This is a genomic window from Bacteroides zhangwenhongii, from assembly GCF_009193325.2.
Taxonomy (GTDB): domain Bacteria; phylum Bacteroidota; class Bacteroidia; order Bacteroidales; family Bacteroidaceae; genus Bacteroides; species Bacteroides zhangwenhongii.
The window spans coordinates 1,382,184-2,304,929 of sequence record NZ_CP059856.1 but is presented as its reverse complement, the minus strand read 5'-3'; the positions used below and the strand labels follow the sequence as shown (position 1 = coordinate 2,304,929).

The 922,746-nt window shown below is 41.8% G+C and carries 737 protein-coding genes, 20 tRNA genes, 3 rRNA genes, 1 other RNA gene, 10 pseudogenes and 2 riboswitches (1 of these 773 cut by a window edge); of the genes and pseudogenes, 469 read left to right on the top strand and 302 right to left on the bottom strand.

What is annotated here, in order from left to right:
- Positions 1-255: 255 nt before the first annotated feature.
- The 4 genes from GD630_RS09350 to GD630_RS09335 all read left to right on the top strand — a co-directional run bounded on the left by GD630_RS09350 (position 256) and on the right by GD630_RS09335 (position 3,567).
- Positions 256-501: a hypothetical protein gene (locus GD630_RS09350; RefSeq protein WP_143866491.1), complete on the top strand. Its 246-nt coding sequence runs from the start codon at positions 256-258 to the stop codon at positions 499-501.
- Between the two features lie 6 nt (positions 502-507).
- Positions 508-987 carry a hypothetical protein gene (locus GD630_RS09345; RefSeq protein WP_143866489.1) on the top strand — a complete coding sequence of 160 codons (480 nt, stop codon included), beginning with the start codon at positions 508-510 and terminating at the stop codon, positions 985-987.
- A gap of 244 nt (positions 988-1,231) precedes the next feature.
- Positions 1,232-2,554 carry a hypothetical protein gene (locus GD630_RS09340; RefSeq protein ID WP_143866487.1) on the top strand — a complete coding sequence of 441 codons (1,323 nt, stop codon included), beginning with the start codon at positions 1,232-1,234 and terminating at the stop codon, positions 2,552-2,554.
- Between the two features lie 386 nt (positions 2,555-2,940).
- Positions 2,941-3,567, top strand: a complete 627-nt coding sequence (locus GD630_RS09335) for a recombinase family protein (protein ID WP_143866485.1) — start codon at positions 2,941-2,943, stop codon at positions 3,565-3,567.
- A 12-nt stretch (positions 3,568-3,579) separates the two neighbouring features.
- Here the strand turns inward: GD630_RS09335 and GD630_RS09330 are convergent, their stop codons facing one another.
- Together GD630_RS09330 and GD630_RS09325 are read right to left on the bottom strand one after the other, a co-directional pair.
- The gene (locus GD630_RS09330; RefSeq protein WP_143866484.1) at positions 3,580-3,798 is read right to left on the bottom strand and encodes a hypothetical protein; all 219 of its coding nucleotides are present in this window, start codon (positions 3,796-3,798) and stop codon (positions 3,580-3,582) included.
- A gap of 56 nt (positions 3,799-3,854) precedes the next feature.
- A complete protein-coding gene (locus GD630_RS09325) occupies positions 3,855-5,477 on the bottom strand; it encodes a site-specific integrase (RefSeq protein WP_143866482.1) in 1,623 nt (540 codons plus the stop codon).
- Positions 5,478-5,648: 171 nt separating this feature from the next.
- Here GD630_RS09325 and GD630_RS09320 point away from each other — a divergent pair, with 171 nt between their 5' ends.
- The 10 genes from GD630_RS09320 to GD630_RS09275 all read left to right on the top strand — a co-directional run bounded on the left by GD630_RS09320 (position 5,649) and on the right by GD630_RS09275 (position 19,010).
- On the top strand, positions 5,649-6,554 hold the full coding sequence (locus GD630_RS09320) for a glucosaminidase domain-containing protein (RefSeq protein WP_143866480.1): 906 nt from the start codon (positions 5,649-5,651) through the stop codon (positions 6,552-6,554).
- Positions 6,555-6,637: 83 nt separating this feature from the next.
- Entirely contained in the window at positions 6,638-7,987 is a 1,350-nt protein-coding gene (locus GD630_RS09315; RefSeq protein ID WP_143866478.1) for an NAD(P)/FAD-dependent oxidoreductase, read from the top strand.
- A gap of 128 nt (positions 7,988-8,115) precedes the next feature.
- A complete protein-coding gene (locus GD630_RS09310) occupies positions 8,116-10,725 on the top strand; it encodes a sensor histidine kinase (RefSeq protein WP_143866476.1) in 2,610 nt (869 codons plus the stop codon).
- Positions 10,726-10,842: 117 nt separating this feature from the next.
- A complete protein-coding gene (locus GD630_RS09305) occupies positions 10,843-13,395 on the top strand; it encodes a DUF5686 and carboxypeptidase-like regulatory domain-containing protein (RefSeq protein ID WP_143866474.1) in 2,553 nt (850 codons plus the stop codon).
- Between the two features lie 108 nt (positions 13,396-13,503).
- Positions 13,504-14,793, top strand: a complete 1,290-nt coding sequence (locus GD630_RS09300) for an inositol-3-phosphate synthase (protein WP_007765839.1) — start codon at positions 13,504-13,506, stop codon at positions 14,791-14,793.
- An 18-nt stretch (positions 14,794-14,811) separates the two neighbouring features.
- A complete protein-coding gene (locus GD630_RS09295) occupies positions 14,812-15,531 on the top strand; it encodes a nucleotidyltransferase family protein (protein WP_143866472.1) in 720 nt (239 codons plus the stop codon).
- The gene (locus tag GD630_RS09290; RefSeq protein ID WP_007749659.1) at positions 15,528-16,400 is read left to right on the top strand and encodes a hypothetical protein; all 873 of its coding nucleotides are present in this window, start codon (positions 15,528-15,530) and stop codon (positions 16,398-16,400) included. Before GD630_RS09295 ends, GD630_RS09290 begins: the two co-directional genes overlap by 4 nt.
- Entirely contained in the window at positions 16,397-17,302 is a 906-nt protein-coding gene (locus GD630_RS09285; protein WP_143866470.1) for a CDP-alcohol phosphatidyltransferase family protein, read from the top strand. Before GD630_RS09290 ends, GD630_RS09285 begins: the two co-directional genes overlap by 4 nt.
- A 5-nt stretch (positions 17,303-17,307) precedes the next feature.
- Positions 17,308-18,297, top strand: a complete 990-nt coding sequence (locus tag GD630_RS09280) for a lysylphosphatidylglycerol synthase transmembrane domain-containing protein (protein ID WP_007749663.1) — start codon at positions 17,308-17,310, stop codon at positions 18,295-18,297.
- Positions 18,294-19,010: an HAD family hydrolase gene (locus tag GD630_RS09275; RefSeq protein WP_143866468.1), complete on the top strand. Its 717-nt coding sequence runs from the start codon at positions 18,294-18,296 to the stop codon at positions 19,008-19,010. The genes GD630_RS09280 and GD630_RS09275 overlap by 4 nt, the downstream gene beginning before the upstream one ends.
- 52 nt (positions 19,011-19,062) lie before the next feature.
- Here the strand turns inward: GD630_RS09275 and GD630_RS09270 are convergent, their stop codons facing one another.
- Together GD630_RS09270 and GD630_RS09265 are read right to left on the bottom strand one after the other, a co-directional pair.
- The gene (locus GD630_RS09270) at positions 19,063-20,637 is read right to left on the bottom strand and encodes an Rne/Rng family ribonuclease (protein ID WP_007749668.1); all 1,575 of its coding nucleotides are present in this window, start codon (positions 20,635-20,637) and stop codon (positions 19,063-19,065) included.
- A gap of 283 nt (positions 20,638-20,920) precedes the next feature.
- Complete coding sequence (locus GD630_RS09265) at positions 20,921-21,196, bottom strand: HU family DNA-binding protein (protein WP_004300646.1); 276 nt, start codon at positions 21,194-21,196, stop codon at positions 20,921-20,923.
- A gap of 170 nt (positions 21,197-21,366) precedes the next feature.
- Here GD630_RS09265 and mutY point away from each other — a divergent pair, with 170 nt between their 5' ends.
- The 4 genes from mutY (at position 21,367) to GD630_RS09245 (ending at position 25,087) form a co-directional block, all read left to right on the top strand.
- Positions 21,367-22,428: an A/G-specific adenine glycosylase gene (mutY, locus tag GD630_RS09260; protein WP_143866603.1), complete on the top strand. Its 1,062-nt coding sequence runs from the start codon at positions 21,367-21,369 to the stop codon at positions 22,426-22,428.
- Positions 22,429-22,515: 87 nt separating this feature from the next.
- Entirely contained in the window at positions 22,516-22,983 is a 468-nt protein-coding gene (locus GD630_RS09255; RefSeq protein WP_143866466.1) for a single-stranded DNA-binding protein, read from the top strand.
- Between the two features lie 77 nt (positions 22,984-23,060).
- A complete protein-coding gene (locus GD630_RS09250; protein ID WP_143866464.1) occupies positions 23,061-24,413 on the top strand; it encodes a gliding motility-associated protein GldE in 1,353 nt (450 codons plus the stop codon).
- 41 nt (positions 24,414-24,454) lie between these two features.
- Complete coding sequence (locus GD630_RS09245; RefSeq protein WP_143866462.1) at positions 24,455-25,087, top strand: 4'-phosphopantetheinyl transferase family protein; 633 nt, start codon at positions 24,455-24,457, stop codon at positions 25,085-25,087.
- Between the two features lie 613 nt (positions 25,088-25,700).
- On the opposite strand, the gene GD630_RS09240 is transcribed toward GD630_RS09245, so the two are convergent.
- From GD630_RS09240 to GD630_RS09195, 10 genes are all read right to left on the bottom strand, one after another.
- Complete coding sequence (locus tag GD630_RS09240) at positions 25,701-25,922, bottom strand: hypothetical protein (protein ID WP_143866460.1); 222 nt, start codon at positions 25,920-25,922, stop codon at positions 25,701-25,703.
- Positions 25,923-26,000: 78 nt separating this feature from the next.
- Positions 26,001-26,441 (bottom strand): hypothetical protein, encoded by a 441-nt coding sequence (locus tag GD630_RS09235; protein ID WP_143866459.1) that lies wholly within the window; start codon positions 26,439-26,441, stop codon positions 26,001-26,003.
- Positions 26,442-26,528: 87 nt separating this feature from the next.
- Entirely contained in the window at positions 26,529-26,804 is a 276-nt protein-coding gene (locus tag GD630_RS09230; protein WP_143866457.1) for a hypothetical protein, read from the bottom strand.
- Between the two features lie 40 nt (positions 26,805-26,844).
- On the bottom strand, positions 26,845-29,847 hold the full coding sequence (locus GD630_RS09225) for an FtsK/SpoIIIE domain-containing protein (RefSeq protein WP_182505744.1): 3,003 nt from the start codon (positions 29,845-29,847) through the stop codon (positions 26,845-26,847).
- 55 nt (positions 29,848-29,902) lie between these two features.
- Complete coding sequence (locus GD630_RS09220) at positions 29,903-32,251, bottom strand: sel1 repeat family protein (RefSeq protein ID WP_143866454.1); 2,349 nt, start codon at positions 32,249-32,251, stop codon at positions 29,903-29,905.
- A gap of 713 nt (positions 32,252-32,964) precedes the next feature.
- A complete protein-coding gene (locus tag GD630_RS09215) occupies positions 32,965-34,275 on the bottom strand; it encodes a DUF5074 domain-containing protein (protein WP_143866452.1) in 1,311 nt (436 codons plus the stop codon).
- 34 nt (positions 34,276-34,309) lie between these two features.
- Positions 34,310-36,328, bottom strand: a complete 2,019-nt coding sequence (locus tag GD630_RS09210) for a YncE family protein (protein WP_394368251.1) — start codon at positions 36,326-36,328, stop codon at positions 34,310-34,312.
- Positions 36,329-36,330: 2 nt separating this feature from the next.
- The gene (locus tag GD630_RS09205) at positions 36,331-38,370 is read right to left on the bottom strand and encodes a TonB-dependent receptor plug domain-containing protein (protein ID WP_143866450.1); all 2,040 of its coding nucleotides are present in this window, start codon (positions 38,368-38,370) and stop codon (positions 36,331-36,333) included.
- 171 nt (positions 38,371-38,541) lie between these two features.
- Positions 38,542-38,745: riboswitch (cobalamin riboswitch) on the bottom strand.
- 86 nt (positions 38,746-38,831) lie between these two features.
- On the bottom strand, positions 38,832-40,613 hold the full coding sequence (locus tag GD630_RS09200; protein ID WP_143866449.1) for an ATP-binding protein: 1,782 nt from the start codon (positions 40,611-40,613) through the stop codon (positions 38,832-38,834).
- 12 nt (positions 40,614-40,625) lie between these two features.
- Positions 40,626-41,312 (bottom strand): response regulator transcription factor, encoded by a 687-nt coding sequence (locus tag GD630_RS09195; RefSeq protein ID WP_007766028.1) that lies wholly within the window; start codon positions 41,310-41,312, stop codon positions 40,626-40,628.
- A gap of 237 nt (positions 41,313-41,549) precedes the next feature.
- On the opposite strand from GD630_RS09195, the gene GD630_RS09190 reads away from it, so the two are divergent.
- The 4 genes from GD630_RS09190 to GD630_RS09175 all read left to right on the top strand — a co-directional run bounded on the left by GD630_RS09190 (position 41,550) and on the right by GD630_RS09175 (position 46,432).
- The gene (locus tag GD630_RS09190; protein ID WP_143866447.1) at positions 41,550-42,743 is read left to right on the top strand and encodes a hypothetical protein; all 1,194 of its coding nucleotides are present in this window, start codon (positions 41,550-41,552) and stop codon (positions 42,741-42,743) included.
- Between the two features lie 37 nt (positions 42,744-42,780).
- Positions 42,781-43,587: a DUF3805 domain-containing protein gene (locus GD630_RS09185; RefSeq protein WP_143866445.1), complete on the top strand. Its 807-nt coding sequence runs from the start codon at positions 42,781-42,783 to the stop codon at positions 43,585-43,587.
- Between the two features lie 32 nt (positions 43,588-43,619).
- On the top strand, positions 43,620-45,488 hold the full coding sequence (locus GD630_RS09180) for an ABC-F family ATP-binding cassette domain-containing protein (RefSeq protein ID WP_143866443.1): 1,869 nt from the start codon (positions 43,620-43,622) through the stop codon (positions 45,486-45,488).
- 68 nt (positions 45,489-45,556) lie between these two features.
- Positions 45,557-46,432 carry a histidinol-phosphatase gene (locus GD630_RS09175; RefSeq protein WP_143866441.1) on the top strand — a complete coding sequence of 292 codons (876 nt, stop codon included), beginning with the start codon at positions 45,557-45,559 and terminating at the stop codon, positions 46,430-46,432.
- 420 nt (positions 46,433-46,852) lie between these two features.
- Here the strand turns inward: GD630_RS09175 and GD630_RS09170 are convergent, their stop codons facing one another.
- Both GD630_RS09170 and GD630_RS09165 read right to left on the bottom strand, forming a co-directional pair.
- On the bottom strand, positions 46,853-47,956 hold the full coding sequence (locus tag GD630_RS09170) for a glycoside hydrolase family protein (RefSeq protein ID WP_143866599.1): 1,104 nt from the start codon (positions 47,954-47,956) through the stop codon (positions 46,853-46,855).
- A gap of 148 nt (positions 47,957-48,104) precedes the next feature.
- Positions 48,105-52,127, bottom strand: coding sequence for a hybrid sensor histidine kinase/response regulator transcription factor (locus GD630_RS09165; protein ID WP_143866597.1), 4,023 nt, complete (start codon positions 52,125-52,127; stop codon positions 48,105-48,107).
- Between the two features lie 252 nt (positions 52,128-52,379).
- On the opposite strand from GD630_RS09165, the gene GD630_RS09160 reads away from it, so the two are divergent.
- Genes GD630_RS09160 through GD630_RS09120 form a run of 9 tightly spaced genes read left to right on the top strand, consistent with a single transcriptional unit; the run spans position 52,380 to position 67,767 of the window.
- Positions 52,380-53,573 (top strand): glycoside hydrolase family 88 protein, encoded by a 1,194-nt coding sequence (locus GD630_RS09160; RefSeq protein WP_394368256.1) that lies wholly within the window; start codon positions 52,380-52,382, stop codon positions 53,571-53,573.
- 20 nt (positions 53,574-53,593) lie between these two features.
- Entirely contained in the window at positions 53,594-56,758 is a 3,165-nt protein-coding gene (locus GD630_RS09155) for a SusC/RagA family TonB-linked outer membrane protein (protein ID WP_143866436.1), read from the top strand.
- 26 nt (positions 56,759-56,784) lie between these two features.
- Positions 56,785-58,410 (top strand): RagB/SusD family nutrient uptake outer membrane protein, encoded by a 1,626-nt coding sequence (locus tag GD630_RS09150; protein ID WP_143866434.1) that lies wholly within the window; start codon positions 56,785-56,787, stop codon positions 58,408-58,410.
- Between the two features lie 26 nt (positions 58,411-58,436).
- Entirely contained in the window at positions 58,437-59,390 is a 954-nt protein-coding gene (locus GD630_RS09145) for a DUF5017 domain-containing protein (protein WP_143866431.1), read from the top strand.
- Positions 59,387-61,831 carry a polysaccharide lyase family 8 super-sandwich domain-containing protein gene (locus GD630_RS09140; protein ID WP_238482978.1) on the top strand — a complete coding sequence of 815 codons (2,445 nt, stop codon included), beginning with the start codon at positions 59,387-59,389 and terminating at the stop codon, positions 61,829-61,831. The genes GD630_RS09145 and GD630_RS09140 overlap by 4 nt, the downstream gene beginning before the upstream one ends.
- A 26-nt stretch (positions 61,832-61,857) precedes the next feature.
- Entirely contained in the window at positions 61,858-63,363 is a 1,506-nt protein-coding gene (locus GD630_RS09135) for a fimbrillin family protein (RefSeq protein WP_182505743.1), read from the top strand.
- 22 nt (positions 63,364-63,385) lie between these two features.
- Positions 63,386-64,207, top strand: a complete 822-nt coding sequence (locus GD630_RS09130) for a fimbrillin family protein (RefSeq protein WP_143866427.1) — start codon at positions 63,386-63,388, stop codon at positions 64,205-64,207.
- 27 nt (positions 64,208-64,234) lie between these two features.
- Complete coding sequence (locus GD630_RS09125; protein WP_182505742.1) at positions 64,235-66,115, top strand: alpha-L-fucosidase; 1,881 nt, start codon at positions 64,235-64,237, stop codon at positions 66,113-66,115.
- 11 nt (positions 66,116-66,126) lie between these two features.
- Positions 66,127-67,767, top strand: a complete 1,641-nt coding sequence (locus GD630_RS09120; RefSeq protein WP_238482977.1) for a DUF4955 domain-containing protein — start codon at positions 66,127-66,129, stop codon at positions 67,765-67,767.
- 87 nt (positions 67,768-67,854) lie between these two features.
- On the opposite strand, the gene GD630_RS09115 is transcribed toward GD630_RS09120, so the two are convergent.
- On the bottom strand, positions 67,855-69,090 hold the full coding sequence (locus GD630_RS09115; RefSeq protein ID WP_143866422.1) for a fucose isomerase: 1,236 nt from the start codon (positions 69,088-69,090) through the stop codon (positions 67,855-67,857).
- Positions 69,091-69,270: 180 nt separating this feature from the next.
- On the opposite strand from GD630_RS09115, the gene GD630_RS09110 reads away from it, so the two are divergent.
- Together GD630_RS09110 and GD630_RS09105 are read left to right on the top strand one after the other, a co-directional pair.
- Entirely contained in the window at positions 69,271-70,470 is a 1,200-nt protein-coding gene (locus tag GD630_RS09110) for a pyridoxal phosphate-dependent aminotransferase (RefSeq protein WP_007757808.1), read from the top strand.
- Between the two features lie 6 nt (positions 70,471-70,476).
- Entirely contained in the window at positions 70,477-71,721 is a 1,245-nt protein-coding gene (locus tag GD630_RS09105) for an ABC transporter permease (protein ID WP_182505741.1), read from the top strand.
- Between the two features lies 1 nt (position 71,722).
- Here GD630_RS09105 and GD630_RS09100 read toward each other — a convergent pair whose 3' ends face one another.
- Positions 71,723-72,895 (bottom strand): glycosyltransferase, encoded by a 1,173-nt coding sequence (locus GD630_RS09100; RefSeq protein WP_143866420.1) that lies wholly within the window; start codon positions 72,893-72,895, stop codon positions 71,723-71,725.
- Positions 72,896-72,971: 76 nt separating this feature from the next.
- Positions 72,972-73,976, bottom strand: coding sequence for an AI-2E family transporter (locus GD630_RS09095; RefSeq protein WP_143866418.1), 1,005 nt, complete (start codon positions 73,974-73,976; stop codon positions 72,972-72,974).
- Positions 73,977-74,312: 336 nt separating this feature from the next.
- Between GD630_RS09095 and GD630_RS09090 the strand changes: the two genes are divergently transcribed.
- Both GD630_RS09090 and GD630_RS09085 read left to right on the top strand, forming a co-directional pair.
- A complete protein-coding gene (locus GD630_RS09090; protein WP_143866416.1) occupies positions 74,313-74,855 on the top strand; it encodes a hypothetical protein in 543 nt (180 codons plus the stop codon).
- A 78-nt stretch (positions 74,856-74,933) separates the two neighbouring features.
- Positions 74,934-75,689, top strand: coding sequence for a potassium channel family protein (locus tag GD630_RS09085; protein ID WP_143866414.1), 756 nt, complete (start codon positions 74,934-74,936; stop codon positions 75,687-75,689).
- An 11-nt stretch (positions 75,690-75,700) separates the two neighbouring features.
- Here the strand turns inward: GD630_RS09085 and GD630_RS09080 are convergent, their stop codons facing one another.
- Positions 75,701-77,203, bottom strand: a complete 1,503-nt coding sequence (locus GD630_RS09080) for an L-lactate permease (RefSeq protein WP_143866412.1) — start codon at positions 77,201-77,203, stop codon at positions 75,701-75,703.
- A 174-nt stretch (positions 77,204-77,377) separates the two neighbouring features.
- On the opposite strand from GD630_RS09080, the pseudogene GD630_RS09075 reads away from it, so the two are divergent.
- Positions 77,378-79,297: pseudogene (locus GD630_RS09075) on the top strand (sensor histidine kinase); the annotation flags it as partial.
- Between the two features lie 46 nt (positions 79,298-79,343).
- Here the strand turns inward: GD630_RS09075 and bioD are convergent.
- The 6 genes from bioD to GD630_RS09045 form a co-directional block, all read right to left on the bottom strand.
- A complete protein-coding gene (gene bioD, locus GD630_RS09070; RefSeq protein WP_143866411.1) occupies positions 79,344-79,991 on the bottom strand; it encodes a dethiobiotin synthase in 648 nt (215 codons plus the stop codon).
- Positions 79,988-80,755 carry a malonyl-ACP O-methyltransferase BioC gene (gene bioC, locus GD630_RS09065; RefSeq protein WP_143866409.1) on the bottom strand — a complete coding sequence of 256 codons (768 nt, stop codon included), beginning with the start codon at positions 80,753-80,755 and terminating at the stop codon, positions 79,988-79,990. Before bioC ends, bioD begins: the two co-directional genes overlap by 4 nt.
- Positions 80,756-80,764: 9 nt before the next feature.
- Positions 80,765-81,424 (bottom strand): DUF452 family protein, encoded by a 660-nt coding sequence (locus tag GD630_RS09060; RefSeq protein ID WP_143866408.1) that lies wholly within the window; start codon positions 81,422-81,424, stop codon positions 80,765-80,767.
- On the bottom strand, positions 81,421-82,572 hold the full coding sequence (locus GD630_RS09055) for an 8-amino-7-oxononanoate synthase (RefSeq protein ID WP_143866406.1): 1,152 nt from the start codon (positions 82,570-82,572) through the stop codon (positions 81,421-81,423). The genes GD630_RS09060 and GD630_RS09055 overlap by 4 nt, the downstream gene beginning before the upstream one ends.
- A 22-nt stretch (positions 82,573-82,594) precedes the next feature.
- Positions 82,595-85,006, bottom strand: a complete 2,412-nt coding sequence (gene bioA, locus GD630_RS09050; protein WP_143866404.1) for an adenosylmethionine--8-amino-7-oxononanoate transaminase — start codon at positions 85,004-85,006, stop codon at positions 82,595-82,597.
- A 77-nt stretch (positions 85,007-85,083) separates the two neighbouring features.
- On the bottom strand, positions 85,084-86,208 hold the full coding sequence (locus GD630_RS09045) for a DUF4421 domain-containing protein (protein WP_143866587.1): 1,125 nt from the start codon (positions 86,206-86,208) through the stop codon (positions 85,084-85,086).
- Between the two features lie 161 nt (positions 86,209-86,369).
- Between GD630_RS09045 and GD630_RS09040 the strand changes: the two genes are divergently transcribed.
- The 3 genes from GD630_RS09040 (at position 86,370) to GD630_RS09030 (ending at position 91,991) form a co-directional block, all read left to right on the top strand.
- A complete protein-coding gene (locus tag GD630_RS09040) occupies positions 86,370-89,498 on the top strand; it encodes a SusC/RagA family TonB-linked outer membrane protein (protein WP_143866402.1) in 3,129 nt (1,042 codons plus the stop codon).
- A 13-nt stretch (positions 89,499-89,511) separates the two neighbouring features.
- Positions 89,512-90,993, top strand: coding sequence for a RagB/SusD family nutrient uptake outer membrane protein (locus GD630_RS09035; RefSeq protein WP_143866400.1), 1,482 nt, complete (start codon positions 89,512-89,514; stop codon positions 90,991-90,993).
- Positions 90,994-91,184: 191 nt separating this feature from the next.
- Positions 91,185-91,991, top strand: a complete 807-nt coding sequence (locus GD630_RS09030; RefSeq protein WP_143866398.1) for a hypothetical protein — start codon at positions 91,185-91,187, stop codon at positions 91,989-91,991.
- Positions 91,992-92,099: 108 nt separating this feature from the next.
- Here the strand turns inward: GD630_RS09030 and GD630_RS09025 are convergent, their stop codons facing one another.
- On the bottom strand, positions 92,100-93,314 hold the full coding sequence (locus GD630_RS09025) for an MFS transporter (RefSeq protein WP_022276561.1): 1,215 nt from the start codon (positions 93,312-93,314) through the stop codon (positions 92,100-92,102).
- 178 nt (positions 93,315-93,492) lie between these two features.
- Here GD630_RS09025 and GD630_RS09020 point away from each other — a divergent pair, with 178 nt between their 5' ends.
- The 5 genes from GD630_RS09020 (at position 93,493) to uxuA (ending at position 97,554) form a co-directional block, all read left to right on the top strand.
- A complete protein-coding gene (locus GD630_RS09020; protein WP_007757769.1) occupies positions 93,493-93,738 on the top strand; it encodes a GlsB/YeaQ/YmgE family stress response membrane protein in 246 nt (81 codons plus the stop codon).
- 47 nt (positions 93,739-93,785) lie between these two features.
- The gene (locus GD630_RS09015; protein ID WP_143866396.1) at positions 93,786-94,073 is read left to right on the top strand and encodes a YtxH domain-containing protein; all 288 of its coding nucleotides are present in this window, start codon (positions 93,786-93,788) and stop codon (positions 94,071-94,073) included.
- 378 nt (positions 94,074-94,451) lie between these two features.
- On the top strand, positions 94,452-95,522 hold the full coding sequence (locus tag GD630_RS09010) for a LacI family DNA-binding transcriptional regulator (protein ID WP_017142435.1): 1,071 nt from the start codon (positions 94,452-94,454) through the stop codon (positions 95,520-95,522).
- A 20-nt stretch (positions 95,523-95,542) separates the two neighbouring features.
- On the top strand, positions 95,543-96,355 hold the full coding sequence (locus GD630_RS09005; RefSeq protein ID WP_007766118.1) for an SDR family oxidoreductase: 813 nt from the start codon (positions 95,543-95,545) through the stop codon (positions 96,353-96,355).
- A gap of 29 nt (positions 96,356-96,384) precedes the next feature.
- Complete coding sequence (gene uxuA, locus GD630_RS09000; protein ID WP_007757757.1) at positions 96,385-97,554, top strand: mannonate dehydratase; 1,170 nt, start codon at positions 96,385-96,387, stop codon at positions 97,552-97,554.
- Between the two features lie 83 nt (positions 97,555-97,637).
- Here the strand turns inward: uxuA and GD630_RS08995 are convergent.
- Positions 97,638-97,721: pseudogene (locus tag GD630_RS08995) on the bottom strand (DNA polymerase III subunit epsilon); the annotation flags it as partial.
- A 156-nt stretch (positions 97,722-97,877) separates the two neighbouring features.
- Between GD630_RS08995 and GD630_RS08990 the strand changes: the two are divergent.
- Positions 97,878-99,071: an ATP-binding protein gene (locus GD630_RS08990; RefSeq protein WP_143866393.1), complete on the top strand. Its 1,194-nt coding sequence runs from the start codon at positions 97,878-97,880 to the stop codon at positions 99,069-99,071.
- A gap of 76 nt (positions 99,072-99,147) precedes the next feature.
- On the opposite strand, the gene GD630_RS08985 is transcribed toward GD630_RS08990, so the two are convergent.
- Positions 99,148-99,750 (bottom strand): 3'-5' exonuclease, encoded by a 603-nt coding sequence (locus GD630_RS08985; protein ID WP_143866391.1) that lies wholly within the window; start codon positions 99,748-99,750, stop codon positions 99,148-99,150.
- 74 nt (positions 99,751-99,824) lie between these two features.
- Between GD630_RS08985 and GD630_RS08980 the strand changes: the two genes are divergently transcribed.
- Both GD630_RS08980 and GD630_RS08975 read left to right on the top strand, forming a co-directional pair.
- On the top strand, positions 99,825-100,649 hold the full coding sequence (locus tag GD630_RS08980; RefSeq protein ID WP_143866389.1) for a helix-turn-helix domain-containing protein: 825 nt from the start codon (positions 99,825-99,827) through the stop codon (positions 100,647-100,649).
- 80 nt (positions 100,650-100,729) lie between these two features.
- Positions 100,730-101,146: a pyridoxamine 5'-phosphate oxidase family protein gene (locus tag GD630_RS08975; protein ID WP_143866387.1), complete on the top strand. Its 417-nt coding sequence runs from the start codon at positions 100,730-100,732 to the stop codon at positions 101,144-101,146.
- A gap of 66 nt (positions 101,147-101,212) precedes the next feature.
- Here GD630_RS08975 and GD630_RS08970 read toward each other — a convergent pair whose 3' ends face one another.
- Positions 101,213-101,488 carry a putative quinol monooxygenase gene (locus GD630_RS08970; RefSeq protein WP_143866385.1) on the bottom strand — a complete coding sequence of 92 codons (276 nt, stop codon included), beginning with the start codon at positions 101,486-101,488 and terminating at the stop codon, positions 101,213-101,215.
- Between the two features lie 110 nt (positions 101,489-101,598).
- The gene (locus GD630_RS08965; protein WP_143866383.1) at positions 101,599-102,033 is read right to left on the bottom strand and encodes a hypothetical protein; all 435 of its coding nucleotides are present in this window, start codon (positions 102,031-102,033) and stop codon (positions 101,599-101,601) included.
- Between the two features lie 533 nt (positions 102,034-102,566).
- Between GD630_RS08965 and GD630_RS08960 the strand changes: the two genes are divergently transcribed.
- From GD630_RS08960 to GD630_RS08925, 9 genes are all read left to right on the top strand, one after another.
- Positions 102,567-103,184, top strand: a complete 618-nt coding sequence (locus GD630_RS08960; protein ID WP_143866381.1) for an HU family DNA-binding protein — start codon at positions 102,567-102,569, stop codon at positions 103,182-103,184.
- Positions 103,185-103,265: 81 nt separating this feature from the next.
- Positions 103,266-104,978, top strand: a complete 1,713-nt coding sequence (locus GD630_RS08955; protein ID WP_143866379.1) for an ATP-binding protein — start codon at positions 103,266-103,268, stop codon at positions 104,976-104,978.
- Between the two features lie 173 nt (positions 104,979-105,151).
- Positions 105,152-105,820: a DUF6268 family outer membrane beta-barrel protein gene (locus GD630_RS08950; protein WP_238482976.1), complete on the top strand. Its 669-nt coding sequence runs from the start codon at positions 105,152-105,154 to the stop codon at positions 105,818-105,820.
- A gap of 35 nt (positions 105,821-105,855) precedes the next feature.
- Complete coding sequence (locus tag GD630_RS21310) at positions 105,856-106,056, top strand: DUF6268 family outer membrane beta-barrel protein (RefSeq protein WP_238482975.1); 201 nt, start codon at positions 105,856-105,858, stop codon at positions 106,054-106,056.
- 119 nt (positions 106,057-106,175) lie between these two features.
- Positions 106,176-106,934 (top strand): LytR/AlgR family response regulator transcription factor, encoded by a 759-nt coding sequence (locus tag GD630_RS08945; RefSeq protein WP_143866377.1) that lies wholly within the window; start codon positions 106,176-106,178, stop codon positions 106,932-106,934.
- A 13-nt stretch (positions 106,935-106,947) separates the two neighbouring features.
- Positions 106,948-107,943: a sensor histidine kinase gene (locus tag GD630_RS08940; protein ID WP_143866375.1), complete on the top strand. Its 996-nt coding sequence runs from the start codon at positions 106,948-106,950 to the stop codon at positions 107,941-107,943.
- Positions 107,944-108,102: 159 nt separating this feature from the next.
- Complete coding sequence (locus GD630_RS08935) at positions 108,103-108,642, top strand: flavodoxin family protein (protein ID WP_143866373.1); 540 nt, start codon at positions 108,103-108,105, stop codon at positions 108,640-108,642.
- 117 nt (positions 108,643-108,759) lie between these two features.
- A complete protein-coding gene (locus tag GD630_RS08930; RefSeq protein WP_143866371.1) occupies positions 108,760-109,563 on the top strand; it encodes an MBL fold metallo-hydrolase in 804 nt (267 codons plus the stop codon).
- 37 nt (positions 109,564-109,600) lie between these two features.
- On the top strand, positions 109,601-112,912 hold the full coding sequence (locus GD630_RS08925; RefSeq protein ID WP_143866370.1) for a S41 family peptidase: 3,312 nt from the start codon (positions 109,601-109,603) through the stop codon (positions 112,910-112,912).
- An 87-nt stretch (positions 112,913-112,999) separates the two neighbouring features.
- Here GD630_RS08925 and GD630_RS08920 read toward each other — a convergent pair whose 3' ends face one another.
- A complete protein-coding gene (locus GD630_RS08920; protein WP_085961819.1) occupies positions 113,000-113,458 on the bottom strand; it encodes a hypothetical protein in 459 nt (152 codons plus the stop codon).
- A gap of 219 nt (positions 113,459-113,677) precedes the next feature.
- On the bottom strand, positions 113,678-115,435 hold the full coding sequence (locus GD630_RS08915; RefSeq protein ID WP_143866368.1) for a 1-deoxy-D-xylulose-5-phosphate synthase: 1,758 nt from the start codon (positions 115,433-115,435) through the stop codon (positions 113,678-113,680).
- A 318-nt stretch (positions 115,436-115,753) separates the two neighbouring features.
- Here GD630_RS08915 and GD630_RS08910 point away from each other — a divergent pair, with 318 nt between their 5' ends.
- The 20 genes from GD630_RS08910 (at position 115,754) to GD630_RS08815 (ending at position 138,044) form a co-directional block, all read left to right on the top strand.
- Positions 115,754-116,887, top strand: coding sequence for an OmpA family protein (locus GD630_RS08910; RefSeq protein ID WP_182505740.1), 1,134 nt, complete (start codon positions 115,754-115,756; stop codon positions 116,885-116,887).
- A 202-nt stretch (positions 116,888-117,089) separates the two neighbouring features.
- Positions 117,090-118,163 (top strand): STM4015 family protein, encoded by a 1,074-nt coding sequence (locus tag GD630_RS08905; RefSeq protein WP_143866365.1) that lies wholly within the window; start codon positions 117,090-117,092, stop codon positions 118,161-118,163.
- Positions 118,164-118,166: 3 nt separating this feature from the next.
- Positions 118,167-119,177: an STM4014 family protein gene (locus GD630_RS08900; protein ID WP_143866363.1), complete on the top strand. Its 1,011-nt coding sequence runs from the start codon at positions 118,167-118,169 to the stop codon at positions 119,175-119,177.
- Positions 119,164-120,018 carry an STM4013/SEN3800 family hydrolase gene (locus GD630_RS08895; RefSeq protein ID WP_004297058.1) on the top strand — a complete coding sequence of 285 codons (855 nt, stop codon included), beginning with the start codon at positions 119,164-119,166 and terminating at the stop codon, positions 120,016-120,018. Before GD630_RS08900 ends, GD630_RS08895 begins: the two co-directional genes overlap by 14 nt.
- Positions 120,015-121,292, top strand: coding sequence for an STM4012 family radical SAM protein (locus GD630_RS08890; protein ID WP_143866361.1), 1,278 nt, complete (start codon positions 120,015-120,017; stop codon positions 121,290-121,292). The genes GD630_RS08895 and GD630_RS08890 overlap by 4 nt, the downstream gene beginning before the upstream one ends.
- An 11-nt stretch (positions 121,293-121,303) precedes the next feature.
- Positions 121,304-122,869 (top strand): STM4011 family radical SAM protein, encoded by a 1,566-nt coding sequence (locus GD630_RS08885; RefSeq protein ID WP_143866360.1) that lies wholly within the window; start codon positions 121,304-121,306, stop codon positions 122,867-122,869.
- A gap of 236 nt (positions 122,870-123,105) precedes the next feature.
- The gene (locus GD630_RS08880) at positions 123,106-124,470 is read left to right on the top strand and encodes an MATE family efflux transporter (protein WP_143866358.1); all 1,365 of its coding nucleotides are present in this window, start codon (positions 123,106-123,108) and stop codon (positions 124,468-124,470) included.
- Between the two features lie 19 nt (positions 124,471-124,489).
- The gene (locus tag GD630_RS08875) at positions 124,490-125,368 is read left to right on the top strand and encodes a helix-turn-helix domain-containing protein (RefSeq protein ID WP_143866356.1); all 879 of its coding nucleotides are present in this window, start codon (positions 124,490-124,492) and stop codon (positions 125,366-125,368) included.
- Between the two features lie 92 nt (positions 125,369-125,460).
- Positions 125,461-125,883 carry a pyridoxamine 5'-phosphate oxidase family protein gene (locus GD630_RS08870; protein WP_182505739.1) on the top strand — a complete coding sequence of 141 codons (423 nt, stop codon included), beginning with the start codon at positions 125,461-125,463 and terminating at the stop codon, positions 125,881-125,883.
- Positions 125,884-126,575: 692 nt separating this feature from the next.
- On the top strand, positions 126,576-126,896 hold the full coding sequence (locus GD630_RS08865; RefSeq protein ID WP_143866354.1) for a helix-turn-helix domain-containing protein: 321 nt from the start codon (positions 126,576-126,578) through the stop codon (positions 126,894-126,896).
- 3 nt (positions 126,897-126,899) lie between these two features.
- A complete protein-coding gene (locus tag GD630_RS08860) occupies positions 126,900-128,162 on the top strand; it encodes a type II toxin-antitoxin system HipA family toxin (protein WP_143866352.1) in 1,263 nt (420 codons plus the stop codon).
- Positions 128,163-128,488: 326 nt separating this feature from the next.
- The gene (locus GD630_RS08855) at positions 128,489-128,707 is read left to right on the top strand and encodes a helix-turn-helix domain-containing protein (protein WP_143866350.1); all 219 of its coding nucleotides are present in this window, start codon (positions 128,489-128,491) and stop codon (positions 128,705-128,707) included.
- 6 nt (positions 128,708-128,713) lie between these two features.
- Complete coding sequence (dndC, locus tag GD630_RS08850) at positions 128,714-130,051, top strand: DNA phosphorothioation system sulfurtransferase DndC (RefSeq protein WP_143866348.1); 1,338 nt, start codon at positions 128,714-128,716, stop codon at positions 130,049-130,051.
- A complete protein-coding gene (locus GD630_RS08845) occupies positions 130,048-132,102 on the top strand; it encodes an AAA family ATPase (protein WP_143866346.1) in 2,055 nt (684 codons plus the stop codon). Before dndC ends, GD630_RS08845 begins: the two co-directional genes overlap by 4 nt.
- 77 nt (positions 132,103-132,179) lie before the next feature.
- A complete protein-coding gene (locus tag GD630_RS08840; protein WP_238482909.1) occupies positions 132,180-133,421 on the top strand; it encodes an IS110 family RNA-guided transposase in 1,242 nt (413 codons plus the stop codon).
- A gap of 367 nt (positions 133,422-133,788) precedes the next feature.
- The gene (locus GD630_RS08835) at positions 133,789-135,369 is read left to right on the top strand and encodes a DndE family protein (RefSeq protein WP_143868551.1); all 1,581 of its coding nucleotides are present in this window, start codon (positions 133,789-133,791) and stop codon (positions 135,367-135,369) included.
- A 6-nt stretch (positions 135,370-135,375) separates the two neighbouring features.
- On the top strand, positions 135,376-136,161 hold the full coding sequence (locus GD630_RS08830; RefSeq protein WP_143868549.1) for a restriction endonuclease: 786 nt from the start codon (positions 135,376-135,378) through the stop codon (positions 136,159-136,161).
- A gap of 100 nt (positions 136,162-136,261) precedes the next feature.
- Positions 136,262-136,519 carry a hypothetical protein gene (locus GD630_RS08825; RefSeq protein ID WP_143868547.1) on the top strand — a complete coding sequence of 86 codons (258 nt, stop codon included), beginning with the start codon at positions 136,262-136,264 and terminating at the stop codon, positions 136,517-136,519.
- A 12-nt stretch (positions 136,520-136,531) separates the two neighbouring features.
- Positions 136,532-136,990, top strand: a complete 459-nt coding sequence (locus GD630_RS08820) for a LapA family protein (protein ID WP_143868545.1) — start codon at positions 136,532-136,534, stop codon at positions 136,988-136,990.
- A gap of 31 nt (positions 136,991-137,021) precedes the next feature.
- Positions 137,022-138,044: a virulence RhuM family protein gene (locus GD630_RS08815; protein ID WP_143868543.1), complete on the top strand. Its 1,023-nt coding sequence runs from the start codon at positions 137,022-137,024 to the stop codon at positions 138,042-138,044.
- Positions 138,045-138,115: 71 nt separating this feature from the next.
- Here GD630_RS08815 and GD630_RS08810 read toward each other — a convergent pair whose 3' ends face one another.
- The 9 genes from GD630_RS08810 to mnmE form a co-directional block, all read right to left on the bottom strand.
- Complete coding sequence (locus GD630_RS08810; RefSeq protein WP_143868541.1) at positions 138,116-138,643, bottom strand: hypothetical protein; 528 nt, start codon at positions 138,641-138,643, stop codon at positions 138,116-138,118.
- A 4-nt stretch (positions 138,644-138,647) separates the two neighbouring features.
- Positions 138,648-139,862, bottom strand: a complete 1,215-nt coding sequence (locus GD630_RS08805) for a relaxase (RefSeq protein ID WP_143868539.1) — start codon at positions 139,860-139,862, stop codon at positions 138,648-138,650.
- Entirely contained in the window at positions 139,859-140,278 is a 420-nt protein-coding gene (locus GD630_RS08800; protein WP_143868537.1) for a plasmid mobilization protein, read from the bottom strand. Before GD630_RS08800 ends, GD630_RS08805 begins: the two co-directional genes overlap by 4 nt.
- A gap of 312 nt (positions 140,279-140,590) precedes the next feature.
- Positions 140,591-141,661 (bottom strand): AAA family ATPase, encoded by a 1,071-nt coding sequence (locus tag GD630_RS08795; RefSeq protein ID WP_143868535.1) that lies wholly within the window; start codon positions 141,659-141,661, stop codon positions 140,591-140,593.
- A 3-nt stretch (positions 141,662-141,664) separates the two neighbouring features.
- Positions 141,665-142,039, bottom strand: coding sequence for a helix-turn-helix domain-containing protein (locus GD630_RS08790; RefSeq protein ID WP_143868533.1), 375 nt, complete (start codon positions 142,037-142,039; stop codon positions 141,665-141,667).
- A 98-nt stretch (positions 142,040-142,137) separates the two neighbouring features.
- Positions 142,138-142,905, bottom strand: a complete 768-nt coding sequence (locus GD630_RS08785) for a hypothetical protein (RefSeq protein WP_143868531.1) — start codon at positions 142,903-142,905, stop codon at positions 142,138-142,140.
- Positions 142,906-143,072: 167 nt separating this feature from the next.
- Positions 143,073-144,188, bottom strand: a complete 1,116-nt coding sequence (locus GD630_RS08780; RefSeq protein WP_143868529.1) for a tyrosine-type recombinase/integrase — start codon at positions 144,186-144,188, stop codon at positions 143,073-143,075.
- Between the two features lie 126 nt (positions 144,189-144,314).
- A complete protein-coding gene (locus GD630_RS08775) occupies positions 144,315-145,193 on the bottom strand; it encodes a helix-turn-helix domain-containing protein (RefSeq protein ID WP_143868527.1) in 879 nt (292 codons plus the stop codon).
- Positions 145,194-145,464: 271 nt separating this feature from the next.
- Entirely contained in the window at positions 145,465-146,862 is a 1,398-nt protein-coding gene (gene mnmE / locus GD630_RS08770; RefSeq protein WP_143868553.1) for a tRNA uridine-5-carboxymethylaminomethyl(34) synthesis GTPase MnmE, read from the bottom strand.
- 130 nt (positions 146,863-146,992) lie between these two features.
- On the opposite strand from mnmE, the gene GD630_RS08765 reads away from it, so the two are divergent.
- Positions 146,993-148,903, top strand: coding sequence for a PAS domain-containing hybrid sensor histidine kinase/response regulator (locus tag GD630_RS08765; RefSeq protein ID WP_143868525.1), 1,911 nt, complete (start codon positions 146,993-146,995; stop codon positions 148,901-148,903).
- 58 nt (positions 148,904-148,961) lie between these two features.
- Here GD630_RS08765 and GD630_RS08760 read toward each other — a convergent pair whose 3' ends face one another.
- The 4 genes from GD630_RS08760 to GD630_RS08745 all read right to left on the bottom strand — a co-directional run bounded on the left by GD630_RS08760 (position 148,962) and on the right by GD630_RS08745 (position 152,951).
- Positions 148,962-149,840: a nucleoside phosphorylase gene (locus GD630_RS08760; protein WP_143868523.1), complete on the bottom strand. Its 879-nt coding sequence runs from the start codon at positions 149,838-149,840 to the stop codon at positions 148,962-148,964.
- Between the two features lie 157 nt (positions 149,841-149,997).
- A complete protein-coding gene (floA, locus tag GD630_RS08755) occupies positions 149,998-150,999 on the bottom strand; it encodes a flotillin-like protein FloA (RefSeq protein ID WP_007748127.1) in 1,002 nt (333 codons plus the stop codon).
- A 43-nt stretch (positions 151,000-151,042) separates the two neighbouring features.
- Positions 151,043-151,513: an NfeD family protein gene (locus GD630_RS08750; RefSeq protein ID WP_022276613.1), complete on the bottom strand. Its 471-nt coding sequence runs from the start codon at positions 151,511-151,513 to the stop codon at positions 151,043-151,045.
- Positions 151,514-151,529: 16 nt separating this feature from the next.
- On the bottom strand, positions 151,530-152,951 hold the full coding sequence (locus GD630_RS08745; protein ID WP_143868521.1) for a tetratricopeptide repeat protein: 1,422 nt from the start codon (positions 152,949-152,951) through the stop codon (positions 151,530-151,532).
- 183 nt (positions 152,952-153,134) lie between these two features.
- On the opposite strand from GD630_RS08745, the gene GD630_RS08740 reads away from it, so the two are divergent.
- Positions 153,135-153,881 carry an ATP-binding protein gene (locus GD630_RS08740; protein ID WP_143868519.1) on the top strand — a complete coding sequence of 249 codons (747 nt, stop codon included), beginning with the start codon at positions 153,135-153,137 and terminating at the stop codon, positions 153,879-153,881.
- A gap of 3 nt (positions 153,882-153,884) precedes the next feature.
- The gene (locus GD630_RS08735; protein ID WP_143868517.1) at positions 153,885-154,256 is read left to right on the top strand and encodes a DMT family protein; all 372 of its coding nucleotides are present in this window, start codon (positions 153,885-153,887) and stop codon (positions 154,254-154,256) included.
- Positions 154,257-154,681: 425 nt separating this feature from the next.
- On the opposite strand, the gene GD630_RS08730 is transcribed toward GD630_RS08735, so the two are convergent.
- Positions 154,682-155,026, bottom strand: coding sequence for a hypothetical protein (locus GD630_RS08730; RefSeq protein WP_143868515.1), 345 nt, complete (start codon positions 155,024-155,026; stop codon positions 154,682-154,684).
- Positions 155,027-155,029: 3 nt separating this feature from the next.
- The gene (locus GD630_RS08725; RefSeq protein ID WP_007766313.1) at positions 155,030-155,329 is read right to left on the bottom strand and encodes an FtsB family cell division protein; all 300 of its coding nucleotides are present in this window, start codon (positions 155,327-155,329) and stop codon (positions 155,030-155,032) included.
- Between the two features lie 158 nt (positions 155,330-155,487).
- On the opposite strand from GD630_RS08725, the gene GD630_RS08720 reads away from it, so the two are divergent.
- The gene (locus GD630_RS08720; protein ID WP_143868513.1) at positions 155,488-157,332 is read left to right on the top strand and encodes a DNA polymerase III subunit gamma/tau; all 1,845 of its coding nucleotides are present in this window, start codon (positions 155,488-155,490) and stop codon (positions 157,330-157,332) included.
- A gap of 77 nt (positions 157,333-157,409) precedes the next feature.
- On the opposite strand, the gene GD630_RS08715 is transcribed toward GD630_RS08720, so the two are convergent.
- Entirely contained in the window at positions 157,410-157,643 is a 234-nt protein-coding gene (locus tag GD630_RS08715; protein WP_143868511.1) for a PspC domain-containing protein, read from the bottom strand.
- Positions 157,644-157,891: 248 nt separating this feature from the next.
- Positions 157,892-158,788: a helix-turn-helix domain-containing protein gene (locus GD630_RS08710; protein ID WP_143868509.1), complete on the bottom strand. Its 897-nt coding sequence runs from the start codon at positions 158,786-158,788 to the stop codon at positions 157,892-157,894.
- 176 nt (positions 158,789-158,964) lie between these two features.
- Between GD630_RS08710 and GD630_RS08705 the strand changes: the two genes are divergently transcribed.
- From GD630_RS08705 to GD630_RS08695, 3 genes are all read left to right on the top strand, one after another.
- A complete protein-coding gene (locus GD630_RS08705) occupies positions 158,965-159,792 on the top strand; it encodes a carboxymuconolactone decarboxylase family protein (protein WP_143868507.1) in 828 nt (275 codons plus the stop codon).
- A 39-nt stretch (positions 159,793-159,831) separates the two neighbouring features.
- Positions 159,832-160,398: a sugar O-acetyltransferase gene (locus GD630_RS08700; protein WP_143868505.1), complete on the top strand. Its 567-nt coding sequence runs from the start codon at positions 159,832-159,834 to the stop codon at positions 160,396-160,398.
- A gap of 76 nt (positions 160,399-160,474) precedes the next feature.
- The gene (locus GD630_RS08695; protein WP_143868503.1) at positions 160,475-161,041 is read left to right on the top strand and encodes a flavodoxin; all 567 of its coding nucleotides are present in this window, start codon (positions 160,475-160,477) and stop codon (positions 161,039-161,041) included.
- A 62-nt stretch (positions 161,042-161,103) separates the two neighbouring features.
- Here the strand turns inward: GD630_RS08695 and GD630_RS08690 are convergent.
- A tRNA-Asp gene (locus GD630_RS08690) sits at positions 161,104-161,177 on the bottom strand.
- A 54-nt stretch (positions 161,178-161,231) separates the two neighbouring features.
- Positions 161,232-161,305 (bottom strand) — tRNA-Asp (locus GD630_RS08685).
- Positions 161,306-161,747: 442 nt separating this feature from the next.
- On the opposite strand from GD630_RS08685, the gene purU reads away from it, so the two are divergent.
- The 9 genes from purU to GD630_RS08640 all read left to right on the top strand — a co-directional run bounded on the left by purU (position 161,748) and on the right by GD630_RS08640 (position 169,486).
- Entirely contained in the window at positions 161,748-162,605 is an 858-nt protein-coding gene (gene purU, locus GD630_RS08680; RefSeq protein WP_007748072.1) for a formyltetrahydrofolate deformylase, read from the top strand.
- On the top strand, positions 162,605-163,201 hold the full coding sequence (hisH, locus tag GD630_RS08675) for an imidazole glycerol phosphate synthase subunit HisH (protein WP_143868501.1): 597 nt from the start codon (positions 162,605-162,607) through the stop codon (positions 163,199-163,201). Before purU ends, hisH begins: the two co-directional genes overlap by 1 nt.
- Positions 163,202-163,281: 80 nt before the next feature.
- Positions 163,282-164,001, top strand: coding sequence for a 1-(5-phosphoribosyl)-5-[(5-phosphoribosylamino)methylideneamino]imidazole-4-carboxamide isomerase (gene hisA / locus GD630_RS08670; RefSeq protein ID WP_007748069.1), 720 nt, complete (start codon positions 163,282-163,284; stop codon positions 163,999-164,001).
- Between the two features lie 135 nt (positions 164,002-164,136).
- Positions 164,137-164,892: an imidazole glycerol phosphate synthase subunit HisF gene (hisF, locus tag GD630_RS08665; RefSeq protein ID WP_143868499.1), complete on the top strand. Its 756-nt coding sequence runs from the start codon at positions 164,137-164,139 to the stop codon at positions 164,890-164,892.
- A 21-nt stretch (positions 164,893-164,913) separates the two neighbouring features.
- Positions 164,914-165,525 carry a bifunctional phosphoribosyl-AMP cyclohydrolase/phosphoribosyl-ATP diphosphatase HisIE gene (gene hisIE, locus GD630_RS08660; RefSeq protein WP_143868497.1) on the top strand — a complete coding sequence of 204 codons (612 nt, stop codon included), beginning with the start codon at positions 164,914-164,916 and terminating at the stop codon, positions 165,523-165,525.
- Positions 165,526-165,566: 41 nt separating this feature from the next.
- Positions 165,567-166,295 (top strand): cell division ATP-binding protein FtsE, encoded by a 729-nt coding sequence (locus GD630_RS08655; protein WP_143868495.1) that lies wholly within the window; start codon positions 165,567-165,569, stop codon positions 166,293-166,295.
- A 13-nt stretch (positions 166,296-166,308) separates the two neighbouring features.
- Positions 166,309-167,628: an aspartate kinase gene (locus GD630_RS08650; protein ID WP_007766339.1), complete on the top strand. Its 1,320-nt coding sequence runs from the start codon at positions 166,309-166,311 to the stop codon at positions 167,626-167,628.
- A gap of 76 nt (positions 167,629-167,704) precedes the next feature.
- Positions 167,705-168,865, top strand: a complete 1,161-nt coding sequence (gene lysA / locus GD630_RS08645; protein ID WP_143868494.1) for a diaminopimelate decarboxylase — start codon at positions 167,705-167,707, stop codon at positions 168,863-168,865.
- Between the two features lie 141 nt (positions 168,866-169,006).
- The gene (locus GD630_RS08640) at positions 169,007-169,486 is read left to right on the top strand and encodes a ferritin (protein ID WP_143868492.1); all 480 of its coding nucleotides are present in this window, start codon (positions 169,007-169,009) and stop codon (positions 169,484-169,486) included.
- A 150-nt stretch (positions 169,487-169,636) separates the two neighbouring features.
- On the opposite strand, the gene GD630_RS08635 is transcribed toward GD630_RS08640, so the two are convergent.
- Together GD630_RS08635 and kbl are read right to left on the bottom strand one after the other, a co-directional pair.
- Positions 169,637-170,050 carry a DUF2721 domain-containing protein gene (locus tag GD630_RS08635; RefSeq protein ID WP_007748058.1) on the bottom strand — a complete coding sequence of 138 codons (414 nt, stop codon included), beginning with the start codon at positions 170,048-170,050 and terminating at the stop codon, positions 169,637-169,639.
- 84 nt (positions 170,051-170,134) lie between these two features.
- The gene (kbl, locus tag GD630_RS08630; RefSeq protein WP_143868490.1) at positions 170,135-171,322 is read right to left on the bottom strand and encodes a glycine C-acetyltransferase; all 1,188 of its coding nucleotides are present in this window, start codon (positions 171,320-171,322) and stop codon (positions 170,135-170,137) included.
- A gap of 136 nt (positions 171,323-171,458) precedes the next feature.
- Between kbl and GD630_RS08625 the strand changes: the two genes are divergently transcribed.
- The 6 genes from GD630_RS08625 (at position 171,459) to GD630_RS08600 (ending at position 176,884) form a co-directional block, all read left to right on the top strand.
- On the top strand, positions 171,459-172,412 hold the full coding sequence (locus GD630_RS08625; RefSeq protein WP_143868488.1) for an NAD-dependent epimerase/dehydratase family protein: 954 nt from the start codon (positions 171,459-171,461) through the stop codon (positions 172,410-172,412).
- Positions 172,412-173,260, top strand: a complete 849-nt coding sequence (locus GD630_RS08620; RefSeq protein WP_143868486.1) for a DUF4348 domain-containing protein — start codon at positions 172,412-172,414, stop codon at positions 173,258-173,260. Before GD630_RS08625 ends, GD630_RS08620 begins: the two co-directional genes overlap by 1 nt.
- 20 nt (positions 173,261-173,280) lie before the next feature.
- On the top strand, positions 173,281-174,270 hold the full coding sequence (gene murB, locus GD630_RS08615; RefSeq protein WP_143868484.1) for a UDP-N-acetylmuramate dehydrogenase: 990 nt from the start codon (positions 173,281-173,283) through the stop codon (positions 174,268-174,270).
- A gap of 6 nt (positions 174,271-174,276) precedes the next feature.
- Positions 174,277-175,035 (top strand): MBL fold metallo-hydrolase, encoded by a 759-nt coding sequence (locus GD630_RS08610; protein WP_007748038.1) that lies wholly within the window; start codon positions 174,277-174,279, stop codon positions 175,033-175,035.
- A gap of 83 nt (positions 175,036-175,118) precedes the next feature.
- On the top strand, positions 175,119-176,699 hold the full coding sequence (locus tag GD630_RS08605) for a DUF3352 domain-containing protein (protein ID WP_143868482.1): 1,581 nt from the start codon (positions 175,119-175,121) through the stop codon (positions 176,697-176,699).
- 26 nt (positions 176,700-176,725) lie between these two features.
- Positions 176,726-176,884, top strand: coding sequence for a hypothetical protein (locus tag GD630_RS08600; protein ID WP_153260241.1), 159 nt, complete (start codon positions 176,726-176,728; stop codon positions 176,882-176,884).
- Between the two features lie 272 nt (positions 176,885-177,156).
- Here the strand turns inward: GD630_RS08600 and GD630_RS08595 are convergent, their stop codons facing one another.
- Positions 177,157-177,531, bottom strand: coding sequence for a DUF3127 domain-containing protein (locus GD630_RS08595; RefSeq protein WP_007766361.1), 375 nt, complete (start codon positions 177,529-177,531; stop codon positions 177,157-177,159).
- Between the two features lie 152 nt (positions 177,532-177,683).
- Here GD630_RS08595 and dnaN point away from each other — a divergent pair, with 152 nt between their 5' ends.
- The 8 genes from dnaN (at position 177,684) to GD630_RS08555 (ending at position 186,621) form a co-directional block, all read left to right on the top strand.
- Complete coding sequence (dnaN, locus tag GD630_RS08590) at positions 177,684-178,808, top strand: DNA polymerase III subunit beta (protein WP_143868480.1); 1,125 nt, start codon at positions 177,684-177,686, stop codon at positions 178,806-178,808.
- Positions 178,809-178,917: 109 nt separating this feature from the next.
- On the top strand, positions 178,918-179,697 hold the full coding sequence (locus tag GD630_RS08585) for a 3'-5' exonuclease (protein WP_007766366.1): 780 nt from the start codon (positions 178,918-178,920) through the stop codon (positions 179,695-179,697).
- Positions 179,697-180,914, top strand: coding sequence for a bifunctional phosphopantothenoylcysteine decarboxylase/phosphopantothenate--cysteine ligase CoaBC (coaBC, locus tag GD630_RS08580; RefSeq protein ID WP_143868478.1), 1,218 nt, complete (start codon positions 179,697-179,699; stop codon positions 180,912-180,914). The genes GD630_RS08585 and coaBC overlap by 1 nt, the downstream gene beginning before the upstream one ends.
- Before the next feature lie 23 nt (positions 180,915-180,937).
- The gene (gene recN, locus GD630_RS08575) at positions 180,938-182,599 is read left to right on the top strand and encodes a DNA repair protein RecN (protein ID WP_143868476.1); all 1,662 of its coding nucleotides are present in this window, start codon (positions 180,938-180,940) and stop codon (positions 182,597-182,599) included.
- A gap of 72 nt (positions 182,600-182,671) precedes the next feature.
- Positions 182,672-183,415 carry a 23S rRNA (guanosine(2251)-2'-O)-methyltransferase RlmB gene (rlmB, locus tag GD630_RS08570; RefSeq protein ID WP_143868474.1) on the top strand — a complete coding sequence of 248 codons (744 nt, stop codon included), beginning with the start codon at positions 182,672-182,674 and terminating at the stop codon, positions 183,413-183,415.
- A 4-nt stretch (positions 183,416-183,419) separates the two neighbouring features.
- A complete protein-coding gene (locus GD630_RS08565) occupies positions 183,420-185,126 on the top strand; it encodes a serine protease (RefSeq protein WP_143868472.1) in 1,707 nt (568 codons plus the stop codon).
- Between the two features lie 407 nt (positions 185,127-185,533).
- A complete protein-coding gene (locus tag GD630_RS08560) occupies positions 185,534-186,031 on the top strand; it encodes a DUF805 domain-containing protein (protein ID WP_007766380.1) in 498 nt (165 codons plus the stop codon).
- A 215-nt stretch (positions 186,032-186,246) separates the two neighbouring features.
- Complete coding sequence (locus tag GD630_RS08555; protein ID WP_143868470.1) at positions 186,247-186,621, top strand: RidA family protein; 375 nt, start codon at positions 186,247-186,249, stop codon at positions 186,619-186,621.
- Here the strand turns inward: GD630_RS08555 and GD630_RS08550 are convergent.
- Entirely contained in the window at positions 186,589-188,079 is a 1,491-nt protein-coding gene (locus GD630_RS08550; protein WP_143868468.1) for a bifunctional folylpolyglutamate synthase/dihydrofolate synthase, read from the bottom strand. The two genes, GD630_RS08555 and GD630_RS08550, sit on opposite strands and share 33 nt — an antisense overlap.
- A 133-nt stretch (positions 188,080-188,212) precedes the next feature.
- On the opposite strand from GD630_RS08550, the gene GD630_RS08545 reads away from it, so the two are divergent.
- Entirely contained in the window at positions 188,213-189,538 is a 1,326-nt protein-coding gene (locus GD630_RS08545) for a PhoH family protein (RefSeq protein ID WP_143868466.1), read from the top strand.
- 122 nt (positions 189,539-189,660) lie between these two features.
- Here GD630_RS08545 and GD630_RS08540 read toward each other — a convergent pair whose 3' ends face one another.
- From GD630_RS08540 to GD630_RS08525, 4 genes are all read right to left on the bottom strand, one after another.
- Positions 189,661-190,638: a dihydroorotate dehydrogenase-like protein gene (locus GD630_RS08540; RefSeq protein ID WP_143868464.1), complete on the bottom strand. Its 978-nt coding sequence runs from the start codon at positions 190,636-190,638 to the stop codon at positions 189,661-189,663.
- 15 nt (positions 190,639-190,653) lie between these two features.
- Positions 190,654-191,328, bottom strand: a complete 675-nt coding sequence (locus tag GD630_RS08535; protein WP_143868462.1) for a YggS family pyridoxal phosphate-dependent enzyme — start codon at positions 191,326-191,328, stop codon at positions 190,654-190,656.
- Positions 191,329-191,334: 6 nt separating this feature from the next.
- The gene (locus tag GD630_RS08530) at positions 191,335-191,814 is read right to left on the bottom strand and encodes a DUF4494 domain-containing protein (RefSeq protein WP_007766393.1); all 480 of its coding nucleotides are present in this window, start codon (positions 191,812-191,814) and stop codon (positions 191,335-191,337) included.
- A gap of 83 nt (positions 191,815-191,897) precedes the next feature.
- Entirely contained in the window at positions 191,898-192,461 is a 564-nt protein-coding gene (locus GD630_RS08525; protein ID WP_007766395.1) for an HdeD family acid-resistance protein, read from the bottom strand.
- A 135-nt stretch (positions 192,462-192,596) separates the two neighbouring features.
- On the opposite strand from GD630_RS08525, the gene tpx reads away from it, so the two are divergent.
- Positions 192,597-193,094, top strand: a complete 498-nt coding sequence (tpx, locus tag GD630_RS08520; RefSeq protein ID WP_143868460.1) for a thiol peroxidase — start codon at positions 192,597-192,599, stop codon at positions 193,092-193,094.
- A gap of 104 nt (positions 193,095-193,198) precedes the next feature.
- Here the strand turns inward: tpx and GD630_RS08515 are convergent, their stop codons facing one another.
- From GD630_RS08515 to GD630_RS08500, 4 genes are read right to left on the bottom strand one after another with little or no spacing between them, the layout of a single operon-like run.
- Positions 193,199-193,837, bottom strand: a complete 639-nt coding sequence (locus GD630_RS08515; RefSeq protein ID WP_143868458.1) for a DedA family protein — start codon at positions 193,835-193,837, stop codon at positions 193,199-193,201.
- 33 nt (positions 193,838-193,870) lie between these two features.
- Complete coding sequence (locus tag GD630_RS08510; protein ID WP_143868456.1) at positions 193,871-195,334, bottom strand: tetratricopeptide repeat protein; 1,464 nt, start codon at positions 195,332-195,334, stop codon at positions 193,871-193,873.
- 11 nt (positions 195,335-195,345) lie between these two features.
- Positions 195,346-197,088, bottom strand: coding sequence for a glutamine--tRNA ligase/YqeY domain fusion protein (locus tag GD630_RS08505; protein WP_143868454.1), 1,743 nt, complete (start codon positions 197,086-197,088; stop codon positions 195,346-195,348).
- A 50-nt stretch (positions 197,089-197,138) separates the two neighbouring features.
- Entirely contained in the window at positions 197,139-197,951 is an 813-nt protein-coding gene (locus GD630_RS08500) for a PstS family phosphate ABC transporter substrate-binding protein (protein WP_143868452.1), read from the bottom strand.
- Between the two features lie 192 nt (positions 197,952-198,143).
- On the opposite strand from GD630_RS08500, the gene pstC reads away from it, so the two are divergent.
- The 7 genes from pstC to GD630_RS08465 all read left to right on the top strand — a co-directional run bounded on the left by pstC (position 198,144) and on the right by GD630_RS08465 (position 204,453).
- Positions 198,144-199,340 (top strand): phosphate ABC transporter permease subunit PstC, encoded by a 1,197-nt coding sequence (pstC, locus tag GD630_RS08495; protein ID WP_017142411.1) that lies wholly within the window; start codon positions 198,144-198,146, stop codon positions 199,338-199,340.
- 1 nt (position 199,341) lies between these two features.
- Entirely contained in the window at positions 199,342-200,217 is an 876-nt protein-coding gene (gene pstA / locus GD630_RS08490; RefSeq protein WP_007766410.1) for a phosphate ABC transporter permease PstA, read from the top strand.
- A 10-nt stretch (positions 200,218-200,227) separates the two neighbouring features.
- The gene (pstB, locus tag GD630_RS08485) at positions 200,228-200,986 is read left to right on the top strand and encodes a phosphate ABC transporter ATP-binding protein PstB (RefSeq protein ID WP_007766411.1); all 759 of its coding nucleotides are present in this window, start codon (positions 200,228-200,230) and stop codon (positions 200,984-200,986) included.
- A 57-nt stretch (positions 200,987-201,043) separates the two neighbouring features.
- On the top strand, positions 201,044-201,733 hold the full coding sequence (phoU, locus tag GD630_RS08480) for a phosphate signaling complex protein PhoU (RefSeq protein ID WP_007758257.1): 690 nt from the start codon (positions 201,044-201,046) through the stop codon (positions 201,731-201,733).
- An 894-nt stretch (positions 201,734-202,627) separates the two neighbouring features.
- Complete coding sequence (locus tag GD630_RS08475; protein ID WP_143868450.1) at positions 202,628-203,095, top strand: lipocalin family protein; 468 nt, start codon at positions 202,628-202,630, stop codon at positions 203,093-203,095.
- A 205-nt stretch (positions 203,096-203,300) separates the two neighbouring features.
- Positions 203,301-203,903: a riboflavin synthase gene (locus GD630_RS08470; protein ID WP_007766430.1), complete on the top strand. Its 603-nt coding sequence runs from the start codon at positions 203,301-203,303 to the stop codon at positions 203,901-203,903.
- A gap of 1 nt (position 203,904) precedes the next feature.
- Entirely contained in the window at positions 203,905-204,453 is a 549-nt protein-coding gene (locus tag GD630_RS08465; RefSeq protein ID WP_143868448.1) for a nitroreductase family protein, read from the top strand.
- 1 nt (position 204,454) lies between these two features.
- Here the strand turns inward: GD630_RS08465 and GD630_RS08460 are convergent, their stop codons facing one another.
- Both GD630_RS08460 and rnpB read right to left on the bottom strand, forming a co-directional pair.
- A complete protein-coding gene (locus tag GD630_RS08460) occupies positions 204,455-205,774 on the bottom strand; it encodes a YihY/virulence factor BrkB family protein (RefSeq protein ID WP_007766437.1) in 1,320 nt (439 codons plus the stop codon).
- Positions 205,775-205,796: 22 nt separating this feature from the next.
- Positions 205,797-206,170: RNase P RNA component class A (gene rnpB, locus GD630_RS08455), an RNA gene on the bottom strand.
- A gap of 98 nt (positions 206,171-206,268) precedes the next feature.
- Here rnpB and GD630_RS08450 point away from each other — a divergent pair.
- The 20 genes from GD630_RS08450 to GD630_RS08355 all read left to right on the top strand — a co-directional run bounded on the left by GD630_RS08450 (position 206,269) and on the right by GD630_RS08355 (position 231,619).
- Positions 206,269-207,252 carry a C40 family peptidase gene (locus GD630_RS08450; protein WP_143868446.1) on the top strand — a complete coding sequence of 328 codons (984 nt, stop codon included), beginning with the start codon at positions 206,269-206,271 and terminating at the stop codon, positions 207,250-207,252.
- A gap of 32 nt (positions 207,253-207,284) precedes the next feature.
- Entirely contained in the window at positions 207,285-208,430 is a 1,146-nt protein-coding gene (locus GD630_RS08445; RefSeq protein WP_143868444.1) for a dipeptide epimerase, read from the top strand.
- A gap of 219 nt (positions 208,431-208,649) precedes the next feature.
- Positions 208,650-210,185 (top strand): trypsin-like peptidase domain-containing protein, encoded by a 1,536-nt coding sequence (locus tag GD630_RS08440; RefSeq protein WP_143868442.1) that lies wholly within the window; start codon positions 208,650-208,652, stop codon positions 210,183-210,185.
- 184 nt (positions 210,186-210,369) lie between these two features.
- Positions 210,370-211,230: a sigma-70 family RNA polymerase sigma factor gene (locus GD630_RS08435; protein WP_002561589.1), complete on the top strand. Its 861-nt coding sequence runs from the start codon at positions 210,370-210,372 to the stop codon at positions 211,228-211,230.
- 122 nt (positions 211,231-211,352) lie between these two features.
- The gene (locus GD630_RS08430) at positions 211,353-211,754 is read left to right on the top strand and encodes a hypothetical protein (protein WP_143868441.1); all 402 of its coding nucleotides are present in this window, start codon (positions 211,353-211,355) and stop codon (positions 211,752-211,754) included.
- A 109-nt stretch (positions 211,755-211,863) separates the two neighbouring features.
- Positions 211,864-213,042 carry a clostripain-related cysteine peptidase gene (locus GD630_RS08425; RefSeq protein ID WP_143868439.1) on the top strand — a complete coding sequence of 393 codons (1,179 nt, stop codon included), beginning with the start codon at positions 211,864-211,866 and terminating at the stop codon, positions 213,040-213,042.
- A gap of 1,093 nt (positions 213,043-214,135) precedes the next feature.
- Positions 214,136-215,662 (top strand): 16S ribosomal RNA (locus GD630_RS08420).
- 249 nt (positions 215,663-215,911) lie between these two features.
- Positions 215,912-215,988: transfer RNA gene (locus tag GD630_RS08415), tRNA-Ile, on the top strand.
- A 35-nt stretch (positions 215,989-216,023) separates the two neighbouring features.
- A tRNA-Ala gene (locus GD630_RS08410) sits at positions 216,024-216,097 on the top strand.
- A 140-nt stretch (positions 216,098-216,237) separates the two neighbouring features.
- Positions 216,238-219,117, top strand: a 23S ribosomal RNA gene (locus GD630_RS08405).
- A gap of 94 nt (positions 219,118-219,211) precedes the next feature.
- Positions 219,212-219,322, top strand: a 5S ribosomal RNA gene (gene rrf / locus GD630_RS08400).
- The 16S, 23S and 5S rRNA genes sit together here with 2 tRNA genes alongside, the layout of an rRNA operon.
- Before the next feature lie 280 nt (positions 219,323-219,602).
- Positions 219,603-220,193 (top strand): V-type ATP synthase subunit E family protein, encoded by a 591-nt coding sequence (locus GD630_RS08395; protein WP_007761839.1) that lies wholly within the window; start codon positions 219,603-219,605, stop codon positions 220,191-220,193.
- Between the two features lie 11 nt (positions 220,194-220,204).
- Positions 220,205-221,047 (top strand): DUF2764 domain-containing protein, encoded by an 843-nt coding sequence (locus GD630_RS08390; protein ID WP_143866980.1) that lies wholly within the window; start codon positions 220,205-220,207, stop codon positions 221,045-221,047.
- A gap of 17 nt (positions 221,048-221,064) precedes the next feature.
- Positions 221,065-222,825 (top strand): V-type ATP synthase subunit A, encoded by a 1,761-nt coding sequence (locus GD630_RS08385; protein ID WP_007751965.1) that lies wholly within the window; start codon positions 221,065-221,067, stop codon positions 222,823-222,825.
- A 30-nt stretch (positions 222,826-222,855) separates the two neighbouring features.
- The gene (locus GD630_RS08380) at positions 222,856-224,181 is read left to right on the top strand and encodes a V-type ATP synthase subunit B (protein WP_007751966.1); all 1,326 of its coding nucleotides are present in this window, start codon (positions 222,856-222,858) and stop codon (positions 224,179-224,181) included.
- Between the two features lie 43 nt (positions 224,182-224,224).
- Complete coding sequence (locus tag GD630_RS08375; RefSeq protein ID WP_007751971.1) at positions 224,225-224,830, top strand: V-type ATP synthase subunit D; 606 nt, start codon at positions 224,225-224,227, stop codon at positions 224,828-224,830.
- A complete protein-coding gene (locus tag GD630_RS08370) occupies positions 224,827-226,644 on the top strand; it encodes a V-type ATP synthase subunit I (protein ID WP_143866978.1) in 1,818 nt (605 codons plus the stop codon). The genes GD630_RS08375 and GD630_RS08370 overlap by 4 nt, the downstream gene beginning before the upstream one ends.
- A gap of 44 nt (positions 226,645-226,688) precedes the next feature.
- Complete coding sequence (locus tag GD630_RS08365; protein ID WP_005675599.1) at positions 226,689-227,150, top strand: V-type ATP synthase subunit K; 462 nt, start codon at positions 226,689-226,691, stop codon at positions 227,148-227,150.
- A gap of 204 nt (positions 227,151-227,354) precedes the next feature.
- Positions 227,355-229,016, top strand: a complete 1,662-nt coding sequence (locus GD630_RS08360; protein ID WP_143866976.1) for a glycogen/starch synthase — start codon at positions 227,355-227,357, stop codon at positions 229,014-229,016.
- A gap of 38 nt (positions 229,017-229,054) precedes the next feature.
- A complete protein-coding gene (locus GD630_RS08355; RefSeq protein WP_143866974.1) occupies positions 229,055-231,619 on the top strand; it encodes a glycosyltransferase family 1 protein in 2,565 nt (854 codons plus the stop codon).
- A 153-nt stretch (positions 231,620-231,772) separates the two neighbouring features.
- On the opposite strand, the gene GD630_RS08350 is transcribed toward GD630_RS08355, so the two are convergent.
- Positions 231,773-232,876 (bottom strand): TlpA disulfide reductase family protein, encoded by a 1,104-nt coding sequence (locus tag GD630_RS08350; protein WP_143866972.1) that lies wholly within the window; start codon positions 232,874-232,876, stop codon positions 231,773-231,775.
- A 138-nt stretch (positions 232,877-233,014) separates the two neighbouring features.
- Between GD630_RS08350 and potA the strand changes: the two genes are divergently transcribed.
- From potA to GD630_RS08330, 4 genes are read left to right on the top strand one after another with little or no spacing between them, the layout of a single operon-like run.
- Positions 233,015-234,406 (top strand): polyamine ABC transporter ATP-binding protein, encoded by a 1,392-nt coding sequence (gene potA, locus GD630_RS08345; RefSeq protein ID WP_143866970.1) that lies wholly within the window; start codon positions 233,015-233,017, stop codon positions 234,404-234,406.
- Between the two features lie 11 nt (positions 234,407-234,417).
- The gene (locus GD630_RS08340) at positions 234,418-235,218 is read left to right on the top strand and encodes an ABC transporter permease (RefSeq protein WP_182505738.1); all 801 of its coding nucleotides are present in this window, start codon (positions 234,418-234,420) and stop codon (positions 235,216-235,218) included.
- Positions 235,212-236,006: an ABC transporter permease gene (locus GD630_RS08335; RefSeq protein ID WP_007752003.1), complete on the top strand. Its 795-nt coding sequence runs from the start codon at positions 235,212-235,214 to the stop codon at positions 236,004-236,006. Before GD630_RS08340 ends, GD630_RS08335 begins: the two co-directional genes overlap by 7 nt.
- Before the next feature lie 32 nt (positions 236,007-236,038).
- Positions 236,039-237,370, top strand: coding sequence for an ABC transporter substrate-binding protein (locus tag GD630_RS08330; protein WP_143866968.1), 1,332 nt, complete (start codon positions 236,039-236,041; stop codon positions 237,368-237,370).
- Between the two features lie 18 nt (positions 237,371-237,388).
- Here the strand turns inward: GD630_RS08330 and GD630_RS08325 are convergent, their stop codons facing one another.
- The 10 genes from GD630_RS08325 to GD630_RS08280 form a co-directional block, all read right to left on the bottom strand.
- Complete coding sequence (locus GD630_RS08325) at positions 237,389-238,081, bottom strand: DNA alkylation repair protein (RefSeq protein WP_143866966.1); 693 nt, start codon at positions 238,079-238,081, stop codon at positions 237,389-237,391.
- A gap of 160 nt (positions 238,082-238,241) precedes the next feature.
- Complete coding sequence (locus GD630_RS08320) at positions 238,242-239,936, bottom strand: helix-turn-helix domain-containing protein (protein ID WP_143866964.1); 1,695 nt, start codon at positions 239,934-239,936, stop codon at positions 238,242-238,244.
- Between the two features lie 959 nt (positions 239,937-240,895).
- Positions 240,896-241,744 carry an Rpn family recombination-promoting nuclease/putative transposase gene (locus tag GD630_RS08315; RefSeq protein ID WP_143866962.1) on the bottom strand — a complete coding sequence of 283 codons (849 nt, stop codon included), beginning with the start codon at positions 241,742-241,744 and terminating at the stop codon, positions 240,896-240,898.
- 250 nt (positions 241,745-241,994) lie between these two features.
- Positions 241,995-243,311 carry an L-fucose:H+ symporter permease gene (gene fucP / locus GD630_RS08310; RefSeq protein WP_143866960.1) on the bottom strand — a complete coding sequence of 439 codons (1,317 nt, stop codon included), beginning with the start codon at positions 243,309-243,311 and terminating at the stop codon, positions 241,995-241,997.
- A 13-nt stretch (positions 243,312-243,324) separates the two neighbouring features.
- The gene (locus GD630_RS08305; RefSeq protein WP_143866958.1) at positions 243,325-244,755 is read right to left on the bottom strand and encodes a rhamnulokinase; all 1,431 of its coding nucleotides are present in this window, start codon (positions 244,753-244,755) and stop codon (positions 243,325-243,327) included.
- A gap of 18 nt (positions 244,756-244,773) precedes the next feature.
- Complete coding sequence (locus GD630_RS08300; protein ID WP_022275243.1) at positions 244,774-245,412, bottom strand: class II aldolase/adducin family protein; 639 nt, start codon at positions 245,410-245,412, stop codon at positions 244,774-244,776.
- Between the two features lie 16 nt (positions 245,413-245,428).
- A complete protein-coding gene (gene fucI / locus GD630_RS08295; protein ID WP_143866955.1) occupies positions 245,429-247,204 on the bottom strand; it encodes an L-fucose isomerase in 1,776 nt (591 codons plus the stop codon).
- A 66-nt stretch (positions 247,205-247,270) separates the two neighbouring features.
- Positions 247,271-248,266, bottom strand: coding sequence for a GntR family transcriptional regulator (locus GD630_RS08290; RefSeq protein WP_143866953.1), 996 nt, complete (start codon positions 248,264-248,266; stop codon positions 247,271-247,273).
- 176 nt (positions 248,267-248,442) lie between these two features.
- A complete protein-coding gene (locus GD630_RS08285; protein WP_143866951.1) occupies positions 248,443-248,994 on the bottom strand; it encodes a 30S ribosomal protein S16 in 552 nt (183 codons plus the stop codon).
- Between the two features lie 106 nt (positions 248,995-249,100).
- On the bottom strand, positions 249,101-250,402 hold the full coding sequence (locus tag GD630_RS08280; RefSeq protein WP_007761784.1) for a Na+/H+ antiporter NhaC family protein: 1,302 nt from the start codon (positions 250,400-250,402) through the stop codon (positions 249,101-249,103).
- 196 nt (positions 250,403-250,598) lie between these two features.
- Between GD630_RS08280 and GD630_RS08275 the strand changes: the two genes are divergently transcribed.
- Genes GD630_RS08275 through GD630_RS08255 form a run of 5 tightly spaced genes read left to right on the top strand, consistent with a single transcriptional unit; the run spans position 250,599 to position 257,880 of the window.
- Positions 250,599-251,663, top strand: a complete 1,065-nt coding sequence (locus GD630_RS08275; RefSeq protein ID WP_143866949.1) for an efflux RND transporter periplasmic adaptor subunit — start codon at positions 250,599-250,601, stop codon at positions 251,661-251,663.
- Positions 251,664-251,672: 9 nt separating this feature from the next.
- Positions 251,673-254,705, top strand: a complete 3,033-nt coding sequence (locus tag GD630_RS08270) for an efflux RND transporter permease subunit (protein ID WP_143866947.1) — start codon at positions 251,673-251,675, stop codon at positions 254,703-254,705.
- 2 nt (positions 254,706-254,707) lie between these two features.
- Positions 254,708-256,012 (top strand): TolC family protein, encoded by a 1,305-nt coding sequence (locus GD630_RS08265; protein ID WP_143866944.1) that lies wholly within the window; start codon positions 254,708-254,710, stop codon positions 256,010-256,012.
- A 16-nt stretch (positions 256,013-256,028) separates the two neighbouring features.
- Positions 256,029-257,087, top strand: coding sequence for a sensor histidine kinase (locus GD630_RS08260; protein WP_143866942.1), 1,059 nt, complete (start codon positions 256,029-256,031; stop codon positions 257,085-257,087).
- On the top strand, positions 257,080-257,880 hold the full coding sequence (locus tag GD630_RS08255) for a LytR/AlgR family response regulator transcription factor (protein ID WP_143866939.1): 801 nt from the start codon (positions 257,080-257,082) through the stop codon (positions 257,878-257,880). The genes GD630_RS08260 and GD630_RS08255 overlap by 8 nt, the downstream gene beginning before the upstream one ends.
- A 9-nt stretch (positions 257,881-257,889) precedes the next feature.
- Here GD630_RS08255 and GD630_RS08250 read toward each other — a convergent pair whose 3' ends face one another.
- Positions 257,890-261,012, bottom strand: a complete 3,123-nt coding sequence (locus GD630_RS08250; protein WP_143866937.1) for an ATP-binding protein — start codon at positions 261,010-261,012, stop codon at positions 257,890-257,892.
- Positions 261,013-261,192: 180 nt separating this feature from the next.
- The gene (locus GD630_RS08245; protein ID WP_143866936.1) at positions 261,193-261,720 is read right to left on the bottom strand and encodes a DJ-1/PfpI family protein; all 528 of its coding nucleotides are present in this window, start codon (positions 261,718-261,720) and stop codon (positions 261,193-261,195) included.
- A 166-nt stretch (positions 261,721-261,886) separates the two neighbouring features.
- Between GD630_RS08245 and GD630_RS08240 the strand changes: the two genes are divergently transcribed.
- Both GD630_RS08240 and GD630_RS08235 read left to right on the top strand, forming a co-directional pair.
- Positions 261,887-262,246, top strand: a complete 360-nt coding sequence (locus GD630_RS08240; protein WP_143866934.1) for a winged helix-turn-helix transcriptional regulator — start codon at positions 261,887-261,889, stop codon at positions 262,244-262,246.
- Positions 262,247-262,293: 47 nt separating this feature from the next.
- Complete coding sequence (locus tag GD630_RS08235; RefSeq protein ID WP_143866932.1) at positions 262,294-262,737, top strand: GNAT family N-acetyltransferase; 444 nt, start codon at positions 262,294-262,296, stop codon at positions 262,735-262,737.
- A gap of 452 nt (positions 262,738-263,189) precedes the next feature.
- On the opposite strand, the gene creD is transcribed toward GD630_RS08235, so the two are convergent.
- The 5 genes from creD to GD630_RS08210 form a co-directional block, all read right to left on the bottom strand.
- Complete coding sequence (gene creD / locus GD630_RS08230) at positions 263,190-264,542, bottom strand: cell envelope integrity protein CreD (protein WP_143866930.1); 1,353 nt, start codon at positions 264,540-264,542, stop codon at positions 263,190-263,192.
- 26 nt (positions 264,543-264,568) lie between these two features.
- Positions 264,569-264,865 (bottom strand): winged helix-turn-helix domain-containing protein, encoded by a 297-nt coding sequence (locus GD630_RS08225; protein ID WP_004313179.1) that lies wholly within the window; start codon positions 264,863-264,865, stop codon positions 264,569-264,571.
- Entirely contained in the window at positions 264,866-265,465 is a 600-nt protein-coding gene (locus GD630_RS08220; RefSeq protein ID WP_182505737.1) for a hypothetical protein, read from the bottom strand.
- 233 nt (positions 265,466-265,698) lie between these two features.
- A complete protein-coding gene (locus GD630_RS08215; RefSeq protein WP_143866928.1) occupies positions 265,699-267,189 on the bottom strand; it encodes a UxaA family hydrolase in 1,491 nt (496 codons plus the stop codon).
- Positions 267,190-267,217: 28 nt separating this feature from the next.
- The gene (locus tag GD630_RS08210) at positions 267,218-268,282 is read right to left on the bottom strand and encodes a LacI family DNA-binding transcriptional regulator (protein WP_143866926.1); all 1,065 of its coding nucleotides are present in this window, start codon (positions 268,280-268,282) and stop codon (positions 267,218-267,220) included.
- 275 nt (positions 268,283-268,557) lie between these two features.
- Here GD630_RS08210 and GD630_RS08205 point away from each other — a divergent pair, with 275 nt between their 5' ends.
- Entirely contained in the window at positions 268,558-269,583 is a 1,026-nt protein-coding gene (locus GD630_RS08205) for a sugar kinase (protein WP_007752090.1), read from the top strand.
- 70 nt (positions 269,584-269,653) lie between these two features.
- Positions 269,654-270,322, top strand: coding sequence for a bifunctional 4-hydroxy-2-oxoglutarate aldolase/2-dehydro-3-deoxy-phosphogluconate aldolase (locus GD630_RS08200; protein WP_007752093.1), 669 nt, complete (start codon positions 269,654-269,656; stop codon positions 270,320-270,322).
- Between the two features lie 178 nt (positions 270,323-270,500).
- Here the strand turns inward: GD630_RS08200 and GD630_RS08195 are convergent, their stop codons facing one another.
- Genes GD630_RS08195 through GD630_RS08170 form a run of 6 tightly spaced genes read right to left on the bottom strand, consistent with a single transcriptional unit; the run spans position 270,501 to position 279,150 of the window.
- Entirely contained in the window at positions 270,501-270,839 is a 339-nt protein-coding gene (locus tag GD630_RS08195; RefSeq protein WP_004300151.1) for a DUF2149 domain-containing protein, read from the bottom strand.
- On the bottom strand, positions 270,826-271,434 hold the full coding sequence (locus GD630_RS08190; protein WP_007761763.1) for a MotA/TolQ/ExbB proton channel family protein: 609 nt from the start codon (positions 271,432-271,434) through the stop codon (positions 270,826-270,828). Before GD630_RS08190 ends, GD630_RS08195 begins: the two co-directional genes overlap by 14 nt.
- A 10-nt stretch (positions 271,435-271,444) precedes the next feature.
- The gene (locus GD630_RS08185) at positions 271,445-272,158 is read right to left on the bottom strand and encodes a hypothetical protein (RefSeq protein ID WP_074560311.1); all 714 of its coding nucleotides are present in this window, start codon (positions 272,156-272,158) and stop codon (positions 271,445-271,447) included.
- A gap of 6 nt (positions 272,159-272,164) precedes the next feature.
- Positions 272,165-276,247, bottom strand: coding sequence for a cobaltochelatase subunit CobN (locus GD630_RS08180; protein ID WP_143866924.1), 4,083 nt, complete (start codon positions 276,245-276,247; stop codon positions 272,165-272,167).
- A gap of 38 nt (positions 276,248-276,285) precedes the next feature.
- Positions 276,286-278,547, bottom strand: coding sequence for a TonB-dependent receptor (locus tag GD630_RS08175; RefSeq protein ID WP_238482974.1), 2,262 nt, complete (start codon positions 278,545-278,547; stop codon positions 276,286-276,288).
- Positions 278,548-278,553: 6 nt separating this feature from the next.
- Positions 278,554-279,150, bottom strand: a complete 597-nt coding sequence (locus GD630_RS08170) for an HmuY family protein (RefSeq protein ID WP_143866922.1) — start codon at positions 279,148-279,150, stop codon at positions 278,554-278,556.
- Between the two features lie 218 nt (positions 279,151-279,368).
- Here GD630_RS08170 and GD630_RS08165 point away from each other — a divergent pair, with 218 nt between their 5' ends.
- The 10 genes from GD630_RS08165 (at position 279,369) to GD630_RS08120 (ending at position 291,800) form a co-directional block, all read left to right on the top strand.
- Positions 279,369-280,967, top strand: coding sequence for an aspartate:alanine exchanger family transporter (locus GD630_RS08165; RefSeq protein ID WP_143866920.1), 1,599 nt, complete (start codon positions 279,369-279,371; stop codon positions 280,965-280,967).
- Positions 280,968-281,037: 70 nt separating this feature from the next.
- Positions 281,038-281,394 carry a hypothetical protein gene (locus tag GD630_RS08160; protein WP_143866918.1) on the top strand — a complete coding sequence of 119 codons (357 nt, stop codon included), beginning with the start codon at positions 281,038-281,040 and terminating at the stop codon, positions 281,392-281,394.
- 84 nt (positions 281,395-281,478) lie between these two features.
- Positions 281,479-283,800, top strand: coding sequence for a TonB-dependent receptor (locus tag GD630_RS08155; RefSeq protein ID WP_143866916.1), 2,322 nt, complete (start codon positions 281,479-281,481; stop codon positions 283,798-283,800).
- Positions 283,801-284,378: 578 nt separating this feature from the next.
- Complete coding sequence (locus GD630_RS08150) at positions 284,379-285,392, top strand: site-specific integrase (RefSeq protein ID WP_143866912.1); 1,014 nt, start codon at positions 284,379-284,381, stop codon at positions 285,390-285,392.
- A 389-nt stretch (positions 285,393-285,781) separates the two neighbouring features.
- Positions 285,782-286,843, top strand: a complete 1,062-nt coding sequence (locus tag GD630_RS08145) for a DUF3575 domain-containing protein (protein ID WP_143866910.1) — start codon at positions 285,782-285,784, stop codon at positions 286,841-286,843.
- The gene (locus GD630_RS08140; RefSeq protein WP_229118724.1) at positions 286,825-287,712 is read left to right on the top strand and encodes a FimB/Mfa2 family fimbrial subunit; all 888 of its coding nucleotides are present in this window, start codon (positions 286,825-286,827) and stop codon (positions 287,710-287,712) included. Before GD630_RS08145 ends, GD630_RS08140 begins: the two co-directional genes overlap by 19 nt.
- Positions 287,713-287,756: 44 nt before the next feature.
- Entirely contained in the window at positions 287,757-288,695 is a 939-nt protein-coding gene (locus GD630_RS08135) for a fimbrillin family protein (protein ID WP_143866909.1), read from the top strand.
- A 42-nt stretch (positions 288,696-288,737) separates the two neighbouring features.
- Positions 288,738-289,742 carry a fimbrillin family protein gene (locus tag GD630_RS08130; RefSeq protein WP_143866907.1) on the top strand — a complete coding sequence of 335 codons (1,005 nt, stop codon included), beginning with the start codon at positions 288,738-288,740 and terminating at the stop codon, positions 289,740-289,742.
- Positions 289,743-289,940: 198 nt separating this feature from the next.
- Complete coding sequence (locus tag GD630_RS08125) at positions 289,941-291,161, top strand: AAA family ATPase (protein WP_143866905.1); 1,221 nt, start codon at positions 289,941-289,943, stop codon at positions 291,159-291,161.
- A 3-nt stretch (positions 291,162-291,164) separates the two neighbouring features.
- Positions 291,165-291,800, top strand: a complete 636-nt coding sequence (locus GD630_RS08120) for an RloB family protein (RefSeq protein WP_143866903.1) — start codon at positions 291,165-291,167, stop codon at positions 291,798-291,800.
- Between the two features lie 20 nt (positions 291,801-291,820).
- Here GD630_RS08120 and GD630_RS08115 read toward each other — a convergent pair whose 3' ends face one another.
- Positions 291,821-292,735: a cation diffusion facilitator family transporter gene (locus GD630_RS08115; RefSeq protein ID WP_143866901.1), complete on the bottom strand. Its 915-nt coding sequence runs from the start codon at positions 292,733-292,735 to the stop codon at positions 291,821-291,823.
- A 183-nt stretch (positions 292,736-292,918) separates the two neighbouring features.
- Between GD630_RS08115 and GD630_RS08110 the strand changes: the two genes are divergently transcribed.
- The 4 genes from GD630_RS08110 (at position 292,919) to GD630_RS08095 (ending at position 299,666) form a co-directional block, all read left to right on the top strand.
- The gene (locus tag GD630_RS08110) at positions 292,919-295,225 is read left to right on the top strand and encodes a family 20 glycosylhydrolase (RefSeq protein ID WP_143866899.1); all 2,307 of its coding nucleotides are present in this window, start codon (positions 292,919-292,921) and stop codon (positions 295,223-295,225) included.
- A gap of 313 nt (positions 295,226-295,538) precedes the next feature.
- Positions 295,539-297,311: an ABC transporter ATP-binding protein gene (locus GD630_RS08105; RefSeq protein WP_143866897.1), complete on the top strand. Its 1,773-nt coding sequence runs from the start codon at positions 295,539-295,541 to the stop codon at positions 297,309-297,311.
- Positions 297,304-299,043 (top strand): ABC transporter ATP-binding protein, encoded by a 1,740-nt coding sequence (locus GD630_RS08100; RefSeq protein WP_143866895.1) that lies wholly within the window; start codon positions 297,304-297,306, stop codon positions 299,041-299,043. The genes GD630_RS08105 and GD630_RS08100 overlap by 8 nt, the downstream gene beginning before the upstream one ends.
- A gap of 14 nt (positions 299,044-299,057) precedes the next feature.
- Positions 299,058-299,666, top strand: a complete 609-nt coding sequence (locus tag GD630_RS08095) for a TetR/AcrR family transcriptional regulator (RefSeq protein WP_004300131.1) — start codon at positions 299,058-299,060, stop codon at positions 299,664-299,666.
- 318 nt (positions 299,667-299,984) lie between these two features.
- Here the strand turns inward: GD630_RS08095 and ccsA are convergent, their stop codons facing one another.
- The 10 genes from ccsA to GD630_RS08045 all read right to left on the bottom strand — a co-directional run bounded on the left by ccsA (position 299,985) and on the right by GD630_RS08045 (position 311,925).
- Positions 299,985-302,084 carry a cytochrome c biogenesis protein CcsA gene (gene ccsA / locus GD630_RS08090; protein WP_143866893.1) on the bottom strand — a complete coding sequence of 700 codons (2,100 nt, stop codon included), beginning with the start codon at positions 302,082-302,084 and terminating at the stop codon, positions 299,985-299,987.
- A 20-nt stretch (positions 302,085-302,104) separates the two neighbouring features.
- Positions 302,105-303,259, bottom strand: a complete 1,155-nt coding sequence (locus GD630_RS08085) for a Rid family hydrolase (RefSeq protein ID WP_143866891.1) — start codon at positions 303,257-303,259, stop codon at positions 302,105-302,107.
- A gap of 21 nt (positions 303,260-303,280) precedes the next feature.
- The gene (locus tag GD630_RS08080; RefSeq protein ID WP_117935773.1) at positions 303,281-303,994 is read right to left on the bottom strand and encodes a hypothetical protein; all 714 of its coding nucleotides are present in this window, start codon (positions 303,992-303,994) and stop codon (positions 303,281-303,283) included.
- A 23-nt stretch (positions 303,995-304,017) separates the two neighbouring features.
- Complete coding sequence (locus GD630_RS08075) at positions 304,018-305,232, bottom strand: porin (RefSeq protein ID WP_004303732.1); 1,215 nt, start codon at positions 305,230-305,232, stop codon at positions 304,018-304,020.
- Between the two features lie 27 nt (positions 305,233-305,259).
- Entirely contained in the window at positions 305,260-306,690 is a 1,431-nt protein-coding gene (locus GD630_RS08070; protein WP_004303731.1) for a di-heme oxidoredictase family protein, read from the bottom strand.
- Positions 306,691-306,800: 110 nt separating this feature from the next.
- A complete protein-coding gene (locus GD630_RS08065) occupies positions 306,801-307,955 on the bottom strand; it encodes an imelysin family protein (protein ID WP_143866890.1) in 1,155 nt (384 codons plus the stop codon).
- A 26-nt stretch (positions 307,956-307,981) separates the two neighbouring features.
- A complete protein-coding gene (locus GD630_RS08060; protein WP_008999703.1) occupies positions 307,982-309,322 on the bottom strand; it encodes a hypothetical protein in 1,341 nt (446 codons plus the stop codon).
- A 389-nt stretch (positions 309,323-309,711) separates the two neighbouring features.
- On the bottom strand, positions 309,712-310,074 hold the full coding sequence (locus GD630_RS08055) for a DUF2023 family protein (RefSeq protein WP_004300123.1): 363 nt from the start codon (positions 310,072-310,074) through the stop codon (positions 309,712-309,714).
- 33 nt (positions 310,075-310,107) lie between these two features.
- Positions 310,108-310,614, bottom strand: coding sequence for a flavodoxin FldA (fldA, locus tag GD630_RS08050; RefSeq protein ID WP_004311873.1), 507 nt, complete (start codon positions 310,612-310,614; stop codon positions 310,108-310,110).
- Positions 310,615-310,749: 135 nt separating this feature from the next.
- Complete coding sequence (locus GD630_RS08045; protein WP_004303728.1) at positions 310,750-311,925, bottom strand: phosphoribosylaminoimidazolecarboxamide formyltransferase; 1,176 nt, start codon at positions 311,923-311,925, stop codon at positions 310,750-310,752.
- 206 nt (positions 311,926-312,131) lie between these two features.
- Between GD630_RS08045 and GD630_RS08040 the strand changes: the two genes are divergently transcribed.
- The 3 genes from GD630_RS08040 to GD630_RS08030 all read left to right on the top strand — a co-directional run bounded on the left by GD630_RS08040 (position 312,132) and on the right by GD630_RS08030 (position 313,900).
- Positions 312,132-312,836 (top strand): hemerythrin domain-containing protein, encoded by a 705-nt coding sequence (locus GD630_RS08040; protein WP_007761709.1) that lies wholly within the window; start codon positions 312,132-312,134, stop codon positions 312,834-312,836.
- Positions 312,826-313,437, top strand: coding sequence for a response regulator transcription factor (locus tag GD630_RS08035; RefSeq protein ID WP_143866888.1), 612 nt, complete (start codon positions 312,826-312,828; stop codon positions 313,435-313,437). The genes GD630_RS08040 and GD630_RS08035 overlap by 11 nt, the downstream gene beginning before the upstream one ends.
- 256 nt (positions 313,438-313,693) lie before the next feature.
- Positions 313,694-313,900, top strand: coding sequence for a hypothetical protein (locus GD630_RS08030; protein WP_143866886.1), 207 nt, complete (start codon positions 313,694-313,696; stop codon positions 313,898-313,900).
- Positions 313,901-313,990: 90 nt separating this feature from the next.
- On the opposite strand, the gene GD630_RS08025 is transcribed toward GD630_RS08030, so the two are convergent.
- The 12 genes from GD630_RS08025 to trpB form a co-directional block, all read right to left on the bottom strand.
- Positions 313,991-314,638 (bottom strand): acyltransferase, encoded by a 648-nt coding sequence (locus tag GD630_RS08025; protein WP_143866884.1) that lies wholly within the window; start codon positions 314,636-314,638, stop codon positions 313,991-313,993.
- Positions 314,590-315,540 (bottom strand): glycosyltransferase family 2 protein, encoded by a 951-nt coding sequence (locus GD630_RS08020; RefSeq protein ID WP_182505736.1) that lies wholly within the window; start codon positions 315,538-315,540, stop codon positions 314,590-314,592. Before GD630_RS08020 ends, GD630_RS08025 begins: the two co-directional genes overlap by 49 nt.
- A gap of 10 nt (positions 315,541-315,550) precedes the next feature.
- On the bottom strand, positions 315,551-316,717 hold the full coding sequence (locus GD630_RS08015) for a sugar transferase (RefSeq protein ID WP_143866882.1): 1,167 nt from the start codon (positions 316,715-316,717) through the stop codon (positions 315,551-315,553).
- A 14-nt stretch (positions 316,718-316,731) separates the two neighbouring features.
- Positions 316,732-317,097, bottom strand: a complete 366-nt coding sequence (locus tag GD630_RS08010; protein WP_007761685.1) for a response regulator — start codon at positions 317,095-317,097, stop codon at positions 316,732-316,734.
- A 157-nt stretch (positions 317,098-317,254) separates the two neighbouring features.
- A complete protein-coding gene (locus GD630_RS08005; protein WP_007761683.1) occupies positions 317,255-318,295 on the bottom strand; it encodes an asparaginase in 1,041 nt (346 codons plus the stop codon).
- A 235-nt stretch (positions 318,296-318,530) separates the two neighbouring features.
- On the bottom strand, positions 318,531-319,301 hold the full coding sequence (gene trpA, locus GD630_RS08000) for a tryptophan synthase subunit alpha (RefSeq protein ID WP_143866880.1): 771 nt from the start codon (positions 319,299-319,301) through the stop codon (positions 318,531-318,533).
- A gap of 18 nt (positions 319,302-319,319) precedes the next feature.
- Positions 319,320-319,943: a phosphoribosylanthranilate isomerase gene (locus GD630_RS07995; protein WP_143866878.1), complete on the bottom strand. Its 624-nt coding sequence runs from the start codon at positions 319,941-319,943 to the stop codon at positions 319,320-319,322.
- Between the two features lie 26 nt (positions 319,944-319,969).
- Entirely contained in the window at positions 319,970-320,752 is a 783-nt protein-coding gene (gene trpC / locus GD630_RS07990) for an indole-3-glycerol phosphate synthase TrpC (RefSeq protein WP_143866876.1), read from the bottom strand.
- 111 nt (positions 320,753-320,863) lie between these two features.
- Positions 320,864-321,859 (bottom strand): anthranilate phosphoribosyltransferase, encoded by a 996-nt coding sequence (gene trpD, locus GD630_RS07985; protein ID WP_143866874.1) that lies wholly within the window; start codon positions 321,857-321,859, stop codon positions 320,864-320,866.
- Between the two features lie 4 nt (positions 321,860-321,863).
- Positions 321,864-322,430, bottom strand: a complete 567-nt coding sequence (locus tag GD630_RS07980; RefSeq protein ID WP_008651733.1) for an anthranilate synthase component II — start codon at positions 322,428-322,430, stop codon at positions 321,864-321,866.
- A 70-nt stretch (positions 322,431-322,500) separates the two neighbouring features.
- A complete protein-coding gene (locus GD630_RS07975) occupies positions 322,501-323,907 on the bottom strand; it encodes an anthranilate synthase component I family protein (protein ID WP_143866872.1) in 1,407 nt (468 codons plus the stop codon).
- A 48-nt stretch (positions 323,908-323,955) separates the two neighbouring features.
- A complete protein-coding gene (gene trpB, locus GD630_RS07970; protein WP_143866870.1) occupies positions 323,956-325,143 on the bottom strand; it encodes a tryptophan synthase subunit beta in 1,188 nt (395 codons plus the stop codon).
- Positions 325,144-325,503: 360 nt separating this feature from the next.
- Between trpB and GD630_RS07965 the strand changes: the two genes are divergently transcribed.
- The 5 genes and pseudogenes from GD630_RS07965 to GD630_RS07945 all read left to right on the top strand — a co-directional run bounded on the left by GD630_RS07965 (position 325,504) and on the right by GD630_RS07945 (position 330,688).
- Positions 325,504-325,644: a hypothetical protein gene (locus GD630_RS07965; RefSeq protein WP_167511910.1), complete on the top strand. Its 141-nt coding sequence runs from the start codon at positions 325,504-325,506 to the stop codon at positions 325,642-325,644.
- A gap of 79 nt (positions 325,645-325,723) precedes the next feature.
- Entirely contained in the window at positions 325,724-326,869 is a 1,146-nt protein-coding gene (locus tag GD630_RS07960; RefSeq protein ID WP_143866868.1) for an iron-containing alcohol dehydrogenase, read from the top strand.
- A 98-nt stretch (positions 326,870-326,967) separates the two neighbouring features.
- A pseudogene (locus tag GD630_RS07955) lies at positions 326,968-327,259 on the top strand (SLC13 family permease); the annotation flags it as partial.
- A gap of 291 nt (positions 327,260-327,550) precedes the next feature.
- The gene (locus GD630_RS07950; protein WP_143866866.1) at positions 327,551-329,890 is read left to right on the top strand and encodes an LruC domain-containing protein; all 2,340 of its coding nucleotides are present in this window, start codon (positions 327,551-327,553) and stop codon (positions 329,888-329,890) included.
- Positions 329,891-330,109: 219 nt separating this feature from the next.
- Entirely contained in the window at positions 330,110-330,688 is a 579-nt protein-coding gene (locus tag GD630_RS07945; protein WP_004303713.1) for an HdeD family acid-resistance protein, read from the top strand.
- A 78-nt stretch (positions 330,689-330,766) separates the two neighbouring features.
- Here GD630_RS07945 and GD630_RS07940 read toward each other — a convergent pair whose 3' ends face one another.
- The 6 genes from GD630_RS07940 to dapF all read right to left on the bottom strand — a co-directional run bounded on the left by GD630_RS07940 (position 330,767) and on the right by dapF (position 337,959).
- Complete coding sequence (locus tag GD630_RS07940) at positions 330,767-332,956, bottom strand: glutamine synthetase III family protein (RefSeq protein WP_143866864.1); 2,190 nt, start codon at positions 332,954-332,956, stop codon at positions 330,767-330,769.
- 53 nt (positions 332,957-333,009) lie between these two features.
- Positions 333,010-334,449: an ammonium transporter gene (locus tag GD630_RS07935; protein ID WP_143866862.1), complete on the bottom strand. Its 1,440-nt coding sequence runs from the start codon at positions 334,447-334,449 to the stop codon at positions 333,010-333,012.
- Between the two features lie 115 nt (positions 334,450-334,564).
- Entirely contained in the window at positions 334,565-334,921 is a 357-nt protein-coding gene (locus GD630_RS07930; protein ID WP_143866860.1) for a P-II family nitrogen regulator, read from the bottom strand.
- A gap of 141 nt (positions 334,922-335,062) precedes the next feature.
- Positions 335,063-335,788: a hypothetical protein gene (locus GD630_RS07925; RefSeq protein ID WP_143866858.1), complete on the bottom strand. Its 726-nt coding sequence runs from the start codon at positions 335,786-335,788 to the stop codon at positions 335,063-335,065.
- A gap of 72 nt (positions 335,789-335,860) precedes the next feature.
- Positions 335,861-337,093, bottom strand: a complete 1,233-nt coding sequence (locus GD630_RS07920; protein WP_143866857.1) for an LL-diaminopimelate aminotransferase — start codon at positions 337,091-337,093, stop codon at positions 335,861-335,863.
- Between the two features lie 50 nt (positions 337,094-337,143).
- Entirely contained in the window at positions 337,144-337,959 is an 816-nt protein-coding gene (dapF, locus tag GD630_RS07915) for a diaminopimelate epimerase (protein WP_143866855.1), read from the bottom strand.
- 414 nt (positions 337,960-338,373) lie between these two features.
- Here dapF and GD630_RS07910 point away from each other — a divergent pair, with 414 nt between their 5' ends.
- Positions 338,374-338,670, top strand: a complete 297-nt coding sequence (locus GD630_RS07910; RefSeq protein WP_143866853.1) for a thioredoxin family protein — start codon at positions 338,374-338,376, stop codon at positions 338,668-338,670.
- Positions 338,671-338,918: 248 nt separating this feature from the next.
- Here GD630_RS07910 and GD630_RS07905 read toward each other — a convergent pair whose 3' ends face one another.
- From GD630_RS07905 to gltB, 4 genes are all read right to left on the bottom strand, one after another.
- Positions 338,919-339,686 carry a glycerophosphodiester phosphodiesterase family protein gene (locus GD630_RS07905; RefSeq protein ID WP_004300081.1) on the bottom strand — a complete coding sequence of 256 codons (768 nt, stop codon included), beginning with the start codon at positions 339,684-339,686 and terminating at the stop codon, positions 338,919-338,921.
- 171 nt (positions 339,687-339,857) lie between these two features.
- A complete protein-coding gene (asnB, locus tag GD630_RS07900) occupies positions 339,858-341,525 on the bottom strand; it encodes an asparagine synthase B (protein WP_143866851.1) in 1,668 nt (555 codons plus the stop codon).
- Positions 341,526-341,739: 214 nt separating this feature from the next.
- Positions 341,740-343,080: a glutamate synthase subunit beta gene (locus GD630_RS07895; RefSeq protein ID WP_004303693.1), complete on the bottom strand. Its 1,341-nt coding sequence runs from the start codon at positions 343,078-343,080 to the stop codon at positions 341,740-341,742.
- Between the two features lie 126 nt (positions 343,081-343,206).
- The gene (gene gltB, locus GD630_RS07890) at positions 343,207-347,814 is read right to left on the bottom strand and encodes a glutamate synthase large subunit (RefSeq protein ID WP_143866849.1); all 4,608 of its coding nucleotides are present in this window, start codon (positions 347,812-347,814) and stop codon (positions 343,207-343,209) included.
- Positions 347,815-348,176: 362 nt separating this feature from the next.
- Between gltB and glmS the strand changes: the two genes are divergently transcribed.
- The 10 genes from glmS (at position 348,177) to GD630_RS07840 (ending at position 363,686) form a co-directional block, all read left to right on the top strand.
- Entirely contained in the window at positions 348,177-350,021 is a 1,845-nt protein-coding gene (glmS, locus tag GD630_RS07885; RefSeq protein ID WP_143866847.1) for a glutamine--fructose-6-phosphate transaminase (isomerizing), read from the top strand.
- Between the two features lie 28 nt (positions 350,022-350,049).
- Positions 350,050-351,933, top strand: coding sequence for an amidophosphoribosyltransferase (locus GD630_RS07880; protein ID WP_004300070.1), 1,884 nt, complete (start codon positions 350,050-350,052; stop codon positions 351,931-351,933).
- Positions 351,934-351,960: 27 nt separating this feature from the next.
- Entirely contained in the window at positions 351,961-353,109 is a 1,149-nt protein-coding gene (gene carA / locus GD630_RS07875; protein WP_143866845.1) for a glutamine-hydrolyzing carbamoyl-phosphate synthase small subunit, read from the top strand.
- Between the two features lie 2 nt (positions 353,110-353,111).
- Positions 353,112-356,375, top strand: coding sequence for a carbamoyl-phosphate synthase (glutamine-hydrolyzing) large subunit (gene carB / locus GD630_RS07870; protein WP_143866844.1), 3,264 nt, complete (start codon positions 353,112-353,114; stop codon positions 356,373-356,375).
- Positions 356,376-356,555: 180 nt separating this feature from the next.
- Positions 356,556-357,602: a mannose-1-phosphate guanylyltransferase gene (locus GD630_RS07865; protein WP_143866842.1), complete on the top strand. Its 1,047-nt coding sequence runs from the start codon at positions 356,556-356,558 to the stop codon at positions 357,600-357,602.
- Positions 357,603-357,711: 109 nt separating this feature from the next.
- A complete protein-coding gene (locus GD630_RS07860) occupies positions 357,712-358,971 on the top strand; it encodes a TolC family protein (RefSeq protein WP_143866840.1) in 1,260 nt (419 codons plus the stop codon).
- A 16-nt stretch (positions 358,972-358,987) separates the two neighbouring features.
- A complete protein-coding gene (locus tag GD630_RS07855) occupies positions 358,988-359,893 on the top strand; it encodes an HlyD family secretion protein (protein ID WP_143866838.1) in 906 nt (301 codons plus the stop codon).
- A gap of 24 nt (positions 359,894-359,917) precedes the next feature.
- On the top strand, positions 359,918-361,387 hold the full coding sequence (locus GD630_RS07850; RefSeq protein WP_143866836.1) for an ATP-binding cassette domain-containing protein: 1,470 nt from the start codon (positions 359,918-359,920) through the stop codon (positions 361,385-361,387).
- Positions 361,388-361,389: 2 nt separating this feature from the next.
- Positions 361,390-362,493, top strand: a complete 1,104-nt coding sequence (locus tag GD630_RS07845) for an ABC transporter permease (protein WP_143866834.1) — start codon at positions 361,390-361,392, stop codon at positions 362,491-362,493.
- Positions 362,494-362,570: 77 nt separating this feature from the next.
- A complete protein-coding gene (locus GD630_RS07840; protein ID WP_143866981.1) occupies positions 362,571-363,686 on the top strand; it encodes an ABC transporter permease in 1,116 nt (371 codons plus the stop codon).
- A 95-nt stretch (positions 363,687-363,781) separates the two neighbouring features.
- Here the strand turns inward: GD630_RS07840 and GD630_RS07835 are convergent, their stop codons facing one another.
- The 3 genes from GD630_RS07835 to GD630_RS07825 form a co-directional block, all read right to left on the bottom strand.
- Complete coding sequence (locus tag GD630_RS07835; protein WP_143866833.1) at positions 363,782-364,588, bottom strand: hypothetical protein; 807 nt, start codon at positions 364,586-364,588, stop codon at positions 363,782-363,784.
- A gap of 211 nt (positions 364,589-364,799) precedes the next feature.
- Complete coding sequence (locus GD630_RS07830; protein ID WP_143866831.1) at positions 364,800-365,228, bottom strand: Hsp20/alpha crystallin family protein; 429 nt, start codon at positions 365,226-365,228, stop codon at positions 364,800-364,802.
- Between the two features lie 271 nt (positions 365,229-365,499).
- On the bottom strand, positions 365,500-365,976 hold the full coding sequence (locus GD630_RS07825; protein ID WP_143866829.1) for an alanyl-tRNA editing protein: 477 nt from the start codon (positions 365,974-365,976) through the stop codon (positions 365,500-365,502).
- Between the two features lie 303 nt (positions 365,977-366,279).
- Between GD630_RS07825 and GD630_RS07820 the strand changes: the two genes are divergently transcribed.
- Positions 366,280-366,984, top strand: a complete 705-nt coding sequence (locus GD630_RS07820; protein WP_182505735.1) for an SGNH/GDSL hydrolase family protein — start codon at positions 366,280-366,282, stop codon at positions 366,982-366,984.
- A gap of 243 nt (positions 366,985-367,227) precedes the next feature.
- Here GD630_RS07820 and uvrB read toward each other — a convergent pair whose 3' ends face one another.
- Positions 367,228-369,261, bottom strand: coding sequence for an excinuclease ABC subunit UvrB (gene uvrB / locus GD630_RS07815; RefSeq protein WP_017143046.1), 2,034 nt, complete (start codon positions 369,259-369,261; stop codon positions 367,228-367,230).
- Positions 369,262-369,448: 187 nt separating this feature from the next.
- Between uvrB and GD630_RS07810 the strand changes: the two genes are divergently transcribed.
- The 5 genes from GD630_RS07810 to GD630_RS07790 all read left to right on the top strand — a co-directional run bounded on the left by GD630_RS07810 (position 369,449) and on the right by GD630_RS07790 (position 373,017).
- Positions 369,449-370,747 (top strand): phenylacetate--CoA ligase family protein, encoded by a 1,299-nt coding sequence (locus tag GD630_RS07810; RefSeq protein ID WP_007761233.1) that lies wholly within the window; start codon positions 369,449-369,451, stop codon positions 370,745-370,747.
- A 25-nt stretch (positions 370,748-370,772) separates the two neighbouring features.
- Entirely contained in the window at positions 370,773-371,198 is a 426-nt protein-coding gene (locus tag GD630_RS07805; protein ID WP_143866825.1) for an amino acid-binding protein, read from the top strand.
- Positions 371,199-371,311: 113 nt separating this feature from the next.
- Positions 371,312-372,115, top strand: coding sequence for an outer membrane protein assembly factor BamD (locus GD630_RS07800; RefSeq protein WP_143866823.1), 804 nt, complete (start codon positions 371,312-371,314; stop codon positions 372,113-372,115).
- 14 nt (positions 372,116-372,129) lie between these two features.
- Entirely contained in the window at positions 372,130-372,465 is a 336-nt protein-coding gene (locus GD630_RS07795) for a DNA-directed RNA polymerase subunit omega (RefSeq protein WP_007752374.1), read from the top strand.
- Between the two features lie 108 nt (positions 372,466-372,573).
- Complete coding sequence (locus GD630_RS07790) at positions 372,574-373,017, top strand: DUF4293 domain-containing protein (RefSeq protein ID WP_143866821.1); 444 nt, start codon at positions 372,574-372,576, stop codon at positions 373,015-373,017.
- Between the two features lie 161 nt (positions 373,018-373,178).
- Here GD630_RS07790 and GD630_RS07785 read toward each other — a convergent pair whose 3' ends face one another.
- On the bottom strand, positions 373,179-373,913 hold the full coding sequence (locus GD630_RS07785; RefSeq protein WP_017143043.1) for a porin family protein: 735 nt from the start codon (positions 373,911-373,913) through the stop codon (positions 373,179-373,181).
- Positions 373,914-373,921: 8 nt separating this feature from the next.
- Complete coding sequence (locus tag GD630_RS07780) at positions 373,922-375,685, bottom strand: LysM peptidoglycan-binding domain-containing protein (RefSeq protein WP_143866819.1); 1,764 nt, start codon at positions 375,683-375,685, stop codon at positions 373,922-373,924.
- A 157-nt stretch (positions 375,686-375,842) separates the two neighbouring features.
- On the opposite strand from GD630_RS07780, the gene uvrA reads away from it, so the two are divergent.
- From uvrA to GD630_RS07765, 3 genes are all read left to right on the top strand, one after another.
- On the top strand, positions 375,843-378,668 hold the full coding sequence (gene uvrA, locus GD630_RS07775) for an excinuclease ABC subunit UvrA (protein ID WP_029425935.1): 2,826 nt from the start codon (positions 375,843-375,845) through the stop codon (positions 378,666-378,668).
- A gap of 56 nt (positions 378,669-378,724) precedes the next feature.
- Entirely contained in the window at positions 378,725-379,204 is a 480-nt protein-coding gene (gene ybaK / locus GD630_RS07770; protein ID WP_007761220.1) for a Cys-tRNA(Pro) deacylase, read from the top strand.
- Positions 379,205-379,302: 98 nt separating this feature from the next.
- Complete coding sequence (locus GD630_RS07765) at positions 379,303-380,862, top strand: peptide MFS transporter (protein ID WP_143866817.1); 1,560 nt, start codon at positions 379,303-379,305, stop codon at positions 380,860-380,862.
- A gap of 73 nt (positions 380,863-380,935) precedes the next feature.
- Here GD630_RS07765 and GD630_RS07760 read toward each other — a convergent pair whose 3' ends face one another.
- The gene (locus tag GD630_RS07760; protein ID WP_143866815.1) at positions 380,936-381,433 is read right to left on the bottom strand and encodes a GNAT family N-acetyltransferase; all 498 of its coding nucleotides are present in this window, start codon (positions 381,431-381,433) and stop codon (positions 380,936-380,938) included.
- Positions 381,434-381,596: 163 nt separating this feature from the next.
- Here GD630_RS07760 and GD630_RS07755 point away from each other — a divergent pair, with 163 nt between their 5' ends.
- Together GD630_RS07755 and GD630_RS07750 are read left to right on the top strand one after the other, a co-directional pair.
- Positions 381,597-381,923, top strand: a complete 327-nt coding sequence (locus tag GD630_RS07755) for a PadR family transcriptional regulator (protein WP_143866813.1) — start codon at positions 381,597-381,599, stop codon at positions 381,921-381,923.
- A 21-nt stretch (positions 381,924-381,944) separates the two neighbouring features.
- Entirely contained in the window at positions 381,945-383,042 is a 1,098-nt protein-coding gene (locus GD630_RS07750) for a PspC domain-containing protein (RefSeq protein ID WP_143866811.1), read from the top strand.
- A gap of 346 nt (positions 383,043-383,388) precedes the next feature.
- Here the strand turns inward: GD630_RS07750 and GD630_RS07745 are convergent, their stop codons facing one another.
- The 9 genes and pseudogenes from GD630_RS07745 to GD630_RS07705 all read right to left on the bottom strand — a co-directional run bounded on the left by GD630_RS07745 (position 383,389) and on the right by GD630_RS07705 (position 393,799).
- Positions 383,389-385,125, bottom strand: coding sequence for a DUF262 domain-containing protein (locus GD630_RS07745; protein WP_143866809.1), 1,737 nt, complete (start codon positions 385,123-385,125; stop codon positions 383,389-383,391).
- A gap of 9 nt (positions 385,126-385,134) precedes the next feature.
- Positions 385,135-385,635: a 3'-5' exonuclease gene (locus GD630_RS07740; RefSeq protein WP_022164119.1), complete on the bottom strand. Its 501-nt coding sequence runs from the start codon at positions 385,633-385,635 to the stop codon at positions 385,135-385,137.
- A gap of 27 nt (positions 385,636-385,662) precedes the next feature.
- The gene (locus GD630_RS07735; RefSeq protein WP_143866807.1) at positions 385,663-387,111 is read right to left on the bottom strand and encodes a hypothetical protein; all 1,449 of its coding nucleotides are present in this window, start codon (positions 387,109-387,111) and stop codon (positions 385,663-385,665) included.
- Between the two features lie 91 nt (positions 387,112-387,202).
- Entirely contained in the window at positions 387,203-387,547 is a 345-nt protein-coding gene (locus GD630_RS07730; protein WP_143866805.1) for a WD40/YVTN/BNR-like repeat-containing protein, read from the bottom strand.
- Positions 387,548-387,870: 323 nt separating this feature from the next.
- Positions 387,871-389,178 (bottom strand): MobV family relaxase, encoded by a 1,308-nt coding sequence (gene mobV / locus GD630_RS07725; RefSeq protein ID WP_143866803.1) that lies wholly within the window; start codon positions 389,176-389,178, stop codon positions 387,871-387,873.
- A 267-nt stretch (positions 389,179-389,445) separates the two neighbouring features.
- A complete protein-coding gene (locus GD630_RS07720; RefSeq protein ID WP_143866801.1) occupies positions 389,446-390,417 on the bottom strand; it encodes a toprim domain-containing protein in 972 nt (323 codons plus the stop codon).
- Positions 390,418-390,668: 251 nt separating this feature from the next.
- Positions 390,669-391,905: pseudogene (locus GD630_RS07715) on the bottom strand (primase-helicase family protein).
- Positions 391,906-392,182: 277 nt separating this feature from the next.
- Complete coding sequence (locus tag GD630_RS07710) at positions 392,183-392,572, bottom strand: hypothetical protein (RefSeq protein WP_149951146.1); 390 nt, start codon at positions 392,570-392,572, stop codon at positions 392,183-392,185.
- Positions 392,573-392,578: 6 nt separating this feature from the next.
- Positions 392,579-393,799, bottom strand: coding sequence for a site-specific integrase (locus GD630_RS07705; protein ID WP_149951144.1), 1,221 nt, complete (start codon positions 393,797-393,799; stop codon positions 392,579-392,581).
- A 297-nt stretch (positions 393,800-394,096) separates the two neighbouring features.
- On the opposite strand from GD630_RS07705, the gene GD630_RS07700 reads away from it, so the two are divergent.
- Both GD630_RS07700 and GD630_RS07695 read left to right on the top strand, forming a co-directional pair.
- The gene (locus tag GD630_RS07700; RefSeq protein ID WP_143865620.1) at positions 394,097-395,095 is read left to right on the top strand and encodes an MBL fold metallo-hydrolase; all 999 of its coding nucleotides are present in this window, start codon (positions 394,097-394,099) and stop codon (positions 395,093-395,095) included.
- Between the two features lie 44 nt (positions 395,096-395,139).
- A complete protein-coding gene (locus GD630_RS07695) occupies positions 395,140-395,646 on the top strand; it encodes a flavin reductase family protein (protein ID WP_143865622.1) in 507 nt (168 codons plus the stop codon).
- Positions 395,647-395,745: 99 nt separating this feature from the next.
- On the opposite strand, the gene GD630_RS07690 is transcribed toward GD630_RS07695, so the two are convergent.
- From GD630_RS07690 to GD630_RS07675, 4 genes are all read right to left on the bottom strand, one after another.
- On the bottom strand, positions 395,746-397,848 hold the full coding sequence (locus GD630_RS07690) for a S9 family peptidase (protein WP_143865623.1): 2,103 nt from the start codon (positions 397,846-397,848) through the stop codon (positions 395,746-395,748).
- 48 nt (positions 397,849-397,896) lie between these two features.
- Complete coding sequence (gene bexA, locus GD630_RS07685) at positions 397,897-399,228, bottom strand: multidrug efflux MATE transporter BexA (protein WP_143865625.1); 1,332 nt, start codon at positions 399,226-399,228, stop codon at positions 397,897-397,899.
- Positions 399,229-399,310: 82 nt separating this feature from the next.
- The gene (gene yidC, locus GD630_RS07680; RefSeq protein ID WP_143865627.1) at positions 399,311-401,164 is read right to left on the bottom strand and encodes a membrane protein insertase YidC; all 1,854 of its coding nucleotides are present in this window, start codon (positions 401,162-401,164) and stop codon (positions 399,311-399,313) included.
- Between the two features lie 25 nt (positions 401,165-401,189).
- Complete coding sequence (locus GD630_RS07675; RefSeq protein WP_007761204.1) at positions 401,190-402,800, bottom strand: CTP synthase; 1,611 nt, start codon at positions 402,798-402,800, stop codon at positions 401,190-401,192.
- A gap of 189 nt (positions 402,801-402,989) precedes the next feature.
- Between GD630_RS07675 and GD630_RS07670 the strand changes: the two genes are divergently transcribed.
- From GD630_RS07670 to GD630_RS07490, 37 genes and pseudogenes are all read left to right on the top strand, one after another.
- Entirely contained in the window at positions 402,990-404,447 is a 1,458-nt protein-coding gene (locus tag GD630_RS07670) for a DUF3078 domain-containing protein (protein ID WP_143865629.1), read from the top strand.
- 129 nt (positions 404,448-404,576) lie between these two features.
- Positions 404,577-405,782 (top strand): tyrosine-type recombinase/integrase, encoded by a 1,206-nt coding sequence (locus tag GD630_RS07665; RefSeq protein WP_143865631.1) that lies wholly within the window; start codon positions 404,577-404,579, stop codon positions 405,780-405,782.
- A gap of 420 nt (positions 405,783-406,202) precedes the next feature.
- Positions 406,203-406,787, top strand: a complete 585-nt coding sequence (locus GD630_RS07660; RefSeq protein ID WP_143865898.1) for a DUF3575 domain-containing protein — start codon at positions 406,203-406,205, stop codon at positions 406,785-406,787.
- A gap of 12 nt (positions 406,788-406,799) precedes the next feature.
- Positions 406,800-408,239: a DUF3868 domain-containing protein gene (locus GD630_RS07655; protein WP_143865633.1), complete on the top strand. Its 1,440-nt coding sequence runs from the start codon at positions 406,800-406,802 to the stop codon at positions 408,237-408,239.
- Positions 408,240-408,250: 11 nt separating this feature from the next.
- Positions 408,251-410,071 carry an Mfa1 family fimbria major subunit gene (locus tag GD630_RS07650; RefSeq protein ID WP_143865634.1) on the top strand — a complete coding sequence of 607 codons (1,821 nt, stop codon included), beginning with the start codon at positions 408,251-408,253 and terminating at the stop codon, positions 410,069-410,071.
- 244 nt (positions 410,072-410,315) lie between these two features.
- The gene (locus GD630_RS07645; protein ID WP_143865636.1) at positions 410,316-411,425 is read left to right on the top strand and encodes a FimB/Mfa2 family fimbrial subunit; all 1,110 of its coding nucleotides are present in this window, start codon (positions 410,316-410,318) and stop codon (positions 411,423-411,425) included.
- Complete coding sequence (locus GD630_RS07640) at positions 411,422-412,597, top strand: hypothetical protein (RefSeq protein WP_143865638.1); 1,176 nt, start codon at positions 411,422-411,424, stop codon at positions 412,595-412,597. The genes GD630_RS07645 and GD630_RS07640 overlap by 4 nt, the downstream gene beginning before the upstream one ends.
- Positions 412,598-412,642: 45 nt before the next feature.
- Positions 412,643-415,690: a DUF4906 domain-containing protein gene (locus GD630_RS07635; protein WP_143865640.1), complete on the top strand. Its 3,048-nt coding sequence runs from the start codon at positions 412,643-412,645 to the stop codon at positions 415,688-415,690.
- A gap of 153 nt (positions 415,691-415,843) precedes the next feature.
- Positions 415,844-416,416: a UpxY family transcription antiterminator gene (locus tag GD630_RS07630; RefSeq protein WP_143865642.1), complete on the top strand. Its 573-nt coding sequence runs from the start codon at positions 415,844-415,846 to the stop codon at positions 416,414-416,416.
- A 16-nt stretch (positions 416,417-416,432) separates the two neighbouring features.
- The gene (locus GD630_RS07625) at positions 416,433-417,230 is read left to right on the top strand and encodes a polysaccharide biosynthesis/export family protein (protein WP_143865644.1); all 798 of its coding nucleotides are present in this window, start codon (positions 416,433-416,435) and stop codon (positions 417,228-417,230) included.
- Between the two features lie 2 nt (positions 417,231-417,232).
- Positions 417,233-419,614 carry a GumC family protein gene (locus GD630_RS07620; protein ID WP_143865646.1) on the top strand — a complete coding sequence of 794 codons (2,382 nt, stop codon included), beginning with the start codon at positions 417,233-417,235 and terminating at the stop codon, positions 419,612-419,614.
- A gap of 23 nt (positions 419,615-419,637) precedes the next feature.
- On the top strand, positions 419,638-421,560 hold the full coding sequence (locus GD630_RS07615) for a polysaccharide biosynthesis protein (RefSeq protein ID WP_143865649.1): 1,923 nt from the start codon (positions 419,638-419,640) through the stop codon (positions 421,558-421,560).
- Between the two features lie 11 nt (positions 421,561-421,571).
- Positions 421,572-422,528, top strand: coding sequence for a glycosyltransferase family 2 protein (locus tag GD630_RS07610; protein ID WP_143865650.1), 957 nt, complete (start codon positions 421,572-421,574; stop codon positions 422,526-422,528).
- Between the two features lie 50 nt (positions 422,529-422,578).
- The gene (locus tag GD630_RS07605; RefSeq protein ID WP_182505734.1) at positions 422,579-423,613 is read left to right on the top strand and encodes an acyltransferase family protein; all 1,035 of its coding nucleotides are present in this window, start codon (positions 422,579-422,581) and stop codon (positions 423,611-423,613) included.
- A complete protein-coding gene (locus GD630_RS07600; protein ID WP_143865655.1) occupies positions 423,568-424,362 on the top strand; it encodes a glycosyltransferase family 32 protein in 795 nt (264 codons plus the stop codon). Before GD630_RS07605 ends, GD630_RS07600 begins: the two co-directional genes overlap by 46 nt.
- The gene (locus GD630_RS07595; protein ID WP_143865667.1) at positions 424,359-425,285 is read left to right on the top strand and encodes an alpha-1,2-fucosyltransferase; all 927 of its coding nucleotides are present in this window, start codon (positions 424,359-424,361) and stop codon (positions 425,283-425,285) included. The genes GD630_RS07600 and GD630_RS07595 overlap by 4 nt, the downstream gene beginning before the upstream one ends.
- Entirely contained in the window at positions 425,285-426,349 is a 1,065-nt protein-coding gene (locus GD630_RS07590; RefSeq protein WP_143865670.1) for a glycosyltransferase, read from the top strand. The genes GD630_RS07595 and GD630_RS07590 overlap by 1 nt, the downstream gene beginning before the upstream one ends.
- The gene (locus GD630_RS07585) at positions 426,349-427,356 is read left to right on the top strand and encodes an acyltransferase (protein WP_143865672.1); all 1,008 of its coding nucleotides are present in this window, start codon (positions 426,349-426,351) and stop codon (positions 427,354-427,356) included. The genes GD630_RS07590 and GD630_RS07585 overlap by 1 nt, the downstream gene beginning before the upstream one ends.
- Entirely contained in the window at positions 427,357-428,580 is a 1,224-nt protein-coding gene (locus GD630_RS07580) for a Coenzyme F420 hydrogenase/dehydrogenase, beta subunit C-terminal domain (RefSeq protein ID WP_143865674.1), read from the top strand. It begins immediately after the preceding gene.
- Complete coding sequence (locus GD630_RS07575; protein ID WP_143865676.1) at positions 428,577-429,728, top strand: polysaccharide pyruvyl transferase family protein; 1,152 nt, start codon at positions 428,577-428,579, stop codon at positions 429,726-429,728. The genes GD630_RS07580 and GD630_RS07575 overlap by 4 nt, the downstream gene beginning before the upstream one ends.
- Positions 429,729-429,768: 40 nt before the next feature.
- Positions 429,769-430,746, top strand: coding sequence for a glycosyltransferase family 10 domain-containing protein (locus GD630_RS07570; RefSeq protein WP_143865678.1), 978 nt, complete (start codon positions 429,769-429,771; stop codon positions 430,744-430,746).
- A gap of 587 nt (positions 430,747-431,333) precedes the next feature.
- Positions 431,334-432,848 (top strand): oligosaccharide flippase family protein, encoded by a 1,515-nt coding sequence (locus tag GD630_RS07565; protein WP_143865679.1) that lies wholly within the window; start codon positions 431,334-431,336, stop codon positions 432,846-432,848.
- Positions 432,849-433,177: 329 nt separating this feature from the next.
- Entirely contained in the window at positions 433,178-434,386 is a 1,209-nt protein-coding gene (locus tag GD630_RS07560) for a glycosyltransferase (protein WP_143865681.1), read from the top strand.
- Positions 434,387-434,388: 2 nt separating this feature from the next.
- Positions 434,389-435,456: an EpsG family protein gene (locus GD630_RS07555; protein WP_143865683.1), complete on the top strand. Its 1,068-nt coding sequence runs from the start codon at positions 434,389-434,391 to the stop codon at positions 435,454-435,456.
- Positions 435,449-436,219: a glycosyltransferase family 32 protein gene (locus GD630_RS07550; RefSeq protein WP_143865685.1), complete on the top strand. Its 771-nt coding sequence runs from the start codon at positions 435,449-435,451 to the stop codon at positions 436,217-436,219. The genes GD630_RS07555 and GD630_RS07550 overlap by 8 nt, the downstream gene beginning before the upstream one ends.
- Positions 436,220-436,223: 4 nt before the next feature.
- Complete coding sequence (locus tag GD630_RS07545; protein ID WP_143865687.1) at positions 436,224-437,018, top strand: glycosyltransferase; 795 nt, start codon at positions 436,224-436,226, stop codon at positions 437,016-437,018.
- A gap of 58 nt (positions 437,019-437,076) precedes the next feature.
- A complete protein-coding gene (locus tag GD630_RS07540; RefSeq protein WP_182505732.1) occupies positions 437,077-438,132 on the top strand; it encodes a polysaccharide pyruvyl transferase family protein in 1,056 nt (351 codons plus the stop codon).
- Entirely contained in the window at positions 438,116-439,234 is a 1,119-nt protein-coding gene (locus GD630_RS07535; protein ID WP_143865691.1) for a Coenzyme F420 hydrogenase/dehydrogenase, beta subunit C-terminal domain, read from the top strand. The genes GD630_RS07540 and GD630_RS07535 overlap by 17 nt, the downstream gene beginning before the upstream one ends.
- 130 nt (positions 439,235-439,364) lie before the next feature.
- Positions 439,365-440,348, top strand: coding sequence for a glycosyltransferase family 2 protein (locus GD630_RS07530; RefSeq protein WP_143865693.1), 984 nt, complete (start codon positions 439,365-439,367; stop codon positions 440,346-440,348).
- Between the two features lie 5 nt (positions 440,349-440,353).
- Positions 440,354-441,484, top strand: a complete 1,131-nt coding sequence (locus tag GD630_RS07525) for a glycosyltransferase family 4 protein (protein ID WP_143865695.1) — start codon at positions 440,354-440,356, stop codon at positions 441,482-441,484.
- Position 441,485: 1 nt separating this feature from the next.
- Positions 441,486-442,094 carry a sugar transferase gene (locus GD630_RS07520; RefSeq protein ID WP_143865900.1) on the top strand — a complete coding sequence of 203 codons (609 nt, stop codon included), beginning with the start codon at positions 441,486-441,488 and terminating at the stop codon, positions 442,092-442,094.
- 138 nt (positions 442,095-442,232) lie between these two features.
- On the top strand, positions 442,233-443,468 hold the full coding sequence (locus GD630_RS07515) for a type III PLP-dependent enzyme domain-containing protein (RefSeq protein WP_143865697.1): 1,236 nt from the start codon (positions 442,233-442,235) through the stop codon (positions 443,466-443,468).
- 3 nt (positions 443,469-443,471) lie between these two features.
- Entirely contained in the window at positions 443,472-444,479 is a 1,008-nt protein-coding gene (locus GD630_RS07510; protein ID WP_143865699.1) for an ATP-grasp domain-containing protein, read from the top strand.
- Between the two features lie 34 nt (positions 444,480-444,513).
- On the top strand, positions 444,514-445,779 hold the full coding sequence (locus GD630_RS07505; protein ID WP_143865701.1) for a DegT/DnrJ/EryC1/StrS family aminotransferase: 1,266 nt from the start codon (positions 444,514-444,516) through the stop codon (positions 445,777-445,779).
- An 89-nt stretch (positions 445,780-445,868) separates the two neighbouring features.
- On the top strand, positions 445,869-446,045 hold the full coding sequence (locus tag GD630_RS21490) for a hypothetical protein (RefSeq protein WP_317168850.1): 177 nt from the start codon (positions 445,869-445,871) through the stop codon (positions 446,043-446,045).
- A 174-nt stretch (positions 446,046-446,219) separates the two neighbouring features.
- A complete protein-coding gene (locus tag GD630_RS07495; RefSeq protein WP_143865702.1) occupies positions 446,220-447,266 on the top strand; it encodes an acyltransferase in 1,047 nt (348 codons plus the stop codon).
- 22 nt (positions 447,267-447,288) lie between these two features.
- Positions 447,289-447,483, top strand: a pseudogene (locus GD630_RS07490) (helix-turn-helix domain-containing protein); the annotation flags it as partial.
- An 84-nt stretch (positions 447,484-447,567) separates the two neighbouring features.
- Here GD630_RS07490 and GD630_RS07485 read toward each other — a convergent pair.
- From GD630_RS07485 to GD630_RS07465, 5 genes are all read right to left on the bottom strand, one after another.
- Complete coding sequence (locus tag GD630_RS07485) at positions 447,568-447,969, bottom strand: hypothetical protein (protein ID WP_143865705.1); 402 nt, start codon at positions 447,967-447,969, stop codon at positions 447,568-447,570.
- Positions 447,966-449,036: an ATP-binding protein gene (locus GD630_RS07480; RefSeq protein WP_143865707.1), complete on the bottom strand. Its 1,071-nt coding sequence runs from the start codon at positions 449,034-449,036 to the stop codon at positions 447,966-447,968. The genes GD630_RS07485 and GD630_RS07480 overlap by 4 nt, the downstream gene beginning before the upstream one ends.
- A 107-nt stretch (positions 449,037-449,143) precedes the next feature.
- A complete protein-coding gene (locus GD630_RS07475; protein WP_143865709.1) occupies positions 449,144-449,557 on the bottom strand; it encodes an N-acetylmuramoyl-L-alanine amidase in 414 nt (137 codons plus the stop codon).
- 4 nt (positions 449,558-449,561) lie between these two features.
- The gene (locus tag GD630_RS07470; protein WP_152276068.1) at positions 449,562-449,669 is read right to left on the bottom strand and encodes a smalltalk protein; all 108 of its coding nucleotides are present in this window, start codon (positions 449,667-449,669) and stop codon (positions 449,562-449,564) included.
- 91 nt (positions 449,670-449,760) lie between these two features.
- Positions 449,761-450,252: an HU family DNA-binding protein gene (locus GD630_RS07465; protein ID WP_143865711.1), complete on the bottom strand. Its 492-nt coding sequence runs from the start codon at positions 450,250-450,252 to the stop codon at positions 449,761-449,763.
- Between the two features lie 220 nt (positions 450,253-450,472).
- Here GD630_RS07465 and GD630_RS07460 point away from each other — a divergent pair, with 220 nt between their 5' ends.
- On the top strand, positions 450,473-450,691 hold the full coding sequence (locus GD630_RS07460) for a DUF4248 domain-containing protein (protein ID WP_143865713.1): 219 nt from the start codon (positions 450,473-450,475) through the stop codon (positions 450,689-450,691).
- Between the two features lie 168 nt (positions 450,692-450,859).
- On the opposite strand, the gene GD630_RS07455 is transcribed toward GD630_RS07460, so the two are convergent.
- Positions 450,860-452,707 (bottom strand): DUF3987 domain-containing protein, encoded by a 1,848-nt coding sequence (locus GD630_RS07455; protein ID WP_143865714.1) that lies wholly within the window; start codon positions 452,705-452,707, stop codon positions 450,860-450,862.
- A 27-nt stretch (positions 452,708-452,734) separates the two neighbouring features.
- The gene (locus GD630_RS07450) at positions 452,735-453,361 is read right to left on the bottom strand and encodes a BT4734/BF3469 family protein (protein WP_182505731.1); all 627 of its coding nucleotides are present in this window, start codon (positions 453,359-453,361) and stop codon (positions 452,735-452,737) included.
- A gap of 166 nt (positions 453,362-453,527) precedes the next feature.
- Between GD630_RS07450 and GD630_RS07445 the strand changes: the two genes are divergently transcribed.
- The 15 genes from GD630_RS07445 (at position 453,528) to galE (ending at position 468,773) form a co-directional block, all read left to right on the top strand.
- Positions 453,528-453,668 (top strand): hypothetical protein, encoded by a 141-nt coding sequence (locus tag GD630_RS07445; RefSeq protein WP_182505730.1) that lies wholly within the window; start codon positions 453,528-453,530, stop codon positions 453,666-453,668.
- Positions 453,669-453,688: 20 nt separating this feature from the next.
- On the top strand, positions 453,689-453,814 hold the full coding sequence (locus GD630_RS21445; protein WP_262890828.1) for a hypothetical protein: 126 nt from the start codon (positions 453,689-453,691) through the stop codon (positions 453,812-453,814).
- Positions 453,815-453,913: 99 nt separating this feature from the next.
- On the top strand, positions 453,914-455,473 hold the full coding sequence (locus tag GD630_RS07440; RefSeq protein WP_143865716.1) for an ATP-binding protein: 1,560 nt from the start codon (positions 453,914-453,916) through the stop codon (positions 455,471-455,473).
- A gap of 31 nt (positions 455,474-455,504) precedes the next feature.
- On the top strand, positions 455,505-457,064 hold the full coding sequence (locus tag GD630_RS07435) for an ATP-binding protein (RefSeq protein ID WP_143865718.1): 1,560 nt from the start codon (positions 455,505-455,507) through the stop codon (positions 457,062-457,064).
- Between the two features lie 31 nt (positions 457,065-457,095).
- Complete coding sequence (locus GD630_RS07430; protein WP_143865720.1) at positions 457,096-458,658, top strand: ATP-binding protein; 1,563 nt, start codon at positions 457,096-457,098, stop codon at positions 458,656-458,658.
- Positions 458,659-458,689: 31 nt separating this feature from the next.
- Positions 458,690-460,249: an ATP-binding protein gene (locus GD630_RS07425; RefSeq protein WP_143865722.1), complete on the top strand. Its 1,560-nt coding sequence runs from the start codon at positions 458,690-458,692 to the stop codon at positions 460,247-460,249.
- Between the two features lie 31 nt (positions 460,250-460,280).
- A complete protein-coding gene (locus tag GD630_RS07420; RefSeq protein ID WP_143865724.1) occupies positions 460,281-461,843 on the top strand; it encodes an ATP-binding protein in 1,563 nt (520 codons plus the stop codon).
- A 153-nt stretch (positions 461,844-461,996) separates the two neighbouring features.
- Positions 461,997-462,422, top strand: a complete 426-nt coding sequence (locus tag GD630_RS07415) for a SoxR reducing system RseC family protein (RefSeq protein WP_007761099.1) — start codon at positions 461,997-461,999, stop codon at positions 462,420-462,422.
- Positions 462,423-462,428: 6 nt separating this feature from the next.
- Positions 462,429-463,331 (top strand): Fe-S cluster domain-containing protein, encoded by a 903-nt coding sequence (locus GD630_RS07410; protein ID WP_143865727.1) that lies wholly within the window; start codon positions 462,429-462,431, stop codon positions 463,329-463,331.
- 24 nt (positions 463,332-463,355) lie between these two features.
- Positions 463,356-464,693 carry an electron transport complex subunit RsxC gene (gene rsxC, locus GD630_RS07405; protein ID WP_143865728.1) on the top strand — a complete coding sequence of 446 codons (1,338 nt, stop codon included), beginning with the start codon at positions 463,356-463,358 and terminating at the stop codon, positions 464,691-464,693.
- A 5-nt stretch (positions 464,694-464,698) separates the two neighbouring features.
- Positions 464,699-465,691, top strand: coding sequence for an RnfABCDGE type electron transport complex subunit D (locus GD630_RS07400; protein WP_143865730.1), 993 nt, complete (start codon positions 464,699-464,701; stop codon positions 465,689-465,691).
- Positions 465,688-466,359: an RnfABCDGE type electron transport complex subunit G gene (locus GD630_RS07395; protein WP_143865732.1), complete on the top strand. Its 672-nt coding sequence runs from the start codon at positions 465,688-465,690 to the stop codon at positions 466,357-466,359. Before GD630_RS07400 ends, GD630_RS07395 begins: the two co-directional genes overlap by 4 nt.
- A gap of 19 nt (positions 466,360-466,378) precedes the next feature.
- A complete protein-coding gene (gene rsxE / locus GD630_RS07390) occupies positions 466,379-466,963 on the top strand; it encodes an electron transport complex subunit RsxE (RefSeq protein WP_007752528.1) in 585 nt (194 codons plus the stop codon).
- Positions 466,964-466,985: 22 nt separating this feature from the next.
- Positions 466,986-467,558, top strand: coding sequence for an electron transport complex subunit RsxA (rsxA, locus tag GD630_RS07385; RefSeq protein WP_007752531.1), 573 nt, complete (start codon positions 466,986-466,988; stop codon positions 467,556-467,558).
- Positions 467,559-467,738: 180 nt separating this feature from the next.
- A complete protein-coding gene (gene galE / locus GD630_RS07380) occupies positions 467,739-468,773 on the top strand; it encodes a UDP-glucose 4-epimerase GalE (protein WP_143865734.1) in 1,035 nt (344 codons plus the stop codon).
- 220 nt (positions 468,774-468,993) lie between these two features.
- On the opposite strand, the gene ispE is transcribed toward galE, so the two are convergent.
- Positions 468,994-469,821 (bottom strand): 4-(cytidine 5'-diphospho)-2-C-methyl-D-erythritol kinase, encoded by an 828-nt coding sequence (gene ispE / locus GD630_RS07375; RefSeq protein WP_143865736.1) that lies wholly within the window; start codon positions 469,819-469,821, stop codon positions 468,994-468,996.
- 189 nt (positions 469,822-470,010) lie between these two features.
- Between ispE and dnaB (GD630_RS07370) the strand changes: the two genes are divergently transcribed.
- The 10 genes from dnaB (GD630_RS07370) to GD630_RS07325 all read left to right on the top strand — a co-directional run bounded on the left by dnaB (GD630_RS07370) (position 470,011) and on the right by GD630_RS07325 (position 481,651).
- Positions 470,011-471,579, top strand: a complete 1,569-nt coding sequence (dnaB, locus tag GD630_RS07370; RefSeq protein WP_143865738.1) for a replicative DNA helicase — start codon at positions 470,011-470,013, stop codon at positions 471,577-471,579.
- A 266-nt stretch (positions 471,580-471,845) separates the two neighbouring features.
- Positions 471,846-474,308 (top strand): phenylalanine--tRNA ligase subunit beta, encoded by a 2,463-nt coding sequence (pheT, locus tag GD630_RS07365; protein WP_143865739.1) that lies wholly within the window; start codon positions 471,846-471,848, stop codon positions 474,306-474,308.
- Positions 474,309-474,339: 31 nt separating this feature from the next.
- Positions 474,340-475,074: a YebC/PmpR family DNA-binding transcriptional regulator gene (locus GD630_RS07360; protein WP_143865741.1), complete on the top strand. Its 735-nt coding sequence runs from the start codon at positions 474,340-474,342 to the stop codon at positions 475,072-475,074.
- A gap of 6 nt (positions 475,075-475,080) precedes the next feature.
- Positions 475,081-475,326, top strand: coding sequence for a TIGR03905 family TSCPD domain-containing protein (locus GD630_RS07355; protein WP_007752551.1), 246 nt, complete (start codon positions 475,081-475,083; stop codon positions 475,324-475,326).
- A 225-nt stretch (positions 475,327-475,551) separates the two neighbouring features.
- A complete protein-coding gene (locus tag GD630_RS07350; protein ID WP_143865743.1) occupies positions 475,552-476,805 on the top strand; it encodes an Nramp family divalent metal transporter in 1,254 nt (417 codons plus the stop codon).
- A 29-nt stretch (positions 476,806-476,834) separates the two neighbouring features.
- Positions 476,835-477,599, top strand: a complete 765-nt coding sequence (locus GD630_RS07345; protein ID WP_143865903.1) for an exodeoxyribonuclease III — start codon at positions 476,835-476,837, stop codon at positions 477,597-477,599.
- A 40-nt stretch (positions 477,600-477,639) separates the two neighbouring features.
- A complete protein-coding gene (locus GD630_RS07340) occupies positions 477,640-478,098 on the top strand; it encodes a C-GCAxxG-C-C family protein (protein ID WP_143865745.1) in 459 nt (152 codons plus the stop codon).
- A gap of 154 nt (positions 478,099-478,252) precedes the next feature.
- Positions 478,253-478,453 carry a winged helix-turn-helix domain-containing protein gene (locus tag GD630_RS07335; protein WP_004295603.1) on the top strand — a complete coding sequence of 67 codons (201 nt, stop codon included), beginning with the start codon at positions 478,253-478,255 and terminating at the stop codon, positions 478,451-478,453.
- A gap of 129 nt (positions 478,454-478,582) precedes the next feature.
- On the top strand, positions 478,583-480,364 hold the full coding sequence (gene lepA / locus GD630_RS07330) for a translation elongation factor 4 (protein ID WP_007761071.1): 1,782 nt from the start codon (positions 478,583-478,585) through the stop codon (positions 480,362-480,364).
- Between the two features lie 87 nt (positions 480,365-480,451).
- The gene (locus tag GD630_RS07325) at positions 480,452-481,651 is read left to right on the top strand and encodes a sodium:proton antiporter (RefSeq protein WP_143865747.1); all 1,200 of its coding nucleotides are present in this window, start codon (positions 480,452-480,454) and stop codon (positions 481,649-481,651) included.
- Positions 481,652-481,703: 52 nt separating this feature from the next.
- Here GD630_RS07325 and GD630_RS07320 read toward each other — a convergent pair whose 3' ends face one another.
- Positions 481,704-482,936 (bottom strand): DNA recombination protein RmuC, encoded by a 1,233-nt coding sequence (locus GD630_RS07320; RefSeq protein WP_007752581.1) that lies wholly within the window; start codon positions 482,934-482,936, stop codon positions 481,704-481,706.
- Positions 482,936-483,790 (bottom strand): type I methionyl aminopeptidase, encoded by an 855-nt coding sequence (gene map, locus GD630_RS07315; protein ID WP_007761064.1) that lies wholly within the window; start codon positions 483,788-483,790, stop codon positions 482,936-482,938. Before map ends, GD630_RS07320 begins: the two co-directional genes overlap by 1 nt.
- A 177-nt stretch (positions 483,791-483,967) precedes the next feature.
- On the opposite strand from map, the gene GD630_RS07310 reads away from it, so the two are divergent.
- From GD630_RS07310 to GD630_RS07295, 4 genes and pseudogenes are all read left to right on the top strand, one after another.
- Positions 483,968-485,122 carry an AAA family ATPase gene (locus GD630_RS07310; RefSeq protein ID WP_143865749.1) on the top strand — a complete coding sequence of 385 codons (1,155 nt, stop codon included), beginning with the start codon at positions 483,968-483,970 and terminating at the stop codon, positions 485,120-485,122.
- A 70-nt stretch (positions 485,123-485,192) separates the two neighbouring features.
- A pseudogene (locus tag GD630_RS07305) lies at positions 485,193-485,494 on the top strand (helix-turn-helix domain-containing protein).
- Between the two features lie 106 nt (positions 485,495-485,600).
- The gene (locus GD630_RS07300) at positions 485,601-487,154 is read left to right on the top strand and encodes an AAA family ATPase (protein ID WP_143865905.1); all 1,554 of its coding nucleotides are present in this window, start codon (positions 485,601-485,603) and stop codon (positions 487,152-487,154) included.
- Positions 487,144-488,589 (top strand): vWA domain-containing protein, encoded by a 1,446-nt coding sequence (locus GD630_RS07295; protein WP_143865750.1) that lies wholly within the window; start codon positions 487,144-487,146, stop codon positions 488,587-488,589. Before GD630_RS07300 ends, GD630_RS07295 begins: the two co-directional genes overlap by 11 nt.
- Here GD630_RS07295 and GD630_RS07290 read toward each other — a convergent pair.
- Complete coding sequence (locus GD630_RS07290) at positions 488,586-490,220, bottom strand: B12-binding domain-containing radical SAM protein (RefSeq protein ID WP_143865752.1); 1,635 nt, start codon at positions 490,218-490,220, stop codon at positions 488,586-488,588. The two genes, GD630_RS07295 and GD630_RS07290, sit on opposite strands and share 4 nt — an antisense overlap.
- Before the next feature lie 119 nt (positions 490,221-490,339).
- On the opposite strand from GD630_RS07290, the gene GD630_RS07285 reads away from it, so the two are divergent.
- Positions 490,340-490,738 (top strand): hypothetical protein, encoded by a 399-nt coding sequence (locus GD630_RS07285; RefSeq protein WP_394368255.1) that lies wholly within the window; start codon positions 490,340-490,342, stop codon positions 490,736-490,738.
- Between the two features lie 137 nt (positions 490,739-490,875).
- Here the strand turns inward: GD630_RS07285 and GD630_RS07280 are convergent, their stop codons facing one another.
- Together GD630_RS07280 and rlmD are read right to left on the bottom strand one after the other, a co-directional pair.
- Positions 490,876-491,796: an RluA family pseudouridine synthase gene (locus GD630_RS07280; RefSeq protein ID WP_007752679.1), complete on the bottom strand. Its 921-nt coding sequence runs from the start codon at positions 491,794-491,796 to the stop codon at positions 490,876-490,878.
- A 115-nt stretch (positions 491,797-491,911) separates the two neighbouring features.
- Positions 491,912-493,282 (bottom strand): 23S rRNA (uracil(1939)-C(5))-methyltransferase RlmD, encoded by a 1,371-nt coding sequence (gene rlmD, locus GD630_RS07275; protein ID WP_262890832.1) that lies wholly within the window; start codon positions 493,280-493,282, stop codon positions 491,912-491,914.
- A gap of 247 nt (positions 493,283-493,529) precedes the next feature.
- Between rlmD and ppdK the strand changes: the two genes are divergently transcribed.
- Entirely contained in the window at positions 493,530-496,250 is a 2,721-nt protein-coding gene (gene ppdK, locus GD630_RS07270) for a pyruvate, phosphate dikinase (RefSeq protein ID WP_143865756.1), read from the top strand.
- 267 nt (positions 496,251-496,517) lie between these two features.
- Positions 496,518-497,030: an outer membrane beta-barrel protein gene (locus tag GD630_RS07265; RefSeq protein WP_007761007.1), complete on the top strand. Its 513-nt coding sequence runs from the start codon at positions 496,518-496,520 to the stop codon at positions 497,028-497,030.
- 129 nt (positions 497,031-497,159) lie between these two features.
- On the opposite strand, the gene GD630_RS07260 is transcribed toward GD630_RS07265, so the two are convergent.
- From GD630_RS07260 to GD630_RS07220, 9 genes are all read right to left on the bottom strand, one after another.
- Positions 497,160-497,768: a thiamine phosphate synthase gene (locus GD630_RS07260; protein WP_007755052.1), complete on the bottom strand. Its 609-nt coding sequence runs from the start codon at positions 497,766-497,768 to the stop codon at positions 497,160-497,162.
- A gap of 63 nt (positions 497,769-497,831) precedes the next feature.
- On the bottom strand, positions 497,832-498,524 hold the full coding sequence (locus tag GD630_RS07255; protein ID WP_143865758.1) for a HesA/MoeB/ThiF family protein: 693 nt from the start codon (positions 498,522-498,524) through the stop codon (positions 497,832-497,834).
- A 4-nt stretch (positions 498,525-498,528) separates the two neighbouring features.
- Positions 498,529-499,653 (bottom strand): 2-iminoacetate synthase ThiH, encoded by a 1,125-nt coding sequence (gene thiH / locus GD630_RS07250; protein ID WP_007760999.1) that lies wholly within the window; start codon positions 499,651-499,653, stop codon positions 498,529-498,531.
- 12 nt (positions 499,654-499,665) lie between these two features.
- Entirely contained in the window at positions 499,666-501,354 is a 1,689-nt protein-coding gene (gene thiC, locus GD630_RS07245) for a phosphomethylpyrimidine synthase ThiC (protein WP_143865760.1), read from the bottom strand.
- 34 nt (positions 501,355-501,388) lie between these two features.
- Complete coding sequence (locus GD630_RS07240) at positions 501,389-502,165, bottom strand: thiazole synthase (protein WP_007760996.1); 777 nt, start codon at positions 502,163-502,165, stop codon at positions 501,389-501,391.
- Between the two features lie 32 nt (positions 502,166-502,197).
- Positions 502,198-502,815: a thiamine phosphate synthase gene (locus tag GD630_RS07235; RefSeq protein ID WP_143865761.1), complete on the bottom strand. Its 618-nt coding sequence runs from the start codon at positions 502,813-502,815 to the stop codon at positions 502,198-502,200.
- Positions 502,816-502,819: 4 nt separating this feature from the next.
- The gene (gene thiS, locus GD630_RS07230; RefSeq protein WP_007755075.1) at positions 502,820-503,020 is read right to left on the bottom strand and encodes a sulfur carrier protein ThiS; all 201 of its coding nucleotides are present in this window, start codon (positions 503,018-503,020) and stop codon (positions 502,820-502,822) included.
- Between the two features lie 60 nt (positions 503,021-503,080).
- A riboswitch (TPP riboswitch) is annotated at positions 503,081-503,174 on the bottom strand.
- 162 nt (positions 503,175-503,336) lie between these two features.
- On the bottom strand, positions 503,337-503,954 hold the full coding sequence (locus GD630_RS07225; protein ID WP_007755077.1) for a superoxide dismutase: 618 nt from the start codon (positions 503,952-503,954) through the stop codon (positions 503,337-503,339).
- A gap of 77 nt (positions 503,955-504,031) precedes the next feature.
- Positions 504,032-505,771: an RHS repeat protein gene (locus GD630_RS07220; protein ID WP_143865763.1), complete on the bottom strand. Its 1,740-nt coding sequence runs from the start codon at positions 505,769-505,771 to the stop codon at positions 504,032-504,034.
- A 145-nt stretch (positions 505,772-505,916) separates the two neighbouring features.
- Here GD630_RS07220 and GD630_RS07215 point away from each other — a divergent pair, with 145 nt between their 5' ends.
- The 18 genes from GD630_RS07215 (at position 505,917) to GD630_RS07130 (ending at position 533,131) form a co-directional block, all read left to right on the top strand.
- Positions 505,917-508,286, top strand: a complete 2,370-nt coding sequence (locus GD630_RS07215) for an ATP-dependent helicase (protein ID WP_143865765.1) — start codon at positions 505,917-505,919, stop codon at positions 508,284-508,286.
- Positions 508,287-508,308: 22 nt separating this feature from the next.
- Positions 508,309-508,992, top strand: coding sequence for a glycine zipper family protein (locus GD630_RS07210; protein ID WP_143865767.1), 684 nt, complete (start codon positions 508,309-508,311; stop codon positions 508,990-508,992).
- Between the two features lie 311 nt (positions 508,993-509,303).
- Positions 509,304-510,866, top strand: a complete 1,563-nt coding sequence (locus GD630_RS07205) for an ATP-binding protein (protein WP_143865769.1) — start codon at positions 509,304-509,306, stop codon at positions 510,864-510,866.
- A gap of 60 nt (positions 510,867-510,926) precedes the next feature.
- On the top strand, positions 510,927-511,826 hold the full coding sequence (locus tag GD630_RS07200) for an Rpn family recombination-promoting nuclease/putative transposase (RefSeq protein ID WP_143865771.1): 900 nt from the start codon (positions 510,927-510,929) through the stop codon (positions 511,824-511,826).
- A gap of 479 nt (positions 511,827-512,305) precedes the next feature.
- Entirely contained in the window at positions 512,306-513,358 is a 1,053-nt protein-coding gene (locus GD630_RS07195; protein ID WP_238482973.1) for a helix-turn-helix domain-containing protein, read from the top strand.
- 159 nt (positions 513,359-513,517) lie between these two features.
- A complete protein-coding gene (locus GD630_RS07190; RefSeq protein WP_143865775.1) occupies positions 513,518-513,748 on the top strand; it encodes an NVEALA domain-containing protein in 231 nt (76 codons plus the stop codon).
- Positions 513,717-514,796 carry a BF3164 family lipoprotein gene (locus GD630_RS07185; RefSeq protein WP_143865777.1) on the top strand — a complete coding sequence of 360 codons (1,080 nt, stop codon included), beginning with the start codon at positions 513,717-513,719 and terminating at the stop codon, positions 514,794-514,796. Before GD630_RS07190 ends, GD630_RS07185 begins: the two co-directional genes overlap by 32 nt.
- A 207-nt stretch (positions 514,797-515,003) precedes the next feature.
- A complete protein-coding gene (locus GD630_RS07180) occupies positions 515,004-515,300 on the top strand; it encodes an NVEALA domain-containing protein (RefSeq protein WP_143865779.1) in 297 nt (98 codons plus the stop codon).
- A gap of 59 nt (positions 515,301-515,359) precedes the next feature.
- A complete protein-coding gene (locus tag GD630_RS07175; protein ID WP_143865780.1) occupies positions 515,360-516,529 on the top strand; it encodes a 6-bladed beta-propeller in 1,170 nt (389 codons plus the stop codon).
- Positions 516,529-517,407 carry a DUF1573 domain-containing protein gene (locus tag GD630_RS07170; protein WP_143865782.1) on the top strand — a complete coding sequence of 293 codons (879 nt, stop codon included), beginning with the start codon at positions 516,529-516,531 and terminating at the stop codon, positions 517,405-517,407. Before GD630_RS07175 ends, GD630_RS07170 begins: the two co-directional genes overlap by 1 nt.
- An 8-nt stretch (positions 517,408-517,415) precedes the next feature.
- Positions 517,416-519,416, top strand: coding sequence for a transglutaminase domain-containing protein (locus tag GD630_RS07165; RefSeq protein WP_143865784.1), 2,001 nt, complete (start codon positions 517,416-517,418; stop codon positions 519,414-519,416).
- Complete coding sequence (locus GD630_RS07160; RefSeq protein WP_143865786.1) at positions 519,407-521,287, top strand: glutaminase domain-containing protein; 1,881 nt, start codon at positions 519,407-519,409, stop codon at positions 521,285-521,287. Before GD630_RS07165 ends, GD630_RS07160 begins: the two co-directional genes overlap by 10 nt.
- Complete coding sequence (gene lepB / locus GD630_RS07155; protein ID WP_143865787.1) at positions 521,284-522,159, top strand: signal peptidase I; 876 nt, start codon at positions 521,284-521,286, stop codon at positions 522,157-522,159. The genes GD630_RS07160 and lepB overlap by 4 nt, the downstream gene beginning before the upstream one ends.
- Positions 522,160-522,486: 327 nt before the next feature.
- Positions 522,487-524,091, top strand: coding sequence for an O-antigen ligase family protein (locus GD630_RS07150; RefSeq protein WP_143865789.1), 1,605 nt, complete (start codon positions 522,487-522,489; stop codon positions 524,089-524,091).
- Between the two features lie 14 nt (positions 524,092-524,105).
- Entirely contained in the window at positions 524,106-525,197 is a 1,092-nt protein-coding gene (locus tag GD630_RS07145) for an efflux RND transporter periplasmic adaptor subunit (protein WP_143865791.1), read from the top strand.
- A gap of 54 nt (positions 525,198-525,251) precedes the next feature.
- Positions 525,252-528,338 (top strand): efflux RND transporter permease subunit, encoded by a 3,087-nt coding sequence (locus GD630_RS07140; protein ID WP_143865793.1) that lies wholly within the window; start codon positions 525,252-525,254, stop codon positions 528,336-528,338.
- Positions 528,339-528,354: 16 nt separating this feature from the next.
- Positions 528,355-529,854 (top strand): TolC family protein, encoded by a 1,500-nt coding sequence (locus tag GD630_RS07135; protein ID WP_143865795.1) that lies wholly within the window; start codon positions 528,355-528,357, stop codon positions 529,852-529,854.
- Between the two features lie 19 nt (positions 529,855-529,873).
- Positions 529,874-533,131 carry an efflux RND transporter permease subunit gene (locus GD630_RS07130; protein ID WP_143865797.1) on the top strand — a complete coding sequence of 1,086 codons (3,258 nt, stop codon included), beginning with the start codon at positions 529,874-529,876 and terminating at the stop codon, positions 533,129-533,131.
- A gap of 48 nt (positions 533,132-533,179) precedes the next feature.
- Here GD630_RS07130 and GD630_RS07125 read toward each other — a convergent pair whose 3' ends face one another.
- On the bottom strand, positions 533,180-533,737 hold the full coding sequence (locus GD630_RS07125) for an NAD(P)H-dependent oxidoreductase (protein WP_143865799.1): 558 nt from the start codon (positions 533,735-533,737) through the stop codon (positions 533,180-533,182).
- A gap of 188 nt (positions 533,738-533,925) precedes the next feature.
- Here GD630_RS07125 and nspC point away from each other — a divergent pair, with 188 nt between their 5' ends.
- The 10 genes from nspC to GD630_RS07075 all read left to right on the top strand — a co-directional run bounded on the left by nspC (position 533,926) and on the right by GD630_RS07075 (position 540,476).
- A complete protein-coding gene (gene nspC, locus GD630_RS07120) occupies positions 533,926-535,065 on the top strand; it encodes a carboxynorspermidine decarboxylase (RefSeq protein ID WP_143865908.1) in 1,140 nt (379 codons plus the stop codon).
- A 118-nt stretch (positions 535,066-535,183) separates the two neighbouring features.
- Positions 535,184-535,256 (top strand) — tRNA-Gly (locus GD630_RS07115).
- A gap of 34 nt (positions 535,257-535,290) precedes the next feature.
- Positions 535,291-535,372: transfer RNA gene (locus GD630_RS07110), tRNA-Leu, on the top strand.
- Between the two features lie 23 nt (positions 535,373-535,395).
- Positions 535,396-535,479, top strand: a tRNA-Leu gene (locus GD630_RS07105).
- Positions 535,480-535,498: 19 nt separating this feature from the next.
- Positions 535,499-535,571 (top strand) — tRNA-Gly (locus GD630_RS07100).
- A 32-nt stretch (positions 535,572-535,603) separates the two neighbouring features.
- Positions 535,604-535,688, top strand: a tRNA-Leu gene (locus GD630_RS07095).
- 34 nt (positions 535,689-535,722) lie between these two features.
- A tRNA-Gly gene (locus GD630_RS07090) sits at positions 535,723-535,798 on the top strand.
- Positions 535,799-535,991: 193 nt separating this feature from the next.
- Complete coding sequence (nagA, locus tag GD630_RS07085; protein WP_007755161.1) at positions 535,992-537,158, top strand: N-acetylglucosamine-6-phosphate deacetylase; 1,167 nt, start codon at positions 535,992-535,994, stop codon at positions 537,156-537,158.
- Positions 537,159-537,178: 20 nt separating this feature from the next.
- A complete protein-coding gene (gene nagA / locus GD630_RS07080) occupies positions 537,179-538,351 on the top strand; it encodes an N-acetylglucosamine-6-phosphate deacetylase (protein ID WP_143865801.1) in 1,173 nt (390 codons plus the stop codon).
- A 115-nt stretch (positions 538,352-538,466) separates the two neighbouring features.
- A complete protein-coding gene (locus GD630_RS07075) occupies positions 538,467-540,476 on the top strand; it encodes a glycoside hydrolase family 97 protein (RefSeq protein WP_143865802.1) in 2,010 nt (669 codons plus the stop codon).
- A 126-nt stretch (positions 540,477-540,602) separates the two neighbouring features.
- On the opposite strand, the gene GD630_RS07070 is transcribed toward GD630_RS07075, so the two are convergent.
- The 7 genes from GD630_RS07070 to GD630_RS07040 all read right to left on the bottom strand — a co-directional run bounded on the left by GD630_RS07070 (position 540,603) and on the right by GD630_RS07040 (position 549,627).
- Positions 540,603-542,267 carry a long-chain fatty acid--CoA ligase gene (locus GD630_RS07070; protein WP_007760871.1) on the bottom strand — a complete coding sequence of 555 codons (1,665 nt, stop codon included), beginning with the start codon at positions 542,265-542,267 and terminating at the stop codon, positions 540,603-540,605.
- 131 nt (positions 542,268-542,398) lie between these two features.
- Positions 542,399-543,862 carry a potassium/proton antiporter gene (locus tag GD630_RS07065; RefSeq protein ID WP_143865804.1) on the bottom strand — a complete coding sequence of 488 codons (1,464 nt, stop codon included), beginning with the start codon at positions 543,860-543,862 and terminating at the stop codon, positions 542,399-542,401.
- 239 nt (positions 543,863-544,101) lie between these two features.
- Positions 544,102-545,733: a hydroxylamine reductase gene (gene hcp, locus GD630_RS07060; protein WP_182505727.1), complete on the bottom strand. Its 1,632-nt coding sequence runs from the start codon at positions 545,731-545,733 to the stop codon at positions 544,102-544,104.
- Between the two features lie 115 nt (positions 545,734-545,848).
- A complete protein-coding gene (locus GD630_RS07055; protein ID WP_143865912.1) occupies positions 545,849-546,517 on the bottom strand; it encodes a Crp/Fnr family transcriptional regulator in 669 nt (222 codons plus the stop codon).
- A gap of 24 nt (positions 546,518-546,541) precedes the next feature.
- On the bottom strand, positions 546,542-547,345 hold the full coding sequence (locus tag GD630_RS07050) for a hypothetical protein (protein WP_143865806.1): 804 nt from the start codon (positions 547,343-547,345) through the stop codon (positions 546,542-546,544).
- Positions 547,326-548,141 carry a metallophosphoesterase family protein gene (locus tag GD630_RS07045; RefSeq protein WP_143865807.1) on the bottom strand — a complete coding sequence of 272 codons (816 nt, stop codon included), beginning with the start codon at positions 548,139-548,141 and terminating at the stop codon, positions 547,326-547,328. The genes GD630_RS07050 and GD630_RS07045 overlap by 20 nt, the downstream gene beginning before the upstream one ends.
- 127 nt (positions 548,142-548,268) lie before the next feature.
- Positions 548,269-549,627, bottom strand: a complete 1,359-nt coding sequence (locus GD630_RS07040; protein ID WP_143865809.1) for an MATE family efflux transporter — start codon at positions 549,625-549,627, stop codon at positions 548,269-548,271.
- A 172-nt stretch (positions 549,628-549,799) separates the two neighbouring features.
- Between GD630_RS07040 and GD630_RS07035 the strand changes: the two genes are divergently transcribed.
- From GD630_RS07035 to GD630_RS07025, 3 genes are all read left to right on the top strand, one after another.
- A complete protein-coding gene (locus GD630_RS07035; RefSeq protein ID WP_143865811.1) occupies positions 549,800-550,450 on the top strand; it encodes an HAD family hydrolase in 651 nt (216 codons plus the stop codon).
- 123 nt (positions 550,451-550,573) lie between these two features.
- A complete protein-coding gene (panB, locus tag GD630_RS07030) occupies positions 550,574-551,395 on the top strand; it encodes a 3-methyl-2-oxobutanoate hydroxymethyltransferase (RefSeq protein WP_007755208.1) in 822 nt (273 codons plus the stop codon).
- Positions 551,396-551,403: 8 nt separating this feature from the next.
- On the top strand, positions 551,404-552,558 hold the full coding sequence (locus tag GD630_RS07025; protein ID WP_143865813.1) for an MFS transporter: 1,155 nt from the start codon (positions 551,404-551,406) through the stop codon (positions 552,556-552,558).
- Positions 552,559-552,729: 171 nt separating this feature from the next.
- Here the strand turns inward: GD630_RS07025 and GD630_RS07020 are convergent, their stop codons facing one another.
- Positions 552,730-554,946: a RelA/SpoT family protein gene (locus GD630_RS07020; RefSeq protein WP_143865815.1), complete on the bottom strand. Its 2,217-nt coding sequence runs from the start codon at positions 554,944-554,946 to the stop codon at positions 552,730-552,732.
- Between the two features lie 106 nt (positions 554,947-555,052).
- On the opposite strand from GD630_RS07020, the gene GD630_RS07015 reads away from it, so the two are divergent.
- From GD630_RS07015 to GD630_RS06995, 5 genes are all read left to right on the top strand, one after another.
- Positions 555,053-556,570 carry a DUF4301 family protein gene (locus tag GD630_RS07015; RefSeq protein WP_143865817.1) on the top strand — a complete coding sequence of 506 codons (1,518 nt, stop codon included), beginning with the start codon at positions 555,053-555,055 and terminating at the stop codon, positions 556,568-556,570.
- A gap of 158 nt (positions 556,571-556,728) precedes the next feature.
- Positions 556,729-557,352, top strand: coding sequence for a chloramphenicol acetyltransferase (locus tag GD630_RS07010; protein WP_143865818.1), 624 nt, complete (start codon positions 556,729-556,731; stop codon positions 557,350-557,352).
- A gap of 33 nt (positions 557,353-557,385) precedes the next feature.
- A complete protein-coding gene (locus GD630_RS07005; protein WP_143865820.1) occupies positions 557,386-558,615 on the top strand; it encodes an acyloxyacyl hydrolase in 1,230 nt (409 codons plus the stop codon).
- Positions 558,616-558,638: 23 nt separating this feature from the next.
- Complete coding sequence (locus GD630_RS07000; protein WP_143865822.1) at positions 558,639-559,202, top strand: Crp/Fnr family transcriptional regulator; 564 nt, start codon at positions 558,639-558,641, stop codon at positions 559,200-559,202.
- A 97-nt stretch (positions 559,203-559,299) separates the two neighbouring features.
- The gene (locus tag GD630_RS06995; protein ID WP_143865823.1) at positions 559,300-560,454 is read left to right on the top strand and encodes an acyltransferase family protein; all 1,155 of its coding nucleotides are present in this window, start codon (positions 559,300-559,302) and stop codon (positions 560,452-560,454) included.
- A gap of 107 nt (positions 560,455-560,561) precedes the next feature.
- Here GD630_RS06995 and purT read toward each other — a convergent pair whose 3' ends face one another.
- Complete coding sequence (purT, locus tag GD630_RS06990; protein WP_007760834.1) at positions 560,562-561,728, bottom strand: formate-dependent phosphoribosylglycinamide formyltransferase; 1,167 nt, start codon at positions 561,726-561,728, stop codon at positions 560,562-560,564.
- A 641-nt stretch (positions 561,729-562,369) separates the two neighbouring features.
- Here purT and atpD point away from each other — a divergent pair.
- The 11 genes from atpD to GD630_RS06935 all read left to right on the top strand — a co-directional run bounded on the left by atpD (position 562,370) and on the right by GD630_RS06935 (position 572,668).
- Positions 562,370-563,887 (top strand): F0F1 ATP synthase subunit beta, encoded by a 1,518-nt coding sequence (gene atpD, locus GD630_RS06985; RefSeq protein ID WP_007760825.1) that lies wholly within the window; start codon positions 562,370-562,372, stop codon positions 563,885-563,887.
- Positions 563,888-563,900: 13 nt separating this feature from the next.
- Positions 563,901-564,146: an ATP synthase F1 subunit epsilon gene (gene atpC / locus GD630_RS06980; RefSeq protein ID WP_143865826.1), complete on the top strand. Its 246-nt coding sequence runs from the start codon at positions 563,901-563,903 to the stop codon at positions 564,144-564,146.
- A gap of 55 nt (positions 564,147-564,201) precedes the next feature.
- Positions 564,202-564,636 (top strand): hypothetical protein, encoded by a 435-nt coding sequence (locus GD630_RS06975; protein ID WP_143865828.1) that lies wholly within the window; start codon positions 564,202-564,204, stop codon positions 564,634-564,636.
- The gene (gene atpB, locus GD630_RS06970) at positions 564,620-565,756 is read left to right on the top strand and encodes a F0F1 ATP synthase subunit A (RefSeq protein WP_143865830.1); all 1,137 of its coding nucleotides are present in this window, start codon (positions 564,620-564,622) and stop codon (positions 565,754-565,756) included. Before GD630_RS06975 ends, atpB begins: the two co-directional genes overlap by 17 nt.
- Before the next feature lie 45 nt (positions 565,757-565,801).
- Positions 565,802-566,059 (top strand): ATP synthase F0 subunit C, encoded by a 258-nt coding sequence (gene atpE / locus GD630_RS06965; RefSeq protein ID WP_004295758.1) that lies wholly within the window; start codon positions 565,802-565,804, stop codon positions 566,057-566,059.
- A 4-nt stretch (positions 566,060-566,063) separates the two neighbouring features.
- Positions 566,064-566,567: a F0F1 ATP synthase subunit B gene (gene atpF / locus GD630_RS06960; RefSeq protein ID WP_007755259.1), complete on the top strand. Its 504-nt coding sequence runs from the start codon at positions 566,064-566,066 to the stop codon at positions 566,565-566,567.
- Positions 566,568-566,572: 5 nt separating this feature from the next.
- Complete coding sequence (locus GD630_RS06955) at positions 566,573-567,133, top strand: F0F1 ATP synthase subunit delta (RefSeq protein ID WP_143865832.1); 561 nt, start codon at positions 566,573-566,575, stop codon at positions 567,131-567,133.
- The gene (gene atpA, locus GD630_RS06950; protein WP_007755263.1) at positions 567,133-568,716 is read left to right on the top strand and encodes a F0F1 ATP synthase subunit alpha; all 1,584 of its coding nucleotides are present in this window, start codon (positions 567,133-567,135) and stop codon (positions 568,714-568,716) included. The genes GD630_RS06955 and atpA overlap by 1 nt, the downstream gene beginning before the upstream one ends.
- Positions 568,717-568,817: 101 nt before the next feature.
- The gene (locus tag GD630_RS06945) at positions 568,818-569,738 is read left to right on the top strand and encodes a F0F1 ATP synthase subunit gamma (protein ID WP_143865834.1); all 921 of its coding nucleotides are present in this window, start codon (positions 568,818-568,820) and stop codon (positions 569,736-569,738) included.
- Positions 569,739-570,248: 510 nt separating this feature from the next.
- On the top strand, positions 570,249-570,458 hold the full coding sequence (locus GD630_RS06940) for a hypothetical protein (RefSeq protein ID WP_143865835.1): 210 nt from the start codon (positions 570,249-570,251) through the stop codon (positions 570,456-570,458).
- A 29-nt stretch (positions 570,459-570,487) separates the two neighbouring features.
- A complete protein-coding gene (locus GD630_RS06935; protein ID WP_143865837.1) occupies positions 570,488-572,668 on the top strand; it encodes an HRDC domain-containing protein in 2,181 nt (726 codons plus the stop codon).
- 99 nt (positions 572,669-572,767) lie between these two features.
- Here GD630_RS06935 and GD630_RS06930 read toward each other — a convergent pair whose 3' ends face one another.
- Complete coding sequence (locus tag GD630_RS06930; RefSeq protein ID WP_143865839.1) at positions 572,768-573,922, bottom strand: acyltransferase family protein; 1,155 nt, start codon at positions 573,920-573,922, stop codon at positions 572,768-572,770.
- A 172-nt stretch (positions 573,923-574,094) separates the two neighbouring features.
- Between GD630_RS06930 and GD630_RS06925 the strand changes: the two genes are divergently transcribed.
- Positions 574,095-574,910 (top strand): AraC family transcriptional regulator, encoded by an 816-nt coding sequence (locus GD630_RS06925; protein ID WP_143865841.1) that lies wholly within the window; start codon positions 574,095-574,097, stop codon positions 574,908-574,910.
- Between the two features lie 248 nt (positions 574,911-575,158).
- On the opposite strand, the gene GD630_RS06920 is transcribed toward GD630_RS06925, so the two are convergent.
- From GD630_RS06920 to aspT, 3 genes are all read right to left on the bottom strand, one after another.
- Positions 575,159-575,695, bottom strand: coding sequence for an occludin (locus tag GD630_RS06920; RefSeq protein WP_143865843.1), 537 nt, complete (start codon positions 575,693-575,695; stop codon positions 575,159-575,161).
- A gap of 153 nt (positions 575,696-575,848) precedes the next feature.
- The gene (gene aspD / locus GD630_RS06915; RefSeq protein WP_143865844.1) at positions 575,849-577,483 is read right to left on the bottom strand and encodes an aspartate 4-decarboxylase; all 1,635 of its coding nucleotides are present in this window, start codon (positions 577,481-577,483) and stop codon (positions 575,849-575,851) included.
- Between the two features lie 61 nt (positions 577,484-577,544).
- Positions 577,545-579,239, bottom strand: coding sequence for an aspartate-alanine antiporter (gene aspT, locus GD630_RS06910; protein ID WP_143865846.1), 1,695 nt, complete (start codon positions 579,237-579,239; stop codon positions 577,545-577,547).
- Between the two features lie 116 nt (positions 579,240-579,355).
- Here aspT and GD630_RS06905 point away from each other — a divergent pair, with 116 nt between their 5' ends.
- Positions 579,356-581,023: a formate--tetrahydrofolate ligase gene (locus GD630_RS06905; protein ID WP_143865848.1), complete on the top strand. Its 1,668-nt coding sequence runs from the start codon at positions 579,356-579,358 to the stop codon at positions 581,021-581,023.
- A gap of 220 nt (positions 581,024-581,243) precedes the next feature.
- On the opposite strand, the gene glyA is transcribed toward GD630_RS06905, so the two are convergent.
- The 5 genes from glyA to pyrB all read right to left on the bottom strand — a co-directional run bounded on the left by glyA (position 581,244) and on the right by pyrB (position 585,427).
- Positions 581,244-582,524, bottom strand: coding sequence for a serine hydroxymethyltransferase (gene glyA / locus GD630_RS06900; protein ID WP_007755307.1), 1,281 nt, complete (start codon positions 582,522-582,524; stop codon positions 581,244-581,246).
- 182 nt (positions 582,525-582,706) lie between these two features.
- Complete coding sequence (locus GD630_RS06895; RefSeq protein WP_143865850.1) at positions 582,707-583,444, bottom strand: porin family protein; 738 nt, start codon at positions 583,442-583,444, stop codon at positions 582,707-582,709.
- Between the two features lie 17 nt (positions 583,445-583,461).
- Positions 583,462-584,031: a flavin reductase family protein gene (locus GD630_RS06890; protein WP_143865852.1), complete on the bottom strand. Its 570-nt coding sequence runs from the start codon at positions 584,029-584,031 to the stop codon at positions 583,462-583,464.
- Positions 584,028-584,489, bottom strand: coding sequence for an aspartate carbamoyltransferase regulatory subunit (pyrI, locus tag GD630_RS06885; RefSeq protein ID WP_007760778.1), 462 nt, complete (start codon positions 584,487-584,489; stop codon positions 584,028-584,030). Before pyrI ends, GD630_RS06890 begins: the two co-directional genes overlap by 4 nt.
- Entirely contained in the window at positions 584,486-585,427 is a 942-nt protein-coding gene (gene pyrB, locus GD630_RS06880; protein ID WP_007760777.1) for an aspartate carbamoyltransferase, read from the bottom strand. The genes pyrI and pyrB overlap by 4 nt, the downstream gene beginning before the upstream one ends.
- Positions 585,428-585,928: 501 nt before the next feature.
- Here pyrB and GD630_RS06875 point away from each other — a divergent pair.
- The 36 genes and pseudogenes from GD630_RS06875 to GD630_RS06700 all read left to right on the top strand — a co-directional run bounded on the left by GD630_RS06875 (position 585,929) and on the right by GD630_RS06700 (position 628,766).
- Positions 585,929-586,876, top strand: coding sequence for a tyrosine-type recombinase/integrase (locus GD630_RS06875; RefSeq protein WP_143865854.1), 948 nt, complete (start codon positions 585,929-585,931; stop codon positions 586,874-586,876).
- A 354-nt stretch (positions 586,877-587,230) separates the two neighbouring features.
- The gene (locus GD630_RS06870; RefSeq protein ID WP_143865856.1) at positions 587,231-587,803 is read left to right on the top strand and encodes a UpxY family transcription antiterminator; all 573 of its coding nucleotides are present in this window, start codon (positions 587,231-587,233) and stop codon (positions 587,801-587,803) included.
- Between the two features lie 8 nt (positions 587,804-587,811).
- Positions 587,812-589,740, top strand: a complete 1,929-nt coding sequence (locus GD630_RS06865; protein ID WP_143865858.1) for a polysaccharide biosynthesis protein — start codon at positions 587,812-587,814, stop codon at positions 589,738-589,740.
- 16 nt (positions 589,741-589,756) lie between these two features.
- The gene (locus GD630_RS06860) at positions 589,757-590,593 is read left to right on the top strand and encodes a polysaccharide biosynthesis/export family protein (RefSeq protein ID WP_143865860.1); all 837 of its coding nucleotides are present in this window, start codon (positions 589,757-589,759) and stop codon (positions 590,591-590,593) included.
- A gap of 9 nt (positions 590,594-590,602) precedes the next feature.
- Entirely contained in the window at positions 590,603-593,026 is a 2,424-nt protein-coding gene (locus GD630_RS06855; protein WP_143865862.1) for a GumC family protein, read from the top strand.
- A gap of 20 nt (positions 593,027-593,046) precedes the next feature.
- Positions 593,047-594,138 (top strand): polysaccharide biosynthesis protein, encoded by a 1,092-nt coding sequence (locus GD630_RS06850; protein ID WP_143865864.1) that lies wholly within the window; start codon positions 593,047-593,049, stop codon positions 594,136-594,138.
- Positions 594,138-595,340, top strand: a complete 1,203-nt coding sequence (locus tag GD630_RS06845; RefSeq protein ID WP_143865866.1) for a capsular polysaccharide biosynthesis protein CapF — start codon at positions 594,138-594,140, stop codon at positions 595,338-595,340. The genes GD630_RS06850 and GD630_RS06845 overlap by 1 nt, the downstream gene beginning before the upstream one ends.
- Positions 595,341-595,348: 8 nt before the next feature.
- Positions 595,349-596,533 carry a UDP-N-acetyl glucosamine 2-epimerase gene (locus tag GD630_RS06840; RefSeq protein ID WP_022276383.1) on the top strand — a complete coding sequence of 395 codons (1,185 nt, stop codon included), beginning with the start codon at positions 595,349-595,351 and terminating at the stop codon, positions 596,531-596,533.
- A 37-nt stretch (positions 596,534-596,570) separates the two neighbouring features.
- The gene (locus GD630_RS06835; RefSeq protein WP_143865868.1) at positions 596,571-598,109 is read left to right on the top strand and encodes an MATE family efflux transporter; all 1,539 of its coding nucleotides are present in this window, start codon (positions 596,571-596,573) and stop codon (positions 598,107-598,109) included.
- Positions 598,106-599,269, top strand: a complete 1,164-nt coding sequence (locus GD630_RS06830) for a Coenzyme F420 hydrogenase/dehydrogenase, beta subunit C-terminal domain (RefSeq protein WP_238482972.1) — start codon at positions 598,106-598,108, stop codon at positions 599,267-599,269. The genes GD630_RS06835 and GD630_RS06830 overlap by 4 nt, the downstream gene beginning before the upstream one ends.
- The gene (locus tag GD630_RS06825) at positions 599,266-600,429 is read left to right on the top strand and encodes a polysaccharide pyruvyl transferase family protein (protein ID WP_143865869.1); all 1,164 of its coding nucleotides are present in this window, start codon (positions 599,266-599,268) and stop codon (positions 600,427-600,429) included. Before GD630_RS06830 ends, GD630_RS06825 begins: the two co-directional genes overlap by 4 nt.
- Before the next feature lie 85 nt (positions 600,430-600,514).
- Positions 600,515-601,156 carry an acyltransferase gene (locus tag GD630_RS06820; protein ID WP_182505726.1) on the top strand — a complete coding sequence of 214 codons (642 nt, stop codon included), beginning with the start codon at positions 600,515-600,517 and terminating at the stop codon, positions 601,154-601,156.
- Positions 601,153-601,719, top strand: a complete 567-nt coding sequence (locus tag GD630_RS06815) for a serine O-acetyltransferase (RefSeq protein ID WP_143865871.1) — start codon at positions 601,153-601,155, stop codon at positions 601,717-601,719. The genes GD630_RS06820 and GD630_RS06815 overlap by 4 nt, the downstream gene beginning before the upstream one ends.
- Positions 601,706-602,698, top strand: a complete 993-nt coding sequence (locus tag GD630_RS06810; protein ID WP_182505725.1) for a glycosyltransferase family 2 protein — start codon at positions 601,706-601,708, stop codon at positions 602,696-602,698. Before GD630_RS06815 ends, GD630_RS06810 begins: the two co-directional genes overlap by 14 nt.
- Entirely contained in the window at positions 602,695-603,864 is a 1,170-nt protein-coding gene (locus GD630_RS06805; RefSeq protein WP_022276376.1) for a glycosyltransferase, read from the top strand. Before GD630_RS06810 ends, GD630_RS06805 begins: the two co-directional genes overlap by 4 nt.
- Entirely contained in the window at positions 603,854-605,035 is a 1,182-nt protein-coding gene (locus GD630_RS06800; RefSeq protein WP_143865875.1) for a glycosyltransferase, read from the top strand. Before GD630_RS06805 ends, GD630_RS06800 begins: the two co-directional genes overlap by 11 nt.
- Positions 605,036-605,059: 24 nt before the next feature.
- Positions 605,060-606,034: an acyltransferase family protein gene (locus tag GD630_RS06795; RefSeq protein WP_143865877.1), complete on the top strand. Its 975-nt coding sequence runs from the start codon at positions 605,060-605,062 to the stop codon at positions 606,032-606,034.
- 20 nt (positions 606,035-606,054) lie between these two features.
- Positions 606,055-607,155, top strand: a complete 1,101-nt coding sequence (locus GD630_RS06790) for a glycosyltransferase (RefSeq protein WP_143865879.1) — start codon at positions 606,055-606,057, stop codon at positions 607,153-607,155.
- Positions 607,156-607,177: 22 nt separating this feature from the next.
- Positions 607,178-608,428, top strand: a complete 1,251-nt coding sequence (locus GD630_RS06785) for an O-antigen ligase family protein (RefSeq protein ID WP_143865881.1) — start codon at positions 607,178-607,180, stop codon at positions 608,426-608,428.
- Positions 608,425-609,558, top strand: coding sequence for a glycosyltransferase family 4 protein (locus GD630_RS06780; protein WP_143865883.1), 1,134 nt, complete (start codon positions 608,425-608,427; stop codon positions 609,556-609,558). Before GD630_RS06785 ends, GD630_RS06780 begins: the two co-directional genes overlap by 4 nt.
- 47 nt (positions 609,559-609,605) lie before the next feature.
- A complete protein-coding gene (locus GD630_RS06775; RefSeq protein WP_143865885.1) occupies positions 609,606-610,121 on the top strand; it encodes an acyltransferase in 516 nt (171 codons plus the stop codon).
- A 2-nt stretch (positions 610,122-610,123) separates the two neighbouring features.
- A complete protein-coding gene (locus tag GD630_RS06770) occupies positions 610,124-611,215 on the top strand; it encodes a glycosyltransferase (protein WP_143865887.1) in 1,092 nt (363 codons plus the stop codon).
- A gap of 29 nt (positions 611,216-611,244) precedes the next feature.
- Positions 611,245-612,135, top strand: a complete 891-nt coding sequence (locus tag GD630_RS06765) for a glycosyltransferase family 2 protein (RefSeq protein ID WP_143865889.1) — start codon at positions 611,245-611,247, stop codon at positions 612,133-612,135.
- The gene (locus GD630_RS06760; RefSeq protein WP_143865891.1) at positions 612,132-613,361 is read left to right on the top strand and encodes a glycosyltransferase family 4 protein; all 1,230 of its coding nucleotides are present in this window, start codon (positions 612,132-612,134) and stop codon (positions 613,359-613,361) included. Before GD630_RS06765 ends, GD630_RS06760 begins: the two co-directional genes overlap by 4 nt.
- On the top strand, positions 613,358-614,296 hold the full coding sequence (locus tag GD630_RS06755) for an NAD-dependent epimerase/dehydratase family protein (RefSeq protein ID WP_143865893.1): 939 nt from the start codon (positions 613,358-613,360) through the stop codon (positions 614,294-614,296). Before GD630_RS06760 ends, GD630_RS06755 begins: the two co-directional genes overlap by 4 nt.
- A 2-nt stretch (positions 614,297-614,298) precedes the next feature.
- The gene (locus tag GD630_RS06750) at positions 614,299-615,276 is read left to right on the top strand and encodes an MraY family glycosyltransferase (RefSeq protein ID WP_143865895.1); all 978 of its coding nucleotides are present in this window, start codon (positions 614,299-614,301) and stop codon (positions 615,274-615,276) included.
- A 2-nt stretch (positions 615,277-615,278) separates the two neighbouring features.
- Positions 615,279-615,674, top strand: coding sequence for a WbuC family cupin fold metalloprotein (locus GD630_RS06745; RefSeq protein ID WP_143865896.1), 396 nt, complete (start codon positions 615,279-615,281; stop codon positions 615,672-615,674).
- A 573-nt stretch (positions 615,675-616,247) separates the two neighbouring features.
- A pseudogene (locus tag GD630_RS06740) lies at positions 616,248-617,805 on the top strand (ATP-binding protein).
- 30 nt (positions 617,806-617,835) lie between these two features.
- A complete protein-coding gene (locus tag GD630_RS06735) occupies positions 617,836-619,398 on the top strand; it encodes an ATP-binding protein (RefSeq protein ID WP_182505724.1) in 1,563 nt (520 codons plus the stop codon).
- A 31-nt stretch (positions 619,399-619,429) separates the two neighbouring features.
- Positions 619,430-620,989, top strand: a complete 1,560-nt coding sequence (locus GD630_RS06730) for an ATP-binding protein (protein ID WP_152276093.1) — start codon at positions 619,430-619,432, stop codon at positions 620,987-620,989.
- 30 nt (positions 620,990-621,019) lie between these two features.
- Positions 621,020-622,594, top strand: coding sequence for an ATP-binding protein (locus tag GD630_RS06725; protein WP_143868690.1), 1,575 nt, complete (start codon positions 621,020-621,022; stop codon positions 622,592-622,594).
- A 161-nt stretch (positions 622,595-622,755) separates the two neighbouring features.
- Positions 622,756-625,077: a transglycosylase domain-containing protein gene (locus GD630_RS06720; RefSeq protein ID WP_143868688.1), complete on the top strand. Its 2,322-nt coding sequence runs from the start codon at positions 622,756-622,758 to the stop codon at positions 625,075-625,077.
- A gap of 4 nt (positions 625,078-625,081) precedes the next feature.
- Positions 625,082-625,468, top strand: a complete 387-nt coding sequence (locus tag GD630_RS06715) for a 2-amino-4-hydroxy-6-hydroxymethyldihydropteridine diphosphokinase (RefSeq protein ID WP_143868686.1) — start codon at positions 625,082-625,084, stop codon at positions 625,466-625,468.
- Positions 625,469-626,221 (top strand): 3-deoxy-manno-octulosonate cytidylyltransferase, encoded by a 753-nt coding sequence (kdsB, locus tag GD630_RS06710; RefSeq protein ID WP_007760700.1) that lies wholly within the window; start codon positions 625,469-625,471, stop codon positions 626,219-626,221. It begins immediately after the preceding gene.
- Between the two features lie 5 nt (positions 626,222-626,226).
- Complete coding sequence (locus tag GD630_RS06705) at positions 626,227-627,510, top strand: M16 family metallopeptidase (protein WP_143868684.1); 1,284 nt, start codon at positions 626,227-626,229, stop codon at positions 627,508-627,510.
- An 86-nt stretch (positions 627,511-627,596) separates the two neighbouring features.
- The gene (locus tag GD630_RS06700) at positions 627,597-628,766 is read left to right on the top strand and encodes an MORN repeat-containing protein (protein WP_143868682.1); all 1,170 of its coding nucleotides are present in this window, start codon (positions 627,597-627,599) and stop codon (positions 628,764-628,766) included.
- Positions 628,767-628,900: 134 nt separating this feature from the next.
- Here the strand turns inward: GD630_RS06700 and GD630_RS06695 are convergent, their stop codons facing one another.
- Entirely contained in the window at positions 628,901-629,839 is a 939-nt protein-coding gene (locus GD630_RS06695; RefSeq protein WP_007755426.1) for a ribose-phosphate pyrophosphokinase, read from the bottom strand.
- A gap of 286 nt (positions 629,840-630,125) precedes the next feature.
- Between GD630_RS06695 and GD630_RS06690 the strand changes: the two genes are divergently transcribed.
- From GD630_RS06690 to GD630_RS06680, 3 genes are read left to right on the top strand one after another with little or no spacing between them, the layout of a single operon-like run.
- On the top strand, positions 630,126-634,370 hold the full coding sequence (locus GD630_RS06690; RefSeq protein ID WP_143868680.1) for a DUF5113 domain-containing protein: 4,245 nt from the start codon (positions 630,126-630,128) through the stop codon (positions 634,368-634,370).
- A 36-nt stretch (positions 634,371-634,406) separates the two neighbouring features.
- Positions 634,407-635,135, top strand: coding sequence for a DUF5932 domain-containing protein (locus tag GD630_RS06685; protein ID WP_143868678.1), 729 nt, complete (start codon positions 634,407-634,409; stop codon positions 635,133-635,135).
- A 37-nt stretch (positions 635,136-635,172) separates the two neighbouring features.
- Complete coding sequence (locus GD630_RS06680) at positions 635,173-636,627, top strand: AbgT family transporter (protein WP_143868676.1); 1,455 nt, start codon at positions 635,173-635,175, stop codon at positions 636,625-636,627.
- 66 nt (positions 636,628-636,693) lie between these two features.
- Here GD630_RS06680 and GD630_RS06675 read toward each other — a convergent pair.
- Positions 636,694-636,767 (bottom strand) — tRNA-Arg (locus tag GD630_RS06675).
- A 287-nt stretch (positions 636,768-637,054) separates the two neighbouring features.
- Here GD630_RS06675 and GD630_RS06670 point away from each other — a divergent pair.
- From GD630_RS06670 to GD630_RS06655, 4 genes are all read left to right on the top strand, one after another.
- Positions 637,055-637,789, top strand: coding sequence for a hypothetical protein (locus GD630_RS06670; protein ID WP_007760655.1), 735 nt, complete (start codon positions 637,055-637,057; stop codon positions 637,787-637,789).
- 369 nt (positions 637,790-638,158) lie between these two features.
- The gene (locus GD630_RS06665) at positions 638,159-638,833 is read left to right on the top strand and encodes a DUF2461 domain-containing protein (RefSeq protein WP_182505723.1); all 675 of its coding nucleotides are present in this window, start codon (positions 638,159-638,161) and stop codon (positions 638,831-638,833) included.
- Positions 638,834-638,867: 34 nt separating this feature from the next.
- Positions 638,868-639,314: a YhcH/YjgK/YiaL family protein gene (locus tag GD630_RS06660; RefSeq protein WP_143868674.1), complete on the top strand. Its 447-nt coding sequence runs from the start codon at positions 638,868-638,870 to the stop codon at positions 639,312-639,314.
- An 18-nt stretch (positions 639,315-639,332) separates the two neighbouring features.
- The gene (locus GD630_RS06655; RefSeq protein WP_143868671.1) at positions 639,333-641,345 is read left to right on the top strand and encodes an alpha amylase C-terminal domain-containing protein; all 2,013 of its coding nucleotides are present in this window, start codon (positions 639,333-639,335) and stop codon (positions 641,343-641,345) included.
- Between the two features lie 72 nt (positions 641,346-641,417).
- Here GD630_RS06655 and GD630_RS06650 read toward each other — a convergent pair whose 3' ends face one another.
- The 3 genes from GD630_RS06650 to GD630_RS06640 form a co-directional block, all read right to left on the bottom strand.
- Positions 641,418-641,906 (bottom strand): PepSY-like domain-containing protein, encoded by a 489-nt coding sequence (locus GD630_RS06650; RefSeq protein WP_143868669.1) that lies wholly within the window; start codon positions 641,904-641,906, stop codon positions 641,418-641,420.
- Between the two features lie 93 nt (positions 641,907-641,999).
- Positions 642,000-643,697, bottom strand: a complete 1,698-nt coding sequence (locus GD630_RS06645) for an alpha-amylase family protein (protein ID WP_143868667.1) — start codon at positions 643,695-643,697, stop codon at positions 642,000-642,002.
- 47 nt (positions 643,698-643,744) lie between these two features.
- On the bottom strand, positions 643,745-644,551 hold the full coding sequence (locus GD630_RS06640; RefSeq protein WP_143868665.1) for a patatin-like phospholipase family protein: 807 nt from the start codon (positions 644,549-644,551) through the stop codon (positions 643,745-643,747).
- Between the two features lie 102 nt (positions 644,552-644,653).
- On the opposite strand from GD630_RS06640, the gene GD630_RS06635 reads away from it, so the two are divergent.
- Complete coding sequence (locus GD630_RS06635; RefSeq protein WP_143868663.1) at positions 644,654-646,156, top strand: glutamine synthetase family protein; 1,503 nt, start codon at positions 644,654-644,656, stop codon at positions 646,154-646,156.
- A gap of 274 nt (positions 646,157-646,430) precedes the next feature.
- A complete protein-coding gene (locus tag GD630_RS06630; RefSeq protein ID WP_007755457.1) occupies positions 646,431-646,676 on the top strand; it encodes an RNA recognition motif domain-containing protein in 246 nt (81 codons plus the stop codon).
- Between the two features lie 78 nt (positions 646,677-646,754).
- Here the strand turns inward: GD630_RS06630 and fabD are convergent, their stop codons facing one another.
- Together fabD and thiD are read right to left on the bottom strand one after the other, a co-directional pair.
- On the bottom strand, positions 646,755-647,642 hold the full coding sequence (gene fabD, locus GD630_RS06625; RefSeq protein WP_143868661.1) for an ACP S-malonyltransferase: 888 nt from the start codon (positions 647,640-647,642) through the stop codon (positions 646,755-646,757).
- Positions 647,643-647,692: 50 nt separating this feature from the next.
- Positions 647,693-648,529 carry a bifunctional hydroxymethylpyrimidine kinase/phosphomethylpyrimidine kinase gene (gene thiD, locus GD630_RS06620; protein WP_143868659.1) on the bottom strand — a complete coding sequence of 279 codons (837 nt, stop codon included), beginning with the start codon at positions 648,527-648,529 and terminating at the stop codon, positions 647,693-647,695.
- 341 nt (positions 648,530-648,870) lie between these two features.
- On the opposite strand from thiD, the gene GD630_RS06615 reads away from it, so the two are divergent.
- From GD630_RS06615 to GD630_RS06575, 9 genes are all read left to right on the top strand, one after another.
- On the top strand, positions 648,871-649,602 hold the full coding sequence (locus GD630_RS06615) for an NUDIX hydrolase (RefSeq protein ID WP_007760623.1): 732 nt from the start codon (positions 648,871-648,873) through the stop codon (positions 649,600-649,602).
- A 122-nt stretch (positions 649,603-649,724) separates the two neighbouring features.
- Complete coding sequence (locus GD630_RS06610) at positions 649,725-651,215, top strand: xylulokinase (protein ID WP_143868657.1); 1,491 nt, start codon at positions 649,725-649,727, stop codon at positions 651,213-651,215.
- A gap of 70 nt (positions 651,216-651,285) precedes the next feature.
- Positions 651,286-652,602, top strand: a complete 1,317-nt coding sequence (gene xylA / locus GD630_RS06605) for a xylose isomerase (protein WP_143868655.1) — start codon at positions 651,286-651,288, stop codon at positions 652,600-652,602.
- Positions 652,603-652,722: 120 nt separating this feature from the next.
- Positions 652,723-654,177: a D-xylose transporter XylE gene (gene xylE, locus GD630_RS06600; protein WP_143868653.1), complete on the top strand. Its 1,455-nt coding sequence runs from the start codon at positions 652,723-652,725 to the stop codon at positions 654,175-654,177.
- 246 nt (positions 654,178-654,423) lie between these two features.
- Positions 654,424-655,320, top strand: coding sequence for an agmatine deiminase family protein (locus GD630_RS06595; protein WP_143868651.1), 897 nt, complete (start codon positions 654,424-654,426; stop codon positions 655,318-655,320).
- A 13-nt stretch (positions 655,321-655,333) separates the two neighbouring features.
- Positions 655,334-655,474 (top strand): hypothetical protein, encoded by a 141-nt coding sequence (locus tag GD630_RS06590; RefSeq protein WP_153260242.1) that lies wholly within the window; start codon positions 655,334-655,336, stop codon positions 655,472-655,474.
- Positions 655,471-655,848 carry a hypothetical protein gene (locus GD630_RS06585; RefSeq protein ID WP_143868648.1) on the top strand — a complete coding sequence of 126 codons (378 nt, stop codon included), beginning with the start codon at positions 655,471-655,473 and terminating at the stop codon, positions 655,846-655,848. Before GD630_RS06590 ends, GD630_RS06585 begins: the two co-directional genes overlap by 4 nt.
- A gap of 7 nt (positions 655,849-655,855) precedes the next feature.
- Positions 655,856-656,326 carry a 5' nucleotidase, NT5C type gene (locus tag GD630_RS06580; protein ID WP_143868646.1) on the top strand — a complete coding sequence of 157 codons (471 nt, stop codon included), beginning with the start codon at positions 655,856-655,858 and terminating at the stop codon, positions 656,324-656,326.
- Positions 656,327-656,410: 84 nt separating this feature from the next.
- A complete protein-coding gene (locus tag GD630_RS06575) occupies positions 656,411-657,148 on the top strand; it encodes a hypothetical protein (protein ID WP_143868644.1) in 738 nt (245 codons plus the stop codon).
- A gap of 47 nt (positions 657,149-657,195) precedes the next feature.
- Here GD630_RS06575 and GD630_RS06570 read toward each other — a convergent pair whose 3' ends face one another.
- On the bottom strand, positions 657,196-658,089 hold the full coding sequence (locus GD630_RS06570) for an AraC family transcriptional regulator (RefSeq protein ID WP_143868642.1): 894 nt from the start codon (positions 658,087-658,089) through the stop codon (positions 657,196-657,198).
- A 602-nt stretch (positions 658,090-658,691) separates the two neighbouring features.
- On the opposite strand from GD630_RS06570, the gene GD630_RS06565 reads away from it, so the two are divergent.
- Together GD630_RS06565 and GD630_RS06560 are read left to right on the top strand one after the other, a co-directional pair.
- Complete coding sequence (locus tag GD630_RS06565) at positions 658,692-658,982, top strand: hypothetical protein (protein WP_143868640.1); 291 nt, start codon at positions 658,692-658,694, stop codon at positions 658,980-658,982.
- A gap of 133 nt (positions 658,983-659,115) precedes the next feature.
- Positions 659,116-660,654 carry a carbon-nitrogen hydrolase family protein gene (locus GD630_RS06560; protein ID WP_143868638.1) on the top strand — a complete coding sequence of 513 codons (1,539 nt, stop codon included), beginning with the start codon at positions 659,116-659,118 and terminating at the stop codon, positions 660,652-660,654.
- Positions 660,655-660,800: 146 nt separating this feature from the next.
- Here GD630_RS06560 and GD630_RS06555 read toward each other — a convergent pair whose 3' ends face one another.
- Positions 660,801-661,853 (bottom strand): DUF2776 domain-containing protein, encoded by a 1,053-nt coding sequence (locus GD630_RS06555; RefSeq protein ID WP_143868636.1) that lies wholly within the window; start codon positions 661,851-661,853, stop codon positions 660,801-660,803.
- Positions 661,854-662,063: 210 nt separating this feature from the next.
- On the opposite strand from GD630_RS06555, the gene ileS reads away from it, so the two are divergent.
- The 5 genes from ileS to GD630_RS06530 all read left to right on the top strand — a co-directional run bounded on the left by ileS (position 662,064) and on the right by GD630_RS06530 (position 668,184).
- Positions 662,064-665,552, top strand: a complete 3,489-nt coding sequence (ileS, locus tag GD630_RS06550) for an isoleucine--tRNA ligase (RefSeq protein WP_143868634.1) — start codon at positions 662,064-662,066, stop codon at positions 665,550-665,552.
- 35 nt (positions 665,553-665,587) lie between these two features.
- On the top strand, positions 665,588-665,968 hold the full coding sequence (locus GD630_RS06545) for a TraR/DksA family transcriptional regulator (protein ID WP_004295883.1): 381 nt from the start codon (positions 665,588-665,590) through the stop codon (positions 665,966-665,968).
- A 98-nt stretch (positions 665,969-666,066) separates the two neighbouring features.
- Positions 666,067-666,720 carry a lipoprotein signal peptidase gene (locus GD630_RS06540; protein WP_143868632.1) on the top strand — a complete coding sequence of 218 codons (654 nt, stop codon included), beginning with the start codon at positions 666,067-666,069 and terminating at the stop codon, positions 666,718-666,720.
- Positions 666,713-667,792 (top strand): DUF4296 domain-containing protein, encoded by a 1,080-nt coding sequence (locus tag GD630_RS06535; protein ID WP_143868630.1) that lies wholly within the window; start codon positions 666,713-666,715, stop codon positions 667,790-667,792. The genes GD630_RS06540 and GD630_RS06535 overlap by 8 nt, the downstream gene beginning before the upstream one ends.
- A gap of 5 nt (positions 667,793-667,797) precedes the next feature.
- Positions 667,798-668,184 (top strand): hypothetical protein, encoded by a 387-nt coding sequence (locus tag GD630_RS06530; protein WP_143868694.1) that lies wholly within the window; start codon positions 667,798-667,800, stop codon positions 668,182-668,184.
- Here GD630_RS06530 and GD630_RS06525 read toward each other — a convergent pair.
- Positions 668,135-668,902 (bottom strand): TrmH family RNA methyltransferase, encoded by a 768-nt coding sequence (locus GD630_RS06525; protein ID WP_143868628.1) that lies wholly within the window; start codon positions 668,900-668,902, stop codon positions 668,135-668,137. The genes GD630_RS06530 and GD630_RS06525 overlap by 50 nt on opposite strands.
- 143 nt (positions 668,903-669,045) lie before the next feature.
- On the opposite strand from GD630_RS06525, the gene tamL reads away from it, so the two are divergent.
- Positions 669,046-671,355, top strand: coding sequence for a translocation and assembly module lipoprotein TamL (gene tamL, locus GD630_RS06520; RefSeq protein WP_007760596.1), 2,310 nt, complete (start codon positions 669,046-669,048; stop codon positions 671,353-671,355).
- On the opposite strand, the gene GD630_RS06515 is transcribed toward tamL, so the two are convergent.
- From GD630_RS06515 to GD630_RS06505, 3 genes are all read right to left on the bottom strand, one after another.
- Positions 671,309-671,761, bottom strand: coding sequence for a hypothetical protein (locus GD630_RS06515; protein WP_143868626.1), 453 nt, complete (start codon positions 671,759-671,761; stop codon positions 671,309-671,311). The genes tamL and GD630_RS06515 overlap by 47 nt on opposite strands.
- A gap of 114 nt (positions 671,762-671,875) precedes the next feature.
- Positions 671,876-672,427 carry a DUF3332 domain-containing protein gene (locus GD630_RS06510; RefSeq protein WP_143868624.1) on the bottom strand — a complete coding sequence of 184 codons (552 nt, stop codon included), beginning with the start codon at positions 672,425-672,427 and terminating at the stop codon, positions 671,876-671,878.
- Positions 672,428-672,527: 100 nt separating this feature from the next.
- Positions 672,528-672,968, bottom strand: coding sequence for a DoxX family protein (locus tag GD630_RS06505; protein ID WP_143868622.1), 441 nt, complete (start codon positions 672,966-672,968; stop codon positions 672,528-672,530).
- A gap of 109 nt (positions 672,969-673,077) precedes the next feature.
- On the opposite strand from GD630_RS06505, the gene GD630_RS06500 reads away from it, so the two are divergent.
- The gene (locus GD630_RS06500) at positions 673,078-673,326 is read left to right on the top strand and encodes a DUF6965 family protein (protein ID WP_007760590.1); all 249 of its coding nucleotides are present in this window, start codon (positions 673,078-673,080) and stop codon (positions 673,324-673,326) included.
- A 190-nt stretch (positions 673,327-673,516) separates the two neighbouring features.
- Here GD630_RS06500 and GD630_RS06495 read toward each other — a convergent pair whose 3' ends face one another.
- Complete coding sequence (locus GD630_RS06495; RefSeq protein ID WP_143868620.1) at positions 673,517-673,936, bottom strand: BT0820 family HAD-type phosphatase; 420 nt, start codon at positions 673,934-673,936, stop codon at positions 673,517-673,519.
- A gap of 96 nt (positions 673,937-674,032) precedes the next feature.
- On the opposite strand from GD630_RS06495, the pseudogene GD630_RS06490 reads away from it, so the two are divergent.
- The 4 genes and pseudogenes from GD630_RS06490 to GD630_RS06475 all read left to right on the top strand — a co-directional run bounded on the left by GD630_RS06490 (position 674,033) and on the right by GD630_RS06475 (position 676,570).
- Positions 674,033-675,419, top strand: a pseudogene (locus GD630_RS06490) (peptide MFS transporter).
- Positions 675,420-675,501: 82 nt separating this feature from the next.
- Positions 675,502-676,305 (top strand): MBL fold metallo-hydrolase, encoded by an 804-nt coding sequence (locus GD630_RS06485; protein WP_143868618.1) that lies wholly within the window; start codon positions 675,502-675,504, stop codon positions 676,303-676,305.
- Between the two features lie 89 nt (positions 676,306-676,394).
- Positions 676,395-676,467: transfer RNA gene (locus GD630_RS06480), tRNA-Lys, on the top strand.
- A 30-nt stretch (positions 676,468-676,497) separates the two neighbouring features.
- Positions 676,498-676,570, top strand: a tRNA-Lys gene (locus GD630_RS06475).
- Between the two features lie 133 nt (positions 676,571-676,703).
- Here GD630_RS06475 and uxaC read toward each other — a convergent pair.
- Positions 676,704-678,110 (bottom strand): glucuronate isomerase, encoded by a 1,407-nt coding sequence (gene uxaC, locus GD630_RS06470; protein ID WP_007760573.1) that lies wholly within the window; start codon positions 678,108-678,110, stop codon positions 676,704-676,706.
- A 198-nt stretch (positions 678,111-678,308) separates the two neighbouring features.
- Here uxaC and GD630_RS06465 point away from each other — a divergent pair, with 198 nt between their 5' ends.
- The 5 genes from GD630_RS06465 (at position 678,309) to GD630_RS06445 (ending at position 682,579) form a co-directional block, all read left to right on the top strand.
- Positions 678,309-679,376: a LacI family DNA-binding transcriptional regulator gene (locus tag GD630_RS06465; RefSeq protein WP_143868616.1), complete on the top strand. Its 1,068-nt coding sequence runs from the start codon at positions 678,309-678,311 to the stop codon at positions 679,374-679,376.
- 26 nt (positions 679,377-679,402) lie between these two features.
- Positions 679,403-680,842 (top strand): tagaturonate reductase, encoded by a 1,440-nt coding sequence (locus tag GD630_RS06460; protein ID WP_143868614.1) that lies wholly within the window; start codon positions 679,403-679,405, stop codon positions 680,840-680,842.
- 167 nt (positions 680,843-681,009) lie between these two features.
- Positions 681,010-681,261: a DUF4160 domain-containing protein gene (locus tag GD630_RS06455; RefSeq protein WP_143868612.1), complete on the top strand. Its 252-nt coding sequence runs from the start codon at positions 681,010-681,012 to the stop codon at positions 681,259-681,261.
- Positions 681,262-681,273: 12 nt separating this feature from the next.
- The gene (locus GD630_RS06450; RefSeq protein ID WP_143868610.1) at positions 681,274-681,504 is read left to right on the top strand and encodes a DUF2442 domain-containing protein; all 231 of its coding nucleotides are present in this window, start codon (positions 681,274-681,276) and stop codon (positions 681,502-681,504) included.
- A 604-nt stretch (positions 681,505-682,108) separates the two neighbouring features.
- Entirely contained in the window at positions 682,109-682,579 is a 471-nt protein-coding gene (locus GD630_RS06445) for an HU family DNA-binding protein (protein WP_143868608.1), read from the top strand.
- 668 nt (positions 682,580-683,247) lie between these two features.
- Here GD630_RS06445 and GD630_RS06440 read toward each other — a convergent pair.
- Positions 683,248-684,489 carry an IS110 family RNA-guided transposase gene (locus GD630_RS06440; RefSeq protein ID WP_238482909.1) on the bottom strand — a complete coding sequence of 414 codons (1,242 nt, stop codon included), beginning with the start codon at positions 684,487-684,489 and terminating at the stop codon, positions 683,248-683,250.
- A 727-nt stretch (positions 684,490-685,216) separates the two neighbouring features.
- Here GD630_RS06440 and GD630_RS06435 point away from each other — a divergent pair.
- The 3 genes from GD630_RS06435 to GD630_RS06425 are packed head-to-tail and all read left to right on the top strand — an operon-like array spanning position 685,217 to position 690,538.
- Entirely contained in the window at positions 685,217-686,965 is a 1,749-nt protein-coding gene (locus GD630_RS06435; protein WP_143866107.1) for a leucine-rich repeat protein, read from the top strand.
- Positions 686,966-686,970: 5 nt separating this feature from the next.
- Complete coding sequence (locus GD630_RS06430) at positions 686,971-689,835, top strand: leucine-rich repeat protein (RefSeq protein ID WP_182505722.1); 2,865 nt, start codon at positions 686,971-686,973, stop codon at positions 689,833-689,835.
- 19 nt (positions 689,836-689,854) lie between these two features.
- Positions 689,855-690,538, top strand: a complete 684-nt coding sequence (locus GD630_RS06425) for a RipA family octameric membrane protein (protein WP_143866104.1) — start codon at positions 689,855-689,857, stop codon at positions 690,536-690,538.
- 227 nt (positions 690,539-690,765) lie between these two features.
- On the opposite strand, the gene GD630_RS06420 is transcribed toward GD630_RS06425, so the two are convergent.
- Both GD630_RS06420 and GD630_RS06415 read right to left on the bottom strand, forming a co-directional pair.
- A complete protein-coding gene (locus GD630_RS06420; protein WP_143866102.1) occupies positions 690,766-691,293 on the bottom strand; it encodes an FHA domain-containing protein in 528 nt (175 codons plus the stop codon).
- An 18-nt stretch (positions 691,294-691,311) separates the two neighbouring features.
- Positions 691,312-692,340 (bottom strand): HU domain-containing protein, encoded by a 1,029-nt coding sequence (locus GD630_RS06415; RefSeq protein ID WP_143866099.1) that lies wholly within the window; start codon positions 692,338-692,340, stop codon positions 691,312-691,314.
- A 90-nt stretch (positions 692,341-692,430) separates the two neighbouring features.
- On the opposite strand from GD630_RS06415, the gene rfbC reads away from it, so the two are divergent.
- The 3 genes from rfbC to GD630_RS06400 are packed head-to-tail and all read left to right on the top strand — an operon-like array spanning position 692,431 to position 695,152.
- Positions 692,431-692,979, top strand: coding sequence for a dTDP-4-dehydrorhamnose 3,5-epimerase (rfbC, locus tag GD630_RS06410; RefSeq protein ID WP_007760533.1), 549 nt, complete (start codon positions 692,431-692,433; stop codon positions 692,977-692,979).
- Positions 692,980-693,005: 26 nt separating this feature from the next.
- Positions 693,006-694,319 carry a UDP-glucose dehydrogenase family protein gene (locus GD630_RS06405; RefSeq protein WP_143866097.1) on the top strand — a complete coding sequence of 438 codons (1,314 nt, stop codon included), beginning with the start codon at positions 693,006-693,008 and terminating at the stop codon, positions 694,317-694,319.
- Positions 694,320-694,354: 35 nt separating this feature from the next.
- Positions 694,355-695,152, top strand: a complete 798-nt coding sequence (locus GD630_RS06400) for a DUF4738 domain-containing protein (RefSeq protein WP_143866095.1) — start codon at positions 694,355-694,357, stop codon at positions 695,150-695,152.
- Between the two features lie 11 nt (positions 695,153-695,163).
- On the opposite strand, the gene GD630_RS06395 is transcribed toward GD630_RS06400, so the two are convergent.
- Together GD630_RS06395 and serB are read right to left on the bottom strand one after the other, a co-directional pair.
- Complete coding sequence (locus GD630_RS06395; protein ID WP_143866093.1) at positions 695,164-696,429, bottom strand: DEAD/DEAH box helicase; 1,266 nt, start codon at positions 696,427-696,429, stop codon at positions 695,164-695,166.
- A gap of 46 nt (positions 696,430-696,475) precedes the next feature.
- Positions 696,476-697,705, bottom strand: a complete 1,230-nt coding sequence (gene serB / locus GD630_RS06390) for a phosphoserine phosphatase SerB (RefSeq protein ID WP_007760509.1) — start codon at positions 697,703-697,705, stop codon at positions 696,476-696,478.
- Positions 697,706-697,971: 266 nt separating this feature from the next.
- Between serB and GD630_RS06385 the strand changes: the two genes are divergently transcribed.
- Positions 697,972-698,475, top strand: coding sequence for a thioredoxin-like domain-containing protein (locus GD630_RS06385; RefSeq protein WP_143866091.1), 504 nt, complete (start codon positions 697,972-697,974; stop codon positions 698,473-698,475).
- A 106-nt stretch (positions 698,476-698,581) separates the two neighbouring features.
- Here the strand turns inward: GD630_RS06385 and GD630_RS06380 are convergent, their stop codons facing one another.
- From GD630_RS06380 to lon, 3 genes are read right to left on the bottom strand one after another with little or no spacing between them, the layout of a single operon-like run.
- On the bottom strand, positions 698,582-699,679 hold the full coding sequence (locus GD630_RS06380) for an LptF/LptG family permease (RefSeq protein ID WP_007753357.1): 1,098 nt from the start codon (positions 699,677-699,679) through the stop codon (positions 698,582-698,584).
- A gap of 3 nt (positions 699,680-699,682) precedes the next feature.
- Positions 699,683-700,813, bottom strand: coding sequence for a tRNA guanosine(34) transglycosylase Tgt (gene tgt, locus GD630_RS06375; RefSeq protein ID WP_143866089.1), 1,131 nt, complete (start codon positions 700,811-700,813; stop codon positions 699,683-699,685).
- The gene (lon, locus tag GD630_RS06370) at positions 700,810-703,275 is read right to left on the bottom strand and encodes an endopeptidase La (protein WP_007760506.1); all 2,466 of its coding nucleotides are present in this window, start codon (positions 703,273-703,275) and stop codon (positions 700,810-700,812) included. The genes tgt and lon overlap by 4 nt, the downstream gene beginning before the upstream one ends.
- 216 nt (positions 703,276-703,491) lie before the next feature.
- Here lon and GD630_RS06365 point away from each other — a divergent pair, with 216 nt between their 5' ends.
- Positions 703,492-704,202, top strand: a complete 711-nt coding sequence (locus GD630_RS06365) for a tRNA1(Val) (adenine(37)-N6)-methyltransferase (protein WP_143866087.1) — start codon at positions 703,492-703,494, stop codon at positions 704,200-704,202.
- 63 nt (positions 704,203-704,265) lie between these two features.
- Here GD630_RS06365 and GD630_RS06360 read toward each other — a convergent pair.
- Both GD630_RS06360 and GD630_RS06355 read right to left on the bottom strand, forming a co-directional pair.
- Positions 704,266-704,340, bottom strand: a tRNA-Pro gene (locus GD630_RS06360).
- A gap of 35 nt (positions 704,341-704,375) precedes the next feature.
- Positions 704,376-704,450, bottom strand: a tRNA-Pro gene (locus GD630_RS06355).
- 247 nt (positions 704,451-704,697) lie between these two features.
- Between GD630_RS06355 and GD630_RS06350 the strand changes: the two genes are divergently transcribed.
- Positions 704,698-704,892, top strand: coding sequence for a hypothetical protein (locus GD630_RS06350; protein WP_143866085.1), 195 nt, complete (start codon positions 704,698-704,700; stop codon positions 704,890-704,892).
- Between the two features lie 39 nt (positions 704,893-704,931).
- Here the strand turns inward: GD630_RS06350 and spt are convergent, their stop codons facing one another.
- Complete coding sequence (spt, locus tag GD630_RS06345; protein ID WP_143866133.1) at positions 704,932-706,116, bottom strand: serine palmitoyltransferase; 1,185 nt, start codon at positions 706,114-706,116, stop codon at positions 704,932-704,934.
- Positions 706,117-706,336: 220 nt separating this feature from the next.
- Here spt and GD630_RS06340 point away from each other — a divergent pair, with 220 nt between their 5' ends.
- The 3 genes from GD630_RS06340 to GD630_RS06330 all read left to right on the top strand — a co-directional run bounded on the left by GD630_RS06340 (position 706,337) and on the right by GD630_RS06330 (position 709,634).
- Entirely contained in the window at positions 706,337-707,362 is a 1,026-nt protein-coding gene (locus tag GD630_RS06340) for a diacylglycerol/lipid kinase family protein (RefSeq protein ID WP_182505721.1), read from the top strand.
- 110 nt (positions 707,363-707,472) lie between these two features.
- Positions 707,473-709,230, top strand: coding sequence for an aspartate--tRNA ligase (gene aspS / locus GD630_RS06335; protein ID WP_007753377.1), 1,758 nt, complete (start codon positions 707,473-707,475; stop codon positions 709,228-709,230).
- Between the two features lie 14 nt (positions 709,231-709,244).
- Positions 709,245-709,634, top strand: a complete 390-nt coding sequence (locus GD630_RS06330; protein WP_029425870.1) for a GtrA family protein — start codon at positions 709,245-709,247, stop codon at positions 709,632-709,634.
- On the opposite strand, the gene GD630_RS06325 is transcribed toward GD630_RS06330, so the two are convergent.
- From GD630_RS06325 to GD630_RS06315, 3 genes are read right to left on the bottom strand one after another with little or no spacing between them, the layout of a single operon-like run.
- Positions 709,628-710,509 (bottom strand): carbon-nitrogen hydrolase, encoded by an 882-nt coding sequence (locus GD630_RS06325; RefSeq protein ID WP_007753383.1) that lies wholly within the window; start codon positions 710,507-710,509, stop codon positions 709,628-709,630. The two genes, GD630_RS06330 and GD630_RS06325, sit on opposite strands and share 7 nt — an antisense overlap.
- Positions 710,510-710,522: 13 nt before the next feature.
- Positions 710,523-711,638, bottom strand: a complete 1,116-nt coding sequence (locus tag GD630_RS06320; protein WP_143866082.1) for an agmatine deiminase family protein — start codon at positions 711,636-711,638, stop codon at positions 710,523-710,525.
- A 52-nt stretch (positions 711,639-711,690) separates the two neighbouring features.
- On the bottom strand, positions 711,691-712,233 hold the full coding sequence (locus tag GD630_RS06315; protein WP_143866080.1) for a ferredoxin domain-containing protein: 543 nt from the start codon (positions 712,231-712,233) through the stop codon (positions 711,691-711,693).
- A 1,082-nt stretch (positions 712,234-713,315) separates the two neighbouring features.
- On the opposite strand from GD630_RS06315, the gene GD630_RS06310 reads away from it, so the two are divergent.
- From GD630_RS06310 to GD630_RS06250, 13 genes are all read left to right on the top strand, one after another.
- Positions 713,316-713,849, top strand: coding sequence for a hypothetical protein (locus GD630_RS06310; RefSeq protein ID WP_143866078.1), 534 nt, complete (start codon positions 713,316-713,318; stop codon positions 713,847-713,849).
- Between the two features lie 56 nt (positions 713,850-713,905).
- The gene (locus GD630_RS06305) at positions 713,906-714,307 is read left to right on the top strand and encodes a hypothetical protein (protein ID WP_143866076.1); all 402 of its coding nucleotides are present in this window, start codon (positions 713,906-713,908) and stop codon (positions 714,305-714,307) included.
- Positions 714,304-714,711, top strand: coding sequence for a hypothetical protein (locus tag GD630_RS06300; RefSeq protein WP_143866074.1), 408 nt, complete (start codon positions 714,304-714,306; stop codon positions 714,709-714,711). Before GD630_RS06305 ends, GD630_RS06300 begins: the two co-directional genes overlap by 4 nt.
- A 12-nt stretch (positions 714,712-714,723) precedes the next feature.
- Positions 714,724-714,918, top strand: a complete 195-nt coding sequence (locus GD630_RS06295; protein WP_143866072.1) for a hypothetical protein — start codon at positions 714,724-714,726, stop codon at positions 714,916-714,918.
- Positions 714,918-715,106, top strand: coding sequence for a hypothetical protein (locus tag GD630_RS06290; protein WP_143866070.1), 189 nt, complete (start codon positions 714,918-714,920; stop codon positions 715,104-715,106). The genes GD630_RS06295 and GD630_RS06290 overlap by 1 nt, the downstream gene beginning before the upstream one ends.
- A gap of 152 nt (positions 715,107-715,258) precedes the next feature.
- Positions 715,259-716,809, top strand: a complete 1,551-nt coding sequence (locus tag GD630_RS06285; protein ID WP_143866069.1) for an ATP-binding protein — start codon at positions 715,259-715,261, stop codon at positions 716,807-716,809.
- Positions 716,810-716,867: 58 nt separating this feature from the next.
- On the top strand, positions 716,868-717,488 hold the full coding sequence (locus GD630_RS06280) for an ABC transporter ATP-binding protein (protein ID WP_143866067.1): 621 nt from the start codon (positions 716,868-716,870) through the stop codon (positions 717,486-717,488).
- Between the two features lie 31 nt (positions 717,489-717,519).
- Positions 717,520-718,314 (top strand): ABC transporter permease, encoded by a 795-nt coding sequence (locus tag GD630_RS06275; RefSeq protein WP_007760493.1) that lies wholly within the window; start codon positions 717,520-717,522, stop codon positions 718,312-718,314.
- Positions 718,315-718,396: 82 nt separating this feature from the next.
- Positions 718,397-719,194: a Nif3-like dinuclear metal center hexameric protein gene (locus tag GD630_RS06270; protein WP_143866066.1), complete on the top strand. Its 798-nt coding sequence runs from the start codon at positions 718,397-718,399 to the stop codon at positions 719,192-719,194.
- Between the two features lie 5 nt (positions 719,195-719,199).
- Entirely contained in the window at positions 719,200-720,030 is an 831-nt protein-coding gene (locus GD630_RS06265) for a zinc ribbon domain-containing protein (protein ID WP_007760483.1), read from the top strand.
- A 136-nt stretch (positions 720,031-720,166) separates the two neighbouring features.
- Positions 720,167-721,564 carry an efflux transporter outer membrane subunit gene (locus GD630_RS06260; RefSeq protein ID WP_143866064.1) on the top strand — a complete coding sequence of 466 codons (1,398 nt, stop codon included), beginning with the start codon at positions 720,167-720,169 and terminating at the stop codon, positions 721,562-721,564.
- A gap of 37 nt (positions 721,565-721,601) precedes the next feature.
- Complete coding sequence (locus GD630_RS06255) at positions 721,602-722,711, top strand: efflux RND transporter periplasmic adaptor subunit (protein WP_182505720.1); 1,110 nt, start codon at positions 721,602-721,604, stop codon at positions 722,709-722,711.
- 46 nt (positions 722,712-722,757) lie between these two features.
- Positions 722,758-725,886 carry an efflux RND transporter permease subunit gene (locus tag GD630_RS06250; RefSeq protein ID WP_007760478.1) on the top strand — a complete coding sequence of 1,043 codons (3,129 nt, stop codon included), beginning with the start codon at positions 722,758-722,760 and terminating at the stop codon, positions 725,884-725,886.
- Positions 725,887-725,921: 35 nt separating this feature from the next.
- Here the strand turns inward: GD630_RS06250 and GD630_RS06245 are convergent, their stop codons facing one another.
- Positions 725,922-726,371, bottom strand: coding sequence for a type I restriction enzyme HsdR N-terminal domain-containing protein (locus tag GD630_RS06245; protein WP_007753411.1), 450 nt, complete (start codon positions 726,369-726,371; stop codon positions 725,922-725,924).
- A gap of 62 nt (positions 726,372-726,433) precedes the next feature.
- Between GD630_RS06245 and GD630_RS06240 the strand changes: the two genes are divergently transcribed.
- The 5 genes from GD630_RS06240 (at position 726,434) to GD630_RS06220 (ending at position 731,643) form a co-directional block, all read left to right on the top strand.
- Positions 726,434-727,210 carry an AMP nucleosidase gene (locus GD630_RS06240; protein ID WP_007760475.1) on the top strand — a complete coding sequence of 259 codons (777 nt, stop codon included), beginning with the start codon at positions 726,434-726,436 and terminating at the stop codon, positions 727,208-727,210.
- Positions 727,211-727,231: 21 nt separating this feature from the next.
- Positions 727,232-728,251, top strand: a complete 1,020-nt coding sequence (holA, locus tag GD630_RS06235; protein WP_143866062.1) for a DNA polymerase III subunit delta — start codon at positions 727,232-727,234, stop codon at positions 728,249-728,251.
- Between the two features lie 1,168 nt (positions 728,252-729,419).
- Complete coding sequence (locus GD630_RS06230) at positions 729,420-729,890, top strand: helix-turn-helix domain-containing protein (protein ID WP_143866060.1); 471 nt, start codon at positions 729,420-729,422, stop codon at positions 729,888-729,890.
- A 77-nt stretch (positions 729,891-729,967) separates the two neighbouring features.
- A complete protein-coding gene (locus GD630_RS06225) occupies positions 729,968-730,744 on the top strand; it encodes a dihydroorotate dehydrogenase electron transfer subunit (protein WP_143866058.1) in 777 nt (258 codons plus the stop codon).
- Complete coding sequence (locus GD630_RS06220; RefSeq protein WP_143866056.1) at positions 730,732-731,643, top strand: dihydroorotate dehydrogenase; 912 nt, start codon at positions 730,732-730,734, stop codon at positions 731,641-731,643. The genes GD630_RS06225 and GD630_RS06220 overlap by 13 nt, the downstream gene beginning before the upstream one ends.
- Before the next feature lie 218 nt (positions 731,644-731,861).
- Here the strand turns inward: GD630_RS06220 and trmD are convergent, their stop codons facing one another.
- A complete protein-coding gene (gene trmD, locus GD630_RS06215) occupies positions 731,862-732,539 on the bottom strand; it encodes a tRNA (guanosine(37)-N1)-methyltransferase TrmD (protein ID WP_007753437.1) in 678 nt (225 codons plus the stop codon).
- Positions 732,540-732,613: 74 nt separating this feature from the next.
- Between trmD and ligA the strand changes: the two genes are divergently transcribed.
- Complete coding sequence (ligA, locus tag GD630_RS06210) at positions 732,614-734,614, top strand: NAD-dependent DNA ligase LigA (RefSeq protein WP_143866054.1); 2,001 nt, start codon at positions 732,614-732,616, stop codon at positions 734,612-734,614.
- 59 nt (positions 734,615-734,673) lie between these two features.
- Complete coding sequence (gene dapA, locus GD630_RS06205) at positions 734,674-735,567, top strand: 4-hydroxy-tetrahydrodipicolinate synthase (protein WP_007753443.1); 894 nt, start codon at positions 734,674-734,676, stop codon at positions 735,565-735,567.
- A 161-nt stretch (positions 735,568-735,728) separates the two neighbouring features.
- Here dapA and GD630_RS06200 read toward each other — a convergent pair.
- The 6 genes from GD630_RS06200 to GD630_RS06175 all read right to left on the bottom strand — a co-directional run bounded on the left by GD630_RS06200 (position 735,729) and on the right by GD630_RS06175 (position 743,250).
- Positions 735,729-735,802, bottom strand: a tRNA-Arg gene (locus GD630_RS06200).
- 19 nt (positions 735,803-735,821) lie between these two features.
- A tRNA-Arg gene (locus GD630_RS06195) sits at positions 735,822-735,895 on the bottom strand.
- A gap of 19 nt (positions 735,896-735,914) precedes the next feature.
- Positions 735,915-735,988, bottom strand: a tRNA-Arg gene (locus GD630_RS06190).
- A gap of 79 nt (positions 735,989-736,067) precedes the next feature.
- Positions 736,068-738,368 carry a patatin-like phospholipase family protein gene (locus GD630_RS06185; RefSeq protein WP_182505719.1) on the bottom strand — a complete coding sequence of 767 codons (2,301 nt, stop codon included), beginning with the start codon at positions 738,366-738,368 and terminating at the stop codon, positions 736,068-736,070.
- A 170-nt stretch (positions 738,369-738,538) separates the two neighbouring features.
- Positions 738,539-740,584 carry a molecular chaperone HtpG gene (gene htpG / locus GD630_RS06180; RefSeq protein WP_007758202.1) on the bottom strand — a complete coding sequence of 682 codons (2,046 nt, stop codon included), beginning with the start codon at positions 740,582-740,584 and terminating at the stop codon, positions 738,539-738,541.
- Between the two features lie 137 nt (positions 740,585-740,721).
- Positions 740,722-743,250 carry an ATP-dependent Clp protease ATP-binding subunit gene (locus tag GD630_RS06175; protein ID WP_143866052.1) on the bottom strand — a complete coding sequence of 843 codons (2,529 nt, stop codon included), beginning with the start codon at positions 743,248-743,250 and terminating at the stop codon, positions 740,722-740,724.
- Between the two features lie 358 nt (positions 743,251-743,608).
- Between GD630_RS06175 and gyrA the strand changes: the two genes are divergently transcribed.
- Positions 743,609-746,188, top strand: coding sequence for a DNA gyrase subunit A (gene gyrA, locus GD630_RS06170; RefSeq protein WP_143866050.1), 2,580 nt, complete (start codon positions 743,609-743,611; stop codon positions 746,186-746,188).
- A gap of 32 nt (positions 746,189-746,220) precedes the next feature.
- Positions 746,221-747,435 (top strand): tetratricopeptide repeat protein, encoded by a 1,215-nt coding sequence (locus GD630_RS06165; protein WP_007758206.1) that lies wholly within the window; start codon positions 746,221-746,223, stop codon positions 747,433-747,435.
- Positions 747,436-747,646: 211 nt separating this feature from the next.
- Here the strand turns inward: GD630_RS06165 and GD630_RS06160 are convergent, their stop codons facing one another.
- The 19 genes from GD630_RS06160 to tsaD form a co-directional block, all read right to left on the bottom strand.
- Entirely contained in the window at positions 747,647-748,768 is a 1,122-nt protein-coding gene (locus GD630_RS06160) for a universal stress protein (RefSeq protein ID WP_143866049.1), read from the bottom strand.
- Between the two features lie 75 nt (positions 748,769-748,843).
- Complete coding sequence (locus GD630_RS06155) at positions 748,844-749,134, bottom strand: hypothetical protein (RefSeq protein WP_007758208.1); 291 nt, start codon at positions 749,132-749,134, stop codon at positions 748,844-748,846.
- Between the two features lie 127 nt (positions 749,135-749,261).
- Positions 749,262-750,098, bottom strand: coding sequence for a tetratricopeptide repeat protein (locus GD630_RS06150; RefSeq protein ID WP_143866047.1), 837 nt, complete (start codon positions 750,096-750,098; stop codon positions 749,262-749,264).
- Positions 750,099-750,116: 18 nt separating this feature from the next.
- On the bottom strand, positions 750,117-751,937 hold the full coding sequence (locus tag GD630_RS06145) for a BatD family protein (RefSeq protein WP_143866045.1): 1,821 nt from the start codon (positions 751,935-751,937) through the stop codon (positions 750,117-750,119).
- Between the two features lie 31 nt (positions 751,938-751,968).
- A complete protein-coding gene (locus tag GD630_RS06140) occupies positions 751,969-752,691 on the bottom strand; it encodes a tetratricopeptide repeat protein (RefSeq protein ID WP_182505761.1) in 723 nt (240 codons plus the stop codon).
- Positions 752,692-752,699: 8 nt separating this feature from the next.
- Positions 752,700-753,728, bottom strand: coding sequence for a VWA domain-containing protein (locus GD630_RS06135; RefSeq protein WP_007760416.1), 1,029 nt, complete (start codon positions 753,726-753,728; stop codon positions 752,700-752,702).
- A gap of 43 nt (positions 753,729-753,771) precedes the next feature.
- Positions 753,772-754,755 carry a vWA domain-containing protein gene (locus tag GD630_RS06130; RefSeq protein WP_007758221.1) on the bottom strand — a complete coding sequence of 328 codons (984 nt, stop codon included), beginning with the start codon at positions 754,753-754,755 and terminating at the stop codon, positions 753,772-753,774.
- 49 nt (positions 754,756-754,804) lie between these two features.
- Entirely contained in the window at positions 754,805-755,893 is a 1,089-nt protein-coding gene (locus tag GD630_RS06125; protein ID WP_143866041.1) for a hypothetical protein, read from the bottom strand.
- On the bottom strand, positions 755,893-756,762 hold the full coding sequence (locus GD630_RS06120) for a DUF58 domain-containing protein (RefSeq protein ID WP_007758226.1): 870 nt from the start codon (positions 756,760-756,762) through the stop codon (positions 755,893-755,895). The genes GD630_RS06125 and GD630_RS06120 overlap by 1 nt, the downstream gene beginning before the upstream one ends.
- On the bottom strand, positions 756,763-757,758 hold the full coding sequence (locus GD630_RS06115; protein ID WP_007758227.1) for an AAA family ATPase: 996 nt from the start codon (positions 757,756-757,758) through the stop codon (positions 756,763-756,765).
- Positions 757,759-757,998: 240 nt separating this feature from the next.
- Positions 757,999-759,345 (bottom strand): HU family DNA-binding protein, encoded by a 1,347-nt coding sequence (locus tag GD630_RS06110; RefSeq protein ID WP_143866040.1) that lies wholly within the window; start codon positions 759,343-759,345, stop codon positions 757,999-758,001.
- Between the two features lie 14 nt (positions 759,346-759,359).
- Positions 759,360-759,632 carry an HU family DNA-binding protein gene (locus GD630_RS06105; protein ID WP_007758232.1) on the bottom strand — a complete coding sequence of 91 codons (273 nt, stop codon included), beginning with the start codon at positions 759,630-759,632 and terminating at the stop codon, positions 759,360-759,362.
- On the bottom strand, positions 759,629-760,933 hold the full coding sequence (rimO, locus tag GD630_RS06100) for a 30S ribosomal protein S12 methylthiotransferase RimO (RefSeq protein WP_143866038.1): 1,305 nt from the start codon (positions 760,931-760,933) through the stop codon (positions 759,629-759,631). The genes GD630_RS06105 and rimO overlap by 4 nt, the downstream gene beginning before the upstream one ends.
- A complete protein-coding gene (gene ftsY, locus GD630_RS06095; protein ID WP_007760403.1) occupies positions 760,930-761,889 on the bottom strand; it encodes a signal recognition particle-docking protein FtsY in 960 nt (319 codons plus the stop codon). The genes rimO and ftsY overlap by 4 nt, the downstream gene beginning before the upstream one ends.
- Positions 761,890-762,027: 138 nt before the next feature.
- Complete coding sequence (locus GD630_RS06090; RefSeq protein WP_007758236.1) at positions 762,028-762,186, bottom strand: DUF4295 domain-containing protein; 159 nt, start codon at positions 762,184-762,186, stop codon at positions 762,028-762,030.
- A 16-nt stretch (positions 762,187-762,202) separates the two neighbouring features.
- Positions 762,203-762,391, bottom strand: a complete 189-nt coding sequence (gene rpmG, locus GD630_RS06085; RefSeq protein WP_002560155.1) for a 50S ribosomal protein L33 — start codon at positions 762,389-762,391, stop codon at positions 762,203-762,205.
- A 21-nt stretch (positions 762,392-762,412) separates the two neighbouring features.
- Entirely contained in the window at positions 762,413-762,673 is a 261-nt protein-coding gene (gene rpmB, locus GD630_RS06080) for a 50S ribosomal protein L28 (protein WP_004295983.1), read from the bottom strand.
- Positions 762,674-762,795: 122 nt separating this feature from the next.
- A complete protein-coding gene (locus tag GD630_RS06075; protein ID WP_143866036.1) occupies positions 762,796-764,028 on the bottom strand; it encodes a competence/damage-inducible protein A in 1,233 nt (410 codons plus the stop codon).
- 423 nt (positions 764,029-764,451) lie between these two features.
- The gene (gene tsaD, locus GD630_RS06070; RefSeq protein ID WP_007758239.1) at positions 764,452-765,471 is read right to left on the bottom strand and encodes a tRNA (adenosine(37)-N6)-threonylcarbamoyltransferase complex transferase subunit TsaD; all 1,020 of its coding nucleotides are present in this window, start codon (positions 765,469-765,471) and stop codon (positions 764,452-764,454) included.
- Between the two features lie 201 nt (positions 765,472-765,672).
- Between tsaD and GD630_RS06065 the strand changes: the two genes are divergently transcribed.
- Together GD630_RS06065 and GD630_RS06060 are read left to right on the top strand one after the other, a co-directional pair.
- Positions 765,673-770,130 (top strand): translocation/assembly module TamB domain-containing protein, encoded by a 4,458-nt coding sequence (locus GD630_RS06065; protein WP_143866034.1) that lies wholly within the window; start codon positions 765,673-765,675, stop codon positions 770,128-770,130.
- A gap of 100 nt (positions 770,131-770,230) precedes the next feature.
- Positions 770,231-770,698 carry a hypothetical protein gene (locus GD630_RS06060; protein WP_143866033.1) on the top strand — a complete coding sequence of 156 codons (468 nt, stop codon included), beginning with the start codon at positions 770,231-770,233 and terminating at the stop codon, positions 770,696-770,698.
- A 46-nt stretch (positions 770,699-770,744) separates the two neighbouring features.
- Here GD630_RS06060 and GD630_RS06055 read toward each other — a convergent pair whose 3' ends face one another.
- Genes GD630_RS06055 through GD630_RS06040 form a run of 4 tightly spaced genes read right to left on the bottom strand, consistent with a single transcriptional unit; the run spans position 770,745 to position 775,396 of the window.
- A complete protein-coding gene (locus GD630_RS06055; RefSeq protein ID WP_238482971.1) occupies positions 770,745-773,129 on the bottom strand; it encodes a CHAT domain-containing protein in 2,385 nt (794 codons plus the stop codon).
- Positions 773,120-773,854 carry a hypothetical protein gene (locus GD630_RS06050; RefSeq protein WP_143866031.1) on the bottom strand — a complete coding sequence of 245 codons (735 nt, stop codon included), beginning with the start codon at positions 773,852-773,854 and terminating at the stop codon, positions 773,120-773,122. The genes GD630_RS06055 and GD630_RS06050 overlap by 10 nt, the downstream gene beginning before the upstream one ends.
- Positions 773,855-773,867: 13 nt before the next feature.
- Complete coding sequence (locus GD630_RS06045) at positions 773,868-774,443, bottom strand: RNA polymerase sigma factor (RefSeq protein WP_143866029.1); 576 nt, start codon at positions 774,441-774,443, stop codon at positions 773,868-773,870.
- Positions 774,444-774,445: 2 nt separating this feature from the next.
- Positions 774,446-775,396, bottom strand: a complete 951-nt coding sequence (locus tag GD630_RS06040) for a caspase family protein (protein ID WP_143866027.1) — start codon at positions 775,394-775,396, stop codon at positions 774,446-774,448.
- 223 nt (positions 775,397-775,619) lie between these two features.
- Between GD630_RS06040 and GD630_RS06035 the strand changes: the two genes are divergently transcribed.
- Genes GD630_RS06035 through GD630_RS06015 form a run of 5 tightly spaced genes read left to right on the top strand, consistent with a single transcriptional unit; the run spans position 775,620 to position 779,435 of the window.
- Entirely contained in the window at positions 775,620-776,216 is a 597-nt protein-coding gene (locus tag GD630_RS06035) for a hypothetical protein (RefSeq protein WP_143866025.1), read from the top strand.
- A gap of 38 nt (positions 776,217-776,254) precedes the next feature.
- Positions 776,255-776,488 (top strand): hypothetical protein, encoded by a 234-nt coding sequence (locus tag GD630_RS06030; protein WP_143866023.1) that lies wholly within the window; start codon positions 776,255-776,257, stop codon positions 776,486-776,488.
- A gap of 59 nt (positions 776,489-776,547) precedes the next feature.
- A complete protein-coding gene (locus tag GD630_RS06025; protein ID WP_229118671.1) occupies positions 776,548-777,129 on the top strand; it encodes a hypothetical protein in 582 nt (193 codons plus the stop codon).
- 1 nt (position 777,130) lies between these two features.
- Positions 777,131-778,537, top strand: a complete 1,407-nt coding sequence (locus GD630_RS06020) for a hypothetical protein (RefSeq protein ID WP_143866019.1) — start codon at positions 777,131-777,133, stop codon at positions 778,535-778,537.
- A 19-nt stretch (positions 778,538-778,556) separates the two neighbouring features.
- Complete coding sequence (locus GD630_RS06015) at positions 778,557-779,435, top strand: hypothetical protein (RefSeq protein ID WP_143866017.1); 879 nt, start codon at positions 778,557-778,559, stop codon at positions 779,433-779,435.
- A gap of 138 nt (positions 779,436-779,573) precedes the next feature.
- Here the strand turns inward: GD630_RS06015 and GD630_RS06010 are convergent, their stop codons facing one another.
- Positions 779,574-780,011, bottom strand: coding sequence for a PepSY-like domain-containing protein (locus GD630_RS06010; RefSeq protein ID WP_143866015.1), 438 nt, complete (start codon positions 780,009-780,011; stop codon positions 779,574-779,576).
- Positions 780,012-780,055: 44 nt separating this feature from the next.
- Here GD630_RS06010 and GD630_RS06005 point away from each other — a divergent pair, with 44 nt between their 5' ends.
- The 4 genes from GD630_RS06005 (at position 780,056) to GD630_RS05990 (ending at position 783,121) form a co-directional block, all read left to right on the top strand.
- Positions 780,056-780,193, top strand: a complete 138-nt coding sequence (locus GD630_RS06005) for a hypothetical protein (protein WP_153260234.1) — start codon at positions 780,056-780,058, stop codon at positions 780,191-780,193.
- 80 nt (positions 780,194-780,273) lie between these two features.
- Positions 780,274-781,425: a COG1470 family protein gene (locus tag GD630_RS06000; RefSeq protein ID WP_143866013.1), complete on the top strand. Its 1,152-nt coding sequence runs from the start codon at positions 780,274-780,276 to the stop codon at positions 781,423-781,425.
- Positions 781,426-781,428: 3 nt separating this feature from the next.
- Positions 781,429-782,172: an ABC transporter ATP-binding protein gene (locus GD630_RS05995; protein WP_143866011.1), complete on the top strand. Its 744-nt coding sequence runs from the start codon at positions 781,429-781,431 to the stop codon at positions 782,170-782,172.
- Positions 782,165-783,121, top strand: a complete 957-nt coding sequence (locus GD630_RS05990) for an ABC transporter permease (protein ID WP_004295992.1) — start codon at positions 782,165-782,167, stop codon at positions 783,119-783,121. Before GD630_RS05995 ends, GD630_RS05990 begins: the two co-directional genes overlap by 8 nt.
- A 131-nt stretch (positions 783,122-783,252) precedes the next feature.
- On the opposite strand, the gene GD630_RS05985 is transcribed toward GD630_RS05990, so the two are convergent.
- The 4 genes from GD630_RS05985 to GD630_RS05970 all read right to left on the bottom strand — a co-directional run bounded on the left by GD630_RS05985 (position 783,253) and on the right by GD630_RS05970 (position 787,075).
- The gene (locus GD630_RS05985; protein WP_143866009.1) at positions 783,253-784,527 is read right to left on the bottom strand and encodes a sensor histidine kinase; all 1,275 of its coding nucleotides are present in this window, start codon (positions 784,525-784,527) and stop codon (positions 783,253-783,255) included.
- A gap of 21 nt (positions 784,528-784,548) precedes the next feature.
- Positions 784,549-785,226: a response regulator transcription factor gene (locus tag GD630_RS05980; protein WP_117933771.1), complete on the bottom strand. Its 678-nt coding sequence runs from the start codon at positions 785,224-785,226 to the stop codon at positions 784,549-784,551.
- A 139-nt stretch (positions 785,227-785,365) separates the two neighbouring features.
- Positions 785,366-786,859: a proline--tRNA ligase gene (gene proS / locus GD630_RS05975; protein WP_143866007.1), complete on the bottom strand. Its 1,494-nt coding sequence runs from the start codon at positions 786,857-786,859 to the stop codon at positions 785,366-785,368.
- A 143-nt stretch (positions 786,860-787,002) separates the two neighbouring features.
- Positions 787,003-787,075, bottom strand: a tRNA-Gly gene (locus tag GD630_RS05970).
- Between the two features lie 175 nt (positions 787,076-787,250).
- On the opposite strand from GD630_RS05970, the gene GD630_RS05965 reads away from it, so the two are divergent.
- The 5 genes from GD630_RS05965 (at position 787,251) to GD630_RS05945 (ending at position 796,184) form a co-directional block, all read left to right on the top strand.
- Positions 787,251-788,663, top strand: a complete 1,413-nt coding sequence (locus tag GD630_RS05965) for a TolC family protein (RefSeq protein ID WP_143866005.1) — start codon at positions 787,251-787,253, stop codon at positions 788,661-788,663.
- Positions 788,664-788,669: 6 nt separating this feature from the next.
- Positions 788,670-789,656 (top strand): HlyD family secretion protein, encoded by a 987-nt coding sequence (locus GD630_RS05960; RefSeq protein ID WP_143866003.1) that lies wholly within the window; start codon positions 788,670-788,672, stop codon positions 789,654-789,656.
- A gap of 24 nt (positions 789,657-789,680) precedes the next feature.
- Positions 789,681-790,865, top strand: coding sequence for an ABC transporter permease (locus GD630_RS05955; RefSeq protein WP_143866001.1), 1,185 nt, complete (start codon positions 789,681-789,683; stop codon positions 790,863-790,865).
- Entirely contained in the window at positions 790,849-792,036 is a 1,188-nt protein-coding gene (locus tag GD630_RS05950) for an ABC transporter permease (RefSeq protein ID WP_143865999.1), read from the top strand. The genes GD630_RS05955 and GD630_RS05950 overlap by 17 nt, the downstream gene beginning before the upstream one ends.
- A 134-nt stretch (positions 792,037-792,170) precedes the next feature.
- Positions 792,171-796,184 carry a hybrid sensor histidine kinase/response regulator transcription factor gene (locus GD630_RS05945; RefSeq protein WP_143865997.1) on the top strand — a complete coding sequence of 1,338 codons (4,014 nt, stop codon included), beginning with the start codon at positions 792,171-792,173 and terminating at the stop codon, positions 796,182-796,184.
- Between the two features lies 1 nt (position 796,185).
- Here GD630_RS05945 and GD630_RS05940 read toward each other — a convergent pair whose 3' ends face one another.
- From GD630_RS05940 to GD630_RS05925, 4 genes are read right to left on the bottom strand one after another with little or no spacing between them, the layout of a single operon-like run.
- Positions 796,186-796,698 carry an ECF transporter S component gene (locus tag GD630_RS05940; RefSeq protein WP_143865995.1) on the bottom strand — a complete coding sequence of 171 codons (513 nt, stop codon included), beginning with the start codon at positions 796,696-796,698 and terminating at the stop codon, positions 796,186-796,188.
- A gap of 33 nt (positions 796,699-796,731) precedes the next feature.
- Positions 796,732-797,151 (bottom strand): DUF1893 domain-containing protein, encoded by a 420-nt coding sequence (locus GD630_RS05935; protein ID WP_143865993.1) that lies wholly within the window; start codon positions 797,149-797,151, stop codon positions 796,732-796,734.
- Positions 797,152-797,159: 8 nt separating this feature from the next.
- Positions 797,160-798,563 carry an aldo/keto reductase gene (locus GD630_RS05930; RefSeq protein ID WP_143865991.1) on the bottom strand — a complete coding sequence of 468 codons (1,404 nt, stop codon included), beginning with the start codon at positions 798,561-798,563 and terminating at the stop codon, positions 797,160-797,162.
- 19 nt (positions 798,564-798,582) lie between these two features.
- Positions 798,583-800,091: a 4Fe-4S binding protein gene (locus tag GD630_RS05925; RefSeq protein WP_143865989.1), complete on the bottom strand. Its 1,509-nt coding sequence runs from the start codon at positions 800,089-800,091 to the stop codon at positions 798,583-798,585.
- Between the two features lie 471 nt (positions 800,092-800,562).
- Between GD630_RS05925 and GD630_RS05920 the strand changes: the two genes are divergently transcribed.
- Positions 800,563-801,183, top strand: a complete 621-nt coding sequence (locus GD630_RS05920) for an HAD family hydrolase (protein WP_143865987.1) — start codon at positions 800,563-800,565, stop codon at positions 801,181-801,183.
- Between the two features lie 38 nt (positions 801,184-801,221).
- Positions 801,222-802,031: a 3-ketodihydrosphingosine reductase gene (gene kdsR, locus GD630_RS05915; protein ID WP_143865985.1), complete on the top strand. Its 810-nt coding sequence runs from the start codon at positions 801,222-801,224 to the stop codon at positions 802,029-802,031.
- An 83-nt stretch (positions 802,032-802,114) separates the two neighbouring features.
- Here the strand turns inward: kdsR and GD630_RS05910 are convergent, their stop codons facing one another.
- The 12 genes from GD630_RS05910 to GD630_RS05855 form a co-directional block, all read right to left on the bottom strand.
- On the bottom strand, positions 802,115-802,843 hold the full coding sequence (locus GD630_RS05910) for a DUF6064 family protein (protein ID WP_007760310.1): 729 nt from the start codon (positions 802,841-802,843) through the stop codon (positions 802,115-802,117).
- Positions 802,844-802,853: 10 nt separating this feature from the next.
- Positions 802,854-803,339: a threonine/serine exporter family protein gene (locus tag GD630_RS05905; protein ID WP_007760308.1), complete on the bottom strand. Its 486-nt coding sequence runs from the start codon at positions 803,337-803,339 to the stop codon at positions 802,854-802,856.
- Between the two features lies 1 nt (position 803,340).
- A complete protein-coding gene (locus GD630_RS05900) occupies positions 803,341-804,108 on the bottom strand; it encodes a threonine/serine exporter family protein (protein ID WP_007752854.1) in 768 nt (255 codons plus the stop codon).
- A 60-nt stretch (positions 804,109-804,168) separates the two neighbouring features.
- A complete protein-coding gene (locus GD630_RS05895) occupies positions 804,169-804,420 on the bottom strand; it encodes a hypothetical protein (protein ID WP_143865983.1) in 252 nt (83 codons plus the stop codon).
- Positions 804,421-804,502: 82 nt separating this feature from the next.
- Complete coding sequence (locus GD630_RS05890) at positions 804,503-805,054, bottom strand: RNA polymerase sigma factor (protein WP_029425867.1); 552 nt, start codon at positions 805,052-805,054, stop codon at positions 804,503-804,505.
- Between the two features lie 176 nt (positions 805,055-805,230).
- Positions 805,231-808,326 (bottom strand): DUF6298 domain-containing protein, encoded by a 3,096-nt coding sequence (locus GD630_RS05885; protein ID WP_143865981.1) that lies wholly within the window; start codon positions 808,324-808,326, stop codon positions 805,231-805,233.
- Between the two features lie 30 nt (positions 808,327-808,356).
- Complete coding sequence (locus GD630_RS05880; RefSeq protein WP_143865979.1) at positions 808,357-810,039, bottom strand: polysaccharide lyase; 1,683 nt, start codon at positions 810,037-810,039, stop codon at positions 808,357-808,359.
- Positions 810,040-810,097: 58 nt separating this feature from the next.
- Complete coding sequence (locus GD630_RS05875) at positions 810,098-814,528, bottom strand: hybrid sensor histidine kinase/response regulator transcription factor (RefSeq protein ID WP_143865976.1); 4,431 nt, start codon at positions 814,526-814,528, stop codon at positions 810,098-810,100.
- A 92-nt stretch (positions 814,529-814,620) separates the two neighbouring features.
- Complete coding sequence (locus GD630_RS05870) at positions 814,621-817,260, bottom strand: glycoside hydrolase family 2 protein (RefSeq protein ID WP_143865975.1); 2,640 nt, start codon at positions 817,258-817,260, stop codon at positions 814,621-814,623.
- Between the two features lie 52 nt (positions 817,261-817,312).
- Complete coding sequence (locus GD630_RS05865; RefSeq protein WP_143865973.1) at positions 817,313-819,664, bottom strand: DUF5703 domain-containing protein; 2,352 nt, start codon at positions 819,662-819,664, stop codon at positions 817,313-817,315.
- A 52-nt stretch (positions 819,665-819,716) separates the two neighbouring features.
- Entirely contained in the window at positions 819,717-821,150 is a 1,434-nt protein-coding gene (locus GD630_RS05860) for a sialate O-acetylesterase (protein WP_143866124.1), read from the bottom strand.
- Positions 821,151-821,182: 32 nt separating this feature from the next.
- Positions 821,183-824,461, bottom strand: coding sequence for a glycosyl hydrolase (locus GD630_RS05855; protein WP_143865971.1), 3,279 nt, complete (start codon positions 824,459-824,461; stop codon positions 821,183-821,185).
- 250 nt (positions 824,462-824,711) lie between these two features.
- Here GD630_RS05855 and GD630_RS05850 point away from each other — a divergent pair.
- Positions 824,712-824,979: pseudogene (locus tag GD630_RS05850) on the top strand (DUF3791 domain-containing protein).
- Between the two features lie 71 nt (positions 824,980-825,050).
- Here GD630_RS05850 and GD630_RS05845 read toward each other — a convergent pair.
- From GD630_RS05845 to GD630_RS05805, 9 genes are all read right to left on the bottom strand, one after another.
- Positions 825,051-826,574: a TlpA family protein disulfide reductase gene (locus tag GD630_RS05845; protein WP_143866123.1), complete on the bottom strand. Its 1,524-nt coding sequence runs from the start codon at positions 826,572-826,574 to the stop codon at positions 825,051-825,053.
- A 174-nt stretch (positions 826,575-826,748) separates the two neighbouring features.
- Entirely contained in the window at positions 826,749-829,598 is a 2,850-nt protein-coding gene (locus tag GD630_RS05840) for a glycoside hydrolase family 2 protein (protein WP_143865969.1), read from the bottom strand.
- 30 nt (positions 829,599-829,628) lie between these two features.
- Positions 829,629-832,910 (bottom strand): glycoside hydrolase family 2 TIM barrel-domain containing protein, encoded by a 3,282-nt coding sequence (locus tag GD630_RS05835; protein ID WP_143865968.1) that lies wholly within the window; start codon positions 832,908-832,910, stop codon positions 829,629-829,631.
- Positions 832,911-832,920: 10 nt separating this feature from the next.
- Positions 832,921-837,120 (bottom strand): beta-d-glucuronidase/beta-L-arabinofuranosidase, encoded by a 4,200-nt coding sequence (locus GD630_RS05830; protein WP_143865966.1) that lies wholly within the window; start codon positions 837,118-837,120, stop codon positions 832,921-832,923.
- 224 nt (positions 837,121-837,344) lie between these two features.
- Complete coding sequence (locus GD630_RS05825; RefSeq protein ID WP_182505717.1) at positions 837,345-840,044, bottom strand: alpha-d-galacturonidase; 2,700 nt, start codon at positions 840,042-840,044, stop codon at positions 837,345-837,347.
- A gap of 406 nt (positions 840,045-840,450) precedes the next feature.
- The gene (locus GD630_RS05820) at positions 840,451-842,655 is read right to left on the bottom strand and encodes an alpha-L-rhamnosidase-related protein (protein ID WP_182505716.1); all 2,205 of its coding nucleotides are present in this window, start codon (positions 842,653-842,655) and stop codon (positions 840,451-840,453) included.
- Between the two features lie 162 nt (positions 842,656-842,817).
- On the bottom strand, positions 842,818-844,707 hold the full coding sequence (locus GD630_RS05815) for a right-handed parallel beta-helix repeat-containing protein (RefSeq protein WP_143865964.1): 1,890 nt from the start codon (positions 844,705-844,707) through the stop codon (positions 842,818-842,820).
- A 27-nt stretch (positions 844,708-844,734) separates the two neighbouring features.
- On the bottom strand, positions 844,735-846,837 hold the full coding sequence (locus GD630_RS05810; protein WP_143865962.1) for an aceric acid hydrolase: 2,103 nt from the start codon (positions 846,835-846,837) through the stop codon (positions 844,735-844,737).
- Between the two features lie 215 nt (positions 846,838-847,052).
- Positions 847,053-847,580 carry a methylated-DNA--[protein]-cysteine S-methyltransferase gene (locus GD630_RS05805; protein WP_007752926.1) on the bottom strand — a complete coding sequence of 176 codons (528 nt, stop codon included), beginning with the start codon at positions 847,578-847,580 and terminating at the stop codon, positions 847,053-847,055.
- 154 nt (positions 847,581-847,734) lie between these two features.
- Here GD630_RS05805 and GD630_RS05800 point away from each other — a divergent pair, with 154 nt between their 5' ends.
- From GD630_RS05800 to GD630_RS05775, 6 genes are all read left to right on the top strand, one after another.
- Entirely contained in the window at positions 847,735-848,802 is a 1,068-nt protein-coding gene (locus tag GD630_RS05800; protein ID WP_238482991.1) for a linear amide C-N hydrolase, read from the top strand.
- An 82-nt stretch (positions 848,803-848,884) separates the two neighbouring features.
- Complete coding sequence (locus tag GD630_RS05795) at positions 848,885-851,353, top strand: glycoside hydrolase family 95 protein (RefSeq protein ID WP_182505760.1); 2,469 nt, start codon at positions 848,885-848,887, stop codon at positions 851,351-851,353.
- 12 nt (positions 851,354-851,365) lie between these two features.
- Positions 851,366-852,568, top strand: coding sequence for a glycoside hydrolase family 88/105 protein (locus tag GD630_RS05790; protein WP_143865956.1), 1,203 nt, complete (start codon positions 851,366-851,368; stop codon positions 852,566-852,568).
- Between the two features lie 135 nt (positions 852,569-852,703).
- Positions 852,704-854,176, top strand: a complete 1,473-nt coding sequence (locus GD630_RS05785) for a glycoside hydrolase family 140 protein (RefSeq protein ID WP_143865954.1) — start codon at positions 852,704-852,706, stop codon at positions 854,174-854,176.
- Positions 854,176-858,042, top strand: a complete 3,867-nt coding sequence (locus GD630_RS05780) for a family 78 glycoside hydrolase catalytic domain (RefSeq protein WP_143866117.1) — start codon at positions 854,176-854,178, stop codon at positions 858,040-858,042. Before GD630_RS05785 ends, GD630_RS05780 begins: the two co-directional genes overlap by 1 nt.
- A 178-nt stretch (positions 858,043-858,220) precedes the next feature.
- Entirely contained in the window at positions 858,221-859,108 is an 888-nt protein-coding gene (locus GD630_RS05775) for an SDR family NAD(P)-dependent oxidoreductase (RefSeq protein WP_143865952.1), read from the top strand.
- Between the two features lie 43 nt (positions 859,109-859,151).
- On the opposite strand, the gene GD630_RS05770 is transcribed toward GD630_RS05775, so the two are convergent.
- The 14 genes from GD630_RS05770 to GD630_RS05705 form a co-directional block, all read right to left on the bottom strand.
- Positions 859,152-859,955 (bottom strand): patatin-like phospholipase family protein, encoded by an 804-nt coding sequence (locus GD630_RS05770; RefSeq protein ID WP_143865950.1) that lies wholly within the window; start codon positions 859,953-859,955, stop codon positions 859,152-859,154.
- Between the two features lie 204 nt (positions 859,956-860,159).
- Positions 860,160-862,124, bottom strand: coding sequence for a 6-O-methylesterase (locus tag GD630_RS05765; protein WP_143865949.1), 1,965 nt, complete (start codon positions 862,122-862,124; stop codon positions 860,160-860,162).
- 96 nt (positions 862,125-862,220) lie between these two features.
- On the bottom strand, positions 862,221-863,573 hold the full coding sequence (locus GD630_RS05760) for a glycoside hydrolase family 28 protein (protein WP_143865947.1): 1,353 nt from the start codon (positions 863,571-863,573) through the stop codon (positions 862,221-862,223).
- A 92-nt stretch (positions 863,574-863,665) separates the two neighbouring features.
- The gene (locus tag GD630_RS05755; RefSeq protein ID WP_182505715.1) at positions 863,666-866,485 is read right to left on the bottom strand and encodes a glycoside hydrolase family 78 protein; all 2,820 of its coding nucleotides are present in this window, start codon (positions 866,483-866,485) and stop codon (positions 863,666-863,668) included.
- A gap of 37 nt (positions 866,486-866,522) precedes the next feature.
- Positions 866,523-869,843, bottom strand: a complete 3,321-nt coding sequence (locus tag GD630_RS05750) for an MGH1-like glycoside hydrolase domain-containing protein (protein ID WP_143865945.1) — start codon at positions 869,841-869,843, stop codon at positions 866,523-866,525.
- A gap of 26 nt (positions 869,844-869,869) precedes the next feature.
- Positions 869,870-870,802 carry a glycoside hydrolase family 43 protein gene (locus GD630_RS05745; RefSeq protein WP_182505714.1) on the bottom strand — a complete coding sequence of 311 codons (933 nt, stop codon included), beginning with the start codon at positions 870,800-870,802 and terminating at the stop codon, positions 869,870-869,872.
- A gap of 186 nt (positions 870,803-870,988) precedes the next feature.
- Complete coding sequence (locus GD630_RS05740) at positions 870,989-871,657, bottom strand: DUF3826 domain-containing protein (RefSeq protein ID WP_143865943.1); 669 nt, start codon at positions 871,655-871,657, stop codon at positions 870,989-870,991.
- A 62-nt stretch (positions 871,658-871,719) separates the two neighbouring features.
- Positions 871,720-873,459, bottom strand: a complete 1,740-nt coding sequence (locus tag GD630_RS05735) for a polysaccharide lyase (protein WP_143865942.1) — start codon at positions 873,457-873,459, stop codon at positions 871,720-871,722.
- A gap of 242 nt (positions 873,460-873,701) precedes the next feature.
- Entirely contained in the window at positions 873,702-875,699 is a 1,998-nt protein-coding gene (locus GD630_RS05730; protein WP_143865940.1) for a RagB/SusD family nutrient uptake outer membrane protein, read from the bottom strand.
- Positions 875,700-875,733: 34 nt separating this feature from the next.
- Positions 875,734-879,192 (bottom strand): SusC/RagA family TonB-linked outer membrane protein, encoded by a 3,459-nt coding sequence (locus GD630_RS05725; protein WP_143865937.1) that lies wholly within the window; start codon positions 879,190-879,192, stop codon positions 875,734-875,736.
- 159 nt (positions 879,193-879,351) lie between these two features.
- Positions 879,352-880,242 carry a sugar phosphate isomerase/epimerase family protein gene (locus GD630_RS05720; RefSeq protein ID WP_182505713.1) on the bottom strand — a complete coding sequence of 297 codons (891 nt, stop codon included), beginning with the start codon at positions 880,240-880,242 and terminating at the stop codon, positions 879,352-879,354.
- Between the two features lie 196 nt (positions 880,243-880,438).
- Positions 880,439-882,703, bottom strand: coding sequence for a GH92 family glycosyl hydrolase (locus GD630_RS05715; RefSeq protein WP_143865935.1), 2,265 nt, complete (start codon positions 882,701-882,703; stop codon positions 880,439-880,441).
- Positions 882,704-882,710: 7 nt separating this feature from the next.
- Positions 882,711-883,679 carry a 1,4-beta-mannosyl-N-acetylglucosamine phosphorylase gene (locus GD630_RS05710; protein ID WP_143865933.1) on the bottom strand — a complete coding sequence of 323 codons (969 nt, stop codon included), beginning with the start codon at positions 883,677-883,679 and terminating at the stop codon, positions 882,711-882,713.
- 21 nt (positions 883,680-883,700) lie between these two features.
- Complete coding sequence (locus GD630_RS05705; protein WP_007760096.1) at positions 883,701-885,026, bottom strand: MFS transporter; 1,326 nt, start codon at positions 885,024-885,026, stop codon at positions 883,701-883,703.
- Positions 885,027-885,375: 349 nt separating this feature from the next.
- Between GD630_RS05705 and GD630_RS05700 the strand changes: the two genes are divergently transcribed.
- The 5 genes from GD630_RS05700 to GD630_RS05680 are packed head-to-tail and all read left to right on the top strand — an operon-like array spanning position 885,376 to position 893,659.
- On the top strand, positions 885,376-888,702 hold the full coding sequence (locus tag GD630_RS05700) for a TonB-dependent receptor (RefSeq protein ID WP_143865931.1): 3,327 nt from the start codon (positions 885,376-885,378) through the stop codon (positions 888,700-888,702).
- A gap of 17 nt (positions 888,703-888,719) precedes the next feature.
- Entirely contained in the window at positions 888,720-890,285 is a 1,566-nt protein-coding gene (locus GD630_RS05695; protein WP_143865929.1) for a SusD/RagB family nutrient-binding outer membrane lipoprotein, read from the top strand.
- A gap of 33 nt (positions 890,286-890,318) precedes the next feature.
- Positions 890,319-891,401 carry a glycoside hydrolase family 18 gene (locus tag GD630_RS05690; protein ID WP_143865928.1) on the top strand — a complete coding sequence of 361 codons (1,083 nt, stop codon included), beginning with the start codon at positions 890,319-890,321 and terminating at the stop codon, positions 891,399-891,401.
- 17 nt (positions 891,402-891,418) lie between these two features.
- Positions 891,419-892,609 (top strand): DUF1735 and LamG domain-containing protein, encoded by a 1,191-nt coding sequence (locus GD630_RS05685; protein WP_143865926.1) that lies wholly within the window; start codon positions 891,419-891,421, stop codon positions 892,607-892,609.
- 15 nt (positions 892,610-892,624) lie between these two features.
- Positions 892,625-893,659, top strand: coding sequence for a BT_3987 domain-containing protein (locus GD630_RS05680; protein WP_143865924.1), 1,035 nt, complete (start codon positions 892,625-892,627; stop codon positions 893,657-893,659).
- 134 nt (positions 893,660-893,793) lie between these two features.
- Here GD630_RS05680 and GD630_RS05675 read toward each other — a convergent pair whose 3' ends face one another.
- On the bottom strand, positions 893,794-893,949 hold the full coding sequence (locus tag GD630_RS05675) for a hypothetical protein (protein ID WP_153260235.1): 156 nt from the start codon (positions 893,947-893,949) through the stop codon (positions 893,794-893,796).
- A gap of 39 nt (positions 893,950-893,988) precedes the next feature.
- Positions 893,989-894,981 (bottom strand): FecR family protein, encoded by a 993-nt coding sequence (locus GD630_RS05670; RefSeq protein ID WP_143865922.1) that lies wholly within the window; start codon positions 894,979-894,981, stop codon positions 893,989-893,991.
- Positions 894,982-895,143: 162 nt separating this feature from the next.
- On the opposite strand from GD630_RS05670, the gene GD630_RS05665 reads away from it, so the two are divergent.
- Genes GD630_RS05665 through GD630_RS05650 form a run of 4 tightly spaced genes read left to right on the top strand, consistent with a single transcriptional unit; the run spans position 895,144 to position 902,652 of the window.
- Positions 895,144-895,755, top strand: a complete 612-nt coding sequence (locus tag GD630_RS05665) for an RNA polymerase sigma-70 factor (protein WP_143866110.1) — start codon at positions 895,144-895,146, stop codon at positions 895,753-895,755.
- 16 nt (positions 895,756-895,771) lie between these two features.
- Entirely contained in the window at positions 895,772-898,942 is a 3,171-nt protein-coding gene (locus GD630_RS05660; RefSeq protein ID WP_143865920.1) for a UvrD-helicase domain-containing protein, read from the top strand.
- Between the two features lie 22 nt (positions 898,943-898,964).
- The gene (locus GD630_RS05655) at positions 898,965-899,768 is read left to right on the top strand and encodes a KilA-N domain-containing protein (RefSeq protein WP_143865918.1); all 804 of its coding nucleotides are present in this window, start codon (positions 898,965-898,967) and stop codon (positions 899,766-899,768) included.
- A 31-nt stretch (positions 899,769-899,799) separates the two neighbouring features.
- Positions 899,800-902,652, top strand: a complete 2,853-nt coding sequence (locus tag GD630_RS05650; protein WP_143865916.1) for a PD-(D/E)XK nuclease family protein — start codon at positions 899,800-899,802, stop codon at positions 902,650-902,652.
- Positions 902,653-902,843: 191 nt separating this feature from the next.
- Here GD630_RS05650 and GD630_RS05645 read toward each other — a convergent pair whose 3' ends face one another.
- The 6 genes from GD630_RS05645 to GD630_RS05620 all read right to left on the bottom strand — a co-directional run bounded on the left by GD630_RS05645 (position 902,844) and on the right by GD630_RS05620 (position 907,851).
- Positions 902,844-903,971, bottom strand: a complete 1,128-nt coding sequence (locus GD630_RS05645; protein ID WP_152276060.1) for a hybrid sensor histidine kinase/response regulator — start codon at positions 903,969-903,971, stop codon at positions 902,844-902,846.
- Between the two features lie 10 nt (positions 903,972-903,981).
- Positions 903,982-904,923 (bottom strand): UDP-glucuronic acid decarboxylase family protein, encoded by a 942-nt coding sequence (locus GD630_RS05640; protein WP_143869288.1) that lies wholly within the window; start codon positions 904,921-904,923, stop codon positions 903,982-903,984.
- 152 nt (positions 904,924-905,075) lie between these two features.
- Complete coding sequence (locus GD630_RS05635) at positions 905,076-905,618, bottom strand: IbrB-like domain-containing protein (protein ID WP_007753026.1); 543 nt, start codon at positions 905,616-905,618, stop codon at positions 905,076-905,078.
- Positions 905,615-906,916, bottom strand: coding sequence for a DUF3440 domain-containing protein (locus GD630_RS05630; protein WP_143869286.1), 1,302 nt, complete (start codon positions 906,914-906,916; stop codon positions 905,615-905,617). Before GD630_RS05630 ends, GD630_RS05635 begins: the two co-directional genes overlap by 4 nt.
- Before the next feature lie 7 nt (positions 906,917-906,923).
- The gene (locus GD630_RS05625) at positions 906,924-907,331 is read right to left on the bottom strand and encodes a hypothetical protein (protein WP_143869284.1); all 408 of its coding nucleotides are present in this window, start codon (positions 907,329-907,331) and stop codon (positions 906,924-906,926) included.
- Between the two features lie 115 nt (positions 907,332-907,446).
- The gene (locus tag GD630_RS05620; protein ID WP_143869282.1) at positions 907,447-907,851 is read right to left on the bottom strand and encodes a hypothetical protein; all 405 of its coding nucleotides are present in this window, start codon (positions 907,849-907,851) and stop codon (positions 907,447-907,449) included.
- A 233-nt stretch (positions 907,852-908,084) separates the two neighbouring features.
- On the opposite strand from GD630_RS05620, the gene GD630_RS05615 reads away from it, so the two are divergent.
- The 3 genes from GD630_RS05615 (at position 908,085) to dnaB (GD630_RS05605) (ending at position 910,679) form a co-directional block, all read left to right on the top strand.
- A complete protein-coding gene (locus GD630_RS05615; protein ID WP_007753036.1) occupies positions 908,085-908,387 on the top strand; it encodes a DUF4248 domain-containing protein in 303 nt (100 codons plus the stop codon).
- Between the two features lie 286 nt (positions 908,388-908,673).
- A complete protein-coding gene (locus GD630_RS05610; RefSeq protein WP_007753038.1) occupies positions 908,674-909,291 on the top strand; it encodes a hypothetical protein in 618 nt (205 codons plus the stop codon).
- Between the two features lie 8 nt (positions 909,292-909,299).
- A complete protein-coding gene (gene dnaB, locus GD630_RS05605) occupies positions 909,300-910,679 on the top strand; it encodes a replicative DNA helicase (RefSeq protein ID WP_143869280.1) in 1,380 nt (459 codons plus the stop codon).
- A gap of 195 nt (positions 910,680-910,874) precedes the next feature.
- Here dnaB (GD630_RS05605) and GD630_RS05600 read toward each other — a convergent pair whose 3' ends face one another.
- Positions 910,875-911,138, bottom strand: a complete 264-nt coding sequence (locus tag GD630_RS05600; protein ID WP_007760017.1) for a DUF4248 domain-containing protein — start codon at positions 911,136-911,138, stop codon at positions 910,875-910,877.
- Positions 911,139-911,331: 193 nt separating this feature from the next.
- Between GD630_RS05600 and GD630_RS05595 the strand changes: the two genes are divergently transcribed.
- From GD630_RS05595 to GD630_RS21570, 5 genes are read left to right on the top strand one after another with little or no spacing between them, the layout of a single operon-like run.
- Positions 911,332-911,838, top strand: a complete 507-nt coding sequence (locus tag GD630_RS05595) for an HU family DNA-binding protein (protein WP_143869278.1) — start codon at positions 911,332-911,334, stop codon at positions 911,836-911,838.
- A 43-nt stretch (positions 911,839-911,881) separates the two neighbouring features.
- Entirely contained in the window at positions 911,882-911,983 is a 102-nt protein-coding gene (locus GD630_RS05590; protein WP_007760013.1) for a smalltalk protein, read from the top strand.
- A gap of 13 nt (positions 911,984-911,996) precedes the next feature.
- A complete protein-coding gene (locus GD630_RS05585) occupies positions 911,997-912,473 on the top strand; it encodes an N-acetylmuramoyl-L-alanine amidase (RefSeq protein WP_143869276.1) in 477 nt (158 codons plus the stop codon).
- A gap of 35 nt (positions 912,474-912,508) precedes the next feature.
- Positions 912,509-912,928 (top strand): Fic family protein, encoded by a 420-nt coding sequence (locus GD630_RS21575; RefSeq protein WP_394368250.1) that lies wholly within the window; start codon positions 912,509-912,511, stop codon positions 912,926-912,928.
- Positions 912,915-913,082 carry a hypothetical protein gene (locus tag GD630_RS21570; protein WP_394368249.1) on the top strand — a complete coding sequence of 56 codons (168 nt, stop codon included), beginning with the start codon at positions 912,915-912,917 and terminating at the stop codon, positions 913,080-913,082. Before GD630_RS21575 ends, GD630_RS21570 begins: the two co-directional genes overlap by 14 nt.
- 50 nt (positions 913,083-913,132) lie before the next feature.
- Here GD630_RS21570 and GD630_RS05575 read toward each other — a convergent pair whose 3' ends face one another.
- Positions 913,133-913,273, bottom strand: coding sequence for a hypothetical protein (locus GD630_RS05575; RefSeq protein WP_229118668.1), 141 nt, complete (start codon positions 913,271-913,273; stop codon positions 913,133-913,135).
- Positions 913,274-913,303: 30 nt separating this feature from the next.
- Here GD630_RS05575 and GD630_RS05570 point away from each other — a divergent pair.
- Positions 913,304-913,600, top strand: a pseudogene (locus GD630_RS05570) (3-oxoacyl-[acyl-carrier-protein] synthase III C-terminal domain-containing protein); the annotation flags it as partial.
- A 77-nt stretch (positions 913,601-913,677) separates the two neighbouring features.
- On the opposite strand, the gene GD630_RS05565 reads toward GD630_RS05570, so the two are convergent.
- Positions 913,678-913,751 (bottom strand) — tRNA-Asp (locus GD630_RS05565).
- A gap of 157 nt (positions 913,752-913,908) precedes the next feature.
- Here GD630_RS05565 and GD630_RS05560 point away from each other — a divergent pair.
- Complete coding sequence (locus GD630_RS05560) at positions 913,909-915,225, top strand: pyridoxal phosphate-dependent aminotransferase (RefSeq protein WP_143869274.1); 1,317 nt, start codon at positions 913,909-913,911, stop codon at positions 915,223-915,225.
- A gap of 94 nt (positions 915,226-915,319) precedes the next feature.
- Positions 915,320-915,910 (top strand): YqgE/AlgH family protein, encoded by a 591-nt coding sequence (locus GD630_RS05555; RefSeq protein ID WP_143869273.1) that lies wholly within the window; start codon positions 915,320-915,322, stop codon positions 915,908-915,910.
- Between the two features lie 37 nt (positions 915,911-915,947).
- Here GD630_RS05555 and GD630_RS05550 read toward each other — a convergent pair whose 3' ends face one another.
- The 3 genes from GD630_RS05550 to recR are packed head-to-tail and all read right to left on the bottom strand — an operon-like array spanning position 915,948 to position 917,584.
- Positions 915,948-916,484, bottom strand: coding sequence for a GNAT family N-acetyltransferase (locus GD630_RS05550; RefSeq protein WP_007759923.1), 537 nt, complete (start codon positions 916,482-916,484; stop codon positions 915,948-915,950).
- A gap of 5 nt (positions 916,485-916,489) precedes the next feature.
- Complete coding sequence (locus GD630_RS05545) at positions 916,490-916,939, bottom strand: hypothetical protein (protein ID WP_007759922.1); 450 nt, start codon at positions 916,937-916,939, stop codon at positions 916,490-916,492.
- Between the two features lie 27 nt (positions 916,940-916,966).
- Positions 916,967-917,584 carry a recombination mediator RecR gene (recR, locus tag GD630_RS05540; protein ID WP_007759921.1) on the bottom strand — a complete coding sequence of 206 codons (618 nt, stop codon included), beginning with the start codon at positions 917,582-917,584 and terminating at the stop codon, positions 916,967-916,969.
- A 90-nt stretch (positions 917,585-917,674) separates the two neighbouring features.
- On the opposite strand from recR, the gene GD630_RS05535 reads away from it, so the two are divergent.
- From GD630_RS05535 to GD630_RS05515, 5 genes are all read left to right on the top strand, one after another.
- Complete coding sequence (locus tag GD630_RS05535; RefSeq protein ID WP_143869271.1) at positions 917,675-919,129, top strand: sodium:solute symporter; 1,455 nt, start codon at positions 917,675-917,677, stop codon at positions 919,127-919,129.
- A complete protein-coding gene (yihA, locus tag GD630_RS05530) occupies positions 919,120-919,725 on the top strand; it encodes a ribosome biogenesis GTP-binding protein YihA/YsxC (protein ID WP_143869269.1) in 606 nt (201 codons plus the stop codon). The genes GD630_RS05535 and yihA overlap by 10 nt, the downstream gene beginning before the upstream one ends.
- A 2-nt stretch (positions 919,726-919,727) precedes the next feature.
- Entirely contained in the window at positions 919,728-920,327 is a 600-nt protein-coding gene (locus GD630_RS05525) for a DUF4923 family protein (RefSeq protein ID WP_143869267.1), read from the top strand.
- A 99-nt stretch (positions 920,328-920,426) separates the two neighbouring features.
- Positions 920,427-920,822 carry a DUF1573 domain-containing protein gene (locus GD630_RS05520; protein ID WP_007759913.1) on the top strand — a complete coding sequence of 132 codons (396 nt, stop codon included), beginning with the start codon at positions 920,427-920,429 and terminating at the stop codon, positions 920,820-920,822.
- Between the two features lie 104 nt (positions 920,823-920,926).
- Positions 920,927-922,746, top strand: the 5' portion of a protein-coding gene (locus GD630_RS05515; protein WP_007759912.1) for an OPT family oligopeptide transporter. Its footprint extends 169 nt past the window's final position; 1,820 of the gene's 1,989 nt are visible here — the first part of the coding sequence; the start codon lies at positions 920,927-920,929; its stop codon lies off the right edge, out of view.

The window sequence follows — 922,746 nt, the reverse complement described above, 5'->3', positions numbered from 1 at the left end:
TGTTATCTTTGTCTCGACATTTTAGATAACGTAAAGAGCGTTTAGTATATCCTTGTATCGGAAATCGCCAATTTCAAAACATCACGAGGATAGCAACTAAATGCTCACGCTCCTTATATGAAGCGTGGGCTATTGTTGTGTTTATTGTGATGTGAGCGTTTGGCGATGCTTCGATACAGATAAACTAACAAGCCTGCGCTCTTTCTTTTTTATTATTTCGATTAGGCTTGGCGAGTTATTAAAATCTTTATTATCATGAAAAAATTATTATTTGCATTTGCTGCAATGTTTTTGCTCCTTGCTGCCTGTAATGATGAGGCTAAAATTACATTAAACCCTCAAAAAGATGCGCAGACCTATTTTAAGTTTTTTAAAGTTGATGATATGGAAGGTGGACAGGCTTATTTGGAAGCTGCTATTGTAAAATATAAGCAAGCTGGTAAAGATGGGGATTTGAATACAATGCTACAGATAGCTGGCGACCTGATGGACGGTAAATAAATCATTATGGAGGACTATTTTGAAAGAGGATTTCGGGATGGCGGTAGTGAAGTTATAACTTCCAATTTGACAAAAGGGAAATTTTTATCTTTGTCACATAATGTCTTTAACAAGGTTATGCCATGTGAAAGAGATGGAAATGCTTTTAGCTTTGATACTTCCTCTCATAACAATTTTTGGACTAGAAAAATAATACATTGCTTAATTGATAATAATAAAGATAAGTTTAAGGTTTCATTTTATTATGTAGCACTACCTTCTACTGCTTGGTTCGTTATCGTTGCTATTATAGTTTTGCTGTGTATATTAGTGTGTGTGCTTTCTGTTGAAATGCCTATATATATGCAAGGAATACCAGGTGTAATTATAGCAATTATTATAATTTATATGTTTAAACGACCTGTTAAAATAGCAAGTCAAGAAGCTGCTAGTCTCTGTAATTTATTACTAAAAGAAATTGTGCAGCAAAATGAGATGCAAAAGTAATGATTGAACAATAAATCTATTGGCTTAAAAGCTCTACTGAAAGGTAGAGCTTTTTTGTTTTAATGGCAAATCTTTTGCTGTTAATTTTGGATTTTAATATTTTTCTATATACATTTGAAGATGAAGAAAAATAGCTATTTTCCTCTTTTTGCTATTAGAATAAAAAATAAGAAGGCTTCCTATTATCACTTCTTGTTCTCTAATAGTTGTCTGAATAAGAAGTAGGAGCAATCAATAAATTTAAATGATAAAAAATGAAAATAAGAGAATAAGTGTCTCTTTTAGTACTATTAACTATGATGAAAAGCCTCAACACTGGTACAAAGTAAATTATAATAAACCTATTGATGTATTAATTGATGAATTTATAGAATATATAAAATGTGGATATTGCTTTATTAATCATTTTAAGTCTGATACGGAGTTTATAACACAGAAAGATAAAAAGATTGAAAATCTACTTTCTGCAAGTTTTATTAGCATTGATGTTGATGATTTTGAAATTAATATTCATGATTTTTGGGATAAAATAGAATTGAAACCTTCATTTATTTATTCTACATTTTCTAATATATTAGATAAAAATAATAGATATAGATTAATATATGTGTTTGATGATATAATACCTGATAATTCTTTGTATAGAAAGATTGCTTTAGGGATTATGGGGTATATAAAGAAAGTATTTGAATTTGAATTAAAAGATAAAAGTTGCCTAAATTCATCTCAACAAATGGCTGGAAATAGTAAAGATAATATTATATATTATGTTAGTTATAATATTTTTAGTTTAAATGATTTTGATGAATATTTGAAATATTCCAATTCAGAATCTATAAAAAAAGAGAAGAAGGAGTACATTATAAAATCTGATTTGGAATTTGTGGATAAAGAGTTTATGACTGATTTTTGGAAATGTAGAAATAATAATGATTTTGAGAAGATTATAGCTAAATATTCAGATAGATATGTTGCTTTTAATACAACCCCACTTCCTACTGTTAATGATGATATTGCATTTATTAGGTTGCCTAGTAATTATACACAGATTAAACGTTATTGGATAAATGAAAAAGTAATATTGGATAATGGTAGGGAAACATATATTTCTAAACCATTAAAAATAAGAAAAGGAAAGAGAAGTAAAATTTTATTTAATAATGCGCTAATTAGAAAATATATGCTTTCTGATATTAGTATTGAACACTTACTTTATTGTTTAATTCATGAGGTCGTATATTATATATATAATTATGATAATGAAATAACTTGTAATGTATTATTTAAAATAGCATATAATGCTTATTTTAATACAAGATATGAGATAAAAATAGAAAGAGACAAAAGAAGATATATTGTTAACCCAGCCTATTGTTTAAAGCATGGAATCTCTAAAAATAGTGCGAAGAATATTGCAAAAAAACAGATGTTATATGAGGATTTAGGCCAATTTTATGATTTTAATTTGTCAGTTATTGATAATATATCTAATTTAAGGGAAAATGGAATATTCGTAGGAAAATCAACTTTATATAAATTTATTAAGGAGTTTAGTTTTACTGCTTAAAATTTTATATAGAATTTGTTGAGGCCACAGTTGGCCGTTTTTATTATAACGGCCAGGCCTTTTAGAGATAAAAGTTACATAGAAACGTCTTTTTTACCGAGCGTGTTTTATTTTTGGATATTATTCGGATTATGATTTCTATTATTGATTCTATTAGAGAATGTTAGCTTTGGATTTTTTTTAAATAAAATAATAATAATAGATGAAAGATACGCTTGTTTTTATAGTTTATTATCTGCTCTGTATTCAGAAAATTATTGTATTCAAATAAATCTATATTGTACATTGAATACGTTTTGTTTATGTATTCAAAATAATCTTTGAATTATTTGGCTATATTAGATGTAAATACTACATTTGCAATGTATTAAAATAAATGTTACTATATGAAGGCTATAATTTACGCTCGTGTTAGTTCAACTACAGATAGACAAAATTCTGATAGGCAAATTTCAGATTTAATGAATTATGCTAGATATGAAAATTTAGATGTTATTAAAATATTTGAAGAACGTATTTCAGGTGCAAAGAAAAATTGTGATAGACAAATATTAATGGATGCATTGGAATTTTCTTCTAAAGAAAGGATAGATATAATCCTTGTTAGTGAACTTAGTCGTTTAGGACGCAATGCTTTTGAAGTTTTAGAAACAGTAAAATTATTGGTTGATAAAAAAATAAATTTATATATTCAAAAAGAAAGATTTTTGTTATTAGATGAAAAAAATAATCCTACAATGTTTGCTCCTGTTATGCTTGCTACGTTATCAACGTGTGCGCAATTGGAGAGAGAAAATATTCAATATCGTCTAAATAGTGGTAGGAAATTGTATATTGAACGTGGTGGAGTTTTAGGAAGAAAAAAAGGAAGTTGTAAATCTACAGAACAGAAAAAAGAAGAGTATAAAGAAGTTATTAGAATGCTAAAACAACAATATTCACTTCGTAATATTGCAAAACTGACAGGCTATTCTTTATCAACAATTCAGAGAATAAAAAAGGAATTTGTATAAAAAGAGGAGATTTTATTTCTCCTCTTCTTTTTTTATTTCACTTTTATCGTAGTCCTCTATTATTTTTTTTATCTTTTTTATTATGGTATTAGAATCTTTTCCTTTCTTGTATTTTTCTAGCTCTTCTTGACTATTTTTTAATTCTTCCCACAACTTTTTAATAGGAACATCTTCTAGTTTGATTTTATTTTCCTTAATTTTAGTGTAATAAGTTTCTGTTACTCTTGCCATAATATTTTAATTTTAAATGTTTCGACAAAGATATAAAAATATATTATATAATGAGATTATTTTGTTTTATTAATTGCCTCATTATATAATTTTTGTATAGCCTCTGCTTTTTCATATAATGTTTTTTCTCGTGTATTATATATTCCTTTTATAGTTTCTATAGGGATTCCAACATTGAGTAGCTTGGATTCATATTTATAGCTCATCAATCTGTGTAATGCTTCAATATCATATATATCTTGAAATTCATAACTTTGCGCTCCTAGCATGGTTAGTACTTCTTTTGCTTCATTTATTGTATTTTGAATAAACTTTTCTTTTGCTTCATTTATTAGTTTATCAATGATTGTTGAATCAAATTCTACATTAGACGATTTTCCTTTTTCTTCTTCTATTTCTCTATCTATCCTTTTTTCAATGAAAGAAATATCTTTGTCCTTAATATATTTATTGAGACTGTTTTCCGTACTATGCCCACTCTGTCTTTGGGTATCAATTCTGCTTTTTCCTTGGGCTATAGAATGGGTTATAAAACTTCTTCTACTAGTATGTGTTCCTATTAACTCCCAACGTTCCTTCTCTGATTCTTTTATTTCATATCCTCTTTGTTCTGATATTATTTCTTTTCCCTTAATTCCTGCTTCTTTTGCTATAGACTTTATATCTCTATCGCATTTGTATATATTGATTTGAGGTAATTTATAATTGTATTTTTCGAGAATATCTATAGCTCTTTGATGCAGTATTATTTCTGCCAATTTACCTGTTTTCTTTTGTTTTAAAATACAATATTTTTTTCCTTTATATTCTTGTATTCTGTCTTTTGTTATTTGTTCAATATCACTATATCGCTGTCCTATATAGTATTGAAAAATGAATAAATCTCGTACTTTTTCTTTATCTCCTGTTAATTCGACTTCTAATATGGCTTTTATTTCGTCTTCTTTTAATACAATTTGGTTATTGTTGCCTCTTAAGTCTTTTTCAAATTCATATAGTGAAATTCGACTTTTTTTTAAATCTATGAGTTCTTCCTTTTCGGCAAGTTTTGCATATTCTATAATTTTTTTTATTTTTTGATTGCGAGTACTAACTTCATCAAGTTTACCTTGCCTATTTGTTCTTGTTTTGAGGTATTCTCTATAGTTTATCAATAAATCTAAATTTAATTTATCCCAATTGTCAAGATTAATATTGCTATTGTTAAGGTATTCTTGGAATGATTTTAGTATTCTATATTCTGTTGTTTTTGAACTTTCTTTTATAGTTTTTTCCCTTAATTTTCTGAATATCCAATGGAAGGGGGGCTCTGTTCTTTTTTTACTCATAGTAACTTTGTAAATGTATTTTTTTATAATATCGATTTTTTGATTTAACGCTGTTGTATTTTGGCAAAGGTAATCTTTTGCCTGATTAAAAGCAATAATGCATTCGTTTAATTTACTATTGACAATAGTATTGTTGTGATTGTCGAGTTCAGTTAAGCGATGGCTTATAATAGCTTTATATTGTTTATAATTCCATTGACTAGGATAAACTTTTACATTGGTGCTTATTTTAGTTTTCATACCATTGGCACTAATAACAATATAGATAATAGTTGGCCTCTCTAATTTGCTCTGTCGTAAATTAAAATACATTTTTATAGCCTCATCAAAAAAAAATTGTTGGTTCTCCATTTTTGTTCTCTGGTTAAGTTCTCCCTTTTGGTTCTTTTTGTTCTACAGAGATGGCGGGAAAGAAGAGTGGTATTCTCTTAAATACCTGTTAACCAATATTCGTGAAAAATCTTTTTTACTTTCAATTATTTTTCGGATTTTTGTGTCCTTATAATACATATCTGAATTAAAATGGAGAACAAACTGTATAGACTTGTCTTTTTAACCGTAGTTTTCTTCTTTGCCATAGGGATGCAAGCGCAGAGGCGGAATGCCCGCTATGTAGAATATATAAACAAGTATAGCGAGCTGGCTGTTGAACAAATGAAACTTTATAAGATTCCCGCCAGTATCACGTTGGCGCAAGGATTGCTGGAAAGTGGTGCCGGGTATAGTCAATTGGCGCGAAAGAGCAATAACCATTTTGGTATCAAATGTGGCGGCAGTTGGCGGGGACGCAGCGTCCGTCATGATGACGATGCGCGCAATGAATGTTTTCGTGCTTATAAGCACCCGCGTGATTCTTACGAAGACCATTCCGATTTTCTTCGAAGAGGAGCCCGTTATGCCTTCCTTTTCAAACTCGATATTACCGATTATAAAGGATGGGCGCGCGGATTGAAGAAGGCGGGATACGCAACTGATCCTTCCTATGCTAACCGCTTGATTACGATTATCGAAGATTACGATCTCTACAAATATGACCGCAAAGGTGTTTATTCGGAACGTAAGTTACGCAAAAATCCTTGGCTGATGAATCCTCATCAGGTATATATTGCCAATGATATTGCCTATATCGTTGCCCGTAACGGCGATACCTTTAAAGATTTAGGTAAGGAGTTTGATATTAGTTGGAAGAAGCTTGTGAAATACAATGATCTGCAACGTGATTATACGTTAGTAGAAGGAGATATTATCTATTTGAAGAGCAAGAAGAAAAAGGCTTCCAAACCTTATACCGTATATATTGTAAAAGATGGAGATTCCATGCATGGCATCTCTCAAAAATACGGTATCCGCCTTAAGAATCTGTATAAGATGAATCGTAAGGATGGCGAATATGTCCCCGAAGTAGGAGACCGTTTGCGTCTGCGGTAGGTTACTGTTAGATAAAAAAGAATTTTTGCTAAAACTTATTGACTCATTCATCTGTTATTATTTGGATAAAACATGATTGGAATATGAGTCTTAACATAGCAAAAAACAATAAGAAACGGGTCGTCATAGTGGGCGGCGGTTTCGGTGGTCTGAAGTTGGCAAACAAGTTGAAAAAGTCGGGCTTTCAAGTCGTGTTGATAGATAAGAACAACTATCACCAGTTTCCTCCTTTAATTTATCAGGTAGCTTCGGCGGGTATGGAACCGACTTCCATCTCCTTCCCTTTTCGCAAAATTTTTCAGCACCGGAAAGATTTCTACTTCCGTATGGCGGAGGTGCGTGCCATTTTTCCCGAAAAGAACATGATACAGACTTCCATCGGGAAAGCCGAATATGATTATTTGGTTTTGGCGGCGGGTACAACCACCAATTTCTTTGGCAATAAACACATTGAAGAGGAAGCAATGCCGATGAAAAACGTGTCGGAGGCTATGGGGTTGAGAAATGCTCTTCTGGCTAATTTAGAGCGGGCTCTCACTTGTTCTACCAAGCAGGAACAACAGGAATTATTGAACATTGTCATCGTTGGAGGCGGAGCGACGGGAATAGAAGTGGCCGGAATACTTTCAGAGATGAAGAGGTTCGTATTGCCGAATGACTATCCGGATATGCCTAGCAGCCTGATGCACATATATTTGATAGAAGCGGGATCGAGATTACTTGCCGGGATGTCGGAGGATTCGTCATTGCACGCGGAAAAATTTCTTCGTGAGATGGGAGTGAATATTTTGCTGAATAAACGAGTGATAGACTATCGCGACCATAAAGTTATACTCGAAGATGGAACAGAAATCGCTACACGTACTTTTATTTGGGTAAGTGGTGTTACCGGAGTAACTATCGGTAACATGAACCCATCGTTGATAGGTCGTGGCGGACGTATTAAAGTAGATCAATTTAACCGTGTAGAAGGAATGGATAATGTGTTCGCTATCGGTGATCAATGCATTCAATCTACTGATGAAAGTTATCCGAACGGGCATCCGCAATTGGCACAAGTCGCTATCCAGCAAGGCGAACTGTTGGCAAAGAACCTGATACGTCTTGAAAAAGGACAGGAGATGAAACCTTTCCATTATCGTAATTTGGGCTCTATGGCGACAGTAGGACGTAACCGTGCTGTTGCGGAATTTAGTAAAGTGAAGATGCAAGGCTGGTTGGCTTGGGTTATGTGGTTGGTAGTCCATCTGCGTTCCATTCTTGGAGTGCGTAACAAGGTGGTCGTACTTCTTAACTGGATATGGAATTATTTCACTTATGATCAATCTATGCGTATGATTGTCTATGCGCGAAAAGCAAAAGAAATTCGTGATCGGGAAAAGGTGGAGGCAACTACTCATTTAGGGCAGGATTTGCTGTCGGAAGATCAGTAGCCTTTCCATTATACATAACCGGATACAGCTTTGTGGAAGGAATAAAAATATAGGGCTATTTGCATTGTTTTCAATATAATAACTTATCTTTGTGCGCATAATATTGAAAACAACGCTGGCTTTTGCTTATGAATCGACGATATTGCTGTTTGTTTGTAGTTCTCTTTTGGGCTGTTCTTATTCAGGCGGCAGCTACGGAACGTACATTCAATATACTTTTCCTACAATCTTATACAGCGCAGACTCCTTGGCATAGCAGCCTGAACCAAGGATTGGCAAAAGGATTCAGAGAGAGTGGGATAAAGGTGAATATTACAACAGAATATCTGGATGCCGATTTTTGGACATTCCGGTCGGAGAAGGTAATCATGCGCCGCTTTTGTGAACGTGCCCGTGAAAGGAAGACCGATTTGATTGTTACGGCAAGTGATGAGGCCTTTTACACGCTTTTTGCCTGTGGCGATTCGTTGCCCTTGCAGATTCCGGTAGTGTTTTTCGATATTAAATATCCTGATGAAAAATTGATTGCTGCCCATCCTAATGTTTGCGGGTTTGTTGCCAATCCTGACTTTGATGTGATTCTCCGCCAGGCTCAGAAAATATTTCCTTTACGGAAAGAAGTGCTTTGTGTGATAGACAATAGTTTTCTGAGTGCAAGGGGGCTTAATGACTTTCAAGAGGAGTGGGACATCTTTCAGAAAGATCATCCGGATTATGATATGAAAATCTATAATACCCAGAATCATACGACCAGTCATATTATTGCAGCTATTTGTTATCCGCGTAACAGTCACGGGCGTCTTGTCATAGCTCCTAAATGGTCTCCTTTTCTCTCATTTGTCGGGAAGAACTCTAAAGCTCCTGTGTTTGCAAGCCAGAATGTGGGGCTGACTAATGGTGTATTCTGTGCCTATGACAGTGATGCTTATACTTCGGCATTATTGGCCGGGCAAAAGGCTTCTCAAGTATTGAAGGGGACATCTCCACAAGAAATAGGAGTAACGGAAAGCAAGCAGGGATTTATATATGATTATAAGCAATTGGATTTCTTCTACGTTGATCCTGATAAGGTAGCCTCAAGTGGAATAATTGTCAATGAACCTTATTGGGAGAAGTATAAATTCCTATTTATTCTTCTTTATCCGTCTATTTTGGCATTGTTGGTTGTTTCCGTCGTATGGCTGATGAGGGTTAACCGGCGCGAATCTAAACGGCGGATTCAAGCACAAACCCGTTTATTGGTGCAGAATAAGTTGGTAGAACAGCGTAATGAGTTTGATAATATTTTCCATTCTATCCGCGATGGGGTGATAACGTATGATACTGATTTGCATATTCATTTTACGAATAGTTCTCTGCTGAAAATGCTCCATTTGCCTAGCGAGGCGGGAGGACGTGTTTATGAAGGGATGATGGCAGGCAGTATTTTCAATATATATAATGAGGGGCAGGATATTCTTCATAAGATGTTGAAACAAGTGGCCGGCACAGGGGAGAGCGTGCAGATACCTCAAGGTTCTTTTATGAAAGAGGTGCATAGCGATAAGTATTTCCCGGTGTCTGGAGAAATTGTACCTATCCGTTCAAGGGGTATGATTACCGGTATGGCGTTTTCCGCCCGGAATATCTCGGATGAAGAAATGCAAAAACGTTTTTTTGATATGGCGATGGATGAAAGTTCCATTTATCCGTGGCAATTCGATGTGGAAACAAATTGTTTCATCTTTCCTCAGGGCTTTTTGACACGTCTGGGATATGAAGAATCGGTTACGATAATTTCACGTGAGGATATGGAGCGGACGGTTCATCCGGACGATTTGAAGGAAGTGAAACTGTTATTTGACAGGGCGCTGACCGGAGAAGATACGAATACGCGCCTGAACTTCCGTCAACGTAACGCCGATGGTGAATACGAGTGGTGGGAATACCGTTCTTCCGTTATCACAGGATTGACGCAAGACTCGCTGTATAATATATTAGGTGTCTGTCAAAGTATTCAGCGATATAAGACGGCCGAACAGGAAATGAGGGAAGCGCGTGATAAAGCTCTTCAGACTGATAAACTGAAATCAGCCTTCCTTGCCAATATGAGCCATGAGATTCGTACTCCATTGAATGCTATTGTTGGTTTCTCCGATTTGCTGAGTGATACAAGTGGGTTTACAACAGAAGAAGTTGCTCAGTTTATTGCGACTATTAATAAAAATTGTGGTTTGCTGTTGGCATTGATTAATGATATTCTTGACTTGTCCCGTATAGAGTCAGGTACGATGGAATTTATCTTTGCGGAACATAACTTACCTCTGCTGTTGAAGACTGTTCACGATTCACAGCGGTTGAATATGCCTCCGGGAGTGGAACTGCTGCTACGTATGCCCGAAGGGGATAAAAAGTACCTTCAGACAGATAACGTACGCCTGCAACAGGTAGTGAATAATCTGATTAATAATGCGGCTAAGTTTACATTCAGCGGTTCTATCACTTTCGGTTATGAAGAAGAGGAAGAGCCCGGATATACCCGTATCTTTGTAGAAGATACCGGAGTCGGCATTTCGGAAGAAGGTATCCGGCACATCTTTGAACGGTTCTATAAAGTTGATAATTTCACACAAGGGGCAGGATTGGGATTGAGTATCTGTCAAACAATTGTCGAGCGTTTAAAAGGGACTATTTCTGTAACTTCCGAAGTGGGTAAGGGAACCCGTTTCACTGTGCGCCTTCCCGATTATTGCGAATAAATCGGACTGTTCTTCTTTGATTGTGTCAAATAAGAACACTTCTTCCGCCAAACAGACCTTTTTTTGTCCTTAAATACCCGTACCTTTGCCCCGCTCAATTCAATAGGATTTTAAGGTATGAGACTAATCGTAAAAGGTACACTGACGCTCTTTCTTTTATTGTTAATCAGTATTCCTCTAAGCGCACAGTATGTAGTGCAAGGAGTGGTGACTGATTCTCTGACAAAAGAACCTCTACCTTATGCATCTGTACGTCTGAAAGACACGACTGAGGGAACTACGACCGGCAGTGACGGACGCTTTTATTTCAAGACCAACCGTTCCGAAGCAATTCTTGTGATATCGGTCATCGGCTATAACGAGAATAGTCGGAGGATTTATCCGGCCCGTAATTTATCCTACAAAGTAGCGCTTGCGCCTACTGCTTATGACCTTTCTGAAGTTGTGGTAAAGCCCAAACGGGAGCGTTACCGGAAAAAAGATAATCCGGCAGTGGAATTTGTTCGTCGGATGATTGAGAGTCGTGATAATCATTCTCCAAATGAAAAAGATTTTTGGCAACGCGAACGTTATGAGAAGACTACTTTCGCGCTGAATAATTTTGATGAAGAGAAGCAGAAGAAATGGTTATATCGTAAATTTGATTTTCTTACCGAGTATATAGATACTTCTGCCGTCACCGGTAAACCTATTCTTACCGTATCAGCCCGAGAGTTGCTTGCTACGGACTATTATCGGAAATCTCCCCGCTCCGAGAAACAATGGGTGAAAGGACGCAAACAGGCGGGTGTTGATGAGTTCCTTTCCAAACAAGGGATGCAGGCTGCTATCAACGAAGTTTTCAAGGATGTGGATATTTACGAAAATAACATTTCCCTGTTTACCAATAAGTTTGTCAGTCCACTGTCCCGCATCGGTACGGGATTCTATAAGTATTATCTGATGGATACATTGCAGATAGCCGGTGAACCTTGTGTAGATCTGGCTTTCACCCCATTTAACTCCGAGTCTTTCGGATTCAACGGACATCTGTATGTAGTGCTCGACTCTACTTATTTTGTCAAACGTGCCGTATTCAACTTTCCCAAAAAGATAAACCTGAATTTTGTAGACTATATGTTGCTCGAACAGGAATTCAAACGTGCCGAAGACGGTACGCGCCTGCTTGATCATGAAAGCATTACGGTTGAATTTAAGTTGACCGAAGGGCAGGATGGGATCTTTGCCCGTCGTGTGGCGGATTATAGCAATTATACATTTGCACCGACTGCAGAAGCCGACAAGGCTTTCACCAAGCCGGAACGTATCATTGAAGAAACGGAGGCTTTGGCGCGTTCCGAATCTTTTTGGGCGGAGAATCGCCCGGAAGCCGCTATCTCGCAACAAGAAAATTCGGTAGATCACTTGATGGCACAGTTGCGCAGTTATCCGGTCTATTATTGGACAGAAAAGGTACTTTCTATCCTCTTTACCGGATATATCCCGACCTCTAAGGAAGCACCTCTTTTCTATATTGGCCCGATGAACGCCACTATTAGCGGTAATACACTCGAAGGTCCCCGTATTCGTGCCGGAGGGATGACAACTGCCTGGCTCAATCCTCATCTGTTTGCAAAAGGGTACATTGCGTACGGTTTTAAGGATGAGCGTGTGAAAGGATTGGCGGAACTGGAATATTCGTTCAAAAAGAAAAAAGAATATGCTAACGAATTTCCTATTCACTCTTTGAAGTTACGTTACGAGTCTGATGTCAACCAATACGGGCAAAACTACCTGTATACGAGTAAAGATAATGTGTTTCTGGCTTTGAAACGTGAAAAGGATGACCGTATCGGTTATTTCAAACAGGCGGAAATGACCTATACCAATGAATTCTATTCGGGCTTTTCTTTCCAATTGACAGCCCGCAGGCGGACGGATGAGTCTTCGTATCTGATTCCTTTCCTGCGAAAAGAGGGCGGCGTTTATACTCCGGTCAAGGATTTTTCTACCAGCGCAGCAGAGTTGAAGTTGCGTTATGCCCCTAATGAGAAGTTTTTCCAAACTCAATGGAACCGTTTTCCCGTTTCGTTGGATGCACCTGTCTTTACCTTGTCGCATACTATTGCCGGTAAGGGTATTTTAGGTAGCGATTATACATATAACCATACTGAGGCCGGTATCCAGAAGCGGTTCTGGTTTTCTGCTTTCGGCTATACGGATATTATTCTGAAAGCGGGTAAAGTGTGGGACAAAGTTCCTTTCCCCTTGTTAATCATGCCCAATGCCAACCTTTCTTATACCATTCAGCCCGAATCTTATTCATTGATGAATGCGATGGAATTTATGAATGACGAATATTTCTCATGGGATGTTACCTATTTCCTCAACGGTTGGTTATTCAATCGTATTCCATTGTTAAAGAAGCTAAAATGGAGGGAGGTTGTCTCATGTCGCGGGTTGTATGGGCATTTAAGTGATAAGAACAATCCGGCCTTGAGTGATGGCTTGTTCGCTTTTCCGATAGCGAACACACAGTCAATGGGGAAAACACCATACGTGGAGGCGGGGATAGGTATTGAAAATATTCTCAAGGTATTACGCTTGGACTATGTGTGGAGGCTTACATACCGTGATGCACCCGGAATTGACAAATCAGGCTTGAGGATAAGTCTCCACATGACCTTCTAAAAGTTAAATCCTGCTAATTGCCATGTTTATATGACAAATAAAGCTCGTTTTAGTAATTAATTAATCTTATTTTTGCAACAATTTTAGTTTAATTTTAATAGAATAGAAATGAAACAAGAAATTAAGCCCGCTACCGGACGTCTCGGCGTGTTGGTAGTTGGAGTGGGTGGAGCAGTTGCTACCACAATGATTACGGGTACACTAGCCTCTCGCAAGGGACTGGCAAAACCGATAGGATCTATTTCACAGTTGGCTACTATGCGCATGGAAAACAATGAGGAAAAACTTATCAAAGATGTTGTACCTTTGACAGATTTGAATGACATTGTTTTCGGAGGTTGGGATATTTTCCCGGATAACGCATACGAGGCTGCTATGTATGCAGAAGTCTTGAAAGAAAAAGACCTGAACGGAGTAAAAGACGAATTGGAAGCCATCAAGCCAATGCCGGCAGCTTTCGATCACAATTTTGCTAAACGTCTGAATGGTACTTATATCAAGAATGCTGCTACCCGTTGGGACATGGTAGAACAACTCCGTCAGGATATCCGTGACTTTAAGGCTGCTAACAACTGCGACCGCATCGTTGTTCTTTGGGCTGCCAGCACAGAAATCTACGTTCCGTTGTCTGACGAACATCAGTCACTCGCCGCTTTGGAAAAAGCAATGAAGGAGAATAATACGGAAGTTATTTCTCCGAGTATGTGTTACGCTTATGCTGCTATTGCAGAAGGTGCTCCGTTTATTATGGGTGCTCCTAACTTGTGCGTAGATACTCCGGCTATGTGGGAATTCTCTAAGAAGATGAATGTGCCTATCTCAGGAAAGGACTTCAAGAGTGGTCAGACTTTGATGAAGACTGTATTGGCTCCGATGTTCAAGACTCGTATGTTGGGTGTGAGCGGTTGGTTCTCTACCAATATATTGGGTAATCGTGACGGTGAAGTTCTTGATCAGCCGGAAAACTTCAAAACAAAAGAAGTCAGCAAGCTGTCTGTAATCGATACTATCTTCGAACCTGAAAAATTCCCCGATCTTTACGGAGATGTTTATCATAAGGTACGTATCAACTACTATCCTCCTCGCAAAGACAACAAAGAAGCATGGGATAACATTGACATCTTCGGATGGATGGGCTATCCGATGGAAATCAAGGTAAACTTCCTTTGCCGCGACTCTATCCTTGCTGCTCCTATCGCGCTCGACCTTGTATTGTTCAGTGATTTGGCAATGCGTGCAGGTATGTGTGGCATCCAGACTTGGTTGTCATTCTTCTGCAAGAGCCCGATGCATGATTTTGAACACCAACCGGAACACGACTTGTTCACTCAATGGAGAATGGTAAAACAGACATTGCGTAACATGATTGGTGAAAAAGAACCTGATTATTTGGCTTAAATAGGAAGATATAATAGAATGAAATATGCGTTAATAGCCGCAGGGCAAGGTTCTCGCCTTGTTTCTGAAGGGGTGAAGGTTCCTAAACCGCTTGTACAAGTGGGGGGTACTCCTCTATTAAGCCGATTATTTCGCATTTTCCTTGATAATGATGCAGAGTCTATCTGCATCATTATTAATGAAGAAATGTCCGAAGTTCGTTGTTTTTTGGAACAACAACAGCGACAACTACCCATACCTCTGAATGTGATTGTAAAATCCACTCCCGATTCTTTCCATAGTTTTTATGAACTCATGCCTTATCTGCAAGGCGAAGGAAAATTCTGTCTGACAACGGTAGACCCGATCTTTCGTGAAGCAGAGTTTGCTGATTATATTCGTACTTTTCGTGCTGATGAATCTGCTGATGCTTTGATGGCTGTTACGGATTATATTGACGACGAACGTCCTCTTTATGTCAAGGCAGCGGATGATTTGCGGATTACGGGATATGCCAGTGAGGCTTATGACGGCTTGCGTTATATATCGGGAGGAATTTATTGTATGAATCAGCGTGCTTTGGCACAGTTGCCTTTAGCGATGGAGGCAGGAGTTTCCCGTATGCGCGGTTTCCAGCAATATCTGGTTGATGCCGGTTTGCAGTTGCGGGCTTACCCATTCTCAAAAGTAATAGACATAGATCATGCGGCGGATGTGAAGAAAGCCGAACTTTTTTTAGATGAACAACTGATTAAATGAGATCCTTGATTTTTGCGGGAATACAGCGATATTCTCTTTTTTCACCCAATCATGTCGGCAATGATGCCGCCATCTTTTCGGCTGTTGCCCAGTATTTGAAAGAAAATGGTCATCAGGTGAATATGTATACGGAACAGGAATTCCTGACTAATTCGTTGAAAGGCGAGAAGTATATATTTACCATGATGCGTAGTAAGGCTTCTGTGCGGAAGTTGCAGAAGCTGGAAGAAAAAGAGGATTGCTTTGCGGTCAATTCCGGACATGGTATCGAGAATTGTACACGTGAGCGAATGACTACTCTGCTGCTTGAAAATCAGATTTCTCACCCTCGAAGTTTGATATGGGATACGAATGATGGTGTTCCCGAAGCATTGATAAAACCTGTATTTGAGCCTTGTTGGTTGAAACGTGCGGACTTTCATGCCATTCATCGTGAAGATGTAACGTTTGTACGTACTTCTGCCGAATTGCAGGAGGTCATTGCGGAATATGCCTTGCGTGGTATCGAGCGTGTGGTGATTAATGAGCATTTGAAAGGTGATTTGGTTAAATTCTATGGAGTAGCCGGTACTGATTTCTTCTATTGGTTTTATCCGCAGGAGGGTAATCATAGCAAATTTGGCCTTGAAGAGATTAATGGTGCTCCGTCCGGCATTCCTTTCTCGGAAGAGGGGTTGCACCAACTTTGCAGTGATGCGGCGAAAGTGCTGGATGTGACGGTATATGGTGGCGACTGTATCGTAGCGCCGGATGGAACGATTCGTATTATTGATTTTAACGATTGGCCTAGTTTTGCTCCCTGCCGTCAGGAAGCGGCGAAGGCGATTGGTGGAATTATCATAAGAAAAGTAGAGAACGTAGGATTATGAATAATGAAGTAAGTGCAAAGGGGCTGGAGGCAACCTTGAAGTCTGCTGATACGGAAGAATGGATCGATTTGTTGTTCTACCGTCCTATCGGTTATCGTTGGGCTCTTCTGTTTCGTCATTTGGGAGTTACTCCTAACGCTATCACCATAGCTTCTATTTTTCTGGGGATAGCTGCCGGTATATTGTTTTATTATAATGACCTGCTGATAAATATAATAGGTATGTGTTTGCTTGTTTGGGCGAATATGTATGACAGTGCTGACGGACAGTTAGCACGTATGACTGGGCAAAAGTCTGAAATTGGTCGTATTCTGGATGGAGTATCCGGTGATTTTTGGTTTATTTCTATTTATGTAGCTATCTGTTTACGACTGACACCGGAATGGGGGTATTGGATTTGGCTATTGGCTGCGGTAGCAGGATTTTCGCATAGTAAGCAGGCGGCTATGGCGGATTATTACCGGAATGTGCATCTTTTCTTCTTGAAAGGGAAATCCGGCAGTGAGTTGGATAATTCCGTGCAACAACGCGAGTTGTATCTTTCGTTGTCATGGAAGAAAGACCTGGTGCGGAAAACATTCCTTTGGTTTTATACGGGTTATACGCATTCGCAGGAACAATTCTCTCCGGCTTTCCAGCGTTTTTTTGCGGCGTTACGTGCGAAATATGGCGAAGTATATCCGCAAGAGGTTAGAAACCGTTTTCGTGAAGGTAGTCTTCCATTAATGAAATACACCAATATTCTTTCATTCAATACACGTGTTATCGTGTTGTTTATTTCGTTATTGGTCAATCTGCCTTGGATTTATTTTGTCTTTGAACTGACCGTACTTAACGGATTACTGATATATATGATATGTCAGCACGAGCGGTTGTGTAGACAAATGTACCAAAACTTATAATATTTATGAAGAGTCGTTTTAGAAACATTTTCCTTGTGTTTGGCATTGTAGCTGTTGTTATCATGCTTTTCACTTTTGATGTATCTTATGAGGAGTTGTTGAACAATCTGAAGCGTGCGGGGATTTACTTGCCGTTGGTGTTGTTGCTGTGGCTGGTTATCTATGCCATTAACGCTCTTTCCTGGTATATTATTGTGCGTAGCGGGGGAAAAGTATCTTCATTGACTTTCTCTAAGTTATATAAATTTACGGTCTCCGGATTTGCAATCAACTATGTTACTCCGGTGGGACTGATGGGAGGGGAGCCTTACCGTATCATGGAACTTACTCCCTACGTAGGAGTGGAACGTGCTACTTCGTCGGTCATCCTTTATGTGATGATGCACATTTTCTCGCATTTCTGTTTATGGTTGAGCGCTGTCGTAATTTATGCGGTGTTCTATCCCGTCAGTTGGGAAATGGGGATTGTACTGGGACTGGTAACGGTTTTCTGTTTGTTGTTGAGTATTCTGTTTGTGAAGGGATACCGTCATGGGATGGCAGTGGCTTGTGTTCATTTGGGAAGTAAAATACCGTTTCTGAAGAAATGGGTTATCCGTTTCTCGGAGACTCATAAGGCGAAACTGGAAAATATAGATAGCCAGATTGCCTTGTTGCATCGTCAAAAGAAAAGTACATTTTATAGTGCGTTGTTTTTGGAATATCTCGCACGTGTTGTTAGTTGTATGGAAGTATGGCTTATATTGAATGTGCTTACTACTAATGTCAGTTTTGTGAGTTGTGTTTTGATTTTGGCATTCTCTTCCTTACTGGCCAATTTATTGTTTTTCTTGCCTATGCAGTTAGGAGGCCGTGAAGGCGGATTTGCTTTGGCGGTAGGTGGCTTGTCCCTGTCGGGAGCCTATGGCGTATATACAGCACTGATCACCCGTGTTCGCGAATTATTCTGGATTGTGATAGGTCTTGCATTAATGAAGATAGGAAATAAAAAATGATAGATAAAGATAAGATAAAAGCGGTTGCTTTTGATTTTGGCGGAACGCTTGACTCGCCTTTTTTGCATTGGATGGATATTTACATTCATCTTTATACGACGAAGTTGAATCTTCCTTTGACAAAAGAAAATTTTCGAGATTCGTATGTATATGCGGAGCGGATGATGGAGCAATTGCAACTAGTAAAGCCCGAACATTCCCTGCTTGAGACGCAGGCATTTAAGACCGACTTACAGTTTAAAAGTCTGATAGAACGTGGCGTTTTGCCGGATACACTGGAGAATAGGAAGGGGTTGCCTTTAAAAGCAGCCCGCCTTGTGACGGATTATTCATCGGATTATGTGGTCGCATCCCGTACTGTACTTGATGAGTTACATCGCTCATACACCCTGTTGCTTGTTTCCAATTATTATGGAAATCTTAAGAAGATTGTAACGGATTTGGGAATTGTATCTTATTTTCACTCTATCACAGATTCGATGCTTGAAGGTGTCCGTAAGCCTGATCCTTCCTTGTGGAAACGGGCAATTGACCGTGCCGGATTTGCCTATGAAGAAGTGCTGGTTGTCGGTGACTCGATGAAAAATGACATCCAACCGGGATTGTCTCTTGGTTGTCAGGTTGTTCAAGGTTGTCCGGAAGGCAGAACAGGAGAAGCCGGTATACCTTTTATTACCCGTTTATCGGAGCTTCCGGCATTGCTTTCTATATAGTTCCAATAACAGAGAAACGGCGTCTCGTTGCAACGAGACGCCGTTTCTCTGTCTATTTGATTTCGATTTCTTCCTTCATATCGATTTCCTCTCCATGTGTATCGTAGAATACATATTGTAGGAAAGCGAGTTTCTGACTTGGAATAACCTTAATACCGAATCCGTATTTCATCTGCCATTTCCGTTTCAGAGAAACGAGTCCCTGATTGATATAGGCGGCAACATACGGATGGACATGTAACGAGAATTTCTTAACCTTCAGTTTGTTGACCAGGTAGTCAATTTTACTCTCCAAAGTGTCCGTAAAGAGAATGGACGATTTGATAGTGCCCTTGCCGAAGCAAGTAGGACAAGTTTCGGTCGTGTTGACATCCATTGCCGGACGCACACGTTGGCGTGTAATCTGCATCAGCCCGAATTTGCTGAGCGGCAGAATATTATGCCGTGCCCTGTCTTTTTGCATATTGGCACACATACGTTCATAAAGCTTCTGACGGTTTTCGGCTTCATTCATGTCAATGAAGTCGACGACAATGATACCACCCATATCTCTTAATCTCAATTGGCGTGCCAGCTCATCGGCGGCTCCAAGATTTACTTCGAGTGCGTTACCTTCCTGCCCGTTGGCATTCTTGGTGCGGTTGCCGCTGTTCACGTCTACTACGTGAAGCGCCTCAGTGTGCTCAATAATCAGATAGGCACCACTCTTGTAAGAGATTGTTTTACCAAACGATGATTTAATCTGTTTGGTGATACCGAAATTGTCGTAAATGGGAAGTTGGCCTTTGTACAGTTTTACGATATTGGCCCGGTCGGGCGCAATTAATGTTACGTAATCTTTAATTTCATTGTACACGGCCTCGTCGTTGACGTGGATGTTCTCAAAAGAAGGGTTGAAGAGGTCACGCAACAAACCTACAGCGCGGCTGGTTTCTTCATAAATCAACGTCGGATACTTGGTGGCTTTCTGTACTTTCACCATTGCATCTTCCCAATGTTTGATCAGGACTCTAAGCTCTCCGTCGAGTTCGGCTACGCGTTTTCCTTCTGCTACGGTACGGACGATGACACCGAAGTTTTTCGGCTTGATACTCATCAGCAGTTGTTTCAGACGGGCGCGTTCTTCGCTCGATTTAATTTTTTGTGATACGGAAACCTTGTCATTGAAAGGGATGAGTACGAGATAGCGCCCAGCAAACGAAATTTCGGACGTCAGTCGCGGTCCCTTGGTGGAGATCGGTTCCTTTACGATTTGCACCACTACTTCTTGTCCCACCTTGAGTGTGTTGGATACAGTCCCATCCTTGTCGAGGTCGGGAAGCAGGGTTGCCTTGCTGATGGAGTTCAGCTTCTTTTTGTCGCTTAAAGTCTGCTTTACAAACTTTTCGAGTGAGTTAAATTGAGGACCCAAATCTAAATAATGGAGGAAAGCGTCTTTCTCGTAACCAACGTCCACAAAGCATGCATTCAGTCCGGGCATCAATTTCTTGATACGTCCTAAATACATATTGCCCACAGAAAAGGAAATATTTCTTCCTTCGCTTTGAAGTTCCACCAAGCTCTTATCTTCGAGAAGAGCGATGGAAACCTCTTTAGGCTGTACGTCAACTACTAGTTCACTTGTCACTGTTTTGTTTCCTTATTATTGATTGAATCTCATTTGTATGAACAACTATTTTAACAAATTGTTCATTTTGAGTTAACTACTTAAACAAAGAACAAACTTGAAAGACATTAGCTTCGCAAGTTTGTTCTTTATTTCTGTGTGATCCAGACCTAAAAATTATTTTTTGCTTTTATGTCTGTTCTTTCTTAATCTTTTTTTACGCTTGTGCGTAGACATTTTATGTCTTTTCTTCTTTTTTCCGCTTGGCATAGCTTCACATTTTATGGGTTAATACTCTTGTTTATTATTTCTTTACTGAAATTGTAAATGTCTTAGCCGGTTTGAAAGCCGGAATGTTGTGCTCAGGGATAATGATAGTAGTATTCTTTGAAATATTACGAGCAGTTTTCTGTGCTCTTTTTTTCACTACGAAACTACCAAATCCACGTAAATACACATTTTCATCGTTAGACAAAGAATCTTTTACAGCATCCATGAAGGCTTCTACTGTAGTAAGAACTGTCTGCTTGTCAATCCCAGTTTTCTTTGTAATCTCGTTTACAATATCTGCTTTAGTCATTTTTCCTTAAAAAAAATATTATTACTATGTTATTGCTAATTTTTTGGACTGCAAATATATAGCTTTTTAAGCTCCTAAAAAAATATATTCTACACATTTTTCTAAAAAAATGGTTGCATAGAGATTTCTTAGAACCAAAAGAGTTACTTTTGTCGGAAAAAGATATACTGATGTGCCAATATGCTAATATGTTTACGGAAACGATTATAGAATGGTATAAAGAAAATAAACGTGATTTGCCGTGGCGTGATTCTTCTGATCCTTATTTGATATGGATTTCGGAAATTATTCTTCAACAGACGCGTGTAGCTCAAGGATATGATTATTTCCTTCGTTTTATCGGACGCTTTCCCGATGTATCTACATTGGCGGATGCGGAGGAGGACGAGGTGATGAAGTATTGGCAGGGGTTGGGATATTATTCCCGTGCCCGCAATCTTCATGCGGCGGCAAAAAGCATGAATGGTGTTTTCCCGAAAACGTATCCGGAGGTACTGGCTTTGAAAGGAGTAGGGGAATATACGGCGGCTGCCATCTGTTCGTTTGCATATAATATGCCTTATGCGGTGGTGGACGGGAATGTGTATCGTGTACTTTCGCGCTATTTTGGTATTGAAACGCCGATTGACTCGACAGCAGGGAAGAAACTGTTTACAGAATTGGCGAACGAGATGTTGGACAAGAAACAGCCTGCCCTGTATAATCAGGGAATTATGGATTTCGGGGCGATTCAATGTACACCGCAGTCACCCGACTGTCTGTTTTGTCCGTTATCTGCCGGCTGTTCGGCTTTATCGAAAGGTCTGGTTACCGTGCTTCCGGTGAAACAGCATAAGACGAAGACAACGAATCGTTACTTCAATTATATCTATGTACGTGCGGGCGCGCATACCTTTATTAATAAACGGACGGATAATGATATCTGGAAGAATCTGTTTGAACTGCCTTTAATAGAGACTTCATCCTCTTTGCCGGAAGAAGAGTTTTTGGCTTTGCCGGAATTTCAGACGTTGTTTGCACCCGGAGAGCAACCTGTGGTGCGTTCGGTATGCAGAGAGGTAAAACATGTATTGTCGCATCGGGTGATTTATGCTAATTTTTATGAAGTGATATTGCCCGAAGGAACTGCTTCTTTCGGTAAATTCCAAAAAATAAAAACTGAGGAATTGGAGCGATACGCTGTTTCCCGCTTGGTGCACGCTTTCATTGAGAAGTATATCGGTCTGAAATAAAAGTTATAACAATTCTTGCATTCTATTGTTATTCTGTTTAATTTTGGCAGCAGATTTGAATTTAAGAATCATAAACTTGATACGTATATGTCAGTAAATAAAGTGATATTGTTAGGAAACGTGGGTCAGGATCCACGTGTAAAATACTTCGATGCAGGCTCGGCTGTAGCTACTTTTCCGTTGGCAACAACAGAACGCGGTTATACGTTAGCAAATGGGACTCAGATTCCCGACAGGACAGAGTGGCATAATATCGTTGCATCCAACCGTTTGGCTGAGATTGTAGACAAATACGTACACAAAGGTGACAAGTTGTATCTGGAAGGAAAGATTAGAACCCGTTCGTACACAGACCAGGCTGGTGCTACCCGTTATACTACAGAAATTTATGTAGATAATATGGAAATGCTGACTCCGAAAGGAACTAACCCCAGTGCGGGAGCTACAGCTTCCACGCAGCAACCCGTTGCCACTCCGGTACAGCAGCCGCAACAGTCACAGCAATCGCAGGCTCAATCAATACAAGATAATTCGGCGGATGATTTGCCGTTCTAGATAATATGGTAGTGTGCCGACTGGTTTTCGCAAACTTATAGGCACATTATCTTTTGTTTAACTAAAATATAGAATCTTTGGACTCAGATGGTTATTTAAGCCAGTTAGCTGGCATTTTCGACGGTATTACCGTACTTACTCCTTCTATCTCTGCTATTATCGCCATAGTATTGGCTGGTGTGCTCCTGCTTGCTTCCGGTTTTGCTTCGGCTTCTGAAATAGCTTTTTTCTCGCTTTCCCCTTCGGACCGGAATGATATTGACGAACGCAATCATCCTTCCGATGAAAAAATAAGTGCACTTCTTGGTGATTCCGAACGCCTTCTGGCGACGATACTGATCACTAATAACTTTGTGAACGTGACTATTATCATGCTCTGCAATTTCTTTTTCATGAATGTGTTTATCTTCCATTCTCCATTGGCAGAGTTTCTTATACTGACTGTAATACTTACTTTTCTGTTATTGTTGTTCGGTGAAATAATGCCGAAGATCTATTCAGCACAGAAAACTTTGGCTTTTTGCCGTTTCTCCGCACCGGGAATTTATTATCTAGAGAAGATATTCCGTCCGGTGGCTACTGTCTTGGTACGTTCAACGGCTTTTCTTAATAAGCATTTCGCCAAAAAGAGTCATAATATCTCTGTTGACGAGTTGTCGCACGCATTGGAACTGACAGATAAGGCGGAACTGTCTGAGGAGAATAATATCTTGGAAGGTATTATCCGTTTTGGCGGAGAAACAGTGAAGGAGGTGATGACATCACGTCTGGATATGGTCGATTTGGATATCCGTACACCTTTCAAGGAGGTGATGCAATGTATCATTGAGAATGCTTATTCGCGTATTCCTATCTATTCCGGTTCGCGGGATAATATCAAGGGAGTGTTGTATATCAAGGATCTTCTGCCTCATGTGAACAAAGGAGATAACTTTCGTTGGCAATCGTTGATTCGTCCGGCTTATTTTGTGCCGGAGACGAAGATGATCGATGACTTGTTGCGTGATTTTCAGGCGAATAAGATTCATATAGCCATTGTTGTTGATGAATTCGGAGGAACGTCCGGATTGGTGACGATGGAAGATATTATTGAAGAAATTGTGGGTGAGATTCATGATGAATATGACGATGAAGAACGTACATACGTTGTATTGAACGACCATACTTGGATTTTTGAAGCGAAGACACAATTGACCGATTTCTATAAGATTGTAAAAGTAGACGAAGATGAGTTTGAGAAGGTGATAGGGGATGCGGATACTTTGGCTGGTATGTTGCTTGAGATAAAGGGGGAATTTCCTGCCTTACACGAGAAGGTGACTTATCATAATTATGAATTTGAAGTATTGGAGATGGACAGTCGCCGTATCTTGAAAGTGAAGTTTACGATTTTGCCAAAGGAATCGGAGATAGGAGAAGAGAAAGAGTGATGGAAGACATACTTACGAAAGCATAATCGGGCAAACGGAGAATGGCGTTATTTCTGCAACATAAGACGGATGACAGGCAGTGGGCTGTGTGGAAGATGGAAGAATCTTTGGATGTGCTGTTGGCTCTTTTACCTTCTACACGGAAGTTGTCTTGCGAAAAGGAATTGCTACGTTTTGCTTCCGAACAGAGGAAGAGGGAGTGGTTGTCTGTCCGTGTTTTGTTATATGCGATGCTGCAGGAGGATAAAGAGATTGTTTACTCTTCCGAAGGCAAACCTTTTCTTTCCGATCATTCTTTCTATATTAGTATTTCTCATACGAAAGGATATGTGGCGGTGATATTGTGTGACGTGGCTCCTGTGGGGATTGATATTGAGCGATACGGTATTCGTGTGCAGAGGGTTTTTGAACGTTTTACTCGTGAAGATGAACAGGTAGAGTCTTATCTGGGGGATAAGACGTGGAGTATGTTATTGCATTGGTCGGCCAAAGAAACCATTTTCAAACGTATGAACGATGCGGATGCCGACTTGCGTAAACTCCGTCTGTCGCATTTTGTTCCTTTGGAAGAGGGCGAATTTCAAGTTCAGGAGTTGGTGACGGAGCAGCGGACGGTTTATACCGTAGGCTATCGCATCCATCCTGATTTTGTATTGACGTGGATGCTTGATTGAGGTATTTCGTAGTCTGATATAATTGTGTCCGTATGGTTGCTCGGTGCCGCTGGGCAAGGCTGGAAGTCGTTTCCACTTATCTTTTAAATCAGTTTTCACCGGTTTCACCTCGAAAAATTTGTTTTGGGGCTATTCATACTTGAGACGATAGATGTTAACACTTAAGATGATGAGTATTAATACTTGAGATGATGGGTGTTAATATCTGAGACGGTGGATATATATGGCTATCACGTATATATACTCACCATGGATATTAATGGCTGAAATAAAGTTGCATAATGAAAGATATAAAGCTATGCTTTTCTCTATTCTGCCTCTCTTTTCTTCGGAATACTGTTGGAATGTTTTTTTCTGCCTAAAGTGAAACCGATGAAAGCAAAATTTTCTTGTTTTTTAGGTTTGGTTTCATTGTAATGTGCAATGATACAGTAGATTGATATGATAGTGAAACAGGTGAACCTTAATTAAAAAGTGGGGGCAAGCAGAATTAGAATATATATTTATTCAAGTTCCACAAATTCAATTTGTCAATTTCAATTTATAAATATCACAAATATGGTTCATCTCATCCGTCATGGTAATCATCTGTTAATTCAACTTTCAGGACTATTCACTCAAGGTTCTCCAGCTCGCATTGAGCTACATGGAGTTCTTGTATGAGTGTTTCTACCCGACTTATCTCTTGATATAAGAGATTCTCCGCCTCCTGCACGTAGTGCTGGCAGAAGTAATCAAACTGTTGGTCGTTCCACACACCATTCAGAGCGTTCGCCGCCCGCGTGAGGTCGCCTTTCATGCGGGTCAATTCTTCGATAGGTATTACTTCGTACATAACTGTAGCATATTATTCATTCAATCAATTTAGTAAGGAAGGAGAGCACAACCAAGAATCCGCCAAAGGGTAATGCTACTATCGCTGGCTTTGTGCCTGCTGCAAGTAGCTGATATACTTACGTATAAACTCCGTAGAGCGGTTCACCATAGCGGGTAGCATTCCTTGAAGATTAGTCAAGTGGTTTCCCACGTCTATCCAAATGGCTTCCACTCGATTTTGCAGAACGCGAGCCTGGCGTAGGTCATCTTGTCGTAGGCGAAGACGTTCGCGTACCTCGGCTAGTTCAACTCGTTCATCACTTAGCTCCTGCTGCAAGTAAGCTCGTTCGCTGCCATCAGGGTCGGATTCGGCGTCGAGGTCTCGCAATTGAGACCTAAGGTCGTTAATACACTCATCTATTCCCATTTTTTCCTCATCGATTTCCTCTATTTCAGCCTCAATAGTAGCCACTGTAGCCCGTGCATTGTCGCGTGTGAACTGTATGCGCTGACTTATCACCAAGGCAATTTGTTGCACAGAAGAAACTAATGTATCCGCTCGGCTAATGTAGGAATAGAGGGCGGAAATGTCATGTACCGATACGTCACTCATAGAATTACGGTGTTATCTTACGTTTCGTGCAGCCTCGATGGCAGCGGCATAGCGACGGATGTAGGCGCTATATTCATCCATCATGCCGGCAATATTGTGTATGGCGGCAGTAGCTTGACGAAACTGATTCATGAAGCGTGCATTCTGTTCATCGTGCCATCCTTCGTTCACACGATCCATCTCGGCATTGGCTTGCGAAAAACTGGTGATGAGTCCTTGACTCAGATTGGTGAGGCCACTTGCAAAGTGAAGTAGTTCCTCTTGCGATTGTACGTTAATGTCTGACATATGGCTATACAATTAAATTAGGGGTTATGAATGGCTTTACTTATATAACATAAGGAGAAAGTGTGACGCCACTGTTGGTCATGGCATTATATAGGTAGAGGCGAAGGCGCTCAGGGTCGTCGCCTAACTCTTCGAGGTGAATATCGTCGAAGTTGAACTTGGCTCCAGTGTCGCGGTCGTTACGCAGCAGAGCTAGGTAGAGAAAATGCTTGAAGACCTCGGAAGCATAGATCGAACCGTTATCAAAGAACAAGTTACTTAATTTCTGGAGTTGCCATACGGTATAGATATTACACTCAGGACCATTGATAAGCAGTTCTTTCCACACCGAGCGTAGCGGTATCTTTCCGACTGCTGCGGCATGCGACTGAGCTGTGAAACTCAGGTCTCCCCCGAAAAAGAGATTACTTTCCGTCTGACGTTGCTGGGCATCCTCCTCGCTACTTGATGCTGATGATTGGGTAGAGAGAGTCACCTCAGCGTTTTGACGCAACTCCACGTATCCGTCTTGATTGGTTACAATGACAAAGGTGGGTCTGTTGTTATCTGCTTTGAGCAGGGTATACAGTTCCTCCACCCGCGTGAGTCGTTTGCGTTGGTTGTCGCAGATTTCCACACCACGCTTCGCCAATGCATAGACGTAATCCTCCAGATCGGGATAGTCGATGAGATCATCGTTGAGGAAGAGGATGAAACGTGCATCCACTCCCGTCTGTTCGCTGTAGTGCATCAGCGAGAGAAGCGATACCAAAGCTACACGCAAACTCTGGAAGCGGTCGTTGGCTCCCAAGATGAGGAGGTTCTGTGCCAGGTCGTTACGCAAGCGAATGGATACGTTGTGCGAACGCACCTCCAGACTCTTGCCCAAGGAGAGTTCGGGATGTCGGCGATAAGTAAGTTCTGAGAGACCTTCCTCCAAGCTATACTTTTGCGTACCGGTAAAATAGAAAGGAGTGAAGTCTAATTTAGCTCCTTGGTTCTTATGCAAAATAGCTTCTAAATATTGGTCCATAAGGGGCTCTATGAAGTCGGGTAAGAAGCATTCCTGCTGTTCCGTCTGCTTGTTGAAGTGAGCCACACAATGCGGTTTCAGCTGATTTACGATGCCTTGTGCTCCCTCTACAAAACGCAGTGCATCTACCGGATCGCACTTTAAGAGATAAGGGTCAGTGATTTGTCCGATGATGTCGCGTGGCAGGGTGCATCCCGTGAGGGTCTGCGTGGCAAAAATAATGTGTACACCTTGGCTACGTCCTTGTTTGGCGATGCGGGTCACGATGTCATCCATCTCGGTTTGTATTTTGTGTCGTCCCTCGCGGAAGAGCTCATGGCATTCGTCAACCAATAGCACAATACGTGGAAGGGGTTGTGCAGGATGGGCGGCGTTATAGCTCTTTAGATTATTGCAACCCGCATTCCGCATCAGTTCACCCCGTTCTTGCATCAATGTGGTGATGTCGCGCAGAATTTCGAGGGTGATGTGAGGGTCGCTCTCATCGACCAGCAAGGCACGGACGTGAGGGTATTGGTGATAGCGGTTCAACTCCACACCTCCCGTTTTGAAGTCCATCAGATAGAATTGCAGACTTTTAGGTGAATACTTGAGCATGGCATTGCCCAGCAAAGTGTGCAGAAACACGCTCTTACCTGAACCTGTCTGTCCCAGCACGAAAGCATGTACATGATGTTCCTCATCGAGCGTAAAGTTCACACGCTGTTCAGTGTCAGAGTCAGTACCTATTTCTATGCTGAATTCCAGGCTGGCATCGAGTGCATCGGCCTCAAAGAGTTGTTTCTGTTGATGTTTCAACTGTTGCTGTTTTTGTTCTTCTTGTTTGCGTTCGTGCAGACTTACCTGATTAGTTAACAAGCTGAACAGCTTGCGAGTGAGTTCATCAGAAAGAGTGGGTATTATCTTGCAGACAGCACCTTGTGGTGTGCGGGGCAATTCCAGGAAACGGTTGGCAGGCCATTTGGTTGGCAGCGTCCCGATGAAGAGGAAGTAGATACCGGCATTGGTGCCGTCGGCCATCAACTTGGTGAGCTGCTCCATGCAGATAGCCGGACACGTATCGGAAGCCACTCCATGGATGATACAGAGTTCATAGCCATGTTCCATACGCCCCATTTTAGTATTGCGCGCTACGACATCGCCATATTGGGCAAAGGTATCACGTAGGTATTGCGTCTTGGAGCGTGTCCATGCAGTCAGTTCGTCGGCTGTGAGCACGAGGTCACCTAAATAGGCTTCATCCAAGCACGAACGTAGGTTTGTGAGGCCGGTAGAGAATCCTAAGTCAATGAATGATACTTTCAGTTTTCCGGTAGGAAAGGCTAAAAGAAGAGTAAGTAGCAATTGTCGGATCACCTCTTGATTGGAATCAATGGAAGTAGCATTGAAATGTGGACACCCCCACTTGGACTGCCAAGGGGTGAGTTGAGGCACCCAGAGCGTCTGCTCCCGTCCCATGAGGGGTACCTTGTAAGGATTGTAGGTCAAAGGAATGTGGTCGAGGGTGACACGGGTTTGTGCCTCAGTTGTCACGGCGCTAAACCATGACTCCTCCTTTAACGGCAAACCATAGGTCATATGCAGTCCCATATGGCTTATCTTCTGAGTGAATTCTTTCTGCAGGGTAGACACACTCGCCGAAGCCGCGTTCTGTTTACGTTCGAGGTAAAGACCTAATTCTTTTTTGAATGCCTCAGTTTGCTCTATCATGCAAGGCATGGCAGAAGGGGTGAAATCTTGATAGATGCTTTCTACCAGCGTAGCTTCTGTACGTCGACCGTGACCGGTCATTTGTTCCACCCATTGCTTCATAGCCTTGCGGAAGATTCCATCACTCAGCGATTTAAGGTCAACGTGCCAAGTCTTTCCCTTCCGTGTCTGATCGAGTCCGCACACAAAATAGTATTCGCAATAGAGAGCGTGCCACGTCCGCATAAAGTTACATAGATCGTCTGCCACGGGGGTGAGCAAGTCGGTGCGATTCAAGTCGCGGTTGTATCGTTCGATGTCTTCTATAATAGGATTTTTCATTGTCTCGTTTCCGTTCATGTAAAAATTTTACTTCACTTTCGTTCTCGCCCATTCATCATTTGAATAGTTTTTTCAATCCTCCTGCCAAAGGATGATTGATATCGAATACCACTTTATCGAGTCGATCACGCAGAGCAGTATCTTTGTCCAGTACACGTTTGCCGTCTGAACGACTTTTTAACGATTGGTAATATAATGCCATATGTTTGAGTCTATCCTTGAGTACACGCTTGTATTCCGGTATTTCTGCCAGGCGTGGTATAATCCAGTCTATGGCTTTGGCAGCCATATAGGGCATAGGAACGCATTTGTATTCCTTACTTTGACCGGATTCAGATGTATAGTAATGATGAGAGAACCAGACATTTGAACAATAATCCATCTTGATAAACTCCTCCATCTTAAATATAGCATAGTATCGATGATAATTACTTGAAGATTTATAAGCTTCGGTGGCATAATAGTAACGCGCATTTTGAGCATTGAGTGTAAAGTCTTTCGTCTCAATAGGATTCTCATAACGCTCAGTCATTTCCCATAATAGGCGAAGCCGTTCGTTGGATTCCATATATCCAAAAGCTGCTATGATATAGATGGCATCGCGATGACCATTTATATGGGCCATCCTCAGATACTCAGTAGCCTTCTTAGTATCTTTACGGGCTAGGTAGCATAGGCCAAGATAATACATGGCCTCCACCGATTTATTTTCTTCGATAGCCATTTGGGCGTAGCGAGAGGTGTCTTCATCCCAGTAGTCATGTCCATTGTAGCCATTGCGATCTCTGAGTAATAGAAACAAGTCTTTAGCTCCACGCTTGAAACCTAACTCTATCCCTTCCTTGTAGGCTGCAACGGCCATGCGAATGCGGTAACGTCCCTTGTCTTCAGTAGTCACGATGGTTATCTTGTTATAATGATAGAGATAACCGACCATGTAGGCACTGTATCCGCTTTTCTCCTGATTGGCAGACAATTCATAAAAATGCTTTGCAAAGTTATATTGTTTCAGGTTGTAGTAACAGTCGCCCAACATTTCATAGAGGGCAGGCATCAGCTTGTAAGCCAGTGTGGAATTGTTTACCTTTTGAGCCAGTGAGTCGGCCTTGAGGAGAAGGTCGGCGGCTTTGGAGTATACTTTGTCCGAATGAAAGACGATACTGCCTAGCTTATAGTAGAGAGCCGTGGACAGAATGGAGTTTGGATATTCGGTGATATAACGTTCCAAATAGCGTCGTTGCTCTTTTTCATCAGCAGAAAATTTCATAGCCATGTCGTAGAGTGCTTCCTGATAAAGTTCGGGACGGGGCGTGACAGCCGCATCAACGCCTCGACGTGTCAAGTTGATGGCCTCTGTTCGATTTTCTGCGATTCCCCAGCCACAGAGGGTAAATTGCGCTAAAGCCAACATAGAGAAGTTGTCGCCCGCATTAGCGCCTGCTTGGAAAACTTTCACCGCATCTTGGGGCTTCAAGACACCTGTACCACGCTTCACGGTTGTGCCCGAAAAAGCTCCAGGCAACGTAACGTGGTGGAAATAAATTTCTGAAAGCAAGGGAAATTTGAGCTTATGATCGCACAACGTGAGCCACCGTACGGCTTGTGACACTTGTTGCTCGGTACGCGTATCTTTATCGGTCAGTGGTGAGTTATTTTTGTCATATCCATAGTACCAGCAATACCCCAAATAATAGTAACGGCTTTTGTCGCCTCCTACGGCAGCCTTAAGTAGATAGGGAAATGCTTCGTGGTATTTTTTTTGTTCCGTGAGGCTCACGCATACATTGTGCAGCATATCAGCATCATCGCCCTTCAGCTCCAAGGCACGCTTGAAGTAAAGATTGGCCACGATTACATCGTGCGTGTTGAAGTAGGCTGCACCCAAATCGTTCAGAAAAAGATCTGGGTTATAAGGAGTTTGTTTTAAATCATTCTCTACGGCAGCCATACCTTTTGCTCCCTTAATGCGACATGAGGCAGTAGCCAGATTAATGCCCTGTACAGAATCGTTCTTACCATCTATGCCACGCAAACAGCATATAGCCAGTGCTATACGGCAACAAATACTCTTGTCTTGATAGCATTCTAACAACAAACGTGTACCTGCCATTACTTTCTTCTCATCGGTGTTGATTTGGTGTATAGCCATGAGCAGGGCTGCCGTTTGTGGAGCATAAGGAGTGAGTTTCTCTATGCTATAGGATAGATCGGGATTCTTCCAAATTTGTAACTCAAATAATTTGTCACCCACTTGCAAGGTGCAAGGTTTCTTGCTCATGAGTTGCTCTATGGTTGCAATACGCAAAAGATTATGAGCTGTTGTATTTGGAGTACCAGCAGGTCGTGTAACCTTGGAAAGTTGGTCAATAGTATCGTATAGTGAGCTGATGACAATATTCTCCATATTAATTTTCTTACCCTTAATTCCGCAGCATATTTATTTGTGAAAAGTACAAGTGTTTGATATATAAATATAAACACTTTTCCATGTCGGAAAATTTACCTATCTTAGTGCTGCGAAACTGCTAACATATTAAATTAACTGACATGGCAAATATAAACAAAATATCTCAGACTGCTGTATGTCAACAAAAAAAGTTTCTCACTGCTGATAAATATGCATAATATGGGCATCCAACTGCTAATAATCATTATTCTATGCGAGTGGGGAAAATATATAAAGAGTGTATATTTGAGGCGATAGATGTTAACACTTGAGATGATGGGGTATGTTCCATCTCAAGGTGTCGCTAATAACCGGCAAGACAAAAAACTAATGGTGTCAAGAGTTTCTACGGCTTTCTCGACATTATTGATAAGCAAATCCCTCTCTTTGAGAATCTCAATTTGCCTCTCAGTTGTTATGACTTGATACTTAACTCCCATAAATAAAAATGTCCCGCTGGGTACGCTAATCTTACGGGAAGCGAGCGGGATTTGTTGCTGTAAAGATAATGAAATATTTTTAATTCACAAGTAATTGCCATAGAGAAAAAGTCAGCCCCTTTTGGTTATCTTTGAGTTACCACACCAAAAGTATAACCATGGTTAAAGGTGCACATTTTCTCGGACAGCAATAATTGTTTTATTATCCTTGAATTTCTTTCTGATATTTTATTATTCAAAACTGTTGGTGAAATAGACACCTCCGGGGAAGCTTGTATAACCTTTTAGATTGTGGAGTAATGGATCTGTATTATATTCGAAATTGAAAATACTGATATTATTGGTTGTGTAGTCACTATAACCTTTAATTGTGTTTATATAGACATCACCATTATTAGGATTGATAGCAACTGAACCATATGTTATATTAGCATTTTCTATGTTTTCTCCTACATTATAAAGCATTTTAGTTTCTCCAATGGTGAAATTATGTCTATATATTTTGGTATCAAAGTTACTGTTAAAATAGAGCATATTACCTTTGGCTGAAATTGCTGGTGTACCATAGGATTTTAGTTGATAACTTTCTAGCTGGTTTGTTCTGATAATAGAATAATCTATGGAAGATAGTTTACTGATACTATGTTCCGTTGATACCCATATATTCCCATCATCAGCCTTAAGAACTCCTGTCGGTGTGCTATTGAATTCTTTTGTATTAATAACTTTTTGTCCTTGAATTACTACGATAGAAGTACCTTTTGCTATAAATACCTTTCCTTTAGATACTGCCATTCTTGTTTTAAGTGCACCTTCTGTACCTTCAATGAGCACAACACTCTTTGTAGAAGGGTTGAATAAATGAATTCCTTCACTGTCTCGGATGTATAGATTATCTTCATCGGTGACAGCAATATGTGTAGGAGAATTTAGATCACTTAATTCATCATGGTAGAATATAATTTTTTTAAGTGTTTCAGCATTCGCTACAATGACTCCCATCGTTGATTTGTTATTAAATGCTCCTTGACTGACAATATAAATTTTCCCGTTATTTATGTACAGGTCTTGACTAACATCCCCTAGATGGCTATTGTTTACTTCAAAATAAGCTTCTTTTGTTATTTCATAATTGGGGGAAATAAATATTAAATGGCTATTTGTTCTTCCGGCACTCCCTTCATTTAATATAAATGTTCCTTTTTTGTATTTACCATATACATTAATTTTTAGGGTTGCGCTTTCTTCAGTTTCGTTTGTGAAAACAGTAAGTGTGATTATGTGTTCTCCCAACTTTTCACTAGAGAAGTTGAATGTAGCTTCGTTTGATTTTACTTCATTATCAACTTTCCATTCAATTTTGGGAGTTATATTACACTCGTATTGGGCAACAAGTGTTAATATACCATTCTGTACTATTTCAGTTATTTCTTGTTCATTTGCAATGCTTACACTGGATAAACTTACTTTTGTGTCATCATCAGAACAAGCAGCGAAACCTAGTGATAAGGTTATTAGCATTAATACAAAATACTTTTTCATTCTTCTTTTAATTAAATAATTTATACATAATTGTTTATTGTTTCCCAAAATGTAAATCTTCAATAGCTTGTATTTCGGTTGAAATTTCTCCCATCCACCCTGTATTTTGATTGACAGCTGTGTAAATTCTAACGAAATCAATGCCATCTAATTGAACGGGATGTCCGTTTTTGTCTACTGCCCAGTCTATTTGAAATTTACTTTTTTCTGTGTTATTAGGGTGATTGTCTGCATATCCGTATGGATAGCAGTATCCTACCCAATGTTCTGGCATATCTTCACGAGGTTCATTCACAGCGTTATCTTTCAAACGGCTACCATGGAATGTCATCTCGTTCTCTTCTATCCATAATGGATAATATGAATTGGTAGTATAGAAATCATTTCTGTTTACATATCCCTCGTTTCCTTGATTATCTGTCCATTTAACTTTATCCAATATTGATGTGGGACGGTGATAAGTAATAGTATAATTTTTTATAGTTGCGGAAGACGTATATTCGCTGCCGGCAAGCTCATACCATTCATCATCAGGTAACTGGTTACCATTAACATCTTTCGAAACTAATACAATGCCTGGCTCTGAGCTTCCACCAAGCTTTCCGGTTAATGTCCCGAATGCGTCATAGTACGCGTTGCCATATATTTTGAAATCATATTGTCCGGGAACGTTAGGTACTGTATGATCAAATCCTACCGTGATATAACCTCCGTATGCTCCAAGACTAAGAAGACATAGGTCTGGATCTTTGAGTAGCTCTTCTGCGTATTTTCTCACATCTTCAGATGTATAGTTTTCTTTATAAGCAGTTGTGGATGTATTCATAAATTGGCAGGGAGCCGGTCTGTATTCCAATACTCTATTGGCAAATGCAGAGGGGGCATTCGGATCCGAGTCCTCTTCACTGCTGTCTCCTGATGATACTTTGTTGCTGAACACAACGGTATTAGGGTTCAGTCCGACACGGTTGATTCTGAATTGCAACTGTCCGTTCTGATTGAAGCAAAGTATGTCACCGGTTATGGTGTAACTATATGCTTCCGTTATGTAGATATTATCACTGTATGGATTGATATTAATACCGTAAGGGGTGTTGATCCGGGTTCCGTCTGTGATAAAGTTGTTGCGTATAGTCTGTCCGGTCTTTAGATTGAAAACCTTGATAGAAGATGATTCTGTATTGTAGTTGTAATTATATAAATAAGCGATATTGCCACTGATTGCAAAATTCATGACTTTTTCGTCATAAATATGTGCTACTTCATCTGTTCTGCAGTCTATCTTTACAAAGTGGAAGTCACCATCTGCTATGTTATTTCCATGAGTAGCTACATAAACTGTTTCGTCTGGTCCTGGTATAATACATCCGGGATTGGGACCGACTGTTATTTTCTTTATTTCTGTAAAGGAAGTGATGTCGATCACGGAAACTGTATTGTCTACACCTAAACCAGCCGAATAATCTAGACCACCGGAATTGGATACATATAGTTTGTCATTTTGTATACAGATATTTTCCGGGTTTCTTCCGGCTTTTGTCAAGGCATCTATTTCTAAGGAAGTAGTGTCGATCCGTGCAACGGTACCATCGTATGAACATACGTATGCCTTGTCTTTATGAAACGTGATATGGCGTGGCTGTCGTGAACTGCCGTTTTTTGCCAGCATAGGGATTTGTTTGATAGAAACTCCTGTTTGGAAGTCTATTACTTCAATGGTGCTGGATACATTGACTACAATGTATAATTTGCCACCATATAATGCCATATCATTGGCTGTATCACCCAACCCTCGTTTGTTTAGGTCCTTGAAGTAATTTTTAGTAAGCTTTCCTTTTTTGAACGAATAACGAGCCAAAGAACTGTTATTCAAGTTAAACAATCCTTCGCTTAATATATATAGCTCTGCAGTTCCGGTTTCGGAGATATTACTGCCATCAATGTTGGAGATAGATGGCTTGTCCTCCATATCATCACAGGCAATGAATAACAGTAAGAGCATCCATAACCATGTCTGCAATATATATTTTCTATTTATGGTTATTTGTTTCATAGTTAATATTTGATACTGAACGTTGCTCTAACAGAACGTCCGGGCATTGGAAAGTTCTTGATAATCTCATAATTGTTATTGGCTATATTTAATACTTCTATATGAATAGAAGTATTAATCTTCCGTATAGTTAACTCCTTCCCCACAGAGATACTATGGTCACTATAACTCTCCATTCTATTCTCTGTGATATTTTCTCCTTGTGTATATCGTTTTCCTGAGAACAGGAATGAGTAAGATAAATTAACCCAAGACGTCTCGATACCTACCTGTCCCGAACCGGAAACACGGGGGGTATAAGCTATCTGATGTTTGTAAGTTCTCCCTTCTTCGGAAGCAGGGTCGGAGTTGGTTACGTCCAAAGCCCGTTGGTATGTATAATTCCCCGAAAAATTGATACGGAGCTTTTCACAAGGCTGGAGGGACACGTTGCCTGTGACATCAATGCCTTTGATTTCTACACTGCCGAGATTTCTCATACTCCAGACAGCAAGGTTCTTGGTAGGATAGGCAATGATTTTATCCGTTATCTTGTTGTAATACGCATCAACAGTTGCCGAGAGATAAGGCAGGAACGGGCATACATCCTTACTGTATGTCAGACCGATATTATACTGCCGTGCATTCTCCGGTTTCAGCTTGTTGTTTCCAGTTTCACCGTAGTATAAATCGTTGAAGCTTGGCAGGCGAAAGATATCTTTGTAGAAAATTCTGATACGGAATTCTTCCTTGTCGAAAGGCTTGAACGAAGCGCTGACATACGGAGAAAGTTTACGGTGATTACCTGCACTTCCCCCTTTATCGGCCTGCTCGTAGATGACGGTTGCCAAAGCGGATGCAGAGAGAGTAAGCCAATTGTTTACATATTTTCCCGCAAAAGCTGTCAGCCACGAATAGCGCGTAGGATGGGCAAAGTCATTCAGATTGGCATTCATCGTGTTGATACTTCCGTCAGAAGAAAGCGAAAAAGACAAATTATTCAATAACCTGTAAAGCACGGACCCCGAAAGGTAATACTCCTGCTGGTAATAACTGTTCTCTATTTCTCCGGTAGAACCTTTGTAATCGGGATCTAAATAACGTTGATAGCTCCAATTCCACTTGGCAGAAGTCTGGAACACCCATTGCCGGTTAAATTCTTTCTTATATTGACTTTGAATAAATGTGTTCTTGTCCCAAAGACGTTGTGAAGAATGAGTATAATAGAAAGTTGTGGCATTGGGCAATCCGCGGGAAGATTGGAAATAATAGGCTTTTAGCCTCCATTGTTCTTTGTCGGAGAAGTTTCCGTAAAGCCCGGCTTCTGCACGAAATGTCTGTACATCCGTGTTCTTTCGCTTTTCCCGTGAACTCAGATCCCCTTCTTCATTTCCGTAATATAAGGTATATGGATAATGCCCGTCCGATGACATCCATTCGCCGTTGGCAGATACAGTCCATTTCCGACTGATCCGTTGTTCCAATAACAGACTGGGATTGACCAATCCCCATGAACCGGTCTTGAAAGACGCACTTATATTCGTGTGCTTTCCGTCCTCAAATCGGGGAGTGAGTGTTTGTATATTCAGTATTCCTGCTGAAGCAAAAAAACGGGCAGGCTGGAAGATGTTGTCGCTTTGACCGTTACTCAACGACAGTTGGTCGACATTATCGAGAGAGAAGCGTCCAAGGTCGATTTGTCCCGTTTGACAGTCAGTCAGTGTGATTCCGTCGTAACCTACAGCAGTATGTTGCGCACCCAGACTTCGTATGGATATCGTTTTCAGTCCGCCGATTCCCCCGTAATCTTTCACAGTTACTCCTGCAAAATGTTTCACGGCATCGGAAACCTGCAGGGCATTCAGATTCTTTAAAGCGTCTTTGGAAAATATCTGTAATGGGGCGGTAGAGCGAATCTCACGGGTCTGATAAATATCGGAAACGGTTATTTCGGGGATGTAATAGGTACGTGCGGTATCCACCCTTTGCTGTTGTGCAAAAAGTGAAGTCGATAAAAACAGGTTGCAGCTTACTGCAAAGATTGCTAAAGTCCTCTTTTCCATTTCCTCTTTTTTAGGTTTAAAAGTGTCCGGGCGAAATCCCTTCGACCGGACACGCATAAATAAACTTTTGGCAGAGTTTATTACAACATACTTTCTCTGAATCAGAATGATGAATGAAATGATAGACGGAATTGTCCGGTTCATTAGATTCAACGCTTTTTCCTCGAAAGCAGTGAAATTGGTTGCATGGCAGGTCTTCTGACTTGTTCCTGTTGCGAGCGCCTTCCCGGAAATTCTTCTTCCAGTGGCTAAAAGTAGGTTGCTTGCAACATAATATAGAACTTACAGCAGCGGGACTGTTCAGGATTTACACCTGATTCCCTTTTAATCGCTTTCCTCGTGTGAGGTCTGCGAACCAATGCGCGACAAAGATAGGTAGTTTATTTGTTTTTTGCAAGGAGTTATGGATGTAATAACAGATATTCTTCAACAGCTTGTGCGGTAATGGCTTTTTAAGTGGTTTATCTCTCTTTTGCCAATGTAAATACAAATTCCAGTCCGCCTCCCTGATTATTTTTCGCAGAGATACTTCCCCCGTGAATGATAACCGCATTCTTTACAATGGCCAATCCCAATCCTGTCCCGCCCAATTTCCGTGACCGCCCTTTGTCTACCCGGTAGAAGCGTTCAAAGAGTCGGTTCAGATGTTCGGGTGACACACCCACACCGGTATCGGCAAAGCTGAAATAGTAGAAACCTTCATCTTCGCGGAAACAGTTTATATTGATTTGGATATTTGTTCCGGCGTATGCAATGGCATTATCCATCAGATTGCGGAATATGGAATAAATCAGCGAATAATTTCCTTTGATTTGTATGCTCTTCTTTAAGGAATTGACAACCGTGATATGCTTCTCGTCCAGTTCCAGTGCAACCTCATTGATGATGTTGCCCACCAATAAGCTGATGTCCACCCGTTCCATATCAATCATGTTGGCAGCTTCGTCCATGCGGGTTAGTACGGATATATCCCTTAGCAACCGGCTCAGTCGGTTACTTTGGGCATAGCAGCGTTCCAGAAAAACATTAATTTTCTCACGCGGGATATTCTCGTTGCTGACAATCGTCTCCAGATACCCTTGAATACTGCTGACAGGAGTTTTCAATTCGTGGGCAATGTTCTGTGTCAATTGCCGTTTCAAGTTTATCTGTTCTTCTTCCTGAGTGACATCATTGATCGAAATCTCAAAGCTGGCATCTTGAAAGATGATACATTCCACGATAAAGGTTCGTCCGTTTTTATTGATTGTGACAGACATTCTCTTTTCGTCTTTTCCTCCTGAGCGCTGTCTTTGGTTCTTGTTGATGAAGTGGATGATCTCTTTCAGTTCGCTGATAGCAAAGACTTCTTCCGTAGTTTCCAGGTTGGAGTCTGAAATCAGATTACTGTATTGGGTAAAGAGGTTGTTGACCAGAATCTCCTTTTTGTCTTTCGTAAATACTCCCAGTCCTTCATGCGAAATCTGGAGGTGAGTGATCAATTTCTCACGTTCGATGTAAAGTGCCTCTTTGGTCTCGTGCAGCCGCTTGTATATTTGTATGATATGTTGCGATATTTCCCCCAGCTCGTTATGCGGGAAAGCTGATTGCATAGCCATTTCGATAGGCTCGTTCCGGTCGGCACGCATGGCGAACTCGCGAAGCTGGTTGATGGAAGTTCCCAATTTATTCGTGAACTTATAGAAAATAATCATCAGCAACAGAGTCACAATGACCGTAAACCATAAATAATGCGGGTCGGCTTTCAGATTGTTGATGAGGCTGACATTATAAGGTAGAGCCGAACGGACAATATAGTCTTTGTAACGTGTAGCCGAATAAAAATAGGGGACACCGGTCGTCTCGGAAGTACGCCGTACGTCATATCCATTTCCCTGTTTCAGCGCCTTTTGTACTTCCGGACGGTCTAAATGGTTCTCCATCTGCCCGTTGTGGTTCGAATAACTGTCGTAAAGCACATTTCCGTCTATATCAATAAGAGTTACACGCAAATCTTCCAGAATATGGTTGTTGATATAACCGGTAATAATTGAACTGTCCGGCGATTGCCTGCTCAACTGTTCATAGAGCCGGCTGTTGTAATCCTGTAATTTTGTGTTCAGCAATTCCACCTTATATTCCCGCTCACGTTGATACTGATACGCGATAAAGCAAACGGCAAATACCAGAAACAGTGAAATGACCGAGAGAAAAAGCTTTCGGCTGAAAGAGAGGAAATGTTTTTGAGTTACAGGCAGATTCATAGGGAGTAGTTATTACGCTTCAAAACAGTATCCATATCCGAGACGAGTGACGATGCACTTGCCGTATATTCCTATCTTCTTGCGCAGGCGGGTGATATTTACGTCAATAGTACGGTCGAGTACATATACCTCGTCGCTCCATATACGTGCCAGAATATCTTCACGTGAAAATACCCGTCCTTTATTCTGTACCAACAGAAGCAATATTTCAAATTCTTTTTTAGTCAACGGCACTTCTTCTTCGTCGATACTTACCTTCTTTTTCGTGATATCAATGACGAGCGTCTGGTAAGTAAGCCGTTCGGGAACTCTTTCTGTTTCCGCTGCAGCCGTGCGTCTCAATACAGCTTTTACACGGGCAATGACCTCCCGCAGCGAAAATGGCTTCGAGATATAATCATCCGCGCCTAGATTGAAGCCGGTCACGGTGTCGTTCTCGGTATCTTTGGCTGTGATAAAGATGATAGGCACTTTTGCCGTTTTCTTGTCCTTTTTCAGCATGTTCGCCATTTTGAATCCGGAGATTTCCCCCATCATCACATCGAGAAGAATTAGCTGATAACTACAAATATCCATCTTCAAAGCCTCTTCGGCGGAGTTTGCGGTATCCACCTCGTAACCTTCATTTTCAAGATTGAATTTCAGAATCTCGCAGAGGTCTTCTTCATCGTCGACAACTAGAATACGGGTTTCATTCATAAGCTATATGTATTAATATGACAAAGTTACGTTTTTATTTTATTTGATGCAAAGATGAGGATACTTTGTTACGGTCAGATGAAACAGATATTACAATCTTGTTACATTCCTCCCAATCCTGCGGATAGAATAAAATATCGAAGTTTTTGCGGGTTATAAGAGGAAAAAACGTTTGCTATTTGTTATCTTTGTTAGCGAGAAAAGATAGAGATGTTTGATTAATAGATACTACAAACGATGATAAAAGTTGACTTGAAACGACATAGACGCGAAGTAATTGGTGCGGTTATCGTGTTGCTGCTTCTGCTTGGCGGAGTGTCCGTCTTTAAATATACCACGTTCAATCCCGGTTTTGAGATTGTTGATGATTTGGGAGGAAATATCTTTCCTTCGGCTATTCTTTCCGTAGCCACAACCGATGCGCAAGTCATTATCCCGTCGGATTCCACCAGTCTGGGAAATCCGAAATCCTGCATTGCCATTCGGGTAAAGTCGCGGGCGGCATATAGCCGGGTAAGGATTGAGGTGGCTGAAACTCCTTTCTTCTCCCGCTCCGTCTCAGAGTTTATCCTGAACAAACCACGAACGGAATATACGATTTATCCGGATATAATCTGGAATTATGAAGCATTGAAGAACAACCTTCAGGCGGAACCCGTGAGCGTTGCCGTGACAGTGGAGATGAACGGAAAGGAATTGGGACAGCGGGTGCGTACATTTTCCGTGCGCAGTATCAATGAATGTCTGTTGGGCTATGTGGCGAACGGTACCAAGTTTCATGATACCGGTATTTTCTTTGCCGCCTACGTCAACGAAGAGAATCCGATGATCGATCAGTTGCTCCGTGAGGCGTTGAATACCCGCATTGTGAATCGCTTTCTCGGTTATCAAAGCAAGGCTAAAGGAGCCGTAGACAAGCAGGTGTATGCGCTTTGGAATATATTGCAGAAGCGGAATTTCCGTTACAGTTCGGTTTCCAATACCAGTCTTTCGAGCAATGTCGTGTTCTCTCAGCGTGTCCGTACGTTCGATGATGCGCTGGAATCTTCACAGATTAACTGTGTGGACGGCAGCGTGCTGTTTGCCTCCTTGCTTCGTGCCATCAATATCGATCCTATCCTGGTGCGTACGCCGGGACATATGTTTGTAGGCTATTATACCGACAATTCGCATACCGATATGAACTTCCTGGAAACGACGATGATCGGTGATGTCGATCTGGATGATTTCTTTCCCGATGAACAACTGGATTCTACGATGGTAGGTAAATCACAGAACGAGATGTCATTGCTGACTTTCGAGAAATCAAAGCAATATGCCAATAAAAAGTATAAGGAGAACGAAGAAGGTATTCATTCCGGAAAGTTGAACTATATGTTTTTGGAAATCTCCAAAGAAGTACGCAGGAAAATACAGCCGATAGGAAAATAATTCGTATTTTTGCCAAGTAATCAAATGTAGAAAAAGAATGCAAGGCAAGAAATTTATCTCTCCCGGAGCATGGTTTTCGATGAACTATCCTTCGGACTGGAACGAGTTTGAGGATGGCGAAGGCTCTTTTCTCTTCTATAATCCCGATGTGTGGTCGGGTAATTTTCGTATTTCCGCATTCAAAGGTAAAGCCGGTTATGGCAAAGAAGCCATCCGGCAGGAACTGAAAGAGAACGATTCGGCTTCGTTGGTGAAGGTCGGGGCGTTGGAGTGTGCGTATAGCAAAGAGATGTTCCAGGAAGAAGGAACTTACTATACATCCCATGTATGGATTACAGGCATTGACGATATTGCTTTCGAATGCTCGTTTACCGTACCCAAAGGTGGAACGGTGAAAGAAGCCGAAGAAGTCATTGCCACGTTGGAGATACGTAAGGAAGGACAGAAGTATCCGGCCGAGTTGATCCCCGTTCGCCTTTCCGAAATCTATCAGATTAATGAAGGATATGAATGGACGGTATCTACCGTGAAGCAGGAATTGAAGAAAGATTTTCAAGGAACGGAAGATGACCTCGAAAAACTCCAGCAGATGATTGACAGCGGTAAGATCGGTCCGAAGAAAAAAGACGAGTGGCTGGCTATCGGTATTACGATCTGCACGATCCTTGCCAATGAAGTGGACGGTATGGAATGGAAGACATTGATTGACGGCAACCGGGAAGCGCCGGTTCTTCAATATAAGAACGGCATTATCGACCCGATGAAACTGACATGGAGCAGAATAAAGGCCGGAGAATCTTGCAACGTCATAGAAACTTATAAGTCTGCGCTTACTGCCGACTAACCTTAATCGCTAACTCCTAATCACTTACTTACGTGACAGTACCTTATTTACAGATAGATAACCTGACCAAGTCCTTCGGTGACTTGGTCCTTTTTGAAAATATATCTTTTGGCATTGCTGAGGGGCAGCGTGTCGGATTAATAGCAAAGAACGGCAGCGGAAAGACTACGCTGCTGAATATCATCGCCGGAAAAGAGGGCTATGATAGTGGAAGCATTGTTTTCAGACGCGACCTTCGGGTGGATTATCTGGAGCAGGACCCGCAGTATCCCGAAGAATTAACCGTGCTGGAAGCCTGTTTCCATCATGGCAACAGTACCGTTGAGCTGATAAAAGAATACGAGCGTTGTATGGAAACGGAAGGACATCCGGGACTGGAGGATCTTCTGGTTCGTATGGACCATGAGAAAGCGTGGGAGTATGAGCAGAAAGCGAAGCAAATCCTTTCGCAACTTAAGATTCGTAACTTTGACCAAAAGGTGAAGCAGCTTTCCGGTGGGCAATTGAAGCGTGTAGCTTTGGCAAATGCACTGATTACCGAACCGGAGCTGTTGATTCTTGACGAGCCTACCAACCATTTGGATCTGGATATGACCGAATGGCTCGAAGATTATCTTCGCCGTACCAATCTCAGTCTGCTGATGGTGACTCACGACCGTTATTTCCTCGACCGTGTCTGTTCGGAAATTATCGAAATAGATAATCGGCAAGTGTATCAATATAAAGGAAATTACAGCTATTACCTCGAAAAGCGACAGGAACGGATGGACGCTAAAAGTGTGGAAATAGAACGAGCCAACAACCTTTATCGTACGGAACTCGACTGGATGCGCCGAATGCCGCAAGCGCGCGGACACAAAGCCCGTTACCGTGAGGAGGCTTTCTACGAATTGGAGAAAGTGGCGAAGCAACGGCTCCGCAACGATAACGTAAAGCTGGAAGTGAAAGCGTCGTATATAGGAAGTAAGATATTCGAAGCCGACCATTTGTTCAAGAGTTTCGGGGATTTAAAGATTCTGGATGATTTCTCCTATATCTTTTCCCGTTATGAGAAGATGGGGATTGTGGGAAACAACGGAACCGGCAAATCGACTTTCATCAAAATATTGATGGGACAGGTACAGCCTGATAGCGGTACGGTGGATATTGGTGAAACGGTTCGTTTCGGTTATTACTCGCAGGACGGACTCCAGTTTGACGAGCAAATGAAAGTGATTGACGTGATACAGGATATTGCCGAAGTCATAGAGCTGGGAAATGGGAAAAAACTGACCGCTTCGCAATTTCTGCAACATTTCCTGTTCACTCCCGAGACCCAGCACAGCTATGTCTATAAACTGAGTGGGGGCGAACGCCGCCGCCTGTATTTGTGCACTGTCCTGATGCGCAATCCTAATTTCCTTGTGCTGGATGAACCGACCAACGATCTTGATATTATTACGTTGAATGTGCTCGAAGAGTATCTTCAGAACTTCAAAGGTTGTGTGATTGTGGTTTCCCACGACCGTTATTTTATGGATAAGGTCGTAGACCACTTGATGGTTTTCAACGGACAGGGAGATATTCGCGATTTTCCCGGCAATTATAGTGATTACCGTGATTGGAAAGAAGCGAAAGCGCAAAAGGAGAAAGAAGCCGAAAAGCCGCAAGAGGAAAAGACTGCCCGTGTCCGTCTGAACGACAAGCGTAAGATGAGTTTCAAGGAGAAGCGCGAATTTGAACAATTAGAGAAAGATATAGCCGAACTGGAATCCGAAAAGGCGCAGATTGAGGAGCTTCTTTGTAGTGGTACCCTCTCTGTTGACGAACTGACGGAGAAATCGAAACGTTTGCCCGAAGTGAATGATCTGATCGACGAGAAAACAATGCGTTGGCTGGAACTCAGTGAGATAGAAAGCTAAGCAATGTCGATAGTAAGAAAAATGAATAAACCGGTATAACTCGAATAACCCTTGAATAAACCGAAGAGATGACAAACTTGACTAATTATCATAGCCATTGTCTGTATTGCGACGGACGAGCCAATATGGAAGATTTCATTCGTTTTGCCATTAGTGAAGGTTTTTCTTCATACGGCATTTCCTCTCATGCTCCGCTTCCATTCTCTACTGCATGGACGATGGAGTGGGATCGGATGGATGATTATCTTTCCGAATTTTCCCGGCTTAAAGCAAAGTATGCTGATGAGATAGAATTGGCTGTCGGCCTTGAAATAGACTATCTGAATGAGGAAAGTAATCCTTCGTTGTCTCGTTTCCAAGAATTGCCTCTTGACTATCGCATCGGTTCCGTCCACATGCTGTACTCTCCGGAAGGAAAGGTGGTAGATATTGATACTCCGGCAGATCATTTTCGTGAATTGGTTGATGCGCATTTTGGTGGCGATCTTGATTTCGTTGTCCGCCTATATTATAAGAATCTGCTCCGTATGGTGGAGCTGGGTGGTTTCGACATCGTAGGTCATGCCGATAAAATGCACTATAACGCTTCCTGCTATCGTCCGGGTTTGCTTGATGAAGCATGGTATGATACGTTGGTCCGCGATTACTTTGCGGCGATTGCCGAACGCGGTTATATTGTGGAAATCAATACCAAGTCTTATCACGAACTGGGTACGTTCTATCCGAATGAACGTTATTTCTCTTTCCTAAAGGAACTGGGTATTCGGGTGCAGGTAAATAGTGATGCGCACTATCCTGAAAGAATAAATAATGCCCGCTTCGAAGGATTGTCCGCTCTGAAGAAAGCTGGCTTTACTTCTGTGGTGGAGTGGCATGGGGGGAAATGGGAAGATGTGTTATTGGTATTGGAAAGCGCAAAGACGGTTATCGGGAGTCATAGTTAACTCTCCCACAACTTGTTTGTGATATGTTACTGTTAGCTTATTTATTAATCTCATTACGTCCTCGCTTCCTGTTTTTATTTCGGTTGATAGTATCTAGCTCTTCCATAGTATTATAGAGTGGCTCTGCTAATAAATTTTTAATTGATTTAGAGTATCCCAACGCTTTTGCCAGTGCTACGTACGAAGCCAAACTAGAGTTTCTGCTACTTGAAACTAAGGTTTCTGTTGCTTGAAACTAAAGTTTCTTACGCTTGAAACTGAAGTTTCAGTGTGGGGAAACCAAATTGAAACCGACAGGTGACAGGTGATAGGTGACAGGTGTGGTGATAGGTTCTGCATAACCTGTCACCGTGCATGAAAGTGCGATGAATAAGTACTTTCGGGACTTACGGTGATAGGTGATAGAGGAAAGTGAGAAATTTATTGGATGGGAATCACCATATTCCATGATTTATTTGCATTCTCGAATCCACCGGGACCATCCATCGTTGCAAAAAAAGCATGGGTCATTTTTCCGTTTTCATCGAATAGTAGGAAAGGACGTTCCAATTGCCCCTGCTTTTCCACTTTCCCATCTTCCCATTCTACGGTGAGAGAATAGGCTTTAGGATCCTTATCGACTGTCCAATGAATGCCGTCTTTGGAGTGAGCCATCACTCCGCCACCTCTTTCTCCGGTGAATTTTGCCACATGGTCTTTGAATATGGCATGATAACCTCTTTTGTCTTTCCATAAAAACGGATCTTCCGCTTCCCCTTGACCGTCTACCTGGAAAATAGGCTGGTCATTGTTGAGTACGGTATACGGCCCTTCGATAGAAGGAGCGTATGCAATACCTAAAGACATATCGGAGTGTTTACCGTTGGGAGTATAGGCACGTCCTTTGAAAATCATCATTACCGAACCGTCCTCCTGAAGGACCGGAGAAGGATTGGAAGTCAGAAAACTATAGAACGTATTGGGTTTTGTTTTCAGTATCGGTTCATCAAAACGTTTCCAAGGACCGTATGGACTGTCGGAAACAGCCAGACCGATTCGTTTATTGGCACGTCCTACGGTGCACCAAGGGCTACTTAGAGTCAACTCGGCGTATGTAGGTTCGGCGAAAGGATGGGTAGACCCCATATAGATAAGATAATATTTACCTTTATATTTCAGTATGCGTGGGTTGTGCGTAGAACGTCCGTCCCAATATTGTGCACCGCGTGCCGGTAATGCCACATCACTGAATCTATATGGTCCTTGAGGAGTATCAGATATTGCATGTACAATTTCCGAAGCTACCATCCATCCGGGATGAAAGGGCAGGGATTTGGGAAAGCGGGATACAAACATATGATATTTTCCATCCTCGCCTTTTACGACGGAGCTTCCCCATACCCAATATCCTTCGGATTCAAAAGCCGGTGTGTGAGGAGCCTTCTTCAATTTGTGGAACAATTCGTTTTTCGATTGTTGCTTGAGTGCTACCAGATTATCTATTTTCTGTGCGAAAACTATACTAGTGGAAACAAGGGTACACATGAAACAACTGATGAAATATAAAAAACTTTTTTTCATGGCTTTTCTTTTTTCTGTGAGTGACATATCTGTTTTTCATCTGCAAATAACGGTTGTTTTTACCGGAATGAGGTGTATTATACGTACATGAATAGTACTTTCTGCGTACACTTTATTCTTCTTCGTTATCTGCATTTTCTCCTTTTCTGTATGTCTGTGGCACAACACGATACTTTTCCTTGAAACATTTACTAAACTGTCGGGGAGAGGAGAACCCTAGCCGGTCGGAAATCTCGGAAATATTGAGTTCCAGGTTTTCTTTGAGCATGATAGCAGCCCGTTTTAAGCGGATAGTTAGAATAAATTCATAGGGTGTTTGTCCGGTAATTGCTTTCAACTTGGTAAATAGTTTGGTACGGGCAATACCGGTTTCACGCGCTAGGATATCCACGTTGAACTCCACATTGTCAATATGACTTTCGATTACTTTCATAGCTCTATCAACTAACTCTTTATCCATAGCATTAGTGGCTAGTATCTGTGGAGTAGCCTGTGGTTGTTTGCTGAATTTCTCTTGTAGTATGATACGATTGTTTACCAGATTATTGCAGCGGGAAAGCAGGATATTGATATTAAACGGCTTGGTGATATAGTCATCGGCTCCCAAACGTAAACCCTCTAGGTTGTGTTCTATTGCTGTTCGTGCGGTGAGCAATACCACAGGGATATGGCAGGTTTCTATGTTTTCTTTGATTAGTTTACAAAGTTCCGTTCCCGACATTTCCGGCATTACAACATCGCTTAACACAATAGCGGGCTGTTCAGATTGTATTTTTTCCCATCCTTCACGTCCGTTGGCGGCTATGCTGACAACATAAAACGACTCGAATATCTTAACGAGCATTTCCCGTAGAGAATCGTTGTCTTCTACAATGAGTATGCGGGCCTCTTTGCTTCTCTCAATGTTTTCGTTGCTCATGACCTCCTGCTCGTTCAACAACTGTTCTTGGAGTTCCTGAAGAGGAATATTATTTTCTAAAGCCAGTTGCGATTCTTCTTGTCGTTTGCTGAACTGTTCAGGTGTAAAGTGTTCATTTCCGGTTTTGATATGAACGCTGAAAGTCGTTTCTTCTCCCGGTTCACTGTATACGTCGATAGTACCATGATGTAATTCAACAATGCCCTTAGTCAAGGATAAGCCTATCCCCGTGCCTGTGTACGATAATGACTCTATTTGATCGGTTTGATAAAAACGATTGAATACCTTATTGATATCTTCCGCAGCAATACCGGTACCGTTATCTGTTACTTCGATAATAACCTCCCGGTTACCTTTACGTACTGAAACGCTGATTTCACCTCCTTCTTTGGTGTGTTTGAATGCGTTTGATATCAAATTGTTCATAACCTTTTGTAGCTGTTTGGCGTCATACCATACATTGATGGAATCATTTGTTTTTCGGAAGTTGAAAGAAATCTGGCGTTGCAAGGCGTATTCTTGAAAAAGGAGGTAGTTTTCATAAAGGAAATCTACAATATTGTGTTCACTCACTTTAATTGTCATATACCCTTGTTCTTGTTTACGGAAGTCAAGAAGTTCGGTGATTAATTCCCGCAATTGCAGGCTGTTTTTATAAGCACCCAGTATTTTGTTGTAGACTGTCGGTGCAAATGAACGGACTTGCAGCAACATTTCCATCTGGCCGATAATCAATGTCAATGGAGTACGGAATTCATGTGAGATATTAGTGAAAAAGCGTAGCTTTGCCTGATTAAGCCGCTCTATATCCTCGGTGCGTTTTTTTTCGTATTTTAAGGATTCTTGTAGCTTGATGCGGTTGTTGTAGGTGCGGATCAGGTAATAGAGTACACCGACAATAATAATAAAATAGAACAGATATGCCCAAATGGTCAGGTAGAATGGAGGAAGTATTACAATTTCCAGCCGACTTTCCGGTATTTGTGACTGGTTGTTTTTGATACGTACCAATAGAGTGTACTTCCCGGGACTCAGATTGGTATAAGTAATGGTATTTTGCCCCCGGGTGGTAGTCCATGTCTCAGAAAAACCTTCCAAAAAATATTCCATCTCATTTTTAGCGGCGGGGATATAATTTGAAATTGCATATTCGATGCTGAACATGGATTGGCTGGATTTGAGTACAAGTTTTCGGGTTATACTCAAGTCTTCCTTTAAAATGCCGCTATCATCATCTACATTTACATCTTGCCCGTTGACAATAAGACGAAACGGAGCAATGGTATAGCCTTTAGGAATATAATTGATATCTTTTTCCTTGAAAGAAATCATGCCGTCGATTCCTCCTATAAAGATTTCTCCTTGTTGTGATTTATATAATGAACGTTCATTGATGGCAGATAGCGGAACGCCGTTTTCATGATCGTAATTTTTGAATCTCTGTGTCTGATAATCTAAGATGGAAAAACCGACATCCGTAGTAAAAAGAAGTTTGCCGGGTGATAATTCACATACATCATTCACGCAGTCGCTTGCCAGTTCATTCTTTTCTCTATCAAAGTTTATAAAGTCGTCCGTGTCATATCGGTAAAGGTCTATACCGCTTTCATTGCTGCATAGCCATAGTCTGTGCTGGCTGTCTTCGTAAATCCGGTTGATACTATTGCTGCTAAGGCCATGTTCCAGTGCATGATTATGTTTGTAGTTTGTTATCTTCTGGTTGTCAAATTGATAAGAATATACACCATTGCCACCTCCGCAAATCCATAATGTTCCGCGATGGTCGATAAATATTCCAGCGGCATACGTTATTTTATAAGGTAATGTCTGGAATAATCGTTTTACTTTGCCGGTTTCCGGATTGAAAATGCAAACTCCCGCATGGCTGGCGATTATTAACTGCTCCTTATAGGGAATAATATCTCTGATGATATTGGAAGGAAGTGACTCCGGATCATTTTCATTATGGAAATATTGAGTGAATTTCTTTGTTTTCAGATCCATCTTATTTAGTCCGCCCAGATGAGTTCCTATCCAGATAACTTCACGTAGCGGATCATAATAAAGTGCTTTCACATTGTTGTGTGAGAGACTGCCGGGTAGCTTGCTGTATCTGAACCATTCGAATTTTCTGCTTTTCGGGTCGTACTTATTTAATCCTCCGCCTTCGGTCCCTATCCATAGGTTGTGCTGACTGTCTTCCGTGATACGCCCCACGATAGGAGAGCTCAATCCTTCACTCTCTGTTTTTGCTGCTTGATATTGATGATAGATCTGACTTTCCGGATTGAAGTAATTTACTCCGCCAAAATAAGTCCCTACCCATATACTTCCTTGATGGTCACAGAGAATGCTCCAGACGGACGAATGGCTCAAGCCGTTCTCACGTTTCTGGTAACGTGTGAATGTCTGGCTGGAAGGGTGGAACATATTAAGGCCATTAAAGGTTCCTATCCATAAATTACCCTGTTTGTCTTCACTGCAACAACGGATAAAATTGGAACTGATGCTGGACGGGTTTTGCTCTTCGTGCCGGAAATTGCTGATTGTTTCTCCATTCATCATGAAAAGACCTTCTTCCCAGCTTCCGATCCAGTATTTTCCGGACGAGTCTTGAAAAATGGTTGAGATATTCCCCTTGGAAATGGGATGAGATAATTGGTGGTGGCGGTCCAAACTGAACAAACCCTGATTTTCCGTGCCGATCAAGATTTGATTGTCGTTGACGTGCAGTGCTGTAATTTTGCTTTTCTGAGGCAATTCATAATAAAGGCTGAATTGTTTGCCATCGTATATATAGATACTGTTACTGTGGGCTGCATATAATTGTTCATGATAGAACATAGCCCGTATTTCTTTTTGTATTAATGTTGTAAATGTGTCTTTTCTGATATTGAGAGCGGATATTCCTTTGGGCGTCATGAAGTAAACTTCCCCCTTTTTATTTCCGGTAATATGATTGATATTATTGTAAATTAAACTATTGGAACTGTTCTTTCGGAATTTATATACTTTAAATTCATTTCCGTTATAGAGATTGGCTCCATTTCTAGTTCCGATCCATATAAATCTCCGTTCGTCTTGGTACATCGTCATGACCGCATTATTGGAAAGTCCTTCATTGGTGGTCAGATGACCGAAGGTAATATCTTGAGCTTGTCCTTTTATGATGCAGACAATAAGAAAACAGATAAAAAGGAGGTGTCTTTTGATTATCATAGATATCAGGATACTAAAATTCGTAACGCAAATATACGTTTTTCTATTGAAATATAACTGTAGTATGAGTACATAATATATGAGCTGTAAGTACATTGCCGGTTTCTTGTGTTGTTGTACGTACAATGTATATATCTTGTATGTATGGCTCGGTAACTATTGGACAACCGCCTTTATATTTGCATCATCATTAAAAAATAAATAGAAAACGAACCGTATATGAAAGGCTCCTTTTTAACTTTTATGGGAATGATTGTCCTGATGATGACAGGATGCACTTCGAAGAACACGACTGTTGGTGATATAGTCGCTGATAACATAACGAATGCGGTATCGCAATACTCGTTAATGACAGATCAGATAGAAAAGAGCGGCCATATCTTAAATCCGAGAACATTGGATGAAAATGGTGAGGTGGTTTATGTCCCTTATGATGATTGGACAAGTGGATTTTTCCCAGGTAGTTTGTGGTATATGTATCAATTGACAGGAGATGATAAATGGGAGAAACTGGCGGAGAAGTATACTGAGGCCTTAGACTCTGTACAATATCTTACCTGGCATCATGATGTAGGATTTATGGCAGGATGCAGCTACCTTAACGGAATGCGTTTTGCAGATAAGGATTATCGTTCCGTAATCATGCAGTCGGCGCAATCGCTTTCTACTCGTTTTCGTCCGAACGCAGGTGTTATCCAGTCGTGGGATGCGGACAAAGGCTGGCAAGCGGAAAGGGGATGGAAATGTCCGGTGATTGTAGATAATATGATGAATCTGGAGTTGCTTTTTGAGGCTACACGTTTGTCCGGTGATTCTACCTATTATAATATAGCGGTCAGCCATGCCGACCGGACATTAAAAAATCACTTTCGTGCAGACTATAGTAGTTATCATGTGGTAGATTATGATCCGGAAACCGGTATGGTACGTGGCAAACAGACCGCACAAGGTTATGCGGATGAATCGGCATGGGCACGTGGACAGGCATGGGCTATTTATGGATACACCGTTTGTTATCGTTATACGAGAAAACCGGAATATTGGGAACAGGCTTCCAACATTTATGATTTCATTTTTACTAATAAGAATATGCCGTCGGACTTGATTCCGTTTTGGGATTATGATGCATTGAATATTCCTAATGAACCCCGGGATGTTTCGGCGGCCGCCATAACGGCTTCGGCTCTTTATGAATTGAGCACTTATCTGCCTAATCCTAAATATAAGAAGACTGCCGATAAGATACTTGCCGCGTTAACTACATCTGCTTATCGGGCAAAAGTAGGAGAGAACGGTCATTTTATTTTGATGCATTCCGTAGGAAGTATCCCGCATGAAGCGGAAATAGATGTTCCGTTGAATTATACGGATTATTATTTTCTGGAGGCTTTGAGCCGTAAACGTGATTTAGAGAAGAATACCAATTCAGAAACAGTTAATTAATAATTTAATCAAGTTATATTATGAAAAATGGACAATTATCGAAGCGTATTAGCTTATTGTTGCTAATGCTTTGCTCGTTCACCTTTAGCTATGCACAGATATCTGTTAGCGGCAAGGTGATAGATGAGGCTAATGAGCCTGTCATTGGAGCAAATGTGATGTTAAAAGGAGGGAAGACGGGAACGATTACAGATGTGAACGGTATGTTTAAAATCTCTGTTCCGAAACAATCTTCCGTACTTGTAGTTTCGTTTATCGGTTATGCGACTAAGGAAGTAACCGTAGGAAACAAGAAAACACTGAATATCGTATTGAAGGAAGATGGGATTACTTTGGATGAAGTGGTGGCTGTAGGATATGCTACAGTGAAAAAAAGTGATCTGACGGGATCTGTTGCCAAAGTGGATATGGGTGAACTGAACAAAAGCCAGGTTTTGTCTTTTGACCAGGCTTTAGGAGGTCGGGTAGCCGGTGTGCAAGTGGTTACCAGTGACGGACAGCCGGGCGCGGAAGCGAACATTGTGATTCGAGGTAGTAATACGATCTCTGACACGTCGGATGGTACTCCTTTGTACGTAATTGACGGATTTGCTACCGAAGACGCCAATCCGGCTGCATTGAATCCCAATGATATAGAGTCGATAGATGTATTGAAGGATGCATCCGCCACTGCTATTTATGGTGCGCGTGGAGCAAACGGAGTGATTATTATCACAACTAAACGGGGTATGGAAAGTGCTCCACGTGTTACTTATGACGGCTATATTACATATCAGGCAAAACCGGATTTCCTGAATTTGCTGGGAGGACAGGAGTTTGTCGCTTTACAGCAGGAAATACTGAGCTCTTCGGAGATGGCAAAGACTTATTACAGATATGATGAGGCATTGGGACGTAACCGGGTATTGGGAGACTATGCAAATCTTCCTTCAACTGATTGGCAAGATGAAGTGTTCCGTGCTGCTCCGATGACCAACCATCATTTGTCACTGGTAGGAGGAACGAAAAATACCAAATATAGTTCCAGCATTTCTTACTATAATCAGCAGGGAATTATAGTTAACTCGTCTTATGAGAGTTTGAAAGCACGCATGACACTTGACCAGCAGATATCTAAGAAAGTAAAGGCTGGGGTCACGTTTAATTTCTCTAATAATACCTCCAAGGGATCTGCTCCTTCGCAAGGAGGGGGAGGTTCAACTCAGTACTTCCTATATCAGGTGTTGGCCTATCGCCCTATTTTTTATTCGGATTCAGAAGATGCGGAGGATAAATTGTTGCAGGACAATCCGAATTATCCATATAATCCGGTCAAGACTATTGAGAATACCTACTCAAAAACACGTAGCCGTCAGTTGAGTATGAATGCTTATTTGAATTGGGATATTGCTAAGAACCTGACTTTCAGGGCAACGTTTGCTTATAATTGGCGTACGGACCGCAGTGAGACTTTTAATAATGCGGATACTTATTGGGGAGATCCGCGTTATTCAGCCAAACATTCAAACGGTAACTTTAGTTATCGGGAATGGGACGGTTGGTCTAATGAATATACTTTGACTTATCGGAAGAAGTTCCGGGGACATAATATTACTGCCTTGCTGGGAGGTTCATTGAACAGCCGTACGACTTCCGTGTTGGGAGCCAGTTCTTCTATGGTACCTTGGGATGCGCTTGGCTTTTGGGGAATTTCTAACGGTACGCCTGATAAGCTGAACTCTACTAACTTTGATGATAAGATGGCCTCTTATTTTGCGCGTTTCAACTATGACTGGAAATCACGTTACTTGTTGACTGCCACTATCCGTGCCGACGGAACATCTCGTTTCCCTTATCATAAGTGGGGCTATTTCCCTTCCGGTTCGTTCGGATGGCGTATTTCAGAAGAAGCATTTATGGAGCCGACTCGTAAATGGTTGTCTAACTTGAAACTGAGAGCCGGATGGGGAGCTACCGGTAATTGTAATACTTATCGTAATTATCCGTCACAGTTATTATATTCGGGAGACCAAAATTATGCGTTTAATAACTCGATAGAGAATCCGGCTATATATATTTCTCAAATGCCGAATAAAGAAATGAAATGGGAGACAACTTACCAGACAAATATAGGGCTTGATTTTGGCTTGTTCAATAATCGTATCAGTGGTGAGATTGACATTTATAATAAAGAGACTAAGGATTTGCTTCTGAATGCGGATGTTCCTTTGTCCATTGGTTTTGATAAAATACAGCAAAACATAGGAAGTATCCGTAACCGTGGGTTGGAAATATCTCTTAATACTGTAAACTTTGCCGGAGAAAGAGGACGTTTTAAATGGACTACCAATTTCAATATATCTTTCAATAAGAGCAAGATTACGGGGCTTTCAGGAGATCAGGATTTTCTGGTATCGGGCATTCAATATCCTACTATTGATAATTTGTATATTGCCCGTGTGGGACATCCGCTCTCGGAAATGTATGGTTATGTGTATGATGGCGTTTATCAGTATGAAGATTTCAATGAAGTGTCTCCGGGAGTCTTTGTTTTGAAAAATGGTATCCCTAATAATACACAGGAACGTAATACGATACAGCCGGGAGATATGAAGCTGCGTGATATTAATGGAGATGGTAAGGTGACGGCGGAAGACCAGACTGTGATCGGACATGGTTTGCCTATCCATACCGGAGGTTTTACAAATAACTTCTCTTATAAGGGATTTGATTTAAGCATATTCTTTCAATGGTCGTACGGTAATGATGTGATTAACTATAACCGTGCCAAACTGGAGGATTTGCGCGGACAGCATACTAATCAACTGGCTTCGGCTATGAATCACTGGACGCCTAGAGTGGATAATGGTGATGGAACATATACGGAGGGTAATTATACCAATTATTTGTGTGCGGTCAATCGTAATCTTACCAATCTGAATACTAGCCGGGTGGTGGAAGATGCGTCTTTCCTACGCCTGAAGAATGTACAATTGGGGTATAATTTTCCGGTGAAACTGATCAAACGTATAGGAATTAGCTCATTACGGTTATATGTCAGTGGGCAGAATCTATGGACTTGGACTAAATACACCGGATATGATCCGGAAGTATCTACTCGTAACTCTGCTTTGACGCGTGGGTTTGATTATTCTGCTTATCCGAAAACTACGTCTTATACGTTCGGCATAAAGCTTGGTTTGTAAAATAATAGATAGTAAAAATGAACATTATGAAAAATATAATTTATATAGCCGGTTTGGCAATGTTGACCTTTTCATCCTGTGATTTTCTGGAAACGGATATATACGGTAGTTTGGATGAGAAGAACCTTTACCATGATGAAGTCAGTTGTATGGCAGGACTGACAGGTATTTACGATAAACTCGGTGCGGAAGGAACTTATGCCTGCAATCTTTGGGGAGACCTGGACGCCGGAACGGATATATTGGTCTACAACCGTGAGTATGGCAAGGATTACATACAAGTGTCCAATTATAATTTTAATAATACCGATTCTAAAATAGAGCGTGCATGGCAGGATTTATATGAAGGAATCAATCGTGCCAACGATTATATTGCCGCTATTTCTATTCGTACGGATGAAGAGTGTGGTGGAGAGCAAATGAAGTCTATGTTTATTGGTGAAGCAAAAGCATTGAGAGCTCTTTTCTATATGAATCTGGTCGCTTTTTGGGGAGATGTGCCGTTGCGGCTTGAAGTTGTGCGTGATTTATCTCATCAGCAACTGAAAAAGTCTTCGCAAACGGAAATTTATAAGCAAATCATTCAAGATTTGCTGGATGCGGAGAAGGTATGCCGTCCTGCTGATGAATTGAATGCTCCGGGACGTATCTCGAAGACTACCGTACAAGCTTTATTGGCACGTGCTTATATGTGGCAGGCCGGTTATCCGGTAGAAGCTGATACTTGGGAGGAGGCTTTGACATGGGCACGTGAGGTAAAGAAAAGCAATTTGCATCAACTTTATAAGGAGGAAGATGGTGTGAACGGTTACCGGGCTATGTTTATCAATATGTGTTCGAATAAGTATGATTTGACTTACCGGGAAAGTATGTTTGAAGTGGAATTCTATGGCAACGGGCTGGATAAAACGAACGAAACCGGACGTGTCGGTTTGTATTTGGGAATCAGTCAGGGGAATCTGACCGATCCGGACTATCCTTTTGCTTATGCCTGGTATGATGGTACACGAATCCTTTTCAAGATGTATGAAGAGAAGGATACGCGTAAATGGTGGAATTTCGGTGATTATAAATATGAAACGGTAAATAATAAGGTAAGGAAAGTGATGTACACTGAACAAGAAAAGAAGAATAAGACAGATGGTAATCCGGGAAAATGGAGGGCGGAATATGATCCTATCCGTCCGTGGGCACGTAATTGTTCTTCCATCAATTTTCCTATCATGCGTTATGCGGATGTCTTATTGATGATTGCCGAGTGTGCCAATGAATTTGAAGGAGGACCTACACAAGAGGCTATTGATGCAGTGAATGAGGTGCGTAGTCGTGCCGGAGTGGATAAAGTCAGTTTAAGTGATTTCTCAGGACAAGAAGAGTTCAGGGAGTTCATTCGCGAGGAGCGTACTAGAGAGCTTTGTTTTGAAGTACCACGCCACATGGAGTTGCGCCGATGGGGAAAACAGTATTATCTTGACCGTATCCGGATGTTGAAAGATCAGTCTATAGATGAGCATGGGAGTACAATCGGTTATAGTCTGTCCAGTGTGAAGGCGGTGCCGGGTATCAATATTGCGGACAAACATTTGTATCTGCCTATACCGCAGGCTGAATTGAATACAAATCCCACTTGTGGGCAGAATGAAAACTGGTAATATAAACTTTGTAACAGAATGAAACTATGAATAAGAGATTTTTATATTCGTTGTTATTAATGGCAGGGGGACTGTTCGTCTCCTGTGATCCCGATAAGGTGGATGATATTGATTTTGATGTGAATCTTCGTAATAATGCACAGGAAGTATATGTTGGAGATGAAGTAGTCTTTGATTTTAGTGGAAATCCGGATTATATTGTTTTCTATTCGGGTGAAGATGGGAAAAAATATGCCAATAAAGATCGTTTGAAGGTGGAAGTGGAATCTATGAAACTGTCTTATACCATTAAACAGCAATATACCGAGCCTCCATATCAAAACAGGGCTAGTATACATATTTATATTTCTGAGAATTTTAATGGAGCTTATACAGCCGATGGAATTAATAAAGCTACTTGGGTAGAATTGTCTGGTACGGAAGAAGGACAGTTGAAAGTGCCTACATGTACCGGCAGCAATGTACGTACTGAAACCGTTTCGGATGAGGCTGATTTTTCTACTTATAAAGATAAAAAGTTTTTTCTGGCATTCCGTTATGAAACTCCGGAAGCTCCTGAACTGAATAAAGACCAGCCCCGTATAGATGTTCAGCCTCTGACTTTGGTAAAGGAAGTGGAAGGTAGCATTATTACAATGACGAATCCTTCTAAAGAGTTTGGTTTCAATTATGTTTATTTGAAGGGGAAGACACAGAAGAATTATGGTGCGGATGACTCAAAGCTATTGTTCCAACCCAAAGAAACGCAAAATGAAGAGATTGACGTGTGGGCTATTAGTCAGCAGATGGATGCGGCATCAGTTGCTCCCGACCAAGGCGAACCGATTAAAGCTTTGGATATGAAATCGCCTTCTTATAGTTATACATATAAGTCTCCGGGTGAGTATACGGTTACGTTTGTGGCTTCGAACACGAATATGTGGAATTCTGAGAGTGCTGTAAAAGAGATGAAAATAACAGTAAAGGAAAGAGTGAAATGATGAAAAAGAGATGTTTATATGTCATCGTGTCTTTTTGGATTGCATTGTCTGCTTCCGCGCAGAATGCCGAAAGAATTTGGGCATTCGACAATTATCATCGTTATTATGAGGAAGGACAGCAGATTAAAGACAGCAAGAAAGAAAAGGCCATAAAGGAATATCGTGAATATTATTCCGGACATGGATACCGGGCTTATTCATTGCCCAAGAACCTGTTGGTTTCTGAAATTCTGAATAAATGGGAGGATAACGGGATATTTACAGATTTGGCGGAAACGGAAAAGGGGATCATGGAGAGTAAAAACCAGGAAAAGATAGGCCTTTTTCTTACGGAAGCATTCAATCGTATATGGAAAATTGCAGAAGAATTCCGCGCAGACCGTATGGGAGTTTCTTTGGATAAAGAAGTTTTCAAAAAATGTCAGAAAGCCATATTGTATTATGGGAATTTGGAAGTGAGCCGAAGTAACCGCGTACATCGTTTCCATGCGTCTTGTTTTGCCATTCCTACTGCCGCTGTAAATACTTATTTCTGTTTCTTTAAGCAAATGGAGGCTGTGGAAAAAGGAAAAAGTAAGGATGCAGAGTTGATAGCGGCCTGTGATATGTTGAAAGTATTAGGACTACAAGCATGGACACAGCCGTTACGAGATGATGAGACGGATAAGAATGTGGTTAGTATCAATCGTTTCCGTAATCATGTGTGGTGGGTAGGTGGAAATGCGCTGGCTTATCGTTCTTTACTTCCTGTTGCAGTAATGTATAAATCTATTCCGATGATTGATGTTTTGGGTGAGGTGGCACAGAGAGGAATCGACTACACATCTCAGAATACATATAAGGATGCATTTTGGACTGAAGGTTGTACGGCGGATGGTGCCGGATGGGGGCATGGTATGCAGTGTCTCGTTTGGGGGTATCCGATTGATGGAAATATTTATGCGCTTGACGTGCTCACAGCGTTGAAAAATACTCCGTGGGAGCGTAAGTTGAGTAAACAGAATGTGGAGACCTTATTTAATTTCTTCCGTGGAAGCAGTTGGTTCTACTATAAAGGCTATACATTACCTTATTTGGATCGTGCTACAGCACAATATAATCCGGTGGGCAAAGATATACGTACTTTATTGATGGTCCGTAAGTTATTGAAGGATTGGCTTGATTCCTTTGACAGTAAGCAACGTGAGGAACTGAGAAATTTTCAAAAGGATGCGGAAAAACATCAATTGAAAATGAATGGATATGCAGATGGATTGTATAATGGTACCCGTTGGTTTTTTAATAATGACAAGTTGATAAAGAAGAACGAACGCTATCATATTCTGGTGAATATGGCTTCTGTCCGTTGTGACGGTTTGGAGAGTGCAATCAACTTCGCTGATGAATATAATTTTTATCCGACGGATGGTATGACTCTATTTCAGAGGAAAGGAAATGAATATACAACGGTTATAGGGGCATGGGATGTGACGGCAACTCCCGGAGTCACAGCTCGTGAAGGCATGGACAAACTTGTGCCGACAACTAACTGGCGTGGATATTGTAGCAAGCATAACTTTGCCGGGGCGGCTACTAGTGGTGGTGTGAATGCTGTGGCGGGGTATCTTTTTGAAAAGATGAATGCTGCAGAAAAAGAAGGGGTCAATGATAAGGGAAGTTCTGCGAAGAATGAGGTTCTTTATGGTGTGAAAGCTTATAAATCATATTTCATGTTTGGTGATTATATGTTGGCACTGGGAGCCGGTATCACTAATCAACATCCTCAATTGGAAGGAAATATTCGTACTACAATTGATCAGACTTTGCATGAGAGCCAGGTAGTGGCTATGCAAAACGGAAAGCAGATTCCGGTAGGTAAGGGGAAATGGTCGTTTTTTGTCGGAGGCAAGTCGGTATGGGTAATGCAGCAAGGTAAGTTTGCTTATACGGTGTTGCCGGAGTATACCAAGAATGCCTCTTTTATGTATGAGACAAAAAAGACGGAATGGGCGAAACGCAACCGTTCGAACAGTAATAAAAAGGATTTGCCGACACAAGTGAATATTCTTCATTTATGGGTAGATCATTCCCAAACTCCGGTTGATGATACTTATGGTTATGTAGTCTATGCCGGTGATGGAGTGCCTGCTACGGAATTACCATTTGAGGTTCTTCGCAATGATACATTGGTTCAGGCTGCCGGAACTAAAGACGGTAATACGCTAGGAACTGTTTTTTATCAGGCAGGGGCAACTTTGAAAGTAAATGATGCGGAACTTATGGTGTCTGCCCCATGTACGGTATTGATTGAGAAGGATGGGGTAGGAGGACGGATTTCCGTAACTGACGCTACAATGAATCCGGATTTGAAAGAAATAATAGTGACTTACAATGGTAAACGTATTCCGATACAAATGCCTCAAGGGGCTTTCTGTGGGAAGACAGTGACTGTGAATTTATAAATTAACGAAAATAAATGAGATACAATATGAAAAACTATTTGTTTAATGTCGTAATGCTATCAACAATGGCATTAGTACTCGGTGCCTGTAGCGATGATAATTCAGGAGACGAACAAGTATCACAAACACCGATAGTATTAATGGGAAAAGCATATTCTTTCAATCCGGAAGATGCCGGAGAACAGTGGAAATCGGGAAAAACAGTCGGTATTTATATGTTGAAAGAGAATACGGTAGAGTGTATTGAACCCTATTGTAATGTGAAATATCAGACAACAGTAATGCCGGAAGGATATTTCACTCCGGCTGTTATGGAGGATGTGATATATTATCCGGAAGATGGCAGTAAAGTGGATATTATTGCTTATTATCCACGTAAAGACAATTTGACGGATAATCTTTATCCGATGAATGTTGCTAACCAGAAGACCAGTTCCAATTTCAGTTTTCTTTATGCAGGTAATGGTAAAGGATTAAGTAAGGATAACAAAAAGACAACGTTACAGCTTCGCCCCGTTTTATCTCAGATTGTGTTTCAATTAAAAGCTGGAGATGGGGTAAAAGATGAGTATTTGACTGAATCTGTCATTAAGGTATCAGGGATGAAAACGAAAGCGGAATTCAATCTGTTGTCCGGGACATTTGAACCGGCAACAGAAGTGAAGACGATAGAGTTTGTGACTTTGACGGATGAGAATGGAGCGTCTGCACAAGTGCTTCCTGCTGCTTCTACCGAAGGATATGAAGCGGAAATTAAATTGCCTAATATGAACCGTACGTTTAACTGGAATCTATCGGAAGGTACAGACTTATTAAAACAGGGAATGCGGTATATTTGTACGGTGAGGGTTGATTTGGATAAAATAGAAGTGAAGACGGAAAGTGAACCGATAGAAGATTGGGAATCGGGAAGTACGAATGAAGGAAGTGCGGCTGAAAATTGGATACAAAATTCTATTGAAGAATTGCCGGTGGGAGACGTTGGAAAAAGTGCTGACCCGATGAAAGAAGCTGAAGGAACGTGGTGGTTTCAGACTAAAGGAGGAGGGACTGCTGTCGTTGAATATGATGAAATAAAGGGTAGGAACGTAATTCATGGAAATAGTTTTGGCGCAGGTGCAGGAAGCTGGTATGGGCAGGTGGTAACTTATCGTATGAAGAATGCTAACCCCCAAGTATATTCATTGCAATTTAATGCAAAAGGTACAAAGGGCAAAAAAGTGAGATGCTACATTAAGACTAATGATGCTACGACTGGAGGACGTACTCCTAATGTTTTTATGGCAAATGATAAAATTCCAGGAGATAAACCTTATGCCGGATATGTTGAGTTTACTCTTTCTGATATTTATGGAGCTTATTCATTAGATTTTAATTTTTCTAAACTATTAAAAGACCCTTACTCTTATACAGAGGAACATATCTATGAATCAACTCCGAAAGCTTTAGCTGATTTTTACATAGGATTTTACCCGACAACTGGGGGCGTTGAATTCTATTTGGATGATGTTGTGCTTAAAAAGAAAAACTAACCATAATTAAAACAATGCCAATATGAAAAAACAATATATATTAATGGGAGCGACCATGGTGTTCGCTGCTTTATTCGCTTCTTGTAGTCAGGAGAATATCATGGATGAAGCGTTCTCTCAGTCGGAAAAAGAAATTATATTTGATTTGGGTATTTCTCAAACCCGTACGGTAACAATAGATAAGAAAACATCTTTTGAGGATGGTGATCATGTTGGAATCTATGGATTGAAGCGTGGGGCTACAGAAGTCTTACATGATAATCTTGATTATCATTATACTGCAGATAATGGAAAATGGGTTGCTGAATATTCTATCACTTTTCCGATTGATGGCAGTGAGTTGAATTTTTATGCTTATTACCCATATAATGCTGATTTGGAAGGAACAAGTTTTGATTTTTCCGTATCTCAAGACCAATCGAAAGATGGCTATAACCAAAGCGATCTTTTATTGGCAAAGAACGAAATTGCCAGTGTAGACGATGAATCGATAACTTTATCATTTGTGCATAAATTAGCATTGGTAGAAGCTGAAGTGATTTTGCCGGAAGGAGAAGTTATTAAAAATGTAGATATTTGTGCAAAAAGAACAGCTACAGTGAATTTGACCGAACAAACGGCTATAGTAAAGGCTTCTGAGGCAGCGGAATATATTACCATGCAACCTGTTGAAGGAAATGTGTTCCGTGCAGTAGTGCCTGCGCAAAGTATGAGTAAAGGGAAGGTCTTTAGGATTACGGCAGAGGATGGAGCAATTTATTGGTATAAGACAACTGAAAGTATGGAATTGGTAGAGAATAAAATATCAGCTTTCTCTATTGATTGTACGGGCTCATCATTGTAAAATCAAAGATTCTAGTCTATGTTGTCTATGAAATCGATAATGAACAGTATAGCTGCCTTTTTGTGTGCAGGTAGCTTACTGTTCTCTTTTCCATCTACCCTTGTGGCACAGAAATGTTATCCTATTCCCACTTTGGAGTCGTTGATTCCCCAAAAGGAAGAGTTGGATCAAAGAATGAAATGGTTTGATGAAGTGCGTTTTGGGATGTTTATTCATTGGGGTGTTTATTCTTCTCTGAGTGGTACTTGGAATGGCATACGCTATCAAGGATATGGCGAACATATTCAGCGTATGGCAAAAATACCGATTGCGGAATATCGGGAAAAAGTGGCGGGTACTTTTAATCCACAGCAATTTAGTGCGAAAGAATGGGTAAAGTTGGCAAAGGATGCTGGAATGGGGTATTTGGTGATCACAGCCAAACATCATGATGGTTTTGCCATGTATGATTCGGAGGTAAGTGATTATAATATAGTCAAGGCGACTCCGTTTGGCAGAGATCCAATACGTGAATTGGAAAGAGAGTGCCGGAAAGCAGGATTAAAGTTTGGTTTGTATTATTCTCAGGCCTTTGATTGGGGAGAAAAAGATGCACCGGGTAATGATTGGGATTATAGGAATCCCGGTGGGGATCTGTTATTGAATGGCAGAGACTGGTGGAAGAAAGATTCTCTATTTCTGAAAGAGCATGCCCGAAAATATGTGTGTGGTAAAGCAATACCTCAGTTGGAGGAACTTATTAGGAAATACCACCCGGATTTGATCTGGTTTGATACTCCGCATAAATTACCGGAAGAGGAAAACTTGCGTATTGTTGCGGCTGTACGTCGGTTAGCTCCTAATGTGGTGATTAATGGAAGGGCTGTTGAGGCTTGTGCGGATTATGCGAGTACTTCCGACAGACCGGCTGAGTTTCATGTAATGCCTCGTTATTGGGAAGGAATCCCTACTACGAATAACTCATTTGCCTATAATGCTAACGATACAGTCTATAAATCCGATGCTCACTTCGTACGTTTATTGGTAAAAGCTGCAGCTCGTGGCGGAAATATTCTAATGAATGTGGGACCTAAAGGGAATGGTGGTATCGATGTGCCGGACAGACGAATTTTGCAAGGAATTGCCCGGTGGTGGAAAATTAATGGCGAAGAGTCAATTCGGGGAACACAACGGACACCGTTGACGGTACAATCTTGGGGAGAGTCGACTTGTAAAGGTGACACGCTTTATTTGCATATATTTCAATGGCCGCATGAGGGCCGGTTGTTAGTCGGCGGATTGAAAAATCCGGTGAAAAAGGCTTGGTTGCTGTCGGATCCTTCAAAAGAACTTTCGTGGGAGAGTAAGGGAAAAGATGTGTGTTTGGCAGTTCCTCGTGAATGTCCGGATAGTATAGATACGGTCATTGCAGTAGTCTGTGACGGAGAGCCGATGGTGGATGATCGTCGTTTATTGAACGGAGATATGACTGAAACATTACGCACGTTCGATGCACAGTTGGAAGGAGGGCTACGGTATGGCAGTGAGGCGGAGCGTTTCTCTTATGTGCAGAACTGGAGAGAACTCAAAGACGCCGTGCTTTGGAAAGCTCGTTTAGCGAAAGAAACCGTTTATGATGTGTATGTGTGTTATGCTGCTCCTGAACGTAAAAAGAGTGAACTGATAGAGGGTGATGCCGGTAAGGAATTAAAAAAAGAAACTTTAGGAGGAGCCGGAGAATATGAAATACATTTTGCAAATCAGAAAATGACTCATGTTGTTTCGCAGGGAGACTTTATTCGTGAACATATCGGACAAATTACATTACCTGCCGGAGATTTGGATATTCGTGTAAAGGCTGGTGATATCAAAGGAGATGAACTTTTCCGTTTGCGTTCCTTGATATTGGCTCCTGTTAACTCTAAATAAATGATGGCCCTATGAATGTAAAATATTTGCTCTTCTTTTTATTGATGGGGGGAATGATATCTTGCCAATCGTCCGACGAATATAGTGAAGAGACACAAGAACCGGAGAAAGAACAAGAGGAAGAAAGTGCTTGCCAGGCTTGGCAGGATTTTGTATCTCGAAGTGAGCGGAATGTGTTATTGGATTTTTCATACGCCGGATACAAACGTGGAGAAATGGCTCCGCCGGATATTTGGACTCTAGGTTATAAAAAATATGATATAACGAAATATGGGGCTGTTCCCGATGATGGCAAATCGGATCGGGCGGCTTTTATGAGAGTATTGGAGGAAATTGGAATTAATCATAATCCGAATGCCAGGGCGATTATTTATTTTCCGGAAGGTGAGTTTGTTTTGTATGATGAAAATGATAAAGTTGACGGAAAGTCGGAAACAATGCAAATCAGGGCTGGAAATCTGGTTCTGAAAGGAGCCGGAAGGGCTAAAACCTCTATCGTGATGAAAGCACCTTATCAGCCTTTGGAGGGACTGGACTATGCGGGACCAATGATTGAATTTAAACATTGGAGTGGGTTTACTCCGGAATTGTCTGACATCGTCGGGGATGCGGTTAAAGGAAGTTTCTCGATAGAAGTGGCTTCTGCCAGTGGACTTTCTGCCGGTGATTGGGTATGTTTGAAATTGGAAGATAACTCACCGGAACTGATAGCACAGGGGTTAAAACCGTATGCGGTATCTGCGCAAATGACACAACTTAGAAATAAGGGGGTGCAAGTGTATGATATTCATCAGGTAAAGTCTGTTCGGGGGAATAAGGTCACTTTCTTTGAACCACTCTTATACGGAGTGGAGAAAAAGTGGAAATGGAAACTCTGCCGTTATAACTATTATGAAAATATTGGTATAGAAGATATGAGTTTTTATGGAAATGCTCCTAAAGAATTCATTCATGACCAGTGGGCTATAAATTCTGCCTATAAACCGATAAACTTTCATCGTATAGCTAATTCATGGGTACGTAGAGTCGATTTTTATAGTGTGAGTGAATCTGTAACATTTACGGAATGTGCCAATGTATCTGCCTATGATATTCGCATAGGGGGGAATCGTGGACATTGCGCTGTGCATACGTCAGGATCTTCCCGTGTGTTAATAGCGGATGTGGTGGATGAGGGAGAATCTTCTACAATGAAGGATGCCGGACAATGGCACGCAGTCGGGGTCAGTAAGCATTCCTTAGGTACGGTTATCAAGAATTGCGTTTGGGGAAGGGATACTAATTTCGAATCTCATGCCACGCAGCCACGTGCTACCTTGATTGACGGTTGTTCGGGAGGATTCATACAATTTCATCAGGGAGGGGCTACCGATCAGTTACCCAACCATTTGGATGATCTTACTCTTTGGAACTTTAAAGCTACTTATGTACTTCCGGGAGAGGCTGTTGAATGGAAGTGGTGGAATGAAGAACGTGATTGGAAATTTCTTCCGCCTACGATTGTAGGTTTTCATGGGGCGGATGTACAGTTTATTGCTTCTCAAGTTAAAATAGATCAAGATCATGGAAAAGCTGTAACTCCGTGGTCTCTTTACGAAGCGCAATTACAACGTAGGCTAGGATATTTGCCTGATATCAGTTATTTGAAATGAAAGTTTTATATTTAAGATTAGATATAACCTTGCTAAGTCTCTTTAAATGCGACGGACTATGTAGTCCGTCGTTTTTTATAAATGCCTTTATTCCGTCCTCTTGCAAGCATTTGCCTGAAAGAACTCATTCAATGTATCCTCAAAGTTCCCATGAATGAGAATATGATGATTTCCCAACGGATTTTTTAAGAAATACTCGGCAGGAGTATTCATCCGTATGCGTACCTGTGTGCGGCACATATTGATATAATTTGTGTTTTCGGATAACGTTCCCGTAGACAGATAATATTCGTCGAGGCATTCGCCACCGCATTTGACGATAGTCACGTCTCCGGTGGGAAGCAGCCCTTGAATGGCGATCCCCTTTTCCGTTTCAAAATGGTTGCGGATGATATATCTTTCCGCCTGTTTGAGACCGACGGTGCAATGAGCTAAAATAAGTTCGTTGGTGCGTGAATTGATCATAGAGGGATTTGCCATGAATCCATCCTTTTTGGTGAGCGCTTTAACAGCCAGCAAGGTGAAGATAGACTGCAAGTCGCCTTCGCAACCCGCCATGATTCCATCATCATTAAGTAAGGATAATGCCAGGCAGCCGGTAGTGTCGATTTGTTCAATCAGTTTGAAGCAACTTAAAGTCAATGCTTCCAACCGTTCCTCCTCGCATACCTTCTTGATAGCCCGGTATAATCGCATCGCTTTGATTAAATCTTCGGGAGTGCCTTCACGACAGGCAAGAGCCTGTGAAGCGACTGCGGCGCAGGAGGCGCCTACTTCATCATCCGTTATTTGTTGGAAATGTTCATAAATCCGTTCCAATGGAATATCCATATATTCAATACCCCAGCGACGTTTTGCCAAAAGATAGTCAACATTGCTGGCAACCAGCCACGAAGAAGGAGTTCCGATGACTCCGATACGCTTGCCGAATAAAGAACGTTGTGCCTGGAAATTATTGTAAAGTGTATGGATACGCTGGATGATGACCGGTAATTCCCCGTGCAGGATTTCACTTTTCATGCCGCGTCCCCGTAACCATGTGGAGATTTCCAAAGCCGCAGCCAGCGAGTTCTGCATACCGTCTGCCAGTAAAATAGCGGGGCGGGGAAGGCTTTCGAAGTGTTGGATGACCAGCCGTTCCACTCCGCCGGTAGCGATAAAAATAATCTTGAAATCATCACTGCTTAGTTTATTCATATCTTGATAATCGATGAATTTTACAGTGTAGTATTTTTCAAGTTCACTCAAAATCGCTTCGTGTGAACTACGCAATGAGACTTGTTTATGAAGCAGTGACGCGAATGAGATAAGGTGTATGGTCATTATGGTATTGTTTTAAGTTTTCTGTATGACAAATGTATAGCTTTCTTTTCAAAATTCCATAACGATTTTAACCTTGCTAAGGTTTTTAAAGTTTTTATGTCTCTGTATTCAAATTATTGCGTACATTTGCAACTTCAAGTAGAAAAAGTAAATAGTAATTAGTAATTTGTAGTTAAAATTATGCCAACCATATCCATTCGCGGAAACGAGATGCCTGCATCTCCTATCAGAAAACTGGCTCCTTTGGCAGACGCTGCCAAGCAACGGGGAGTCCATGTGTTTCACCTGAATATCGGACAGCCTGACCTGCCCACTCCTCAGGCCGCGATTGACGCGATACGCAATATTGACCGTAAAGTGCTGGAGTATAGTCCTAGTGCAGGTTATCGTAGTTATCGCGAGAAACTAGTGGGATATTATGCCAAGTTCAATATCAATCTTACAGCAGACGATATAATCATTACCTCAGGAGGTTCGGAAGCGGTGCTTTTCTCTTTCCTTTCCTGTCTGAATCCGGGTGATGAGATTATCGTTCCGGAGCCGGCATATGCTAACTATATGGCGTTTGCTATTTCTGCAGGCGCGAAGATTCGTACGATTGCCACAACCATCGAAGAAGGTTTCTCACTTCCCAAAGTCGAGAAGTTCGAAGAGTTGATAAATGAACGTACGAAAGCAATCCTGATTTGTAATCCGAACAACCCGACCGGATATCTCTATACACGTCGTGAAATGAATCAGATTCGTGATTTGGTGAAGAAATATGACTTATTCCTTTTCTCCGATGAGGTATATCGCGAATTCATATACACCGGTTCTCCTTATATCTCCGCTTGCCATCTGGAAGGTATCGAGAATAATGTGGTACTGATTGACTCCGTATCAAAGCGTTATTCGGAATGCGGTATCCGTATCGGTGCGCTGATTACCAAAAATAAAGAGATACGTGATGCTGTCATGAAGTTCTGTCAGGCTCGTCTGAGTCCTCCGTTGATTGGTCAGATTGCCGCTGAGGCTTCTTTGGATGCTCCCGAAGAATACTCACGCGAGACGTATGACGAGTATGTGGAACGTCGTAAATGTCTGATTGACGGGTTGAACCGTATTCCGGGTGTTTATTCGCCCATCCCGATGGGGGCTTTCTATACAGTGGCAAAACTTCCGGTGGATGATTCCGACAAGTTCTGCGCATGGTGCCTTTCCGATTTCGAATACGAAGGTCAGACGGTATTCATGGCTCCGGCTTCCGGTTTCTACACAACTCCGGGTTCGGGTATCAATGAAGTGCGTATTGCATACGTATTAAAGAAAGAAGATTTAACCCGTGCGCTTTTTGTCCTCCAGAAGGCTTTGGAAGCGTATCCGGGAAGAACGGAATAAAAGTCTATGTCCTTATCACTTTTCATAGCTCGGCGCATCTACCGCGAAAGCGATGGCGGAAAACAGGTGTCACGTCCTGCAGTGCTCATCGCAATGGCGGGTATTGCTATCGGACTGGCTGTTATGATTATAGCAGTGGCGGTCGTTATCGGCTTTAAGAGTGAAGTGAGAAATAAAGTCATTGGATTCGGATCGCATATCCAGATAACTAATCTGGACGCGGTCAGTTCTTACGAAACCCATCCGATTGTAGTGGGAGATAGTATGATGTCGGCGCTTGCCGGTTATCCGGAGATAAGCCATGTACAGCGTTTTTCTACCAAACCGGGTATGATAAAGACGGACGATGCCTTTCAAGGAATGGTACTGAAAGGGGTAGGTCCGGAGTTTGACCCCCGTTTTCTGCAAGAATATCTGGTGGAAGGAGAGATTCCTGTTTTCAGTGATTCGGTTTCCAGCAACCGTGTACTTATCTCCAAGTCTTTGGCTACAAAGATGAAGTTGAAGTTGGGGGATAAGATATATACCTATTATATTCAGGATGATGTCCGTGCGCGCAGGTTGACTATTGCCGGAATTTATCAGACAAATTTCTCCGAATACGATAATCTTTTTTTATTGACCGACCTCAGTTTGGTGAATCGGTTGAACGGTTGGCAGCCGGAGCAGGTTACAGGGGTGGAGCTTCAGCTGAAAGACTATGATAAGCTGGAAGATACGACGTATGAAATCGCAATCGATACCGATAACCGGAAAGACGAATATGGAGGTACGTATTATGTGCGCAGTATCGAACAGTTGAATCCACAGATATTTGCATGGCTTGACTTGTTGGATCTGAATGTGTGGGTGATTTTGTTTCTGATGATAGGCGTTGCCGGTTTTACCATGATTTCCGGTTTGCTGATTATCATTATCGAACGTACGAATATGATTGGTATCCTAAAAGCTTTGGGTGCCACTAATTTTACAATCCGCAAAACTTTCCTTTGGTTTGCTGTTTTCCTGATAGGCAAAGGTATGCTTTGGGGGAATGTTATCGGTCTGGCGTTCTGCATTCTTCAGTCCCGGTTCGGCATTTTCAAACTCGATCCGGAGACTTATTACGTAGACACGGTTCCGGTATCTTTCAATATCATCCTTTTCCTGCTGATTAATATCGGCACACTGCTGGCTGCTGTCCTGATGCTGATAGGTCCTTCATATCTGATAACCAAGATCAACCCTGCCAACTCTATGAGATATGAGTAGTCTATCTTCTCATGAAATCTCCTTTACCCCGCAATAGACGACAGAGCTTGAATTTCAACGACTGCAACGGTTGCAGGATATCGAATACCGGCAATGAGAAATAATATTTCCGGTTGCCGCCCATTTCTTTGGCTGTTTGGTTAATGACAATGGCTTGCACCGTGTAGCGAATCAGCCATAGTAATAATGCGATACCTGCTACCAACCAGTGGAAATCGAGAATGCCGAATACGATACCTGCAATGCAAGTGGCGTAAAATAACAGGCGTGATAGGGTTTCAAAGCCTAATAGGTAGCGTTGTGCCCCATGATAAAAGCGTGCGGTGGCCATATAACTGACCTTTTCTTCTTTCCAGTCTTTGTAACGGTAGACAGGCTGTATCCGCATGGTTGCGTTGAAATCCGTTTCTACACGGGTGTTGCTGCTGTTGGCTATTTGATTGATGAACAGGTCATCTTCTCCGCGTTGAAGGTTCAGGTAGCTTGAAAATCCTTTTTGCTTGAAGAATAATTCTTTCCGGTAGGCAAGATTACGTCCGATGCCCATATATGGCTTTCCGGCCAGGGCAAGACCTAAGTAACGCAATGACTGGAAGAGTGTGTCGAAAGCGACACGTTTGTGCAGCCATCCTTTTGTCCGGTCATACCCGCTATATCCTAACACAATCTGTGTCTGTGATGTAAAATTGCGTGCCATTAGCTTTAACCAATCCTTGCTTGCCGGTATACAGTTTGTTTCCGTGAATACGAGCCAATCATATTTGCTGGCTTTGATTCCTAATGTCAGCGCTAATTTCTTATGACTGATATAACGTGCGCTGTCGGGAGTAAAACTATGGTAAAGATGAGGGTATTTTTCCTCCATGAATCCCAATACATCCTCTGTCTCGTCGGTGGAAGCGTCATTGATTACAATGACTTCGAACTGGGGATAGTCCTGTTCCAGAATGGCAGGAAGGACTTTACGCAGATTGTCGGCTTCGTTGCGTGCGCAAAGAATGACGGAAAGAGGCGGCAATTCCCGCGTGAAATGAGTTTCTTCCTTGCGTACAGCTTTGTTATGCGAATGTATCCGGTTGTATAAACCGAGATAATAAATAACTTGGATGATAAAGAGAACTCCTGCCGCTGACAATAATATCAGCTCGGCAGTATTGAATGTAAATGCTTCCATTGAATTTTAGTGTCGTTTTACGACTGCAAAAGTACGCAAATTTTCGGTAGTTTCGTCATCCGGAAGGTAGGTTATTTTATGAATCCAGGTATTCTTTCTTGAACATATTGACGAACAGAAAGAATAACGAGAGTAATAACGGACCGAAGATGATTCCCATAAATCCGAATAACGGCAGACCGATCACAACTCCGAAGATTGTAATCAACGGATGTGTATCCGCCATCTTCTTTTGAAGGATGAAGCGAATCAGGTTGTCGGACTGCGATACGACAATGGCTCCGTAGGCGAAAAGTCCGATTGCATGAAACCAGTCTCCGCTGATAGCCAGATAAGCGGCGACGGGAAACCATACTAATGCGGTGCCTACCATCGGGATGATGGTAGCGAAGCAGGTGAGGAAACCTAGTAGTAAGACGCTGGGGGCTCCGAAAATGAGATAGCCTATCATGGCAATGCCTCCCTGAATAATGGCCAGCAGTGGAATACCGATCGCATTGGAGCGCACGATCATGTTGATTTCATGAATAACTTCCCGTGTGTTCGTTTCATTGAACGGGAGAATATCATTGATGTATGCTTCCATCTTTTTACCTCCTATCAGCATGAAGTAAAGAACAAATATCATGACGAACAGATTGACGGCGAGACTGCTGATACTTGACATAATCAGTTGTCCGATTCGTGGAAGGATGGAGACTATGAACGACAACGTATCTTTCCCTAATACATCGTATCCTGTCTTTTCTTTGATAAATCCTGCTACTTGCTGGATGGGCTCTACGAATGTCTGCGGAGCCAGATTGATGTCTTGAAGTTTGTTTACTATCATCCAGATGGTCAGTCCGAGAGGCACAAGGAATACAAAAATGGTTTCTGCCGTGATCAGTAATGCGCTGATACTGCGTTTCATTTTCTTCTTTTCCGTCAGATGATGCATCTGCGTGCGTACTAATATGTAAATGGTAAATGCTCCCAGCAGCCCTCCCAAAAAAGGAGTGATTTGCCGGAAGATGATAACTCCCATAAACAGAATGATGACAATGAGGGAATATTTCCAGTATTGTTCTTTGAGATTCATATTGTGTAAGTAATTCGTTTATATAATAAACACAAAAAATCCCGGAAAGGTTTGCTGCCCTATGCTATATATCTGAGTCACGCTATCGGGCATTCGTTAATATCCGATAGATTTATGTTAAATGTTAACGAATCTACTATTTCTATTAAACCATGTTATAAGACACGTTGCTTTTTCCGGAAAATTTGGAGATATGCAGAAAGTCCGTATATTTGCAATGTGTTTTTCATAGTATTAGATTTAAGGTTAACAAAAGATTGGCTGTCTGGGATAGATAGCCTTTTTTTATGCTAAAAAAGTAACAACGAAATTTACACATAACACAAAGGTCATATTATGAATACTTTCTTTGTTAAGACGCTCCGTATTATGATGCTTTTCCTCTTTATTATTTCATTAGCATTAGGCTATGTGATATATGAGGATACATTAGCAGTATGGTGGATTCCTGTTGGCGTGGCGCTTTTGATCGCTCTTGCCACTTTGCCTTTTTATAGAAAATGGTCTTGGCTGACTACAACAGAGGGTAAAGTGATGAATGTCCTATGTCATATTGGTTGCGTGGGCGCTATTAGTTATGCCTTGTTTCTTAGTGGCAATTATTGGCTGGCCGATACTGCTTCCATATATGAAGAAACGGTTATGGTGCAGAAAAAATATATAGAGACCCATAAGAAAACCCGCAGGGTCGGCAAACATCGTTATGTATCGAATGGAGTGCGTAAAGAATACTATTTGCAGGTTGCTTTTGAAAATGGGAATGTGGAAACGTTGCATGTATCCTCTGCTGTTTATAACAAGACGCGGCAAGGGAAGGAGAAAGTACTGACTTTGCAAAAGGGCTTCTTTGGCTTGCCGGTGGTTACGAAAGGACTTTGATTCAATACACGGTGATTCGTTCAAACATTCGTGATATGTTACTTGTTAAGAGTTTCAATTCTAAAAAAATGATTGATTATGAAAATGGCTCTTTACGACTTCGTATTACGGAAAAAAGGAATCTATGGCATTTTGCACATTGTTATTCTTCTGCTTTCTCTTTTTCTGATCATAAGTATCTCTATTGATACTTTCAAAGGTATTCCTTTCTATACGCAGAGTGTGTACATGAAAGTACAGCTATGGATCTGTGTACTGTTTCTGGTTGACTTCGTTCTCGAATTTATTCTGGCGGATAATAAGAAACGTTATTTCACTACTCACTTTATATTCCTGCTGGTTGCCATCCCCTATCAGAATATCATAGCTTATATGGGGTGGACGTTCTCACCCGAAGTTACTTATATGTTACGTTTTATCCCTCTGGTACGTGGCGGATATGCGCTGGCTATTGTAGTGGGGTGGTTTACTTACAACAGGGCTTCAGGGCTTTTTGTATCTTATTTGACGATGTTGCTGGCTACCGTCTATTTTGCCAGTCTCGCTTTTTTCATTACTGAACATACGGCCAATCCTTTGGTCACTAAATATACAGACGCTTTGTGGTGGGCATTTATGGATGTTACTACAGTCGGCTCGAATATTATAGCCGTGACCACTACCGGGCGGGTACTTTCGGTTGTACTGGCGGCTTTGGGGATGATGATGTTCCCTATCTTCACTGTCTATATAACCAGTATTATTGAACGGAGAAATAAGGAGAAACAGGAATATTATGAAGAGAAAGGAGAGTCGGCACATAAGCAACAGGCAAATACTGCCGCCCCTCAATAAATCTTGTAGATTCAGGAACTGAAAATATAGACGATGAGTCCGGTTATCGCCACATACACCAAAGCATACGGGATGGCCGCTTTTAGTATCTCACCTTCCTTACCCTGTTGGTTTCCGGCAGAGGTAGCGATGGCAATGCTCTGCGGAGAGATGATTTTTCCTCCGGTAGCGCCTACTGTATTGGCTGCCGACAGCCAATCCGGACTGACATGAATTTGTCCTGCCACACTTGCCTGTAACTTTCCGAAGAGAATATTGGATGACGTATCACTTCCCGTGATGAACGTTCCCAGACAACCAATCACCGGAGCGAATAACGGATATAGACTTCCTGTAGCCGTAGCCAGTGCGGTAGCAATCACGGCAATCATTCCGGAGGTATCCATAATGGTAGATAATCCAACAAGGCATATCACTGTGATAAATGTTTTCTTTAGCTGCTTCACCGTATTCCAAAGAACGGTAAACAACTCTTTTACTTTAGCTCCTTGTATTAATCCGCCGACAAAAGTGCCGATAAAGAGCAGCACTCCGGCATGAGTCAGCCAGGAAATCGTATAGTTGGCTGTAGAGGAATTAATGGGCAGACTGATTCTGGTGACCCAGTTATTTTCCAAAGTATGGCGTAATCCTGGAAAAAGAGGGCTGGTAAGTATAATCAGAAATAAGATCAGTAGATAGATACTCCATGCGTTCATTATATCTTTCACCTTCAGATGGCTTTTCCGCGCTTTTTCTTCTTTGGATGCGGTCAGCTTTCCATACAAGACAATCACAATAATGGAAAGAATGCTTCCGATGATAGCCGGAGATTCGGCTCCCATATATTTGGCTGCCATATATTGGCTGATTAGCGAAACGCTTCCTACCAGCAAGGCAAGGAAGATGTTCTTTGGTAGTGATTTGATTTTGGAGTCGGTAAGAAAAAGCAATATCAATGGAATAAGGAACATCAAGACCGACAATTGTAATACGACATTGGTACTGAGATGCAACACATCCAGATTGGTTTCTTTGGCTAATACCAGTACAGGAGTTCCGATCGCTCCGAAAGCGGTGGCCACACTATTGGCTATCAGACTTACTGTAGCCGAGAATATAGGTTTGAATCCCAGACTGATAAGAATCGCTGCCGGTATGGCGACTGCTGTTCCGAATCCCGCCATTGCTTCCAATAACCCGCCGAATCCCCATGTCAGCAGTAAGACCTGTATACTTTTATCGGTAGAGATAGAAGCGAATTGCTGTTTGATAATCTCCATCTTCTCTGTTTTCAGTAATACATTGTAGCTGAAGATAGCCATCAGGATAATGATTAAAATAGGGGAGACGGCTTTCAGTGCTCCATATATAAAGGAATAGAACAGATTGTCCGCAGAAAAAGAGAAGCCGAAGAGGGCAATCAGCATTGTTACGATCAGAGAAATGATACTGCTTTTGTCGCCCGGCATTTTGAAGAATGCCATTAATACAATTAATAGTAATACCGGAATAATAGCAAGGACTAAGGTCATAATCATATCAGGTTTTAAAAGGTGAAACGTCCGTTGGTTAGTTGTATAACAAATGAAGCTCTCACTTGGGTCGGTGAGGGAAATAGATTTTTCGAAAATAAATAGGATTTTACGTCTTTATCTGCAATAAAATATTTACTTTTGGCAGATAAGTACATTTTATTCCACTATGTTATGGACAGTGAACGGACAGTAAAAACAACGGCTGAACAATTAGAGGCGCTTACTAAAGAAAATGAGCGGCTCAAACAAGAACTTTCAGCTCTTAGGCAAGAGAAAGAAAAAGCCAATCCTATTAGTTTTAAAGAAAGGTATGCTGTAAAGATCTTGAATTCTTTGCCGGATATGTTGACTGTTTTCGATCATAACGAGATAGGCATCGAAGTGGTATCCAATGAAGAAACGAATCATGTCGGAGTGACAAACGAGGATTTTGTTGGGATGCATATGCGTAATATGGTTCCTCCGGAAGCCTATCAGAACATACATTCCAATATGCAGCACGCAGTCGCAACGGGGACTGTCTCTGCTGCGCATCACGAATTGGATTTCAACGGTAAGCGTCACTATTACGAAAACCGCATTTTCCCGTTGGACGAAAAATATGTACTGATCATGTGCCGTGACATATCGGAGAGAGTGGCTACTCAACGGCAATTGGAAGTTTTTAAGAGTGTACTTGATAAAGTGAGCGATAGTATTCTTGCCGTGTCGAAGGATGGGACATTGGTGTATGCCAACAAACAATTCATAGAAGAATACGGAGTGACTAAGGAACTGGGGACTCAGAAGGTATATGATTTGCCTGTTTCCATGACCACGAAAGAGGCTTGGGAAAAACGACTTCAGGAAATACGGGATAATGATGGCAGTTTTGCCTACCGTGCCGCTTACGTACGTATGGGAGAGACGAAGAAGCGGGTGCACCAGGTGTCTTCTTTTCTGACACATGAGAATGAACAGGAGCTGATCTGGTTCTTTACGCAGGATATTACCGATGTCATAAAGAAACGGGATGAACTTCGTGAGCTGAATCAGTTGTTGGACGGCATTCTGAATAATATTCCGGTCTATCTGTTTGTGAAAGATCCGGCAGATGAGTTCAAGTATTTGTATTGGAACAAAGCATTTGCCGAACATTCCGGTATCCCTGCTTCCAAAGCGATAGGGCATACGGATTACGAGATTTTCCAGTCTGAGGAAGCTGAGAAGTTCCGTAAGGATGACCTGGAATTGCTTCGTACCCACCAAAGGATTGATATACAGGAAACGTATCTGACGGCTAACGGTGAAGCGCGTATTGTGCAGACGCTTAAAGCGCTTGTTCCGATGGAAGACCGTGAACCGTTGCTGATCGGTATTTCTTGGGATACCACGAATCTCCAGAATATAGAACAGGAATTGATTAAAGCCAGAATCAAAGCAGAGCAGTCTGACAGGTTGAAGAGTGCTTTTTTGGCGAATATGAGTCATGAAATCAGGACACCGCTCAATGCGATTGTCGGGTTTTCGCAGTTGTTGCCTACTGCGGATACCCCCGAAGAACAGAAACTTTATTCGGATATTATCAACCAGAATTCGGACATTCTGTTGCAGCTTATTAATGATATATTGGATTTGTCGAAGATAGAAGCGGGCACGTTGGAATATGTGAAACGTCCGATGAATCTGGGGGAAGTCTGCAGGACAATCTATGCTGTTCACAAGGAACGTATAAAAGGAGGTGTGGACTTCATCTTTAATAATGGAGAAGAGGACTTGCAGATGGAGGGCGATCCGAATCGTATTATGCAGGTCATTACGAATTTTATCACCAACGCTACCAAGTTTACCCATACGGGAGAGATACGTTTCGGATTTGAACGGGAAGGGGAGAATGTCCGTGTATATGTGAAAGATACGGGAATAGGAATAGAAAAAGAAAAGGTGGGACATATTTTTGAACGCTTTGTCAAACTGAACAGCTTTGTGCAGGGCACAGGCTTGGGGCTTTCCATTTGTCGGATGATTATAGAGAAGATCGGCGGAGAAATAGGGGTGACTTCCGAACTGGGTAAAGGTTCGACTTTTTATTTCATAATACCGTGTACGGAAGTTGATTGAACCTCCGCACATATACAGTTAGTTGCAGTCTGACAGTTTAGAACTTTATTTCAGGAACCAATATGAACTTTGTCTCCGGGAAGTGTTTCTCCAACCATGTCCGGATGAAGTTCATCGTGTCGTTCTGAATCGTCTTGTCTTCTACCGTAGGATACATATTATAGAGAACGGTATCCAGCACAATCCCCCTTTTTTGTATGGCTTCAAGGCTAAGCAAGGTGTGATTGATACTCCCCAGTTTGCCGGAAGTGACAAAGATAAGCGGATATTTCTCTTGGGCAATGTAGTCTATCGTCAGCAGTCCGGTGGTTAGCGGGACCATGAGGCCGCCTGCTCCTTCAAGTAAAACATAGTCGTATCGTTCGCTCAGTTTCTCAGTTGCCCGTTTGATTTTATTGAAGTCGATAGGGCGGTTGTCCAGTTGCGAGGCAAGGTGGGGGGAAGCGGGATAAGAGAAAATCTCCGGCATAGTCAGTCCTTCTTCATCTTCTTTGGTGAAGGGGATTCCCATAATGCGACGATGCAGGTCGATATCTTCGGAATGGCCTACATTTCCCGTTTGAATAAATTTCTGGGTGATGGTACGTTGTCCGTTCTTGTTCCATTCACGGGCTAGAAAGCCGGTGGCATAACTTTTTCCGGCATCGGTGTCGATACCGGAAACGAAAAATACATTCTGTTTCATGCTTCTTTCTTTTTTGCGATGATATAAATAGGGTGATAGGTCAGAGACACGGAAGTGCCCCGTGTGAATTCTTGGGTATAACGCTCGCTGAATCGCTGTAAATCACGACGGGTCCGCAGTTGCCCGGAAGATTGTCCGGATATTCCGGTTACTCCCGTTTGCTTCAAGTGATAAAGAACTTTTATGGGATTGTCGAACGAAAGAGGAATCAGTTCTTCTTCCGAATGGAGGATGTCAAAGTCGGCCGACAAGGCGGTTACGAGTTCTTCTCGTGAGCGGTAGGGAAGACCGTTACCTGTTAGTCGACGTATCTCTTTCATATTCTTTTTGCCAAAGGTGCTGAAAGCGAAATAGCCTTGTTTGTTGAGCAACGCGTTACATCTCTTGAAAAAGTTTTCGGGAGATTCGAACCATTGTAAGGCGGAACAGGAAGTTATCAGGGTACTTTCGGCAGGAAAGGGCGCTGTTTCCGCATCTCCCGGCAGGAAAGACACTTGCTCTTTCTTTAGCAAATCCTCGCAACAATATTTCATCTCCGGGCAGAGATCGTTCAATAAGAGCATTTCCGGACGAAGAGTCTGAAACAACATACGGGAATAGATTCCCGTGCCGCAACCGAACTCAATCACTTTCGGGCAGGGAGAAGGTAGATGTTCCGTAAGCAGGTGAATCATTTTGTCCGCTATTTGTCTTTGTACGTTTGCTTCTTGCGGATAAGTGGCGATGGCTTTGGTGAAACGTTCTGCGATTAGTTGTTTGTTCATAATCGGTATTTATTTGGTTTGTAGGATTACGCTCTCAAAGAGTTCCTGTTGGTAATGGGCAGCTTCTGAGTATTCAAGAATATCTGCCTTGTTTTTCCATGCAAGCCGTTGATTGTCCGGTAGGAAGATACGGTCATTCTTTCCTATGATGGCTTTTTGCCATACGAAGTCAGAAGGCGGTAATGACAAGTATTGTTGTTGTATGGCGGCTAGTTCTTCCTTGAGTTCATCGGCCGGACGTTGCGGAGCTACTGTTTGAAATACTTTGTATTCGGCTGCCGAACCGCACATCCTTCTTTGAAACTTTTGCAGTGTTTGTTCGGTCAATCCTTGCAGTGTTCCTTCGAATATAGCGGGTTCAATCCCTTTCGTTTCGTGTATGGGATAGGGAGTTCCATTGATAGCGATACTATGCGAGATGGGCAGAGACGGGTATTGTTTCATGAGTTGAGAAGCTACCCATATCCCCATCGACCATGCGATGAGACGGATTTCGGAATACTCTTGTAATAAGTCGGTATCGAACTCCAAAGAACGATAGTCATAACAAACCATCCAATCAGTATCTGTCGGGCGGATTTGCAGGAAAGGAGTTTCATCCATTCCCCAGCCTGCGAAGAAAAGCAAGAGGCGCTTGGAGTTATTCTTTATGATAAAATGTTGTTTCATCCGTTAATCAAGGCTATAAGTTGGTCGATTTCATGTTCTGTGATGTCCGCTGTCAATGAGAAGCGGATACGGGAAGTTCCTTCGGGCACGGTAGGCGGACGGACAGGCAATGCGTAGAATCCTTTACGTTGGAGTTCTTCCGCTTGCAGTATGGCATCTTCGCTCGCTCCTATAATCATGGGGACAATGTGGCTTACTGAAGGGCAATGGTATCCTTTGTCGGTAAGTGCTTTTAGTTTCTCACTGATGCGCAGGAGGTGGGTTCGCTTATATTGAAGAGCGGAGAGATGTTGCAATACCCATGCTGTCCATTGAATATTGACAGGTGGAAGGGCAGTGGTGAATATAAAGGTACGCATCTTGTTAATCAGGTATTCCCGAATAACCTGGCGGCAGACAATGTAAGCCCCTGCTGAGGCGATTGCCTTTCCGAACGTGCCTACCAGGAAATCTATATCGTTGATACAGTCTTGTTCTTCGGCACATCCTAATCCTTTTTCTCCTCGTACACCGAAGGCATGAGCTTCGTCTACATAAAGAAGAACATTGGAATAGCTCTTTTTCAATCGGACGAGAGCGCGAAGATCGGCTTCATCTCCATCCATACTGAAAATACTTTCGGTAACAATGATGATTTGTGCATAAAGATTGTGATTCTCGGAAACCAAACGTTGCAGTTGGGAGGCGTCATTGTGGCGATAACGGATACATTTGGCGGACGACAATCTGATTCCGTCTATCAGGCTGGCGTGCACCAGCTTATCGGCAAGAATCAGTGTTTGCGCATTGCTGACGGCAGGAAGAATCCCTGTATTGGCATGATAACCACTGTTGAATATGAGTGCGCTTTCTGTTCCGAACATAGTTGCCAGCTGTTGTTCCAATGCTTGATAATCGGAAAAGTTACCTGTCAGCAACCGGGAAGAAGAGGAAGTAGGCAGAAAAGTTCCGGGAGTCATCGTCTTTAAGAATTCCTCTCTTAATGATACATCATTAGCCAGTCCGAGATAATCATTGGAGGACAGATTCAACATCCGTTGTCCATTCAGAATAACCTCCCGTCCATCGTGAATCAATGGCGGGAGAGAACGGTAGTTTTTCTTTTCTTTGAGAACAAGCAGTTCTTGGTTGATAGAGTTTAATATCATTATTTATGATTTTGGGTAACTACTAATTTTGAATAACGTTGAGTAATCCGGAGGTCAGTTTACTTAGTTGTTCGGGAGTAATGATGAAAGGTGGCATCAGATAAACCAATTTACCGAATGGACGTACCCAAATACCCTCTTCTACAAATCGCTGTTGCAGGTATGCCATATTCACCGGACGCTGCATCTCAATTACTCCGATAGCGCCCAATACCCGTACATCGGCTACTTGCGGGAACTCCCGTGCAGGAGCCAGCTCTTCTTTGAGTTGGCTTTCGATTCGTTGCACATTCTTCTGCCAGCCGGATTCGAGCAGCAGGCGAACGGATGCGCAAGCCACCGCACAGGCAAGCGGATTACCCATGAAAGTGGGACCGTGCATGAAAGCTCCCGGTGCATGATTGGAAATGGTGTCTGCCACCCGATTGCTTGCCAGGACTGCGGAAAGTGTCATATATCCGCCGGTCAACGCTTTACCGATACACATAATATCGGGCTCTACTCCGGCGTGTTCCCAAGCAAAAAGTTTACCGGTACGTCCGAATCCTGTCGCTATCTCATCGAAAATCAGAAGAAGGCCATGCTTCCGGCAGAGTTTTTCCGCTTCACGCAAGTATTGCGGATGGTAGAACCACATACCGCCTGCCCCTTGCACGATCGGTTCAAGAATCAGTGCCGCCAACTCTCTGGAATGTTTTTCAATGGTTTCCCGTAAAGGGATGATATCTTCCGGATTCCATTCTCCATCAAAACGGGAAGCGGGGGACGGGACAAAATAACGTACAGGCAATGCCGAACCGAAAAGACTGTGCATCCCCGTCACCGGATCGCAAACGGACATGGCATTCCATGTATCTCCGTGATAACCGGAACGGATGGTCACGAAATTATTCTTTTCGGGCTGTCCTGCTGCATACCAATATTGTACGGCCATCTTCAAGGCCACTTCTACGGCTACCGAGCCGGAGTCCGCATAGAATATCTTTTGCATGGACGGAGGTACTAAAGGTAACAGCAATTTTCCCAGTTCGATGGCGGGGTCGTGTGTCAGACCACCGAACATGACATGGGACATCTTGTCTAATTGTTCCTTTGCCGCTTGGTTCAGTACGGGATGGTTGTATCCGTGTACGGCGCACCACCATGAAGACATTCCTTCAATCAACACCCGTCCGTTTTCGAGAGTGATGGTTGCGCCGTTCGCCCGTTTTACTTTGTAAACAGGGAGCGGATCGGTTGTGGAAGTATATGGATGCCAAAGATGTTCACGGTCAAATTGGGAGCTGGCAAAATGATAACCTTCTTCTTGAATCATTTTCTTGTCCTCCGATACTTTAGAACCGAGTGTGGTAAGCAAGTCGCCTACGATAGCCGAGTTGATACCGATATGCAGTGCCTTGTGCATAGCTTCGGGAGAGAGTTGCGAGCGTCCGCCGGCAAAACGGAGAAAAGCCGTCGGATTGATGAAACGGAACAGGGCGATTGTCCGGAGAATTTCTTCTTCGCTCAAAGGCCTTTCGTTTTCCAATGGTGTTCCGGGAATCGGGCTTAGCAGATTTATGGGGATGGATTGGACATTCAGTTCCTTCAGAATAAAAGCGAATTCAATCCGTTGTTCCATCGTTTCTCCCATGCCGATGATGCCTCCGCAGCAGATATCCATTCCTACACGGCGGGCGGCGGCAAGTGTGGCAAGTTTTTGCTCTTGTGTGTGGGTGGAACAAAGTTGAGGAAAATAAGAAGGAGCAGTTTCCAGATTGCAATGATAACGGGTAATTCCCGCTTCGTGCAGGGAATGCAGTTCTTCTTCATTAAGTAGTCCCAATGAGGCGCAAAGTTGGATAGACGAATGTTGCCGCATATGGCGGACTGTGTTGCAAAGTTGGGTAATCTGTTTGGGAGAGGGTTTCCGTCCGCTGGTGACGAGGGAGAAACGGTTGATGTCCTGGGCTTCATTATACTGTGCCTGTCGGAGACATTCTTCAGCGGGGAGGAGGTCATAAACTTCGGCTTGCGTCTTGTAGTGGGAGGATTGTGCGCACCATTTACAATTTTCAGGGCATCTGCCAGATTTAGCGTTGATGATGGAACACAGGTCGAACTCGTGCGAAGCACGCGCGACGGTAATCTCATGTGCGGCGGCGTAAAGCGCCTCGCTGTCGGCCATGTTGGCCAGCCAAGCGGCTTGCTCGGGCGATATATCAATGCCTGCCAGCACTTGGTCTTTAATTTCTTGAAGTGTCATAAATGTATGATAAGGGATAGTTTGTGCAGCATTCTGCTTACGAAGGGCAACATCGACTACATTGGTATGCAGATGCCCGATACATACTTCGCGTCCTAAGCTCGCAAAAGCGGCATAGTTCTTTCTTCCCCAATAGCGGAAACGGGAAAGAAGGGCACGTGTGGTCTGTATGTGGCGTTGTTGCTTCATTGATTTTTTATTTTTGTTCTTTTAAAACGGGGCAAATGTACAAAGATTCTTTGGATAAGCAAGCAAGTTGCCTATTTCTAATACTCCCGCTTTGTTTTCTTTTTCCTGTATTCTTTGCGCAGGTGGAAGTTGAAACCGGCATATACCTGGAGAGTGCCGAACCCATTGTCCAAGGAGAAATTGTTGCGATGATAGTTATAGTTCTTTCCGACGAATGAAGTGCCGACGAAATATTTTCCATTATTATAGACAACGCCTGCCCGGAGCAGGAAATCCAGATTGAACTTACTATACCATGCTTTCCCTTCCTGCGTTTCCGCGTCCACATCGGAGGCCTTGTAAGCAATGGCGGGAGTGAGCGACAGACAAGCCAGACAGTTGCGTGCGAATACCCAGTTGTAAGCATAGCCGAAACTGATGTTGGCGTTGGTGTATTTTATCTTGTTGACTTTCATGCCGGGATTCATTCTCTCCTGAATATATGCCGGAAGTTGCTGGTAGTCAAAGTCGAGATTGTGCTTTGAGATGGAGAACCCGGCTATGAATGTTCCTGCATTGCGCCGTTGGTTGGTGGACTGGCTGAACGCGGCCGGATAAGAAAACTTCCGGTTGTTGAATATATAGTATAAGTTCAGTCCTTTGATGTCTACTTTCAAGCCGCTGAAATCTTCGGAGTAGTCGGAAGGTATTTCATCATAGAAACCTCTGATCTTGTGAATTTTATAATTGTTTCCCGTGCGGCGGTAGAAGATGTCCACGCCTAATTTGGAACTATACAGGCTCAAATCAAACTCTGTCCCTTTGTTTTTCCGGTTTGTTTTGCGGTAAATATCATCAATGTCGACAGACCATCCTAAGAAGATCCATCTCCAACCGAAATACAATCCTATCTTGTTGTGGGGATTGGGAGAGAAGCTAAGTTTCTGCGGTTGAGGAAATTCACTGGTGACCGAGTAATACTCAAAGTTGCTGAAATGCGTAGCCATCAATGCGTAGTTATAGCGGTTGGGGCTGATGTAGAGCGTGTCGAAATCACTGAAATTCATAAATTTCTTAATCGCTCTCTTGAAGGCACTTGGCTTGGGGGTGGTGACAGAATCTTCCTGTATGCTGTCGTTTACGATTATACCCGCCTTTTCAGACTGTGCCTGCAAGGAGAACGACACTAACAAAGAGATATATAAAACAAGCTGTCTTACCATACGGTTCCTTATAACTGTTGGGAATGTCTTTTGTTTCACGAATGTACGACCTTTCATTGATTTATGCTAGTAATCTTCTAAAAAATGTTTTGTTTCCTAAACAATAAACTTCTATGTACTGTTAGTATAACTCGCAAATATATTTAAAGTCACAGAAAATTATGAGAATCTATTTACGTTTATTAGCAGTGTTTCTTTTGCTTTTTGCAGGAAACATATTGTATGCGGAAGCGCAACAGGAAAAACGCGTGACGGGTACGGTCATCTCTGAGGGGGAACCTCTGCCCGGTGTCTCTGTACAATTGAAAGGAGCTTCCTCCGGAACTATTACCGATATTGATGGAAACTATTCTATTGAGGCTCCCGGTTCCGGAACTTTGGTGTTCCGTTTTGTAGGAATGCGCACGGTGGAACAACCGGTCAACAACCGGAGTGTGATTAATATTACGCTGGAGGCGGAAAGTAAGGAGTTGGATGAGGTTATGGTAGTCGCTTACGCTACCGCAAAGAAATATAGCTTTACCGGAGCTGCTTCGACCATGAAAGCAGGGGAAATTGAGAAGTTGCAGACTTCCAGTGTATCCCGTGTATTGGAAGGTACGGTGTCCGGTGTGCAGGCAAGTGCGGCAAGCGGTCAGCCGGGAACGGATGCGGAAATCCGTATTCGTGGTATCGGCTCTATCAATGCCTCCAGTGCTCCGCTTTATGTGGTGGACGGTGTGCCGTTTGACGGTAGCGTCAATGCTATCAACCCGGACGATATCGCTTCGATGACTGTGTTGAAAGATGCGGCTTCGGCTGCTCTGTATGGTTCACGTGGTGCTAATGGAGTGATTATCATCACTACCAAGCAAGGAGAACAGAACTCGAAAGCAACGGTGAAAGTGAAGGCTTCGTTAGGAGGTTCCAATCGAGCCGTTCGTGATTATGATCGTGTCAGTACCAATCAATATTTTGAATTGTATTGGGAAGCACTCCGTAACCGGTATGCCGGAAGTCCGGATTATACTCCGGCGACCGCCGCAGCGCAGGCTTCCAAAGATTTGGTTACCAAATTGATGGGAGGCGGTCCCAACCCTTATGGTCCGCAATATGCGCAACCGGTGGGCACGGATGGCAAATTGGTGGAGGGCGCACGTCCGTTATGGGATTCCGATTGGAGCGATGCTATGGAGCAACAGGCACTCCGTACGGAACTGAACCTGAGTGTTTCCGGTGGTGGTAAAGCCAATCAGTATTTCTTCTCTGCCGGCTATCTGAATGATAAAGGAATTGCGCTTGAATCCGGCTATCAGCGTTTCAATATCCGCTCCAACGTTACCAGTGAAATGACTTCCTGGTTGAAAGGGGGTGTCAATCTGAGTTTTGCCCATTCCATGCAGAATTATCCGGTTTCTTCCGACTCTAAAGTCAGTAACGTGATAACTGCCGGACGTACCATGCCGGGTTTTTATCCGATTTATGAGATGAATACCGACGGCAGTTATAAATTGGATGAGAACGGAGACCGTATCTATGATTTCGGCTCTTACCGTCCTTCCGGTTCGATGGCGAACTGGAACTTGCCTGCTACGCTGCCTTTGGATAAGTCGGAGCGTATGAAAGATGAAATTTCCGGCCGTACCTTTCTGGAAGCTACGATTATCGAGGGATTGAAGTTTAAGACAAGTTTCAATTTCGATTTGATAAACTATAATACTTTGGATTATACGAATCCCAAGATCGGTCCGGCTAAGGAGAACGGGGGAAGTGTCAGTCGGATGAATACCCGTACTTTCTCTTGGACGTGGAATAATATTGCTACGTATGACAAGACGATTGGGGAACATCATTTCAATGTTCTTGCCGGTATTGAGGCGTATTCGTATCGTTACGATGAACTGACTGCGTCACGTTCAAAGATGGCGCAACCTGATATGCCGGAACTGGTAGTCGGCTCTCAGTTGACAGGAGGATCGGGATATCGCATTGATTATGCATTGGTAGGGTATCTCACGCAATTGTTATATGATTATCGGAACAAATACTTCTTCTCGGCTTCTTACCGCCGTGACGGTTCTTCACGCTTTGCACCGGAAACCCGTTGGGGTAATTTCTGGTCGTTGGGTACTTCCTGGCGTGTAGACCGGGAAGAGTTTATGGCAAGTACTTCCGACTGGCTTTCCGCACTGACTTTGAAAATGAGCTACGGTGCGCAGGGAAATGATAACTTGGGTACGTATTACGCAAGTAAGGGACTTTATTCCATCGTTTCCAATTTGGGAGAGAATGCGTTGGTATCCGACCGTATGGCAACCCCTAATCTGAAATGGGAAACGAATCTGAACTTTAATTTGGGAATGGATTTCTCACTGTTCAATAACCGTTTCTCCGGTTCGTTCGATTTCTTTACACGCCGTTCAAAAGATTTGCTTTATTCCCGTCCGATCGCTCCCTCTTTGGGATATGGTTTTATTGACGAGAATGTGGGAGCTTTAAAGAATACAGGTATCGAATTGGTGCTTAACGGAACGGTTATCAATCAGAACGGCTGGGTTTGGAAGCTGGGTATGAACCTGACTCACTATAAGAATAAGGTAACGGAACTTCCATTGAAAGATATGCCGCAGAGTGGAGTAAACAAACTTCAGGTAGGTCGCTCGGTATATGATTTCTATATGAAAGAGTGGGCGGGCGTAGATCCGGACAATGGAAAGCCGTTGTGGTATGCAGATGAACTGGACGCTGATGATAATCCGACGGGCAAACGTGTGACAACGAGTGATTATGCTTCAGCCGATTATTATTATGTCAATAAATCCTCGCTTCCTAAAGTGTATGGCGGGTTCAATACGTCGCTTTCCTGGAAAGGGTTCGACTTGTCTGCTATTTTTGCTTATAGTATCGGAGGGTATATCTACAATCGTGATATAACGATGATTCTACATAACGGTAGCCTGGAAGGACGTGCCTGGTCGACTGAAATCCTAAGACGTTGGACACCGGACAACCGCTACACGGACGTGCCTGCTCTAAGTACGACTTCCAATAACTGGAACTCGGCGTCCACTCGGTTCTTGCAGAATAATTCTTATATGCGGCTGAAAAACCTGACGCTCTCTTACAACCTGCCCAAACCGTGGATCAGTAAGCTGGCATTGAGCAGTGTGCAGGTGTATGTGCAAGGAGATAATTTATTTACCATTCACAAGAATCAAGGATTGGACCCCGAACAGGGAATTACCGGAATTACCTATTATCGTTATCCGGCTATGCGGACTATCTCCGGAGGTATTAACATTGCTTTCTAAATCAGACTAAATTATGAGAAAAATAAAAATACAATCTATTTTGGCAGCCATTGCCGGACTTCTTCTGGCAACGAGTTGCAGTAGCAGTTTCCTGGATACAGATCCCACAGATGCGGTGAGTTCCGAGAAAGTGCCTGTGCCCGAAAATGCGGAGGCGCTTGTGAACGGTGCCTGGTATAATCTGTTTGACTATTCGAGTACTTATGCCAATATCGGTTATCGTGCGCTTCAGTGTTTGGATGACATGATGGCAAGTGATGTCGTTTCCCGTCCGAAATACGGTTTCAATTCTTCGTATCAGTTCGATGACATTGCTATATCTTCAAACAGCAGAACGGAATTTGCCTGGTATCTGATGTATAAAACGATAGATAACTGCAACACGGCTCTTTCCATTAAAGGGGATTCGGAAGAACTCCGGAAGGCTCAAGGGCAAGCGTTGGCCCTGCGTGCCTTTTGCTATCTGCACTTGGTGCAACATTATCAGTTCACGTATTTGAAAGATAAAGATGCGCCTTGCGTACCTATTTATACTGAGCCGAGCGATAACACTACCGTTCCGAAAGGGAAATCAACGGTAGCTCAAGTCTACCAACGTATTTTCGAGGATTTGGCTTTGGCGCAGGATTATTTGAAGAATTACGTTCGGAGCGGTGATAACCAGAAGTTCAAACCGGATCTGGCTGTGGTAAACGGACTTTTGGCCCGTGCCTATTTGCTGACCGGGCAGTGGGAGGAAGCTGCAAAGGCTGCCGCATCTGCTCGTAAGGACTATTCATTGATGACGACTACTGCCGAATATGAGGGATTCAATAATATCTCCAATCAAGAGTGGATATGGGGATTTCCTCAAATCCCTTCTCAATCGGATGCGAGTTATAATTTTTACTATTTGGATGCGACATACGTCGGAGCTTACAGTAGTTTCATGGCCGATCCTCATTTGAAAGATACTTTTGTTGAAGGTGACATCCGTTTGCCTTTGTTTCAGTGGATGCGCGAAGGATATCTGGGATATAAAAAGTTCCATATGCGTGCGGACGATACAGCTGATTTGGTGTTGATGCGTGCTGCTGAGATGTATCTGATAGAAGCCGAAGCGAATGTCCGCGACGGTATGGAATTATCTCAGGCTGTGATTCCTTTGAATACGTTGCGCAATGCTCGCGGGGTAGTGGATTATGATGTGGCGGGAAAATCACAGGAAGATGTGATTAATGAAATCTTGATGGAACGTCGTCGAGAACTTTGGGGAGAAGGCTTTGGGATTACGGACATACTCCGCACTCAGAAAGCTGTAGAACGTACTGCTTTATCAGAAGAAATGCAGAAAACAGAAGTAGACTGTTGGCAAGAAGGAGGTGGATTCGCCAAACGGAATCCATTGGGACATTGGTTCCTCCGTTTCCCGGACGCTACACCATTTACAGCAAATAGTACTTATTATCTGTATGCCATTCCGCAAAAAGAAATAAATGCTAATCCTAACTTATAAATAGCTCTCTTAATTTTTTGACTTTAACCTTAACTTGTAGACCGGTATACGTCGCGATGATGCATACCGGTCGTTTTTGCATTAATTCTGAAAAAAATGTCTTATCGGGATACTATGTGCGGAATATTTGTACCTTTGTGAACAGATATCTCTTAAAAATAGAATATACATATTAAATAAACTCAGTACGCATGAAAACGAAACACGTAATTACAATATTGATGGTTATCATCTCCGGTTTGGGAATCGTATCTTGTGATGATGATAATGAACGTTTCTTCCTTTATCAGATAGATGAAGTCGTTTTTCCCGATCAAGCTATTAGTAGTACTGCCATAAACATAGTAGGTGGCGGTAGTGTCGGAATCACAGGAGGAAAAGCTCCTTATACAGCTGAAATAGAAGATGAACAAATAGCTACGGTGAAGGTCGATGAGGATAGGGTAAGAATATCTTCCGTAAAACTGGGAACGACTAGTCTTATAGTGAAAGATGCGGATGGGTTGACCGTTAAGATTGGAGTTAAAGTGGTGGAATTTGTACAAAGATTTATGAGTAATGCCGTATACGTGAAGATTGAAGGTGAAAATGTTAATGATGCAAACAAAGAGACATTAGAAGAATTAGAGGCTCAAGTCATTGCCGATGGCTTTTTAAAAGCTACCGGATATGTGAGGTTTGTGTATAACACTAAAGATGGCGGTGAAATGACATTGCTTGCGGAAAATACAGCTGGTGCTAAAATAATAACTGCTCCTTTTGAAAAAGTAATTAAGCGGATAGGTGAAAAATCATATTCTGCATTTTTAGTAAACTATGAAGATAGGACACATGAGTTTTACTTAACTGCTCCCGAAAGGCCGGAACCGGATACCCGTTCATTGGGACCTATGCCATGCTGGTTGGTGGAAGATGTGACGGAAATATATAAAGCACAGTATTCGGAACTAGGTTTGACTTCTGTCCGCCGAGTCTGTATTGGTAGCTTAAGCCGTTAAATATCGGCTATAAAGATTCACATCTTATAAAATAAAGTGCCCCTCAAAAGTTCGGATTATAACTTCTGAGGGGCATTTTATTGGGCTTGTTACAATTTTAAAGAAACACTATGGTTGCCAATCAATTTTCTTTTTCTTCAAATTGGGTAGAAAGAAGGTTACTAATCCCAATAGCGGCATATAAGCACAAATATTATATACGTATTCAATGCTCGTTTTATCTGCTAAATTACCGAGAACGGCAGAGGCTACACCGGCCACTCCGAAAGCAAATCCAAAGAACAGACCTGATATCAGTCCGAGCTTGGTCGGAAGCAATTCCTGTGCATAAAGTAATATAGCCGGAAAAGCGGAAGAAAGCATTAATCCCACGCAGAAACTAAGAATAACAGTCCACATCAGATTGGCGTGCGGCATGAGTAAACTGAATGGGGCGGCTCCCAGAATAGAAGCCCAAATTACATACTTACGACCGATACGGTCACCGACGGGACCTCCGATTAGCGTTCCGATGGCAGTAGCAACTAGAAAAATGAATAGATACAATTGTGATTCCTGTACTGTAACATTGAATTTGTGAATCAGATAAAACGTATAATAACTGGTCAGACTTGCCATATAGATGTATTTCGAGAAGATCAGTATTAATAAGATACCGATAGAAATAGCAGTTTTATCCATAGGTAGGGGAAGAAGAACCGGTTTTCTTACGCTGACGGTTTGTGCCTTCATTCGGTTCAGATAAGATTTATACCATTTGCAGATCGGATACATGACCACGATAGCTGCAACGGCCACAAATGCAAATATGAAAAGATGTTGTCGTCCATAAGGTGCAACCAGCAAAGCTACCAATAACGGCCCTAATGAGCCTCCGAAATTACCGCCTACCTGGAACAGTGATTGTGCGAGTCCGCGTTTTCCGCCGGAAGCAAGGAAGGTGATACGGGAAGCTTCCGGATGAAGTACCGAAGAGCCGATTCCGATTAAGAACACAGATAATAGTATCCAATAGAGATTGTTGGAAAATGCTAAGTTCACTAAACCTACCATTGTGAAACTCATTCCGATAGGCAGCGACCATGCAACGGGATATTTATCGAAAATGATTCCGGTAATTGGCTGGAATACCGAAGCTGAAAGCTGATAGACCAATGTGATAAAACCGATTTGTGCAAAACTCAGTCCTAAATCATCTTTAAATAGCGGATAAGCTGCTGAAACAACAGATTGTAAAAGGTCATTGAGACAATGTGAGAGACTTAATGCTATTAAAATGGAGAACGTAATTTTCCCTACGGGTTGTTCTTGATTTTGTACCATAATACCTATTATCTATTGAAATGTTCCTGAAAAATTGACCGCAAAGGTACATAAACTTTTGCAAAGTAAAGAGAAATATGAGTTTTAAGACTAAGGATTGTAAATTGTGGTTAATTCATTTTTCATTGGCTGAACTATTCTTTGTACCTACTGTTGTTACCTAAAAAAGGAGGATTATATGGGCTTTATTTGGTATATCATTATTGGTATTGTGGCTGGATTTCTTGCTGGTAAAATAATGCGTGGCGGAGGTTTTGGTCTTATCATAAATCTATTGCTTGGTATTCTTGGAGGTGTGTTAGGTGGTTGGGTGTTTGCACTTTTCGGTCTTGCGGCTTCCGGATTGATTGGAAGTCTGATTACTTCCACAGTAGGTGCTGTCCTGGTGTTATGGATTGCTTCGTTGTTCTCGAAATCTCGATGAGTAGTAGTATTTTATATAATTTATTAATCTAAAAAACGAACTTAATTATGGAATGTAGACATGGTAATTTCTGGATTGGACTCGGAATCGGGTCGATTCTAGGTGCGGTAGCTTATCGCCTCTCACGTACCGCAAAAGCAAAACAATTGGAGAATGACATTTATGATGCGATTCATCGTATAGGTCGTGATGCGGAAGCGGCAGCAGCTTGTGCTGAAAAAAAAGCAATGAATTTGGGAGTTAAAGCTGTGGAAACCGGAGCTGACATCGCCAATAAAGTAGCGGAGGAAGCTGATAAGGTAGCTGGTAAGGTAAAGGATAAATGGGAAAAATAAAAAAATCAGAATTGGTAGTCGACTTCATTTTAAGTTGATTACCAATTTTTTATGATGGGCAACTGCTGTCTGTATAAATTGAATATTAGTTGTGTGTCCGTGCACACTTTACACGTTTCATCTTTCTTATCAGTCTTTTCTGAGGGTAAAACTCCCTTTTTTTGATACTTCTCTTTCCTTTGGAATATACTTTTTATTAATTATTCTGTTGTATTTCTTATGTTTAACAACATGAATGTATTTCTTTGTTTCTTGTTAAATGCTTGAATATTAGTGGTATATCTTCTTTGCTGTGTAATAGTGTGTGCGCACACACTATTGCATAATTCAATAATTCATTTTACTTTTGTCAGCGAAAAACAAGATACTTCTTACTATATGGATAAAGAATTCTCAAATATTCGTATTGTAGACATCGCTAAAATGGCTGGTGTCTCTGTCGGTACGGTAGACCGGGTTATTCATAATCGTGGACGGGTATCTGAGGAAAACAGAAAGAAAGTACAAGCTATTTTAGAGATGGTTCACTACCAGCCCAATCTTATGGCGCGGTCATTAGCCTCTAAAAAACAGTATCATTTTGTTGCCATTATTCCGTCTTTTACTCAAGGAGAATACTGGGAAGCTATTTCAGAAGGTATTGACAAAGTAGCTGCGGAAATGGAAACATATAATATAACTATTACCAAGCTTTTTTTCGACCAATATAACAACAAAACTTTTGATGATATCACCCGTAATTTATTGGATGAGAAGGTGGATGGGGTGTTAATAGCCACATTGTTTACTGATTCTGTGATTCGTCTTTCGCAGGAGTTGGACAGAAACGAGATTCCTTATGTTTATGTCGATTCTAATATTGAAGGGCAACATCAATTGGCTTATTTCGGTACGGAATCATACGATGCGGGAGTCATTGCAGCCCGATTGCTGACGGATCGGCTTTCGCCCACCTCAGATATTTTGATGGCACGGATTGTTCATAGTGGTAAGAACGATTCCAATCAGGGTAAGAACCGTAGAGATGGATTTTGTCATTATCTGAAGGAGGTAGGATTCTCCGGAAAGTTGCATGAAGTGGAATTGAAAATCAGTGATTCGGTATATAATTTTGCCAAGCTCAATGAAATATTCGAGTTAAATCCTGGTATAAAAGGGGCTATTATATTCAACTCCACCTGCTACATTTTGGGAAATTACTTGAAGGCGAGAGAGATGCAAGCGGTAAAACTGGTAGGTTACGACCTTATCGAGAGAAATACCCAATTACTCTCCGAAGGTGTTATTACTGCACTGATTGCACAGCGTCCTGAAAGACAGGGGTATGAAGGAATCAAGTCGCTATGCAATTATTTGTTATTCAAGCAAAAATCGGAAAAGGTGAACTTAATGCCGATTGATATTCTCTTGAGAGAGAATCTGAAGTATTATCTGAACAATAAACTATAAACATATAAATTTTTAGAACCATGAATGAATTATTTAACGTAAAAGGCAAAGTAGTTGTAATTACCGGTGGAGCCGGAATCTTAGGTAAAGGTATTGCTGCATATCTTGCAAAAGAAGGTGCAAAAGTAGTGGTACTCGACAGAAGTGAAGAAGCTGGAAAAGCATTGGTAGAAAGTATCAAGGCAGAAGGAAACGAAGCTATGTTCCTTTATACGGATGTAATGGACAAAGAAGTTCTGGAAGGCAACAAAGTGGAAATAATGAAAGCGTATGGACGCATTGATGTTTTGTTGAATGCTGCCGGTGGTAATATGGCAGGTGCTACAATCGCACCGGACAAGACATTCTTTGACTTGCAGATTGACGCATTCAAGAAAGTAGTGGATTTGAATCTGTTCGGTACAGTATTGCCTACAATGGTATTTGCTGAAGTCATGGTTGAACAGAAAAAGGGTTCTATCGTAAACTTCTGTTCTGAATCGGCTCTTCGTCCGTTGACCCGTGTGGTAGGTTACGGTGCAGCGAAAGCAGCGATCGCTAACTTCACCAAATACATGGCTGGTGAACTGGCTTTGAAATTCGGTAATGGTCTGCGTGTAAACGCTATCGCTCCCGGATTCTTCCTGACAGAACAGAACAGAACATTGTTGACGAATCCGGATGGTTCACTGACTGACCGTTCTAAGACTATTCTTGCGCATACTCCGTTCAATCGTTTCGGTGAACCGGAAGACCTTTACGGAACCATTCATTATCTGATTAGTGATGCCTCTAACTTCGTAACAGGTACAGTAGCTGTTATCGATGGTGGATTTGACGCATTCTCAATCTAATTTTAACTTTCAATTTTTTATTTAGCAATATGTATTTATGTGAACAAACTTGGCGCTGGTACGGTCCTAATGATCCGGTGAGCTTATGGGATATTAAGCAAGCAGGCGCTACCGGTATAGTAAATGCCCTTCATCATATTCCGAATGGCGAAGTATGGACTGTAGAAGAAATCATGAAGCGCAAGCAGATGATTGAAGAAGTAGGACTTACATGGTCTGTTGTAGAGAGTGTACCCGTACACGAACATATCAAGACGCAGACCGGCGATTTCATGAAGTATATTGAGAATTACAAGGAAAGTATCCGTAATCTGGCAAAATGTGGAGTAATGGTAGTTACCTACAACTTTATGCCTGTATTGGACTGGACACGTACGGACCTTGCCTATACAATGCCGGACGGCTCTAAAGCACTCCGTTTTGAAAAGGCGGCTTTCATAGCTTTCGATCTTTTCATCTTGAAACGTCCGAATGCGGAAAAAGACTACACTCCGGAAGAAATAGCTAAGGCTAAAGCCCGTTTCGAGCAAATGAGCGAGGATGATAAGAAACTGCTGGTTCGCAATATGATTGCCGGATTGCCCGGTTCGGAAGAAAGTTTCACAGTGGAACAGTTCCAGGAAGCTTTGGACCGTTATAATGATATTGATGCAGAAAAACTTCGTTCCAACTTGATTTTCTTCTTGAAAGAAATTGCCCCTGTTGCCGATGAAGTGGGAGTGAAGCTGGTGATTCATCCGGATGATCCTCCTTATACAATTTTAGGATTGCCGCGTATTCTGAGTACGGAAGAAGATTTCAGAAAACTGATTGAAGCCGTACCTAATGAGTCCAACGGTCTTTGTTTGTGTACAGGCTCTTTCGGTGTGCGTGCCGATAATGACCTTGCAGGTATGATGGAACGTTTTGGCGACCGTGTGAACTTCGTACACTTGCGCAGTACGCAGCGTGATGAGGAAGGCAACTTCTACGAAGCCAACCACTTGGAAGGAAACGTAGATATGTACAACGTAATGAAGGCTTTTATTCTTTTGCAACAGCGTCGTAAATGCTCTATCGCTATGCGTCCCGACCACGGACATCAGATGATTGATGACTTGAAAAAGAAAACAAATCCTGGATATTCATGCTTAGGCCGCCTTCGCGGATTGGCGGAACTTCGTGGCTTGGAAATGGGTATCGCCAAGTCTATCCTCTAATCGAAGTACATAGTTAGCACTTTATTATCAAACACTACGGCTATTATTGACTGAAATAATAGTTGTAGTGTTTTTTATTTGCCTTCTTTCGCTTCTATCGTATCATCATAAGTTAATCCGTGAATAGCCGTTGTCCATTGTGTATAGTAATTGGGAGCAGGATGGATTGATTTTCCGGCTAAGCCATAAAATAGATAAAAAAGCATATGGATTGTTCGTGTAAAAATATTCATTATTAGAGAAAGACCTTACCTTTGTAAGGGATTGAACATTTTTATTTAATGGATTGAACATTTTTGCTCAAGTGAATAAACATTTTATAGATGATGGGATATAAAAGAGAACAATATTCAGAAGTGATGGCACGCATTAATGAACCTCGCGGAAAAATGCAGGTTATTGTTGGGCCACGCCAAGTGGGTAAGTCCACATTGATTGGTCAAGTCCTTGAAGTCTGCAATATGCCTTATGACAGTTATTCGGCTGATGATGTCGTAGGTGCATCTGCAGACTGGCTGGCAGGTGTATGGCAGACAGCTCGTATGCGTATGGACATACGTGGGGAAGGGAAACACCTATTGGTGGTAGACGAAATACAAAAGATAAACAACTGGAGCGAGACTGTAAAGGCTGAATGGGACAGAGATACCCGTGAAAAACGTGAGCTCATAGTCGTATTATTGGGGGCATCACGCATGTTAATCGAAAAGGGACTCACCGAATCATTGGCCGGCAGATATGAGCTAATTCGGTTGACACATTGGACTTTCCCTGAAATGAGAGAATGCTTCGGTTGGAATCTCTATCAATATGTCTATTTTGGTGGGTATCCGGGCGCAGCATCTTATATCACCGATGAGCGTCGTTGGCGAAACTACGTCAAAGACTCTTTGGTTGAACCATCCATCTCGAAGGATGTGCTGATGGATACAAAAATCATGAAGCCACAACTACTCCGCCAACTGTTTGAACTCGGTAGTAGTTATAGTGGCGAGCTACTGTCTCTTACCAAAGTGGCCGCTCAGCTTCAAGATGTAGGCAATGTCACTACGCTGGCTGGTTACCTCCATCTTTTGGATGAATGTGGTTTGCTGTGTGGTTTACAGAAATATGCTGAAGACGATGCTCGCAAATACAACTCAATTCCTAAATTTCAAGTCCATAACAACGCTTTGCGCAACGTGTATGCTGATAAGGACTTCACGGAAATGGCTGAAGATCCTAAAGCTTGGGGGCGTTATGTAGAATCAGCAGTTGGTGCCTATATTGTAAGTCAGGCACAGATTTGTGATTACAAGGCTTATTACTGGCGTGATAGCCACGACGAAGTTGACTTTGTACTTCATAGAAGAGGCAAGACAATCGCCATCGAGGTTAAAAGCGGAAGACGAACCACCAACAATGGCTTGCCTAAATTTGAAAAAGCTTACCATCCGTATAGGGCCTTTGTGGTCGGTTCCGGAGGCTTATCCTTTGAAGAGTTCCTATCAATGGATTTGAATTTACTCTTCAAGTAGGCGTATAACAAAAATTTGCCCATTCAAAAAAAAGAAAGAGACTTACCTGTCATCGGGTAGGTCTCTCGTTTTCCTCCTACTCGATTTTGTTTTTTTTTATCGGTTGGGGAATGAGTGGAGCGAATAAATCTCCCACATATGTATCTTTATCGGCTTTCTTTGCTTTTCTTGCTTTTTTCGGTTCGGGAATGATAAGCAAAGCTATTTGTGCGCAAGCTTCAGCGTCTGCCAATGCGTGGTGATGGTTGGTCAGGTCATATCCGCACCGGGCGGCTACTGTGTGTAATTGATGATTCGGGAGTTCTTTTCCAAACACTTTTCTTGAAGTGCGGCAGGTGCAATAGAATTTATATGGAGGATAAGTCATTCCATATAGTTCATGAACCGCACGGAGGCAACCCTCATCAAAAGGACTGTTGTGAGCTACAAGTGGCAGACCGTCTATCAGCGGTTTGATTTCCGCCCATACTTCTGGAAAATCATCCGCTTCTATCGTGTCATCGTACGTGAGTCCGTGGACAGCTGTCGTCCATTGGGTATAGTAGTTGGGGGCAGGACGAATCAAACGATAGATTTTGTTTATAATCTTTCCTTCCTTTACAATGACAACACCAACACTGCATACGCTAGTACGTTTGCCGTTGGCTGTTTCAAAGTCGATAGCTGCAAAATTCCTCATTTATTTTTTTATTTTGAGATACAAATGTATGAATTAGAATTTATTCTCTCTATATTTGTTTGCAAAATATATCCATGTATACAGAATATCAGCCTTCTCATTTACTTGTTCCCTATATTGATAACTATTGGGAGTTTAAGGGTAATCCGGATTATGGTATGCGCATCCATATTCTGCCGGATGGTTGTACCGATTTTATATTTACGCTGGGAGAGGTGGCTAATGCTGTTGAAGAAGGAAGTCTGATGATGCAACCCTATCGTTCCTATTTTGTAGGACCTATGACAAAATATTCGGAACTCGTCACTTATGCAGAATCGGTTCATATGTTTGGCGTTCGTTTTTTACCTTGCGGGCTCTCTTGTTTTACAAACCTGCCTCTGCATGAGTTTGTGAATAGTAGAATCAATGCCAATGAGATGAAGGCTGTTTTTGATGATACTTTTATTGAAAGATTGTGTGAGCAGAAGCATATTGCAGATCGAATACGAGTAGTGGAGGAATATTTGCTGGCATATTTGGCTCGCCATTATCAGCCTGCCGATTCGCACGTCGCTATGGCAGTGAACATGATTAATCATTCCGGAGGAAAACGTTCAGTTCGCAGCCTGATGGATGACGTCTGTTTGTGTCAGCGTCATTTTGAGAGGAAGTTCAAGCATTATACCGGATTTACTCCTAAAGAATACAGCCGTATTGTCAAATTTAAGAATGCTGTGGAATTATTGAGAACCACGATATCAGCCAACCTGTTGACTACGGCGGTTGATGCAGGATATTATGATTTAGCGCATTTTTCAAAAGAGATTAAGTCGATGTCCGGCAATACTCCTGCGTCTTTTCTTTCCCTTACAGTTCCGCAAGAAACCACACTTACTTATATCGAGCCACAAAGATAGATAGGTAAAAGTCGCTTTTTTACAATAGAATGGGCAGATATGCCGTTACCTTTGCAGGGTTAATAAAAAACAATCAGCTTATGACCACAAAAACAATGAAAGAGAAAGCAACAGAATTGTTGCAGAGATGTGAAGTAGTTACCCTTGCTTCTGTGAATAAAGAAGGTTATCCCCGCCCTGTACCGATGAGCAAAATCCTGGCAGAAGGAATTTCCACTATCTGGATGTCTACCGGAGCAGATTCATTAAAAACAATTGATTTCTTATCGAATCCGAAAGCGGGATTATGTTTTCAGGATAAAGGAGACAGCGTAGCGTTAACGGGGACAGTGGAAGTTGTAACTGACGAAAAGATGAAGCAGGAACTTTGGCAGGACTGGTTTATCGATCATTTTCCCGGTGGCCCCACTGATCCCGGCTATGTCTTGTTGAAATTTGAATCGAATCACGCAACTTATTGGATTGAAGGAACATTCATCCATAAGAAACTCGACTAATTCTACTCGGAAAGATAAGGAATAGCGGATTTAACGAGGCTGTTCTCGAACAGCCTCGTAATTCATTTAGAATTCAAATTTTTCCAATTTCATTTCAGCCAATTTCTGAATGATACCTACATATTGAGCGAAATGAGGAGATTTTTCGTGTGCTGTTAATACTTCGGCATTCTGCCAAGTTTCGCAAATCATGAAAACGTCAGGACGCGTGTTGCTTACGAAAGTATCATAAGCAATACATCCTTCTTCTTTTAAAGAGCAGGCAGTCAGTTCTTTTGCTGCTTTTATCGCTTCTTCGCGGTTGGATTCGTTTACACGAACAAAAACATTTAATCTGATCATAGTTTTTTTTATTAAATAGTTAGAATTTACTTTATCACGTTCTTGTGAATAAATCACGGGCAAAGATAACATTTTTGTGTATTTCCTAATTGTTTGTTCTTCAAAATTTACTACTCTTTGTCTGACGGCAAAGACGATAATAACATATTCCAAGCCTTTATCCCCATGAGATAAGGAAATTCTTGTGTCTGAGTGATTCTGACATTAACTTCCGGCAGTACACAATTGCCGATTCGAATATTAAACAGATGCACAGTGAGACTGTCGTTTACTGCATTCTCCTTTAGTTGCCTTATGGTTTCTTCTCCGCCTATTTCTTCGGTTGTCAGTACTCCCGCTTCATGCCATGCTAATACACCTTGCGGAGAGACAGTGAATTCACTATCTTCATCTGATAGTTGAAAACTGGTTTTACTACCGTTCACTATGACAGATACAAATTTTCCTTTATCAGTAATTTCCATAGGAAGTTCGAGCGTCTTATCTTTTCCCTGAAAGGTATATACAGGGTGTTTATTCGATTCAATAGCCCGTATTTCCGACATAACTTTCGCTGTTTTTATTTTCTCTCGATATTCTCTTATACGTCCGTTACGAGATTTGCATCTGAAGAGTATCAGCAGACATAGAAATAAAATGAATATGAGTACAGAGACTAAGTAATCTTTGCATTTTTTTCGGAGTCTATTTAGAGAGGAAGAAGATTTTCTCATTGTTGTTGCTTTTAAATCACCCGATGCCGCAACACCAGATATGAAAGGCTTATTTCCCATAAGCCTCAACTGTTAGTTCAAGCAAAGATAAATAATATCTCTATTACTAACCATGTTTTTGCTTAAAACTTAATGGTTGTATCGCATAAAGTTATACCTTTGTATGCGATAGATTAATCGTCTGACTATAGTGTACTTTTCGTCTGACTGTAGTTTAATTTTCGTCTAACTATAGTCAGACGAAAAAGTAACTATAGTCAGACGATTAATTTTATGTATAGTTAGGACTAAATCCTCGTATTGAAGAGATTAAATGTTAGTCAAAAGGAGTATAAATACATAAACCTAATAAAACGAAGATACTTATGAGTGCAAAGTATGATTTATATGAGACACCGGACGTTCAGAATACAGGAGAACAACAACCTCTTCATGCCCGCATTGTCCCAAGCGGAACCTACTCGAAAAAAGAGTTTCTGGAACATGTGTCTCACTCTTCCCAAACATTTAATTATAATGTGATAGATGCAGTGGTAGGAATTGTGATCGATGAACTTGCCGAAGCTTTATCAGAAGGATATGTTGTAGAACTTGGCGAACTCGGGCATTTCAGCATCTCTTTGAAATGTACGCATAAAGTAATGGCTAAACGGGAGATTCGTGCCGAATCAATCTGTTTTGATAACGTGCATTTGCGTACTTCCAAAGAGTTCAAAAGGAAGATTAAGCGTGAGATAGAGTTGGAACGTGTGGACAAATCCAAACATTCTTCTCAAAAAGTGGAATTTTCTATGGAGCAACGTCAACAGCTTTTACAGGAATTTCTGAAGAAAAATGGTGGTATTACCCGATTGGAATATAGTCGCCTGACCGGACTTTCCCGGCTGAAAGCAATAGATGATTTGAATACTTTCATTGAGAAAGGGATTCTTCGTAAACGTGGAGCTGGAAGAACCGTGTTTTATGTCTGGCAACAAGAGTAATGACAATCAATTCAAAGATTTCTTCTTGTTATTGCTAACAATTTTGTACCTTTGTTTGTCTATAGAAAAAACAGTTTAATTATGGCAAGAATAACTATTCCTTATGCAGTAGCAGATTTCATAGATTTGCGTGAGCGTGGATACTATTATGTAGATAAGACAGAATACATATTCAGGCTTGAGGATTATAAGGCTCCCATATTTCTGCGCCCCCGTCGCTTTGGAAAAAGTTTATTAGTCTCGACTTTGGCTTGTTATTATGATCGTACCAAAGCGAATCGGTTTGACGAACTGTTTGGAGGAACTTGGATTGGTAATCATCCGACAAAAGAACATAACCGTTATATGATTATTCGCTACGATTTTTCAAAAATGGTGATGGCGGATACTATTGAAGGATTGGCTCAAAATTTTAATGATTTGAACTGTGGTCCGGTAGATGTGATGGTGGAGCATAACAGAGATTTGTTCGGTGACTTTCAGTTTACCACTCGGGGAGACGCTTCTAAAATGTTGGAAGAAGTACTAAGTTATGCCCGTTCTCATGAATTCCCCAAAGTTTATATATTGATTGATGAATATGATAACTTCACTAATCAACTGCTTACAGCTTACAATGACCCGCTTTATGAAAAAGTGACCACGAATGATAGTTTTTTGCGCACTTTCTTCAAGGTGATAAAAGCTGGTATTGGTGAAGGTAGTATCCGTACTTGTTTTTGTACAGGTGTGTTACCCGTCACTATGGATGATTTGACCAGTGGATATAATATTGCAGAGATATTGACTCTTGAGCCTAATTTCCTGAATATGCTTGGGTTTACATACGAAGAAACTGAAACATATCTACGTTATGTGCTTGATAAGTATTCTACGGGACAGGATCGCTTTGACGAAATATGGCAACTAATAGTGAGTAACTATGATGGTTATCGTTTCCGTCCGAATGGAGATCGGTTATTCAATGCCACTATCCTTACTTACTTCTTCAAGAAATTTGCAGCCAATGCCGGTAGTATTCCGGACGAATTGGTAGATGAAAATCTACGTACTGACATTCATTGGATTCGTCGGTTGACTCTTTCGCTGGATAATGCGAAAGCGATGTTGGATGCATTGGTAATTGACGATGAACTGCCTTATAATGTGGCTGATCTTGCCAGTAAATTTAATAAGCAGAAGTTCTTTGATAAAGAATTTTATCCTATCAGCCTGTTCTATTTGGGAATGACAACGTTGAAGGATAAATTTGTGACCACATTGCCTAATATGACGATGCGTAGTGTATACATGGACTACTATAATCAACTGAACAAAATAGAAGGCAATGCACAACGTTATGTTCCTGTGTATCGGCACTATGATTCCAATCGAAGCTTAGAACCACTCGTTCAGAATTATTTCGAACAATATTTGGGACAATTCCCGGCACAAGTTTTTGATAAGATCAATGAAAACTTTATCCGGTGTTCTTTCTACGAACTGGTGTCACGTTATTTAAGTAGTTGTTATACCTTTGCTATCGAACAGAATAATTCAGCAGGCCGATCAGACTTTGAAATGACCGGTATTCCCGGTACGGATTATTATACGGATGATCGCGTGGTCGAATTTAAATATTATCGTATGAAAGAAGCTGAAAAGATGCTTGCACTTTCCGATCCTCTTCCCGAGCACGTGGAACAGGTGAAAAGATACGGTGAAGACACTAAGAAAAAGTTTCCTAATTATAATGTACGGACATATGTGGTGTACATTTGTGCTAATAAGGGATGGAAATGTTGGGAAGTATGAGACTTTTATCGTATAATTAAATATGAGAGTTGGAGCGGTAGAGTGCAAGAAGGTTGATAACAACAAATGATTCATCCATTCTATTTTGTATTTTATCCATCTGGATTGTCGTTCTGTCGGAATAGTATTGGTACAAAATCGTGTGCAGGCTACATTTGCAGAAAAATCGAAAAATGAAACGATTTAATGCAATTTGCATATTATGTGTCTGTATCTGCATTCCGACTCTACTTTTCGGGCAAGGCTATGTGAGTAATGAATACATTTCTTCTTCCTTTTTGAGGGACGAAGCCGGAAATAGATTCGGCTCAGGGGATATGTGGCGTTTTTCTGGACGGTACACGTTGCCTTTTTCCTTGAAGCAGAACGATCGAGGACAGCTTCTCTCATGGTTGGCAACGCTGGATTGTAGCTATGCTTTGCTGCGAAACAATGGGATAGCAGCCGAACTGAATCCCGATCGGATTTTGAATGCCAGTTTGAACGTATCACATCTACGGCCCATTTCTGAACGATGGAGTCTGATCATTTCGTTGGGTTGCGGTGTTTATACCTCTCCGAATCAGATTGCATGGCACAGTATTCTGGCTAATGGGGCCGTTATTTTCGTCTATAAATTACGGGATAATCTAGACATTGGTGTAGGTGCGGGATTGACCAATTCATTCGGAGTACCGATGCTTCTGCCTATGGGGTATTTGAATTGGCGCGCCTCCGGTAAATACGAATTTTGCGTGGATATGTCGAGCGGACTGAAAGTTGCGGTGACCAAATGGCTGAATCGAAAATTCAAATTGGAACTGACTGCTATTGAAATGGATGGTATGGTATCTCTTCCGTGATGCGTGTCGACAGAAAGTCTAAGATTTATTCCTCAATGATGATACGCTCGACCTTGTCGCAGTCGTTCAGTATTACTCCAAAGGCGAATATTTATTGGGGAATAGGTGGAAATTGGTTACGCTCGATAAAAATTTCGGATCGTGATTTCAGAGGATTTCTCGATAGTTTTCGTGAAGACGAACACGATTTTGGTGTATCGTTTCGTGTAACAACCGGATTTAATTGGAATTTTTGAGTTTGATATCGACATCTCTTTTATGACTGTTTATTGTGGCACTTCGGACAGTTTTACATCGCAGAAGTCGTGTAACTGCAGAAATTATCGTAATTTTGAAAACCATAAGCTAAAATACAATGACGAAATATATTATCATAGAGGATGAACGGTTAGCTTACGAAGAAATCCGACGAATGATGCAGCGTCTGCGTCCCGATTATACATTGGTGGGGTGGGCTGCAGGGATTGAACAGGCTATACTGCAACTCACATCGGGAGGTATCGACCTGATGATTGTGGATATTCGGCTCTCCGATGGATTGAGTTTTGAGATTTTCGAACGAACGGAAGTGGATATTCCGGTTATTTTCACTACCGCTTATGATGAATATGCACTACGGGCATTTAAGGTAAACAGTATTGACTACCTGCTCAAACCTGTAGAAGAGCAGACGTTGGAGACTGCTCTTTGCAAGTTCGAACGGAATCGGTTGCCGCGTACCGCTACTCCCGAACTCAAACGGCTCGAAGCGACATATATGACCGGAAGTAAGAAGAACCGCTTTCTTGTCCGGTCGGGAGATACGTTCCAATATGTCGAGACGTCCGATATTGCGTTTTTTTACAGCGAAGATAAATATATTTTTCTATATCTGTTCTCCGGTCGTCGCTACATTGTCGATTATACATTGGAACAGTTGGAGACAATATTGGATGAAATGCACTTCTTTCGGGTAGCACGCAACTGTATCGCTAATATCCGGGCTGTTGGAAAGGTCTCCCGTTATTTCGGTGGTCGTCTGAAGATTTTCTTTTCAACGGAATGTTCCCACGAAGTTGTAGTCAGCCGTGACCGGGTAGGGCGGGTCTTACAATGGCTTGATGATATCCGATAAACACGTCTAGTCTATGAAAAAGAGAACGATTTTATTTTTCATTCTGCTGATTGCCGCATCGTTGCTGCTTTTCATTTATACCTTTTCTATTTTGGCACATACACCGGAAAGGACAGGGACAGCCGGTTTATGGGTTGATTTTTTTATGAATTTGCCGTGTTGCATTCTCATCGGGTATGCGGATTATCAAGTGGCCAAATTGCTCCAGAAACGATTCTTCGAACAGAACGGCATACGGATAATTTTGAGTATCTCACTGACTGCATTGTTGGTAGGAGTACTTGCCGTTGCAATCAATTACATTGTTGCACAGCTTTATTCGTTTCCATTCAGTATTGAAGGCAGTGTGTTCCCCATTGTGCTGTGGAATAGTCTTATCGTGCTTTTCATTGAGTTGTTTTTTTATAATCGCCGGCAGGTCGAACAACAGCGCAAGTTAGCCGTGATGGAGAAAGAAAAAGCGCTTTATCAGTTCGAGGCGCTGAAGAATCAGATTAATCCTCATTTTTTGTTCAACAGTCTTAATGTGTTGGCGGCACTTGCCTATGAAGATGCAGAAAAGACCAATCGTTTCGCCAAGAAACTGTCCGGTGTTTATCGTTATCTGCTCACGACACACGACCGACCTCAGGTTTCGGTAGGCGAAGAATTGGATTTTGTTGATGCTTATCTTTATTTAGAGCGTATTCGCTTCGGAGATGCCTTGCGAGTCGCAATTGTGGATTGCGAGATATGGCACGAAAGGAAAATTGTTCCGGTCAGCGTACAGATGTTGGTGGAAAATGCGTTGAAACATAATATAGCAACATCCGAAATGCCGTTGACCATACATATTATCATCGATTCGGATGGCATCGTTGTAACTAACAATCTGCAGCGGCGTTCTTGTGTTGTGCGGAACGGTATGGGATTGAGGAATCTACAGCACCAATACGCACTTTACAACCGACGAATCGAAATCGAATCTTCGGATACTTCTTTTATAGTAAAGATTCCTTATCTGAACTAACATAGAAGGTCTATTTATTACCAATAGAACAAAAACATGGAATCTGTAATTCGGGTATCTTTCTCTGTAATTTGTCTACATTCTATATACTTTTATTTCTCTATTTTTGCAAAGTGAATCATTGATAAAAGGATTCGGAAAATATAAAATAGTAAAGTTATGGCTAAAAAAGTTCTGATACTTTCGTCCAGTCCACGCAGAGGTGGAAATTCGGACGTACTTTGTGATGAGTTTATGAAAGGTGCTCTTGAAGCAGGTAATGAAGTGGAAAAGATTTTTCTGAAAGATAAGACGGTACATCCTTGTACGGGGTGCAGTGTTTGTAGTATGTACGGAAAACCTTGTCCGCAGAAAGACGATGCGGCTGAGATTGTGGAGAAGATGATTGCCGCCGATGTCATCGTAATGGCAACACCGGTTTATTTTTATACTATGTGCGGACAAATGAAGATAATGATCGATCGCTGCTGCGCACGGTATACGGAAATAAGCAACAAGGAATTTTATTTTATCATTGCGGCGGCTGAAAACAGTAAAGCGATGATGGAACGCACTATTGACGGTTTTCGTGGGTTCCTCGACTGTCTGGAAGCACCACAGGAAAAAGGGGTTGTCTATGGGGTAGGCGCTTGGAAAGTAGGGGAGATTAAAGATACTCCACATATGAAGGAAGCCTACGAAATGGGAAAACGTATTTGACGAAAACCAATTATTTTAGTAGATAATAGTCTGGATTGTTTGTTCTGCTACGGAATTGTTATAATTTTGTAGCAGAACTTTTTGTCATGTGCAATATCTATCTAAAAGTACATTATTATGAATTATAAAATAACCACTCTGGTGGAGAATTGCGTTTATGGGCGCAAGCTACAGGCAGAGCATGGGCTTTCTCTTTATATTGAAACGGCAGAACATAAATTACTCTTTGATACAGGTGCATCGGATTTGTTCATTCGCAATGCCCGTCTGCTTCACATCGACTTGCGGGAAGTAGACTATCTGATACTCTCTCATGGGCATAGTGACCATACGGGAGGTTTGCGCCATTTTCTGGAATTGAATACCATTGCAACAGTTGTGTGCAAGCGTAGCATTTTCTCTCCTAAATTTAAGGATGATCGTGAAAATGGAATCAAGCATACCGAAACGTTCGACTTATCCCGTTTTCGCTTTATTGACCAATGGACGGAATTGCTTCCGGGAGTTGTCTTGTTTCCCTCGATAAAAATCGAAGATAAGGAAGATACTCATTTTGAACGGTTCTTTGTTCAACAGGATGACGGCAATAAAATTCCCGATACTTTTGAGGATGAACTGGCGGTGGCGCTGGTCGGCGATGAAAGTTTCTCTGTACTGAGTGCCTGTTCCCATCGAGGAATCACTAATATATTGCGAACGATACGGAACGCATTTCCCGGTCTCCCTTGTGAGCTGCTTTTGGGCGGCTTTCATATTCATAATGCGGAAGAGCAAAAATATCATGTGATTTCAGATTATCTCCGACGGTATATGCCTCGTCAGATAGGAGTGTGCCATTGTACGGGAGTAGACAAGTACGCTTTTTTCTGTAAGGATTTTGGTGACAGGGTATTTTATAATCACACAGGAAGAGTTATTTAGAAGGACTGTTTTAGACATAAATATAGACTAATTAAATATGAAGAAACTTATCACTTGTTTATCGTTTGCGCTGGCCGCAGTATCCGTCGGCTATGCTGCTGTAACTCCTTTATGGATGCGCGACGCGCGTATTTCGCCCGATGGAAGCGAAATAGTCTTTTGCTATAAGGGCGATATCTACAAAGTATCCGCACAAGGAGGAACTGCCGTCCAATTAACAACACAAGCCTCTTATGAAGCCAATCCGGTCTGGTCGCCCGATGGAAAGCAGATTGCTTTTGCCAGCGACCGCAATGGGAATTTTGACCTTTTTATTATGTCTGCCGATGGAGGCGCTGCCCGGAGACTGACTTATCATTCTGCTTCGGAAATTCCCTCCACCTTTACACCGGATGGGAAGTATGTGCTTTTTTCCGCTTCCATTCAAGATCCGGCAACCAGTGCCCTGTTTCCTACAAGTGCTATGACGGAACTGTATAGAGTGCCTGCCGAAGGGGGAAATACCGAACAAGTCTTGGGTACTCCTGCCGAATGGGTTTGTTTCGACAAGGCCGGGAGGAATTTCCTTTATCAGGACCGTAAAGGGTTTGAAGACGAATGGAGAAAACACCATACGTCATCCATCACAAGAGATATCTGGCTGTACGATACTCAAACAGGAGAACATACCAATCTGACGAACCGTGACGGGGAAGACCGTAATCCGGTTTACGCTCCCGACGGGAAGTCTGTGTATTTTCTGAGCGAACGTAACGGAGGTTCATTCAATGTATATTCTTTCCCATTGAATGCTCCGCAGCAAGTGAAGCCTGTAACGACTTTCCGTACTCACCCGGTGCGTTTTCTCTCTGTCAGTGATAAGGGAACCTTGTGCTATGCATACGATGGGGAACTTTATACGCAACAGCCGAACTCCCGTCCGCAAAAGGTGAAAGTGGAACTTGTCCGTGATGATGACAAGGATATCGCATCATTCAGATTCTCACAGGGAGCTACTTCCGCCTGTGTTTCTCCGGATGGCAAGCAGGTAGCGTTCATCGTTCGTGGCGATGTTTTCGTTACGTCAACCGATTATCCGACCACTAAGCAGATAACCAATACGCCTGCCGGAGAATCGGGCCTTTCGTTTGCTCCGGACAATAGGACATTGGTGTATGCCAGCGAACGGACAGGCAACTGGCAACTGTATATGGCAAAGATTATACGTAAAGAAGATCCTAATTTTCCCAATGCAACTCTTATTGAGGAAGAGGTGTTACTCCCCTCTAAAACAGTGGAACGCAGATATCCGCAATATTCTCCCGATGGGAAGGAGATTGCCTTTATCGAAGACCGCAACCGTCTGATGGTACTCAATCTGGAGACGAAGAAAGTACGTCAGGTGACGGATGGATCTACATGGTACAATACAGGGGGCGGGTTTGATTATGAATGGTCGCCGGACGGTAAATGGTTTACGTTGGAATTTATAGGAAACCGTCATGATCCGTATTCTGATATAGGTATTGTCAGTGCGCAAGGAGGAGCAATCACTAATCTGACAAATAGCGGTTATATGAGCGCTTCTCCGCGTTGGGTACTTGACGGGAACGCTGTTCTTTTCCAAACGGAACGCTACGGGATGCGTGCCCATGCTTCGTGGGGTTCACAGCAGGATGTTATGTTGGTATTCCTGAACCAGGATGCATACGATCGTTATCGGTTGAGCAAGGAGGATTTCGAATTACTCAAAGAGTTTGAAAAGGAACAGAAGAAGGCGAAAGAGAAAGACGAGAAGAAAAAGGATGAAAAGAAAAAGGACACCGGTAAAGATAAAAAGAAAGATGGAGATAAAGATAAAGATGGAGACAACGGCAAGTCCGACAAAGATAAGGAAAGTAAAAAAGAGATTGTCGTAGAGTTGAAAGGTATTGAAGACCGCATTGTCCGCTTGACACCCAATTCTTCGGATTTAGGTAGCGCCATTGTCTCGAAAGACGGAGAGAACCTCTACTATTTTTCTGCTTTTGAAGGTGGCTATGACCTTTGGAAAATGAATCTTCGTGAAAAGGAGACAAAGCGTCTGCATAAGCTCAATACCGGTTGGGTTTCCTTATCTATGGATAAAGATGGAAATATATTCTTGTTGGGCAGTAGGAATATGCAGAAGATGGATGCAAAGTCGGATGCGTTGAAACCGATTAGTTATCAAGCGGAGATGAAGATGGATTTGGCTGCCGAACGGGAAGCTATGTTTGACCATGTATATAAGCAACAGCAGAAACGCTTCTATAACTTGAATATGCACGGGGTGAATTGGGATGAGATGAGTGCGGCTTACCGTAAGTTCCTTCCTCATATCGACAATAACTATGATTTTGCCGAATTGCTGAGTGAGTGGCTGGGCGAGTTGAATGTATCCCATACCGGAGGCCGTTATTTTGCCAACGGTAAGGGGGATGTTACTTCCAATTTGGGGCTTTTGTTCGATTGGGAATATCGGGGAAAAGGCATGAGAATTGCTGAAGTGATAGAGAAAGGTCCATTTGATCATTCCCGTACCAAAGTAAAGGAAGGATGCATTATTGAGAAAATCAATGGACAGGAAATTTCTCAGGAAAATGATATTACTGTTTTGCTGAACAACAAAGCAGGCAAGAAAACATTGATTTCACTATACGATCCGCAGAGTAAAGAGCGTTGGGAAGAGGTGGTTATGCCTATTTCCGGCGGGCGTTTGAACGGACTGTTGTATAACCGTTGGGTAAAACAACGTGCTGCGGAAGTGGAAAAATGGTCGAACGGAAGATTGGGATATGTGCATATACAGTCTATGGGTGACGGAAGTTTCCGTACTGTCTATTCTGATATTCTGGGTAAATATAACAACTGTGAGGGGATTGTCATCGATACTCGTTTCAACGGTGGAGGCCGACTGCATGAAGATATTGAAATTTTGTTCAGCGGGCAGAAATATTTCACGCAGGTAGTACGTGGGCGTGAAGCTTGTGATATGCCGAGCCGTCGTTGGAATAAACCTTCCATTATGTTGCAATGTGAAGCGAATTACTCGAATGCGCACGGTACTCCTTGGGTATATAAACACCGGAACATCGGCAAGCTCGTCGGTATGCCTGTGCCGGGAACGATGACCAGTGTTTCTTGGGAGACTTTGCAGGATCCTTCATTGGTATTCGGTATTCCTATTGTCGGTTATCGTTTGGCTGACGGTAGCTATCTGGAAAATTCTCAGTTGGAGCCTGATATTAAGGTGGCTAATAGTCCGGAAACTGTTGTAAAAGGTGAGGATACACAATTGAAGGCAGCAGTTGACGAATTGTTGAAAGAGATTGATAGTAAAAAGAAATAGATAGATTTGCTATATAAAAGAATAAGGGGTGCGCCATAATTCATTATGACATACCCCTTATTCTTTTATATAGTTAATGGTTCCGGTTTATTCTTCTTCATTCTCTTCTTTATTTTTCTTTCCCAGTCCTAAAAGGCCGAAAATGAAATCTTTCAGGTAGCTTATTATGCCGATGACCACTAAAGCGGCAAATCCATAGAAAAGAATACTACCACCCCATTTGTCCCAAAATGTAGGGGTGGGGATAAGGCTGCTCAATTCTTCCACATTCAAGTCTTTTTTAATGACTTCTGCGTATTCGTCTGAAATTTCATAATAAGTGTCGGGCTTCGATTCTGAGAAGAGTACTAAAGTACGTTTTCCGTCTTCTTCGATGTACCCTAAATCCAAATGAGCGCCTTCATCTGTTTTGTAATAAGAACTATCCGGAAGAGCGGCAACTTTCGGGATACTGTTGTCTACCGGAATTCTGATTTTCATACGTGCTTCGGCATTGCTCACGAAAAGTCCGGCAATGACAGTCAGGATAAATAGAAATTTTTTCATAATCGTAAAATATAAAGATTTAATAATGTGTAGTTGTTAGTCGCAATCACAATTAATCTGTTTTTGTGCTCCAAAGATAAATGAAAAATACGAAAACCAAACAATTGTTTGGTTTTTTATTTGATTGAATAGTTGAAAAATAAGAATAGGTTGATGTATACTGTCTGTTATGACAATTACATCAACCTATAAGAGTATATAGTGAATTGGTAGTATGCTTTATCCGATAAGTGCAGTGATATCTTCTACAATCTGTTCATCCGTCAGGTGATTGGCACGAAGAAATTCCTGTAGATCATAACGGTCTACAAATTCTTTTTTGGCTCCGTAATTGAGAACTTTCATGTCGGAAGTACCATAATAGCGGCTAATCTTTTCACCGAATCCACCATCCAAGACACCATCTTCTAACGTGATTACTAATTCATGGTCGGCTTTCAGCTCATTCATGAGCTCGCTGTCTATTCCGGTGATGTAACGCGGATTGATGAGTGTCGCGTCAATATTTTCTTTTTCTTTCAGGAGTGATGCGACCGACTGTCCTAATCCATAGAATGAGCCTAAAGCTACAATTGCCACTTTCGAACCGCGATGAGTGACTTTATAGCGATTGAGAATGCTGTAATCGGAGTCCACCGGCTCTCCGCAACTAATAACCTCGGTAGCCGGAACACGGATGGCAACCGGGTGTTCATTTTGACGGATGCTCCATTCTAACATGGCAATATATTCTTCTTTGCAAGTCGGTGCCAGATAAACCATATTGGGAATATTGCTGATGACCGGAATATCGAAGAAACAGAGATGTGTCACATCATTCATTCCGGATAATGTACCCCAGAATACGAGCAGGACAGCCGGATTATTGTTGATACAGAGGTCTTGTGAAAGTTGGTCGTAAGAGCGTTGGATAAATGTACTGTAAACTCCATAAACCGGTTTTCCACCGTTGGCTGCAATACCCGAAGCAAGTGCTACCGCGTGTTCTTCAGCAATACCTACATCTACGAATTGTTTGCCTGCTTCTTGCCGACGGTCCGGAGTAAAGCCCAGAACGGCGGGAGTGCCCGAAGTAATTGTTACTACACGCGGGTCTTCTTTCATCTTTTGCAGCAGGTATTGGGCGGTTACTTCGCTATAATCTTCTTCTTCGTCGTTAACTTTGGCTTCTCCGGTCTCCGGATTGAATGGAGTACGCCAATGATAAGTCTCTTTATCTTGCTCGGCACGTGCATAGCCTTTACCTTTGAGAGTATTGATGTGTACTACTATCGGATGTTGGATATCTTTTATCTTAGAGAAAGCTTCGATTAATGCCTGTACATTGTTGCCATCATTTACATACATATAATCCAGTCCCATAGCTTTGAAGAAGTTACACTCACATTGACCGTTGCTGTCACGTAATTCTTTTAGATTCTTGTATAATCCGCCATGATTCTCGGCAATAGACATTTGGTTGTCATTGACGATGATAATCATGTTGGTACCCAGCTCTGCCACATAGTCCAACCCTTCGAATGCTTCACCGCCACTTAAAGAACCGTCGCCTATGACAGCTATGATATTTTCATTACCGCCTGTAAGGTCACGTCCTTTTGCCAGTCCGCTGGCCAGGCTGACGGAAGTAGAGGTATGGCCGATGATAAAGAAATCGTGCTCACTTTCTTGCGGTTCGGTATACCCTGATACATTGTCGTATTTGGCCGGATTGAGGAAAGCGTCTTTACGGCCGGTCAACATCTTGTGTACATAACTCTGGTGCGATACGTCAAATACAATTTTGTCTTTGGGCGAGTTGAATACATAGTGTAGGGCAATTGTCGCTTCTACCATTCCGAAGTTGGGACCGAAATGTCCGCCATGTTCACTTAGCTTTTGCAGAAGTGCGGCACGGATTTCACCGCTTAATTTATTAAGCTCTTCAATCGATAGCTTTTTTACATCTTCAGGCGAATAAATATTTTCTAAATACATACCAAACAGTTTTTATAAATAATCTTTTTACTTATTTCTTTATGACATTGCAAAGATACGGCAGAATTTGTGATTTACTTGTATATGAATTACGGATAAACTTACCCCTATTACTGTTCTTTTTCATTGGAATAGTATCTGGTTCTATCTTTCTAAGAAGATAATAGATGTTAATTAGGTTTTTGCCTTGTGAACTAATATTTGATACAATATGTTGTTTGAAGTAAATAAAGAACTTAATTATGAACTAAAAAATTAGACATGGCTAAACCAAGCATATCTAATGATTTAGCAGGTAAAACATAATATTTTAAACTTATGATTATGAGAAAATCTATTATTCTATTAGCTTTTGTATTGGGTGGATTTACAGCAAATGCCCAATCTGTCGTAGAAGGTACAAAATTAACGGACAACTGGTCTGTAGAACTAAAAGCGGGTGCGGTAACTCCTCTCACCCATAGTGCTTTTTTTAAAGGGATGCGTCCCGCGTTCGGAATTGGAATATCGAAACAGTTAACTCCCATTTTCGGATTAGGGTTTCAGGGTATGGGATATGTTAACACGACCCAAAGTAAAACAGCTTTTGATGCTTCGGATGTCAGTTTATTGGGTAAGGTGAACTTGATGAATCTGTTTGCTGGTTATAACGGTACTCCTCGTCTCTTTGAGGTGGAAGCGGTAGCCGGAATGGGTTGGTTACACTATTACGCAAGTGGTGATGGAGACGAAAACTCTTGGTCTACCCGCTTCGGATTGAACCTGAATTTTAATTTAGGTGAAAGTAAAGCATGGACAGTGGGGCTTAAACCAGCCATCGTATATGATATGCAAGGTGGCTTCCCGGAGTCAAAGAGCCGTTTCAATGCTAACAATGCAGCGTTTGAGTTGACAGCCGGATTGACATACCACTTTAAGACAAGTAACGGAACACATCATTTTGCGAAAGTGAAAGTGTACAATCAAGCGGAAATTGATGGTCTGAACTCTTCAATCAATGCGCTTCGTTCGGAAGTGAATAGCAAAGACGGTGAAATCAATAATGCTACCCAGCGTATCAACGGATTGCAAGAAGAGCTTGAGGCATGCCGCACAAAGGTTGTTCCGGTTGAAACTGTAGTACAAACCGCTCGCGTACCGGAGTCTATCATTACTTTCAGACAAGGCAGGTCATCTGTTGACGCATCACAGCTTCCTAATGTAGAACGTGTAGCGTCTTATATGAAGAAACACGCTGATTCTAAAGTGGTTATTAAGGGATACGCTTCTCCGGAAGGTAGTGTTGAAGTGAATGCCAGAATTGCCGCAGCACGTGCAGAAGCTGTAAAAACGATCTTGGTCAACAAGTATAAAATCAGTGCATCTCGTATCACTGCCGAAGGTCAGGGTGTAGGCGATATGTTTACTGAACCGGATTGGAACCGTGTAAGTATATGTACTATTGAAGATTAAACTGATATATTACAGAAATAGAATAATGAAGGCTGCCCCAAAAAGGCAGCCTTTGTTGCATATCTTGGGTTGTATTTTTGAATACTCTGAAAGTTTAGTAGACAGATTTCTTTGTACATTACATAAAATGGTTATTTTTGCAGGTATTGTTCATGCGCGTTCTGTGTTGAGTGTGCAAATATCAACCATTAAAAACTGTATTATGAAGAGAGTATTCGTTTTTCAAGATTTTAAATCGCAGAAATTCTGGAGTATAGATGTAGTCGGAACAGATGTTACTGTAAATTATGGTAAGTTGGGAACCGACGGACAAACACAAGTGAAAAACTACGCAACGACTGAAGAGGCTGAAAAAGCAGCCGACAAGCTGATTGCTGAAAAGACCAAAAAAGGGTATGTGGAAACTGCTGAAGAAACTGCACGTGAAATGAAAGTGGAAGCCAAGAAATATACTTTGAGTTACGATGAGTATGAAAACAATGTGAATCTTCTGGATAAGATATTGAAAGATAAACATCTCTCTGAATATAAACAAATAACAATCGGTTGTTGGGATTATGAGGGTGACGACTGTTCTGCCTTATTACAGGGAATGATTGAAAATAAGGAGAAGTTCGCACAAATAGAAGGCTTGTTCTGGGGAGATATTGAGCAGGAAGAACAGGAGATTTCATGGATTGAACAAGCTGATATTAGTCCACTGCTCGATGCCATGCCTAAATTGAAGGATCTGAAAATCAAAGGAACCAATAATCTGCGTTTGGGAAAGACTTCACGGCCGGAGTTGCGGTCACTGGAAATTATCAGTGGTGGCCTGCCTACTGAAGTGGTAGAAGATATTCTTGGTTCTGATTTCCCCAATCTGGAAAAACTGATTCTGTATGTTGGTGTGGAAGATTATGGATTTGAAGCTAATATTGAGATATTCCGTCCGTTGTTCTCCAAAGAACGTTTCCCGAAGCTGACTTATTTGGGGATCGTCAACTCTGAAGAACAGGACAAGATTGTAGAAATGTTTCTGGAGTCGGATATTCTTCCCCAACTTGAAACAATGGATGTTTCGGCCGGTACTCTCAAAGATGAAGGTGCCCAATTATTGCTGGATAATATGGATAAGATCGCTCATTTGAAATTTATCAATATGCGCTACAATTATTTGAGCAAGGATATGAAGAAACAGCTGCAGAATCTTCCTATGAAAATAGATATTGCTGAAACTGAAGAGGCGGATGAATATGATGGTGAATTGTGGTATTACCCGATGATTACAGAATAGGAGATGCAGATAATCGTTGTCAGCAACTCTCTGTCCAAACGTATAGAATACTTTATTGAAGCAGGCAAACACTTGCAGACGGAAGTTCGTTTTATGACTTACGGGGAACTTTTTAACCGCTTGCCGCAACTACGGCAGGCAGTTATCAAACTGGAACCTTGTGTAAGCGATGAAACGGATTTCCAGAAATATGCGCTGTTGAATCAGGCATATAAGGAAACACTGCAACGTTTGGGTGAGATGAGGCTATCTGATGACGTGTGCTTTTTGAATACTCCCCATGCTTTGTTACGTGCTCTTGATAAAAAGGAGACTAAAGGAGTGCTGGTGGACAGAGGTTTGAGAGTGACTCCGATGTTACCTTCTCCCCATTCTTTTGATGAGTTGAGAGAGCTTCTTGCCGGTTGTGGTAGAGGATGCTTTTTGAAACCCCGTTACGGTTCGGGGGCGGGAGGCATTATGGCTGTTCGCTATCAACCCAACCGGAATAAATGGGTAGTCTATACTACCTTGCAACAAGTGGATGGAGTCATTCATAACACCAAACGTATCCACCGTTTGACTACGGAAAAAGAGATGATCCCGTTGGCGGAAGCAGTGATGCAAACAGAAGCTATTTTAGAAGAATGGATTCCTAAAGAGCAGTTGCAGGGAGAGAATTATGATCTCCGGGTAGTGTGCCGGGAATCTGAAATTGATTATATCGTTGTGAGATGTAGTAAAGGAAGCATAACCAATCTGCATCTGAACAATAAGGCACATTGGTGGAACGAGTTGTCTTTGCCGGAAGTAGTGCGGCAACAAATCTATTTTCAGTGTCAGGAAGCGGTTCAATCTTTGGATTTGCAGTATGCCGGAGTGGATGTCCTGATGGAGAGAGGAACAGATATTCCTTATATAATAGAAGTCAACGGACAGGGAGATCATGTGTATCAGGATATGTTTGCTCATAATTCTATTTATATTCAACAGATAAAAAACATAAAAAAGAGATATAACCATGCAAATAGATGAACTGCCGGCTGGCGAACAGACCCAAAATCCGGATCTGGATATGAATCAGGTGGTGGGTACTCATGATATATTGATGCTTTGCTTTGATACCTTGCGTTATGATGTCAGCAAGGAGGAAGAAGCGGCAGGAAGAACACCTGTACTGAACAGTCACGGAGGAGAATGGGAAAAAAGACATGCGCCGGGAAATTTTACTTACCCGTCTCATTTTGCCATCTTTGCAGGATTTCTGCCTTCTCCGGCGGAACCTCATTCGCTACGCAGCCGTAAGTGGTTGTTTTTCCCTGTGCAAGCTGGTACGGGACGTATTCCGCCTGCGGGAAGTTATCCGTTTACGGAAGCGACTTTTGTGCAAAGCCTTGCCAATGTAGGTTATGAAACGATTTGTATAGGAGGGGTGAACTTCTTCAGCAAGCGTAATGAACTGGGGCGTGTGTTTCCCGGTTACTTTACTAAAAGTTATTGGCTGCCGACCTTTGGATGCACGGCACCCGATAGTACTGAAAAACAAATTGATTTTGCGTTGAAGAAACTCGAAAACTATCCGGAGGACAAACGGATTTTTATGTATATCAATTTTTCTGCTATTCATTATCCGAACTGTCATTATGTGGAAGGCAAAATGAAGGATGATAAGGAATCACACGCTGCCGCGCTGCAATATGTCGACAGTCAGTTACCCCGTTTATTTCAGGCCTTTCAGAAACGGGGAAATACGCTGGTGATTGCTCTTTCCGATCATGGCACTTGCTATGGAGAGGATGGATATGAATATCATTGCATATCTCACGAAACGGTTTATACAGTCCCTTACAAACACTTTATTTTAACGAAAAAATGAATCAACCGCTACCACGATATGTAGACTATATGTATAGTTACCCACATAAAACTGCTTATCGTTCTTTTCCGTCCCCGGTTTCGCTGGTTCCTTACCTGAAACAGGTGGAAGGACAGAAAGCATCGCTTTATTTCCATATTCCTTTTTGCAGTCATAAATGTGGATATTGCAATCTGTTTTCTCTGCAAACAAATCGTGCGGATTATATCGCAACTTATTTGGAAACTCTTCACAAGCAGGCGCAACAGTTGTCTCCACTCACCGCCGGACTGACATTTGATAGTTTCGCCATTGGAGGAGGCACACCGTTGCTTCTCACTGTTCCTCAACTGGAATACTTACTGGATACGGCTGCCTTATTCGGAGTGCATCCTTCACATACCTTTACTTCCGTAGAAACATCACCGGAATATGCCGATCCTGCCCGTTTGGACTTGTTGAAGCAAGCAGGAGTGGCTCGTGTGAGTATTGGCGTACAGAGTTTCCTCGACGAAGAATTAACAGCTTTAAAAAGACGTCCCCGGCAAGACATGATTAATCAGGCGCTGGAGGCTATCCGGAAGAGGCAATTCCCGTTTTTTAATATTGATTTGATTTACGGAATCAAAGGACAAACTGTAGCCAGTTTTCTTTATTCATTGGAACAGGCTCTTCTGTTTCAGCCTAACGAACTCTTTATCTATCCGCTATATGTACGACCGGGAACGGCTATCACGGAGCGGGAATCCGATGGTGTCTGTTTTCAGATGTATTGTGCCGCTTGTGATTTGTTGAAAGACAGAGGATTTCTACAAACTTCGATGCGGCGTTTTATTCATCATCCGTCTACTGATGCGGAAATCTCATGTGGGGATGAGGTGATGCTGTCGTGTGGCTCCGGCGGACGCAGTTACCTGGGTAATTTGCATTATGCCACCCGGTATACTGTTTGCCAGCGTTGTATTGCCGGAGAGATAGATGATTATATGGGCACTACTGATTTTACAGTGGCTCGTAATGGATTTATTCTTTCGCAGGAAGAACAGCGACAACGTTTCATCATTAAAAATCTGATGTATTACATGGGGCTTGATAAGGCCGAATATAAGCGTCGCTTTGGAGAATCACCGGATAATGTGCCGTTGTTCCGACAGTTAGCTGAACGGCAATGGATAGAAAATACGGATAACGGTCGTATTTGTCTGACTTCCGAAGGAATGGCATACTCCGATTATATTGGTCAGTTGTTCATTACTCCTGAAATAAGAGAACTGATGGAAACTTATTCTTATTGAACGAAATAGAAATGGAAAACGAAGGCTCTTTACTTTCCTTCAGGCGTATATATTATCGCGGCAAATTGAATAGCTGCAACTATACCTGTTCTTATTGCCCTTTCGGCAAGAAGTCGCATCTGGCAGATACGACCCGGGATGAACAGGCATGGAATCGTTTTATAGCAGCTATTGAACAATGGAAAGGGGAGCCGTTGCAGTTATTTATTATTCCTTACGGTGAAGCATTGATCCATCGTTATTATCGGAAAGGAATGATGCATTTGGCAGCATTGCCACAGGTGGCTGGAATTTCCTGTCAGACTAACCTTTCTTTTCCGGCCAAACACTGGCTTGATGAGATTCGTGTGACTCCCACTGTGATAAGTAAGATAAGGCTCTGGGCCAGTTTTCATCCTGAGATGACTTCGGTAGAGAAATTTGCGCATCAGATTCATATACTCCATCATGCGGGAATACAGGTATGTGCCGGAGCGGTAGGAAATCCCTCTGCAAAGGCCGTACTCAATGATTTACGGAATACTCTCTTGCCGGATATTTATTTATTCATTAATGCAATGCAGGGGTTAAGGGCACCATTAAGTCAGGAAGATATTCAGTTTTTCAGTCAACTGGATAATCTTTTTGAGTATGACTTGAAGAATGCTCCGGCACAATGGGAAGTTTGTGCAGGAGGAAGAAACAATTGTTTTATCGATTGGAAAGGGGATATGTATGCTTGTCCCCGAAGCCGGGTGAAGATTGGTAATTTTTATCAAGGTGATGGAGCTGTTCTGCCGCTATCTTGCGAGAGGAAAGTTTGTGATTGCTATCTTGCGTTCAGTAACCTGAACAATCACCCTTTACATCGAATCATGGGAGAAGGGGCGTTCTGGCGAATACCTGACAAGCCACTTATTACGACTGTTTTCTTCGATGTGGATGGAACACTGACTGATTCACAGGGAAAAGTTCCTGAAAGTTATGCTAACGCTTTGCGATATATGGCACAGTCCGTTTCCTTATATCTTGCGACTTCTCTGTCAATGGAGCAGGCGAAGAAAAAGCTGGGAAAGGCTCTTTTCGATTTATTCAGGGGAGGAGTGTTTGCAGATGGAGGTTTATTATCTTATTCGGGCCAGATCAGGTGTTTGCCGGTGAAAGTATATCCGGAGGTATATGGAGAACCGGCAAAAGTCACTATTCATAGTTATGAAGGAGTGGTTTACAAGTATAGTATATTGGTACGTGATAAAGAACAGAGAGAAGCTATTCTTACCCGGTTGAAAGAGAATCCCTGCCAGGTCTTTCATAAAGCTCCGCTGATAACAGTCATTCATCCTGAAGCAAGTAAAAAAGAGGGGGTGCTTCAGTTATGTAAGGCTTTGACTTTATCTTTTGAACATACTTTAGTTGTAGGAAATTCGTTAAAGGACTGGCCGATGATGTCCGTGGTTTCTCATTCTTGTGCCGTAATGAATGCGGAACCCTTATTAAAAGAACGCGCACGTTATACGCTGAATCCGGATCGGTTGGCAGCTTTCTTTCGTTTTTCTAACGGAGATCCTATAGATCAAACCTCGTCTGATAATAGTTGATATATAGCTAGTTACATCTCCATAAGAAAATAAAAACCGGTTAAAACTTGGTAATTATGAAAACAAAGCCCATATTTGCAGCCCTGAAATAGGGACAGGCATAAAAATCCTCATCGGAGGGTGCTATAATAATAATTATAGTGCTGGATAAGATGAATGGTGCAAATCATTCGCTTGTCCGGCACTTTTTTATGTTGTAACAAAATAAGATAAAGAGGAAAAGTATCGAAGAAACTATGAAAGAGTTAGATTTGACACAAGGAAGCGTACCGAAGGTATTGTTGCTGTTTGCAGTACCTTTTTTAATTGCTAATGTGCTCCAAGCACTTTATGGCGGGGCTGACCTCTTCGTTGTCGGACAATATGATGATTCGGCAAGTGTGGCAGCCGTAGCTATTGGTAGTCAGGTGATGCAGACAATAACAGGTATTATTCTGGGTATTACTACCGGAACAACCGTACTGATTGCTATTGCTACCGGAGCCAAAGACAATCGGAAAGTAGCTTTTACAATCGGGTCTTCCGTATGGTTGTTTTCAATAACCGGCGTAGTGCTAACTTTGGTCATGGTACTTTTCCATGGTCAGATAGCAGAACTGATGCATACTCCCGTCGAAGCTATGGCAGATACGAAAAACTATATTTTGGCATGCTCTCTGGGTATTCTGTTTATAGTGGGATATAATGTTGTATGTGGTATTTTGCGTGGATTGGGTGATTCTAAAACACCGCTTTATTTTGTCGGGCTGGCATGTGTGATAAATATAGTGCTCGATTTTATATTGGTCGGTTATTTCCATTGGGGAGCTACAGGAGCGGCTATTGCTACTATATCTGCACAAGGTGTCAGCTTTGGAATAGCACTCTGGTTCTTGTACCGGCACGGATTTTCTTTTGACTTTTCACGGAAAGATATTCGATTGAACCGGAATCTGTCTAAAAAGATCATGGTGTTAGGAGCGCCTATTGCTTTGCAGGATGCTTTAATCAATGTTTCTTTTCTGATTATCACGGTCATTGTCAATCAGATGGGAGTCATTGCATCTGCTTCCCTGGGTGTTGTTGAGAAAATCATCGTGTTTGCTATGCTGCCTCCAATGGCTATATCATCGGCTGTGGCAACCATGACTGCACAGAACTATGGAGCGGGGCTTATCAAGAGAATGAATAAATGTCTGGCTTCGGGGATTGGGATTGCTCTTGTTTTCGGTGTGTCGGTTTGCGTGTATTCGCAATTCCTGCCGGAGACTCTTACTGCTTTCTTTACAAAAGATGCTGCTGTGGTGGCAATGGCGGCAGATTATTTGCGAGGGTATAGCATCGACTGTATCGTGGTTAGTTTCGTGTTCTGCATTAATTCTTATTTCAGCGGACAAGGAAACTCGTTATTCCCGATGATTCACAGTCTGATAGCCACTTTCCTGTTTCGTATACCGTTGTCATACTGGTTCAGCCAGATAGATAGCTCGTCGCTGTTTATCATGGGATTTGCTCCACCCATTTCAACGGTCGTTTCATTATTGATTTGTATCTGGTATTTACGATATACCCAAAGGAAATTATATTTGAGAGGCACAATGATGCCTGCTATGTCGAATTAGGTGTTTTTAAGTGGCTAAAATGAAAAACTCAATACCTCGATATACTTTTTATAAGCATAAGTATGGGAGTGAACTTTTGGTCGATGTAGTAGAACTGAAGTATGTGAAGAAGTTCCTGGCTAAAAGTACTGTCCACACTCTCAACTATTATGATATTACTTTCATAACAGAAGGTAAGGGAGCTTTTGCAGTCGATAACCAAACCTATGAAGCAATTCCATGTGACGTCCTTTTCTCTAAACCGGGGGAAATCCGGAACTGGGATACTCATCATATCATCAATGGGTATGCTCTGATTTTCGAAGAAGAGTTTTTGTCTTCCCTCTTTAAAGATTCTTTGTTTGTACGGCATCTTTCGTTTTTTCAGATAGGAAGTTTTTCATCGCGACTGCATTTGTCTGATGAGCTTTATACACGCATACTTGAAACCTTGCATGATATAAAGATGGAGATTGATTCGTATCAACAGGGCGATGTACACGTTTTGAGAGCATTGCTTTATGAAGTCCTGATGTTGCTGGACCGTGCTTATCTTAAAATGACTTCGATGGAGGAGGGCAGAAACAGGGAAGTTTCCAATAATCATGTAAGTAAATTCATGAATTTGGTTGCGATACATGCAAAAGAGCAACATTCGGTTCAATATTATGCGGATAAGCTCTGCATTACTCCTAACTATCTGAATGAGATGATAACTTCGACCATGGGGGGCAGCGCAAAACAATATATTCAGAACAAGGTGATGGAAGAGGCTAAGAGGCTGCTTGTTTATACGGACTTTCCTATAGCTGATATTGCATTTGAACTCTGTTTTTCAACGGTTTCTTATTTTATCCGTAGCTTCCGGCAGCATACGGGAGAAACTCCGTTATTGTATCGTAAAGCGCATAAACCGTAAAAAGTGCTATTTCTACCTTTCTTTTTATTGCATTGCTTTCCTGGTATTTCTCTACTTTCGCATCAGATAATAAACCAATAATAAAAAGTAAAATGATGAGAGATGCGGAAAAAACAGTAGGCAACATGATTGATAAGCTGAAAACAGCTTTTATCGGTTCGATAGACGGTGAAGGATTTCCTACCATCAAAGCGATGCTGCAACCTAGAAAAAGAAAGGGGATAAAAACGATTTATCTGACAACAAATACTTCGTCCATGCGTGTGGCGCAATACCGGGAGAACAACCATGCATGTATCTACTTCTGTGATACGAGATTCTTTAGAGGGGTCATGCTACGCGGTATGATGGAGGTCTTGACGGATAGTGCCAGTAAAGAGATGATCTGGCAGGAGGGAGATACCATGTATTATCCGGATGGAGTGACGGATCCTGATTACTGTGTATTGAAGTTTACTGCTGTTTCAGGACGTTTCTATAGTAATTTTAAATCGGAAGATTTTGTGGTCGGATAGTGTGTAAGTGCCCTCTTGTTATAGTAGTTCCGAAATGTTCAGAGTTGTTTTGGCTGTTTTACTTGCCGATGCAGCATATTAGACTGATTGACTACCAATAATTTACGACTTAAAAGATAGAAGACTCAAAAATTCACTTGTTTTTTTGCCGAAAATTGAAGATTTAACACTTTTAACCTTAGTTTGTCTTCAAACGGAGAGAAAAAGAGGGAAATCGCCCTTTTAGTCCTTGTAACCCCCGGTTCACAAAGATAAGACATATCGGTGATTATTTCGCCGATTGTGGCAGCAAAATCGTAGATAGGTTCACGATATTTTAGCTTGTTATTACAGCCAAAAGAAGAAGTCGGCAAATATGGTTCGTTTGGGCGTAGCCATCTCTTTTCTTCCCTTTTTTAGCTTTACTTTAATGTGCGTATATACGAATACGGGGATAAAGTAAAGTTATTTTTTCTGTTGTCAAGTAAGATGATATTTCAATATAATATTGCAATGTTGCTTATTTATCTAACGAATAATATTTTATTTGTTGATGGGTTTATATGGCATTTACGAATAATATAATAGCAGTTGGTCTTAGAGGACTGTTGAAAATGGTGTATGTGCATGTATGGTACCTCTATATTTTACCTGTAATATATCATTAAATAAATAAAAATAATTATCTTTGCATATTATATGATGTATTGACTATGGCAAAGAATACAATGGGCACTAAATTACCTCGAAAATTGGAGCAAAAGATGTCGGTAGTGGGAGAGCAGATAAAATTGGCTCGCTTACGTAGGAATCTGAGTGTAGCTCAAGTGGCTGAACGTGCCACCTGTTCTCCATTAACCGTATCCCGAATAGAGAAAGGCGTACCGACAGTTGCAATCGGCATTTACTTGCGTGTTTTGTATGCCTTACAGCTTGACGATGATATTCTGTGGTTAGCCAAAGAAGATAAATTGGGGAAAGCGTTACAGGATTTGAGTTTGAAGACACGGGAACGTGCATCAAAAAAGGAGTAGGCGATGAAGAAGTTATATGTATATGCTGATTTTGACTGGCTGAAAGAGGTTGAACTCATTGGCGAGTTGGGCTACGAATCACTTCGTGGCTCGGATAGCTATTGCTTCACGTTTAGCGATGAATGGTTGAAAAAGCATGGCGATTTGTTTTTGAGTGAGGACCTGAATAATTATCCGGGACAACAATATACACAACCGGAGAAAGATATATTCGGATGTTTTTCAGATGCCTTACCTGATCGATGGGGACGTACTCTATTATTGTGCCGTGAGCAGCTTGCAGCAATGGAAGAAAAACGACCTGTACGACGTTTATCTTCATTCGATTTTTTGACCGGTATTGATGACTTCTCCCGAATGGGAGCTTTCCGCTTCAAGGAAAATCCCGAAGAAGAGTTTATAAACGTGAGTGAGTCGTTGAAAATTCCACCTCTGACGGATATTAGAGAATTGATTGCAGCCAGTGCTGAGATTGAGAAAAGCGAAGATGATAACGTGCTACCTAACAGAAAGTGGATTGTACAACTTGTTCAACCGGGTTCCTCATTGGGCGGTGCAAGACCCAAAGCCAGTGTAATTGATACGGACAAAACACTTTATATAGCAAAGTTCCCTTCACGCAAAGATGATTACGATGCCGGACTGTGGGAACATTTCAGCCATCTTCTTGCTATAAAAGCCGGTGTAAATGCAGCGAAAACAAAAATTATTGCAACGGGCGAAAAATATCACACCTTGCTTTCGGAACGTTTTGACAGAACCAAAGATGGAAAACGGATTCATTTTGCTTCCGCAATGACTTTGTTGGGGTTGAATGACGGAAATAATGCGACTACTGGACATGGCTATTTGGATATAGTTGACTTCATCATTCAGAATTGTACGGATGTCGAGTGGAATTTACAAGAACTCTATCGCCGTGTGGTTTTCAATATCTGCATTGGTAACAGTGATGACCATTTCCGCAATCATGGTTTTCTTTTGACTGCAAAAGGTTGGACACTCTCCCCTGCATACGACATGAATCCCACTCTGAATGAATATCAAAGTCTGCTTATCTCGTCTACTTCTAACAAAGCCGATTTGAACATTTTGCTTGATGCCTATGAAGACTATATGCTTAACCGAAAAACTGCAGAGAAGATTGTTTCAGAGGTGATTGAAGCGGTGAAAGGATGGCGAGAATTGGTTGTACGATTGGGCATGTCTAAGCGGGAGATGGATGTGTTTGCTGGAGTATTGGATGAACGGCATAAGAGGGAGTAGCAATCCAGATGTTCCAAATTGCCAAACGAAAATGCGCCAAATTTCCAAATATGGCAAGGTAAGGATTTGATTTATATGTAATTGTGTGATAAGAAGCGATTGGGGCTTGATATTATGCTGCACGAACATAATGTTTGTACAGCATAATTTTTTGAAAAAGTAAATTCATTGATGGAATAGATAAAACGGCACATGTGTTCTTTTGCATATCTTTATGCTAACTGTAGTTATTCCTTTAAATGATGTTTTTGTTGCTTATCTACTTGGCTATATGGGAAATTAGATGTATCTTTGTTGGCAATATAACGAGTATAATTTGAATACTGATGTCGAACAATCAACAAATAGTAATGAATAGAATTAAGGCGGTACTTGCGGAAAAGCAAAGAACGAATAGATGGTTGGCAGAGCAAATGGGTAAGTCTGAGAATACAATTTCAAGATGGTGTTCCAATAAGTCGCAGCCGTCTATTGCCCAACTACAAGAAATTGCAAACTTGTTAGATGTTGATATTCGTGTACTATTAAAATCACAGAAAGAGTAATATAAAATGTCGAAACGTATTGAATATATAATAGATGAAATTCTTGACCAGTATGCGTATGCTGATGAGTCTACCCGCCCATGGATTATAGGATTCAGTGGAGGAAAAGACTCAACAGTATTATTAATGCTTGTATGGATTGCACTCGAAAAGCTAAAAGAACTACCGGGACCATTTCAACTTCGTAGACCAATATATGTAGTATGTAATGATACAATGGTTGAAAATCCTATAATTGCATCGTATGTTGACCAAGTCCTTGAACAGATAGAAAAAAAAGCGAGAGAAGAAGACTTGCCTATTTTTGTTCGGAAGACTACGCCTCGATTGGAAGATTCTTTTTGGGTGAATGTTATAGGGAAAGGTTATCCTGTCCCAAACACAGCATTTAGATGGTGTACTGAGAAAATGAAGATTAAGCCTACAGCTCGTTTTATAATAGAACAAGTAGACGAGTGTGGGGAAGCTATAATTTTAATTGGAACAAGAAAAGCAGAAAGTGCAACTCGCGCTCGTTCCATCAAGAAACATGAAATTCATGGAAAGCGACTTACTAATCATACTCTGTTGGCAAATACATATGTCTATGCACCAATCAAAGAATTGATGTTGGAAGAAGTCTGGTATATAATAAATACCATTCCATCTCCCTGGGGATTTGATAACAAAATCCTGTTTAACATTTATGTTGATGCGAGTGCGGACGATTACGAATGTCCAACCGTTGTAACAGACAAGAGTCATGGCTCTTGTGGTCAAAGTCGTTTCGGTTGTTGGACTTGCACTGTTGTGAAGGATGATAAGTCCATGCGTTCGCTTATAAAAAATGGCCGAGAATGGATGCAACCGCTTTATGATTTTAGGTTAAAGCTGGATCAAGAACGGAATATCATTGAGAATCGGTTCCCGTTGCGACGGGATGGGAGAAGAGCCGTGAACGATATGGGACCCTACACTTTCACATATAGAGCGAAAATGTTGGAAGGACTGTTAAATGTTCAACATGAATTGCAACAATATAATCCTGAAATAAAGCTCATTACTGATCAAGAATTGATTGCAATTCAAGTGAATTGGTATCGAGATTTTAACTTTGCACATCAAGTATCAGAAATATATAACAAAATCTATAATTCCTCATTAAATATGGAAGAGGGCAAGATAAAAAACAAATTGGAAGCAGATTTGATGAAAGAAATTTGCCAAGAAAACCTTGAAGAAGGTGAATTGATTGAGCAACTTCTTATGCTTCAGAAAAGCAAGTCACTCATGCAGCGACGCCGTGGCTTGAAAACAGAAATTGAGTCTCGTTTAGAGGAATTTGTAAATAAAAAGAAATCATGACGATACGCGAAATTGAACTTAATAATTTCCGAATTTATAAAGGGAAGAATAAGATTGAACTTTTTCCCGATGGGAATAGAAATCTGATTATCGTCAGTGGTAATAATGGTTTCGGTAAAACAACTTTTCTCATGTCATTAGTTTGGTGCCTATATGGTAAGAACATGGGGAAAGTCGATGAACTATATCGTAAAGAAATTGATGAAAAAGGTGGCTATAGCAAATACATTGGTAATAGCCTCAATTTTGCTGCACAGAAAGAAGGCGAAACACGATTCTCTGTGTCCGTAACATTTACGGATGTAGAAATCCCAGATACACCTTGTACCGAAATAACAATAATTCGTTCATACGATAGTGCAACGAATTACGATGACGAATTAGAAATTTTGATTGATGGTCGAAAAAACGATTTGTTTACGGGGTCAAAAGAGGAAATTGCAAAAGAAGAGGAAATATTTATCCGGGATTATATACTTCCAATAGAGATTGCAAAATTCTTTTTCTTTGATGCCGAGAAGATTGTATCATTTGCTCAAATAAACACTCCGGAACAACGAAAAGATTTAAGTCTAGCATACTCACAAGTTCTTGGCATACAGAAATACGAAGATCTCAAAAATGAGTTGGTCAGAATTCAGGATGATTATAGGAAATCATCTGCTAAACCTCAAGAGAAGCGCGAGTTTAATGGGCTAATCGCAGATATCGATTTTAAAGAAGGAGAAATTAACAGATTGACCGAAGAAATATCTAATTTGGAAGAGGACAGAGTGTTTAAACGTCATAATTCTGCCGAACTTCAATCAAAATTGATTCGTGAAGGCGATATGATGTCAGCCGATGAATTGCAAAAATTGAATGATCGAAAGGAGGAACTTGGCATAGTGTTAAGGGAAGCAGATGACAGCCTTAAAGATTTATACAGTCTTATTCCATTTGGCTTGGCTGGAGGTATTATGGCTGAACTTTCAACCCAATTAGAAACAGAAAAAGCATATAAGCAGAACAAGCTTCAGTTGGAAGGGGTTAATGATAAAACTGATGTCATACTCGGCGATATTGAAGAAGCAAAGAAGGAACTTCATTTCTCAATAGATATAAAGACTAGAGACTTCTACGAGCTTCAAATCAGACAACTCATCAAAAAGCATTTTTACAATGTTTCTGATGAAAGTAAGTTTGAGCACTTCAGTACGTTGCATGACTTTAGTCAAGGACAGATTGATGAATTTACGCATATTATTGCGAAAATCAAAGATAGTAAGTCCTCTTTTGAAAATCTAATTAACAAATACACCAAGGCTAAATCAGAATTATACACAATCGAAAAGAACATTCGAGAGGCTGAGAAAAAGGCAGAGAGCGATTATGTTCAAGATTTGAGAACCCGAAAAGAGAATATCGACCGTCAGATAGATTCTATAGGTATTGAAATCGGAAAAAGACAAAGTAAAATAGAATCACTTAAAGAACAAGTGATTGCTCACAAAAAGCAAAAGGAGATTCTCTCTAAAAAAATAAATGTGTCTGATCAGAACCGCGCAGTTGACAATGAGGCTACGCGCCTAATCAATACGATACAAAAATTCCTTATTCGCTTCAAAGATGAAAAGAAAAAGGCTCTTGCGAAGAAACTAGAGGCAAAACTTCAATCATATTTGCACAAGACCAATCTTGTTAAAAAGGTAATTGTTGACATCAATGGCAATGGCGATGATGTTGACATCTGCCTATTTGGATATGACGACAAGAAAATTGACAATAGCATTCTTTCCATGGGTGAACGCCAGATGTTTGCATCTGCGCTGTTAAGTGCTTTGGTTGATGAAACAGAAATTGATTTTCCTGTTTTCATAGATAGTCCTATGCAGAAATTTGACCCACAACATACAAAGAATGTACTCACGAAGTTCTATCCAAATGTTTCAAAACAAGTGATACTCTTTCCCCTTCTTAAAAAAGAATTGACGGAAGAAGAATATCAATATATTCAACTGATTGTAAATAAATCCTATTTGATAAACAATGAAACCCTCATGACAATTTAGAAGTCGCCAAAGTAAATGAAAATGTTCTGTCGCACGTCTTATTAGTATATCTTAGCATATCACTAATAATGACGATTATGGCAGGGATTCATTTCGATCAGGTTGTATCGCGCGGTTGCGGTATGGACATCCACAAGAAGGTGGTGGTAGCGACGGTCCAAGGCGAAGGGATCTGTAAGGAGACCAAGTCTTTTGACACCTTCACGAGTTCTTTGACACAATTGAGAGAATGGTTGGTATCATTAGGAATCACTCACGTTGCGATGGAGAGCACTGGAGTGTATTGGAAACCGATATACAACGTGTTCGAGGATTACATCCGCAACATCTGGATTGTCAATGCCCGTCACATCAAGAATGTTCCGGGTCACAAGACAGACAAGAACGACAGTGAGTGGATATGCCAGTTGCTAATGGCAGGATTGCTCAAGCCCAGTTTTATTCCCCCTCGTGAGCAGCGCGAGCTTAGGGATCTTACTCGTTACCGCCGCAAGCTGATAGAAACGGTGTCGGCCAACAAGAACCGCATCATCCGTACGCTTGAGGACGGCAATGTCAAGTTGTCCAGCGTTCTGAGCGACACGAGCGGCTCAACTGCGACCAAACTGATAGAAATGCTTTGCGATGGCAGGATTCCGACATTGGCAGACATAGAGTCTGTACGACACAAGCGTTGTCTGCATTCCGCGGAGGAAATGCTTGAGGCATGCACGGGTTATATGAACAGCCACAAGATATACATGCTTCAGAAGATACGTTCATGCAACAGACGGCTCACGGAGGAAATCACGGAGATGGACAGGCATATCAAGGAAATCCTCTCTCCCTACGAAGATGTCATTGCAAGGCTGAGCGAGATACCCGGAGTGCAAAACCGCACCTGCGAGGAACTGATAGCCGAGATTGGTCTTGACATGGGCAACTTTCCTACTGCGGCGCATCTTTGTTCCTGGGCAGGAATGTGTCCAGGCAACAACGAAAGTGCTGGCAAGAAGAAGAGCGGAAGGACGAGCCACGGAGACAAGCATGTAAGGGCTACACTCGTTGAAGCCGCATGGGCTGCCTCACGAACAAAAGGGACGTTCTTCATGGAACGCTTCAACCGACTTGCCCCACGCAAGGGCAACAAAAAGGCGTTGATTGCCGTTGGGCACTCCCTTCTCAAGTGCATACACTATGTGTTGTCAACAGACGGAAGATACAAGGAGCTTGGAGACAGTTATGTGCCTGAGAAGAAAGAGAAGCAACGCAAGGAATACCTGAAAGGTGAGTTAAAGAAACTTGGCTACCATGTAGTCCTGACGAAGAAAAAAGATTAGCCTACACAATATAAAACTGGGGACTGAGTTAATCCAAGGCCGAATTTTACTGGAACATCCCGAGTCCGAAAATGAAACTGGTCCCAACTGCTGAGAGGCAAAGTTTGTGACATTATGAGCACGTGTATGAAAATTCAACATCAACTCAGCAGTATAAATATAAATTGCCGAACATGCCAGCCGCGCACTTGCCCAACAGTGAGTGCTCTCTATTTTTGTGTCATTGGCTCAGAGAATACATAAAAACAAAGTAAAAACAGCCGTTATAAACTAAAACGGCACAAATAATTTTCGTATGAAAAAGATGGATCGCACTTTGTTGAAGTGAAACCAGAAAATCTTTTTGAAGAATATAACAATAGCGGATATGCAAATTAACATCAAAACATCTGGCGAAAACCAAGCCATTGTAACCCAATTAACAAAAAAACTTACTGGGGGTACAAAAGAAAATGTGATAGCTCGTATTGCATTAGGCTATTCTTTGTCTACAGGTAAACGTTTTACTCAACAGGAATTTTCTGCATACGATTCACAAGGAAAAGAATACAAGGACCATATCCTATTTGATGGACAGTATAGAGATTTCTATATTGCCTTAATTTGTCAGGCATATGGAATAACTAAAAATGATGAGCTTATTCCCAAATATATAAAGTTGCATATTGACCATGGATTAGAAAAGATAAATTATCTGTTTGAAAACAATCCACAATATACTTTCTTCGATTTCTTAACAGAATACTTCAGAAAAGGAATTGATTTGATTGAGGATACTCCTGAAAGATTTGATTGTGTTGAAAATCGAAATCAACATATCACAAAAACTACCTTTTCAGGACCAATCCAAATAAAAGTGGGCTATAATATCTTGACAAGAGAGAATATATGTTGCTGTTTCAACGATTCCACTCGTTACAATAATCAGCATATTGCTGTTGCCGGAAAGTCTGGTTCCGGTAAGACTCAATTCGCACTTGAGTTTCTTCGTCAACTATATAAGCAGACGCAAGGGCAAGTCAACTTCTTGTTCCTTGATTTTAAGGGATTGAGTGAGGATGACAAAAACAAAATGAGTGACTTTTTTACAGAAACTCATACAGAATGTATAAATGCGCCTCATACACCATTCCCTTTGAATCCCGTTTCATTCATTGACAATGTTAACGAAAAGAACAAACTGGTAGGTATAAATAAGTTTGTTGACATTATTGCTAAATACTCCAATATCGGCAAGAGGCAGCAACAAACACTAAAAGATGCTACCAAAGAAGCGTTTATTCAACATAAAGACGGTAAGCATCCTTCATTGAAGGAAATTTATGATTTGGTAATTGAATCGGTTGGCGATAACCGTGACACTCTTACTGAAATTATGGAACGTCTTAGTGAATATGAACTCTTTGCGTCAAGAGTTAATGATCCAAGTATCTTCCTAAATAACAATTATTATTTTTCTCTATCAGGTGAGCTGGATAGTACGGTTCGATTCACGTCAATCTTCCTCATCATTAACTACATCTTTAATGTGTTCACAAATATGGGTGGCACAGAAGTCATTGATGGTAACCGAAGCATGCGTTATGTGTTAATGATTGATGAAGCTCACGATTTATTCCGAGAAAAAAAGTCTTTGGAGATTTTGGAAGTTTTACTTAGAAAAATTCGCTCATATGGAGTCTCTATAGTTCTTCTCTCTCAAGGTATATCAGAGTATAATCAAGGTAATTTCGATTTTTCACAAGAATGTGAAACTGCATTCCTATTGCCGATAAACGACCTTAACAACACAAAAGCTATAAACAAATTCCTTGGCCTAAGTGAAAAGGATGGATCTCGAACTATGCGGAATCTTGAAAAATTAGATAACGGGCAATGTGTATCTAATATTAAAGAGTTGCAAAAAGGCGATTTGTTTGAAGTTGTACAATATTGGAAAGAAAAGTAGTTGATTATGAAAAAAAGAAGGACAATTATTGAAGCCGCAATAGAGGTCTTAAAACATTCAGATGAGACATTATCTGTTTCTGAAATTTATGCAAAAATAATCGAAAATTCTTTGTATGAGTTTCATGCACAAGATCCGTTGTCAGTCCTAAGAGTTGAACTTAGGGGGCATTCTGTTGGTATTGATTATCCTTCCGCATCTTCAAAGAAATACTTTTTATATGATGAAGGAAGTCGCACTTTCGGGCTTGTTAACGCACAAACAAAACATGATAATACGAAAAAAGAAGCGACTCCATTATCTATACTTAGAGAGCTTCATAATAAGTACACACATGAATTTAAAGCAAAAACTCTTCGTCAACTAAAAGGGTTGAATCCTTATGATTTTGAATTGTTTTGCAAAAATTTATTAGAGAGGTATGGTTTTCACAATCTGATTGTCACTAAAAAAAGTCGCGATGGAGGCATTGATGGTCATGGTAAGCTCAAAATCGGTTTAGCTTATATGAATGTAGCCTTTCAGTGTAAAAGATGGGGTTCCAATAAGATTGGCAGAAAAGAAATTGATGCATTTCGTGGTGCAGTTCAAGGCGAATATGAACAAGGCCTATTTTTTACAACATCTTCATTTTCTAAGGAAGCAGAGGAAAGTTCTATCAAACGAGGTGCAGTACCTATAATTCTCATTGACGGAGATATGATTGTAGACTTCATGATTGATAAGCATTTTGGAATAGAATATGAAGAATTGCCTATTTACATTAACGCGCTAGACAATGTTTTATCCTGAATGGCGGAAGAGAATAGAAAATCTTTTCAGTGATATTAAACCTCCCTTATTCGATGAAATGTAGACTTTTTAATAGTTGGATTTTTATAATGACATAAGCATGAAAACTGAGTATTCCATAAAATTACGCTGTGCCACTTGTGGATGTGATGACCAATTCGAATTCAACGAAGATAAATCGTATGTCAAATGTACTTTCTGTAATAGAGAGTATTTAGGTGGTATTGAGGAGTTGAAAGAGCTAAATGTTGAAACTATTGAAGAAGTCAAAGAACGATTCCGAGAAGATGCTTCAAAATATATTCACGATGAACTTAAAAAGGCATTTAAAGGTAATAAGTATATAAAATTTAAGTAAATGTGTTGTTTAATGGATATAATCAAAAATTGGGGCGGTCATATAATGTCAGTTTTAGGTATACTGGGCGGACTTTGGGCGTATTTTCGTCATGATAGAAAGATTAAGAGTCAAGAAAAGATACTGAATGATTTGCAAATCAAACAGATGGAAAAAGAACTGGTGAAAGAAAGAATGGCAGATATGAAAGCGAGAATAATCTCTGGTTATAGAGGAAATGCCAAAATTAGATTCATCAATGCAGGAAAAGTAGACGCCCAAAATGTAAGGATAGTAATTTTATCTTCAGAGGAAGATATGTCAGGAATTATTCATTCAAATTGGGGGCCTTACAATGTAGTTAGTCCTCAACTGTACAGAGAAGAGAATCTTGCATTATGTGAGGGACATTCGGATGCCATAAATTTGAAAATTATTTGGGACGATGAATATCAAAAGAATCGTTCCGTTTCATTGTCAGTCCCTTTTTAAATATGCCGACAATTGCATAGTTAGATAAGTTATGGCAAAAAATATAGAAATACGAAATAGTACAGCAGAGTTTCTCATCTTCATGCTTGAAGGTCAAGAGGATGGGATTCAGGTGATGTATAAGGATGAGACCATTTGGGCAACGCAAAAGGCGATGGCTCAACTGTTTGATGTGGGTGTGCCAGCAGTGAGCAAGCATCTTAAAAATATTTTTGAGAGTGGAGAGTTGGTTGAAAATTCAGTTATTTCCAAAATGGAAACAACTGCTTCGGATGGGAAAAACTATAACACTACCTATTATAATCTTGATGCCATTATCAGTGTCGGGTATCGCGTCAATTCTGTTCGTGCCACCCAGTTCCGACAGTGGTGTACGTTTGTACTCCGTCAGTTTGCCATCCGTGGATATGTGCTTGATCATAAGCGAATGGAGAACGGGGCTTTCTTAGGTGTAGATTACTTTGAACATTTGCTTGCCGAAATAAGGGAGATAAGGCTGAGTGAGCGTCGTTTTTATCAAAAACTGACTGACATTTATGCTACGGCTATAGACTATAATAAAGATGCTCCGACAACTCGCCTTTTTTTCAAGAAGGTACAAAACAAGATGCACTATGCTATACATGGGCATACAGCTGCGGAGCTGATAGTGGAACGAGCCAATGCGGATAAAGAGCATATGGGACTGACTACTTGGGAAAATGCTCCGAATGGGAAAATTGTCAAAACAGATGTATCTGTTGCAAAAAACTATTTGCGAGAAAATGAATTGGAAGAAATGGGCAGAATAGTCAATGCGTCCCTTGATATGGCAGAAAATATGGCTAAACGTCGCATTCCAATGACAATGGAGGATTGGGCAAAGCGTATTGATAAATTTATTGATGTGGCAGAACTCCCGATATTACAGGATAACGGAAGCGTATCAGCAGAATTTGCCAAAGAGTTCGCGGAAACAGAGTTTGAAAGGTACCGGGTTATTCAAGACAGACTATTCCAATCCGACTTTGACCGATTCAGCGATGGGAATCTACTCCCTTTGGATATAGAATGATATGGAGGTAAAAAGCAACGAGTTTCAATCCTGATTTTCAGGTTTAAGACTCGTTGCTTTGTTGTAATCTGCTATTTGGGCCTGTTCAAAATTTTTAAAAGTAGTATCATTGCAGTAATTCCAGCCACGGCAATCAGAACAGTCCATAAAACGGTCTTCCAAATCAATGCGGAATGTAAAATCTCTGCATTTGCTATTATGATGCTGGCGAAAAAAGAGAATAGTACAACCAATATGATAATCAAGATATAGAATATCCTATGTGGTATGAAAATGTGGCTGTCAATCTTGAAGATCTTTCGTTCAGTTTCATTACATTTGTCTTGAACTTGGTGAAGGAATTTATCAAGGACTGTCTGCCCGAATTTTTCGGCTTGCTCCTGTGTATCTTTGGCGATAGCCAATTTATATTCCTGTAGAAATTTGAGTGAATTTACCAGATTTACACTCATTTCGTGCACATTGTCGTTCAGGCTGGCAAGTTCTTTTATATTCAAGCTAAGCAGCCGATTTTCTTCCTCCAGATATTCGTTCTTGGGATTGGATTTTATGGTTTCCGCTTCATTCATTTCTGCGGTAAAATCAAATTTCTTTTTCATATACTCATCGTTTTAATCCGGTTTTAGGTTTCTTTCCCAATAGGCGACTGGCAGCACGGGTACATCTGCGTGCCCATTGCAAATCGTCTTCGTCTTTATCTCTCCACGGTAAATCGCTTTGCGAACCTCCGCCACCACCCCCAGAGGAAACGTTGGGCGTTTCAAGTAGTCCGACAAAAATAGCTACCGCCATATCGGTAAGTTCCTGACTGTTGGCGACAATTCTGTAGTCAAATTCATCGTTGAAACAGTCAAGCACTTTTTCAGGAATATAGAACTTGTTTTCTTTGCCTTCGTGCTTGAGTGTATAAGGAACTGTATCGGGATGATAAGTATTATATCTGTCATAATCAGCGGATGTTGACAGTTTGAAGTTTTGCCCCGTTTGAGAACCCTTAAACGTATTGTTCAAAGTGCTAACCTGTGGCTTATAATGCAATTTCTCCCATGTTTTAGGAAGTTTCGAGATCATCAGGTTTCTGCCGACTCCTAATTCAGATGCCTTGTATTTGGTGTTCCCATTCACAAGTGCATAGCCTCGGAGAATACCGTTTCCATCTTTTCTTTCATGTACAGCATAACCTTTCTTAACAAGAGCATTTTTGTACGCTTCCCATGACCACGATTGCATTGATTTTAGCGCATCCATGCAGTCATGGTTCACTTGGTGTATATTGGAATTTCTGACTTGCGCTGCCGTCGTCCAGCCTCGTTTCTTTGCCACTCGCTCGGCTGCACGTTGCGCACGGAGATGAATGTTATGGTCGTTGTTGATGTTGCCATCTTCATCCATACGGCAAACCGCAGCATGAAGATGTGGAACCCCTCCTTCGGATTCAGTATGCAGCCAAACCGAATATTTGCTGTTAGCCAAATTGGTCGGACAAGAGCGGACTTTTCCATCCTTGCCGATAATCACTTGTTTGTCAAACTCCGCAACGAAATCCTGCCAAAGCTGTTGCCAGTCTTCGACGTTAAAGAATCGGGTATGTTCAGCGGATGGACTTAACTCAATTCTGATGACAGAGTTTTTTATCGGACGGAAGCGCGATAAAGTCAGTTGCATGGAGTTCCATATACCCATAGCGTCCGGTTGCGGCGGCAGCAGATTGTCCAATATCCGATGGATTTTCTCCGGGTGCTTTTTGTTTTGTGATTCACCGGTAATGTAACGGATGGCGTTTATGCCGTGCGATATTGCTTTAGCTTTTGCAATCATACTTCTTCGGATTTATCGTTTGACGGAATCTTATTCTGTTCTTTTGCGGCATTTAGAAACTGGCAGACGCTTTCGGCTACATTGCCAAGTTCTTTGAGCCAACCGACCATGAACGGAATCTGATTGAACATTGCCACGCGTTGCTTTGTAGACATTCCGTGAAGTGCGGAGGTGTATTTTATAAGGTCAGAACGGCAGTTGTCCAGATTTTGCAACAGTGCCGCTTCTTCTTTCGTAAGCCTTGCTTTGGGTTTATAATTATATGCACGGGCAAGCAAATAATCGCTTACCGTCATACCGCATTGTTCAGCCTGTAATTTTATATACTCCTTTTGACTGGGAGTAACTTTCGCTCCAATGAAGACGCTTCTTGTCTCACTGGGGGTAGTCGATGAATTTTCAATATCTTCTTTCATGCGAATCGTTTTTATAATAGTGAATAGGTGCGAGCTTGCGAGTACCGCACCGGCGAAGTATCTGAGCCGGCAAGAGCGCCAATGTACAACCGCAACACAGTGAGGTTATACCTTGGCATATCTTGCAACAGATACCTGTTGATGCTTCCTGACAAGCCATATCGGGTGTATACACAGACGAGGCAGACGGCTTGGAAACTGCAACTGATATATTCCTCTAAAAGAGGGGAGAGAATGAATACCTTATGCTGCACTCCTGACTACTTTGCTTTATTCCTATATATACGCTCCGACAATAAAGTAAAGCCAATCTCAATAATGATAGTCCGGGTTGAAACGATACTCCTTACCGTCCTTTATTACCAGCCGTTTGTTACCAAGAAAGGTGGCGACTTTGACCGCCTTGTTGTGACCGAGCTTTACGCCCTGCACCCCGTATCCTTTTTTCAGCCGCTCCAGATAGTCTTCATAACTGCCGATATTGCCATCGGCAAAAACGGCATCCAACGCAGCACGATGTACACTCTCCGAAATCTCCTTGTACGGATCGAACGGTTCTTTGGCTGGTCGGCCAACAACCTTTGCTTTGGGCAGGTAGGATTCCACCAGTTCGGGCAAGGCATCTTCATTGATGCGGAAAGCGAATGGTTCAAATTCCCGGTCACGGATATGCACAGCTTCAACCACGCTTATGGCCTTATCATCTTTGTCCACTTCAACCTGCATGATGGTTTCCGCTTTGTTGTTGAGTTCTGTGCCGATGTGGCCTCGTGCGTTTTCATCATTCTTATTTTGGTGGAGGATGGTATGGATATGAATCTGCCTGTCATCCGTCCACTGCATGAGTTTTGAAATAATATCGGTGGATTCGCCGGGCGAATTGATATCATAAAGGAAATCCCGAATGCCATCTATAACCACCAATCCCAAATCGGGAATTGTGCCGATAGCGTGTTCGACTATTGCCAAACGCATTTTAGGAGAATACTTACGCAAAGCCAGCATAATCAGGTTGTCCGGCTCTTTGTCCTCCGGTAAGTCTGCCAAACGCAAAATACGCTTTAACACGTTCTGACAATGATACCGTCCTTGTTCCGTGTCAATGTATAACACCTTTCGTTTGTCCTTTGGGAATATAGACCGATAATGAAGAATGGTACTGTTGGTCAATGCCGATGCGACGATGGCCGAGACATTGAATGTTTTCTTGCTTTTAGCCTTTCCGATGGAAGCACTGAAGTTGCCTAATGTTCCGATTGTGACATCATCTACCATCAGCACCACAGGAGAGTGCCCGTATGCACTTGTTACGTTCACGGCAGACTCCTCCATATACATTGCCAGTTCCTCGGTGGAAGGAATAAGATTGTCTGTCTTTTCCATAGCCTACCAGTTTTTAGGGTTCGGTTTACGGCGATGGGAAGCGAGTGTGGCTTCGTTCTCGTCCTCGAAGCTTTGCGGAGCCGGATTCTTTCGTGAAGATTCCAACCATTTGTCCAATTCATCTCGATAGATATAGAGGTGCTTTCCTTGCTTTATAACCGGAATATCGTCCTTTTTCACCTTGTAATAAAAGGTCGATAACGGCATTTTGAGATAAGCGCAAGCCTCCTGTACGGTCATCGGAACGTGCGTATTCTCTTTGACTTCGTTCTGACGGGAAAGTTTCTCCGTCAGAAGATTTTCCATACTTGCGATTCGGTCGCACAGTTCGCCTACCACAGTCGGCAGGTCATTGAAAGTCAGTTGCTCTTTTTCCATATTAAAACTCTTTTAATCGTTCAACATGCTGCGAACCAACTCAATGAAATCTTGCAGAACAATACAGACCAGATTAATTATTTCGTCTGCATACGTTTTTATTGTGAGTCATCATTGTCTGTATCCAGATGGAAACGAAAATCTCCCTTGTCGGGTACATCAATAGGAATTTGGCTTGTAACAGTGTCCCGTAAATTAAGCCTGAGGTATTCAGTCGTGGCATTTACAAGTTCATGTGGAAACGAAGCCTTTATAAATTCCGCTCTTTTTACCAAGGGCACATTCAAGCGTTCACCGACATTCCATGCCAGATGGCGAAGCCCCGGCGACCTCAGCGGATTGTCTATATTGGAGCGAATTGGCTTATACAGATCTGATTGGTCACAAGCCATATATTCAATATTGGCAATCAGTGTGGCAATAGATTCTTTAGAGAGGTAAGGAGCGGTTTTGATTGTCACATATTCCCGAATGGTATCCATGATTTTTACCTGCCTTTCGGCTTCCTTCTTTTTGACGTTCTCCAACATCGCATCATAATTGTCTAAAACCGATGGTTGTTCAATGGTTTGAATTTCATTTGCACAATCGGTCTTTATCTCGGTATCTGCTTCAAGAACAATTGGAGATTGCCGGGCAAAAGACAAATTGATTGAATACTTCGTCATCCATTTATAGAAAGAGCGTTGTAATGTGCCGCATAATATAATTGTTGCCGCAAGTCCGATTATTACCGGAGTCATTATATTCATGACATCGATGTCGTGATAGGCGGAAAGATAAGTGTCTGTCGCTGTATAGGTGATTACCGACAACGCAAGAACGAAACTTATCCTCTGAATACGAATTTGAGTTTTATTTGTCATATACTGTAAATGTTTGGAATGATTATGCGGCAAAGTTATGTGCCGTATTCCAGACACTTATAATTGGTGATGATAAATCGTTCAATTTTGATGAAAAATAACGGATATAGTATGATTTCGGGCTAAAAATCATACTATATCCGTGTAAATGGTGGCAAAAACCGTTGTCAGCCTTTCCTTATCAGAGTGATTTTATTGCTGGCTTCACGCTTGTTGCTGTCCACGACTTTCATGTAACGCATCGTGGTGGTAATGCTTTTGTGCGCCATTATGCTTTGTATGGTACGGATGTCTGTACCGGCAGCCCCCTGAAGGGTTGCGAATGTTCTCCGATATGAATGGAATGTTATGTTCTTGGTTATTCCGGCAGAACGAATCCACTCTTTCATGGGAGTTTGTGTCCAACTACGCATAAGCCCCTTGAATACCAGACCTTTCTTCTCGGAACTGTATCCTATCAGTCCTAATGCCTCTTCGCTGATGGGAATGATGTCTTCCGTTTTGTTCTTTTGCGTAATGATATGTACGCATTTTCCTCCGGCAGAATAATCTACGATGTCTTCCCAACATAGGGCGAGAATATCACTGATGCGTAAACTGGTCATACAGGAAAACAGCGATGCGATTTTCACGATAGGCTTTTTACACGGTGTTTCTGCTAACTGGTACAATTCTTCGACGGACAAGGCCTCTTTCATGGTGTCTTCTGTCTCAATCTTTTCCAAGAAGTCATTGACATTGGTCTTTATCATCCCATTGCGATAGAGGATTTTCAAGAATCCTCTGAAAGTAGACCAATATCCCGATGCGGAGTTTCGTGTGATACGTCCGTTGCGCCTTAGCTTCTTGGCACTCAGCAGGTATTCCCGAAATTTGTTACATAGGTCGATGTCAATCTCCTCAAAGGTACATTTGCCATGTACGAAGTTGCTGAAATGGAGATAGACGAACTCCCATTTTTGGTCGTGTTTGCGGAGTTGCTTGCGGTAGTACTCCAAGAAATCCGCTTTGAGTTTGTACTTGTCGAAGAAATCATACCGTTCATTGACGACAGATTCAAATCGGCGGCAACGGATAGCCTCGGCTTTCTCGGTCATTGCCTCGTTGAAGTTCTGTTCCCGTTTGTTTCTCGGATTGGCATAGATATATATGCCAAGCGATTCATGACGGATAACTTTCATCGTTTCCTTGTCTCGATACCCCGGATAATAATCCAGATAAAAAGACATCATCCTGCCTTTTAGCGGACGTGTCCTTAATGTTACAGTTTTACATTCATGCATAATACTATATTTTTGATTGTTACTAATTCGCTGGCAAAACTCTATCATATAGTCATGCAGATGATTTTCAGCAGAGATTAATTTTAGAATAATTTACGGATAGCCATAAAATAGTTGCAAATGTGGCTATTTACGGACACCCATCACCCGATCAAACTCCACTTTCAAGAATCTGACGAATCGTCCGTTCTTCTCACGGTTAATCTGATGGAATTGCAGAATGCCGTAGACCGAATCACGGGATAACTTGAATTTCTCCATCGCCTCCTTGACGGTGTAGTATTCCGCCTTGCTCTCCTGTTCGGAACTCTTCGAGAGGTCGAAGTGGAGCTTTGAGTAGAATATCTGCCCATGTTCTTTCTTGGATGGGATATTATTTCGGTACACCTGTGAACGGATGGCAACACGTGTCATTCCGTACTTCTCTTGTATTTCTTCCGGTGTGTACCATTCGGTCAGGTCGGAATCCACCTCGTATTTGGCAAAGGCGGCATCGATATGCTTCTTGCTGTAATAATTGAACTGGCGTATTTTCACCTTTGGCACTTTGTGCTGCCGTGTATAAGTCCATACCCATTTGGCGTTGACCTTATATTTCTCTGCAATCTCTTCGGCTGTGTAATACTCGGAGATGTCGAAATCTTCTTTGGGCATGATACGTTCATAAGGTTTGGTTTTCATCATTAACTCAATATCCGCACGGCGGATAAGCGACTTCTTGCCGCTAATTCTTGAAGCGCGAAGTTTTGATTCCTTTACCAGCTTATAAATGTATTGTCGAGTTACACCCATAAGCTTTGCAGCTTGGGCAAAAGAGAAGAAATCCTGTCCTTCGGCAGCTTGTCGAGGTTGCAGTAATTCTTGCGACCGTTTCAACTGTCGCTTGCGTTCCCGAATACGTTCCTTGTAGCCAAGATTGGAACACTGGTGGCTACAATAACAGGTCGTTGTCTTTTGAGCTATAAATGGCTTCCCACACCATTGACAAATCTTTCTTACTTCCATATTTTCCTTGTTTACATTGGGGCTAATTTCGCCTTATTTCTCCCGAATTTTGTCAACACATGTAAACCATTGTCAACACACGTCAACTAATGCGTCGCTGTGACATTCGGGCTAACCGTGAATTTCCGTCGCGGTAGAAATATGATAGAAAAATATGGATAAAATCCGTTACCTCCAAATACGGACTGGAAAGTGTTAAAACAGAAAAGTCGCTGAATTTCAGCGACTTTATTCTAAATGGTTATGGTTGCTTATGGCTGTTTCCAAGCCGTCACTTTCCGATGCAAAAGTGCTGAAAGATATTTTGCAGTACCATATCATTTGTCACTTCTCCTGCAATATCGGAAATGAAGAAGATACATTCACGTATGTCTTGCGAAAGGAAATCCCCTGAAAGATGTGAGTCAAGCCCATTTTGTACTCTATGAATAGCATCTAAAGCTTTGCTTAAGGCCTCGTAATGTCTTACATTTGTTACGATGACATCATTTTGTGTTATCGTTGGCAAATGCGCAGCATTGATAAGCATTTTCTGTAATTCATTAGTGTTCTCTCTTCGTTTAGCTGAGATGTAAATATGCTCTGTAGATTCTTGTGGGAAATTCTCCAATAAAGTTGATAAATTACTTTTTTGTACATCTTCAATTAAATCAGCCTTATTGAATACTACGATCAAGTGCTTTCCTTCACAACGTGGGATAATCTTTTTTGATAACTGTTCAATTTGAGATGCGGCGTTTACAGAATCCACCATCCAGAGCACAATTTCTGCTTGATCTAACTTTTGGAAAGTACGTTCAATACCTAAACTTTCGACTTTGTCATTAGTTTCCCGGATTCCGGCAGTATCAATAACCCGGAAAGTAACTCCTCCAATATTAATAGTATCCTCAATAACATCGCGTGTTGTCCCATGAATATCACTGACGATGGCCTTATCTTCATTCAATAAAACATTCAATAAAGTAGACTTTCCCGCGTTCGTTTCACCGATAATTGCTACGGGAACACCACTTTTGATAGCATTACCCACATTAAAGGATTGTACTAGACGAGAAATGACTTGTTCTATCTCATCTGCTAACTTTTTTAATGCCGACCGATCTGCAAATTCAACATCCTCCTCGCTGAAATCCAATTCCAGCTCAATCATAGAAGTGAAGTTCAATAGCTTGTTGCGTAAATCAGTTAATTCTTTGCTGAAGCCACCCCTCATCTGACTCATGGCTAGCCGATGGGTAGCGGCAGATGAGGATGCGATTAAATCGGCAACAGCTTCCGCCTGACTTAAATCCATTTTTCCATTGAGAAATGCCCGCTGCGTATATTCTCCCGGTTGAGCCATGCGGCAACCCTTTTTGATCAGCAGTTGCAGCACCTGTTGAAGAATGTAAGAAGAACCATGACAAGTAATTTCCGTGCTATCTTCTCCCGTGTAGGAATGAGGCGTACGAAAAAGGCTGACAAGTACTTCGTCGATAATCTCGTCTCCGTCGTATATACGTCCGAAAGTCAAAGAATATGGCTTTTGTTCACTAAACAATTTGTCCGGTTTTGCCGGTTTGAATATAAGACTGGTGATGGAAATAGCTTCCGGACCGGAAACACGGATGCTTCCGATAGCACCGCCTTGAGCGGTAGCAATAGCACAGATAGTATCTTGGTTCATCATATTTCTTTTTGGAGACTGCAAAGATAATTGTTTCTGAGTAAAAAAGATAAGATTCGGTACAACTTGTACTTTATTTGTTTATATTTGCTGTGTGCAGTGATATGCCAAATGAAATAATATAATGCTTATGGAGCCAGACACAAATTTATATTCCCAAAGTGAGAATAGTGAAATCATACGGGAAAATTCACAGAAAATACTCTCTGTACTTGCTGCACATCAAATTGCTTTGTGGGAATATGATATACCTACAGGAAAGTGTTCCTTCACGGATGACTATTTTCGTACATTAGGCTTGAAAGAAGCTGGAATTGTTTTTAAAGATATCGATGACTTTTATCGCTTTGCCTATCCGGAGGATGTGAAGGCCTATCAAACTGCTTTTTCCAAGATGCTTGCATCGGATTCAAAAATATCACAGATTAAAGTACGTTGTGTAGGCAAGCATGGTGAAGTGATCTGGCTGGAAGATCATTTTCTGTCTTATAAGGGTACTCAGGACGGACGTCCTGCTGATAAATTATTGGCATATACGGTAAACGTCACTTCGCAATGTGAGAAAGAACAGCATATCAATCATCTGGAAGAGCACAATCGTAAGATAATAGAGGCGTTGCCAGAATTCATTTTTATTTTTGATGATAATTTTTTTATTACCGATGTGCTGATGGCACCGGGTACCATTTTGCTTCATCCGGTGGAAGTGTTACGTGGTGCAGATGGGCGAGATATTTATTCTCCCGAAGTCAGTGATCTGTTTCTGTGTAATATTCGGGAGTGCTTGCAAGATGGAAAATTAAAAGAAATAGAATATCCACTTGAAGTAGATGGAATCCGGCATTATTTTCAGGCACGTATCGCCCCTTTCGAAGGGAATAAGGTACTTGCTCTGATACACGATATCGGTGACCGGATTCGTCGTTCGCAAGAGTTGATCGAAGCTAAGCGGCGGGCGGAAGAAGCTGACAAGATGAAGTCTGTCTTTTTGGCAAATATGAGTCATGAGATTCGTACTCCGTTGAATGCTATTGTCGGTTTTTCGGAGATAATTGCAGTGACAGAGAACGAAGAAGAAAAGCTGCAATATTTGGAGATCATTCAAAAGAATAGCAATTTACTGTTACAGTTGATTAATGATATTCTGGACTTGTCACGTATAGAATCCGGAAAATCGGAAATGCACTTCCAGCAGATTGAAATCTCCGGGCTGGTAGAGGAAGTGGAAAAAGTACATCAGTTGAAGATGAAAACAGATGTAGAATTGAAAGTTATCCGCCCAGAAGGAGAATATTGGACATCTACCGATCGTAACCGGGTGATGCAGGTACTTTTCAATTTTTTGTCGAATGCCATAAAGAATACTGAAAAGGGAACCATTACGTTGGGGCTGAAACATGAAGGAAACTGGTTGAAATTGTATGTCAGTGATACCGGATACGGAATAGCTAAAGAGAAACTTCCGCAAATCTTTACCCGTTTTGAGAAGTTGAACGATTTTGTGCAAGGCACAGGATTGGGACTTTCAATTTGTAAGAGTATCGTAGAACGTCTGGGAGGACGTATAGAAGTTGTCTCTGAGCTTGGTAAGGGGAGTACGTTTGCGCTTTATTTGCCTTATCAGGAAATGCCGAAGGAGGTTGTTGAAAGAAGGCTTGTGTCAGGAAAAAGTATTGCTGCGGATAGACGTAAAAAGATATTAGTCGTTGAAGATGTAGAGTCGAATTTCGTTCAACTTAATATTCTTTTGAACAAAGAATACATTATTTCATGGGTACGTAACGGAGAAGAAGCAATCAATAGTTTTGTTCGTGAAAAGCCGGATTTGATTCTGATGGATATCCGTATGCCGGTGATGGACGGTATTCAAGCTACTGAAAAGATACGTACCATTTCCCTTTCCGTACCTATTATTGCGGTTACGGCATACGCTTTTTATACGGAACAGCAACAAGCCATTCAAGCCGGATGCAATGCTGTGATCTCCAAGCCTTATTCTTTGGAAAAACTGAAAGAGACAATCGAATCTTATATCGGATAAACGATAAAAAGTCAGTGTCACCATCATAGCAGAATGGTGGCGCTGACTTTTTATATATTTATATTCTGTCAAGAACAGTCCTAATCAACGTATCAATGGTATTTTTATATCCGGTGTTGGCTTCCTTAATCAGTCGATTGGCAATCACCATACAGACAGTCATTGCTTTATGTCCCATCAGTCGACTGAGACCTGCCAAAGCCGAACTCTCCATTTCGAAATTGGTAATCTTGAATCCTTTATACTCAAATGCCTCGATTTTGTCGTTTTGTTTCGGATCTGCCAAAGGAACACGTAGCTCACGTCCTTGTGGACCGAAGAACCCTCCGGCGGCAATTGTAACGCCACGTACCATATCGTCTTGGGCAATCCGTTCAATCAGTTCCTCGCTTGCATCAATTACATAAGGAGCAGGGGCGCACATATTTCCCGTCCATCCCATATGATTGAGAAAAGCACGCTCGAAAGGCAGATCACATACCTCATTGCGTCCGGCGTAGAAGTTCAATAAACCGTCGAAGCCGATAGACTTCTGTGAACAAACGAATGTACCTACCGGGGTATTGGGTTGCAAACCGCCGCATGTACCGATGCGTACTAATTCCAATTGACGGAACTCATCCTTTTCTTCTCGTGTATTGAAATCAATATTAGCCAGTGCATCCAACTCATTCATGACAATATCGATGTTGTCACAACCTATTCCGGTGGAAACTACGGTGATTCGTTTTCCTTTATACGTACCTGTAACCGTCTTAAACTCGCGGCTTTCCACTTCGCATTCTTTATTTTCAAAGTGAGAAGCTACGAGTGCTACACGTCCCGGATCGCCTACCAAGATTACTTTATCTGCCAACCATTCAGGTTTTACGTGAAGGTGGAATACCGAACCGTCTTCATTGATAATTAATTCAGAGGATGGAAAGTACTTTTTCATGCTATTAAAAGGCTTTAGTTTTACAATATGTTGTTGCTATAAAAATAAAAACACCGGAACCGGATTTAAGTTCAGAAGAAAACTCTTTCTTTCCCGTTAGGAAAGGGGAGTACATCTTGAGACTGAAATGAAATCAGATTCCGGTGTTTGTTGTAACTTATTTGCTCAAAGGCTGATTCCCTGCATTGCCTGCTGCCGGTTTGGCAATCGTTTCACGCATGGAGGTGTCAGCTTCGATATTCTTCATCCGGTAATAATCCATGATACCCAAATTTCCGCTACGGAAAGCTTCTGCCATTGCTTTCGGAACTTCCGCTTCCGCTTCGATTACCTTCGCGCGTGCCTCTTGTGCTTTCGCTTTCATTTCCTGTTCGGAAGCTACAGCCATAGCACGGCGTTCTTCTGCTTTTGCCTGAGCGATATTCTTATCTGCATTAGCCTGGTCAATTTGTAAAGCGGCACCGATATTCTTGCCTATATCGATATCCGCGATATCAATAGATAGAATTTCGAAAGCAGTTCCGGCGTCCAGTCCCTTACGGAGTACAAGCTTGGAGATAGAATCCGGATTTTCGAGTACCGATTTATGATTCTCGGAAGAACCGATAGATGAAACGATACCTTCACCTACACGGGCGAGAATTGTATCTTCTCCGGCACCGCCCACCAATTGACGAATGTTGGCACGTACCGTAACACGAGCTTTGGCAATCAACTGGATACCGTCTTTTGCGACAGCCGTTACCGGAGGAGTATCAATCACTTTCGGGTTAACGGACATCTGTACGGCTTCAAATACGTCACGTCCTGCCAAGTCAATAGCGGTAGCCATCTGAAAGGGCAGCTCAATATTCGCTTTTGATGCGGATACAAGCGCATGGACCACTTTTTCGACATGTCCACCGGCTAGATAGTGTGCTTCCAGTTCATCACGGGTGATGTTTTTCAAACCGGCCTTGTGAGCTTCGATCATGCCCGGTACGATGATATACGGCGGAACATTACGGATGCGCATTAAAAATAATTGTATCAGCGAGATGTGTACCCCCGATACTTTGGCCGACAACCACAGGAAGAACGGCACATAATGGAAAAATATTATCAGGAAGATAATACCTCCGGCTATCAGAAAGATAGGCAAATAGAAAGATGTTTCCATTGATAGTTTGTATTAAGTGAATATTATTTCTGTAAAAGAATAATTATTTTCTGTGTTTCTCAACCATAATTGTTCCGTCACTGATACGGTTGACGATAATCGGAGTCTTTTCGTCCAGAAAACCGTCCATCGACTTTACTTCCACAATGTTACCATTGATTTCCGCATAACCGATTTGTGCGAGGCGGGTAGTACTTATACCTGTATCACCTACTTTTACACTTTGTTCTGCGCTGCGGTCTACTTTCGAATCGATGTCTTTTTTCAAAGCCAGCTTATCCAGCATCTTTGAGCGCATAAACCAGATCAGTGAACCGATACAGGCAATGGCCGATATGCCCAAAGTGATAAATCCTCCCGCCATTCCAATATTTGCAAACGCATAATAGTTGGCATAGATAATGCATCCCAGTGCTGAGATTCCAGCCAGACTAATGCCGGGAATAACGAACAGTTCTACCAGGAACAGTATAACTGCGGTAATAATGAGAACGGCGATAATGAGTATATCCATAGTTCAGGGTTATTAATTATTTTGTTTTTTCTGCATTACGCACATTTATTTCGAGAGCAGCCAATTCCTCTGACATCTGCAATATCCGCTTTTCCAGGTCGAGGATAGCAGGCGCCATTCTCTCTTTTCCCTGTTTATTGCCGGTGGAATACTGTTGTCGCAAGTTGTTCAGTTTTTCTTCCTGTTGCAGATAATCTTTTTCCATTTGTCGGTAACGTAGGAAAAGCTGTTTGGCTTTGGCGGACTTAAAGTCAGTCATCAGGTAATAAGTTGTATTATCGTCAATGACAAATTCAAAATCGACCTTTCGACGTTCTTTGGGCTTATGGCTGATAGCGGCTTCCAGACGTTGCAGGGCTTCTGCAACCGTTTGTTTATCTTTCCAGGTTTCTTTCAAAGAATGGATTTGTGCCAGCCGAATCATCTGCTTCCGATCCATCGCTTCGTAGTTGTAAGTCTGTTTTGAATTATTGGGAATGAATACATAGATACATACCTTTCCTTCCGGCTGGAAACGGTCGGAAGCGAACCAACCTAGATTGTTATATTCGTCAATGACGTACATATAATCATTGTATGGAGAATTGAACGGCATACCCACGTTTTCCGGTACTAAATAAGTATCGGTATTGGTATTGTAACGGGTGACAAAAATATCATAACCTCCCAATCCTTCACCGTCACTGGCATAATAAATAGTCACACCATCTGCCATTACATAAGGATAGTTTGCGTTTCCTGCATCATTGATACTACCCGGCAGTGGTCGTCCGTTGCTCCATTCATTCTGCAACTTGTTTTTGGAAAGTATATCCAGACTACCTCTTTCACCCTTCTCGCTGTAATAGATTTTATTCCCGATTTCAGTTTCGTAGACAGTACCCTCGTGATCTCCTCCTGTTTGGAAGAAGTCGTTGAAAGTAAACAGTTTTCCCGATTCCTCACTAATTTTATAAGCATTCAGAAACGTTGCTTTATCTACAACGAAACTGTCGATAATACAAACATCTTCAACACCTTTCAACATACGGAGATCAGCTTTGCTCTTTTCCAGTAGTTTCTCTGCTTCTTCGGTTGCTCTTTTACGCTTCTTCAAATCAGCGATATACTCTTCAAAACATTCTACTGCCTCTTCGAAACGATATGTTTCGTTATAAGCCTGTCCTAAATAAAGCTGTCCGCTAGCTACACGCTTCTTGACTGCCATTTCGAGAGGTTTCACCGCTTCTTCGGCTTCTCCGGTTTTCAGGCAGCACACGCCATACCAATAGTTGTAGTTTCCGTTGGACGGTTGAGATTTTACGTACCTTTTAAAGACAGGTTTGGCTTTTTCATATTCGCCTTTCGTGAACAAAGCGCGCGCCTGTTCCAATGTTTGCGCAGAAACTTCGCATAAGAAGAGACTACAAAATAGAAATAGAATATATTTTCCTTTCATCGTTTTTAGCATTTATGGGTGGCGGATTATTTAAAAGTATTGTTGCTTTTGGAAATCTGCCAACTAATCAATTGTTCAAAAGTACAAATTTATTAGAAATAAACCCTTTTTCAGAGATTCTATTATGTTAATTCTTCTTTAAATCATTCTTTTCGCTTACTTTTGCAGCCGATTTTTGAAGATATGACACAATTTACCGAAGAAGAGAAAGCTATTCGCCGCATTGAACGGCGGTTTAACAAAGGAGTGGTGCAATATGGGCTGATAGAAGAGGGGGATAGAATACTCATCGGACTGTCGGGCGGGAAAGATTCGTTGGCGCTTGTAGAGTTGCTGGGAAAACGCGCACGTATCTACAAGCCTCGCTTTTCTGTCATTGCAGTTCATGTGGTGATGACGAATATTCCTTATCAGAGTGATACGGAATACCTGAAAGCGCATTGCGAAGCGAATGGAGTGACTTTTGTGCAATATGAAACTTCTTTTGATCCTTCTACAGATACCCGTAAATCTCCTTGCTTTCTTTGTTCTTGGAATCGCCGTAAAGCATTGTTTACGGTGGCCAAAGAACATGGCTGCAATAAGATTGCTTTAGGACATCACATGGATGACATTTTGGAAACTTTATTGATGAATATTACTTATCAAGGGGCATTCAGTACAATGCCGCCCCGATTGGTGATGAATAAATTCGATATGACGATTATCCGTCCGATGTGTCTGGTTCACGAATCGGATTTAATAGAATTGGCAGCTTTGCATCATTATCGGAAGCAAGTGAAGAACTGCCCTTATGAATCGAAATCCAGCCGTAGTGATATGAAAGGCATTTTACGGCAATTGGAAGCGATGAACCCGGAAGCGCGTTATAGCCTTTGGGGAAGTATGGCGAATATACAGGAAGATTTATTACCGAATAAAATTGATTGAGTTATGAAAGGATTCTATACTATTTTGTTACTGATTGTGTCTAATATATTTATGACCTTTGCTTGGTACGGACATCTGAAAATGAGACAGGAATATAATTGGTTTGCCGCTTTGCCCTTGATAGGAGTAATTACATTCAGTTGGGCAATTGCTTTTTTTGAATATTCATGTCAGATTCCGGCGAATCGTATTGGGTTTATAGGTAATGGTGGCCCTTTCTCATTGATGCAATTGAAAGTGATTCAGGAAGTTATCACTTTAATCATCTTCACATTATTTACTACTGTGTTTTTTAAAGGAGAAGCGTTGCATTGGAATCATTTAGCTGCATTTATGTGTCTGATTGCGGCGGTGTATTTCGTATTTATGAAATGAGAATAAGTTTGGTCTATATTTCTTTTATGACCTTTACTTTGTAGTTGAATGAGCGGTCATTTCACTTGCAATAAGGGTATTTGTTACCTTATTCTTCCTACATTCTTGTGATAATACAGCATTGTTCTTTGGTTGGCTATTAGTTATTTCTATGAGCTCACTATTGTGAGCTGAAAGGCTAACAATAGTGGATATATATGTTCATTGATGTTAGCTTATTTGTTCACATTAGTGAGCTCTTGTAAATATCGAGAGCTTTTACAGAGAATATTAAGAAAGTATCTGTGGAATCACTATATATTAAATGATGAGACACCTGAGAGCATAAGTAAAACCTCAGGCTTGCTATCATAACTGAAAAGCCGATGAATAAAGGAATGCAGGTGGTTTATGAGAGTATGAGGGTAAAATGCGCAAAACTTTTTTTAGTTGGCTTTTTCTTTCTCTTCTTCCTGCGGGATGCGGAAAGCTGTGTAAAGTTCGAGTATGGCGGCAATTGTAAGACAAGCAATCCATTCGTTACCACGTGTTGTGAACATGAATGCTCCGGTGAGAATCAGGGCTAATGCTCCGAATATTTGTTGAATGCGTAAACGTTTCAAAGTTTTGCTTTTACCTTTGACGGGTGTGTTTACTTGTGCCAGTGCGATAAAACCGGCACCGACAGTGTATATGTAGGGAGCATACGTCCATCCGGTGATAAATACGGCAGCTCCGGCAAGAGCCATTATAGCACCGACAACGAACAGTGCGGGTATTAATTGTTTCATTCTCTATTCTTCTTCAAAAACGTAAATATCTTCGTTGGGTTTCTTCATCAAGTACTTCTCGCGGGCTATCTGTTCGATTGCATCTGGATTGGTACTTATTTCGTTGAGGCGTTTCGTATTCTCTTCATAATCCGTGCGGTACTTTTCTATTTCTTCTTTTAGCTGACTGATTTCGCGTTCATATCCGAGACGGCGCACCAGACTGTTCTCATCCAGAAAACCTATGATGACAGCGAATGCGACAATGGTAATAAGATACTTCCGTCTGCATATGAAATTCCAAATACTGATTAGTTTACCCATAACCTACCTTTATAAATATCCGCAAAGATAAAACTAATAACTTAAAAACTTATCTCTTCCGCTTCAAAACTTCTTTCTCTATCCCTTATTACTTATCACTTTTTTATGTACTTTTGCACTGAAAGCAAAAAATAAAGAAAAATAGAGGAATCCCGGATATGGAAAACTATATTGTATCAGCCCGTAAATATCGTCCGTCCACCTTTGAATCGGTGGTGGGACAACGGGCGCTGACCACTACGCTGAAAAATGCGATTGCTACTCAGAAACTTGCTCATGCTTATTTGTTCTGCGGACCACGCGGAGTCGGAAAGACTACGTGCGCACGAATCTTTGCCAAAACCATTAACTGCATGACACCTACTGCTGATGGCGAGGCTTGCAATCAGTGTGAGTCTTGTGTGGCTTTTAATGAACAACGGTCGTACAATATCCATGAACTGGATGCTGCTTCCAATAATTCGGTGGACGATATCCGCCAATTGGTGGAGCAGGTGCGTATCCCGCCACAGATCGGTAAATATAAGGTATACATTATCGATGAGGTACATATGCTCTCCGCGTCTGCTTTCAATGCTTTTCTGAAAACGCTGGAAGAGCCTCCCCGTCATGCCATCTTTATTTTGGCTACAACGGAGAAACATAAGATTCTTCCGACCATTCTTTCCCGTTGCCAGATTTATGATTTCAACCGGATTAGCGTGGAAGATACTGTGAATCACCTTTCTTATGTCGCTTCAAAAGAAGGAATTACGGCAGAGCCGGAAGCATTGAATGTGATTGCCATGAAGGCGGACGGTGGTATGCGCGATGCTTTGTCTATTTTCGACCAGGTGGTGAGTTTTACCGGAGGCAACATCACGTACAAGAGTGTAATTGATAATCTGAATGTACTTGATTACGAATATTATTTCCGTCTGACCGATTCTTTTCTTGAAAATAAGGTAAGTGATGCATTGTTGCTTTTCAATGATGTGTTGAACAAAGGTTTTGACGGGAGTCATTTTATAACCGGTTTGTCTTCTCATTTCCGTGATTTGCTGGTAGCTAAAGATGCAGTGACATTGCCTTTGTTGGAGGTCGGAGCGAGCATACGTCAACGCTATCAGGAGCAGGCACAGAAATGTCCGTTGCCTTTTTTGTATCGGGCGATGAAGCTCTGTAATGAGTGTGATTTGAATTATCGTATCAGCAAAAATAAGCGTTTGCTGGTAGAACTGACCTTAATACAGGTTGCGCAGCTTACCATTGAGGGGGATGATGTGAGTGGTGGGCGTAGCCCTAAAAAGACTATAAAACCCGTATTCACCCAACCTGCCGCAGCACAGCAACCGCAGGTGACTCCTGCTACTTCAGCGTCTCAGACTGCTGTTCATCAACAAACGCCTGTTCGTCAGCCGCAGACATCTGTGGCAACGCAAGCGGTATCATCATCTATATCATCTTCTTCGAATTCCACTACTTCCGTTCCGTCTCAAAGTGCGGGAATTGCTCAGGGAGGGCAGGGAGAACGGAAGATTCCTGTCATGAAGATGTCCAGCCTGGGGGTATCTATAAAGAATCCGCAGCGTGATCAGGTTGCTCAGAAAGAAACGATGCCACAGTCTGCTAAAGTACAACAGGCTGTAGAAGAGGATTTTATCTTTAATGACCGTGATTTGAATTTCTATTGGCAGCAGTATGCCGGTCAGTTACCGAAAGAGGAAGATTCTCTTACGAAACGTATGCAGATGCTTCATCCGGTATTGCTCAATAACTCGACGACTTTTGAGGTAGTAGTGGACAATGAGATTGCTGCAAAGGATTTCAGAAATCTGATCCCTGAATTGCAGAATTATCTTCGTGTCCAGTTAAAGAATAGTAAAGTGGTGATGACAGTGCGGGTTAGTGAACCAACAGAAACGGTACGTCCCGTCGGTCGTGTAGAAAAGTTTCAGATGATGGCTCAAAAGAATCAGGCATTAATGCAGTTGAAAGACGAGTTCGGATTGGAATTGTACTAGTCCTTAATGGAGGGGTATAAAAATGAGCCACATTCGATTGATTATTGTTTGATAAGAAATCGGATGGGCTCTTGGTCTTAATGTAATCTGTTGTTCATGCGGTTTTCATATCCGTCTGAAGGTATTTTGTAAGGCATGACAATCCACAAGATAATATAGATGATTACACCAGCGAAAGCTGTGAAGAATGTGGCTAATACGTATACGATTCTTAATAAAGTTGGGTCCCATCCAAAATATTCGGCTATTCCGGCACATACACCTGCAATCATTCGATTGGAAGATCGGGTCAGTTTCTTTTCATTTTCCATATTTATTGTATAATTGTTTAGTATAAGTTTGTTACTTATCAGAGTTTACTTTATCTATTGTTTATGACTTTTATGGGTCTGAGTTCTTTCCATACTCTAATCGATAAAAATGCTTTGCGCAAAGATATAATAATTAGTTGGTATAATTCTATTTCTTATATTTTTCTTCTGTCTGATGCCCTCTATATAAATTCTATAAACATAAATATGGGAGCGAGTTACTCATAGATGTTATTTTCGTATAAAGACTAATTCTGTGAGCGGAATTCATTGGGGGTGCAACCTGTAACCCGCTTGAACATCCGGCTTAGATGCTGCGGATATTGGAATCCCAATCCGTAAGCAATTTCACTTGTAGTCTTGTCTGTTGCCAGCAAAGCTTCTTTAGCGCGTTCGATCAGTTTATGCTGGATATATTCCGAGGCGGTCTGTCCCGTCTGTTTTCTAATCATATCTCCGAAATAGTTGGCTGACAGAAATACTTTGTCGGCAAAGTATTTAACGGTAGGCAATCCCTCTCGTAGCGGAGTCTCGTTGTCGAAATACTCATCCAGCAACCGCTCAAAACGGACGATGATATCTTTGTTCACTTCTTCGCGCGTTGTGAACTGTCGTTCGTAGAAACGCATACAATAATCGAGCAGTAGTCCGATATTGGCACAAATTAGTCGGCGGCTGTGCTTGTCTATGTTGTGTTTCAGTTCTATTTCAATCTTATGCAGGCAATCCATCACAGTCTCCCGTTCCTCCTCTGAAAGGTGTAATGCCTCACGGGTTTCATAGGAAAAGAAAGAATAGTTCTTGATCTCCTGACCGAGTGCCGTGCCACGAATCAGGTCGGGGTGAAACAGGATGCCATGAGCGTTTGGTTGGACATCTTTAATCATCTTTGTCTCTACTATTTGGCCCGGAGCAAAGCTGACAATCGTACCATCCTGATAGTCGTAACTCTGACGCCCATACATGATATTTCCACAGTAGGTATCTTTCAAGTAAAGAGCATATACGCCGTAGTTGATTTTGCAATGTTCCGGCCATTGCGTTGCTTTTGACAGATCAACAACACTAACCAACGGGTGTCGTGTTTCAAGTCCGAAAAGTTTGTTGTATTTATCTACCTCATCAAGTTTAATGACCTCTTCCATAATCCTTTCTTTTATATTCTTTATCGCAAATATAATTCATTTTCTTTGAATTATATATGGCTTTATTACAGAATCGAGGATTTGGGTACAAATATCAGTAAATCATATACAAGCCCACTCGTTTTATCGTAGTAAATTTGCAGTCAGAAGTTTAACAGTGAAAAAACAAAATGATTATGAATAAACTCCTATTGTTTTCAGTATTTAGTATTTTAACACTCAATGTTATGGCACAGGAAAAGATAGTACAGACGGCAGGACGCGACCAGTTAGGAACGTTTGCCACAAAGTTTGCGGAACTCAATGACGATGTTCTCTTTGGAGAAGTTTGGAGCCGCACTGATAAACTCGGTCTGCGTGACCGCAGTTTAGTGACCATTACCTCCCTTATCAGTATGGGAATCACGGACAATTCGCTCGTTTATCATCTTCAGTCGGCGAAGAAGAACGGCATCACCCGCACGGAGATCGCAGAGATTATCACTCATATAGGTTTCTATGCAGGTTGGCCGAAAGCGTGGGCAGCGTTCAATTTGGCAAAAGGAGTATGGTCTGAAGATATTGTTGGTGAGGATGCCAAAACAGCTTTCCAGCGTGAGATGATTTTCCCTATTGGCGAACCCAATACAGCCTATGCACAGTATTTTATTGGTAACAGTTATCTTGCTCCGGTTTCGCGCGAGCAGGTGAATATCTCTAACGTTACTTTTGAACCGCGTTGCCGTAATAACTGGCATATTCACCGTGCAACGAAAGGTGGCGGACAAATGCTTATCGGTGTAGCCGGTCGAGGCTGGTATCAGGAAGAAGGTAAACCGGCGGTAGAGATTCTGCCTGGTACGGTTATCCATATTCCTGCCAATGTGAAACACTGGCACGGAGCTGCTGCCGACAGTTGGTTTGCTCATCTGGCTTTCGAAGTTTCCGGTGAAAACACTTCCAATGAGTGGCTTGAACCGGTTACAGATGACGAGTATAACAAACTCGAACAGACTAAACGATGATTTTTGTTAATCCTGTTTTATCTTTTGAAAGGAAATAATATGACTACCGAGGATTTTAAGGAATATGTAAAGACGCGCAAGGCGCTTAATACAGAAGAAATACATCGTTTGATGGACGATATGAGCAATGAGGCAAGACGTATCACCTTCCAACTGAATACGGTATATCATACACCGGACGAAGTGCGCCGATTACTCTCCGGGTTGTTCGGTTATCAGGTGCCATCGTCGCTTCGGGTCTTTCCACCGTTTTATACGGATTTCGGTAAGAATATTACCGTTGGTGAGGGTGTGTTTATTAATGCCTGCTGTCATTTTCAGGATCATGGTGGTGTGACTATTGGCGATGGTTGCCAGATCGGGCATAATGTCGTTTTTGCTACACTTAATCACGGGTTGGCTCCGCAAGACCGTAAAACGACTTATCCTGCACCTATCGTACTCGGCAAGAATGTATGGATAGGTTCTAATGCGACGATTCTTCAGGGAGTGACTATCGGTGATAATGCTGTTGTAGGTGCCGGAGCTGTAGTGACAAAAGATGTGGCGGCGAATACGGTTGTAGGTGGCATTCCTGCACATTTTATCAAAGTAATAGAAGAATGAAAACGCCTGTGGAGTTACTCCATCGTGATAATGTCTAAACTAATTAGTGATAAGAAATATTTAAAATCAAAATAAAATGAAACAGATTATATTCATATTTATGAGTCTTCTTTGCTTTAGCTGCTCATCAAAAGCGCAGAATCAGATAGCGGATACTAATGTACAGTCCGATAAGAAAATCCTGGTTGCCTATTTCTCTTGTACTGGAACTACAGAAAAAGCTGCCGATGCCATTTCAAAAACGGTTGGCGGAAAACTTTACCGGATAACTCCCGCTACGGCCTATACCTCGGCAGATCTCGACTGGAACAACAAGAGTAGCCGTAGTTCAATTGAAATGACGACTGAAAATTCACGTCCGGAATTGGGTGGAGAAGCGCTTGAACTGAAAGATTACGACGTGGTATTCCTTGGTTACCCGATATGGTGGAATTTATGTCCGCGTCCGGTCAATACATTCCTTGAGAAATATGATTTCTCCGGTAAAACCGTTATTCCATTTGCTACTTCCGGAGGAAGCTCGATAACTAATAGTGTAAAACAACTCAAGAAACTTTATCCAAAAATCGTATGGGGAGAAGGTCAGTTGTTGAACGGAAGCGTTAAGCAAGCCGGAGAGTGGGCGAAACAGGTAATCAGGTAACTGTGTGGAAGAGTGTAGGATTATCAATAAAAAAGGAGAATGATTTTACTCATTCTCCTTTGCGGTGCGTACGGGACTCGAACCCGTGACCCCATGCGTGACAGGCATGTATTCTAACCAACTGAACTAACGCACCAAATTTTAATTGGATTAACTCATTTCTATTCTCTTTGCTTCTTAATGAAAGAAGCGGTGCGTACGGGACTCGAACCCGTGACCCCATGCGTGACAGGCATGTATTCTAACCAACTGAACTAACGCACCAGAATTTCAATTTATTAATCCGCATCTCTCTCGATTGCGGGTGCAAAGGTAGTTGTTTTTTGTAAACCTGCAAGCGTTTTGAGAAAAGATTTTTTCAATAAAAAATGAGAAAAATGCTTAGTGTCTCATTTTGAGTGCTTTTGTAATGAAAAAAAATATTCGTTTTCCTTCAGATCGAATAGTAAGGGGATCCGATCTTTATAGTGATACTATTGCGATGAAATGCCGCCACTATCCGAAGGCAATGATGTCACTATCCTAAAGTTTGTCATTCTTTTCATAGAAAATAGCTCCCGATATCTTTCTATCTGTAAGAAATCACCGTTTTTATATCAACTTTCTGCTTGATTAATTCGTAATTTTGCAATAAATCGTTATTTTTGCGGACTAAAATTAAAAAGGTAGAAAAGATTCTGCCTGGAATCGTTAATTAGTAAAAAGAATGATGACAACAGCCAAACTGTTATTGCACTGTCCCGACAAACCGGGAATCCTTGCGGAAGTGACAGACTTTATTACGGTAAACAAAGGAAATATTATCTATCTGGATCAGTATGTAGATCATGTAGAGAACATCTTCTTCATGCGTATTGAATGGGAACTGAAAGACTTTCTGGTTCCGCAAGAAAAAATTGAAGATTATTTCAGAACACTCTACGGACAAAAATATGAAATGGATTTTCGCCTTTATTTCTCTGATGTAAAACCACGTATGGCTATTTTCGTATCCAAGCTGTCGCACTGCCTTTTCGATATGCTGGCCCGGTATACGGCAGGAGAGTGGAATGTAGAGATACCTCTTATTATAAGTAACCATCCGGATTTGCAGCACGTGGCAGAACGTTTCGGAATTCCTTTCTATCTGTTCCCTATCACCAAGGAGACGAAAGAAGAACAGGAACGCAAAGAGATGGAACTGCTTGCCAAACATAAGATTACATTTATTGTATTGGCACGCTATATGCAGGTGATCTCCGAACAGATGATTAATGCTTATCCGAATAAGATTATCAATATTCATCACTCTTTCCTTCCTGCGTTTGTGGGGGCAAAGCCTTATCACGCAGCTTTCCAGAGAGGAGTGAAAATTATTGGTGCAACTAGTCATTATGTAACGACAGAACTGGATGCCGGACCGATTATTGAACAGGATGTAGTGCGCATCACTCATAAAGATGCTATTGAAGACCTCGTAAATAAAGGAAAGGATTTAGAAAAAATCGTTCTTTCGCGTGCAGTGCAGAAGCACATCGAGCGCAAAGTCTTGACCTACAAAAATAAAACTGTAATATTTAGCTGATGAAAGTAGCAGTTGTAAAATACAATGCCGGCAATATTCGTTCTGTAGATTATGCCTTAAAGCGGTTAGGTGTAGAAGCGGTGATTACTGCTGATAAAGAAGAACTCCAATCGGCTGATAAAGTCATTTTTCCCGGAGTAGGAGAGGCGGAAACTACCATGAACCACTTGAAAGCTACGGGACTGGACGAACTGATAAAGAATCTCCGTCAGCCTGTATTGGGAATTTGTCTCGGTATGCAATTGATGTGCCGGTATTCCGAAGAAGGAGGAGTCGATTGTTTGAATATCTTTGATGTGGATGTGAAACGTTTTGTCCCGCAGAAACATGAAGATAAAGTGCCGCACATGGGATGGAACACCATTGGAAAAACGAATAGCAAATTGTTTGAAGGCTTCACCGAAGAGGAGTTTGTCTATTTTGTGCATAGCTTCTATGTGCCGACCTGCGACTTTACTGCTGCTACAACTGACTATATTCACCCGTTCAGTGCTGCGTTGCATAAAGATAACTTTTATGCTACCCAGTTCCATCCGGAGAAGAGCGGCAAGACAGGAGAGAAGATTTTGACAAATTTCCTGAACCTCTGCCGGTAACAGTATGGATGATGTGTCATGAAAAACATTTCGATGTTTGAAATAAATATTTAGTGAATCGTCAAATAGTAAATAAATAGATGATAGAAATTATTCCAGCCATTGATATTATTGATGGGAAGTGCGTACGCCTTTCCCAGGGAGATTACGATAGTAAAAAGGTATATAATGAGAACCCGGTGGAAGTAGCTAAAGAGTTTGAAGCGAACGGTGTCCGCAGGCTTCATGTGGTAGACTTGGACGGCGCTGCTTCTCATCATGTCGTTAACTATCGGGTGTTGGAACAGATTGCGACACGTACTTCTCTCGTTATAGATTTTGGTGGTGGAGTAAAGAGCGATGAGGATTTGAAAATTGCTTTTGAGAGCGGTGCGCAGATGGTAACCGGAGGAAGCATTGCGGTGAAAGACCCGGAATTATTCTGCCATTGGCTGGAAATATACGGAAGTGAGAAGATCATTTTGGGAGCAGATGTAAAAGATCATAAGATAGCCGTCAATGGTTGGAAAGACGAAAGCGCCTGTGAGCTTTTTCCGTTTCTGGAAAATTATATGGATAAAGGTATACGAAAAGTAATCTGTACGGATATTAGCTGTGATGGAATGCTGAGTGGCCCTTCTATCGATTTGTATAAAGAGATGTTGGCAAAATTCCCCGATCTCTATCTGATGGCCAGTGGCGGGGTAAGCAAGGTGGATGATATTGTCGCTTTGGATGAGGCCGGTGTTCCTGGAGTTATTTTTGGTAAAGCATTGTATGAAGGTCATATCACCTTACAAGATTTGAGAATCTTTTTATAATTCGCATATCAGAATATACCTTATATAATAAGGAGAAGTTATATAAGAGGATTTGATGAAATAAGAAAAATTTAAGAAGCAAGCTTAGGCATATAGATAGGTTGTAAATTGTTGAACAGTAAATAAAATAAGATTGTGTTAGCAAAAAGAATAGTACCTTGTCTGGATATAAAAGACGGACAAACCGTGAAAGGAACGAATTTTGTCAACTTGCGCCAAGCCGGTGATCCGGTGGAGCTGGGCCGTGCTTACAGTGAACAGGGAGCAGATGAACTTGTTTTCCTGGACATTACTGCAAGCCACGAGGGACGTAAGACTTTTACGGAATTGGTAAAACGGATTGCTGCTAATATCAATATCCCGTTTACCGTAGGGGGAGGGATCAATGAATTGAGTGATGTAGACCGTCTGCTGAATGCGGGAGCAGATAAGATTTCCATCAATTCTTCCGCTATCCGTAATCCCCGATTGGTTGATGAGATTGCAAAGAATTTCGGCTCACAGGTCTGTGTATTGGCGGTAGATGCGAAACAGACCGAGAACGGTTGGAAATGTTACTTGAACGGAGGACGCATCGAAACGGATAAAGACCTGTTCGAGTGGACTAAGGAAGCGCAGGAACGCGGAGCGGGAGAGATACTCTTCACGAGTATGAATCATGATGGTGTGAAGACCGGCTATGCGAACGAAGCACTTGCCGCTTTGGCTGGACAGCTTTCTATTCCTATCATTGCATCGGGTGGAGCAGGCAGTAAAGAACACTTCCGTGACGTCTTTTTGCAAGGAAAAGCAGATGCGGCATTGGCAGCCAGCGTTTTTCATTTCGGAGAAATTAAAATTCCCGATTTAAAATCGTATCTTTGCGGCGAAGGTATTATAATGCGTAAATAGTAAATTAAGATATTGAATAAAATGGAATTGGATTTCGAGAAAATGAACGGACTTGTTCCGGCTATCATACAAGACAATGAGACGCGCAAAGTCTTGATGTTGGGCTTCATGAATAAGGAAGCCTATGATAAAACGGTAGAAACCGGAAAAGTGACATTCTTTAGCCGTACAAAGAATCGTCTGTGGACAAAAGGCGAAGAAAGCGGTAATTTCCTTCATGTTGTTTCTATCAAGGCCGATTGCGACAATGATACGTTGCTCATTCAGGTTAATCCGGCAGGTCCTGTGTGCCATACAGGTACAGATACCTGTTGGGGCGAGAAGAATGAAGAACCTGTGATGTTCCTGAAAGCATTGCAAGACTTTATCGACAAACGTCACGAAGAAATGCCCGCAGGCTCTTATACAACCAGCCTGTTTGAGTCCGGAGTCAATAAGATGGCACAGAAAGTAGGTGAAGAAGCAGTCGAGACAGTGATCGAAGCAACCAACGGCACTGACGAACGCCTGATCTACGAAGGAGCCGACCTTATTTATCACATGATTGTATTGCTGACTTCAAAAGGCTATCGCATTGAAGATCTTGCGCGTGAACTGCAGGAAAGACATAGCAGTACATGGAAGAAACATTAATAAGTAAAGATTAGAAATTAACAATTAAAGCGGGAGTCGGTATGGATGACGAGGCGTTGATACGATATAAGAACGTAGAAATCCATCAACAGGAACTCTGTGTGCTGAGTGATGTAAATCTGGAATTGCACAAAGGAGAGTTTGTCTATCTGATCGGAAAAGTAGGCTCGGGAAAGACGAGTCTGCTCAAGACCCTTTATGGCGAACTGGATGTAATTGACGGTGAAGCTAAGGTACTGGATTATAATATGCGGTCTATCAAACGTAAGCATATCCCGCAATTGCGTCGCAAGTTAGGCATTGTATTCCAGGATTTTCAGTTGCTGACAGACCGTACCGTTTACAATAACCTGGAATTTGTACTTCGTGCCACAGGCTGGAAGAACAAACAGGAAATCAAGGAACGTATTGAAGAAGTGCTCAATTTGGTAGGAATGTCCAATAAAGGATACAAACTGCCGAACGAACTTTCCGGTGGCGAACAGCAGCGCATTGTGATTGCACGTGCCGTACTCAATTCTCCGGCCATCATCCTGGCGGATGAACCGACCGGAAACCTGGATACGGAAACGGGGAAATCGATTGTTGAATTGTTACATAATATTTGCAGTTCCGGTTCATCCGTTGTGATGACCACGCACAATCTGCAATTGTTGAAAGAATATCCGGGTCGGGTGTATCGTTGTGCCGACCATCAGATTGTCGATGTGACCGATGAATATATGCCCCGGCAGAGAACAATAGAAATAGATTTAAATATAGATAACTAAAACAGTAACGAAAATGAAAGTTTTAAAGTTTGGAGGAACTTCCGTAGGTTCTGCTCAGCGCATGAAGGAAGTAGCCAAATTGATTACCGATGGTGAACAGAAGATTGTTGTTCTTTCTGCTATGTCGGGAACAACGAACACATTGGTGGAAATTTCGGACTATCTGTATAAGAAGAATCCGGAGGGTGCCAACGAGATTATCAATAAGCTGGAAGCTAAATATAAACAGCACGTTGATGAGCTATTCGCAACTCAGGAATATAAACAGAAAGGTCTCGAAGTCATCAAGTCTCACTTCGACTACATCCGCTCCTATACGAAAGACCTTTTCACTTTGTTTGAAGAGAAAGTGGTTTTGGCGCAAGGAGAGCTGATCTCTACGGCAATGGTGAACTTCTACCTGCAGGAATGTGGTGCGAAGTCCGTACTGCTTCCGGCTTTGGAATTCATGCGTACTGATAAGAACGCGGAGCCGGACCCCGTATATATTAAGGAGAAGTTGCAGGCACAGCTCGAACTTTATCCGGATATGGATATCTACATCACGCAAGGTTTCATCTGCCGCAATGCTTATGGTGAGATAGACAACCTGCAACGTGGCGGTAGCGATTATACGGCTTCTCTGATCGGAGCAGCGGTGAATGCTTCCGAAATTCAGATCTGGACAGACATTGACGGTATGCACAATAACGATCCGCGTATCGTTGACAAGACAGCTCCGGTACGTCAGCTGCATTTCGAAGAAGCAGCCGAATTGGCTTATTTCGGTGCGAAGATTCTGCATCCTACCTGCATCCAGCCGGCTAAATATGCCAATATTCCTGTACGTTTGCTGAATACGATGGATCCGACCGCTCCCGGCACATTGATTTCCAATGATACAGAGAAAGGAAAAATCAAAGCAGTAGCCGCCAAAGATAACATTACTGCTATCAAGATCAAATCCAGCCGTATGTTATTGGCTCACGGTTTCTTGCGTAAGGTGTTCGAAATCTTCGAAAGCTATCAGACATCCATCGATATGATCTGTACTTCGGAGGTCGGTGTTTCTGTAACGATAGATAACACGAAACATCTTAATGAAATTTTAGATGACCTGAAGAAATATGGAACGGTAACCGTTGATAAAGAAATGTGTATCATCTGCGTTGTAGGTGACCTGGAATGGGAAAATGTCGGTTTTGAAGCCAAAGCGCTTGATGCGATGCGCGACATACCGGTGCGAATGATCTCATTCGGAGGAAGCAACTACAACATCTCCTTCCTCATTCGGGAGTGTGACAAGAAGGCGGCTTTACAGTCGTTGAGTGATATGCTTTTCAACGGCAAATAATTCCATCAATAATATGAGCGCTTTTACCGAACTGATAAAAGCGCTTTTTTTAACCAACTAAACAAGTTTTTGAGTTATGAAGGGAATATTTCCAATCGATAAATTCCGCACTTTGCAGACACCTTTCTATTATTACGATACCAAAGTGCTGCGTGATACATTGTCGGCTATTAACCATGAGGTTGCCAAATATCCTAATTATTCAGTACACTATGCTGTCAAAGCGAATGCCAATCCGAAGGTACTTGCCATCATCCGTGAAAGCGGAATGGGAGCCGACTGCGTGAGCGGTGGAGAGATTCGTGCCGCTATCCGTGCAGGATTCCCGGCCAATAAAGTCGTTTTTGCGGGAGTGGGTAAAGCAGACTGGGAAATCAATCTCGGATTAGAATATGGAATCTTCTGTTTTAACGTAGAATCTATTCCCGAGCTTGAAGTAATCAACGAGCTGGCAGCCGCTCAAAACAAAATAGCCAATGTCGCTTTCCGCATCAATCCGGATGTAGGCGCGCATACTCACGCCAATATCACTACCGGTCTTGCCGAAAATAAATTCGGTATCAGTATGCAGGATATGGATAAAGTGATAGACGTGGCTTTGGAAATGAAGAATATCAAGTTTATCGGCCTTCACTTCCACATCGGTTCGCAGATTCTCGATATGGGCGATTTCATCGCTTTGTGCAATCGTGTCAATGAATTACAGGACAAGTTGGAAGCACGTCGGATTCTGGTAGAACATATAAATGTCGGTGGTGGTCTGGGGATAGATTACGGCCATCCCAACCGTCAGGCTATCCCGAACTTCAAAGATTATTTTGCCACCTATGCCGGACAACTGAAACTGCGTCCTTATCAAACACTTCATTTTGAATTGGGGCGTGCCGTCGTGGGGCAGTGTGGTACGTTGATATCCAAAGTGCTGTATGTGAAGCAAGGAGCCAAGAAGAAATTTGCCATCCTCGATGCAGGTATGACCGATTTGATCCGTCCGGCTTTGTATCAGGCATACCATAAGATGGAAAACCTGACTTCCGAAGAACCGATGGAAGCGTACGATGTAGTAGGGCCGATATGTGAGTCGTCCGATGTTTTCGGAAAAGCGATTGATCTGAACAAAGTCAAACGTGGAGACCTGATAGCCCTTCGTTCTGCCGGTGCATACGGTGAAATAATGGCTTCCGGCTATAACTGTCGTGAGCTTCCGAAAGGATATACTTCCGACGAGCTGTTGTAAGTAAAAAATGAACCGCCACAATCAAAGTGTGAATGTAGTTTAAAAATGCGGGGTGCATGGAACAATTTGGACTGAAATCTTGTTATTTTTGTAATGAGTTCAAAAAGAAACTACATTAACAACTTAATAAAAGATACGATTATGATTTCAGAAAAATTACAGAATGCAATTAACGAACAGATTACTGCTGAGATGTGGTCTGCTAACCTGTATTTGGCAATGTCTTTCTATTTCGAGAAAGAAGGTTTCAGTGGTTTTGCCCATTGGATGAAGAAGCAGTCTCAAGAAGAGATGGGTCATGCTTATGCTATGGCAGATTATATTATCAAACGTGGAGGAACCGCTAAAGTTGATAAAATAGATGTTGTTCCTAACGGTTGGGGTAGTCCGTTGGAAGTATTCGAGCACGTTTACAAACATGAATGCCATGTTTCTCAATTGGTAGACAAACTGGTAGACGTAGCTGCTGCTGAGAAGGACAAGGCAACACAAGATTTCTTGTGGGGATTCGTTCGCGAACAAGTAGAAGAAGAAGCTACAGCGCAAGGCATTGTTGACAAAATCAAGAAAGCCGGTGATACCGGAATTTTCTTTGTAGACTCACAATTGGGACAGCGTTAATAAGCTACAAACAGTTAATAAGCTGCAAATAAAAGTTGGGGATATGTCAAAACTCCCCTTTTATCGAAATCACCCTCGTTACAACTTTCTGTGGCGAGGGTGATTTTTAGTTTATGAGAGTTTCGACACACTCTCTTTTTTGTTTACAGGTCATTTCCTGTCTTTATTCTTTCCCTTCTCCATCGTTCCCAGATAAATCTCCAGCGAACGGGTGGAAATCTGTATTTCGCGGAAAGACACGCCCAATGAAGCGATAAGCAACAGCAGAGCCACTCCGAATACATAGGCGGACAGCAGTTGCAGTCCGATATAAATGAAAAACATACTGACCACACAGAGAAACAGGCTCGCAATTCCCAGTCCTTGCATGGTGCGGGTCAGATTCAAACGTTTCCGTAAGTTCTCTATTTGCGCTACCGTGATATCCGTAGGATTCTCCATATAGCGGTCGCGCAACTGCCGCACAAGTTGTGCGTACGATAAGAAACGATTGGTGTAAGCCAATAAAATCAGTGAGACTGCCGAGAAAAGAAGGGCAGGAGTCGTGAGAGTCAGTTCTTCCATATATAAATAAAAAAATCTTCCATTGTTATCTTGTCGGCACTTCTAATGCACCCCAATAATAACAATGGAAGATATGAAAAAGTTTTATTTCAATACGCCGAGTTCTTTACCCACTTTGATAAAGGCAGCGATACATTTGTCGAGATGAGCCTTCTCGTGTCCTGCAGAGATTTGCACACGGATACGCGCCTGTTCCTTCGGAACCACCGGATAATAGAATCCGGTCACGTAAATACCCTCTTCCTGCATACGTGCGGCATAAACCTGAGACAACTTCGCATCATACAGCATCACAGCGCATATCGCACTCTGCGTCGGTTTGATATCAAATCCGGCAGCGGTCATCTTGTCGCGGAAGTAATTCACGTTCTCTACAAGCTTGTCGTGCAGCGCATTGCTTTCTTTCAGCATTTTGAACACCTCAAGGCTGGCGCCGATAATGCCCGGAGCCAATGAATTAGAGAACAGATACGGACGGCTGCGTTGACGCAACAGGTCGATAATCTCTTTGCGGCCTGTCGTAAATCCTCCCAGCGCACCACCGAAAGCTTTGCCCAGCGTTCCGGTGTAAATATCCACGCGGCCGTGTGTCTTATACAATTCGCTGACCCCGTGACCGGTGGCGCCTACCACTCCTGCCGAGTGAGACTCGTCTACCATCACCAGCGCATCATATTTCTCGGCCAGATCGCAAATCTGATCCATCGGAGCCACATTGCCATCCATAGAGAATACACCGTCCGTCACGACAATACGGAAACGTTGCGCCTGCGCTTCTTGCAGACATCTTTCCAAATCCTTCATATCGGCATTGGCATAACGATAGCGTTTCGCTTTACACAGACGCACACCGTCGATGATGGAAGCATGGTTCAGCGAGTCCGAGATAATCGCATCCTCTTCGGTGAAGAGCGGTTCGAATACCCCGCCGTTCGCATCGAAGCAGGCAGCGTATAGAATCGTGTCTTCTGTCTGGAAATAGTCGGAAATAGCCGCTTCCAGTTCTTTATGAATATCCTGTGTCCCACAGATAAAACGGACGGACGACATACCGTATCCGCGACGATTCATCATCTCTTGGGAAGCCTTGATCAATCGGGGGTGATTGGACAGTCCCAAGTAATTGTTGGCACAGAAGTTCAGTACCTCTTTACCTTTTACAGTGATGGCAGCTTGCTGCGCACTCTCAATCAGTCGTTCTTCTTTGTAAAGTCCGGCCTCCTTGATTTCAGCCAATGTCTGGCTGAGGATTTCTTGCATTTTACCGTACATGGTGTTTATGTGATTAAGTTATATTGCAAAGGACACAATTTTTCTTGGAATAACAATGTCTTTTTGATTAAAATCTGAAAAAAAAGTGCTTACTTTGCGCACTATTTAAGCTTATTATTCTAAGTCAGAAGAAAAAATGGAACACATTTTGATTATTGGAGCTACCGGACAGATCGGGTCGGAGCTAACGATGGAGCTACGGAAACGTTATGGAAATGCAAATGTTGTAGCAGGTTATATACCGGGTGCAGAGCCTAAGGGAGAATTGAAAGAGTCCGGTCCTTCGGCGATTGCCGATGTGACGGATGCTCAGGCGGTGGCATCTGTGGTAAAAGAGTATCACATTGATACGATTTATAATTTGGCTGCCCTGTTGTCCGTAGTTGCCGAGTCGAAACCCAAGCTGGCTTGGAAGATAGGTATTGATGGATTATGGAATGTGCTGGAAGTGGCACGTGAACAAGGATGCGCGGTGTTCACTCCCAGTTCTATCGGCTCGTTTGGTGCAAGTACGCCTCACACCAAGACGCCGCAAGACACGATCCAGCGTCCGCGTACCATGTATGGAGTCACGAAAGTAACGACAGAGTTGCTGAGCGACTACTATTTTAATAAATACGGTGTCGATACCCGTGCTGTCCGTTTTCCGGGCATTATTTCGAATGTGACCCCTCCGGGAGGAGGTACGACCGACTATGCTGTCGACATTTACTATTCGGCAGTGAAAGGAGAGAAGTTTGTGTGCCCCATTAAGCAAGGCACTTTGATGGATATGATGTATATGCCGGATGCACTGAACGCGGCGATCACGCTGATGGAAGCCGATCCGACAAGATTGATACACCGCAATGCTTTCAATATCGCTTCCATGAGTTTCGACCCGGAAACGATATATCAGGCAATCAAGAAGCACGTGCCGCAGTTTGAGATGGTTTATGACATAGACCCCTTGAAGCAGCGCATAGCCGATAGCTGGCCCGACAGTCTGGACGACACTTGTGCCCGCGAAGAGTGGGGATGGAAGCCCGCCTACGATTTGGAAAGCATGACGGTGGATATGCTTGAAAAGTTACGAGAGAAATTAAAATAATGAAAAAACTAATTGCAGGGGTCATATTGCTCGGTATACTGAGTTCCTGTGGAAACAAGAAAGCTAAGATTGACCCCTTCGCATCTATTACAAAAGAGGTGGATTCCATCCGGTACAAAACCGATTCAATCCACCAGGAAGAATTGCCGGAAGAGCCGCAACCCATACAGGCCGACGAGTCTTTCGACGATTTTATCTATAATTTTGCCTCCGACGACGTGTTGCAGCGTCAGCGTGTGAAGTTTCCGTTGCCCTACTACAATGGAGACAAGAAGCTGAACATCGACGAACACCATTGGAAGCATGACGACTTATTTACCAAGCAGCATTACTATACGCTCCTGTTTGATAAAGAAGAAGATATGGATTTAGTAGGAGATACTGCGCTTACCTCTGTGCAAGTGGAGTGGATATTCGTGAAGACACGGATGATGAAAAAATATTACTTTGAACGCATCAAAGGAGCGTGGATGCTGGAAGCCATCAATTTGCGTCCTATCGAGCAGGACGACGATGAGGACTTTGTGGAGTTCTTCGGCCGTTTTGCCGTCGACAGCCTTTTCCAGAGCCAGCGCATACGCGAACCGTTGATTTTTGTTACCAGCGATCCGGATGACGACTTCTCCATTTTGGAGACAACGCTCGACCGGGACCAATGGTTTGCCTTCAAGCCGGAACTTCCTTCCGAACGTCTCTCCAATATCAACTACGGACAGAGAAACGACGATAACTCGACAACGAAGATTCTTGCGTTGAAAGGTATCGGCAACGGTTTCTCCAACATCCTGTACTTCCGTCGGAAAGCCGGAGGATGGGAGCTGTATAAGTTTGAAGACACCAGTATATAACCTTTTTAAACTGATAGATTATGTATTCTCTTTTGCCCTACAATACCTTCGGCATTGATGTCAGTGCCTCCCGTTTTCTGGAATACGCCTCAGTAGCGGAACTGAAGGAGTATATTGCGCAAGGTGCCGTTACGACACCTTTTTTGCATATTGGCGGCGGCAGCAATCTGCTGTTTACCAAAGACTACGACGGGCTGATACTGCATTCCCGCATCGGAGGTATCGAAGTGACGGCCGAAGACTCTCAGACCGTATCCCTGCGTGTCGGCGCGGGAGTTGTGTGGGATGATTTTGTAGCCTGTTGCGTGGAGCATGGATGGTATGGAGCGGAGAATCTTTCGTTGATTCCCGGTGAGGTGGGAGCGAGTGCCGTGCAAAATATCGGAGCCTACGGAGTGGAGGTGAAAGACCTGATAACGGCGGTAGAGACAGTGAACATTCAAGGATATGAGCGTGTTTACTCTGTCGAAGAATGCGAATATGCCTATCGCAACAGCATTTTCAAGCGTCCTGAGAACAAATCCGTTTTTGTCAACTATGTCCGCTTCCGCCTTAGTAAAGAAGAACGGTACACGCTGGACTATGGAACGATCCGCCAGGAACTTGCAAAGTATCCTGCACCGACGTTGCCCATTGTCCGTAAAGTGATCATTGAGATTCGCGAAAGCAAACTGCCCGACCCGAAAGTGACGGGAAATGCAGGCAGTTTCTTTATGAACCCCATTGTGGCGAAAGACAAGCTGGAAGCCTTGCAGCGGGATTATCCCCGCATACCTTACTATGAGCTTCCTGACGGGCGTGTGAAAATTCCTGCCGGATGGATGATCGACCAATGCGGATGGAAAGGAAAATCCTTAGGACCCGCCGCCGTCCACGATAAACAAGCATTGGTGTTGGTGAATCGGGGTGGAGCGAAAGGCAGTGACATTATCGCACTCTCAGATGCGGTGCGGGCTTCGGTACGCGATAAATTCGGTATCGATATCCACCCGGAAGTAAACGTAATTTAATGAAGTATGAAGGTAAGAATCATTGGAAGTGGAACATCGACAGGAGTGCCCCAGATTGGTTGCACATGTGCAGTTTGTACTTCTGCCGATCCGAAAGATAACAGGTTGCGTGCCTCTGCCATTGTAGAGACGGAAGATGCGCGCATATTGATAGATTGCGGTCCCGACTTCCGGGAGCAAGTACTGCATCTCCCTTTCGAGAAGATAGACGGAGTGCTCATTACGCATGAGCATTACGATCATGTGGGCGGGCTGGACGATCTTCGCCCGTTCTGCCAGTTTGGTTCAGTTCCTATTTATGCGGAAGAATACGTGGCACGCGGATTGCGTTCGCGTATGCCCTATTGTTTTGTGGAACATTCGTATCCCGGTGTCCCTAATATCCCTTTGCAAGAGATTGTGGCGGGACAACCCTTTTACATAAACCATACCGAAGTGCTTCCCTTGCGTGTGATGCACGGGCGGTTGCCGATTCTCGGATACCGGATCGGAAAACTCGGTTATATCACCGATATGCTGACCATGCCCGAAGAATCCTATGAACAATTGGCAGGCGTGGATGTTCTGATTGTGAATGCACTCCGCATAGCCCCGCATCCTACACATCAGAATCTGGAGGCGGCTTTGGCGGTTGCGCGGCGCATTCAGGCAAAGAAGACATACTTTATACACATGAGTCATGATATGGGCTTGCATGCCGAAGCTGAACGGAGACTTCCGGAGAATATTCACCTGGCATTTGACGGATTGGAAATCCTTCTTTAATTGTCGGTGAATTTTTTAGCAAAAGTTTTGTTTTCTTTGTAGAAATTATTATTTTTGCACCGAGCCGATAAACAGCGAATATTATGAAACTTCGTACGATAGTGAAAATAGCGGTCACTTCTTCTGTTGTACTTCTGTGCGCAGGTTTCGTCATGTACTCTTTTTTCAGGCTGTCGGCGGCTGACGGACAGAGAAATTTCAATCTTTACGAGCTGGTTCCCGCCACTACTTCGGCAGTGTTTGCTACCGATGATGTACTTGAGTTTGTGACTGAAACCGACAATCTGACTTGCAGCAAAGAACGGCAATACCTGTATGTATCCAAGCTGTTTTCCTACTTAAAACATTCCCTGTACGAACTTTCCGAAGATAGTCCTCACGGATTGAGTCGGCAAATGAATCAAATGCTGATAAGTTTCCATGCTCCGGACAGCGAACGCGACCAAGTGCTCTATTGCAGATTGGGAGAAGGAGATAAGGAGCTGATAGACAGATTCGTGCAAAAATATATTTCATCACTCTATCCGCCGAAAACTTTCGATTACAAAGGAGAAAAGATAACAATCTACCCGATGGCGGACGGTGATTTCCTCGCTTGCTATCTCACGTCCGATTTCATGGCGTTGAGCTTCCAGAAAAAACTGATAGAAGAAGTAGTTGACACCTACAAGAAGGGAGATTCTCTGGCGGATGATCCTGCTTTCATGCAGATAAACGCACCGAAGAAAAGCAGAGCGGTCGCTACCATTTATACCCGTGTGAACGGCATGATAGGGTGGACGGAGTTTGACATGAAGATGAAGGACGATTATGTCTATTTTACAGGTGTCAGCCATGATCCGGATACCTGTTTCGCCTTTGTCAACCAGCTTCGGCAACAAGAATCTGTCAAAGGATTTCCGGGCGAAGTGTTGCCTTCCACCACTTTCTATTTTAGCAAACAAAGCGTTACGGACTGGACCTCTCTGCTTGCCTATGGCGACAGTCGTGAATATATACCGGCAGGGGTGGACGATGATAGCGGAATGCAGGAAAGAAACCGTGAAATCTCGCGTTATCTGATGGAAAACACCGGGCATGATTTAGTGACCTGTCTTTTCCAGCGGGAAGATACATTGCGGGGCGCGGCGGCTGTGCTGAGTCTTTCTGTACCCGATGTGACGGAGGCTGAGAGGATGATGCGCTCCCTGACAAATACGGCATCCGCTGTAGAAAGACATAAGAATCCCCGTATAACTTTTTGTTATACTGCGGATAAAGCCTATCCTGTCTACCGGCTGCCTCAGACAACGTTGTTTACGCAACTTTCCAGTTTCGCGGAGCCGACTTCGGAACTGTACGCTGCTTTTTATGCCGGTCGTCTACTATTGGCACCGGACGAAGACAGTCTGTCGGACTATATACTCCGGTTGGATAAAGGCGAAGTGCTTGACGGTGCTGTTACCTATAAAGCGGGGATGAGTAACCTGTTCGATTCTTATCACTTTATGCTGATGGCAGATTTCGAACACCTCTTCCGGCAAGTGGAAAAACAGGTCTGTTTCGTGCCCGATTTCTTTGTGCGCAATGCGGAATTTTTTCGCAATTTCATACTTTTTGCTCAGTTCACTTGTGCTGATGAAGTGGCATATCCCACCATCGTTTTGAAGTATAAAGCCGACTAAAGACAAGCTGGAAAAATCATTTCGGGTTGATTGGAAAAAGATTTCCGAACGAAGAAAAAACGGATTTGAAAAGAGGAAAAACAGGTGAAAAAACTACCTGCGAAAAAACGCTGTTTTTGCAAAAACTAAAAGCGCTGAAACGCCTTCTGGCAGGGCGCAAAAACCCAACCATAACCCAACCATAACCCAAGAGAAGAGAAAAGAAGAGATTAGAAGAGAATAGAAATACTATCAGCGATAGTATTTCTGGGTTTTGGTTGCCGACGTTATTGCTGACCTTTTTTCACCTGTGGGCTTATTTCCCTGAGCCCGTGTCCGGGTGTTGTTCATCTGTGGGCTGAGAGGTGTTTACCTGTGGGCGGAATCTTTACAAAGTGCGGGCATAAAAAAACTCCCGGCAAAAATCAAATTCACCGGGAGTTTTTCAGTGCGTATCGTTACGCCTTGATTTTTTTGTTTAGAAAGGCAGATCGTCTTTCGCGTCGCCCGGAGTAAATTCCGGAGTAGCGGACGGAGCCGGAGGAGGAACGGGAGCACCCGGAGCCATTGGAGCGCCTGCGCCTACACGTTCGACTTTCCATGCACGGATACTGTTGAACCAACGATCCTGCCATTGACGGGCGTCAACATCAAATGATACGGTCAGTTCTTCGCCCATTTGAATATTGAACTGCTCGATTTTGTCTGCGCCGAATACGTCGAAACACATTTTACGCGGATATTGGTCGTGATTTTCGATAACGAACTCTTGTGATTTCCACTCGTTGCCGCTTGTTCTTGATACTCCACCTCTCGGAGGGAGAATAGCGATGATTTTTCCTGTAAATTCCATTGCGATTAATTTAAATTCTGCGGCGAAGTTACGACTTTTTAGGAATATCCCTCACACAAAGACTGTTTTTTCTTTTGTTTTATTGGGTTGCCCGAATCTTTTTTCGTAACTTTGTGCGTTAGAATATTTAAAACTTAAATACACGAAAATATATGAAATTTATCGTTTCAAGTACTGCTCTTTCTAGCCATTTACAGGCTATAAGCCGCGTGATCAATTCGAAAAACGCATTGCCTATCCTCGATTGTTTTCTCTTCGAACTGGAAGATGGAACATTGTCTGTCACCGTATCCGACAGCGAGACAACGATGGTTACTACCGTAGAAGTGAATGAAAGCGATACGAACGGACGTTTTGCCGTAGTGGCGAAAACGTTGCTGGACGCACTGAAAGAGATTCCGGAACAGCCATTGACGTTTGACGTCAATCCGGACAATTATGAAATTACGGTGCAGTATCAGAACGGAAAATATAGTCTGATGGGACAGAATGCGGACGAATTCCCTCAGTCGGCTACATTGGGAGACAATGCAGTTCGCGTGGAGATGGAAGCGGAAGTGCTTCTGGGAGGTATCAACCGCTCGGTATTCGCGACTGCCGACGATGAACTCCGTCCGGTGATGAACGGTATTTATTTTGATATTACGACAGAAGACATCACGATGGTCGCATCGGACGGTCATAAGCTGGTGCGTTGCAAGACATTGGCGGCTAAAGGCAACGAGCGTGCGGCGTTCATCCTGCCGAAGAAACCGGCTACGCTGCTCAAGAATCTTCTGCCGAAAGAACAGGGCATGGTGACAATCGAATTCGACGAACGCAACGCCGTGTTCATGCTCGAAAGCTATCGCATGGTTTGCCGTCTGATCGAAGGGCGTTATCCGAACTACAACTCGGTAATTCCTCAAAACAACCCCCATAAGTTGACCGTAGACCGCCAGCAGTTGATGGGAGCTTTGCGCCGTGTGTCTATCTTTTCCTCGCAGGCAAGCAGCTTGATCAAGCTCCGTATGCAGGAAAACCAGATTGTCATTTCCGCGCAGGACATCGACTTCTCCACCTCTGCCGAAGAAACACAGGTATGCCAATATACGGGAGCTGCCATGAGTATCGGATTCAAATCTACGTTCCTGATCGACATCCTGAACAACATTTCCGCAGACGAAGTTATTATCGAATTGGCCGATCCCTCACGAGCCGGAGTAATCATTCCCGTAGAGCAGGAAGAGAACGAAGACTTGCTGATGTTGCTGATGCCGATGATGTTGAATGATTAATACGTTTCACCACAGATTAACACAGATTCACACAGATATTTTTCTTTAGGAGAAGTAAAATCTGTGTGAATCTGTGTTAATCTGTGGTGACTCAATAAAATAACCAGAAATGAAATTAAATTTGAAAAATCCCATCGTCTTTTTCGATCTTGAGACGACCGGAACCAATATCAACACAGACCGTATTGTTGAAATCTGTTATTTGAAAGTTTATCCGAACGGGAATGAGGAAGCCAAGACTTTGCGTATCAATCCGGAGATGCATATTCCCGAAGCCTCTTCCGCCGTGCATGGCATTTACGATGCGGACGTAGCGGATTGCCCTACTTTCAAGGAAGTGGCAAAGAGCATTGCCCGTGACATTGAAGGATGCGATTTGGCAGGATTCAACTCCAACCGTTTCGACATTCCTGTGCTGGCGGAAGAATTTCTGCGTGCGGGAGTGGATATCGACATGACGAAGCGCAAATTTGTGGACGTGCAGGTGATTTTCCACAAAATGGAGCAACGCACCCTTTCGGCAGCCTACAAATTCTACTGCGAAAAGAATCTGGAGGACGCGCATACGGCGGAGGCGGACACACGTGCCACTTACGAGGTGCTGAAAGCGCAGCTCGACCGCTATGACGAGTTGCAGAACGATATCGCGTTTCTGGCGGACTACTCCAGCTATTCCAAGAATGTAGACTTTGCCGGTCGCATGGTCTATGATGATAATGGAGTGGAAGTGTTCAACTTCGGAAAGTACAAAGGAATGTCTGTAGCTGAGGTCTTGAAGAAAGATCCCGGATATTACAGTTGGATTTTGAACAGTGATTTCACGCTGAATACGAAAGCGGTATTGACAAAAATCCGTCTGCGTGAAATGAGCAATCTGATAACGAAATAATGCTAAAAGGAAAAAAGATAATTCTTGGAATTACCGGCAGTATTGCCGCGTATAAGGCTTGCTACATCATTCGTGGGCTTATCAAGCAGGGAGCGGAAGTGCAGGTCGTGATTACTCCGGCGGGAAAAGAATTTATTACTCCCATCACTCTTTCGGCGTTGACCAGCAAGCCGGTCATCAGCGAGTTTTTCGCACAGCGCGACGGAACGTGGAACAGCCACGTAGACTTGGGGCTGTGGGCGGATGCCATGTTGATTGCTCCCGCCACCGCCTCTACCATCGGCAAGATGGCAAACGGGATAGCCGACAATATGCTGATTACAACCTATCTTTCGGCCAAAGCTCCGGTGTTTGTCGCTCCGGCAATGGATCTCGATATGTATGCGCATCCTTCTACCCAGAAGAATCTGGATATTCTCCGTTCGTTCGGCAATCATATCATCGAGCCGGGCACGGGAGAGCTTGCCAGCCACTTGGTTGGGAAGGGGCGGATGGAAGAACCGGAAAATATCATCCGGGTATTGGACGAGTTTTTTGCCGCAAACGGTGAGCTGAAAGGAAAGAAGGTCATGATTACAGCCGGACCGACGTACGAGAAGATTGATCCCGTCCGTTTCATCGGCAACTATTCTTCCGGGAAAATGGGATTTGCTTTGGCGGAAGAATGCGCCCGTCGTGGTGCGGAGGTGACGTTGATTGCGGGTCCCGTGCAACTGGAAACACGGCACTCCCGTATTCGCCGGATCGATGTGGAATCGGCGGAGGAAATGTATGCGGCTTCGCAAGCGTGTTTCTTCGATTCCGACGCAGCCATACTGTGTGCCGCGGTAGCCGATTTCCGTCCGGAAATGGTGGCTGGCAAGAAGATCAAGCGCGAGAAAGAAGAAGAGCTGACGCTGCATCTTCGGGCAACCAAAGATATTGCCGCCAGTCTGGGGGCTGTCAAAAGAAAAGACCAGTTGTTGGTAGGCTTTGCCCTCGAAACGAACAACGAGCAGCAGAATGCCGAAGGAAAACTCGAACGGAAGAATTTCGATTTTATCGTGCTCAACTCTCTGAACGACGTGGGAGCCGGTTTCCGTCATGATACCAACAAAATCAGTATCATCGACCGGAAAGGCCGTACCGACTATCCGCTCAAGTCGAAGACAAAAGTGGCCGTCGATATTATAGACCGCCTGTCTAATGAATTAAAACACTTAACTCTCAACTCTTAACTCTCAACTCTCAACTTATTCAAATGTTACGTTCACTATACATTCAGAATTACGCATTGATAGAGAAACTGGATATTAGTTTCGACACCGGCTTTTCCGTTATTACAGGTGAGACGGGAGCCGGGAAATCAATTATTCTGGGAGCCATCGGGCTGCTGCTCGGACAGCGTGCCGATGTAAAGTCAATTCGTCGCGGAGCTTCTAAATGTATCATAGAAGCTCGTTTTGATATATCGGCTTATGGGATGCGCCCGTTTTTTGAAGACAATGAGCTGGAATATGATGAAGAGTGCATTTTGCGTCGTGAAGTGCAGGCGTCCGGTAAGAGTCGGGCGTTTATCAATGATACGCCCGCTTCGTTGGCGCAGGTGAAGGAGCTGGGAGAGCAGTTGATTGACGTGCATTCACAACATCAGAATCTGTTGCTCAACAAGGAAGGCTTTCAGTTGAATGTACTTGATATTCTGGCGCATAACGACACTACGTTGGAGAAATACCACACCTGTTATGCCGGATGGAAACAGACGGAACGCGAATTGGCGGAGTTAGTCTCGCTTGCCGAGAAAAGCCGTTCGGACGAAGATTACATCCGTTTCCAATTGGAGCAACTCGAAGAAGCCCGTCTTGTGGAAGGAGAGCAGGAGGAGTTGGAACAGGAAGCCGAAATACTGAGCCATGCGGAGGAAATCAAGGCAGGACTTTACCGGGTGGAGCAGGTGTTCGCCTCAGACGAAGGCGGACTACTTTCTTATCTGAAGGACAATCTGAACACGCTGAACAATCTGCAGAAAGTCTACCAGCCTGCCAAAGAACTGGCGGAACGTATGGAGAGCGCTTATATCGAACTGAAAGATATCGCGCATGAAATCTCTTCGCAGGGTGAATCGGTGGAGTTCAACCCGGCACGGCTGGAGGAAGTGAACGAGCGTCTGAACTTGATTTATTCCTTGCAGCAGAAACATCGGGTACAGACGCTTGATGAGTTGCTGGCTTTGGCGGAAGAATACCGTGTCAAACTGTCCGACATAACTTCATACGATGAACGGATTGCCGAATGGACCGCCCGCAAGGAGGAACAGTTCAAACAGGTGAAGCAGCAGGCTGCCTTGCTGACCAAAGCCCGCGTCAAGGCTGCCCGTGAGGTGGAAAAGCAGTTGGCCACCCGTCTGATTCCGTTGGGAATGCCGAATGTCCGTTTCCAGGTGGAGATGGGATTGAAGAAAGAACCCGGATTGCAGGGAGAAGATACGGTCAGCTTCTTGTTTTCCGCCAACAAGAACGGTACATTGCAGAATATTTCTTCTGTGGCTTCGGGGGGTGAGATAGCCCGTGTCATGCTTTCCATCAAAGCCATGATCGCGGGAGCCGTGAAGTTGCCGACCATCGTGTTTGATGAGATAGATACCGGAGTTTCCGGTGAGATAGCCGACCGCATGGCGGATATGATGCAGGAGATGGGCGAGCAGAACCGTCAGGTGATCAGCATTACCCACCTGCCGCAGATTGCCGCTCGTGGACGGGCGCATTATAAGGTGTACAAGAAAGATAGCGATACGGAAACCAACAGCCATATCCGCCGTCTTACTGATGAGGAGCGGGTGGAGGAGATAGCCCACATGTTGAGTGGCGCTACTTTGACCGAAGCCGCGCTCAGCAACGCCAAGGCGCTGTTGAACAGTGATTAGCGGTGTGGCATTGCCGTTACGGTAATGTATAAATAGTAATTCGTAAATATAGTACAATAGTAAATAAATAAGATGCTTGACAAAAGTGAAATGATTTTCGGCGTTCGTGCCGTGATAGAGGCCATTCAGGCTGGAAAAGAAATAGATAAAATCCTCGTGAAGAAAGATATTCAGAGTGATCTTTCCAAAGAGCTTTTTGCAGCTTTGAAAGGTACGCTGATACCCGTTCAGCGTGTTCCGGTGGAGCGTATCAACCGTATCACCCGGAAGAATCATCAGGGTGTGATCGCTTTCATTTCTTCCGTGACTTATCAGAAGACGGAGGATCTTGTTCCTTTCCTGTTTGAGCAAGGCAAGAATCCGTTTTTTGTAATGTTGGACGGAGTGACTGATGTCCGCAATTTCGGCGCGATTGCCCGTACTTGCGAATGTGCCGCCGTAGATGCGGTGATTATTCCCGCACGTGGCAGCGTGTCGGTAAATGCCGATGCGGTGAAAACATCGGCGGGAGCGTTGCATACGCTTCCCGTATGTCGTGAACAGAGCTTGCGCTCGACGCTTCAGTATCTGAAAGACAGCGGCTTCCGTATTGTGGCGGCTACCGAAAAGGGAGATTACGATTATACGAAAGCTGATTATACGGGACCGTTGTGCATCATTATGGGAGCGGAGGATACAGGGGTGTCATACGATAACCTGGCGCTCTGCGACGAATGGGTGAAGATACCGATGCTGGGCACTATCGAGTCATTGAATGTCTCCGTAGCTGCGGGTATCTTGATTTACGAGGCGGTGAAACAAAGAAACAATGAGTAATATTATGAAGAAGATTTTAATTCTACCTTTGGCGCTTTTCTTTCTGGTGCAGGGAAGCATGGCGCAAACCCCTAAATGGGTAGAGAAGGCGAAACGTGCGGTCTTCTCGGTCGTGACCTACGATAAAAATGATAAAATGCTGAATACCGGTAACGGATTTTTTGTCTCCGAAGACGGACTGGCATTATCCGATTTTTCTCTTTTCAAGGGAGCGGAGCGTGCGGTGGTCGTGACGGCGGACGGTAAGCAAATGCCGGTCAGCCGGATATTGGGAGCGAATGATATGTATGATGTTATAAAGTTCCGTGTAGGAATTACTGAAAAGAAAGTGCCTGCGCTGGTGGTGGCGACTGCTGCTCCGGCAGTGGGAAGTGATGCGTGGATGCTTCCTTATTCCACGCAGAAGAGTATTGCCTGCGTTTCCGGCAAGGTGAAGGAGGTATCCAAAGTGGCGGGAGAGTACCATTATTATACATTGAGTATGCAGATGAAAGACAAGATGGTGAGCTGTCCGGTGATGAACGCGGAAGGACAGGTGTTCGGCATTGCGCAGAAGTCGTCGGGGCTTGACACGATAACCACTTGTTATGCGGCAGGGGCGGCTTTTGCGATGGCGCAGAAGATCAATGCCCTTTCTCTGGGGGATGCGACGTTGAGAAGCATTGGTATCCGGAAGGGATTGCCCGAAACGGAAGACCAGGCATTGGTCTATTTGTTTATGGCTTCCTCTCAGATGTCGGGAGATGACTATGGCAAACTCTTGGATGATTTTATCGCTCAGTTCCCGAACAACGCGGACGGGTATCTCCGCCGTGCGAATTACTATATAGCCAAAGGCAAGGATGACCAGTCTTGGTATGATAAAGCCGTTGACGACTTTAACCGCGCGTTGAAGGTGGCTCAGAAGAAAGACGATGCATATTATAATATAGGTAAGATGATGTATTCTTACCAGCTGTCCAAGCCGGAAAAGACGTATAAGGATTGGACGTATGATACTGCTTTGGAGAATGTCCGTCAGGCGATAGCTATTGATCCGTTGCCTGTTTACATTCAGATGGAAGGCGATATCCTGTTTGCCAAGCAAGACTATGCAGGTGCTTTGGCTGCTTATGAGAAAGTAAACGCCAGCAATCTTGCTTCTCCCGCTACCTTCTTCAGTGCCGCCAAGACAAAGGAATTGATGAAAAGCGACCCGAAAGAGGTTTTGGCCTTGATGGATAGTTGCATTGCCCGTTGTCCGCAGCCGATAACCGCTGAGTTGGCTCCTTATCTGCTGGAACGTGCGCAAATGAATATGGCGGCCGGTCAGGCACGGAATGCCATGCTTGATTATGACGCCTACCATACCGCGGTGAAAGGACAAGTGAATGATGTATTTTATTATTATCGTGAGCAGGCGGCGCTGAAAGCCCGCCAGTATCAGCGTGCGTTGGATGATATCGCTAAGGCTATCGAACTGAATCCTGCCGACTTGACTTATCAGGCGGAACACGCGGTGGTGAATTTGCGCGTAGGCCGTTATGAAGAGGCGGTTCGTATTCTGAATGACATGCTGAAAACAGATCCGAAATATGCCGAAGCCTATCGCTTGTTGGGGCTTTGTCAGATACAGTTGCAGAAGAAGGACGAGGCTTGCGGGAACTTTAAGAAAGCTAAGGAACTGGGAGATCCGAATGTGGATGAGCTGATTCAAAAATACTGCAAATAAAAGGAATGTGTCAAAATGAACTGCACCCCAAAAGTTTTGTGTCTAACTTTTGGGGTGCAGTTCATTTGAGGTGAACCCTCGATTTTGATGAAAGGGGAAAAGGGAAGGTTTCAAACCTTCCCTTTTCATTTGGGGACGTTAATTAAAAAACTCTCTCTTTCTCTTTTAATTTTCCCCTTCTGTTCAAGCTCAGGTTGTAGGTTAATGATACATGGTTTGATTTGCTACTTTTTCTTTGTTTTATAGGTTAAATGCAGGAAAATAGAAAATACTGCACGGGATTCGGTTATTTTTTTATTCTTTTCCTTAAAGAACTTTTTTTATTTTATTTTTTTTATAACTTTGCTTCCATATAATAAATGCACGATGAACAACTCACTTATTTATTAATATAAATTTTATAAATTATGTTCAAAGCTCCTTTTTCTTTTGACGGTCGTATTCGTAGAATCGAATATTTCCTGTCTGGTATTGTTGGTGGTATAGTAACTTGGATCGCTATGCTGTTGGGTGTAGGTACTTTTATTTTTGGTGCTTCCAGCGGTTCTGCCGGTGGCTCCGTATTCGGCTTGCTGATCGGTCTTGCCGCTTTGGTTGCTTCTGTGTGGTTCTCTCTGGCACAGGGTGTGAAGCGTCTGCACGACTTGAATAAATCCGGCTGGTTGATTCTGTTGATGTTCATTCCTATCGTGAATGCTATTTTCGGACTTTATATGTTGTTTGCTGACGGTACTGTAGGTCCTAACCAATATGGTGCTGACCCGAAGAACCGTATGCCTTACCAGGGACAACCTTCTGCTGTCAACGTTACGGTAAACGTATCTAGAGAAGATGTAAAGGTTGAAAAACCGGTTGAAGCTGCTCCTGCACCTGCTGAAACTCCTGCAGAAGAAAAAGCGGAATAATCTTTTCGAATAAATAATAAAAAACCTCCTGTGAGATTCGTTTCACAGGAGGTTTTGTGTTTATGTTTCGTTTTCTGCTATCAATGAGAGAAATCCTCTTATATTGGAAAAGCCAAAATAAAAGAGACGGCTGGATATTAAAAACGATATTTTATAAAAGGGGGATAGAATATTTTTATAACTTTGTATCTTATATAAATGACAATTATAGAAATATGAAGAAAGTAATTTGCAGTGAGAAAGCTCCCGGAGCTATCGGTCCGTACAGCCAGGCGATAGAAGCGGGCGGAATGGTATTTGTGTCGGGACAGTTGCCTATTGACGCCGCTACGGGGCAGATGGCGGAAGGGATAGAAGGACAGACCCGCCAGTCGTTGGAAAATATAAAGCACATTCTTGAAGAGGCGGGATTGACAATGGGCGACATTGTCAAAACCACCGTGTTTCTTCAGGATATGTCCCTTTTCGCGGGGATGAATGGTGTGTATGCCACTTATTTTGACGGAGCTTTCCCGGCACGCTCGGCGATTGCCGTAAAAGCTCTGCCAAAGGACGCGTTAGTAGAGATCGAGTGTATCGCGATTCGCTAACAGATCGGCGACAATGAAACTGCTGCCTCCCACAAAGATGAAGTCTTTCGGGGGGCAGTCTTTTTTTGCCGCCTGCACCGCTTCTACCACAGTGGGGTAAGCGTTGCCTTTCAATCCGGCCTTCCGAGCCAGTTCCTGCAACTCGTTCTCCGGAAGCGCGCGTTTCACGCTGGCTTTGGTGAAATAATAGGTGGCGTCTTTCGGCAATATTTTCAGTACACCGCTGATATCTTTGTCATTGACCATACCGAATACGATATGGATCTTTTTTCCGTCGTTTGCCCGGATAGCTTCGAGCTGCTTGCAGATATACTTGATTCCGTCGACATTGTGTCCGGTGTCGCAGATGATGTCCGGATAGCTGTACACTTTCTGCCAGCGTCCCATCAGTCCGGTGAGTTCGCATACATTGGAAAAGCCCTCGAAATAGTTCTTGGGTGAGATGTGGTATCCCATTTTCACCAGTTCGTCAAGGGCGGTCAGGATAGTAAAGCCGTTCTCGACCTGGTAGAGACCGGTGAGCTCCAGAAAAATACCGTCCTGAAAATGATTATTGCTGAGTTTTATCGCGCTTTTTCTTTTGTCGAGTATCCTGTCCATCGCGCGTAGGGCATTGTCCAGATTGAACGTAGACAGTAACTTCTCCAGAGACTTCTCATTTTTCCGGTGTTTGTCTTGTAGCATTTTGAACATTTCGAGACCTTGCCGCGTCATTTCGTAAAAGCTGTTCCTTTCTTTCTGTAATTCCGGATAGCTATATATAGCGACGTCGTTGCCCGCGGCAGTCTGTTTCGTATACGTGATGGGGGCGTTCATCTCCTCCGCTTTCGCGGAGAATACTTTTTTCACCGCTCCTCTAGCCCTTCCGATAACCACCGGTACGCCTTCCTTGATGATTCCGGCTTTTTCTTCAGCGATCTTTTCGAGTGTACCGCCCAAATACTGGGTATGGTCAAGACCGATGTTGGTGATGACGCATAGGTCCGGACGGATGATGTTGGTGCAGTCCAGACGTCCGCCCATTCCTACTTCGATAACGGCTACATCTACTTTTCTGTCGGCAAAATAACGGAATGCCATAGCGGTGGTAAGCTCGAAAAACGAAGGTTGGAGAGGTTCGAAGAAAGGACGGTGCTTTTCCACAAAGTCAACTACGTATTCTTCGGGCACCATTTCGGCATTGACGCGGATGCGTTCGCGAAAGTCCACCAGGTGCGGGGAGGTGAATAATCCTACCCGGTAGCCTGCCGATTGCAATACGGCGGCGATAGTATGCGAACAGGAACCTTTTCCGTTCGTACCCGCAATGTGTATCGTTTTGAATTGTTGATGAGGATGGCCGAAATATTCGTCTAATTTTTGTGTGGTTTCCAATCCCGGCTTATATGCTTCTTTCCCTACTTGCTGAAACATAGGTACACTTTCATATAAGTACTTTAAAGTGTTCTGATAGTCCATGTTTTATAATATTTAACGCCGGGCAATCTTTATTGCCCGCTAATTTGTTTATCTTTAGAACCGTCAACCGGACTGCGATAAGTGAGGTTGACGAATTGAGATTGCAAATATCAACATTTAAATCTAAGAAATCATGGGAACTAAGAAAAATTTTGTGCTAGACACCAATGTTATTCTTCACGACTATAATTGCTTGAAGAATTTCCAGGAAAATGATATTTATCTTCCCCTTGTCGTGCTTGAGGAGTTGGATAAATTCAAGAAAGGAAACGAGCAGATTAATTTCAATGCCCGTGAGTTTGTGCGTGAGTTGGATACGCTGACGAGTGACGAGATTTTCTCGAAAGGAGTGAAGCTGGGCGAAGGCTTGGGACGCCTGTTTGTGGTGACCGGTCAGGTGGAGGCTCCCGAAGTATGGACTGCTTTTCCGGCGAAGAAGCCCGATCATTTTATTTTGGCGGCAACCGAGTTTCTTGCTTCCAAATATCCGAAAATGAAAACGGTATTGGTGACCAAAGACGTGAACCTGCGTATGAAGGCGCGTTCCATCGGTCTGCTGTGCGAGGATTATATCACGGACAAGGTGGTGAATGTGGATGTCTTTGAGAAATCTAATGAAATCTTTGAAAATATAGATCCGGCATTGATTGACCGTATTTATTCTTCTAAGGAGGGTATCGACTTGAGTGAATTTGATTTTAAGGATCTGATTCATCCTAACGAATGTTTCGTACTGAAGAGTGACCGGAATACGGTGCTGGCACGTTACAATCCTTTTACTCATTCTATCTGCCGGGTAATGAAGGGTAAGAACTACGGAATCGAACCACGCAACGCGGAACAGAGTTTTGCTTTTGAGATTCTGAATGATCCGAATGTGAAGCTGGTAGCGTTGACCGGAAAGGCGGGAACGGGTAAGACGCTGTTGGCATTGGCTGCCGCTTTGGGCAGACTGACCGATTACAAGCAGATTCTGCTGGCACGCCCTGTCGTTGCGCTTTCCAACAAGGATATAGGTTTTCTTCCGGGAGACGCGCAGGAGAAAGTGGCTCCTTATATGCAACCGCTATTCGACAACTTGAACGTGATAAAACGCCAGTTTGCTGCTAACTCTACCGAAGTGAAGCGTATAGAAGATATGCAGAAAAGTGAACAGTTGGTCATTGAGGCTTTGGCATTTATACGTGGCCGCAGCTTGAGCGAGATGTATTGCATCATCGACGAGGCGCAAAACCTGACGCCGAATGAGATAAAGACCATCATTACTCGTGCGGGAGAAGGTACGAAGATGGTGTTTACCGGAGATATCCAACAGATTGACCAGCCGTATCTGGACAGCCAGTCCAATGGTCTGGTATATATGATTGACCGTATGAAAGACCAAAAAATCTTTGCGCACGTGAACTTGGTAAAGGGAGAACGAAGTGAGCTAAGCGAGCTGGCAAGTAACTTGCTGTAGAAGAAATTAAAAATAAAAAGATGAAGAATGAAGAATTTACTATGCAGCATTAGAGCGCAGATAATCCTTCATTCTTCATTCAAAATTTATTCTTCGTTTAAAATAAATTCTTCATTTAATCTTTATTCTTTCTTCCCGAAGTATTTCAAGAACTGTGTACGTTCAAAAGTATTAATCCCTTGAATATCCTTGATATTCAGCTTGCCTTTGAACTGTGCAATGCTGTTGAAGCCTTTGCGTTCCATCCATGCGGAGAGGAAGCGGTTGGCTTCGCTGATGAATGCGTTTGTATTCTGGTAGATCGCGCTGCAAATTTCTACGGCTGAAGCACCGGCAAGAATAGCCTTGACTACTGCTTCTGCATTGGCCACGCCACCGGAAGCTGCATAGTCGATCTTGTCTACTGCGGCAGATGCTATACCGATCCAACGGAGAGGAGTGGCCAGGTCGGCAATAGTGCTGAATACTTCGCCTGAGATATGCTCCATCTTTTCAATGTTGATGTCCGGCTGGTAGAAGCGGTTGAAGAGAACAACAGCCGCCGCACCGTTGGCATACAACTGATCGATCAGTGCTACGGGATTAGTCAGGTTGTCACCCAATTTCATGATGACCGGAATGCTTACCGTTCTTTTGATGTGGCGGAGAATATCAATGTGACGCTGTTCAAAAGAACCGTATGTATATTGTACGTCCGACTGCAAAGCCAGAATATTGATCTCTATCGCATCGGCTCCGGCTTCTTCTATTTGTTTGGCAAAGTCTACCCATTCGGAATCACTGTAACAGTTAATGCTGGCAATGATAGGAATCGGGCATACCTTTTTGCTTTCTTTTATCAAAGTCAGATATTCGGATAGCTTGTGTTCACGAATGTACTCTGCCAGGTAATCACTGCCTTCCGGATAGAAAGCCGGATCTTTCAGTTGTTCTGCTTCCAGCATGATTTGCTCTTCGAACAGTGATTTCAGAACGATAGCACCGGCTCCGTCTTCGGCCAGCTTCTTGTTTTTGCCGACACTGTTGGTCAGTCCCGAGCTACTGATGATAATAGGGTTCCTGAGGGAAAGCCCTGCGAAAGTAGTTTTTAAATCGGTCATGGTGATAATGATTGGTTAAATATTATATTCTCGTTCTCCGAAAATCTTGCTTCCTACCCGTACTAACGTACTTCCGGAGGCAATGGCTTCGTGATAATCGTGCGACATACCCATCGACAATTCCCGGAAAGCGTCCGAGTCGGCGAACCAGTTTGCTTTAATCTCCTTAAAGAGACTGTTCAATAAACGGAATTCACCGTTGATTTGTTCGATATTATCGGTGTTGCTTGCCATTCCCATCAAGCCGCAGATACGCACGTGTGCCAATGCTTTCCACTCTCCGGCATCCAGCATTTCCCTGCATTCTTCGGGGCTGAAACCGAATTTTGTTTCTTCCTGCGCCACGTGTATCTGCAACAGGCAGTTTACGGTACGTCCTGCCTTGCCTGCCTGCTTGTTGACTTCTGCCAGCAATTTATAGGTATCAATGCCATGTATCATCGCTACGTATGGTATCATGTATTTGATTTTGTTACTTTGCAAGTGTCCGATAAAATGCCATTCGATGTCTTTGGGTAAACTTTCGTATTTAGCTGTCATTTCCTGCACCTTGCTCTCTCCAAAAATACGCTGTCCCGCCTGATATGCTTCTTCTATCGCTTCATTGGGATGGAATTTCGAGACAGTAACTAGCCGGACTCCTTGCGGGAGCTCGGCCAGTACTTGCTTTAAATTGTCAGCAATACTCATTGTCATTTATGCTTTTGCGGGGTCAAACTCCGGTTTGTCATTCGGTCCGGCACTGTAAGGGTAGACGTCCATCAACGGAGTCTCGGATACCATTCCGATCTGATAATCGGCCATTGTACCTTTCATTCCCTCGTCCAGCTTCTTCACCGCGTCGCGCAGGTCGGCAGCCTGTACCAGCACTTGAGTGGATGTCTTTTTCTCCGCACCGCTTTTTTCATCCAGCGTGATGAAAATAAGTTTGCATTTGAACCAGCGATCGGCACTTTCTTCGTCACTGGGGAAAAGTTCACTATAGTTGGCACGTTTAATGTCCGAAACGGTAAATTCTCCGGAGATAAACGGAGTCATTTCCTCGATGATTCGTGCCTCTGCTTCTGTAAAGCTGAGTGCGTCAACCAGATAAGGTTCCGTAACTTTCTTCTGCATTCCGTTTTCCATTACTTTCTCATAACGGATCTTGCACTCAAACCATGTATGCATTGCCATAATTTTCTTTCTGTTTAATTAGTTGATTCATGTAAATTGCCTACAAAGATAAACAAAATACCAAAGTAAGTGCCGAAAGATTTTTATTTTCTTTTATGTAAATTCTTTAGTTCAAATGAAAGCATGACACGGAAAAGTCCGATGATGAGGAATGCGAAAGAGATCATGTAGACTGCATAAAGGGCTCCTATGGCTGGTTGCCACAATATCAGCAATGAGCAGAGGATAGCCAGAATGCCGAATGCCATATACCATCCCCAGTCGCGGGTTCCGTAACGTTTCAGGTCGATGGAATAGCCGGTAGAAGAGAAACCGCGGAACATGAGCCAGAAGGCGATGATAAACGGAATGACTTCCATGCTGACCATCGGGTAAGCGATCAGGTAAATGCCTAGGATAAGGTCGATGATTCCTCCTACAACGTACCATCCCCAACTGGGAACACCTTTCTTGTTACTGATGGCGAAAATGATTTCCAAAATTCCGCTGACCAGCATAGATACGCTGAAGATAATACTTAAAGCTATGTAACTGCTTACGGGGGAGAACATGAGCCAAAGGGCTACGATAATATACACGATTCCCAGAAGAAGGGAAGTCCACCAGTTCTTTACTGAATGTTGAATCTCATTGAATACTGTTTCCATACATTTTCTATTTTAAATTGTTACTAGAATAATTTCGTTGTGAGATAACAAATTCAATTTGGAAAAGGTTTTCCGTGAACATATTTTGGGTAATTGTTGTTTCTATATAAAGTAATTTTTAAATAGATATGCATTATGGCAACAACAAATTTCAAAGGACAACCGGTAAAACTGATCGGTGAATTTATACAAGTAGGTAAAGTCGCTCCCGACTTTGAATTGGTAAAAACTGATTTGTCTTCTTTCTCATTGAAAGATCTGAATGACAAGAATGTGATTCTGAATATTTTTCCAAGTCTGGATACCAGTGTTTGTGCTACTTCGGTACGCAAATTCAACAAGATGGCTGCCGGACTGAAAGATACGGTGGTATTGGCTATCTCCAAAGACCTTCCTTTTGCGCACAGCCGTTTCTGTACAACGGAAGGTATTGAGAACGTGATTCCATTGTCTGATTTCCGTTTCTCCGATTTCGACGAAAGCTATGGAGTGCGCATGGCGGACGGTCCGTTGGCAGGGCTGCTGGCTCGTGCGGTGGTAGTGATCGGAAAGGATGGCAAAGTGGCCTATACGGAACTTGTGCCGGAGATTACGCAGGAACCAGATTACGATAAGGCATTGGCTGCATTGTAAAGCAGGGGATTGCTTAGGATTAAACGCAGATAAACGCGGATTAACGCAAAAGATTATTTCTATTTGCGAAAATCCGCGTTTATCTGCGTTTAATTTTTTGAGGTTTATTTCTTCTTCATTCCTTTATAAACCAGGAAGGCAACGATAAACACACCGAGGGCAATGAAGCCATAGCCTATTTCGTGACTGTATTCCGTTACTTTGGCAATCAACTGTTCTTCACTCTCGATGCCCGGCACTTTGGACAAGTGGTAACCGATAATGGCTAGAATGGCATTCCACAACCCTGCTCCTAAAGTGGTGTATAGCAAGAAAGTGGTCAACTTCATCCGTGCCAGCCCGGCAGGTATGGAGATCAATTGGCGGACAGCCGGAATCAGTCGGCCGATAAAAGTGGAAAGCGCGCCATGTTTGTCGAAATAAGTTTCAGCGTTGCGCACTTTGGCTTCATCAATAAGGCACATATGCCCGAAACGGCTGTTGGCGAACTTATAGATGATAGGGCGTCCCAACCACTTTGCCAGAAAATAGTTAATCAATGCTCCGATATTGGCTCCGATGGTAGCGAAAACAACCACTAGATAGATATTAAGCTCGTCGTTGACTGCGGCTTTATATGCTGCCGGCGGGATGACCACTTCCGAAGGGAAAGGGATAAAGGAACTTTCGATAGTCATTAATAAAGTGATAGTCCAATAATTCAAATGATCCAGACACCACTGGATAAAAGCTACTGATTCCATGATTTTTAGGGCTAGGGTTTATTAAATTGATGATTATTTTCCTTTGTTTTTCTTATTCTCCTTATTCTCCTTTTTCTCCTTTTTCATACGTGCCAGTATCTTCTTGAATATTTTCCGTTGTTCTTCGTTCTGACACGCATAATTTATCAAACCCGAAAGGGCTTCCTCTGTGACCGGATGCGCGCAGTCGCTGTTATATTTGAAGAAACCTTCTATGTCACCGTAAGCCAGACTGCAAACGCTCAATTTCTCCGCGACGTCTTCAAATTTCGGATCAAGAGCATATACTTTCTCTAAGTAATATTGACTTTCGATCTCATAGTTGTTCTCCATATAGATACAGGCTATCATGTAATACATATCTATGCTGGAATCTATATCCGATAACTTGATGAAGCAGATTCTGGCTTTTTCAAGTTTCCTTTCCAGCAAGTAGATTTTGCCTTCGGTCAGGAGGATTGTCGCGTCTTTCGGATGGATTTTGCTTATTTTCTTACAAGTCTGATGTGCTTCTTTGTATCTTCCCAATTCGGCTAAGGCATTCGCTTTATTAGTATAAATGTCTATTGATAAAGCAGACTCATTACCGTTGCTTTTTTCTAAAAAATCGATTACTTTGTCATAATACTCATTCGCTTTTTCCCAATCTTCTTTGGCGCTGTAACACAGCCCGATAAACATATAGCCCATATCGGGGGAGACGGCCTTGTATTCCATCGCTTTCTTATAATATTCGATGGACTTGTCGAAGTTGTTCAGTTGGAAAAAGGAATGTGCTTTGGTGGTATATGCTTCTCCGTCAGATTCATCGGCTGCCAATGCGAAATCACAGGCTTCGATAGCCTTGCTCCATTTTGACTGGAAGAAGTAGCATTTTGCCAGTCCTGTCCAATAAGGGGTATTATAAGGCTCTATATCAAGTAATTGATTGTATATCTTGATTGCTGAGTCAAATTGTTGGGTAGCTAATGCGTAATCGGCTTGGAGAGCCATAAACTCTTTTGCCTCAGAGTATGTCTTTTCCCCTTTTTCTATCCATTCTTTTGCCATATCGGGATATCCCATTTCCAGATAGAGATAGACAACCTCGCAGATTCTGCCGAGTTCGTCCGCATCTTCAATGGTAGCTAATAATGACCGGGTTTCTTCGAGTTGCCCTTCATTCAGTAACAATTCGGCCTTCAGCATTTTCACTTCGGGATCATATGCTTCGGTGATGGAATCCAGCACCTGTTTTGCTTTCTGCAGGTTTCGGGTGTCCAGATAAAGGTATGCCTGTTCCACTAGCAGGTCGGTGTTTCCCGGATGTAATTGAAGTCCGTAAGTGACGGCTTCTTGCGCTTCCTCAAATTTACTTCTGGAGGCATACCAATCAGAGATATCAGCCAATTGGTCTCCATCCAAATAGAGTTGTCTGTTTTCGGCTTTTGCAGCCTCGTAGTTTGTGATCAGTTTTTCCAGTTCTTTTTTTTCAGGCGGAATGTTTTTTCTACTCATTATTTTATATTTTATTTATTGATCTTTCCCCACGTGTCTTTTAATCCCACAGTGCGGTTGAAGATCAGATTTTCCGGTGTTGAGTCCTTGTCAATATTGAAATATCCAATCCGTTGGAACTGTAAGTAGGAGAGGGTGGGCAGTGTAGCTGCGAACTTTTCTATATAGCAGTTAGGGAGAATTTTCAATGAGTCCGGGTTAATAATTTCTTTCATGGCTTCCAGTGCCTCGCAATTCTTCGCTTCGCGGATGGCAGCCAGTTCGTCACGCGGATTTTCTACTTTCCACAGACGGTCGTACAAACGCACCTCTGCTTGTATGCAGTGGTTGCAACTCACCCAGTGAAGCGTACCTTTCACTTTGCGGTTTGCGTCCGGCATACCGCTGCGGGTGTTCGGGTCATATTCGCAGTACACTTCCGTGATCACGCCGTTTTCATCTTTCTTGCAGCCGGTACATTTCACGATATAAGCATTCTTGAGACGTACTTCCTGTCCGGGTGTCATGCGGAAATATTTCTTGGGAGCATCTTCCATGAAGTCTTCACGTTCCATCCACAACTCGCGGCTGAACTCAATCAAGTGGCTTCCCGCTTCCGGATCTTCCGGGTTATTGATGGCCTCCAATTCTTCTACTTGTCCTTCCGGATAGTTCGTGATGACGAGTCTCACCGGATTGATTACTGCGGACACGCGGGTAGCGCGGCTGTTCAGGTCTTCGCGGACAGAACTTTCGAGCAGTGCGATGTCATTCAGCGCGTCGTATGTGGTATAACCGATTTTGTCGATAAACTTATGGATGGACTCCGGAGAGTAACCGCGACGGCGGAAACCGCAGATGGTCGGCATACGGGGATCGTCCCATCCGTTCACCAGCCCCTCTTTTACCAGAGTGAGCAGGTTGCGTTTGCTCATCAGCGTATAGCTCAGGTTCAGTTTGTTGAACTCGGTCTGACGGGGACGGTTGTCATTCAGGTCTTTCCCTTCTTTCAGCCAGTCGATGAAGAGGTCGTAGAGCGGGCGGTGTACCACAAACTCAAGCGTACACAGTGAATGGGTCACCCCTTCGAAGAAGTCGCTCTGACCGTGCGCGAAGTCATACATAGGGTAGGCTTTCCATGTAGTGCCGGTACGGTGATGCGGATGTTTCACCACACGATAAATAATCGGGTCGCGGAAGTGCATATTCGGGTTGGCCATATCGATTTTGGCGCGAAGCACCATAGCGCCCTCTTCAATCTCTCCGCTATTCATTTTCTTGAAAAGTTCGAGACTCTCTTCAATCGGACGGTTGCGGTAAGGGCTTTCCACACCCGGTTGGGTAGGAGTGCCTTTTTGCTGCGCGATCTGTTCGGAACTCTGCTCGTCGATATATGCTTTACCTTCCTGAATCAGACGGATGGCGAAGTCCCATAATTGTTGGAAGTAGTCGGAAGCATAATATTCATTTCCCCAACGGTAGCCTAACCATTGGATGTCTTCTTTGATAGCTTCTACATATTCCACATCCTCTTTGGTGGGATTTGTGTCGTCGAAACGAAGGTTGCATACACCGCCATGTTTTTCTGCAATGCCGAAATCGAGGCAAATGGCTTTGGCATGGCCGATGTGAAGGTATCCGTTTGGCTCGGGCGGAAAACGTGTCTGTACTTTTCCACCGTTCTTACCTTCTTTCAAGTCTTTTTCTACTGCCTGTTCTATAAAGTTCAAGCTCTTTTTTTCACTTGCTACTTCTTCGTTTTTAATATCTGTCATAACGTTTTATGCTAATACATGATTCAGGCTACAAAAGTAGGACATTTTTTTTATTTAACCGGAATATAACCGCTCTTTTTTATAATGTCCTGTCCGTCGGGAGAAAGAATGTACTGAATCAAAGGATCGATTTCCGCTTTCTTCTTTACATTGTAATAGTAGTAAAGCGGGCGGACGATGGGATAAGTCTTGTTGGTGGCATTCTCTACCGTGGGGGCTGCATAATGTTTTCCGTCGTAGGATACGGAAAGGGTTTTGACACGTGGGGACACGTAGGCAAGTCCGACATATCCGATGGCTCCTTTGGTCTGGCTGACTGACTGGATAATGGCGCCCGTTGCGGGCATGGAAAGGCTGCTCGCCATGTAGTTTTTGTTTTTGAGTACGCTCTCTTTGAAAAATTCATAAGTGCCGGAAGAGGTCTCGCGGGAGTAAACCACAATTTTGCGGTCGTCACCGCCTACTTGCTTCCAATTGGTGATTTTCCCCCGAAAGATGTCTTCCAGTTGTTGGCGGGTGAGTTGCTTTACCGGGTTGGAAGGATGTGCTACTACGGCAAGGGCGTCATACGCCACAACTATTTCGGCTACATCTTCTCCCGCACTCTTGATTTTCATCTTTTCGCTGAACTTGATAGGGCGGGAAGCCATTGCGATGTCCGTCGTGTTGTCCAGTAGCGCGGAAATTCCTACGCCGGTTCCTCCGCCGGTCACGGTGACACGGGTGTCTGGGTATTGGTTCATAAACCGTTCTGCTGTCTGCTGGGCGACAGGTAGTACCGTATCACTGCCTTTGATGCGTTGCGCGCTGGCACTGATTGACAGTAAGGACAGGGCTATTAATAAATTTCTTCTTACTTTCATAAATCTTCTTTTTTTGTACGGATGCAAATGAATACGGATGCAAATAAAGCAATCGGATGTTACATTTCTATTGCATCCGGCGGGCAAAAGGTGTTTGTAACACAAATGTAACAAGATTGAAATATTTCCTTCAAACGTTAGTCACACCTCCTTAATAAGGAGGCGCTTTCTTTGCATCAGAAATCGACAGGTATGAAGAAATTTTTAGAAAAGATTATAGAAGGTATTCTGACTTGCAGCGGTTTCGTAACAAGTATTACGATTCTGCTGATTGTACTCTTCCTGTTTACGGAGGCTTTCGGGCTATTCAGAAGCAAAGTGATCGAGGAAGGTTATGTGCTGGCGCTGAATAAAAGTAATAAGGTAAGCGTTCTGAGTCCGGCTCAGATAAAGAATGTTTTTGACGGGGAGATAACCAATTGGAAGGAACTCGGTGGGGAAGATCTCCCTATCCGGGTTTTTCGTCTGGAGGATATTACACAATATTATACGGAGGAGGAACTCGGAGCTGCCTATGAGTATGCGGGAGATAAGATAACGGAACTGGTGGAGAAAACACCGGGTATCGTGGCTTTTGTTCCGCAGCAGTTTATCGTTCATCCGGATGCGGTGCATTTTATAGAGGACAACACCATTTCCGTGAAAGATGTCTTTGCGGGAGCCGAATGGTTTCCGACAGCGACTCCGGCCGCACAGTTTGGCTTCCTGCCTTTGATTGGCGGTACGTTGTGGGTGAGCCTGTTTGCCATTCTTTTCGCGCTGCCTTTCGGACTTTCGGTTTCTATCTATATGTCCGAAGTAGCCCATCCGAAAGTACGGAACTGGCTGAAGCCGGTCATTGAATTGTTGAGTGGCATTCCTTCCGTTGTCTATGGCTTTTTCGGTTTGATCGTCATTGTCCCTTTGATTCAGAAATTGTTTGATCTGCCGGTAGGGGAAAGCGGTCTGGCAGGGAGTATCGTGTTGGCTATAATGGCGCTGCCTACTATTATAACAGTGACGGAAGATGCGATGAGGAATTGTCCGCGCGCCATGCGTGAAGCGAGTCTGGCGCTGGGGGCTTCACAGTGGCAGACTATATATAAGGTAGTGATTCCTTATTCCATCTCGGGCATTACGTCCGGCGTGGTGCTGGGTATCGGGCGGGCTATCGGAGAAACGATGGCGGTATTGATGGTGACGGGAAACGCAGCCGTGATTCCGACCACTATTCTGGAGCCATTGCGTACGATTCCTGCCACCATTGCGGCGGAATTGGGAGAAGCGCCAGCGGGAGGTCCGCATTATCAGGCATTGTTCCTGCTGGGTGTCGTGTTGTTCTTCATTACACTGATCATCAACTTTAGTGTGGAATACATTTCTTCTAAAGGACTAAAACGAAGTAAATAATATGGAAATAAGGAGTAATAATAAAGCCAAGCACCGTTCGCAGAAGATCGCTTTCGGCCTGTTCCGATTGTTGAGCCTTTGCATTGTGCTGATATTGTTTGTGATTCTGGGATTTATCATCTATAAAGGAATCGGTGCCATCAGCTGGGAGTTTATCACTTCGTCTCCTACGGATGGAATGACGGGAGGAGGCATCTGGCCGGCTATTGTCGGTACTTTTTATCTGATGGTGGGCAGTGCGCTGTTTGCTTTTCCGGTGGGGGTGATGAGTGGAATCTATATGAACGAGTATGCGCCGAAAGGCAAATTGGTGCGCTTTATCCGGGTGATGACGAACAATCTGAGTGGTATTCCCTCTATTGTGTTCGGTTTGTTCGGTATGGCGCTTTTTGTCAATTATATGGGGTTCGGTGATAGTATTCTGGCCGGTTCTTTGACATTAGGCTTACTTTGTGTACCTTTGGTTATCCGGACGACGGAAGAGGCTTTGAAGGCGATTCCCGACAGTATGCGTGAGGGAAGTCGGGCGCTGGGAGCGACGAAGTTGCAGACGATCTGGCACGTTATTCTTCCGATGGGTATGCCGAATATCATCACCGGGCTGATTCTTGCTTTGGGACGAGTGTCGGGAGAGACGGCGCCGATTCTGTTCACCTGTGCCGCCTATTTCCTTCCGCATCTTCCGGCAAGCATTCTGGATCAGTGTATGGCGTTGCCTTATCATCTGTATGTGATTTCTACAAGTGGAACGGATATGGAGGCGCAGCTGCCATTGGCATACGGTACGGCATTGGTGCTGATTATGATTATTCTGCTGGTGAATTTGCTGGCGAATGCGTTGAGAAAGTATTTTGAGAAAAGGGTAAAAACGAATTGAGTTAGTATATATGGATACAGTGAAAATAGATGCGCGCGACGTGAATTTCTGGTATGGTGATTTCCATGCGTTGAAAGGTATCAGTATGCAGATTGAAGAGAAGTCGGTTGTTGCCTTTATCGGGCCTTCCGGTTGTGGTAAATCTACCTTCCTCCGTCTTTTCAACCGGATGAACGATCTGATTCCCGCCACCCGTCTGGAAGGGGAGATTCGTATCGACGGGCAGAATATCTATTCTAAAAGCGTGGCGGTGGACGAACTGCGCAAGAATGTGGGAATGGTGTTTCAGCGTCCTAATCCTTTTCCGAAAAGCATATTCGAGAATGTGGCTTACGGACTTCGTGTGAATGGAGTGAAAGATAACGCTTTCATCCGCCAGCGTGTGGAGGAAACACTGAAAGGGGCGGCACTTTGGGATGAGGTGAAAGATAAGTTGAAGGAATCGGCTTATGCCTTGTCCGGCGGACAGCAGCAACGTCTTTGTATTGCCCGTGCTATGGCGGTGTCTCCTTCGGTGTTGCTGATGGACGAACCTGCGTCTGCGCTCGACCCTATCTCTACGGCAAAAGTGGAGGAGCTGATTCACGAGCTGAAAAAAGACTATACTATTGTGATTGTGACGCACAATATGCAGCAGGCGGCTCGTGTCAGCGACAAAACGGCTTTCTTTTATATGGGCGAGATGGTGGAATTCGATCAGACCAAGAAGATATTCACAAATCCGGAGAAAGAGGCTACGCAGAATTATATTACAGGTCGTTTCGGATAGAACGGTCCCCCTTGCCTGTGTTAGAAACAGAATATTAATCATTTATATAAGTAGACTATGGTAAAGTTTATAGAATCGGAACTTGTTCTATTGAAGAAGGAAATTGATGAGATGTGGACGTTGGTGTACAACCAGCTCGACCGTGCCGGAGAGGCTGTATTGACTCTTGACAAAGAGTTGGCTCAGCAGGTGATGGTTCGCGAGCGTAGGGTGAATGCCTTTGAACTGAAGATAGACAGTGATGTGGAAGATATTATCGCGTTATATAATCCGGTGGCGATCGACCTGCGTTTTGTGCTGGCTATGCTGAAAATCAATACGAATCTGGAACGCTTGGGAGACTTTGCGGAAGGGATTGCCCGCTTTGTGATTCGTAGCAAAGAACCGGTGTTGGATGCGGAGCTGTTGAATCGTCTTCGGCTGGCGGAGATGCAGGCTGAGGTGTTGTCCATGCTGGAACTGGCGAAACGTGCCTTGAATGAGGAGAGTATTGAACTGGCGGCAGGTGTCTTTGCCAAAGATAATTTGCTGGATGAGATCAATGCCGGGGCAACAGGTATCATTGCGGACTATATTACCGAACATCCGGAAGCGGTACATACGGGTGTGGACTTGGTCAGCGTGTTCCGCAAATTGGAACGTGCCGGAGACCATATCACCAACATTGCTGAGGAAATCGTATTTTTCATTGATGCCAAAGTGTTAAAACATCGTGGAAAAACGGACGAAAATTATCCGGAGAAGTAATTTGGGGCGAATTTTTAAACAGAAATTAGGTCTCCTTAAAAAAATATCTTATATTTGACTCCTGTAACGGGCTAGTTACAGGAGTTTTTGCGTCAAATGATAATAAATCCAAAGATTTTTCAAAAAGATGTTATATGACATGTTTTATAATTTGGATAGTATCGGTAAAAGCCCCTATATTTGCACCGTTATCCTGAAAACAATCTTTTTACCTTAAAAAAAAAACTAATACCTATTGAAAACTGAAGAATGGAGCTTTGTGAAAAGCCCCATTTTTTTTTATGTCCTTATTTAATGTCTACCAATCTACATTTTGATCAGTAATGACGGTATCATAAAAGATTGTGGTAACGTAAATACAGCAAATGAACTGATTCTTGTATTGCATATAGCACCGGCTTATAATTTTTAATGAACAATAGTTCTTGCTAATTAAATAGCTTTTAGTAACTTTGTAGCAATTTCAGACTTCCATGGAGATAGTTCTGAAAGAACATAGTTAACAAAGAGCGTTTAGGATATTATCTTGCATTGGAATCTGGACAATTTCATAAGGTGAAGATAATAGGCAAGAACGCTCACGTCAATGTTATATACCTATCTTATATGGATAGTCTATATATCGTTTGGCGTGGGCTATTGTTTATTATTCACCTTAGGCAGTCCAGAGCCTCAATGCAGTAATATTCAGTAGTTCCCACGCTTTTTGTACGTAGTAGCCAATCATAGGGAACTGGTTGGTATTAAATACAAAATATAAGAACCGGACAGTTTATCTACTTTGCCAATCTGTTTATTAAGAAGTGTGCAACTTTCCATGTTGTGTTCCTCGCACTTGCATCTCAATTATTAATGCTCTCTATTAGGGACGTAGAAGCATAAACAAATTATAAAATGAAAATACTAAGATTTATTGGAATGGCAGTAATTGCCGTGATTATGAGTGTAAACTTTGTTGCTTGTAGCGATGATGATGAAGACATTGATACAGCACAGCTGGAAGGAACTTGGGGATTAACCAACGATGAAGGCTACGAAGTGTATGAAGGGGAAAAAGAAAGCTGGAATGACCAATATGACCCTGCTAATCCAATATCTGATTGTGAAAAGGTGATAATATCTAAGATTGCTGATAATACTTATTCAGTGACTTATTATGATTATTACAACAACCAGTGGCATCAAAACGATATTGAAAAATTTACTTTAGATGGCAACAATCTGATTCCTGTGGATGGAGGAGGTACAGAATTTACTTCTGTCAAATTACTTGTTGTTAATTCCAGTCAATTGGTAGTTGAACAAAAAGAAACTGACGAAGATGGAGACTTTTACCGTAAAATGACATATAAACGTATGTAAATTTCCACCCTTTCGGATTATAAGGCAGCATTTGAGACATTCATCTGCTGCCTTTTTACCATTTCTCTTGTCACAGGTCTGTGTGTAATGTGAATTTTTTATGCTCTTATTTTCTATCCTCCTTGCTTATTCGTATCTTTGACCCTTGCATTAAAGGAGTGCTTTTAAACGTAGAATAGTAAATCATGAAATAATAAGTAGAATTATGTTTTCCGGAATTGTAGAAGAATATGCTACTTTGGTGGCGCTGGTGAAAGACCAGGAGAATATACACTTTACATTGAAGTGTTCGTTTGTGAATGAGTTGAAGATTGATCAGAGTATTTCTCACAATGGTGTATGTCTGACAGTCGTAAGTATGACGGATGACACCTATACGGTGACTGCTATGAAAGAAACGCTGGAACGTTCCAATCTCGGTCTGCTGAAAGTGGGAGACAAGGTGAATGTGGAGCGCAGCATGATGATGAACGGCCGGTTGGACGGTCATATTGTGCAGGGACACGTGGATCAGACCGCCACTTGTGTTGACATAAAGGATGCGGAAGGAAGCTGGTATTTTACATTCCGTTATGCGTTTGATAAGGAAATGGCGAAACGTGGATATATTACTGTGGATAAAGGTTCGGTGACAGTCAACGGTGTCAGTCTGACGGTATGCAATCCCACGGATGATACGTTCCAGGTGGCCATTATTCCTTATACTTACGAGCATACCAATTTCCATACGTTTGCCATTGGCAGTGTGGTGAATATAGAGTTTGACATTATCGGTAAGTATATCAGCCGGATGATTCAATATAAATAAGATGGAATACAGTGATTTTCTGCAATTAGTACTTTCCCGTCAGAGTGACCGGGCGTATGATAAAGAACGTCCGGTGGAGACGGAGAAGTTAGAGCGGATTTTGGAGGCAGGTCGTCTGGCTCCTTCCGCTTGCAATGCCCAACCCTGGAAGTTTGTGGTGATAACCGACCGTGAACTGGCTGTGAAGATTGGCAAGGCTGCAGCAGGACTGGGAATGAATAAATTTGCCAAAGATGCGCCTGTGCATATCTTAGTTGTGGAAGAGTCGGCCAATATTACTTCGATGCTCGGGGGAAAAGTGAAAGATAAACATTTTCCTTTGATTGATATCGGGATTGCTGCCGCCCATATCACCCTTGCTGCTGAAAGTGAAGGACTGGGCTCGTGTATGATAGGCTGGTTTGACGAAAAGGAAATAAAACGGCTGGCAGACATTCCTTCGTCCAAACGTGTATTGCTGGATATCACGATAGGCTATCCGGTGAAGGAGAAAAGAAAGAAGATGAGAAAACCGAAAGAAAAAGTGATTTCCTACAACAGCTATAAATAGGCTACAAATCCTTGAGTAACACTTTGCTTGCCTTCTTATAGTATTCTTCTCTGGATTCGGTCAGCACTTTCCATTCGTCGCTGAACTCTTCATCTTTGTCTATCTTGAAATTCTCTGAGCCGTATGTATCCAAGCGGTCGAGCAGGATGGCTACGTTCAGTTGATTGATGTCCATAGACGGCTGATAACCGATTTCCTCACTTTTTGCATCTGTGACTACCTCATGAATCAAGTCTATTTCCTGTAATTGATAAAGTACTTGATTGGTGAGTCTGATCGGTATTTGATGTTCTTCCGAGATTTGCGCGGCTGTATAAGGCGGCTCGTTTCTCTCAAACCGTTTGGCGATGAGGGACATAATGAGGATGGATATAAAGTCCCGGTAGCGCCTGCTGATATTGCGGGTATCCTGGTCGAAACTGAAACTTTGGATGTTCTGACCTGCATAGGCCAGCTCCGCACCGAACAGACAGATAGTCCAGGATATTTGCAACCAAAGCAGGAATAAAGGTAAAGCGGCAAAACTACCATAGATGGCATTGTATTTTGATACTCCCAACTGGCTGCTGATATATAGATACTGGAAAGCCTGGTAGGCGGTTCCTGCCAAAACACCTGCGATAAGCGCGTGCTTGAATTTCACTTTCGTATTCGGCATGAAGATATAAAGTCCGGTGAACATCAGCCAAGTCAGTACAAAGGGTATAAGACGTATCATGAATTTCATGATAGGGGCCAGCAACACAAAATCATCCATCTGCTTGAGCATGGTGCTCATAAAAATGGAAAGACCGCCGGAGACCACAATCAAGATCGGCATTAACAGGAACATGGAGAAGTAGTCCGTTATTTTACGGTACATAGATCGGGCTTTCTTTACTTCCCAGATACGGTTGAATGTGATTTCGATATTACTGACCAGATTGATGACCGTCCATAGCAACATCACCAGACCGATTCCGATGAATACTCCCCCTTTGGTCTGCGAAAGGTATGAATCGACAAATGAGAGGATAGCTTCTGTTGTTTCTGTGTTTCCTCCGAATCCGTTGCGGAATTGGTGCTCCATCAAATTATTAAATCCAAAACCGCGTGCCACTGCAAATAGGATGGCAAGTATCGGAACAATGGCAAGCAGGGTGCTGTAAGTCAGCGCGGAGGCTTTGTTGGCCATCCGGTCTTTGGTGAATCGGTTGATACAAAGATAGATGGTCTTTATAATATTGTAAAGTGAGAACTTGGTTCGGGTCACTTCATCTTCCGTAATACGCCAGATGTCATACGTGAGGAATTTCCATATATCGGTGAATTTCTTCTTCATGGCTTAGAATTTTAAAAAAAGAAAAAGCAGTCAGCCTATAAGCCGAGTTCTGTACCTTCTATAATTTTACTTATAAAAAGTGCCTGTCATTTATCTGAGTGGCGTGTCACCACGACACTTTAGCGGTCTACCCTCCGACATGGAGCGAGCAACTCTCATAACGCCGGTTTACATGACCTTACAACTCCTAAGACGTACAGCCCGATATGTCACCATACGGCTGGTGGGCTCTTACCCCACCTTCTCACCCTTACCTCTCCCCGAAAGGAGTGGCGGTTATTTTCTTCTACGTTACTCTACCCTTGCGGACAGCTTTCTGTTAGGAAGTAGGATGCTCTGTGTTGCCCGGACTTTCCTCCTGCACGCTGATGTGCACGCGACAGACCGGCCAACTGCTTTAGACTGCAAAAATACGTCATTTATTTTGTTTTAGCTAAAGAAAGTATCACAAATAGAAATATTTTCTAACTTTGCTATCATTAAAACATGATTCAATGAAAAAAAACATTCTCTTTTTCTTTTATTTTCTGGCAATGGCGACACTCAGTCTGAAAGCTCAGGAGATACGCCCCATGCCTGCTGATTCTGCGTATGGGGTAGTGCATATTTCTGTTTGTAATATGCGCGAAGAAGGTAAGTTTACCTCCGGCATGAGCACGCAAGCATTATTGGGTATGCCGGTCAAAGTTCTGCAATACACCGGCTGGTACGAGATTCAGACTCCGGATGACTATACCGGCTGGGTACACCGGATGGTGATTACTCCTATGTCAAAAGAGAAATATGATGAATGGAACCGTGCGGAAAAGATTGTTGTAACTTCACATTACGGATTTGCTTATGAGAAACCGGATGCAACTTCCCAAACCGTGTCTGATGTAGTGGCCGGTAATCGTCTGAAGTGGGAAGGTAGCAAAGGACATTTTTATAAAGTGTCTTATCCGGACGGCAGACAGGCTTATATTCCGAAATCCATCTCACAGCCAGAAAACCGATGGAGAGCTTCGTTGAAACAAGATGTTGAAAGCATTATCGAGACGGCTTATACAATGATGGGAGTTCCTTATTTGTGGGCGGGCACTTCTTCAAAAGGAGTGGATTGCAGCGGTCTGGTCCGGACAGTGCTTTTTATGCATGATATCATCATTCCGAGAGATGCGTCGCAACAGGCGTATGTGGGCGAACGTATCGAAATAGCTTCCGATTTTGCCAATGTGCAGCGGGGAGACTTGGTTTTCTTCGGTCGGAAGGCAACGGGCGAACAAAAAGAGGGAATCTCACACGTGGGGATCTATCTCGGCAACAAGCGTTTTATCCATGCTTTGGGGGATGTGCATATAAGCAGTTTTGAACCTTCGGATAAGAATTATGATGCATTCAATACGGGACGTTTGCTTTTTGCAGTCCGTTTCTTACCTTATATTAATAAGGAGAAAGGCATGAATACTACGGATCGCAATCCCTATTACGGCAATTAAAATGAAGAATTCTTCATTAATTTATTTATTTTATGCAAAACAGAAGAGATTTCTTGAAGACGGCGGCTTTGGCTGCTCTAGGTTCCGGGTTGGTTGTACGTCAGACGTTGGCTGGAGAATCATTACCTTATAATATAAATAAGCTTGGTTTGGGAGGAAAGATGAAAATGAAATTCTTTCCTTATGAGTTGAAGTTAAGACATGTATTTACGGTATCTACCTATTCGCGTACAACGACTCCCGATGTGCAGGTGGAAATAGAATATGAAGGGATAACCGGATACGGAGAAGCTTCCATGCCGCCTTACTTGGGAGAAACGGTGGAGTCCGTTATGAATTTCCTCAAGAAAGTGAATCTGGAACAATTTAATGATCCGTTTCAATTAGATGACATTTTGTCATACGTCGACAGTCTTTCACCGAAAGATACGGCGGCTAAAGCTGCGGTTGATATTGCCCTTCATGATCTGGTAGGAAAACTGTTGGGTGCTCCCTGGTATAAAATATGGGGGTTGAATAAGGAAAAGACGCCTTCCACTACCTTTACGATAGGGATTGATACGCCCGATGTGGTGCGTGAGAAAACAAAAGAGTGCGCAGATCGGTTTAATATATTAAAGGTGAAATTGGGACGGGACAATGATAAGGAAATGATTGAAACCATTCGTTCGGTAACGGACCTTCCTATAGCTGTTGACGCGAATCAAGGGTGGAAGGACCGTCTGTATGCTTTGGATATGATTCATTGGCTGAAAGAAAAAGGGATAGTGATGATAGAGCAACCTATGCCGAAAGAGCAGTTGGATGATATCGCTTGGATCACGCAACAGAGCCCGTTGCCGATATTTGCCGATGAATCTTTGCAACGCCTAGCGGATGTGGCGGCTTTGAAGGGGGCTTTCACGGGAATCAACATCAAACTGATGAAGTGCACCGGTATGCGTGAAGCGTGGAAAATGGTGACTTTGGCCCATGCACTGGGAATGCGTGTTATGGTAGGATGTATGACAGAAACTTCCTGCGCTATATCGGCAGCGTCGCAGTTCTCTCCGTTAGTGGATTTTGCTGATTTGGATGGTAACCTGCTCATCTCTAACGACCGCTTTAAAGGGGTAGAAGTGGTGAAAGGTAGAATCACTCTGAACGATCTGCCCGGTATCGGTGTCGTGAAAATCTGACTTTACTGAATGAATGTCAGAGTGTTAAAGCCATCTGACATACAACGAATGTAAATTTGTCAGTTGTTGCCGTTAAGCGCTGTTAAGCTCCAAATATTCTCTGTTAAAAGTGGACAAAAAAGAGTGACAAGTAGAATAAGTGAACGATATTTGTTATTATTTTAACGTCGTAAAAGTTAAAACAATGTCGAATATTAACATTTTAAAGAATTATAAATCATGAAACAGACAACAAAGAACATTCTGGGAGTAGGAGCAATCGTTCTTCTTAGCTCAGGAGTTGCAGGGTTGACAACTTACAAATTGTTGCAATCTAACAAGGCTGCCACAGAGACATCTTTTAATGAGATGTTCAAGCAGAATCCCAATGTGAAATTGGCTGCTTTTGATGCTGTGAACGCTCAACCGATCGATTTGACCCAGGCTGCGGAAAACTCGCTTCATGCTGTTGTACATATAAGATCTACCCAAGAAGCTAAAACAAGAACTGTTCAGCAAGCGCCGGACATTTTTGATTTCTTCTTCGGTGACGGACGCGGACAGCAACGTCAGGTACAATCTCAACCTCGTGTAGGTTTCGGTTCGGGAGTCATCATTTCAAAAGACGGCTATATCGTAACGAACAATCACGTGATTGAAGGTGCGGATGAAATCAGTGTAAAACTGAATGATAACCGTGAATTTAAAGGACGCGTGATCGGTACTGACCCCAGCACTGACCTTGCATTGGTGAAAATCGAAGGTGATGATTTCCCGACTATTCCGGTTGGTGATTCTGAAGCGTTGAAAGTAGGAGAGTGGGTATTGGCGGTAGGTAACCCGTTCAACTTGAACTCTACCGTAACTGCCGGTATCGTAAGTGCGAAGGCGCGTTCACTGGGAGTCTATAATGGAGGTATCGAATCGTTTATCCAGACGGATGCAGCTATCAATCAAGGTAATAGTGGTGGCGCTTTGGTGAACGCTAAAGGTGAGCTGGTAGGTATCAATTCAGTGCTTTCTTCTCCGACAGGTGCTTATGCCGGATACGGTTTTGCCATTCCGACCAGCATTATGACGAAAGTAATTGCCGACCTGAAACAATACGGGACAGTACAGCGTGCATTGCTTGGTATCCGTGGTGGTTCTATCGGTAGTAGTTTGATGGACGACCGTCAGCCGATTGATAAATCCGGTACTACTTTGGCGGATAAAGCTAAAGAACTGGGTGTAGTAGAAGGCGTTTGGGTTTCTGAAATCGTAGAAAACGGTTCTGCATCGGGAGCTGATATCAAGGTGGACGACGTAATCATCGGTTTGGACAACAAGAAGGTGTCCAACATGGCCGACTTGCAGGAAGCTATCGCTAAACATCGTCCGGGCGATAAAGTGAAAGTGAAACTGATCCGTAACAAGAAGGAAAAGACTGTCGAAGTAACGTTGAAGAACGAACAGGGTACTACCAAGATTGTGAAAGATGCAGGTATGGAAATACTGGGAGCTGCTTTCAAAGAGCTGCCGGACGACCTGAAGAAGCAGTTGAATCTGGGTTATGGTCTGCAAGTGACAGGAGTTTCTTCCGGTAAGATGTCCGACGCGGGAGTTCGCAAAGGATTTATCATCCTGAAGGCAAACGACCAGCCGATGCGTAAGGTCAGCGATTTGGAGGAAGTGATGAAAGCAGCGGTGAAATCTCCGAATCAGGTATTGTTCTTGACAGGAGTATTCCCATCAGGCAAACGCGGATATTTCGCTGTCGATTTGACACAGGAATGAAGATATAAAATAAGGTAAGAAGATTATAGGATAAGCTAATGAAATAGAAAAAGGATGCCGGCTATCAACTTGTCGGCATCTCTTTTTGTTTTATTAGTTGAAAAATATAATGCAAAAGTTGCTTAAATTTGTATGTTAACAAATTATTTGTCGTAACTTTGCACACCAAATCTGTTTTTAAAGAATGAGACAACTAAAGATTACCAAAAGTATCACTAACAGAGAGAGCGCTTCTCTTGACAAGTATTTGCAGGAAATCGGTCGCGAAGACCTGATTACTGTCGAGGAAGAAGTGGAACTCGCTCAACGCATTCGTAAGGGTGACCGTGTGGCATTAGAGAAACTGACACGTGCCAATCTTCGTTTCGTCGTATCTGTGGCCAAACAGTACCAAAACCAGGGTTTGAGTTTGCCGGACTTGATTAATGAAGGCAATTTAGGACTGATTAAGGCTGCCGAAAAGTTTGATGAAACACGTGGATTCAAGTTTATCAGCTACGCTGTATGGTGGATTCGCCAGTCTATTCTGCAAGCATTGGCAGAGCAGTCGCGTATTGTTCGTCTCCCGTTGAATCAGGTAGGTTCGCTGAATAAGATCAGCAAAGCCTTCTCGAAATTCGAACAGGAAAACGAGCGGCGTCCGTCTCCCGAAGAGTTGGCAGACGAACTGGAAATTCCGGTTGACAAGATCTCTGATACGCTGAAGGTATCCGGCCGTCATATTTCGGTGGATGCGCCTTTTGTGGAAGGGGAGGATAACAGCCTGCTGGATGTGTTGGTAAACGATGATTCGCCTATGGCGGACCGCTCTCTGGTTAATGAGTCTCTTGCGAGGGAAATTGATAGAGCTCTTTCTACGTTAACCGATAGGGAAAAAGAAATCATTCAGATGTTTTTCGGTATCGGACAACAGGAAATGACATTGGAAGAAATCGGCGATAAGTTTGGTCTCACACGTGAGCGCGTTCGTCAGATTAAGGAAAAAGCAATTAGAAGACTTAGACAAAGTAATCGTAGTAAATTGCTCAAATCTTACTTGGGATAAGTAAGGAATATCAGTTTCTGAAAGAAAAAAGAATTTGAGTCGCATAAGTAGCACTTTTCATATCGGAGAATGTACTTATGCGACTTTTTTTGTTACCTTTGCCACAATTAAAATTATATGATATGAAATACGTAAAAATACTATTTGCCATTGCACTTGTGTTTACCATGTGCTCCGCTTTTTCTTTGAAAAAAGGTAACTCTAAACCTGTGTATGCTTTTGGAATTTCGGCTTCATTTACTGATTCGGTCGTCTATTTCACGGATATCCAGGTATTGGATAGTGCGAAGATCAGTAAAGACGGTTTCTTGGCGCATCGTGAGTTGTATAGCTATCAGTTGAAAAATTATCTGGAAGATAACGGATTACAACAAAATAGTACCTGTATGATTTATTTTTCGGAAAATAGAAAGAAGCTGGAAAAAGAGGCTACGAAAATTCTGAGTAAATATAAGAGGAGTAATAGAATAATAGTAACACGGGTTGATGCTGAAAAATTCCGCTTTACAAAGCCGGAAGAGTAATGGTAAGTGATATTTACTCATAACAATATTTTAATTGTTAATATGATAAGAGATGCAGACTTGCATCTCTTATTTTTTTATCTTTGTGCCGTTATTAATGAGAAATATTATGAAAAAGATTAAAATACTATTTGTGTTTGTATGTTTGTCAACTTTTTTATCGGCATGTGGTGATGATAATGATACCTCTGTTCCGGTGGCGGTAAAAACAGTCTTGATGTATCTTGTTGGAGATAATAATATCAGTGGTCAGATATACAACAATATAGCATCAGTAGAACGAGGATTGGGTGAAGTTACGTCTCCCGGTACATTTGTAATTTATTGGGATGGTGGCAGTAGAAAAGGTGAATTTCCTGTTCCAACTCTGTTTAAGTATGAAGTGGATGGCAAAGGTTCTGTCAGTAAAAGAGAGGTAATAAAAACTTATAGTAGCCAGAATTCCGTATCGAATGAGGTGGTAATTAATGTTTTGAAAGATGTGGAGACTTATTGTCCAGCTGAAAGGTATAGTCTGATTTTTGGCTCTCACGCTACTGGATGGTTACCAGTAGATGATAGTAAAAGTCGTTCTTTTGGAGATGATAGTGGAGCTAAAATAAATATTCCTGATTTATCGAAGGCTTTGGCGCAATCCGGTATCCATTTTGATTATATATTATTTGATGCTTGTTTAATGTCGCAAGTTGAGGTTGCTTATGAATTAAGGAATGCTGCTGATTATTTAATTCTTTCTCCTGCAGAGGTTATGAGTGCGGGATTTCCTTATTTCAAGATGACGAAATATTTATTGTCTGCGGATAATTCAGAGCAGAGTGCTATAAATATTGCAAAGGATTTTATTGATTACTATAAAAATGAATATAGTTATTCGTGGGGTACTATTGCGGTAATAAAAACGAATGAAATATCGGCATTGGCGGATGTTACTTGCTCAATTATGAAACAGTATCAGGACAATCTGGTTAAGTTTGATAATAGTAAAATAGATTATTTTCAAGCCCATTATGGTTATGGAAGATCTCCTTTGGATCATTCGACATATGATTTTCGAGCTTTTATACGTGAACTGACCGATGGTAATATTCCTTCTGATTTTGAAGAACAATTAGATAGAGTTGTTGTGTATAAGGATTATGTTGATGATGATAAATTAGTGGATATAGATTCAGATATATATTCGGGTATTGGGTGTTATATACCGGATACTAGGTATTTGAAATGGAATGCTTTTTTTAGGACTCTGCAATGGCATTCGGCTGCCGGATGGGATGGAGTAGGCAGGTAAATGTAGGAGGAATATTTTTCAGATGTCAACTAGGTGAGAGTTGCCCCCAAAAAAAAAGTTATGAACAGCCCGGCGGGTACAAAAGGTACAGTAGATGCACCGTATAATTTTCTCACACACACGTGCGCGCGTATAATAGGTATAGAAAGTACCGCTTGAGACCAAGTGGTCTCTATTGACAATATTAAAGATGTTATCATCACCTATCAAAGGAGATTTATTGCCACTGTCGATTTTATAAGACCTTATCTCACCTTGCGAGACCTCTCAGTTGTTCTTGTGTGCCTGTATACTGTTGCTCGTTTTTCCTTCATAAATTGAAATAATACTATACTCATCTGATTGAAACCCCTGATTGAATGCAGAGTGTTTGTCAATGCAGGTGATAAGGGTACTATATAATACGCGTGCGTGTGCGTGTGTAAGAGAGCCCCGAAAAAATGTACCTTCTGTACCCGCCTGTTATTAACAGGGTAGTGGTTTGTTAATGCTAAAGCAGTGCTTTACGAGTGCTAAAGCATAGCTTTATGCTCTCTAAAGCTATGCTTTTTAAAAGTTCTTCCATAGTGCCTGTTATAACCTGACTTAGGTTGACTCTTTAGTGTTATTACTCTTATTTTTTTGTTTATTCCCATCTTCCTCTTTTCGCTGTTGAAAAAATATGTTCTACAACATCGTTGTGATTCAGCGAGTTAGCGTTTTTCTTCCAAAAAACTTCAAAAAAATAGTGGAATATATTTGGATGTTATGTATAAAGTGTCTACTTTTGCACCCGCTTTGCTAGAGAGACAGAGCCTAATGATTGACATTCTGCTAAAGAGTAAGGGTTCAGAAAATAAAAACAAAAAACTTTCGAAAAAGTTTGGAGGTTATCTGAAAAAGTCCTTATCTTTGCATCCGCTTTCGCAAAGAAAGCAGGTACGGCGGAAGCCACGTTAGTTCTTTGAAATATTGATAAACAATACAAGTAGTACAAGTTAAAATAGAACCGTCAATGCTTATATAATATAGGTATAGGTAATAGAGTCAATAAATTGTACGGCATCCTGAACAGAGCAAAACGCTATCCTGAGGGATAGATAAAAATACTTTTACAATGAAGAGTTTGATCCTGGCTCAGGATGAACGCTAGCTACAGGCTTAACACATGCAAGTCGAGGGGCAGCATTTCAGTTTGCTTGCAAACTGAAGATGGCGACCGGCGCACGGGTGAGTAACACGTATCCAACCTGCCGATAACTCCGGGATAGCCTTTCGAAAGAAAGATTAATACCGGATGGCATATGATTATCGCATGATAATCCTATTAAAGAATTTCGGTTATCGATGGGGATGCGTTCCATTAGTTTGTTGGCGGGGTAACGGCCCACCAAGACCGCGATGGATAGGGGTTCTGAGAGGAAGGTCCCCCACATTGGAACTGAGACACGGTCCAAACTCCTACGGGAGGCAGCAGTGAGGAATATTGGTCAATGGGGGAGTCTGAACCAGCCAAGTAGCGTGAAGGATGACTGCCCTATGGGTTGTAAACTTCTTTTATACGGGAATAAAGTTGTCCACGTGTGGATTTTTGTATGTACCGTATGAATAAGGATCGGCTAACTCCGTGCCAGCAGCCGCGGTAATACGGAGGATCCGAGCGTTATCCGGATTTATTGGGTTTAAAGGGAGCGTAGGTGGACAGTTAAGTCAGTTGTGAAAGTTTGCGGCTCAACCGTAAAATTGCAGTTGATACTGGCTGTCTTGAGTACAGTAGAGGTGGGCGGAATTCGTGGTGTAGCGGTGAAATGCTTAGATATCACGAAGAACTCCGATTGCGAAGGCAGCTCACTGGACTGCAACTGACACTGATGCTCGAAAGTGTGGGTATCAAACAGGATTAGATACCCTGGTAGTCCACACAGTAAACGATGAATACTCGCTGTTTGCGATATACAGTAAGCGGCCAAGCGAAAGCGTTAAGTATTCCACCTGGGGAGTACGCCGGCAACGGTGAAACTCAAAGGAATTGACGGGGGCCCGCACAAGCGGAGGAACATGTGGTTTAATTCGATGATACGCGAGGAACCTTACCCGGGCTTAAATTGCATTTGAATGATCAAGAAATTGGTTAGTCGTAAGACAAATGTGAAGGTGCTGCATGGTTGTCGTCAGCTCGTGCCGTGAGGTGTCGGCTTAAGTGCCATAACGAGCGCAACCCTTATCTTCAGTTACTAACAGGTCATGCTGAGGACTCTGGAGAGACTGCCGTCGTAAGATGTGAGGAAGGTGGGGATGACGTCAAATCAGCACGGCCCTTACGTCCGGGGCTACACACGTGTTACAATGGGGGGTACAGAAGGCAGCTACACGGCGACGTGATGCCAATCCCAAAAACCTCTCTCAGTTCGGATCGAAGTCTGCAACCCGACTTCGTGAAGCTGGATTCGCTAGTAATCGCGCATCAGCCATGGCGCGGTGAATACGTTCCCGGGCCTTGTACACACCGCCCGTCAAGCCATGAAAGCCGGGGGTACCTGAAGTACGTAACCGCGAGGAGCGTCCTAGGGTAAAACTGGTAATTGGGGCTAAGTCGTAACAAGGTAGCCGTACCGGAAGGTGCGGCTGGAACACCTCCTTTCTGGAGCGATGCCGTAATAAGTTGAGAGTTGAGAGTTGAGAGTTGAGAGTTGAGAGTTGAGAGTTTTCTCCCATTATTTGGACTTGCTTTCTCACTGAAAAAAAATGATGACTTTAAAGGTTCTGTTTTTGTACTACTGGTACTTGTTTATTTATAGATATAGATCAACCATCTATAGCAATTATAGATAGAGATAAACAAGAGAAAAAAGAAGCCGAGTCTAACTCAACAGGTAGACAAGGTTGAACTAGTCCTATAGCTCAGTTGGTTAGAGCGCTACACTGATAATGTAGAGGTCGGCAGTTCAACTCTGCCTGGGACTACCAAGCTCAAGAACGACAGTAATTCTTGATAACCTCTTGGGGGATTAGCTCAGCTGGCTAGAGCATCTGCCTTGCACGCAGAGGGTCAACGGTTCGAATCCGTTATTCTCCACGATCTCTGAAAAAGAGAAACGATCTTTGACATGATGATACAAAAAGTAAAATTTTAGTAAGAGCTAAAAGTATATATCGAACCGTACGTTTCCGGTATGCGGACTAGCAATAGTTCAATATACAGGGAAGTCAGTTTGAAAGAAAGTAAGCAAGGGCGCATGGCGGATGCCTTGGCTCTCGGAGGCGATGAAGGACGTGATAAGCTGCGATAAGCTTCGGGTAGGTGCAAATAACCCTTGATCCGAAGATTTCCGAATGGGACAACCCGACATTCTGAAGGAATGTCATCCATCCTGGATGGAGGCTAACACAGGGAACTGAAACATCTTAGTACCTGTAGGAAAAGAAAATAATAATGATTCCCCAAGTAGTGGCGAGCGAACGGGGATTAGCCCAAACCATTGTTGTTACGGCAACAATGGGGTTGTAGGACCACGATGTCGCAAGACATTTCATGAGTAGAACTCTCTGGAAAGTGAGACCATAGACGGTGATAGTCCGGTATACGAAGTGAAACGAAGCGTAGTGGTATCCTGAGTAGCGCGGGACACGAGGAATCTTGCGTGAATCTGCCGGGACCATCCGGTAAGGCTAAATACTCCCGAGAGACCGATAGCGAACCAGTACTGTGAAGGAAAGGTGAAAAGCACTTCGAACAGAAGAGTGAAATAGTCCCTGAAACCATGCGCCTACAAGCGGTCGGAGCTGCGTAAGCAGTGACGGCGTGCCTTTTGCATAATGAACCTACGAGTTACTTTTTCCGGCAAGGTTAAGTGTCTGAAGACATGAAGCCGAAGCGAAAGCGAGTCTGAACAGGGCGATTAGTCGGAAGGAGTAGACGCGAAACCAAGTGATCTACCCTTGGTCAGGTTGAAGGTTAGGTAACACTAACTGGAGGACCGAACCGATAAGCGTTGAAAAGCTTCCGGATGAACTGAGGGTGGGGGTGAAAGGCTAATCAAACTTGGAGATAGCTCGTACTCCCCGAAATGCATTTAGGTGCAGCCTTGTGAGTTACTAATGTGAGGTAGAGCGACTGATAAGATGCGAGGGCTTCACCGCCTATCAAGTCTTGATAAACTCCGAATGCGCATTAGTCCTATCACAGGAGTGAGGGCATGGGTGCTAAGGTCCATGTCCTAAAGGAGAAGAATCCGGACCATCAGCTAAGGTCCCCAAATAGATACTAAGTTGAACTAACGAAGTCAGATTGCTAAGACAGCTAGGATGTTGGCTTGGAAGCAGCCATTCATTTAAAGAGTGCGTAACAGCTCACTAGTCGAGGAGTTTGGCGTGGATAATAATCGGGCATTAAGTATCTTACCGAAGCTATGGGATGTGTAAACATCGGTAGGGGAGCATTCCACTCTGCGTCGAAGGTGAGGCGTGAGCCTTGCTGGAGCGTGTGGAAAAGCAAATGTAGGTATAAGTAACGATAAAGGGGGTGAGAAACCCCCTCGCCGAAAGACTAAGGTTTCCTGATCAACGCTAATCGGATCAGGGTTAGTCGGGTCCTAAGGCTCAGCCGAAGGGTGAGGCCGATGGCAGAACAGGTTAATATTCCTGTACTACCTTAAGGAGTGACGTGGAGACGGAGGAGTGACAGCGCCGCGGACTGACGGAATAGTCCGTTGAAGGGTGTAGATGTTGATTATCCCAGGCAAATCCAGGATAAGAGTCGAACCTGATAGTATGGAGCGTTCTTCGGAACAATCCAATAGTGCGTGTAAACATACTCCCGAGAAAATCCGCTAAACTTAATCCTTGAGGTACCCGTACCGCAAACGGACACACGTAGTCGGGTTGAATATACTAAGGCGCTTGAGTGATTCACGGTTAAGGAACTAGGCAAATTGACCCTGTAACTTCGGGATAAAGGGTCCCAACGAGAGTTGGGCGCAGAGAATAGGTCCAGGCAACTGTTTAACAAAAACACAGGGCTGTGCCAAATTGAAAGATTACGTATACAGCCTGACACCTGCCCGGTGCTGGAAGGTTAAGAGGAGATGTCATCGCAAGAGAAGCATTGAATTGAAGCCCCAGTAAACGGCGGCCGTAACTATAACGGTCCTAAGGTAGCGAAATTCCTTGTCGGGTAAGTTCCGACCTGCACGAATGGTGTAATGATCTGGACACTGTCTCAACCGTGAGCTCAGTGAAATTGTAGTATCGGTGAAGATGCCGATTACCCGCGATGGGACGAAAAGACCCCGTGAACCTTTACTATAGCTTAACATTGAATTTGGGTAATTGATGTGTAGGATAGGCCGGAGACTTTGAAGCAGGTACGCCAGTATTTGTGGAGTCGCTGTTGAAATACGGCCCTTTGATTATTTGAGTTCTAACTCCAAAAATGGAGGACACTGTTTGGTGGGTAGTTTGACTGGGGTGGTCGCCTCCAAAAGTGTAACGGAGGCTTCTAAAGGTGCCCTCAGGACGATTGGTAACCGTCCGCAGAGTGTAATGGCATAAGGGCGCTTGACTGGGAGACATACAAGTCGATCAGGTAGGAAACTAGAGCATAGTGATCCGGTGTTTCCGCATGGAAGGGACATCGCTCAAAGGATAAAAGGTACTCCGGGGATAACAGGCTGATCCCTCCCAAGAGCTCATATCGACGGAGGGGTTTGGCACCTCGATGTCGGCTCGTCACATCCTGGGGCTGGAGAAGGTCCCAAGGGTTGGGCTGTTCGCCCATTAAAGTGGCACGCGAGCTGGGTTCAGAACGTCGTGAGACAGTTCGGTCTCTATCTATCGTGGGCGTATGAAATTTGCGTGGCTCTGACACTAGTACGAGAGGACCGTGTTGGACTGACCTCTGGTTTACCAGTTGTGCCGCCAGGTGCATTGCTGGGTATCTAAGTCGGGATTGGATAAGTGCTGAAAGCATCTAAGTACGAAGCCAGCCACAAGATTAGATTTCTTAGGGTCGTCAAAGACGATGACGTTGATAGGATGCAGGTGTACAGGTGGTAACATCATAGCCGAGCATTACTAATTGCCCGTCCACTTTCTTTTGGACTTGTACGGATCGCGATATATACGTTTAGCGGATTACTTCGGAAACGGGTAATACACTGAGATTTTACTTTTCATCATGTCATACCCTTATTCAGGTGGTTATAGCACGAGGGTTCCACCTCTTCCCATTCCGAACAGAGAAGTTAAGCCTCGTCACGCCGATGGTACTGCGTAACAGTGGGAGAGTAGGTAGCCGCCGTTTTTGAAGAAGCCCCTTGATTCAGCAATGAGTCAAGGGGCTTTCTGTTTTCCGCGTTTTTATATATTTGCTTTCTCGTTTGAGAAATCAAGAAATGTGTCATTTCGTTATATGAAAAGGGAAGAAACGGTATAAAATCGGTATATAACTGTGATTTTTTTGCAAGGTTACCTTTTTTCTTTCCATCTTTCTCTTTTTTATCAAATTGATTTTTGTAAATTTGGCGAGAATCTAAGAAAGGTACACAATTAATATAGTAATAATACTAAATACTCCTGTTGATATGGAAAACAAAATTCAAGAGTTGACCGATAAGATTTATCGTGAAGGCGTGGAAAAAGGAAACGAAGAAGCGCAGAGACTTATCGCGAATGCTCAGGAAGAAGCAAAAAAAATTATTGAGGATGCACGCAAAGAGGCAGAATCAATCGTTAATTCCTCTCGTAAATCTGCCGACGAATTGGTGGAAAATACAAAATCAGAGTTAAAACTGTTTGCCGGTCAGGCTGTAAATGCACTCAAATCTGAGGTTGCTACTATGGTAACTGACAAGTTAGTAACTGCTTCCGTGAAGGACTTCGCTCAGGATAAAGATTATCTGAATGCGTTTATCGTTGCATTGGCTTCAAAATGGAGTGTGGATGAACCCATTGTCATTTCCACTGCCGATGCGGAATCACTGAAAAAGTATTTTGCAGCTCACGCAAAAGCATTGTTGGATAAGGGAGTGACTATACAGCAGGTGAACGGTATCAAGACTTTATTTACTGTTTCTCCGGCGGACGGTTCTTATAAAGTGAACTTCGGAGAAGAAGAATTCATGAACTACTTCAAAGCGTTCTTGCGTCCACAGTTAGTAGATATGCTATTTTAAAAAAAGCGACTATGAGTAGTAAGTACTATTACTTAGTAGCAGGTTTGCCGGAGCTTTCGCTGGAAGACAGTAAACTGAGCTACACAGTAGCCGATTTTAAAACTGAAATCTACAACGGATTGTCTGCTTCAGACCGGAAGTTGATCGACTTGTTTTATCTGAAGTTTGATAATGCTAATGTGTTGAAACTTCTCAAAGATAAAGAAGCGGAAATAGACAAACGGGGAAACTATTCTGCCGGAGAACTTATCGAATATATTTCTATTCTAAGGGAAGGCGGAGAAATCAGTCCGAAAGATTTTCCGGCTTATCTTTCTACATTTATCGTTGATTATTTGAATACACCGGCTGAAAGTACGGTATTGCAGGAAGATTATCTGGCTGCATTGTATTACGAATATGCTATGAGATGTGGAAATAAGTTTGTTTCCGCCTGGTTTGAATTCAACCTCAACATCAATAATATTCTTGTTGCATTTACCTGTCGTAAATTCAAGTGGGATATTGCCTCCAATATTGTAGGAAACACGGAGGTATGCGAGGCATTACGTACATCGAGCGCCCGTGATTTCGGACTGTCCGGTGAGGTGGATGTTTTTGAGTCGTTGGTGAAGATCAGTGAGATTACAGAATTGGTGGAACGTGAGAAGAAGCTCGACGCTCTGCGGTGGAACTGGATGGAAGATACTATCTTCTTCGATTATTTCACCATTGAACGTATTTTCGCTTTCTTGTTAAAGCTGGAAATGATTGAACGGTGGATTTCATTGGATAAGGAAAGAGGAAATCAATTGTTCAGGAGTATCATCGAATCACTAAAGAACGAAGTGCAGATTCCTGCAGAATTCAGATAATAAATTATTAAAAATATATGGCAACAAAAGGAACTGTTAGTGGCGTTATTGCCAACATGGTGACCCTCGTCGTTGACGGACCGGTAGCTCAGAATGAGATTTGTTATATCTCGACCGGTGGCGATAAGTTGATGGCGGAGGTGATTAAGGTTGTAGGTTCACATGTATATGTCCAGGTGTTTGAAAGTACACGTGGGCTGAAGGTGGGTGCCGAAGCCGAATTTACAGGACACATGCTCGAAGTGACGTTAGGTCCGGGTATGTTATCGAAAAACTACGACGGTCTGCAAAATGACCTTGACAAAATGGATGGCGTTTTCCTGAAAAGAGGACAATATACATATCCATTGGATAAAGAGCGTGTATGGCACTTCGTACCGTTGGTAAATGCAGGCGATAAAGTGCAGGCTTCCGCATGGCTGGGGCAGGTGGACGAGAACTTTCAGCCGTTGAAGATGATGGCTCCGTTCACGATGAAAGGAACGGCTACCGTGAAAACAATCATGCCGGAAGGTGATTATAAGATAGAAGATACGATTGCAGTCTTGACAGATGAGGAAGGAAACGATATTCCTGTTACTATGATTCAGAGATGGCCGGTGAAACGTGCCATGACGAACTATAAGGAAAAGCCGCGTCCTTTCAAATTGTTGGAGACGGGGGTACGTGTAATCGATACATTGAATCCGATTGTGGAAGGTGGTACAGGCTTTATCCCCGGACCCTTCGGTACAGGTAAGACCGTACTTCAGCATGCCATTTCCAAACAGGCGGAAGCGGATATCGTAATTATTGCAGCTTGTGGTGAGCGTGCCAATGAGGTGGTGGAAATCTTTACGGAGTTCCCGGAACTGGTTGACCCGCATACCGGACGTAAGTTGATGGAACGTACCATTATCATAGCTAATACTTCCAATATGCCGGTGGCTGCCCGCGAGGCTTCCGTATATACAGCAATGACATTGGCGGAATATTATCGTTCAATGGGGCTGAAGGTTCTGTTGATGGCTGACTCTACTTCCCGTTGGGCGCAGGCTCTGCGTGAGATGTCCAACCGTATGGAGGAGTTGCCTGGTCCGGATGCTTTCCCGATGGATATTTCGGCTATCATCTCCAACTTCTACGGTCGTGCGGGATATGTGAAACTGAATAATGACGAAACAGGTTCGATTACTTTCATCGGTACGGTATCTCCTGCCGGTGGTAACTTGAAAGAGCCTGTGACTGAAAATACGAAGAAAGTAGCACGTTGTTTCTATGCTTTGGAACAGGACCGTGCCGATAAGAAACGTTATCCGGCTGTGAATCCGATCGATTCTTATTCTAAATATATCGAATATCCGGAATTTGAAGCATACATCAAAGAGCACATCAACGGTGAATGGATTGGTAAGGTCAATGAACTGAAAACACGTTTGCAGCGTGGTAAAGAGATTGCCGAGCAGATCAATATTCTTGGTGACGACGGTGTACCGGTAGAATATCACGTTATTTTCTGGAAATCGGAATTGATCGACTTTGTTATTCTGCAGCAGGATGCATTCGACGAAATTGATGCGGTAACTCCGATGGAACGTCAGGAAGATATTCTGAACATGGTAATTGACATCTGTCATACGGAGTTTGAATTTGATAACTTCAACGAAGTAATGGATTACTTCAAGAAGATGATTAATATCTGTAAGCAGATGAACTATTCTAAGTTCAAGTCTGAGCAGTATGAAGGATTCCGGCAACAACTGAAGGAACTGATTGCCGAAAGAAGTATCAATTCATAATCTTAAATTTATAATTTTTAATTATCAAAGATGGCAACAAAAGCTTTTCAAAAGATATATACCAAGATTACTCAGATTACCAAAGCTACCTGTTCGCTGAAAGCGACGGGAGTAGGGTATGACGAGCTTGCCACTGTGGATGGTAAACTGGCGCAGGTGGTTAAGATTGCCGGTGACGATGTCACTTTGCAGGTATTTGAGGGTACGGAAGGTATTCCGACCAATGCCGAAGTAGTGTTTCTCGGAAAATCACCGACATTGAAAGTAAGTGAGCAGTTGGCTGGACGTTTCTTCAATGCTTTCGGTGATCCGATCGACGGAGGTCCGGAAATTGAAGGCCAGGAAGTGGAGATTGGCGGACCTTCTGTGAATCCGGTTCGACGTAAACAGCCGTCGGAACTGATTGCAACAGGTATTGCCGGTATCGATTTGAACAATACGTTGGTGTCCGGTCAGAAGATTCCGTTCTTCGCCGACCCGGACCAGCCTTTCAACCAGGTTATGGCAAACGTGGCGTTGCGTGCCGAAACGGATAAGATTATTCTCGGCGGTATGGGTATGACGAATGATGACTATCTGTACTTTAAGAATGTGTTCTCTAATGCTGGTGCGCTCGACCGTATCGTGAGTTTTATGAATACAACCGAGAATCCTCCGGTGGAACGTCTGTTGATTCCGGATATGGCATTGACTGCAGCGGAGTATTTCGCTGTAAATAATAACGAGAAAGTCTTGGTACTGTTGACGGATATGACCAGTTACGCCGATGCGTTGGCTATCGTATCCAACCGTATGGATCAGATTCCTTCGAAAGACTCTATGCCGGGTTCGCTTTATTCGGATTTGGCAAAGATTTACGAAAAAGCGGTGCAGTTCCCTTCCGGTGGTTCAATTACTATTATCGCAGTGACTACGTTGTCCGGTGGAGATATTACACACGCTGTACCTGATAATACGGGTTACATCACCGAAGGTCAGTTGTTCTTGCGTCGTGACAGTGATATCGGTAAGGTTATTGTTGACCCGTTCCGTTCATTGTCTCGTTTGAAACAGTTGGTTACCGGGAAAAAGACGCGTAAAGACCATCCACAGGTGATGAATGCAGCTGTACGTCTGTATGCCGACGCCGCTAACGCCAAGACAAAGATGGAAAACGGTTTCGACTTGACGAACTACGACGAGCGTACGCTGGCTTTTGCAAAAGATTATTCCAATCAGTTGTTGGCTATCGATGTCAATCTGGATACTACTGAAATGCTGGATGTGGCTTGGGGCTTGTTCGGCAAGTACTTCCGTCCGGAAGAAGTAAATATCAAGAAAGACTTGGTGGATCAATACTGGCCAAAAGGCGAATAATAATAAACTTGTAATTAATAATTTATAATTAGTAATTGACAACGTGGCTATAAAGTTTCAATATAACAAGACCTCTCTTCAGCAGCTCGAAAAGCAACTGAAAGTGCGGGTGCGCACGCTTCCTATCATCAAGAATAAGGAAAGCGCCCTCCGCATGGAAGTGAAACGCTGTAAAACGGAAGCTGCCGATCTGGAGGATAGGCTCGAAGAACAGATTCAAGCCTATGAAGCCATGTTCGCCCTTTGGAATGAGTTTGATGCTTCATTAATAAAGGTGAATGATGTTCATCTTGGCGTGAAGAAAATTGCGGGTGTGCGCGTGCCGTTGCTCGAAAATGTAGAGTTCGAGATACGTCCGTACAGTATGTTTAACGCTCCCAAATGGTATGCTGATGGTATACACTTGTTGGAAGAGCTTGCACATACGGCCATTGAACGTGAATTTATGCTCGCCAAGCTGAATTTGTTAGAACATGCAAGGAAAAAGACCACTCAGAAAGTGAATCTTTTTGAGAAGGTACAGATACCGGGCTATCAGGATGCATTGCGAAAGATCAAGCGATTTATGGAAGATGAAGAGAATCTGTCGAAGTCTTCGCAAAAGATCATGAAGTCCCATCAGGAAAAAAGGAAGGAGGTAGAGGCATGATTACGAAAATGAAGAAACTCACATTCCTGGTTTATCACAAGGAGTACGAAGAATTTCTGAACAGTCTGCGTGAACTTGGTGTAGTCCACATTGTGGAAAAACAGCAAGGGGCTGCCGATAACACGGAACTGCAGGAGAATATCCGTCTTTCCAACCGCCTGGCAGCTACAATGAAGTTGCTCCAGAATCAGAAGCATGAGAAGAATGCCGTGATTGCAACGGAAGGTGGAACAGCCGGACGCGGGATGCAAGTGTTGGATGAAGTGGATGCTTTGCAAACGGAACACGGGAAGTTGTCTCAACAGCTACAAAGCTATGCGAAAGAAAAAGAAGCGTTGGAAGCGTGGGGAAACTTTGAGCAGGCAGATATTCAGAAATTGAAAGCTGCTGGTTATGTGATAGGTTTTTATAGCTGCTCGGAAGGAAACTACAAAGAAGAGTGGGAGACGGAATACAATGCGATGATTGTGAACCGTATTTCTTCCAAAGTATTCTTTGTCACGGTAACGAAAGCCGGACAGGAGGTAGACTTGGATGTGGAGCAGGCAAAACTTCCAGCATACTCTTTGGCACGCCTTGAAACGATGTATGATACGACGGAACAGGCGATCGAAGAGAATGAGAAGAAGCTCGTTGCATTGTCTGAGACGGAAATTCCTTCTTTGAAGGCTGCCTTGAAAGAATTGCAGGGACAGATTGAATTCTCTAAAGTCGTGCTGAGTTCCGAACAGGCCGCCGGTGATAAACTGATGTTGATTGAAGGATGGGCTCCTGCATTCAGTCAAGTGGAAATCGAGGCTTACCTGAATGACGCACATGTGTATTATGAAATTACTGATCCGGTTCCGGGCGATAATGTTCCTATCCGATTGAACAACAAAGGATTCTTTGCCTGGTTTGAACCGATTTGTAAATTGTATATGCTTCCGAAATATAATGAGCTGGACTTGACACCGTTCTTTGCTCCGTTCTTTATGATTTTCTTCGGACTTTGTCTGGGAGATTCGGGATATGGTTTATTCCTGTTCTTGGGAGCTACGGCATATCGGTTGATAGCGAAGAAACTGACTCCGTCTACAAAATCAATCTTGTCATTGATACAAGTATTGGCTGTTTCGACCTTCTTCTGCGGTTTGCTGACGGGTACGTTCTTCGGAGCGAATATTTACGATCTGGACTGGCCTATCGTTCAACGCTTGAAACACGCTGTTCTGATGGACAACAATGATATGTTCCAGCTGTCGTTGATTCTGGGTGCTGTCCAGATTTTGTTCGGTATGGTGCTGAAAGCGGTAAATCAGACGATTCAGTTTGGCTTCAAATATGCGGTGGCGACAATAGGATGGATTATTTTGTTGGTTTCGATGGCTGTTTCGGCTCTGTTACCGGAAGTAATGCCGATGGGAGGCACAGTGCACCTTATCATTCTGGGAATTTCGGCTGCTATGATTTTCCTTTACAACAGTCCGGGAAAGAACATTTTCCTGAATATCGGACTGGGGTTGTGGGATTCGTACAATATGGCTACCGGTTTGTTGGGTGATGTCCTGTCATACGTCCGTCTGTTTGCTCTCGGACTTTCCGGAGGTATTCTGGCAGGAGTGTTCAACAGTCTGGCAGTAGGTATGAGTCCGGATAATGTAATAGCAGGCCCTATCGTGATGGTACTGATATTCGTTATCGGTCATGCCATCAATATCTTTATGAATGTACTCGGTGCAATGGTTCACCCGATGCGTCTGACGTTTGTCGAGTTCTTCAAGAATTCCGGATACGAAGGAGGCGGTAAAGAGTACAAACCTTTTAAAAACTAAAAATTAATATTTTAAGAATTAAACAATAAAAATAGAATAAGATTATGGAAATGAATTTGTTTATTGCCTATATTGGCATCGCGGTTATGGTTGGTTTGTCGGGCATTGGTAGTGCTTACGGAGTAACTATTGCAGGTAACGCTGCTATCGGAGCATTGAAAAAGAACGACAGTGCATTCGGTAACTTCCTTGTATTGACAGCCCTTCCGGGTACACAGGGACTTTACGGTTTTGCCGGTTATTTTATGTTCCAGACTATTTTTGGTATTTTAACTCCTGAGATTACGGCTATTCAAGCGTCTGCCGTTTTGGGTGCAGGTATTGCTTTAGGCTTGGTAGCTTTGTTCTCGGCTATCCGTCAAGGACAGGTTTGTGCAAACGGTATCGCTGCTATCGGTCAGGGACACAATGTATTTAGCAACACATTGATTCTTGCTGTATTCCCGGAACTTTATGCTATCGTTGCTCTAGCTGCAACCTTCTTGATCGGTAGTGCATTAGCATAATTTTTTCTGCAGGAATATTCCTAATAAAAAACATTCAATCCCCCTGTATATGGAGCTTTGCATATGCAGGGGGATATTCTTTTTTTACTGGATGCGGTTCTTTCTTTCTTCTTCTTAACTCATATTTTTTGCATAAAGTATTATTTTTCAAAGAATAATGTGTACTTTTGCACCCGCATACTAAAAAGAGTTTTAATATATTATATGGTAAAAGATTTATTAACCCCCGATTATATCTTCGAGTCCAGCTGGGAAGTATGTAATAAAGTAGGAGGGATATATACGGTCTTGTCGACCCGGGCAAATACATTGCAGGAAAAGTTTCGTGACAGAATTTTCTTCATAGGTCCCGATGTGTGGCAAGGAAAGGAAAACCCTCTGTTCATCGAGTCGGATAATCTGTGTGCTGCTTGGAAGAAGCATGCGCTTGAGAAAGATGAACTTTCTGTTCGTGTCGGACGATGGAATATCCCTGGTGAACCCATAGTCATTCTTGTTGATTTCCAACCTTTTTTTGAGAAAAAGAACGATATATACACTGAAATGTGGAATCGTTATCAAGTAGATTCGTTGCACGCTTATGGCGATTACGACGAAGCTTCCATGTTTTCGTACGCTGCGGGAAAAGTGGTAGAGAGTTTCTATCGTTATAACCTGACAGAGACGGATAAGGTGGTATATCAGGCTCACGAATGGATGACCGGAATGGGAGCGCTTTATGTACAGGAAGCTGTGCCTGAGGTGGCTACTATTTTTACAACCCACGCTACTTCTATCGGCCGTTCAATTGCCGGTAACAACAAACCGTTGTATGATTATCTATTTGCTTACAATGGTGACCAGATGGCTCAGGAACTGAATATGCAGTCGAAGCATTCGATTGAAAAGCAGACAGCACATTATGTGGATTGCTTTACGACAGTAAGCGAAATTACCAACAACGAATGTAAGGAATTGCTGGATAAACCGGCAGATGTAATCCTTATGAACGGTTTTGAGGATGACTTTGTGCCGAAAGGAAGTACATTCACCGGAAAGCGTAAACGTGCACGTACCTTGATGTTGAATGTAGCGAACAAATTGTTGGGAACAAATCTGGGTGACGATACGTTAATTGTCGGAACCAGTGGAAGATATGAGTTTAAGAATAAAGGAATCGACGTATTTCTGGAATCGTTGAACCGCCTGAACAGGGATAAGAACTTGCATAAGAATGTGCTGGCGTTTATCAATGTCCCCGGTTGGGTAGGTGATCCGCGTGAAGATTTGCAGGAACGTCTGAAAAGTAAGAAGAATTTTGATACTCCGCTTGAAGTGCCGTTCATTACCCATTGGCTGCATAACATGACGCATGACCAGGTGTTGGATATGCTGAAATATCTTGGAATGGGCAACCGTCCGGAGGATAAAGTGAAGGTGATATTCGTTCCTTGCTACTTGGATGGTCGTGACGGTATCATGAATAAGGATTATTATGATATATTGCTCGGACAGGATTTGAGCGTATATGCTTCTTATTATGAACCGTGGGGGTATACTCCGTTGGAAAGCGTTGCATTCCATGTGCCGACAATCACTACAAATCTGGCCGGATTCGGACTTTGGGTAAATAGCCTGAAGAACCAGCGGGGCATTAACGATGGAGTGGAGGTGCTGCACCGTTCGGACTATAATTATTCGGAAGTGGCGGATGGTATCAAAGATACAATTACACTATTTGCCGATAAGACAGAAAAAGAAGTGAAGGAAATCCGCAAGCGTGCCGCAGAAGTAGCGGAACAGGCTTTGTGGAAACACTTTATACAATATTATTATGAGGCTTATGACATTGCTTTGCGCAATGCAATGAAGCGTCAATTTAGTTAAGAGAAAATTTATTATCAATAAGTTAATTAAAAAACATTATGAAAATCAAAGTTAGTAATGTGAATATTCCCAACTGGAAAGAGGTTACTGTGAAATCACGTATACCGGTAGAGTTGGAGAAGTTGTCTGAAATTGCACGCAACATTTGGTGGGCATGGAATTTTGAAGCGACAGAACTGTTTAGAGATCTAGATCCGGAACTTTGGAAAGAATGTGGTCAGAACCCTGTGCTGTTGTTGGAACGCATGAGCTATGAAAAGCTGGAAGCTTTGACAAAAGACAAGGTGATTCTGAGAAGAATGAATGAGGTTTATACGAAATTCAGAGACTACATGGATGTGAAGCCGGATAGCCAGCGTCCTTCTGTTGCCTATTTCAGTATGGAATATGGTCTGAGCAGTGTCCTGAAAATATATTCCGGTGGTCTGGGTGTATTGGCCGGTGACTATCTGAAAGAAGCTTCCGACAGCAATGTTGATTTGTGTGCGGTAGGTTTCTTGTATCGTTACGGTTACTTTACGCAAACTTTGTCTATGGATGGACAGCAGATTGCTAATTATGAAGCGCAGAACTTCGGACAGCTTCCTATCGACCGTGTGCTCGATGCAGACGGCAAGCCGTTGGTAGTAGACGTTCCTTATCTGGATTATTATGTTCATGCTAACGTGTGGCGTGTAAATGTAGGACGTATCTCTCTGTATCTGCTGGATACGGATAATGAAATGAACAGCGAGTTCGACCGTCCTATCACTCACCAGCTCTATGGTGGAGATTGGGAAAACCGTTTGAAACAGGAAATCCTGCTGGGTATCGGTGGTATCCTGACTTTGAAAGCACTAGGTATCAAGAAAGATATTTATCATTGTAACGAGGGACACGCTGCACTGATCAATGTTCAACGCATCTGTGATTATGTAGCTACCGGATTGACTTTCGATCAAGCTATCGAGTTGGTTCGTGCTTCTTCTCTTTATACGGTTCACACTCCGGTTCCTGCCGGTCACGACTATTTCGATGAAGGTCTGTTTGGTAAATATATGGGTGGTTATCCTGCTAAAATGGGTATCACTTGGGACGACCTGATGGATTTGGGACGTAATAATGCCGGTGACAAGGGCGAACGTTTCTGTATGTCTGTTTTTGCTTGCAATACTTCTCAGGAGGTGAACGGTGTAAGCTGGCTGCACGGCAAAGTGTCTCAGGAAATGTTCTCTTCTATCTGGAAAGGTTATTTTCCGGAAGAAAGCCATGTGGGATATGTGACGAATGGTGTTCACTTCCCGACTTGGAGCGCAACGGAATGGAAGAAATTGTACTTTAAATATTTCAATGAAAACTTCTGGTTCGACCAGTCTAATCCTAAGATTTGGGAAGCTATCTACAATGTGCCTGATGAGGAGATCTGGCAGACTCGTATGACCATGAAGAATAAGTTGGTTGACTACATCCGTAAGTCATTCCGTGATACTTGGCTGAAGAATCAGGGAGATCCTTCACGTATCGTTTCATTGATGGATAAAATCAATCCGAATGCATTGCTGATCGGTTTCGGTCGTCGTTTTGCTACTTACAAGCGTGCGCATCTGTTGTTCACCGATTTGGAACGTCTTTCTAAGATTGTGAACAATCCTGATTATCCGGTTCAGTTCCTGTTTACAGGTAAGGCTCATCCGCACGATGGAGCAGGACAGGGCTTGATCAAACGTATCATCGAGATTTCACGTCGTCCGGAATTTTTGGGTAAGATCATCTTCCTCGAAAACTACGATATGCAGTTGGCTCGTCGTCTGGTTTCCGGAGTTGATATCTGGTTGAATACTCCGACTCGTCCGTTGGAAGCATCCGGTACATCCGGTGAAAAAGCCTTGATGAACGGTGTTGTTAACTTCTCTGTATTAGACGGATGGTGGCTGGAAGGTTACCGTGAAGGTGCAGGTTGGGCGTTGACTGAAAAACGTACTTACCAGAATCAGGAACATCAAGACCAGTTGGATGCTGCTACTATTTACAGTATCCTTGAAACTGAAATCCTGCCGTTGTACTATGCTCGTAACAAGAAGGGATATTCTGAAGGCTGGATTAAGGTTGTGAAGAATTCTATCGCACAAATCGCTCCTCATTATACAATGAAGCGTCAGTTGGACGACTATTATAGCAAATTCTATTGCAAGCAAGCAAAACGTTTCCACGCTTTGGCTGCCAATGACAATGCGAAAGCGAAAGAAATCGCAGCATGGAAAGAGGAAGTGGTTGCTAAATGGGATTCTATTGAAATCGTATCTTGCGATAAGGTAGAAGAACTGAAGAAAGGCGATATCGAAAGCGGAAAAGAATATACAATCACTTATGTAATCGATGAAAAAGGTCTGAATGATGCAGTAGGACTGGAATTGGTTACTACTTATACGACTGCAGACGGTAAACAACATGTTTACTCGGTAGAGCCGTTCAATGTGATAAAGAAAGAAGGCGACTTGTATACATTCCAGGTTAAACATAGCCTGTCGAATGCAGGTAGCTTCAAGGTGTCTTACCGTATGTTCCCGAAAAATCCGGAACTTCCACATCGTCAAGACTTCTGCTATGTTCGCTGGTTTGTTTAATTGAAAATGTAAGGTAGGGGGGAGGATTCTCCCTGCTACTTTATATATAAAAATTAGCCCCTGCAATCTCTGAGGATGCAGGGGCTAAATTTTTTCTGTTTGCTACAAAGAGCTTCAACACAGTCTGTTCCACCACAGATTTATAGTGGTGACTTATTTTACAACTTCTGCTATTTTGGCTTGTAGTTCTTCTCCATGGAGACCACGTGCGATAATAGTACCTTCACCGTCAATCAAAACAGTGTGAGGAATACTGTTTACAGCATAAAGTTGTGCACCTTCACTCTGCCAGAATTTAAGGTCGGACATTTGCGGCCAAGTCATGTTCAGCTTTTTGATGGCATCTTTCCATGCAGCGTCATCCTGGTCGAGAGATACACCTACGATTTCGAAGTTTTTACCTTTATATTTGGCATAAGTTTCTACCAAGTTAGGCATTTCACGACGGCAAGGACCGCACCAGCTTGCCCAGAAGTCAACCAATACCACTTTACCTTTACCTACGTAATCCGATAGTTTTACAGGTTTTCCATCCGGAGTCTTCATCTCGAAATCAATGAATTTCGTACCAACGGCAGTTTTTTTCTGCTTGTCAGTCAGTTCTTTGATTTTTACGATTGCTTCATCGTTCTGAAAGTTAGCCGGGATTTGTTCCAGCAATTCTGTATTTTCGGCAGTGGAGTTGTTGTAGAAAGTCTGTTTGAACAAGAATATTCCTACTGGGTTAGTAATATTCTTTTTTACAGCTTCTTTGATGGCATTGTCATATTGTTCCTCCAATTGAGCGCCTTCTTTCTGTTTCGCTTCTTTTTGTTCGTCACTCAATGTAGTGTCACCCATTGCTTCATAGATGGCATTCATCTTTTTGCTGATATCATTGATCTGTCCTCTGAGTTCCTGGTAAGCGTCATTGTTGGCTGTACCGGTAGCAGAGTCATCATTTTTGCTTAAGGCAATATTGATCTTTCCGTTTTCGAGGAAGAAATCAATCATCAACGGTTCTCCGTTTACTTCGCAAGTGACATAACGGCTTACTACCGAATCTTGTGTCCCTTCGAAAGTAAACGTACCCTTAGAGATCACGGCTGTATCGAGTTTGATCAGATTTCTGCCATTAGCTTCTTGAAGATAAACGGTGTCACCATCGGCTGCACCTTCTACTGTACCTGTAACAACATAGCCGGCTTTGTTTCCACCGGTACAAGCTACCATACCTAAGGCTGCCGTTGCAATGACTAAATAACTTAATTTTTTCATGCTTTTGTAAGATTAGTGAATAAATATTTATGCAAAGATAGATTATTTTTCTATCTGGCCTCGAAAAACACTGTTATATTAGATTAACACGTAGGTGAAAACCGCAGAAATGTGTACCTTTGCAACCCAAACTTTAGTATGAATATGCAAGAAGATAAATCCATCATTGAGGTGAGCCATGTATCGAAGTATTTTGGCGAGAAAACGGCATTGGATGATGTGAGTCTGAACGTGAAGAAGGGCGAGTTTGTCACGATACTTGGACCTTCCGGTTGCGGAAAAACCACATTGTTACGTCTCATAGCCGGTTTCCAGACAGCTTCGGAGGGCGAGATCCGAATTTCGGGTAAGGAAATAACACAGACTCCTCCCCATAAGCGTCCGGTGAACACGGTGTTTCAGAAATATGCCTTGTTTCCGCATTTGAATGTATATGACAATATTGCTTTCGGCTTGAAGCTGAAAAAAACACCGAAACAGACTATTCAGAAGAAAGTAAAAGCTGCTTTGAAGATGGTAGGGATGACGGATTATGAATATCGTGATGTTGATTCTCTTTCCGGTGGCCAGCAACAACGTGTCGCTATTGCCCGTGCCATTGTCAATGAGCCGGAAGTATTACTTTTGGATGAACCTTTGGCGGCACTTGACCTGAAAATGCGTAAGGATATGCAAATGGAACTCAAGGAAATGCATAAATCCTTGGGAATTACGTTTGTGTACGTCACTCACGACCAGGAAGAAGCGCTTACGCTGAGCGACACGATTGTTGTGATGAGCGAAGGAAAGATTCAGCAGATAGGTACGCCGATCGATATTTATAATGAGCCTATCAACTCGTTCGTGGCGGATTTTATCGGAGAAAGTAACATCTTGAATGGTACAATGATTCATGATAAACTCGTTCGTTTCTGTGGCACGGAGTTCGAATGTGTAGACGAGGGGTTTGGTGAGAATGTTCCGGTAGATGTCGTGATCCGTCCCGAAGACTTGTATATTTTCCCGGTATCCGACATGGCACAATTGACCGGAGTGGTGGAGACTTCCATATTCAAAGGTGTACATTATGAAATGACGGTACTTTGTGGTGGTTATGAATTCCTTGTGCAGGATTACCATCATTTTGAAGTAGGAGCGGAAGTGGGGCTACTGGTAAAACCGTTTGATATTCATATCATGAAGAAAGAGCGTGTATGCAATACTTTCGAAGGAAAAATGCTGGATGCTACTCATGTGGAATTTCTTGGCTGTAGCTTTGATTGTACTTTGGTGGAAAACATAGAACCCGACACAAACGTTAAGGTGGAAGTAGACTTTGATAAAGTGATTCTTCAGGATAACGAGGAAGACGGGGCGTTGACAGGTGAGGTGAAGTTTATCCTTTATAAAGGAGATCATTATCATTTGACTGTGTTGTCCGACTGGGACGAGAATGTGTTTGTAGATACGAATGATGTATGGGACGATGGCGACCGCGTAGGTATCACTATCCCCCCGGATGCCATCCGTGTAGTTAAAATAACCGATTAACAGGAAAGGAAGTGAATAAGAGGTTTTTAGTGTTTTTGTCATCACGTAAGAGCTGGGCGCTCCCTTACATTATTTTTTCGGCGATCTTTGTGGTCATACCGTTGTTCTTAATTGTTGTGTATGCATTTACCGATGATAACGGTCATTTGACGCTCGCCAACTTTCAGAAGTTCTTCGAACATCCCGAAGCTATCAATACCTTTGTCTACTCTATCGGTATTGCTATTATCACTACTATTGTTTGTATTTTGTTAGGGTATCCCGCAGCCTGGATATTGAGTAACAGTAAACTGAACCGTTCTAAAACGATGGTGGTTCTGTTTATCCTGCCGATGTGGGTAAATATCCTGGTGCGTACGTTAGCTACTGTTGCCTTATTCGACTTTTTCAGTGTGCCGCTGGGTGAGGGGGCATTGATATTCGGTATGGTCTACAATTTTATCCCTTTCATGATTTATCCTATCTACAACACTTTGCAGAAGATGGATCATAGTTATATTGAGGCTGCGCAAGATTTGGGAGCCAATCCTCTGCAAGTCTTTCTGAAAGCGGTTCTTCCACTTTCTATGCCGGGAGTCATGAGTGGTATCATGATGGTGTTTATGCCGACGATTTCGACTTTTGCCATTGCCGAACTGTTGACAATGAACAATATCAAACTTTTCGGTACAACGATTCAGGAGAATATCAATAATAGTATGTGGAACTACGGAGCGGCGCTTTCGCTTATCATGCTGTTGCTGATTGCAGCTACTTCCTTGTTCAGTACGGATGATAAAGATAACACTAACGAAGGAGGAGGATTATGGTAAAGAAGATACTGGCTCAGGCTTATTTATGGATATTGCTGTTGTTGCTTTATTCTCCTATTGTGATTATCGTCATCTATTCATTTACCGAAGCAAAAGTACTGGGCAACTGGACGGGCTTTTCCACTAAGCTTTATACCTCGCTTTTCACTACGGGCACACATCACTCTTTGATGAATGCCTTGATTAATACGATCACTATCGCTCTGCTTGCCGCAACCGCCTCTACGTTGTTGGGGAGTGTGGCCGCTATCGGTATCTTTAACATGAAATCCCGTTCGCGTAAGGCGATTGGTTTTGTGAATAGTATTCCTATTCTGAATGGAGATATTATTACCGGTATTTCGCTTTTCCTTTTGTTCGTTTCAGTGGGGATTACGCAAGGATATACTACCGTAGTGCTTGCGCATATCACTTTCTGTACGCCGTACGTTGTGTTGAGTGTCTTACCCCGTCTGAAACAGATGAACCCGAATATTTATGAGGCTGCCCTCGATTTGGGAGCTACTCCTATGCAAGCCCTGTGGAAAGTGATTGTTCCTGAGATTCGTCCGGGAATGATTAGTGGATTCATGCTGGCATTGACTCTGTCTATTGATGATTTTGCCGTGACTGTATTTACCATCGGCAATCAAGGATTGGAGACGCTTTCTACCTATATCTATGCCGATGCCCGTAAAGGAGGGCTGACACCGGAACTTCGCCCGCTTTCTGCCATTATTTTTGTTGTAGTGCTGGCATTGCTTATTGCGATTAATTACCGGGCAGGGAAAGCGAAGAAAAAAGATTAACGGATTACTAAATGTATTACTACGTAAATAAGATGAAAAAGATAATTCCTGTTATCCTGTTAGTGTTGAGTTTGGCCGGGTGTTACAACTCCGGCGAGCCCCGTGAGCGGATTCTCAAGATTTATAATTGGGCGGATTATATCGGAGATAGTGTACTCGAAGATTTTCAAGCGTATTATAAGGAGCAGACGGGGGAGAATATCCGTATCGTTTATCAGACATTCGACATCAACGAAATCATGTTGACGAAGATAGAGAAAGGCCATGAGGACTTCGATGTGGTATGCCCTTCGGAATATATTATTGAGCGTATGTTGAAGAAACATTTGCTTTTGCCCATTGATACGAATTTTGCCCATTCTCCTAATTATATGCAGAATGTGGCTCCATTTATCCGTGAGCAAATCAATAAGCTGAGCCAACCGGGAGAGGAAGCGAGCCGTTATGCGGTATGTTATATGTGGGGAACGGCGGGAATCCTGTATAACCGTGCGTATATTCCCGATTCGGTCGCAACCTCATGGGAGTGTCTTTGGAATAGAAAGTATGCCGGAAAAATACTGATGAAAGATAGTTATCGTGATGCATACGGTACTGCTATCATCTATGCTCACGCGAAAGAGTTGGAAGAAGGAACGGTGACGGTGGAGGAACTGATGAACGATTACTCTCCGCGTGCGATGGAGTTGGCGGAGAAATATCTGAAAGAGTTGAAACCGAATATTGCCGGCTGGGAAGCGGACTTCGGCAAGGAGATGATGACGAAAAACAAGGCTTGGCTGAATATGACGTGGAGTGGTGATGCGATATGGGCGATTGAGGAAGCCAATGCGGTAGGAGTGGACTTGGATTATGTGGTTCCTGAAGAGGGGAGTAATATATGGTACGATGGTTGGGTGATTCCTAAATACGCGAAGAATCCGAGAGCAGCCAGCTATTTTATTAATTTCATGTGTCGTCCGGACATTGCTTTGCGCAATATGGATTTCTGCGGCTATGTAAGTTCGGTTGCCACTCCTGAGATTTTGGAAGAAAAGCAAGACACCACTCTCACATATTTTTCCGACTTGAGTTATTTCTTTGGACCGGATGCCGATAGTATACAGATTGATAAGATACAATATCCGGATCGCAAAGTAGTGGAACGTTGTGCCATGATTCGTGATTTTGGTGATAAGACCAAAGAAGTTCTTGATATTTGGTCGCGTATCAAAGGAGATAATCTGGGGGTCGGTATTACTATCCTTATTTTTGTTGTCGTTGCTTTGATGAGTGGTTGGATGATTTATAAAAGATGGCAAAGTTACAGTCGCCGTAAACAACAGAGACGCAGAAGTAGAAGGAAAAAAATAAAGAGGTCATAATGAATAATAAAATGCAGATTAACGCCTTTTCATACTTCGAAGAACATCTTTAGTTTTTTTATCTACGCGGAGAGATTCGATCGTTTTCTGCAATGATTTATTATAGGTCCAGTTATTCAGCTTACTATGTTTCAGATATTCCATTGTCTTTTCGGGGAACTTAACGAAACAGATTGATATCATCCAAGCCATAGCCATACGTGCATAATAAGCGTCATGGCAGAATGAGTCGGCGTATTTCAACAGTAGATCAATATGTCCTTCATCTATATAGTGGAGAAGCATAACAATTCCGAAACGTAGCTCGAATTCTTGGGTGGATTTTAAATAAGGCTGTATAAATTGCCATACTGTTTCTTTTCCTTTTTTTACGGCAGTCTTCAGCTCGCCGCAAAATATGTCACAAACGGCCCAGTTATCGATACGGGGAACAAATCTCTCTACATGTTTCATTTGTTCGTCAAGTGCCGTTTTAGATCGTCCGATAACCATTCCTTGAAGCATAGCTTCTTCATAAAACTTGGTATCGGTTGCCTCGACGAATATACGCCAATCATCTCTTTTGGCTATTTCTTTGGCCATTACTCTCAGTTGTGGAATGCGTACGCCTAGAATATTTTCCGTTCCGGGAACTAAGGCAGAATGGAACTCCTGATATTTGGAATCTACTAACGCCTGTAACTCTTTTCGAATGTTTTCCGTTATAGTCATTTTTACATAACATGGTTATTTCACAAAAGTATAAAAAAAAGAGTATGTCTTCACACTGAAGCATACTCTTTTTTTTGCTTTTTCTTTCAAAGTAAAAGGTTGGCATTTACCTTTTATAATTTCTAATGGTTTGGGTTTTAATTGAAATAAGATATTGGTTTTATTGCTTTTTGGTGATAGATTCACTTGGTGTTATTCCAAAATGCTCTTTGTACTTATGGCGGAAGTTTTTGAGATTCTTTAATCCGATCATTTCAGGAATAACATTGACAGGGTATTTCCCACTCTCCAATAACTCACGTGCCTTTTCCAAACGAATCCGGTAAATAAAATATTTCGGCGCTTCTCCTGTCAATGCTTTCCATTTATTAAAAAAAGCGGTTCTACTCATATACAGTTCGGAAGCAATTTCATCTATTGTCAGATTTTCCTTATCTATATATCTTAGAATAAATTCTTTTACCTGATTGATGAATGTGTAATTGTTTTCATCCAAGACGTCATTGTCTTCCACTTCCAGGAATTGTTTACCAAATACTTTTTGCAGGAATGATCTTCTTAGAAAGTGGTTGTTTCTGATAAGCACAGATATTTCAATCTTCAGGTCTTCTATGTGTAATGGCATATAGAGGAAAGTATCTGCTAACGAGGCTCTTCTTTTATTGTGTTGGTCTATGTCGATATGAGAACCATATAGGATAATGGGGATGATGGCAGTTTCATAAGATGTTTTCAATCTTGATGAAAGTTCGTCTCCGCTCATTTCATGAAGTTCCGTATCGCAAATTACTAAATCTGGATATTCCTCTTTTATGTCTATTAAAGCCTGTGTACCATCGCTAAAACTTTTGATAGTGTATTTTTCGGACAAACATGATTCCAGATATAAGCGAAAATCATCATTACTGTCTACAAGAACTACCACAGGTTTATCTGAATATCTTTTGCAGGAAGTTTTCTGAAATAGAATACCTATCTTTTCATCTTTCGGGTTTTGAATGGTGTATGGCACTCCTGTCTGTTCCAGACTTTCTGCAGATTGCAATGCTAAGGGAAATCGTAATGAGATAGTATGCTCTATTCTGTTTATGATGATTTTTCCGTCGCATAAGTCTAGTAATTTCTTGAATAATATGCTTTTGCTGAAAGTACATTCCATCTCTGTTTTCTTTTTATGAATCCAATATTTATTATTATCATAGATTTCCGCCAGTTTTCCGTTTTCGGTATCTGCTATTTTCATTTCCCAATACTTACTGCCTAGAAAAATGAATACAGTAAGGGTTGTTTTCGGTTCTATATAGTCAATTGCGTCTGAGATGAATTTTTCTATGATCGGAGAGATTTTACTTGTATCGCCCCAAATACTGACATAATTAAATTCCGATTTAATATCTAATTTTATGCATTTACGTTTTGCATGACTTTGCTGTGAGTGAAGTTTCTCTTTTATGAAACTCCCTAATTCATATTCGGTAATATCAAGCTTTAGAGACTGGATATGTAAATGTTTCAATCCCATTAACTCGGTCAGATGTTTATTAAGACATCCAATGTTTCGGAGGCTTACAGATAACTCTTTTTTTATGCTTTCAGGACACATGGCATTACAGATGTTTTGTAAAGGCGTATGTACGAGCGTTATCGGCTTTCGAATATTCTGAAAGGAATCTATGAAATATTGTATTTCTTCTTTCAGAAATAGTTTTTCCTTTTCAGTTGTTGATAAATAGGAGATTGATATGTATAGCGAGATTCCTGTGGATACTAGCAATAAAATTGTATTAATCTCAATTTGGAAGATGATGGCTATTATAATATAGACAATCGGTGACGTTATTATTAAATATCTCATGTTTCTATTTTTTATGGTGACGTCACTTGGCAGAATAGCCTGTTTCCTTGTTTGAGAAAAAATAAAAAACTATACGACAATTGTGATTTTACAATTGTGCATATTTAATAAACTCAAATAATATGATCTTGTTATTGTTAGCTTTTGAAGGTCAATATTCAGAAGAGAGTCTATATAGGCAGAGTTTAAACTCTAGTATGTTGATTTGTATTTGAACAAAGGCATTTTCCTCCAAGTAACAATTAATTTATTTGATTTATTTGTTTTAGGCATAATATAACTAGCCTGATATGTGAATGCCGGAAGGGAGGAGGTCTTATTTTAGAGAATTTGTTATTGAATCGTGCTCCAGTAGTTATTTGTTTGTGTATTATCATGTGTGAATTATCAAGTATTATAAATTGCATCTCTTTGTAATAAAGGAGAATTTGTTTTTATAAAGTAAATGTAATTAATATTCTTAATAAATCAATTGTTTTATGATTTTAAATTATTAATTTGTTATCAAAACGTCAGTAATTGTGTTTGATTGTAATTAGAAGTTGTATAATCAATTCTTATTGTTACATTTGCTACTCAAAGATGAAAAAAGAAAATAGTGACGAGTAATTTGTATAAGAATTGTAAATGTTAAAATATAGTGTGAAGTATTGATAATTTATTGAATGTGCTGATTTAAAATATTATGGGTGGAAACAAAGAAACCGGAATTCCAACCTAATAGATGATTGGAGTTCCGGTTATATTAATTTCCTAATAGCAGGTAGGCTTGTAACATTCAGGCGTTCTATTAGCTATCGTTACAGATAATTTAGTCTGTCGCTGTTGAGCCATAGCGCTTTAGTTTAGAGGACATAAAGCCAAAGCTCAGGCTAAATATTCTTTGAAGAGCCTGCCCTGTGAAACCTAATAGTAAATCAAATGTATTTATATTCTAGTTCTTTTACTTGAATCGTTTTTTATAATAAATCGATTTCTTCTATTGTCAATCCGGTACATTGGGAGATTATTACAACTGATATGCCTTGCTTTTTCATATTGGCTGCTATTAAATGTTGTTCTTCGGCTTTTCCTTTGGCTAACCCTGCTGCCATACCTTTTCTCTCTGCGCTGTTATACAGAGTCTTCTCCACACTGATGATATCCCAGAACTTTTCATACCCTAGTAACTGAGCCTCAGTGAAAGCGGACTCTTCTAAGGCTGTAACAGCTTTCTTTACTTCCGGGTTGGCAAGCAGTTCTGGGGGTACTTCCCGGGTACGTTCGTTTATCTCCGTCAGATATCGTAGCCAGAGTACTTGCATCTTTTTTTCGGAATAGGTATGCGGATTGAACTTGGGAAGTTCCACAAAAATCAGTTCCAAGCCGTTTATCACCTTATCTGTGTTTTCCACATGAATCATCCGGTAATGGTGGTAATAGCCTTCAAGTTCCGGTTCGAATACCTCGTTTACCAAATTCAGCGAATAGACGGGTTGCAGCAGCTCATACTCTTCACCGACGCTTATCTGGCGTACGTATGCCTTGGAAGCATTGAACAATACACGTTGCTTGAATTCGGGTGACCAAATCATCTGCATCTCCACGATAAACTGGCGTCCCTTCTTATCCTTACAACGTACATCAACGATGCTGTTCTTGCGCAAGGGATTATCCGGCACCATCTCAGCGGGAAGGTATTCAATATCAGTAATCTCCTCTTCTTCGGAAATAGGAAGGAGAGCGTTCAACAGACTCATCACTAAGTCGGGATGTTCGCCGAATACTCGCTTGAAAGTCAAGTCTGCTTTTGGGTCTAAGTATCTCATAATCATTCCATGTTTTAGCTGGAACAAAGATACGCTTTATTTGCGGATAGTCTGTAAAAAACGCATTTTTCTTCCTGTAAAAAGTGAAAAGGCAATGAATGATTTTTGTAAACTTTCAGGAGAAAACGGTTTTGAGGGGCAAAGCACTGACTATTAACAATGCTACATTTTTTTACAGGCTCTTAAAAATGAGTAAATAAAATGATGACATCATCTTCTCGAAATGATGTCATCATTTTTTAAGCCTTTTTTACCAGTTTCTTTTCACTGTGCGATATCCGTATCCGATAATCACAAGGAAACAGATAAATGGCAGAATGAATGAAACATTGACAGCCGGAAGCCAACCGATTTCCTTCATGTCAATAATGCTTGCTTGTAGCGGAGGAAGAATGGAACCTCCCAAAATAGCCATGATAAGACCGGCTGCCCCGAATTTGGCATCGTCTCCCATACCTTTCAAGGCAATACCGTAAATGGTTGGGAACATCAGTGACATACAGGCGGAAACTGCTACCAGACAGTAGAGTCCGAAAATGTTTTGAAGGAAGATGGTGCCCAATGTGAAAAGACCTCCGAAGATAGCAAGAATCATCAGTAATTTTCCAGCATTGAGATAACGCAGGATAAAAGTGCAGATAAAACGGCTGACACAGAAAATGACCATTGCTATGATGTTGTATTGCTGGGAAAGTACTTCTGCGCTTTTTTCATCCATACCGAAATCCGGTGACATGAACAGATGTGTTCCGTATTGGATGATAAATGTCCAGCACATAATCTGTGCGCCTACATAGAAGAACTGTGCGATTACACCTTCACGATAACGTGTTTCCATGAAAATACGTTTGAGAGTAGGGAAGAAGTCTATTTTGTGGTTCTGATCTCCGTTTTTAGGCATTTTGACAAGCCGTATGACGATGAGCATAGCCAAGATAATCAGCCCGATAATAAGGTAGGGGGCAATCAAAACTGTAAGGTCGCTTTCTTTGATAGCTTGAAATTCACTATCATTGAGCAGTGACCGTTCTTCGGTACACATCGGGTGTAATTTTGCCTGGATAAACTGCATTGCCACATACATACCCAAAAGGGATCCCATAGGATTAAAAGATTGGGCAAGATTCAAACGTCGTGTGGCTGTTTCCTCAGTTCCCATAGAAAGGATGTAAGGATTACAACTTGTTTCCAGGAAAGAAAGTCCGCAAGTCAGAATGAAGTAGGCGATTAGGAACGGGTAATATTCCCCTGTCATTTTAGCGGGGAAAAACAAGAATGCTCCGAAAGCGTACATTCCGAGCCCTAGCAATACACCTGCTTTGTAGGAGTATTTGCGGATAAATATTGCGGCAGGAAAAGCCATTGCGAAATATCCTCCATAAAAAGCTACTTGTACAAGTGCACCATCAGTAGCGCTCATTCGGAAGATTTTGGAGAATGCCTTTACCATCGGATTGGTAATGTCGTTTGCGAATCCCCATAACGCAAAACACGAGGTAATGAGAATAAAGGGAATAAGATAACTGACGCCATCTTTTGAGATGATGGACTGTTTAGTGTGTTTCATGGTCATTATAATTCTATTTTTTAGGATGATAAACTTGTGGTGTTACGCTATGTCTTACAATCTCTCGCAGTTCGTGAAGATCGGATATTTCTCCTTTTGCCATTGCTTGCGTCAGGATATTTCCTATCGCAGTAGCTTCTACCGGACCGGCATATACGGGAATGCCAAGTGCATCGGCTGTCAACTGATTGAGTAATTTATTTTGTGATCCTCCACCGATAATGTTGAGTTGGCGAATTGGAGAAGGAAGACAACGGTTGAGTTTTTCCACCGCTTGCTTATATTTGAAAGCTAAGGATTGGAGCACGCATTTCACCATTTCCGCTTTGTTCTGTGGAACCGGAAGGTCGTGTCGTCGGCAGTAATCCATAAGAGCGTTTTCCATATTTACCGGATTCATGAATAGTGCATCATCTACAGGGATGATGGAAGCAATCGTTGCTTCGGCAGCTTGTGGAATGAGCGTGTCATAGCTCTGTTCTTCGCCACGTGTTTTCCATTCACTCATCAGACGTTGCAGAATCCATAAACCTGTGATGTTTTGCAGGAACCGGATACGGCCTCCCACGCCACCTTCATTCGTAAACTGAGCCAGCCGCGCTTCCTCTGTCAGTATCGGTTCGTCTACTTCTACTCCCAACAGCGACCAAGTGCCGGAACTTAGAAATGCGATAGGAGATTCCGTAGCGGGAACAGCGGCAACAGCGCTAGCCGTATCGTGTGAACCTACTGCAATTACGTCTACAGATCCTAAGCCTGTTTCTTGGGCAATATCCTCTTTTAAAGTTCCTCTGATAGTACCCGGATAGATGATTTCGCCGAACAAATGTTCGGGAAGTCCGAGTGTACGAATGGTAGATAAAGACCATGTTCGTTGTCGTGCATCGAGTAGTTCGGATGTAGAGGCAATGCAATATTCATTGTTGGCTATTCCTGTCAGAAAGTAGCTGAAAAGGTCGGGCATGAATAAAAGCCGTTGGGCTGCGTCTAATTGCGCATCCTTACTTTTTTTCATGCTGTAAAGCTGGAATAACGTATTGATCGCCATTACTTGTATACCGGTATCGGCATAGTGTTGCTGCTCGTTTAGGAACTTGAACACTTCTGTCGGCATTCCATCCGTTCGTGCATCCCGGTAACAAACTGGATTTCCTAGCAGGTTACCATCCTTGTCAATAAGCCCGAAGTCGACTCCCCAAGTATCGATTCCGATTCCTTTAACGTCGTACCCTCTTTGTGCGGCCTGTTTTAATCCGGTCTTCATATCCTCAAACAAGGCGGGAAAATCCCAATAAACATGATTACCGAGTTTAACCTGACGATTGGGGAAGCGGTGAACTTCCTCCAATTCCAGCTTACCGTGGAGAAGAGAGCCGGCGATAATACGCCCGCTTCCTCCTCCAAAGTCTGCTGCTAAATAAGTGTTTCTATGCGTATCTTTCATGGTATGTGTTTCCGGATACTATTTTGTTTTCTTTCCCAATACATAGATTTCCAGATCTTCTATCTCCGCCGGAGTCAGTACTGAGTAGTCTCCACCGGATTGGACAATGATACGGCAAGCCATTTCAAAGAAAGTAGCCCGTTCGTATACTTGATCGAAATCTTTTCCGCATACCACTTGCCCGTGATTGGTCAACAACACGGAATTATGATTCAACATGGCTTCTACCACTGCTTTGGCCAGTTCCGGCGAACCGGGACGGTAATAGGGAATCACCGGTATTTCCGAACCTACATGGCAAGGAATTTCTGCCGTTACATTGAAGTTGGTCGGCTTGTTTTTCATGCAGGAAACGGCCGTTGCATATTCCGACTGAAAATGGAGGACTACATTTACATCCGGGCGTTCGCGAAGAATGCCCAGATGGAAGGTACTTTCCATTGACGGTTTTACTCCATTGGTAGGAGTGCCACTGGCAATATTGCAGATGGAAACTTTCTCCTTATATAAAGTCGGTACCCAAGACCCCGTACCTGAAATCAATGCTTCTTCACCAATTCGCCAAGAGAGATTGCCGCTACTACATAACATCAACTTGGCAGCTCCATAGCGATGTGCCTGTGATAGAAACTGTTCAATATGTTCGTTGGTAATCATAATCTGCGTTTTAATCTTATTTATAAATAGGACCGTAAGTTGTACAAGCTCTGTAGTCTGCACCCTCTTTGTCCATACCGAAAGCGTTCCATGCGGCTGGGCGGAAGATCTGGTCTTCTTCTACGTTGTGCATACATACAGGGATGCGGAGCATAGAGGCAAGAGTGATTAAGTCCTGTCCGATGTGTCCATAACTGATAGCTCCGTGATTGGCTCCCCAATTGTTCATTACTGAATATACATCTTTGAAAGCTGGTTTATCGCACAGGCGGGGAACAAACCAAGTAGTAGGCCATGTGGGGTCGGTACGCATATTGAGTTTCTGGTGAATTTCCGGGTCAATCTCAACTGTCCATCCTTCTGCGATTTGCAGGACAGGACCAAGACCTTTGACCAGGTTCAGACGCATCATAGTGACAGGCATTCCACCTTTTGACAGGAAGTTGGATGAGAAACCGCCTCCGCGGAAGTAGTCACGGTCCGCCGGATACCAAGTTGTTGCCTTCAGGCAGTTTTCTACATCTGCATCAGTCAGGTTCCAAGGTTCTTTCATCACCGGATTGCCTTCCGCGTCTACCGATTGACCGGAACCGTCGAGCGTAGTGGCACCGGAATTGATAAGATGGATAATACCGTTTGCTGCCAGACCGCTCAACTCTTTGCCGGTCACACGTTTCACGGCTTCGGGGCTCCAATAAGTACGCACATCTGAGAATATTTGAGCGCGATTAGTCAGCAAGTGACCGAACAGCATAGCTACACCGTTGCAGGCATCATTTTCAGTAGCTACTACAAATGCTTCACGGATACCGTTCCAATCGAAGGAAGTATTGAGTAAGGCTTCCGGATAGTCACCGTTCGGATAGAAGTCAGTCCATTGGCGTTGTCCCTGGAAACCGGCTGCGATAGCGTTATGTCCCAAAGCTTCTTCCTTGAATCCCATCTCTTTGAGTTTCGGGTTTCCGGTCATCAAGTCACGCATGATAATCATCATCTTTACGATAAATTCCCAGTCTGCGTCTTTCTGCTCGCGGGTTTTACGTTTTTCGGGACGGTTCTTGAAGTCATTGCCCTCGTTTACCTTGCAATACTTTTCAGTCCATGCCATTGCTTTGGCGTATTCTTCGTGGTCGTAGATGCCCTCTTCCATGCGGCGGATAATCTCTGTCAGGTCGATAGATTCATTGCGCATACCCAAATATTCCTGGAAGAAATCAGGATTGACGATAGAGCCGGCAATACCCATAGATACGCTACCCATTGACAGATAAGATTTGCCTCTCATGGTGGCTACTGCCTGTGCGGCGCGTGCAAAGCGAAGAATCTTTTCCGCTACATCTTCGGGAATTGTATTGTCGTCCAGATCTTGAACATCATGTCCGTAGATTCCGAATGCGGGAAGTCCTTTTTGTGCGTGTCCTGCCAATACTGCTGCCAGATATACAGCTCCCGGACGTTCTGTTCCGTTGAATCCCCAGACTGCTTTCGGGTAATACGGGTTCATATCCATTGTTTCCGCACCATAACACCAACAGGACGTTACAGTGATAGTGGAACCTACACCTTCTCTTTCGAACTTCTCTGCACAAGCTGCACTTTCGGCTACGCGGCCGATGGTACTGTCGGCAATCACGCATTCTACGGGACTTCCGTCACCGTTTTTCAAGTTGCTGCTGATTAATTCGGCTACGGCTTTAGCCAAATTCATTGTTTTTTCTTCAAGGCTTTCACGAACGCCACCCTGGCGACCGTCGATGGTGGGACGAATCCCGATTTTCGGATACTTTTTCATGTTTTTTTATATTATATGGTTAATTGAATTCTGTGCTGAACTGTGCTGAATATGCGGCAAAAAAAATTAGAGGGATTTTCGAAGCCTGACTCCGGTAGGGAGGTACTTCTGTACAGAGGCGTCATTGAGAACGAAGTTTGCCGCTTCGTTCCCCATCATTTCCCAGTCAATAGTCAATGAGGTAATTCCTTCGTCAATCACTTCGTAAGAAGGAATATCATTGTATGCCAGCAGGCCGAAATCTTTTCCACATTTCAGTCCCTCCAATCTTCCTTGTTTGACCACCTTTACAACGTCTTGTTGCTTGATGGCTATATAGGCCGCCCCTTTCTGCACTACCAGATTTTCAATGTCTTCCTGTATCTCGTATGAGAATCCTTGTTCTTCGCAGAAACGGATAAAATATTCTTTGCTGCTTTGCGGATGTTTTAATCCTTTAGAGAACAGGAATACGATCTGACGGTATTTGTGCATTTTGTCTTTCAACGTCAGTAATGCCTGATAGAAAGACTCGTCAAAATCCTGACAGATATAGAAATACTTGCTTTTCTCGAATTTACCGAAGTCCAGAAGAAGCAGTCGTGCAGGATTAATTTTGTTAAGGGCTGTGCTGAATTTCTCGTTGTCGAAATTCATCACTATATATTTGTTGTATTTTCCTACGGATTCGCGAATGATGGTGTTGAACAATCGTTCGTTGTATTGGTGAAACAACAGGTCGACCTTATAATTAATAGGCAGTCGTTTGATGAAACTGTTGTATAAAGCTTCTTTGAAAGGGGTATATTGGTCGAGTAACAATAAGACATTAGTCACCTGGCTGGTCACATAGTAACCTTTTCCGGGAGTGGAGTCAATCAGTCCCCGTTCACGTAAATCAAGAAAAGCCTTGAACACTGTATCACGCGATACTCCATAGTGTGCACTCAACTGATTGATAGAAGGCAAAGAGTCTCCTTCAAGAAATTCTTTCCTGGAAATAGCCTGACTAAGTGTGTCTGCCAATTGTGTGACCTTAGTTGCCTGTTGTCCGAATGTTGCTTTCTTATCAGTTCGTTTCATGCTAATATTATAAGAGTTAACCGTGCTGAACTATGCTGATGCAAAGAAAGGCATTTTATTTTGAAAGAGACTAATTATTTACTATGTTTTATAGCAGAAAATAAAAAAATCCCCTTCGGCGAACCAAAGAGGATTTATTGCTTTTTCCTAATTTCTTATTCGGAACCTGCTGAAAATTATTCAGCAGCAGCTTCTGTTGCAGGAGCTTCTTCAGCCGGAACTGCAGCTTCTTCTGCGGGTGCTTCAGCAGCAGCTTTTTCAGCAGCCTCAGCAGCTTTCTTTTCAGCGAGTGCTTTTGCTTTCACTTCGTTGATTTTCTTTTCTGCTTCCAGACGTGCTTTAGCTTCAGCTTTCTTAGCTTCGTCTTGTTTAGCTTTCAAAGCAGCCAAACCTGACTGTTTGTTGTTTTTCCAAGCTTCGAATTTAGCTTCTGCTTCTGCTTCTCCGAATGCGCCTTTCGCTACACCGCCCAGAAGATGTTTCTTCATGTAAACTCCTTCACGAGAAAGGATATTACGTACAGTGTCGCTTGGTTGTGCACCTTTCAGTACCCATGCCAATGCAGCGTCGAAATTCAAATCTACTGTAGCAGGATTGGTGTTAGGGTTGTAAGTACCAATCTTCTCAATAAATTTACCATCACGTGGTGCTCTGCTGTCTGCAATTACAATTGAATAGAACGCGTAACTTTTACGTCCGTGTCTCTGCAATCTGATTCTAGTTGCCATTTTTAATAATTGTTTTTAATGATTGATTTGAATTATGCCATTATCTCGTAATAGCGGGCACAAAGATACGGCTTTTCTTTTGATTGACAAACATTTCGCTATTTTTTTACGAATATCGTTTAGGGTAGCGGAATAGGATGGCTAGCAATGCGCAGGCTCCCATCGTGAAAGGATAATAGAGATTACCGATGATACTGATAGGGGAAATATTGGCAAGTCCTGCAGCAATCAGCATTTGAGCACCGTATGGAATAATGCCCTGTATCAGGCAGGAGAAGGTGTCGAGAATACTGGCGGTTTTCCTCCGGTCGAGATGGAATTTCCGGGCGATATCTCTTGCTATCGGTCCTGTTGTTATGATGGCAATAGTATTGTTGGCGGTACACAGATTGGCGATACTTACCAAAGCGGCAATGCTTAGTTCCGCACCCCGCTTGCCATTGACGTGGCGGGTAAGTTTCCGGATAATAAAATCAATGCCGCCATTGTAGCGGATTGTTTCCAACATTCCTCCTGCCAGTAGGGTGATGATGATTAATTCTCCCATTCCCGTTATTCCTGTTCCCATAGCTCCGAACCAGTCGAATATTCCGAAACTTCCGGTGGCAATGCCGATAATGCCACTTGTCAGGATACCTATAATTAATACAAGCATCACATTCATTCCGGCAACGGCTGTTCCTAATACTATTATATAAGGTATCACTTTTATCCATTCGATCGTTTGGATCTGAGTGGGAGCGGTGATGGATAATCCTTGAAAGATATAAATGCCCAATACGATGATGGCTGCCGGGACAACGATCATGGAGTTTACCCGGAACTTGTCACGCATGACGCATTCCTGTGTTTTCGTAGATGCGATAGTAGTGTCGGATATAAATGATAGGTTATCTCCGAAGAAAGAGCCGCCGACTACCACTGCTACCATGAAAGGAAGCGCTATTTCCGTTTTTTCTGCCAGCCCTACAGCTACAGGGGTGAGGGCTACGATAGTACCCACGCTGGTTCCGATAGACAGGGAGATAAAACAAGCTGCAATAAATATACCGGCTAGCAACAGGTTGTCAGGAAGTATGTGTAATGTCAGATTGACGGTGGCGTCAATCGCTCCCATCTGTTTGGCACTGTGTGCAAAGGCTCCGGCAAGAATAAATATCCATATCATCAGTAGGATATTCTTATTGGCGGCTCCTACGGAAAACTGGTAAATACGTTGATCGAGCTTCAATCCTTTGGTGATAGCGATTGCATAGCAGGAGGAGACCAGAAAGGCCACTGTAATAGGCACTTTATAAAAGTCGTTGACCAGGATAGATGTTACCAAATAGAGGCATAAGAATACGAGCAAAGGACTTAATGCCCACCAACTTCCCGTCCGGTCTTTATGTATTTTTTCTTCAGTCATAAATTAATATTGCAGTATTTATTTGAGCTGCAAAGATAGTAATGAAACACATAAGTACGATAAAAGGCTCAATATTTCATTTCTTCTTTTTCTGTTTCATCCCTGTCTTTTCCGTCTCGGAAACTTTAAAACGGCTGCTTTCTCTTTTTTCGTCTATTTTCGTGTCGTTGATAACATAATTTATTTTTAGAACAGAATGACAACGACTAGATTCTCATTATGTATTTTTTGCCTTTGCCTGTTTGCTTCCTGTGGAAGAGGAGAACAAAAGGCGGATGAACCGATACGGGTGAAAGTGGCAGAGGCGGAAACTTTGGTTCCTTCTTCGGAACGCGAGTTCCCGTTTATCTCAAAACCTTTTAAAGAGACGGAGCTTTCTTTCAGAGTTGGCGGACCGATTGACCGTTTTGAAGTATATGCCGGAAATTTTTATCATCGTGGAGATATCATTGCAGAAATAGATTCCCGTGATTTCCGTATCCGAAAAGAACGCGCGGAAGCTGTTTACAATCAGGCGAAAGCAGAGTTTGAACGGGTAAAGGTGCTGTACGAAAAAGATAACCTATCGGCCAGTGCTTATGAAAAAGCGCGTGCTGACTACACTTCAGCCAAGACAGCTTTTGAGACGGCGACGAATGAATTGGACGATACCCGGTTGATTGCTCCTTTCGACGGATATGTAGGAGAAGTCTATATCGAGAAGTTTCAGGATGTAAAAGCTACTCAGCCGGTGGTGTCTTTTATTGATATTACCCAACTGAAAATAGAAGCCTATGTCACACAGGACATAGCGCTTCAGGCAGAAAAAATAAAGGAAGTGGGTGTCCGTTTTGATGTCTGTACAGAGGAAGTATATCCGGCAAAAGTAGTGGAGGTTTCCAAAAGCACTACCCGGAATAATCTGTCTTTCTTGCTGACGGCATTGCTACCGAATAAACAGGGAAAATGGCCTGCCGGTATTTCGGGAAAGATGTTGTTGGACTTTCCGGCTTCTTCATCTGTCGCAATGGTGACTGTACCTCAAACTGCCCTTAGTCACCGGCCTACTGAAGGGGATTATGTCTGGACAGTGGACAATGCTACGAGAAAAGTATCAAAGAAGAAGGTGATATTGGGTGCGTTACTCCCGAATGGAAAAGTCGAAGTAAAAGGTGGATTACAGGCGGGAGAAACGGTGGCTGTCAGCAAACTGCGTTTCCTGTCGGAAGGGACTCCGGTAGAAATAATGAACCGGGAAATGCCGGTAACTGCTCAAAAGTAAGAGGAAAGTATGAAACTCGTTAAATATTTCTTGCAGAAGAAGTCGGTGACTATTCTGCTATTGCTACTGGTATTGGGTGGTGGACTGTTCTCCTATGTTAAGATGGGAAAGCTGGAAGATGCTCCGTTTACTATCAAACAAGCATTGGTGCTGACTCCTTATCCGGGGGCTTCGCCTTCCGAAGTTCAATCACAGGTGACGGATGTATTGGAGGAATCTATACAGTCGTTGGGGGAACTGTATTATCTTAAAACTGAAAATCGTGCGGGACTTTCTAAAATAACAGTCTATGTAAAGAAAGAAATCCGTGCGGACGAGATGCAACAGCTTTGGGACAAACTGCGTCGAAAAGTCAATGATGTACAATCTAAATTGCCTGCCGGTGCAGGTCCGTCGGTGGTAAACGATGATTTTGGCGATGTGCTGGGAGTCTTTTACGGGCTGACCGGAGAAGGATACTCATATCGGGAACTCGAAGATCAGGCGAAACTGATTAAAAATGAGGTGCTGAAGGTGAAAGACGTTGCAAAAGTGGAAATCTATGGCGTGCAATCTCCTACGATTGATGTAGTCCTCAGTCCCTCCGTCATGGCGAGAAGTGGTATTACTACGGCTGATATTTCCCGTGCCTTTGAGGCTCAGAACCGGGTGGTGGATGCCGGAGGTATTGACACGGAAGTCAACAGAATACGTATCGAGTCTACCGGAAACTTCTATTCGTTGGATGATATTCGGAATTTAACTATTGTATCCCGTACAGGAGAACATTTCCGATTGGCGGATATTGCTGAAATAAAAGAAAGTTATCAGACTCCGCCTAGCAATAAAATGCGGATTGACGGAAAACCGGCGATAGGAATTGCTATTTCCACTGTACCCACAGGCAATGTAGTCGATATGGCAGATGCGGTCAAAGTGGAGATAGAACAATTTTCGGAGACAATGTCCGAAGGTTTTGAGTTGCAGCCAATTTATGATCAAGGATATGAATCCGCTGTAGCGAATAAGGGATTTATCTTGAATCTGATTGTTTCCGTCGTGACGGTCGTTGCTATCCTGTTGTTCTTTATAGGGGTCAAAAACGGTATTCTGATTGGTAGCGGATTAGTGTTTTCTATCTTTGCCACATTGATAGTCATGCTGATGCAAGGAATAGCTTTGCAGCGTATGTCATTGGCGGCTATCATCATTGCTATGGGAATGTTGGTGGACAATGCTATCGTAGTTTCCGATTCGGCGTTGGTCAATATGCAGCGTGGAATGCGTAAACGGATAGCTATATTGAGAGCTTGTTCTTCGACTGCATTGCCGCTACTGGCAGCTACTGTGATTGCGATTCTGACTTTTTTACCAATATATTATTCGCCGCATATTACCGGCGAGTTATTGTCATCCTTAGTTGTAGTTATCGGCGTTTCGCTGATGTTCAGTTGGGTCTTTGCGCTGACACAAACACCTTTCTTTATTCAGGAGTTTGTCCGTCGGCCAAGGCCCGACGAACTAAAGACGGCACTTTTTTCAGGTAAATATTACGATAAGTTCCGCTCTTCTTTGGGATGGGTAATTCATCACAGGTATGCTACTGTAGGATGTATGGTTATATTGTTGGTGTTGTCCGCCTGGAGTTTTAAATTTATCCCGAAAGTATTTGTGCCGGCATTGGATAAACAATATTTCACGCTTGATATGTGGTTGCCCGAAGGGACACAGATAGAAGAAACGGATAAAATGGCGACAGAGATGGCGGACTTTATTAGCGGACAAGAAGAAGCGGAAATGGTATCTACTTATATAGGGAGGACACCTCCGCGTTATTACTTGTCTAATGTGGCTTTCGGACCTCAATCCAATTATGCGCAGATATTGGTGAAGTGCAAGACTTCGAAACTTTCCCGTCAATTACACGCACGCTTACAAGATTCAATTTCGATCAAGTATCCCGAACCTCTGATTAAAGTGAATAATTTTGAATTGAGTCCATTGACGGAAGCGGTTATTGAAGCTCGTTTTCTCGGACCAGACCCGGCCGTACTCGATTCGTTGGTAGGTCAGGCGATAGAGGTGATGCGACGGAATCCTAAAGTAGCGGATGCGCGAAATGAGTGGGGAAATATGGCAATGGTTATCCGTCCGGTTTATGATCCGGTGAAAGCCGGAGCTTTGGGGATTACGAAAGCGGCTATGATGGAGTCAGTGAAATCTATTAATGACGGCTTGCCTGTAGGCATTTACCGGGATGATGAGAAGAAAGTTCCCGTACTTTTGAAATCGGGTAATGTGAACATCACCGATGTACATTCCTTAGGCGACTTCTCTATCTGGAACGGTGAAAGGTCGGCTCCGCTTTCACAAGTGACGGAACGTATAGAAACGACTTGGGAATTTCCACAGATACGGACTTACAACCGTCAGCTTTCGATGGCTGCCATGTGTGGCGTGAAGCCGGGACATACAATGGCGGAAGTACACGGAGAAATTAGGGAAGAGATTGAGAAAATGCAACTCCCTGAGGGATATACTTTCTTCTGGGATGCGCAATATAAGGATCAGGGAGAAGCGATGCAGGCCATTGCTAAGTATTTCCCGTTGGCATTCCTTGCGCTGGTGCTTATTCTGGTTGCTTTGTTCGGCAATTTCCGCGAACCGATTATTATCATCTGCATCTTGCCGCTGTCGCTCATTGGTATTGCTGTGGGGATGTTGCTGACGGGATTTGACTTCGGTTTCTTTCCGATAGCCGGTTGGCTGGGACTTCTCGGAATGATTATAAAGAATGTGATTGTACTGATTGACGAAATAAATGTGCAACATCGGAGTGGTATTGATCTATATACTTCTATTGTTGAGGCTACGGTTTCCCGAACCCGTCCGGTATTGATGGCGGCTACGACGACGATTTTTGGTATGGTACCGCTGTTGTTTGATGTCGCATTCGGCGGTATGGCTGCCACTATTATCTTCGGACTTACATTTGCTACGGGACTGACCTTGCTTGTCACCCCTGCATTGTATGCTATGTTCTACAAAGTAAAAGGAAAATAAAAATGAAAAAGAGAATATTTTATCCGTTATTCTGCTGTTGCGCTTTTCTGTCTGTACCTCTTATGGCGCAACAAAGTCCCTTGTTGGAGAAATACCGGATGATGGCATTGGATTATAATCATGATTTGAAAGCGGCTGAGAAGAATATCGCCGCCAGTGTGGAGATAGAGAAATCGGCAAAAGCGGATTTGAAACCCAAGCTTTCGGGAGCTGCGAACTTTCAATATACAGGCAATCCGTTGGAGTTGACTTTGGATGTCCCTTCTATCGGATTGTCGAAGACGGTGGAAGGAAAGCAATTGAATTATGGAGGCTCTCTTTCTCTCTTGCAACCGATTTATACGGGCGGACGTGTATTGGAATCTATCCGTATGGCGAAACATCAACAATCATTGGCAAGCAATCAGGCGAAGGTATTGAATGACGCAGTCTGTTATCAGACGGATATGCAATATTGGAGTGCTGTAGCGCGACAGGAGGTTGTATCTGTTGCCGAAGATTTTCGTAATTCGATAGCAGCTTTGGTAAAGACCATCAAAGAAAGGGTGGAAGTGGGGCTTGTAGATCCGCAGGATTTATTAATGGCGGAGGTGAAACTGAATGAAGCGGAGTATCAATTGCTACAGGCGCAAAGTAACTTCGAGACAGGTAGAATGGCACTGAACTCTATGATCGGAGTTCGATTGGAAAATGCAACGGAACTGGATGATCAGATACCGGTGGTCGTTATTGAAGATTCTGTCTGGTTGTCTACAGGTGCGGAACGTCCTGAAATCCGGATGGCCTATGACCGGATCCGTATAGCGGAGAGTACGAAGAAACTGAATGATTCACAGTTTAAGCCGCAGTTTTATGTGGGAATAGATGGTAGCTATTCTTCTCCCGGTTATAATTTCAAGAAAGATTTAGACCCCAATTACGCTGTTTATGCTAAAGTGTCCGTCCCTATCTTCGAATGGGGAAAGCGGAAAAGCGAGAAGCGTGCGTCGTCCTTTCGTGTCGGTATGGCAGAAGATAATCTGAATAAGGTGATGGATCAGGTTGAGCTGGAGATAGGTGTAGCACGGAAAGCTTTGTCGCAAGCTATCGAGCGTGTTCGCTTGAGTGAAAGTTCATTGGCAAAAGCAGAGGAAAATGAAGCGAAAGCTGTGGAACGCTATAATGAGGGTAAGGTGTCTGTGGTGGAAGTAATTGATGCGCAGACTTACCGGCAAACCTCGCAGGTAAACTATGTGCAGGCCAAAGCTGCCGCTCAGGGACATTATTCGGAATTAATAAAAGCTCTTCATGGCTATGATTATCGGTAAAAAACAGTAACTTTGTATGAAAAGAACTGCCAATATAATGAATGTGAAGTTTAATACCTTATTCTATACCGCATTATTTTCAGGATTGGGAGTGTTCTCTTTTCTGTTGCTGATCAATTATGCCGCCTTTCCCGATAAGGTTGCCGACATCCTTCATTCTGTCGGTACATTGGCTTTCTTTGTGCTGGCATTCAACGTGTTGGGGTATGCGACGATGCGGTTGAGTACGTGGGTGGATAATCAGTATGCACTGAATCTGCATCGTCGCTGGAAATTGATATCTGTCTATGTCGTTGTGATGGGGATGTTCTTCCTGTTGAATTACAGTTTGCTGGTAACAGCCAAACTGCTGGCCGGAGCTTCCCATCCGTTCATGTTTCCCAATGGAGGGTGGCGGATTCTGATTACGGTATGGCTGGTGGAACTGGTCATTCTAGGTTTGCTGTTGGCCAATCGTTCCATACGGAATGCCTTGAAACTGCAACAGGAAGCGGCTGCCTTGCAAAAAGAAAACAATACGGCACGTTACACTGCCTTACAAAATCAGTTGAATCCTCATTTTCTGTTTAACAGTCTGAATACATTGATTTCTGAAATTCGTTACAATCCCGTTAATGCGGAATTGTTCACCCAACATCTTTCCGACGTATACCGTTATACGCTCCAATGCCAAAACCAACGTCTGACAACCTTACGGGAGGAGTTGAACTTTTTGAATTCTTATGTCTTTCTGCATCGGGTGCGGTTGGGGGATTGTATTTATATTGATAATCGTATTCCGGAGTCTTGCCTGGAATGTCAGCTTCCACCGCTGACTATACAGCTGCTCGCTGAAAATGTGATAAAACATAATGTTATCCACATGGGAAAGCCGATGACGATTGAACTTGTCTATATGGAAAAGGAAAAAGAGCTGGTTGTTAGAAACCGGATACAGGCGAAAAAAAGTGCAACAGCTTTCGGTACGGGATTGAAAAATCTTTCTGCCCGGTACAAATTGTTGTGCAGTCGTGATATTGTGATAGAAAATGATTCGCAAGAGTTTACTGTAAAAATACCTTTGCTCTATGAATAAGATTAAAGCTGCTATAATAGAGGATGAAATTCCGGCTGCCCGTCTGCTTCGCGACACTTTATTGTCTCTGCGCCCTGATTGGGACGTACTGTTACTTCCGGGTAATATAGAGGAAGCGGTAGAGTGGTTTGCCCAGCATCCCCATCCGGACATTCTTTTTCTGGATATTCAGTTGACGGATGGCAATTCGTTTCTCTTTATTGAACAAGCCCATCCGGAAAGCATGATTGTGTTTACTACTGCCTATGATGAATATGCCGTACGTGCTTTTACGGTCAACAGCATTGATTATCTTCTAAAACCAATTCATGAAGAACGCCTGTTGCAGGCTATCCGGCGTTTTGAGGGACTGACTAAGAAAAATATTCATGATTTCAATTCGGAAAGCCGGATGATGGAAGTTTTGCAGCAGCTTTCTGTTGCACAGGAGTCTTTATCGTCGGCGCATAAAAAGTATCGTACGCGGTTTCTGATTTCCAGTGGAGAGAAACTTCTGACTTTGCAGGTTAGTGACATTGCTTATTTTTATTCGGAGAATAAGTATACCTTTGCGGTGACGCACAAGAACCGGGAGTATCTTATTGATTTGGCTTTGGATAGATTGTGCGAGCAATTGGATCCCGACCTTTTTTTTCGTACGAATCGTCAGACTCTTGTCTGTATTGATGCAATTCAACGCATTGAATCCTATTTTTTAGGGAAAGCAATCGTACACGTATTGCCTCCCTTCAAAGATAAAATTATTGTCAGTAAGGATAAGATGGCTTCTTTCAGGATGTGGCTGAATTATTAGAAGTTTACCTTACAGTAAGATAATGCGTTTCTGCATGATGTCTTTTAGCTGCGCCTTCAATAAGTTGGCATTGATGGGTTTAGGCATATAACCGTCAAAGCCGCTTTCCATTACCCTCTGTTCATCTGAGGCAAAAGCAAAGGCAGTAATGGCGATGATAGGTACTTTGGCCGAATATTTGCGGATCTCTTTCGTTGCTTCATATCCATCCATGACCGGCATATTGATATCCATCAATACGATTTGCGGATTGTACTCCTTGAATAGGTTTACAGCCTCTTGTCCATCCCATGCGTGTATCAAGTGGTAATCGTATTTCAAAATAGACTCAAACAGTTTATAATTGCTTTCGTTATCTTCGGCCACTAGGATAATCAGTTTGTCTTTTTCTATCGCAATGGTCTGGATTTCTTTTTTGGGAGCTTTTTCTATTATGTTGCTTGCTTCTTTATAAGGTAATGTAAACCAGAATGTAGAACCTTTTCCTTCCTCTGATTCTACACCGATTTTACCGCCCATATTGTCTACAAGAGTCCGGCAAATGGAAAGCCCCAACCCTGTGCCTTGAGCGAATGAATTCAGTTTGACAAAGCGACCGAAAATACTGTCCTGTTTATCTTTGGGAATGCCGCAACCCGTATCAGCGACATAAAAATACAATTCATTGTTTTGACGTTTGTACCCGAATCGGATGCTGCCTTCAGTTGTGAATTTGATTGCATTTGTTACAAGATTGATAATCAATTGGGATAATCTGTTTTTCTCTATATGTGCGCAGCAAGGTTGTTCGGGAGCGATGAACTCCAGTTTTACCTTGTCCGATTTTAGTTTCAGTTGGCAGCTGTTTTCTAAATCACTCATTAAATCGTTAATCTCTACATTGGAATAATTAAAGTCCAATGTCCCGGCTTCTATTTTCGATAAGTCCAAAATATCACTTATAAGTTGTAATAACAGGGTGTTATTATTCTCAATGATACTTACGTATTCTTGTTTTTCCTCTTCCTCCTCGGTAGAAGCCAATATGCCGGAAAAGCCGACAATAGCATTGAGTGGAGTACGTATCTCATGACTCATGTTTGCCAGAAAAGCGGACTTCAGACGATTTGATTCTTCGGCACGGTTTTTTGCATTAACCAATTCCTGTTCCATTTTTTTTCGTTCGGTGATGACTAATGAAGAACCTACTAAGGTCAATGGAGTGCCATTCTCATCTCTAGTCTCAACTGCCGCCTGAGCTTCTACCCAATCTATTCTGTGAAGGCCTTTGTGAGGGTTGACGATACGATATTCTTCTTTTACTTTGTCCGAACGGCCTTCTATCAAATCTTTGTAAGCCTGCTCTACCCGTGTACGGTCTTCTTTGAATATTTTGGCGAAATATTGATTGTCGGGTACTGCCAATTGTTCTTCAGCTACATCTTTCCCGGACGCGCTAAGCTCTATCGGTTTGTTTATATCGCATAAAATAGTGTGGCTTTGTAAATCCCATTTCCATGGCACGATATTAGCCACTTCGAGTGACATGGAAAGCTTGTTGTTGATTGTACTTAATTTTTGTTGTGCCTTGTGCAGTTCTGTGCTGTCCAGACAGAATACATCAATAATATTGCTGTGCTGTGTTCCTTTGAGTATTACATCATAGAATGTATTGATTTTTTTGAAATAATAGGGGAATGTTATTGCCTTGTTCTCATCAAGTGCCTTCTTTATAAAGTGCAGGAACTCCGGCATGGATTCCGGAAAAATCTCACTTGCCTTTTTACCTATTACGTCTTCTTTGTATAGGAAGTATTTCTCGAATTGGGCATTTACTTTTCGATAAATCAACTCCACGGGCATACCTTTCTCATCGGTGATTAATTCTTCCTGCATATAGAGAATTGGCATATTGTTCACCAGATTTTTGTAATTCGTCATGGCGTCTATTTCTTTCTGTTGCATTTTTTTTATGATATTCAAGTTGTGAATGCGGTAAAAGAAAAATAGTGCAAGCAGAAAAATAAAAGATAAAGAACCTATAATGAAGTATTTGTTTAGTTCCCAAAACGAAAGCGGTTTGTGTAGGAAAAGTGTATCCGCGGGACACATGGAAGGGGAGAGCCCTTTGCGGAATAATGTGGTATAATTGATGATCGGTGCACCGTCCGACGGCATATAGAAAGGTAAGTCTCGGGCTTGCTTACCTTGAAGTATGTCGGAGATAGTGCGGACTAATTCTTGACTGTATCTTTTTTGGTTGTATGTGTAGCCTCCTATCATACCGCCGTTTTCTTCGGTAATGTCTGTCATGTTAAGAGTAAAGATTGGGGCAGGAGTTGTTACGATAAGCTTGTGGTCATTAGACATTAGCGAAGTGTTTCCGGCAAAAGTTGTTTTGTAAAACCAAGATGCAAATAAAATGCCTGTTGTTTGCGGGTCAACACGATACAATGAGTCTAGCAATTGATTGGTAGTCATCTTTTGCGGTGTTAGAAACTGATATTCTATCTTCGGATATTTCGTTTTTAACTCGTTTTGAATATCTAAGCTTGCACTTAAATTGATTTCTCGCTCATCACCGATAAATATAAACTTTTTAATATTGGATTTAATGTGATTGATTAGTTGTACATTTTCACGGAGATAGAGGTTTGAATATAGGAAAACCATATTGTACGGTTCTGCAAACTGAGCGATCGGAGTACGGTCTTCCGATTTGATTGCTTGTTTTTGTAGATAAGCTTCGTGAGGACCTTGAAATGCCTCCTCAGAACAGAGGATTATGGGTATATCGCCCCATAATTTTCTGTATTCGTCTCGTAATGTGAATGCAGGACTTCCTAACAATACCAATAAGCGAGGATGTGGTTGCGTATACTTCTGAGACAGCATATTTTTGAATTCCTTCAGAATGGAATCATTGTCAATCATGAATGTGTTCATGTGTTCGGCATATAAAGCCAGTTGGGGGTCTTTTTGTACGTATTCTGATATAGTCGAAATCATTCGGGTACTCCATGGCGTTGATTCGGCATAAGAGTTAATACATAGAATATAATTCGGAATATCTATATAGTTTCTTTGTGCTTGGATGGATGGCGCAGATAAGAAACATAAAAAAAAGAGCCATAAGCATTTTTTTATATTCATGGGAAATGTTTGTCCGTGATATTTTAATTGGTTGTTTCCTTTACAGTTACAAAGGTAATGAAAAAACGGATTGAAAAACTATTTCCATGATTTAATTTGCCGGAATACTTATATTATATGAATTCTCTGGCTCTTTTTTATGTTAAACTTGCTTTAAGTGATACGGGACTTGATTAATGTCTATTTTAATGCTTCGATAACTTGCGGCATCATTGTCCAAATGGTATTTTCATCTTGAGCAGTGAAAAAGTTACCATCTATCTCTGATTTCTCATCAGTAGCTGTTCCGTTTTGAATGGCTGGTTTGGCTAATGGGTGAACTGCTACTTTCTTGTCTTTGGTAATTCCTGTAAAGTCAAACATCATTGCGCCGGCACAATGTCCGATCATCATTTTTCCCTTATCTCCGAAAGTTTTAATGACTTGCATTAAATCTACATTGTAGGGCTTATCAGCATTCTGCTGAAATACAGGCACTGCATCGCCACATGAGAAAACGAGTGCGTCGAATTCATCTTCGTGTCCCTTCAAATTGGCGATCACGTCATCTACTGTCAGGCTGATTCCCGAATTTGTTTTAATATCCTTCGTATCCGATACGGCAAATACTTTATATGAAATGCCATTTTCGAAAAATGCTTCCAAATATTGGAATAGTCCACAACCATTTACCGGATTCACTGCTAAAACTGCAACTTTCTTTGCCATAATCATAATTATTTAAATGAAACAATAGTTATTATTAGTAAGTTTATTACTTTTGTGATGCAAATGTATCTTTCTTGTTTGAGAAATGCAAGAACGTACTTGAAAATAAGGAAGTTACATAAAGGTAACTATTGCTGAATTTCAATAAAATACAAAACGTTAAAGAATGAAAAACTTTCATCCGACAGGAAATTGTCCGATAAGAGATGTGCTAAGCCGCTTGGGAGACAAGTGGTCGATGCTGGTGCTTATTACGTTGAATGCCAATGGCACGATGCGTTTTAGTGATATTCATAAAACGATAGAAGATGTTTCTCAAAGAATGTTGACCGTTACGTTACGTACTTTAGAATCAGACGGATTGGTGGAGCGGAAAGTGTATGCCGAAGTACCTCCCCGTGTGGAGTATTGCCTGACAGATACGGGTGGCACTTTGATTCCTCATATTGAAGGACTGGTAGGATGGGCATTGGAGAATATGGATACCGTTTTGGAACATAGGCGAATAAATCAGCAACATGAATGAATTGGCAATGGCAGAAATAAATCAGGTAGAATTCAATAATTAAAAAGATGGGAGTAAAGCTAGTAACTTCGGATAAAAAAGAATTCATCGAATTATTACTCTTGGCTGATGAGCAGGAAAGTATGATTGACCGGTATTTGGAGCGCGGCGATATGTTCGTTCTTTATGATAACGGATTGAAAGCTCTTTGTGTAGTGACTCGTGAGGGGGAAGGTATTTATGAAATCAAGAATATTGCTACCGTTCCTTTCTTTCAACGGCAGGGGTACGGAAAACGTTTAATCGAATTTTTATTTGAATATTATCAGGGAAAGTGTTCTGAAATGTTAGTGGGTACAGGCGATGTACCTTCTTCCAGATCTTTCTATGAACACTGTGGTTTCACGTTTTCTCATCGGATAAAGAATTTCTTTACTGACAACTATGACCATCCGATCTATGAGGATGGCGAGCAACTGGTGGATATGATTTATCTGAAGAAAACTTTTTAGCGTGTAGTGTTGGATATTTAATCATTCGGATGGAATAAAGAATTTTGTTCGTTTATGTTACTGTATGAATGAACGGTTTATTATATCCTTTTATTGGGTGAAAGTGAGTTTCTCTATTTTTACATTCGAAGAAGACATTCTTAATAAACGCAATTTTGGTTTATAATAAACTTTTGGATAGTTTATTATAAACGGTATCAGAGTTTATTAAAAACTATTTTGAGCGTTTTTAGAGATCACAGAAAAAGAAATGTGTATAAATATAAACAAAACAGGGCAATGATCGCTAAATCATTGCCCTGTGATATATCTTCGCTAATCCTAAATTAGATCAGTTTAAAAGCTTTTTATGTATCTATTTTTCTTATTATATTCATACCATTTATAGATTTTGTTTTCTCAAAGATACGAAATAAAAAGCCGTTTGTCAAGTGTTTCAGAAGAAAAGCAGGTTATTCATTGAACCAGTCTATTTTCTTTGAGAAATACATCACTATTGCCAGTATAATAAACAGTCCTAAGCTGCCTGCCAATAATGCGAAAGTCTCTAGTTGGATAAGGACAAATATATAAATATAGAGTATACCCAACAATCCGGACATGATTAATGACGGTTTCTTTTTTTTGGTGATTCCGAACATATATCCGCCTACCAGTGCAATGGTCAGTGCCGAAGATAATAAATAGGCAGGGTTGAATCCGATGTGTTCGGAGAAGGAGAGGAGCAAACTGTAGAATAGACAGAGTGCCAGTCCTACCAATAAATACTGCAAGGCATGAATACGGGTCTTATTCATAATTTCGGTGAAGAAAATCACTCCGAAAGTCAGTAAGATAATCAGGATTGCATATTTTGCAGAACGCATGGACTGTTGGTACTGTTCCACCGGGATTTTGAAGTTAACGCCGAAACTGGAGTTCTCAATGTCCTTGATGTTCGAGTTATTGTAATCAACCATCACCTGTGAGTAATTCCGGTTCAAATTTAAAACCTGCCATTGTGCAGAGAATTCTTTCTCTGTAATGTTGCGGTTATTGGGCAGATAGTTACCGGTAAAGCTAGGTGTATTCCAGTTGGCTTTCAGATCTACACGGGTTGTTTTGCCCAATGGAATAAAGTTGAGTGACTGCGAACCTTTCAGTTTGATTTTTATTTCATAAGGTAGTTTTTTATTCTGTTTCAACTCCGATAAGTTTGCGATCGCATGAACTCCGGTGTTATCTATTCCTCTGTTGTCCATACCCGGTTCGAATATATAAACAGAATCTCCCAAAGTGATGCTGATTTGTTCGCTGATACCCCGCATATCGGTCAGGTTCAGGCAAATAGCCGCCCTGTCAAACTGCAACTGTTCCATATCTATTCTGCTCTTTTTCAATTCTTCCGAACTGAATGATCCTTTCAATGTCAGTTCCGATTGATATACATTGACCTCGTAGATACTTCTTTTCAGAATTTCAGTCTTTAGTTTCCCGCTGACCATAAGCTCATCGGGAAAAAGTATCAGGTCTTTGGTAGAAACCTTCTTCTCGCCGTTATTTTCAATGACGACCGGATACTGGAGATTTAGGTAGGGGCCCGTGATGGTCTGTGCCAGACTCCATTTTTCACTTACCTCGTCAATAGCTTCTTCCTGGGTTCGTCCCCGTTCGGAAATAAGATTTTCAATCATGAACATCGGTATCATCAAGAGAAGAATTAATAACCCGATGATGACAACCTTGATTGTTTTGGAGAAACGGTGGAGACATCCCATAGGTTGCTGCGCCTGTTGCTCATTTGAATTTTCATTGAAACCGTCCATAAGCCAGTAGTGTTTTGATGAATTATTTATTTTGATTTTAGAAATTTCTCTAAGGCTTCAATATGAGATTTGAAAGCTTCTCTGCCTTGCGGGGTTGCTTGAAAAACAGTTCGTGGCTTTCGTCCGACAAAACTTTTGTTGCATACGATATATCCCAGTTCTTCCAGGGCACGGGTATGGCTGGCAAGATTGCCGTCTGTCAGAGAGAGCTGCTCTTTCAGAAAATTGAAGTCGGCTTCCTCATTTACCATCAGAATAGCCATGATACCGAGCCGGACCTTGCTTTCGAATGCTTTATTAATATATTGGAATGCTTCTATCATTTATGATCTCTTTCTTTCGTAGTGTAAATAGAACAATATGCCATAAAGAATATGGAAACCGCCGAAACCGATGGTCCAGAACAGTAGTGAATGACCTTCCCAAAAACAATCTACGACGCCCAGACAAATGAAAGCATATCCTAACCATACTACGCTGGAATAGGTGAACTTGGATACATTGACCAATGCCAGTCCATAGAATAAAAGCATAATGGTTGCCAGAATGTCGTAATATTCGTGCATTAGGATAGAAATACATACAACACCTCCGGTCAGCATTGGAAGAGAAAAGTTCCACAATGCCCGATAAGTAAGTCGGCTAAAGAATTTCTGTCCCGTCTTTTGGGATTTGCAATAGGATAGGATACCGGCTGTGACGGCTGCCGCTGCCAATACGGACATGGCTATTATTGCCATTAATTTCAGAGTGTCGGATAGATACATATCCGATGTGATAACTTGTGTCGCGATATACGCACCAGCCAATGCGTAAATACCTGCAAGGATTGCAGCGAGGCCGCTGACAGAGATAAATTTTGAGGACTTTTCCATCAATTCTTTTATCTCAAAAACTGATTCTAATGCTTTATCTTTATTCATATAAAAAGAACTTTGTAGTGCAAAGTAAAGGAAAAGATTTAAGATTAACAAACTTTCTGCCGGAATATTTCGATCATAAGTGATTGAGTGATAGGATGAGGCTTTGATATGAGAGGATATAAAAAGAGTTGCTAGCCTGTTCAACTTATCGTTGAGTAGAGGGTAGCAACTCTATTATTTTTATCTATGTATCTTTGTCTTCGGTATAAATTGTTGTATTGGCTAAGGACTGTTTACAAAGTTACACCTGTTTTGAAGATTGCAATCTCGCGATAACCTTTCTTTTCGTTATTAACAAACTCACCGCTTGCTACTTTGATAACATAATCAATGAAGCGTTCGCAAGTCTTTTCCATTGGTTCGTTTTCTACAATCACACCGGCATTAAAGTCAATCCATCCCGGTTTGTTTTTGGCTAAAGTAGAATTGGTCGAAATCTTCATAGTCGGAACGAAAGTACCGAAAGGAGTACCGCGTCCGGTGGTGAAAAGCACCATATGACATCCACTTGCTGCAAGAGTAGTAGCCGCAACCAAGTCATTGCCCGGAGCAGAAAGCAGGTTGAGTCCTTTTTTCTGTAATCGTTCGCCATAAGGCAGCACACCGGATACATAACTCTTTCCGCATTTTTGTGTACATCCCAATGCCTTTTCTTCCAGAGTGGAGATACCACCAGCTTTGTTACCCGGAGAAGGATTTTCACCGACAGGTTCTCCGTGTGACAGGAAGTATTCTTTGAAGTCATTAATCAGATGTACTGTCTGTTCAAACAAATCTTTGTTTTCACAGCGGTTCATCAAAATTGTTTCCGCACCGAACATTTCCGGAACCTCTGTCAATACGCTTGTACCTCCCTGTGCAATCAGAAAATCGGAGAACATACCCAATAGTGGGTTGGCAGTAATGCCGGAGAAACCATCGGAACCACCGCATTTCAATCCGACACGAAGTTCGGACAAAGGCACATCAGTACGTTCATCTTTAGAAGCTTTAGCGTACAGATCACGCAGGATTTCCATTCCTTCTTCATATTCATCACCTACCTTTTGAGTAATCATGAATTTGACACGGTCTTCATTATATTCACCTAAAAACTCACGGAATACATCCGGCTGATTATTCTCGCATCCCAAACCTACTACCAGCACAGCACCTGCATTGGGATGGAGTACCATGTCACGAAGAATCTTCTTTGTATTCTCATGGTCGTCGCCAAGTTGCGAACAACCGTAATTGTGTGGGAAAGCGACAATAGCGTCCACGCCTTTGCCTTCAGTCTCACGACGTAATCCTTCAGCCAATTGACCTATAATGCCATTTACACAACCTACGGTCGGAATGATCCAAATCTCATTTCTTATACCTACGTCACCATTTTTGCGACGGTAACCTTTGAAAGTAAGATCTTTGTGTGCGATATCCAAAGAAACCTGAATCGGGTTGTATGTGTAGTCCAGCAATCCGGCAAGATTGGTCTTGATGTTCGTTTCGTTCATCCAGTCTCCTTGCTGCTTAGCCATTAAGGCATGGCCGATAGGATAACCGTACTTGATTACATTTTCACCTTCAACGAAATTCTTCAATGCGAATTTGTGTCCGGCGGGAATGTCTTCGTTCAATGTAATCTCAATGCCATCTACAGAAAGATGCTCTCCTGCCGGGAGGTTAACAATGGCAACGGCAACGTTGTCGGCAGGATTGATTTTTAAATACTTTGTTTCCATGTAATGTACTTGTAAAGTTGTATCTCTTTTATTTGTTATGATAATAATCTATTGTTTCTACCGTCAGCAGGTCAATGGGCATATAATTAATGCAGGTCACTTCTTTTTTGAAAATAAGGTGATCGCAAAGGGCTTTAATTCCATTGGCGCCTTGCAGCTCCGGTTGTTGGGCGATAAGGAAAAAAACACTTCCTTCTTTCAGACAGGCGACATTCCGCTCCAAAAGGTCATAGCCTATCAGGTTGAAATCTTTCTTTCCGTGACTTTGCAGGTATTCGCCGATGATGTAGACTTTGGAATTGAAGGTGATTCCGTTCTTAATAGTCGGGTGGGAACGGAAAAATTCATCCAGCATTTCATTGTCTTCGTCATTGCGTTCGGCGTGCAAGTCGAGCTCCAATATATTACAAGACGGATGATGTTCTTCCATGTACTGTCTAAAACCGATTTCTCTGTTCTCTTGTTGGTTGGAACCCACAATTCCTTCATGTATTTTGCGGAAAATAACGATTTCTTTCTCAACGCGTGCCAGCAACATCATCATCCGTGCGGCAAAATATCCGCTTTGACGTGAGTTCTGACCGAAGAAGGCGAGGGGAGGAACATTCTTGATATTTGAGTCTATATATATATAAGGTATATCTGACGCCTGCAACCGGTCGGTGAACCCTTTGGTGTACTGAGGGGCAGTGGGAGCCATCATGACCCCGTCCGGTTGAAGTGCCAGGATCGCTTCGCTGGCGTTGACAAAAGAATGATAGTCGTATGGATCGTAATAGTTGATTTTTACCGAGGTATTAAAATCCGAATAAGTAGCAATGGCTTCATGGATACCCAGCTCTACGGCTGTCCAATAGTCACCTTCCAAATGCTCCGGCAAAAGACAGATAAACGTATATTTTTTATTGGACGCAAGAGCGCTGGCATACATATTGGGTTGGTAATCAAGCTGCTTCAAGATTTCTTCTACACGTTTTTTGCTTGCTTCCGACACTCCGCTACGCCCGTGAATGACACGGTCTACTGTTCCCACCGATACATCTGCCAAACGGGCGATGTCTTTGATTCTGATCCTTTCGGGCAATTTATTCATACGATAACCTTAATTTATATAGGTATTAACCTCAATTTATATAGGTATTTGTGCTCGCACACAATAATAATCTTAATATTTTCGATACAAATATATAACAATTTTTGTAATTACGAAAATTGTTGTATCTTTGTGCCCGCACACGAAAGATATGTGATGTTGACCTTATAATAGATTAACAGGCAAATAATCAGTGTGTTACTCCTAGAAATAGGCGTAAAATGATAAATTGAAAGTTCATAATATTAATAACTTAGAATTTAAAACATAAGATTATGGGAAAGAAAGTCGTTACATTAGGCGAAATCATGCTTAGATTATCAACTCCGGGTAATACTCGTTTTGTTCAATCTGATTCTTTTGATGTAGTATATGGTGGTGGTGAAGCTAACGTTGCAGTAAGCTGTGCCAACTACGGACATGACGCTTATTTCGTAACCAAATTACCGAAACACGAAATTGGACAGTCTGCTGTTAACGCATTGCGTAAATATGGCGTAAAGACAGACTTTATTGCTCGTGGTGGCGACCGTGTAGGTATCTACTACTTGGAAACAGGTGCTTCTATGCGTCCTAGCAAGGTTATTTATGACCGTGCTCACTCTGCTATTGCTGAAGCTGACGCTGCTGATTTCGACTTTGATGCAATCATGGAAGGTGCTGACTGGTTCCACTGGTCTGGTATCACTCCGGCTATTTCTGACAAGGCTGCCGAGTTGACTCGTCTGGCTTGTGAAGCTGCAAAACGTCACGGTGTAACTGTTTCTGTTGACTTGAATTTCCGTAAGAAACTGTGGACTAAAGAAAAAGCACAGTCTATCATGAAACCGTTGATGCAGTTTGTAGACGTATGTATCGGTAACGAAGAAGATGCAGAACTTTGTCTGGGCTTCAAACCGGATGCTGACGTTGAAGCTGGTCACACAGATGCTGAAGGTTACAAAGGTATCTTCCAGCAAATGATGAAAGAATTCGGATTCAAATATGTAGTTTCTACTTTGCGCGAATCTTTCTCTGCTACTCACAACGGCTGGAAAGCTATGATCTACAACGGTGAAGAATTCTATACTTCAAAACGTTATGATATCGATCCGATCATCGACCGTGTAGGTGGTGGTGACTCTTTCTCCGGTGGTATTATTCATGGTTTGATGACTAAACCTAATCAGGGTGCTGCCCTTGAATTTGCAGTTGCTGCATCTGCTTTGAAACATACTATCAATGGTGACTTCAACCTTGTTTCTGTAGAAGAAGTAGAAGCATTGGCTGGTGGTGACGCAAGCGGTCGCGTACAGAGATAAATAAGTTGAGAGTTGAGAATGGAGAGTTGAGAGTTTGAAAAATCAATTCATTTAAAATAAGAAAATTAAAATGGCAAAATTCGATAAAATAGCCGTATTAAATAAGATCGGCTCTACAGGAATGGTTCCTGTATTCTACCACAAAGATGTGGAAGTTGCAAAAAAAGTAGTAAAGGCTTGTTATGACGGTGGTGTTCGTGCTTTCGAATTCACTAACCGTGGTGACTTTGCACAGGAAGTATTTGCTGAAATCGTTAAGTTCGCAGCAAAAGAATGTCCTGAAATGGCAATTGGTATCGGTTCTATCGTTGATCCGGCTACTGCTGCTATGTACTTGCAGCTGGGTGCTAACTTCGTAGTAGGTCCGTTGTTCAACCCTGAAATAGCTAAGGTATGTAACCGTCGTTCGGTTGCTTACACTCCGGGATGCGGTTCTGTATCGGAAGTTGGTTTTGCACAGGAAGTAGGTTGCGATCTTTGCAAAGTATTCCCGGGTGATGTTTATGGAACTAACTTTGTAAAAGGCTTGATGGCTCCGATGCCATGGTCTAAGCTGATGGTAACAGGTGGGGTAGAACCTACTAAGGAAAACCTGACTGCATGGATCAAAGCCGGTGTGTTCTGTGTAGGTATGGGCTCTAAACTGTTCCCGAAAGATAAGGTGGCAGCGGAAGACTGGGCTTATGTAACTGCCAAATGTGAAGAAGCTCTCGGTTATATCGCCGAAGCTCGTAAATAAGATTAGAGAGCGAGAGCTTATCTATAATAAAAAGAGGTTGATGCGACGGCCTCTTTTAAAATATGCCTCGAGGGTTAGTTAGTTTAGTTAGTATATGAGGCATATTTTCATTTTGTTTAAAGGTGTTTAAAGGGGATAGGCCATCGGAATGAGTTACTCATTTCGATGGCTTGTTTTTTTATTCCGGAACATAAATAATCTCACCGTTATCCAGTTCGTAGGCTATCCCCACTTTTCTTCCTCTTTTTCCTGAATCCTCCTCTTTCTGACCGGAAGGCTTGTAAGTATTGATTTTCTTTCCTTCCTTGGAGATGATTTCCATATTTTCCTTACCAGGGTTCTTCACGATGGTGAAATCTTCCTGTCCGAAAACTTCCGTCATATTCATGTGCATCACCATGGCCACCATCAATGCCACGGCAAATACCATCGCCACGTCGAACAGGTTTACTACTACACTTAGCGGGTCGGTGTCCTCTTCTTTGAGGAATTTGCTGACTCTTCTATTTCTTTTCATTATTGGGTTCTCCGGTTGTTTCGTTTAATACTCTTGATACATAATCGAGGTTGTTGACATCTTTGGCATACCAACGTTGCTTGAACTGCATGGATATCAATCCTACAGCACTAATAACCAGACCCACAACAGTCGTTGCAAATACTACCTGCATATTATATGCCATTCCGGAGATGTCTCCTGTAGAAAGTCCAACAAGTGCCGGACTCATGGAAATCAATGTTCCTATCAATCCGAGAACCGGACCTATCTTAGCCAACATTTTAGAAAGAGACACATCTTTCTCTGCTTCATTCTCGAATTTTGTTATCAGGAAGTCTGAGTAATCTGCACTGGCCGGATGGTAGAGCAGATCGCGGAGATAACCCATATATAGTGAATTGTCTTTGTCGGGTAAAGCTGCTTTCAGATCGTCTATCCGTGCATCTTTAATGAGTTGGTCCAGTGCTTTGTCATTTTTACGTTTGGTCATGTACATGTTGTAGGTGCCTCCGATCAAAATAAGTGAGCGAACGAACAGGCACAGCAAAATAATGATATCGGGTATAAGTAAACTGTTTGCTACCCAAAATAATAATTTAGAAATGAGTTCCATATATATTTTTTTATTGATTGATTTTACTTCTTTTTTTTAATTCTCTACGTTGTAATAAAGGCCATTTCAGCTTGTTCCAGGCGAATCCGATAAGAAACAGGACAACGAACAGACCGATGGACAAGATAATAGCTTTCCAGTTGAGCGCCTCTTCGGTGGCAGCATAGGTCGTTTTCCCATTGACAGTGGTCAGTAGTCCGAGGATACAGATGAATAAGCTGACAAGGAAATGAACTTCCAACCGGAGATCGTCTTCGGGTACAAGATACTTCATCAGCCGGCTTAACAATGGGATGGCGATAACCACTATCCCTGCAAGTGACCAGGCTGTCACTGAAAAGTCTACGCCAGGTAACCGGAAGATAGCTTCTGTGAGATAGTAGAATAATACGGGGAAGAGCAACAAGCTGGGATACCAGCGAAGTAATTCCGCCCACCATAAATTCTTCTTACCATAAAGTCCGCGCAGGAAAGCCACGCAATAGCCGAAGCAGAGTGCTGACTCAAGCGTTATGATAATAGCCATGTTTTGCAATGCTTCCGTGTTCTGCAGATAATCGGCAATCTGTGTTTTTGACTGGAGAATAGCATACTGCCAGGTGCCGGCCACAAAAAGACCGGCAATCAGGCTGTATATTACGGTTTGCCAAAGTTTCCAGAAACTGAGTTTGAAACTGCAGTTAATCACGATAAACAGCATTAATATGTGAATGATTAACTCCATATTACATTACTTTTTCCGTTTCTTTTTAAGTATTAGCAGCATGACAACAAATGCTACCAGAACAATACCTGCGATAAGGCCTCCATTCAAAGAGTTTTGCTCTTCCTGTGCCCCTTGTACGGCATCGCTCGATTGTTTCTTCAATACCATGCCTCCTTTGGTCGCTTCTCCGTCCAGGGTGGCTTGTTTCATTTGTTTCAGTTCTTTGTTGTAGTTGGCTGCGGTTTGCGCATCTACTTGAGAGGCGATGAACTGCTGTAATTTGGCATTGTCTCCGGTAAATCCGCTACCCGAAGGACCGAACTGTCTGACAAGGTCTGTATGCAGCTTGGCAATATTGGAGAGTTGTTCCGGAGAAGCTTTCCAATATCCTTTGCGGGCAGTTTCCATCATCACGGCAGTCACTTCCTGTAAAGCTGCGGGATTTTGTTTTTCAAAGAAGTCTTTTACATTCAGTTTGTATTCGTCTTTGACATATACATCATATATGTTATCCCAAAGTTCCTTGTCGATAGCAGTAGGTTTCATCACATTCCAGCCATACGTATTCGTTACAGTCTGGGCAACCTCGCTTGCAGCAGAAGAACCGCCTTTCATTTTCTCTTTGATATAGGTAGGATTCAGAATTGTTGTACGGCTTTCTACACCGACTGCTTCTTTAAGTTCCTGCATTTTCATGTTGTTGCGGTTCCGGTAGTCGCTAAGATAAGCGTCCGGGTCTTTACCGGTAACATTGCGTACGGCAAGATTCATACCTCCCATAAATTCATATACGTGGTCGAGGCTCAATGCTCCCCAAGTGTTACTTTGACGGGGCTGAACGACAACATCTGTACTGTTCAATGCTGCTTCAAAGGCAAATTTCTGAAAGACTTCCCAGTGTTTTTCGTCACCGTAGAAGGCTCCCATATTGTTGAGGTAAGTATCTGCGATTTCCGATTCACTTTCCCAGCGGTCACCGGATTCCACCATTCCCTGAATTCCTGTACCATACATGCCATTAGCGCCTCCGAACACCCGGAAGGAAGCCATTTCGCGTGCATCTTTCGGGCTGACACCTTTTTCGGTCAACACTCTTTCAGCTTCTACCACACTGGCGGCTACCTGATTTTCAAACTTGTCGTCTTTCGCTGCCGCAGCCATTTCTACTGCACGGTTAATCAGGAAGAGGCGGGAAGCGGCGATATCACGGAGTTGTCCGGAAGTCTGGACTACTACGTCGATACGTGGACGTCCCAGTTCGGCTGAAGGAATCAGTTTTAGATCACTGACACGACCGAATGCGTCACGGACAGGTTCTACACCTAACATATACAGTACTTGAGCAATAGTAGCCCCACCGGTTTCTATAAATTCGGAAGACCAGAGAGTATAACTCACTTTACGTGGGATTGAATCATTGTGACGTTGCTTGTAAGTATCAATCGTTTGTTTGGCTAAAGCGATACCTTTTTCCCAAGCGGATTCTGTAGGAGTTGCTTCGGCATTGATAGCATACATATTACGTCCGGTTGGTAAAGCATTCGGATTAGCAATCGGATCACCTCCGGGAGTAGGAGCGGTGTATCCACCTTTCAATGCATTCATCAGACTGCTTAACTCTTCTTCGGGACTTGTCAGAAGTGCGTTCTTGTAGTTGCCTACATTCTTGATTGTACGCTCTACTTCAGCGATGGCAAGTGCCAGTTCGATTTCTTCTTTACTGTATTCTTTCCGGGCTTTTCCCATAGCCATCATCATTGCCATCATACCTTTCGGAGCATTGCGGTCTGCCTCTATTTGACGAGCCTTGGCTAGTTCCTGTGCGGTGATACCGGCTGTACGACAAATCAGTTCATCTGTGGCCAGCGCAGGATTAGCGATCAGCTTTTCTACCAGATGGCGAGCAGGAGTCAAGTACTGTTGTGTAAAGAGGCTGCGGTGCTTGCTAACGGCGTCTGTCGCTTTACCACGTTGCTTGTCAAGAGCCAGCAGACTGTATGCGATAGGTTCTGTAGCCATTGCATAGACGGAAGAAGTGATCCGTTCCGCTTCATAAGGAACTCCCATTGTGTAGAGTTGTCCGGTGATTTTCTCGGTAGCCAGTTCTTCTGCGAAGTTTTCTACACGGGCGATTTCATCTTCCGTATATGGTTTGTTGGCAATGCTGTCCAAACCTAAATCACGGTGAATTCCCATTTTCACAGTCAGCGTTTTGACAGCTAATGATTCCTGATCTTTATTCTCTTTGTGAGAGTTATTGTAAATCTTGATTTTTTCCATCAGCTCCCGATAAATACCACGCACACTGCTTTCAAGGAAAGGAGGAGTGAGGTACGACTGTATGGTGGCATACGAACGGCGTTTAGCCATCATTCCTTCACCAACATTGCCAATAGAGTAGATATAGAAGTGCGGAACTGCTCCAACCAGGCGATCCGGCCAGTCGTTGCTGCACAATGCTACTTGTTTTCTGGGAGTAAATTCAAGACTTCCGTGTGTACCGAAATGGATCAGTGCGTCAGCCTTGAAACCATGTTGCATCCATAGATAGGAAGCAATATAAGTATGAGGAGGAGCCATATTAGTGCCATGAATCACTTGGAAGGAGTTGTCTCCGCTTCCGGCAGCATTTTGTGGCATTAAGACTACATTCCCGAATTGCAGACGAGCAATACCCAATTTACCGTCGTTAGTCGCCATATAGTTGCCGGGGAATTCGCCGAAAGCATCCACCACTTCCTGATATTTTTCAGGTCGGAGTGACTCTTTCACCCAACTTTCATATTGATCTTTGGTGATAAGTTCGGGATGTCCTTTTTGCATAAAGTCATTAAAGGCTCCCTCTGCGTAAGAGTTGAACACAGCGCCTTGAGCCTGTATCATTTTACCCAGTTCTTCAGCATTTGCAGGCAGACCGGATATGTTGTATCCTTCCTGTTTCATGCGGACCAAAAGATTGTATAGGGAAGGAACCACCTCCATACCGGCAGCGGTCAATGCATTTTGCCCCGGACCTTTATAATAGTAGATAGCTACCTTCTTCTCGCTGTTCGGCTTAGTATTCAGATTCAAATAATTGTTGATTGTGGATACGAAAGTCTTCAAGCGTTCGGGTACTGCATACGAATGGCGCAACCCTTCTTCATCCTCATATTGTGCAAAGAGAGCGAAAGGACGGATGGCACCGTCGATTTCCGGAGTCACGATACTTTGTGACATAAATCCTCCTGCCATTCCCATCGGATCTTTCTCCCATTCGTCTACCAGGCTGTTGATGGTGAGCGGAGCAAACAAGAGGATATTCTTAGCTTTCAGATAATCCACCATTTTGTCTCCCATGCGTCCGTGTGCCATGTTGATGATTGCGTCTGGCTGCACTTCGTCAATAAATGACATGAATTTCGTCATTGACTGAACCGGATAAACATTGTAACCTTCTTTTTCAAGAGCCTCAATAAGTCCGGTGGCATCAGCCATTTGTCCCGTTATCATGATTTTACGTGCTCCTTCTTTATAAAGACGGTTGTCCTTCATGAATTTCTCATAATCTGCCACGGTGAGGAACTCCAGTTCATCATCCGGGTTGGTGAGTCCGGCGTGATAGAGCATGTCGCTGGGTCTTTCTGCCGGGTCTTCCACTTCCGGTATGGAAGAGATTTTACCGTCAATAGCTTTACGGATATAATTCAGCATATTCCGGTAGTTGGTTTTTCCTCCGTTGGTCAGATAACCTCGTATCAGATTCTGTTGTACGCTGTCCAGATTACAAATGTTGTTGGCCGGGTTGGTAGCCATGGAAGTATATACAGGAATACCTTTGTCGGCAGCCTGTTGTATCTGTTGACGTTGTTCCTCGACGATACGCAGACCCATTCCGTTGATGAATACCATGTCGTAACCGATCAGACGGTCGAGGTTGTCGAGCGATACTTCACTGAGTTTGATGGATGAATTGTCGTTGGCTTTCGATATACTTCCCTGCTGTATGGTCTGGAAGTTGATGAAAGCAATCTTTGTAGGACTGAACCAGGTATTCCATACGGACATCCCTATCAGAGCTGCAGCGACGATGCATACACCTAAGATGATTTTACTTTTCTTTTTCATTTCTCTTATTTTTAGCTTTGTATGTAGTTTGACTCTTGTTATAGTCTGAACAAATCGGCAAGGTTGATTGAAACAGTTCCGATGAAGCCGATACCTTGCTGTGGTAACTGGATTCCATAATCGGCAGATTTATCTTTGTAATTGAATAAATTGTCTATACCCAGTCCCACAGAGATACCGTGAGGAAAACTTGCACTAGTGTTCAAGGTGCAAATAGTACGTGGAGAGTAATTATATTCAGTTATGGTATTGTCAACGGAATAATAGGAGTATGTGTGTAATTTGGAACTCCACTGCCCGTTCAGTGAAACGGAAGTATTGACTTTACCGAATTTACGGTTAAAGGATGCATTGAATGTTAAACTATGAGGCCGTGTCATGGATAAATTGTATCCTTTATATTCTTCTTTTTCATGGACGTATGCGTAAGAACCTTGCAACATCAGTCCGCAATCCATTTTTACCCGTGCAATAGCTTCCATACTTATACTTTCAGCATTGTCGGAATTCATGTATTTCATGTCCGGCATACTTTTCCCGTCTTCAATATTATCAAGATAAGCTAATGTGATTTTATTCTTGAATTTATTGTAATAGCCGGATATGGAGGCATAAAAGATGTCTTTGTTAATTTCGGCAGACAGGGAAAACTGCTGGCTGTTCTCTGCTTTCAGATCCTCATCTCCATGAATGGTAAACATCCCCAGACCTCCCATGTCATATTCTTCATACAGTTCTTTTAAAGTCGGTGTCCGGTAGCCTTGTGCATAGCCGGCACGCAGGGTTAACAGTTCTACCGGCCGATACATTACCGATAGTTTAGGAGTCATACGGAAGTGGTATTTGGAATGGTAATCAGTCCGTATGCCCGCTATCAGATTGAACTTCTCGGAGATTTTCCAGTCTTCCTGCACATAGAACACGTATGATTGCTGGTTATAATTGGTACTGTCTTTGAACATATAATGTTTTAAATATTCAAGATTGGCTTCCAGTCCTGCTGTAAATGTATGTTGGTCGTTGAAATTTCCGGTATAGTTCAAACGCGCTGTTTGCACGAAGTTATCGTAGTTCTTTTTGGTATATCCTGCTACAAAATAGTCTATATCCTTTCTATAACTATCGAAGATGTAGGAAAGATCCAACCTATGATTGACATTAAACAAATATTTTAATTTACCATTTACCGAGTAGTTTGAAAATATATCATTGGTTTTTGCATTAGCCGTAGCATTATCGCGTTTATTCCGATAATATGTTCCTTTTATTTCCGCACTAAACTGGTCGGTAAAAGCATAACCGAACTTCTGAGAGGCATCCCAGATCTGATATCCCCGAATGGTACTGCTGTTAGCACTTTTATCGATGGTGATTGAACCGTCCGGATTGATGACTGTTCTTTCTGTTTCTTTGTCATCAGAAATTGTGTATGTATCTCTTCTTCTGTGGGATATGGTAGTGAAAGAAGAAAAACGATTTTGTTTGGTTCCACCTGAAACAGTGTATTTTTGTCCACTGTTATTGCCATAACGTGCGTTTACATTTCCTGTAAAAGGTCTGTTGGCGCTTTTCGTGATGATATTGATCACAGCACCCAAAGCATTTGAAGCATAGAGAGTGGATTGAGCTCCTTTGACGACTTCAATGCGTTCAATATCATCTATATTGAAACGACTGAAATCGGGGTTATGATCCGAGCCTTCACCACTTATACGTTCACCGTCAACCAAGAATAATAAGTATTCGCCACTCATTCCTTGATAAGTGATTTCCGGCAATTTACTCATGGAATTGTAATTGAATTGTATGCCGGGTAGCTCATACTGTAAAAGGGTCTCTATATCCATAGGATTTAAAGCTTGGATTTCCTTTTGCCCGATCACTCTGGTCAGTACCGGGACATCTTTGAGCGGCTTTTCTGTCCGTGTACCTGTAACGACGACCTCTTCCAATGAGCTTTGGGTCGGTTTCAGGCGTATGACAATGTTATTGTGTTCATTGTCTTGAATCTTGTATTCCACAGGAGTATAACCGATGAAACTGGCCCGCAAGATAGGAAACCCTTTATCTCTTAAACTTAATGTAAACTCGCCTTGTGTATTAGTGCCGGCACCGATTGTCGTGCCTATTACAACGATGGACGCTCCGGGCAGGGGAGTGCCGTTTTCATCTAATACAACTCCTTTGAAACGCCGCGTAATAGCGTTATCGTCCTCATTGTTTTCGTAGAGGCGCCCCGTCTCCGCTGTCGTATACAACGTGGACAGGACACCCAATAACATCATAAAGATTCTTTTCATGATTGGTTATTTAACAGGATACTCGTAATTAAACGTGACGTGCCCTTTTACATTGTCCGCATTTGCAAAATCGGTGAACTGGAGTTTTGCATATGTCCCGTCTTTACATTTTAGAACGAACACATTGTTGGTTGTTGCCAATGTTCCGGCCATAGCCGAACCTTCGGTCCATACCATTGCAGTATTACAGTGGCTTTTCACGTAGCAATCAGCTGTTGGCGGCATAGCGAATTTGACGAGTATGTTCTGTTCACTTTCATCTGCGACATATCCGCCTGTCGGAATTGTAGTCAACTTGCTCATATCCGTCATATCTGTTTTTACAACAGAGCCTCCATTGGTTTTTACTTCCGTATAGCGATGTATGGCAATCTGCCAGTCAATGGTAACTGCAGATTCGTCATCACTTCCTTCCATAGTTACGGTTTGGGTTTTGCCGTCTTTAAGATTTACATATACCCATTGATTATAAGCAGTAGCGTCAACGGTCAATGTTTTCATCTCTGTTTCTTCTTTCTTTTCGTCGTCATCGCTGCAAGACGTCAATGTTGTTGAGAGTGACAGTGCCATAAAGGCAACCGTCCAAAAGTTCAAGATTTTCATACTCTGTTAATTTTGATAGATAATGATTGTTTAATTTTCGGTTGCAAAGTTACAGGGAACTATAAGGATGGAAAATACCTAAAAGAAATGAAAAATAACCAAGCTTTAGTTATATGTAGGTATTAAAAGTGAGGAAGTCGCTTCTTCTGAGAAGGAATATTGTATGGCTTAAATAAAATCCGTACCTTCGCGCCCTTAACTAACTAACCTTTATTTTTATGTTTACTGACTTATTGCATTCCTCTTATTTCTCCCTTTTCCTGATAGTCGCGTTGGGGTTTATGCTGGGAAGAATAAAGATCAGAGGATTATCTCTTGATGTGTCGGCAGTTATTTTCATTGCCCTTCTTTTCGGGCATTATGGTGTTATTATTCCTAAAGAATTAGGAAACTTTGGTTTGGTGCTCTTCATATTCACCATCGGTATTCAAGCGGGGCCCGGATTCTTCGATTCTTTCCGTAGTAAAGGAAAGACGCTCATTCTTATTACTATGCTTATTATTTGTTCTGCCTGCTTGACTGCAGTCGGGTTGAAGTACGCATTCGATATTGATACACCGAGCGTTGTCGGTCTGATTGCCGGTGCGCTGACCAGTACTCCGGGTCTGGCGGTTGCTATTGACAGTACCCATTCTCCTTTGGCGTCCATCGCTTACGGTATCGCATATCCGTTTGGAGTGATCGGCGTGATTCTGTTTGTCAAACTGCTGCCTAAGATTATGCGGGTAGATTTGGATAAAGAAGCCCGCCGCTTGGAGATAGAACGTCGTGGACAATTTCCGGAGCTGATTACTTGCATTTATCGGGTTACCAATTCTCATGTGTTCAATCGTACTCTGATGCAGATAAATGCGCGTGCCATGACGGGCGCTGTCATTTCACGTCTGAAACATGATGATGAAATATCCATCCCTACGGCCCATACGGTGCTGCGTGAAGGAGATTATATACAAGCCGTAGGTAGCGAAGAGTCGTTGGACCAGCTTGCCGTGTTGATTGGCAAGCGTGAAGAAGGTGAGTTGCCTTTGGATAAAACGCAGGAAATAGAATCTTTACTATTGACCAAAAAGGACATGATAAATAAGCAGTTGGGTGATTTGAACTTACAGAAAAATTTTGGATGTACAGTGACCCGTGTCCGTCGAAGCGGTATTGATTTGTCTCCATCTCCCGATCTCGCTTTGAAGTTTGGCGATAAATTGATGGTTGTCGGTGAAAAAGAAGGACTTAAAGGAGTAGCCCGTCTGCTGGGTAACAATGCGAAGAAACTGTCTGATACGGATTTCTTCCCCATTGCGATGGGTATTGTACTGGGAGTGCTGTTCGGCAAAATAAATATATCTTTCTCTGACAGTCTGTCATTCTCTCCGGGACTGACCGGTGGAGTGTTGATGGTAGCCCTTGTGTTGAGTGCGATTGGTAAGACGGGCCCCATCATCTGGTCTATGTCCGGACCAGCCAATCAATTGCTGCGCCAGTTAGGTCTGCTTCTTTTTCTTGCCGAAGTAGGAACTTCTGCCGGTAAGAATTTGGTAGCCACTTTCCAGGAAAGCGGATTGCTGATGTTTGGCGTAGGTGCAGCCATCACATTGGTGCCGATGCTTGTTGCCGCCATTGTCGGACGTCTGGTATTTAAAATCAGTCTGCTCGATTTGCTGGGAACGATAACGGGAGGCATGACGAGTACTCCGGGACTTGCTGCTGCCGATTCAATGGTGGACAGCAACATACCTAGCGTAGCTTACGCGACTGTTTATCCGATTGCTATGGTATTTTTGATTCTGTTTATACAAATCATAGCTTCGGTGGTATATTAACAGTATTTTGTCTAATCATTGATTGTGAAATAAATAGTTTGTATCTTTGCCGTCCTAAAGTGAAAATGAGGTGAAACGATTGGTTTTAAATATAACACGCTATTTCTTGCCGATACTTTTTATATCGTATTTGGCAAGTATTACATTCTTTACCCACATTCATGTGGTTAATGGCGTGACAATTGTCCATTCGCACCCGTTTAAGCAAGGGACGGCGCATCAACATTCAACAGTCGAATTGTTGCACATCCATATCCTGTCTCATCTGATAGCGGATAGTGCGACTGTTGTTTTTGCTCTTCCCCTTTTCGTTTCTTTTCTATTGTGTTTGCTGCTCGGACGCTTGCCGCATACACATTTTCATGCTCCTTATCATGGAGTGACAGCACTGCGTGCTCCGCCTGCTATTTGTCTTTTCGCCATTTAAATGATGATACCATGTCTCGTTTGAGGCAGGGAATTATCTGTATGTACATACAAGTATTAAACGAAAACAAATAACAAACGGAAAATGAAGAAATACATCTTTTCGCTTGTCTGCCTGTGCTGCGCATTGTTGCCTGCCCTTGAAGGACAAGCTCATGAATATCCTAATCATCCTGAATTACGTAAATCGGACGCCAATATCATTGGCCATATTCTTGATAAAAACACTAAGGAACACTTACCCTATATAACAGTCGCCTTGAAAGGTACTACTATCGGAACGGTAACCGATGCTACCGGGCATTATTTCTTGAAAAATCTTCCCGAAGGCAATTTTGTGCTCGAAGTTAGTTCGGTGGGGTATAAAACCGTCAGACGGAATGTGACGCTGAAGAAAGGGCGCACATTGGAAGAAGATTTCGAGATAGAAGAAGATGCGGTTGCTTTGGATGGTGTAGTAGTATCTGCCAATCGTAATGAGACTACCCGTCGCCTGGCTCCGACGCTGGTGAATGTGGTGGATCTGAAAATCTTTGAGAATACCAATTCCACGACTTTGGCGCAAGGATTGAGTTTTCAGCCGGGTGTCCGTGTAGAGTCTAATTGTCAGAATTGCGGCTTCCAGCAAGTACGTATCAATGGACTGGATGGTCCTTATACGCAAATCCTGCTCGATTCCCGTCCCATCTTTAGTGCACTGTCCGGTGTGTATGGCATCGAGCAGATTCCTGCCAGCATGATCGAACGTGTGGAAGTGATGCGTGGAGGCGGATCTGCTTTGTTCGGTTCGTCTGCTATTGCCGGAACAATCAATATCATTACCAAAGAACCGATACGCAATTCCGGTATGTTGTCGCATACCATAACAGGAATTGGTGATGGCGATGCTTTCGATAACAGTACAGCATTGAATGCGTCACTTGTGACGGACGATCAGCGTGCCGGTTTGTATATCTTCGGGCAGAACCGCCATCGTTCTGCGTATGACCATGATGGTGACGGATATTCCGAAATACCCAAGTTGCACGGGCAGACAGTCGGGTTCCGTTCATTTTTGAAAACAACGACTTATTCGAAACTGACTTTTGAATATCACCACATGGAAGAGTTCCGTAGGGGAGGAGACCTGTTGAACCGTCCGCCTCACGAAGCGAATGTGGCGGAGCAGACCGAGCACTCTATCAATGGCGGAGGACTGAAATTTGATTATTTCTCTCCTAACGAGAAACATCGTTTCAATGTGTTTGCATCAGCGCAGCATATCAATCGTGACAGCTATTATGGTGGCGGTCAAGACTTGAATGCTTACGGAAACACCACCGACTTGAACTGGATGGCAGGATCGCAATATGTCTATAGTTTCGGAAAATGTATCTTCATGCCGTCCGACCTGACTGCCGGAATAGAGTTCAATCAGGACAAATTGGAAGATAATATGTGGGGATATAATCGTACGGTAGACCAGAAAGTGAATATCGGTAGCGCCTTCCTCCAGAATGAATGGAAGAATGAACATTGGGGATTTCTGATTGGCGGTCGTTTGGCTAAACATAACCTGATTGACCATGTGATATTCAGTCCGCGTGCCAATCTGCGTTATAATCCGACGGAAAACATCAATCTTCGTTTCAGTTACTCATCCGGTTTCCGTGCCCCACAGGCTTTCGATGAAGACTTGCATGTGGAGAATGTAGGCGGTAATGTAGCGATGGTCGAGCTGGCTGATAATTTGAAAGAAGAAAGGTCACAGAGCTTGAGTGCCTCGGCAGATATTTATCATCGTTTTGGTGCGTTTCAAGTTAACTTCCTGGTAGAAGGATTTTATACAAAGTTATCAGATGTATTTGCCCTTACCGACGGAGAGGTCGTGAATGGAATCCTGACACGTACACGATACAATGCACCGGGAGCCCGCGTGATGGGACTGACATTGGAAGGAAAGATGGCATATCTGACTAAATTCCAGGTTCAGGCGGGAGTCACTTTGCAGCAGAGTCATTACAACGAACCGCACGTGTGGAATCCGGACGCTCCGGCTGTGAAGAAAATGATGCGTACGCCGAATACTTACGGTTATTTTACAGCAACCTATACTCCGGTAAAACCATTGTCTATCGCTCTTTCCGGTACATATACCGGTTCGATGCTGGTTCCTCACGAACCAGTTCCGGGATTCCTTGAAAATCCGATAACGGTGAATACGAAGGACTTCTTTGACATAAGCCTGAAGGCTGCATACGACTTTAAACTCTACAAGTCAGTGAATTTGCAAGTGAACGCCGGAGTGCAGAATATTTTCAATGCCTATCAGAATGACTTTGATAAAGGAGCCGACCGCGATTCCGGATATATCTACGGTCCGTCCTTGCCGAGAAGCTTCTTTGCCGGAGTGAAAATCAGTTATTAATTCGGCTGTTCGGTAAGTTATACAACGCTACCCGATAGCTTCTCTTCCGACAGATTTGGTCTTTTTATACCGCCCTTCACCTTTTCGCTATAATACCCTATTCATAGGCGTTAGCGGGTGAAGGGCATATATTTCACCCGCTTTCCTCTTTTTAAGCTATCTATGTATACCGATAATTGGTCTGATGGCGACCGGATATTGTAGATGAACTTCTTTTCTATAGGATCTAAACTTCCTTTCTATAAGAACTAATTTCTTTTTGGTTATAGATAAACTATAAACGAAGGCTTTGATTATAAAAACGAAGCCTTTGTTTTTATAAATGCAAGCTTTGTTTTTATAAACGCAACTTGCGTTTATAGATTGTGATTAGTGAAAAAGAATTTTATATTCGTAAGAAGAGAAGTTTATCTATAATAGAAAAGAAGTTTAGTGTCTATAAAAAAGGAAGTTTGCTGCTAATGAACCGGAGGTGTGTTGCAGGTGAAGATACCGCCCTTCACCCGCTAATGCCTATGAATAACGAGTTACAGCAAAAAGGTGAAGGCTATTAATAATTAATTATAATTATCTCCGTAATGAAAGAAAAGAAAAATTTGACTGAATTTATGCTCTCTTTGGTGCAGACTCTGGAAGATGAACATCGTTTTGGCTCCGCTCATGTCTACCGTAGTACTCTCCACACTTTTACCGCTTATTGGAATAAGCGTAAAGGGAGAAAAATCTTAATGGCAGTACGTAACGTATTTACCGTAAGCGTCTTGCGGGAATTTGAGGAGTATCTGAGAGGCAAGTTGTTGAAGATGAACACTATCTCCACCTATATGCGGATGCTGCGTGCGGTATATCATCGGCTTTTGAAAGACGGTGAAGTAGATTATACGGCCGGTCTTTTTGACAGTGTCTATACAGGTACTTGTGCCGACGTGAAACGTGCGCTTTCACCCGCCGATATGGCGAAGATTTTATCTTTCCCGTTGCCGGACTTAGGTAGCGTGGCGGTTGGCACTTCTGTTTCGTCTTCGTTGGTACAAGATAATTTGCAAGAAGCCCGTTGCTGGTTCTCCTTGCTGTTTCTGCTTCGTGGAATACCTTTTGCCGACCTTGCCCGTTTGCGCAAATGTGATTATAAAGACGGGGTAGTCAGTTATTGCCGTCAAAAGACGGGGCGTCGTCTAACGGTGACTGTACCGAAAGAGGCGGAGTCTCTGATTCGAACCTGTTCTGATACTAATCCTGCTTCTCCTTATCTTCTTTCTATTTTGGATGGAGGAAAAGCGGGTGGTATCGGTAGTCGTGAGGAATATGACCGATACCTGTGTGTTCTTCGCGATTTCAACCGGCGACTGGATCACTTGGCTTACGTTATTGGGGTAAAGTGCAAACTGTCCTCTTATACGCCCCGGCATACTTGGGCTACTCTTGCCTATCGCAAAAAGTGCCCGATTGGTATCATTAGCAATGCCTTAGGACATTCTTCCATAAAAGTGACGGAAACTTATCTTAAACCTTTTGAAACGGAAGAATTGGACAAGGCAAATAGAATGGTAATTGCTTGCGTAAAAGACGGTCTTAGGAACGGGATAAGATAATGATTGGATTTGTATTTGTTTGTTTATGAGTTGATTATGCACCCGTTACTTTGTAGGTAACGGAAAGTGAGATGCGCAACAAAAGTATTGGTATTAATTAAAATATGCAAATAAAAATGGGTTTATTTTCTAATAAAGCATACTAAATAGGAGGTTATACGCATAAAACACCCTATTTTTTACATTTATAGCCATCAGATTGCTAAAATATGCAAAACACTTTTCCCTCTACCATAATTCTAATTAAGCGGAGGTACTAGACTTTTATTATTTATTGAAGTGCTTTTTAATAGAATGTCTTTGTAAGAACGCTGAATAAGTTTTTTTCCGTTACCTACAAAGTAACGGAAAATGAAAAGGACTGAATATTCATTAAAAACTCAACGACAATGCAGATACACAAATTTTATCTTCTGCTTTTGTTCCTGCCGCTCTTGCTACCTGCCGTTTCTATGGCACAGACACCCGACACTCTTTATGTCTTTCGTTTTGTTTCTCATAAGGATATGTTTTATATTCCTTGGAAAGGGAACGGCACGCAATTGGATCATCTGTTATCTCTTGTAGAAAACCACAAAGCCGCTATTTTGAGTGGTGAAGCTCCTTTGCTGGTAGATGGTTATTGTGCTTCGGAACCTACGGTTGCAGAGAATCTGAAACTAGCTAAAATTCGCAGTAATCGTGTGAAATCGGAACTTATCCTGTGCAAAGGAATCAACGAAAACTGCTTCATCACTCGTAACCATGCTGAAACTTATGGGGATTTGCGCCATGTGGTCATCGTTCGTCTTCGTCTACCCAAAGATGAGGCGGCAGCAAATGTAAAAGAGGACTCTGTAATACCTGTAATAAAGGAAAAGGAAATGGAGGATATTTCGGAAAATTCTGAACAGGGGACTTGTCCGGAAACAACATCTGTCGGCGTTTCTTCGGAGAAACTTCTGGCTTCATCTGAAACACATCCGTCTTATCGCCTTGCTTTGCGCGCTAACCTGCTTCGTTGGGCTACGCTGACTCCCGACCTAGGTGTAGAATGGCGTGTAAACCGCCACTTGGGTGTTTTAGTCAACGGCAGTTGGACTTCATGGAGTTGGGATGATAAAAACCGTCGCTACGCTCTTTGGAAGGTTTCTCCTGAAATACGTTACTATCTGGGCGGGAAAAGTCGTGGCTTTCTCGGGGCGATGTATCATACGGGCGAGTTTCACTACAAACTTGGTAATACCGGTCGTCAGGGTGACTATCTGGGTGGGGGATTTACAGGCGGGTATCAGCTAGACCTGAACAGTAATCTTTCGCTCGACTTTCATGCCGGAGTAGGTTATACTTACGCCGATTATGACGAATACACGCTTATCAATAAGGTTCGTGTACGCAAAGATTGTAAGACAAAAAATTATTGGGGTATTAACCAATTAGGAATCACACTGATATGGAAACTATTAAAATAACTTCATGTGCCGCCCTCATTTGCGGTGCTGTTCTTCTGATGTCCTCCTGTGTCAAGGATGATGTATATCGCACTCCTCACCCGACACAAGGAGCATTGCTGGTGACGACAGATTGGAGTGACCGCTCCTCTGAGTCTGTGCAGCCTGTATCCTATCTGCTTCGTGTTTCCGGTCGTTCAGGAATGAGTGACGAGCAATCCGTGAAAGGAAATACCAACCTTTATCATGCCTTGCTTGAACCGGAATCTTACGAGTTGCTGGTATATAATGTACCCGAATCCATTACAGTTTCCGGTGATATAGCTACGGTAACTGCTGCGGGTGGAAACGGCATAGAGGCTCTTCCCGGTTATCTATTCTCTGCGGTGCAAGCATTGGATATGGCGAAAGACGACACACTCTCTGTTACGGTCAAGATGCGGCAACGCATTCGCCAACTGACATTGGTGCTGAAACTAAAAGAGGGCGACCATAAACACATTACCGCAGTGAATGCTACTTTAAGCGGCATTGCTTCCGGTATAAATCTCAGAACCGGAGCTTTGGTCTCTATATCGGACACATTTCTTTCTCCTGTTTTTATGAAAACCGAAGCAAGCGACGGGACTCCTACACTGACCGCAACGATCCGTTTGTTTGGTATTCTTCCGGAAGATGAGCAAGAACTTACCGTAGCTGTGACATTGAACAACGGAACCGTACAGACAATAGAAACTGATCTTACCGAAATATTGCATGAGCATTTTGACGACGGTTCGATGACTCCGTTGGTATTGGGAGCGAACTTTGATTTGCCTTCTCAGACGGACTTCTCAGGGGAAATTAGTAACTGGAGTCCAGTGGACGGCGGACAAGTGGATATTCATTAATCGCATTATGGCGGAATTTGATAACAATAATATACTGAAACGGAATGAAGAATAAGAAATTTGTACTGTATGTCGCACTGGCTGCCTCGTTGGGAGCTTGTAGCAACGATAATGAGCCGCAATCTTCGCCTGTGCCCGACGGACGCACGGCATTGACTGTGCAGGGGGAGATTGGAACGAAAGGAGCTTCGGCAAGTCGTGCCATAGATACGGACTGGGGATATAATGATAAAATCGGCGTTTTTATGGTGTATTCCGGTAACGGTGCGGGGTTGACGCAGGAGAATATTTGTGGTGGAGCGGATAATAAATGCTATGTGACTACGGGAGGAGACGGCAATTTTAAACCCGATGGAGCAGAGACGGAAGGGGATAATACGAATATTATCTATTTCCCCGTTGTCGGTGCGGTGGATTTTTATGCATATTATCCTTTTATCTCTCCGCTGACGGATTATACTTATCCGTTGAATGTGACTGTTCAAAGTAGTCAGGAAGCTATCGACTTCATGTATGCCGGCAAGGTGGAAGGATGCACAAAGGAGAATCCGAAAGTAGGATTCAAATTTGTTCATAAGCTTTCTAAGTTAGTATTGGTAATAAGTCCGGGCGACGGATTGAATACGGCTGACCTGAAAAATCTTAGTATCACAGTTGGCGATCAACCTATAAAAGCGACTTTCAATCTTTCTAACGGTACGCTTGCGTGCGGAGCGGATAAGTCGGATGTCACATTGCTTACAACCGAGTCCGGCACTTTGAGCGAGGCTATTCTATTACCCGATGCAGCTAAGTCACGTGTGCTGACTTTTGATTTGAATAATGGAAATGACGAACCTTTCACCTGGACAATGGATAAGACATTGGATGCAGGCAGCAAGTACATGTATGAAGTGAAACTGCACCGTACGAGAGCGGAAATTATCGGAGCTACCATTAATGATTGGACTAAGGTGAATGGTGGTGAGGTTGATGCACAATAATTGAAATGGAAATAATCAATATACATTTAATAAAATACAGTTATGAAAAAGAACTATTTTTTAGCGGTCTCTTTGTTAATAGCATTTGCTGGGTGTGATAACACTGAGATTGAGAGTATTGCTGATAACGAGCAAGTGGCTGCTGAAGTATCAGCCGGAATTGACGGACTAAAAACACGTGTGACGGATGATAGTGAATGGCAGACCGGTGATGTGATAGGTATCTATGGAACTAGCGGTAAACTTACGTATACAGCTTACCGATACAATCTAATAGAGGGAACTAATAATTTTGAACCTAACAGTTCATTTTCTACTATTTATTATGGAGCCGCTGATGGTGAATTTTCAGCATATTATCCTTATGTAGAGTATAGCAAGCTAACAAATTATAAGACGATTGAAGGCAATATTATCAAACAGCAAAAGACTAATTACTCACCTGTAGGAGTAAGGGGGCAAGATCGAATTGATTTCCTGTATGCCACAGCAAAAGGTACAAAAGAAAGCCCTGAACTGAAATTTCAATTTGCACATAAAATGAGTAAATTGGTTATCCGTCTGAAAGCGGGTAAAGGCTTTACGACTGTTCCATTTGCATCGTGGTACGATCTGACTTTTTCCAGTTCAGCAAATAATCTGCATTCTAAGGTGATTTTCAATCCTAAGGACGGAACTGTTACTCCGGATGGTACAGTAGATAAATTAGCATTTCTGTATACTGCAAATCCTAGAGTTAGCGGAAAAGAGGTTAAAAAGGATGGCGTAATAGAATATGTGGAATTTGTATATATCCTTTGTCCGGGAGAGAGTGTACAAGGTGGATTGAAGTTTGATTTGCATTATGATAATAAGAATGAAGGTACCACTTATACCACTCAATTATATACAGATGAAAGTAAGACGAAGTTTGAGACGAAAGAGGGTACACAGTACATATATACGGTTACTGTGAATAAGACGGAGGCGAAAGTTACTGATACGAGTATTAATGATTGGAATTCAGCCGTGCTGCCGGATAATGGAGAAGTAGATGCTAATTCATAAACACCAGGCTAAATATGTAATGCGAAATCCTGTACGAGAAACGTGCAGGATTTTGTATTTTATCTGATAGAGTCATGGGGCTGATAATCGATTCCTATTCAACTTATCATAAAATAATGTAATTCATCTGTTAAGTGTTTCTATTTTGAATAATAAATGATATATTTGTGATAAATTCTCAAATATGCATATTAAAGTATGGTTATTCAATTTAAAATAGGAAACTTTTTATCCTTCAAAGAACAATCTACATTGTCATTGGTTGCATCGGCTTTGAAAGAAATACAGGTTCCGGCTGAAGATATAATCTTTAGTGTAGGAAATGTCGGATTATCCTTAATGAAGAGTGCGGTTGTTTATGGTGCTAATGCATCCGGGAAATCCAATTTTATTAAGGCGTTTGAATTCTTTAAATGGTATGTGATAAACTCATCGAAGGATATTCAAGCGGGAGAACGGGTTAATATAGAAAGTTTCCGGTTGAATTCGCTCACTGTGAATGAACCAAGTTATTTTGAAGCCATATTCTGTGATGAGGACAATCAATATCGTTATGGTTTTGAGGCTGATAATTCATTGGTACATTCGGAGTGGCTCTATCAAAAGGCTAATAAAAAGAGAGCTAAGGAAGTGGAATTATTCTATCGGGAAAAAGATAATTTTGATATTCATACCAAATTTGTCGTTGGTAAAGAGCTTGCGGGTAAACGAATGGTGAGGGCGAACGCATTGTTACTATCTGTTGCAGCTCAATTTAATGATCCGATAGCGGTGGAGATAATGAAATGGCTGAATGATACCACTATTATTTCAGGCTCTAATGATGAAAAGATATGGAATACTGCAACCATCCAATTGGATGATATTAAAATAAAGCAAAGAGTTGTAGAGTTTTCCCGTTATGCTGATTTAGGCATTGAAAACATTGAGAAAATAGATAATACTATCGTTAGTACGCATACACAGTACGATGAGAAAGGGTATGAAGTGAAGACTGTTACTTTTCCATTCAGAAAAAATGAATCGGAAGGCACAATAAAGTATTTTTCTTTAGCGTATCCTATCATTGATGCCTTGGATAATGGAAAGCGTCTGATTATAGATGAATTTGATTCTAAAATGCATCCACTTCTTACGTGTAGAATTATTGCCTTGTTTAATTCAAAAGAAACAAATCCGAAAAATGCTCAATTGATTTTCACTACTCATGATACCAATTTATTGAGTGCTAATATCTTCCGACGAGACCAGATCTGGTTCACACAGAAAGACCGCTATGGAGCAACTGAGCTTTATTCATTGGCAGAGTATAAAATACGTAATGACGCTTCGTTTGAAAAAGATTATTTATCTGGAAAGTATGGAGCAATTCCAATTGTTGGAGATTTAACCCGTTTGTTCAATATCCAAGAAAATTAACTTATGGCGGCTACAAAAGGGAAAAATATAAATCCGCGTGTCGAAAGAAAGATAACTCGTATCAGTGGTGTGCGTGAAGTGAAACAAACATTTCTGATTATTTGTGAAGGAGTGAATACAGAACCGGATTATTTTAACGCTTTTCGTTTGACTTCAGCCAATGTGAAAGCTGTAGGGCAGGGTATGGGAACATTAACATTAGTGCAGAAGGCTATCAATATAAAAGAACAGGAAAAGCGAAAAGGACGGATATATAACCAGAATTGGGTGGTTTTTGACAAAGATGACTTTCCTGAAAATGATTTCAACTCTGCGATTCTCTTGGCACAACAGAATGGTTTTGAAGTGGCTTATAGCAACCAAGCTTTTGAGTTTTGGTTTTTACTTCATTTCAATTTATATCAAGGAGCTTTACATCGTTCCAGATATGAAAAAATGTTGAGCACTTTACTGGGATTTTCCTATACAAAAAAATCGGGTGTAAGTTCTAAAATGTTCAATGCTTTGTTTTCTAAACAAGAGCAAGCCATAAATCATGCTAAAACTATCATGAAACAATTTGATGGCAATAATCCGGCACAACAGGAATCTTCTACTACTGTTTACTTGTTGGTAGAAGAATTGAATAAATTTCTATAAATAATATATCTATATACCAATCAGACCATACCCTTGTTCACTCCGAATTTCTCATCTGTCTGACATTCTCCGGCAGGCTCTACGTGTACTAAAATATCATATACATTGTCTATGGAGTCTTCTATGCTTTTTTCTACGGCTCCGGCAATTTCGTGTGCCTGTGTGATGGTTATATGAGGATTCACTTCAATGTCGAGAGTGATGATATACCGGTTTCCTATCATTCGTGATCTGACCCGATGCGGATTGCTTGCGCCCGGCACTTTCTCGACGGCTTCGAATATCTTATTGTATACATTGACATCTTTTACACCATCCATAAGCTCTACATTTGAGTCCATGAAAATACCGATGGAAGATTTGATGATAAAGAGACTGATTATCAATCCTGTTATTGAGTCGAGTATGGGTAACTTAAGTAGGAAAGTAAACAGTAATCCTAATAAAACTCCTGCCGAAATAATGACATCATTACGCATATTAATCGCATTTGCCGTCAGCATGGAGCTGTCTATTTTCTTTCCTTGCTTGTATTGATATGAAGCTAATAGTAGCTTACCGATAATAGAGAATATAGTCACATAGATAGCGATGGCTGACGGTATCTCTTTCATTTCATCGCAAAAGATGTTTTGGATGGATGATACCAACATCTGCATACCAGCATAGAATATCACAAGTGACAAGATTTTAGTCGCGATCCCTTCCGCTTTCTCATAACCGAACACATATTTCTTTGAAGGCGGACGATTCATCACTCTTGCCGTAAAAATCATAACGATAGAGATGAGGACGTCGGTTGCCGAGTCGATACCGTCGCCGACTACCGCTAAACTACCGGCAAATAAACCGATTATGATTTTGGATACGGACAGGATTGCATTGCCGATTGTGCTGATCCATGAGGTTTTGATTAGTATTTTCTCTCTTGACATTGAAGTGACCCTTTATAATTGTTTTGTAATGGATTGGGGAGCAAAGATAAACATTAATAGGAGTTTGTGACATGAAGTCGCGAAAAACTTTTTCCGCCTTTTAGTAGTTTATGCGTTTTAGTTGTATTATATATAGATGGTCAATTAAAAACAGGACAAATCATTTATTAAATAGTTAACCGCATGTTCAAAAAATTAAGTAGCTCTTTACTCATTGTGTCAGCTTGTGTCTTTTCTTCTTGTACGTCTACCGTCAAGCAAGAAACTGCAATCCTGCCTACCCCCGTTAGTCTGACCGAGCAGTCGGGCTCGTTTGTTTTAAAAGATGGCATGAAGATCGGAGTTTCCGATCAGTCGTTGTTTCCGGCTACCGGATACCTGCAGGAAATTCTTCGGAATGTCGTATCGTCTTCTGTTGAAGTCACTACCGATAAGAGTCAGGTAGATATGTATTTTCAGTTGAAGGATACTGTTGGAAAGCCCGGCTCTTATAAACTTGAGTCTACGCCGGAGTATATTCGGGTAGAGGCAACTGACTATTCGGGTATTATTTCTGCTATTACTACTATTCGCCAGTTGCTTCCTGCAACGATAGAAGTGCAGGGAGAGAAACAGAATTATTCTATCCCTGTCGTGCAAATAGAAGATGCGCCACGGTTTGAATGGCGTGGATTTATGTTGGATGCTTCCCGCCATTTCTGGAATAAAAAAGAAGTGAAGCATGTATTAGATCTGATGTCTTTGTATAAACTTAATAAGTTCCACTGGCATCTGTCCGACGATCAGGGTTGGCGTATAGAGATCGAGAAGTACCCGTTGCTTACAGAAAAAGGGGCCTGGCGTAAATTCAATACGCAGGATCGTACCTGTATGGCACGTGCGAAAGAAGAAGATAATACCGATTTCCTGATTCCGGAAGATAAGATACGCATTGTGGAAGGAGATACGCTGTATGGAGGTTATTACACTCATGATGATATAAAAGAAATAGTAGCCTATGCTACGCAAAGAGGCATTGATGTCATTCCCGAGATTGATATGCCGGGACATTTCCTGGCAGCTATCGGTCAATATCCGGAATTGGCGTGCGACGGATTAATCGGGTGGGGGGAAACTTTCTCTTCTCCTATCTGTCCGGGCAAAGATACAACGCTGGAGTTCTGTCAGAATGTGTTCAAAGAAGTTTTTGAACTTTTCCCTTATGAATATGTGCACATGGGTGGTGATGAAGTGGAAAAAGCCAACTGGAAGAAATGTCCTCTTTGTCAGAAACGGATTCGTACGGAGAAACTGGGTTCGGTAGAAGAACTTCAGGCATGGTTTGTACGTGACATGGAGAAATTCTTCCTTGCCAATGGAAAGAAACTCATAGGCTGGGATGAAGTGGTATCCGACGGATTATCTTCCGATGCTGCCATTACCTGGTGGAGAAGTTGGGCGAAAGATGCATTGCCTACAGCAACTGCACAAAAGCAGAAAGTGATTGCTTGTCCGAATGAATATTTCTATTTCGATTATGCGCAGGATCAGAATTCAGTAAAGAAAATACTTGCGTATGATCCGTGTGCAGACGAGCGGTTATCGCCGGAACAGAAGAAATATATCTGGGGTGTGCAGGCGAATCTCTGGGCTGAATGGATTCCGACAATGAAGCGCATTGAATATTTGATTGTTCCCCGTATGATAGCGTTGAGTGAAATAGCTTGGGCGGAGCCGACAGCTAAACCGGGTCTCGAAGAATTCTATCGTCAGCTTGTTCCGCAATTTAAGCGGATGGATGTGATGAGGGTAAATTATAGGGTGCCTGACTTGCAGGGATTCTATAAAGTGAATGCATTTATTGATGAAACAACTGTGGAATTGACTTGCCCGTTACCCGGTACTGAAATACGGTATACGACGGACGGCAGTATGCCTACCAAAGAATCAGCTCTTTATAACGGTGCTTTGGAAGTTGGGAAGACTACGGATTTCGCTTTCCGCACTTTCCGTCCGGATGGTTCTCCTTCGGATGTGGTGCGTACCAAGTATGTAAAGGCTCCTTATGCGGAGGCGGTGACTGCTCCGGCTGCTTTGCAGCCCGGCTTGAAAGCAGTATGGCACGATTTCCGTGGTAATCTTTGTGCGGATATGGATGCAGCTCCTGTCAAAGGGGAGTATGTGGTGGAATCGGTATCCATTCCCGAAGAGGTGAAAGGAAATATCGGTCTGGTATTGACCGGCTATCTGGAAGTTCCTGCCGATGGTATCTATACATTTGCCCTTCTCTCGGACGACGGTAGCACATTAATGCTTGACGGTGAATTGTTGGGAGATAATGATGGAGCACATTCGCCGGTAGAGATTATTGTGCAGAAGGCTTTGAAAGCCGGGCTTCATCCGATAGAGGTGCGTTACTTCGATTGTAACGGAGGCGTATTGCAGATGGAACTGGTGAATGAAAAAGGTGAAAAAGAAGTATTGCCAAATACGTGGCTGAAACATGAATAACTATTCTGTTGTTTCAATCATTACTTATTCGTTATAGCTTGAATAGCAAATTTCATTATTTTTAGGTATTGTCCGTCTTGCCGGCGAGCCGTACCTTTGCAGAAAATAATTGAAAACTTATGCGAATCAGTGAGAGACGAGTCGAGATTAATCATATATCAAAGGTGCACATGCACCGGATTGAATGGGATGAAGAGAGCTTATAGAAATATAAGCTCTCTTTTTTTTTGAACGATTTCGAATATTGTTCTTTTTTTGAAAACAAGCGATAAGTTAAATGATTGTCGAACTTAATATAGATTGAACGTACGTTATGAGTACATTGAAAAAACTTCAGAACTACATGGGTAAACGGAAAGTGCTTTTGCCTGCGGCAATGCTGCTGTCTGCCCTAAGTGCCCTGGCGGGCATGTTGCCTTATATCCTTATTTGGCTGATTGTGAGAGAACTGCTTGAACACGGAGAGATAACCTCTTCCGGTAATGTGGTGACGTATGCCTGGTGGGCGGCAGGCATGGCCGTGGCGAGCATCGTCCTTTATTTTGCCGCATTGATGTCTTCGCATCTTGCAGCTTTTCGGGTTGAATCGAATTTGCGCAAAGAAGCCATGCGCCAGATAGTGCGTATGCCTCTCGGCTTCTTTGACATTAATACGAGCGGACGTATTCGCAAGATTATAGATGACAATGCAGGGGTTACCCATAGTTTTCTGGCACATCAGTTGCCTGATCTTGCGGCTACTTTTCTAGTGCCGTTGGTAGCTGCCATACTGATTTTTGTGTTCGATTGGATACTTGGTCTGGCATGTATCGTCCCTGTAATTATTGCCATGCTGGTTATGGGGTTTATGATGAATGCGGAGGGACGGCAGTTTATGAAAAGCTACATGACCTCTCTGGAGGAAATGAATACCGAAGCTGTAGAGTATGTGAGAGGAATTCCCGTAGTGAAGGTTTTCCAGCAGACTATTTACTCTTTCAAGAACTTTCATCGCTGTATCATGAATTATAATAAAATGGTATTCGGCTATACACGAATGTGGGAGAAGCCGATGTCGCTCTATACCGTAATAATCAATGGTTTTGTGTTTTTCCTTGCTCCGTTGGCTATTTTGCTGATCGGTTATTCAGGTAATTATGCATCGGTATTACTTAATTTCTTCCTGTTTGTTCTCATTACTCCTGTATTCTCCCAAAGTATCATGAAGAGTATGTATCTCAATCAGGCTTTGGGGCAGGCGAGTGAAGCTATCGGACGTCTTGAGAATCTGGTTGCTTATGAGCACCTGACTGTTGTAGAGCATCCACAACCGGTAAAGGAATTCAGTATTCAGTTCGAAAAAGTTTCCTTCAGCTATCCGGGAGCTAATCAAAAGGCGGTGGATGATGTTAGTTTCACTATTCCGCAAGGAAACACAGTAGCTCTTGTCGGAGCTTCGGGCGGAGGGAAAACAACGATTGCCCGTCTAGTTCCCCGTTTCTGGGAGGCAACGGAAGGGAAAGTTTTAATAGGTGGCATCAATGTAAGAGAAATCGCTCCCGAAGAACTGATGAAATATATTTCTTTCGTGTTCCAGAATACAAAGCTGTTCAAGACTTCTCTGCTCGAAAATATCAAATATGGTAATCCCGACGCGACAATGGAGGAAGTGGAACGGGCAGTAGATATGGCACAATGCCGGGAAATTATCAATAAACTTCCGCTCGGACTGAATACGAAGATTGGTACGGAGGGAACATATCTCTCCGGCGGGGAACAGCAACGGATCGTATTGGCACGTGCAATCCTGAAAAATGCTCCCATCATTGTACTGGATGAGGCGACTGCTTTTGCCGACCCCGAAAATGAGCATCTCATCCAGCAAGCCTTGAAAGAACTGACAAAAGGAAAAACCGTATTGATGATTGCTCATCGTCTTTCAAGCATCACTGATGCCGACAATATCCTCGTCATTGACAAGGGGAAGATTGCGGAACAAGGTACACATGCCAACCTGCTTGGAAAACAAGGCATCTATTATCGTATGTGGAATGAATACCAGCAATCCGTTCGCTGGACAATAGGAAAGGAGGTTTCTAATGATTGAAGTAATAAAAAGACGTTTTGCCCTTTCAACTAAAGGAGCGAAAGATTTCTGTAAAGGTGTGTTTTTCACTACACTGCTCGATATTGTATTGATGTTGCCGGCGGTATTTGTTTTTCTCTTTCTTGAGGAATATCTTCGTCCTGTGTTTCAGCCTTCGGCTTCGGTGACGCATGGTATTCTCTATTATAGCATACTCGGTATTGTCTTTATGATAGTCATGTATATATTTGCGGTATTGCAATATCGTAGTACCTATACCACCGTTTATGATGAGAGTGCAAACCGGCGTATCTCATTGGCGGAAAAACTTCGCAAGTTGCCTCTGGCTTTCTTTGGCGAAAAGAATCTTTCCGACCTCACCGCCACGATTATGGATGACTGCACTGATCTCGAGCATACTTTCTCGCATGCGGTTCCCCAGTTGTTTGCTTCCATTATCAGCATCCTGTTTATTACCGTCGGCATGGCATTTTATAACTGGCAGTTGACGATTGCTTTGTTCTGGGTAGTGCCGCTTGCCGCCGCAATTCTTCTTTTCTCGAAGAAGGAAATACAGAAAAGCAATGAAAGTAATTATCTGAACAAACGGATGGTGACCGAGCATATCCAGGAAGGACTCGATACCATTCAGGAGATAAAATCCTACAATCAGGAGAGAGACTATCTGGAAAAACTGGATGCGAGCATTGATACCTATGAAAAGGTATTGACTCGTAATGAACTGGTGCTCGGCATGTTGGTAAACGGTTCCCAAAGTGTATTGAAACTCGGACTGGCAAGCGTTATTATCGTTGGTGCCAATCTCTTGGCTTCGGGTACGGTTGATTTGTTTACCTATCTTATATTTATGGTTATCGGGTCGCGTGTGTATGCTCCGGTCAGTGAGGTGATGAATAATATTGCCGCTTTGTTCTATTTGGATGTGCGTATCAATAGAATGAATGAGATGGAAGCATTGCCGGTACAAAACGGGACTACCGAATTCACTCCTCAAGGTTATGATATCGAATTCAGACAGGTAGACTTTGCTTATGAGCAGGGAAAACAAATTCTGAATAACTTGTCTTTTATTGCCCGGCAAGGTGAAAAAACGGCTTTGGTTGGTCCTTCGGGTAGTGGCAAGAGTACGGCGGCCAGGTTGGCGGCACGTTTCTGGGATATCCAGTCGGGAAAGATTACCCTCGGCGGGCAGGATATCAGTCGGATTGATCCTGAAACTTTGTTGAAAAACTATTCCGTTGTCTTTCAGGATGTAGTTCTTTTCAATGCTTCCATTATGGATAATATCCGTATTGGCAAACGGGATGCTACGGATGAGGAAGTCCGGAGAGTTGCCCGCTTGGCACAATGTGATGAGTTTGTCACTAAAATGCCGCAGGGATACCAGACGATTATCGGTGAGAATGGAGAAACATTATCCGGCGGTGAGCGTCAGCGTATTTCCATTGCCCGCGCTTTGTTGAAGGATGCTCCGATCGTTCTGTTGGATGAGGCTACGGCTTCGCTTGATGTTGAGAATGAAACCAAGATACAGGCAGGTATATCTGAATTGGTACGTAACAAAACGGTGCTGATTATTGCGCACCGTATGCGAACCGTTGCCAATGCCGACAAAATTGTAGTATTGGAGAATGGAAGTGTTGCTGAAATGGGAACACCGGAGGAATTGAAAAAGAAAAATGGTATATTTGCCCGGATGGTGAACAGACAGGTTACAAATATGAATGGATAAATAGCAACGATACTATGCAATTTTTGAAAGGAGATATACAAGAGGGAATCTTGAAGGCAGCCGAAGAAGTGTTTCTGGAAAAGGGATACAAGGATGCCTCTATGCGTGAAATAGCTTCGAGGGCAGGGGTGACGGTGAGTAATATCTATCATTATTTCACCAATAAGGATGAGATATTCCGTACGATTCTGAAACCGGTATTGAATGATCTGTATGCTATGATTTATAATCACGATGCAGATCAGATGACGATAGACGTCTTTATGGATTCGGATTATCAGAAAATGTCTGTACGGGAATATATCAGATTGGTCTCTGAACATCGTGACCGTTTGCGGTTGCTGCTTTTTCAGGCACAAGGTTCTGTTTTGGAGAACTTCCGTTCTGAATATACAGATTTGATGACGCGTACGATTTCTGTTTTTTTTCAAGGGATGAAGCAGAAATATCCGCATATCAATATAGCAATAACTAACTTCTTTATTCACCTGAATACGGTATGGTTGTTTGCCCTGCTTGAAGAGCTGGTGTTGCATCCTGTGAAGAAAGAAGAGATGGAGAAGTTTATAGCGGAGTATATCGCTTTTGAAACGGCTGGTTGGAAAGAGCTCATGAATGCATGAGCTCTCTCACTTTATTCTCTTACTGATATAAAAAAACGTCCGGCTTTCACAAGCCGGACGTCCTTGCCTCTTTTAGAATATGTCATCTATTCATATTCCAAAATGAATACATTATATGGTTTTTTCAACTTAACAACCAAATAAAAGAAATGCGGGTGAATCACTTCGGCCGATTTCTATGTATTTTTAATGTGGCTACGTAATATAATTATGACTAATTAATTTAATTCTGATACTGCAAAGATAGGGGCTTTCCGCTTTTCCCGCAATCCCCTAAATTGGGTATTCTTCTATCAATTACTAGCTATATATAGTGGTTCAGGCGTTTGCATAACTATGCATCCCTCCAAGAACATAATTCACCCCGAAATAGGTCATTAAGACGGTCAGGAAAGCAAGAATCATATAGATATGGAAGAATAGGGGCTTGCGGAAAATGCGCAGACTTTGTGAATGGAAGGCTACTCCATATACCAGAAAAGTAATCAGTGCCCATACTTCTTTCGGGTCCCACGCCCAGTATCGTCCCCAGGAAACGTTTGCCCAAACTGCTCCCAGAAAGATGCCTGCTCCTAAAAAGAAGGTGGCAGGGTAGAGCAGCAAGCGGCTGACTAGCGTCAACTGTTCTATCCGGTTGTCTTGTATAGCGTCGTTTCCGGAGACATTGTTTTCCGATTCTTTTTTCCGGAGGCATAATGCCAGTATTCCGTTTAGCATGATGAATGCCAATAGGGCATAAGACATCATAATCAATGAAACATGAATACTTAGCCATGGAGAGACGAGCACCGGCATTAATGGGGTTATCTGGGGATTCATTTGTCCCAGATAGGAGACCAACAAAGCAAAGCCGGAGAGGAGGAATCCGAATGGAAGTATAAATGAGAATCTTCGATGGAGCAGACAAGCTATCAAAAGAATACAAAGAGCCATAAACTGCATGGTTTCGTAACCGTTGCTAAGTGGAATACGACCGCCAATGTACCAGCGCAGGCAATATCCTGCTAAATGGAATATGAAAGCAAGATAGAGTGCAACAGAAAAGAAAGTTCCTGCCATGCGGGAAATCGTTTTGGCTTTGGGCGAGAGGGTATTTCTTTGCAGGCTGTTATGAAGTAGAAGTAGGAAAGACAACACTCCCAATGACAGATTTATCATAAAAAGAATCTTGCTGAACGGAATCCGGTTGTAGAGTAATTCTGCTTTCACTTCCAGTTCGGAGAGAGGTTGCACGCTGCCATCAGTGGGTAATGGATGGATGAATGTTCCTTTTTCCAACATCAGGATCAGGCCTACTTTTTCATCTGTTTCCTGGATTGCTTTGGCGAGTTTGCTTTGTTGTCCTTGTTCACGTTGCCAATGTTCACGGAGACGATAAACAGAACCGTCAAATAAATCAGTTAATCGAGCATAAGGTGTTTGTAAGTTTAATAAATGCTGTAATTCTGTATTTTTGATGTATATCAATGGCTCATTTCTCCACACTTCCGGATAAAGTAACCAGCCACCTATCACTTGTTCAGGTGTCAATCCTTTATATGAAGCTTCTCCTGTCAGTTTCTGAATGAAATCACGGGCTAATGTGTTGAAAGGTACTACCCGGTCGTGATAAATAACCTGTTCCTGTGCTAAACTGTCCGCTTGTGTTCGTTTCAATGCAGGAAGGAGTTTTTTTTGTGCTTGCATGTTACCTGCAAGGCAGAAAATAAACAGTATAAATACACCTCCTTTTTTAAGTAGCGGGTGGTTTAGCAGGCGTCGGAAATCACTACTGCGGGAAAATAGTAGCCAAATCATGGAGAGACCGAGCAGGATATATCCCGCATAAGTCACTCCTGTTCCCCATGGATCATAATTGACAGTCAGCCAGCTCCCTTTTCCGTCATCATCGAAAGATGACTGATAGAAACGGAAACCTTGTGATGTAAATATACGATTCATTGAAATCTGTTCGTGTAATAGAACATTTTTCTGTCCGGGAAGAGAGTAGGTGATATAGCTGATGTAGTCTGCCGGTGCTTCTGTTCCGGGATAGTATGCTATACGGAAACTATCTAGTTGTATTGTGAATGGCAGATCAGCTTTTCTGCCGCTTTCCGATTCCTGGAAACTGTCTATCGTTGCCCCCGGAAGCAAGTGTACGTATCCTTTTTTGCTTCCGATAAACGTAATCATGGCCCCCACCAAGATAACGAGGAGGGAGCCATGAAACAACAATATGGGGAACCGTCGCCATAAAGCGCGTCGGATGAGAGCAACAAGTGCAATGGTGGCAATTATTCCCCACAAACAACAAAAACAGCATGTATGATATATATTTCTTTCTACAAAATCTGTCCCATACGCTTGTTCTACGAAAGTAGTCACAGCGAGTAGTCCCACCAGACAGATATATAAGATAATAAGTAACCTTTTCAACTGTATAATCTTTTATGATATTAAAATGGAGCGTATTCCTTGTTCTTACATTCTTTCACTCCCATACATTCCATCTCAATCAACCATCCGGGACGGCATACCGGAGCATGAACAAATACTTTGGGAGTATGTGGGAAACGTTTGTCATACATTGCTTTAACAACTGTATAGTCGGCTATGTCACGCAGATATACAATTATTTGTCCCAAATCTTCAAACGTGCAGTCCGCTTCTTTCAGCAGGGTTTCCACATTCTCCCACATTCGTTCTGTCTGTTTGCGGATGTTGCCGGGATATACCACTTCGCCTTTGTTGTTGATACTTGCCGTTCCTGAAATAAATACCTGTCGGCGGTCTCCATAATCTACATACGTGCCACGTTCAAAGCTTACTCCATATTCATAAGTTGGGTTCAGATGGGTAGGAGCATAGAGGAAATGAATCTGTTCCGGTTGCAGTCCTGCTACGGCGTAAGTATCCATTTGTACTAGTACTTTCGGGTCGGCATGCCGGCCGTCGATGCCTGTGCTGGAAATATAATGTGTTTTTTCTGTCAGGTTTTGGGTGACGAAAACTTCATTACGTGCTTTCACTACTCCGGCATAATTCACATCTACATTTTGCACGAAAAACCATGTGCGGATACAATTGTCTGCCAGTTTACAACTTTGTTCCATGAGTTGCATCACATAGTCGTTCAATAATAGACGGGTCTGGTATTCCGAATTGGCGGCACGATTGAATGCACTACCGCCCCAGAAGTGGCGATAGGCACTGTGTTTCACCTCAAAAAGCCCGTTATGTAAGACTTGTGTCTGTACATCTGTCAACAGGTAAACCCATAAGGCAATTTTTGTTCCGTCCAGCGGGGGCTGTTCCACAATGGAAAGTGCGCAGTCCGAACCTTCGGTTGTCAATGCCAGTAGTGTATCTGCCTGATTGGCAGCGTCACTAAGGAAATAACGTTTGAGGATGGCAACTGCTCCTTTCAATTCTTGGGTAAGTAAATAGTCGTAGGTGTTTAATACTGCATTCAGCTGTTCTTCGTATGTATCTTCCGGTTTAGTAGAATGAATGATAATATGATACTCTGAAGCTTCTCCTCCTGCATTATATTTAAAAATCTCTGTTAGCGTCTTTTCAGACTTAATATTCTGTTGTTTTTTGTTGTTCATATCAGTTGGGTAAATAACTATTTATTCTTGCGCACCGTTATTGATCCAGTCGTCAATAAGGGTCAAAATCGGGGATGATACTATTTCTTTTGAGTGATCGTATCCCCAGGTTGAACTAATAGTGGTGTTCAATAATGTGTGCAATACGCTTTCTTGCGCACTGCCCGGCTTGACGAGTAACATGCCATCTACTTTCTTCGACGGGCGGTTGACCAGTGCCTCGTAACTTTTGCCTTCTGTCAGATACAGGTTGGCTGCTGCCGAACTACCTCCACCATGACAGTGTGCGCATGTCGTATTAAATACTTTTTCTTGAATGCCATGGTACATACCTACATTTACAGTTCCCACATCCATAAGGATGGTGTCGTCAACTGCTGTAAGGTCGTCCATTGACTGAAAACTGATAACTCGTTTTCTCAATTTATTAATAACGCACAATTCAATAGTGGTTACTTTATCACTGACTCCTGTCATCGTAACCTGGATCTCATCATCTTCGACCGCCGGAATTGTTTTGGTGACAACGGCATACTCGCTCTCATCACTGAAGCCTGCCACTACAACACTATAACCATCGGGCCATTTACTGATACCATTGATCTTACCGCTCATCTTCAGCGTGCGTCCTTCTTCTGATAGGGTCTCTGTCTTTTCGTAAATACGTCCGTCATCGCATGATGTGATGTATGCCAATAACAGTAGACAACCCCCGAAAAGAATGTATTTTTTCATAAACAAATCCTTTCTTGTGCTATTTAGAATGTATACTGAAGTAGAATACTGGCCGAATGTACTGCCAAACCTAAATCGTCGTTATCCCGATCAAGTTGGGTATCATGACCTTTACGGGCAATATACTGGTACATCGCTTGTAACTTCAGATTACAGTTCTTGAAAAAATAGTTCATACCCACGGCTGGCATATTTAGAAAACCATTGGTGTCCATTCCGTTACGGTTGAAGAAATCATAGCGTGCAGCTGCTTGCAGACGGGGGGCAACGAAGTAACCACCTTGTACATAGCCGCCCAAGTAATTATATGACTCGGAAATCTTTTGTCTTTTTGTGAAGCCAACATTCATATAATAGACTTCAGCACCCAGGTAAAGTTTGTTCTTTAGCATTGCAAACTCCAATCCGGCACGATAATCATTGGTACTTTCATTTTCACTTTCTACATTGATAGAGGTAGAAATACCAAACATAATTTTGTCTTCATTCAGCCTGTTCGGATTTCCCTGTGTAGCGGGCATCACTCCTTTAGGCATATAGGTGAAACGTCCGGCGTACAGTAAAGACGGAATGTGCCAGTCATCACTAAATGTTTTTGTTGCTGTATTTACCGCTGCACCCGTACCGTTGAATAAACCGATTTCATACCCGAATTTATCAGCTACCAAACCGTGAATCTCTACACCTAAATCGAATCCGGTGCCAATATTGGGTGTTACCGCATTCAAAGAATAGGGGAGGATAACGGGAGCAGTCAGTGATACTGGCAAACTAGGTAACAATGTTTCTCCCAGTGTTGTCAGGTAGGCATGTGAAAACGGAGTTTTGAATTTACCGACCCGGATGGCAAACTGCTTTTTCAGTTGAACATCAAACCAGGCTTGTTGAAGTAATGCGCCTCCGCTGGCTGCCGCATTTATGGAAAGGTTGAAAGATACTTTATCGAAAGCCTTTCCGGTGAATCCGAGTACGGCGTAAGGAACTGAAAATCCGGAGTTGGCTATGTTATCTTGATTGTATGCTTTATCCAGTCCTTCATCGTCGTACCAATTGAAGTTTGCACTGGTCTGTACGAGCAGATAAGGTTTGAATACAAAATCTCCTTTCTTGGTTTCGATAGTGAATCCTTCTCTTCCAGCTAATGATACTACACCATTTTCTGTATCTTCTTCATGTTGTGCCATAGCGGCCAAAGGCATTATGGCAGTCAGCATGGCAATGATTATAAATCTCTTCATAATTACTTTATATATACTACTTTTAGTTTAAAGTGAATTTAAAAATGCAATCAGCGCATCCCGGTCTTCCTTACTCATATTCTTAAATAAGTTCTTTGATGCTTCTCCTTCTCCGCCATGCCACATGATGGCTTCTGTCAGATTGCGGGCACGTCCGTCATGCAAGAAATAAGTATGTCCGTTGACCTTTTCTTGTAAGCCGATTCCCCAAAGAGGGGTAGTACGCCATTCGTTTCCACGTGCCAGCCCGCTTACATAGTTGTCGTTCAGTCCGACTCCCATAATTTCAGAACCCATATCATGTAATAGATAATCAGAATAAGGGTGAATCGTTTGACCGCCTAACCACGGGAGTTGAGTATTATTTAATAAAACACTACCACGTGTTTTAGTGTGTAAAGTGGTCACATGACAGAGATGACATTTGGCTTTATAGAAGTTCTGTTCCCCTTTGATTACTTGCGGGTCGTTTACATTACGCCGGGCGGGAACACCAAGACTTTGCATATAGAGATCTACGTTTTCCATCTCTTCTGTGCTGACATCCAGTTGGTCGTAAGAAAGCCCCATCATGCTACCTTGGTTTACTTGTATTTGTCCTTCACAGATTTCTTCCGGATAGCGGCTGTTGGTAACGCCCATATCACTGGAGAATCCCAATTCTACAGTTAAATCGGCATGTTGAGCTTTGTTGCCGGACAATCCCAGACTTCTCACTCCGCGTTCGGTGATGTAATTACATCGTCCGCTGATTCCATATTCGGGATAATTACTTTTTGCTGCAAGTGCTTCAATTTCAACAGGATCTAGTGCCATCATTTGCCCCATGCCTACATGGCGTAATGGAATACGTACGGTACAAAACAAATCTTCCGGTTTGATTTCTTCGGCATACCATTCAGATATAGTATAATTGGGTTTGCAAAGCGTGTAGGCTTCTCCATCAGGGAAGGAAAATGTCTCGTAAGTGTATTCCACAGACAGTTTGCCTTCCGGTTGTACTCCATAGATTGCCTGGTCATGAAGCACACGTCCATAATCTTGAAAGAAAGCTCCGTTTTTACGGGATATGTAGACTAGCATGGAAGAGAATCCATAGCTGCCCGATCCACCCTCTGTCCATAAAGAGGGTTTAGTACGTCCCGCATTCCGGTGGCAACTGCCGCACGAATAACCGGCATAAACGGGGCCAAGTCCGCCGCCATGACCGTTGTTACTTGTACGTACATCGTCATATAGCCTGTCACCTCGGGTGAAACGTACATCGTATGCTCCTGTTATCCAATCTGCAGGTGTGTCATAAGCAACAGACGAATTCAAGAAAATAGTTGATGTTCCGGCTGATAGAGCATAGCCCTCCGGAATCTCGATATCCAATATGTCAATTCCGTCATCATCACAGGCAGAGCATGCCAACAGGCAAAAGAAAGAGAATGAATATTTTAGAAAGTGATTCATTGTTTATTGACTTTGTTTCAATAATATGTTTTAAACATACCAAAGAAGTAAAGGTGGATCATTGAATTCCAACCTTTACTTCTCAATAATATCTTAGCTAAGATAAAGCTTTATTGTACTTTACGTGGTTCACCGTTTTTGTAGAGAAGGAATTCCAATGTGTGGAAACCGCGTACATTTTGTGCCGATTCGACAGCAGCTTCATCATCACCTTCACTCCATTCGAGATCACTCCAACTTTGAGAATTCAGTATTTGTACAATAGCATTCTGATCCAAAGGCCAGCTGTCCATGTTAGGATCAAGTCCCATTTCGTCTACCGGACCGAATAAGAAAGCTTCGCTCTTTTCCCATGGTTCACGAGCTGTGATCCAAGCATCACAAGCTGTTTCAAAAGCACTATTTGACGGATTGTCTGCAAGGGCTATTACTGCATTGTAGAGAGCGTCATTTTTTTCTTTCAAACTTTTGTAGGTAGGCACTACTACTGCATCTACATATTGTGTTACTACAGGATTAAGTACTGCGTCCGTATTGATATTGTTGCTATTATTTGCAATATAGGATTTTAAGTCATTCTTCAGTATACTTTCCAGATCTGCACAAGCATCCATAGCTGCTACCGTTTCGTTACTGGGAATATGATTACGGAAAGGTTGCGGAATATCCTGAATGGCTTTTGCCGCTTTTTGGATAGCATTCTTTATCTTGGTATCTAATGATGAATTAGCACCGGCGATAACAGTAGATAAAGAATTAGCATTTATATTACCGTCTAAAGAACCGTAATATGCATTCCGGATGGAATAAATGTTATTGGTATAGTCATCACGAGAATGCCAGCTGTACCAGGATTCCACAGCATATAATGCTTCTTCAGTATTTCCGGCTTTATACAAGTTGTATGGGTCACCAATTTTGGCTGTACCGACTTCATTGGCAATTTCCGCGCATTTATCCACGATTTCTTCCACACAGCTCAAGGCGCTTGCGTAAGGAGAGGCACTATGAGCCTTGAACAGGGAAGCATAGCTTTCACCTCCTTTATAGCTTGAATTCCATGCGTTGTAGAGATTGGTTGCATCTGTTTTTAGAAGTGCTGCTACATTTCTCATGTAGTTATGCCAGCTTGATGCATTTTCAGGAGTGTAATCAATATTAGCAGGATCTACTGTTGGGTTGTCATCATCACTGCTGCAAGAAGTTGTTGTGAATGCTAATCCCAATATTAGGGCTGCGACATAAAAGAATTTTGTTTTCATCATATAAAAATTAAATAATTGATTATTTGTTATTTCTTAATAAACCATCCTATATAGGCAATTCCAATAGAAAATTCGTTTTCACTGTTGTATGACTTTGATACGCCAAAAACTTTATTTGTACCAATCTGGCGGGTTGCATAGTCTGCTTTTATCACTAAGTTTGGCAAAGCGTACCAATTTAATCCCGCTGTCCACATACTTACTTGGCAACGTTTTTCCATCGTTTGCCCTTTTTCCCCTTTCTCTTGTGGGTTGTAGTATTCATAGCGGGCAAATGGATAGATTACCGGAATCTTTTTATTGCCTCCGAAGACCGAGCGGATATTAATACCGGCTTCTGCTGCATAACTTACGGCATTCTTCGCTACCGGAGCCAGACGGCTGTAAGGCGATTTATTGGATAATTTGACATTTGCCTGACTTACTCCTAATGAATTTCCCAAATTTCCATATAAGATATTACCGCGTGCCGTTACATATTTATTGCGATACTGTGCATCTGCGGTGAAGATTCTTATCGGAATTTTTCCATAGCTTGCATAAGTCTGTTCTTTATCAGAGTTGGCTCCTGCATCTGCACAATAATAAAATGATGCACCTACACGTAAATTGGGAACTCCTTTATAGTCTAAACGAAATACATACGCGGGAGAAGTGAAGTTGTCTTCCTCAAAGATTCCCTGTTTGCCACTACCTACCCATGTGTTACGATCGAATCCATTAGGATTCAGGCCTGCTACCACCATAGCTTGATAATCGAAGCTTGCATACCCTTTTCCGAAAGAACCAAAGATTTCCAGACCATTTTCATGCCAGGTAGAAGGCAAAAGGCTTGTTTCACCTTCCGGGCGTGAAGTTCCGAAGAAATTGATCGGTTCATGGTGTGCGTTAGTCAATCCTACCGGAACAATAATATGTCCGGCACGTACATTGAGGGAGCGGTGAATTAAACGTGTGATGTGAAATTGTTCGATAGCTACTTCACCTCCTTTTTCAACTTCTGTTTCGTATTCACCGTTTTCGGTGTTTTCTAATTCGAAAGCTGTACCTGTTCCACCAGATTCAAACTCAATCTCTGCACCGAGTATCCATTTGGAATTGAACTTATAATCAAAAGCTAAAACGAAACGGGGAATTGAAATGGTATTCCTGTTTTTCTTTGGATTACCATCGTTTCCTCCATAGAAACGGTTGATGCCATAATCTTTAAAATTAGCGACCATTTCACCGTATCCTCCAAAACGGAATTTTGTATATTCTTCTGTAGAAGAAGAATTACTACTTTTGGAAATTTCTTTTGTCTCCTGTGCTCGAATTGTAAGAGAAGGTAGGAGACTAAGAATAACGATTGCTGTTATTTTTCTCATCTTTTTAATAATTTTATCGGCTGCAAAGTTAGATGAGGTTAAAAAATGTGGCAATACCTAATATTAGGCATAGTTGTTTCTTAAATTCAGTATATGTAGGTAATTTTAATCTAAAGAGTAAAAAAATATAGTAGTAGATGAAATAAAACAGACAAAGGTGTATTTCAGTATGATAATTTTTACTGATATACACCTTTGTCTGTTGTTAGTGTGTAGAGTTGTCTTTATTATTTCATAGTGTCACCGATTTTGTTTGTAATTGAGCGAATCGTTTCTTCTACAACCAGTTTCCTTGAGTATATCTACCATCAGGAAACTACCTTTTCAGAAACGATTCAACTCAGACAAACTACATACAAACAAAGCTAAACTTATGCTAAGGTTATCGCTTAAACTGCCATCTTTATACCTTCTTTTTTACTGCAATATCGTTTGCATTGCTGGCAAAGGTCATATCCCAGCATAGCTCCTAAAATAAAATCTTCTTCGGCAGTCAGTTGGTTTAAAGGACGGATGATGATGTGCCGCATGGCTTCCATACATTCTGCCTTTCCAAAAAACAGGTTAATTTTATTGGTACCTACTTCCTGTATCATATAACTGATCTTTTGATTTTTCAATCGGCGGATGGCAAATTCTTCGTGCTCTTTACTCATTGTGTAAAGTACCATGTTGCGTACGCCTTTCTTAAACTCATAAATATGATTAAGAAAAATTCGGATTTCGCCGGGGATGATTCTTTCAGTTGCCATGATGCAAAGTATTCTTTTTATGTTAAGGTAAAATTAGCTAATTTCTTGTTTCACTTGTTCGGCCCATGCGCTGATACGTTCGTCTGTTTTGCTATCTTCGTTGACTTCGTCAAGTGGAAGACCTACAAACTTACCGTCTACGACGGCAATGGAAGAATCGAAGGTATAGCCTGCAGTATCTGTTGCTCCACAGAATTTGCAGTGGGTATCTTTCAGATCTTCATAAAGAATACCTATTGCGTCACAGAATGTGTCGCTATACGAGTCAGAGTCGCCGCAACCGAACAGGGCTACAGATTTGTGGGATAAATCACACTTCTTTAAAACTTTTACTCCATCGTACCAGTCGTCTTGAAGTTCGCCTGCTCCCCATGTGGAAGAGCCGAGCACCAATACGTCATATTCATTGACTAATGCCTCTGTTAGCTTGGATACATCAAATACATCTGCCGATGGTACATCTAATTTCTCTGCAATTCGACGGGCAAGGTCTTCTGTTGTTCCGGTTGTGGAACCATAAAATACACCAATTTTATTCATCTTTGATTCGTTTTTAAATGTAACGCTGCAAAGATAGAGGGTCTTAAAGAAATAGGAAATCCCCATTTATAATGGAAGATTTGTCTCCTTCTCATTATAAATGGGGATATATGGAATAAAAAATGATCGATCTTTTTAATGGTGGAACAAGCGGATGCCTGTAAATGCCATTGCCATATTGTATTTGTCGCAAGTTCCAATCACATGATCGTCACGTACTGACCCGCCCGGTTGTGCAATATAGCTGACGCCACTCTTGTGTGCGCGTTCTATATTATCTCCGAATGGGAAGAATGCATCCGATCCTAAAGCTACGCCTGTCATCGTATCCAACCATGCCCGTTTTTCTTCGCGTGTCAGTATTTCAGGCTTTTCAGTGAAGAACTGTTGCCAGATACCGTCTGCCAGTACGTCGTCATAATCTTCCGAAATGTAAACGTCAATCGTGTTATCACGGTCTGCACGACGGATTTTTTCAATCCACGGCAAGTTCATCACTTTCGGGTGTTGGCGTAAATACCAGATATCTGCTTTATTTCCTGCCAGGCGCGTACAGTGAATACGTGACTGTTGGCCTGCGCCAATACCGATTGCCTGTCCGTCTTTGGCATAACATACAGAATTGGATTGTGTATATTTTAAAGTGATTAAGGCAATGATTAAGTCGCGTTTTGCATCAGCCGGGATTTCCTTGTTCTGCGTAGGCATCTCTTTCAAAAGACTTTCATCGATCTTCAATTCGTTTCTTCCTTGTTCGAAAGTTACTCCGAATACATCTTTATGTTCGATAGGAGCCGGGCGGTATGCAGGATCTATCTTTATTACATTATAGGTTCCTTTTCTTTTATTCTTTAGAATCTCCAGTGCTTCGGGAGTGTAGTCAGGAGCAATGACTCCGTCGGATACTTCACGGTTGATGATGCGTGCTGTTTCTTCGTCACAAGTGTCGGACAATGCGATAAAGTCTCCGTAAGACGACATACGGTCTGCTCCACGTGCACGGGCGTATGCTGTAGCCAATGGAGATAGTTTCATGTCATCGACAAAATAAATCTTCTTCAGCGTGTCGCTCATTTCTACCGCAACAGCAGCACCTGCAGGGCTGACATGTTTGAAAGACGCGGCAGCCGGCAGTCCGGTAGCTTCTTTCAGTTCTTTTACAAGTTGCCAACTGTTGAATGCATCCAATAGATTGATATAACCGGGACGTCCATTCAATACTTCGATGGGGAGTTCGCCTTCTTTCATGAAGATACGGGCAGGCTTTTGATTAGGGTTGCAGCCGTATTTCAGTTCGAGTTCGTTTGCCATTTTAATTATAAATTATGAGTTGCTAATTACAAATTGATAGCGACAAAATTACGAAAAAAAGATAAGCTCGCCTAGACTTGTATTGTAAAATAGTAACATGTAATTAGTATTTAGAATATTGTAATGATTCAAAATACCTATAAATGGTGATTGCGATTTCGTGAAATATTCCGTTTCTTTGCACTCGCTAAATATAAATAGGTAAGATGGATAATTTACAAAAATATAAGCCGACTGATAAGATGATTGACCTTATCAGTGACAATTATTCCTTGTTACAGGTAATGAGCCGTTTCGGGCTTTCGTTAGGGTTTGGAGATAAAACGGTAAAGGAGGTTTGCGAGCTGAATGGAGTAGATTGCCGTACTTTCCTGATTGTAGTTAATTTTATGGCTGAGGGTTTTTCTCGGTTAGATGGAGACAAAGATGATATTTCCATCCCTGCATTGATTGATTATCTGCGGCAGGCACACATCTATTTTCTTGATTTTTCTCTTCCCGCCATCCGGCGCAAATTGATTGAAGCCATTGACTGCTCGCAGGACGATGTTGCTTTCCTTATTCTGAAGTTTTTTGATGAATATACCCGTGAAGTGCGTAAACATATGGATTATGAAGAGAAAACCGTATTTAAGTATGTAGATGCGCTTATAGCAGGAAATGCCCCGAAAAACTACCAGATCAGTACATTCTCCAAACATCACGACCAGGTGGGAGAGAAGTTGACCGAACTGAAGAATATCATTATTAAATATTGTCCGGCCAAAGCCAATGAGAATCTTCTGAATGCGGCGCTTTTTGATATTTATGCTTGTGAGGAGGGGCTGGAATCTCATTGCAAGGTAGAGGACTATATTTTTGTTCCTGCTATTCTGAACCTGGAAAGGAGGATGATGGAAAATGAAAAATAATGAAGTTATCCGGATTGCAATTGCTGAGACTTCTGTAATCATCCGTGGCGGACTGACTGCTGCGTTGAAGCGTCTTCCTAATGTGAAAGTGCAACCTATAGAGTTGCTTTCTATCGAGGCTCTGCATGACTGCGTCCGGACGCAGTGTCCTGATATGCTGATTGTCAATCCGGCTTTCGGTGATTATTTCGATGTAGGTAAGTTTCGAGAGGAAACGTCCGGTAAGAAGATACGGGTGATAGCATTGGTCACTTCTTTTGTAGATGCCTCCTTGTTGAGCAAATATGATGAGTCTATTTCTATATTTGATGATTTGGAGAGATTGTCTAAGAAAATCTCCGGTTTGCTGAATGTACCTTCTGAGGAAGAAGAATTGGAAAGTCAGGATGCGCTCAGCCAGCGGGAAAAGGAAATCGTCATCTGTGTGGTAAAAGGAATGACAAATAAAGAAATAGCGGAAAAGTTGTTTTTATCTATTCATACGGTTATCACGCATCGGAGAAATATTAGCAAAAAATTGCAAATACATAGTGCGGCAGGTTTGACTATTTATGCTATTGTAAATAAGCTGGTTACGCTGAATGATGTGAAAGATTTATAGCAAGGGAAAGTGTTATAAAATATAAAACCGTTTGCGCACACGGAAATTATTCGTACCTTTGCAGTGCAATTGGGAAATTGCTGTTAGTTTATAAGGTAAAAGAAAAAATGTAAGGTATTAGATTAAGTAAAGATTTAAGGTATTAAAATTTTTATTCAATAGGAAAGTTTTTATAGTTAGGTAAAAAGGATAACAATAGGTAAAGACGTTTTAGAGGTAAAAAAGAAGATTAGTTTTCAGGAAAAAATGAGGTACTATGGAAAAGCCTTTTGGCTTTTCTGATGCGGTGGCGAGTGATTCTATAAAAAGAATTAGCTCGTTTTTTTATTGCTTGCGAATAAAACGGCAAAATATTGGGGCAGTAGATATTTCGGCTCAGTATAAAAACAAAATCCCGACGAAATCACTTCGGCAGGATCCTATTTCATTTTTACTTAAATGTGGCTACGTAATAAAATTATGACTAATTAATTCAATTCTGATACTGCAAAGATAGTGCATCTCAATATATGTCACAATCCCCTATATAAGGTATATTGCGTAGCTATTCTCATTATTTATGGTTATTGATGGCTGATTTTTCTACTTTTTTCCATTCATTTGTTTCAAAATCATATGATTTGATAACTTTTGCGGGGCAACCGGCACATATCGAATAGGGAGGGACGGAATGAGTGACTATACTTCCGGCAGCTACAACACAATGTTTTCCTAAAGTCACTCCCGGGAGAATGACTGAATTGGCGCCTACCCATACATCATCCTCAATAAGAACCGCTTGTGTGCTGACACCCTGTTCGTCAATTCTCTTTTCCACATTCTCATAATTATGATTGAGTCCTGTGACGGTTACATTCTGAGCAAGGTTGACGTGGTTGCCGATAGCGGCCGGACCAATGATTGTATTTCTTAATCCGATTCGTGTATAATCTCCGATAGTCAGGTCGCCTACTGCATTGTTGAGGCAGGAAAAATCCTCAACAACGGAATATCTTCCTAAAGAAAATCGGTTGAAGGGAGGGAGATCTTTGCGAACGCTTCGATAAATCACGGAGCCTTTACCTCGTTTAAGATATACGTAACCGAAGATACGTATCCACCAGTTAGGACGCGTTTTGACAGGATGCATGATGAATCGGTGAACGGCCTGTTTTAAACCGGAGTTTTCTTTAATTCGCTGCTTAAGTGTTTTTTTCTCCATATTGAGTGTTTTTTCTTCTTTTTGTCTTCTACCAGATAATCCGGAATCGCCAGACTGTATACAATGAATAAACCGAATAATATGCTCCACCAGCCAAATGATGAAGTCCAGTTATATGCTGTCATCAGTAAAGCATAGATACCGACGAAGATGCACAATTTCAGCGGAGAGGGTATTAATAGCTGCATAATCCGATTAAGAAAACTCCAGTTACCTTCTAATAGAGAGGGGAGCAAATAAGAGATCATTTTTCGGGGGCGCTTCCGATAAGGACAGGTCGGATAGGATTCGCAGTAAACAATGGCTTCCGGAAGATAGTCGATATATATGTTCTGTCGAAGTAACTTCCGTTCGATATTGGTTTTGGAACTTTTCAGGTTTTTCTGTAACCATGCCAGATCAATAGCCATATTGGTTCCAAGCAAATTGGATGATAACCCGAATTGCGTATTGCCTGCCCTGTACAGGCTGTTTTTTATTTCATCACGCATCACTCGAAATTTGAAACAAAATCCCTTGCAGCCTTCTACGAGTGTATGTAGCTGGATTGCCTGTATTCCGGCATCATAAGCGTCATAAATCTTGTCCAACAGTTGTGGGGACAGAGTACGGGCGGTATCAGGCAGGATAAGAGCCAAGTCGTAATGTTCTTTGTCTAAACTGTTGATACCTTGATATAGATCGCTGTATGTGATGAATTCGTAGGGTGATTCTTTTCCATATAAATCGGGAAGGGGACTGCTTTCACGAATAAGGATGGCGCAGCGATATTTTTTTTGAGCTTTAGGGTATGTGATATGTTTGAAATGTGAAGCGGTGGATAATACAAAAAGGTATAGAAACAGAATCCCTGTAAGGAAAAATGCCAGATCATCTATTATGTAGATATAAGAGTCCATCACTTAAGGGAAGTTATACGTTCTCTTTTTGAATAAATGCAGTAACTGTCTTTAGAATAATCTTTATATCCAGCCAGAAAGAAAAAGTTTTTGCATAAGTGATATCCAATTGTTTACGTTCTTCAGCGGAAAGTTTGCCTGCTTCACCTCTTTTCTCTACCTGCCATAGACCGGTTAGCCCGGCAGGACCTATGAAGCGGTCGATATGTTCGTCGCTAGTCAGTAATTCGGCTTCATAGAGTGGGAGAGGTCGATTGCCGACTATTGACATATCCCCTTTTAAGATATTAAAAAGCTGCGGTAACTCGTCGATACTGTATTTGCGGATAAAGCGTCCTATCTTTGTTATTCTCGGATCATTTTCCAGTTTAACAAAAGCATTGCTTTTCTCTTTGGATTTTTTGTGAATATAATCTTCTTCGGAGATAACGAAATCATCGGATACTAAAAGAATTTCTTCTTCATCGCCTTCTTCATTCATGTCTGTATCGATGTCTTCTCCCCATATATCGGGCTCCTCCTCTTCTTCCTGCTGGTATTGGTTAAGAGCATTGAAATCTTTCAGATGCTTGTCCGCATCAGTATACATGGAACGAAATTTGAGAAAATCAAATATCTGATAGTTGCTTCCGACTCGTTTGGATTTATAGATGACTGCTCCTTTACTTTCCAAGCGAATGGCTAATGCGGTAAATATCAAAAGAGGGGAAAGACATAATATAGCCATTCCCGAAAATAATATATCAAAGATTCGTTTCCATAAAGGTAACCGGAAAGCTTTGATATTTTGTGCCTTGAGCTGGAGATCTTTTATTTTCTGTTCCTTGCGGCGTTTGAGAAAAGTTGATAAGTCTGTTAAGGCTTCATGAGTCATTTCAAATTTAATGGTATTGTTGATTCCGGCTTTCAGATATTGTGCCGCTTCTTCTTTAGACAACGAATCCATAACAAGTACCATGTAAAGTCCCGGATATTTCTTGCGCATATACCGGATATCTGCAATATCTTTGGAGAGGTCTACTTGTTCAAAAAATAGAGCTATATCATATTTTTCACGTATTTTGTCTACTGCTTTAATAGCTTTGCTACAATTGGGAACAGCATAAAATACCCCTACATTTAATCTGGAAAACAACTCTATCGTCTTGCTATCTCTACCTATATAAATAAAATATTGCATGTAGCAGCCTGGTATTAGTCAATAATCTTTTTGATTCGGACTTTGAGTTCCAATGGGTTGAATGGCTTTAATATGTAGTCTTCCGCTCCTTCTTCCAATAGTCTGATTCTTTCCGTCGTGCTTTCCTCACTGGATAACATGACAATAGGGATTGACTTGAATAATTCATTATTTTTCATGTATCTTAAGAACTCGTCTCCTGTCATGAGAGGCATGCGGATATCCGATATGATAAGATCGGGTATATTGCCCTCGTTCAGCCATTCGATAGCTTTGATAGGATCTTCCCGATAGGTAAAATCATAATCTTTTCCTAAGTATACACCGGCTACTTTTCCAATTGTCGCTTTATCGTCGACTAGTAATATTTTCTTTTTCATACGAATAGACCTTTCTATCGCTTGCTTTGTTATCAGGTTTATAGATAAGTTTGTTGTTACATAAAATTTACAAGCAGTGCAAATATAGATATTATTTTAGAATAACACCTATATTTAAACAAATAAAATCAAATAAGTATGATAATAGGCTCCTATTTCAAACTTTAGTGATTTCTCCTATCAGACAAGAATTCATTTTGTACCGAATGTCTTGGTTGGATAATCCGTGTCCCAGCAGAAACATCAGTTTCGTAATGGCGCATTCGGGGGTACTGTCATATCCGCTGATAACACCGGCTTCCAAAAGATGCATTCCTGTTTCATAACGTCCCATTTCTACAGCTCCGGACGCGCATTGGGTAATGTTGACAATGATGATTCCACGTTCCGTCGCTTCCTTTAGCTGGCGGATAAACCATTCTTTTTGCGGTGCGTTTCCCGATCCGAAAGTCTTCATTACGACAGCCTTTAATCCCGGAACATGAAGGAGGGAGGTCACGATACTTTCTTGAATGCCGGGAAAGAGCGTCAGAATAACGACATTGGTATCAAATAAATAATGTGGCTTTAACGGTTTTGTCGGATCGGGTTTGCGAATCAAGTTAGGCTCATATTTGATATGGATGCCTACCCGTGCTAATGGTGGGTAGTTGAAAGAACGAAATGCGTTGAAGTTTTCCGCATTGATTTTGGTTGTACGGTTGCCACGCATCAAATGATTTTCAAAAAATATGCAGACCTCAGGAACGATGGCTGTTCCGTCCGGGTTCTTGGCGGCAGCGATTTCAATAGCTGTGATAAGGTTTTCTTTTCCATCCGTCCGTAAAGTCCCGATAGGAAGCTGTGAACCTGTGAGGATGACAGGCTTGCTCAGGTTTTCGAGCATAAAACTTAATGCGGAAGCTGTGTAAGCCATAGTGTCCGTTCCGTGAAGAATGACAAAACCATCGAAATAGTCGTAATTATAATTGATAATCTTTACCAGTTTTGCCCAGTAAGCAGGTTCCATATCCGAAGAGTCGAGAGGTGGTTCGAATTGATAGGAAGAGATGCGGTAGTTGAATCTTTTTAATTCGGGTACATGCTTGAGTAGATGATCGAAGTTAAAGTTTTCTAAAGCACCAGTTTCCGGATTTTCTATCATTCCGATCGTTCCACCCGTGTAAATTAACAAAACGGAAGGGGTCTCTGCTCTCATAATTGTTGAATTACTGTTAAAACATTGGCAAAGATATGAAATAATTGTGATTTATGATTGATGAGTTTTCGAATAATTTTGTGGATTCCTCATTTGTATGAATAAGTTGTGGCGGGAAATATAAAAAAGATGGTTGCTTTTTTTAGATTTCCCGCCATCTTTTTATAAAAGATGTAGGCAAAGCGTGAGAGAGGATTTGACGGCTCAGAATAAACCGCTGATCCACATCAATAAATCATTTCAATCCTGCTTTTAATTTGAGTATTGCCTTCTCCGGATCTTTTTCTTCTTCAAGCAAAGTAACGAATCTGCTGCCTATGATTGCTCCGGAGGCGTGTTCGCAAGCAGCTTGAAAAGTCGCTTTATTGGAGATTCCGAACCCTACCATTAACGGATTGTTGAGGTGCATATCCTCTATTTTTTTGAAATAGGCTCGCTTCTGCTCATTGAAATCCTGTTGTGCTCCGGTGGTTGCCGCTGATGAAACCATATAGATAAAACCATCCGTATGCGCATCGATTTCCCGCACGCGTTCTTCGCTGGTCTCCGGGGTAATAAGCATAATCACCTTGATACCATATCGTTCGGCGATGATTCGGTATTGTTCCTGATAGTCACGGAAAGGGAGATCAGGGATAATGACACCGTCGATACCACATTCTACACATCTACGGCAGAAATTCTCAAATCCGAATTGCATGATCGGATTTAAGTATCCCATTAATATCAATGGAATTTTCACATCCTTTCGAATATCCCGTAGTTGTTCAAAAAGAAGTTTTAAAGACATACCGTTGCGTAAAGCTTGAGTAGCGGCATTCTGAATGACAATGCCGTCCGCCATCGGGTCGCTGAAAGGGATTCCGATTTCGATCATGTCGACTCCGTTGTTTTCGAGAGTACGGATTATGTGAGCAGTCCCTTCTAAAGTAGGATCACCGGCGCAGAAATAGATAGAAAGTATGTCTTTCTTATCGCTATTGAAAAGTTGATTGATTCTATTCATGATTATTGAGTTTTTTAATTATGATTTTAATTCATTTAGGAATGTTCGGATCCGGTCTGTATCTTTCTTTCCGGGTTTCACTTCAAAACGACTATTGAGGTCGTATCCGGCAAGGAGGGGATGGCTGAATCCCTTGAGAGAATGGGCGCTGCAGGAATGGATTCCTCCGCTTAATATAAAAGGTACGTGTCCTTTGTATGTATGCAATATATTCCAGTCAAATTGATTCCCCGAACCGCCATATTGTTCGCATTTAGTGTCGAACAGGAAAAAATCGCAAGCTTTCTCATATTCATATACCTTTGTCAAGTCTTTGGGTAGGGCTATCGAAAATGCTTTGATGATTTTCAGTCCCCTCTCTTGTAGTGACCGGCAATATTCCGGTGATTCCGTCCCATGCAGTTGGACATAGTCCAGTCCGAAACGGTCAGCATACATACTGACTGTCGGCTTATCTGCATTTACAAATACTCCGACACGCTTGGCGCGAATAGGAAGGTAAGCGGGAAGTTCATAGATATATCTCGGAGATTTGGGATAAAAAATAAATCCCAGCATATCAATACCTTCGAGTGCTTCTACGTCCCGTATGTTTTCTGCTTCACACATCCCGCAAACTTTGATGATTTTTCCGTTGATCATAGGGTTGTCTGTTTTTAGGCGATTGGTTATTGCATTGCTTGCAGGAAATTCTGTAAGGTTTCTCCCGGATGTTCCGTTTTCATCAATGTCTCGCCGATCAAGAATCCGCGAAATCCGGCTGTCCGAAGACGTTTCACGATTTCAGGATTGGAGATGCCACTTTCTGATACCAATACAGAATCTTGGGGGAGTTGTTCGGCGAGACGGAAAGAGTTTTCCACATCCGTAAAGAAAGTCCCTAAATTACGGTTGTTGACGCCTATCATATCTATTTCCTCATTGATATATGATAGTTCTTCAGTGTTGTGAATTTCCAATAAGACCTCCAAACCCAGTTCATGAGCTTTTTCTGTAAGCTCATTGCATTTGTCCTGTTCAAGTGCGGCTGCGATAAGAAGTATGGCATCTGCACCGACTATTCTCGCTTGATAAAGTTGGTAAGCGTCGATGATGAAGTCTTTCCTAAGAATGGGGATCTCTACCAAAGGGCGTGCAGTGCGGATGTCCTTCAGGCTTCCTCCGAAAAACTTCTCGTCGGTGAGGATGGAAAGGGCAGAAGCTCCTGCTGCTGCATAGGAGGGAACAATCTCTTCCGGGGATGCTTCTTCCTTTATCCATCCTTTGGACGGAGACCGGCGCTTGAATTCAGCGATAATACCCGATGCAGACGAGGCTAATGCCTGCTTCATAGAACGAGAGGTCGGAGCTTCGCTGATACCTTCCTGTAATTGCTCGATGGAGATAGCCTGCTTTTGCAGGTCAACTTCAAATCGTTTGTTTGCTATAATCTCTGATAATATATCTTTCATCAGTTCGTAGGTTTTTATATTTATGATGATTTAGGCACGGATTACATGGATTTTACGGCTTCGGATTAACAAGAACTGTGTAATCCGTGTAATCCGTGCCTAATTTTACATTTAACTATTCAATTCAATGAATTTTTTTAGGGTAGCTAATGCGCGTCCACTTTCCAATGACTCTTTGGCGAGAGCAATACATTCTTCAATAGTCTTCTCCGGACAAATCACATGGATGGCGAAAGCTGAATTGACTACCACTACATTTTTTTGAGCTTCTGTAGCCGTGTTATTCATGATCTGGTCGAAAATCTTCGCTGCATCTTCCGGTGTTTGTCCGCCATCCAGATCAGTTTCCTTATAGCGGGAGAATCCGAGACTCTCGGGAGTGTAAATTTTTTCATGATCGCTGGTTGCCACTTTAAATTCATTTGTCAGAGAGATTTCGTCATATCCGTCGAGGCTATGAACAACGGCAAATTTCGTCTTGCTTTCCTGATAAGTATAGGTATAGAGGCGAAGTAACGGGAGGTTGTAAACTCCTAAAAGCTGATAGGCCGGTAATACCGGATTAACCAATGGACCGAGCATATTAAAGAAAGTGCGCACTGCCAATCCTTTACGAACCGGAGCAACTGCCTTTAATGCCGGATTGAATAAAGGAGCATGCAGATAGGCAAGATTACATTTCTCCATGCTACGGCGCAGTTGATCGACGTCACTGGTGAACTTTACACCGTGTTGCTCCATCACATTACTGGCACCGCTGACTGATGTTGCTCCGTAATTACCATGTTTCACAACCGGGAAACCGGCTCCGGCAACAGTAAAACAAGAAGCTGTAGAAATATTAAATGTATTTTTTCCATCACCTCCGGTTCCTACGATATCTATCGGAGCAAATTCACTTAAATCAACCGGAATACGCATTTCAAGCAATGCATCGCGGAAACCACATAATTCTTCCACAGAGATATTACGCATCAGAAAGACGGTAATTAAAGAGGCTACCTGTACATCATTATATTTTCCTTGTGCGATGTTCTGTAAAATGGTGCGAGCCTCATCGCGTCCCAGATATTGATGTTCGAAAAGTTTGTATAGAATCTGTTTCATAAGTTTAATCGTTTAAGAAGTTTTTAATAATTTCTTTTCCTTGCGGAGTTAATACTGATTCGGGATGGAACTGAATACCATGTACATTGTAGGTCTTATGGCGGATTGCCATGATTTGTCCTTCCTGACTTTCTGCCGTTATTTCCAGGCAATCGGGAAAACCTTCCCGGCTGACTACCCAGGAATGGTATCTTCCAACAGGGATTTCTTTTCCCAGCCCTTCAAAAAGCAGGTCCTGGTGAAGGATGGTAATCGGAGTCTGTACCCCATGGTATACTTCTTTGAGATTTTCCAGGCGTGCTCCGAAAGCTTCGCCGATGGCTTGATGGCCGAGGCAGACACCCAGAATACTTTTGGTCGGAGCATATCTTTTAATAATAGGTAATAACAGGCCGGCTTCTTCGGGTATGCCCGGTCCGGGAGACAGGATGATTTTATCAAACCGGTCTACTTCATCAAGCTCTATCTGGTCATTGCGGACTACTTCTACATCAGTAGCCCCTAATTCTTTCACTGCGTGCAGCAGGTTATAAGTGAAAGAGTCGTAGTTATCTAAAAGTAATATTTTCATTTTTATTGTCATTGTAAAATGGTTGTTCAAATACTGTTTTTCGCTTTTAAAAGCTGACTACTTAGAACGGTTAATTCTTTAATTTGACAGCTAAATCAATCGCCTTTTTCAGTGCTCCGAGTTTGTTGTTCACCTCTTGCAGTTCGTATTCATCCTGACTGCGTGCTACAATACCTCCTCCGGCTTGGAACCAAAGTTCATTGTTGCGGCTTACAAAAGTACGGATAGTGATAGCCTGATTTAATTCGCCGTTCAATCCGATAAAACCGATACAGCCACCATAGGCTCCACGATTATGTGGCTCGATTTCACTGATTAACTGCATAGCGCGTATTTTGGGAGCACCGCTTAATGTGCCGGCAGGAAACGTATCAATAAACGTTTTTATTTTGTCTGCACCCTTATTCAACACACCGCTGACACGGCTTACCAGGTGAATGACATGACTATAATATTGTGGTTCCTTATAGAATAGTACGCGTACATCATGACAATTACGGGAAAGGTCGTTTCTGGCAAGATCAACCAGCATGACATGCTCTGCATTTTCTTTAGGGTCGGCCAATAAAGCTTCTGTCAGTTCCCGGTCTTTTACTACATCTCCGGTACGGCGGGTAGTTCCGGCAATCGGATCGATGTAAGCACGACCATCTTCGATTTTGCAATGTGTTTCCGGTGAAGAACCGAAGATGCGGTATCCTCCGAAATCGAAGTAGAAAAGATAAGGAGAAGGATTGATGCTGCGGAGTGCGCGGTACACTTTGAAATCATCTCCGGCATAAGGTTGGATAAATCTTCTGGAAAGTACGATTTGGAAAACATCTCCACGCATACAGTGCGCAATTCCTTTGCGGACATTGGCTTTATGTTCCTCGTCGGTGATAGGGCTGGTAACGGGATCTGTTACAGAGAAGTTGTAAGAAGCATAATTCCGGTTTTCGATAGCAGCTTCCAGTTCCGGCAATCCGCTTTCTTCTCCTTCGGACAACATTTCAACGAGTGTCAATTCATTTTTGAAGTGATTGAAAACAATGACATACTTATATAATATGTATAGCAAATCCGGAGCGTCATTTTGCTCATCGTGACTTTCTTTCACCGGGATGTGCTCGAAATATTTCACAGCGTTGAACGTCGTGTATCCGTAAAGTCCACATACATTCTTATTATCCCCGGTCACCTGGAATTGATTGATAAACCGGTTCATGGCCTTTTCTACATGGAGGGTTTTTGTCAGGGGTTCTTCCGTGCGGCTGTTATCGGGATAGTTGGCAGTGACAATGCCGCCGTTTATACCGATACTTGCCAGGGGACAGAGGGCTATAAATGACAAGGAATTTTCTCCGGCATGATAGTCGGAACTTTCCATTAATGCAGATTGCGGATACATGTCGCGCACTTTCAGGTAAATGCTGACAGGAGTATGCATATCTCCGAGCACTTGTTTGCTATGAGTTGTATAATTGAATGTTTTCATTTCTATAATTGTTTGATTATTGATTACGAATGATGGTTTACTAATTACTTATTGCTGTTCATTAAACGATAAATAGGTTTCAATATCTTTGTCTCCTCGTCCTGAAACTGTCAATACAACGATATCTTCCGGTTTAAACTTCGATTTTCTCAAAGCTCCTAATGCATGGGCGGATTCCAGTGCAGGGATAATACCTTCGAGTTTAGTCAGTTCGTAAGCGGCTTCTATTGCTTCGTCGTCATTGATTGCCAAAACGTTGGCACGTCTTTGTGCGGCAAGATTGGCGTGTATCGGACCAATGCCCGGATAATCCAGTCCGGCGGAAATCGAGTAAGGCTCTTCAATCTGTCCGTCTTCGTCTTGGATGACGTAAGTACGCGCTCCGTGGATAATTCCCATTTTACCGAGTTGGATGGTGGCGGCGGTCATTCCGGTTTCTATTCCTTTACCTCCGGCTTCTGCCAGGATGATGCCTACCCGTTCATCATTGATATAATGATAAATCGTTCCGGCAGCATTGCTTCCCCCTCCGACGCAGGCTATCAGATAATCCGGATAGTCACGCCCTTCTTTTTCTTGCAGTTGTTTTTTTATTTCTTCGCTGATAACAGATTGCAGGCGTGCCACCATATCAGGATAAGGATGAGGGCCTACGGTAGAGCCGATAATATAATAAGTGTCGGCAGGATGGCAACACCAGTCGCGGATCGCTTCGTTGGTTGCGTCTTTCAAGGTCATGTTTCCGGAAGTAACGGGAATAACGGTAGCTCCCAGCATTTTCATTTTCTCCACATTGATATGTTGGCGTTCTACATCCGTTTTTCCCATATAAACGATACATTCCATATCCATCAATGCACATACGGTAGCTGTTGCTACTCCATGTTGTCCGGCTCCGGTTTCGGCGATGATGCGTTTCTTTCCCATGCGGCGTGCCAGCAAGATTTGTCCGATGGTGTTGTTGATTTTGTGCGCACCGGTATGATTCAGGTCTTCCCGTTTCAGATACAACTTGCAACCATACTTTTCGGAAAGGCGTTTTGCCAGATAGAGTGGGGAAGGGCGTCCTACGTAGTCGCGTAATAACTGCTCAAATTCCTTTTTAAACTCTTCGCTTTCAATTACTTCGAGGTACTTGTTCGTCAGTTCCTCAACACATTTGTGGAGGATTTCCGGTACATAAGCACCACCGAATTCTCCGTAATAGCCATCCTGGTCAACTAAAAAACTTTTCATAATCCTATCTATTTTTTTATGTTATTATCTAAATCTGTTCGAAAATGGGCAAATAAAAAGAGCCCTGCCGCAAGTTGCGACAGGGCTCTTTCAAATCTGTTATATCTTTAATGAGGTATATACATACGAGCACTGCTCCCTTACGACTGTCGGAGTTGTAACGGGTGCCACCACCAATATGTATTTACTAACATTGTTCTCATTGTCTTTTGTAATTTTATGGGGGCAAATATAGACACTTTGTTCGAAACAGCAAACAAAAAATGACTTTTTTTCTCTTTTGCCTTCATTTTTCTGATATAGAACAATTTTAGCCTTCAACTGTTCTTATGAATATTGAATATTTAAACAAAAACAATTATGAAACAGAGAAAAGTTTTAGTAGGTATTGCTATTGCCATTTTCATTATATTATTATTGTATTGGTTATTGGTAGCAGAGGATATGAAACCTTGGTTGTCGGCTATGGTTCCTTCCGTGGTACAACAATTCTTTGCTTGATTCTGACAGGGTTCGGATAAATCATGTATCTTTGCAAGGATAGTGACTAATAACCAAAATAATAACAATAGACTAAGATATGGAAAATTTTATTTTTCAAAATCCCGTGAAACTGATAATGGGAAAAGGGATGATTGCCCGGTTGGCTAAAGAAATACCGTCCGACAAGCGTATTATGATTACTTTTGGCGGCGGAAGCGTGAAGAAAAACGGAGTGTACGATCAGGTAAAGGAAGCATTGAAGAATCATTTTACAGTAGAATTCTGGGGAATCGAACCCAATCCTGCCATTGAAACTCTCCGTAAAGCTATTGCTTTGGGAAAAGAAGAGAAAGTAGATTATCTGCTGGCTGTTGGTGGTGGTTCCGTTATTGACGGTACGAAATTGATTTCCGCAGGAATCCTGTATGATGGTGATGCCTGGGATTTAGTACTTGCCGGACGTCCAGTCACTCATACTGTACCTCTTGCCACTGTATTGACTTTGCCCGCTACCGGTTCGGAGATGAATAACGGGGCAGTTATTTCCCGTCGTGAAACAAAAGAGAAATATCCTTTTTATGCCAACTATCCAATCTTCTCTATTCTTGACCCGGAAGTAACCTTTACCTTGCCTCCTCATCAGGTGGCCTGTGGTTTGGCTGATACCTTTGTTCATGTGATGGAGCAATATATGACTACTCCCGGGCAGAGCCGCATTATGGATCGTTGGGCGGAGGGCATTTTACAAACTTTGGTGGAAATAGCTCCGAAAATCCGTGAAAACCAGCATGATTATCAACTGATGGCTGATTTTATGCTTTCGGCTACAATGGCATTGAATGGATTTATTGCTATGGGAGTGGCGCAAGACTGGGCAACTCACATGATTGGCCATGAAATTACTGCTTTGCACGGATTGACACATGGTCATACGTTAGCCATTGTTCTTCCTGCCACTTTACAGGTGCTTCATGAAGAAAAAGGAGATAAACTTTTGCAGTATGGTGAAAGAGTCTGGGGAATTACTTCCGGTACGCGAGAAGAACGGATTGATGAAGCGATTTGTCATACCGAAGAGTTCTTCCGTTCACTTGGGCTGACTACACGTTTGCATGAGGAGAACATCGGACAGGATACTATTCTGGAAATCGAACGCCGATTCAATGAGCGTGGTGCTAAATATGGAGAGAATGGAAATGTAACGGGTACTGTTGCCCGCAGGATATTAGAGGTTGCACTTTAAGCATACCTAGTTTGTTTTAATGACACTGGAGTATTTTCTATTTTTGTTCACCTGAATAAATTTTGATAGAGTCAAATAGAACAATCATTTAATTACGTATGCTAATAACCATTGTTATTCTCGTTCTTTCGGCTGTCTTTTTCGTGAACGGCAGGGTTCGTTCGGATATTGTGGCACTGTGTGCACTGATAGCCTTACTTATTTTTCAGATATTTTCAAACGGGATTGGCAAAGATGATTAGTTCCCGTATTCTTAAACTTGCGGGAACCAGTGAGATCCGGTTGTTTCTGTTGGTGATGTTGGTGACTTCGGTCATTGGTGCGTTTGTCAGTAACACAGGAACGGTGGCACTGATGCTTCCTATTGATTTTGTAGTGCTCTGTAGTGCTGAATCTTTGTCGTTTAATTGAGAGTTGTATAAAATATGCAACTTTGGTTTTTTTGCTGCATTCTGCAGTGTTTATACTTCTAAGTTTTTTATATTCAATGATGTATCCGCCTATCTTTCAATGGAAATAAATAGATTTTGCCTTTTAAAAGATGTTAACTGTATGTCGAAAATACAACTTTAACAGTCTTTTATCTATAAATACAACTATCTTTGTATGTTCATTACTGATTGTTGATTAGTGGTGATTGGTATTTTGTGTGAATAAAGCAAACTTAAGCATTCAAAGATTATGAAACAGAACATTGCAAAAGTCTTCATTTTTTCGTTGTTGGCGTCCTCCATCAGCTTTATCAGTTGTGTTGATAATGAGAAAAATCTGTTTGATGCAGATCAATTAAAACAAATTTACGAAGAAACCTTTCCTGTAAAGAACATCGATCCTAATGGAGATTGGACCATGTCGCATAAAGTGACGGCACATGTGTCGGTTAATGGAGATTTGGGCACAGATTATAAGATACAGATATTCGATGCTGACCCATTAAACTCGGAAAGTACAGCAAAAATTTTAGCGGAAGGAACTGCCAATCAAAGTACAACCTTGAATGTGGTGATGGACTGTGCAACAGCTCTCAATAAAGTGTTTGTTGCACGTATAGACAATCATGGACATTATATGGTGCAGCCCGTGACTATTGAAAATGGAGAAGTAACCGCGCAACTTGGACATGAAAAGGATGTGCCTACACGCTCTATGTCACGAGCTGTGACGACGACAGGTATACCAACTATGGAAGCTCCTTATACAGCTGATTTTATTAGTAGTAAAAAAGCAATAGCTACTGAAGTTCAAGCTGGTTGGGATTTGGGTGCAGGTTCCGGATGGGTTGAATATGCTAAATTACCTGTATTCAAAGAAAAAGAACGTTGGTTTAAAATTCAGAGTGATACTTTTAATAAAGGATTTACTACTACCGGAACCAGTGGTGGAGCCCAGGCTGTGAAAGTAATCGTTCCTCAAGGAAGTACATGGATTATTGAAAGTAGTTATCAATTTAGCGATATTACAGAAATTATAGTTGAGAATGGTGGGAAAGTAGAGATAGCTAAAAATGCAAGCTTGGTGTTGATAAATAAGTCTTATTTAACAGTAATGCCGGGGGGAAGTATCATAGGTGAGGGAACTATTCAAATTACAAATGGTTCTAGTGGATTTAAAAACTATAATGCGGGCACTATTAATTGCTCTGTATTAGATTTCAACGGTGGTGTAGGAGTCTTTTATAATTATGGATTACTTCAGTTGGAACGTTATGAAGCTTCAACAAATGGAATGGAACTGGTGAATCATGGTACTATGGAGGCTGAAAGCATCAATGGTAACAATAATACCAATATTAAAAATGGTTGTTATTTGAAAACCGGTAAATTCCAATTTGGCACACTTGTTATGGGGAATACTTCTGAAGCTATTTGCGAGGAACTTGGTTATAATGGTAATGACAATGACATTGTAATGGAGGCACAATCCATGCTGACTTGTACAGGTAAGGCCAGCTTATATAGAACGGTTACCGGTCCAACCGTAGGTACTGCCTTATTGAAGATTAATGAGATTGCTAATACTGATGGTTTGGCTCAATCTGCTTCTAAAGTGACGAATAATATTATTTGTGAAATTACGGATCAAACATATAAAGGTGAAGCGCATTATGACTGGTCTCCTTTTGCATGGCTAGTAAATAAAGGATTGCAACAAGGCGCTACTTATTGTAATCCGGGTAAGGCTGACTTTATGCTTCCTGCTGATGGTGAATGTATAAAAGAAGGGTATGGCTCTGATGAAACTCCGGACGATGTAGAGATTCGAAATGCAGTTTATTCTTATGCTTTTGAAGATAACTACCCGAAAGCAGGAGACTATGACTTCAATGATATTGTATTGAATGTAACTTTGCCTGCTGCCGGTAATAATGTGAAAGAATTGAAATACACAGTTGCTCTTCGGGCAGTTGGTGCTGTGAAGCAACTGGGTGCCGGATTGAGAATAAAAGGAATAAATAAGAGCAATGTAGAAGAAGTCAGCTTCGGGACAGGTGCTACTCAACGTAGCAACTCTTTGAGTTCCGGTATGTTTGAAAATGCAGCTTACGAAACAAATGGAAGCGAACTGGTGATCCCTTTATTTGGAGATGCCCATCATATATATGGATTTACAGGAACGCGGCGTCCGATGTTAAATACAGGAAATATGAGTACATCTCTTACAGATATATATACTCTTGAAGTGATAGTTAAACTAAAAAATGCGATATCTATTCCTAGTGCGACGAATGATTTGGATTTCTTTATTGCATATCCAACTACAGGTCAGAAGAGAACGGAAGTTCATTTGAATCGATTTAATTCCGCAACTGCAAATGGTCAGTTGGCGGATAGTTCTGTACTGGATGTGATCAAAGTTGTCAATAATACATGGGCTCTTTGTGTTCCGGATAAATTTGCTTATCCAACGGAAACAACGGTAATAACGAGTGTATATTCTAAATTCGCCGACTGGGCTCAAGATCAAAGTACAAATACTGATTGGTATAATACTGTAAGCAGTGATAAGGTTATAAAGTACTAAGCTATTGATTTTATAAAAAAACAAGGTACCATATATTATATGTACTAAAATGTAAAAAGGTGATTAATACGAGGACTTTTCCAAATATTGATTACCTTTTTTCATATCGTAACATATTACGAACTTATTACAATGTTTGTTTGTTATTTTTATATGTCGATAGAAACACCTATATTCGCAAAAGTATTGGAACAGACTCGGTTAAAAAATATAGAATTTATGAAAACAATGAATTATTCCCTTATTCGCATTCTCTTCGCACTTGTGATTGGATTGGTACTCGTGATTTGGCCCAATGCGGCTGCCAGCTATATTGTCATTACGGTAGGTGTTGCCTTCTTGATTCCCGGTGTTATCAGCCTTTTTGGCTATTTCGGCCGGAAAAGACCGGAAGGTGAAGCAGCTCCCCGTTTTCCGATAGAAGGAATCGGTAGCTTATTATTCGGACTTTGGCTGATTGTGATGCCTGAATTCTTTGCAGACGTCCTGATGTTTTTATTGGGATTTATCCTGATTATGGGAGGAGTGCAACAGATTGCTTCTTTGTCGATGGCTCGTCGGTGGATGCCCGTTCCGGGAGCTTTTTATCTGATTCCTTCGCTGATTCTTATTGCGGGTATCATTGCTTTGTTCAATCCGACAGGAGCGCGTAATACTGCATTTATAATTATTGGTATCAGCAGTTTGGTTTATTCTCTTTCCGAATTGATAAACTGGTTCAAGTTTGCCCGTCGCCGCCCGAAGGCTCCGGTTATGCATGACGATGATGATATTGAAGACGCAAAGATTATCGAATAAAAAAAAGAAGAGGACTGCTTCACAGCACTCCTCCCCGCAAACTTAAAACAACCAACAAAAGAAATAGATAATTTTTTTCTATCTCACAAATAACAGTTCCCTGTATTTTGGAAGCGTCCACATCTGATTGTCAACAATTAGTTCCAACTTGTCGATGTGATAACGGATTTCTTCCAGTGCCGGGACAATCGTGTCGTGGTAGGCAATGGCTTTTTTCCGTTCGCTTTCTATCTTGTTTGCAACCTTACGAGCCTCAATCATTGCATCTACATGCTCCTTGATGAAAGCAGTACGGTCGGCAATCTCTTCAATAAGCTCCAGGTTCTTAGCAGACAATTTCGCTGCCTTTTCTGCCGGGAAAAGAGATTGCATCTTATAGACATTATTAATTAAGTCCGTCTGGTATTGAGTGGCAACCGGAATGATATGATTCATTGCCAAGTCACCCAATACACGTGCCTCAATCTGAATCTTCTTCGTATAAGTTTCCCATTTCACTTCGTTACGGGCTTCCAGTTCTTTCTTGGTCATTACACCGGTAGCTTCGAACATGGCAATTGTTTCCGGTTTCAGGTAATTGTCGAAGATAACAGGAACACTGGTTTCACAATCCAGTCCACGACGGGCAGCTTCTTTCTTCCATTCGTCACTGTAACCGTTACCGTCGAAATGAATGGCTTTACATTCTTTGATATATCCGCGGATGATTTCAAGAATGGCGGAAACTTTGGGTTCTCCCTTTTCAATCAACGCATCCACGTCCTTTTTAAACTTCACCAATTGATTTGCTACGGCCGAGTTCAATGCAATCATGGCAGAAGCACAGTTTGCTTCGGAACCTACGGCACGGAATTCAAAGCGGTTGCCTGTGAAAGCAAATGGAGAAGTACGGTTACGGTCTGTATTATCGATCAGTAATTCAGGAATCTGCGGAATATCCAACTTCATTCCCTGTTTACCGCTAAGGCTGATTAAATCATCTTTCGTACTGTTTTCGATATGATCCAATACCTGCGACAACTGTTTTCCAAGGAAAGAGGAGATAATTGCAGGAGGTGCCTCATTCGCTCCCAGACGGTGGGCGTTGGTAGCACTGGAGATAGAAGCTTTCAGTAGTCCGTTATGATGATAAACTGCCATCAATGTATTGACAACGAATGTAACAAAACGCAGATTGTCTTCCGGAGTCTTGCCCGGTCCCATCAATAAGATACCTGTATCAGTGCCCAAAGACCAGTTGTTGTGTTTACCCGAACCATTGACACCTTTGAATGGCTTTTCATGAAGCAGTACGCGGAAACCGTGGCGACGGCTCACCTTACGCATCAATGACATAATCAGCAAGTTATGGTCGTTGGCCAAGTTACATTCTTCAAAGATGGGAGCCAGCTCAAACTGGTTTGGAGCAACCTCGTTGTGACGGGTCTTGACAGGAATACCCAGTTTCAGAGCTTCAATTTCAAGGTCTTTCATGAAGGCAGCCACACGGGTGGGAATAGCACCGAAGTAGTGGTCTTCCAACTGTTGGTTCTTGGCACTGTCATGTCCCATCAAAGTACGTCCGGTCAGCAATAAGTCCGGACGTGCGGCATATAAACCTTCGTCCACCAGGAAATATTCCTGTTCCCAGCCTAGATAAGCAACCACTTTCTTAACTTCCGGATTGAAATAATGACATACGTCTACGGCTGCTTTATCTACGGCGCGTAAAGCCTTCAATAAAGGCGCTTTATAGTCGAGAGCCTCACCGGTATATGCGATAAACACGGTCGGGATGCAAAGCGTATCATCCACAATAAAAGCAGGTGATGAAGGATCCCAGGCACTGTAACCACGCGCTTCGAATGTATTGCGGATTCCGCCATTCGGGAAAGAAGAAGCATCCGGTTCCTGTTGCACAAGCAGTTTGCCTGTAAATTCTTCCATCATGCCACCTTTACCGTCATGTTCGACGAAAGCATCGTGCTTTTCTGCCGTACCTTCGGTGAGCGGTGCAAACCAGTGTGTGTAGTGAGTGGCCCCCATTTCGATGGCCCATTTCTTCATGCCGGCAGCTACTTCGTCAGCAATACTGCGATCTAGCGGAGCACCATTATCAATTGCGTCAATCAGCGCATTGTATACCTTGCTGGGAAGATATTTGAACATCTTTTCCTTGTTGAACACATATTTGCCGAAGTATTCCGAAGGACGTTCGGCAGGTGTTGCTACCTCAACCGCTTTCTTCTTGAAAGCTGTCTCTACTACTCTGAATCTAAGTTTTGACATAATACCTGATTTGATTTGTTGTTAAATATGTTAGAGTTGATAATCTGTTTCATTTAGTTGTAAGCGGACTCTCCGTGTTCGTAGATATCAAGACCTTCTTCTTCGATACGTGCCGGAACGCGAAGTCCGTGAATCTTGTCAAGTGCTTTAAAGATTATGAATCCCATACCTGCTGCCCAGACACCGACAACCAGTGCTCCGAATAGTTGTGCACAGAGGAATCCGAAACCGTGTCCGTAGAATAAACCTTCGCTGGTAGAGAACAAACCCGTGAGAACTGTTCCGAGAAATCCGCAAACACCATGTACGGAAGATGCGCCCACCGGATCGTCTATCTTTAAAATCTTGTCTATAAAGTCGACAGAGAAAATCATTACAACACCACAGATTGCGCCGATCAGAGCGGCTCCTGCGGGAGATACTGCATCACATCCGGCTGTAATACCGACCAAACCTGCCAGAATACCATTCAATGTCAGTGACAAAGAAGGCTTTCCGTATTTCATCCAGCTGATCGCCAATGCGAAGAAACCACCGGCACAGGCCGCAAGATTTGTAGTCAGGAATACGTGGGAGATTGCATTTGCATCAGTTTCGGTACTTGCTGCCAATTGAGAACCGGGGTTGAACCCAAACCATCCGAACCAGAGAATAAATACACCTAGTGCGGCAATTGTCAGGTTATGTCCCGGAATAGCTCTTGATTTGCCGTCTTTTCCATATTTACCGATACGCGGGCCAAGAATGGCGGCACCTACCAGAGCAATCCATCCACCTACAGAGTGAACAACGGTAGAACCGGCGAAGTCATGGAAGGTTGTTCCAAAAAGATTCATCATGAAAGACCCCTCTTCACCGTTCATCAGCCAACCGCCACCCCAAGTCCAGTGGCCGGATATCGGATATATCAGTACACTGATGAAAATCGTGTAAACCAAATACATGGAGAATTTGGTACGTTCTGCCATTGCTCCTGATACGATTGTGGCTGCCGTTGCACAGAATACGGTCTGGAAAACCAGAAAACCTTCTCTGGGAAGACCGTTGTCCATGAAAGAAAGGTCGAAGAAGTGGGGCATTCCGATGAATTCTCCTGCGCCAAACATAAGCCCGAAACCGATGAACCAATATAATAAAGAACCGAACATGAAATCAACAAAGTTCTTCATCAGAATATTGGCGGTATTCTTTACTCTTGTGAACCCAGCTTCAACAAGTGCAAATCCCGGTTGCATAAAAAATACCAGCATTGCTGCAAGCAACATCCAGACCGTATTCAGTCCTAAGGCCAGTTCACCAATTGTATCAGGGGTTTCTGCGTCAGTCTCGGCAGGAGCTGCTGTAATTTCAGTTGTCGTCTCTACCACCGTTGTAACAGTATCTGCAACAACTGCGTCTTGTGCTAGCGTGCCGGTGGCAAAACAGCATAACATAAACATGGTAGTGGCTATCCACAGCTTTACGAAGCTATGGCTTTTATATTTTGTATCCATAATGAATTATCTTATTAAATGCCTGTTATTAGTAATATTATAATTTCTTTTTCTATATGTCATCAACGTTTAATCCGCATGAAAATCCGACCCCGGCATATTGCTGGTTGCCGGATTAGCGTTCTTGTTCAGCATTGTATAGGGCTATATCGCCACGTTCGGCGGTACGGATGCGGATAGCGTCTTCAATAGGGATGACGAAAATACGTCCGTCTCCGATTTCTCCGGTTTGTGCCGCTTTAATAATGGCTTGTACAGTTTTCTCGGCATTCTTGTCGCGCACGACAATAGAGATTAAGATTCTTTCGATAGTGCTGGTGTCATATACTACACCGCGGTAGATACGTCCTTGCCGTGCTTTCCCAATACCTCTTACGTCATAGTAAGAAAACCATTCGATGTCCGCTTCGAGAAGAGCTTCTTTCACGTCCTCGAATTTTGTTTTACGGATAATAGCTTCAATCTTTTTCATATACCTTAAATATTAGTGTTGACCTGTAAAAGAAAGAGGTACAGGGGGCAGCCATAGCAGGTTACCATACAACAAACCGATAAAATCTAAACTCTAACTACCTGATCCCTATACGCTCTTTGATATTCTAAATTCTCTCTCCTAAAAATTTAATCCGAATGTGAAGTGAGCTCCTTCTGTTCGTGGATTCACTGTAACTTTCGCAAATGCCGGGAGTGAGAAGGAATCTGTGATTTTGATATCCTTGGAAGCTCCGAGACTTACATCTGATACGCAGAAACCACTTGTATAGCCATTGTAGAAAGTTGTCTCCCAAGGAACCATACCTAAATCTACTGTCCAGTCGAGACCTCCCAATTTGAATGGTGCGCTAAGTGCGAGGTAAGAAGAATAAGCTCTTTTGCCATTTTCTTTCACGCCGTCGGCACCTGCAAAATTTGTATACCAGTTGACTGCCAGTGGTCCGAAGTCATATCCGACTTGTGCTTCAAATACATGAGCCGTTGAATGAGCTCCGTATTTAAAATACTTGTTAGTTGCTACTTGGGTATTAAACCAATAATCCGTCACTGAAACGCTAAAACCACCCGTCGAATAACCGAGAGTTAAATCGAACTCTTTCGTATCTGTCGATTCGAACCCTACCGATCCCCATGCTCCGAGTGAGAAACCTTTGTAAGCGATTCCCAATGAAGGCTGAATACTAACTTCGCCTAAATCCTGGCCACGCCAGATGTAACCACTTACCAGATCGGCCCCAACGGAAGCTTCCACTTTATCTTGCGCCAACATTACGGATGGAGCAATCCCTGTCAGTAATAATGCTACTATTATTACTCCCCATTTTTTGTTAATCGTCGTTTTCATCGTCTTTTTACCTTTAAGTTAGAAAAATGTGGATGTACGGTCCATGTATATAGTAGCGCGCGAAATACTATCTTATAGCCAGTTTTTTATTCTTCTCATTGCTTCGATACAGTCGTTACGTTCGCCAAAGGCAGTCAGGCGGATATATCCTTCACCGCTTGGTCCGAAGCCTACACCGGGGGTACCGACCACATTGGCTTCATACAACATCTGTTCGAAGAATCGCCATGACGAAAGCCCGTTCGGAGTTTTCACCCACAAGTAGGGAGCGTTGACTCCTCCATACACTTTCAGTCCTGTGGCTTCCAATCCCTCTTTCATAATTTTGGCGTTGGTCATATAATAGCCGATTGTTTCTTTAATCTGTGCTTTGCCTTCTGCACTGTAAACGGCTTCTGCTGCCCGTTGAGTAATGTAAGAAGTACCGTTGAACTTGGTGCACTGGCGGCGGTTCCACAATCTGTTGAGTGGGATGCGGTCTCCTTCCAATGTGGCGGCAGTAAGCTCTTTCGGAACTACGGTATATCCGCAGCGTACTCCGGTAAATCCTGCCGTTTTTGAAAAACTACGGAATTCGATCGCACACTTTTTAGCTCCCTTAATCTCATAGATAGAGTGGGGGACATTCTCGTCCTGGATATATGCTTCATAAGCAGCATCGAACAGAATCAATGTATCGTTTGCCAATGCATAGTCCACCCATTTCTTCAGTTCCGGTTTGGTCAAGGTCGTTCCTGTCGGGTTGTTCGGATAACAGAGATAAACAATGTCTATCCGTTTGTCCGGAATTTCCGGAATAAAGTTGTTCTCACTTGTGCAAGGCATATAAGTAACATTACTCCATTTGCCCGTCTCTTCTTCCAACACTCCGGCGCGTCCGCACATGACATTGCTGTCTATATAAACCGGATAGATGGGATCTGTAACACCTACGCTATTGTCATGGCGAAGAATATCGCCTATATTTCCGGTATCGCTTTTGGCACCGTCACTGACAAATATCTCGGATGCCGAGAAGTGAATCCCACGTGGAATAAAGTCATTTTTTATAATTGCTTCAATCAGAAAATCATATCCCTGTTCAGGACCATATCCGCGGAATGTATCTTTGCTGGACAGCTCTTCTACCGCTTTGTGCATGGCTTCGATACATGCTTTCGGAAGTGGTTGGGTGACATCACCGATACCCAACCGGATAATATCCTGTTTGGGATGCGTTATCCTGAAAGTATTTACCTTTTTCGCTATATCCGAGAATAAATAGCTTCCCGGTAACTTCAAAAAATGTTCGTTTACTAATGCCATCTTGTTATTGTTTTAAGTTTCTATCAGTATTAATTCTCAACTCTCCATTCTCAACTCTCAACTTCTTCAACAATCTCCCCATCGAAAACTTTGGTTGCCGGTCCGGTCATTAATATATGCCCGGAGATTTCATCCCATTCAATGGTGACTGTCCCTCCATCCATGATTACATCGCTTTTTCTTCCTGTAAGTCCGTTGATGAAGGCGGCTACTGCTGTGGCACAAGCACCTGTTCCGCAAGCTTGAGTGATTCCCGATCCTCTTTCCCATACCCTCATCCGTATGGTGTCTTTGCTGACAATCTGTGCAAACTCCACATTAGTTCTATCGGGAAAAAGAGGATGATTCTCCAGTTCAGGACCGATTTCCGGTAAATTAATCCGGGTGATATCCTCAACAAATGTGACGAGATGCGGATTACCCATTGATACTTTGGTTGACCGGAAAGGATACTTTCCTCCCCACTGAATCTCTTCTGTTTCCAATGGGCTACCCATATCTACGGTGACTGCACTGACTGTTTTTCCCTCTACATGCAGTTTCAGAATTTTTATTCCTGATCGTGTATCCAGCATAATTTCTGTTTTGTCAGTCAAGCCGTATTCATATACATATTTGCCTACACAACGGCTTCCGTTGCCACACATCATAGCTTCCGAACCGTCCGCATTGAAAATACGCATGCTGAAATCCGCTTTATCAGAGACACCAATCAATATAAGTCCATCACTTCCGATTCCTGTATGAAACTTGCTCCATTCGATTGCCTTCTTTGCAGGGTCGGCTATCGGATATTGGGTTGTGTCTACATATATGTAGTCATTTCCCGCTCCATGCATTTTTGTGAACTTAATCTTTATTGTCATTTTGATTGATATTTATTGGTTGTTGTAACCTTTTGTTTTATTACAATGCAAAGGTATGACTTTTTGCTTTATATTTTACTAAAAAGTATATCTAATATCTATTTATTTTCTCCAAACTTATAATCACTTTATATACGGCTGTATTTAGTTATAATTTGAAATTATACCTATTTATATATTAATAAACTGTTATTTGGATGAATTGTTTTGCATATTCTTCCATAATATATGAAGAATATTTAGCCTTGATAATCGGTGAAATCAGCAATAAAAACAAGAAATATATCCTTTTCCTTTTGACGATATGAAAGTGAAAATCCCTATTTATCTATCATATTGCTCGCCGGATATTCTGAAGAACCTTTTTCTGTATTCATTGTTTTAGCACTATCATTAATATAAAAACGTAGAGATATGAATATAGAGAAACAATTAGAAACAGCAGCTAAGACCAACCATTTGGTGTTGGTAGTATTTTATGCCGACTGGTCACCTCATTATGAGTGGATAGGTCCTGTGCTTCGGACTTACGAAAAGAGAACTGTAGAATTGATAAGAGTGAATGCTGAAGAAAATAGAACAATAGCCGATGCGCATAATGTAGAAACAGTGCCCGCCTTTCTTTTATTGCATAAGGGACATGAATTATGGAGACAGGTAGGAGAGCTTACGGTAGGAGAGTTGAAAGAGGTATTAGATGATTTCCAGTAAATCGTTTGTAATCTTTTATTGGCATATATGAAAATGACCTTTTCTTTTTCAAATGAAAAAAAAATGAGTGCTCTTAATATGCTGGTATTTAGATTGTTATGAAAGCTCATTTTTCCTTTTAAAGAAACGGGTGGTTCCTTTAAAAGGAACCACCCGTTCGACACCGAGAAACATCCTGTTTCTTTTAAAGGAACGAGCTGTTTCTTTAAAGACGGATATTAAATAGTTTACTTTGTAATGATTTTATCTTATTGATGTTTTTTCAGTTCTTCTTGTAAGATGACTGGTTCGTTGGTGGTAATGAAATCTACTTTCTGTTCGATCAGCGATTTCATATCTTCCACTTCGTCCACAGTCCACACATTTACTTTCAAGCCGAGCTCATGAGCTTCTTTGATCCATTCGGGGTGTTTCTTAATCACTCCCATGTGATAATCAAGACCGGCAGCACCGAGTTCCTTTAATTCTTTGGGAGACAGTTCCCCGTTAAGGTAAAATACCGGAGTACCGGCAGGAGCCAGGCGGATAAACTCTTTCATGGCATGCAGGGAGAACGTGATATATTCCATGCGGTTTTCCAGTCCCATTTTCTTCACCATGGCAAGGATTCCCTGTACGGCTTTAGTTTCACGTTTCTTATTACTATGTGCTTTCAGTTCGAGAATCAGTCGGGTATTACAGTTTTTCCCAGCTTCCAGATATTGTTCCAGGCTGGGTAAGTTTTCTCCGTTGGATAATTTAAGTCCGGTCAGTGCGTCACCTTTGGAATACTCCATCGGTCTCATCTTGTATACAGGATCATGGTTGACCACCAACTTGTTATCCTTAGCGATCCATACGTCAAATTCTGAACCGTAACAACCGATGGAGTCTGCTTTTAGAAGTGATGAAATACTGTTTTGTGATGATCCCGGAGTTTTCCAGAATCCACGGTGGGCTATCACTTTTGTCTGTGCCTGCATACAGCAAGCAACCATTAGAAGGGCAGAAGCCATCATCATTTTTTTTAAATTCATTTGTTTGGTCTTTTAAAAGTTTGATAGATTTAATTGGGTTTGGCCTCAAAATTATAAAAAAGAAAACGCAAATCAGATAATAATATGCTAATCTGCGTTAATCCTTGGGATTTTAAAATAGAAATGCTACAAAAGAATAACAGAATCTGCTCTTTCCGTTATTTTTATCAGTTAAGTATAGGCCTCTTCGTGTATTCCTCTCACCGCACGTCCGCTAGGCTCATTCAGATTCCTGAAGGCAATATCCCACGCCAGTGCTTCTGCTGTGGAACAGGCCACACTGGGAACACTCGGTACGCTGCGTGCTGCACTTTCACTGGGGAAATGCTCTTCAAAGATACTACGATAATAGTATTCTTCCTTGTTTTGCGGAGTATGGATGGGGAAGCGTTCGGCAGCATGTTCCATTTGCTCATCGCTTACGGCAGCTGCTGTGATTTCTCTTAAAGTATCGATCCATGAATATCCCACGCCGTCACTGAACTGTTCTTTTTGTCTCCACGCCACACTTTCCGGTAACATATCGGCAAAGGCTTCGCGAACAATCCGTTTCTCAATTTCCTTTCCGGGGCACATTTTAGCTTTCGGATTCAGGTTCATGGCTACGTCGAGGAATTCTTTATCAAGGAAAGGAACGCGTCCCTCTACGCCCCATGCTGATAGACTTTTATTGGCACGAAGACAATCGTACATGTGTAACTTTGAAAGTTTACGTACCGTTTCTTCGTGGAATGCCTGTGGAGTGGGAGCTTTGTGGAAGTATAGATACCCTCCGAAAACTTCATCGGCACCTTCACCGCTCAACACCATTTTAATCCCCATCGATTTGATGACACGTGCCAGTAGGTACATGGGAGTGGAAGCGCGTACCGTGGTTACATCGTATGTCTCGATGAAATAAATGACATCACGCAGGGCATCCAGACCTTCCTGAACAGTATAGTTTATTTCGTGATGGACAGTACCGATATATTCAGCCACTTCACGTGCTTTAATCAAATCGGGAGCACCTTTTAATCCGATAGCGAAGGAGTGGAGTTGAGGCCACCACGCATCACTCGCTCCATCTGTTTCTATACGTTTTGCCGCATATTTTTTGGCAATAGCGGAGATAACAGAACTATCCAACCCGCCCGAAAGAAGCACTCCGTACGGAACATCACTCATTAACTGGCGGTGTACAGCCTCTTCCAATGCCACTTTCACATCCTCGGTTTGTGCATCATTCTCTTTGACGGTTTCATATTCTGTCCAGTCGCGCGAATACCAACGTTTCATTTTTCCCTCTTTACTATAGAAATAATGTCCGGGGAGGAATACTTCATATTCGTCACAAAATCCTTCGAGAGCTTTCAACTCACTGCCGAAGTAGATTTTTCCCTCTTTATCTTTTCCTATATATAAAGGAATAACCCCTATCGGATCGCGGGCAATTAGAAATTCATCCTTTTCCTCATCATAAAGCACGAAAGCGAAGATACCGCTGATATCTTCCAAAAAATGGATGCCTTTATCTTTGTAAAGGGCAAGAATTACCTCACAGTCACTTCCGGTCTGAAAGTTATATTTTCCCGCATATTTAGCGCGAATATCACGGTGATTGTAAATCTCACCGTTGACGGCGAGCACTTGTTTACGATCGGGAGAGTATAACGGCTGTCCGCCACTTTGCGGGTCGACAATGGAAAGACGTTCGTGTGCCAGGATGGCACTTCCGCCTACATAGATTCCACTCCAGTCCGGTCCGCGATGACGGATCTTCTGGGCCATTTTCAGTGCTTTATCTCTTAGCTCTTTCGTTTGAACTTTGATGTTGAGTATACCTGCTATTCCACACATAACTTTAATTTTTAGAGGGGGTAATGTAATCTGTTGATTGTTTATTCGCTATTTCTAAGAAGCTGACTAGTTATTCTTAATTCGTTCCATAATTGTTATCGTTTAGTTCCACAACTGTTTTCCTTTAGTTCCATATCTGTTATTCTTTAGTTCTACAGATATGGAACGAACCGATAATAGCAATCGAGCTTCTTGTTGTACACTGTTGCAAACCTTATTGTATTAGATAAGCATCTATTTCCGCAGCAGCCTTTCGTCCTCCTGCCATGGCGCGTACTACTAAGCTGGCACCAGTCTCGGCATCACCGGCAAGAAATACATTCTTTGCAAATTTGGGTTGTTCCGGTTTCAGGAATCCCATCGCCAATAATACCATATCAGCCTCGATGACTTCCTTCTTCCCTGTTGGTTTCATTGTGGGACGTCCGCCATCTGCTGCCGGAATCCATTCTACTTCTTCCACTTCTACACCTGTCACTTTTCCATTCTTTCCGAGGAACTGATTGGAAGCCAGGCACCAGCGGCGTGTACAACCTTCTTCATGGCTGGAAGTCGTTTTGAAGACTGCCGGCCATTGTGGCCAAGGAGTAGCCGGATTGTAGCCGACAGGAGGTTTCGGCATGATTTCGATTTGAGTGACACTGACGGCTCCCTGTCTCACACTGGTTCCGATGCAGTCGGAACCAGTGTCTCCGCCACCTATCACGAGAACCTTTTTGCCTTTGGCATTTACCAACTTGTCTTTCGGGAAAGTCTGTCCTGCCAGAATCCTATTCTGTTGTGCCAGCATTTCGAGTGCGAAATGAATCCCTTTCAGTTCACGTCCCGGAATACTCAAGTCACGTGCAGTGGGGGTTCCGGTACAGATGCAGTAAGCATCGAATCCTTCCGGTAAATGATTAACGTCTATTTCTACTCCCATCTCAAACTGTATTCCTTCTGCAGCCAATATCTTCATCCGTCGGTCAATTACATTTTTATCCAGTTTGAAATTAGGAATACCGAATCGTAATAATCCTCCGGGCGCTTCATCCTTATCGAATAAAGTAACGCTATATCCTTTTAAATTCAGCTGATTAGCCACCACCAATCCAGCAGGACCTGCACCAATCACCGCTACTTTCTTTCCGTTTCTTTCCGGAGTCTTTACCTGTATATATCCTTCACGAAAAGCCGCTTCCACGATTGCCGCCTCATTCTCACGAATGGTTACCGGCTGATCGCAGGAAAGTTTCAACACACACGATTTCTCGCAAAGAGCAGGACAAATACGTCCTGTAAATTCAGGAAAATCGCAAGTAGACGACAATACTTCGTATGCCTCCTTCCATTTTCCCCTGTATAATGCATCCTGCCATTCCGGTTGTTTATTTCCTATCGGGCATGCCCAATGACAGAAAGGTACACCGCAATCCATACAGCGTGACGCCTGCAATTTACGGCTGTTTGTATTCAAAGTCTGTTCTACCTGACTATAGTCAGCGATTCGCTCGTTTACAGGGCGGTATCCCGCCTCTTGTCGAGGTATATTTAGAAATGCTTTAGGATCTCCCATCTTGTTATTTACTATTTGACGATTTACTATTTACTATTTCTAGACTATCTTATCATTTGCTATTTGACTATTTACAGACTATACTATACATTCAAATAGTAAATTGTAAATAGTCAAATTGTAAATCTAATAGTCTCTTTGCATATCTGCAATTTTTTGTTGTAACTTTCTCATTTGTTCTTCCTGCAGTACTTTTTTGTATTCGATGGGCACTACTTGGATGAATTGATCTACGTAATGATTCCAGTTGTCGAGCAGGATGCGTGCCAGTTTCGAGCCTGTGTAGAGGTAATGCTGGCGGATTAGTTCGTGCAACTCTTTCCGGTAGCTGGCTTCTTCGATGAGTGATAGTTCCACCATTTCCATGTTGCAGAAATAATCGAAGTTGCCGTCCTTGTTCCATACATAAGCTACACCGCCACTCATACCAGCTGCAAAGTTACGTCCGGTTTGTCCGAGGACTACCACACGACCTCCGGTCATGTATTCGCAACAATGGTCACCCACGCCTTCTACGACGGCAACTGCGCCGGAGTTACGAACAGCGAAACGTTCTCCTACACGGCCGTTGATATATACTTCACCGCTTGTTGCGCCATAAAGCAAGGTATTACCGGCGATTGTATTTTTTTCGGCTTCGAAGTTGCTGCGGATAGGAGGCAATACGGAGATACGTCCGCCACTCAATCCTTTACCCAGGTAATCATTCGCTTCACCTTCCAGTTTAAAATTAACTCCCGGTACGAGAAAAGCTCCGAAAGACTGACCTGCCGAACCTTTGAATTTTACATTCAGCGTATGTTCCGGCAATCCTTTGGCACCGTATTTCTTGGCGATTACTCCGGAAAGCATAGCACCTATTGCACGGTCTGTATTGGCAATCGTATATTCTAAAGAAATCTCTTTCTCATGTTCGATAGCTTCCTGTGCGGCATCGATGATGGTTACATCCTTTACAGCAGAAATTCCATGATCTTGGTCGATGACATGACGGATAGCCGCACTGTTGTCAACACGTGCCAGCAATTTGGTGAAGTCGATTAAAGCATGTTTCGGATTTGGGTCATTGGCATCGGACTTGCGCTCGATTAAGTCTGTACGCCCGATGATGTCATCCATCCGGGTGAATCCCATTTCAGCCAAATGCTCGCGGACTTCCTGTGCCAGGAATGTGAAAAAGTTTACTAAATATTCACTGCGTCCATGAAAGCGTTTACGTAACTCTTCATTCTGTGTGGCAACTCCCACCGGACAAGTATTCTGATGGCATTTGCGCATCATTACACACCCTAATACAATCAATGCCGAGGTGGCGAAGCCATATTCTTCGGCACCCATTAGTGCCATTAAGATGATGTCACGTCCAGTTTTCAGTTGTCCGTCGGCTTGCAGAACTACTTGGCCACGAAGTCCGTTCAGAACCAGTGTTTGCTGTGTCTCGCTCAATCCTAATTCCGGCGAGATACCCGCATAGCGGATAGAAGAAGCAGGAGAAGCACCCGTTCCCCCTTCGGCGCCAGAGATGACAATCAAATCCGCCTTTGCTTTTGCCACACCGGCGGCAATCGTACCGACACCACTTTCTGCTACCAGTTTTACACTGATTTTGGCCTGTGGATTTACATTTTTCAAATCGAAGATCAGTTGAGCCAAATCCTCAATCGAATAAATATCATGATGGGGCGGGGGAGAAATCAGCGAAATCCCCGGAATGGAATGACGTGTTTTCGCAATCACATCATTTACCTTAAATCCCGGAAGTTGTCCCCCTTCACCCGGTTTGGCTCCCTGCGCTATCTTAATTTGAATTTCGTCCGCATTCACCAGATACTCTGCCGTTACACCGAAACGACCGGAAGCTACCTGCTTGATCGCACTTCGTAAAGAACTGCCATCCGGCAACGGTTGGAAACGCGCGGCATCTTCACCACCTTCACCGGTATTACTGCGTCCGTGGATTTTATTCATAGCAATAGCCATTGCCTCATGGGCTTCTTTGCTGATGGAACCAAAAGACATAGCTCCTGTGACGAAACGATGCAGAATGTTTTCCACCGGTTCCACCTGATCGATAGAAATAGGATTACGACGGAATCCCAGGAAGTCACGAAGGAAAATAGGCTTCTCTTTTTCGTCTACTAGATGGGTGTACTCTTTAAATTTCTTATAACTCCCCAGTCGTGTAGCCAATTGCAGAGTGCTGATTGTTTCCGGATTCCATGCGTGCTTTTCTCCATCTTTACGGAAAGCATACAAACCGTTATTCTTGAGAAGTTGAGAGTTGAAAGTTGAGAGTTGAGAGTGCCCATGCGGAGCCTCACTTTCAACTTTCAACTTTCCACTTTCAACTTCTTGCCCTTCTTTATGGAAAGCAATGGCATCTCTGGCTATTTCTTCCAGGCGGATACCTCCGATCGGTGAACCGAGTCCTCCAAAATAAGCCTTGCTCAATTCTTCACTCAGACCGACAGCTTCGAAAATCTTAGCACCACGATAGGAGCGGATCGTAGAGATACCCATCTTACTCATGATTTTAAACAAGCCTTTACAGATGGATTTGATATAGTTCTTTTCAGCAGTGGTATAATCCAACTGAATATCCTTGTCTTTTACCAGTCGGTCGAGGACAGCGAATGCCATGTAAGGATTCAGGGCACTTGCTCCGAAACCCAACAATAACGCGGCGTGCATCACTTCACGTATTTCACCACTTTCTACGATCAATGCCGTTTGCACCCGTTTACCAACTGAAATCAGGTGATGATGAACAGCGCTTACTGCCAGCAATGATGGAATGGCAGCATGGGTAATATCCACCTCACGGTCCGTCAGGACAATGTAGTTTACACCTTCCGTCACGGATTCTTCCGCCATTTTACAAAGATGAGTCAGGGCTTCCTGCAATCCGACTTTCCCTTTTGCAACCTCAAACAACATGGGTAGTTTGACTGTTTTGAAGCCTTTATACCGGATATTACAAAGAATATCCAGTTGGGTATTGCTTAAAATCGGATGATTCAGGCGTACCATTTTGCAATGACTTTCACTGGGCGTCAGAATATTCATACCGACTGCTCCAATGTATTCCGTCAATGACATCACCAGTTCTTCACGAAGTGGATCGATGGGCGGATTGGTTACCTGTGCAAATTGCTGGCGGAAATAGTTGTAAAGCAACTGTGGTTTATCTGAAAGTACGGCGAGTGGCGTATCGTTACCCATTGAATTGATCGGTTCTGCTCCGGTGCTTGCCATTGGCATAATCAGCCTCTCGATGTCTTCTTTGGAGTAGCCGAAAGTACGAAGCATCCGGTCGTAGTTTTCTACATGATGAGGAACTTTGCGCCCGCTTTTCAGTTCATCCAGTTCGATTCGGTTGGTAGATAGCCAGGTGCGGTAAGGTTTGGCTTCAGCCAACTGTTTTTTTAGTTCGCCGTCATAGTAGATCTCGCCTTTTTCCGTATCCACCAGCAAGATTTTGCCGGGCTGTAAGCGACCTTTTTCTTTGATGTCTCCCGGTTCGAAATCCATAACACCGACTTCCGAAGCCACTACCATCATATCGTTTTTAGTAATCAGATAACGGGCAGGGCGCAGGCCATTGCGGTCGAGCATACCTCCGGCAAATCGTCCGTCGCTGAATAGTAGTGCGGCCGGTCCGTCCCACGGTTCCATCAGGATGGAGTGGTATTCGTAGAATGATTTCAGATCCTCACTGATCGGGTTCTTCTCGTTGAAAGATTCCGGCACGAGCATAGCCATGGCATGTGGCAGGCTCAATCCTGACATCACCAGGAACTCCAGTACATTGTCCAGAGAAGCACTGTCGCTCATGCCCGGTTGTATAATCGGGCGGATTTCTTTTATATCGCCTAAAGTGGGAGTGGAGAGTACACTTTCACGGGCTTCCATCCATCCTCGGTTACCACGGATAGTATTGATTTCACCGTTGTGTGCCAGCAGGCGGAACGGCTGTGCCAATCCCCATGTGGGGAATGTATTGGTACTGAAACGAGAGTGCACCAGTGCCAGTCCGCTGGTAAAATAGCTATTTGTCAGGTCCGGATAGTAGTTGCGCAGCTGTAATGATGAAAGCATACCTTTATATATAATGCTTTTGGTAGAGAGTGATACGACATAAAAATCGTCTTTTGCCGGAATAGATGACAATCTGACTTTATTTTCGATTCTTTTCCGGATCAGGTATAACTTCCGGTCGGCAGTTTCCGTTTCCGTAAATCCGGTAATGAATACTTGTTTGATGTCCGGTTCGTTTGCCAGAGCCGATTCTCCCAGGATTTCGGGGCAGGTGGGCACATTGCGCAAATGCATCAATGTGAGTCCTTCTTTTTCAATTTCTTCAATAATAATACTTAGAATAGCTGCCTGGTCTTTTTCGTTTTTCGGTAAAAACAATAATCCTGTGCCGTACCGTCCTTTTTCGGGGACAGGAATGCCTTGTAATAAAATAAACTCATGCGGAATTTGAAGCATGATACCTGCACCGTCACCGGTCTTGTTATCCGCACCCTCGGCACCGCGATGGCGCATGTTTTCTAATACCTTTAAAGCCGACTCAACAATGTCGTGTGACTTTTCTCCATGAATGTTAACCAGCATACCGACACCGCAGGCATCGTGCTCGTATGCCGCATCGTACAAGCCCATCTTCTGGGGCTGTCGTTGGTAAAGGAATCCTTCTGTTACGTTGTTAAAAAGTTCTTGTTTCTTCATTCTTACTAGCTTTATTGTATGATAATACCTATTTGATGTATCAAATTGTTTGGCAAAGTTAATGTTTTAATTTCAAAATGATAGTAAAATTTAGCTTTTGTGTGACGCGAAATAAGAATAGGAATCTTTATTCTTTTAATTTGTTATTAAAAACAGGAAATTTACTTTTAATTTGTTAGCTTATTTATCCTTATTTGAAGCTGATTGTAATTTGTTTCTTTTTGAGCTAAAAATAATATATTATTTAACTTTTTGATGTGTTTGCAACTTTTTTATGCGTTTCTGTCAAATAAATATGCTTTTTGTTGTCTTTATGTTATTTGTAATGTGTATATTTGCAGGCGAAATAAAAATATCATAATATGTGTGGAATAGTAGGCTATATTGGCAAACGAAAAGCCTACCCTATCCTTATTAAAGGGCTGAAGCGACTGGAGTATCGTGGATATGACAGCGCGGGGGTAGCAATCATTAGTGATGACCAACAGTTAAATGTGTATAAGACGAAAGGAAAAGTCTCTGATCTTGAAAATTTCGTCACACAGAAAGATATTTCCGGTACAATCGGAATTGCCCATACCCGTTGGGCTACTCACGGGGAACCTTGTTCCGCTAACGCCCACCCTCATTACTCTTCTTCCGAAAAGCTCGCTCTCATTCATAACGGTATTATTGAAAACTACGCCGTTCTCAAAGAAAAACTTCAAGCCAAAGGCTATATTTTTAAAAGTAGTACAGATACCGAAGTCCTCGTTCAATTAATAGAATACATGAAAGTCACTAATCAGGTCAGTCTGTTGACGGCTGTTCAGTTGGCGTTAGGGGAGGTGATTGGTGCTTATGCGATTGCGATTCTTGATAAGGAGCATCCTGATGAGATTATTGCTGCCCGTAAGAGCAGTCCGTTGGTAGTGGGAATTGGTGAGAATGAGTTCTTTCTTGCTTCGGATGCTACTCCGATTGTAGAATATACCGACAAGGTGGTCTATCTGGAAGACGGGGAAATTGCTGTCTTGAATCTGGGGAAGGAGTTGAAGGTGGTCAACTTGAGCAATGTCGAAATGATACCTGAAATAAAGAAGGTGGAACTCAACCTCGGTCAGTTGGAAAAAGGGGGATATCCGCACTTTATGTTGAAAGAGATTTTCGAACAGCCCGATTGTATTCATGATTGCATGCGCGGACGTATTAATGTGGAAGCTGACAATGTGGTACTTTCTGCTGTGATAGATCATCGGGAAAAGCTGCTGAATGCCAAACGGTTTATTATTGTTGCTTGCGGAACTTCCTGGCATGCCGGACTGATCGGTAAGCATCTGATTGAGAGTTTCTGCCGCATACCGGTGGAAGTGGAGTATGCTTCCGAATTCCGCTACCGTGATCCGGTGATTGACGGGCAGGATGTGGTGATAGCAATTTCCCAGAGTGGTGAGACGGCAGATACATTGGCTGCTGTGGAATTGGCGAAAAGCCGCGGAGCATTTATATATGGTATTTGCAATGCGATCGGCTCTTCTATTCCCCGTGCCACTCATACCGGTTCATATATTCATGTGGGTCCGGAGATCGGAGTGGCTTCTACCAAAGCATTTACCGGACAGGTCACTGTATTGGCGATGTTGGCATTGACACTTGCCAAAGCGAAAGGAACCATTGACGAACAGTATTATCTTTCAATCGTACAGGAGTTAAATCATATTCCGGAAAAGATGAAAGAGGTGTTGGAATTGAATGATACTTTGGCGGAGTTATCGAAAACTTTCACTTATGCGCATAATTTTATTTACCTGGGACGCGGATATAGTTATCCCGTTGCTCTGGAAGGTGCATTGAAATTGAAAGAAATATCGTATATTCACGCCGAAGGTTATCCGGCTGCGGAGATGAAACACGGACCGATTGCTCTGATTGATGCGGAAATGCCGGTAGTGGTGATTGCTACGCAGAATGGATTGTATGAGAAAGTAGTAAGTAATATTCAGGAGATCAAGGCACGGAAAGGAAAAGTGATTGCGTTTGTGACGAAAGGGGATACCGTTATCAGCAAGATTGCTGACTGTTGTATCGAACTTCCTGAAACAATCGAATGTCTCGATCCGTTAATAACTACGGTACCTCTCCAACTTCTTGCTTACCACATTGCGGTATGCAAAGGGATGGATGTGGATCAGCCGAGAAATCTGGCGAAGTCGGTAACAGTAGAGTAACTTTAAGTAGTAACTAGTATATAGAGAGATGGAACAATTGAAACATGAATGTGGCGTTGCCATGATACGCTTGCTCAAACCGTTAGAGTATTACGAGAAAAAGTACGGGACATGGATGTACGGTCTTAATAAACTCTACCTGTTGATGGAGAAGCAGCATAATCGTGGACAGGAAGGTGCGGGACTGGCGTGTGTGAAACTGGAAGCAAATCCGGGCGAAGAATATATGTTTCGTGAACGTGCTTTAGGTTCCGGAGCCATTACGGAAATCTTTGAAAACGTTCAAAACAATTTTAAGGATCTCACTCCCGAACAGTTGCACGATGCAGCGTATGCCAAACGAACTTTGCCTTTTGCCGGTGAAGTATATATGGGACATCTTCGTTATTCCACGACGGGAAAATCTGGAATCTCTTATGTGCATCCATTTTTAAGAAGAAATAACTGGCGCGCCAAGAATCTGGCTCTCTGCGGAAATTTCAATATGACGAATGTAGATGAGATATTTGCCCGTATCACTGCCATCGGTCAGCATCCGCGTAAATATGCCGATACATATATCATGTTGGAGCAGGTGGGACACCGTCTTGACCGTGAAGTGGAGCGTGTATTCAATCTTGCCGAAGCCGAGGGGCTTACGGGCATGGGAATCACGCATTATATAGAAGAATATATTGATTTGGCAAACGTGTTGCGTACTTCCAGCCGCGAATGGGATGGGGGATACGTGATCTGCGGATTGACCGGAAGCGGCGAGTCCTTCGCCATCCGCGACCCATGGGGAATCCGGCCTGCATTCTGGTATCAGGATGATGAGATAGCTGTTCTTGCTTCCGAGCGTCCGGTGATCCAGACGGCTTTGAATGTTCCGTTTGAGGAAATCAAAGAATTGCAACCGGGGCAAGCATTGTTAATCAGCAAAGAAGGTAAAATCCGTACTTCGCAAATTAACAAGCCGCGCGAAAATCATGCCTGTTCTTTCGAACGTATCTATTTCTCCCGTGGGAGTGATGTCGATATTTATAAGGAAAGGAAACGGTTGGGTGAAAAGTTGGTTCCGAGAATATTGAAAGCTATCAATAATGACATCGATCATACGGTTTTCTCTTTTATTCCCAACACTGCGGAGGTGGCTTTCTACGGAATGTTGCAGGGACTGGACGACTACTTGAATGAGGAGAAAGTGCAGCAAATCGCCGCATTGGGGCATCATCCGGATATGGAGGAACTGGAAGTCATTCTTTCCCGTCGTATCCGTAGCGAAAAGGTGGCGATCAAGGATATCAAGCTCCGTACGTTTATTGCCGAAGGAAACAGTCGTAATGATCTGGCAGCCCATGTGTATGACATTACATACGGAAGTCTGGTGCCCGGTGTCGATAATCTGGTGATTATTGACGACAGCATTGTGCGTGGTACTACGCTGAAACAAAGTATTATCGGTATTCTCGACCGTCTCGGTCCGAAGAAGATTGTGATAGTATCTTCCTCTCCGCAAGTCCGTTATCCTGACTATTACGGTATCGATATGGCAAAGATGAGCGAGTTTATCGCTTTCAGGGCTGCTGTCGAACTTTTAAAGGAGCGGGATATGAAAGATGTGATTGCGGCTGCCTACCGTAAATCGAAAGATCAGGTGGGACTGCCGAAAGAGCAGATGGTAAACTATGTGAAGGATATCTATGCTCCGTTCACCGATGAGGAAATCTCTGCCAAGATGGTGGAACTGCTGACTCCCAAGGGAACAAAGGCGAAAGTGGAAATTGTCTATCAACCGTTGGAGGGATTGCACGAGGCTTGTCCGCATCATAAAGGCGACTGGTATTTTAGCGGTAACTACCCTACACCGGGAGGCGTGAAAATGGTGAACCGGGCGTTCATCGACTATATAGAACAAATGTACCAATTCTAACAACCATACAACGATTCAATAATAAGAATGAGAAATGTGACATTAATCCTTGACGACGGGAGCCGGTTTTCCGGTAAGTCGTTTGGCTACGAGAAGCCGGTGGCAGGCGAAGTAGTTTTTAATACTGCCATGACCGGATATCCGGAGAGCCTCACTGACCCTTCCTATGCCGGACAGTTGATGACGCTTACCTATCCTTTGGTAGGTAACTACGGTGTTCCTCCTTTTACCATCGAACCGAATGGACTTGCCACTTTCATGGAAAGTGAGAAAATCCACGCGGAAGCGATTATCGTAAGTGACTATTCTTATGAATACAGCCATTGGAATGCGGTGGAAAGTCTTGGTGACTGGTTGAAACGTGAGCAGATTCCCGGTATCACAGGCATTGATACGCGCGAACTGACTAAGGTTCTTCGTGAACATGGAGTAATGATGGGAAAAATAGTTTTTGAAGAAGTTGAGAATGGAGAGTTGAGAATTGAGAGTTATGAAGATATTAATTATGTAGACCGGGTAAGCTGCAAAGAAATAATCTCTTATCTTCCCGATGGAACTTCTCACACTTTTCCATTAACTATTCCCATTGCGCAGCTTAACTCTCAACTCTCAACTTTCAATTCTCAACTTAAAAAGGTTGTCCTGGTAGATTGCGGTGTAAAGACAAATATTATTCGTTGTCTGCTGAAACGTAATGTAGAAGTGATTCGTGTACCTTGGGATTATGATTATAACGGACTCGAATTTGACGGGTTATTTATCTCCAACGGACCGGGTGACCCGGATACTTGTGATGCTGCGGTACAGAATATACGTAAGGCGATGGCAAATGAAAAATTGCCTATCTTCGGCATCTGTATGGGTAATCAGTTGCTTTCAAAAGCGGGCGGAGCCAAGATTTATAAATTGAAATACGGACATCGTAGCCACAACCAGCCGGTGCGTATGGTAGGTACAGAACGTTGTTTCATCACTTCACAAAATCACGGTTATGCCGTAGATAATAATACGTTGAGTGCAGATTGGGAACCGTTGTTCATCAATATGAACGATGGATCCAATGAGGGAATCAAACATAAAAAGAATCCTTGGTTCTCTGCGCAATTCCACCCGGAAGCTGCGAGTGGACCTACGGATACGGAATTCCTGTTCGACGAATTTGTAAAACTATTGTAACAATGAAAGAAAATATAAAGAAAGTATTGCTATTGGGTTCAGGTGCCCTGAAAATCGGTGAGGCGGGTGAATTTGACTATTCCGGTTCACAGGCACTTAAAGCCTTGAAAGAAGAGGGGATTGAAACCATTCTTATCAATCCGAATATTGCTACGGTGCAGACTTCCGAAGGAGTGGCAGATCAAATTTACTTTCTTCCGGTGACTCCGTACTTCGTAGAGAAAGTGATCCAGAAAGAAAAACCGGAAGGTATTATGTTGGCGTTCGGTGGTCAGACAGCTCTGAACTGTGGAGTAGCATTGTATAAAGAAGGTATTCTTGAAAAATATAATGTGAAAGTGCTGGGTACTCCGGTACAGGCCATTATGGATACCGAGGACCGTGAACTTTTTGTTCATAAATTGAATGAGATCAATGTAAAAACCATCAAGAGTGAAGCCGTAGAAAATGTGGAAGATGCACGTCGCGCAGCAAAAGAACTGGGTTATCCTGTAATTGTTCGTGCCGCTTATGCGTTAGGAGGCTTGGGGTCCGGTTTCTGTGATAATGAACAGCAACTGGATGTGCTGGTAGAAAAAGCATTCTCTTTCTCCCCACAGGTATTGGTGGAGAAATCACTTCGCGGCTGGAAAGAAGTGGAATATGAAGTGGTACGTGACCGTTTCGATAACTGTATCACCGTTTGTAATATGGAAAACTTCGATCCGCTGGGTATCCATACTGGTGAGTCTATCGTTATTGCTCCTTCACAGACGCTTACCAATAAAGAGTATCATAAACTTCGGGAATTGGCAATACGTATCATCCGCCATATCGGTATCGTGGGTGAATGTAACGTACAATATGCCTTCGATCCCGAATCCGAAGATTACCGGGTGATCGAAGTAAATGCCCGCCTTTCCCGTTCATCGGCTTTGGCATCTAAGGCAACCGGTTATCCGCTGGCTTTCGTTGCTGCCAAATTGGGATTGGGTTATGGACTCTTCGACCTGAAGAACTCTGTAACCAAGACTACTTCCGCTTTCTTCGAACCGGCATTGGATTATGTCGTATGTAAGATTCCTCGTTGGGATTTAGGTAAATTCCACGGTGTAGATAAAGAGTTGGGTTCTTCTATGAAATCTGTGGGTGAAGTGATGGCTATCGGACGCACTTTTGAAGAAGCTATCCAGAAAGGTCTTCGTATGATCGGACAGGGAATGCATGGTTTTGTGGAGAACAAAGAATTGGTTATTTCCGACATTGACAAATCCTTGCGCGAACCGACCGATAAACGTATTTTCGTGATCTCGAAAGCGTTTCGTGCCGGCTACACCATCGATCAGGTGCACGAATTGACTAAGATTGATAAATGGTTCTTGCAGAAGTTAATGAATATCATGAAGACTTCCGAAGAACTTAGAAAGTGGAAAGTTGAAAATGGAGAATTGAAAATGGTTACAGATATTCCGCATGGCAACTCTCAACTCTCAACTTTCAACTCTCAACTTCGTAAAGCTAAGGTTCAAGGTTTCTCCGATTTCCAGATTGCCCGTGCCATCGGTTACGAAGGTGATATGGAAGATGGAATTCTTTATATCCGCAAACACCGTAAAGAGGCAGGCATTCTTCCGGTAGTGAAACAGATCGATACGTTGGCAGCCGAATATCCGGCACAAACCAATTATCTGTATCTTACTTATAGCGGTGTAGCAAATGATGTGCGTTATCTGGGCGACCATAAATCCATCGTCGTATTGGGTTCCGGTGCTTATCGTATCGGTTCTTCCGTAGAATTCGACTGGTGTGGCGTACAGGCTTTGAATACCATTCGCAAAGAGGGATGGCGCAGTGTCATGATTAACTATAATCCTGAAACCGTATCTACGGACTATGATATGTGCGACCGTTTGTACTTTGATGAATTGACTTTTGAACGTGTGATGGATATTCTGGAACTGGAGAATCCGCATGGGGTAATTGTATCTACCGGCGGTCAGATTCCAAATAACCTTGCTTTGCGTCTGGATGCACAGAAGATCAATATTCTAGGTACGAGTGCCAAGAGTATTGATAATGCCGAAGATCGTGAGAAATTCTCTGCCATGCTTGACCGTATCGGTGTGGATCAGCCCCGTTGGCGTGAATTAACTTCTATGGATGACATTCAGGAGTTCGTTGAAGAGGTAGGTTTCCCCGTACTTGTTCGTCCGTCTTATGTGCTTTCGGGAGCTGCGATGAATGTTTGTTCCAACCAGGAAGAATTGGAACGTTTCTTGAAACTGGCAGCTAATGTATCGAAGAAACATCCGGTGGTAGTAAGCCAGTTTATCGAACACGCCAAGGAAGTGGAAATGGATGCGGTGGCGCAGAATGGAGAAATTGTAGCATACGCTATAAGTGAGCATATCGAATTTGCAGGAGTACATTCCGGAGACGCAACGATTCAGTTCCCGCCGCAAAAGCTGTATGTAGAAACTGTTCGCCGTATTAAGCGTATCAGCCGTGAGATTGCTAAGGCTTTGAATATCTCCGGTCCGTTTAATATTCAGTATCTGGCGAAAGACAACGATATCAAGGTGATTGAATGTAATCTGCGTGCCAGTCGTTCTTTCCCGTTTGTCAGCAAAGTGCTGAAGATCAACTTTATCGAGCTGGCAACGAAAGTTATGCTCGGTCTGCCTGTGGAGAAACCGGAAAAAAATCTCTTCGAACTGGATTATGTGGGAATCAAGGCTTCCCAATTCTCCTTCAACCGCTTGCAGAAGGCCGATCCGGTGTTGGGAGTAGATATGGCTTCTACCGGTGAAGTGGGGTGTATCGGAATGGATACTTCCTGTGCCGTACTCAAAGCGATGCTTTCCGTAGGCTATCGTATTCCGAAGAAGAATATTCTGCTGTCTACGGGAACAATGAAACAGAAAGCCGATATGATGGATGCGGCCCGTATGTTGGTGAATAAGGGATACAAACTCTTTGCAACGGGTGGTACACACAAAACGCTTGCAGAGAATGGAATTGAAAGTACTCATGTCTATTGGCCGAGTGAGGAGGGGCATCCGCAAGCATTGGAGATGCTTCATCGCAAGGAAATCGACATGGTAGTCAATATCCCGAAGAATCTGACAGCCGGAGAATTAAGTAATGGGTATAAAATCCGTCGTGCTGCCATTGACTTGAATATACCGTTGATTACGAATGCCCGTCTGGCTAGTGCATTTATCAATGCCTTCTGTACGATGAGTCTGGATGATATAGCTATCAAGAGCTGGGCAGAGTATAAATAAGGGAATCAGTTGTTATGTAATAACTGGAAGGAGCCGTTTCCATATTTTTAGGAGGCGGCTTTTTTAGTTGTATCATTTAAACGTAAATAGAATTTGACTACTTTCTCTCATTTTCCTTGTAGAATTAGACATTTTGGAGTAAATTGCGCAATTATTTAAAAAAACAGGAGAATAACTGGTATGGATAATCATGTTGTAATAATGGCTGGTGGCATAGGGAGTCGCTTTTGGCCGATGAGCACTCCGGAATGTCCTAAACAATTTATTGATGTAATGGGATGTGGCCGGTCGCTGATTCAGTTGACGGCAGATCGTTTCGACGGTGTTTGCCCTAGGGAAAATATGTGGGTCGTAACATCTGAAAAATACATTGATATTGTTCGGGAGCAGTTGCCGGAAATTCCGGAAGGTAATATTTTGGCGGAGCCTTGTGCGCGCAATACTGCACCCTGCATTGCTTTTGCTTGCTGGAAGATCAAGAAAAAACATCCGAATGCTAACATTGTAGTAACTCCTTCGGATGCATTAGTCATTGATACGGGAGAATTCCGTAGAGTGATGGAGAAAGCCCTTCGTTTCACAGATGATGGCAGTGCCATTGTAACGATAGGTATCCGGCCAACTCGTCCGGAAACCGGATACGGATATATTGCTGCTGCCGATCAGCTCCAGACAGATAAAGAAATTTACACTGTAGATGCATTTAAGGAAAAACCGGATAAAGAGACTGCCGAAAAGTATCTGGCAGAAGGCAATTTCTTCTGGAATGCGGGAATCTTTGTATGGAACGTGCGTACTATTACTTCAGTGATGCGTGTATATGCTCCGGGCATCGCACAAATTTTCGATCGCATTTTCCCCGATTTCTATACAGAGAAAGAAAATGAAACGATCAAGAAGTTATTCCCTACTTGCGAAAGCATTTCTATCGACTATGCAGTGATGGAGAAAGCGCAGGAGATTTATGTACTTCCCGCTTCTTTTGGCTGGTCAGATCTGGGTACATGGGGAGCACTTCGCGGTTTGCTTCCACAGGATAAGTCTGGAAATGCAACCGTAGGAACCGATATCCGTTTGTACGAAAGCAAAAATTGTATTGTGCATGCCAGCGAAGAAAAACGAGTAGTTATTCAAGGCTTGGATGGATATATCATTGCAGAGAAAGATAACACATTATTGATCTGCAAGTTGGAAGAAGAGCAAAGAATTAAGGAATTCTCGAAATAATAACTTGAAATATATTATGGAGAAACGGAATAAACTGGTGAGGATTGCCTGGTTTATTCCGTTTTTTTGTATTTTTATCTTTAGTATTATTGATAAATAATAGTTTAGTATGAAAAGAATGTTTTTCAGTTTCTCCTTTTTATTGTTTGTATCGGGAATAAATGCGCAGATAACGTTGGAAGAATGTCAACGGAAGACGCAGGAAAATTATCCGTTGGTACATCAGTATGGTCTGGTGGAGAAAACAAAGGAATATAATCTTGAGAATGCGGCAAAAGGATATTTGCCACAGTTTGCCCTTTCGGCTAAAGCTTCTTATCAGAGTGATGTAACAGAAATTCCGGTGAAGCTTCCCGGAGTGGATTTGAAAGGACTGCCGAAAGATCAATATCAGGTGATGTTGGAGTTACAACAGAAAATCTGGGATGGCGGAGGAATCCGGATGCAGAAGAAACAAACGACTGCGGAAGCGGAGATAGAGAAAGAAAAGCTGAATGTGGATATGTATGCGCTGAATAGTCGTGTAAATGACCTTTATTTTGGAATTCTTTTGTTGGACGAGCAGCTGAAACAGAATGCATTGTTGCAAGATGAACTGGAGAGAAATTATCGCCAGATTACTGCCTACGTAGAAAATGGCATTGCCAATCAGGCCGATTTGGATGCTGTAAAAGTGGAGCAGTTGAACACAAAGCAGAAAAGAGTTGAACTGGTTTCGTCGCGTATGGCATATTTGAAGATGCTTTCACTTCTGGTAGGAGAGAAGTTGTCGCAGGAAACGGTTTTGGAGAAACCTGTTCCTCAAGATGAGATTTCGGCTGTCAGTGAGATTCGTCGTCCGGAATTGTCTTTGTTTAATGCGCAGGGAGTAGGATTACAAGTACAGGAGAAAGCTTTGAATGTGCGTCATCTTCCACAGTTCGGATTGTTTGTGCAGGGAGCCTATGGAAACCCCGGACTGAATATGCTGAAAAATGAATTTTCTCCTTACTATATTGCGGGTGTTCGCCTTTCATGGAATTTCGGTAGTTTGTACACCTTGAAGAATGACCGGAAGGTAATTGAAAATAAACGCCGGCAATTGGATAATAACCGGGATGTATTTCTTTTTAATACAAGATTGGAGATGACGCAACAGGATCAGGCCATCCAATCATTGGAAAAGCAAATGCAGGATGATGATGAGATTATCCGTTTGCGTACCAATATTCGCAAATCGGCAGAAGCCAAAGTGGCGAATGGAACATTGACGGTGACCGAGATGCTTCGGGAATTGACCAATGAGAGTTTGGCACGTCAGTCGAAAGCGTTGCATGAAATTCAACGGTTAATGGGAATTTATCAATTGAAATATACTACGAATGATTAATATAACTTCTTTAGATATGGAACGAATGACAAAGATAGGAATGGTTGGAGTGGCATTGATAATGTTGGCTGCTTGTGGTAAGGGAATACCCAGCTATGATGCAACCGGCACGTTTGAAGCCACAGAAGTGATAGTCTCTGCCGAAGCTGCCGGAAAGTTGTTGCGACTGGAGGTAGAAGAGGGGACAAGACTGAAAGCAGGTGAGGAGATTGGACTGGTGGATACGGTGCAATTGTATTTGAAGAAATTACAACTGGAGGCCAGTATGAAATCAGTGGAAAGCCAACGTCCGGATCTTGCTAAACAGATAGCTGCTACCAAACAGCAAATAGTAACAGCTGAACGTGAAAAGAAACGCGTGGAAAACCTGCTTGCCGCTGGAGCGGCGAATCAGAAACAGTTGGACGACTGGGATGCACAAGTCAAATTGCTTGAAAGGCAGCTTGTCGCACAGGAATCATCATTGCTGAATAGTACAAATAGCCTGATAGAACAAGGAAATTCGGTTGCCATACAGGTTGCACAGATGGAGGATCAGTTAGCTAAATGTCATGTCCAGTCGCCTATCGAAGGTACAGTATTGGCAAAATATGCAGAAGCCGGTGAATTGGCGGCGATAGGTAAACCGCTGTTTAAAGTGGCTGAAGTGGATCGCATGTATTTGAGGGCTTACATTACCTCCGAACAGTTGTCGCAAGTGAAACTGGGAGATGAGGTAACTGTGTATGCCGATTATGGAAACTCGGAGCAGAAAGCTTATCCGGGGGTAGTGACCTGGATTTCCGACCGTTCGGAGTTCACTCCCAAAACTATTTTGACGAAAAACGAACGTGCTAATCTGGTATATGCAGTGAAAATTGCCGTGAAGAATGACGGAGCATTGAAGATTGGTATGTACGGAGGAGTGGCATTGAAAAATTAATGATTAAAAATTGAAGGAGAGGAGATGGAAAAGGGAGAACCCATAGTGGTTGTGAAAGAAGTCGGCAAGAACTATGGAACAGTGGAGGCGCTGAAAGAAGTTTCTTTCGTTGTGGAACGGGGAGAAATCTTTGGTCTGATAGGGCCTGATGGTGCCGGTAAGAGTTCCTTATTCCGTATTCTGACTACTTTGTTGCTGGCGGATAAAGGAACGGCCATGGTTGCCGGGCTGGATGTGGTAACGGATTATAAACAGATTCGTACGAAAGTGGGATATATGCCCGGTCGTTTTTCACTTTACCAGGATCTTTCGGTAGAAGAGAATCTGGAGTTTTTTGCTACCGTGTTCCATACGACAGTTCAGGAGAATTATGATTTAATTAAAGATATCTACCAACAGATAGAACCGTTCAGGAAAAGAAGGGCAGGGGCTTTGTCAGGTGGTATGAAGCAGAAACTGGCATTGAGCTGCGCTTTGATTCATAAACCGGATATTTTATTTCTGGATGAACCCACTACCGGAGTAGATCCCGTGTCGCGTAAGGAATTCTGGCAAATGCTCCGAAACTTACGGGAACAGGGGATTACCATTGTCGTTTCTACTCCCATCATGGATGAGGCCCGGCAATGTGACCGGATTGCTTTCATCAATCATGGACAGATTCATGGCATTGATACTCCCGAACGTATTCTTCATCAATTTGCGTCTATCCTTTGCCCTCCTTCTTTGGAGCGGGAGGAAGTGAAGCATGAAGTAGCTCCGGTCATTGAAGTGGAACAGTTGACAAAGTGTTTTGGAGATTTTACCGCAGTAGATCATATCTCCTTTCAGGTGAACCGGGGCGAGATATTTGGCTTTCTGGGTGCTAATGGAGCAGGAAAGACGACAGCTATGCGTATGCTTTGCGGATTAAGTAAACCGACATCAGGCATCGGAAAGGTGGCAGGGTATGATATTTACCGGGAGGCCGAACAAGTTAAGAAACATATCGGATATATGAGCCAAAAGTTTTCGCTATATGAAGACCTGAAAGTGTGGGAGAATATCCGTCTGTTTGCCGGAATTTATGGTCTGAAGGAACAAGAGATAGAACGGAAGACAGAAGAATTGTTGGATCGTTTGGAGCTTACTGCCGAACGGGATACTCTGGTGAAGAGTCTTCCGGTGGGATGGAAACAGAAATTGGCTTTTTCAGTATCCATATTCCATGAACCGAGAATCGTTTTTCTGGATGAGCCGACTGGCGGAGTAGATCCTGCTACGAGAAGACAGTTCTGGGAATTGATCTATCGGGCAGCCGATCAGGGTATTACCGTGTTTGTCACTACCCATTATATGGATGAAGCGGAATATTGCAACCGGATATCTATCATGGTGGACGGTCAGATAAAAGCACTTGATACACCTGCCCGTCTGAAACAACAATTCGGTGCGGAAACGATGGATGACGTTTTTCAGAAATTAGCCCGCGGTGCGGTGCGCAAAGCAGATTGATTATGAAACAGTTTATAGCTTTTATAAAGAAAGAGTTTTATCATATTTTCCGTGACCGGCGAACCATGCTGATTTTGTTGGGGATGCCTGTCGTGCAAATTATTCTATTCGGTTTTGCTATCAGCACGGAAGTGAAGAATGTTCGGTTGGCGGTGCTCGATCCTTCTAATGATGTGGTAACGCGAAAAATAATTGATCGTTTGGATGCCAGTGAGTATTTCACCGTTACTGCACGTTTTCATTCGCCCCAGGAAATGGAAGCTGCTTTCCTAAAGAATGAAGTTGATATGGCGATTGTCTTTAGCGAACGGTTTGCGGATGATCTCTATACGGGTGATGCTCATGTACAGCTGATAGTAGATGCAACAGATCCCAATATGTCGACTTCGCAAGTTAATTATGCGACAGGAATCGTTTCTATGGTAGGCCAGGAGATGATTCCCCCGAATATGTCGGCTGCCCGCCTGACTCCTGATATCAAATTGCTCTATAACCCGCAGATGAAGAGTGCTTATAACTTTGTTCCGGGAGTGATGGGCTTGATCCTGATGCTGATTTGCGCCATGATGACCTCGATTTCCATTGTTCGTGAGAAAGAAACAGGCACGATGGAAGTATTATTAGTTTCACCTGTGAAGCCGCTATTTATTATTTTGGCAAAGGCTGTACCTTATTTTGTGCTGTCGTTCGTCAATCTGATAACGATCCTTTTGCTTTCGGTCTTTGTGTTGGATGTTCCGGTGGTAGGAAGTTTGTTCTGGTTAATCACGGTATCTTTGCTGTTTATTTTCGTATCCTTGGCATTGGGCTTATTGATCTCATCAGTCACACGTACACAGGTTGCGGCCATGCTGGTTTCCGGATTGATGCTGATGATGCCCACGATGCTTTTATCGGGCATGATTTTCCCTATAGAGAGTATGCCGGTGATACTTCAATGGATCTCGGATATACTTCCGGCACGTTGGTATATACAGGCTGTGCGTAAACTGATGATTGAAGGAGTACCAGTTGCATTGGTGTATAAAGAGATTGGTATCTTGTTATTGATGGCGACGGTACTTATTACGATCAGTATCAAGAAATTTAAGTATAGATTGGAATAATAGGTCGATATGCCAATTGGCTGCATGAATACTATACAGTGTGCTAATGGGCAGATTGATAAATGGAAGAATTATTTATGATAAAGTTCCTGATAGAAAAAGAGTTTAAACAATTGCTTCGCAATTCGTTTCTTCCGAAATTGATTCTTGTATTTCCATGCATGATTATGCTGCTGATGCCTTGGGCGGTAAATCTGGAAATCAAGAATATACAGCTGAATATTGTGGATAATGACCATTCGGCTATTTCACAACGTTTAGTCAATAAGATTGCCGCCTCTACCTATTTCCGTCTGGTGGAAGTGCCGGCTTCGTATGAAGAAGGCTTGCGGAATATTGAAATTGGAACGGCGGATATTGTGATGGAAATTCCGCGGCATCTGGAACGGGATTGGATGAATGGAGAAGATACTCACATACTGATAGCAGCCAATGCTGTGAATGGGACAAAAGGAGGGCTGGGGAGTTCTTACCTATCTTCTATTATTAATGATTATGCAGCCGAGCTGCGTTCGGAATATCCTGCAACTGCTACAGTCTCCGGTGCTTTCCCTTCGATAGGTATTGATACACAGGGGTTGTTTAATCCGAATCTGAACTATAAACTCTATATGATTCCGGCATTGATGGTCATGTTATTAACTTTGATTTGTGGTTTCTTGCCTGCATTGAATATAGTTAGCGAGAAGGAAGTAGGAACGATTGAGCAAATCAATGTGACGCCGGTTCCGAAGTTTATCTTTATTTTGGCAAAGCTCTTGCCTTACTGGTTGATTGGTTTTGTGGTGCTGACTGTATGTTTCATATTAGCCTGGTTAATTTATGGCATAGTGCCAGTCGGTCATTTTCTATTAATTTACTTTTTCGCAGTTCTTTTCGTTCTGGTAATGTCCGGTTTCGGACTTGTTATTTCCAACTACTCGGCAACGATGCAACAATCTATGTTTGTTATGTGGTTTTGTTTGTTGGTTGTAATTTTGATGAGTGGTTTGTTTACACCGATTACTAGTATGCCTGAATGGGCTCAACTAATAACGATATTCAATCCTTTGAGATATTTTATGGAGGTGATGAGAATGGTGTATTTAAAGGGGAGTGGTTTTGTGGACCTATTGCCACAATTGGGTATATTATTATTGTTTGTTGTTGTCTTCAATATTTGGGCGGTGCTTAGTTATCATAAGAATAAGTAATTAGTATTATGCTGCAAAGAGAATACTCTAAAAGAACAAAGGCGGAGCAAAAGACTTTATTCTTTGCCCGCCTTTGTTCTTTTAGTGCTTCTTATTTAGAATGTAATACCAATACGTAATCTAGGTTCGATGTATGTTTTAAAATTCGTTACCCGGTAATTATCGGTTGTTTCTTCATTTATAGAATCTTCGTGAGTAGTAGTTTGACCATTTACGGTGTTTTTAGTGATAGAGGTTGCGTCATATTCCATTTTCAATGTTTTGGCTGACTGACAACCAAGTCCTAATTCTGTTCCGATATAAAGTCCTTTATAAATATAGAATTCTACACCCGCAAAAATAGCAGCGTTGATGTTCAATGTTGCTCTTTGGGCTTGCTCGAATATATTGCCACTATTATCTCCACTGACGATGGCACCGTTCTTTAGTTCTCCTGTTTTTGACGTTTCAATTATTTCTTCTCCATTGTATGTATTGGATATTGTTTTTGAATAGTCTTTAACTTTTGTAGATGCAAAATTCTTTCCAAATCCAATACTACCTCCTACATATGCATCCAATCTTTTCCATAAGTCAAAGTGGCGTTCATAACCGAAGTCGATATTAAAATTTCCCATTTTATATTTGTATTCTTCGTTATAACTACTTTCAGTGTCTTCATCGAACTCATCGTTTGTATATTTTGAATTTATTGATTTGATTCCGATTTTTAATCGAACAGCATCTTTATCACTAAAGAAATAACGTACTTTTAGACCATCTAGACTAAAAGTTTCACCATCCTGATCAAAGGGGTTAATTTGGACTTCTGTGCTCCATGAACCTTTTGTCGGTTTGTTTTGTGCAAATAAATTTCCCGCCATTAATAGAGTGGCAAATAAAATAAATACTAACTTCTTCATAAGTTTTGTTTTAATAGTTTTATTAATATTATCTTAAAAATACTGCAAATGTATTCAATTTTTTAATATAAACCTGATAATTCTTCTCTTTTTCTTTATATTAATTAATAAACGTTGTTCTTGTGTGGGGAGTATATACAAAAACAGCTCTTCTCATTTTTTGAGAAGAGCTGTTTAGATTACTCTACCACCATTTTAGGTGGTATATAGATTACTTTATTTCAATTTGCCGATTGGGCTTCTTCACTTCTTCTTCAGAGAGTTTCGGAAGTTCGATGTTTAAAACACCATGTTCTACGGATGCGGCAATTTTTTCTTTGTCCACATTGTCCGGTAGAATCATTGTTTGCTGGAACTTAGAGTATGAGAATTCGCGACGCAGATAGCGACCGTCTTTCTTTTCCTCCTTGTTTTCAGCCTTCTTCTCCATGCTGATAACGAGGTTGTTGTCTTCATCAATGCGAACATTGAAATCATCCTTCGTCATACCAGGAGCAGCCAATTCCACTTTGTATTCTTTTTCTGTTTCCAAAACATTAATTGCAGGTGCAGTAGCATTTGCTTTTACCATCCAATCGTTATCAAAGAAATCATTAAAGATACTTGGTAACCAACCTTGAGTTCTTCTAACAGGCATCATAATTTTAGTCTCCTATCTTTAAGTTAAACATTCAATTAATAAATTTTGAACCTCGGCGTTTTCACTTCCGATGGTATCGGTTGTCCCGCCTTCCATCGTCCGCTCTCGAACCGTTGTTCGCTTCTATAAATGCAAACCTTATGCCAAGAGCTTTTGGAGACTTAAATTGTCTATTTGTCATTGTAATAATGCCAAATTTGCAATATAGGTGACAAAATGTATTCTGTTTTTATTTATTTTATATAAGATAGATATTAATTTGATAACCTGTTTACTTCTTCTCGATCAGTTTGAACCTTATTCTTAGTGTTTGCCTTTCTTTGTCATAATCATGACTAATGATTTTAAAGGTACCCACTTCAGAAGTATTGGATACATGCAATCCGATGCAGGCGCAGGCATCATAATCTCCAATGCGGACAATGCGAAGAGTTTCACTTGCATCGGCAGGTAGCTTACTTAAATCTACGATGTCTTTGGCCTGTTCATGAGTCATAAACTCAACTGTCACAGGTAGGTTCTGACTGATTGCCTCGTTCACTTTATCTTCAATAGACTGGATTTGTTCCGCTGTCGGACATGACGAAAGTATATAGTCACATTTGCTCTTTTTCCTTTCGATGTGGGCATTGCGAGAACGTGGGCAGCCAAAGGTTTTCACCATGGTGGCATTGAGTAAATGCTCTGCTGTATGCATAGGAGGGTATTCCTGCTTGTTGTGATCGTTGAGTTGAATTTGTTGTTCCATTGGATTTAGTTATTTGAATTGATTGTTTCTATTTTACGATAGATCCTATACGTATAGATATAAAAAAAGGAGCAACGCCTTGCTCCAACCTTTGTTAACCTTAAATCTAATACTATGAAAAACACATTGCAAAGATACGGACTTCTGTGATATTTGCAAATAATCCAAGAAAAAATGTATGTTATATAACATAGATTAAGAAAATGCATTCCTGTCTTAACGGTTATTCGGAATTTTACTGTCTATGTACAGAGATTTTTTTATCTTTGCGTCCAATATCTATTACTAATACCTAATATAAATATGGATAAAAGAAGAATGTATCAATGGTTACTGTTGGCAATTATTTGTTTAAGCTTCTCAATGGGAGAGAGCTATGCACAGAAAAAGGATTTTGCAAATTTAGCTCGTTATTCAAAACAAAATGCTGCGCTTCCGCAAGCGACAAAAAAAGATAAACGGGTTGTTTTTATGGGAAATTCCATCACTGAAGGTTGGGTAAGGACTCATCCGGACTTCTTCAAGACAAATGGATATATTGGTCGCGGAATCAGTGGGCAGACTTCTTATCAATTCTTGTTACGTTTTCGGGAAGATGTGATTAATCTTTCTCCTGCTTTAGTAGTGATTAATGCCGGAACAAATGATATTGCCGAAAATACACAGGCTTATAATGAAGATTATACGTTTGGAAATATCATCTCCATGGTCGAATTGGCTAAAGCGAATAAGATTAAAGTTATTCTGACTTCCGTACTTCCTGCCGCTGCATTCAAGTGGAGAATGGAAATTAAAGATGCTCCTCAGAAGATTAAATCTTTAAATGATCGGATAGAGGCTTATGCAAAAGCAAATAAAATTCCGTATGTGGATTATTATCAAGCATTGGTTGTTTCTGAGAATCAAGCATTGAATCCTCAATATACAAAAGACGGAGTACATCCGAACAGTGAAGGATATGATATCATGGAACCGTTGATAAAGAAAGCGATTGAGAAAGCACTTTGAATACGAAGATAACGTATAGACATAAAAAAAGGAGCAACGCCTTGCTCCAACCTTTGTTAACCTTAAATCTAATACTATGAAAAACACAATGCAAAGATACGGACTTCCGGCAACTTTGCAAATTATCAGTCATTGATAAGTGTTTTTATAACTCTAATTAACGGAATGGATGCCGTGATACAGGTTTGTTAAGATTTTCTATGCTTGGCAATCAAGTTTGTAGTAGGAGAGAAGTGGGGAAATCTATCCCCATTTCTCTTTCATTAAGTCTTCCAATTTTAATAATTCGTCACGGTATTGGGCAGCTTCAATAAATTCAAGCTTTTTGGCTGCTTCCTGCATTAGTTTGCGCGTACGTTCGATACTCTTTTCCATTTGTGCTTTACTCATATACTGTACTACCGGATCTGCCGCAATGTTCGGAGTTGTCGGTTCAATATAGGCTTGTTTTTCTTTCAGCAATTCATTTGTTTCCGAATTAGCGTTGCCGAATACATCCAAGTTTCTCGCTTTCTTGATCTGCTGTGGAGTAATGCCGTTTGCCTCATTGTATGCCAACTGTTTCTCTCGTCGACGATTGGTCTCGTCGATGGTCAGTCTCATGCTGTCCGTAATTTTATCGGCATACATGATTACTTTTCCGTTCACATTACGCGCTGCACGTCCGGCTGTCTGCGTCAACGAACGATGGGAACGAAGGAAGCCTTCCTTGTCTGCATCAAGGATAGCTACAAGAGATACTTCCGGCAAATCGAGACCTTCACGTAGCAGATTGACCCCGATCAGCACATCGTAAATTCCCTGTCGGAGGTCATCCATGATTTTTACACGTTCGAGGGTATCAACGTCGCTATGAATATAATTACACCTTATATTATTGTTGAGGAGATATTCAGTTAGCTCCTCCGCCATGCGCTTGGTAAGAGTAGTGACAAGAACACGCTCTTCTTTCTCAATACGCAGTTGAATTTCTTCCATCAGATCATCGATCTGGTTCAAGCTCGGGCGTACTTCAATAATTGGGTCCAACAATCCGGTAGGACGGATTACCTGTTCCACTACAATCCCTTCGGATTGGATGAGTTCATAGTCTGCCGGTGTAGCGCTGACATAGATCACTTGCTTCGCCATTTCCTGAAATTCTTCAAATTTCAACGGTCGGTTATCCATGGCGGCAGGTAGGCGGAAACCATACTCCACAAGATTGATTTTACGTGCCCTGTCGCCTCCGTACATTGCACGGATCTGAGGAACACTGACATGGCTTTCGTCAATGACAATCAGAAAATCGTCCGGAAAGAAATCCAGCAGACAATAAGGACGGGTACCTGCAGCACGACCGTCGAAATAGCGGGAATAATTCTCAATGCCGGAGCAATGTCCCAATTCCCGAATCATTTCCATATCGTATGTGACACGCTCGTATAGTCTTTTCGCTTCATATTCTTTGCCGATAGACTCAAAGAAAGCGACCTGTTTGGTCAAGTCATCTTCTATCTCATGAATGGCTCGGAGGGTTGCTTCCTTAGTAGTCATGAACAAATTGGCGGGATAAATCTTATAAGCCTCGAAGGGGGCGACAGTGACTCCGCTGACTGGGTCTACCTCCTCTATGCCATCAATCTCGTCTCCCCAAAATGTGACGCGCAACAGGTTGTCCGTATATGCCAGATAAATATCCACAGTATCTCCTTTGACGCGGAAATTACCACGATTAAGGTCGATATCGTTGCGGACATACAGACTGTCTACCAGGCGGCGAAGGAAAACATTGCGGTCAATCATGCGCCCCCGTTCTATTTCAATCACATTTTTATAAAAGTCCGAAGGGTTTCCCATGCCATAGATACAGGAAACGGAAGAGACCACCACTACGTCTTTTCGTCCGGAGAGTAGGGCGGAAGTTGCGGCGAGACGGAGCTTGTCTATCTCGTCATTGATGGCAAGATCCTTTTCTATATAAGTATCGCTGCTAGGCAAATAGGCTTCCGGCTGGTAATAATCGTAGTAAGAAACGTAATATTCCACCGCATTATTCGGAAAGAATCCCTTAAACTCTCCATATAATTGGGCAGCCAGCGTCTTGTTATGACTCAAAATCAATGTCGGCTTATTGATATTAGCGATTACATTGGCAATGGTAAATGTTTTTCCCGATCCTGTGACCCCCAATAAAGTCTGTGCGGGAACTCCTTGAAGTACCCCTTCAGTCAGTTGTGCGATTGCTTCCGGCTGGTCTCCGGTAGGTTTATAAGCTGATGTTAGTTCAAAATTCATAGTTAATTCTAAAATTGGAACAATATTCGGCAAAATAATCGAGATTACAAATCATTTTTCCAAATAAATCCTTTACTTTGCAACAAAATAATTGAAAATTGAGAATTGAAAATTAAAAAGTATTGCAGAAGCAGATAATTCCCTTTCATTCTCGATTCTCTATTTTTTAATTTTAATAATGAAAAGCATGATTTGGAATGAGAGCATTGAGTGTATGGATCGTGAGAGTCTTCGTAAGATTCAAAGCATACGACTCAAGAAAATTGTAGATTACGTTTATCACAACACACCCTTCTATCGGAAGAAGATGCAGGAAATGGGAGTCACTCCCGACGATATCAATAGCATTGATGATATTGTGAAACTGCCGTTTACCACGAAACATGATTTAAGAGATAATTATCCGTTCGGGCTTTGTGCTGTGCCGATGAGTCAGATCGTACGTATCCATGCTTCATCCGGTACGACGGGAAAACCGACGGTTGTCGGCTATACTCGTAAGGATTTGTCTTCATGGGCGGAATGTATTTCTCGTGCCTTTACCGCATACGGGGCAGGCCGATCGGACATTTTTCAAGTATCATACGGATATGGACTTTTCACAGGCGGACTGGGGGCACATGCCGGAGCCGAAAATATCGGAGCTTCTGTGATTCCGATGTCTAGCGGTAACACTGAAAAGCAGATAACGTTGATGCATGACTTCGGTTCGACAGTACTTTGTTGCACACCTTCTTATGCATTGTATCTGGCAGATGCGATTAAGGATTCGGGTTATCCGCGTGAGGAGTTTAAGCTGAAAGTCGGTGCTTTCGGTGCAGAACCTTGGACGGAAAATATGCGCCATGAGATTGAAGAAAAGCTGGGCATTAAGGCATACGATATTTATGGATTGAGTGAAATTGCCGGACCGGGTGTGGGGTACGAGTGTGAATGCCAGCATGGAACCCACTTGAATGAAGACCATTACTTTCCCGAAATTATTGATCCGAATACATTACAGCCGGTAGAACCCGGTCAAACAGGCGAACTGGTGTTTACCCACCTTACAAAGGAAGGTATGCCGCTGCTCCGTTATCGTACGCGCGACCTTACCGCTCTACATTATGACAAATGTTCCTGTGGACGTACATTGGTACGCATGGATCGTATCTTGGGACGCAGTGATGATATGTTGATTATTCGTGGTGTCAATGTATTCCCGACACAAATAGAATCCGTTATTCTTGAAATGGCGGAATTTGAACCGCATTATCTGCTGATAGTGGGACGCGAGAATAATACCGATACGATGGAACTTCAAGTAGAAGTACGACCGGAATTCTATTCTGATGAAATCAATAAGATGTTGGCTCTGAAGAAGAAATTGGGTGCGCGTCTGCAGAGTGTACTCGGATTGGGAGTCAATGTGAAGCTGGTAGAACCACGTAGCATTGAACGCAGTGTGGGTAAAGCGAAACGGGTGATTGATAACAGAAAACTTTAAAACTTAAAATTAATACTCTACGATTATGGTAGCAAAACAACTTTCTATCTTTTTGGAAAACAAGTCAGGCCGTTTGACGGAAGTGACTGAAGTGCTGGCGAAAGAAGGTATCAATCTTTCTGCTTTGTGCATCGCTGAAAATGCTGATTTCGGTATTTTGCGCGGAATTGTGTCCGATCCGGATAGAGCATATAAAGCTTTGAAGGATAATCATTTTGCAGTAAATGTGACCGATGTGGTCGGAATCAGTTGTCCTAATGTGCCGGGAGCTTTGGCAACTGTATTGGGATATTTGTCTGCCGAAGGGGTATTTATCGAATATATGTACTCGTTTGCCAATAATAATGTGGCCAATGTAGTGATTCGTCCTAGCGATCTGGATAAATGTATTGAGGTGTTGAAAGAAAAGAAAGTCGATCTGCTGGCGGCTAGCGATTTGTATAGACTTTAATCGTCTTTTTCTCCCCATTTGTCGATGTTTAACGCCTTTTATGTATTAAAAAACATAGATTAATTGCTAAATTCCCTGCGAATAAGTAACTTTGCGCAATATTTTAAAATAGGATGAAGAAAAATATCATTATAACTTTGCTTGCGGCAGCTACTCTCACTTCATGTGGGGAGTATAATAAATTGCTGAAAAGCACCGATTACGAATACAAGTACGAAGCCGCTAAAAACTATTTTGCAAAAGGACAGTATAACCGTTCGGCTACTTTGTTGAACGAATTGATTACTATTCTTAAAGGAACGGATAAAGCGGAAGAATCTTTGTATATGTTGGGCATGAGTTATTATAATCAAAAAGATTATCAGACTGCGGCTCAGACTTTTATCACCTATTTTAATACATATCCCCGTGGAACTTTTACTGAATTGGCACGTTTCCATGCAGGTAAAGCGTTATTTTTGGATACTCCGGAGCCACGTTTGGATCAGTCAAGTACTTATCAGGCTATCCAACAATTGCAGATGTTCATGGAATATTTCCCGAACAGTAGTAAAAAGCAAGAGGCACAGGATATGATTTTTGCTTTGCAGGATAAGTTGGTGTTGAAAGAACTTTATTCAGCCAAATTATATTATAACTTGGGTAATTATTTGGGCAACAACTATGAGTCTTGTGTCATCACGGCTCAAAATGCACTGAAGGATTATCCTTATACTGATTATCGCGAAGAACTTTCCATCTTGATTCTGCGTGCAAGGCATGAGATGGCTATTTATAGCGTGGAAGATAAGAAAATGGATCGTTATCGTGAGACAATCGATGAATATTATGCTTTTAAGAATGAGTTTCCGGAAAGCAAATATCTGAAAGAGGCTGAGAAAATTTTCAATGAATCACAGAAAGTAATTAAAGACTAAATTTAAATAGATTTATGGACTACAAAAAGACGAATGCTCCTACTACAACGGTAACCCGTGACATGATGGAACTCTGCTCCGATACAGGGAATGTTTATGAAACAGTTGCCATTATTGGTAAGCGTGCTAATCAGATTAGTGTGGAAATCAAGAACGATCTTTCTAAGAAATTGGCAGAGTTTGCTTCTTATACTGACAACATGGAAGAAGTGTTTGAAAATAGAGAGCAAATCGAGATTTCTCGTTATTATGAGAAGTTGCCGAAACCGGACCTGATTGCTACGCAAGAATACATCGAAGGGAAAATATATTATAGAAATCCGGCTAAAGAGAAGGAAAAACTTCAGTAATTTATTTTCTGACGAAAGAATTGATAGTCAAGTAGTAAGTGGGATGACAATCCCTGCTCCTTATTGCTTGGCTATTATTGTTTAACTCAACTACTATTTATACTATTTATGATTCAAAGAATTCAAACAGTTTATTTACTGATTGTTACAGGTTTGCTGATTACAGCAATGTGCTTGCCGATGGGGTATTTTACTGATGCGATGGGAGAGCACTCTTTTAAAGCTCTAGGAATAGAAATAAACGGTGCTTACGAGTCTACATGGGGCTTATTCTGCATCTTATTGCTTAGTACTATTGTTGCCGTAGCTACAATTTTTTTATATAAAAATCGTATGTTGCAGATACGTATGACGATTTTCAACAGCTTATTGCTGGTAGGCTATTACATTGCTTTTCTTGCTTTCTATTTTGCATTGAAGAATGATGCGAATATGTTTCGGGTAGGGTGGGCTTTGTGTTTGCCGCTTGTTTCCATTATTCTGAATATATTGGCTGTTCGTGCTATCGGACGTGATGAAGTGATGGTAAAGGCTGCGGATAGATTAAGATAAAGTTTTCTCTATACTCTCTGAGTAATTCGTTAATAATATAATAGACAAAAAGCATAGCTTTAACTCCTATAAAGCTATGCTTTTTGCTATCTAAAGCTACGCTTTGGCATCTCTAAAACGATGCATTGCAAATGTGGAATTTTTTTTCGTGTAGGAGGATTTTATTTCTTCAAATCGAATAAATAAGTGAGCTTTATTGAAATTGTTCCATGCGCTGCACGGGCAAAATAATCCTTTTTGGTTGTCTTGTAGAAATCGGATAAGGCAAAATAATAACGTCCTTCCACTATAAAACTACCGGCTTTTTTCGTTCTAAGCTCTACACCACCGCCTCCGGTAATGCCATAATCAAATTTATTCTGAATCTTAGTACCGTATACCGCTTTTTGGGTACTTGACAACTCATTCATATCAATTCCTTTTATTGTTTCCGATTCACTGATCAAAAAGCCTATCTGCGGGCCTGCATGAATGAAAAATTGCAATCCTCTGTCTCGTCCGAAAGCTAGGTGGGCAAGAAAAGGAATATCGATATAGGTCATCTTGCGGGTATAAGTTTTACTTGGATCTTTGGAAGTCACTTCATTTCCATTATCGTCTAGTGACACGATTTCAAATAATTGATCCCAACCTCGTTGTGAGAAGTTCAGTTCGACCTGTGCCCCACAAATCATGGCAAAATACTTTTCAGAAATATAACGGGCTGTCAATCCTCCGGTTATTCCCATCAGGCTGTTCTGTTTGATGGTAGGAGTGAAGGATACACTATTTAAGTTGACACCTCCGTTGACACCTACAGAAAAATTGCTTCGTGCCTCTCCGATCTGAGCAGTGGCGGAGAGAGTGAATCCTGTTAGCAGAAGGCCTGCGATCAAAAATGGTTTTATCTTTATCATTTTCCGTATTATTCGAAGTCAAGTTTTACTAATTCAAAGTTTTTAGTGAAACGAATGAAGAACACTTTCTTATTAATAAATCCTCCCCAATTGTTCACACGTTGGAATTTGAAGCCGGTTTGAATAGGAGTCAGATTCATTTTAGACAGATTATTTTCAAGTTCCGAGCCATAACGTGACAATCCCTTCAAGAAAAAGAATCCGGTGTCAAAACCAAGCATTGCATAATTGGGATACTTGCTGATTAAGTCTTTACTGTACCATTTATGGTAAGCGTTGGTAAACTGCACGGCAGCTGGGAATAGTGTGTTCGTATAAAACGAAGAATAGAAATACACGTCCAGTTCAAAGAAACTTTCCAAATGATCTCTCGTGTAAGTCTGCCATTCCGGATAGCCGAACAAATGGATGTTCTGTCCTGCATTATCTCTGACTAACAGCGTCAATTGCGGGAGTACTTTAATAAGCAATACATTTCTTCCTGAGGTAGGAATAAAGATGTTCTCCTTATCATTGCGGAGCGCTGCTTTCAACGTTTCTTTTGTAGCATTCTCATTGACCGTTTGCATGGAGATGCCCTTATTCTTTAGCTCTTGTTTCAAGCCACTGATAAATTCAGCCTTTTCTTTGTCGGCACTGATAGGCTCGATAAAGATAACATGCGCATTGGGAAATTGACGTGTGAAATGCTCGTAAACTTCTGAATATAAATAGGATTGCGGTGTATTGATCTGATAAACAGCCGGATTATTGAATACCTCTTCACCCTTTTGAGAGAAAGGAATCACCAGACGTATATCATTCTTTTTTGCGAAATCAGACAGTGGCTTGATTTGGTTCTGATGCATCGGGCCAAAAATAACATCCATCTTCTTCATCTCGTTCTTTGAAAGAATCGCATTCAAGGTAGAAACCTCTTTTCCACTGTCATATACATATAAATCCAAAGAAGTACCTGTACGTTTCAGACTATCCACTGCCATAAGAAAACCTTCGTAGTATTCCACCATACGTTTGTCTTCCTGGAAAGGCAGTATCAATGCGGCTTTAATGGTCGACATCTTCTTGGGAGTCTCCTTACTTTCGCGGAAAAGTTCGCTGTTACTTGGAGGGATAGCGTATGGATCTTCTTTGGGGGTGGGTTGCGTGGTTGTTGCCGCCGGGTAGGGGATACAAAGTAGTTGTCCTTTTTTCATCCCTTTTTTAAGTTCGGGATTAGCGGCAATCAGCTCCTCTTCACTGATTCCGTATTCGCGGCTTACGCTAAAGATTGTTTCTTTGCGTTTCACTTTATGCATTTCTTTGCATCTGGGAACCACAGGACCTTGAATATTACTTTGCTCAGTCGGTTTTTGGACGGTAACGACCTGTTCCTTCTCCTTTTGCGGGATAAGGATCACCTGTCCGATACGGAAATTCTCAGCGCTCAATCCCGGATTCGCTTCACATATATCCTTAGCGGATATATTGTACATTGTTGTCAGTTTATACAGTGTCTCTCCGGCTTGAATCGTATGGAATGTTTCTCCTTTCTGGCTTTCTTTTCCTTTGGGAATTTTAATGGTTTGTCCGGCATAAATTTTCTCGTCACAACCGGGATTCAAACGGATAATATCCGATGTTGTGACATTGTACATCTTGGATATAGAATATAAACTTTGTCCTTTTTCGATGGTATGCAAGAAATAGGATTGATTCTCCTGTGCATAACTGACGGCGTATGAAACGCTTATAAAAAGCAGAAATAAGAATATTCGGTTTATCGGTTTCATCAAATTATAACTATTGGTTCTTGAAATCAAGGAACAAAGGTACGAATAATGCCCTATATCTTCATAAGATTTGAGTTAAGAAAATAATATTGTGCTTTTTTAGGAGCATATTTCGGGCGGAAACATTAATTTTGCAGCATTTATGAAGGATATGAATATGCAGGAAACAGAATATATTAATGTGTACGGTGCGCGCGTGCACAATTTGAAGGATATTGACGCCGAGATTCCCCGTAACAGTCTGACTGTCATCACCGGATTGAGCGGCAGTGGGAAATCTTCTTTAGCTTTCGATACGATTTTTGCAGAAGGGCAGCGCCGCTATATTGAGACCTTTTCAGCGTATGCCCGCAATTTTCTGGGTAATCTGGAGCGTCCGGATGTCGACAAAATCACAGGTTTGAGCCCAGTGATTTCCATTGAGCAGAAAACGACGAACAAGAATCCCCGTTCTACGGTGGGTACGACGACTGAGATCTATGACTACCTCCGTCTGCTATATGCCCGTGCCGGAGTAGCTTATTCGTATTTGTCCGGCGAGGAAATGGTGAAATACACCGAAGAACAGATTCTGGACTTGATCCTGAAAGACTATAAAGGAAGGAAGATCTATTTGCTTGCCCCGCTGGTTCGTGCACGTAAAGGACATTACAGGGAACTGTTCGAGCAGGTGCGAAAAAAAGGATATTTATATGTCCGGGTGGATGGTGAAGTGCGTGAAGTAACGCATGGAATGAAGCTCGACCGTTATAAGAATCACGATGTGGAAGTGGTGATTGATAAACTGGTGGTGACCGAAAAAGACGACCGGCGGCTGAAACAAAGTGTGGCGACTGCCATGCGTCAGGGAGACGGTTTGATGATGATTTTAGATGCCCAGTCGGAAAGTATCCGTCATTATAGTAAACGTCTTATGTGTCCTGTGACAGGACTTTCTTATCGCGAACCTGCCCCGCATAACTTTTCATTCAACTCCCCGCAGGGAGCATGCCCGAAATGTAAAGGGCTGGGCGTTGTCAATCAGATTGACGTGGATAAGGTGATTCCCGACCGTGAACTTTCCATTTATGAGGGGGCAATCGCACCTTTGGGAAAATATAAAAATGCCATGATTTTCTGGCAAATCAGTGCTTTGCTGGAAAAGTACGATGCGTCATTGAAAACTCCGGTCAAGGAATTGCCGGATGATGCCATCGAAGAAGTTCTCTATGGTTCTGATGAACGGATTAAGATCAAAAGTTCGTTGATTGGTACTTCCTCCGACTATTTTGTTACCTATGAAGGTGTTGTGAAGTACATCCAGATGTTGCAGGAGAAAGACGCATCCGCAACAGCGCAGAAATGGGCGGAACAATTTGCTAAAACCACTGTTTGCCCCGAATGTAAGGGAGCCCGTTTGAATAAGGAGGCATTGCATTTCCGTATCCATGATAAGAATATCAATGAGCTGGCGAATATGGATATCAACGAGTTGTACGACTGGTTGATGAAGGTGGATGAATTTCTTTCCGACAAGCAGAAAAAGATATCAGTGGAGATTTTGAAAGAAATTCGTACACGTTTGAAGTTCCTGTTAGATGTAGGGTTGGACTATCTTGCCTTAAACCGTAGTTCCGTTAGTCTGTCCGGAGGAGAAAGCCAGCGTATCCGTTTGGCCACTCAGATCGGTTCGCAGTTGGTGAATGTGTTGTATATTCTCGACGAGCCGAGTATCGGTCTGCATCAACGTGATAATTTGCGCCTTATCAATTCTTTGAAAGAACTTCGGGACATCGGTAATTCCGTGATCGTGGTAGAGCATGATAAGGATATGATGCTTGCTGCCGATTATGTCATCGATATGGGACCGAAGGCCGGTCGTCTTGGCGGGGAAGTGGTTTTTGCAGGCACTCCACAAGAGATGCTGAAAACCAGTACAATGACTTCGCAATACTTGAACGGACAGATGAAGATAGAAGTTCCAGCCAAACGCCGAAAAGGAAACGGAAAGTCTATCTTGTTGAAAGGAGCGAAAGGAAATAATCTGAAAAATGTAGATGTGGAGTTCCCGTTAGGCAAACTGATTTGCGTAACAGGAGTATCGGGAAGTGGAAAATCCACCTTGATTAATGAAACCTTGCAACCGATTCTTTCACAGAAATTCTACCGTTCTTTGCAAGATCCTTTAGAGTACGATTCTATTGAAGGACTGGAATATATAGATAAGGTGGTGGATGTTGACCAGTCTCCGTTGGGACGTACTCCTCGTTCCAACCCGGCTACTTACACAGGCGTATTTTCGGACATTCGTAATTTGTTCGTTGGATTGCCGGAGGCTAAGATTCGTGGTTACAAGCCGGGACGTTTCTCCTTCAATGTAGCGGGCGGGCGTTGCGAAGCGTGTTCGGGAAACGGTTATAAGACGATTGAAATGAACTTCCTTCCGGATGTATATGTGCCCTGTGAAGTATGTCATGGCAAACGTTACAACCGTGAGACGTTGGAAGTCCGTTTTAAGGGGAAATCCATTGCCGATGTGCTGGATATGACAATCAATCGTGCTGTGGAATTCTTTGAAAATGTTCCGCAGATTCTCAATAAAATTAAAGTTTTGCAAGATGTCGGATTGGGCTATATTAAGTTAGGTCAATCTTCTACCACTCTTTCCGGTGGCGAGAGCCAGCGTGTGAAACTGGCTACGGAACTGTCGAAGAGGGATACGGGCAAAACACTTTATATTTTGGATGAGCCGACTACCGGACTTCATTTTGAGGATATACGGGTGCTGATGGGAGTATTGAACAAACTAGTCGATAAAGGTAATACAGTTATCGTTATCGAGCATAATCTGGACGTTATTAAAATGGCGGATTATATCATCGATATGGGGCCGGAAGGTGGTAAAGGCGGGGGAGAACTCCTTAGTTGCGGGACACCCGAAGAAGTTGCGAAGAGCTCTAAAGGATATACACCTAAGTTTCTTCGCCAAGAATTAGGACTTTGACTTTGCAAAGAATGGTGACCTTGATGATCTGAATAATAAATGCCAATTTATAGAAGATGAAAATCAATAAAACAAATGCTGCCCGCTTGTTGGATAAAGCAAAGATAACATATGAGTTAATCCCATATGAGGTAGATGAGAATGATTTAAGTGCCGTGCATGTGGCAGCCAGTTTGGGTGAGAATATTGAACAAGTATTCAAGACGCTTGTTTTGCACGGTGATAAGAGCGGATATTTTGTATGTGTTATTCCGGGAGAGCACGAAGTCGATTTGAAATTGGCGGCTAAGGCTTCCGGCAATAAGAAATGCGACCTGATACCTATGAAAGAGCTATTGCCGCTTACAGGATATATCCGTGGCGGTTGTTCCCCTATTGGTATGAAGAAGCATTTTCCGACCTATATTCATGAGACTTGCCGGAAATTCCCGTATATTTATGTAAGTGCCGGCACAAGAGGACTTCAAATAAAAATAGCTCCGGACGATTTGATTCGTGAATCCGGAGCGGAAACTTGTCGTTTGTTTGAAGACTAGTTTTACAAATTATTTGTGCAAAAACTCAGGAAAAAGTATATATTTGCAAGAAATATTTATTTAATTCAATCAATTATTAATTCTAAAAACTTATATCTATGTTCAGTAAACACCCTAAAGGTCTGATTGCTGCGGCTTTAGCTAATATGGGAGAGCGTTTTGGCTTCTATATTATGATGGCGATTTTGACGTTATTTATTTCAGCGAAATTCGGATTGTCCGAGACGACTACCGGATACATCTATTCCGCATTTTACGCATCCATTTATATTTTGGCTTTAGCGGGAGGTGTTATTGCTGATAAGACGAAAAATTTCAAAGGCACTATTTTGGTGGGATTAATACTGATGGCTGTCGGTTATTTGATTATTGCCATTCCTACTCCGACTCCGGTTCCTAATATGGCTCTTTATTTGGGGCTGACTTGTTTCGGACTTTTAGTGATTGCTTTTGGTAACGGATTGTTTAAAGGAAACCTGCAAGCCCTGGTAGGTCAGATGTATGATGATCCTAAATATTCAAATCTTCGTGATGCCGGTTTCCAGATATTTTATATGTTTATTAATATCGGTGCTGTTTTTGCACCGTTTATTGCTATCGGTGTGCGTAACTGGTGGTTGAAAGTGAATAACTTTGATTATGATGCCACTTTGCCGGAGTTATGTCATCAATATTTGGAAAAAGGAAAAGATATGGCTCCACAGGCTATGGAAAATCTGACTACGTTAGCTAACAGTGTTGTCTTGGATAAAACTCCTGTAACGGATATGGGCGTATTTGTGAATAATTATCTTGATGTATTTAATCGCGGTTTCCAATATGCCTTTATGGCTGCTATCGGTGCTATGATTATTTCGTTGATTATTTATATGGCAAATAAGAAGCGCTTCCCGGATCCGGCAACGAAAGCAAAAACAGATAAAGGAACTGCAACTGTGAATAAAGAGGAAATCCAGATGAGTGCTACTGAAATCAAACAGCGTATCTATGCTCTGTTTGCAGTATTTGGCGTTGTTATTTTCTTCTGGCTGTCTTTCCATCAGAACGGTTATTCGTTGACTTATTTTGCACGTGATTATGTGGATTTAAGTGTTATTAATATCGATTTGGGCTTTACACAGATCAAAGGTGCTGAGATATTTCAAAGCGTTAATCCGTTCTTTGTTGTATTCCTGACTCCGTTTATCATGTGGATGTTCGGTTCGATGAAGAAGAACGGTAAAGAACCATCTACTCCGATGAAGATCGCTATCGGTATGGGTATTGCTGCATTAGCGTATGTATTCTTGATGGTATTCTCTTTTACATTGCCTTCAAAAGAAGTGTTGGGCACTATGAGTGCTGCTGAAATCAATGCTATCCGTGTTACTCCATGGATTATGATCGGCCTGTATTTCATTCTTACGGTTGCCGAACTGTTTATCTCTCCTCTGGGATTATCATTTGTATCTAAAGTAGCCCCTCCTCATTTGCAAGGATTGATGCAAGGTTGCTGGTTGGCTGCAACAGCTGTGGGTAACTCACTGTTGTTTATCGGTGGTATTCTTTATACAACTGTTCCTATTTGGGCTTGTTGGTTGGTATTTGTAGGAGCAACAGGTGCTTCCATGATTGTAATGCTTTCAATGGTAAAATGGCTGGAACGTGTAGCGAAATAAAATCTTGCCATTAACTAAATAAACAAAATGCCCCGGAACAAGTATCATAAATGTTCCGGGGCATTTTTGTATATCAAATATCCAGTCCCATAATATAATCATTCATATAATACCCGTTACCAATCGGGAAATCACCTTCCCGCAACTTTCTCATTCCCATGTGCTCGTAAAACAGCAAAGCCTTATTATTACGATTTACGTTGAGCTCCATCAAACAAGGTTCCGGGTGTATCTCCTTGATACACTTAATTGCTTCCTTGAATAAAAAACTGCCGCAATGCGTGCCCTGAAAACGGGGGAGGACATATATCTTCTGAAGATGAAATACATCTTTCTCCTGTTGTTGAATGGAAACGTATCCGCATGGTTCATTCTCCTTATAAGCAATGGAGTACACATGTCCTTCTTCCTCCATTTGTTTGCGCACATTGGAAGGAGTATACATCCAGTCCATCATATAATCCAGTTGTTCGGGAGATAAAATTTCCTTGTAGGTGGCGGGGAACACTTCCTTTGCCATCTTATGAATAAGCTCGCAATCGGCTACTGTTGCTTTTCGAATTGTAAACATATCTATTATCCATTCTTGGTTTAATGGGCACAAATATAGCCATTATTTCTTTTTATAATAAGGTGGAAAGTCTCTAATGTTTTAATTATTATTAATTTATAGTACTTTGTAATGCAAGGTACTAAAGTAATGCATATATTTGTGCGTCTAAAAGAAGTACATAATGAAAGTAAACAATGTAAAATCACAGATGAGAAAAGGCATGCTTGAATATTGCATCATGCTTTTGCTACACAAGGAACCCTCTTATGCTTCTGATATCATTCAAAAATTGAAAGAAGCCCAGCTGATCGTGGTGGAAGGTACCTTGTATCCATTGCTTACCCGTCTGAAAAATGACGACCTGTTAAGTTATGAATGGGTAGAATCTACTCAAGGACCTCCCCGTAAATACTATAAATTGACCGAACTGGGAGAAGTCTTTTTGGGTGAACTTGAAATTTCCTGGAAAGAACTCAATGAAACAGTGAATCATATTGCCAATAGATAATCCGAAAAAGAAGAAATAAAAATGAAAAAGACATTGACCATAAATTTAGGAGGAATTGTCTATCATATAGATGATGATGCCTACCGATTGTTAGACAATTATCTGTCTAACCTCAAACATTACTTTCGTAAACAGGAGGGTGCGGAAGAGATCGTAAACGATATTGAGATGCGTATTGCCGAACTGTTTGCCGAGAAAGTAAATGGAGGAAAACAGGTCATCACAGTTTTAGATGTAGAAGAAATCATCGCCCGCGTAGGCAAACCGGAAGACTTTGGAATTGCTGATGAGGATATGGACTCACAGAAAAGAACGGAACAAACATCGTCCGCTAATCAAGGCAGTACACAAGCTTCTGCTCAACGTAGCTGGTTCCGTGATCCGGATAATAAATTGTTGGGAGGTGTAGCGGCAGGATTGGCAGCTTACTTTGGTTGGGACGTTACATTGGTGCGTATACTGATGATTATCCTGGTGTTTGTACCTTATTGCCCGATGATTATACTTTATATTATCGGATGGATTGTTATTCCAGAAGCCCGTACTGCCGCAGAAAAATTGAGTATGCGTGGAGAAGCAGTGACCATTGAAAATATTGGAAAAACAGTGACAGACGGTTTCGAACGCGTAGCGGACGGAGTCAATAACTATATGAATTCCGGTAAACCTCGTACCTTTCTTCAAAAAATAGGTGATGTATTTGTTTCCATTGCTGCTGTTCTCTTTAAAATATTTCTGGTAGCTCTTGTCATTCTCTGCTGCCCTGTTTTGTTCGTACTGGCTGTTGTACTGGTGGTGCTGGTGTTTGCAGCAATTGCCGTGGCAGTTAGCGGAGGAGCACTGCTTTGCGAGATGCTGCCTGCCATCGACTGGATGCCGGTTGCTTCCGTATCTCTAATGATGACACTGCTGGGTACGATTGCCGGAGTTGCCCTCATCGGTATTCCATTAGGGGCTTTCTTATATACTATCTTGCGGCAATTATTCCATTGGTCACCGATGGGAACAGGCTTGAAATGGTCGCTATTGATTCTATGGATATTGGGTGTAGTCATAATGATTATTAATCTTTCAGCTCTTGGCTGGCAACTGCCTTTGTATGGCTTGCACTGCTCTTAACGAAGTCTCATTCTATTAAAAAAGGATAATATTTATTCTTTTATAAGTAAATGTACCCCGATAGTGTGTCCGGGGTACATTTTTTGTTTACTCTAATTCATCGTAAATCGAGAAATTTTTAGTAATTCTGGAAAACTTCTGTTATTGCCTTATACAAAGGGCTTTGGGAGAATTACCCATTTTTTAGGTAATGACTTGGCAACAGTGCTATATACTGCGTTCTGCCTTGATTTGCTATTCAAGCAACTCGTTGGATACAAATGTACGAAAGATATTGGAACAATAATACAAAAAAGAGAAAAAGCTAGTACCCTTTTGTGAGTACCAGCCTTTTTCTTTAAATATTTTAAATATTATCTAAGTTCCAAATTTCTTTAGCTGCTTGAACAATTTTATTAAATCGTTTTTCTATGCTTGTTTTGTCCCAAACAGGATTATCCTTGTCCGCTACAAATTCAATGACTTCTTTCTGCTGGTTCAATAAATTGTCTTTACCATAAACTTGTAATTTCTGTGGGAAAGAACGGTTTCCTAATGAGCTATTTTGACTTCCTGCCATCAACATTAAATTACCTACACAATTTAACCATTCCCCGGAAACAATACCCTCACTTGGATTTTCATTGTCTTCATAGACACCATAGCCATTTTCTAAGGGATTAGGCTGTGTCTGTGGCGCAATATGTTCTATGCTTTCGTTAGATATGACATCTCCAAAAGATATTTTGGGAGTGGGATAATTGTTATTACATAAATACTGTTCATATCTCCACAATAAGTAATTATCTACGCGATTTCCATAAAACCAACCGCTTTTTAAATGATTGTACATTTCTGTATCACTCCAATATCCCCACCACCAGTCATTTTTAAGTTTCCATATAATATTATCAATCATTTTATTAAAACTTGAATTGTCGCTTGCGCTCGGCAACACGTTTTGCAAGCGACTTGTTATATCAGCTCGTCCGCCTCTTATTAATGACCTAAATGTAAGATTTTCCATTAGCCTGATAAGGCGCATGAAAACATCATCATCTACATCCGACAATTTTGCTTTGATGAGTATTGGATAAGCATATGCCATATTGTTTAAGTTCTTCAAATTCGCTGTGTAAAAAGAATTGTCTTGCTCTATTTGTCGAATAAGGCAAAATGCTTTGGATAATCCATTAACAAAATATTTGATTTTTTGAACCTGTTTCTCTTGTGAAACTGCTTTTATCCATGCTTTTACCTCACGAATAACATTTTCGCTATAATAACCTTTTGTACCTACAGCTCTCCAATAATAGTTCAGAACATTATCTTCTTCCACCGTAACAAGAACTATGTTATGATAGATTTCCTCAAAAGCCTTTTCTACATAGACTATATCATCTTCATTATTTTGTGATTGATAAATCTGTAACATGAAATATGCTTTGAGTACCTCTAAATTAGTTAACCTTTTTCCTCGGTCATTTTGATAAGCAAATATCTGTGCAGCTTGTAACTTGTTTTTGACAATATAGGTCGTAATTGACGCATTTTCCAAAGAATAAGCCCATGAAAGAAGCTGTTCTATTGAGGCTTTACTTAGTTTTTCCTCAAAATAAGTCAGAGCATTATAAATCGACTTTTTTGATTTGGAAGTCAAGTCCTCTTGAGAAATATTAATATTGTGGTCTATGATTGTATCCGCAAAGAAATTATTGTCATAAGCTACGGTTATAAATTTTTGCCTTGCATGGCGTATATCTTTCAAATAATAGTCGTCAATGTCATCCATCCAATTTTTGATAGTATCGGCTTCTTTCCCGTTCATCCATTCTGTCTCTCTATGTTTCAATGTATTTATAAAAGCTCTGAAAAAGATGATGCAGGTGGTCAAACGTTGTTGTCCGTCAATTACATAAAGCGTATCCCCATCTTGCTCAAATAAGAAATGCCCCAAGTAATAATCACAAACTTCACATTCCTCCAAATCTTCTATGAACTGGATAAATTGTCTTTTCTCCCAAGCATAAGCCCTTTGGTATGCAGGGATGACGAAGCGAATGTTACGCCTTCCGAATAAGGCTTTAATGGTTGTTGATTCCATATAACAATTTTAAATGTTTAATATTTTTATAGCTATTTGAGCGCAAGCTTCTGCGTCTGCCAGCGCATGATGATGGTTTTCTAAATCATACCCGCAATATTGCGCTACAGTTTGTAATTGATGATTAGGCAGCTTCTCTGCCAAAACTTTTCTTGAAGCCTTACAAGTACAATAAAAACAATAATTTGGATAAGGCATCTTGTAGGCTTGAAAGACTGCCTTTAAGCAACTTTCGTCAAAAGGACTGTTATGTGCCACTAATGGTAAACCCTGTATAAGAGGTTCTACCTCAGACCATACTTCGGGAAAATACAAAGCTTCTTTCGTGTCATCTGCTGTCAGCCCATGTACTTGTGTATTCCAATATGAATAAAAATCAGGTATAGGATGAATAAGCCTATAAAACTTATCCACAACTTGATTGTTCCTTACAATTACAACTCCTACACTACAAACACTTGAACGGTGTTGGTTTGCTGTTTCAAAATCAATAGCTGCAAAATTCTTCATCGCTTTTTTATGTATAGAGTCAGGCAGTCAGTGGCAAATTTTCTCAATCCAATATTTAACCCTCTCTGCCACATCATCTGCTTGAACAGATGGAATTTCCTCCAGTATTACATATCCATCTTCTTGCTGTATTTTATCTTCACACCCCATCCTTTTTAATGTATTGCGCAATTTTTCTGTATCGCATTGTCGGTTGGCAAATTGCACAAGCACCTTTCCGCTTTTCTCTTTCTCTATAATGTCCATATAAGGAATACCTTCCTCTTCATTATCATATTCGCAAGCAAGCATATCCCAATACCAAATGAATGTTTTCCAATGGTCATAAGTTCCAACTTTTTCTTTCCATTCCGCAGTACGATGATGTCGGGTTAATAAATCCTTTAATTGTTCTATGCAATCAATGATATATTGCTGCAACTCTTGATTACGATTAAAGGACTCTGCAAAATCATCTTCGGGGATGCTGAAATAAGGTTCAGGTAAATATTGCCACCATAGTCCCTTACTACGTCTTCCACCTTTTTCCCATTTAATGGGTTTGGAGAAATCAGCATCTCCCAAATAAGTTGCTTGGATGTAATAATGCCCTTCATAAAATCCTAAATCAATAGTCCCCGGATTTCCGTTGTTGCTTGTAATACGCAAACTATTGCTTTGATTTAGCAAATCTTCAACTATCCAATTCTCTGCTTCCCATTTTTTGATGGCTTTTTCCCATAATGCACGATTAGGCATATCAGACGATTCCACAGATTGGGTATCTGCATTTTTTGATTGAATAGATTGATTGTCATCTTTGGTTGTCTGCGCAAAAGGATTTTGGGACAATACATTTAAATCAACAACAAGATGTTGCTTGTTATCTATTTGTTTGACATTCCCCTCTTTGGCGTTTCGATAAGCTTCTGAAAAATTGAGTAATGTTGTTTGTTTATGTTCTGAATCGAATTTAAAATCAGCACCATATAGGTCTTTTCTAAAGGCTTCAACCACGCAAAACAGATTTTCCAATAATGGCTCAGGGGTATTGCTTTTACCTCCTCCGTTGATTTCTTTGGATTCTTCCGAACAAGTGTATTCAATGATTTTCTTTACAGCGGTACTGACGGATGCTATGTAACAGGGGGAACAATGCATCGCTACATAAGAAGTTTGAAATTCCAACTGCATTTTCTCCTCATCTGAAAGACTTCCATCTTTTATAACATCATAAAGCGTTTGTAGATACTCCTGATAAATCCGCAGTTTTTCCTCAAAGACTTTTGAAGCTCTTTCTCGTTCAACATCATTGTCACTTTGTCCTCGAAGTAAAATCATAGTGATAATTGCGGTTATGATTACACCGAGAACGGCAGCAAACATTTCATACCATAGTTCTTTCTGTGTAAACAAGCGCAAATAAATAGCAAAAAAACAAGCCAATATAATCAGAACGGCTGTTATGCCTACAATTCTGTTTTGTGTTAGTTTCATATTACTCATGTGTATAAAGATAATAGAAAACCTGCCTTGAATGGTGGCGTTCGATTCCTTTCAAAGCAGGTATATCTATAATAATAGGTGATTATCGCTTATTCCAACTTCTACCTTCATTAGACGAATAATATAGCCCTTTGCTGGTTGTTGCTAAAAGGTAGCGTCCATCAGTACTCAGTTGTTGAAAAGTTCCAGCAGAAGAACCTGTATAACGAGAGTTCCAACTTCTACCTTCGTTTGTAGAATAATAAATTCCTTTTGAAGTACAAGCTAAGAGTTCACTTCCAAACTGAAACAAATCATAGAAAATTCCAGCAGAAGAACTTGTGTAACGAGAATTCCAACTCCGTCCATCATTAGTAGAATACTCGATTGTGTTTTTCTGAGTGTTAATGCGAAGCATTTCACGTCCATAATTAATTAACTGTGCCATACTATTTCCCAATGTCTACCAATACCCAGAAAAGACTTTTATAAAACCACGAAGCGTGGGTACTGTATATCCACGTCTCTGTGATAAGGTGGTAGGAAAACCTTGGAAAAAGAAATGGGAATAACAGCCCCACGCATATACGTGGAGACCATTACGACCTCTCTTGTTTCCTGTGAATCTAAGTTTCCTGCGCTTTTATCACACAAGTAGAAGACATAACGCCTCGATATTTTCAATATGTAATGGAAAGAGTTGCCTCAATCCAATACAAAAGTATGAAAAATCCGTGATATACCATTCTACTATCACGGATTCTTTTTGATTTACAGTTTCATACTCCTATTCTGTCTTGGTTTCGGTATTCCGATAGCTTCTCTAAACTCATTCATTTTCTTTCTGAACCAGTTCACGTGTGAAACCCCGTCTATCTTGAAATCGAATCTACCGTTTTCGTCCTGTCTGATGGAACAGACGGAGTGTCGGGTATCAAAACTTCGGTTAAATTCGGAAGAATAGAGTTCGCCTTTTATCCCGACTTCCTTGAACTCGCACAGTCTTCTGATTATTCCGTCATTGAATCCCAATCGGTCACGCAGGAAGTTTATTATAGGCATCAGCTTCTCCACATACGGGAAATAGCGTCTGACAAAATCCGTAAACTCCGACAGCTTGCGGTGCTGTTGCTCGTAAGCGTTTCTTATCTCCTGTATCTGTTCGGCTTGTTGCCGTTCCCGTTGTCGGGCTTCGTCTTCAAGTTCAAGGATGCGGTCTTGCAAGTCCTCGTTCCTGCGTTCCAACGATTTCATTCTTCCACTTCCGAAAAGAGAACCCACACTGCATGCAAGGGCGGTTGCCGTATCGGTGGCTGCGCTTTTGAGCTTGTCGGTGCGGATTTCCGCTTTTACCTGTTTCAGTTCCTCCTGTGCCTCGGCTTTCTTCTCCTGTAACAGTCTGGTTTCGGTTTCAAGGGTTTCATTTTTCTTTTTCAAGTCCCGATAATACTGCATGGTGGTAGTGTGCCGTGCTTCCGAGCCCCGTACCCCACGTTGCAATCCGTATTTCGTCATCACCCTTGCGTAATTGTCGTGGTAGGCAATCAGGGTCTGACGGTTGAACAGGTCATCGGCACACAAACGGACGGAATTTGTTTTCTTGCGGTACTTGCGCTTACCGTCCGTCTGTTCTTTCTTGGCTTTGCGCCTTTCACCCGTCACGATAGGAACAACGGCTGCGTGGATGTGCGGAGTCTTCTCGTCCATGTGCAGATGGGCGGCAACCACATTGTCTTTGCCGAATGTGGCTTGCAGCCATTGGATGCTGTCGTTGCACCATTCGTCGAGCTTTCCTTTTTCCTGTATGTTCATCATGTCCTCGTGCGTACCCGACAAGACCACCCGAACGACACGGACTTGGTCGTGTGTAATTTTCCGTCTGATGCCTGCTGTGTTCAGCCTGTGGGCAATCGCTTCATCCCTGCCGTGAACGCCATCGGGGTATTCGACAAGCACCCTGTTCAGGTGTGTCCTTGCCGGGTCTGCGTTTTTAGGTATTATCTTTCTCTCTATATGGTCGGACTGCGTGGTGTCCGATGTACCCTTTGCTTTCTTTATGTCCAATGAAAAATATCCCATATTATTCCTGTTTTTGCGGTTATCATTATGTTTCTTCTTTCTGCCTGTGGCATCGGCTCACAGGGTTTATTATGCAAATGAACCATTGCTGCACTCGGCATAATCCAAACGAGTTTGGCTTCTGCTCTCGTTTGCACAGGGTTTCCAAAGGGATTTCCCTTTGGCTCGATAGGGTGTTTTTAGCGTTACGGAGTAATGCGTGAAGAAAACGCCCTATTGAGCTATGGTATTTCTGTCTAAATACCTTTGGGAAAGCGAACGTGCATATTACAGTTGAAATTCCCCTTTCTTTTTCGGTGGCTGCATCATCCGCCTTGCGGATTGGACTTGCTTCTTCTCCTTTATCGGCTCTGCCGATTGGGACAAGGGCTTACCGCACAGGTAGTCGTTCAAGTCCTTATACTCACGATAGTACATTGACTTGTCAAGCAGCCGTTCCCCAAACTTCTCTTTCAGCTTCTTGCAAGTGTTCCGTCCTGCCGTGTCGTTGTCAAGGAAACAGCCGACTTGGGTGTAGGTCTCCAATATGCTTTCCGCTTTTGCAAGATTGGAAACGGAGTTCAATATGATATAGTCCTGTGTGTCCAATCGCGGGTGTTGCGGATTGTTTTCTACTCGGATGGTAAGGAATGAAAGGTAATCCATGAACCCCTCGAACAGGTAACACATACATCGTTGTCCGCCCTGCTGTCGGATATGGGTGATGTCTTTCGGGGCGACACATCCCTTGAAGTATCTGTTGCGCACTTCATATCCTCCTGCCATGTTCGGAAAGCCGATGGCAAAATAGGGTTTGTCGGCATTCATAAACCGAAGCTCCCTGCATTCCCTTTTGGCAAGTCCGATGTTTATTCCCCTTTCTTGCAGATAGGCTATAAGAGCAGGAGAGGACAACTCACCAACCCTTAATCCCTGATAAGGCTGATTGTCGGAATGCTGTCTGCCAAAAGAGAACGATGCAGGGCGGATGTATGCTGTCCGCTCCTCTATGCGTTTCAGCAGATAGGCTACATCTTCCGAATGGTAGAGTTCCGCTGCCAATGAAATAATATTACCGCCTTTGCCGATGCCGAAGTCGTACCATTTTTCAAGCTCGGTGTTTACCTTGAACGATGCGTCCGTTTCTTCCCGTAGCGGTGATTTATACCACAGGTTCCTGCCTTGTTGCTTTACAGGCATATAGCCCAGACTTTGCAGATAGTCTGCCAGTTTGATTTGTTTTACATCTTGGATTGTCATATTACATACGGTTTTGAAGTTGATGAAAATTTGTTGATTTGATGAACTGTTGATGTAATATGTTTATATACAGACCTGTAAGCTTTCAACATCTTCTCAACAAACCGCTCGCCAAAAGAGAAATCCACAAACGGGTGTCGGTGGTCTCTCAACTTCTCTTTTGGCTTGTTGAGATTTTGTTGAGAATGTATATCGTTTATTGTCATTGTATTTATACACATATTCAACAATTCAACAGAAAAATGATAGTATTACAGGGATTCGAGTTGCTCCCTTGTGACGGTGTAGAAGCGTCCCACCCTCTTTATCGGCTCATAGTGACAACTTCTGTTGTAATTGCCCTGATAGGTGGTGTAGGTAAGCCCGTTTGGTGCAGGTGTTAGTTTCCAGCACTCCTGCACCACCTTACGCACTTGGTGCTTTTCCGCCTTTACCTGCGAGTAGCAGTACGACAAGGTCGTTAAGGCAGAATGAAACGCTATCCACATCCATTGCAACCATAATGTCAAGCAGCAGTTCCGACATCTCTATCTCCAGCCGATTGCGGTTGCTACGGATAATCTTCTGCAAGGCTTCTGTATGCAGCAATGTGGGGTTGAACCACATCCGGCTTTCCTTTTCGGTGGACAGTTTTCTGTGTTGCAGGAAATGGAGAAAGGCGGGTATCTCCGCTTTCAGCTTTTGCAGGAAGTCGGTATCATCGGACAGCAAGCGGTCTATCTTGCGTACCCAATAGCGTGTTTCCCCTGCGTCTATGATTACGGGCAGATGCTCGTTGTTGGAGCACAGCACGAATTTGGCGAAGAACGCAATCTCGTCACGGTCTTTGCCTTTGGCTTCTACCTTGTAGGAAAGTGTGGTGCTGAGGTTCTTCAACCGTTCGCTGTCCTCCCTGCGGTTGAGCAACACCTCATCCACCACGATGAGCAGTTTGCCAGCCCAATCGGAATTGAACCGGCTTCGGAAGTCCTCGTTGGTGTTAAAAGTTACATTGTTCTGAAAGAGGAGTTTCAGAAAGTTCAGGAATGTGCTTTTGCCTGTGTTGCGTTCTTCCGATACCAACAGCAGGATAGGCAACTTCTGAATCGGTTGCAGGTAGAGCAGTTGCAGATAGTCCATCCCCAACTCGTATTGTTCCCCGAAGATGTGCCGTACCAAAGATTGGATATGCGATAAATCGCCCTCCTGCGGTCGGTGGTCTATCGGTTCGTAAAGGTTAAGGAACTTACCGACCACGGAACGGTAGCCGATGTGTTCGGGTACGGTGCAGAAGCCGTCATACTTGGGAACGCTGCCGATGTAATCCTTGCCGTAATCCTGTCGCAGGGTCTCGTTGTTCCATGCGATGCGTTTCTTCACATACCCTCCGTTCAGTCTCGGTTGCTCCACAATCTTGTAGAGCGTTGTCCCGACACGGATAAATTCTTCCTTTGCCATGCCGCCATCCGATGGCGGTCTGTGGCTGTCCTGTTGTTCGATAGCTGACATAATCAAATGGTTTTAAGTTTGAAAATTACCAGCTACAAAAATATAATCAATTATCGGATAGGTTGTTATGCAAAACACGGCAGAATGGTGACAAATAGCCCCCGAAACAAAAACTTTCAATGGTTTGGGGCAGGAAACGGGTTGTGCAAACGGAAAAACTCCCGAAAAGCAAATGTCGGATTACGCTTTTCGGGAGAAAAAATCAGAGCGTCTGTCGTTCTGTCGTACTGACTTAATGAATTACTGACTTACCGAGTGAATAATGTCAGGCATTCAGCTACGAGAAGTATTCGGATTTGGATATACCGTTGGTATTCAGCGAGAAGAAGATGCTTGTTTTCTCTTTTCGCAGGTACAGTCTTTCAAGAACGGCATTGCGTACCCGTTCCGCTCCGAATGTGCCGATATGGAAAGCGAGGGTAACTATCGCTTCAAGGTTGTAAACCTCCATACTGCAATTATCGGATACCCGTATGCTTCGCCTTATCCCGTATTCCCTTAAAACTCCGCTCTTGCAAAGAGCCTTCAGCCCTGCACGGAATGTCGGGGCGGTTACTCCGAACAGGTCGCAAAGTTCCCATTCGCTCATGGCGGTTGCGCTAATGTCGGTCGGCAAGGTGATGTTGCCGTTGCCGTCCGTTGTGATGATGCTTCGTTTCCTGGCTATGCTTGGTTATGGGGTTACACTTCCGAACGATGCGTTCAGCTTGTTGCCGAACGTCGTCAGGTCATTGTCAAGTTTCTGTGTGGTTATCTTCGCATAGATTTGAGTCGTGACAATGTTCGTGTGTCCCAGAACACGGCTCACGCTTTCAATGGGCATCCCCTTGCTAAGAGCCAGTGTTCCAAACGTATGACGTGCGCAATGGTAGGAGATTTGCTTCTCTATACCGCATTCCGCCATTACCTTTTTCAGTTGTTTGCACATCGTCCAATAGTTGATTTTCCCGAAAACCAGCTTGTCTTCCGACAGATACTTGTACCGTTCGATTATCTGCAAGGGAATATCCAGCAACTTCACTTGGAACGGGACATTTGTCTTGTGCCGTTTCGACAATATCCATTTCTCACCGTTCACCTCCACTATTTCATCCGTTGAGAGTTCTTTCATATCCACGAAAGACAAGGCGGTGAAGCAGGCGAAAATGAACAGGTCTCGCACCAATGCGAGGGTGGGGTTGTCAAACTCGTGCGCCATGATTCTTTTGATTTCGTCCTCTGTCAGATACTCCCGTTCCTTAACATTCGGGCTGATATGGAACTGCGCAAACGGATTTCTCGGTATCAGTCCGTTATAGTGCGCACGCATGACCACGCCTTTCAGCCACATGCAGTTCAGCCAGATGGTGGCGTTTTTCAGTCCCCGTTCAGCCGTAAGATAAGCCGCAAACTCCTTGATGAAGTCGGGTGTAAGTTCCAGCATGGACATATCCGTCCGTCTGTAGAATGACTTGATAAAGGCTGCGACATAGTTCCTTGCCCTTACCATGACCTTGTATGTGCCGATGCTGCGATCTTTGCCGACACGTTTCAGGAAGTTGGCGCAATCCTTGTCAAAAGCCTTTATCAGTGTCTCATACTCGCTTCCTACCCCTTGGTAGGCATTGCGCACCATTTCAGCCGTTACGTATGCCTCTCGGTCGGATATGCGCTGATAGTGCTTGATGATTTGCGCCTTGATGTTGTCCAATGCCAGATTGATGTTCCGTGCTTCGGCACTCTTGCCTTTGGCTCGGTTGCCTTTCGCATCCCAAAGGGTTTTCGGGATGGTCTGCTTGCAACTGAACTGCGCCACAGTACCGTTGATTGTCACTCGTCCCATGATGGGGACAATACCGTCTTTCTCCTTGCTGCCGTTCACGTAGAACAGCACTTTGAATGTACTTCTTGCCATACTCGTTTTTTGTTTGCAAAGTTAAATATCAACGAGTTAGACCTTGATACGCAAATCGGTGACAAACGGTGCAATAGCATCTCCCATATGTTAAATCTTACTCTTTCACGGGTAATGATTTGCAAACCATTCTTCTTCTTAAATCCGCTTTTCTTTGCGTTTTCCGATTTTTCGGCTTGTCATCATTTGACACCGTAACAACTCTGATATTAAGTCGTTTAGCGTCATTTCTCCCGTTTTTCGAGGTTATTCCAGAGATTTTTCGTAAGTTTGTAAATACGTATTCAGGAAATAAAAATGGGTGAACATATATGTTTTAGGAGAAACGAACGTTTGGCGACAGTCAACCCTTATTGGAGAGGAAATCCGATGGTGCGCGGGCGTTTTTTTAATCGGCAGCATCGCTTCCGTCCGGGGATGGGGAGTGTGCTGAAATGGCGTCTTTCGCCCAATCCCCAACGCAAGGAGAAGAAAACAGTGAAATGGGATCCGAAAGTTTGTTATCTCCGTTCATTGGATGCGGTGGTAGGAGATTCCCTGATATGGCTCGGACATAATTCTTTCTTTCTGCAATTAGCAGGTAAACGGATCATGTTCGATCCTGTGTTCGGCAGTATTCCTTTTGTGAAGAGACAGAGCGAGTTTCCCGCTAATCCTGACATATTTACGGGGATTGATTATCTACTTGTCAGCCATGACCATTTCGATCATCTGGACAAGCAGAGTATAGCCCGCCTATTGAAGAATAACCCGCAAATGAAACTCTTTTGTGGATTGGGAACCGGTGAACTGATTCAGGGATGGTTTCCTGCAATGAAGGTGATTGAAGCCGGATGGTATCAACAAATAGAAGATGAGGGATTGAAGATTACTTTTCTACCGGCACAACACTGGAGCAAACGTTCCGTACGCGATGGCGGCCAGCGATTGTGGGGAGCCTTCATGCTGCAAGGAGATGGAATTTCCCTTTATTACAGTGGTGACACAGGTTATTCCAGTCACTTTCGTGAGATTCCCGATCTGTTCGGAGCACCGGATTATGCTTTGTTGGGTATCGGGGCATATAAACCTCGCTGGTTTATGCGTCCCAATCATATATCGCCTCACGAGTCTTTGACTGCTGCCGAAGAAATGCATGCAGGACTTACTATTCCCATGCATTATGGCACATTCGATTTGTCTGACGAGCCTTTGCATGATCCCCCGAAAGTCTTTGCAACAGAGGCCAAGAAACGGAAGATTCCGGTGGAAATTCCTTATTTGGGAGAGATCGTGAAATTGAAGAAACAGAAATGATTGGAATAAACAAAAATAAGAAATACTTAGATACGAATAAAGAGATGAAGAAATTAGAAGTAAAAGACCTGAAAGAAAACTTTTTCGAAGCAATCGGAAAAGAGTGGATGCTGGTAACGGCGGGAACAAAAGAGAAGTTTAACACCATGACAGCAAGTTGGGGTGGCATTGGCTGGTTGTGGAATAAACCGGTTGCTTTCGTTTTTATCCGTCCCGAACGGTATACATACGAGTTTGTAGAGGAGAGCGATCACCTGACACTTTCTTTCTTAGGAGAAGAAAATAAGAAGATTCACGCTGTTTGTGGTTCCAAGTCGGGGCGTAATATAGATAAAGTAAAAGAAACCGGATTGAAACCTGTATTTACAGAAAAAGGTAATGTCCTGTTCGAGCAGGCACGTTTGAGTCTGGAATGTAAGAAACTTTATGCTGACGCTATCAAACCGGAATGTTTTCTGGATAAAGAATCAATAGAAAAGTGGTACGGTGGTGCTCATGGAGGTTTCCATAAAATGTATATTGTAGAAATTGAAAATATTTATTCGAGGTAAAAATTAGCGGATTTTGGTTGAATGTAATGGGGAAGGCTCTGAACTCAATTAGATTGAGAACAGAGCCTTCTTTTTACTTTATAGGAATATGCATCGTTTTTATTTGGACGGCGCTTTCTTTACCCATTTATCCAACCATTCAAAGAATGTGCGTTGCCATAACACTCCATTCTGTGGCTTCAATACCCAGTGGTTTTCATCCGGATAAATCAGCAACTCTGCAGGAACACCACGCATCACGGCAGCATCAAAAGCAGCCATTGCCTGATTAGCCAGAATACGGTAGTCTTTTTCTCCATGAATACAGAGAATAGGAGTATCCCATTTCTCTACGAATAGGTGAGGAGAGTTGGCAAACGTACGCTGTGCCACCGGATTCTGTTTTTCCCAGTATGCGCCTCCCATATCCCAGTTGGCAAACCATTTTTCTTCAGTTTCCAGATACTGCATTTCCATGTTGAAGATACCATCATGAGCAATGAATGCTTTGAACCGTTTGTCGTGATGTCCGGCCAACCAATATACGGAGAATCCTCCGAAGCTGGCACCTACGCATCCCAGACGATCTTTGTCCACATACGGCTCTTTTGCCATTTCATCGATAGCAGTGAAGTAATCCTTCATACACTGGCCACCGTAATCGCCGCTAATCTGTTCATTCCATTCCACACCAAATCCCGGCAAACCGCGACGGTTCGGAGCAACGATGATATAATCATTTGCTGCCATAATCTGGAAGTTCCAGCGATAAGACCAGAACTGGCTTACCGGACTCTGCGGACCTCCTTCACAGAACAGCAAAGTCGGATATTTCTTGTTCGGATCAAACTGTGGAGGATAAATCACCCATGTCAACATCTGTTTACCATCTGTTGTTTTCATCCAGCGACCTTCCACTTTACCCATTTCCAGCTGGTCATAGATTTGTTTGTTCTCCTGTGTCAGTTGAGTGGTAGAACCATCCAGTGCCACAGTGTAAATCTCATCACCCATACTCATTGAATGGCGTTTCGCGATCAGCTTATCTCCGAAAAGAGCTACCCCTTCGTAATCGTACATTCCTGAAGTAATAGCCTTTACCGAATCATTTGCCAGGTCAAGCGCATAAATCTGTGACTCTCCATGCCATACACCTGTGAAATAGATCACTTTTGCATCTGCTCCCCAGACAAAAGCATCTACATTCGATTCGAATGCCTTGCTCACAAAACGCTTCTCGCCGGTTTCCAAGTTCATGATGAACAGACGGTTCAGATCCGCTTCGTATCCATCACGTTCCATGCTCTGCCAGGCAATATACTTGCCGTCCGGTGAGTATTGTGGATTGGTATCATATCCTTTGTTTTCTTCAGTAATATTTTCCGTTTTCTTGGTGTTCAGGTCATATACATAAATATCCGAGTTGGTAGAAATCGCATATTCCAGTCCCGTCTTTTTGCGGCAAGTATAAGCCACTTTGTCCGAGGTTGTATTCCAGGCAAGTTGTTCGATACCACCCCAAGGTCTCATCGGACTTTCATACGGTTCGCCGTCCAAAATGTCTATGACATTGGAAATACTATTTCCATCAAAATCTGCAATGAACGGATGCGGTGCCATCGTGACCCATTCATCCCAATGCTTGTACATCAGGTCGGTAACGATGATACCCGTAGCTTTCGGTAAATCCGGATACTTATCTACTGTGCTGTCTTTAGTCTTTACTTGTGAGATAAACAAAAGCTTTTTGCCATCCGGTGAGATGGAAAATCCCTCGATATCTCCGTCGTAGTTAGTCAGTTGTCTGCGTTCGCTACCATCCGGATTCATCTCATAAAGCTGACTACTACCGCTGTCATTGCTTAGGAATGCGAGTTTGCTGCCCCCTTTTATCCAAGTCACCTCATTCTCCTGATAAGGAGTGTGGGTAATTTGTAGGTTATCGCTTCCATCTGCATTCATTACAAATACTTCGCGGTTACTCTTGTTCTCCGGCACACTGTAATACGCTACCGTATACGCAATTTTCTTTCCGTCGGGCGATACAGCGAATCCGCCGATACGTCCCATAGCCCAAAGTGCTTCGGGAGTCATACGCTTCCCTTCGATCTTGATATCCGATTTCTTGATAAGCACCTGATCCGTTTTGCCTGCGTCTTTGGTTCCTCCGCAGGCAGTTAACAACATTGCTGCCGACATCATAAATAAATTAGCTTGTCTCATATATTTTATAAAATGTTTATTTTCTTGCGAAGATAGTGAAAAAAGAATTTAGATTTTCTTTTTCTGCCAGTTTCCTTTCTTCATGTATTGATAACAGAAGAGCAGGATGAAAGTACCATACACGCTTTCCGTTGTCCAAGAGAAGGCGACATCCATTTTCAGATAGAGAATGAAGTACGTGGCATAGGCTACATAAATTGCCAATACGCAAAGCTCCATTGCCAATGCAGTCCGCGTATTTCCTGTACCGGATACCGATTGGAAATAGACATTGGCGGGTACTAACACCAGATAAGCGGAGCACAACACCCATAATGAAGGTACAGAGGCAGCCCTTAGATCCGGCATATCCGTGTAAATACTTAGAATCAGGTCGGGAAACAGACAGAAGAAAACCAAAATCGGCAATACGAATACGTATCCGATACGGATATGTTGTCTGATGGTTCCTCGAACACAATCTTGTTCGCCCGCCCCGATGAGGTTGCTGACCAGCGAACCGCAGGTGGCGGCAAAAGCCATTGCAATCATAAACGGTATTCCCGATACGTTGCGGATAATATTGGCGATAGCCAGTGAGCGTTCTCCCAGATGTTCTACGAACAGGAAGAACATGAACCAGGTAGACAAAGAAACAAAATTCTGAATCATCGTCCACACCGAAACATTGAGAATCCGCTTCAATGTCTTTCTTTGGAATTTGGGTAATATATTCAATGCATATTTTTTGCAGTCAATCCGCTTCCAGGTATAAATGATAAAGAAAATCACCGATACCATTTCCGCCAATGAAGAACCGATAGCGGCACCGGCAATTCCCAGTTGCGGGAAACCGAACTTACCGAAAATCAGGATATAGTTGAATACCACATTCGAAAGCACCATGACAATGGAGTTCAGAGTCAGTGTCTTTGTTTGTGTCGTACCAACAAAGAATGCACGGAACATCACCATGACAAACGAGAAAAAGAAACCATATACACGCCAATGGATATAACTTTCGGCTGCATCATAAATATGTGGTGACGAAATGATATTCCTTAGAATATGTGGTGAAAATACGATGGACAGCGTGAATAGAATGACGGCAACAGCCAGCAGGAAATAGATTCCCTGATAGAAGATCGGTCCTATTTCCTTGTAGTTCCCTTCTCCGTTACGGCGGGCAATTAATATTTGCGCACCGATACTGAATCCGAATGCCATCATGAAAATAGCCAGATAATATACACCGGCAATGGCGGACGCACCCAGTTCAATTTCCCCGACACGTCCCAGAAAAGCAGTGTCCGTCATACCGATCATTTGCTCCATGATCAGACTGATGAGGATAGGGTAGGCTATTGTCCAAATTTGTTTATAAGTATATTTTGTTTTCATCTTATTTCATTTTTAGAGAAAGAAAGCCGGGCAACCCAAGTAGGATGTCCGGCTCTTTCAGAATATAATAGGATTTTCTTCCTTATTTCTTATTCTGTCTTTGCTGCTGCAATAACTCTTGTTGTTTTTGCATTGCCTCCAGGCGGGCAGCAAATCCGGTCTTTTTCATTTGTTTCGGGTCTTTCTTTTTCGCTTCCAGGATAGCCAGCAATTTTGTTTCGTCAGTCGTTTTGCGAAGCAGAATCATGGTACCTACGCTAATCAAGGTCGACACGAAGTAGTAGTAGTTCAAACCTGACGGATAATCGTTCAAGACAAACAGGAACATAATCGGCATCAGATACATCATCCATTTCATAGCCGCCATTTGCGGTTGCGCTCCATTATCCTGCATAGACATTGTGTACTTCGTATTCAGAATATTAGTCACCGTCATCAGCAAGCAGAACAAACTGAGGTGGTTGCCTAAGAACGGGATATGGAACGGAAATGTAATGAATGCATCGTATGTAGAAAGGTCGTCAGCCCATAAGAAGCTCTGTTGGCGTAGTTCGATAGCACTCGGCACGAACATAAACAAAGCCATCAGGATAGGGAACTGCAACAACATCGGCAGACAGCCGCCCATCGGGCTTACCCCGTACTGGCTGTAAAGCCCCATCACCTCCTGTTGCTTCTTCATCGCATCCTCCTGCTTCGGATATTTCTTGTTGATTTCGTCGATTTTCGGTTTCAGTACACGCATCTTGGCAGATGACATATAGGTCTTCCACGTAGCCGGATAAACCACAACCTTCACCATGATGGTCAGAATCAACAGCACGATACCCATGCTCAAGCCCCAGCCCGACAGCCAGTCGAATACGTTAATCGTGATAAACTGATTGATCCAGCGAATTAACGGCCAACCCAAGTATACCAGTCTGTTCAATTCCCATTTTTCGTCACGTCCCTTATCCAATGCTTTCAACGTTTTGAAGTGGTTCGGACCAAAATAGAAATACATCTCTGTCGGCTCTTTACCCGATGGATCGAAGAAAGTATTCATTTCAGCAGAATAATCTTTGATATATCCGCTTCCCTGTTGCTCCATTCTTGATTTCACGGAAACCTTGTCGAAGTCCTGCTCGGCAATGAATACCGAAGAAAAGAACTGGTTCTTGAAAGCTACCCAGTCAATGCGGTTTTCCAATGTCTTGCTGTCGTCTTTGGCTGCCGACAGATTATCCACATCATCTCCTTTGATCTTATAAGTAAGCTCTGCCAAGCGGTTTTCGTAAGTGAATCCTTTTTCCAGTTGGCGGGCACGCTGTGACCAGTCGATATCCACATAATTGGTGTTTGCCAATTTGTCTGTCATACCTGTCGCCTTGATTTCAAAGTTCATCAGATAGCTGTCCGGTTTCAACGTGTAGATAAAGTCTATATAACTTGCGCTATCTGCCGCCAGACGCATGACCACACTGCTATCCGTCTTGTTTGCCACTTCAAAGAAATAATCCTTTGTCTGGATAGCTCCTTCCTTATTATAGAAGTTGAAATTCATCGATGCATCGTCACCGTCAAACAGTACAACCGGTGTCTTCTTGTCCTGTGCCATGTAATCCTTCAGCATGGCCGAATAGACACGTCCGCCTTTGGTTGTGAAAGTGATTTCCGCTACATTGTTTTGGATACTGACTTTAGAGTCTGTTCCCTGCAATGCATTGAAAAACAGGGAGGATGAATCGGCAGCAGATGCCGCCTCTTTCTTGCTGTTAGCCAATGCTGCCTCCGTTTTTGCTTTCAGCGCCTCTTCCTGCTGTTGTACAAGAGCGATAGAATCGTAGTATCTTTTTTGCGCAGCTATCTGTTCCTCACTGGGACGGCTCAGAAAGCTGAATCCTACTAACAATATACCTATTAAAACGAGACCTGTGATGGTATTTTTATCCATTCTTATTTTAATTACAAATTACTAATTACTTTTCGTTTTCGATAGCCGCTTTCACAAACGCCACGAACAACGGGTGCGGGTTCAGTACCGTGCTTCCATATTCCGGATGGAACTGCGTACCTACGAACCATTTCAATGTCGGAATTTCTACGATTTCCACCAGATCCGATTCGGGATTGATACCTACACATTTCATACCGGCAGCTTCGTACTGTTCCTTGTAGTCATTATTGAACTCGTAACGGTGACGGTGACGTTCCTGAATATGTTCCTCTCCGTATGCCTGATATGCTTTAGAGCCTTTCTGCAATACACACTCGTAAGCACCCAAACGCATGGTTCCGCCCATATTGGTGATCGCTTTCTGCTCTTCCATGATATCAATCACATTGTGCGGAGTCTTCTCATCCATTTCGCGTGAGTTGGCGTCTGTATATCCCAATACGTTGCGGGCAAATTCGATGGCGATACATTGCATACCAAGACAGATTCCGAAAGTCGGAATATCATGTGTACGTGTATATTTGATAGCTACAAACTTACCGTCAATACCCCGTTGGCCGAATCCCGGTCCGATCATGACACCCGCCATACCTTTCAAGGCTTCACCCACATTCTCGTCCGTCAGCTTTTCGCTGTTTACGAAATGTACTTCCACTTTGCGGTCGTTGTAAGTACCGGCCTGCGACAATGCTTCACGAATAGATTTGTAAGCATCCTGCAAGTCATATTTTCCGACCAATGCGATGTTGATAGGCTCTTTGGTCTCAGCTGCGTGGCGGCGTTCCAAGAATTTACGCCATGGACCGAGCCCCGGAGTTTCTCCTACCGGCAGTCCCATTTTTTCGAGAATGGTGCTATCCAAGCCTTGTGCCTGCATCAGGATAGGAACCTCGTAGATTGTTTCTGCGTCGATAGATTGCACTACGGCTTTATCATCCACATTACAGAATTGTGCCACTTTCTTGCGCAATCCGTCGCTTAACGGGTGTTCGGCACGCAGTACTAGTACATCCGGCTGGATACCCACACTTTGAAGTTCCTTCACCGAGTGTTGAGTCGGTTTAGTTTTCAATTCTCCGGCGGCAGCAAGATACGGGACATAAGTCAGGTGCACACAAAGAGCATTCTTACCGAGTTCCCACTTCAACTGACGGATACTTTCGAGGTAGGGGAGTGACTCGATATCGCCTACCGTACCACCGATCTCGGTGATGACAAAATCGAATTTGTATTTGTTACCGAGCAATTTCACATTCCGTTTGATCTCATCCGTGATATGCGGAATCACCTGAATCGTTTTACCCAGATAGTCTCCACGACGCTCTTTGTCGATAACGCTTTTGTAGATGCGTCCTGTAGTAATGTTGTTCGCCTTAGTCGTTTGTATGCCCAGAAATCTTTCATAATGTCCCAGGTCGAGGTCGGCTTCGTGTCCGTCTACCGTTACATAGCATTCTCCGTGCTCGTATGGATTCAGTGTTCCCGGGTCGATGTTGATGTACGGGTCAAACTTTTGAATGGTTACATTATAACCTCTTGCTTGCAGCAACTTACCGATGGAAGATGAAATGATACCTTTTCCTAATGAAGAGGCAACACCACCGGTGACGAAAATATACTTTGTTTCTCCCACAGCTATAACTGTTTTTAAAATTGTTTACTTAGTAGTATTCTTATGAACTTAAAAAGCGCAAAATTATAAAAAAAAGAGGAAGAATGCAGACTTTCGTCTCTACAATTTTATTAAAAAATGCAATTTTGAAAGAATCCTATGATTTCTGAACAAAATAATGTAGCTTTGCAGCCTAAACCATAAACAAATATGATGAGAGTTACTACTTTATATTCAGTTTTTATCCTGTTGTTATTTTCGTTATCGCTTTTTGCACAGGAAAATGTCGGCAATTCTTCACTTCCCAAATCTTCAACGGTAGTGGCTAAGGCCAAAGTCGTAAAAGCGGATACACTTTCGGCAGAACTCCAGAAATATTTAATGTTAAAACTCAATATGTCCGGTCCGACACCCCAATTGGATACCGTTTCTTATTTATATAATAAGTACATAGCCCAATTGGATTATCTGAATGATCCGTCTGTACCGCCACGTTATATTCCGTCGGATCCCGACTATTTCCGTCTGTTTACTCCTTTGGCGTATTACTATGCCCCGATGGAACAGTATTCAAGACTGGAATGGAAACCTGTGCAGCCGGACACCACCCCCAAACTGACATCGGAACTTTTACCATACGACACATTGGCGTTTACCAAAACCCGACGTGCCAATACATTAGTCAATAACGCTTTGATGGATCTTTATCTGCAACATCCGAATTTGGTTGTTACTACGGAAGACCGTATCATGAGTCGGGATGTTTTCCGGCATGATGTGAAACCGAAGATCTCCCCCAAAGCCAATGTGATTCATCTGTTTCAACGTGAAGATATGAATGATAATGTAGGAAAGGCCGATATCAAGATCAGCCGCCCCAACTGGTGGGTTGTAGGAGGTAACGGTTCATTACAGATCAGCCAGAACCACCTTTCGGACAACTGGTATAAGGGGGGGGAGAGCAACTTCTCCGGATTAGCTACTTTTCTGATCTTCGCAAACTATAATGACAATGAGAAAGTGCTGTTTGAAAACCAGCTTGAAGCGAAAGCGGGTATGACTTCCACCCCGTCGGACGAATATCATAAGTATCTCTTTACAACCGATCAACTTCGCATCTATAACAAACTGGGATTGAGAGCCTTGAAGAATTGGTATTATACGATCTCCTCTGAGTTCAAAACCCAGTTTTTCAATGGATACAAGGCCAACAGCGAAGATCTGGTTTCAGCTTTCATGTCTCCGGCCGATTTGGCGGTCAGTATCGGTATGGACTATAAGCTGAATAAAAAGAAATTCAACCTTTCTGTCTTTATGGCGCCATTGACTTATAACCTGCGTTATATTGACAACTCGGAAGTGGATGAAACGAAATTCGGTCTGGATAAAGGCAAATGCTCCAAGAATGACTTCGGTTCGCAGTTGCAGTCGACATTTAACTGGAATATCATTTCTGCCGTGTCATTGGAATCCCGTCTCAACTATCTGACTAACTACCATTGGGCTCGTGTAGAATGGGAAAACACATTCAATTTTGTTCTGAACCGTTATCTCTCTACCAAACTTTATGTTCACACCCGTTTTGATGATAGTTCCAAACCCACTGAGGGTGACAGCTATTTCCAGTTAAAGGAATTGCTCAGTTTCGGTATTAACTACAAGTGGTAGATAATTCCGGGTAAACTCTGAAAAAAAACAATATTAAGAGGCTGTTTAACAATAAAAAGTTATTCAGTCTCTTTTTTTTATTTCCATATTTGTTATATCACTAATTGTTTAATTCAAAATATAGCTTATATGGCAACAGTAAAACTCAAATTTCGTCCTTCCTCTATTTTGGATAAAGAGGGGACTTTGTTTTATCAAGTGATTCATGACAGGGTTGTAAGGTGCATAAACACCGGTTACAAGCTTTTTCCCTCAGAATGGGACAAACGGTTGTCGTTAATCATCATTCCTGCTGATGACGCAATACGTGCACATTATTTGGTCACAATGAGAAAATGTATTTTAGAAGATCAGTCCCGACTCAGGGAAATTGTTTTGAGGCTCAAGCGAACTACGGCTACCTTTACCTCAGAAGATGTGGTGAAGTCTTTTCAGGATTCTTTAGCCGGTGGTTTCCTTTCGTTTGGACGGGAACTTGTTATGCAGCTGGAGCAGGTTGGTAAAGAGCGTACTGCTGAAACTTATACGGTGGCCTTGAATAGTTTTGAGCGTTTCATGGGAAGACGTGGAGATATCCTTATTGAAAGTATCGATTCTGTTCTTATGGTCGAGTATGAAACCTATTTGAAATCTGCCGGAGTATGTCCCAACAGCTCTTCCTATTACATGAGAAATTTGCGGGCAATATATAATCGTGCCGTAGATAAAGAGTTGACAGTGCAACGTAACCCGTTCAAATATGTTTATACCGGAATTGACAAGACTATGAAACGCGCTGTGCCCATAAAAGTAATCCGTCAAATAAGGGATCTGGAATTGAAATTTTCTCCATCGATGGATTATGCCCGGGATATCTTTATGTTTTCGTTTTATACCCGTGGGATGTCATTCGTAGATATAGCGTTTCTCAAAAAGAAAGATATCCGGAACGGTATTTTGTCTTATCGGCGTCACAAAACGAATCAGCAGCTTTTTATCAAATGGGAAAAGCCTATGCAGGAGATTATCAATAAGTATGATACGGTAGATACACCTTACCTGCTACCGATAATAAAAGATATTGCAAAAGATGAGAGGCGGCAATATCAAAATGCGGCACATTTAATCAACAGGAAATTGAAAATGATTGGAAAACTGCTGAACTTGAATGTAACGCTGACAACATATGTTGCGCGCCACGCTTGGGCAAGTATAGCCAAAAGTAAAAATATCTCTATTTCAGTGATTTGCGAAGCTATGGGACACGATTCTGAGAATACTACGAAAATTTATCTTGCTTCATTGGATACTTCCGCTATTGATAAGGCTAATAGTCTTATCATCAACTCCTTATAATGATTAAAAAAAGTATGAAAACACGTTGTTAATCTGGTACTTTTCTTATCAAGAAAAGTATTAAACAGTGCAAAATTACAAAAAACAGGGTATATCTTATTATATTAAATAAACTTTTTTATTTTACAACAAATAATATTAGCATTTTTTGTCAAATGTTAATCGGAATGACATATCCATGTAATGCAAATATGTAAATATCAGATATTCAGTATTAGTGGTACTTTTCTTGATAAGAGAAGTATTAGATAAGGCTATAAAAAGGATATGATTGGGGTATGAACATATTTACAAGGAAAACTTAAACAGTTATATTCTTGGATTATCGGCAAAATGTATGTCTGTTTGTAGCTTTGCCTGTTTGGATGATATTTCATAGGAAATAACAACAATATTTTAGCATAAGAATACACATAAATGATGAAACTAGGGATTTTTTTTCTGATAATAGTCATGAATATTGTGGCTCATCCGGTTTGTGCACAAGATGTGGCAGTAAAGACCAATATTTTATCCGATGTTTTTCTAAATATAAATACCAGTTTGGAGGTAGGGCTGGCTCCTCGTTGGACGCTCGACATTTCCGGAGAGGTCAATGCATGGACTTTGTCTCATGATCGCCGGTGGAAGCATTGGGCAGTGCAACCTGGAGCTCGTTATTGGTTTTGCGACCGTTTTGCGGGGCATTTTATCGGAGCCCATCTGCACGGCGGACAATATAATATAGGTGGCATTGATACAGATTTTAGTTTACTGGGCACTGATTTCTCGACGCTTAAAAGCACCCGGTATCAAGGCTGGTTTGTAGGCGCGGGTGTTGCCTATGGGTATGCCTGGATATTGGGGCGGCATTGGAACATCGAGACGGAAATAGGTGTCGGTTATTCCTATACCCGTTATGATCGTTTCAGGTGTGCCGGATGTGGAAAGAAAGTTAGTGAAAATAAACCGCATAACTATTTCGGTCCCACTAAGGTAGCGGTAAATCTAGTCTATTTATTCTAAAAGCGTTTAGTTATGAAACAATTTATTTTTATTATAGCAGCATTGCTGGGAATAGGTTGTATGTTGAATGCCCAGCAAACAGTCGGAGTGACAACTGATAGTCTTAGGATTGAACGGAACGGTGAATATATAGTGGTTGACATGAATATGGGCTTGTCCCCTTTGGAAGTAGATATAAACAGGGCTGTATTGCTTACTCCCCGCTTTGTGTGCGCTACAGATACGCTCGAACTTCCGTCAATAGGAGTTTATGGGCGTCAACGTTATTATTATTATGTGCGTAATGGAGAAAGTATGCTGTCCGGTGCAAAAGAAATGTCATTTAAAGCGCGTTCAAAACCCTCCGATGTGGCATACCATGCCATTATTCCATATTATGGATGGATGAACGGAGCAGCATTGGAATTGTATCGCAGTGATTATGGCTGTTGCAACACGCTATTGGCAGAATGTGTGGAGCCGTTGGGCGGCTATATGGAAGTACTTCCGTTGTCTCCGCAGTTGCTTTATGTCTACCCTCAGGCAGAGGCTGTCAAGAGTCGCTCGCTCTCCGGTTCGGCCTTCATTGACTTCCCGGTCAACAAGACGGTCATTTATCCTGAATATCGTCGGAATACGCATGAACTGGGTAAAATCCAAGCCTCTATAGATTCTGTGCGGAATGATAATGACATCACTATCACTTCCGTATGGCTCAAAGGATATGCGTCGCCCGAGAGTCCGTATTCTCATAATCGAGATCTGGCAATAGGTCGTACGGCAGCTTTGAAGCATTATATCAATCAGTTATATCATTTCAAGGATAGTGTGATAATTACGGACTATGAGCCGGAAGATTGGGCTGGTTTGCGCCGTTATGTCGAAAAAACTAATCTGGCACACCGTACAGAGATACTGGACATGATTGACAGCAATCTGGAACCGGATACTAAAGAAGCGAAGATAAAGCGGACTTATCCGGAGGAATACCGCTTCTTGTTGCAGAATTGTTATCCGGCCTTACGTCATACAGACTATCGTATAGACTACGTCATCCGTAGCTTTAGTGATGTCGAAGAGATAAAGCGCGTCATGAGGGTGCAACCCCAGAAACTTAGTCTCAATGAATTCTATCTTGTGGCACGGACGTACGAACCGGGAAGCGTTGAGTTCAACGACGTGTTTGAAACGGCAGTGAGAATGTATCCTGATGATGAGACTGCCAATCTGAATGCAGCGAATTCCGCAATGCAGCGTAAGGATTTTGAAAGTGCAAAACGCTATCTTTTTAAGGCGGGAGATTCATCACAGGCAGTTTATGCACGTGGAGCATGTGCCTTTCTTATTGAAGATTATGATAATGCGCGAAGGCTCCTCAATGATGCGAAAGCGATGGGAGTAGAACAGGCTGATATAATCCTTATTGAGATAGATAAAATAGAGAAAGCTAAAAATAATTTATTAATCCATTAACATTTAATTTTATGAAGTTATCAAATTTATTTTGGGGCTTGCTTGGAGTAATGGTGTTTAGCGCTTGTTCCAGCGATGAAATTATGCCCGAAACCAACGGTCCGGAATTTGACGGTCAGAGTCGTTTTCTGTCTGTTCGGATTGCTAATCCGGCAGCTATCAGGACACGTGCAGAAACAAATCCCGGAAATCAGGATGGAGATTTGTTTGAAGAAGGGTTGGCGAATGAAAATGAAGTGAAGTCGATACGTTTTTATTTCTTCAAAGCAGATGGTTCTGCTTGTCCGGTAAGACGTGAAGGAAAAAATTATTATGATTATTCACTTGAAGGCAAAGATTTGGGAAGTACTGAAAGCGAGATGCCTAATATTGAGGAAAAAGTGGATGCAGTGCTCGTTATTGAAACGGATAAGGATGACAATGTAGATGGTCTTAAATCTATGGTTGCAGTACTTAACGGTGGAGTAGGTACCAATTGTTTCTTAGGTGATGCTAACAAGTCTTTGAGTCAACTTCGTGATGAGATAGCATCGTCTGGTTCTGCAGATGATGGTTTCTTGATGACAAGTTCTGTTTTTGGTTCCAAGAGTTTCTGTTGTGAGGTTGAGGTAACTGCAGATAAGTTGAAAACTAGACCAGAGGCTGCCACTGAGGATCCGGTAAATATCTATGTAGAACGCGTATGGGCTAAAGCAAGATTGTATACTGCATGGAAAGAAGGAGTCTCTTCCAAAACAGTAACATTAGAAGAAGATGGCGTAGCTAAAGAATATGTAGCCGTTCCGTTGAAAACAGCAAAAGACAGTGACACCAATATAACTGTTGGTGAAGGAGAAGACGCAAAAGTTGTATATGCTATTTTTACTGGATGGGATGTGACGGGTACTGCTGATAAAACATATCTTTTCAAAAAAGTAGATTCTGACTGGAATTTAGGTTGGACTTGGAATATGTCTGCTCTTTATCGTTCTTATTGGGCACAGAACCCGGCAAATATTACACTTGGTTATTTAAGCTATAATGAAATAGCTAAGAAGGTGGGCACTATAGGAGTTGAAAATGGAAATTCTACTTCATATGATGGTCATAATGCATACTGTCTTGAAAATGCGGCAGATAATATTGATGGAACAAAGTCCACTTACGTCTCGGCTGATGCTCTAAGCAATCGTACTCAGGCGATTATTGCAGCCCGATTGGTGACAGTCGATGAGAACAATAAGGCTACTTTTGTTAGTTTGGCTGAATGGGGTGGAACACAGTATACCGAAGCCGGTGCATTGACAGCAATGTTGGGTATTGTAAATACTCAGATTTATACAAAAGAAGAAGATGGCGAGAATGAGAAACTGGTATCAATTAGTAAGGATATGGTGAAACTTGTTTCCGGTATAGATGCAGGTGTCGCTGATAATTCTTCAGAAGACAGTAAGAGATATTTGAGCTATTTGCAGTTGAATGAAGAGACGGCAAAAGATGTGACATTCTATAAAGCGAATGGAGAGGCGTATACTACCCATGATGACGTAAATAAGATACTTGCCAATAAGAATTCGATTGGTGCAAGAATATGGTCATCCGGTAAAACATATTATTATACTGACATTAAGCATGAAGAAAGTGCGGAAGAAACTAAGGGTAAGTTTGGGGTAGTACGTAACCATATTTATGATATTGCCATCACTTCTGTTGCTGGTCTTGGAACTCCGGTTTTGAATCCTGATGAAAAGATTGTTCCGCAACATCCGAAGAATGATGATACTTATCTTGCTGCACGAATCAATATTCTTTCATGGAGAGTTGTAAAACAGAATGTTGATTTGGAATGGTGATTATTCATAGCAAACAGAACCATAAAAACAACCACTAAGTAATCCTGATGGCGGGACCGCTTCCCGTCGGAAGAGAGTTCCGCCATCCTTTTAATGTAAAGAAAGCGCTTGGGCTATCGGCGTAAAGAGAGATGCCGTTTTTGAAATCCTGAAGAAGATTCTGGGTTTCCACTTAATTAGAAATTTCCACTGCGGTTCCACCCGCAGACTATATATATTGGTCATTAATAAGAAATGATAGATAATGAACACACTGTCTTATATCAAATGTTGGGGAATAGCAGCATTGACAGTCGTAGTGCGTGCTTTCCTGTTCGTATCGTGTGATAGTATGATTTATAACGAAGAAGGCGATTGCTCCGTGCGCTACCGTCTGAAATTCCGTTATGATATGAATCTGAAGTTTGCCGATGCTTTTGCTCATGAAGTGAAGTCTGTCAGACTCTACGCGTTCAATCCTGAAGGAGAGCTGGTATGGCAGTCTGCCGAACAAAGCAGTATCCTTGCATCAGGTGATTATACCATGTCTCTTGACCTTGATCCTGGTGATTACCATCTTGTCGCATGGTGCGGACTTGATAACGAAGAATCCTTCACTTTGCCCGACGTATCGCATAGATGCCATCTGGAAGATTTACATTGTAAGTTGAAACGGCAATATGATTTGGAGACAGACGAAGCAACAGGTACTCAAAAACGTATCACTTGTTCTAGAAAAGACTTACATCCATTGTTTCATGGCACTCTCGATGTCAGTCTGCCTGTAAATGATGATGGGGGCGAGTATACATATGTCATGTCCCTGACGAAGGATACGAACGTATTTCGTGTGGTGCTTCAGCATCTTTCCGGAGAAGATATAAACGCTGACGACTTTGTCTTTAGCATTGAAGACCGGAACGGCTGGATGGCACATGATAACTCATTGATCAATGATGAGCCGATTACCTATCGTGCTTGGTCCACCTATTCGGGTGAAGCTGGTGTTGATGTACTAACAAAATCCGGTGTGGATGTAATGCCCGAAGTCGGGAACCGTGCTGTGACAACAGTCAAGGCTGCCGTAGCAGAACTTACGGTAAGCAGGTTGGTGAAAAGAGACTGGAACCTGTACTCACGTCCGATGTTGACGATTCATACTACGGAAGGAAAACTAGTCGTTTCCATTCCCGTTATTGACTACGCTCTGTTGGTAAGAGGCGAATGTAACAGGAATATGTCCGAACAGGAATTTCTCGACCGGGCAGATGAGTATAATATGACATTTTTTCTTGACGAAGACAATAAATGGGTAAGTACAGTGATACAAATCCTTTCATGGAAAGTGGTACGTTCTAATGTGGATATAGAGTGAAAAAAATATCGCGATATACAGTATGGATGGCAGTATTTGCCGGTTGGGCATTACTGTTGGCAGCGTGTAGCAGCGGAGAGAATGGCTGTATGGACGAAGTACAGCCGGATACTTCCACCGCTACACTCATCCTGCATACCGCTCTTCTTGATAAAACCCGTGCGGTTGATATCTCTGCGGATAACTCTGTCGAATATATGTACACGTTACGCATTGTTGTCCTCCATGCGGACGGCAGTGTGGAACATAACGTCTATGTTGATTTCGGTAACTTCCCTCAAACCGAGTGTTTCAGAATATTAGAGGTGACACGGAATGAAACGAAGAAAATATACCTGATAGCTAACGAAGAGAGTGTATCTTCCGAACTTCATGGAAAATTGGAAACATTGACAGTCGGTGATAATACATTCAGGAGCATTGTGGACGAATTGTATTTCACTCCTGATTATAGGAACCCCATTCCTATGAGTTCGGTATATGATGTTCCGGTCAATGCGGAGAGCCTGGTAGAACGGCAGTTCTATTTGGTTCGTGCTGCTACCAAATTCGCATTCCATTTTACGAACGAACGTGAAAATGCTGTCAGTGTGGATGCAATTACTATTTCCGGAATAGTGGGGAAAACCTATCTGATCCCTCATAAAAAGGAAAAGGAGATGTTTTTTGAGGACGAGCAGTTCTTTTGGGTTGATTGGATGAAAAAAGTGGCGGATGAGTCACAAAAGCATCCGGAGGATGTGACGCTGGCGGATAGGAGAGGATGGATACAGGATTACGATATTCCTTCCGGGCAGACTCACGAGGCAGTCATTGTTCGTTCCCCGACTCTTGTTCCCGGTCTTACATATCATGTGAATGAAGCTCCCACTCCCGGTGAAAAAATGTTCCCCGTGTTTTATCTCCCGGAAAGTAAGAACCTCAAAGATGGAACGCAAGAATATGGAGAGCAAGCCTATACGATGACCCTTCATCTGACAGAGAAAAATCTTGAAGGAGAAACCGGGGCCTCAGAAGAGAAAGAAGTATTGTTTACCCGGCTTTTTCCGAATCTGAAAGCCCTTTTCCGCAATACTCATATACTGGTCGACGTCACTTTCTGGGAGGAGGGTGTGAAAGTGGATGTAATACCTTATAGCGAGGTTGTTCTTAACCCGGATTTCGGATTATAAATGAAACGACAGTAACATACTAAGAAAGAACGATAATACGGTAAGATGATGAGACGTGATATATTATATACATTTCTGTTCATACTTGTCCTCAGCATGGCAAGTTGTGTGGACGACTGGTTTGAAAGAACGGAATCACCTGGAGAGGGGCAGAGCACGGTGTCTGCCACCGTAGATTTCCGTCCTATGGCTTCGGGGCTTACGCAGAACACAAGGGCGGCAGGAGATGCGATTAAAGAAATAGAGACACTTTATGTCTTGTTGTATGATGAAAGCGGAAACCTTGTGGAGAATCAAAGCCGTCAGATTCTGGATTTTGAAATCACCGATGAGAAACGTGTGGACGCAGACGCAGACAATAAAATATCTGCAGAGACACAGACTCCACGTGCCACTTTCAAATTAAAAGAAATACCTTTTGGCAGATACTATATTTATGCTGTTGCCAATGTTCCCGATCTTCTAGCCAAGAAGTATTCCGATTATATCAAGACCATAGACGGACTTAAGCGTATTCCGTTAACCTGGCATAATGTTTCCGGTGAAGTTGGCAAAAACAGCCAGATGCTTGGATATTTCACATCGACCAAGAAAGACCAGCCTGAAAACGAACCTCTTACCATCAACAGACCGAGCATCTACCTGCATTCATGGTTGCGCCGGGCTGCTTCGAAGCTTACAATTGCTTATGACGGCAGCCGTCTGAAAGAAGGTGTTTTTGTGTACCTCAGGTCGGTACAGATAAAGGATATTCCGATGCAATGTTATTTGGGGAAGGATAATAATGTAGGTGCCGAGGGATACGGACTGGATAAAACTTTGTTGGACGGTGAGGAACTAAAATACTATAAAGGCAGCTTGCCTACAACTTACGACCATGAATATAACGGCCCGCGTATCACACGGGGAAAACCTTATTATGGTTCCCATCATGAAGACTCCGTTGCTGTATACTTTTATGAGAATATGCAGGGGGAAGGTAAGGACAAGCGGCAGGACGCTGATGGAAAAGACGGGCTTGACGCTCCCGGAATGCCGGGAGATCCCGGTTATAAATTTAAGGATGGTATGCCATATGGTACATATGTAGAAGTAGATGCATATTATGTATCCATTAATTCAGAAAGAATTGGCAATGGTTCTATCAAATACCGGTTCATGCTTGGTCAGGATATTTACAAAGACTATAACGCCAAGCGCAACTGTCATTACAAACTGACGCTCAGATTCAAAAATTTTGCCAATGATGTAGACTGGCATATCGAATATGAGGAACCGGAACCAGGTGTTATAACTCCGGAACCCTATTTCATATCATATTTGTATAATCATTCAATGATGTACCCTATCAAAGTAAATACAGGTGGACGTGAAATTGAATATATCAAGGCGGAAATTACGGATAACCGTTGGGCTCCGTATAATGCCAGTGGCTTGATATATTACTCCCAAATGGACAAAGGGAATGCTAATCAGTGGAATGGTTTCCTCTCATTGCATAAGACTGTAGATCTGGTTATTCGCAAAACGACCACTTCGGTAAACGTGGATTCTAATAAAGAGCATTATGAAAAAGCTCCTAAAAGAGGAGAACGTACATATACAGACATGAGTGTGGGAGAACATACTACAACCGGTTCCGATTCGACAGATACATACCGTGTGGAACAACATCCTACCGAAGCGAATACATACAATATCTTTATACCTATGTATACGCGTGCCAAACAATTGATAAAAGAAACGGCTTATACCGGTAACAATCCTTATGTCGCATATCATCGGAAGGCAGAAGTCAAAATTACTACCAAACTGAAAGGTTTGGAAAAAACATTTGAAAATATGGTAACCATTTATCAAGTGCGCCGTATTGTCAATCCCAAAGGCATATATCGTAGCAGCGGAAAGAGTGAACCGTTTCATGTGGTGTTGAAACGCTTGCCAAAAGAGAATGCAACCGAATTTGAGACATTTGTGTCAGAAGGCCCGTGGAAGGCGTATGTTGTAAGGCATTGCAACAGCGATGGAAGTTCAGTGCGGGTTATCAACCTTGACAAAGGGAGTGGAATGTCGGAATGCATAAAAGATACCGTATATGGGAAAACCGGTTCTGAGATTGATTTTAATGTCAATTTTGACGGGACGTGTGATGCCAATACTTCTCGTTATGCCATCATAAGGGTAGAATACCACAACTATACTTGCTATCACCTTATATTTGTACGGCAGGGGGATAGTCCGGATGACTTGATAGCCGGTGGAACGAGATGGCATGCCAAGAATATGAGGACAAAGACGGAAGAAGCGGAATCTCCGCTGGATGAAGGCTCTCTGTTCGGGCGTGGTAATTGGACCTACCCTATTGATGCGTTGAATAATAAGAATCCCAAGGAATATTGGGTTAATATCGTACCTGAGGATTTTAAAAAGTCATACCCTGAAGATGGCTTCTTTACAATAGCCGGAAGTGGTGAAAAGAAGAAGTGGAGTGATATAACCCGGAATGAAGATTTTACGGAGCCCAAAAACGGCTGGAAGGTTGCCAGTGCCTCGGATTATCAGGCATTGTTTGATAGTGATGATATAAAACAGGGATATGGAGTGTTATATGGAGATGGGGCAGAAGAAACTGCTGATGATCTAAATGACGTGTACGGTTATGATTACACAACCTCAAAGATACGTGGAATGAGAGGATGTTTTGTTTATAACGAACAAACAGGAAAAAATCTATTTTTCCCGATAGGTGCTTCCGGTTATGGTCATAGGAAAGATTCTAGAGGGGAATTAGCGGAAAATCAATATAAGGGAATTTTGCGATATGCATCAAGTAGAAATACATATTTCAAGCCGACTGATGTAAGTGATGCTTATCCTAATGGTGTCAATGACTGCCCATTGTTTTATGACATATATATGCGTCCTGGTGCGATATACTGGTATGATAAGACCGGAGAGAATAAGGTAAATGGTACAACGGAAAACAGTGTAGGATGGGATTTTAATTATTTTACATTCGATTTTTATCCTATGGGTAGTTGGGGTACAAGTGGCGGTAAGGATGCTTGCTTCGTTCGCTGCGTAGAAAAATAATCCTTTTATGTTCGAAACTGTTTTACTCACATATTTTGATTTGTGAGTAAAAAGAAAGTTTTTTCTTGTTTGTTATTTATTATTTTATCTATCTTTGTACCCAAATTCATTCCGTTGTCCAAAAAATAACGGAGAAATGAAGGGTAAATATACATGATCATTAGCAAAAATGACGATCAGAATCTTCTGCCAACAACTGTGATTGGCAGAAGCGTAGCACGCTCAAAACGCTGGCTAGTGGCGGTTGTACGCATATATCACGAGAAAAAAACGAGTGAGCGGCTAACGAAAATGGGGATTGAAAATTTCCTTCCTATTCAACAAGAGGTTCATAAATGGAGTGATCGTCGTAAAGTGGTAGATCGCGTTTTACTTCCGATGATGATTTTTGTCCATGTCGACCCTCAAGAACAAAAAGAGGTGTTGACGCTGTCCGCTATCAGCCGTTATATGGTACTGCGTGGGGAAAGTACTCCGGCTGTTATTCCTGACCAACAAATGTTGCGATTCAAATTTATGCTCGATTATTCGGATGAAACGATCAGTATGAGCACATCGCCGTTGGCACCGGGAGAAAAGGTACGGGTGATAAAAGGACCTTTGGCAGGTTTGGAAGGAGAGTTGGTGAATGTGGACGGCAAGTCTAAAGTTGCTGTCCGGTTAACTATGTTGGGGTGTGCATGTGTGGATATACCGGTGGGATGTGTAGAGCCGGTATCAGAATAATCAAAAAAATATTTTCATGAAAAAAATTCTAGCAAACTCTTTGCTACTCTTGTGTCTTGCAGGAGGGCTGACCTCCTGTGTCTCATCTAAAAAAATGCTTTATCTGCAGGGTGCAAATTCGTTAGACCCGAGTTCACAGAAAGTACTTGATGATTATGAATTGCATATCAAGCCGGATGACCAGCTTTATATTACTATTAATAGCAAGGCACCGGAGTTGTTGACACCTTTTGCCAATAGTCAGGTGTTGGGCTCATCCACCACTAGCGGAGCTTCGCAAGAACTGCAAGGACTTCTGGTGGATAAGAATGGCGATATTGAAGTACCCGTTTTGGGAAAAATACATGTAGCCGGTCTTACACGTTTGGAATTGGCAGGGGTAATCAAGAATAAGTTGATAGAAGGTGAGTATATCAAAGATCCGACGGTAGAAGTCCGTTTTAAGGGAGCGAAAATTTTGCTTTTGGGAGAAGTCAACAGTCCCGGTGTAAAAGAACTTCCTAGCGACAGGGTGACTATCTTGGATGCGATAGGGCTAGGCGGTGATTTGCCGCCAACAGCGAAACGGAATAATATACAGGTGATTCGGGAAGAAAACGGAGAGCGCAAGAGTTATACGGTAGATTTGACTTCCAGTGAAGACATTTTTAATTCTCCGGTTTATTATATGCAACAAAATGACGTGGTTTACGTAGAGCCCAATAAATCAATTAATGTGAAGGGAAGTTCTGCACTGACTTACTTATCTGCCGGTGGTAGTATTATAGGTGTATTGGCTTCCGTACTGTCATTAATCTTTATTCTTGCAAAATAAAAATGGAATATACTCAAGAAAACAAGGAGAAAACGGCTGGAGAGAGTGGTTTTAATATTACTTTACGGGATGTTGTAGAATTGATCATAGCCAATTGGTATTGGTTTGCCATTTCTGTAATTGTCTGTGTGAGTGCTGCTTACTTATATACCCGTACACTGGTCCCTGTTTATCAGCGTCAGGCCGTCATGTTAGTGAAGACCGGTGGAAAAACAGCTAATTCGGATATATCCGCCATGCTGGAACTTCAGGGAGGAGTAACAGGAAGCGGGGTTGAAAATGAAATGTATATCCTTCGCTCACATCAATTGGTACGTGAGGTAGTCAATCGCCTGCATTTGGATGTGTCGTATGAGGAAGACGGCTTTTTTCGTAATACTTCCTTGTTTGCAGAATCTCCGGTTGAAGTGACTTTTTTTGATCCTTATCACTCTTTTGTTTCAATGAATGTCACTCCGCTGGATGTAAAAAACTACACGATTTCCAATCTTGTCGTAGGAGGAAAGAAGCTCTCAATAAATGGTAATCATGCCTATGGAGACACGTTACAGACAGAAGCGGGACGAATGATTGTCAATCTGAAACCAGAGAACCTCTCTACATACATAGGTAAGCCTGTCTTAGTAAAACGTATGAGTCCGGAAGCGGCTACGGCTATTTATAAAGGAGGTATTTCTACTTCTTTGGCAGGTAAAGGTACTACGATGGTACAAATCACCTGTGTTGGCAATAATGTTTCACGTGCCGATGCGATATTGAGTGCTTTGATAAATGTGTATAACGAAACGATTATTGAAGATAAAAATCGTATAGCTGTAAATACGGCTAAATTCATAGACGAACGCATTGCGGTGATCGGCAAGGAACTGGGAGATGTAGAAGAAGAATTGACAGACTTTAAACAGCGCAATCGTATTATAGGTACAGAAGGCAACGGCTCTCAATATCTGGCTGAAAGCAGTCGTGTGAAAGGTGAAACCTTGCAGATGGAAACAGAATTGTCTATTGCACAATCCATTAAGAGTTATTTGATGGATGTAACCCGCAACAATCAACTGATTCCTAATGTTTCCGGAGTAGGGGATGCAAGTGTGCAAAACCAGATTACCGCTTACAATGAACTTATGCTTCAGCGTAACCATCTGTTGGCTGAATCCGGAGAAAAAAATCCGGTAGTCCAGACGGCTGATAAGAATTTGGCGGAGATGCGTACCGTAATTTCCGGTTCAATGGATAATTATATCAAAAATCTTCGTCTACGATTGGATAGGACACGGGCTGTGGAACATCAGATTAATACTGAGATTCAAGCGGTGCCCAAGCAGGAAAAGATGGCGTTGAGTATTATCCGCCAGCAATCCATTAAAGAGGCATTGTATACTTTTCTGTTGAATAAGCGTGAAGAAAATGCGCTTCAGTTAGCTGTAACGGAGGCTAATATTCGTGTTGTGGAGTCTCCATTTGGTTCTAATGCGCCTATTGCCCCTCATTCTACAACTTTTTTGCTGGCTGCTTTAGCAGTGGGATTAGCTATTCCTTTGGGGATACAAGTGTTGTTGATGCTATGGAATACTTCCGTTCGGGGACGTAAGGACATAGAAGATTATACCACCATTCCGGTGTTGGGTGAGATTCCTTCCCGTAAGGAAGAAGTGGCGGATAATTCTATAGTAGTAGATGAACATAAGAATGATCTTATCTCTGAAGCCTTTCGTTTATTGCGTTCAAACATCAATTTTGTAGCAAAGGATGCCCGTGTCATTATGTTTACGTCTACCATGCCCGGTGAAGGAAAGTCTTTTGTGTCTCGTAACTTGGCAGTGGCATTGGCTATAGCCGGAAAGAAAGTAGTATTGGTAGATACTGATTTGCGCAAACGGACTCAAGGTAAATTAGTGGGTGTCAAACATAAGGAAGGGTTGAGTACTTACCTTTCCGGCTTGCATGATGATATAGATAATATACTGGATAAGGGGCTGATTCATCCTGCTGTAGATATGTTGTTGGTTGGCCCTGTACCTCCTAATCCTTCCGAACTTTTGATGAGCGATCGTTTGGAGAAATTGGTAGATGAGTTGAAGAAAAAATACGATTATGTGATTTTGGATAATGTCCCTGCACAGGTGGTAGCGGACGCTACGATTGTAAACCGTGTAGCTGAATTGACTTTATATGTGGTCCGTGATGGAAAACTCGATCGTCGTTATCTTCCGGAGTTGGAACGTTTGCATCAGGAAGGTAAGTTCAAACATCTGTGTATTGTATTAAACGACAGCCATATTGAAAAGAAAAAGTATGGTTATGGCTATGGTTATAGCTACGGTTACGGATATGGCTATGGGGATGGCTACTACTCGGAGACGAATAAAAAAAATAAGAAATAAGGGGAACTTTTTATTATTGGGGGATGAAAGAAAAATTGAATGCTTTTATCCAGTATATAAGTAGAACTTACTTTAGTTACTGGATAATATGGGGAATTGATTTGTTTATTTCAGTATTGTCCACTTGCTTTACTTATTGGTGGATACATTATAACGCTGAGGTGTCTTTAGATAGTGGGGCTATGATTCGGGTTGGAATTTTAGCCGCTATTGCGACTACGATAGCTTCCTATCTTTTCCATACTTATCGTAATACCATTCGTTATTCTCAGTTGCGTTGCTTATGGCCGTTGATCTGTTGCTCATCATTCAAATCGGTATGTATAGCGATTGCCATTTTCTTATGGATTGAACCGTTCGGATTGTCTGCCAATCAGAGATTGATGTTTGTCTTATTTGATGGAATGTTGACTTTAATCGCTTTGTCTACTTTCCGTATGTTGATGGTGATAGTCTACGAGACGTTGATTGAATTGATGAATAAGGAGAATATGCGTATTCTCATTTATGGTACAGACGATAAAAGTGTAGCACTGAAGACCCGTTTACTACATAGTTCTCATTATAAGGTTATCGGATTCTATTGTTATGGAACTATTTACAAGCATCGTCGTTTGGCGGGATTCCCTATTTATTATTTCACCAATGAACAAGATTTCCAGCAGCTTATTCGTAAACGCCGTATTCAAGGTATTTTATTTGCTCATAATGAGTCTACCCGTTTAGAGGAAACTCGTTTGCTTCAATATTGCAAGGATAATCATATCAAGACTTTGATAGCTCCTTCTATCAGCGAAGCGGATGAAAACGGTAACTTTCATCAATGGGTGCGCCCTGTAAAGATTGAAGATTTGTTAGGACGTCCGGAAATTAATATCAATATGAGTGAAGTTGCCAATGAATTTAGCGACAAAGTAGTAATGGTTACGGGAGCAGCCGGTAGTATTGGTAGTGAACTTTGTCGTCAATTGGCACATCTTGGAATCCGTAAACTGATTATGTTTGATTCGGCAGAAACGCCATTACACAATATTCGTTTGGAATGTGAACGCCGATTTCCACATCTTGATTTTGTTCCTGTGATAGGTGATGTGCGTGTTATAGAGCGTTTACGCATGGTGTTTGATACCTATCATCCTCAAATTATTTTTCATGCAGCTGCTTATAAACACGTCCCGTTGATGGAGGAAAATCCATGTGAAGCTGTATTGGTCAATGTGACCGGTACCCGTCAGGTTGCGGATATGGCAGTGAAATATGGAGCTGAAAAGATGATCATGGTTTCCACTGATAAAGCTGTAAATCCTACTAATGTGATGGGTTGCTCCAAACGTTTGGCAGAAATCTATGTACAGAGCTTGAGCTATGCCATTAAAGAAGGCAAGGTAAAAGGATGTACTAAATTTATAACTACCCGCTTTGGAAATGTATTAGGTAGTAATGGTTCAGTTATTCCCCGTTTTAAAGAGCAAATTGAAAATGGCGGTCCCGTTACGGTGACTCATCCCGATATCATACGATATTTCATGACTATTCCGGAGGCGTGTCGTTTGGTAATGGAGGCTGCCACTATGGGGGAAGGCTATGAGATTTTTGTTTTCGAAATGGGAAAACCTGTGAAAATAGTAGATTTGGCTGTTCGTATGATTGAATTGGCGGGATATAAGCCGAATGAAGATATTGAAATACAATTTACAGGATTACGACCGGGTGAAAAACTGTATGAAGAGGTATTGAGTGATGAAGAAAATACGATTCCTACTCATCATAAGAAGATAAAGATAGCAAAAGTACGTCGGTATGAATATGGGGATATTGTGGAAACGTACGATAAATTCGAGAGATTATCCCGTTCTGTACAAATTTGGGAGACGGTAAAATTGATGAAGCAGATAGTACTGGAGTTTAAGTCGAAGAATTCGAGGTTTGAAGAATTGGATAATTAGATATAGCTACTATGTTTCCTAAAATATCTTGTATTATACCAGTTTATAACGCAGAAAAGTATCTTCACCGTTGTTTGGATACTGTATGTAACCAAACATATTCTAATTTGGAAATTATATTGGTGGATGATGGAAGCTCTGACAATAGTGGTAGCCTCTGTGATACTTATGCTGCTAAATATCATAATATAAAGGTCTATCATATTTCTAATAGTGGTGCTTCGTCGGCTAGGAAGATAGGCTTGGATATGTCTACAAGTGAGTATGTGACTTTTGTGGATAGCGATGATTATGTTGAGCAAAACTATGTAAGTGCAATGTATGAGGCTTTGCAGAAGTATGGAACTACGATCGCTGGGTGCGGAACGCAATGTATAAAGTATGGGGATAAAGTTAGGATGATTGACGATCCTCAAATAAAGATATTAAAAGATGATGAGTTGATGACCCGTTTTTTCAACTATGAGTTTTGGGCTTTATGGGGGGGGCTTTATCCAAAGACTGTTTTTACAGGAATACACTTTCCTAAAGCTACTCTCAGCGAGGATTACTTTATCAAATGTCAGATGTTCCTGCGAGACAGTCAGATGGCATATGTGGATGCTCCATTGTATATCTATGAGAAACATGAAGGTTCATTGTCAAATACAAAGTTGTCGGCAAGAGCATTTGAAGAGTTTGAGAATACATTGAATGTGTATGAACTGATAAAAGAACAGATTCCTCAGTATTCGCAATTAGCGCTAAAGAATGCAGTTGAGACAACTATAAAGTTGTTGTTGATGGGCAATGCTGAATTGAGAAATAGTTATAAGGCGCAGTATGTATCTATTCGTCGATTCTTAAATGAACATCTCTCTGAGATATATCATAACCGTTATCTTCTCGGAAATGTCAAGACAATAGCTGTGATGCTGATTTTCTGTCCCTGTATGGATAAAGTGTTAGACAAGATATTACAAAAATGATTTCCCCCCACACCTCCACCACGTCACGGTCGCTTGCAAGAGATTCCAATATGGAATTGTTACGCATAGTAGCGATGATTTTTGTGCTGGTTGTTCACGCATGTGGTGCCTCATTCGGTGCGCCAGCAAAGATGAAAATTGTAGAAGCTCCGCTATCAGTTATAGTAGAACTCTTCACAGAAAGCATTGTGATAGTTTGTGTCAACCTGTTTGTACTGCTGTCTGGGTGGTATGGTATTAAAGCAAAAAAAAATAGTCTGTTGAAATTGTTATTCCAAGTTTTTTTCTTTACAATAGTAGGATTTAGTATATATAAAATTGTGATAACCAGCGGGATACAATATTCTGCTCGTTTAAGTGATTTACCAGTCAGTGCCTTGCTTTTCAATATCCTACTTGTTGATTTTTGGGATTATTGGTTTGTAAAGTCATATCTTCTCCTATTTATCCTTTCGCCAATGCTAAATGCTTTTGTAGAACATGTTGCTAGAGAACAGTTTAAGACATTGCTCATTAACTTCTTTATATTCCAAACTGCTTATGGATGGTTGTTTGAAGGAGTCGATCATATAGCAAAGGGGTATTCAACCATATCATTTATAGGTTTGTATTTGTTGGCTCGTTATGTTAAGATATACCGACCAAGGATTGCCCATTTCAATAAGTATCATGACTTGCTTATATATCTATTCTGTACACTTATGACTACTGGTTTCGCTGTAGTAATGTTGAAGGTGGGTAACAAGGATTGGGCACAGGCTGCTTTTTATTATTGTAGTCCATTGGTGGTCATTGCATCGTTATATTTGGTGCTGTTCTTCTCCAAGATAAAAATACGCAGTCGATTCATCAATACTATTGCTGTATCAGCATTTGCCGTATACCTTTTTCACTGTCAATCTCAGTTGTTTCACTACTATAAAATGTTTATTTCTCAATGGTATAATAATTCAAACATAATTGTGTTTCTCTCGTATACAATTTTATTTATAATTGCAGTGTTTATAGCTTCTGTGCTATTAGATAAAGTGAGAATTATATGTTGGAACGCGCTTTCAAAACACATTGTCAACAAGGTATCATGATACCCAAGATAATACATTATTGTTGGTTCGGTTGCAACCCTATACCCATGAACTTACAGAGCTATATGGATTCGTGGAAAGCGCTGATGCCAGACTGGGAGTGGAAGAGATGGGATGAAGATTCGTTTGATATCTGTAGTATATCCTGGACATCGGAGGCATATGACGCAAAGAAATATGCTTTTGTGTCAGACTATGTGCGTTTGTATGCATTGTATGAGTATGGTGGATTGTACTTTGATACTGATGTGAAATTAAAAAAGAGTTTGGAACCTCTCTGTCAACGGTATGATGCCTTTATGGGTTATGAAAATAATGAAGAACTGACTTCTGCTGTAATAGCTATGCCCGCTCACCATCCGTTAATTGAAAAATTTTTAGTGCATTACAAGGATAAGCACTTCTCACAAGAGATCGTCAGTGGTAATGTGGCTAATGTGCGGATGATGACGGAAATATGCAAGGAGCAAGGTTTGTTGTGCAATGATAAAGAGCAAGACCTTAAGTTGTTTACAGGTACTGCAGACGAGTGCCAGGTGCATATCTATCCGAAGACCTATTTTTGTCCACTAGATTTCTATCATAACGAAAATTTCACCAATAACACCTATGCGATCCATTATTTCGATGCATCATGGTTAGACAAGAAAACAAAAGACCGTATCCTGCAAGAACGCTCTGTATGGTATAAGGCAATGATTGCTGTAAAGGCAGTGCTGAGCAAAATTCTAACACTAATAAAACGATGATACACGTATATATACGAGGAGGTAGATTGGGCAATCAGTTGTTTCAATACGCTTATATAAGGCACCTTCAGAAGCATAATCCAGAACAGAAGGTATGTTATCATTTTGATGAGGTGTACCAAGCAGGTTCCTCTGAAGATGATTTTGTCAACGCTCTTAAGTTCTTTAAGGTGAAGGATGTGGAGGAAAGTGGAACAAATCCGAAGTTGTCTTTGATACAGAAAATATTATTAAGAATTTATTGGCGATTCTTTCCTCATAGGGATAATGAATATGAACGCAATATCTTTCAAAAAAGATGGGTAAGGTTGATGGATGTGTTTAATCTGAAATATTTGGATGTAGGCTATCATAAGTTTAGAGATAAAGTAGAGGGAGATGTTATTGTTTCAGGTTGTTTTGAAAGTGAAAAATATTTTGCAGACATCAAGAACGAGATACTAGAAGAAATCAAGCCGCTTAGGGGGATTTCAGAAAAGAACCAGCTCATGTTGGAACGTATGCGTAACACAAATTCTGTGCTGTTAAGTGTACGCAGAGGCGATTTCGTATATGATACGAAGTTTTCGAGTATGCATGCGGTCTGCACCCCCAAATATTATGAGCGCGCATGGGAATATATGAAAGCCCATGTGGAGAACCCTGTGTTGTTCATTTTTTCAAATGATATTGAGTGGGTGAAACAGAACCTAGACTTTGGTGTGGAGACTCATTACGAGAGTGGTAACGATCCATCGTGGGAAGCATTAGAATTGATGTCGAACTGCAAGCATTTTATTATCTCGAATAGTACTTTTAATTGGTGGGCACAGTATAAGAGCACAAATAATGAAAAGATTGTTTGTGCGCCGGCAAGATGGTGGAATGGTCCACTTAAACCTGATTTGTTTTTAGATAATTGGGCTCTGATATCTGTTGACTAATGAAACCAATATTGAGTATAGTAGTACCTGTTTATAATGCAGAAGCGTTTGTAGCACGGACGATAGAGAATCTTTTGGCAGAGAATGTCAGCAAGGAAATAATTCTTGTGAATGATGGTTCTACTGATAGTAGCCTCGAAATTCTCCAGGCATACGCATCTAAGTATAGTTGTATCAAAATAATTAATCAGGAAAATAGTGGCGTTTCATCAGCTCGTAATGTTGGAATGGACGCTGCTATAGGAGAGTATATTTTTTTTAATGATTGTGATGATATACAAGAAATTGGAACATTGACACGAGCTGTTGACTATTTTGATATGGGGGTAGATGTTGTGATTTTTTCTTATAAAGATGTGGGAGCGAGAGGTAAAATACTAAGTGTGACAAATTATCTTTCAACTGGTTATTATTCTATAGAAAAATGGGCTAGTGATGTGGAAGGTCTTATAAACAGTCATATAGTCAGTTGTAGCGGGACAACTGTTCGTAAATTATCTATATTGAGAGAGTATAATATACGTTATAACGAGTCTTTGAATATTTATGAGGATGTAATATTTGGTTTTGAATATATGTGTTTTGTTAATAAATTATATTATATAAATGAGCCGTGGTATTCTTATGTACACATTAATCCTCATAGTTTGTTTCAGGGCTACCATAATACTCAAGCACAAGCTGTACCATTGCTTCTTAAGACAGTAGAACGCTTTTTTAATAAAGTTATCGATGCAGAATATATTCCATATATTTATAAATATGCCCAAATTATATATAAAGCTGCTGTGCAGAATGAAGCTAAGCATCAACCGTTCTTTTCTTTTGATGCAAAATGTAAATTAAAAACTATAGCAGATTCTCCTTATTTGGAATATTGCAATGTCTCAGATTCTCTTTTACCTAAGATGTATTTTTATTGTTTAAGTCATCATCATTTTACTTTGTTAATGTTTCTTGCAGGTTTATATCCGAAAGTTGTCAGTGCAGGATGGCGAATCGTGATTCCTATTGGTAGGTTTGTGAGACGTAAAATTCTGCATAACATGAAAAAGTTATCTTAATGGAACATATGCTTACGAAACACTGTGTATATTTTGATTTCATAAAAGGGTTGGCTATTATGGGAGTTATTGCAATTCATACTGTAAAACTTAATTTTGATCCAATCTCTGTTATGGGAGTACTGATAGTGGTAATACGAAATTTTTTGGGATGTTGTGTACCGTTGTTTGTTGCGGCAAGTGGATATTTCTTATGGAAGAAGAGCTTCCATACAAAAATAGAATATAAACGGTTTCTTACATCTAGACTACGTATCGTTTATATTCCTATGTTGCTGTGGGGACTTCCATGGTTTCTACTATCGCTAAAAGGAGCAAATATGGTAGGAGCTGCGTATAACACTATTTTATATTTTGCAGGAGGTTTGTCCATTTTTTATTTTATTACTTTGATTTTTGAATGTTATGTTTTTTTACCTATCATCAAGAAGGTAAGATTTGTGGGAGTAGTATTGCTATCTGTAATATCAATAATTATAACTTTCGTTTGGACGATGGTAAATCATACAACTGGTTTACATGTGCCTCTAATAGTTTATTGTAGTTTTCCTACATATATAGGATATTTTGCTTTAGGGTGTTATCTCGGGAGGACTGAGATTAGACCTAATTGTTGGATTGTATGCATAATTACAATTTTGGGATTAATTGGGGCGGTAGCCGAAACATATTATTGGTTTACATATCATGGTACGAATAATGGGATGGGGTTGAAATCTAGTGTGTCTTTTTTCTCATTTGGGGTAATTTTATTGGTGTTTTCAAAGCGGTTTTCAGACAAATATAAAAGTACGAAAATTACAAAATGGATAGAATGGTGTGGAGTTCAGTCTATGCCTATATACTTGTCTCATATGCTTATTCTTTTCATAATAAATTACATGGGTATACAGTTTATGACTTGGTTTATAAATTGGTTGTTATTATTTTCTTTAGACGTTTTTCTAGTTTGTGCGATATATAGGGGGCTACCACAAAAAGTACTTCCTTATTTGGGAATAAGATAAATGATAAATATCACAGATAAATCAAAATGCTGTGGATGTAGTGCTTGTGTGCAGCGTTGTCCTAAACAGTGTATTGTGATGCAAGGAGATGAGGAAGGTTTCCTCTATCCACAAGTTGATGTGTCACTATGCATAGATTGTGGGGCATGTGAGACGGTTTGTCCCGTGATAAATCAGGATGAACCAATTACTCCATTGAAGGTATTTGCTGCGAAGAATAGCGACGACGAACAACGCTTGTGCAGTTCTTCTGGGGGGGTGTTTATACGGTTAGCAGAAAAAACGATATGTGAGGGTGGTGTGGTTTTTGGGGCCCGTTTCGATAAATATTGGGGAGTTGAACATTCCTACGCAGAGACTCTTGAAGAACTTGAGCCTCTCATGCGCAGTAAGTATGTACAAAGTCGTATAGGCAATGCCTATAAAAAAGCAGAGTGTTTCTTACGACAAGGTAGAAAGGTGTTGTTTGTGGGAACTGCGTGTCAGATTGCAGGACTACGAAAGTTTCTGCATAAGGATTATGATAATTTGCTCGCTGCTGATGTGATTTGTCACGGTGTACCAAGTCCTGAAATTTGGCGCACTTATTTGGAACACTTGAAGTATAAGACCAATTGTAAAACCATTACTTCCATTATATTCCGAGGTAAGCAAGATCAGGGTTATGAGTGGAAAAACTATGGTTTTGTGGTAAAAGGTAAAGATAGTGAAGGTAAAGAGCGTACGATATGCTCAGAGGGGTTCATGTTGAATATTTATCTTAAAGGTTTTTTGTACAATCTATACCTTAGACCGAGCTGCCATCAATGTCCTTCAAAGGATGGTAAGAATGGAAGTGATATAACATTAGCGGACTTTTGGGGTATTGAGTCGCTGGATTCTGAATTTGCAGACAACAAAGGTGTTAGTATTGTATTCGTTCAGTCGGAGAAAGCACTAAAAGTATTGAGGAAATTGCAAGGCATCAGTGTGGTGGAATCAACGTTGAAAGATGCTACTGCATGGAATGGACTCTTTTTTACTTCTACGCCTTATGAACCCAATAGTCAAAAGTTCTGGCGATTCTACAAGGAGAGTCATAATATGAAGGAAGCGGTTGAAAAAGCTTTATATGTACCAATTTATAGAATGTGGAGCAACATGGTTAGAAATAATTTTAATCAATATACTATAGGCGTTCTTTACAAAATAACCTATATATTAAAAAGCATGATAAAGAAATGAAGATAGGGGTAGTTACAATGTTCAAACGTACGCCTAACTATGGTGGGGCACTACAAGCTTATGCATTACCTACTTTTTTATGTAAGATGGGGCATGAGGCGGAACAGATCTTTTTTGATGATTCGAGTGTATGCGAACGTGAAAAGTTGCCTTTTCTCAAATCAATAGAGATAGGGACAAAGGTATTTTTATGGAATATGATACAACGTTTGAAGCATCCGCTACATACATTCAAGTACCGGTGTCGCTTTAAAGAGATGATACGATTTGGAATGGATGTGACTCCGCATAGTAAGAAATTTTACTGCTATAATAATATAGTGGAGACAGCCAATCTTTATGATATGTATGTAGTTGGTAGTGATGTAGTATGGACTCCTACGCTCAATTCGCCTATATTGTTGCTCAAGTTTGTACCAGAGGGTAAGCGTAAAATTTCATATGCTGCAAGCTTCGGTACTAACACTTTGACTCCACTACAACAGCAACGTTTTAAAGCTGACCTTGCAAATTATCATGCGGTGAGTGTGCGAGAAAAATCTATGGTATCGGTGCTTGAATCTGCTACGGGTAAAAAGGTGGAGCATTGTTTAGATCCTACGCTTTTACTTGAACACAAAGATTGGGATAAGATTTGTTCCTCTCGTATCATTGGTGAACCTTATGTGTTCAGTTTCTTTCTTGGAAATAACATGAATGCCCGAATAACTGCAATAGAGTTTGCAAAGAAAAAAGGCTTGAAGTTAGTCAATATACCTTATTTGTGGGAGCAATATTCAGATTTTGCTCATTTTGGTGACATCAGATTGTCGAAGGTTTCGCCTAAAGATTTCATTTCGTTAATTAAATATTCAGATTATATTTTTACAGATAGTTTCCATGTGTGCGTATTCTCGCAAGTATATCAGCGTAGTTTTTTTACTTTTCGTCGTAATTCTGCTGATATGCAAAGCATACGCATCACTGATTTTCTTGAACTGACAGGTCTTTTAGATCGATATTGTGGTACAGCGGAGCGTGAAACATATGCTTATTGTGATAGCGTAGAAGAGGTGGACTACAACAAAGCAAGCGAGGCTTTACAAATAATGAGACAACAGTCGATTGAATATCTTATTCGCAATACAAATGTTACCAGCAAATTGTAAATCGACAATTTCGGTAAAGTTAAATTGACATATAAGTTAAATGAAAAAGAAAGTAGCTTTCGTAAATTTTTGGGAAACATTTAAGCCCAAAGACTCTCTATTCTATAAGATTTTGTGTAAGCACTTCGACATAGATCTTGTGGATTTAACACAAGCGGAATATGTATTTTTCTCTGTATGGGGCGATGAGCACCTGTATGCACCAAACAATGCAGTTAAGATATACTTTACTGGTGAGAATCGTACACCAAACTTTAACGAGTGCGATTATGCGATGGGATTTGAACGCCTGTCGTTTAGAGATCGCTATATGCGCTTTCCTTTATACTGTATCTATCCTGAATATCTGTTATTGGAGAAAAAACAAATTGGCATAGACAAAGGTACTCTTAATGCAAAGAAGGGCTTCTGCAGTTTCACTGTAAGCAATGGCACTTGCCAGCCCCGCAATGAGATGTTTCACTTATTGAATAGCTATAAGAGAGTAGATTCAGGAGGCAGGTATCTGAACAATATTGGTGGACGAGTGGAAGATAAATTTGCTTTTGATAAGGAACATAAATTCTCTATTGTGTTTGAGAATTTTAGTTATAATGGTTATTGTAGCGAAAAGATAGTACAAGCGTTTGCAGCACAGACTATTCCTATTTATTGGGGAGATACTTTGTGTGAAGAGACATTCAATACAAAAGCATTCATCAATGTACACAAGTACAAGACCTTTAATGAGGTACTTGAGCGAGTGAAAGAAATAGATAATAACGATGATCTTTACCTTGAAATGCTTAGTAATCCGGCTCTTATTTCAGAACAGGAGGGGTATGAAGGTAAAATATCGCAGTTGGAAGACTTTCTACTGAATATTTTTTCACAGCCACATGAAACTGCACGTAGGCGTACTCGTATGTCATATCACGAGATAGCTAAACGCAGAGAAATGATGGAAGTCTACTACAGAAGTAAAATGTCGATAATAAGCAGATTATATCATTGGGTGAAAGGTAGTAGATTGTGGTAAAAAAACAAATATACAACTCTTACGCATAATTGCCATGTGTATGATAATAGGATTACACTATTGGAATGCTCAAATAGGAGATGGTAAACTTTTGAATACCTGCTTATTCTGTGCTACGCAGTCGTTGTGCGTATGCGGTGTTAATCTGTTCGTCCTAATAACAGGGTGGTTTTCTGCCAAATCCACTATAATTGTATGATATTGCTTGAACAACAATTGAATATAGCGCAACGATGGCATTATGACAGTCTGTTTATTGTGACTGAGGCGCTATTCTTGTTTCTTTTCTTTGTACAGTTGAACTTTAAATCAAAATGGATAAATTTCCTAGCAGCAAATAGTTTCGGTGTTTATCTGATACACACAGAACCTCTGTTCTTCCAGAATGTTTCCTATTACGATATGTTCGCAAAATATAATACAACCGATTTTTTAGCCCAAACTGCAATGTTCGTTTATTTATATCATTTGCTTTGTGTTGGAAGAGTTCAAGAAGGTGGTGTACAGATATAGCTGTGATAAGGTTCTTAATAAGATCCCATTTCTCAAGAAGACAAATATCGAATATATAGACTAATAGTTATAACATGAAAGAACAAAACTCTCAACTCAAAATTGGAATAGTATTGAATTATGTAAATTTGGTATTAGGGGGTGTTGTGCCTTTGCTCTATACGCCAATTATGTTGAAAATATTAGGCATAGAAGAATATGGGCTATATAAGTTGTCTGCAAGTATCACAAGCTATTTAGCCCTTATAGCTTTTGGTTTAGGAGCTGCTATAACTCGATACTTGATAAAAGCTCGAACAGAGAAAGGTGAAGAAGAGGAGAGGGCTGTATTAGCTTTATTTATTGTTATTTTCCGTATAGTTGCAGTTTTGGCATTGATCGGAGGGAGCGTTTTAGCTCTTTGCCTTCCATTATGGTATTCTGAATCAATTTCTGCTGTGGAGTTGACTAGAATGCAGTGGCTAGTTATTTTAATGGCATTCAATACTGCTGTTAATTTCATAGCTTCGCCATATATATCGATAGTAAATTCGCATGAACGGTTTCTTTTTTTGCAAAGTATGGCTATAATTGGTACCATTTTAGCTCCGTGTCTTAATTTGGTAGCACTTTTCTTAGGTTATGCTTCCATAGGATTAGCTGTTTCTTCTATATTATCAACTATATTGTTCCGCCTGTTATTTTGGGTCTATGTAAGGGGTTCAATGAAAATGAAACCATTATATAAGCGAATGTCGAAAGAGTATATTGTAGATGTTGTTTCATTTTCATTTTGGATTTTTGTATCGAATATAGTCAGTCAATTGTATGAAGCAACAGACGCGGCTCTAATTGGTACGGTACCAGCGCTTGCAACAACCGGAGTTGCAATTTATTCAGTTGGTATGATTCTTTGTGGTATGATTAACACAATCAATGCAGGTATATCATCTATGTTGGTGCCCAAGGCTAACAAAATGGTGTTTAATGGAGCTTCTACTGACGAACTTACGGATACTGGCATTAGGGTGGGTAGAATACAGGCGTTAATAATTGCCTTATTTATATTTGGATTCATAACATTTGGTAGAGAATTTATTTATTTCTATGCAGGCGAGGACTATGCAATTTCATATTGGGTAGCTTTGGTATGCATGATACCAATTTCAATACCTTTGGTTCAGAGTTTTTTTCTCAATATAATTATTGCCAGAAATGAAAATCGATTTAGAGCTCTGACATATTTATTTATTGCACTAATTAATGTTGTGGCAACTTGGTACATGATGAAATGGATAGGAGTATTGGGTGCTGCATTAGCTACTTCGATTGCAAATTTTATTGGTCCAGGATTTATAATGAATTGGTTTTATAAGAAACGTATACAGCTACAAATAGGTCGTTTCTGGAAGTCACTATTAAATATATATTTTGTACCATCCATTTTAGCGGTATTATTCCTTGGGCTTGGAAAATATATTAATTATTATCATATTCCATACTTCATTGGAGGTATTTTCGTGTTTTCTATGTTATATGTATCTCTGCAGTGGCTTTTCATTATGACAGATTATGAAAAGAAGTTAGTGAAAGGGTTGATTAACAGATAAATACATCATATGGTATGAAACGATTATTATATTTGGATATAATTCGCTTAATAGCATACTTGATGGTAATCGTGATGCATACACCGATGCCAGGTGTTGTTGCAGAGACATATGGAGCATTTATTATTTGCAGGCTGTTGTGATTGTAGCTCTTACTTTCATTGGTTCTTTGGCTGTTAGTTATGGTATCGTGAGATTACCGCTGGCACAATATATTATCGGTCACCACATTAAGTCTGATTAACAAGGAAAAATAGTTTGTTATCGAATTTAGCTGAATTAAACTTGATTTTTGGATATTCGGTTATTTAAGTGATAAATATAAAAAGATGAAGAAAAGAATATTTATTAATATTCACTATCTTGAGATTGGTGGTGCGGAGCGTGCTTTGTTGGGCTTGCTGTCAGTACTAGACATAGAGAGGGTGGATATAGACCTATTCGTGAATCAGCATACGGGTGAATTTATGCCCTTGATTCCAAAATGTGTGAATCTGTTGCCAGAGATACCTGAATACACTTGCATAGAACGACCTATCAAAAATATAGTGAGAGAGGGACATCTTGGTATTGCGCTACGCAGATTGTGGGCAAAATGGAAACACAAGCAATATGTGAGTTTTTTGGCTGCGGAAGAACGTTTGCACGACGCGAGTGTATTTCAATATATAGCAGATGCTGTAGAGGGGGGCTTAACATCTTTGGAACATCTGGGTGAGTATGATCTTGCCATCAGTTTCCTTTCTCCACATAATATTGTTTTGAATAAAGTGAGGGCGAGAAAAAAGATCTGTTGGATACATACTGACTATTCTACAATTCACGTGAATCATGATAAAGAGCTTCTGGTATGGAATGGCTTTGATTATGTGGCTTCCATTAGTGAGGACTGTACTAAAACTTTCTTACAGACTTTTCCAAAATTAAAGGATAAGATTGTGCTTATAGAAAATATTCTTTCGCCTGTATTTGTGCGTCAACAAGCGACACTAGAGGATGTAAGTGACGAAATACCGCAGAATGAGGGAGAAACGACGATATTGACGATAGGTCGCTTTTCCCCCCCAAAAAAAATAGAAGGTATTCCACACATTTGCGCTGAGATGGAGAGACGTGGTGTAAACTTCAAGTGGTACGTTATCGGTTATGGTCCGGATAAGTTAATTCAGGAGGCGTTGGACAAATATAACATGCGTCACCGCATGATTCTACTTGGCAAAAAAAACAATCCGTATCCATATATCAAGGCTGCGGACATTTATTGTCAGCCCAGCGTCTATGAAGGTAAGAGCGTGACAGTGCGTGAAGCTCAAATACTATATAAACCTGTGGTGATAACGGATTATCCGACCGCTAAGTCGCAGATAACGAGTGGTGTGGATGGTGTGATTGTGCCTTTGAATGAGGTAGAGACTGCAATAGGGATAGTAAATGTAATTCAAAATATAGAGCTTAGGGAGAAAATAGTAGAGTATCTGAGCAGTCACGATTTTGGAAATGAGGCAGAGGTGAATAAGATTTATAACTTAATGGATTGAGTATGATTGATGCTTCTTTTTATCAGGGTGTTTATCTTTTTATTGTTACTCTCTTGACTTTGATTACTGTTTCATATCGCCATAGTCTTACAACCATTGAGCCGATTGTTGGTAGTGTAATATTGTGCATATTCTTAGTGCTTTTTATAGGCTTCAGACCTGTATCATATCTTTTTGTTGATATGATGAACTATAATAGTTGGTGGGGATTGTATGAGTGGGAAGGATTTGATTGGGGCGCACAAAATATACTGTTTGATAATCTTTATGCTTATATGAGTTATATTTTTTCTGATACAACTCTGTTTTTCGTGCTTATGGCAGCTTTGTATTTTATTCCTATGCTTGTTGCATGTAGAAAGTTGTTTCCTTCTAATACTATGCTTGTATTTTTAGTATGTTTAGCTGCATTTTCCACATTTTCTTATGGAACTAATGGTATTAAGGCTGGTGTTGCTAGTTCGTTCTTTCTAGTAGCATTGGCGTACAGAGATAAAATGTGGGTTTCAATACTGTTTTTGTTGTTATCGTGGGGATTTCATCATTCGATGCAAATGCCTGTTGTTGCTTATATTTTAACTTTGATATTTAAAAAGAAAGAATGGTATTTTTATGGATGGCTGTTTTGTTTGGCAATGGCAGTTTTGCATATATCATTCTTCCAGACTCTGTTTGCTGATTTTTCGGATGAGTCAGGAGCTGCTTATTTGACTTCTAATTCTGATAATGCATGGGGAGGTCGTGGGGGCTTTAGAATGGATTTCGTTATATATTCTGCTATGCCAGTTCTCATTGGTTACTATGTGAAGTATAAATATAAGTTGGAGGATAAATTTTATGATATGATGTTAAATATGTATTTGACATGTAATGGCGTATGGATGCTTTGTATGTATGCTGAATTTACCAATCGCATTGCATATCTTTCGTGGTTTATGTATCCGATAATACTTATTTATCCTTGTTATGCAATAGCAGATGAAAAGCATCCATTAGTGCGTATGCGTAAGTATGTTGTGATGGTACATTTGGTGTTTACGTTATTTATGTCATTTGTTTATTATGCATGATATTATACCTAAAATAATTCATTATTGTTGGTTTGGTGGTAATCCATTACCAAAAGATGCTTTAGAATGTATAGCTTCATGGAAAAAATATCTGCCTGATTATGAGATCAAGGAATGGAATGAGAATAATTTTGATGTGAATTGTTGTCCGTATGTTAAGCAAGCTTATGAGGCTAAGAAGTATGCCTTTGTGAGTGATTATGTCCGTTTTTTTGTACTGTTTGAAGAGGGTGGGCTATATTTTGATACTGATGTTGAGATTCTAAAAGATATGAATCATATTATTGCTGTGGGCAACTTTATGGCGTTTGAAAAAAGTTTAGCTACTCAACAGCAGGATAGAGGCGAATTTTGCACAGAGCTTCTTGGGGTAGCTCCAGGACTGGGATTAGGTGTGAGACCGGGTCTCAAGATTATTGGTGAACTTTTGGACTTATATAATGCCAAGGAAAATTTTGCAATTGCTGATGGTACCGTAGTGGATTATACTACGGAGATTTTGAAAAGGCATGGAATGGTTAATGAACATCGGTTTCAGAAAGTAGCGGACGTGAATATCTATCCGGCGGATTATTTTTGTCCTATGGATTCTACAACGGGTATTATAACAATGACAAAAAATACGGTTGCCATTCACCATTATTCGTGCTCCTGGATTGATCACAATACGATGAGTTGGCGTATACATATACTGAAGAATAAGTTGATTGCTATATTGGGTGAAAGGTGGATTCTGAAAATCAGTCAATTGTTAAGAAGATGATATTATGAGAGATTTACCACGTATAACTGTAATTATGGGTATTTATAACTGTGCTGACACTCTTGTGGAGGCATTGAAGTCTTTGGAATCCCAAACATATAAAAATTTCAAGGTTGTTCTGTGTGATGATGGTTCTAAAGATGATACTCTGCAGGTGGCTTTGCGATGGGCGGAAGAGCATCAAAATTATCTGGTTATTCAGAACGAACATAATATTAAGCTTGCTGCAACACTGAATCATTGCCTTGGTTATGTAGATACAGAGTATGTAGCTCGTATGGACGGAGATGATATTTCTTTGCCAACTCGTTTTGAGAAGGAAATAAAATTTTTGGATGCACATCCAGAATTTGCTTTTGTTAGCACTCCTATGGCTCATTTTGATGAACGTGGTATCTGGCGTGAAGGTAAGGCAGTCGAATATCCTCAAAACTGTGATTTTAAGGATTGTGCACCATTCTGTCATGCTCCTTGTATGGTTAGGAAATCAGCGTACGATTTGGTAAATGGATATACAACTGGTGAAAAAGTTGAACGGGCGGAGGATTATTATCTTTGGTATAAAATGTATCGTGCTGGATTAAAGGGATATAATATTCAGGAGATACTTTATATGATGCGTGATGATAAGAATGCTATAGCTCGGCGCAAAGTTAAAGACCGTTTGAGAGGAGCAAAGATGCATTGGGAAATTCTGCGAGGATTGAATATAAAATATCCATATCTTATAATAGCTAAGAGTTTATCCAAAATTTTAGTTCCTCCATTTCTTGTTCCATTTCTTAGAAAAATAATATAAAATGTTAAAGAATAAAACACTAACGATAACATACCACGCATCGCACAACCACGGGTCTATGTTGCAAGCTTATGCGTTGCAGCAAACGTTACTAGGATTGGGCTGTGATAACAAGATTATAAACTTTTCAAGCGCAGAACAACGAAAGATAATGCGGGTTTTCTCATATCGTTTTGCTTTAATCCCTTTTTTAAAAGATTTGTCACATTTGTGTTTCTATCGCGGGTTGAAGAAAAGACATGATTTGTATAATGCATTTAAAAAAAACTATCTAAAACTTACTGAGAAAGAATACACTACGTTAGATGCATTAAAAGAAGGACATTTAGAAGCTGATCTTTTCATTGCTGGTAGTGATCAAATTTGGAATCCGTTACCCAGCGATTTTGATTGGGCTTATTATCTGCCTTTTGTAAAAGGAAAGAAAATATCTTATGCTGCATGTTCCGGTTCTTTCGGCAGTTTGCCTAAGAATACCCTGAACCTTATTGGAGAGTATGCGAAGGATTTTGATTCAATTAGTGTTCGAGATAATGGAACGAAGGAAGCAATAGAAGCAGTAACTGATAGAGAGGTACAAATTAATATTGATCCGGTATTTTTGTTGACATCGTCAGATTGGTTGTCTAAACTTCCAATCGAAATGAACAAAAGGAAATATATCTTTTTCTATACAGTGTTTGCAGATAAGGAGATGATTGAGATGGTGAAAACAGTATCGGCAAAAACGTCACTTCCTGTTGTCGTTTGTAATTTCTCGAATCTATATGATTTGTTTGTTCCTTTCACACGTCAGTTAGCAGCAGGGCCGATCGAATTCTTAAATTTATTGGTTAATGCAGAGTATGTAATATCAAGCTCTTTTCATGGTACTGCATTTGCTATGATATTTCATAAAAAATTGATTTCAATACGTGGACTAAAGGATAATCGTATAAATTATTTGCTAAGGCAAATGAGTATGGAAGATTGTTCTATCAATTCTGTCACAGAGATTGACAACGTGTTGCAAAAGAAAGAAACAAATTGGCAACTAGTGGATGAAGTGATTAATACTGAACGCCAATTTTCATTTGATTATTTAAAAAGATGTATCTATGAATCGGGTGAGTAAGAGTGGGCTTTGTACGGGGTGTGTAGCATGTGCTGCATCGTGTGTGCATCAGGCTATCAGCATGACCGAGCAAGGAGTATATGGTCACTTTATGCCAACGATTGACACAAGTAGGTGTGTGGATTGTGGGATATGTACAAAGGTTTGTCCGCAAAATGTACCTTTGAAATTGGCGACTCCGCAAGCGGCTTTTGCCGCCTGGAGTAAGGATGAAGAAGATTACCATACAAGTACTTCAGGGGGAGCTGCCTCTGTTCTTTCTACTCATGTGATTAATGGGGGAGGAGTAGTGTATGGTTGTGCATCTATTGGTGGGGACATCAAGCATATTCGTGTAGATAAGTTAGAAAATTTATCATTGCTGAAGGGTTCTAAATATGTACAGAGCCAGCTTTCTGTAGATATAATACGTGCAGTGAAAGCTGATTTGCGAGATTACAGAAAGGTGTTATTTGTGGGTACACCCTGCCAAGTTGCTGGTTTGAAGTCTTATCTTCATCGTGGCTATGATAATCTTTATACAGTAGATATTATTTGTCATGGTGTCTCATCTCAAAAAAATTTGTTTGAGAACCTAAGATTTTGTGGTATCGAACGCAAAAACGTGGTGACAATGACCTTTCGAAAGAAAGGTCATTTTCACCTATCTGTGATAGGTGAAAATGGTAGAGAATTGCGAAGCCGTTTGCTTCATCAGGATTTCTATTTTATTGCCTTTTATCGGTCAGCTAATTATAATGAGGTGTGTTATCAATGCCAATACGCTAGGCCGGAACGCATATCGGACATCACAATAGGGGATTTTTGGGGATGTGGACCATTAAAACTTCAGCAGAAGCATGATCAAGGTCTATCGTTAGTATTGATTAATACGGTGCAGGGGCGTGAGCTATTTGATGCTTGCAAGGAGAAGTTCAATAGCGAGGAACGTTCTATTGCGGAGGCGGTGTGTGGTAACAAGCAGCTTCGTCAGCCCAGTGTACTACATCTTAATCATCGTCCTTTTGCTTGGATATATAAGTACTTTGGCTTTAGAATGGCTTCACTCTGCTGTTTGCTTCCAGATAAACTTTTCTATTATTTATTGTCATTAAGGAATTAAAAGAATCTAGTTTCAGCTATGAATGCTAGAGATTAAAAATATGTAGGACATCAAAAAAATTTTGTATTGAACTACTTGGTATTATATTTTTATATTATGGATAACTGGGAATTGAACAAAAATCGATTAAATGGAAAAGGTGCCTAAAGTTACTGTTATAGTTCCTGTTTACAACGTGGAAAAGTATATAAAGAGATGTGCAAAATCTCTTTTTGAACAAACTATTGATAGTTTGGAGATTTTGTTTATTGATGACTGTGGGCTCGATAATTCAGTAGAGATTATCAAGGAAACACTTAAATCATACAAAAATCGAAATTCGCTAACACGAATTATTAACCTGCCTTCTAACGGAGGTCAAGCCTCCGTTAGAAGGCAGGGGATAATTGAAGCTACAGGTCAATATGTCATCCATTGTGATGGCGATGATTGGGTTGACCTTGATTTGTACGAACGAATGTATAACAAAGCTATTAAAGAAAATGCAGATGTAGTAATTTGTGGACTTATAGATGAACGAATTAATGGGAACGTTGTTAGAGATTGTTATCTATCAGTTAACAGTGGTAAGGAAATATTAAAAAATTGGTATAAGAATACTTACCATATGTCTACTTGTAACAAACTAGTACGTCGTTCTATTTATGTAGATAATGATATTCTTCCCTGGATAGGATTGAATATGTGGGAGGATAATGGTTTGTTTACTCGTGTATTTTATTATGCGAATAGAATAGTATATTTGGAGAATGCTTATTATCACTATAATAGAACCAATGAAAATGCTATGACATCTGTCTATGGCATTAAGCAAGTGGAGCAGATGATAGGGATAGCAGAACATCTATCGGAGTTTTTTGAATCAATGATTGATGCAAAAGATTTTGAAAAAACAAAATATGCATTTCAGTTTCTTGCTAAGATCAATCTAATTACTGATAACTATCAGAATCTAAAACGCTACCACAACACATTTAAGGAAGCAAATATAATAATTCCCGAAATTGATCCATTTGCATTTTCCAATAAAGGACGTTTTCGTTATAGAATGGTTCGGTATCATCTTGCTTGGCTTTTTGTGTTAATGTTCAAAGTGAAGAATTTGTTACATTAAATATAATGTCAAAACCTAAAATGATTCGTACTTGTACGGTACCTATGTCGTTGGTATTTGTGACGGGTATGCTTTCTGATTTGCAAAAGAAATATGAAATGGTGCTTCTTTCATCATCAGGGCCTGAATGGGGAAAAATTCGTGAAATATACCCTGATGTAAAAGGTCTAGAGGTGGATATGGAACGGCACATATCTCTTATAAAAGATATGAAATCTTTGTGGAAAATATGGTTTGTGTTTCGTCGCGAAAAACCACAAATAGTTCATTCTATGACTCCGAAAGCAGGTCTGCTTTGCATGATGGCTGCACGATTGGCTGGTGTTCCTGTGCGTGTGCACACCTTTACAGGTCTTGTATTTCCCACTACGGTTGGACTAAAGAGAAAAATTCTGATGATCACTGACTGGCTCACTTGTATCTGTGCTACACATATCATTCCCGAAGGTGAAGGGGTAAAAAATGATCTTGTGAATAATAGGATTACTAAGAAAACGATTAAGGTACTCGGTTATGGTAGTTGTTGTGGTATAGATCTTGAACATTTTGACAGAACGCCAGAAGTCATATCTCAAGCCGAGAAGTTGCATCTGGATGGTGTTGTCACTTTTATCACTGTGGGGCGTTTGGTGAGTGATAAAGGGATAAATGAATTGATAGAGGCTTATGTTAAGTTACACAAGGAATATCCTGATACCCGTTTGATTCTTGTTGGTCCTGAAGAGAAGGAGCTTGATCCTCTGAAATCTGAAACGATGAAGGCTATTGCTGAGTGTCCGTCTATTAATATAGTAGGTAGTCAAAATGATGTGCGTCCTTGGTTTGCTACATCGGATGTTGCCGTACTTGCATCATATCGAGAAGGGGTTCCAAATGTGGTGATAGAGGCTGGTGCTATGGGATTACCTCAAATTGTGACTGATATTAACGGTGCGCGTGAAATTGTTATAGAAGGTGAAAATGGAACTATCGTTCCTCCAAAAAGTACTAATGCCCTTTATGAAGCTATGAAGCGTATGCTTAATACTGATTATCGTAATTCTTTAGCAAAGAACGCCCGTAAGTTGGTAGCTTCGAGATATGAGCAGGGATTTGTGCGTCAGTGTTTATATGATTTTTATGATGAAATATTATAATATGTACAAACACTTTTTTAAAAGGGTTATAGACTTCAGTATTGCCTTTGTTGCTTTGAGTATTCTGTTTATTCCTATGCTAGTTGTAGCCTTATGGTTACATTTTGCTAATAAAGGTGCCGGAGCATTTTTCTTTCAGGAGCGTCCTGGTAAAGATGACAAGATTTTTAAGATTGTCAAGTTTAAAACGATGACTGATGAACGTGATATAAACGGCAATATGTTGCCTGACGAGAAACGTTTGACCAAGGTGGGAAAGTTTGTGCGTTCAACAAGTATTGACGAGTTACCACAGTTTTGGAATGTACTTGTAGGTGATATGTCACTTATCGGTCCACGTCCGCTTCTTGTGCAATATTTACCTCTATATACCAGGGAGCAGGCTCGTCGTCACGAGGTACGTCCAGGAATATCAGGTTGGGCGCAATGTCATGGTCGTAACTCGTTGTCATGGAATGAGAAGTTTATCTTGGATGTGTGGTATGTGGACCATTGTTCTTTTTTGTTGGATGTGAGAATCATTTTTCTTACGTTGAAAAAAGTGTTGATACGTGAGGGGATTAGCTCCGCTACTTCTGCTACAATGGAAGATTTTAATGGACTAAATTGAAAAAATATTACTAATGACTATACCGGATTTAAAAACTCCTTTGTTAGAGGCTGTACAGAAAGGGGATATTGTCAATGTAGAGTTATGAAAACTTCTGTAACAGAGAGATGTATAAAATAAAGAATTGATGTATTTGATATGAACTTTGTACAATTAGACAAAATTGCAAGAAAATATGGTACACCTTACTATTTGATGGATGGTGGCATATTTTTAGCTAATATTAAAGCTTTTCAGGCAGCTTTCAAGCCAAGATATAACAGGTTGGTTGTTGGTTATTCGTTTAAGACTAATTATGTGCCTGCATTATGTAAGATAGCTAAGGAAGCAGGATGTTATGCCGAGGTTGTTTCTGAAATGGAGTATGTACTGGCAAAACGTATAGGTTTTGAGCATATCATATTTAATGGACCGATAAAAAAAGATTCTGTTCTAATTACAGCTTTAAAAGATAAGGCCGTAATAAACCTTGACTCTGCTTATGAATTGGATACAGTGTTGAAATATAAGTCGGAACATCCTGAAGAAGAAGTTTCGGTAGGACTTCGACTTAATATAGATCTGACTGATAAGGATGGAGTATCAAAGCTTCAATGTGGTTTACGTATAGGAAGATTTGGCTTTTCACAGACAATGCTGAAAGGAGTTGTCTCATTATTGCGTGATAATGGTATCAAAATAGTATCGTTACATGGTCACACTTCGTCCTCTGATAGAGCTGTTGCAAACTATAACCTGATAGTGTTGCAAATGCTTCAAGTTTGTGAGTATCTGGAATTAAATGATTTACAATATTTTGATGTTGGTGGTGGCTTCTTTGGTGCGGCAGCTAAAGGGATTGATGTAAGTAACAAGCCAAAGTACGAGAACTATGCCAACTGTATTTTGGATGCTTGTTTATCAAATGAGTGGTTTAAGCAAGTGCAGCCGACTATTGTGATAGAGCCTGGAGTATCTGTGGTAGCGAATGTGTTCAGTTATGTCTCAAAAATCTTTCAGGTGAAAGATATTGCGGGACAAAAGTTCTTGACGACGGATGGAACAGTATTTGATGTTAAGCCTACACTTCATAGTAACAATTTACCTCATATATTCTATACAAAAGAATGTTGTAATGAAACTTATATTGCCAACCTAGTAGGTTCTACATGTATGGAGAAAGATGTGATTCTTAAGGAGGTGGAGGTTCCGGAAAGAATTGAATATGGTGATTATGTGAAGATTGATGGTGTGGGGGCATACACAATTGTACTTGCACCGACTTTCATAAATTTCATATCTCCTATAATAGGTGTCACGGATAATGATGATAAAACCTTTATAGTGCGACGTCGGCAGACAATTGACGATGTTGTAACTTTATATACACTATAGTTTATGAACATACTGTTTACTTGTGCAGGTCGTCGTCGTTACCTGCTAAAATACTTCAAGGAGGTGATTGGAGAGGATGGCAACATTGTTGCTACTGATATGCAGTTAAGTGCTCCCGCATTTACGGTTGCTGATGTTAAGATTCAGGTGCCTCGTGTATATGCAGAAGATTATATACCCAAGACATTGGAGATATGTAAGGAACAAAAAATAGATATTCTTATATCGCTCAATGATTTGGAGTTACCCATTCTGTCAAAATGTAAGGCAGATTTCGAAGCATTGGGAGTGAAGGTTATTGTATCTGACCCTAGTGTGATAGATGTTTGTTTTGATAAATATAAAACTGCACATTTTATTGAAAGTCTTGGGCTAAGGACTCCGAAGACATATGTAGCTTATAACGAAGCGGTGGCTGCTATAAAGGCTGGTGAATTGAAGTTTCCTCTTATTCTTAAGCCTCGTTGGGGATCTGGTTCTATTGGCCTAGAGTTCGTTGATGACTTGGAGGAACTTGAGATGGTATATCAACTTGATCGTAAGAAGGTGATGAAATCTATTTTGGCTACTGCATCGGTAGATGATAACTTTTTGCTAATCCAGGAAGTCATCAAAGGCCCAGAATATGGCTTGGATATTGCAAATGACCTGAAAGGTGAATATCGCGGTGTATCTGTAAAGCAAAAGCTGGCTATGCGTAGTGGTGAAACCGATAAGGCTATCACAGTTGATAATGTCAAGATTCGTGAGATTGGTGCTACAATTGGTAAGGCTTTGAAACATATCGGTAATCTTGATTGTGACGTGCTGGAACGTGATGGTGAGTACTATGTACTAGAACTCAATCCCCGCTTTGGCGGTGGCTATCCTTTTTCACAGGAGGCTGGTGTGAATATGCCTAAGGCTATTGTTGCATGGGTGAAAGGTGAAGATGTTAACAATGAGATCTTTTTCCCAGAATATGGTAAGATGTTTTCAAAGTGTGATATTCTATTGAATGTAGGAGAGTGATTAAAGTTGTAAGGTATAAACACTGTATAAGATTATGAGTTACATTCCTGAAAAAACAATTTACCTCTGCCTTGCTCACATGAGTGAGGAGGGGATTGAACAGAAATATGTAAAAGAAGCATTTGATACCAATTGGGTAGTACCTTTAGGACCAAATGTGAATGCGTTTGAGAATGATCTCAAGAACTTTGTCGGAGGAGAAAATGAAGTTGTGGCTTTGAGTGCCGGTACAGCCGCTGTACACCTTGCTCTTATCGGCTGCGGTGTGCAGCCAGGTGATGAAGTATTAGTGCAGTCCTTCACTTTCTGCGCTTCTTCACATCCTATCACTTATCTTGGTGCAAAGCCGGTATTTGTGGGTTCGGAAAAAGAAACCTGGAATATGGATCCTGTACTACTTGAAGAGGCTATCAAAGAGCGTATTGCAAAAACCGGTAAAAAGCCTAAGGCTATTGTACCTGTGGCTCTTTATGGTATGCCTTATGATTGCGAGCGCATTATGGAGATTGCCAATCGTTATGATATTCCTGTGGTAGAGGATGCAGCTGAGGGATTTGGCTCCAAATTCGGTGGTAAGGTGCTGGGCACTTTCGGTCGTTTCGGTGTACTTTCTTTCAATGGTAACAAGATGATTACTACATCGGGTGGTGGCGCCCTAATCTGCCGGAATGCAGAGGATAAGAATACCATTATGTGGTATGCGACCCAAGCTCGGGATGCTTATCCTTACTATCAGCATACTGCGATCGGTTATAATTACCGCATGAGTAATGTCTGTGCCGGTATAGGTCGCGGTCAGATGACCGTTGCCGATGCTCATATTGCTCATCATAAGCATGTGCAGGCACTTTATGAAGAATTGTTGTCAGATGTGGAGGGCGTGCATATTCACAAGCAACCTGCTGATTCCCGCTATGATTCTAATTTCTGGCTTTGTACTGCTACCATCGATCCGGAAGTGAAGGTGGTAGGGCAGGAGAATGCCTATAAGGAAGTTATCAAGACTGCTGTGGGTGGTGCTGCTGGTGTGATTAAAGCCGTAGATAGTGCTATAACTGACTGTCAGCCGAATGAGAATGTGGAAGCATTACGTATATTCATGCTATCTAAGAGGATAGAATGCAGGCCTGTCTGGAAGCCGATGCATAAGCAGCCGGTTTATGCGGATGCTCCTTTCTATACTAATGGGGTGGAAGAGGATATTTTCAAGGTTGGATTCTGTCTACCTGCGGGTCCTTATGTGACGGATGGTGATGTACGTTATATTGTGGAATCAATCAAAGAAGCGATTGAACTTTAGAATAAATATTTACAAAATTAATCATTAAGAAATATACTCGGATCATTGATTTGATGAGAGATGCGAAAAATTACTAATACCGCTTGAATATGAGCAAGAAAAGTTTTCCGTCTGATATGGTAGCAAATAACCTGCTCCCTGCATACCTCATATATCCAGGAGTAATTCTAAAAAAAGAGCTCGAATATCGAGGTATTTCTCAATGGCAGTGGGCTAAAGATATGGGAATCGCCTATTCCGCTTTGAACGAAATTTTGAATGAATGACGTCCTTTGACAGAAAAAACAGCGTTACTTTTCGAAGCTGCTTTAAATGTGAATGCAGAGCCTTTGTTATGTCTTCAAATGAGATATAATGTGCATATTCAAAAGGAGCATTCTTTCATAGAGCGATTATTCTGATATGAATATAATTACTTATTTTTACAGATCATTTATATTATGCAAACAAAAGTAAAAACGCAGCGCATTGGATATCTTGATAATCTACGAATATTCGCGTGTTTCCTAGTGATTATGACTCACTCTCAGATGCCCTCACTGGATGGCAAAGACGGATTCTGGATGTATCTTATCTCGTTTATCTGTTCACCGTCTAGCGAATTGTTTTTAGCATTATCTGGTGCCATCTTGCTGCCAGTCAGGAATCTTGAATCTGGTGGGGTGAAAAACTTTTATAAAAAACGATTTGTTAAATTGCTTCCACCCGTATTTATTTGGTCAATAATACATATTTTTTGTCTACACTACTATCTGCAAGGTAAACCAATCGAATTATGTCTGAAACAATTATTTCTGATGCCAATACAACCGGCTGAAGGCGTCTATTGGTTTGTGTATGTAATGATTGGACTATATCTGTTTGCGCCTATCATTTCATTTTGGTTACGTTTTGCTTCGCAACGCCAACTTCAGTTTTATCTCTTTATTTGGTTTGTGTGCGTGACACTTCCTGTTTTGCGAATATGGGTTCCATTTAATGGTGGAATAGGCACAGATGAGGGGTCACATTATTTCATGCTAAATGATTTTGGTGGTTTTATGGGATATTGGATACTAGGCTATTACCTACATCGTTATCCGATCCGATTGGGTAGAAACAGCTCTACTCTTTATTTAGGTATAGCTATAATAGCCGTATTGGTTGGTTCATATTTATTGAAGGTGTATATGGGGATTGGAAATGATGGTAACCTGCATATCACGAGTGCAGTGCTGGTGATATGCATCATAACGCTATTTCGTAACTTTCCTTATCATAATGAAGCATTGCAAACTCGTATATCGTCAGTGGCAAAATACTCATTTGGTATTTATCTGTGCCACTTTATTACGATTCGCGCTATCTCGTGGCCTATTATGCACCATTTTCGTATTCATGCCATCATTGACGCGCCACTCACGGCACTATTGACCGTAGTGATGTGCTTTATCATGCTAAAATTTTTGTCATTGCTACCCAAGAGTAAATACATTGTGGGATGCTAGTAGATTGTGAAGATAGAGTTAGTCTTATTGTGTGGGGCAAATGATTAGAGAAGCGCGGGAACAAGAAAAAATGACGCAATCCGAATGGACTGACAAAGTAGGGACTAATAAAAACTATATATCAAGAATCGAGAAAGGATTTATAGAGTTGGAGCTATTTTTTCGTATCATTGATGCGCTTGGACTTAAAATCGAAATCGTAAAAACTATCATGTAAGATGTTAATACCTCACCTCATTATTAATCAAATGATCAACTGATAATGTTTTTCTATGATCAGAGTGGCTGATAAAAATAACTTCTATACCACAAAAGGTAATTTTCGTCTAGCTTGCTCATAAGTCATCACAGTGACATGGGCATTATCCCAAACCTTAGTATATCCTCTTAGAGCTTCCAGACAATTATCCTTGAATGCGCCTATATATCCTTTCGAACTATCCGCTACATTGATTATTGTAATGAAATAGGCTTCCAGGCAAAAACTGTGCAAATCCACATTTTTTTCATTCTCCAGAGTTTGCCCAAAAGTATTTTGATATTTTGCTGCTAGAAACATTTGCATCGTATCAACCACCTTCTTGGTTATATTCCATTTACGGTCTGCTGTATTTGCCGATTCCAAACTCCCTGTTGCTGTATAGTCTTTTAACTCTATAGCGTAGAATTTCTTATCTTCATAATCTATCCAACAAGCGTTCATCTCTTTGTCTTCCTATCAAGGTCAATGTCTTCATCATACATGGCCATACTTTCATTAATAATGGAATTGTCCGGCAAACTCTCTCTCAAATTTCCAAAAAAAGTATTGATAGTTCCTCTGTCGTTTCTGTTTAATGAACAGCACATAATATCCATCGCATTGGAGCGTGCTTCTATATGCAGTTGCTTTAGTGCAAAATAACTGTGAGTTGTAATAAATATTTGTACACCTTTCTTCGCGAGCTCTGAAATGATCTTCATCAATGAGCGGATAGCTCCCGGATGCAGATTATCTTCAGGCTCATCGAGAATAAGTACGGAGTTCTTATTTAGTTGTCCGTTTTGAATTAGTGTGGACAATATACCTATATGTTTAACTCCTTCTGCTGTTAAAGGGAGGGCAAATTCGGTATTGCCTTTCTTGAAGACAAATCGTTCCGTATTTTCCACTTGTTTCAGCTCGCCGGAAAACATTTCGGACATTTTGTTTAATATATCCTGAAATTCGACATTGGCTTCCCCTTGTACCACAGGTATGTCCAACAAATCAATAAGATCCAATGTTGTATCATCATAACCAGGAAAGAAGTACTGACGGGCGATCGCTTTTATCGTATTAAAAGCGGTGATGACTTCCTTTGCGGGAATAAATATGTAATTGGTAATCTCACTGCTATTTCCGTTCGTAATAGTAACATCCGTAATAGTGGTACGGGTATCTACCCCAAAAGAAAAGTTGACTTTCGAATCTTCTTCTTTAAAGTTTAATTCTACAGATAGTTTTTTGGGAGTGCCATTCTTGCGCACAATATCGCTCAGACCTGCCCTTTTAGGGGTGTATACGTCAAAAAGCTTCTTGGATATGATATTCTTGAATGAAATATCCGGATGGTGCACGGTTTGCTTGATATATAATTCTTTGGCTTTGCCAACGGAATAAATCATCTTCAAGAGTGCAGTCTTACAGGTATCATTCTTTCCAAGAATAACAGTCACTTGTGGAAATGGAAACGGATTTTCAAAAGTCTCGAATCCCATTACATTGGACATCTTAAGCTTACTTATCATAATTTTTTCATTATAAGTATGACAAAGATACAGTTTATATCTCAAAAACAAGTAGTCCTCATAAAAGTTTTTTTTGATGGCGCCAAAGGATAAATACCCGTATTGGTCTATACTTGTCCGTATTCTTTCACCGCATCAAAGCATGGACATCCTTTCATGGGATTCAAATCATGATGTCCCACAATCAATGCTTTCGGAAACTGTCTTCTCAACTCTCTCAACAAAGCAAGCAAAGCCCCTTTCTGCTCCAATGTGCGCGTATCCTTCGGCTTTCCGTCCGCATCCAGTCCGCCTTCATAACAAGCACCTATCGAGTGGGCATTGTGATTCCGGCAATGTGCCCCGACCTCTTCAAGCGATCGTCCTCTGTGGATTTCTCCGTCCCGTGTGATATAGAAATGATACCCGATGTCGCGGAACCCACGATGGCGGATATGGTCCAGACGACAGGCTTCCGCCGAAAGGGATTTCCCCTCCGGCGTAGCACTGCAATGAATGATAATCAGTGTGATCGTTCTCATCGGCCTACATACAGCTTTGTATTCCGAACACTCCTCCGATAGCGGTGGCTACAGTGATAATGATTTTGAGAACTAGGCCCCATACGGAGCGGCGTGATGATGAATTGCTCATAAAACTACATTTTTAGTGATAAAATAATAAGAATTTAAAGGTAAGTCCTTCATTATAAAGAAGGACTTACAACATAGATCGTGACAAGAGGTTACTCTGCCGGGTCGGGAGCTTCTCCTCCGTTATCATCCGGGTTTGTATCCGGTGTATTGCCCGAATCGGAACCGCCACCGGAAGCGGTAGGTTTCTGATACTCCGCCTGCTGCTTCAGCTGGCTGTCGAGCTTCAGATTAGTAGTAGACAGATTACCGGTGGCACGGGCTCTGAGGCGCATCCCGGTGATATTCTTCTCCAATGAGAACTCTTCCAGCGTTTCGGCAGCTTTGCTGCGTATGCCCACACCGAAGATGGCAAGGTCATCGATTTTCACACTCTTGCCGTCGAGCAATAACTCCTTGATGCAATCCACCATGTCGGTGAGCACACCTTTGATGACACCACCGGAATACGGAGAATTGTGCTTCGACATGTGTTCGGCAAGTTTGCCGAGGTCATACGTCTCATCGCTTACCGCACGGGCGAACCACTTACCCGCATTCACACCTTTCTTCTGCTGGTTCTGATAAATTTTGTAACGAATCATAAAACAATAAATTAAAGGGTTAAACATTGTGCCGCAGGGATTATTTTCCCTTTTGACGATACAAAGATAACACCTCGAAACTCCGGATAATCAGTAAAGTACGGTTACGGTCATGCTTTGTCTGTTATGTGCAATTATGGTCGGTTATTCAATGGGAAAGCGTTGGCTATGTAGAAATATTTTGTTACTTTTGTGACAGTAAATCAGAAACTTATCCATCATGAAAGAATTCAAGATACGTGCGTATGGCCGTATGGAACTGGCGCAACTTTATTCCCCCGAACTAACCGGCATTGCCGCTTACCGGAAGATGAAGAAATGGATCCTGCGGTGTCCCGGACTTCTGCAACGCCTGTACGATTTAGGTTATCAACCGGAACATCGCTCTTATACACCGCTGGAAGTGCGGGTGATTGTGGATGCTTTGGGAGAGCCTTGATAGAGCAGTGCTTTACATAGGCTAAAGCAGTGCTTTACGACCTCTAAAGCTATGCTTTAGGACTTATAAAGCACTGCGTCTGCCTGACGGTGGGTGTAGCGGGGGTAATGCGCCTATCGGGTGCGGCGGATACGGCGGGTACAACGGGTACACTTTTCCGGGCCTCCCTTACACACGCACACGTGCGCGCGTATAAGTTCCTTTACCGTCCACATTGACAAGCACTCCTCTTTTCGTCAATCGTTTCAACCAGGTGATGGCGGTATTTTCTTTGACTCCCATGTTGACAGCCTGTTCCACCAACTGTGCGCGGGTAAACTCTTCACCCAACTGCTCGAAGAGGAAATCACGGTCGGCATTAGACCGGTGGCTGGTTTCTACGGCAGGAAGGAAAGACAGAATGTGCGTGGCATGACAGTAGAGAGGTTCCGCAAGTGCAAGCACAGCCTTGAAGTCCTCCGGAGTAATGGTGACGTTCCAACGGGGGATGATACCGTCACTGATGTTGTCGGTAGGAATCTCCTTGTCCGGAGTAAAGGTGGAAACGGGGGATGCCTTGAGCTGATAGGGTTTCGGATTTTCGAGGACGCGCAATACGGCTACTTCCGCCATGATACGGCATAGGTTGACAGCCAGGCGGGCTACGAAACTGTACATTTCTTTGCCGTTAGCTATGCTCGAACGGGTGAACAGGTGGGAGAAGAGCGCGTCGAATTCCTCTTTCTGCTCCATCGTGAGCCGGAGTGTGTGAATCCCATGTGCTTTTATGATGTCCAGTTTCTCTTTCCATTCCAATCCCATGACGGTAAATATCTCTTCCAAATCTATCTTGTCCTCTGTAAACTGGCTTACCCATTTCCAGATACCATGCAGGTAGTAGTATATTTGACGGGAGAAAGAACCGTCTTCCGTCGTCGGAATAAATGTCTTGACCTGTGACGGAGTTCCGGAAATCAGGACGGAAAGAAAGCTCTTTTTCACTTCCCGGTATTCCTGCTCCGTACGTCGGTTGTAGGACAGACGGTCGTGGTCGAACGCTTTGCGGAGCGTGTCACTCCAATGGCCGTAATCCGAGCCTATGGCGGTGGAGAGGGTATCCGCTTCGGCTTCACAGATAAGTCCTGTCCCTTCGGAATCCATGATGTTCTGCAGGATACCCGTACCGGTGTTATTGCCGGAAATGAGAAACATCCTGTTGGCGGGCATTTGCGGAGCTTCCGTCTTTGCACGCTCTTTGCCCATCGCTTCGTAAGCCGCTTTCTCTTTTTTATACACTTTCATCTGTGCGGCAACTTCCGCACGGATCTGGTCGTGGAGGGGTTCTACGAGTAGCCGGATATAGGAAAGGATGCTTTTGCCGGAGGCGGAAGGAGCGATGACGAAACATTGCATACAGGGATACTGGTATTTGCCGCCGTAAGAACAACGCACGTGCCGTTCCATACAGGAACCTAAGGCTGTCAATGCTCCCAACAGCATGATGTCATGTTGTGCCGTAGTGTTGCCGTAATTTATGATGCGTTGCAGAAACTCCGGCCAGTCGGCTTCGGGGAAGGTGGGGAGCGGGTGCTGCGGTTCACTGCCGGGCAATAGTTCTTCTTCTTCTCCTCCTTCTCCTTCTCCGGAAGTTCCGTTGTTTTGTACCTTATTACGCGCGCACGTGTGTGTGGAAAAAAGGCGGGGTGCATTTACTGTACCTTTTGTACCTGCGGAGCTGTTCATAACTTCGTCTTTGCGGATGGTTACTCCTGCTGTTTCGGCGAGATGGAATACTGTGCCTAGATGCACGTCCCCGTGTTTCGTGGTGAGCGCGTTGGAGAATACCCGTTCGGCGTGTTCGCGTTGATATTTGGCGGACAACCGGCAGATGCGGTGAAAATACTCCCGTCCGGCTTCACCGCAGTCTGTCGCGATGGCAAAGGCCAGTTGTACATATTCAATGTAAGTGGGGGCAATGTCTGCCCCTGCCGTCTCGACAGCTTCGACAAGACGGTGTAAAGATTCGATTTCATCCATTTTTTTGAGGATTGATTATAAATTATGTTAGATAGTTCTGAACAGTGCTTCCGGGTCGTGGCTCAGGAAACAGGCCCTTACCAGGTCTTTTCCCGAACCGTCTACGCCTTTGGCGGTTGCCGTAGCGGAGTTGTCCGTTTCCGGACCGTACGCCATTTCGACATATTGCATTGCTTTGTCTGTGCTTTCTGTGATATTCCGTACCTCGTCTGTCGGATGTGGCATTCCGGTGGGTATGAAGGCTTTCACACCCCGTCCGCTCGGGCTGATATAGACAAGCACGGGGCGGAGGAAGGGATCGTCAAACAGGGTACGGCGCATTCCGGCGGCTTCTTCATAGGAGTCGAGGTGGTCTACGTCTATCACTATCAGTCGTGAGGGGGATACGAAACACTTGCCGGAGCGACGGGTGAATGTGCCGCAGGGAGTCACGTAGGGCAGGAGTGTGGCTTTTGCCGTCCGTATGTCCGGGGTGTTGCGTACTTGCTCGGTCAGGAGCCTGAGGTTTTCGTTGCAGGTAATCATCTGGAAAACCTGTTCGACGGAGACTTCACAGAAGGGGAGAAGTGTGGCGGGAGTGACTATTCGTCCCTGTTCGTCTCTGAGAGGGGCGATGGGAGGCATGAAATAGGACATTCTGTAATTGTTTGACATATTATATTGTTGTAATGAGTTTTAATATCTACCTTTGCGGAAAAATATAAATGTGCTTTATAATATGGCGTAAAATTAGTAAATACAAAATAAACCTCGTCCCGACATGTCGGGATGAAAGTGAAAATAATTAACTATATCGTTTTATATTTAACATTAAAAAAGAATGAAAAAAGAAGTAGTCAGTTGTGCGGCTTTAGGAACTTGCATTGTAGAGTTGCAGGACCGTGTGGGTTTGAGAAATGTGGATGTATATGAGGAACTAGAAATCGGGCACTCCGTCTATAATGATTTAAAAAAGGGGTAGATCGCAAATCGAGTAATTACATGGAAGTGATCATATTCTTGCTTGATCACCTCAGTATGGAGGAAGCCGAAGCGGCGTGGGATAGAGAGAAGTTGCTGTATCTGAAGTACAGGGAGAAAAAAGAGAGGGAGAGAGGAGAACGATGAAACGATAATGAAGGAAGTAAAGGCAGGCGGGAAAAAGTTTCCTGCCTGCCTGCTTTTTGAACGGATATTTTTTGTAGCTTTGTGAAAAATATGATTGATATGGAAGCTTTGCAAAGATTATATCCTATAGGGATACAGACTTTTTCTGAAATTCGTGAGAAGAATTACCTTTATATCGATAAGACGGAATACGTTTATCGCATGACCCATTTTGCGAAATATGTGTTTCTGAGCCGTCCTCGCCGTTTTGGTAAGTCTTTGCTTGCTTCTACTTTGCATAGCTATTTCTCTGGTCGTAAGGATCTGTTTCAAGGGTTGGCTATGGAAAGGTTGGAGAAAGAGTGGATAGAGTATCCGGTTCTTCATTTCGATATGAGTACGGCCAAGCACGTCGGAAAAGATGAATTAATAAGCGAGTTGGAACGTAAGTTGACAACTTATGAAAGAATCTATGGTCGAAATGAGGAAGATATTTATGTCAATCAGCGGTTGCAAGGTCTGATAGAACGTGCTTATAAGCAGACGGGCCGACAAGTTGTTGTTCTTATAGATGAATATGACGCTCCTTTGCTTGATGTGGTGCATGAAAAGGAAAATCTAGGCGTATTACGTAATATCATGCGTAACTTCTATAGTCCTTTGAAGGCTTGTGATCCTTATCTGAAGTATGTGTTTTTGACGGGTATCACTAAGTTCTCTCAGTTGAGTATCTTTAGTGAATTGAATAATATTAAGAATATCAGCATGGATGAGCCATACGCTGCAATTTGCGGAATAACGGAGGATGAAATGCTAACGCAGATGAAAGAGGATGTGGAGAGATTAGCTGTGAAGCTGAATATTTCCTCTGAAGAAGTCTTGCTGAAGTTGAAGGAGAATTATGACGGTTATCATTTTACTTATCCGTCTCCCGACCTCTATAATCCGTTCAGTCTGTTGAATGCTTTCGCGGACGGTAAATTTGGTTCCTACTGGTTCGGTAGCGGTACTCCTACATACTTGATAAAGATGTTGGAGAAGTTCGGTGTTGAACCTTCTGAGATAGGTAATAACCATGCGGAGGTTTCCGCTTTTGATGCTCCTACTGAAACAATGACTGATATTATTCCATTGTTATATCAGAGTGGTTATATCACTATCAAGGATTATGATGAGAGCATTGACTTGTATACGTTGGATATTCCTAATAAAGAAGTACGGTTGGGGCTAATGAAAAGCCTTTTACCTAATTACGTGGCCAGCAAAACTCGGGAAACGACTACCATGGTGGCTTATCTTTCCCGTGATATCCGTAATGATGATATGGATTCTGCGTTGCGTCGGCTGCAGACTTTCTTGTCCACCATTCCTTATTGTGATAATACGAGGTATGAAGGTCACTATCAGCAGATGTTCTACATCATTTTCAGCTTATTGGGTTCTTTTGTGGATGTTGAGGTCCGTACTCCCCGCGGTCGTGTGGATGTGGTGCTTCGTACGAAAACCACCCTCTATGTGATGGAGTTGAAGCTTGATAAGACTGCCGGTGAAGCTATAGAACAGATCAATCTGAAGAATTATCCTGAACGCTTCGCTTTATGTGGACTTCCGGTCGTGAAAGTGGCGATAAACTTTGATAGTGAACGTTGTACGATAGGAGACTGGATGATTGAAAAATAATAGTGGCTCTAAAGAAAATATAGATATTTATATGGAAACTTTGCAAAGATTATACCCTATAGGGATACAGACTTTTTCTGAAATTCGTGAGAAGAATTACCTTTATATCGATAAGACGGAATACGTTTATCGCATGACTCATTTTGCGAAATATGTGTTTCTGAGTCGTCCTCGTCGTTTTGGTAAGTCTTTGCTTACTTCTACTTTGCATAGTTATTTCTCTGGTCGTAAGGATCTGTTCCAAGGGTTGGCTATGGAGAGGTTGGAGAAGGATTGGATAGAGTATCCGGTGCTCCATTTCGATATGAGTATGGCGAAGCATGTGGATAAGGAGCGTTTGGAACGTTTGCTTGACTTTATGCTTTCAGACTATGAGCGTACCTTCGGCCTCGATCCAACTGCCGGTGATGCTAATCTACGATTAACCCGTCTTATCAAGTGTGCTTATGAAAAGACAGGAAAAAAAGTTGTAGTTCTTATAGATGAATATGATGCTCCTTTGCTTGATGTGGTGCATGAAAAGGAAAATCTAGGTATATTACGTAATATCATGCGTAACTTCTATAGTCCTTTGAAAGCTTGTGATCCTTATTTGAAGTATGTGTTTCTGACGGGTATCACCAAGTTCTCTCAGTTGAGTATCTTTAGCGAATTGAATAATATCAAGAATATCAGCATGGATGAGCCATACGCTGCAATTTGCGGAATAACGGAGGATGAAATGCTAACGCAGATGAAAGAGGATATAGGGATGTTGGCCGCGAAATTGAATATTTCTCCTGAAGAGGTCTTGCTGAAGTTGAAGGAGAATTATGACGGTTATCATTTTACTTATCCGTCTCCCGACATCTATAATCCGTTCAGTCTGTTGAATGCTTTCGCGGATGGTAAGTTTGGTTCCTACTGGTTCGGTAGCGGCACTCCTACATACTTGATAAAGATGTTGGACGAATTTGGTGTAAATCCTTCAGAGATCGGTCCCAAACAAGCGAAAGCTTCCATTTTTGATGCTCCTACCGAGACCATGACGAATATCGCTCCTTTGCTATATCAGAGCGGTTATATCACCATAAAGGATTATAATAAGATTCTGGACCTTTATACGCTTGATATTCCTAACAAAGAAGTTCGTCTGGGTCTTATGGAAAGCCTTCTTCCTAACTATGTGGGCAATGAGACCCCGGAAGCCACCACTATGGTTGCCTATCTTTTTTATGATATTCAGAACGGTGATATGGATTCTGCCTTGCGTCGTTTGCAGACTTTTTTGTCTACCGTTCCTTATTGTGACAATACTAAATATGAGGGGCATTACCAGCAACTTTTTTACGTCATATTCAGTCTGCTGAATTACTATATAGATGTTGAGGTCCGTACTCCCCGTGGTCGTGTGGATGTGGTGCTTCGTACGAAAACCACCCTCTATGTGATGGAGTTGAAACTTGATAAGACTGCCGGTGAAGCTATGGAACAGATCAATCTGAAGAATTATCCTGAACGCTTCGCTTTGTGTGGGCTTCCGGTCGTGAAAGTGGCGATAAACTTTGATAGTGAACGTTGTACGATAGGAGACTGGATGATTGAAAAATAATAGTGGCTCTAAAGAAAATATAGATATTGATATGGAAACTTTGCAAAGATTATACCCTATAGGGATACAGACTTTTTCTAAGATTCGTGAGGGTAATTACCTCTATATAGATAAAACGGAGTATATCTATCAGATGACACATTCTGCATCTAGCTATGTGTTTCTGAGTCGTCCTCGCCGTTTTGGTAAGTCCTTGCTTACTTCTACTTTGCATAGTTATTTCTCTGGTCGTAAGGATCTGTTTCAAGGGTTGGCTATGGAGAGGTTGGAGAAAGAGTGGATAGAGTATCCGGTTCTTCATTTCGATATGAGTACGGCCAAGCATGTGGATAAGGAACAATTGTTGCAAGAGCTGAATCTGAAACTTTCAGAGCATGAAAGTGTTTATGGAAAGGGAGAGGAGGAGATTAATCCTAATCAACGTTTGATGGGGTTGATCAAGCGCGCTTATGAGCAGACGGGCCGACAAGTCGTAGTTCTTATAGACGAATATGACGCTCCTTTGCTTGATGTGGTACATGAAAAGGAAAATCTAGGCGTATTACGTAATATCATGCGTAACTTCTATAGTCCTTTGAAGGCTTGTGATCCTTATCTGAAGTATGTGTTTCTGACTGGTATCACCAAGTTCTCTCAGTTGAGTATCTTTAGCGAGTTGAATAATATCAAGAATATCAGCATGGATGAGCCATACGCTGCAATTTGCGGAATAACGGAGGATGAAATGCTAACGCAGATGAAAGAGGATATGGAGAGATTGGCCGCGAAATTGAATATTTCCTCTGAAGAGGTCTTGTTGAAGTTGAAGGAGAATTATGACGGTTATCATTTTACCTATCCGTCTCCCGATATCTATAATCCTTTCAGTCTGTTGAATGCTTTTGCGGATGGTAAGTTTGGTTCTTATTGGTTCGGTAGCGGTACTCCTACGTACTTGATAAAGATGTTGGAGAAGTTTGGTGTTGAACCTTCGGAAGTCGGAGGAAAAACAGCAGCTGTGGAGGATTTTGACGCACCGACGGAGACGATGTCCAGTATTACTCCATTGTTATATCAGAGCGGTTATATCACCATCAAGGGTTATGATAGCGAGTTGGGACTGTACACATTGGATATTCCTAACAAAGAAGTTAGGGTCGGCTTGATGAGGAGTCTGTTGCCTTATTATGTGTCTACACCTACTGAGAAAACGAATACCATGGTGGCTTATCTTTCGCGTGATATCCGTAATGATGATATGGATTCTGCGTTGCGTCGGCTGCAGACTTTCTTGTCCACCATTCCTTATTGTGACAATACGAGGTATGAAGGTCACTATCAGCAGATGTTCTACATTATTTTCAGCTTATTGGGTTCTTTTGTGGATGTTGAAGTCCGTACCCCTCGTGGTCGAGTGGATGTGGTGCTTCGTACGAAAACCACACTTTATGTGATGGAGTTGAAGCTTGACAAGACTGCCGGTGAAGCTATGGAGCAGATCAACCTGAAGAATTATCCTGAACGCTTCGCTTTGTGTGGGCTTCCGGTCGTGAAAGTGGCGATAAACTTTGATAGTGAACGTTGTACGATAGGAGACTGGATGATTGAAAAATAATAGTAGTTCTAAAGAAAATATAGATATTGATATGGAAGCTTTGCAAAGATTATACCCCATAGGGATACAGACTTTTTCTGAAATTCGTGAGAAGAATTACCTTTATATCGATAAGACGGAATACGTTTATCACATGACTCATTTTGCGAAATATGTGTTTCTGAGTCGTCCTCGCCGTTTTGGTAAGTCTTTGCTTACTTCTACTTTGCATAGTTATTTCTCGGGTCGTAAGGATCTGTTCCAAGGGTTGGCTATGGAAAGATTGGAGAAGGATTGGATAGAGTATCCGGTTCTTCATTTCGATATGAGTACGGCCAAGCATGTGGATAAGGAACAATTGTTGCAAGAGCTGAATCTGAAACTTTCAGAGTATGAAGGTGTTTATGGAAAAGGCCAGGAGGAGATTAATCCTAATCAACGTTTGATGGGGTTGATCAAGCGCGCTTATGGGCAGACGGGCCGACAGGTGGTTGTTCTTATAGACGAATATGACGCTCCTTTGCTTGATGTGGTACATGAAAAGGAAAATCTAGGCGTATTACGTAATATCATGCGTAACTTCTATAGTCCCTTGAAGGCTTGTGATCCTTATCTGAAGTATGTGTTTCTGACTGGTATCACCAAGTTCTCTCAGTTGAGTATCTTTAGTGAATTGAACAATATCACGAATATCAGTATGGATGAGCCATACGCTGCAATTTGCGGAATAACGGAGGATGAAATGCTAACGCAGATGAAAGAGGATGTGAAGAGATTAGCTGTGAAACTGGAAATAACACCGGAAGAAGTCTTGCTGAAGTTGAAGGAGAATTATGACGGTTATCATTTTACTTATCCGTCTCCCGACCTCTATAATCCTTTCAGTCTGTTGAATGCTTTTGCGGACGGTAAGTTTGGTTCTTACTGGTTCGGTAGCGGTACTCCTACATACTTGATAAAGATGTTGGGCAAATTTGGTGTAAATCCTTCTGAGATTGGCCCCAAACAAGCGAAAGCTTCCATTTTTGATGCTCCTACCGAGACCATGACGAATATCACTCCTTTGCTATATCAGAGCGGTTATATCACCATAAAGGATTATAATAAGATTCTGGACCTTTATACGCTTGATATTCCGAATAAGGAAGTCCGTCTGGGTCTTATGGAAAGCCTTCTTCCTAACTATGTGGGCAATGAGACCCCGGAAGCCACCACTATGGTTGCCTATCTTTTTTATGATATTCAGAACGGTGATATGGATTCTGCCTTGCGTCGTTTGCAGACTTTTTTGTCTACCATTCCTTATTGCGACAATACTAAATATGAGGGGCATTACCAGCAACTCTTTTACGTCATATTCAGTCTGCTGAATTATTATGTGGATATTGAAGTCCGTACCCCTCGTGGTCGAGTGGATGCGGTGCTTCGTACGAATACAACGCTTTATGTGATGGAATTGAAGCTTGATAAGACTGCCGGTGAAGCTATGGAACAGATCAACCTGAAGAATTATCCTGAACGCTTCGCTTTGTGTGGACTTCCGGTCGTGAAAGTGGCGATAAACTTTGATAGTGAGCGGGGGACGATAGGAGACTGGATGATTGAAAAATAATAGTAGTTCTAAAGAAAATATAGATATTGATATGGAAACTTTGCAAAGATTATACCCTATAGGGATACAGACTTTCTCTGAAATTCGTGAGAAGAATTATCTTTATATCGATAAGACGGAATACGTTTATCGCATGACTCATTTTGCGAAATATGTGTTTCTGAGCCGTCCTCGCCGTTTTGGTAAATCCTTGCTTACTTCTACTTTGCATAGTTATTTCTCTGGTCGTAAGGATCTGTTTCAAGGGTTGGCTATGGAAAGGTTGGAGAAAGAGTGGATAGAGTATCCGGTTCTTCATTTCGATATGAGTACGGCCAAGCACGTCGGAAAAGATGAATTAATAAGCGAGTTGGAACGTAAGTTGACAACTTATGAAAGAATCTATGGTCGAAATGAGGAAGATATTTATGTCAATCAGCGGTTGCAAGGTCTGATAGAACGTGCTTATAAGCAGACGGGCCGACAAGTTGTTGTTCTTATAGACGAATATGACGCTCCTTTGCTTGATGTGGTGCATGAAAAGGAAAATCTAGGTGTATTACGTAATATCATGCGTAACTTCTATAGTCCTTTGAAGGCTTGTGATCCTTATCTGAAGTATGTGTTTTTGACGGGTATCACCAAGTTCTCTCAGTTGAGTATCTTTAGCGAGTTGAATAATATTAAGAATATCAGCATGGATGAGCCATACGCTGCGATCTGCGGAATAACGGAGGATGAAATGCTAACGCAGATGAAAGAGGATATGGAGATGTTGGCTGCGAAATTGAATATTTCCTCTGAAGAGGTCTTGCTGAAGTTGAAGGAGAATTATGACGGTTATCATTTCACTTATCCTTCTCCCGACATCTATAATCCGTTCAGTCTGTTGAATGCTTTTGCGGATGGTAAGTTTGGTTCCTACTGGTTCGGTAGCGGCACTCCTACATACTTGATAAAGATGTTGGGTAAATTTGGTGTAAATCCTTCAGGGATCGGTCCCAAACAAGCGAAAGCTTCCATTTTTGATGCTCCTACCGAGACCATGACGAATATCACTCCTTTGCTATATCAGAGCGGTTATATCACCATAAAGGATTATAATAAGATTCTGGACCTTTATACGCTTGATATTCCTAACAAAGAAGTTCGTCTGGGTCTTATGGAAAGCCTTCTTCCTAACTATGTGGGCAATGAGACCCCGGAAGCCACCACTATGGTTGCCTATCTTTTTTATGATATTCAGAACGGTGATATGGATTCTGCGTTGCGTCGGTTGCAGACTTTCTTGTCTACCGTTCCTTATTGCGACAATACTAAATATGAGGGGCATTACCAGCAACTCTTTTATGTCATATTCAGTCTGCTGAATTATTATGTGGATATTGAAGTCCGTACTCCCCGTGGTCGAGTGGATGTGGTGCTTCGTACGAAAACAACACTTTATGTGATGGAATTGAAGCTTGATAAGACTGCCGGTGAAGCTATGGAACAGATCAACCTGAAGAATTATCCTGAACGCTTCGCTTTATGCGGACTTCCGGTCGTGAAAGTAGCGATAAACTTTGATAGTGAACGGGGGACAATAGGAGACTGGGAGATTGAGAAAGGCTGATAAAGTGTACAAATCGTAGCCATATCTTTTCCGTGTGCGATAACGCGGACGCAAAAAATAACATTTTATTATGTGTAAAAAAATAGGGAGAATGCTTCGTAGTTCATAAATAATGATTAAATTTGCCGCGATTTGTAATGTTGAGTTTGCAAAATGACGAATAATACTATAAAGCATCTGGGTATTGTGGAAAACATACAGGGTTCTCATCTGTCGGTGAGGATTGTTCAGACATCGGCTTGTGCGGCTTGTAGCGCAAAGGGACACTGTTCCTCAGCGGATAGCAAGGACAAAATCATAGATATTATCGATACGGCGGCCTCTTCCTACCGGGTAGGAGAGAAAGTCATGGTGATTGGCGAAACGTCGATGGGCATGATGGCGGTGGTATTGGCTTTTATAATTCCTTTCGTACTTCTGATATTTTCACTATTCCTTTTTATGGCGTTGATGGAGAATGAACTGTATTCCGCTCTTCTTTCTCTGGCTATACTTATACCCTATTATTTCATTCTCTGGCTCAACAAAACACGACTGAAACAAAAATTTTCATTTACTATAAAACCAATAAATAACTAAAACATTATGAATTTGATTCTGATTGCAGTGATTTCATTGGGAGCGATAGCGCTCGTGCTGGCCGCTATTCTGTATGTGGCTTCCAAGAAATTTGCCGTGTATGAAGACCCGCGGATTGCCCAAGTGGGGGAAGTATTACCCCAGGCTAATTGCGGTGGATGTGGCTACCCCGGTTGTAGCGGATTTGCCGACGCTTGTGTCAAAGCCGGTTCACTGGAAGGTAAGTTCTGCCCTGTAGGCGGACAGCCTGTCATGGCAAAAGTTGCTGATATTCTCGGACTGGCAGCCGGTGAGGCTGAACCGATGGTAGCAGTGGTGAGATGTAACGGAACCTGTGCCAACCGCCCTCGCATCAACCAGTACGATGGTGCCAAGAGCTGCGCTATTGCCGCTTCACTGTATGGTGGTGAGACAGGATGCAGTTACGGTTGTCTGGGATGTGGTGACTGTGTGGCGGCTTGTCAGTTTGACGCCATCCACATGAATCCCGAAACGGGTCTGCCGGAAGTGGACGAGGCTAAATGTACGGCCTGCGGCGCTTGTGTGAAGGCCTGCCCGAAAGCGATTATCGAGATTCGCCCGCAGGGTAAGAAGTCACGCCGCGTATACGTTTCTTGCGTGAACAAAGACAAAGGTGCCGTTGCCCGCAAAGCTTGTACGGTAAGCTGTATCGGCTGTGGCAAGTGTGTGAAGACTTGTCCGTTCGAGGCTATCACATTGGAGAATAATCTGGCTTACATTGATCCGAACAAGTGTAAGTCTTGCCGGAAATGTGTGGAAGTTTGTCCGCAGAATTCCATTATCGAGCTGAATTTCCCTCCTCGCAAACCGAAGGCGGAAGAAGCTGTGGAAGCTCCGAAAGCACCAGTTGCTCCGAAAGCTCCGGCTACTCCGAAAGTAACAGAATAATAACAGAATAAAATACAGAATTGTATGTTAAAGACATTTTCAATTGGTGGAGTTCATCCACACGAAAATAAATTGTCGGCACATCAACCTATCATCACGGCGGAGGTTCCTGCAAAGGCCGTTATTCTGCTGGGGCAGCACATCGGCGCACCTGCAAAACCGATTGTTGCGAAAGGTGATGTGGTAAAGGTGGGCACTAAGATTGCCGAACCGGCCGGCTTTGTTTCGGCAGCAATTCACTCTTCCGTCAGTGGCAAAGTGGCGAAGATTGATACGATAGTCGATGCCAGCGGTTATGCGAAACCAGCTATTTTTATTGATGTGGAAGGTGATGAATGGGAAGAAACGATTGACCGTAGCGCAACCCTGGTGAAAGAATGTGAACTTTCGTCGGAGGAGATTGTGAAAAAGATTGCCGAAGCGGGAATCGTCGGTCTGGGTGGCGCTTGTTTCCCTACTCAGGTGAAACTTTGTCCTCCTCCTTCTTTCAAGGCCGAATGTGTGATTATCAATGCGGTGGAGTGCGAACCTTATCTGACGGCCGATCATCAGCTTATGCTGGAACACGCGGAAGAGATCATGGTAGGTGTTTCTATCCTGATGAAAGCTGTGAAAGTGAACAAGGCGTTTATCGGAATCGAAAATAACAAACCGGACGCTATCGAGCTGATGACGAAAGTGGCTTCCGGTTATGCCGGTATCGAGGTAGTGCCTTTGAAGGTGAAATACCCGCAAGGAGGTGAAAAGCAACTGATCGATGCGATAACCAAACGCCAGGTGGCGAGCGGCGCCCTTCCTATTTCTACCGGAGCGGTCGTTCAGAACGTGGGTACTGCTTTTGCTGTGTATCAAGCCGTTCAGAAGAACAAGCCGTTGTTTGAACGGGTAATCACAGTGACCGGTAAGTCGGTTGCAAAACCTTCCAACTTCCTGGCCCGTATCGGTACGCCGATGAAGCAGCTGATTGATGCTTGCGGCGGTCTGCCGGAAGATACGGGAAAAGTGATCGGCGGTGGTCCGATGATGGGTAAGGCTTTGGTCAATACGGAAGTTCCTACCGCGAAAGGCAGTTCCGGTATTCTGATCATGAATCAGAAGGAAGCCAAGCGTGGTGAGGCACAGAACTGTATCCGTTGCGCGAAGTGTGTAAGCGCTTGTCCGATGGGACTGGAACCGTACTTGCTGGGAGCTTTGTCCGAAAACGGTGATTTTGAAAGAATGGAAAAAGAAAGAATCATGGACTGTATCGAGTGCGGCTCTTGCCAGTTCACTTGTCCTGCCAACCGTCCGTTGCTCGACTATTGTCGTCTCGGTAAAGGCAAAGTGGGAGCTATGATTCGTGCACGTCAAGCTAAAAAATAACGAATATGGAAAATAAATTAATCGTATCACTATCACCCCACGTTCATGGCGGAGACAGCGTACAGAAGAATATGTACTGTGTGCTGATTGCACTCATTCCGGCGTTTCTGGTGTCTCTCTATTTCTTCGGACTGGGTGCTCTGATTGTTACTGCTACTTCCGTTGCGGCCTGTTTATTCTTCGAATGGGCGATCGGAAAATATTTGATGAAGAAACCGACTTCAACGATTTGTGACGGTTCTGCTGTCATCACAGGTGTGTTGCTGGCTTTCAATTTGCCGTCCAACTTACCTGTATGGATTATTATTCTGGGCGCATTGTTCGCTATCGGTGTAGGCAAGATGTCTTTCGGCGGATTAGGCTGCAACCCTTTCAACCCCGCATTGGCAGGACGTGTCTTCCTGTTGCTTTCGTTCCCCGTACAGATGACTAGCTGGCCGGTAGTAGGTCAGTTGACAGCTTATACGGATGCTACTACCGGAGCTACTCCGTTGGCGCTGATGAAACAGGCTATTCACGGTGATATGTCCGCGTTGAGCCAGATCCCAGACGCATTCAGTCTGCTGATCGGTCAGAACGGTGGCTGTATCGGTGAGGTCAGCGCGTTGGCTCTGCTGATCGGATTGAGCTATATGCTTTGGAAGAAAATCATCACTTGGCATATACCTGTGTCTATCCTGGTCACTGTATTTGTTTTTGCCGGTATCATGCATTTGGTTGATCCTGCAAAATATGTATCTCCGGTATTGCAGTTGCTTTCCGGCGGATTGATGTTGGGTGCCGTCTTTATGGCAACCGACTATGTGACTTCTCCGATGAGCAAGAAGGGAATGTTGATTTATGGTGTTTGTATCGGTCTGCTGACGGTTATTATCCGTCTGTTCGGCGCATATCCCGAAGGTATGTCGTTTGCCATCCTGATTATGAATGCGTTCACTCCGCTGATTAACACCTATTGTAAACCTAAACGCTTTGGGGAGGTAGCGAAGAAGAAATGAAAAAGTTAGAATCATCTTTAAAGAATATGTTGCTGGTACTTACGGGGGTGACTGCCATTTCCGTAGCATTGCTGGCTTACGTGAATGAATTGACAAAAGGTCCTATTGCCGAAGCGAATGCGAAGACATTGAACGAGGCCTTGAAACAGGTTCTTCCGGAATTTACTAATAACCCGGTAGGCGAAAGCGACACGATCTTCAGCGAGAAAGACGGAAAGAAAGTGGTGGACTTCATCGTTTATCCGGCAAAAAAAGGAGAGGAATGGGTCGGTTCGGCAGTTGAGTCCAAAGCTATGGGGTTCGGTGGCGAGCTGAAAGTGCTGGTCGGCTTTGACGCTGAGGGCAAGATTTACAATTACTCTTTGCTGGCTCATGCCGAGACTCCGGGACTGGGCTCGAAAGCTGCCGACTGGTTTAAAGAAGGAAACAAGGGAAGCATTAAAGGTATGAGTCCGGGCGAAGGTGAACTGAAAGTCTCTAAGGACGGAGGCCAGGTAGACGCTATTACCGCTTCGACTATCACGTCACGTGCTTTCCTGAACGCTGTCAACAAGGCTTACGAAGCCTATAAGACGGGAGAAATAGATACTGTTTCGGGAGCTTCGCAGAAAAATGAATCTGCCACTGCTCCGGAAACTGAAACGGTGAAGCAAGATTCTATTAATTAAGAAAGGAGGAGATTAAGATATGAATAATTTTAAAGTAATGATGAACGGGATTATCAAAGAGAATCCTACGTTTGTGCTCCTGCTTGGTATGTGTCCTACATTGGGTACAACTTCATCGGCTATCAATGGTATGGGTATGGGACTGGCCACTATGTTTGTGTTGATTTGTTCAAACGTGGTAATTTCTTCCATCAAGAATCTGATTCCGGATATGGTACGTATCCCATCGTTCATTGTAGTCATTGCGTCTTTCGTGACATTGCTCCAGATGGTGATGCAGGCTTACGTGCCGGATTTGTATGCCACACTGGGTCTTTTCATCCCGTTGATCGTGGTAAACTGTATTGTGCTGGGACGTGCTGAAGCATTCGCCGCGAAGAATAACCCGGTGGCTTCCATGTTCGACGGTCTTGGTATGGGACTTGGTTTTACGATAGCCTTGACTCTGCTGGGAGCTGTTCGCGAATTCTTGGGAACAGGCAAGATTTTCAATCTGACAATCATGCCGGAAGAGTACGGAATGTTGGTGTTTGTATTGGCTCCGGGTGCTTTCATCGCTTTAGGATACCTTATTGCGTTGATCAACAGCTTGAAGAAAGCCTAATTCAATTAAATAAGAGAAGAATATGGAATATATATTGATTTTTATTTCGGCAATCTTTGTAAACAACATCGTGTTGTCGCAGTTCTTGGGTATTTGTCCGTTCTTGGGCGTATCTAAGAAAGTGGAAACTGCGATGGGTATGAGCGCTGCGGTTGCTTTTGTGCTGACCATCGCTACCATTGTCACTTTCTTGATTCAGAAATTTGTTCTGGATGTTTTCGATCTGGGATATTTGCAGACAATTACTTTTATTCTGGTGATTGCCGGACTGGTGCAGATGGTGGAAATCATTCTGAAGAAAGTCTCTCCGGCTCTGTATCAGGCGTTGGGTGTATTTTTGCCATTGATCACAACCAACTGCTGTATCTTGGGTGTGGCTATTCTGGTGATTCAGAAAGACTATGATTTGCTGACAGGCGTTGTATACGCGTTCTCAACAGCTCTCGGATTCGGACTGGCTCTGGTGCTTTTTGCAGGATTGCGCGAGCAGATGAGTCTGGTGAAAATTCCGAAGGGAATGCAAGGCACTCCGATCGCATTGATCACCGCCGGTCTGCTGGCTATGGCATTCATGGGATTCTCCGGCGTGGTGTAAGATTTACAGTTGATAATTAAATATGGATTGGGAACTCGGCTGTGTGGAGACATACAGATAATGAGTTCCCAATTCTTTTATAAATAAAATGGTTACGGAATATTGCATTCTCATTTTATTTCCATACATTTGTAGCTCAAACAATAATAGACCGAAGAACTAACCATATAAGTAAAGAATATGAAAGAAAGAATTTTAGTGACAGGGGGAACGGGATATATTGGTTCCCATACTGTTGTAGAGTTGCAAAACAGTGGGTATGAAGTAATCATCATCGATAATTTATCAAATTCCAGTGCTGATGTTGTCGACAATATAGAAAAAGTTTCCGGTATCCGTCCGGCTTTTGAAAAGTTGGATTGTCTTGATTTTGAAGGTCTTGACGCCGTATTCACAAAATATAAAGGAATTAAAGCTATCATCCACTTTGCCGCAAGCAAGGCGGTAGGTGAGTCGGTGGAGAAACCGTTGCTTTATTATCGTAATAATCTGGTTTCTTTGATTAACCTTCTCGAACTGATGCCGAAACACGGAGTGGAAGGTATTGTATTCTCTTCTTCTTGTACGGTGTATGGACAGCCGGATGAATTGCCGGTGACAGAAAAGGCGCCGATTAAGAAAGCGGAATCACCATACGGAAATACAAAACAGATTAATGAAGAGATTATCCGTGATACGGTAGTCTCCGGTGCTCCGATCAATGCAATCATGTTGCGTTATTTCAATCCGATAGGTGCGCATCCTACTGCATTGCTGGGTGAGTTGCCGAACGGTGTTCCCCAGAACCTGATTCCTTATCTGACTCAGACAGCTATCGGCATTCGCGAGAAGCTGAGTGTGTTCGGTGACGATTATGATACGCCCGACGGTTCTTGCATCCGTGACTTTATCAATGTTGTTGACTTGGCTAAGGCACACGTGATTGCTATCCGCCGTATCTTGGAGAAGGCGCAGAAAGAAAAAGTGGAAGTATTCAATATCGGTACGGGACGTGGTGTCTCTGTATTGGAATTGATTCAAGGCTTCGAAAAGGCTACCGGTGTGAAGTTGAACTATCAGATCGTCGGCCGTCGTGCGGGAGATATTGAAAAAGTTTGGGCAAATCCTGATTTCGCTAATTCCGAATTGGGATGGAAAGCTGTGGAAACTTTGGAAGATACTTTGCGCTCTGCCTGGAACTGGCAGTTGAAACTTCGTGAAAGAGGTATTCAATAAAATAGCATTTTTTTGTTTTATCATCTAATAGCTCAAACAAATCAATGTAGATTTGTTTAATTTGATGTGATCGACCTGAAGCTGTTTGCGGGTATGTGAATATACAAGAGCAGTACTTATACTTCTTTGGTATAGACAGGTAGATTGCACAGTAGTTTTGTCGTGTTTTATTTTGTGTTTGTGTTGTGACGGTACTACGACGTGAGTCGTGGTACCGTTTTTATTTAAGTGTTCCTGTGAAGCAGAACGTATCCGTTCCCCAATCAATTTCCGGTAACAGTGCATCGGGTGCGAACAGTCCGAAAACTGAAGAGCCGGAACCGCTCATGGATGCGTAGATCGCTCCGTGATGATAGAGCTCTTTTTTTATATTTCCGATGATGGGATGTTGCGGGAATACGCTGGCTTCGAAATCATTGATCAGGGTATCTTTCCACTCTGTAACCGGACGTCGGATGACCTCTTTGACGGGATATTCCGGATGATGAGGGCGGATGTTTGCAAAAGCTTCCCGAGTGGATACGAACACATCCGGTTTGATAATCATGATTTGGTAGCCGCTTAATGAAAGATCGACCGGAGAAAAGATATTACCGATTCCTTCGGCAAAAGTCGGTCTGTTTTTGATAAAGAAAGCACAGTCTGCTCCCAAAGTGGCAGCGTATACCTCCAATTGTTCTTCAGATACCCCTAACTGATAATGATTATTGAGCAACTTCAGCATGAAAGCTGCATCGGATGATCCTCCACCCAGTCCGGCTCCGGAAGGAATGTGTTTATATAGATGGATCTCTACAGGAGGAAGATGGAATTCCTTATCCATCAACAGATAGGCTTTTACCACCAGATTATCTTCCGGCTTGCCCGCTATTTCCATTCCGTGTTGGTAAAGGGTAAATTTCCGGTCAGTGTCGGGAGAAGTACGGATTTCCAGCGCATCTTCCAAAGCCACCGGATAGAACACTGTTTCCAGATTATGGTATCCGTCCGGGCGTTTTTCCGTAATGGAAAGCCCCAAGTTTATTTTGATATTGGGAAAAGCAATCATATTCATTTAAAGATTAAAAATTAAAGAAAAAGCGACACAGGGGACAAAGTTAGTAAAAACTTCATTTTTCCTTATCTATTCTTCGTGATTATGTTCTATCTTTGTCCTCTCGACCGGAAGAAATCTGTTATGAATGAATATGTCCAGTCGTAACTTTTAGTTTTTAATCTTTAATTTTTAATTGAATTAATGGCCGAACAGAGAAGAAACACCCGCAATACGAAGTCTGCTAAAGTGCAACCGGTAAATGATTATGGACGTATTCAGCCGCAGGCACCTGAGCTGGAAGAAGCGGTATTGGGGGCTTTGATGATTGAGAAGGACGCTTATTCGTTGGTGAGTGAAATTCTTCGTCCCGAATCTTTTTATGAACACCGGCATCAACTGATCTATGCCGCTATCACCGATCTTGCCGTAAATCAGAAGCCGGTGGATATTCTGACTGTAAAGGAACAGCTTAGCAAACGCGGAGAGCTGGAAGAGGTCGGAGGTCCGTTCTATATTACTCAGTTGAGTAGCAAAGTGGCCTCTTCGGCGCATATTGAATATCATGCACGCATCATAGCACAGAAATCATTGGCGCGCGAGTTGATTACTTTTACCAGTAACATTCAGAGTAAGGCGTTTGATGAAACGCTGGATGTGGACGATCTGATGCAGGAAGCCGAAGGAAAGCTTTTTGAGATTTCGCAGCAGAACATGAAGAAGGACTACACGCAGATCAATCCGGTGATTGACGAAGCGTATAAGCTGATTCAGAAGGCAGCGGCACGAACGGACGGATTGAGTGGCCTTGAAAGTGGTTTTACGAAGCTGGACAAGATGACTTCCGGTTGGCAGAACTCCGACCTTATTATTATTGCCGCCCGTCCTGCGATGGGTAAGACAGCTTTCGTCCTTTCTATGGCGAAGAATATAGCCGTCGATTATCGTAACCCGGTAGCGTTGTTTTCTCTTGAAATGAGTAATGTCCAGTTGGTGAATCGTCTGATTACGAATGTCTGCGAGATTCCGAGTGAGAAAATAAAAAGCGGACAGTTGGCGAATTATGAATGGCAGCAATTGGATTATAAACTGAAGGATTTGTTGGATGCACCGCTGTATGTGGATGATACTCCCTCTCTGTCGGTGTTTGAGCTTCGTACGAAAGCCCGTCGTCTGGTGCGTGAACATGGGGTGAAAATCATTATTATTGACTACTTGCAGTTGATGAATGCTAGTGGAATGGCGTTCGGAAGCCGTCAGGAGGAGGTCAGCACTATTTCACGTTCACTGAAGGGATTGGCGAAGGAGCTGAACATCCCGATTGTCGCATTGTCGCAGTTGAATCGTGGTGTGGAGAGCCGTGAAGGAATTGATGGCAAACGTCCGCAGTTGAGCGACCTTCGTGAATCGGGAGCCATCGAGCAGGATGCCGATATGGTATGTTTTATCCACCGTCCGGAATATTACAAAATTTATCAGGATGATCGTGGTAATGACCTTCGCGGTATGGCAGAGATTGTGATAGCCAAGCATCGTAACGGTGCGGTGGGTGAAGTGCTGCTCCGATTCAAAGGTGAGTATACCCGTTTCTCAAATCCGGAGGATGACATGGTGATTCCTATGCCGGGTGAGCCTGCCGGTGCTATGCTGGGGTCTAAGATGAATGCCGGAGGAGCCGGTTCTGTTCCGCCACCGTCGGCACCGGACTTTACTCCGCAGTCGGGTAATCCGTTCGGGGCACCGGTAGGAGGGGATGGACCTTTGCCATTTTAGTTGCGTATTATTTCACCACAGAGGACACTGAGGACACAGAGTTTTTTCTTTTTATTTAAGTACTCATGTTTAATTAGTTTATAAGTTAATTATACACACTTTGCTTATTACGGATTTACACTTATTTTTCATCTTTCCGATATCCTCTGTGTCCTCTGCATCCTCTGTGGTGAAATAACCTGCAATTTTTTATCTAACCTTTTCGGTCAACCGAAAAATCTTATTAACTTTGCGAATCTTTTGAGAAACAATAAAAAATTAACTATATGAATATCTCTTATAACTGGCTGAAAGAGTATGTCAACTTCGATTTGACGCCTGATGAAACGGCGGCTGCGTTGACTTCTATCGGCTTGGAAACAGGTGGTGTGGAAGAAGTGCAGACCATTAAAGGTGGTTTGGAGGGACTTGTGATCGGCGAAGTGCTGACCTGTGTGGAACATCCTAATTCGGACCATCTGCACATTACTACTGTCAATCTGGGAGAAGGCGATCCGGTGCAGATCGTTTGTGGAGCTCCGAACGTGGCTGCCGGACAAAAAGTGGTAGTCGCTACGTTGGGGACAAAACTCTATGACGGGGACGAATGCTTTACCATCAAAAAATCAAAAATCCGCGGTGTAGAATCTACAGGTATGATTTGTGCTGAAGATGAAATCGGTATCGGTACGGATCATGCAGGTATCATCGTTTTGCCGGAAGATGCTGTTCCGGGTACTCTTGCCAAAGATTATTATAATATCAAGAGCGATTATGTGCTTGAAGTGGATATCACGCCTAACCGTGCGGATGCCTGCTCTCACTACGGGGTAGCCCGTGACTTGTATGCTTATCTGATTCAGAATGGTAAGCAGGCAACCCTGCAACGTCCGTCGGTGGACGACTTTAAAGTGGAAAGCCATGATTTGGATATCGAAGTAAAGGTTGAAAACAGTGAAGCGTGTCCGCATTATGCCGGTGTTACCGTGAAAGGAGTGACCGTAAAGGAAAGTCCGGAATGGTTGCAGAATAAATTGCGCCTGATCGGTGTGCGTCCTATTAATAATGTAGTGGATGTCACTAATTACATTGTTCATGCTTTCGGACAACCGTTGCATTGCTTTGATGCCGGTAAGATAAAGGGTAATGAAGTTATCGTAAAGACAATGCCCGAAGGAACTCCGTTCGTTACGCTGGATGAGGTGGAACGTAAGCTGAGTGACCGCGACCTGATGATTTGCAATAAGGAAGAAGCCATGTGCATTGCAGGCGTATTTGGCGGATTGGATTCCGGTTCTACGGAAGCTACAACGGATGTTTTCATCGAAAGTGCTTATTTCCATCCTACATGGGTGCGTAAGACGGCACGCCGTCACGGCTTGAATACCGATGCTTCTTTCCGCTTTGAACGCGGCATCGACCCGAATAGTGTGATTTACTGTCTGAAACTGGCTGCCATAATGGTAAAAGAGTTGGCAGGCGGTACTATCTCTTCTGAAATAAAAGATGTATATACTGCTCCTGCACAGGATTTCATAGTAGACCTGTCTTACGAGAAAGTACATTCGCTGATTGGTAAAGTGATTCCGGTAGAGACAATCAAGAGCATTGTGACGAGCCTGGAAATGAAGATAACCAATGAGACGGCGGAAGGACTGACATTGGCCGTTCCTCCTTATCGTGTGGATGTGCAGCGTGATTGTGACGTGATTGAGGATATTCTCCGCATCTACGGATATAATAATGTGGAAATTCCGACTACGTTGAAATCCAGTCTGACTACTAAAGGCGAGCATGACAAGTCGAATAAATTGCAGAATCTGGTTGCCGAACAATTGGTGGGCTGTGGATTCAATGAAATATTGAACAACTCATTGACCCGTGCGGCTTATTATGACGGTCTGGAAACTTATCCTTCCAATCGCCTGGTTATGCTGTTGAATCCGCTAAGCGCTGATTTGAACGCTATGCGCCAGACTTTGCTGTTCGGCGGATTGGAAAGCATTGCCCATAATGCCAATCGTAAAAATGCGGATCTGAAATTCTTTGAATTTGGTAATTGCTATTATTTCGACGGGGACAAGAAGAACCCGGAAAAAGCGTTGGCTCCTTATTCGGAAGATTATCATTTGGGTCTGTGGGTTACAGGCAAGAAGGTTTCCAACTCATGGGCGCATCCGGATGAGAACAGTTCGGTATATGAGCTGAAAGCATACGTGGAGAATATCTTGAAACGTTTAGGACTGGATTTGCACAATCTGGTGATAGGCAATCTGGCTGATGATATCTTTGCTGCCGCACTGTCTGTCCATACGAAGGGTGGCAAACGCCTTGCTTCTTTTGGTGTAGTTACTAAGAAGCTGCTGAAAGCGTTCGATATAGACAATGAAGTTTATTTCGCTGACTTGAACTGGAAAGAATTGTTGAAAGCGGTCCGTTCGGTTAAGGTCAGCTACAAGGAGCTTTCCAAGTTCCCGGCTGTACGGCGCGATTTGGCTTTGCTGCTCGACAAGAATGTGCAGTTTGCCGAAATCGAGAAGATCGCTTACGAGACAGAGAAGAAGTTGCTGAAAGAAGTGGAACTCTTCGATGTATATGAAGGCAAGAATCTGGAAGCTGGTAAGAAATCGTATGCGGTCAGCTTCTTGCTTCAAGACGAGAGCCAGACATTGAACGATAAGATGATTGATAAGATCATGTCGAAACTGGTGAAAAACCTGGAAGATAAACTGGGAGCCAAACTTAGATAAGTTTAAAATTTCAATCTAAAAATATAAACCAATGGGAAGAGCATTTGAATATAGAAAAGCTACCAAGCTGAAGAGATGGGGCCACATGGCTAAAACATTTACAAGACTGGGTAAACAAATCGCTATTGCTGTAAAGGCAGGTGGTCCGGAACCTGAAAACAACCCGACACTCCGTTCGGTGATCGCTACTTGTAAGCGTGAAAATATGCCGAAGGATAACATCGAGCGTGCCATCAAGAATGCGATGGGTAAAGACCAGAGTGACTATAAGGGCATGACGTATGAGGGATACGGTCCTCACGGAGTAGCTGTATTCGTAGATACACTTACCGACAACCCTACCCGTACCGTAGCGGACGTGCGTTCCGTTTTCAACAAATTCGGCGGGAACTTGGGTACAATGGGTTCTTTGGCATTCCTTTTCGACCATAAGTGTGTTTTCACTTTCAAGAAGAAAGAGGACTTGGATATGGAAGAGCTGATTCTTGACCTGATAGATTATAATGTGGAAGATGAATATGATGAAGATAGGGAAGAAGGAACAATTACGATCTATGGTGATCCTAAGAGCTATGCCGCCATTCAGAAACATTTGGAGGAATGTGGTTTCGAAGATGTCGGTGGAGATTTCACTTATATCCCGAACGATCTGAAAGAGGTTACTCCGGAACAGCGTGAGACATTAGATAAGATGGTGGAACGTTTGGAAGAATTTGACGACGTACAGACCGTTTATACCAATATGCAACCGGAAGGCGAAGAATAACAGCTCATGGAATATGTTTATAAGACGAAAGGCACTTGCAGCACCAACATCGAACTGAATGTGGAAGATGGAGTGGTGAAAGAAGTGGCCTTTTGGGGAGGATGCAACGGCAATCTTCAAGGTCTTTCGCGCCTGGTAAAGGGAATGAAGGTGGAGGACGTGATAAGTAAACTTGAAGGAGTACGCTGTGGCGGCAGACCCACTTCGTGTCCGGACCAGTTATGCCGTGCATTGCATGAGATGGGGTATTGATATCATCCGGTCTCAAGTATAAGATAGGAAACGCGGATTAACGCAAATTATCGCAGATTAAATTTAATCTTTGTGTAAGTTTGCGTTGATCCGCGTTTTTTTATGATACTGCTTTGGGCTTTTGATGTTAGTAGCGTTTTCCTTATTTGTCGGTATTTTGAACCAAAATTGATCTCTACTCGTTATTTATAAGTATATTTGTACTGAATAAACTATTATGCAGCAATGAAGAATCTTTTTCAAGACTTAAAACGCAAAGATCATAAACGCTATCTGGGCGGACTGGATGTTTTCAAATATATTGGTCCGGGACTTCTGGTGACTGTCGGATTTATAGATCCCGGAAACTGGGCTTCTAATTTTGCCGCCGGATCCGAATTCGGCTATTCATTACTGTGGGTGGTTACCTTGTCCACGATTATGCTGATCATCCTTCAACATAATGTTGCTCACTTGGGGATTGTCACCGGACTTTGCCTTTCGGAAGCTGCCACCAAATATACTCCCAAATGGGTATCCCGTCCTATTCTTGGTACGGCGGTGCTGGCTTCCATCTCTACTTCGCTGGCAGAGATTCTGGGTGGAGCCATCGCATTGGAAATGCTGTTCGATATTCCTATTGTATGGGGAGCTGTGCTGACTACGCTTTTTGTGTCCATCATGCTTTTCACCAATTCCTATAAGAAAATAGAACGTTCCATCATTGCCTTTGTGTCTGTCATCGGACTTTCGTTTATTTATGAGCTTTTCTTGGTGCAGATAGACTGGCCGGCTGCAACGGCGGGGTGGGTGACTCCTTCGTTTCCCGAAGGAAGTATGCTGATAATCATGAGCGTGCTGGGAGCGGTGGTAATGCCTCATAACCTGTTTTTGCATTCGGAAGTGATACAGAGTCACGAGTATAACAAGAAAGATGATGCATCTATCAAGAAAGTACTGAAATATGAGTTGTTCGATACGCTGTTCTCAATGATTATCGGTTGGGCGATTAACAGTGCCATGATTCTGCTGGCTGCCGCGACTTTCTTTAAAAGCGGCATTCAAGTGGAGGAACTGCAACAGGCCAAGTCCTTGCTGGAACCGTTGCTGGGCAGCAATGCTGCCATTGTATTTGCTTTGGCATTGCTGATGGCGGGCATTTCGTCCACCATTACAAGCGGGATGGCGGCAGGTTCCATCTTTGCCGGTATTTTCGGCGAGTCTTATCACATCAAAGACAGTCACTCGCAAGTGGGAGTCCTTTTATCGCTAGGAATCGCCTTATTGCTGATTTTCTTTATCGGAGATCCTTTTAAGGGGCTGATTATTTCGCAGATGATACTTAGTATCCAATTGCCTTTCACGGTCTTTCTGCAAGTCGGACTGACATCTTCCCGGAAGGTGATGGGGAATTATGTGAATAGTCGTTGGAGCACATTTGTGCTGTATACTATCGCGATAATTGTATCCGTACTGAATATCATGCTTCTGTTTTCCTAAAATAAACGTGAATCAATAAATATATAATGATGAAGATTATAACTTATAATGTGAACGGCTTGCGTGCTGCTATCTCCAAAGGTTTCCCGGAATGGCTGGCGCAGGAAAACCTGGATATTCTTTGTCTGCAAGAGACAAAACTACAGCCGGATCAATACCCGGCGGAAGTGTTTGAAGCATTGGGCTATAAGTCGTATTTGTATTCGGCACAGAAAAAAGGATATAGCGGAGTGGCCATATTGACCAAGCAAGAACCTGACCACGTGGAATACGGGATGGGAATGGAAGCATACGATAATGAAGGCCGTTTTATCCGTGCGGACTTCGGTGATTTGTCGGTGGTAAGCGTGTACCACCCTTCGGGGACTAGCGGGGACGAACGCCAGGCATTCAAGATGGTGTGGCTGGAGGATTTTCAGAAATACGTGACAGAGCTGCGGAAGACACGTCCGAATCTGATTCTTTGCGGTGATTATAATATATGCCATGAACCGATTGATATTCATGATCCTGTCCGTAATGCGAAGAATAGCGGTTTCCTCCCCGAAGAGCGGGAATGGATGACGCGTTTTCTCTCGGCAGGCTTTATTGATTCTTTCCGTCTGCTTTATCCGGAAAAACAGGAGTATACCTGGTGGAGCTACCGTTTTAATTCGCGTGCCAAAAATAAAGGCTGGCGAATAGATTATTGTATGACCAGCGAGCCGGTACGCCGATGGTTGAAGAGTGCTCGGATTCTGAATGAGGCGGTGCATTCCGATCATTGTCCGATGGTGTTGGAGATTGACCGTTGAGTTTTTAGGGTCGGGATGAATATAATAAAAAGACAATAGTATGGAAGATAGAGTACAAAAAGCAGTAGAGCTTTTTAAAAGCGGATACAATTGTTCACAGTCCGTAGTGGCAGCCTTTGCAGATATGTACGGATTCACGCAGGAACAGGCTCTGCGCATGGGGGCATCCTTTGGTGGAGGAATAGGCCGGATGCGCGAAACTTGTGGCGCTGCTTGCGGTATGTTCCTGGTGGCAGGACTCGAAACCGGAGCTACGGAAGCGACAGACCGCGAGGGAAAGGCAGCGAATTATGCAGTTGTCCAGGAATTGGCTGCCGAGTTCAAAAAACGCAACGGGTCGCTGATTTGTGGCGAATTGTTGGGATTGAAGAAAAAAGAACCGGCCTCAAATGTTCCGGAAGAACGTACTGCTCAATATTATAGCAAACGTCCTTGTGCGAAAATGGTGGAAGAAGCGGCGAGAATTTGGTCTGAATATCTCGAAAACCATCCAAAATAAGGGAAAAAAGCCATTATTCTTACAAAATCAATAAAAAAACCTTCAATAAAGTGTTCTATAACATAAAAATAGCTATCTTTGTCCCCGAAATAAAATCTGAAAGTCTTTCAAGACCGGATGATTTAAAGCATGTCTAACTAAAATTTCAAAGCAAATGTTGAAAGAAAAAGCAGGTGTGATTGCAGGTACTATCTGGAATGCACTGAATGAAACAGAAGGAATGACTGCCAAGCAATTGAAGAAAGCAACTAAATTGGTTGACAAAGATTTGTTCCTCGGACTTGGCTGGTTATTGAGAGAAGACAAAGTCTCTGTGGAAGAAGTTGAAGGTGAACTCTTCATCAAATTGATCTAAGCGAGTAACTCACTTAAGCAATAAAAAAATGCGTTGGTACATTATCATAATGTTATCAACGCATTTTTTTATATTCCGCCATTTACGTATCTTTGCACACCGAAAAAGATAAAATAATAAGAATTCAGAATGAAGAATATTCGAAATTTCTGCATTATAGCCCACATTGATCATGGTAAGTCAACTCTGGCCGACCGTTTGTTGGAGTATACCAACACCATTCAGGTGACTTCAGGGCAGATGCTTGACGACATGGACTTGGAGAAGGAGAGAGGTATCACAATCAAGAGCCATGCCATCCAGATGGAGTATAATTATAAGGGTGAGAAGTATATCCTGAACTTGATTGATACTCCGGGACACGTGGACTTTTCCTATGAGGTGTCCCGTTCTATCGCAGCCTGTGAAGGTGCGTTGCTGATTGTCGATGCATCTCAAGGAGTACAGGCACAGACCATTTCCAACCTGTATATGGCTATCGAGCACGATCTTGAAATTATTCCTGTAATCAATAAATGCGATATGGCAAGCGCCATGCCGGAAGAGGTGGAAGATGAAATTGTCGAATTGCTGGGCTGCAAGCGTGAGGAAATCATACGTGCTTCCGGTAAGACGGGTATGGGGGTGGAAGAGATTCTCGCAGCCGTAATCGAACGTATTCCCCATCCGGTAGGAGATGAGGAAGCACCGCTGCAAGCATTGATCTTCGATTCCGTATTCAACTCTTTCCGTGGTATTATCGCCTATTTCAAGATTGAGAACGGAGTGATTCGGAAAGGGGATAAGGTGAAGTTTTTCAATACGGGCAAAGAATATGACGCTGACGAGGTCGGGGTATTGAAGATGGAGCTGGTTCCTCGCAATGAGCTTCGTACGGGGGATGTAGGGTATATTATTTCCGGTATTAAAACTTCAAAAGAGGTGAAAGTGGGAGATACCATCACTCATGTGGCCCGTCCGTGCGCGCAGGCTATCGCCGGATTTGAGGAAGTGAAGCCGATGGTATTTGCGGGAGTTTATCCGATTGAAGCGGAAGATTTTGAAGATTTGCGCGCTTCGTTGGAAAAATTGCAGTTGAACGACGCTTCTTTGACTTTCCAGCCGGAGTCTTCGTTGGCATTGGGTTTTGGTTTCCGTTGCGGTTTTCTGGGATTGCTCCACATGGAGATCGTGCAGGAACGGCTTGATCGCGAATTCGACATGAATGTGATCACTACCGTGCCCAACGTATCTTATAATATATATGACAAACAGGGAGAGATGAAGGAGGTGCATAATCCCGGTGGTATGCCCGACCCGACATTGATCGATCATATCGAGGAACCCTACATCAAGGCTTCCATCATCACAACTACTGACTATATCGGCCCCATTATGACGCTTTGTCTGGGGAAACGCGGAGAACTCCTTAAACAGGAATATATTTCCGGCAATCGCGTGGAGATCTTTTATAATATGCCTTTGGGGGAAATAGTGATCGACTTCTATGACCGTTTGAAGAGTATTTCGAAAGGGTATGCGTCGTTTGACTATCATCCCAACGGTTTCAGACCTTCCAAGCTGGTGAAACTGGATATTATGCTGAACGGCGAGCCGGTGGACGCTCTGTCTACGTTGATCCATTTCGACAATGCCTATGATATGGGACGCCGGATGTGTGAGAAATTGAAAGAGCTGATTCCCCGCCAACAGTTTGAGATTGCTATCCAGGCGGCTATTGGAGCTAAGATTATAGCGCGTGAAACCATCAAGGCAGTCCGTAAAGACGTAACAGCCAAATGTTACGGTGGCGACGTAAGCCGTAAACGGAAGCTGCTTGAAAAGCAGAAGAGAGGTAAGAAACGAATGAAGCAGATTGGCAACGTGGAGGTTCCTCAGAAGGCCTTCCTTGCCGTACTGAAGTTGGATTAAAACATTGCCGCAAGCAATTTTTCAGAGATATGCGCTGAACAAATTGACTTGCGGTTAGTTTTTAATATACCAGCAACAACTATAAATATGAGAAAAGTACTGTCTTTTTCGGGCTTCCTGATGTTGGGGCTCGTCATTTCACAATTCCTGCCAATGATAGCAGGAGAGGGGTATGGAGTTGTCAAGTCCATTTCTAACGTATTGCTTTATGTATGTCTTAGTTTTATAATGATTAACGTGGGCCGGGAATTCGTTCTTGACAAGTCCCGTTGGAAAAGTTATGCCGAAGATTATTTTATAGCGATGGCGACGGCTGCTCTCCCTTGGTTTATGATTGCTATTTATTATGTGTTCATATTACTTCCGCCCGATTACTGGAATAGCTGGGAGGCATGGAAAGAGAATCTGTTGCTAAGCCGTTTTGCCGCCCCTACCTCTGCGGGTATCTTATTTACAATGCTGGCTGCTATCGGATTGAAATCCAGTTGGATTTATAAGAAAATACAGGTATTGGCTATCTTCGATGATCTGGACACGATTATCCTGATGATTCCTCTTCAGATTATGATGATCGGTTTGCGCTGGCAGTTGATTATTGTAGTGGTGATTGTGTTTCTATTGCTGTCTATCGGTTGGCAGCGATTGAATAAATATGATTGGCGGCAGGATTGGAAGGCTATCCTCTTTTATTCTGTTATTATATTTCTGGCTACTCAGATACTTTATTTGGGCAGCAAGGAACTATACGGAGAAGCGGGAAGCATTCATATCGAAGTGCTTTTGCCGGCATTTGTCCTGGGAATGATCATGAAGCATAAAGAACATGATACACCGGTTGAACGGTCGGTTGCTACGGGAATCTCCTTTCTGTTTATGTTCCTGGTGGGGATGAGTATGCCTCATTTTATCGGAGTGAACTTTGCGGAGACTCATGCCGGTACACATTCGGTGACCGGTTCGCAGGAAATGATGTCGTGGGGAATGATTCTATTCCATGTCGTGATGGTTTCTTTGCTGTCAAATCTGGGAAAACTTTGTCCGATGTTCTTTTATCGCGACCGGAAGTTGAGTGAGCGGTTGGCTCTTTCGATCGGTATGTTTACCCGTGGCGAAGTGGGAGCGGGGATTATTTTCATAGCATTAGGATATAATCTGGGAGGTCCGGCATTGGTGATTTCAGTATTGACTTTGGTCTTGAACCTTATTTTGACAGGAATCTTTGTGCTTTGGGTGAAAAACCTGGCGCTGCGTTCCGTTACGACAAAGGACACAACGATTCGTTCTTGACAAACATATTCTGATGATTATATCCGTAATGCAACTCTGATAGCCTGTGAGATTATTCTTCCTCTTCTTCTATTCCGTCAATAGGTAGAATTTTCCGGCTTTCTTCATGGGGTAACTGTTCCACTTGCCGTAGTTTGCGTTCAATGGCACGTGTCCGTTTCCCCATCACTTCTTCCAGTTGGTCGCCGGCACTTTGGAGGTTCTTTTGTACCTTTTCAAGTAGTCCTCCGAACTTGCCGAATTCTGTCTTGACAGCTCCCAACACAGTCCACACTTCTCCGGTACGCTTTTGGATCGCCAGGGTGCGGAAGCCCATTTGCAGACTGTTGAGGATAGCGCCTAATGTCGTCGGTCCGGTCACTACAATTTTATATTCTTTCTGGAGTGTCTCTACGAGGCTGGTGCGGCGGATAACCTCAGCGTAGATACTTTCGAATGGCAAAAACATGATGGCAAAGTCCGTAGTGAAAGGCGGGTCCACATATTTGTCATGAATATCTTTTGCCATCTTCTTGATCGTATTTTCCAGTTGCTTGCCGGATGACTCCATCAGTGCGGTATCTCCGGCCTCGAATGCATCATAATATTGTTCGTAAATATCTTTGGGGAATTTAGCGTCAATCGGGAGGTAAACAGTGCTGTTGGCGTCATCTTTTCCCGGAAGTTTAATGGCAAACTCGACGAATTCTGTTCCGCTCTTTTTTGTTTTGACATTGGCGTCGTACTGTTCCGGACTCATCATCTGTTCCAATAAAGCACCCAGTTGGACTTCTCCGAATGTGCCCCGCATTTTCACATTACTCAATACCTTTTTCAGTCCGCCTACATCTTGGGCGAGAGATTTCATTTCTCCCAGCCCTTTCTGCACATTCTCCAGTTGCGAACGGACTATCTCGAAGGATTGCCCAATTCGTTCGTTCAGTGTTTTTTGCAGTTTCTCCTCCACCATCAGACGCATATCATCCAAACGTTTCTCGGTGGATTTTATTAACGTTTCCTGCTGGCGGGCCATCATGTCGAACTTTTGCCGTTGCAGTTCTCCGGTAGTCATCATGTTTTTGTGCAGAACGTCTTGAAGTTGCTGCATATTCTGGTTGAGCGTCTGCGTCATTTCCATGCGGAGTTCCCGGATACTGCGGTTCAGTTCCTCCCGGTTCTCTTGCATTTGTTGGCGTAGGGCTATCTGTAATTGTTCCGCTTGCGTTTGATTGTTGCCTTTCGTCAGAGCCAGTACCAGCAGGACTGTCACTAATATGGCAATCGCAATGAGTAGAATCAGTTCCATCAATATGTAAGAATTTCGTTTCCGGTTTCAGTAATCAAAATCATGTTTTCCCATTGGGCGGAAGGCAGTCCGTCGTCCGTGCAGACTGTCCATCCGTCGGCTTCGTCTACGAATACTTCGTAAGTTCCCATGTTGATCATCGGTTCGATGGTAAAAGTCATTCCCGGCACGATCATCATGCCCGTGCCTCGCCGTCCGAAATGTTCTACATCCGGCTCTTCATGGAACTTCATCCCTACGCCATGTCCGCAAAGATCACGTACCACACTGAATCCGTTCTTCTCGGCATGCGCTTGGATAGCTGCGCCTACATCTCCCAATTGCTTCCAGGGTTGTGCGGCCGCAATACCTATTTCCATACATTCTTTGGTCACTTGAACCAATTTGCGCATTTCAGGGCTGACCTCTCCAATCATAAACATCCGGGATGCATCGGAGAAATATCCTTTGTAAATGGTAGAAACGTCTACGTTGATAATATCACCGCTTCTGAGAATCTCGTGCTTGTTGGGTATCCCATGACACACTACATCATTGATACTTGTGCAGACGCTTTTGGGAAATCCTTCATAGTTGAGCGGTGCGGGAATAGCTCCGTGGGCGGTTGTGAAGTCATACACCATCACATCGATCTCTTCTGTGGACATCCCTTCACGGATATTCTCCGAAATATAGTCCAGCAACGCTGTATTGATTTTTGCGCTTTCACGAATCCCTTCCAGTTGCTCGGGGGTACGGAGTACCTTACGTGGCGGAAGTTTGTATCCTTGTTTTCTGTATTTCTGTATTTTCTCTTCTACTGCAGCCGGATAATTGGAGGGAGTAAACCGGAATCCCTTGATAAAGTTCTTCATTATTATATGATATTTAAAATCGACAGCAAAGGTACGAGATTTAATGGAAGATGTAGCTTTTGGGCTTTTAAAACTTTTCAGGCTCGGTGGTGAGAGTCGATTTTATTGAATTTGTATTATACGATTTGTATAATACGAATGTAATAATTATATTTGTGTTCATTAAATATATGAATAATGGAAAACCCTTTTATTATTACCGGTAATATTCCGGAGAAATATTTCTGTGACAGGCGTGAAGAATCGAAAAAAGTCATTCGCACCTTGTCTAATGGTGGAAATCTATGTATGATTTCACCGAGACGTATGGGAAAATCCAAGTTGGTTCGTTTTTGTTATGACAAGCCTGAAATTGCTGATAATTATTATACCTTTTATATAGATATCCTGCATACATCCAGTTTACGTGAATTCACTTACCTTTTCGGGCAAAAAGTTTTTGAAACGTTGAATACTAAAAGTAGGAAGGCATTTATGGCATTGGTGCAGGGATTGAGATCTATTAATGCGAAGTTTGGTTTTGATCCCATCACTGCCACTCCGACTTTTAGCCTGGAGCTGGGGGATATCAGTCATCCGGAATTTACATTGGCCGAGATCTTTACTTCTTTGGAAAAGGCGGACAGACCGTGTATTGTGGCTTTTGACGAATTTCAGCAGATTACTAAGTATCCGGAAGATAATATTGAGGCACTACTTCGTTCGCATATCCAGCATCTTTCCAATGTACATTTTATCTTTGCCGGTAGTGAACGCCATCTTGTTACGGAGATGTTTCTTTCTTCAGCCAGACCTTTTTATAACAGTACGTCGATAATGGAGTTACATCCTATTTCGACAGAAGAATATATACCTTTTGTCTGTAAATGGTTCAGGGCGTATGAACGGGATATCCATGAGAAGGATGTATTGAGGATATACGGACTGTTTGGCGGGAACACTTATTATATGCAGAAGACTTTTCATGAAGCTTTTATAAATACTTCAGCTGGCGGTGTATGTACAATAGATATATTGAGACAAACAATTGATGAGATTTTGGAAGAGGCCGGTGATGGTTATCGCCAGATATTATCCCGAATCCCCGAACGGCAGAAAGAACTTTTGTATGCGATTGCCACAGAAGGAAAAGCCCAAAAAATAATGAGTGCTTCTTTTATTCGTAAATATGCTTTGACATCTAGTAGTGCCGTTCAGGCGGCGAGTCGTAAATTGATGGAATTGGATCTGTTGACAATGGAAGATAGCAGTTATTATATTCCGGATATTCTTTTCCGTATGTATCTTCAAAGATTAAGAGAAAGTGATATTCTTTTCCTGCCACTTGATTGACATTTGCCAACTGACAGATGGAACGGACTTGTATGAAATGCGTGTTTCTGTGTTTAAAAGATTTAGTGTTATGATACAGTTAGATGAAAAAAAATTAGCAAAATTCAAGACAACCAACCAGTTACTTGATGAAAAATACGGGGAACATGGTACACCAACCCGTGACGCTTTCAATGAAAAAATGTTGGCATGGTATTATGGAGATATACTTCGGGATAGACGTAAGGCTCCTAAGTTAACTCAGAAACAGTTAGCGCAAAAAATCGGTAAAGAATAAAGTTATATTGCTCGTGTAGAAAAAGGTGAAGTCGATTACAGTTATCGAGTTTCATTCGCATAGCACGTGCATTAGGTATTGAATTGGATTTTTGAATGAAAGGGCATTAGTTTATTTTATCTGCAATCTGTTTTTCTTTGGCGAATAAGTACTACTTTTGGAGTTTGATTGGAAAATAGAATCGGAATGAAAGATAAAAGGATGGAAATAAAGGAACGTATCAGTCTTTTGCTGGAAGAGATGAATCGGGGTGTATATGAGAAGGAAGTGGAAGTAGGGTTGTCTTTGCTTGCCGCTTTGGCGGGAGAGAGTATCTTACTGTTGGGCCCTCCCGGAGTAGCCAAATCTATGGTGGCTCGGCGGTTGAAGAAAGCTTTTGTAAATGCCCGGGCGTTTGAATATCTGATGTCACGGTTCAGTACTCCTGATGAGATCTTTGGTCCGGTAAGCATTAGCCGTCTGAAAGAATCGGATACGTACGAACGCGTGGTTGACGGTTATCTGCCGACAGCGGATGTTGTATTTCTGGATGAGATATGGAAAGCGGGACCGGCGATACAGAATACACTGCTAACGGTTATTAATGAGAAACTTTTTAGAAATGGAAATACGGAAATCAAGTTGCCGTTGAAACTGCTCGTTGCCGCCAGTAATGAGCTTCCTGCTCAGGGAGAAGGGCTCGACGCTTTGTGGGATCGTTTTCTGATTCGCGTCATCAGTACTTGTGTGAAGCGGGAAGAGACATTTTATCAGATGTTGCTGGATGAAGAAGTGGAAGAAAACGATGAAGTCGGGAAATGGCAGATAACGAATGAAGAATATCGCTTGTGGCAGGAAGAAATAGTCCGGGTGACAGTACCTATGACAATTCTGGCGTGTATAACGGAGATTCGTCAGGGATTGGGAAAAGTGGAAGTACAAGGTTCGGAAGTTCATCGTAATGTCTATGTGAGCGACCGCCGTTGGAAGAATATAGTACGGCTTCTGAAGGCTTCGGCTTTTGTACATGGGCGTACGGAAGTCACTTTGCCGGATTTGTTGCCTGTTTATCATTGCTTGTGGAGTGAGCCGGATGAGCGTACGGACATACGCCAGATAGTAATCCGTAGTTTGTTTGCCTCTTATGTTAAGGAAATTTCATCGATTAGCCGGGCCTTAAAATCGGATTTGAAAGTGAGTCGTGTGCGTGAAGCGTTGGAGAAGGCACGAAAACAAGGCGACCGCAGGGATGATGACCTGTTGATTGTCGATCATTTCTATTACCAGGTTGAAAATCATGGTACGGGAAATACTTATATCTTCATTGTGGATTATCGGAATCTGAAGGAATATAATCCGAAAAATGCACCGGCAACAGGGATGATGTATGCCGATCCTCAGAATCCGAAGCAGACGATTATACGTGTCTTTTCGGGTACTGCCAAGCTGGGAGAGCAAGGAGCTGAAAGGGTGACGCTGTATCGGGATGACAGGAATCTGTATATTAACGGGGTACGTTTCCCGATGCGTCGGCTGCAAAGAGGAGAGCAACAGCAACTCTGGCTGGGGAATGTAACACTTACCGACCGTGATTATGAGCAGGAGTTGGAAACGGTGAATGCTGCCGTCGAAAAACTGTTTAGAGAATTGCAGGGAAATATGTTTATATCCGAAGAGGATAAAACAGAGGTGGGGAAGTATGTGGCTCTGGTGCGTAAGGAGATAGCTTGGGCACGTGTGGATGTACGTAAATTGCGGTACGGCGATGAATCCTAAATATGACGCTTCCTTTTATATCCGGGTGCTGGATCAATATGTGGCAACCGGTGAGTGCAGTGATACAGATGATGAACCTTTGTATGCGTATTTGTTGTCTATCATGAATGATCCGATGATAAAGATACAAGTGCTGACTGATGAAGTGTGTGCCCGTATCTTTTATGACATGATGAGCCTGTTCATTCATTTGAATCTGGAAAAGGAAAAGTATAACCTGCAAAAAAGCCAATCGGAGCAGAATGGAATGAAGCAAACGTTGGAATGGTCGATAGCCAGGCGGAAAGACGGATGGCAGGCTTTGCTTCAGCAAGTATCGGACAAATACGAGACAATGGGTTTTGGTAGTTCCTTTTATAAAAGCCAGTTCGGGAATGAGGAGGAAAAGTATGGCGATGATGAACTTTGGGAACGGATGGTGGAAGATTGGGAGGAGGCTTTCAAACGTAATCTGCAGGAACAGAAAAAGAAGGAGATAGACCAGAGGAAAGAGAGTCTGGAAAATAGGTTGCACGCCAATCTCAAGAATATTCCTGAATATCTTAGACGGCATGAGGTGGAAAAAGATGAATTCTTTCAGGCATGGGGACTGATGAGCGGGATGTGGAATACGGTTGACTTTGAGCGGATCCGTAAAGTGGTGCGTATGCAGAAGGAATATCCGGAGATCATTAAAATAGCAAACTTGATGGGGCGTACTGCCGATGATGAGGGAAGGGAACGACTGCACGTGGGACAAGGGGATGTGTATCGGTTGGAACATTCCTCTAAAAATGATATTCAAGGAGTTACTGTCGGTAATGACTTGAATGCTTTATTGCCTACGGAGATGGTGCATTGTGCTGATGATGATTTGGAGAGTTTGTTTATTTATAAATATGTCACCCGAAAGCTCCAGACGTTCCGCTATAAGTCCGAGATTATGCAGCCTGCCCGTTCGTTGGAAACCAAACCGGCTGTTCATAAAGGGCCGATGATTGTTTGTCTGGATACTTCCGGAAGCATGGTAGGTATTCCGGAGAAAATAGCTTGTTCTTTGTTGGTGAAACTATTGGAAATAGCCGACAGGCAACGCCGTCCTTGTTTCCTGATCGCTTTTTCTGTTTCGATATGTCCGATTGATGTCCGCAAGGAACGGGCCCGTTTGCTTGATTTCTTTTCTACCACCTCTTGCGGGGACACGGATGCCACCCGGATGTTGAAAGCTACTTTCGACTTACTTCAATCGAAGAAAGAGTATATGAATGCGGATGTTTTATGGATTACTGATTTTAAAATACCGCTTCCCTCACCGAAGTTGACTGACCGGATATTGGAATATAGAAAGGCGGATACACATTTTTATGGCTTGCAGCTTGGCATTGCTGAGAATGAATGGATTCCTTTCTTCGATCGAGTTTACAGAGTCGATTATCCGGTTGCCCGTTGTTATTAATTTTTTGCCTTAAATACGGGTTGTATCTTCTGAACCTCCGATTCGAATCCAAACCAATAGCCATGTTCTGCTTCATCAGTGGGGAGGAAACATAGCCGTAAATTCTCACGATAAGTTCCGTATACTATTTCCCATTTCTCGGGTGGGACTTGGCGTTTGGTCCTTACTTTTTCCGCCGGAGCTTTCTTTAATGACATACCGGCCTCTATCCATGCGATACTGACTTGTGTCAGATAACCGGGATAATGCTTTTTACAGAAATCATATAAGATTAATCCTCTTCTTTCCAGACTTAGAGGGGTGTCTATGACGTCTGTCCGAACTAAATGATCAAGTAGCTCATGTAGGAAATGAGGATTCTCTAGAATTAATGTCCGTGTGATTGTCCGCCAGGTGGGAGTATTATAGAATCCATCCAAAAGACGGGACAGATAGTGGGCTGTTTGTAATTCTTCTACTGAGATTTCACGGGTTTGCAATACTTCGTATGGGGGAAGCGGAGAATATTGAATACCCAATTCTCCTGCTCTTCTTCGCATTTCTGTGCCCGGAAGTAACTTTAATGATTCCAGTTGTATTTCCCCTGCGCCATATTCTGCAAGTGTACGGACATCTTCAAATATTTCTGTCAGATGATAGAGGGGGAGACCTGCTATCAGATCGGCATGGGTTTCCATGTTCTTTAACGAACAGAGGTATTTTAATCCTTCAAGGGCGTCGGATAGTTTTCCGATACGGCGGCTTTGTTCCAAAACAGGTTCCCGCAAACTTTGAATGCCAGCTTCCAAATGCAATAAACCATCGGGTAAAGCAGCCAGTTCATTCTTTAACTCTTCGGAAAGGAGTGCCGGGTGAATTTCCAGGTGGAAACGGATATCCGGATATTCACAGAAAAGATTCAAGAGGTCTTTGGCTCTTTTGTTGTTATAATTGAACGTACGGTCGAGTACACGCACGTTTTTGATACCATGCTGATGAATATTATCCAAACGTTCGCGAATGGCTTCCAGTGGGATGGTACGGACAGGCTTTTCGCTGCCACTGACACAGAATGCGCAGGTATTGAAGCAACCTCGTGTCGTTTCCAGTTGGACAAAGGGTTTGCTCCAATTAAAGAAACGGCTTCTCTCCGGGGAAACCAATGCGGAAAAGTTCATGACGCGGGCAATACCGTTGTCTTGATATTCTTCCGATTCGTCAAGATAACAGAGTCCTGTGATTGATTTCCATTCTTTTCTTGGCCGATTCCACACCTTTAACCATAATGGGAATACTTCTTCTCCCTCTCCCCGAAACACTCCGTTGACAAATTTGTTCTTGAATAGAAAGTCTTTGTTGTCTCCTAAAAATTCGGGACCTCCGAGTATGATACAGCATTGTGGAAGCAGGGCTTTGGCGCGTGAGACAATGTGTAACAGTTGCTCATGATTAAATAGCCAATTGGTAGCTGCAATAATATCCGGTTGGTGTTGATAGATCTGTTTGACGATGTTACCAGTGTTTTCATTAATTGTTGCGGAGACCATACACCATTCGACTGTGGTGTCATCTGCTATTTGCGCGTGCAAGGCAGGCAATGCCAAAGATGAATGGGCGTATGAACTATTTAAATCAAGCCAAAGAAGTTTCATGTGAGAATTTTAAATTATTTGGCAAAGGTACGAAAAACTTATGGCTTGTGGTATATAGTAAAATAAAAATGCTAATTTTGTATTTGTAAACGAAATAAACTAGAAAAGATATGAAACTGATTAAGAAATATGCGGGGCTTCTACTTATGCTGACTTTATTGGTCGGCTTTACTTCGTGTGAAGATGATGAAGACTTGGAAGAGCGAATGTTTGGCCGGGTATGGGTAGGTGACGTTGGTATGAGTGCTGGTAACGGTCGAATTTTATATAGTGAGTTTACTTTTGATCCAGACGGTTTTGGTGAAGAGTATCAGTTTTTTCGTAATAGAGAGTTATACGACCATTTCCGCTTTCAGTGGTATTGGGAAGATCGCTATAGCAATAACTTAGTACTGGATTATGGTAGAAATGGAACCTCTTATATGGACAATGTGGATATCTATCGGGGGGTGATGACCGGAATCTTTTATTTGACTGGAGACTCGGAGGGATTTCCATTTACGCTGGAAATGCAATGAGATATAAATTAAATACCGAAAATAAAGCAGTTATACTCACCACAGATTATATGGATTGACACAGATTAAAAATTAAATGGTGTATTTTTAATAGCAATAATCTGTGCGAATCTGTGTAATCTGTGGTGAAAACTTTCTTACTTTTTCAGAAACAATTTCTTGAAGTCTGCCGGATAAGGAGTCTCAAACTCCATCAAATCTCCTGTTATGGGATGATAGAAGCACAGCTTGAAAGCATGAAGTGCCATTCGACCGATAGGGTTAGGAGTATTTTCACCACCATATCTTCCGTCTCCGATAATCGGATGTCCCAGATCTTGCATATGTACACGGATTTGATTCTTACGGCCTGTCTCTAAGTCCAATTCTATCAAAGAATACCCATTGGCACGCTTGATAGTGCGATAGTGAGTGATGGATAACGCGCCGCCATCATCTTGTTGGCTTGAACTGACATAGAGAGTTCTGTCTGTAAGAAACGATTCTACAGTTCCATAATCCTTCTCCATACTTCCCTCTACTACAGCTACATACCGGCGATCGGTCACTATATCATGCCAATTGTCGCGTAGTGTACGTTGCGTCTTTTCATCTTTAGCGAACATCATTAAGCCGGAAGTATCCCTATCCAGCCGATGAACGATATACACGCGGAACTGGCGTCCGGAACGTTGTACATACTCATTCAGTATTGTATATGCGGTACGTTCTTTCTGACGTTCTGTATTGACGGATAGAAGTCCTTGCATCTTCTCGACCACAATAATGTAAGCGTCCTCATATACAATTTTCAGCAGTCTGTTATTAAACTCTTTTTTTCCTTTTTCTTTGCTGATCTGCACCTTCATACCCGGCTGTAACGGGAAGTTGAACTGCGTAGTGATTACATTATCAACGAATACGACCCTTTTACTGAGTAATGATTTCAGTTTGGTACGACTTGCATCCGGCATTTTGGCAGCCAGAAACTCCATAAGTTCCATCGGTTCCTTGACTGCATAGTTGGTATATTGAGCACGTGCCTTTTCAGCGGGAGTTCTTCTCGGTCTTTTTTCCATTTCTTTTTTCTTTTGATTTAATACTCACCACAGATTACACGGATTAACACAGATTATAAAATCCAACAATAAAAAATCCGTGTTAATCCGTGTAATCTGTGGTGAACCGAATTCTTTATCGGAGTTCCAATAACACCACATTTTCCACATGATGAGTATGAGGGAACATATCTACCGGTTGAACGGCTTTCACCTTATATTTCTCATCGAGCAGTTGCAAATCGCGTGCTTGAGTAGCAGGATTGCAACTTACGTAAACAATCCGTTTTGGTTCGGCAAACAGGATAACGTCGATCACATCCTGATGCATACCGGCACGGGGAGGATCTGTAATAATCACATCCGGACGTCCGTGCTGATTGATGAAGTCCTGAGTCAGCATGTCTTTCATATCACCTGCATAGAATAATGCGTTCTTGATATCATTGATTTCTGCATTGACCTTTGCATCCTCGATGGCTTCCGGCACATATTCGATACCTATCACTTGGCGTGCCTGGCGTGATACGAAATTCGCAATTGTTCCTGTTCCCGTATAAAGGTCATATACCAGCTCATTTCCGGTCAGACCGGAAAATTCACGGGCCACCTTATATAGGTTGTACGCTTGTTCCGAATTTGTCTGATAGAAAGATTTCGGACCTACTTTGAAGCGCAATCCTTCCATTTCTTCAAAGATGTGGTCCTTGCCTTTGAATACGTGCACATCCAGATCATTGATAGTGTCGTTGCATTTATTATTAATAATGTATAGCAAGGAAGTGATCTCCGGGAATGAGTCGGCGACAAACTGCAATAACTGCTTGAACAACTCCATCTCATGCTCTTCCGTGATTTTACAAATCACAATTACCATCAGCTCACCGGTTGAAGACGTGCGGACAATCATGTTACGCAACATACCTTCCTGCGTGCGCAGATTGATAAAGGAATAATCATGTTCGTATGCATAGTCGCGTATCGCATTACGGATGCGGTTGGAAATATCATCTTGCAACCAGCATTTCTCAATGGCCAGCACTTTATCGAATGCTCCCGGAATGTGGAAACCTACTGCATTCATCTGGTCATACTTCACGTCTTGACGGACTTCTTCACTAGTCAGCCAGCGTTTGTTTGAGAATGTAAATTCCAGTTTATTCCGATAGAATTCGGTCTTTGCCGAACCAAGAATAGGAGAAATCTCGGGAAGCTCGATCTTTCCGATACGTTTCAGGTTATCTTCTACTTGTTTCTGTTTATATCTGATTTGTTCCGAATAGGGGAGCACTTGCCATTTGCAACCGCCGCATACACCGTAATGTTGGCAGAAAGGAACAGCGCGGTTGGGCGACAGTTCATGAAACTTCACCGCTTCTGCTTCGGCATATTTGTTCTTTTTACGCTTGATCTGAAGGTCTACTACATCGCCCGGTACTACGTATGGTACAAAAATTACCAGGTCATTTACTTTTGCGATGGCTTTCCCTTCGGCAGCCACATCCATGATTGTTACCTTCTCCAATAGGGGAAGCTCTTTTTTCTTTCTTGCCACTTTTACACCAATCTAATAATTACTTTGCAAAAGTAGGTATTTTTTTGGGAAAACTTTCGTGTCTACGGAAATATTCCAGATTGTAATGTCGAAATTGCATTTTGATAGAAAGTTTTTTCGCAAAAAGTTTTCTGGTTTGCGAAATATCCTTAGATTTGCGAACAGAAAAAAGTCATAATGTAACTTTAAACACAATATTATGGATAAAAAAAGAGTTTATACCTTTGGAAATGGTCAGGCAGAAGGAAAGGCTGACATGAGAAACTTGTTAGGTGGTAAAGGCGCCAACCTTGCCGAAATGAATCTTATCGGTGTCCCTGTTCCTCCGGGATTTACAATCACCACAGATGTTTGTACAGAATATTACGAATTAGGAAAAGATAAAGTCGTATCTCTTTTGAAAAGTGAAGTAGAAAGAGCAATCGCCAATATAGAAACTTTGATGAAATCAAAATTCGGTGACGTTGAGAATCCGTTGTTGGTTTCTGTTCGTTCCGGTGCACGTGCTTCCATGCCGGGCATGATGGATACGATTCTGAATCTGGGACTGAATGACGAAGTAGTGGAAGGATTGATCCGCAAAACAGGAAATGCGCGTTTTGCATGGGATTCTTACCGTCGTTTTGTACAGATGTACGGTGACGTGGTATTGGGCATGAAGCCGGTGAATAAGGAAGATGTGGACCCGTTTGAAGAAATCATCGAAGAAGTGAAACATCAGAAAGGTGTGAAACTGGATAATGAGTTGGAAGTGGAAGACTTGAAGGAATTGGTAAAACGATTCAAGGCCGCCGTAAAAGGACAGACCGGACAGGATTTCCCGAAATCAGCTTACGAACAGCTTTGGGGAGCTATCTGTGCCGTATTCAACTCATGGATGAATGAACGTGCTATTCTTTATCGTAAGATGGAAGGAATTCCCGACGAATGGGGAACAGCAGTCAGTGTACAGGCTATGGTATTCGGTAATATGGGCGAAACTTCGGCAACAGGTGTTTGTTTCTCCCGTGACGCTGCCACAGGTGAAGACCTTTTCAATGGTGAGTACCTGATTAACGCGCAGGGCGAGGATGTGGTAGCCGGTATCCGTACTCCGCAACAGATTACTAAGATAGGTTCTCAGCGTTGGGCTCAACTGGCAGGAGTCAGTGAAGAAGAGCGCGTTGCCAAATATCCTTCTATGGAAGAAGCCATGCCCGAAATCTATAAAGAACTGGATGCGCTTCAAACCAAACTGGAAAATCACTATAAGGATATGCAGGATATGGAGTTCACCGTACAAGAAGGTAAACTTTGGTTCCTCCAGACACGTAACGGCAAGCGTACGGGTGCTGCTATGGTGAAGATTGCTATGGATTTGCTCCGTCAGGGCATGATTGACGAAAAGACTGCCTTGATGCGTGTGGAACCGAATAAGTTGGATGAGTTGCTCCACCCTGTATTCGATAAGGACGCTTTGAAGAAAGCTAAAATTCTAACTCGCGGTCTTCCTGCTTCTCCGGGTGCTGCTGCCGGTCAGATTGTATTCTTTGCTGATGATGCAGCCGAATGGCGTGCTGCCGGTAAGCGTGTAGTGATGGTTCGTATCGAGACTTCTCCTGAGGACCTGGCCGGTATGGCAGTTGCCGAAGGTATTCTTACAGCTCGCGGTGGTATGACTTCTCATGCTGCTGTGGTTGCACGTGGTATGGGCAAATGCTGTGTGTCGGGTGCGGGTGCTTTGAATATCGATTATAAAGCTCGTACCGTAGAAATTGACGGTGTGGTATTGAAAGAAGGAGATTATATCTCATTGAACGGAAGTACAGGTATAGTATATAATGGTAAGGTGGAAACGAAGGCTGCCGAACTCTCCGGTGACTTCGCCGAACTGATGGCGCTTGCCGATAAATATACCCGTCTGCAGGTACGTACCAATGCGGATACGCCTCATGATGCGACGGTAGCCCGTAATTTCGGTGCGGTGGGTATCGGTCTTTGCCGTACGGAACATATGTTCTTTGAGGGTGAGAAGATTAAGGCTATGCGTGAAATGATTCTGGCTGAAAATGCAGAAGGCCGTCGTAAGGCATTGGCTAAGATTCTTCCATATCAACAAGCCGACTTTAAAGGTATCTTTAAGGCAATGGCGGGTTGTCCTGTGACTGTACGTCTGCTCGATCCTCCTTTGCATGAGTTCGTTCCTCACGATCTGAAAGGACAGCAGGAAATGGCAGATACTATGGGAGTGAGCCTGCAATATATCCAACAGCGTGTGGAATCATTGTGTGAGCACAATCCGATGTTGGGACACCGTGGCTGTCGTTTGGGAAATACATATCCGGAGATTACACAGATGCAGACACGCGCTATCTTGGGTGCTGCTTTGGAATTGAAGAAAGAAGGAGTGGAGACTCATCCGGAAATTATGGTTCCGTTGACCGGTATTCTGTATGAATTCAAAGAACAGGAAAAGGTGATCCGTGCCGAAGCTAAGAAATTGTTTGAGGAAATGGGAGACAGCATTGATTTCAAAGTTGGTACTATGATCGAAATACCTCGTGCAGCCTTGACTGCCGACCGTATTGCTTCTTCTGCGGAATTCTTCTCATTCGGTACAAATGACTTGACGCAGATGACTTTCGGTTACTCTCGTGATGATATTGCTTCTTTCCTCCCTGTATATTTGGAAAAGAAGATTTTGAAAGTAGACCCGTTCCAGGTTCTCGACCAGAATGGTGTGGGACAGTTGGTTCGTATGGCAACGGAAAAAGGCCGTGCCATCCGTCCGGATTTGAAATGCGGTATTTGTGGTGAACATGGTGGTGAACCTTCTTCTGTGAAGTTCTGCCACAGAGTAGGATTGAACTACGTAAGTTGTTCGCCGTTCCGAGTGCCTATTGCAAGATTGGCAGCGGCGCAGGCAGCTATAGAAGGATAGTCAAATACACTGGTTAGGTACTTAACTATCTGTAATGTAGGCTGTAATCATCTCATAGAGTTGATTGCAGCCTATTTTTTTCAGCCGATTATTTACTATTACTTGTTGCGATGTTTACTCAAAGTTTACACTCGCTCAAGATGTATATTTTATGAAAAACTAACTAAAAAGTTGTTTTAATCAAAAAAGGGTTATACTTTTGTTCCCCGAAAAATTAAGGTATTAGGCTTTTAAGAGGCCTGAATGTTTAACTAAAACAACGATAGAATGAAAAAGATTGTAGTTTTGATTTTTGTAGTGATGGCGGCTTTGTCTGCTAAAGCACAATTTTATGCGGGTGGAAATGTGGCATTGTGGCATAATGACGATGCGGATAATACATCTTTCCTGATTGAACCGGAATTTGGATATAACTTTAGTGAACAATGGGCAGTGGGAGCTACCTTAGGATTTGCTCACAACAGCAAAGAGACAGTAGGTTTTAAAAATGCTTTTAGTTTTGCTCCTTATGTTCGTTATTCATATTACGAAAATAAAGTAGTACGTCTGTTTTTGGATGGAGGTATTGGAGTTTCTTCTGTTAAATATGGTGACAACTCCGAAGGTGGCTTTGAGCTGGGGATCAAACCGGGACTTGCCATTAAATTGAATAATCACTTTAGCCTTGTTGCCAAATGTGGATTCTTGGGATACAGAGATGATTATGCGTATGGTACTGATGGTTACGGATTTTCATTCGGTAGTGAAGACCTTTCATTTGGTTTCCATTACGAGTTCTGATAAAGAACCGTTGTACTACAATAATAAAGGAAAGGGGAATTCTCGAATATTCGGGGATTCCCTTTTCTTTTATATAAAATCTAAATCTAGTGATTGCAATATAAAATACAAGCCCGGCTCTTTATTCGCTCAATCCGATAGCTTTTTCAGTTTCTTGAAATGCTTGATTACAGCCAGATAATCACGATCGGAACAAGCATCGAATTTATTCCAAAGATCCCCCAATATAACGGCACCGCCAAAGCCGAAGTCCTTAATCTCAAGCAGGTTCTCCTCATTGATACCGCCTAACGCCATTACTTTCGAGTCGATGATTTTAGCCTTTTGTGCTTCACGTAATTCTTCGGCGGTATACGTCGAATAATAGTTCACTTTAGAGATACTGTCGTAAATAGGACTCATGAAAACATAGTCATAAAAATGTTTTCTGTTTTTCACTTCCTCCACAGAATGGCATGAACAACTGATATGCCCGTCATAATCATGTGGCTCCTTGGGATTGCGGGCATTCAGATGAATTCCCATCAAATTGAACTCCTCTTTCATATAGAAATGCTCGTGCGTGACAATACGTCGATGATATTTCTCCGGAATAAGAGTCAGCAACCGTTCAGAGTACATGGCCGGAGTTTCCGGTTTTCTAAGATGTAGAATATCCAATCCCTCTTCAAAAAGAGCAGTGATAATCTTGTCTTCTTCAACGAAGAAAGTGGGTGTGGTGACTACAATTAATTTCATTTCCCTTTGTTAAAATTGGATTCTTTAGCAAAGTTACTAATTAACTATATCAGAAACCAACCTTTATAGTGAAAATTTGTTAGATTGCAATGTCCGCAGGTCAATTGTCCATAGTTCACCGGCTAAAACGTCACCGAAACCACAGATTATCTTTAGAACTTCTGTTGCTTCAATACTTCCTACAACGGCAGGCGTAATTCCCATTACTCCTTTGGAGGGAGGAGGCATTCGTTTCATTTCTTCTTCGTCAGGATAAAGATCACGATAACTTTTCTTTCGGTTTCCGTAATTGAAAACCGAGACTTGTCCTTCAAATCCGCAGATAGCGCCATATACATACGGTTTTCCCTGCTCGATGCAGATATCGTTAATCAGATAACGGGTATCGAAATTATCACAGCCGTCCACCACTATATCATATTCTTGGATAATACGGTATGCGTTTTCCGCAGTCAGTCGGGTAGAGTAGTATCTTGTCTCAATCTCACTGTTGAGCGAGGTCAAGCGTTGGGCGGCACATACGGCCTTCGGCTTTCCCAGCTCCTCTTCGGAATAAAGGACCTGTCGTTGCAGATTGCTGATACTTACCGAATCATCGTCTACCAGACCAAGACAGCCTACGCCTGCACCCGCCAGATAAAGAGCGATGGGAGAGCCTAACCCTCCCACACCTACAATCAGCACTTTTGCCTTTTGCAACTTATTCTGTCCCTCTTCCCCAATCTCAGGAAGTATAATTTGTCTGTCGTATCGCATCAGCCTATCTTTTGAAATCGAACGACTGGTCCCAATCCTTCCAAATAGGTTCACGTCCCAGCTTTTTCAAGTCACGTTCCACTTCCACGGCCTTCCGTTCATCGCTGACATGAAACTGCTCCAGTGTTTGGGGATAACTGTAGTATCCTCCCGGTTCGGTCTTACTTTCCGCACTCATGGTCGTTACACCCAGTGTTGCCATGTTGTTGCGTATCTCCGCACTTTCGCGGGTAGAATAAGAGATATCTACATCATGGTCGAAGATACGCATGGCGAATGTGAGTTGGGCGAGTTCGCGGTCGTTCATGATGACATTGGGCTGGAAACCTCCATTCTCCGACGGGCGCATACGCGGGAAGTTCACGCTATATTTCGTTTTCCAATAGTGCTTCTGCAGATAGCGCAGATGATAAGCCATCATCGTAACATCTGTCCGCCACTCTTCCAGACCGATCAATACCCCCATACCGATTTTGTGCACCCCTGCCTGTCCCATACGGTCGAAGCCATTGACACGCCATTCAAATTTGGACTTCATGCCTCTCGGATGGTACGTCTTGTAATTTGCTTTGTTGTAAGTCTCCTGAAAGCAGATTACTCCGTTCAGGCCATGATTGGTCAGCTCCTTGTATTCCTCTGCTTTAAGCGGCATTACCTCAATCTGGAGATTGCTGAAATAAGGTTTGGCTAAGTCCAAAGCGCGGGCGATATAAGGAACACCCGCTGCCGCGGGATTCTCGCCGGTCACTAGCAGGAGATTCTCGAAAGGAGCCAGACGTTTGATAGCCTTGTACTCGTTGATAATCTCTTCCTCTGTCAGTATGGTTCTTTTCATCGGATTACTGATATGGAAACCGCAATACACACAAGAGTTGGTGCAAGAATTAGTCAGATAGAGCGGAACAAACATAGAGATGGTCTTGCCGAACCGTTCCAATGTATATTTCTGGCTGAGGCGTGCCATCACTTCCAGGTAAGGAGCGGCGGCCGGAGAAATCAATGCCATAAAATCGTTGACGTCCAGGTGCTCTTTTTTACCCAATGCACGTCGTACGTCTGCATCCGTTTTGGAATAGATGGCTTTTGTCGTCTCTTCCCAAGATATTTTTTCTAATTCGTCTGAAAACATAATTTTTAGTGATTAGTTTTTGTTCTTCTTTAAATCACGTGACAACCGCATCGCACAGAAATTAGGTCCGCACATCGTACAGTATTCTCCATCGATATGATGTCCGGCACGGAAGTAGCTTTGTGCACGTTCCGGGTCAAGTGATAAATCAAACTGGTCTTTCCAACGGAACTCATACCGGGCTTTGCTCAATGCATTATCACGTACCTGTGCTCCCGGATGTCCTTTGGCGAGGTCGGCGGCATGGGCGGCAATCTTATAAGTGATGACTCCCACACGTACGTCTTCTTTGTCCGGCAGGGCAAGATGTTCCTTAGGAGTGACATAGCAAAGCATTGCCGTTCCCAACCATCCGATTTGTGCCGCACCGATGGCGGAAGTGATATGATCATATCCCGGAGCAATATCCGTTACCAGCGGGCCGAGTGTATAGAACGGCGCATCGTGGCATTTCTCGATCTGGCGTTCCATATTTTCTTTGATCTTGTGCATCGGAACGTGTCCGGGGCCTTCGATGAATGCTTGCACATTCTTATCCCATGCGCGTAACACTAATTCTCCCATTGTATCCAATTCTGCAAACTGCGCTTCGTCATTCGCGTCGTAGATAGAACCTGGACGAAGTCCGTCGCCCAAAGATACTGCCACATCATACTGTGCCAGAATATCGCAGATGTCGTCAAAGTGTTCATATAAGAAACTTTCCCGGTCGTGCACCAGACACCATTTGCTCATGATACTTCCTCCGCGACTGACAATACCGCACAACCGCTTGTCGGCAAGATGGACATTGTGCCGACGGATACCTGCATGGATGGTAAAGTAATCCACTCCTTGTTCGCATTGTTCAATCAAAGTATCCCGGTAAATTTCCCAAGTCAGGTCTTCCACCACACCGTTTACTTTCTCAAGAGCCTGATAGATAGGGACTGTGCCGACGGGTACGGGGCAGTTGCGGATAATCCATTCACGTGTCTCATGAATGTTTTCTCCGGTAGAGAGATCCATCAACGTATCGCCTCCCCATTTGCAACTCCATAATGCTTTTTCTACCTCTTCGTCAATGCTCGAAGTAGTAGCCGAGTTTCCGATATTCGTATTGATTTTTACCAGAAAGTTACGTCCGATAATCATCGGTTCGGCTTCCGGATGATTAATGTTGGCGGGCAGTACGGCACGTCCTTCCGCAATCTCCTGGCGGACAAATTCGGGAGTGATATAAGTCTTGATTCCTAACTCTTCGCAATTCATGTTTTCACGGATGGCCACATACTCCATCTCCGGAGTGACAATTCCCTTTTTGGCGTATGCCATCTGAGTAATAGCCTCTCCTTTTTTTGCCCGATAAGGCAGAGCGATATGCTCAAAACGCAGGTGGTCGAGGCTTTTGTCGTTCCGTCTCATTTGTCCGTATTCGGAAGTGATTTCGGGTAGTTGCTCCACATCACCACGACCGACAATCCATTCTTCACGCATTCGGGGCAAGCCTTTTTTGAGATCAATACTCATTTCCGTATCACTGAACGGTCCGCTGGTGTCATACACATATACTTCCGGATTGGGAGTTACAATCTTTTCTTCGCCTTCAAAACTGACACTGGGCACTTGCTCCACTTTCCGCATGGCAACGCGGATATTCGGATAAAGTTTTCCGGGTAAATATACTTTCTGAGAGCGGGGAAATTTTATTCTTTGTTCCATAATTGTTCTTTTAGCAGTCAGCTACTTATTCATATTATTTATCCAAAAAAGCAGTCAGCGGTGAGCTGGCTTCGGCTATAAAGTTGTCCGCTTGCAGTCCTAATCCCGCTTCGTATGCCTGTCTTCCGGCTTCGGTGGCAGTTTTGAAGGCCTTCGCCATTTCTACCGGGTTTCCGGCAACGGCAATTGCTGTATTTACCAGTACGGCGGAAGCTCCCAGTTCCATTGCTTCAGCGGCATGGCTTGGCGCACCGATACCTGCATCAACGACAACAGGGATACCTGCCTGCTCGATAATAATCTGTAGGAATTCTTTGGTCTGCAATCCTTTATTTGTGCCGATCGGAGCGCCGAGAGGCATAACGGTAGCTGCTCCGGCTTCTTCCAACCGTTTACAAAGCACGGGGTCTGCCTGACAATAAGGCAATACGACGAAACCTAGTTTTACCAACTCTTCCGTAGCTTTCAGTGTCTCGATAGAGTCGGGGAGCAGGTAGCGGGGATCTGGGTGAATCTCTAGTTTCAGCCAGTTTGTTCCGAACGCCTCACGCGCCATCTGTGCGGCAAACACAGCCTCTTCCGCATCGCGTACACCGGAAGTGTTGGGTAATAACTGGATATTCGGATGGATAATATGTTTCAGCATATCGTCCTCTTTGTTGTCCATGTCAATACGTTTCATGGCAACCGTTACCATTTCTGTGCCCGAAGCCAGAATAGATTGCTCCATTATTTCATTGGAGTTGAATTTTCCTGTTCCCAAGAAAAGGCGTGAGCTGAATTCACGTCCTGCAATTACTAACTTTTCCATGTCTTTTGGAATTTAGAATTATAGATGTTGATTTATGAATTACTTAGAATCTTCCGTGTTTCCTCTACCGGATTTTCCGCCCGGAGAATCGTTCCGGACAAGGCGATGCCATTGACTCCTGTGCGGAGGATACCGGGGATATCTTCGTTGGTGATTCCTCCGATAGCTACTACCGGAAGGTTGATATCCGCTTCTTTCATTTGTGAAAGGATGGAAGCGTAACCTTCCAGACCGAGTACGGGACTTAAATTCTTTTTAGTGGTGGTGAAGCGGAAGGGACCGATCCCCAAGTAATCGGCTCCGGCGCGGTAATGTTGTACGACATCCTCGAAGGTATTGGCCGTGCCACCGATGATAAAGGCTTCTCCGAGTATCTGTCGTGCCTGGTCGATGGGCATATCCTTCTTTCCCAGATGTACACCGTCCACTTCCAGTTTCTTGACCAATTCGACATGATCATCGAGAACTAAGATAGCTTCGTGTTCCTTACAGAGTGGCTTCAGTTGCAGCGCCACTTGTTCCACCTCCTCAAGAGGAGCTTCTTTCATGCGTAGTTGGATCCATTTGCACCCTCCTTCGAGTGCCATACGTGCCGATTCGAAATATGAATACCGTTCGGTCTGATGTGTGATAAATTGCAGACTAATCATTTTCTTATCCTCCGCAAGCCGCCTTGATAATTACCAGATTGTCATTCTCATGCAATACGAAACGTTCCCATTCGGTACGGGGAATCATTTTGTTGTTTACCGCGATAGCAATACCTTGAACGGGAAGTTCGAGTTGCGTCGTCAGCTGTGTAAGGGTAGAGTTGGGGATAAGTTCCACCTCTTTGTTGTTCACTTGTACTTTCATTGTCCTATCAGAATAAATAAGTTGAAAGTAAATACAAAGAGCGTGCTTTTACGGAAAGGCGATAAGAAGAAACACAATCCCTACGTCAGTGCTAACTGCATCAGGTTCTTAGGGTATAATCTCAGCCCCTCATGGGGCACCCCTTTGTCTTTACGGGAGCAAAGTAAGTGAAAAAGAAACAGAAAAACACTAAATCGGTTGATTTTTTTTCATTTTTCTGTCGGATATTTGTGTTGGTGGCATCTATATAGCCTAAAAAAGGTCGCTGTGAAAATCACAACGACCTTGTTCAAGTATAGTTTAGTCAGTAAATCCGTTACATTCTGTTTTCCACCACATCCCAGTCGATGATACTCCACAGGGCATTGACATGGTCGGCACGACGGTTCTGGTAATCCAGATAGTAAGAGTGTTCCCACACGTCAAAACCGAGAAGCGGTTTCAATCCGGCACGTACAGGGTTACTGCCGTTTCCTTCTTTGGTGATGTGCAGTTTTCCGTTTTTATCAACGGACAACCAGGCCCATCCTGAACCGAATAATCCTACCGCTGCCGCATTGAATTCTTTCTTGAAGTTTTCAAAGCTGCCGAAGTCACGCTTGATGGCTTCTCCCAGTTTGCCTGTCGGTTCTTTCTTGGCAGGTTTGGGGGCAAATTGCAGGAAATATAGATTGTGGTTCAATACTTGTCCGGCGTTATTGAATATAGCTCCGTCCGGTGCGGTGGCAACGATTTCTTCCACCTTTTTACCTTCATATTCGGTTCCGGGCACGAGGCTGTTCAGATTATTTACATACGTTTGTAGATGTTTCCCGTAATGGAAATCTATCGTTTGCTGACTGATTACAGGTTCCAACGCATTGTTTGCGTAAGGAAGTTTAGGCATTTCGTAAGTCATGGTCATCATAATTAAAGACATTAATATAGTATTCATAATGTTACAAGTTTTAAATGGCTTGTTATACTATAATAACAGAAGCATTTGGTAAAAGGTTCGCAGTATCTTCACTTTTATTTATAAATATACTGTACTCGTTCCACCTCTTGGGGATTTCCGCGATTTGTACGGCAGACCCATTGCCCTGTATTATCATATTCATAATAAGAATTTCCGTCAATCGGATTGCCATATTTATCATACATACAAGTCAGGTAACCGGACGTTTTCTGGTTATTGCCTAAAATACGCAGATAAGCTATCTGAGTCAAATAACCGTATTTATCATATTCATAAGTATCTTTTTGGGAGATAACTTGATCGGCGGAGTTAGCCATAAGCAAGTTCTGATGTTGCGATGCGGTCAATCTGCCTTTTTCATCATACTTGTTCGCTGTGTATGCTTGGAGTTCTCCGTTCTTATTATATTCTTTAGCTTCAGTCAATAAGCCTTGTTTATTGTATGTGCTGATAATCGACCTTCCGTCCATATATTTAAGTGAATCGCTCTCGATGCTCCCGTCGGCACCGATACGGCGTGTCCTTCGGTAAATGTCCGTTTTGGTCTTGGGATTTGTCTGCACTTCAAAAATGCAGTGGCCTTGAGGGTCATACAGTCTGTTTGTTTGCACCTCGTCACTCACCTGACCGTTTTTCATAGTCAGGGATAATATAGAGACAAGCTGCCCCTTGTCATTGTACGAATAAGTGGTTGACACATTCCCAGTGCTGTCGTTGGCGGCAGACTTGATCAGTCGTCCCGCATTGTAATATTTTACGGAAGTGGGAGTGGAGATGATTGTCTGTAGAATGAATGGAGCTCGTAGCGCATTGGCTTGATCACGAAACTCTTTGTACTTATGTGTACTGAGGAATTCCTGCAACAAACCCAAAGATTCGGAATTGGTTATTGCCGGTTTCAAAAGTTCAAAATCAGCTTTCTCGCTAAGATATTCGAGGTCGTCCAGATGGGTACGTGCTGAGGAACTCAGATAAGGGTTGCGTTTATAATCGTCAATAACCTGCCGGAGGGCGGTTGCATTGTTTCCCTCTCGCAGACTGTCGATACAATGGAATAGAAAATCATCATATAAAGCTTGGACTTCTGGCAAAAACGGGCGCGTTTCTTTGTCCGTGAAAAACTTTAGCATTGCCGGATCGTCAAAAAAAGCTTTGAAATTTTCCTGTGACGGGGTATGCTTTACAATCCCGTATAACCGTTTGTTTTCGGCAGCATTGATTTGCGGGATAAATTTCCCGTTCGGATATTCCGCTATATATGTCTGATATGTACTGAGTGCAGGCGCTGTCAGCATACCTTCCAATAAAGCCAATTCGCGGATATTCCGTATCTTCTGTGCAATAACGGAGTCTGCCGTATAACCGCTTGAACGAATACTGTCCAGCAGTGTACGGCTGAAAGGTATCTGTTCTTTCGAAGCCTCCAATATGTGGATAATAGCCTGTTCCGCTCTGTCCTGTACGTTCGGAAGCGGTATTTTCTCTTCCTCACAGATGTTGGAGAAGTAGGCGTTTGCCGCTTTCCCGTAACATCCGAAATAATCGGTTGCGGCTTGTTCGCTTTGTTCGTTCCACAACCCGTTAAGGACATCCAGCAGGGCTAGTTCTTCGGCATAATATGCCTTCGTGTCGTTGTCTACCTTTTCTCGGTTCTTCTGCCATTTTTCCGTATCATTATCGTTCAGATACCTTAGCAGTTTTTCCATACGGCTTTGTTTTTGCGCCATAGCCTGTGGAATGCAGGCGACTAGGCTTAAACTCAAAATAATTGATAACAATATACTTTTTTTCATTGCTTTGGGGGTTAGGTTAAAATAGTTAGTGACGAAAAATCATAAAAATACCGTCATTCTCAAATGAATATTATACTTTTGTATTCAGAACAAATTTGAATGCCGAGAGTTTGTTAAAAAACTACATTGTTTTTATAATGCTGTTATGAATATCAATTATATAAAGGAATTGAATGAGAGTCAGTGCGCGGCGGTGACTTACAATGACGGGCCTTCGCTAGTGATAGCCGGTGCGGGTTCGGGTAAGACACGTGTGCTGACTTATAAAATAGCCTATCTGTTGGAGAACGGTTACAATCCGTGGAATATTCTTGCACTTACCTTTACCAATAAGGCGGCACGTGAGATGAAAGAACGTATTGCCCGACAAGTGGGGGCGGAACGGGCACGTTACTTGTGGATGGGTACATTTCATTCCATCTTCTCCCGTATTCTTCGTGCTGAGGCGCAATATATCGGCTTTACCTCGCAGTTTACAATCTACGACACGGCTGATAGTAAAAGTCTGCTTCGTTCTATTATTAAGGAAATGGGACTGGACGAAAAGACTTATAAACCGGGAACGGTACAAGCCCGTATCTCCAATGCAAAGAATCATTTGGTCACTCCTACGGGATACGCTGCCAATAAAGAAGCATATGAAGGCGATATGGCTGTAAAAATGCCTGCTATTCGTGATATCTATACCCGTTATTGGGAAAGGTGTCGTCAGGCGGGAGCTATGGATTTTGATGATCTGCTGGTATATACTTATATCTTATTTCGTGATTATCCGGAAGTATTGGCACGTTATCAAGACCAATTCCGATATATACTCGTTGATGAGTATCAAGATACTAATTATGCGCAACATAGCATTGTTCTGCAATTGACGAAAGAAAATCAGCATGTTTGTGTTGTTGGCGATGATGCACAAAGCATTTACTCTTTTCGTGGAGCGGATATTGATAATATCCTTTACTTTACGAAGACATATCCGAATACGAAAGTTTTCAAGTTGGAGCAGAACTATCGTTCCACACAGACCATTGTTTGTGCTGCCAACAGCTTGATAGAAAAGAATGAGCGCCAGATACGTAAAGCCGTATTTTCCGAAAAGGAGAAAGGGGAAGCTATCGGTGTATTTCAGGCATATAGTGATGTGGAAGAAGGGGATATCGTTGCTAATAAGGTAGCTGAACTTCGTCGGGAATATCATTACGAGTATGCTGATTTTGCTATTCTATATCGTACGAATGCACAAAGTCGTATTTTTGAGGAAGCTCTTCGGAAGCGGAGTATGCCTTATAAAATTTATGGCGGGCTTTCATTCTACCAACGTAAAGAGATAAAAGATGTGATTGCTTATTTCCGTTTGGTGGTGAATCCGAATGATGAAGAAGCATTCAAACGAATTATTAATTATCCTGCTCGTGGTATCGGAGATACTACGGTCGGTAAAATCATATCGGCGGCAACTGATCACGGAGTCAGTCTGTGGTCAACGCTTTGTGAACCGTTGACCTATGGACTGAACATCAACAAAGGTACTCATACAAAGCTGCAAGGTTTCCGTGCATTGATCGAGGGTTTTATAACCGGTCAGGCGGATAAGAATGCGTATGAGATAGGTGTGGATATTATCCGTCAATCGGGCATTATGAACGATGTGTGTCAGGATACTTCTCCGGAGAACTTGAGCCGTAAGGAAAACATAGAAGAATTGGTGAATGGAATGAATGATTTCTGTGCTTTGCGGCAGGAGGAAGGCAATCCGAATATATCTCTTACCGATTTTCTTTCAGAGATTGCGTTGCTCACCGATCAGGATTCCGACAAAGCGGATGACGGAGAAAAGATAACGTTGATGACAGTTCATTCCGCCAAAGGATTGGAATTTAAGAATGTTTTTGTAGTCGGTCTGGAAGAAAACCTATTTCCAAGTGGGATGGTTGGCGATTCTCCCCGTGCATTGGAGGAAGAACGCCGTTTGTTCTATGTCGCCATTACCCGTGCAGAGGAACATTGCTACTTGTCTTTTGCCAAAACACGCTTCCGTTATGGAAAGATGGAGTTTGGGAGTCCCAGTCGTTTCTTGCGTGATATTGATATCCATTATTTGAAAATGCCGCACGAAGCGGGAATCAGTCGTTCGGTGGATGAAGGCGCAGGACGCTTCCGCAGGGAGATTGAAGGAGGATTCACTCGTTCTGCTTCTCCGTCGCGTACTACACCTTTTGGAAGTGCTTCTTCGGAACGAAAGGAGCGACCGAAGGCTCAGATAATAGCTCCCAGTGTGCCGAGAAATTTGAAAAAGGTAAGTACGGTAAGTGGCGGTTCTCAAGCGATGTCTTCCGGTCCGGTATCGGTTGCAGGATTACAAGCCGGACAGAGAATTGAACATGAACGTTTCGGTTTGGGAGAAGTGATGAAGGTAGAAGGCACGGGAGACAATGCAAAGGCAACTATTCATTTTAAAAATGCGGGAGAGAAACAACTATTATTGCGTTTCGCTCGTTTTAAGGTAATAGAATAAAAATATTAAAATAGAAAGGCTCATGAAGAAACAACTAACAGTATTTTTGCTTTCCGTTTTACTTTTGAGCGGATGTGCATCAGGGCGTATGGGTAATCCGGGAGCTATCGTGGCCGGTGCTTCTATCGGAGGTAGTTTGGGAGGTTCGATAGGTGGATTGATTGGAGATAATAATCGAGGTTGGCGAGGTGGTTATCGTGGCTCTGCTATTGGCAATATTGTAGGGACTATTGCCGGTGCGGCGATAGGCAGTGCGTTGACCGCACCGCGACAAGAGCCGATAGAGGATGACGCATACGTTCCCGAAGTTCGGGAGGTTCGTGTGCAGAAATATAAGAAACAGCCGGTTCAGCAGCCTGTTTCTCAATTGAAACTACGTAGAATCCGTTTTATAGATGATAATCGCAGTCATGTGATTGATGCGGGAGAGAACAGTAAGATTATCTTTGAGATTATGAATGAAGGCCGGAAGCCTGTTTATAACGTAGTTCCGGTGGTGGAAACCGTAGGCAAGGTGAAGCATATCGGCATTTCTCCTTCGGTAATGGTCGAAGAGATTTTGCCGGGCGAAGGCATTCGTTATACGGCTTCCATACATGCCGGTGATCGATTGAAAGACGGCGAAGTAACGTTCCGTGTAGCAGTGGCAGATGAAAATGGGGTGATCTGCGACTCGCAGGAGTTTACTCTGCCTACACAGCGTTGAAATTAGAAAGATAGCCCGAATAATCCGGTTTAAACATAGTGACAGTATATGCCTGGGATGGCGTCACTATCTTAATAGCATTTGATTGCAAAGATATAAAACTTCTCATTATAAATATATAATGCTAAAATTGCTCATTGTGAATGAGTGAAAAATGATAATACTTCTCGTTGATAATGAATAATAGATAGCAACTTTCACTTTCAATGCAATAATGATACGGTTAGAAATAACAAATTCAGCCTCTATCTGTGTAAGATATGCGTAAAAACATTATCTTTGTTCATGTTTCAACAATGCATTAGGTTTATATGAAAGAGATATTTAGAAGATACCCTATCGGGATACAGAATTTCGAGGATTTGCGCAATAATAATTGTGTGTATATTGATAAAACAGCGTTAATTTATCAATTGACTCATACTGATAAAGTTTATTTTCTTAGCCGTCCCCGCCGCTTTGGAAAAAGTCTTCTAGTCTCTACTCTTGAAGCTTATTTTTCCGGAAAGAAAAAGTTGTTCGAAGGATTGGCTATGGAACAGTTGGAGAAAGAATGGACTGTTTATCCTGTGTTGCATATTGATTTCAGCAGAACAAAATATACCACCATCGAAGATTTGCAGGAACAATTGAATCTTTATCTAAGCGAATGGGAGAGGACTTATGGGAAAAATGAGGAAGAAACGAGCTATGCAGCCCGTTTAACCGGTTTGCTTCAACGGATTTATCAACAGACAGGAAAGCAGGCTGTCGTATTGATTGACGAATATGATGCACCTTTATTGGATAGTAATAGTGACTCTGCTTTACAAGGACAATTACGAACTGAAATGCGGAAATTTTTCAGTCCTCTTAAAGCGCAAGGGCAATATCTTCGTTTCTTGTTTCTGACAGGAATCAGCAAGTTCAGTCAAATGAGTATATTTAGTGAGCTAAATAACTTACAGAATATCAGTATGAGCGATGATTATAGTGCTATTTGTGGTATTACAGAGCAAGAGTTGCTAAGTCAGATGCAACCGGATATTGAGAGGATAGCTCAAGCAAATGATGAAACCTATGAAGAAGCTTGTCGGCATTTGAAACGGCAGTATGACGGTTATCATTTCAGCAAGAATTGTGAAGATATTTACAATCCGTTCAGCCTTTTCAATGCCTTTTCGCAAAAAGATTATAAGAGCTTTTGGTTCTCTACCGGTACACCCACTTTCTTGATTGAAATGTTACAACGAATGGATTTCAGTCTTAATCTATTGGAAAAGATGGAAGTGAAAGACGAAGATTTTGATAAAGCGACAGAGGTTATTACCGATCCGATTCCCGTACTATATCAGAGTGGCTATTTGACAATTAAAGGATATGAACCTCTCTTTCGTACATATACATTAGGTTATCCGAACGAAGAAGTTAAAATAGGCTTTATTGAGACGTTGATCCCTTCCTATCTCAATCAACCGACACGAGAAAGTAACTTTTATGTAGTCTCTTTTGTCAGAGATCTGATGAAAGGTGATATTGAGCAGTGTCTTCTTCGTACTCGTTCTTTCTTTTCTTCCATACCTTATGATTTGGAGAACAATCAGGAAAAACACTACCAGACTATTTTCTATTTATTATTCCGTTTAATGGGTCAATACGTAGATGTAGAAGTAAAGAATGCCATTGGCAGGGCTGACGTGGTAATAAAGATGCCTGATACAATTTATGTATTTGAATTTAAAGTAGATGGAACTCCCGAAGAAGCATTGGCTCAAATTGATAGTAAACAATATGCTATTCCTTACGAGATAGATCATCGCAAAGTTGTCAAGGTTGGAGTGAATTTTGATAGTACAACACGGACTTTGGGAGAGTGGGTGATAGAATATTCTTAGTAGAAAGAATTTGAAGCATATATACTTGGAATCAAACATTTTCTGCTTACCTTTGTTAGCATGAAACAAGATAACAAGAAAGGAGACGAACCTATGCCAAGTAATTATATTCGTTTCGATTGGGCTATGAAGGGTTTATTACGCAATAAAGCCAATTTTGCAGTTCTTGAAGGCTTTCTAACCACTCTTCTAAATGAAAAGATAGTCATTCAGAAGCTTTTGGAGAGTGAAAGCAATCAAGAAGATGAGTTTGATAAGTATAATCGTGTAGATATGCTTGCCGAAAACTCGAAAGGTGAACTTATTTTAATTGAAGTTCAGAACAACAATGAGTATGCTTATTTTCAACGTATGCTGTTTGGTACTTCTAAATTAGTAACCGAGTATATCAATCGTGGAGAAGGTTATGATAAAGTACGAAAAGTATACAGTGTCAATATTGTCTATTTCTCTTTAGGTAGCGGGAAAGATACGGTATATCATGGTAAAACGGAATTCCGGGGAATTCATCAGGGAGATGTGCTTGAATTGACCCCTTTCCAGAAACAAACTTTTAAAGTGGATGCAGTGAGTCAACTTTATCCGGAGTACTATATTTTAAAGGTCAATGATTTTAATCAAGTGGCTAAAAGCCCATTGGAAGAATGGATATATTATTTGAATACAGGCGATATTCCTGATAGTGCGACTGCTCCAGGTTTAACGGAGGCTCGTGAACGTCTCAAACTTGATAAGATGACTAAAGCAGAGCTTGAGGCTTACTATCGCCATTTGGATAATATTGTAATATTGAAGGACAATATATTTACGGAACGTGCGGAAGGTAGAGAGGAGGGACGAGAAGAAGGCCGTTTGGAAGTAAAAAGGGAAACTGCAAGCAATATGAAGTCTTTAAATATCCCTCTTGATGTTATTTCACAAGTTACAGGTTTATCCATAGAGGAAATAAAGAGGCTGTAATAAATTGTTTTTATCATATAATTGTTAATATCCTATATCATGTCTAAGATGTGATATAGGATTTTTTATATGCGGAATATTAGAATAAGGAACATTCATAAAAAGAGGATACTTTATGCGTTTCTCCTGCTTGGATTTGGAGCAAGATATGGTGTGCAAGTAAATATGCGAATGATGAAGGATTACAAAGATTTATAATGATTCTGTTTGTGTATTATCATAGTGACTATTGTTTGAAATACATGATTAATGTATATTCTTGCGTTAATTTATGCATTTATTTCTCTTTTTGCTTCAGTTTTGATTTGAACTAAAAGTGGAGAATCTTAAAAATAGAACAGATTTTTTACGATGACTAATAAAGCTCATATTTCATTCTCTAGTGAAACTGAAAGAATCCAGTTTGATATTATCTGGTTTATTCGTCGTTTTGTTTAATTGATGTTATCTTTGTGGTTGAAAAGTCTTTAAAATGAAATATGATGAGAACTAAAAATATTATTCTATTAGCTGTTATTGCTTGTATTGGTGGAGTTGCATTCTTTTTTGCTTGCAAGTACACTTATGAATCTAAGTTATCTGTGCTTAAAAAGACGGCGAAAGAGGCCTTTGTTGAGTCAGTCGGTCAGGTGGTGAAAAGTAGGAATTTAAAAGTTCCTTTTTCTTTTTATTCAGATTCCAAGTTTTTGAATGTTGCAGATGTTCCAGATTCTGTCTTTTGGGAAGATGAGTATGGTAAGCATAGCTATCGTTTGGATCCCCAAAAGCATTATATGAATATAACTAATAATACCCACGTACGTGCTATGCATAGTATTATATTTAGAAAAGACCATCTTTTGCCTGATTCATTAAACGTGATCTGGAAAGAATATTTGTCGAAATCTCAAATCTTTAATGAATCCGCTTTGTATATATATATCACTGATGAACAAGGTAATGCTAGTTGTTTGAATACTATTCAAAATAGATGGTGTAATCCTTCAAACTTAATGTTCACGATTTATATAGGTTATGCTTGTGAAATTGAAGTGAAGGGATATATCCATTGTACAGTATGGAGTCTGATCTATATTGAGATTATACTCTTTTTATTGTTGTGTATTATTGGTGTTTATATAATCTATAAAATATGCATAGTAGTTTCAAAAAAGGTTTCAGCAATGCGGCAAAAGGAAATTGTAGAAGTACCAATTGTAAAACTAGTGAAGGAAGTCAAAGGGACTCCGATACGCTCCTATGTTCTACATGAAAATATAATCTTTAATGCTGAACAAAAAAAGATAGAGAAAAATGGATATACAAAAATAATTGCGGCTCAATCTAGTCATTTGTTGGAATTGTTTTTACAAAAGAAGGAAGAAGAATATATTTTGAATGATAGTGATATTAAGAAAGAATTGTGGCCGGATGGAAGTGGTGATATTTATAGAATCCATAAAGCTATAACTCGCTTGCGTTCTATAATTCATGAATTTGATGTTTCAATAGAAATAATAAGAGGGGTAGAAACTTATCAATTGCTTCTTTAATGGTATTTATTAACAAATAGCTGCTTTCAAAAATGCCGATTTCATCGGTGTTTTTGAAGAAAAAATAGTTGGTCCGATATGGTCCGCTATTTTTTTTTGCTATCTAATCTTTGTCATCTACTTTTGTTCGCATAATTAATCTTAATGAACAAAAGCAGTATGAAAAAATTGGTTATTATTTTATTTGTATGTGCCGTAACAATTGTGGCTATTAAAAATAGGAGTATTCACAAAAAACAAGTAAGTTCATTGCTTTTATATAATATAGAAGCTTTAGCTGCTGATGAAAATATAGGGATTAGGCAATGTTTTGGCATAGGTTCGGTAGATTGTCCTGTATTTCATACCAAAGTTGAATATGTTTTTGGAGGATACAGCCTTGAAGAGTAATATTAGTCTCCTGTTTCTTTTCTTTGTTTTTCTGGCTTGCAGTACAAAGCATAAGGAATATGGAGGAAATGTATTCTTTTATTCAGAGTTTCCACAAAAAAAAGAACTGAAGGGTGAGGTAATAGAGCTTGATACGGCTTTATTACGCTATCCGTTTAGGATACGAATCGAAGGAGATAAGGCTATTGTGATGGATTTACATGGTACTGATCATTACGGACATCTATTTCAATATCCAAGTTTTCAGTATCTGTCTTCTTTTGGGCGGCGTGGAGATTCTCCTATGGAAATGCTTTCAATGGAAAACTTTCGTTTACAGAATCATGGACTCTGGACATTGGATGCCAATAAAAGTGAATTAACTAGGTTAGACTTTTCTTCATCCGGTGATTCACTGCTTCGTGAGGAAGCGGTAACATTGGATGAAGATATACTTCGACCACTTGATTTTGTTGTGTATGATGATACAACATTTGTCATTCCTGACTATTCAGGTGAGAGTCGCTTTTTAAAGGTTAATTGCCAAGGTAAACTTATAGAGAAGATAGGCGCTATACCTACAGCAAATGAGAAAGTTTTGCATGAAGCCCGTCCGGCATTAGCACAGGCATGGCGTAGTTTTTTAGATTATAATCCCCATAATGGCGTTTTAGCTGCTGTCACTCAACTGGGAGAGGTGGTTGAAGTTTATAATTTGAAAGACAGTACTCATGTTGTTCGTATCGGTGAGCACAACGAACCTGAATTCAAAGTTTCCGATGGGTATGGTATACCAACAGGCATTATGGGATTCAGTGATGTTCAAGTAACTGATAGTGCTATTTATGCGGTGTTTCATGGAACGTCCTTTAAAGAGATAGCAAGGCAAAGCGGCAGACTTCCTGACGGTGGAAAATACATTTATGTATTTAGTTTGAAAGGAGAGCCGTTATGTAAATATGTACTTGATCATTATATATATGGCATTTGGGTAGATGAAGCCACTAAAACAATAATGGCGACAGATGTAAATAGTGACCAGCCAATACTAAAATTTAGTTTTGGTTGAATGAGATAATTAACTTGATTAAAGGAGCAGAATGATGAGTTTGTTCATCTTGCCGAATTTGCTTACATATCATCTGCTCCTAAACCTTTAAAAAAAGATTCCAATGCAAACATAAGAATAAAAAGTTAATGTAGCAAACTATTGCTATTCTGTTGAAATGATATATACAGAATAAAAAGGAGAAAGTATAAACTAAAAAAATACAAAATGAAAAAGAAAATAATGGGGCTTATAGCCATTGTTGCTATTGCTGCTGTTGCGGGATATAATATATATACTTCGCAAAATAATGTGAAGCTATCCGCTTTAGCTTTGGCAAATGTTGAGGCATTAGCGAGATATGAATATCCTGATGTAGAAATTACTTGTAATCAATCTAAACATGATTCTCCTGGTAGATGTTGGCATATGTATGGTGAATGTTCTATGGGGTGGTTTATTCGTTATGATGATTGTATATTCAGTGGAAGTACATATGACTCATGTGTGACGCCTTGTGATTGATGTTTTATTCGTTTAGAGGTTGTAATATGATACAACCTCTAATATTAAAAAGAAGTATAATGAAAAAAGTAAGTATAATAATTTTATTGGTTATTGTTTATGCTTGTTCTGGTGGTCATAAAAAACTACCGGAAGAGATTGAAATAATACCGGTTGATGTACATGAGACTATACGGGAGGCTTCGTCTCTCTTTGAAAAAATAGAACTTGTTCCTCTCGAAACGAATGATTCGTCTTTGCTTTTTAGAACCAACAAAGTTATTTATGATGAAGATATTGATATGTTCGCAATTTATACTAGTGATCAGATTGTTTACACTTTTACGGGAAAGGGAAGATACATTGATAATTCAAAAAGAATGAAAGGACAAGGACCTAAAGATTACATTATGGTTTTAGATATAAGTTTTAATCCATATTTGAAAGGTATTGATCTGTTAAATCCATACGGAACAATATATACTTATAGTCCGACATTTGAACTTATATCCAGAAGGCAATTTAAACCGGAATTTCCAGTTGATTATTTGATGGCTTTAGATTCAAATAATTATATTTTTAACCATCCTTTTGTATGGACCGACCAAGAACTTTCTTTTGTTAATTTGGATACAAAACAAGTAGTAAATGCAAATTATAAAGGGACGATCTCCGGAAATAATATGTCTCATCATTGCTTTTATCATATTGATGATAATTTTTATTATGTACCTTTTGGATTGAACTATTATTTTTATCGGATAGATAAAGAAAACAAAAAGTTAGAACCGATGATGTATCTTGACTTGGGAGATGCTGAAGTCAAACTGGAAGGATTGCCCGGATGTGGTCATGGGAAACGAACAGATTCTGATGAGGAGAGAAGAAGGGTTACGCAGGATGCAACTGAAAGATATCAATTCTTGAAAAAGTCGGAGAGTATATTACCTTTAATCAAGTTTTTCAATAATGATTATGTTTATGTTTATTTGGCAAAAACAGATAAAGGTTATGGTAGCCATTTTATTTATAACAGAAAGCAAAAGGAAGGTTATTTATGTAAAGAAGGAGAACCTTTTATCATGTATCCTTGCTTTGGTATAGTAGACAATGTTTTGCTCTCTATTTGTCAGCCGGATTTAGTTAGTAAAGTTGTAGATCGCAATCTTATGTCATCTGAAGAAATTCGTAAAATGGAGACATTAAAAGAAGATGATAATCCTGTAATCTTGAAATATTATTTGAGATAATGACACGTTTAGTTAGTTTGATACTTATTGCTATATTATTATTATCTTGTAAAGAATCAGAACAAGATAGAATAGCCCGTTTTGTTAATGAATGGAATGGGAGGATTATTCAATTTCCTGATAGTATATGTTTAACGTCTTATACGAGTGATACTGTTATGACAAAGTATACAAGAGAACAGTCCTCTTATACTATATTGAACTATGTTGATACAATAGGTTGTATCAGTTGTAGGTTGCAATTGCCAAGATGGAAAGTGATGATGGAAGAATTAGATTCTCTATATCCTAACAGAGTGAATTGTTTAATGGTTTTTAATCCAAAAGGGAAAAGGAAACTGATTAAACATTTAAGGAATAATCAATTTAATTATTTTGTTTACATTGATGAAAAGGATACTTTGAATAGAATGAACAAATTTTTAGATGAGGAGAATTTCACTACCTTTCTTTTAGATAAAAAGGATAAGATCATAGCAATCGGAAATCCGGTCCTCAAACCGAAAATAAGAGATTTGTATTTCAATATAATTTCAGGAAAAACTGTTGTATCATCTGTAGATGAACAAGTCTTGACTGCTATTTCTTTTGACAAAAAGAAAGTTGATTTAGGCGATTTCTCTTGGAATGACGAGAGAAAAACCGAGTTTGTAATTTCAAATGTAGGGAAATCGCCATTAGTGATAAATGATGTAATTACTTCTTGTGGGTGTACTAAAGTAGATTATGCAAAGAAACCTGTTTTACCAGGTGAAAATATTATTTTGAAAATAAAATATAAGGCAGAACAACCTGAACATTTTGATAAAACACTTACAGTCTATTGCAATGCGGAAAATGCTCCATTTAAATTGAATATCAGTGGAAATGCAAAATGAATAAGAATATGATAAAGCACTTACGATATATCCAACTTATAATTATAATTCTATTAGGATGCTATCTTGTCGATACAATAGTATTTAGGGAAGAGCCAATAACTTCTCTAGAGTCTGCGTTACGAGTTGCGAAAGATAATAGGATGGAGTTAGAGAAAGTGCTTTATCGTTATAAAAAAGACTCTAGCGATAGCTTGAAGTATAAAGCAGCTTGTTTTCTGATAGAAAATATGCCTTTTTATAGTTATTCTGATAGTGAGCAATCTGCTAACTACAAGTCTTACTATATATGGTTGAAAAAGAGTAAAGGTAAAACGCCACAACAAGTTGCTGACTCTGTAAAGGCTGTATATGGGGTCATGAAAGAGCCGAATAAGAAACGAGATATTATGGAAATAGACTCTGCCTACCTATGCCATAACATCGATTGGGCATTTAAAGTTTGGCAAGAACAACCTTGGGGAAAGAATATCTCATTTGAAACGTTTTGTGAATACTTACTGCCTTATCGGATAGGTGATGAACCATTATCTTATTGGCGTGAAACGTACTATGAAAAATATAATTCGTTGCTTGATTCATTGCGTATGTCTGATTCATTAGATATCGAAGATCCTGTGGTTGCCGCTAATTATTTAATAAGTAAATTGCCTGATAAGAGTCATTATTATACTTCTGTAACGCCCTATCCATTTGGACATATAGGGCCTGAATATGTACAATATTTGTCAGGAACATGCAGAGAAGTGACTGATTTTGGAGTGTATTTATTTAGAGCTTTGGGTATTCCTTGCGCCATTGACTTTGTTCCTGTACGTAGTTATGTAAATGCCGGGCATTTTTGGTTAACAACGTGGAATAAAGATGGAGAGGAGTACATGACTGACTTTCCGCAAAAGTTACGCCCTGTACGTAAGAATTGGTGGTATCGGTGGGATGATAGTTCTAAAGTGTATAGGTATACTTTTAGTGTGAACAGAAAGTTGTATGAGCAAATGGCAAACTATGGGGAAGACATATATCCATTTTGGCATTTGCCTAAATTTATGGACGTAACTTATGCATATGGATATAACTTTAAGAAAGAGTTGGTTATTCCTCTAGAAAAGCTATATAAAACAAAACGGATCGGGAAAATAGCTTATCTATGTGTCAGTGACCGGGATCGTTGGACTCCTATTGATTGGACTGAATATGATGCTGGCCGTTTATCGTTTCAATATATACGCAATGGCTCGTTTATGAGAGTGGCTACTTATGAGAATGGTACATTATGCTTTTTGACCGATCCTTTTTATGTTGATAAACAGAGTAATGAGATCTGCTATTATCCCGCAGGAAAGGAGAAGAGAGATGTAATATTATACGCTAAGTGTGATATTGGGAGAGAAAATGCGTTCAGAAATCGAATGATAGGAGGTGTTTTTGAAGGGAGCAATCATCCTGATTTTTTGGAAAAAGACACCTTATTTATTATACAGGGCAGACCTACTCGTTTGAATACAACTGTAAAAAGTTGGTCTGATAAAGAATATCGTTATTTAAGATATTTTGGTCCGCCCAAAAGCGCATGTAATATTGCGGAAGTCGCTTTTTATGGGGAGAATGATACCGTAGCTTTATCTGGGGAAATTATAGGGACTCCCGGATGTTACCAACATGACGGAACGCATGAATATACTAATGTCTTTGATGGAAAAACGTGGACTTCCTTTGATTATTTTAAACATACCGGTGGATGGGCGGGACTTGACTTGGGTAGAAAAGTCCGTGTAGACCGTATTGTCTATACTCCGCGCAACAGAGACAACTATGTCCGTCCTGATGATGTATATGAGTTGTTTTATTGTGACAAGGACTGGAAGTCTGCCGGAAAAATTAAGGCAACTGCCGACTCATTGGTATTTCAGGGCATTCCTGTAAATACGGTATTGCTTTTGAGAAATCATACACGTGGATTGGACGAGAGGATATTTATTTATGAAAACGGGGTACAGCTATGGAAATAAGAATGTATATCAGATTTGTTGCAACATGGAGAATGATTATAGCCTCAGGTATTATTTCTCTGATATATGCATGTGCTTGTCCGGATGAGAAGACTCCCCGCCTGTCCGCTATTGTTCCTACTGAACATACATTGTTGGCTGTTACCCCTAGTTTAAGTCTCCAATTAACGGGGGATACCTTAAATAAAAGTTACCCGCAGTTAAGAACCGGAAAAGCGTTTCCGATAACTGGCTTTTTACGTGTAGACGGCATACCTTATCGTTTTATGGGAGGTGATTCTTTACGTATATCTCCTTTAGCGCCTCTTTCGGAGGACACTGTCGGATGGACGGGAAAATATTCTTTCTTGTTTCCGGGAAAAGGATGGGAGCAGAGGATGTATGACGATTCTTGGTGGAGTGATGGTAAAGGGGCTTTTGGTCCGATAAAAGGATATTATTATCCGGCTCATACCCTGTGGGGAGCGGAAAATATTTATGTCCGCAGGCATATCAAGGTCGGTAATAGAAATGTTTTGAAGAATCATAAAGTTTATGTCCGTTATGTATGCGACGATCGGATAAAACTTTTCTGTAATGGGAAACATCTGTTGGAAAGCGGATTTACACATCAAACGAAATGCCAGCGTTTGACTGATGAAGCAATTAATCAAATAGTGGATGGAGATAATATCTTGGCTGCATATTGCCGCAATACAGGTGGAGCTGCCTTATTGGATTTTGGCTTGTATATAGAAAATAAAACTTATGCTGATGCGGAACCTGCAACTTTGAAAAAAATGAATGCGCAAGCTACACAGACTCAATTTATTTTCCAGTGTGGAGAGGTGGAACTTCAGATTGATTTGGTCTCACCTTCCTTATCGGAAAAGTGGGATATGGCAGGGTGGCCTGTCGGTTTTCTTTCCTATCAGGTTCGTACGGAAAACGAAAAAGAGCATACGGTGGAAATTATGTTTGATGTAGATGTGGAATGGATGTTTGGTACGAGGAAAGTTGATAGTTGGGTTGAACATGATTGGCGTTTTGCGAAGTCCGACAGTTTGTATTTGGCTATGATAGCAGGGGAAACAACGTTTTCATGTGAAGATAATCATATCATCTTGTCTCAAAACTTGTGTGCGAGAAATGAGAATAAAGGTGTATTACTTATTGGACATGAAGAAGGTCGGACTTTCCAATATAGCGGTGAGAATTTGCGCCCACTTTGGAATAAGGATGGAACAAGAGAGGTGAAAGAATTAATGATGTCTGTAGGAAACAGATACCAGAAATTTAAAACCGAATGTGATGAATTGGATTATCGGTGGAATATCAAGGCATTTCAAGTAGGAAATGAAGCCTTTGCCGGGTCCATGCTTTCTGCCTATCGTAACTTTATGTCTTCTCACAGGTTTGTGTCATCCTCAGACAATAAGCTTTTTTGTTTTGGTGATACTTTGGGTAATGTCAGAGAAGCTTATAAAAGTTTTCCGGCATTGTTGTTTTTTAATCGCACCGATTGGATGAAAGGGTTGTTGGAGCCCATATTTGCGTATTGTGAAGATATTCATTGGGCAAAGAGGTATCCACCTTACGATATAGGCTTGTATCCCATTGCTAGCAAACAGGTGAAACTAGAAGACTGTGCCATAGAAGCGGCAGCCAATATATTGATGATGACAACTGCTATTATTGAAGCGGAACAGGACTTTGGTTACGCTGATATGCATTGGGAGCAATTGTGTTTATGGGCGGATTATTTGCAGGAAAGAATGAAGAAAATGACTTTTCCATCTGTAGGGTTATTGGAGCATGACGACGAACGTGTGAAATGTGTGTTAGGGCTGATGGCTTATCATAAATTGGTTCAATTAAAAGGAAACCTATGAGCAAAGTGAAGAAAATCTGGAATATATTGGAGAATTTGGCGTTCTTCATATTCTGTATGGTGGTAATTTTATTCTTGATGCAATTGTTCTGCTTCACTTCATTCAGGATACCTTCGGATTCTATGGAACCGACATTGAAGGATGGCGACCGGATATTGGTTAATAAGATGATAAAGGGGGCTCGCCTGTTTGATGTGTTCGCTGTTCTGAATAATGAGGACGTTGTTATCCACCGGACACCCGGATTGGGGAATTTCAAGAGAAATGATATACTGGTTTTTAATTTCCCTTATCAAATGAATCGTTGGGATAGTGTAAGGTTCGATGTAATGCAATATTACGTAAAGCGATGTATTGCTTTGCCAGGAGATACGTTAGAGATTCGGGGCGGATTTTATAAAATACGTGGATGTGACGAACAACTGGGAAATTACAGCGCTCAACACGATCTTGCGAACTTGGATTATCCGGAGCAGTATGGCATTGTGGTCGGTACATTTCCGTATGATAAACAAATTGGATGGACTATCCGTGAGTTCGGACCTTTGCCGATTCCCAAGAAAGAACAGACGGTAATGATGAACCGTACAAACTGTCTTTTGTACAGGCAGTTGATAGGGTGGGAACAGAAGAAGAAACTACGTATAAAAGACGGACAGATATTGCTGGGAGACAGTGCGATTACCCAATATCGCTTTAGAAAGAACTATTATTTTGTATCCGGTGATAATATGGCAAATTCACAGGATTCAAGATACTGGGGGATGTTGCCGGAAGAATATATTGTAGGTAAGGCTACCCGTATCTGGTATTCGGAAGATAAATTTACGGAGAAACCCCGCTGGGATAGAATAATGAAGAAAATAAAATGAAAAATGAGATATAAATTGATAAATACGGATTATGGCCTTCACCCTTCACAACTCTTTATTCATGGGGGATAGCGGGTGAAGGTATAATTGCAATATGTAATTTATAGGTAGAATTTAGCATAAAGGAGCGGTCGTTTACTTGTAAAGGACCGTATAATATAGAAAAAACATACGGTTGATTGATTCAAAAGATACGGTTGTTTAGGGTAAATCATGCGGTTGTTTTACCTAAAACATATAGGAGAGTTAATCAAAAGATATAGAAGAGTCAGACAATTGAAGTGCATGAAAGCAAAATTGAAGTGGATAAGACCTAGAAGGAAAGGTATGGCAGATTTGATAGCGCTCTTGGGAGTGGCTGCAATTTTGAGCGTAGTGGTTTTTGCCACTCCGAGTGACATTCCTATTGGCGAAATGGCCTATCAAAAACTGTGGTTGGGACGCATGATCTTTGTTTTTGTCATTTGCTGTGTATTTTCTCTTTGCCTGAACAGAAAACAATATCTGTCTTTTCCATCCATCGTAACATGGGTATTGATTGTATTGGGAGGTATTGAGGCCATTTGGGGATTGAGACAGATATACGGTCTGGCAGTTTCCAATCATTCCTTGTATGCACTTACGGGGTCTTTCTATAATCCGGGTCCTTATTCGGGATATTTGGCGATGATATTTCCGCTCTGTCTGCATGAGTGGCTAAGCTTGAGAGAAAAAACGGAACGTACATGTCTGGAACAGGGAAAATATTATGTGACATTGGGAGTGATACTGTTGATTCTTTGTGTGCTGCCTGCCGGAATGAGCCGTTCGGCTTGGATTGCTGCCATTATATCGGGCGTATGGGTATATGGGATACACGCCTCATGGAGAATCAGATTAAAGGAGATCAGAACGAGATATAAAAGAAAGGTAGGATTAGCTTGTATCGCAGGTGGTGTTATAATCATAATGATTGGCTACGCACTTTTCCAACTGAAAGCAACTTCTGCCAACGGACGCTTGTTCATGTGGAAAGTCAGTGCTCTTGCTATTGCTGAAAGTCCCATCGTCGGACATGGAACAGGAAGCTTTGTTTCAGCTTATGGCAGAGCGCAGGAAGATTATTTCGCCAACGGTGAATATTCGGAGACAGAAGAATTAGTGGCAGGAAGTCCGGAGTATGCTTTTAATGAGTATTTACAGATAGCGGTGGAATATGGAGTTCCTTTTTTATTGGTGACTGCATTAGTGATTACATTTTGTCTTTGGAGGGGAATTACGGAAAATAGAATTGGCATTTGTGGAGGTGTGATTTCAGTATTGGTATTTGCTTTTTCTTCTTATCCGATGCAGATTCCAGGCTTTGCTGTTGCATTCTATTTATTGTTGGTGGCTTGTGCCATTGGACGTTCGAGGATAATACTGTCACTTTTTCTTTCAATGATGGTACTATTGGGAGCGTATTATTGGAGGAATAACCAATATGATGCGTGCAAAGACTGGCATCGTGTTAAAATGCTTTATAATATAGGAGCTTACCGGTCTGCTGAAAAAGACTACGAGAAGTTATATCCTGAGTTAAAGAATCGTGGGGTATTCCTTTTTGAATATGGTCATTGTCTTCATAAATTAAAAGAATACGAAATGTCAACAAACGTATTGGAGGAAGCGATGATACACAGTAATGACCCGATGATATTGAATGTTATTGGTAAGAATTATCAGGCGACAGGAGATTATGAAAAAGCCGAAAAATTTCTGCTACGTTCTACACATCGACTTCCGGGGCGGATTTATCCATATTATCTGTTGGCGAAGCTTTATGCGGAGCCAAGATATCGGCAACCTGAGAAATTAAAGGATGTTGCTGAAATAGTGTTGACGAAAGAACCAAAGATTCAATCAACAGCTGTCAAAGAAATGAGAGAAGAAGTAAGGAAATTATTGAAATAAAAAAACTAATAAATATGAAGAAACACAATTGTATATGGTTACTGTTATGTTGGGTATTAGGGATAAACACCTCTTGCTCCGACAAGCAAAGTGATACGGAAAAGCAAGAGCTGGGAGTGACCACCGTTCTTCCTGATGCAAAAAATGAGGTTACCGTCCAAGTTCTGAAACGGCAGACTTTTAATCACGAGTTGGTAAGCAATGGCAAGGTGAATGCCCGGAATAAAGCTGATTTGCGTTTTGAGACAAGTGAAGTTATCGCCCGTATCTATGTGAAGAATGGCGACCGTGTGCATAAAGGGCAAAAATTGGCGGAGTTGGACAAATTCCGTCTGGAGCAGAAACTGTCCCAGTCTGAGGATGCCTTGTTGAAAGCTGAGCTGGAGCTGAAGGATATATTGATAGGACAGGGGTATTCTGTTGATGATTTCAGCAACGTTCCGGCGGAGACGATGAAGATTGCCAAAGTAAAAAGCGGATATGACCAGTCGAAATCACAATATGAGTTGGCAAAGAGAGAAACGGGCCATGCCACACTGACCGCTCCTTTTGACGGAGTAGTGGCTAATCTTTTTTCGAAGGCTTTTAACCTGGCTAATACGTCTGAAGTATTCTGTACGGTTCTTGATACCAAAGGTATGGAGGCCGAATTTACTGTATTGGAGAGTGAACTTGCTTTTATAAAGAAGGGTGATAAGGTAATGGTTCTTCCCTATGCCGGAGGAGGCTCGTTTGAAGGCAGCGTGTCGGAAATCAACCCATTGGTGGATATCAACGGGATGGTGAAGGTGAAGGCTGACGTGAACGGAGAAGGCAAGCTGTTTAGCGGCATGAACGTAAGGGTCAGCGTGAGACGTAACTTGGGTGAACAGCTGGTGATTCCCAAGACGGCGGTGGTATTGCGCTCTGGCAAGCAGGTGGTGTTTACCTTGAAGGACGGCAAGTCCATGTGGAACTATGTGCATACGGGAATGGAGAATGCTACGGAATGCATCGTTTCTGATAAATCCCAAAAAGGAGTTGAAGATGGTTTGTTGGAAGGAGATACGGTCATTGTGACCGGAAATCTGAATCTGGCGCATGAAGCGGAAGTAAATGTAAGATAATCAAAAAAGGTACGGAGTCGTCTGTGTGTAGTCCCGTGCCTAAAATCAAGTAGTATGATAAAATTTTTAATCCGGCGTCCTATTGCGGTACTGATGGCTTTTACCGCCTGTTTCATTATCGGGCTGGTGACGTATTCCACCCTGCCGGTTTCATTGCTTCCGGATATTGCCATTCCGGAGATAACGGTTCAGGTATCCGCCGCCAATACATCTGCCCGTGAGTTGGAAAATACGATTGTGAAACCTTTACGCGGACAACTGATTCAGGTTTCGACCCTGAAAGATATCCATAGTGAGTCACGTGACGGGGCGGGAATTATCCGTTTGTCTTTTGATTACGGTACGAATACCGACCTTGCCTTTATCGAGGTGAACGAGAAGATAGACGCTGCGATGAACTTCCTTCCGAAAGAGACGGAACGTCCGAAAGTGATAAAGGCAAGCGCTACGGATATTCCCGTATTTTACCTGAATCTGACATTGAAGAATGACACTGCCGGTTATGGTACGGGAGAAGCTTTCCTGGATTTGTGCGGGTTTGCCGAATCGGTTATCAAACGCCGTATCGAGCAATTGCCGGAAGTCGCTATGGTAGACGTGACCGGAATCGTGGAACGCCAGGTACAAATTGTTCCTGATGAAAATAAGCTGGCGATGATGGGACTTTCCATCGGGGATATTGAATCGGCCCTGTCGTCCAATAATGTGGAACCGGGTAGTATGACGGTGCGTGACGGGTACTATGAATATAACATTAAGTTCTCTACACTGCTGCGCACGGCGGAAGATGTGGAAAATATCTATTTGCGCAAGGGCGACCGCATCGTACAGTTAAAGGATTTCTGCAAAGTTAGTATCGTGCCAGTGAAGGAGAAAGGTGTATCCGTGTCGAACGGCAAACGCGCAGTGACGCTGGCCGTCATCAAGCAGGCGGACGAGAACATGGACAAGATGAGGAATTCCCTTGTAGGCACTATGAACTATTTCCAGCGGGTGTATCCGGATATTGATTTCAGTATCAGCCGTAATCAGACGGAACTGCTGGACTATACGATTTCCAACCTGCAACAGAATCTTTCCTTGGGCTTCCTGTTTATCTGCCTGGTGGCGGTTCTGTTTCTGGGTGATGTGAAATCACCGCTGGTTATCGGACTTAGCATGGTGGTTTCCATCGTCATCAGCTTTGTATTCTTCTACCTTTGTAATATGTCATTGAACATCATTTCCCTTGCAGGGTTGATTCTGGCTCTGGGAATGATGATTGACAGCTCGATTATCGTGACCGAGAATATTTCTCAATATCGTGAACGGGGATATTCCCTGCGGCGTGCCTGTATCACGGGAACGAGCGAAGTGGTGACTCCCATGTTGAGTTCCTCGCTGACTACCATCGCCGTATTCGCTCCCTTGATTTTTATGAGTGGCATTGCCGGAGCCATCTTCTATGACCAGGCTTTCTCTGTCACGGTAGGGCTGATGGTGTCTTATTTTACGGGAATCATGCTTCTTCCCGTTCTTTACCTGCTGGTCTACCGTACAGGCGTCTGTACCCGAAAATGGAAGTGGTTTTCTTTCAGATTCAATAACCCAATAAAAGACCATACGCTGGACCGCTTTTATGATTCGGGAGTGGACTGGGTATTCCGTCATAAAACATTCAGTGTGCTATTCTGCATCGTTTCCATCCCGCTCTGCGTCTTCTTTTTTTTCTTCATAGATAAGCAGCGGATGCCCGATATAGAAGAGAACGAACTGATTGTCCGCATCGAATGGAATGAGAATATCCATGTGGATGAAAACAGGAAGCGTGTGGACGGACTTTTTAAGGAACTGGAGGGGCGGTTCCTTGAACAGACGGCTTCTATCGGCAGGCAGGACTTTATCTTGAACCGGGAAAGGGAACTTTCCTCTTCCGAAGCGGAACTTTATTTCCGGACGGAAACTTCCGATGAGATCGTTCCCTTGGAACAGGAGATATACCGGAGACTGAAAGAACGCTATCCGCTCTCTGTCGTGTCTTTCGCTTCACCGGAAACGGTGTTTGAAAAACTCTTCGTGACGGGTGAGCCGGATGTCGTTGCCGAGTTCTATGCCCGCAACAGGGCGCAGGCACCGGAAGCGGAAACAATTCGTAAAGTGGAGCAGGCACTGGCGAAGGAAACCGGAATCAACCCTACGGGTATCGCTTTCGAGAACCAGCTGGACCTGAGTATCAGCAAGGAAAAGCTCTTGCTCTACCGTGTCTCCTATAATGAGCTTTACCGTGTCTTGAAAACCGCTTTCCGTGAAAACAGCGTGACCATGCTGCATTCCTACCAGCAGTATCTTCCGATAAATATTGCGGGCAATGAGAGGACGGTGAACAGGGTCTTGCAGGAGACATTGATACAGACACAGCCGGACAGTAAAGGGGAGGTGGAATATATCCCGCTTCGGGAACTACTAAAGGTGACTCCCGCCGAAGACTTGAAAAGCATTACTTCCGGACGTAACGGAGAATTTGTGCCCTTCGACTTTTACGGGGTGCGGGATGCGGACAAGCTGATAAAGAATGTAAAGCGGGTAGCGGAGGAAACGGGAGACTGGGACACGGGCTTTTCCGGCAGCTTCTTCTCTAATCGGGAAATGCTGGATGAACTGGTAGTGATACTTATGATTTCACTGTTGCTGATGTATTTTATCCTTGCGGCACAGTTCGAGAGCTTTTTACAGCCTTTGCTTGTCCTGGCGGAGATTCCGATAGACGTGGCCTTTGCACTGTTGTTGCTTTGGCTTTGCGGGCACACACTGAATCTGATGTCCGCCATCGGGCTGATTGTCACCTGTGGCATTGTCATCAATGACTCTATATTGAAACTGGATGCCATCAATGAACTGCGCAAGTCAGGCGTCCCTTTGCTGGAAGCCATCCATGAAGCCGGCCGCAGGCGCCTGCGGCCCATAATCATGACTTCGCTGACTACGATTTTTGCCATGGTCCCGCTGTTGTTCTCTTCGGATATGGGTTCGGAACTGCAAAAGCCGTTGTCCATTGCCATGATAGGAACGATGTCAATAGGTACGGCAGTGAGTCTGTTCATCATACCGTTGCTTTACTGGTTCATTTACCGGAAAAAAGAAGAAATAAGTAATAAAGACTAGTTCAAATATGAGAGTTATGAATTTAAGAATTCCCACCTTTCTCTGTGTCCTTTGTGTCCTCTGTGGTGAATCCTCGTTGTATGCGCAGAAACATCTGGTACTGGACCTGAATCAGACGATTGCTTTGGCGAATGACAGTTCGTTGGAGTCATTCCGCGCACAGAATATGTACCTTTCCGGTTATTGGGAATATCGGACATACCGTGCCAACCGTTTGCCTAGTTTGACGCTGGATCTTACTCCGGCACAATATAACCGGGACATTACGAAGCGTTACGATTCGGGCTCCAACCTGGATGTATACCGTACGCAGCAATCTTATTATGCATACGGAGGACTGAGTGTGAAACAAAACCTGGACTTGACCGGAGGTGCATTCTATCTGGAATCGAATCTTGCTTATATGCGTAACTTCGGTGATAACAGCGCGACGCAACTCACCAGTGTTCCCGTGCGAATCGGATATTCGCAGAGCCTGGTAGGATACAATCCCTTCAAGTGGGAACGTAAGATAGAGCCGTTGAAATACGAGCGCGTAAAGAAGGAATTCCTCTATAATGTGGAGAAAGTCTCGGAAACCGCTACGAATTATTTCTTTTCGCTGGCTATGGCACAGGCGGAATATAATCTGGCTAAGGATAACCTGGCTTCCACGGATACGCTATACCGTATCGGACAGCAACGTCATCGGATAGCCGCCATTTCGCAGGCCGACTTGCTGACACTGAAGCTGGACCGTGTGAACGCGCAGAATACGTTGCAGAACAAGGCGAGTGATCTGAAACGGGCGATGTTCTCTCTGGCGTCTTTTCTTAATCTGGATAAGAATACGCAGATAGACTTGAGGCTTCCTTCCCGTCCCAACCGGATAGAGATTCCGGTGGATGAGGCTTTGAACTATGGAAAGAGTAATAACCCCCAATTGCTGGAATTGAAGCAGAATGTGCTGGAAGCGGAAAGAAATGTGGATAAGACGAGAAAAGAATCACGTTTCAACGCAAGCGTGAATGCGAGTATCGGCTTTAATCAGGTAGCGGATAATTTCGGTGATGTATATCATAAACCGATGCAACAGGATTTGGTGTCGGTCAGCGTTTCTATTCCGTTGGTGGATTGGGGTGTCCGTAAGGGAAAGCATAATATGGCACGGAATAATCTGAATGTGGTGAAAATCTCCGCCCGTCAGGATGAGATAAGCATTGAGGAGGAGGTTATCATGACGGTAAGTGACTTTAATATCCAGCAGCAACTGATAGCGAGTGCGGAAGAGGCGCTTGACTTGTCCATTCTTGCCTATAACGAGACGAAACAGCGTTTTATTATCGGTAAGGCGGACATCAACAGTCTCACTCTTTCACTTAATCGCCAGCAACAGGCGCAACGGAACTATATTTCGGCTTTACAGAATTACTGGCTGAATTATTACAAGATACGTCGTCTCACTCTGTTTGATTTCGCTGCGAATCTTTCCCTTTCCGACCGTTTCGATTTTAACGGAGGGAAACTAATTAAATGAAGAATGAGAAAAGATTGATATGGAATCTGAATTGAAAAGGTCTTTAAAGGCATCCGCTTTTACATTGATTGTCGCATTTGTCTGTGTGGCACTAGTCGGGTTGGCACTTGTTCCGTTGTTACCGGTCAAGCTGAATCCATCGCGGACATTGCCGGGGTTTAGTGTCAGTTTTAGTATGCCCGGCACTTCGGCTCGTGTGGTGGAGATGACGGCTACCAGTAAGTTGGAAGCAATGCTTGCCCGTGTGAAAGGGATTCGGAACATTTCTTCCACTTCGGGAAACGGGTGGGGAAGGATTAATGTAAGTCTGGACAGGCATGCGGATGCATCGGTCGCGCGTTTTGAAGCTTCGACGATTATCCGGCAGACGTGGCCTGAGTTGCCGGACGGGGTGAGTTATCCGTATATACAGATGCATAGTCCGGAGCAACAGAGCCAAGGGCCTTTCATGTCGTTTACGATTAATGCGCCTGCCACTCCCATTCTGATTCAGCAATATGCGGAGGAGCATATCAAGACACGGCTGGCACAGCTTTCGGGAATTTATAAGATAAGTATTAGCGGAGCTACGCCGATGGAATGGAGATTGGAATATGACAGTGAACAGCTACGTACGTTGGGGGTGAGTACGGATGATATTCGTCAGGCGGTCGGGCTGCATTATAAGAAAGAGTTTCTGGGTACTTATGATGTGGAACAGGGGGCTGCGGGCAGGCAATGGATACGCCTGGCGCTGGTTCCCGAACATGACAGCCGGGAGTTTGATGCCAGCCGGATACAGGTGAAGATGAAGGACGGGAGAATGATTGGTCTGGATGAGCTGGTGAAGGTTTCCCGCATGGAACAACAGCCGCAAAGTTATTACCGTATCAATGGACTGAATTCCATTTATCTGTCGATAGTTGCGGAAGAGACGGCTAATCAGTTAGCGTTGAGTAAGGAAGTAAAGGCATATATGGATAATATCCGGCTATTGCTCCCGACGGGATATGAGATTCATACGAGTTATGACGCAACGGAGTTCATCAGAGATGAGCTTGGTAAGATTTATTTGCGTACGGGGGTCACGGTGGCTATCCTGTTGTTGTTTGTATTGCTGATTACATTCAGTCCTAAATATCTGTTTCTGATTGTTGTCAGCCTGTCTGTCAATATAGCGATTGCGGTTATTCTGTATTACGCGTTCGGGCTGGAAATGCAGCTGTATTCTTTGGCGGGTATCACTGTCTCGTTGAATCTTGTGATTGATAATACGATAGTGATGAGCGACCACTATCTGCGTCGTGGCAACCGGAAAGCGTTTATGTCTGTGCTGGCGGCTACATTGACGACGATGGGAGCGCTGGTTATCGTTTTCTTTCTGGATGAGAAGATACGGCTCAATTTGCAGGACTTTGCCGCTGTGGTGATTATCAATTTGGGAGTCTCTTTGTTGGTTGCCTTGTTTTTTGTTCCTTCCCTGATTGATAAAACAGGACTGAAGCGGCGGAAAAGAATTTCTCTTTCGAAACCAAGGCTGAAACTGAAATCGGGACAGAGGATAGGGAACGTGCGTCTCTTAGTGTGGACACGCTCAAGGATGCACCGTTTTCCGGTTTACTTCAGCCGTTTTTATATGTGGCTGATACGGATTCTTTGCCGTTGGAAGGTGGCGGTGTGCATACTGTTATTATTGGGATTCGGATTACCTGTATTCTTGTTGCCGGAAAAGATGAAGGGGGAAGATAAATGGGCGGAAGTTTATAATAAAACGTTGGGTACTTCTACTTATAAGGAAAAGGTGAAACCGATTGTGGATAAGGCGTTGGGCGGAAGCTTGCGGCTGTTCATACAAAAGGTGTATGAGGGGAGCTATTTCTCACGTAATGAAGAAGTGGTGCTCCACGCCAATGCGAATCTACCGAATGGGAGCACGCTTGAGCAGATGAATACACTGATAAAACGGATGGAAACCTATCTGAGTGGATTTAAGGAAATCAAACAGTTTCAAGCGTCCGTAGAGAGTGCCCGTCGGGCATCTATCCATATCTATTTCACCAAAGAACACCAGAAAAGTGGGTTTCCTTATACGTTGAAAGCTAATATGATAAGTAAGGCTCTTCAATTGGGTGGTGGAGATTGGAGTATCTATGGGTTGCAGGATCAGGGATTTAGTAATAGTGTGCGTGAGAATGCGGGTTCTTTCCGGGTGAAGATGTACGGGTACAATTATGACGAACTTTACGATTGGGCGGAGAAACTGAAAGTAAAGCTGTTGGAGCATCGGCGGATCAGGGAAGTGACGATAGGTTCTGGTTTCTCGTGGTGGAAAGATGATTATATGGAGTTTTACTTCAATCTGAACAAACGGCGGATGGTTGAAGAAGGAATTGGAGCCGGAGGGTTGTTTTCCGTTATCCGTCCGATATATGGGCGAAATATGGAAATCGGCTCAGTACTGACGGAGGAAGGAACGGAAAAGATAAGGCTTTCTTCCCGGCAATCGGAAGAAAGGGATGTATGGGCTATGCAGTATTATCCTTTTCAGGCAGGCGGCAGGGAATATAAGATGTCGGAACTGGCCATTGTCGACAAAGGACAGATGCCGCAAGAGGTGGCAAAGGAAAACCAGCAATACCGCTTGTGCCTGCAATACGAGTATATAGGCTCTTCGGAACAGGGGCATAAATTGCTGAAGAAGGATTTGGAGGAGTTTAATGAAGTCCTTCCGATGGGATATACCGCGAAATCAGAAGATAACAACTGGTCGTGGGGTGGAAAGGATAATAAACAATATCGTCTGCTTCTGATCGTAATCGGCATTATATTCTTTATTACGAGTATTCTTTTTAATTCGTTGAAACAGCCGTTGGCTATTATTTTTGTGATTCCGGTATCTTATATCGGCGTATTCCTGACGTTCTATTGGTTCAAACTGAATTTTGACCAGGGAGGTTTTGCCTCCTTTGTCCTGCTTTGTGGCATCACGGTGAATGCAAGCATTTATATATTGAATGAATATAATGCGGTTCGTAAGCGTTTTCCGTGTCTTGCACCGTTACGGGCCTATGTGAAGGCATGGAATACAAAGATAATACCTATCTTCCTCACAGTTGCTTCTACCGTTTTGGGATTTATTCCTTTTATGGTAGGAGCGGAAAAGGAGGGATTCTGGTTTCCGTTGGCGGCAGGCACTATTGGCGGGTTGATAATGTCAGTGGTCGGAGTGTTTGTTTTTTTGCCCGTACTGACACTGAAGAAGAAGCATTGCTTTACCTCCTCTAAAGCTGTGCTTTAGGTATGCTAAAGCGTAGCTTTAGACTGGATAAAGCTACGCTTTTTGTTTTTACCAATTATTTCCCGCATTACTGCTGTTAATAAGCATTTCTACTCTTTGTTTGTACAAGTTCGCTCCTTCGGCAATGTTCTTTCCCGCATCCGCGGTTCCCATTCCATATATCACAATGGGGGTCTGCCATACCATGCCCGAGTGGATTGCACTTCCCTGATAAGGACGCAAAAGTTCGTCCGTAGTGAATCGGTTTCGTCCACCACTGCGATAGGCCTCGTATTCCGAACCGGTAGTTGTCACTACCATCAATGGCTTTCCGGCAACGGCCGGAGTTTTGGATAAGAATGTGAAAACCTCGTCCTGCCATTTTTTTAATAATGACGGTGCGCTCATCCAATAGAAAGGAAACTGGTAGATAACGGCCGAAGCGTCGGAGATGATTTTACTCCATTCGTCGATATTGAAAGCGATATCTTCCGACAATTCGTAAAGGTTGAAAACCGCTACTCCCTCAATGTCACTGACAGCGTCAATTAATGCCTTGTTCGCTTGTGAGGCTTTAATGTTGGGATGTGCCAGCAGAATCACTACTTTTCTTAAATCTTTATTCATATTCAATCAGTTATTTAGGATGATACAACTACTTATAAATAATAAAGGCTTAAAAATAGGAAAAAGTTCTCGAAAAGCAATATCTTAATTAAAAATAAAACAATCTCTCTTTGCTTTTGAATTTGTATTTTTGCATCCGCGTCATTGAGGCGTTACTTTGGAATTTTAGATAAAACTTAAATAGTATGATGATAGACTTTGCACAGTTCCCTTCTCCTTGTTATATTATGGAAGAAGAACTCCTAAGAAAGAACCTTACATTGATCAAGAGCGTAGCCGACAGGGCGGGAGTGGAGATTATCCTTGCTTTCAAGTCGTTTGCCATGTGGCGTTCTTTCCCGATATTCCGTGAATACATACGTCATTCAACAGCCAGTTCGGTGTATGAAGCCCGTTTGGCGCTGGAAGAGTTCGGGAGCAAGGCACATACGTATTCTCCTGCCTATACGGAGCGGGATTTTCCTGAAATCATGCGTTGTAGTAGTCATATCACATTCAATTCGATGGCCCAATTCGAACGTTTCTATTCGATGACGGTTGCCGAAGGAAGCGGTATCTCATGTGGTATTCGTGTAAATCCTGAATATTCGGAGGTAGAGACGGAGCTTTATAATCCATGTGCGCCCGGTACCCGTTTTGGAATAACGGCAGACCTGCTGCCGGAAACATTGCCGCAGGGAATTGAAGGTTTCCACTGCCATTGTCATTGCGAGTCCTCCTCGTATGAGTTGGAACGTACATTGGAACATCTGGAAAGCAAGTTTTCCCGTTGGTTTCCGCAGATTAAATGGTTGAATCTAGGGGGCGGACATCTGATGACACGCAAAGATTATGACACTGAGCATTTGATAAGACTGTTGAAGGAATTGAGAACGCGTTATCCACACTTGCAGATAATCCTGGAGCCCGGATCGGCTTTTACTTGGCAGACGGGAGTGCTGACTTCCGAAGTGGTGGATATTGTGGAAAGTCGTGGAATCAAGACAGCTATTCTGAACGTCAGTTTCACCTGCCATATGCCGGACTGTCTGGAAATGCCATATCAACCTGCCGTGCGTGGCGCAGAGATGGGAAATGAGGGAAAATACATCTATCGTCTTGGAGGAAATTCCTGTTTGAGCGGTGACTATATGGGACTGTGGAGTTTCGATCACGAGTTGCAAATCGGAGAGCGTATCGTGTTTGAGGATATGATTCACTATACGATGGTGAAAACGAATATGTTTAACGGAATTCATCATCCCGCCATTGCCATTTGGACAAAAGAGGGGAAGGCGGAAATATACAAGCAATTTTCTTATGAAGATTATCGTGACCGAATGAGTTGATAATCAAATTGATTGTTTTGCATCGGGTGCAAGGTGAGCAGATTTCTTTGAAAAAAGTGTGCAGAATGTTTGCAGGTTTACGGAAAATGCCTACCTTTGCAACCGCAAACGAAAAAATGCGGAAATAGCTCAGTTGGTAGAGCATAACCTTGCCAAGGTTAGGGTCGCGAGTTCGAGTCTCGTTTTCCGCTCATGTTTCTTTGAAATGTTGGAACAATAATCTTTGCCCAGGTGGCGGAATTGGTAGACGCGCACGTTTCAGGTGCGTGTGTCGAGAGGCATGCAGGTTCGAGTCCTGTTCTGGGCACAAAGGTTAAACTTTAAAATTATGGAGAGGTGGCGGAATTGGTAGACGCGCTACTTTGAGGGGGTAGTGACAGTTATGTCGTGGGAGTTCGAGTCTCCTTCTCTTCACGGTTCGTTAAAGTGAAATGCGGAAATAGCTCAGTTGGTAGAGCATAACCTTGCCAAGGTTAGGGTCGCGAGTTCGAGTCTCGTTTTCCGCTCTTGTTTCTTTGAAATGATGGAACTAAGTTTTGCCCAGGTGGCGGAATTGGTAGACGCGCACGTTTCAGGTGCGTGTGTCGAGAGGCATGCAGGTTCGAGTCCTGTTCTGGGCACCAATCTTTCAGATTTCTGAATGACGAAATTTAGTTTGCGGAAATAGCTCAGTTGGTAGAGCATAACCTTGCCAAGGTTAGGGTCGCGAGTTCGAGTCTCGTTTTCCGCTCCAGATAAATTATAGAGGTTGTCGGTCAATAAGACTGGTAACCTCTTTTTTTTGTACCTTATTGTACGTTTAGCGGACGATTTTATCAATAATTTGGATAGAAAAGCGTAATTTTGCAAGTGAAAAATCGATGTACTTCCCCCCGAAAGAGAGTCATCGGTTTATGTAGACCTATAATTAATTTAATAAAAATGATATGTTAACACAAATCATTAATGCACGCATCCTGACACCACAAGGCTGGCTAAAGGATGGGTCAGTTCTTATTCGCGACAATAAAATTCTGGAAGTAACCAATTGTGACCTTGCCATTATCGGAGCCAAACTGATTGATGCCAAAGGAATGTATATCGTTCCGGGCGGCGTGGAAATCCACGTTCACGGTGGCGGTGGAAGAGACTTTATGGAAGGTACGGAAGACGCTTTCCGTACGGCAATCAAAGCCCATATGCAGCATGGTACTACCAGTATTTTTCCGACTCTTTCTTCTTCTACCATTCCGATGATTCGTGCTGCCGCGGAGACCACTGAGAAAATGATGGCGGAACCGGACAGTCCTGTACTCGGACTTCATCTCGAAGGCCATTATTTCAATATGGCAATGGCGGGCGGACAGATTCCGGAGAATATCAAAGATCCGGACCCGGAAGAATATATTCCCTTGTTGGAGGAAACGCACTGCATCAAGCGTTGGGACGCTGCGCCGGAACTTCCCGGAGCCATGCAGTTCGGCAAATATATCACGGCGAAAGGGGTGCTGGCTTCAGTAGGGCATACGCAGGCTGAGTTTGAAGATATACAGACGGCATACGAAGCCGGATATACCCATGCTACTCATTTCTATAATGCCATGCCGGGATTCCATAAACGGAAAGAGTACAAATATGAAGGTACGGTGGAGAGTATTTATCTGATTGACGATATGACAGTGGAAGTAGTGGCCGATGGTATCCACGTGCCGCCGACGATTCTGCGCCTTGTTTACAAGATCAAGGGGGTGGAGCGTACTTGTTTGATAACGGATGCGTTAGCTTGTGCGGCGAGCGATAGCCAGACGGCTTTTGACCCGCGTGTCATTATCGAGGACGGGGTTTGTAAACTAGCCGACCGTTCCGCTTTGGCGGGAAGTGTGGCGACAATGGATCGTCTGATACGTACGATGGTGCAGAAAGCGGAAATCCCATTGGCGGATGTGATTAGAATGATTTCTGAAACACCTGCCCGTATCATGGGAGTGCTGGATCGTAAGGGCACGCTCGAACGTGGTAAGGATGCCGATATCATTGCTTTGGATAAGGACTTGAATGTAAGAGCCGTGTGGGCAATGGGGCAATTGGTAGAGGGAACCAATAAACTGTTTTAAATCCTATAAATAAGAAGACTATGTTGACTCAGATAATTAACGGACGGATATTGACTCCGCAGGGATGGTTGAAAGACGGTTCCGTATTGATTTGTGATGGAAAAATATTAGAGGTGACCAACAGTGATTTGGCGGTTATCGGTGCAACGGTGATTGATGCTCGTGGGATGACAATCGTACCGGGATTCGTGAGTATGCATGCGCACGGAGGTGGTGGTCATGATTTTACGGAAACGACGGAGGAGGCTTTCCGTACTGCTACTATGGCACACTTGAAACATGGAGCTACCGGTATGTTTCCTACTTTGTCGTCTACTTCCTTCGAAAGGCTTTATCAGGCAGTCGATGTATGCGAGAATCTGATGAAGGAGAAAGACTCTCCGATTCTCGGTCTGCATATCGAGGGGCCTTATCTGAATCCGAAGATGGCGGGAACGCAATATGACGGATTTCTGAAAACACCGGATGAAAATGAATATATTCCTTTGCTGGAACATACGTCTTGCATCAGACGTTGGGATATCAGCCCGGAGTTGCCCAGTGCGCATGATTTTGCCAGATACACCCGTTCAAAGGGGATTATGACGGCGGTGACTCATACCGAAGCCGAATATGATGAGATAAAGGCTGCATATGCAGTGGGATTCTCTCATGCCGCTCATTTCTATAACGCTATGCCGGGTTTTCATAAACGTCGTGAATATAAGTACGAAGGTACGGTAGAAAGTGTATATCTGACAGAAGGAATGACGGTGGAAGTCATTGCGGACGGTATACACTTGCCGGCTACTATCTTGAAATTAGTTTATAAATTGAAAGGGGTAGAAAATACTTGCCTTGTCACGGATGCCCTGGCTTATGCTGCTTGTGACGGTACTGTACCTATTGATCCACGCTACATAATAGAGGATGGAGTGTGTAAGATGGCAGACCATTCAGCACTGGCCGGTAGCTTGGCTACGATGGATATCTTGGTGCGTACTATGGTGAAGAAAGCGAACATACCTTTGGAAGATGCCGTGCGCATGGCTTCCGAAACTCCTGCCCGTTTGATCGGAGTGGGTGATCGGAAAGGGGCGTTGGCAAAGGGGAAGGATGCTGATATTGTGATTCTTGATAAGGAACTGAATGTACGATGTGTATGGTCGATGGGAAAGATTGTTCCGGGAACTGATATTCTGTTGCATAAATAAGAATAGAAATCATACCGAAGAAAGAGATTCTCTTTATTAGAACGAAATTCACCTTGATTATATAAGTGTTTTTCTCTTCTGAATTGTACTATATATAAATAACAGATATAGTGCTATGAAAATAAATTATGCAATCGGAGCTTTTCTGTGTATGCTGGGATGTTATGCGTGTAGCAGTCCGAAAACAGAAGTCAAATCACCGGACGGCCATATTAAGATGTCTTTCACGCTGGATGAGAACGGTACCCCGTTTTATAATGTCTCGGTAGGCGATTCACTATTGATTGAGAACTCTGCAATGGGGTTTACAGAAGAAAATGGAGTTGCTTTAGGAGAAGGTTTTCAGATAAACAGTACGACTTTCGATCATAAGGATGAGATTTGGACACAGGCTTGGGGAGAGAATAAAAAGAACAGGGATCATTATAATGAGATGGCGGTGAGCCTGACCAACAAAGATCAGGTGGAGTTGACACTTCGTTTCCGTGTGTTTGATGATGGAGTAGGGTTCCGTTATGAGTACAGTGTTCCCGCAGTGGATTCGTTGATGATAACCGATGAACTGACAACTTTCCGTTTTCGTCAGGACGGAACTTCATGGTCGATTCCCGCCAGTGCGGAGACTTATGAATTACTATATAAGCAACAGCCTATTTCCGAAGTGGAAACTGCCAATACTCCTTTCACATTCAAAACGGCAGACGGTATTTATGGCAGTATTCATGAAGCGGCTTTGTATGATTTCTCCGAAATGACTTTGAAGCAGACCGGAAGATATGCATTGAAAGCTGAGCTAACTCCTTGGTCGGATGGTATCAAAGTGCGTAAAGGCAATCATTTTACTACTTCCTGGCGTACCATCCAGATTGCTCCGGAAGCTGTCGGGCTGATTAATTCTTCCTTGATTCTGAATCTGAACGAACCTTGTGTACTGGAAACTACCGATTGGATTCGTCCCTTGAAATATGTCGGAGTGTGGTGGGGAATGCATTTGGGTGTGGAGACTTGGAAGATGGACGAACGTCATGGAGCCACTACCGCCAATGCCAAGAAGTATATTGATTTCGCTGCCGCCAATGATATAGAGGGTGTTTTGTTTGAGGGATGGAACGAAGGATGGGAAAGCTGGGGTGGTATGCAGAATTTTGACTTTACGAAACCGTATGCTGATTTTGACATTGACGAGATTGTGCATTATGCGAAAGAGAAAGGCGTTGAAATCATCGGACATCATGAGACTGGAGGCAATATTCCCAACTATGAACGTCAGATGGATCATGCCATGCAATGGTACACAGAACATGGTATTCATATCCTGAAAACCGGTTATGCGGGTGCTTTCCCGAATGGACTTTCGCATCATGGACAGTATGGGGTTAATCATTATCAGAAAGTGGTAGAGACAGCTGCCCGTCACAAAATGACAGTGGATGCACACGAGCCGATTAAAGATACCGGTATTCGCCGTACATGGCCCAACATGATGACTCGTGAAGGTGCAAGAGGTATGGAATGGAATGCATGGAGCGAAGGTAATCCTCCTTCCCATCATGTGATGTTGCCGTTTACCCGCCTGTTATCCGGTCCGATGGATTACACTCCTGGAACTTTTGATATTTTGTTTTTACAGACAAAGGATTCTCCCCGTCGCCGGAAATGGAACGATCAGGATAAGGGAAACAGCCGTGTGAACACTACATTGGCGAAACAGCTTGCTAACTGGGTGATTTTGTATTCCCCTTTGCAAATGGCTTCTGATATGATTGAACATTATGAGGGACATCCGGCTTTCCAGTTCTTCCGCGATTTTGATCCGGATTGCGACGAATCGAAAGCATTGGCAGGAGAACCAGGTGAATTTGTAGCCATCGTGCGTAAAGCAAAAGGTAACTATTTCTTGGGAGCGGCAACGAACGAGAAACCCCGTACACTGGAAATAAAATTGGATTTCCTGGAACCGGGCAAACAGTATAAAGTTGTCATCTATGCGGATGGAGAGAATGCGGATTGGAAATCAAATCCTACGGATTACCGGATAACGGAACAAACGGTTACTTCTGAAAATACGTTGAACATACGAATGGCTGCCGGAGGCGGACAGGCTATTTCATTTATGGCACTTTAATAAAGTTTGTTAGAGGTTAGAAAAAACGGTGGACAGTGTTGAGGCTGTCCACCGTTTTTGTTTGCGAGAATACTTATCTTATTATTTGTTATAAGTATGTACTCTTAATTAGTCAAAGGTTCTTAATTACCCTTTTGCTTCCTGATACATAAAGCGTTTGATTGACTTTTTCGCAGTCTTTTCAAATTCTTCAAAATGGATTTTAATCTTGCTTATTTGGGAATAGTTAGGAAGTTGTTGATTCAATTCAATACGGTTTTGCTCCATTACTTTCTGAATATCCGTCTGCTGCAATCCATGAGCGAAAGCATCGTCGAAATCCGGGTAGATCAAGGCTACCAACTTATCATGTTGCAGGACGATCAGTGATTCGGCAACATACGGCATATTATTCAGCTTGCTTTCAATCTCTTCGGGATAGATATTCTGTCCGCTGGAGGTGAGGAGCAGGTTTTTGCTACGTCCGCGGACGGTTACATTCCCTTCCTCGTCTATAGTGCCGAGATCACCTGTATGCAGCCAGCCATTTACGTCAATGATTTGTGCAGTAGCTTCTTGATTTTTATAATAGCCCAACATAAGGTTGGCTCCTTTACAGATGATTTCTCCTGCATGAGTCTTAGGGTCCGGGGAATCGATTTTTACTTCCATTCGCGTCGTCGCTTTCCCGCACGAAGCAAGTTTCAGGTTTTCCCAGCGGCTGGAGCAAATGATCGGACCACATTCTGTCATACCGTAAGCGATGGTGTAGGGGAAACCTATTTTTTTGAGGAAGGCTTCTACTTCAGCATTGAAAGGAGCGCCACCGATAATGATTTCATCAAAATTACCGCCGAATATCTCCATAGCAGCTTGTCGTGCCAACGATTTGATCTTATCGTTTACAATGGGTACTTTAAGCAGTAGTTTACCGATTTTGCTGTCTACTTTGGGAAGAATATCCTTTTTTATAATTTTTTCTACAATCAATGGTACGCAGGAGATGACTCTGGGCTTTATCTCCGAAAACGATTGGGAGATAATCTTAGGAGACGGCATACGTGTCAGGAAATAGATGTGTGCGCCTGCCGAGAATCCGTATAGGAAGTCGTATACCATTCCAAATACATGTCCCATAGGAAGCATGGAAACGATATGATCTCCCGGTTTGACGGGAAGCATTTCAAAACAGTAGGCAACATTTGACCAGATACTGCGATAGGGGAGCATTACTCCTTTAGAATACCCCGTAGTGCCGGATGTATAATTGATGATTGCCAGTTCTTCCGGTCTGTCTTTTCGGTAACAGATATGTTCAGGACGGAAGTTCTTTGGATAACGTTGTCCGTAAATGGCATTCCGGTGTTCGAAAGCGTATGTGAGCTTTTCGTTGCGCGACACTAAAGAGGAGAAATCTGCCAATGATGCAATACCTTCTAATAAAGGCATTGCATCCTCATTCAGGTTTTCCCAAGCTTGATCGCCTACAAAAAGTAGTTTGGCTTCAGAATGGTTGACGATATTATGAATATTGTCTGCTTTGAATTCATGCAAAATAGGAACAATCACAGCTCCATAAGTGATGGTGGCCAAGAAAGTAACTGCCCAATGAGCACTGTTACGTCCGCAAACCGCTATTTTATCTCCCGGCTGGATTCCGGCACTTTCCAAAACAATGTGAAATTTAGCAATTTTACGTGCTACATCCTTATATTGGAGGGTAATTCCTTTATAGTCGGTCAGGGCATCTCTGTCCCAGTTTTTGATGATACTTTGCTCAATATAATCAATGAACTGATGTTCTTGTTCCATTTTGTTTTTGCACATTTAGTTTAAAACTGCGCAAAATTAATATATCATTAACGTAAACCGAATTTTAAAATCAAGTTTTACGGTTAATTAACGAAGGAATTCTGACATAATTTTACATTTCTTTTCAAATGTTATTCAGAATCAGACTCTTCTTTGGATTTCTCGGAAATAAGCAGCAACTTATCTCCTTCGTGCAATTTCAATGTTCCGTTAGGGATCAGGAATTCATCTTTGCGCTTCACAATCATGACTAGTGTACCTTTTGGCAGGTTCATATCTTTCAATGTATCTGCCTCTTCCAGCATTTCGCGGGTGACAGTCATATCACTGAGATCAGAGTCAATCTCCTCAGGCAGTTCCACCCCGAAATCGTTTCCTGTCTTTGCCAAAGGTTCGGAGAGGTGTAATATGCGGGCTACAAAGGAAATTGTGGTTCCTTGTACGACCAATGAAACGATGGTAATGAAGAATACGATATTGAATATAATATTCGAACCCTCTACTCCTGCCACTACCGGATAAGTAGCAAAGATGATAGGAACTGCGCCGCGTAATCCTACCCAAGATACAAAAACGCGTGACTTCATTGTGATTTTCCGGAATGGGAGCAGGCAGAGGAATACGCTTAACGGGCGACCGATAAGAATCATGAATACACCGATCAGCAGAGCGACAGCGGCTACTTCCAGCATTTCGTGAGGATTGACTAGCAATCCCAGGCAGAGGAACATGATGATCTGGAACAGCCAGGTAAGCCCGTCCATGAACGTATAAATCTCCTTACGGTGCATAATTTTGTTATTACCTACCATCATACCGGCGATGTATACAGCCAGATATCCATTACCTTTCATTAAATCGGTGATGGAGAAAGTGAAGAAAACGAATGCCAATAGCAGGATAGGATATAATGCCTGGTTATCGATATTAAGTTTGTTCAGCATTCGGATAGCCAGTTTCCCGAGTATATATCCTGCAGCAGCACCTACGATAAACTGAATGATAAAAGAAACGGCAATAGCGCCGACTCCCATACCCGCTGATTGGATAAACTGTATCAGAACAATGGTAAGCATATAAGCCATCGGGTCATTACTTCCACTTTCCAACTCCAGCATGGGACGTAAGTTGTGCTTCAGATTCATCTTTTGCGAACGGAGAATAGCGAAGACCGAAGCCGAATCTGTGGAAGACATGGTAGAGGCCAACAATAGGGAAGTGGTGATAGGCAAATAAATGTTCGTCCAACTCATACCGGATAGCCACCAAATGAAGAGCCCCGTAAAAAGAGCTGTGAGCAATACTCCGACAGTGGATAAGACGATACCCGGTCCTAAAATAGGTTTGATTTCTTTGAATTTCGTGTCCATACCTCCTGAGAAAAGGATGATACTCAAGGCAACCATACCGATAAATTGGGCTTCTTTGGCATTATGGAATTGAAGACCGAGTCCGTCACTTCCGAATGCCATTCCTACAACGAGGAACAGTAACAAAGTAGGTACGCCGAAACGGTATCCGGTTTTTCCAACAACAATGCTGACGAAAAGTAAGATAGAACCGATAAGTAAGGTGTTTTCTGCTGTAAATATCATATGCTATATATTATAAAGTTATAAGAATGTCGCATTATTTTTCACCGTGCGAAGTTACATATATTTAGCAACAAATGAAATACCTGTTTTGATGTATTTTTGTCAAAAATGGTAGTTAAATTGTCTAAAAAGGTCAATCTGATACTCGGAAATAGCTAATTGTGAGAATATGAAAACAGGCTCGAATGATGCGATCTGCATGATTCGAGCCTGATTGATGAATATTTAGGATAAAATACTTATGACAAGAACTTCATGATATCTTCGTCTACGGTGCTGATTCCGCCGATACCGAATTGTTCTATCAGTACATTCTTTATGTTTGGTGAAAGGAAGGCGGGAAGAGTCGGTCCTAAATGGATATTCTTCACTCCCAATGCCAATAAAGCTAATAATACAATTACTGCTTTCTGTTCATACCAGGCAATATTGTAGACGATAGGGAGTTTATTGACATCATCCAATCCGAATATTTCCTTTAATTTCAGGGCAATGACTGCTAATGAGTAACTGTCGTTACATTGTCCAGCATCCAATACGCGGGGAATACCGTTAATGTCTCCCAAAGCCAATTTATTGTATCGGTATTTTGCACAGCCGGCGGTCAATATAACCGTGTCGTTCGGCAGTTTTCGGGCAAATTCCGTATAATATTCGCGGCTTTTCATGCGCCCGTCGCAGCCTGCCATTACAAAGAATTTGCGGATAGCTCCGCTTTTTACAGCATTCACTACTTTATCTGCCAAAGCTGTCACTTGTGCATGGGCGAAGCCTCCGATAAGCGTTCCGCTTTCGATGGCTACCGGTGGCTGGCACTGTTTGGCATGGGCGATCAGTGCGGAGAAATCTTTGGGCTTTCCGTCTTTACGTTCAGGAATATAGTGTGCTCCTTCCAGACCACATGCACCTGTAATGTAGATACGGTCTTTGTAGGTGGCGTTCGCACGTGGAGGAACGATACAGTTGCTTGTGAATAAGATAGGACCATTGAAGCTCTCAAATTCTTCTTTCTGTTTCCACCAGGCGTTTCCGTAATTTCCGACCAGATGTTTATATTTCTTCAGTTGAGGGTAGTAGTGTGCGGGGAGCATTTCACTGTGGGTGTATACATCTACTCCGGTACCTTCGGTCTGTTTCAACAATTCTTCGATATCTTTCAGATCGTGTCCGCTAATGAGAATTCCCGGATTGTTATGTACACCGATGTTTACTTCTGTGATTTCGGGGTTACCGTAACTGCTAGTATTGGCTTTATCCAGTTGTGCCATAGCGGATATTCCATGTTTACCTGTTTCCAAAGTCAATTGAACTAATTCTTCTACTGTGATGTCGTTGCGGGTTAATTCGGCTAATGCATATTGCATAAAAGCGAAGATTTCCGGAGATTGATAACCGAGATTATGTGCATGTTCCACGTATGCAGCCATACCTTTTAGTCCATAATGTACCAATTCCTTTAATGAGCGAATATCTTCGTCAGGAGTGCGGAGTACACCTACGGTTTTGGATTTCTCCTCAAATTCCTTCTCACTGCCTTCCCAAAGACATTCATCAGGAGCATTTTTTATAGTTACTTTGCTACCGAGCTCTTTTTTCAGTTTCAGTCCTTCTTTGATTTTCCGGGTGATGGCCTCTTTGTCAAAGTTGGCGTTAGTGATGGTGATGAACAGTGCATCGTAGATAAATTGGTCTGCTTTTTCCGAAGGATGTCCTTCTTTGCGCAGATGTTCGTTGTATACAGCGATTCCCCGTACTACAAAAAGTAGTAAGTCTTGCAGGTTAGCCACTTCGGATGTTTTACCACATACTCCTTTCAAGGTACAACCTGTACCCATTGCTGTCTCTTGACATTGATAACAAAACATACTCATAACTTTTACGTTTTAATTAGTCTTTCAGTTTATTGAACGCAAAAGTAGGGCAAAGGTTTTACGTGATTCTGTAACTAATGTTACAACAATGAATATTTTTTTGTCTGAATACTCATTATTGGATAAGCCGGACTAGTTCTTCTTTCTGTAAAATAGTGATATGTTTACGGTCGGCTATCAATAATCCGTCTTCCTGCATATGTGCCAGTTCACGGGCGAGGGAAGGGCGGGATACTCCGAAGTAATCACTCAATTCCTGTTGTGAACGGTCGAGGATAATGTATGATTGTTGTTGCTGTTTGTAGAGCCGAAGCAGGTAAGAAGCCAGTTTCTGTCGAATCGTTTTGAATGACATAAAGAAAAGTTTATCCGACAAAGTACGGGCATAGTTGGCGGAAAGATTCATATAGTTCTCCAAAAATTGTTCGTTCTTGCGAAAGAGATTCAAAACGCTTGGTTTGGGAAGTTCGATAACCTCGGTCAACTCGTTGGCTGTTACTTCTACCGGATAACGGTTGTCCTCACCGAACAGAAATAAAGGAGCGAGTGCTCTTGGCGCAGCTATATCCTCTACTTTGATAAGCCGTCCCGAGTAATCGATCATTTCTCCGCGCACACTTCCTTTTATCAAGATTATAAGACGATTGCATACGTCTCCTTGCCGTGCCAGGATTTCCCCTTTCTTATATGAACGGGCGTGAAAACTAACTTCTTCCAGGTTGGCAGAGAGTTTTTCCGGAGTAATTCCCCGAAATAGCGGATTGTTGGTGAGGGTATGTATCATCATTATAAGTCATTGTAATTTTGTTTATAACCATTGGAATTTTAGTCCGAAAGACAAGCTGAGATAATCACGAGGACGCAGATAGCTGTTAGTAGCAGCACTGACCACATAAAGATCACAAGTACTGATTTCATAGAAAAATGTTACGGACTTGGCTAGAAACCTACGTTGCGGGTCAATATCGTAAGTCAGGCGTTGTCCCATGAAAATGTGAAAACGTACTTTGCTTGAAAAACCATAATAACCTTTTGGATAGCGTTCCGGTTCATTTACCCAAAACTGATCCCCAAATACGGTATTCATGTATAGGCCACAAGTAAGGAGTTCTGTAGAGAATCCTTTTCCTATATTAATACTCCACGGCATGTAGTTTTGTTTAAGAGTCATGGTTATTTTAGCCTTTTTTGAAGAATACTTCGGAATAAATCCAAGCAATAAATCAGTCTCCCATTGATTATGTTTTCCATAATCCCATCCCGTACCAAAAGAAAGTAATCCCATGTTGCCGGCAAACTGTATCTTAGAGTGGGTAGGAATGATTCGTTCCCAATTTCTGCGGAAACGGTGAACCCGTTTATCGTAACGGGTATGTTTAACTTTTTTCGATGTAGCGGGCAATACGGAGTCTGCTTTGATAATCGTAAATAAAGAATCTCCGGCTTGGAAGGCGATAATTGAGTCAGCCTTGATGATGAAACGCAATGAATCGGCTTTATACGTGTTGATAATTGTATCTGTTCTGTAAGTAGCCGAGACCGGACCGGAGATAGAGAGAAGTATTGATAATACTCCCGTCCATAAAATATATTTAGTATTCAACCAATTCATAATCAGGATTTTCAGAGGTGCTTTCCGGAGTTATAGTGAATACCAGATAAGTACGGTAATCCATACAATCACTGGTTATATAATGTATTCCATCATCAAAGAGTATGTCATCCCGAAAATGATGGGTATGTGCAGCTGTACAAAACTGTAGGCCCTTATACTGAGTGACATAGTGCTGGAAAACTTTTACTACATTGTTATTGAACACGTCTGTATCTGGGCGTGCGTGCATACATACCACACTCTTTTCAAATTCATCACTTCTGTTTGTTATCTCTTCTTCCATAAAGGTGAAGTTTGGAATGGGCTCGGAGTAGTCATATTCTAAAGCGTTCGTATTGAGACAGACGAACTTCACGTTGCCTGCTATAAAAGAGAAGTTGGTAGGGCCGAATACTGCTTTATAAGTTTCTTCTCCTGTTCCCAGACAATCATGATTTCCGATAAGGGCTACATAAGGTACTTTTAACCCGTTCATGATATCCCGTTGCCAGAGAAACTCTTTGGTCACTCCAAAATCACTCATATCTCCTCCATGGATTACAAAGTCAATATCATCCCGTTTATTGATCTCTTTTACGAAGTCCTCCGTTGCGTCATACCAACGTTGTGAATCTCCCATTGCAGCAAAACGGATTGTAGTTTTGCCTTTGCAATTTGCTTCTATCTTTTCCATATTATGTGCATTGACATTTGTCTCGCCACTGATGCGGACGTCATACGGATGATAATCTATCATACCGCATCCTGCGAGAAACAGACACGATAAAAGCCCATATAAATTCTTTCTCAACATAGTTTAATCGTTTGTAGTTTTGAAAACTTTATGCAAATATAGAGTTTTCAATCGGATGGGCAATTGATAAATCCCTAATTAGGACTGATTGAACAATAAAAATGAGAAAATGAACAGTAACTATCCTTTATTCAGCTATCGGCTGTTGTTTCGATACCTTTTTAATATATATCATCAAGCTGATTACTGCTGTGATAAAGGCTAAAGCATCCGACACCGGCATACTGATCCAAATACCTTTCAATCCCCACCAATTCGGGAAAAGCAACAGGCAGGGCAGAAGATAAAGCAACTGTCGCGTCAGGGATAAGAAAATGCTTATTTTCGCTTTCCCGATACTTTGGAAGAAGTTACCGATAACAATCTGTGCTCCTACGAATGGGAACATAAGTACTGCCAAGCGAAGCCCTTCTACTGCCAGATCAATCAATTCGTCACTGTCTGTGAAGAGAGCTGATACGGCATGAGGGAATAGTTCGCAAATCAGAAATCCGCTACTAGTGATAACCACTCCTGAAAGAATTCCCAGTCGTAAAGTCTGTTTGACGCGATTAAGTTTCTGTGCTCCGAAGTTATAGCCGACAATCGGCTGCATTCCCATCGTCAATCCTAATACAATCATTACGTAAAGAGTCAGCAGCCGGTTGATGATACCATACGCGCCGATAGCCATGTCTCCTCCGTGTTCCTGTAGGCTATTATTGATAATAATGACAATAATGCAAGCGCAAACATTCATTAGGAAAGGTGACATGCCGATAGCGAAAATGCTCTCTACGATTCTCCCTTTCATCTTCCAGATTGTTCCTTCGAAGTGCACTGTACTCTCTTTCTGCATGAAGTGATTTACCACCCATACCATGCCGATGAGCTGTGAAATAACCGTTGCCGTAGCAGCTCCCCGCATTCCCCATTCAAAGTGGAAGATAAAGATAGGGGCGAGGATGATATTGGCAACTACCGTCACCATCGAGGTAAGCATTGCTTTCTTCGGATACCCGGTAGCGCGCATCACATTGTTCAATCCTATCATTGTATAAGTAATAGGAGTTCCCAACAAGATTACCTGCATGAAACTGCGTGCGTATGGAAGTGTGTCGTGACTGGCACCGAAAAACAGCAGGATATCATCGAGAAAGATAAAGGACAATATTCCGAAGAAGACAGAATTGGTGATACAAAGCATAAGCGTGTGTGACAGAATTTCCGTAGCACCTTTCAGATCCTTTTGTCCCAATCGAATAGAGGCAAGGGTTGATCCGCCTGCCGATACCAATGTACAGAAAGCGACTACGAGATTCATCAAAGGGAAACTGATAGCCAGTCCTGCAATGGCCATTGCCCCCACACCATGTCCGATGAAGATACTGTCAATAATGTTGTAGATAGAAGTAATCGTCATTCCGATAATGGCAGGAATGGAATATTGTAGCAGTAACTTGCCAATGCTTTCCTTTCCTAAGATATGTGGGTCGTTCTTGCTCATACGTTGGTCGATTCGTTGGATAAATAAAAGTCGATTTGTTGGATAAAAACGTCCGTTACGTTTTTTTTAGCATTGCAAAGGTACAAATTATTTGTCTGATTCGATGATTATTCGGAACTTTGCAGGCATAGATACACAAGGTTTAACGTTTTAGGTAAAAAGAAAGTTTCATATGAATACAACGAAAACAATTGCAGCGCTGTTCGACTTTGACGGTGTTATTATGGATACGGAAACACAGTACACCGTCTTTTGGGACGAGCAGGGACGTAAATATCTGAATGAGGAAGATTTCGGACGCCGTATCAAAGGGCAGACGCTGACGCAAATCTACGAGAAATACTTTTCAGCTCTTCCGGAAGCCCGGCAGAAAATCACGGCAGACCTCAATGTTTTTGAGAAACAGATGTCCTATGAATATATTCCCGGAGTGGAAGCTTTTATCGCCGAACTCCGCCGTCATGGTGTGAAGATAGCCGTAGTAACCAGCTCTAATGGAGAGAAGATGCAGAACGTCTACAATGCTCATCCCGAGTTTCCGGCAATGGTAGACCGTATTCTTACCGGAGAGATGTTTGCCCGTTCCAAACCTGCTCCCGATTGTTTCCTTCTAGGGATGGAAGTATTTGGAGCTACTCCGGAAAACACATACGTCTTTGAAGATTCTTTTCATGGTCTGCAGGCGGGAATGACTTCCGGTGCAACCGTGATCGGTCTTGCTACAACCAATTCCCGCAAAGCCATTACCGGAAAAGCGCATTATATAATGGATGACTTTACCGGAATGAGTTATGAGAAATTGCTGTCTCTGACAAGGGATTGAGAGGATTTTTTGCATTTCCTTCTCTGTTATGAATTAAATGTTATAACTTTGCCCCCGATTTTCGGGTAGCGCCAATGCTGCCCCGATTTTAATTTTTAATTTATAATTTTTAATTAGAAAGAAATGGCTGGTTATATATCAGATGACACAAGAAAGGTGACGACACATCGCTTGGTTGAAATGAAACAGAGAGGCGAAAAGATTTCAATGCTTACTTCCTACGATTACACGATGGCGCAGATTGTGGACGGTGCGGGGATAGATGTAATCCTTGTAGGCGATTCCGCTTCCAATGTAATGGCAGGTAACGTGACTACATTGCCTATCACGCTTGACCAGATGATCTACCATGCAAAATCTGTGGTGCGTGGTGTAAAACGTGCTATGGTGGTGGTGGATATGCCTTTCGGTTCCTATCAAGGCAACGAGATGGAAGGTCTTGCTTCCGCTATCCGCATCATGAAAGAAAGTCATGCTGACGCTTTGAAGATGGAAGGCGGAGAAGAAATCATCGATACGGTGAGACGCATTGTCGGTGCAGGTATTCCGGTGATGGGACATTTGGGACTAATGCCGCAGTCTATCAACAAATACGGAACCTATACCGTGCGCGCCAAAGATGATGCCGAAGCGGAGAAATTGATTCGTGACGCTCATTTGCTGGAAGAAGCAGGTTGTTTCGCGATTGTTCTTGAAAAGATTCCCGCAACTCTTGCAGAACGTGTAGCCGGTGAGTTGACTATACCTATTATTGGTATCGGTGCCGGTGGACATGTAGATGGCCAGGTGTTGGTGATTCAGGATATGTTGGGCATGAATAATGGTTTCCGTCCCCGTTTCTTGCGTCGTTATGCCGATTTGTACACAGTGATGACCGATGCTATCAGTCGTTATGTGTCCGACGTAAAGAACTGCTACTTCCCCAACGAGAAGGAACAATATTAAAGCAATATATGGCAGTTACATTGTGGACAGCACATTTTATACGGATATGTATAGCTAATTTGCTGTTGTTTGTGTCCTTGTATGTGTTATTTCCGGTACTCTCCGTTGAGATGGCAGACCGTCTCGGAGTGCCGGTGGCACAGACAGGAGTAATCTTTCTTTTTTTTACATTGGGAATGTTCCTGATCGGTCCTTTCCATGCCTATTTGGTGGACGCTTACAAACGGAAGCACGTATGTATATATGCTTTCGCTCTTATGGTGGCAGCGACGGTAGGCTATGCGTTTGTGACGAACCTTACGGAACTTATCCTGCTAAGCACTGTACAAGGATTGGCGTTCGGTGTAGCCACTACTGCGGGTATCACGTTGGCTATCGACATCACCAACTCTACGCTCCGTAGCGCAGGGAATGTCAGTTTCTCGTGGGTAGCCCGTTTGGGAATGATTCTAGGTATCGTTCTCGGAGTCTGGCTTTATCAGAGTTATCCAATCCGGAATTTGCTGTACGTATCCGTTATTGCCGGAGTGTTAGGGATTCTTGTCGTATCAGGAATATATGTACCTTTCCGTGCACCTATTGTCACCAGACTCTATTCTTTTGACCGTTTTCTATTGTTGCGTAGTTGGATTCCGGCTATCAATATGATTCTGATTACGTTTGTTCCGGGATTGCTGATGCCTCTTGTACATCCTTTCCTGAATGATTCCATTTTGGGAAATACAGGTGTTTCAGTGCCTTTCTTTGTAGGAGTGGGGGGCGGTTACTTGGTATCTCTCTTGTTTGCTCGTCTCTTTTTCCTGAAAGAAAAAACATTGAGACTGGTAATTATGGGGCTTGGACTAGAGATTCTTGCCATATCATTGTTGAATAGTACTCCGATAGGCGTTTCTTCCATACTTTTGGGACTTGGATTAGGCTTTATCATGCCGGAGTTTCTGATTATGTTCGTGAAGTTATCCCATCATTGTCAACGGGGAACTGCAAATACCACTCATTTATTGGCTAGTGAAATGGGTATTTCTTTAGGTATCGCAGCTGCCTGCTGTATGGAGTTGGATACAGACAGGATGCTTCATATCGGTCAGATAGTAGCTTCGATAGCTTTGATATTCTTTGTTTTGGTGACTTATCCTTATTATAAAAGGAAAAAAGTGCGATAGAATTCTTCACCACAGATTAACACGGATTTTCACAGATTAAAGAAAGAAAAGGCAAAATGCAGGATTGTGCAAATTAATGCAATTTATTTTGAACTCAGTCCTTTCGGAGTGGCTATACTGTACTTGTCTTTTTAATCTGTGAGAATCTGTGTTAATCTGTGGTGAAAAAAACTAGTTCCGGCTCACTTGTTTCACTCCTTTCACTGTTCTTAGCTTTTTGATCAGCGCTTCCAGGCGACCTGTATCTCCAACCATGACCGTTAGTGTACCGGAGAACAGCCCGTCGTTTGAATCGATTCCTATGGAGCGTAGTGTGATTCCATTTTCCTTAGATATGATAGAAGTAATATTCGTCACAATGCCGATATCATCGTGCCCTACGACGCGCAGCGTAATGGGATACTGTGTCCCTTCCGACTTGCCTGCCCAACGGGCTTTCACAATCCGATAACCAAAACGTTCACGCATCTGATTGGCGTTCGGGCAGTCTGCCCGGTGAATCTTTATCCCGCCGCTTACCGTTACGAAACCGAATACATCGTCGCCATAGATAGGGTTACAACATTTCGCCAACTTGAATTCTAATCCTTTTAGATTCTGGTCGATTACGAGCACATCCTCTTTGGAGGTAGTCTCTTCCTGTGCCGCTTGCAGGTTGTACCCTTCAGCACTGCGGTAGACTATTTCGTCGCGCGTGTCGTTGTCCCGTTTCTGCTGCTCCACATATTTGTCCAGAATCTCGTTTACATCCAGCACACCATCAGCGATCTTTTGATAGAACTCCGTCACGTTTTTAAAGCCCAAACGCTTGATGAGGCGCATCATGGTCGCTTCATCATACTCCAGTTTGCGGTTTTTGAATTTTCGTTCAAGTGTTTCTTTTGCAAAGTCATGTTGGCGTGCCACCATTTCTTTGAGCGCCTGCCGTATCTTCGTTCGGGCTTTGGAGGTAGTTACGATGTTCAGCCAATCCTGCTTCGGATTCTGGGTATTTGAAGTCATGATTTCCACCTGGTCGCCACTGTTCAACTTCTGCTTCAGTTGGACATTTTTGCCGTTTACTTTAGCGCCGATACATTTGCATCCCAGTTTGCTATGGATATGAAAGGCAAAGTCGAGTACCGTAGCCCCTTTTGCCAACTTGAACAAATCCCCTTTAGGAGTGAACACGAAAACCTCGTCCTCGTAAAGATCCATCTTGAACTGATCCATCATCTTCATTGAGTCGTTGTCTGCATTCTCCAACGCCTCTCGTACCGAAGTCAGCCATTCGTCCAGGCCCGTTTCTCCTTTGATACCTTTATATCTCCAGTGCGCGGCCAGTCCCCGTTCGGCAATCTCATCCATGCGGCGGGTACGTATCTGCACTTCCACCCATTTCCCTTCCGGTCCCATTACGGTGATATGCAATGACTCGTAACCGTTGCTTTTCGGAATCGACAGCCAGTCACGCAGACGCTTCGGGTTAGGCTGATACATATCTGTCACGATAGAATATACCTGCCAGCATTCCTGCTTTTCTTTTGCCGGGTCAGGTTCCGAATCCAGGATAATGCGGATAGCGAACAGATCATAAATACCCTCAAACGGGGTTTTCTGCTTCTGTATCTTGTTCCATATCGAATGAATGGACTTGGTACGTCCTTTGATGTCGAACTTCAAGCCCGCTTCCGTCACTTTCTTCTTGATCGGTTCGATAAAGGCAGCGATATACTTGTCGCGTGACGCCTTCGTCTCGTTCAACTTATCCTTTATAAAATAATAAGTATCCCGTTGTGTGTATTTCAGCGATAAGTCTTCCAATTCCGATTTCAGCTTATAGAGCCCCAGCTTATGTGCCAACGGAGCATACAGATAAGCAGCCTCGTTGGCCACCTTTATCCGGTCTTCCTCGTTTCCCGTATCCTTGATTTGGCGCATTACATTCACACGGTCAGCTATCATAATCAGGATCACACGCATATCTTCAGCAAAGGATAGCAGGAGGTTACGGAAATTCTCCGACTCTATTGCCGGGCTCTTCGCATACAACTCATTCGTTTTCACCAATCCCTTGATGATACTTGCCACATCCTCTCCGTATTCCACGCTTACCTCGTCGATAGACAGAATATGCGTTTTTACAATCTCGTGCAGCATGATACCGATAAGGCACGAACCTTTCATTCCGATTTCTTCGGCTACGATGACTGCCGTTTGCAGATCTTTGATAACGGGATTCATCCCGAAGTTATTGCGTTGCAGCCCGTTACATTGGGCAGCTTTGATAAGATGATTCTTTAATTTTATACAATCCTTCCAGGAAATACTGTCTCCGGCAGATTGCATCAAGTGCCGATAGAGTGAAAAAAGCTCCTTTTTTTCCTCTGATGTAAAAAAGTCGTCCATATTCAATCTTGTTAATTCGATGTAAAATTACTTTTTTTATTGGTTATTCGGCAAGAAGTAAATAACATTTTGTATTTTTGGGCATCAATTAATAAAATTAGATATTATGATAACGACACAGGACAAAGAGTTGCTTGCCAAGAAAGGCATTACGGAAGCGCAAATAGCAGAGCAACTGGCTTGCTTCCAGACAGGTTTCCCTTATCTGAAACTGGATGCGGCTGCTTCCATTGAAAGAGGTATATTGGCTCCCAATACAGAAGAACAGAAAGCTTATCTGGCAGCGTGGGACGCATATACAAACACGGATAAGACGATTGTAAAGTTCGTACCGGCTTCGGGTGCTGCAAGTCGTATGTTCAAGAACCTATTCGAGTTCCTTTCTGCTGATTATGACAAACCGACAACCAAGTTTGAACAAGCATTCTTTGCCGGTATCAAGGATTTTGCTTTTTATGACGATCTCGATGCAGCTTGCCGACGCATTACCGGGAAGAATATCGCCGGGTTGATGGAAGAAGGCAATTATAAAGCTGTGGTATCCGCATTGCTCGAAACTGCCGGCTTGAATTATGGTGCACTGCCGAAAGGTCTGCTCAAATTCCATAAATATCCCGAAGGTGCACGCACTCCATTAGAGGAACATTTGGCTGAAGGCGCCATGTATGCAGCAGGAAAGAGTGGCAAAGTGAACGTACATTTCACCGTGTCTACCGAACACCGAGAACTTTTCAAGAAACTGGTGGAAGAGAAAGCCGGTGAGTTTGCCAAACGTTATGGAGTAGATTATTATATCACCTTCTCCGAACAGAAGCCGAGTACCGATACGATTGCCGCTGATATGGACAACCAGCCGTTCCGTGATAACGGCAAACTCTTGTTCCGTCCGGGTGGTCATGGAGCATTGATCGAGAATCTGAACGATCTCGATGCGGATGTTATCTTCATCAAGAACATCGACAATGTAGTTCCCGATAAACTGAAAGCGGACACCGTTACTTATAAAAAACTGATTGCCGGTGTACTCGTTACCTTACAAAAACAGGCATTCGAATATCTCGAACTGCTCGATAGCGGAAAATATACGCACGAACAGATGATGGAAATGCTGCAATTCCTGCAAAAGAAACTTTTCTGCAAGAATCCGGAAACGAAAGACCTCGAAGATTCTGTGCTTGCTATTTACCTGAAGAACAAATTGAACCGTCCGATGCGCGTTTGCGGAATGGTGAAGAATGTGGGTGAACCGGGTGGCGGTCCGTTCCTGGCATACAACAGTGACGGAACGATCTCTCTTCAAATTCTTGAGAGCTCGCAGATCGACATGAACGATCCGCAGAAAAAGGAAATGTTCGAGAAGGGTACGCACTTCAATCCGGTGGACTTGGTATGTGCCGTGCGTGATTATAAAGGTCATAAGTTCGATTTGGTGAAATACGTAGACAAGGCGACCGGCTTTATCTCTTACAAGTCGAAAAACGGCAAGGAACTGAAAGCTCTCGAACTTCCTGGTTTGTGGAATGGTGCGATGAGTGATTGGAACACTGTTTTTGTAGAAGTGCCACTTTCCACTTTCAACCCGGTAAAAACTGTGAACGACCTGCTGCGTGAGCAACATCAGTAATTTATTCACCACAGATTACACGGATTAGCACAGATTATCAATATAGAGAATTTCAGTGTTTGCTGGGCTTTTTAAATTTCTCAATCGGGGTTTTAATCCGGAATCAATCTGTGATTATCTGTGTAATCTGTGGTGAAACTTTAAAAAGAGTGTTTAGAATGAATCAGATAGAGAAGATCATCGATATTGCTACTTGGAACAGAAGAGAACATTACGAACATTTCAGTGCTTTTGACGATCCGTTTTTCGGAGTGACCGTTCAGGTAGACTGTACGCGCACGTATCAGGAAGCCAAAGCCAAAGGTATATCTTTTTCCCTGTTAGTCCTCCACCGGATAACGACTGCCGCTGCTGCGGTAGAAGAATTCCGTTACCGCATCGAAGGCGATAAGGTGGTGTGCTATGACAGCCTTCTGCCCGAAGCCACTGTAGGTCGTGCCGACCATACTTTTTCTTTTGCCGCCTTTGAATACGATCCGGACGAACTCGTCTTTATCCGCCGGGCAAAAGCAGAGATGGAACGTTTGCAAGCCACTACGGGACTCAACAAAGGAGGCACTTTCCATCCCAATGCCATACATTATTCGGCAGTGCCGTGGCTCTCATTCACCGACATGAAGCACCCCACCAATATGCGTTCGGGAGACAGTGTTCCCAAAATCTCCACCGGAAAGTACTTCCGCGACGGAGAAAGACTGATGATGCCCGTTTCCGTAACCTGCCATCATGGATTGATGGACGGCTATCATGTGGCACAGTTCATTGAGAAGCTCCATTTGTAACTTCCGTTCTGAAAAGACAAACCAGACTATTATATGAGAGTAAAGATACCCGGATGGGAAATCGTTGTAATCTGTTCCGCCTTGCTTTTCCCCTTCACTTCGCTTTGTGCGCAGGAGGCAGACCAACCTTTCATTCACCGGTTGGGGATAGAGGCGCGGCCGCAATACGTATTCCCCACCAATCCTTTCCTGCAAGGTGAGAACGAACGGTGGAAACCCATCCAGAGTTCATTTGCCGCTCATCTGAAATACTCTTTCAAGTATCGTCCCAACACCTGTGCCGACCGTATCTATGGCGGAGCTTATCAAGGTTTCGGCTTGGCCTTCACCACCTTTGGCGATAAAAAGCAGTTGGGCGATCCGATGACGTTCTACGTCTTTCAAGGTGCACGCATTGCCCGTTTCCATCCCCGCCTTTCGCTCAATTACGAGTGGAATTTCGGAATCTCTGCCGGATGGAAACCTTATGACAACGATTACAACTCCTACAACGGAGCCGTAGGCTCACGGGTGAATGCCTACCTCAACGCAGGTATCTACCTTAACTGGTCGCTTTCCCGTTATTTCGACTTTATCATCGGCGGAGACTTCACGCATTTCTCCAACGGCAACACCAAGTTTCCCAATGCAGGTATCAACACCACCGGAGCGAAAATCGGACTGGTATACAACTTCAACCGAGAAGAAGCCGACCTCACTAAATCATTGGTTCATCCCTACGTTCCCCGTTTTCCGCGACACATCAGTTATGACCTTGTGTTGTTCGGCTCGTGGCGTCGCAAAGGTGTCTATGTAGGTGAAAAACAGATTGCATCACCGGGCAGCTATCCCGTAGCGGGGTTCAACTTTGCTCCGATGTACAATTTCAACTATAAGCTGCGTTTCGGAGTTTCGCTGGATGGTGTCTATGACGGCAGTGCCAATGTGTACACCGAAGATGCGCTGGTGGAGTACGATGCAGGCAGCGGTTCCTCCCGTCGTAAATTTCTTGTGCCGGGCATCCAGCATCAGCTTGCGTTGGGACTTTCCGGACGGGCCGAATACGTGATGCCGTTTTTTACCATCGGTGTCGGCTTGGGAACGAATGTGCTGGGGCGTGGCGATTTACGCGGACTGTATCAGGTCTTTGCGTTGAAGATCAATGTCACCCGGAATTCATTCCTTCACATTGGCTACAATCTCCAGAATTTCCAGACCCCTAATTATCTGATGCTCGGTCTTGGTTTCCGTTTTAATAATAAATATCCTAAAGTACGTCATTAACTCCCAATACACCATTCCCCCAAATGGAAAATATCATTCGTAAAATCAAGCAAATCTATCCGGTTTCCGACGAAGCACTTCAAGCGCTTCAGGCGAATATGGAATTAAGGTATTATCCCAAAGATACCCGTATCGTTCAGTCAGGTGTCACAGACCGTCTGGTTTATTTTATTGAAGAGGGTATCACCCGTTCCGTATTCCACCACAACGGAGAGGATACCACTACGTGGTTCAGTCAGGAGGGCGACGTAACGTTCGGCATGGATTCGCTCTACTATCAGCAACCATCGGTAGAAAGCGTTGAAACGCTTTCCGATTGCAAAATCTACGTCATCCACATCGACAAGCTGAATGTCCTTTACGAAACATATATCGACATAGCCAACTGGGGAAGAATCTTGCATCAGAATGTGAATAAGGAGCTTAGCCATATGTTTGTGGAGCGCCTTCAACTTTCGCCCAAAGAACGTTACGAACAGTTCAACCGCCGCTATCCCGGACTGATAAACCGAGTGAAACTGAAATATGTGGCTGCCTTTCTGGGCATTTCCATCTATACCCTTAGCCGGGTACGTGCTAAAAAATAGCGATTAGCCAGGCTTTTTTGCTTTAGAGCAAAGAAACTTCGTAGCGCAAACCGTATCTTTGCCCTCTGAAAATACTAACTTACTAATAGAAAAACAAATGTCGAACATTTCTGCTTCAGCCTTTTCAGATACCAAGGCTCATTATGAACTTCTTGACGGACTTCGCGGTGTGGCAGCTCTTATGGTGATATGGTATCACGTATTCGAGGGCTTCGCTTTTGCCGGTAATAGTGCTATTGAAACTCTGAATCACGGATATTTAGCCGTGGATTTCTTTTTTATCCTTTCGGGTTTTGTGATCGGTTACGCTTACGACGACCGTTGGGGTAAGAGTCTCACCATGAAAGATTTCTTTAAACGCCGATTGATACGTCTTCATCCTATGGTTGTTCTGGGGGCTGTTCTGGGAGCTATCACGTTCTGCATTCAGGGTTCTGTGCAATGGGATGGAACGCACGTTGCCATATCCATGGTGATGCTGTCTCTTCTTTGCACGATATTTTTCATTCCTGCCATGCCGGGTGCGGGCTATGAGGTTCGTGGCAATGGCGAGATGTTTCCGTTGAATGGTCCGTGCTGGTCGTTGTTTTTCGAGTATATAGGCAATATCCTTTATGCGTTATTCATTCGCCGTCTGTCTAATAAAGCGTTGGCTGTGATGGTGGTATTGCTGGGAGTGGCGTTGACGTTGTTCGCCATCTTCGATGTCTCCACTTATGGAAACATTGGGGTAGGGTGGACGCTGGATGGCGTAAACTTTCTGGGCGGATTATTGAGAATGCTTTTCCCTTTCTCTTTGGGTATGCTTTTATCCCGCAATTTCAAACCTGTGAAAGTGAAAGGTGCTTTCTGGATATGTACCCTTATATTGATTGCCCTGTTTTTCGTTCCTTATTTGGAGGGTGCAGAGCCGGTTTGTACGAACGGTGTGTATGAAGCGTTTTGTATTGTCGTTGCTTTCCCTATCCTTGTGTGGTTGGGTGCGTCGGGAAGTACGACGGATAAGCAGTCAACGCAGATATGTAAGTTCTTGGGAGATATATCTTATCCGATCTACGTGATACACTATCCGTTGATGTATCTGTTCTATGCATGGCTGATTAAGAATCAACTCTATACGCTGGGTGAGACTTGGCAGGTAGCTTTATGTGTTTATGCATTGTGCATTGTACTGGCTTATCTAAGCTTGAAATTCTATGACGAACCTTTACGCAAGTATTTGGCAAAGCGTTTTTTGAGCAAGAAACGATAGGCGGTAGTTTTTTATAGAGAAAATAAAGAGGGTATCCGTGGACACCCTCTTTTTGTTTTCTCTATTATTCTTCTAATTCTCCATGATTCCTTATCTTCCTTCCGGTTTTAATAAACCTCTACTTTCTCGGCAATTCTCTTGGCCTTATCACGCAGGGCATCCAAGTCGGCATTCAGCGGAGCATAGCAAAGCACTACTCCCATGCGGCGGTTGACACGGGTAAACGGTTTGCCGAATATGCGGAGGTAGGTATCTTCTTCTTTCGTCACTTCTTCCATGCCACGATATTGCGGGCGTTCCTGGCTGGCAATCGGGGAAAGGATCACAGCGCTTGCGCCTATCCGTTCTTGTTTGATGCCGGGAATAGGCAGACCGAGTACGGCACGTAAATGTAGCTCGAACTCATTCAGGTTTTGTGTACCCGCCAATGTCACCATACCAGTGTCATGCGGACGAGGAGAAAGTTCGGAGAAATAAACTCCGTTCTCGTGGCTTAGGAAGAACTCAACTCCCCAAAGTCCTGCGCCTGTCAATGCACGGGTTACTTTTTCGGCCATCTCTTCCGCTTCTTTCAAATGGGCGGGATCAATGTGTGCAGGCTGGAAACTTTCACGATAGTCGCCACCTTTCTGCACGTGTCCGATGGGAGGGCAGAAGAGGGTAGGACCATTCTTTTGGGTAACGGTGAGCAGGGTGATTTCGCTGTCGAACTTGATAAATTCTTCAATGATAAGCTCACGGATATCGCCACGGCTGCCACTGCATCCGTATTCCCAGGCGTGTTCGAGTTCGTCGGCACTCTTCACAAGCGATTGTCCTTTGCCGGAAGAAGACATCAACGGTTTAACGACACAAGGGAAACCGATTTTATCGGCAGCTTCTTTCAGTTCTTCCAGGGTTTTGGCATAGAAGTATTTGGCTGTTTTCAGTCCGAGTTCTTGGGCGGCAAGGTCGCGAATGGCTTTACGGTTCATGGTGAAGTTCACGGCACGAGCACTGGGAACTACCTGAATGCCTTCTTTTTCGAAGTCGTATAAACGTTCTGTGCGGATTGCTTCAATCTCCGGAACGATAATGTCCGGACGGTGCTTCTTCACCACGCGTTCCAATTCTTCACCGTTCAACATATCGAATATTTCAAATTCATCGGCCACTTGCATAGCCGGTGCTCCTGCATAGGAGTCGCAAGCAATGATGTGCTGGCCTTTACGTTGAGCTGAAATTACAAATTCTTTTCCTAGTTCGCCGGAACCGAGTAACAGTATTTTCTTCATCATTTTGAGTGTTTTATATTAGTAGTGCAAAATTACAGTAAAAAATGGATAATATACATATTATCGGCGTATTTAAATTTTTGTTTTATAAATATGATGTGAACTTTAGTGCGGAAATGCGGAATATGGAGAAATGGATAGTTGAAAAATAGAGCCCCACCTTTAAACTTTATTAAGGAATATCCAGAAAATGGAATTTATTGTGTTCGAGCACAAAACTAGTTGTTTTTGCCACTATTTTGTAAAATTGCTAATCCGTTGATTTTTAACAAAGAGATAGGAAACTGAATGAGTGTTTTTAGTTTATTGATGAATTATTATCTTCAAGCTTATTTTGGTATTGATTTGTAGCTGAATTTTGTCTAAATTGGTCAATTTGTAGTCATTGTAGGTCTAATAAGTGTTATCGAACAACAAATAATGAAAAAGGAAGAACAATGACACAGAATTGTTTCTACATTTGCGCAGTTGTTTATTTAACTATTTCTAAGGGCAGAAGTTTATCAGATATAGAAAATAGTTGAACAAAAGCTGAACTTAGCTGTTATTATAATAGTGAAACAGGTAAAACGCGAAACGTTCCTTGTCATACTATTTTTTCAATAGGAATAGAGAAGAATAATATAAATAAAAGATTGCTTATGTCACAGATTATCGGACATATCTCGCAGGTGATCGGCCCTGTGGTCGATGTGTACTTTGAAGGTACGGATGCAGAAATGGTGTTACCAAGCATTCATGATGCATTGGAGATAAAGAGGCCAAACGGCAAAATACTGATTGTAGAGGTTCAGCAGCATATCGGTGAAAATACGGTACGTACCGTAGCAATGGACAGTACCGATGGGCTTCAACGCGGCTTAAAGGTATATCCCACCGGAGGTCCTATCACAATGCCGATTGGCGAACAGATTAAAGGACGATTGATGAATGTAGTCGGTGATTCTATTGATGGTATGAAAGGACTCGACCGCAAAGGTGCATATTCCATTCACCGCGACCCCCCTAAGTTTGAAGATTTGACAACTGTGCAGGAAGTACTCTTCACAGGTATCAAGGTAATCGACCTGCTCGAACCGTATGCCAAAGGTGGTAAGATAGGTTTGTTTGGCGGTGCTGGTGTAGGAAAAACTGTATTGATTCAGGAACTTATCAATAACATAGCCAAAAAGCACAACGGCTTTTCTGTATTTGCCGGAGTAGGTGAACGTACCCGTGAAGGTAATGACTTGCTGCGCGAGATGATCGAATCGGGCGTTATCCGTTACGGTGAAGCGTTCAAGGAAGGTATGGAGAAAGGTCACTGGGATCTTTCAAAAGTCGATTATAACGAGTTGGAGAAATCGCAGGTATCTTTGGTATTCGGTCAGATGAATGAACCGCCGGGCGCACGTGCTTCCGTTGCATTGTCCGGACTGACGGTAGCGGAATCATTCCGTGATGCCGGAAAAGAAGGCGAGAAGCGTGATATCCTGTTTTTTATAGATAATATTTTCCGTTTTACGCAGGCCGGTTCGGAAGTATCCGCTCTTTTGGGACGTATGCCTTCCGCCGTTGGTTACCAACCGACATTGGCTACGGAAATGGGTGCCATGCAAGAACGTATCACTTCTACCCGTAAAGGTTCTATTACTTCTGTACAGGCTGTATATGTGCCTGCCGATGACTTGACAGACCCGGCTCCTGCAACTACTTTCAGCCATTTGGACGCGACGACCGTGCTCGACCGTAAGATTACAGAGCTTGGTATTTATCCGGCTGTAGACCCATTGGCTTCTACATCCCGTATCCTCGATCCGCATATTGTCGGTCAGGAACATTACGATGTAGCGCAACGGGTAAAGCAGATTCTCCAGCGTAATAAGGAACTACAGGATATAATCTCCATACTTGGTATGGAAGAACTGTCGGAAGAGGACAAGACGGTCGTGAACCGTGCCCGCCGTGTGCAGCGCTTCTTGTCGCAGCCGTTTGCCGTAGCCGAGCAGTTTACGGGTGTACCGGGCGTAATGGTGACGATCGAAGATACGATTAAAGGCTTTAAGATGATTTTGGATGGCGAGGTTGATTATCTCCCCGAACAGGCATTCTTGAATGTCGGAACAATCGAGGAAGCGATAGAGAAAGGTAAGAAACTGCTGGAACAGGCAAAGAAATAAAAACATAAGAAGGATGAAAGAACTGCATTTGAGTATAGTATCGCCCGAAAAGAGTATATTCGACGGAGATGTGAAGATTGTCACATTGCCGGGTACGCTTGGTTCGTTTTCTATTCTTCCCGGACATGCGCCTATCGTCTCGTCATTGCAAGCGGGTACGTTGAGTTACACGACGATGGAAGGCGAGGAGCGTACGATAGATATTCAGGGTGGTTTTGTCGAACTGAGTGACGGTACGGTTTCCGCTTGCATCTCTTGACAGACGGGTGACAGTCGGCTGACAGAAGACAATATATTAAGAAAAACACAGTGACATGGTGAACATTACGAAAACGAAACGAAATTTTATCGGGTTGCATACGCTGTTTGCAATCATAAGTGCAGGATTGGGAGCGGTTATTTTGCATATAGCTCTGCCGGGACACTACTTCGGAGGATACCCGTTTATTCCGGTCTATTTTTATCTATTCGGTTTGTTTAGTATCTATATGTTCGATGCGTGCCGGCTGCACGCTCCCCAGAAAATGTTACTGTTGTATCTGGCAATAAAGATGGTAAAGATGATTCTTTCTATCATTCTAGTCCTGATTTATTGTATAGCCGTGCGCGAAGAGGCTAAGGCTTTTTTGCTGACGTTTATCTCATTCTATTTGATATATCTGATATTCGAAACCTGGTTCTTTTTCTCTTTTGAGGTGAATCAGAAACGGAAAAAGCAAAATAAGAAGAAAAATGAAACAGTTGCATAACATAATGGCTCCGTTGATATTGTTCTGCCTGATGATGGTGTCCGGTCTGCCCGGCTTTGCACAAGAGCAGGGAGAAGCGACTTCACAGGTGCAGGATGTGATTACTCCGAAAGAGGAACAGGAGAATACGGTGGACGTGAAAGAAATCGTATTCGGACATATCGGAGACTCTTACGAATGGCATATTACCACGTGGGGTAAAACGCACATTACTATACCATTACCTATTATTGTTTATAGTAATAGTACAGGCTGGCATGTGTTCCTTTCTTCTCGTCTCGAAGAGAACGGAGGCACGTATGAGGGGCTTTCGATAGCTCCGGAAGGAAGTAAGTACGAGGGCAAACTGGTGGAATACAATGCGGCGGGCGAACAAGTCCGTCCTTGGGATATATCCATTACGAAAGTTACGTTCGCCTTACTGTTCAATAGCGTATTGTTGCTGGTAATCGTCTTGAGTGTGGCGCACTGGTACAGAAAACGTCCGCAGGGAGCCAAAGCTCCGGGTGGATTTGTCGGATTCATGGAAATGTTCATTATGATGGTGAATGACGACATTATTAAAAGCTGTGTCGGTCCTAATTACCGGAAATTTGCCCCCTATCTGCTGACGGCATTCTTTTTCATCTTTATCAATAATATGATGGGACTGATTCCGTTCTTTCCCGGAGGTGCGAATGTGACGGGAAATATTGCTATCACAATGGTACTTGCCGTATGCACGTTTCTGGCGGTCAACATTTTCGGAACGAAGCATTACTGGAAAGATATATTCTGGCCTGATGTTCCTTGGTGGCTGAAAGTGCCTGTGCCGATGATGCCGTTTATCGAGTTCTTCGGGATCTTTACAAAACCGTTTGCTTTGATGATCCGTCTTTTTGCCAATATGCTGGCGGGACACATGGCAATGTTGGTGCTTACTTGCTTGATATTTATCTCGGCAAGTATGGGACCTGCCTTGAACGGCACGCTGACAGTAGCCTCCGTATTGTTCAACATCTTTATGAATGCGCTTGAATTGTTGGTCGCTTTCATCCAGGCATACGTATTCACCATGTTGTCGGCTGTGTTTATCGGGTTGGCGCAGGAAGGAGCCAAAGTGAAAGCGGAAGAGAAATAAATAATTAAACGAGAGAAAATATAAACCATTTTAAAACTGAAAATTATGTTACTATCAGTATTGTTACAAGCCACTGCAGCAGCAGTAGGAGTAAGTAAATTAGGTGCAGCTATCGGTGCAGGTCTTGCAGTAATCGGAGCTGGTTTGGGTATTGGTAAAATTGGTGGTTCGGCAATGGAAGCTATCGCACGCCAGCCGGAAGCCTCAGGTGACATTCGTATGAATATGATTATCGCCGCCGCTTTGATTGAAGGTGTGGCACTGTTGGCGGTAGTTGTTTGTCTATTGGTATTCTTCCTCTAAGCCTATGTCATTACTATTACCTGATAGTGGCCTGTTGTTCTGGATGTTCCTCTCATTCGGGATTGTGTTCGTGATATTGGCGAAATACGGCTTCCCCGTCATTATAAAAATGGTGGAAGGCCGTAAAACCTATATCGACCAGTCTTTGGAGGTGGCGAGGGAAGCCAATGCACAGTTGTCCAGACTGAAAGAAGAGGGCGACGCGTTGGTGGCTGCTGCCAACAAGGAACAAGGACGCATCTTGAGGGAAGCAATGGAAGAACGTGACAAAATTGTTCACGAGGCCCGTAAGCAAGCCGAGATAGCCGCACAAAAAGAACTTGATGCGGTGAAGCAACAAATCCAGATAGAGAAAGACGAGGCTATCCGCGACATCCGTCGTCAGGTGGCTGTCCTTTCGGTGGACATTGCCGAGAAAGTGCTCCGCAAGAATCTTGCAGATAAGGAAGCACAGATGGGGATGATCGACCGTATGTTGGATGAAGTATTAACCCCGAATAAGAACTAAGGAAAATGGAAGTCGGAATACTCTCAATGCGTTATGCAAAAGCGATGATCGAATACGTGCAGGAAAAAGGAGTGGAAGACAGGGTATATCAGGAATTCCTCACTCTGTCCCACAGCTTTTGTGCACAACCCGGACTGCGTGAGGCACTTGATAATCCGGTCATTGCGACTAAGGAGAAATTAGCGTTGGTTTGTACGGCTGCCGATGGTGAAGGTACATCAACCAGAGAGTTTATCCGTTTTATCACTTTGGTATTAAAAAACAGGCGTGAAGGTTATCTGCAATTTATCAGCCTGATGTACCTGGACCTGTACCGGAAGTTGAAACATATCGGAGTCGGAAAACTGATTACGGCTGTTGACGTTGATAAAACGACATCGGATCGGATTCGTTCTGCGGCAGCGCATATCCTGCATGCGCAGATGGAGTTGGAAACGGTAGTAGACCCGTCCATTGAGGGTGGATTTATTTTCGATATCAACGATTACCGTTTGGATGCGAGCGTTGCTACGCAGTTAAAGCGAGTGAAACAACAATTTATTGATAAGAATAGGAGAATTGTATAATGTCTGAAAATATAAGAGTAAGCGAAGTATCCGATATATTGCGCAAGCAGCTCGAAGGGATTAATGCCAATGTGCAGCTTGACGAAATCGGTACGGTGCTTCAGGTGAGCGACGGTGTAGTCCGTATCTATGGACTGCGGAACGCCGAAGCGAATGAATTGCTGGAGTTCGACAATGGTATCAAAGCAATCGTGATGAATCTCGAAGAGGACAACGTGGGTGCTGTACTACTGGGTCCGACGGACAGAATCAAAGAAGGGTTTATTGTGAAACGTACGAAACGCATCGCCTCCATTCGTGTAGGCGAGGGGATGTTGGGACGTGTCATCGACCCGTTGGGTGAACCGCTCGACGGCAAAGGGCTGGTTGGCGGTGAACTTTATGATATGCCGTTGGAACGGAAAGCTCCGGGAGTAATTTACCGTCAGCCTGTCAATCAGCCATTACAGACCGGATTGAAGGCAGTTGATGCCATGATTCCTATCGGGCGTGGTCAACGTGAGTTGATTATCGGTGACCGTCAGACGGGAAAGACGGCTATTGCGATTGATGCGATCATCAATCAGCGTAGCAATTTTCTGGCAGGTGACCCTGTATACTGCATCTATGTGGCAATCGGGCAGAAAGGTTCTACAGTCGCTTCTATCGTAAATACACTTCGTGAGAATGGAGCGTTGGACTATACGATTGTAGTAGCCGCTACAGCCGGCGACCCGGCCGCGCTACAATACTATGCGCCATTTGCGGGTGCAGCCATAGGTGAGTATTTCCGTGATACCGGCCGTCATGCGCTGGTTGTGTATGATGACCTTTCCAAGCAGGCGGTAGCTTATCGTGAGGTATCTCTGATTCTCCGCCGTCCGTCGGGACGTGAAGCGTATCCGGGTGACATCTTCTATCTGCATTCCCGTTTGTTGGAACGTGCGGCGAAGATTATCAGTCAGGAAGAAGTGGCGCGCGAAATGAATGACTTGCCGGACAGCTTGAAGGATATAGTCAAAGGAGGAGGTTCCCTTACCGCATTGCCTATCATCGAGACACAGGCAGGAGACGTTTCGGCCTATATCCCGACGAATGTGATTTCCATCACTGACGGACAGATCTTCCTCGAAACCGATCTCTTTAATCAGGGTGTCCGTCCGGCTATCAATGTGGGTATCTCCGTATCTCGTGTAGGTGGTAACGCACAGATTAAGGCCATGAAGAAGGTAGCCGGAACATTGAAGATTGACCAAGCCCAATATCGTGAGCTGGAAGCTTTCTCTAAGTTCAGCAGTGATATGGATCCGATTACCGCCTTGACGATCGATAAGGGACGTAAGAACGCCCAACTTTTGATTCAACCTCAATACAGCCCAATGCCCGTAGAACAGCAGATTGCTATTCTCTATTGCGGTACGCACGGACTTCTTCATGATGTCCCATTGGATAAGGTACAGGACTTTGAACGTAGCTTCATCGAATCTCTGCAACTGAATCACCAGCAGGATGTGTTGGATGTCTTAAAGACAGGCGTTATCGACGATAGTGTAACCAATGCCATCGAGGAAACCGCCGCTATGGTTGCCAAACAATACTTATAGAAATATAGAATAAAGAATGAAGAATTCTTATTATTAACTATTTGACTATACTGCATAGTAAATTCTTCATTCTTAATTTTTCATTCTTAATTTAAAAAGTTATGGCTTCACTGAAAGAAGTAAAAACCAGAATAAATTCGGTAAAGAGTACCCGAAAGATCACTTCAGCAATGAAGATGGTGGCTTCTGCCAAATTACATAAGGCACAAGGAGCCATTGAGAATATGTTGCCTTATCAGAAGAAGTTGAACAAGATTCTGACTAACTTTCTGAGTGCGGACCTTCCTATCGAATCTCCCTACGTGAAGGAGCGCGAAGTGAAGCGTGTGGCAATTGTCGCCTTCTCTTCGAATACGTCTCTCTGTGGTGCTTTCAATGCCAATGTGATAAAAATGTTATTGCAAACGGTAGGTGAATATCGCACTCTCGGGCAAGACAATATCTTGATATTTCCAATAGGCAAGAAAGTAGATGAAGCTGTAAAACGCATGGGATTCCAACCGCAGGAAACTTCGCCCACCTTATCTGACAAACCGACTTATCAGGAAGCCGCCGACTTGGCTCATCGTCTGATGGGGATGTTTGTATCCGGCGAAATAGACCGTGTGGAAATTATCTATCATCATTTTAAGTCTATGGGTACGCAAATCCTCCTTCGTGAAACGTATCTTCCCATCGATCTGACACATATCATAGATGAAGAAGAACAAAAGGAGCAGATGAATGAGGAGCAAAAGGACAAAGGGGAGGCGGAAAGACGTGAAGTCGCCAACGACTACATCATCGAACCCAACGCCGAAGAACTGATTGCCAATCTAATCCCCACTGTATTAAGCCAGAAACTATTTACAGCAGCCGTTGACTCGAACACATCGGAACACGCTGCTCGTACGTTAGCTATGCAGGTAGCTACGGATAATGCGAACGAGCTGATTCAGGATTTGACGAAGCAATATAACAAGAGTCGCCAGCAGGCTATTACAAATGAGCTGTTGGATATTGTGGGGGGCTCTATGAAATAATACTCTTATTCTTTCTTTTGCCTTGAAGCAAAAGAAAGAACCAAAGAAAAATTCAAGGCTTACTTTTTTCTCCTACTCGCTTCCTTCACTCCGCTAAAGGGCAGAAACTCGCTTCGCTCAAACAGTCTGCCCTTCTTAACGCTTCGTTACGGGCACTCGCTTAACGGAGAAAAAAGTAGGCCGGAGAAACCATTCGGCATATAGTCCATTCGGTATATAGTCCATTCGGCGTGTAGTCCTTTTGGTATATGACCTTTTCGGTACGTAATCCTTTCTGTATGTAATTCATTCAGAGTGTAATCCATTCAGTATTACAGTTCAGCATATAATTCATTTAATAACAGCCCATTCAGTGTGTACACCACTCAACATATAACCCATTTCGCATATTCCATTCGTTCTGTGAATCTTTATAGCGTGTTTCTGTCTTGTGGTCAGTACAGCGGATGGACCGCACGCCGAAAGAGCTACATACCGAATGAACCATATACCGAAAGGACCCTATGCCGAATGGACTACATACCGAATGGTTTCTCCGGCCTCGTTTTTCTGGCGTTAAGCGCAGGTGTTTTCTTCGGCGTTAAGAAGGGCAGACTGTTTGAGCGAAGCGAGTTTCTGCCCTTTAGCCGGAGAGAACACCGGAGTAGCCAGAAAAGCGCAGCCTTGATTCTTTCTTTTTGGTTCTTTTTCTTTCGTATCAAGACGAAAGAAAAAGAATAATAGTTACCTTTGTTGAAAATTTGAATCCCATGGAAAATAATCCCGAACTGCAACTAGCGTGGCAGTTCATTGAAAATACAGGCACACATTTATTTCTTACCGGAAAGGCCGGAACCGGAAAAACTACATTTCTGAGAAGATTGAAGGAACAGAGTCCTAAACGTATGGTTATCTTGGCGCCGACAGGTATTGCCGCTATCAATGCGGGAGGAGTTACCATTCATTCTTTTTTCCAGTTATCTTTTGCACCTTTTGTTCCGGAGACCACGTTCAACTCTTCCCAGACACACTATCGTTTCAGTAAAGAAAAGCGGAATATCATTCGTAGCATGGACTTGCTGGTCATAGATGAGATCAGTATGGTACGTGCCGATTTGTTGGATGCGATAGATTCGGCTCTGCGGAGATACCGGGATAGGGAAAAGCCTTTCGGTGGAGTCCAATTGCTGATGATTGGAGATTTGCAGCAGTTAGCCCCTGTGGTGAAAGAGAATGAATGGGAAATGTTGAAGAACTATTATGAAACCCCTTACTTCTTTGCCAGCCGTGCTTTGCGTGAGACGGTATATATGACAATTGAACTGAAAACAGTCTATCGTCAGAGTGATACCTTTTTTCTTTCCTTGTTGAATAAGATACGTGAGAATCAGGCGGACGATGAAGTATTGAATGAGTTGAACCGTCGGTATCAGCCGGGCTTTCGTCCTCGCAAGGAAGAAGGCTACATCCGTCTGACAACGCATAATTATCAGGCACAGAAGGTGAACGATAATGAATTGGCCTCTCTGCCCGGGCAGACTTATAGTTTTCGTGCAGAGATAGACGGAACTTTTCCGGAATATTTATATCCGGCAGACGAAGTTCTCACCATAAAAGCGGGGGCACAGATTATGTTCCTTAAAAATGATCCCTCGTCGGAAAAGCGTTATTACAATGGCATGATTGGAGAAGTGGCAGCCGTTAATGATGCGGGGATGATTGTGCGGGGAAAAGATAATGGAAATGAATTTCAGTTATTGCCGGAAGAGTGGGGCAATTATAAATATGTGCTGAATGAAGAAACGAAAGAAATCACCGAAGAGATAGAAGGAACCTTCCGTCAGTATCCTATCCGGTTAGCTTGGGCTATTACGATACATAAGAGTCAGGGACTGACGTTTGAGCGTGCCATTATTGATGCGCGCAATTCCTTTGCGCATGGGCAGACCTACGTAGCCTTAAGCCGTTGCAAAACTTTGGAAGGCATGGTGCTGGAATCCCCTCTGCGCAGAGAAGCTATCATCAGTGATAGTACAGTAGATAACTTCACCAAAGAAGTAGAAAGAAACAAACCGGGCAACCGGCAGTTACACGATATGCAGAAGGCCTATTTCTTTGATTTACTGAGTGATTTATTCAACTTCTATTCGCTCGACCAAGCTTATAAGCGGCTGCTTCGCCTGATAGATGAAGACCTCTATAAACTTTATCCGAAACAACTTGCCGAGTATAAAGAATTGGCTCCTCACATCAAAGAAAAGATAGTGGAAGTGTCCCAACGTTTCCGTAATCAATATACCCGATTGATAAATGGGAGCGATGATTATGCGGCGGACCAGGGATTGCAGGAGCGGGTTCGTTCCGGTGCAGGATACTTTCGTAAGGAACTCGAACCTGTACGCGCGTTGTTTGAAAAGACGAATATGCCCCTCGATAATAAAGAACTTAGGAAGCAGTTGAATGAACGCCTGCAAGCGTTGGACGATGCGTTGTGGATTAAGGAATCTTTATTGGAAGCGATGATGGGGCAACCCTTTACTGTTACGGGATATTTGAAGTTAAAAGCTAAAGTGACGTTAAGCCTTGAAGACGATTCTTCTTCCGGTTCTTCACCCAAAGCTCCGAAAGAGAAGAGAGAACGGAAAGGACGTAAAGAACGTACACGTAGTTCTTCGAAAGCAAAGGTTGAGGTTCCTACAGATATTCTGTACCCGGAGCTTTACCGTACCTTGTCCGAATGGAGAGCGGCAAAAGCACGCGAAGTAAGTCTCCCGGCTTATATCATAATGCAGCAGAAAGCCCTGATGGGGATTGTAAACTTGTTGCCCGATACTCCGGAAGCTTTGGAGGCCATACCCTATTTCGGTGCGAAGGGAGTACAGAAATACGGGCTTGAAATCTTGGGGATTATTCGCAAGTTTGTGAAAGAAAACAAGGTAGAGCGTCGATAACTCAAGTATAAAAATCCTGTATGAATAAAAAATAAACTGCCTATTGTTGATTTGCATCGGATGACAATAGACAGTTTATATTTGAGAGGGTGATTTTAATTATTTCATTAACCAATGTTTCTTTAGCCACTCGCGAACAGGTATATCATAAAGTTTAAGACTGGCGTACGCTAAACCTATGGAGAGGATGAAGGTAGAAACGCTAAGGCAAATAACTGTGCCTAGAGGAGCATCCGGATGGCTGTTTGCCCAAGCTATTTGCATATAGACCAATGGGAAGTGCGTAATATAGAGCGGATATGAAATTTCTCCGAGAAAAGTACAGATAGCTACAGATCTTTTCCCTTTTATATCACTTCCTGCTCCTATGGCTACAATCAATGGACAAATGGCAAGAATGCAGAATGCCTCGTAAGCTCCATTCATCCACATATTTTCCTGGCCGCCAAGACGGGGCATAGCCAACATTACAATAATAAGTATCGAACACCACCAGAATCCTCTTTTGATTTTGATAAGTTTGTTGATTCGGGACAATAATAGTCCCATGAAGAATGGGTAAAGTAACCGACTGATACCTATATATATTTGTGCGGGAGTAATACTCCATCCTCCTATGACTGTGTAGGCTGCATTTCTATTGGCAGAGAATATATTGAATACATCCAAATTCATTGTCAGGTCGATTGTCAGGAATCCGGTTCCTATCACAAAGATAGTCAGGAGTGTTTTGGAAAAATGCCGGATGAACAGTGCATAGAGAATATTTGCGATATATTCCAATGTTAACGACCACGTAGGGCCATTCAATGGGTTTGTTTCTTCCCATCCCCGTATATCCCATGATGTAACTGCCGGAATCATGGTGCAACTCAAAAGAAATAGCAGGAGCAATTTCCACCAAGGTGTTTCACTTATAGACGGGAATGCGGAACAATCACCGAAATAGAATAATAAAGCTCCGATTAATGTACCCATTATTACCATTGGATGAAGGCGTACGAGCCGGCGTTTGAAGAAGTCTTTTAACGTCATTCTGGTCCATCGGTCATCATAAGCATAACCGATAACAAACCCGGAGAGAACAAAAAAGAAATCGACAGCCAGATAACCGTGATTCAATATCTGATGTAAAGGGTCGTGAGAGTAAGTCTCGAAAAGATGATAAGCCACTACCATCATTGAAGCTACACCCCGCAATCCGTCTAAAATTTCATATCGCGGTTTGGAGGCCAGATAATCATTGTGTTGCATAAAGAATAAAAAGTTTTTCTTGTGGTGGTATTACATATTTTATATTAAAGACGGGGCAAAATTACGCCGTAATATGATATAACATTTGCCTTATTGTTTATTAGAATTGTCTTATATTTGCATTTTAGATATAAAAAGAATAATAACGCCTTGTTTTTTTAATATAGTTCAAATGTCACAGACTGAAAACCATTCATACACTTTTGATTGTGTCCATCTTGCGCCCGACGAACAGATCGGTTCGCATCAACATTCTACTTGGGAATTATCTTATGTGATAACCGGTGCCGGAATGCGGACAATAGGAGATATGACAGAACCTTTTAGCAATGGGGAAGTCGTACTTGTACCACCGGGAATATCACATTGCTGGTATTTTGATAACAAAGTTACGGATACCGAAGGTAAAATAGAAAATATTACTTTACTCTTAGATAACACGTTTCTGAATAATTGTGCTGCTTTGGGTAGTGAATTGAGTGAATATGCGGATCGTTTTAAGAAAAATACGAGCGCAGTCAAGTTTACGAAAGAGAAATCCGGTGCGATTATTGGCATATTGAAGAAGATGTGTGGAGAAAATGCTGCAGAGCGTATCGCATCCATTATAAAACTTATTATTTTGATTGGGGAAAGCGGGGGAATGAAGGCTGTCGGTAAATCACAAAAAACTGATAAGGAGAAAGAACGGATGCAACAGATTCAAACATATGTTGTATGTAATGCAAAACGGAATATAACCCTTGATGATGTGGCGCGGCATATAGGAATGAATCGGACATCCTTTTGTATTTTCTTCAAGAGAACAACAGGGCAGACCTTTGTCACATATCTGAATGAACATCGGATAAGACTGGCATGCCAACTTCTAAGACAGAAAAAAATGTCTGTTTCTGAAATCTGCTATGCTGTAGGATTTAATGATGTGCCTTATTTTAATCGTGTATTTAAACGTTGTAATGGGGTTACTCCGAGAAAATATAAATAATGGTAAGTATTATATGAAACGTACAGATATAAAAAAAGGAGCAACGCCTTGCTCCAACCTTTGTTAACCTTAAATCTAATACTATGAAAAACACATTGCAAAGGTACGTACTTTTGTGATATCTGCAAATAATCCAAGAAAAAAAGTATGTTTCATAACATAGATTAAGATTTTGATATTCCAATACCCCTTTTATTAAACACTTTTTTAGTTGGAGATTCTAATATCATCGGGCGAATATCCGGTAATTAGTAGGGGACATTGCGCCCCTGTTGCACTTCAATTCGTATTCCGAAATTACCATTGGCTGATTTTAGTTCGAATGCTCCCCGAAAATTATTCTTTTCCCAAGGCATAGCGCTTCGATTGGGAACCCTCCATCCGTCTTTATCATAATCTCCGTATGTATTGATTTGCATTCCGTTTCTCAGTTTGAAAGATCCCATCTGCATAAACTGCGGTGAAGAGGAAAATCCCCAATTGTATCCGTATCCGAAGCCGGAATATGAAGGAGAGAAGGTGTCTGTGAATCCTTGAGAATAGATAGCATCCGTATTCATGCGGAATAGCTGATTATAGTCCTTGGTTACATTCGGTATACTCAGATATATTTTGGGAAGTTGGGGGGCAGTGATATTCATTATCCCCATATCCAGCAAGAAACCGCCGAACTCTTTTATATTAGCTGACGGGGCACGGCGGATACTGTCGGAAGGTATTTCCGATTGTGCGGATGCGACCCCGGCAGATAATATCAGCGAAAGAAATAGAATCAGTTTTTTCATCTTTGTACAGGTTAATTCATCACAAAGATAGAAAATTTCAGTCTGACTATCTATGAAACAAGCGCAGATTAACGCAGATTTACGCAAAGATTAAATATTATCTGAGATAATTTGCGTTCATCTGTGTTCATCTGCGCTCTAGGAGTTATCTATTTACGACTGCCATACTTTGGCATACTCGTCCAGCACCCGTTTGATACTTTTCCCGATTTTCACATAATCGGCCTCATTCAGATTGGCAAGCGATACACGGACACTCCATTTGGGGCCGGCAAATCCACCGCCATTCAGCAGTACGAGTGAAGTCTCATTGGCGAGACGGAACACCACATCCAGCGGATTATATGTCTTTTGCAGATAAGCGACGAAATCATCCCCATAAAATTTCTTCGCCCACACCAGCATATCGATTTCCGAATAATAACCGGCGCGCAGCGGATCCTCCACCAGTGTAAATCCGGTATTGTCCCATAATGCGTGCAAACGGCGATGGATGATATCCTGCATCTTGATCTTGTAGCGGTCCTCTTTATCCAGAAGAGCGAAAAGAGAGAACAAGCTCATCTGCATTTGCTGAGGGAGAGAGAGACCTGCCGTATGATTCAAAGCGATCTGGCGGCTGTCAGCTACCATACGGTCGATAAACTTCATCTTCTCCGGATGTAGGTCAAGGCTCGAATAACGTTTGTTCAATATTTCTTTCTGCTCCTCCGACAGGCGGGCAATCATTTTGTCGTAGATATTGTCTTCGTGTAAGGCGATCACTGCATTTCTCCATCCCGTAGTTCCGAAATATTTGGAGAAAGAATAGACGCAAAGCGTATTATGTGGCAATTCAGCCATCAATGAACGGAAGTGAGGGATAAATGTCCCGTACACGTCATCCGTAATAATCATCAGATTCGGATTGTCATTCTTTACAATGTTGACAATGCGTGCCGCAGTCTCAGCGCTCAGTGCGTAGCTGGGCGGGTTACTCGGATTGGTGATGAATAAAGCCTTGATTTTCGGGTTCTTTAACTTGTCTATATCCTCATCCTTGTATTGCCAGGTGTGCAGCCCGTCAGCCGTCATCTGGTCGGCGGAAATTTCAGTGACCTCAAATTGGTAACGTCGTAATTGCGGAATCTCAATATAAGGAGTAAACACCGGAATCATCAATGCAATGGCGTCCCCCTGGTTCAATAGGAAATTCTCTTGCAGTGAATCGAACAGATAACACATGGCTGCCGTTCCCCCTTCAGTGGCGAACAGGTCGAAAGTTCCTTTCGGCGGGCGGCGGTCGCACATCTCCTGCGCCAGATAATCCTGTACGATTAGTTCCGTAAAATGCAGAATACGGTCGGGCACGGGATATTGGTCACCGATTACAGCTTCCGCCCATTCATGAACGAGCGTGTCCGGGTCGGCTGCGTGCTCCATCAACATATAGTTATATCCCTTTTTCAGCAGGTCGGCTCCCGGTGTCTTTTCGTTATCTTTCAAGAAAGCTTCGAAACGTGCGGCTATTCCTGTTTTCTGCGGGATACCCGCTATCCCTTCTTCCGACGAGAATACACGGCGGCATTCGCAAAGACCGAATTGTCCTAACAGGAAAAACGCCTCACGGGGTTCGGTAGCAATCCAGTTCGGATTTCCTCTACCGGCATTTAGCATGGTGTGCGCCATTTTCTTGATACTTTCATCCGCCATTTCGATAAGCTTGTTTTTAAGTTCGAAAGGGCTGATGGTTTCCATCTTTTTAGCATAGCTTTTAGTGATAGCCGGGCTATTGTCTTTTTTCTCCATAATGAAATTTATATTTGTTAGACTAGTAAATAATTTGTCTGAAACAGTAAGTACTGCCGGTTTACATCAGCAGTACGATGATCACTCCCCAGATAATCAGCAGCGTATTGCCTACGGCATATGTCACGGTATATCCCAAAGCCGGAGTATCGCTTTCCACTGCATCCTGAATGGCTCCCAGTGCAGCGGTTGTCGTTCGTGCTCCCGCCGTGCAACCCAAAGATAGGGCAGGGTGGAACTTGAACAGATATTTTGCCATCAGTAATCCGCTGATCAATGGAATAGCCGTAGCCAGTGCACCGACAATAAACAGGCTGAAACCTACATCCTTGAATCCGGCTACAAAGCTGGGACCGGCGGCAATGCCCACCACTGCGATAAACATATTCAGTCCTACGTTATTCAATACCCATAACGAAGGTTCGGGGATACCGCCGAAAGTAGGGTGTTTACTGCGCAGCCAGCCGAATACAAGCCCTGCGATTAATGCGCCTCCACTGGTGGATAGACTGATGGGGATACCTCCCAGATGAATGGAAAGAGCTCCGATAAGGCCACCGACCAAGATTCCCAGTCCTACGAAAATCATGTCGGTCTGATTGGTCGGCCGGTCTACATATCCCATTTGTTTGGCGGCGGCTTCCACTTCGTGCTTCATGCCCGTAAGTTCGAGGATATCTCCCGAATCGACTACGGTCTGAGCGAGCACCGGCACGTTGATACCTGCACGCTTGATACTACGGATGCTGACACCGTGCATGAACTTCTGTGATCTGATCGTAGCGACTTTCTCTCCTGCGAAAGTGCGGTGAGTAACCATTACCGGGAGAGTCTCCGCCGGGAAATCGAGCAATTGGGCGTCAATCACTTCCGGACCGATCCAATCTTCTTCACCAATCACAAATTCACGTCGCCCGCTTAGAACGACTTCATCCTCCGGTCGGAGCATCAGATCCGGACTGACCTCTTTTACAATTCCCCGTTGGCGGACCCGCTCTACAAACAGCCGTTTATCTTTTTCCGCCAGATACGTTTCCAGCTCGCTTACCTTTTTCCCTTTTCCGAACCATTCGTTGGTAATTTTATAAGCGCGGAATACAACCGGGCGGAGTGCGGGTGAGAATCCCGGTTCGTCTACTTCCGATGTTCCCATTTGCACTTCCAATGCTTTGCAGTCTGCTTTCACCTTATCCAGCCCTCCTAATATTTTCGGACCGAGAGAAGCCAGAAGCCAGGCCGATCCCGCCGTACCGAAGATATAAGTCACGGCGTATGCTACCGGAATGGCATTGATATACGTAGCTTTCTGTGCTTCGCTGATACCCAACTGATTAATGGTATCACTCGCCACACCGATAACGGCTGAGATTGTTTGTGATCCTGCCAGTAATCCGGCGGCTTCTCCTACGTGATATCCCATGATTTTGGCAAGTATCCACGGGGCTACCAGGCTGACGATACACATCAATACGGCGAATCCTACCTGTGGCAAACCGTCTTTTTTCAATCCCCGAAAGAACTGCGGCCCTACCTTATAGCCAACGGCGAATAAAAATAACAGAAAAAATACGGCCTTCATCGGACCGTCTACGGTGATGTTCAGTTGTCCTACCAATACTCCGACTAGCAGAACACTGGTCACTGTACCTAGAGAGAACTTCCCTATTTTGAGCCTGCCCAACCAGAATCCCGCAAAAAGCGTGAGAAAGATAGCAAGCTCAGGGTGTACCCTTAGTTGATTAATAATCCATTCCATAATTAAGTTGTTGTTTAGGTTATGCTACATACAACAGTTATTATGTGGAAAGAGTTTTGTAGCTTTACATAGATTTGTTACTTTTGCATTTTCAACTAAAACTAATCATATTCTGTATGAAATCAGACATAGAAATAGCTCGCAGCATTGAGCTGAAGAAAGTGAAGCAGGTTGCCGAAAGTATCGGAATCCCTCGTGATGAAGTGGAAAATTACGGTCGCTACATTGCAAAGATACCCGAACAGTTGATTGATGAAGAGAAGGTAAAGAAAAGCAATCTTATACTGGTGACTGCCATTACAGCTACAAAAGCGGGTATCGGCAAAACTACCGTGTCTATCGGTCTTGCATTGGGACTTAATAAAATAGGGAAGAAGGCGATTGTCGCCCTGCGTGAGCCGTCTCTCGGTCCGTGCTTCGGAATGAAAGGGGGAGCTGCCGGAGGAGGATATGCCCAAGTGCTCCCGATGGATAAGATCAATCTTCATTTTACCGGAGACTTTCATGCCATCACTTCGGCTCATAACATGATTTCTGCTTTGTTGGATAACTACCTCTATCAGAATCAGGCAAAAGGTTTCGGGCTCAAAGAAATACTCTGGCGCCGGGTGTTGGATGTGAACGATCGTTCGTTGCGCAGCATTGTCGTGGGGCTCGGTCCGAAGTCAAACGGTATCACCCAAGAGTCCGGGTTTGATATTACACCGGCTTCGGAGATTATGGCTATTCTGTGTCTTGCTCAAGATGTGAATGATTTGCGTCGCCGTATCGAAAATATCCTGCTCGGATTCACTTACGATGACCGGCCTTTTACAGTCAAAGACTTGGGAGTGGCGGGTGCTATTACCGTATTACTGAAAGATGCCATCCATCCTAACCTGGTGCAGACGACCGAAGGAACTGCCGCTTTCGTGCATGGCGGTCCGTTTGCGAATATCGCTCATGGTTGCAACTCCATTCTGGCCACCAAATTAGCGATGACTTTCGGTGACTATGTGATTACGGAAGCAGGGTTCGGTGCCGATCTTGGTGCGGAGAAGTTCTACAATATCAAGTGTCGCAAGAGCGGACTCCAGCCGCGTCTCACTGTTATTGTCGCTACGGCGCAGGGATTGAAGATGCACGGAGGTGTCAGTCTCGACCGCATTAAGGAGCCGAATATGGATGGACTGAAAGAAGGGTTGCGCAATCTGGATAAACACGTACGCAATCTTCGCTCGTTCGGTCAGACGGTTGTCGTAGCTTTCAATAAGTTCGCATCCGACACGGAAGAAGAGATGGAACTGCTGCGTGAGCACTGTGAACAGTTAGGAGTGGGCTTTGCCATCAATAATGCGTTCAGTGAAGGAGGAGAGGGAGCAGTGGATATGGCGCGTCTGGTGGTGGATATGATTGAAAACAATCCTTCTGAACCATTGACCTTTACGTATAAGGAGGAAGATAGTATACAGCAGAAGATCGAAAAAGTGGCTACCCATATTTATGGGGCCAGTGTGATCACGTACAGCAGTATCGCACGCAACCGTATCAAACTGATCGAGAAGATGGGAATCACTCATTATCCGGTTTGTATTGCAAAGACTCAGTATTCGTTCTCCGCCGATCCGAAAATATATGGTGCGGTGAATAACTTCGAGTTCCACATCAAAGATATAGTTATCAATAACGGAGCGGAAATGATTGTAGCCATTGCCGGAGAAATCCTTCGTATGCCGGGACTGCCCAAAGAACCGCAGGCATTGCATATTGATATTGTCGATGGAGAAATAGAAGGACTTAGTTAGTGATTAACGGGCTGAGTAATTATTGACATTAAAGTAAATCCCCGTCTTTCCCGATAATAACTCGAGTGCGGAAAGACGGGGATGATTGTATATAGAGGGGGGAGAAAAGAAAAACGAATTCGGGTGTGGATGGTTCGGAGAAGAACGTTAATAAATAAAAAAAGAGTTTGCCCTTTCATAAAGGACAAACTCTGAATATTATAATATGAAAAGTTCTGATTTAGTATGCGAAAAGAGGATATTTCTTCATCGTTTCGTTCACACGTGCACGGACTTGTGCGATCACCTCTTCATTTTCTACGTTAGACAAAACAGTCTCGATCATTTCAGCAATTTCAAGCATTAAGTCTTCTTTAGCACCACGAGTCGTGATAGCAGGAGTACCCAAACGGATACCGGAAGTCTGGAATGCGGAACGGCTGTCGAACGGAACCATATTCTTGTTAACGGTAATGTCGGCAGAAACCAATGCCTTTTCCGCTACTTTACCTGTCAAATCAGGATATTTGCTACGCAGGTCTACCAGCATGGAGTGATTGTCCGTACCGCCGGAAACAATTGTAAAGCCACGATCGATCAAAGCCTGTGCAAGTACGGCAGCGTTCTTCTGTACCTGTTTTGCATATTCCTTGAACTCAGGTTGCAGGATTTCACCGAAAGCTACTGCTTTGGCAGCAATGACGTGTTCCAATGGTCCGCCCTGAATACCCGGGAAAACGGCAGAATCCAGCAATTGAGACATCATCTTGATTTCTCCCTTCGGAGTTTTTTTACCCCACGGGTTAGGGAAATCTTTACCCATCATGATAACACCGCCGCGAGGTCCGCGAAGTGTCTTATGTGTAGTCGAAGTGACAATGTGTGCATATTTAACCGGATTTTCAAGTATTCCGGCAGCAATCAGACCGGCAGGGTGTGCCATATCGATCATCAGGATAGCGCCTACTTTGTCAGCGATTTCGCGCATACGCTTGTAGTCCCATTCGCGAGAGTAAGCGGAACCGCCACCGATAATCATTTTCGGTTTCTCACGTAAAGCGACTTCTTCCATCTGGTCGTAGTCAACGCGTCCTGTTTCTTTATTCAGATTATATTCGCAAGGAGTATAGATGATACCGGAAGTATTCACCAATGAACCATGAGAGAGATGTCCGCCGTGAGCTAAGTTCAGTCCCATGAATTTGTCACCCGGATTCAGTACAGCCAGGAAAACTGCTGCATTGGCCTGTGCTCCGGAGTGCGGCTGTACGTTTGCCCATTCAGCACCGAAAATCTCTTTCAAGCGGTCGATAGCGATTTGCTCGCTCTGGTCTACTACTTCACAGCCTCCGTAATAGCGTTTGCCCGGATAACCTTCTGCGTACTTGTTGGTCAGGCAAGAACCCATTGCCTGCATTACCTGGTCGCTCACGAAATTTTCTGATGCAATCAGCTCAATACCTTTTAGCTGACGTTGATGCTCTTTTTCGATAATATCGAAAATTAAGTCGTCTCTTTTCATTCTTTTATAAAGTAAGATTAAATTTTTAATTCGAGATACCTATTTTTAAGCACGCAAAGTTAATGAAAACAAAGGATAATTGACAATTGATAATTAACAATTGACAATTTTTAAACATTAGGCGGATTTGCGTTGGCATTCGTCAATCAAAAGTCTTGATTCTTTTGTCAATTCTCCATTGTTTAGAGGATGAATCCGAGCGAAAAGCTCAGCGCACTGTCGCGGCGACGGAAAGTAATGTTGCTCACGCCCGTGCTGCCGTCGGAATTGATATTGTCATAAACAATCGACTTGGATATGTTTCCCACTCCTTGCTCATAGCGGAAATCAAAGAAGATGCGCGAAATATTGACCCCTACACCGATCACCACGCTGACATTGAACGGATAAAGTTCTTCGTGAATCCCTTTTTGGTCGAAGTTGCGGAAAGTGATTTCATTATGTTTCCCCCATAAATAACGAAGTTTGGGCCCTGCGAAAATAGACATCCCGTAAGGTCCTTTTTTCACAACATTATAACCGTATAGAATAGGGAAATCGATACTGTGCAATACAGATTGTACGGATGCATAATCCGGTTCGATAGCAGGGTGTTGTGAACCCAGCTTATCGAAGCTGATCTCACATTTGGTCACATTATAGGATACTTCCGGCTGGATGAAATGTTTCTTCATGTTGATGCGCATGAAGAGGGCGCCAAAATAACCGATTTTATAATTATTCTGCACCTCATCGATAGTCACATCTTTGATTTTTAGTTTGGACACCAGGAACATGGAAGAGTTGAATCCGGCCTTAATACCAAAGTTTATTTTCTTGGTATTGGGACGGTCCACCTTCTCTGCGTTGTAGTTCTGACCGAAAGCCATACAGCCTACGGTCAGCAAACCTAAAAGGAAAATTGTACGCAGCATATTCATGGTCGTATTATCTGGGGTCAGTTTTTCTTTTTCTCTACACTCCAACCAAACTTTCCGATTTTCTCACCAAGCTCATAATATCCGCCGTGTACATATACCAATGGGTTGGTTTCCGCCAACTCCAGTTTTCCGGTCTCCAGATTCAGATTCCGCTCGTCTGCCCGAACGTTCACCACGTCTGCAATAAACATATCATGCGAGCCTAGAGAGACGATTTCTTTCACACGGCATTCAATGCAGAGGGGTGACTCTTCAATCAAGGGAGCGCTGACCACAGTGCAACGTCCCGGAGTCAGCTTCATTTCTTCGAACTTGTGATAGTTGCGCCCCGAACGTACTCCGCACCAGTCTGTGGCGAAAGCCATGTCTTTTGTTGTCAGATTGATAACGAACTCCATGTTCTTTTTAATAATCTCATGGGAGTATCGTTCCGGACGTACGGATATATAGCACATGGGCGGGTTGGTGCAAATCGTGCCCGTCCATGCCACTGTGATAATATTATATTCACTTTCTTCTTTTCCGCAACTGACCAATACAGCCGGTAGCGGATAAATCATCGTTCCAGGTTTCCAATCTTGTTTCATAGGATACTGATCTCTTCACGCTTTTGTTCTTTTTCGCAATAATGACATTTTACGATACAGTTATCTTTGTCTATCACATGAAATAACGTAGCCATCGGTTCATTGTTCGTGATACATTTCGGATTGGCGCATTTTACGATTCCATGAAGCTCATCCGGCATTTTCACTTCCTTCTTTTCCACCACCTCATAATCGCGGATAATATTCAGCTTGACGTGCGGAGCCACCACCGATATACGGTTTATTTCCTCGTCGCAGAAAAACTTGTCTGCAATCTTAATGATACCTTTTTTACCCAGCTTCTTACTGTCGAGGTTGAATCCGATCGTGATATTACTGGTCATTTGTTCCACTCCGAGCAGTTGTACTACGGTAAAGAGCTTTTCGGAAGGGATATGGTCAATCACTGTCCCGTTTTTCAGGGCAGCTACTTGCAATGCTTGTTTATTTTCGCTCATAATAAAATATCGTTTTTAACATCATCTAATGTGATACCTAACACATCGCAAAGAATTGCTTCGCGGGCATACAGACCATTTTGCGCCTGTTGAAAATAGTATGCTTTCGGGTTGTCATCCACATCATACGCAATCTCGTTGACACGGGGCAGCGGATGCAGGATGCGCAGATTGGGACGGGTGTTCTCCAGCATTTTGTTGCGCAGGATATATACGTTCTTTACACGTTCGTATTCCATCAGATCGGTGAAACGCTCCCGTTGTACGCGGGTCATGTACAGAATGTCCGCATCAGCGATAATCTCTTCGGTGAAATCCGTGTGTTCAACATACTTTATCTGGTGAGCCTTGCAATAGAGCTTGTACTCTTCCGGCATTTTCAACTCTTCGGGAGCGATAAAATGGAAAGTAGGGTTGAAGTGGCGCATGGCCATCAGCAGCGAGTGCACGGTACGTCCGTACTTCAAATCTCCTACCAGATAAATATTCAAGTTTTCCAGTGTTCCCTGTGTTTTGTAGATGGAATAGAGGTCGAGCATGGTCTGTGACGGATGTTGGTTGGCTCCGTCTCCTGCATTGACGATAGGCACCGGAGCTACCTCGCTGGCATACCGTGCGGCTCCTTCGAGATAGTGGCGCATGACGATAATGTCCGCGTAATTGCTCACCATCATAATCGTGTCTTTTAGTGTCTCTCCTTTGGAAGAACTGGTCGCTTTCGGGTCGGAAAATCCGATAACACGTGCACCGAGACGGTTGGCGGCTGTTTCAAAACTCAGGCGGGTACGTGTGGAAGGTTCGAAGAACAAGGTTGCTACTACCTTTCCTTGCAATAACCGGCGGTTGGGATTCATTTCAAACTGCTTCGCCATTTCGAGCATGTAGAGGATTTTTTCTTTAGAATGTTCGGCAATGGTTACTAAACTTCTGTTTTCCATTTTGTTATCTTTTATGTGGATAGAACTTGTTTTACCGGAGTGTAAAGGTACGAAGAATTTGTGAGAAGCACAGAATTATTTCGTTTTTTTTAGGTTCAGCCGGATGATTTTTGTTTCAGCCGTTCCTGTTGGATGAAACGACCGTAGCTTTTGATTAATACGACCGCTCGTTTTGAACCGATCGAACGGTCTGATGAGTGTAAACGAGCGGTCGTTTGGTACAAAATATACGGTCGTTTATATTGAATCGACCGCACTTTTGAGCGGCACCCCACGCGGCACCCCTTCAAACCTCCTGAAATGCCCTGTTGGTAGGGGATACGGAAGATACCCAAAATGCGTTCCGGCACCCCATCCGGCAACTAATATATATAATAAATAAAGAATGTATTAAAATACATTATATCTTTTTTCTCTGTAGAGTGCGATCTATCTTCGAAAAGATTCGTTCTTTTGTCGCTTGCCAATAATGGTATAATAATCAAATAACTAATGGTGCAAATGACGAACAAAAAAGGTTTTAGTCGGTGTGGCGAGCTCTACATCGATCGTTTACGTGAAGAAGGCAGATATTCTACAGCGCATGTCTATAAGAATGCTCTTTTTTCTTTCAGTGTGTTTTGTGGTACGTGTAATGTGTCGTTCAGGCAAATCACCCGTGAGAGCCTGCGGCTTTACGGGCAGTATCTTTACGAGAATGGGTTGAAGCTTAATACGATTTCTACGTATATGCGTATGCTTCGTAGCATTTACAATCGTGGGGTGGAAGCGGGTAATGCCCCTTTTGTGCCGCGATTGTTTCATGAGGCTTATACGGGAATCGATGTTTGTCAGAAGAGGGCTTTGACTGCTGCCGAACTGCATAGGCTTTTGTTTGACGATCCCCGATCGGAACGTTTGCGCCGCATTCAGGACATTGCTTCCCTGCTGTTCCAACTTTGTGGAATGTCGTTTGCCGATCTGGCACATTTGGAAAAATCGGCTCTTGAAAATAATATACTTCGCTATAATCGTATCAAGACGAAAACGCCGATGAGTGTAGAAGTGTTGGATAGCGCTATGGTGAAGATCGACCGACTTCGGAGCGTTCGGAAGTCCCAACCCGGTTGTCCGGATTATTTGCTTGATATTCTTTGTGGTGATAAGACAAGGAAGGATGAAAAGGCTTACCGGGAATATCAGTCTGCCCTTCGTCAATTTAACAAAAATCTGAAAGAGCTGGCGAAGGCGTTACATCTGAAATCTCCGGTCACTTCTTACACGATACGCCATTCGTGGGCTACTATTGCCAAGTATCGGGGAGTATCCATTGAGATGATTAGTGAGGCATTGGGGCACAAATCCATAAAAACTACACAAACTTATTTGAAAAGCTTTGGACTGGAAGAACGGACAGAAGTGAATAAAGGAAATTTATCTTACATTAAAAATTACTGCGTGAAAGGATAATTAAAGGTAATAGGTTATAAATCAGTGGTAAATAGTGTCCGTTACTTCTTAGGTAACGGATTTAAAATTTATTGCAAAGATAGCCAAAAACATAGATAGTAAACAAGCAATCTTATATTTTTTTTCGTTTTATGTGATTTTTAGCATAGGAAAAGCCTTTGAACATGAAAATGGTTTTATTTTCATGCTCTATATCTTTGTTGTCTAAATCCAAATTTTTCTTATTGAATATCAAGCAAATTCGTGATTATTCCTCCTTACGCTTGCATTCTTCTCATTTTCATCATAGAGTATGTACCCAATGTATGTTATCCGTTACCTAAGAAGTAACGGATGCATATGGGGTAAAAAAACATGATTTTAACAAACCGAAAATCAGTAAATGCTGGGCCTAGCAATGGGACAGGGGAAGGCGTAGCACACTCTAAACGCTGGTATGTAGCTTTGGTTCGTATGCATCACGAGAAGAAAATTGCCGAGCGTTTGGACAAAATGGGGATTGAAAATTTTGTTCCTGTCCAACAGGAAATTCATCAGTGGAGTGATCGGCGTAAAAAAGTAGAAGCAGTTCTTCTTCCAATGATGGTGTTTGTCCATGCCGATCCGAAGGAACGTATGGAAGTTCTCGGTTTTTCTACAGTTAGTCGCTATATGGTGATGCGAGGTGAGAGCACACCGGCAGTGATTCCCGATGAGCAGATGGCTCGTTTCCGTTTCATGCTTGATTATTCAGAAGAAGCTGTTTGTATGAACAGCTCTCCTTTGGCACGTGGTGAAAAAGTACGTGTCATTAAGGGACCTCTGACCGGATTGGTCGGTGAACTGGTCAATGTGGATGGTAAGACTAAGATTGCCGTTCGACTGAACCTGTTAGGTTGCGCCTGCGTAGATATGCCTATAGGGTATGTGGAATCGATAAATCATTGAGAATACAAATGGAAAAAACATTAAGGGGTGTAGCTCAATATGTTCGTAAGAACTATTTGAGTTATTGGATTATTTTGGGTATTGACACAGTAATATCAGTATTATGCTCATTGTTAGCCTATGCCGTCATTCATTATATGGCACATGTTCCAATGAGCGATTGGACACTTTGTCAGTTTGTAGGTATTTCTTTGGTGGTAAGTATTGCAGGATCCTTGTTGTTCCACACCTATCGTAATACCATCCGCTTCTCTCAAGCACGTGAACTTTGGCGTGTCATGTGCGCTGTATTATTTAAGGTTATATGCCTACTGGTTGTTTCATTTTTGATTATCTCGGAAACGCAACTGCTTGATAAATATAAAGTTTCTTACCTTCTGTTTGACGGTCTGCTGACATTGGTTGCACTGACTGTTTTCCGTGTGTCGCTTATCATTGTTTATGACCTTCTGTTGGATTGGGTAAATAAGAAGAATACCCGCATCCTCATTTATGGTATTGACGAAGAGAGTGTAGCATTGAAATTACGTCTCAGGGACAGTGCGCATTACAAGGTCGCAGGCTTTTATGTTTATGGCAAGAGTAACAGTCGCCGTCGCTTGGCTGACCTTCCTATTTATTACTTTGAAAATGAGTCTGATGTTGACTATATAATACGTAAGCGTGGTATTAAGGGTATTTTGTTTGCCCGTTATGAGGATACCCGCCTGGAGGAAAACCGCCTTCTGGAATATTGCAAGAGCAATGCTCTTAAAACTCTGATTGCCCCTACTATCAGTGAGGCGGATTCTGATGGAAACTTTCATCAGTGGGTACGTCCTATAAAGATAGAGGATTTGCTAGGCCGTGCTGAAATCAATATCAATCTTCGTCAGGTTGCAGCTGAGTTCAGAGGGAAAGTAGTATTGGTGACCGGTGCCGCAGGTAGCATTGGTAGTGAACTTTGCCGTCAGTTGGTACAGATGGGTATTCAGAAACTGATCATGTTTGACTCTGCAGAGACCCCCTTGCATAATGTTCGTTTGGAATTTGAGAAGAACTATCCTGCTATAGACTTTATTCCTGTGATTGGTGATGTGCGTGTGAAGGAACGTGTACGCATGGTATTTGAACTTTATCATCCTCAAGTCGTGTTTCATGCCGCTGCCTACAAACATGTACCCTTGATGGAAGAAAACCCTTGTGAGGCAGTCCTTGTGAATGTGACCGGTTCCCGCCAGGTAGCTGATATGGCAGTAGAATATGGTGCGGAGAAAATGATCATGGTTTCTACGGATAAAGCCGTGAATCCCACCAATGTAATGGGCTGTTCCAAACGTCTGGCTGAAATCTATGTACAAAGTTTAGGCTGTGCTATCCGTGAGGGAAAAGTGAAAGGCCACACTAAATTCATTACGACCCGTTTCGGTAATGTGTTAGGTAGTAACGGTTCTGTCATTCCCCGTTTTAAAGAACAGATAGAAAACGGCGGCCCTGTCACAGTTACTCATCCTGATATTATCCGTTTCTTCATGACTATTCCTGAGGCTTGCCGTCTGGTAATGGAAGCTGCCACGATGGGAGAGGGCAACGAGATCTTTGTCTTTGAAATGGGCAAGGCTGTGAAGATTGTGGACTTGGCTACCCGTATGATTGAATTGGCAGGCTATCGTCCTGGTGAAGATATAAAAATAGAGTTCACGGGTTTACGTCCTGGCGAAAAGCTTTATGAGGAAGTATTGAGTGATAAAGAGAATACTGTTCCGACTGAGAATAAGAAGATTATGATAGCCAAGGTTCGCCGGTATGAATATGCCGATATTCTTGATACTTATGCGCAATTTGAGAAGCTTTCCCGTGCAGTAAAGATCATGGATACGGTGAGACTGATGAAGAAAGTAGTCCCGGAATTCAAATCAAAAAATTCTCCTCGATTTGAGGTTTTGGATAAAGAATAATAAACTAGAATATATTATGAACAATTCATTTTGCATTGCTACAAGTATGCAGAGAAGAGTCGGGGGAATACTTTCCTGCCTGTTTGTACTCTTTCTGCTAGCTTCCTGCCAGTCATACAAGAAAGTTCCCTATCTGCAGGACTCTGAGGTGGTGGGACAGGCTGTTGTCCAACAGGAAACTCTATACGATGCCAGGATAATGCCAAAGGATCAGCTTACTATTATTGTGTCATGTACCAATCCTGAGCTGGCAGCTCCTTTCAATCTGACAGCGACCGGTTCCATGGGCTTGCCTTCTGGAAGTTCTCAGGGTGCTTCTCAATCCTCCCAACAGACTTATCTGGTGGATAATGAAGGTACTATTAATTTCCCCGTATTGGGTACATTGAAAGTGGGAGGACTGACCAAGAAAGAGGTGGAGCAAATGATAGTAGAAAAACTGAAGCCCTATATCAAAGAAACTCCGATTGTTACTGCCCGTATGGTCAACTATAAAATCTCCGTATTGGGTGAAGTAGCTAGTCCAGGTACATTTACTATCAGCAATGAGAAAGTGAATCTGTTGGAGGCTTTGGCTATGGCAGGTGATATGACCATTTATGGGATACGTGATAATGTAAAACTGATTCGTGAGGGTGTTGACGGTAAACAGGAAATCATAACATTGGATCTGAATAAGGCTGAGATCCTTCTTTCTCCTTATTACTGGTTGCAGCAGAATGATATTGTATATGTGACCCCGAACAAGGCGAAAGCCCGTAATTCGGATATCAGTAACAGTACAAGCCTTTGGTTTTCAGCTACCTCTATTTTGGTGTCATTGGCAAGCTTATTAGTAAATATTTTCAGATAATAACATCGTATGGTTGAGGAAATAAAAGAAAGAACGGGGACAAAACCCGAAGAACAGATCAACATTCAGGAAATCCTTTTCCGTTATCTGATTCATTGGCCATGGTTCGTAGTCTCGGTAATAGTCTGTGTTGCTTTAGCATGGGGATATCTACGCCTGACAACACCTATATACAATATTTCTGCCACTGTTCTGATTAAGGATGAGAAGAAAAGTGGAGGTGCGAATATGTCTTCCGAAATGGAGAAGATGGGATTGAACGGTTTTGTCTCTTCATCGAGTAATATAGAGAATGAAATTGAAGTGCTAAAATCCAGAACATTGGCAAGAGAAGTGGTCAGTTCTTTAGGCTTGTTTGTGACTTATATAGACGAAGATAAGTTCCCAAACAAGGAATTGTATCGTACTTCTCCGGTATTGGTAAGTTTGACTCCACAGGAAGCAGATAACCTCCCTCAGATGATGGAGGTGGGTATGTTCTTGCAACCTTCCGGTATGATGGATGTACAAATCCGGGTGGGAAAAAAAGAGTATCAGAAACGTTTTGAGAAATTACCTGCCGTATTTCCGACGGATGAAGGTACGGTTGCTTTTTTTTCCAATAATGATACCCTGTCGTCAGTCCGTCCGGAGGGTGTTACGAAAGAACGCCATATTACGGCTTATATCAACAGACCTTTTTTCGTGGCGAAAGGATACGCCGGTTCCCTGTCAATAACTCCTACTTCAAAAGCTACTTCCGTAGTGACTGTTTCACTTAAAAATTCCAATACTCAGCGTGGCAAGGATTATATAGACAAATTGCTTGAAGTTTATAATATCAATGCCAACAATGCCAAGAATGAGGTGGCCCAGAAAACTGCCGAGTTTATTGACGAACGTATAGGTATCATCTCAAAAGAATTGGGCAGTACGGAGCGGGATTTGGAGAACTTCAAGCGTAGCGCGGGTATCACCGATTTGACGAGTGAAGCCCAAATTGCCTTGACCGGCAATGCTGAATATGAGAAGAAGCGTGTGGAGAATCAGACGCAGATTAATCTTGTTATGGATTTGAAAAAATATTTGCAGGGTAGTGAATACGAAGTGTTGCCTGCGAATGTCGGTTTGCAGGACGCTGGTGTAGCGGGAGCGATTGACCGGTATAACGAGATGGTAGCTGAACGTAACCGTCTGTTGCGTACATCGACGGAAAGTAATCCGGCAATTGTCAATCTTAATGCCAGCATTCGTGCAATGCGTGGTAATATACAGACTACTTTGGATGCGACGCTGAAGGGGTTGGAGATTACCAGAGCGGATTTGGCTCGTGAGGCAAGCCGTTATTCCCGTCGTATAAGTGATGCGCCCACCCAAGAACGCCAGTTTGTTAGTATTGCCCGCCAGCAGGAAATCAAGTCAGGATTATACCTGATGTTGCTTCAGAAGCGTGAGGAGAATGCCATTGTCTTGGCTGCCATAGCCAATAATGCCAAGATCATTGACGAGGCACAGGCAGACGGTGCTCCGATTTCCCCGAAGCGGATGACAATTTATTTGGCGGCTTTGGTATTTGGAATAGGTATTCCGGTAGGCATCATTTATCTGATTGGTCTGACCAAGTTTAAGATAGAAGGCCGTGCAGATGTTGAGAAACTGACTTCGCTCCCTATTATCGGTGATATCCCATTGGCGGATGAAAAGACCGGTTCAATAGCTGTATTTGAGAATCAGAACAATCTGATGAGTGAGACTTTCCGCAATGTTCGTACCAATCTTCAGTTTATGCTTGAAAATGATAAGAATGTCATTTTGGTAACTTCTACTATCAGTGGTGAGGGTAAATCCTTTATATCCGCCAATTTGGCTATCAGTCTTTCTTTGTTAGGCAAGAAAGTTGTGATAGTAGGGCTGGATATCCGCAAACCGGGCTTGAATAAGGTTTTTAATATACCTAAGAAAGAGCATGGTATTACCCAATTTTTGACTAATCCTACTATAAATCTGATGGATTTGGTACAGTCTTCTGATATCAATAGGAACTTATATATTCTTCCTGGTGGAACTGTTCCTCCCAATCCAACAGAGTTGTTGGCCCGTGACGGATTAGAGAAAGCTATTGAAACACTGAAGCAGCATTTTGATTACGTGATATTGGATACTGCACCTGTGGGTATGGTAACTGATACTTTGCTTATAGGACGTGTAGCGGATTTATCGGTTTATGTATGTCGTGCCGATTATACTCGCAAGACTGAGTTTACTTTGATTAACGAACTTGCTGAGAATAATAAATTGCCTAATCTCTGTATTGCCATCAATGGCTTGGATCTTCAGAAAAAAAAATACGGCTATTACTATGGTTATGGTAAATATGGCAAGTATTATGGCTATGGTAAACGTTATGGATACGGCTACGGGTATGGGGAACATAAAGTAAAAAGACAAGGCTAATTAAAAATAAAATCAAAAATATGTCAGTGTTTAAAGACAAAGTCCTGTTAATCACAGGTGGTACAGGCTCATTCGGTAATGCCGTACTCCGTCGTTTTCTCACAAGTGATATAAGGGAAATCCGTATTTTTTCACGTGATGAAAAGAAACAGGATGATATGCGTCACCATCTTCAGGCACAGCATCCTGAACAGGCATCAAAGGTAAAGTTTTATATTGGAAATGTTCGTAACCGTGAGTCTGTTGATGTTGCGATGCGTGGGGTGGACTATGTGTTTGCAGCCGCCGCTTTGAAACAGGTGCCTTCCTGCGAATTCTTCCCTATGGAAGCGGCCATGACCAATGTGATGGGTACAAGCAATGTGCTACTTTCAGCCATTGACCACGGCGTAAAGAATGTAGTCGTTCTTTCTACTGATAAGGCGGCTTATCCCATCAATGCCATGGGGATCTCCAAAGCTTTGATGGAAAAGGTGGCTATTGCGAAGGGACGGGAATTAGGTGAAGGTGCTCAGACGACTATCTGTTGTACTCGTTATGGTAATGTAATGGCATCACGTGGTTCGGTTATTCCTTTGTGGGTGGAACAAATCATGTTGGGTAAATCCATAACCATTACCGATCCCAATATGACCCGTTTCATGATGACTTTGGATGATGCGGTAGATCTCGTAATCTATGCCTTTACCCATGGTCATAATGGTGACCTTTTCGTACAGAAGGCTCCTGCCGCCACATTGGATGTGCTTGCCGAAGCTTTGAAGCAGATTTATTCCAAGATTGATTCCAAATACGGTAAAACCGAAGTTAAGGTCATCGGTACCCGTCACGGTGAAAAACTCTATGAGACTTTGGTTACCCGTGAGGAAATGGCAAAAGCTATTGATTGCGGCAACTACTACCGTATTCCTTGCGACAGTCGTGACCTCAACTATGACAAGTTCTTTGTGGAAGGTAATGAGAAGGTTTCAGCAATTGAGGATTATCACTCTCACAACACCGCACGTCTGGATGTTGAGGGGATGAAGGAACAGCTTATGCGTTTGCGCTTTATTCAGGAGGATCTCGGTTTGATAGAGCGTGCCAAATCAAAAGAAATCCGTTCCGAATAATGAAGATACTTGTAACAGGCGCCAAAGGTTTCGTAGGAAAAAATCTTTGTGCCGAGCTCAACAATATAAAGGAAGGAAAGGCCCGCTGTTATGGCGGCCTTGTTATTGATGCTGTTTATGAATATGATATAGACAGTAATCCGGAGGAATTGGATGTTTACTGTTCTGACTGTGACTTCGTCTTCAACTTGGCAGGTGTAAACCGTCCCAAAGAGAATAGCGAGTTTATGAGCGGCAACTTCGGCTTTGCATCAATATTGCTCGACTGTTTGAAAGCTCATAAGAACACTTGCCCCGTGATGCTGTCAAGTAGTATTCAGGCAACCCTGATCGGCCGTTATGGTACGAGCGATTACGGCAAGAGCAAGTTAGCGGGTGAGGAGCTGTTCTTTGAGTACGGTAGAGAAACAGGTGCTAAAGTATTGGTATATCGTTTTCCGAATCTTTTCGGCAAATGGTGTCGTCCAAATTATAACAGCGCGGTTGCCACATTCTGTAACAACATTGCCAACGACCTTGACATACAGGTGAATGATTCCTGTGTGGAACTTGAACTTCTTTATATCGATGATCTTGTAAAAGAAATGATAAGTGCCTTGCAGGGTAATGAACATCACTGTGAATTTGACGGTGTGAAGACTGTTCTTACCGCCAATGGCCGTTATTGCGCCGTACCTGTTACCCATAAAGCAACTTTGGGTGAAATAGTTTCGTTGCTTGAATCTTTTAAAGCACAGCCCCAGACATTGCTAATGCTCGAGATACCGGAAAATTCATTCGCCAAGAAGCTTTACAGTACTTTTCTTAGCTATTTGCCCAAAGAGAAGGCTGTCTTTCCGTTGAAGATGAACGTAGATGAGCGCGGCAGTTTCACAGAACTGCTGAAGACGGTAAATTGCGGTCAGTTTAGTGTGAATATAAGTAAGCCAGGTGTTACCAAGGGGCAGCATTGGCATCATACGAAATGGGAGTTCTTTATTGTTGTGTCGGGTAAGGCTCTCATTCAGCAACGTAGGATAGATACGGATGAAGTACTGAATTTTGAGGTTAGCGGTGATAAGATAGAGGCTGTACACATGTTGCCCGGCTATACTCACAATATCATAAACCTCTCTGATACTTGCGATTTGGTAACCCTCATGTGGGCGAATGAGGCATTTGATCCCAATTGTCCGGACACTTATTTCTTACCCGTAGAATAAATACAATTATGGCAGATATTAAGACAGATTATAGCGACGTAAAGTTTGCAGATAACGGCAAACTGAAACTTCTTATCATAGTAGGTACAAGGCCTGAGATTATTCGTCTTGCGGCAGTTATTACCAAGTGTCGCAAGTATTTTGATACAGTATTGGCGCATACCGGTCAGAACTATGATTACAATCTCAACGGGGTATTTTTCAAGGATTTGAAATTAGCCGATCCGGAGGTTTATATGGATGCTGTGGGTGATGACCTCGGCTCAACGGTCGGCAATATCATCAACTGCTCCTATAAATTAATGAATGCAATCAAGCCTGATGCATTGCTCATATTAGGTGATACCAACTCTTGCCTGAGTGCCATTGCGGCAAAGCGTTTGCACATCCCTATTTTCCATATGGAGGCAGGAAACCGTTGTAAAGATGAGTGCCTGCCTGAGGAGACCAACCGGCGCATTGTTGATATTATCAGTGACGTAAATCTGGCATATAGCGAGCACGCAAGGAGATACCTTCACGAATGCGGTCTCCCTAAAGAACGTACTTATGTGACCGGTAGTCCCATGGCTGAGGTATTGCATGCCAATCTTGCCGATATAGAGGCTAGCGACATTCACCGTCGTCTTGGTTTGGAGAAGGGAAAGTATATCCTACTTAGTGCTCATCGCGAGGAGAATATTGACACAGAAGAGAATTTCCTTTCCCTGTTTAATGCTATCAATGCCATAGCTGAGAGGTACGATATGCCTATTCTTTACAGTTGTCATCCTCGCTCACGTAACCGAATAGAGAAGAGTGGTTTCCAATTGGATAAGCGTGTAATTCGTCACGAACCTCTCGGTTTCCATGATTACAATTGTCTGCAAATGAATGCAGCCGCTGTAATCAGTGATTCAGGCACTCTGCCTGAGGAAAGCAGCTTCTTTACCAGTGTGGGACATCCTTTCCCGGCAGTCTGTATCCGTACCAGTACCGAGCGTCCCGAATCGTTGGACAAGGCAGGATTTATCCTTGCGGGTATTGATGAGAAGTCGCTTCTTCAAGCTGTTGACACTGCTATTGCCATGAATGCAGAGGGGGATAACGGGATTCCTGTGCCTGTATATGTTGAAGATGTTGCCAATAAAGTGGTGAAGATTATTCAGAGTTATACGGGGGTGGTAAACAAAATGGTGTGGAGAAAAAAGTAAACTGTTTGTTACATTCTAATATGCTTTATTTTTCTTAATGTCAGATATTACAACGAATAATAAACGAATAGCTAAAAATACGATGTTGCTATACATCCGTACATTCATAACGATGGTTGTAGGGTTGTACACTAGTCGGGTAATGCTCAATGCGCTGGGGGTTGATAATTATGGCATTAATAGTGTTGTTGGAGGTATTGTAAGTTTTTCTGCATTAATAACAGGTACCATGGCTGCTTCATCTAGTCGTTATCTCACTTATTCTCTTGGTGAAGGTGTTTTGGAAAAGATGAAAAATGTTTTTGCTACTGTCACGAACATACAGATTGTAATGGGTATTTTAGCTGTTATTATTCTTGAAATAGTAGGTGTGTGGTTTCTTAATACAGCAGCAGATATTCCTGAGGGGCGTATGTATGCTGCAAATTGTGTATTACAGTGTTCCATTGTTTCTACATTCGTTGTATTAGTATCTGTACCTTTCAATTCTTTGATTATAGCCCATGAGCATATGGATATTTATGCTTATATGAGTATTTTGGAAGTAGTGATAAAGCTGGGGGTATGTTTTCTGATACGTAGTTATGAGGGAGACAGACTTATTTTATTTTCAATTCTTTGGGCTAGTGCATCTATACTCATTAATATTATATATGCTGTATTTTGTTTCAGAAAGTTTGCTGAGGTGAAATATCAATGGAGAATAGATGGAAAACTGTTTAAGGAAATGGCGGGTTATTCAGGTTGGAATCTTCTCAGTAATACAACTTGGATGCTAAATACTCAAGGAGTTAATATGCTTATTAACATATTTTTTGGTGTGGCATTTAATGCGACAAGAGGTATTGCTACAACAGTGAATGGAGCCATACAAGGTTTTGTGTCTAATTTTACAACAGCATTTAGTCCCCAAATAACAAAATCTTATGCAGCGGGTAACTATGATTATTGCTATTCAATAGTAAATAAGGGAGCTAAATATACATGGTATCTCATGTTCATTTTTTTAGTGCCTGTTTGTATAGAGACCGATACTTTGTTGCATTTATGGTTAGTTGAAGTACCTCCAATGGTAGTGTTGTTTGTACAACTTTCAATGTTCGAGTCACTTGCGTTGCAATCAAGTAATACTTTATTGAAACTTATACAGGCAACAGGAAATATAAAACGTTATGCCATAGATGTAACAATCTTCACCTCTTTAGTGTTTCCTTTGACATGGGGATGTTATAAATTAGGTTTTCCTGTATGGGTTTCTTATCCAATATTTATAATAACGTATTTTGGTACTATAGTATTTAGATTTAAGGCACTTTCGGCTTTGACAACTTATCAATGGAGAACATTTATAACTGAAGTGCTGATCCCATGTTTAAAAGTTTCAATATTTTCATGGATAGTTCCATTGATAATAGCCCATTTTTGGACTCCTTCATTATTGAGATTCTTTGTGTTGGTTCCGGGAGCTGTTTTTAGTGTCATTCTTTCAATATATATATTTGGATTAAATGATGGAGAACGCATTTGGGTTAAAGGATACATTATGAAGTTCATAAATAAATTTCATAACGCATGAATAAAAAGAATAATATATCAGAGATGCATTCTTGTTATGGATGTGGCGTTTGTTCCAAAGTATGTCCACAGAACATAATAGATATTCGCTTGAATAGAAATGGATTCTATACTCCGTACATAATAGAAATAGATAAATGTACATCATGTGGATTGTGCCTTGACGTATGTGCTTATAATTCCAATGATGTTATTAAGACAAATGAGTTTAAGGTTAAATCGTATGCTGGTTGGAGTCGGAATCCCGAGGTAACACACACATGTTCATCGGGTGGTATAGGTTATGAACTAGCCAAGCATTTGGTGGAAAATGGGTATAAAGCCTGCTGTGCTAGATACAATGCTAAAAAAGGTATAGTAGAACATTATATTGCAAATACAGTTATAGAATTGCAAGAGAGTAAATGCTCTAAGTATCTTCAGAGCTTTACAATTGAGGGATTCCGTTATTTAGATCGTAAATCAAAATATTTTGTAACAGGAACTCCTTGTCAAATAGATTCTATCCGTAGATATATTCGTCGTTTAAGAATTGAGGATAACTTCATTCTTATGGATTTTTTCTGTCATGGAGTGCCATCAAATTTAATGTGGCGTAAGTATCTTAAAGGCATTCAAAGACAAATTGGAAAACCAAGTAATGTCTCTTGGAGAAGTAAAAAATATGGTTGGCACGATTCGTGGGTAATAATGGCCGAGAATATAGAAGCAACAGGCGGTAATATTCCAATTCAATATGAGTCTAATCTTAGTAAAGGGGATCTGTTTTACAAGATGTTTTTACTTAATAATTGTTTGGGGAAGGCTTGTTATTCTCATTGTAAATATAAAATGGCATCCTCAGCATCTGATATTCGTATAGGTGACTTGTGGGGAACAAAATATGAGAAAAATAATACAGGTGTTAATGGAATTCTGGCTTTAACTCCAAAGGGAGATCGAATCCTTAATGAAATGACTTCTATTGAATTAGTTAAAGAACCATATGAGGTGGTAACAGAAGGACAAATGAAGAAATCACCTAAAAAGACCTACCTTTATTATATTGATTTGTTTTTGCTTCGTACCCCATTAAGTATAAAATGTATTGATATGATTAATCGATTGGTCCCTCAATTGCTCATTCCTGTTTTTTATATTAGAACTCTTTTAAAAAAATGAATAAACGAAATATAACTGTTGGTATAATAACAATGCATCGAGTGCTTAATTTTGGCTCGGTCCTACAAACGTATGCTCTTCAGCAAACAGTGAGTAATTTGGGATATAGTTCAGAGATTATAGATTACAAGTTTCCCAATTCTGAACATTTTATGTATTTGGAGAAGAGTGATGAGCAGCCTATTATATTACCTTTAAAGTCACGTATTATTGATGCCATAAAAAGGCGACTGTGTGCTTCCAAACCATCAGATGAAGATATACGTCGTGGAAAGTTTTTACAATTTATAAGTGATCATCTCAAAATTTCAAAAGATAGTTATAGGAATAGGTATCAAATAGACAAACAAATGCCCCTATATGATGTTTATCTCACGGGTAGTGATCAAGTATGGAATCCGTCATATATAGGATATGATACAACGTTTATGTGTGGGTTTGCACGTAATGGAAATCCGCGTATCTCTTTTGCTGCTAGTATGGCAGTAGCCGAAATTCCAGAACAATTTGTTGAGTATTATAGAACAGAACTTGGAAAATATTCCTCAATTTCAGTGAGAGAGCAAACTACTATTGGTTTGCTTTCCAAAATTACAGGAAAAGCAATTTCATTGGTATGTGATCCTACAATGCTTTTAACAAAAGAACAATGGTTAAAGCAATTGAATGTAAGTGACAGTAGTAAGTACTTTATTGTTTACGTACTTGATTATACTTATAATCCATATCCACAAATTTTTGAAATTATTAAAAATTGCCATCATCGGTATGGAGGTAAAATAATAGTTTTGAATGGTAAAATAGACCAATATATGAAGAAAAATGGTGCAACGGTGGTTAATACAGCATCTCCTGTTGATTTTATACGTTATTTTGCCAATGCATCTTTTGTGGTAACATCATCATTTCATGGGACTATATTTTCATTGAATTTCAAAGTTCCATTCATATCTGTTGTTGATGATAGAATAGGGCGGGATTCACGTGTAACTGATTTGTTGGATTTGTTGGGGGCGGAGCGTTTTAAACAAATATATTCTGCGCCTGTGGACGACAATAAAGATCTTTCTTATACTTCTGAAATATCTGATAAGATAGAAAGATTCAGAAATGAATCATTGAAATTTTTAGAAAAAGCTCTTCATAATGCGACTATTTAACAAATTAAAGACCTATGCCATAGTGTTTAGGCGTTTATTGCAAAAACAAGTAGCAATCGAATCCATTAAGCAAAATCCCAAGATAATGATTCGATCATTACGTGAAAAAGGTGTACAGATTGATGATGATGTATTTCTTTTTAGTCCTGAAACATTGAAGATAGATGTTACACGACCTTCATTAGTAACCATTCACGGAGGTGGTACTTTCCTGCATACGAATTTTACTATTCTAACTCATGATTATGCAACTCTTAATTTTCTTAATAAATATAAAGAATTTGTACCTAATTCAGGTAGAGTAGTGATTGGTAATAATGTGTGGTTCGGACAAAATGTGACTGTACTTAGAGGAAGCTATATTGGGGATAACTGTATTATTGGATATGGCAGTGTGGTAATGGGAAAAATACCAGCCAATTCTGTCGCTGCAGGATGTCCATGTAAGGTCATATGTACGCTTGATGAATACTTTGAGAAACGAAAGAAACTTTGCGTAGAAGAGGCTTTTGATTATGCCTGTAGTATTCAAGAACGGTTTGGAAGACGTCCGGTTCTTTCTGATTTTTTTGAAGAATTTCCATTGTTTGTATCTGGAAATGAGGTTGACAAATATCCGGAGATTCCAATAAGGCGGCAGATGAAAGAGGCTTATGACCATTATGTTAAAACTCATAAAGCACAATTCTCATCATTTGATGAGTTTTTAAAAGCAGCAGGCCTATGATAAAGTTAAGATTCATTTTTCATTATATTTTTTATTTTCTCTGTCCTCGGAAGAGACTGATTGAAGAAGATATTGATCATTACAAGGAAGTAACTGGTATTAGTGGTAATTACGTTGGGAGTATGTGCAAACTTTTTGTAGATAGGCCTGAATTTCGTTCTGTATTTTACTATAGATTGGGACGTGCTTATGGGCTGGTTAATATATTAAAGTTTCTGGTTCCACCAATGCCGACACTTTACATATACACCCCTTCTATTGGTGGTGGTTTGTTCATTCAACATGGATTTGCGACAATTATTTGTGCAAAATCTATAGGTAGACATTGCCACATCAATCAACAAGTGACAATAGGATATAAGGGGGCTTTAGCACCGGTTTTGGGTGATAACGTAACAGTAACATGTGGTGCCAAAATACTGGGTGGTGTGAAAGTTGAGGATAATGTTGTTATAGGAGCCAACGCTGTTGTGGTAAAGGATGTTCCTGCCAATACAATAGTTGCAGGAGTTCCGGCATATATTATTAGAAAAAATGGGGAGAAAGTATATGAAAAATTGTAATGTAAAACCTCTTTTAAGTGTAATAGTTCCTGTTTATAATGTGGAGGAGTTTGTAGAGGAGTGTTTAGGGTCTATCGTTAGTCAAGATTATACCAACTTGGAAGTAATAGCGGTAAATGATGGTAGTACTGACAATTCACTTGATGTAATAAGAGCTTTTGCCCGGCAGTACGCTTGTGTGACTATTTATGATAAGCCTAATGGTGGTTTGTCTGATGCACGAAATTATGCACTTGACAGATGTAATGGCGACTATATAACTTTTATTGATTCAGATGATGTATTATTGAACCCGGATATATATAGCAAAATAATAGAGACATTTGAGAGTGATGAAAGGATAGATGCTGTTCAATTTGATTTAGTTTACAAATGGAAGTCTGGGGAGGAATATAAGCGTAACTATCCGTTTAGAGACTATATTGGTAAAGAAGAGTTGTTAACAGGATATCTGAAACAATGGATTCATGTTAGTTGTTGTGACAAAGTCTTCCGTCGCCATGTGTTTGAGAATATACGTTTCCCAAAAGGTGAAATTAGTGAAGATATTGCCATAATACCACAGTTGATTACAGCAATTGGTAAAATGACAGTAACTAATATCGGAGATTATGGTTATCGATATAGGGAGGGATCCATTACAACAACGGTACCAAAAATATCGAAGATTTTTTCTATTTTGAATAGTTATAATAAATATTTGTCGTGTTGCATGGCATTTGCATCTGTAAGGTCGATGGCAATGGATTGTTACACGAGGCAAATATGGAGCTATACTTCAATAATAAGGCAGTATTATGTTGATAACTTGCCTATCTATTTTAAACAACATTTTTTTCAGCAGATTTCTTTTGGAATGTGGTTTAAGTATCACAACAAAAATCTATCTATAAATGATAAATTGAAGTCATTTATAGTGTGTGTTATGGGACCGAAATGGGTAGTTGGATTTCAAGACTTATTTACTCGTAACGAATGAATATCCTCATATATTTTGGTCCGCAGTTAAATCCGCAACGTGGAGGAACTGAGCGCGCTGCATGTATGATTGCTGATTATCTGTCATCTATAGGACACACTGTGAATTATATGGCTTCCATTCCTGTTGAGGATAAATTAAGCCGTAAAAGTGTTTTTTTACCCGATGGAAATGACGCACCTACAACCGATAATATAGCTTTTGTTATAAACTATATTAAAGAGAATAAGATAGATATGATTCTTAACGAAGGCGCTAGTACTGAAGCTGTTTATATCTTTTCGCACGAACATATTCCCGCTACTGTGAAAATAATAAGTCATCTTCATTTTAGCGTAGTAGATGATATTAAAAACTTTTATCATACACTAAACTATCCATTAAAGGGAGTGCCATTGGCGCAGGTCTGTATAAATGTTCTTAAATGGATTAAAGCTCCATATAACAAGTGGAATGCTTTGCATAATAAGCGTCAAAGATATCACTATATGTATGAAAATTCCGATACTGTAGCGGTTCTTACTGAGAAGCAGAAAGTTTCAATGGAAAGGCTTTTGAGAATAAATCCGTCTAAAAAAATAGTTGCTGTACAAAATCCCAATAGGGTAAATGTTTTAGAAACGGACTTCTGTAAAAAGGAGAATTTAATAATTTTTGTTGGACGACTGGATTATTCATCGAAAAGAGTAGACAGGGTATTAACTGTATGGTCATTAATACAGAATGAACTGAAAGACTGGAGAATGGTAATAGTGGGTTCGGGGGACGATGAATCGCGTTTGAAAAAGAAGAGTCAGGATTGGGCATTACAGCGTATAGAATTTGTTGGTCAAACAGATTCAGCTCCCTATTATTCCAGTGCAAGGATTCTTCTTTTAACATCTAATTATGAAGGTACTCCTATGGTAATAACTGAAGCTATGGCAGCAGGCGTAGTGCCGATAGTAATGAATACATTTAAAGATGCAGATCTTAATATAAAGAATGGATATAATGGTTTGCTCACACCACCATTTGATACAAAAGAGATGGCGAAACAAGTTCTTCAACTTGCAAAAGATAAATTTAATTTGCAAAAGATGAGTGGAAATGCAAAGCAAACGGTCAAATGCATGGACAATAATAACCGATTAAAGATATGGAGTGAGTTGACAAATGACAACTAAGAAACATATACTATTATACAATTCTAATGAACCATTACCCCAGCAGGGGGGGATGGAGCGGGTTACAGATTTGCTGGCAAAAGCTTTATTAAATGTCGGTTATGAAGTAACGCTTCTTTGTAAATACTCAAATAGACTTGGGAAAACATACAATTCTCCCACTGATATATTATATTTGCCTGGAAATAAGGATAATAGACGCTTTTTGGAAACGTTGGTTATAGAACGTAATATATATTGCATTATAGATCAAACAGAAGGAGATATAGTAGGTCGATTTGGTATTTTTAGACATAGAGAGGATTTTAAAAGCAAAGTAAAATTGATAGCAGTTCAGCACAATTCTACTCGCGCTATATTAGATAATTATAATTTGGCGTTTGCGAAAGATTTTACGCAGACTAGATGGGGTACATTAAAACAATTCTTTTACGATAATGTATTTTTAAAATTGAAATACTATCACTCTGTATGTTTGACAAAAAGATTATATCGTGATTTAAATACTAATTATGACAGAATAGTGACTTTGTCATCGTCTTTTATTGAAGATTTTTGTTTTTATTGTCCCAAAGCCGATAGAATAAAACTTTTTACAATCCCTAATTTTAATACATTTGAATCCTGTGAGTTAACAACAGCACAGAAGCATGTATTGTTTGTAGGGCGTTTAAGAAACTGTGTAAAGGGAGTTAATAAGTTATTAAGGATATGGAATAAGGTAGAGTCATCGTTTGCCGATTGGCAACTTGATATTGTTGGCGATGGCGAAGATCGTGATGTATTAGAAATGCAGGCTCAGGATTTGGGATTAGAACATGTTACGTTTCATGGTTTTCAAAATCCTGCACCATTTTATCAGCGTTCAAGAATTTTTTGTATGACATCAATCTACGAGGGGTTTGGTATGGTTTTAACAGAGGCTATGCAACATGGTGTTGTTCCTATGGCTTTTAATAGTTATGGTTCGGTAACAGATATAATAGATGATGATATTAATGGCTTCTTGGTAAAACCGTTTGATGAAAAAGAATATGCAGATAAACTTGTTGTCTTAATGAGCAATGAGGATAAATATACGAAAATGTCTCGTGCAGCTATGACAAAATCTGTCACATTTTCAAAAGAGATAATTGTAGAAAAATGGTGTAATCTTGTTGAAAATCTTTAATCATATAGTTATAGAAGTATTATTGTGAAGAATGACATGACGCGCTTATATTCGTTTGATGCCCTTAAGGTATTGTCTATTTATATGGTAATTGTGGGACACGTTCTTTTTTATAGTTTTCACGAAGCCAATAATTTAGTATGGCAGTTTATAGATGTGGTAAATATGCCAATGTTTATGTTTATTAGTGGTTTCTTTTCAGGCATACCTACTGCTAAAGGAGTACTGAAAAGGCTTAGAACACTTATTTTACCAACATTGATGGTTGGTATGCTATATACTTTCTGTAAAGAGATAGAGTTTGAGTCATTTTTTATATCGTCTATGCATAATGGCTATTGGTTTTGTTTTACATTATTTTGTCTTTATATTTTTTATTGGATTTGTAGTCTTTTAGAAAAATGTTTTCAAAGATGTGGATTGGGTAATTATAATGAAGTCATTTTTTTGTCTGTAGGGGTGATTTTAGTGTTAGTGTGTTATAGATTTTTATTTCAGGATAATATATTTACTAACGCATTGTCAATCCCACAATTTTATCGTTATGTTCCATTTTTCGTTTATGGTATTTTTGTTAATAAAATATCTAAGTTAAAGAATTTGTTAGAACAAAGTAACTTATTATTTACCATATCGTTGGTTGGTATTATGGCAGGGGTATATATGGGAATTGGTTATACTGTTTGCCGGTTAGTCATAGCTTTCTCATATATAAACATAATGCTTTATTTTTTTCAATATTGGTTTGCAAACAGGTATAACAGATGGGTTGAATATGTGGCTACAAGAACAATTGATATCTATTTATTTCATTTCTTTTTATTGCCTACATATTTTTTTGTGATTCCTAGTTCCTTTAATCCAAATCATAACATATTACTGTCATTGACAGTAGTCGGTATTATATCAGCTATTGTTTTGTTTGGAACACTTTTATTAACGAAGTTTATTGAAACAAGTAAGGTGCTTTCGATCCTTTTACTTGGTAAAATAAAGTGATTAATTTTTTATATAGGTAAATGAAAATAACATTTATTATTCAAGATCTTTTTCAGCAAGGCGCTCAGTATGTAACAGCGCTTATGGCTAGAGGATTTTACGAAAAGGGCTATGAGGTTGATATTTTGGTTTCAAAGGCTCATGAAGAATTGTTAAATACGGGGCATATACCTTTTGAAGTGCCTTCTGCTGTAAAGTTTCTTGTTATGCCAAGTAGAAGAGCCCGTTATAATATATCTTTCATACATTCATATATAAGAACTGCTACCGTAGATGCTGTTGTAGTAATGAATTCTGCATATTTATGTGCACTTGCATTAGCTTCAATAGGACTAAGGCATAAAACGCGTTACTGTTACGTTGAGCATAATAGCATTTTGCCGGAACTGGCAGATAATATTTCCATAACAAAAAGGATTATCAATAAACTAATAAGGAGTAGATATGATTGTTTTATGAGCGTATCGAAAGGCTCATGTGCTTTGTTAGAGAGATTGATGGGGCTTAATGAAGGAACTGTAAAGGCTGTTTATAATCCGGTTTTGGATACATCTTATTATGATAAACTTACAAAAGAACCATCTTGTGACTGGCTTAGGAATAAAGCTATGCCAACAATGGTTGCGGCCGGAGCTTTTTGTAAGGTTAAGGGACACTATATGATATTTGAAGCCATTCGTCTGGCAAATGAAAAGACACCTGTTCGATTGGTGCTTTTTGGAAAGGGTGCTTTACAACAGGATTATGAAAAGTGGATTGCTGAAAATCATATGCAGGACAGGATAAGGTTGGCGGGGCAGAGTACTAGTTTGCCATCTGAAATAAAATGTGCCGATGCATTCCTTGTATCTTCTGAAATGGAAAGTTTTTCAATTGTTTTGGTAGAGGCGATGGCTGCAGGTATTCCTGTGATTTCAACTAGTTGTCCTTATGGTCCACCAGAATTGCTAAAAAATGGTCAATATGGAGTGCTTGTTCCTGTAAATGATTCTAAGGCAATGGCAGAGGCTATTATTAATCAAGTTGAAAATCCACGTAAACCTGCGCCTCGAGAAGCATGGGAGCCATTTACAGTACAGAAAGTTGTATTTGCTTATGAAAAAGCTATAGGCTTAATATGATTCATAGAAGAATCTTTAAGATATGGGATTGGTAAATATAATAAAAGAAATAGGTCATACAGAAGTTTTTTATGCACCGAAAGCAGGACGCTTTTGTAAGGGACTTGCATTGTTATGGGCTACGATGGCATCGGTGCAGATTATGGGTTTTATATCTGTGGATACATTTCTTCCTTATATAGGATTATGTTTGGTGAGTATTCTTTATTGCTTGTGTGATGGTAGTGTGCAATTTAAAGGTCGATATGTATTTTTGTATTTAGTCTTTTTGTTTAATGTGTTGGTATTGCCTATTGAACCTTGTTTTAACTCAAAGTTACGTTTTGTACAGTTTCTTATAGTAACGTTGGCATGTTCGGCATGTATATCGTCAGCAAGGGCGATTATTTTTAGACGCTATGTATTTAGATATGCATTAATGTATATATGTATATTATCAATAGGCTCTTTTTTTGCTTTTTTCTTGGGAGTGAATTATATGCAGGTAGGGACACAATTAGGTTTAGCTGAATATTCCTCAAATGGAGGTACATTCGGCGGGCTTGTCAATCACTCTATGACATTGGGGCCGATATCTATGATCAGTGCGTTGGCATTCTATGTTATTTATCAAAATAATAACTCAAAGATATTTATTGTATTATTCTTTCTTTCTGCAATGAGTGCAGTAATGGCTGCCAGCCGTTCTGCGCTATTGGGGGGGGCGGTTGCCATACTCTTTTCATTGTTTTTTATGAAAAGTAATGTTAATGGAAATAAGAAAAGGATTATAATTATACTTTGCATATCTGCTTTGGTGGCAATGCCCATTGCTGATAGAGTTTTTGCAGGAGTTTTAAATAAACAAGAACAACGAAAAGAACAAGGTGGAGCTTTAAGTTCTCGGCAAAGTAAATTCGATTGTCGAATAGATGAGTTTATGAAATCACCGTTGTTAGGAGTTGGTTTTGTATCTGTTGATCCAAATGGGAATGACGAATACAATCCTGTCACTGGACAAGTGGAACCTGGAACTTCTCATTTGGCGGTACTCTCTATGACGGGACTGTTGGGAATGTTTGCCTATACCTTATTGCTGCTAAATGCATATAAGACTTCAAAACGAGATAATTCACTCAATGCCCAGTTTGTGATGTTGCTGTTGGTGGCTATGTTTACTCATGCATGGTTTGAGGGGTATGTATTGTCTGCAGGAGGTTTTTTGAGTATGACATATTGGATGATAGTGGGGCAGAATATAGATTGTAAATATATAACAGAACATACACTATGACTCTAGTTTTTGTATCCGTTGTCTTAAATATTCATCAGATAAGTATCGCAGATGAACTGTACCGTCTTACTGGTGGAAATTATTGGTTTATAGAGACTGGCGATTTTAATGGTGATAATAGTAAAGGGGGAGATGATTTTTCTCAGCGGCCTTATCTTATTAGAATTGCTGACGGTGAGGTTGCTTTACACAAAGTCCTTCAAATAATTCGTGATGCTGATGTAATGATATATGGTGCTGCCCCGTTAATGTATTTGCGTGAGCGCATAAGTACAGGGAAGCTCACTTTTATGTACAGTGAACGTTGGCTAAAGAAAGGGCTTTTGAATTTATTCTCACCTCGTTTACTTAAGCAGCAGTGGTTTTATCATGTTCATTGTCATGGTAAACCTTTTTATGTGTTGTGTAGCAGTGCCTATGCTGCCAGGGATTTTAATTTGATGCGTTCTTTTATTGGTAAGTGTTATAAATGGGGATATTATACAGCTGTTCCTGCTCTTGATATAGAAACTATATTACGTGAAAAACGCAATAGTACTATTGTAAAAATACTGTGGGTGGGGCGTTTGATAGCTTGGAAGCATCCTGAAACAATGATAAGATTAGCATTGCAGTTACGACAGGAAAAAATCAATTTTTATATAAACCTGATTGGAGCAGGAGATATGTTTAACCATCTTCAGGTACAGATACAAAAGTTTGGATTAGGAGAGTATGTACATTTATGGGGTTCTATGCCTAATGATAGTGTAAGGCAGGCTATGCTGACGCATCATATCGCCTGTTTCACCAGTGATAGAAATGAAGGCTGGGGAGCAGTTCTTAATGAGGCCATGGGATGTGGCTGTTGTCCTGTAAGTTCTATAGAGACCGGTTCTACGCCATATCTTATAAAAGACAGAGTAAATGGTTTCTCTTTTAATCTTAGAAAAAAGAATAATTTGTTTGAGAAAGTCTTGTGGCTTATTAAGCATCCTGTAGAATGTGAAAGGATGAGCTTAGAGGCTTATAATACAGTCCATAACGTATGGAGTCCAGAAAATGCAGCAACACAACTTTATAAGTTATGTGATGCAATGCTAAAGGGGCAAACATTGGAAATTGCAGAAGGTCCATGTTCTATGGCATAGGATTGTGCGGATTATGAATATTTTAATGGTTGGTAACTGAATATATTATGGCAATAAGTCCTGTAAAGATTCATTTGTTTAATTTGTTTGTAAAGATTTGTCCTCCTTCACGTCTCAATAGCTTTAAAGTACAGTTACTGCGTTGGGCTGGTGCAAAAGTGGGCAAAAACGTCTCGATTTTCTCACCAAGGATACTTGGACAGTTTGAATTTATCATAGGTGATAATTGTTGGATTGGACATGATGCACTTATTTTTGGTGCTGCAGGTAGTAAGATTGAGATGAAACCGTATTCTAAAGTAGCGTCTCGTGCTATAGTTGTAACAGGTTATCACGATTATGGTGTCCAATATGATTGCATAGCCGGTCCAGGGAAGTGTGATGATATTATCATCGGTCCAGGAGCTTTGATTGATACACAGGCAATGGTATGTCCTGGTAAGACAATTGGAGAGAAGTCACATGTGGCAGCATATTCAGTGGTTACTCACGATGTACCATCATTTGTAAGAGTGGCAGGAATCCCTGCAAGAGTAATAAAAAATTTTAAAGAACATGCTTAGTTATGAATATTTTTGTAATAGCCACAACCTTGCAAGCTGGGGGAGGTATAACAATATATAAGCAGTTTTTATCGCATCTGCCAAAGTATATAGGTCAAAACAAATATTGGATATTTATTAATCCCATACTGCCGAAAGTGGCGATAGAGGGAGTGACATATATATCTTTTCCTCTACAATCCAAGTTAAAACGGATTTTGTTTGAAGGTAAATTGCTACAAAATGAAATTGTAAAATTGGGAGTAAAGCCTGATGTTGTGGTTTCACTTCAGAATAATGGATATAAGAAGATCGGGGGAAGTAAGCAGATTGTTTATTTTCATCAGTCGTTGCCGTTATATCCGGGAGCTTACAATCCTTTCAAATGTACAGAAAGAATGCTGTTTAATTATAAGCATATTTTTCCTCGCATAGTAAAGCGTACATGGGTTAAAAATACACAGTTTATTGTACAAACTTCTGTCGTAAAAAAACGCTTCGTATCATACTTTGGTGTTCCAGCAGAGAATGTTCATGTGTGTTTTCCAGATGTTGAGAAGGTGGATGTTACACAGTGCAAAACCTATAATTGGGAAGATAATAGGAAACATTTTATATTTGTTGGTGATGATTCTAAATATCGTAATGGTTGCACTTTGGCAAAAGCCATGGGAATATTAAGTAAACAAAATCCGGTATTGGCAGAGGATATAAAGATTCATATAACAAGTTCTGCAGAAAAAGCCCCTGTAATGTACAATGAAGTACTTAAGAATGGTGTAGGCAAGAACTTTGTGTTTGGAGGTATTATAAAGCATGATAATTTATTGAGTTACTATAAATCTGCTACAGCTTTAGTTTTTCCGAGTTCGATTGAAACAGTCGGATTGCCACTGCTTGAAGCGGCTGCTTTGGGACTTCCTGTTTTGGCGGCTGATGTGGATTATGCTCATGAAGTGTTGAATGGTTATGATGGAGTAGTTTACACTGATGTGCATGATTATGAAGCTTGGGCAAAGCATATAATTGCGTTTAGTATGGAACATAAACGATATAAACCTTTACCACAAGAACGAGAAAGTGATTGGGGCGTTTTTTTTGATTTGATAAAGTAAACATTAAGTTAAAGTAACTTCAAATAAAAATGTTAGACCTTTCTGTAATAATCCTCACGTATAATGAGGAAAGACACATTGCACGAAGTATTGATAATGTTAAACGTATAGCAAAACAGGTATATGTAGTAGATAGTTACTCAACTGATAAAACTTGTGACATTGCGCGTGAGCATGGTGCGGTAGTGTTACAAAACAAGTATGTGAATCAGGCACAGCAATTTATTTGGGCAATGGAGAATTGTCCGATTAAAACAGAGTGGACCATGCGTTTAGATGCTGACGAATACCTAACCAATGAATTGATAGCAGAGTTGGAGGAGAAAGTACCTTTGTTGCCTGCTAATGTTACAGGATGCATGCTTCCCTTAATGGTGAAGTTTCTTGGAAAGCCCTTAAAGCATGGAAAGATTCATAAAATCCAAATTTTACGTTTGTGGCGTACAGGAAAGGCTATGATGGAACAGCGCTGGATGGATGAACGCTGTTATGTGACTGAGGACGAAGTCGTTTCCATGAATAATTATTTTATAGATGAGAACCTGAATGGTATACACGCGTGGACTCAAAAGCACAACAACTATGCCAACCGTGAGATTGTGGCAGCTTATGAAGGTTATTGGAACGATACAGTATCGGGAGGGAATGGATTGGAGAGCCGTAACAGGGAGAAAGGAAAGTATTATAAACTGCCCAAATTCTTGCGTGCATTCATGTATTTCTTCGTTCGCTACATCTGCTTTGGTGGTTTTCTTGATGGCAAGCCCGGTTTTATTTGGGCTACATTGCAGGCATATTGGTACAGGTATCTTATAGATGCCAAGATTGAGGAGATGGAATATTATATAGGAAAGAACCCTACACCGCAAGAGATGCGGACATATTTTAAGGAACGATTTAATATAAACGTTGATAAATGAGCAAGAAAGTCTTAATTCACAGCCTTATCTTCAGCCCAGATGGTGTTTCCACTGCATATCTTTATAACGATATCGCACTTAGATTTCAAAAAGAAGGTTATGAGGTAGTAGTGCTTTCTACAACACCGCACTTTAATGTAGTAGAGGAACAACTGGCAAAGCAACCGCTAAAGTGGAAAATCCCCGGAATTTATAAGGAAAGTGATTTTCATGGTATAAAGGTAATGCATGTGCCACAAAAGAAGTTCAAGAGCACTGCATTGCGTATTCTTGGTTTTGTTTATTGGCACATCATTTCGTTTCTCCTTGGTTTGTGCATACGCAATGTTAGTGTAATAGTGTCGCCCTCGCCACCTCTCAGCATAGGAATGCTTAATCTCATCCTCGGTAAATTAAAAGGCTGCAAAGTTATATATAATGTACAGGAAATTTATCCCGATATCCTAAAGAAGAAAACAGGACCGATAATCGCTTGTTTAAAGAAAGTCGAACGTTGCATTTACAACAAGTCTGCTGCAATCACTACCATTGACGATGTTTTCTATAATACGATTGTGAGTCGTTTTGAAGATCCGAATAAGCTACACATCATTCCCAACTTCGTAGATACTGACCTCTATAACCCGACTAATGTAGAACCTCTTGACGAGAATATCTTTCCTAAAACCGATTCTTTGAAATTGCTTTATGCCGGGAATATAGGACATGCGCAAGACTGGCGTCCGCTGGTGGCATTGGTCGAAAAAACAAAGGATTTGAATGTTGAGTACTTTGTGATAGGTATGGGGGTACAACGTCAATATTTGGAAGAACAGAAAGTTGAGAAGAGATTGGACAAGTTGTATGTGCTCGATTATCAACCTCGTCATCTGATGCCAAGTATATTGGCATACAGTGATGTACAGTTCATTTTCATGGCACCTGAGATGGAGATGATGGGATTCCCGTCTAAGGTTTATACTATTATGGCCTGTGAGAGACCGTTACTTATATGTTCCGGTGACAAAACACCTATTGTAAACTTTACTAAGGATTATAATTGTGCAAAGCTTATTACTGAGAAGGACTTTGATAAGAAGGTAGATGAAATGGCACAATGGTTGGCATCGGTGTCACGTGAAGAGCTTCAGAAAATGGGGCGTAACGGATATGATGTGATACAGCGCTATTACACAAAAGAAAAGGTAACAAAACAATATGTTGATTTGGTAAATAAAATATTATGAAGATACTTATAACCGGAATACACGGCTTTGTCGGAAGTAATATTGTCAAAGCTATGGGACGGAAGCATGAGATTTATGGTCTCGATATTGTTGCACCGGAAAAAGAGGGTGTGGTCAAGACCTTTTCCTGGAATGATTTTGATGAAGATAAGGTGGTACAAGTAGATGCTATTATTCATCTTGCTGGCAAAGCGCATGATTTGAAAAAAACTTCTGGGCCAGAGGTGTATTTTAAGGTAAATACGGGTCTTACCCAAAAAGTGTATGATTGGTTTCTTAAATCATCGGCAAAGAAGTTTATCTTTTTCTCTTCTGTTAAGGCTGCAGCTGATTTTGTTCCGGGCGATATTCTTACTGAGGATATTGTTCCTAATCCTGTAGGGCCTTATGGTGAGTCTAAAATTAAGGCTGAGGAATATATATTATCGCATCCTGTGGCAGACAAGCAGGTGTATATCATGCGTCCTTGCATGATACATGGGCCTGGTAATAAAGGAAATCTCAATCTGCTTTATGGTGTGGTGAAGAGAGGAATACCCTGGCCTTTGGGAGCTTTTGAGAATCACCGTTGCTTTACCTCTATTGATAACCTTTGTTTTGCTATAGAAGGATTGCTTGCTAAAGATGTGGCTTCGGGTATTTATAATATGTGTGACGATGAGGCTTTATCAACTAATGATCTTATTACAGTTATTTGTAAAGCTTTGGGTAAAAAAACGCATATTTGGTATTTACCCAAAGGGCTGATGAACCTTATGAGCAGGATAGGAGATATCTTACATCTGCCGCTAAATTCAGAACGTTTGACTAAACTAACTGAAAATTATGTGGTAAGTAATACTAAGATAAAAAAAGCGTTGGGAGTGGATAAAATGCCTATACGTGCCGAAGAAGGTCTGACGCAAACCATAAAATCATTTGTAAATACGAAATAAGTATGTTTACGTATCTGTTGATAGCAGTATTACTGCTTGTTCTTGAACTAGCATATTTTAAAATTGCCGACAAGTATAATATCATAGACAAACCTAATTTACGTTCATCGCATACTTCTATTGTGTTGCGTGGCGGTGGTATCATTTTCTTGTTTGGAGCCTGGCTTTATGTGGCCTTTTATGGTTTTACTTGTCTTTGGTTCTTATTAGGTCTCACGATGTTAGGTGGTATCAGTTTTGTTGATGATATTCACTCAGTACCCAACAAGTTTCGTCTGATTGTACAGTTTACCGCTATGGTACTTATGTTTTACCAATGGGGTATTTTGTTGCCTGAATATTGGTGGATGATTGTCGTTGCCCTCGTAGTATGTACTGGTATTATCAATGCTTATAACTTTATGGACGGTATCAATGGCATTACCGGTGGTTATTCATTGGCGGTGCTTATTCCGTTATTTATTCTTAATTTGCAGGAGGAGTTTGTCGACCGGAACTTTATTATTGTGACTTTGCTTAGTGTGCTGATATTCTGCTTCTTTAACTTCCGTACTAAGGCAAAATGTTTTGCGGGTGATGTGGGGAGTGTATCTATTGCATTTATTCTGCTTTACTTTTTAGGCTCTTATATATTAAAAAGCGGAAACTACTGGGCTATTCTGCTATTAATGGTATATGGTGTTGATAGTGTGCTTACTATCTTCCATCGAATATTGTTGCATGAAAATATAGGCAAACCTCATCGTAAACATGTTTATCAACTGATGGCCAATGAATTGCACATTAAGCATGTGATAGTGTCGACCGTCTATATGGTTATGCAATTGATAATCTCTTTGGGGGCTATTTATTTGCCAATGAATAAGTATTTATATTTAGTTGTAGTGCTGGTATTACTTTGTATCGTCTATGTCTTGTTCAAGAGAAAATATTATCACCTACACGAAGAATATCTACGTGCAAAAGTTAATGAGAAATAATTATGGAAATAAATGATAAACTACTTGATGAACTGTTAGCTCAGGCGGGAACAAATGAGAGGCGGCGCATTAATCTTGATTTGCGTAACGGTGAAGGTGACACTTCTCAGCGTATGCTTAATGCCTTGCTACCGGGAACGCTTGTTCCTATTCATCGTCATACTAAAACAATTGAGACTGTCATTCTGCTTAGAGGTCATATAACGGAACTTTTTTATGATGAAAAAGGTGTTGAATGTGCTCGGCATGAATTGAATCCTGCATATGGTATTTATGGCGTACAAGTACCTGCCGGAATGTGGCATACTCTTATTGTGCATGAGCCTTCTGTCATTATAGAAATGAAAGATGGAGCTTATGTGCCAATTACTATGGATGATATTTGGCAATATGAATAAGTCACAAAGCTCCCTATATAAATCGAATTTAATATCAGGTATGGGGAAAGAGTATAGATAGCAAAACTATACGTCAAGGTTTGACGTTGACAAAAGGTCGGGAAGAGTACAGTGGTATGTTCCTGACTTATACCCTCATATTAGCATGGAGCTGATATGATTTGTATGTGAGATATATCAACTGTCTGTGAAGATAGTTGATATATTTGTTAGAGCAGTGCTTTACGAAGGCTAAAGCATAGCTTTAGAGGTCGTAAAGCACTGCTTTAGGACTTATAAAGCACTGTGTTTGTTTGACGATGGGTGTGGCGGGTATGATGAGTTTATCAGGTGCGGTGGATATGGCGGGTACAGCAGGTACACTTTTTCGGGGCTCTCTATACACACGCACACGTGCGCGTATTATAAGTACGTGCGTACGTGTGTGTGGAAAAAATGCGGGGTGCATTTACTGTACCTTTTGTACCTGCGGAGCTGTTCATATAAAGTAAAAGGAGCAGGCGGGAAAAAGTTTTCTGCCTGCTTTCTTTTTGAACGGATATTTTTTGTAGCTTTGTGAAAAATATGATTGATATGGAAGCTTTGCAAAGATTATACCCCATAGGAATACAGACTTTTTCTGAAATTCGTGAGAAGAATTACCTTTATATCGATAAGACGGAATACGTTTATCGCATGACTCATTTTGCGAAATATGTGTTTCTGAGCCGTCCTCGCCGTTTTGGTAAGTCTTTGCTTGCTTCTACTTTGCATAGCTATTTCTCTGGTCGTAAGGATCTGTTTCAAGGGTTGGCTATGGAGAGGTTTGAGAAAGAGTGGATAGAGTATCCGGTTCTTCATTTCGATATGAGTACGGCCAAGCATGTGGATAAGGAACAATTGTTGCAAGAGCTGAATCTGAAACTTTCGGAGTATGAGGGTGTTTATGGAAAAGGCCAGGAGGAGATTAATCCTAATCAACGTTTGATGGGGTTGATCAAGCGCGCTTATGAGCAGACGGGCCGACAAGTTGTTGTTCTTATAGACGAATATGATGCCCCTTTGCTTGATGTGGTGCATGAAAAGGAAAATCTAGGCGTATTACGTAATATCATGCGTAACTTCTATAGTCCCTTGAAGGCTTGTGATCCTTATCTGAAGTATGTGTTTTTGACGGGTATCACCAAGTTCTCTCAGTTGAGTATCTTTAGCGAGTTGAATAATATCAAGAATATCAGCATGGATGAGCCATACGCTGCGATCTGCGGAATAACGGAGGATGAAATGCTAACGCAGATGAAAGAGGATATGGAGATGTTGGCTGCGAAATTGAATATTTCCTCTGAAGAAGTCTTGCTGAAGTTGAAGGAGAATTATGACGGTTATCATTTTACTTATCCGTCTCCCGACATCTATAATCCGTTCAGTCTGTTGAATGCTTTTGCGGACGGTAAATTTGGTTCTTACTGGTTCGGTAGCGGTACTCCTACATACTTGATAAAGATGTTGGAAAAGTTCGGTGTTGAACCTTCTGAGATAGGTAATAACCATGCGGAGGTATCCGCTTTTGATGCTCCTACTGAAACAATGACTGATATTATTCCATTATTATATCAGAGTGGTTATATCACCATCAAGGATTATGATGAGAGTATTGACTTGTATACATTGGATATTCCTAACAAAGAAGTACGGTTGGGGCTAATGAAAAGCCTTTTACCTAATTACGTGGCCAGCAAAACTCGGGAAACGACTACCATGGTGGCTTATCTTTCGCGTGATATCCGTAATGATGATATGGATTCTGCGTTGCGTCGGCTGCAGACTTTCTTGTCTACCATTTTATTGTGACAATACGAGGTATGAAGGTCACTATCAGCAGATGTTCTACATCATTTTCAGCTTATTGGGTTCTTTTGTGGATGTTGAGGTCCGTACTCCCCGTGGTCGTGTGGATGCGGTGCTTCGTACGAAAACCACACTTTATGTGATGGAGTTGAAGCTTGATAAGACTGCCGGTGAAGCTATGGAACAGATCAACCTGAAGAATTATCCTGAACGCTTCGCTTTATGTGGACTTCCGGTCGTGAAAGTGGCGATAAACTTTGATAGTGAGCGGGGGACGATAGGAGAATGGATAATTGAAAAATAATAGTGGCTCTAAAGAAAATAAAATATTAGTATGGAAGCTTTGCAAAGATTATACCCAATAGGGATACAGACTTTTTCTAAGATTCGTGAGGGTAATTACCTCTATGTAGATAAAACGGGGTATATCTACCAGATGACACATTCGGCCTCTAGCTATGTGTTTCTGAGTCGTCCTCGCCGTTTTGGTAAGTCCTTGCTTACTTCTACTTTGCATAGTTATTTCTCTGGTCGTAAGGATCTGTTTCAAGGGTTAGCTATGGAGAGATTGGAGAAAGAGTGGATAGAGTATCCGGTGCTTCATTTTGATATGAGTATGGCGAAGCATGTGGATAAGGAGCGTTTGGAACGTTTGCTTGACTTTATGCTTTCAGACTATGAGCGGACCTTCGGCCTCGATACAACTGCCGGTGATGCTAATCTACGATTAACCCGTCTTATCAAGTGTGCTTATGAAAAGACAGGGAAAAAGGTTGTAGTTCTTATAGATGAATATGATGCTCCTTTGCTTGATGTGGTACATGAAAAGGAAAATCTAGGCGTATTACGTAATATCATGCGTAACTTCTATAGTCCCTTGAAGGCTTGTGATCCTTATCTGAAGTATGTGTTTTTGACGGGTATCACCAAGTTCTCTCAGTTGAGTATCTTTAGCGAATTGAATAATATCAAGAATATCAGCATGGATGAGCCATACGCTGCAATTTGCGGAATAACGGAGGATGAAATGCTAACGCAAATGAAAGAGGATATGGGGATGTTGGCTGCGAAACTGGAAATAACACCTGAAGAAGTCTTGCTGATGTTGAAGGAGAATTATGACGGTTATCATTTTACTTATCCGTCTCCCGACATCTATAATCCATTCAGTCTGTTGAATGCTTTTGCGGACGGTAAATTTGGTTCTTACTGGTTCGGTAGCGGTACTCCTACATACTTGATAAAGATGTTGGAAAAGTTCGGTGTTGAACCTTCTGAGATAGGTAATAACCATGCGGAGGTATCCGCTTTTGATGCTCCTACTGAAACAATGACTGATATTATTCCATTATTATATCAGAGTGGTTATATCACCATCAAGGATTATGATGAGAGTATTGACTTGTATACATTGGATATTCCTAACAAAGAAGTACGGTTGGGGCTAATGAAAAGCCTTTTACCTAATTACGTGGCCAGCAAAACTCGGGAAACGACTACCATGGTGGCTTATCTTTCGCGTGATATCCGTAATGATGATATGGATTCTGCGTTGCGTCGGCTGCAGACTTTCTTGTCTACCATTCCTTATTGTGACAATACGAGGTATGAAGGTCACTATCAGCAGATGTTCTACATCATTTTCAGCTTATTGGGTTCTTTTGTGGATGTTGAGGTCCGTACTCCCCGTGGTCGTGTGGATGTGGTGCTTCGTACGAAAACCACACTTTATGTGATGGAGTTGAAGCTTGATAAGACTGCCGGTGAAGCTATGGAACAGATCAACCTGAAGAATTATCCTGAACGCTTCGCTTTATGTGGACTTCCGGTCGTGAAAGTGGCGATAAACTTTGATAGTGAGCGGGGGACGATAGGAGAATGGATAATTGAAAAATAATAGTGGCTCTAAAGAAAATATAGATATTGATATGGAAACTTTGCAAAGATTATACCCTATAGGGATACAGACTTTTTCTGAAATTCGTGAGAAGAATTACCTTTATATCGATAAGACGGAATACGTTTATCGCATGACTCATTTTGCGAAATATGTGTTTCTGAGTCGTCCTCGCCGTTTTGGTAAGTCTTTGCTTACTTCTACTTTGCATAGTTATTTTTCGGGTCGTAAGGATTTGTTCCAAGGGTTGGCTATGGAGAGATTGGAGAAGGATTGGACAGAGTATCCGGTGCTCCATTTCGATATGAGTATGGCGAAGCATGTGGATAAGGGGCGTTTGGAACGTTTGCTTGACTTTATGCTTTCAGACTATGAGCGGACCTTCGGTCTCGATACAACTGCCGGTGATGCTAATCTACGATTAACCCGTCTTATCAAGTGTGCTTATGAAAAGACAGGTAGGCAAGTTGTAGTTCTTATAGACGAATATGACGCTCCTTTGCTTGATGTGGTGCATGAAAAGGAAAATCTAGGCGTATTACGTAATATCATGCGTAACTTCTATAGTCCCTTGAAGGCTTGTGATCCTTATCTGAAGTATGTGTTTTTGACGGGTATCACCAAGTTCTCTCAGTTGAGTATCTTTAGCGAGTTGAATAATATCAAGAATATCAGCATGGATGAGCCATACGCTGCGATCTGCGGAATAACGGAGGATGAAATGCTAACGCAGATGAAAGAGGATATGGAGATGTTGGCCGCGAAATTGAATATTTCCTCTGAAGAAGTCTTGCTGAAGTTGAAGGAGAATTATGACGGTTATCATTTTACCTATCCGTCTCCCGACATCTATAATCCGTTCAGTCTGTTGAATGCTTTTGCGGACGGTAAATTTGGTTCTTACTGGTTTGGTAGCGGTACTCCTACATACTTGATAAAGATGTTGGAGAAGTTTGGTGTTGAACCTTCGGAGATCGGTAATAACCATGCGGAAGTTTCCGCTTTTGATGCTCCTACTGAAACAATGACTGATATTATTCCATTATTATATCAGAGTGGTTATATCACTATCAAGGATTATGATGAGAGTATTGACCTGTATACGTTGGATATTCCTAACAAAGAAGTACGGTTGGGTTTAATGAAAAGCCTTTTACCTAATTACGTGGCCAGCAAAACTCGGGAAACTACTACTATGGTAGCCTATCTTTCCCGTGATATCCGTAATGATGATATGGATTCTGCGTTGCGTCGGCTGCAGACTTTCTTGTCTACCATTCCTTATTGTGATAATACGAGGTATGAAGGTCACTATCAGCAGATGTTCTACATCATTTTCAGCTTATTGGGTTCTTTTGTGGATATTGAAGTCCGTACTCCCCGTGGTCGAGTGGATGTGGTGCTTCGTACGAAAACCACGCTCTATGTGATGGAATTGAAGCTTGATAAGACTGCCGGTGAAGCAATGGAACAGATCAATCTGAAGAATTATCCTGAACGCTTCGCTTTGTGTGGGCTTCCGGTCGTGAAAGTGGCGATCAACTTTGATAGTGAACGCTGCACGATAGGAGACTGGATAATTGAAAAATAATAGTGGCTCTAAAGAAAATAAAATATTAGTATGGAAGCTTTGCAAAGATTATACCCAATAGGGATACAGACTTTTTCTAAGATTCGTGAGGGTAATTACCTCTATGTAGATAAAACGGAGTATATCTACCAGATGACACATTCGGCCTCTAGCTATGTGTTTCTGAGTCGTCCTCGCCGTTTTGGTAAGTCCTTGCTTACTTCTACTTTGCATAGTTATTTCTCTGGTCGTAAGGATCTGTTCCAAGGGTTAGCTATGGAGAGATTGGAGAAAGAGTGGATAGAGTATCCGGTGCTTCATTTTGATATGAGTATGGCGAAGCATGCGGATAAGGGGCGTTTGGAACGTTTGCTTGACTTTATGCTTTCAGACTATGAGCGGACATTCGGCCTCGATCCAACTGCCGGTGATGCTAATCTACGATTAACCCGTCTTATCAAGTGTGCTTATGAAAAGACAGGGAAAAAGGTTGTAGTTCTTATAGACGAATACGATGCTCCTTTGCTTGATGTGGTGCATGAAAAGGAAAATCTAGGCGTATTACGTAATATCATGCGTAACTTCTATAGTCCCTTGAAGGCTTGTGATCCTTATCTGAAGTATGTGTTTCTGACTGGTATCACCAAGTTCTCTCAGTTGAGTATCTTTAGCGAGTTGAATAATATCAAGAATATCAGCATGGATGAGCCATACGCTGCAATTTGCGGAATAACGGAGGATGAAATGCTAACGCAGATGAAAGAGGATATGGAGAGATTGGCCGCGAAATTGAATATTCCTTCTGAAGAGGTCTTGCTGAAGTTGAAGGAGAATTATGACGGTTACCATTTTACCTATCCGTCTCCCGACATCTATAATCCGTTCAGTCTGTTGAATGCTTTCGCGGACGGTAAATTTGGTTCTTACTGGTTCGGTAGCGGCACTCCTACATACTTGATAAAGATGTTGGACAAATTTGGTGTAAATCCTTCAGAGATCGGTCCCAAACAAGCGAAAGCTTCCATTTTTGATGCTCCTACCGAGACCATGACGAATATCGCTCCTTTGCTATATCAGAGCGGTTATATCACCATAAAGGATTATAATAAGATTCTGGACCTTTATACGCTTGATATTCCGAATAAGGAAGTCCGTCTGGGTCTTATGGAAAGCCTTCTTCCTAACTATGTAGGCAATGAGACCCCGGAAGCCACCACTATGGTTGCCTATCTTTTTTATGATATTCAGAACGGTGATATGGATTCTGCCTTGCGTCGTTTGCAGACTTTTTTGTCTACCATTCCTTATTGCGACAATACTAAATATGAGGGGCATTACCAGCAACTTTTTTACGTCATATTCAGTCTGCTGAATTATTATGTAGATATTGAAGTCCGTACTCCCCGTGGTCGAGTGGATGTGGTGCTTCGTACGAAAACCACGCTCTATGTGATGGAGTTGAAGCTTGATAAGACTGCCGGTGAAGCTATGGAGCAGATCAACCTGAAGAATTATCCTGAACGCTTCGCTTTATGCGGGCTTCCGGTCGTGAAAGTGGCGATCAACTTTGATAGTGAACGCTGTACGATAGGAGAATGGAAATTACAGACTATTGATAAATGGTGAGTTACTATACGACTCATTCATAATTGGTAACTCTGAATAGATAGAGTTAGGGTGAATGACAGGCGGGAATAAAAATCCCGCCTGTTTTTGTTTGGTCGGCTACCGGATTTTATCTACCTTTGTAACTTAATTAAGTGCGTTTTTTATAAGCAAGAAAAAACATGATTCGAAAAATAATAAAAGCTCTTTGGATTTTATTGGCAATCGCAGTAGTGGCTGTCGTCATTATTTTTGTTTCTATTTCGAAAGGTTGGATCGGCTATATGCCTCCAGTGGAGGAACTGGAGAATCCAAGTTATAAATTTGCGACGGAGATCTTTTCAGAGGATGAGAAAGTGCTCGGTACTTGGTCTTATAGTAAGGAAAATCGTGTGTATACAGCCTACAAGGACTTGTCACCCAATATTATTAATGCGTTGATTGCGACAGAAGATGTTCGTTTTGCCGAACACTCGGGGATTGACGCTAAGGCATTGTTCCGTGCATTTGTGAAACGTGGTTTGTTATTCCAGAAAAATGCGGGTGGGGGAAGTACTTTGTCACAGCAGCTTGCCAAGCAGTTGTTTACGGAGAATGTGGCGAGAAATACTCTCCAGCGTCTTTTCCAGAAACCGATTGAGTGGGTGATTGCCGTAAAACTCGAGCGTTATTACACCAAAGAGGAAATTCTGAGTATGTACCTCAATAAGTTTGATTTCCTGAATAATGCTGTCGGTATTAAGACGGCTGCGCATACTTATTTTAACCGTGAACCGAAGGACTTGAAAATAGAGGAAGCGGCTACCTTGGTTGGTATGTGTAAAAATCCGTCACTCTATAATCCTGTTCGTTTCAATGAGCGTTCTCGCGGCCGTCGTAATGTGGTGCTTGAACAGATGCGTAAAGCGGGATATATTACTGAATCCGAATGTGATTCTCTGCAAGCGCTTCCTTTGAAATTGTCGTATAATCGTGTTGACCACAAGGAAGGTTTGGCTACTTATTTCCGTGAATACCTGCGTGGTGTGATGACAGCAACCAAGCCGGTGAAGAGTAATTATCGTGGTTGGCAAATGCAGAAATTCTATGAAGACTCCCTTTCTTGGGAAACGAATCCTCTGTATGGCTGGTGCGCGAAGAATAAAAAGAAGGATGGTTCGAATTATAATGTCTACACGGACGGACTGAAGATTTATACGACTCTCAACTCGCGGATGCAACAATATGCGGAGGAGGCGGTAGAAGAACATTTGAGTTATTTGCAACCTTTGTTTTTCAAAGAAAAAGTAGGAAGTAAGAATGCGCCATACGCAAGAGTGCTGCCTGCGAAACGGGTGGAAGAACTGTTGACGAAGGCCATGAAACAGACAGAGCGTTACCGGCTGATGAAAGAGGCGGGGAGTTCTGAACAGGAGATTCGGAAAGCATTCGATACACCGCAGGAAATGACAGTCTTTTCGTGGACGGGAAGCAAGGACACGATTATGACTCCGATGGATTCAATCCGCTATTATAAATCATTCCTTCGTACTGGCTTTATGTCGATGGATCCTATGAACGGGCATGTGAAAGCTTATGTCGGAGGACCTAATTATACATATTTCCAATATGACATGGCGATGGTGGGGCGCCGTCAGGTAGGGTCTACTATCAAACCGTACTTGTATACGCTGGCTATGGAGAATAATTTTTCTCCTTGCGACCAGGTGCGCCACGTAGAGCAGACGTTGATTACAGAAACTGGGGAACCATGGTCGCCACGTAATTCCAATAAGAAGCGTTATGGTGAGATGGTTACTCTAAAATGGGGACTGGCTAATTCGGATAACTGGATTTCGGCTTATCTGATGGGCAAACTGAATCCGTATGAATTGGTGCGGCTGATCCATAGTTTCGGAGTGCGCAACAAGGCCATCGACCCGGTTGTTTCACTTTGTCTGGGACCTTGTGAGATTTCTGTCGGAGAGATGGTAAGTGCATATACTGCTTTTGCTAATAGGGGGATCCGGGTGGCTCCTTTGTTTGTGACCCGGATTGAGGACAGTGAAGGTAATGTGATTTCTACGTTTGCGCCACAAATGGATGAGGTGATCAGTACTTCAAGTGTATATAAAATGCTGGTCATGTTGCGTGCCGTTATAAATGAAGGAACGGGTGGACGTGTCCGACGTTATGGAATTACTGCGGATATGGGCGGAAAGACGGGGACGACAAATGAGAACTCGGATAGTTGGTTTATGGGCTTTACCCCTTCGTTGGTGTCCGGATGTTGGGTTGGAGGTGATGAACGTGATATCCACTTCGGATCGATGACATACGGACAGGGAGCTGCCGCCGCTTTGCCTATTTGGGCAAAATATATGAAGAAGGTATTTGATGACCCGACTTTGGGATACGATCAGCAGGAAACTTTTAAACTTCCGGAAGGATTCGATCCTTGTGCCGGTTCGGAGACTCCGGATGGCGAGGTGGAGGAAATGGGACTGGATGATCTTTTCAACTAAAAAGATGCACAAATACATTGTTTGCATAGGGAGCAACTACAATAGAACGGAGAATCTGGCTTTTGCCAGGCAGAAACTGACGGAACAGTTTTCTCCTATCTACCGGGCATCCGAGTTGGAGACGGAACCTTTGTTCTTCAAAAATCCGGCTTTGTTTTCCAATCAAGTGATTATGTTCTTTTCGGATAAGGATGAGGAACTCGTGAAGAGGATACTGAAAGACATAGAACTGGCTTCCGGTCGTCTGCCGGAGGATAAGAAGGAAGAGAAAGTCTGTTTGGATATTGATATACTTTTGTGTGATGATAAAATAATAAAACCGGAAGATTGGGAGAGGGAATATGTGCAGCAGTCATTATCCGCTCTTTATTCTTCATTATCTATTAAATAAATGAAATTTCTGGGAATTATACCTGCCCGTTATGCCTCTACCCGTTTCCCTGCGAAACCGTTGGCTATCTTGGGCGGAAAAACAGTGATACAGCGTGTGTATGAACAAGTAGCCGGAATTTTGGATGATGCGTATGTGGCTACTGATGACGAACGGATTGAGGAGGCGGTGAAAGCTTTCGGTGGTAAGGTGGTGATGACTTCTGTTCATCATAAAAGCGGTACGGACCGTTGTTATGAGGCTTGCGTCAAGATTGGAGGGGACTTTGATGTGGTAGTCAATATACAAGGGGACGAGCCTTTTATACAACCTTCGCAGTTGAATGCCGTGAAGACTTGTTTTGAAGATCCTACTACACAGATTGCTACATTGGTAAAGCCTTTTACTGCTGATGAGCCGTTTGCCGTACTTGAGAATGTGAACTCTCCCAAAGTGGTAGTCAATGCAAATTGGAATGCCCTGTATTTCAGTCGTTCTATCATCCCTTATCAGCGTAATGCCGAGAAGAAGGATTGGCTGAAAGGACATACCTACTATAAACATATCGGTTTGTATGCTTACCGTACGGAAGTGCTGAGGGAGATAACCGCACTACCGCAATCATCACTTGAGATAGCGGAATCGTTGGAGCAACTGCGCTGGCTGGAAAACGGGTATAAAATAAAAGTGGGGATCAGTGAAGTGGAAACGATTGGAATCGATACTCCACAGGACTTGGCGCGTGCAGAAGAATTTTTGAAAAATAGATTATAACGTTTATGGATCGCACGATACAGCCTGAGATACAACCTCTGAAAAATTTCCATATACAGACTCCTGTCAGGACAACGTTGCCGAATGGTATTCCGTTGACTGTTATTAATGCCGGCGAACAGGAAGTGGTGCGTATGGATGTACTTTTCTCCGGAGGTCGCTGGCAGCAGTCGCGGAAGTTGCAAGCTTTGTTTACGAACCGTATGTTGCGCGAAGGTACGACGAAATATACGGCTGCCACCATTGCGGAGAAATTGGATTATTATGGTTCGTGGCTAGAACTCTCCAGTTCTTCGGAGTATGCTTATATCACTGTTTATTCATTGAATAAGTATTTAGCGAAAACGTTGGAAGTGGTAGAGTCGATGATTAAGGAACCACTGTTTCCACAAAAGGAGCTTCAAACTATTCTGGATACCAATATCCAGCAATATTTGGTCAATACCTCTAAGGTTGATTTTCTTGCACATCGTAGTTTGCTGAAGTCTCTTTACGGTGAACAACATCCATGCGGGAAAATAGTGATGGAGGAGGATTATCATACCATAACTCCAGAAGTGCTTCGTGAGTTTTATGAGCGGTATTACCATTCCGGCAATTGCTCCATTTTCTTATCCGGCAAGGTGACGGATGATATCATCAGCCGTGTAACGGATATTTTCGGGATTCCGTTCGGGCAATATCAATTACAGATGCCGAAGTTGAGTTTCCCATTTGCGGCTATACCTGAGAAGAGGATTTTTACGGAACGTGAAGACGCTATGCAGAGCGCAGTGAAAATGGGATGTACCACCATTACTCGCGAACATCCCGACTATCCGAAGCTGCGTGTGCTGATGACATTGTTCGGAGGTTATTTCGGTAGCCGTCTGATGTCCAACATTCGCGAAGATAAAGGGTATACTTATGGCATATCGGCAGGAGTAGTATTTTATCCGGATAGCGGCTTGCTGATTGTTTCGACGGAGACGGATAATGAATATGTGGAGCCGTTAATACAGGAAGTATATCACGAAATAGATCGGTTGCACCAGGAGCCGGTATCTGCGGAAGAATTAAGGATGGTGCGCAACTATATGTTGGGAGAAATGTGCCGCAGTTATGAATCGCCTTTCTCTCTCTCGGATGCGTGGATATTTATAGCTACTTCCGGTTTGAAGGATGATTACTTCGCACGTTCTTTGCAAGCCGTAAACGAGATTACTCCTGCGGAAATACAGGATTTAGCGCAGCGTTATTTATGCAAAGAGACATTAAAAGAGGTCATTGCAGGTAAAAAGTTGTCATAATTTGCTTTCCGGTAAGGGGCTTTTTGGGAGAGAAATCGTATCTTTGTCCAAATCGTAATTCTAAAAATGAGTAACAACTAAAATAAATGAAGAAATATCTATATACTACACTTTTATTGGCTCTCCTAGCACAAGAGGGGGTAATGGCACAAGAAAATGAAGGGAAAAAGGGCGGATTCTTCGGAAAGATAAAAGATACATTCTCTACAGAAATAAAGATTGGCAACTATACTTTTAAGGATGGCAGTGTCTATACAGGAGAAATGAAAGGACGCAAGCCAAACGGGAAAGGAAAGACGGTCTTTAAAAATGGGGATGTCTACGAGGGTGAATATGTGAAGGGGAAACGTGAAGGGTATGGCATCTATATGTTTCCTGACGGAGAAAAGTACGAAGGACAATGGTATCAGGACCAACAGCACGGAAAAGGTATTTATTATTTTATGAATAACAACCGTTATGACGGTATGTGGTATCAGGACTACCAGCATGGCAAGGGGACGATGTATTATCACAACGGTGACTTGTATGTAGGTGGTTGGGTGAATGATAAGCGTGAGGGTGAAGGTACGTATACTTGGGCGAATGGCGCTAAATATACCGGTCATTGGAAGAATGACAAGAAAAACGGTAAGGGTACTATGAACTGGGATGACGGATGTAAATATGAAGGAGACTGGAAAGATGATGTCCGTCATGGAAAAGGGGTATTTGAATATACTAACGGAGATAAATATGAGGGTGACTGGGCAGATGATATCCAGCATGGAAAGGGTACTTATTTTTTCCATACGGGAGATCGTTACGAAGGTTCTTATCTCTTGGGTGAACGTACGGGTGAGGGAATTTACTATCATGCTAACGGTGATAAGTATGTAGGTAACTTCAAGGATGGTATGCAAGATGGGAAAGGAACTTTTACCTGGTCGAATGGTGCTGTGTATGAAGGTGACTGGAAAAATAACAGACGCGAGGGTAAGGGTATCTACAAATGGAGCAATGGTGATGTGTATGAGGGGGATTGGAAAGATAACCGTCCGAATGGTGAAGGTACTTTAAAGACTGCTGCGGGTATGCAATACAAAGGTGGCTTCGTTGATGGATTGGAAGAAGGACAAGGGGTTCAGATTGATAAAGACGGCAACCGTTTCGATGGTTTCTTCAAACAAGGAAAGAAGAATGGTCCTTTTGTGGAAACTGATAAAGACGGGAAGATAATCAGAAAGGGAACATACAAATTCGGAAGACTTCAATAAAGTTGAAAATTGAGAGTTGGAAGTTGAAAGTTGGCTGCGCAATGGAGACAGCGTTATCAAATAAAAATAATCACAGGTTTAGTTTTTACCTTACCTGCGATTATTTTTTTATTTAGTTGAAAATGAAGTTTCGACTAGATGATGTACTGTGAGCTGATTGACTCGTTATTCATAACTCGTTTGATTGTCTCAGCAAACATATCGGCGATACTTAACTGTTTTACTTTCGCACACTTCTTTGCGTAAGGAATGCTGTCGGTAAATACCATTTCTGTCAGACCGGATTCCTGTACACGGAATGAAGCGGGATCGGACATTACGCAGTGACTGGCGATAGCACGTACAGACTTTGCACCGGCTTCCAACATAATGTTGGCTGCTTTGGTGATTGTTCCGGCTGTGTCTACGATATCGTCGATCAATACTACATTTTTATCTTTCACATCACCGATGATCTGCATGGAAGCAACTTCATTGGCTTTCTCACGCGACTTGTTGCAAAGTACCAACGGTACACCGAGATATTTGGAGAAAGTGCTGGCACGTTTTGAACCTCCTACGTCCGGTGTAGCAATCACCAGATCCTCCAATTTCAATGACTGGATGTAGGGGAGGAATACGGCTGACGCATACAGGTGGTCTACCGGAATATCGAAGAATCCCTGAATCTGGTCTGCGTGCAGGTCCATAGTAATCAGTCGGTCGATACCTGCAACGGAAAGCAGGTCGGCTACTAGTTTAGCTCCGATAGATACACGAGGTTTGTCTTTTCTATCCTGACGAGCCCATCCGAAATAGGGAATTACAGCTACAATGCTCTTTGCTGATGCACGTTTTGCCGCGTCAACCATCAGGAGAAGTTCCATTAAGTTGTCTGAGTTTGGGAATGTGGATTGAACCAAGAATACATGGGCGCCACGAATTGATTCCTCATATGAAACAGCAAATTCGCCATCGGCAAAATGGGTAATGTTCATATTTCCCAGAGGACAATTCAGGCTTGCGCAGATTTTTTCTGCAAGATATCTCGAGTTTGTTCCCGAGAATACCATAAAGGGTGCTTTTTCGCTCATTTTGTAATAGATGTTTTACCTATTTGTTAATTTGCCTGCAAAGGTAGGAATTTCTCTTATTATTTAGAAGGACTTATTGTATAAAAAATCATTTTCTCTCCAACTTATCGGAAATATTTGTAGATTTGCGTAATTAATGGATAGTTGACGATGGATAATGAAAAGGATCTCTTTAAATAATAATGTCCGAAGAATAGGTAATGAGGCACAGCATAGCTCATTATCGATTATTTATTATCCGTTATCTATTCTGATAATTCTTTCTTTGTTCTTCTCGTGCACTGATATGGTGCCGACTAAAGAGGTGCGTTTGATTGATTCGCTTAATGGAACAGCGTATGCTTATCGTTACCGAAACCTGGATTCTTCTTATAAATATGCCGAACAGGCTTATAGTAAGGTGAACTTTTATAAGTCGGGGAAAGCGGAAGCTTTAAATAATCTGGGATTCTGGGCTTTTATGAATATGGATTTTGACCGTGCCGAAGCGTCTCATAAAGAGGTCTATAAACTGACTAAAAACGAACTTGAGCTTTTGATTGCCGATATCGGACTGATGAAAATCTGTCAGAGGACGGCAATGAACAAAGAATTTTATGATTATAGGAACAGTGCGTTGAGACGTATGAAACGTATTCGTGAGGAAAGTGATTTGTTTGCCGACAGGCACGAAAAGCTTCGGTTGGATTATGCTTTTACGGAGTTCTTTATTGTTTCCGCCATTTATTACTATTACCTTCAGCAACGACAGGAAGCGATTGCGTCGCTCAGTCATATTCCGGAAGAGGAAGCATTGGCGGATACTAATCAATTGCTTTACTATCATTATCTTAAAGGGGCCGCTTCTCTGGTTGAAGCAAAGACACCGGAAGAGAGAAAACTACGTGAGTTTGATCATTTATATTATACTTGGCGGACGGCTGTTCAGAGCAATCATCCTTATTTCGAAGGAAATGGTTTGCAAGGTCTTGCCAACTTGATGGCTTCTTCCGATAGTTTCGAGTTTTTCCAGACAAGGAGAGGACATATGCTGGAGCAGTTTGCTTTGCCGGTAGATTCTCTTTTACCTTTGCGCATGGCACAACTCGCGCTTGAAAGGTTCCGCCAATATAATGACTTGTATCAGATTGCCGGAGCGTATGTTTCTATCGGAAAATATCTGAATGCGCACGGACGATATTCGGAAGCGCTGGATACACTCACGAAAGCGTTGGATTGTGTGAATCGCCATCATATACTTTATTATCATCATGAAGCGGATACATTGGATAAGCTGCATACGTTTGCAGAAGGTGATACTACCTATACGGGAGTGCCTTGGATTGCGCAGGAAAATGTGAAGACCGTTCCTGAATGGATTTCAAGGATTCGGGAACAATTGAGTGTATCGTATGCAGGGCTCGGAATGAAATATGCTTCTGATTATAATCGGAATATTTATCTGGATATTTTGAATTTTACCCGCCAGGACAAGGAACTGGAAAGTCGTTATGTGTCATTGGAAGCCGGTTCGCGACAGATGACGCTTGTACTTTCTCTGGTGATTGCCGGATTGGTATTGGTGGTGATTTTCTGGTGGTTCTTTAATAAGCGTTCTAAAATAAGAAACCGGTTGGATGTGGAACGTTTGCAGCAGATTTTAGGACTCTGCCGGGATATTACTTCATCCATCCCAATGAATGTTCCTTTGATTCAGCAGGGGATAGATCAGTTGTTTGGAAAGGGACGTATGAAATTGGAAATATCGGAGGAAGGTAAGGCGACGTTGTGCTCTGGATATCGGCTGAGCCGCGACGAGAAGGCTTTGGTCCACGTATTGGAGCCTTATATTATTTGGGCGGCTGACAATGAGCAGATGGTGGAAGCATTGAGTGACGAGCGGATGCAATTGGAAAAACAGCGGTATATCTATGAGCAGCATATTGCTGGAAATAAACGCCAGAACTTGATAAAAAAAGCCTGTATGGCTATCGTAAATGGTATCAATCCGTATATTGACCGTATTCTGAATGAAGTACATAAGTTGACGGAACGGGGATATATCGATGATGAAAAGATCAAGAAAGAGAAGTACCAGTATATCGACGAATTGGTTACTACGATCAATGAATATAATGATATTCTGGCTCTCTGGATTAAAATGAAGCAAGGAACGCTCAGCTTGAATATTGAGACATTCGGCCTCAATGAGTTATTTGAACTGGTAGGGAAAGGACGGCGTGCTTTTGAGATGAAAAAACAGACTTTGGAGATTGAACCGACCGTTGCCACGGTGAAGGCCGACCGTGCATTGACTCTGTTTATGATTAATACGATGACGGAGAATGCGCGTAAATATACTCCGGAAGGTGGGAACATCAAGGTATACGCGCGTATGACGGATACTTATGTGGAGATTTCCGTAGAAGATAACGGACGAGGTATTTCAACGGAGGATGTGGAGCGTATCATTGGTGAGAAGGTGTATGATTCGCGCGTAATCGGGATGAAGAATGCAGAGGATCCGGAGGAACTGAAAGAAAACAAGGGGAGTGGCTTCGGATTAATGAACTGTAAGGGAATCATTGAGAAATATAAGAAGACGAATGATTTGTTCCGTGTGTGTGCTTTCAATGTGGAAAGTGAATTGGGTAAGGGGAGTCGTTTCTATTTTCGTTTGCCTTTAGGGATACGTAAGATAGTCGGTGTATTGCTTTGCCTGTTGCTTCCGGTAGGGATGGTGTCGTGTGTGCATGATTCTATTTCCCCCATGCTGCAGGAAGGAGATTCGATAGTTGTGGTTACGGATTCGGTATATGAGGATTTGCTGGATGCTGCGTCGGACTATGCAAATGCGGCATATTTTGCTAATGTGGATGAAGAATATGAACTAGCTTTGCAGTATATCGATTCGGCTATGATGTTATTGAACGGGCATTATGAGAAATATGCACGGGCGGAACATCCGCATCGTTATATGAAATTGGTCGGTGAGGGGATACCTGCCGAGATTAGTTGGTGGAATGAGTTGTTTGACTCGGATTATCATGTGATTCTGGACATAAGAAACGAAGCGGCAGTCGCTTTTCTGGCTTTGAAACAACTGGATGCGTACAGTTATAATAATTCGGCATTTACGGATTTGTATAAGTTGCAAGGAGAAGATCAGACGTTGGAGGCATATTGCAAGCAGTTGGAACGTTCGAATACGAACAAGACGGTGGGGATCATTTTATGTTTTGTCCTGTTGGTGGTTTTGTTGGTCGGGTACTATTTTCTGTATATGCGCAAGCGGCTGCAGAACCGACTGAATCTTGAACAGGTGCTCGAGATAAATCAAAAAGTGTTTGCAGCCTCTTTGGTCAGACCACAGGAGCAAGAGGATGCAGAAGCACTCCAACGAGAGGAGAGTACGCTGAAGGAAATCCCGCAACGCATAGTGGATGAAGCATTCGGGTCTGTAAATGAATTGCTTACGATTGACCGGATGGGTATTGCAGCGTATAATGAAACGACGCATAGGCTGGAATACGCTTCATGTCCCGGTCAGGAGATGCCGGAGATGGTACAGCAATGTTTTGATTCCGGTGAGTATCTTGAACGACGGCATTATCTGGCTATTCCATTGAAGGTGGAAGCGGGAGGGGAACACCAGTGTGTCGGTGTGCTTTATCTGGAACGCAGGGAAGGGTCGGAGCAGGAAACAAATCGTCTGTTGTTTGAATTGGTGGCACGCTATGTGGCGATTGTGATATTTAATGCGGTGGTGAAATTGGCTACGAAATATCGGGATATTGAGTCGGCGCATGAAGAGGCACGACGTGCTCTTTGGGAAGACAGTATGTTGCATGTACAAAATATGGTATTGGATAATTGCCTGTCTACGATTAAACATGAAACAATTTATTATCCGAATAAGATCAAACAAATTGTCGGTAGGCTCAATATGCAGAATATTTCAGAGAAGGAAGAACGTGAGGCTGTGGAGACAATGACCGAATTGATTGAATATTATAAAGGAATCTTTACGATTCTAAGTTCGTGCGCTTCCCGTCAGTTGGAAGAGGTTACTTTCCGGCGGGTGGTGATTCCTGTACAGGAACTTTTGGATACTGCCGGAAAATACTTCAGAAAGTCAATGAAGAATCGGACGGAGAGGATAGAACTGGAGATAGGAACGGTGGACGCAAAAGTGATAGGAGATCTGAATCAGTTGCGCTTCCTATTGGAAAACCTGATTGACGAAGCGTTGGCGGTTCACGAAGATGGTCTGTTGCGTTTGCAGGCACGGCAGGATGATGAATATATTCGCTTTCTTTTTGCGGATACAAGACGCGAGAAGAGTATGGAGGAACTGAACCTGTTGTTTTATCCGAATCTGGCACGTATGACTGCCGGTGAAAAAGGGGAGTTGCGTGGTACGGAATATTTGGTCTGTAAACAGATTATCCGCGATCATGATGAGTTTGCAGGACGCAGGGGATGTCGTATTAATGCCGAACCTGCTGCAGATGGAGGATTTACGGTTTATTTTACTGTACCGCGTAGATAAAATAAGGAAAACACATAAAAGTTTTTAGATAAGGAAATGGAAGAACAGAAATTTAAAGTAATTATTGTAGAGGATGTAAAATTGGAGTTGAAAGGCACGGAGGAGATATTCCGTCACGAAATACCGAATGCGGAAGTGATCGGTACCGCCATGACAGAGAATGAATTCTGGCCCTTGATGGAAGCCCAACTTCCTGATTTGGTTTTGCTGGATCTGGGTCTGGGGGGCTCTACCACTATCGGAGTAGATATTTGTCGGAATATATTCAAACGTTATAAGGGGGTTCGTGTGCTGATCTTCACCGGTGAGATCTTGAATGAAAAATTATGGGTGGATGTGCTGAATGCCGGTGCCGACGGAATTATTCTCAAGACAGGAGAGTTGCTTACTAAAACGGATGTACAGGCTGTAATGGATGGAAAGAAGCTAGTGTTCAATTATCCGATTCTAGAAAAGATTGTAGACCGTTTTAAGAAGTCTGTCGCTAATGATGCAAAACGTCAGGAGGCGGTTATCAGTTATGATATTGATGAATATGACGAGCGTTTTCTCCGTCATTTGGCATTAGGATATACGAAGGAGATGATTGCAAATCTGAAAGGTATGCCCTTCGGCGTGAAATCATTGGAAAAACGGCAGAATGACCTTGTCGGACGTCTTTTCCCGAATGGAGAGCGGGTGGGGGTGAATGCTACCCGGTTGGCTGTGCGTGCATTGGAATTGCGCATTATTGATCTGGATAATCTGGAGCCTGATGATGAATAACTAAGGAAAGCTGACGAAGAATAAATCCTGAAAAGCGATGAAGACAAAATGGCGTATGCCCCATCCTGCTACGATGTTTATGCTGTTGACGATGGCAGTGGTTTTTCTTTCATGGATATGCGATATCTATGGGTTAAAGGTGACATTGCCGCAAACCGGTGAAGACATTCGTGTGCAAAGTCTGTTGAGTCCGGAAGGTATTCGCTGGTGGTTGCGCAACGCAATTAAGAATTTTACAGGATTTGCTCCTTTGGGGATGGTAATCATCGCGATGTTCGGACTTGGGGTTGCCCAACATTCCGGGTTTATTAATGCGTGTATCCGTTTGGGGGTGGGGAACAGGAAAGAGAAAAAGAGAATTATTCTTTGGGTAATTGTTCTAGGGTTATTATCGAATGCCATTGGTGACGGTGGGTATATAATTTTGTTGCCTATTGCTGCTATGTTGTTCCAATGGGTAGGTCTCCATCCGATTGCCGGAATTGTAACGGCTTATGTTTCCGTTGCGTGTGGATATAGTGCCAATATTGTATTAAGTACGATGGACCCGTTATTAGCTCATACCACACAAGAGGCTGCTTTAGCGCAGACTGGATATCAAGGGAACACCGAACCTCTTTGCAATTATTTCTTTATGAGTGCTTCTACGGTGGTTATTACTGCTATTGTTTATTGGGTGACTGAGAAATGGCTTATTCCTAAGTTAGGGAATTATGAAGGGGGGATAAAGGTGGAAGCTTACCGGCCTCTGTCCCGCAAAGAACGGCGTGCTATTATGATCTCTATTGTTGTGGCAGCTATTTATGTGGCTCTTATTTTGTGGCTTACTTTTTCTTCTTACGGGATTCTACGTGGGGTAAACGGTGGTTTAATGCATTCACCTTTTATTGCAGGTATTTTGTTTCTTCTTTCATTGGGAGCCGGTATCACAGGAATGGCATACGGCTTCAGCTCCGGTCGTTATCGTACGGATAATGACGTCATAGAAGGGTTAACGCAACCCATGAAACTTCTTGGTGTTTATTTTGTAATTGCTTTTTTTGCAGCACAGATGTTTGCATGTTTCGAGTATTCACATCTGGATAAGTGCCTTGCCATCATGGGAGCGGAACTGCTTTCTTCTTTTGAACCTGCTCCATTGGCTGCTTTGGTATTGTTTATCCTGTTTACAGCAACTGTCAATCTTATTATGGTATCTGCTACCTCTAAATGGGCTTTTATGTCTTTCATATTTATTCCGATGTTTGCGCAAATGGGGATTACTCCGGACATTGTACAATGTGCTTTTCGCATAGGGGATAGCTCGACCAATGCAATCACTCCTTTCTTGTTTTATATGCCTTTGGTATTGACTTATATGCGGCAATATGACAAGCGAATTACGTATGGAGTTTTGCTTAAATATACTTGGAGATATTCACTGGCTATCTTGTTTGCCTGGACATTATTGTTTGTTGTCTGGTATTTGTTGGAGATACCGGTCGGACTGTAAAATGTTTAATATCAGTCATTTAAAAGAAAAATCCGATAACGTTTAACTGTTACCGGATGTTAATAGTGATTCCGTTGCGATTCGAACGCAAGACCCACGCCTTAGAAGGGCGTTGCTCTATCCAGCTGAGCTACGGAACCATCCTTATTTGCGGATGCAAAGGTAGTGCTTTTTGTGGAATATCAAAAACTTTTGGCTGATTTTTTATTTGTATTTTTCTTTTTGGTTATGAATCAGCTATTTATAGAATACAAATATTGGGTGTCTTCTATATATGGTAGGATAATTAAATAGAGGAATGCCCTTTTTACGAAGAATAACGAACGTTATATAGGTTTCAAAAAGCTCAAAAAACTTAAATAGGGTTGTGTTTTTCTATTATAAGGTTTACTTTTGAACGATAAACAACTAAAAAACACATAAAGTTATGAAGAAATTTATTTTTTTATTTGCATTTTGTATTACTGTTACTAACATTTTTGCACAGACCGACCCTAACCAAATTAAAAAAGAAGGAAATGACGCATTCAATGCTAAAAATTATCCCGTAGCGTATGCTAAGTTTAGTGAATACTTGAAGCAAACTAATAATCAAGATTCTGCAACAGCTTATTATTGTGGTATGGCTGCCGATGAGATAAAGAAATATGCCGAAGCTGTTACTTATTTTGATATAGCAATTCAAAAGAAGTTCAATATAGGGAATGCATACGCTCGTAAGGCTGCGGCTTTGGATGCGTTGAAGAAAACTGACGAATATGTGGCTACATTAGAAGAAGGCTTGAAGGTAGATCCTAACAATAAGGTAATGGTGAAAAATTATGGTCTTCACTTTTTGAAAGCGGGGCTTGCCGCTCAGAAAGCAGGTAAGGCAGAAGAAGCAGAAGAAAACTTTAAAAAAGTAATTCCTTTGAATCATAAGACATACAAAACGAATGCGTTGTATAGTTTGGGTGTTTTGTGTTACAATGATGGAGCTAATATTTTAAAGAAAGCTGCTCCTTTGGCAAACTCTGATGCGGATAAATATGCTGCGGAAAAAGAGAAAGCTGATGCCAGATTCAAAGAAGCGGTAGATTATCTGGAAGAAGCTGCTAAAATATCTCCGGAGAATGCAAACGTTAAGAAAATGCTTCCTCAAGTGAAAGCTGCAATGAAGTAAATTAGACTATCATATAAAGAACTAGGAAGGGTTACCGATAGACATTGTCTGGGTAGCCCTTTTTTATAGTTATCTTTCTCTACCGGTTTTATAACTATAATTAACTGAAATATGCAGGTCTGTACTGAACAAAAATCTCATTTGTACTGTTATATTTATGTGTTTTTCATAGTATTAGATATAAGATTAATTAAAGAGATTGTACTCCACTTGTGAAAGCTAAAGTACATCAGAGACAGAAGAGTCTGTTTTTTTGATAAATGTGTTAGAGCATCGGTTTACTAAGCCGATGCTTTTTTTATCTCCTTTTGTGTCCTTTTGTAGTTTATATGAAATAAAATTTGTACGTTTGTAGGGTAATAATAGAAAATGATAAAGATGAACATACCTGTTATCTTTCAGTTTTTAAAAGATCTTTCTGCGAATAATAATCGCGAGTGGTTTAATGAGCATAAAGCGGAATATGAATTGGCTCGTGCTGAGTTTGATAACTTTCTGGCAACAGTGATTGCCCGTATATCTCTGTTTGACGAAACGATTCGGGGAATTCAACCCAAAGACTGTACTTATCGTATTTACCGGGATACCCGCTTTTCTGCTGATAAAACACCCTATAAAATACATTTTGGAGGATATATTAATGCGAAAGGCAAGAAATCAAATCATTGCGGATATTATGTGCATTTGCAACCGAATGGTTCTATGCTTGCCGGAGGAAGTCTCTGTCTACCTTCAAATGTCTTAAAAGCTGTCCGGCAATCTATTTATGATAATATTGAAGAATTTGTTGCTATTGCAGAAGACCCGGAATTTAAGAAATATTTTCCGGTGATAGGGGAGGATTTCTTGAAAACCGCTCCTAAAGGCTTTCCGAAAGATTTCAAGTATATTGACTATTTGAAGTGCAAAGAATACATCTGTTCTTATAATGTCTCTGATAGTTTCTTTACTCAATCTGATGTGTTGGAGCAAATAGACAAGGTGTTCCGGCAATTCAAACGGTTTGCCGATTTTATTAATTACACTATTGATGATTTTGAATAATACCTAAAATATAAACTTTAAAATTGAACTTGATATGGTAGTAGATACTTTAGAAAATCTGGAGAAATATGCGTCTTTGAATCCGTTGTTTGCACAAGCTATTGAGTTTTTAAAATCTCATGATCTTCAGGCTATGGAAATAGGTAAGACGGAGTTGAAAGGAAAAGATTTGTTGGTAAATATAGCACAAACCAAGCCTAAAACTAAGGAAGAAGCCAAGCTGGAGACACATCGTGATTTTATTGATATTCAGATTCCATTGTCAGGAACGGAAATCATGGGATATACCGCTGCAAAAGACTGTATTCCGGTAGATGCGCCTTATAATGCAGAAAAAGATATTACTTTTTTTGAAGGATTAGCTGAAACTTATATCACTGTGAAGCCGGGAATGTTTGCTATTTTCTTTCCTCAAGACGGACATGCCCCCGGCATTACTCCGGAGGGTGTGAAGAAAGTAATAGTAAAAGTAAAAGCATAATCTAAATTCAATTCTGATATGGAAAAGACACTTAATCTTATCAAAAATGACCCATGGCTGGAGCCTTTTGCTGATGCAATCACAGGCCGTCATCAATATGTGCTGAACAAGGAGGCCGAATTAACTAATAAAGGAAAGCAAACTCTTTCGGACTTTGCATCGGGATATCTTTACTTCGGATTGCATCGTACTGCCAAAGGATGGACTTTTCGTGAATGGGCGCCGAATGCTACACATATTTATATGGTAGGTACATTCAATAATTGGGAAGAAAAAGCTACTTACAAGTTGAAGAAACTGAAGAATGGAATTTGGGAAATCAATCTTCCGGAAGATGCTATTCATCATGGAGACTTGTACAAACTGAATATATATTGGGATGGCGGTCAAGGTGAACGTATTCCAGCTTGGGCTACACGGGTGGTTCAGGATGAACAGACAAAAATATTCAGTGCGCAAGTGTGGGCTCCGGAGAAGCCCTATAAATTTAAGAAGAAGGCATTTAAGCCTACCACTAATCCTTTGTTGATTTACGAATGCCATATTGGCATGGCACAACAGGAAGAGAAAGTTGGAAGCTATAATGAATTTCGTGAAAAGATACTTCCGCGTATCGCAAAGGAAGGATACAATTGCATTCAGATCATGGCTATTCAAGAACATCCATACTATGGGAGTTTCGGTTATCATGTATCTAGTTTCTTTGCTGCTTCTTCCCGTTTTGGTACTCCTGACGAATTGAAAGCCTTGATTGATGCGGCACATGAGATGGGAATTGCTGTAATTATGGATATCGTTCATTCTCATGCTGTAAAGAATGAGGTGGAAGGTTTAGGCAATTTTGCTGGTGATCCGAACCAGTATTTCTATCCGAGCGGGCGTCGCGAACATCCGGCTTGGGATTCTCTTTGTTTTGATTATGGTAAGAATGAAGTGATTCATTTCCTATTGTCTAACTGTAAGTTTTGGCTGGAAGAGTATAAATTTGACGGATTCCGTTTTGATGGGGTAACGTCTATGTTATATTATAGTCACGGTTTGGGAGAGGCGTTCTGTAATTATGGAGATTATTTCAACGGACATCAAGATGATAATGCGATTTGTTATCTGACGTTGGCTAATGAGGTGATTCACCAGGTTAATCCGAAAGCTATCACAATTGCAGAAGAAGTTTCCGGTATGCCGGGATTGGCTGCGAAAGTAGAAGACGGTGGTTACGGATTTGATTATCGCATGGCTATGAATATTCCGGATTACTGGATTAAGACGATTAAAGAAAAGATTGATGAGGACTGGAAACCTTCTAGTATGTTCTGGGAAGTCACCAATCGTCGCCAGGATGAGAAAACCATATCGTATGCGGAGAGTCATGACCAGGCATTGGTGGGAGATAAGACGATTATTTTCCGTTTGATTGATGCTGATATGTATTGGCATATGCAGAAAGGGGATGAAAATTATGTAGTCAATAGGGGTATTGCCTTACACAAAATGATCCGTCTGCTGACAGCCTCTACAATCAATGGAGGATATTTAAACTTTATGGGCAATGAGTTCGGTCATCCGGAATGGATTGACTTCCCGCGCGAAGGTAATGGATGGTCTTGCAAATATGCCCGTCGCCAATGGAATTTGGTAGATAATAAGGATCTTACTTATCATTATATGGGAGACTTTGATGCGGAAATGCTGAAAGTAATCAAGAGTGTAAAAAACTTCCAGGCAACACCTGTTCAGGAAATCTGGCATAATGATGGTGATCAGGTATTGGCATATGGTCGTAAGGATTTGATATTCGTCTTCAATTTTAATCCGAAACAGTCGTTCACCGATTATGGTTTTCTGGTGACTCCGGGCGCATACGAGGTTATACTGAATACGGATAATGTCTCGTTTGGAGGAAATGGCTTGACCGATGATTCTATCGTTCATTTTACAAATGCTGATCCGTTGTACAAAAAAGAAAAGAAAGAGTGGTTAAAACTCTATATACCTGCACGTACTGCTGTAGTGCTTAGAAAGAAGAAATAACTCTTTCCACACAGAATAGAAGCCCCTGCAAATCATTACATCTGCGGGGGCTTTTTTCTCTATGCACTCTTTTTAGTTAAGAAAAAATGTACTTGGACCGAGAATATCATGTAAATAACTCACGTTGCGGGTTTTCAACAAAACGCCCTGTGGAGTATAGAATAACTGATATTTAATGTCGACATTATCCTGGCCTACTTTAATCACTATAATGGCTTGCCATTTTGGGAATTCGACCATCGTTACATTATCTACCACCCAGCTTGCGTAAGATCCGGATACGAAAGCATTATAAACGGCAGGCGATAAACGGTCGAGGCTGACGAGGTCAGTCTGTGTCATAGCCCATTGCCCTTGAGTATTAAACCATACGTTTTTAGTGAATCCGTTCATTACAAAATTGGCACAATAATATCCATCATCTTGTGACCAAGCTATATCATTAGCCTTTGGATACATTTTCTTGAAAGTTGACTGAATATTACCGGGAGGAGTATTGGCAAAAGTGGATACGGATATTATCAAAAGTAACACGACTGTCCAAATATTAAATTTTTTCATAAGCTTTGAGTTTAGAGGATTATTAATTGTCTACTTAAAACAGCCTTTTTGAATATTTGTTTGAATGATGTGCATAAAATGAGAGTGTATAGTCTAATACGTGATTTTTAGAATCTTTCCGTTGTAAGCTCCCACTGCAATCTCTGTTGGTTTATATGGTAACAAACAGATCTCTTCTTTAGCCCCCGTCATCAGGTCAACCGCTTGAAAACTTTCCATTTGAGGAATTTGCAAGAAATCGAAAGCATGTGAAGGAATATTGATTGCAACGTCTACTAATTGACTATCGAAATTGATAACGAAAAACAACAGTTCATTTTTATATTTTCTCATGAAAGTATATTGCTTATGCTCATTGAAACGCCATCCGTTAATGTTAGCATACATCAAATCAAAGAATACTCCTTGCGTGATTGCTGGTTCTTCATTACAAAGTGTAAGTACCTTCTGATAGATATCATATAGGTATTTATGATCTTCGTTGAGCATTTTTCCATCAAACTTACCTCCGTTGCGCCAACGACGGATAGTCTCTACACTCCAGTAGTCAAAGATGGTGGTTCGCCCGTCTCTTCCGCTGAATCCTTCATTATCCATACCCATTTCTCCAAACTCCTGCCCAAAGTAAATCATCATGGGATTTGTATTCATACAGGCGGAAACAATGAGTGCCGGGACGCCTTTACGCGGATTACCGGCAAAGAAATCAGAAGCGATGCGTTGTTCGTCATGATTCTCAAGGAAATTAAGCATTCTTTTCTCAATCCCGTTCAGACTTTGCCAGCAATGTGTAATGGCGGTAGCAGATTCATATCCGCAGGCTACATTTCTTAAAGTATCATATAATCCTACTTTATCATACAAATAATCAAATTTTCCACGGAACAGATAGTTGCGGTATTCATTCGGATTGTAGACTTCTGCGATAAAAATAATTTCGGGATAAGCTTCTTTCACTTGTGGAATAGCCCATTCCCAAAACTCTACGGGGACCATTTCCGCCATATCGCAACGGAAGCCATCAATATTTTTTGATGCCCAGAAAAGAAGTATATCCAGCATCTTTATCCATGTATCCGGAGTCGGGGAGAAGTGACAGGTACCACCGTTTTGATAATCCACTCCGTAATTCAGTTTAATTGTCTCATACCAGTCATTGATATTAGGAGTAGCGTCAAAACGATTATTTCCGGTCGCTTTGGCCGGAAATTCATGGTAAGGCTCTGCAGCGCCGTTTTTCATGTCAAACTGAGCGCGAAGCTCGGCCTGAGGAATATAATAAAAATTGTTGTACGGACTGAAAGCCAAACTTGAATCATCGTTGACTCCCAATTCTGTCGTTCCGTCGGGCTGTGCATCCGAATGGTATTGACGGGCTACGTGGTTGGGCACAAAGTCTATAATCACTTTTAGCCCTGCACGATGAGTACGGTTCACCAGATTCTCAAATTCTTTCATGCGTCCCGGCACATCATTTGCCAAGTCGGGGTCAACATCATAATAATCTTTGATAGCATAGGGTGATCCGGCTTTACCTTTCACAACGGCAGGGTGGTCAGGCGCGATGTTGTAACGGCGATAATCTGTTTGTGTGGCATGTTCGATAATGCCTGTATACCATATATGTGTGCTACCTAGTTTTTTTATTTCTCCTAGTGCTTTCAGTGTGAAATCCGCCATTTTTCCACAACCGTTGGTACTGATATCCCCATTGTAAACACAGTGATTGTTATTATTTCCAAACAGGCGTGTGAACACTTGATAGATAATTATTTTCTTTTCGTCATTCATATCGAGTAGATTTTTATATTTATTGTTATTTGGAGGAAAAATATGGATTATCTCCATATATTCTCTTTTTCTTCCAATAATTGGTTGAGTACCTCGTTGGCAGTACTATATCCTTGTTCAAAGATTTCTTCTGCTTTTTCTAGTTCCGTATTGCTGTATCCGTATAAATTATAAGGCTCGATCAATAAATCGCATTTTTCTCTTTCGGGAAAAGTATTTGCACGGAACATAAAATGGAATGAACGCATAGCGATACTTACAATATTCATTTTATAATCTTGTGCCATGATAGGACTTACATTGACAGCCACTACTTTATCACAAATCCTGCGAAGAGTAGAAACCGGAAGATTCATCATCAGCCCGCCATCTACATAATTAGTGCCTTCTATGTTAACAGGAGCGAACATGACAGGCATACAGCAGGAAGCGGCTACCCGCTCCGCTATGGTGCCACGATGGAAATGAACCATACGTCCGTGGTCGAGATCGGTTGCGGTGATAATCAAAGGAATTTGTAAATCCTCCAGATTCTTAGCCTTTAAGTTTGTTCGGAGAAAATCAATAAACTCACAAAGGTCGAATAGCCCTTTCTTGGGAATAACCAATTTTGTTAAGTCCTGAAATTTATGTCCGGAGAAATAATCGAGAACTTTATGAGGTTCATTACCATCCGCGTAGAATACTCCTGCGAGTGCTCCGGCACTTACTCCGGAGATAATATCCGGTTTGACATCATGCTCCAAAAGAGCCTGCATTACTCCCAAATGGGCAAATCCTTTAATAAATCCTCCGCTTAGAGCATAGCCAATCTGATATTTCCGACTATTCCAGCTGTTTGTAAATACCTCCATGAGTTACTTTTTCGTTAGTTCGGCACGAATTTAGTGAATTTTTCCTTATCTTTGGCATTCAGCAAACCGTTTTAATCATATAACAACGAAAAACAACCGATTATGAATCAAGAATTATCAATGAATGCAAACCAATTGGTGGCATTCTTTCAGAAGCCGACTTCTGAATTTACTAAAGCCGATATTATTTCATTTATTCGAGAAAAAGATATCCGCATGGTCAATTTTATGTATCCGGCGGGAGACGGTCGTTTGAAAACACTGAACTTTGTTATTAATAATCAAGCTTATCTGGAAGCTATTCTCACTTGTGGAGAACGGGTAGACGGTTCCAGTCTTTTCTCTTTTATAGAGGCGGGCAGTAGTGACCTTTACGTGATTCCTCGTTTTTGCACAGCATTTGTTGATCCGTTTGCAGAAATACCGACTTTGTCCATGCTTTGTTCTTTCTTTAATAAAGATGGAGAACCGCTTGAAAGTGCGCCGGAACATACCCTGTACAAAGCAAGTAAGACCTTTACGGAAGTCACCGGAATGGAATTTCAAGCTATGGGCGAACTTGAATATTATGTAATAGCACCGGATACGGGTATGTTTCAAGCGACCGATCAGCGCGGTTATCATGAATCAGGCCCTTATGCGAAATTCAATGAGTTCCGCACCCAATGTATGTCTTATATCGCACAGACAGGCGGGCAAATAAAGTACGGACATTCCGAAGTGGGTAACTTTACTTTGGATGGCAATATTTATGAACAAAATGAAATAGAATTCTTGCCTGTTCCCGTATCACAGGCGGCAGACCAATTGATGATAGCCAAATGGGTGATCCGCAATTTAGGATATAAGTATGGATATAATGTAACATTCGCTCCTAAAATTACAGCAGGAAAAGCCGGCTCGGGGTTACATATCCATATGCGTATAATGAGGGACGGAAAGAACCAAATGCTGGCAGATGGCGTTTTGTCGGAAACGGCACGCAAGGCAATTGCAGGAATGATGCTGCTTGCTCCTTCAATCACTGCTTTCGGGAATACCAATCCAACTTCGTATTTCCGTCTTGTTCCTCATCAGGAAGCACCTACCAATGTTTGTTGGGGAGATCGCAACCGTTCTGTATTAGTGCGTGTACCTTTAGGGTGGGCTGCAAAAACAGATATGTGTACATTGGCAAACCCGTTAGAAGCTGAAAGCCATTTCGACACTAGCCAAAAGCAGACGGTAGAAATGCGTTCTCCGGACGGATCGGCGGATCTATATCAACTGTTGGCAGGCTTGGCTGTTGCCTGCCGTCATGGGTTTGAAATCGGAAACGCATTGGAGATTGCCCAAAAGACATATGTAAATGTGAATATCCATCAGAAAGAGAATGAAGATAAGCTGAAATCATTAGCGCAACTGCCGGATAGCTGTGAGGCTTCTGCCGATTGCCTGCAACAACAAAGAGCCATTTTTGAACAATATAATGTATTCAGTCCGGCAATGATTGATGGTATCATTCGTAAGCTTCGCAGTTATGGCGACAAGACATTACGTGCGGATTTGGAAGGAAAACCACAGGAAATGTTAGATTTGGTACATAAGTATTTTCATTGTGGATAGTGAAATTATAAAGGTATAAGGCTGTTTTTAGGGATATTGAACGTTAAGTATTGGCCTATTTTCATAAAAAAGATGTTTTATGAGAAGAAAAAGGGGCTAACATAGTGCGATATCCCTAAATAATGCTTTCCTTTGCATCAACAACAATAAAGAGGTTTATTGCGATTTGATTATTTTACATGAATCTTCTCATTTATTTGAGCATATCCATCTCTAATTTAGCTCTTCCCAAAACTTTCTTATTGAATTATTAATTTTTTATATTTGTATTTTTATGAATTTGTACATTGGAAATCTTAGCTATAATGTTAAGGAATCAGACCTGAGAAATGTAATGGAAGAGTATGGAACAGTTGCTTCAGTAAAGTTAATCACAGACCGTGAAACTAGAAGATCAAAAGGCTTTGCGTTTATCGAAATGCCGGATGATACAGAAGCTAACAACGCTATCAAGCAATTGAACGGTGCAGAATATGTAGGTCGTTCAATGGTAGTGAAAGAAGCTTTGCCAAGAAACTAAGACTGGATATACAGCCGAAAAATAAAGAAAGGCGTGTTGGTGATAACCGACACGCCTTTCTTATTATGTTGTTTCTGTTTATGCGATACCGTGAGCGCTCACTGAACTATCGATTTTCTTAATCAATCCTTGAAGTACTGCACCCGGTCCACATTCAGTGAAATCCGTAGCACCGTCAGCTATCATATTTTTAACTGATTGAGTCCAGCGTACAGAAGCAGTCAGCTGTGCAACCAGATTCTTTTTGATTTCTGCAGGATCAGTGTGGGGAAGTGCGTCTACATTCTGGTATACCGGACATTTAGGAGTGTGAACTTCCGTAGCTTTAATAGCAGCTTCCAATTCGACTTTAGCAGGATCCATTAACGGAGAATGAAAAGCACCACCTACTTTCAATGGAAGAGCGCGTTTGGCTCCGGCAGCCTTCATCAGTTCACAAGCCTTTTCGATGCCCGGAATAGACCCGGAGATAACGATTTGTCCCGGACAATTATAGTTGGCAGGTACACAGACTTCGCCTTCTGCATTTACAGATGCGCAGATTTCTTCTACTTTTTCGTCCGGCAGTGCGATGATAGCGGCCATAGTGGACGGAGTAGCTTCACAGGCTTTTTGCATAGCCATTGCACGTGCATAAACCAATTTAAGTCCATCTTCGAAAGTCAAAGCACCGGCAGCTACCAAAGCTGAGAATTCACCAAGTGAGTGCCCTGCTGTCATTTCCGGTTTGAAGTCATCGCCCATGCACAGAGCGGATATGACAGAGTGGAGGAATACGGCAGGTTGAGTAACCTTTGTCTGACGGAGGTCTTCGTCTGTACCGTTGAACATGATATCTGTAATGCGATATCCGAGGATATCATTTGCTTTTTCAAACAATTCTTTTGCTAAAGCTGAGTTTTCATACAGGTCCTTACCCATTCCTACGAATTGAGCGCCTTGACCGGGAAATACAAATGCTTTCATATTTTTATTATTTAATTGATTTTTAATTGCGGGTGCAAAGTTACGGAATTTTATGATACGACCGCACAAATTGTACACATTTGTGCAATGGAGTCTGGAAAATGCCATAACGGACCGTTGCCATGACCGATGTGTAACTCTTTTCCGGCAAGGATGGCTTGGGTAATATAGGCTTTGGCGTGGCGGATAGATTCGTGTAAGGGATATCCCTTTGCCAGATAAGTGGCAATTGCGGAAGAGAGGGTACATCCTGTTCCGTGCAGATTATTACTTTCTATTTTTTTCTCCTTATATATATAGGAAGCAGATTCGGAGGTATATAGGAAGTCGGACATTAGATCACCTCCCAGATGTCCGCCTTTTACTAATATACTGATATGATAATGTTCCGTCAGTAGTTTGGCGGCTTCCTGCATTTCCTGAATGTTATGGATGGGGTTACCGATAAGTACGGCTGTTTCGTCAAGATTTGGAGTAGCTAAAGTGACAAGTGGTAACAGTTCTTTCTTTATTTCTTCTATGGCCTCGTCCGTCATTAGTTTTCGTCCACTGGTGGATACCATCACAGGATCGTAAACGATATATTGCGGAGTATATTTTCGGATACAGTCAGAAATGACACGGACGATCTGAATGTCATTTATCATACCTATTTTTAGCGCAACAGGTTGGAGATCCTCCATAACAGCTTCTATTTGTCCGCGAACGATTTCGGGAGACATAGCCTGTACAGTGTGCACTCCTAATGTATTCTGCACGGTAATTGCGGTAATGGCCGAAGCTGCATATCCTCCTAATGCTGAGATTGCTTTTATATCCGCTTGAATACCTGCACCTCCCGAACAATCGGAACCGGCAATGGATAAAATGACAGGATGATGTTTCATTTTAGTTTTTTTAATATTTAGGTTGCAAAGATAGGATAAAAAACGATAAGGTACAAAAGGACATATCGTTTAAAATACAATAAGTACCGGTTTTTTAATCTATCGGTATAAATGCGAAAAGTGCTGATAATAAAGTGCGAATATAGTTTTCGTACTTTATACAATTACTCCTCTCGTGGATAACTAAAATACATATTGTAAATTGTAAGATAACGCCAACTGTACATATTGTATTGTGTATGATATGTATATATATGAAAAACAATGTTTTATAGCATATCTATTATTTTTGTTAGGACTGCATTTCTCTTCTATATTTGCATCGTCTTAAAGAAATATATATGCATAATATACAGAAAAATACCCCTTTGGCCAACAATCATATATCAGTGGATTGTGTTGTGATTGGTTTTGACGGAGAACAACTGAAAGTGTTGCTTGTGAAACGTGCGGGTGAAGATAATGGTGAAGTATATCACGATATGAAACTTCCCGGAAGTCTTATATATATGGATGAGGATCTGGACGAAGCTGCACAACGTGTCTTGTACGAATTGACAGGACTTAAAAATGTAAATCTGATGCAGTTTAAGGCATTCGGCTCTAAAAACAGAACCAGTAATCCCAAAGATGTGCGCTGGTTGGAACGGGCCATGCAATCGAGGGTAGAGCGTATTGTGACTATAGCTTATCTGTCTATGGTCAAGATAGACCGTACATTGGACAAGAACTTGGATGATCACCAGGCTTGTTGGATTGCTTTGAAAGATGTGAAAACATTAGCTTTTGACCATAATCTGATTATTAAGGAAGCAATGACTTATATTCGTCAGTTCGTAGAATTTAATCCTTCCATGTTGTTCGAACTGCTTCCGCGTAAATTTACAGCTGCACAATTGAGAATTCTTTTTGAGTTGGTATATGACAAAGCTGTGGATGTACGTAACTTCCATAAAAAAATAGCCATGATGGAATATGTAGTTCCTTTAGAAGAAAAGCAACAAGGCGTGGCTCACCGGGCTGCACGTTATTATAAATTTGACAAGAAGATATATAATAAAGTAAGACGGTAAGACTTTATTCAAGTATTAGGTATTAATATTAAGTATTAGGCGTTGAATGTTATATATAGTATTAATTGTCGGGCATTGAGCGTAAATCGTAAATAGTAAATCGTTTAATCGTAAATAAAATTATGTTTCTATTAGGTTATGACATAGGTAGCTCGTCTGTAAAAGCGAGTTTGGTAAATGCTGAAACAGGCAAATGTGTATCATCGGCATTCTTTCCGAAAACAGAGGCGAACATTATCGCGGTAAATCCCGGATGGGCGGAACAAGACCCGGAGAGTTGGTGGGAAAATTTAAAGTTAACTACACAAGCTATTATGACCGAATCCGGAGTGAGTGCTGCTGAAATTAAAGCTATCGGCATCTCGTATCAGATGCATGGATTGGTATGCGTTGATAAGGATCAGCATGTGTTGCGTCCCGCTATTATTTGGTGTGATTCCCGTGCTGTGCCATACGGACAGAAAGCGTTTGAAACGATCGGAAAGGAGAGATGTCTTTCTCATTTGTTGAACTCGCCGGGAAACTTTACAGCTTCCAAGTTGGCATGGATTAAAGAAAACGAGCCTGCCATCTATGAGCAGATTTATAAGATAATGCTGCCGGGTGATTATATTGCCATGAAGTTGAGCGGAGAGATTTGCACAACCGTTTCCGGACTTTCGGAAGGTATGTTTTGGGATTTCAAGAACAACCGGGTGGCTGACTTCCTAATGGATTATTACGGATTCGACTCTTCTTTGATTGCAGATATTAAACCGACCTTTGCAGAGCAGGGACGTGTCAATGCGATAGCAGCTAAGGAGTTGGGTTTAAAAGAAGGAACACCGATTACTTACCGTGCCGGTGACCAACCTAATAACGCTCTTTCTTTAAATGTATTCAATCCGGGAGAAATAGCTTCTACGGCGGGAACGTCGGGAGTGGTTTACGGAGTGAACGGTGAAGTAAATTATGATCCGCAATCGCGCGTCAATACCTTTGCTCATGTCAATCATACAATAGACCAAACACGTTTGGGAGTGTTGCTATGCATCAACGGAACAGGTATTCTTAATTCATGGGTAAAACGAAATATAGCTCCCGAAGGAATATCTTATAATGAAATGAATGTGTTGGCCTCTAAAGCTCCTATCGGCAGCGCGGGAATCAGTATTCTACCTTTTGGCAACGGCGCCGAGCGTATGCTGAACAATAAAGAAATCGGATGTAGTATTCGCGGACTGGATTTCAACGCACACGGCAAACATCACATTATTCGTGCAGCTCAAGAGGGGATTGTGTTCTCCTTCAAGTATGGCATTGATATAATGGAGCAGATGGGGATTCCTGTGAAGATGATTCATGCCGGACACGCCAATATGTTCTTGAGTTCTATCTTCCGTGATACGTTGGCTGGAGTGACCGGAGCCACCATTGAACTTTACGATACGGATGGTTCGGTAGGTGCTGCGAAAGGTGCAGGTATTGGTGCAGGTATCTATAAAGATAATAATGAGGCATTTGCTACGCTTGACAAATTGGATGTGATTGAGCCTAATATGGCTAAACGCCAGGAATATGCGGACGCGTATGCTAAATGGAAGTATCGTTTAGAAAAATCAATGAGTAAATAATCTAAGTATAACATCGTGAGTAATGTGCTGTTCATATTGGTGCATTCTCACACTAAAAACATTATTAATTATGGCAACAAAAGAGTTTTTCCCTGGAATTGAAAAGATTAAGTTTGAAGGTAAGGATAGCAAAAATCCGATGGCATTCCGCTATTATGATGCAGAGAAAGTAATCAATGGAAAGAAGATGAAAGATTGGTTGAAATTCTCTATGGCATGGTGGCATACATTGTGTGCTGAAGGCGGCGACCAGTTCGGTGGCGGAACAAAACAATTCCCTTGGAACGGTAACGCAGACGCTGTTCAAGCTGCAAAAGATAAAATGGATGCAGGTTTCGAATTCATGCAGAAAATCGGTATCGAATACTACTGTTTCCACGATGTGGATTTGGTTTCTGAAGGTGCAAGCATTGAAGAATATGAGGCCAATCTGAAAGAAATTGTAGCTTATGCAAAACAAAAACAAGCTGAAACAGGCATCAAACTGTTGTGGGGTACTGCCAACGTATTTGGTCATGCACGTTATATGAACGGTGCTGCTACTAATCCTGATTTTGACGTAGTAGCTCGTGCTGCTGTTCAGATCAAGAATGCAATCGACGCAACTATCGAATTGGGTGGTCAGAACTATGTATTCTGGGGTGGTCGTGAAGGCTATATGTCTCTTCTGAACACAGATCAGAAACGTGAAAAAGAACACTTGGCACAGATGTTGACTATCGCTCGTGACTATGCTCGTGCCCGTGGTTTCAAAGGTACTTTCCTGATCGAACCGAAACCGATGGAACCTACTAAACACCAATATGATGTAGATACGGAAACTGTAATCGGCTTCTTGAAAGCTCATGGTCTGGACAAAGATTTCAAAGTGAATATTGAAGTAAACCATGCAACTTTGGCCGGTCATACTTTTGAACATGAATTGGCAGTGGCAGTAGACAACGGTATGTTGGGTTCTATCGACGCTAATCGTGGTGATTATCAAAATGGTTGGGATACAGACCAATTCCCGATTGACAACTACGAACTGACACAGGCCATGATGCAAATTATCCGTAATGGTGGCTTGGGTAACGGTGGAACAAACTTCGACGCTAAGACTCGTCGTAACTCTACTGACCTGGAAGATATCTTCATTGCTCACATCGCCGGTATGGATGCTATGGCACGTGCATTGGAAAGCGCAGCAGCTCTGTTGAACGAATCTCCGTATAAGAAGATGTTGGCTGACCGTTATTCTTCATTCGATGCTGGTAAAGGTAAGGAATTTGAAGATGGCAAATTGACGTTGGAAGACGTGGTTGCTTATGCTAAAGCAAATGGCGAACCGAAACAGACTAGTGGCAAACAAGAACTTTATGAAGCAATCTTGAATATGTATTGCTAATTAACCCACCACAGATTACATGGATTTCACAGATTCTTTTCTTCTCTCTTGTGAATTTATCTGTGTTCATCTGCGTAATCTGTGGTGATATATCTAACTACTACAACACTACTTATCACCATGATTAATACAACGAACGAGGGTAGTAAACTCTACCTGTATTCGATAACCTCTGTCGCTATTTTGGGCGGACTGCTTTTCGGCTATGACACGGCAGTTATTTCCGGTGCAGAGAAAGGATTGGAAGCTTTTTTCCTTTCGGCCTCTGATTTTCAATACAATAAAGTAATGCATGGAATCACTTCTTCCAGTGCATTAATTGGCTGTGTACTGGGTGGCGCGATCTCCGGTATATTTGCTTCCCGTTTGGGACGTCGCAACTCCTTAAGGCTTGCTGCCATACTCTTTTTCCTTTCAGCATTAGGTTCCTATTATCCGGAATTCTTATTCTTCGAATATGGAAAGCCGAACATGGATTTGCTGATTGCTTTTAATTTGTATCGTGTTTTGGGTGGTATCGGAGTAGGACTGGCTTCTGCAGTCTGCCCGATGTATATTGCTGAAATAGCCCCCTCCAATATTCGTGGAACGCTTGTATCGTGTAACCAGTTTGCTATCATCTTCGGTATGCTGGTAGTGTACTTTGTGAATTACTTGATTATGGGCGACCATCAGAATCCTGTTATTTTGAAAGATGCAGCCGGTGTGCTGTCTGTCAGCTCTGAATCTGATATGTGGACTGTTTATGAAGGATGGCGTTATATGTTCGGTTCGGAGGCTTTCCCAGCCGCTTTCTTTGGACTGTTGTTGTTCTTTGTTCCGAAAACACCTCGCTATCTTGTTTTGATACAGCAGGATGAAAAGGCTTACTCAATTCTGGAAAAGATCAATGGTAAGACAAAAGCACAGGAAATCCTTAATGATATTAAAGCTACCGCTCACGAAAAAACAGAGAAGATATTTACTTATGGAGTGGCGGTAATTGTGATCGGTATTCTGCTCTCTGTATTCCAGCAAGCTATCGGTATTAATGCCGTGCTATATTATGCTCCTCGTATTTTTGAAAGTGCAGGTGCGGAAGGCGGCGGTATGATGCAAACGGTTATTATGGGTATTGTAAACATTGTCTTTACACTGGTTGCTATCTTCACTGTAGACCGCTTCGGACGTAAACCGTTGTTGATAATCGGTTCTATCGGTATGGCTGTTGGTGCATTTGCAGTGGCGATGTGTGACAGTATGGCAATAAAGGGTATCCTTCCGGTGCTTTCAGTGATTGTGTATGCAGCATTCTTCATGATGTCCTGGGGACCGATTTGCTGGGTATTGATCGCGGAAATCTTCCCGAACACCATCCGTGGTAAAGCAGTGGCAATCGCTGTGGCTTTCCAATGGATATTCAACTATATTGTATCTTCTACTTTCCCGGCATTGTACGATTTCAGCCCAATGTTTGCATATAGTTTATACGGTATTATCTGTGTGGCTGCTGCTATCTTCGTTTGGCGTTGGGTACCCGAAACGAAAGGGAAGACACTGGAAGATATGAGCAAACTTTGGAAGAAAAATAAATAGGTTAGGTTAGTGTAATTTCATCGTGTCATTATGACTTTGCTCTCTTGACATGACTCTATTGAGATTATGACATCGTACCAATCAATGGTATGGTGTCATAATTGTTTATATACATATCGTGCAGTAAATCAATCTTTTATTTTGCATTAATTGCTTTATCGTTGGTGTTACAATTAGTGTTTTTGCATTTTTGAGTAAATATGTTCTCCAATGATACGCTTATCTTTGCATTATAAAAATTGAAGTATGATAACAGAGCAATATAAAGATACCGTTTATTTCTCGAACCTTTTTGTACGTCACTACCCTAAAGTTTATGAAGAATTATCTAATATTCTTTCTCGCCATCGTATAGCACATGGGACTTTGATGCACACTAAAGATTATTGGTGCCGAGATTATATGCCAATACAGTGGGGAGCTAATACTTATATTCAATTCCGCTATGAACCTGATTATTTGACGGATAAACCACAGTATAAAACTAATATTGTTCCCGTACTTAAAGCCATGAGTAGCAAGATGGATATTATTCAATCGCCACTTATAGTTGATGGAGGGAATGTTGTTGTGTGTGAGGGAAATTCTAAGTGGATGGGATCATGTATAAGAGAGCGGAAACCAATTATTCTCATGACAGAAAAAGTGTTCCAAGAAAATTCGCAGATCGATCAGGGAGAAGTACTGGCAATATTAAAGGCAAACTTCCATGGAGCAGATATTATATTTCTACCATGGGATAGATACGATATCTGTGGTCATACAGATGGGATTGTTCACAATATTGGCGATGGTAAGATTTTGGTCAACTTGAAAGTATATCCTCAAAAGATAGAACGGGAGATGAGACGTAGATTGAATGACGTTTTTGTAGTTGTGGATTTAAAACTTAGTAAGTATTATGAGAATAGTTGGGCATACATAAATATGCTTCAGACACGTGATATAATCATTGTCCCCGGACTTGGATTACCTACAGATGGAGAGGCTTTAGAACAGATAAAAGAGTTATATCCTTCCTATGAGGGACGAATTTACCAAGTTAATACAGCTCCGATTGTAGAGAGATGGGGAGGTGCATTGAATTGTTTGTCTTGGACTATGAGTAATTATGTATCTAGTTTATTTTCAAATATAATTTAAAAAGTAGAAAAATATGGAATTAATTATTGGGTTTGTGATATTATTTTGGATTGGTGTAAAGCTTAACCGATGGATAAATGGTAGCAGTAAAATTGTGAATAATCAGAGAAAGATAATTGAAGAATTAAGAAAACAAAACCAAGATAAGAAATGACATCATATGTTGCTCCCCCTAGCTTTTATATTTATATAGAAGAATCTTTTTTTGTGAAGGCTTTGGAGAAGAAAGAAGATAGAGTTCGTGGTTTACTAGGCTGGTGCCATTTTATTTTTATAGATTTCTCATCAGCTTGTTGTCAACGGGATGATAAGAATGGATATTTATTACAAATAGAGAATGAAATACATGAGATTGAGCTGATTGTTCTAGGGACAGAACGATTTCCTAATTGGTTTTCTATTGTATGCTACTTAATCCATATGCGGTGGGATTCTAATTCTTGGCGGAGTGAACCAGAGTTCTTCATCTGTTCAAAGGAATGGCTATCACTACAGGATAATTCATTAAATTCAAAATCAAAAATATAGAAATTATATGATATCAACATTATCGACTTCCAAACCTATCCTTTATATTGATATGGATAATGTTCTGGTTGATTTTCAATCAGGTATTAACAAGTTGAGTGAATACGAAAAGAGAGAGTATGAAGGACGATATGATGAGGTTCCTAATATTTTTGCAAGAATGAGTCCGTATGAAGGAGCAATTAATGCCTACCATCATTTAGCGCGTTTTTATGATGTATATATTCTTTCCACGGCACCTTGGAATAATCCTTCTGCCTGGTCAGATAAACTAATATGGGTGAGAAAATGGTTAGGTACAGATGGTTATAAACGATTAATTCTTAGTCATCATAAAAATTTGAACAAAGGGGACTTTCTGATAGATGATCGCCTCAAAAATGGTGCTGAAAATTTTAGTGGTGAATTAATCTTATTTGGTTCGGAACAGTATCCGAATTGGGACTCCGTTGTTGACTATTTGATATTATCTAAGTGAGAAGTAAAAAAGTTGATATATTCGGCACAACTCTTTACTAAAAAGATTATCTTTACCCAAAGAAATATTAATACTATAATAATTATGGATACTTTGAAAAAGGAGATTGCAGTTTTAAGGCAATGTAGTGATTTTAAGGAAATAGAAAAACAGCTTCAAGTAATTAATAAACAAATAGTCACAAACTATATGTTTGAACTAAGTAATGGGCTACGGATTTATCCAATTGAAGTAGAAGCTTATTTTAAAGATGCAAAATTTAATGATGAGTTTGTGCATGGAAATGAACTGCAAAAGAATAATTATGGAAGATTTTATGTTCATCGTACAGGTATAACTAAGAATTCAAAATTTAAAGGTGGAACAAGAGGAGGTATTGATATTTGTTTATCTGATGACGTTAATGCATATTATGGCATCTTAATAAGAAGTGCTAAGTTTGATGATGGCACAATTAAATTTGGACCGAATAATGTTTTAAAATTTATTGTTGAGGATAAGAATGTAGATTATGATACTTTGGAAAAAGAATCTGTTTTAAAAGAAGCTGTTAAAGATTGCCGTGATGGAGAAAGTAAATCAATCATCATGCATTCTACACGTGTTGGTCTAAGTGACAAGCAAAGTGACGATTTTAAAAACTTGCAATTACGAACGATCGTAGGACCGCTGCTTTCATCTTATGCATATAAAGAAAAGGAAAATGTATTCAGGAACTATATCGTTAATGATAATATCTCAAAAGAAGAAGCCGAGAAAATTTCTATTGACATCCTCGGATATTGTCCTAAGTCTTTGATAAAAAGTGTATATCAGGTATGATAACTATTAATTTTTATATAAGGGTGAAATATCGCCCTTATATAAAATTATTTAACGATTGGAATCCAAACTTCAGTAAGAAGCTCTTTCACATCTGTGTCGGTGGGAGAGTTCAAGTAATGTTCCAGGATTGGAGTTTCTCCTAAGCTATAAAATTGCGGTAATTGTTTCAATATTGTCTCATAAAAGGCATCTAACAATGCATAATCTCCTTGATGGATATAAACTGCGTATGTACCTTGAGGTAAATCCATGTGTTTTATTGGACTAGTGAGAGGGAGATTGGGGCCTATTCCTTTTTGAATAGCTATACAAGCGTAAAAACGGCATTTTTCTAATGAGGTAATGTCCGTGTCATCATAAGCTATCCCCCAATAATCTTCCTTATCTAGCAATAAAGAGTTTTCTTTTGCATATTCATATAGGCAGTCCCAAGTGTATGTCTCAAAAGCAACTGTGCTACAAGTGTCATAATTGCCAATATAAGATAAAAATAAGACAGGTATTGTTTCTGATTCCACTATGCGGTAAGGAGAAATATATGAAGGATAAGTATGATTTGTTTCCAATAATTTCTTTTGTAGTTCTCGAGGAGTGAGATTGTATTTTTTTTGAAGTGTATTATTTAAAGCTGACTGGTTAGCAAATCCAATATATTCATATATTTCAGCTATACTTTTTTTATTATCTTTGAGTAATTGCTGGGCATATTCCATGCGTGTACGAATGATATATTGATGTAATGTTTCGCTAGTGTAAGCTTTAAACATCAGCTGAAGATTACGAACAGACATGCATGCCATTTTAGCTAATTCAGGTATGGATATCAAACGATTGAACTCATCGGCAGTTTTACCTGTCCAATTCTTTTGTATCATGGAATTTAGATAATGAAGAATTGTATCGATTTGTCCTTGATAGGAGAATTTGTTGGAATTCATATCTTTTCTTTACCTTTTGGGTTACTCTTTTATTTATGATTGATATTCGCAAAGATAGTATTTATATACGCATCCTATATGAAAATGATTCAAAAGTTGATTCTATGACTTCTCATATCGGTTTCTGGCTTAAAAAAAATCCTTTGGAAAATCTAATTGTTTTGCCTTTAGAATTTTCCAGACTAGAGAGAAGTGGATAGAAAGAAGCAGAATCAAATAAAAGCAGCTATTTTCCGCAACTAAAGCATTGCTTTAGCCTACTTAAAGCACCGCTTTCCTTCTCTTAAAACATTGCTTTTTTCTTTTTCTGTTTTAAGCAGCATTCTCTATATATAAGAAACATTTTTTATCTACTCCTTCATCTTTCTTCTGAATTACCTGTGAATAAGAATTTTGTGGGTGAAGGAGTGCTTCTTCACCTTTGGAATTTGCAGAAAAAGAATGCATAAAATAGATAGTATAATAAAATATATATTTGTGTAAAATATATTTTTGTTTTTCAATTTATTAGACTAACTTTGATGAATAGACTTATAGCTAACATTGTTTGCTATTCTTAATTCTCACAAATTAGCTGATTATTTTTTTATATTGCTACTATTATGATTAGAATTATAGCTAGTATAAGGTTATATAAGGATGGTCGTAGAACTCCATTTTCTAGTGGTTACCGCCCTTTATTTGATTTTATTGAGGAGACAAAAACTTCTGGTCAAATAACTTTGCTTGATAGGGAAGATTTTTATCCCGGAGATGAGGGGATAGTTGAAATAGCTTTTCTTATTAGAAGAGCTTTAGGAGATAATTTTTCTGAAGGCACCAAGTTTACTTTTGGAGAAGGACGAAAGCATGTAGGAGAAGGTGAGGTAAAAGAAATATTAGAGTTAGAGTAATGTCAAAGCAGATAAGTTTGAATTGAATAACTCAATTTACATAAAATACTATTGTTAAATTTTTCTTGGTTTGAAAACACAATTAAAGGAATAGCTATACCTTTGCACTATCTTTTATAAAACACGTATTGTTATGGAACAACATCCGATAAAAATTAATAAAGTGCAGATACGCAATCTGCAAATAGAAGATTATGTACAGCTATCCCAGTCGTTTACCCGCGTCTATTCAGATGGTAGCGATGTGTTTTGGACTCGTGAGCAGATTCAGAAGTTAATTAAGATTTTTCCGGAAGGCCAGATTGTCACAGTAGTCGATGATAAAATAGTTGGTTGTGCTCTTTCTATCATTGTTGATTATGATAAAGTAAAGAACGACCATACGTATGCGCAAGTGACAGGTAAGGAAACATTCAACACGCATAATCCTAAAGGAAATATCCTCTACGGTATTGAAGTGTTTATTCATCCGGGTTATCGTGGTTTGCGTCTGGCACGTCGTATGTATGAATACCGTAAGGAACTTTGCGAAACATTGAATCTGAAAGCTATTATGTTTGGTGGACGTATCCCCAATTATCATAAATATGCTGATAAGATGCGTCCGAAAGAATACATCGAACGGGTGCGTCAGCGCGAAATCTATGATCCGGTTCTGACTTTTCAGTTGTCAAATGATTTTCATGTCCGTAAGGTCATGACCAATTATCTTCCTAATGACGAAGAATCGAAACATTATGCTTGTTTGTTGCAATGGGATAATATTTATTATCAGCCACCTACGCAGGAATATATTAATCCGAAAACAACAGTCCGTGTAGGCTTGGTGCAGTGGCAGATGCGTAGTTATAAGACATTGGACGATTTGTTTGAGCAAGTAGAGTTTTTCGTGGACGCAGTATCGGATTATAAAAGTGATTTTGTTCTTTTCCCGGAGTATTTCAATGCTCCTTTGATGTCGAAGTATAATGATAAAGGAGAATCTCAGGCCATTCGTGGGCTCGCGAAGTACACAGAGGAAATTCGCGACAGATTTATCAACCTGGCAATCAGTTATAATATCAATATTATTACCGGAAGTATGCCGTATGTCAAAGAAGACGGACTTCTATACAATGTAGGATTCCTTTGTCGTCGGGACGGTACATACGAAATGTATGAAAAAATGCATGTCACTCCGGATGAAATCAAGAGTTGGGGGTTGAGTGGTGGTAAGTTGTTGCAGACATTTGATACCGATTGCGCTAAAATCGGAGTTTTAATTTGTTATGACGTAGAGTTTCCCGAGCTATCCCGTTTGATGGCGGATCAAGGGATGCAGATATTATTTGTGCCTTTCCTGACCGATACGCAGAATGCTTATTCCCGTGTCCGGGTATGTGCGCAGGCACGCGCTATTGAAAATGAATGTTTTGTAGTTATTGCGGGAAGTGTGGGGAATCTTCCTCGTGTACATAATATGGATATTCAATATGCCCAGTCCGGTGTCTTCACTCCCTGCGACTTTGCTTTCCCGACTGACGGAAAGAGAGCGGAAGCGACTCCTAATACCGAGATGATTCTTGTTTCGGATGTGGATCTGGATTTATTGAATGAACTGCATACTTATGGTAGCGTACGTAATCTGAAAGATCGCAGAAGTGATGTTTATGAAGTAAGACTAAAGAAATAAGACAGTGGCTCAAAATTCACCACAGATTACACGGATTGGCACAGATTATTCCTATTGGATTATTTCTATTAAGAATGAATCATTTAATCTTTAATCTGTGAAGGTTCGTGTAATCTGTGGTAAAAGAACTTTGATTTATTCCCGTTTTATCCCTTCCCGGAAGTACCGCTTTCGAGGATACTGACGATGGAGAATAAGGTAAAACAGATAGCTCCCAGTCCCGATAAGACGCGGGCGGGAATGAAATAATCCGAATGTACAGTGGCAAGTTCAAATACAAATGCAGCCAAGAATAAGCAAGCCAATGCCGTCAGTACCGGAATTAAAGGAATGCGGTTGGCTAATTTGAATTCATGTCTCCATATTTTTGCCAGGAGGATTACTTTACTGGAGATACTGTAACATACTAAACCAAGCCCAAGCATGATATAGCCTGTAGTACCGTTTGTACTTCCTGAGTCTGCGAAAATTACAAAAAGCCCCCAAATGAAGGAAATAGATCCCATCAGTAATACTAACTTCGGCCATTGTGAACGTTCTTTTTCCGAATATACATTACGTATCTGTCGGGCTATAGTAGCTACTAACGCAATCAGACTGGTACAAATACATGCAAGGCCTACCATTACATGACCTGCCACAAAGTAAGCCGGATGAACATGGCTGTTGGCTAATAAAACGAATGCCCATATCCATGCAACCAAAGATATGGTGATTACAACGGCTTCCATCGTACGTTCTTCTCCCAAAGAAAAAGCTCCATCCGGAACTTCATTCCCTGTGCTTTTAGAGTTTCCGGGAATAAAAGAAAAGCGGGTGGAAGAAGTGGCGGCAGTGGCTACGCAGCCTGTAATAAATCCGACACCGGTTATTACATGACCGGCAACGAATGCTGAAGGAGAATCAGCTCCACTGAAGATGCATATTCCTGTGATGATTGTCGCAATAGCTGCCAGATAACCAAGGATCGGCAATCCATATTTTGCGGCTCGGTTATAAGTATGTATGATTTGCCGGATAATGGTAGCCGCCGTACAGAACAGCGCAATACATATCATGCCTAGTGAAAAAACGACGGGGCCTGCCACAACGCGACCTCCTGCATCTCCGTAACCGTAAATGAATGCTCCGTATCCGAAGCAAAAGAGTGCCATCACCAAAGGGATTGCTCTGAATAAAATACTAATACCGTAATTCATAAGATAAGTGCTTTTAGGTTTTTCAGTAGAACAAGGATAGGTCTGTTTTGTTTAGGTCACAGGCAGTTTAAATCGTTAACTTTATAGGATTCCGATTAAAAGTCTTTGCTTTTTGCTCAACTAAACAAATGTTTTTGTAAATTTGCACCCTTAAAAACGGGGATACCCCTCAAAGTGTAAATTGTAAATAGTAAAATCGTAGATATAGCTATGGGTAAGAGATTTACTGAGTATTCGCAGTTTGACCTTTCACAGGTGAACAAAGATGTGCTGAAGAAATGGGACGAAAACCAGGTTTTCGCCAAGAGTATGACAGAACGTGATGGCTGTCTTTCGTTCGTTTTTTTTGAAGGACCTCCCTCGGCTAATGGTATGCCGGGTATTCACCATGTAATGGCCCGTACGATTAAGGATATTTTCTGCCGTTACAAAACGATGAAAGGGTATCAGGTAAAGCGTAAAGCCGGATGGGATACGCATGGACTGCCTGTAGAATTGGGTGTAGAAAAGGCGTTGGGTATCACAAAGGAGGATATCGGCAAGAAAATCTCCGTAGCCGAATATAATGCTGCTTGTCGCAAGGATGTGATGAAGTTTACTAAAGAATGGGAGGACTTGACTCACAAGATGGGATATTGGGTGGATATGAAACATCCCTATATCACGTATGACAACCGTTATATTGAAACCCTTTGGTGGCTGTTAAAGCAATTATATAAGAAAGGATTGTTGTATAAAGGATATACCATCCAGCCGTATTCTCCGGCAGCAGGAACGGGGTTGAGTTCTCATGAGCTGAACCAGCCGGGATGTTACCGGGATGTGAAGGATACGACGATGGTTGCCCAATTCAAGATAAAGGACCCGAAACCGGAAATGACCGGATGGGGAACCCCTTATTTCCTTGCTTGGACCACCACTCCATGGACATTGCCTTCAAATACGGCACTCTGTGTCGGCCCGAAATTTGATTATGTGGTTGTACAGTCATACAATGCATATAATGGAGAACCGATTACGGTTGTTTTGGCTAAGGCGTTGTTAAATACTCACTTTAATCCGAAAGCTGCGGACTTGAATCTGGAAGATTACAAACCGGGAGATAAGCTGGTTCCGTTCAAGGTAGTGGCCGAATATAAAGGGACGGAACTGGTGGGCATGGAATATGAACAACTCATTCCTTGGGTGAAACCGATAGAGGTTTCCGAAGACGGAATGTGGAAAGTCAGCGATAAAGGCTTCCGGGTTATTCAAGGGGATTATGTGACGACGGAAGACGGTACGGGTATCGTGCACATTGCACCGACTTTTGGTGCGGATGATGCGAATGTGGCACGTGCGGCAGGTATTCCGTCATTGTTCATGATAAATAAGAAAGGTGAAACCCGCCCGATGGTAGATCTTACCGGTAAGTTCTATTTATTGGATGAACTGGATGAAAGATTTGTCAAGGAATGCGTGGATGTAGATAAATATAAGGAATATCAAGGCGCATGGGTGAAGAATGCTTATGACCCGCAGTTTACGGTGGACGGAAAATATGATGAGAAGGCTGCCCAGACTGCCGAATCTTTGGATATTGCTCTTTGCATGATGATGAAGGCTGGTAAGCAAGCTTTCAAAATAGAAAAGCACGTCCATAACTATCCGCACTGTTGGCGTACAGACAAACCGGTACTTTATTATCCGTTGGATAGCTGGTTTATCCGTTCTACAGCTTGCAAGGAGCGTATGATGGAATTGAACAAGACTATCAACTGGAAACCGGAGTCTACCGGAACAGGACGCTTCGGTAAATGGCTGGAAAACTTGAATGACTGGAACTTAAGCCGTTCACGTTATTGGGGAACTCCGCTTCCTATCTGGCGCACGGAAGATAATACGGACGAAAAGTGTATTGAATCCGTAGAGGAACTTTATAATGAAATAGAGAAATCGGTGGCTGCCGGATTCATGCAGTCGAACCCGTATAAGGATAAGGGATTTGTTCCGGGTGAATATACAGAGCAGAACTATGACAAGATTGACCTTCACCGCCCGTACGTGGATGATATTATTTTGGTTTCTAAAGACGGTAAGCCGATGAAGCGTGAAATGGACTTGATAGATGTTTGGTTCGATTCTGGTTCCATGCCATACGCACAGATCCATTATCCGTTTGAAAACAAGGAACTGTTGGATAGCCGTCAGGTATATCCTGCCGATTTCATTGCAGAAGGAGTGGATCAGACACGCGGATGGTTCTTCACATTGCATGCGATTGCCACTATGGTATTCGACAGTGTATCTTATAAAGCGGTAATTTCTAACGGATTAGTGTTGGATAAGAACGGTAACAAGATGTCCAAGCGTTTGGGTAATGCTGTCGATCCGTTTAGTACAATTGAGAAATATGGTTCTGACCCGTTGCGCTGGTATATGATTACCAACTCGTCTCCGTGGGATAATTTGAAATTCGATGTAGACGGAATAGAAGAAGTCCGTCGTAAATTCTTCGGTACTTTATATAATACCTATTCGTTCTTTGCGCTTTATGCCAATGTTGACGGATTTGAATATAAGGAAGCGGATGTGCCGATGGCGGAACGTCCGGAAATCGACCGTTGGATTCTGTCTGTATTGAACACGTTGATAAAAGAGGTAGATACCTGTTATAATGAATATGAGCCGACAAAGGCTGGACGTTTGATTTCCGACTTTGTGAATGATAATTTGTCCAATTGGTACGTTCGTCTGAATCGTAAACGTTTCTGGGGTGGTGAATTTACACAGGATAAACTGTCTGCATACCAGACATTGTATATATGTCTTGAGACAGTGGCTAAATTGATGTCGCCGATAGCTCCGTTCTATGCCGACAGGTTGTACACAGACTTGATTACAGCGACAGGACGTGATAATGTTGTGTCTGTCCACTTGGCTAAATTTCCGGAATACCAGGAAAATAGCATAGATAAAGAACTGGAAGCCCGTATGAAAATGGCGCAGGATGTAACGTCTATGGTATTGGCATTACGTCGTAAAGTGAATATCAAAGTGCGCCAACCTCTGCAATGTATCATGGTTCCGGTGGTAGATGAAGAACAGAAAGCCCATATCGAAGCGGTGAAGAACTTGATAATGAATGAAGTTAATGTCAAGGAAGTTAAATTTGTAGATGGTGCTGCCGGTGTATTGGTAAAGAAGGTGAAGTGCGACTTTAAGAAATTGGGTCCGAAGTTTGGAAAACAAATGAAAGCAGTGGCTGCTGCTGTTGCCGGAATGTCGCAGGAAGCTATCGCCGAGCTGGAAAAGAATGGAAAATATGTGCTGAACCTGGATGGAGCGGAAGCTGTTATTGAAGCAGCGGATGTGGAAATCTTCAGTGAGGATATTCCGGGATGGCTGGTTGCCAATGAAGGTAAGCTGACTGTTGCGCTTGAAGTAACCGTTACCGAAGAGTTGCGGCGTGAGGGTATTGCCCGTGAATTGGTAAATCGTATTCAAAACATACGAAAATCAAGCGGTTTCGAGATTACAGACAAAATAAAAATAACAATCTCGAAAAATACGCAAACAGATGATGCGGTAAAAGAATATAATACTTATATTTGTAACCAAGTTTTAGGCACATCTTTAGAACTTGTAGATGAAGTGAAAGACGGTACAGAGCTTAACTTTGACGATTTCTCACTGTTCGTGAATGTGATAAAAGACTAATACTATATTGATTAACCTTTTAAAATTGTAAGATTATGGCAGAAAAGACTAGATACTCAGATGCGGAACTCGAAGAATTCCGTGCCATTATTATGGAGAAACTGGAATTGGCCCAACGTGACTATGAACAGTTGAAGAAGAGTTTGATGGGATTGGACGGTAATGATACCGATGATACGTCTCCTACCTATAAAGTGTTGGAAGAAGGTGCGAATACGCTATCCAAAGAAGAAACAACCCGTCTGGCACAGCGCCAGTTGAAGTTCATACAAGGATTGCAGGCAGCTTTGGTACGTATTGAGAATAAGACGTATGGTATCTGTCGTGAAACAGGAAAGTTGATTCCGGCAGAACGTCTGCGCGCTGTTCCTCATGCTACATTAAGCATTGAAGCAAAGAACAGCGGTAAAAAATAATAGATAGCTACACAAGCTACGAGTGACGAGCTACAAGTAGCTGCGCAAAGTTTACGCACGGCACTTGTAGCTCGTTATGTTTAATTTATAATGAACACATGAAGAAACTATTCACGAAAGGGAGAATCGCCCTGCTCGTTATCTTTTCCGTATTAATTATTGACCAGATCATTAAAATCTGGATTAAGACTCATATGTATTGGCATGAAAGCATACGTGTGACGGATTGGTTTTATATCTATTTCACCGAAAACAATGGAATGGCTTTCGGCATGGAGATTTTTGGGAAGTTGTTCCTGACCACTTTCCGTATTGTTGCGGTAGCGTTGATAGGGTGGTATCTCTACAAGATAATAAAAAAAGGATTCAAAACAGGCTATATTGTTTGTGTGGCTTTGATTCTGACCGGTGCTTTGGGTAATATTATAGATAGTGTCTTTTATGGAGTGATCTTCAATGAAAGCACACATTCGCAGATTGCGAGCTTTATGCCCGAAGGAGGAGGATATTCTACCTGGTTCTACGGTAAGGTTGTGGATATGTTCTACTTCCCGATTATAGATACGAACTGGCCTGCTTGGATGCCGTTTGTGGGTGGCGAGCATTTTATATTCTTTAGTCCGATCTTTAATTTTGCTGATGCTGCTATTAGCTGTGGTATCATTGCTTTATTGCTTTTTTATAGTAAATATCTGAATGAGTCATATCATTCGTTGGATAAGGAAGAAAAGAGAAGTGTGAATCATGAATAATAAGTTTCGGTTTCATCTGTGTCTTGTCTGCATAGTGGTTTTTGCGGTAGCCGGGTGTAAAGTGAAAAGACCCGGTGGGGTAATCCCTGAATCAGAGATGGAGAATTTGTTATATGATTACCATCTGGCAAAGTCTATGGGGGATAACCTTCCTTATAGCGAGAACTATAAGAAAGCGTTGTATCTTGATGCCGTCTTTCGGAAACACGGAACTACGCAGGCTGTGTTTGATTCGTCTATGGTGTGGTACACACGTAACACAGAAGTGTTATCGAAAATTTATGAGAAGGTAAAGGTACGTTTGAAAAGTGAGCAGGAACTTGTTGGCGATCTGATAGCCAAGCGTGATAAGAAACCGAAAACAACCAAACAAGGAGACAGCATTAATGTATGGCCGTGGCAGCGTATGGTGCGCCTCACAGGTGAGATGATGAACAATCAATATGTGTTTACCTTGCCGACTGACTCTAACTATAAAGATCGGGATACGTTGGTGTGGGAAGTGCGGTATCGTTTTCTGGAACCGATGTTGGCCGATTCTTTAAGAACTGTCACTATGGCAATGCAGGTGATTTACGAGAAAGATACAGTTAGTCATTGGACAACAGTGACCGAGTCCGGAGTTCAGAAAATCCGTCTTTTTGCAGATACATTGGGACAGATGAAAGAGATAAAAGGCTTCATTTACTATCCGATGGAAAGACAGGAAAAAGCAGGGTCATTGTTGGCCGATTGCTTTAGCATGACCCGTTATCATTGTACGGATACACTTGCTTTTGCTGTCCGTGATTCGCTGAATAAGATAAAAGCTTTGGAAGCTGATTCTTTGAAGAAACTCTCCGATCATAAGGCTGATTCTTTGGAGAGAGTAGTGGAGAAGGAGAAGGGTAAAGAAGATGTTCAACGATTGACACCGGAAGAAATGAACCGCCGCCGTACGGGAACACATCGTGAGAAGAAGCCGGAGCAGATCGAAGTGGAACAACATATCCAGCAGGAAAGAATGGAACAGCGCAAGGAACGCCAGATGAATCAACGCAGGCGTCAGCAGCAAAGACGTCAAACACGTTAGTCATGATGAAACGTTTTGCTTCTCATTATTTACTGATACCCAGTGTCGGATTCGTAAAGCAACAGGTAGTGGAGATAAGTGACGAAGGAGTTGCTCAAAATATATTTCCACTGACTGAAGAAGTGGAGTCCGTTGAATGGCTGCCGGGTGTAATTGTTTTGTTGCCTGTACATCAGATGGAAGAAATAAAAAATATCGGGATGGTTGCTAAAAACATCCCGGTATTTCAACAGAATCTTCCTGTTCTTATAGCTGCGTCTTCTTGTACTTTGAACGACTTTCTTGATACATCCCGGAAGAATGGAGAAGTATTGTTTCCTTATTTGTTTTATCCCTTTGATTTTACTTCCATGCGGCCTGTCGACGGAACTCGGCACAGATTACTGCGGTAGCAATGGCTACATTGAGCGATTCGGATGTTTCCTGGCCTTGTGGGTAATTGGGAATATACAGTTTTCTATTGATTAACGCTTCCACTTCTTTCCCTATGCCGTTTCCTTCATTTCCCATCACAATCAATCCATTAGCGGCTAATGGTTGCTCGTACATATTTTGTCCATCCAAAAAAGTACCGAACACGGGTATCTCTTTGCTTTGCGAACGGATAAAATCCGGAAGAGAAGTGTAATGTACCCTTACTCGGGCAATTCCACCCATAGTGGCTTGTACTGTCTTGGGGTTATAAACGTCTACTGTGTTCTGTGAGCAAATAATGTCTTCAATCCCGAACCAATCGGCCAGACGAATAATCGTCCCCAGATTTCCGGGATCCTGAACATCGTCTAATGCCAGACAAAGGGAGTGACGGGCAATATCCGGAGTTAGTGTATATTTCGGTTGCTCAAAGACGGCAAGTACCTGTTGGGGAGTTTTTAAGAGACTTGCCCGTGAGAGTTCCTCTTGAGAGACTTCTGCTATCTCATCCGCATATATATTCGGATGATTCTGAAGCCATAATGAGGTTGCGGCCAGAAAACGGCAAGGAAAATATTCGAGTAAATCGCCTACCAGCTTTGGGCCCTCAGCTAGAAATACTCGTTCTTCTTTACGTATTTTCTTTTGTTCCAGCGAGTGTATATACTTTATTTTATTCTTACTAAGTGGTGCCATAGATTTGATATTCTTTTGCAAAGCTATAAAGATATTTCCAATCTGCCTTTACTTTCCTCTCTTTTTCTTAAATTATTTTCCCTATCGGAAAATATAATTTATCTTTGTAATCACTTTTTTTATGCTATCGATGTAAGAACCGTATGAGGAGAGATTTTCTTTGTTTGCTTGCTTCTGTCGCTGTCTTGTCACTTGCTTCGTGCACTGCCACCAAGTTTGTGCCGGATGGTTCATATCTGTTGGATGAAGTCAAAATTCGTACGGATGAGAAAAGTATCCGCCCTTCTTCATTGAAAATGTATGTTCGTCAGAATCCTAATGCCAAGTGGTTTAGTCTGATAAAGACCCAGCTTTACGTTTACAATCTTTCCGGACGTGATTCTACTAAATGGGGAAATAAGTTTTTACGGAGAATAGGTGATGCTCCCGTGATATATAATGAGGATGAAGCATTGCGTTCTGAAGAGGAAATCACGAAGGCTGTGCATAATATGGGATATATGGCAGCTACCGTAAAACGTTCGACAAAGATCAAAAAGAAGAAGATAAAATTATACTATGACGTGACTGCGGGAAAACCGTACGTTGTTCAGTCCATTAAATATAATATATCCGATCCTAAAATAGAAGCACTTCTCAAGCAGGATTCTGCCAGGAGTCTGTTGAAACAGGGAATGTATTTTGATGTAAATGTATTGGATGCGGACAGGCAACGTATCACGGATAAATTGTTGCAAAACGGTTATTATAAATTTAATAAGGACTATATAGGCTATACTGCCGATACTGTCCGTAATACCTATAAGGTCGATTTGACTCAGTTTTTGCGGCCTTACAAGGCTCATACGAATGATTCGGCACGAGCACATCAGCAATATTGGATCAATAAGATTAATTTTATCACTGATTATGATGTCCTGCAATCTTCGGCATTGAGCAGTGTGGAAATCAACGACTCTATTCATTATAAAGGATATCCTATTTTCTATAAAGATAAACTTTATTTGCGCCCCAAAGTGTTGACGGATAACCTTCGTTTTAGTCCCGGAGATTTGTATAATGAACGCGATGTGCAGCAAACATACTCCAGCTTTGGGCGTTTGTCGGCGTTGAAATATACTAATATCCGTTTCTTTGAGACTCAGTTAGGAGATTCGACAATGCTCGATTGCTATGTAATGCTGACAAAAAGTAAGCATAAGTCTGTATCGTTTGAGGTGGAAGGTACGAATTCCGCCGGAGACTTGGGGGCGGCTGCTTCAGTCGCTTTTCAGAATAGGAATCTATTTCGTGGTTCGGAGACTTTTATGATAAAGTTTCGTGGGGCATACGAGGTGATCTCCGGACTTCAGGCAGGCTATTCGAATAACAACTATACTGAATACGGGGTAGAGACGAGCATTAACTTTCCTAACTTCTTGTTTCCCTTTCTTTCTTCTGACTTTAAACGTAAAATCAGGGCTACCACTGAGTTCGGGTTGCAGTATAATTATCAGTTACGGCCGGAGTTTCTGCGGACGATGGCATCTGCCAACTGGAGTTACAAATGGACACAACGTCAGAAAATTCAACATCGTATCGATTTGATTAATATTGGTTTTCTTTATTTGCCGCGTATTTCAGACAGATTCAGAGAAGATTATATCAATAAAGGGCAAAATCATATATTCCAATATAATTATCAAGACCGCTTGATTGTAAATATGGGATATAGTTACAATTATAATAGTGTAGGTGGATCTATCGTCAATAATACGATTGCTTCTAATTCATATTCTATCCGCTTTAATTTCGAGTCTGCGGGAAATATATTGTATGCCTTGTCCAAAGTTGCCAATATCCGGAAGAATGATAATGGTGAGTATGCCATTCTGGGAATTCCCTATGCCCAATATCTGAAAGGTGAATTTGATTTCGCAAAGAATATACGGATTGACCACCGTAACTCATTTGCGTTTCACGCCGGTTTGGGAATTGCAGTACCCTATGGGAATGCAAAAACGATTCCGTTTGAGAAACAATATTTTTCCGGAGGAGCTAATAGCGTACGTGGATGGGCCGTGCGTGATTTAGGACCGGGTTCTTTCTCCGGAAATGGAAACCTGTTGGACCAATCGGGAGATATTAAACTGGATGCGAGTATTGAATATCGGAGTAAACTGTTTTGGAAATTTCAAGGAGCCGTATTTGTGGATGCAGGTAATATCTGGACGATCCGGAACTATGCAAATCAGCCCGGAGGCGTTTTCAAGTTCGACAAATTCTATAAGCAAATAGCGGTTGCTTATGGCTTAGGCTTACGGCTTGACCTGGATTTCTTTATTCTTCGTTTTGACGGAGGTATGAAAGCGGTTAATCCGGCTTTTGAAACAAAGAAAGAGCGTTTCCCTATTATTCATCCTAAGTTTAGTCGTGATTTCGCTTTCCATTTTGCCGTGGGATATCCATTCTGATTAACCATTTATTACGTTCCCTCATTAGTTCGAGCGTGTCTTGCAGAACACTTATTTGTTGCATTTCCCCACTGATGGGACTTATAATATGCGCATTTTTTATTTCGCAAACAACCGTTGCTCTTTCGGAATTAGCGTCTATTTCGCTGGAAACGACAGATACTTTGGCTGTTCCCTGTGCTTTTAATTGTTCTATATGCTTCTGCTGTATATTGGAGGCTAAAAAGCTAAGATAGGATAGGGAAGAAGGAGTGCTCCACTCTTCGGCAACCGGATAATTGAAGTTATAAAAGGCTTCGCAAAAGTCTACGGCTGTTTGCTCTATTTGGCTTTTGGGCGTTTGTTGTTGACAAGATAAGCAAATGAATGAAAATATAGATAGGATATGTATGTGCAATTTATTCATAACATTAAATTTATATGATTAGAAATGATATTATAGTTGGTAATGAGTATGAAAAAAGGAGATGAAACAAAGTCGAGTTCCATCTCCTTTATTATATATTCTTGGGTTGTTATGTTAACGGGCTGCAAACATGAGGTTGCTTGTAGTAGCTTGGCGAGCTGCCATCATACCTTGAGCATCCAGAGTTACATTCATTTTCTCACCGTTCGGCAAGAACAAGTCAGCAGTACCGTCATTATTCATTTTTACAAGTTCAGCGCTTTCACCGTTTGCGACAACATTCCATGTATTGGCTTCTTTGTCGTAGATCAGATCCATAGAAGCAGTTTCTCCTTCTTTAGTGATAGAGTAGCCGTTCTCCAGCGTTTTTACCATATAGTTACCGTTTTCTCCTTTAACTTTCTTTACGTCACCTACATTAGCCATAGGATTGGAACCACTCCAGAATTCAATAGAGTTGATTACTAAAGCATCGGCAAGGTAAGCTACACCATAGACCGGTACAATGTTGAAAGCTAAAAACACAAGTTCATTTACAAATTTGTTACCAAGAGACTGATTCCAAGTTGTCAGGCGGTTAAATAAGCCGAATGAACCTACACAGGAACTAAATAATAGGCTGCCGCTAAGTACTGCCGCAACCAAAACCATTTTGTTTCTTTTCATGTCAGAAAGTTTTTAGTTAATAAAAAATATTTATATTGCTTCTTTTGTGTACCTGCAAATATAATACTTTTTTGTTTATTTAGGTTATAATCCCTGTTTTTTATGATTTTAATTTTCGGCGTGCCATTTCATTTCCGATGATATGATCGATGGAGAATTTGCCGGGTCCGGCGATATACATGATTATAAATACAATTAAGTAAATGAAAGCCAATTCTTTGACTGCAAATGCATCATTGGCATGAACGATAAAAAATGCCACTATCATCGTGAAAATCATCGGAATCATTGCCAAACGATACAAAAAGCCGATGATAAATGCCATTGAGCATACCAATTCGCCGAAAATGGCTAACCCGAGAGAAATGGGGCTGCCTAATCCCAGTGGATCTGGAAAAACGGCAGATAATTCTTGAAAGTTACTCCATTTTTGTATTCCGTGATTCATCAATAATACTCCGAAGATAATCCGGACTACTAGTAGCAACAAAGATGTTTTTGTTGTGTTGGGTTTTGTTGGAAATAAAAAGTTATAAATCATAAGATATTCTATTTTAAGTTTGTTCTTATTTATGATAAACATAAGAAATCTTGATTTTGTTCTCATAATCTTATAATAAACTTTGTATCTTTGTAGAAAAATGTGTGATATGGAACAGCATACTTATGATAATGAGTCCGTTCAGGAATTGCTGGATTGGGCAAAAAAAATGGTTGAGACTGATAATTACCCGACAGAGAGATTTCAGATCAATAAGTGTACAACAATTATTGATGGCAAACATTATCTGGAAACATTGATAGCAATGATTTCCAGGAATTGGGAAAACCCGACTTTTCATCCCACTATAGAGCAATTGTGGGAGTTTAGAGAAAAGTGGGAGAATAGAGGCGCATAAATAAAAGTGCACTCTAATCACGCCTGACAAGAGTGCACAACAAACAAAACAAACAAAATTAACATATTATACTCGTATCTTCAGAGATTACGAGAAATAAGGATATGCAAATATACACCGAATAATCTCAATAATTGATTATTTAATCACATTTTTTATGTATATAGTCATTTATTTATCATTTTAAGTGTTAAAAGGGCAACCATCTTTTCTTTTTCTTCAAAGGCTGCTGCTCATCGTCATTTTGGCTATATATATCCGCAAATGTTTTTTTCTTCTTTATCATTTCATAAATAAGCCCCCAATCCGGTAGACCGCCTAGATTGCGGTCGTCAATGAATAAGTCGGCTTTTAATTTGCGGGAAAAGCCTTGATGGCTTTTTTGTTCTTCAGGATAATCCTTGTTGACCGCATAGAACTCCAGACCTCTGGCTTTACACCATTCGACAGCTTCTTCCAAGAGTGTTCCTTCACGCACGCTCCACAATATTAAGCGGTGCTTTTCTTGTTGCAATAACTTTAATGTATCGATGGCGAACGGAATTTCTTCACCAATGCGTGGATAACGATGTTCTACAATCGTTCCGTCAAAATCAACAGCTATAATCATAGTTTTCTAGTACCTAATTTCTGACAAAGATACAGACAGTAAGCTAAAAAAACGTATCTTTGCCCCGAATTAACATTTTAACAAAAATATAAATACATGGACAATTCCCCTCAGCGTGCTGCTAAAGGCTTTACGAGAGCTTTCTGGGTCAGCAACACAGTCGAACTGTTTGAGCGTATGGCATATTATGCCGTTTTTATCGTTCTCACTATTTATCTATCTTCCATTTTAGGTTTTAACGATTTCGAAGCAAGTATGATTTCCGGGCTTTTTTCCGGAGGTTTATATCTGCTTCCTATTTTTTCCGGGGCCTATGCCGACAAAATCGGTTTCCGGAAATCAATGATTATAGCATTCTCCATATTATCTGTCGGATATTTGGGGCTAGGTGTGTTGCCCACTTTGCTGGAAGCTGCAGGGCTGGTTAGTTATGGCGTTACTACTCAATTTAATGGTTTGCCTGATAGTTATACCCGGTGGATCATTGTTCCGGTTTTATTTGTGCTTATGGTGGGAGGCTCCTTCATTAAGTCTATCATCTCCGCTTCTGTGGCTAAAGAAACAACAGAAGCAACCCGTGCCCGTGGTTATTCCATCTTTTATATGATGGTAAATGTGGGTGCTTTCACCGGTAAAACGATAATCGACCCTTTGCGTAACGTCATTGGTGAGCAAGCATATATCTATATTAATTATTTTTCCGGTACGATGACAGTTATTGCTTTGCTTGCTGTTATTCCTTTATAAATCAACGCACACGGCAGGCGAAGGAAAAACACTCCGTGAGATTGGGCAAGGGTTTATGCGAATCATTACAAACTGGCGTTTGTTGATTCTTATTCTGATTGTTACCGGTTTCTGGATGGTACAGCAGCAACTTTATGCCACTATGCCCAAGTATGTGATTCGTATGGCCGGAGAGACGGCAAGACCGGGTTGGATTGCTAATGTGAATCCGTTTGTGGTGGTTTGTTGCGTTAGTTTTATCACACGTCTGATGGCAAAACGCAGTGCGATTACTTCGATGAATGTGGGGATGTTTCTGATTCCTGTTTCTGCGTTGCTGATGGCGTGCGGGAATTTGCTGGGCAATGATCTTGTTGCCGGTATGAGTAATATTACTCTGATGATGATTGCGGGTATAGTGGTGCAGGCACTTGCCGAATGTTTTATTTCACCGCGTTATTTGGAATATTTCTCCTTGCAGGCTCCTAAAGGAGAAGAAGGAATGTATTTAGGGTTCAGCCATTTGCATTCGTTTCTTTCTTCTATTTTCGGTTTTGGTCTGGCGGGAATTCTGCTCACTAAGTATTGTCCGGATCCTGCTTTGTTCGAGACACGGGCAGCGTGGGAGGCAGCTAGCGTAAATGCTCATTATATATGGTATTATTTTGCTGCCATAGGGCTGATTGCAGCTGTGGCATTACTGTTATTTGCAAAAATCACCGAATCCATCGACAAAAAGAAGAAAGCTTCTCGGTAATTCTCTTCTTTTTTACGTATATTTGCCGTCACTTTGCTGTAAAAGTTGACGGCATTTTGCATTTTAATAAAGAAGATAAAACATGAAAGTAAAATTTATAAGCCTGGCGAGTGGCAGTAGTGGGAACTGTTATTATCTGGGTACCGAAACTTATGGGATACTGATAGATGCAGGAATTGGTATACGTACAATCAAGAAAGTACTGAAAGATTATAATATCCTGATGGATAGTATCCGTGCGGTATTTATAACCCATGATCATGCTGACCACATTAAAGCAGTGGGTAATCTGGGAGAAAAAATGAATATTCCTGTTTATACAACCGCCCGTATTCATGCCGGAATTAATCGTAGTTATTGTATGACAGAGAAACTCAGTTCGTCAGTCCGTTATTTGGAAAAGCAGGAACCCATGATGTTGGAGGATTTTCGTATCGAGTCTTTTGAGGTGCCACATGATGGAACGGACAATGTTGGATATTGCATTGAGATTGACGGCAAAGTCTTTTCTTTCTTGACGGACCTTGGAGAAATTACTCCTACGGCTGCCCATTATATCAGTAAAGCCCATTATCTGATACTTGAAGCCAACTACGATGAGGAAATGCTTAAGATGGGTCCTTATCCTCAATATCTGAAGGAACGGATTGCGAGTAGGACCGGACACATGAGTAACTCTGATACGGCGGAGTTTTTGGCGGAAAATATCACTGAACGTTTGCGATATATTTGGTTGTGTCATTTAAGCAAAGACAATAATCATCCGGAATTGGCTTTCAAAACAGTAGAATGGAAATTAAAGAACAAAGGAGTAATCGTTGGCAAAGATGTGCAACTGCTTGCTTTAAAGCGAAATACACCTTCCGAGCTCTACGTGTTCGAATAAAAGCGGAAAAAAGATAGTAAAAAAGCTGCATTATTGTTTGGTCAAATAAAATAAAAGACCTACTTTTGCAACCGCAAACGAGGAAATAAGCACTCTTAGCTCAGTTGGTAGAGCAACTGACTCTTAATCAGTGGGTCCAGGGTTCGAATCCCTGAGGGTGTACAAATTCCGAGTTGCAATGAAAAAAAAGTTGCACTCTTAGCTCAGTTGGTAGAGCAACTGACTCTTAATCAGTGGGTCCAGGGTTCGAATCCCTGAGGGTGTACAAAAGGAAGAAGTGACTTCGTGTTGCTTCTTTTTTTTATTTCTAAATCTGGTAAAAGGTGGGGTGGATATAAAAAATGCCGTTGTCTGATTGTTGGATTCAGGCAACGGCATTTATAGCTTTGATATATTACTTAGAACTTGAAGAAGTTCTTAGCGTTGTTATAGCTGATGTCTTCAATCATTTGATTTACACGTTCCATTTCGGATACTGGGATTTCTCCGTTCTCTACGTCACGTCCTACTAGATTACACAATGTACGGCGGAAATATTCGTGACGCGGGTAGGATAGGAATGAACGGGAATCAGTCAACATACCTACGAAGCGGCTCAAAAGACCGAGTACCGACAAGGCGTTCATTTGTTTTTCCATACCATCTTTCTGATCCAAGAACCACCATCCGGAACCAAACTGGATTTTTCCCGCAACAGATCCATCCTGGAAGTTGCCCAGCATAGTTGCAATCACCTCGTTTGCGCATGGATTCAGGTTGTAGAGGATTGTCTTCGTCAATTTACCGTTTGTGTTCAAGCGGTCGAGGAATTTAGCCATTGCTTTCGCTGTTGTAAATTCACCGATAGAGTCGAAACCTGTATCGGGACCTAACAATTTAAACATCTTGGTGTTGTTGTTGCGGATTGCGCCGTAATGGAACTGTTGAGTCCATCCCTTTTCCCAATCCATTTCTCCGAAGATTACGAGCATTGCCGATTTGAACTTCAGAATTTCTTCCTTCGTCAGTTCAGTACCGCCATATACCTTATTAAATATAGCTTTGATTTCCGCATCGGTATAATCTTCTGCGTAGAATTCCTCGATACCGTGATCGGACAGGCGACATCCTTGTGCTGCGAAGAAATCGTGACGTTTGCGCAATGCGGCAATCATATCGTCAAAGCTGGAAATGTTGGTGTCGCTTACCTCTGCCAATTTTTCTACATAAGCGCGGAAATCTGCCGGAACTTCTACTGCCATAGCTTTGTCCGGACGCCAAGTCGGCAACATCTTGATTTCAAATCCGCTTTCTCGTGTCTTGATGTGATATTCCAACGAGTCTATCGGATCGTCGGTAGTACAGACGGTTTCTACGTGGTAGCGACGCATCATTCCGCGAGCGGAATATTCAGGTTGAGCTAATTTCTCGTTACATTCATCGTAGATCTCACGTGCGGTTTTCGGATTCAATATCTTATCGATGCCGAAAGCTGTTTTCAGTTCCAGATGAGTCCAATGGTATAACGGATTGCGGAAAGTATAGGGTACGGTTTCTGCCCATTTCTCAAATTTTTCCCAGTCTGTGGTGTCCTTCCCTGTGCAGAAACGTTCGTCTACACCGTTTGTACGCATAGCGCGCCATTTGTAGTGGTCGCCTCCCAACCAAATTTCAGTCAGTGATTTAAACTTGTAGTCATCGGCTACCATTTGTGGAATTAAATGACAGTGATAGTCGATAATCGGCATTTTAGCCGCATGCTCGTGATACAACTTCTGTGCAGTTTCTGTTTGCAGTAAGAAGTTCTCGTCCATGAAATTCTTCATTATTACTGTGTTTTAAGTATATAAAATTATTACTTTCTGTATTTATACCTATATAGTATTGATTTTAAAGCTACTAGGTGTAAATCTCGTTTTAGTTTTATTAACCGTTATCGAACACAAAAATAGAAATTTTACTTGGAGTAACAAAATAATTCGTATATTTGCAGCGATTATTTATAATATTTAAGTTTTAGCACTATGGAGGACCAGAACTATACGATTAAAGACATAGCCCGTATGGCAGGCGTTTCTGCCGGAACGGTGGACAGGGTATTGCACAATCGCGGTGACGTATCTCCTAAGAGCAAAGCTAAGGTTCAGAAGGTGCTGGATGAAATTCATTACCAGCCCAATGTTTTTGCTATCGGACTGGCTGCTAAAAAGAAATATTCTTTCGTTTGCCTAATTCCTTATTATATAGAGCACGATTATTGGCATTCCGTAGTGGGCGGCATTGAGCGTGCCCGGCAAGAGTTGCGTCCTTTCAATGTGAGCGTGGATTATCTGTGTTACCATCACGGAGATGAAGCCAGCTATCAGGAAGCCTGTCGTTCTATCAAGGAAAGCAATGTGGATGCGGTGTTGATTGCTCCCAATTTCTGGGAAGAAACCTTATCATTGACGGCCTATCTGCGAGAGAATGGGATAGCGTATGCTTTCGTCGATTTCAATATGGAAGAAATGAATGCATTAACCTATATCGGACAAGATTCGTATAAGAGCGGATACATTGCGGCTAAGATATTGATGCGTAATTATTCGGTGGGAGAAGGGCAGGAACTGGTACTGTTTTTAAGTAATAACAAGAATAACCCTGCTGAAATACAGATGCAGCGCCGTCTGGAAGGTTTTATGCAGTATATCACTGAGGAATACGATAATCTGGTGATTCATGAAGTAGTATTGAATAAGTCCAATCAGGAAAATAACTGTCGGACACTGGACCGGTTCTTTGAGACGCACCCGAAAGCTGTACTCGGAGTTGTGTTCAATTCCAGAGTATATCAGTTGGGAGAATATCTCCGTCATGCAGGGCGTAGCATGAAAGGATTGATAGGATATGACCTCCTGAAAGCAAATGTAGAGTTGCTGAAATCGGGGGATGTACATTATTTGATCGGACAACGGCCGGGATTGCAAGGTTATTGCGGTGTGAAAGCTTTGTGTGATCATGTCGTGTTCAAGAAAAATATCGATCCTGTGAAATATATGCCTATTGATATCCTGATTAAAGAAAACATCGATTTTTATTTTGAATTAGTATAATATCAACTTTATAAATTACAACTAACATGAAAGTATTAAACAAAGAAACTGCTCCTAAGGCACAACGTCCGGAGCGTATTATTCAATTTGGTGAAGGTAACTTTTTACGTGCTTTTGTAGATTGGATTATCTATAACATGAACCAGAAAACAGATTTCAACAGTAGTGTTGTAGTAGTTCAGCCCATTGACAAAGGTATGGTCGATATGCTGAATACACAGGACGATCTTTATCATGTCAATCTTCAAGGATTGGATAAAGGAGAAGTGGTTAACATCTTGACAATGATTGATGTAATCAGCCGTGCATTGAACCCTTATACACAAAATGACGAATTTATGAAACTGGCGGAACAACCGGAAATGCGTTTCGTTATTTCAAATACTACAGAAGCCGGTATTGCCTTTGATCCGACTTGCAAACTAGAGGATGCTCCCGCTTCTTCTTATCCGGGTAAACTGACTCAGTTGTTATATCATCGTTTTAAGACATTCAATGGCGACAAGACAAAAGGCCTGATCATCTTCCCTTGCGAACTTATTTTCTTGAATGGTCACAAACTGAAAGAGACGATCTATCAATACATTGAGTTGTGGAATTTGGGCGAAGAATTTAAGACTTGGTTTGAAGAAGCCTGTGGTGTATATGCTACGTTGGTAGACCGTATAGTTCCGGGATTCCCCCGCAAGGATATTGCAGCTATCAAAGAAAAACTGCAATATGACGATAACTTGGTGGTCCAGGCTGAAATCTTCCATTTGTGGGTTATTGAGGCTCCGCAGGAGATTGCCAAAGAATTCCCGGCTGACAAGGCAGGCTTGAACGTATTGTTTGTACCGTCGGAAGCTCCATATCATGAACGTAAGGTTACTTTGCTGAATGGGCCGCATACCGTTCTTTCTCCGGTTGCTTATTTGTCCGGTGTGAATATTGTTCGTGACGCTTGCCAGCATGAAGTAATTGGAAAATATATCCATAAGGTGATGTTTGACGAGTTGATGGAAACTCTGAACCTGCCGAAAGATGAATTGGAGAAATTTGCGAATGATGTATTGGAGCGTTTCAATAATCCGTTTGTAGACCATGCGGTAACAAGCATTATGCTGAATTCTTTCCCGAAATATGAGACTCGTGATCTGCCGGGATTGAAAACTTATCTGGAACGTAAAGGTGAGCTTCCGAAAGGACTTGTACTTGGTTTGGCAGCTATCATTACTTATTATAAGGGTGGTGTACGTGCGGATGGCGCTGAGATTGTGCCGAACGATGCTCCTGAAATCATGAATCTGCTGAAAGAACTATGGGCTACCGGTTGCACAAAGAAAGTAACCGAAGGTGTTCTGGGCGCAGAATTTATCTGGGGTGAAGATTTGAATAAAATTCCGGGATTGACGGAAGCTGTAAAAGCTGATTTGGATTCTATTCAAGAAAAGGGAATGCTTGAAACTGTGAAGGGTATTCTTTGATTTAGATATCGGAGATAGGCCGAATAGTTGAATTTAACTGAGTTTGGTTTTTCATTCAAGAGGGTATCTTGATAGTCTTATGGCTATTGGGATACCCTTGTTTTTTGCTTGTTTATTTGTGTAAATGAAACTAATTAGTTACATTTGTACAAATAAGATAGTAAGATATGGGTTCGATATTTGTTATACAAGGTATTTTGATTTATATATATGGTTTCGATCATAATCCACCGCATATTCATGTAAGGAGTAGTGATGGTGAATTTACCATAACTATTAAAGATAGAATAATAGAAGGACGGACTAAAGCTAAGATTGTTCAGTTGGTCAATCAGTTTATTGATGAGCATGAAGAGGAACTAATGGATATTTGGGGTAAAGCCCAAAGAGGTGAGAAAATAGATAAGGTTAAACGATAAAAATGAATAGTTATGTTGAAAGTAACCAATGTTGAGTATTTAGGAGACTATGTGCTTTTATGCTCGTTTAATAATGGACAACAGAAGAGAGTTGATTTAACTCCACTCCTTCAATACCCAGCCTTTGAAGAATTGAAAGATAAAAATCTATTTGTTCAATTTGGTTTGGATGGGACAATTTTTTGGTCTAACGGAGCTGATGTTGCTCCAGAATATTTGTTTGAGAACGGAACGGATGCATAATGAAAGAACATATATTGTCTGAATTTACAGAGATTCTTCGTAAGCGGCGTAAGGAACTGAATCTTACTCAAAAGAATTAGCGAAGAAAGTTGGAAAGAAACGTATTTATTTTAATTATATATTGGTCGAATAGTTGAATTTAACTGAGTTTGGTTTTTCATTCAAGAGGGTATCTTGATAGTCTTATGGCTATTGGGATACCCTCTTAAAGTTAATGTATATTAATGTTGTTTTGCTTGTTGTTGGCTATTATTACTTTATAATATCTAAATATACGGGTTGTATCTCATTTTTTTCCAAAGAAAGACGTTTTTAAAATCTTCAAATCCTTAATAGCTGTCATTATCTTGTCGCTTGTTTGATATTTTTATTTATTGTATTGGTATGAATTATTGTAATTACGTGATTATTGATTGTTATAATGTTGTATTTTATTATTTTCTTGCAGCTTTGTTGTAAGCTCATTTTTCTTGTAAAATATCAAGATTTTGTTATTAAAATACTACCATTTTTCTATTTGGAAATCTCAATATAGACTCATATCTTTGCATCGAAGTCAATAGAGTGACTTTTTTAATTGTCAAATATTTAAAATGTTAAAACCATGGCATTTAAATATAGAAAAAAGAAGATTACCTTGTACTTCGATAAACAAAACAAGGTGGAAAAGTACGTTGCAGCTAACGTACTAGTAGGAAGCATCAACTACAAGAAGTTGTGTGATGAAGTGAATCAGCGAACAGGTGTTCATCGTTCTATGGTGGATGTGGTGCTGAAGGGAGTTCAGGATGTGATGATAGCCTATTTGGAGGAAGGTTTTTCGGTGAAACTGGACGAGTTTGGCGCGTTCCGTCCGGCAATCAATGCCGAAGGGAAAGACAAGGAAGAAGACGTGAGTGCCCACACCATTATCCGGAAAAAGATTGTATTTACTCCGGGTAGTAGATTCAAAGCTATGCTGGGTTCGGCAAGTGTGGAACTGTTTGGAGATGGCACGTCGACTACTAGTGGTAGTGATAGCGAAAATCCGGACGAGGGTGGAAATTCGGGAGAAGCTCCGGATCCGGCTGATTAATCTTTGCTAAATCACTTTTTAATGGGGGAAGTTCGTGAGAGCTTCCCCATTTTTTTGTCTGCATTTTATGCTGAATAGTGCAAATTCACCGTTGCCCAATGGTGAATTTATGGTTGCCCAACGACAAAATCACCGTTGCCCAACGGTGAAATTTCCTATTGATCGTGGAATTTTAGTAAGAATAATGCGCAAATTATCATTTGTGAGAAATAATTTTTATCTTTGTGACGTTGTAGCAACGCGAGTCGCTCAACGTCGTTTTTATTGATGAAAGTGTTTAGCTTTTATCCTTATACAGGAAATCTGGTAAATTTCGAAAGGCATAAGGACAGCAATAACACTCATCACTTGTATCGTTATGTGTAATTTTCATACGAAAATTATTTGTGCCGTTTTAGTTTATAACGGCTGTTTTTACTTTGTTTTTATGTATTCTCTGAGCCAATGACACAAAAATAGAGAGCACTCACTGTTGGGCAAGTGCGCGGCTGGCATGTTCGGCAATTTATATTTATACTGCTGAGTTGATGTTGAATTTTCATACACGTGCTCATAATGTCACAAACTTTGCCTCTCAGCAGTTGGGACCAGTTTCATTTTCGGACTCGGGATGTTCCAGTAAAATTCGGCCTTGGATTAACTCAGTCCCCAGTTTTATATTGTGTAGGCTAATCTTTTTTCTTCGTCAGGACTACATGGTAGCCAAGTTTCTTTAACTCACCTTTCAGGTATTCCTTGCGTTGCTTCTCTTTCTTCTCAGGCACATAACTGTCTCCAAGCTCCTTGTATCTTCCGTCTGTTGACAACACATAGTGTATGCACTTGAGAAGGGAGTGCCCAACGGCAATCAACGCCTTTTTGTTGCCCTTGCGTGGGGCAAGTCGGTTGAAGCGTTCCATGAAGAACGTCCCTTTTGTTCGTGAGGCAGCCCATGCGGCTTCAACGAGTGTAGCCCTTACATGCTTGTCTCCGTGGCTCGTCCTTCCGCTCTTCTTCTTGCCAGCACTTTCGTTGTTGCCTGGACACATTCCTGCCCAGGAACAAAGATGCGCCGCAGTAGGAAAGTTGCCCATGTCAAGACCAATCTCGGCTATCAGTTCCTCGCAGGTGCGGTTTTGCACTCCGGGTATCTCGCTCAGCCTTGCAATGACATCTTCGTAGGGAGAGAGGATTTCCTTGATATGCCTGTCCATCTCCGTGATTTCCTCCGTGAGCCGTCTGTTGCATGAACGTATCTTCTGAAGCATGTATATCTTGTGGCTGTTCATATAACCCGTGCATGCCTCAAGCATTTCCTCCGCGGAATGCAGACAACGCTTGTGTCGTACAGACTCTATGTCTGCCAATGTCGGAATCCTGCCATCGCAAAGCATTTCTATCAGTTTGGTCGCAGTTGAGCCGCTCGTGTCGCTCAGAACGCTGGACAACTTGACATTGCCGTCCTCAAGCGTACGGATGATGCGGTTCTTGTTGGCCGACACCGTTTCTATCAGCTTGCGGCGGTAACGAGTAAGATCCCTAAGCTCGCGCTGCTCACGAGGGGGAATAAAACTGGGCTTGAGCAATCCTGCCATTAGCAACTGGCATATCCACTCACTGTCGTTCTTGTCTGTCTTGTGACCCGGAACATTCTTGATGTGACGGGCATTGACAATCCAGATGTTGCGGATGTAATCCTCGAACACGTTGTATATCGGTTTCCAATACACTCCAGTGCTCTCCATCGCAACGTGAGTGATTCCTAATGATACCAACCATTCTCTCAATTGTGTCAAAGAACTCGTGAAGGTGTCAAAAGACTTGGTCTCCTTACAGATCCCTTCGCCTTGGACCGTCGCTACCACCACCTTCTTGTGGATGTCCATACCGCAACCGCGCGATACAACCTGATCGAAATGAATCCCTGCCATAATCGTCATTATTAGTGATATGCTAAGATATACTAATAAGACGTGCGACAGAACATTTTCATTTACTTTGGCGACTTCTAAATTGTCATGAGGGTTTCATTACATATACTTTATGAGTGTGGGGTATTGTTTATTTATGTCTTGGGCTTACCAGAGCCTCCTGTATAGATAGACTAATAACTCCACACTTTCTTTTTATAGTTTATGTTGCTGCTGTTGGAGTTGTAGCGGTAAAATTAATTAATCCATAATGCTAGAAAAAAAACTTACATATAGTCCGCTATATACTTGTTGTTAAAACGAACTATTATCCCTAAGATACGATGAAGATAATTAATCTTCAATATTGATTTTCATCTTATTTTGCCCCAATTTTGCAGTCTCAATACCCCAAGAGTGTTGTTTATGCGAAATATTTTCTATCTTTGTGGCGTTGCAGCAATAGTGTTTGCGTATACAACGTTACATATTTATTGATGAAAGTGTTTAGCATTTATCCTTGTCTAGAAATCTGGTAAATTTCAAAAATACGTAAGGATGGCAATGACACTCATCACTTGTATTATTATGTGTAATCTCTTTGCATATGATATACGAGTGTGGGGTATTGTTTATTTACGTATTAGGTTTACCAGAACCTCTAGACAGATAAACTAACGACTCCACACTTTTTTTATAGACCAACCACTGCACAGGAGCCGAAGTGGCGACAAAAACTCTAATAATTATGGTGAAAAAGACAGCTTTCTTTTTCTTAATGATTGCAGCTTTCGGTTTCTTTCTCCACAGTTGCAAGACTGACACTGATGATTTGTGGGATAGTGTTTACGAATTGGATGGCAAAATTTCTTCATTAGAAGAATTGTGTAAACAGATGAATAGCGACATCAATTCTTTACAAACACTTGCTGCCGCATTACAAGATAACAACAGTATCACGTCCGTTATTCCTGTAATGCAAGATGAAAAAATTATAGGTTATACAATTTCTTTTGTTAAGGGGGATCCCATTGTTATTCGTCATGGTGAAAAGGGGGAGCAAGGGAGTAAGGGAGATGATGGTGCAACTCCTGTTATTGGTATAAAACAATATACCGATGGTCTATATTATTGGACACTAGGAGAGTCTTGGTTAAGAGACAATGCAGGCAATATGATTAAAGCGGAGGGAAAAAATGGAAAGCCTGGTGAAGAAGGAAAGACTGGTGTCACACCACAGCTTAAGATAGAAGATGGTTATTGGTGGGTGTCTTATGGAGAAGATTCGCAATGGATAAAACTAGACAAAGCCATCGTTGATAATGAAGTTACTGTATTTGAGGAAGTAACACAAGATGATAGATATGTTTATTTCACTCTTAAAGATGGAACGGTTATAACCATTCAGAAATATCAAAAATTATCAATAACCTTTGCGGAAGGTAGTGAACTGATATTTGATATAAATGAAACCAAAGTAATACATTATACGATTAAGAGTGATGAGGATAAGAATGTGATTAAGACGGAAATGTTAAATGATGACAATGGTTATTCGTTGTATACTAATGTAACGAATTCGACTTCCGGAACGATAACAATCACGTCAAATATACCCACCACAAACCAAGTAATAGTAAGTGTGTCCGATGGAGAAGTTACTATAATGACGGCAATTTCACTCAAACGATTGTTCCAAACGGTAAATACAGTAGAAGCCGGAACTTTATGGGATATTCTAAGACGCTATGATTATTATTCCATTACGGCATTAAAAGTTACTGGTCCATTGAATAGTGATGACATCCTTGTACTTAATAGAATGCGTCAATCTCTTGCTATTTTAGATTTAGGAGATACGGACTTGGCAGAGTTACCAGAGGAAGCCTTTTACGGAAAAAGAACTTTGCAATCTGTTATATTGCCAAAGGCATTAAAGAAAATAGGGAAACGTGCATTTATGGATTGCCGTGGATTAAAAGGTAATCTTGTGTTGCCATTGACTATTACCGATATTGGAGATGAAGCATTTAAGAATTGTCGTGGTCTTACGGGAGAGCTGGTTTTACCACCGAACATAACTCATATTAGTTCCGGTGCATTTGAAAATTGTCTTGGTTTTACGAAATTAACGTTGCCACCAGGTGTTACTGTTATCGGAAGTGGCGCATTTCAGGGATGCAATGGATTTACGGGCAATTTAATATTGCCGGCAAGTGTTACTTCGATCGAATCCCAGGCATTTAGCGATTGTAGCAGTTTTACTGGTGATTTGGTAATTCCATCAAATGTTATTTCAATTGGAAATTCGGCATTCTTTTGTTGTGAACATTTGTTTCCTGTCTATTGTAAGGCTCTTGTTCCTCCGACAATTCCCTTCAATGGTACATGCTTTTCAAATACCTCTCAATTATATATACCTTTAAATTGTACTGAAATATATAGTAGTAAAGATGGTTGGAAGGAATTTGGAAGTATTCAGGAATTTAGGTTTTAATGAATATGATTCAGATAGTATCAAACAATTTAGCTCAAATTATTATGAAGAAAATATTCTTTTTGTTCGTGTTAGCAATGCTGAACTTAACGTTCTATAGTTGTAAGACGGATACGGATGATTTATGGGACAGCATTCATCAATTGGATGAAAGAGTTGTTGCTTTGGAAGAGATGTGTAAGCAGATGAATGGGAATATTGGTTCTCTGCAAGTATTGGTAAGTGCTTTGCAAAATAATAATAGTGTTACTGCTGTTATTCCTGTGAAGCAGGGAGATAAGACGATAGGTTATACGATTTCATTTGCTAAAGGTGATCCTATTACTATTTATCATGGTGCTAAAGGTGAGCAAGGTGATAAGGGTGATGATGGTACTACTCCGATTATCGGTGTGAAACGACATACTGATGGTATATATTATTGGACATTAAATGGAGACTGGTTACGAGACAATAACGGTAAAATGATTAAAGCGGAAGGGAAAGATGGTACTGACGGAGAACAAGGAGGACAGGGAAGTCCAGGTATTACTCCGCAATTGAAAATAGAAAATGGCTATTGGTGGGTATCTTATGGAAATAATTCGCAGTGGATAAAGTTGGATAAGGCTATTTTGGACAGTGGAGAAAGTATTTTTAAGAAAGTTGCTCAAGATAGCAAATATGCTTATTTTACTTTGAAAGATGGGACCGTAATAACCATTCAGAAATATCAGAAACTATCTATAACTTTTACTGAAGGCGATGAACTAAAATTTGATGCAAATGAGACGAAAACAGTTCATTACACAATTAAGAGTGAAGGGAGTATGAATGTAGTTAAAGCGGATATGTTGAACGATGATAATCGTTATTCATTACATACTGATATTATAGATGACACTTCTGGTACAATTACGATTACGGCAAGTATTCCTACAGTAAACCAAGTGATAGTGAGGGTATCTAATGCCGAAGTCACTATAATGGCAGCGATTTCATTAAAACCATCTTTTACTGAGAATACAATAAATGTATTGGAAGCCGGAACATTAGGTATTTGGCTGGATGGTTATGATAAGACCACTATTACTGCATTAAAAATAACAGGTCCATTAAATAGTGATGATATCGCTACTATCAAAGGTCTATCCCAACTTACTATATTGGATCTAGAGAATGCCGATTTGGAAGAATTACCATCTGGTATCTTTAGTGCCGAGAATAGTAAACTGCTGATTTCTATTATATTACCAAAAACATTAAAGAAGATAGGAGATGATGCTTTTTATAATTGTAGTGGCCTTAAAGGCAATTTGGAAATACCATCAAGTGTTATTTCGATTGGCAGGGCCGCTTTTTATAACTGTAGTGGTCTTAGAGGAGAGTTGAAAATTCCTTCAGGTGTTACTTCTATTGGAGGTTCTGCTTTTTCTGGTTGTAGTGGCTTTACAGGAGAATTGACGCTACCGCCAAGTATTACTTCTATTGAAGCTGAAGCTTTTTCTGGTTGCAGTGGTTTTACGGGAGAATTGAACCTCCCATCAGGTATCACTTCTATTGAAGCTAGAGCTTTTTATAACTGTAGTGGTCTTAGAGGAGAGTTGAAAATTCCTTCAGGTGTTACTTCTATTGGAGGTTCTGCTTTTTCTGGTTGCAGTGGTTTTACGGGAGAATTGACACTACCTTCAGGTATTACTTCTATTGGAGGTTCTGCTTTTTCTCGTTGCAGTGGTTTTACGGGAGAATTGACACTACCTTCAGGTATTACTTCTATTGGAGGTTCTGCTTTTTGGGGTTGTAGCGGCTTTACGGGAGAGTTGAGAATCCCTTTAGGTGTTACTTCTATTGAATCTGGAGCTTTTTCTGGCTGTAGTGGGCTTAAAGGTTTAGTAATACCACCAAGTGTTACTTCGATTGGTGAATGGGCGTTTTATAAATGTAGTGGTTTTACGGGAGAATTAAATATACCATCAGGTATTACTTCTATTGGAGGTTCTGCTTTTTCTGGTTGTAGTGGTTTTACGGGAGAATTAAATATACCATCAGGTATTACTTCTATTGGAGGTTCTGCTTTTTCTGGTTGTAGTGGTTTTACGGGAGAATTAAATATACCATCAGGTATTACTTCTATTGAAGCTGGAGCTTTTTCTGGCTGTAGTGGGCTTAAAGGTTTAGTAATACCACCAAGTGTTACTTCGATTGGTAGATGGGCCTTTAATGGTTGTAGTGGTTTTACAGGAGATTTGAATCTTCCTTCAGGTGTTACTTCTATTGAAGATTTTACTTTTAATGGTTGCAGTGGCTTTACGGGAGATTTGAATCTTCCGTCAGGTATCACTTCAATTGGGGTGTCTGCCTTTAATGGTTGTAGTGGTTTTACAGGAGATTTGAATCTTCCTTCAGGTGTTACTTCTATAGGAGAAGGTGCTTTTGATGGTTGTAGTGGTTTTACAGGAGATTTGAATCTTCCTTCAGGTGTTACTTCTATTGAAGATTTTACTTTTAATGGTTGTAGTGGTTTTACAGGAGATTTGAATCTTCCGTCAGGTATCACTTCAATTGGGGTGGCTGCCTTTGATGGTTGTAGTGGTTTTACAGGAGATTTGAATCTTCCGTCAGGTATCACTTCAATTGGGGTGGCTGCCTTTAGGGATTGTAGTGGTTTTACAGGAAAATTGGATATACCATCAAGTGTTATTTCGATTGAAGGTTCTGCCTTTGACAATTGTAAGGGTTTATCTCCAATATATTGCAGAGCTTCAATTCCTCCTAGCGTTGGTTATAATAGTTTTGCAAACACATCTAAATTATATGTTCCTAAAGGGTGCGCTAGTGTATATAGGAACACTAATGGATGGAATAAATTTGAAAGTATCGTAGAATTCTAATTTCTTAAATTATATAATTATGTGTAACTCAAAATTAAATCCTTGCGACCAAATTTGTAAGAAACAAGTCGCATACGACAAGGCCGTTGAAGCCTATCAATTCCATGTACAACGTTATCATACATGGGTTAACTATTACGCCATTTTTGTTGGTGCTTTGTTTGTGGCGTTTTATACCATTATGTCGCAAACTGATTTTGAAATTTACTGCTATTGTATCAAAGATACAAAATTTCGCTGTGAGTTAGTATTGCCGTGGTTAATTGCCTTGCTCGGCTGGTTTGCTTCTATATGCTGGTTAGCAAGTATTATTGGGCATTGTGCTTGGATGAATAGTTGGATAGAAATAGTAAAGAAAAGAGAACGTAATTTCTTGGATGATTCTGATTTTGTTTATTCTAGAATTGTATTATCCACAGACCAAAAGCGGAAAGAACGAAAAATGTATGGGGGAAATAGTGATAGGCGTAGATTCTTGCCGGAATTTATCTCTACACAGAAAATAACACAAATATTTGTGTCTGTAGTAATTATTGCATGGATTGTTGTACTGCTTTTTCTAGGGTTACTATCTAATCCGTGTTGGTACTTATTTATTATTGGAGTATTATTTTGGGGTGGAGTAACTGTGTGGATCAGGCATTTTCTTCTCCATAGAGTAGGTGGATGTATATCATCAAATATTGGTCGTATAGAAGTATAGTATCATGTACTATATTAGCTATGTGAATTATTTTTTTATAAGATAATGAATCTTGAATGAGGATAGGAATTTATATGCTTAGATTTTTATCCTCATTCTATACTATTGGTTAGGCTGTTTGCATATCCCAATCATAATCATTCATCAAATAAATAGCCATTTGGCTGACGATACTTTGCACTAAATATTCTTTAGTATTCAGATTCTTCTGAGTAATTTTCTAGTAACTATTCCGCCGTATGCAGTATAAATGTGGTGGCTCCGATAGTCACAATAGCTCCATCTTCGATGCGGATACGGTCTTTATCACCCAAGATCTCATTCATGAGAAATGTACCTGTCAGGCTGGGAGCGTCCCGCAAAGTATAGATTAGTTTTCCTTGCTTATTGCGCTTGACATTGATAATGCAGTGGCGGCGGTCCATGCTCATGTCTCCGCTTTCGATGGGAGTATTGATGACTGTTCCCACACAACGCCGTCCTATCACATTGTCACCCTCTTGTAGTGGAAGTATTTGTTTGAATCCGAATATATTCTCAATTACTGTGATATATCCGAATTCTTCTTTATGGGATTCTGCCTCTTCTTCCAAATTCTCTTCTTTCCGGAGAGCTTTGACTTTACTTTTTCCAAGCCGGATACTGAATTGCTTGCCGCAATGCTCGCATACAAATACAAGTGACTGACCTTCACTATACTTGGTTTCATCAAAATAAAGGTAATTCTCACATTTGGGACAAAGAACTCGTTTCATGCTTTTTAAAAGGGATTTTTATTTTGCCAGTAACCAGGCATTTTTGTAAGTTTCGTTTTTTCTAAGTTCCAACAACTGTTTCGTCGCTTCTTCACGGTTGCTGAATGAGCGGATACTGACACGTACTTTACCATCGGTATTCAGAGCTTTTGCTTCCGCAAATCCTTTGGCATTTAACCGGTTTGCCATAGCTTCCGCATCTTTAAGGCTGATACCTCCCGCTACTATAATATGGTAAGGATGATTCGTATTAGCTTGTGGCTTTACCGATGGCGCAGGAACTGTTTGCGGTTTCGCCACTTTAACTTCTTTCACAGCAATGGGCTTTGGTGTTTTAGCTTTCTTGGCTCTCTGTGGTCTCGCATCGTGCTTTACCGGAACAGGAGTCATTGCAACCGACTGTTCTTCTATTTGTTCAAAAAGCTCGTTAGGTAACAACTGTGCGTAATTGTTCTTCTGAACGTAGGTATTCTCTACCGGAGTGGAAAAAGCGAAGAACAACACAATGGCGGCAATCATGGCTGCTGCATTGCGGAGGAATGTACGGTTGATACTGATTTCATAAGTCTTCTTTTCTTTCTCCGGATTGATGAGTGGTATTAACACTTTTTCCTTTTGTGGCAGGGCGGCAAGCTCGTGCATCTCAAAAGAATCCAATCCGTATAAAGAAGGAGTGGTTAGCTTATAATCGTACGGAATGAACTCGTAATTGCCATAAATATTATAATGGATTTCACCGATATTCTCCAAATGGGCTTTGCCTTCTTCATGAAGAAGGGAGATGAATTCGTTCACCTCTTTTTCTACTATGCGGCTGGCGTCAGCGAAGCTAGTGTCGTGAACGGCCATATATGATTGCACCAACACTCCGTCGTTCAGTTTCAGTTGCGGATTGAATCCTATCGTACGGGTAGGAGGTAAGAAAAGATTTTCTTCTTTTACATGAGTTGCAGGTGCGTAATGTGCAACGAATCCACCAAATCCCGGAACGATGACGCAGTCGTTTTCCAGCAATAAAACCTCTATATGTTGTGCTAATTCAATCATGTGTGCAAAATTAAGAGATAAATTGAATATATCCCAGAAAACTACGAAAAAATCACTACTTTTGCATCGTTTTATTTATAACCATCGACAATGAACTATATACAGACAGAAATAGACGGAGTATGGCTGATAGAGCCTAAAGTTTTCTCCGACGAACGTGGCTACTTTATGGAAGCTTTTAAGAAAGAGGAGTTTGAGGCTAATATCGGTCCTGTTGATTTTGTACAGGATAATGAATCCAAGTCTTCCTTTGGGGTATTACGCGGATTGCATTATCAGAAAGGTGAACATAGCCAGGCTAAACTGGTTCGTGTTATCAAAGGAGAAGTGCTGGATGTTGCTGTGGATTTGCGCAAATCATCGCCTACGTTCGGAAAGCATGTATGTGTGTTGTTGAGCGAAGAGAATAAGAGACAGTTTTTCATTCCACGTGGTTTTGCGCATGGATTTGCCGTATTGAGCGACGAAGCCATTTTCACATACAAGGTAGATAATAAGTATGCTCCGCAAAGTGAGGCTTCCATTATATATAATGACGCGACATTGGGTATAGATTGGCCGCTTGCCGAGTCGCAGATGTTGCTATCTCCTAAAGACAAGGAGGGAACGGCTTTCAAAGATGCGGTGTATTTTGAATAACTTCTGAATAGACAATAAATAAAGATATGAAAATAGCAATTGTAGGAACCGGATATGTAGGTCTGGTGACAGGTACATGCTTTGCTGAAATTGGCGTGGATGTGACTTGCGTAGATACTAACAGTGAGAAAATCGAATCTTTGAAAAAGGGTGTCATTCCTATTTATGAAAATGGATTGGAAGAGATGGTGCTTCGCAATATGAAAGCGAAACGATTGAAGTTTACTACCTCACTGGAGAGTTGCCTCGATGATGTGGAAGTAGTATTCAGTGCTGTCGGTACGCCTCCTGATGAGGACGGCAGCGCCGATCTGAAATATGTGCTGGAGGTAGCCCGGACTATCGGTCGCAATATGAAACAATATAAATTGGTTGTTACCAAAAGTACGGTTCCGGTGGGTACTGCCGGCAAGGTTCGTGCGGTTATTCAAGAGGAGTTGAATAAGAGAGGGGTGAATATCCATTTTGATGTGGCTTCAAATCCGGAATTTCTAAAGGAAGGAAATGCGATCAGCGACTTTATGAGCCCGGACCGTGTAGTAGTGGGAGTGGAGTCGGAACGTGCGCAGAAACTGATGTCGAAGCTGTATAAACCGTTCTTGCTAAATAACTTCCGCGTTATCTTTATGGATATCCCGTCAGCGGAGATGACTAAATATGCGGCAAATTCTATGTTGGCAACCCGCATCAGTTTTATGAATGACATAGCAAACTTGTGCGAGATTGTGGGTGCCGACGTGAATATGGTACGTAGCGGAATCGGTTCGGATACGCGCATCGGACGTAAATTCTTGTATCCGGGAATCGGCTATGGCGGTTCTTGTTTCCCGAAAGATGTGAAAGCCCTTATCAAAACGGCAGAACAGAATGGATATAAAATGCGGGTGCTCAGTGCTGTGGAAGAGGTAAACGAGCAACAGAAAAGTGTTCTGTTTGAAAAGCTGGTGAAGCACTTTAATGGTGACCTGAAAGGAAAAACGGTTGCTTTGTGGGGACTGGCTTTCAAACCGGAGACTGATGATATGCGTGAAGCTCCGGCTTTGATCCTGATTGATAAGCTGTTGAAGGCCGGCTGTCAGGTACGTGCATACGATTCTGCTGCCATGCAGGAGTGCAAGCGCAGGATCGGAGATACAATCTATTATGCTTGCGATATGTATGATGCGGTGCTTGATGCGGATGCGCTGATGTTGGTTACCGAATGGAAGGAATTCCGTCTGCCCTCATGGGCTGTCATAAAGAAAACGATGGCACAGCAGGTTGTATTGGACGGACGTAACATTTACGATAAGAAAGAGATGGAAGAACTCGGATTCGTTTACTATTGCATTGGTAAATGAAAAAATAAGAGTATCTTTATGCAAAACTGGAACAAATGATGAAATATGTAGTGCTATCGTTGATGGTGATTTTTTCTGTGTCATGTGGCGGCAATAAAAATCCAAATTTTCTTGAACTGGAGGAAGAGGATATAGCTGCTAAGGAACTGTTGCAGGGAATTTGGCTGGACGATGAAACGGAGAGTCCGTTGATGCGGGTAGAGGGGGATACGATCTATTATGCAGATAGCCAAAGTGCTCCGATTACATTTAAGGTTATGCGGGATACGCTTTACACGTATGGAAATGATACGGCTTACTACAAGATAGATAAGCAGGCGGAACATATATTCTGGTTTCATTCCATTACGGACAACATAATCAAACTGCATAAATCTGAGGATCCGAATGATTCGTTGTCATTTGTTCGTCGTGAAGTGGTTATACCGACTTATACGGAAGTGACAAAACGGGATAGTGTGGTGACATACAATGGCACTCGCTATCGCGCTTATGTATATATTAATCCTACCAAAATTAGAGTTGTCAAGACGACTTATTCCGAAGACGGGATTAGCATGGACAATGTGTATTACGACAATGTGATGCACATTTGTGTGTACGAAGGCAAGAAAAGTTTGTTTGCCAGTGATGTGACCAAGCAGATGTTTGCTCAGGTTGTTCCCGCTGATTTCCTGCCGCAGGCTATTCTATCCGATACGAAGTTTGTAAAAGTAGACCGGAATGGTTTTCATTATCAAGCAGTTTTAGCCATTCCGGAAAGTTCTGTATATAGCATTGCGGAGATAGAAGTGGGTTTCGATGGTAAACTGACTATCACTTCCACTAAATAAAGAATGCTGTTCTAATTTTGTTGTCTGGGAGAGGGGCGGTTCTTACTTTTGTTGTTATTGCCGTTTTTCCCCCGAAAATTTCTTCTTTTAGGGTTGCTGCCGTACCTGCTTTTGCTGAAAGAGCGTGGCTTGTATTCCGGAGCTTCCCCTAATTCTGCCGGGATGGGAATCTTATAAATATCTTTTTCCAGGAAATTCTCAATGCTCTTGAAATTACTCTGCTCTTTTTCGCTGACAAATGTAAGCGCTACTCCATCGTTATTGGCACGTGCCGTACGCCCGATGCGGTGCACATAATCTTCACTGTCGTGAGGGACGTCGAAGTTGATAACCAGACGAATATCATCAATGTCAATGCCGCGTGCCACAATATCTGTCGCTACCAGTATATTAACTCGCCCGGCTTTAAATTCGTGCATTACTGTTTCCCGTTGGGCCTGCTCAAGATCCGAGTGCATTTCTCCTACATTCAATTTCATCGCCATCAAAGCCTTGGCGACTTCTTTAACTTTGATTTTTGAAGATGCGAAGATGATGACACGTTCGGGAACCTCGTCGGCGAAAAGGCTACGTATAATTCCCAATTTTTGGTTTTCGTAGCAAACGTAAGCAGCCTGGATAATCTTTTCGGCAGGTTTTGAGACAGCCAGTTTTATTTCTGACGGATTATTCAGGATTGTATTTGCCAATTGCTGTATTTTGGCAGGCATAGTTGCAGAGAACATGATAGTCTGCCGTTCTTTAGGCAGGTATTTCACTATTTGCATGATGTCGTCATAGAATCCCATGTCGAGCATTCGGTCTGCTTCGTCCAAAATGAAATAAGAAACTTTGGAGAGGTCTACATATCCGAGACTCAGATGGGCGATCAGACGTCCCGGAGTCGCAATAACAACATCAGCTCCTAATGTAAGTCCTTTTTTCTGCTGTTCGAACAGAATGCCGTCATTACCGCCATATACAGCGACGCTTGATACCGGCATAAAATAGGAGAATCCTTCCATCTGTTGGTCGATTTGCTGAGCCAGTTCCCGGGTAGGGGACATGATAATGCAGTTGATCGCATCTTCCGGATGGTTTCCTTCGGATAGTTTATTTAATACAGGGAGCAGAAAAGCGGCGGTTTTACCCGTACCTGTCTGCGCTACTGCTATCAGATCTTTACCTTCAAGTATAATTGGAATTGCTTGTTCCTGAATAGGTGTGCATTCGTCAAATCGCATGGCGTCAAGCGCCTCAAGCACATTCGCGTTTAATTGTAGTTCGGAAAACTTCATTCTGTTATTTTATTTGTCCGCAAAGATAATTTATTTTTCGGTCTAATTACATATTCAAATAAGAATCTTTGAATCCAAGAAAATAGAGCACCCCATCAAGTCCGATGGTATTGATAGACTGTTTGGCATTTGCTACTACTTTGGGTTTGGCATGGAATGCTATCCCCAATCCGGCAATTCCCAGCATGGGGAGGTCATTGGCCCCGTCACCTACGGCAATGGTCTGCGCGATATCCACTTTTTCTACTTGGGCAATTAAACGGAGTAGTTCGGCTTTGCGCTTTCCGTCTACCACATCTCCCAAATAACGTCCGGTGAGCTTTCCATCAATAATTTCCAGCTCATTCGCATATACATAGTCTATACCATACTTCTTTTGCAGGTGTTGGCCGAAATAGGTGAAACCTCCCGACAGAATTGCTATTTTGTAGCCATACTTCTTCAATACATACATTAGTCTGTCTACTCCTTCTGTGATAGGTAAGTTTTCTGCAATCTCCTGCATGACGGATTCATCGAGTCCTTTCAATAGGGCTACGCGGCGGGTAAAGCTTTCGGTAAAGTCTATTTCGCCACGCATGGCGCTTTCCGTAATGGCCTTTACTTCATCGCCTACGCCGGCGCGGATGGCGAGCTCATCAATAACTTCGGTTTCGATAAGTGTGGAATCCATATCAAAGCAGATCAGACGGCGCATACGTCGATACATATTATCCAACTGAAAAGAAAAGTCCATCTCCAGTTCGCTGGCTAACTTCATCAGGCTTTCTTGCATGGCGATGCGGTCTTTGGGAGTACCTCTCACTGAAAATTCTATGCAAGCGCGTGTGCGTGCATCCGTATCGCATTCATCCAAAGGGATTCTACCCGTAAGGCGCTTGATTGCATCGATATTCATTCCTTGCTCTGCCAATACGCTGGTGGCTGCCGATATTTGACGCGCAGACAGTTTGCGGCCAAGCACCGTCAAGATATAGCGGTTCTTGCCTTGCATACCTACCCAATTGTCGTATTGCTCGGTTGTAATTGGTTCGAACCGGATGGTTACTCCCAAAGAGGATGCTTTGAATAATAATTCCTTCATGATAAATCCGGAATGTCTTTCTTCACTCTTGAAAAGAATACCTAGCGATAGCGTATTATGAATATCCGCCTGCCCGATATCGAGGATAGTAGCATCATATTTAGCTAATATTTCGGTCACGGATGAGGTAAGCCCCGGACGATCTTCGCCGGTAACTCGAATCAGAATCAATTCAGTACTTGATGGTTGCATAAGAAATAGACTTTTATCCTGCAAAAGTAGAGAAAAAAGTTCGTTTTTATGCTAAATAACATAAAAAGTTATACCTGAAAAGTGAGATTTTTGCTTATTCTTTTGGAAGTTAATTTGATAATTACTTACCTTTGCACCCGGTTTCAAAAATAAAGGCACTGATAATCAGCGGATTCCTCTTCGCCTGATGCCTGAAAAGACAACGTTTCGGGAAGAAACCACTGTTTAAGGACAGTCCCGGATAGTATTAACTAAAACCGAGTTACATGAAGTATGTAAAGTGGATTTTTGTTGTATTACTAATTTGTTCCTTGACCGCTTTCGTTGAGAAAGACAAACCTACCGGAGGTTTGAGTGAGGGTGATGTAGCCCCGGATTTTAAAATCGAATCTACATCGGAAGAGCAACCTGCCTTTAAGTTGGGAAATTTGAAAGGAAAGTATGTGTTGCTAAGTTTTTGGGCAAGTTATGACGCGCAATCCCGGATGCAAAACGTAAGTTTAAGCAATGCGCTTCGTTCTTCTCATAATGTGGAAATGGTTTCTATTTCGTTTGACGAATATCAGTCAATTTTTAAGGAAACCGTTCGTAAGGACCAAATAGTTACGCCCACTTGTTTCGTGGAAACAGAAGGCGAGGACTCCGGATTATTTAAGAAATACCGTTTGAACCGGGGGTTCACCAACTATTTATTGGATGTAAATGGTGTAATTATAGCCAAAAACATCTCTGCTGCAGATCTTTCTGCTTATGTAAAGGAGATTGGTTGACAATGTAGGATAGACAAAAGAGGAAATGAATACAACAAAAAAGTTCCGCCTATACTTGCTGTTTGGTAAGAATAGGCGGAACTTCTATTTAAGAGAATCTTATCATCTACTTCGGCGCCTTTTGATACAGGAAGAAGGCGATACCTGCATAAAGGATATTGGGAATCCATACTGCAATCACAGGAGGTACATTACCGTTGATGGCAAATGTAGAAGTAATTGTCTGGAATAAGATATATGAGAAGCTCAGTCCCAGTCCGATACCCAGGTGGAGACCCATACCTCCTTTGGTCTTTCGTGACGAAAGAGAAACACCGATAATTGTCAGGATGAAAGAGGCGAACGACATGGCGATTCGTTTATGATATTCAATTTCAAACTCTTTGATATTGGCAAATCCTCTTCGTTTTTGTTTCTCAATATAGTCACTCAATTGAGGGCTGGTGAGCATTTCCTGTTGATTCTTCATGATGAGGAAGTCGGACGGTTCCATATTGATAATCGAGTCTATCCGGTCTCCTTTGGTGATTTTTTCTTTCAAGCCGTCCAACTCACGTATCATGTAGTCATGAATCGTCCATTTATGGACGGTGGTTGTATCATACGTTACACGACGTGCTGTCAAGTGAGAAACCAGCTTCTTGTCGACGAATTTATCCAACGAGAAACGGTTGCCTGTTTTCATGGCATTATTATAATTGTCAATGTATGCAATGACACCGCTATCCACTTCCAGCTGTACGTTGCGTGCCGTATTCTGTTTCTTGGGTTTGATATACCGGTCTTCAAAGTTCAGGCGGGTGACGCTTCCTTTAGGGATTACGTACGAACTTAGCATAAAGGTCGTTAATGCGATAATGGCCGCAGAAATCATATAAGGACGCATCATTCTCTTGAAACTCATTCCGGTGGAGAACATGGCGATAATCTCTGAGTTCTCCGCTAGTTTTGAAGTAAAGAAAATGACGGCAATGAACACGAACAACGGACTGAACAGATTGGAGAAGTAGGGGATAAAGTTCATGTAGTATTCGAAAATGATTTTACTCCATGGCGCTTCATGTTCCATCAGTTTATCCATCTTCTCGTTAAAGTCGAATACTACTGCAATAGAAATGATCAATGCAATAGCAAATACGTATGTTCCCAAGAATTTCTTGATGATATACCAGTCCAGCCGCTTTATGAATCGATTGCTTTTCATTCCTTATAATCTAGTTGATACTTTTCTGACCATCATCGGTTTCCAGGTTGAGAAATCTCCGGCGATAATATGTTTTCGTGCTTCGCCTGCCAGCCATAAATAAAATGCCAGATTATGTATGGAAGCAATTTGCATGGCCAACAGTTCTTGTGCATGGAAAAGATGGCGCAAATACGCTTTGCTGTACAGCGTGTCTACATAGGAAGCACCGTCCGCCTCAATGGGGGAGAAATCCGTTTCCCATTTTTTGTTTCGCATATTGATGATACCGTCTTTGGTAAACAGCATTCCATTTCGTCCGTTGCGTGTAGGCATTACGCAGTCGAACATATCTACGCCGCGTTCTATCCCTTCAAGGATGTTGACAGGAGTACCGACACCCATCAAATAACGGGGCTTGTCTTTAGGCAGAATCTCGTTGACAATTTCGATCATCTCATACATCTTATCGACGGGTTCGCCTACTGCCAATCCGCCGATAGCATTTCCGTCCGCTCCTTTGGAAGCCACAAACTCCGCAGATTGTTTGCGCAGATCGGGGTAAACACATCCTTGAACAATAGGGAATAGCGACTGATTGTAGCCATACTTAGGTTCGGTTTCACTAAAACGTTGTATGCAGCGGTCGAGCCATCTGTGGGTCAGCCCTAACGACTTTTTAGCATACGCATAGTCTGAATCTCCGGGAGGGCATTCATCGAAAGCCATCATGATGTCCGCTCCGATGGTACGTTCTATATCCATCACTTTTTCCGGAGTGAAGATATGCTTGCTGCCATCAATATGTGAACGGAACTCGGCTCCTTCTTCACGGAGTTTCCGGATTCCGGCTAGCGAAAATACTTGAAAACCACCACTGTCTGTCAGCATGGGGCGATCAAAGCCGTTGAAGCGATGCAAGCCACCGGCTTTCTCGATAACATCCAATCCCGGACGTAAATAGAGATGATAAGTATTCCCTAGAATGATCTGTGCCTGGATGTCTTCTTTCAGTTCTGTCAGATGCACCCCTTTGACAGTGCCCAATGTTCCCACCGGCATGAAGATAGGGGTTTGTATCTGCCCGTGGTCAGTGGTTATCAGACCGGCACGGGCATTACTTTTAGTGTCTGTATATTGTAACTCAAATGTCATTCCTGGCTGGGTTTCTTTACAGATAAATCAATGGCATCCGCTACTTTTTCATTGGTTAATGCAATGGCGAATACTTCTTTTATATCATTCACATAGTGGAAAGTCAATCCCTTCAAATACAGATCCTGAATTTCATCTATGTTCTTTTTATTCTCGGCGCTCATAATGATTTCTTTTATTCCGGCACGTTTGGCAGCAAGAATCTTTTCCTTGATTCCGCCAACCGGAAGAACCTTGCCGCGAAGGGTGATTTCTCCTGTCATAGCCAGGTTGGCTTTTACCTTTCGTTGTGTCAGAGCGGAAGCTAAAGAAGTGGCCATAGTGATACCTGCCGACGGACCGTCTTTCGGAATCGCCCCTTCCGGAACATGAATATGGATGTTCCAGTTTTCAAAGATGTCTTCGTCCAAGTCAAGGATAGAAGCGTGTGCCTTGATGTATTCAAGTGCCAGCATGGCAGATTCTTTCATCACATCTCCCAGATTACCGGTCAATGTAAGACGTCCGCCTTTACCACGACTCAGGCTCGTCTCAACAAATAGGATTTCACCTCCTACGGCTGTCCATGCCAGTCCGGTAACTACACCGGCATACTCATTGCCTTGATACTTGTCTCGTGTATATTCCGGTGCTCCCAAGAAATCGTATAGGTCGGCCGGTTTAATTTCCGTTTTAGCAAAATATCCGTCGGTTGCATACTGACGGGCTGATTTACGGAGAATCTTACCTATTTTCTTCTCTAATTCACGAACACCGCTTTCACGAGTGTACGATTCGATAATGGCTTCCAGCGTATCTTTGGGAAGTTTTATATCTGTCTTTTTAAGCCCGGTGGCTTCCAGTTCTTTCGGGACTAGATGTTTGCGGGCAATTTCAATTTTCTCTTCTGTGATATATCCGCTGACTTCAATCAGCTCCATACGGTCGAGCAATGGACCGGGAATTGTATTCAGGTTATTAGCTGTTGCGATGAACAATACCTTTGAGAGATCATAGTCCACATCCAGGAAGTTGTCATGGAACGAAGTGTTTTGTTCCGGGTCGAGAACTTCCAATAATGCAGATGAAGGATCTCCCTGGCGGTCTGCGCTGACTTTATCTATTTCGTCCAAGATAAACACCGGATTAGAAGCTCCTGCTTTAATAAGGCTCTTGATAATCCGTCCCGGCATAGCGCCGATATATGTCTTGCGATGTCCACGTATTTCCGCTTCGTCATGCACACCTCCTAAAGACATACGCACGTATTTTCGTTTAAGGGCGGATGCGATGGACTTTCCGAGTGATGTCTTACCAACTCCCGGAGGGCCATATAAGCAGATAATCGGTGACTTCATGTCGTCTTTTAGCTTCAGCACAGCCAGATGTTCCAGAATACGTTCTTTTACCTTCTCCAATCCGTAATGGTCTTTATTCAACGTCTTCTCTGCATTCTTAAGATTCAGATTGTCGGTTGTATAAATGCCCCATGGGAGGTTAAGCATTGTCTGCAGATAGTTAAGTTGTACACTGTAGTCCGGTGACTGCGGATGGGTGCGTTCCAATTTAGCCAGCTCTTTCAGGAAAGTCTCTTTAACTTCCATGCTCCAATGCATTTTCTCCGCTTTATTGCGCATTTCTTCAATTTCCTGCTCTTGACCGCCGCCACCTAATTCATCTTGAATGGTTTTGATCTGCTGTTGCAAGAAATATTCACGCTGCTGCTGGTCAATATCTTCGCGAGCCCGCATTTGGATGGAGGCTTTTATTTCGGCTAACTGCACTTCACGATTCAGAAGCTCCAATAAGTGATAAGTACGTTCGCGCAAAGACTTGATACTTAATAAATCTATCTTTTCGTCTTTTTTAAACGGGAGATTCGAACAGATAAAGTTGATCAGGAACATCGGACTATTGATGTTTTTAATGGCAAACGCAGAATCCTGATGCATTGCATCTGATGACTTGATGTAACGCATTGTCAGGTCTTTGCAGGTTTCAACCAAAGCCTGGAATTCCTTATCGTCCTTACCCGGAATTTCTTCTTCCAAAATCTCAACCTCGCCTTTGAGATATGGATGTGTATCGGTAATACTCTTCAAACTTAGACGCTTCATACCTTGAAGTATGACGGTTGTCGTTTGGTCCGGCATTTCCAATACCCGGACAATTCGTCCTACAGTACCTATGTTGTGCAAATCTTCCAGTTTGGGGTCTTCCGTATGAGCAGCTCTTTGACACACTACTGCTATGTCTTTATGCTTTTTCTCAGCATCACGTATGAGCTTTAATGAAGACTTTCGGCCAGCCGTGATAGGCAGGAATACTCCGGGAAATAATACCATATTACGGAGGGGGAGAACCGGAAGAATTTCACCAGATTTTATGTTTACATCAAATGCATGTTCATCGTTACCATCATAGTCGGTAATTAACGAGAAACCGTTGTCACTGACATCTTCCAATAAGTATCTTTCTTTCATCTTTTCGTTTTAATTTAGTTTATGCCATACAAATATGCATAAATCGTTTGCAAAGTTAATCGATTCTCTTTAATAATAAAGCACAGGTTTGAATAAAAACACAAAAACAATGCCAAAATGTAGGGTAATAAAGGGTAACTTCCATAATAATTATTTATTTTTGGCGGTACATAATAAATCAGTGGAATAAAACGGGTTTTAAGATCAGTGAATAAAATGTCGAATCCTTATTTTCAATTTAAGCAATTTACAGTGTGGCATGACAAATGTGCTATGAAAGTTGGCACGGATGGAGTACTTTTAGGTGCCTGGACTTCGGTTCAAGGAGCGCGTCGGGTATTGGATGTAGGTACGGGAACAGGATTGGTTGCTCTGATGTTGGCTCAACGCAGTCCGGCAGATGTGAAAATTGTAGCATTGGAAGTAGATACGGCAGCTGTGGAGCAGGCTAAAGAAAATGTAGCTCGTTCTTTTTGGAAAGAACAGATAGAAGTGGTTCAGGCAGATTTTAATCAGTATCATTCTTCCGGTAAATTTGATGTGATTGTCTCAAATCCTCCTTATTTTGTAGGCTCACTTAAATGTCCGGATGTACAAAGGAATGCTGCGCGTCATGACACTTCTCTGACTTATGAGGAACTATTGAAAGGAGTTGCCGGATTATTGGCTGAGGATGGGACTTTTACGGTTGTGATTCCGGCAGATGTGGCAGATAGGGTGAAGGGTATAGCTTCTATGTGGAATCTGTATGCAGTCCGCCAACTGAATGTGATAACTAAGCCCGGAGGTGTTCCCAAAAGAGTGTTGATCGCTTTTTCTTTTGAAAATCGGGAGTGTGTGGTCGAAGAACTGTTGACAGAAATAGCACGTCACAAATATAGCGAGGAATATATAATGCTGACTCGGGAGTATTATTTGAAGATGTAAAATAAATGAGGCTAATATTTATTGTATTAGCCTCATCTTATAATCTTCGATTTGTCTCTTTCGTCGGGGTAGCGGGATTCGAACCCACGACCCCCTGCTCCCAAAGCAGGTGCGCTAACCGGACTGCGCTACACCCCGAAAACTTTTAACCGAACTTCCTTTTTTCTTTGTAGTCGGGGTAGCGGGATTCGAACCCACGACCCCCTGCTCCCAAAGCAGGTGCGCTAACCGGACTGCGCTACACCCCGCTACTTTTTGAAGGGTTGTTCTTTTCAAAAGCGGTGCAAAGATAGGGAGTATTTTTTAATTAACAATAGGCAAACGAATGTTTTTTATTGATTAATTCTCAATTCATTGAATATCATACTCTTGTGCCTGTACTTTTTTTCTTGTTAGAAATCAGAGATATTATAGAGTGATATAATTTGGTGTAACAATGAACTATCTTTTATCATTTTCTGTTCTTAAGATAAGAAACTAAAAATAAGGAGATATATGAAGACTAAAAATCAAAAGAAGGTAGATGAGAAAGATATGCCTTTGTTGGAACAGAAGGGATATGAGAGAATGCTGAATGAGATTGTTCCTGTACAGCAGACAGAAACTTATAGGAATCCGACTCAAAGGGTAGTAAAAGAGGCTGTCAGGGAATTAAATCCTGATACGAACAGCTTGGGAAGCAGAGGATGAGTTCATCCTCTGCTTTTTATTTATGATTTCGAATGCTGATTATAAGAGGTTTAAAGCCTTGAATGCTTTTACTAATTTCTCTACAGCACGGTCAATCTGTTCTTTTGTATGGGTAGCCATCAATGCCACACGTACCAATGTGTCTTGTGGAGCACATGCGGGCGGAATAACCGGATTGATAAATACACCTTCGTCGAAAGCCAGTTTGGTTACCATGAATGTCTTTTCCGTATCGCGTACGTAAAGAGGGATGATAGGTGACTCTGTTGCGCCAATCTCAAAACCGGCTTCACGGAAACGTTTCAATGCATAATTGGTAGCTTCCCACAAGGCTTCGAGTCTTTCCGGTTCATTCTGGATGATGTGGAGAGCCTCCAAAGCGGACGCGGTAGCGGCCGGAGTGTTGGATGCACTGAATATATATGTACGTGCGTTATGGCGTAACCAATTAATAATAGAGGAGTCAGCAGCGATGAATCCACCGATAGAAGCCAATGATTTACTGAAAGTACCCATGATTAGGTCAACTTCGTGAGTCAGACCGAAATGGTCACAAACACCACGTCCCTGTTTTCCGAATACTCCCAAGCCATGTGCTTCGTCTACCATGATGGTCGCATTGTATTTATGTTTCAAACGTACGATTTCGGGCAGGTTTGCCAAGTCGCCTTCCATAGAGAACACACCGTCCACTATAATCAGCTTCACTGAATCCGGATTACACTTTTGAAGTTGTTTTTCCAGATCCGCCATATCGTTATGTTTGTATTTCAATTGCTGTGAGAAGGAGAGGCGGCGGCCATCTACGATAGAGGCGTGGTCGCGGTCGTCACAGATGATATAATCGTTACGGTCGGTCAAAGCCGGAATAACACCTGAGTTTACTGTAAAACCGGTAGAAAAACAGAGAGCTTCGTCCTTTCCAACAAAAGCGGCCAACTCTTTCTCCAATTGAACATGCAGGTCAAGTGTACCATTCAGAAAGCGTGACCCTGCGCAACCGGAACCATATTTGTGCATGGCTTTGATACCGGCTTCAATCACTCTTTCATCTCCCGTAAGGCCAGTGTATGCATTGGAACCGAACATCAGCACTTCGTGTCCGCCCATTTCTACCTCTGTACCCTGTTTCCCTTCAATCTCACGGAAATATGGGTAAACGCCCTTTGCCATAAATTGTTGTGGCAAGTCGTACTTAGCTAACTTCTCTTGTAATAATCCCATTGAATTATAATTTATTATGCTCATACTCAGATCGTTCACTGACGATCAAATATACTTTTATCTTAACAAGTGTTTAAAACAGGGGGCAAAGATAACAATTTTTGCTTTCATATGTTCTTTTTAAGAGAAAAAAGTTGCTCCTATGCGATTCGAAACCTCTAATAGATTAAAATTTGAGATATTTATATTACTTTTGTCGTCTACAATCGACAAGAATAGCATGAACGATAATATGAAAAAAATAAAATTCGTCGTCAATCCTATTTCGGGAACACAAAGTAAAGAATTGATTCTTAGTTTGTTGGATGAAAAAATAGACAAGACGAAATACTCTTGGGAAGTAGTGTATACGGAGAGAGCCGGTCATGCGGTAGAGATAGCTGCCCAAGCTGCGGAAGAAAAAACGGATATGGTGGTAGCTATCGGAGGAGACGGGACAATCAATGAAATAGCTCGTTCATTAGTGCATACTGATACTGCTTTGGGAATTATTCCTTGTGGGTCAGGAAACGGACTTGCACGTCACTTGCATATACCTATGGAACCAAAGAAGGCATTGGAAGTGCTCAATGAAGGCTGCACGGATATTATAGATTATGGTAAGATCAACGGAACGGATTTTTTCTGTACCTGTGGTGTCGGATTCGATGCGTTTGTCAGTCTGAAGTTTGCGCATGCCGGTAAGCGTGGGTTGCTGACTTATTTGGAAAAGACGCTGCAAGAAAGCCTTAAATACCAGCCGGAGACATACGAGCTGGAAACTGAAAATGGAGTATCCAAATATAAAGCCTTTCTTATTGCCTGTGGAAACGCGTCGCAATATGGAAACAATGCCTACATTGCTCCGCAAGCCACGCTGACGGATGGTTTGCTGGATGTGACCATTCTCGAACCGTTTACCGTATTGGACGTGCCTTCGCTTGCCTTTCAACTGTTTAATAAGACGATTGACCAGAATAGCCGCATCAAGACTTTCCGATGTAGGCGGCTGTGTATTCGTCGGGCTGCTCCCGGAGTGGTGCATTTTGACGGAGATCCTATGGAGACGGACGCTGATGTGGATATCAGGTTGATTCAAAGAGGATTGCGCGTAGTAGTGCCACGCGCATTGGAGAAGGATGCCGCCAATGTACTTCAGAGAGCACAAGAATATATGAATGGAATTAAATTGATGAATGAAGCTATTGTTGACAATATAACAGACAAAAACAAGAAAATCTTGAAAAAGCTGACGAAGAAAGTCTGATAAAATAATGGATAACTAATTACGAATTACAAATTATTGCGTACTTTTGCGGAGTTTTGGTTCAGCCAAAATAAAAACGCGAGTGGATAATCGTTTAATTAAAAAAATATATGTTCAGAACACACACATGTGGAGAACTGAGAATCTCTGATGCAAATAAGCAAGTGACGCTGTCCGGATGGGTACAGCGTAGTCGCAAAATGGGAGGAATGACCTTCATCGACCTCCGTGACCGTTATGGAATTACTCAATTAGTATTTAACGAAGAAATCAATGCAGAACTCTGTGAGCGTGCCAATAAGTTGGGACGTGAGTTCGTTATTCAAATCACCGGAACGGTGAATGAACGTTTCAGCAAGAATGCAAATATTCCTACGGGAGACATTGAAATCATTGTTTCCGAACTGAATGTGCTGAACACGGCCATGACTCCTCCGTTCACTATTGAAGACAATACGGATGGCGGTGATGATATCCGTATGAAATACCGCTATTTGGATTTGCGTCGTAATGCCGTTCGTTCCAATCTGGAATTACGTCATAAAATGACTATCGAAGTCCGCAAATATCTTGATAGCCTTGGTTTTATCGAAGTGGAAACACCGGTTCTGATAGGTTCTACTCCGGAAGGAGCGCGTGACTTTGTTGTTCCTTCACGTATGAATCCGGGACAATTCTATGCACTTCCGCAATCTCCGCAGACATTGAAGCAGTTGTTGATGGTATCCGGGTTCGACCGTTATTTCCAGATTGCGAAATGTTTCCGTGATGAAGACCTGCGCGCCGACCGTCAACCGGAGTTCACGCAGATTGACTGTGAAATGAGCTTTGTTGAGCAAGAAGATATTATTACTACTTTCGAAGGGATGGCTAAACATCTGTTTAAGACTCTTCGCGGTGTGGAACTGACCGAACCGTTCCCTAGAATGGCTTGGGCTGATGCCATGAAATATTATGGTAGCGATAAACCGGATTTGCGTTTCGGCATGAAGTTCGTCGAATTGATGGACATCATGAAAGGACATGGATTCTCCGTATTTGATAATGCTGCATATATCGGTGGTATCTGTGCGGAAGGTGCTGCGACTTATACCCGTAAACAGCTGGATGCGTTGACTGAGTTTGTAAAGAAACCTCAGATCGGCGCAAAAGGTATGGTCTATGCCCGTATAGAAGCGGACGGTACGGTGAAATCAAGCGTAGACAAGTTCTATACGCAAGAGGTACTTCAGAAAATGAAGGAAGCGTTCGGAGCTAAGCCGGGTGACTTGATTTTAATTCTTTCCGGTGACGATGCCATGAAAACCCGTAAGCAACTTTGTGAACTTCGTTTGGAAATGGGTTCTCAATTGGGCTTGCGTGACAAGAATAAATTCGTTTGTCTTTGGGTGATTGACTTCCCGATGTTTGAATGGAGCGAGGAAGAAGGTCGTCTGATGGCAATGCATCATCCTTTTACACATCCGAAAGATGAAGATATTCCATTGTTGGATACTGATCCGGCCGCAGTGCGTGCTGATGCATACGATATGGTAGTCAATGGTGTCGAAGTAGGTGGAGGTTCTATCCGTATTCACGATGCGAAACTGCAAGCCAAGATGTTCGAGATTCTGGGCTTTACTCCGGAAAAGGCGGAAGCGCAGTTCGGCTTCCTGATGAATGCCTTTAAGTATGGTGCACCGCCTCACGGTGGTCTTGCATACGGGCTTGATCGTTGGGTGTCTTTATTTGCCGGTCTGGACTCTATCCGTGACTGTATCGCGTTCCCGAAGAACAATTCCGGACGTGATGTGATGCTGGATGCGCCATCTGCAATTGACCAGACTCAACTTGACGAACTGAATTTGATTGTTGATATCAAAGAGTGAAGCAAAGGGTGGGAGTGAAAGAATCGGTACGTATATTTCGTTTTATGGTAATCGGTACGATGAATGCCTTGATAATGGCATTGGTTGTATGGTTGATGATGAAGGAAATATCATTCAACGGTGACTATATAGTGGCTAATATAACAGCGTATCTGATTGCTCAAATCCATAACTTCGTTTGGTGTAAATACTGGATATTCCCTATAGAAAACAAAAAGAACAGTATCTGGAAACAGATACTGCTCTTTTGTTCTGCTTTTGGTCTGGCCTACACGGCACAATTCCTGTTTCTTATTTTATTGGTTGAAGGATTAGACGTGAATGAATACCTCGCACAATTCTTGGGATTGTTTATTTACGGAGGTGTCAACTTCATGGCTAATAAGAAACTGACTTTTCAATAGAATCGCTTAGTCAGTCCCTCGTATTCGTCGATGCGACGATCGCGCAGGAATGGCCACCAGCGACGTACATTCTCAGAACGTTCCATATCAATTTCCACTACCATATTCTCCGGACGGTCATTTCCGGCCTGTGCGAGAAATTCCCCTTGCGGACCCGCAACGAAACTGTTTCCCCAAAATAAGATACCATTTGTCTGTCCGGAAGGATCGGGCTCATGACCTACACGATTGACGGAAATAACAGGAAGACCGTTTGCAACGGCATGAGCACGTTGTGAGATAATCCAGGCATTGAGTTGACGCGCTTTCTCGTCATCCGTGTCGCTACTTTCCCAGCCGATAGCGGTAGGATAGATTAGAAGTTCGGCGCCTTTCAGTGTCATCAGGCGGGCAGCTTCCGGATACCATTGATCCCAACATACCAAGACCCCCAGTTTTCCTAAAGAAGTCTGGATCGGTTCGAAACCTATATCTCCGGGAGTAAAATAAAACTTTTCGTAATATGCAGGATCGTCGGGAATGTGCATTTTCCGATATTTACCGGCGATGCTTCCGTCACGGTCGAAGACAACGGCTGTATTGTGATAAAGTCCCGGCGCGCGTTTCTCGAAGAGGGAAGTTACAAGAACTACCTTATTGGCTGCCGCCAATTCCGAGTAAAATCCGGTGGAAGGTCCGGGAATCGTTTCTGCGAGGTCGAATAAGTTTGTATTTTCTGTCTGGCAGAAGTAAAGCGAATTATGCAATTCCTGAAGAACGATTAACTGTGCGCCGTGCGCAGCACACGCTTCTATGCTTTTGGCGAGATTCATTAGATTGACACGAATGTCCGAAGTATTAGACTGTTGGATAAGTCCGACTTTTATTTTTCTCATGATGAATAATTATTTATTTTATAACTCCTGTTGGATATTGCATGGTGACGCAATGCAAAGAACCATGCTGCTTGATTAGGGCTCGACAATCTATTCCGACTATTTGCCGTCCCGGAAATGCTTGTTGCAACACTTCACCTGCTTTCTTGTCATTTTGCGGCTGATTGTAAGTCGGGTAGAGGATGGCGTCATTTAAAATCAGAAAATTGGCGTATGTGGCGGGAAGACGCTCTCCATCTTCTTCTATCTTGTCCGCCATAGGTAAAGCTAACAGACGATAGGGAGCTCCGGCCAATGTGCGGAATGTTTTTAATTGTTCTTCCATAGCGTGTAGCGCTCCATAATGCTCGTCCTCTTTGTCTTCACATTTCACGTAGGCGATGGTGTCGGTAGAGCAGAAACGGGCTAAAGTATCAATATGACTGTCGGTATCATCGCCTGCAAGGTAGCCGTGATCCAACCAAAGGACTTGCTGGAGATGGAAAACCGATTTTAAATAATCTTCTATCTCCACTTGGTTAAGACGCTCATTACGGTTGGAAGAGAGCAGACATTCGGAAGTGGTGAGCAGTGTGCCCATTCCATCGCTCTCGATAGAGCCACCCTCGAGTATGAAATCAAGCCGATTGACGTATTGGCCGTTTAAAGCTCCGGCTTCTACGGCTTGCCTGGTGATTTGATTGTCCAGTTCGGAAGCATATTTTAGTCCCCAGCCGTTAAATGCGAAGTCTAGCAATGAGGGAGTACCTGTGTCAATCATGGTTATAGCTCCGTGGTCACGTGCCCAAGTGTCGTTGGTGGCACATTGCAGAAAGCGTACATTGTTCATATTGACGGTAGCAGCTATTTGTTGCTTCACCTTTTCAAGTTCGGGGGTGACGATTAGTAACAGTTCCCGTTTTGCTATTTCTTGGGCGATATTTATGAAACATTGCTGTACTTCTTCCAGCATATATGCCCAATCCGTACCGGCGTGCGGCCACGTCAATTGTATGCCGCTTTGCGTATGCCATTCGGCAGGCAGATAAGGTGCTCTCATTTCTACCTGTACGGTCATATTTTTACCGAAGTTTAATTGCAAATCTTTCTCCGAGCCGCTAGGGCTGGGCAATCCAACCATGATTCCCATCAGACTTTTCTATTTAGTTATTTATATCTATTTCTTTTTTGCGAGTATGATATCAATCTTTGTTCTCCTGTTTTGGCTTCCGGTCGAAGAACGGATTTTTTGATGATGCGCTTACCGGAATCGCCATTACCGTTTTGCAGTCTTTCAGCCAGTTCAGACGTTGTGCTGCAAGTCCGGCAGAGAACATTACCCGTGTATCTACACGCAGATCGGCTGCTGTTGCACAGGCAGAGCCTATCGCAATACCTACGTCAATACTATTCAGGGCACATGGAACGCCTTCTGTACGTCCGGCGCAAGTTGAGAATCCGCAATGACCGCAATTCAGTCCCTGTGCTTGCTCGCGCGTTCCTATTAATATAACGCATTCGGCATTTAGTATGTTGTCTGCATCCCGTAGAAAGAATTTCATTCCATGTTCTTCCACCATCTTTATCATAGTGTCCGATAATTGCTTGATTTCTTCATCGGTAATTAGCGCCACTTCAATAATATCTATCCCTTTTCCTTTGGGGGCAGTGCGTGCAGCGGTCATTATCTGGCGTGCTGCTTGCAGTATGTGCTCATGACGAGCGTCTCTTTCGTTTAGTATCATAACTTTTCTAGAATTAATTAGTCAGGCAAAGATAATATTTTATTCGAAGAGATGAATAAGTGCTTTGTTTAAATAATAGAGGTTATTGAAAAAGCCACTGATATAAAAGGAAATAGTGTCGCATTTATAACTTGAACTTAGGCTTAGGCTACTAGAGATTTATTTTTATTTCATCTCTCATATCTCTCATAAATTGGATGTAATGTTCATATTATCAGTAATATGCTGCAATGAGAGATGTTTTGTTTTCATGCATCTCTCATGGTTTTTCCATGTATCTCTCATACATTTCTCATATATCTCTCATTACAATCTAACGGTTGTTTATAGGTGAAGCTACTTATATTGTTGGGTTATCTAGCCGCCATTGACGGATTATTTAGCCATCATTGATGGATTATTTAGCTTGCATTTCAATCGTTCCACTATAGTGAATGGTTTCGTGCACTAGAGTGAACAGTACTGTCTACTCTAGTAAACAGATCTGTTCACTAGAGTAGAACGGTTTGAATGTTTATTTGATAATGTGACAAACTAGTTGATATACAATATATTGTATGTTGATTGATACATGAACTACCGTTAGCTTTTGTATGAAATGTAAGGTATGCGCGCTTCAACTCTTATTGCTTTCCGGAATGGCTAAGAAATATTATAATATATGGTATAGATGAATTGATATTTTTATTGTATATTTGTGTCGTTTTCCACGCCGATATCTTTGTATAAAGGTAGATGGGTGGGGGATTGTTATATTAAAGAAAGACGTTTACTTGACGTTTTGTCTTTGGCTGTTTGGAACTTCGAACACTTTAAACAGTAGTCAAAACAAAGCAACAGTAGATGTCTGCGGGATATGTTTATATCTATAAGAATACTTTTTATAGAAAAAGTGTTCTTAGTTTATACATATCGGCGTGGGCTTCTGCGTTGCTCGTTCAGACTACTGCGGGCAGTTCGAAGGCCTCAAACAGCGGGACGAGTAACAGGTACAGATTCCCGCGCTTTTCTTTTTATAATAAATACTTTTCTAAGAATATGAATCGTCCGATTCGGGAATCTGAGGGCAAAAACTTATAATTATGAAATTGAGTTTTTTATTACTGATTAGTTTTTGTTTCTATTTAAACGGTAACGCACAAACGTCTTTGACAGAACCTGATTTTATAGGTGAAGTCGTGGCTTTATCGAAAGACGGAGAGGGAATTGTATTGGAAAAAGTAAATGCTCAAGTCAAAGTGAAAGACCAGCTAATGGGGCTTGAGAAGAAGATTTATGTTCAAGGGAAAAAATCGTCAATAAGATTATCTAAAGGAAAAATACAATTAATAGTTCGGGCTGTAGATAATAATACTGACCCCATGTCTATTGTTCGGGTATTTAAATTTTCAGTTGGAAAGACAAGGAAAGCTACTGTAGCAAAACAAAATGAAATAACGGGTAACGTATCCGAAAATCATTTTAAATATGTCTCCTTTTCTGGTAAAAAATATGGAACTAGTTCATACTTGCTCACAATAAATAACATAGGTGAAGGTGAATATGGTATAACCATAAATAATCCGAATAAAGTTGACGAAAAAATGCTAATTGTTTCATGTTTCGGAGTGGATTAAATAAGGATGCGGTTTGAATAGGTTTGAATAAGAATATCATTCTAATATTTTATATTATGCAAATTGATAATATTTGGAATAATATCCTGGATTGGTTTAATGATCGTTCAGAACGTAGTAGATTGATTCGCAGTTTCAACGCTGCTGCTCGTGAATCTTTTATACAAGGAGTAGCTCCGACAATGCTTAAGGTAAGTCTTTCAAAAGGAAACAGAGAATATAAACATCAATTTTCCGCATGGATGAATTCAGGCTTTCGTATCCAAGCTCTTTCTGGTCGTCCTTTATCTAAAGATGAAATGATGTTTATTGGACAAACAATATTGAACGATACAATATTGGTTAGACGATTGGTTGCTCTTGGCTGGGATACGTTAGAAGTGCATGATGATAGTGGCATATATGGATGCCGTTGGAAATTGATAGACTATGCAAGTATAGGAGGGTTATTGACATGAGAGCAGATAGCTTGGAAATAGAAAATTTACATCCAATAGTAGAAACAACGAAAGAGTTGGACAAAATGTGGTTGTATTGCATCATTGGGATTATAATATTTTTTATTTGTTTAATTGGGATGCTTTGGACATATTTTCATTCAGAGCGTTTGGACTTGAAACGTCACTTGCAACAGAAAGGAAAAGAGCCTGATTTCAAAAATATAATGGACAGTGCATTTAGAGCTAAAAAACTTTATGATGAACTTAAAGGAAAATGCCATCCGGATAATTTTTCTACAAATTTGATTTTGTTTGATAAAGCGACCGAGATATTCGCTCTGATAGTTGAGAATAAATATAACTATCGTGAACTCATTCTTCTAAAAGAGCGTGCAGAAAAAGAATTGAATATTAATATCTAAAAGAAATATGATATGGAAGGAATATTTTTATTAGTAGTTGCTGTAGCATTGGCTTATGGAGTTGGATGTATGGGGCGCAATCGTAAGATTGGCTTTGGATGGGCTTTTTTCTTTGCTTTAATCAATGTGATATTAGGACTGATTATTGTTTTGTGTTCAAAGAAAAAGGATGTGAGTTTTGTTAATATAGATAAGGAGAATAAATAATGAGAATACTGGGCTGGATATTATTGATTTTAGGAATACTTTCTTTTGTAGGGGCTGCTTCGCAAGGAAATAGTATCATAGGACCTGTGTTTTTCGGGGGACTTGGTGCATATTTGCTTTCACGGGCAAATAAGAAAAAACAAGAAGAGCATGATAAAGATAAATGGATAAACGGACATAACGTATGAAAATGACAAAAGAAGAAGTAAAAACAGACAAGAATAAAAGTCATTCTTAGTTTTAAGTTCTCGGGTACAAAAGTTTTTTTGTACCCGACTTTGTTTTATTGAGTAGAAAAAGCTTATCTTTGTATCTATCAACTCTAAAAATATGAGTATAAATGAGTAATAAGATATATCCGATTGGCATACAGAACTTTGAAAAGATACGAAAAGGAGGCTATTGCTATATAGATAAAACGGCTTTGATCTACCAAATGGCAAAAACGGGTAGCTATTATTTCTTGAGCCGCCCTCGTCGTTTTGGGAAAAGTTTGCTGCTTTCTACACTTGAAGCTTATTTTCAAGGAAAGAAAGAATTATTCGAGGGGTTGGCTATAAAAAAATTGGAAAAGGAATGGCTTACATATCCTATTCTTCATATTGACCTTAACACAGAAAAATATGATACACCGGCAAGTTTGGAAAATAAACTGAATCGTGTATTAGTGGAGTGGGAGAAAATGTATGGAGCCGAACCTGCCGAGACCTCTCTTGCCATGCGTTTTGAGGGGATAATCGGACGTGCCTGTGAGAAGGAGGGGCAAAGTGTTGTTATTCTCGTGGATGAATATGATAAACCCATGTTGCAAGCTATCGGCAATGATGTACTTCAAGAGAGTTTTCGTAATACATTAAAAGCTTTTTATGGAGCTTTGAAAAGCAAGGACGGCTGTATCAGATTTGCTATGCTTACCGGAGTAACTAAGTTTGGTAAAGTAAGTGTATTTAGTGATTTGAATAATTTGGAGGATATCTCTATGCGTCAGCAATATGTAGAGATATGTGGAATCAGTGAACGTGAACTCTATGAAAATTTTGAAACTGAACTGCATGAATTTGCTGACGAGCAAGGGTTGACGTATGATGGAATATGCACTGAAATGCGTGAAAGATACGACGGCTATCATTTTACTCATAACTCAGTGGGTATCTATAATCCATTTAGCGTATTGAATACTCTCAAATATAATGTGTTTGGTAACTATTGGTTTGAAACGGGTACACCTACCTATTTGGTTGAATTATTGAAAAAACATCATTATGATCTTCACCGAATGGCACATGAAGAAACTAGTGCCGATGTTCTGAATAGTATTGATTCCACTTCCGATAATCCTATTCCTGTAATCTATCAGAGTGGTTATTTGACGATTAAAGGTTACGACAACCGTTTTGATAGTTATCGTTTAGGTTTCCCGAATCGTGAGGTGGAAGAAGGGTTTGTAAAATATCTTATGCCTTTTTACGCTAATACCAGTGCTGTAGAAGCTTCTTTTGAAATTCAGAAGTTTGTCCGTGAGGTAGAATCCGGAGACTACAACTCTTTCTTCCATCGTCTTCAAAGCTTCTTTGCGGATACTCCCTATGAATTGATTCGTGATCTGGAATTACATTATCAAAATGTTCTTTTTATCGTATTTAAACTTGTCGGTTTTTATGTAAAAGCGGAATATCATACTAGTCAAGGACGTATTGATCTCCTTTTGCAAACAGATAAGTTTATTTATATTATGGAGTTTAAATTAGAAGGTACGGCTGAGGAGGCTTTACAGCAGATAAATGAGAAGCATTATGCTAGGCCCTTTGAAAATGACGGGCGAAGGATTTTTAAGGTAGGAGTGAATTTTAGTGCCAAGACTCGGAATATTGAAAGATGGATAGTGGAATAAGTATTATAATATGAATGTTTCTTATGTGCTTTTGATGAGAATTTTAGAAAGATGAGTCATGTTGCATATCAATAATGCCTGTATTGCTTTTGGGACAGAAGTGCTTTTCTCCGGTTTTAATCTGAATCTGGAACAGGGAGAAACCGCTTGCATCGTGGGGCAGTCCGGTTGCGGAAAAACTTCATTGTTGAATGCGGTGATGGGATTTGTGCCGTTAAGAGAAGGGACCATTCAAGTGGGAGGGACATTGCTGGATATATCGACCATAGATGTCGTCCGGCGACAGATTGCATGGATTCCCCAAGAATTGGCACTGCCGTTTGAGTGGGTGAAAGATATGGTTACCCTTCCGTTTGAGCTGAAAGTGAATCGTTCCGTACCCTTTTCGGAGGAGAGATTATACGCTTGTTTTGACGAATTGGGTTTGGAACACGAATTATATGCAAAGAGAGTGAATGAGGTATCCGGCGGACAGCGCCAGCGTATAACATTGGCTGTGGCTGCAATGCTTGATAAACCGTTGATTATCATTGACGAACCGACGTCTACATTGGATGCGGGGGCGACTGATAAAGTATTGTCTTTTTTTCGGCGGCAGGCAGAAAGAGGGGCGGCAGTGTTGGCGGTATCTCACGACAAAGACTTTGCAGCGGGATGCCATTATGTAATAGAACTATAATTAAGAACCAGATAGAATACTAAACTATATAGTGGGAACGATTGACATATCATATTATAATCTTCTTGTAGGTTTGCTTCTGCTTGCCATTCCATTCTTTTATCTGTGGAAATTCAAGACAGGACTGCTAAAACCTGCTGTGATTGGCACATTACGGATGATTATCCAACTGTTTCTTATCGGTATGTATCTGAAATACCTCTTTTTATGGAATAATCCTTTTATTAATTTCCTTTGGGTGGTCGTTATGATATTTGTAGCCGGACAAACCGCATTGGTACGTACCCAGTTGAAACGAAGTATTCTGTTAATCCCCATTACGGTCGGCTTTTTCTGTAGTGTTGTGTTAATAGGGCTTTACTTTATCGGGGTTGTCCTTCAATTGGATAATATTTTCAGTGCCCAATATTTTATTCCGATATTCGGTATTCTGATGGGGAATATGTTGTCGAGCAATGTTATCGCTTTGAATACCTATTATAGCGGGCTGAAACGTGAACAACAATTGTATCGGTATTTATTGGGGAATGGGGCTACAAGGCAGGAAGCCCAAGCTCCATTTATCCGGCAGGCCATTATTAAATCTTTCAGTCCTTTGATTGCGAATATCGCGGTCATGGGGCTGGTTGCTTTTCCCGGTACGATGATCGGGCAGATTCTGGGGGGAAGCAGCCCGAATGTCGCTATCAAATATCAAATGATGATTATGGTGATTACTTTCGCCGCATCCATGTTGTCGTTGATGATTACTATCTCATTGGCTTCACGACGTTCGTTCGATGCATACGGAAAACTGTTGGAAGTGACTAAAGAATCCAAGAAATGACAGTCACACGAAAAAAACGATGAGGAAGTTATGCGCATAACTATTTAATTTATTATCTTTGCAACCAAATTTTCTATCAATAATGAAAATTAAGCAAATAGTAAGCGCCCTTGAACGATTCGCGCCTCTGCCATTGCAAGACGGATTTGATAATGCCGGCCTGCAAATCGGATTGACAGAAGCGGAAGCAACAGGGGCTTTGTTGTGTCTTGACGTTACCGAAGCAGTGCTGGATGAAGCTATCGCATTGGGGTACAACCTCGTTATATCACATCATCCGCTCATTTTCAAAGGCTATAAATCCATTACGGGCAAAGATTATGTGGAACGTTGCATACTGAAGGCAATAAAGAATGATATTGTGATCTATTCAGCGCATACTAATCTGGATAATGCATACGGGGGAGTTAACTATAAGATAGCTGAAAAAATAGGTTTGAAGAATCTGCAAGTGCTTGAACCGAAAGAGAACAGCCTGCAAGACGACTTGACGCAGGCAGGTGCGGGTATTGTGGGCGAATTGGATGAACCTGAAACAGAACTTGAATTCCTGAAACGTATAAAGAAAACTTTTGAGGTAGGCTGTGTACGTCATAATAGACTGACAGGCAGGGAGATACAGAAAGTAGCGTTGTGTGGTGGCGCAGGAGCTTTTTTGCTTCCACAGGCCATCCGGGCAGGTGCGGATGTCTTTATCACGGGTGAAATTAAATATCATGATTATTTTGGTCATGAGGGCGATATTCTGATGGCGGAAATCGGTCATTATGAAAGCGAACAATATACAAAAGAAATTTTTTATTCTATAATCCGGGATTTATTTCCAAATTTTGCACTCCAATCGAGTAAAATAAATACGAATCCCATAAAATATTTATAAGTAAAATGGCTAGAGAAGCAAAAAAAGATCCGAATGAGTTGACGGTAGAACAGAAACTGAAGACACTGTTCCAGCTGCAAACTATGTTGTCTAAGATTGACGAGATCAAAACATTGAGAGGTGAACTTCCGTTGGAAGTGCAAGACCTTGAAGATGAGATTGCCGGTTTGAGTACTCGTATCGACAAGATTAAAGCTGAAGTAGATGAATTGAAAGCTGCTATTGCCGGTAAGAAGGTAGAGATTGAAACGGCTAAGGCTTCGGTTGAAAAATATAAGTCACAGCAAGACAATGTTCGCAACAACCGTGAATATGACTTCCTGACAAAAGAAATTGAATTCCAGACGTTGGAGATCGAGCTTTGTGAGAAGAGAATCAAGGAGTATTCTGCAGACAAAGAAGAGAAAGAGGGTGAAGTTGTGAAAAACGAACAGGTCTTGGATGAAAGACAAAAAGACCTCGAACAGAAGAAGAGCGAGTTGGATGAGATTATCTCTGAAACCAAGCAGGAAGAAGAAAAGTTGAGAGACAAAGCCAAAGATCTGGAAACTAAAATTGAGCCGCGTCTATTGCAGTCATTCAAACGTATACGTAAAAATTCTCGTAACGGACTGGGTATCGTATATGTACAACGTGACGCGTGCGGTGGTTGCTTTAACAAGATTCCGCCTCAGAGACAATTGGATATCCGCTCTCGTAAGAAGGTGATCGTTTGCGAATATTGCGGACGTATCATGATTGACCCGGAATTGGCTGGTGTACAGATTGAACACAAGGCTGAAGAAGCTCCCGCGCCAACAACCAAAAGAGCGATCAGAAGAAAAAGTGCAGAATAATCTACCGCTTTTTGATTATATATTTCAAAGCTCCGCATCATGCGGGGCTTTTTTTATCCCCTTTCTTAACATACCCAAAATAAACAAACCAAACCTTTGGTTGTTATCATATCATTTCATAAAAACCTGAACTGATATGAATATACGAATGTGGGGCATATCGCTCTTTATGTTTTTTTCTACTGTATCTGCGGTTGGGCAAACTGCAAACCGTTATCTGAAGGCGCCTCTTCCTGATGAATGGGAGGAGAGTGGACAAGTATTTCAACAGACGCTTCCTGTGGATGATTATTGGTGGAAATCTTTCCGGGACACCAAGCTGGATTCTCTGATCGCTTTGGCGGTAGACCGCAATTTCTCTGTTGCGATGGCTATTAACCGCATATCTGCTGCTCGTGCCAATCTTTGGATGGAGCGCAGTAACTTTTTCCCTTCTATCGGATTGAATGCCGGATGGACTCGCGAGGAGACAAGCGGCAATATCAGTACCGCTCCTCAATCTACGGAACATTATTATGGCGCATCACTCAGTATGAGTTGGGAAGTGGATGTATTCGGCAGTATCCGTAAGCGTGTGAAAGCGCAGAAAGAGAATTTTGCTGCAAGTAAAGAGGAGTATACGGGGGTGATGATTTCTATGGCGGCCGAGGTGGCCTCAGCTTATATCAATCTACGGGAATTTCAGCAGCAGCTTGAGGTGGTGAAGAAGAATGTCGCTTCGCAGGAAAAAGTGCTGAAAATCACGGAAGTACGTTATAACACCGGACTTGTTGCTAAATTGGACGTGGCACAGGCTAAGTCGGTTTTGTATAGCACGAGAGCGTCCATTCCACAATTGGAAGCAGGTATCAACCAGTATATCACGACACTAGCCGTTTTGCTTGGAATGTATCCTCAGGAGATTCGTCCGGTGCTGGAAACGGTGGGGACTTTACCCGATTATATGGAACCGATCGGAGTGGGTATGCCTGTCGATTTATTATTGAGAAGACCCGATGTACGGAGTGCGGAACGGAATGTGAATGCGCAGGCAGCGTTACTCGGAGCTTCTAAGGCCGATTGGTTGCCGAAAGTTTTTCTGAAAGGTTCGTTTGGCTATGCTGCCCGCGATTTAAAGGATCTGGTGAAGAGTAAAAGCATGACTTATGAGATTGCTCCGGCATTGAGTTGGACAATCTTCAGTGGAGGACAATTGGTAAATGCCACCAGACTGGCAAAAGCTCAATTGGACGAAACGATCAATCAATTTAATCAAACGGTTCTGACTGCTGTGCAGGAAACGGATAATGCGATGAATGCTTATCGTAATTCCATCAAGCAGATTGTGGCGTTGAGGGAGGTGCGCAATCAAGGTGTGGAGACGTTGAAACTTTCTTTAGAACTTTATAAACAGGGGCTTTCACCGTTCCAGAATGTGCTCGACGCCCAACGTTCTCTGCTATCTTATGAGAATCAGCTGGTGCAAGCGGAAGGCAGTTCGTTATTACAACTGATAACCCTTTATAAAGCATTGGGCGGAGGCTGGAGAGAATAAAAAAGAATCTATAAATAAAAAATATAACCGAACGGATATGAAAAAACTAATGTATATCTTTCTTGCGCTACCCATATTGACAGGATGCAAGGAGAAGAAAAGCACAGGAGCAATGGGAGGAATGCCTACTCCTGAAATTAGCGTGGCTAAACCGGTAGTGAAGGACATTACTCTGACGAAAGATTACCCGGGATACCTGACAACGGAGCAAACGGTAAATCTTGTGGCCAGGGTAAACGGGACTTTGCAGTCTACCTCCTATACTCCGGGAGGAAGGGTAAAGAAAGGACAGTTACTTTTTGTCATCGAGCCTACATTATATAAGGATAAGGTGGAACAGGCGAAAGCGGATCTGCAAACAGCTCAGGCGCAGCTGGAGTACGCACGCAGTAATTACAGCCGTATGAAAGAGGCTATCAAAAGTGATGCGGTGAGTCAGATACAACTGCTACAGTCGGAAGCCAATGTGACAGAGGGGATCGCGGCTGTGAATAATGCGGAAGCCGCTTTGAGTACGGCGCATACGAATCTGGGATATTGTTATGTGCGTGCTCCGTTTGACGGGACTATCACGAAATCGACTGTGGACATAGGGAGTTATGTGGGAGGATCTTTACAGCCCGTTACTTTGGCTACTATCTATAAGGATAATCAGATGTATGCGTATTTTAATGTAGCGGACAATCAGTGGTTGGGCATGGCGATGAATGACAATCAATCGGCAAAGAACCTGCCGCAAAAGATTATGGTACAATTAGGTAAGGATGGCACGGAGTCTTATCCTGCCGTGTTGGATTATTTATCCCCGAATGTGGATATGAGTACGGGAACATTGATGGTACGCGCTAATTTTGATAATCCGAAAGGGCTTTTGAAAAGCGGGTTGTATGTGAGCATAACTCTTCCTTATGGCGAAGCCTCAAATGCTGTATTGGTGAAGGAAGCTTCTATAGGAACGGATCAGTTAGGTAAATTTCTGTATGTCGTAAATGACTCGAACATAGTTCGTTACCGTCATATTGAGGTGGGGCAGTTAATGGGTGATACCCTGCGTCAGGTATTGGAGGGCATTTCTCCTCAAGAGCGGTATGTCACGGAAGCTCTGATGAAAGTCAGAGATGGAATGAAGGTAAAGCCTGTACCTTAAAGAGTAGTTCTTTCATTTCAAGTATTAATCCTAAACTTATAGATCTATGTTTTCTAAATTTTTTATAAACCGACCGATCTTCGCTACGGTGCTTGCATTGCTTATTGTGGTAGCCGGTCTGGTGACACTAAATATATTGCCGGTAGCGCAATTTCCGGAGATTACACCACCGACGGTACAAGTATCGGCCGTTTATCCGGGTGCAAATGCCGAGACGGTAGCCCAAACGGTAGGTATTCCTATCGAACAGCAGGTGAATGGAGTAGATGGTATGCTTTATATGTCTTCCAACTCTTCATCTTCGGGAGCATACTCCCTGACTATCACTTTTGCCGTTGGAACGGATATTGACATGGCAACCGTGCAAGTGCAAAACAGGGTGAGTATCGCGCAATCATCACTTCCGGAACCGGTGGTGGTGCAGGGAGTGACTGTACAGAAACAATCTTCGAACATCGTTATGTTCTTGACGATGGCTTCGCAGGATTCTGTCTATAACAGTTTGTACCTTACCAACTATGCGAAATTAAATCTTGTCGACCAATTAACCCGTGTGCCGGGGGTCGGTGCGGTAAATGTCATGGGAGCCGGAGATTATTCTATGCGTGTCTGGCTGGATCCTGAAGCTATGCGGATTCGCAATATTTCACCGCAACAAGTCTATCAGGCCATTCAGGCGCAGAACGTAGAGGTTTCTGCCGGGTATATCGGTCAACCTATCGGACAGGATAATAAGAATGCGTTTCAGTATACGTTGAATGTGCAGGGGAGACTTACCTCACCGGAACAGTTTGGCAATATCATCATCCGTACGGAAAAGGACGGAGCAATGCTTCGCCTGAAAGATATTGCACGGATTGATCTGGGTTCTGCTTCTTATGGAGTGGTATCCCGGCTGAATGGGAAACCTACGGCTGCCATCGCTATTTATCAGCAACCGGGATCCAACTCATTGGATGTATCGAAAGGGGTGAAAGCCAAAATGGAGGAATTGGGAGCGAACTTTCCGTCAGGTGTTACTTATAACGTTACGTTGGATACAACGGATGTGATTCATGCTTCCATTGATGAAGTGATGGTGACGTTCTTTGAGACTACTTTGCTGGTGGTGCTTGTTATTTTCTTGTTCCTTCAGAATTGGAGGGCGGTTATTATTCCTTGTCTCACCATTCCGGTCTCTTTGATTGGTACTCTTGCTGTGATGGCGGCATTTGGCTTCTCTATCAATACATTGACGTTGTTCGGATTGATTTTGGCAGTCGCCATTGTGGTGGATGATGCGATAGTGGTGGTGGAGAACGCTTCGAGGTTACTGGAAACCGGACAATACTCGCCTCGCGAAGCGGTAACAAAAGCGATGGGAGAGATTACCGGCCCTATTGTCGGCGTGGTTCTTGTGTTGCTTGCCGTATTTGTTCCTACTATGTTGATTAGTGGAATTTCCGGCCAGCTATATAAGCAGTTTGCGTTGACTATTGCTGCTTCGACCGTGTTGAGCGGTTTTAATTCATTGACGTTGACACCTGCGCTTTGCGCGCTTTTTCTCGAAAAGAGCAAACCTTCCAAATTTTTTATCTATCGGGGATTCAATAAGGCTTATGATAAAACGCAGGGAGTATATGACGGAATCGTTAAATGGCTGCTTAAACGACCGGGATTTAGTTTTATCTCTTATGCCATTTTGACAGTTATTGCCGTTCTTCTATTTATGCGCTGGCCTTCTACGTTTGTTCCCGATGAAGATGACGGATATTTCATTGCTGTGGTTCAATTGCCTCCTGCTGCCAGTCTGGAGCGTACACAAGCGGTTGGAAATCAAATTAATGCCATACTTGATTCGTACCCTGAGGTACAAAACTATATAGGTATTACCGGTTTTTCCGTTATGGGAGGTGGTGAGCAGAGTAATTCGGCTACTTATTTTGTCGTACTGAAAAACTGGAACGAAAGGAAAGGGAAGGAGCACACGGCTGCCGCTGTAGTCAACCGTTTCAACGGTGAGGCGTATATGACAATTCAAGCTGGGCAGGTGTTTGCTATGGTTCCACCGGCTATTCCGGGATTAGGAGCTTCGGGAGGTCTGCAGCTTCAGGTAGAGGATAGGAAAAATCTGGGACCTACGGAGATGCAGCAGGCTATCGATGCTTTATTGGCTTCTTACCATACAAAACCTGCTCTGGCTTCTATATCCAGCCAGTATCAAGCAAATGTACCGCAGTATTTTTTGAATATCGATCGGGATAAAGTTCAATTTATGGGTATTGCCTTGAATGATGTCTTTTCTACGCTGGGATATTATATGGGAGCGGCGTATGTGAATGATTTTGTAGAGTTCGGACGTATCTATCAGGTGAAGATCGAGGCGCGTGATCAGGCGCAAAGGGTGATTGATGATGTGCTGAAGTTGAGTGTGCCGAATTCTGCGGGAGAGATGGTGCCTTTCTCTTCTTTTACTAAAGTAGAAGAACAGTTGGGGCAAGATCAGATTAACCGGTATAATATGTATTCTACTGCGGCTTTGACCTGCAATGTGGCTCCGGGAAGCAGTACGGGGCAGGCTATTCAAGAGATGGAGGCTTTGTTCAAGGAACAGTTAGGTGATGAATTCGGGTATGAATGGACTTCTGTTGCATACCAGGAAACGCAGGCTGGGAATACAACGACCATTGTTCTGGTCATGGCTTTGATTGTTGCATTTTTAGTGTTGGCTGCGCAGTACGAAAGTTGGACTAGTCCGGTAGCGGCGGTTATTGGTTTGCCGGTAGCATTGTTGGGAGCGATGATTGGTTGTCTGATAATGGGGACTCCGGTAAGTATTTATACGCAGATTGGTATTATCCTGTTGATTGCGCTTTCGGCAAAGAACGGAATTCTGATTGTGGAGTTTGCCCGTGATTTCCGCGCTGAGGGGAATTCTATCCGTGATGCGGCGTTTGAAGCGGGACATGTTCGTCTGCGACCGATTTTAATGACATCATTTGCTTTCGTTTTGGGAGTAATGCCGTTGTTGTTTGCTACCGGTGCAGGTGCGGAAAGCCGTATCGCACTGGGGGCTGCAGTGGTATTCGGTATGGCAATGAATACGTTGCTGGCTACGGTTTATGTACCTAATTTCTATGAGCTGATGCAGAAATTGCAAGAGAAATTCGGTGGGAAAAAGAAGGTGGCGGGATGATGTAATCATCCCGTAGGTTTCATGTAATGATCGATTTATAAAGAAGCATAGTCCGGAATATCTCTCAGAAAAGTATAGCTCTGATTTTCATAATCCATGCGGCAGCAATAGTGCTGCATTCCGTTGCTGACAATCAGGTAATCTACTTTCAGTACCATATTGTATCGGGTAATCTGATCGAAAACGGCTTGCGTGATTTCTACATGGGGAGCTTTATACTCCACAATCATCCGGGCGGACAGGTCTCTCCGGTAGAGTACTGTATCGCATCTTTTAGTTGTACCGTTCAGCTTCACCATTACTTCGTTCGCTAATAGAGCGGATGGGTATCCTTTGTGTGCAATAAGAAAGTGTACAAAGTGTTGTCGTACCCATTCTTCGGGAGTAAGGGCGACATATCGTTTGCGAATCACGTCAAAAATTACATTTTTTCCGTTTCGTACGTTTATTTTAGTGTCGAATACTGGTAGGTTTAACGATAACATTTATTATTTTTGTAAGTTAAATAACGGGTTCCTTTATTTGGAACCGCAAATTTAATGAAATTATGAAAACAAAAGAAGAAATCGTAGCTAATTGGCTGCCACGTTACACAAAACGTAACTTGGAGGATTTTGGAGAGTATATACTGTTGACTAACTTCAACAAGTACGTAGAGATTTTCGCCAATCAATTTGATGTCCCAATATTGGGTAGGGATGCTAATATGATTTCTGCCAGTGCCGAAGGAATTACAATGATTAATTTTGGTATGGGGAGCCCTAATGCCGCCATTATCATGGATTTGCTGGGTGCTATCCGCCCGAAGGCATGTCTGTTTCTTGGTAAATGCGGTGGTATCGACAAGAAGAATCATCTTGGAGATTTGATTCTTCCCATTGCGGCAATTCGTGGCGAGGGAACTTCTAATGACTATTTTCCGCCTGAGGTTCCGGCGTTGCCTGCATTTATGTTGCAGCGTGCCGTTTCTTCATCGATTCGTGACTATGGACGTGACTATTGGACAGGAACTGTTTATACTACGAATCGTCGTATTTGGGAACATGATGAAACATTCAAGGAGTATCTGAAAAAGACTCGCGCAATGGCAGTTGATATGGAAACGGCAACATTGTTTAGTTGTGGCTTTGCCAATCATATTCCTACCGGTGCATTGCTGTTGGTTTCCGATCAACCGATGACTCCGGATGGGGTGAAAACAGACAAGAGCGATAGCCTGGTTACCAAAAATTATGTGGAAGAACATGTGGAAATAGGTATTGCCTCTTTGCGTATGATTATTGATGAAAAGAAAACTGTAAAACACTTGAAATTTGACTGGTAATTCCCGGTCTTGAAAGATATTATGGCAAAACAAGAACTGACGTGTGATGATATTCTCAAGGAGTTGAGTGCTAAACAATATCGTCCTGTCTATTATTTGATGGGGGAAGAATCGTATTATATCGACCTGATTGCAGATTATATAACAAATAATGTGTTGAATGAAACGGAAAAGGAGTTCAATTTAACCGTGGTATATGGTGCCGATGTAGATGTGGCTACTGTCATAAATGCAGCAAAGCGTTATCCGATGATGTCCGAACATCAGGTGGTAGTGGTAAAGGAGGCGCAGGCAATCCGCAATATGGAAGAGTTGTCTTATTATCTTCAAAAACCACTCCTGTCTACTATTCTGGTAATATGCCATAAGCATGGTACGTTGGATCGTAGAAAGAAGTTAGCAGCCGAAATTGAAAAGGTGGGCGTATTGTTTGAATCGAAAAAAATAAAAGAGGCCCAACTTCCTGCTTTCATATCTTCTTATATGAAGCGTAAAGGTGTGGATATGGAGCCTAAGGCAACAGCCATGTTGGCTGATTTTGTAGGTTCTGATTTGAGCCGACTGACGGGGGAACTGGAAAAGCTGATCATCACTTTACCTGCTGGTCAGAGACGTGTAACACCTGAGCAGATAGAAAAGAATATCGGTATAAGCAAGGATTATAATAACTTTGAATTGCGGAGCGCACTTGTCGAAAAGGATATCCTTAAAGCAAATAAGATAATAAAATATTTTGAGGAAAACCCGAAAACGAATCCAATACAGATGACTTTGTCACTGTTGTTCAACTTCTATTCTAATCTGATGTTGGCATATTATGCGCCTGATAAATCAGAGCAGGGAGTTGCTAATATGTTAGGACTGAAAACGACTTGGCAGGCTAAAGATTATATAGCTGCTATGAGAAAATATACTGGTGTAAAGACAATGCAAATCGTTGGTGAAATACGATATGCGGATGCAAAGTCAAAGGGAGTAAAGAACAGTTCAATGACAGATGGAGATATTCTTCGCGAATTAGTGTTTAATATTTTGCATTAGTAGGAGCGTTTTTGGTATATAAGAGAAGACATCTACTTTTACTATAAATAGAATAAAGTAGATGTCTTTTCTTATATCCTCTGAAATATGTTTTCTTTTGGACGGTGTAAGTCTATATTTTGAATAAAAAAACGAACAATAATTTCTATATACTTTCCTTATCTTTTCATGGCTACTTCCTCATCCTTTGGACTTTTTCATTTATTCATTCATCTCCTTTTCATTCATCTCAATTTTATTCGGTGGTGTCCCAAATATCATTCTTTCGTCGAATAGGCGTTTTTCTCTTCACAAGAAACTTCACAGAAAAATTTGAATTCCTATCTTGCTTTAAATATCATTTTGATAGTTTGGAGATTAATAGTGGTGATTTTCTTGCTTTTCTCTATTTAAACTAAAAAACAGAGTCATAAAATGTGAAGTAAATATTTGTATAACAATGTATTATGCAGAATTAGACCTTCCTAGAATTGAAAAAAAACATCGAAATGGGCTAATGGACGGAAATATTGCAAGGATTTGGTCTTTTAGGTTAGAATGTCAAAGATGATTTGAAGAAACCATAATATACATTCGTGAATAATAGCTTTTTTTCTTTATTTTATTGCAAGTGCAACTTCTTCTATTTACGTTTGTGTATTTTGTGTTATATATTTGTAATTAATACTCTTGTGAATGTTATACATTTATACTTTATTAGCTGGTTGTATAAATGTAAAATAGATAGTTTACAAAGATAGAGTATTTAGTATAAATGTAGTAGGAGAGTGATTAATAGTTATTTATAGGTATGCCATATCATTAAATATCAGTTATATATATACCATTATTTGATTTTGAACTGTAAATTAGAACTTTATGTGGCATTTATTTTTGTGAATATCACTGTTTTTACTCATTATTGTTATGTGTAATTTACTTATTATCAGATGGTAACGTGTATTTATTAAACAATGACTATGATATGTAAATAGGCTCTTTTATCTATGTATACAATCGTAATATTTCAAATGTGAATAATAATATAGTTTTGTGATATCAATATTTTTATAATTGTAATTTGCTTTTGTGAATTTAAATGTTTACTTTTGTATTGTGTTTAAACTTTGATATATTTTTGTGAAAACATCATTTAGTGCGTGGAATTATAACTTTCAATAAAGGCAGTATGGAAATAAAAGACAGAATTAGAATGATTATGGAAAGGGAAAAGGTTCCCCCCAGAGTTTTTGCCGAAACAATCGGGGTTCAGCAGTCTACTCTTTCTCATATTTTAAATGATAGAAATAAACCGAGTCTGGAAGTAGTCATGAAAGTTCACCAGACTTATAGCTATGTAAATCTCGAATGGCTATTATATGGAAAAGGTGAAATGCTTGCTTCTGCAGAAAGTGCTTCATTGGTATCTTCTAATGGAGATTATCAACCTTCTTTGTTTGACGAGAATCCTGTAAATTCGACCAAAGAGACGATTGGTCTGGAAAATCGCAAGGAAATTGCATTAAGAGGCACTGAAAATGTAGCTAAAGAGGTTGTAAAACAGGAAATTAGGTATATAGAAAAGCCTGTTAGGAAAATCACTGAAATAAGAATTTTCTTTGATGATAATACCTATGAAACGTTTAGACCTGAAAAATAAGAGGTAAAATCGCTCGTTTGAGCAAATTCCTGTATCTTTGCACCCGGAATACGAATTTATACTTTTTATATCCATACATGAAGAAATTTATTTTAGATCTGACGGTTACGGAGAATATTAAATTGCATACTAATTATGTATTGCTAAAATTGACATCTCCATCGTTGCTGCCCGAAATGTTTCCTGGGCAGTTTGCCGAACTCCGGGTGGACGGTTCGCCTACTACATTCTTGCGTCGTCCTATTTCTATTAACTTTGTAGATAAACAACGAAATGAAGTATGGTTTCTGATCCAGTTAGTCGGAGATGGTACAAGACGTTTGGCAGAGGTAAAATCAGGCGATGTGATTAATACGGTACTTCCGTTAGGAAATGGCTACACAATGCCTCAAAAGGCCTCTGATAAGCTCCTGCTAGTGGGTGGAGGTGTCGGAACAGCTCCTATGTTGTTTTTGGGTGAGCAATTGGCTAAAAACGGTCATAAACCTACCTTTCTTTTAGGCGCTCGTAGTGATAAGGATCTTTTGCAGTTGGAAGAATTCGCTAAATATGGTGAGGTGTATACTACTACTGAAGATGGTAGTTACGGAGAAAAGGGATATGTTACTCAACATTCTATATTAGGCAAAGTACAATTTGAGCAGATTTACACTTGTGGTCCCAAACCTATGATGATGGCTGTGGCAAAATATGCCAAAAGTAATCAGATAGAATGTGAAGTCTCTTTGGAAAATACGATGGCTTGTGGTATCGGTGCATGTTTATGTTGTGTGGAAAATACGACAGAAGGTCACTTATGTGTATGTAAAGAAGGTCCTGTTTTTAATATAAAGAAACTATTATGGCAGATTTAAGTGTAAATATTGGCGAATTGAAAATGAAGAATCCGGTGATGACAGCATCCGGTACATTTGGATACGGTGAAGAGTTCTCTGACTTCATTGATATAGCGCGAATAGGTGGTATTATTGTAAAGGGTACTACTCTTCACAAACGTGAAGGGAATCCTTATCCACGTATGGCTGAGACTCCTTCGGGGATGTTAAACGCTGTGGGACTGCAAAATAAGGGCGTTGAGTACTTTGTAGAACATATATATCCTCGCATAAAAGACATAGAAACGAATATGATTGTAAACGTTTCGGGTTCTACTATCGAAGATTATGTGAAAACAGCCGAAATTATTAATGAACTTGACAAAATTCCTGCTATAGAGTTAAATATTTCCTGCCCCAATGTAAAGCAAGGTGGTATGGCTTTTGGTGTGTCAGCAAAAGGTGCGTCAGAAGTGGTGAAAGCAGTACGTTCTGCTTACAAAAAGACACTTATCGTAAAACTCTCTCCAAACGTCACAGATATCACTGAAATAGCTCGTGCAGCGGAAGAAAGTGGTGCAGATAGTGTATCATTAATCAATACATTATTGGGAATGGCAATCGATGCGGAGCGTAGACGTCCTATTTTATCCACTATAACAGGTGGAATGTCCGGAGCTGCCGTAAAACCTATCGCATTACGTATGGTATGGCAAGTTGCTAAAGCGGTAAATATTCCTGTCATAGGATTAGGCGGGATTATGGATTGGAAAGATGCGGTTGAATTCATGCTTGCGGGTGCATCTGCTATCCAGATCGGTACGGCAAATTTCATAGATCCGGCTGTTACCATCAAAGTGGAAGATGGTATAAATAATTACTTAGATAGACATGGATATAAGTCTGTGAAGGAAATTATAGGTGCGCTTGAGGTATAACTGCAAACATACAATAACTATTCGCACTAGATATATGAGAAAAATGCTATTCTGCCTTCAAGTTTTGATCTGTGAGATTGAATATGAAATGGTGAACGAATAAGATGTTTGTGTTTAGTGTGAAGAGTGAAGGCTAAAATCTCCAAGCGGAGGATATAATAAAAACGACAGCAGGAAATAACTCATTTCCTGCTGTCGTTTTTATTTACATATTGTTTTTATTCTTCCAGCAAGTCGGGACGAAGTTTCTTTGTACGCTCCAAAGATTGTTGCAGTTCCCATTCTTTAATCTTGGCTTCATGACCGGATAAAAGAATCTCGGGAACTTTCCAGCCTTTATAGTCGGCAGGGCGAGTATATACAGGTGCTGCCAGCAAATTATCTTGGAAAGAATCGGAAAGTGCAGATTGTTCGTCGGAGATGACTCCCGGAATGATGCGTACAATAGCGTCGGCCATGACTGCCGCAGCTAATTCGCCACCTGTCAGGACGTAATCTCCGATACTGATTTCTTTAGTGATCAGGTGCTCGCGGATACGATAGTCAATTCCTTTGAAATGTCCGCAAAGGATAATAAGATTCTGTGCTAAAGACAGATTGTTGGCCATAGGCTGGTTGAATTGTTCTCCGTCGGGGGTTGTGAAGATTACTTCATCGTACTCTCGCTCCGCTTTGAGAGCATTGATGCAACGCTCGATAGGCTCTATTTTCATGACCATTCCGGCAAAGCCGCCAAAAGGATAATCATCGACACGGCGGTATTTGTCTTCAGTGTAGTCACGCAGATTGTGAATATGGATTTCTGCAAGTCCTTTGTTCTGAGCCCGTTTCATAATGGAACAATTGAAGAATCCCTCAATCATTTCGGGCAAAACCGTTATAATATCAATACGCATAATCTTTAATTTTTCGCAAAAGTACAAATATTCAAAGATAAACCTGTATTTTTGCCTTAAACAATCAAAGAAATATGGATATAAAAGGAAAAATAGAGGAATTGCGTGCTGAACTTCATCGGCATAACTATAATTATTACGTGTTGAATGCTCCTGAAATATCGGATAAGGAGTTTGATGACAAGATGCGTGAACTTCAGGATTTGGAGGAGGCTCACCCGGAATATAAAGATGAGAATTCGCCCACTATGCGTGTGGGTAGTGATTTGAACAAGAACTTTACGCAGGTAGCACATAAATATCCTATGTTATCATTGGCGAACACATATTCGGAGGAGGAAGTCACCGATTTCTATGAACGTGTCCGTAAGGCTCTTAATGAAGATTTTGAGATTTGCTGTGAGATGAAATATGACGGAACATCAATCTCATTGACTTATGAGGATGGAAAATTAGTTCGGGCGGTTACTCGTGGAGATGGTGAGAAAGGTGATGATGTGACGGATAATGTGAAAACGATTCGTTCTATTCCGCTTGTGCTTCACGGTGATAACTATCCTGCCTCATTTGAAATTCGTGGGGAGATTCTTATGCCGTGGGAAGTATTTGAAGCATTGAATCGAGAAAAGGAGGCCCGTGAGGAACCACTTTTTGCTAATCCAAGAAATGCAGCTTCCGGAACATTGAAGTTGCAAAATTCTTCAATTGTCGCTTCCCGTAAACTGGATGCGTATTTATATTATCTTTTAGGAGATAATCTGCCTTGCGACGGACATTATGAAAATCTTCAGGAAGCGGCAAAATGGGGCTTTAAAATATCTGATTTAATGCGTAAATGTCAAACATTAGAGGAGGTTTTTGAATTTATAAATTATTGGGATGTAGAACGTAAAAACTTACCGGTTGCTACGGATGGGATTGTGTTAAAGGTAAATAGCTTGAGGCAGCAAAAGAATTTGGGGTTTACGGCTAAATCTCCCAGATGGGCTATCGCTTACAAGTTCCAGGCGGAGCGGGCTTTGACTCGTTTGAATAAAGTGACTTATCAAGTCGGTAGAACGGGGGCTGTTACTCCTGTGGCTAATTTGGATCCGGTACAGCTCTCGGGAACTGTCGTGAAACGTGCATCCTTACATAATGCTGATATAATCGAAGGACTTGATTTGCACATTGGAGACATGGTTTATGTGGAAAAAGGTGGTGAGATTATTCCTAAAATCACGGGTGTGGATGTAGATGCACGTAGTTTTATGGTTGGTGAGAAGGTCAGGTTCATCACTACCTGTCCTGAATGTGGCAGTAAATTAGTCAGGTATGAAGGGGAAGCTGCTCATTATTGTCCTAATGAAACGGCTTGCCCTCCTCAGATTAAAGGTAAGATAGAGCATTTTATTAGTCGGAAAGCTATGGATATCGATGGTTTAGGTCCGGAGACGGTTGATATGTTCTATCGCTTAGGTTTAATTCATAATACCGCTGATTTGTATAAACTCACAATAGACGACATTAAAGGATTGGAGCGTATGGGGGAAAAATCAGCTGAGAATATTGTAACAGGAATTGCCCGGAGCAAAACAGTTCCTTTCGAACGTGTTATTTTTGCTCTGGGAATCCGCTTTGTGGGTGAAACTGTTGCAAAAAAGATTGCGAAGTCGTTTGAGAATATAGATGAGTTGAAACGGGCGGATCTTGAAAGATTAGTAAGTATCGATGAAATCGGTGAGAAAATAGCCCAGAGTATTCTTACGTATTTTGCAAATGAGGCTAATTGCGAGTTGGTGAACAGGTTGAAAGAAGCTGGGCTGCAGCTTTATCGTACTGAAGAAGACTTGAGTGGGTATACTGATAAGTTAGCGGGACAGTCTATTGTTATCAGCGGTGTGTTTATCCACCATTCGCGTGACGAATATAAAGAACTTATTGAGAAAAACGGAGGGAAAAATGTGGGAAGTATTTCCGCAAAAACAAGTTTTATTCTTGCTGGAGATAATATGGGACCTGCAAAGTTGGAAAAAGCGCAAAAATTAGGAATAACCATATTAAGCGAAGACGAATTTCTGAAACTTATATCGTAAGATATGAAAAATATTCGTACTTTTGCGGCTAAATAAATTAGAGATTATAATTAAAACTCATGATACAGACTAAATTGAAAGGAATGGGGGTAGCACTGATTACTCCTTTCAAAGAGGATGAGAGTGTTGACTATGACGCGCTAATGCGTATGGTAGACTATCTATTACAGAATAATGCGGATTTCCTGTGTGTGCTGGGAACTACGGCTGAAACGCCGACTCTTACTGAGGAAGAAAAGAAAACTATTAAAAAAATGGTGATTGACCGCGTTAACGGAAGAGTCCCTATTCTGCTAGGTGTAGGTGGTAATAACACTCGGGCTGTTGTGGAGACATTGAAGAATGATGATTTCACAGGAGTCGATGCTATATTGTCTGTCGTGCCATATTATAACAAGCCTTCTCAAGAAGGTATTTATCAGCATTATAAGGCTATTGCCGAAGCAACGGAACTTCCTATTGTGTTGTATAATGTTCCGGGACGTACAGGTGTGAATATGACTGCTGAAACGACTTTGCGTATCGCACGTAACTTCAGTAATGTGATTGCTATAAAAGAAGCCTCCGGTAATATTACACAGATGGATGATATCATTAAAAATAAACCTGAGAATTTTAATGTTATATCCGGGGATGATGGCATCACTTTCCCTCTTATTACTTTAGGAGCTGTTGGCGTTATTTCGGTAATAGGAAATGCTTTTCCCCGTGAGTTTAGCCGTATGACTCGCTTGGCTCTTCAAGGAGACTTTGCTAACGCGCTGGCTATCCACCATCGATTTACAGAATTGTTTAATCTATTATTTGTAGATGGGAATCCGGCCGGTGTGAAATCAATGTTGAATGCAATGGGAATGATTGAAAATAAACTTCGGTTACCACTAGTACCTACGCGCATTACTACGTTTGAAGCTATTCGTAAAGTTTTGAATGAGCTGAATATTAAATGCTGATTACAGGAGATATATCAATTTCTGATATATTTATCTAACAAGGGTTCGCCCTTCACCTTTTCATTCTCTATTATCAATAGTTGGATGAAGGGTGAAGGGTGAATTTTTTCGATGAAATGGGGCAAAAAAAGAAATCCTCCACATGAAATGCAGAGGATTCGTGATCGCGACAGGATTCAAACCTGTAACCGGCTGATCCGTAGTCAGCTACTCTATTCAGTTGAGCTACGCGACCTTTTATAAGTAATTGCTTGTGACCGCGACAGGATTCAAACCTGTAACCGGCTGATCCGTAGTCAGCTACTCTATTCAGTTGAGCTACGCGGCCATTCTGTTAATTCAAAAAGTGATCGCGACAGGATTCAAACCTGTAACCGGCTGATCCGTAGTCAGCTACTCTATTCAGTTGAGCTACGCGACCATTATTTTGTTTTAACGGGTGCAAAGATACGGACTTTTCCCGAACTAGCAAGCTTTTCAACGACTTTTTTGTAGAAAAATTATTCTATAAACCGATAATTAAACAGTTGCAAACCTATGCTTAACCCCACATTCCACTCTTTTCTTGGTGAACTATAATGATTTACATACGCAGAGATGTCTCCGAAAGGTAACTGGCATACCACAGAAATTTCTCCCAGATATTCGAATTTAGAAAACGCTTTTCCATAGTATGCTTTATTTAGTGAGTTTTTCTCAATCGGATAAATCGGCATAAATCCATAGAATTCTCCTCGAAGATGGAACATTTGATTTAAACGGTAAACCGGCCGAATGCCGGCACCTACAAACTGATTGGCACGGAAAGCTTCATTATATGTCATTTTACTATGTAATGTGGGAGAGAATTCTCCAGCTTGCATCATTGTGGCTGTATAATTCTCAGAAAAGTTTTTGGAAGCATATAATGCTTTCAAATACCAGCCCAAAACCCAATGCTCACTCATATTATGGTATTTTTCCTTCATATAGGATAATTGCAGCCAAGAATGGTGTTTCCTATTACTATTATCGCTAGTTGTCCCTTCACCAGGATAGAATCGTTCTCTTCCAACAAAAATTTGGGCTACAAGAGCTTCTCTGTATCCACGTGTGGGATATTGGCGGGCATTAAGGGTGCTTCCATTAAAGCTAATGGATCCCCCTAATAAATTATAACGGCTTTTGTCGTATTTGTCATTCCCGAAATCTATGATGTTTTTCTGAAAATATTTATCTTCTATTTTTGCGATTCCTATGCCGAATTCAGCTCGTTTGCTTGAAAGAAAAGGTAAGCCTACTTGTAACTTTAAAAAGCGTTCGTCTTTTTGGTTAAAAGCCGGCTTGTCATTTCTAGAAAAAAGCTTGTCTTTTTTGAAATAATCGAAAGTGCTGATTGAACCTATGAGACGATATGACGTAGGTATAGCTGTGGCGAAATCTATCTTTGCCATAAATTGGATATTGTTATAGATCTTTCCAAGTTGTCCATCAAGAACGAATTCTTTAGCATAGTAATTCAAATCCTGATAACTCAGTCCTAGATAAATCTGATTGGAGTTGGAAGTAGATATATTCCCACCCAATCTTACCGCAAAGTTATTCTCTAGTTTGACTTTTAAATGCAGGTCGTAAGTATCATCTTCCGGATTGTAAATCGCATGAGGAATGATTTCAGAAATCATTTTGTCTGAAAGCAGTCGAAAATAACCTTGTTTTAAATCCTCATAGGTGAATTCTTTATTGTCCGATTTATGAAATTCTCTTTTTATGTAGGCTTGTTGTTGGGGATTGGCGCCATCAATAATAATATTTTTAAAGCGTAATTCGGGAAAATTGCTTTTATACACCATTCTTCTTAAACGTATATTGTCTGCGTTTACACGCCGGTGAATGCGACTCTTGATCGAGTCCATCATGCTGATAGTGCGATTATATCCTATATCATGCAGTTCGTCAATGCGTTGGAAATCCATCAGATTGACATTGTCATATTTGAAAGTCATAGATATTCCTACAGAATCGGGAATGGAATAGTCGGTTTTTTGCATTACCATATTTTCTATCTGACTCATAAGGTCATCTTCTTTAGGCTTGGTGGGATTGGTAGATACAATGCTTCCTATAATAATGTCAGGATGAAAATCATCTTTCATGACATCTGTAGGGAAATTGTTGTAAATCCCTCCATCATAAGCTAACACATTGTTTATTTCAATAGGCTTGAACATGAATGGAAAGCTCATTGAAGCTCTGACCGCATCTCCTAGATCTCCGTTTCTCATTATCAATTGCTGCTTGTTATATACATCGGACGCAATACAACGGAAAGGTACGAAGAGCTTATCAAAATCTCCTTTACATGCAGCTGTAGCACGTGCGTACAGATCAACAAAAACGAGATTCATCTGAATCGGATTCACTACGCTGGTGGGAAGAAATTGTGGTTTCAGGTTCTTTAGCGAATCTTTGAATGAAAAACGAATATTAAAGAATTCAGGAGTCGGGAGATTTTTCTTGAAATGATATACATACTTTTCTTCCACTTCTCCGGAATACCATCGTTTGAAGTCTTCAGACTTTAACAGTTCCACCATATCATCGGGAGAATATCCCATAGCATATAAGGAGCCGATGATGGCCCCCATAGAGGTACCTGCAATATAATCAATAGGTATATTGTTTTCTTCTAAAGCGCGGATAATACCAATATGCGTTAATCCTTTTGCGCCGCCACCGCTTAATACTAATCCTACTTTTTGGGCATGGATAGCCGGAATAGTCAGCCATAAAGTAATTAACACCAAAAGAATTTTTCTCATAACCCAAGTCAAGCAATTGATATTTCTGTCTATTAAGTGTTCAAATATATGCAATACTTTTCAATTTATCGATATTTTGCCACTTGTTTTAAAATGAAAAAGAGCATTACAACGTGTATTTAACGTTGAATGCTCTTTTGAAAGTTATGTAATGTTTAAAAGGGGCGATGTTAAATCAGCTCAATGCTACGTTTTACGAAGTTGTTCAATGCTTCACCTCTTAACATATTATTTTGCAATAAAGCTAAGTCAATCAGTTGACGGATAACTTTATTATTGCTGGCATAACCTGCGAAGATAGCTTCTTTCTTACTCTTCAGATCATCCCATTTCTTATCTAAATCATTTAGTTCATCTTTTTCAGCTGTTGGGATATCTTCATCTTTCTTACCTTTCTGCTTATCTTTCAGCTCATTGCGTTTTTTGTTGATGCTATCCATTTCAGATTGTATCGGGGTTACTTCTGCATGGCAAGCTCCTTCTTCTTCATTTAATACCTGCTTTATCAGTTTGTGATCGGAATTCAGTATTAAATTGAACATATCAGGCATTTCGCCATAGAAACTCATTCCGGCTTGTATGTTCGCCATTTCTTTCATACGACGCATATATTCGCTTTGAGTAATCATTACTGGAGCAGAATTTTCTCCCAATGCTTGTGTCATGACATTGAACTCGACTTTGTCCATTTTAGGAAGTTGACTTTTGAAGGCTGTTGTGATAGCATCTTGCTTGTCTGCTTCCAATATTTCGCCTTTCTTATCTTCTTTAACGATAAGATTGTCGATAACATCACTATCAACACGGGTGAAGCGGGACTTCTCCAGCTTTTGTTCCAACATGCTTATCATAGCTACGTCTAACTGGCCATCCATAAGCAAAACATTGTATCCTTTATTGGTGGCAGCTTCAATGTAACTATATTGTTCATCTTTGTTGTTAGCATACAGATAGATCAGATTTCCATCTTTATCTGTTTGATTATCTTTAATAAGAGTCTGGTATTCTTCAAATGTGTAATGCTTGTCATTTGTATCGGTGAAAAGGGCAAATTTTTGCGCTTTATCATAGAAATCCTCTTGTGTGAGCATTCCATAATTGATAAATATTTTTAAATCATTCCACTTTTCTTCAAATTGTTTGCGATCATTCTTGAAGATGGATTGCAGACGGTCGGAAACTTTCTTTGTGATATAGGTTGAAATTTTCTTCACGTTTGAATCACTCTGCAAATATGACCGGGAAACATTCAACGGAATATCTGGAGAATCTATCACTCCATGCAACAGTGTCAAGAAGTCCGGCACAATACCTTCAACAGAATCTGTAACATATACCTGATTGCAATATAATTGAATCTTGTTTTTATTTAGTTCAATATTGCTTTTTACTTTCGGGAAATAAAGAATTCCAGTCAAATGGAATGGGTAGTCGACATTCAGATGAATCCAGAAAAGTGGTTCGTCAGACATCGGATACAACTTACTATAGAATGATTTGTAATCTTCATCCGATAGTTCGCTAGGTTTGCGAGTCCATAGGGGAGTTGTATCATTGATGATATTATCTTCGGCTGTATCTATCTGTTTGCCATCTTTCCATTCTTTTTTCTTCCCAAATGCAATAGGAACAGGAAGGAAACTGCAATATTTCTTCAAAAGTCCGGAAATACGGGCTTCTTCAAGAAATTCCTTGCAGTCATCATCAATGTACAAGATGATATCCGAGCCTCGATCTGCTTTTTCCACTTCTTCAATTGTAAATTCAGGACTACCGTCACAAGTCCATTTTACAGCTTGTGCACCGTCTTTATATGACTTAGTGATTATTTCTACTTTCTTTGCAACCATAAAAGCAGAATAGAAACCTAATCCGAAATGACCAATGATGGCATTTGCGTCATTTTTGTATTTCTCGAGGAAATCATTTGCTCCAGAGAATGCAATCTGATTGATATACTTTTCGATTTCTTCTGCAGTCAGACCAATACCGCGATCGGAAATGGTAATAGTATCTTTGCCTAATTCAACATGAATGGTTAAATCACCTAACTCACCTTTAAACTCTCCGATAGAAGCTAGTGTATTCAGCTTCTGAGTAGCGTCTACTGCATTGGATACTAACTCACGAAGAAAAATCTCATGGTCACTGTACAAGAACTTTTTGATAATAGGAAAAATGTTCTCTGTTGTAACTCCAATATTACCTTTCTGCATAATACGTATATTTTTTAGTTTATCTATTGATTAATTTTAATTGATACTTACTTAGGTAGAGACAAAAAAAATGCCAGACCCGAAGGTCTGACATTATGACATACTTAATATTGATTCCAAACATGGACAATATAATCTTATTCTTGAGTAATAGCTTTCATTTCTAATTCACCTTTTTCTCCATTAAGAGAGACTTGAATGATGTCTTTTTCTTTTAAAGACGAAGAAATGATGAGTTCTGATAACCCGTCTTCCAAATAGGTTTGAATAGCTCGTTTTAAAGGACGGGCACCATATTGCACATCGTATCCTTTGGTTGCTATGAACTCTTTCGCTTTATCTTCGATAATTAATTTATATCCAATAGATTCAATTCTATTATATAATCCTTTCAGCTCTATATCAATAATCTTTGTAATTGCTTCCAGAGAGAGTTGGTCGAATGTGATAATTTCATCTACTCGATTAATAAATTCAGGAGCGAATGATTTATTTAAAGCTTTTTGGATTACACTTCGCGAGAATTCCTTGTCATCAAGTCGGCTTTGTGTTGCAAATCCGACCCCTCGTCCAAATTCTTTCAACTGACGGGTTCCGATATTGGAGGTCATGATGATAACAGTGTTTTTAAAGTCTACCATCCTGCCATAACTGTCAGTCAGACGTCCTTCATCCATCACTTGAAGCAAGATATTGAATACATCTGGATGCGCTTTTTCTATTTCATCAAGCAATACAATAGAATATGGTTTGCGGCGTACTTTTTCTGTTAATTGTCCCCCTTCTTCATATCCTACGTATCCCGGAGGTGCTCCGACCAGTCGTGAAACCGTAAATTTTTCCATGTACTCACTCATGTCTATACGAATCAGTGCATCGGCTGAACCAAACATATATTTGGCTAATTCTTTGGCTAAATGGGTTTTACCAACCCCCGTTGGGCCTAAGAACATGAATGTGCCAATTGGCTTATTGGGATCTTTTAATCCTACACGGCTTCGCAATATTGCTTTTACCAACTTTTCTATGGCCGTATCTTGCGCTATGACTTTAGATTGCAGATCTTCTTTCATGCCGGCTAGCTTAATACCTTCGGCTTGTGCCATACGTTGTACAGGAATACCTGACATCATTGATATAACGTTGGCGATCTCTTCTGCATCAACGGTCTGCCTATTTTCCTTCAGACTGGCTTCCCACTCTTTTTTCATCTCGTCTAATCGAAGAGAAAATTCTTTTTCTTTATCCCGAAAGCTGGCTGCAAGTTCAAAGTTCTGAGATTTAACTGCTTCATTTTTCTTACTTTTAGCTTCTTCGATCAATTTTTCCTGCTCTTCTATCTCTTTAGGAACATTAATGTTGGTAAGATGTACCCGTGAACCGGCTTCATCCAAAGCATCAATAGCCTTATCAGGGAAATTACGATCTGTGATATAGCGGTCTGTCAGCTTGACACATGCTTCCAATGCTTCATCAGTATAAAAAACATTATGATGGTCTTCATACTTGTCCTTGATGTTATGTAAAATTTGAAGAGTTTCCTCAGCCGTAGTTGGTTCTACTATTACTTTTTGGAAACGACGTTCAAGAGCACCGTCTTTTTCAATATTTTTACGATACTCATCAAGGGTGGTAGCGCCAATACATTGTATTTCTCCTCTAGCCAATGCCGGTTTTAACATATTTGCAGCGTCCATAGAGCCTGCAGCCGACCCTGCACCTACAATTGTGTGAATCTCATCGACAAACAGAATTACATTGGGATTTCTCTGTAACTCATTTAGAATGGAACGAATACGCTCTTCAAATTGTCCGCGATATTTGGTACCTGCTACGACAGCTGTCATATCCAGAGCCACAACTCGTTTATCAAACAAAATTCGTGAAACCTTTTTCTGAGTAATTCTTAAAGCAAGTCCCTCAACAATAGCTGATTTCCCTACACCCGGTTCACCTATTAGAATAGGGTTGTTTTTTTTACGGCGGCTTAAGATTTGGGCCAAACGTTCAATTTCTTTTTCTCTGCCGACTACTGGATCTAATTTTCCTTCTTCTGCCGCTTTTGTCATATCCGTACCGAAATTGTCAAGTACAGGTGTGTCATTAGATGGCTTTTTCGAAGCTGTTTGTGCCTGTTGGCGCTCTTCAGAATTGCCTCTTCCGCTTGAGCGGGGGGAAGACATTTCTTCGTCTTCATCGTCATCTTCAGTAAACATTCCAGCATTTATGTCTGGTTGCAATGTTACCTGTTCCAATACTTTTGCATAATTGATGTTATTTGCTTCAAGTATGGAGGCTGCTACATTCTTCTTTTCTCTTAAAATTGCCAACAGAACATGTTCTGTGTCAGCGATGTTACTTTTCATTCCACGTGCTTCTAAAATACACATTTTTAATATTTTTGCCGCGTCATTAGACAACGACACCTCTGCGTCAGGTAATAACATATCATCAGCTTCTACCTTTAGCTGAGCTTCAATCTGCTGTTTGATGGTAGTCAGATTGGGATTGAGTTTAGACAATATCTCGATAGCTTTTCCTTCACCGTCACGGAGCATACCTAGAAGCAGGTGTTCTGGACCTATGTACCTACTTCTCAACCGATTCGCTTCTTCTTTACTATAGACGATAATGTCGGAAACTCTTTGTGAGAATTGATTATTCATACTTTCTTCCTTCTTTTCTAAGGGTTATTCACTCGCAAATATACGCATTAAATCAAGTTTGTATTGCAATATTTGCTTTATTTCTTATATCTACAAATGGCGTGCCATAAAAATGCTACATTTGCGTTATATATAATAAGGTATAACAAATGGCTGGATGTTTTTTGCCGATATTCCATAGCCTTTATAGCCTAATTTATTATTTTTCTCTTTTTGTTTTCGTATTTTAAAGCTTAGTTGGGTATCATTCCATTCATAATAAAACTTTCTTTCCAAAAACTTTCGTATATCCGGGAAAAGTAGTACTTTAGCGTGGTTTTTTACAAACCGTAGAATGTATAATTAATAATCATTTTAAATGCTTGAACAAGACAGAATTATAAAGATTAACATCGAGGAGGAAATGAAGTCATCGTACATTGACTACTCTATGTCGGTCATCGTTTCGCGTGCCCTTCCGGATGTTAGAGATGGATTTAAGCCCGTTCACCGTAGAATTTTATACGGAATGATGGAATTGGGTAATACTTCAGATAAACCTTATAAGAAATCGGCCAGAATTGTTGGTGAAGTACTTGGTAAGTATCATCCTCATGGAGATTTTTCTGTTTATCTTGCAATGGTTCGTATGGCTCAGGAGTGGGCGATGCGTTATCCTTTGGTAGACGGACAGGGTAACTTTGGTTCGGTAGACGGTGATAGCCCTGCTGCTATGCGTTATACGGAGGCACGTCTTAATAAGTTGGGTGAAGCGATGATGGATGACTTGTATAAGGAAACCGTAGATTTTGAGCCTAACTTTGATAATACTTTGGTTGAACCTAAGGTAATGCCAACTCGAATTCCTAATCTTTTAGTGAATGGTGCATCTGGTATTGCCGTGGGTATGGCTACCAATATGCCTCCACATAATCTTTCTGAAGTTATAGATGCTTGTGATGCATATATTGATAATCCGGAAATTACAGTGGAAGAGTTGATGGAGTTTGTGAAAGCTCCGGACTTTCCTACAGGCGGATATATATATGGTGTAAGTGGTGTGCGTGAGGCTTATCTGACAGGTCGTGGACGTGTGGTTATGCGTGCGAGAGCTGAAATTGAAAGCGGGCAGGCGCATGATAAAATTGTAATCACCGAGATTCCCTATAATGTAAATAAGGCAGAATTGATTAAGTATATCGCTGACCTTGTTAACGATAAGAAAATAGAAGGTATCTCGAATGCTAATGATGAGTCTGACCGTGATGGTATGCGTATCGTTATTGACGTAAAACGTGATGCAAATGCAAGTGTAGTGCTGAATAAACTTTATAAGATGACAGCTTTACAGACATCTTTTGGTGTGAATAATGTTGCTTTGATACACGGACGTCCAAAGACATTAAATCTGAGAGATTTAATAAAATATTTCATAGAACATAGACACGAGGTCGTAATTCGTCGTACCCAGTTCGAACTTCGTAAAGCAAAAGAGCGGGCACATATTCTTGAAGGTTTAATTATTGCTTCGGATAATATTGATGAAGTAATTCGTATTATCCGTGCTGCTAAAACGCCCAATGATGCTATAGCAGGCTTGATAGAACGCTTCAATCTGACAGAAATTCAGTCGCGTGCTATTGTAGAAATGCGTTTGCGCCAGTTGACCGGTTTGATGCAGGATCAGCTTCATGCGGAATACGAGGAAATCATGAAGCAGATTGCTTATTTGGAAAGTATTCTGGCTGATGATGAAGTATGCCGTAAGGTAATGAAAGATGAACTACTGGAAGTGAAAGCAAAATATGGGGATGAACGCCGTTCTGAGATTGTATATTCTTCTGAAGAGTTTAATCCGGAAGATTTCTACGCTGATGACCAGATGATTATCACCATTTCTCATATGGGATATATCAAGCGTACTCCTTTAACAGAATTCCGCGCACAGAATCGTGGTGGGGTAGGTTCTAAGGGAACAGAAACTCGTGATGAAGACTTTGTAGAGCATATTTATCCGGCTACCATGCACAATACCATGATGTTCTTTACACAAAAAGGTAAGTGTTATTGGTTGAAAGTGTATGAGATACCTGAAGGAACGAAGAACTCTAAGGGGCGTGCTATTCAGAATTTGTTGAATATTGATTCAGATGATAATGTAACGGCATATTTGCGTGTGAAGAGTTTAGAGGATTCAGAGTTCATCAATAGCCACTATGTATTATTCTGTACTAAGAAAGGTGTAATAAAGAAAACATTGTTAGAACAATATTCTCGTCCTCGCCAGAATGGTGTAAATGCTATTACGATTCGTGAAGATGACAGTGTTATCGAAGTTCGTATGACGAATGGAAATAATGAAATTATCATAGCCAACCGTAATGGACGTGCAATTCGTTTCCATGAAGCAGCAGTGCGCGTTATGGGACGTACAGCAACGGGTGTGCGTGGTATTACATTAGATAACGATGGCCAGGATGAAGTTGTGGGAATGATTTGCATTAAGGACTTGGAGACAGAATCTGTAATGGTTGTTTCTGAGCAAGGATATGGTAAACGTTCTGAAATTGAAGACTATCGTAAGACCAACCGTGGAGGTAAGGGGGTGAAAACAATGAATATTACTGAAAAAACGGGTAAATTGGTAACGATTAAATCTGTAACAGATGAAAATGATTTGATGATTATCAATAAATCCGGTATCACAATTCGTTTGAAGGTAGAAGATGTTCGTATCATGGGGCGTGCTACCCAAGGTGTCCGTTTGATTAATCTTGAAAAACGCAATGATCAGATTGGTTCAGTATGTAAAGTCATGACTGAAAGTCTTGAGGATGAAATACCGGAAGAAGAAGTAGAGGGTACTATTGTGAGTGATCCTAATACTGATGCTCCTGATATTGACAATGATGATACGTCAGATGTAAATGAGAACGAAAGTAATAACATTGAGGAATAGACATAATATTAATAATTAATCAAACAACAATCATGAAAAGAGTATTATTTTCTATGGTTTTATTGATGGCTGTTAGCTTCTCTTTTGCTCAAATGAAAAATGTAAAAGAAGCGAAGAGCATAGCTAATGACGTAAAACCTAATTTTAAGCAGGCTGAACAGCTTATTAAGGAAGCTATGAAGAATCCTGAAACAAAGGATCTTGCTGAAACATGGGATGTTGCTGGATTTATCCAGAAACGTATCAACGAAGAGCAGATGAAAAATGCTTTTTTGAGAAAACCGTATGATACATTGAAAGTGTATAATAGCATATTGAAGATGTATGAGTATTATACTAAGTGTGACGATTTGGCTCAAGTACCCAATGAAAAGGGCAAAATTAAAAACAAATATCGGAAGGCGAATGCTTCTAGTATGTTGGCCGAACGTCCGAATTTGATCAATGGTGGCATTCAATATTTTAATTTGGATAAGAATAAAGAAGCGTTGAAATTCTTCGCAACATACGTAGAGTCAGCTTCATATCCTATGTTAGCTGATAAAGAGATTGCTAAAAACGATACTCTTCTTCCGCAGATTGCTTATTATGCAACATTGGCAGCTGATAGAGTAGGTAATAAAGATGCGATTATCAAGTATGCTCCGATGGCTTTGTCAGATAAAGATGGTGGCAAGTTTGCAATGCAATTAATGGCTGATGCTTATAAAGCTAAGGGGGACACAGTAGCATGGATCAAAGCTTTGGAAGAAGGTATTCTTAAATTTCCAGGAAATGATTATTTCTTTGCCAATTTGGTTGATTATTATAATAGTTCTAATCAAGCCTCTAAGGCTATGGAGTTTGCTGACAGAATGCTGTCTAATGATCCGAATAATAAGCTGTATTTATATGTAAAGGCATATCTTTATCATAACATGAAAGAATATGATAATGCAATTGAATTCTATAAAAAGGCTATTGCTGCTGATCCGGAATATGCAGAAGCATACTCTAACGTAGGTTTGGTGTATTTGATGAAAGCGCAGGATTATGCTGATAAAGCAACGACGGATATTAATGATCCTAAGTATGCTGAAGCACAGGCTGTAGTAAAGAAGTTCTATGAAGAAGCTAAGCCTTTTTATGAGAAAGCCCGTGCTTTGAAACCAGACCAGAAAGATTTGTGGTTGCAAGGACTTTACCGTGTTTATTATAACTTGAATATGGGACCGGAATTTGAGGAAATTGATAAGATGATGAAGTAATAATTCTTTCTCCATATGAGATTAGTAAAGAAGGTCACTCCCTTAGTGGCCTTCTTTTTTTATGTTTAAATGGAGATACAGAACTTTTTGTAGATTGAAGTAGGGCTAATAAAACAGAAAAGGAGCAAAGTTTTATTATTTACTCCTTTTATATATTAAACATAATATCGATTATTCCTCCAATATGGTTTCTTTTTTTGCTTCTGTTTGATTATCCGTTAATAACAAGCAATGGCGTATCGGAATGAAATATCATCTTTCTGGCAATACTAGGATTAAATAATCGAGCAAATATATTTCTTTTATATGAAGTCAATGTAATTATATCTATTTGGTTATCCTTGATGTATTGGTCAAGCCCTTTCAATAAATTATCATTCATCACAACATCATAATGGATTTCCAGACCTGGGTATTGTTTATGGAAATATTCTTTTATTCCTGCAAGTTTTATTTCATTCCACGTATCTTTAGATTCCGTAAGATGTATCAAAGATACAGAAAAATGGAACGATTTCCAAGTGTTAAAGAATGCCTCAAAAGCTATTAAATCTCTTTGATCAAAATTAGTTATAAAAGCAATCCGTTTGACTTCACTAAATTGTTTAAATGGAGTATTTTCTGGAATAGCTAATACTGGAACACGGCTTCTATCAATGACCTCAGCGGTTACACTACCGATCAAATCAATATCTTTTTGGTTTTTTCCACGAGTTCCCATGATGATAACAATAGGACGTTCTTCCTTTGCATATCTGAGAATCTCTTCTTCAGGAATGCCTTCTCGTAAAATGCAACTATATTTGATACCCGGAAATTCCCCTGAAACTATTTTTTCTTTTATTTTAGCTGATAAGGTGTTGAGATCAGAATGAACTCTATGAATAATAGTTTTTACAGTCTCTTCATCTCCAACTTGGTAATTGAAGACATCACCATACGGCAATGAAGACGCATATATTGGTGTAAAATAAACGTGTAATAAGATAACTTCAGCATTTTCAGTTTTTGCTAAGTTAAAAGCAAATTCACATGCTTTCATCGAATAATTAGAGAAATCGACAGGAATTAAAATCTTATTTGATTTATTCTCTGTTTTAGGTTCCTTCTCTCCCACTATACTTTCAGATAACCAGGTAGAACTTTCGGTTATTTTTAGTGCACGTGGTAAATCACTTTCTTTGATTCGTAAACGAACCCCCGAAGAAACGACTGGTTGTATTTGATTAACATTATGAATGTATGTTTCAATACCTTCATTTTCGAGGACATTCTTTAATATCTGAGCTTTAGTATACGTCAGAATGGCTAGAGTTACTAATTTATCTTCCATAAATGTATATTTTATAAGGTGAACAAATAAGAAATCCCAATTGTTTTATTCAATTGGGATTCGGTTTGTTATATTTTAAACTTGCACAGATTCGGTAGCCTGTTCTTTTTGCATACTCAGATTTAATTCATCTAAAATTTTTAAAGCCCGATCAAGAACGGTCGTATCATCTATCATTACAAGCCCACCATCCGGACCGGGCTCAAGATGTATTCCGACACTTTTTCCCTCCTTGAAATTATGACCTCCGAAGAAGTTTCGCACGGTATCTACGTGTAAACCAAGTTCGTCTGCTATTCTATGCATGCTACCGCTGGGCAATGAGTCTTTAATCTTACGAAGTTCATTAAATGTTATTGTTCTCATGTCTCGTAAATTTAATGGTTAATACTATGTGATATCTTTATCACGCTATAAACTTAAGCAAAAAAAAAGATAAAACAAATTATTTGCTTATCTTTTTTTCTTAATTTATAAAATCTATTATTATTGTTTATATCGCTTCAATGGCAGAAGCTGGTACCCATCCAACTTTTCCATCTTCTAATCGAATTTCTTTCCATTCTTTCATTGAATCATCTTTAATACTTACTTTTCTCCCTTCATGAAGAATAAATAAGCTAGTACCACTTTCGCTTGGAGTACTACGAACAGTAACACTTGGATTCATCACTATTGCTTCGTTTCTGATTACTAAATGCTCTTTTTGTTCAGAAGCAAACAGATTGGCACATATAGTAATGATTAAAAAGATGATTCCTGAGATGAATCCAGTTTTTTTCCATAATATCTGCTTTGAAAAGATGAAAAAATAGAGAGCTACAATTAATAAAATGAAAGAGATAATTCCTAATGTAGCCCAAGCATCTACACTCATACTATTTATCAACGACTTGATCCATGAAACAAAAAAGATCTCAGGAATAGCTTCCACCTTGTCTATTGTTTTTGCACGCGCTACTTCAAGGTTAGCACGAATATCACTATTGCCGGGTTGTAGTAGTAAGGCACGTTCGTAATTAAGAACAGCTTTGGCTATTTCTCCTATCTTATAGTAGCTATTTCCTAAATTATAGTACACTTCAGCCGCTTCTCCATTTTTGAGCAGTGCTTCGTAGATTTGAATGGCTGCGGTATAATCTTCTTTTATATATGCAGAATCCCCTTCCGTTTTCGTAACATTGTCCAATGTGTTATTGGAGAACATAGTGGTACTTGCTGTATGGATGGAATCTCCTTCATTCACTTGCTTGGAATCAACATTCAGTGAATCCTGTCCAAAACAAGTGATTGACATTGACATTAATATAAAAAATAATATTTTTCTCATGACATAATCTCTTCTAGGTTAATGTTTAATTGAATTCTCCATTTTGCTTATCACCTCTATTGAAGATGCATAAACCTTGTCCATAGCTTGACTTTCGTCTCCCGGAGCGAAACGGGCAAATTCACAATCATTTAGTGCATTCAAGAAATCCTTGATTAATTCCTCGCTTACTCCGTGATTTCTCAATTTTTCTTCTATATTGTCCTTGGACAAACGAGATACAGGAATATTTAATTTGTCACTAATATATCCCCATAAAGCTTTCAATACTTCATCATAAAAAGCATCTTTTTTATTTTCAGAAAGCAGTTTTCCTGCTAATTTCATACGTTTGGTAGCCACTTTGTTGGCTTTTTTGGTTCGTACTTTAGCGACATTCGCATTTTCAGCAGCTTGCTTGCGATAGATGATAAAGAATATTATAAAGGCAAGAGCCGGAATAATATAGAAAAGCCAATAAGACATGGAACCGTAGAAGAAACTTCCTTTAGGTTGGAGAGTTACTTCATTCTGTTTGATGTAACGAATATCTTCACCTAATACTTTTAAGTCTTCCTTGTTGGTAAAGTTCGCAATTACCTGGTCGGCATTTCCTGCACCTTTTTCAATATTCACTACATATTCTTCTGTTTTCAGAGTTTTGTATGATTTGGAACGAATGTCAAAATAACTAAAAGATACCCCTGGAATCTTATATGTGCCGGCATGTCTAGGGATAGCTAAGTATTCAATTACTCTGTTACCTGTAAGTCCTTCCCGAGTTAATCTAACTTGATTGTCTACTTTAGGATCATATACTTCAAAATCTTCCGGGAATTTTATTTCCGGATTAGAAATTAACTTCAAATTCCCTGTACCGGAAATCACTAACTTAATAGTGATAGCATCATTGGTTTTTAATTCTTTACTATTAATAGAAGAAGAAACTGTAAACTCTCCTACTCCGCCTGAGAAATCAGCCGGTTTACCAGCCGGAAGCGGACTTACATTTATTGCTATCTTAGGGGTAGCAATAGATTTTTTAATTTCTATAACGTTACTTCCTCCATTAAAGAATGCATCAAAAGGGTCATCCGATTGTACTGGTTTGCCTATAGTCATTTGGAATTGTGCCGGATCTATGTACAATTTTCCGGATTGTTGAGGGAATAGCACAAACTGACGATAGACAGTTGTATAATAATTACGTCCACGATAATGTTCCGGAGTCCATCTGGCATTTGTTGTCATTTCAATCTCTTGTGAATGAAAACCTTTGAAATCGGGTAACTTTGCATTATTCAATTGCAAATTAGACTCTCTGGTATAAATTTTATAAGTCAAGACAAATGCCTCCTGCTCAAATACATTCGTTTTACTAGCCGTCGCAGTAATAAATAGATCCTGATCGGATACACTCGTACCGGAAGAGGAATGGGCGGAAGAACCTCCTTGTCCACCATTGCCGTTCTGGTCTTGTGGTAAAACCTTGATTTTTACGGAGTTTGATACCATTTGGTTACCATCGGCCACAATTGAAGCACCGCCAATTGTGTATTCACCGGCAGTATTGGCCATCAATATATACGTAAATGTAATACTACTCGTAGATGTTACATTACCATTTACAATCTGAGTACTACTTTGTTGTGAACGGCTTGGTCCCATCAACACATCAAATCCTTTGATTGATGGGGCTCGGAAATCTTTTACTTTTTGTGTAGTTACGGTATAAGATAGTCTGAATTGATCGCCTACTACTACTGCGTCAGGAGCAGAAGCAGTAAAAGACACTTTATCGGCAAATGCCTGAGTGCTATATGCTATCAATGCTATCAATATGATAATCAGTTTCTTCATTGCTTATGAAATTTATATCGTCAACTTTATATTACCAATCTTTTTCCAAACGACCACCTTGCATAACCTGCTGTTGCTTCTTTACTTTATCCTGTACGTCTTTCTCATCTTGCATCACAGAATTAAGCAATTGTTCAGCGTTCTCTTTTGACATCTGATTCTTTTGTTTCTCAGATTTTGGAGGTTGTTGTTGATCCTTCTTTTGGTCTTGCTTCTGATCGTTCTGTTTATCTTTGTTCTGGTCTTGTTTCTGATCTTGCTTTTGCTGATCTTTATTTTGATCCTGGTTTTGATCCTGATTTTGTTGATTTTGCTGTTGGTCTTTCAACATTTTTTGTGCAAGAGCCAAATTATACCGAGTCTCATCGTCAGCAGGATTATTGCGTAAAGACATCTTATAAGCATCCACAGCCTTTGCATAATCTTTACCGGCTTGAAGAAGTACGCCCATGTTATGATATATATGAGCCAACTTCATCTTATCCTTCTCAATATTGCTGGCCGATACATATTGCTCCATAGCTTCCTGCATTTTCTGCTGTTGTGAGAGTGTATTTCCTAAATTATACATAGATACTGTAGATTTAGGATTCACCTCCAAAGCTTTCCGATAATTCACTTCGGCATCCACAAACACACTGTCATTAAACAGGCGGTTTCCTTTGCGGATATAGTCACGTTCTGCTTTCTGAGCTGATACAAAGGCGGCTGACAGCAGAAACACAGCGAATAGAATATATTTACTTTTTAACATGCGCATAACTACTTCTTATTAGAAAACAGATGAACGTTCTTAAATAAAGGATTCTTGCGATCTAAAATTAATATTTCCGCTAATAACAATAATAGAATAATCCAGGCAATAGCTTGGAACTGTTCATTAAACTCCGTATATACCTTAGATTCTACATCAGATTTTGCCATCTTATTGACTTCCTGATTGATTGCTTTTTGAGCTGAGTTAGAATTATCTACTCGTACATAGATACCTTTTCCTTCTTTGGCAATCTCCTGACACATTGCTTCATTTAAGCGGGTAACAATCACATTACCCTCACGGTCACGTCGATAATCGTTGGTACCTTCTGCCGGGATAGGAGCGCCATCGGGCATACCTACTCCCAACACATTAACCTGGATACCTTTTTCGGCAGCAGCTTTTGCCGCTTCAACAGCACCACCTTCATGATTTTCACCGTCAGTAATTACGATAATGGCGCGTCCTACTCCTTCTTGTGGAGTAAAGCTACGTGCAGCCAAATTAATCGCTTCTCCAATAGCCGTACCTTGCTTGGATATCAATGAAGGATTGATAGATTCCAGAAACATTTTAGCAGAAATGTAATCACTGGTAATCGGTAGTTGAGTGAAAGCGTCACCGGCAAATACAATCATTCCCACTTTGTCATTGTCAAGCTCATCCACCAATCTGGATATCAGTCTTTTGGCTTTCTCCAAACGGCTGGGTTGTACATCCTGAGCGAGCATAGAATTTGAAATATCCAGTGCAATGATGACTTCCACGCCTTTACGTTTTACTGTTTCCAGTTTGGAACCAAACTGAGGACGTGCCAATAATACTGAAAACAAACCGATAGCGGCAAAAAGTATCCAGAATTTTACATCCGGGCGATATTTGGATACATCGGGCATTAACTGCGCCAATAAAACCGGATCTCCAAAACGTCGGATATTCTTTCTTCTCTTGTAGTTGGAATACAAGTAGAAAGCTGCTAAAAATGGTAATAGCAGCAATAGGTATAAATATGTAGGTTCTCCAAATCGAAACATCTTTCTTAACTATTTTACGATTGACTAATTACGGTTGACCACCTTATGGAATCTTCTTCAGTATAGAATTACGCAATAATACCTCCAATAGAACACAAAGGAAAGCAGCTAGTGCGAACCAGTGATATTCCTCATCCCGTTTGCTATACTCTTTTACATTCAGCTTAGTCTTTTCCAGTTTATCAATTTCTTCGTACACCTCTTTCAGTTTCGAATTACTTGTAGCCCGGAAGTAATTACCGTCCGTAGTACCTGCGATTTGCGTCAATGTTTTCTCATCAATTTCAACAGGCATACTAACATATTGTACAGTATTTCCGACCGGATAAGGATAAGGCGCCATTCCATTCGTACCAACCCCGATGGTGTACACACGAATTCCAAAGCTTTTTGCTATTTCAGCAGCCGTCATAGGAGAAATATCACCTTTATTGTTAGTACCGTCTGTCAGCAAAATAATGACTTTAGATTTTGCTTTACTGTCTTTCAGTCGAGTTACAGCATTTGCTATTCCCATGCCTACGGCAGTACCATCTTCAATAAGACCGCATTTGATATTGTGAATCATATCTAACAATACAGCATGATCCACAGTCAACGGGCATTGAGTAAAACTCTCACCGGCAAATAAAGTAATACCTATATTATCATTAGGACGTCCGTTGATAAACTCTGCCGCTACATCTTTGGCTGCTTCCAATCTATTGGGCTTTAAGTCTTCGGCCAACATACTGGTAGAAACGTCGACGGCCAGCATTATATCAATACCTTCTATTTCGCTGTTCTGCCACTTATTGGTTGTTTGCGGTCGTGCGAGGACCAGAATTACCAATGTTAACGCAAAAAGCCGTAAAAGAAAAGGAGCATGCAACAAATAGTTCTTATAACTTTTAGGTGTATGCGCATATACCCGAGCGTCCGAAATCTGAAGAGTAGCTTCACTTTTCCTTTGCTTCAAGATATACCATACAATATAAGGTATAAGTAGTAATAGCAAAAACAGATATTCTATATTGGCAAAAACCATTTTATTTATGATTTAACAGTTTACTTTTAGTATTCAAGTTACTCATTCTTTACACAAAAAGATTGTATATCTGCATACCTATATATATAAAGACACCAATCAATGCCGCAGACAAAAGTGCAATTCCGCAAATCAACATTACTTTAACGCGTAAAGAACGTTTTTCAATAATCGTAATTTCCGTTGGTTGCGGTTTCTGATTTTCCTCCTCCGGTTGTTTTGTTTCATTGATAAAGTCAATTGCATTAATTAAGTTTGCATCATTTTCGTTCATCTGAGGATCATGCTTGGCAAACTTCACTAAATCGGCAGTCTGAAACAGTTCTTTTAGGTCAGATATAGCTTCTTTATCCTTAAATTCCAATAACTTATCAATAATTTCCGATGATGTCATTTCCAATGCATTGAATCCGAAACGATCCTTTATATACGTGCGAAGAGCATCAGTCAATTCTGTATAGTATTCCTTCGATCTTCCCTTCTGCCATACTTTCTCGGTTTTGATACGTTCTATCTCTTTCATTGCAGCTTGATGTGGCGGCAATTTCGGTTCTACTTTTATCTTACGGATAATAGGTTTATTATCACGTATACGAACAATGAGATAGATCAGCAAACCGAGTAAAGGTAAAGCTAAGAATGAGCAGGAAATTAAACCGTACCAGTCTTCCCATGCAAAAGGAGCTTTCATTACAGGTTTTTGTCCGAAGAATTGGTCAGGGTGTAATGTATCGACCGGTATTGAGTAGACTTTCAGTGCTAAAGCTTTTGACTTATACTCTTTGCCATCTACCGTAACAGGCATTGGCGGCAGATAATACAAAGCCGAGTCAAAGGAAGTGATAACATATTCCTGTGTGATCAACATTCGCTGGCGGTCATTCAAAAATTGCGTATCTGGTTTGACTGTTTCTATAATTTCCACACCTTTTACTAAAGTATCAGTATAAGCAGGGAAAATAGCATGTTGTTTAGCATCCATAGCCACTTGCAACTGCACTTTTGCCTGTTCACCGATCAGTATTTGCAATGAATCTATCTTCGCCTCTACCGTAACAGATTGTGCAGCTACTTTATCAATGGATAATAGACCTAATAATGCTATCAGAATAATATTTCTACTCATCTTTGATTTCATTAATTTCGTTTGGCAAATAAGTTCAACAATGCCTTTACGTAATCCTCGTCGGTTCTGACAGAAACCGAATCCACATTACTTTTCGTAAATGTGTCGTTCAGTTCCGTCTGCTTTTGAATCCACCAATCGTGATGCGCGCGACGTACAGCTTTTGATGAAGTATCAATCCACTGCTCATGTCCGGTTTCCGCATCTTTTATTCGCATGAGACCCACAGGAGGAAGATCACTCACTCTCCGGTCATAAACCTGTAATGCTACTACGTCATGTTTCCGGTTGGCAATAGTCAGAGCATTCTTAAAACTTTCCTGATCAATGAAGTCGGACAGAATAAATGCAGTGCAACGTCTTTTCATTACATTCGTCAGATATTCCAATGCAAGACGGATATTAGTACGACGGCTTTCCGGTTGAAAGTCAATCAATTCACGAATGATATATAGAATATGTTTACGTCCCTTTTTAGGAGGAATAAACTTCTCTATCCGGTCTGAAAAGAAAATCACTCCAATTTTATCATTATTCTGAATAGCAGAGAAAGCAAGGGTGGCAGCAATTTCCGTCACCATATCTTTCTTCAACTGCTTGACGGTACCGAACTCCAAACTTCCGGAAACATCAACCATTAACATAACTGTCAGTTCACGTTCTTCCTCAAACACTTTTACGTAAGGTTTGTTGAAACGCGCGGTCACATTCCAGTCTATGTCACGTATATCATCGCCAAATTGATATTCGCGGACTTCCGAGAATGACATACCCCTACCCTTGAAAGCCGAATGATACTGGCCTGCAAAGATATTATTAGACAATCCTCGTGTCTTAATTTCAATCTGACGAACTTTTTTTAGTATTTCACTTGTTTCCATTTAGGGCACTTCAACCTTATTCAAAATCTTACTGATGATTTCGTCCGAAGTCATGTTATTAGCTTCCGCTTCATACGTCAATCCGATACGGTGGCGAAGAACATCATGCGCAACAGCACGTACATCTTCCGGAATTACGTAACCGCGGCGTTTGATGAAAGCATATGTACGGGCAGCCAATGCTAGATTGATAGATGCACGGGGTGAACCACCGAAACCGATCATATCTTTCAATTCCTTGAGGTCATATTTCTCCGGGAAGCGGGTAGCGAATACAATGTCTACGATGTAGCGTTCGATCTTTTCATCCAGATATACCTGGCGAACTACTTTACGCGCTTCAATAATTTCGTCAGCTTTCAGAATTGGTTTTACGTTGAACTTTTCTCCATTAATATTCTGACGAATAATCAACTTTTCCTCTTCCAACTTCGGATAATCAATAACGACCTTTAGCATAAAACGGTCAACTTGCGCTTCCGGAAGCGGATAAGTTCCTTCCTGTTCGATAGGATTCTGAGTAGCCAATACAAGAAAGGGTTCCGGCAATGTAAATGTTTCTTTACCGATAGTAACCTGACGTTCCTGCATGGCCTCCAATAAAGCACTCTGTACTTTAGCCGGAGCACGGTTAATTTCATCGGCTAATACAAAATTAGCGAAAATAGGTCCTCTTTGAACTTTAAAAGATTCGTCTTTTTGACTGTAGACCATTGTACCTATGACGTCCGCAGGCAATAAGTCCGGTGTAAACTGAATGCGGCTATATTTCGCATCAATCAGAGAAGCAAGCGTTTTAATAGCTAAAGTCTTTGCCAAACCGGGTACACCTTCCAAAAGAACATGACCATCGGAGAGTAATCCGATAAGCAGCGATTCAACCAAATGTTTCTGACCAACAATGATTTGGTCCATACCTGTTGTAAGATTGGTAACGAAAGCACTTTGTCTTTCAATCCGCTCATTCAACTCGCGGATATCAATTGATTCAGCCATAAATACTTAATATTTTATTATTTAAATCCCATTATTTCTATATAAGCCCTGCCAATAGTAGCATAAGGCTTTTTATTTTGCCCCAAAAGTACGCCATATAATTAACGATTGCAACTAATTTTTATTAAAAAACAATGCGAAGTCTTTAGATTAAGGTACTTTCATACGCTTTTGTACATCCATAACACTTCACCCGGCCGATACAGGGTTGTAAGGCCGGGTGAATGGAATTCTTATCACTTATTCTTTTGTAAGTTCCGGAATTTTTATTGTTGTGCCGTATGGTACATTATTCGGGTTCTTAATAACGTCCGGATTGTGTTTCACAATATACGGCCACATAGCCTTGGTTCCATAGAATCGCAAGGAGACCCTTGTTAAAGTTTCACCTTCTTTGACCGTATATTTAGTCTTGGTTCCGGTTATTTTATAAGAGGCGGAATCCAAATATACAGATGTTGAAGGTTGCTGCCGGACAACTTTATTTTCAGTTTTGGCAGGTGTCACTGCTTCTTTCTTTTGAGGGACAACCGGTGTCGGAGTGATAGCGGTTTTGGGTGTCTCCGGTTTTATATCTTTCACAGAGTCTTGTTCGATCGTGTCGGATAACTGTACTTCCGGCTTGACAGGCTGAGTTGTTACGGGCGGCATATCAAGAGCATTCTTGTCGGATGACGAAGAGAATAAATCCGGATAATAAATGAATAAAACAACCCCTCCACATAATAACAGAACAAGTATGATGATCGTTATTAAATAAGGAACAGGCGATTTCTCTTTTACAGAAGAATCGGGAACATTCTTTTGGGGAGTCGGCTGTATAGCAGTCTGTGCTACTTCTGCCCCTTTTGCCATCTCGCTCTTACCTTCTTGCGACCGCACTATCGTACTTTCCGGTTTTAGATTTGCCCTCAGAAGCTCTTGTTCTATAATCTCCTCCGCAGTAATTATTTCTTTCTTTTCTACAGGAACTGTTTTCGGTTCTACGACAACAGATCGTGTTTCTACGACAATAGCTTGTGGTTCTACAACTTGTGTTTTTACAATAGGTTGTATCTCTGTAAGAGATATTTCTTCTTTTTCCTCTTCCGGCTCTTCCTCCTTTTGAGGCTGTTCTATGTTTTCTTCAGGATTAGTTTCTACAATTACCTCTTCCTTAGGCTGGGATTGTGGCTCGATAGGTTCCGGTATGACTGTCGGAATTACTTCTTCCCCGCTTTCCTCTTCTTCCGTTTCTTCTATAGGAGTGTCCTCTAAAACAGTATTCTCATTTAAAACAACCGTCTCAAAGTGTGCAAAAGGCTTGTTTATCGTATCTCTTAAATTTGCATCCGGAGAAAACGAGACTTTGGTATGACCTTTTATTTGAAAACGTTCCCCAGTGTTCACATTAACACTTTCCCGACTATCTACATCGATAAGTTTGAAAGTACCCAATCCTTTGATTTTTACAGTATTCTCACTCTCTAAGGCTTGCTCTATCAGAAGAAAAAACTCTTTTACGAACGCCTCAGCATCCTTTTTGGTCATGCTATGTTTTGCTGCCAATAAGTCAGTAAGATCTTGAATTGTTAGTCTTTCATTCATAACGGGGAATATATTTATTTAAACTTATCTTTCAATGTATTACTAGGTCTATAAGATAATACCAGTTTTGGAGGCACCAACATACGCTGTTTGCTTGCCGGATTTATGGAAATGCGTTCCGCCTTTTTCTTTACTTCAAAAGAACCGAACCCTTGTACCGCAATCATGTTGCCTTCTTCCAACTCTTGCGTCATGCTAGCCAACAAAGAATTGATTAATTCAGAAGTATCTTTGATGGTATATCCTAGTCTTTCCGCTAGCTCGGATGTAAATTCCTTATTATTCATACATTTATAACCTTTGCATATAAATCAAAATCATCCGCATCTATCACTTCCACCTGATAGAACTGCCCAATCTCAAGCTCTTTTTCAGAACTATTAATCAGAACCTCCGGATCCACCTCCGGTGAGTCGAATTCTGTTCGTCCGATATAATAATCCCCCTCCAACCGGTCAATGATAATTTTCATTTGTTTTCCGATTTTAGCGGCGCTCAATTCAGCTGAGATTCCTTGCTGGATATCCATCAGCTCATCAAGTCTGGCTTGTTTAACTTCTTGCGGGATAGAGTCTTCGTACGCTTCCGCAGCATAAGTTCCCTCCTCTTCGGAATAGGCAAAAGCTCCCATTCGGTCAAAACGCACTTTGCGTACAAACTCTTTCAGTTCTTCAAAGTCCTCTTCTGTCTCTCCCGGATGTCCCACCATTAAAGTTGTCCGTAGATGAATGCCCGGCACTTCTTTACGGAATTGCTCAATCAATTTATAAGTATCCTCCTTAGTGACTTGACGTCGCATTAATCTCAACATCTTGTCACTGATGTGCTGGAGGGCAATGTCCATATATTTGCATACATTGTCGCGTTCACGCATAACCCGGAACAAATCAGTTGGAAAATGCGCAGGATAGGCGTAATGAAGGCGGATCCACTCTACACCCGGAATGTCGGAGATACGTTCAATTAGTTTCGGAAGCATTTGTTTCTTATATAGATCGACCCCATAATAAGTCAGTTCCTGTGCAATCACTTGAAACTCTTTTACACCTTGAGATACCAGATACCGGACTTCATCAAGAATTTCATCAATCGGTCTGGATATGTGACGCCCTGTGATGATAGGAATAGCGCAATAGGAACATTTCCGGTCACACCCTTCTGATATCTTCAGATAAGCATAATGTCGGGGAGTCGTTAATGTCCGTTCGATATATAATTCATCATGATACGTCTGTCCTAAATCCTGCAACAGTTCCTTCCAATTGAACTTGCCATAGAACTTATCTACCTGCGGTATCTCGATTGCCAATTCTTTAAGGTAACGTTCGGAAAGGCAACCCATTACGAAAAGCTTTTTCAAATCACCTTCTTCTTTCCTTTCGGCAAATTCCAGAATCATATTGATAGATTCCTCTTTTGCGTCACCGATAAAACCGCATGTATTAATAACAGCTATTTCACCTTGCGGATTTTCCGTATCATGAGTCACACTGTATCCGACTTCTTCCAATTGACGTATCAATTGTTCCGAGTCTACCAGATTTTTAGAACATCCCAGAGTGATTATATCAATTCTTCTTTTTTTCATGCATTCTCTCCAAACAAAGAATCTACAAACTCATTCTTACGGAATACTTGTAAGTCTTCTATGCCTTCACCTAATCCGATATATTTAACGGGAATCTTGAATTGATCTGATATGCCGATTACAACTCCTCCCTTCGCTGTACCATCCAGTTTTGTAATGGCCATCGCTGTCACTTCCGTTGCCAGAGTGAACTGTTTTGCCTGTTCAAAAGCATTCTGACCTGTAGAACCGTCCAATACCAATAGAACCTCATTAGGAGCATCGGGCACTACTTTCCGCATCACATTCTTTATCTTTGTCAGCTCGTTCATCAAACCGACTTTGTTGTGAAGACGTCCGGCAGTATCAATAATTACAATATCCGCATTGTTGGCAACCGCAGAACTAAGGGTATCGTACGCCACCGATGCAGGGTCGGCACCCATTTTTTGCTTAATGACAGGCACACCTACTCGTTCTCCCCATATCATAAGCTGTTCTACTGCGGCAGCACGGAATGTGTCGGCAGCTCCCAAGTAAACGGACTTACCTGCTTTTTTGAATTGATAAGCCAGTTTACCGATTGTTGTGGTCTTGCCTACTCCATTAACTCCCACAACCATAATTACGTATGGTTTCTTGTCAATAGCTACATCAAAATCGGCTACATCTCCAGAATTATTTTCAGTCAATAAAGCGGCTATTTCATCGCGCAATATATGATTCAACTCCTGAGTATTCACATATTTATCTTCCGCTGCACGTTTTTCTATGCGCTTAATGATATTTAAAGTGGTTTCCACACCTACGTCAGATGTGATCAGCACTTCTTCCAGATTATCCAACACTTCGTCATCCACTTTTGACTTACCGGCTACGGCACGAGCTATCTTACTAAAGACACTCTCTTTGGTTTTAGATAATCCTTTATCTAAAGTTTCCTTCTTTTCCTTGGAAAAAAAACTAAAAAATCCCATATTTATAGATGTTTGTATGATACATTATGCTACAAAGATATAACAAAGGATTGGAAAAGTAAAAAAAGAAGCAATAAAAAATCCCCTCATTGTTATCAATGAGAGGATTTTGAATTTATAGCGTGTATGCTATCTCGATTATTTTTTGAAAAAGTCTTGTACTTTTTCGTTCGGAACCATTTGTTCATCAAAAACGTATGCTCCGGTTTTCGGAGATTTTACCATTTTGATAACCTTGGTATAAGCACGACCTTCTTTAGAACCATCGTGCAAACTTGCTACTGTTTTCTTTGCCATGGGTTATACTTCTTTATTATTTAATTTCTTTGTGTACTGTTACTCTTTTCAGAATCGGGTTGTATTTCTTCAACTCAAGTCTTTCTGTAGTATTCTTTCTGTTCTTAGTTGTGATATAACGAGATGTTCCCGGCATTCCACTGTCTTTGTGTTCTGTACATTCCAGAATCACCTGTACTCTGTTACCTTTTGCTTTCTTTGCCATTGTAAGTTTTCTCCTCTACGTTTAGCCGATTACTTTAATGCTTTTCCAATCACAATAACCTTTAGCCACAGCTTCAGTCAGCGCAGCGTCCAGTCCTTTTTTGTTGATAATACGCAGTCCGTTAGCGCAAATGCTAAGGCTGATCCAACAATCTTGTTCTACATAGTAGAACTTTTTGTTAAACAAGTTCAAATCAAAGGTTCTTTTAGTTCTTCTCTTTGAGTGTGAAACATTGTTGCCAATCATGGCTTTCTTTCCGGTAATTTGACAAATCTTCGACATTTCTATCTTATTTTTATAGTTTTATATCTATACTTATTTCAAACAGGACGCAAAGTAAGTACTTTTATCCGTATAAAACAAGAATTTCTTAAAATAATTCACTTATAAGCAGCTATTTTTCTTTATTTGAGTAAATCTCGGAGCATTAGCAACGCATTATTACCGGCTCTTTCAATATTCATGGCTCTTCCGCGATTTGTTTCCTGCTTGTATGTCCGAATTTCGTTTTTATAACCAGCAGCTATCCATACAGTCCCCACAGGTTTCTCCGGAGTGCCTCCTCCCGGTCCGGCTATTCCCGATGTGGCGACAGCGCAGTCAGTTTTCAATGCTTTCATCGCACCTTTTACCATTTCAATCACCGTTTCTTCACTAACGGCTCCATACTTTTCCAATGTCTCGGAAGACACGTGCAAAAGGTCCTTCTTCACTTCATTGGAATAAGCCACTATGCTACCTTTAAAATATTCCGAACTTCCGGCGATAGATGTCAGTCGCTCCGCAATGCTTCCACCTGTGCAACTTTCTGCGGTGGATACGGTTAATTTCCTCTTTTTCAGTAACTCCCCGATGATGACTTCCAACGGGGTGTCTTCTTCGCTGAAAATGTCTTCGCCCAATATTGTTTCCAATTTTGCTTTCTCACGGTTCAGAAGAGTTTCCACTTCTTTCCTGTCATGTCCGCGTCCGGTCAATCTCAGACGGATAATTCCCAGTTTGGGCAGATATGCCAGTTTGATGCAATCCGGTAAGGCGACCTCCCAAGCTTCTAATTTCTCCGCCAACACGGATTCGGGGTAGTGTTGTACTAAGAAAGTCTGATGCATAATGACATCTGTTTGAAACCTCTCATGTAGTTTGGGTAATACGCTTTCAGTCATTACGGCAGTCATTTCCTGTGGTACTCCCGGCATAGATACAAGTACTTTGCCGTCTCTCTCGAACCAGCTCACAGAAGCACTTCCTACCGGGTTGTTGATTACCGTGCAGTTCTTCGGAACCATTGCCTGACCTTTATTCAGTTTATTCATTGGTATTTTACCGGCCAATACCCGTTTCACGTTTTCGAAGACTTCTTCGCTGAATATCAGTTCAGTATTGAAGTACTTACAAAGTGTTTGTTTGGTAATATCATCTTTAGTAGGGCCCAGTCCTCCGGTCACTAAAACAATATTTGCCCTTTTCATCGCATTATCAATCGCTTCCAGGATCTCTTCTTCCCTATCGCGAACCGATACGATGCGAAGGACTTCAATTCCTATATTATTTAACTCCCGTCCCATCCAGGCGGAATTTGTATCGACTACCTGCCCTATCAGCAGTTCATCACCAATGGTTATAAGCTCGGCAAACATATTTCTCCTGCTTTATTTATTATATATACCTATTATATTATAAGAATATCCCTACTTCATTAAGCTATTCTTCCTGCTCCTTTCTCTCGTTCCACGTACGTGGACTTTATGTTTCGCGTATGTGGACCGTTCGTTTCACGTACGTCAACCTACGGGTTCCCGTGCGTGAAACAAAGAAATAGAATAGAGGAAACCTATTAATGCTACCGTCATATTATCCTAATTCTACCAAGACAAACGGCAAAAGTTACCGTATCCCAATGCTTATATGCCGTTATTCCAATGCAAAAATACGGTTATTGTCACCTATTTCATCATCAATTGTCACTATTATCACCTATTGTCACTCCTATTATCACCTGTTAAACAGCTATCATACAAATGATTAGACGGAAAAGTGACAAGTGAAATAGAAAAACAACTTTATAGGGTGACACGAGAATAAGCCGGAAGCTCAATAGAGCAGAAATCTTTATCCAGATATTTGAAATATCCAGTAATGGCAATCATAGCCGCGTTGTCAGTGGTATAGCTGAATTTAGGTATAAAGATATTCCAGCCATACTTTTCCGCATGTTCCCGGAAAGCATTACGCAATCCGTTATTTGCGGAAACTCCTCCCGCTACGGCCACCTCTTTTATCTTATACTCTTTCGCAGCTTTTCGCAATTTGTCCATAAGGATATCTACTACCGTTGCTTCCAATGAAGCTGCCAGATCCACTTTATGATGTTCGATAAAATCAGGATCTTCCTTCATCCAGTCACGCAATGAATATAAAAATGAAGTTTTCAGTCCACTGAAACTATAATCCAATCCCGGAATATGAGGTTTGCTGAATGTATATGCTTTCGGATTTCCCTGGCGTGCCAGCTTGTCGATAATGGGGCCGCCCGGATATCCTAATCCCATAACTTTTGAACATTTATCGATTGCTTCACCTGCGGCATCGTCAATTGTCTGGCCGAGAATCTCCATGTCATTATAGGCTTTTACCAATATGATCTGCGAATTTCCTCCGGACACTAAGAGGCAAAGAAATGGAAATTGCGGCTGTTTATTTTCTTCTCCTTCAGCTTTAATAAAATGAGCTAAAACATGACCTGTCAGATGATTAACATCAATCATAGGAATTCCGAGAGAACGAGCGAATCCTTTAGCGAAAGAGACTCCGACAAGCAAGGACCCCATTAATCCGGGACCACGTGTAAAAGCTACTGCACTCAACTCTTCCTTAGTGACTCCGGCACGTTTCAACGCTTCGTGTACTACCGGTACGATATTTTGCTGGTGTGCCCGTGAAGCCAATTCGGGTACTACTCCACCGTATGCTTCGTGTACGGCTTGACTTGCTACCACATTTGACAGCAGATAACCATCCTTGATAACGGCTGCCGACGTGTCATCACAGGAGGACTCAATTCCTAATATTATTGCACTCATAAGTTATTTAAACTATTAAACGGTGCAAAAGTAATCATAAAACTACGATTCATAACGAACTATTTTATATTTTTGTTCGCAAAATAAAAGTAATCGCTTATCAGAACGCTGAAAAAGACTGTACGCTGGGTAGTTGGTATTGTACTGGGAGTATATATCGGAACTATTGCTTTGCTGAACATACCAAATGTTCAGCAAGCGATGAGTGCGTTTGTCGCCGACGAACTTTCCGAAGTGTTGAATACAAAAGTGGTAATCGGCAGAATCAATATGGGATTATTGAACCGTATTATCATTGATGATGTATTGCTTGATGACCAAAGTGGACAGGAAATGTTGAAAGTCACCCGTTTGTCTGCCAAGTTCGATATCGTGCCTTTTTTTAAGGGAAAGATTTCTATCAGCAGTGTGCAGCTTTTCGGTTTCAATATTAATCTTCGCAAGGAAACACCGGATACTCCTCCTAACTTTAAATTTGTTCTGGATGCTTTTGCTTCCAAAGACACTGTAAAGAAAGAGAGTTCGCTTGATTTGCGTATCAATTCAATATTGATTCGTCGTGGAAGAATGTCCTATCATGTACTTTCGGAAGAAGAGACTCCGGGAAAATTTAATGCCAAGCATATCCAACTTCAGAATATTATAGCCAATATATCTTTGAAGGCATTGAGCAAAGATTCGGTCAATCTGGGAATCAAGCGATTGAGCCTTGATGAGAAGATGTCCGGATTTTCTTTGAAGAAAATGAGCTTGAAGCTGGTAGCCAACAATAAACAGACAAGCATTGATAATTTTGCTATTGAATTGCCCGAGACTTCTTTAAAAATGGATACTATCCACTTGGTGTATGACAGTTTGCAAGCTTTCGAGCATTTTGCGGAGAAAGTGCATTTCTCTTTCCGTACGTTACCGTCGCAGATTACATTGAAGGACATCTCTCCTTTTGTGCCGGTTCTTTCCCATTTCAAGGAACCGATAACGTTGGACATGGAAGTAAAAGGAACTGTAGACCAGTTGAACTGTTCGCATTTGGAGATTGTGTCGGAGGAACAGCAATTCCGTCTTAGAGGGGATGTCTCGTTGCAGGATTTATCACATCCGCAGGATGCGTATGTGTATGGTACTCTTTCCGAACTTTCGGCCAATACCCGCGGGGTAGGCTTTTTAGTACGTAACTTGAATCCGGATTATAATGGAGTTCCTCCCGTTCTCGAACGTTTGGGGAATATTAGTTTTCGCGGAGAAATTTCCGGATATTTCACAGACTTGGTAACGTACGGTCAGTTGCGTACAAGTCTGGGAGATGTGAAAACTGACTTAAAGTTAAGTGCGGATAAGGGCAAAGGGTTGTTCGCTTACTCCGGTGCGGTGAAAACAACGGACTTCAAGCTGGGGGAACTATTGGCTAATGAACAGTTGGGAGAAATAACTTTCAATCTGGATGTGCATGGACGGCATATCACAAATCAGCGCCCAACTGTAGAACTGAAAGGGCTGATTGCTTCAATAGATTATAGTAGATACAGGTATGAAAATATCACGCTGGACGGAGAATATAAACGGGGTGGATTTAACGGTAAGGTAGCATTGGACGATCCGAATGGTTCCGTCTATCTGAACGGGGATGTCAATGTCACTTCCAAAGTTCCTACCTTCAACTTTCTGGCGGTAGTACACAAGGTGCGTCCGCATGATCTTAATCTTACTACTAAATATGCGGATGCGGAGTTTTCTTTGAAATTAAGGGCCAACTTCACAGGTGGTTCCATAGAAGAGATGATTGGAGAAATCAATGTCGATAGTTTGGAATTTACGGCTTCGGATAAAGAGTATTTCATGAAGAACATGAATATTCGGGCTACAAAGAAAAATGACGAAAACCAATTGAAGCTGACTTCTGAGTTTCTGACGGCCGATGTAGAAGGGAAATTTCAATACCATACCTTGCCCGCCAGTATTCTTAATATTATGCGGAAATATATTCCGTCTCTGATATTGCCGCCTAAAAAAGAAATTGAAACGCATAATAATTTTCAGTTTGATATACATATCTATAATACGGATATTCTATCTACCATCTTTGATATTCCATTGACCATATATACCCATTCTACTTTGAAAGGATATTTCAACGATCCTTTGCATCGTCTGCATGTAGAGGGGTATTTTCCCCGTTTGCAATATAAGAATAACTTTATAGAATCGGGTATGGTTCTTTGTGAGAATCCAGCGGATCATATTCGTGCGTTAGTTCGTTTGACCAATCTGAAAAAGAAAGGAGCGGTTAATCTTTCTTTGGATGCGCAAGCCAAAGATGATAATGTCAGTACAACCTTGAATTGGGGTAATAATGCGGCTGTAACGTATAGCGGACAGTTGGCGGCTGTAGCTAAGTTTCTCCGTACGGAAGGAGAAAAACCGCTCTTAAAGGCAACGGTAGATGTGAAGCCTACTGATATTATATTGAATGACACGCTTTGGAAAATACATCCTTCGCAAGTGGTAGTGGATTCGGGAAAGGTGGATGTGAACAATTTCAATTTCAGCCATCAAGACCGTTATGTACGTATCAACGGACGTCTGTCCGACGATCCGGAAGACTCGGTCAAGATTGACTTGAAGGATATCAATATGGGATATGTGTTTGATATTGCCAGTATATCGGATGATGTAAATTTTGAGGGAGATGCTACGGGAACGGCATACGCGTGCGGTGTGTTGAAGAAACCTGTCATGAATACTCGTTTGTTTATAAAGAATTTCTCGCTCAATCAGGGACGATTGGGAGATTTGGATATATATGGTGAATGGGACAATGAGAATAGAGGAATCCGGTTGGATGCGTTTATCCAGGATATTGCTCCTGCTCCTTCGCACGTCACGGGTATTATTTATCCGTTGAAACCGGAGAGCGGACTTGATTTGAATATTGAAGCGAATGAATTGAATTTGAAGTTCCTCGAACACTATATGAGAAGCATCGCTAATGATATAAAAGGACGCGGAACAGGTAAGGTGCATTTTTATGGCAAGTTCAAGGGATTGAATCTGGATGGTGCAGTAATGACAGATGCATCTATGAACTTTGATATCCTGAATACTCACTTTGCCATCAAAGATACCATTCATCTGGCTCCTGGCGGATTGACATTCAATAATATGCATATTTCCGATATGGAGGGACATACGGGAAAATTAAACGGATATCTGCATTATAAACATTTCAAGAATCTGAATTATCGTTTCGAGATACAGGCTGATAATATGCTTGTGATGAATACGAAAGAATCGGCGGATATGCCTTTCTATGGAACTGTATATGGAACCGGAAATGTAATGTTGTCCGGTAATGCCGCACAAGGACTGGAAGTGAATGCCGCCATGACAACGAATAGGAATACGACTTTTACTTATATTAATGGTAGTGTAGCGTCGGCCACGAGCAATCAGTTTATTAAATTCGTTGACAAAACGCCGCGTCGGACCATCCAGGACTCTGTTCAGATTATCTCTTATTATGACCAGCTACAACAGAAACGTCAAGCGGAAACAGAAGAGCAAAAAACGGATATCCGATTGAATATTCTAGTGGATGCAACTCCCGACGCTACTATGCGGATTATTATGGACCCGGTTGCCGGAGATTATATCACAGGAAAAGGGACGGGAAATATCCGGACGGAATTTTATAATAAAGGAGATGTCAGGATGTTCGGTAATTACCGGATTAATCAAGGAGTGTATAAATTCAGTTTGCAAGAAGTGATTCGCAAGGACTTTGTGATTAAGGATGGAAGTACAATTACTTTTAATGGTGCGCCTTTGGATGCGAATATGGATATACAGGCTTCTTATACTGTGAACTCTGCTTCGCTGAATGATTTGATACCGGATGCTTCGACCATTATACAGCAACCCAATGTGCGGGTTAATTGTATAATGAATTTGAGTGGTATGCTGGTGCGTCCTACTATCAAATTGGGTATCGAACTTCCGAATGAAAGAGATGAGGTACAGACATTGGTACGCAATTATATCAGCACCGAAGAGCAAATGAATATGCAGATTCTTTATTTGTTGGGAATTGGTAAGTTCTATACGGAAGACGCTCGTAATAATAATCAGAACTCGAATGTCATGTCATCGGTGCTCTCCTCCACTCTGTCCGGTCAGTTGAACAATGCGCTGTCGCAGGTTTTTGAGACGAATAACTGGAATATCGGAACGAATCTGAGTACAGGAGACAAAGGTTGGACGGATATGGAAGTGGAAGGCATTCTTTCTGGACAGTTGCTGAATAACCGGTTACTGATCAATGGAAATTTCGGTTATCGGGATAACCCGATGGCGAATACGAATTTTGTCGGTGACTTTGAAGCGGAATGGCTGATTAATCGTTCGGGGGATATTCGTCTGAAGGCATATAATGAAACGAACGACCGTTATTATACAAAAACAAATCTGACCACGCAAGGGGTGGGTATTATGTATAAGAAGGATTTTAATAAGTGGAGCGATCTGTTTTTCTGGAATAAATGGAAAATACGTAATAAGCGTAAACGGGAAAAGGCGGAAAGGACTGAACAGCAACCGGTAGATAGTACCCATATCGATGGGACTGCTAAATCGGCAGTGGAAAGACAACGCCTCCAGCCATAAACAAGGTTTGTCTTTTAGGATAACAACCTTGTCATAGACGGTCATGGATTCTTTTTTGATTTATATTTGTCACATTATGAATCTAAAAAGAAAACTATTTATGGAAACAAGTAAACGGAACATCTACAGAGTTTTAGTCATTTTCTCCTTATTGTTTGCTTTGGGTGGCTGTTCTTCGGATGACGATGAACAACAGGAAAGTAAAGTTCCGACTTTCAAATCTACTTCAAACAATATATTCAGACCGCTAGGTGATGGTGGGAATGGAGAGTATATAGATAATGTATGGTACAATACAGTCCGGTGTTCTGCCAATATAACAGATAATGGCGGGTCGGCTATTATTGAATACGGTTTTTGTTGGGTCGAGAATAATACTGAGACTCCTACTGTAGAAAAAGGAAATAAAATTAAAGTGGGAACTTCCGATATCACAGGAGACTATAGTGCGGATATTTTGGTAAGAACCGGAAAGTCTTATCATGTGAGAGCTTATGCCCGCAATTCATCGGGAGTCGGCTATGGAGAACTAAAATCGGCCTTTGGAGGATCATTAAGTCCGAGATAAAGCTGCTTTGGATACTTATTGCCATATTACCTGTTAAGGTTCGAAATTATTCAATCAATATGAACGAAGCCCATTTATTGGGCTCGTTCGTATATTTGTTCTTCATATTCCGTTGTGCCATCGTAAAAGCTTTTTGTTTGCTCATTCCTGTTTGCCAATAACGGTAGAAGTCTGTCATCAGTTCTCTGGTCTCCTTGTCCGATACGTCTCGGAAAGAAATGATCTGAGCCTTTACACCGGCTTGGCGAAAAGCACGTTGCAGACTGAAAATGTTTTCTCCATATCGGGTATCTCCATTACCGGTGTTGCAGCCGGATAGCACGGCTAATTCAACGCCAGACAAATTCATTGATTCGATCTCAAGCGCGGTCAGAATGCCGTCATCTGTTCCTAATTGTTGCAGATTCTCCCAAGTATGGTTGGCTCCTGTGAATATCAGCCCTGTATGTAATAAAGGCTCTTTATGCTTGCTAAGTCCTCCTACGTGGAGGATGTCGTTCCGGACTTTAGGGTGGTATATGATACGGAAACTGTGTGTTGCAATATGTATGACAGATGATTCCAATGGTTGCCCCGATAATTTTCTGAATGCGGTTTCTGTTGCGTCTTTGCCTGTATATTTATGAATATTCCATTGATTGGAAAGAATTTTTTCTATACATCTAACTTCGTCAACTGTGCCTTGCAGGTATTGAAAACCTTGTTCTGTTGCCAAATGGGATGGATGATAGTTGAAATCGGCGCCTCCAAAGAGAAAGATGTCTTTTTTATGGGATATACCGGAGATCGTTTGTTCTTTCTCTTTCTTTATTCGGGGAATGTCGTTGCCAGACCATAAATAATGAATATCATATTCATCGATTATATACTTATTCTCATGATGAATATTGGCGAATGTAAGGAAATGCAGTGTTTCCAAGCCTGAAACATAAAGGCAGGTACAGTCTCCTATCACTTCTTTGATCGGAAGCCAAAATTTGCTATACGGTATCTTTTCATCTTCATATTCTAGCGGTAATGATGGTAATGTTACCAAACGGGGAGATTGCTTTTTAGTAAATACAATAGCGATATATGTTTCGCATACCAGCTCGTAAGGCAAACTGAAAATTTCGATGACAGCTTCATTATTATCAAGAGAAGCTGCAATTTCATTCCATTGATTAATCTTGGGAAGTTGAGGTGATACCTCTTTTTTTATACGATTGATTAATGCTTTCTCCAATTCCCGACGTGCTACCCGATTCTGCAACCGTTTGATGGTATCTTGAGCAGTTTGGTTTCTGAATGAGTCCTTGTTAAAGGTGATTGAATCAATCTGTGATTGGGTATTTAGGATATAACGGCTGTCTGTATCGGACAAATAGCGGTGATATTGAAAAGATGTCCCAGTAAATAATTCATTCATTAATAGGCGGTTGCTATATAAAAAAGGAACCATCCCTTCAAACAGTCGGTTTTCGTAAGCAAAAGTCTGCATTTCTTCAAAATAGGGCTTCATTATTTCCCATAGTTCATGTTGTTCGGAACGTAGCAGAAACTGGAGGTCATTTCCTATTGTTTTTATGATCAGCCGCTCAATCAGCTTGTATATTTTTAGTGCATATAGCGGTTTCTTGTGGTTCACACAAGTTCGTGCAGCCTCTCTGTACATCGAAAAATATTCCGGTAATTTCTGTTCATATAAAACTTCCCCTACTGAAACGGGATAATACATACTCTTAGCGATTCGCAGACATTCACTTAAAGTTGTGAGAGATAATGAGGGTAACAGACAGGCATTCTCCAGCCGTCTGGATAAAATTCTCCGTTCATGGTCGGGTAGAGAGTTCCATGCTGTTTTTCGTTGTGCTTTATTGATTTCTTTAACGATCTGGTCTGTTTTTCCTGTTTCCCAATAGTAACGGGTAATAACATTCAGTTGTTCGGGACGTGGAAATTCCAGTTGCTTGTATATGGGGCGAAGCTCTTTGGGAGAGGCTCCGTTACGTGCGTAATCATACATTGTATATGCCAATACTCCTGTAGTGGCAGCATCCAGAGTCATGTTTCTCGCAGAAAGTACCAGATAACAGTCTTTTCTCCCAATCGACAAATCCATAAGAAAGATTTGCATATCTAGTTCTTCCTCATATAAAGCATAATCTTCTTTGCTTTTGGGCGTTTTATTTTTCAGTACTTGCCATAGTATTTTATCTGCTTGTTCGGCGGCTATTTTGCTTTCTTCATACATACCTAGTCGGCGGCAGTATTGTGCAATGGAGAATAGTTCATGGGCATATTGCGTACTATCATGTGCCAGCTCCAATTTTCGGAAGTGTTCTGTTCCTTTATTGGATGGGGCTTCTTTTGCTTGGGCATATATGTTGTGTACCATGCAAAAGAGAAGAATAGCTCCCACAAACATCAGCCATTGCCTTTTTAGAACCATTTTCTCTCTTTTAAGAGTTTTTCAATCGATATTGCTTTCTCTTTATACAAACCATTGTCCTCTTTTATTTCTGTCACTACTTGCAATGCTTTATCACGGTCGTTTATTTTCATGTAGCAGCAAAGCAGAAGCCATTCTGCTTCTTCTTTGTAGGGAGTGCCAACCAGAGGAAGTAGTACGGAGATAGCTTCTGTTGTTTCCTGTCGCTCAATAAAAGATATACCTATGTATAAACGGGTAGATACGGGGAATGCGTCTATCTTTGTGGAAAGTTCTTTTTCCCGATAAAGCTCGGTGACGGTCTCGTATTGTTGTTGTTCATAAGCGGTAATGATTTTCTGGTTGCATTCCGCAATCTTTTCGCTTATCCCCTCTCCACGTGCCCGTTCGATGATAGGAACCTCATAATAGGTCTGATAGATTTCTTCCGGAGAGTAACGATGTAAGCTTCCGACGTATAATAGCCCGATACCTGCAAATATACATAATATGCAGGCTACGGCCACCCAAGAATGGGGATGAATATGTTTGGAAGCCTCTATTGCTAATCTGGCTTTCTGTTCAGCGCGAATCAGCTCTCCTTCGATTAATATCATACGGAGTTTTACTTGTTCTTTCAAGTGGCTGTCAGTTTCCAACATTCTCCGGAATTCCTCTTGTTCAAAGAGAGACATCTCGTTGTTAATGAACCGGTCTATTTGTTGTTCAATTTGTTGCTTATTCATCTTTACTTCTTCTTTATTTTCCTAATATGATACCTACAGATTCCAACCTTCTCTTTAGTTCAAAAGATAATCTGCGCAGGCAAGAACTTTTTTTGTTCTTTGCTACCTGCTCTGTCTTATAATTCATATATCGGGCAATTTCTTCCATTTTCCGACGTTCCCAATAATAAAGTATGAGTACCTTATTACAGTCTGTATCCGCTTCTTCAAGTAGTTCTGATACTATTTTCTGCGCTTCATTCCACTCTTCCGGAGGAAATTGCCGGACATTCCATTCCGATGCCAACATCTGTAATATGTCGTTTTCTTTCTGTTCCTTATTTATATATTTGAATATGTGGTGTTTTCCAATCTCGAACAAGTATGTTTTCAAAGACACATTCCGCTCTGTATACTTTCCGCTTCTGATATTCTGGTACATGGCGGTAAAGCTTTCCTGATAAATATCTATTGCCGTATCTTTACTGATCGGGTAATTGCTTATAGCAAACAAAATAAAAGGTTGTTTATATAGCTCGTACAAGTTTTCGATTTCTTTACCCATCTCCCTTGAACGGTTGTTCTTTCTTATATAATCGAGTATTTTCATTCTTATTTTCTTAGTCCGATAAAAAAAGGAGCCGTTTCGTCCGAACATTCCATATAGGGATATTGAAACCGCCGTACACTTGAGTCTCTTAAAAGGGAAAACATATCACCCATAAGCCGTGAAAAAAAAGTCTTTATTGTGCATTGAGCTTTCATCTTATTAATCTGTCGGCAAAAAGAATATGTTAATTTGCCGACGTACATCGAGCGTTGTCTGTCATAGTACTCATAATTCGTAAACTCTGCCGGACAGGCACTGAATACGGCAGCGGTAGCCAGTCCTTTTTCGTTTTTAAGCCGCAGACTTAGTTCCTGATGTTTACCGGGACGTGGAACATACCCTTCCTTAGCAAAAATAGCAGTTGTTCCACGAACATATTCTTTATAGGTTTTCATGTATGCTGTCTCATCCCGATTTGCTGTTCCGCTGTGGCAAGCGTCTAACGTAATAGTAATTCTGCCCTTCTCCCCTGCTTTCCGGCGAAGTTTGTGAATCCATATTCCCAATTCATCATCACGTAAATGATTTTCTCCTTCATATTGTTGGGGAATATATTTGTATCCGGCATCATACATTACCAAACTCTCGTCCAGTCCGTCTTCCTCGTCCCCGTTGTTATCCATCATTTGCTGTCCATGACAGGAGAAATGCAGAAATAAGACATCACCGGATTGTACCTCGTTGCAAAGCCTGTTCAATGCTTTGGTTACGTTGGCTTTGGTTGCCAGTGTATCAGATAACTGAATAATATGAGCAGGTAAGAATTTTTTAAGAGATAACATTTCGAGAATATATACTTTGTCATTATCGGCATGGATGTTTTCCCAACCACTATTCTTAGGGTAGTTGGCTATCGTAACGATAAGTGCTCTGTTGGTTTGTGCAGATATATTGCTACTAATCAAGTATCCGATAATAATAAAAAAGTACTTTGTATAATTCAGTTTATTCATACTACCAACAAAAATAAATCATTTTTTTCAATTTCTCCTTGTTACCTTTTAACTTTTTGCGGTATAAAGAATAAAAAAATAAACCTTGTTTAGGCAAGGGGTATTATCAATAGCTTGTTGGAGTTATTTAAAACAAGGTTGATGATTTTTAGGCAACAACCTTGTGCCGGATAACTCATAACTGTTATTTAACTTATTTTTGTCCAACATAAGAACATGAAACATGAGTGAAAAATTGAGTATATCCTATCATACGGCAAAAAGAATTTTATTGGAGTTATTGGAAGATAATGATTTCTCAACCGACGAGGATATCTTGAAGATTCTTGGTTCGGTAGTACAAAAAGAGACTTGTGAGCCGGATGGTGACGAATATAGTTTGAGTCGGATCATAATAGATAAAGAGGGACGTGTGTTTCTTCCCGATTATTCATCTATGGAAATAAAGATACCCTATCTTCCTAAAACCGTATTTATCTTTTTCCTGATTCATGATGAAGGCATTGAATTTAAAAGTATGTACAACTACGTACATGAATTATATGAAATCTATCAGGTAGTTGCTTTGGAGAAAAATACGGAAGCTAATAAAATCAAACGCAGTCTGGATAATTTGGTAGAACCGGTAAATAACCGGATTTATGAAACGTGTTCAATCATTCGGCGGAACTTTTCAGTAGTGATTCCCGAACCGTTAATGGAGATGTACTGCATTACGGGTAAACGGGGTGAGAAACATCAGATAAAAATAGACCGTTCGCTGATAAGGATAGAAAATGCAAAGCTTAAAGGTATGTTTGATACCCTTAATAGTATATGATATAGAACAAATTAAATATTTATATCAAAGGAATAATTATGAAAACATTGAACAAGCTGTTTACAAGGAACAGCACTACTATTTCCTTTATGGGAATAATGTGTGTAGCTTTACTCATTTCTTCATGTGGTGGTGGAGTTGTAAAAAAGGAGAAGGCGAATGATTGGGTGGAAATGGGACTGAAAGGTCAAGTGAAGAAAATGATACCAGATTCAGGAGTATACCGGAAACTGCTTGAAATTCAAATTAAAAGAAACGATTCTCTATTATGATAGAAAAGAGAAAAGTGAGAATTATGATGGTGAATACTAACAATTTAATAATTATAATAATGAAAACAACAAAAAAATATCCGGTTTGGGGAGTACTGATGCTATGTTCCCTATTCTTTTTAGCAGGATGCAATTCTGACGGTAAACTGCGTGAAAGTTTAACTGAATATGTCAATGATATGAAACATCAATACTTTCCTTCCGGGAAGTTTGTTTTTGATGAGAATGTTACAGATATGAATTTCGGGAAGATTACCATTGAAATGTTAAGTGGTTTACGTGATGAGGGACTTATCACATATACGGTTTTAGAAAATCAAGGTTCAATTTATGCAGTTGATGTCAATATAACAGAAGAGGGGCTGAAGTATGCAAAAAAAGTAGATGAGAATTTATATTCAGTAAGTTTACATACAGAAAAAATAGATAAGATATTAGAGAAAGAGTTTAATGAAGATACTGGTATAGGGTTATGTCATTACTCTACTGTATATGATGAGGTCACTCCTTTTGGGAAAATCATTATGGGGATTAAATCCGGTGACGTATGCAATGAGAAAACAAATAAAACCGTAAAGAAAATAGACGGTGTATGGCAAGCTGAATGGCCATCTTGGAAAGAACAGAAAAAAGAAAAGTAGTATGAGGAAAATATTTTTTTCACTCTTGGTGCTAGCAGCTTTATTGAAAGTACAGGCACAAGGAATTGCCCCCATAGGTGTATACGAGGGAAAAGATAAGATATTAGGAATGACCCGTCTGGGATATTTGGAGATTAATATGGATGAGCCTTTGGTTCCAGACTTTTCGCAACAGTTTGTGAAGGGACAAAATCATAAGTTCATGTTTCTGCCGGATAACTACCAGAAGAAACCTTCTACTCATTTCAGAGGACAAAAGGCTACTGGATTTGTAAAATTCCAAAATAGGATGTTGCTTGTCAATTCTGAGGTCTGTAAATTGAGTAACCCATCCGAAGGTGATAACTGTTGGACATTGGATTGGGAAAATGAAATGGGACAAAAAGGGAAATGTACTTTATATGCTCCTACCGATTCTACATTGCTTTTTATCGGATTAGGTTCATTTGACAAGTCGATAGGACCTGATAGCCTGATGTTTGCCCTTAATAAAGAAATGACTTCATCGGCAGGTAAGCAGCCGTATTTTACTCGTAAGCCCCGTCCGCAAGGGGATGAAGGGCTTGATTATATACCGGCTATACTACGAACTTATAAACCTTCCGTTCCACCTACTTTGACAGTACCGACTAGTAATTCAGGCTATATCAAAGGCGAATGGATAGGAAAGCTTGATAATGGGAGTGTTATGTCCATTAAATTGAATTCTACCGCTAAGAGCATTAGCTATTATGGACACAAATACTATGGTCTGATTAAGATGAATGGACCGACTTTTATAGAAGAAGGGGTTATTGCGGTTAAAAAGATAGGAGATGCGATGTATGGACTGTACACTCGTCCTCTGAGTACAGATGTGCAGGCTATTCATTATTCTGTTGTAGCTTGCTATATGAAAAATATTCTCTTTTTCCCAACTTCCGCTACTCCGGCAAAAACTGTAATGGGACGTCCTGCACCTAAACCGGTATCTATGTATTGTATGCCACCGTTGCCTCATTTTATGCCTATGTGCTCAACAGGAAAAGAAGTAAAAGACTTCCCCTTAAACTTTTATCAGAAAGGATACTGCAAAAACAGAGAAGGAGAGGCCGTTTTGTGTCATGGGATCATATTTACTTCCTTTAATATGGGAAGTCGAACTGATGAAGATATTATTTTGGAAGCTTATCCTGATATGCATGGTGTAGACAAGAAAAATGTGAAGATCAAATATAGATGTGGTAGAACGGAGAATGTTTACACAGCGGTTTTGGTATATAATCCTCAAAAAACTGAGTATAAGGTTACTCAAGTGAAAATGGTAAAATCAGAAAGTGAATATCCTGATATAAACGATTGTTATTTGCAGGATGGTATTATTAAATGTGTAGGACTCTTGCAAGTGGAAATAGAATATAAACGATAACATAAAAAAATATACAGAAATGGAACGTATTAGTAAATTCTTACAGCTACAATTTTGTATGCTTCTCTTATTATTGACTGTTTTACCTGAATTCAATTTATTGAGTTCACTTTTAGGTTTTAATTTTGATATTCCCAAATTCGCTTGTAAAGTGCTTGGACTTATCGGAGGAGGTATGGCTTTTTATTATTTTTATAAAGACGCTCAATCAAAATCCCAACAACTCCCTACTCCATTTTTAGCAACAGCGATAGGTGGTATGGCACTTATTTTGTTATCGATGATTCCGGGAATACCGTCATGGTTGGAGTATATTGCAATTATTCTTTTGTTAGCAGCTCTTTACCTATGTAAAGAAAGTCTGGGAATTGAGTGGAGTAACAGAGGATCGCAAGGTGCTTATTTTATCTTATTAGCGGTTTTGTTGCACGTATATAACAGTATCGGTGATACAATGATGACAGGTATTGCAGCTCTAGTCGGTCTGATTATGTATTGGATAGGACTTGGCAAAATTAGGACGTCTTTAGATTCTGTCGGCGAACAGGGCGTTTCTAAGCTTAAAATAGCTGTTATATTAGGATTAGTCGGAGTAATAATTGGCTGGATTCCATTAATAGGCGGTATCATTGGAGGGATTCTTGCTATTTTGGCATTCGTATTTGAGTTTATGGGATACGGATTGTTGAAAGGTTCAAATGCGATTGGCAATGAAGGACAGATTGGAGCCGGAAAGTTACGTACAAGTATGATCATTCTTTTGGTAGCAACTGTCATAGGGTTTATCCCGGGATTGGGTATTGTAGAGAAGATCCTTTCAATTATTGCCGTTTGGTTTGTATTCCAAGGATGGAGCTTGATTTTATCTGGTATAGAAACGAGAGCAGAAAGGGTTTGATATTTATGCTCTGGGTTGCTCCGTTTTAGCATATAATAGCTGATTAAATGATTATTAAACGATGATTGGTGTCTTTCTATAACTTCACCAATCATCGTTTAATATGTTATCTGGGGTGCTATTCTCCCTTTGTTTTATTTAATTATCAATATCAATCAGATTGAACTTCAAGTCGAATTTTAGTTCTACTCGATTAGAGAGTTTTACTTCGTATTCTTTTTTATCTCGTTCTATTTTCAATACTTTTGTGTCAGGATAATTAGTCGTTACATATTTCTGAATAGCTGTAGGAATTGTTGCTGTAGGAACAACTGTATGTTTACAATCTATTTCAGTCCAATTTCCTTTCTTGTCAAATTCTACCTTATTGCCGTTTGTGAAAATCACTTCATAACTTTTGTAGAAGAAATCATTTTCCATTTTTGCCAATGCTACTTTGTTCTTTGGGAAATGTTGTTTGATAAACAGTTGAGCCGGTTGTGGCATTTGTGTTACTTGAATTGGTTTGTCATCATCCGCACGCGCTACTGTTTGTAAAGTAAAAAGACAGACTAATAAGAATACTAACTTTTTCATAATCGTTGTTTTTTAATTGGTTTTACTATTATCATTTAATTTATATGGCAAAGATGAGAACAGATTCTGAAAAGATTTGGGAATTTCGGGAAATCTCGAAAGAAAAATCGAAAAATAGTGAAGTATGGCAAATAGGTTGGCAGCATGATATTCTTGAATTAGATTCTTTAGGATTCTTTTAAACCTACTAATAAACACATCCCTTATTTTTGCAACCACAAATTTGACAGTATTCATATTAAATAACCATAAGAACTTTTTTATGACTATGAGAACAAATTGTTTTTTATTATTAGCTATTCTGTTGGGATTGATTCCCATTAATAACACACACGCAAATGATTCTATCCCTAAGAGCGTGATTCTGTACACACCTTACACAAAAATCTCCGTATCTCCCGGAGCGTCAATTGACTACAGTATTGATCTTATCAACAACACAGACCAGTTGACGAATGCGAATCTTTCTGTCAGCGGATTATCCGCCAGTTGGAAACACGAAATGAAATCCGGTGGCTGGAGCCTTAGCCAACTATCGGTACTTCCCAAAGAGAAAAAGACTTTCAATTTAAAAGTCGAAGTCCCATTAAAGGTGAATAAAGGTAATTATCACTTTGTGGTATATGCCGGAAACGCCAAACTTCCATTGGATGTGGTGGTTGCTCAAAAAGGAACCTACCAGACTGAATTTACTACCGACCAACCCAACATGCAGGGAAATTCTAAATCAACCTTCACTTTCAGCGCCACTTTAAAGAATCAGACTGCCGACCAGCAGTTATATGCTTTGATGGCTAATGCACCCAGAGGTTGGAATGTAGTTTTTAAACCTAACTATAAGCAAGCCACTTCTGCGCAAGTGGAAGCCAACAGCACCCAAAATGTAAGTATAGATATTACTCCTCCTGCCAATGTAGAAGCCGGCAGTTACAAAATTCCGGTACGTGCCGCTACAGGTACCACTTCTGCCGAATTGGAACTGGAAGTGGTTGTTACCGGCTCTTATCAAATGGAACTGACTACTCCCCGTGGGTTATTGAGTACAGATGTCACAGCAGGTGATATAAAGAAAATAGAACTGGAAGTCAGAAACACAGGCTCTTCATTACTGAAAGATATTCAGCTGTCTGCCAATAAACCTGCTGACTGGGAAGTAACTTTCGAACCTTCAAAAATCGATGCACTAAAAGCCGGAGAGACATCAACGGTTATGGCTACTTTGAAAGCTTCTAAAAAAGCATTGCCAGGCGACTATGTGACTACCATCATGGCAAAAACTCCTGAAGTAAATGCCGATGCGCAGTTCAGAGTTGCAGTAAAAACTCCGATGATATGGGGATGGGTAGGCGTTCTTATCATTATTGCCGCCATCGGCGTGGTTTACTATCTGTTCCGTAAATATGGAAGGAGGTAAATTATGGGCGAACAAGTGATCGTACTTACCGATTTGACTAAACAATACGGTAATTTCACTGCTGTAGATCATATTCGCCTGAATATCCGGAAAGGAGAAATCTTCGGATTGCTGGGACCGAATGGTGCTGGAAAATCAACTACTATCCTAATGATGTTGGGATTGACAGAGCCTACTTCGGGAACAGTTGAAATTTGTGGAATCAATTCTACTACACACCCCATTGAAGTAAAAAGGAAAATTGGGTATTTACCAGAAGATGTAGGATTCTATGATGATATGACAGGACCGGAGAATTTGATCTATACAGCGCGATTAAATGGTATTTCTGATAAAGAGGCAAAAAACAAGGCTATGGAACTGATGAAGCGGGTAGGCCTTGAAGATCAGTTAGCCAAAAAGACCGGGAAATACTCTCGTGGTATGAGACAGCGGTTGGGATTGGCTGATGTACTTATTAAAAATCCGGAGATTATTATTCTCGATGAGCCGACTTCAGGGATTGACCCTGCAGGTGTTCAGGAATTTATCGAACTGATTCGCTGGTTGAGTAAAGAAGAAGGACTGACAGTGCTTTTCTCTTCCCATCATCTGGATCAGGTACAGAAAGTGTGCGACCGGGTAGGTTTGTTCAGTAATGGCCAATTACTTGCTTTGATCGATATGGCAGAATTGAAAGATAAGAAGCAGGAATTGTCTGATATTTATAACCATTATTTTGAGGAAGGAGGAGAAAGACATGAATAAAGTCAATCATCCTTTTTGGGTTATCGTCAACAAGGAAATTTCCGATCATGTCAAAAGTTGGCGTTTTATTATACTAATAGGTATTATAGCACTTACCTGTATGGGGTCGCTATATACAGCACTCACCAATATTAGTGAAGCCATCAAACCTAATGATCCGGACGGTTCGTTTCTTTTCTTGAAGTTGTTTACGGTTTCAGATGGGACTCTCCCCTCTTTTGTACTGTTTATTAACTTCTTAGGTCCCCTATTGGGAATCGCTTTGGGATTTGATGCAGTCAATTCCGAACAAAATAAAGGAACATTGAGCCGTATGCTGTCCCAGCCTATTCATCGCGATTGCATTATCAATGCGAAGTTTGTGGCTGCTTTGATTGTGATAGGTATCATGTTGTTTGTATTGGGCTTTCTGGTGATGGGATGTGGGCTGATTGCTATTGGTATTCCTCCTACGGCAGAAGAGTTTTGGAGAATTGTTTTCTTCATCATTACCAGTATCTTTTATGTAGCATTCTGGTTGAATCTGGCTATTCTGTTTTCACTCCGTTTCCGTCAGGCAGCGACTTCCGCATTAGCATCTGTGGCTGTTTGGTTGTTTTTTAGCGTATTCTATACCATGATTGTTAATTTGGTGGCTAAAGGGTTGAGTCCGTCACAGATGGCATCACCTTATCAGATTATCAGTTATCAGAAGTTTATTCTAGGGTTGATGCGTTTGGCGCCAAGTGAACTGTTTAATGAAGCTACCACCACATTACTGATGCCTTCTGTCAGAAGTTTGGGACCATTGACTATGGAACAGGTACAGGGAGCTATCCCTAGTCCGCTCCCATTGGGACAAAGTCTTTTAGTTGTATGGCCGCAGCTGACCGGATTGATTGCGGCAACGGTTATTTGCTTCGCTATTTCTTATATCATGTTTATGAGAAGAGAAATACGCTCCAGATAACTAACTCATCATAAAAAGACAAAGGACACGGAGAAACAGGTGAATGGATATACCTGACAAATTGGTTTATGATAACCGACAGGTCGTTCACTTTAAATCCGTGTCCTCTGTGTTTGTTTTCTGGGTGAATCTTATGATTGGGAAATCTCGAAGCAATGTTCATTCTGCTCGAAGTAATAATTTATATTCAGATGTTGCAAACGACAGATGGAATCGGCTATAGCTAATCCCAGCCCTGTAGATCCTTCCTTTTTGCTACCCTGATAGAAACGTTCGAAGATATGTTCCTTGTCTAGCGGATGTTCCACTCCCGAATTTCGGAAAGTAATACCGTTCTTTGTAATGGTGATTCGGATATGTCCCCCGTCAATATTATGTACAAATGCATTTTTCAGGAGGTTAGTGAGTAAAGCAACAGCCAGAGATTCGTTCATTTTCACCTTAAAAACGCCTTGTTCATCTATCGTGACTTCTATGTTGCGATAATCATAAACTTCTTCGTAATCTTGCAGATATTGTTTGAGAAGTACATTGAGTTCCAATTCTTTGGTATCGGTAAACTGGCCATTATCAATCTTGGAAAGCAATAATAGGGATTTGTTTAATTTAGTGATGTATTCTAAAGTCTGATGCGTTTTCATCAGTTCTTCCAGTTGTTTTTCTGATAGCGAATCATCTTCCATCAACATTTCCAATCGGTTACGGCAGATAGCAAGTGGAGTTTGTATCTCATGTGAAGCATTTCCGATAAACTGTTTTTGTTGTTCGAACATCTGCTCTGTACGTTCCACATAACGAATGGCAGCCTCGTTTAATTTCCGGAATTCCGTGATTTGAGTATTATTACTCAAAGGTTTATTTCTTTTTCCTGTTTGATAACCGTCCAGCCAGTGTAGAAGTACATAGAGCGGTCGCATATTCCGGTAAAATACCCATACGGAAATGATAATAATGCAGAATAATAAAGCTACATATAGAAATATAATCCACACCTGGATGGCATCTCTCAAATCATCTTTTTCAATGCTGGGGGTCGATACTGTCAGTTCGTGGTATCGTCCTTCATCATCTTTAAAGATAGTAGTAAGAATACGTGCCGGCTCGGTCTCTCCTTTTTCTTCAATGTATACCATAGAGTCTTTATACTGAATATCCTCCCGGCTTTCCGCATACTTTTTGCTTACTTCCATCATATAATATTGATTGTTGGAGCCATTGGTTTTAGAAGGTAGCTCCTCTCCTGCCAATGCACGTATAATGATGGTTTCCGAATAATCTTCCAAAGCGTCATCCACTTCATCGTTGACTTCATCGATCATCGTAACATAAAAGAAGATAGCCCAGACCGTCAGTATAAGGGTCAGAGCAAGTGTAATACGAAGAATGATGTAATATATTAATTTCATGGACAATAATCTCTTTCTTTTTTATTCTACCACCATTTTATATCCAAACCCATAAACCGCTTTGATTTCAATCGTTGCACCGGAATCTTTGAGCTTTTTGCGGAGATTCTTGATTTGCGCATATATGAAATCAAAATTATCAACCTGATCGATATGATCTCCCCATACAGATTCGGCCAAGGTATTTTTATTGATTAATCTTCCGGGGCGGTTGATGAAATATAATAGGATATCATACTCTTTTCTATTTAGTTCCACTTCCAGATCATTCACAAAGACACGATATTTATCCGGTTCTATCCGTACATTGCCTTGGCGGATATCAATTTCTCCATCGTGCTGATGACGGCGAATCACGCTTTTAATACGTGCATTTAATTCAACCAGATGAAAGGGTTTCGGCAAATAATCATCCGCCCCGAGCTCCAATCCCAAGACTTTGTCTTCCAGGGAGTCTTTGGCGGAAATAATAATCACATTTTCCCGTTTATGGAGCGCTTTCAATCGTTCAAGAAGATCAAGTCCGCTTCCGTCCGGCAGCATGATGTCCAATAAGATACAATCATAGTCGTAATCTTCTATTTTGCGTAAAGCAGAATTGAAGTCACTGGCTGTTTCTACCACGTAACGTTCTTTTTCAAGTGAACATTGAATCAGTTCTCTCAAAGAGGGTTCGTCTTCTACAATCAATATCTTCATAATTTTGTTCTCCTTTCTTTTTTACATACTGCAAAGAAAAGGGATATTTCTGAAATAAAACTGAAATGGAAGGAAAAAAGAAAAGGATGAAAACGATTCAATCGCTTTCATCCTTTTTATAATGATATACAATTTCTATTTAATAAGAACGTGCAAATATGACGCGGCAAGCAGATGGTTTACCTGTAACCATACATTTACCCGGTTCTTTGTCGCCCGGAACAAATGAATCGAACGGAATACAACGAATAGTTGCTTTGGTTTCTTCCTTAATCTTTTCTTCTGTTTCAGTAGTTCCGTCCCAATGAGCCAGAATAAATCCGCCTTCTTCGATTTTTTCTTTAAATTCGTCGTAGGTATCTACTGTTGTAATCTTGGAATTACGATAGTCCAATGCTTTTTTGTAGATATTAGCCTGCATTTCTTCAAGCAGGTTCTGAACGTATGTTTCAATGCCTTCACAGGTAACTGTTTCTTTTTCCAGTGTATCACGGCGCATCACTTCCATCGTGTTGTTTTCAAGATCGCGACCACCCATAACCAAACGAACAGGTACACCCTTCAATTCATAATCAGCGAATTTGAAGCCCGGGCGTTTGTTATCTGCATTATCATATTTCACAGAGATGCCCAGTGCTTTCAACTTAGCTACAATGCCTTCTACTTTAGCATCGATTTGTTTCAGTTGTTCGTCATTCTTATAGATAGGAACGATTACTACCTGAATCGGAGCCAAATGTGGAGGTAATACCAATCCGTTGTCATCCGAGTGAGTCATAATCAATGCACCCATCAAACGAGTAGAAACACCCCATGAAGTAGCCCAAACATACTCCATCTTGTTTTCCTTGTTAACGAACTGAACATCGAATGCCTTTGCAAAGTTTTGTCCCAGGAAGTGGGAAGTACCACTTTGCAATGCTTTTCCGTCCTGCATCATGGCTTCTATTGTGTAAGTGTCAAGTGCACCTGCAAAACGTTCATTGGCTGATTTCACTCCCTTTACAACGGGAACAGCCATATATTTTTCTGCAAATTCACCATATACATTCAACATTCTGATTGCTTCTTCCTCTGCTTCTTCACGGGTAGCATGAGCGGTATGTCCCTCTTGCCACAGGAATTCGGCAGTACGCAGGAAAAGACGGGTACGCATTTCCCAACGCATTACGTTAGCCCATTGATTACATAAGATAGGCAGATCACGATAGGAATTAATCCAATTTTTATAAGTATTCCATATAATGGTTTCAGAAGTCGGACGAATAATGAGTTCTTCTTCCAATTTTGCTTCAGGATCCACGATAACTCCTTTTCCATCCGGAGAATTTTTCAAACGGTGATGAGTTACTACGGCACACTCTTTTGCGAAGCCCTCCACGTGTTCTGCTTCACGACTTAAGAATGATTTCGGGATTAATAGCGGAAAGTATGCATTTACGTGTCCTGTTTCCTTGAACATATCGTCCAATTGACGTTGCATTTTTTCCCAGATAGCGTATCCGTAAGGCTTAATCACCATACATCCGCGCACAGCAGACTGTTCTGCCAAATCAGCTTTTACCACCAAATCGTTATACCACTGTGAGTAATTCTCACTACGTTTGGTTAGATCTTTCAGTTCTTTTGCCATTATATTTTTCTATTTAAGTTTTCCAGAGTGTTAAAACAGGGTGCAAAAATACGAAAAATGCATGAAATGCCCTATTCTTCATACATTAATTTATTCATATAAAAAATCAGGCAGTTATCTATGAACTGCCTGATTTTCAAACGAGCGGTAAACGAGGCTCGAACTCGCGACCCCCAGCTTGGGAAGCTAGTGCTCTACCAACTGAGCTATTACCGCATACTTGCTAATGGTTCCGGGCTAAGAAACCCTATGAAACGGTGATGCAAAGGTAAACATAATTTTTATATCTCAAATAAAATCTTCTACTTTTTAATGGAAGAAAAAGTAGAAATGAACAAACTTCTCTTTTTATCTGTTAGAATGTCTCAATATAAGATATAACCTAACCAGTATGAAAAAAAATAAGTTACTTTTTGTACTATTGACTTTGCCTTTTTCCATCAGTCAGATAGATGCACAGACACCATTAAGTTTTGAAGAATCATTGCATCTGCTCAATCAGGGCAATCGGAGCTTGAAAATTGCAGATAAAAGTATTGAGATAGCCAAAGCGGAACGTGATAAACTAAATGCTTTTTGGTATCCCAGTCTTCAGTCCACAGGTGCATTTGTGCATATGTCGGAAAAGATTGAAGTGAAGCAGCCTTTGTCACAGTTTACCGACCCGGCGAAAGACTTTGTACATTCTATTATTCCGGATGATCAGATCATTTCATCAATATTAGATAAAATAGGTGCGAACACACTTGTATTTCCTTTGACTCCACGCAACTTGACTACTGTCGATTTGTCTGCAGAATGGGTCCTTTTTTCAGGTGGAAAACGTCTCCGAGCAACTAATATCGGAAGAACGATGGTTGATCTGGCACGGGAGAACCGGGCACAAGTATCCGCCAATCAACAGAATTTATTGGCAGAGAGCTATTATGGCCTTCGGTTGGCACAACAGGTCGTGATTGTTCGTGAAGAAACATATAATGGATTGAAAAAGCACTATGAGAATGCCTTGAAGTTAGAAGCTGCAGGTATGATTGATAAAGCCGGAAGACTTTTTGCCCAAGTAAATATGGATGAAGCTAAGCGTGCATTGGAAGCTGCACGAAAAGAAGAAACTGTAGTGCAAAGTGCTTTAAAAGTTTTGCTGAATAAAAAAGATACAGATACTGATATAGTACCTACTTCTCCTCTTTTTATGAATGATTCAATACCTCCTAAGATGCTTTTTGACTTCTCTGTAAACAGCGGGAACTATGCGCTTAACCAGTTACGGTTACAGCAACATATTGCCAAGCAAGAAGTACGGATTGCACAAAGTGGCTATATGCCGAATATAGCCCTTTTCGGAAAACAAACCTTATATTCGCATGGTATTCAGAGTAATTTGTTACCGCGTACGATGATAGGTATCGGGTTTACGTGGAATCTGTTCGATGGTTTGGATCGTGAGAAGAAAATACGCCAATCGAAGTTAACGGAACAGACGCTTGCTTTAGGGCAAATGAAGGCTCGTGACGATTTGGCTGTTGGTATAGATAAGTTATATACGCAGTTGCAAAAAGCGCAGGATAATGTGAAGGCATTGAATGCGACAATTGCTTTAAGTGAAGAATTGGTTCGTATCCGGAAGAAATCTTTCACTGAAGGAATGGCAACTTCTACCGAAGTTATTGATGCTGAAACCATACTTGCCAATGTAAAGGTGGCTCGTTTGGCAGCATATTATGAATATGATGTGGCACTGATGAATCTACTTTCACTCTGTGGCACACCTGAACAATTTGCAAACTATCAACCTAAACCGTAACAAACAATGAAATTAGCTAGTAGAACCCTTTCATGGGCCTTCGTCATTATTATGTTCGCTGTCGGCGTTTTTACAGCGCTGGGAATTATATTGATGCATAAACAACCGTTAGTTCTCCAAGGGCAAGCGGAAGCGACTGAAATTCGTATTAGTGGAAAACTTCCCGGACGTATAGACACATTCTTTGTCCGGGAAGGTGATTGGGTACATCAAGGGGATACTCTTGTTGTAATCAATAGTCCTGAAATATATGCCAAGTATCAACAAGTAAATGCTTTGGAACAGGTTGCCGTACAACAGAATAAAAAAATAGATGCTGGAACCCGTCGCCAGATTGTAGCTACTGCATTACAGCTCTGGAACAAGACAAAGAGTGATCTCGGTCTTGCTCAAACAACGTATAATCGTATTCTTACTTTATATAAAGATAGTGTTATAACTTCTCAGAGAAAAGATGAAGTGGAAGCGATGTATAAAGCGGCTGTTGCAGCCGAACGTGCAGCGTATGAACAATACCAGATGGCTGTAGATGGTGCACAAAAAGAAGATAAAGCGTCTGCCGCCAGTATGGTAGACGCTGCCAAAAGTACAGTGGATGAAGTTTCCGCTTTATTGCTCGATGCACGGCTAACAGCACCGGAGGACGGGCAAATAGCAACCATCTTCCCAAAACGTGGAGAGCTGGTTGCACCGGGTACTCCTATCATGAGTTTGGTTGTAATGGATGACGTACATGTTGTTCTCAATGTACGTGAAGATCTGATGCCGCAGTTTAAAATGGGGGAAACTTTCATCGCAGATATACCTGCTATCGGTAAAAAAGATGTTGAATTTAAGATATACTATATTAGTCCGCTAGGTAGCTTCGCCACGTGGAAATCAACCAAGCAAACCGGAAGTTATGATTTGCGTACATTTGAGATTCATGCTCATCCGACGCAAAAGGTAGATAATCTGCGTCCCGGTATGTCCGTGTTGCTAACGCTAAATTAATCGGCAAATAAAATTAATCATAGAATGGATTTATCACAAACATATTCACCTTTTCGCTCCGTACTGCTCAGAGAGTGGCGACGAATGACGTCACGACGCCTTTATTTCGGTGTCTGTATTGTCCTGCCGTTGTTTACTCTCTTTTTTATGGCTACCATTTTCGGTAACGGGCAGATGGAGAATATCCCGATAGGCATTATCGACCAGGACAATACTGCTACTTCACGGGCTATTACACGGAATATCTCTGCAGTGCCCACTTTTAAAGTAGTAAAACATTATGTAAATGAGGCTGCAGCCCGCGAGGCCGTACAGAAAAAAGAAATCTACGGGTATCTTTCCATACCTCCGAGATTTGAACAGAATGCTATCACCGGAAAGAATGCAACTCTTTCCTATTATTATCATTATGCCTTGTTGTCAGTAGGTGGTGAGCTCATGGCTGCTTTTGAAACGTCATTGGCTCCCGTATCCTTATCTCCCATTGTAATGGAAGCGGTATCTCTCGGGGCAGACCAACAGCAAATTACTACATTCCTGTTACCGGTACAAGCCAACAACCACCCGATATATAATCCGAGCTTGGATTATTCCGTTTATCTGAGCCAGCCGTTTTTTTTCGTATTATTTCAGATATTGATTCTCCTGACTACTGTGTATACAGTCGGAATTGAAATCAAGTTCCGCACAGCTACAGATTGGCTGGCTACTGCTAAAGGCAATATGATAACTGCCGTTTTGGGTAAACTACTCCCCTATACCTTTATATATATTCTGATAGGATGGCTGGGTAATTATGTCATGTTCGGTATCCTGCATATTCCTTTTCAAGGAAGCTGGTGGCTGATAAACATGATAACCGTACTCTTTGTTATTGCTACACAGGCTCTCGGATTATTCATATTTTCCCTGTTCCCGGCAGTCTCTCTGGTAATAAGTGTTGTTTCTATGGTAGGTTCATTGGGGGCTACTTTATCGGGAGTAACTTTTCCGGTTTCTAATATGTATCCGTTAGTAGGAGATGCCTCTTATCTGTTCCCTGTCCGTCATTTTACAGAGATGATACAAACCATGCTTTACGGAGGTGGTGGATTCATCTATCTTTGGCCGTCAATGGTGATACTCTGCATCTTCCCCTTGTTGGCTTTATCATTACTACCCCATTTAAAACGAGCTATAGAAAGTCATAAATATGAAAACATTAAGTAAATTACAACAGCTATCATTTGTTATCCGTCGGGAGTTTCTTGCCATAAGTACTAGCTATGCTGTTTTACTGGTGTTGATGGGAGGAATTTTCATGTATGGATTGCTTTATAATTATATGTACGCTCCTAATATTGTAACGGATGTTCCTGTTGCCGTTGTTGATAATTCCCACAGCGAATTGAGTCGTAATTTTATTCGATGGTTGGATGCGACCCCTCAAGCGGAAATTTATGATCAGGCAATTGACTACCATGAAGCCAAAGAGTGGATGAAAGAAGGAAAAGTGCAAGGAATACTTTACTTGCCGCATGATTTTGAGGAGCGGGTATTTCGCGGAGATGAAGCTGTATTTTCTTTATATGCAACGACCGATGCCTTCCTCTATTTTGAAGCATTACAAGGCGCTTCTTCACGTGTCATGTTAGCTATCAATGATAAATATCGGTCGGATGGCGCTGTTTTCTTACCCCCTCAAGGATTATTGGCAGTAGCTATGGCAAAACCGATAAATGTAGTGGGAACTGCACTCTATAATTATACGGAAGGATATGGTTCTTATCTGATTCCGGCAGTCATGATGATCATTATTTTCCAGACTTTGCTAATGGTGATAGGTATGTTGACCGGTGACGAACATGCCAACAGAGGAATTCGTGCTTATATACCTTTTGGGTGTGGCTGGGGAGTTGCCATTCGTTTGGTGACGGGAAAAACTTTTGTATATTGTGCCTTATATGCAGTCTTTTCTTTTTTCTTATTAGGACTCCTTCCCTATTTCTTTAGTATTCCTAATATTGGAAATGGATTCTACATTATATTATTGTTAATACCTTATCTGATGGCCACTTCTTTTTTAGGATTGGCTGCTTCGCGATATTTTACAGATTCGGAAGCTCCATTACTCATGATTGCTTTTTTCTCGGTTGGATTAATATTTCTTTCCGGAGTTTCTTATCCTATGGAATTAATGCCGTGGTATTGGAAAATAGCACACTATATTCTTCCGGCTGCACCGGGTACACTTGCTTTTGTAAAGTTAAACTCTATGGGTGCCGATATGGCAGACATAAAACCGGAATATATAACTTTGTGGATTCAGACGATTGTTTATTTCATTATTAGCATATGGGTCTATAAAAGCAACTTAGCAAGTCATAAAAAACAACTTTAGTAGCAAAATACTTTCTAAATGAAAGTTTTTAATAGAATATTCTGTATTTCTTTGTTTTTCTCATTGCTTTTGTATAAGTTTGTTAACTTTTATTTCCCTATGCTTATTAAAAGTGGTTAAAAACAAATGGCTATATGAAATACATCATCTATATTTTTCTCTTTTTTCCTATTTTGGTCACTGCACAAACATACAAATATATAGGGATAGAAGATGGTTTGAGCAATCGAAGAATATTCAGCATACAAAAAGACTCTGAAGGATATATGTGGTTTCTTACCAATGAAGGTATGGATCGTTACAATGGCAAGGATATCAAACATTATAAACTGAATAAAGATGACAAGACTCTGGAATCTCCTATTCATTTAGGGTGGATATATACCAATCCCCATATAGGGACATGGGTGATTGGCAAACAAGGACGCATCTTTCAATATGAAAGGAAATATGATGATTTCAAGCTGGTATATAAGTTGCCGAATAGTCTGGAAACCATTAGTTACGGCTATATGGACCGGAATAATAATATTTGGTTATGCCGTAAACACTCCATATTACTGTATAACACAGAAAATGCTCAGATACTTCAATCTACCAATATTCTACACAGCAACATCACTGCAATCGAACAAGTGGACGATCATCATTTTTTTATATCAACGGAGACTGGTGTTCGATATCTTAAATTGGAAAATGGTACTTTGAAAATTATTCCTACCGAAACATTGGATTATTTCCATGTGCAGGTAAACGCATTATATTACCATCAAGCATCAAAACGACTGCTTATCGGTTCGTTTGAGAGAGGCCTATTTGTATATGATATGAATAACCGGGAAATAATAAGGCCCGAAGTTGATTTAAGTGATGTAAGTATTACCTGCATGGCACCATTGGATGAATCACAGTTATTGATATCAACTGAAGGGATGGGAGTCTATAAGATTAATATAAATACCTGCCAGATGGAGCAATACATTATAGCCAACTATCAAAGCTATAATGAAATGAATGGTAATAATATTAATAATGTTTTTGTCGATGAAGAAAAGAGAATCTGGCTTTCCAACTACCCTACCGGAATCACTGTTATAGATTATCGGTATGAGAATTATCATTGGATGAAACATTCAATGGGTAATAAACAATCATTAATCAATGATCAGGTGCATGCGGTAATTGAGGATAGCGATGGAGACTTATGGTTTGGAACCAGCAATGGAATTAGTTTATACCACTCCTCCACAGGACAATGGCATTCATTCCTAAGTTCTTTTGACCGTCAATTAAAAGATAAAAATCATATCTTTATTACTTTGTGTGAGGTTTCTCCCGGCATTATCTGGGCAGGAGGCTATACTTCGGGAATTTATAAAATAAACAAGCATAAGTTGTCCGTTGAATATTTCTCTCCATACCTGCTTACTTCCGTTAATATGCGCCCCGATAAATATATCCGTGATATGATAAAAGACTCGAAAGGAAATATATGGTCCGGGGGATATTATAATCTAAAGTGCTTTGATTTAGAAACGAATGAGGTACGCCTATATCCGGGAGTGTCATCTATCACTTCAATTGTTGAATATGACAAAGACCATATGTGGATTGGAACAGCCTCCGGATTATACTTATTGGATAGAAACTCCGGTAAATATCAATATGTTGGATCAGAGTTGGAAGGTGTATATATCAATTCACTTTACCAGGCAAATAATGGATTGCTATATATTGGTACGAATGGAGCAGGAGTATTTGTATACAATATACAGAAACAGTCTTTTGAGCACTATTATACAGACAATTCCGCATTAGTTTCCAATCGGATTTTTACAATTTTACCTGAAGTGGACGGTCGTATTATGATGAGTACGGAAAATGGTATTACTTGTTTCTTTGCAAAAGAGAAACATTTTCATAACTGGACTAGAGGAGAAGGATTATTACCTGCCTATTTTAATGCTTCTTCGGGTACATTACGTATGAATAAAAGTTTTGTATTTGGTAGTACGGACGGGGCTATTGAAGTTCCGGAGAATGTAAAGTTCCCTTCTTATAAATTTTCCAGAATGATATTCAGTGATTTTCATGTATCTTATCAGCCTGTTTATCCGGACGGCAAAGACTCTCCTTTAAAAGAATGTATAGACGAAACAGGTGTGTTGAAACTGAAACATGACCAAAATACCTTTTCTCTCAAAGTTTCCACTATCAATTATGATTCTCCGGGTAATGTACTTTATTCCTGGAAATTGGAAGGTTTCTATGAAAAATGGACACTGCCGGGAGAGAATAGCCTGATACGTTTCACCAATCTGCCTCCGGGAAAATATACTTTACACGTACGCGCTATATCCAGAGAAGAGCATGATGTTATTTTTGAAGAACGTACAATGAAAGTCATTATCGCACACCCTTTTTGGTTGAGTTGGTGGGCTATCCTATGTTATGTACTATTGGTTATTTGGGGATTCTCTTTTATTTTACGTGTGATAAATCTCAGGAAACAAAAGAACATATCAGATGAGAAAACCCAATTTTTTATTAATACAGCTCACGATATACGGACTCCACTTACTATGATAAAAGCGCCTTTGGAAGAACTTCTAGACGAAGAACCGCTTACTGACACCGGAATAACCCGTACAAAGGCTGCATTAAGGAATGTAGACTCCCTTTTGCGATTGGCGACTAATCTTATCAACTTTGAACGTGCTGACATATATTCTTCCGAGTTGAGCATCTCAGAATATGAATTGAACACATATTTGAAGGATGTATGCAGTAGTTTCTCTTCGTATGCTACTATCAAACATATAGATTTTACTTATAAGAGTAATTTCAACTACTTGAATGTATGGTTTGATAAAGAGAAAATGGATTCTATTCTGAAAAATATTATATCGAATTCATTGAAATATACAGCAGAAAATGGCAAGGTCAGTGTCTCTGTCTCTGATATGAATGATTTTTGGAAGGTGGTTATTAGTGATACAGGTATCGGTATTCCTGCCTCTGAACAACGGAAGTTGTTCAAACTTCATTTCCGTGCCAGTAATGCCATCAATTCTAAAGTCACGGGCAGTGGCATAGGACTAATGTTGGTTGGAAAGTTGGTTCGTCTGCACAAGGGTAAGATTCAGATTAAAAGTGTGGAACATCAAGGGACGACTGTTCAAATTATATTTCCCAAAAACAATAAGAGTACTCAGGAGGCAACTTCGGCTTCCTCCCCTAAGATTCAGCTACAAACACCGGAACTAACAGTTCCGAATGTTTTTTCAAATGTAGCAAATACAGAAGTTGTCACAGTCAAGAAAGAAATGCAACGTATCCTTATTGTAGAAGATAATGATGAATTACGTTCTTACTTGGTTAGTCTGCTTTCTCCCCAATATTATGTGCAAGCCTGTTGTAATGGCAGGGAGGCTTTAGTGATAGTAAAAGAATTCTGGCCGGAACTTATTCTTTCCGATGTTATGATGCCTGAAATGCAAGGAGATGAACTCTGTGCTGCTATTAAGAAGGATGTTGAAACCTCACACATTCCGGTATTATTACTTACAGCTTTGGGGGATGAGAAAAATATTCTTGATGGACTCGCAATCGGTGCAGATGAATATATCGTCAAACCCTTCAGTGTGAAGTTATTGAAGGCAAGTATTGCCAACCTTTTGTCCAACCGTGCTTTATTGCGTCAGCGGTATGCTAATCTTGAAATAGACTCCGAGCCTGTACCATCAGCAAATGGAATGAATAGTCTCGACTGGAAATTCATATCGGAGGTCAAGAAAAATATTGAAAAGAATATCGATAATACTGATTTTTGCGTTGACAAGCTTTGTGAATTGCAGGGAGTGAGCCGTACTAGTTTATATAGTAAATTGAAAGCGTTGACCGGACAATCTCCGACAGCATTAATTCGGGTGACTCGCTTAAAATATGCAGCGCGATTATTAAAAGAAGGTAAACATAATATCGGAGAAATAGCAGATATGAGTGGTTTCTCGGAAACAAAGTATTTTCGGGAAGTATTTAAAAAATATTATCGAATGAGTCCTAGCACGTACGCTAAAGAAGGAAAAAGCCTCTCCCCTGTTGTTGTAGTAGAAGATGAACCCGAAGAGGAAGAGGCGACCGATTGATTTATTTGCGAATCAGATACTTGATGAATGTATAGCCTCCTAATACTTGCAGGCACATCCCGGGAACTCCGATACGGAAATCTTGAATAGCACTGTAAAAATTACCATTATATATCCATTCTCCTAAAGTACCTACGGCCTGATAAATAAATACTACACCAATCAATACCGGGATGGAAATACGTCCGAAACGTTGTGCAGCCCAACCGGCAGTTATGGCAAGCAGTATGGATTTCAGTAAAATTGCGGGTAATACTGCAGGAGCGGGCATACCGAAAAATAAGGAATTGATAATAGGTGAAAGGATAGCTGTCAATAAGCCGACTTTCCATCCGTACTTATAAGCTCCAATCAGTGTGAAGAAATAGATTGGTAGCCAGATTATTCCTCCTTGAGGCATGAGATGGAATAATTGGGGGAAAAGAATATTACCAACGATGAATAACAAGGCTGCCCAATAGGTTTTCACATCGTTGTAATTTAGTGAATAGAACTTTACAGTAGTTGTTTCCATGTTTATTGTTTTTTTTAAGTGCAAATTACTCTTTTATTTTTTACTTCTGATTCTTTCGAGGAAATCACCAATTAGCGGTAGTATCTCCTCTACTGATTCCACTTCGCTGCACATTGTCTCTACAGGACATCCTCCTGTATGGTTACGATTCCAGATAAAAGGTACTTTCTCTGTAAAACCAACTTTTATATCTGATTTCTGAAGTAACTCTAGAGCTTTGGTACTGATAATATCGGTATATAATTCTTTGATACCTCCCAGAATCATCAGGGCGGCAGCTCCCTTTCCGACCACCTTATCAGCAATCAAGGCTCCTTTAAGAAACTCCGGTTCCCGGGTCAGTAAATCATAGATATCAGCCACACCGCGTTGAGTGAAAGTACGGATCTCTCCTTTGTTGGCAATGGTACAGGAATATTCTCCCGTATGTAGTAAATTGATTAATTCTTCCATCTTTTCTTTTATAAAGTACCCTGTTTCAATTGTTCTACGAACTGATCTATCCGATGCAGCTCTTTCGGAATATTAATGTTCTGCGGACAGTGTGCCACACACTGGTTACAACCGATGCAATGGCTTGCCTGACGAAGTTTGGGCACGCTACGGTCATATCCGACTAGAAAAGCGCGCCGGGCTTTTGCATAATTCTCATCCTGCCCGTTCCTGGGGACATTCCCTTCATTGACGCAACGGTTGTAATGTAACAACACAGCAGGTATATCCAATCCATACGGACATGGCATACAATATTTGCAGTCGTTGCAAGGGATCGTTGGATATTTCAACATTAATTGTGCCGTTTCTTCGAGAAACTCTTTTTCTTCATCTGTCAACGGTTCCAAAGGAGAATAAGTGCGGAGATTATCTTGCAGATGCTCCATATAAGTCATACCACTTAATACAGTCAGAATGTCCGGAAATGAACCGGCAAAACGGAAAGCCCAGGAAGCGACACTGCTTTCTGGACGGCGTTGTTTGAGCCGTGCCACCAGATTGTCGTTCAATTTAGACAAACGACCTCCTAAAAGCGGTTCCATGATGATAGATGGAATTCCTCGTTTATGCAATTCTCCATACAGATATTCAGCATCCGTATTCCGGGTATTGGTTTCTTTTGCATGTTTCCAGTCTACATAGTTCAACTGTATCTGCACAAAATCCCATTTGAATTCATCGTGCCGTGAAAGCAGGTAGTCATATACTTCGATATCCCCATGATAGGAGAATCCCAGATTGCGGATACGGCCTGCCTCCCGCTCTTTCACCAGAAAGTCAAGCATTCCGTTATCCAGGTAGCGTCCTTTAAGGGCTTCCATTCCTCCCATTCCGATGCCATGAAGCAGCATATAATCAATGTAATCTACCTGCAGGTCCGCAAATGATTTGTGGTACATCTTGAGCGATGCTTCACGAGACCATGTATCGGGAGAGAAATTGGATAACTTGGTGGCGATATAATATTTGTCACGGGGATGACGGCTCAATGCAATACCCGTTGCCTTTTCGGAAAAGCCCTGTACGTATGCCGGAGATGTGTCGAAATAGTTTACTCCGTGAGCGATTGCATAATCAATCAGTCCATTCACGGCATCCTGGTCGATTACTTCACCATTACCGTTGGGAGCAGGTTTGAGAGGCCAACGCATACAACCATATCCCAAGAGTGAAACACGGTCACCGGTAGTCGGAGACGTGCGGTAAGTCATTTTATCGGTAGGCACCTCTCCTTCTCCTGTTGCGCTGCTTGAAGAGGAAGTTCCTTTTGAAGAGCATCCGTATAATAGCCCTGTTGACGTGGCTGCACTAATACCTACAATCTTAATGAAATCTCTTCTATTTATATCTTTCTTATTTTTATCTTCCATAATCTTATACTGATTTAGATCAAATAATTCTATGCATCTGATGTCCTGTCACATAAATAGCGCTGAAAGGACGGGACGGACAAAGGTTCTCACACGCCCCACAACCGATACATTTTTCTACATTTACTACCGGAATCTTTGGAGAATCTGTTTTTTCAGGATCGGAAGCTACCATTTGTATGGCACCTGTCGGACAATGGCGGGCACAGTTGCCACATTCCATTCCATCTGTCAAAGGTACACAGTTCTCTTTAATCCATACGGCATGTCCGATCTGAATAGCTGATTTCTCGGCAAGACTGGTGAGATGAATAGCACCGGCAGGACAAACTTCCGAACATTTTGTACATTCGGGACGGCAATATCCACGTTCGTATGACATTTCCGGTTGCATCAATGTCAATAGGTTGTCCGATGGGCGCAATACCTGGTTGGGACAAACAGAGACACATAATTGGCAGGCTGTGCAATGTTGAGTGAAATTGCGTGCGCTGAATGCACCGGGAGGATAGATAGGATTTTCTCTTTGGGGAATCTTTTTATCTTCGATAGTAGCCAATCCTCCATCTACTTTTTTCTCTTGTGCTTTCAGTACAGAAGTTGTTGCAAAAATGGCCGATGCTGAAAGGAAGCTACGACGGGCATTGTCTACCTGTTCAGTAGTGACAGACTTTGCTTTCGTATCTTCGCTCGTAGCTGTTTCGTTCTTAGGTTTCCGTCTTGTGTATGTAATGGCTCCATGCTTACACTTTCCGATACAATCCATACAAGTTACACAACGGCTATAATCTATTTCATGAGCTTTCGGGTTAATACACGATGCTTTGCAATTGCGGGCACACAAACCACAACTATTGCATTTGGAAGTATCAATTACCGGTTTGAATATCGCATATTTGGATATAAACCCTAATACAGTACCTACGGGGCAGATCGTATTACAATAGGTTCGTCCGTTGCGCCACGCCAGAATGAAAAGAACAACAAGGGTAACAATGGCAATCAGCATCGTCGAAAGACTCTTTATCCATACATCTACCTCATAAAAAGCATAACTATCCACTCGTTCGGCGAAGTACGCCAACAGGTTGTTTCCCCATTGCCAGACCGGTGCAAAAAGACTGGAAGCTATCCGACCATAAGCACTATACGGTGCCAGCAAGATAGCCAAAGAGTTCAATCCTGCAACCATCATGATAATGAATACTCCTAAAACGCCATACCGCAACCATTTCATTGCTGGTGAATAACGGAACCGATTTTTCTTTTGTTTGCCGGATACCCACGAAACAATGTCCTGAAACACTCCCAACGGACAAATAACAGAGCAGTAGATACGTCCGAACAGGAATGTAAGTACAACTAAAAACAATACGATACCTATGTTCAAGGCTAATAAAGCCGGCAGAAATTGAATTTTCGCCAACCATCCGAACCATGTGTGCAATGTACCCGTGAAGTCGAGAAAGAGCAGGGTAATAAGTGTAAAGCACACAATGGCGGTTGTAAGTCTGATAGTACGTAGCATAAACTAATTAATTTTCAATTTATAGTAGTTAGATCTAAATGTCAATGTCCTACATCGTCAGAATTGAACTTGATGATGTTTTAACTTTGCAAAGTTAATCAAGGAAATTTATTTTTCAACTATATATATTACAGATTATTATACCCGAATTACTGAAAGTGCTTGTTTAAACGAAAATATACCAACTATGAAAAGCTCATTGGGGCATTAGGAAAAGTAAGTGCCACTCTTGTTTTTTACTATTTAATTTCGTATATTTAAAGTTCCTCATCTTTCTGAAAATAAATAGTCATCTTGCAGAATGACAAATGTCCCGTTGTAACGTGCCATTTATCACCCTATAAGGTGACCATTGTCACGTTATAACGGGACTACTACCCGATTGCATAAAAGGTTACTATTTCTGTGCTAAAATGAAGAAGTCTCTAATGATTTTATAATATCTTTGTAGCAAATTAAAAATGATATATCATGATTAAAAACATTGTATTTGATTTTGGCGGTGTGATTGTGGATATTGATCGCGACAAAGCGGTTCAGGCATTTATCAAACTGGGACTGGCAGATGCCGACACCCGTCTGGATAAATATCACCAGACCGGCATCTTTCAAGAACTGGAAGAAGGTAAGCTAAGTGCGGATGAGTTTCGGAAACAACTGGGGAATTTATGTGGCCGTTCATTGACGATGGAGGAAACCAAACAGGCATGGCTGGGCTTTTTCAATGAAGTGAATCTAAATAAACTCGATTATATATTAGAATTGAGAAAATCATATCATGTGTATATTTTAAGTAATACTAATCCTTTTGTTATGTCATGGGCATGCAGCCCTGATTTCTCATCAAGGAAAAAGCCGTTGAATGATTACTGTGATAAACTATATCTGTCTTATCAGGTCGGTCACACAAAACCTGCACCGGAAATATTCGATTATATGGTGAATGATTGCAATATCATTCCTTCTGAAACTTTATTTGTAGATGACGGCGCCTCGAATATCCAAATCGGTAAAGAACTGGGATTTGAAACTTTCCAGCCGAAGAATGGTGAAGATTGGCGGGAGAAAATGACTGTTATCCTGAAGAAATGATAATTGAGCAGTTAGTACCATACTGCAAATAAAAAAATATGCAACCACAAGTCATACTTATCACCGGAGCATCTTCCGGGTTTGGAAAGATTACCGCTCAAATGTTATCAGCACAAGGGCACATCGTTTATGGAACAAGTCGGAAACTTTCCGAAGACATGAATGAGGTGAAAATGCTGGTTGTCGATGTTACCAATTCACTTTCTATCCGTCAAGCTGTTGATAGGATTCTATCGGAACAGGGACGGATTGACGTATTGATTAATAATGCCGGGATGGGTATTGGCGGTGCATTGGAACTTGCTACGGAAGAGGAAGTAAACATACAGATGAATACCAATTTCTTTGGTGTAGTGAATATGTGCCGGGAGGTATTGCCTGTCATGCGTAAAAAGCGAAAAGGGAAGATCATCAATATCAGCTCTATTGGTGGTGTAATGGGCATCCCTTATCAGGGATTTTATTCTGCTTCCAAATTTGCGGTGGAAGGATATAGCGAAGCATTGGCTTTAGAGGTCCATCCGTTCAATATAAAGGTTTGCGTGGTAGAACCGGGAGACTTCAACACCGGATTTACTGATAATCGGAATATCTCTGAACAGACAAGACTGGATACCGATTATGGAGAAAGCTTCCGGAAATCATTGGAGATCATAGAAAAAGAGGAACGTAATGGATGCCATCCACGAAAGTTGGCTGCTGCAATCTGTAAAATAGTGGAGCATACAAACCCTCCTTTCCGAACGAAAGTAGGTCCCTGGATACAGGTGTTGTTTGCAAAGAGTAAAAGGTGGTTGCCTGATGCGGTGATGCAGTATGCTCTGCGGATATTCTACGCAATTAAGTAAATGTGATATAATGCAAAAAGTCTTTCATAGCCATTAAAGCTAGAAAGACTTTTTTGATTTGAATATCTTCTATGTGTTCCGGATCAATTCTTCGGAACTAATTCTAAAAACATGGTAGTAGTCAGCAACACAGCCAGTCCGACGCAAACGCTTATTAATAGCCAATTGATATATTTGGCTTTCGGCTTGGTGTCGGCATGCAGATTGTTCAGGAAATATTCTCTGAAGAAAAGGTACAATCCGGGAATTGTGGCACTTGCCAACAAGAAATCTTCCGGAATCTGGAAGAAATAAGTTTTGGATAATCCGATCAATGACCAATGACAAAGAAAAAGGACCAGAAACATATTCACTTTGTGAGCAAACAGTAATAATAGCCCAATGGTAAACACAACCACAGAACAAGGCATTACCGGAGAAGTCATTTCCGGAAAGGAAAGTCCGCGCGCTAATGATACTAAAGGATATATGAATGGCATTGCCAACAAGACATAGGACAGGATGTCGTATTTGTGGGTACGTTCGAAAGTCGTGTATCCCGTAATCGCATCCCATATCCAAATAATAGCCATTACTCCCCAGAACATAGCCATCACTCCATTGTAACTACGTTCTTCGCAATAGACATAATAGTAGATTACCGAAATCCATGTATAAAGTCCTATCATATAAAACTTCATCGCCATCTTCACCCATGTGCGCGGTTTACTGATAAGCAATCCGGTCAATGCAATACCAATCAGAATGATGACTGTCTGTAAAAGCCAAGTTGCTGAATTATAATATGCAATTGTTCTCCAAAAAATCTCCATAAAAGTAGTTTTAATGTCTTGTTAATGAAAAAGCTCTATGTGGGAATAGGAACATCGGGAAAGTGGCTCCTACTGCCAACATAAAAATAACCGTGCTTGCTACCAGGCTGTTGGAGAAGAACATTGACATGAACTTATCCAGATTTTCCGGGTCATTCACGTTCTGCAAACACATGATAAGTGAAAATACCATGTTGTATGCAAATTTGCCCGGAATCATCGGAAGCAGAGCCGGAATATAAAGTACTGTCATCGGGCAATATACTTTTTTCCCTAACCATAAACTACCAAAACCGATTACTAAGCCGGCAAATAAAGAAGCTGTAGCAATATCTACCCCTAAATAAGTCATCAGACAAAAACGGCAAGCGTGTCCCAATGCCGCCAATAAGGCAATCATCTTAAATGCCCGCAAAGGAGGATCGGAAATCGCACCAAATCCTATACCTGCCACTGCTGCAAAAAATCCGTCAGTAAGAATGTCGAGTGCTATCATATTAAATTAAACTGTTTTTTACCATTAGTAATGTGAAAGAAAGTCCGATAGCAATGCTGACAATCAGCAAGGAGGCTTCTGTCAGACGGGCAAATCCGGTCAGTACATATCCTTCGACTATGTCAATCACTCCATTAATCAAAGGAACACCGGGAACAAGATAAAGTACACTGGTAGCCATTGCTATCTCTGAAGTTGTATCGAAAATCAAAGCTGTAGAAGCGCAAAGGGAAGCAACAAAAGCTGAAACGATAAAAACAATGTAATGATTCAGCTTTTTCTTTTGCATCTGCTGTTTCAGATAAAATCCTGTGATGGTAGCAGAAAAGACAATTCCCATAGATATTAAATCGCCACCGAACAATTTGCAGAATGATGCATTGGCGAATCCGACTAACAATAAGACGAAGAGAGGATGTATCATCGGGGCGGAAACGATTTTCTTGTATTTGGCTGTCAGTTCCTCCAATGACAGATGATTGTCTACCGCTTCCCAACTTAATGCGCTTAACTCAGAGTTGTGTTCAAAACTAATGGGATGTGCGGGGATATCGATAACTTCATTACAAGCTTCGTTCGTCTCTTTATCTACAATTGTCAGAATGATGTTTTTATGAAATACGCCTAACTTTACATCTAGTCCGAAAGCTTCTCCAATACGTTTGGAATTGCGCACTACCCGCGAAGTATGTACTCCTGCGCCCATTAAATGGGCCGAATATTCTGCTATAAATTTACCTATCGATAATAAAGATTCGCTTGTCTTCATGAATGTGATATTTTTAATTGGGCGCAAAAGTACAAAAAAAATAGCAACTACCTAACCTAATTATAAAATACCCGAAAAATCTTTTATACTACTAACAATCCTATCTTTTAATTCTTTGCTTTCAGCCATTGTAAAATCACAGGCAACATCTGTCGGAGCCATTAATACTGCCTTGGCTTCTTCCGCATCTGCCAGTTCATCCGGATGTTCCTTGAAATAAGCCTCCCATTTGGAGACTGACTGCGGAACCACCCCCAGCACATAGTTGATAAAGTCATCATCCGTCAAAAAATCTTTTACCTTAGAATACATATCACATCCTTTTTAAGCGTTTACGTAAATAGGACGGTGTTATCCTGTATATGTACTCAATAAAGCATTCTTTTTACCATAATTAACTTGCCAAATCACGTAACTTTGTCAATCCACGATACATCAAGTTGCGTACAGACTGATAATTCATGTTCATAATTTCGCAGATATCTTCATATTTCTTTTCTTCTATATAATATAGAGTGAGTGCTTCGCGCTGGCGGGGGGATAGTTGGTTTAGTAAACGCTTAATAAGGAAAAACTCATTTTTGCGCTGTTCTTTTTCCGCATAATCATTTTCTACATCTGTAGGAGCCAGCATATCGACTTCTTCAATAGCTGTATCGGACATATACATACGTTTACGAAGTTCATCGCACAACTTGTTCTTTAATGAGATGAACATATAGGATTTCAGATTATCAATAGTTCCTAGTTCATCTTTCTTGGTATAAAGCTTCACAAAAACATCATGGATGCAATCTTTCAATAACTCTTTATCCAAAGTTAGCTTTAGCCCATAATTAAAAAGGATATTGATATATAAATCATATAGCTGAGAAAAAGCTGCCATATTCCCCGCTTGAAATGAAGCGAATAAAGTTTCGGTTGAATTATTAGTTTGTCCCATCATAGCATTAATTCGATTGATTTGATGTTGCAAAACTAGGCAGTATCCGTCACAACCTTAGGTAAAATCTGGTTTGTGGATTGAAAAAATAAGTATCATGTTTTATAACACTCTTTTATTAGAATTTACCTATATAAAACAAAAATCCCGTTGAAGATCATTCAACGGGATTTTCTATCTTATAGCTTATGAAACCAATAAATACCTTCTTTCTTATCTGGTACCTTTAAAGTATATAATCCTTTTATTTTCAGTGATTTATTTATTATGTCCACTTTCCCGGAATCAGGGTGAATGTACTTTAATACATATTTTCCGGACGATAAATGAATGGGAATTTCTGTTCCAGACTTGGAATAAATGATATTTCCCGTATCAGATTTTACCAATTTCTTATATTGATCAGTATTGGTCTCTTCCACTTCCATAACTGCCGCATCCTTTAAGAAAGCCTTGTCTTTACACGGAATAACAGGACACGAGCCACTTGCCATGAATACTGCCCATCCCATAGAAGGATAATTTTGCGCATAGAAAGTTACTGCTTTCTGAGGAAACTTCTGGCGGTATTCGCTCACTGCCTTATAAGCTTCATTAAAGGTTATCTTTCCTACTTTCATCTTACGCATATGCTGGCGGGGAGCCATGTTTTTCCCACCTTCCGGCGCAAAGATCCCATCCTTCTTATAATGCCAATAACGGATATCAATAACATCTACCACAGCAGCCCGTTTAGGGTCTGCAAGAATAGCATCCTGCACATCCTTTGTCGTACTCAATGCTACTTTAGCTTTCTTTCCGGTTTCAGCTTCCCACTCGGCTATGACATCCAACCAGAACTGTACGAAGTGCAACGGTCCTGTAAATTCTGCACTTGTCAGTTGAATGACATTCGAATTATCTGCGAAGTTATTGAGACATTGGCGAATATATTGCCTATGCAACTCGCGGCGTACCGGATGACTGATATCGTAAAACATATCTGCTACGAAAATACGTTTGTCTCCGGCAAATGGAACGGGTTCCGGAAATCCGGTCTCATTGATATTATTACTGCTTCTCCACGGACAGTCCACCCAATGTGCTCCGGCTTCCAGAATATTATGCTGGAAGTAGTTTTCGTGGAATAGAAGCAGTCCATCTTTACTCCCTTTCTCTGCAAATTCTTTCAAGCGCGACCAGTACCAGGCATTGGGGCGTTTCAAATCATATTTACTTAAACCTTCCCAAGCTGTTCCCTGACCACTACGTCCGAATGGCTGTTCGTAAAAAGGACCCCATACATCTCCATCCCGGCGGCGGATACGTTCATGGTCATCCCGACGGCGGTCATACCACAATCCATAGTTCTGGTCAAAAACAAGTATGTTCTTCTGTTTCATGAAGCTGACTACAGAGTCGATACGGTCAGTCAGTCCCAATCCTTCGCGTCCCGGCACAAAGCGGGTGATGGCAGGGCTTGCTTTTTTCAAGAAGTTGGTTTTAAGTTTTCCATTCCACCAAGGAGTTGTATGACTGCTTCCTACAAGCAATACACCATCCATTTGAATACGTCCGTTGACAATACTTATTTCCGGTTGTGTCTGTTGTTTGTTTGAAATAGTCTTTTTCTCTTTAATATCATCGATTGATTTGACTCCTGTTGGCACGACTGAAGGGATAAATTTATTTTCTTCGATCCAATGCTCCAATGTCAAACGAGGATTATAAGCTTCTTTTGCCAATGCCATAGCTACTTCTACGGTAGGGCTACTTGTTGCGCTTGTATTTCTAGGCAGGATACGTGCCCGGTCTGCAGATTCTTTTTGCAGGCGTTCCGCTAATTGGGCATAAAATATACTGCGCGGCTGGACATGATTATTAGACTGTGCCCATTCTCCGTCTCCCGAGAACTGTGCCCAGCAACCATACGCACGGTTTTGTGCATCTTTTGCCGGAGTATAACATTCTATTTCTGCAGCGGTACATTGCCAGAACAAACTGTTGGCCGTATTCCAACCGGCTCCATTCTTATCCTGCCCCAAATTTTTAAAAGTGAGATTATGTCCATCGATATTGACGACATCAAACAGTAAACCGCACGCCCAAGCATCAATAGAACCACTGAATCCTAAAGATTGGTACGAATCGCATTGAACGAAAGCATTAGGACCGGCAGCGCAGAATCCGGCCGCGAAATCGTGAATGCCTTGTTCCGAATAACAACGTTGGAATAAAGTCTGCTGTCCCAATGTGTGGAAAGTACAACGGCGCATCCCTCCTATTTCGGAAACGGGATTTTTCGAAATGCAATCCTCAACAGTGATTTTAGAACCGGTCCGTTGAACGATTACAGCGCTTCCTGCAAAATGCCTGAAATTAACTTGTCTTACCCAGCAGTTTTCTGCAGCTTCGATGGAAATCCCTGTCCAACAATGATCCTCGTCTTTCGGATAGTGTTTGTCATAATCTGAGACCAATGTCAGATTCTCTACACCGCAGTTATCAATACGTCCGTTCCATTGGTATGTCATAATGGTAGATACACCGTATTTGGCATCCAATGCCACAGTCAACGGTGCATCTAAGGTAAGCAGGTTACCATTAATATCGCTAACAACCCGGTCCCATGTTAAATCCATATCCCCTTCTTTCCATCCTAAGGCGCTGATTCCTCCTCCAAAGATGTTACAACCTAAAGAAGCAATCCACTCCTTACCAGAAGGACGGGTTACCATAATCCGGTCTCCTTTTTTCAGAGAAGTCCCCAAAGCGACTTCCAACGTTTTTGTATTTACCGGAACATAGTTTGAAAGTACTTGTAATGTATCTTTTATTACCAAGTCGTTTTCTCCTTCCATATAGATGAGAGAACCCCGATCCACTCCTTTCTTTAATAATATTGTACTTTCTTTATCCATTCCCCGTAATACGATTCCAGATGTAGCAATGCGGATACTTCCGGACAGGGAAAACTCGCCTTTATCCAATAACACAGCACCGCGGAAACCTGAAATATCAGGAGGCAAGGAGGCTACATAGTCTATGGCACGTTGAATTCTTGTTGTATTATCTCCGGGTTTCCAGGATACAAATACGACATTCCGAACGGAAGGAATATCCTGTTCCGAAGCCTGATAACCACATGTTGAGAAATCGAGAATCCTATTTCTCAATTCGTCATTAAGGTAAGTTATCCGGTCGTCTTTTACTTGTAAAGCAAAGGTTTGCGCATGACTCTGCGCAAACCCGATACTTAATAATCCCAAAAGGATAGTTCTTATTTGTATATTCATTACAATAAACTTTATTATCAATTTATTTGGCTAAAACAGACTTTTCCTTTTAGAAAGTGTATCATGATTGTTTTTCAAATCTGTCCAATCCACTTTCTTCTTTGTATCGATACCATTGATATATTTCTCAATGTTAGTATAGCCGTCCCCATTACAATCTTTCACTGCGTCGGAAGGATCGTTCGGATTCAGCCCGTTGGCAACTTCCCAAACATCCGGCATCCCGTCGTTATCTGTATCGGCATACGATTCTCCTTTATATTCGGGGAGTCCGCCTACTTGACGGATGTCTGTAATAATTCCTTGTTTATAAGAGTCTGCCGGTAAACGTCTCTTTACATATGGTGACACAAATTCCGGAGCGTCTTTTACATAAATGGCTTTACCCGTCCGTACTGTTTTGATCACACGGGAATCAACCGCATCACGTTTGGGAAAGTTAGCTCCTGCATTGTCCAATACAAAGCTATAGGCTTTTGGAGTATCCATTATAGTGACAGGAGGCATTTTGAATACTTCGTCCGATTTAATTTGCGGAAGGAACTTTTCTGAGTCTACGTCATCTTTTAGCTGTACACCGCCATCCCAATTGTTCTTTGTCACTTTTGCATTTCCATGAATGATATTTCCGTTGACATAAGCCTTTCCAAAAGATAAAGGACGGTTTTTGTCACGTCCGGCTTCCGGTTTGAGGATACGATATGAGATCGGTTTGTCTAATGGAGTAATGGGACCCGGTTTGAAGTAATTATTAATCATGTTATAGAAACTTTTATTATCTCCTCCGTCCACAGAACGATTCCACCAATTGAATACGACATTATTAACAAAATTGAAATCTCCGTCCATCCCTACCGAACTGTTACGGCTGATATTGGAAGCAAATAGGTTACGGCAGAACATACTGTTATGCCCGCCGATGGTAGCACCGAAAGCATGATTGTAAGTGTCCAACGCTTCGGAGAATATAGAGTTCTGAATAGTGATATTTACAGTCGGGAGTTTCAGTCCGTGTCCATCCGCACCTCTATTGTATACGTGTCGGTAGATAGACATATTTTCATCCAGTCCCCAACTTGCCGAACAGTGGTCTATCATGATATTCCCGACTGCATTTCCGCCTACCGCATCATCACGAAAGGCAACATCCTGTGCGCCACGACGGAAACGCATATGACGGATAACAACATCGTGTGTATCAATCAGAAAAGATTGTCCTGTCACACATATGCCGTCTCCCGGAGCCGTTTGTCCGGCAATGGTCACATACGGCGCACGTACACTGATAGGACTCTTGAGATGTATTATGCCCGATACATTGAAGACGATAATACGTGCTCCCCCCGTTTCACAAGCTTCACGGAATGTTCCGGGACCGGAATCTTCGAGCGAGGTGACTACGATTACTTTCCCTCCACGACCACCGGGAGTATACATTCCCCCTCCCTCCGCACCGGGAAAAGCGGGGATATTACTTTTTACCAAATCTTCCGGTTTTGAAGCCCACGGTTTATAGGGACGTCCTTTTTGTGCCTCTTCCAAAACTGTCGGCAGAGCTTTTTCCCATGCTACATTTGATTGATGTTCAAACTCGGCTTCTTGTTTTGCCCCTCTTGCCTTTACAGAGTCCGGAATCACCGGATACTGCGCTGCCACAGGTAATACACAGGCAACCAGCATCCATGCTGATAATACTTTCTTGATGTTGTTCATTCTTTCGAATCTTAATAGGTTTTCTAAAAAGACGATTAAGAAAGCGTTTTGTAACCGGTTATTTCTCTCCTTTCCGCCATTCATTCATATATTCGCGGGGAGTCTGGTTATATTTCTTCCGGAAACATTTACTGTAATAGCCGGAATCCTTGAATCCGACAGCAAAAGCAATTTCAGAAACACTTAAATCCGTACTCTTAATCAGTTCAATAGATTTGTTCAGACGAATTTCTTTAACCAAATCTACGGGGGCTAACCCGGTCAGGCTCTTCAACTTTTTAAAGAATGCCGAACGACTCAAACCGATACCGGAAGCTATTGTATCTATATTGAAATCACTATCATCCATATTCTCTTCGATCACTTGATGGATTTTCTCAAGGAACTGTACATCTTTCTTTACCAAGTACTGTTCATAACTATCCTCTTCCGTCGTTGTCTGGTTCTCCATTTGCTGTCGGATACGTTCACGGAATAATTTTCGCTCAGACAATAACTGGTCGATTCGTGCCAACAGGTATTCTTTGCTGAATGGTTTGGTTATATAAGCATTGGCACCCAAAGTTATGGCTTTTGTCTTGGCACCTTCATCATTCTTTGCAGTCAGTATTATTACAGGAATATGGCTGATCTGGAAATCTTTACGGATAGACTGTAACATTTCCAACCCGTCCATCTCAGGCATCATCTGATCTGTCACCACAATGTCCGGATGGTAAAGATGGACTTTCTTCAAACCTTCTACTCCATTATTGGCAATATGGATGTTGAATTTGTCTTCTAATTGCAATTTTATCAGTTGACAAAGATCTCTGTTATCTTCTACTAATAACAGGGTCGGTAGTGAAGAGTCTATTTCCGGTTCTTCTTCTGTAGTTTCTACCGAAGGAATATTCGTAACAGCTTCTTCTTCGGAAGAGGTTGGAGCAGTTTCCGTGTCGCTGACATAGAAGTCGACTTCCGACGGACGATAGTGTTCCTTATCCATTAGAAGTTCAACTGTAAATACGGCTCCCTGTCCTTCGGGACTTTCAGCATAAATAGAGCCATGATGCAGGTTTACGATTTCTTTAGAAAGTGCCAGACCAATGCCTGTACCTTGATAGTATGGATTCTTTGTATTCTCTCCTTGTGAGAAGCGTTCGAATATTTCAGTCAGCTTACTTTGTGGAATGCCCTCTCCATTATCTTCTACCCGTACGAAACAGCGTTTTCCGTCATCCGTCAATCCGGTAGTGACGTAGATACTTCCGCCGGAATGCGTGAACTTAAACGCATTGGATATAATGTTGCGGATGACAATACTTAATTTTTCCTTGTCTGCCCATACCATAATAGATTCGTCCGGTAACTGGAAAGTGAAACTAACTTCATTCTCTTCTGAAAGCACACGGAATTCTTTCTGGAAAGAAGCTATCATTTCATTAAAATCAATCAAAGAAACATGCAGGCGCATCTTGCCATTCTGAATCTTCCGGAAATCCAATATCTGATTCACCAATTGTAACATTTGATTGGTATTCTTCTCCATCAGATCAACATATTGCAATCCTTTCGGGGATAATTTTTCCCGTTCTTTCAGTTCCTGTATAGGTCCTTTTATCAATGTCAAGGGAGTGCGAAGTTCATGGGAAATATTGGTAAAGAACTTAATTTTCATTTCCGATACTTTTTGCTCGATATAGATATCATTCTTCATTTTGATCATGAAGAAAGCCAGGCGCAAACCGAAATAAAGAGCCGCCAATCCAAGTATGACATAAATAATCATTGCCCACCAACTCAACCACCAGGGCGGAAGAACCGTAACGGCTAAAGTTCGGCTCGAAACAAGTTCGGGATTGGCTTCATCCAGCGTTTCTACACGGAAAATATAATCACCGGGAGGCACATTGGTATAAGAAGCAATCCGGTTCTTTCCATTATAATGCCATTCTTTTTCATATCCTTCAAGTATGTAACGATAAGATACTCTGTTCTGATTATAAAAATTCAGAGCGGCGAATTCTATTGTGAACATGGACTGGTTGTATTTCAGTTGAATCGCATCGGTATAAATAATGGATTCTTTTAGAATGGGGCAATCCTGAAAACTCCGCAGATCGCGATTGGATACTTTGAAATCGACAATACGTGTATCATAGTCCATGTGTTGTGTTTCCAACTTATCCGGAGAAAATGCCAATATACCTTGTCGTGTACCGAGCCATAAATCTCCGTTTAATGTACGAAGTGTACTTCCCTCTTCCAATTCTACGTTTAGGAAACCGTCATATTTATCATAATTGCGGAACTGTTCGGTAGCTTTATTAAAGCAGGACAAACCGATTTCTGTTGTAAACCAAAGATTTCCGTTTTTATCTTCTACAATTGACTTGACCACGTCATTATTCATTCCTTCACGTATGCCGTATGATTTAAAGATCGGTTCATGCTTTTCTTTATCATATCGAACAAGTTTGTTCAGACCTCCACCAAATACGCTTACCCAGATTTGTGAGTCAGTGTCCTTGTATAGCACATAAATATCATTATCAGCGACATTGGATCGTTCACTGACTTGACGGTAAGTCTCAAATTGTATCTGTTCGGGTGTTGCAAAATGTCCGTCGAAAGACATTAAACCATCCATTGTTCCTACCCATATCCGGCCGTCTTCATCTTCTGTCATTGTGCGTACCTCCATATATAGTCCATAAGGAGGATACTGTTTCAGTCCGTTGTATTTATGTTTGAAAACAACTTCTCCGTTTTCTTCGGCAATCAGATTTAATCCTCCTCCCAATAATCCTACCCAAATGCGTTCCTGACTATCTTGGTAAGTAAAGTATACGTCATTATTACTAATGGAGTTTGAATCTTTCGGATCATTCTTGTAACGGGTAAAACGCAGTCCATGAGGTGAATTCATATCCGGTTCAGCTTTCACCAATCCATTACCTTTGGTAGAGAACCATAGATTTCCGTCTTTATCTTCCATAATATGATAGACAGCTCCCAGCAGGTAGTTCTGGTCCGAGAAAATCTGCTTCACTTGTCCGTTACGATCAAGACGGTATAGGGCCTGCCATCGGGTTCCTACCCAAATATCTCCGTTTTGTGCCTGATAGAGAGCACGGATTCCTTGATTTCGGGATGTCTGTTTTTCCGTAGAAACTGGAACGGGAGATACATCGGTCAGCAACTGGAATTGTTTTTGGGGGAAGTTCACTCGATACACCCCGCTACCGGTAGATGCCAACCAAAGGATTCCATCTTTATCCAATAACAAATGAAAAAAAAGTTGATTGGGAAGATCCTCAGAAAAAGGTTTCATTTGATTGATGCGGGTCATTTCCAGCTTATCCCTGTCGAAAAGAAGAATTTCTCCGCCCGGAGTGAGAAAAAACATTCCTTGCTCACCTGCATCCTGCATCTCAAAATTGCCAATGGTATTCTGATTGGGAAAAGTAAAACGATGACTACTTTTATTCAGAGGATCATAATATATCAATGCGTGATTGCCTTCCTGAAACCATATTTTATCATATTTGTCATAGAATATGATGCCACTATCCTCTTGGGGGATTGTAAACGGTAGTTTGGTTAGCTGTTTGTAACCGATGTTGTATTCGTATGCTCCGTCATTGGTAGTTATATACATCAAGCCGGACTCGGTGACCAGTAAACGAGAGATAGCCTGTTTGATCTCCGGTATCTCGTAACGATTCACAACCCCATTTTGAGGATCAATACTATAGATATGCCCGTTTTGATCTCCCAGCCACAGGAACTTGGAATTATAAGAAGCGCAAGTGAATAATTTGGGATCGGCAGAAACTTTTTTTCCAATAAAATCGGCAGGTTTATCTTTCAAGGCACTCCCTTTTCTAAGAGACAGAATCTGGTAGTCCATACCTATCCAATTAATAAATTCAGCAGTTTCACAAAACACATTATGTTTCAAACGCATATCATATACGTTCACGTTGGGGCGTGAGTCGTGCAACTGCTTCATTGTAATCTTACCTGTTTCATCGGTATGTGCACGCAACAAACTTTTATCTTTAGTCAACAGTAGAACGTCTCCGTCTTCTGTCGTTTGAATCTTGATAATCTGAATATTCTCGGAGTATTCTTTTACATCATCATAGACGGCATGAAAAGTTTCATGCTTCTTGTCAAATAAATATAGTTTGCGGTCAATAGTCTTGAGCCATAGAAAACCATTCTTATCTTCCACAATACGCTGAATCTTGCGAGGAGGGATATCTGCAGAATAAAAACCGTCCCGATTATCATACGAACGGAATTTAGCTCCGTCAAAACTGCATAATCCGTACCATGTGCCAAACCAGACAAATCCATCTGTCCCTTTTAAAGTGCAGTTGACGATGTTATTGGGCAAACCACGTTCAGCCGTGTAATGTTCTACAATCATATTTGGATAGGCAAAAGCACATACGCCCATCAACGATAATAATAGTATTAGAATATTCCGTTTTCTCATTTATGATAATAATAGAGGTTTTAATGCTCCCAAAGGTAGTCTTTTTTTTGAAGATAGTGACTAGAATCACTATCTTCTTATTGTTTCTTGTGCTATTTTTCAGTTCCGAATTCAGTCTGTTGGCGTTCTACTTCGTCCAATACTCGTTGGCGTTCTTCTTCGGTGAGCTGTACCTTTCCTTCCGATTTCCTTTCCGACAAACCGGTTTTCATCGTAGGTGAAGTGATTGTTTGTTCTTTGTAGCAGAAAGGAAATTCGGCCGGGATACTTTCAAACTCCAATTCGGCAGCCGTAGGAGCCTGTGTTCCTTCAAATTGTGCATGAGCTTTCACTTTAATCTTTCCGGCTTTCCGAGTAGACCGGACCAACAGAGGAGCCGAACCGAATTCTACAGTACGAGGATTGGCGCCAATGGTAGCGTCACCAATAATTTGTCCTTCTCCTTCTACAGTGAACACAATATTTTCTTTTGCCAGACGACGCACATTACCGCTATCATCTGTCACTTCGGCAACTACCACAATGAAATCCGAACCGTCCGCTATCAAATTTACTTTTTGAGTATCTGCATATAAACGAAGTTTGGTAGACCGACGGGAAGGCATTTTCTTTTGTGTACACACCACTTTTCCGTCAATGATACCTTCGGCAACCATATTTACTTTCTGCCAGTTCTTCTGTGTATAGCTATATCCGCGTGCTTCCCAGAAATCCCATACATCTTCGAATATAACAGGTGCATTCGGCATATGCCCTTTGGCATGAATTACAGGCTTAGTCCATGATTTCGTCCCATCATAGATAGAAAGACGCACCGAGTCGCAGTTACTGAATATCACTACATCTTTATCGGAGAACTGTGACATTTCATGAGCAATGAATACCATTGGTCCACATTCTGTCAGCGGATGGTGAAGATTGGCGGGTGATTGACTACGGAACATTTCGTAGGCATATTTCTTTTGTCGGAAAGCATCATATATACCTCCCCAATAAGGATCGGGATGATAACCGCGCTGATGATCGAACGGATGCCATTGTGCTCCACCGATAAACTGACCGGTAGTACGGTACATCTCATCATAACTTTTAGCCAAAGACAGCGCCTGTACGAACAGCGGACGTTCCCCCCAACTGCGGCTCGCACGGTTATTGTTGTTGTGAGCGTACCAATCGTCTACATTCTCTCCGAATTCACGGGTGAAAATACATTGCTCCGGCCTATCAGTCTTTTCGTCATCTCCCGGCCAACCGTAAACAACGTCATAATGTTCTTTCACACCGGCGGAATGCACATCGGCAGCAGCTACGGGACGTCCCGGATAAGGAAATTCTTCTTTGGTTATTTCGAGTGCTTTCAAGGCAAAGTCGAGCGGATAGCGGGTTTCATTCAGAATAGGTTCCCACATCAAAACAGATGGGTGATTACGGTCACGACGAATCATTTCGCGGGTGTTTTGATGAACCAATTCTCCGAATTTCACATCCTTGTTCCAATATTGCCATCCCGGAGTAGCTACGATAACAAACATACCGAGTTCATCGCAAGCATCCATAAAAGAAGGATCTTGTGGATAGTGCGCTACCCGGATAATTGTGCAACCGGCATCCCGCAGGCGTTTTGCATCCCGCCATTGCTGAGAATTAGGCAGGGCATTGCCTACGTATGCAAAGTCCTGATGGCGGTTAGCTCCTACTAATTGACCGAAGGGTTTTCCGTTCAGCCAGAAACCATCTTTGCCACGAAATTCCGCTTGGCGGATTCCGATACGTGTGATGCCTCCGTCAATGGACTGATTGCCTTTTTTAACCCGTGATTGCACTCTATATAAATAAGGTGAATCGGGTGACCACAGTTTTGGGTTCTTTATCTCTATCTGCTGCCGGATCGTTTTCTTTTCTCCGGGTTTCAGGGAAAGCTTGCCGGAAGCTCGTCTGATAACCTTTCCATCAGTATCTGTCAGGGCCGTTTCCACAGTAACGGTTTCGGAACGCTGATTCTTATTTTGTAGTTCCGTATTTACATAAACTTGTGCGCTCTTTTCACTGATCTTGTCGAAATGAACAAAAACTCCACCACCTGCAATAGTCTGGGACTCTATTGCGTCAGTAATGGATACCGGTGATTTAGCTATCATCCATACATCACGGTAGATACCGCCATGATAGGCAAAATCCAACGTATATTGGGGCTTGCCGGGAGGAAAGGATTTATCATTGCTATTATCTACAAAAACGGCAAGCAGACAAGAATCTCCTGCCTGTACACCATTGGCTGTCAAATCCAAAGTAAAAGGAAGATAACCACCAATATGTTCTTGAATACGCTTTCCGTTTAAGTAAAGGACTTGCTTTCCCATCGCTGCCTCAAAGTGGAGCAGGACCTGTTTCCCTTTGGTTTCCGCAGGAAGTACGAAATGCTTGCGATACCAGGCAGGGCCTTGATAGTTACGGCAGCCGCTAGCTTCGGCAGGCATTAACTCTACTGTATGAGGGGTGGAAACAATTGTCCAGGAACGGTCGTCGAAATCAACGGATTCGGCTTCATGAATGTCCCCCTTGAAAAATCTCCATCCCGGATTGAAGTTATACACTTGTCGTCCGCTACCGGGAAGCTGAATGAATCCGGCAACTGATGTTTCGGGGCGGTAAGTTTCTATTGTCCACCCTTTCTCTATCAGTGAGAATAACAATAGAAAAGCTGATAAAATTAAAAACAGTCTTTTATTCATAATACTTTTATTTATGGCTTCTTTCATTTCATAATATAGGGATGTAGACTTTTTAAATCATTATTATTATGTCCTTTTTCCGACTTTCGGGAAGAACTTTCAAGTCTGTAACTTTTCCGTCTTTCAAGGTTGCTTCTACTGTCGTTTCACCCGGTGCATGAAGCTTGAAATGTATATCCCATTCTTTAGGCCATGCGGGGAAAAGGAGTATTTGCTCACCATTAGTCTGCAATAGCATTTCTTGAAGTCCTATCATACCGCTACCTCCCCAGTTGTGATCGGGTGCCCAGTCATATCCCGGTCCCCAAAAAGCAGGAAAACGATGTGGACCGTTTGACAGTTTGGATAGGGCCAACCTTTTGGCTTCTTCGGTCAATCCCAGACAAGCTGCCCAAATGTTATCTTGTTTCCACCCGACATGAGAACGGAATCTGATTGCTTCCGGATCATAGAAATAAGTATTACGGGCTAATTCAAGATTTTCTTTTCCTACTCCGTAGATGCGCCAGGGAAATACAGGATACAGTTGCGGAGTTTCTACATTATTGATCCGTTCCCAGCTTGCAGCAGGAGAAATCGTTTGCTTCAGTTCGGGTGAAGCTGCGGGATTCAAGGAATCCTTGATTTCTATGTACCGCAATGGAATCGGAGGAATCGTTTTCAGCATTTCATCTTTCTTTCCATAATTTTCCAATACAGTCTTCAAAGCGGCAATTGTACTGCTGGCATTGTTAGTCATCTTATAGGTTTCACAGGCAGAGCCTGGAAACAGGACAAGATGTCCGTTACCATCCAGCGCTTTCCGTCCTCGACGGGAAGCAAGTTGGCGATAATGTTCGTCAAAGAATGTCAGCGAGCTTTCAATTAAAGGCAGATATGGAGTAATGTCTGCATTTGCATAATTCTTGGTTTCCAATATCATTTGACAGAATTCCAGTATAGTATCCCACTCATACTCCAGCCATGCATTATATTCCAGTCCTTTGTCAAACCATTCCGGACGTTTGAAGCCGTACTCCGCAGGATTAGGCAAACCATAGTTTTCTATTTGCTCACAGAAACATGCTCCATTGTGTTGCCAATATACTTGGGTACGGAGTTCTGCATTTTTCAGCATTCGGTTGTAGAAATCGAATTGGGAAGACATCATATCGAAGTCTCCGCTTTTCAACATCGGCCAGTATACAAGCCGCTGATTCTGTGCGGTCATTGTACCTCCTCCCCATTTACGGTAATCAGGAGTGAACGCCTGTTTTTCGTCTATATGACAGGGATCAAAGGTAAATAATCCACCATTGAATTTGGTCGGGACACTACCGTAAGCATTGCAACCTAGCATATAGCGGAAAAGAGTGTAGTTTCGGGTAATTTTTTTTATATCGCTATCATTTTTGTTTTCTGTATTTTCAATAGGTTCGATAAAGCTGCGTTGCCAAAAGGCATTCCACCACAGGCGAGTTTGTTTTTTATCCTGTGATACAATTTTTGACGAAATCTTTCCTTGTGGGGCTATTCTTTGCAGATTGATTTGCAAGTCTTGTTTCCATTGTTCTACTGTTGCCGTCTGTTCTGTGTGCAGGACGATACAGAACTGCTCCTTCCGGGAAGCTTTTGAGGAGCGAAAGTTCCAGGCACGGTAGTCTGTATCGGCATAGATACTATCTGTTGTACCTGTATATTCCAGATTATCCCCGAAAAGATAGCCACCGAAAGTCAGATGCTTTAAAGGATTCATCATTTGAGATTTGACATTTTCCATTCCTTGTTGCGCTACGGCAATGTCAAAAACTGTTTGTTCGGGATTACGGTGATAGAATAAAAGCAAGTTTCCTTTTTTTGTCATTCCTGGTAGTTTCCTTTTGGAAGATAAAGAAACAAAGTCGGCAGTGGTAACAGCTCCTTTCGGGGGTGCCCATTTGTAAGAGCATTGTTGCCCCTCTCCTTTTCTGATCATTCGTTCCTTATACCGCCAGTTCTCATAAGAGACTTCTGTCCGCAAAGGTTGTGCGTTGGTGATTTCCACATGGACTACCGGATGATAAACATCTGCCCACAACTGTATCTGTGTGCCTCCTGCCGATACTTCTACATACCCGTCTTTCAATTTCAGTTCCTGTCGGAAATCTTTTGCATCTTTGAATGGATTAGGAAACAGACGAATCCTAAAACGTCCTTGTTTCAGTTGGCAGTTATTTTCGTCGAATGTACCGCTACGACTCAGATAGAATAGTATATCACCTTCCTCTACCCATATATTCATGCCGATATCACCACCACCGCAGGGCATGGATTCGGAGGAATTCCGACTGGGAGTGTTCCAAATGACATTAGCATGCCGACTCCAAAGAGCTGACACGCTAACAAATACGAATAAGAGAACAAAAATGCGACGTAAATAATTCATAAATTTATCACTTCATTAGTTTGTTTCGTTCACCACAGTGTGGTGAGCGGGATCACCAATTGTCCGAACGGAAAGATCCCAAAGGCAGTCCGTCACAATAAACATCTCCTTCTACATAATTTTTGAATCCATAACGGACAGCTACCGGATGAGGAACTTTATCACTCTTTACCAGCATTTTACTGCGTTGAATCCATGCCTTTGCAGGATAGAACACTTTATCTTCTCCCGCCACTTCAAAATTCTGTGATTCAAAACAATCTTTACCGCTAATCCACATGTTGGCACGTTCGAAACTTACAATAACCGTATCATTCTTTATTTCGATACTTTTATAATAAGGACTTTCGCCATTTACTCCTTCTATTCCGTATGTCTTCGTCAGTGCCAGAAGCGCCAAACGTTCGCCGACTGTTTTTTTCTTTGACGGATGGATTCCTTTTTCCATACCTGCATCTAGCAATACTGCCATGCCACTGTTAGGCACACGATGTTCTACTTTTGCCTGCGCCTCCCGAAGATAAGCAGAATTTATCACTTCTTTTCCTTTTTCCGTAATAATTCCATAATCATAGGGAGCTATCTGACAATAATAGAAAGGGAAGTCGCCTTGTTTCCATTCGGCACGCCATCCGTTAATCAAGGTAGTAAACATATCCGCATACGTGTGTGCGCGATTCCAGTTATCTTCTCCCTGATACCAGATAACCCCTTTCATCGTCATGCCAATTAAGGGATGCAACATGCCGTTGTAGAGGACGGTCGGCGTCCGGTTTTTCGATTTGATATCCGCTTCGGACTGGGGTATCTTTGCGTCGGGGAACGCTTTCAGCCAGTCGGCTGTCATCCATGCCTCGCAAGCCGAACCGCCCCAAGCGGCGACCACCAATCCCACAGGAACATCCAGTATCTCATTGATTAATCTACCGAAATAATAAGCCGTCGCACTGAAATCGCGAACATTCACTGGTGTGGCTTCTTTCCATGTGCCGGTTACGTCCGTTTGCGGAGTGAAGGTAGAAGTACGTTTCACCGTAAACAAACGAATATTCGGATTCTTGCTACGAAGAATATCCATGTTGGCATTCTCTACAGGCTGATTCTTGAATCCTTTCATAGGCATTTCCATATTGCTTTGTCCGGAACATAGCCACAATTCGCCTATCAAGATATTATTTAATGTTTTTTTACTTCCATCGTTGAAAGTAATGAAATAAGGACCTCCTGCTTCGGGAGTGGAAACAGAAAGTTTCCATGCGCCGTTCTTGTCCGCTGTTGCCACATATTGTTTTCCATTCCATCCTGTAGTAACCGTTATTTTCTTATTAGGGGTGGCCGTTCCCCAAAGATTCGCTTTTGTCTGTTGCTGCATCACCATCCCGTCGGAGAATATAGCGGGCAGCTTTACTTCTGCATGTGCGCATAAGCAAACAGCCAATATAAAGCTAGCCAGCCATGTGCCTTTTTTAATTACTGAACTTCTCATCATTCTATTTATATAAGTTTTCAAAGTCTATCCTAATTTTCTATTGTCAATATGCCCAGTATACCTGCCGGAAGCAAGGTATCTTCTTGTTTTCGGTATTTGGCATTTGTCCAGATACCGTCATACGGTGCTTTTCCTTCGTCCATTCCTTTCAGCGCATTCGCCCACGTATTGGTGACTTCTATCTCCAGTTCGTTCGTTCCTTTTTTCAAAGCGGACATAATGTCAGCTCGATACGGAGCCGTCCAGACAGTCCCGCAATCTATTCCGTTTACACGAACCGTAGCCAGATTGCAGACTTTCCCCAGGTTCAGATACACGGGTTGTCCTTTCTTGAGTTTATCCTTCCAGCGGAAAGTGGCCTTATAAACGGCTGTTCCCGAATAATAACGGATCTGCTCGTCTTCTTCTTTACTCCAATCGAAAAGGTCTTTCCTGACCACAGTCTTTCCCGTAGCCAGAAATGTTACGGTATATTCTTCTGTTTCCAATGTCCTATTCAACGGTTCTCTCTTATCTGTTGATGTCCTCTCTTTATCGGCAGCTTCTTCTGTCGGAAAGACAATGAATACGGATTCATTCGGAGCCAACGTCAGCGTAACCTCTGTCCGCTTGCCGTGGATGTGATAAGAAGGATGAGTATTCATTTCCCCTGTTACCGGATTCCAACATTCGGGCTTTCTTCCATTGATACGCATACTTGCCGTAAACGTACGTGTTTCTTCCCGCTGATTGGCAACGAAATAAATATCACCGAGTTCGCCACTCCGATGCGTCCAAGAGATATCTTCCGGCACAATCATATCCCGTTCCAGTCCGTATGCCGAGAAATCTTCTTCTGTATAAGGAAGAGCAGGTACAATGACTCCCGCCGCTTTTAATTCATCCATCTTTTTCCGCACTTCCGGAGAAAGCACCGGCTTCGGATTCATAGGGCGTGAAAGCGGCAGGACGACCACCTTATAACCCATTCCCTCCGCCAACTTCATTCTGCCATTCTTCGCCTTTGCCAAACGGAGTAACGCATCCTTATTAAAACTGTCGTAAGCATATCCACGAAGCGGATTCACCCATTTTTCGGGATCAGCCATATTAGCGGAATGAGTGACGCCTACCGGACGCACACGCAAAGGTTGACCTTCATTCGCCAAACGAATACGTTCACTTTCTACCCGTTCCGTACCGAAAAGTCCCGGAAGTGAGGGAACCAACCGCTCCGGCAATACGGAACGTCGGGGAACCTCTTCTCCAGTAAACACAGCAATATCCGTTACCGGATGACCATATTGCAACAACGACTGGCAGCGGGTAGCATATTCGGAAAATGCTTTCGCTCCTTTATCCCACCAAGTCTGGTTACGTTGAAAGAAAAGTCCGATACCATCCAAAGTCATGCCCGGTTGACGGTCCAGCCAGGGATTATGTACGTAGACATGATAGAAAAGCCGGTTGATACCTAGCGCATAGTTACGGTCCAGCAATGCTTTCAACATAGCAGGATATTCGTCCCATGTTCCGCGCACTTCGGTGAATCCTTCTGCCTGAATAATATTCTTTCCATAGATATGCGCTCCGCTGATGGCATCGAGCATATCATTAGGTTTGTCATGGGTCGGACTGTTCAGCCAGAATTCTCCCATAGGAAGGTCTACTTTCTGATAATGCAGCAGACCGTCGCTTACCATAGTAGGCGCCACACATTCTGCCGAGAACTGGCAATCATATTCTTTGGCACAATCAGACAACACCTGATAGAATACATCCACTACCAGTTCAGCGATAGTCGTACGGACATCTCTCAGAATCTCTTCGCTACGTCCGGCACTCTCCATCGGAATGCCTGCCAACAAAGGCAAATAAGGCAGCAGGTCATACCCGCGACGTGTACGGAACTCCTTTGCAAAACTATCACTCCAATTCTGACTGCCACACTCCCAACTGTCTACGTGCATGTATTTCAGTACCCGACGTGCCACCTCCGGATGAGTCTTCACAAAAGCCTGTGCAAACCAGTTGTCAAACTGTTTCCGGACTGTCCGAGGATTGAACTTATCGCATTCCAGTCCTTTTCCTCCTCCGCCTGTTGCATTGGTATGTCCGGTAGCGGTATGTCCCATCCGCAGCAGTTTCCATTTCCCTTTCGGGAGAACAGCTGTGATTATTTTCTCTTTAGAATGACTAGCCGGGGCATTCTTATATTGTTCCGTCAGATTAATAACCTGTGAAAGGGAATAGCAATCCTCCTTTCCTATCTCCTCTTCACTGGTAGATTCAGCCACCCGCCATACCAGTCCGGCTTTTCCTTCCCACTGATTCAAACGGGCTTCCTGATGCAGGCGCAGTTGTTTGATCTTCAGATTAGGTCTCCATTTTGCGGCATCCATATCTTCACTTCCCGGTTCGCTTCCCTCGGGTGTCCAGTAGAAACGGAAATAACGGGCTGTAGTTGCGGGAATACTATGAGTAGAATTTTCATCTGTATTTTGCCATCCCTGACGGGCAGGGACTAGCTGTTTCACGAAACGATAATTTACGCTATCGTCACTTGCCATTACTTTCAGGCGATGTGCCTGATAATTATTGCCATTTAAAACGATTTCTATATTCCGGCAGGTAAAAGGCTGTTTATATTCATATTGAATATAGCATGGATACGAAGAACGGATAACGCCTGCCGCATCCATATTCACTGTTTGAGCAGATTTTACATTGTTCGCTGTTGCTAAGTTTACGCAAGTGATCTTTGCTGGCATTTCGTCTGCTGCATCCTCTACCGGTAAAGCAAATAGCGCAATATCTTCATAATAGTTTTCATAAGCTTCCGGCTGTGGCAGACGTAATGCATTGAGCTTTCCACCATCAACGATTGTATCACTCCAAACAACTTTCTGCATTGATTCTTTCGGAGTAATCCAGGGACCTCCCGCCAATGCAAAACCGTCACAAATATGCATTCCCAGTTTCAACCCTAAACGGTCGGCTTCCTCCATGCTGAAACGCACCATTTCCCACCATTCAGGAGTCAACTGCTGTGCCTTGCCGTTATATTGTGCACCTTCACTAACCCCTTTGATCGGCATCAGATAAGTACCTCCGAGTCCTGCATGTTTCATCGCTTCCAAATCGGCAGTTATTCCTTCTTTGGATACAGCACCATACATCCAGTACCAAAAGGTCCAAGGCTTCGCTTCGTCAGACGGATTCTGAAATTGGTCGCGAAGTGAGCGTGTTTGTTGTGCATCGACGGGACATACAACTGTCCATGCCAATAAAGAGAGTACAACAATTTGTTGTTTCAGTCGACTTTTCATTTTAATACTATATTTTTCTATAATGAAGACGAAAAAAGGACTTTTTTGTACTCGCTATTACTATAAATTCATGACTTATTGTCTCTATTTTACACAAAGCCAACGCTTTGCAAATATATAATATTTTTATTATTATATTTAAAGTAAAGTATAACTAATACTATACAGAATAATTGGAAAAAAGAAGGAACTTTCCTACCTTTGCTAATATTAATCATAGGATGATTATAGTAAGAAAGGAGAAAATTGTATGACCCTTAAAGAAAAACAATTGGAGTTCATCATATATTGTGTTGAAAATACTGCTGAACGATTGGGCCGTTATAGTCCATAAACTAAAGGAATTGGGTGCACTAGACGACTATATCAAGACTTTTTATGATACTTTGCACACGCAAGGAAAAACGTATATCGTTGATTCTTTATTGGAATATATCTATCATCGTGATCCGCAATGGTTACCAAAAGATTATAGACCTTTTCAAATATCTACAAACGAAGGAGGCAAATCATGTTAACCATTTATCATGGTTCTACTTGTCGTGTAGAGCAGCCATTAGAATATTCTGCATAAAGGGAATATTATCCGTTATTGTTTCACGATTTCCTCAATTCTCAATAACAGGTTAGGATTACTTGGGCGAGCACTAGAACCATAATCAACTATTTGTCCTTTTCTGTTTATCAAGATATAATATGGCAATCTATTAATTTTGAACTGTTTGGTAATCTTCTGATAATTCTCCAGTCCAATATAATCAGCGGCATAGACACATTCTATATCATGATTCTTCATCGAGTATTTATCTAAACACAATTTCCATTGCTTCTTGGTATCATTACCACCGGAACAAATGGAATAAATAATCAGATCCTTTGTAGAATATTGGCTGCGCAACTTCTTCAAGGGTTCCATTTCTGCCAAACAAGGCGGACAAGTTGTAGCCCAAAAATCGAGATAAATAACTTTGCCCCGGTTTTCTTCAAGTATCTTATATATACTCTCCATATACGACATTGGAGTTAACGTATTTGAACTTTCATTGTATTTACCATACAACAAATTATCAGAAACAGACTGTGGATTCTCCAAGAACGCTTTAGTTTGCCTGTACATTTGTGCTATTTGTCCCTGCAAATGAGGTATTTTTACGATGGAGTCAAACTGAGAACGCTTTCTTGAGAGGGAAATTGTATCATTAGCTTCGAGACTATTAGCTGTAACTTTAGTATATAAATATTGATTCAATTCATTTTCTCCTATTTCGGACATAATATCATCTATCGTTGGGTGTTTTTTGTTTTTAAGAACCATTCCTGTAGGAATATAATTTTCTATCCAATCGACTATATCAAACAAGCGGGCTGATAATATTCCCTTTTTATATAGTTTATTGATTTCAGGCAATAGCGTGTGATAACGTGCGAACTCTTTTCTTGTCCGATATTGACATTGGCTCGCATAAACCAGGATTGTATAATAATAATCCTGTTTCAGTAATTCCTCCGTAAGCATGACGACATCTTGCATAGGCTTGTATTTCTGCAAATATTCGGTCCTGCGTTCTAAACGTGTATTATATTCTTTCTTTAGCTCTGCTTCAAAATCCTCGACACTCAAATCATGCCTGATACCATAGTCACGCATATAATAATATCCGCTTTCTGTAAAAGCCAATATCTCTTGATTCAATTTTTCCGCATCACCTGTTACTTTAGGATGAAACATATCCTTGAAGTCAATCTCTACATGGATACTGTCACCCGGATGCACATATAAATGCTCTGCATAGTTACGAATAGAAACCTCCCGTATTTTAGCATAAACAGGAAAAGTAAAATAGAAAGAACCATCCTCTTGAATGGGAGTACGGTACTGATTTTCCATATCACTGAAAAATGAAATAATAAGTGTCAGTTCTTTTTCTTGTGGATAAAATTCACGGTTCAAAACTTTACCTGTGATAATAATCTCTTCAGCATATTCTTCCGAAAAATCATAAACGGTTTCTGTCTGATTGGAAATATCCGGTTGAAAGTTACTTTGCACTTTTTGCCGACAACTAATAAATAATATAAATATCGGCAAAAAAACGAATGGATAATGTTTCATTTTCATTGGACATTTTGTGTTTAATGAGAGTTCCGACACTATTGTCATAGATGAACAAAAGTAATAAAAATCGGCGAAAGACAACAGAAATTATAAAGAATGTGCCAAAAGAAGACGGATAATCCTCTTTTGGCACATTCTATGATTTGTATTTTTAATCTGCCTTCTTCGTAGTTATTCGAACCGGAAAACGATCCGTCCGGTTTGTGGACCATTTACCCATTTCGGTTGTGAGGAAGGACCACATAAATCGGTGGAGTTTACTTTATTACGTACCGGAGGAATCACATTCAGAAGAGAGATTCCACTCTCGGGAAGAGTATAAAGCAAACGGTCGCGACCATCACGAGGCTGATATATTCCGACATAAGCATTGGGAGTTTCGTTTGTTAGGCTGATAATGCCTTCTTTCGTCCGGATATTCATCCAGGAAACATCTCCAAAATATCCTTTGAATTCGGGATAAGTGAAAGTTTCACCAGGAATAGGGTCGTTATAGTCGTTTTCCCATACATCGTATTGCGTACCATGAATACGATTCTGCCATACACGATATGGTCCGGCTCCCAACCAGCGTTTACTGATTACCTGATCTTCCGGATAATCGAAACAAATACCCATTAAATCCACCACACCGGAGAAATTGTAGGTATAATCCAATACCAAATCCCCACTCGGGCTGATTGTCCATTGAGCTTTATCCAAATTACCCAGTTTGTAATTGGCGGTAACAATCAGATCACCGCCATCTTGTTTTACGTCCAGTTTCGTAAATACGGCAGCATCGGGGAATTCGCTGTATGTACGGTCTTTTTCTTTTGCTTTCTCATCATCATGGTTATAGAATTGATCCAATGAGCGGTCTGCACGACGGGCTCCAATGAAACGGGGACCATTGGCGAAACTAATTTTACGATTATCTACAGATACTCCTTTTAATTGTCCGTCTTTCTTTGAGAAGATGAACGTACGCTTGTTCGCTTTCACTGTGAGATCATTTTCAGTTTCCGTATAGGTAGGGCGGATGGATAAGAAGGAGATCGGTTCAGTTTGCTGGTTCAGTTTATCAACCGGGAAAGTCCAACGCCAAAGTTCATGACCGTATTTGTCAATAGCTGTCAGGTAAAGAGCATCTGTATTGGCGAGGATATTTGTTTTTATATCCAAGACACCTGCCGAATGAGCAGCCACGTCACTACCCTGCACTTCTCCTTCTTTCAACACTTGAGCAGCGGTATTAGAAGCATCCGTTGCCTGTGGAAATTTCACTTGTTTCCAAAGGAAACGACAGGTATTCAGATTCAGATAATCATAACGGTTTTCTACGGAGAATTTGCCGTCAAATTGCCTGTCGATAGAAGTATTCATAATCTGTATCGGACTCCATAACTGCTTGATAGTGTAGTAGCTACCCTCCTTTTCATGATGTGGTCCTACAATACCGTCTGCTCCAAAGTTTCCCTGATTATCAATGAAGCCATCCATGTCCACACGCTTCACTCCTTCATCTGCCAATACCCAAAGGAAACCACCGATACAACGGGGATGCTTGCGCATCATTTCCCAATAATCATATAATCCGGCACCATGACCGCCATCGTACAAACCATGCAAGAATTCTGTAGGCATAAAGATTTCCGGCAAACGCATATAGTTCTGGCTTTCTCCGTAAGAGCGGTAATGCATTGTTTCAAAACCGGAGAAATTGCCTTGCGGGTGAATAACCGGACGTTTCTGCGGGTCGTATTTATGAAACTCTCCGTCCAATTCGGTATTCCATCCTTTTTCATTACCATTGCTCCACCAGATAATAGACGGATGATTCACGTCACGTTCTATCATTCCCTCTATCAAGCGTACTCCGGTCGGAGTATCATATTTTCCATGCCACCCTCCTAACTCGTCCATAACATAGAGCCCGAGAGAATCACAAGCTTCCAGGAATTCGGGGTCTGCCGGATAATGACTTAAGCGGACAGCGTTCATATTCATGCTTTTAATCAACAGGACGTCCTCGATATTTTTTGCCTTACTTAACGTACGACCGCTTTCCGGACGGAAACTATGCCGATTGACACCCCGTACATTGATACGTACCCCATTTATGTAAAGTCCGTCACTCTCGTGTACTTCAATCGTGCGGAAACCGAAGCTCTCAGTTTCATAATGTAATACTTTACCGTTTTTATCAAGCAGAGAGAATTGAGCTTTGTAAAGATTAGGAGTTTCCGCAGTCCACAAAGCCGGATTGGAAACTTTCAATTGCAAAGATGTCCAATCTCCTCCTGTCTTCACCGGTACGGTGGTTTCTGCCAGTTTCTTGTTTTTATTATCCAGAATCTGAGCGCAGATACTCATTCCATCATTGGAAATATTACTGTAACAATTGGCACGGAAAGTTCCATCCATCTGTGCATCAATGGCAATGTGCCGCAAATTAATAGCAGGTTTTACTTCCAGGAATACCGGTCGGAAGATACCTCCGAAATTCCAATAATCAGCACGGCGCTCGGCTAGATTTACACTGGCATTTTCACTTTCTTTGGCTACGGTTACTTCCAGCAGGTTCTTTTTGCCATATTTCAAAAAGTCAGTGACATTATATGAAAAACGATAAAACGCCCCCTGATGTTTCGAGCCGACCTTTCGCCCGTTCACTTTGACTTCCGTATCCGTCATTGAAGCCTCGAATACAAGATTTACTTGTTGTCCCCGAAACTTTTCCGGTACTTCGAATTCATACTTGTACATACCTTTCTCGTCAGCAACACCTTCCGGAAATGGTTTACCATAAAAAGTAATTCCATACTGATAAGTGCCGAATCCTTGTAGTTCCCAACATGATGGTACACCAATCTTCGTCCATTTGCCGGAGTTACGTCCGTCGGTACAGAAGAAGTCCCATTCTACCATGTCATCACAACCACGACCGGAAAGGTACTGTCGTTCCGTCTGCGGAAGATTCTGGGCGGTCAAAGTAGTTGCTAACGCTAAAGTCGATAATAAAGCGGTTACTTTTCTCATTGTTATTCTTGTTATTTTATTTTAATAATGTCATAGTTTACTGATCCGTATATGTAAAGTGTGTTCCTTCTTTTCAATTGCATATTTTTTTAGAACACCCGGTCCACAACTGCTATTGCCCAATCCGAGTACAGCTGCATCCAGACTCAAAATAACTTCTGCACGCGGTTTCAAATAACAGTCGTGAGCTTCTTTGTAGAGATCCTGAGCAGTATAGTGCAAGGCGGATGCAGAAAAAACATTTTCCACCGCATCAATGCGAATACCTTTGTTGCGCTTATTCGTCAAGGTAAGATAACGTACTTCCTCTTTGTTACCGCTATCCTGTGGACGTGGATAATGTACATATTGTTCATCTACCGTTCCTTTCCATAGCCCTATGGCAGCAGAAGTCTTACGATCCGGATAATTGTCTTGTGGTCCTCTTCCATACCACGTAAATGTATTATAAGCAGGTGCTATGCCGAATGCAATTCCTAAACGAGGCAATTCGGGCAATGTCCCTTGTGGCATAAAACTTGATTTCAAATCAATTGTCCCATCCGAACAAATAGTATAGATGGAGGTTGTCGTCACTTTTCCCTCTTTATATAAATTATTTGTTCGTACTCGGACTACTACCGCACCGTCCGGACGTACTTCGTGACTGAAAGACTCCATGCTGACCTGCGGATTGTCCATCTTATGTAATTTCCAATCTTTAGCCAACCAATTTCCAAAGCTTTTATCATTGTCTGTCGGAGCACGAAAAACCTGTGTTGACGGTTGAATAGGATAATCATCGGAACTGTGTAACATCTCTTTTCCATTATAGATAAGGGAAGTCATCGTTCCTGTTTGAGTTTTCTTCCATTGAACGGAAAAGTCACGTCCACTGACCGTGAAAAGCCGGCCATCCTCTTTTATCTTTAACCTTCCTTTATTTACAAGATCAGTTGAGATTAAATCTCCTTCCTGCAGGCAGAACTGTTCCCAAGCGACCTCGTGTCCTGCTTTAGCCCAAAGAGCATCGGATTTTAGGACGATACTTACCTTTAATCGATAGTCGGAAGCAGGATTTGTCATGCTGTTCCGTGTTCGTTTCCTGTTTAAAGAACTCTCACCTGATAATGAGCGGAAAGTCGGCAAATCTATCGTCTGACTCCCTCCGGGAGCTATTTCCGGTAAGGTAATTTCTCCCTGCTCTTTCTGCTTTCCATCGATTGACACAGTCCATAGGCAACGATATTGAGACAAGCCGGTGTGGTGATTCCGGTTCGTCACTTTCAGTTTCCCGTTTTCCATTTTTAGTTCGACGGGTGCATACACTTTCTTTACTTCCCAATATTTAGGCGTAGTTTCACGCTCGCTCATCAGCAATCCATTAAAGCAGAACGCTTTTAAATTCGGTTTATCACCAAAATCGCCACCATAAGCCACCATGGTACGGCCATCCGGTAAAGTTTTGTAGATTCCCTGATCTACCCAATCCCATATAAAACCACCCAGCATACGGGGATTACTATATATCTCATCCCAATATTCCTTGAAATTTCCCAATGCATTTCCCATGGAATGTGCATATTCACTTGTCATTACCGGACGGTCGTCATTGGTGCGTTCCGCAATCTCCAGCAACCGTTCCCAACGTGCATTTTCAGCGCGTTCTTTATCTTCTCCTTCGGCAATACCGGGATTCAAGTATTCTTGTTTCACCCGGGTATAAAAGCGGCTGATAACATCGATAGTTTTCGGGTCAGGATCGCCATCCACTCCCTGTGCTCCTTCATAATGTACAGGACGAGTCGGGTCAAAATCATGCAGCCATGCAGAGATAGCGGCGAAGTTCGGTCCATAACCACTCTCGTTTCCCATGCTCCACATGACGATGCTTGGATGATTCTTATCACGCTCCGCCATACGAACTGCACGGTCCATAAATGCTGCATGCCAGTCGGGAGTGCTTGCCAATGTTCCGCGCAATCCATGTTCCTCTATATCCGCTTCGTCCATTACATACAGTCCCAAGCTGTCGCATAACTCATACCAACGGCTGACGTTCGGATAATGACTGGTGCGTACTGCATTTATATTCGCCTGCTTCATTAAAAGAATATCCTGAAGCATTCGTTCCTCGCTCATGACACGTGCCGTTCGGGGATCATGTTCATGGCGATTTACTCCACGAAAACGAACCGGACTGCCATTCACCAACAGTTGTCCTTTGTTGATTTCTACAGAACGGAAACCCACAGCTTGTTCTATCTGTTCCAATACTTTTCCTTCCTCATTTTGCAAGGTTAAGTGCAGCTTATAAAGATAGGGCGTTTCTGCCGTCCATCTTTCCGGTGATTTTATAACGGCTGATAAACGTCCCATTTTACGAGGTCCCCGTTGCGGATACCATTCATTCATCCGGCTTGCTTTATGCTCCAAATCAAGTATATCTTCCACATCGCCTTTCAATGCAACAATTTCTTTGCCTGAAGCATCTTTTAATACTCCTTGCAGAATATAACCTTTACCGGTCATTCCTCTATACACACTGAATTGCGGATCAATCTGCAAAATAAAGTCTTTATAATTACCGGCAGATGCAGGCAGAGTGCGTATAGCATAATCACGGATACGAATGTCCGGAGTATGTATCAGGTGAATACTGCGGTGAATACCTCCAAAACGCCAGAAATCCTGATCTTCCAGATAGGAACCGTCACTATATTGGTAAACTTCCAATGAAATCTGATTTTCTCCGGATTTCAGATACTCCGTGACGTTAAATTCACTCGGTTCCATACTGCCTTGGCTATACCCTACCCGTTCGCCATTGATCCAAACATAAAAGGCACTCATTACGCCCTCAAACCGTAGAAAAGTCTGCCCATTTGCTTCCCATCCGGCTGGCAAAACAAATGTACGGCGATATTGTCCGACAGGGTTTCGTTCTTTATACGTGGTATAGTCAGTTTTGGGTTCTCCCATCACTCGCGGGGGATCTATTTTGAACGGGTAACCTGCTGAAACATAAATAGGCGTACCATATCCGTTCACTTCCCAGTTTGCCGGAACAGGAAAATCTGTCCAGCTTTTATCATCAAAGTTTATCTGATAGAAATTCAGGACCCTTTCATTGGGAACAGGAGTCCAACGGAATTTCCAAGTTCCATCCAAAGACATTGAACAGTCTCCTTTCTGTATAGAGAAAGGGATAAAAGCGGCTCTTGCCGGTTCACGATTAATCTGAAGAACATGATGATTCTCCCAATCATGTATTGTTTGTGCCTGTATTGGGCTAACAAACAAGACACCAAGCAGTAATGTATATATTTTCATTCGTTCTTTTTTATTGAATATCCAACGCATCAAAAGCGAGCCCATCCATATTTTCTGCCGAAAGTAAGACTTTATAATGTCCGGCATTGATAAAGGTTCCGGTAGTGGTGCTCATCATCTTCCATTTATCCGGTGTCTCCGGGAAGGTCAATACATCCTCTTTCAATACCACTCCTTTCGAATCTATGAACTTCATGATGACAGGCATTGGTTTTCCGGTAGTATTCATGTACTTAAAGCGAAGCGCATACACTTGAGCCAATCCGGTAGAAACATTCCATTCAATGCTGTTCCCTTTTCCTTTACCAAAAAATACTCCCATCTGTTTACGATGTTCTTTCTTTTGGAATTTACCTTTTAGTGTAGCTGTTTCCGCTTCGTATGATATACTGACACGGGCGTTCTTGTCTTCAGGAAGCAACTCTTTTGGAGTCTTTTCCATCACTTCTTTATCTGCCTTTTCCCAACTCCAATCGGATGCTGGGAATACCGTCGGTTTCAGTTCCTCATTTGTGGAAGCAATAGCGATACCCGAAATCAAGGCTTGACCAGCTTTTACTTCCGGGAAATTAATTCTCAACATTCCCCCTGTTACTGTGGCATATACCACCTTCTTGCAAACTCCGTCATGACCACTTTCTGCCCAGATATCCAAGTCGTCTAATACGACAGAATCATTCACGGCAACATCGAAGATACGCAGCCCTTCACAGTCGGTAGAAGCACTTCCGCCTGTGCCATGCCAGGGTTCTGTGAAATACAGTTCAATGCGATAGGTTCCATCTGCCACAGGGAAACGATATTCCAACTGATGACGCCCGAAACGGAAATGTTGGAATAACTTCCAGTCACGAGTGCCACGAATCGGATCATTGGTAGTACGTTGGCTGGCAAGATATGGATTCAGATCCTTGAAGTTTTCTGCCCATGAATGGGAATAGTTCGTATTATCCTGCAACCACAACTGTCCGAAACTATCCGTATAATCATCTCCTCCGCAATTTAGACGATATAGATAATTATATCCTGCCTCTCCTTTCAATATTTTTTTATCGTCCTGATAAAGAAGTTCGAAATTCGGGGCCTGTTCCAAACCTTTAAACACAATCAGGTCTTCCGCTACCGGTTTACCTTTATAATATCCCACAGCACGAAGTACGTTATAGCGAATATCCCGGTTTTCCCACATAAAATGAGTGCCCGCTCCATTGTTTTTTTTACGTCCGAGGAAGGTTGCCTTTTCATTTGTCATATCATTGTAAAGCAACACTGAATCACAATTACTGTAAGCCTCTATAGTAGCACGGCGACGTCCTTTCTCAAAACGGTCAGCCCATGTATGGGATACGAGATAGACCATCGGATCTTTGGCTGCGGAAACATAGTTGGCACGATACATATAATACACATCCAACGGTTCTTCCCACGGAGTAACCAATCCTTTGTAATTGAACGGACCGACTTTATCTATTTGGCGATATGCTTCATCCGGTTGGCGACGTCCGGGATTGTCATGGCTGCTGTATATCCACTGAAACTGTCCGCAAACACTATCTTTAACCTGCTCCGCCAAACGGATTTTGGTTTCCATCAACTGGCACATACGGTCTTCACTCCACACATCATTCACTTGGAAATCTCCCGGTTCCGTATGTAAACCGATGCTTCTCCATGCTCCATATTCCCCATTCAATAATTGGTTAGCTTGAGAAAGTTCCTGACTATATTTAGTCACATCTCCCCCATACGTACCGCTCCAATTCTGAATCACATTCCAGTCTGTACCTTCACCGCCATTACAAGTTGTAATGACACGCATTGTCTTTGCAGTCGGGTCCATCTCACGAATAATATCACTGCATTCCTGTGCAAATTCACGAGGTAAAGTACTTTCATTCTGTAATCCCCACATTACCACTGAAGGAGAATTGCGACGTTCTTTCACCCATTGACGAAGTAACTTTTTGAAGTTCTCGCGAAACTCCGGAGTATCATACCATACATGAGCAGATAATTGTGTCCAGAACAGGATTCCCTCTTCATCCCAATACTTCTGATAGTCGAGATGATGGGGCTGATGAGCATCCCGGAATGCATTAAACCCGGCCGCACGTATCTGTTTTACTCTTGCAACCACCTGTTCATTGCTGAATGCATGGCTCTGTCCAAACTGATGTTCGTACTCGCATACCCCATTAATAAACACCGGTTTTCCATTCAGGTAAAAACGTCCGTCTCCATCATTCCGTTTGACCGGCCAGCTAATGGTACGGATACCAAACGGTGTTGAAATCTCATCCGTAGTTTTTGCATCACGTTTAATCATACTGGCTAGTTTATAGAGATATGGATTTTCTGTATCCCACAAAACAGGTTTCTCGACAGGAGCTTGCTGGCGAACGACTTTCATTTCTCCCGGAGCCAAAGTTACTTTCTCCACCAAACGGAACACTTGTTTTCCATCGGCATTGCTTAGTTTATTAACCAACTCTATCGTTTCTGTTGCCTTACCATAATTCTTAACCTCCGTTTCAACAAATACGTTAGCAGCCTTTTCATCATTCCAGATGTGTACACCAAAAGGTTCTATACGAATTTCATCGGTCACCTCCAGCACCACAGGACGGAAAATACCGAAGGGCTGTGACCCTTCACTGAATCCCCATTCCGATGAACATCCACCACATACCCAAGGCATATCGGCAATCATTTCCGGATGCTCGGCTTTTACTTCCAGACGATTTGTTCCCTGCTTCATTGCATCTGTAACGTCCAAGGTTAATGTAGTACGTCCAACAGGATGACGTCCGAAGTCCGTTCCGTTTACTTTAATGGTAGCGTATGTACCCACTCCATCAAAACGAAGGAAATATCGTTTCCCGGATTTTATATCGACGGTGAAGTCTTTCACATACATGGCAGTTCCATGCATATTTCCATGTGTCAACTGGCGATATCCATAATAATCATCCCAATTATGAGGGATATTCACCGTCTTTGCAAGCATCATAAAATTACCTTTCAAATGAGTCGCCTCTGTAATCCAAGTCTTCCAACCCTCATTCAATGTAATGATTAACCGCCGATTTTTAATTTCCGGTTTCGGAAAGCGAACCGCCGAACGTCCCATCGGTTTACTGGTAGCGATGGCAATGCCACGTTGCTCTGCGTTATTTACCGCACAATAGAAATGATAAACCACTCCATCATGCTTTACCACATAACTCTTATGAGCAAACAATTCATCGTAGTTCTTGGAAGGGATAACCAGGTCGGCTCCTTTCCAGTCAGTCCAGTTCACCAAATCATAGCTGGCGGCAAACGTATTGAATGCCTTATATTTACGCGAAGGTTCAAAAGCAGAGAAATAGAACATCACATACACATCTCCCATCTTCTGGATATGTGCATCTCCCGTAATCGTTCCATCTGCTTCATGTGCAAAGACCGGATTTCCCGGATAACGTTTCCAGGTTTTCATATCCTTGGAAAGAGCGATGCCGACACGTTCTCCTTTTAAATCCGTTTCCGGATGACGGCCACCTGCATTGTAATACATCACAAACGGAGCGCCCAATGTTTTATCCTTATCCCAATAAACAGTACTCTTATATTGAGTCAGTTTCTCCCACCATTGGGCATCTTTATCATGGATGCTCAAGATCGGTTTGTCCAGAGATTCCCATTCGTGGGCAGTGGAAATATCTCCTTTTGTTGATGCCAGTCCGATGTAAAGCGGAGCTTTCACTGCTTCGTAGCCGGTGCCTTCGCCACCGATATATGTCATCCAATGGCGGCCTTTATAAGTTTGAAGTTCATAGCTTCCACCCCATTCCATATCCGGTAATGCAGGAAAGCCGCCACGCTGGTTACAGTCCCATTTTCCATCCCGGTAAGAAAGAATTCGTCCTAATGTACGCCATTCAAGCAAATTGTCGCTTTCCGCTATCCATGTCTCGTATCCGCGTCCGTCCGTTCCACTTTTACCGTTATAGATGACGTAGGTCATCAACCACTTGTCTCCCTGACGGAAAACGGTAGGGCAATCGATCTTATGATGATTGTCTGCCGGTGCGATGGCAAGACCGTACTTATACGGTGTCTTCACCTCCTCATAAATCTGCTCCATCCGTTCCTGCGGAACTTCGCGTTGCGCATACAGAGAAAAGGTAGTGGTTATACTAAAAACAGCCAGCAATAACTTTTTCATGATACTTTTTCTAATCGTTTAATACTTAAATAATGCATAACCATTAAATGATAATTTATTTTTCACTACAGAGGACACGGAGGACACAGAGGTTTACTATTTTTATTCACTATAAAGTAACAAAGAGTCTTACGTATTTATAATCGTATTTATCGCTCTGTTTTACTTACGGAAAGAGAGAGAGAGAAGAACTCTGTGTCCTCCGTGTCCTCTGTGGTGAAATATTAGTAAAATAACCAATCCATTGTTTCTTCATCCCCGGCAAGTCCGGCATTACGCACCTTCATCTCTGCAGCAGTAAATCCTAGCACTTGCAGATAACCTTTGGGTAACATCAGCGTATGCTTTCCGGCCGGAAAACTATATGCATGTACATTTGCCAAAGGCATTCCGTTGATACGGACAGCATTCGTCAACACAGGTTCCGCCTGACCGTAATCATTGGCTGATGCATCGATTTCCAGTTTCGGAGCCTTTGCATACTTTTTCTGGTCATCTTTGAAATAGGCTACTAATAATTTCACCGGAGCATCTGTTTCGAAAGTGATACTCGTGCCTTTCTCTCTCTGCTCGTTTCCATTGAAACGAAGCGCTTTCATTCCTTTCAATTCAGGAGCTACTGCTTCTATCTTACCCGGAAGATCGACAAATAAAGAAGTACCCTCCTCCACTTTCACTGCCGGATAATTAGAGATCAGTTTTACGTTTGCAGGAGCCCAGGCAGCAATCTCTACAGTTTCAGCCACCGCATTTCCATTCTGTTTTTCTTTCAACAGGGCGAGATTAGCTTTGAAGTTCTCCAATTCTTTTTCGTAGTGTACCAGCAATTCTTTCCAAGTCTTATTCTTTCCATCATCTCCACCGATAGGAATACGACGTTGAGCTGTCTGCATACTGTTGGCATACAAGTAATGTTCGTCCGTCAATTCCACCAATTTACGATAATGCTCCAGGCTTTGTTCCATCAAAGGAATAGCTTCTTCAAGGTTTTTGATGTCTTTGCCCCATTGATAATCCAATACCAGCTTGGCGGCTTTCACTTTCAGGTTGAACGCATACGCAAATTCACGATAACAATGCATATCATTTTGCAAACGGGCAAATTCGTCCTTATTTGAAGATACGGAGGCGGCCGCCTTATCAATAGCCGCTACTGCCTTATCCCCGTGCTCTATTACTTGAGCAACAATATCCAAAGGCATTTCACCTACATGAGGTTGCTTTTTCCATTCTTTCTCCACATATTCTATCAGCTTCTCCCCTTCCGGTCCGCAACTTTCATAGAATCCCGGATAGATGGTATATTTATATGGATTGACAAGTTGGCTCATAAACATACCCAGCAATAATGTCTGGCGATTTCCCTCTGTGATACCGAAACGACGCAATAGCTTCGGAGCAATCTCACCACTTTCTTCATAAGCTATGCGGATATTGCTTGCATTTTCGTCAGATGTTCCGTAGAATTTACCTAACTGATGGTTCCAGTAGCCCATCTCATCTGTACGATCCCGGTGGCAATTCCATGCATAACGTCCCCACGTCTGATACCAAATCCAGTCACGATCCAATTGGAACTCACGTTCGTTGTTCGGCAATTTATCAGCCGTATAGGGCCAATCCCAATAAGAAGCCTGCGGATAAAGATGCAGCGCATTGGCACCATGTACATTGTGTATGGCAGTTACCGCTTTCTGTACGAAATCCGGAGAGCCCCAACGGAACGGTTCCAGATTGGCCAAGATATGTACGTTACTGATATGGATGGAACCCAATGAACTCAAATCCGTATGTATTTTCGACCAAGGGCCACGAGGTTCGTAAGTTGTCAACGATTCGCCATTATATTTATGCATCGTATAAAGATTCTTATAAAGCGGCAATGCAGCATCCATCACCAGTTTGCAGTCCGTGTCGTGTGCACGCAACAAAAGAGGCGGTTCATCCATACGTCCCAATGCCTGTAATCCGTCTTTCACTCCGGGAATAATTGTTTTTGTAAACCATTCCACATCATCCTCTACCGTACACATCGCTTCACCCAGGCAAACAAGTAGTCCTACATTGGGATATTTTTCTATGAAAGCGGCAATACTCTTGCGTGTATAATCGGCAATCAAAGGAGTAATAGGACGATTACGATCCTGTGTTTTCAGCCCGTAATGTTCAGCAAAAGGTTTGGAAAGAATAATATTATAAAACATCTGTATCACAAAGATACCGCGCTTGTCCGCTTCTTCTGTGAGAAAAGAGAACATTTCTTCATTCTTTTTGAATGTTTCTTCATCTACTTCCAGTGCAAACGGATAATCTTCCAGTTTCACCAAAGAAGCAAACGGATGCCCATTCCAGAGATACAATGAATTCATGCGATTGGCAACCAGCATATCCAAATATTTAATCCACTGTTCTTTATCATAAAACCAGGGGAAACTTTCCGGAGTATACGGATATTCATATACACCATGTCCCGGCAGGTAGGTCATCTTCTGTAATCCTACACAAGCCCCACGCAATACCATTTCAGGACCGTCTTTTAATTCTTCCGGGAAATTCAACCGACCATCCGAATCATTCACACGGTCTATCAGTTCGCGACATCCGTAAATGACGCCACTCCCATCTCTGCCGGACACTCTGGTCAGATTGCCGGTTGTCGAAATGTGAAAACCTTCTTTCTTGAGTGTCGTGTCATTCACTTCCGTCAGCAAGATTGTTTTGATTTCGGGATCGGAGAATGTAGTGTCTCCCTGCTGCATCATTACCTGATAACCGGCTTTATCCAAGGTAGCCTGTAACTGCTCCGCACCAAACAAAACACGATTTGACGCATCTGGCGGAGTCATAATCTTCACGGTTTGCCTGCCACACGCTGCTAAAAAAAGTGTGCATGCCGCAAACATGAATAATCTGGTATTTTTCATTCTTCTGATATATATTATAGATTATATAATTCACTTCTTAACTAAGAAGAAGACGAAATAATCCCCCGTTTGTACTCATTTGTCTGTTTTTTCAATTAAAGTATTATTTATGGTATTGTACGTATGGTATTTAATGAATTGCTTGTTTTTTGATTTTGGTATGGATCGTAAATCCTTTTTATCAGGAATGGTATCAAAGAAATAGTTTTTTTCAGTCTTATCTTTATAATAGGTGGCTCTTATTATATTTCTTCTCGGTTCACTTGTTTCAGTGATGGAATAGAGACTGTTATTCTGATAAGTGTATGTATGCAAGCCGGTATATATTTACCGAACACTTGTCCGACAGTTTGCGAGGGTTATAGCCTGCGAAATGAATAGTAGTACTCCACTAATTAACAATGAATTATAAATGATAGGTAACAATTCTTTCTTCGGGTGAATCAATCCAGAGACGCCACACTCCTTCCGATACTTTCTCCGGTGTTCCGATATTTGCTTTGGGTGGACGACGACTATTGATCGTCAAATACCCTTCCCCTTCTGTAGCTTTCACTTTCATCGTTTTGCCATTCATATAAACATGGATATCGCCATTCGGAGTGGGTACAGTACCCTCCATCCATTTCAGTCCTCCCAATACAGGAGCAATAGCAAACTCCTTATATCCTTCTTTCACAGGTTTCACACCCAAATAATATTTGCCGAGCAGATAGATAGGACTTGCTCCCCAGGCATGACACAGACTCTTGCCATAAGGACGGCCGTACATGGCAAGATGTTGCGTTCCAGTTTCTTCAGGGTTGTATTTTTCCCAGAAAGAGGTAGCACCCTCTTTCAACATACCGCCCCAGTAAGCTTTCATTTCCTTCATGACAGCCTCCTGTTCACCCAAAGCACAAAGAGCTTCCAATTCATAAAAACGCATATAAGGCGTTGTGATTTTTAGAATGCTGTCATTCAGAAGAACGGACTTCTTGATGGCTTGCTGCTTATCTGCGTTCAGATACTGGAAGAATACAGAAAACATATTAGCATAACGCGTTACAGCATCGCTTTGCCGACCATTCACACGATTATGCACAAATGCCTGTTTCTGATTGTTCCAGAAAGTAGGTTCTAACTTTGCTTTCAGAGTAGCGGCCAGCTTCTCATACTTCTGCTTCCCAATCTCATCCCCAACTAAATCAGCACACAAAGCCATTGTTTCTAGACTTCTGCAAAATAAAACCTGCTCAAAAGAAAGTTCTCCTTTTTTATCCAGATAGCCGTCCGCCCAGTCCACAAATACCCAATCACCGGTCATGCCTTCCACCATGCCATTTTTATTTGTACGTCCCAATACATAATCCATCATCGTTTGCATACGTGGATACAGTTGGTTGACAAAGTGGCGGTCGCCACTATACATATAATAATCATATACGCTAAGGAACCAATAGAAAGTATAGTCCATAATCGTATTGCTATGGCTGGTCACAGGATCTTTGCCACGAAGCAGCCAGATTGTACGTTTCACGGATTCACTATCGAAGAAAAGATAATAATTCATCAGATAACTTTGGATAGCATCCCCACTCCATACCCAGCGGTCGCGTTTGATACCGTCAATAAAGAACTCGCGGGTAGTGAGATGCATGGTATAGGCCCCCACTTCCCAGATACGGTTCAATTCTTCATCATTGCAACGGAAACTTCCACGATACTCTTCAGGAAGATATTCATATTGCATGGATACTTCTCCTATTTGTACACCCGGTTCGTGGGTAACGTAGACATATCGAAAAGCTTTACTGTTCTCCAACGTATATTCGTTATCAGAACTATTTAAGAGAGAAGTGCTACGGATGGCGAGGTCAGTCACTTGTCCCGGTTCTAACAACAGTTTGTCCAAAGTTTCACAATATGCTTTATCCTTTGCTTCTTCCGGACTTTCACCATAATAAATCTCTATTTTTCCTTTTCCGGAAAGATTCTTCAATGTGATGAATCCGAATGTCTCTTTTCCAAAATCATAAAGAATACCTCCTTCAGCCTGTTCTGTCTTCGCAACAGGTTGCTGCGGTTCACGCATCAGACTGAATTGGGAAGGAAGTTGGGTAGCCCCGTCAAAGTTCCAACATCCGGCATCCATATAGATCGTAGCAGATGTATCACTGGCTTTTCCGCTCTCATCAATCCATTCTTTATCTTCGTAAGTCACTCGCCAGGAGGAATCAGAATTCACCGTCTTCCCTTTCACATAAATAGTGGGAGGAGTAGCCTGATTCCAGACTTTGATGTTCAGGTTATGCTTACCGGCAGGAAGAGTCATCGTCTCCGGCATACCGAATTGAAGCTTTCCATCCAGCTTGACATTATACTTTCCTTCCGCAGCAATAAAAATCTCTTCCGGCTCGGAAAGATTCAGTTGCTTGCTGAATTCAACAACTACATAATGACTGTCCGTTTTCCAGAAAGGAGGGAAAAATGCACCCCGTTCCGTACGACGGTTGTTCATTTGATTTCCCAGCCAGATTTCATAATCTCCCGGATACCAAATCCAGGTCTGGGCAAATGTGCTGCTTGCCAAAGACAAGGCACTGAGTAATATCATATATTTCTTTTTCATTATTCTTTCTATTATTAACCGACTGCGTTATAAGAAACAATTCGTTCTACAACTGTTAATGTTTAGTTCCACATCTGTTTCCCTTTAGTTCTACATCTGTTTTCCTTTAGTTCCATATCTGTGGAACGAACCGCATATTGCAGTTAAATGAGTTACCAACTACTATCGAATGTTCAGCAAATCCTTGTATTCAGCTTCCAATCCTGCACGTTCACGAATAGCATCATCCACTTTCGGACCATTATTCTCCCACACATTTCCGGGACCATTGGCATTTTGCAAATACTTCTCCCCTTCCGTCCAATTATCACGAACAGTAATAAAAGAAGAACCCTCATCTGTATAAAGGTAGAACCAATGATTAGGATCGTGCACATACCCCGGTTTATAGATACTATGCACACAATTCTCCGTTACATAGCTTTTGGGCTGTGAGCCGAGTGTGTAAATACCCGCTACATCATACATGTGTTTCGCATAATGATGAATCAGATTTGCATGAACTCTGTTATTACGCATACAATTCACAGTTTGTGTCCATCCCCAACCAAGACTGATGCCACTATAAGGAACTTCACTAATTTCATTATGCTCGATATTAATATCACTCACATACCCCGCAGCAATGGCGAGGCATCCCCAGTCCTCATTACCTACTTCCGTGAAATAGCAATTATTGATTTGTTGGTGTGTGCATACTTCCCGGCGGTCAGCAGGATCATAAGGCAAATGCGTTTCGTGAGCAGCCGGAGAAAAACTACCGGCCAGCAAACCATTTCCTGCAATATCGCGAAAGAGACAACCACGAACAATACCACCCTGCACCGCTTCTTCATAATCCAGTCCGGTAGAACCCAGATGTTCAAATCGGCAACGCTCAAAATCAATCTGCCTGGCAGCAGCTATCCGGACAGCAGCCGCAGGACGACCCAACCATCCTTGATTATCCAACGGATGATTCAGATAATCCCGTTGCATCTTCGGATCAATCCGGTACCCATCCGTCAGATACATACCTGCCTGAAGAGGCACATGTCCTTTCTCCGACGGACGCATCCACGTAGTATAAGAAAAAGTAATTTTCTCAAAACGAATATGACACACAGGACGATCCAAAGTACCTTCTACCTGTACTAACGTCTCAATGGCAGGTACCATCACTTCCGCCTCCTGCATCTTCTCTCCTTCCCGTGGATAATAATACACTCTACGGGCATCCATATCGTGATACCATTCGCCCGGTACATCCAATAGCTCACGGGCATTCGTCAGATAGAAAGCGGAATTATGTCCGTCCGTCGTCACCATTGGACGCGGCCAAGGATGTTCAAACTGAATCCGGCTTTCCGGCTGGTGAAAACGTACCGCCGCACTATCTCCCTGCACCTCAATAGACCGAATCCGAAGATTAGCCACACACCACATCTGATGGAGTACCATCTCGGCATATTCAGCCTTCATTTTTCCCTTATTATCAATAAGTCTGCGTACCGCAACCGCAGGAACATAAAGAACTTCATTCTTTTCATCCACGCTGCAAATACGGTTCATCTTTTCGAAATCCTCTACATCACGGGCACGGACAGCCTTTTCTCCATTCACCCACAACTGACGGAAATCCAATGGACGCCCATTAAATGCCGGCACATCTGCCACCCAGAGCTTTCCTTGTTTCTTCCAATTCTTGATACGGACTTCTCCACTCAACACCACCTTTTCATCGGCTGCCGAACGGGTCACAGTCTTTTCATTGACCGCTGAACGGATCACCGTCGGCGATTCCTTTGTCCCACTATCTTCCGGACGAATAAAAACCGGCTCATACAAAGCGTACGTTCCCCCTTCCATATAAACAGTGATTCCTCCCTGTACACGGTCATCTCCCGTCCTCCGCCACTCACGCGCTTGCCGTAAAGCAGCAGTCAGCGTTGCTTTGGGAGACTGGCGGGTTCCATCATTAAAGTCATTACCTTTGGGAGAAACCCATATCTCACCGGACCATAACCAATGACTGCACAAAATACATATAGCCGTTAAAAATAACTTTCTCATCCTCATTTCTTCATTTCTGTATCATGATTATCTGGCAAGAGGCATCCATACGGTCATCTCTCCTTTTCCTCTATTTCCCCAGGCATAATAAGGAATCAAACGAATATCCACCGTCTTCTCTGCCTGAACCACCGGACGATAAAGTACCCCTTCCCAAGAAGTTGCAGATGCCAGACGCGCTTTGCCTTCGAGCGTTACAATCGGACTACCCTCAATCGTGATCTTCTTCGGAGTCAATTTTATATCAGCAGGAATCAATACATTATCAATCTTCTCTCCATTAGCTATATCCATATTTTCCAGACAATAAACCAACGGTCCGCGCTTCACTACCACCTGATTACGAATCTCCTCTGCCAACGGATGAGCTTCGAGCAAACGCACAGGCATATCCATCACTAACTCCACTACATCCCCCTTCTTCCATGCACGATTTACTTCCGCATACGAATTTGCCTTCGCATTGACTTGCAACGGCTGTCCATTCACCGTAAGCGTAGCCTTTTCGCACCATTCAGGAATACGTAAGAAGAGCGAGAAAGTACCCGCCTTACGAGAAACTTTATCCAACGTTACACGTATATTTCCATCCCAAGGATAATCCGTTTCCTGCGTCAGAGCTACTTCTCCCTTCTCTTTCCAAGTCGTTGTCAATGTATTTGCCCCATACAAATTGCAATAAATCCCTTCCGGACTCAATGTATATGCATAGTTTTGTGCCTGGCACAGTGTACGCAATGTGTTCGGAGGACAGCAGAAACAACTGATATATTCCGTCCGTTCCTTCGGCCAGCGAAGCGTGTAAGGAAGATCAGCACTGATACGAAGCGGATTCGTGTAGAAATACTTCTTTCCATCCAGACTAATACCGCTCAATACACTGTTATAAAGACAAGTCTCCACAAGATCAGCATATTTCGCATCCCCTGTCACCTCCAGCATCCGCCAGTTAAACAGCATATTACCGATATTGGCACACGTTTCATTGTGAGCAGTGCTATTCGGCAGCTGATAAGGACGTCCATAACTCTGATGCACTTTCTGAATACTATCCGGCTCATAACACGTTCCATCGGGTGATGTACCATCATAAAGAGCACCGCAAGCACCGGTCACATACATTTTCCGGGTCACGATATCATTCCAGATACTAGTCAGGTTCTTCATTAATTGCTGCTCACCGGTTTCTGCATATACATCCGCTACTCCGGCATACAGATAGTTGGCGCGTACGGCATGCCCCATCGCACGATATTGATCGCGGAAAGGAATACGGTCCTGATTATCGTCCGTACCGTTCTCCACCATGCCACGGATATCAATCAGATTCTTTGAAAGTTCCAGATAACGGGGATTTCCGGTAGCCCGGTACATTTCGACTACCCCCATATAATGAGAGGGACAAATAGCATTGCGAGCCAGTTCGGCAGAAGCCGTTTCATAAAAATGACAGAGGAAATCCGTCGCTTTCACAGCAGCATCGAAAAGAGTAGTCTTTCCGGTAGCACGACGATGCACAATACCCGCCATCATCAAGTGTCCCAAATTATAAGTCTCAAAGTTCAGCCGATTGGCAAAAGCTCCTTTTTCATTCTCATCACCTACTTTCGTTCCAATGACCGTCTGTTTATGCTGATCACCCAATGCTGTTGTATGGGAATCAATCCCTTTATTCAGTTCTTCGATAATAACAGGAGTATGTATATAACCGTCTGCACGTTGGGCTTTTACAACACAAGTAATAAAGTTATCCATTAACTTATCCAACTCCGGATCTTTATTAACTGCATAGACAGAAGCCACACCTTCCATCCATTTATACATATCTCCGTCATGAAATGGAGGTCCCCAATGCTCTCCTTTGCATACCCCGGCAGCAATCTCAAAATTACGGAAACCGTGAGAGATCTCCGGCGCGTTCCAAGTGTTCCACATACTTTGCAGGGAAGTCCGGCTAAATACCTGAAAGCGATCTCCCCAGAATCCATCCGTCCAATGTACGGCACCGATTCCGGTATTCGCCATTTTCGCAAAACGGCTCTGACTCATATCCGTCAATCCATTGCTCTGCGCAAGTGCTCCCGTAACGGAGGCGGAAGCTAAAAGAAGTAACAGTTTTATCTGTTTCATTAATATGGATAATTTAAAATTTACACAATATCTTTATAAAAAGACGCAATTATCCATATTTTGTACTCAATAAAACAAAAAAATGAAGCCCCTATTTCGGTACGCCCAGCAAGTCCAAATACAGGCATATAGCCATTTATTTCACTGAAAAATCACTAAAAGTGCCACTCATCGTTTCGCGTGAATGGCACTTTTCGTGATTTTGTATATTAAATCTACCATAAACCGAGCCCCATCGTTTTAGAACATTCCAACTCCAATAATCCTTTTTTCGCATCGAGACCACCTCCGTACCCCGTAAGTTTATGATTGCTGCCGATTACCCGATGGCAGGGAACAAAGATAGAGATAGGATTGGTGGCATTGGCCGATGCGACTGCACGCACAGCCTTCGGGTTATGGATGCGGCGGGCAAGCTCGCCATAAGATATGGTCGTTCCATAGGGTATTTTCATCAGTTCTTCCCATACGGTGCATTGAAATTCCGAGCCGGTAAAGACAACGGGAATGTCGAATATCTTACGGTGTCCGGCAAAATATTCTTCGAGTTCACCGATTGCCCGTTCGATGATGTCGGAAGTCCCCTCTTCGTACTTCGCATTCAGATGTCGCTGTATGCGACGGTCTATCGTACCTCGTCGTTTCTCCACCGCCCAATCGCAAATACACAGCTTATCGCCGTAAGAACCGACAAGCATCTCGCCCACGGGCGATTGATATCGTGTAATCTTTATAGTTTCCATATTGTTCTTTTCTTCTTTTTTCTTCAAATATAGGAAAGTATATTTCAAATGACAAGAAAATACAGAGAATATGACAGTCTCCTTTCAAACTTATTTTCAAAGTAATTTGTTTATATAAAAAACGATCATTATGAAAATAAAGTTATCTGCAACTATGGCATTGCTGGTTGCCGGCGCATTCTTTTATCAGTCTCCAATAAAAGCCTGTACCGGTATCACCTTAAAAAGTCAAAAGGACACAACAATTGTCGCACGCACTATCGAATGGGGAGGAAGTAATCTGAATAGTCAATATGTTATTGTTCCGCGAGGCTATACCGAACGGTCTTACACACCTGACGGGATTGACGGTATGTCTTTTACGGCACGTTATGGATATGTGGGGCTGGCTGTCGAACAAAAAGAGTTTGTTGCCGAAGGGCTGAACGAAGCCGGACTTTCGGCAGGATTATTCTATTTTCCGAATTATGGCCAATACGAAAAGTATGATTCTGCTAAAAAAGCGAAAAGCATCTCTGATCTACAGTTTGTCTCTTGGATATTAGGAAAATGTGCTACAGTGGATGAAGTAAAAGAGGCAGCCCGGAAGGTGCATATTATCAATATTGATCCACGCGCTTCGACTGTTCATTGGAGATTTGCAGATATTTCGGGACGCCAGCTCGTTCTTGAAATCACTAATGGCGAGCTACATTTTTATGAGAACAAACTGGGTGTGCTCACCAACTCTCCCGGTTTCGAATGGCATCTTACGAATCTGAACAATTATGTCAATTTGTTTCCCGGTACAGCTCCCGCACAACGGCTTGGCAACATTGAGTTGAGTTCTTTTGGCGCAGGAAGTGGTTTTCTTGGTATTCCAGGTGACGTGACTCCCCCATCCCGCTTTGTCCGTGCGGCTTTCTATCAGGCAACGGCTCCTCAACAGGATACAACTCTGAAAACGGTTCTTCAATGTTTTCAGATATTGAATAACTTCGATATACCCGAAGGTATAGAATTTCCGTTAGGACAAGTTCCTTCTGATATTCCAAGTGCCACGCAATGGACATCAGCAACGGATATGAATAACCGGATTATCTATTTCCGAACGATGTACAACAGTACGATACGCAGCATTGATTTGCGCTCTATTGATTTTTCCAAAGTGCATTATCGGGCTGTTCCAATGGATACCGTCAAGCAGCAGCCGATTGAAAAGATAAAAATAATGTCCGAGTAATTATATTCTTTTAGCGACTTATTGGGTACAAAATGTCCGTTCAACCGTCCTTTTATAAAAGTATAAAAGACGTTAGATGATAATGAATAAAAAGAGATTGATCGGATATGCGCTCGTCATGCTGTCTGTAACTTCTATTCATGCACAGGAAACGAATACTTCTACGCAAGAATATAAGTTATGGTATAACCGTCCCGCACAGGTATGGACGGAAGCACTGCCTTTGGGCAATGGCCGTTTGGGAGCTATGGTATATGGAACACCGGGTACAGAACAAATACAACTAAACGAAGAAACTATCTGGGCGGGACGCCCTAACAACAACGCCAACCCGGACGCACTTGAGTATATTCCCAAAGTGCGTGAACTGGTCTTTGCAGGAAAATATCTCGAAGCGCAAACTCTCGCTACCGAGAAGGTGATGGCTAAGACAAACTCGGGAATGCCTTATCAAAGTTTCGGGGACCTGCGAATCGCTTTTCCCGGACATACCCGTTATTCGGACTACTATCGGGAGCTAAGTCTGGATTCCGCCCGCGCCATCGTGCGATATGAGGTAGACGGAGTACAATACCAACGCGAAACGATTACCTCATTTACCGATCAAGTGGTAATGGTCAGACTGACAGCCAGCCGTCCGGGGCAAATAACCTTTAATGCCCAACTGACTTCTCCTCATCAAGATGTAATGATTTCCTCTGAGGAAGGAAATTGCGTCACGCTTTCCGGTGTCTCTTCCTGGCATGAAGGTCTCAAAGGGAAAGTGGAATTTCAAGGACGGTTGACTGCACGGAATAGAGGTGGGAAAATAGCATGTGCGGATGGAATTCTTTCGGTAGAAGGAGCTGATGAAGCTATCATTTACGTGTCAATAGCCACCAATTTCAATAATTATCTGGATATCACAGGAAATCAGATAGAACGGGCTAAAGACTATCTTTCCAAAGCAATGAAACATCCATTTCCGGAAGCCAAGAAAAATCATACCGATTTCTATCGCCGATACTTGACCAGAGTATCTTTGAACTTAGGTAAAAACCGATATGAAAACATCACAACCGATAAACGTGTAGAAAACTTCAAAGATACAAATGATGCTCATTTGGTAGCTACTTACTTCCAGTTCGGGCGTTACCTATTGATTTGTTCTTCACAACCCGGAGGACAACCCGCTAACTTGCAAGGTATCTGGAATGACAAATTATTTCCTTCTTGGGACAGCAAATACACTTGCAACATCAACTTGGAGATGAACTATTGGCCGTCTGAAGTTACCAATCTTAGCGAGCTGAACGAGCCTCTTTTCCGGCTGATAAAAGAGGTCAGCGAGACAGGCAAGGAAACGGCTAAAATCATGTATGGAGCGAATGGCTGGGTACTCCATCACAACACAGATATCTGGCGCGTCACAGGAGCAATTGACAAAGCCCCTTCGGGTATGTGGTCTAGTGGTGGAGCGTGGCTCTGCCGTCATTTATGGGAACGTTACCTATATACCGGAGATACCGTTTTTTTGCGTTCCATCTATCCTATACTGAAAGAGTCCGGCCGTTTCTTCGATGAAACCATGGTAAAGGAACCGATACACAATTGGTTGGTGGTTTGTCCTAGCAATTCACCGGAGAATGTACATTCGGGCAGTAATGGAAAGGCAACGACAGCCACCGGATGTACGATGGATAATCAGTTGATTTTCGATCTTTGGACGGCTATTATCTCAGCTTCCGAAATTCTGGATACCGACAAAGATTTCGCAACTCATCTAAAGCAACGCTTGAAAGAAATGCCTCCTATGCAAATAGGTCATTGGGGACAATTGCAAGAATGGATGTTCGATTGGGATGATCCGAACGATGTACATCGTCATGTCTCCCATCTTTACGGATTGTTCCCCAGCAATCAGATTTCTCCATACCGCACACCGGAATTGTTTGATGCGGCACGCACCTCGCTCATCCATCGCGGGGATCCGTCTACCGGCTGGAGTATGGGATGGAAAGTTTGTCTTTGGGCGCGTCTGCTTGATGGTGACCATGCTTATAAGCTGATAACAGATCAGTTGACTCTTGTACGCAACGAAAAGAAAAAAGGCGGTACTTATCCTAATTTGTTCGATGCGCATCCACCCTTTCAGATTGACGGGAACTTCGGTTGTACGGCAGGAATCGTAGAAATGCTGATGCAGAGTTATGACGGATTCATCTATTTACTTCCCGCCCTCCCTACTTTGTGGAAGGAAGGTTCGGTGAAAGGTATTATCGCACGTGGCGGTTTTGAGCTTGACTTGAGTTGGAAAGACGGAAAAGTAAATCATCTGATAGTAAAATCCCACAAAGGAGGAAACTGTCGTCTCCGCTCACTCAACCCGCTAAAAGGTAAAGGACTGAAAGCTGCCAAAGGCAAGAACCCTAATCCTCTCTTTGCCGTCCCCGCTATTACCAAGCCATTGATTAACGGGAAAGCAAAATTGAATAAAATAGAGCTGACGGAAACCTATTTGTATGACCTGCCCACAAAAGCGGGAAAAGAATATATCCTGATCGGAAAATAAAAACTCAACTATATGAATCAAAATTTATTTAAGGCGATTATTGCCTGCGGAATTGTCTGCTTTATTGCTTGTACGACCACCCAAAAAGCAGAAACCGAAAAGTGGAGTGAACGCATGGCACGTTCCGAGATGAAACGTTTCCCAGAGCCCTGGATGATTGAAAAAGCTAAAAAACCACGATGGGGATATACGCATGGTCTTGTGGTAAAATCAATGCTTGAAGAGTGGAAACATACGGGTGACAGTACATATTACGAGTATGCCAAGATTTATGCGGATAGTCTGATTGACACTGACGGACGTATAAAGACCATGAAATATCTTTCTTTCAATATCGACAATGTAAATGGCGGTAAGATTTTGTTCGACCTCTACGTAAAGACGGGAGATGAACGTTACAAAACGGCTATGGATACTCTTCGTAAGCAGATGGTCGAACAGCCGCGTACCAGCGAAGGAGGCTTCTGGCACAAATTGAAATATACCCATCAGATGTGGTTGGACGGTATCTTTATGGCTTCTCCCTATTTGGTACAATATGGTGCGACTTTCCAGGAACCGGCTTTGTTTGACGAAGCGGTGAAGCAAATACTTTTGATTGCCCGTAAAACGTATGATCCGGCTACCGGTCTTTACTATCACGGATGGGATGAAAGCCGCGAACAGAAATGGGCAAATCCCGAAACCGGGTGTTCTCCGAATTTCTGGAGCCGCAGTATCGGATGGTATGGTGCTGCGATAGTGGATGTTCTGGATTATCTGCCACAAGAAACAGCAGGACGGGACAGCGTCATACAGATTCTTCAAGGGCTGGCCGAAGCGATTGTAAAATATCAGGACCCTCAATCCGGCACATGGTATCAAGTGACTGATCAAGGTGCACGTAAAGGTAATTACCTGGAGTCTTCGGCAACCGCCTTGTTTGTTTATACGCTCGCCAAAGCCATTAATAAAGGATATATCGGAAATGAATATATTGAACCGGTAAGAAAAGCTTTCAACGGCATGACCGGAAATTTCACCCGTCTGGAGGAAGACGGAAGTTATACCATCACCAATTGTTGTGCCGTAGCCGGACTGGGCGGAGACTCTAAAAGATACCGTGACGGTTCATTTGAGTATTATATCAGCGAACCGATTATCGAGAATGATCCGAAGTCAGTAGGAGCATTTATCCTGGCTGCAATCGAATTTGAAAAAATGATTGAGAAATAATCTTCACCACAGATTACACGGATTAACACAGATTCTAAAATAATTATGTGACATTTCTAACATTCTGTCAGATAAAAAATCTGTGTTAATCCGTGTAATCTGTGGTGAATTATAAACTAAAAACGATAAAATACAATGAGAAAATTCAAGATTCTTCCTCTCTTATTACTGCTGCTGACTTTGGCTATCCCGGTAGCGGCACAAAAGAAAACACAAAAGACGTATATTCCCTGGAGTAACGGTAAACTAGTAGTTTCCGAAGAGGGACGTTATCTGAAACACGAAAACGGTACTCCTTTCTTCTGGTTGGGGGAAACAGGATGGTTGCTTCCAGAGCGTCTGAATCGTGACGAAGCCGAATATTATCTGGAACAGTGCAAACGTCGCGGATACAATGTAATTCAAGTTCAGACCTTGAATAATGTGCCATCCATGAATATCTACGGACAATATTCCATGATAGACGGATATAACTTCAAAAACATCGACCGGAAAGGTGTATATGGTTATTGGGATCACATGGATTATATCATTCGTACGGCTGCAAAAAAAGGACTGTATATCGGTATGGTTTGTATCTGGGGGAGTCCCGTGAATCGTGGAGAAATGACTGTCGAACAGGCGAAAGCATACGGAAAGTTCCTGGCGGAACGTTATAAGGACGAACCGAATATCATTTGGTTTATCGGTGGAGATATTCGCGGTGATGTGAAAACAGCCGAATGGGAGGCATTGGCAACTTCTATCAAAGCAATCGACAAGAATCACCTGATGACCTTCCATCCGCGTGGCAGAACAACCTCAGCAACTTGGTTCAACAACGCTTCCTGGCTGGACTTCAATATGTTTCAAAGCGGACACCGTCGTTACGGACAACGTTTTGGCGATGGCGACTATCCCATCGAAGAGAATACGGAAGAAGACAACTGGCGTTTCGTTGAGTGCAGTATGGCTATGAAACCCATGAAACCGGTTATCGATGGAGAACCTATCTATGAAGAAATTCCTCACGGCCTGCATGACGAAAACGAGTTGTTATGGAAAGATTACGATGTACGCCGCTATGCTTATTGGTCTGTATTCGCCGGTTCCTTCGGGCATACGTATGGACATAATTCCATTATGCAGTTTATCAAACCGGGTGTGGGTGGTGCATACGGAGCCAAGAAGCCTTGGTATGAAGCATTGAATGATCCTGGTTATAATCAAATGAAATATTTGAAAAACCTGATGCTGACTTTCCCGTTCTTCGAACGTATACCGGATCAGTCTGTCATCGCAGGTAAGAACGGAGAACGTTACGACCGTGCCATCGCTACACGCGGTAATGATTATCTGATGGTGTATAATTATACCGGACGTCCGATGGAAGTTGATTTCAGCAAGATTAGCGGGGCAAAGAAGAATGCCTGGTGGTATACGACAAAGGACGGTAAGCTGGAATATATCGGTGAATTTAATGACGGTGTGCATACCTTCCAGCACGACAGCGGTTATTGCAGTGGAAACGATCATATTCTGATTGTGGTGGACAGCAATAAAAACTACCTCGATAAGACATGGACGGAACTTCCCGATGCCCAACTGAAATATATCAGCGATAAATGATGAACAAGAGAATATTTATAGTAGCATTCTTTGCGTTTCTGTTTTTAGCAGGTTCAGTCTATGCAGCCATAGGCATAACCGAACTGCGAACGGAGCAATTAAAGAATCCGCTAGGTATCGACGTGCGCCAGCCCCGATTGGGTTGGCGCATCGAATCGGATGAACAGAATGTGATGCAAACAGCGTATCACATTCTTGTTGCTTCTTCCGCCGACTTGCTGGCGCAAGGAAAAGGAGATATTTGGGATTCAGGAAAAATAGAGTCCGACGCCTCCCAATGGATTGCTTATCAAGGTAAACCGCTAAAGCGTAATGCCCGCTATTATTGGAAAGTGAAGGTCTATACCAATAGAGGGGAAGCGGACTGGAGTACTCCGGCCTTTTGGAGTATGGGATTGCTGAATGAAGCGGACTGGCAAGGCCAGTGGATTGGATTAGACCGTGCCGCTCCCGGTGACAGCGAAACCCAATGGAGCCGCTTAGCAGCCCGTTATCTCCGCAAAGAATTTGCTTTAAGCAAAGAGGTGAAACGTGCAACGGTACACATTGCCGGAATGGGACTTTATGAATTATTTATCAACGGACAGCGTATCGGCGATCAAGTGTTGGCCCCCGCTCCTACCGACTATCGGAAAACAATTCTGTACAACACTTACGATGTGACGCCGCAACTTCAAAAAGAGAATGCTATTGGTGTGACATTGGGCAACGGACGTTTCTATACGATGCGCCAGAATTACAAACCGTACAAGATACCGACATTCGGCTATCCCAAACTCCGCCTGAATTTGATTGTGGAATATACGGATGGCAGTAAAGAAACGATTGCTACAAACACTTCATGGAAACTGACAACCGAAGGTGCTATCCGTAGCAATAACGAATATGACGGTGAAGAATATGATGCCCGCAAGGAATTGGGCAACTGGACACAAAGCGGTTATGACGACAAAAGCTGGATAGCGGCACAAAGAGTCAGTATTCCTTCAGGAACATTGCGTGCCCCAATAATGCCGGGTATGAAAGTAATGGATACATTAAAACCTGTTTCCATCCAAAAACTTGGTGATAAGTACATCCTTGATTTTGGTCAGAATATGGCTGGCTGGGTGCGGTTCCGCATTAAAGGAGAAGCCGGTGACAGTATTCGTCTCCGTTTCGCAGAAACCTTGCAGGCCAATGGGGAACTCTTTATCCGGAATCTACGTGACGCCCGTTCCACAGATACGTATATCGTAAGCGGACGCGAAGTGAAGGACGCTACGTGGGCACCTCGTTTCGTGTATCATGGCTTCCGTTATGTGGAGGTCAGCAATTATCCGGATGCGCAACTTGGAGACTTCGTAGCTGAAGTCGTGGAAGACGAGATGACGCATACAGGGTCTTTCAGTTGCTCTGACGAGACATTGAATAAGATTGTCCGTAATGCGTTTTGGGGAATCCGGAGTAATTATAAAGGTATGCCGGTAGACTGTCCGCAACGGAATGAACGTCAGCCTTGGTTGGGCGACCGCACCATGGGATGTTGGGGAGAGAGTATGCTTTTCGATAATTATGCAATGTATACCAAATGGACACGTGATATCCGCGAAGCACAACGTGAAGACGGTTGTATTCCCGATGTCGCTCCGGCCTATTGGAACTATTACTCGGACAATGTGACCTGGCCTGCGGCGTTGCCTATGGCTTGTGATATGCTTTTTACCAATTTCGGAGATAAACGTCCGATAGAGGAGAATTATCCGGCTATCAAAAAATGGGTGGCTCATATCCGTGAATACTATATGACAAAGGAATATATCATAACCAAAGATAAATATGGTGACTGGTGTGTTCCTCCCGAATCATTAGAGCTGATTCACAGTAAGGATCCTTCCCGCAAGACTGACGGTGCGCTGATCGCCACTGCCTATTACTTGAAAGTGTTACAACTGATGCATCGTTTTGCCAGTTTGCAAGGACTGAAAGCCGATGCAGAAGAATGGGAAGACCTGGAACATCGTATGAAAGACGCATTCAATGCCCGCTTCTTGCATATAAAAGAGGGAACGTCCCATGTGCCGGGACATACATTATATCCGGACAGTATCTACTATGGTAATAATACGGTCACTGCCAATATTCTGCCACTTGCTTTCGGGTTAGTGCCAAAGAATTACATCCATGAGGTTGCCAAAAATGCCGTAACTTCCATTATTACCACCAATAAGGGACATATCAGCACCGGAGTCATTGGTGTGCAATGGCTGTTGCGTGAATTAAGCCGTCGTGGTTATGCCGATGTGGCTTACTTGCTGGCTACCAACAAAACGTATCCTTCGTGGGGGTATATGGTTGGAAAAGGTGCTACCACCATTTGGGAATTATGGAACGGTGATACGGCAAATCCAGAAATGAACAGTGGCAACCATGTCATGCTTTTAGGAGATTTATTGCCTTGGTGTTTCAATAATCTGGCAGGTATCCGGGCAGACCGTTGGAAGTCCGGTTATAAACATATTATTTTCCAGCCGGCTTTTGAGATTCAAGAGTTAAGCAATGTAGATGCATCTTATATGAGTATCTATGGAAAAATAGCCAGCCGATGGAAGAAAACGCCCATACATCTGGAATGGGATATTGAGTTGCCTGCCAATACAACAGGCGAAGTACATTTGCCGGATGGTCGAAAAGAGAAGATCGGTTCGGGGAAACATCATTTTAGTGTAGATATACCGACTAAGAACACAGCCATTTTAAGTGATGAATTTCTGTACGAAAAGGCCGCTTTCCCCGAATGTCACGGAGCTACTATTGTAGAGATGAAGAACGGAGATCTTGTCGCCTCTTTCTTTGGAGGAACGAAAGAACGCAATCCCGATTGTTGTATCTGGGTATGCCGTAAGCCGAAAGGCGCCAAAGAGTGGAGTGCTCCCAAACTTGCTGCCGACGGTGTGTTTTCACTCAAAGATCCGCAAGCTGTATTAGCGGGAATCGACTCCACCTGTACACCGGTAAAAGATGCAAAAGGGAAACTCATCGCACGCCGGAAAGCGTGTTGGAATCCGGTACTGTTTCAAGTTCCGGGCGGAGATTTGATTCTCTTCTACAAAATAGGTCTGAAAGTGAGTGACTGGACAGGATGGTTGGTTCGTTCGCGTGACGGAGGAAAGACCTGGAGCAAGCGTGAACCTCTTCCCAAAGGTTTTCTAGGTCCTATCAAGAATAAGCCGGAATATATCAACGGCCGTATCATCTGTCCTTCCAGTACGGAAGGTAGTAAGGGCTGGTGTGTTCATTTCGAGATTTCTGATGATAAAGGAAAAAACTGGAAAATGGTAGGACCTTTGGAAGCAGAACTGTCCGTACCGACTCAGAACCGTAAAAAAGGAGGAATAAATACGGATGATCAGGAAGGCGGGGAAGCCATCAAAGGGGAAGGCGCTAAACCTATTTATGCGATACAACCTAGTATTTTAAAGCATAAGGACGGAAAATTGCAGATACTCTGCCGTACGCGCAATGCACAGATTGCAACAGCCTGGAGCAGTGACAATGGTGATACGTGGAGCAAAGTAACGCTGCTGGATGTTCCGAATAATAATTCCGGCACAGACGCCGTGACAATGAAAAATGGCAGGCATGTGCTTATTTATAACAATTTCTCTACATTGCCCGGAACTCCGAAAGGTCCTCGCACACCGCTTTGTGTAGCTATATCGGAGGATGGAATCAACTGGAAGCCTGTTCTCACATTGGAGGATAGCCCGATCAGTCAATATTCTTATCCTAGCATTATTGAAGGTAAAGATGGAAAGCTGCATGCCATTTACACTTGGCGTCGTCAACGGATAAAATATGCCGAGATAGATCCGCTGAAGTTCTAAAAATCGAATAATCATTTTACATAAATCGACCGCTCGTTCGGATAGGAATGAGCGGTCGATTTGTCATAATCCTACGGTCCTTTCTCCGCATACGAGCGGTTGTTCTTATTCAATCGAGCAGTCGATTCTTTGCATTTATCCGTTTTATGTTTTACATTTGCAATAAATAAAAAGAACGATGGCAGACAACTATATAGAAAAACAGCAAGAGCTATATGAAGCCAGAAAGGCTGCTTGGAAACAAGCACAGAAATATGGTAAGAAGAAATCTACAACCGTTCATCCGGCTGAATCGGCTTCGTGTACTCCAATGACCTCAAAATCATCCCCCTCCAAAAGAAGAATATTTGTAACAGGAGGAGCGGAAGGTATAGGCAAGGCAATAGTAGAAGCTTTTTGCCTGTCCGGCGATCAAGTCGCTTTTTGTGATATAAATGCAATAGTGGGACAAGAGACTGCAAAAGCAACCGGATCTATATTCCATAAAGTCGATGTCAGCGATAAGGATGCACTTGAAAGTTGTATACAAGGTATTCTTTCCGAATGGAATGATATTGATATTATTGTCAACAACATCGGTATCAGTCAATTTTCTTCTATCACCGAAACGAGTGTAGAGGATTTCGACAAAATTCTTTCTATCAACCTACGCCCTGTATTTATCACCTCCCGCCTGCTTGCCATACATCGTAAAGAACAGTCCTCTCCTAACCCATACGGTCGGATTATCAATATCTGCTCCACACGTTACCTGATGAGTGAACCGGGAAGTGAAGGTTACGCAGCTTCGAAAGGCGGTATCTATTCTTTAACTCATGCACTGGCTTTATCATTATCTGAATGGAATATCACCGTCAACTCTATTGCTCCGGGATGGATACAAACTCATGATTATGACCAACTCCGGCCGGAAGATCATTCACAACATCCTTCGCGACGGGTAGGCAAACCGGAAGATATTGCCCGTATGTGTTTGTTTCTCTGTGAAGAAAACAATAATTTCATCAATGGAGAAAATATCACGATTGACGGAGGAATGACGAAAAAGATGATTTATCTGGAGTAATTTGAGAATTTATCAGATACAATGATATGTCTTTATTATATCATTAATCGCCATGAGACTCTTTCAACACGCTTCGGGTGACTTCCACTCCTGTCTTCACTATCGAAGCTGCATGATGAAACTCCAGCATATCATAGGTATCGCCGGACATCTGGATTAAGATATCCGGCTGACAACGCTCTATCTGGTAACGAGTGATTTGTTGCATCATCATTCTTGAAGATTCTGTCAATAGATTATAAGGAGATATTTTCTTTTTCTTTCCGGAATCGAGGGGTGCATTCACATCGACAGCTATCAGGATATCTCCTTCAATGCGTTTTACATGAGCCAATGGAAGAGGATTCAGAATGCCTCCGTCAATCAAAACCATACCGTCTTTTCTCAACGGACGGAAAAGCATGGGGATAGAAATAGATGCACGGATAGCTTCATGTAAACTTCCCCTGTCAAACCTCACTTCCTGATCGCGGACAATATCCGTAGCCATAGCTACATAAGGGACAGGCAAGTCTTCAATATTCATGTCCGGAATAATCTGTTTCAGTTCTTTGATAAAACGGTCACCTTTCACCAATCCATCCCGGCTTAAAGTAATATCCGCCAATTCCCACATCTTACGTTTATCCCAGCTATATAGCCACTCCTTACATTCTTCCATCTTTCCTGAAGCATACATCGCCCCCACCATAGCTCCCATCGAGCTTCCTGCAATAGAGGTGATCTCAAAATTGTGACGGAGCAATTCTTCAATTACTCCTATATGCGCTATTCCACGTGCTCCTCCCATAGAAAGGACCAATGCTACTTTTTGCTTATCCATGTCATGTATATTTCTATTAGCCATCCACAAAATAACACATTTTCTTTGAAAAAGATGTTTAGTAATCGTGAAGAAAAAGTAATGGCGTGCTTTTTGAGACGTAAAGCATAGCTTTAGAAGTGATAAAGCTATGCTTTGTCAGTCGCAAAGCATAGCTCTATTATGTTCTTCTTAGTTATCCCGGATTTATACTCCGACAAATAGGAAGATTAAAGGTTTATCATCATTTTATTTCTTTCCTTGGGCCTTCTTTTCTGCGTTTCGCTTATTCACATAATCCTTGAACATCTGACGCCAGTTACGGCCGTGCTCATTGAAATACTGTTCGCATTTGGTTTTATAAATTTCGAAGATGGCAGAGATCTGCTTCATATTCTTATAGTCAATAGCCTGTTCGCGAGCCAGCTTCAACTGTTCCAGGACGTAAGCAGTTTCCTCCTCTGTCATATTGGGCACAATGGCCTGATAACCTTTCAAGGTAAAAGCGACTTTACCTACCGTATATTTATCGAGGATTTGTTCTATCTGTTCTTCAGTCAATACTCTGCGTAACTCTTTCATTAGCCTTTCATGTACTTCTTTCGGCATAGCAGAATCTGCAATCATTTCACGGTCGAGCTTGGAAAGCGGCTTGCCTGTAAGAGGATTGATACCCTCGGGAATTGTTGTATAGGGATGCTCATTGTGCCAGTCGCGAACTTTACGAAGATGGTTATAAATAGCTGTTGCCGCAAAACCAGCCTTTTTCTCATCATCCAACTTTAAAGAAGCTACCCAGTCCATAGCTTTCTTTTCAAGAGAAGCATCTGATTTTAAATCAGCAAAAGCCTTTTTGTCAAAATAGGCGGCTACCTTGTCAAATGACCGGATTGCACCTTCGGGAAGCAAAGCTCCTTTTTCTCCAAAACTATACATCACAGATTCCGGTTCAATGGTAACTTTGCTTTCGTCCAGCATCTTTTTGTCCAACTTGAACACGTCTACGAAGAAATCATAAACAGCATTCCGTTTGTTCGGACCAAAGTCATGTTTCTCCTTGGGAAGATGTACATTCGTTACTTTGTCTTTCGCATTGTAGAATCCATAGATTCGTTGCAAATAAGGAAATTCAAGAGCAGGAACACTAGCCGTCCAGTCGCCACCATCAGATACAACGAGTTGTGGACGAGGGGCAAAAGTAGCAGCTAGTTCCGCATTACAGGTTCCTCCTGCAGAAAGTTGAATGGGCATTCCGCTTTCACACGGACAGCCACCGTCAAAGTGAGAAGCAAGGCTCACCACAGGAGCAGAAGCGGTAAAACGATCATCTAATACACTCAACAAAACAGTATGAGTGCCCCCTCCTGAACCACCATTTGTACCGATACGACTGGTATCAATATCCTTACGGGAAGCAAGCATAGACTCAAGAATCAACAAGCCATTCATTGCCTGAATAGTGTGCGCTGCACTACTACGATGTGCCGCACTGCCAACTTGTAAAGCCGACTCTCCCCATCCGAACAAATCATAATCCACACAAATAGCTCCCATACGTGCTAAAGTGCCCATACGTTGTTGCTGGTCCTCACGATAACGTCCGCCACCAAAATGTCCGTTAGGACAAATAATCAACGCATGTTTTCCTTTTGATTGAGGTGTGTAGATAGAACCGCAAACATATAAGCCGGGAAGTGTTTCAAGTGCAAAATTCTGCACTGTATAGCCATCAAACTTACGTATCTTCGAAAGAATAGGTTTGGATTTAACACATTGAGCTAGTAAAGTGTCGATACCCAAACGTTGACGCACTTCTTTTTTCAAAGAATTAACGCGAAGTTCAAAAGCCTGTCGATCTGCATAAAGAGTATTCAGATAAGCCAGCATTTTTTCTCCGTCTGCATCCGTACGACGTGGATATTCATACGCTTTTAGCTTATACATATTTCCTTTCTGTTTGACAAATTTATAATCGAAAGGTGCCAATACATTCGTCAGGGATTCTTCTACAGAATAAGGACGAATACGAAAGTCGGCATAAGGCAGCACTTTTCCTACTGTATCAATATCATATTTCAGGCGGACTCCGAAACGGTTTTGAATATCCGTCAGTACTTCATTCAAGGGACGGGCAAATTCCGTCTCGTATGTTTGTGTCTGCGCTTCAGCCGAAAGAGATGCGGTAAGAAGCATGGTAAAAAGGATTCGTTTCATTTATCTTTAATTTATACAAGTTATTTTTTCACCACAGATTACACAGATTCTCACAGATTTCTTACTCTTACAAATTAGCCGAATTAAATATCTGTGTTAATCTGTGGTATCTGTGGTGCTTTTAATTACTTCACCATTGACGATTACGTCATCCATCGTGATACGCTCACAATTTTCGAAGATACATTTCTGTTTTCCTCCCTGAATATGAATATCACGCAAAACAATGTCAGATATCGGCGCTTCTTCCAAACCCACTATTTTGATCGGAGTCTTTACATCTGTCACAGTCATTCCACTGATATGTACGTTACGGAAGATCGGGGTGCGTTCACTCTTTGGTTCTGCAGGCATTTTACTGTATTTCAGGTTTAGCACGACAGCTTCCCGTTTTATATTACTCATTACAATATTACTGACGCAAATATCTTCAACCACGCCTCCCCTTCCACGAGTTGACTTGATGCGGATTCCACGATCCGTTCCGTCGAATATACAATTGGAGATGGTGACTTTGCGCACACTTCCACTCATTTCACTGCCGATAACAACGCCTCCATGGCCGGAAAGCATAGTACAGTTGGTTATGGTGATATTTTCGCAAGGTACTCCCAATCGACGGGCTTGGGCATCCCTACCGGATTTTATCGTGATACAATCATCGCCTACCGAAATATGGCAATCGCTTATATGTACATTGCGGCATGATTCGGGATTAATACCATCCGTATTAGGAGAAGGAACGTTATCAATTGTAATGCCTTTGATGGTCACATTATCACAAAACTCCGGATTTACCGTCCAAAAGGGGGAATTGACAATTTTTACCCCTTCAATCTTTATCTCTTTGCAACGGATGGGTTGGATAAACGGAGGACGGAAGAAACGGCGCTGCAAAGTACTTACATAGTCTTTGTTTGTTTCGGCATAAATCGCTGTCGTATCGTTTGCTGCATCCCACATCGGCTGATATTTATTTATATCACGCATGCCGTTATCTTTCAAATCAATCATGACACGAAAGAACTCCATCCACCATTTCTTTCCCTGTCCGTCCAAAGTTCCTTCTCCTTTGATGGTAATATTCTCGGCATCTACCGCATAGATCAAAGGCTGGAAACTTTTCATCATCACTCCTTCATGACGAACCTCGACAAAAGGAAGGTAGTCATCGAAGTTGTCAGAAAAGAGTAAAGTAGCTCCGGCTTCCAACTCCAGTGTAATGTTGCTTTTCAGATGGATACTTCCTGTCAGGTAAGTCCCGGCAGGAAAGAAAAGAGTACCTCCGCCGCCACGGTTCAAACGATCAATCGTTGAATTGATTAGCTTTGTATTAAGAGCCTTACCATTTGCTTTTGCACCGGCCTTCAACATATCCACACGCTCGGCACGAAGAACTGTGGTTGCACAGAAGCAAAGAAAGACGAGAAGAGTTGTCCGTAAATTCATAATCGATATTATTAAATTATATTTCATCATTGTCTTCTAAAGAATCATGAATACATTTTTTTTTATTCTACAAATATATGCAAAAGGTTCTTTCATTTTGCACAAACTAATTGATATGTTCCACTCTGTATCTCTTTGGGTTCTTTTTCTCCCGGAAGATAAACAACAGCCGTAGTATTCACCGGAACAGATATGTTTAAAGTGAAAGTGCCATTCTGGCTAGTCCAATCCACAACAATAGTACCATATAAAGTTTCATACGATGCTTTGACATATTTCAAATCTCCTACAGGCTGGGGAGCGATGATAAACTTTTGATAGGTAGTAGATGGACGAATACCGACCAGTGAATTAAAGAACCATTCATCAATCTGTCCCATCATAAAATGATTCCAGGAAGAACCTTGGCGGGGATCCCATTGCTCGGTTAAGGTGGTAGCACCGAATTTCAACTGGAAGCCATATCCGGGAGCTTCTTCGTGGTTGAACATCTTATAAATAAGTTCGTGCTGACCATTACGCGCCAGTGTCTGAATCAGATAGCGGTTACCCACATCACCGGTCGTTAAGCGATTGCCATGTGCTTCCACATCTTTAATCAGATTCATAAGTACTTTCTCATCCAACTTTGCATCCGGTTGATAACTGCCTTGTTCATCTGAATCCTGCGTCATCTGGAGGAATAACGGAAGTGCATTACTACATTGGCTCCCTGTACCATACTGTGCTGTCTCTTTATTGAGAAAACATTTATTAAATGCGGCAAGTATTTCATGTGCCAAAGAAGTATAATAATGAATGTCAAAGTCATTGCCAACCATTTTCGCAGCTTTTATTAAATACATTACTGTCATATAATAATGCGCGGTAGCCACCAGGGGAACCGGTGTGTTCCTAGAGAATCCGGCACGAAAATCTCCATAATCATACCAATCTCCCAAGCCGAAAGAAAGAATACCCATCTCTGCACGAGTCTTCAGATAATCCACATAACGGCGCATATTCGAATAATATTTCTTAATCAACGAGTCATCTCCATACGTCTCATAGTACATAAATGGGAAAATAACCAGAGAACCACCCCATTCCGGAGATTCGGCAAATGCATCCATACCCGGACCTTCAAAAACCACGTATTCCGGAGCAGTTGTCGGCATGGCACCGTTGGCATGTTGCGCATCTGCCATATTCTGCATAATCTGCGGAGCATAAGCTGTCAAATCATAGTTGTATAATAACCCAGGACCATTCAGATGCACCTGCTCCAGCCAGCCTAGTTTTTCACGATGCGGACAATCTGTAAACACAGACTGCATATTGCTACGCACTGCTTTTTCGATCAATCGATGGGCAGCATTAAATATTCGGTTGGATGATTCGAAAGTGGAAACTTTCTTAGCTGAATTAAATACGAAACAGGATTGAATATTCTTCAACACAGGCAACTTCTGCGGATTCTTTTGACCTTTTAAGACAACCCCCTCGACTTGAATATATCTAAAACCGTAATAAGAGAAACGAGGATGCCAGGTTTCGTCACCTTCACCTTTCAGTGTATATTCATAATAGTGTTGACGTCCCGTTTGTCGCTGATTACAGGCACCTTCATCTGTCAATGCTTCGGCTACGAGCAGAGTCACTTTCTGTCCACGTTTGCCACGTACTGTTATTTCTGGAAAGCCAGCCAAATTTTGCCCCATATCCAACACGAAAGCAGAAGGATCGACAGTTCTTTTAGTCGATTTAGAAGCTGAAGCAACCTGTTCTGCATTTAGTTTGGTTACCTTTTGAATATCATATCGTTCCATGATTTTCACCGGAGGCGCCATCTGTGGACGTAGTATTCCTTTAGGAGCTTCCTGTATAACTACCGGACGCCAATGACTATCATCAAAGCCAACCTGATTCCATCCTTTTTGCTCACAACGCGCATCGTAATCCTCACCTCCATATATGCAATTGAAAGTTACCGGACTAAAATCATATTTCCAGTCATTGTCAGAACGGAGTGCTGTAGATGTTCCGTCTTCGTAATTAATAACCAGTTCAAATAAAAGTGTAGGAGGACCAAAACTTATCTGTAATTTGCGATAACGTCCTCCCTGCACATTATAGAATCCATTCCCCAATAAGATTCCCACGGCATTCTCACCATGCCGCAATTGTTCCGTTACATCATACGTGTTATAGTAAACAGTTTTATCATAATCACTCCACAGTGGAGCAAATTCACTGTTACCTACTTTCTTTCCATTCAAAGAGAATTCATAGAATCCCAAACCACAAACGTATGCGGTTGCTTCTACTATTTTCTTGCCCGATTGACGGTTTGTATTCCCTTCTGTTGTATCTCCCACCTGGAATGTTCTTCGCAAACAAATACTTTTCTTTGCTAAAGTATCCACTGCTTCCCAAGCTGCCTTTACCTCCGGTTTCTTCAACTCTCCACCGTGAAACTTGCGTCCTTCCGGCAAATGAGCATTCTGGTGAGTGATAGCTCCAATCCATTTTCCTTCGGAAAGTCTTGAGGAAGCAGAGCGGAACTGTGCTTCACGGCTCCATTCAGAGGGTGCATCTGTCTCATCCCAAACACGAACACGCCAACTATAATTGAACGGATTATCAGGACGTATATCTGCCCCTTTTATAGAAACCAGCTGGCTCTGTGAAGAATAGACTTTTCCACTATTCCAGATTTGACGTCCTGTAAAAGCTTCCCGAATGTCTATTTCATAGGCTGATTGTCGTGTCCCGTTTTGAGGTGATTCCATCGCCCATCCCAAGCGAGGTGAACCTTCGACCACTACCAGACCTTCCTGCATTTCACAGGTAAGGCGGCTGATTGTTATAATCTTTGCCTGCATAAAACATGGCAGGCAAAGAAAAAGAAGGAGATATTTCTTTATATTCATTGTTCAGACTATCCTATCTATATTATCAGATAAATGATTATTTGAGTACATCCTTACAAACGATTCTTGTCAATGTATCTGCATGACCGACTTCTTTACCATCCACAAAAATGCGTAAGCCTTTTCCACAATGATAACGATCGCCGTTCTTATCCCAAAGAATCGTCAAATTATGACCATGATATAGCACATTATCCAAGCAGAACCAATCCCATTTGTCGACAGGGATCAACGGATTTACTTCAATTGTATTATCCAGACGCGGACGAAGTCCAATCAGTCCTGTAATCATCAAATCGTTGAAAGTAGAATGATTATAGTAGCGGCTGCGCTCCTGATCCCCTTTCAACCAATAACCGGTCACCTCATCCAGATATTCGCCAATGTAAGGACGACCACGATGATATTGTGACTCCACATACAATTCCATCTGACGGAAATATACACTGTCAGACAATACGGTCTGCGGATAATTATTCATAAAGTTAGCCATTGCTGTCAATGTCTGTGCAGAAGCAAACGGCCAGATAGCTCCGTCCCACTCACACTTACCCACTCCACGTGTACGGAATTCCGGATGACGACGCTCTGCAGTAGTCAATCCGTAAGGAGCAGAGAAGCCTTTTTCATCCAGAATCTCTTTCCAGGCAACTTCATATTTCTTTGTCGTATCCGGCAGGTTGAAATACCAGGGAATATATCCGATTGCTTCACGGACATTTGCTGAAGAGTCTGTACGCATCGTTTCAAAAAACTGGTGACGGGTATTCCACAACTCATTTTCTACCAGATATCTCAACGTGTCTGCTCTCATACCATATTTCATAGCCATCCCCTCGTCACCGGAAAGAATTCCCATCAACGAAAGCGCTTTCGCATTACCATACATATAACTATTGATTGTCGGGCGGGCATATTTTTTCTTCCGTCCGCCACTGATAGATTCTTCCATTCCATCCTGCACATCCCCCTGCCAGTACAATCCATTCTTCAAGCGGTTCGTACTTTCCCAGCGTTGATACTCGGTCTCCAGGTCTTTCTTCATGTCCAGCATAAAGTCTTTGTCGCCATCGACCATATAGCGTGCCAATACCGCATCTGCATTCCATGAACTGAACTTATTCATTTTCTTCATCGGTCCTCCATCATTACCGCGATACCATGTATGAATAATCTGATCCAGATATTTCGGGTCACGTAACCAACGGCTCTCATAAATATGATGTCCGATCGCACAAGCGATCAGGTTATATTTATCAGAATAGGAACGCTGAACGAGAAACTCCGTCATACCATATCCCACAGGAGTTTCCTTGATATGCTTGCGCAATGACCACCAACGATAATAATACATCTCTTCAAAATTACGTTGCGGGCATTCAAACAAAGGAATGTTGTCTTCCATCCACTCCGAAGCTTTTGCATTAGGAATCGCTTGAACGATATTCTCATCTTCCATTCCATTAAAATAATCCGCATAATGGCTGAAATCCTTATACTTCAAGAAAGCGGAAGATGCATCCTTGTCTGTGGAAGACGTTTTTACATTAGCTATACGATATTCGGCTATCGGCTCCTGTTCACCGGCACCGGGCAAATCGTATGTCTGGTCGGCCGGAGTATCCACTGTCGGGAATGTACGTGGCACGCCTGTACGGAAAGCTATTCTTTCGATACTTGCCACCGGAGCATAGAACATCCTCAGCCCTACCCTCTTGCCATCTACATATACTTGAATATTACGGTCGGCAGTTGAAAGGACAGCTTCTACATGATAGGTTTTTCCTGCTTCATACTTCATCATATTCGCAAACCGGGAACCACCCTTTGCACGAAAAACACCATCCGGTGTCAGTTCCAAACGGGAGCAGGCAATTCCATTCTCATCCAGAAATTCAATCTGAAGCGTACCTTTATCATTCTGTCCGGCTTGCAAATCAAAGGAGACTTTCAATTCTTTAGAAGCGGGAATTTTCCGTTCCACTTTTGCATAATCAAAAGGATCTTTATCTTGCAGTTTCAACCATTGTCCATTCAGAGAAACCGGAGCCCAAATCGGAGAGTAAATATTCCAATCAGTCAAGTCAGATATTGCTTTCGACTTTGAAAAGTCATCGTTGGCGTGTGCAGAAGCATTGAGTTCCACCGGCACAGGAATGCGGGAAATCCACATATCTTCCTTATTCACACTATAAGAAACCCATAAATCGCCATCTGCAGGTATCCCGTTCCCCTCCTGTATGCCACGAGGATACTGAGGACCGTATGATTTATAATTACCACCGTAACGCATCGGTGTGATTTCGCCGTGCACCAGATTCAACGTTGTATACTCCAGTCCGTCCTTACTCAATGAAATAGCCAACGGCCAACGGAATTCCGAAGGATTATATACCGTCGCGTATGTGCCGTCACTCAAACGTTGTCCCCAGATTTTCGCATTACTATTGACAAATCCCTTAGCACGGAGTACCGGTTGTTCCCAGGTATACCCTCCGTCTTCGCTGATAGAAGTGAGCGCGTGCTTCCAAAGGCTGGCAATTCTTCCGTCGGGAAGTGTGTAACAGTTAAATGCCTTATATCCTTTCTTTAAGGGGATAATAGGATCTTCACGGTCTGCCTCTTCTACCCATTGCATCATATACAGCGGATTGTCAAGAATCTCCTGGCAGGCTTTCACAAACTCGCGGTCTTTACTTTTCTTGAAATACGGATAATCGGTGTTCTTCTCGTTAAATCCGTGATTGTAATAAATAAAATAAATAGGACCGAACGAACCGTCCTTTTTTATTTCGCGTACTACCCGACCGATACCGTTTCCATCGTTCGGATCGTCTTTCCTATCTAAGGCAACTCCGTAATTTCCCATTGTTATTAATCGGCCGGACTTGGAGACATAGAAACCTACACGTTGGTGCATAATAGCAATCAGATCTTTGGCTTGCATACCCGGACGAGATTCCTTGGTATATCCGTCCGGAACTTTATAAGGCGGAAATACAATTTCCGGATTCGTCCATTGATAGCCATCCTTTGATGTCATCAGAAATGTTTGGGAAGGCGGTACATGTTCGTCCGAAGGATCAGCCAGATATTGATAATAAAACTGGCCGTTCCAATAGGCCAACATCGGTTGATGGTTATATGTCCATCCATTGCCGTTCGACGGATCGGGATGTTCCCGGTTGGCGCGTACCAATTGGATATTATGCACTCCTACCACCGGAGACAACTGTCCGTCGTGATAAGTAGGGTTCGATAATTCTGTTCCTGTGTAATGGATTCTGTCTTGCGCTGCAACCGTAGATGTCAACCATCCGGCAGCCAATGCAAAGAGAATCTTTGTAGAGTTATTCATGTTATTTAGTGATTATCGGTGAATGATTAGTGATTAAGGCGGGTATGTGTCAACAACGCTTTTACTACCGATTCGGGAGCTTTGAATATTGTTCCGTGTTTATGTCCGGCAGGTACACTTACTTCACTCGTCACATCGGTAAAATTTATAAAATCTTTTGTGCGCATAGCACCGTATATCTTTTTCTGATAGACATCAAAGTAAACAAGATACTCCTCTCCTATCTTTTCTACAGTCGGACCTTCTACAAACGATTCGGTAAATGGTTGCGACGCAGGTGAGTAAGGTCCTGTCAGGGAATCAGCAAAAGCAATTTTCAGATTGCGTTCCGGGCGGGTATTATCCTTAAGTACCATCACATAATCGTTCTTATCCCGTTTTACAAGGACTGCATCAATCGAACTGAATCCCGGATCATACAAGACTTTCGCTTTAGAAATAGTCTTAAAGTCTTTCGTAGTGATATAATACAAACGATGATTATTATTTTCCTCTTCTATTCCTCTCTCAAAACGGCCGGGAATGCAAGAAGCCCATACTACCATGAACTGTTCACTATCTTCATCATAGAAAATCTCCGGAGCCCATACATTGACTGTGGTCGGTTCTTCTGTCATGACAGGTATCATCTGTTGCTTAGACCAATGAATCAGGTCTTTGGAGTTTGCATAGCCGAACCCTAGATCGCCTTTCCAGCTTGTCGTCCAAACCAGATGAAAAGTTCCGTCGGGAGTACATACCATCGAAGGGTCCCGCAACAGTTGATGTTGTCCTAATTCGGGCTTCAGCCAGACACCGGGAATACTGTCCCAATGCATTCCGTCTTCACTATATAAATATCTTAAGCCCTCATCTGCGGGTTCATGAAACGAAGTAAACATATAATAGTCCTTGCTTCCTCCGCAAGAAACAAAAAATAAAATACCTATTGCCGCTAATGTATCTCTTAACCTTTTCATTGCTATTATAATCTATAAATTGTATCCTTTATACAAAGGAGACGATAAAAGGACTAATTTGTACTCAAATATAAACGAAGATTCTTCATCTTCCGATTGAATTTTATATACGATAAAAGGGCGACTCTCCGAGCCACCCTTTCCGTCATCAAACAAACTAACCATTTTTATTATGGGAAGAAAATCTTATAAGGATCCTCCACGTGCTTTCACACGTTTGTACCATTCTTCACGTTCTTTTTTCAAGTCATATCCGCGTTTAGCCAGATAATTATTGATACGTCCTTTATATTTTCCAAAAGCAGCGTGTTTTTTATTTGAATTTTCAGCGTCCAAAGCAAATTCACGAGCTTCCACCAACCAAGCGTATATTTGCGCTTTTTCTTCTTCTTTAAGTGTCGGAATCATGTCGAGGTGAGAATCGTAGGTCACCTTCACAACCCCGTAAGTCATTCCGTCCTTCACCGCTTCTATCTGCTTCTCGTCAAGGAAAAGAGATAAATTGGCGGGAAATGCGAAATGGGAACGATATAAAGCCGCATCTTTTTCATTCTCAGCTGCTTTCAATGCTTCATTCTTAGCCTCACCTGTCAATCCGGATTCTTTTACCTTCTTGACTTTCGCATCGCGTATCTCATAAATATCATTCAATTCGAAATAACGGTTGGCAATGATATTCCGGACATCCTCAGCAACCTGTTTATCTGTGAGTTCCAGTTTATCTACAATCTTCTGAGAACGGTTGACAATAGACTCCACATATTTCGGATCACGGTTCTCTTTGTTCAGGTCAACTGCTCCGGCGGACATCCAAGTAGAGAGCAGTAACAGAGAAATTATCAGTATCTTTTTCATTGATATTGTTTTTTAGTATAATAATGACATTTCAGCACCTTAGTTTACGTTAACTTCATCATTTACATTAACTTCCCTTTTTCCTCCAAAGTATCATAGTTGTTTTTCAAGTCTCTCCAATCTACTTTGTGCTTAGTGCTGATACCATTGATATACTTTTCGATATTAGTGTATCCGTCACCGGTACAGTCTTTATTGGCATCACTCGGATCGTTCGGATTCAATCCATTCGCTTTTTCCCACTCATCCGGCATACCGTCGCCATCCGTATCTACGTATGGAGTACCTTTGTATTCGGGATAGCCGCCCATCTGGCGAATATCTGTGATGATTCCTTGTTTGTACGAGTCTTTCGGCAGACGACGATATTTAAACTGTCCGTCTTCACCCATTGACTTCGGAGCCAATCCTGTCAAATCACCGTATGCATCTTTCGGAAGTTTCTTTTCGTAATAAGGAATACCGGTTCTTACTTCTTCGATAACGCGTTCGTCTACAATGTCGCGGCAAGGGATATTTGCACCTACATGTTTCAATACATAATCGTATGCGTCCTTTGCACTCATAATATTAATATATGGCATTTCGAACGGTTGGTAGCTTCTCATATACTCTGTATATCCGTCGGTATTCGGCTGAGTCTCAATCTGAATACCACCGTTCCAGTTATCTTTTGTAATCTCGGGATAACCTTCCATGATATTTCCGTCGGCATATACCCGTCCGTATACTTTATGATCCAGCTTGCTGCGTCCGGCTTCCGGTTTTAAGATACGGTGTCCTACATTGGAATCTTTAGGTGTGGCAGGTCCCGGCTTGTAGTAGTTATTAATCATATTGAACATCGCTGTATAATCACCTCCATCGGAAGAACGGTGTACCCAGTTGAACACTATATTATTAACGAAATTGAATATACCGTTCCAACCGATAGAAGGGTTACGGCCTGAGTTGCTAGCCCACAGATTACGGGCAAATGCACAGTTTTCTCCTCCCAACGTACTTCCGAATGCATGGTTATAAGTATCCAATGCTTTTGCGGAAATAGTATTCTGAATAGTTACATTGACAGTAGGGAGTTTCAAATCTTTGCTTTCATACTGTCCTTCGCTCGGATCATACATATGACGATAGAAAGATATATTTTCATCCAACCCCCAAGTACATGAACAGTGGTCAATCATAATATTTCCTACCGGATTTCCTCCGAAAGAGTCATCACGATGCCAGACCTTTGTCTCACCGCGACGGAAACGCATATGGCGTACAACCACATCATGCGTATCTACCCAGAATGATTCTCCGGCAATGCAGACACCATCTCCCGGAGCTGTCTGTCCGGCGATAGTTACATAAGGAGCGCGTACAATGATCGGAGATTCCAAACGAATGATACCTGCAACATTAAATACGATAATGCGTGCACCTCCTGTTTCACAAGCCTCACGGAAAGAACCGGGACCACGGTCATTCAGATTGGTAACGGTAATCACTTTACCTCCACGACCACCGAAGCTATACATTCCACCACCTTCTGCACCAGGAAATGCAGGAATATCGGCTTGGGGCAAATCATACGGACGACCAGCCCAAGGTATATACGGACGACCTTCTTTGGCTTCTTTCAGAACGATTGGCAACGCTTTTGCCCATGCTTCATCAGAACGCTTCCGTTCTTCAGTCATCATCTTTTTATAATTTTCTTTGGCCTCGTCTGTTATCTGTGGGTATTGTGCCCATACAACGCTCGGAGTCAACATTGCCGCAGCAAAAGCTGCTAAAAGTACATGTTTCTTCTTCATTTTTTATTGGGTTTTGTGAAGTTGTTAATTCAAAAATACAATAATAAGACGAAAAAGAAAAAGATTTGTAATCAGTAATGGTGATTTTTATTAGGTGTGGGGGACAGAAACTATTTTCCAATCCAATGTAAGCAAGCTATAAAAGCTCAATAAGAAATAATAAAATCGCCTTTTCCCTTTTTCCAACTGAGAAATAAGAGAAAAGACGATTTATATATTTAGATGAAATAGGAAATTACAGATTACTGTCTTGCATCGAATGTACCGGCAGCTTCATAAGCATCAGTCCATCCAATAGACTGTGTCAACCAAGGATTCATTTTCACAACATTAGTAGGCAAACCGGAAAGATAATAGTTCTGTCTCCATGTAATATAAGCCTGTTCTTTGTTTGAAGTTGCATCGACCGGAGTTTCTGTTTCTTTAAATTCGAAATTTGCAGTCCAGAATTCTCCAAGTCTTTCCATCTCACTTTCTAAGTTATCCCAATCGTCCACATCTACTGGTGTAAAACCATCACGTTTATCTGTCAAGGGATCTTCCTTCCCATCATAATCCTTCACTTGTAAATACTTGTTTTCACGATATGTGTTATTCAAAGGCTCTATGCCTAGAGTAGCACAAGTGGTATTGGAAGCTGTTGCATCATCGTTATAAAGCATCCAACGTATAATATCCCAATAACGTTTTCCTTCATAAGCCAATTCTATACGGCGTTCGTTCAAACAAGCTTTTATCGCTTCATGTTTATCGGAAATATTACCCAATCCGTAAGTACCATCTTGTCCAGCAAGTATCCCGACACGTTTCCGAACGTCACCAATCAATTTCACAGCCTCTGACGGATGTCCTGTGGCAGCCTGGCATTCCGCCAAGTTCAACAAAAGTTCTGCATAACGGTATTCGAAAACATCTGTTCCATCCCATTGGTAAGTATTATCACTGTTCGCATTCGGATTAGACATTTTACGTACCACTGCTAAGGAACTTCCACCCAAGTTGTCTGCATAATAATGATTTTGAGTCTGATCAGTCCAACGATAATTCCACACACTAGCATCGGCATTCTTATCATAACCCCACTTTTCACCAGTGAATGCAAACGTATAGTAGAAACGAGGATCACGTTTCTTGAAGAAAAGGAATGAATCATAACCATTCTCTTGTGTGGCCTCTTTTCCATCTGCCATTGGGAAAAGATTAATCATACCTAGCGGTACTTGATAACCTGCTCCACTTCCTCCCATAGATTTCAAACGGATAGCTTTTTGCCACCCACTGTGTTCGTCATTCTTCACGTTTGTACTTGCCAAAAGTTTTACCATAATAACTTCTTTACAGAATTTATTATCAAAATTGTGAAACATTTCATCCCACTCTTTAGCTGTCGAGCCGTAAAGTCCATAACCTTCACTGTCCAAGAATGTTTTTGCTTCTTGTGTGGCTTCTAATGCATCTGCCCAACGTTTGTTGCTCGGATTATCCCAATCCTTGTTGAAAAGAGGACTGGCAAAGGTCAGCAAGACACGACTTTTATAAGCCAATGCGGCTTCCTTTGTCAAACGTCCATATTGACTGTCGCCCCATTCTTTACGTGTGGGAAGCATTCCTGCCGCATCACTTAAATCTTTTACAACTTGTTCAATACATTTTTCTACACTCTCACGGACATAAGCTGTTGCTCCGTCACGATCACTTGCATCAATCACTTTGTTTACAATAGGTACACCGCCATACACTCGGACTAAATCGAATAATTGCATAGCACGTAAAAAATAAGCCTGCCCCTTAGCACGTTTGATTGCACTTTCAGACAAATCCTGTCCATACTTATCGACTCCTTCTAAAATTTCGTTACAACTACGAATACGAGTATATGGGGAATTACCGATGTTCGAACCAAGATTCGCTCCAAAATAAGTTTCACAATCATCAGAACGGTCTAGTTCCTGACTTGCATCAATTTTCGCCTGTATACCCCACTTCTCTTCTGTATAAGCAGTATAGTCATTCCATGCTCCGGCAAGTCCGTATGACTGTGTAGGAGTCATTCCCGATTTATAGAAGTAATTGTAATATACATTCTGGATATACGAATCTAAGTTCGATTCTATACCGAAAGTCATCTCCGGAGAGTATTTGTCATACGGAGTCATGTCCTGCAAGAACTGATCGCTACAACCGGAAAAAGACATACCGGTTGCCAGTACAATACTATATAATAAAGCTTTCTTTTTCATACCTGTTATTTTCTTTTTCAAAACGTTGTTTATGTTAGAATGAAACATTCACACCCAATGACCATGTACGCAGTGTAGGATACAGTGTAGTAGTGGCATCATACATATTACGATACTTATTTGGATATGGGTTATACAAGTCCCACAAATTATTACCAGTCAGACTTAATTTGGCTGATTGAATTTTCAACGGTGCCAACCATGCCTTAGGTAATGTGTATCCAATACTCAGGTTACGAATATAGCAACGGAAAGTACTGATAGACCAGAAGTCGGAAGGACTGTCCACGGAACCGCTCAAACGGTTTTCCATACCAAGGTTAGGATATTTTCCCATCGGATTATACTGTTCGTCAAACATATCTTTCCAGAATACGTCCGGTGCCCATACCATATCCTTACTAGAAGTCTTGATTTGTGCTACATCAATCTGACGCTTGCCTCCCCATGAAGTGGAAATCATTATGTTAAAGCTCAATCCTTTCCATTCGGCTCCTAATTTTGTAGTGAAACCGTGAGTCTTGTCTTTCTTGCATAGTTGGGTATAATCTTCATCTTTTGCCACACGACCATCCGGACCTTTTTGAGTACCGTCACTATTTAAACTTCCCCCTAAATCCTGATAAGCCAACATACCCGGACGCAATTCAGACTTATTTTTCTTACCTAAATATTCAACAGAAGAATTTCCTGCTGCAGTAGCATTTGCTTCCAGATAACTCCAGTAATTATCAATATCGGCTTGTGTACGCAAAATACCATCGCCCGTACTTGTTCCTCTCCATACATTGAATCCCCAGAATGGGAAGATAGTAGAATGTCCTTCTCTCATAGTATTCTTTGACGGAAGATTGTCGCCCATATCCGGCCAAAGTTTTACTTTATTATTACTGAATCCAAAGTTTACTCCGACATTATATCTTACTTGTCCTACTTTGTCACGCCAGTTTAAAGAGAATTCACCTCCCCAAGCGTCAATTCTACCATAATTCACTTCACCTATTGCACCACCAGCAAAAATCGGAGTACCAATAATACCACCTATATTCTGATTCAAAATATCGGAGTTAATATCATAATAGAAATCAGCAGTTGCACTTAAGCGATTATTCAAGAAACGCATATCCAACCCGAGATTGTACTTATTCGTTCTATCCCAATGTGCTTGTCGGTTGGGCGTAGCCTGCGGTTTCACTCCACTTGTCACAACACCTCCGTTAGCACCGAAGCCATATCCACGGCTCGGGTCAACCTCATACAATTGTTTCCATCTCCATGCTTTCAGGTTATCCTTACCTGTCTGTCCCCAAGACAGACGGACCTTCAAATACTCAAACCATGACGGCATCGTTTCTTTAAAGAAGTTCTCTTCGGAAGCTACCCAACCGGCAGAGATACCTGGGAAGAAGCCCCAATAGTTTTCAGGAGCAAATTTAGTAGAGGCGTCACTACGGAAGATAAATTGTAACAAGTATTTATCAGCATAGTTATAAGTCAGACGACCCAAATAAGAAAGAGAACCTTGTTTATACTTGTATGTAATAGAGTTTCCTGCATCCATTGCCCCGGCTGTAGGAGATGTGCCAAGGTAAGTATCAGGATCAGGATTATTGTAAAGCATTGTTTTTGATGTCTGGTAAGCCTGCATTTTCTCCAACGCAACCATTGCAGTAACGCCATGTTTACCAAATTGGCCTTCATAATTCACATAGAAGTTCATCTGCTCGTTTTTTGAAAGAATATCCTTATAAACGACACGAGTACTTCCTGTATATTTATCAAACTTATAGTCCTTGACTGAAGGGTGTGCGCTGTAAAAACGGTTTCCATCCGTCAATGAATTTTTAGCATTCAAGTAAGCTAACGTATAAGGCATAAATACCTGTTCACCATCGTCAGCGTTATGCTTCAAAGCGTAACTGGCTTTCACAGACAAACCTTTTAGGTAAGGAATGGCATAAGTCACCGAGAAATTGGCATCATATCCGAACACACTGTTTGTTGAATAAGAGCCATCATTATTCTCCATTGCAAAATAATTCCATGTACCCATTTTATTATTACTCTTTGCATTTCCGGCAGTGTCATAGCTCGAGATTAGCGGAGAAGTATAATATGACTTTCCATCATCTAGGGTAATTTCCCACGGCAAATAATCCGGCATGTGAGATAATAAAAGATAATCTCCTGATTCACCTGGCTTTATACCATCATAACCATTGATGGAAGTCATACCTTTTGAGAAACTCTTTTCCACATCTTGTTGATTGGCGGCAATGGTAGCCGAGAACTTCAAATCAGAAGTCAATTTAATATCAACACCGGCACGGAAGTTCCATTTATTATAGTCCTGTTTTCCCATATTAGCCCCTTGCGTATAATACGACGCACCGGCAAAATAAGTTGCTTTATCACTACCTCCGCTCACGTTTATCGCATGATTCATTGTAAAAGCAGAAGACCATGCTTCATCCAACCAGTTGTGGTGTTCATTGTCCATCGCAGCCAGTTCACTTTCACTATAGATCTTATTTACATATTCAGGTTTCGTATTATCAATCTTATTGGCTGCGATATTGAAAGAATTCGCAAAACGACCATAATCAGCACCTGTTAAAGTCTTCGGATGGCCTACGGCGTCATTAAAACCGAATTTTCCGGAATAACTAATTCTCGGCGTACCGGCTTTTCCACGTTTAGTCTTTACAATGATAGCACCTTGTGAGGCACGCGAACCATAAATAGCCGCACTGGCGTCACGAAGTACAGAAATACTTTCAATTTCAGTAGGATCTAATGCATTAAATGTATCCAATGTCGGAAGTCCGCTATTAGCATCTATCTGAATCACATCATCTATAATCACCATCGGATTACTACTACCGCCATCCTTAGAATAGGAGAATGACTGACGTATAGAAATGCTGGCTCCCTCTCCCGGACGGCTATCACCGCCACTGATACTCAATCCCGGGATTTGTCCAGCCAACGCTGCTCCTAAGTTTGATACCGGCAAATCCTCAATTTCTTTAGGAGCGATCACACCGATAGAACCAGTCACATCCTTTGCTTTTTGGGTACCATAACCTACCACTACCACTTCGTCCAACACTTTATTGTCTTCCTTCAATACAATTTTCAATGTCTCACCTTGCTTTGGTGTGATAAACTGACGAATATATCCAATAAATGACACAACGAGCTGGCTGCCATTCGGTACAGTCAACGAGAACTTACCATCAATATCGGTAATTGTTCCAACAGTTCCTCCCTTTATTGTCACACTGGCACCAATGATTGGTTCTCCTTGTGCGTCCACGACCGTACCTTTTACCACACTTTGCTGTTGAACAAGATTCACCGACGCAACCTCAGTTATGTCGTCAGCAAAAGCCTCTACTGGTATGGAAAACAAGAAAGAGAGACAAATAATCTTTGCTGCGCTCAGATATCTGCTCTGTGTTTTTCCAGAAAAGATTTCTTCTTTTTTCATCTGTTTACAAATTTAAATTCAAATATATAAAATCCCATGTTTAATTTTCACCTAACTACATAATAATGACGAAAAACATTAAAAACTGTAATCACTTAAAAAGAATAAAATATAGAAAAAGATATCTTTCTTCATATTCTATCCATGGACTCCGTCCTATCACTCCTGAAACACCTTCTTTAAGTACTCGATATTCGTTCCATAATTCTTCCTCACATTCCTTACATCCTCCTTATCTCGCGAGCGTTCCACGACCAGCCATCCGCTCCATCCCATCTTATCGAGCGTCTTTTTTACCTTATTCATGTCCAGCCGCTTGTTGAAAGGCAGGGTAACTCCGTCTGTATCTGTGCAATGAATCTGACAAATTCTCTTTTTCCCCAGAATCTTAAGCTCTTTGCACAAATCCCGTCCATTTTCCAATGCATTCTGAAATTTGAAATAGATCTTGATACCGGGAGAATTTATCTCTTTCAGCAGTTTCACCTCCCCTTTTGCATCAAGCTGAGTTTCTATACCGATGACCAAACCGTCGGAAGCTGCCATATCTCCTACCTCTTTCAAACGTTTTACTACTGCCATTCTAAGTTCCGGTTCATTCTCCCATCCGGCCTTAATACCTCCTAATGGAAGAAAAGCTACCTTAGCCCCCATCACTTGCATGGCGTCCAAACATTCCCGGACCAATTCTTTGTAATTAGTCCGTTCTAAAAAAGACTGCCCGTAAAATCCGGACATGGCAATAGATGGAACTTCTACTTGGAATTTCTGTGCAGTTTCCCGAAACAGTTGTTGGAAATGAGGTTCACGGAGTTTATTATCAAATCTTTCTCTTTTGCCAAGACCGCCCATATCCAGTTCCACACCATCCCCTTTCAATTCATGCACCAATTGAAAAGAGCCGATCTTCTGACGTTTCAGAATCATCCAGTCGCATACGGCAATCTTATAACGCTGTTCTTTTTGTTGCGCTCCGGCAACGGCCAATAGAGGGAAACATCCGGCAAGCAGTAATGCCCAAAGGATACACTTCAACAAATTCCTTTTCATTATCATTCTATTTTATACACGATTTATGTACTAGACGAATGAAAGAGAATTTTGTAATCGCTTATAACACAAAGAAGAAAATAAAAGAAGGAAAAAGAGAAGAAGAGAAAAGAATGAGAAGAAAAATGGGCTGCCGGACCCTGAAATGTCCGACAGCCCTGTCAACCCAAAAACGATACCTATGAAACACTGTGTGTCATTTCAAATCAAAATATATGTGTTGACCATGAACAAGTTCATCATGTGTGATACGATATTTATTGAACTTCTTTCCATTCAGTAACACCTTATTGATATAAAGAGTTCCCGGTTGGGCGCGATTACTTTCAATCACTAATTCCTTTTCTTTATACCATTTCGGATCCAGGCGAATAGTCACCTTGTCGAATACCGGAGTCGTCAATGTATATTCCGGCAATCCCGGACAATCCGGATAGAAACCTATCATATTGAAAATAGCCCATGAAGACATCGTTCCCGTATCATCATTTCCGGGGATACCATCCGGCTTCGTTGTAAAATACTTATCCAACAACCGTTGCGTTTCTTTCTGCGTGCGCCATTCCTCTCCTTTAAAATAAGAGAACAAATAAGGATATGCAATATCCGGTTCGTTGGCAGGATCATAAAGTCCTTCATCAAACACCATCTGCAACTTGTTAATGAAAGGTTTCTTGCCCCCCATCAACTTTGCCAGTCCATATACATCATGCGGCACATAAAATGTATAATTCCAGGAGTTGCCTTCATGAAAACCGGGATTCGGCTCGAAGTTCTCTCCCTGTCTCGGATTAAACGGACTATAAAAAGTACCGTCAGGCAATATCGGACGGAACGTTCCGAACTCCTTGCTATAATAATGTTTATACCCTAAAGACCGCTTATAGAACAGTTCCGCTTCCTTTTTCTTACCCAAAGCCTCTGCAAAACGGGAAAGTGCAAAATCTGCAATATAATACTCCAGAGCGTGAGATACCGAATTGTCATACTGTTCGCGGAGGGGCACATATCCTTTCGACAGATAATCGTCATTGTCAGGACGCATCAGATTGTCCGCTCCCGGCAGTGTAGCCGATTTGTACATTGCTTCGTATGCCAGCTCCACATCAAAGTCACGCAAACCCTTCATCCATGTATCTACAATCACCGGAATGCTTGGGTCGCCTTCCATTGTCAATGTCTCTCTCCCATACAATTCCCATTTCGGCAACCACCCATGTTCACGATACATATCCAACATGGTGCGTACCATCTCCATCTGGCGTTCCGGATAAACCAGTGTCAACAATTGGTGAACATTGCGATACGTATCCCAAAGAGAAAATACCGTATAGCGGTCTCCCTTTGTCGTCATAATCTTATCGCTTTCCATTGCCGGATATTCTCCGTTGACATCCTGCAAGATATTAGGATGAATCAGCAGGTGATAGAGTGCCGTATAAAACACAGTCTTCTGCGCATCCGTTCCGCCCTCTACAGTGATACGTGACAAGTCGTCATTCCATTTAGTACGCGCTTCGGCAAGAATCTGCTCAAAATTCTTTCCTTCCTGTTCACGGCCCAAGTTCAACCGGGCATTTTCAATGCTCACAAAGGAAACTCCCATCTGCACTTCCACCTGTTCTCCCTCTTCCGTTTCAAAAGAAAAATAAGTCCCGATATCATCACCGGCTATTTCTTTTCCATAGCGGGTATAGAGTTTATACTTCCCCTGATCCGCATCCCATTCGGCTTCCACGCCCGTCATCGGACGTTGCTTCTTCCAGTAGCCGGTTGCGGAAGGAACCTTTTTAACCCGCATCACAAAGTAAATAGGGAAAACAGCTTGAGGATTATAACAGAACGTACCGAGCAGTTTCATGCCTTCCACCTCGCAATCATTGACACGGCGGAGCATAGCGCCACTTTCGTTCGTCAGTCCCTCTCCTAAATTCAGCAATATATGGCTTTTGCCTTTTGGGAAAGTAAAACGGGCGATACTTGTACGGGGAGTAGCGGAAACCTCTGTCTTAACGTTATATTTCGTCAGATAATTGGAATAATAACCCGGTGAAGCCTGCTCATCCTTATATTTACTTCCGTATTCTTTATAATCCACATTCAGCTCTCCGGTAGTGGGCATTAAAAGTAAAGACCCCAATTCCGGACAACCTACTCCGCTCAGATTGACATGAGCATATCCTGTAAAGAAACAATTGGTATATTCGTATGGAGTAGACCACCATCGTGCATCTTTATCATACGTGTTTTCCGAAGAACCCATCACATTAAAAGGAACTACGGACATCATTCCGTTCGGACACACCGCTCCGGGATTGGTCGTGCCGAAATTGGTCGTTCCGATAAAAGGATCTACATAATCAACCGGAAGACTCTTATCAGCGGGGGGGCTTCCACCCTCTCCCGCATATACAGGAAGAAGGGCGAAAGCAAGTGTGTAAGTTAATAGAATACGTTTCATGGCTTTATTAAATGATACTTGTCCGTTTAGTAAAGTCGATAATCTCTTTAATATATCCGAAGGCCATGCCCACAACAGTGTCGGCGGCACCATAATAAACAGCTACACGTTCGCCATCCTGCAATGCGGCACAAGGGAATACTACATTCGGCACATCTCCCTGCAGTTCATAAGGAGCAGCCGGACCTAACAAATATTCGCGGGTACGATACAGCACTTTTTCCGGATGATCCTTATCGAGTATGGCAGCTCCCATTGCATAGCGGAAACCGTTGCAGGTAGTAATCACACCGTGATAGAACAGCAACCAGCCTTCATCCGTAAGGAAAGGTACGGAACCGGCTCCGATCTTCGTACACTGCCAGGCGCTTTCCGGGAAAGGAGTCACTTTCATCACGCAACGATGTTCTCCCCAATACTTCATATCCGGACTGTAACTGATATATATATCACCGAACGGAGTATGCCCGTTATCACTGGGACGACTCAACATGGCATATTTACCGTCTATCTTCTGCGGGAAAAGCACACCGTTACGGTTGAAAGGCAGGAAAGCATTCTCACATTGGAAGAACTCCTTAAAGTCGAAAGTATAAGCAATGCCAATGGTAGGACCATGATAACCGTTGCACCAGGTCACCCAATAACGGTCTTCAATCCACGTCACACGGGGGTCATATTTATATTCCGATTCGATCATCTCCGTGTTGCCGGCTTTAAACTGAATCGGTTCGTGGCTGATCTCCCAATTGATACCATCCTTACTGAATCCGGTAAATATGTTCATCTGCACGGCCTTGTTGTCACAACGGAACACACCTGCGAAACCATCTCCGAATGGAACGACGGCACTATTGAAAATACTATTGGATGAAGGGATATGATAGCGTCCGATAACCGGATTTTGTGAGTAACGCCACATTACGTCCGCACATCCTGCAGGACGATCTTCCCAAGGAATTTGAATTTTATTCATGATATTCGATTATTTATATGATTATTTTTTTGAATCGTCATACGTGAACGGGATGAAATAAGTAATCAGAAAAGCCGGTATAGTCGCTATCAGAACATAAATAAAGAAGTTCCGGTAACCCAGCAAGTCACTCAGATAACCGCTGACCATTCCCGGGAGCATGACTCCCAGATTCATGATTCCTGATGCAAAAGCATAATGCGACATCTGGTGTTTTCCCGGAGCAATCTGTTGCATCATAAACAATGTCAATCCGACAAACCCGAAGCCATAGCCAAAATACTCCATCGTAATGCACGTTCCTATCAGATACACATCGGTAGGCTGCACCACCGCAAGGAAAGTATAAGCCACAAACGGAAGATTGAAGATGCAGCAGAGAGTGAACAAAGTCTTCTTCAATCCGAACTTAGATACATAAATGCCTGCCAACAGTGAACCTAACACGAAAGCGGCAGAACCAAAAATTCCGTTCAATGTACCAATCTCCTTCAAAGACAGTCCCAACCCGCCCGCTTCTCTCGACGCACGCAGAAACAACGGAGCAATCTTCATTATGAATCCTTCCGCCAAACGGTAGAGGATGATGAAACAGATATAATAAAGAATATGCTTTTTAGTAAAGAAGTTAGCAATCACACCTACCAATTCCCGTCCCACTTCCGAAGTCGTTTTTTTCGTTGTTGAGGGAATCTGCGTAGAAGGCAGCACCTTTATATGATAGATACCTATCAATACCATTATCACAGCGATTACCGCAAAAATAATCATCCATGCAGACGAATACGCACCTTTATTGGCATCGATTGAAGCTCCCTCTATCGCTCCGAAATGTTCCGCCAATGCACCAGCCATAGCGACCAGTCCACCGTTAGCCACCAGTTTGGCTACATTATAGAAAGCACCTTGCACACCGATATATTTCGCCTGATCCTCTTTGTTCAGTTCCGCCATATATACACCGTCGCAAGCAATATCATGTGTCGCGCCGCTAAAAGCAATCACCGCCATCGTCGAAATACTGATAGCGAAGAAATAGTCGAAGAATAAAGAAAAGGCCACCACTCCAAACAATACTCCGCTCAACAATTCGGTCACCAGTACGAAGAATTTCTTTGTCCGGAACATCTCAAGAAAAGGGCTCCACAAGAATTTCAGCGTCCAAGGCATCATAATAAGGGAAGTCCAGAATGCGATTTGTGTATCCGACACTCCCAGATCCTTAAACATAAATACGGAAACCAGATTAATGGCAATAAAGGGAAGTCCCATTGCAAAGTAAGCGGTAGGAACCCAGCAAGCCGGGTTAATAGTCTTTCGTTGAGAAGCAGTTTTATTCTGTTGCATAAATCATAGTATATAGATGAATAAACTCATTTTTCTGACCCATCTATATATAATACAACTAAAGGGAGGAAACTACTAACGTTTCCCCCCTCTTTTTTTTCATTTATTATCATTTCCGCCATAAATATCCGTTTTACTAAAAAAAAGTTATACCTTCGTTTAGTAAGGTTATAACTTAAAATGTACTACTACTGAATAAGCGCTTATTGAATTTGTTTTTAAGTGTAACCTTTAAATTTATAAATTATGAGAAACATTGATACATAAGACCTTTGTACGAAAGTAGTAATTCAATTTACTGACTTCTAATAACAAAACCCAAAAATTATTTCTAACTAAAAAGAATAAGATGAAAGAAATTATAAAACACAAGTTTTCATACTTGTTATTCTTCCTTTTGTTGGTTTCGTCTTTTGCTTCCGCTTATGGGCAAGAACGGACAATCACTCTTAATCTGTCGAAAGTACCTCTGAATACTGCATTGAAAGAAGTTGAAAAACAGACTTCAATGTCGATAGTTTATAACTCAAGTGATATCAATATTAACCGCATCGTATCTATCAAAGTAAAAAAAGAGTCCCTCACTAATGTCATGAGCATATTATTCAAGGGAACCAATGTCAGTTTTTCAATAGTCAATAATCATATCGTACTTTCTGCAAATAATAAGAAGGAAGAACAGCAGAAAAAAGTTCCTGTTACGGCAAGCGGTACCATAACAGATGCGCAAGGTGAACCTCTAATTGGTGTAAGTGTCTTGATAAAAGGAACTTCCAACGGCACCATTACCGATATGGACGGAAACTTCAAGATACAGGCATCCAAAGGTGATGTGCTGGAAATTTCTTACGTAGGCTATGCCACCCAGACAATCACGCTGGCCAATGCACAACCCTTGAAAATCACAATGGGAGAAGACGCGCAGGCACTCGATGAGGTTGTTGTCACAGCTTTGGGTATCAAGCGTGCCACAAAAGCATTGAGTTACAATGTGCAAGAAGTAAAAGGTGACGAGCTTACTACGGTGAAAGACGCTAACTTCATGAACTCACTGGCAGGCAAAGTAGCCGGTGTGAACATCAATGCTTCTTCTTCCGGTGTGGGCGGTGCAACTCGTGTAGTGATGCGCGGTACCAAATCCATATCCTCAGACAACAACGCATTGTACGTAATCGACGGTGTACCCATTTTCAACATCAACAAAGGTGATATAAGCGGACAATATTCAGTTCAGCCGAGAGGAGAGGGAATATCCGACATTAACCCGGAAGACATAGAAAGTATGTCCGTCCTGAGTGGTCCTGCAGCAGCCGCATTATATGGTTCCAATGCTGCATCCGGTGTGATTCTGATCACCACCAAGAAAGGAAAAGAAGGCACGGCCAAAGTCACAATTTCAAACAATTCGACTTTCTCGTCTCCTTTTATCATGCCGGAATTCCAGACTTCGTATATCAACCGTGCCGGATCTTTCGCATCTTGGGGAGACAAAGCACCTTCCATGTTCGGCAGTTACGACCCGAAAGACTTTTTTAACACAGGCACAAACATTCAGAACAACATTTCATTATCAGTAGGTAGTGACAAGAACCAAACATACCTGTCCGTCGGGACAACAAACGCAACAGGTATCATTCAAAACAGTAAATATGACCGTTACAACTTCACAGTAAGAAATACGACAAGTTTTTTGAAAGATAAGATGACTCTGGATGTAGGTTTCAGCTATATTGTCCAGGAGGATAGAAACCTAATGGCACAAGGCGAATATTTCAACCCGCTTCCGGCAGTATATTTATTTCCGCGTGGAGAGAATTTCGAATCAGTCAGAATGTATAAGACCTATGATGAGACCCGGAAAATAGACGTTCAAAACTGGAGTTGGGGAGATCCCGGTTACAGTATGAAGAACAATCCGTATTGGGTAATCAATGAAATGAATCACGGTATAAAGAAGCAGCGTTATATGGCCAATGTCAATCTGAAGTATGAGATTCTTGATTGGTTGAATGTCGCAGGTCGTGTGCGTATAGACAATGCCACCAATGATTTTACAGACAAGAGAAGTGCTACTACAGACACTTACTTTACCGATGGTTCCGACTATGGTTTTTATAAATATTACAAAGCGGACGACCGGCAGGTTTATGCGGATATCATGGTCAATATAGACAAACGTTTCAAAGACTTTTCTTTGAGTGCTAATATTGGCGGTAGTTTCACGCAGACCTATTATGATGAAAAGGGATTTCAGGGAGGTTTGAAGGATATGTCCAATGTATTCAGTCTATATAACATGAATACAGTGCTGGATAAAGACACCTATCCGGTGGAAGACGGTTACAAACAACGGACCAATTCTGTTTTTGCAAGTGCGGAACTTGGCTGGAAGAGTATGTTATATTTAACACTGACAGGACGTAATGACTGGGACTCCGCGTTAATAAACACCGAGCGGTCATCATTCTTCTATCCGTCTGTCGGACTTTCCGGTGTTATTTCCGAGATGGTGAAATTGCCTACATTCATTTCTTATTTGAAAGTGCGCGGCTCATTCGCATCCGTAGGTACTGCCATTCCCCGCAATCTGTCTTCTAAAAAGACATACAAATGGGAACCATCTACAAGCCAATGGAAATTACAGACTTATCGTCCGTTACCTAAATTATATCCGGAACGCACCAACTCTTGGGAAGCCGGTCTGAATGCAAAATTCTTCCGCAACTCATTGACCTTAGATGTCACTTGGTACAAAGCGAATACCCGCAAGCAGACTTTCTTAGTTCCATTATCGGGAACGGCTGTCTATGCTGCTATGTATGCGCAGTCCGGTAATATCGAAAACCAAGGTATGGAGTTCACTTTGGGATACAATAAGAAATGGGGTGATTTTGGCTGGAACTCTAGCTTGACATACAGCTTCAATAAGAATAAGATTGTTGAACTGCTGGATGATGCTGTAGATGACGAAGGCAACCATTACACTTTGAAAGAAATCGATAAAGGCGGTATCGGGTCTGCTAAGATAATCCTGCGCAAAGGTGGAGATATGGGAGATATGTATGTAACCAACCGTTTGAAACGTGACCAGGAAGGCAACATCTACATAGACAAAGCCACCCAGAACGTGAAAAAGGAAGACATAAAGAATTCTGACGAATTTATTCATGTAGGCTCCGTTTTGCCGAAAGGTAATATGGGATTCCGTAATGACTTCTCATATAAAGGTATCAATTTAGGATTCATGCTTTCCGCTCGTTTTGGCGGTATCGTTATATCACCGACTCAAGCCGTGATGGATCAGTTCGGAGTATCCAAGACTACAGAACTGGCACGTGAAAGTGAAGGTATCGCAATCAATAACGGTTTGGTAGATACTCAGACTTTCTATACGGAGACAGCGGGAGTAAGCGGTCTGATGTCCAATTATATATACAGCGCCACCAATGTACGTTTGCAGGAAGTGTCTGTCGGATATGCATTCCCGGCTAAATGGTTTAACAACAAATGCAATCTTAGTCTGACATTGACCGGGCACAATCTGTGGATGATTTACAATAAAGCTCCGTTCGACCCGGAATCAACCGCTTCTACCGGTACTTATTATCAGGGTATCGACTACTTTATGCAACCCAGTCTGAAGAGTTGGGGATTTAATGTAAAAATACAGTTCTAATGATTAAAAATAAAGAAATGAAAATATATAAATACTTAACACGGATTTCCATTGCAAGCTGTATGCTTTTCGGTGTTTCTATATTTCAGGGATGTATGGAAGACAGCTTGAATGATCCCACTGGAAAGGTTTCGGAAGAAGAGATCGGCAGGGATGGTTTTGCAGCCAATGCTTTTTTCCTGACGCTTTGCGATTATGCGTATCCTATAGCTACCGAGAATATCTATAACACCAATGAATCTTTGATAGGCGACTGCTACGGACGTTATCAGGTTATGGCAACCGATAAATTCAAGAATTCCAATTTTGCGACCTACAATGCACCGGAAGCTTGGCTGAACTATCAATTTGGGGATGACAATGTAATGGTCATGGTGTACGGAGCATGGAACAAAATCAAGAATCTGACTCAGGGGACAGGTGTCAACTTTGCGTGGGCTCAGATTCTAAGAGTAGCGACAATGCAACGCATGGTCGATATGTATGGAGCTCTCCCCTATTCTCAAATCTCAAGTGATAAGCTCTCTACTCCTTATGACACAATGGAGGAAGCATACCGGGCTATGTTTACAGACTTGACCAACGCCATTGATGTAATGACGAACTATGTAAATGAGTATCCCACCAATAAAAGTATGGCGAAATATGACAAAGTATATGACGGTGACTTCAGGAAATGGGTAAAATTCGCCAATTCATTGAAATTGCGTATGGCAATCAGGGTACGTTTCGCTGCGCCGGATTTAGCTGAAGCAATGGCAGTGGAAGCTATTACTCATCCTATCGGGGTTATCCGTTCCAACGAAGATAATGCAACTTCATTGGGAAGCAAAAACCAATTGTACACAGTACTGTGCCAATGGCCCGACCATCGTGTGGCTGCTGATATCGTATCTTATATGAAAGGATACAAGGATCCCCGTATGGAAAAGTATTTTCAGAAACATACCATTGGTGCAGGATATGATAATTACCTGGGTATGCGTGCCGGATTGTCCTATGGAAATGAAAGTACAGGACCTAAATTCTCAACAATCAAAGTGGGTACGATGGACCGCACATTATGGATGAGTGCTGCCGAAACCACTTTCAATATGGCCGAAGCCGCCATGCTTCATTGGAATATCGGAAAAGAGAGCGCCAAAGACCTGTACAATGCTGCCATCAAACTTTCTTTCGAACAATGGGGAGCAGAAGGTGTCGAAGCGTACTTGAATGACAATACATCCGCTCAATCCAATTATACGGACCCATTCAATCAAGGAAGTGTGGCTGCCGTAAGTTCAATTACCATTAAGTGGGAAGATGGAGATGACGAAAGGAGCCTGGAAAGACTTATTACTCAAAAATGGATTGCTTTGTGGCCATTGGGACAAGAAGCATGGAGTGAATACCGGCGTACCGGATATCCTCATTTCTTCCCTTTGATGAACGGAAACGGTTCAAATCTTCCCGTAGCCAATCGTATACCATTCCCTCCGTCGGAATACATTCGCAATACAGTCAATGTGAATGAGGCTGTACAGAAATTGGGTGCGGACAATTACGAAACCAAAGTTTGGTGGCAAAGAAAAGATAAATAATCTTACATGAAGTATAACTTAACGAGAACTGAAATGAAAAAAATATTCTATTTTATAATGCTATTATTCGGGGCCATAGCGGTCAATACCGCTTGTGACGACTGGACGGAAATAGAAACGTTGCATTCGCAATCTATGAGCGGAAGCAGTATGTCAGAAGAATATTATGCGAATTTACGCGCATATAAGAAATCTGATCATTCTGTCACTTTCGGTTGGTATGGAAACTGGACAGGTAAAGGATCCAGTCTGGAGAACTGTCTGGTCGGACTTCCGGACAGTGTCGATTTCATATCAATGTGGGGCGGCTGGAAAAGCCCGACACCCGAAATGTTGGAAGACCTGAGATATGTGCAGGAGAAAAAAGGGACTAAGGCATTAGTCGTATTCCTTGTATTGGAGATGGGAGACCAGATTACTCCGGAAGAATATAACGCGACCCGTGCAGACCGGCATAAATTCTGGGGATGGGTAGATAATGACGAAGAAGCCATCAAAGCCTCAATAGTGAAATTTGCGAATGCCATTTGCGATACCATCGACAAATATAACTATGACGGCTTTGATATGGACTGGGAAATAACTACTGCACAGCCCTTTGAAACAAATCGTGAAATGGGAAGACCGGGACGTATTGACGTATTTCTGGATACCATGTCCAAGCGTGTAGGTCCTAAATCCGGTACAGGAAGATATCTTGTAGTAGATGGTGAGATTTCAAATTTGCCAGCTAAGTATGCCAGCTATTTTGATTATTTCATTACGCAGGCTTATACTTGTACCGGTGAATATACACTTAACAGCCGTTTAAATGATCTTATAAACGAGTATTCATCGGAAGTTCCCGCCGAAGAATTGGCAAGAAAGCTCATAGTGACGGAAGATTTTGAGAAGTATGCACAAATGGGAGGATACGATTTTATAGCTCCCGATGGAACAGAAATGAAATCATTGGAAGGCATGGCCCGTTGGAATCCCGTTGTAAACGGTAAAAAGATACGGAAAGGCGGAGTTGGTACTTATCACATGGAATATGAGTTTTATGTACCCGGTCATGAAGGTACTTATCCGTTTTTACGCAATGCCACTCGAATTATGAACCCTCCTGTAAAATAAACTAAATATCGATAATTATGAAACGAAACAAATATTCAATTATATTGACTGGTATTGTCATATCCCTCATGGGATGTAATGATGCTAAATATGATACGGTTGACAGCATGGTTTATATCAAAGAATCGAAAACGCAAGCCTATATTGCGCAGAAGGTTCCTATCCGAAGTGCTGATTTGCCTGTATATTTCACTCCGTGTGCCGGACAGGCAGTTCCGGAAGATGTAAAGGTTCAGGTTGCCATCAATGAAGCGGTTCTGGAAGCATACAACCAAAGAAACGGTACGGACTATGTATTACTTCCGCAAGAAGGATACGATGTTGAAAACAATACTGTAACAATCAAACAAGGTAAACTAGATGCACAGGGAGTAAAAGTAACTTTCAAGCCGATGACTGAAGAAATGAAGAAATCAGGCAGGAATTATGCACTGCCTGTCAGTATTGCAACCGAAGGAAGTATCAAAACGCTGAAAGGAGCCGATATGATGATATACATCATGGATCCGTTGAAAACCATATCTGTTCCCGTCATCAACAGAAATAACCTTCTGAAGATGCAAATGCGCCAAGATTATGAATTAAAAGAATGGTCGGTAGAATTTAGAATCAGTATTGACAAGCTAGGCAAAGAAATAGGTAAATGGAATAATCAGGCTTTATTTGCCGCATTCGCTCCAGCCGGGAAAACAGGAGAAATCTATACAAGATTCGGTGATACGACTACAGAAGGGAATCGGCTTCAAGCAAAGAACCAGGACAGTCAGATGAATACTAATATGTTATTTAATACAGACACATGGTATCATTTAGCTTTTGTAAACGATGGCACTAAACTTACAATTTATGTAAATGGTGTGAAAGATTCGGAAAAGACCATGAAAGGTATTGTCACTAATTTGGGTAAGAATAAATTTTCCTTTGGTAACCCTGATGATAGACAATATTTAGTGGCAAACGTAAAGGTGAGTGAATTACGATTCTGGACAAAAGCAATTACTCCTACCCAAATTCTAAATAATATGTTTAACGTGAATCCGGAGTCAGATGGCCTGGAAGCATATTGGAGATTGGATGAAGGAGAAGGTAATGAATTCCGTGATTATACCGGACATGGAAATCTTTGTACTTCAGAAAGCGACACTCGTTGGATAAAAAATATTATAGCTGATAACAAGCCTGACAAGGACGTTGAAAATGTAGAATAACTTAAAATATAGATTATGAATCACATAAATTATAGAAAATACAGTCTGATTGCAATTAGCCTAATAAGCCTCTGCCTTTTCAGTGCTTGCGATGAGGACGAATATGAAGAAAAAATCGTAGGAGACGATACCACTCAGAAAGTATATCTGAGTAATGGAATGACACCTATGGACTTTATGGATCTGACTGTACAGTTCAATCCTGCCGCACTTCCTGAAAAAGTGGAATATAAAGTACCGGTAAGAATCACTTCTCCTTTGTCCACAGATATCACAGTGACGTTGGAAATGGGAGATCTGGAAACTGTAAATGCGTACAATGCTAAGAACGGTACGGCTTATGCGCTTCCGTTAGAAGGTACCTATGAGTTTACTAAAGGTTCCGCTACCATAAAGGCAGGAGACTATGTTTCGAAAGACTCCGCTTGTCTCACGCTTACCAATTTTACAGCGATGGATTTGTCCGGTAAATATCTATTCCCGATAAAATTGAAAGAAGTATCGGATGAGCACGTAGCATTGAGTACCAATATGAATAAGATGTATTGTGCACTCATCAATAACTGTATCAACGTAGATCCGGGAGAATCTGAATTGGGAAACGGACAGTATATAGCTGATCGTAAATGGTATATTGATTCTACGCCATTTAGTTACGATTGTGCTTACCTTGTGGACGGAAAAGATGCTAATGATAATACAGATAAATGGCTTGTATCTGGATACGATAAAGATGTTACTTTAGTTTTCAATTTTAAAAAGGAAGTTACATTTAATGGGATATCAATGGGAACTATTAAAGCATACAGTAGCGAAGCAAATGTGAAAAATGTTGATATATATACGAGTGAAAATAGAACTGATTGGGTTTTGGTAGGAAGCAAATTATTCCCAAAACCCGACAGAATCAAAAACAACATAATAAAATTTTACACTCCTATAACGACACAATATCTCAAATTAAACTTCCTTGATTCGTGGAGAATGGAATCTTATGGGGATTATCTGATTGGAATCTCTGAATTCAATCTCATAAAATGGCCTGAATAATACATCTAATAATAAAAAAGCGGAGAATTAATCTCCGCTTTTTTTATTTAGACATTGAATAAATTCTACTTTTGATACAATCTACATATCCTTGATGTTGCTTTCGAGATATATGATATAGGGGTGAGTGACTTTCATTGCTTGTTCTTAGGAAAATAAAAATCTTTCTTTTCTTTCAATTCTTTTAATTGAGCCATTTTTCTATCTCTTAGCTTATTCATAAGCATAACAAGTGGTTTAGAAGGATTTTCTATCACCATTGTTTCCTGCGTGTAAGATGAGGTTCTCATATTTATATCTGTTTATCAATAACAAGAATAATCAAAAAGCTATCTCTTTCTCAACCGGATAGTCCTTCCTTCTTTCTTATAGCTGAAATGATGTGTATGCATCAGCACATTCAGGATCTCATCAGAAGTGCTATCCGTAGAAAACTCACCGGTGAAGCGTTCGGTCTTCAACGTTTCATCTTCATAGATAAATTTAATATCATACAGCTTTTCCATGATATTGGTGATTTCCAATAAGTAATTCTGCTTGAACATCAACTTCCCTTTAATCCATAAAAGAACATCTGTCGGTTGGTTATATTCGATCAGTTCCGCCTGATAAGTATCTGTATCGATATTCAAGGTCTGTCCCGGTTTCAGCACATATCCGTTGCTCTCCGTGCGTGGAGAATCTACTTGGACCTTACCTTGAAGCAAGGTAGTCACTACCCTATTCTCTTCCTCGCGGGCACGTACATTAAATTTTGTGCCCAGTACGCGGGTTTTGATTTGCTTGCTGTTTACAATAAAAGGTGCATATTTGTCATGAGTCACCTCAAAATAGGCTTCACCCGACAAGTCCACCTCACGCTCCGAACTCCAGAAGGAATTGTGATAAACCAATCTGGAAGATGCATTCAGCCACACTTTACTACCATCCGGTAATACCGTTTGCGCCCGCTGGCCTGCAATGGTCAGCACCTCGTAATCCGAAAGTTTGTCGGACAGCAACCCCCAAGTGATTCCACCCGCAACAACAAGCCCGGTGAAGAAAGCGGCAGCCACAGTGGCATAACGCCCCCAACGGACAGACATCCCTTTCCGTTGATTCTTTTCCTCCTTCTCCTTGATTGCCGATTTCAATTTTTTCAATGATGCCTCTGTATCTACAGTATTCATCACCACTACACGGTCGCCTACAAAAAGAGTATAGTAAAGTTGCTCCAGAACTTTCCGGTTTTCCGGTGCTTTCTCGCACCATGCTTCCACCAGTCCTGCTTCCTCGTCACTACATTCACCTCGCAAGTAGGCCAATAAGATTATTTCATCCATGTTCTACTCAATCTTTTTACAATATAAGAATAATACCTTTGTAGTTATACAGTTGGCGATGCAAATATACTAAACAAAGAAAGAAAAAAATTTTTTTCTCGTGTTTTTATTTCTTTATCTCTACTTCTTTGACTATTTTTGTCTTACATTAAAAAAATGATAATGCCGCAACCTCCGATATCTTTCGATATTAACAACAATAAGTCCATCATCACCGCCCTCAGAGCAGGAGACGAAAATGTTTTTGACGCAGTCTACCGCTACTATTTCCGGAGGCTGTGCGCTTTTTGTTCCCAATATGTCTATGAACAGGAGGAGATTGAGGAGATCGTACAAGAAACAATGATGTGGTTGTGGGAAAATCGCAGCAGCCTTTTGCCGGAACTAACATTGAAAACCTTACTTTTCACCATCGTAAAAAACAAGGCTCTCAATCGTCTTTCCCATTTTGAGATCAAACGAAGAGTACATCTGGAAATCATAGAGAAATACGAAGGCGAATTCAATAACCCTGATTTCTATCTGGGCAACGAGCTTTTCCGACTCTACGAAGAAGCATTGAGGCAACTTCCCAAAGAGTGTCGTGAAGCATACGAGATGAATCGTAGCCAGCATCTCACCCATAAAGAGATAGCAGAAAAACTGAATGTCTCCCCCCAGACTGTAAATTACAGGATCGGACAAGCCTTAAAGTTACTCCGAGTGGCTTTAAAAGACTATCTCCCTCTATTCCTGCTCTGTTTCGGACCGGACTTTATGAAAAAATTCTATTAACAGATTTACAATAAGCATGAGTGAACTTTTAGTATATAAGGCTTCCGCCGGTTCGGGTAAAACGTTTACCCTTGCAGTGGAATACATTAAATTATTAATCCTCAATCCGCGTGCCTACCGTCAGATTCTGGCCGTTACCTTTACCAATAAGGCGACGGCTGAAATGAAAGAGCGTATTCTCAGCCAGCTATACGGCATTCAGATAGGTGACAAAGATTCTCAAGCCTATCTCGACCGGATAAAAAAAGAAACCAGAAGGACGGAGCAGGAAATACGGGAAGCGGCGGGAGTCGCTCTCGGCTATATGTTGCACGATTACAGCCGTTTCCGGGTGGAAACCATCGACTCGTTCTTTCAATCCGTCATGCGTAACCTGGCGCGGGAACTGGAACTCAGCCCGAATCTGAATATCGAACTGAACAATACCGAAGTGCTCAGCGATGCGGTAGACAGCATGATTGAGAAACTCGGTCCCACCTCCCCTGTCCTCGCATGGCTGCTGGATTATATCAACGAACGGATTGCCGACGACAAGCGTTGGAATGTATCGGATGAGGTGAAAAGTTTCGGCCGCAATATCTTTGACGAGGGCTATATTGAAAAAGGGGAAGGACTTCGGAAGCGGTTGCGCAATCCGGACACCATCAAGGAATACCGCAAGCAACTGAAAGAACTGGAAACCGAAGTGCTGGAAGAAATGAAAGGTTTCTATGATCATTTTGAGGAGGAATTGGAAGGCCATGCGCTAACCGCCGACGATCTGAAAAACGGTTCACGCGGAATCGGCAGTTATTTCCGTAAACTGAATAATGGTATCTTAGGAAACGATATCCGCAATGCGACTGTGGAGAAGTGTCTGGAAGATGCAAAGAACTGGGCGGCAAAAAGTTCTTCCCGCTATGCGGACATCATCGCTTTGGCAGATTCCAGTCTGATACATATCCTGGAGGATGCGGAAAAGCTCCGTTTAAAAAATAACCTGTTGCTGAACAGTTGCCGACTGTCTCTGCAACATCTCAATAAAGTGCAGCTTCTTGCCAATATCGACGAGGAAGTGCGCCAACTGAACCACGATAACAACCGTTTCTTATTGTCGGACACCAATGCCCTGCTTCATCAATTGGTAAAAGACGGTGATTCTTCTTTTGTATTCGAAAAGATAGGAACCAATATCCGCAACGTGATGATAGACGAGTTTCAGGATACCAGCCGAATGCAATGGGGGAATTTCAAACTGCTTTTGCTCGAAGGGCTTTCGCAAGGAGCGGACAGCTTGATTGTGGGAGATGTCAAACAGTCCATTTACCGTTGGCGGAATGGTGACTGGGGGATTCTGAACAGTCTGAACGACCGCATTGAGCATTTCCCCATCCATGTAAGGACATTGGCTACCAACCGGCGGAGCGAAACCAATATCATCCGTTTCAACAACCGTGTTTTTACTGCCGCCGCCGATTATTTGAACGGGATATACCGCAGTCAGTTGGGCGAAGACTGCAAGGATTTGCAGAAAGCCTACGCTGATGTTGTGCAGGAATCTTCCAAGGAAACGGAAAAGGGTTACGTGAAGGTTTCGTTCCTCGAACCCGATGAGGAACATGACTATACCGAACAGACATTGATCAGCTTAGGTGAAGAGGTGAACCGTCTTCTCTCCTCCGGCGTACGGCTGAATGATATAGCGATTCTCGTGCGGAAGAATAAGAACATTCCCCGCATTGCCGATTACTTTGACAAGGAGCTGCATTATAAGATCGTGTCGGACGAAGCTTTCCGCCTTGACGCCTCGCTCGCTATCTGCATGATGTTGGACGCCTTGCGTTATCTCTCCGACGGAAACAACAAGATAGCGCGTGCCCAACTTGCTGTGGCTTATCAGAACGAAGTGCTGCGGAAAGGGCTGGACTGGAACACGCTCCTACTCCTTCCCGTAGAGAACTATCTTCCTGCCACATTCCTTGAGAAGCTGGAAGAACTGCGGTTAATGCCTCTCTACGAACTTTTGGAGGAACTTTTCAGTATCTTCGAGATGAACCGCATCAGCGATCAGGACGCTTACCTGTTCGCCTTTTTCGATGCAGTGACGGATTATCTGCAAAGTAATTCTTCCGAGCTCGACGGATTCATCCGTTATTGGGACGAAACGTTGTGCGGCAAGACGATTCCAAGCGGTGAGGTGGAGGGTATCCGCATTTTCTCCATACACAAATCCAAAGGACTGGAGTTCCATACGGTACTTCTTCCTTTCTGCGACTGGAAGTTGGAGAACGAGACGAATAGTCAGCTTGTGTGGTGTACCCCGCAGGTGGCTCCGTTCGATGGGCTGGATATCCTTCCCATTAATTATTCCACACAAATGGCGGAATCTATCTACGGGGATGATTACTTGAACGAACGCCTGCAACTTTGGGTGGATAACCTGAATCTACTCTATGTTGCCTTCACCCGTGCAGGAAAGAATCTCATCATCTGGAGCAAGAAAGGCCAAAAAGGTACAATGTCGGAATTATTGGCGAATGTTCTTCCGGTCGTGGCGCTGAAAGAGGATATAGAATGGGACGAAGAGTGTTATGAGCAGGGTGAACTTTGTTCTTCGGAAGAAGAAAAGGCCAAGATTTCGACCAACAAACTTACTCAAAAACCGGAGAAACGTCCCATCCGTATGGAATCCATGCGGCACGACATCGAGTTCCGCCAATCCAACCGTTCTGCGGACTTTATTCAGGGCATTGAGGAGGAAGATTCCGACGATCGTTTTATCAATCGCGGCCGTTTGTTGCATACCTTATTCTCCGCCATTGAGACGGAAGAAGACATCGATTCCGCTATCGACCGCCTTGTCTTTGAAGGGGTTATCCGGGATGATGAAAAAGAGGGAATGGTGCGCGAAGTGGTGCAAAAGGCTTTCTCTTCCCCCGAAATACAGGATTGGTACTCAGGAGAATGGACGTTATTCAGCGAATGTGCCATCATCTACAAGGAGAAAGGTGTGCTGCAAACCCGCCGTCCGGACCGTGTGATGATGAAAGAGAATCAGGTGGTTGTAGTAGACTTTAAGTTTGGCAAGGAGAGTCCTAAATATAACAAGCAGGTGAAAGGATATATGCAGTTACTTTCTAAGATGGGGTACGAAAATATTACCGGTTATCTGTGGTATGTGGATGAGGAGAGGATAGAAAAAGTATAAATACTGAGTAAAATTAAAATATATGGCTAAAATTAAAGTCCAAAATACAGAAGTAACCATCATCGCATACGATGAGAAAGACTATATCTCCCTGACCGACATGGTACGTAATATAGAAAACGGGTTAGCTCTTATTGAAAAATGGTTACGCAATAAGAACACAATAGAGTTTCTTGGAATATGGGAAGAAATGTATAATCCTGAATTTAATTCCCCCGAATTCGAGGGAATTAAAAATGAAGCAGGGTTAAACCGTTTTATCCTTTCCGTAAAACAATGGGTAGAAAAGACTAAATCGAAAGGTATTATCGCCAAAGCAGGTCGTTACGGTGGAACCTATGCACACAAAGATATAGCTTTTGAATTCGCATCTTGGGTATCACCACAATTCAAACTCTATCTGTTAAAAGAGTTCCAACGATTGAAAGAACAGGAACAAGCCCAACTTGGATGGACAGCAAAACGAGAACTTTCTAAGATTAATTACCACATTCATACCGATGCTATTAAGCAAAACCTCATCCCTGCCGAAGTAACAGCCAAACAGGCGAGTATCATTTACTCTGATGAAGCTGATATGTTGAATGTAGCTATGTTTGGTATAACTGCCAAGATGTGGCGTGAACGATATCCTCAGCTCAAAGGAAATATACGTGATTATGCCTCTATTAATGAGCTGATTTGTCTTTCCAATATGGAAAATCTTAATGCCGTATTCATTGAACAAGGTATACCACAAGGTGAACGACTTATAAAACTCAACCAAGTGGCAATTCAACAAATGCGGGTATTAGAAGAGAATGGAAACAGAAAACTATTAAAATAATCAATATACATCCCACAATTATATATTCAATATGCAACCATTTCTCCAACTAGTCGCCCATGACTTATATACGAAAATAGGAAACGACCTGTCGCGCACCGTGCTCGTTTTCCCCAACAAACGCGCTAACCTGTTTTTTAACGAATACCTGGCAGAAGAATCCGACCAACCTATCTGGTCGCCTGCTGCCATGAGTATCAGTGACCTGTTGCAGAAACTATCCGTACAAAAGGCAGGGGATCCGATCCGTTTGGTTTGCGAGCTTTATAAAGTATTCAAAGAAGAGACTGGAAGTCGGGAGACGCTGGACGATTTCTACTTCTGGGGTGAACTGCTGATTAGCGATTTCGACGACGTAGACAAAAATATGGTGGATGCAGACAAACTGTTCAGCAACCTGCAAGACCTGAAGAACCTGATGGACGACTACGAATTCCTCGATGAAGAACAGGAAGAAGCCATCCGGCAATTCTTTCAGAACTTCTCCATCGAACGGCGTACCGAACTCAAGGAAAAATTCATATCCCTCTGGGACAAACTGGGTATTATCTATCATCGTTATCGGGAGAACCTTGCCGAACTGGGCATTGCCTACGAAGGTATGCTCTACCGGAACGTCATCGAACAACTCGATACCGACCGGCTCAAATACGATAAATACGTATTCGTCGGTTTCAACGTACTGAACAAAGTAGAGAAAGAATTCTTCCAAAAGCTGCAAAGAGCCGGGAAAGCCATGTTTTATTGGGATTACGACCTCTTCTATACCCAACGAATCTCCAAGCACGAAGCCGGAGAATTTATCAAACGCAACCTCATCGACTTCCCCAACGAACTGCCGGAAAGTTATTTCGACATCTTCCGGAAGCCGAAAAAGATCCGTTATATCTCCGCTTCCACCGAAAATGCACAAGCCCGCTTCCTGTTCTCCCAGACAGCCCAGATGGGCAGCGAAAAGGAAAATGCCATCGTGCTTTGCAACGAAGCCCTGCTCCTCCCCGTGCTTCACTCCATCCCACAGGATGTGCAAAACGTAAATATCACTATGGGATTCCCATTGGCGCAAACTCCGGTGTACAGCTTCATCAACGCAGCTATGGAATTACAAACCAACGGCTATCGGCCGGATACCGGACGTTTCACCTACGAAGCCGTATCAAAAATATTAAAACACCCCTACACCAGGCAACTATCGGATCATGCCACCCGCCTGGAACGCGAGCTGACAAAGACCAACCGTTTCTATCCGCTCCCGTCGGAACTGAAAAAAGATGACTTCCTGACTATCCTTTTCACTCCGCAAAGCAATATCAGGGAGTTATGCGACTACCTGCTCCGATTAATCAAAAGCATATCCATCCTCTACCGCAAAGAAGGGGAATATGACGATATTTTCAACCAGTTATATCGGGAATCCATCTTCCAGAGTCACCTGAAAATAAACAGATTATACAGTCTGATAGAAAGCGGAGAATTAAGCGTGCGTACCGATACCCTGAAACGTCTTATCACCAAAGTGCTGACCGCTTCCAATATCCCCTTCCACGGAGAACCGGCTATCGGACTGCAAATCATGGGAGTGTTGGAGACACGTAACCTCGATTTCCGCAATCTTATCATGTTGTCGCTCAACGAGGGGCAACTTCCGAAAGCCGGTGGAGAGTCCTCCTTCATCCCCTACAACCTCCGCAAAGCCTTCGGCATGACGACCATCGAACATAAAAACGCAGTATACGCTTACTACTTCTACCGTCTGATTCAACGGGCAGAGAATATCACGCTGCTCTACAACACCTCTTCGGACGGACTGAATCGTGGCGAAGAGTCCCGTTTCATGCTACAACTGCTGGTGGAAGGTCCGCACGAGATCACCCGCGAGTATCTGGAAGCCGGACAATCTCCGCAAAACACGCTGGAGATACAAATAGAAAAAACTCCGGAAATACTGAGACGGCTTTACCGTGCCTACGACACTGCCCAGCCCGAATCCGTCATCCTTTCTCCTTCCGCCCTCAACACTTATCTTGATTGTCGGCTGAGGTTCTATTACCGATACGTTGCCGGACTGAAAACACCGGATGAAGTAAGTGCGGAAATCGATTCCGCCCTGTTCGGAACGATCTTCCACCTCTCCGCCCAACTGGCTTACACTGACCTGACAGCCAACGGAAAAATAATTCAGAGAGAGGACTTGGAACGTCTGCTGCGTGACGAAATAAAGCTGCAAGGTTATGTAGACCAAGCCTTCAAGCAGGAATTGTTCAAAGTCGCACCGGAAGAGAAGCCCGAATACAACGGTGTGCAGCTCATCAATTCCAAAGTAATCGTTTCTTACTTGAAACAGTTGCTTCGTAACGACCTGCAATACACTCCTTTCGAGATGGTCGCTATGGAGAAAAAGGTATCGGAGAAGATAACCATACAGACTACCTTAGGCCCTTTAACGCTCCGTCTCGGCGGAACAATCGACCGCATGGACGCTAAAGAAGGTACATTACGTATCGTAGACTATAAAACAGGAGGAAGCCCGAAGATTCCTGCCAATATCGAGCAACTGTTCACTCCTTCGGAAACGCGTCCCAATTATATCTTCCAAACGTTCCTGTATGCCGCCATCATGAGCCGGAAACAGCCTTTAATGGTAGCCCCCGCCTTGCTTTATATTCATCGTGCCGCCTCAGAAAGCTATTCACCTGTTATCGAAATGGGAGAACCCCGCAAACCGAAAATACCGGTAAATAACTTCGCTTTCTTTGAAGACGAGTTCCGTGAACGCTTGCAAGCCTTGTTGGAGGAAATATTTGATGAGAAAGAACCTTTCACGCAGACAGAGGACATAAAGAAATGTGCATACTGCGATTTTAAGGCAATCTGCAAGAGATAGTTTCACCACAGATTACACGGATTAACACAGATTAAGAAGAGATTAAACGTGAATTGAAGAGGAGGATAAAAACGCAGATTACGCAATTTGCGTTTTTCCTTTTTTAATCTGTGCTAATCCTCTTTTTTAATTTGTGTTAATCCTCTTTTTCCTTTTTAATCTGTGTTAATCCGTGTAATCTGTGGTGCACTCTACAGCAGCGGCACCGAGAAACTGAATGTAGATCCCTCTCCCTTCTTCGAAGTAAACCAGAGTTTGCCTCCATTCTTGACGATGAAATCCTGGCACAGCAGCAATCCCAGTCCCGAACCTTCCTCGTTGTTAGTGCCGAAGGTACTGAAATGCGTATCCGTATGCAGCAGTTTCTTTTGGTTCTCCTCATCGATACCGCAGCCACTATCCTTCACGCTGACGATAGCCATACCGTCCTCCTCAGTCAGTGACACCAGCACTTCCGAGCCCTCATTGCTAAACTTGATTGCATTACTTATCAAGTTGCGGATCACCGTCTTAAGCATATCTATATCCGCACGGACAACCACGGGGACCACAGGCATATCCTGCACAATTTTAATGTTCTTCAGACCGGCCACCATCGTAAAGATCTCACTTACACCCTCTACGACTTCCACCATATTGAACTCCTGATAAACCACCTTCAACTTACCGATCTGACTCTTCGTCCATTTCAGCAAATTATCGAGCAGTGAGAACACATCCTCAGTGGTCTGGTTCGCCATTGTCAGCAACTCATACATCTCCTCACCGATTGTCTCGCTGGGCAGATTCAGAATCAGCATATTCAGCACCATCTTGATAGAACCCATCGGCGAACGCAAGTCGTGCGCAATCACAGAATACAGTTTGTCACGTCCCATGATCGTCTTACGCAATTCCTCCGTCTGCGCCACGATGATCCGTTTGGCGGCAACCAGCGAAATCTGGTGCGTCACACGGATGATCAGCTCCTCCTTATTGAACGGCTTGGAAATAAAGTCGTTACCTCCCACCTGGAATCCCTTCACTATATCCGCCGTGCTATTCAGCGCAGTCAGGAAAATGATAGGAATATCAGACATTCCGGGATCAGCTTTCATCTGCTTCGCCACGTCAAACCCACTGATGTCCGGCATCATGACATCCAACAGCACAAGATCCGGTTTTTCATTCTTCACCTGCGCCAAAGCCTCCGTACCGTTGCTGGCGGTTACAATCTGAAATTTTTCATTGTTCAATAGCACCTTCAATAAAAGTACATTTGAAATGACATCGTCCACAATGAGGACTTTATATTCGGAAGGATTAATTTCCACATTCATAATTATCTCCTTATTTATTCGTTTTAGATCCCTTAAAATACTCAATCATGCGGCTCAGCCCATCTTCCAGTTCGACGGCAGGCTCCCAACCGAGTTTTTTCCTTGCCAGCGTTATATCCGGCTGCCGTTGCTTGGGATCATCGTTCGGCAATGACTTGAACACTATCTTCGAAGAAGAACCCGTCATGGCGATTATCTTTTCCGCCAACTCCAGTATTGAGAACTCATGCGGATTGCCGAGATTCACAGGACCGGTAAAATCGTCCTCCGTCTCCATCATCCTTATCATTCCCTCTATCAGATCGTCGATATATTGGAAACTGCGCGTCTGCTTTCCGTCACCATATATCGTGATATCTTCATTGTTCAAGGCCTGCAAAACGAAGTTTGAGACTACCCTCCCGTCGTTCGGCAGCATACGCGGACCATACGTATTGAATATGCGGATAATCTTCACACGCACATCATTCTGTCGATGATAATCCATAAACAATGTCTCCGCACAGCGTTTCCCCTCATCGTAACAGGAACGGTAACCCACAGGATTTACGTTTCCCCAATAATACTCCGGCTGCGGATGCACAATCGGGTCGCCGTACACCTCGCTCGTAGAAGCCTGCAACACCTTTGCATCCAGTCTCATCGCCAGTCCCAGCATATTGATAGCCCCCATCACCGACGTCTTGGCCGTTTGTATAGGGTCATGCTGATAATGAAGTGGGGACGCGGGACAAGCCAAGTTGTATATTTCATCCACCTCTGCAGAATATGGGTAAGTGACATCATGCCGCACTACTTCAAAATGGTGATTGCCCATCAGATGAGCGATGTTGTCTTTCGACCCCGTAAAAAAATTATCCAGGCATATCACTTCGTGACCGTCGTTTATTAGCCGTGTGCAAAGATGTGAACCAATAAAGCCGGCTCCTCCACTTACCAGAATTCTTTTCATTTTATGTATTCTATTGTTTACTAAAGAGATGCTGTCTCCTCGTTTTGTTTATGGTTACAAATGTAACCTATTTGATTAATATATACAATTTTCAGAAAGGTTATTTTCTAAAAAAGAAAAATTAACAATAGTATACATATCTAATTGCCTGATTACAACACTTTACGCTCCGTTTCCGTCGGGGCAACTTCGTCCGGAATACTGAACTCATGATTGGCAAACAGGTCGGCAAGCCCGGAAATTTGTTTCAAACGCAGCAATTCGTCTCGGTCCATACCGATATTCTTCATAATCCACTGGTCCGACATCCCCGCCTTGTCAAGTTCGGCAACAATGTTGCACATCAATTCGATGTTGTGCATACCTCTCGCACGGTTGTGGCGGATGGTCGAGCTCATACGGTTGGACAGGTCCTTGTCTATCACGACAATCGGAAGCAGCCCGTTCTCGCGTTTGTAAATCCGTTTCGATGTCTTCAGTACCGTATAGCGGTGGTAACCGTCCACCAGGATATAGCGGTCGGCCTCCTTATCATAATAACACACGCAGGGCATCGTAAATCCATCCTCCCAGATAGACAGTTCGAGCAACTTCATTTCAGGCGGAGCCACCACATTCGGGTTATAATCGTTGGCATACACTTTTTCCACAGGCACCGCCTTTACCTCATAAACAGGGCTTTTATCTACACTCATGATACTATGATTCTATATTGTTCCATTATTTGACTTCTTTTGCTCATTTCCTCCTTTGTAGGCGAGAATCCCATGTATTTGCAGGCATGGTCGTTCTTCAGGATGCAGATGCACATCCGCTTGTAGGTAGGTATCTCCTTGAATTCCGGGATGTCGATGTCATCCTGATATTCCATGCGCACGGGTTTCTTCAACGTTTTATAGTTGCTGTTGTCCATCACGACAATCGGCACTTTGGCGTCAATCAGCTTCTGGATGGTCGAATCACTCAGACAGCCGCCTTTCGTCCGCCAGAAATTCACACTTACCGACAGTTTCCGGAGATAATTCTTCCGTGCCCGCTCCGGCAACGTGGACAGAAGGAAATACATGAACTCCCGCCATGTGTATCCTTCGGGAAGTTTCACCGACTGCCATCCCATGGCGTGGGTGCCGCCATACATACCGGTGAAGTTGACTCCGTTCACCCGCCCGACCATCTTGCCCCAAGTGTTGGGATCGAGCACCCGGTAGAGTTGCAGGCTCTCCTGCGCCTCATTGATGAAAGGACTCGCCACGCGCTGGCGTTCCAGATTGACACCCGCCCGATAATACAGATCATACAGCGTGTTATAATCCCATTGGAACTTTCCGTTGGCCGTCCATACGTCCGTCGTCTTCCAGTCATAAATAGGGTACGCGTTGTAAATATCGTTGCCCACTTTTGAAGTCCATTTATACTTATGATACATCTGGAATTTGCGGCTCATGTAGATGCATCTCCAACGGTTGAAACTCTCTTGGGTACGGATTCCGATCAGGCAGCAGGTGCGCACCGCGTCCTTCTTATTATGCAACCATTGCGCAAAACGCATCTGGAACTCGTAATCCCACATTGACGTATTATAAAAAGGGAAATCTTCCTTTGTCATCGCCTTCTTGGGCATGGAGCGTACCCATATATTCTTCTTGCTGTCCTCCCACGGACGCCAGAAAGACTGATACATAGATGTGCAGGTCGACACCCGGAAAGGAATGCACACTCGGTAAACATCCAGAATATCCTTATTGGCCTCCAATATCCGGTCTACATAGTCGATGGTCATCTTATACTGGATCTCGTAATCCATGTGGAAGACTCCCAGACGTATTTTCAAATTATTCTTCCGGATATAATCAATACACATATTCAGCAGTACCCCACTATCCTTACCTCCGGAAAATGATACATATATATTATCAAACTCGCTAAATATTACTTTCAATCGTTCTTGTGCCAGCTCATATACATTTTTAGTGCCTGCAACTTTTTTCCCCATAAGCCTCCTATCTATACATTTTAACGTAACGTGTCCATTTCTTATCCATGGATGTAAAATCGAACTTTTCGAATATTTCTTTGTCTTGTACAAGTGTGATGGAATGAAGCAGCCAGCTCTCAGGGCCGAAATCTTTTATTATAGCAGGCAGCAGATCGGATAAGATCTCTTCCCGCTCCGTATTTTCAGCTCCTATATAATAATTGTTTATTACAGCCTTTTTCTTGCTCTTCTGTTCCACCGGGATAAATCCCCTCACTTCTTTTCCATCGACCGCAATATACCAGACGTAGTCTTCACTCGTCTTGAACGGGTAATTGTTGTTGGCACGTATCACGTCAGGATCCATAACCAGAGGTGCCAGCAGCCGATATAAACGTTTGTCTTTTCCTTTTAATTGTATTATCTGTATCATATCATTCAATAATAGACATACAAAAATAAGGAAAAAATATCAATTTAGTCGTTTCTGTTCCTAAAACATTTATTTTCCATGCTTTTATCTTTAGATTTCTATTTTATTCGTACTATCAGCTCACCATACCCCTTTCATTTTTAAAATAAGTCAGTACGGTAGCGAAACTGAGATATTCCCTTCCGGGAGTGCGCGACCTGCTTCGGAACCGGTAGCGCGCAAAGATAATCTCGCACGCCAGCTCATAATGCACGAACAGATTCAAGCGGTGCTGCAGAAAGTCGAAGAAACGGCTGAAAGAAGCAAAGTACTCCTTTATCTTATCATGAGCGATCACTCTCCGCTTACGACCTGCCTTTTCCGCGCTTTCCATTACTTCCAGCGCATATTCCAATTGCTTGATCTCCTTTTCCGTATGTTGCATTGTACATTTCATTTCCTCTATCTTCTCTTCCTGACGATGATATTTTTCCCTTTTCTGTTGTAAATGTTTTTGTGCTTCTTTTATTATTTTCGACATCCTAATACCTTTATTTTTATTTAAACCGGGCACTACTGTCTGTAAGAGAACAGAAATGCCATATAAAATCTAATACCGAGTGCAAATATAGAGAAGATTGTTTAAATAATTAGATTTTTATTTAAATATTTTCCAACTAATTTCATATTGAAATTACCGACAATAAAAATAACAGTTTATCCCATCATTCGGAGAAAGCATACTTTTGCGCCGTAACAAATGAATAAAGAAACATGAAAATTAAATCCTATGACTGGCTGCTTTGCGGCTGCCATGCGTTGTCCGAAGTGGCAATCGCTTATTTTCCAAACTTTCAGTACAACAGTTCAGCGGTGCGAGCTTTTCGCCGGACGATAACAGAACACCCGGCATTGCCGCAACAACTGACGGAAGCGGGATTTACCCCGCACACCCAGACACTTACTCCCCAACAGATTGCCGCCATCGTGAGATGTTGGGGAACGCCTGCGCTGGTATATGAAATGATTAAAGAAAATCCCTATCTTGCCATCCCCAAAATGAGGAAAAAGATATAATGTATTTTAATACATTCTTTATTTATTATATATATTAGTTGCCGGATGGGGTGCCGGAACGCAAAAAACGTGCGTCCGGATTCCCCTTCCTACAAGGCGTTTGAGAGATTTTCAAGGGGTGCCGCGAGGGGTGCCGCTAAATATGGCCCCAAAAACCCCTCCCGCGTATGGCATTAAAGCCCCTCCGAGCGTGAGCTGAAAACATCACTTTGAACCGGAATGAACCGCAAAATTGCCCGGTTCAAATAACCGGTATACCTTTGAGCCGAATTAATAATATTCAGTTATGAACAAATCAATAGCAGAAATGCTGAAAAAGGGCTACATCCTCTTCCCTAAAGTCTTATTCGAGGAACAAATGAAGATGACTAAAAACGCAACGGGCAGTTTCGAAGCGTTCATCTTGGTATTAACCCATGTCAATTACAGCACTGTGACGTGTCGCGTCAATGGTCAGACCTTCGAATGCCGGAGGGGAGAATCGGTGATCTCCCTCACCCACTGGGCGAAAGTGTTCGGATGGAAACTCAGCCGCACACGCCGGTTCTTCGATAGGATGTACGAAGAAGGGATTATTGAAAGAGTGGTCAATCCGTACATCACGCACATCCGTATCCCCGACTATGACTTGCTGATCGGACAGAGACGCCGTGAGGCGGCACGTGAAGAAACAGGTGGTGTCACCTTCGAGGTTTTCTGGGAGAAATATCACGAGGTAACCCAGAAGCAAAGGGTCAATATCGGCCGTGCCAGACGGGAATGGAAGAAACTTTCTCCCCGTGAACGTAGTATGAGCATACGGCAGATTGACGAGTATTACGATCATCTGACGGATACGAAATACTGTATGCAGGCAAGCACTTATCTGTCGGACAAAGCGTTTCTGGATGAATATGATTATTGAAACGATTCATGGATGACATTGTAAACCCGCAGGACGCCGAGCTCGAGGAAATCGTACTCGGCGCCTGCCTTATAGAGAGCAAGGCGATCACATTGGTTGCCGGAATATTGCGCCCGGAAGTGTTCTACATCGAGAAGAACCGTGAAATCTATGCCGCCCTGCAGAGTATGTACCGTGCCGGGCAGGTCATAGACCTCATGACCGTAAAGGAAGAACTCACACGAAGGGGCAAACTCGACTTCATCGGAGGTCCTTATGCACTGGTAAGCATTACCACACGCGTAGCGTCCAGCGCACATCTGGAGTATCACGCCCGTATCCTGCAACAGAAGTATATCCGCCGTGAAGCGATCTTGGGATTCCATAAACTGCTGGCACAGGCTGCCGACGAGACAACGGACATAGCCGACACGCTGGCGGATGCGCATACCCTTCTCGACCAATTGGAAAAGGAATGCGGGATGTCCGAACATCTCCGCTCCATGCTGCAATTGATGGAGGATACTGTGGAACTGATAGAGACACGTGTCGCCTCGAACAAGAACGGAGTTACCGGCTTGCCGACGGGATTCAACGAACTGAACCGCCTGACGTGCGGCTGGCAACCAGGTGATCTGGTGGTCATCGCCGCCCGTCCGTCAGTGGGAAAGACGGCTTTTGCGCTACATCTGGCACGTGCCGCCGCTTCCGCCGGTTATCACATTGCCGTGTACAGTCTCGAAATGCAAGGGGAACGCTTGGGAGACCGCTGGCTGCTGGCGGCTACGAAAGAGGTTTCTCCCGCCCACTTGCTGAGCGGGGCGCTTACTCCGTCCGAACTCCGGGAGGTCCATGAGGCATCGACGGAGCTGTCGCGCCTACCTATTTACATCGACGATAATCCGTCGGTGAGCATGGATTATGTCCGCACGTCCGCCAAACTGCTGCAAAGTAAGGGGGATTGCGACTGTCTTTTCATCGACTATCTGCAACTCTGCGACATGAAGAGCGACCAGCACAACCGTAACCGCGAACAGGAGGTGGCTCAAGCGAGCCGGAAAGCGAAAATGATAGCTAAGGAGTTGCATATCCCCGTGATACTTCTCAGCCAGTTGAACCGTAACGTGGAGGGACATCCCGACGGTCGTCCCGCTCTGAGCGACCTTCGTGAGAGCGGGGCTATCGAACAGGACGCCGACCTCGTACTGATGCTTTCCCGTCCCAGCCTGTCCGGTCGTGAGACAGACCGTAGGAGCGGTTACCCGACCGAAGGATTGGGAGTAATCGATATTGCCAAACATCGTAACGGACCTACCGGTGAGATATACTTCCGCCACGACAAGAGTATGACGAAGCTGGTGGATTACGAGCCCGACTTGGAATGGATGAAGAAAAATACCACCCGTTAGGTGTCAGCCAGCCGGGCAATCGACTATGCGCAAACGACCGTATCTTTGTGTCTGATCGAGCGGTTGCCTGCATGAAATCAACCGTATTTATCTAACAAATCGACCGCTCCTTTCAAGTGAAAAGAGCGGTCGTATTGTCCGGGAAGTACCGTTGTCTTGTCCGGAAGAAGCAGTCGTTTTGTTCTGAAAATACAGTCAATTGATGTCCGGATGTTCCTGTGCCGGTACATATCCATCCGGTTCTCCCAGATAGCGCGCGATCAGGCGCACTTCCCGTGCGCTGAACATTTTCAGTTTGGGATGAAAATCTCCCGTTGCGAGTTCCTCCATCAGAGGGGTACAGTTGCGCATCCATCGGCGGAGTTTCGCCACAGACACATGATCGCTCAGCTTGGGGAAATACATCTTCGCCAACTCATTCTTATCGTAACATCTCACACGAAATTTTTCTTCTTCCATTTTCTATTGAGTTATTCTTTGGTTAATGCTATAAAGGTACTCTTTTTTATGCAATGAAGCAAATGTTTAGTCAAAAACAATAACCATCGTTCAGTGTCGTTCGGTGTCGTCCACTCCCCCTTTCGGATGTGGTATCTTTGCAGTGTAATCGATTACAGAACAATTAAAAATTATCAATTAAAAAATTAAATTTATGGCACAAAAGTATGTAGTGGTAGAGCGTAAGAATCCGTTGAAACCACAAGAAGCAGCTAAGTTTTATGCAATGGCACGCAGTAACCGCAGAGTGGATACGGACGAGGTAATCAGCCGTGTGTCGGAGCGTTCCTCCTATTCTATCGGTGAACTGAAAGGTTGCATCACGGAGTTTTTGTTGGAAATGAAGAATCAGTTGGCGTTGGGTAATATTGTCCTTCTAGGCGATATGGGCAGTTTCCGTGTAACGATTGCCACTGGCAATGCTACGGAAACGGCTGAGAAATTTAAGGCGGCTACCTGTATCAAGACCTCGCGTGTCCGCTTCCGTCCGGGCAATATGCTGCTGGATATGTGTAAGGCGATGAAGTATACGCTGGTCAAGAAAGGGGAAAGCGATGAAGCGGTTGTTCCCGATCCGGACGAGAAGCCGGATAATGGAAACGGCGGCGGTGGAAATCCGGATGACGGCAATAATGGAGAAGCTCCGGATCCGGCAGAATAAAATCTAGGATGTTTGGTGGTATTAATTTAAAAATTCAAGAATTATGAAAAAGTCTATTTGGAAACAAATTTTACAGATCATTATTACAGTAGCTACTTCAATCGTATCTGCTCTGGGTGTAACGTCTTGTATGGGACATATCTAAACGGCCGGATCGAATGAAAGAGTTGAAAGAGTTCTCGTTGAAGGAGGAATATGTGCCGCGCAGCATTTTGTATATCGTTGTGCATTGCAGTGCTACCCGTGCGAATATTCCCTTCACGGAGGAGCAGTTGCTCCAATGCCATCTGAAACGTGGCTTCAAATGTATCGGGTATCATTTTTATGTGACGAAGGATGGCGTGCTGCACCACACCCGCCCGATGAGTGAGATTGGCGCACACGCGCTCGGATTCAACCTGCACAGTTTATCGATTTGCTATGAAGGTGGACTGGATGAATTGGGTAAGCCGGCGGATACCAGAACCGCTTCGCAAAAAGAAACGCTCCGCCGGGTATTGGGTGAGTTGAAAAGACTGTATCCCGAAGCTAAGATTGTAGGGCATTATCAGTTGAGCGCGAATGTTCATAAAGCGTGCCCATGCTTCGATGCGAGGAAAGAGTATGAGGATTTGCAGAAATATCCGGACAGATAGAACGTTATGCCATCCGTCTGGAACAGAGTGATGCGATGAAATTGCGAAAAGCTAATCGGATAAGAACAATTCACAGTTCGTTGGCCATAGAAGGAAATACTTTATCCGAAGATGAAGTGAAGGATATCATAGAAGGCAAGACTGTTATAGCGCCACTACGCCAGATTCAAGAGGTAAAGAATGCGATAAAGACGTATGAGTTATATAGCAGCTTGAATCCATTCAGTGTAGACGATTTATTAAAAGCACATGGTACGATGATGATGGCGCTTACCGATGATGCAGGCAGATTCCGACATGGTGGCGTTGGTGTATTCTCTGAAAAAGGATTGGTCCATATGGCGCCTCCTGCCAATAGAGTTCCGGAATTGATAATCAATTTGTTCGAATGGCTTAAAGAGGCAAAAGATCATTTGCTCATTCGCAGTTGTGTATTCCATTATGAATTTGATTGAACATCTCCCTGTGGAAAATATGGTGTATGCCAACCAAGAGGCTTATTATAACGCTATTCAAGCTAGTACAGCAGCAGCCAATTCCGGACCTTTCATTGACTTTATGCTGCAAGAGATTCTGAATGCTTTAAAAAATCATCAAGGAACTTCGTGACGCTGGTTATATAAGGCGTGAAGGGAGTAATAAATCAGGGTGTTGGGTGATTATCGAATGAAATTGGTAGCAAGTTTCTTTTTTCTCCATTCCCGATACAACAATCCGGGAAGCGTATACACAATCCAGGCGCAACGTTTCAACTGTTTCTTAGGTTCACTAAAGATACGATAGGCAAATTCAAGATGCATCTTAACCATCCAATGGGGAGCACGCTTCACGAGGCTCTGATCGAAAGGAATCATCTTAGTAAGGAGGAGATCGATTGGGTGATTCCCCATCAAGCCAATCAACGCATTATCGCGGCAGTCACACAACGGTTGGGAATACCACCGGAGAAAGTCATGGTGAACATCGAACGGTATGGCAACACAAGTGCCGGTACACTTCCGCTCTGCCTTTGGGACTTTGAGAATAAGTTCAAAAAGGGAGATAACCTGATTTTCACAGCATTTGGAGCCGGATTCGCTTGGGGAGCCATTTATGTAAAATGGGGGTACAACGGAAATAAAGAATAATAGAAGAGAGTAAATAAAAAATCCCTCTGACTCATTGAGAATCAGAGGGATTTTTTATTACTCTCTTGGTTGAGAAGCGGTGCGTACGGGACTCGAACCCGTGACCCCATGCGTGACAGGCATGTATTCTAACCAACTGAACTAACGCACCAAAATATCATTTGACAATCACAATCCTCTTGATTGCGGATGCAAAGGTAGATATTTTTTTGAAACCTACAATAGCTTTCATATCTTTTTTCTGAAAAAGTGGGTTTATTAAGAATTATCGTGTACATTTGCAGCTATTACATAAAATAGAAAATAGAATGAAAAATACACCAATTGAACGACATCTGATTGATGAAACCATAAATGAGTTTCAAATTGTCGATTTTTCAAAGGCAACCATTCGTGAAGTGAAAGCTATTGCTTCAAAAGCGGAAGCCGCATCAGGGGTTGAGTTTATTAAGATGGAAATGGGTGTTCCGGGACTTCCTCCTTCTGCCGTTGGGGTGAAAGCAGAGGTTGAAGCGCTACAAAAAGGGATAGCCAGCCTATATCCGGACATTAACGGACTGCCCGAATTGAAAAAGGAGGCTTCTAACTTTATCAAGGCATTTATTAATGTGGATTTAAGCCCGGAAGGCTGTGTGCCTGTTACCGGTTCTATGCAAGGCACATTCGCTTCTTTCCTCACTTGCAGCCAATGTGACGAAAAGAAAGATACGATTCTGTTTATCGATCCCGGTTTTCCGGTGCAGAAGCAGCAGTTGGTTGTGATGGGACAGAAATACGAGACATTCGATGTATACGATTACCGAGGCGACAAATTGAAAGAAAAATTGGAGAGTTATTTGAAGAAAAGCAATATATCCGCAATCATCTACTCAAACCCCAATAATCCTAGTTGGATCTGCTTGAAAGATGAAGAGTTGAGGATTATCGGTGAACTGGCTACGCAATATGATGTGATTGTACTGGAAGATCTGGCCTATTTCGCAATGGACTTCCGTCAAGATTTGAGCAAGCCGTACCAGGCTCCTTACCAGCCGTCGGTAGCTCATTATACGGATAATTATGTCTTGTTGATTTCCGGTTCGAAAGCGTTCAGCTATGCCGGACAACGTATCGGTGTAAGTTGTATTTCCGACAAGTTATATCACAGAAGTTATCCGGGACTGACAAAACGGTACGGCGGCGGAACTTTCGGGACTGTCTTCATTCATCGGGTGCTCTATGCACTTTCTTCCGGAACGAGTCATTCTGCACAGTTCGCTATGGCTGCCATGCTGAAAGCTGCTAATGAAGGACAATACAATTTCCTCAATGAAGTGAAAATATATGGTGAAAGAGCGAAGAAGTTGAAAGATATCTTCCTGCATCACGGGTTCCATCTGGTATATGACAATGACTTGGGCGATCCTATTGCAGACGGATTTTATTTCACAATCGGATATCCGGGAATGACTAGCGGTGAGCTTGCCAAGGAGCTGATGTACTACGGTGTAAGCGCTATCTCATTAGTGACTACCGGAAGCCATCAGGAAGGTTTGCGCGCGTGTACCTCTTTTATTAAAGACCATCAATATGCACAACTTGATGAAAGAATGAGATTATTTGCAGAAAATCATCCGGTAGCCTGACCGTTTGCGGTAAGATATTCATAAAAGCACCCTGCTAAATCAAAAAAAACGGAAATAACGATAGTTATTCCGTTTTTTTTATTAATTTAGGGGCATGAATATCGACCTGGACATATTTAAGATTCAATCGAATAATGTGTTGCCGTCAAGAGGAAAGATTTTGATATCCGAACCTTTTTTACGCGATGCGACGTTTGGCAGATCCGTAATTCTACTGGTCGATCATACGGAGGAAGGAACTATGGGATTGGTCATCAATAAACAATTGCCACTGCTTCTCAATGATGTTATTATGGAATTTAAGTATTTGGATGAAATACCTCTCTACAAGGGTGGTCCTGTAGCGACTGATACTTTATTCTACCTCCATACTCTAGAGAAAATTCCCGGTTCTATCCCTGTCAGTAAGGGGCTTTTCCTAAACGGTGATTTTGAAGAAATAAAGAAATATATATTGCAAGGGAATAAAGTGAGTGAATGTATCCGCTTTTTCTTGGGATATTCCGGTTGGGAAAGCAATCAGTTACATAATGAGATAAAGGAAAACACATGGCTGGTATCCGAAGAAGAGAACTCATATCTGATGAGAAACGACACCAAAGATATGTGGAAAGAGGCTTTGGAAAAGCTAGGCAGCAAGTATGAAACGTGGTCACGTTTTCCACAAGTGCCTACGTTGAACTGACATTTAGGCTTTCATCACCTATCTTATAAGGATTCAGTTATTTTCGGGGATTCAGACATTGAAGAAGTACGGCATCTTTATAGCATCCCTCTACCTGTAACCAGTTCTTTAAGAGTCCGCATTGGGTAAAGCCACACGATGCAAATAGTTTCAGACAGACCTCGTTGTCCACTGCCACGTGTGCATAGAGTTGTTTCAAGGACAGAAAACCGAAAGCATATTCGCAAAGTAGCTTCAGCGCATCGGTTGCATAGCCTTGCCGACGATAGTCTTTATGTACGGCAATACCGACCTCTCCACGCGAATGGAGTGGAACAAAATCAGTAATATCAATAGTGCCTAGTATGTCATGATCGGATTTACTCACGATCATCAAGCGTAATTGCTTGTCTGCAAAGACATCACATTGTGAGCCTTCTATATATTGGCGCAGTACATAACGGGAATAAGGGACTGTGAAATTGCTGATATCCCACATAGAAGGATCATTCTCCATCTCGTACATAATATCCATATCTTCCGGCTCTACTGCACGAAGATAAATGCGCTCGTTTGTTAGATAAGATTGTTTCATGCGCTTTAGTCTTTTGTGATGTGAAGTTCGTTACGTAATCTTTTCTCACTGGGCAGACAGAAAAGAGAAGCCGTCAAGCCAATGAGCATACAAAGATTACCGGTACTGCTTAATGTCAAATAGTAACATAGGATGTTGGCTACAATGGCGACTTCAAGTATTCCCAATCGGACAATGCTCCATTGCACATAATGTTTCAGCGCGAGCGTGATAGTCATATTGTCTATTTTCTTTTTGAGCACCAAGCTGAATAGCTTCAAAGAAAGAGGTACGCAAAGTGCCGTCAACAGAATGCCGATAGTCTCAAAATAATAAGTAGCCTGTACATTATCTACCAGATTTCCTACGGGCAAGAGCTCGAACTCCCCTGCTCCAAGCAGAAAAGCCGGAAATACCCAAAAGAAAACATAACCTATATTCAAATTCCTGACAGCACGTTTTATCTGTTCTTCCATGTTCGTTCTAAATTTCTAAATATTAAATTATACAGTTCCGGTGAAAAGAGTCCGGTTCACAATACTACGTCCCAAAGTTACTTCATCGGCATATTCCAATTCATCTCCAACGGATATGCCACGCGCAATCACACTCAGTTTAACCCCTAGTTTATCCAATTTACGATAGATATAGAAATTGGTAGTATCTCCTTCCATCGTTGTGCTCAAAGCCAGAATTACCTCCTTAATTCCTCCTTCGGATACCCGCCGCACCAGACTTTCAATCTGAAGGTCGCTCGGTCCCACTCCGTCCATTGGAGAAATGACTCCTCCTAAAACATGATAGAGCCCCCGATATTGCTGGGTTGCTTCTACCGCCATCACGTCGCGGATATTCTCTACTACGCAAATAGTGGAAGCATCCCGTTGCGGATTGGCGCAGATCTGGCAAATTTCAGTATCAGATATGTTATGACATACCTTACAGTACTTCACCTCTCGTTTCAATGTCATGATGGAATTTCCGAAAGCCTCTACGGTGGCCGTATCCTGACGAAGCAGATGCAAAACAAGCCTCATGGCCGTTTTACGTCCTATACCCGGCAACTTGGAAAATTCACCGACCGCCTTTTCGAGTAATATGGAAGGATATTGTTGATTCATAGATAATAATTACGGTTCTATCGATATTTTGGCGCAAAGATACAGATTATTGTTATAATACCTACAAAAAACACTACCTTTGCAGTCGATATGATGATACTTGTCACTATAATATGCTACTTTGCGGTATTATTATTAATAGCCCGTATCACCGGATATAAAGGCGGATCGAATGCAGCGTTCTTCAAGGGAGAGAATAAATCTCCTTGGTATGTGGTTTCTTTTGGCATGATCGGCGCCTCTATTTCCGGGGTGACCTTCGTTTCTGTTCCCGGCATGGTGCGCGGCATGGATATGACATATATGCAAACGGCATTCGGCTTTTTCTTCGGATATATGGTGGTAGCGCATATATTGCTTCCTTTATATTATAAACTCAACTTGACAAGTATATACGGCTATCTCGGCACACGCATCGGAACGCGCGCCTATCGTACCGGCTCGTTTTTCTTTTTATTGTCGCGTATGTTGGGAACGGCAGCCAAACTCTATCTGGTTTGTCTCATTCTCCACACTTATGTATTTCAGGAGATGCATATCCCCTTTTGGATAATCGCTGTCGGATCGGTTGCCTTAGTATGGATATATACCCACAAAAGCGGAATAAAAACAATTGTATGGACAGACACTTTGCAGACTTTCTGTCTGATAGCAGCACTGATTTTTATTATCTATTTTACAATTCAAGAGTTAGGTCTGGATTTTAGCGGCATTATTCAGACCATTCAGCACAATGAACACAGCAGAATTTTTGTCATGGATGATTGGGTATCCCGGCAAAATTTCTTTAAACAGTTCTTTAGCGGTATCTTCATCGTGATTGTAATGACCGGACTCGATCAAGACATGATGCAAAAGAATCTGTCTTGCCGTAATCTTCGCGAAGCACAGAAGAATATGTATTGTTACGGATTCTCATTTATCCCGCTAAACTTTCTATTCTTGTGCCTGGGAATATTACTGATTACATTAGCCGGACAAATGCAATTGGCATTACCTGCCATGAATGATGATATTTTGCCTATGTTTGCAGCGCAAGGTTATCTGGGACAACCCGTTCTGATACTTTTTACAATCGGTATTATCGCAGCCGCTTTCAGCAACTCGGACTCCGCACTGACGGCCATGACAACCAGCGTATGCGTGGATTTGCTGAATACGGAAAAAGACAGTGAAGAAACGGCGCGCCGTAAAAGGAATAAGGTACATTTATCGCTTTCAGTCTTACTGGCTTTCTTCATCTGCCTCGTAGAAACTTTAAACAATAAAAGTGTAATTGACGCGATCTATATCATCGCCTCTTATACTTACGGTCCCTTATTAGGAATGTTTGCTTTCGGACTTTTTACCCGCAGACAAACCAACGATCGGTGGGTTCCGTTGATAGCTATCCTTTCACCCCTACTCTGTTACCTCGCCGATTGGTGGATTGGAAAAGAAACCGGATATAAATTCGGTTATGAATTGCTAATGTTAAATGGAACACTTACCTTTGCAGGGCTAATATTGATGTCAAAGAAACAAATGACTAGAAAATGGAAATAACAAGCGCAGAATTTGTGATTAGCAATACAGACGTGAAGAAATGTCCGGCAGGCACTTTTCCCGAATATGCTTTCATCGGTCGTTCTAATGTAGGAAAATCGAGTCTTATCAATATGTTGACCGCCCGCAAGGGATTGGCTATGACTTCCGCCACTCCGGGAAAAACGATGCTTATCAACCATTTCCTGATTAATAACAACTGGTATATTGTCGATCTTCCGGGATATGGCTATGCCCGTCGCGGTCAGAAAGGGAAAGACCAGATACGCACGATAATCGAGGATTATATTCTTGAACGGGAGCAGATGACAAACCTTTTTCTATTAATAGACAGTCGCTTGGAACCTCAAAAGATTGATCTCGAATTCATGGAATGGCTGGGGGAAAACGGCATTCCTTTTTCTATCATTTTCACCAAAGCCGATAAACTGAAAGGTGGACGATTGAAGATGAATATCAATGCTTATCTCCGTGAACTGAGCAAACAATGGGAAGAACTCCCTCCCTACTTTATTTCTTCTTCGGAAAACCGCACCGGACGGACAGAAATACTTGATTATATAGAAAACATAAACAAAGATCTCAATATAAAATGAAAATGAAAAAGAATTTTTTATCTGCTACCTTGATGGTAGTATTTATGCTGACGGCAACTAACAGCCGGGCACAATCATGGGCGGACTTATTGAATAAGGACAACATCTCAAAAGTCGTGAACGCCATTACAGGAAACACTGAGACGATCGACATGACCGGAACATGGAGTTACAAAAGCTCAGCCGTCGAGTTCGAATCGGATAATCTGCTGATGAAAGCAGGAGGTGCAGCCGCAGCGACAATGGCGGAAAACAAGTTGAACGAGCAGTTGAGCAAGATTGGCATTAAGGACGGGCAAATGAGTTTCACGTTCAATGCGGACAGTACTTTCACCAGCACAGTGGGAAAGAAAACATTGAAAGGAACTTACTCCTACAATGCTTCCACCAAACAAGTGGACTTGAAATATTTGCGATTGCTGAACCTGCACGCTAAAGTGAATTGCAGCTCTAATTCACTGGAATTGTTATTCAACTCGGATAAATTGCTAAAACTAATGGCGTTTATCGGTAGTAAAAGCAACAGTACCGCACTCAAAACCGTTAGCTCTCTGGCCGATAACTATGACGGGATGATGCTTGGATTCGAGCTTGCCAAATAGCAAATACAAGCCGTTTAATACTATTTCGCACTCTATAAAGTATATTTTAAGGGAAAAAGCATTACCTTTGGCACTTGTAATCAAAAAAGAGAAGGAAAAATGAAAAAGATACTTTTTTTTATGACTTTGTTAGTAATGGGGGTAAGTTTTGCATTTGCTCAAACCAATGCAGATATTAAGTTTGACAAAACAACTCACGACTTCGGCAAGTTCTCAGAAAACAGTCCGGTAGTTAGTTGTACATTTACCTTTACTAATATCGGTGACGCTCCTTTGGTAATCCACCAGGCGGTAGCTTCATGCGGATGTACTGTACCCGAATATACGAAAGAACCTATCATGCCGGGCAAAAAAGGTACAATCAAAGTAACTTATAACGGAACAGGCAAATATCCGGGACATTTCAAGAAATCAATCACTTTGCGTACCAACGCCAAAACAGAGATGGTAAGATTGTATATTGAGGGCGATATGGTAGCAAAAGACGCTAAATAAAAAATTTTAGGCTATTACATAAAGGAGAATCTTTCGGTTCTCCTTTTTTTTTGTTTACTTTGAAGACGGAAACGTAAATTGACACATTAGCAAATTATAAAACTATGAAACAAGAAGAAGACAAATTCACCGGGTTGCCCGAGAATGCGTTTAGAGAACTGAAACCGGGGGAAGTATACAACCCGTTGATGAGTCCCTCAAAAAATTATCCGGAAGTTAACTTCTGGTCGGTAGCATGGGGTATTGCTATGGCAATCCTCTTCTCAGCCGCCGCAGCCTATCTGGGATTAAAGGTAGGACAAGTATTCGAGGCGGCTATTCCTATCGCCATTATTGCTGTAGGAGTCTCCGGAGCTGCCAAAAGAAAAAATGCGTTAGGAGAAAATGTTATTATCCAGTCTATCGGAGCTTGTTCCGGAGTGATTGTGGCCGGAGCGATCTTCACACTTCCTGCTCTTTATATCCTTCAGGCAAAATATCCAGAGATGACAGTTACCTTCATGCAGGTGTTCATCAGTTCTCTGCTGGGTGGTGTATTGGGAATCCTGTTCCTGATTCCTTTCCGGAAATATTTCGTAAGTGATATGCATGGCAAATACCCTTTCCCTGAAGCGACAGCTACCACGCAGGTATTGATCTCCGGAGAAAAAGGCGGAAGCCAAGCCAAACCCTTGCTGATGGCGGGAATGATTGGTGGATTATATGACTTTATCGTAGCCACATTCGGTTGGTGGAATGAGAATTTTACGACCCGTGTGTGCAGTGCCGGAGAAATGCTGGCGGAAAAAGCCAAACTGGTATTCAAGGTAAATACCGGAGCTGCCGTATTGGGATTAGGTTATATAGTCGGATTAAAATATGCTTCCATCATCTGCGCCGGTTCATTGGCTGTATGGTGGATTATCATTCCGGGAATGTCCGCTATTTGGGGAGACAGTGTGCTGAATGCATGGAATCCGGAGATTACATCTACTGTAGGGATGATGAGTCCGGAAGAAATATTCAAATATTACGCTAAAAGCATTGGTATCGGCGGTATTGCTATGGCAGGTGTCATTGGTATCATCCGTTCATGGGGAATCATTAAAAGTGCAGTTGGACTGGCTGCCAAAGAGATGGGCGGTAAAGGCAATGTAGAGAAAAACATTATCCGTACACAACGGGATCTCTCGATGAAGATTATTGCAATCGGTTCTATCATCACTTTGATACTCATCGTACTGTTCTTCTACTTTGATGTAATGCAAGGAAATCTGCTACACACATTGGTAGCGATTCTTCTAGTTGCAGGTATTTCTTTCCTGTTCACTACGGTAGCCGCCAATGCGATTGCAATTGTCGGTACAAATCCCGTATCGGGTATGACATTGATGACACTGATTCTGGCTTCTGTAGTGATGGTAGCCGTAGGACTGAAAGGCCCTTCAGGCATGGTTGCAGCATTAGTGATGGGCGGTGTGGTGTGTACTGCGCTTTCAATGGCCGGAGGTTTCATTACCGACTTGAAAATCGGTTATTGGCTGGGAAGTACTCCTGCCAAACAGGAGACCTGGAAGTTCTTGGGAACAATTGTATCGGCTGCAACAGTAGGCGGTGTAATGATTATCCTGAATAAGACATACGGATTTACGAGCGGAGCATTAGCTGCTCCACAGGCAAATGCGATGGCTGCTGTTATCGAACCGTTGATGAGTGGTGTAGGCGCACCTTGGTTATTATATGGCATCGGTGCTGTCTTAGCGATTATTCTGACTCTTTGCAAGATTCCTGCATTAGCTTTCGCACTAGGTATGTTTATTCCATTGGAACTGAATGTGCCGTTGGTTGTAGGCGGAGCTGTCAATTGGTTTGTGACCAGCCGCAGCAAAGATTCGACTATCAATACGGAAAGAGGAGAAAAAGGAACATTGCTGGCTTCCGGTTT

What these genes read in the sequence shown, in the direction of transcription:
- GD630_RS08125 (WP_143866905.1), top strand. Translation starts at nt 289,941, where the DNA reads ATGGTTATTCAATTTAAAATAGGAAACTTTTTATCCTTCAAAGAACAA.
- GD630_RS07790 (WP_143866821.1), top strand. Translation starts at nt 372,574, where the DNA reads ATGATTCAAAGAATTCAAACAGTTTATTTACTGATTGTTACAGGTTTG.
- GD630_RS06585 (WP_143868648.1), top strand. Translation starts at nt 655,471, where the DNA reads ATGACATCATATGTTGCTCCCCCTAGCTTTTATATTTATATAGAAGAA.
- GD630_RS06040 (WP_143866027.1), bottom strand. Translation starts at nt 775,396, where the DNA reads ATGAATAAACTGAATTATACAAAGTACTTTTTTATTATTATCGGATAC.
- fldA (WP_004311873.1), bottom strand. Translation starts at nt 310,614, where the DNA reads ATGAATAAAATTGGTGTATTTTATGGTTCCACAACCGGAACAACAGAA.
- GD630_RS06035 (WP_143866025.1), top strand. Translation starts at nt 775,620, where the DNA reads ATGAGTGAAAAATTGAGTATATCCTATCATACGGCAAAAAGAATTTTA.
- GD630_RS06230 (WP_143866060.1), top strand. Translation starts at nt 729,420, where the DNA reads ATGGAAATAAAAGACAGAATTAGAATGATTATGGAAAGGGAAAAGGTT.
- GD630_RS05770 (WP_143865950.1), bottom strand. Translation starts at nt 859,955, where the DNA reads ATGGCTAATAGAAATATACATGACATGGATAAGCAAAAAGTAGCATTG.
- GD630_RS08370 (WP_143866978.1), top strand. Translation starts at nt 224,827, where the DNA reads ATGATTACGAAAATGAAGAAACTCACATTCCTGGTTTATCACAAGGAG.
- GD630_RS06890 (WP_143865852.1), bottom strand. Translation starts at nt 584,031, where the DNA reads ATGAAACAAGATTGGAAACCTGGAACGATGATTTATCCGCTACCGGCT.
- GD630_RS05885 (WP_143865981.1), bottom strand. Translation starts at nt 808,326, where the DNA reads ATGAATATACAAATAAGAACTATCCTTTTGGGATTATTAAGTATCGGG.
- GD630_RS08935 (WP_143866373.1), top strand. Translation starts at nt 108,103, where the DNA reads ATGGCTAAAAAAGTTCTGATACTTTCGTCCAGTCCACGCAGAGGTGGA.
- GD630_RS05645 (WP_152276060.1), bottom strand. Translation starts at nt 903,971, where the DNA reads ATGAATGTGGAAATTAATCCTTCCGAATATAAAGTCCTCATTGTGGAC.
- GD630_RS06030 (WP_143866023.1), top strand. Translation starts at nt 776,255, where the DNA reads ATGAAAACATTGAACAAGCTGTTTACAAGGAACAGCACTACTATTTCC.
- GD630_RS06115 (WP_007758227.1), bottom strand. Translation starts at nt 757,758, where the DNA reads ATGGCTGAATCAATTGATATCCGCGAGTTGAATGAGCGGATTGAAAGA.
- GD630_RS06635 (WP_143868663.1), top strand. Translation starts at nt 644,654, where the DNA reads ATGAATCAAGAATTATCAATGAATGCAAACCAATTGGTGGCATTCTTT.
- hcp (WP_182505727.1), bottom strand. Translation starts at nt 545,733, where the DNA reads ATGAGTATGTTTTGTTATCAATGTCAAGAGACAGCAATGGGTACAGGT.
- GD630_RS07730 (WP_143866805.1), bottom strand. Translation starts at nt 387,547, where the DNA reads ATGGCACAGTTAATTAATTATGGACGTGAAATGCTTCGCATTAACACT.
- GD630_RS07065 (WP_143865804.1), bottom strand. Translation starts at nt 543,862, where the DNA reads ATGATATTTACAGCAGAAAACACCTTACTTATCGGTTCTATCTTACTT.
- GD630_RS07460 (WP_143865713.1), top strand. Translation starts at nt 450,473, where the DNA reads ATGAAAGAATTCAAGATACGTGCGTATGGCCGTATGGAACTGGCGCAA.
- GD630_RS07145 (WP_143865791.1), top strand. Translation starts at nt 524,106, where the DNA reads ATGAAGAAACACAATTGTATATGGTTACTGTTATGTTGGGTATTAGGG.
- purT (WP_007760834.1), bottom strand. Translation starts at nt 561,728, where the DNA reads ATGAAGAAAATACTGTTACTCGGTTCCGGCGAACTAGGAAAAGAATTT.
- GD630_RS08950 (WP_238482976.1), top strand. Translation starts at nt 105,152, where the DNA reads ATGAAACGATTTAATGCAATTTGCATATTATGTGTCTGTATCTGCATT.
- GD630_RS06430 (WP_182505722.1), top strand. Translation starts at nt 686,971, where the DNA reads ATGATTCAGATAGTATCAAACAATTTAGCTCAAATTATTATGAAGAAA.
- GD630_RS08385 (WP_007751965.1), top strand. Translation starts at nt 221,065, where the DNA reads ATGGCAACAAAAGGAACTGTTAGTGGCGTTATTGCCAACATGGTGACC.
- GD630_RS08210 (WP_143866926.1), bottom strand. Translation starts at nt 268,282, where the DNA reads ATGAATAAATTGCCCGAAAGGATCAGAATCAAAGACATCGCCCGTTTG.
- GD630_RS07545 (WP_143865687.1), top strand. Translation starts at nt 436,224, where the DNA reads ATGAGAGATTTACCACGTATAACTGTAATTATGGGTATTTATAACTGT.
- GD630_RS05985 (WP_143866009.1), bottom strand. Translation starts at nt 784,527, where the DNA reads ATGAAATTAATATATTACATCATTCTTCGTATTACACTTGCTCTGACC.
- GD630_RS09055 (WP_143866406.1), bottom strand. Translation starts at nt 82,572, where the DNA reads ATGATATTAAACTCTATCAACCAAGAACTGCTTGTTCTCAAAGAAAAG.
- GD630_RS08635 (WP_007748058.1), bottom strand. Translation starts at nt 170,050, where the DNA reads ATGGAAGAACTGACTCTCACGACTCCTGCCCTTCTTTTCTCGGCAGTC.
- GD630_RS08330 (WP_143866968.1), top strand. Translation starts at nt 236,039, where the DNA reads ATGAAAAAGATAATTCCTGTTATCCTGTTAGTGTTGAGTTTGGCCGGG.
- GD630_RS06140 (WP_182505761.1), bottom strand. Translation starts at nt 752,691, where the DNA reads ATGTTAAAAAGTAAATATATTCTATTCGCTGTGTTTCTGCTGTCAGCC.
- GD630_RS09170 (WP_143866599.1), bottom strand. Translation starts at nt 47,956, where the DNA reads ATGTGTACCCTTGTTTCCACTAGTATAGTTTTCGCACAGAAAATAGAT.
- GD630_RS06510 (WP_143868624.1), bottom strand. Translation starts at nt 672,427, where the DNA reads ATGAAAAGAAACAAAATGGTTTTGGTTGCGGCAGTACTTAGCGGCAGC.
- GD630_RS08990 (WP_143866393.1), top strand. Translation starts at nt 97,878, where the DNA reads ATGATGGGATATAAAAGAGAACAATATTCAGAAGTGATGGCACGCATT.
- GD630_RS08760 (WP_143868523.1), bottom strand. Translation starts at nt 149,840, where the DNA reads ATGAAAAAGTACTTTCCATCCTCTGAATTAATTATCAATGAAGACGGT.
- GD630_RS08825 (WP_143868547.1), top strand. Translation starts at nt 136,262, where the DNA reads ATGAAAACTGAGTATTCCATAAAATTACGCTGTGCCACTTGTGGATGT.
- uvrA (WP_029425935.1), top strand. Translation starts at nt 375,843, where the DNA reads ATGCAGGAAACAGAATATATTAATGTGTACGGTGCGCGCGTGCACAAT.
- GD630_RS08700 (WP_143868505.1), top strand. Translation starts at nt 159,832, where the DNA reads ATGACTACCGAGGATTTTAAGGAATATGTAAAGACGCGCAAGGCGCTT.
- trpC (WP_143866876.1), bottom strand. Translation starts at nt 320,752, where the DNA reads ATGAAAGATATATTATCAGAGATTATAGCAAACAAACGATTTGAAGTT.
- GD630_RS07170 (WP_143865782.1), top strand. Translation starts at nt 516,529, where the DNA reads ATGACACGTTTAGTTAGTTTGATACTTATTGCTATATTATTATTATCT.
- GD630_RS05715 (WP_143865935.1), bottom strand. Translation starts at nt 882,703, where the DNA reads ATGAAACGTATTCTATTAACTTACACACTTGCTTTCGCCCTTCTTCCT.
- GD630_RS09140 (WP_238482978.1), top strand. Translation starts at nt 59,387, where the DNA reads ATGATGAAAAAGAGATGTTTATATGTCATCGTGTCTTTTTGGATTGCA.
- GD630_RS06015 (WP_143866017.1), top strand. Translation starts at nt 778,557, where the DNA reads ATGGAACGTATTAGTAAATTCTTACAGCTACAATTTTGTATGCTTCTC.
- GD630_RS09215 (WP_143866452.1), bottom strand. Translation starts at nt 34,275, where the DNA reads ATGAAAAAGTATTTTGTATTAATGCTAATAACCTTATCACTAGGTTTC.
- GD630_RS08525 (WP_007766395.1), bottom strand. Translation starts at nt 192,461, where the DNA reads ATGGAAACAGTATTCAATGAGATTCAACATTCAGTAAAGAACTGGTGG.
- GD630_RS05710 (WP_143865933.1), bottom strand. Translation starts at nt 883,679, where the DNA reads ATGAATAAAATTCAAATTCCTTGGGAAGATCGTCCTGCAGGATGTGCG.
- dndC (WP_143866348.1), top strand. Translation starts at nt 128,714, where the DNA reads ATGTCGAAACGTATTGAATATATAATAGATGAAATTCTTGACCAGTAT.
- GD630_RS09240 (WP_143866460.1), bottom strand. Translation starts at nt 25,922, where the DNA reads ATGTACGAAGTAATACCTATCGAAGAATTGACCCGCATGAAAGGCGAC.
- GD630_RS08910 (WP_182505740.1), top strand. Translation starts at nt 115,754, where the DNA reads ATGATTATGAGAAAATCTATTATTCTATTAGCTTTTGTATTGGGTGGA.
- GD630_RS05910 (WP_007760310.1), bottom strand. Translation starts at nt 802,843, where the DNA reads ATGGAGATTTTTTGGAGAACAATTGCATATTATAATTCAGCAACTTGG.
- GD630_RS08075 (WP_004303732.1), bottom strand. Translation starts at nt 305,232, where the DNA reads ATGAAGAGATTTATAATCATTGCCATGCTGACTGCCATAATGCCTTTG.
- fabD (WP_143868661.1), bottom strand. Translation starts at nt 647,642, where the DNA reads ATGAAAGCATTTGTATTTCCCGGTCAAGGCGCTCAATTCGTAGGAATG.
- GD630_RS08190 (WP_007761763.1), bottom strand. Translation starts at nt 271,434, where the DNA reads ATGGAACTCATTTCTAAATTATTATTTTGGGTAGCAAACAGTTTACTT.
- GD630_RS07470 (WP_152276068.1), bottom strand. Translation starts at nt 449,669, where the DNA reads ATGAGCAATTCATCATCACGCCGCTCCGTATGGGGCCTAGTTCTCAAA.
- GD630_RS07140 (WP_143865793.1), top strand. Translation starts at nt 525,252, where the DNA reads ATGATAAAATTTTTAATCCGGCGTCCTATTGCGGTACTGATGGCTTTT.
- GD630_RS05900 (WP_007752854.1), bottom strand. Translation starts at nt 804,108, where the DNA reads ATGAAGACAAGCGAATCTTTATTATCGATAGGTAAATTTATAGCAGAA.
- GD630_RS09020 (WP_007757769.1), top strand. Translation starts at nt 93,493, where the DNA reads ATGGGCTTTATTTGGTATATCATTATTGGTATTGTGGCTGGATTTCTT.
- GD630_RS06780 (WP_143865883.1), top strand. Translation starts at nt 608,425, where the DNA reads ATGACTCTAGTTTTTGTATCCGTTGTCTTAAATATTCATCAGATAAGT.
- hisH (WP_143868501.1), top strand. Translation starts at nt 162,605, where the DNA reads ATGAAAGTAGCAGTTGTAAAATACAATGCCGGCAATATTCGTTCTGTA.
- GD630_RS05690 (WP_143865928.1), top strand. Translation starts at nt 890,319, where the DNA reads ATGAAAAAAATATTCTATTTTATAATGCTATTATTCGGGGCCATAGCG.
- GD630_RS08025 (WP_143866884.1), bottom strand. Translation starts at nt 314,638, where the DNA reads ATGGAGAAAAAAACACTTAAGCAGCGAATTAAAGAAAACTCCGGTTTA.
- GD630_RS05650 (WP_143865916.1), top strand. Translation starts at nt 899,800, where the DNA reads ATGCAACCATTTCTCCAACTAGTCGCCCATGACTTATATACGAAAATA.
- murB (WP_143868484.1), top strand. Translation starts at nt 173,281, where the DNA reads ATGTATTCTCTTTTGCCCTACAATACCTTCGGCATTGATGTCAGTGCC.
- GD630_RS06610 (WP_143868657.1), top strand. Translation starts at nt 649,725, where the DNA reads ATGTTTCTATTAGGTTATGACATAGGTAGCTCGTCTGTAAAAGCGAGT.
- GD630_RS07720 (WP_143866801.1), bottom strand. Translation starts at nt 390,417, where the DNA reads ATGACAATCCAAGATGTAAAACAAATCAAACTGGCAGACTATCTGCAA.
- GD630_RS07425 (WP_143865722.1), top strand. Translation starts at nt 458,690, where the DNA reads ATGGAAGCTTTGCAAAGATTATACCCCATAGGGATACAGACTTTTTCT.
- GD630_RS06045 (WP_143866029.1), bottom strand. Translation starts at nt 774,443, where the DNA reads ATGAAAATACTCGATTATATAAGAAAGAACAACCGTTCAAGGGAGATG.
- GD630_RS05805 (WP_007752926.1), bottom strand. Translation starts at nt 847,580, where the DNA reads ATGGAAACTATAAAGATTACACGATATCAATCGCCCGTGGGCGAGATG.
- GD630_RS07175 (WP_143865780.1), top strand. Translation starts at nt 515,360, where the DNA reads ATGAAAAAAGTAAGTATAATAATTTTATTGGTTATTGTTTATGCTTGT.
- GD630_RS08560 (WP_007766380.1), top strand. Translation starts at nt 185,534, where the DNA reads ATGTTCAAAGCTCCTTTTTCTTTTGACGGTCGTATTCGTAGAATCGAA.
- GD630_RS06995 (WP_143865823.1), top strand. Translation starts at nt 559,300, where the DNA reads ATGTCGAACATTTCTGCTTCAGCCTTTTCAGATACCAAGGCTCATTAT.
- GD630_RS06595 (WP_143868651.1), top strand. Translation starts at nt 654,424, where the DNA reads ATGATAACAGAGCAATATAAAGATACCGTTTATTTCTCGAACCTTTTT.
- GD630_RS07995 (WP_143866878.1), bottom strand. Translation starts at nt 319,943, where the DNA reads ATGATCAACGGAAAAATCATCAAAGTTTGCGGGATGTGTGAAGCAGAA.
- GD630_RS06150 (WP_143866047.1), bottom strand. Translation starts at nt 750,098, where the DNA reads ATGAGAAAAATATTATTTTTTATATTAATGTCAATGTCAATCACTTGT.
- GD630_RS05590 (WP_007760013.1), top strand. Translation starts at nt 911,882, where the DNA reads ATGAAAAAGTCTATTTGGAAACAAATTTTACAGATCATTATTACAGTA.
- bioC (WP_143866409.1), bottom strand. Translation starts at nt 80,755, where the DNA reads ATGAACAAACAACTAATCGCAGAACGTTTCACCAAAGCCATCGCCACT.
- GD630_RS09115 (WP_143866422.1), bottom strand. Translation starts at nt 69,090, where the DNA reads ATGACCATACACCTTATCTCATTCGCGTCACTGCTTCATAAACAAGTC.
- nspC (WP_143865908.1), top strand. Translation starts at nt 533,926, where the DNA reads ATGATAGACTTTGCACAGTTCCCTTCTCCTTGTTATATTATGGAAGAA.
- atpB (WP_143865830.1), top strand. Translation starts at nt 564,620, where the DNA reads ATGAAACAGTTGCATAACATAATGGCTCCGTTGATATTGTTCTGCCTG.
- GD630_RS08200 (WP_007752093.1), top strand. Translation starts at nt 269,654, where the DNA reads ATGGCAAAATTCGATAAAATAGCCGTATTAAATAAGATCGGCTCTACA.
- GD630_RS05925 (WP_143865989.1), bottom strand. Translation starts at nt 800,091, where the DNA reads ATGCTACGTACTATCAGACTTACAACCGCCATTGTGTGCTTTACACTT.
- GD630_RS05560 (WP_143869274.1), top strand. Translation starts at nt 913,909, where the DNA reads ATGAAAAATACACCAATTGAACGACATCTGATTGATGAAACCATAAAT.
- GD630_RS05630 (WP_143869286.1), bottom strand. Translation starts at nt 906,916, where the DNA reads ATGGGGAAAAAAGTTGCAGGCACTAAAAATGTATATGAGCTGGCACAA.
- yidC (WP_143865627.1), bottom strand. Translation starts at nt 401,164, where the DNA reads ATGGATAAAAATACCATCACAGGTCTCGTTTTAATAGGTATATTGTTA.
- GD630_RS08100 (WP_143866895.1), top strand. Translation starts at nt 297,304, where the DNA reads ATGATTGAAGTAATAAAAAGACGTTTTGCCCTTTCAACTAAAGGAGCG.
- GD630_RS06810 (WP_182505725.1), top strand. Translation starts at nt 601,706, where the DNA reads ATGAAAAATTGTAATGTAAAACCTCTTTTAAGTGTAATAGTTCCTGTT.
- ftsY (WP_007760403.1), bottom strand. Translation starts at nt 761,889, where the DNA reads ATGGGATTTTTTAGTTTTTTTTCCAAGGAAAAGAAGGAAACTTTAGAT.
- GD630_RS05520 (WP_007759913.1), top strand. Translation starts at nt 920,427, where the DNA reads ATGAAAAAGATACTTTTTTTTATGACTTTGTTAGTAATGGGGGTAAGT.
- GD630_RS05680 (WP_143865924.1), top strand. Translation starts at nt 892,625, where the DNA reads ATGAATCACATAAATTATAGAAAATACAGTCTGATTGCAATTAGCCTA.
- fucP (WP_143866960.1), bottom strand. Translation starts at nt 243,311, where the DNA reads ATGAAACACACTAAACAGTCCATCATCTCAAAAGATGGCGTCAGTTAT.
- GD630_RS05760 (WP_143865947.1), bottom strand. Translation starts at nt 863,573, where the DNA reads ATGAATTTACGGACAACTCTTCTCGTCTTTCTTTGCTTCTGTGCAACC.
- GD630_RS07845 (WP_143866834.1), top strand. Translation starts at nt 361,390, where the DNA reads ATGAAACAGTTTATAGCTTTTATAAAGAAAGAGTTTTATCATATTTTC.
- GD630_RS07965 (WP_167511910.1), top strand. Translation starts at nt 325,504, where the DNA reads ATGAAACAGAGAAAAGTTTTAGTAGGTATTGCTATTGCCATTTTCATT.
- GD630_RS05720 (WP_182505713.1), bottom strand. Translation starts at nt 880,242, where the DNA reads ATGAAAAGGAATTTGTTGAAGTGTATCCTTTGGGCATTACTGCTTGCC.
- GD630_RS06000 (WP_143866013.1), top strand. Translation starts at nt 780,274, where the DNA reads ATGACTATGAGAACAAATTGTTTTTTATTATTAGCTATTCTGTTGGGA.
- GD630_RS08440 (WP_143868442.1), top strand. Translation starts at nt 208,650, where the DNA reads ATGAAACAGACAACAAAGAACATTCTGGGAGTAGGAGCAATCGTTCTT.
- GD630_RS05730 (WP_143865940.1), bottom strand. Translation starts at nt 875,699, where the DNA reads ATGAAAAAGAAAGCTTTATTATATAGTATTGTACTGGCAACCGGTATG.
- mobV (WP_143866803.1), bottom strand. Translation starts at nt 389,178, where the DNA reads ATGGGATATTTTTCATTGGACATAAAGAAAGCAAAGGGTACATCGGAC.
- GD630_RS05675 (WP_153260235.1), bottom strand. Translation starts at nt 893,949, where the DNA reads ATGAGAACCTCATCTTACACGCAGGAAACAATGGTGATAGAAAATCCT.
- holA (WP_143866062.1), top strand. Translation starts at nt 727,232, where the DNA reads ATGGCAAAACAAGAACTGACGTGTGATGATATTCTCAAGGAGTTGAGT.
- GD630_RS08320 (WP_143866964.1), bottom strand. Translation starts at nt 239,936, where the DNA reads ATGAGATATTTAATAATAACGTCACCGATTGTCTATATTATAATAGCC.
- GD630_RS06685 (WP_143868678.1), top strand. Translation starts at nt 634,407, where the DNA reads ATGGAAGAACAGAAATTTAAAGTAATTATTGTAGAGGATGTAAAATTG.
- carA (WP_143866845.1), top strand. Translation starts at nt 351,961, where the DNA reads ATGAGAAATGTGACATTAATCCTTGACGACGGGAGCCGGTTTTCCGGT.
- GD630_RS05775 (WP_143865952.1), top strand. Translation starts at nt 858,221, where the DNA reads ATGGCAGACAACTATATAGAAAAACAGCAAGAGCTATATGAAGCCAGA.
- GD630_RS09175 (WP_143866441.1), top strand. Translation starts at nt 45,557, where the DNA reads ATGACAAACTTGACTAATTATCATAGCCATTGTCTGTATTGCGACGGA.
- GD630_RS05830 (WP_143865966.1), bottom strand. Translation starts at nt 837,120, where the DNA reads ATGAAAAAGTTATTGCTGGCTGTTTTTAGTATAACCACTACCTTTTCT.
- GD630_RS07570 (WP_143865678.1), top strand. Translation starts at nt 429,769, where the DNA reads ATGAAAAAGAAAGTAGCTTTCGTAAATTTTTGGGAAACATTTAAGCCC.
- GD630_RS05965 (WP_143866005.1), top strand. Translation starts at nt 787,251, where the DNA reads ATGAAAAAAAATAAGTTACTTTTTGTACTATTGACTTTGCCTTTTTCC.
- GD630_RS06865 (WP_143865858.1), top strand. Translation starts at nt 587,812, where the DNA reads ATGGAAAAAACATTAAGGGGTGTAGCTCAATATGTTCGTAAGAACTAT.
- xylE (WP_143868653.1), top strand. Translation starts at nt 652,723, where the DNA reads ATGATTAATACAACGAACGAGGGTAGTAAACTCTACCTGTATTCGATA.
- GD630_RS07925 (WP_143866858.1), bottom strand. Translation starts at nt 335,788, where the DNA reads ATGAAAACGACGATTAACAAAAAATGGGGAGTAATAATAGTAGCATTA.
- GD630_RS07555 (WP_143865683.1), top strand. Translation starts at nt 434,389, where the DNA reads ATGATTGATGCTTCTTTTTATCAGGGTGTTTATCTTTTTATTGTTACT.
- GD630_RS09160 (WP_394368256.1), top strand. Translation starts at nt 52,380, where the DNA reads ATGATTGTCCTGATGATGACAGGATGCACTTCGAAGAACACGACTGTT.
- GD630_RS09035 (WP_143866400.1), top strand. Translation starts at nt 89,512, where the DNA reads ATGAGAAAAATAAAAATACAATCTATTTTGGCAGCCATTGCCGGACTT.
- GD630_RS06940 (WP_143865835.1), top strand. Translation starts at nt 570,249, where the DNA reads ATGGACTACATACCGAATGGTTTCTCCGGCCTCGTTTTTCTGGCGTTA.
- GD630_RS05860 (WP_143866124.1), bottom strand. Translation starts at nt 821,150, where the DNA reads ATGAGAAGTTCAGTAATTAAAAAAGGCACATGGCTGGCTAGCTTTATA.
- GD630_RS07450 (WP_182505731.1), bottom strand. Translation starts at nt 453,361, where the DNA reads ATGTCAAACAATTACAGAATGTCCTATTTCATGCCTCCCATCGCCCCT.
- GD630_RS07280 (WP_007752679.1), bottom strand. Translation starts at nt 491,796, where the DNA reads ATGGAAAAAAGACCGAGAAGAACTCCCGCTGAAAAGGCACGTGCTCAA.
- GD630_RS09320 (WP_143866480.1), top strand. Translation starts at nt 5,649, where the DNA reads ATGGAGAACAAACTGTATAGACTTGTCTTTTTAACCGTAGTTTTCTTC.
- dnaB (WP_143869280.1), top strand. Translation starts at nt 909,300, where the DNA reads ATGGATGACATTGTAAACCCGCAGGACGCCGAGCTCGAGGAAATCGTA.
- GD630_RS08155 (WP_143866916.1), top strand. Translation starts at nt 281,479, where the DNA reads ATGAAGAAATACATCTTTTCGCTTGTCTGCCTGTGCTGCGCATTGTTG.
- GD630_RS06945 (WP_143865834.1), top strand. Translation starts at nt 568,818, where the DNA reads ATGGCTTCACTGAAAGAAGTAAAAACCAGAATAAATTCGGTAAAGAGT.
- GD630_RS06830 (WP_238482972.1), top strand. Translation starts at nt 598,106, where the DNA reads ATGAATAAAAAGAATAATATATCAGAGATGCATTCTTGTTATGGATGT.
- GD630_RS05810 (WP_143865962.1), bottom strand. Translation starts at nt 846,837, where the DNA reads ATGAAACAGATAAAACTGTTACTTCTTTTAGCTTCCGCCTCCGTTACG.
- GD630_RS08920 (WP_085961819.1), bottom strand. Translation starts at nt 113,458, where the DNA reads ATGAAAAAATTTCTATTTATCCTGACTGTCATTGCCGGACTTTTCGTG.
- GD630_RS07550 (WP_143865685.1), top strand. Translation starts at nt 435,449, where the DNA reads ATGCATGATATTATACCTAAAATAATTCATTATTGTTGGTTTGGTGGT.
- GD630_RS07520 (WP_143865900.1), top strand. Translation starts at nt 441,486, where the DNA reads ATGTACAAACACTTTTTTAAAAGGGTTATAGACTTCAGTATTGCCTTT.
- GD630_RS05855 (WP_143865971.1), bottom strand. Translation starts at nt 824,461, where the DNA reads ATGAAAAGTCGACTGAAACAACAAATTGTTGTACTCTCTTTATTGGCA.
- GD630_RS07795 (WP_007752374.1), top strand. Translation starts at nt 372,130, where the DNA reads ATGGACTACAAAAAGACGAATGCTCCTACTACAACGGTAACCCGTGAC.
- GD630_RS05635 (WP_007753026.1), bottom strand. Translation starts at nt 905,618, where the DNA reads ATGAGTGTAGATAAAAGCCCTGTTTATGAGGTAAAGGCGGTGCCTGTG.
- GD630_RS06650 (WP_143868669.1), bottom strand. Translation starts at nt 641,906, where the DNA reads ATGAAAAAATTTAATATTTGGACAGTCGTGTTACTTTTGATAATATCC.
- hisA (WP_007748069.1), top strand. Translation starts at nt 163,282, where the DNA reads ATGATAGAAATTATTCCAGCCATTGATATTATTGATGGGAAGTGCGTA.
- GD630_RS07340 (WP_143865745.1), top strand. Translation starts at nt 477,640, where the DNA reads ATGGAAGATAGAGTACAAAAAGCAGTAGAGCTTTTTAAAAGCGGATAC.
- GD630_RS06755 (WP_143865893.1), top strand. Translation starts at nt 613,358, where the DNA reads ATGAAGATACTTATAACCGGAATACACGGCTTTGTCGGAAGTAATATT.
- uxaC (WP_007760573.1), bottom strand. Translation starts at nt 678,110, where the DNA reads ATGAAGAATTTCATGGACGAGAACTTCTTACTGCAAACAGAAACTGCA.
- GD630_RS07185 (WP_143865777.1), top strand. Translation starts at nt 513,717, where the DNA reads ATGTTTTTGGAGGATACAGCCTTGAAGAGTAATATTAGTCTCCTGTTT.
- dnaN (WP_143868480.1), top strand. Translation starts at nt 177,684, where the DNA reads ATGAAATTTATCGTTTCAAGTACTGCTCTTTCTAGCCATTTACAGGCT.
- potA (WP_143866970.1), top strand. Translation starts at nt 233,015, where the DNA reads ATGAATATGCAAGAAGATAAATCCATCATTGAGGTGAGCCATGTATCG.
- GD630_RS08130 (WP_143866907.1), top strand. Translation starts at nt 288,738, where the DNA reads ATGAAAAAGAACTATTTTTTAGCGGTCTCTTTGTTAATAGCATTTGCT.
- GD630_RS05655 (WP_143865918.1), top strand. Translation starts at nt 898,965, where the DNA reads ATGGCTAAAATTAAAGTCCAAAATACAGAAGTAACCATCATCGCATAC.
- GD630_RS05835 (WP_143865968.1), bottom strand. Translation starts at nt 832,910, where the DNA reads ATGAAAATATATACATTACTGCTTGGTGTCTTGTTTGTTAGCCCAATA.
- GD630_RS07310 (WP_143865749.1), top strand. Translation starts at nt 483,968, where the DNA reads ATGGAAAACCCTTTTATTATTACCGGTAATATTCCGGAGAAATATTTC.
- GD630_RS08840 (WP_238482909.1), top strand. Translation starts at nt 132,180, where the DNA reads ATGGCAGGGATTCATTTCGATCAGGTTGTATCGCGCGGTTGCGGTATG.
- GD630_RS07355 (WP_007752551.1), top strand. Translation starts at nt 475,081, where the DNA reads ATGGAATATGTTTATAAGACGAAAGGCACTTGCAGCACCAACATCGAA.
- GD630_RS06160 (WP_143866049.1), bottom strand. Translation starts at nt 748,768, where the DNA reads ATGGAAGATAAATTAGTAACTCTAGCCATTCTGACGTATACTAAAGCT.
- GD630_RS06845 (WP_143865866.1), top strand. Translation starts at nt 594,138, where the DNA reads ATGAAGATACTTGTAACAGGCGCCAAAGGTTTCGTAGGAAAAAATCTT.
- GD630_RS06730 (WP_152276093.1), top strand. Translation starts at nt 619,430, where the DNA reads ATGGAAACTTTGCAAAGATTATACCCTATAGGGATACAGACTTTTTCT.
- thiC (WP_143865760.1), bottom strand. Translation starts at nt 501,354, where the DNA reads ATGGAACAAAGAATAAAATTTCCCCGCTCTCAGAAAGTATATTTACCC.
- GD630_RS05905 (WP_007760308.1), bottom strand. Translation starts at nt 803,339, where the DNA reads ATGATAGCACTCGACATTCTTACTGACGGATTTTTTGCAGCAGTGGCA.
- GD630_RS06905 (WP_143865848.1), top strand. Translation starts at nt 579,356, where the DNA reads ATGAAATCAGACATAGAAATAGCTCGCAGCATTGAGCTGAAGAAAGTG.
- GD630_RS06090 (WP_007758236.1), bottom strand. Translation starts at nt 762,186, where the DNA reads ATGGCAAAGAAAACAGTAGCAAGTTTGCACGATGGTTCTAAAGAAGGT.
- GD630_RS06425 (WP_143866104.1), top strand. Translation starts at nt 689,855, where the DNA reads ATGTGTAACTCAAAATTAAATCCTTGCGACCAAATTTGTAAGAAACAA.
- GD630_RS09310 (WP_143866476.1), top strand. Translation starts at nt 8,116, where the DNA reads ATGAATCGACGATATTGCTGTTTGTTTGTAGTTCTCTTTTGGGCTGTT.
- GD630_RS06555 (WP_143868636.1), bottom strand. Translation starts at nt 661,853, where the DNA reads ATGAATTACGGTATTAGTATTTTATTCAGAGCAATCCCTTTGGTGATG.
- GD630_RS07635 (WP_143865640.1), top strand. Translation starts at nt 412,643, where the DNA reads ATGATGAGACGTGATATATTATATACATTTCTGTTCATACTTGTCCTC.
- GD630_RS08955 (WP_143866379.1), top strand. Translation starts at nt 103,266, where the DNA reads ATGGCAAGAATAACTATTCCTTATGCAGTAGCAGATTTCATAGATTTG.
- GD630_RS09340 (WP_143866487.1), top strand. Translation starts at nt 1,232, where the DNA reads ATGATAAAAAATGAAAATAAGAGAATAAGTGTCTCTTTTAGTACTATT.
- GD630_RS07010 (WP_143865818.1), top strand. Translation starts at nt 556,729, where the DNA reads ATGAATCAGATAGAGAAGATCATCGATATTGCTACTTGGAACAGAAGA.
- GD630_RS06515 (WP_143868626.1), bottom strand. Translation starts at nt 671,761, where the DNA reads ATGAATAAATTGCACATACATATCCTATCTATATTTTCATTCATTTGC.
- GD630_RS08965 (WP_143866383.1), bottom strand. Translation starts at nt 102,033, where the DNA reads ATGTCGGAAATACGGGCTATTGAATCGAATAAACACCCTGTATATACC.
- serB (WP_007760509.1), bottom strand. Translation starts at nt 697,705, where the DNA reads ATGCAACCATCAAGTACTGAATTGATTCTGATTCGAGTTACCGGCGAA.
- GD630_RS08070 (WP_004303731.1), bottom strand. Translation starts at nt 306,690, where the DNA reads ATGAATCACTTTCTAAAATATTCATTCTCTTTCTTTTGCCTGTTGGCA.
- GD630_RS05960 (WP_143866003.1), top strand. Translation starts at nt 788,670, where the DNA reads ATGAAATTAGCTAGTAGAACCCTTTCATGGGCCTTCGTCATTATTATG.
- GD630_RS06670 (WP_007760655.1), top strand. Translation starts at nt 637,055, where the DNA reads ATGAAGAAATTTATTTTTTTATTTGCATTTTGTATTACTGTTACTAAC.
- GD630_RS07300 (WP_143865905.1), top strand. Translation starts at nt 485,601, where the DNA reads ATGGAAATAAAGGAACGTATCAGTCTTTTGCTGGAAGAGATGAATCGG.
- GD630_RS06920 (WP_143865843.1), bottom strand. Translation starts at nt 575,695, where the DNA reads ATGAAAAAACTGATTCTATTTCTTTCGCTGATATTATCTGCCGGGGTC.
- GD630_RS06245 (WP_007753411.1), bottom strand. Translation starts at nt 726,371, where the DNA reads ATGTTATCGTTAAACCTACCAGTATTCGACACTAAAATAAACGTACGA.
- GD630_RS07820 (WP_182505735.1), top strand. Translation starts at nt 366,280, where the DNA reads ATGGATAAAAGAAGAATGTATCAATGGTTACTGTTGGCAATTATTTGT.
- GD630_RS08350 (WP_143866972.1), bottom strand. Translation starts at nt 232,876, where the DNA reads ATGAAAAAATTAAGTTATTTAGTCATTGCAACGGCAGCCTTAGGTATG.
- GD630_RS08765 (WP_143868525.1), top strand. Translation starts at nt 146,993, where the DNA reads ATGGAGCCAGACACAAATTTATATTCCCAAAGTGAGAATAGTGAAATC.
- GD630_RS08790 (WP_143868533.1), bottom strand. Translation starts at nt 142,039, where the DNA reads ATGGAAAAAGAGCAACTGACTTTCAATGACCTGCCGACTGTGGTAGGC.
- GD630_RS08215 (WP_143866928.1), bottom strand. Translation starts at nt 267,189, where the DNA reads ATGGAAACAAAGTATTTAAAAATCAATCCTGCCGACAACGTTGCCGTT.
- GD630_RS08225 (WP_004313179.1), bottom strand. Translation starts at nt 264,865, where the DNA reads ATGATAGAAGCATTCCAATATATTAATAAAGCATTCGAAAGCAAGGTC.
- rsxA (WP_007752531.1), top strand. Translation starts at nt 466,986, where the DNA reads ATGGAATATATATTGATTTTTATTTCGGCAATCTTTGTAAACAACATC.
- GD630_RS08835 (WP_143868551.1), top strand. Translation starts at nt 133,789, where the DNA reads ATGCAAATTAACATCAAAACATCTGGCGAAAACCAAGCCATTGTAACC.
- GD630_RS06925 (WP_143865841.1), top strand. Translation starts at nt 574,095, where the DNA reads ATGTCACAGACTGAAAACCATTCATACACTTTTGATTGTGTCCATCTT.
- GD630_RS06525 (WP_143868628.1), bottom strand. Translation starts at nt 668,902, where the DNA reads ATGGCACCACTTAGTAAGAATAAAATAAAGTATATACACTCGCTGGAA.
- GD630_RS08390 (WP_143866980.1), top strand. Translation starts at nt 220,205, where the DNA reads ATGAGTAGTAAGTACTATTACTTAGTAGCAGGTTTGCCGGAGCTTTCG.
- GD630_RS07600 (WP_143865655.1), top strand. Translation starts at nt 423,568, where the DNA reads ATGTTGGAACGCGCTTTCAAAACACATTGTCAACAAGGTATCATGATA.
- GD630_RS07605 (WP_182505734.1), top strand. Translation starts at nt 422,579, where the DNA reads ATGGAATTGTTACGCATAGTAGCGATGATTTTTGTGCTGGTTGTTCAC.
- GD630_RS06955 (WP_143865832.1), top strand. Translation starts at nt 566,573, where the DNA reads ATGGAAGTCGGAATACTCTCAATGCGTTATGCAAAAGCGATGATCGAA.
- GD630_RS09330 (WP_143866484.1), bottom strand. Translation starts at nt 3,798, where the DNA reads ATGGCAAGAGTAACAGAAACTTATTACACTAAAATTAAGGAAAATAAA.
- GD630_RS06805 (WP_022276376.1), top strand. Translation starts at nt 602,695, where the DNA reads ATGAATATCCTCATATATTTTGGTCCGCAGTTAAATCCGCAACGTGGA.
- GD630_RS06325 (WP_007753383.1), bottom strand. Translation starts at nt 710,509, where the DNA reads ATGAGAAAAATAAAAGTCGGACTTATCCAACAGTCTAATACTTCGGAC.
- GD630_RS08500 (WP_143868452.1), bottom strand. Translation starts at nt 197,951, where the DNA reads ATGAAAGTAAGAAGAAATTTATTAATAGCCCTGTCCTTACTGTCAATC.
- GD630_RS07430 (WP_143865720.1), top strand. Translation starts at nt 457,096, where the DNA reads ATGGAAACTTTGCAAAGATTATACCCTATAGGGATACAGACTTTTTCT.
- GD630_RS06165 (WP_007758206.1), top strand. Translation starts at nt 746,221, where the DNA reads ATGAAAAGAGTATTATTTTCTATGGTTTTATTGATGGCTGTTAGCTTC.
- GD630_RS06025 (WP_229118671.1), top strand. Translation starts at nt 776,548, where the DNA reads ATGAAAACAACAAAAAAATATCCGGTTTGGGGAGTACTGATGCTATGT.
- atpD (WP_007760825.1), top strand. Translation starts at nt 562,370, where the DNA reads ATGTCACAGATTATCGGACATATCTCGCAGGTGATCGGCCCTGTGGTC.
- proS (WP_143866007.1), bottom strand. Translation starts at nt 786,859, where the DNA reads ATGGCAAAAGAACTGAAAGATCTAACCAAACGTAGTGAGAATTACTCA.
- GD630_RS06280 (WP_143866067.1), top strand. Translation starts at nt 716,868, where the DNA reads ATGTTGCATATCAATAATGCCTGTATTGCTTTTGGGACAGAAGTGCTT.
- GD630_RS08220 (WP_182505737.1), bottom strand. Translation starts at nt 265,465, where the DNA reads ATGAATAAAGATAAAGCATTAGAATCAGTTTTTGAGATAAAAGAATTG.
- GD630_RS06640 (WP_143868665.1), bottom strand. Translation starts at nt 644,551, where the DNA reads ATGGAGGTATTTACAAACAGCTGGAATAGTCGGAAATATCAGATTGGC.
- GD630_RS08550 (WP_143868468.1), bottom strand. Translation starts at nt 188,079, where the DNA reads ATGGACTATCAGAACACTTTAAAGTACTTATATGAAAGTGTACCTATG.
- GD630_RS08240 (WP_143866934.1), top strand. Translation starts at nt 261,887, where the DNA reads ATGAAAAACTTTCATCCGACAGGAAATTGTCCGATAAGAGATGTGCTA.
- GD630_RS07670 (WP_143865629.1), top strand. Translation starts at nt 402,990, where the DNA reads ATGATGAGAGTTACTACTTTATATTCAGTTTTTATCCTGTTGTTATTT.
- recR (WP_007759921.1), bottom strand. Translation starts at nt 917,584, where the DNA reads ATGAATCAACAATATCCTTCCATATTACTCGAAAAGGCGGTCGGTGAA.
- GD630_RS07950 (WP_143866866.1), top strand. Translation starts at nt 327,551, where the DNA reads ATGAAACAGAACATTGCAAAAGTCTTCATTTTTTCGTTGTTGGCGTCC.
- trpD (WP_143866874.1), bottom strand. Translation starts at nt 321,859, where the DNA reads ATGAAACAGATTCTATACAAACTTTTCGAACATCAATATCTGGGACGC.
- trmD (WP_007753437.1), bottom strand. Translation starts at nt 732,539, where the DNA reads ATGCGTATTGATATTATAACGGTTTTGCCCGAAATGATTGAGGGATTC.
- htpG (WP_007758202.1), bottom strand. Translation starts at nt 740,584, where the DNA reads ATGCAGAAAGGTAATATTGGAGTTACAACAGAGAACATTTTTCCTATT.
- GD630_RS07855 (WP_143866838.1), top strand. Translation starts at nt 358,988, where the DNA reads ATGGAACGAATGACAAAGATAGGAATGGTTGGAGTGGCATTGATAATG.
- GD630_RS06265 (WP_007760483.1), top strand. Translation starts at nt 719,200, where the DNA reads ATGGCTAGAGAAGCAAAAAAAGATCCGAATGAGTTGACGGTAGAACAG.
- GD630_RS06850 (WP_143865864.1), top strand. Translation starts at nt 593,047, where the DNA reads ATGTCAGTGTTTAAAGACAAAGTCCTGTTAATCACAGGTGGTACAGGC.
- GD630_RS08170 (WP_143866922.1), bottom strand. Translation starts at nt 279,150, where the DNA reads ATGAAAATCTTGAACTTTTGGACGGTTGCCTTTATGGCACTGTCACTC.
- GD630_RS08360 (WP_143866976.1), top strand. Translation starts at nt 227,355, where the DNA reads ATGGTAAAAGATTTATTAACCCCCGATTATATCTTCGAGTCCAGCTGG.
- GD630_RS06860 (WP_143865860.1), top strand. Translation starts at nt 589,757, where the DNA reads ATGAACAATTCATTTTGCATTGCTACAAGTATGCAGAGAAGAGTCGGG.
- GD630_RS08030 (WP_143866886.1), top strand. Translation starts at nt 313,694, where the DNA reads ATGGAAAAGCCTTTTGGCTTTTCTGATGCGGTGGCGAGTGATTCTATA.
- GD630_RS07655 (WP_143865633.1), top strand. Translation starts at nt 406,800, where the DNA reads ATGAAACAATTTATTTTTATTATAGCAGCATTGCTGGGAATAGGTTGT.
- GD630_RS05980 (WP_117933771.1), bottom strand. Translation starts at nt 785,226, where the DNA reads ATGAAGATATTGATTGTAGAAGACGAACCCTCTTTGAGAGAACTGATT.
- GD630_RS07485 (WP_143865705.1), bottom strand. Translation starts at nt 447,969, where the DNA reads ATGAACGCTTGTTGGATAGATTATGAAGATAAGAAATTCTACGCTATA.
- GD630_RS08815 (WP_143868543.1), top strand. Translation starts at nt 137,022, where the DNA reads ATGGCAAAAAATATAGAAATACGAAATAGTACAGCAGAGTTTCTCATC.
- GD630_RS06250 (WP_007760478.1), top strand. Translation starts at nt 722,758, where the DNA reads ATGTTTTCTAAATTTTTTATAAACCGACCGATCTTCGCTACGGTGCTT.
- GD630_RS07130 (WP_143865797.1), top strand. Translation starts at nt 529,874, where the DNA reads ATGGAATCTGAATTGAAAAGGTCTTTAAAGGCATCCGCTTTTACATTG.
- GD630_RS08205 (WP_007752090.1), top strand. Translation starts at nt 268,558, where the DNA reads ATGGGAAAGAAAGTCGTTACATTAGGCGAAATCATGCTTAGATTATCA.
- GD630_RS06530 (WP_143868694.1), top strand. Translation starts at nt 667,798, where the DNA reads ATGAAACGTTTTGCTTCTCATTATTTACTGATACCCAGTGTCGGATTC.
- GD630_RS06875 (WP_143865854.1), top strand. Translation starts at nt 585,929, where the DNA reads ATGACGAACAAAAAAGGTTTTAGTCGGTGTGGCGAGCTCTACATCGAT.
- GD630_RS07895 (WP_004303693.1), bottom strand. Translation starts at nt 343,080, where the DNA reads ATGGGAGATCCTAAAGCATTTCTAAATATACCTCGACAAGAGGCGGGA.
- GD630_RS06750 (WP_143865895.1), top strand. Translation starts at nt 614,299, where the DNA reads ATGTTTACGTATCTGTTGATAGCAGTATTACTGCTTGTTCTTGAACTA.
- GD630_RS08085 (WP_143866891.1), bottom strand. Translation starts at nt 303,259, where the DNA reads ATGAACAACAAAAAACAACAGAATATTAAGTCTGAAAAGACGCTAACA.
- GD630_RS09290 (WP_007749659.1), top strand. Translation starts at nt 15,528, where the DNA reads ATGAGATCCTTGATTTTTGCGGGAATACAGCGATATTCTCTTTTTTCA.
- GD630_RS07785 (WP_017143043.1), bottom strand. Translation starts at nt 373,913, where the DNA reads ATGATAAAGATAAAACCATTTTTGATCGCAGGCCTTCTGCTAACAGGA.
- GD630_RS06485 (WP_143868618.1), top strand. Translation starts at nt 675,502, where the DNA reads ATGAAAGTAAAATTTATAAGCCTGGCGAGTGGCAGTAGTGGGAACTGT.
- GD630_RS08640 (WP_143868492.1), top strand. Translation starts at nt 169,007, where the DNA reads ATGATTTCAGAAAAATTACAGAATGCAATTAACGAACAGATTACTGCT.
- GD630_RS07940 (WP_143866864.1), bottom strand. Translation starts at nt 332,956, where the DNA reads ATGTCAAAACTTAGATTCAGAGTAGTAGAGACAGCTTTCAAGAAGAAA.
- GD630_RS07255 (WP_143865758.1), bottom strand. Translation starts at nt 498,524, where the DNA reads ATGCGATACGACAGACAAATTATACTTCCTGAGATTGGGGAAGAGGGA.
- trpB (WP_143866870.1), bottom strand. Translation starts at nt 325,143, where the DNA reads ATGAAAAGTTTTTTAGTTGACCAGGATGGCTATTACGGAGAATTCGGT.
- GD630_RS09150 (WP_143866434.1), top strand. Translation starts at nt 56,785, where the DNA reads ATGAAAAATATAATTTATATAGCCGGTTTGGCAATGTTGACCTTTTCA.
- yihA (WP_143869269.1), top strand. Translation starts at nt 919,120, where the DNA reads ATGGAAATAACAAGCGCAGAATTTGTGATTAGCAATACAGACGTGAAG.
- GD630_RS06560 (WP_143868638.1), top strand. Translation starts at nt 659,116, where the DNA reads ATGGAACAACATCCGATAAAAATTAATAAAGTGCAGATACGCAATCTG.
- GD630_RS06745 (WP_143865896.1), top strand. Translation starts at nt 615,279, where the DNA reads ATGGAAATAAATGATAAACTACTTGATGAACTGTTAGCTCAGGCGGGA.
- GD630_RS06130 (WP_007758221.1), bottom strand. Translation starts at nt 754,755, where the DNA reads ATGGTTTTTGCCAATATAGAATATCTGTTTTTGCTATTACTACTTATA.
- GD630_RS06310 (WP_143866078.1), top strand. Translation starts at nt 713,316, where the DNA reads ATGAAATTGAGTTTTTTATTACTGATTAGTTTTTGTTTCTATTTAAAC.
- GD630_RS06450 (WP_143868610.1), top strand. Translation starts at nt 681,274, where the DNA reads ATGTTGAAAGTAACCAATGTTGAGTATTTAGGAGACTATGTGCTTTTA.
- GD630_RS05820 (WP_182505716.1), bottom strand. Translation starts at nt 842,655, where the DNA reads ATGAAAAAGAAATATATGATATTACTCAGTGCCTTGTCTTTGGCAAGC.
- hisIE (WP_143868497.1), top strand. Translation starts at nt 164,914, where the DNA reads ATGGAATTGGATTTCGAGAAAATGAACGGACTTGTTCCGGCTATCATA.
- rfbC (WP_007760533.1), top strand. Translation starts at nt 692,431, where the DNA reads ATGAACTATATACAGACAGAAATAGACGGAGTATGGCTGATAGAGCCT.
- GD630_RS06440 (WP_238482909.1), bottom strand. Translation starts at nt 684,489, where the DNA reads ATGGCAGGGATTCATTTCGATCAGGTTGTATCGCGCGGTTGCGGTATG.
- GD630_RS09125 (WP_182505742.1), top strand. Translation starts at nt 64,235, where the DNA reads ATGAAATCGATAATGAACAGTATAGCTGCCTTTTTGTGTGCAGGTAGC.
- GD630_RS07750 (WP_143866811.1), top strand. Translation starts at nt 381,945, where the DNA reads ATGAAAAAGACATTGACCATAAATTTAGGAGGAATTGTCTATCATATA.
- kbl (WP_143868490.1), bottom strand. Translation starts at nt 171,322, where the DNA reads ATGTACGGTAAAATGCAAGAAATCCTCAGCCAGACATTGGCTGAAATC.
- GD630_RS08040 (WP_007761709.1), top strand. Translation starts at nt 312,132, where the DNA reads ATGGATAATTTACAAAAATATAAGCCGACTGATAAGATGATTGACCTT.
- GD630_RS06055 (WP_238482971.1), bottom strand. Translation starts at nt 773,129, where the DNA reads ATGGTTCTAAAAAGGCAATGGCTGATGTTTGTGGGAGCTATTCTTCTC.
- GD630_RS08865 (WP_143866354.1), top strand. Translation starts at nt 126,576, where the DNA reads ATGGCAAAGAATACAATGGGCACTAAATTACCTCGAAAATTGGAGCAA.
- GD630_RS06400 (WP_143866095.1), top strand. Translation starts at nt 694,355, where the DNA reads ATGATGAAATATGTAGTGCTATCGTTGATGGTGATTTTTTCTGTGTCA.
- GD630_RS07975 (WP_143866872.1), bottom strand. Translation starts at nt 323,907, where the DNA reads ATGAAAACATTCAATTATACAACTCATAGCAAACAAGTGCTCGGAGAT.
- GD630_RS07510 (WP_143865699.1), top strand. Translation starts at nt 443,472, where the DNA reads ATGAACATACTGTTTACTTGTGCAGGTCGTCGTCGTTACCTGCTAAAA.
- bexA (WP_143865625.1), bottom strand. Translation starts at nt 399,228, where the DNA reads ATGAAAACAAAATATACTTATAAACAAATTTGGACAATAGCCTACCCT.
- GD630_RS07235 (WP_143865761.1), bottom strand. Translation starts at nt 502,815, where the DNA reads ATGATTAGTCTGCAATTTATCACACATCAGACCGAACGGTATTCATAT.
- GD630_RS07850 (WP_143866836.1), top strand. Translation starts at nt 359,918, where the DNA reads ATGGAAAAGGGAGAACCCATAGTGGTTGTGAAAGAAGTCGGCAAGAAC.
- lepB (WP_143865787.1), top strand. Translation starts at nt 521,284, where the DNA reads ATGAGCAAAGTGAAGAAAATCTGGAATATATTGGAGAATTTGGCGTTC.
- GD630_RS06770 (WP_143865887.1), top strand. Translation starts at nt 610,124, where the DNA reads ATGAATATTTTTGTAATAGCCACAACCTTGCAAGCTGGGGGAGGTATA.
- nagA (WP_007755161.1), top strand. Translation starts at nt 535,992, where the DNA reads ATGTTAACACAAATCATTAATGCACGCATCCTGACACCACAAGGCTGG.
- GD630_RS06285 (WP_143866069.1), top strand. Translation starts at nt 715,259, where the DNA reads ATGAGTAATAAGATATATCCGATTGGCATACAGAACTTTGAAAAGATA.
- GD630_RS06815 (WP_143865871.1), top strand. Translation starts at nt 601,153, where the DNA reads ATGATAAAGTTAAGATTCATTTTTCATTATATTTTTTATTTTCTCTGT.
- GD630_RS07165 (WP_143865784.1), top strand. Translation starts at nt 517,416, where the DNA reads ATGATAAAGCACTTACGATATATCCAACTTATAATTATAATTCTATTA.
- GD630_RS07005 (WP_143865820.1), top strand. Translation starts at nt 557,386, where the DNA reads ATGAGAGTAAAGATACCCGGATGGGAAATCGTTGTAATCTGTTCCGCC.
- GD630_RS06300 (WP_143866074.1), top strand. Translation starts at nt 714,304, where the DNA reads ATGAGAGCAGATAGCTTGGAAATAGAAAATTTACATCCAATAGTAGAA.
- pyrI (WP_007760778.1), bottom strand. Translation starts at nt 584,489, where the DNA reads ATGAGCGAAAATAAACAAGCATTGCAAGTAGCTGCCCTGAAAAACGGG.
- GD630_RS07780 (WP_143866819.1), bottom strand. Translation starts at nt 375,685, where the DNA reads ATGAAACCGATAAACCGAATATTCTTATTTCTGCTTTTTATAAGCGTT.
- GD630_RS07410 (WP_143865727.1), top strand. Translation starts at nt 462,429, where the DNA reads ATGAATTTGATTCTGATTGCAGTGATTTCATTGGGAGCGATAGCGCTC.
- GD630_RS08460 (WP_007766437.1), bottom strand. Translation starts at nt 205,774, where the DNA reads ATGAAGAAGAAATTCACCGATATATGGAAATTCCTCACGTATGACATC.
- GD630_RS07530 (WP_143865693.1), top strand. Translation starts at nt 439,365, where the DNA reads ATGGAAAAGGTGCCTAAAGTTACTGTTATAGTTCCTGTTTACAACGTG.
- GD630_RS08110 (WP_143866899.1), top strand. Translation starts at nt 292,919, where the DNA reads ATGTTCAAAAAATTAAGTAGCTCTTTACTCATTGTGTCAGCTTGTGTC.
- GD630_RS07205 (WP_143865769.1), top strand. Translation starts at nt 509,304, where the DNA reads ATGAAAGAGATATTTAGAAGATACCCTATCGGGATACAGAATTTCGAG.
- GD630_RS08065 (WP_143866890.1), bottom strand. Translation starts at nt 307,955, where the DNA reads ATGATGAAAACAAAATTCTTTTATGTCGCAGCCCTAATATTGGGATTA.
- GD630_RS08970 (WP_143866385.1), bottom strand. Translation starts at nt 101,488, where the DNA reads ATGATCAGATTAAATGTTTTTGTTCGTGTAAACGAATCCAACCGCGAA.
- GD630_RS06660 (WP_143868674.1), top strand. Translation starts at nt 638,868, where the DNA reads ATGGTAGTAGATACTTTAGAAAATCTGGAGAAATATGCGTCTTTGAAT.
- GD630_RS06930 (WP_143865839.1), bottom strand. Translation starts at nt 573,922, where the DNA reads ATGCAACACAATGATTATCTGGCCTCCAAACCGCGATATGAAATTTTA.
- GD630_RS07210 (WP_143865767.1), top strand. Translation starts at nt 508,309, where the DNA reads ATGAAGAAACAACTAACAGTATTTTTGCTTTCCGTTTTACTTTTGAGC.
- GD630_RS08925 (WP_143866370.1), top strand. Translation starts at nt 109,601, where the DNA reads ATGAAGAAACTTATCACTTGTTTATCGTTTGCGCTGGCCGCAGTATCC.
- GD630_RS05535 (WP_143869271.1), top strand. Translation starts at nt 917,675, where the DNA reads ATGATGATACTTGTCACTATAATATGCTACTTTGCGGTATTATTATTA.
- floA (WP_007748127.1), bottom strand. Translation starts at nt 150,999, where the DNA reads ATGGAAACATCTTTCTATTTGCCTATCTTTCTGATAGCCGGAGGTATT.
- aspS (WP_007753377.1), top strand. Translation starts at nt 707,473, where the DNA reads ATGTTCAGAACACACACATGTGGAGAACTGAGAATCTCTGATGCAAAT.
- GD630_RS08335 (WP_007752003.1), top strand. Translation starts at nt 235,212, where the DNA reads ATGGTAAAGAAGATACTGGCTCAGGCTTATTTATGGATATTGCTGTTG.
- GD630_RS06570 (WP_143868642.1), bottom strand. Translation starts at nt 658,089, where the DNA reads ATGAATTCCAACAAATTCTCCTATCAAGGACAAATCGATACAATTCTT.
- GD630_RS08795 (WP_143868535.1), bottom strand. Translation starts at nt 141,661, where the DNA reads ATGGAAAAGACAGACAATCTTATTCCTTCCACCGAGGAACTGGCAATG.
- GD630_RS06870 (WP_143865856.1), top strand. Translation starts at nt 587,231, where the DNA reads ATGATTTTAACAAACCGAAAATCAGTAAATGCTGGGCCTAGCAATGGG.
- GD630_RS06565 (WP_143868640.1), top strand. Translation starts at nt 658,692, where the DNA reads ATGATTAGAATTATAGCTAGTATAAGGTTATATAAGGATGGTCGTAGA.
- asnB (WP_143866851.1), bottom strand. Translation starts at nt 341,525, where the DNA reads ATGTGTGGAATAGCAGGTATACTCAACATCAAAGTTCAAACGAAAGAG.
- GD630_RS05745 (WP_182505714.1), bottom strand. Translation starts at nt 870,802, where the DNA reads ATGAAAAGGTTAAGAGATACATTAGCGGCAATAGGTATTTTATTTTTT.
- GD630_RS06065 (WP_143866034.1), top strand. Translation starts at nt 765,673, where the DNA reads ATGAGTGCGTTTGTCGCCGACGAACTTTCCGAAGTGTTGAATACAAAA.
- GD630_RS06665 (WP_182505723.1), top strand. Translation starts at nt 638,159, where the DNA reads ATGATAAAGATGAACATACCTGTTATCTTTCAGTTTTTAAAAGATCTT.
- GD630_RS07435 (WP_143865718.1), top strand. Translation starts at nt 455,505, where the DNA reads ATGGAAACTTTGCAAAGATTATACCCTATAGGGATACAGACTTTTTCT.
- GD630_RS07825 (WP_143866829.1), bottom strand. Translation starts at nt 365,976, where the DNA reads ATGGAACAACAAATTCAACTCAACGATCACAACAAGCAGGAATACCCT.
- GD630_RS06315 (WP_143866080.1), bottom strand. Translation starts at nt 712,233, where the DNA reads ATGATACTAAACGAAAGAGACGCTCGTCATGAGCACATACTGCAAGCA.
- GD630_RS08245 (WP_143866936.1), bottom strand. Translation starts at nt 261,720, where the DNA reads ATGGCAAAGAAAGTTGCAGTTTTAGCAGTGAATCCGGTAAATGGTTGT.
- GD630_RS07700 (WP_143865620.1), top strand. Translation starts at nt 394,097, where the DNA reads ATGGGTGAACATATATGTTTTAGGAGAAACGAACGTTTGGCGACAGTC.
- aspT (WP_143865846.1), bottom strand. Translation starts at nt 579,239, where the DNA reads ATGGAATGGATTATTAATCAACTAAGGGTACACCCTGAGCTTGCTATC.
- GD630_RS09025 (WP_022276561.1), bottom strand. Translation starts at nt 93,314, where the DNA reads ATGGTACAAAATCAAGAACAACCCGTAGGGAAAATTACGTTCTCCATT.
- GD630_RS07610 (WP_143865650.1), top strand. Translation starts at nt 421,572, where the DNA reads ATGTTTCCTAAAATATCTTGTATTATACCAGTTTATAACGCAGAAAAG.
- GD630_RS07000 (WP_143865822.1), top strand. Translation starts at nt 558,639, where the DNA reads ATGGAAAATATCATTCGTAAAATCAAGCAAATCTATCCGGTTTCCGAC.
- GD630_RS05640 (WP_143869288.1), bottom strand. Translation starts at nt 904,923, where the DNA reads ATGAAAAGAATTCTGGTAAGTGGAGGAGCCGGCTTTATTGGTTCACAT.
- GD630_RS05935 (WP_143865993.1), bottom strand. Translation starts at nt 797,151, where the DNA reads ATGGAAGAATTAATCAATTTACTACATACGGGAGAATATTCCTGTACC.
- GD630_RS06725 (WP_143868690.1), top strand. Translation starts at nt 621,020, where the DNA reads ATGGAAGCTTTGCAAAGATTATACCCAATAGGGATACAGACTTTTTCT.
- GD630_RS05660 (WP_143865920.1), top strand. Translation starts at nt 895,772, where the DNA reads ATGAGTGAACTTTTAGTATATAAGGCTTCCGCCGGTTCGGGTAAAACG.
- mnmE (WP_143868553.1), bottom strand. Translation starts at nt 146,862, where the DNA reads ATGAACCAAGATACTATCTGTGCTATTGCTACCGCTCAAGGCGGTGCT.
- GD630_RS07620 (WP_143865646.1), top strand. Translation starts at nt 417,233, where the DNA reads ATGGAATATACTCAAGAAAACAAGGAGAAAACGGCTGGAGAGAGTGGT.
- bioD (WP_143866411.1), bottom strand. Translation starts at nt 79,991, where the DNA reads ATGAAACAGAATGTATTTTTCGTTTCCGGTATCGACACCGATGCCGGA.
- ppdK (WP_143865756.1), top strand. Translation starts at nt 493,530, where the DNA reads ATGGATAAAAAAAGAGTTTATACCTTTGGAAATGGTCAGGCAGAAGGA.
- GD630_RS08885 (WP_143866360.1), top strand. Translation starts at nt 121,304, where the DNA reads ATGGAAAACGAAGGCTCTTTACTTTCCTTCAGGCGTATATATTATCGC.
- GD630_RS08715 (WP_143868511.1), bottom strand. Translation starts at nt 157,643, where the DNA reads ATGGAAAATGAAAAGAAACTGACCCGATCTTCCAATCGAATGATTGCA.
- GD630_RS06765 (WP_143865889.1), top strand. Translation starts at nt 611,245, where the DNA reads ATGTTAGACCTTTCTGTAATAATCCTCACGTATAATGAGGAAAGACAC.
- GD630_RS08530 (WP_007766393.1), bottom strand. Translation starts at nt 191,814, where the DNA reads ATGGCAATGCATACATGGTTTGAGTGCAAGATCCGTTATGAGAAAGTA.
- GD630_RS08275 (WP_143866949.1), top strand. Translation starts at nt 250,599, where the DNA reads ATGACAACGACTAGATTCTCATTATGTATTTTTTGCCTTTGCCTGTTT.
- GD630_RS08045 (WP_004303728.1), bottom strand. Translation starts at nt 311,925, where the DNA reads ATGGCAAACGAACTCGAACTGAAATACGGCTGCAACCCTAATCAAAAG.
- GD630_RS07905 (WP_004300081.1), bottom strand. Translation starts at nt 339,686, where the DNA reads ATGAATTTAAAAAAAATGATGATGGCTTCTGCCCTTCTAATGGTTGCT.
- GD630_RS08820 (WP_143868545.1), top strand. Translation starts at nt 136,532, where the DNA reads ATGGATATAATCAAAAATTGGGGCGGTCATATAATGTCAGTTTTAGGT.
- rpmB (WP_004295983.1), bottom strand. Translation starts at nt 762,673, where the DNA reads ATGTCGAAGATTTGTCAAATTACCGGAAAGAAAGCCATGATTGGCAAC.
- GD630_RS09210 (WP_394368251.1), bottom strand. Translation starts at nt 36,328, where the DNA reads ATGAAACAAATAACCATAAATAGAAAATATATATTGCAGACATGGTTA.
- dnaB (WP_143865738.1), top strand. Translation starts at nt 470,011, where the DNA reads ATGGCCGAACAGAGAAGAAACACCCGCAATACGAAGTCTGCTAAAGTG.
- GD630_RS08985 (WP_143866391.1), bottom strand. Translation starts at nt 99,750, where the DNA reads ATGAGGAATTTTGCAGCTATCGACTTTGAAACAGCCAACGGCAAACGT.
- rlmD (WP_262890832.1), bottom strand. Translation starts at nt 493,282, where the DNA reads ATGGATGTGGCTGCCGAAGGGAAAGCCATCGCAAAAGTAAATGACCTG.
- GD630_RS06050 (WP_143866031.1), bottom strand. Translation starts at nt 773,854, where the DNA reads ATGAATAAGCAACAAATTGAACAACAAATAGACCGGTTCATTAACAAC.
- GD630_RS08285 (WP_143866951.1), bottom strand. Translation starts at nt 248,994, where the DNA reads ATGGCAACTAGAATCAGATTGCAGAGACACGGACGTAAAAGTTACGCG.
- GD630_RS06260 (WP_143866064.1), top strand. Translation starts at nt 720,167, where the DNA reads ATGAATATACGAATGTGGGGCATATCGCTCTTTATGTTTTTTTCTACT.
- GD630_RS08185 (WP_074560311.1), bottom strand. Translation starts at nt 272,158, where the DNA reads ATGGAGTTAATCATTCACATATTAATGCTGTTTATCGTGATTAACTGC.
- GD630_RS05610 (WP_007753038.1), top strand. Translation starts at nt 908,674, where the DNA reads ATGAACAAATCAATAGCAGAAATGCTGAAAAAGGGCTACATCCTCTTC.
- GD630_RS05750 (WP_143865945.1), bottom strand. Translation starts at nt 869,843, where the DNA reads ATGAATAACTCTACAAAGATTCTCTTTGCATTGGCTGCCGGATGGTTG.
- GD630_RS08355 (WP_143866974.1), top strand. Translation starts at nt 229,055, where the DNA reads ATGAAAATCAAAGTTAGTAATGTGAATATTCCCAACTGGAAAGAGGTT.
- GD630_RS08930 (WP_143866371.1), top strand. Translation starts at nt 108,760, where the DNA reads ATGAATTATAAAATAACCACTCTGGTGGAGAATTGCGTTTATGGGCGC.
- uvrB (WP_017143046.1), bottom strand. Translation starts at nt 369,261, where the DNA reads ATGAATTTTGAACTAACATCAGCTTATAAACCTACCGGAGACCAGCCG.
- GD630_RS08290 (WP_143866953.1), bottom strand. Translation starts at nt 248,266, where the DNA reads ATGAAACGAACTGATAAGAAAGCAACATTCGGACAACAGGCAACTAAG.
- GD630_RS07665 (WP_143865631.1), top strand. Translation starts at nt 404,577, where the DNA reads ATGGCAACAGTAAAACTCAAATTTCGTCCTTCCTCTATTTTGGATAAA.
- GD630_RS07035 (WP_143865811.1), top strand. Translation starts at nt 549,800, where the DNA reads ATGAATACAACGAAAACAATTGCAGCGCTGTTCGACTTTGACGGTGTT.
- GD630_RS05920 (WP_143865987.1), top strand. Translation starts at nt 800,563, where the DNA reads ATGATTAAAAACATTGTATTTGATTTTGGCGGTGTGATTGTGGATATT.
- GD630_RS05700 (WP_143865931.1), top strand. Translation starts at nt 885,376, where the DNA reads ATGAAAGAAATTATAAAACACAAGTTTTCATACTTGTTATTCTTCCTT.
- GD630_RS08060 (WP_008999703.1), bottom strand. Translation starts at nt 309,322, where the DNA reads ATGAGAAAAATAACAGCAATCGTTATTCTTAGTCTCCTACCTTCTCTT.
- GD630_RS07190 (WP_143865775.1), top strand. Translation starts at nt 513,518, where the DNA reads ATGAAAAAATTGGTTATTATTTTATTTGTATGTGCCGTAACAATTGTG.
- gyrA (WP_143866050.1), top strand. Translation starts at nt 743,609, where the DNA reads ATGCTTGAACAAGACAGAATTATAAAGATTAACATCGAGGAGGAAATG.
- GD630_RS07215 (WP_143865765.1), top strand. Translation starts at nt 505,917, where the DNA reads ATGAATATCAATTATATAAAGGAATTGAATGAGAGTCAGTGCGCGGCG.
- glyA (WP_007755307.1), bottom strand. Translation starts at nt 582,524, where the DNA reads ATGAAAAGAGACGACTTAATTTTCGATATTATCGAAAAAGAGCATCAA.
- GD630_RS08695 (WP_143868503.1), top strand. Translation starts at nt 160,475, where the DNA reads ATGAAACAGATTATATTCATATTTATGAGTCTTCTTTGCTTTAGCTGC.
- GD630_RS08380 (WP_007751966.1), top strand. Translation starts at nt 222,856, where the DNA reads ATGGCAACAAAAGCTTTTCAAAAGATATATACCAAGATTACTCAGATT.
- GD630_RS08780 (WP_143868529.1), bottom strand. Translation starts at nt 144,188, where the DNA reads ATGCATGAATGTAAAACTGTAACATTAAGGACACGTCCGCTAAAAGGC.
- xylA (WP_143868655.1), top strand. Translation starts at nt 651,286, where the DNA reads ATGGCAACAAAAGAGTTTTTCCCTGGAATTGAAAAGATTAAGTTTGAA.
- GD630_RS08080 (WP_117935773.1), bottom strand. Translation starts at nt 303,994, where the DNA reads ATGAAAAAATACATTCTTTTCGGGGGTTGTCTACTGTTATTGGCATAC.
- rpmG (WP_002560155.1), bottom strand. Translation starts at nt 762,391, where the DNA reads ATGGCAAAGAAAGCAAAAGGTAACAGAGTACAGGTGATTCTGGAATGT.
- tpx (WP_143868460.1), top strand. Translation starts at nt 192,597, where the DNA reads ATGGCAACAACAAATTTCAAAGGACAACCGGTAAAACTGATCGGTGAA.
- GD630_RS06105 (WP_007758232.1), bottom strand. Translation starts at nt 759,632, where the DNA reads ATGAATAATAAGGAATTTACATCCGAGCTAGCGGAAAGACTAGGATAT.
- GD630_RS07070 (WP_007760871.1), bottom strand. Translation starts at nt 542,267, where the DNA reads ATGGAACAAGAACATCAGTTCATTGATTATATTGAGCAAAGTATCATC.
- rsxE (WP_007752528.1), top strand. Translation starts at nt 466,379, where the DNA reads ATGAATAATTTTAAAGTAATGATGAACGGGATTATCAAAGAGAATCCT.
- GD630_RS07515 (WP_143865697.1), top strand. Translation starts at nt 442,233, where the DNA reads ATGAACTTTGTACAATTAGACAAAATTGCAAGAAAATATGGTACACCT.
- GD630_RS09100 (WP_143866420.1), bottom strand. Translation starts at nt 72,895, where the DNA reads ATGGAAGCATTTACATTCAATACTGCCGAGCTGATATTATTGTCAGCG.
- GD630_RS05780 (WP_143866117.1), top strand. Translation starts at nt 854,176, where the DNA reads ATGAACAAGAGAATATTTATAGTAGCATTCTTTGCGTTTCTGTTTTTA.
- GD630_RS09040 (WP_143866402.1), top strand. Translation starts at nt 86,370, where the DNA reads ATGAGAATCTATTTACGTTTATTAGCAGTGTTTCTTTTGCTTTTTGCA.
- GD630_RS08960 (WP_143866381.1), top strand. Translation starts at nt 102,567, where the DNA reads ATGAGTGCAAAGTATGATTTATATGAGACACCGGACGTTCAGAATACA.
- GD630_RS05705 (WP_007760096.1), bottom strand. Translation starts at nt 885,026, where the DNA reads ATGCAACAGAATAAAACTGCTTCTCAACGAAAGACTATTAACCCGGCT.
- GD630_RS09275 (WP_143866468.1), top strand. Translation starts at nt 18,294, where the DNA reads ATGATAGATAAAGATAAGATAAAAGCGGTTGCTTTTGATTTTGGCGGA.
- GD630_RS09315 (WP_143866478.1), top strand. Translation starts at nt 6,638, where the DNA reads ATGAGTCTTAACATAGCAAAAAACAATAAGAAACGGGTCGTCATAGTG.
- uxuA (WP_007757757.1), top strand. Translation starts at nt 96,385, where the DNA reads ATGTATTTATGTGAACAAACTTGGCGCTGGTACGGTCCTAATGATCCG.
- GD630_RS07910 (WP_143866853.1), top strand. Translation starts at nt 338,374, where the DNA reads ATGAATATAGAGAAACAATTAGAAACAGCAGCTAAGACCAACCATTTG.
- GD630_RS08620 (WP_143868486.1), top strand. Translation starts at nt 172,412, where the DNA reads ATGAAAAAACTAATTGCAGGGGTCATATTGCTCGGTATACTGAGTTCC.
- GD630_RS08470 (WP_007766430.1), top strand. Translation starts at nt 203,301, where the DNA reads ATGTTTTCCGGAATTGTAGAAGAATATGCTACTTTGGTGGCGCTGGTG.
- GD630_RS08365 (WP_005675599.1), top strand. Translation starts at nt 226,689, where the DNA reads ATGGAAATGAATTTGTTTATTGCCTATATTGGCATCGCGGTTATGGTT.
- GD630_RS08745 (WP_143868521.1), bottom strand. Translation starts at nt 152,951, where the DNA reads ATGAAAGGAAAATATATTCTATTTCTATTTTGTAGTCTCTTCTTATGC.
- GD630_RS09030 (WP_143866398.1), top strand. Translation starts at nt 91,185, where the DNA reads ATGAAAACGAAACACGTAATTACAATATTGATGGTTATCATCTCCGGT.
- GD630_RS05525 (WP_143869267.1), top strand. Translation starts at nt 919,728, where the DNA reads ATGAAAAAGAATTTTTTATCTGCTACCTTGATGGTAGTATTTATGCTG.
- tsaD (WP_007758239.1), bottom strand. Translation starts at nt 765,471, where the DNA reads ATGAGTGCAATAATATTAGGAATTGAGTCCTCCTGTGATGACACGTCG.
- GD630_RS08625 (WP_143868488.1), top strand. Translation starts at nt 171,459, where the DNA reads ATGGAACACATTTTGATTATTGGAGCTACCGGACAGATCGGGTCGGAG.
- pstB (WP_007766411.1), top strand. Translation starts at nt 200,228, where the DNA reads ATGGATACAGTGAAAATAGATGCGCGCGACGTGAATTTCTGGTATGGT.
- GD630_RS09285 (WP_143866470.1), top strand. Translation starts at nt 16,397, where the DNA reads ATGAATAATGAAGTAAGTGCAAAGGGGCTGGAGGCAACCTTGAAGTCT.
- atpE (WP_004295758.1), top strand. Translation starts at nt 565,802, where the DNA reads ATGTTACTATCAGTATTGTTACAAGCCACTGCAGCAGCAGTAGGAGTA.
- GD630_RS05875 (WP_143865976.1), bottom strand. Translation starts at nt 814,528, where the DNA reads ATGAGAAAACGGAATATTCTAATACTATTATTATCGTTGATGGGCGTA.
- GD630_RS07960 (WP_143866868.1), top strand. Translation starts at nt 325,724, where the DNA reads ATGGAAAATTTTATTTTTCAAAATCCCGTGAAACTGATAATGGGAAAA.
- GD630_RS06855 (WP_143865862.1), top strand. Translation starts at nt 590,603, where the DNA reads ATGGTTGAGGAAATAAAAGAAAGAACGGGGACAAAACCCGAAGAACAG.
- GD630_RS06775 (WP_143865885.1), top strand. Translation starts at nt 609,606, where the DNA reads ATGGCAATAAGTCCTGTAAAGATTCATTTGTTTAATTTGTTTGTAAAG.
- GD630_RS08265 (WP_143866944.1), top strand. Translation starts at nt 254,708, where the DNA reads ATGAAAAAGAGAATATTTTATCCGTTATTCTGCTGTTGCGCTTTTCTG.
- GD630_RS06645 (WP_143868667.1), bottom strand. Translation starts at nt 643,697, where the DNA reads ATGAATGACGAAAAGAAAATAATTATCTATCAAGTGTTCACACGCCTG.
- GD630_RS09005 (WP_007766118.1), top strand. Translation starts at nt 95,543, where the DNA reads ATGAATGAATTATTTAACGTAAAAGGCAAAGTAGTTGTAATTACCGGT.
- GD630_RS05740 (WP_143865943.1), bottom strand. Translation starts at nt 871,657, where the DNA reads ATGAAAAAGATACTGATAATTTCTCTGTTACTGCTCTCTACTTGGATG.
- GD630_RS07475 (WP_143865709.1), bottom strand. Translation starts at nt 449,557, where the DNA reads ATGAGAACGATCACACTGATTATCATTCATTGCAGTGCTACGCCGGAG.
- GD630_RS09295 (WP_143866472.1), top strand. Translation starts at nt 14,812, where the DNA reads ATGAAATATGCGTTAATAGCCGCAGGGCAAGGTTCTCGCCTTGTTTCT.
- GD630_RS07595 (WP_143865667.1), top strand. Translation starts at nt 424,359, where the DNA reads ATGATACACGTATATATACGAGGAGGTAGATTGGGCAATCAGTTGTTT.
- GD630_RS07980 (WP_008651733.1), bottom strand. Translation starts at nt 322,430, where the DNA reads ATGAAAATATTACTTTTAGATAACTACGACTCTTTCACTTATAACCTG.
- GD630_RS09060 (WP_143866408.1), bottom strand. Translation starts at nt 81,424, where the DNA reads ATGAAACAACATTTTATCATAAAGAATAACTCCAAGCGCCTCTTGCTT.
- GD630_RS08105 (WP_143866897.1), top strand. Translation starts at nt 295,539, where the DNA reads ATGAGTACATTGAAAAAACTTCAGAACTACATGGGTAAACGGAAAGTG.
- GD630_RS05550 (WP_007759923.1), bottom strand. Translation starts at nt 916,484, where the DNA reads ATGAAACAATCTTATCTAACAAACGAGCGCATTTATCTTCGTGCAGTA.
- GD630_RS06840 (WP_022276383.1), top strand. Translation starts at nt 595,349, where the DNA reads ATGGCAGATATTAAGACAGATTATAGCGACGTAAAGTTTGCAGATAAC.
- GD630_RS09300 (WP_007765839.1), top strand. Translation starts at nt 13,504, where the DNA reads ATGAAACAAGAAATTAAGCCCGCTACCGGACGTCTCGGCGTGTTGGTA.
- GD630_RS09045 (WP_143866587.1), bottom strand. Translation starts at nt 86,208, where the DNA reads ATGGTAAGACAGCTTGTTTTATATATCTCTTTGTTAGTGTCGTTCTCC.
- GD630_RS05785 (WP_143865954.1), top strand. Translation starts at nt 852,704, where the DNA reads ATGAGAAAATTCAAGATTCTTCCTCTCTTATTACTGCTGCTGACTTTG.
- GD630_RS08150 (WP_143866912.1), top strand. Translation starts at nt 284,379, where the DNA reads ATGAAAGAAAAGAAAAATTTGACTGAATTTATGCTCTCTTTGGTGCAG.
- GD630_RS07505 (WP_143865701.1), top strand. Translation starts at nt 444,514, where the DNA reads ATGAGTTACATTCCTGAAAAAACAATTTACCTCTGCCTTGCTCACATG.
- GD630_RS07295 (WP_143865750.1), top strand. Translation starts at nt 487,144, where the DNA reads ATGAATCCTAAATATGACGCTTCCTTTTATATCCGGGTGCTGGATCAA.
- GD630_RS07945 (WP_004303713.1), top strand. Translation starts at nt 330,110, where the DNA reads ATGAAAACAATGAATTATTCCCTTATTCGCATTCTCTTCGCACTTGTG.
- GD630_RS05930 (WP_143865991.1), bottom strand. Translation starts at nt 798,563, where the DNA reads ATGGAAGATAAAAATAAGAAAGATATAAATAGAAGAGATTTCATTAAG.
- GD630_RS06220 (WP_143866056.1), top strand. Translation starts at nt 730,732, where the DNA reads ATGGCAGATTTAAGTGTAAATATTGGCGAATTGAAAATGAAGAATCCG.
- GD630_RS07360 (WP_143865741.1), top strand. Translation starts at nt 474,340, where the DNA reads ATGGGAAGAGCATTTGAATATAGAAAAGCTACCAAGCTGAAGAGATGG.
- nagA (WP_143865801.1), top strand. Translation starts at nt 537,179, where the DNA reads ATGTTGACTCAGATAATTAACGGACGGATATTGACTCCGCAGGGATGG.
- GD630_RS07935 (WP_143866862.1), bottom strand. Translation starts at nt 334,449, where the DNA reads ATGGATACAAAATATAAAAGCCATAGCTTCGTAAAGCTGTGGATAGCC.
- aspD (WP_143865844.1), bottom strand. Translation starts at nt 577,483, where the DNA reads ATGGAGAAAAAAGACAATAGCCCGGCTATCACTAAAAGCTATGCTAAA.
- GD630_RS09110 (WP_007757808.1), top strand. Translation starts at nt 69,271, where the DNA reads ATGCCAACCATATCCATTCGCGGAAACGAGATGCCTGCATCTCCTATC.
- GD630_RS07415 (WP_007761099.1), top strand. Translation starts at nt 461,997, where the DNA reads ATGACGAATAATACTATAAAGCATCTGGGTATTGTGGAAAACATACAG.
- GD630_RS08945 (WP_143866377.1), top strand. Translation starts at nt 106,176, where the DNA reads ATGACGAAATATATTATCATAGAGGATGAACGGTTAGCTTACGAAGAA.
- GD630_RS06760 (WP_143865891.1), top strand. Translation starts at nt 612,132, where the DNA reads ATGAGCAAGAAAGTCTTAATTCACAGCCTTATCTTCAGCCCAGATGGT.
- GD630_RS08540 (WP_143868464.1), bottom strand. Translation starts at nt 190,638, where the DNA reads ATGACCGATTTAAAAACTACTTTCGCAGGGCTTTCCCTCAGGAACCCT.
- GD630_RS06350 (WP_143866085.1), top strand. Translation starts at nt 704,698, where the DNA reads ATGAAGACTAAAAATCAAAAGAAGGTAGATGAGAAAGATATGCCTTTG.
- GD630_RS05800 (WP_238482991.1), top strand. Translation starts at nt 847,735, where the DNA reads ATGGCATTGCTGGTTGCCGGCGCATTCTTTTATCAGTCTCCAATAAAA.
- panB (WP_007755208.1), top strand. Translation starts at nt 550,574, where the DNA reads ATGGCTGGTTATATATCAGATGACACAAGAAAGGTGACGACACATCGC.
- GD630_RS06435 (WP_143866107.1), top strand. Translation starts at nt 685,217, where the DNA reads ATGGTGAAAAAGACAGCTTTCTTTTTCTTAATGATTGCAGCTTTCGGT.
- lysA (WP_143868494.1), top strand. Translation starts at nt 167,705, where the DNA reads ATGAAGGGAATATTTCCAATCGATAAATTCCGCACTTTGCAGACACCT.
- GD630_RS08120 (WP_143866903.1), top strand. Translation starts at nt 291,165, where the DNA reads ATGGCGGCTACAAAAGGGAAAAATATAAATCCGCGTGTCGAAAGAAAG.
- GD630_RS07495 (WP_143865702.1), top strand. Translation starts at nt 446,220, where the DNA reads ATGCAAACAAAAGTAAAAACGCAGCGCATTGGATATCTTGATAATCTA.
- GD630_RS07335 (WP_004295603.1), top strand. Translation starts at nt 478,253, where the DNA reads ATGTTGAAAGAAAAAGCAGGTGTGATTGCAGGTACTATCTGGAATGCA.
- GD630_RS07800 (WP_143866823.1), top strand. Translation starts at nt 371,312, where the DNA reads ATGAAGAAAAATATCATTATAACTTTGCTTGCGGCAGCTACTCTCACT.
- GD630_RS07160 (WP_143865786.1), top strand. Translation starts at nt 519,407, where the DNA reads ATGGAAATAAGAATGTATATCAGATTTGTTGCAACATGGAGAATGATT.
- GD630_RS07540 (WP_182505732.1), top strand. Translation starts at nt 437,077, where the DNA reads ATGTTGCAAGCTTATGCGTTGCAGCAAACGTTACTAGGATTGGGCTGT.
- GD630_RS05945 (WP_143865997.1), top strand. Translation starts at nt 792,171, where the DNA reads ATGAAATACATCATCTATATTTTTCTCTTTTTTCCTATTTTGGTCACT.
- GD630_RS06735 (WP_182505724.1), top strand. Translation starts at nt 617,836, where the DNA reads ATGGAAGCTTTGCAAAGATTATACCCAATAGGGATACAGACTTTTTCT.
- GD630_RS08255 (WP_143866939.1), top strand. Translation starts at nt 257,080, where the DNA reads ATGAATAAGATTAAAGCTGCTATAATAGAGGATGAAATTCCGGCTGCC.
- GD630_RS06505 (WP_143868622.1), bottom strand. Translation starts at nt 672,968, where the DNA reads ATGATTTATAACTTTTTATTTCCAACAAAACCCAACACAACAAAAACA.
- GD630_RS08595 (WP_007766361.1), bottom strand. Translation starts at nt 177,531, where the DNA reads ATGGAATTTACAGGAAAAATCATCGCTATTCTCCCTCCGAGAGGTGGA.
- GD630_RS06825 (WP_143865869.1), top strand. Translation starts at nt 599,266, where the DNA reads ATGAATAAACGAAATATAACTGTTGGTATAATAACAATGCATCGAGTG.
- GD630_RS06935 (WP_143865837.1), top strand. Translation starts at nt 570,488, where the DNA reads ATGGAAAATAATCCCGAACTGCAACTAGCGTGGCAGTTCATTGAAAAT.
- GD630_RS06705 (WP_143868684.1), top strand. Translation starts at nt 626,227, where the DNA reads ATGGATCGCACGATACAGCCTGAGATACAACCTCTGAAAAATTTCCAT.
- GD630_RS07015 (WP_143865817.1), top strand. Translation starts at nt 555,053, where the DNA reads ATGATAACGACACAGGACAAAGAGTTGCTTGCCAAGAAAGGCATTACG.
- atpF (WP_007755259.1), top strand. Translation starts at nt 566,064, where the DNA reads ATGTCATTACTATTACCTGATAGTGGCCTGTTGTTCTGGATGTTCCTC.
- GD630_RS06020 (WP_143866019.1), top strand. Translation starts at nt 777,131, where the DNA reads ATGAGGAAAATATTTTTTTCACTCTTGGTGCTAGCAGCTTTATTGAAA.
- GD630_RS07930 (WP_143866860.1), bottom strand. Translation starts at nt 334,921, where the DNA reads ATGAAAAAGATTGAAGCTATTATCCGTAAAACAAAATTCGAGGACGTG.
- GD630_RS08055 (WP_004300123.1), bottom strand. Translation starts at nt 310,074, where the DNA reads ATGGCAACTGAAAGAATCATCCCCGGCGAAATCCGAATTTTTCTTAAT.
- GD630_RS06120 (WP_007758226.1), bottom strand. Translation starts at nt 756,762, where the DNA reads ATGGAAACAAGTGAAATACTAAAAAAAGTTCGTCAGATTGAAATTAAG.
- GD630_RS05790 (WP_143865956.1), top strand. Translation starts at nt 851,366, where the DNA reads ATGAATCAAAATTTATTTAAGGCGATTATTGCCTGCGGAATTGTCTGC.
- GD630_RS05665 (WP_143866110.1), top strand. Translation starts at nt 895,144, where the DNA reads ATGCCGCAACCTCCGATATCTTTCGATATTAACAACAATAAGTCCATC.
- GD630_RS06720 (WP_143868688.1), top strand. Translation starts at nt 622,756, where the DNA reads ATGATTCGAAAAATAATAAAAGCTCTTTGGATTTTATTGGCAATCGCA.
- GD630_RS07810 (WP_007761233.1), top strand. Translation starts at nt 369,449, where the DNA reads ATGATTTGGAATGAGAGCATTGAGTGTATGGATCGTGAGAGTCTTCGT.
- GD630_RS08535 (WP_143868462.1), bottom strand. Translation starts at nt 191,328, where the DNA reads ATGAGTATTGCTGACAATTTAAAGCAAGTACTGGCCGAGCTCCCGCAA.
- GD630_RS08975 (WP_143866387.1), top strand. Translation starts at nt 100,730, where the DNA reads ATGACCACAAAAACAATGAAAGAGAAAGCAACAGAATTGTTGCAGAGA.
- GD630_RS08425 (WP_143868439.1), top strand. Translation starts at nt 211,864, where the DNA reads ATGAAAAAGATTAAAATACTATTTGTGTTTGTATGTTTGTCAACTTTT.
- GD630_RS21310 (WP_238482975.1), top strand. Translation starts at nt 105,856, where the DNA reads ATGATGATACGCTCGACCTTGTCGCAGTCGTTCAGTATTACTCCAAAG.
- GD630_RS07265 (WP_007761007.1), top strand. Translation starts at nt 496,518, where the DNA reads ATGAAAAAGATTGTAGTTTTGATTTTTGTAGTGATGGCGGCTTTGTCT.
- GD630_RS06540 (WP_143868632.1), top strand. Translation starts at nt 666,067, where the DNA reads ATGAAGAAACTATTCACGAAAGGGAGAATCGCCCTGCTCGTTATCTTT.
- GD630_RS07455 (WP_143865714.1), bottom strand. Translation starts at nt 452,707, where the DNA reads ATGGATGAAATCGAATCTTTACACCGTCTTGTCGAAGCTGTCGAGACG.
- GD630_RS09200 (WP_143866449.1), bottom strand. Translation starts at nt 40,613, where the DNA reads ATGAATCTGCCTGTAACTCAAAAACATTTCCTCTCTTTCAGCCGAAAG.
- GD630_RS07880 (WP_004300070.1), top strand. Translation starts at nt 350,050, where the DNA reads ATGGAACAATTGAAACATGAATGTGGCGTTGCCATGATACGCTTGCTC.
- GD630_RS08325 (WP_143866966.1), bottom strand. Translation starts at nt 238,081, where the DNA reads ATGACTATAACGGAAAACATTCGAAAAGAGTTACAGGCGTTAGTAGAT.
- GD630_RS06630 (WP_007755457.1), top strand. Translation starts at nt 646,431, where the DNA reads ATGAATTTGTACATTGGAAATCTTAGCTATAATGTTAAGGAATCAGAC.
- GD630_RS07745 (WP_143866809.1), bottom strand. Translation starts at nt 385,125, where the DNA reads ATGGAATCAACAACCATTAAAGCCTTATTCGGAAGGCGTAACATTCGC.
- GD630_RS07625 (WP_143865644.1), top strand. Translation starts at nt 416,433, where the DNA reads ATGAAAAAAATTCTAGCAAACTCTTTGCTACTCTTGTGTCTTGCAGGA.
- GD630_RS07755 (WP_143866813.1), top strand. Translation starts at nt 381,597, where the DNA reads ATGAAAGTAAACAATGTAAAATCACAGATGAGAAAAGGCATGCTTGAA.
- GD630_RS08395 (WP_007761839.1), top strand. Translation starts at nt 219,603, where the DNA reads ATGGAAAACAAAATTCAAGAGTTGACCGATAAGATTTATCGTGAAGGC.
- GD630_RS21490 (WP_317168850.1), top strand. Translation starts at nt 445,869, where the DNA reads ATGAGCAAGAAAAGTTTTCCGTCTGATATGGTAGCAAATAACCTGCTC.
- GD630_RS07040 (WP_143865809.1), bottom strand. Translation starts at nt 549,627, where the DNA reads ATGAGCAAGAACGACCCACATATCTTAGGAAAGGAAAGCATTGGCAAG.
- GD630_RS06785 (WP_143865881.1), top strand. Translation starts at nt 607,178, where the DNA reads ATGGGATTGGTAAATATAATAAAAGAAATAGGTCATACAGAAGTTTTT.
- GD630_RS06240 (WP_007760475.1), top strand. Translation starts at nt 726,434, where the DNA reads ATGAAAACAAAAGAAGAAATCGTAGCTAATTGGCTGCCACGTTACACA.
- GD630_RS08900 (WP_143866363.1), top strand. Translation starts at nt 118,167, where the DNA reads ATGCAGATAATCGTTGTCAGCAACTCTCTGTCCAAACGTATAGAATAC.
- GD630_RS06895 (WP_143865850.1), bottom strand. Translation starts at nt 583,444, where the DNA reads ATGAATATGCTGCGTACAATTTTCCTTTTAGGTTTGCTGACCGTAGGC.
- GD630_RS05555 (WP_143869273.1), top strand. Translation starts at nt 915,320, where the DNA reads ATGAATATCGACCTGGACATATTTAAGATTCAATCGAATAATGTGTTG.
- GD630_RS05795 (WP_182505760.1), top strand. Translation starts at nt 848,885, where the DNA reads ATGAATAAAAAGAGATTGATCGGATATGCGCTCGTCATGCTGTCTGTA.
- GD630_RS07395 (WP_143865732.1), top strand. Translation starts at nt 465,688, where the DNA reads ATGAAAAAGTTAGAATCATCTTTAAAGAATATGTTGCTGGTACTTACG.
- GD630_RS09090 (WP_143866416.1), top strand. Translation starts at nt 74,313, where the DNA reads ATGAATACTTTCTTTGTTAAGACGCTCCGTATTATGATGCTTTTCCTC.
- GD630_RS09230 (WP_143866457.1), bottom strand. Translation starts at nt 26,804, where the DNA reads ATGTCAGACATTAACGTACAATCGCAAGAGGAACTACTTCACTTTGCA.
- atpC (WP_143865826.1), top strand. Translation starts at nt 563,901, where the DNA reads ATGAAAGAACTGCATTTGAGTATAGTATCGCCCGAAAAGAGTATATTC.
- GD630_RS09335 (WP_143866485.1), top strand. Translation starts at nt 2,941, where the DNA reads ATGAAGGCTATAATTTACGCTCGTGTTAGTTCAACTACAGATAGACAA.
- GD630_RS08115 (WP_143866901.1), bottom strand. Translation starts at nt 292,735, where the DNA reads ATGTCAAGAGAGAAAATACTAATCAAAACCTCATGGATCAGCACAATC.
- GD630_RS07580 (WP_143865674.1), top strand. Translation starts at nt 427,357, where the DNA reads ATGATAAATATCACAGATAAATCAAAATGCTGTGGATGTAGTGCTTGT.
- GD630_RS08895 (WP_004297058.1), top strand. Translation starts at nt 119,164, where the DNA reads ATGCAAATAGATGAACTGCCGGCTGGCGAACAGACCCAAAATCCGGAT.
- GD630_RS08875 (WP_143866356.1), top strand. Translation starts at nt 124,490, where the DNA reads ATGAAAAACTCAATACCTCGATATACTTTTTATAAGCATAAGTATGGG.
- dapA (WP_007753443.1), top strand. Translation starts at nt 734,674, where the DNA reads ATGATACAGACTAAATTGAAAGGAATGGGGGTAGCACTGATTACTCCT.
- GD630_RS07535 (WP_143865691.1), top strand. Translation starts at nt 438,116, where the DNA reads ATGAATCGGGTGAGTAAGAGTGGGCTTTGTACGGGGTGTGTAGCATGT.
- GD630_RS08565 (WP_143868472.1), top strand. Translation starts at nt 183,420, where the DNA reads ATGAAGAAGATTTTAATTCTACCTTTGGCGCTTTTCTTTCTGGTGCAG.
- GD630_RS07660 (WP_143865898.1), top strand. Translation starts at nt 406,203, where the DNA reads ATGAAACTAGGGATTTTTTTTCTGATAATAGTCATGAATATTGTGGCT.
- GD630_RS06445 (WP_143868608.1), top strand. Translation starts at nt 682,109, where the DNA reads ATGGCATTTAAATATAGAAAAAAGAAGATTACCTTGTACTTCGATAAA.
- GD630_RS06145 (WP_143866045.1), bottom strand. Translation starts at nt 751,937, where the DNA reads ATGAAGAAACTGATTATCATATTGATAGCATTGATAGCATATAGCACT.
- tgt (WP_143866089.1), bottom strand. Translation starts at nt 700,813, where the DNA reads ATGACATTTGAGTTACAATATACAGACACTAAAAGTAATGCCCGTGCC.
- GD630_RS06290 (WP_143866070.1), top strand. Translation starts at nt 714,918, where the DNA reads ATGAGAATACTGGGCTGGATATTATTGATTTTAGGAATACTTTCTTTT.
- GD630_RS05865 (WP_143865973.1), bottom strand. Translation starts at nt 819,664, where the DNA reads ATGAATTATTTACGTCGCATTTTTGTTCTCTTATTCGTATTTGTTAGC.
- GD630_RS08655 (WP_143868495.1), top strand. Translation starts at nt 165,567, where the DNA reads ATGGATGACGAGGCGTTGATACGATATAAGAACGTAGAAATCCATCAA.
- GD630_RS07220 (WP_143865763.1), bottom strand. Translation starts at nt 505,771, where the DNA reads ATGAAAAAAAGTATATTGTTATCAATTATTTTGAGTTTAAGCCTAGTC.
- GD630_RS07200 (WP_143865771.1), top strand. Translation starts at nt 510,927, where the DNA reads ATGAAACAAGATAACAAGAAAGGAGACGAACCTATGCCAAGTAATTAT.
- GD630_RS07920 (WP_143866857.1), bottom strand. Translation starts at nt 337,093, where the DNA reads ATGGCATTAGTAAACGAACATTTTTTGAAGTTACCGGGAAGCTATTTA.
- GD630_RS08725 (WP_007766313.1), bottom strand. Translation starts at nt 155,329, where the DNA reads ATGGGTAAACTAATCAGTATTTGGAATTTCATATGCAGACGGAAGTAT.
- GD630_RS08605 (WP_143868482.1), top strand. Translation starts at nt 175,119, where the DNA reads ATGAAACTTCGTACGATAGTGAAAATAGCGGTCACTTCTTCTGTTGTA.
- GD630_RS08800 (WP_143868537.1), bottom strand. Translation starts at nt 140,278, where the DNA reads ATGAAAGAAGATATTGAAAATTCATCGACTACCCCCAGTGAGACAAGA.
- GD630_RS09325 (WP_143866482.1), bottom strand. Translation starts at nt 5,477, where the DNA reads ATGGAGAACCAACAATTTTTTTTTGATGAGGCTATAAAAATGTATTTT.
- kdsB (WP_007760700.1), top strand. Translation starts at nt 625,469, where the DNA reads ATGAAATTTCTGGGAATTATACCTGCCCGTTATGCCTCTACCCGTTTC.
- rsxC (WP_143865728.1), top strand. Translation starts at nt 463,356, where the DNA reads ATGTTAAAGACATTTTCAATTGGTGGAGTTCATCCACACGAAAATAAA.
- GD630_RS07480 (WP_143865707.1), bottom strand. Translation starts at nt 449,036, where the DNA reads ATGATAAGTAAGCTTAAGATGTCCAATGTAATGGGATTCGAGACTTTT.
- galE (WP_143865734.1), top strand. Translation starts at nt 467,739, where the DNA reads ATGAAAGAAAGAATTTTAGTGACAGGGGGAACGGGATATATTGGTTCC.
- GD630_RS08145 (WP_143866910.1), top strand. Translation starts at nt 285,782, where the DNA reads ATGCAGATACACAAATTTTATCTTCTGCTTTTGTTCCTGCCGCTCTTG.
- GD630_RS09105 (WP_182505741.1), top strand. Translation starts at nt 70,477, where the DNA reads ATGTCCTTATCACTTTTCATAGCTCGGCGCATCTACCGCGAAAGCGAT.
- GD630_RS09095 (WP_143866418.1), bottom strand. Translation starts at nt 73,976, where the DNA reads ATGAATCTCAAAGAACAATACTGGAAATATTCCCTCATTGTCATCATT.
- GD630_RS05880 (WP_143865979.1), bottom strand. Translation starts at nt 810,039, where the DNA reads ATGAACAACATCAAGAAAGTATTATCAGCATGGATGCTGGTTGCCTGT.
- GD630_RS05955 (WP_143866001.1), top strand. Translation starts at nt 789,681, where the DNA reads ATGGATTTATCACAAACATATTCACCTTTTCGCTCCGTACTGCTCAGA.
- GD630_RS09085 (WP_143866414.1), top strand. Translation starts at nt 74,934, where the DNA reads ATGAAAATGGCTCTTTACGACTTCGTATTACGGAAAAAAGGAATCTAT.
- ileS (WP_143868634.1), top strand. Translation starts at nt 662,064, where the DNA reads ATGGGTAAGAGATTTACTGAGTATTCGCAGTTTGACCTTTCACAGGTG.
- GD630_RS07735 (WP_143866807.1), bottom strand. Translation starts at nt 387,111, where the DNA reads ATGAAACTAACACAAAACAGAATTGTAGGCATAACAGCCGTTCTGATT.
- GD630_RS09015 (WP_143866396.1), top strand. Translation starts at nt 93,786, where the DNA reads ATGGAATGTAGACATGGTAATTTCTGGATTGGACTCGGAATCGGGTCG.
- GD630_RS06365 (WP_143866087.1), top strand. Translation starts at nt 703,492, where the DNA reads ATGTCGAATCCTTATTTTCAATTTAAGCAATTTACAGTGTGGCATGAC.
- GD630_RS06800 (WP_143865875.1), top strand. Translation starts at nt 603,854, where the DNA reads ATGACAACTAAGAAACATATACTATTATACAATTCTAATGAACCATTA.
- GD630_RS06415 (WP_143866099.1), bottom strand. Translation starts at nt 692,340, where the DNA reads ATGATTGAATTAGCACAACATATAGAGGTTTTATTGCTGGAAAACGAC.
- GD630_RS09190 (WP_143866447.1), top strand. Translation starts at nt 41,550, where the DNA reads ATGATAAAAGTTGACTTGAAACGACATAGACGCGAAGTAATTGGTGCG.
- map (WP_007761064.1), bottom strand. Translation starts at nt 483,790, where the DNA reads ATGAAGAACTTTATCAAGGGATTCCGGTTTACTCCCTCCAATTATCCG.
- GD630_RS09245 (WP_143866462.1), top strand. Translation starts at nt 24,455, where the DNA reads ATGGCGTTATTTCTGCAACATAAGACGGATGACAGGCAGTGGGCTGTG.
- GD630_RS08430 (WP_143868441.1), top strand. Translation starts at nt 211,353, where the DNA reads ATGAAATACGTAAAAATACTATTTGCCATTGCACTTGTGTTTACCATG.
- GD630_RS07400 (WP_143865730.1), top strand. Translation starts at nt 464,699, where the DNA reads ATGGAAAATAAATTAATCGTATCACTATCACCCCACGTTCATGGCGGA.
- GD630_RS08445 (WP_143868444.1), top strand. Translation starts at nt 207,285, where the DNA reads ATGCAAAACAGAAGAGATTTCTTGAAGACGGCGGCTTTGGCTGCTCTA.
- GD630_RS06545 (WP_004295883.1), top strand. Translation starts at nt 665,588, where the DNA reads ATGGCAGAAAAGACTAGATACTCAGATGCGGAACTCGAAGAATTCCGT.
- GD630_RS06790 (WP_143865879.1), top strand. Translation starts at nt 606,055, where the DNA reads ATGAAAATAACATTTATTATTCAAGATCTTTTTCAGCAAGGCGCTCAG.
- pstA (WP_007766410.1), top strand. Translation starts at nt 199,342, where the DNA reads ATGGAAATAAGGAGTAATAATAAAGCCAAGCACCGTTCGCAGAAGATC.
- GD630_RS08735 (WP_143868517.1), top strand. Translation starts at nt 153,885, where the DNA reads ATGAAAGGATTCTATACTATTTTGTTACTGATTGTGTCTAATATATTT.
- GD630_RS06395 (WP_143866093.1), bottom strand. Translation starts at nt 696,429, where the DNA reads ATGAAGTTTTCCGAACTACAATTAAACGCGAATGTGCTTGAGGCGCTT.
- GD630_RS07345 (WP_143865903.1), top strand. Translation starts at nt 476,835, where the DNA reads ATGAAGATTATAACTTATAATGTGAACGGCTTGCGTGCTGCTATCTCC.
- GD630_RS07260 (WP_007755052.1), bottom strand. Translation starts at nt 497,768, where the DNA reads ATGAAATTAATTGTAGTCACCACACCCACTTTCTTCGTTGAAGAAGAC.
- GD630_RS06615 (WP_007760623.1), top strand. Translation starts at nt 648,871, where the DNA reads ATGCATAATATACAGAAAAATACCCCTTTGGCCAACAATCATATATCA.
- GD630_RS08135 (WP_143866909.1), top strand. Translation starts at nt 287,757, where the DNA reads ATGAAGAATAAGAAATTTGTACTGTATGTCGCACTGGCTGCCTCGTTG.
- GD630_RS08305 (WP_143866958.1), bottom strand. Translation starts at nt 244,755, where the DNA reads ATGAAAGATACGCATAGAAACACTTATTTAGCAGCAGACTTTGGAGGA.
- GD630_RS05670 (WP_143865922.1), bottom strand. Translation starts at nt 894,981, where the DNA reads ATGGATGAAATAATCTTATTGGCCTACTTGCGAGGTGAATGTAGTGAC.
- purU (WP_007748072.1), top strand. Translation starts at nt 161,748, where the DNA reads ATGATGACAACAGCCAAACTGTTATTGCACTGTCCCGACAAACCGGGA.
- GD630_RS08610 (WP_007748038.1), top strand. Translation starts at nt 174,277, where the DNA reads ATGAAGGTAAGAATCATTGGAAGTGGAACATCGACAGGAGTGCCCCAG.
- GD630_RS05940 (WP_143865995.1), bottom strand. Translation starts at nt 796,698, where the DNA reads ATGGAAACAACTACTGTAAAGTTCTATTCACTAAATTACAACGATGTG.
- GD630_RS09145 (WP_143866431.1), top strand. Translation starts at nt 58,437, where the DNA reads ATGAATAAGAGATTTTTATATTCGTTGTTATTAATGGCAGGGGGACTG.
- GD630_RS08830 (WP_143868549.1), top strand. Translation starts at nt 135,376, where the DNA reads ATGAAAAAAAGAAGGACAATTATTGAAGCCGCAATAGAGGTCTTAAAA.
- recN (WP_143868476.1), top strand. Translation starts at nt 180,938, where the DNA reads ATGTTACGTTCACTATACATTCAGAATTACGCATTGATAGAGAAACTG.
- fucI (WP_143866955.1), bottom strand. Translation starts at nt 247,204, where the DNA reads ATGAAAAAGTATCCGAAAATCGGGATTCGTCCCACCATCGACGGTCGC.
- GD630_RS08260 (WP_143866942.1), top strand. Translation starts at nt 256,029, where the DNA reads ATGAAAAGAACTGCCAATATAATGAATGTGAAGTTTAATACCTTATTC.
- GD630_RS08980 (WP_143866389.1), top strand. Translation starts at nt 99,825, where the DNA reads ATGTATACAGAATATCAGCCTTCTCATTTACTTGTTCCCTATATTGAT.
- GD630_RS06340 (WP_182505721.1), top strand. Translation starts at nt 706,337, where the DNA reads ATGAACGATAATATGAAAAAAATAAAATTCGTCGTCAATCCTATTTCG.
- GD630_RS08180 (WP_143866924.1), bottom strand. Translation starts at nt 276,247, where the DNA reads ATGAAAAAGAAAAGTAAAATCATCTTAGGTGTATGCATCGTCGCTGCA.
- GD630_RS08720 (WP_143868513.1), top strand. Translation starts at nt 155,488, where the DNA reads ATGGAAAACTATATTGTATCAGCCCGTAAATATCGTCCGTCCACCTTT.
- GD630_RS09205 (WP_143866450.1), bottom strand. Translation starts at nt 38,370, where the DNA reads ATGGAAAAGAGGACTTTAGCAATCTTTGCAGTAAGCTGCAACCTGTTT.
- GD630_RS09350 (WP_143866491.1), top strand. Translation starts at nt 256, where the DNA reads ATGAAAAAATTATTATTTGCATTTGCTGCAATGTTTTTGCTCCTTGCT.
- GD630_RS08175 (WP_238482974.1), bottom strand. Translation starts at nt 278,547, where the DNA reads ATGAAAAGAATCTTTATGATGTTATTGGGTGTCCTGTCCACGTTGTAT.
- GD630_RS09080 (WP_143866412.1), bottom strand. Translation starts at nt 77,203, where the DNA reads ATGACCTTAGTCCTTGCTATTATTCCGGTATTACTATTAATTGTATTA.
- carB (WP_143866844.1), top strand. Translation starts at nt 353,112, where the DNA reads ATGAAAGAAAATATAAAGAAAGTATTGCTATTGGGTTCAGGTGCCCTG.
- GD630_RS07805 (WP_143866825.1), top strand. Translation starts at nt 370,773, where the DNA reads ATGGTAGCAAAACAACTTTCTATCTTTTTGGAAAACAAGTCAGGCCGT.
- trpA (WP_143866880.1), bottom strand. Translation starts at nt 319,301, where the DNA reads ATGAATAGAATCAATCAACTTTTCAATAGCGATAAGAAAGACATACTT.
- GD630_RS21570 (WP_394368249.1), top strand. Translation starts at nt 912,915, where the DNA reads ATGAATTTGATTGAACATCTCCCTGTGGAAAATATGGTGTATGCCAAC.
- ybaK (WP_007761220.1), top strand. Translation starts at nt 378,725, where the DNA reads ATGAAAATCAATAAAACAAATGCTGCCCGCTTGTTGGATAAAGCAAAG.
- GD630_RS07740 (WP_022164119.1), bottom strand. Translation starts at nt 385,635, where the DNA reads ATGAAGAATTTTGCAGCTATTGATTTTGAAACAGCAAACCAACACCGT.
- GD630_RS06005 (WP_153260234.1), top strand. Translation starts at nt 780,056, where the DNA reads ATGGCAAAGATGAGAACAGATTCTGAAAAGATTTGGGAATTTCGGGAA.
- GD630_RS07420 (WP_143865724.1), top strand. Translation starts at nt 460,281, where the DNA reads ATGGAAACTTTGCAAAGATTATACCCTATAGGGATACAGACTTTCTCT.
- GD630_RS06820 (WP_182505726.1), top strand. Translation starts at nt 600,515, where the DNA reads ATGATTCGATCATTACGTGAAAAAGGTGTACAGATTGATGATGATGTA.
- GD630_RS08475 (WP_143868450.1), top strand. Translation starts at nt 202,628, where the DNA reads ATGAAAATACTAAGATTTATTGGAATGGCAGTAATTGCCGTGATTATG.
- creD (WP_143866930.1), bottom strand. Translation starts at nt 264,542, where the DNA reads ATGGACGGTTTCAATGAAAATTCAAATGAGCAACAGGCGCAGCAACCT.
- GD630_RS07240 (WP_007760996.1), bottom strand. Translation starts at nt 502,165, where the DNA reads ATGGAAAAGTTAGTAATTGCAGGACGTGAATTCAGCTCACGCCTTTTC.
- GD630_RS07150 (WP_143865789.1), top strand. Translation starts at nt 522,487, where the DNA reads ATGGCAGATTTGATAGCGCTCTTGGGAGTGGCTGCAATTTTGAGCGTA.
- GD630_RS08465 (WP_143868448.1), top strand. Translation starts at nt 203,905, where the DNA reads ATGGAATACAGTGATTTTCTGCAATTAGTACTTTCCCGTCAGAGTGAC.
- GD630_RS06655 (WP_143868671.1), top strand. Translation starts at nt 639,333, where the DNA reads ATGGAAAAGACACTTAATCTTATCAAAAATGACCCATGGCTGGAGCCT.
- GD630_RS08860 (WP_143866352.1), top strand. Translation starts at nt 126,900, where the DNA reads ATGAAGAAGTTATATGTATATGCTGATTTTGACTGGCTGAAAGAGGTT.
- GD630_RS05995 (WP_143866011.1), top strand. Translation starts at nt 781,429, where the DNA reads ATGGGCGAACAAGTGATCGTACTTACCGATTTGACTAAACAATACGGT.
- kdsR (WP_143865985.1), top strand. Translation starts at nt 801,222, where the DNA reads ATGCAACCACAAGTCATACTTATCACCGGAGCATCTTCCGGGTTTGGA.
- GD630_RS08750 (WP_022276613.1), bottom strand. Translation starts at nt 151,513, where the DNA reads ATGGATATACTCATTATCGCCGTTCTCATTATTACCGCAGTTATACTG.
- GD630_RS06135 (WP_007760416.1), bottom strand. Translation starts at nt 753,728, where the DNA reads ATGTTTCGATTTGGAGAACCTACATATTTATACCTATTGCTGCTATTA.
- GD630_RS08195 (WP_004300151.1), bottom strand. Translation starts at nt 270,839, where the DNA reads ATGAAAAGAAATAGAAGAGTCAGCAAATTCCTCAAAGAAGAGGACACC.
- GD630_RS05585 (WP_143869276.1), top strand. Translation starts at nt 911,997, where the DNA reads ATGAAAGAGTTGAAAGAGTTCTCGTTGAAGGAGGAATATGTGCCGCGC.
- GD630_RS07565 (WP_143865679.1), top strand. Translation starts at nt 431,334, where the DNA reads ATGAAAGAACAAAACTCTCAACTCAAAATTGGAATAGTATTGAATTAT.
- GD630_RS09195 (WP_007766028.1), bottom strand. Translation starts at nt 41,312, where the DNA reads ATGAATGAAACCCGTATTCTAGTTGTCGACGATGAAGAAGACCTCTGC.
- thiD (WP_143868659.1), bottom strand. Translation starts at nt 648,529, where the DNA reads ATGAAACATCATCCTGTCATTTTATCCATTGCCGGTTCCGATTGTTCG.
- GD630_RS06255 (WP_182505720.1), top strand. Translation starts at nt 721,602, where the DNA reads ATGAAAAAACTAATGTATATCTTTCTTGCGCTACCCATATTGACAGGA.
- GD630_RS06420 (WP_143866102.1), bottom strand. Translation starts at nt 691,293, where the DNA reads ATGAAACGAGTTCTTTGTCCCAAATGTGAGAATTACCTTTATTTTGAT.
- GD630_RS07630 (WP_143865642.1), top strand. Translation starts at nt 415,844, where the DNA reads ATGATCATTAGCAAAAATGACGATCAGAATCTTCTGCCAACAACTGTG.
- GD630_RS07575 (WP_143865676.1), top strand. Translation starts at nt 428,577, where the DNA reads ATGAAGATAGGGGTAGTTACAATGTTCAAACGTACGCCTAACTATGGT.
- GD630_RS08870 (WP_182505739.1), top strand. Translation starts at nt 125,461, where the DNA reads ATGATGAGAGATGCGGAAAAAACAGTAGGCAACATGATTGATAAGCTG.
- GD630_RS08280 (WP_007761784.1), bottom strand. Translation starts at nt 250,402, where the DNA reads ATGACTGAAGAAAAAATACATAAAGACCGGACGGGAAGTTGGTGGGCA.
- GD630_RS08270 (WP_143866947.1), top strand. Translation starts at nt 251,673, where the DNA reads ATGAAACTCGTTAAATATTTCTTGCAGAAGAAGTCGGTGACTATTCTG.
- GD630_RS07135 (WP_143865795.1), top strand. Translation starts at nt 528,355, where the DNA reads ATGAATTTAAGAATTCCCACCTTTCTCTGTGTCCTTTGTGTCCTCTGT.
- GD630_RS05595 (WP_143869278.1), top strand. Translation starts at nt 911,332, where the DNA reads ATGGCACAAAAGTATGTAGTGGTAGAGCGTAAGAATCCGTTGAAACCA.
- GD630_RS07195 (WP_238482973.1), top strand. Translation starts at nt 512,306, where the DNA reads ATGATGAGAACTAAAAATATTATTCTATTAGCTGTTATTGCTTGTATT.
- lon (WP_007760506.1), bottom strand. Translation starts at nt 703,275, where the DNA reads ATGAAAGAAAGATACTTATTGGAAGATGTCAGTGACAACGGTTTCTCG.
- GD630_RS08165 (WP_143866920.1), top strand. Translation starts at nt 279,369, where the DNA reads ATGTTTACTGACTTATTGCATTCCTCTTATTTCTCCCTTTTCCTGATA.
- GD630_RS06385 (WP_143866091.1), top strand. Translation starts at nt 697,972, where the DNA reads ATGAAGTATGTAAAGTGGATTTTTGTTGTATTACTAATTTGTTCCTTG.
- GD630_RS07560 (WP_143865681.1), top strand. Translation starts at nt 433,178, where the DNA reads ATGAAGAAAAGAATATTTATTAATATTCACTATCTTGAGATTGGTGGT.
- GD630_RS07865 (WP_143866842.1), top strand. Translation starts at nt 356,556, where the DNA reads ATGGATAATCATGTTGTAATAATGGCTGGTGGCATAGGGAGTCGCTTT.
- GD630_RS08505 (WP_143868454.1), bottom strand. Translation starts at nt 197,088, where the DNA reads ATGACAGATATTAAAAACGAAGAAGTAGCAAGTGAAAAAAAGAGCTTG.
- GD630_RS05600 (WP_007760017.1), bottom strand. Translation starts at nt 911,138, where the DNA reads ATGGAAGAAGAAAAATTTCGTGTGAGATGTTACGATAAGAATGAGTTG.
- GD630_RS07840 (WP_143866981.1), top strand. Translation starts at nt 362,571, where the DNA reads ATGATAAAGTTCCTGATAGAAAAAGAGTTTAAACAATTGCTTCGCAAT.
- GD630_RS06125 (WP_143866041.1), bottom strand. Translation starts at nt 755,893, where the DNA reads ATGAAATCAAAGATGAGTAGAAATATTATTCTGATAGCATTATTAGGT.
- GD630_RS06460 (WP_143868614.1), top strand. Translation starts at nt 679,403, where the DNA reads ATGAAAGTATTAAACAAAGAAACTGCTCCTAAGGCACAACGTCCGGAG.
- GD630_RS07320 (WP_007752581.1), bottom strand. Translation starts at nt 482,936, where the DNA reads ATGGAACTGATTCTACTCATTGCGATTGCCATATTAGTGACAGTCCTG.
- GD630_RS05950 (WP_143865999.1), top strand. Translation starts at nt 790,849, where the DNA reads ATGAAAACATTAAGTAAATTACAACAGCTATCATTTGTTATCCGTCGG.
- GD630_RS07225 (WP_007755077.1), bottom strand. Translation starts at nt 503,954, where the DNA reads ATGAATACTATATTAATGTCTTTAATTATGATGACCATGACTTACGAA.
- GD630_RS06695 (WP_007755426.1), bottom strand. Translation starts at nt 629,839, where the DNA reads ATGAGCGAAAAAGCACCCTTTATGGTATTCTCGGGAACAAACTCGAGA.
- GD630_RS07645 (WP_143865636.1), top strand. Translation starts at nt 410,316, where the DNA reads ATGAACACACTGTCTTATATCAAATGTTGGGGAATAGCAGCATTGACA.
- phoU (WP_007758257.1), top strand. Translation starts at nt 201,044, where the DNA reads ATGGTAAAGTTTATAGAATCGGAACTTGTTCTATTGAAGAAGGAAATT.
- GD630_RS05545 (WP_007759922.1), bottom strand. Translation starts at nt 916,939, where the DNA reads ATGGAAGAACAGATAAAACGTGCTGTCAGGAATTTGAATATAGGTTAT.
- gltB (WP_143866849.1), bottom strand. Translation starts at nt 347,814, where the DNA reads ATGAAGAAACAAGAACTTTTTAACAACGTAACAGAAGGATTCCTTTAC.
- GD630_RS09010 (WP_017142435.1), top strand. Translation starts at nt 94,452, where the DNA reads ATGGATAAAGAATTCTCAAATATTCGTATTGTAGACATCGCTAAAATG.
- GD630_RS07525 (WP_143865695.1), top strand. Translation starts at nt 440,354, where the DNA reads ATGTCAAAACCTAAAATGATTCGTACTTGTACGGTACCTATGTCGTTG.
- GD630_RS06060 (WP_143866033.1), top strand. Translation starts at nt 770,231, where the DNA reads ATGGAAACAAGTAAACGGAACATCTACAGAGTTTTAGTCATTTTCTCC.
- GD630_RS06110 (WP_143866040.1), bottom strand. Translation starts at nt 759,345, where the DNA reads ATGAATGAAAGACTAACAATTCAAGATCTTACTGACTTATTGGCAGCA.
- GD630_RS08585 (WP_007766366.1), top strand. Translation starts at nt 178,918, where the DNA reads ATGAAATTAAATTTGAAAAATCCCATCGTCTTTTTCGATCTTGAGACG.
- GD630_RS06155 (WP_007758208.1), bottom strand. Translation starts at nt 749,134, where the DNA reads ATGAGAACAATAACATTTAATGAACTTCGTAAGATTAAAGACTCATTG.
- coaBC (WP_143868478.1), top strand. Translation starts at nt 179,697, where the DNA reads ATGCTAAAAGGAAAAAAGATAATTCTTGGAATTACCGGCAGTATTGCC.
- GD630_RS07020 (WP_143865815.1), bottom strand. Translation starts at nt 554,946, where the DNA reads ATGGACGACTTTTTTACATCAGAGGAAAAAAAGGAGCTTTTTTCACTC.
- thiS (WP_007755075.1), bottom strand. Translation starts at nt 503,020, where the DNA reads ATGAAAGTACAAGTGAACAACAAAGAGGTGGAACTTATCCCCAACTCT.
- GD630_RS05615 (WP_007753036.1), top strand. Translation starts at nt 908,085, where the DNA reads ATGAAAATTAAATCCTATGACTGGCTGCTTTGCGGCTGCCATGCGTTG.
- GD630_RS06975 (WP_143865828.1), top strand. Translation starts at nt 564,202, where the DNA reads ATGGTGAACATTACGAAAACGAAACGAAATTTTATCGGGTTGCATACG.
- GD630_RS21445 (WP_262890828.1), top strand. Translation starts at nt 453,689, where the DNA reads ATGGAAGTGATCATATTCTTGCTTGATCACCTCAGTATGGAGGAAGCC.
- GD630_RS07830 (WP_143866831.1), bottom strand. Translation starts at nt 365,228, where the DNA reads ATGATGCCTGTTAGAAGAACTCAAGGTTGGTTACCAAGTATCTTTAAT.
- GD630_RS06320 (WP_143866082.1), bottom strand. Translation starts at nt 711,638, where the DNA reads ATGGGAATCATGGTTGGATTGCCCAGCCCTAGCGGCTCGGAGAAAGAT.
- GD630_RS09265 (WP_004300646.1), bottom strand. Translation starts at nt 21,196, where the DNA reads ATGACTAAAGCAGATATTGTAAACGAGATTACAAAGAAAACTGGGATT.
- GD630_RS08095 (WP_004300131.1), top strand. Translation starts at nt 299,058, where the DNA reads ATGCAATTTTTGAAAGGAGATATACAAGAGGGAATCTTGAAGGCAGCC.
- GD630_RS05625 (WP_143869284.1), bottom strand. Translation starts at nt 907,331, where the DNA reads ATGATACAGATAATACAATTAAAAGGAAAAGACAAACGTTTATATCGG.
- GD630_RS07760 (WP_143866815.1), bottom strand. Translation starts at nt 381,433, where the DNA reads ATGTTTACAATTCGAAAAGCAACAGTAGCCGATTGCGAGCTTATTCAT.
- GD630_RS05825 (WP_182505717.1), bottom strand. Translation starts at nt 840,044, where the DNA reads ATGAAAAATACCAGATTATTCATGTTTGCGGCATGCACACTTTTTTTA.
- GD630_RS09255 (WP_143866466.1), top strand. Translation starts at nt 22,516, where the DNA reads ATGTCAGTAAATAAAGTGATATTGTTAGGAAACGTGGGTCAGGATCCA.
- GD630_RS07050 (WP_143865806.1), bottom strand. Translation starts at nt 547,345, where the DNA reads ATGAATTGGTTGAATACTAAATATATTTTATGGACGGGAGTATTATCA.
- pstC (WP_017142411.1), top strand. Translation starts at nt 198,144, where the DNA reads ATGAAGAAATTTTTAGAAAAGATTATAGAAGGTATTCTGACTTGCAGC.
- GD630_RS06455 (WP_143868612.1), top strand. Translation starts at nt 681,010, where the DNA reads ATGGGTTCGATATTTGTTATACAAGGTATTTTGATTTATATATATGGT.
- GD630_RS06835 (WP_143865868.1), top strand. Translation starts at nt 596,571, where the DNA reads ATGTCAGATATTACAACGAATAATAAACGAATAGCTAAAAATACGATG.
- GD630_RS08650 (WP_007766339.1), top strand. Translation starts at nt 166,309, where the DNA reads ATGAAAGTTTTAAAGTTTGGAGGAACTTCCGTAGGTTCTGCTCAGCGC.
- GD630_RS08810 (WP_143868541.1), bottom strand. Translation starts at nt 138,643, where the DNA reads ATGAAAAAGAAATTTGATTTTACCGCAGAAATGAATGAAGCGGAAACC.
- GD630_RS21575 (WP_394368250.1), top strand. Translation starts at nt 912,509, where the DNA reads ATGAAATTGCGAAAAGCTAATCGGATAAGAACAATTCACAGTTCGTTG.
- tamL (WP_007760596.1), top strand. Translation starts at nt 669,046, where the DNA reads ATGAGGAGAGATTTTCTTTGTTTGCTTGCTTCTGTCGCTGTCTTGTCA.
- GD630_RS05725 (WP_143865937.1), bottom strand. Translation starts at nt 879,192, where the DNA reads ATGAAAAAAGAAGAAATCTTTTCTGGAAAAACACAGAGCAGATATCTG.
- GD630_RS06580 (WP_143868646.1), top strand. Translation starts at nt 655,856, where the DNA reads ATGATATCAACATTATCGACTTCCAAACCTATCCTTTATATTGATATG.
- GD630_RS08855 (WP_143866350.1), top strand. Translation starts at nt 128,489, where the DNA reads ATGTCGAACAATCAACAAATAGTAATGAATAGAATTAAGGCGGTACTT.
- GD630_RS08545 (WP_143868466.1), top strand. Translation starts at nt 188,213, where the DNA reads ATGGGAACTAAGAAAAATTTTGTGCTAGACACCAATGTTATTCTTCAC.
- GD630_RS08510 (WP_143868456.1), bottom strand. Translation starts at nt 195,334, where the DNA reads ATGAGTAGAAAAAACATTCCGCCTGAAAAAAAAGAACTGGAAAAACTG.
- GD630_RS05815 (WP_143865964.1), bottom strand. Translation starts at nt 844,707, where the DNA reads ATGAGAAAGTTATTTTTAACGGCTATATGTATTTTGTGCAGTCATTGG.
- GD630_RS05845 (WP_143866123.1), bottom strand. Translation starts at nt 826,574, where the DNA reads ATGAAACATTATCCATTCGTTTTTTTGCCGATATTTATATTATTTATT.
- GD630_RS08785 (WP_143868531.1), bottom strand. Translation starts at nt 142,905, where the DNA reads ATGACAAATAAAACTCAAATTCGTATTCAGAGGATAAGTTTCGTTCTT.
- ligA (WP_143866054.1), top strand. Translation starts at nt 732,614, where the DNA reads ATGGATATAAAAGGAAAAATAGAGGAATTGCGTGCTGAACTTCATCGG.
- ispE (WP_143865736.1), bottom strand. Translation starts at nt 469,821, where the DNA reads ATGATTGCTTTTCCCAATATCAAAATAAACTTGGGGCTTTCCATTACG.
- GD630_RS09185 (WP_143866445.1), top strand. Translation starts at nt 42,781, where the DNA reads ATGCAAGGCAAGAAATTTATCTCTCCCGGAGCATGGTTTTCGATGAAC.
- GD630_RS07290 (WP_143865752.1), bottom strand. Translation starts at nt 490,220, where the DNA reads ATGAAACTTCTTTGGCTTGATTTAAATAGTTCATACGCCCATTCATCT.
- GD630_RS06075 (WP_143866036.1), bottom strand. Translation starts at nt 764,028, where the DNA reads ATGTTTGCCGAGCTTATAACCATTGGTGATGAACTGCTGATAGGGCAG.
- GD630_RS07695 (WP_143865622.1), top strand. Translation starts at nt 395,140, where the DNA reads ATGAAGAAATTAGAAGTAAAAGACCTGAAAGAAAACTTTTTCGAAGCA.
- GD630_RS08235 (WP_143866932.1), top strand. Translation starts at nt 262,294, where the DNA reads ATGGGAGTAAAGCTAGTAACTTCGGATAAAAAAGAATTCATCGAATTA.
- GD630_RS06715 (WP_143868686.1), top strand. Translation starts at nt 625,082, where the DNA reads ATGCACAAATACATTGTTTGCATAGGGAGCAACTACAATAGAACGGAG.
- GD630_RS06295 (WP_143866072.1), top strand. Translation starts at nt 714,724, where the DNA reads ATGGAAGGAATATTTTTATTAGTAGTTGCTGTAGCATTGGCTTATGGA.
- GD630_RS09345 (WP_143866489.1), top strand. Translation starts at nt 508, where the DNA reads ATGGAGGACTATTTTGAAAGAGGATTTCGGGATGGCGGTAGTGAAGTT.
- GD630_RS08880 (WP_143866358.1), top strand. Translation starts at nt 123,106, where the DNA reads ATGAAAGAGTTAGATTTGACACAAGGAAGCGTACCGAAGGTATTGTTG.
- GD630_RS08140 (WP_229118724.1), top strand. Translation starts at nt 286,825, where the DNA reads ATGGAAACTATTAAAATAACTTCATGTGCCGCCCTCATTTGCGGTGCT.
- GD630_RS09130 (WP_143866427.1), top strand. Translation starts at nt 63,386, where the DNA reads ATGAAAAAACAATATATATTAATGGGAGCGACCATGGTGTTCGCTGCT.
- GD630_RS09135 (WP_182505743.1), top strand. Translation starts at nt 61,858, where the DNA reads ATGAAAAACTATTTGTTTAATGTCGTAATGCTATCAACAATGGCATTA.
- lepA (WP_007761071.1), top strand. Translation starts at nt 478,583, where the DNA reads ATGAAGAATATTCGAAATTTCTGCATTATAGCCCACATTGATCATGGT.
- GD630_RS09280 (WP_007749663.1), top strand. Translation starts at nt 17,308, where the DNA reads ATGAAGAGTCGTTTTAGAAACATTTTCCTTGTGTTTGGCATTGTAGCT.
- GD630_RS05685 (WP_143865926.1), top strand. Translation starts at nt 891,419, where the DNA reads ATGAAACGAAACAAATATTCAATTATATTGACTGGTATTGTCATATCC.
- GD630_RS07765 (WP_143866817.1), top strand. Translation starts at nt 379,303, where the DNA reads ATGTTCAGTAAACACCCTAAAGGTCTGATTGCTGCGGCTTTAGCTAAT.
- GD630_RS06535 (WP_143868630.1), top strand. Translation starts at nt 666,713, where the DNA reads ATGAATAATAAGTTTCGGTTTCATCTGTGTCTTGTCTGCATAGTGGTT.
- GD630_RS08300 (WP_022275243.1), bottom strand. Translation starts at nt 245,412, where the DNA reads ATGATTACCAACGAACATATTGAACAGTTTCTATCACAGGCACATCGC.
- GD630_RS08775 (WP_143868527.1), bottom strand. Translation starts at nt 145,193, where the DNA reads ATGGAAGTAAGAAAGATTTGTCAATGGTGTGGGAAGCCATTTATAGCT.
- GD630_RS08710 (WP_143868509.1), bottom strand. Translation starts at nt 158,788, where the DNA reads ATGGAAGAGGTCATTAAACTTGATGAGGTAGATAAATACAACAAACTT.
- GD630_RS09155 (WP_143866436.1), top strand. Translation starts at nt 53,594, where the DNA reads ATGAAAAATGGACAATTATCGAAGCGTATTAGCTTATTGTTGCTAATG.
- pheT (WP_143865739.1), top strand. Translation starts at nt 471,846, where the DNA reads ATGAATATCTCTTATAACTGGCTGAAAGAGTATGTCAACTTCGATTTG.
- rimO (WP_143866038.1), bottom strand. Translation starts at nt 760,933, where the DNA reads ATGAAAAAAAGAAGAATTGATATAATCACTCTGGGATGTTCTAAAAAT.
- GD630_RS06010 (WP_143866015.1), bottom strand. Translation starts at nt 780,011, where the DNA reads ATGAAAAAGTTAGTATTCTTATTAGTCTGTCTTTTTACTTTACAAACA.
- GD630_RS06590 (WP_153260242.1), top strand. Translation starts at nt 655,334, where the DNA reads ATGGAATTAATTATTGGGTTTGTGATATTATTTTGGATTGGTGTAAAG.
- GD630_RS08890 (WP_143866361.1), top strand. Translation starts at nt 120,015, where the DNA reads ATGAATCAACCGCTACCACGATATGTAGACTATATGTATAGTTACCCA.
- GD630_RS08940 (WP_143866375.1), top strand. Translation starts at nt 106,948, where the DNA reads ATGAAAAAGAGAACGATTTTATTTTTCATTCTGCTGATTGCCGCATCG.
- GD630_RS06405 (WP_143866097.1), top strand. Translation starts at nt 693,006, where the DNA reads ATGAAAATAGCAATTGTAGGAACCGGATATGTAGGTCTGGTGACAGGT.
- GD630_RS05695 (WP_143865929.1), top strand. Translation starts at nt 888,720, where the DNA reads ATGAAAATATATAAATACTTAACACGGATTTCCATTGCAAGCTGTATG.
- GD630_RS07125 (WP_143865799.1), bottom strand. Translation starts at nt 533,737, where the DNA reads ATGAATAAAGATTTAAGAAAAGTAGTGATTCTGCTGGCACATCCCAAC.
- GD630_RS08250 (WP_143866937.1), bottom strand. Translation starts at nt 261,012, where the DNA reads ATGAATATAAAAAAATGCTTATGGCTCTTTTTTTTATGTTTCTTATCT.
- GD630_RS09220 (WP_143866454.1), bottom strand. Translation starts at nt 32,251, where the DNA reads ATGGAGAATATTGTCATCAGCTCACTATACGATACTATTGACCAACTT.
- GD630_RS08035 (WP_143866888.1), top strand. Translation starts at nt 312,826, where the DNA reads ATGAAAAATAATGAAGTTATCCGGATTGCAATTGCTGAGACTTCTGTA.
- GD630_RS07440 (WP_143865716.1), top strand. Translation starts at nt 453,914, where the DNA reads ATGGAAGCTTTGCAAAGATTATATCCTATAGGGATACAGACTTTTTCT.
- dapF (WP_143866855.1), bottom strand. Translation starts at nt 337,959, where the DNA reads ATGACAATAAAGATTAAGTTCACAAAAATGCATGGAGCGGGAAATGAC.
- GD630_RS09305 (WP_143866474.1), top strand. Translation starts at nt 10,843, where the DNA reads ATGAGACTAATCGTAAAAGGTACACTGACGCTCTTTCTTTTATTGTTA.
- GD630_RS07180 (WP_143865779.1), top strand. Translation starts at nt 515,004, where the DNA reads ATGAAAAAGAAAATAATGGGGCTTATAGCCATTGTTGCTATTGCTGCT.
- GD630_RS08730 (WP_143868515.1), bottom strand. Translation starts at nt 155,026, where the DNA reads ATGAAACAATTAATACCCGCACTGTTCGTTGTCGGTGCTATAATGGCT.
- GD630_RS05765 (WP_143865949.1), bottom strand. Translation starts at nt 862,124, where the DNA reads ATGAAACGAATCCTTTTTACCATGCTTCTTACCGCATCTCTTTCGGCT.
- GD630_RS07465 (WP_143865711.1), bottom strand. Translation starts at nt 450,252, where the DNA reads ATGATTCGTTACAAAATTTATCAGAACCAGCAGAAGAAAGGTGTGAAT.
- GD630_RS07325 (WP_143865747.1), top strand. Translation starts at nt 480,452, where the DNA reads ATGAGAAAAGTACTGTCTTTTTCGGGCTTCCTGATGTTGGGGCTCGTC.
- GD630_RS07055 (WP_143865912.1), bottom strand. Translation starts at nt 546,517, where the DNA reads ATGATACATACCCTCACCAACAATCCGCTATTTCGGGGAATTACTCCG.
- GD630_RS06270 (WP_143866066.1), top strand. Translation starts at nt 718,397, where the DNA reads ATGAAAATTAAGCAAATAGTAAGCGCCCTTGAACGATTCGCGCCTCTG.
- GD630_RS08705 (WP_143868507.1), top strand. Translation starts at nt 158,965, where the DNA reads ATGAATAAACTCCTATTGTTTTCAGTATTTAGTATTTTAACACTCAAT.
- GD630_RS05755 (WP_182505715.1), bottom strand. Translation starts at nt 866,485, where the DNA reads ATGAATATAAAGAAATATCTCCTTCTTTTTCTTTGCCTGCCATGTTTT.
- GD630_RS08740 (WP_143868519.1), top strand. Translation starts at nt 153,135, where the DNA reads ATGACACAATTTACCGAAGAAGAGAAAGCTATTCGCCGCATTGAACGG.
- GD630_RS05840 (WP_143865969.1), bottom strand. Translation starts at nt 829,598, where the DNA reads ATGAGAAAAGTAACCGCTTTATTATCGACTTTAGCGTTAGCAACTACT.
- GD630_RS08555 (WP_143868470.1), top strand. Translation starts at nt 186,247, where the DNA reads ATGAAGAAAGTAATTTGCAGTGAGAAAGCTCCCGGAGCTATCGGTCCG.
- GD630_RS09225 (WP_182505744.1), bottom strand. Translation starts at nt 29,847, where the DNA reads ATGAAAAATCCTATTATAGAAGACATCGAACGATACAACCGCGACTTG.
- GD630_RS08915 (WP_143866368.1), bottom strand. Translation starts at nt 115,435, where the DNA reads ATGTATTTAGAAAATATTTATTCGCCTGAAGATGTAAAAAAGCTATCG.
- GD630_RS06680 (WP_143868676.1), top strand. Translation starts at nt 635,173, where the DNA reads ATGAAGACAAAATGGCGTATGCCCCATCCTGCTACGATGTTTATGCTG.
- GD630_RS06495 (WP_143868620.1), bottom strand. Translation starts at nt 673,936, where the DNA reads ATGATTATAGCTGTTGATTTTGACGGAACGATTGTAGAACATCGTTAT.
- GD630_RS06465 (WP_143868616.1), top strand. Translation starts at nt 678,309, where the DNA reads ATGGAGGACCAGAACTATACGATTAAAGACATAGCCCGTATGGCAGGC.
- GD630_RS06225 (WP_143866058.1), top strand. Translation starts at nt 729,968, where the DNA reads ATGAAGAAATTTATTTTAGATCTGACGGTTACGGAGAATATTAAATTG.
- GD630_RS05890 (WP_029425867.1), bottom strand. Translation starts at nt 805,054, where the DNA reads ATGATGGGACAAACTAATAATTCAACCGAAACTTTATTCGCTTCATTT.
- GD630_RS07585 (WP_143865672.1), top strand. Translation starts at nt 426,349, where the DNA reads ATGGAACATATGCTTACGAAACACTGTGTATATTTTGATTTCATAAAA.
- GD630_RS07025 (WP_143865813.1), top strand. Translation starts at nt 551,404, where the DNA reads ATGGCAGTTACATTGTGGACAGCACATTTTATACGGATATGTATAGCT.
- GD630_RS08845 (WP_143866346.1), top strand. Translation starts at nt 130,048, where the DNA reads ATGACGATACGCGAAATTGAACTTAATAATTTCCGAATTTATAAAGGG.
- GD630_RS05575 (WP_229118668.1), bottom strand. Translation starts at nt 913,273, where the DNA reads ATGCATCTTGAATTTGCCTATCGTATCTTTAGTGAACCTAAGAAACAG.
- atpA (WP_007755263.1), top strand. Translation starts at nt 567,133, where the DNA reads ATGTCTGAAAATATAAGAGTAAGCGAAGTATCCGATATATTGCGCAAG.
- bioA (WP_143866404.1), bottom strand. Translation starts at nt 85,006, where the DNA reads ATGAAGCAACAACGCCACATACAGACCACACGTGCCCTTCTTTCCCGT.
- GD630_RS05620 (WP_143869282.1), bottom strand. Translation starts at nt 907,851, where the DNA reads ATGTCGAAAATAATAAAAGAAGCACAAAAACATTTACAACAGAAAAGG.
- GD630_RS05990 (WP_004295992.1), top strand. Translation starts at nt 782,165, where the DNA reads ATGAATAAAGTCAATCATCCTTTTTGGGTTATCGTCAACAAGGAAATT.
- GD630_RS06575 (WP_143868644.1), top strand. Translation starts at nt 656,411, where the DNA reads ATGGATACTTTGAAAAAGGAGATTGCAGTTTTAAGGCAATGTAGTGAT.
- GD630_RS06700 (WP_143868682.1), top strand. Translation starts at nt 627,597, where the DNA reads ATGAAGAAATATCTATATACTACACTTTTATTGGCTCTCCTAGCACAA.
- rlmB (WP_143868474.1), top strand. Translation starts at nt 182,672, where the DNA reads ATGCTTGACAAAAGTGAAATGATTTTCGGCGTTCGTGCCGTGATAGAG.
- GD630_RS09120 (WP_238482977.1), top strand. Translation starts at nt 66,127, where the DNA reads ATGAATGTAAAATATTTGCTCTTCTTTTTATTGATGGGGGGAATGATA.
- GD630_RS07590 (WP_143865670.1), top strand. Translation starts at nt 425,285, where the DNA reads ATGAAACCAATATTGAGTATAGTAGTACCTGTTTATAATGCAGAAGCG.
- GD630_RS06500 (WP_007760590.1), top strand. Translation starts at nt 673,078, where the DNA reads ATGGAACAGCATACTTATGATAATGAGTCCGTTCAGGAATTGCTGGAT.
- GD630_RS05870 (WP_143865975.1), bottom strand. Translation starts at nt 817,260, where the DNA reads ATGAATAAAAGACTGTTTTTAATTTTATCAGCTTTTCTATTGTTATTC.
- GD630_RS08315 (WP_143866962.1), bottom strand. Translation starts at nt 241,744, where the DNA reads ATGAGATACTTAGACCCAAAAGCAGACTTGACTTTCAAGCGAGTATTC.
- GD630_RS08005 (WP_007761683.1), bottom strand. Translation starts at nt 318,295, where the DNA reads ATGAGAGCAGAGACCCCTTCCGTTTTGTTAATTTACACGGGTGGAACG.
- GD630_RS08435 (WP_002561589.1), top strand. Translation starts at nt 210,370, where the DNA reads ATGAGACAACTAAAGATTACCAAAAGTATCACTAACAGAGAGAGCGCT.
- GD630_RS08450 (WP_143868446.1), top strand. Translation starts at nt 206,269, where the DNA reads ATGAAAAAAAACATTCTCTTTTTCTTTTATTTTCTGGCAATGGCGACA.
- GD630_RS07615 (WP_143865649.1), top strand. Translation starts at nt 419,638, where the DNA reads ATGAAAGAAAAATTGAATGCTTTTATCCAGTATATAAGTAGAACTTAC.
- GD630_RS08805 (WP_143868539.1), bottom strand. Translation starts at nt 139,862, where the DNA reads ATGATTGCAAAAGCTAAAGCAATATCGCACGGCATAAACGCCATCCGT.
- GD630_RS06175 (WP_143866052.1), bottom strand. Translation starts at nt 743,250, where the DNA reads ATGAATAATCAATTCTCACAAAGAGTTTCCGACATTATCGTCTATAGT.
- GD630_RS07705 (WP_149951144.1), bottom strand. Translation starts at nt 393,799, where the DNA reads ATGGCAAGAAGTACATTCAAAGTGCTGTTCTACGTGAACGGCAGCAAG.
- GD630_RS05735 (WP_143865942.1), bottom strand. Translation starts at nt 873,459, where the DNA reads ATGAAGAAGAAACATGTACTTTTAGCAGCTTTTGCTGCGGCAATGTTG.
- GD630_RS07445 (WP_182505730.1), top strand. Translation starts at nt 453,528, where the DNA reads ATGAAAAAAGAAGTAGTCAGTTGTGCGGCTTTAGGAACTTGCATTGTA.
- GD630_RS08905 (WP_143866365.1), top strand. Translation starts at nt 117,090, where the DNA reads ATGAAGAGAGTATTCGTTTTTCAAGATTTTAAATCGCAGAAATTCTGG.
- GD630_RS06690 (WP_143868680.1), top strand. Translation starts at nt 630,126, where the DNA reads ATGGTGCCGACTAAAGAGGTGCGTTTGATTGATTCGCTTAATGGAACA.
- GD630_RS05895 (WP_143865983.1), bottom strand. Translation starts at nt 804,420, where the DNA reads ATGTATTCTAAGGTAAAAGATTTTTTGACGGATGATGACTTTATCAAC.
- GD630_RS07690 (WP_143865623.1), bottom strand. Translation starts at nt 397,848, where the DNA reads ATGAGACAAGCTAATTTATTTATGATGTCGGCAGCAATGTTGTTAACT.
- GD630_RS07075 (WP_143865802.1), top strand. Translation starts at nt 538,467, where the DNA reads ATGAAAATAAATTATGCAATCGGAGCTTTTCTGTGTATGCTGGGATGT.
- GD630_RS08015 (WP_143866882.1), bottom strand. Translation starts at nt 316,717, where the DNA reads ATGCAATATTTTATTTATATAGGTAGAGATAGCAAGACGATAGAGTTG.
- GD630_RS07835 (WP_143866833.1), bottom strand. Translation starts at nt 364,588, where the DNA reads ATGAAGAAGTTAGTATTTATTTTATTTGCCACTCTATTAATGGCGGGA.
- GD630_RS08515 (WP_143868458.1), bottom strand. Translation starts at nt 193,837, where the DNA reads ATGGAATCAGTAGCTTTTATCCAGTGGTGTCTGGATCATTTGAATTAT.
- GD630_RS07350 (WP_143865743.1), top strand. Translation starts at nt 475,552, where the DNA reads ATGAAGAATCTTTTTCAAGACTTAAAACGCAAAGATCATAAACGCTAT.
- GD630_RS07045 (WP_143865807.1), bottom strand. Translation starts at nt 548,141, where the DNA reads ATGTTGAGAAAGAATTTATATGGGCTTTTATCGTGTCTGTTTCTCGCA.
- GD630_RS08010 (WP_007761685.1), bottom strand. Translation starts at nt 317,097, where the DNA reads ATGAAAAAGAAAATATTACTAGTCGACGATAAAGCGACAATTGGAAAA.
- GD630_RS06305 (WP_143866076.1), top strand. Translation starts at nt 713,906, where the DNA reads ATGCAAATTGATAATATTTGGAATAATATCCTGGATTGGTTTAATGAT.
- GD630_RS06380 (WP_007753357.1), bottom strand. Translation starts at nt 699,679, where the DNA reads ATGAAAAGCAATCGATTCATAAAGCGGCTGGACTGGTATATCATCAAG.
- GD630_RS06185 (WP_182505719.1), bottom strand. Translation starts at nt 738,368, where the DNA reads ATGAGAAAAATTCTTTTGGTGTTAATTACTTTATGGCTGACTATTCCG.
- GD630_RS07650 (WP_143865634.1), top strand. Translation starts at nt 408,251, where the DNA reads ATGAAGTTATCAAATTTATTTTGGGGCTTGCTTGGAGTAATGGTGTTT.
- glmS (WP_143866847.1), top strand. Translation starts at nt 348,177, where the DNA reads ATGTGTGGAATAGTAGGCTATATTGGCAAACGAAAAGCCTACCCTATC.
- GD630_RS07860 (WP_143866840.1), top strand. Translation starts at nt 357,712, where the DNA reads ATGAAAAGAATGTTTTTCAGTTTCTCCTTTTTATTGTTTGTATCGGGA.
- thiH (WP_007760999.1), bottom strand. Translation starts at nt 499,653, where the DNA reads ATGTTTTCAGACGAATTAGAAAAAATATCTTGGGAAGAGACGACAAAA.
- spt (WP_143866133.1), bottom strand. Translation starts at nt 706,116, where the DNA reads ATGGGATTATTACAAGAGAAGTTAGCTAAGTACGACTTGCCACAACAA.
- mutY (WP_143866603.1), top strand. Translation starts at nt 21,367, where the DNA reads ATGTGCCAATATGCTAATATGTTTACGGAAACGATTATAGAATGGTAT.
- pyrB (WP_007760777.1), bottom strand. Translation starts at nt 585,427, where the DNA reads ATGGAAAACAGAAGTTTAGTAACCATTGCCGAACATTCTAAAGAAAAA.